The 841880-nt window shown below is 64.5% G+C and carries 756 protein-coding genes, 13 tRNA genes, 2 other RNA genes, 7 pseudogenes and 4 riboswitches (1 of these 782 only partly in view); of the genes and pseudogenes, 308 read left to right on the top strand and 470 right to left on the bottom strand.

The window, feature by feature from the left end:
- Positions 1-24 precede the first annotated feature (24 nt).
- On the top strand, positions 25-1587 hold the full coding sequence (locus AC1MCA_RS21090; protein ID WP_479800274.1) for a sulfatase family protein: 1563 nt from the start codon (positions 25-27) through the stop codon (positions 1585-1587).
- 9 nt (positions 1588-1596) lie between these two features.
- Here the strand turns inward: AC1MCA_RS21090 and AC1MCA_RS21085 are convergent, their stop codons facing one another.
- The gene (locus AC1MCA_RS21085; RefSeq protein ID WP_479800273.1) at positions 1597-3372 is read right to left on the bottom strand and encodes a sulfatase; all 1776 of its coding nucleotides are present in this window, start codon (positions 3370-3372) and stop codon (positions 1597-1599) included.
- Positions 3372-3947, bottom strand: a complete 576-nt coding sequence (locus tag AC1MCA_RS21080) for a PadR family transcriptional regulator (RefSeq protein ID WP_479800271.1) — start codon at positions 3945-3947, stop codon at positions 3372-3374. The genes AC1MCA_RS21085 and AC1MCA_RS21080 overlap by 1 nt, the downstream gene beginning before the upstream one ends.
- Before the next feature lie 202 nt (positions 3948-4149).
- Here AC1MCA_RS21080 and AC1MCA_RS21075 point away from each other — a divergent pair, with 202 nt between their 5' ends.
- On the top strand, positions 4150-5046 hold the full coding sequence (locus tag AC1MCA_RS21075) for a formylglycine-generating enzyme family protein (RefSeq protein ID WP_479803494.1): 897 nt from the start codon (positions 4150-4152) through the stop codon (positions 5044-5046).
- On the opposite strand, the gene AC1MCA_RS21070 is transcribed toward AC1MCA_RS21075, so the two are convergent.
- The 7 genes from AC1MCA_RS21070 to AC1MCA_RS21040 all read right to left on the bottom strand — a co-directional run bounded on the left by AC1MCA_RS21070 (position 5043) and on the right by AC1MCA_RS21040 (position 13071).
- Positions 5043-6794, bottom strand: coding sequence for a DUF5605 domain-containing protein (locus AC1MCA_RS21070; RefSeq protein WP_479800270.1), 1752 nt, complete (start codon positions 6792-6794; stop codon positions 5043-5045). The two genes, AC1MCA_RS21075 and AC1MCA_RS21070, sit on opposite strands and share 4 nt — an antisense overlap.
- Positions 6795-6894: 100 nt before the next feature.
- On the bottom strand, positions 6895-7755 hold the full coding sequence (locus tag AC1MCA_RS21065; protein ID WP_479800269.1) for a phosphogluconate dehydrogenase C-terminal domain-containing protein: 861 nt from the start codon (positions 7753-7755) through the stop codon (positions 6895-6897).
- A 1-nt stretch (position 7756) separates the two neighbouring features.
- Positions 7757-8587 (bottom strand): sugar phosphate isomerase/epimerase family protein, encoded by an 831-nt coding sequence (locus AC1MCA_RS21060; RefSeq protein WP_479800267.1) that lies wholly within the window; start codon positions 8585-8587, stop codon positions 7757-7759.
- Positions 8584-9423 (bottom strand): triose-phosphate isomerase family protein, encoded by an 840-nt coding sequence (locus AC1MCA_RS21055; RefSeq protein WP_479800266.1) that lies wholly within the window; start codon positions 9421-9423, stop codon positions 8584-8586. The genes AC1MCA_RS21060 and AC1MCA_RS21055 overlap by 4 nt, the downstream gene beginning before the upstream one ends.
- Positions 9407-9877, bottom strand: a complete 471-nt coding sequence (locus AC1MCA_RS21050) for a ribose-5-phosphate isomerase (protein ID WP_108599500.1) — start codon at positions 9875-9877, stop codon at positions 9407-9409. The genes AC1MCA_RS21055 and AC1MCA_RS21050 overlap by 17 nt, the downstream gene beginning before the upstream one ends.
- Positions 9874-11616: a dihydroxyacetone kinase family protein gene (locus tag AC1MCA_RS21045; RefSeq protein WP_479800263.1), complete on the bottom strand. Its 1743-nt coding sequence runs from the start codon at positions 11614-11616 to the stop codon at positions 9874-9876. Before AC1MCA_RS21045 ends, AC1MCA_RS21050 begins: the two co-directional genes overlap by 4 nt.
- A gap of 90 nt (positions 11617-11706) precedes the next feature.
- On the bottom strand, positions 11707-13071 hold the full coding sequence (locus AC1MCA_RS21040; RefSeq protein WP_479800262.1) for an MFS transporter: 1365 nt from the start codon (positions 13069-13071) through the stop codon (positions 11707-11709).
- A 213-nt stretch (positions 13072-13284) separates the two neighbouring features.
- On the opposite strand from AC1MCA_RS21040, the gene AC1MCA_RS21035 reads away from it, so the two are divergent.
- The 3 genes from AC1MCA_RS21035 to AC1MCA_RS21025 all read left to right on the top strand — a co-directional run bounded on the left by AC1MCA_RS21035 (position 13285) and on the right by AC1MCA_RS21025 (position 16943).
- Positions 13285-14028, top strand: a complete 744-nt coding sequence (locus AC1MCA_RS21035; protein ID WP_479800261.1) for a FadR/GntR family transcriptional regulator — start codon at positions 13285-13287, stop codon at positions 14026-14028.
- 168 nt (positions 14029-14196) lie between these two features.
- A complete protein-coding gene (locus AC1MCA_RS21030) occupies positions 14197-16107 on the top strand; it encodes a D-apionate lactonase family protein (RefSeq protein WP_479800260.1) in 1911 nt (636 codons plus the stop codon).
- An 80-nt stretch (positions 16108-16187) separates the two neighbouring features.
- Positions 16188-16943, top strand: coding sequence for an SDR family NAD(P)-dependent oxidoreductase (locus tag AC1MCA_RS21025; RefSeq protein ID WP_479800259.1), 756 nt, complete (start codon positions 16188-16190; stop codon positions 16941-16943).
- A gap of 98 nt (positions 16944-17041) precedes the next feature.
- Here the strand turns inward: AC1MCA_RS21025 and AC1MCA_RS21020 are convergent, their stop codons facing one another.
- Together AC1MCA_RS21020 and AC1MCA_RS21015 are read right to left on the bottom strand one after the other, a co-directional pair.
- Complete coding sequence (locus AC1MCA_RS21020) at positions 17042-17755, bottom strand: SCO1664 family protein (RefSeq protein WP_479800258.1); 714 nt, start codon at positions 17753-17755, stop codon at positions 17042-17044.
- Position 17756: 1 nt separating this feature from the next.
- On the bottom strand, positions 17757-18407 hold the full coding sequence (locus AC1MCA_RS21015; RefSeq protein ID WP_479800257.1) for an MSMEG_4193 family putative phosphomutase: 651 nt from the start codon (positions 18405-18407) through the stop codon (positions 17757-17759).
- Positions 18408-18476: 69 nt separating this feature from the next.
- Between AC1MCA_RS21015 and AC1MCA_RS21010 the strand changes: the two genes are divergently transcribed.
- Both AC1MCA_RS21010 and AC1MCA_RS21005 read left to right on the top strand, forming a co-directional pair.
- Positions 18477-19865, top strand: coding sequence for a sigma 54-interacting transcriptional regulator (locus tag AC1MCA_RS21010; RefSeq protein ID WP_479800255.1), 1389 nt, complete (start codon positions 18477-18479; stop codon positions 19863-19865).
- 29 nt (positions 19866-19894) lie between these two features.
- Positions 19895-21898 carry a vWA domain-containing protein gene (locus tag AC1MCA_RS21005; protein ID WP_479800254.1) on the top strand — a complete coding sequence of 668 codons (2004 nt, stop codon included), beginning with the start codon at positions 19895-19897 and terminating at the stop codon, positions 21896-21898.
- Between the two features lie 92 nt (positions 21899-21990).
- Here the strand turns inward: AC1MCA_RS21005 and AC1MCA_RS21000 are convergent, their stop codons facing one another.
- Together AC1MCA_RS21000 and AC1MCA_RS20995 are read right to left on the bottom strand one after the other, a co-directional pair.
- Positions 21991-23163, bottom strand: coding sequence for an HNH endonuclease signature motif containing protein (locus AC1MCA_RS21000; protein ID WP_479800253.1), 1173 nt, complete (start codon positions 23161-23163; stop codon positions 21991-21993).
- A gap of 578 nt (positions 23164-23741) precedes the next feature.
- Positions 23742-24326 (bottom strand): histidine phosphatase family protein, encoded by a 585-nt coding sequence (locus AC1MCA_RS20995; RefSeq protein ID WP_479800252.1) that lies wholly within the window; start codon positions 24324-24326, stop codon positions 23742-23744.
- A 185-nt stretch (positions 24327-24511) separates the two neighbouring features.
- Here AC1MCA_RS20995 and AC1MCA_RS20990 point away from each other — a divergent pair, with 185 nt between their 5' ends.
- Positions 24512-26263: a multicopper oxidase family protein gene (locus tag AC1MCA_RS20990; protein WP_479800251.1), complete on the top strand. Its 1752-nt coding sequence runs from the start codon at positions 24512-24514 to the stop codon at positions 26261-26263.
- Positions 26264-26452: 189 nt separating this feature from the next.
- Positions 26453-27037: an adenylate kinase gene (locus AC1MCA_RS20985; protein WP_479803492.1), complete on the top strand. Its 585-nt coding sequence runs from the start codon at positions 26453-26455 to the stop codon at positions 27035-27037.
- A gap of 30 nt (positions 27038-27067) precedes the next feature.
- On the opposite strand, the gene AC1MCA_RS20980 is transcribed toward AC1MCA_RS20985, so the two are convergent.
- The 9 genes from AC1MCA_RS20980 to AC1MCA_RS20940 all read right to left on the bottom strand — a co-directional run bounded on the left by AC1MCA_RS20980 (position 27068) and on the right by AC1MCA_RS20940 (position 36414).
- Complete coding sequence (locus AC1MCA_RS20980) at positions 27068-27964, bottom strand: aldose 1-epimerase family protein (RefSeq protein WP_479800250.1); 897 nt, start codon at positions 27962-27964, stop codon at positions 27068-27070.
- Positions 27961-29481 carry an L-arabinose isomerase gene (gene araA, locus AC1MCA_RS20975; protein WP_479800249.1) on the bottom strand — a complete coding sequence of 507 codons (1521 nt, stop codon included), beginning with the start codon at positions 29479-29481 and terminating at the stop codon, positions 27961-27963. Before araA ends, AC1MCA_RS20980 begins: the two co-directional genes overlap by 4 nt.
- Positions 29482-29576: 95 nt before the next feature.
- Entirely contained in the window at positions 29577-30278 is a 702-nt protein-coding gene (locus AC1MCA_RS20970) for an L-ribulose-5-phosphate 4-epimerase (protein ID WP_479800248.1), read from the bottom strand.
- Complete coding sequence (araB, locus tag AC1MCA_RS20965; protein ID WP_479800247.1) at positions 30275-32023, bottom strand: ribulokinase; 1749 nt, start codon at positions 32021-32023, stop codon at positions 30275-30277. The genes AC1MCA_RS20970 and araB overlap by 4 nt, the downstream gene beginning before the upstream one ends.
- A gap of 149 nt (positions 32024-32172) precedes the next feature.
- Entirely contained in the window at positions 32173-32940 is a 768-nt protein-coding gene (locus AC1MCA_RS20960) for an anti-sigma factor domain-containing protein (RefSeq protein ID WP_479800246.1), read from the bottom strand.
- Complete coding sequence (locus AC1MCA_RS20955; protein ID WP_108600757.1) at positions 32927-33505, bottom strand: RNA polymerase sigma factor; 579 nt, start codon at positions 33503-33505, stop codon at positions 32927-32929. The genes AC1MCA_RS20960 and AC1MCA_RS20955 overlap by 14 nt, the downstream gene beginning before the upstream one ends.
- Before the next feature lie 50 nt (positions 33506-33555).
- Complete coding sequence (locus AC1MCA_RS20950; protein ID WP_479800245.1) at positions 33556-34281, bottom strand: class F sortase; 726 nt, start codon at positions 34279-34281, stop codon at positions 33556-33558.
- A gap of 135 nt (positions 34282-34416) precedes the next feature.
- Positions 34417-35265, bottom strand: coding sequence for a DUF4397 domain-containing protein (locus AC1MCA_RS20945; protein WP_108597805.1), 849 nt, complete (start codon positions 35263-35265; stop codon positions 34417-34419).
- Between the two features lie 111 nt (positions 35266-35376).
- A complete protein-coding gene (locus tag AC1MCA_RS20940) occupies positions 35377-36414 on the bottom strand; it encodes a LacI family DNA-binding transcriptional regulator (protein ID WP_479800244.1) in 1038 nt (345 codons plus the stop codon).
- Positions 36415-36493: 79 nt separating this feature from the next.
- Between AC1MCA_RS20940 and AC1MCA_RS20935 the strand changes: the two genes are divergently transcribed.
- Both AC1MCA_RS20935 and AC1MCA_RS20930 read left to right on the top strand, forming a co-directional pair.
- The gene (locus AC1MCA_RS20935) at positions 36494-36730 is read left to right on the top strand and encodes a hypothetical protein (RefSeq protein WP_479800243.1); all 237 of its coding nucleotides are present in this window, start codon (positions 36494-36496) and stop codon (positions 36728-36730) included.
- 54 nt (positions 36731-36784) lie between these two features.
- Positions 36785-37000: a death domain-containing protein gene (locus AC1MCA_RS20930; protein WP_104174334.1), complete on the top strand. Its 216-nt coding sequence runs from the start codon at positions 36785-36787 to the stop codon at positions 36998-37000.
- Positions 37001-37003: 3 nt separating this feature from the next.
- Here AC1MCA_RS20930 and AC1MCA_RS20925 read toward each other — a convergent pair whose 3' ends face one another.
- Genes AC1MCA_RS20925 through AC1MCA_RS20915 form a run of 3 tightly spaced genes read right to left on the bottom strand, consistent with a single transcriptional unit; the run spans position 37004 to position 39624 of the window.
- Complete coding sequence (locus AC1MCA_RS20925) at positions 37004-37399, bottom strand: VOC family protein (protein WP_479800242.1); 396 nt, start codon at positions 37397-37399, stop codon at positions 37004-37006.
- 54 nt (positions 37400-37453) lie between these two features.
- Positions 37454-39160, bottom strand: a complete 1707-nt coding sequence (locus AC1MCA_RS20920) for a DUF5671 domain-containing protein (protein ID WP_479800241.1) — start codon at positions 39158-39160, stop codon at positions 37454-37456.
- The gene (locus tag AC1MCA_RS20915) at positions 39157-39624 is read right to left on the bottom strand and encodes an LpqB family beta-propeller domain-containing protein (RefSeq protein ID WP_479800240.1); all 468 of its coding nucleotides are present in this window, start codon (positions 39622-39624) and stop codon (positions 39157-39159) included. The genes AC1MCA_RS20920 and AC1MCA_RS20915 overlap by 4 nt, the downstream gene beginning before the upstream one ends.
- Positions 39625-39729: 105 nt before the next feature.
- Here AC1MCA_RS20915 and AC1MCA_RS20910 point away from each other — a divergent pair, with 105 nt between their 5' ends.
- Positions 39730-40668, top strand: coding sequence for a 5'-3' exonuclease (locus AC1MCA_RS20910; protein WP_479800239.1), 939 nt, complete (start codon positions 39730-39732; stop codon positions 40666-40668).
- 46 nt (positions 40669-40714) lie between these two features.
- On the opposite strand, the gene AC1MCA_RS20905 is transcribed toward AC1MCA_RS20910, so the two are convergent.
- Positions 40715-41296 (bottom strand): hypothetical protein, encoded by a 582-nt coding sequence (locus AC1MCA_RS20905; protein WP_479800238.1) that lies wholly within the window; start codon positions 41294-41296, stop codon positions 40715-40717.
- Between the two features lie 162 nt (positions 41297-41458).
- Between AC1MCA_RS20905 and AC1MCA_RS20900 the strand changes: the two genes are divergently transcribed.
- The 3 genes from AC1MCA_RS20900 (at position 41459) to ggt (ending at position 46837) form a co-directional block, all read left to right on the top strand.
- Positions 41459-43618, top strand: a complete 2160-nt coding sequence (locus tag AC1MCA_RS20900) for an elongation factor G-like protein EF-G2 (protein WP_479800237.1) — start codon at positions 41459-41461, stop codon at positions 43616-43618.
- A complete protein-coding gene (locus AC1MCA_RS20895; RefSeq protein WP_479800236.1) occupies positions 43615-44871 on the top strand; it encodes an MFS transporter in 1257 nt (418 codons plus the stop codon). The genes AC1MCA_RS20900 and AC1MCA_RS20895 overlap by 4 nt, the downstream gene beginning before the upstream one ends.
- Before the next feature lie 139 nt (positions 44872-45010).
- Positions 45011-46837: a gamma-glutamyltransferase gene (ggt, locus tag AC1MCA_RS20890; protein WP_479800235.1), complete on the top strand. Its 1827-nt coding sequence runs from the start codon at positions 45011-45013 to the stop codon at positions 46835-46837.
- Positions 46838-46861: 24 nt separating this feature from the next.
- Here ggt and AC1MCA_RS20885 read toward each other — a convergent pair whose 3' ends face one another.
- Entirely contained in the window at positions 46862-47125 is a 264-nt protein-coding gene (locus AC1MCA_RS20885; RefSeq protein WP_479800234.1) for a hypothetical protein, read from the bottom strand.
- Positions 47126-47219: 94 nt separating this feature from the next.
- Here AC1MCA_RS20885 and hrpB point away from each other — a divergent pair, with 94 nt between their 5' ends.
- Both hrpB and AC1MCA_RS20875 read left to right on the top strand, forming a co-directional pair.
- Entirely contained in the window at positions 47220-49949 is a 2730-nt protein-coding gene (hrpB, locus tag AC1MCA_RS20880) for an ATP-dependent helicase HrpB (RefSeq protein WP_479800233.1), read from the top strand.
- 149 nt (positions 49950-50098) lie between these two features.
- Positions 50099-50251 carry a hypothetical protein gene (locus AC1MCA_RS20875; RefSeq protein ID WP_181365152.1) on the top strand — a complete coding sequence of 51 codons (153 nt, stop codon included), beginning with the start codon at positions 50099-50101 and terminating at the stop codon, positions 50249-50251.
- A 13-nt stretch (positions 50252-50264) separates the two neighbouring features.
- Here the strand turns inward: AC1MCA_RS20875 and AC1MCA_RS20870 are convergent, their stop codons facing one another.
- Positions 50265-50498: a hypothetical protein gene (locus AC1MCA_RS20870; protein ID WP_479800232.1), complete on the bottom strand. Its 234-nt coding sequence runs from the start codon at positions 50496-50498 to the stop codon at positions 50265-50267.
- Positions 50499-50644: 146 nt separating this feature from the next.
- On the opposite strand from AC1MCA_RS20870, the gene AC1MCA_RS20865 reads away from it, so the two are divergent.
- A complete protein-coding gene (locus AC1MCA_RS20865; protein WP_479800231.1) occupies positions 50645-53578 on the top strand; it encodes a helix-turn-helix transcriptional regulator in 2934 nt (977 codons plus the stop codon).
- Here the strand turns inward: AC1MCA_RS20865 and AC1MCA_RS20860 are convergent.
- Positions 53562-54236, bottom strand: a complete 675-nt coding sequence (locus AC1MCA_RS20860; RefSeq protein WP_479800230.1) for an alpha/beta hydrolase family protein — start codon at positions 54234-54236, stop codon at positions 53562-53564. The two genes, AC1MCA_RS20865 and AC1MCA_RS20860, sit on opposite strands and share 17 nt — an antisense overlap.
- Positions 54237-54315: 79 nt before the next feature.
- Here AC1MCA_RS20860 and ligD point away from each other — a divergent pair, with 79 nt between their 5' ends.
- The gene (gene ligD, locus AC1MCA_RS20855; RefSeq protein ID WP_479800229.1) at positions 54316-55341 is read left to right on the top strand and encodes a non-homologous end-joining DNA ligase; all 1026 of its coding nucleotides are present in this window, start codon (positions 54316-54318) and stop codon (positions 55339-55341) included.
- A 33-nt stretch (positions 55342-55374) separates the two neighbouring features.
- On the opposite strand, the gene AC1MCA_RS20850 is transcribed toward ligD, so the two are convergent.
- The gene (locus AC1MCA_RS20850) at positions 55375-55995 is read right to left on the bottom strand and encodes an L-threonylcarbamoyladenylate synthase (RefSeq protein WP_108598424.1); all 621 of its coding nucleotides are present in this window, start codon (positions 55993-55995) and stop codon (positions 55375-55377) included.
- A gap of 102 nt (positions 55996-56097) precedes the next feature.
- Between AC1MCA_RS20850 and AC1MCA_RS20845 the strand changes: the two genes are divergently transcribed.
- Positions 56098-56532: a VOC family protein gene (locus AC1MCA_RS20845; protein ID WP_479800228.1), complete on the top strand. Its 435-nt coding sequence runs from the start codon at positions 56098-56100 to the stop codon at positions 56530-56532.
- On the opposite strand, the gene AC1MCA_RS20840 is transcribed toward AC1MCA_RS20845, so the two are convergent.
- From AC1MCA_RS20840 to AC1MCA_RS20820, 5 genes are all read right to left on the bottom strand, one after another.
- Entirely contained in the window at positions 56529-57506 is a 978-nt protein-coding gene (locus tag AC1MCA_RS20840; protein WP_479800227.1) for a hypothetical protein, read from the bottom strand. The genes AC1MCA_RS20845 and AC1MCA_RS20840 overlap by 4 nt on opposite strands.
- 121 nt (positions 57507-57627) lie before the next feature.
- Positions 57628-58383: a maleylpyruvate isomerase family mycothiol-dependent enzyme gene (locus tag AC1MCA_RS20835; RefSeq protein WP_479800226.1), complete on the bottom strand. Its 756-nt coding sequence runs from the start codon at positions 58381-58383 to the stop codon at positions 57628-57630.
- Positions 58383-59204 (bottom strand): fumarylacetoacetate hydrolase family protein, encoded by an 822-nt coding sequence (locus AC1MCA_RS20830; protein ID WP_479800225.1) that lies wholly within the window; start codon positions 59202-59204, stop codon positions 58383-58385. Before AC1MCA_RS20830 ends, AC1MCA_RS20835 begins: the two co-directional genes overlap by 1 nt.
- Positions 59201-60334, bottom strand: a complete 1134-nt coding sequence (locus tag AC1MCA_RS20825) for a cupin domain-containing protein (RefSeq protein ID WP_479800224.1) — start codon at positions 60332-60334, stop codon at positions 59201-59203. Before AC1MCA_RS20825 ends, AC1MCA_RS20830 begins: the two co-directional genes overlap by 4 nt.
- A gap of 138 nt (positions 60335-60472) precedes the next feature.
- On the bottom strand, positions 60473-61315 hold the full coding sequence (locus AC1MCA_RS20820; RefSeq protein WP_479800223.1) for an IclR family transcriptional regulator: 843 nt from the start codon (positions 61313-61315) through the stop codon (positions 60473-60475).
- 48 nt (positions 61316-61363) lie between these two features.
- Here AC1MCA_RS20820 and AC1MCA_RS20815 point away from each other — a divergent pair, with 48 nt between their 5' ends.
- The 6 genes from AC1MCA_RS20815 to AC1MCA_RS20790 all read left to right on the top strand — a co-directional run bounded on the left by AC1MCA_RS20815 (position 61364) and on the right by AC1MCA_RS20790 (position 66737).
- Positions 61364-62704 carry an MFS transporter gene (locus tag AC1MCA_RS20815; protein ID WP_479800222.1) on the top strand — a complete coding sequence of 447 codons (1341 nt, stop codon included), beginning with the start codon at positions 61364-61366 and terminating at the stop codon, positions 62702-62704.
- On the top strand, positions 62697-63944 hold the full coding sequence (locus tag AC1MCA_RS20810; protein WP_479800221.1) for an FAD-dependent oxidoreductase: 1248 nt from the start codon (positions 62697-62699) through the stop codon (positions 63942-63944). Before AC1MCA_RS20815 ends, AC1MCA_RS20810 begins: the two co-directional genes overlap by 8 nt.
- A 115-nt stretch (positions 63945-64059) precedes the next feature.
- Positions 64060-64569, top strand: a complete 510-nt coding sequence (locus AC1MCA_RS20805) for an HAD domain-containing protein (protein WP_479800220.1) — start codon at positions 64060-64062, stop codon at positions 64567-64569.
- A gap of 151 nt (positions 64570-64720) precedes the next feature.
- Complete coding sequence (locus tag AC1MCA_RS20800; RefSeq protein WP_479800219.1) at positions 64721-65938, top strand: inorganic phosphate transporter; 1218 nt, start codon at positions 64721-64723, stop codon at positions 65936-65938.
- The gene (locus AC1MCA_RS20795; protein WP_479800218.1) at positions 65935-66156 is read left to right on the top strand and encodes a hypothetical protein; all 222 of its coding nucleotides are present in this window, start codon (positions 65935-65937) and stop codon (positions 66154-66156) included. Before AC1MCA_RS20800 ends, AC1MCA_RS20795 begins: the two co-directional genes overlap by 4 nt.
- Positions 66157-66179: 23 nt before the next feature.
- The gene (locus AC1MCA_RS20790; RefSeq protein ID WP_479800217.1) at positions 66180-66737 is read left to right on the top strand and encodes a dihydrofolate reductase family protein; all 558 of its coding nucleotides are present in this window, start codon (positions 66180-66182) and stop codon (positions 66735-66737) included.
- 6 nt (positions 66738-66743) lie between these two features.
- Here AC1MCA_RS20790 and AC1MCA_RS20785 read toward each other — a convergent pair whose 3' ends face one another.
- Positions 66744-67223 carry a PaaI family thioesterase gene (locus tag AC1MCA_RS20785; RefSeq protein ID WP_479800216.1) on the bottom strand — a complete coding sequence of 160 codons (480 nt, stop codon included), beginning with the start codon at positions 67221-67223 and terminating at the stop codon, positions 66744-66746.
- On the opposite strand from AC1MCA_RS20785, the gene polA reads away from it, so the two are divergent.
- The 4 genes from polA to rpsA all read left to right on the top strand — a co-directional run bounded on the left by polA (position 67222) and on the right by rpsA (position 73739).
- Positions 67222-70014 carry a DNA polymerase I gene (gene polA, locus AC1MCA_RS20780; RefSeq protein WP_479800215.1) on the top strand — a complete coding sequence of 931 codons (2793 nt, stop codon included), beginning with the start codon at positions 67222-67224 and terminating at the stop codon, positions 70012-70014. The genes AC1MCA_RS20785 and polA overlap by 2 nt on opposite strands.
- Before the next feature lie 17 nt (positions 70015-70031).
- Complete coding sequence (locus tag AC1MCA_RS20775) at positions 70032-70658, top strand: GyrI-like domain-containing protein (RefSeq protein ID WP_479800214.1); 627 nt, start codon at positions 70032-70034, stop codon at positions 70656-70658.
- A 75-nt stretch (positions 70659-70733) separates the two neighbouring features.
- Positions 70734-72020, top strand: a complete 1287-nt coding sequence (locus AC1MCA_RS20770; RefSeq protein WP_479803490.1) for a GNAT family N-acetyltransferase — start codon at positions 70734-70736, stop codon at positions 72018-72020.
- A 240-nt stretch (positions 72021-72260) separates the two neighbouring features.
- Positions 72261-73739 (top strand): 30S ribosomal protein S1, encoded by a 1479-nt coding sequence (gene rpsA / locus AC1MCA_RS20765; RefSeq protein WP_108597248.1) that lies wholly within the window; start codon positions 72261-72263, stop codon positions 73737-73739.
- Positions 73740-73870: 131 nt separating this feature from the next.
- Here the strand turns inward: rpsA and AC1MCA_RS20760 are convergent, their stop codons facing one another.
- Together AC1MCA_RS20760 and AC1MCA_RS20755 are read right to left on the bottom strand one after the other, a co-directional pair.
- Positions 73871-74431 carry a GNAT family N-acetyltransferase gene (locus tag AC1MCA_RS20760; protein ID WP_479800213.1) on the bottom strand — a complete coding sequence of 187 codons (561 nt, stop codon included), beginning with the start codon at positions 74429-74431 and terminating at the stop codon, positions 73871-73873.
- Entirely contained in the window at positions 74415-75104 is a 690-nt protein-coding gene (locus tag AC1MCA_RS20755; protein ID WP_479800212.1) for an IMPACT family protein, read from the bottom strand. The genes AC1MCA_RS20760 and AC1MCA_RS20755 overlap by 17 nt, the downstream gene beginning before the upstream one ends.
- Before the next feature lie 147 nt (positions 75105-75251).
- Here AC1MCA_RS20755 and coaE point away from each other — a divergent pair, with 147 nt between their 5' ends.
- From coaE to AC1MCA_RS20735, 4 genes are all read left to right on the top strand, one after another.
- On the top strand, positions 75252-76466 hold the full coding sequence (coaE, locus tag AC1MCA_RS20750) for a dephospho-CoA kinase (RefSeq protein WP_479800211.1): 1215 nt from the start codon (positions 75252-75254) through the stop codon (positions 76464-76466).
- An 89-nt stretch (positions 76467-76555) separates the two neighbouring features.
- Entirely contained in the window at positions 76556-78655 is a 2100-nt protein-coding gene (uvrB, locus tag AC1MCA_RS20745) for an excinuclease ABC subunit UvrB (RefSeq protein ID WP_479800210.1), read from the top strand.
- Positions 78656-78823: 168 nt separating this feature from the next.
- Complete coding sequence (locus tag AC1MCA_RS20740; RefSeq protein WP_108597243.1) at positions 78824-79852, top strand: TerC family protein; 1029 nt, start codon at positions 78824-78826, stop codon at positions 79850-79852.
- 131 nt (positions 79853-79983) lie between these two features.
- The gene (locus tag AC1MCA_RS20735; RefSeq protein WP_479800209.1) at positions 79984-81390 is read left to right on the top strand and encodes an MFS transporter; all 1407 of its coding nucleotides are present in this window, start codon (positions 79984-79986) and stop codon (positions 81388-81390) included.
- Here the strand turns inward: AC1MCA_RS20735 and AC1MCA_RS20730 are convergent.
- From AC1MCA_RS20730 to AC1MCA_RS20715, 4 genes are all read right to left on the bottom strand, one after another.
- Entirely contained in the window at positions 81376-82659 is a 1284-nt protein-coding gene (locus AC1MCA_RS20730) for an alpha/beta fold hydrolase (RefSeq protein WP_479800208.1), read from the bottom strand. The genes AC1MCA_RS20735 and AC1MCA_RS20730 overlap by 15 nt on opposite strands.
- A 79-nt stretch (positions 82660-82738) precedes the next feature.
- Entirely contained in the window at positions 82739-83239 is a 501-nt protein-coding gene (locus AC1MCA_RS20725) for an N-acetyltransferase family protein (RefSeq protein ID WP_479800207.1), read from the bottom strand.
- A gap of 12 nt (positions 83240-83251) precedes the next feature.
- A complete protein-coding gene (locus tag AC1MCA_RS20720; protein WP_479800206.1) occupies positions 83252-84652 on the bottom strand; it encodes a CoA transferase in 1401 nt (466 codons plus the stop codon).
- 10 nt (positions 84653-84662) lie between these two features.
- The gene (locus AC1MCA_RS20715; RefSeq protein WP_479800205.1) at positions 84663-87209 is read right to left on the bottom strand and encodes a DEAD/DEAH box helicase; all 2547 of its coding nucleotides are present in this window, start codon (positions 87207-87209) and stop codon (positions 84663-84665) included.
- Positions 87210-87306: 97 nt separating this feature from the next.
- Between AC1MCA_RS20715 and AC1MCA_RS20710 the strand changes: the two genes are divergently transcribed.
- The 15 genes from AC1MCA_RS20710 (at position 87307) to AC1MCA_RS20640 (ending at position 103013) form a co-directional block, all read left to right on the top strand.
- Positions 87307-88089, top strand: a complete 783-nt coding sequence (locus tag AC1MCA_RS20710; RefSeq protein WP_479803488.1) for a trans-aconitate 2-methyltransferase — start codon at positions 87307-87309, stop codon at positions 88087-88089.
- Complete coding sequence (locus AC1MCA_RS20705) at positions 88086-88466, top strand: GntR family transcriptional regulator (protein ID WP_479800204.1); 381 nt, start codon at positions 88086-88088, stop codon at positions 88464-88466. The genes AC1MCA_RS20710 and AC1MCA_RS20705 overlap by 4 nt, the downstream gene beginning before the upstream one ends.
- 58 nt (positions 88467-88524) lie before the next feature.
- A complete protein-coding gene (gene uvrA / locus AC1MCA_RS20700) occupies positions 88525-91452 on the top strand; it encodes an excinuclease ABC subunit UvrA (RefSeq protein WP_108597825.1) in 2928 nt (975 codons plus the stop codon).
- 112 nt (positions 91453-91564) lie between these two features.
- A complete protein-coding gene (locus AC1MCA_RS20695; RefSeq protein WP_479800203.1) occupies positions 91565-92278 on the top strand; it encodes an HAD hydrolase-like protein in 714 nt (237 codons plus the stop codon).
- On the top strand, positions 92265-92933 hold the full coding sequence (locus AC1MCA_RS20690; RefSeq protein WP_479800202.1) for a lysophospholipid acyltransferase family protein: 669 nt from the start codon (positions 92265-92267) through the stop codon (positions 92931-92933). The genes AC1MCA_RS20695 and AC1MCA_RS20690 overlap by 14 nt, the downstream gene beginning before the upstream one ends.
- 44 nt (positions 92934-92977) lie before the next feature.
- Positions 92978-94984, top strand: a complete 2007-nt coding sequence (gene uvrC, locus AC1MCA_RS20685) for an excinuclease ABC subunit UvrC (protein WP_479800201.1) — start codon at positions 92978-92980, stop codon at positions 94982-94984.
- 71 nt (positions 94985-95055) lie between these two features.
- Positions 95056-95979, top strand: a complete 924-nt coding sequence (rapZ, locus tag AC1MCA_RS20680) for an RNase adapter RapZ (RefSeq protein ID WP_479800200.1) — start codon at positions 95056-95058, stop codon at positions 95977-95979.
- On the top strand, positions 95979-96995 hold the full coding sequence (locus tag AC1MCA_RS20675) for a gluconeogenesis factor YvcK family protein (protein ID WP_479800199.1): 1017 nt from the start codon (positions 95979-95981) through the stop codon (positions 96993-96995). The genes rapZ and AC1MCA_RS20675 overlap by 1 nt, the downstream gene beginning before the upstream one ends.
- 9 nt (positions 96996-97004) lie before the next feature.
- Entirely contained in the window at positions 97005-97985 is a 981-nt protein-coding gene (gene whiA, locus AC1MCA_RS20670; protein WP_108597830.1) for a DNA-binding protein WhiA, read from the top strand.
- Between the two features lie 111 nt (positions 97986-98096).
- Positions 98097-98723 carry a superoxide dismutase gene (locus AC1MCA_RS20665; protein WP_108597831.1) on the top strand — a complete coding sequence of 209 codons (627 nt, stop codon included), beginning with the start codon at positions 98097-98099 and terminating at the stop codon, positions 98721-98723.
- Positions 98724-98986: 263 nt separating this feature from the next.
- Positions 98987-99997, top strand: coding sequence for a type I glyceraldehyde-3-phosphate dehydrogenase (gene gap, locus AC1MCA_RS20660; protein ID WP_479800198.1), 1011 nt, complete (start codon positions 98987-98989; stop codon positions 99995-99997).
- A 10-nt stretch (positions 99998-100007) separates the two neighbouring features.
- Positions 100008-101234 carry a phosphoglycerate kinase gene (locus AC1MCA_RS20655; protein ID WP_479800197.1) on the top strand — a complete coding sequence of 409 codons (1227 nt, stop codon included), beginning with the start codon at positions 100008-100010 and terminating at the stop codon, positions 101232-101234.
- A 119-nt stretch (positions 101235-101353) separates the two neighbouring features.
- Positions 101354-102169 (top strand): triose-phosphate isomerase, encoded by an 816-nt coding sequence (gene tpiA, locus AC1MCA_RS20650; protein WP_479800196.1) that lies wholly within the window; start codon positions 101354-101356, stop codon positions 102167-102169.
- A 50-nt stretch (positions 102170-102219) separates the two neighbouring features.
- Positions 102220-102477, top strand: coding sequence for a preprotein translocase subunit SecG (gene secG / locus AC1MCA_RS20645; protein ID WP_108600440.1), 258 nt, complete (start codon positions 102220-102222; stop codon positions 102475-102477).
- Between the two features lie 140 nt (positions 102478-102617).
- Positions 102618-103013 carry an RNA polymerase-binding protein RbpA gene (locus AC1MCA_RS20640; RefSeq protein ID WP_108600439.1) on the top strand — a complete coding sequence of 132 codons (396 nt, stop codon included), beginning with the start codon at positions 102618-102620 and terminating at the stop codon, positions 103011-103013.
- Here AC1MCA_RS20640 and pgl read toward each other — a convergent pair.
- Genes pgl through tkt form a run of 6 tightly spaced genes read right to left on the bottom strand, consistent with a single transcriptional unit; the run spans position 102966 to position 111190 of the window.
- Entirely contained in the window at positions 102966-103736 is a 771-nt protein-coding gene (pgl, locus tag AC1MCA_RS20635) for a 6-phosphogluconolactonase (RefSeq protein ID WP_375134997.1), read from the bottom strand. The genes AC1MCA_RS20640 and pgl overlap by 48 nt on opposite strands.
- Positions 103737-103773: 37 nt before the next feature.
- On the bottom strand, positions 103774-104715 hold the full coding sequence (locus tag AC1MCA_RS20630) for a glucose-6-phosphate dehydrogenase assembly protein OpcA (protein ID WP_479800195.1): 942 nt from the start codon (positions 104713-104715) through the stop codon (positions 103774-103776).
- Positions 104712-106277, bottom strand: coding sequence for a glucose-6-phosphate dehydrogenase (gene zwf, locus AC1MCA_RS20625; protein WP_479800194.1), 1566 nt, complete (start codon positions 106275-106277; stop codon positions 104712-104714). The genes AC1MCA_RS20630 and zwf overlap by 4 nt, the downstream gene beginning before the upstream one ends.
- 15 nt (positions 106278-106292) lie before the next feature.
- Positions 106293-107927: a glucose-6-phosphate isomerase gene (locus AC1MCA_RS20620; RefSeq protein WP_479800193.1), complete on the bottom strand. Its 1635-nt coding sequence runs from the start codon at positions 107925-107927 to the stop codon at positions 106293-106295.
- 6 nt (positions 107928-107933) lie between these two features.
- Positions 107934-109049, bottom strand: coding sequence for a transaldolase (gene tal, locus AC1MCA_RS20615; RefSeq protein ID WP_108600556.1), 1116 nt, complete (start codon positions 109047-109049; stop codon positions 107934-107936).
- A gap of 23 nt (positions 109050-109072) precedes the next feature.
- The gene (gene tkt, locus AC1MCA_RS20610) at positions 109073-111190 is read right to left on the bottom strand and encodes a transketolase (protein ID WP_479803487.1); all 2118 of its coding nucleotides are present in this window, start codon (positions 111188-111190) and stop codon (positions 109073-109075) included.
- Positions 111191-111708: 518 nt separating this feature from the next.
- Between tkt and AC1MCA_RS20605 the strand changes: the two genes are divergently transcribed.
- Complete coding sequence (locus AC1MCA_RS20605) at positions 111709-112668, top strand: heme o synthase (protein ID WP_108600558.1); 960 nt, start codon at positions 111709-111711, stop codon at positions 112666-112668.
- A 339-nt stretch (positions 112669-113007) separates the two neighbouring features.
- Here AC1MCA_RS20605 and AC1MCA_RS20600 read toward each other — a convergent pair whose 3' ends face one another.
- The 3 genes from AC1MCA_RS20600 to AC1MCA_RS20590 are packed head-to-tail and all read right to left on the bottom strand — an operon-like array spanning position 113008 to position 115725.
- On the bottom strand, positions 113008-113952 hold the full coding sequence (locus tag AC1MCA_RS20600; protein ID WP_479800192.1) for a COX15/CtaA family protein: 945 nt from the start codon (positions 113950-113952) through the stop codon (positions 113008-113010).
- Positions 113953-113959: 7 nt separating this feature from the next.
- Positions 113960-114760, bottom strand: a complete 801-nt coding sequence (locus tag AC1MCA_RS20595; RefSeq protein ID WP_479800191.1) for an ABC transporter permease — start codon at positions 114758-114760, stop codon at positions 113960-113962.
- Positions 114757-115725, bottom strand: coding sequence for an ABC transporter ATP-binding protein (locus tag AC1MCA_RS20590; RefSeq protein WP_479800190.1), 969 nt, complete (start codon positions 115723-115725; stop codon positions 114757-114759). Before AC1MCA_RS20590 ends, AC1MCA_RS20595 begins: the two co-directional genes overlap by 4 nt.
- Before the next feature lie 106 nt (positions 115726-115831).
- Here AC1MCA_RS20590 and AC1MCA_RS20585 point away from each other — a divergent pair, with 106 nt between their 5' ends.
- The 6 genes from AC1MCA_RS20585 (at position 115832) to AC1MCA_RS20560 (ending at position 121032) form a co-directional block, all read left to right on the top strand.
- On the top strand, positions 115832-116674 hold the full coding sequence (locus AC1MCA_RS20585; protein ID WP_479800189.1) for a helix-turn-helix transcriptional regulator: 843 nt from the start codon (positions 115832-115834) through the stop codon (positions 116672-116674).
- On the top strand, positions 116674-118137 hold the full coding sequence (sufB, locus tag AC1MCA_RS20580) for a Fe-S cluster assembly protein SufB (protein WP_108599660.1): 1464 nt from the start codon (positions 116674-116676) through the stop codon (positions 118135-118137). The genes AC1MCA_RS20585 and sufB overlap by 1 nt, the downstream gene beginning before the upstream one ends.
- Before the next feature lie 2 nt (positions 118138-118139).
- Positions 118140-119426 (top strand): Fe-S cluster assembly protein SufD, encoded by a 1287-nt coding sequence (gene sufD / locus AC1MCA_RS20575; RefSeq protein WP_479800188.1) that lies wholly within the window; start codon positions 118140-118142, stop codon positions 119424-119426.
- A gap of 15 nt (positions 119427-119441) precedes the next feature.
- Positions 119442-119801 carry a non-heme iron oxygenase ferredoxin subunit gene (locus AC1MCA_RS20570; RefSeq protein WP_108599658.1) on the top strand — a complete coding sequence of 120 codons (360 nt, stop codon included), beginning with the start codon at positions 119442-119444 and terminating at the stop codon, positions 119799-119801.
- A 100-nt stretch (positions 119802-119901) separates the two neighbouring features.
- A complete protein-coding gene (sufC, locus tag AC1MCA_RS20565; RefSeq protein ID WP_479800187.1) occupies positions 119902-120690 on the top strand; it encodes a Fe-S cluster assembly ATPase SufC in 789 nt (262 codons plus the stop codon).
- Positions 120691-120699: 9 nt separating this feature from the next.
- The gene (locus AC1MCA_RS20560) at positions 120700-121032 is read left to right on the top strand and encodes a metal-sulfur cluster assembly factor (protein WP_108599656.1); all 333 of its coding nucleotides are present in this window, start codon (positions 120700-120702) and stop codon (positions 121030-121032) included.
- Between the two features lie 114 nt (positions 121033-121146).
- Here AC1MCA_RS20560 and ypfJ read toward each other — a convergent pair whose 3' ends face one another.
- Positions 121147-122028 carry a KPN_02809 family neutral zinc metallopeptidase gene (ypfJ, locus tag AC1MCA_RS20555; protein ID WP_479800186.1) on the bottom strand — a complete coding sequence of 294 codons (882 nt, stop codon included), beginning with the start codon at positions 122026-122028 and terminating at the stop codon, positions 121147-121149.
- 60 nt (positions 122029-122088) lie between these two features.
- On the opposite strand from ypfJ, the gene AC1MCA_RS20550 reads away from it, so the two are divergent.
- Positions 122089-123495 (top strand): class I adenylate-forming enzyme family protein, encoded by a 1407-nt coding sequence (locus tag AC1MCA_RS20550; RefSeq protein ID WP_479800185.1) that lies wholly within the window; start codon positions 122089-122091, stop codon positions 123493-123495.
- Positions 123485-124684 carry a thiolase family protein gene (locus AC1MCA_RS20545; protein ID WP_479800184.1) on the top strand — a complete coding sequence of 400 codons (1200 nt, stop codon included), beginning with the start codon at positions 123485-123487 and terminating at the stop codon, positions 124682-124684. The genes AC1MCA_RS20550 and AC1MCA_RS20545 overlap by 11 nt, the downstream gene beginning before the upstream one ends.
- 48 nt (positions 124685-124732) lie before the next feature.
- On the opposite strand, the gene AC1MCA_RS20540 is transcribed toward AC1MCA_RS20545, so the two are convergent.
- From AC1MCA_RS20540 to AC1MCA_RS20530, 3 genes are read right to left on the bottom strand one after another with little or no spacing between them, the layout of a single operon-like run.
- Positions 124733-125356 carry an energy-coupling factor transporter transmembrane component T family protein gene (locus AC1MCA_RS20540; protein WP_479800183.1) on the bottom strand — a complete coding sequence of 208 codons (624 nt, stop codon included), beginning with the start codon at positions 125354-125356 and terminating at the stop codon, positions 124733-124735.
- On the bottom strand, positions 125353-126069 hold the full coding sequence (locus AC1MCA_RS20535) for an energy-coupling factor ABC transporter ATP-binding protein (protein ID WP_479800182.1): 717 nt from the start codon (positions 126067-126069) through the stop codon (positions 125353-125355). The genes AC1MCA_RS20540 and AC1MCA_RS20535 overlap by 4 nt, the downstream gene beginning before the upstream one ends.
- A gap of 6 nt (positions 126070-126075) precedes the next feature.
- Positions 126076-126705: a biotin transporter BioY gene (locus AC1MCA_RS20530; RefSeq protein WP_479800181.1), complete on the bottom strand. Its 630-nt coding sequence runs from the start codon at positions 126703-126705 to the stop codon at positions 126076-126078.
- Between the two features lie 270 nt (positions 126706-126975).
- Between AC1MCA_RS20530 and AC1MCA_RS20525 the strand changes: the two genes are divergently transcribed.
- Positions 126976-128574 carry an ABC-F family ATP-binding cassette domain-containing protein gene (locus tag AC1MCA_RS20525; protein ID WP_108599562.1) on the top strand — a complete coding sequence of 533 codons (1599 nt, stop codon included), beginning with the start codon at positions 126976-126978 and terminating at the stop codon, positions 128572-128574.
- A 154-nt stretch (positions 128575-128728) separates the two neighbouring features.
- Here AC1MCA_RS20525 and AC1MCA_RS20520 read toward each other — a convergent pair whose 3' ends face one another.
- The 4 genes from AC1MCA_RS20520 to AC1MCA_RS20505 are packed head-to-tail and all read right to left on the bottom strand — an operon-like array spanning position 128729 to position 130809.
- Positions 128729-129181: a YbaK/EbsC family protein gene (locus tag AC1MCA_RS20520; protein ID WP_479800180.1), complete on the bottom strand. Its 453-nt coding sequence runs from the start codon at positions 129179-129181 to the stop codon at positions 128729-128731.
- 30 nt (positions 129182-129211) lie between these two features.
- Positions 129212-130096, bottom strand: a complete 885-nt coding sequence (locus AC1MCA_RS20515; protein ID WP_479800179.1) for an SURF1 family cytochrome oxidase biogenesis protein — start codon at positions 130094-130096, stop codon at positions 129212-129214.
- Entirely contained in the window at positions 130097-130372 is a 276-nt protein-coding gene (locus AC1MCA_RS20510) for a hypothetical protein (RefSeq protein ID WP_479800178.1), read from the bottom strand. It lies immediately after the preceding gene.
- On the bottom strand, positions 130369-130809 hold the full coding sequence (locus AC1MCA_RS20505; RefSeq protein ID WP_181365191.1) for a DUF3099 domain-containing protein: 441 nt from the start codon (positions 130807-130809) through the stop codon (positions 130369-130371). Before AC1MCA_RS20505 ends, AC1MCA_RS20510 begins: the two co-directional genes overlap by 4 nt.
- A 143-nt stretch (positions 130810-130952) precedes the next feature.
- On the opposite strand from AC1MCA_RS20505, the gene fabG reads away from it, so the two are divergent.
- Positions 130953-131678, top strand: a complete 726-nt coding sequence (gene fabG / locus AC1MCA_RS20500; RefSeq protein ID WP_108599558.1) for a 3-oxoacyl-ACP reductase FabG — start codon at positions 130953-130955, stop codon at positions 131676-131678.
- A 10-nt stretch (positions 131679-131688) separates the two neighbouring features.
- Here the strand turns inward: fabG and AC1MCA_RS20495 are convergent, their stop codons facing one another.
- Entirely contained in the window at positions 131689-132066 is a 378-nt protein-coding gene (locus tag AC1MCA_RS20495; protein WP_479800177.1) for a DUF5655 domain-containing protein, read from the bottom strand.
- Between the two features lie 202 nt (positions 132067-132268).
- On the opposite strand from AC1MCA_RS20495, the gene AC1MCA_RS20490 reads away from it, so the two are divergent.
- A complete protein-coding gene (locus AC1MCA_RS20490) occupies positions 132269-133021 on the top strand; it encodes an SDR family oxidoreductase (RefSeq protein WP_479800176.1) in 753 nt (250 codons plus the stop codon).
- Between the two features lie 92 nt (positions 133022-133113).
- Here AC1MCA_RS20490 and serB read toward each other — a convergent pair whose 3' ends face one another.
- A complete protein-coding gene (gene serB / locus AC1MCA_RS20485) occupies positions 133114-134007 on the bottom strand; it encodes a phosphoserine phosphatase SerB (RefSeq protein ID WP_479800175.1) in 894 nt (297 codons plus the stop codon).
- Between the two features lie 135 nt (positions 134008-134142).
- Between serB and AC1MCA_RS20480 the strand changes: the two genes are divergently transcribed.
- The 5 genes from AC1MCA_RS20480 (at position 134143) to lplAB (ending at position 138132) form a co-directional block, all read left to right on the top strand.
- Positions 134143-134928: an ABC transporter ATP-binding protein gene (locus AC1MCA_RS20480; protein ID WP_479800174.1), complete on the top strand. Its 786-nt coding sequence runs from the start codon at positions 134143-134145 to the stop codon at positions 134926-134928.
- 22 nt (positions 134929-134950) lie between these two features.
- Positions 134951-135736 carry a sulfite exporter TauE/SafE family protein gene (locus tag AC1MCA_RS20475; protein ID WP_479800173.1) on the top strand — a complete coding sequence of 262 codons (786 nt, stop codon included), beginning with the start codon at positions 134951-134953 and terminating at the stop codon, positions 135734-135736.
- 7 nt (positions 135737-135743) lie between these two features.
- The gene (locus AC1MCA_RS20470) at positions 135744-136568 is read left to right on the top strand and encodes a TrmH family RNA methyltransferase (protein ID WP_479800172.1); all 825 of its coding nucleotides are present in this window, start codon (positions 135744-135746) and stop codon (positions 136566-136568) included.
- Between the two features lie 102 nt (positions 136569-136670).
- On the top strand, positions 136671-136928 hold the full coding sequence (locus AC1MCA_RS20465; protein WP_024365679.1) for a type B 50S ribosomal protein L31: 258 nt from the start codon (positions 136671-136673) through the stop codon (positions 136926-136928).
- Positions 136929-137037: 109 nt separating this feature from the next.
- Positions 137038-138132 (top strand): lipoate-protein ligase LplAB, encoded by a 1095-nt coding sequence (gene lplAB / locus AC1MCA_RS20460; RefSeq protein ID WP_479800171.1) that lies wholly within the window; start codon positions 137038-137040, stop codon positions 138130-138132.
- A gap of 9 nt (positions 138133-138141) precedes the next feature.
- On the opposite strand, the gene pepN (AC1MCA_RS20455) is transcribed toward lplAB, so the two are convergent.
- Complete coding sequence (gene pepN / locus AC1MCA_RS20455; protein ID WP_479800170.1) at positions 138142-140754, bottom strand: aminopeptidase N; 2613 nt, start codon at positions 140752-140754, stop codon at positions 138142-138144.
- A 67-nt stretch (positions 140755-140821) separates the two neighbouring features.
- The gene (locus AC1MCA_RS20450; RefSeq protein ID WP_479800169.1) at positions 140822-141820 is read right to left on the bottom strand and encodes a YeiH family protein; all 999 of its coding nucleotides are present in this window, start codon (positions 141818-141820) and stop codon (positions 140822-140824) included.
- Positions 141821-141949: 129 nt separating this feature from the next.
- Here AC1MCA_RS20450 and AC1MCA_RS20445 point away from each other — a divergent pair, with 129 nt between their 5' ends.
- The 3 genes from AC1MCA_RS20445 (at position 141950) to AC1MCA_RS20435 (ending at position 145356) form a co-directional block, all read left to right on the top strand.
- Positions 141950-143506 (top strand): circularly permuted type 2 ATP-grasp protein, encoded by a 1557-nt coding sequence (locus AC1MCA_RS20445; protein WP_479800168.1) that lies wholly within the window; start codon positions 141950-141952, stop codon positions 143504-143506.
- A gap of 75 nt (positions 143507-143581) precedes the next feature.
- On the top strand, positions 143582-144508 hold the full coding sequence (locus tag AC1MCA_RS20440) for an alpha-E domain-containing protein (protein ID WP_108598852.1): 927 nt from the start codon (positions 143582-143584) through the stop codon (positions 144506-144508).
- Complete coding sequence (locus AC1MCA_RS20435; RefSeq protein WP_479800167.1) at positions 144505-145356, top strand: transglutaminase family protein; 852 nt, start codon at positions 144505-144507, stop codon at positions 145354-145356. Before AC1MCA_RS20440 ends, AC1MCA_RS20435 begins: the two co-directional genes overlap by 4 nt.
- Positions 145357-145387: 31 nt before the next feature.
- On the opposite strand, the gene AC1MCA_RS20430 is transcribed toward AC1MCA_RS20435, so the two are convergent.
- From AC1MCA_RS20430 to glgC, 3 genes are read right to left on the bottom strand one after another with little or no spacing between them, the layout of a single operon-like run.
- The gene (locus AC1MCA_RS20430) at positions 145388-145852 is read right to left on the bottom strand and encodes a pyridoxamine 5'-phosphate oxidase family protein (protein ID WP_131681410.1); all 465 of its coding nucleotides are present in this window, start codon (positions 145850-145852) and stop codon (positions 145388-145390) included.
- A gap of 37 nt (positions 145853-145889) precedes the next feature.
- Positions 145890-147341, bottom strand: a complete 1452-nt coding sequence (locus tag AC1MCA_RS20425; protein WP_479800166.1) for an SDR family NAD(P)-dependent oxidoreductase — start codon at positions 147339-147341, stop codon at positions 145890-145892.
- A gap of 60 nt (positions 147342-147401) precedes the next feature.
- The gene (glgC, locus tag AC1MCA_RS20420; RefSeq protein WP_479800165.1) at positions 147402-148814 is read right to left on the bottom strand and encodes a glucose-1-phosphate adenylyltransferase; all 1413 of its coding nucleotides are present in this window, start codon (positions 148812-148814) and stop codon (positions 147402-147404) included.
- 101 nt (positions 148815-148915) lie between these two features.
- On the opposite strand from glgC, the gene glgA reads away from it, so the two are divergent.
- Positions 148916-150112: a glycogen synthase gene (gene glgA, locus AC1MCA_RS20415; RefSeq protein WP_479800164.1), complete on the top strand. Its 1197-nt coding sequence runs from the start codon at positions 148916-148918 to the stop codon at positions 150110-150112.
- 192 nt (positions 150113-150304) lie between these two features.
- On the opposite strand, the gene AC1MCA_RS20410 is transcribed toward glgA, so the two are convergent.
- Both AC1MCA_RS20410 and AC1MCA_RS20405 read right to left on the bottom strand, forming a co-directional pair.
- Positions 150305-152434, bottom strand: a complete 2130-nt coding sequence (locus tag AC1MCA_RS20410) for an acyl-CoA dehydrogenase family protein (RefSeq protein ID WP_479800163.1) — start codon at positions 152432-152434, stop codon at positions 150305-150307.
- A gap of 1 nt (position 152435) precedes the next feature.
- Entirely contained in the window at positions 152436-153143 is a 708-nt protein-coding gene (locus tag AC1MCA_RS20405) for a TetR/AcrR family transcriptional regulator (protein WP_479800162.1), read from the bottom strand.
- Between the two features lie 61 nt (positions 153144-153204).
- Here AC1MCA_RS20405 and AC1MCA_RS20400 point away from each other — a divergent pair, with 61 nt between their 5' ends.
- From AC1MCA_RS20400 to AC1MCA_RS20390, 3 genes are read left to right on the top strand one after another with little or no spacing between them, the layout of a single operon-like run.
- Positions 153205-154572, top strand: a complete 1368-nt coding sequence (locus AC1MCA_RS20400) for an acetyl-CoA C-acetyltransferase (protein WP_479800161.1) — start codon at positions 153205-153207, stop codon at positions 154570-154572.
- Positions 154573-154581: 9 nt separating this feature from the next.
- Positions 154582-155922 (top strand): 3-oxoacyl-ACP reductase, encoded by a 1341-nt coding sequence (locus tag AC1MCA_RS20395; protein WP_479800160.1) that lies wholly within the window; start codon positions 154582-154584, stop codon positions 155920-155922.
- Positions 155919-156830, top strand: a complete 912-nt coding sequence (locus tag AC1MCA_RS20390; protein WP_479800159.1) for a MaoC family dehydratase — start codon at positions 155919-155921, stop codon at positions 156828-156830. The genes AC1MCA_RS20395 and AC1MCA_RS20390 overlap by 4 nt, the downstream gene beginning before the upstream one ends.
- Before the next feature lie 22 nt (positions 156831-156852).
- Here the strand turns inward: AC1MCA_RS20390 and AC1MCA_RS20385 are convergent, their stop codons facing one another.
- The 4 genes from AC1MCA_RS20385 to AC1MCA_RS20370 form a co-directional block, all read right to left on the bottom strand.
- Entirely contained in the window at positions 156853-157935 is a 1083-nt protein-coding gene (locus AC1MCA_RS20385; RefSeq protein WP_479803485.1) for an FUSC family protein, read from the bottom strand.
- A 97-nt stretch (positions 157936-158032) separates the two neighbouring features.
- The gene (locus AC1MCA_RS20380; protein WP_479800158.1) at positions 158033-159142 is read right to left on the bottom strand and encodes a serine hydrolase domain-containing protein; all 1110 of its coding nucleotides are present in this window, start codon (positions 159140-159142) and stop codon (positions 158033-158035) included.
- Positions 159143-159159: 17 nt separating this feature from the next.
- The gene (locus tag AC1MCA_RS20375; protein WP_479800157.1) at positions 159160-160263 is read right to left on the bottom strand and encodes a glutathione S-transferase family protein; all 1104 of its coding nucleotides are present in this window, start codon (positions 160261-160263) and stop codon (positions 159160-159162) included.
- Between the two features lie 9 nt (positions 160264-160272).
- Positions 160273-161016, bottom strand: a complete 744-nt coding sequence (locus AC1MCA_RS20370) for a M50 family metallopeptidase (protein ID WP_479800156.1) — start codon at positions 161014-161016, stop codon at positions 160273-160275.
- A gap of 97 nt (positions 161017-161113) precedes the next feature.
- On the opposite strand from AC1MCA_RS20370, the gene AC1MCA_RS20365 reads away from it, so the two are divergent.
- The gene (locus AC1MCA_RS20365; RefSeq protein WP_479800155.1) at positions 161114-161578 is read left to right on the top strand and encodes a GatB/YqeY domain-containing protein; all 465 of its coding nucleotides are present in this window, start codon (positions 161114-161116) and stop codon (positions 161576-161578) included.
- 134 nt (positions 161579-161712) lie between these two features.
- On the opposite strand, the gene AC1MCA_RS20360 is transcribed toward AC1MCA_RS20365, so the two are convergent.
- Entirely contained in the window at positions 161713-162015 is a 303-nt protein-coding gene (locus AC1MCA_RS20360; RefSeq protein WP_108598821.1) for a DUF4193 domain-containing protein, read from the bottom strand.
- Positions 162016-162459: 444 nt separating this feature from the next.
- On the opposite strand from AC1MCA_RS20360, the gene AC1MCA_RS20355 reads away from it, so the two are divergent.
- A complete protein-coding gene (locus AC1MCA_RS20355; RefSeq protein ID WP_479800154.1) occupies positions 162460-162675 on the top strand; it encodes a hypothetical protein in 216 nt (71 codons plus the stop codon).
- A gap of 151 nt (positions 162676-162826) precedes the next feature.
- Here the strand turns inward: AC1MCA_RS20355 and AC1MCA_RS20350 are convergent.
- Positions 162827-162909, bottom strand: a tRNA-Leu gene (locus tag AC1MCA_RS20350).
- A 173-nt stretch (positions 162910-163082) separates the two neighbouring features.
- Between AC1MCA_RS20350 and AC1MCA_RS20345 the strand changes: the two genes are divergently transcribed.
- Together AC1MCA_RS20345 and AC1MCA_RS20340 are read left to right on the top strand one after the other, a co-directional pair.
- Positions 163083-164387, top strand: coding sequence for a M20/M25/M40 family metallo-hydrolase (locus AC1MCA_RS20345; RefSeq protein ID WP_479800153.1), 1305 nt, complete (start codon positions 163083-163085; stop codon positions 164385-164387).
- A gap of 11 nt (positions 164388-164398) precedes the next feature.
- Complete coding sequence (locus tag AC1MCA_RS20340) at positions 164399-165559, top strand: acyl-CoA dehydrogenase family protein (protein ID WP_479800152.1); 1161 nt, start codon at positions 164399-164401, stop codon at positions 165557-165559.
- On the opposite strand, the gene AC1MCA_RS20335 is transcribed toward AC1MCA_RS20340, so the two are convergent.
- Positions 165556-165789 (bottom strand): DUF5703 family protein, encoded by a 234-nt coding sequence (locus AC1MCA_RS20335; protein ID WP_131681392.1) that lies wholly within the window; start codon positions 165787-165789, stop codon positions 165556-165558. The genes AC1MCA_RS20340 and AC1MCA_RS20335 overlap by 4 nt on opposite strands.
- Before the next feature lie 39 nt (positions 165790-165828).
- On the opposite strand from AC1MCA_RS20335, the gene AC1MCA_RS20330 reads away from it, so the two are divergent.
- Positions 165829-166101, top strand: a complete 273-nt coding sequence (locus AC1MCA_RS20330) for a hypothetical protein (protein ID WP_479800151.1) — start codon at positions 165829-165831, stop codon at positions 166099-166101.
- Between the two features lie 24 nt (positions 166102-166125).
- Here AC1MCA_RS20330 and AC1MCA_RS20325 read toward each other — a convergent pair whose 3' ends face one another.
- Positions 166126-167061: an aldo/keto reductase gene (locus AC1MCA_RS20325; RefSeq protein WP_479800150.1), complete on the bottom strand. Its 936-nt coding sequence runs from the start codon at positions 167059-167061 to the stop codon at positions 166126-166128.
- Positions 167062-167112: 51 nt separating this feature from the next.
- On the opposite strand from AC1MCA_RS20325, the gene AC1MCA_RS20320 reads away from it, so the two are divergent.
- Together AC1MCA_RS20320 and mshC are read left to right on the top strand one after the other, a co-directional pair.
- Positions 167113-167946 carry an undecaprenyl-diphosphate phosphatase gene (locus AC1MCA_RS20320; RefSeq protein ID WP_479800149.1) on the top strand — a complete coding sequence of 278 codons (834 nt, stop codon included), beginning with the start codon at positions 167113-167115 and terminating at the stop codon, positions 167944-167946.
- Positions 167947-167961: 15 nt separating this feature from the next.
- Positions 167962-169239, top strand: a complete 1278-nt coding sequence (mshC, locus tag AC1MCA_RS20315) for a cysteine--1-D-myo-inosityl 2-amino-2-deoxy-alpha-D-glucopyranoside ligase (RefSeq protein WP_479800148.1) — start codon at positions 167962-167964, stop codon at positions 169237-169239.
- A gap of 14 nt (positions 169240-169253) precedes the next feature.
- On the opposite strand, the gene AC1MCA_RS20310 is transcribed toward mshC, so the two are convergent.
- On the bottom strand, positions 169254-170159 hold the full coding sequence (locus tag AC1MCA_RS20310; RefSeq protein ID WP_479800147.1) for a PAC2 family protein: 906 nt from the start codon (positions 170157-170159) through the stop codon (positions 169254-169256).
- A gap of 200 nt (positions 170160-170359) precedes the next feature.
- On the opposite strand from AC1MCA_RS20310, the gene AC1MCA_RS20305 reads away from it, so the two are divergent.
- The 18 genes from AC1MCA_RS20305 (at position 170360) to AC1MCA_RS20220 (ending at position 190775) form a co-directional block, all read left to right on the top strand.
- A complete protein-coding gene (locus tag AC1MCA_RS20305) occupies positions 170360-171046 on the top strand; it encodes an HAD family hydrolase (protein WP_479803483.1) in 687 nt (228 codons plus the stop codon).
- Positions 171043-172188, top strand: coding sequence for a site-2 protease family protein (locus AC1MCA_RS20300; RefSeq protein WP_479800146.1), 1146 nt, complete (start codon positions 171043-171045; stop codon positions 172186-172188). Before AC1MCA_RS20305 ends, AC1MCA_RS20300 begins: the two co-directional genes overlap by 4 nt.
- Positions 172189-172322: 134 nt before the next feature.
- Complete coding sequence (locus AC1MCA_RS20295) at positions 172323-173387, top strand: tRNA (adenine-N1)-methyltransferase (protein ID WP_479800145.1); 1065 nt, start codon at positions 172323-172325, stop codon at positions 173385-173387.
- 83 nt (positions 173388-173470) lie between these two features.
- Positions 173471-175222, top strand: a complete 1752-nt coding sequence (gene arc, locus AC1MCA_RS20290; protein ID WP_108598793.1) for a proteasome ATPase — start codon at positions 173471-173473, stop codon at positions 175220-175222.
- Positions 175219-176892, top strand: coding sequence for a depupylase/deamidase Dop (gene dop / locus AC1MCA_RS20285; RefSeq protein WP_479800144.1), 1674 nt, complete (start codon positions 175219-175221; stop codon positions 176890-176892). The genes arc and dop overlap by 4 nt, the downstream gene beginning before the upstream one ends.
- A gap of 85 nt (positions 176893-176977) precedes the next feature.
- Complete coding sequence (locus AC1MCA_RS20280) at positions 176978-177181, top strand: ubiquitin-like protein Pup (RefSeq protein WP_479803482.1); 204 nt, start codon at positions 176978-176980, stop codon at positions 177179-177181.
- 78 nt (positions 177182-177259) lie between these two features.
- Positions 177260-178084: a proteasome subunit beta gene (gene prcB / locus AC1MCA_RS20275; RefSeq protein ID WP_479800143.1), complete on the top strand. Its 825-nt coding sequence runs from the start codon at positions 177260-177262 to the stop codon at positions 178082-178084.
- Position 178085: 1 nt separating this feature from the next.
- Positions 178086-178817, top strand: a complete 732-nt coding sequence (gene prcA / locus AC1MCA_RS20270; protein ID WP_479800142.1) for a proteasome subunit alpha — start codon at positions 178086-178088, stop codon at positions 178815-178817.
- Between the two features lies 1 nt (position 178818).
- On the top strand, positions 178819-180183 hold the full coding sequence (gene pafA, locus AC1MCA_RS20265; protein ID WP_108599371.1) for a Pup--protein ligase: 1365 nt from the start codon (positions 178819-178821) through the stop codon (positions 180181-180183).
- 113 nt (positions 180184-180296) lie between these two features.
- Positions 180297-181226, top strand: coding sequence for an FKBP-type peptidyl-prolyl cis-trans isomerase (locus AC1MCA_RS20260; RefSeq protein WP_479800141.1), 930 nt, complete (start codon positions 180297-180299; stop codon positions 181224-181226).
- Between the two features lie 50 nt (positions 181227-181276).
- A complete protein-coding gene (locus AC1MCA_RS20255) occupies positions 181277-181672 on the top strand; it encodes an FKBP-type peptidyl-prolyl cis-trans isomerase (protein ID WP_108599373.1) in 396 nt (131 codons plus the stop codon).
- 115 nt (positions 181673-181787) lie between these two features.
- On the top strand, positions 181788-183770 hold the full coding sequence (locus AC1MCA_RS20250) for a helix-turn-helix transcriptional regulator (RefSeq protein WP_479800140.1): 1983 nt from the start codon (positions 181788-181790) through the stop codon (positions 183768-183770).
- A 10-nt stretch (positions 183771-183780) separates the two neighbouring features.
- On the top strand, positions 183781-184131 hold the full coding sequence (locus tag AC1MCA_RS20245) for a hypothetical protein (RefSeq protein ID WP_479800139.1): 351 nt from the start codon (positions 183781-183783) through the stop codon (positions 184129-184131).
- 32 nt (positions 184132-184163) lie between these two features.
- Positions 184164-184454, top strand: coding sequence for a Sec-independent protein translocase subunit TatA (gene tatA / locus AC1MCA_RS20240; RefSeq protein WP_479800138.1), 291 nt, complete (start codon positions 184164-184166; stop codon positions 184452-184454).
- 48 nt (positions 184455-184502) lie between these two features.
- The gene (tatC, locus tag AC1MCA_RS20235) at positions 184503-185297 is read left to right on the top strand and encodes a twin-arginine translocase subunit TatC (protein ID WP_108599377.1); all 795 of its coding nucleotides are present in this window, start codon (positions 184503-184505) and stop codon (positions 185295-185297) included.
- Positions 185298-185321: 24 nt separating this feature from the next.
- Complete coding sequence (locus tag AC1MCA_RS20230) at positions 185322-188222, top strand: DEAD/DEAH box helicase (RefSeq protein ID WP_479800137.1); 2901 nt, start codon at positions 185322-185324, stop codon at positions 188220-188222.
- A 46-nt stretch (positions 188223-188268) separates the two neighbouring features.
- On the top strand, positions 188269-189924 hold the full coding sequence (locus tag AC1MCA_RS20225) for an amidohydrolase (RefSeq protein WP_479800136.1): 1656 nt from the start codon (positions 188269-188271) through the stop codon (positions 189922-189924).
- A gap of 116 nt (positions 189925-190040) precedes the next feature.
- Positions 190041-190775: a polyprenol monophosphomannose synthase gene (locus AC1MCA_RS20220; RefSeq protein WP_108599170.1), complete on the top strand. Its 735-nt coding sequence runs from the start codon at positions 190041-190043 to the stop codon at positions 190773-190775.
- Positions 190776-190884: 109 nt separating this feature from the next.
- Here AC1MCA_RS20220 and AC1MCA_RS20215 read toward each other — a convergent pair whose 3' ends face one another.
- The 4 genes from AC1MCA_RS20215 to AC1MCA_RS20200 form a co-directional block, all read right to left on the bottom strand.
- Positions 190885-191232: an RNA polymerase-binding protein RbpA gene (locus tag AC1MCA_RS20215; protein ID WP_108599171.1), complete on the bottom strand. Its 348-nt coding sequence runs from the start codon at positions 191230-191232 to the stop codon at positions 190885-190887.
- Between the two features lie 243 nt (positions 191233-191475).
- Positions 191476-192423 (bottom strand): SPFH domain-containing protein, encoded by a 948-nt coding sequence (locus AC1MCA_RS20210; protein ID WP_108599172.1) that lies wholly within the window; start codon positions 192421-192423, stop codon positions 191476-191478.
- 36 nt (positions 192424-192459) lie between these two features.
- Entirely contained in the window at positions 192460-192924 is a 465-nt protein-coding gene (locus AC1MCA_RS20205) for an NfeD family protein (protein WP_108599173.1), read from the bottom strand.
- 112 nt (positions 192925-193036) lie between these two features.
- On the bottom strand, positions 193037-193918 hold the full coding sequence (locus tag AC1MCA_RS20200) for a methyltransferase domain-containing protein (protein WP_479800135.1): 882 nt from the start codon (positions 193916-193918) through the stop codon (positions 193037-193039).
- A 40-nt stretch (positions 193919-193958) separates the two neighbouring features.
- Here AC1MCA_RS20200 and AC1MCA_RS20195 point away from each other — a divergent pair, with 40 nt between their 5' ends.
- Entirely contained in the window at positions 193959-195989 is a 2031-nt protein-coding gene (locus AC1MCA_RS20195) for a S9 family peptidase (protein ID WP_479800134.1), read from the top strand.
- Between the two features lie 12 nt (positions 195990-196001).
- Here the strand turns inward: AC1MCA_RS20195 and AC1MCA_RS20190 are convergent, their stop codons facing one another.
- Entirely contained in the window at positions 196002-196658 is a 657-nt protein-coding gene (locus tag AC1MCA_RS20190; RefSeq protein WP_479800133.1) for a peptide deformylase, read from the bottom strand.
- 58 nt (positions 196659-196716) lie between these two features.
- Here AC1MCA_RS20190 and AC1MCA_RS20185 point away from each other — a divergent pair, with 58 nt between their 5' ends.
- Positions 196717-197136 (top strand): nuclear transport factor 2 family protein, encoded by a 420-nt coding sequence (locus AC1MCA_RS20185; RefSeq protein WP_479800132.1) that lies wholly within the window; start codon positions 196717-196719, stop codon positions 197134-197136.
- Positions 197137-197165: 29 nt separating this feature from the next.
- Here the strand turns inward: AC1MCA_RS20185 and AC1MCA_RS20180 are convergent, their stop codons facing one another.
- The 5 genes from AC1MCA_RS20180 to AC1MCA_RS20160 form a co-directional block, all read right to left on the bottom strand.
- Complete coding sequence (locus AC1MCA_RS20180; protein ID WP_479800131.1) at positions 197166-198323, bottom strand: FAD-dependent oxidoreductase; 1158 nt, start codon at positions 198321-198323, stop codon at positions 197166-197168.
- Positions 198316-199020, bottom strand: coding sequence for a class I SAM-dependent methyltransferase (locus tag AC1MCA_RS20175; protein ID WP_479800130.1), 705 nt, complete (start codon positions 199018-199020; stop codon positions 198316-198318). Before AC1MCA_RS20175 ends, AC1MCA_RS20180 begins: the two co-directional genes overlap by 8 nt.
- 13 nt (positions 199021-199033) lie before the next feature.
- Positions 199034-200212, bottom strand: coding sequence for a type III polyketide synthase (locus AC1MCA_RS20170; RefSeq protein WP_479800129.1), 1179 nt, complete (start codon positions 200210-200212; stop codon positions 199034-199036).
- Between the two features lie 175 nt (positions 200213-200387).
- Complete coding sequence (locus tag AC1MCA_RS20165) at positions 200388-201332, bottom strand: hypothetical protein (protein ID WP_479800128.1); 945 nt, start codon at positions 201330-201332, stop codon at positions 200388-200390.
- Positions 201333-201778: 446 nt separating this feature from the next.
- On the bottom strand, positions 201779-201940 hold the full coding sequence (locus AC1MCA_RS20160) for a putative glycolipid-binding domain-containing protein (protein WP_479800127.1): 162 nt from the start codon (positions 201938-201940) through the stop codon (positions 201779-201781).
- A 98-nt stretch (positions 201941-202038) separates the two neighbouring features.
- Between AC1MCA_RS20160 and AC1MCA_RS20155 the strand changes: the two genes are divergently transcribed.
- From AC1MCA_RS20155 to AC1MCA_RS20140, 4 genes are all read left to right on the top strand, one after another.
- Positions 202039-202500 carry a GyrI-like domain-containing protein gene (locus AC1MCA_RS20155; RefSeq protein WP_479800126.1) on the top strand — a complete coding sequence of 154 codons (462 nt, stop codon included), beginning with the start codon at positions 202039-202041 and terminating at the stop codon, positions 202498-202500.
- Complete coding sequence (locus AC1MCA_RS20150) at positions 202485-203939, top strand: DUF5129 domain-containing protein (RefSeq protein WP_479800125.1); 1455 nt, start codon at positions 202485-202487, stop codon at positions 203937-203939. The genes AC1MCA_RS20155 and AC1MCA_RS20150 overlap by 16 nt, the downstream gene beginning before the upstream one ends.
- An 87-nt stretch (positions 203940-204026) precedes the next feature.
- Positions 204027-204887, top strand: a complete 861-nt coding sequence (locus AC1MCA_RS20145; protein ID WP_479800124.1) for a universal stress protein — start codon at positions 204027-204029, stop codon at positions 204885-204887.
- Between the two features lie 9 nt (positions 204888-204896).
- Positions 204897-205376 carry a pyridoxamine 5'-phosphate oxidase family protein gene (locus AC1MCA_RS20140; protein WP_479800123.1) on the top strand — a complete coding sequence of 160 codons (480 nt, stop codon included), beginning with the start codon at positions 204897-204899 and terminating at the stop codon, positions 205374-205376.
- Between the two features lie 17 nt (positions 205377-205393).
- On the opposite strand, the gene AC1MCA_RS20135 is transcribed toward AC1MCA_RS20140, so the two are convergent.
- A complete protein-coding gene (locus AC1MCA_RS20135) occupies positions 205394-207292 on the bottom strand; it encodes a heavy metal translocating P-type ATPase (RefSeq protein ID WP_479800122.1) in 1899 nt (632 codons plus the stop codon).
- 69 nt (positions 207293-207361) lie between these two features.
- Between AC1MCA_RS20135 and AC1MCA_RS20130 the strand changes: the two genes are divergently transcribed.
- The 3 genes from AC1MCA_RS20130 to AC1MCA_RS20120 are packed head-to-tail and all read left to right on the top strand — an operon-like array spanning position 207362 to position 210637.
- A complete protein-coding gene (locus AC1MCA_RS20130) occupies positions 207362-208300 on the top strand; it encodes an ABC transporter ATP-binding protein (protein WP_479800120.1) in 939 nt (312 codons plus the stop codon).
- A 19-nt stretch (positions 208301-208319) separates the two neighbouring features.
- On the top strand, positions 208320-209474 hold the full coding sequence (locus AC1MCA_RS20125; RefSeq protein ID WP_479800118.1) for an ABC transporter permease: 1155 nt from the start codon (positions 208320-208322) through the stop codon (positions 209472-209474).
- A complete protein-coding gene (locus tag AC1MCA_RS20120) occupies positions 209471-210637 on the top strand; it encodes an ABC transporter permease (RefSeq protein ID WP_479800116.1) in 1167 nt (388 codons plus the stop codon). The genes AC1MCA_RS20125 and AC1MCA_RS20120 overlap by 4 nt, the downstream gene beginning before the upstream one ends.
- Here AC1MCA_RS20120 and AC1MCA_RS20115 read toward each other — a convergent pair.
- Entirely contained in the window at positions 210621-212300 is a 1680-nt protein-coding gene (locus AC1MCA_RS20115) for a DUF4389 domain-containing protein (protein WP_479800114.1), read from the bottom strand. The genes AC1MCA_RS20120 and AC1MCA_RS20115 overlap by 17 nt on opposite strands.
- A gap of 217 nt (positions 212301-212517) precedes the next feature.
- On the opposite strand from AC1MCA_RS20115, the gene AC1MCA_RS20110 reads away from it, so the two are divergent.
- Positions 212518-213159: an NADPH-dependent F420 reductase gene (locus AC1MCA_RS20110; protein ID WP_479800112.1), complete on the top strand. Its 642-nt coding sequence runs from the start codon at positions 212518-212520 to the stop codon at positions 213157-213159.
- 90 nt (positions 213160-213249) lie between these two features.
- On the top strand, positions 213250-213933 hold the full coding sequence (locus AC1MCA_RS20105; RefSeq protein WP_108599127.1) for a response regulator: 684 nt from the start codon (positions 213250-213252) through the stop codon (positions 213931-213933).
- A 20-nt stretch (positions 213934-213953) separates the two neighbouring features.
- On the opposite strand, the gene AC1MCA_RS20100 is transcribed toward AC1MCA_RS20105, so the two are convergent.
- Positions 213954-215714, bottom strand: a complete 1761-nt coding sequence (locus AC1MCA_RS20100) for a GAF domain-containing sensor histidine kinase (RefSeq protein ID WP_479800110.1) — start codon at positions 215712-215714, stop codon at positions 213954-213956.
- Positions 215715-215874: 160 nt separating this feature from the next.
- On the opposite strand from AC1MCA_RS20100, the gene AC1MCA_RS20095 reads away from it, so the two are divergent.
- From AC1MCA_RS20095 to AC1MCA_RS20060, 8 genes are all read left to right on the top strand, one after another.
- Positions 215875-216342: a pyridoxamine 5'-phosphate oxidase family protein gene (locus AC1MCA_RS20095; RefSeq protein ID WP_479800108.1), complete on the top strand. Its 468-nt coding sequence runs from the start codon at positions 215875-215877 to the stop codon at positions 216340-216342.
- A gap of 6 nt (positions 216343-216348) precedes the next feature.
- Complete coding sequence (locus tag AC1MCA_RS20090) at positions 216349-217353, top strand: zinc-dependent alcohol dehydrogenase family protein (RefSeq protein WP_479800106.1); 1005 nt, start codon at positions 216349-216351, stop codon at positions 217351-217353.
- A gap of 89 nt (positions 217354-217442) precedes the next feature.
- Positions 217443-217979: a universal stress protein gene (locus tag AC1MCA_RS20085; protein WP_479800104.1), complete on the top strand. Its 537-nt coding sequence runs from the start codon at positions 217443-217445 to the stop codon at positions 217977-217979.
- Positions 217966-218835, top strand: a complete 870-nt coding sequence (locus tag AC1MCA_RS20080; RefSeq protein ID WP_479800103.1) for a universal stress protein — start codon at positions 217966-217968, stop codon at positions 218833-218835. The genes AC1MCA_RS20085 and AC1MCA_RS20080 overlap by 14 nt, the downstream gene beginning before the upstream one ends.
- Before the next feature lie 102 nt (positions 218836-218937).
- A complete protein-coding gene (locus AC1MCA_RS20075) occupies positions 218938-219993 on the top strand; it encodes a zinc-dependent alcohol dehydrogenase family protein (RefSeq protein WP_479800101.1) in 1056 nt (351 codons plus the stop codon).
- Positions 219990-220448: a flavodoxin family protein gene (locus AC1MCA_RS20070; protein WP_479800099.1), complete on the top strand. Its 459-nt coding sequence runs from the start codon at positions 219990-219992 to the stop codon at positions 220446-220448. Before AC1MCA_RS20075 ends, AC1MCA_RS20070 begins: the two co-directional genes overlap by 4 nt.
- Positions 220445-220978, top strand: coding sequence for a flavodoxin family protein (locus AC1MCA_RS20065; RefSeq protein WP_479800095.1), 534 nt, complete (start codon positions 220445-220447; stop codon positions 220976-220978). The genes AC1MCA_RS20070 and AC1MCA_RS20065 overlap by 4 nt, the downstream gene beginning before the upstream one ends.
- An 8-nt stretch (positions 220979-220986) precedes the next feature.
- Positions 220987-223437 carry an HAD-IC family P-type ATPase gene (locus tag AC1MCA_RS20060; RefSeq protein WP_479800093.1) on the top strand — a complete coding sequence of 817 codons (2451 nt, stop codon included), beginning with the start codon at positions 220987-220989 and terminating at the stop codon, positions 223435-223437.
- A 15-nt stretch (positions 223438-223452) separates the two neighbouring features.
- On the opposite strand, the gene AC1MCA_RS20055 is transcribed toward AC1MCA_RS20060, so the two are convergent.
- A complete protein-coding gene (locus AC1MCA_RS20055; protein WP_479800092.1) occupies positions 223453-223917 on the bottom strand; it encodes a pyridoxamine 5'-phosphate oxidase family protein in 465 nt (154 codons plus the stop codon).
- Between the two features lie 155 nt (positions 223918-224072).
- Here AC1MCA_RS20055 and AC1MCA_RS20050 point away from each other — a divergent pair, with 155 nt between their 5' ends.
- Positions 224073-224495: an Hsp20/alpha crystallin family protein gene (locus tag AC1MCA_RS20050; RefSeq protein ID WP_108600565.1), complete on the top strand. Its 423-nt coding sequence runs from the start codon at positions 224073-224075 to the stop codon at positions 224493-224495.
- 22 nt (positions 224496-224517) lie between these two features.
- On the opposite strand, the gene AC1MCA_RS20045 is transcribed toward AC1MCA_RS20050, so the two are convergent.
- From AC1MCA_RS20045 to AC1MCA_RS20025, 5 genes are read right to left on the bottom strand one after another with little or no spacing between them, the layout of a single operon-like run.
- A complete protein-coding gene (locus AC1MCA_RS20045) occupies positions 224518-225543 on the bottom strand; it encodes an ATP-dependent 6-phosphofructokinase (RefSeq protein WP_479800091.1) in 1026 nt (341 codons plus the stop codon).
- Positions 225540-227969, bottom strand: a complete 2430-nt coding sequence (gene ppsA, locus AC1MCA_RS20040) for a phosphoenolpyruvate synthase (protein ID WP_479800090.1) — start codon at positions 227967-227969, stop codon at positions 225540-225542. The genes AC1MCA_RS20045 and ppsA overlap by 4 nt, the downstream gene beginning before the upstream one ends.
- A gap of 40 nt (positions 227970-228009) precedes the next feature.
- Positions 228010-230613 (bottom strand): cation-translocating P-type ATPase, encoded by a 2604-nt coding sequence (locus AC1MCA_RS20035; protein WP_479800088.1) that lies wholly within the window; start codon positions 230611-230613, stop codon positions 228010-228012.
- Positions 230610-233837: a beta-phosphoglucomutase family hydrolase gene (locus tag AC1MCA_RS20030; RefSeq protein ID WP_479800086.1), complete on the bottom strand. Its 3228-nt coding sequence runs from the start codon at positions 233835-233837 to the stop codon at positions 230610-230612. The genes AC1MCA_RS20035 and AC1MCA_RS20030 overlap by 4 nt, the downstream gene beginning before the upstream one ends.
- Before the next feature lie 12 nt (positions 233838-233849).
- Positions 233850-234701, bottom strand: a complete 852-nt coding sequence (locus AC1MCA_RS20025) for a hypothetical protein (protein WP_479800083.1) — start codon at positions 234699-234701, stop codon at positions 233850-233852.
- 103 nt (positions 234702-234804) lie between these two features.
- On the opposite strand from AC1MCA_RS20025, the gene AC1MCA_RS20020 reads away from it, so the two are divergent.
- The 5 genes from AC1MCA_RS20020 (at position 234805) to AC1MCA_RS20000 (ending at position 239945) form a co-directional block, all read left to right on the top strand.
- A complete protein-coding gene (locus tag AC1MCA_RS20020) occupies positions 234805-235230 on the top strand; it encodes a DUF3054 domain-containing protein (RefSeq protein ID WP_479800081.1) in 426 nt (141 codons plus the stop codon).
- 85 nt (positions 235231-235315) lie between these two features.
- Positions 235316-235597, top strand: coding sequence for an Lrp/AsnC family transcriptional regulator (locus tag AC1MCA_RS20015; protein ID WP_056340053.1), 282 nt, complete (start codon positions 235316-235318; stop codon positions 235595-235597).
- A gap of 230 nt (positions 235598-235827) precedes the next feature.
- Complete coding sequence (locus AC1MCA_RS20010) at positions 235828-238155, top strand: bifunctional polysaccharide deacetylase/glycosyltransferase family 2 protein (RefSeq protein WP_479800078.1); 2328 nt, start codon at positions 235828-235830, stop codon at positions 238153-238155.
- A 96-nt stretch (positions 238156-238251) separates the two neighbouring features.
- Positions 238252-239349 carry a chitinase gene (locus AC1MCA_RS20005; RefSeq protein WP_479800076.1) on the top strand — a complete coding sequence of 366 codons (1098 nt, stop codon included), beginning with the start codon at positions 238252-238254 and terminating at the stop codon, positions 239347-239349.
- A gap of 2 nt (positions 239350-239351) precedes the next feature.
- A complete protein-coding gene (locus tag AC1MCA_RS20000) occupies positions 239352-239945 on the top strand; it encodes a hypothetical protein (RefSeq protein ID WP_479800073.1) in 594 nt (197 codons plus the stop codon).
- A gap of 22 nt (positions 239946-239967) precedes the next feature.
- Here the strand turns inward: AC1MCA_RS20000 and trpD are convergent, their stop codons facing one another.
- Positions 239968-241026 (bottom strand): anthranilate phosphoribosyltransferase, encoded by a 1059-nt coding sequence (trpD, locus tag AC1MCA_RS19995; protein ID WP_479800071.1) that lies wholly within the window; start codon positions 241024-241026, stop codon positions 239968-239970.
- A gap of 147 nt (positions 241027-241173) precedes the next feature.
- Here trpD and ctaE point away from each other — a divergent pair, with 147 nt between their 5' ends.
- The 4 genes from ctaE to qcrB all read left to right on the top strand — a co-directional run bounded on the left by ctaE (position 241174) and on the right by qcrB (position 245507).
- The gene (gene ctaE / locus AC1MCA_RS19990; protein WP_181365225.1) at positions 241174-241812 is read left to right on the top strand and encodes an aa3-type cytochrome oxidase subunit III; all 639 of its coding nucleotides are present in this window, start codon (positions 241174-241176) and stop codon (positions 241810-241812) included.
- A gap of 87 nt (positions 241813-241899) precedes the next feature.
- Entirely contained in the window at positions 241900-242688 is a 789-nt protein-coding gene (gene qcrC, locus AC1MCA_RS19985; protein ID WP_108599998.1) for a cytochrome bc1 complex diheme cytochrome c subunit, read from the top strand.
- Positions 242689-242788: 100 nt separating this feature from the next.
- Positions 242789-243856 carry a cytochrome bc1 complex Rieske iron-sulfur subunit gene (qcrA, locus tag AC1MCA_RS19980; RefSeq protein WP_108599997.1) on the top strand — a complete coding sequence of 356 codons (1068 nt, stop codon included), beginning with the start codon at positions 242789-242791 and terminating at the stop codon, positions 243854-243856.
- Entirely contained in the window at positions 243834-245507 is a 1674-nt protein-coding gene (gene qcrB / locus AC1MCA_RS19975) for a cytochrome bc1 complex cytochrome b subunit (RefSeq protein WP_108599996.1), read from the top strand. The genes qcrA and qcrB overlap by 23 nt, the downstream gene beginning before the upstream one ends.
- Positions 245508-245604: 97 nt before the next feature.
- On the opposite strand, the gene AC1MCA_RS19970 is transcribed toward qcrB, so the two are convergent.
- Positions 245605-246396, bottom strand: a complete 792-nt coding sequence (locus AC1MCA_RS19970; protein WP_108600850.1) for a GntR family transcriptional regulator — start codon at positions 246394-246396, stop codon at positions 245605-245607.
- Positions 246397-246580: 184 nt separating this feature from the next.
- On the opposite strand from AC1MCA_RS19970, the gene AC1MCA_RS19965 reads away from it, so the two are divergent.
- Positions 246581-246874: an HPr family phosphocarrier protein gene (locus tag AC1MCA_RS19965; RefSeq protein WP_479800067.1), complete on the top strand. Its 294-nt coding sequence runs from the start codon at positions 246581-246583 to the stop codon at positions 246872-246874.
- Between the two features lie 341 nt (positions 246875-247215).
- Positions 247216-248465 (top strand): annotated as a pseudogene (locus AC1MCA_RS19960) (IS256 family transposase).
- Between the two features lie 389 nt (positions 248466-248854).
- On the opposite strand, the gene AC1MCA_RS19955 reads toward AC1MCA_RS19960, so the two are convergent.
- The 5 genes from AC1MCA_RS19955 to AC1MCA_RS19935 form a co-directional block, all read right to left on the bottom strand.
- A complete protein-coding gene (locus AC1MCA_RS19955) occupies positions 248855-249256 on the bottom strand; it encodes a cytochrome c oxidase subunit 4 (protein ID WP_479800065.1) in 402 nt (133 codons plus the stop codon).
- Complete coding sequence (ctaD, locus tag AC1MCA_RS19950) at positions 249253-250983, bottom strand: aa3-type cytochrome oxidase subunit I (protein ID WP_479800064.1); 1731 nt, start codon at positions 250981-250983, stop codon at positions 249253-249255. Before ctaD ends, AC1MCA_RS19955 begins: the two co-directional genes overlap by 4 nt.
- Before the next feature lie 10 nt (positions 250984-250993).
- Positions 250994-251866, bottom strand: coding sequence for an aa3-type cytochrome oxidase subunit II (ctaC, locus tag AC1MCA_RS19945; protein WP_479800062.1), 873 nt, complete (start codon positions 251864-251866; stop codon positions 250994-250996).
- Positions 251867-252053: 187 nt separating this feature from the next.
- Entirely contained in the window at positions 252054-252443 is a 390-nt protein-coding gene (locus AC1MCA_RS19940) for a HesB/IscA family protein (RefSeq protein ID WP_108600854.1), read from the bottom strand.
- Between the two features lie 183 nt (positions 252444-252626).
- Positions 252627-254072, bottom strand: coding sequence for a M20/M25/M40 family metallo-hydrolase (locus tag AC1MCA_RS19935; RefSeq protein WP_479800061.1), 1446 nt, complete (start codon positions 254070-254072; stop codon positions 252627-252629).
- A 53-nt stretch (positions 254073-254125) separates the two neighbouring features.
- Between AC1MCA_RS19935 and AC1MCA_RS19930 the strand changes: the two genes are divergently transcribed.
- Entirely contained in the window at positions 254126-254728 is a 603-nt protein-coding gene (locus tag AC1MCA_RS19930) for a DUF3043 domain-containing protein (RefSeq protein WP_479800060.1), read from the top strand.
- A 120-nt stretch (positions 254729-254848) separates the two neighbouring features.
- Here the strand turns inward: AC1MCA_RS19930 and AC1MCA_RS19925 are convergent, their stop codons facing one another.
- Positions 254849-255958: a quinone-dependent dihydroorotate dehydrogenase gene (locus AC1MCA_RS19925; RefSeq protein ID WP_479800059.1), complete on the bottom strand. Its 1110-nt coding sequence runs from the start codon at positions 255956-255958 to the stop codon at positions 254849-254851.
- A 72-nt stretch (positions 255959-256030) separates the two neighbouring features.
- On the opposite strand from AC1MCA_RS19925, the gene AC1MCA_RS19920 reads away from it, so the two are divergent.
- Positions 256031-257101 (top strand): alpha/beta hydrolase, encoded by a 1071-nt coding sequence (locus tag AC1MCA_RS19920; protein ID WP_479800058.1) that lies wholly within the window; start codon positions 256031-256033, stop codon positions 257099-257101.
- Positions 257098-258180, top strand: a complete 1083-nt coding sequence (locus AC1MCA_RS19915) for an alpha/beta hydrolase (protein ID WP_479800057.1) — start codon at positions 257098-257100, stop codon at positions 258178-258180. Before AC1MCA_RS19920 ends, AC1MCA_RS19915 begins: the two co-directional genes overlap by 4 nt.
- Here AC1MCA_RS19915 and AC1MCA_RS19910 read toward each other — a convergent pair.
- The 3 genes from AC1MCA_RS19910 to leuA form a co-directional block, all read right to left on the bottom strand.
- Positions 258141-258965 (bottom strand): isoprenyl transferase, encoded by an 825-nt coding sequence (locus AC1MCA_RS19910; protein WP_479800056.1) that lies wholly within the window; start codon positions 258963-258965, stop codon positions 258141-258143. The two genes, AC1MCA_RS19915 and AC1MCA_RS19910, sit on opposite strands and share 40 nt — an antisense overlap.
- 2 nt (positions 258966-258967) lie before the next feature.
- The gene (gene recO / locus AC1MCA_RS19905) at positions 258968-259720 is read right to left on the bottom strand and encodes a DNA repair protein RecO (RefSeq protein ID WP_479800055.1); all 753 of its coding nucleotides are present in this window, start codon (positions 259718-259720) and stop codon (positions 258968-258970) included.
- A gap of 85 nt (positions 259721-259805) precedes the next feature.
- Positions 259806-261545: a 2-isopropylmalate synthase gene (leuA, locus tag AC1MCA_RS19900; RefSeq protein ID WP_479800054.1), complete on the bottom strand. Its 1740-nt coding sequence runs from the start codon at positions 261543-261545 to the stop codon at positions 259806-259808.
- A gap of 253 nt (positions 261546-261798) precedes the next feature.
- On the opposite strand from leuA, the gene AC1MCA_RS19895 reads away from it, so the two are divergent.
- Complete coding sequence (locus AC1MCA_RS19895) at positions 261799-263751, top strand: M13 family metallopeptidase (protein ID WP_479800053.1); 1953 nt, start codon at positions 261799-261801, stop codon at positions 263749-263751.
- A 98-nt stretch (positions 263752-263849) separates the two neighbouring features.
- On the opposite strand, the gene AC1MCA_RS19890 is transcribed toward AC1MCA_RS19895, so the two are convergent.
- The 5 genes from AC1MCA_RS19890 to AC1MCA_RS19870 all read right to left on the bottom strand — a co-directional run bounded on the left by AC1MCA_RS19890 (position 263850) and on the right by AC1MCA_RS19870 (position 269361).
- Positions 263850-265421: an LCP family protein gene (locus tag AC1MCA_RS19890; protein ID WP_479800052.1), complete on the bottom strand. Its 1572-nt coding sequence runs from the start codon at positions 265419-265421 to the stop codon at positions 263850-263852.
- A gap of 98 nt (positions 265422-265519) precedes the next feature.
- Positions 265520-266494, bottom strand: a complete 975-nt coding sequence (gene era, locus AC1MCA_RS19885) for a GTPase Era (RefSeq protein WP_479800051.1) — start codon at positions 266492-266494, stop codon at positions 265520-265522.
- Complete coding sequence (locus AC1MCA_RS19880; protein ID WP_479800050.1) at positions 266478-267809, bottom strand: hemolysin family protein; 1332 nt, start codon at positions 267807-267809, stop codon at positions 266478-266480. The genes era and AC1MCA_RS19880 overlap by 17 nt, the downstream gene beginning before the upstream one ends.
- Positions 267806-268279, bottom strand: a complete 474-nt coding sequence (ybeY, locus tag AC1MCA_RS19875) for an rRNA maturation RNase YbeY (RefSeq protein WP_479800049.1) — start codon at positions 268277-268279, stop codon at positions 267806-267808. Before ybeY ends, AC1MCA_RS19880 begins: the two co-directional genes overlap by 4 nt.
- Positions 268276-269361, bottom strand: coding sequence for a PhoH family protein (locus tag AC1MCA_RS19870; protein ID WP_479800047.1), 1086 nt, complete (start codon positions 269359-269361; stop codon positions 268276-268278). The genes ybeY and AC1MCA_RS19870 overlap by 4 nt, the downstream gene beginning before the upstream one ends.
- Positions 269362-269747: 386 nt before the next feature.
- Here AC1MCA_RS19870 and AC1MCA_RS19865 point away from each other — a divergent pair, with 386 nt between their 5' ends.
- Entirely contained in the window at positions 269748-270686 is a 939-nt protein-coding gene (locus AC1MCA_RS19865) for a GerMN domain-containing protein (RefSeq protein WP_479800045.1), read from the top strand.
- Here AC1MCA_RS19865 and AC1MCA_RS19860 read toward each other — a convergent pair.
- The 3 genes from AC1MCA_RS19860 to hrcA form a co-directional block, all read right to left on the bottom strand.
- Entirely contained in the window at positions 270673-271455 is a 783-nt protein-coding gene (locus AC1MCA_RS19860) for a 16S rRNA (uracil(1498)-N(3))-methyltransferase (RefSeq protein ID WP_479800044.1), read from the bottom strand. The genes AC1MCA_RS19865 and AC1MCA_RS19860 overlap by 14 nt on opposite strands.
- Before the next feature lie 2 nt (positions 271456-271457).
- Positions 271458-272585 (bottom strand): molecular chaperone DnaJ, encoded by a 1128-nt coding sequence (dnaJ, locus tag AC1MCA_RS19855; RefSeq protein ID WP_131684087.1) that lies wholly within the window; start codon positions 272583-272585, stop codon positions 271458-271460.
- 75 nt (positions 272586-272660) lie between these two features.
- Complete coding sequence (gene hrcA / locus AC1MCA_RS19850; protein ID WP_108597377.1) at positions 272661-273674, bottom strand: heat-inducible transcriptional repressor HrcA; 1014 nt, start codon at positions 273672-273674, stop codon at positions 272661-272663.
- Positions 273675-273888: 214 nt separating this feature from the next.
- Here hrcA and AC1MCA_RS19845 point away from each other — a divergent pair, with 214 nt between their 5' ends.
- On the top strand, positions 273889-274740 hold the full coding sequence (locus tag AC1MCA_RS19845; RefSeq protein ID WP_479800042.1) for a DUF3097 domain-containing protein: 852 nt from the start codon (positions 273889-273891) through the stop codon (positions 274738-274740).
- Between the two features lie 157 nt (positions 274741-274897).
- Positions 274898-275308, top strand: coding sequence for a DUF4870 domain-containing protein (locus tag AC1MCA_RS19840; RefSeq protein ID WP_108597375.1), 411 nt, complete (start codon positions 274898-274900; stop codon positions 275306-275308).
- 93 nt (positions 275309-275401) lie between these two features.
- On the opposite strand, the gene hemW is transcribed toward AC1MCA_RS19840, so the two are convergent.
- Positions 275402-276631 (bottom strand): radical SAM family heme chaperone HemW, encoded by a 1230-nt coding sequence (gene hemW, locus AC1MCA_RS19835; protein WP_479800041.1) that lies wholly within the window; start codon positions 276629-276631, stop codon positions 275402-275404.
- 25 nt (positions 276632-276656) lie between these two features.
- Complete coding sequence (gene lepA, locus AC1MCA_RS19830) at positions 276657-278513, bottom strand: translation elongation factor 4 (RefSeq protein ID WP_479800039.1); 1857 nt, start codon at positions 278511-278513, stop codon at positions 276657-276659.
- 156 nt (positions 278514-278669) lie between these two features.
- On the opposite strand from lepA, the gene AC1MCA_RS19825 reads away from it, so the two are divergent.
- Complete coding sequence (locus AC1MCA_RS19825) at positions 278670-279215, top strand: type II toxin-antitoxin system PemK/MazF family toxin (protein ID WP_479800038.1); 546 nt, start codon at positions 278670-278672, stop codon at positions 279213-279215.
- 193 nt (positions 279216-279408) lie between these two features.
- Positions 279409-279669 carry a 30S ribosomal protein S20 gene (gene rpsT / locus AC1MCA_RS19820; protein WP_108598327.1) on the top strand — a complete coding sequence of 87 codons (261 nt, stop codon included), beginning with the start codon at positions 279409-279411 and terminating at the stop codon, positions 279667-279669.
- 167 nt (positions 279670-279836) lie between these two features.
- Here the strand turns inward: rpsT and holA are convergent, their stop codons facing one another.
- The 5 genes from holA to leuS all read right to left on the bottom strand — a co-directional run bounded on the left by holA (position 279837) and on the right by leuS (position 287363).
- The gene (gene holA, locus AC1MCA_RS19815) at positions 279837-280853 is read right to left on the bottom strand and encodes a DNA polymerase III subunit delta (RefSeq protein ID WP_479800037.1); all 1017 of its coding nucleotides are present in this window, start codon (positions 280851-280853) and stop codon (positions 279837-279839) included.
- On the bottom strand, positions 280787-282811 hold the full coding sequence (locus AC1MCA_RS19810) for a ComEC/Rec2 family competence protein (protein ID WP_479800035.1): 2025 nt from the start codon (positions 282809-282811) through the stop codon (positions 280787-280789). The genes holA and AC1MCA_RS19810 overlap by 67 nt, the downstream gene beginning before the upstream one ends.
- Positions 282812-283687, bottom strand: a complete 876-nt coding sequence (locus AC1MCA_RS19805) for a ComEA family DNA-binding protein (protein WP_479800034.1) — start codon at positions 283685-283687, stop codon at positions 282812-282814.
- 75 nt (positions 283688-283762) lie between these two features.
- Positions 283763-284770, bottom strand: a complete 1008-nt coding sequence (locus AC1MCA_RS19800; RefSeq protein WP_479800033.1) for a DegV family protein — start codon at positions 284768-284770, stop codon at positions 283763-283765.
- 67 nt (positions 284771-284837) lie between these two features.
- Positions 284838-287363: a leucine--tRNA ligase gene (gene leuS, locus AC1MCA_RS19795; protein ID WP_479800032.1), complete on the bottom strand. Its 2526-nt coding sequence runs from the start codon at positions 287361-287363 to the stop codon at positions 284838-284840.
- A gap of 295 nt (positions 287364-287658) precedes the next feature.
- On the opposite strand from leuS, the gene AC1MCA_RS19790 reads away from it, so the two are divergent.
- On the top strand, positions 287659-289974 hold the full coding sequence (locus AC1MCA_RS19790; protein ID WP_479800031.1) for a PEP/pyruvate-binding domain-containing protein: 2316 nt from the start codon (positions 287659-287661) through the stop codon (positions 289972-289974).
- Here the strand turns inward: AC1MCA_RS19790 and glpK are convergent.
- Positions 289971-291486: pseudogene (gene glpK / locus AC1MCA_RS19785) on the bottom strand (glycerol kinase GlpK). The gene AC1MCA_RS19790 and the pseudogene glpK sit on opposite strands and share 4 nt — an antisense overlap.
- A 123-nt stretch (positions 291487-291609) precedes the next feature.
- Between glpK and AC1MCA_RS19780 the strand changes: the two are divergent.
- From AC1MCA_RS19780 to AC1MCA_RS19770, 3 genes are read left to right on the top strand one after another with little or no spacing between them, the layout of a single operon-like run.
- On the top strand, positions 291610-292479 hold the full coding sequence (locus AC1MCA_RS19780; protein ID WP_479800030.1) for an aldo/keto reductase: 870 nt from the start codon (positions 291610-291612) through the stop codon (positions 292477-292479).
- 12 nt (positions 292480-292491) lie between these two features.
- Positions 292492-293421 carry an alpha/beta fold hydrolase gene (locus AC1MCA_RS19775; protein ID WP_479800028.1) on the top strand — a complete coding sequence of 310 codons (930 nt, stop codon included), beginning with the start codon at positions 292492-292494 and terminating at the stop codon, positions 293419-293421.
- Positions 293418-294494 (top strand): glycosyltransferase family 4 protein, encoded by a 1077-nt coding sequence (locus AC1MCA_RS19770; RefSeq protein WP_479800026.1) that lies wholly within the window; start codon positions 293418-293420, stop codon positions 294492-294494. The genes AC1MCA_RS19775 and AC1MCA_RS19770 overlap by 4 nt, the downstream gene beginning before the upstream one ends.
- A 9-nt stretch (positions 294495-294503) precedes the next feature.
- On the opposite strand, the gene AC1MCA_RS19765 is transcribed toward AC1MCA_RS19770, so the two are convergent.
- The 13 genes from AC1MCA_RS19765 to pyrR form a co-directional block, all read right to left on the bottom strand.
- The gene (locus tag AC1MCA_RS19765; protein WP_479803480.1) at positions 294504-296603 is read right to left on the bottom strand and encodes a primosomal protein N'; all 2100 of its coding nucleotides are present in this window, start codon (positions 296601-296603) and stop codon (positions 294504-294506) included.
- A gap of 230 nt (positions 296604-296833) precedes the next feature.
- A complete protein-coding gene (metK, locus tag AC1MCA_RS19760) occupies positions 296834-298069 on the bottom strand; it encodes a methionine adenosyltransferase (protein WP_479800025.1) in 1236 nt (411 codons plus the stop codon).
- 77 nt (positions 298070-298146) lie between these two features.
- Complete coding sequence (gene coaBC / locus AC1MCA_RS19755; protein WP_479800024.1) at positions 298147-299397, bottom strand: bifunctional phosphopantothenoylcysteine decarboxylase/phosphopantothenate--cysteine ligase CoaBC; 1251 nt, start codon at positions 299395-299397, stop codon at positions 298147-298149.
- Between the two features lie 52 nt (positions 299398-299449).
- A complete protein-coding gene (gene rpoZ / locus AC1MCA_RS19750) occupies positions 299450-299710 on the bottom strand; it encodes a DNA-directed RNA polymerase subunit omega (RefSeq protein ID WP_003800778.1) in 261 nt (86 codons plus the stop codon).
- Positions 299711-299746: 36 nt separating this feature from the next.
- The gene (gmk, locus tag AC1MCA_RS19745; RefSeq protein WP_479800023.1) at positions 299747-300322 is read right to left on the bottom strand and encodes a guanylate kinase; all 576 of its coding nucleotides are present in this window, start codon (positions 300320-300322) and stop codon (positions 299747-299749) included.
- A gap of 46 nt (positions 300323-300368) precedes the next feature.
- Positions 300369-300686 carry an integration host factor, actinobacterial type gene (gene mihF, locus AC1MCA_RS19740; protein WP_181365034.1) on the bottom strand — a complete coding sequence of 106 codons (318 nt, stop codon included), beginning with the start codon at positions 300684-300686 and terminating at the stop codon, positions 300369-300371.
- 131 nt (positions 300687-300817) lie between these two features.
- Positions 300818-301687, bottom strand: a complete 870-nt coding sequence (gene pyrF, locus AC1MCA_RS19735) for an orotidine-5'-phosphate decarboxylase (protein ID WP_479800022.1) — start codon at positions 301685-301687, stop codon at positions 300818-300820.
- Positions 301680-305039 (bottom strand): carbamoyl-phosphate synthase large subunit, encoded by a 3360-nt coding sequence (carB, locus tag AC1MCA_RS19730; RefSeq protein WP_479800021.1) that lies wholly within the window; start codon positions 305037-305039, stop codon positions 301680-301682. Before carB ends, pyrF begins: the two co-directional genes overlap by 8 nt.
- Positions 305039-306322, bottom strand: a complete 1284-nt coding sequence (carA, locus tag AC1MCA_RS19725) for a glutamine-hydrolyzing carbamoyl-phosphate synthase small subunit (RefSeq protein WP_479803478.1) — start codon at positions 306320-306322, stop codon at positions 305039-305041. The genes carB and carA overlap by 1 nt, the downstream gene beginning before the upstream one ends.
- Entirely contained in the window at positions 306303-306833 is a 531-nt protein-coding gene (locus AC1MCA_RS19720; RefSeq protein ID WP_479800020.1) for a PH-like domain-containing protein, read from the bottom strand. The genes carA and AC1MCA_RS19720 overlap by 20 nt, the downstream gene beginning before the upstream one ends.
- Positions 306833-308185: a dihydroorotase gene (locus AC1MCA_RS19715; protein WP_479800019.1), complete on the bottom strand. Its 1353-nt coding sequence runs from the start codon at positions 308183-308185 to the stop codon at positions 306833-306835. Before AC1MCA_RS19715 ends, AC1MCA_RS19720 begins: the two co-directional genes overlap by 1 nt.
- Positions 308185-309225, bottom strand: coding sequence for an aspartate carbamoyltransferase catalytic subunit (locus tag AC1MCA_RS19710; protein WP_479800018.1), 1041 nt, complete (start codon positions 309223-309225; stop codon positions 308185-308187). The genes AC1MCA_RS19715 and AC1MCA_RS19710 overlap by 1 nt, the downstream gene beginning before the upstream one ends.
- A complete protein-coding gene (gene pyrR, locus AC1MCA_RS19705; protein ID WP_108600072.1) occupies positions 309222-309809 on the bottom strand; it encodes a bifunctional pyr operon transcriptional regulator/uracil phosphoribosyltransferase PyrR in 588 nt (195 codons plus the stop codon). Before pyrR ends, AC1MCA_RS19710 begins: the two co-directional genes overlap by 4 nt.
- A 100-nt stretch (positions 309810-309909) precedes the next feature.
- Here pyrR and AC1MCA_RS19700 point away from each other — a divergent pair, with 100 nt between their 5' ends.
- The gene (locus AC1MCA_RS19700) at positions 309910-311211 is read left to right on the top strand and encodes a PrsW family intramembrane metalloprotease (protein ID WP_479800017.1); all 1302 of its coding nucleotides are present in this window, start codon (positions 309910-309912) and stop codon (positions 311209-311211) included.
- Between the two features lie 75 nt (positions 311212-311286).
- Here AC1MCA_RS19700 and nusB read toward each other — a convergent pair whose 3' ends face one another.
- The 14 genes from nusB to AC1MCA_RS19630 all read right to left on the bottom strand — a co-directional run bounded on the left by nusB (position 311287) and on the right by AC1MCA_RS19630 (position 324836).
- Entirely contained in the window at positions 311287-311697 is a 411-nt protein-coding gene (gene nusB, locus AC1MCA_RS19695) for a transcription antitermination factor NusB (protein WP_479800016.1), read from the bottom strand.
- A complete protein-coding gene (gene efp / locus AC1MCA_RS19690; RefSeq protein WP_108600500.1) occupies positions 311697-312260 on the bottom strand; it encodes an elongation factor P in 564 nt (187 codons plus the stop codon). Before efp ends, nusB begins: the two co-directional genes overlap by 1 nt.
- Positions 312261-312437: 177 nt before the next feature.
- Positions 312438-312956: a tetratricopeptide repeat protein gene (locus AC1MCA_RS19685; RefSeq protein WP_479800015.1), complete on the bottom strand. Its 519-nt coding sequence runs from the start codon at positions 312954-312956 to the stop codon at positions 312438-312440.
- Positions 312956-314047, bottom strand: coding sequence for a 3-dehydroquinate synthase (gene aroB / locus AC1MCA_RS19680; protein ID WP_479800013.1), 1092 nt, complete (start codon positions 314045-314047; stop codon positions 312956-312958). Before aroB ends, AC1MCA_RS19685 begins: the two co-directional genes overlap by 1 nt.
- Entirely contained in the window at positions 314044-314589 is a 546-nt protein-coding gene (locus AC1MCA_RS19675; protein ID WP_479800011.1) for a shikimate kinase, read from the bottom strand. The genes aroB and AC1MCA_RS19675 overlap by 4 nt, the downstream gene beginning before the upstream one ends.
- A 23-nt stretch (positions 314590-314612) precedes the next feature.
- Positions 314613-315812, bottom strand: a complete 1200-nt coding sequence (gene aroC, locus AC1MCA_RS19670; RefSeq protein ID WP_479800010.1) for a chorismate synthase — start codon at positions 315810-315812, stop codon at positions 314613-314615.
- A 26-nt stretch (positions 315813-315838) separates the two neighbouring features.
- Positions 315839-316699, bottom strand: a complete 861-nt coding sequence (locus AC1MCA_RS19665; protein ID WP_479803476.1) for a shikimate dehydrogenase — start codon at positions 316697-316699, stop codon at positions 315839-315841.
- On the bottom strand, positions 316696-318312 hold the full coding sequence (gene mltG, locus AC1MCA_RS19660) for an endolytic transglycosylase MltG (protein ID WP_479803474.1): 1617 nt from the start codon (positions 318310-318312) through the stop codon (positions 316696-316698). The genes AC1MCA_RS19665 and mltG overlap by 4 nt, the downstream gene beginning before the upstream one ends.
- Before the next feature lie 19 nt (positions 318313-318331).
- Positions 318332-318943, bottom strand: coding sequence for a Holliday junction resolvase RuvX (gene ruvX, locus AC1MCA_RS19655; protein WP_479800008.1), 612 nt, complete (start codon positions 318941-318943; stop codon positions 318332-318334).
- A gap of 7 nt (positions 318944-318950) precedes the next feature.
- Positions 318951-321629, bottom strand: a complete 2679-nt coding sequence (alaS, locus tag AC1MCA_RS19650) for an alanine--tRNA ligase (protein ID WP_479800007.1) — start codon at positions 321627-321629, stop codon at positions 318951-318953.
- A gap of 129 nt (positions 321630-321758) precedes the next feature.
- Positions 321759-322004, bottom strand: coding sequence for a hypothetical protein (locus tag AC1MCA_RS19645; RefSeq protein WP_479800006.1), 246 nt, complete (start codon positions 322002-322004; stop codon positions 321759-321761).
- 19 nt (positions 322005-322023) lie between these two features.
- A complete protein-coding gene (locus AC1MCA_RS19640; RefSeq protein WP_108598960.1) occupies positions 322024-322401 on the bottom strand; it encodes a DUF948 domain-containing protein in 378 nt (125 codons plus the stop codon).
- A gap of 145 nt (positions 322402-322546) precedes the next feature.
- Positions 322547-323173: a 30S ribosomal protein S4 gene (gene rpsD, locus AC1MCA_RS19635; protein ID WP_056340296.1), complete on the bottom strand. Its 627-nt coding sequence runs from the start codon at positions 323171-323173 to the stop codon at positions 322547-322549.
- A gap of 244 nt (positions 323174-323417) precedes the next feature.
- A complete protein-coding gene (locus tag AC1MCA_RS19630; protein ID WP_479800003.1) occupies positions 323418-324836 on the bottom strand; it encodes a replication-associated recombination protein A in 1419 nt (472 codons plus the stop codon).
- Between the two features lie 83 nt (positions 324837-324919).
- On the opposite strand from AC1MCA_RS19630, the gene AC1MCA_RS19625 reads away from it, so the two are divergent.
- Positions 324920-325591, top strand: a complete 672-nt coding sequence (locus AC1MCA_RS19625; RefSeq protein WP_479800002.1) for an acVLRF1 family peptidyl-tRNA hydrolase — start codon at positions 324920-324922, stop codon at positions 325589-325591.
- An 11-nt stretch (positions 325592-325602) separates the two neighbouring features.
- On the opposite strand, the gene AC1MCA_RS19620 is transcribed toward AC1MCA_RS19625, so the two are convergent.
- From AC1MCA_RS19620 to aspS, 4 genes are all read right to left on the bottom strand, one after another.
- Positions 325603-326400 (bottom strand): DODA-type extradiol aromatic ring-opening family dioxygenase, encoded by a 798-nt coding sequence (locus AC1MCA_RS19620; RefSeq protein ID WP_479800001.1) that lies wholly within the window; start codon positions 326398-326400, stop codon positions 325603-325605.
- Between the two features lie 35 nt (positions 326401-326435).
- Positions 326436-326888, bottom strand: coding sequence for a hypothetical protein (locus AC1MCA_RS19615; protein WP_479800000.1), 453 nt, complete (start codon positions 326886-326888; stop codon positions 326436-326438).
- A gap of 156 nt (positions 326889-327044) precedes the next feature.
- Positions 327045-327836 carry a GNAT family N-acetyltransferase gene (locus AC1MCA_RS19610; RefSeq protein WP_479799999.1) on the bottom strand — a complete coding sequence of 264 codons (792 nt, stop codon included), beginning with the start codon at positions 327834-327836 and terminating at the stop codon, positions 327045-327047.
- A 70-nt stretch (positions 327837-327906) separates the two neighbouring features.
- Positions 327907-329679 (bottom strand): aspartate--tRNA ligase, encoded by a 1773-nt coding sequence (gene aspS, locus AC1MCA_RS19605; RefSeq protein WP_479799998.1) that lies wholly within the window; start codon positions 329677-329679, stop codon positions 327907-327909.
- Positions 329680-329789: 110 nt separating this feature from the next.
- Here aspS and AC1MCA_RS19600 point away from each other — a divergent pair, with 110 nt between their 5' ends.
- Entirely contained in the window at positions 329790-331034 is a 1245-nt protein-coding gene (locus AC1MCA_RS19600) for an APC family permease (protein WP_479799997.1), read from the top strand.
- Between the two features lie 6 nt (positions 331035-331040).
- On the opposite strand, the gene hisS is transcribed toward AC1MCA_RS19600, so the two are convergent.
- Positions 331041-332423 carry a histidine--tRNA ligase gene (gene hisS, locus AC1MCA_RS19595; RefSeq protein ID WP_479799995.1) on the bottom strand — a complete coding sequence of 461 codons (1383 nt, stop codon included), beginning with the start codon at positions 332421-332423 and terminating at the stop codon, positions 331041-331043.
- 236 nt (positions 332424-332659) lie between these two features.
- Here hisS and AC1MCA_RS19590 point away from each other — a divergent pair, with 236 nt between their 5' ends.
- From AC1MCA_RS19590 to AC1MCA_RS19580, 3 genes are all read left to right on the top strand, one after another.
- Positions 332660-333460 carry a peptidylprolyl isomerase gene (locus tag AC1MCA_RS19590; RefSeq protein ID WP_479799994.1) on the top strand — a complete coding sequence of 267 codons (801 nt, stop codon included), beginning with the start codon at positions 332660-332662 and terminating at the stop codon, positions 333458-333460.
- Positions 333461-333527: 67 nt separating this feature from the next.
- Entirely contained in the window at positions 333528-335267 is a 1740-nt protein-coding gene (locus AC1MCA_RS19585) for a DUF349 domain-containing protein (protein WP_479799993.1), read from the top strand.
- Positions 335268-335364: 97 nt separating this feature from the next.
- Positions 335365-336051 (top strand): type IV toxin-antitoxin system AbiEi family antitoxin, encoded by a 687-nt coding sequence (locus tag AC1MCA_RS19580; RefSeq protein WP_479799992.1) that lies wholly within the window; start codon positions 335365-335367, stop codon positions 336049-336051.
- Here AC1MCA_RS19580 and AC1MCA_RS19575 read toward each other — a convergent pair.
- From AC1MCA_RS19575 to pdxT, 9 genes are all read right to left on the bottom strand, one after another.
- On the bottom strand, positions 335932-338325 hold the full coding sequence (locus tag AC1MCA_RS19575; protein ID WP_479799991.1) for a RelA/SpoT family protein: 2394 nt from the start codon (positions 338323-338325) through the stop codon (positions 335932-335934). The two genes, AC1MCA_RS19580 and AC1MCA_RS19575, sit on opposite strands and share 120 nt — an antisense overlap.
- 135 nt (positions 338326-338460) lie before the next feature.
- A complete protein-coding gene (gene secF / locus AC1MCA_RS19570) occupies positions 338461-339483 on the bottom strand; it encodes a protein translocase subunit SecF (RefSeq protein WP_479799990.1) in 1023 nt (340 codons plus the stop codon).
- A complete protein-coding gene (secD, locus tag AC1MCA_RS19565) occupies positions 339483-341240 on the bottom strand; it encodes a protein translocase subunit SecD (protein WP_479799989.1) in 1758 nt (585 codons plus the stop codon). The genes secF and secD overlap by 1 nt, the downstream gene beginning before the upstream one ends.
- A gap of 110 nt (positions 341241-341350) precedes the next feature.
- Positions 341351-341800, bottom strand: coding sequence for a preprotein translocase subunit YajC (gene yajC, locus AC1MCA_RS19560; protein ID WP_479799988.1), 450 nt, complete (start codon positions 341798-341800; stop codon positions 341351-341353).
- A 185-nt stretch (positions 341801-341985) separates the two neighbouring features.
- Positions 341986-343074 carry a Holliday junction branch migration DNA helicase RuvB gene (gene ruvB, locus AC1MCA_RS19555; RefSeq protein ID WP_479799987.1) on the bottom strand — a complete coding sequence of 363 codons (1089 nt, stop codon included), beginning with the start codon at positions 343072-343074 and terminating at the stop codon, positions 341986-341988.
- The gene (gene ruvA / locus AC1MCA_RS19550) at positions 343067-343711 is read right to left on the bottom strand and encodes a Holliday junction branch migration protein RuvA (RefSeq protein WP_479799985.1); all 645 of its coding nucleotides are present in this window, start codon (positions 343709-343711) and stop codon (positions 343067-343069) included. Before ruvA ends, ruvB begins: the two co-directional genes overlap by 8 nt.
- An 80-nt stretch (positions 343712-343791) precedes the next feature.
- Entirely contained in the window at positions 343792-344370 is a 579-nt protein-coding gene (ruvC, locus tag AC1MCA_RS19545) for a crossover junction endodeoxyribonuclease RuvC (RefSeq protein ID WP_108597353.1), read from the bottom strand.
- 35 nt (positions 344371-344405) lie between these two features.
- Positions 344406-345164, bottom strand: a complete 759-nt coding sequence (locus AC1MCA_RS19540) for a YebC/PmpR family DNA-binding transcriptional regulator (RefSeq protein WP_108597352.1) — start codon at positions 345162-345164, stop codon at positions 344406-344408.
- A 3-nt stretch (positions 345165-345167) separates the two neighbouring features.
- A complete protein-coding gene (gene pdxT / locus AC1MCA_RS19535) occupies positions 345168-345878 on the bottom strand; it encodes a pyridoxal 5'-phosphate synthase glutaminase subunit PdxT (RefSeq protein ID WP_479799984.1) in 711 nt (236 codons plus the stop codon).
- Positions 345879-345970: 92 nt separating this feature from the next.
- On the opposite strand from pdxT, the gene AC1MCA_RS19530 reads away from it, so the two are divergent.
- Both AC1MCA_RS19530 and AC1MCA_RS19525 read left to right on the top strand, forming a co-directional pair.
- A complete protein-coding gene (locus AC1MCA_RS19530; protein WP_479799982.1) occupies positions 345971-347263 on the top strand; it encodes a MurT ligase domain-containing protein in 1293 nt (430 codons plus the stop codon).
- The gene (locus AC1MCA_RS19525) at positions 347260-348021 is read left to right on the top strand and encodes a type 1 glutamine amidotransferase (RefSeq protein WP_479799979.1); all 762 of its coding nucleotides are present in this window, start codon (positions 347260-347262) and stop codon (positions 348019-348021) included. The genes AC1MCA_RS19530 and AC1MCA_RS19525 overlap by 4 nt, the downstream gene beginning before the upstream one ends.
- Before the next feature lie 9 nt (positions 348022-348030).
- On the opposite strand, the gene AC1MCA_RS19520 is transcribed toward AC1MCA_RS19525, so the two are convergent.
- Positions 348031-349302 (bottom strand): CapA family protein, encoded by a 1272-nt coding sequence (locus AC1MCA_RS19520; RefSeq protein ID WP_479799978.1) that lies wholly within the window; start codon positions 349300-349302, stop codon positions 348031-348033.
- An 84-nt stretch (positions 349303-349386) separates the two neighbouring features.
- Here AC1MCA_RS19520 and AC1MCA_RS19515 point away from each other — a divergent pair, with 84 nt between their 5' ends.
- Entirely contained in the window at positions 349387-351399 is a 2013-nt protein-coding gene (locus AC1MCA_RS19515; RefSeq protein ID WP_479799977.1) for a M3 family metallopeptidase, read from the top strand.
- Positions 351400-351475: 76 nt separating this feature from the next.
- Here the strand turns inward: AC1MCA_RS19515 and pdxS are convergent, their stop codons facing one another.
- The 6 genes from pdxS to AC1MCA_RS19485 all read right to left on the bottom strand — a co-directional run bounded on the left by pdxS (position 351476) and on the right by AC1MCA_RS19485 (position 359696).
- A complete protein-coding gene (gene pdxS / locus AC1MCA_RS19510; RefSeq protein ID WP_479799976.1) occupies positions 351476-352402 on the bottom strand; it encodes a pyridoxal 5'-phosphate synthase lyase subunit PdxS in 927 nt (308 codons plus the stop codon).
- A gap of 143 nt (positions 352403-352545) precedes the next feature.
- The gene (gene pgsA / locus AC1MCA_RS19505) at positions 352546-353169 is read right to left on the bottom strand and encodes a phosphatidylinositol phosphate synthase (protein ID WP_108599288.1); all 624 of its coding nucleotides are present in this window, start codon (positions 353167-353169) and stop codon (positions 352546-352548) included.
- Positions 353159-353746, bottom strand: coding sequence for an HIT family protein (locus AC1MCA_RS19500; RefSeq protein ID WP_108599285.1), 588 nt, complete (start codon positions 353744-353746; stop codon positions 353159-353161). Before AC1MCA_RS19500 ends, pgsA begins: the two co-directional genes overlap by 11 nt.
- Positions 353747-353765: 19 nt before the next feature.
- Positions 353766-355775, bottom strand: a complete 2010-nt coding sequence (thrS, locus tag AC1MCA_RS19495; RefSeq protein ID WP_479799975.1) for a threonine--tRNA ligase — start codon at positions 355773-355775, stop codon at positions 353766-353768.
- Between the two features lie 115 nt (positions 355776-355890).
- Positions 355891-359379, bottom strand: a complete 3489-nt coding sequence (locus AC1MCA_RS19490) for a DNA polymerase III subunit alpha (protein ID WP_479799974.1) — start codon at positions 359377-359379, stop codon at positions 355891-355893.
- The gene (locus tag AC1MCA_RS19485; RefSeq protein ID WP_479799973.1) at positions 359376-359696 is read right to left on the bottom strand and encodes a DUF6504 family protein; all 321 of its coding nucleotides are present in this window, start codon (positions 359694-359696) and stop codon (positions 359376-359378) included. Before AC1MCA_RS19485 ends, AC1MCA_RS19490 begins: the two co-directional genes overlap by 4 nt.
- Positions 359697-359838: 142 nt before the next feature.
- Between AC1MCA_RS19485 and AC1MCA_RS19480 the strand changes: the two genes are divergently transcribed.
- On the top strand, positions 359839-360228 hold the full coding sequence (locus AC1MCA_RS19480) for a hypothetical protein (protein ID WP_108599282.1): 390 nt from the start codon (positions 359839-359841) through the stop codon (positions 360226-360228).
- Positions 360229-360258: 30 nt separating this feature from the next.
- Here AC1MCA_RS19480 and AC1MCA_RS19475 read toward each other — a convergent pair whose 3' ends face one another.
- Positions 360259-360579: a chorismate mutase gene (locus tag AC1MCA_RS19475; RefSeq protein WP_108599287.1), complete on the bottom strand. Its 321-nt coding sequence runs from the start codon at positions 360577-360579 to the stop codon at positions 360259-360261.
- Positions 360580-360598: 19 nt separating this feature from the next.
- Between AC1MCA_RS19475 and AC1MCA_RS19470 the strand changes: the two genes are divergently transcribed.
- Positions 360599-361021, top strand: coding sequence for a VOC family protein (locus tag AC1MCA_RS19470; RefSeq protein WP_108599281.1), 423 nt, complete (start codon positions 360599-360601; stop codon positions 361019-361021).
- Positions 361022-361034: 13 nt separating this feature from the next.
- Here AC1MCA_RS19470 and AC1MCA_RS19465 read toward each other — a convergent pair whose 3' ends face one another.
- Positions 361035-361784 carry an SOS response-associated peptidase gene (locus tag AC1MCA_RS19465; protein ID WP_479799972.1) on the bottom strand — a complete coding sequence of 250 codons (750 nt, stop codon included), beginning with the start codon at positions 361782-361784 and terminating at the stop codon, positions 361035-361037.
- A 119-nt stretch (positions 361785-361903) separates the two neighbouring features.
- On the opposite strand from AC1MCA_RS19465, the gene AC1MCA_RS19460 reads away from it, so the two are divergent.
- From AC1MCA_RS19460 to AC1MCA_RS19450, 3 genes are all read left to right on the top strand, one after another.
- The gene (locus AC1MCA_RS19460) at positions 361904-362161 is read left to right on the top strand and encodes a mycoredoxin (RefSeq protein WP_108599279.1); all 258 of its coding nucleotides are present in this window, start codon (positions 361904-361906) and stop codon (positions 362159-362161) included.
- Between the two features lie 84 nt (positions 362162-362245).
- A complete protein-coding gene (locus AC1MCA_RS19455; protein WP_479799971.1) occupies positions 362246-363331 on the top strand; it encodes an S-(hydroxymethyl)mycothiol dehydrogenase in 1086 nt (361 codons plus the stop codon).
- Entirely contained in the window at positions 363328-363969 is a 642-nt protein-coding gene (locus AC1MCA_RS19450; RefSeq protein WP_479799970.1) for an MBL fold metallo-hydrolase, read from the top strand. The genes AC1MCA_RS19455 and AC1MCA_RS19450 overlap by 4 nt, the downstream gene beginning before the upstream one ends.
- Before the next feature lie 25 nt (positions 363970-363994).
- Here AC1MCA_RS19450 and AC1MCA_RS19445 read toward each other — a convergent pair whose 3' ends face one another.
- Positions 363995-364762, bottom strand: a complete 768-nt coding sequence (locus AC1MCA_RS19445) for a lipoate--protein ligase family protein (protein ID WP_479803472.1) — start codon at positions 364760-364762, stop codon at positions 363995-363997.
- 16 nt (positions 364763-364778) lie between these two features.
- On the opposite strand from AC1MCA_RS19445, the gene AC1MCA_RS19440 reads away from it, so the two are divergent.
- From AC1MCA_RS19440 to AC1MCA_RS19430, 3 genes are all read left to right on the top strand, one after another.
- Positions 364779-365168 carry a DUF2177 family protein gene (locus tag AC1MCA_RS19440; RefSeq protein ID WP_479799969.1) on the top strand — a complete coding sequence of 130 codons (390 nt, stop codon included), beginning with the start codon at positions 364779-364781 and terminating at the stop codon, positions 365166-365168.
- 123 nt (positions 365169-365291) lie between these two features.
- On the top strand, positions 365292-365996 hold the full coding sequence (locus AC1MCA_RS19435; RefSeq protein WP_479803470.1) for an endonuclease/exonuclease/phosphatase family protein: 705 nt from the start codon (positions 365292-365294) through the stop codon (positions 365994-365996).
- Between the two features lie 25 nt (positions 365997-366021).
- On the top strand, positions 366022-367716 hold the full coding sequence (locus tag AC1MCA_RS19430; protein WP_479799968.1) for a SulP family inorganic anion transporter: 1695 nt from the start codon (positions 366022-366024) through the stop codon (positions 367714-367716).
- Here the strand turns inward: AC1MCA_RS19430 and AC1MCA_RS19425 are convergent.
- Complete coding sequence (locus tag AC1MCA_RS19425) at positions 367713-368516, bottom strand: thioesterase family protein (protein WP_479799967.1); 804 nt, start codon at positions 368514-368516, stop codon at positions 367713-367715. The genes AC1MCA_RS19430 and AC1MCA_RS19425 overlap by 4 nt on opposite strands.
- A 156-nt stretch (positions 368517-368672) precedes the next feature.
- Here AC1MCA_RS19425 and AC1MCA_RS19420 point away from each other — a divergent pair, with 156 nt between their 5' ends.
- Positions 368673-369350: an endonuclease/exonuclease/phosphatase family protein gene (locus AC1MCA_RS19420; protein WP_108599273.1), complete on the top strand. Its 678-nt coding sequence runs from the start codon at positions 368673-368675 to the stop codon at positions 369348-369350.
- On the opposite strand, the gene AC1MCA_RS19415 is transcribed toward AC1MCA_RS19420, so the two are convergent.
- The 5 genes from AC1MCA_RS19415 to AC1MCA_RS19395 all read right to left on the bottom strand — a co-directional run bounded on the left by AC1MCA_RS19415 (position 369344) and on the right by AC1MCA_RS19395 (position 371857).
- Entirely contained in the window at positions 369344-369880 is a 537-nt protein-coding gene (locus AC1MCA_RS19415) for an NUDIX domain-containing protein (RefSeq protein WP_479799966.1), read from the bottom strand. The two genes, AC1MCA_RS19420 and AC1MCA_RS19415, sit on opposite strands and share 7 nt — an antisense overlap.
- A gap of 56 nt (positions 369881-369936) precedes the next feature.
- Positions 369937-370128, bottom strand: coding sequence for a DUF1918 domain-containing protein (locus AC1MCA_RS19410; protein WP_108599271.1), 192 nt, complete (start codon positions 370126-370128; stop codon positions 369937-369939).
- Positions 370129-370505: 377 nt separating this feature from the next.
- Positions 370506-370946 carry a DUF1810 domain-containing protein gene (locus AC1MCA_RS19405; protein ID WP_479799965.1) on the bottom strand — a complete coding sequence of 147 codons (441 nt, stop codon included), beginning with the start codon at positions 370944-370946 and terminating at the stop codon, positions 370506-370508.
- Between the two features lie 17 nt (positions 370947-370963).
- Positions 370964-371491 (bottom strand): DNA alkylation repair protein, encoded by a 528-nt coding sequence (locus AC1MCA_RS19400; protein WP_479799964.1) that lies wholly within the window; start codon positions 371489-371491, stop codon positions 370964-370966.
- Positions 371492-371494: 3 nt separating this feature from the next.
- Positions 371495-371857, bottom strand: coding sequence for a TraR/DksA family transcriptional regulator (locus tag AC1MCA_RS19395; protein WP_479799963.1), 363 nt, complete (start codon positions 371855-371857; stop codon positions 371495-371497).
- A 150-nt stretch (positions 371858-372007) separates the two neighbouring features.
- On the opposite strand from AC1MCA_RS19395, the gene AC1MCA_RS19390 reads away from it, so the two are divergent.
- Positions 372008-372388 carry a cupin domain-containing protein gene (locus AC1MCA_RS19390; RefSeq protein ID WP_479799962.1) on the top strand — a complete coding sequence of 127 codons (381 nt, stop codon included), beginning with the start codon at positions 372008-372010 and terminating at the stop codon, positions 372386-372388.
- 23 nt (positions 372389-372411) lie between these two features.
- On the opposite strand, the gene AC1MCA_RS19385 is transcribed toward AC1MCA_RS19390, so the two are convergent.
- Entirely contained in the window at positions 372412-373548 is a 1137-nt protein-coding gene (locus tag AC1MCA_RS19385; RefSeq protein ID WP_479799961.1) for a coiled-coil domain-containing protein, read from the bottom strand.
- Between the two features lie 377 nt (positions 373549-373925).
- Positions 373926-374115, top strand: a riboswitch (cyclic di-AMP (ydaO/yuaA leader).
- A 3-nt stretch (positions 374116-374118) separates the two neighbouring features.
- Between AC1MCA_RS19385 and AC1MCA_RS19380 the strand changes: the two genes are divergently transcribed.
- The gene (locus AC1MCA_RS19380) at positions 374119-374958 is read left to right on the top strand and encodes a LysM peptidoglycan-binding domain-containing protein (protein WP_479799960.1); all 840 of its coding nucleotides are present in this window, start codon (positions 374119-374121) and stop codon (positions 374956-374958) included.
- 71 nt (positions 374959-375029) lie between these two features.
- Here AC1MCA_RS19380 and AC1MCA_RS19375 read toward each other — a convergent pair whose 3' ends face one another.
- The 3 genes from AC1MCA_RS19375 to ribA form a co-directional block, all read right to left on the bottom strand.
- A complete protein-coding gene (locus AC1MCA_RS19375) occupies positions 375030-376493 on the bottom strand; it encodes a protein adenylyltransferase SelO (RefSeq protein WP_479799959.1) in 1464 nt (487 codons plus the stop codon).
- A 141-nt stretch (positions 376494-376634) separates the two neighbouring features.
- On the bottom strand, positions 376635-377612 hold the full coding sequence (locus tag AC1MCA_RS19370) for a dienelactone hydrolase family protein (RefSeq protein WP_479799956.1): 978 nt from the start codon (positions 377610-377612) through the stop codon (positions 376635-376637).
- Between the two features lie 78 nt (positions 377613-377690).
- On the bottom strand, positions 377691-379568 hold the full coding sequence (ribA, locus tag AC1MCA_RS19365) for a GTP cyclohydrolase II RibA (protein ID WP_479799953.1): 1878 nt from the start codon (positions 379566-379568) through the stop codon (positions 377691-377693).
- 176 nt (positions 379569-379744) lie between these two features.
- On the opposite strand from ribA, the gene AC1MCA_RS19360 reads away from it, so the two are divergent.
- The 4 genes from AC1MCA_RS19360 to AC1MCA_RS19345 all read left to right on the top strand — a co-directional run bounded on the left by AC1MCA_RS19360 (position 379745) and on the right by AC1MCA_RS19345 (position 381448).
- Positions 379745-380257: a MarR family winged helix-turn-helix transcriptional regulator gene (locus AC1MCA_RS19360; protein WP_479799951.1), complete on the top strand. Its 513-nt coding sequence runs from the start codon at positions 379745-379747 to the stop codon at positions 380255-380257.
- A gap of 145 nt (positions 380258-380402) precedes the next feature.
- On the top strand, positions 380403-380663 hold the full coding sequence (locus AC1MCA_RS19355) for a WS/DGAT domain-containing protein (RefSeq protein ID WP_479803468.1): 261 nt from the start codon (positions 380403-380405) through the stop codon (positions 380661-380663).
- 9 nt (positions 380664-380672) lie between these two features.
- Positions 380673-381260 (top strand): hypothetical protein, encoded by a 588-nt coding sequence (locus tag AC1MCA_RS19350; protein WP_479799949.1) that lies wholly within the window; start codon positions 380673-380675, stop codon positions 381258-381260.
- Complete coding sequence (locus tag AC1MCA_RS19345) at positions 381257-381448, top strand: hypothetical protein (RefSeq protein WP_108600503.1); 192 nt, start codon at positions 381257-381259, stop codon at positions 381446-381448. Before AC1MCA_RS19350 ends, AC1MCA_RS19345 begins: the two co-directional genes overlap by 4 nt.
- A 131-nt stretch (positions 381449-381579) precedes the next feature.
- On the opposite strand, the gene AC1MCA_RS19340 is transcribed toward AC1MCA_RS19345, so the two are convergent.
- The 4 genes from AC1MCA_RS19340 to AC1MCA_RS19325 all read right to left on the bottom strand — a co-directional run bounded on the left by AC1MCA_RS19340 (position 381580) and on the right by AC1MCA_RS19325 (position 383977).
- Entirely contained in the window at positions 381580-381930 is a 351-nt protein-coding gene (locus AC1MCA_RS19340; RefSeq protein WP_479799945.1) for a hypothetical protein, read from the bottom strand.
- Positions 381931-381966: 36 nt separating this feature from the next.
- Positions 381967-382182 carry a hypothetical protein gene (locus tag AC1MCA_RS19335; protein WP_479799943.1) on the bottom strand — a complete coding sequence of 72 codons (216 nt, stop codon included), beginning with the start codon at positions 382180-382182 and terminating at the stop codon, positions 381967-381969.
- Positions 382183-382199: 17 nt separating this feature from the next.
- The gene (locus AC1MCA_RS19330; protein ID WP_479799942.1) at positions 382200-382784 is read right to left on the bottom strand and encodes a GAF and ANTAR domain-containing protein; all 585 of its coding nucleotides are present in this window, start codon (positions 382782-382784) and stop codon (positions 382200-382202) included.
- A gap of 299 nt (positions 382785-383083) precedes the next feature.
- Positions 383084-383977: a ribonuclease Z gene (locus AC1MCA_RS19325; protein ID WP_479799941.1), complete on the bottom strand. Its 894-nt coding sequence runs from the start codon at positions 383975-383977 to the stop codon at positions 383084-383086.
- 186 nt (positions 383978-384163) lie between these two features.
- Between AC1MCA_RS19325 and AC1MCA_RS19320 the strand changes: the two genes are divergently transcribed.
- Both AC1MCA_RS19320 and AC1MCA_RS19315 read left to right on the top strand, forming a co-directional pair.
- Positions 384164-385372, top strand: a complete 1209-nt coding sequence (locus AC1MCA_RS19320; protein ID WP_479799939.1) for a globin domain-containing protein — start codon at positions 384164-384166, stop codon at positions 385370-385372.
- Positions 385373-385441: 69 nt separating this feature from the next.
- Positions 385442-386317 (top strand): HNH endonuclease, encoded by an 876-nt coding sequence (locus AC1MCA_RS19315; RefSeq protein ID WP_479799937.1) that lies wholly within the window; start codon positions 385442-385444, stop codon positions 386315-386317.
- A gap of 17 nt (positions 386318-386334) precedes the next feature.
- Here the strand turns inward: AC1MCA_RS19315 and AC1MCA_RS19310 are convergent, their stop codons facing one another.
- Positions 386335-386607, bottom strand: coding sequence for a hypothetical protein (locus tag AC1MCA_RS19310; RefSeq protein ID WP_108597205.1), 273 nt, complete (start codon positions 386605-386607; stop codon positions 386335-386337).
- A 122-nt stretch (positions 386608-386729) separates the two neighbouring features.
- Between AC1MCA_RS19310 and AC1MCA_RS19305 the strand changes: the two genes are divergently transcribed.
- On the top strand, positions 386730-387338 hold the full coding sequence (locus tag AC1MCA_RS19305; protein WP_479799934.1) for a hypothetical protein: 609 nt from the start codon (positions 386730-386732) through the stop codon (positions 387336-387338).
- Here the strand turns inward: AC1MCA_RS19305 and AC1MCA_RS19300 are convergent, their stop codons facing one another.
- Positions 387339-388073, bottom strand: coding sequence for an NUDIX hydrolase (locus AC1MCA_RS19300; protein ID WP_479799933.1), 735 nt, complete (start codon positions 388071-388073; stop codon positions 387339-387341).
- 103 nt (positions 388074-388176) lie between these two features.
- On the opposite strand from AC1MCA_RS19300, the gene AC1MCA_RS19295 reads away from it, so the two are divergent.
- Both AC1MCA_RS19295 and AC1MCA_RS19290 read left to right on the top strand, forming a co-directional pair.
- Positions 388177-389229, top strand: a complete 1053-nt coding sequence (locus tag AC1MCA_RS19295) for an SPFH domain-containing protein (protein ID WP_479799931.1) — start codon at positions 388177-388179, stop codon at positions 389227-389229.
- A 9-nt stretch (positions 389230-389238) separates the two neighbouring features.
- Complete coding sequence (locus AC1MCA_RS19290) at positions 389239-390138, top strand: diacylglycerol kinase catalytic domain-containing protein (protein ID WP_479799930.1); 900 nt, start codon at positions 389239-389241, stop codon at positions 390136-390138.
- A 7-nt stretch (positions 390139-390145) separates the two neighbouring features.
- Here the strand turns inward: AC1MCA_RS19290 and AC1MCA_RS19285 are convergent, their stop codons facing one another.
- Positions 390146-390964: a CPBP family intramembrane glutamic endopeptidase gene (locus tag AC1MCA_RS19285; RefSeq protein WP_479799928.1), complete on the bottom strand. Its 819-nt coding sequence runs from the start codon at positions 390962-390964 to the stop codon at positions 390146-390148.
- 166 nt (positions 390965-391130) lie between these two features.
- Complete coding sequence (locus tag AC1MCA_RS19280) at positions 391131-391643, bottom strand: hypothetical protein (RefSeq protein WP_479799927.1); 513 nt, start codon at positions 391641-391643, stop codon at positions 391131-391133.
- Positions 391644-392369: 726 nt separating this feature from the next.
- Here AC1MCA_RS19280 and AC1MCA_RS19275 point away from each other — a divergent pair.
- The gene (locus tag AC1MCA_RS19275) at positions 392370-393605 is read left to right on the top strand and encodes an acyltransferase family protein (protein ID WP_479799925.1); all 1236 of its coding nucleotides are present in this window, start codon (positions 392370-392372) and stop codon (positions 393603-393605) included.
- Between the two features lie 76 nt (positions 393606-393681).
- On the top strand, positions 393682-394896 hold the full coding sequence (locus tag AC1MCA_RS19270) for an aminotransferase class I/II-fold pyridoxal phosphate-dependent enzyme (protein WP_479799924.1): 1215 nt from the start codon (positions 393682-393684) through the stop codon (positions 394894-394896).
- 32 nt (positions 394897-394928) lie between these two features.
- On the opposite strand, the gene AC1MCA_RS19265 is transcribed toward AC1MCA_RS19270, so the two are convergent.
- The 5 genes and pseudogenes from AC1MCA_RS19265 to AC1MCA_RS19245 form a co-directional block, all read right to left on the bottom strand.
- On the bottom strand, positions 394929-395339 hold the full coding sequence (locus AC1MCA_RS19265) for a hypothetical protein (protein ID WP_479799923.1): 411 nt from the start codon (positions 395337-395339) through the stop codon (positions 394929-394931).
- Between the two features lie 12 nt (positions 395340-395351).
- Complete coding sequence (locus tag AC1MCA_RS19260; protein WP_479799921.1) at positions 395352-395885, bottom strand: hypothetical protein; 534 nt, start codon at positions 395883-395885, stop codon at positions 395352-395354.
- The gene (locus tag AC1MCA_RS19255) at positions 395885-396166 is read right to left on the bottom strand and encodes an IS1096 element passenger TnpR family protein (protein WP_479803466.1); all 282 of its coding nucleotides are present in this window, start codon (positions 396164-396166) and stop codon (positions 395885-395887) included. Before AC1MCA_RS19255 ends, AC1MCA_RS19260 begins: the two co-directional genes overlap by 1 nt.
- Before the next feature lie 50 nt (positions 396167-396216).
- Positions 396217-396270 (bottom strand): annotated as a pseudogene (locus AC1MCA_RS19250) (hypothetical protein); the annotation flags it as partial.
- Positions 396267-397568, bottom strand: coding sequence for a hypothetical protein (locus AC1MCA_RS19245; RefSeq protein WP_479799919.1), 1302 nt, complete (start codon positions 397566-397568; stop codon positions 396267-396269). The gene AC1MCA_RS19245 and the pseudogene AC1MCA_RS19250, both read right to left, overlap by 4 nt.
- Before the next feature lie 508 nt (positions 397569-398076).
- On the opposite strand from AC1MCA_RS19245, the gene AC1MCA_RS19240 reads away from it, so the two are divergent.
- Positions 398077-399582: an HNH endonuclease signature motif containing protein gene (locus AC1MCA_RS19240; RefSeq protein ID WP_479799918.1), complete on the top strand. Its 1506-nt coding sequence runs from the start codon at positions 398077-398079 to the stop codon at positions 399580-399582.
- 819 nt (positions 399583-400401) lie between these two features.
- Here the strand turns inward: AC1MCA_RS19240 and AC1MCA_RS19235 are convergent.
- From AC1MCA_RS19235 to AC1MCA_RS19225, 3 genes are all read right to left on the bottom strand, one after another.
- Complete coding sequence (locus AC1MCA_RS19235) at positions 400402-400893, bottom strand: DUF6308 family protein (protein WP_479799917.1); 492 nt, start codon at positions 400891-400893, stop codon at positions 400402-400404.
- Positions 400835-401161, bottom strand: coding sequence for a DUF6308 family protein (locus AC1MCA_RS19230; RefSeq protein WP_479799916.1), 327 nt, complete (start codon positions 401159-401161; stop codon positions 400835-400837). Before AC1MCA_RS19230 ends, AC1MCA_RS19235 begins: the two co-directional genes overlap by 59 nt.
- Before the next feature lie 358 nt (positions 401162-401519).
- Positions 401520-402638 (bottom strand): DUF4365 domain-containing protein, encoded by a 1119-nt coding sequence (locus AC1MCA_RS19225; protein WP_479799915.1) that lies wholly within the window; start codon positions 402636-402638, stop codon positions 401520-401522.
- A gap of 265 nt (positions 402639-402903) precedes the next feature.
- On the opposite strand from AC1MCA_RS19225, the gene AC1MCA_RS19220 reads away from it, so the two are divergent.
- Together AC1MCA_RS19220 and AC1MCA_RS19215 are read left to right on the top strand one after the other, a co-directional pair.
- The gene (locus AC1MCA_RS19220; RefSeq protein ID WP_479799913.1) at positions 402904-404142 is read left to right on the top strand and encodes an SIR2 family protein; all 1239 of its coding nucleotides are present in this window, start codon (positions 402904-402906) and stop codon (positions 404140-404142) included.
- Positions 404135-406069 carry an ATP-binding protein gene (locus tag AC1MCA_RS19215; RefSeq protein ID WP_479799911.1) on the top strand — a complete coding sequence of 645 codons (1935 nt, stop codon included), beginning with the start codon at positions 404135-404137 and terminating at the stop codon, positions 406067-406069. Before AC1MCA_RS19220 ends, AC1MCA_RS19215 begins: the two co-directional genes overlap by 8 nt.
- Positions 406070-406614: 545 nt before the next feature.
- Here the strand turns inward: AC1MCA_RS19215 and AC1MCA_RS19210 are convergent.
- The 5 genes from AC1MCA_RS19210 to AC1MCA_RS19190 all read right to left on the bottom strand — a co-directional run bounded on the left by AC1MCA_RS19210 (position 406615) and on the right by AC1MCA_RS19190 (position 413806).
- Positions 406615-407586, bottom strand: a complete 972-nt coding sequence (locus AC1MCA_RS19210) for a DUF4238 domain-containing protein (protein ID WP_479799910.1) — start codon at positions 407584-407586, stop codon at positions 406615-406617.
- A 245-nt stretch (positions 407587-407831) separates the two neighbouring features.
- Positions 407832-409499, bottom strand: a complete 1668-nt coding sequence (locus AC1MCA_RS19205) for a zinc-ribbon domain-containing protein (RefSeq protein WP_479799908.1) — start codon at positions 409497-409499, stop codon at positions 407832-407834.
- Between the two features lie 433 nt (positions 409500-409932).
- Positions 409933-410946, bottom strand: coding sequence for an ATP-binding protein (locus AC1MCA_RS19200; protein ID WP_479799907.1), 1014 nt, complete (start codon positions 410944-410946; stop codon positions 409933-409935).
- A 98-nt stretch (positions 410947-411044) separates the two neighbouring features.
- Positions 411045-413078: a Mu transposase C-terminal domain-containing protein gene (locus tag AC1MCA_RS19195; protein ID WP_479803465.1), complete on the bottom strand. Its 2034-nt coding sequence runs from the start codon at positions 413076-413078 to the stop codon at positions 411045-411047.
- Between the two features lie 5 nt (positions 413079-413083).
- A complete protein-coding gene (locus tag AC1MCA_RS19190) occupies positions 413084-413806 on the bottom strand; it encodes a TnsA-like heteromeric transposase endonuclease subunit (RefSeq protein WP_479799906.1) in 723 nt (240 codons plus the stop codon).
- Between the two features lie 554 nt (positions 413807-414360).
- On the opposite strand from AC1MCA_RS19190, the gene AC1MCA_RS19185 reads away from it, so the two are divergent.
- Entirely contained in the window at positions 414361-414753 is a 393-nt protein-coding gene (locus tag AC1MCA_RS19185) for a hypothetical protein (RefSeq protein ID WP_479799903.1), read from the top strand.
- A 396-nt stretch (positions 414754-415149) separates the two neighbouring features.
- On the opposite strand, the gene AC1MCA_RS19180 is transcribed toward AC1MCA_RS19185, so the two are convergent.
- Positions 415150-415464, bottom strand: a complete 315-nt coding sequence (locus AC1MCA_RS19180) for a helix-turn-helix domain-containing protein (RefSeq protein ID WP_479799898.1) — start codon at positions 415462-415464, stop codon at positions 415150-415152.
- An 85-nt stretch (positions 415465-415549) separates the two neighbouring features.
- Here AC1MCA_RS19180 and AC1MCA_RS19175 point away from each other — a divergent pair, with 85 nt between their 5' ends.
- The 3 genes from AC1MCA_RS19175 (at position 415550) to AC1MCA_RS19165 (ending at position 417841) form a co-directional block, all read left to right on the top strand.
- Positions 415550-415765 (top strand): hypothetical protein, encoded by a 216-nt coding sequence (locus tag AC1MCA_RS19175; RefSeq protein ID WP_479799896.1) that lies wholly within the window; start codon positions 415550-415552, stop codon positions 415763-415765.
- A gap of 13 nt (positions 415766-415778) precedes the next feature.
- Positions 415779-416093 (top strand): hypothetical protein, encoded by a 315-nt coding sequence (locus AC1MCA_RS19170; RefSeq protein WP_479799893.1) that lies wholly within the window; start codon positions 415779-415781, stop codon positions 416091-416093.
- 275 nt (positions 416094-416368) lie between these two features.
- Positions 416369-417841 carry a competence protein CoiA gene (locus AC1MCA_RS19165; protein WP_479799892.1) on the top strand — a complete coding sequence of 491 codons (1473 nt, stop codon included), beginning with the start codon at positions 416369-416371 and terminating at the stop codon, positions 417839-417841.
- Positions 417842-417885: 44 nt separating this feature from the next.
- On the opposite strand, the gene AC1MCA_RS19160 is transcribed toward AC1MCA_RS19165, so the two are convergent.
- Complete coding sequence (locus AC1MCA_RS19160) at positions 417886-419733, bottom strand: zinc-ribbon domain-containing protein (RefSeq protein ID WP_479799891.1); 1848 nt, start codon at positions 419731-419733, stop codon at positions 417886-417888.
- Between the two features lie 360 nt (positions 419734-420093).
- Here AC1MCA_RS19160 and AC1MCA_RS19155 point away from each other — a divergent pair, with 360 nt between their 5' ends.
- Positions 420094-421050, top strand: a complete 957-nt coding sequence (locus AC1MCA_RS19155; protein WP_479799890.1) for an abortive infection family protein — start codon at positions 420094-420096, stop codon at positions 421048-421050.
- A gap of 766 nt (positions 421051-421816) precedes the next feature.
- On the opposite strand, the gene AC1MCA_RS19150 is transcribed toward AC1MCA_RS19155, so the two are convergent.
- On the bottom strand, positions 421817-422095 hold the full coding sequence (locus AC1MCA_RS19150; RefSeq protein ID WP_479799889.1) for a hypothetical protein: 279 nt from the start codon (positions 422093-422095) through the stop codon (positions 421817-421819).
- Positions 422096-422217: 122 nt separating this feature from the next.
- On the opposite strand from AC1MCA_RS19150, the gene AC1MCA_RS19145 reads away from it, so the two are divergent.
- Complete coding sequence (locus tag AC1MCA_RS19145) at positions 422218-422991, top strand: metallophosphoesterase family protein (protein WP_479799887.1); 774 nt, start codon at positions 422218-422220, stop codon at positions 422989-422991.
- A gap of 174 nt (positions 422992-423165) precedes the next feature.
- Here AC1MCA_RS19145 and AC1MCA_RS19140 read toward each other — a convergent pair whose 3' ends face one another.
- The 13 genes from AC1MCA_RS19140 to AC1MCA_RS19080 all read right to left on the bottom strand — a co-directional run bounded on the left by AC1MCA_RS19140 (position 423166) and on the right by AC1MCA_RS19080 (position 436761).
- The gene (locus tag AC1MCA_RS19140; RefSeq protein ID WP_479799886.1) at positions 423166-424482 is read right to left on the bottom strand and encodes an SAVED domain-containing protein; all 1317 of its coding nucleotides are present in this window, start codon (positions 424480-424482) and stop codon (positions 423166-423168) included.
- A gap of 18 nt (positions 424483-424500) precedes the next feature.
- A complete protein-coding gene (locus tag AC1MCA_RS19135; protein WP_479799885.1) occupies positions 424501-425307 on the bottom strand; it encodes a DUF6602 domain-containing protein in 807 nt (268 codons plus the stop codon).
- Positions 425304-425795, bottom strand: coding sequence for a Mov34/MPN/PAD-1 family protein (locus tag AC1MCA_RS19130; RefSeq protein WP_479799884.1), 492 nt, complete (start codon positions 425793-425795; stop codon positions 425304-425306). Before AC1MCA_RS19130 ends, AC1MCA_RS19135 begins: the two co-directional genes overlap by 4 nt.
- Positions 425792-426559 (bottom strand): HesA/MoeB/ThiF family protein, encoded by a 768-nt coding sequence (locus AC1MCA_RS19125; RefSeq protein WP_479803463.1) that lies wholly within the window; start codon positions 426557-426559, stop codon positions 425792-425794. Before AC1MCA_RS19125 ends, AC1MCA_RS19130 begins: the two co-directional genes overlap by 4 nt.
- Before the next feature lie 533 nt (positions 426560-427092).
- Positions 427093-427656, bottom strand: coding sequence for a ubiquitin-conjugating enzyme family protein (locus AC1MCA_RS19120; protein WP_479799881.1), 564 nt, complete (start codon positions 427654-427656; stop codon positions 427093-427095).
- A 17-nt stretch (positions 427657-427673) separates the two neighbouring features.
- Positions 427674-428633 (bottom strand): nucleotidyltransferase domain-containing protein, encoded by a 960-nt coding sequence (locus tag AC1MCA_RS19115; protein WP_479799879.1) that lies wholly within the window; start codon positions 428631-428633, stop codon positions 427674-427676.
- Positions 428634-428916: 283 nt separating this feature from the next.
- On the bottom strand, positions 428917-429891 hold the full coding sequence (gene nrdF, locus AC1MCA_RS19110; RefSeq protein ID WP_108600538.1) for a class 1b ribonucleoside-diphosphate reductase subunit beta: 975 nt from the start codon (positions 429889-429891) through the stop codon (positions 428917-428919).
- A gap of 90 nt (positions 429892-429981) precedes the next feature.
- Positions 429982-432102 (bottom strand): class 1b ribonucleoside-diphosphate reductase subunit alpha, encoded by a 2121-nt coding sequence (gene nrdE / locus AC1MCA_RS19105; RefSeq protein WP_479803461.1) that lies wholly within the window; start codon positions 432100-432102, stop codon positions 429982-429984.
- 62 nt (positions 432103-432164) lie between these two features.
- Entirely contained in the window at positions 432165-432638 is a 474-nt protein-coding gene (nrdI, locus tag AC1MCA_RS19100) for a class Ib ribonucleoside-diphosphate reductase assembly flavoprotein NrdI (protein WP_108600539.1), read from the bottom strand.
- 52 nt (positions 432639-432690) lie between these two features.
- Positions 432691-432936: a glutaredoxin-like protein NrdH gene (gene nrdH / locus AC1MCA_RS19095; protein WP_108600540.1), complete on the bottom strand. Its 246-nt coding sequence runs from the start codon at positions 432934-432936 to the stop codon at positions 432691-432693.
- Positions 432937-433289: 353 nt separating this feature from the next.
- The gene (locus AC1MCA_RS19090) at positions 433290-434663 is read right to left on the bottom strand and encodes a class I SAM-dependent methyltransferase (protein WP_479799876.1); all 1374 of its coding nucleotides are present in this window, start codon (positions 434661-434663) and stop codon (positions 433290-433292) included.
- Positions 434660-435391, bottom strand: a complete 732-nt coding sequence (locus AC1MCA_RS19085; protein ID WP_108600066.1) for a DUF1365 domain-containing protein — start codon at positions 435389-435391, stop codon at positions 434660-434662. Before AC1MCA_RS19085 ends, AC1MCA_RS19090 begins: the two co-directional genes overlap by 4 nt.
- The gene (locus tag AC1MCA_RS19080) at positions 435388-436761 is read right to left on the bottom strand and encodes an NAD(P)/FAD-dependent oxidoreductase (protein WP_479803459.1); all 1374 of its coding nucleotides are present in this window, start codon (positions 436759-436761) and stop codon (positions 435388-435390) included. The genes AC1MCA_RS19085 and AC1MCA_RS19080 overlap by 4 nt, the downstream gene beginning before the upstream one ends.
- Before the next feature lie 185 nt (positions 436762-436946).
- Between AC1MCA_RS19080 and AC1MCA_RS19075 the strand changes: the two genes are divergently transcribed.
- The 3 genes from AC1MCA_RS19075 (at position 436947) to AC1MCA_RS19065 (ending at position 439303) form a co-directional block, all read left to right on the top strand.
- The gene (locus tag AC1MCA_RS19075) at positions 436947-437864 is read left to right on the top strand and encodes a LysR family transcriptional regulator (protein ID WP_479799875.1); all 918 of its coding nucleotides are present in this window, start codon (positions 436947-436949) and stop codon (positions 437862-437864) included.
- Between the two features lie 45 nt (positions 437865-437909).
- The gene (locus tag AC1MCA_RS19070) at positions 437910-438416 is read left to right on the top strand and encodes a DUF2004 domain-containing protein (RefSeq protein WP_108600212.1); all 507 of its coding nucleotides are present in this window, start codon (positions 437910-437912) and stop codon (positions 438414-438416) included.
- 89 nt (positions 438417-438505) lie between these two features.
- On the top strand, positions 438506-439303 hold the full coding sequence (locus tag AC1MCA_RS19065; RefSeq protein WP_479799874.1) for a hypothetical protein: 798 nt from the start codon (positions 438506-438508) through the stop codon (positions 439301-439303).
- 3 nt (positions 439304-439306) lie between these two features.
- Here AC1MCA_RS19065 and metE read toward each other — a convergent pair whose 3' ends face one another.
- From metE to AC1MCA_RS19025, 8 genes are all read right to left on the bottom strand, one after another.
- Positions 439307-441646: a 5-methyltetrahydropteroyltriglutamate--homocysteine S-methyltransferase gene (metE, locus tag AC1MCA_RS19060; RefSeq protein ID WP_479799873.1), complete on the bottom strand. Its 2340-nt coding sequence runs from the start codon at positions 441644-441646 to the stop codon at positions 439307-439309.
- Positions 441647-441703: 57 nt separating this feature from the next.
- Positions 441704-442672: a methylenetetrahydrofolate reductase gene (locus tag AC1MCA_RS19055; RefSeq protein WP_108600213.1), complete on the bottom strand. Its 969-nt coding sequence runs from the start codon at positions 442670-442672 to the stop codon at positions 441704-441706.
- Positions 442673-443000: 328 nt separating this feature from the next.
- On the bottom strand, positions 443001-443747 hold the full coding sequence (locus tag AC1MCA_RS19050) for a hypothetical protein (protein WP_479799872.1): 747 nt from the start codon (positions 443745-443747) through the stop codon (positions 443001-443003).
- Positions 443744-444769, bottom strand: coding sequence for a vWA domain-containing protein (locus AC1MCA_RS19045; protein ID WP_479799871.1), 1026 nt, complete (start codon positions 444767-444769; stop codon positions 443744-443746). Before AC1MCA_RS19045 ends, AC1MCA_RS19050 begins: the two co-directional genes overlap by 4 nt.
- Positions 444766-445791: a vWA domain-containing protein gene (locus tag AC1MCA_RS19040; protein ID WP_479799870.1), complete on the bottom strand. Its 1026-nt coding sequence runs from the start codon at positions 445789-445791 to the stop codon at positions 444766-444768. The genes AC1MCA_RS19045 and AC1MCA_RS19040 overlap by 4 nt, the downstream gene beginning before the upstream one ends.
- A complete protein-coding gene (locus AC1MCA_RS19035; RefSeq protein ID WP_479799868.1) occupies positions 445782-446249 on the bottom strand; it encodes a hypothetical protein in 468 nt (155 codons plus the stop codon). The genes AC1MCA_RS19040 and AC1MCA_RS19035 overlap by 10 nt, the downstream gene beginning before the upstream one ends.
- Positions 446239-447123, bottom strand: a complete 885-nt coding sequence (locus AC1MCA_RS19030; protein WP_479799866.1) for a DUF58 domain-containing protein — start codon at positions 447121-447123, stop codon at positions 446239-446241. Before AC1MCA_RS19030 ends, AC1MCA_RS19035 begins: the two co-directional genes overlap by 11 nt.
- Before the next feature lie 6 nt (positions 447124-447129).
- On the bottom strand, positions 447130-448137 hold the full coding sequence (locus AC1MCA_RS19025; protein ID WP_479799865.1) for an AAA family ATPase: 1008 nt from the start codon (positions 448135-448137) through the stop codon (positions 447130-447132).
- Between the two features lie 153 nt (positions 448138-448290).
- Here AC1MCA_RS19025 and AC1MCA_RS19020 point away from each other — a divergent pair, with 153 nt between their 5' ends.
- On the top strand, positions 448291-448494 hold the full coding sequence (locus AC1MCA_RS19020) for a hypothetical protein (protein ID WP_354145709.1): 204 nt from the start codon (positions 448291-448293) through the stop codon (positions 448492-448494).
- Between the two features lie 73 nt (positions 448495-448567).
- On the opposite strand, the gene AC1MCA_RS19015 is transcribed toward AC1MCA_RS19020, so the two are convergent.
- The 7 genes from AC1MCA_RS19015 to AC1MCA_RS18985 form a co-directional block, all read right to left on the bottom strand.
- A complete protein-coding gene (locus AC1MCA_RS19015; protein ID WP_479799864.1) occupies positions 448568-449449 on the bottom strand; it encodes a carbohydrate ABC transporter permease in 882 nt (293 codons plus the stop codon).
- On the bottom strand, positions 449446-450342 hold the full coding sequence (locus tag AC1MCA_RS19010) for a carbohydrate ABC transporter permease (RefSeq protein ID WP_479799863.1): 897 nt from the start codon (positions 450340-450342) through the stop codon (positions 449446-449448). Before AC1MCA_RS19010 ends, AC1MCA_RS19015 begins: the two co-directional genes overlap by 4 nt.
- 3 nt (positions 450343-450345) lie before the next feature.
- A complete protein-coding gene (locus AC1MCA_RS19005) occupies positions 450346-451698 on the bottom strand; it encodes an extracellular solute-binding protein (RefSeq protein ID WP_479799862.1) in 1353 nt (450 codons plus the stop codon).
- 106 nt (positions 451699-451804) lie between these two features.
- Positions 451805-453007 carry an ROK family transcriptional regulator gene (locus AC1MCA_RS19000; protein ID WP_479799861.1) on the bottom strand — a complete coding sequence of 401 codons (1203 nt, stop codon included), beginning with the start codon at positions 453005-453007 and terminating at the stop codon, positions 451805-451807.
- A 160-nt stretch (positions 453008-453167) separates the two neighbouring features.
- A complete protein-coding gene (locus AC1MCA_RS18995; protein WP_479799860.1) occupies positions 453168-454328 on the bottom strand; it encodes a class I SAM-dependent methyltransferase in 1161 nt (386 codons plus the stop codon).
- On the bottom strand, positions 454321-455424 hold the full coding sequence (locus AC1MCA_RS18990) for an FAD-dependent oxidoreductase (RefSeq protein ID WP_479799859.1): 1104 nt from the start codon (positions 455422-455424) through the stop codon (positions 454321-454323). Before AC1MCA_RS18990 ends, AC1MCA_RS18995 begins: the two co-directional genes overlap by 8 nt.
- 14 nt (positions 455425-455438) lie before the next feature.
- Positions 455439-455792 carry a zinc ribbon domain-containing protein YjdM gene (locus AC1MCA_RS18985; protein ID WP_479799857.1) on the bottom strand — a complete coding sequence of 118 codons (354 nt, stop codon included), beginning with the start codon at positions 455790-455792 and terminating at the stop codon, positions 455439-455441.
- Positions 455793-455877: 85 nt separating this feature from the next.
- On the opposite strand from AC1MCA_RS18985, the gene AC1MCA_RS18980 reads away from it, so the two are divergent.
- Positions 455878-457257: a class I SAM-dependent methyltransferase gene (locus AC1MCA_RS18980; protein ID WP_479799856.1), complete on the top strand. Its 1380-nt coding sequence runs from the start codon at positions 455878-455880 to the stop codon at positions 457255-457257.
- 57 nt (positions 457258-457314) lie between these two features.
- Here the strand turns inward: AC1MCA_RS18980 and AC1MCA_RS18975 are convergent.
- The 13 genes from AC1MCA_RS18975 to AC1MCA_RS18915 form a co-directional block, all read right to left on the bottom strand.
- Positions 457315-457390: transfer RNA gene (locus tag AC1MCA_RS18975), tRNA-Ala, on the bottom strand.
- Between the two features lie 143 nt (positions 457391-457533).
- Positions 457534-457606 (bottom strand) — tRNA-Ala (locus AC1MCA_RS18970).
- Between the two features lie 99 nt (positions 457607-457705).
- On the bottom strand, positions 457706-458107 hold the full coding sequence (rsfS, locus tag AC1MCA_RS18965) for a ribosome silencing factor (RefSeq protein ID WP_479799855.1): 402 nt from the start codon (positions 458105-458107) through the stop codon (positions 457706-457708).
- Between the two features lie 57 nt (positions 458108-458164).
- Complete coding sequence (locus tag AC1MCA_RS18960; protein ID WP_479799854.1) at positions 458165-459394, bottom strand: hypothetical protein; 1230 nt, start codon at positions 459392-459394, stop codon at positions 458165-458167.
- Between the two features lie 7 nt (positions 459395-459401).
- Positions 459402-460121 (bottom strand): nicotinate-nucleotide adenylyltransferase, encoded by a 720-nt coding sequence (gene nadD / locus AC1MCA_RS18955; RefSeq protein WP_479803458.1) that lies wholly within the window; start codon positions 460119-460121, stop codon positions 459402-459404.
- Positions 460072-460302 (bottom strand): hypothetical protein, encoded by a 231-nt coding sequence (locus tag AC1MCA_RS18950; protein WP_108599554.1) that lies wholly within the window; start codon positions 460300-460302, stop codon positions 460072-460074. The genes nadD and AC1MCA_RS18950 overlap by 50 nt, the downstream gene beginning before the upstream one ends.
- Positions 460303-460377: 75 nt before the next feature.
- The gene (locus tag AC1MCA_RS18945) at positions 460378-461733 is read right to left on the bottom strand and encodes a glutamate-5-semialdehyde dehydrogenase (protein WP_479799853.1); all 1356 of its coding nucleotides are present in this window, start codon (positions 461731-461733) and stop codon (positions 460378-460380) included.
- 26 nt (positions 461734-461759) lie between these two features.
- The gene (gene proB, locus AC1MCA_RS18940; RefSeq protein WP_479799852.1) at positions 461760-462911 is read right to left on the bottom strand and encodes a glutamate 5-kinase; all 1152 of its coding nucleotides are present in this window, start codon (positions 462909-462911) and stop codon (positions 461760-461762) included.
- Complete coding sequence (gene obgE / locus AC1MCA_RS18935) at positions 462901-464490, bottom strand: GTPase ObgE (protein WP_479799851.1); 1590 nt, start codon at positions 464488-464490, stop codon at positions 462901-462903. Before obgE ends, proB begins: the two co-directional genes overlap by 11 nt.
- Positions 464491-464606: 116 nt before the next feature.
- Complete coding sequence (gene rpmA, locus AC1MCA_RS18930) at positions 464607-464870, bottom strand: 50S ribosomal protein L27 (protein WP_009372867.1); 264 nt, start codon at positions 464868-464870, stop codon at positions 464607-464609.
- A gap of 60 nt (positions 464871-464930) precedes the next feature.
- Positions 464931-465239, bottom strand: a complete 309-nt coding sequence (gene rplU, locus AC1MCA_RS18925) for a 50S ribosomal protein L21 (protein ID WP_108600109.1) — start codon at positions 465237-465239, stop codon at positions 464931-464933.
- A gap of 272 nt (positions 465240-465511) precedes the next feature.
- On the bottom strand, positions 465512-466990 hold the full coding sequence (gene thiD / locus AC1MCA_RS18920; RefSeq protein WP_479803456.1) for a bifunctional hydroxymethylpyrimidine kinase/phosphomethylpyrimidine kinase: 1479 nt from the start codon (positions 466988-466990) through the stop codon (positions 465512-465514).
- A gap of 116 nt (positions 466991-467106) precedes the next feature.
- Positions 467107-467204: riboswitch (TPP riboswitch) on the bottom strand.
- Positions 467205-467345: 141 nt separating this feature from the next.
- The gene (locus tag AC1MCA_RS18915) at positions 467346-470816 is read right to left on the bottom strand and encodes an Rne/Rng family ribonuclease (RefSeq protein WP_479799850.1); all 3471 of its coding nucleotides are present in this window, start codon (positions 470814-470816) and stop codon (positions 467346-467348) included.
- Between the two features lie 447 nt (positions 470817-471263).
- On the opposite strand from AC1MCA_RS18915, the gene AC1MCA_RS18910 reads away from it, so the two are divergent.
- The gene (locus tag AC1MCA_RS18910; RefSeq protein WP_479799849.1) at positions 471264-471941 is read left to right on the top strand and encodes a vitamin K epoxide reductase family protein; all 678 of its coding nucleotides are present in this window, start codon (positions 471264-471266) and stop codon (positions 471939-471941) included.
- A 116-nt stretch (positions 471942-472057) separates the two neighbouring features.
- Here the strand turns inward: AC1MCA_RS18910 and ndk are convergent, their stop codons facing one another.
- The 4 genes from ndk to ileS are packed head-to-tail and all read right to left on the bottom strand — an operon-like array spanning position 472058 to position 477646.
- Positions 472058-472477, bottom strand: a complete 420-nt coding sequence (ndk, locus tag AC1MCA_RS18905) for a nucleoside-diphosphate kinase (RefSeq protein WP_108599035.1) — start codon at positions 472475-472477, stop codon at positions 472058-472060.
- Between the two features lie 37 nt (positions 472478-472514).
- Entirely contained in the window at positions 472515-472961 is a 447-nt protein-coding gene (locus tag AC1MCA_RS18900) for a DUF4233 domain-containing protein (protein ID WP_479799848.1), read from the bottom strand.
- Between the two features lie 2 nt (positions 472962-472963).
- Positions 472964-474322, bottom strand: a complete 1359-nt coding sequence (locus AC1MCA_RS18895; RefSeq protein ID WP_479799847.1) for a bifunctional folylpolyglutamate synthase/dihydrofolate synthase — start codon at positions 474320-474322, stop codon at positions 472964-472966.
- Between the two features lie 3 nt (positions 474323-474325).
- Entirely contained in the window at positions 474326-477646 is a 3321-nt protein-coding gene (ileS, locus tag AC1MCA_RS18890) for an isoleucine--tRNA ligase (RefSeq protein WP_479799846.1), read from the bottom strand.
- Between the two features lie 382 nt (positions 477647-478028).
- On the opposite strand from ileS, the gene AC1MCA_RS18885 reads away from it, so the two are divergent.
- On the top strand, positions 478029-479066 hold the full coding sequence (locus tag AC1MCA_RS18885) for an endonuclease/exonuclease/phosphatase family protein (protein WP_479799844.1): 1038 nt from the start codon (positions 478029-478031) through the stop codon (positions 479064-479066).
- 65 nt (positions 479067-479131) lie between these two features.
- Here the strand turns inward: AC1MCA_RS18885 and AC1MCA_RS18880 are convergent, their stop codons facing one another.
- Both AC1MCA_RS18880 and AC1MCA_RS18875 read right to left on the bottom strand, forming a co-directional pair.
- Positions 479132-480202 (bottom strand): glycerophosphodiester phosphodiesterase, encoded by a 1071-nt coding sequence (locus tag AC1MCA_RS18880; protein ID WP_479799843.1) that lies wholly within the window; start codon positions 480200-480202, stop codon positions 479132-479134.
- Between the two features lie 117 nt (positions 480203-480319).
- The gene (locus AC1MCA_RS18875; protein WP_479799842.1) at positions 480320-481093 is read right to left on the bottom strand and encodes an SDR family oxidoreductase; all 774 of its coding nucleotides are present in this window, start codon (positions 481091-481093) and stop codon (positions 480320-480322) included.
- An 82-nt stretch (positions 481094-481175) separates the two neighbouring features.
- On the opposite strand from AC1MCA_RS18875, the gene valS reads away from it, so the two are divergent.
- Positions 481176-483794: a valine--tRNA ligase gene (gene valS / locus AC1MCA_RS18870; protein WP_479799840.1), complete on the top strand. Its 2619-nt coding sequence runs from the start codon at positions 481176-481178 to the stop codon at positions 483792-483794.
- Between the two features lie 352 nt (positions 483795-484146).
- Here valS and AC1MCA_RS18865 read toward each other — a convergent pair whose 3' ends face one another.
- The 6 genes from AC1MCA_RS18865 to AC1MCA_RS18840 all read right to left on the bottom strand — a co-directional run bounded on the left by AC1MCA_RS18865 (position 484147) and on the right by AC1MCA_RS18840 (position 489369).
- Complete coding sequence (locus AC1MCA_RS18865; RefSeq protein WP_479799838.1) at positions 484147-484761, bottom strand: mycothiol-dependent nitroreductase Rv2466c family protein; 615 nt, start codon at positions 484759-484761, stop codon at positions 484147-484149.
- A 49-nt stretch (positions 484762-484810) separates the two neighbouring features.
- Positions 484811-486091 (bottom strand): ATP-dependent Clp protease ATP-binding subunit ClpX, encoded by a 1281-nt coding sequence (clpX, locus tag AC1MCA_RS18860; protein ID WP_108599187.1) that lies wholly within the window; start codon positions 486089-486091, stop codon positions 484811-484813.
- A 180-nt stretch (positions 486092-486271) separates the two neighbouring features.
- On the bottom strand, positions 486272-486931 hold the full coding sequence (locus tag AC1MCA_RS18855; protein ID WP_479799837.1) for an ATP-dependent Clp protease proteolytic subunit: 660 nt from the start codon (positions 486929-486931) through the stop codon (positions 486272-486274).
- Between the two features lie 43 nt (positions 486932-486974).
- On the bottom strand, positions 486975-487592 hold the full coding sequence (locus AC1MCA_RS18850) for an ATP-dependent Clp protease proteolytic subunit (protein WP_108599190.1): 618 nt from the start codon (positions 487590-487592) through the stop codon (positions 486975-486977).
- Between the two features lie 229 nt (positions 487593-487821).
- Positions 487822-489213 carry a trigger factor gene (tig, locus tag AC1MCA_RS18845; RefSeq protein WP_479799836.1) on the bottom strand — a complete coding sequence of 464 codons (1392 nt, stop codon included), beginning with the start codon at positions 489211-489213 and terminating at the stop codon, positions 487822-487824.
- Positions 489214-489294: 81 nt separating this feature from the next.
- Positions 489295-489369: transfer RNA gene (locus AC1MCA_RS18840), tRNA-Pro, on the bottom strand.
- Positions 489370-489516: 147 nt separating this feature from the next.
- Here AC1MCA_RS18840 and AC1MCA_RS18835 point away from each other — a divergent pair.
- Positions 489517-489590 (top strand) — tRNA-Gly (locus tag AC1MCA_RS18835).
- A 70-nt stretch (positions 489591-489660) separates the two neighbouring features.
- Here the strand turns inward: AC1MCA_RS18835 and AC1MCA_RS18830 are convergent.
- Genes AC1MCA_RS18830 through AC1MCA_RS18820 form a run of 3 tightly spaced genes read right to left on the bottom strand, consistent with a single transcriptional unit; the run spans position 489661 to position 492135 of the window.
- Positions 489661-490572, bottom strand: coding sequence for an Fpg/Nei family DNA glycosylase (locus AC1MCA_RS18830; RefSeq protein WP_479799835.1), 912 nt, complete (start codon positions 490570-490572; stop codon positions 489661-489663).
- Entirely contained in the window at positions 490572-491066 is a 495-nt protein-coding gene (locus tag AC1MCA_RS18825) for a ribose-5-phosphate isomerase (protein ID WP_108598614.1), read from the bottom strand. The genes AC1MCA_RS18830 and AC1MCA_RS18825 overlap by 1 nt, the downstream gene beginning before the upstream one ends.
- A 49-nt stretch (positions 491067-491115) precedes the next feature.
- On the bottom strand, positions 491116-492135 hold the full coding sequence (locus AC1MCA_RS18820) for a hypothetical protein (RefSeq protein ID WP_479799834.1): 1020 nt from the start codon (positions 492133-492135) through the stop codon (positions 491116-491118).
- Positions 492136-492246: 111 nt separating this feature from the next.
- Here AC1MCA_RS18820 and pepN (AC1MCA_RS18815) point away from each other — a divergent pair, with 111 nt between their 5' ends.
- The gene (gene pepN, locus AC1MCA_RS18815) at positions 492247-494820 is read left to right on the top strand and encodes an aminopeptidase N (RefSeq protein ID WP_479799833.1); all 2574 of its coding nucleotides are present in this window, start codon (positions 492247-492249) and stop codon (positions 494818-494820) included.
- 4 nt (positions 494821-494824) lie between these two features.
- Positions 494825-495298: an OsmC family protein gene (locus AC1MCA_RS18810; RefSeq protein ID WP_479799832.1), complete on the top strand. Its 474-nt coding sequence runs from the start codon at positions 494825-494827 to the stop codon at positions 495296-495298.
- Here AC1MCA_RS18810 and AC1MCA_RS18805 read toward each other — a convergent pair.
- On the bottom strand, positions 495295-496287 hold the full coding sequence (locus AC1MCA_RS18805; protein ID WP_479799830.1) for a Rossmann-fold NAD(P)-binding domain-containing protein: 993 nt from the start codon (positions 496285-496287) through the stop codon (positions 495295-495297). The two genes, AC1MCA_RS18810 and AC1MCA_RS18805, sit on opposite strands and share 4 nt — an antisense overlap.
- Positions 496288-496408: 121 nt before the next feature.
- On the opposite strand from AC1MCA_RS18805, the gene AC1MCA_RS18800 reads away from it, so the two are divergent.
- Both AC1MCA_RS18800 and AC1MCA_RS18795 read left to right on the top strand, forming a co-directional pair.
- Positions 496409-497098 carry a mechanosensitive ion channel family protein gene (locus tag AC1MCA_RS18800; RefSeq protein ID WP_479799828.1) on the top strand — a complete coding sequence of 230 codons (690 nt, stop codon included), beginning with the start codon at positions 496409-496411 and terminating at the stop codon, positions 497096-497098.
- 4 nt (positions 497099-497102) lie between these two features.
- On the top strand, positions 497103-497555 hold the full coding sequence (locus AC1MCA_RS18795) for a globin (RefSeq protein ID WP_479799827.1): 453 nt from the start codon (positions 497103-497105) through the stop codon (positions 497553-497555).
- Between the two features lie 24 nt (positions 497556-497579).
- On the opposite strand, the gene AC1MCA_RS18790 is transcribed toward AC1MCA_RS18795, so the two are convergent.
- Positions 497580-498245, bottom strand: a complete 666-nt coding sequence (locus AC1MCA_RS18790) for a DUF8185 domain-containing protein (RefSeq protein ID WP_479799826.1) — start codon at positions 498243-498245, stop codon at positions 497580-497582.
- A gap of 63 nt (positions 498246-498308) precedes the next feature.
- On the opposite strand from AC1MCA_RS18790, the gene AC1MCA_RS18785 reads away from it, so the two are divergent.
- The gene (locus AC1MCA_RS18785; RefSeq protein WP_479799825.1) at positions 498309-499289 is read left to right on the top strand and encodes an acyl-CoA thioesterase; all 981 of its coding nucleotides are present in this window, start codon (positions 498309-498311) and stop codon (positions 499287-499289) included.
- Between the two features lie 137 nt (positions 499290-499426).
- On the opposite strand, the gene ettA is transcribed toward AC1MCA_RS18785, so the two are convergent.
- The 3 genes from ettA to AC1MCA_RS18770 form a co-directional block, all read right to left on the bottom strand.
- Complete coding sequence (gene ettA / locus AC1MCA_RS18780; protein ID WP_354145750.1) at positions 499427-501109, bottom strand: energy-dependent translational throttle protein EttA; 1683 nt, start codon at positions 501107-501109, stop codon at positions 499427-499429.
- 46 nt (positions 501110-501155) lie between these two features.
- Positions 501156-501728, bottom strand: coding sequence for a DUF6993 domain-containing protein (locus tag AC1MCA_RS18775; RefSeq protein ID WP_479799823.1), 573 nt, complete (start codon positions 501726-501728; stop codon positions 501156-501158).
- Positions 501729-501795: 67 nt separating this feature from the next.
- A complete protein-coding gene (locus AC1MCA_RS18770) occupies positions 501796-502374 on the bottom strand; it encodes a single-stranded DNA-binding protein (protein ID WP_479803454.1) in 579 nt (192 codons plus the stop codon).
- Positions 502375-502636: 262 nt separating this feature from the next.
- Between AC1MCA_RS18770 and AC1MCA_RS18765 the strand changes: the two genes are divergently transcribed.
- Positions 502637-502709, top strand: a tRNA-Arg gene (locus tag AC1MCA_RS18765).
- Positions 502710-502828: 119 nt separating this feature from the next.
- Positions 502829-503287, top strand: a complete 459-nt coding sequence (locus AC1MCA_RS18760) for a VOC family protein (protein ID WP_479799821.1) — start codon at positions 502829-502831, stop codon at positions 503285-503287.
- Here the strand turns inward: AC1MCA_RS18760 and AC1MCA_RS18755 are convergent.
- Positions 503284-504540 carry an ROK family protein gene (locus AC1MCA_RS18755; RefSeq protein WP_479799819.1) on the bottom strand — a complete coding sequence of 419 codons (1257 nt, stop codon included), beginning with the start codon at positions 504538-504540 and terminating at the stop codon, positions 503284-503286. The genes AC1MCA_RS18760 and AC1MCA_RS18755 overlap by 4 nt on opposite strands.
- 128 nt (positions 504541-504668) lie before the next feature.
- Between AC1MCA_RS18755 and xylA the strand changes: the two genes are divergently transcribed.
- Entirely contained in the window at positions 504669-505856 is a 1188-nt protein-coding gene (gene xylA / locus AC1MCA_RS18750; RefSeq protein WP_479799817.1) for a xylose isomerase, read from the top strand.
- 2 nt (positions 505857-505858) lie between these two features.
- Positions 505859-507280, top strand: a complete 1422-nt coding sequence (locus AC1MCA_RS18745; protein WP_479799816.1) for an FGGY family carbohydrate kinase — start codon at positions 505859-505861, stop codon at positions 507278-507280.
- Positions 507281-507390: 110 nt separating this feature from the next.
- On the opposite strand, the gene AC1MCA_RS18740 is transcribed toward AC1MCA_RS18745, so the two are convergent.
- Genes AC1MCA_RS18740 through AC1MCA_RS18730 form a run of 3 tightly spaced genes read right to left on the bottom strand, consistent with a single transcriptional unit; the run spans position 507391 to position 510610 of the window.
- Entirely contained in the window at positions 507391-508230 is an 840-nt protein-coding gene (locus AC1MCA_RS18740; protein WP_479799814.1) for a sugar phosphate isomerase/epimerase family protein, read from the bottom strand.
- Positions 508227-509441: a dihydrodipicolinate synthase family protein gene (locus tag AC1MCA_RS18735; protein WP_479799812.1), complete on the bottom strand. Its 1215-nt coding sequence runs from the start codon at positions 509439-509441 to the stop codon at positions 508227-508229. The genes AC1MCA_RS18740 and AC1MCA_RS18735 overlap by 4 nt, the downstream gene beginning before the upstream one ends.
- Complete coding sequence (locus tag AC1MCA_RS18730; protein ID WP_479799811.1) at positions 509441-510610, bottom strand: Gfo/Idh/MocA family protein; 1170 nt, start codon at positions 510608-510610, stop codon at positions 509441-509443. The genes AC1MCA_RS18735 and AC1MCA_RS18730 overlap by 1 nt, the downstream gene beginning before the upstream one ends.
- 178 nt (positions 510611-510788) lie before the next feature.
- Here AC1MCA_RS18730 and AC1MCA_RS18725 point away from each other — a divergent pair, with 178 nt between their 5' ends.
- From AC1MCA_RS18725 to AC1MCA_RS18715, 3 genes are read left to right on the top strand one after another with little or no spacing between them, the layout of a single operon-like run.
- The gene (locus AC1MCA_RS18725; RefSeq protein WP_479799810.1) at positions 510789-511901 is read left to right on the top strand and encodes a LacI family DNA-binding transcriptional regulator; all 1113 of its coding nucleotides are present in this window, start codon (positions 510789-510791) and stop codon (positions 511899-511901) included.
- Between the two features lie 2 nt (positions 511902-511903).
- On the top strand, positions 511904-512668 hold the full coding sequence (locus AC1MCA_RS18720) for an alpha/beta hydrolase (RefSeq protein WP_479799809.1): 765 nt from the start codon (positions 511904-511906) through the stop codon (positions 512666-512668).
- Between the two features lie 9 nt (positions 512669-512677).
- On the top strand, positions 512678-513415 hold the full coding sequence (locus AC1MCA_RS18715) for a DNA alkylation repair protein (protein WP_479799807.1): 738 nt from the start codon (positions 512678-512680) through the stop codon (positions 513413-513415).
- Between the two features lie 22 nt (positions 513416-513437).
- Here AC1MCA_RS18715 and AC1MCA_RS18710 read toward each other — a convergent pair whose 3' ends face one another.
- Together AC1MCA_RS18710 and mptB are read right to left on the bottom strand one after the other, a co-directional pair.
- A complete protein-coding gene (locus AC1MCA_RS18710; protein ID WP_479799805.1) occupies positions 513438-514118 on the bottom strand; it encodes a hypothetical protein in 681 nt (226 codons plus the stop codon).
- 122 nt (positions 514119-514240) lie between these two features.
- Positions 514241-515797, bottom strand: coding sequence for a polyprenol phosphomannose-dependent alpha 1,6 mannosyltransferase MptB (mptB, locus tag AC1MCA_RS18705; RefSeq protein ID WP_479799803.1), 1557 nt, complete (start codon positions 515795-515797; stop codon positions 514241-514243).
- Between the two features lie 161 nt (positions 515798-515958).
- Here mptB and orn point away from each other — a divergent pair, with 161 nt between their 5' ends.
- The 3 genes from orn to def all read left to right on the top strand — a co-directional run bounded on the left by orn (position 515959) and on the right by def (position 517473).
- Positions 515959-516582 (top strand): oligoribonuclease, encoded by a 624-nt coding sequence (gene orn, locus AC1MCA_RS18700; protein WP_108600007.1) that lies wholly within the window; start codon positions 515959-515961, stop codon positions 516580-516582.
- A gap of 129 nt (positions 516583-516711) precedes the next feature.
- Positions 516712-516784, top strand: a tRNA-His gene (locus AC1MCA_RS18695).
- Between the two features lie 116 nt (positions 516785-516900).
- Positions 516901-517473, top strand: coding sequence for a peptide deformylase (def, locus tag AC1MCA_RS18690; protein ID WP_108600008.1), 573 nt, complete (start codon positions 516901-516903; stop codon positions 517471-517473).
- Here the strand turns inward: def and AC1MCA_RS18685 are convergent.
- The 4 genes from AC1MCA_RS18685 to rnpB form a co-directional block, all read right to left on the bottom strand.
- Complete coding sequence (locus AC1MCA_RS18685) at positions 517470-518267, bottom strand: HNH endonuclease family protein (protein ID WP_479799801.1); 798 nt, start codon at positions 518265-518267, stop codon at positions 517470-517472. The two genes, def and AC1MCA_RS18685, sit on opposite strands and share 4 nt — an antisense overlap.
- A 102-nt stretch (positions 518268-518369) precedes the next feature.
- Positions 518370-518579 (bottom strand): hypothetical protein, encoded by a 210-nt coding sequence (locus AC1MCA_RS18680; RefSeq protein ID WP_108600010.1) that lies wholly within the window; start codon positions 518577-518579, stop codon positions 518370-518372.
- Between the two features lie 80 nt (positions 518580-518659).
- Complete coding sequence (locus AC1MCA_RS18675; protein ID WP_479799800.1) at positions 518660-520138, bottom strand: glyceraldehyde-3-phosphate dehydrogenase; 1479 nt, start codon at positions 520136-520138, stop codon at positions 518660-518662.
- A gap of 270 nt (positions 520139-520408) precedes the next feature.
- An RNA gene (gene rnpB / locus AC1MCA_RS18670) (RNase P RNA component class A) lies at positions 520409-520800 on the bottom strand.
- A gap of 57 nt (positions 520801-520857) precedes the next feature.
- Between rnpB and AC1MCA_RS18665 the strand changes: the two genes are divergently transcribed.
- Entirely contained in the window at positions 520858-521643 is a 786-nt protein-coding gene (locus tag AC1MCA_RS18665) for a YaaA family protein (protein WP_479799799.1), read from the top strand.
- Here the strand turns inward: AC1MCA_RS18665 and AC1MCA_RS18660 are convergent.
- From AC1MCA_RS18660 to AC1MCA_RS18650, 3 genes are all read right to left on the bottom strand, one after another.
- On the bottom strand, positions 521632-522159 hold the full coding sequence (locus AC1MCA_RS18660; protein ID WP_479799798.1) for a DinB family protein: 528 nt from the start codon (positions 522157-522159) through the stop codon (positions 521632-521634). The genes AC1MCA_RS18665 and AC1MCA_RS18660 overlap by 12 nt on opposite strands.
- Positions 522150-522887, bottom strand: coding sequence for a zinc ribbon domain-containing protein (locus AC1MCA_RS18655; RefSeq protein WP_479799797.1), 738 nt, complete (start codon positions 522885-522887; stop codon positions 522150-522152). The genes AC1MCA_RS18660 and AC1MCA_RS18655 overlap by 10 nt, the downstream gene beginning before the upstream one ends.
- A 97-nt stretch (positions 522888-522984) precedes the next feature.
- Entirely contained in the window at positions 522985-523908 is a 924-nt protein-coding gene (locus AC1MCA_RS18650) for a Nif3-like dinuclear metal center hexameric protein (RefSeq protein WP_479799796.1), read from the bottom strand.
- Between the two features lie 121 nt (positions 523909-524029).
- Between AC1MCA_RS18650 and msrA the strand changes: the two genes are divergently transcribed.
- The 3 genes from msrA (at position 524030) to epsC (ending at position 526180) form a co-directional block, all read left to right on the top strand.
- Positions 524030-524554, top strand: coding sequence for a peptide-methionine (S)-S-oxide reductase MsrA (gene msrA / locus AC1MCA_RS18645; RefSeq protein ID WP_479799795.1), 525 nt, complete (start codon positions 524030-524032; stop codon positions 524552-524554).
- Positions 524555-524619: 65 nt separating this feature from the next.
- On the top strand, positions 524620-525555 hold the full coding sequence (gene cysK / locus AC1MCA_RS18640; RefSeq protein ID WP_108598453.1) for a cysteine synthase A: 936 nt from the start codon (positions 524620-524622) through the stop codon (positions 525553-525555).
- A gap of 40 nt (positions 525556-525595) precedes the next feature.
- The gene (epsC, locus tag AC1MCA_RS18635) at positions 525596-526180 is read left to right on the top strand and encodes a serine O-acetyltransferase EpsC (RefSeq protein WP_108598454.1); all 585 of its coding nucleotides are present in this window, start codon (positions 525596-525598) and stop codon (positions 526178-526180) included.
- Positions 526181-526207: 27 nt separating this feature from the next.
- Here the strand turns inward: epsC and AC1MCA_RS18630 are convergent, their stop codons facing one another.
- Positions 526208-527041 carry an oxidoreductase gene (locus AC1MCA_RS18630; protein ID WP_479799793.1) on the bottom strand — a complete coding sequence of 278 codons (834 nt, stop codon included), beginning with the start codon at positions 527039-527041 and terminating at the stop codon, positions 526208-526210.
- Between the two features lie 126 nt (positions 527042-527167).
- Positions 527168-528604, bottom strand: coding sequence for an NADP-dependent phosphogluconate dehydrogenase (gndA, locus tag AC1MCA_RS18625; protein ID WP_479799791.1), 1437 nt, complete (start codon positions 528602-528604; stop codon positions 527168-527170).
- A 175-nt stretch (positions 528605-528779) separates the two neighbouring features.
- Between gndA and AC1MCA_RS18620 the strand changes: the two genes are divergently transcribed.
- Positions 528780-529508: a FadR/GntR family transcriptional regulator gene (locus tag AC1MCA_RS18620; protein ID WP_131682483.1), complete on the top strand. Its 729-nt coding sequence runs from the start codon at positions 528780-528782 to the stop codon at positions 529506-529508.
- Here AC1MCA_RS18620 and AC1MCA_RS18615 read toward each other — a convergent pair.
- Genes AC1MCA_RS18615 through AC1MCA_RS18605 form a run of 3 tightly spaced genes read right to left on the bottom strand, consistent with a single transcriptional unit; the run spans position 529505 to position 532310 of the window.
- Complete coding sequence (locus tag AC1MCA_RS18615) at positions 529505-530617, bottom strand: L-idonate 5-dehydrogenase (RefSeq protein ID WP_479799789.1); 1113 nt, start codon at positions 530615-530617, stop codon at positions 529505-529507. The genes AC1MCA_RS18620 and AC1MCA_RS18615 overlap by 4 nt on opposite strands.
- The gene (locus AC1MCA_RS18610) at positions 530617-531387 is read right to left on the bottom strand and encodes an SDR family oxidoreductase (protein WP_479799786.1); all 771 of its coding nucleotides are present in this window, start codon (positions 531385-531387) and stop codon (positions 530617-530619) included. Before AC1MCA_RS18610 ends, AC1MCA_RS18615 begins: the two co-directional genes overlap by 1 nt.
- 11 nt (positions 531388-531398) lie before the next feature.
- Entirely contained in the window at positions 531399-532310 is a 912-nt protein-coding gene (locus tag AC1MCA_RS18605) for an NAD(P)-dependent oxidoreductase (protein WP_479799784.1), read from the bottom strand.
- Positions 532311-532381: 71 nt separating this feature from the next.
- Here AC1MCA_RS18605 and AC1MCA_RS18600 point away from each other — a divergent pair, with 71 nt between their 5' ends.
- Entirely contained in the window at positions 532382-533446 is a 1065-nt protein-coding gene (locus tag AC1MCA_RS18600; protein ID WP_479799782.1) for a D-2-hydroxyacid dehydrogenase, read from the top strand.
- Between the two features lie 66 nt (positions 533447-533512).
- Here the strand turns inward: AC1MCA_RS18600 and AC1MCA_RS18595 are convergent, their stop codons facing one another.
- The 7 genes from AC1MCA_RS18595 to AC1MCA_RS18565 all read right to left on the bottom strand — a co-directional run bounded on the left by AC1MCA_RS18595 (position 533513) and on the right by AC1MCA_RS18565 (position 538526).
- On the bottom strand, positions 533513-534862 hold the full coding sequence (locus AC1MCA_RS18595; RefSeq protein WP_108599027.1) for an MFS transporter: 1350 nt from the start codon (positions 534860-534862) through the stop codon (positions 533513-533515).
- Positions 534863-535040: 178 nt separating this feature from the next.
- On the bottom strand, positions 535041-535838 hold the full coding sequence (locus AC1MCA_RS18590; RefSeq protein WP_479799778.1) for an IclR family transcriptional regulator: 798 nt from the start codon (positions 535836-535838) through the stop codon (positions 535041-535043).
- Positions 535839-536090: 252 nt separating this feature from the next.
- On the bottom strand, positions 536091-536381 hold the full coding sequence (locus tag AC1MCA_RS18585) for a hypothetical protein (RefSeq protein ID WP_479799775.1): 291 nt from the start codon (positions 536379-536381) through the stop codon (positions 536091-536093).
- Between the two features lie 127 nt (positions 536382-536508).
- A tRNA-Val gene (locus AC1MCA_RS18580) sits at positions 536509-536584 on the bottom strand.
- 104 nt (positions 536585-536688) lie between these two features.
- The gene (locus AC1MCA_RS18575) at positions 536689-537609 is read right to left on the bottom strand and encodes an NAD-dependent protein deacetylase (protein ID WP_479799773.1); all 921 of its coding nucleotides are present in this window, start codon (positions 537607-537609) and stop codon (positions 536689-536691) included.
- Positions 537610-537615: 6 nt separating this feature from the next.
- Positions 537616-538110, bottom strand: a complete 495-nt coding sequence (locus AC1MCA_RS18570) for a peroxiredoxin (protein ID WP_479799769.1) — start codon at positions 538108-538110, stop codon at positions 537616-537618.
- Positions 538107-538526 carry a DUF3052 domain-containing protein gene (locus tag AC1MCA_RS18565; protein ID WP_108597628.1) on the bottom strand — a complete coding sequence of 140 codons (420 nt, stop codon included), beginning with the start codon at positions 538524-538526 and terminating at the stop codon, positions 538107-538109. Before AC1MCA_RS18565 ends, AC1MCA_RS18570 begins: the two co-directional genes overlap by 4 nt.
- 397 nt (positions 538527-538923) lie before the next feature.
- Between AC1MCA_RS18565 and aceE the strand changes: the two genes are divergently transcribed.
- The 6 genes from aceE (at position 538924) to AC1MCA_RS18535 (ending at position 546925) form a co-directional block, all read left to right on the top strand.
- Entirely contained in the window at positions 538924-541692 is a 2769-nt protein-coding gene (gene aceE / locus AC1MCA_RS18560; RefSeq protein ID WP_181364990.1) for a pyruvate dehydrogenase (acetyl-transferring), homodimeric type, read from the top strand.
- Positions 541693-541881: 189 nt separating this feature from the next.
- Positions 541882-543126, top strand: a complete 1245-nt coding sequence (locus AC1MCA_RS18555) for a PucR family transcriptional regulator (protein WP_108597625.1) — start codon at positions 541882-541884, stop codon at positions 543124-543126.
- A gap of 88 nt (positions 543127-543214) precedes the next feature.
- On the top strand, positions 543215-544144 hold the full coding sequence (locus tag AC1MCA_RS18550; RefSeq protein WP_479799763.1) for an ACP S-malonyltransferase: 930 nt from the start codon (positions 543215-543217) through the stop codon (positions 544142-544144).
- Complete coding sequence (locus tag AC1MCA_RS18545) at positions 544141-545202, top strand: beta-ketoacyl-ACP synthase III (protein WP_108597623.1); 1062 nt, start codon at positions 544141-544143, stop codon at positions 545200-545202. Before AC1MCA_RS18550 ends, AC1MCA_RS18545 begins: the two co-directional genes overlap by 4 nt.
- An 81-nt stretch (positions 545203-545283) precedes the next feature.
- The gene (locus tag AC1MCA_RS18540; RefSeq protein WP_009359314.1) at positions 545284-545529 is read left to right on the top strand and encodes an acyl carrier protein; all 246 of its coding nucleotides are present in this window, start codon (positions 545284-545286) and stop codon (positions 545527-545529) included.
- A gap of 160 nt (positions 545530-545689) precedes the next feature.
- Positions 545690-546925, top strand: a complete 1236-nt coding sequence (locus AC1MCA_RS18535; protein WP_479799761.1) for a beta-ketoacyl-[acyl-carrier-protein] synthase family protein — start codon at positions 545690-545692, stop codon at positions 546923-546925.
- A gap of 156 nt (positions 546926-547081) precedes the next feature.
- On the opposite strand, the gene AC1MCA_RS18530 is transcribed toward AC1MCA_RS18535, so the two are convergent.
- The 16 genes from AC1MCA_RS18530 to AC1MCA_RS18455 form a co-directional block, all read right to left on the bottom strand.
- Positions 547082-547585 carry a DUF3145 domain-containing protein gene (locus AC1MCA_RS18530; protein ID WP_108598472.1) on the bottom strand — a complete coding sequence of 168 codons (504 nt, stop codon included), beginning with the start codon at positions 547583-547585 and terminating at the stop codon, positions 547082-547084.
- Positions 547586-547857: 272 nt separating this feature from the next.
- A complete protein-coding gene (locus AC1MCA_RS18525; protein WP_479799759.1) occupies positions 547858-548784 on the bottom strand; it encodes a tyrosine recombinase XerC in 927 nt (308 codons plus the stop codon).
- 51 nt (positions 548785-548835) lie between these two features.
- Positions 548836-550020 (bottom strand): DNA-processing protein DprA, encoded by a 1185-nt coding sequence (gene dprA / locus AC1MCA_RS18520; protein WP_479799757.1) that lies wholly within the window; start codon positions 550018-550020, stop codon positions 548836-548838.
- Between the two features lie 12 nt (positions 550021-550032).
- On the bottom strand, positions 550033-551577 hold the full coding sequence (locus AC1MCA_RS18515; protein ID WP_479799756.1) for a YifB family Mg chelatase-like AAA ATPase: 1545 nt from the start codon (positions 551575-551577) through the stop codon (positions 550033-550035).
- Entirely contained in the window at positions 551578-551934 is a 357-nt protein-coding gene (locus AC1MCA_RS18510) for a YraN family protein (RefSeq protein WP_108599786.1), read from the bottom strand.
- Positions 551935-552055: 121 nt separating this feature from the next.
- The gene (locus AC1MCA_RS18505) at positions 552056-552382 is read right to left on the bottom strand and encodes a DUF2469 domain-containing protein (protein WP_108599785.1); all 327 of its coding nucleotides are present in this window, start codon (positions 552380-552382) and stop codon (positions 552056-552058) included.
- Between the two features lie 57 nt (positions 552383-552439).
- The gene (locus tag AC1MCA_RS18500; RefSeq protein WP_479803453.1) at positions 552440-553162 is read right to left on the bottom strand and encodes a ribonuclease HII; all 723 of its coding nucleotides are present in this window, start codon (positions 553160-553162) and stop codon (positions 552440-552442) included.
- Between the two features lie 65 nt (positions 553163-553227).
- Positions 553228-554073 carry a signal peptidase I gene (lepB, locus tag AC1MCA_RS18495; protein WP_479799751.1) on the bottom strand — a complete coding sequence of 282 codons (846 nt, stop codon included), beginning with the start codon at positions 554071-554073 and terminating at the stop codon, positions 553228-553230.
- Positions 554074-554757, bottom strand: coding sequence for a signal peptidase I (gene lepB, locus AC1MCA_RS18490; RefSeq protein WP_479799750.1), 684 nt, complete (start codon positions 554755-554757; stop codon positions 554074-554076).
- 78 nt (positions 554758-554835) lie between these two features.
- Positions 554836-555195 carry a 50S ribosomal protein L19 gene (gene rplS / locus AC1MCA_RS18485; protein WP_108599783.1) on the bottom strand — a complete coding sequence of 120 codons (360 nt, stop codon included), beginning with the start codon at positions 555193-555195 and terminating at the stop codon, positions 554836-554838.
- A gap of 242 nt (positions 555196-555437) precedes the next feature.
- On the bottom strand, positions 555438-556268 hold the full coding sequence (gene trmD, locus AC1MCA_RS18480) for a tRNA (guanosine(37)-N1)-methyltransferase TrmD (RefSeq protein WP_108599782.1): 831 nt from the start codon (positions 556266-556268) through the stop codon (positions 555438-555440).
- Positions 556269-556814 carry a ribosome maturation factor RimM gene (rimM, locus tag AC1MCA_RS18475; RefSeq protein WP_479799749.1) on the bottom strand — a complete coding sequence of 182 codons (546 nt, stop codon included), beginning with the start codon at positions 556812-556814 and terminating at the stop codon, positions 556269-556271.
- Between the two features lie 112 nt (positions 556815-556926).
- The gene (locus tag AC1MCA_RS18470; protein WP_056349097.1) at positions 556927-557169 is read right to left on the bottom strand and encodes an RNA-binding protein; all 243 of its coding nucleotides are present in this window, start codon (positions 557167-557169) and stop codon (positions 556927-556929) included.
- Between the two features lies 1 nt (position 557170).
- Positions 557171-557587 (bottom strand): 30S ribosomal protein S16, encoded by a 417-nt coding sequence (gene rpsP / locus AC1MCA_RS18465; RefSeq protein WP_479799747.1) that lies wholly within the window; start codon positions 557585-557587, stop codon positions 557171-557173.
- 194 nt (positions 557588-557781) lie between these two features.
- Complete coding sequence (locus AC1MCA_RS18460) at positions 557782-558219, bottom strand: hypothetical protein (RefSeq protein WP_479803451.1); 438 nt, start codon at positions 558217-558219, stop codon at positions 557782-557784.
- A gap of 119 nt (positions 558220-558338) precedes the next feature.
- Positions 558339-559214: a VOC family protein gene (locus AC1MCA_RS18455; protein WP_479799746.1), complete on the bottom strand. Its 876-nt coding sequence runs from the start codon at positions 559212-559214 to the stop codon at positions 558339-558341.
- Between the two features lie 142 nt (positions 559215-559356).
- Positions 559357-559464, top strand: a riboswitch (TPP riboswitch).
- Between AC1MCA_RS18455 and thiC the strand changes: the two genes are divergently transcribed.
- The gene (gene thiC, locus AC1MCA_RS18450; protein ID WP_479799745.1) at positions 559459-561285 is read left to right on the top strand and encodes a phosphomethylpyrimidine synthase ThiC; all 1827 of its coding nucleotides are present in this window, start codon (positions 559459-559461) and stop codon (positions 561283-561285) included. It overlaps the preceding riboswitch by 6 nt.
- Here thiC and AC1MCA_RS18445 read toward each other — a convergent pair.
- Together AC1MCA_RS18445 and ffh are read right to left on the bottom strand one after the other, a co-directional pair.
- Positions 561268-562002, bottom strand: a complete 735-nt coding sequence (locus tag AC1MCA_RS18445) for an alpha/beta fold hydrolase (protein ID WP_479799744.1) — start codon at positions 562000-562002, stop codon at positions 561268-561270. The genes thiC and AC1MCA_RS18445 overlap by 18 nt on opposite strands.
- A gap of 97 nt (positions 562003-562099) precedes the next feature.
- Positions 562100-563680, bottom strand: coding sequence for a signal recognition particle protein (ffh, locus tag AC1MCA_RS18440; RefSeq protein ID WP_479799743.1), 1581 nt, complete (start codon positions 563678-563680; stop codon positions 562100-562102).
- An 89-nt stretch (positions 563681-563769) separates the two neighbouring features.
- Between ffh and AC1MCA_RS18435 the strand changes: the two genes are divergently transcribed.
- Positions 563770-565200, top strand: a complete 1431-nt coding sequence (locus tag AC1MCA_RS18435) for a glucose-6-phosphate dehydrogenase (protein WP_479799742.1) — start codon at positions 563770-563772, stop codon at positions 565198-565200.
- 110 nt (positions 565201-565310) lie between these two features.
- On the opposite strand, the gene AC1MCA_RS18430 is transcribed toward AC1MCA_RS18435, so the two are convergent.
- Both AC1MCA_RS18430 and AC1MCA_RS18425 read right to left on the bottom strand, forming a co-directional pair.
- On the bottom strand, positions 565311-565649 hold the full coding sequence (locus AC1MCA_RS18430; RefSeq protein WP_108598433.1) for a P-II family nitrogen regulator: 339 nt from the start codon (positions 565647-565649) through the stop codon (positions 565311-565313).
- Positions 565646-566980: an ammonium transporter gene (locus tag AC1MCA_RS18425; RefSeq protein WP_108598434.1), complete on the bottom strand. Its 1335-nt coding sequence runs from the start codon at positions 566978-566980 to the stop codon at positions 565646-565648. Before AC1MCA_RS18425 ends, AC1MCA_RS18430 begins: the two co-directional genes overlap by 4 nt.
- Before the next feature lie 226 nt (positions 566981-567206).
- Between AC1MCA_RS18425 and AC1MCA_RS18420 the strand changes: the two genes are divergently transcribed.
- The gene (locus tag AC1MCA_RS18420) at positions 567207-568448 is read left to right on the top strand and encodes an MFS transporter (RefSeq protein ID WP_479799741.1); all 1242 of its coding nucleotides are present in this window, start codon (positions 567207-567209) and stop codon (positions 568446-568448) included.
- A 64-nt stretch (positions 568449-568512) separates the two neighbouring features.
- Here AC1MCA_RS18420 and ftsY read toward each other — a convergent pair whose 3' ends face one another.
- The 7 genes from ftsY to coaD form a co-directional block, all read right to left on the bottom strand.
- On the bottom strand, positions 568513-569715 hold the full coding sequence (ftsY, locus tag AC1MCA_RS18415; RefSeq protein WP_479799739.1) for a signal recognition particle-docking protein FtsY: 1203 nt from the start codon (positions 569713-569715) through the stop codon (positions 568513-568515).
- A gap of 56 nt (positions 569716-569771) precedes the next feature.
- Positions 569772-573380 (bottom strand): chromosome segregation protein SMC, encoded by a 3609-nt coding sequence (smc, locus tag AC1MCA_RS18410; RefSeq protein WP_479799738.1) that lies wholly within the window; start codon positions 573378-573380, stop codon positions 569772-569774.
- A gap of 137 nt (positions 573381-573517) precedes the next feature.
- Positions 573518-574504 carry a bifunctional DNA-formamidopyrimidine glycosylase/DNA-(apurinic or apyrimidinic site) lyase gene (gene mutM, locus AC1MCA_RS18405; RefSeq protein ID WP_479799737.1) on the bottom strand — a complete coding sequence of 329 codons (987 nt, stop codon included), beginning with the start codon at positions 574502-574504 and terminating at the stop codon, positions 573518-573520.
- A 6-nt stretch (positions 574505-574510) separates the two neighbouring features.
- Entirely contained in the window at positions 574511-575239 is a 729-nt protein-coding gene (rnc, locus tag AC1MCA_RS18400; protein WP_479799736.1) for a ribonuclease III, read from the bottom strand.
- A gap of 21 nt (positions 575240-575260) precedes the next feature.
- Positions 575261-575464 (bottom strand): 50S ribosomal protein L32, encoded by a 204-nt coding sequence (gene rpmF, locus AC1MCA_RS18395; protein ID WP_009356569.1) that lies wholly within the window; start codon positions 575462-575464, stop codon positions 575261-575263.
- A 36-nt stretch (positions 575465-575500) separates the two neighbouring features.
- A complete protein-coding gene (locus AC1MCA_RS18390) occupies positions 575501-576025 on the bottom strand; it encodes a YceD family protein (protein ID WP_108598969.1) in 525 nt (174 codons plus the stop codon).
- A gap of 127 nt (positions 576026-576152) precedes the next feature.
- On the bottom strand, positions 576153-576653 hold the full coding sequence (coaD, locus tag AC1MCA_RS18385) for a pantetheine-phosphate adenylyltransferase (protein WP_108598970.1): 501 nt from the start codon (positions 576651-576653) through the stop codon (positions 576153-576155).
- 43 nt (positions 576654-576696) lie between these two features.
- Here coaD and AC1MCA_RS18380 point away from each other — a divergent pair, with 43 nt between their 5' ends.
- Positions 576697-577926 carry an aminotransferase class I/II-fold pyridoxal phosphate-dependent enzyme gene (locus AC1MCA_RS18380; protein WP_479799735.1) on the top strand — a complete coding sequence of 410 codons (1230 nt, stop codon included), beginning with the start codon at positions 576697-576699 and terminating at the stop codon, positions 577924-577926.
- Complete coding sequence (locus AC1MCA_RS18375) at positions 577926-578714, top strand: spermidine synthase (RefSeq protein WP_479799734.1); 789 nt, start codon at positions 577926-577928, stop codon at positions 578712-578714. Before AC1MCA_RS18380 ends, AC1MCA_RS18375 begins: the two co-directional genes overlap by 1 nt.
- Before the next feature lie 12 nt (positions 578715-578726).
- Here AC1MCA_RS18375 and rsmD read toward each other — a convergent pair whose 3' ends face one another.
- The 6 genes from rsmD to AC1MCA_RS18345 form a co-directional block, all read right to left on the bottom strand.
- Positions 578727-579350 carry a 16S rRNA (guanine(966)-N(2))-methyltransferase RsmD gene (rsmD, locus tag AC1MCA_RS18370; protein ID WP_479799733.1) on the bottom strand — a complete coding sequence of 208 codons (624 nt, stop codon included), beginning with the start codon at positions 579348-579350 and terminating at the stop codon, positions 578727-578729.
- A gap of 9 nt (positions 579351-579359) precedes the next feature.
- Positions 579360-581642, bottom strand: coding sequence for an ATP-dependent DNA helicase RecG (locus AC1MCA_RS18365; protein ID WP_479799732.1), 2283 nt, complete (start codon positions 581640-581642; stop codon positions 579360-579362).
- Entirely contained in the window at positions 581632-582627 is a 996-nt protein-coding gene (locus tag AC1MCA_RS18360; RefSeq protein ID WP_479799731.1) for a DAK2 domain-containing protein, read from the bottom strand. Before AC1MCA_RS18360 ends, AC1MCA_RS18365 begins: the two co-directional genes overlap by 11 nt.
- A 22-nt stretch (positions 582628-582649) precedes the next feature.
- Positions 582650-583705: a thiamine-phosphate kinase gene (gene thiL / locus AC1MCA_RS18355; RefSeq protein WP_479799730.1), complete on the bottom strand. Its 1056-nt coding sequence runs from the start codon at positions 583703-583705 to the stop codon at positions 582650-582652.
- Between the two features lie 57 nt (positions 583706-583762).
- Entirely contained in the window at positions 583763-585139 is a 1377-nt protein-coding gene (locus tag AC1MCA_RS18350) for a hypothetical protein (RefSeq protein ID WP_479799729.1), read from the bottom strand.
- A 128-nt stretch (positions 585140-585267) separates the two neighbouring features.
- A complete protein-coding gene (locus tag AC1MCA_RS18345; protein WP_479803509.1) occupies positions 585268-586635 on the bottom strand; it encodes a hypothetical protein in 1368 nt (455 codons plus the stop codon).
- Between the two features lie 204 nt (positions 586636-586839).
- Between AC1MCA_RS18345 and AC1MCA_RS18340 the strand changes: the two genes are divergently transcribed.
- Entirely contained in the window at positions 586840-587304 is a 465-nt protein-coding gene (locus tag AC1MCA_RS18340) for a DUF3515 domain-containing protein (RefSeq protein WP_479799728.1), read from the top strand.
- Positions 587305-587379: 75 nt separating this feature from the next.
- Here the strand turns inward: AC1MCA_RS18340 and AC1MCA_RS18335 are convergent, their stop codons facing one another.
- The 6 genes from AC1MCA_RS18335 to leuC form a co-directional block, all read right to left on the bottom strand.
- Entirely contained in the window at positions 587380-588528 is a 1149-nt protein-coding gene (locus AC1MCA_RS18335; RefSeq protein WP_479799727.1) for a D-alanine--D-alanine ligase family protein, read from the bottom strand.
- Between the two features lie 2 nt (positions 588529-588530).
- Positions 588531-589583, bottom strand: coding sequence for an NAD(P)H-dependent glycerol-3-phosphate dehydrogenase (locus AC1MCA_RS18330; protein ID WP_479799726.1), 1053 nt, complete (start codon positions 589581-589583; stop codon positions 588531-588533).
- Positions 589580-590347 (bottom strand): lysophospholipid acyltransferase family protein, encoded by a 768-nt coding sequence (locus tag AC1MCA_RS18325; RefSeq protein ID WP_479799725.1) that lies wholly within the window; start codon positions 590345-590347, stop codon positions 589580-589582. The genes AC1MCA_RS18330 and AC1MCA_RS18325 overlap by 4 nt, the downstream gene beginning before the upstream one ends.
- A 10-nt stretch (positions 590348-590357) precedes the next feature.
- Positions 590358-591683 carry a UDP-N-acetylglucosamine 1-carboxyvinyltransferase gene (gene murA / locus AC1MCA_RS18320; protein ID WP_479799724.1) on the bottom strand — a complete coding sequence of 442 codons (1326 nt, stop codon included), beginning with the start codon at positions 591681-591683 and terminating at the stop codon, positions 590358-590360.
- Between the two features lie 214 nt (positions 591684-591897).
- Entirely contained in the window at positions 591898-592500 is a 603-nt protein-coding gene (leuD, locus tag AC1MCA_RS18315) for a 3-isopropylmalate dehydratase small subunit (RefSeq protein ID WP_479799723.1), read from the bottom strand.
- A gap of 9 nt (positions 592501-592509) precedes the next feature.
- Positions 592510-593964 carry a 3-isopropylmalate dehydratase large subunit gene (leuC, locus tag AC1MCA_RS18310; protein WP_479799722.1) on the bottom strand — a complete coding sequence of 485 codons (1455 nt, stop codon included), beginning with the start codon at positions 593962-593964 and terminating at the stop codon, positions 592510-592512.
- A gap of 111 nt (positions 593965-594075) precedes the next feature.
- On the opposite strand from leuC, the gene AC1MCA_RS18305 reads away from it, so the two are divergent.
- Both AC1MCA_RS18305 and AC1MCA_RS18300 read left to right on the top strand, forming a co-directional pair.
- Positions 594076-594795: an IclR family transcriptional regulator gene (locus tag AC1MCA_RS18305; protein WP_108600545.1), complete on the top strand. Its 720-nt coding sequence runs from the start codon at positions 594076-594078 to the stop codon at positions 594793-594795.
- 48 nt (positions 594796-594843) lie between these two features.
- Positions 594844-595398 carry a DUF1697 domain-containing protein gene (locus tag AC1MCA_RS18300; protein WP_479799721.1) on the top strand — a complete coding sequence of 185 codons (555 nt, stop codon included), beginning with the start codon at positions 594844-594846 and terminating at the stop codon, positions 595396-595398.
- On the opposite strand, the gene AC1MCA_RS18295 is transcribed toward AC1MCA_RS18300, so the two are convergent.
- The 8 genes from AC1MCA_RS18295 to AC1MCA_RS18260 all read right to left on the bottom strand — a co-directional run bounded on the left by AC1MCA_RS18295 (position 595395) and on the right by AC1MCA_RS18260 (position 603208).
- Complete coding sequence (locus tag AC1MCA_RS18295) at positions 595395-597008, bottom strand: GTPase (RefSeq protein WP_479799720.1); 1614 nt, start codon at positions 597006-597008, stop codon at positions 595395-595397. The two genes, AC1MCA_RS18300 and AC1MCA_RS18295, sit on opposite strands and share 4 nt — an antisense overlap.
- Complete coding sequence (locus AC1MCA_RS18290; protein WP_479799719.1) at positions 597005-598879, bottom strand: dynamin family protein; 1875 nt, start codon at positions 598877-598879, stop codon at positions 597005-597007. Before AC1MCA_RS18290 ends, AC1MCA_RS18295 begins: the two co-directional genes overlap by 4 nt.
- A gap of 42 nt (positions 598880-598921) precedes the next feature.
- A tRNA-Glu gene (locus AC1MCA_RS18285) sits at positions 598922-598997 on the bottom strand.
- A 126-nt stretch (positions 598998-599123) separates the two neighbouring features.
- A tRNA-Gln gene (locus AC1MCA_RS18280) sits at positions 599124-599195 on the bottom strand.
- Between the two features lie 134 nt (positions 599196-599329).
- On the bottom strand, positions 599330-600067 hold the full coding sequence (locus AC1MCA_RS18275; RefSeq protein WP_375134923.1) for an HAD family hydrolase: 738 nt from the start codon (positions 600065-600067) through the stop codon (positions 599330-599332).
- Positions 600067-601578 carry a glutamate--tRNA ligase gene (gene gltX / locus AC1MCA_RS18270; RefSeq protein WP_479799718.1) on the bottom strand — a complete coding sequence of 504 codons (1512 nt, stop codon included), beginning with the start codon at positions 601576-601578 and terminating at the stop codon, positions 600067-600069. The genes AC1MCA_RS18275 and gltX overlap by 1 nt, the downstream gene beginning before the upstream one ends.
- A gap of 48 nt (positions 601579-601626) precedes the next feature.
- Entirely contained in the window at positions 601627-602403 is a 777-nt protein-coding gene (locus AC1MCA_RS18265) for a fumarylacetoacetate hydrolase family protein (RefSeq protein WP_479799717.1), read from the bottom strand.
- Between the two features lie 10 nt (positions 602404-602413).
- Positions 602414-603208 (bottom strand): MBL fold metallo-hydrolase, encoded by a 795-nt coding sequence (locus AC1MCA_RS18260; protein WP_479799716.1) that lies wholly within the window; start codon positions 603206-603208, stop codon positions 602414-602416.
- A 93-nt stretch (positions 603209-603301) separates the two neighbouring features.
- Between AC1MCA_RS18260 and AC1MCA_RS18255 the strand changes: the two genes are divergently transcribed.
- The gene (locus AC1MCA_RS18255) at positions 603302-603904 is read left to right on the top strand and encodes a hypothetical protein (protein ID WP_479799715.1); all 603 of its coding nucleotides are present in this window, start codon (positions 603302-603304) and stop codon (positions 603902-603904) included.
- A 143-nt stretch (positions 603905-604047) separates the two neighbouring features.
- Here the strand turns inward: AC1MCA_RS18255 and AC1MCA_RS18250 are convergent, their stop codons facing one another.
- The 12 genes from AC1MCA_RS18250 to ilvD all read right to left on the bottom strand — a co-directional run bounded on the left by AC1MCA_RS18250 (position 604048) and on the right by ilvD (position 621205).
- Complete coding sequence (locus AC1MCA_RS18250) at positions 604048-605160, bottom strand: branched-chain amino acid aminotransferase (protein ID WP_479799714.1); 1113 nt, start codon at positions 605158-605160, stop codon at positions 604048-604050.
- 109 nt (positions 605161-605269) lie between these two features.
- A complete protein-coding gene (locus tag AC1MCA_RS18245) occupies positions 605270-606322 on the bottom strand; it encodes a 3-isopropylmalate dehydrogenase (protein ID WP_479799713.1) in 1053 nt (350 codons plus the stop codon).
- Between the two features lie 76 nt (positions 606323-606398).
- Entirely contained in the window at positions 606399-607157 is a 759-nt protein-coding gene (locus AC1MCA_RS18240) for a class F sortase (protein ID WP_479799712.1), read from the bottom strand.
- Positions 607158-607344: 187 nt separating this feature from the next.
- Complete coding sequence (locus AC1MCA_RS18235) at positions 607345-608166, bottom strand: hypothetical protein (RefSeq protein WP_479799711.1); 822 nt, start codon at positions 608164-608166, stop codon at positions 607345-607347.
- Between the two features lie 338 nt (positions 608167-608504).
- On the bottom strand, positions 608505-610064 hold the full coding sequence (gene metG / locus AC1MCA_RS18230) for a methionine--tRNA ligase (RefSeq protein WP_479799710.1): 1560 nt from the start codon (positions 610062-610064) through the stop codon (positions 608505-608507).
- 33 nt (positions 610065-610097) lie between these two features.
- Positions 610098-610853, bottom strand: coding sequence for an ABC transporter ATP-binding protein (locus tag AC1MCA_RS18225; RefSeq protein ID WP_108600103.1), 756 nt, complete (start codon positions 610851-610853; stop codon positions 610098-610100).
- Positions 610850-613645, bottom strand: coding sequence for an ABC transporter permease (locus tag AC1MCA_RS18220; protein ID WP_479799709.1), 2796 nt, complete (start codon positions 613643-613645; stop codon positions 610850-610852). Before AC1MCA_RS18220 ends, AC1MCA_RS18225 begins: the two co-directional genes overlap by 4 nt.
- A gap of 203 nt (positions 613646-613848) precedes the next feature.
- Positions 613849-615438 (bottom strand): phosphoglycerate dehydrogenase, encoded by a 1590-nt coding sequence (gene serA / locus AC1MCA_RS18215; RefSeq protein ID WP_479799708.1) that lies wholly within the window; start codon positions 615436-615438, stop codon positions 613849-613851.
- 138 nt (positions 615439-615576) lie between these two features.
- Positions 615577-616602, bottom strand: a complete 1026-nt coding sequence (ilvC, locus tag AC1MCA_RS18210; RefSeq protein WP_479799707.1) for a ketol-acid reductoisomerase — start codon at positions 616600-616602, stop codon at positions 615577-615579.
- Between the two features lie 80 nt (positions 616603-616682).
- Positions 616683-617195: an acetolactate synthase small subunit gene (gene ilvN / locus AC1MCA_RS18205; RefSeq protein ID WP_108600449.1), complete on the bottom strand. Its 513-nt coding sequence runs from the start codon at positions 617193-617195 to the stop codon at positions 616683-616685.
- A 2-nt stretch (positions 617196-617197) separates the two neighbouring features.
- Positions 617198-619096 (bottom strand): acetolactate synthase large subunit, encoded by a 1899-nt coding sequence (locus tag AC1MCA_RS18200; RefSeq protein WP_479799706.1) that lies wholly within the window; start codon positions 619094-619096, stop codon positions 617198-617200.
- 387 nt (positions 619097-619483) lie between these two features.
- Complete coding sequence (gene ilvD / locus AC1MCA_RS18195) at positions 619484-621205, bottom strand: dihydroxy-acid dehydratase (protein ID WP_479799705.1); 1722 nt, start codon at positions 621203-621205, stop codon at positions 619484-619486.
- A gap of 273 nt (positions 621206-621478) precedes the next feature.
- Between ilvD and AC1MCA_RS18190 the strand changes: the two genes are divergently transcribed.
- The 3 genes from AC1MCA_RS18190 to AC1MCA_RS18180 all read left to right on the top strand — a co-directional run bounded on the left by AC1MCA_RS18190 (position 621479) and on the right by AC1MCA_RS18180 (position 623993).
- Positions 621479-622672, top strand: a complete 1194-nt coding sequence (locus AC1MCA_RS18190; protein WP_479799704.1) for a sunset domain-containing protein — start codon at positions 621479-621481, stop codon at positions 622670-622672.
- 181 nt (positions 622673-622853) lie between these two features.
- Complete coding sequence (locus AC1MCA_RS18185; protein WP_479799703.1) at positions 622854-623801, top strand: PQQ-dependent sugar dehydrogenase; 948 nt, start codon at positions 622854-622856, stop codon at positions 623799-623801.
- 116 nt (positions 623802-623917) lie between these two features.
- Positions 623918-623993 (top strand) — tRNA-Lys (locus AC1MCA_RS18180).
- A gap of 147 nt (positions 623994-624140) precedes the next feature.
- Here AC1MCA_RS18180 and AC1MCA_RS18175 read toward each other — a convergent pair.
- On the bottom strand, positions 624141-624599 hold the full coding sequence (locus tag AC1MCA_RS18175; RefSeq protein ID WP_108600457.1) for a MarR family winged helix-turn-helix transcriptional regulator: 459 nt from the start codon (positions 624597-624599) through the stop codon (positions 624141-624143).
- 96 nt (positions 624600-624695) lie between these two features.
- Here AC1MCA_RS18175 and AC1MCA_RS18170 point away from each other — a divergent pair, with 96 nt between their 5' ends.
- From AC1MCA_RS18170 to AC1MCA_RS18135, 8 genes are all read left to right on the top strand, one after another.
- Positions 624696-625205, top strand: coding sequence for a peroxiredoxin (locus AC1MCA_RS18170; RefSeq protein ID WP_479799702.1), 510 nt, complete (start codon positions 624696-624698; stop codon positions 625203-625205).
- Between the two features lie 139 nt (positions 625206-625344).
- Positions 625345-625426, top strand: a tRNA-Leu gene (locus AC1MCA_RS18165).
- A 213-nt stretch (positions 625427-625639) separates the two neighbouring features.
- Positions 625640-626308 carry a fasciclin domain-containing protein gene (locus AC1MCA_RS18160; protein WP_108600455.1) on the top strand — a complete coding sequence of 223 codons (669 nt, stop codon included), beginning with the start codon at positions 625640-625642 and terminating at the stop codon, positions 626306-626308.
- Positions 626309-626532: 224 nt separating this feature from the next.
- Complete coding sequence (locus tag AC1MCA_RS18155) at positions 626533-628155, top strand: ABC transporter substrate-binding protein (protein WP_479803449.1); 1623 nt, start codon at positions 626533-626535, stop codon at positions 628153-628155.
- A 79-nt stretch (positions 628156-628234) separates the two neighbouring features.
- Positions 628235-629737, top strand: coding sequence for a malate:quinone oxidoreductase (locus tag AC1MCA_RS18150; protein WP_108600456.1), 1503 nt, complete (start codon positions 628235-628237; stop codon positions 629735-629737).
- Positions 629738-629806: 69 nt separating this feature from the next.
- Entirely contained in the window at positions 629807-633040 is a 3234-nt protein-coding gene (locus AC1MCA_RS18145; protein ID WP_479799701.1) for an efflux RND transporter permease subunit, read from the top strand.
- Positions 633041-633154: 114 nt separating this feature from the next.
- The gene (locus AC1MCA_RS18140; RefSeq protein ID WP_479799700.1) at positions 633155-634264 is read left to right on the top strand and encodes an LLM class flavin-dependent oxidoreductase; all 1110 of its coding nucleotides are present in this window, start codon (positions 633155-633157) and stop codon (positions 634262-634264) included.
- Positions 634264-634734 carry a MarR family winged helix-turn-helix transcriptional regulator gene (locus AC1MCA_RS18135; RefSeq protein ID WP_108599413.1) on the top strand — a complete coding sequence of 157 codons (471 nt, stop codon included), beginning with the start codon at positions 634264-634266 and terminating at the stop codon, positions 634732-634734. Before AC1MCA_RS18140 ends, AC1MCA_RS18135 begins: the two co-directional genes overlap by 1 nt.
- A gap of 24 nt (positions 634735-634758) precedes the next feature.
- On the opposite strand, the gene AC1MCA_RS18130 is transcribed toward AC1MCA_RS18135, so the two are convergent.
- Together AC1MCA_RS18130 and AC1MCA_RS18125 are read right to left on the bottom strand one after the other, a co-directional pair.
- Positions 634759-635562, bottom strand: coding sequence for a transglutaminase-like domain-containing protein (locus AC1MCA_RS18130; protein WP_479799699.1), 804 nt, complete (start codon positions 635560-635562; stop codon positions 634759-634761).
- A 71-nt stretch (positions 635563-635633) separates the two neighbouring features.
- Positions 635634-636434 carry a hypothetical protein gene (locus AC1MCA_RS18125; RefSeq protein ID WP_479799698.1) on the bottom strand — a complete coding sequence of 267 codons (801 nt, stop codon included), beginning with the start codon at positions 636432-636434 and terminating at the stop codon, positions 635634-635636.
- Between the two features lie 100 nt (positions 636435-636534).
- On the opposite strand from AC1MCA_RS18125, the gene AC1MCA_RS18120 reads away from it, so the two are divergent.
- Genes AC1MCA_RS18120 through AC1MCA_RS18110 form a run of 3 tightly spaced genes read left to right on the top strand, consistent with a single transcriptional unit; the run spans position 636535 to position 638577 of the window.
- A complete protein-coding gene (locus AC1MCA_RS18120) occupies positions 636535-637197 on the top strand; it encodes a DUF1684 domain-containing protein (protein ID WP_479799697.1) in 663 nt (220 codons plus the stop codon).
- 22 nt (positions 637198-637219) lie between these two features.
- A complete protein-coding gene (locus AC1MCA_RS18115; protein WP_479799696.1) occupies positions 637220-638068 on the top strand; it encodes a fumarylacetoacetate hydrolase family protein in 849 nt (282 codons plus the stop codon).
- Between the two features lie 17 nt (positions 638069-638085).
- Positions 638086-638577, top strand: coding sequence for a GtrA family protein (locus AC1MCA_RS18110; protein ID WP_479799695.1), 492 nt, complete (start codon positions 638086-638088; stop codon positions 638575-638577).
- A 53-nt stretch (positions 638578-638630) separates the two neighbouring features.
- On the opposite strand, the gene AC1MCA_RS18105 is transcribed toward AC1MCA_RS18110, so the two are convergent.
- Genes AC1MCA_RS18105 through AC1MCA_RS18085 form a run of 5 tightly spaced genes read right to left on the bottom strand, consistent with a single transcriptional unit; the run spans position 638631 to position 644396 of the window.
- Complete coding sequence (locus tag AC1MCA_RS18105) at positions 638631-639788, bottom strand: cysteine desulfurase family protein (protein ID WP_479799694.1); 1158 nt, start codon at positions 639786-639788, stop codon at positions 638631-638633.
- Positions 639789-639795: 7 nt separating this feature from the next.
- On the bottom strand, positions 639796-640683 hold the full coding sequence (gene nadC / locus AC1MCA_RS18100; RefSeq protein WP_479799693.1) for a carboxylating nicotinate-nucleotide diphosphorylase: 888 nt from the start codon (positions 640681-640683) through the stop codon (positions 639796-639798).
- Positions 640676-642370 carry an L-aspartate oxidase gene (gene nadB / locus AC1MCA_RS18095; protein ID WP_479799692.1) on the bottom strand — a complete coding sequence of 565 codons (1695 nt, stop codon included), beginning with the start codon at positions 642368-642370 and terminating at the stop codon, positions 640676-640678. The genes nadC and nadB overlap by 8 nt, the downstream gene beginning before the upstream one ends.
- On the bottom strand, positions 642370-643689 hold the full coding sequence (nadA, locus tag AC1MCA_RS18090) for a quinolinate synthase NadA (RefSeq protein WP_479799691.1): 1320 nt from the start codon (positions 643687-643689) through the stop codon (positions 642370-642372). Before nadA ends, nadB begins: the two co-directional genes overlap by 1 nt.
- The gene (locus AC1MCA_RS18085; protein WP_479799690.1) at positions 643686-644396 is read right to left on the bottom strand and encodes an NUDIX hydrolase; all 711 of its coding nucleotides are present in this window, start codon (positions 644394-644396) and stop codon (positions 643686-643688) included. Before AC1MCA_RS18085 ends, nadA begins: the two co-directional genes overlap by 4 nt.
- A gap of 250 nt (positions 644397-644646) precedes the next feature.
- Here AC1MCA_RS18085 and AC1MCA_RS18080 point away from each other — a divergent pair, with 250 nt between their 5' ends.
- The 3 genes from AC1MCA_RS18080 (at position 644647) to AC1MCA_RS18070 (ending at position 647921) form a co-directional block, all read left to right on the top strand.
- Entirely contained in the window at positions 644647-646038 is a 1392-nt protein-coding gene (locus AC1MCA_RS18080) for an amino acid permease (protein ID WP_479799689.1), read from the top strand.
- 274 nt (positions 646039-646312) lie between these two features.
- Positions 646313-647140 (top strand): alpha/beta fold hydrolase, encoded by an 828-nt coding sequence (locus AC1MCA_RS18075; RefSeq protein ID WP_479799688.1) that lies wholly within the window; start codon positions 646313-646315, stop codon positions 647138-647140.
- 133 nt (positions 647141-647273) lie between these two features.
- Positions 647274-647921, top strand: a complete 648-nt coding sequence (locus AC1MCA_RS18070) for a phosphoribosyltransferase (protein WP_479799687.1) — start codon at positions 647274-647276, stop codon at positions 647919-647921.
- Between the two features lie 96 nt (positions 647922-648017).
- On the opposite strand, the gene AC1MCA_RS18065 is transcribed toward AC1MCA_RS18070, so the two are convergent.
- Positions 648018-649352, bottom strand: a complete 1335-nt coding sequence (locus AC1MCA_RS18065) for an MFS transporter (protein WP_479799686.1) — start codon at positions 649350-649352, stop codon at positions 648018-648020.
- Positions 649353-649606: 254 nt separating this feature from the next.
- Between AC1MCA_RS18065 and AC1MCA_RS18060 the strand changes: the two genes are divergently transcribed.
- A complete protein-coding gene (locus AC1MCA_RS18060; protein WP_479799685.1) occupies positions 649607-650335 on the top strand; it encodes an IclR family transcriptional regulator in 729 nt (242 codons plus the stop codon).
- Between the two features lie 64 nt (positions 650336-650399).
- Here the strand turns inward: AC1MCA_RS18060 and AC1MCA_RS18055 are convergent, their stop codons facing one another.
- The 5 genes from AC1MCA_RS18055 to AC1MCA_RS18035 form a co-directional block, all read right to left on the bottom strand.
- Positions 650400-651779 (bottom strand): MFS transporter, encoded by a 1380-nt coding sequence (locus tag AC1MCA_RS18055; RefSeq protein WP_479803447.1) that lies wholly within the window; start codon positions 651777-651779, stop codon positions 650400-650402.
- On the bottom strand, positions 651700-651876 hold the full coding sequence (locus AC1MCA_RS18050; RefSeq protein WP_479803508.1) for a hypothetical protein: 177 nt from the start codon (positions 651874-651876) through the stop codon (positions 651700-651702). The genes AC1MCA_RS18055 and AC1MCA_RS18050 overlap by 80 nt, the downstream gene beginning before the upstream one ends.
- Positions 651877-652041: 165 nt before the next feature.
- Positions 652042-655146, bottom strand: coding sequence for an AAA family ATPase (locus tag AC1MCA_RS18045; protein ID WP_479799684.1), 3105 nt, complete (start codon positions 655144-655146; stop codon positions 652042-652044).
- On the bottom strand, positions 655143-656330 hold the full coding sequence (locus tag AC1MCA_RS18040; protein WP_479799683.1) for an exonuclease SbcCD subunit D: 1188 nt from the start codon (positions 656328-656330) through the stop codon (positions 655143-655145). Before AC1MCA_RS18040 ends, AC1MCA_RS18045 begins: the two co-directional genes overlap by 4 nt.
- A gap of 56 nt (positions 656331-656386) precedes the next feature.
- Positions 656387-657349: an MIP/aquaporin family protein gene (locus AC1MCA_RS18035; protein ID WP_479799682.1), complete on the bottom strand. Its 963-nt coding sequence runs from the start codon at positions 657347-657349 to the stop codon at positions 656387-656389.
- Between the two features lie 171 nt (positions 657350-657520).
- Between AC1MCA_RS18035 and AC1MCA_RS18030 the strand changes: the two genes are divergently transcribed.
- Positions 657521-658594 (top strand): ADP-ribosylglycohydrolase family protein, encoded by a 1074-nt coding sequence (locus tag AC1MCA_RS18030; RefSeq protein ID WP_479799681.1) that lies wholly within the window; start codon positions 657521-657523, stop codon positions 658592-658594.
- Here the strand turns inward: AC1MCA_RS18030 and AC1MCA_RS18025 are convergent.
- The gene (locus AC1MCA_RS18025) at positions 658581-659099 is read right to left on the bottom strand and encodes a DUF4395 domain-containing protein (RefSeq protein ID WP_479799680.1); all 519 of its coding nucleotides are present in this window, start codon (positions 659097-659099) and stop codon (positions 658581-658583) included. The two genes, AC1MCA_RS18030 and AC1MCA_RS18025, sit on opposite strands and share 14 nt — an antisense overlap.
- A gap of 81 nt (positions 659100-659180) precedes the next feature.
- On the bottom strand, positions 659181-660182 hold the full coding sequence (locus tag AC1MCA_RS18020) for a 3'-5' exonuclease (RefSeq protein WP_479799679.1): 1002 nt from the start codon (positions 660180-660182) through the stop codon (positions 659181-659183).
- A gap of 141 nt (positions 660183-660323) precedes the next feature.
- Here AC1MCA_RS18020 and AC1MCA_RS18015 point away from each other — a divergent pair, with 141 nt between their 5' ends.
- On the top strand, positions 660324-661097 hold the full coding sequence (locus AC1MCA_RS18015) for a VTT domain-containing protein (protein WP_108599370.1): 774 nt from the start codon (positions 660324-660326) through the stop codon (positions 661095-661097).
- Positions 661098-661192: 95 nt separating this feature from the next.
- On the opposite strand, the gene rdgB is transcribed toward AC1MCA_RS18015, so the two are convergent.
- Both rdgB and rph read right to left on the bottom strand, forming a co-directional pair.
- Positions 661193-661861, bottom strand: coding sequence for an RdgB/HAM1 family non-canonical purine NTP pyrophosphatase (gene rdgB / locus AC1MCA_RS18010; RefSeq protein WP_479799678.1), 669 nt, complete (start codon positions 661859-661861; stop codon positions 661193-661195).
- Positions 661858-662616 (bottom strand): ribonuclease PH, encoded by a 759-nt coding sequence (gene rph, locus AC1MCA_RS18005; RefSeq protein ID WP_108599368.1) that lies wholly within the window; start codon positions 662614-662616, stop codon positions 661858-661860. The genes rdgB and rph overlap by 4 nt, the downstream gene beginning before the upstream one ends.
- 83 nt (positions 662617-662699) lie before the next feature.
- On the opposite strand from rph, the gene AC1MCA_RS18000 reads away from it, so the two are divergent.
- The gene (locus AC1MCA_RS18000; RefSeq protein WP_479799677.1) at positions 662700-663188 is read left to right on the top strand and encodes a group II truncated hemoglobin; all 489 of its coding nucleotides are present in this window, start codon (positions 662700-662702) and stop codon (positions 663186-663188) included.
- Here the strand turns inward: AC1MCA_RS18000 and AC1MCA_RS17995 are convergent.
- From AC1MCA_RS17995 to clpS, 4 genes are all read right to left on the bottom strand, one after another.
- Complete coding sequence (locus tag AC1MCA_RS17995; protein WP_108599366.1) at positions 663185-663982, bottom strand: MBL fold metallo-hydrolase; 798 nt, start codon at positions 663980-663982, stop codon at positions 663185-663187. The genes AC1MCA_RS18000 and AC1MCA_RS17995 overlap by 4 nt on opposite strands.
- Positions 663979-665043 carry a glutamate racemase gene (gene murI / locus AC1MCA_RS17990; protein ID WP_479799676.1) on the bottom strand — a complete coding sequence of 355 codons (1065 nt, stop codon included), beginning with the start codon at positions 665041-665043 and terminating at the stop codon, positions 663979-663981. The genes AC1MCA_RS17995 and murI overlap by 4 nt, the downstream gene beginning before the upstream one ends.
- Positions 665044-665111: 68 nt before the next feature.
- Positions 665112-665678, bottom strand: a complete 567-nt coding sequence (locus AC1MCA_RS17985; protein WP_108599364.1) for a DUF2017 domain-containing protein — start codon at positions 665676-665678, stop codon at positions 665112-665114.
- Positions 665671-666054 carry an ATP-dependent Clp protease adapter ClpS gene (gene clpS, locus AC1MCA_RS17980; RefSeq protein ID WP_108599363.1) on the bottom strand — a complete coding sequence of 128 codons (384 nt, stop codon included), beginning with the start codon at positions 666052-666054 and terminating at the stop codon, positions 665671-665673. The genes AC1MCA_RS17985 and clpS overlap by 8 nt, the downstream gene beginning before the upstream one ends.
- Before the next feature lie 155 nt (positions 666055-666209).
- Between clpS and AC1MCA_RS17975 the strand changes: the two genes are divergently transcribed.
- Together AC1MCA_RS17975 and AC1MCA_RS17970 are read left to right on the top strand one after the other, a co-directional pair.
- Positions 666210-667538, top strand: a complete 1329-nt coding sequence (locus AC1MCA_RS17975; protein WP_479799675.1) for a nicotinate phosphoribosyltransferase — start codon at positions 666210-666212, stop codon at positions 667536-667538.
- A complete protein-coding gene (locus tag AC1MCA_RS17970; protein ID WP_479799674.1) occupies positions 667538-668176 on the top strand; it encodes an isochorismatase family protein in 639 nt (212 codons plus the stop codon). The genes AC1MCA_RS17975 and AC1MCA_RS17970 overlap by 1 nt, the downstream gene beginning before the upstream one ends.
- Before the next feature lie 31 nt (positions 668177-668207).
- Here AC1MCA_RS17970 and AC1MCA_RS17965 read toward each other — a convergent pair whose 3' ends face one another.
- The 8 genes from AC1MCA_RS17965 to AC1MCA_RS17930 all read right to left on the bottom strand — a co-directional run bounded on the left by AC1MCA_RS17965 (position 668208) and on the right by AC1MCA_RS17930 (position 677469).
- Entirely contained in the window at positions 668208-669992 is a 1785-nt protein-coding gene (locus tag AC1MCA_RS17965; RefSeq protein WP_479799673.1) for a DEAD/DEAH box helicase, read from the bottom strand.
- The gene (locus AC1MCA_RS17960) at positions 669992-670333 is read right to left on the bottom strand and encodes a DUF3039 domain-containing protein (RefSeq protein ID WP_066292415.1); all 342 of its coding nucleotides are present in this window, start codon (positions 670331-670333) and stop codon (positions 669992-669994) included. Before AC1MCA_RS17960 ends, AC1MCA_RS17965 begins: the two co-directional genes overlap by 1 nt.
- 51 nt (positions 670334-670384) lie before the next feature.
- The gene (gene nagB / locus AC1MCA_RS17955; RefSeq protein WP_479799672.1) at positions 670385-671167 is read right to left on the bottom strand and encodes a glucosamine-6-phosphate deaminase; all 783 of its coding nucleotides are present in this window, start codon (positions 671165-671167) and stop codon (positions 670385-670387) included.
- Positions 671168-671192: 25 nt separating this feature from the next.
- On the bottom strand, positions 671193-672764 hold the full coding sequence (locus AC1MCA_RS17950) for a transporter (RefSeq protein WP_479799671.1): 1572 nt from the start codon (positions 672762-672764) through the stop codon (positions 671193-671195).
- Entirely contained in the window at positions 672746-673540 is a 795-nt protein-coding gene (locus AC1MCA_RS17945) for an ABC transporter ATP-binding protein (RefSeq protein ID WP_479799670.1), read from the bottom strand. Before AC1MCA_RS17945 ends, AC1MCA_RS17950 begins: the two co-directional genes overlap by 19 nt.
- Positions 673541-673597: 57 nt before the next feature.
- Entirely contained in the window at positions 673598-674695 is a 1098-nt protein-coding gene (locus AC1MCA_RS17940; RefSeq protein WP_479799669.1) for an NADH:flavin oxidoreductase/NADH oxidase, read from the bottom strand.
- Positions 674695-675699: a tetratricopeptide repeat protein gene (locus AC1MCA_RS17935; RefSeq protein ID WP_479799668.1), complete on the bottom strand. Its 1005-nt coding sequence runs from the start codon at positions 675697-675699 to the stop codon at positions 674695-674697. Before AC1MCA_RS17935 ends, AC1MCA_RS17940 begins: the two co-directional genes overlap by 1 nt.
- A 69-nt stretch (positions 675700-675768) precedes the next feature.
- Positions 675769-677469: a DUF8094 domain-containing protein gene (locus AC1MCA_RS17930; protein WP_479799667.1), complete on the bottom strand. Its 1701-nt coding sequence runs from the start codon at positions 677467-677469 to the stop codon at positions 675769-675771.
- Between the two features lie 218 nt (positions 677470-677687).
- Between AC1MCA_RS17930 and AC1MCA_RS17925 the strand changes: the two genes are divergently transcribed.
- Positions 677688-679007 carry an AI-2E family transporter gene (locus tag AC1MCA_RS17925; RefSeq protein ID WP_479799666.1) on the top strand — a complete coding sequence of 440 codons (1320 nt, stop codon included), beginning with the start codon at positions 677688-677690 and terminating at the stop codon, positions 679005-679007.
- Here the strand turns inward: AC1MCA_RS17925 and AC1MCA_RS17920 are convergent.
- On the bottom strand, positions 679004-679804 hold the full coding sequence (locus tag AC1MCA_RS17920; RefSeq protein WP_479799665.1) for an alpha/beta hydrolase: 801 nt from the start codon (positions 679802-679804) through the stop codon (positions 679004-679006). The two genes, AC1MCA_RS17925 and AC1MCA_RS17920, sit on opposite strands and share 4 nt — an antisense overlap.
- 58 nt (positions 679805-679862) lie before the next feature.
- Positions 679863-680231: an ATP/GTP-binding protein gene (locus AC1MCA_RS17915; protein WP_479799664.1), complete on the bottom strand. Its 369-nt coding sequence runs from the start codon at positions 680229-680231 to the stop codon at positions 679863-679865.
- A 37-nt stretch (positions 680232-680268) separates the two neighbouring features.
- Here AC1MCA_RS17915 and nucS point away from each other — a divergent pair, with 37 nt between their 5' ends.
- Complete coding sequence (gene nucS / locus AC1MCA_RS17910) at positions 680269-680964, top strand: endonuclease NucS (protein WP_479799663.1); 696 nt, start codon at positions 680269-680271, stop codon at positions 680962-680964.
- Positions 680965-681241: 277 nt separating this feature from the next.
- A complete protein-coding gene (locus AC1MCA_RS17905) occupies positions 681242-681445 on the top strand; it encodes a cold-shock protein (protein ID WP_011692441.1) in 204 nt (67 codons plus the stop codon).
- Between the two features lie 186 nt (positions 681446-681631).
- Here the strand turns inward: AC1MCA_RS17905 and AC1MCA_RS17900 are convergent, their stop codons facing one another.
- The 26 genes from AC1MCA_RS17900 to argS all read right to left on the bottom strand — a co-directional run bounded on the left by AC1MCA_RS17900 (position 681632) and on the right by argS (position 710979).
- Entirely contained in the window at positions 681632-684181 is a 2550-nt protein-coding gene (locus tag AC1MCA_RS17900; protein ID WP_479799662.1) for a bifunctional lysylphosphatidylglycerol flippase/synthetase MprF, read from the bottom strand.
- Positions 684178-685485: an alpha/beta hydrolase gene (locus AC1MCA_RS17895; protein ID WP_479799661.1), complete on the bottom strand. Its 1308-nt coding sequence runs from the start codon at positions 685483-685485 to the stop codon at positions 684178-684180. The genes AC1MCA_RS17900 and AC1MCA_RS17895 overlap by 4 nt, the downstream gene beginning before the upstream one ends.
- Before the next feature lie 4 nt (positions 685486-685489).
- Positions 685490-685921 carry a DUF2550 domain-containing protein gene (locus AC1MCA_RS17890; protein ID WP_479799660.1) on the bottom strand — a complete coding sequence of 144 codons (432 nt, stop codon included), beginning with the start codon at positions 685919-685921 and terminating at the stop codon, positions 685490-685492.
- Positions 685922-685931: 10 nt separating this feature from the next.
- Entirely contained in the window at positions 685932-686216 is a 285-nt protein-coding gene (locus tag AC1MCA_RS17885; RefSeq protein WP_108598278.1) for a F0F1 ATP synthase subunit epsilon, read from the bottom strand.
- A 1-nt stretch (position 686217) separates the two neighbouring features.
- Complete coding sequence (gene atpD / locus AC1MCA_RS17880) at positions 686218-687672, bottom strand: F0F1 ATP synthase subunit beta (protein WP_108598279.1); 1455 nt, start codon at positions 687670-687672, stop codon at positions 686218-686220.
- An 80-nt stretch (positions 687673-687752) separates the two neighbouring features.
- Positions 687753-688646 carry a F0F1 ATP synthase subunit gamma gene (locus AC1MCA_RS17875; RefSeq protein ID WP_108598280.1) on the bottom strand — a complete coding sequence of 298 codons (894 nt, stop codon included), beginning with the start codon at positions 688644-688646 and terminating at the stop codon, positions 687753-687755.
- Between the two features lie 76 nt (positions 688647-688722).
- Positions 688723-690360, bottom strand: a complete 1638-nt coding sequence (gene atpA / locus AC1MCA_RS17870; protein ID WP_108598289.1) for a F0F1 ATP synthase subunit alpha — start codon at positions 690358-690360, stop codon at positions 688723-688725.
- 82 nt (positions 690361-690442) lie between these two features.
- Positions 690443-691270, bottom strand: a complete 828-nt coding sequence (locus AC1MCA_RS17865; RefSeq protein ID WP_108598281.1) for a F0F1 ATP synthase subunit delta — start codon at positions 691268-691270, stop codon at positions 690443-690445.
- Complete coding sequence (locus tag AC1MCA_RS17860) at positions 691270-691815, bottom strand: F0F1 ATP synthase subunit B (protein ID WP_108598282.1); 546 nt, start codon at positions 691813-691815, stop codon at positions 691270-691272. The genes AC1MCA_RS17865 and AC1MCA_RS17860 overlap by 1 nt, the downstream gene beginning before the upstream one ends.
- Positions 691816-691872: 57 nt before the next feature.
- Complete coding sequence (atpE, locus tag AC1MCA_RS17855; protein ID WP_009356484.1) at positions 691873-692076, bottom strand: ATP synthase F0 subunit C; 204 nt, start codon at positions 692074-692076, stop codon at positions 691873-691875.
- Between the two features lie 78 nt (positions 692077-692154).
- Positions 692155-692955: a F0F1 ATP synthase subunit A gene (gene atpB, locus AC1MCA_RS17850; protein ID WP_108598284.1), complete on the bottom strand. Its 801-nt coding sequence runs from the start codon at positions 692953-692955 to the stop codon at positions 692155-692157.
- Positions 692956-693036: 81 nt separating this feature from the next.
- Positions 693037-693375, bottom strand: a complete 339-nt coding sequence (locus AC1MCA_RS17845; protein WP_479799659.1) for an AtpZ/AtpI family protein — start codon at positions 693373-693375, stop codon at positions 693037-693039.
- A complete protein-coding gene (locus tag AC1MCA_RS17840; RefSeq protein ID WP_479799658.1) occupies positions 693368-693850 on the bottom strand; it encodes a hypothetical protein in 483 nt (160 codons plus the stop codon). The genes AC1MCA_RS17845 and AC1MCA_RS17840 overlap by 8 nt, the downstream gene beginning before the upstream one ends.
- Before the next feature lie 115 nt (positions 693851-693965).
- Positions 693966-694991, bottom strand: a complete 1026-nt coding sequence (locus AC1MCA_RS17835) for an MraY family glycosyltransferase (RefSeq protein WP_479799657.1) — start codon at positions 694989-694991, stop codon at positions 693966-693968.
- Positions 694988-696862, bottom strand: a complete 1875-nt coding sequence (locus AC1MCA_RS17830) for a polysaccharide biosynthesis protein (protein ID WP_479799656.1) — start codon at positions 696860-696862, stop codon at positions 694988-694990. The genes AC1MCA_RS17835 and AC1MCA_RS17830 overlap by 4 nt, the downstream gene beginning before the upstream one ends.
- A 174-nt stretch (positions 696863-697036) precedes the next feature.
- Positions 697037-697993, bottom strand: a complete 957-nt coding sequence (locus AC1MCA_RS17825) for a glycosyltransferase (protein ID WP_479799655.1) — start codon at positions 697991-697993, stop codon at positions 697037-697039.
- 6 nt (positions 697994-697999) lie between these two features.
- Positions 698000-698908, bottom strand: coding sequence for a glycosyltransferase (locus AC1MCA_RS17820; protein WP_479799654.1), 909 nt, complete (start codon positions 698906-698908; stop codon positions 698000-698002).
- Position 698909: 1 nt separating this feature from the next.
- Positions 698910-699725, bottom strand: coding sequence for an L-threonylcarbamoyladenylate synthase (locus AC1MCA_RS17815; RefSeq protein WP_479799653.1), 816 nt, complete (start codon positions 699723-699725; stop codon positions 698910-698912).
- A 15-nt stretch (positions 699726-699740) separates the two neighbouring features.
- Positions 699741-700625, bottom strand: coding sequence for a peptide chain release factor N(5)-glutamine methyltransferase (prmC, locus tag AC1MCA_RS17810; RefSeq protein ID WP_479799652.1), 885 nt, complete (start codon positions 700623-700625; stop codon positions 699741-699743).
- Positions 700626-700652: 27 nt separating this feature from the next.
- Entirely contained in the window at positions 700653-701726 is a 1074-nt protein-coding gene (prfA, locus tag AC1MCA_RS17805; RefSeq protein WP_479799651.1) for a peptide chain release factor 1, read from the bottom strand.
- Positions 701727-701919: 193 nt separating this feature from the next.
- Positions 701920-704133, bottom strand: coding sequence for a transcription termination factor Rho (gene rho, locus AC1MCA_RS17800; RefSeq protein WP_479799650.1), 2214 nt, complete (start codon positions 704131-704133; stop codon positions 701920-701922).
- A gap of 296 nt (positions 704134-704429) precedes the next feature.
- A complete protein-coding gene (gene thrB, locus AC1MCA_RS17795; RefSeq protein ID WP_479799649.1) occupies positions 704430-705404 on the bottom strand; it encodes a homoserine kinase in 975 nt (324 codons plus the stop codon).
- A 2-nt stretch (positions 705405-705406) separates the two neighbouring features.
- Positions 705407-706513, bottom strand: coding sequence for a threonine synthase (gene thrC / locus AC1MCA_RS17790; RefSeq protein ID WP_108598768.1), 1107 nt, complete (start codon positions 706511-706513; stop codon positions 705407-705409).
- Positions 706514-707830: a homoserine dehydrogenase gene (locus AC1MCA_RS17785; protein WP_479799648.1), complete on the bottom strand. Its 1317-nt coding sequence runs from the start codon at positions 707828-707830 to the stop codon at positions 706514-706516.
- Entirely contained in the window at positions 707831-709324 is a 1494-nt protein-coding gene (gene lysA, locus AC1MCA_RS17780; RefSeq protein WP_479799647.1) for a diaminopimelate decarboxylase, read from the bottom strand. It abuts the gene before it with no gap.
- A 5-nt stretch (positions 709325-709329) separates the two neighbouring features.
- Positions 709330-710979, bottom strand: coding sequence for an arginine--tRNA ligase (gene argS, locus AC1MCA_RS17775; protein WP_479799646.1), 1650 nt, complete (start codon positions 710977-710979; stop codon positions 709330-709332).
- A 147-nt stretch (positions 710980-711126) separates the two neighbouring features.
- Here argS and AC1MCA_RS17770 point away from each other — a divergent pair, with 147 nt between their 5' ends.
- The 4 genes from AC1MCA_RS17770 to AC1MCA_RS17755 all read left to right on the top strand — a co-directional run bounded on the left by AC1MCA_RS17770 (position 711127) and on the right by AC1MCA_RS17755 (position 714167).
- Positions 711127-711600 carry an FMN-binding protein gene (locus AC1MCA_RS17770; protein ID WP_479799645.1) on the top strand — a complete coding sequence of 158 codons (474 nt, stop codon included), beginning with the start codon at positions 711127-711129 and terminating at the stop codon, positions 711598-711600.
- 3 nt (positions 711601-711603) lie between these two features.
- Positions 711604-712476 carry an FAD:protein FMN transferase gene (locus tag AC1MCA_RS17765; protein WP_479799644.1) on the top strand — a complete coding sequence of 291 codons (873 nt, stop codon included), beginning with the start codon at positions 711604-711606 and terminating at the stop codon, positions 712474-712476.
- The gene (locus AC1MCA_RS17760; protein WP_479799643.1) at positions 712473-714017 is read left to right on the top strand and encodes a ferredoxin--NADP reductase; all 1545 of its coding nucleotides are present in this window, start codon (positions 712473-712475) and stop codon (positions 714015-714017) included. Before AC1MCA_RS17765 ends, AC1MCA_RS17760 begins: the two co-directional genes overlap by 4 nt.
- Positions 714018-714094: 77 nt before the next feature.
- Positions 714095-714167 (top strand) — tRNA-Arg (locus AC1MCA_RS17755).
- 72 nt (positions 714168-714239) lie between these two features.
- On the opposite strand, the gene AC1MCA_RS17750 is transcribed toward AC1MCA_RS17755, so the two are convergent.
- The 3 genes and pseudogenes from AC1MCA_RS17750 to AC1MCA_RS17740 form a co-directional block, all read right to left on the bottom strand.
- Positions 714240-715157, bottom strand: coding sequence for a hypothetical protein (locus tag AC1MCA_RS17750; protein ID WP_479803445.1), 918 nt, complete (start codon positions 715155-715157; stop codon positions 714240-714242).
- Positions 715158-715204: 47 nt separating this feature from the next.
- On the bottom strand, positions 715205-715849 hold the full coding sequence (locus tag AC1MCA_RS17745; protein WP_479799642.1) for a DUF6318 family protein: 645 nt from the start codon (positions 715847-715849) through the stop codon (positions 715205-715207).
- Between the two features lie 205 nt (positions 715850-716054).
- Positions 716055-717582, bottom strand: a pseudogene (locus tag AC1MCA_RS17740) (HNH endonuclease signature motif containing protein).
- Positions 717583-717910: 328 nt separating this feature from the next.
- Here AC1MCA_RS17740 and AC1MCA_RS17735 point away from each other — a divergent pair.
- Together AC1MCA_RS17735 and AC1MCA_RS17730 are read left to right on the top strand one after the other, a co-directional pair.
- Positions 717911-718969, top strand: coding sequence for a M4 family metallopeptidase (locus AC1MCA_RS17735; protein WP_479799641.1), 1059 nt, complete (start codon positions 717911-717913; stop codon positions 718967-718969).
- Positions 718970-719028: 59 nt separating this feature from the next.
- The gene (locus AC1MCA_RS17730) at positions 719029-719352 is read left to right on the top strand and encodes a protealysin inhibitor emfourin (RefSeq protein ID WP_108600636.1); all 324 of its coding nucleotides are present in this window, start codon (positions 719029-719031) and stop codon (positions 719350-719352) included.
- Positions 719353-719416: 64 nt separating this feature from the next.
- On the opposite strand, the gene AC1MCA_RS17725 is transcribed toward AC1MCA_RS17730, so the two are convergent.
- Entirely contained in the window at positions 719417-720385 is a 969-nt protein-coding gene (locus tag AC1MCA_RS17725) for a GlxA family transcriptional regulator (RefSeq protein ID WP_479799640.1), read from the bottom strand.
- An 81-nt stretch (positions 720386-720466) separates the two neighbouring features.
- Here AC1MCA_RS17725 and AC1MCA_RS17720 point away from each other — a divergent pair, with 81 nt between their 5' ends.
- Together AC1MCA_RS17720 and hrpA are read left to right on the top strand one after the other, a co-directional pair.
- Positions 720467-720634, top strand: coding sequence for a hypothetical protein (locus AC1MCA_RS17720; protein WP_181365279.1), 168 nt, complete (start codon positions 720467-720469; stop codon positions 720632-720634).
- A gap of 193 nt (positions 720635-720827) precedes the next feature.
- Positions 720828-724778, top strand: coding sequence for an ATP-dependent RNA helicase HrpA (gene hrpA / locus AC1MCA_RS17715; RefSeq protein WP_479799639.1), 3951 nt, complete (start codon positions 720828-720830; stop codon positions 724776-724778).
- 32 nt (positions 724779-724810) lie between these two features.
- Here hrpA and AC1MCA_RS17710 read toward each other — a convergent pair whose 3' ends face one another.
- Genes AC1MCA_RS17710 through AC1MCA_RS17695 form a run of 4 tightly spaced genes read right to left on the bottom strand, consistent with a single transcriptional unit; the run spans position 724811 to position 727941 of the window.
- Entirely contained in the window at positions 724811-725239 is a 429-nt protein-coding gene (locus AC1MCA_RS17710; RefSeq protein ID WP_108600121.1) for an HIT family protein, read from the bottom strand.
- Complete coding sequence (locus AC1MCA_RS17705; RefSeq protein WP_479799638.1) at positions 725236-726393, bottom strand: NAD(P)-dependent alcohol dehydrogenase; 1158 nt, start codon at positions 726391-726393, stop codon at positions 725236-725238. Before AC1MCA_RS17705 ends, AC1MCA_RS17710 begins: the two co-directional genes overlap by 4 nt.
- Positions 726390-727280, bottom strand: a complete 891-nt coding sequence (locus AC1MCA_RS17700) for a sulfurtransferase (protein ID WP_479799637.1) — start codon at positions 727278-727280, stop codon at positions 726390-726392. The genes AC1MCA_RS17705 and AC1MCA_RS17700 overlap by 4 nt, the downstream gene beginning before the upstream one ends.
- 4 nt (positions 727281-727284) lie before the next feature.
- Positions 727285-727941 (bottom strand): MBL fold metallo-hydrolase, encoded by a 657-nt coding sequence (locus AC1MCA_RS17695; RefSeq protein WP_479799636.1) that lies wholly within the window; start codon positions 727939-727941, stop codon positions 727285-727287.
- 129 nt (positions 727942-728070) lie between these two features.
- Here AC1MCA_RS17695 and AC1MCA_RS17690 point away from each other — a divergent pair, with 129 nt between their 5' ends.
- On the top strand, positions 728071-728592 hold the full coding sequence (locus tag AC1MCA_RS17690; protein WP_108599794.1) for a Fur family transcriptional regulator: 522 nt from the start codon (positions 728071-728073) through the stop codon (positions 728590-728592).
- Positions 728593-728621: 29 nt separating this feature from the next.
- Here AC1MCA_RS17690 and AC1MCA_RS17685 read toward each other — a convergent pair whose 3' ends face one another.
- The 5 genes from AC1MCA_RS17685 to AC1MCA_RS17665 form a co-directional block, all read right to left on the bottom strand.
- The gene (locus AC1MCA_RS17685) at positions 728622-729497 is read right to left on the bottom strand and encodes a metal ABC transporter permease (RefSeq protein ID WP_108599795.1); all 876 of its coding nucleotides are present in this window, start codon (positions 729495-729497) and stop codon (positions 728622-728624) included.
- Positions 729497-730312 (bottom strand): metal ABC transporter ATP-binding protein, encoded by an 816-nt coding sequence (locus tag AC1MCA_RS17680; protein ID WP_479799635.1) that lies wholly within the window; start codon positions 730310-730312, stop codon positions 729497-729499. The genes AC1MCA_RS17685 and AC1MCA_RS17680 overlap by 1 nt, the downstream gene beginning before the upstream one ends.
- A complete protein-coding gene (locus AC1MCA_RS17675) occupies positions 730309-731322 on the bottom strand; it encodes a metal ABC transporter solute-binding protein, Zn/Mn family (protein WP_479799634.1) in 1014 nt (337 codons plus the stop codon). Before AC1MCA_RS17675 ends, AC1MCA_RS17680 begins: the two co-directional genes overlap by 4 nt.
- A gap of 106 nt (positions 731323-731428) precedes the next feature.
- Complete coding sequence (locus AC1MCA_RS17670) at positions 731429-732499, bottom strand: hemolysin family protein (RefSeq protein WP_479799633.1); 1071 nt, start codon at positions 732497-732499, stop codon at positions 731429-731431.
- Entirely contained in the window at positions 732496-733830 is a 1335-nt protein-coding gene (locus AC1MCA_RS17665) for a hemolysin family protein (RefSeq protein ID WP_479799632.1), read from the bottom strand. The genes AC1MCA_RS17670 and AC1MCA_RS17665 overlap by 4 nt, the downstream gene beginning before the upstream one ends.
- A gap of 481 nt (positions 733831-734311) precedes the next feature.
- Here AC1MCA_RS17665 and AC1MCA_RS17660 point away from each other — a divergent pair, with 481 nt between their 5' ends.
- The 5 genes from AC1MCA_RS17660 to AC1MCA_RS17640 all read left to right on the top strand — a co-directional run bounded on the left by AC1MCA_RS17660 (position 734312) and on the right by AC1MCA_RS17640 (position 740650).
- Complete coding sequence (locus AC1MCA_RS17660) at positions 734312-738100, top strand: multifunctional oxoglutarate decarboxylase/oxoglutarate dehydrogenase thiamine pyrophosphate-binding subunit/dihydrolipoyllysine-residue succinyltransferase subunit (RefSeq protein WP_479799631.1); 3789 nt, start codon at positions 734312-734314, stop codon at positions 738098-738100.
- A 128-nt stretch (positions 738101-738228) separates the two neighbouring features.
- Positions 738229-738828, top strand: a complete 600-nt coding sequence (locus AC1MCA_RS17655) for a GDSL-type esterase/lipase family protein (RefSeq protein ID WP_108599099.1) — start codon at positions 738229-738231, stop codon at positions 738826-738828.
- Positions 738829-739012: 184 nt separating this feature from the next.
- A complete protein-coding gene (locus tag AC1MCA_RS17650) occupies positions 739013-739858 on the top strand; it encodes a DUF4097 family beta strand repeat-containing protein (protein ID WP_479799630.1) in 846 nt (281 codons plus the stop codon).
- Positions 739858-740469 (top strand): PadR family transcriptional regulator, encoded by a 612-nt coding sequence (locus AC1MCA_RS17645; RefSeq protein WP_479799629.1) that lies wholly within the window; start codon positions 739858-739860, stop codon positions 740467-740469. The genes AC1MCA_RS17650 and AC1MCA_RS17645 overlap by 1 nt, the downstream gene beginning before the upstream one ends.
- Before the next feature lie 106 nt (positions 740470-740575).
- Positions 740576-740650, top strand: a complete 75-nt coding sequence (locus AC1MCA_RS17640) for a 50S ribosomal protein bL37 (protein ID WP_104061284.1) — start codon at positions 740576-740578, stop codon at positions 740648-740650.
- A 98-nt stretch (positions 740651-740748) separates the two neighbouring features.
- Here AC1MCA_RS17640 and rsrA read toward each other — a convergent pair whose 3' ends face one another.
- Positions 740749-741009: a mycothiol system anti-sigma-R factor gene (gene rsrA, locus AC1MCA_RS17635; protein WP_108599095.1), complete on the bottom strand. Its 261-nt coding sequence runs from the start codon at positions 741007-741009 to the stop codon at positions 740749-740751.
- On the bottom strand, positions 741006-741884 hold the full coding sequence (locus tag AC1MCA_RS17630; protein ID WP_479799628.1) for a sigma-70 family RNA polymerase sigma factor: 879 nt from the start codon (positions 741882-741884) through the stop codon (positions 741006-741008). Before AC1MCA_RS17630 ends, rsrA begins: the two co-directional genes overlap by 4 nt.
- 357 nt (positions 741885-742241) lie before the next feature.
- On the opposite strand from AC1MCA_RS17630, the gene AC1MCA_RS17625 reads away from it, so the two are divergent.
- The 9 genes from AC1MCA_RS17625 to AC1MCA_RS17585 all read left to right on the top strand — a co-directional run bounded on the left by AC1MCA_RS17625 (position 742242) and on the right by AC1MCA_RS17585 (position 750272).
- On the top strand, positions 742242-742757 hold the full coding sequence (locus tag AC1MCA_RS17625; protein WP_479799627.1) for a DoxX family protein: 516 nt from the start codon (positions 742242-742244) through the stop codon (positions 742755-742757).
- Between the two features lie 6 nt (positions 742758-742763).
- Entirely contained in the window at positions 742764-744155 is a 1392-nt protein-coding gene (aroA, locus tag AC1MCA_RS17620) for a 3-phosphoshikimate 1-carboxyvinyltransferase (protein WP_479799626.1), read from the top strand.
- Complete coding sequence (rsgA, locus tag AC1MCA_RS17615; RefSeq protein WP_479799625.1) at positions 744139-745254, top strand: ribosome small subunit-dependent GTPase A; 1116 nt, start codon at positions 744139-744141, stop codon at positions 745252-745254. Before aroA ends, rsgA begins: the two co-directional genes overlap by 17 nt.
- Positions 745255-745308: 54 nt before the next feature.
- Positions 745309-746121, top strand: a complete 813-nt coding sequence (gene hisN / locus AC1MCA_RS17610; RefSeq protein WP_479799624.1) for a histidinol-phosphatase — start codon at positions 745309-745311, stop codon at positions 746119-746121.
- A 167-nt stretch (positions 746122-746288) separates the two neighbouring features.
- Positions 746289-746402, top strand: a riboswitch (SAM riboswitch).
- A gap of 36 nt (positions 746403-746438) precedes the next feature.
- Positions 746439-747866, top strand: a complete 1428-nt coding sequence (locus AC1MCA_RS17605) for an aminotransferase class V-fold PLP-dependent enzyme (protein WP_479799623.1) — start codon at positions 746439-746441, stop codon at positions 747864-747866.
- 93 nt (positions 747867-747959) lie between these two features.
- On the top strand, positions 747960-748718 hold the full coding sequence (locus AC1MCA_RS17600; RefSeq protein ID WP_479799622.1) for a class I SAM-dependent methyltransferase: 759 nt from the start codon (positions 747960-747962) through the stop codon (positions 748716-748718).
- Between the two features lie 26 nt (positions 748719-748744).
- On the top strand, positions 748745-749461 hold the full coding sequence (locus tag AC1MCA_RS17595; protein WP_479799621.1) for a metal-dependent transcriptional regulator: 717 nt from the start codon (positions 748745-748747) through the stop codon (positions 749459-749461).
- Positions 749458-749877: a fluoride efflux transporter FluC gene (locus tag AC1MCA_RS17590; RefSeq protein WP_479799620.1), complete on the top strand. Its 420-nt coding sequence runs from the start codon at positions 749458-749460 to the stop codon at positions 749875-749877. The genes AC1MCA_RS17595 and AC1MCA_RS17590 overlap by 4 nt, the downstream gene beginning before the upstream one ends.
- Positions 749874-750272, top strand: a complete 399-nt coding sequence (locus AC1MCA_RS17585) for a fluoride efflux transporter FluC (protein WP_479799619.1) — start codon at positions 749874-749876, stop codon at positions 750270-750272. Before AC1MCA_RS17590 ends, AC1MCA_RS17585 begins: the two co-directional genes overlap by 4 nt.
- A 69-nt stretch (positions 750273-750341) precedes the next feature.
- Here the strand turns inward: AC1MCA_RS17585 and AC1MCA_RS17580 are convergent, their stop codons facing one another.
- Positions 750342-751625, bottom strand: coding sequence for a glycosyltransferase 87 family protein (locus AC1MCA_RS17580; protein ID WP_479799618.1), 1284 nt, complete (start codon positions 751623-751625; stop codon positions 750342-750344).
- A gap of 314 nt (positions 751626-751939) precedes the next feature.
- On the opposite strand from AC1MCA_RS17580, the gene AC1MCA_RS17575 reads away from it, so the two are divergent.
- On the top strand, positions 751940-752308 hold the full coding sequence (locus AC1MCA_RS17575; RefSeq protein WP_479799617.1) for a hypothetical protein: 369 nt from the start codon (positions 751940-751942) through the stop codon (positions 752306-752308).
- A gap of 81 nt (positions 752309-752389) precedes the next feature.
- Positions 752390-752524: a hypothetical protein gene (locus AC1MCA_RS17570; RefSeq protein ID WP_258229129.1), complete on the top strand. Its 135-nt coding sequence runs from the start codon at positions 752390-752392 to the stop codon at positions 752522-752524.
- 3 nt (positions 752525-752527) lie between these two features.
- On the opposite strand, the gene AC1MCA_RS17565 is transcribed toward AC1MCA_RS17570, so the two are convergent.
- From AC1MCA_RS17565 to AC1MCA_RS17525, 9 genes are all read right to left on the bottom strand, one after another.
- Entirely contained in the window at positions 752528-753508 is a 981-nt protein-coding gene (locus tag AC1MCA_RS17565; RefSeq protein WP_479799616.1) for a S1C family serine protease, read from the bottom strand.
- 210 nt (positions 753509-753718) lie between these two features.
- Positions 753719-754087: a transfer-messenger RNA gene (gene ssrA / locus AC1MCA_RS17560) on the bottom strand.
- Between the two features lie 110 nt (positions 754088-754197).
- Complete coding sequence (gene smpB / locus AC1MCA_RS17555; RefSeq protein WP_108600694.1) at positions 754198-754668, bottom strand: SsrA-binding protein SmpB; 471 nt, start codon at positions 754666-754668, stop codon at positions 754198-754200.
- Between the two features lie 87 nt (positions 754669-754755).
- Positions 754756-756183, bottom strand: coding sequence for a peptidoglycan DD-metalloendopeptidase family protein (locus AC1MCA_RS17550; RefSeq protein WP_479799615.1), 1428 nt, complete (start codon positions 756181-756183; stop codon positions 754756-754758).
- A gap of 27 nt (positions 756184-756210) precedes the next feature.
- On the bottom strand, positions 756211-757125 hold the full coding sequence (gene ftsX, locus AC1MCA_RS17545; RefSeq protein ID WP_479799614.1) for a permease-like cell division protein FtsX: 915 nt from the start codon (positions 757123-757125) through the stop codon (positions 756211-756213).
- On the bottom strand, positions 757122-757910 hold the full coding sequence (gene ftsE, locus AC1MCA_RS17540; RefSeq protein ID WP_479799613.1) for a cell division ATP-binding protein FtsE: 789 nt from the start codon (positions 757908-757910) through the stop codon (positions 757122-757124). The genes ftsX and ftsE overlap by 4 nt, the downstream gene beginning before the upstream one ends.
- A 176-nt stretch (positions 757911-758086) precedes the next feature.
- Positions 758087-759205 carry a peptide chain release factor 2 gene (prfB, locus tag AC1MCA_RS17535; RefSeq protein ID WP_479799612.1) on the bottom strand — a complete coding sequence of 373 codons (1119 nt, stop codon included), beginning with the start codon at positions 759203-759205 and terminating at the stop codon, positions 758087-758089.
- Between the two features lie 53 nt (positions 759206-759258).
- Entirely contained in the window at positions 759259-759672 is a 414-nt protein-coding gene (locus AC1MCA_RS17530; protein WP_479799611.1) for a pilus assembly protein TadG-related protein, read from the bottom strand.
- Between the two features lie 68 nt (positions 759673-759740).
- The gene (locus tag AC1MCA_RS17525; protein WP_479799610.1) at positions 759741-760133 is read right to left on the bottom strand and encodes a hypothetical protein; all 393 of its coding nucleotides are present in this window, start codon (positions 760131-760133) and stop codon (positions 759741-759743) included.
- A 274-nt stretch (positions 760134-760407) separates the two neighbouring features.
- On the opposite strand from AC1MCA_RS17525, the gene AC1MCA_RS17520 reads away from it, so the two are divergent.
- Positions 760408-761552, top strand: a protein-coding gene (locus AC1MCA_RS17520) for an IS3 family transposase (RefSeq protein ID WP_479799598.1) whose coding sequence is annotated in 2 segments (ribosomal slippage) — positions 760408-760684 and positions 760684-761552 — 1146 coding nt in all. Because the reading frame shifts where the segments join, the coding sequence is not laid out codon by codon here.
- Here the strand turns inward: AC1MCA_RS17520 and AC1MCA_RS17515 are convergent.
- From AC1MCA_RS17515 to AC1MCA_RS17505, 3 genes are all read right to left on the bottom strand, one after another.
- Complete coding sequence (locus AC1MCA_RS17515; protein ID WP_479799609.1) at positions 761549-761956, bottom strand: TadE family protein; 408 nt, start codon at positions 761954-761956, stop codon at positions 761549-761551. The genes AC1MCA_RS17520 and AC1MCA_RS17515 overlap by 4 nt on opposite strands.
- 165 nt (positions 761957-762121) lie before the next feature.
- Positions 762122-763018 (bottom strand): hypothetical protein, encoded by an 897-nt coding sequence (locus AC1MCA_RS17510; protein WP_479799608.1) that lies wholly within the window; start codon positions 763016-763018, stop codon positions 762122-762124.
- A 152-nt stretch (positions 763019-763170) separates the two neighbouring features.
- Complete coding sequence (locus AC1MCA_RS17505) at positions 763171-764130, bottom strand: TIR domain-containing protein (protein WP_479799606.1); 960 nt, start codon at positions 764128-764130, stop codon at positions 763171-763173.
- A 649-nt stretch (positions 764131-764779) separates the two neighbouring features.
- On the opposite strand from AC1MCA_RS17505, the gene AC1MCA_RS17500 reads away from it, so the two are divergent.
- The 3 genes from AC1MCA_RS17500 to AC1MCA_RS17490 all read left to right on the top strand — a co-directional run bounded on the left by AC1MCA_RS17500 (position 764780) and on the right by AC1MCA_RS17490 (position 766916).
- A complete protein-coding gene (locus tag AC1MCA_RS17500; RefSeq protein ID WP_479799605.1) occupies positions 764780-765292 on the top strand; it encodes a hypothetical protein in 513 nt (170 codons plus the stop codon).
- 24 nt (positions 765293-765316) lie between these two features.
- Positions 765317-766309 carry a PASTA domain-containing protein gene (locus AC1MCA_RS17495; RefSeq protein WP_479799603.1) on the top strand — a complete coding sequence of 331 codons (993 nt, stop codon included), beginning with the start codon at positions 765317-765319 and terminating at the stop codon, positions 766307-766309.
- Positions 766310-766670: 361 nt separating this feature from the next.
- Positions 766671-766916, top strand: coding sequence for a transposase family protein (locus tag AC1MCA_RS17490; protein ID WP_479799601.1), 246 nt, complete (start codon positions 766671-766673; stop codon positions 766914-766916).
- 21 nt (positions 766917-766937) lie between these two features.
- Here the strand turns inward: AC1MCA_RS17490 and AC1MCA_RS17485 are convergent, their stop codons facing one another.
- Positions 766938-768227: an ISL3 family transposase gene (locus tag AC1MCA_RS17485; protein ID WP_479798740.1), complete on the bottom strand. Its 1290-nt coding sequence runs from the start codon at positions 768225-768227 to the stop codon at positions 766938-766940.
- 114 nt (positions 768228-768341) lie between these two features.
- On the opposite strand from AC1MCA_RS17485, the pseudogene AC1MCA_RS17480 reads away from it, so the two are divergent.
- A pseudogene (locus AC1MCA_RS17480) lies at positions 768342-769415 on the top strand (ISL3 family transposase); the annotation flags it as partial.
- Between the two features lie 145 nt (positions 769416-769560).
- Entirely contained in the window at positions 769561-773292 is a 3732-nt protein-coding gene (locus AC1MCA_RS17475) for an NACHT domain-containing protein (protein WP_479799600.1), read from the top strand.
- A 648-nt stretch (positions 773293-773940) separates the two neighbouring features.
- On the opposite strand, the gene AC1MCA_RS17470 is transcribed toward AC1MCA_RS17475, so the two are convergent.
- Together AC1MCA_RS17470 and AC1MCA_RS17465 are read right to left on the bottom strand one after the other, a co-directional pair.
- Positions 773941-775085 (bottom strand): IS3 family transposase gene (locus tag AC1MCA_RS17470; protein ID WP_479799598.1). Its coding sequence is split into 2 segments (ribosomal slippage): positions 773941-774809 and positions 774809-775085, totalling 1146 coding nucleotides; the frame shifts between segments, so codons are not numbered across the junction.
- Positions 775086-775176: 91 nt separating this feature from the next.
- Positions 775177-776280, bottom strand: a complete 1104-nt coding sequence (locus AC1MCA_RS17465; protein WP_479799596.1) for an LPO_1073/Vpar_1526 family protein — start codon at positions 776278-776280, stop codon at positions 775177-775179.
- A 363-nt stretch (positions 776281-776643) separates the two neighbouring features.
- Here AC1MCA_RS17465 and AC1MCA_RS17460 point away from each other — a divergent pair, with 363 nt between their 5' ends.
- Both AC1MCA_RS17460 and AC1MCA_RS17455 read left to right on the top strand, forming a co-directional pair.
- Positions 776644-777495 (top strand): hypothetical protein, encoded by an 852-nt coding sequence (locus AC1MCA_RS17460; RefSeq protein ID WP_479799594.1) that lies wholly within the window; start codon positions 776644-776646, stop codon positions 777493-777495.
- Between the two features lie 235 nt (positions 777496-777730).
- Entirely contained in the window at positions 777731-778099 is a 369-nt protein-coding gene (locus AC1MCA_RS17455; RefSeq protein ID WP_479799592.1) for a hypothetical protein, read from the top strand.
- A 292-nt stretch (positions 778100-778391) separates the two neighbouring features.
- On the opposite strand, the gene AC1MCA_RS17450 is transcribed toward AC1MCA_RS17455, so the two are convergent.
- From AC1MCA_RS17450 to AC1MCA_RS17440, 3 genes are all read right to left on the bottom strand, one after another.
- Complete coding sequence (locus AC1MCA_RS17450; protein ID WP_479799590.1) at positions 778392-778679, bottom strand: hypothetical protein; 288 nt, start codon at positions 778677-778679, stop codon at positions 778392-778394.
- Positions 778680-778708: 29 nt separating this feature from the next.
- Complete coding sequence (locus tag AC1MCA_RS17445; RefSeq protein ID WP_479799588.1) at positions 778709-779980, bottom strand: phage major capsid protein; 1272 nt, start codon at positions 779978-779980, stop codon at positions 778709-778711.
- Positions 779981-780329: 349 nt separating this feature from the next.
- Positions 780330-780542, bottom strand: coding sequence for a hypothetical protein (locus tag AC1MCA_RS17440; RefSeq protein ID WP_479799586.1), 213 nt, complete (start codon positions 780540-780542; stop codon positions 780330-780332).
- 334 nt (positions 780543-780876) lie between these two features.
- Between AC1MCA_RS17440 and AC1MCA_RS17435 the strand changes: the two genes are divergently transcribed.
- The gene (locus AC1MCA_RS17435; RefSeq protein ID WP_479799584.1) at positions 780877-781197 is read left to right on the top strand and encodes a hypothetical protein; all 321 of its coding nucleotides are present in this window, start codon (positions 780877-780879) and stop codon (positions 781195-781197) included.
- 20 nt (positions 781198-781217) lie between these two features.
- Here the strand turns inward: AC1MCA_RS17435 and AC1MCA_RS17430 are convergent, their stop codons facing one another.
- The 3 genes and pseudogenes from AC1MCA_RS17430 to AC1MCA_RS17420 form a co-directional block, all read right to left on the bottom strand.
- Positions 781218-781466, bottom strand: a complete 249-nt coding sequence (locus tag AC1MCA_RS17430) for a hypothetical protein (RefSeq protein WP_479799582.1) — start codon at positions 781464-781466, stop codon at positions 781218-781220.
- Positions 781467-781843: 377 nt separating this feature from the next.
- Positions 781844-782458 carry a hypothetical protein gene (locus tag AC1MCA_RS17425; protein ID WP_479799580.1) on the bottom strand — a complete coding sequence of 205 codons (615 nt, stop codon included), beginning with the start codon at positions 782456-782458 and terminating at the stop codon, positions 781844-781846.
- 308 nt (positions 782459-782766) lie between these two features.
- Positions 782767-783117: pseudogene (locus tag AC1MCA_RS17420) on the bottom strand (CpaF family protein); the annotation flags it as partial.
- A 592-nt stretch (positions 783118-783709) separates the two neighbouring features.
- On the opposite strand from AC1MCA_RS17420, the gene AC1MCA_RS17415 reads away from it, so the two are divergent.
- From AC1MCA_RS17415 to AC1MCA_RS17405, 3 genes are read left to right on the top strand one after another with little or no spacing between them, the layout of a single operon-like run.
- A complete protein-coding gene (locus tag AC1MCA_RS17415) occupies positions 783710-784828 on the top strand; it encodes a TOMM precursor leader peptide-binding protein (protein WP_479799577.1) in 1119 nt (372 codons plus the stop codon).
- A 10-nt stretch (positions 784829-784838) separates the two neighbouring features.
- Positions 784839-786149, top strand: coding sequence for a YcaO-like family protein (locus AC1MCA_RS17410; protein ID WP_479799575.1), 1311 nt, complete (start codon positions 784839-784841; stop codon positions 786147-786149).
- Positions 786146-786904, top strand: coding sequence for a SagB/ThcOx family dehydrogenase (locus tag AC1MCA_RS17405; protein ID WP_479799573.1), 759 nt, complete (start codon positions 786146-786148; stop codon positions 786902-786904). The genes AC1MCA_RS17410 and AC1MCA_RS17405 overlap by 4 nt, the downstream gene beginning before the upstream one ends.
- Before the next feature lie 901 nt (positions 786905-787805).
- Here the strand turns inward: AC1MCA_RS17405 and AC1MCA_RS17400 are convergent.
- Positions 787806-788693: pseudogene (locus tag AC1MCA_RS17400) on the bottom strand (TadA family conjugal transfer-associated ATPase); the annotation flags it as partial.
- Between the two features lie 568 nt (positions 788694-789261).
- Between AC1MCA_RS17400 and AC1MCA_RS17395 the strand changes: the two are divergent.
- Positions 789262-791877: a GH25 family lysozyme gene (locus tag AC1MCA_RS17395; RefSeq protein WP_479799571.1), complete on the top strand. Its 2616-nt coding sequence runs from the start codon at positions 789262-789264 to the stop codon at positions 791875-791877.
- Positions 791878-791951: 74 nt separating this feature from the next.
- On the opposite strand, the gene rfbA is transcribed toward AC1MCA_RS17395, so the two are convergent.
- Positions 791952-792821 (bottom strand): glucose-1-phosphate thymidylyltransferase RfbA, encoded by an 870-nt coding sequence (rfbA, locus tag AC1MCA_RS17390; protein ID WP_108598245.1) that lies wholly within the window; start codon positions 792819-792821, stop codon positions 791952-791954.
- A 55-nt stretch (positions 792822-792876) separates the two neighbouring features.
- Here rfbA and rfbB point away from each other — a divergent pair, with 55 nt between their 5' ends.
- The 4 genes from rfbB to AC1MCA_RS17370 are packed head-to-tail and all read left to right on the top strand — an operon-like array spanning position 792877 to position 796424.
- The gene (gene rfbB / locus AC1MCA_RS17385) at positions 792877-793875 is read left to right on the top strand and encodes a dTDP-glucose 4,6-dehydratase (protein WP_108598244.1); all 999 of its coding nucleotides are present in this window, start codon (positions 792877-792879) and stop codon (positions 793873-793875) included.
- A gap of 3 nt (positions 793876-793878) precedes the next feature.
- The gene (locus AC1MCA_RS17380; RefSeq protein WP_479799568.1) at positions 793879-795294 is read left to right on the top strand and encodes a sugar nucleotide-binding protein; all 1416 of its coding nucleotides are present in this window, start codon (positions 793879-793881) and stop codon (positions 795292-795294) included.
- 2 nt (positions 795295-795296) lie between these two features.
- Positions 795297-796025 (top strand): glycosyltransferase family 2 protein, encoded by a 729-nt coding sequence (locus tag AC1MCA_RS17375; protein ID WP_258229054.1) that lies wholly within the window; start codon positions 795297-795299, stop codon positions 796023-796025.
- Between the two features lie 9 nt (positions 796026-796034).
- On the top strand, positions 796035-796424 hold the full coding sequence (locus AC1MCA_RS17370) for a DUF2304 domain-containing protein (RefSeq protein WP_108598242.1): 390 nt from the start codon (positions 796035-796037) through the stop codon (positions 796422-796424).
- Positions 796425-796493: 69 nt separating this feature from the next.
- On the opposite strand, the gene AC1MCA_RS17365 is transcribed toward AC1MCA_RS17370, so the two are convergent.
- Positions 796494-797375: a glycosyltransferase family 2 protein gene (locus AC1MCA_RS17365; RefSeq protein WP_108598241.1), complete on the bottom strand. Its 882-nt coding sequence runs from the start codon at positions 797373-797375 to the stop codon at positions 796494-796496.
- Between the two features lie 268 nt (positions 797376-797643).
- Here AC1MCA_RS17365 and AC1MCA_RS17360 point away from each other — a divergent pair, with 268 nt between their 5' ends.
- Both AC1MCA_RS17360 and AC1MCA_RS17355 read left to right on the top strand, forming a co-directional pair.
- Positions 797644-798348: a glycosyltransferase gene (locus AC1MCA_RS17360; protein WP_479799565.1), complete on the top strand. Its 705-nt coding sequence runs from the start codon at positions 797644-797646 to the stop codon at positions 798346-798348.
- Positions 798349-798420: 72 nt separating this feature from the next.
- Complete coding sequence (locus AC1MCA_RS17355) at positions 798421-799341, top strand: glycosyltransferase (protein WP_479799563.1); 921 nt, start codon at positions 798421-798423, stop codon at positions 799339-799341.
- On the opposite strand, the gene AC1MCA_RS17350 is transcribed toward AC1MCA_RS17355, so the two are convergent.
- Complete coding sequence (locus AC1MCA_RS17350; RefSeq protein ID WP_479799561.1) at positions 799334-800593, bottom strand: polysaccharide biosynthesis protein; 1260 nt, start codon at positions 800591-800593, stop codon at positions 799334-799336. The genes AC1MCA_RS17355 and AC1MCA_RS17350 overlap by 8 nt on opposite strands.
- A 99-nt stretch (positions 800594-800692) precedes the next feature.
- Positions 800693-802672, bottom strand: a complete 1980-nt coding sequence (locus AC1MCA_RS17345; RefSeq protein ID WP_479799559.1) for a DUF6541 family protein — start codon at positions 802670-802672, stop codon at positions 800693-800695.
- A 349-nt stretch (positions 802673-803021) separates the two neighbouring features.
- Here AC1MCA_RS17345 and AC1MCA_RS17340 point away from each other — a divergent pair, with 349 nt between their 5' ends.
- The gene (locus AC1MCA_RS17340; RefSeq protein ID WP_479799557.1) at positions 803022-803969 is read left to right on the top strand and encodes a substrate-binding domain-containing protein; all 948 of its coding nucleotides are present in this window, start codon (positions 803022-803024) and stop codon (positions 803967-803969) included.
- Complete coding sequence (locus AC1MCA_RS17335; protein WP_479799555.1) at positions 803966-805672, top strand: DUF2142 domain-containing protein; 1707 nt, start codon at positions 803966-803968, stop codon at positions 805670-805672. The genes AC1MCA_RS17340 and AC1MCA_RS17335 overlap by 4 nt, the downstream gene beginning before the upstream one ends.
- A gap of 106 nt (positions 805673-805778) precedes the next feature.
- On the opposite strand, the gene AC1MCA_RS17330 is transcribed toward AC1MCA_RS17335, so the two are convergent.
- From AC1MCA_RS17330 to glf, 4 genes are read right to left on the bottom strand one after another with little or no spacing between them, the layout of a single operon-like run.
- Positions 805779-806531 (bottom strand): ABC transporter ATP-binding protein, encoded by a 753-nt coding sequence (locus tag AC1MCA_RS17330; RefSeq protein ID WP_479799553.1) that lies wholly within the window; start codon positions 806529-806531, stop codon positions 805779-805781.
- 1 nt (position 806532) lies between these two features.
- Positions 806533-807402, bottom strand: a complete 870-nt coding sequence (locus AC1MCA_RS17325) for an ABC transporter permease (protein ID WP_479799551.1) — start codon at positions 807400-807402, stop codon at positions 806533-806535.
- Positions 807403-809394 carry a glycosyltransferase gene (locus AC1MCA_RS17320; RefSeq protein ID WP_479799550.1) on the bottom strand — a complete coding sequence of 664 codons (1992 nt, stop codon included), beginning with the start codon at positions 809392-809394 and terminating at the stop codon, positions 807403-807405.
- On the bottom strand, positions 809391-810578 hold the full coding sequence (glf, locus tag AC1MCA_RS17315; RefSeq protein WP_479799548.1) for a UDP-galactopyranose mutase: 1188 nt from the start codon (positions 810576-810578) through the stop codon (positions 809391-809393). Before glf ends, AC1MCA_RS17320 begins: the two co-directional genes overlap by 4 nt.
- Before the next feature lie 329 nt (positions 810579-810907).
- On the opposite strand from glf, the gene AC1MCA_RS17310 reads away from it, so the two are divergent.
- The gene (locus AC1MCA_RS17310; RefSeq protein ID WP_479799547.1) at positions 810908-814993 is read left to right on the top strand and encodes an FtsK/SpoIIIE domain-containing protein; all 4086 of its coding nucleotides are present in this window, start codon (positions 810908-810910) and stop codon (positions 814991-814993) included.
- A 173-nt stretch (positions 814994-815166) separates the two neighbouring features.
- Here the strand turns inward: AC1MCA_RS17310 and AC1MCA_RS17305 are convergent, their stop codons facing one another.
- Complete coding sequence (locus AC1MCA_RS17305; RefSeq protein ID WP_479799545.1) at positions 815167-815673, bottom strand: hypothetical protein; 507 nt, start codon at positions 815671-815673, stop codon at positions 815167-815169.
- A 229-nt stretch (positions 815674-815902) separates the two neighbouring features.
- Here AC1MCA_RS17305 and AC1MCA_RS17300 point away from each other — a divergent pair, with 229 nt between their 5' ends.
- Positions 815903-816151: a WhiB family transcriptional regulator gene (locus tag AC1MCA_RS17300; RefSeq protein WP_003804966.1), complete on the top strand. Its 249-nt coding sequence runs from the start codon at positions 815903-815905 to the stop codon at positions 816149-816151.
- Between the two features lie 219 nt (positions 816152-816370).
- On the opposite strand, the gene AC1MCA_RS17295 is transcribed toward AC1MCA_RS17300, so the two are convergent.
- From AC1MCA_RS17295 to AC1MCA_RS17280, 4 genes are read right to left on the bottom strand one after another with little or no spacing between them, the layout of a single operon-like run.
- Positions 816371-817840, bottom strand: a complete 1470-nt coding sequence (locus AC1MCA_RS17295) for a sensor histidine kinase (protein WP_479799543.1) — start codon at positions 817838-817840, stop codon at positions 816371-816373.
- A gap of 28 nt (positions 817841-817868) precedes the next feature.
- A complete protein-coding gene (locus tag AC1MCA_RS17290) occupies positions 817869-822722 on the bottom strand; it encodes an NAD-glutamate dehydrogenase (protein WP_479799541.1) in 4854 nt (1617 codons plus the stop codon).
- A gap of 57 nt (positions 822723-822779) precedes the next feature.
- Positions 822780-824087, bottom strand: a complete 1308-nt coding sequence (locus AC1MCA_RS17285) for a CpaE/TadZ family protein (protein ID WP_479799539.1) — start codon at positions 824085-824087, stop codon at positions 822780-822782.
- A complete protein-coding gene (locus AC1MCA_RS17280) occupies positions 824084-824728 on the bottom strand; it encodes a hypothetical protein (protein ID WP_479799537.1) in 645 nt (214 codons plus the stop codon). The genes AC1MCA_RS17285 and AC1MCA_RS17280 overlap by 4 nt, the downstream gene beginning before the upstream one ends.
- Positions 824729-824880: 152 nt before the next feature.
- Between AC1MCA_RS17280 and AC1MCA_RS17275 the strand changes: the two genes are divergently transcribed.
- The gene (locus tag AC1MCA_RS17275; protein ID WP_108597729.1) at positions 824881-825096 is read left to right on the top strand and encodes a helix-turn-helix domain-containing protein; all 216 of its coding nucleotides are present in this window, start codon (positions 824881-824883) and stop codon (positions 825094-825096) included.
- 81 nt (positions 825097-825177) lie between these two features.
- Here the strand turns inward: AC1MCA_RS17275 and AC1MCA_RS17270 are convergent, their stop codons facing one another.
- A complete protein-coding gene (locus AC1MCA_RS17270) occupies positions 825178-825786 on the bottom strand; it encodes a hypothetical protein (protein ID WP_479799535.1) in 609 nt (202 codons plus the stop codon).
- A gap of 111 nt (positions 825787-825897) precedes the next feature.
- Here AC1MCA_RS17270 and AC1MCA_RS17265 point away from each other — a divergent pair, with 111 nt between their 5' ends.
- Together AC1MCA_RS17265 and AC1MCA_RS17260 are read left to right on the top strand one after the other, a co-directional pair.
- On the top strand, positions 825898-826929 hold the full coding sequence (locus AC1MCA_RS17265; protein ID WP_479799533.1) for a LysM peptidoglycan-binding domain-containing protein: 1032 nt from the start codon (positions 825898-825900) through the stop codon (positions 826927-826929).
- 128 nt (positions 826930-827057) lie between these two features.
- A complete protein-coding gene (locus AC1MCA_RS17260; protein ID WP_479799531.1) occupies positions 827058-827528 on the top strand; it encodes an Rv3235 family protein in 471 nt (156 codons plus the stop codon).
- A 176-nt stretch (positions 827529-827704) separates the two neighbouring features.
- On the opposite strand, the gene secA is transcribed toward AC1MCA_RS17260, so the two are convergent.
- The 7 genes from secA to mtrA form a co-directional block, all read right to left on the bottom strand.
- Entirely contained in the window at positions 827705-830446 is a 2742-nt protein-coding gene (gene secA / locus AC1MCA_RS17255; RefSeq protein ID WP_479799529.1) for a preprotein translocase subunit SecA, read from the bottom strand.
- A 41-nt stretch (positions 830447-830487) separates the two neighbouring features.
- Positions 830488-831759, bottom strand: a complete 1272-nt coding sequence (locus AC1MCA_RS17250) for a winged helix-turn-helix domain-containing protein (protein WP_479799527.1) — start codon at positions 831757-831759, stop codon at positions 830488-830490.
- 20 nt (positions 831760-831779) lie between these two features.
- Complete coding sequence (gene hpf / locus AC1MCA_RS17245; RefSeq protein WP_479799525.1) at positions 831780-832514, bottom strand: ribosome hibernation-promoting factor, HPF/YfiA family; 735 nt, start codon at positions 832512-832514, stop codon at positions 831780-831782.
- Positions 832515-832659: 145 nt separating this feature from the next.
- Positions 832660-833559, bottom strand: a complete 900-nt coding sequence (locus tag AC1MCA_RS17240) for a ComF family protein (protein WP_479799523.1) — start codon at positions 833557-833559, stop codon at positions 832660-832662.
- 94 nt (positions 833560-833653) lie between these two features.
- The gene (locus tag AC1MCA_RS17235; protein ID WP_479799521.1) at positions 833654-835369 is read right to left on the bottom strand and encodes an LpqB family beta-propeller domain-containing protein; all 1716 of its coding nucleotides are present in this window, start codon (positions 835367-835369) and stop codon (positions 833654-833656) included.
- Positions 835366-837270, bottom strand: coding sequence for an MtrAB system histidine kinase MtrB (mtrB, locus tag AC1MCA_RS17230; RefSeq protein ID WP_479799519.1), 1905 nt, complete (start codon positions 837268-837270; stop codon positions 835366-835368). Before mtrB ends, AC1MCA_RS17235 begins: the two co-directional genes overlap by 4 nt.
- Positions 837242-837916 carry an MtrAB system response regulator MtrA gene (gene mtrA, locus AC1MCA_RS17225; protein WP_108598807.1) on the bottom strand — a complete coding sequence of 225 codons (675 nt, stop codon included), beginning with the start codon at positions 837914-837916 and terminating at the stop codon, positions 837242-837244. Before mtrA ends, mtrB begins: the two co-directional genes overlap by 29 nt.
- A gap of 155 nt (positions 837917-838071) precedes the next feature.
- Between mtrA and AC1MCA_RS17220 the strand changes: the two genes are divergently transcribed.
- The 4 genes in view from AC1MCA_RS17220 to AC1MCA_RS17205 are tightly spaced (each overlapping or abutting the next) and all read left to right on the top strand, a layout consistent with a single transcriptional unit that may run on beyond the window.
- The gene (locus AC1MCA_RS17220) at positions 838072-839394 is read left to right on the top strand and encodes a DUF7847 domain-containing protein (protein ID WP_479799517.1); all 1323 of its coding nucleotides are present in this window, start codon (positions 838072-838074) and stop codon (positions 839392-839394) included.
- On the top strand, positions 839384-840034 hold the full coding sequence (locus AC1MCA_RS17215) for a DUF4129 domain-containing protein (RefSeq protein ID WP_479799515.1): 651 nt from the start codon (positions 839384-839386) through the stop codon (positions 840032-840034). The genes AC1MCA_RS17220 and AC1MCA_RS17215 overlap by 11 nt, the downstream gene beginning before the upstream one ends.
- Complete coding sequence (locus AC1MCA_RS17210) at positions 840031-841188, top strand: DUF4350 domain-containing protein (RefSeq protein WP_479799513.1); 1158 nt, start codon at positions 840031-840033, stop codon at positions 841186-841188. The genes AC1MCA_RS17215 and AC1MCA_RS17210 overlap by 4 nt, the downstream gene beginning before the upstream one ends.
- Positions 841185-841880, top strand: the 5' portion of a protein-coding gene (locus AC1MCA_RS17205; RefSeq protein ID WP_479799511.1) for an AAA family ATPase. Its footprint extends 372 nt past the window's final position; the window shows 696 of its 1068 coding nt (coding positions 1-696); its start codon is at positions 841185-841187; its stop codon lies off the right edge, out of view. The genes AC1MCA_RS17210 and AC1MCA_RS17205 overlap by 4 nt, the downstream gene beginning before the upstream one ends.

The raw sequence follows: 841880 nt of genomic DNA, 5'->3' as shown, positions 1-841880 counted from the left end.
TCCAAGAGAGATAGGAAGCGGTCAATGAAGATCATCTACGTGGACGTGGACTCCCTCAGGCCGGATCACACGGGTCCTTACGGCTACCAGCGGTCCATCACGCCGAACCTCGACGACATGGCCCGGACCAGCGTGATGTTTGACCGCTACTACTGCTCAGACTCCCCTTGCCTTCCCTCGCGTACCGCCCTGACCAGTGGGCAGCATGGAATCACCAACGGAGTGATCGGCCATTTCGGTGACGACGCCCGCTTCCGCCTCGATGCAGGCCACGGCCCGCAGCCCGGCCGCCCTCTGCTGGGGCAGGCCCTCAACGCGGCCGGCTACACGTGCGCCGCCGTCTCGTCCTTTGCCGAACGGCACCGCGCCTACTACTTCATGGGCAACTTCCGGGAAAACGTTCAAGTGACGCCGGATATCGGTGACGAGCCCGCAGACATGATCACCGACGCCGCCCTGGATTGGATCGGACGCCACCGGGACGAAGAGAACTGGTACCTGCACGTCACTTACTGGGACCCGCACACGGAATACCTTCAGGACGAGTCGTGGACCGCCAAAGCCGCTGCCGCAGGACCCGCGCCCGCCTGGCCGGACCAGGCGGCCATTGACGGGCATGCCGAGGTCTACGGTGCCCGCAGCGCCCTTGACCTCCACTATTCCGGCGGGCCACGTAAGTCCGGCGTTCCGCACAACATGCCGGACGAAATCCGGACCAGGGCCGATTTTGAACACCTCATCAACGGCTACGACGGCGCGATCCACTTCTGGGATTCAGAGTTCGGTAGGCTCCGCCGGTCCATTGAAGCCATGGGCCTTGCAGACGAGGTTGCCATCATCGTCTCGTCCGATCACGGCGAGTCCTTTGGCGAAATGGGACTATACGCCGAGCACGGACTCGCCTCGGAGCCGGTGCACCGCCTCCCCATGATCGTGCTTTGGCCGGGAATCACGGACCAGGAGGGCGTTGCAGCCACCAGATGCGATGCCTTGCTCTACAACATCGATTACGCTCCGACCATCCTTGACCTGCTGGAAGTGGACAAGCCTGAAAAATGGCAGGGCACCTCCTACGCCGACGCCGTGCGTGGCCAGGCCATCGGCAGCCGGCCCTACCTGGTGTGGGGCCACGGGGCACACACGTACCAGCGGGCAGTCCGGACAAGGGACCATCTATACATCCGCACGTACCACCCGGGCTGCTTCCGCGCCGAGTGGGAGTCACTGTTCAACGTCACCGAGGACCCCTATTTGACCACCAACCTTGTTGCTGAGGACCCGGAGCTCGCGGCCAAGATGCGTTCCAACCTCTTCGAGTGGCTGGGTTTCTATGCAGGAACTCCCGGCGCCCTGCCGGACCCGATGCAAGGTGCGCTCCAGGCCGGGCCAACGCTCTATAACCAGCCTGCCGTGTACATGGAACACCTTCGGAACACGGGGCGGGGGCATCTCGCGGACGATCTCGCAGGACGGCTGCAGCCCACAAACGGCGCTACCCAGGTGTCCTGGCACGCCCAGGTCCCGGTGTCCGATCAGGACCGGGCGGCCATGCGCCGGCGTCGTGAAGCCGCGCTCAGCAAGAAATGACAGCGCCGCTCAGTTTGGCGGCAGGATGGCCGCCAACTCCGCGGCTAAAAGGGTCAGCACAACGGTCGGGATCGGCGTAACCCTGGCCATCTGGTGCAGAGTCAGTTGGGCTCGGATGTTGATCAGTTCGGTGTTGACCAGCTCGGGGAGGTGCTTCGTGAGGAGGGCCTCGGCCCTGTGGTCCTGGCGGAGTTGCAGGATGGGAACGTTCAGCGCCGCACCGCCGGCGGGGAAGGACGACAGCGGCGGCAGTCGCTCGAGGGCGGCTTCCACGCGGTCCGCCTGTTCGCGGACCAGCAAATGGTCCGGATCCGGGACCCTCTCGAACGGAATGCCCAACCGGGCAAACTGGCTGGCAGGTGCGTCGGCATCATGCATCAGGGCGGCAAGCAGCCGGAGCATGCGGAGCTCCACTTCGTCGTCAGCGATGGGGGTTTCCTGACCGGGGTCGGTCTCAAGATCGAAAAGCAGTGTCCCATGGGTCCATGGATTCATCAGCGACTTGGTATGGATTCTCATGCTGCGCAGACCTTTGGTGAAGGTGAAAGGTTCCGCTGGCTGCCAGCCAGCGAGTTCATCGACAGAGAAACGGGAGCGCATGTGGGTGGGCATCAGCGTGAAGTTTTCAAGCGGCGCATTCGCGGATTCCGCGGGCGCCCGCATGTAGACGTACCTGCCGTCCGTGACGTTGACGTGGCCGCCGTGGATACCGAAGAGTGCGCCCGTGTGCACGCTGTGGGCTTCAGCATCGTCCTGCAGCACGGAGGCGAGGTCCTTGCCCTGCATGTCCGGCGTCGGCTCAAGTCCAAAGAACCGCAGCAATGTGGGGGCGATGTCGATGGTCTGGGCCAGGGCGGCGCAGCGGCCGGTCCGGCCTGCAGTCCGTGGGTCCCACACGAACACCGGCAGGTGCACCAGTTCGTTGAACCACGGCATGACTGACTTAGCCCACCACCCGTGCTCGCCTAACAGAAAACCGTGATCTGTATTCACCACCAGCATGGTGTCCTTCCACAGATCGTACCGGTCCATGGCATCAAGGACGCGGCCCAGCGACTTATCGCACATCGACACCAGCGCCGCGTACTCGTAGCAGGCGTGATCAACCTGCTGCTGCGGCTCGGCGACTTTCTGGTAGCTGGGCCAGTCAAACTCAGGCCCTGCGTAAGGGTGCGGATACTTTGCCTTGTACTCGTCATGCGTGAAGAATGGTTCGTGCGGATCAAAAAGCTCGAGCTGGAGCATCCACTGGTCGGCGGCGTTGTTGGTTTTGATAAACTCCAGGGCAGCGTCCACCGTCCTGGTCTGCGGGTGCTCGGCCTCTGTCGGCATGTAGCTGCGGTTGATCGCATCCTGCCGGCGCATCCGGTTCATCACGCCGCCCACACTGCCCTGGGGTGTCACTACGCCCTTCCATGGGTCTCCTTCCTGGCCGCGGAGGAACTCCCACGTGGTGTAGCGGGTGTGGTAGGTGGCGCCGCCGTCCTCCCAGTAGTGCGGGTGGTCCGAGACCAGGTGGGCGTGGATGCCTGCCTGGCCCAGCATCTCGGGCATGGAATCATCGAACGGCTCCAGCGGACCCCAGCTGCGGTGCAGGAAGTTATAGCGGCCGGTGTGCATTTCCCGCCGGGCAGGCATGCACGGCATCGACCCAGCGTAGAAGTTGTCAAACGTTACAGATTCTTGGGCCAGGCGGGCGAAGTTCGGGGCGTCAACAATGGTGTCGGCGTAGGGCGAAAGCATGTGCCGGTTCAGGCTGTCGAACATCAGGATAATGGCCCTCATCAGGGTCCCTTCGTGGAAAGAGGGGCGCCCAGGAGTTCTGCACGGAGTTCGGTCAGGGCGGCCACGTGGGCATCCATGGCTGCAGAACCTATCCGGTGGAGCCAATCCTTGACTGACTCGGCCAGATCTTCATCAAAGGGGATGGCGGGATCCCACTGTTCATGCCGGTCGCGGTCCCGGTAACGGCTAATCTCGTCTTCCCGGGTCTGGATTTCGACGTCCAGCAAGGCCGCCAGCTGCTCGCGTCCCATGAACCCGGCGAAGCTGAGGCGGACGTTGAGTTCGGGGTCCTGGAAGCGGGTGGGTGGAGTATAGGGGCCGGTCAGCCAGTCAAGGAACGCCGCGGCGCCATCCCGCGTGACGTGGTAGGTCTTGGCATCCTGCGCCCCCGGCCTCTGGTCCACGGTATGCGTCACCAGTCCTTGCGACTCCATCAGGCCCAGCGACCGGTAGACCTGGCTCATCTGGGTGTTGGAACGCATAAACCGCCCGTGGTTATCGAGGAATTTTTTCAGGTCATAGCCGGTACTCGGGTGTTCCAGCAGCACGCCAAGAAGGATGTGCTCGAGCTTCATTCCGCTGACCTCCTTTTGGATGCAAGGCCCATTGGCCGGTACCGCCGCGCAGTGCCTAAACCATGACACAATAGGAATACTAGCGTCAATGGCACAAGTGGAATGGTTTTGAGGAGAGTCCGTGGAGCATACAGAGCGGCCCGAACAGCACAGCTGCTGCACGCCGCCCAGGGCCATAGCCGGAGCTGAACAGCAACAGGTGATTGCCGTCGGCAGCCCCGCCGATACCGACACCTCTCACGACGACGTACTGTTGGCCGGCGGCGCGTTCCAGATGGGTGACGCATTCGGCGAGGGTTATCCGTCAGACGGCGAAGTTCCGGTGCATGAACTCCGTCTACCGCCCTTCCGCATCGATTCGTCGTCGGTCACAAACGAAATGTTCGCGAAATTTGTCGCCGAAACCGGATACCGGACCGAAGCTGAGCAGTATGGAACGTCCGCGGTGTTCCACCTGCTGTTGAAGGCTCCACGGACAGATGTGCTCGGTGCTGCGGAGCGTGCGCCTTGGTGGCTGAACGTCCGGGGAGCAGACTGGGCGCATCCGGGCGGCCTTGACTCCCGCTGGACCGACGTGGCGGACCATCCGGTGGTCCACGTCTCCCACAACGATGCACTGGCATATTGTTCTTGGGCCGGACGTCGGCTTCCTACGGAGGCGGAGTGGGAATTCGCAGCGCGCGGAGGCCTGACCGGGAAGCGCTACGCGTGGGGGGATGAGCTGACGCCCGGCGGCGAGCACCGGTGCAATATCTGGCAGGGCACGTTCCCTGGCAGGAACACCGTGGAGGATGGCTTCCTTGGGACCGCTCCGGTGAAGTCGTTCGCGCCCAACGGATACGGCCTCTTCGAGACTGCCGGGAACGTCTGGGAATGGTGCAGCGACTGGTTCCTGCCCAAGTACTACCGCAACTCGCCAGCGGAGAACCCCCAGGGGCCGACCATTGGAGCGGGGCGGGTCATGCGGGGCGGCTCGTACCTCTGCCACGACTCTTATTGCAACAGGTACCGGGTGGCGGCCCGCACGTCGAACACACCGGAATCCTCCAGCGGGAACTGCGGGTTCCGCACCGCCAGCCTCGCCAGTGCCGGTGACTAGACCATATTCAACCTGATGGCCATGTACTGCCGTGCAGGAAGTGGAACGCGGAAGATCCCGCTGCGCTGCCCGTCCAATGTCTCGATGGTCATGTTCCAGGTGTCGATAATGTCAACCGTGCACACCGTCTCCGGCGGCAGCATGATGGTCCGGTAGCTGGGGCGGTTAAACCCGAAGTAGATCAGCTCGAGGACGCCGGGCACTCCGCCGCGGGGAGCGTCCCAGTCACCCGGCAGCGGGTCCAGCACTCCGCCGGGAGCCTGCGCGAGGATCCCGGCCAGGAACCCGATCCGTGCCGGGCTACTGCCCACCAGGCTTCCGCCCTTGGACCACCACAGTTCCTCGGATTCATTCAGATACGTCTCGCCGTGTCCGACGTAGCCGCCGCGGATGGCCCCTTCCCAAAAGCGGCGCACCATTTCTTCGCCGGTGATGTTGCCCCAGCCCTGGTCTATGTCGCCCTCATAGGCGCACTCGTCGATCACCACGGGTTTGCCCCAGGCTTCCCTCCACTGGTCGGTGTTCTCTGCGGTCCGGTAGACGTCGATCCGCTGGGTGCTCGCGTGGGTTATCCAGGGTTTGGTGTAATCGTAAAAGCCGAAGCAGTTATGGATGGACAGCAGGTGCCCGGCCGGATCGTTGCTGGTGATGACGTCCGCCATGCGCTCCCAGTCGTCCGTAGTCTTGGTGCGGAGGAGATCGTATTCATTGGCGAGGGACCACCACACATTGCGGTGGGCGGCCAGCCTCCGGACGACGTACTGGACGAAGAGATCGTCGGCGTAGGCGCCCATGTCCGAAAAACCCCACCGGTCGTAGGCGTGGAACAGGATGAGGTCCGCTTCGATACCCAGCCCGGCCAGCTGCTGAATCCGGTCTTCGAAGTGCCGGAAGAACTCGGGATTGAACCGGGTGAAATCCCAGCCGTCCGCCGAGCGCTCGTACGGAAACACGTCCGGTTCATTGGTGTTGAACAGGTAGGACTTGGGGAACACGCACATTCTGAGCTTATTGAAAGGGGACTCGGCGAGCGTCTGGAGTGTGCGGTCCTGCACCTCGGCCGGCTGGTGCGTCCAGGCGTAGGCTGTGGTGCCGATCGGGCTGTAGCGGCGGCCGTCAGCGTGGGCGAAATGGAACTGGTCAGCCACCTTGACCGGGCCATGGTTGCCAGGGGTAGGAGCCGAGCACTGGAAGCTGCCTTCAAGCCCGTCCAGGGAACAGGCGTTGGAGCTGGTCCGGAAGGTCCAGTTCCCGGGCTTGTCTGGCATGAACCGGACTTTGTATGTTCCGTCGCCGTCGTAGAATCCACCCATCCGTAGCTCCGCTGAATCTGTGTGGGCAAAGACGGCGGTGAGCTCCACTTCTGTGAAGGGGTTGCCATGCCCCGGTCCGTCGAGGACCACCTCGAACACGTCCCAGCAGGCGGCCTCCGCAGCGTAATGGAAGGCAGCGGACCCGCGGGCCACGGTCTCGGGGTCATAATCTGCCCGGGGCGATGCCACGGCGATGGGCTGATTCTGCCCGTGGGCTGCTTCCGGAACGGTGGCCATTCTCTGCCAGAGTTTCTCGAGCTCATCTGCCCTGCTGCTGAGCTCGGCATTCATGCCGATGACCTGCCCCACCGGGAGGCCTTTCAACTGATGCAGCATCGGGGAGTTGACGATGCCAGGCAGGTAGTTCTGGATCATTGCCCGTGCGGCCCGGTTTGCGAGGACATCGCTGAGGGGACTCTCTGGAGTTAGCTTCATTGGTTGTTCCTCTTAGCGGTAGGGCCGGGGTGGAAGTCACACTACAAGCACGGATAGCCCGGTGCACGGCCCTCGCCGCGCACCGGGCTGTCCCAGGGATTTAGCGTTTGACGGCGTCGAGCTTGAGCATCTTGGCGATGACGCTGTCCAGCTCGGAGTCGTCGAAGATCTTCTTCCAGTCGTCCTTGATGATCGTGTCCTTGCCGTACTGGATGGCGATCTCGCAGGCCTCGGAGAACGGGTTGGAGCCGCGCAGGGCGTTGGTGAGGGCGATCTGGACGTGGCCGAACAGCATGGCCTTGGCCGCTTCCTCCGGGACGCCTGCGGTGTGGACGGTCTCGTGCAGTGCCTCGTTGAGCAGCGTTCCGATCATGCAGGCAACGGTTTCCACGAGGGTGGGTTCGAGGATGGCCAGCTGCTTGACCGTGACCCAGTGGACATCGATGACGGGCGCGTAGATGATGCGAATGGTGGCCTCGGCGGCTGCTTTGGTCTCTTCCTGGGCGTCGTCGTCGATCGCGGCAACCACGTTCTGCGGGGCGCCTTCGCCGCCGAAGGTGTCGGCCCATTCTTCCTTGGTGGTGCGCTCCAGGAACACGGACGGGTGGCACGGGTGGGCAACTGCCTGGACGACGTCGTCGCGCTTTGCCAGCAGCCCGGCGTAGGCGGCGGCGGGGTCCAGGGTGAGCAGGATCGCTCCGGCCTTCATCTGGGGAACAACGCCTTCGGAGACAACGCCCAGGACGGTATCCGGGACGGCGAGGATAACCACGTCGGCGCCCTTGACGGCGTCCTCAGTGGACGTGATCTGGCGTCCCTCGGCCTGGATGCGCTCCTGGCCGGCGGGGGAGTTCTCGCTGTAGAAAACGGTGTGGGCGCTCTTCTGCAGGTTGCGGGAAACGCGCATTCCCATTTTGCCACCGGCTCCGATAACGGCGACGGTCAAATTTTCTGCTGACATTTCACTTGCTCCTTAGGAATTCGATGCTTTGTTGGGTCCACTGGTTTTCGAGGCGGATGGTCTCCGCCTCGGAGTCCTGCCACGGCAGCCAGTGTTCGACGATCTGGTTGATGTTTCTTTGGTGGGGCTGGAATCTGCTGACCATGTAGTCGTAGTCGAGCAGGCCTTCGCCAAGCGGTGCGCCGGAATACGTGAATCCGACCCACCCGTCCTTGCGGCTGAAGGCAAAGTCCTTGACGTGCATGTTCAGGACGTAAGGCGCGACGGCGTCAATCACCTCGCGGGGCATCTCCAGCGCCGCGACGGTGTTGGCCGGGTCGCTGCAGATGCCGAGGTGCGGGCTGTCCACTCCGCGGATCACGTCCAGGATCCTCGAGGTGGGCACCTGCTCATAGGTTTCCACCGCGATCTTCACCCCGGCTGCCTCGAACTCCGGCAGCACTTCCTTAAAGATCGCCACGGCTTCCTCCGCCGTCGGGGTGTGGCCCGGAACGTTGAACATGGTCCGCAGCAGGGGCGAGCCCAGGATCCCGGCGATGTGCAGGAATTTCCTGAGGTGCTCGGGGCGGATGCCCTTGGTGCCGAGTTCCAGGGAGATGCCCAGCCGGTCGGCGGTGGCGCGGACGGCCTCCAGTTCGGAGTCCGTCATGGCTTCGAGCGGGGCGTAATCGCAGATCTGGAAAAGGTCCACTCCCAGTGCCTCGGTTCGCTCCAGCGCGCCGTGGATGCTGAGGGGTTCGGAGACCTTGTCCGAGAGCTGCCAGAAAAAGGCGTAGCTGCTCAAACCGATCCGTGAGCCCTGTCCATTCCCTGGGCCGGCGGTGGCGCTCATGCTCCCGCCGCCGTTCCGGTCAGCAGGCCGATCCGCTCGGCGGCCTCGTCCAGGACGGTCTTCAGCGCCTTGGGATCGTGCGCGAAGCGGCCCAGGAACAGGCCGGCGACGGCGGAGTCCAGTGTGGTGATCAGGCCGGGTCCGGCGCTGCCGCCATAGATCACGCGGCTGTCCGCCTGGCCGGGCAGGGCGCGCAGGTGCGCGTCCAGTCCGGTGATGACGGCACTGATGTATTCCGGGGTAGCCGGTTCCGGCGCGCCGATGGCCCACTGCGGTTCATACGCCACGATGGTCCGGCCCGCCGGTGCCAGGGACTGCGCCCGGTTCAGCGCGGCATCGATTTCCGCCGTGCACTTGGCGATGGCTTCCTCGACTGATCCTTGCTGCAGCTCTCCCACGCAGAGGACCGGGGTAAGGCCGTTGCGGTAAGCCGCGGCAGTCTTCAGCCCGATGATCGTGTCATCCTCGCCGAAGATCCGCCGGCGCTCCTCATGGCCCACCTCGACGTACCGTCCGCCAAGCTCGGTCACGGTCCTGCCGCCCACCTCACCGGTGAACGCACCCTCGTCTTCCCAGAAGATGTCCTGGGCACCGGTTGCGGCTCCCGCGGCACCCAGGATGCGGGCGGCTTCGGGAAGCACCGGAAGGGTGGGCAGGACGAACAGTTCGATGTCCCCGCTCTGGACCGCCGGGTGTGCAAGCGCGATGGTGGCGACGTCGCGGCAGTAATCCACCGAACGCTGGTAGCCGAAGTACATCTTCAGGCTGACACCGATGATCGCCTTCGGGGCAGTGGCTCCAGTGTTGGAGACCGGGTTCTTAGCAGGAAGTGACACCCTCGTAGTCCTTAATCAGGGTGACTTTCTCTGCCGAGGCTGAGCTTTCGTCAAAGGTGTAGGTGAGCCATTCCTTGGCGAGGCGGCGGGCCAGTTCGAGGCCGACGACGCGCTGGCCGAAGGTCAGGACCTGGACGTTGTTGGACAGGATGGAGCGTTCCACCGAGTAGCTGTCGTGCGCGGTAACGGCTCGGATGCCGGGGACCTTGTTCGCGGCGATGGCCACCCCCAGGCCGGTGCCGCAGACCAGCAGGGCGCGGTCTGCTTTGCCGGCGGCGATCAGTTCAGCGGCGGCGATGGCGATGGAGGGATAGGGGGTGTGGCTGGTGGCGTCCACTCCCACGTCGGTCACGGATTCGACCAGGTCGGAGGCTTCCAGGTCTGCCTTCAGGGCTTCCTTGTAGTCGAATCCGGCGTCGTCGCAACCGACGATCAGGCGCAGTTTGGCGCTCATGCTTTCTCCTTGATGGTTGTCCGCTCGGTGAGCGTGTTGTGGATGGCTCGGATGATCAGTGCCATGGATACCGCCCCGGCGTCCGGGGTGCCGAGGCTTTTCTCGGCGTGCACGCGGGCGCGGCCCATGAGGGGCATCAGCTGGGCGGTGGCTTCGGCGGCCTGTTCAGCGGTGAGGGCGGCGGCGCCCCATGCCTCGGTGAGCGGTTTGCCTGCCTCGACGCCGGCTTCCAGGGCATCGCGGAAGGGGACAAGGACGTCCACCAGGGTTTTGTCACCGGGTTTGGCCTTCCCGAAGTCCATGATCGCGGACGCTGCGCCGGACACACCGGCGGCGACAGCGCCGGCGTCGGGCGCCTTGCTGTCACCCACGGCGTCACCGATGGCCCGCAACGCCATGCCCCAAAGGGCGCCGGAGGTGCCGCCGGCCTTGTCGGCCCACGCGTCCGCGGCGAAGTACAGGGTGGTGGCCGCCCCTGCACCGCGGTCGACGGCGTCCGTTGCGGCATCCACGGCGGCCAGGACACCGCGCTCCATGCCGATGCCGTGGTCACCGTCACCGGCGATCGCATCGATCCGGCCCAATTCGTCGGCGTTGGCGTCCACCACGTCTTTCGCCGCTCCGAGAGCTGCGAGGACGCGGGTGGCGCCGGCGCGGGACTCAGCTGTTGCCTCCGGGATGGAAACTTCGGCCTCGGCCAGGTCGGCAACACCTGCTTCGAGGGCTTCGGCCGTGACGGCGCCGCGGCGGAAGGCCGGCGCGTCGGCCGGAGCATTCCACAGGGTTTCGAGTTCCTCGTCGAGCCAGAAAAGGGTGAGGGAGGTGCCGGCCATGTCAAAGCTGGTCACGAGTTCTCCCACCTGCGGGTCCACCGCGTCGATCCCGGCTTCGGCCAGGAGTTGCGCGACGCGGCGGTAGACCACAAAGAGCTCTTCGTACTTGACGCTGCCCAGGCCGTTGAGGATCGGGACCACGCGGGCGCCGCTGGCCTCGAGGCCTTCGGGTACTTCGGTGAGGAGTTTGGCGACCAGCAGCTCGGCGAGCTCATCCGCCGTCGGGATATCTGTCTCATCGATCCCGGGTTCGCCGTGGATGCCCATGCCCACGGCCATCCGGCCTTCAGGGACGGAAAACAGCGGATGGTCCGCGCCCGGCAGCGTGCAGCCGCTGAACGCGACGCCGAAGGAGCGGGTGCGGTCGTTGGCGCGCTCGGCGATTTCCACCGTGTTGTCCAGGGAGTAGCCCGCTTCCGCGGCGGCAGCAGCGACCTTGAAGACGGTCAGGTCCCCGGCGATGCCGCGGCGCTTGGCGCGCTCGGCGAGCGGGGCGGAGGAGACGTCGTCAGTGACGGCGATGCTGCGGCAGTCGATGCCTTCCTTGCGGAGTCGGTCCTGGGCCTGGGTGAAGTGCAGGACGTCGCCGGCGTAGTTGCCGTAGCCCAGCAGCACGCCGCCGCCGTGCTCCGCTGCCTTGGCCACGTTGTAGATCTGCTGGGCCGACGGCGATGCGAACAGGTTGCCCATCGCGGCGCCGTGGGCCAGGCCCTGGCCCACCAGACCGGCGAACGCCGGGTAATGGCCGGAGCCGCCGCCGATAACCAGCGCTACTGTGTCCGGCGTGCTTTTGGTGCTGCGGACCACGCCGCCGGAGACGCGCTTGACCCAGCGTCCATGGGAGGCGGCAAAGCCTTCGATCATCTCGTCAGCGAAGGCTGCGGGTTCGTTGAACAGGCGGGTCATGGGAAAGCTCCTGGGCCCTACTAAAGGGAGGTCGTGATGGGGGGGTGGGGCGGAGGCGCCCCCGGGTGAGGGGGACGCCTCCGGGTCTGGTTACGGCTCGGAGTGGTGTCCGGCGCCTGCCGGATCCAACGCTTCGGCCGGGATGCCTTCGCTGACTTTTCCGGCGCGGCTCAGGATGACCATGAGGATGGCGGACATGAGCATAAAGCCGCCGACGACGAACATCGGAACGGCGTAGCCGCCGGTGAGGTCCTTCAGCCAGCCGGTGACGTAGCCGGCGCTGAAGCCGGCCAGGTTGCCGATGGTGTTGATCAGGGCGATGCCGGCGGCCGCCGCCGCACCGGTCAGGAACTGTGTGGGGACCGTCCAGAAGTTGGGCAGGGCCGCGAAGATCGACATGGCGGTGATGGTGATAACGGCGATGGTGGCCGCCGGGGAGCCGGCGAACAGTGCCAGCGGGATGCTCAGGCCGCCGATGAGGGCGGGCAAAGCGATGTGCCAGGTCTTGACGCCGCGCTTGGTGGCGTCCTTGGACCAGAAGTACAGGGCGAAGGCGGCCGGCAGGTACGGGATGGCCGTGATCAGGCCCTTCTGGAAGACATCGAACTTGGTGCCGTAGATGCCCTCGAAGCCCGCGATGATGGTGGGAAGGAAGAAGCCGAGTGCGTACAGACCGTAGATGAAGCCGAAGTAGATCGCCGAAAGCATCCAGACGCGGCCGTTTCCGAAGACAGTGCGGACGCTGACGTGCTTGTTGCTGGCGGCGGTTTCCTTCTTTTCCTTCTCCAGGGCGCCGGTCAGCCAGGTCTTCTCTTCCTGCGTCAGCCACTTGGCCTTGGCGGGGGAGTCAGCCAGGTAGAACCAGGCGATGATGCCGACAATGATGGCGGGGATTGCGACGCCGAAGAACATCACGCGCCAGCCTTCGAGGCCGAAGAGCCCGTCCTGCTGGATGAGGAGGCCGGCCAGCGGTGCACCGATCACGGTAGTCAGCGGCTGGGCCAGGTAGAAAAGTGCGAGTATCTTGCTGCGGTGCCGGGAGGGGACCCAGAGGCTCAGGAAGAGGATGGCGCCGGGGAAGAAGCCGGCTTCGGCCACGCCCAGGATGAAGCGGAGGATGTACAGCTGCTCCACGTTGCCCACCCAGGTGAACAGCAGGGAGACGATGCCCCAGCTGACCATGATGCGGGCCAGCCAGCGGCGGGCGCCGAACTTGTGCAGGGCCAGGTTGCTGGGGACTTCAAGCAGGATGTAGCCGATGAAGAAGACGCCCGAGGCGAAGCCGAACTGGGCGGCGGACAGGGCAAGGTCTGCGTTCATGCCGTTGGGGCCGGCGAAGGAGATCGCCGTGCGGTCCAGATAGTTGATGAAGAACATCAGGGCGACGAAGGGCACCAGCCGGATCGCCACTTTCCTGATTGCTGATTTTTCGACCACCGATTGTGTGGTGTCCACGTTGACTCCTAGAGATTGATCTTCCCCGCGCGTCCGTCACTGGAGCTGGGGGTCTGTCACTGTGCCGGAATGGGGTCCGTGGACCAACCGGCGGCTAAACCATGTGAGTTCCACCATACGAGCGAAATTCAAATTGGTCAACCGGTTGACGTGTGAAATATCCAGGCTTCTGAAATGGCAGGTGCGACTGTGGCCGGTTGCTACGCTTGGGCTGTGTCAACAAACTCCGCCGCGTCGACGGCCAAGATCAGTGCAGCCCTCGGATCCGTGGGCCAGGGATCGGTCGTGTCGGAGGTTGCAGAGCGACTTCTGGCCTATTTCACCAGCGGGGACATCGCCGTCGGAACCAGGCTGCCGGCCGAGCGCCAGCTTGCTGCGTCCCTGGGCGTGGGCAGGTCCGCGGTGCGTGAGGCGCTGGCAGCACTGGAGATCCTGGGCATCGTGATAGTCCGCCCCGGATCCGGAACGTACCTTCGCGACGGCATATCGGAACTTCTTCCCCGCACTCTTAGCTGGGGGATGATGTTGGGCGCGCCGCGCACCCGGGAGCTTGTTGAACTCCGCAGCGGCCTGGAGGTGCAGGCGGCACAGCTCGCTGCTGACCGGATCACCGACGAGGCGCTGGAGCGGATGCGGGGCAATCTTGCAACCATGGCCGCGACCCTCGATGACCTGGCCGCCTTTGTGGAGGCTGACGCTCTCTTCCACCGGGAAATTGCCCAAAGCTCAGGGAACCAGGTGCTGCAGGAACTGCTGCAGAGCATCCGGTCACTGTTGCGGATCTGGGTGGACCGCGCCCTCACCGACGAAGGGCATGCCGCATCCGCCCTCAAGGAACACCGGGAAATTTTTGCCGCCCTCGAGGCGCGGGACGCCGATGCGGTCGCCAAGACCATGAGCTCGCATATGCGGACCGCATCACGGCGGCTGCTGGCCGGCTTCGACGCTTCGCAATAGCCTCCCGGCCTGTCAGCCCCTGCGTCCAAGTACTGGTCAACCGGTTGACTTGATGGATGCGTGATTCAATAATCGAGAAGATGGCCTGGGTCACAGGCCTCACCAGCATCCGCCAGCCATGCCGGGCACCGGGCCGAAGCAGCCCCGGGCAAGGCAGAGAGCAGTCCAGTGTCTTTCCAGCCCTTGACCGGCGAGCAGCCGGGACCATCCGCAATCATTCAGGCCCGGCTCGCGCCTCCCGTCCAGCAACTGTCTGCGGGACCTTGGACTGCACAGCTTGTCGGCGACGAACTGGCCCACCTTTCCTATGCGGGACGGCCGGTGCTGCGTGCGGTGAAGGCCGTGGTCCGTGACCAGGACTGGAGGACCCCGCGGCCATCCGTGTCCAACGTGGAGGTCACCCAGGGTGTGGACGGACTTCACGTGCAGTGGACGGTCACGTATGCCGACTACGGCGTGGAGTACGGCGGTCACCTGAGCGCCCGCTTTACGCCTGGAACGGTTGACGTTGCCTTCGAAGGCACCGCGGGGAACGCGTTCCGCAGTAACCGGATTGGCCTGGTGGTGCTGCACCCGCCCGCTGACGCCGGGCGGGACGTGACCGTGGAGCACTCAGACGGCAGCATCACAGCCGCGCAGTTTCCCCGCGGGATCAGCCCGCACCAGCCGTTCATGGACGTCGCGGCTTTGGAATGGGCCGACGCCGGGACGGCCTTCCGTCTGGAATTCACCGGCGACATCTTTGAAACCGAAGACCAGCGGAACTGGACCGATGCATCGTATAAGACCTACAGCACACCCCTGGATCGGCCGTTTCCGGTGGACGTGGCAGCAGGGGACACCGTCCGGCAGTCCGTCTTCCTTGAGGCCGCCACGCTGGAACCGCAGGAGGCAGTGGAAGCTGCTGCGGGCCTTGGCCTTGCCGGGTCCGGAACTACGAAACCGGTCCGCGCCCGTCTCGGGAATGCCACGGGACACGTTCCCGCGCTTGCGGTCGGAGCCGGGGCAAACCCCGGGGTTCTTCCTCAAATCCCCGGACTGGACGCCCTGCTGGTGGAGCTGGAGGAACTTCCGGGCGAAGCCGCCCGGTCCGGCTGGACGGCCCAGCTCCAGGCAGCCGCGGCACATGGCGAGGGCCTTGACATCCGGGCAACCACCCCGGACCCGGTTGGCGCCATCGCCGACCTATCTGCGTTCCTGCCGGAGGCGAAACGGCTGGCGGTATTCGACCCCGGCAGCCAGCTCACCGAACCGGAGGCCTGGCATGCGGTCAAGGGGGCAGCGCACGCTGCGGGGTTCCGTGGCAGTGTCCTTGCCGGTGTCCGGTCCCACTTCACGGAACTTAACCGCGGCAGCAGCCGCACGCCGTCGGACTCCGATGCCCTCACGTTCAGCATCACGCCGCAGATGCACAGCACTGAAACGGCCCACGTCATCGACAATGTGGCGATGCAACGCGTCGTTGCGGAGAATGCCTTGCGGCTGGGCGGTGGCCGCCCGGTCCACGTGGGACCGGTGACACTGCTGCCGCGTTTCAACGCCGTCGCAACCTCGGGTGAAGCGGCGGAGCCGGAGGCGGACGAACTCCAGGCACTGCCGTTCACCGCAGCGTGGCTGCTGGCGAGCGTCAGCGCGCTGACAGTCGACGGAGTGGACTCTGTGACCTACTTCGAGGCGTCCGGCCCACGGGGTATCTCCGACAGCGGCGGCAGGCTCAATCCTGCCGGTGAACTCCTCAAAGAGCTTGCCGCGGTCCGGGGCAGTGAAGTCCTGTCAGTTGACGTGAAGGCTGCCCCGTCAGGAAGAAATTCCCCGGTAACCCTTTACCCCGTGCAGTCAGCGGCGGCCCTGATGGTCTTCGCGGCGAACCTCTCCGGGGCTCCCGTCGACGTGGATGTTCAGCTGCCTGCCGGAATCGGCGCCGCAGGCTTTGATTTCACGGCATTTGGGCGGGATGCGGGATCCGAGGTTGGCTTCGCCGCCACCGACGACACCGACGACGGCGCCGGCCCCGCAGGCGGGTCGCTGACCCTCGGACCCTGGTCCGCCGGCGTCGTACGTTTTCCGGCAACGAGCTGATCCGTCCATCCGGCGACCTGCCCACATACTCTTTGCTGCCGTTCCGACGGCGGCGCGCCATCCTAGTGAAAGGAGACCCCATGGGTCTGCGTCTTGAAGGAAAAACTGCCCTGGTCACGGGAGCCGGTTCGGGGATCGGCCTCGCCGTTGCCCAGCGGTTCGTCGCCGAAGGAGCGACGGTCTACTTCGCCGACATCAACGCGGAAGCGGCAGAGAAGGCGGCCGCCGCCTCCGGAGAGGACCGGGCCCGTGCCGTGCGCATGGACATCTCGGACGAGGAGAGCGTCGCCGCAGCCTACGCCGTCGTTGCTGATGAGGGGAAGCTCGACGTGGTGGTGGCGAACGCCGGGGTGCAGCTGTTCGGGCAGGACGCGAAAGTGGGCGACCTGGACCTGGCCGTGTGGGAGAAGACCGTCAGCATCAACCAGCGCGGCGCGTTCCTCACCCTTAAGCACGCCGTCCGGGCTTTGGAAGGCACCGGCGGATCCATCATATGCACCGGCAGCCCCACGGCCGTGGTGGCCTGCGGCCAGACGTTCACCGCCTACACCAGCTCCAAAGCCGGGGTCCACGGGTTGGCCCGGGTGGTCGCCGCCGACTACGCGCACGCGGGAATCCGCGTCAACGTTGTAGTTCCCGGCTACACCGAAACGCCGCTGGTCCAGGCCATCGCCGACGATCCGGTCAGCCGCGCCGGCCTGGTGAATTCCACCATGCTGGGGCGACCCGGGGCGGCCGCCGACGTGGAGGGAATCATGGTGTTCCTCGCCAGCGACGACTCTTCGTACGCCACGGGCGGCATCTTCACGGTGGACGGCGGCCTGACGGCGCTATAAGGAGGAGCGCTGCTGGGAACAGCAACGCGGGGTCACTTCCGGCCCAATAACCTTGGATTATTGGGCCGGAAGTGACTCCGCGTTGGCCTGAGATGTGCTCAGACCAGCGGCCACGGGTACCGCTGGCCCGTGTGGTCCACCGGCAGCACGCCGTCGTGGAGCACCCGCTGCACCCGGCGTTTGATGGCCGCCACTTCCGCGTCATCCAGCAGCTCTGCCACCCCGGCCGGAACGGCAGCCGTCAGGGGAGTGATGTCCTCGAGCAGGCCGGCGGGGATGGGTTCGCCGGCGAAGTCCCAGATCACCGTCCGCAGTTTGAAGGGCGCAGAGAAACACAGCCCGTGGTCGATGCCCCAGATCTGTCCGTCATGGCCGCGCAGCACGTGCCCGCTCTTGCGGTCGGTATTGTTCGCGACGTAATCGAACAGGGCGATCTGCGCCAGGGCGTCGTGGGTCTCGGGCAAATCTTCGTACAGGGTGAAGTAGTGCTCGCTGAAGTCACATTCCACGAACCACTGAAGGGAACCGATCCCCAACGGGGCGTCTTCGCGGATCACGGTGGGCGGCACGAGGCCCCACCGCAGGTGCTCGCTCAGCAGGTAGGCAGCGCGTTCGCGCCGGAACAGTCCGGGTTCGAAATCGGACAGAGGCCGTTCCCCGGCCTCCGGTTTGTAGACCGCAAGGGCCTTCCCGACGGCGGCAGTCACCTCAACGAGGTAGGTCTCGTTGCTGCTGCGGGGAATGCGGCCGAGCAGCTCCACCCGGCCCTCTGCGAGCAGCGTCAGTTCCCGTTCCGGCACCGTCTCGCCCATGTCACGTCCTCCTCAGCCCGCTCAAGGGCTCCGAGGTCGAATTCACCATGAGCACCGCCGGCGCCTGGCCGTCGACATACGAGATGGCCGATACCGAGCCCGGGCTGATGAAGATCCGCTGGAAGAGGTCCAGAGGCGTCCCCAAAGCATGGGCGACGGCAGCCTTGATCGGATCGGCATGGGAAAAGCAGACGACGACGCCCCCGGTGTGGGCTGCCCGCACCCCCTCGAGCGCTCCGACGATCCGTTCCTGCATCTGCGTGAACCCCTCGCCGTTCGGAAAGCGGAAGGCGGACGGGTTCTGCTGGACGGTTCGCCACTCCGGCAACCCCGAGAGGTCCGCCAGCCGGGCGCCGGTCCAGTCGCCGAAGTCGCACTCGATTAAGCCCGCCTCTACGAAGTCCTCCAGTCCCGTGCGGGTTGCAGCAGGCTCCGCCGTCTCGCGCGTCCGTTCCAGTGGTGAGGAGTAGATGGCACTGACCGCAAGACCTGAGAGCCGTTCCGCTACCCGTTCGGCCTGGTCCCGTCCCCGGTCCGAGAGGTGCAATCCCGGCGCCCTTCCGGGCAGCACCATGCCCGTGGTAGGCGTTTCCCCGTGCCGCACCAGAAGAAGGAGGGTGCCCTGCGGTTGCGTCGGCGTTGCAGCAGTCATCAGAAATCCAGCGTAAGGGAATTTTGGAATTCTGCTCGATCAGCCGCCACATCGGGCTACCTTAGAGGGGTGACTGATCGCCCCGATATCTTCACTGTTGGTGAACTGCGTGCCTCCGGCCACGTCCACAAAGACCTGCGCCATGAAATCCGAGACAACCTGCTCGCCGCGCTGTCAGCCGGCCGCGATCCGTGGCCGGGGATCTTTGGTTTCAGCAGGACAGTCCTTCCCCAGCTTGAGCGCGCCCTGATCGCCGGCCACGACGTCGTCCTGCTCGGGGAGCGGGGGCAGGGCAAGACGAGGCTCCTGCGCACCATGGTGGGACTGCTCGACGAATGGTCCCCGGTCATCGAGGACTCCGAGCTGAACGAACACCCCTACGAACCCATCACCGAGCACTCCCGTGCACGTGCCCTCACCGACGGCGACCGGCTGCGGGTGGCGTGGCGGCACCGCTCCGTACGGTACGTCGAGAAGCTCGCCACCCCGGACACATCAGTGGCTGACCTGATCGGCGACGTCGACCCCATGCGCGTGGCCGAGGGCCGCCGTCTCGGTGACCCGGAAACCATCCACTACGGCCTGGTCCCGCGCTCCAACCGGGGCATCATCGCCATCAACGAGCTCCCGGACCTCGCCGAACGGATCCAGGTCTCGATGCTCAACGTGATGGAGGAACGCGATATCCAGATCCGCGGCTACGTGCTGCGGCTTCCGTTGGACGTGCTTGTTGTTGCGTCCGCCAATCCTGAGGACTACACCAACCGCGGCCGGATCATCACGCCGCTGAAGGACCGCTTCGGCGCGGAGATCCGCACCCATTACCCGATCGAACTTGACGACGAGGTATCTGTCATCCGGCAGGAGGGGCGGCTGGTGGCTGATGTCCCGCCGGTCATCCTCGAGATCCTTGCCCGCTACACCCGCGCGCTGCGGGAGTCCCCGGCCATCAACCAGACGTCTGGGGTTTCGGCGAGGTTCGCGATTGCGGGTGCCGAAACGGTGGCCGCTGCAGCGCTGCGCCGGGCCAGCGTCCGTGGGGAGAACGAGGCTGTGGCGCGGATCATCGACCTGGAAACTGCTGTCGATGTCCTGAGCGGAAAGATCGAATTCGAATCAGGGGAGGAAGGGCGTGAGCAGGCCGTCCTTGACCACCTCCTGCGCACAGCAACCGCAGAAGCCGTGCGGGCGCACTTCCACGGCCTTGACCTCGGTCCGCTCGTGGCTGCGCTCGACGGCCACCGGACAGTGACCACCGGGGAACACGTCACCGCGCGCGAATTCCTTGAAGGCCTCCCGTCGCTCAACGGATCGGGCCTCTACGACGAAATCAGCGGGCGCCTGGGTGCCACAAATGACGGGCACCGGGCTGCAGCTATTGAACTTGCCCTCGAAGGGCTCTACCTCGCCCGGCGGATCTCCAAGGAGTCCGACGACGAGGAAACCATCTACGGCTAGCAGCCGGACGAGGACAGGGGTAAGCGCTGATGAGCGTTCACAACCGGGCCAGGTACGGCCGGTACGCTGGTGGGCCGGACCCGCTTGCCCCGCCCGTTGACCTTGCCGAGGCACTTGACGCCATCGCCGAGGACGTGATGGCCGGCTATTCTCCCCGGCACGCCCTGCAGGAGTTCCTGCGCCGCGGTGGCCTCAACCGGGAGGGCCTGGACGATCTCGCCCGGCGCGTCCAGCAACGCCGGAAGGACCTGCTGGGCCGCCACAACCTGGACGGCACCCTCAACGAGGTGAAAGAGCTGTTGGACACGGCGGTGCTGGAGGAGCGCAAACAGCTTGCCCGCGACGCGATGATGGACAACACGGACCGCGCCTTCCGGGAGATGCAGCTGCAGAACCTGCCGCAGTCCACGGCGGCGGCCGTGAACGAACTCGCCTCCTACGACTGGCAGTCCACGACGGCCCGGGAAGCCTACGAGCGCATCAAGGACCTGCTGGGCCGTGAGGTACTCGACCAGCGCTTCGCCGGCATGAAGCAGGCACTGGAGAACGCCACGGAGGAGGACCGTGCCGCCGTCGGCGAGATGCTGCGGGACCTCAACGGGTTGCTCGGGAAACACCGGCGCGGCGAAGACACCGAGGCGGATTTCCAGGAGTTCATGGCCCGGCACGGCCAGTTCTTCCCGGAGAATCCCCGGTCCGTGGAGGAGCTCATCGATGCTCTCGCCCAGCGCGCCGCCGCGGCCCAGCGGCTCCTCCAATCGATGTCGCCCGAACAGCGCGAGGAACTGATGCGGCTGTCCGCCCAGGCGTTCGGCTCTCCGGAACTTATGGCCCAGCTCGACCAACTGGACGACAGCCTGCGCGCCTTGCGGCCAGGCGAGGACTGGACCGGCTCCGAACGCTTCGACGGCCAGGAAGGCCTCGGGCTTGGCGACGGGACGGGCGTGCTTCAGGACGTCGCCGAACTCGATGAGCTCTCCGAACAGCTGTCCCAGTCCTACAACGGTTCGCGTCTGGACGATCTGGACCTGGACGCCTTGGCCCGCCAGCTCGGGCAGAATGCCGCCGTGACGGCACGGACCCTCGCGGACATCGAGCGGGCAATGCAGGACGGCGGCTACCTCCGCCAGGGGGCCGACGGCGATCTGCGGTTGTCCCCGCAGGCCATGCGGCGGATCGGGAAGTCCCTGTTACGTGATACCGCCAAGCAGCTGTCCGGCCGGCAGGGGCGGCGGGAGACCCGGGTCGCCGGAGCTGCCGGTGAACTGACCGGCTCCAGCCGGCAGTGGCAATTCGGGGACGCCGAACCGTGGGACGTCACGCGCACCATGACCAATGCGATCCGCCGCATCGCTGCCGACGGCGGTGACCCGGCCCGGGGGCTGCGCCTCGGGGTGGACGACATCGAGGTCAGCGAAACGGAGACCCATACCCAGGCCGCCGTTGTCCTGCTCGTCGATATTTCGTTTTCCATGGCTGCAGACGGGCGGTGGGTGCCCATGAAGCGCATGGCTCTGGCACTGCACCACCTCATCTCCACCCGCTTCCGCGGGGACCGGCTGCAGATGATCGCGTTCGGCCGTTATGCCCGCTCCATGGACATCGGCGAACTCACGGCGCTGCCTTCGCGCCGCGAGCAGGGAACAAACCTGCATCACGGCCTGCTGCTGGCCAAGCGCTTCTTCCGCCAGCACCCGGCGATGCAGCCTGTCCTCCTGGTGGTCACCGACGGCGAACCCACGGCGCACCTGCTGCCCGAGGGCGAGACCTGGTTCACCTACCCGCCGGACCCTGAGACCATCCGTCTGACCGTCACGGAGCTGGACCGCTTGGGGCGGGCGGGCACCCAGGTGACGTTCTTCCGGCTGGGCGGTGACCCTGGCCTCGAGCGGTTCGTCCAGCGGATGGCACGAAGGGTGGACGGCCGGGTGGTTGCGCCCGATGCCGGAGACCTGGGTGCCGCCGTCGTGGGGGAGTACCTCCGGGCACACTTCCGCGGACGGGCTTTCGACGAGGATGATTGGGCCTCCTAGCCTCTGAGGCTTGAAGTTGACCAATGCAGGAATCCCGATATGCGGACCGAGCGCGCCATGGGACGTATGCATTCGCAGCAGAGCGCCGTAAACTAGGACGACTGCCAGACGTCCCATTCCAACCAAGGCTCTTCGAGCGGAGCCGTGGGCGTAACCGGAAAGGGCCATGGCGGGCCTTCCGACAACTCACTTGTCCACTTTTCTGGCAGTTGTGGTGGTTCCCAGTCGGGTTGTTCGCTGGCGTAGCGTTTGCCGGTGGGTGAGATCCAGCCCGGTGGTTCGGTCTTGGTGGCTTGTTCTGGTGTCCAGCCTGTGGTGTGCCTCAGCTTGTGGTGCTTCGGGCACGGCTGGGCAAGGTTACTGATCCCCGTGGTTCCGCCGCGCGCCCAGGCGAGGAGATGGTCCGCTTCATTATCCAGGGAGGCGTTGCTGCAGCCAGGGAACGGGCACTTGCCATCCCGGAGCCTGAGCCATTGGCGTTGGGCTTTGGTGACCCGGTAGCTGGTCCGGCCGATCTCCAGCGGCGCGCCATCCCTCGGATCGATGAGCACGCGGTGGAAGGACTCAGCGCCGTCGGCGATGAGCCTGCGTGCCATGGTGATCGGGATCGGACCGTACCCGTCCAGCATCGCCGGTTCATCCGTGGCGCCGAGGAGCGACATGATGGGCACGGTGACCAGGACCTGCGCCCGCGGTACTGGGACACCGCCGCTGAGGCTGTCAGCGTCGCCGCCTAAGAGCCATGTCGCGGCGGTGTCGGCGCGCATCTGGGTGAGGGTGCGGTCCTCGTCCGGGCCCTGCAACGCACGGGCAGCGGCGGTGGTGCGGTTCCAGATCCCGGCGGCCTGGTCCGCGGGCAGGTACGCGGAAAGCCAGGCCATGCCGTCCCGGTCCGGGCGGTATTCCAGCCGCCGGTCCGCCACAGACCGGGTGTGGCGTTTTTCGATGCTGACCGGGTGGTGCCGTTCCCGCCAGATCCTGGCCTTGTACCGGAACCGGGAGGCGATGAGTTCCCCGACCGGGCCGCCCCGATGAGCGTTCTCCACGTCAGGGTCCAGGAAGTGCGTCTCCAGAGCAGCCGCGCCGGCTGGGTCAAGGTTGGTGGTCTCGTCCACCATCACCCGGGCATGCTGCCACGAGAGCGAACCGGCCGTGAGCGCGGACAGGGTCAACGGCAACGCGGTGGTCAGGGCGTGGGATTCGGTCAGCAGGGCACCGGCGGTCCGTTCACTGACCGTCAGTGCACACGCTACTTCCGCGACCAACGCCATTTCCTGCGCGGTGGCTTCCTGCGGCGACTGTGCCGGGGGGGTCCAGCGCCATGGAGACCCCGACCAACTCCGCAAGGACCCGGACCTTCTCCGCAGCCGTCCGCGCCTCAAGCCGTGCAATCCCGGCCAACCGATCCAGGCAATAATCTTTCCGCCGGCGCAAAGGATCAGACGGGAACAGCACCTCGTCCTGAGGCTCGTCCCGAGGACCGTCATCGCCAGCGCCGCCACCGTCCCGAGGACCGTCATCGCCGCCGTTTTCGAGACGGACTGAGACGGGTGCAGCCGTGCAGGAAGCAGCGGCAGCGGAGGCAATTATGCGCTCCAGAACCTCGTCCGCCGTCGTGCTTTTCATACGCACATCATCCCGCGGGGCACTGACATTTAAGGTGTGCCCGGGAGTGGCTACAGCAGACGCGGCAGCAAAATCGTTGCCCTCCGACGCTTCAGCTGCGGCCTTGTTTTCCATTTCCAAATCATCTCGCGGACCACTGACAATCTGAGTGGAGCTGGCAGAACGCGCCTTCCAGAACGCGCCTTCCAGGACGCGCCTGCCGGGCGCAGGGCCGCCCTCAGCCCTGCGCGGGAACGGCTACGCGTTCGCCGTTGAAATATTCGAGTTCCCAGCCGTCCTCGGCGTGGTGGTGGGCCAGGTTAAGGACGGCGTTGTCGATGCTTTTCAGGGTCTGGCCGATGGCACGGCTGAGGCTCACGCGCAGGAGCGTGCCGTGGGCGACCACCAGGACCCGTCCGCCGCGGAACTCGTCGGCGAGGTTTTCCAGGGCGGCCAGGCCGCGGCTCGCAGCCTCATCCTCGCTCTCGGCATCACGGAATCCGCCGGGAACACGCAACGCCTCCAGCTCAGGGCCGGCCTGCATGCCCTCCGCAGGGCCGAAACTGCGCTCGGTCAGCTCCGGGACGTGGCGGGCCACGCTCAGGCCGAGCCCCCCGGCGATGAGGTGGGCGGTTTCCGCGGCGCGGCTCAGCGGAGAGGACACAATGGCGTCCCACTCATAACCGGACAAGGTGGCGACAGCGTCGCGCGCCTGCCCGCGGCCGACGTCGTTCAGCGGAATGTCGGTGGACCCCTGCAGGCGGCGCTCCGCATTCCAGTCGGTCTGGCCGTGGCGGACGAGGGCAAACGTCGTAAGGGTCATGCCTTCCATTGTGCCCTGATACGTGCGGGGTCCCTGAATCCAGGCGCCGGGCCGAAAGGCTCTGCCCGTCATGGCGGGCAGCTCCTAATCTGGGCAGGGGGTCATCCACCGTCAGGAGAAAAGAGACTGAGATGCCCTGTACCAGACGTCAGCTGTTCCAGGCCGGAGCTGTAGCCGGTGCGGGCATGCTTTTATACCAGCCCTCAGCCGGGGCTGCAGCGACATTCCCGGCACAGGTTGGTCCGCTGACCAGGTTCTCCGAGCAGCTGCCAACGTTGTCAGAGCTCGGAGTCCTGGATCTGCGGACCGGGGGTGCTGCTGCCCTGTGGATGCGCAACGCCCGCCACCGCTTCCATTCGGAGATGGGCCTGACAGACACCCTCACCTACCAGGACGCCAGCGGATCCCAGACCTATCTTGGGCCGGTCGTCCTCGCCCAACGGGGCACGCCGCTAACCCTTACCGTGCATAACGAACTTGGAACCGTGCACAACGAACCAGGCCGGCACCCGCATCCGCTGGCCTTCGCCATCGATCCCGAGCTGGTCCCGCCCGGCGCCGACGATGCCAACCGCCCCCGGACATCCACCCACCTGCACGGCGGCAATACCAGCCCGGGCTCCGATGGCCACCCGGAACATGTCTTCTATCCAGGGGGGTCCTACACCTACAGCTATGACAACAACCAGGAAGCGGCCGGGCTCTGGTACCACGATCACGCCCTCGGCATCACCCGCCTGAACGTTTACGCCGGACTCGCCGGCGGCTACGTCCTGCGGGACGGCCCGGACACAGGAATCGATACCGGTGACGGCACACATCTCCCGGCGCCGCCCTACGAGGTGCCGCTGATCATCCAGGACCGGATGTTCACTCCGGACGGTACCTTTGCCTATCCGCCGAATGCGGAACTGACCCTTGGCGACGGCACTCCCCGTCCCTGGGCGCCGGAATTCTTCGGGGATGTAGCCACTGTCAACGGAAAATGCTGGCCGAACCTGGACGTGGCCCGGGGGAAGTACCGCTTCCGCGTCTACAACGGCTCCAATGCCAGGTTCTACAATTTCAAGTTCGTCGCTGCCGGAAATGCCCTGGAATTCGCGCAGATAGGGACCGACGGCGGGCTGCTCAACGCCCCCGCGCGGCTCAACAAGCTCGTCCTCGGGCCGGGCGAGCGGGCGGACATCGTGGTGGACTTCGCAGCGCTCCCTGCCGGTTCCCGCGTGGTCCTGACCAACAACGCGCGCACGCCTTTCCCGGACGGTCCTGTCTCCGTACAGCAAGGCGGCATGCCCCTGCCGGAGATCATGCAGTTCACCGTGCAAAGCCAGGCGGGCTACACCGCACCGTTGCCGGACCGGCTCCGGGCGCAGCCGGTGACGGTCCTTGCCGGGCTGCCCACCGCGGCCACGCGGACCATGACCATGGTGGAAGTCCTGAACCCGGCCGGGGTCCCGGTCATGGCACTCCTGAACAACCGCAAGTACCACAGCCCGGACATCACGGCAGTGCAGGGGGACACCCTTGAACAGTGGGAGCTGATCAACACCACAGTGGACGCCCACCCCATCCACCTGCATTTCACCCAGTTCCAGGTCCTCAACCGCCAGCCTTTCCGGGTGGAGGACTACCTCGAGGCCACCGGGTACATCGATCCCGGCACCGGGCTGGTGACTCCAGGCCGGGGGACTGCCGTGCCGGTGCGACCGTTCCTGATCGGACGCCCCACCCCGCCCCCGGCCAATGAGCGGGGCTGGAAGGACACCGTGGTTGCCATGCCCGGTGAGGTGACAAGGATCCGCGTCCCCTTCGGGGCGGGCGCCGCCGGAGGTGCACCCTTGGCCATCGGATCTTCGTTTAAGGGCGAATACGTGTGGCACTGCCACATCCTCGAGCACGAGGACAACGACATGATGCAGCGCTACGTCATCCAGTAACTATCCGCCGCTCACTGCACCACCGCTACCGGTAACAGCACGAAACGGAAGGGTACGACGGCGGGGCCCTCCCGCCGTCGTACCCTGCTGTTTGGTGCCGATGCTGCCCGGTCGCAACCTTTGGGTCCGTAGCATCGCACCAGGACGACGACGTCTTCAGAACCAGCAAAGGGGCTTTACATGACGAGAATGCTGATTATTGGCCCACCCGGTTCGGGCAAGGGAACCCAGGCGGAGCGGATTTCCGAACGCCTCGGAGTAGTGGCCATTTCGACAGGCGACATCTTCCGCGCCAACGTTAAGGGCGGCACGCCACTTGGACTTGAGGCCCGGAAGTATATGGACAACGGCGACTTCGTGCCGGACAGCGTCACGAACGAAATGGTGCGGAACCGCCTCAGCCAGGACGACGCCAAAAGCGGCTTCCTGCTGGACGGCTACCCGCGCACCATCGCACAGGTGGATTACCTCGACGGGATCCTCGGCACCGCCGACCAGGAGCTCGGCGTGGTCCTCCAACTGACAGCCGACGATGAGGAGCTCGTATCCCGCCTGCTGGGCAGGGCAAAGGAAACCGGACGGAGCGACGACAACGAAAGTGTCATCCGCCACCGGCTCGAGCTGTACCACCAGCAAACGGAGGCCGTGGTGGCCAGGTACGCCAGGCGGGGGATCCTCACGCAGGTTGACGGCATCGGCGGAATCGACGAAGTCACGGACAGGGTTCTGGGCAGCATCAGTGCACAGGCCGGGGTGGCCGGCGACGGAGAGTAGCAGCCGGACCTCGCCGGAGCAGGATGGGGCTCACAGGGCAAAAATGCGCCAGGATGCCTCGTGTGTAGCCCCGGCTTCGAGCCTGGCGAGGTCCTGACCGCTGTTGAAGGCATTGGGCGGGCAGGTCATCGGTTCCACGGCAAGTCCGAGCCTCGTGGTTTCCGGTGTGGGCTTGTCTGCAGTGTGGATCTGCAGCCAGGGACATGCCCGGTCCCATTCCATGCCCACGCCTGTACCGCCGGGATCCCGGACATGGAGTTGGGCGCGTCCCGCGGCGTCGAAGCCGATGCCGGCAAACGCGTGGTCAATCTCCGTGGCACCGATGGTGCTGGGCCCCCGGAAGTCGAACACGTGGTTGTCCACTGTGCGCAACCCGACCGGCAGCAGCCTGTCCGGGGTGACGTCCAGGTAGTGGCTCGCCGGGAAATCGAGGGTCCACGCGTCAAGCGGGGCCGGTCCTGCGAGCAGGTAGGGATGGGGGCAGACACCGTACGGCGCAGCCCCCGTCCCCGTGTTGGTCGCCGTGACGCTGGTGTGCAGGCCGTTATCGTCGAGGTGGTACCCGGCGGTGAGCCTCAGCGTGAAGGGATACCCGGGTACCGGCCCCAGGGAGCAGGCCAGGACCAAGGATGACCGGTCCTGCTCTTCCACTGTCCAGTTACGCCCATAAACCAGGCCGTGGAGGGCGCAGGAGCGCTCAGGTTCGTTGACGGGGAGTTGGTGCTCCACGCCGTCGAAGGAGTACTTGCCGTCCTCTATGCGGTTGGGCCAGGGGGCCGCGAGGATGCCGCGGTAGTCGGGTATGGGGCCGCCCGCGGGGAACGGGACGATCAGGTCCCGCTCCCCGTGGCGGAGCTGCCGGAGGGCGGCTCCGCGTTCAGTCACAACAGCTGAATACGGGCCTCCCCGGAGTTCGAACCCGTTCACAGTCCGCCGGCGAGTTTGTAGTAGGCGGCGTTCCAGTTCAGGTCCTTCTTGAACTGGCGGATGGCGGTGTCCCCGTCGATGGTGAGGAGCTCGGTCTTGGCGATCTCGGCGAAGTCCTCAAACACATCCATCCCGACGGCGGTGCTCAGCACAGTGTGGTGGGCGGCGCCGGCGATGAGCCACGCTGCAGCCGAGGTCGCGAAGTCCGGCTTCGGCTGCCACAGGGCGCGGGCGACGGGGAGGTTGGGCAGCGGCTGGTCCAGCGGCACCACTTCAACGGCGTTGGCCACCAGCCGGAAGCGGTCCCGCATGTCCGAGAGGGCCACCACCACGCCCGGGGAGGCGTCGGCGTCGAACACCAGGCGGACGGGATCCTCGCGGCCGCCGATGCCCAGCGGATGGATTTCCAGGCTCGGTTTCCCGGCGGTCAGGGACGGACAGACCTCCAGCATGTGCGCCCCCAGAATCTTCTCGGCGCCGGGCGCCAGGTGGTAGGTGTAGTCCTCCATCAGGGACGCGCCGCCGGGCAGACCTGCGCCCATCACCTTTGCGGCCCGGACCAGGATGGCGGTCTTCCAGTCGCCCTCTGCGCCGAAGCCGTACCCGTCGGCCATCAGCCGCTGGACCGCGAGGCCGGGGAGCTGGCGGAGCGCGCCCAGGTCCTCGAAGGAGGTGGTGAAGGCCGCGGAACCGTTGGCTTCCAGGAAGCTGCGCAGCCCCAGTTCGATGCGGGCGCCGTAGCGGAGCGAGTCGTGTCGTGAGGCGCCGGCCCGGAGCTCCGGAACCACATCGTAAAGCTCTTCGTACTCGGCAACCAGCGTGTCGACGTCGGCCTCTGCGGCACCGTGCACGGCGTCGGCGAGCTCATTCACTGACCAGGTGTTGACCGAGACACCGAAGCGCAGCTCGGCCTCGGTCTTGTCGCCTTCGGTGACGGCGACGTTGCGCATGTTGTCGCCGAAACGGGTCAGCTTGAGGGTACGGACGGCGGCCCAGCCGGCGGCGGCGCGCTGCCAGACGCCCACCTGGCGGGCCACTTCCGGGTTGGAGACGTGCCCCACGACGGTCTTGCGGGCGATGCCCAGGCGGGACTGGATGTAGCCGAATTCGCGGTCGCCGTGCGCGGCCTGGTTGAGGTTCATGAAGTCGAAGTCGATGTCAGCCCAGGGGAGTTCCACGTTGGCCTGGGTGTGCAGGTGCAGCAGCGGTTTGCGCAGCAGGTCCAGGCCCTGGATCCACATCTTGGCCGGGGAGAACGTGTGCATCCAGGCGGTGACGCCGATGACCGAATCGTCGGAGTTGGCTTCCAGCGCCGTGCGGCGGATGGCGTCCGAGTCGGTCAAAACGGGCTTCCAGACGATCCTGACCGGTACGGCCGAGGAGGCGTTGAGCTGGGTGGCGATCTCCTGGGACTGGGCGGCCACCTGCTTGAGGACGTCCTCGCCGTAGAGGTGCTGGCTGCCGGTGAGGAACCAGACCTCGTAGCCGTCAAGGGAAGTGTTTGCTGCGGTGCTCATGGGTTCTCCTGCGAAAGTAAGTGTGGGTGGGCCGGCGGCGCTGTGTGCCGGGCGGTTGGCGGTGCGGTGGGCCGGGCGGTTGGCCGGGCCGGTTGTTACTGGCCGTAGACGTTCTGGTAGCGGGCGTAGAGGGACTCGACGTGGCCCTGGTCGATGGCCACCGGCTCACCCAGCTGGCGGGAAATGTGGACGGTCCGGGCCACTTCCTCGCACATCACGGCAGCCTTGACGGCAGACCGGGCGTCCTTGCCGATGGTGAACGGACCGTGGTTCTGCATCAGCACCGCGGGGGAGTTGGAGTTCTTCAGCGTCTCCACAATGCCCTGGCCGATCGAGTCGTCGCCGATTAGCGCGAAGGGTCCCACCGGGATGGACCCGCCGAATTCGTCGCCCATCATGGTCAGCACGCACGGGATGGACTCGCCCCGGGCAGCCCATGCGGTGGCGTAGGTGGAGTGGGTGTGCACCACGCCGCCGACGTCGGGCATGTTCCGGTAAACGTACGCGTGCGCGGCAGTGTCCGACGACGGCGACAGCGGCGGATTGCCCCACTCACCGTCCTCGTCGCCGTCCACGGGCACGCCGTAGAGGTCGGTGACCACCATCTGCTCCGGGGTCAGGTCGTCATAGGAAACACCGGAGGGCTTGATGACCATGAGTTCGCGGCCGGGGACGCGGGCGGAGACGTTGCCGGCAGTCCACACCACCAGTCCGTAGCGGGTGAGCTCGGCGTGCAGCGCGCAGACTTCCTGCCGGATCAGGGCGATGGTTTCCAAAGTAAGCGTTCCGGCGTTCATGCCGGGGCTCCAACGGTTGCAGGGATGGCGGGTTGTGCCGTGGCGCCGGCGGGGGAGGCTGCCGCAGTCCTGCGCTGGATGGCCTTGAGCCGGTGCATGACATCGTTGGCGCCGCGGCCGAAGTAGTCGTGCAGCGCGCGGTACTCCTGGAACAGTTCCCCGTACGCGGCGACGTTTTCCGGGATGGGCGTGTAGACGTCGCCGGGTTCGGAACCCATGGCTGCCGCGGCCCCGCGGATGTCGGCGTATTTTCCGGCCGCCACGGCGGCGTGGATGGCGGAGCCCAGCGCCGGACCCTGGGTGGAGCCGATGGTGGAGAGCTGCAGGCCGGTGATGTCCGCGTAGATCTGCATCAGGAGTTTGTTCTTCAGCAGCCCGCCGGCCACGATGAATTCCTTCACGGGCACACCGGAATCGCGGAAGGCGTCCACGATGGTGCGGGTGCCGAACGCGGTGGCCTCAAGCAGGGCGCGGTAGGTGTCCTCGGGCTTCGTGGCGAGGGTCTGGCCCACCACCACCCCGGAGAGTTCGTGGTCCACCAGCACCGAGCGGTTTCCTGAGTGCCAGTCGAGGGCAATCAGGCCGTGCCCGCCGATCGCCTGCCGGGAGGCGAGTCCGCTGAGGTACTCGTGGATGCCAAGGCCCGTTTCGGCGGCAGCCTGATGGTATTCCGGGGGAACGCCGTTTTTGGTGAACCAGCCGAAGATATCGCCTACACCGGACTGGCCTGCCTCATAGCCCCAGAGGCCGTCCACGATTCCGCCGTCCACCACGCCGCACATCCCCGGGACTTCGCGGAGTTCGGTGCCGTTCATGACGTGACAGGTGGAGGTTCCCATGATGGCCACCAGCTGGCCGGGTTCCACGGCGCGGGCGGCCGGTGCAGTAACGTGCGCGTCCACGTTGCCCACGGCGACGGCGATGCCCTCGGGCAGGCCGGTCCATCCAGCGGCCTCGGCCGTAAGGTAGCCGGCGGCCTCGCCGAGGCGGCCGATGGTGTGCTCGACCTTGGTGCTGACGAAGTCCTTGAACTCCGGGTTCAGCGCGGCCAGGAAGTCCTCGGAGGGGTAGCGGCCGTCCTGGTAGATGCCCTTGTAGCCGGCGGTGCAGGCGTTGCGGACGTACTGCCCGCAGAGCTGCCAGACGATCCAGTCGGCTGCTTCCACCCAGTGGTCCATGGCGGCGTATGCCTCCGGGTCCTCCTCCAGCAGCTGCAGCCCTTTGGCGAATTCCCATTCCGAGGAGATGAGTCCGCCGTAGCGCGGCAGCCATGACTCGCCGCGCTCGGCTGCCAGTTCATTGATCCGGTCCGCCTGCGGCTGGGCGGCGTGGTGGCGCCACAGCTTCACATAGGCATGCGGACGGTTTGCGAACCCGGCCACCTCGTTCAACGGCGTCCCGTCAGCTGTGGTGGGCACCATGGTGCAGGCGGTGAAGTCAGTGGCAATGCCGACGACGGCGGCCGGGTCGATGCCGGCATCCGCTACGGCGGCGGGAACCGCATGGCGCAGGACGTCCCGGTAGTCGTTGGGGACCTGAAGGGCCCATTCCCCGGGAAGGGGGATGGCGCCGTCGGCCGTTACATCGGCCGGCAGTGCGCCGGTCACTACCGCATGGGGGTAGTCGAAGACCCCGCTCCCGAGTTCCTTCCCGTCCCGAACCCGCACCACAAGCGCACGGCCGGAAAGGGTTCCGTAGTCCACCCCGATGACGTATTGCTCACTGCCGTCCACTGTGACGTCCATAAAAGCTTCCTCCAATCGGCTGCCGCAGTTTTGCGGCCTGTCGTCAATTGTGAGCGCTAACAATTTGATTGTCAATGACGTGGGAGCAGTGGGGGGTTCATGCTTCCCGACGCCGGCAGGAGTGCGTTCCGCCGCAGCGGGGGCGGTACTCAGGTGTTGAGCGTGCCCCTGACAATGCTGACGCTTGAGTGGGCAGGATTTCCATCAACCGGCTCGTCCGAGACATCCACGATAGGGAAATCAGCGAGCTCCAGGCCGGCAGGAACCTCAAAGGTTCCTGTGTCGGAGTTCATGACACCCAGGCTGACCAGCCGCGACAGGTCCGGGGCGATCAGCCAGACCTCCTGGTATCCCTGGGCTTCGTCCTTGCTGAGCTTCACCTCCAGCCTCCTGGAGCCGTCGGCCGCGCTGAGAACCTTCGCAGAACCGGTGGCGGAAAACTGGGCCAGCGGGGTGAGCTCCGCCTGGGCCACGGGGTCAGGGGCACGGTTGAGCGACCAGACCGTGCCGCCCGCAACCAGCAGCACTGCCGCCGCCGCGGCCAGCCAGGCGCCGGGGCCCTGCCACCATGCTGCCTTCCTGCGGCGGGCAACCCGGGCCTCGTCAAGCGACTGCGGAATTGCCGGTGGCAAAGCCTCTTCAGCCGGGGCGGCCTCTTCCTGAGGGGCGGCCAGGGGATCTTCCTGCAAGGACGGCGAGAGGCCTAGTTCCCGGTGGATGCCGGCCCAGACGTGCGGGCCCGGCGCCTCCAGGCTGCTGGCGTCCGGCGTGGTCTTGACCGCGTCCACAGCACGGCGCAGCGCTGCGTAGTCCGCCGCGCATTCACCGCAGCTGCGCAGGTGTTCCCTGCTGTATTCGTCCTGCCAGTCGTCATAGAGTGCGAGGAGGCTCAACTGTTCCGGATCAAGATGCGGCATGGTCTACCTCCAATCTGTTTCGTAAGTGGGACAAGCTGCGGCGGATGTGGCTCTTGACCGTACCAAGCGGAAGGTCAAGTTTCCGTGAGATCTGCTCATGGGTCAGGTCGTCGTAGAACGCGAGCTTCATAATGGAGCCCTGGGGTTCACCGAGCCGGTCCAGCTCACCGTCCAGGAGCAGCCTGTCCGCCAGGACCTCGGCCGCTTCAGGTTCAGGCGCCGCCTCGCCGGGCCCGCGGACCCCGGCTGCGGCGATGACTTTCTTCGTTTCCCGGGAGAAGGCCGATTGGGTGTCACTGATGACGTTGCGGGTGATGCCCACGATCCAGGCCGGGAGCCGGGCTACCTGCGGGTTGAAGGCGTTCCGGGAGCGCCACACCCGGATGAAGACTTCCTGCGTGACGTCGTCGGCCGCCGAACGGTCCGGCAGTGAGCGCAATGCAAGCGTGTGCACCAGCGGCGCGAACTCCCGGTAGGCCGCAGCGAGGGCGCGTTCATCGCCGGCCACAAACGCGGCGGTTAATCCGTCATCCCATCCCGGAGCGGCCTGGTCAGGAGGTGCCAAACTGGGCTCCTTCCCGGCATCGGTGACGAGACTCACGGCTTGATCACCGCTCACTCAAGGACCGCGGTGACAATGACATTGTCGCTGTAGTCCTTGACTTCGTCCAGCCATCTGCCGCCGCAGGTGACCACCTTCAGTTCGTGCGGACCCGCCCGGCGGAACAAAGAGGCCCCATCGAACCTGTCCTTGGCCATCAGTTCCACCGTGACCACCCGGTAAACCAGGGGAGGCGCGTCCTGCCGTCCCACGTGGATGGCGGTTCCGGCCGCCAGCGACTTCAGCTGCGAGAACGGCGCCTGCTCGGAGGTGGTGTCGATGTGCCCGGCGATCACCGCGGTGCCGGCGCCGGCCCCGGGTGCGGGGCCGAACCGGTACCACCCTGCCTGGTCGAAGGCCTCCGGGATCTCCATGGCTCCGCCCGGTGCAACTCCCACGGGGACCACGGTCATGTTGATCGACGTTCCGGCCACGGTCAGGGTAGTCGGAACGGGGACGGGGGCGGTGGTTGCCGGCAGCGTGGCGGGCGCTGCCGGCACACTGGCCGGGCTGGCGGCCGGGCTCGGGGCAGGGGTTGCGGCCGGCGGCGCGACAGCGGCGGTGGGATCGCCGGCCTGAGCCGTGCTGGGGCCCGGGCTTGCCGTCGCTGGGGCAGGGGGCGCGCTGGTGGGTGCGGCGGTGCAGGCGGGAAGCAGGAACGTGGCGGCGGCCAGCGCCACAAGGAAAGAATGCGGCGGACGACGGCGGGCGTCCACCGCCGTCATTGTGCTGGTTTCCATGGCCCCTCTTCCCTGCTGCCGGCCCGGTTGGGCTTCCTTGCTGTCTGTCAGTGCGGGTGGCCCGGCCGGAACGGCTTTCGCCGCTCCGGCCGGGCCGCATACTGCTGTGCCCGCGTTTAGCTGCGCTTCGCTTTGCTACTCTGCGCGGCGTGCGGCGACACTGCGGGCTACGTTGACGCCGCCCACGAGCAGGGCCAGGGCCAAGGCGCCAAACCCGATGGTTGCTACCGTTGAGCCTGCCGATCCCATGCCTGCTGCTGCGGTATCGGACGAGCCGTCACGCGCTCCCGGTACTGACCCGGGTGAGGAATGAAGGCCTTCGATGGTCTGGACGGCCAGCTGGAGGTTCTTGTCCGCCAGGCTGCCCCAGGCGTACACGATGGTGTGTGTGCCTTCGCTGACGGTCACGTCAGCCGGGCCGATGACCGGGGCGGTGGTTCCGGTGGCGGCCACTGCTGCCGGGACGGTTCCGGGATCCAGGCTGAGGGTCTGCTCGTTGGGGTTGGCCAGGTTGGTGATGACGGGGGCGCCGCCGGCCAGGACATCGACTGCGGGGGCTGCTGCTGTGTGCCGGACGGTCAGTTTGCCCTTGCCCGCCGCGATCTGCGAGACATCGTTGGTGAAGAAGTTCGCCGTCGGCTTGCCTGCTGCATCGAGGTTTGCCACCGCCGTGTAGTTGCCGTTGGCAGCCAGCGTCACCGTAACCGGCCCGATGACAGGGGCCGAGGCGTCCGCGGCATCCGAGGCTGTGATGGCCAGTTCGTAGGCGCCGGCAGGCAAAGCCAGCGGCCCCGCCAAGGTTCCGGGGGTGAAATCGTCCAGGGTCCGGTCGCCGTTGACCCAGACATCCACGGTCAGTCCGGGAACGCCGTGCAGTACTGAAAGCTGGGCGTCGCCTTCAGCAGCCTGTGCCGGGCCGGCCAGAGCGATTGCTGCCGCAATTGCTGCTGCGCCCGCGCCTGCTGTGAAAATGCTTCTACGCATGTCCTGCTCCTTCATCGGCCCGCCTCGCGGGCATTTTTTGCTTACACCCCTACTACCGGCGCAGCATCGAATCCGGATGCACTTGCATGGAATTATTCCAAAAAAAACTTTTCAGGTCCCTGAGGGCTGGCTGGGACTGGCCGCCGGCGGAGCCGTGCTGGCCCGCAGCAGAAGCCCGGGAGTGACCACCGTGGAGCTGACGGAGGCTCCGGCCTCGATCTCCTTGAGCATGATGTCCATGCAGCGGCGCCCGAGTTCCTCGAAGTCCTGGCGGATAGTGGTGAGCGGCGGGCTGAAGTACGCGGATTCCGGCTGGTCGTCGAAGCCCACCACGGAGACGTCGTCGGGAACCCGGACTCCTGCCTCGTTGAAGGCACGCAGGATGCCCAGGGCCATCTGGTCATTGCCCACAAAAAGCGCCGTTGCTGAGCGTTCGGCCGCGAGCCGGCAGCCGATCTCGTAGCCGCTGCCCGCGCTCCAGTCGCCTTCGTGCAGCAGGTCGTGGGCGAGTCCGGCGTCCGCGAGCGCGCTGCGCCAGCCCTCGGCGCGGAGGGCTCCGTCAGTCCAGTCGGAGGGCCCGGCCACGTGGCCGATCCGCCGGTGGCCACGTTCGATGAGATGCCCGACGGCGAGCTCGGCACCGCGCTTCTGGTCCACCATCGCGCCGCTCACGGCTGCGCTGCCCAGCGATCCGACAGCAATGACGGGCACACCGGCGTTGTACTCCTCCAGGATTGCCAGGGTTTCGGAGTGCGGCACCAGCACGGCGATGCCGTCCACGGATTGGTCCGTGAAGTGCCGCAGTGCGTCAAATATGGCGACGCGGCTGACGGAGCGGAGGGCGGCGATGCTGACGAAGTAGCCGGCGTCCCGTGCCGCCTGTTCCACGCCCAGCAGTGTGTTGGCCGGGCCGTATTGCGCGAGTTCGCTGCCCAGTACGCCGATGGTCTGCGAGCGCCTGGTCACCAGGCTGCGCGCCGCGGTGTTCCGGCGGTAGCCGAGCTCGGAGATGGCGGCCTCCACCTTTTCCCGGGTTGCTTTGCTGACGTTCGGGTGGTTGTTGATGACGCGGGACACCGTCTGGTGGGAGACCCCCGCGTGCTCAGCCACATCTTCAAGCCGCGGCAGGCGGGCGTCGCTTTTTTTCATGGGCCCATTGTGCGTGACCGGACAGGGGAATCGCGAATGGACCATACCGGGGAACCTGGCCAGGTGGCAGACTGTGGCCATGAGTATCGAGCAGTGGTGGCCCAAACTGCAGCCTTCAACACGGGAATGGCTGATCCGGAACAATGGGGACGCGGTGCCGCCCGGGATCGTTGCCGAGATCAAAGATGCCGGCGGGATTATTGACGGCGGGGAGTGGTGGGTTGGACAGGGCGAGGGGTCCGGCTTCTCTTTCTCCGACCGGGCGATCGATTGGATCGAGGCCGTGGCGAACGACGAAATGCCCGAAAACCCCTGATCCATACGTCAACTTATGTTGACTAAGCCTCCATCCGTCAACTAATGTTGACGAATGGAGGTGGAACGCATGAAGACTCTTGTAGCGTCGATGGATGGCAAAGGTCCGGCCGAAGCGCTGTACGCCGTGGCTGAACTGCAGAAGGAAGTCGGACGGACTGAAGCATCCCTGGTCCGGAAGGCCCGTCAGGCCGGTTTGTCCTGGGAGGCCATTGCCCTGTGCCTGGGCGTCAGCAAACAGGCCGTGCACCGAAAATACGGGAAACAGTAAACGTCACTCCTGGGCCGGCGTACCGGCGTTCTGCCACAGTCCCATGACGTTGCCCTCGGGATCGCGGAAGTAGGCATTCCAGCCCGAGCCCGGAACTTCCATCCTGCCCCGCACCGTTTCGCCGCCCAGCCGGCCGATCTGCTCCAGCGCGGCGTCGATGTCCGCAACGTCGATGGTGATCACCGGTGTCTTAAGGTCACCTCCGCGCCGGAAAATTCCGCCGTTGATGGATCCCGGTTCCAGCGGAACACCCTTGTCGTTCATCGGCGTGGTCATGGCAAGGCTGTACTCCATCTCCGGCGGAAGGACCTGGAAGTCCCAGCCGAACACTGTTGAGTAGAAGTTCCTCGCCCGTTCTTCGTCGTCCGCGGGAACCTCGAAATGTACTACTCCACCCATGGCAATCTCCTGCAGGTCAGAAAGGGGACGACGCCGCGGTCCGGCGTCCCCTGTTTATCGTTTGGTGCCGGTTTCGATAGGGATCACCTCGATCCCTGCGCCCTGGCCGGTCACCACAAGAACGTTCGTCGCTGTGATGCCGGCCAAGGCAGAGACCAGCTGCGCTGCAGGCTCCGGCTCCCCGGGCAGGCCGCCCGCCGAGGGCGCTGGTCCGCGCCCGGCGTCGGCCCTTTTCCATACAGTGACCCTGGCACCGGTGGCGTCGGTGATCGCCTTAACCAACGGCTCATGAAGTTCGGAGGTCACCAGGACGACGTGCCTGATGGTGCCGGCCTTGGTCGCCGCCGGCGCTGCGGCCGCCGCGGCGGCGAGGAGGACCCGCTCCCGGCGCCAGAGGGCAAAGTGATAGGCGGCCACAAAGCCCGCCGCCGTCAAAAGACCCAGCGGCGCGCGGACGCGGTCCAGGAGACTGCCCTGGGAGACGTCACCGAGGAGGAATTCGAAGAGCCGGTAGCCAATCACCAGCAAGGCAATGAGCGCCACTACCGCGCTGACGCCGAAGAACACTATGAGATAGATGCGGCGGCCCGGCGGAATGGCCTCGGCCGTATGGGGCTGCCTGGCCGGCTTCCATGCCCGCCACCAGACGGGCCCGCCCACTAAGAGAGAGCTGAGGCCACCGAGCAGCAGGGTGCGGGTGCCGCCTCCCGCCAGGGGTGACACAGCCATGGCAAGCGCGGCATTGATCACCACGCCGACTCCGGAGGCGGCCGCCGCCAAGGCAATCCCTGCGGTCACCAGCAGGCCCGCGCGCCGGGTGGCAACACCGCGGGAGCCACCGCTCACGCGGTGATACCGCCACACAAGGGCACCGATGGCGAGCGCGGCGATGGCCGGGCCCAGGGGAGCCAGCAGTTCGTTCAGGGGCCCGGTCCTGTCGAACACCAACCTCAGGAGGACAAAAAGGGCGACGCCGGCCCCCACCAGTGCCGTGATGCCGGCCGCGAAGATCCCCGCGCCAATCAGTGCCACATCCACCAGGGTGGTCTTCAGCTTCCTGCCGCCGCCCCTGTACCAGTGCCACCACCAGATCACGCCGCCGCCGACCGCCCACACGAGCGCCCGGAGCAAGGGCTGCCACCACGATTCCGCCGCCGGGGTGAGGCTGACAAAGCCCCTGATGGCGACGTCGAGCAGGCCGCCCAGCACGGTGATGGCGGCGATGGCGCCTACCAGGAGCCCGAAGACCCACCCGATGACAGCAGGGATGTCGTCAAGGTTAAGGGGATGTTTGACCGGGTGGCGCCACATCCAGCGGTGCCAGATCCAGATCGCCGCCCAGACCAGCCCCGAGGACAGGAGGCCGTGCCACTGCGGTTCCTGCCTGCCAATGAAGTTCGCCGCCATTCCCAGCAGTGACGTTGTGGAGACGATCAGGGAAACCGCGTAGACGGCTGTCAGGTACAGGCCCCACGCAGCCGTTGCGCGTTCTGCGGGGTCCTCGAGCCTCTTCCAGACAAACCACCACAGGAGCGCGGCGAGGGGCCCGCCGATCAGCGTAAACGCAAGGGACCGGGACAAGCCGGCCACGTCAGCGGACGCCAGCACCGTTTCTGTGCTGAACAGCCGCTCCAGGAGGCCGCTGAGTCCGATCGCCGCGATGACCACCAAGGCAAACAAAAGTACGTACAGAATCAGGCGGCGGAGGGTCAGTTGGGCGGAGCCTGCCGGTGCAATCCCCGCGTCCAGCTGGGATGTCATGGCTTTACCGCCGGCCCGGTGCAGGACAGGAGCTGGTACGGTGCCTGATCCACCATCCACTTGCCATCGGCCTTCACCAGGGAGAACCGGTCCTCCATCTCATATTCGGACGGTCCAAACGGGCCACCGGAGCCAGTGCTGACAACCACAGAGACCCGAACCAGCGCAGTGTTGTCCCTTTCGGTGGCGGAGATCAGGACGATGCGCGTGGGCAGCGGGCCGCTTTCGGCGAAGCCGCGGCACATGGAGCGTGCCGAGTCCGTGAGGTAGGAATCGGCGGTGGAGGTATCGCCGTCGATGACCGCGGTGCTGTACCGCTGGACCACCCCGGCGGGCGTCGACCCGTCCAGCGTCTGGGGCTGTCCGCGGGTGAAAACCACTGCCAACGCCACGATCACCAGGCAGGCAATGGCTGCGACGATGGTGAGGAGGACCCGGTCAGGTTTTCGCGCGGCAGCGTTCATGCGGTCAGTATGGCGTACTGTCGGCCCACGTGGAGGTGTCTTCCGGCCCTGATTTCCGGTGTGCGGTCCCTAACGCGGCACGGCGATTCCGTGTCAGGATCAGGTATGCCAACCCGCCTGATGCTGCTCGACACCGCCTCCCTGTACTTCCGCGCCTTCTACGGACTTCCGGACACCATCGTCCGTTCCGATGGCACACCGGTGAACGCGGTCCGGGGCCTCCTGGACATGATTGCCCGGCTGACCACCGACTACGGCTCGACCCACCTGATCGCCTGCTGGGACGACGCGTGGCGGCCGCAGTGGCGCGTTGACCTGATCCCCACCTACAAGTCGCACCGGGTCGCCGAAGAAGTAGCCGGTGGCACCGACGTCGAGGTTGTCCCGGACGCCCTGGAGGCCCAGATCCCGCTGATCCGGCACGTGCTTGGCCTGGCCGGCATCGCGGTGGTGGGAGCTGCCGAGCATGAAGCGGACGACGTCGTCGGCACCTACGCCAGCCATGCGGATGTTCCGGTCGATGTTGTTACCGGTGACCGCGATCTTTTCCAGGTGGTGGACGACGCCCGCCAGGTGCGGGTGATCTACACCGCGAGGGGGATGCGGAACCTCGAGGAAGTGACCGATGCTGTGGTGGTCGGGAAGTACCGGGTGCTGCCCGAACAGTATGCCGATTACGCCACACTGCGGGGCGACGCGTCGGACGGGCTGCCGGGCGTCGCCGGGATCGGGGAGAAGACCGCCGCGTCACTCCTGCTGGAGTACGGAACCCTCGAGAGCCTGCTCGCAGCGGCCGCGGACGGAGGCAGTGGCCTGTCCAATTCGGTGCGTGCAAAGCTCGCCGCCGCCGCGGACTACCTGATGGTCGCACCCACCGTGGTGAAGATCGTCCGCGACCTGGAGCTGCCCAGCCCGGCGGAGGCCGGAGCCCGGCTGCGCCCTGTCGCCGGCGGCCCGCGTGCCGAACTGGAGCGTCTCGGGCTTGAGTGGAACCTCGGCGGCTCCGTCACCAGGCTGCTTGCTGCCCTCGACCGCCGGGCCTGAGAGTACGCCGGCTGGCCGGCCATCCGGGCTTGCTGCCAGGGCGGCGTCAGCCAGCCGGCGGGAGGAATCTCCCGTTCCTGATCTGTGATGGACCGAAGACGAGGGCCAGCGGGGCAATCTCCGTTGGTCCGGACCTCCGGGAGAGGGGCCGGCCCACCGCTACGTGGGGAACCCAGTGTGGGTACCGGTAGCCCAGCGCGGGCGAGCTGAGGATGAAGTCGTCCACGTTGTCCACGAGCAGCGATTCCAGCAGCCCGTGCAGCCCGTTAACCAGCGCAACCTGGAAGTCGTACACGTGCTGCGGCACCTCCACCTCGAGCCCCGCAATGCCGCCTCCGCCGAGCACCATCAGACGCTCTGCCGTGCCGGAAAATCCGGCCAGCACCGGCAGCGCCCGCAACCAGGCCGCCGTTTGCCCGATGGCCTCATCAGCACCCGTGATTCCCTTGGTCCACTCCGTCACATCCCGGCCGAAATCCTCAAGGATGCCCAGATGAAGCAGGGTCAGGTGCAGTCCCCGCGGCCGGCGGAGAGCCAGCACATGGTTGCCGAGTGCTTCGAAGTCGGCCGGCCCTGTTCCAACACTGAGCACGGGCACCTCCACCGTGATGCGCGGAAGTGCTTGCATATCCGATCTCCTCAATCCCGTCCCGACCGGTGACCTGGCTGCCATTATCCTCCGGTGCCGGGTGTCTGCCAGCGCTGCTGCTCTTGCCGTTATGCCCGCCAGGGTGTCGAATCGAAGGACACGGTTCGTCACGGTGCATGGCAAAGACGCCAGGAGGTTCCCATGTCAGTCAAAGGCACAAAGGACGCAGCGCGGACGGCGGGGCGGGGCGGCCCGGAAGGCCGGCGGACTGACGCCCAGGCGGGCATCGCGGCACAGGACCCTGCCCAGGTGAGGAATGTGGCGTTGATAGGGCACTCTGCTGCCGGGAAGACGATGCTGGTTGAGGCACTGCTGGCTGCGCACGGCATGATTACCCGGAAGGGCTCGATCGCTGAGGGAACCACCGTCACCGACTCCGATCCTGCCGCAGTCCATCAGCAGCGCTCCGTCACGTTGTCGGTGGTTCCGCTGCTTATTGACGGCACTAAAGTGAACCTCCTGGATACGCCGGGGTATCCGGACTTTATCGGCGAACTTCGGGCGGGGCTGCGGGCTGCGGACGCGGCCCTGTTTGTTGTCTCAGCCGTGGACGGCATCGATGCCACCACCACCGCGCTGTGGGGGGAATGCGAACACGCCGGGACTCCGCGGGCAGTGGTGATCACCCGGCTTGACCATCCCCGCGCAGATTACGACGGCGTCCTGGCCGCCTGCCAGCGGGCCTTCGGTGAGTCGGTACTGCCGCTCTATGTCCCGGTCGTGGCCGGCGGGGAAGTGACCGGGCTCCTCGGATTACTGTCAGGAACGGTCTCTGACTACTCGCCCGAACAGTCAGCGCCGTCAACGTCGAAGGGCAGCCCCGAAGAGCTGTCCGGATCCGAACCAGCGCGTGGCCAGCTCATCGAAGGGATCATCGGGGAGAGCGAGGACGAGACCCTGATGGACCGCTATCTGGGGGGTGAGGACATCGATGCTGATGTCCTGGTCGCTGACCTGGAAACCGCCGTCGAACGCGGTTCCTTCTTCCCGGTCATTCCCACATCGGCGGTGACCGGGCTCGGCACGGCGGAACTCCTGGAGCTCCTGACCAAGGCCTTTCCGTCGCCCCTGGAGCGCGGCGTCCCCGAAACAACCGACCTGGCAGGGGGCCGGGCAGCAGCGCTGGCGTGCGATCCTGCCGGCCCGCTGGCCGCCGAGGTGGTCCGCACCACGGTGGACCCCTTCCTGGGACGGGTCTGCCTGGTCCGGGTCTTCTCCGGCACCCTGCGGGAAGACACCGCAGTGCATGTGGCCGGCCACGGACTCGCTGAGCGCGGCCACCAGGACCATGACGCCGACGAACGCCTGACGCACCTCTATTCCCCGTTGGGAGCAAACCTGCGCCCCGTGCCGCACTGCGTCGCCGGAGACATCTGCGCCGTGGCGAAGCTGGGGAGTGCCGAGACAGGCGACACCATTTCAGGCAAGGACCAGCCGCTGCTGCTGGCCACCTGGGAAATGCCCGAGCCGCTGATGCCGGTGGCCATCGAGGCGGACTCCAGGAGCGATGAAGATGCGCTCGCCCGGAGCCTGGCAAAGGTGGCTGCCGGCGATCCCACTCTCAGGGTGGAACGGAATTCCGAGACGCACCAGCTGATCCTCTGGTGCATGGGGGAGGCACACGCTGACGTAGTGCTGGACAGGCTGCGGGACCAGGGCGTTAAGCTGCACACTCTCGAGGTCGTGACGCCCTTGCGTGAGACCTTCGCCGCCCCGGCCGCCGGGCACGGCAGGCATGTCAAACAGTCCGGTGGGCACGGGCAGTACGCCGTCTGCGATATCGACGTCGAACCGCTGGCGAGGGGCGCCGGCTTCGAATTCGTGGACAAGACAGTGGGTGGCGTGATCCCGGGAACCTTCATCACCTCGGTGGAAAAAGGGGTCCGGGCCCAGATGCAGAAAGGACTGGCGGCCGGCTTCCCCGTGGTTGACCTGCGCGTGACCCTGGTAGGCGGAAAAGCGCACAGCGTTGACTCTTCCGATGCCGCGTTCCAGGCAGCGGGGGCGCTGGCCCTGCGCGAGGCGGCCGCTGCCGGGCGCATCCAGCTCCTTGAGCCCGTCTCCTCGGTCAGCATCACCGTCTCCGACGAGCACGTGGGGGCTGTGATGAGTGACCTGTCCTCCAGGCGCGGCCGCCTCACGGGAACCGATTCCTCCGGCGGGGAGCTGACTGAGATCAGCGCGGAAGTCCCCGACCAGGAACTTCTCAAGTATTCCGTTGAACTCCGGGCACTCACGGCCGGGACCGGCCGCTTCACGCGCAGCTACCTCCGCCATGAGCCCGTGCCCGGCAACCCATGAATGCCGCCGCCCGGAAGATCCAGCGCGTCTACCTCACGCTGACGCTGGGCAATACGCTGGCGGCCTCCTTCATCTGGGGCATCAACACGCTGTTTCTGTTGGACGCGGGTCTCAGCAACTTCGAGGCGTTTGCGGCCAACGCCTTCTTCACGGCCGGCATGGTGCTGTTCGAGGTACCCACCGGCGTCGTGGCGGACGGTTGGGGGCGCAGGACTTCCTTCCTGCTCGGCACCGTTACCCTGGCCGGTTCCACGTACTTGTACTACCTGCTCTGGCAGTGGAAGGCGCCTTTCTGGTCCTGGGCGGTGGTATCGGTCCTGTTGGGCCTGGGGTTCACCTTCTTCTCCGGGGCAGTGGAGGCCTGGCTGGTCGACGCCTTGCACTTCTCTGGCTACTCCGATGACCTGGAAGCTGTCTTCGGCAGGGGCCAAATGGTCTCAGGTGTCGCCACCCTCGTCGGCTCGGCTGCCGGCGGTGCGCTGGCCCAGGCGACCACTTTGGGTGTGCCGTTCCTGGTGCGGGTAGGAGTCCTCCTGGCGATGTTCGGGGTGGCCTTCTGGCTGATGCACGACGTCGGGTTCACCCCGGACCGTTCCTCGCGCCCCCTGGCGGCGACCCGCGCGGTGCTCGCAGCGTCCATCGACAACGGCCTGAAGAATCCGCCTGTACGGTTCGTGATGCTTGCCGCTCCGTTCAGCGTCGGCGTCGGTTTCTATGCCTTCTACGCGCTCCAGCCCTATCTGCTCGAGCTCTATGGGGACCCGCAGGCCTATACCGTGGCCGGTCTGGCCGCGGCCCTCGTGGCCGGATCGCAGATCGTAGGTGGCTGGATGGCCCCGGTGGTCCGCCGCCTGGTCCGCAAACGCACCACCGTGCTGATCGTGAGCAGTGCCGTCAGCTCACTGCTCCTGATTGCAGTCGGCTTCACCAGGGTTTTCTGGCTGGCGCTGGTGCTGCTCGCCGTCTGGGCGCTCATCGCGGCCGCGGGAACGCCGGTGCGGCAGGCCTACCTGAACGACATGATCCCCTCGAAGCAGCGGGCCACAGTGCTCAGCTTCGACTCTCTGATGGGATCCAGTGGCGGGATTGTGGTGCAGCCACTGCTGGGCCGCACTGCCGACGCCTACGGGTACCCCCTGTCGCTGGCTATCGGCGGGGTGGTCGAGCTCCTCGCCCTGCCCTTCCTGCTCGCCAGCCGGCGGCGGCGCTCGCCGGCTGATGAGGCATCGGCAACCACCGACAAGCCGGTCTGAGATGCCTGCCTGACGCAAGGTTTTTGCACGTCGCCAAAAAGAGGTAGGGGCGTGGAGCATTCCAGCCTTGAGAGTCCCCAAGGGGCGGAGTATCGTGACGAAAACCCACCCTGCGCGAGACCCTGACTTGGGAGCCATCATGCCTAGCGTGCGACGTCAATTTGCTGTTGTAACGGCTGTCCTGGCCGTCAGCGTCACGGGCGGTGCGGTGATCAGCCCGGCGTCTGCCCACGAGCGGGACGCGGTCAAGGAGGCGACGGCGACCGGCTACGGTGGGGCGGTCAGCACCGTGGACCTGGATGCCACGGCTGCGGCGATCGAAGTGCTCCGTGACGGCGGCAATGCAGCAGACGCCGCCGTGGCAGCGGCTGCAACCCTGGGCGTGACCGAGCCGTACAGTGCCGGAATCGGCGGAGGCGGCTACTTCGTCTTCTACGACGCGGAGACCGGAGAGGTGGAAACCATCGACGGCCGCGAGACCGCACCGGCAACGATGCCCACCGACGCGTTCATCGACCCCGCCACCATTACCCCGGCCAACCCGGCTGGAAGTCCCTACCGGTTCGCCCCCGAACTGATCACCAGCGGTGTCTCCGTGGGTGTTCCGGGCACGCCGGCCACCTGGGAGCGGGCCTTGGAGCGGTGGGGCACCCTGGATTTGGACAAGGCACTGGAACCGGCCATCGAGGTAGCGGAGGACGGCTTCGTGGTGGATGAAACATTCCGCCAGCAGACTGACGAGAACAGGGTCCGGTTTGAGGCTTTCCCTGCGACGAGCAGCCTGTTCCTTCCCGGCGGCGATCTGCCGGTGGTCGGCAGTACCATGCGTAACCCTGACCTCGCCGCAACCTACCGGCTTCTCGGTGAGGACGGCGTGGAAGCTTTCTACGGCGGTCCGCTCGCCGAGGAGATAGCCGCAACGGTGCAGTCGCCGCCGAAGAGCGCCACCACCACGCTGCCGGTTCCGGCCGGCTACCTGACGACAGCGGATCTGGCCGCCTACGAGACCCTGGACCGGGAGCCCACGCACGTTGAATACCGCGGCTACGACGTCTACGGCATGGCGCCGTCCAGCAGCGGTGGCACCACGGTGGGCGAGGCGTTGAACATCCTGGAACCGTTCAACCTCGCTGAGATGGCCGCGCCGGATGCGCTGCACCACTACTTTGAAGCGACCGCGCTGGCCTTTGCGGACCGTGGAAAGTATGTGGGCGACCCGGCCTTCGTCGACGTCCCCACCAAAGCGCTTACCGACCCGCTGTTCGGCAAGGAGCGGGCGTGCGCCATTGACCCCGCCACGGCGGCAGCCAAGCCGGTCCCCGCCGGAGACGTTGAATCGTACGACGGCGTGTGCCCGGTTGCGCCCGCAATGGCAGCAGACGAACAGGACACGGAGAACATCTCCACCACCAACCTGACCGTGGCTGACAAGTGGGGAAACATCGTGGAGTACACGCTCACCATTGAGCAGACCGGCGGGTCCGGCATTGTGGTGCCGGGCCGCGGCTTCATCCTCAACAACGAGCTCACGGACTTCTCCACGGTGTACAACGCCACCGACCCGAACCGGATCGAGCCGGGCAAACGCCCGCGCTCCTCGATGTCGCCCACCATCATCCTCGAGGACGGGAAGCCTTTCCTCGCTCTTGGCTCACCCGGCGGCTCGATGATCATCACCACGGTCCTGCAGACCATCCTCAACCGCGTGGACCTGGGCATGGACATCTCCGAGGCCATCGCGGCACCGCGGGCCACGCAGCGGAACACGGCCACGGTGGTTGCTGAACCGGCCTTCACGGCGGCTTACCCGGACACGTTCACCCGGTTCGGTCACAAGTTCTCCGCAGCGGCTGAAATCGGCGCTGCAACAGCCATCGAATTCGGCCGGCACGGGCGCATGACCGCCGCGGCCGAACCTGCCAGGCGCGGCGGGGGCTCGGCCATGGTGGTTTATCCGTCGCGATGAACGCCGGGCAGCGCCCGGGGGTGGCTAGGCCTGGCCCAATCCGGGCCGGACGGCCACAAACTCAATTCCGGTCTGGACTTTCTTCTGCGGACCGCGGGAAAAGCCCTTGGCATCGAGCTGGTTCTGCGCCCGGAAATCTGCAAGTGCCGCGTCGTAGATATCGTTGAGCCGGCGGCCGGAGAACTCCTCCCGCGATCCGTCGCTGAACGTGATGGTTACGGTGGCACTGGCTGGAAAATGCCGCTTCATGCGGATGAAGCCTTCGGAGTCCTGCTGGAGGTTGATCAAGGGAGGTCCTGCTTTCGCGTTGGCTGACCTCCAGTCTGACCTATGGCGCCGGGCCGTGCTCACCACCCGGGGCGATTGCGGCGACAATGGGTTGGTGAGACCCCCAACCAACTCCGCCGCTCCTGAGGGCGCCGTGGGCACTGACGTTTTTGACCTGGCCGCCATCGGGGCCGGCCTCGCCTTTGCGCAGTCACTCAGGGACCTGGCATCGGCCCTGCGCGCCGGTGGCACTGCCGGGACGGCGGTGGTCCAGGCACCGCCGGGCACGGGGAAAACCACGCTGGTCCCGCCGCTGCTCGCCAACCTGGCCGCGCGGAACCCGGGGTCCGGCCGGGTGGTGGTGACGCAGCCCCGCCGCGTTGCCGCCCGCGCAGCGGCCCGCCGCCTGGCCGCCCTGGACGGCAGCAAGCTGGGGGACCGTGTCGGCTACACGGTCCGCGGGGAACGTGAGGCGGGGCCCGGCACCCTGGTGGAGTTCGTCACGCCGGGGATCCTGCTGCGGCGCCTGCTGGATGACCCCGGGTTGGAGACCACGGGAGCGGTCATCCTTGACGAGGTCCACGAGCGCGGCCTGGAGACTGACCTCCTGCTGGGGATGCTCGCCGAAGTACGTCAGCTGCGCGGGGACCTCATGCTCGTGGCGATGTCCGCCACGCTCGATGCGCCCCGCTTTGCGGCACTGATCGGGAAGGCCGCGGACCGGGAGGAAGAGACGCTGGCGCCAGCGGACGACGGCGCCCGTCCGGCTCCCGTCGTCGACTGCCCGTCCGCGCTGTACCCCCTGACAGTCGAATGGGTGCCTGCCGCCGTTGGCCGGCTGGATGAACGTGGGGTGACACGGGGGTTCCTTGACCATGTTGCAGACTCAGCCGCGCAGGCACACGCCGCTGCGGTGCAACAGGATGCAACGGTTGACGCCCTCGTGTTCGTCCCGGGTGCGTGGGAAGTTTCCTACGTGGCATCCCGCCTCCGGGGACGGGCCTCCGCCGGGACGGAGGTGCTGGAACTCCATGGCCAGGTCAGCCCCGCCGAACAGGACCTCGCTGTATCGGGGCGCCGTGCCGGCGGGCCGGCACGGATCATCGTGTCCACGGACCTCGCCGAATCATCGCTCACAGTCCCGGGCGTGCGCCTGGTCATCGACTCCGGGCTGACCCGTGAACCCCGCCGGGACGCCAACCGCGGCATGTCCGGCCTGGTGACCGTCTCCTGTTCGCGGGCGTCCGCGGAACAGCGTGCCGGGCGCGCCGCCCGGCAGGGGCCGGGTCGGGTGGTCCGCTGCTATGACCAGCGCACCTACGGCGCGGCTCCCGCCCATGTGACTCCGGAGATCGCCGTTGCGGACCTCACAGGCGCCGCTCTGTTGCTGGCCTGCTGGGGCTCGCCCGGCGGCCAGGGGCTGGCTCTTCCTGATGCACCTCCGCCTGCCGCGATGGAGGAGGCCATCGAGGTGCTGCGGGAACTGGGTGCCGTGGCAGGGAACGGGCACGCCACCGCCTTGGGCAGGACCCTGGCCAGGGTCCCCGCCGATCCCCGGCTGGCACGGGCATTGCTGGACGGCGCAGCGGCCGTGGGACAGCACCAGGCTGCGGAGGCTGTGGCCCTCGTATCCGGGGACCAGCGCGCTCCGGGGGCCGATCTGACGCGTCTGCTGGCTGTGCTGCGCGGCGGCAGGGAGCCGGCTACCCGGCGCTGGGCAGAGGACGTCCGCCGGCTGGAGGCGATCGCGCGGAAGGAGGCGGCCGCCGTCGGCAGTCCCATCCTCACCGGAACCGTGCCCGCGGCGGAAACAGTGGGCGTTGTCGTCGCCTTGGCGTTCCCGGACCGGGTGGCACGGCGTGTACCGGGGGAGGGATCCGCACGGTATCTCTTGTCGTCCGGGACGCGCGCAGGCCTGCCCGCGGGAAGCTCCCTGTCCGGACATGACTGGCTGGCGGTGGCCGAGGTATCGCGCGCCGGTGGCCGGGATGCGGCCGGCACCGGCGCCGTGATCCGTTCCGCTGCGCCGCTTTCGGCCGAGACCGCCATGGCGGCAGCGCAGCAACTCCTGACAGACACCGTGGTGGCGACGTTCAGCCAGGGCCGGGTCACCGCGAGGCGGGAACGAAGACTGGGGGCAATCGGCCTGTCCTCCACACCCGTCAAGCCTTCTCCTGCGGAAGGCCGCGCCGCGGTGGCCCGGGCCCTGGCGGCCGAGGGCCTGGAAACCATCGGGTTCTCGGGTGCGGCGGACGCATTGCGCCGCCGCCTTGCCCTCCTGCACCGCGAACTGGGGGAGCCCTGGCCTGACGTTTCCGAGCACGCATTGCTCGCCCGGCTGGACCTGTGGCTCGGCCCGGAGCTCGAGGCCCTTGCCGGAGGAGCGGCCACCAGCGGCATCGACCTCACCGATCCGCTGCGCCGGCTCCTGCCCTGGCCGGAGGCAACCCGGCTGGCGGAACTTGCCCCGGAAGCGCTGGAAGTGCCCAGCGGGTCCAAGGTGAAGATTGAATACCCCGCCTTGTCCGAATATGCGGCGGCACAGTCCACCGGGGAAGAGAACGCCCCCGCCAATGCCGCCGGGCGGCCGGTTGTCGCGGTCAAGCTGCAGGAGTGTTTTGGCTGGGCAGAGACGCCGCGGCTGGTTGACGGGCGTGTGCCGGTACTCTTCCACCTGCTCTCACCGGCCAGGCGCCCGCTTGCCGTGACGGATGACCTGGCGTCCTTCTGGTCCGGGCCCTATGCCCAGGTGCGCGCCGAGATGCGCGGCCGCTACCCCAGGCACCCCTGGCCCGAGGACCCCTGGACCGCCAAGCCGACTGCACGGACCAAAGCCCGGATGTGATGAGCGTCCGGGTCATCAGGGGAATCGGCCCGTGTGAGATCTCCGATACCTGGCCGAAACGTTGCGTCGACGCAACGAAACATGCCGCGGTTAGGCTCGTGACTACTTGGACGATGTGGTCCAGACCCCGAACACGAAAGGACGCAACAATGTTGCTTTTGAGTAGCCTGAACCTCTTGCTGGACGCCCGCCGGAGCGACGACAGCCATGCGCACATTGGCGGGAACGGTAAGACCGGCTTCCCCAACGGACAGCTGACCTCCGCCGCCTGGGAAGGCTGGTGGCACGACGACGCCGCGTAGCCGGCCGCGCGCCTTACTGCTCAGGGATCCAGAATGGCGCTGATACCCCGGCTCCGGTGAGGTTGTCGCAGCGGACCAGTTGCGTTTCGATCCTGGTCAGCAGGCAGTTTTCAAAGCTGGGTCCCTCGTAGGGGACCAGGGTGGGATCGCCGCTTGCGGCGCCCGCGCTGGCTGCGGGCGCGAAGGCGAGAACGAAGAGCAACCGGAGAAGTCCTGGCCGGTGCGACGGTATGAATGACCTGGACATGGCAAGTTCCTTCGGGAGAGTTTTTTGTTTGGCAACTTCACTGTCGGTCGGCAGCACGTGCCCGCGCATCAGGCATTCCCCCTTAAATCCAGGCGCTTCACCCTCAGGTCTGTACCCATTGATTCCGGGGGTGGCAAGCTGGATTTGTGGCGAAACCTTCGGACGCCGTGGGACCGGAACTTGTAGGCCGGGAAGCGGACCTGGCTCGAGTGGTCGGGATGATCAACAGCGTCTTTGCGGGCACGGGCGGGACGCTGATTGTCTCCGGGGACGCCGGCGTCGGCAAGACAGCGCTCGTGGGCCGGGCCTGTGAGTCGGTGCCGCAGGACGCGCTTATTCTTAGTGGCCGGGCGCTTCCCCTGGCCACGGTGGAGGTTCCGTTCCTGGCGCTGGGATCAGCGTTCCGGGCGGCTTCAGCCAGCACCCGCCTGGAGCTTCCCGTGCCGCACCTCACCGGTGACGCCCGGCCGGACGTTGTGGTCGACATTGATGAATGGTTCACCGCGCAGTGCCGGCGCGGACCGGTGATACTCGTCCTCGACGACCTCCACTGGGCGGACCAAAGCACCCTCGACGCCCTGATGTATGTCCTGGCGGGCCCCAGTGAAAGAAGTCTGGGCGTCATCGGGACCGTGCGCAGCGATGAAGTCCGCGCGGGAGGTGCGTTGCACCAGTGGCTCACCGACGTCCGGCGGCTGCCCCGGGTCAACATAGAGCGGCTCGGGCCGTTGGACCGGCCGGACACCGAAGCCCAACTGCATGGGCTTCTGGGAGCTCCACCACATCAGTCACTGGTCAATGAAGTCTTCGCCCGGTCGGCGGGAAATCCGTACCTCAACCTGCTGCTGGTCGAGCGGCTGACCGCCGGAACCCGTCATCTGCCCACAGGATTCCCGCCCGACCTGAAGTCTGCGGTCCTGCGCTCGTGGCGCGGATTGCCACCTGAAGCCCGGCAGCTCACCCAGATCATGGCACTAGGCGGGAGAGCGGCCGTAGCCGAGGAACTGCGGGCGGTTGCCGGCGGGGCAATCGGGCCTGAGAGCGCCCTCGAATCGCTTGAATCTGCAGTGGAAGCCGGCCTGCTGGACCTCGCTTCCGATGGAAAATACTGGTTCCACCACCCCATCATCGCCGAGGCACTGTGGCAGGGCCTGGACGCGGGCGAAAGGCGGCGGTTGCATGCGGCTTTTGCGGCGGGTTACGAACGAAAGCCCGACGGCGACGCTCAGCTTATAGCCGGTGACGCTGTTGCCCTGGCCGATCACCACTATGAGGCCGGCCATCCGGCCGATGCTTACCGGTGGGCGGTGAAGGCCGCCGAGCTGGCAGAGGAGGAGGGCGCCCTGAGCGAAACACTCCGGCTCCTGCGACGTGCTGTGCACCTCCGGGCCGCACTGCCGGACGCCCCTGAGCGGCCGCGGGACCTGTGGGGAAGGGTCCGTGAGGCCGCGAGGGAGGCCGGGGCAATGCAGACGGAACTCGAAGCGATCGATGCGTTGCTGGCCACTATCGACGCCTCTGCGGAACCTCTGGAAGTATCCCACCTGATGGTGCGCCGGATGCATCTCCAGATGTCCACCGGACGTGCCTTCTTTCCGCTGGCTGACATCCGCGAGGCGGTGCGGCTCTCCACAGTGGCCCCTGACAGCTGGCAGCATGCCTTGGCCCTGGCCGAGCTGGCCCACGCCAGCATGTGGCATAGCGAGCAGGGCGCTGACATTCTGTCCTGCCAAGCGCTTGCCCTGGCGCGTGAGGCGGGAAATCACCAGGCGCTGACCTATGCGCTGACCGCAGCCGCCATGGTGGCAAACAGAGCCGACCGGTTCCCCGAATCCGTTGACTTGGCGACCGAAGGAGCGGAGGAAGCGCTCCGGGCCCATGACTTCTGGGCCTATGTGCATGCCACGTACTGGATGGGCAATGCCCGGTTCCCGTGGACAAGTGAAGAATATGCAGGCCTCCTGCGCCGGGCGAGGCAGGAAATGATGGAACACGGAGCACCGCACACCTATATCGCCAAAATTGCTGCCACAGAAGCTGCCAGTTTCCTGGCTGTCGGCGCGTGGCGGAAATGCCGTGCAGCCTTGCGGATTGCTATTCGCCTTGATCCGGGCCCGATGGGGGACGTGGATGCCCGGCTCACAGCCGCCAGGTTGGCCCAGCTCCAAGGCCGGCATGACGAGGCCGCAGTCCACCTTGCACGCGCCGATGAGCTGTACCGGGAAAACTCCGGCTATCTCAACCTCACCTTCGACGCCACTCGGGCGGAAGTGCATGTGGCAGCCGGGCGGCCTGAACTTGCCTTTACTGCGGCAATGGCTGGTGCCACCAGCCCCGGGCCCCCTCCCACCATGTGTGAGTGGCTGCTTCCTATCGCAGCCCGCGCGCTCGCTGACCAGAGCCAGCGCGCCAAGGACAAAGGGAAGCCTCGTGAAGCCCTTGTGGCAGCGGCCAGGGAGCTTGAGGAGCAATTCCCCACTGTCCTTCACGAAAGGGTTGGCCATGCACTGCTGTACGACCGGCAGGTGGCGGCGTTCAACGCCCTCTACGCCGCAGAGCTGGGGCGGATCCGGAACGAGCCAGGCAATGCAACCCAATGGGCCATGACAGCCGACGCCTGCCGGGATGGGTGCCTGCTTTGGGAGGAGGCTTATGCCTGCAGGCGTGCTGTGGAAGCGCTGCTTCTCCGGGGCCACCACCGGGGGCGCCGGACAGCTGAGATCCTTCGCCGTGGGCTCTCGCTGGCCGACGAACTCGGGGCTGTTCCGATTCAGGCGGCGCTCGAATCCCTGGCCTCCCAGGCGAGGATTCCCCTGGCATCGGTTGATACTGGTGCCAAGAGGGCCGGCATCACGCTGCCGGGGCTTACGCCACGGGAGCAGGACATTTTGGAATACGTGGTGGCTGGCCGGACCTATGGCGAAATTGCCAGGGGCCTGACAATCAGCGAGAAGACCGTCAGTTCGCATATCTCGAACCTGTTGCGGAAGACCGGTGCCGCCAACCGAGTGGATCTGGCGCGGTTGGCATCGGTGTCACGCCCAGCTGCGGGAGAGGCGGAGGTCAGGCGCGGCTCTTGATAAAGTCCACGACGGCGGGGGCCAGTGAAGCACCGATCCCGGCGGCGCTGCGTTTGTTTCCTGCCACGGCAAACGAATGGTCTCCGCCGTCGATCCATGTGAGGACCGCCGACGGGATGCGGGAGACAACACCCTCCAGGAGGTCCCGGGTGGCGAATGTGTCCTTCGTCCCCTGGAGGAACAGCATGGGAACGCTGAGACCGTACAGGTGCTCATCGCGAAGCTTTTCCGGCTTTCCGGGCGGGTGGAGGGGGTAGCCAAGGTAGATCAGGCCTGCGGCTTCCATCCCCTCCGCTACCGCCATGGACGCCATCCGGCCGCCGAAAGACTTGCCGGCCGCCCATACCGGGCCGCTGTCCCCATGCGCTGACCCCTCGCGGGACGCCACCTCCATGGCGGCGCGCCAAGTGGCGATGGCGGCCGGAGGCCGGTCCGGGAACTTCCTGCCGGCTTCACGGTAGGGGAAGTTGAAGCGCAAGGTGGCAACGCCGTCGTCGTTAAGCGCGCCGGTGAAACCGGCCATAAACGGGTGTTCCATGCCCGCACCGGCGCCATGGGCCACAACAACGGTGGCAAACGGGCTCTCCGGGCGGGCGTACACGCCCGAGACCTCAAGATCGCCGACGGCAATGGTGACGGGCGTTTCAACAACGGGCATACGTCCATGATGCCGGATGGCTGCCCGGCACGGCGGCCAAAGTGCTGACTGCGCGATCGTGGCGGGGTAGGTTGTCCCCATGGCGAGCGAACAGACCACCCTCACTGTCCCGGGTCCCCACGGCGAGCGCGAAATGCGCATTTCCAGCCCCAGCCGTGTCATGTGGCCGGAACTCGGCCTGACCAAACTGGACCTGGCCAAGTACATGGTGGACGTCGGCGAGGCATTCATCGCCGCTAACGGAGACCGGCCGGTCGCCCTGCAACGCTACTCCGACACCATCGACGGCGAACAGTTCTTCTCCAAGAACCCGCCCAGGGGAACCCCGGAGTTCGTCCGGTCGGTGAAGGTGGTCTTTCCCAGCGCACGCTCGCATCCGATGCTGGTCCTTGACGAACCGGCCGCCGCCGTCTGGGCCGTGCAGATGAACACCGTGGTTTTCCACCCCTGGCCGTCCAGGGCAGGGAACACCGACAACCCGGACCAGCTCAGGATCGATCTGGATCCCCAGCCGGGCACCGACTTCGACGACGCCGTCCCCGCTGCACTTGCCCTGAAGGACGTGCTGGCGGAGGCGGGCCTGGATTGCTTCATCAAGACCTCGGGAAACCGCGGGCTGCACGTCTATGCGCCGATCGGACCCACCCGTGAGTTCCTGGATGTCCGCCACGCCGTGATCGCTGCTGCCCGCGAGCTGGAGCGGCGGATGCCGGAGAAGGTCACCACAGCCTGGTGGAAGGAGGAACGGGGAGAGCGTGTTTTCCTGGATTTCAACCAGGCCAACCGCGACAGGACCATCGCCGGCGCCTACAGCCCACGGGCCCTGGCCCATGCGCCCGTGTCCTGCCCCATCACCTGGGACGAGCTGGGCAGCGCGGATCCGAAAAACTTCACCATCCTCACGGTCCCGGAACGGCTCAAGACTGTCGGCGACCCCTGGGCGGACATGAACGCCACACCGGGCGGCACCATTGACGTGCTGCTGGAGTGGTGGGAACGGGACCTTAAGGCAGGGCTGGGGGAGCTGCCTTTCCCACCGGACTATCCAAAGATGCCCGGAGAGCCCTCCCGCGTCCAGCCCAGCAGGGCCCGGAAGCAGGACTGAGGCTGCTTCACCCCCTCGCCGTTTGGGCCCCGTCTATTCGAAACGGGACGGATCCCCGGTGCCGCGCCGGACCACCTCGGCGACTCCGGAAGAAAAGTCGATGACGGTGGTGGGCTCTGCCCCGCAGTCGCCCGAATCAATAACGGCGTCCACCACATGGTCCAGCCGTTCCTTGATTTCCCACCCCTGCGTCAGCGGGTCCTCCTCGTCCGGGAGAAGCAGCGTGCTGGACAGCAACGGTTCACCAAGCTCGGCCAACAATGCCTGCACCACACGGTTGTCAGGGATGCGGACGCCCACTGTTTTCTTCTTCGGGTGCAGCAGCCTGCGCGGAACCTCCTTGGTGGCCGGCAGGATGAACGTGTAGCTTCCGGGCGTGACGGCCTTGATGCTGCGGAACACATCATTGCCGATATTCACGAACTGGCCCAGCTGGGCGAAGTCCTTGCACACAAGAGTGAAGTGGTGTTTGTTGTCTAATTGGCGGATACTCCGGATCCGGTCCAAGGCGTCTTTGTTTCCCATCTGCGCCCCGAGCGCGTAACAGGAATCGGTGGGGTAGGCGATCAGGCCGCCGTCAAGCACTATGCGCACTGCCTGCGAGATGGCGCGCGGCTGGGGATCCTCGGGATGAACATCAAAATATCTGGCCATTCCCTGAGCCTACGGCCAAACCCCTATCGAGGGCGGACGGATTGGGGCAGGATGTTGACTGTTCCATTCCGATTCCGTTCAGAACCGCAAGGAGAACCGGCCATGCCAACGACGCTCAACCCCTACCTTGGTTTCCGCGACAATGCCCGGGAGGCGTTGACTTTCTACCAGTCCGTGTTCGGCGGCGAACTGGCACTGAGCACCTTCGGAGAATTCCAGGCCAGCGAAGATCCGGCCGAAGCAGACAAGATCATGCACGGCATGCTGACGTCCCCCAAGGGCCTGGTCCTCATGGGGTCTGACACTCCCAATTCCATGGAAACCACGGCAGGCAGCTCAATCTCGATCTCGCTGAGCGGTGACGACGAAACGGAGCTGCGCGGCTACTGGGACAAGCTCTCGGGCGACGGCGGCACGGTCACGGTACCGTTGGAGAAGGCACCGTGGGGCGACGTCTTCGGTATGTGCACCGACCGGTTCGGGACCGCCTGGCTGGTCAACGTCAACAACCCTGCCCACGCGGCCCCCACCCCCTAGAAACCGCTGGCTCGATCCGTTCTCCCCGCCACCGGACCTTCGGCGCTGAGGATACGAAGGGCGCTCAGCGTCACGAACTGGTTGGGACCGGTGCGGCCCCAATCTGCCGCCTCGGCCTGGCTGGCGGACGACGGCGGGTGCCACCATGCGCCCTCCGCCGGCCACCCGCCGTCGGGCAGCATCTTTCCGCGCACTGCTGCCCGTGCCTCCGCGGCACGCGGATCATTGATCAGCCCCATCCGGGCCAGCAGAAGCAGTGCCGGCAAAATGCCGTAGTGCCAGAATTCCGGGTAGCGGAGCTTTAGCCAGAGCGGGTCGATGGTCCGGCCGGTCGAGCGGGATTTGAACAGCCGGTGATCAAGGAACAATCCGGCCGCCCGCTCCGCCCCGGTCCGGGCGGCCGGATCCCCGCCGGCCTTCCAGAATTCGTAAAGTCCTTTGGCGGCCGGCAGCGTCTCATGGAACGAGGAGCGGCGGCCGCTCGCGTTCAGATCACAGTTCCAGCCGCCGTCGGGCCACTGCCACTCCGTCAGGTCGTGGGCGAGCCGGATCACCCGCGGATCTGCCTGCATCCCGAGCCGGCTGCAGACGTAGAGGGCATTGCCTTCCTGGGATGCGCAGCGGCGGGTCAGGCCGTCGATGGTCCGGATCTGGCTGCGGTGGTGGTCGCTGTGCAGCCAGTCAAGCACCGTGCCCGCGGCCTGCAGCATGGCAGGTGCGTCTGTTTCGGTGATGCCCAAGTCCACGAGGGAGACGAGCCGCCAATGCGCGCCGGTCCATTTCCGGTAAGGGTGGACGCCGAAACTGCCATCGGGCAGTTGGCCGGCGAGCAGCGTGGAAACAGTTCTGCCGCCGGTTACGGAGCCGCCGGACCATGGTTGGCCAAGGAACTCCCGTTGAACCGCCCTGCGCACTGCCGGCTCCGGGGATGTTGCCAACCAGGCGATGGCGGGCCGTAAGGCTTCCTGGTCCATGGTCCGAGGCTAACCGGGGACAACCAAACAGGGAAGACCACCCCGGTCGAGGTGGTCTTCCCTGTCAGGCAGCCCTGTCGGACAGGCCATGGCCGGCCGAGTCCGGATCAGTGGCTGCGGATCAGATCCATTTCGGGGCTGCGGGGACGGTGCCCAGTGCTGCCCCGTCCTGGGTTGCCGTGACGGCGTGGGTGCCGCGGCCGGTCGCCCAGCGGACCACGCCGGCGAGTGGGCCGGTGATCACCACCGGCGTATCTGCGCCCGCGTCGCCGAACTCCTCCATCTGCTGGTCCGTGACCAACACCTGCAACCCGGTGTCTGTGCCGCGGGTTGCCCAGGCGGAGGTGATGTCCTTGAGCAGGCGGGCCAGGACCGGGTCCGGGATATCGGAGAAGGTGGCTCCGTTGTCGAGGTCCACGGCGTGGGTCCAGACTTCCCGGGTCCGCATCCACACGGTTTCCTCGGCCGGTACGGTCCGGCCCTGGGCGGTCTTGACCTTGTGGTGCCAGGCGTCGGCTGGCAGGTCGCGCCATTCGACGTTCAGGTGCACCGCTGAGTGGTCAAAGAGGTGCCGCAGCGCAATCGGCGGCAGGGTGGCCCCGAAATTGATCTCGTGGTCCCTGACCTCCGTGGAGGCATACATGGGCGTTTCCACCCCGGTGGCCGCCCACTCAATGAGCCGTGCGATGGCCCGCGCGTTGTAGCCGATGTGCGCCGTCACGTGGCGGCGGGTCCAGCCCGGCAGTAACGAGGGCCCGTCGAGGTCCTCGTCGGAGAGCTCGTTGAGCTTGCGGGCGAAGAACGCGGTCCCGCGGCGGGCCTGCAGCAGCGATTTGAGCAGCTGCGGGTCCGTCGTTTGGTCGTGGCGTGCGACCATCAGGACTCCTTGACCACGCGGTTGTTCAGCTGGCCGAGGCCTTCGATGGTGGTGACCAGGAGCTGGCCTTCCTGGAGGTAGCGCTTGGGATCCTGGGCGTGGCCCACACCTCCCGGGGTGCCGGTGGCGATGACATCGCCCGGGTTCAGCGTGATGATGGTGGAGATGTAGGAGACCAGGAATTCCGGGGTGAACACGACGTCGTTGGTGGGCGTGGACTGCTGGACCTCACCGTCGACGGCGGTGGTCATGAGGCCGCCGGTGAACTCGTCCCTGGTCACCAGGGCCGGTCCGAACGGGGTCGACTTTTCCCAGGTCTTGCCCTGGAGCCACTGGATGGTGCGGAACTGGTAGTCGCGCATGGACACGTCGTTCAGGACGGCGTAACCGGCGATGTGGGCGGGGGCGTCGGCTTCGGAGATCCGGCGGCCGGTCTTGCCGATGACGACGGCGAGTTCGGATTCCCAGTCCACGGTGTCCGATTCCTGGGGGAGGGCCAGGTCATCGTTGGGCCCGATCAGGGATTCGGCGTACTTGGCGAACAGGGTGGGGTACTCGGGGACTTCCCGGCCCATTTCCTTGATGTGGTTGCGGTAGTTGTGGCCCACGCAGATGATCTTGCCCGGCGCCGGAACAACAGCGTCCAGGTCTGCGCCCTCGAGCGGGTGGGTGGCGCCTGCGGCAGCGGCGGCGATGGACTCCCAGGAGGGGTTCTTCAGGAGGGCTCCGACGTCGGAGAAACCTTCGATTTCGGTAAGCGTATCGCCGTCCTGGCGGACAGCCTTGGTGCCTTCGGCAGTGCGGAGGGTGAGGAGTCTCATGCGTTCTTGCGTCCTTCGGTGTAGGTGCGGTTAAAGTTCAGCCGTTCAAAAATGGGGGCGTCGCTGAAGCGGAACAGGTCAAACCCGGTCTCGGCCTGCAGGGACCACTCGGCCCAGGACGGGACCACGAACAGGTCGCCCTTTTCAAGGTTCCGGGTTTCGCCGTTCAGCACCACGCTGCCGCGGCCTTCGAAGACCTGCCAGACGCTGGAGCCGACCTCACGGACGGGCTCGGTGGCGGCGCCGTCACGGAAACGGTGGAATTCGGCCCGGATGGTGGGCATCACGTCCCCGCCGGTGGTGGGGTTGGTGAAGCGCACGGCCGCGTGGCCCTGGGAAACAGTGGCCGGGTGGCCCTCGTCCTCCAGGAGCAGCTGCTCGGTCAGGGCCCGGTCGGTGTATTCCCACCGGTACGCCGCGATGGGTGAGCTGGTGGTGTCATCCAGGCCCGAAAGCGGACGCAGGCCCGGGTGGGCCCAGAGCCGCTCGGAGCGGGAGATGTGAGGGGTGGCCTCGTCCGTGACGCGCTCGGTGCCGAACTCGAAGAACCCGGCGTCAGCGTAATGCACGAACGGGATGTCCAGGCCGTCGATCCAGGCCATCGGCTCATCAGTATCGTTGTGGTGACCGTGGAAGTTCCAGCCCGGAGTCAGCAGGAAATCACCGCGCGACATCCGGACCGGATCCCCGTTCACCACGGTCCAGACGCCCTCGCCCTCGACCACGAACCGGAACGCGTTCTGGGAATGGCGGTGCTCAGGGGCCGTCTCACGGGCACCCAGGTACTGGATCGCAGCCCACAACGTCGGGGTAGCGTACGGGGTGTTGCCCAGGCCCGGGTTCGCCAGGGCAATGGCCCGGCGTTCCCCACCACGGCCCACCGGAACCAAGTCGCCGGCACGGGCAGCCAACGGGTACAGGTCGCTCCAGCGCCACACATGCGGCACGGCCTTAGGCGACGGCACCATCGGCATCAGATCCCCGATCTGCGTCCACAACGGGATCAGATTCTCACGGTCAAAATCCCGGTACAGCTCCTTGAGCTGGGCGGCCTCTTCGGGCGTCGGCTCAGGAAGAGCCTGCCCCGCGGCCACTGATTCATGGGTCGTGTTCTCGGCGCTGATGGACACGTCGGCCTCCTTCAAGGTCAAACAGTATTTCTGTGGTTCAAACCGGCACTTCGGCGTAGTCCGACTTTACGGACCTGAGTGTGTGACCCCCAACATATTCTGCTGGTCAGAATTAGTGGCTTGTTCTCCTGCGGGGGCTCATTCCGCATCAGCCGGATTGGCCGCGATATCGATCTCCAGCTGCCGGCTGGTTTCCCGCAGTGCACCGACCAGTCCGGCATCGAAGACCTTCCGGAACCTTGTCGCGGGGGTGGCAACGCTGAGCGCGCCCACAACATGCCCGTGACGGTTGTGCAGGGCGATGCCCAATGCACTCACTCCCTCTTCGGTGCCTTCGAAATTGGCAGCGAAGCCGTTGCTGCGGATGGACTCCAGCTCACGCAGAAACGCCGGGTACTCGGCAGCGGGGATCGTGTCTCCGCCGATCTCTGCATTGTTGCTGCGGAAGAGCTGCTCGATCATATTCGGCGCCAGTTCGGCAAGCATGGCCTTGCCGCCCGAGGTTTTGTTCGCCGGCATCACCGTTCCCTGCCGGTCACCCACCCGCAAGACGTTGTTTCCTTCGACCGTGGCCAGGAAGCGCACTTTCGTTCCCACCCGCACCATCAGGTTTACCGTCTCGTTGAGCTGGGCGGACAGCAGCTCCATATGCGGCTGGGCCAGCGATCGGAGCAGCCTGGTCCAGCTGAGGCCGGCCGGACCGACGCCCATAGCGGGACCGGGCACATAGCGCCGTGCTTCGTCCTGAACGGCAAAGCCCCTGTAGACCAGCATTGCCAGAAGGCGGTGTGCGGTAGACGGCGCCACCCCCAGCTCCGCTGCTGCATCCTTCAGCCGCAGCGGTCCGCCGTCGCGCAGCATCTGCAGCAGCTGCAGTGCGTTGTCCACCGCCTCGATGGAATACGTGGGCCTCTTCTGTACAGGCTTTTTGCGGGGAGCGCGCACGGAACCCGTCACCGGGGAGGGGGAATAGTTCTGCATGTCAGAATTCTATTGTGGTTCATCCGGGGGCGCCACGACAGTAGTGGGATGAATCACAACCTTCCCGCTGCAGTGCCGCAACGGTCCTCCCCGGTGGCTACTGCCCCAATTGCCGCTGACGGGCCTGCGTCGCGGTTCACCAAAGGCTCGGCTGCGGCCGTCCTTGTCTGCTGGCTGCTGGTGGTCTTCGATGGCTACGACCTCATTGTCTACGGCACCGTCCAGTCCTCCCTGATCGCGGAAACCGGCTGGGGCCTGACAAAGGCCACCGCCGGAACCATCGGATCCATGGCCTTCCTGGGCATGATGATCGGAGCGATCTTCGCCGGCCGCATGGCGGACTCCTGGGGCCGCCGCCGCACCATCCTTGGCTGCGCCGTCGTTTTCTCCATCTTCACCGTCCTGTGCGCCTTTGCTCCGAACGCAGCCATCTTCGGGATCCTGCGCCTGCTTGCCGGCATCGGCCTCGGCGGCCTGGTGCCTTCGGCGAACGCCCTGGTGGCAGAGCTGGTCCCCGCAAAATGGCGGTCCATCATCGCGACCCTCATGATGTCCGGTGTCCCGATTGGCGGATCCATCGCCGCCCTCGTGGGCATTCAGCTCATCCCCGCCTTCGGCTGGGAATCCATGTTCCTGGTGGCCGTTCTGGCCCTGCTGATCGTGGTGCCGCTGGGATTGAAATACCTTCCCGAGACGCTGGCCCCGGTCAGTGCCGCAGACAAGGCGGCCAAGGCGGCACGCAAAGCCGCCGGTAAGGGCAATCCAGACCAGGAACCCTCCGGTTTCTCCTCACTGCTGCGCGCCCCCTACCTGGGTGTCAGCGTGCTTTTCGCTGTTGCCACCATTGCCACACTGTTCGCCTGGTACGGGCTGGGAACCTGGCTGCCCAACCTCATGCAGCTTGCCGGCTACAACCTCGGCTCCGCCCTGACCTTCGCCCTGGCGCTGAACCTGGGGGCGGTAGCCGGATCAGTCATCACCGCCTGGGCCGGGACACGGTTCGGGCCGATCCCCACCGCGATCGCCGCAGCCGCCGTGGCCGCCGGAGCGCTGGTGGTCCTCGTGACCGGCCCGCCGGTCGGCATCGTCTACTTCATGCTGGTCCTCGCCGGCGTGGGAACCCACGGTACGCAGTGCCTCATCATCGCAGCTGTCGCCAGCCACTATCCCGGTCACCTCCGGGGGACGGCGCTCGGCTGGGCCTTGGGCACCGGCCGGATCGGCGCCGTCGCAGCACCCCAGGTCGGTGGCCTCCTGCTGGCTGCCGGGCTGGGCGTCAATTCCAATTTCCTCGCCTTCGCCGGTGCAGCCGCGATTGCCGCGGTCCTGCTGGCCGCCGTCGGCCTCAAACTCAAGTCAAAAATATCTGAAGGAGTACACAATGTCTGAGCACGCCACGTCCACCGATGTCCTCGTCATCGGAGGGGGAATGGCCGGACTGGCCGGAGCCCTCGCGCTGCGTGAAAACGGCGCCAACGTCACCCTCGTAGAGCGGGCTCCCGAATTCGGCGAGGTGGGCGCAGGCCTCCAGATGGCCCCCAACGCCTCCCGCGTCCTGCAGCGCTGGGGCCTGCTGGAAAAGGCACTGGAAATCGGTGTGCAGCCCAAGCACCTGGTCTTCCGCGATGCCGTCACCGGCGAGGAACTGACGCGCCAGACCCTGAACGGCGAATTCGCGGACCGCTACGGCGCACCCTACGTGGTGATCCACCGCAGCGACCTGCACCGGGTCCTGCTCGAGGGCTGCGAGGCTGCCGGAGTCAAGCTTGTCAACGACGTGATGGTCGAGAGCGTTGAAACCGTGAACGGCCGCGGCGTGGCACACACCGCCGCCGGTGTGGACTACGAGGCCGACGTCGTCATCGGCGCCGACGGACTCAAGTCCACCCTCCGTCCGCTCGTGGCCAGCGACGAACCGGTTCCGTCCGCGTACGTTGCCTACCGCGGCACCGTGCCGATCACCGAAAACACGCCCAAGGCCGACCTCGAAGACGTCATCGTCTACCTCGGCCCGGATTGCCACCTCGTGCAGTACCCGCTGCGTAAGGGTGAGCTGCTTAACACGGTGGCGGTCTTCAAGTCAGCCTCATTCGAACGCGGCGAGGAACAGTACGGCGGAGTCGACGAGCTCGAAGCAGCCTACAAGGACTGCGTCCCGGCTGTTCAGGAAGCGCTCAAGAACCTCGCCACCGGCATCCGTTGGCCCATGTACGACCGCGACCCGATCGAGAACTGGGTCGCCGGCCGCATGGTGCTGATGGGCGACGCCGCACACCCGATGCTGCAGTACCTGGCCCAGGGCGCGTGCCAGGCCCTCGAGGACGCAGCCGTCCTGCAGGACACCACCAACGGAACTGTCTTCACCGCGGATGGCGTCAACCCCGAAGCCTGGGACGGTGCCATCGCCGAATTCAACAGCATCCGTGCCGCCCGCACGGCCCGTGTCCAGCGCACCGCGCGCGTCTGGGGCGAGTCATGGCACGTCTCGGGCCTTGCCCGCACACTCCGCAACCTGCTGTTCAAGAGCCGGAAGGACAATGACTTCCAGTACAACGACTGGCTGTACGGCCAGGACCAGCCGGGCAGCCCCGCCCTCCGGGATGCGGTGAAGTCCACGGCCTCTGTCTAAGGTCTTCAGTCCTTGAGGAGTGGCGGCACGCAATGCAACGATTGATTGCGTGCAGCCACTCCTATGTTTAACGGCCGGCTCTCTGTCAGTGCCCGCTGACCTGAGGTGAGCAACCGTGCGGAACGTCACTCTGTACCTGGACGTCGACGGCGTGGTGTGCCCGTTCGGAGCAACCGACCGGACGCCATGGGGTTCCGCCTGGCGCCTCGCCAACGCCGGGCTGCTCGAAGTGGCCTACGCACGTGAGCTGGTCGACGGGCTGAACGGTTTGGCCGGTCTCCCCGGCGTCCGGTGCGTCTGGCTCACCAGCTGGGAGGACATGGCCCCGCAATATCTGTGCCCGGCCATCGGGCTCAATGCGGGGCACTGGCCCTACCTCGCGGCAGAATCCGGGGGAACAGGGGCCGGCTGGTGGAAGCTTCGAGCCATCCAGGAGGACCTTGTCAGGTCCGGGGCTGATGCCCTGGTCTGGATCGATGACCAGCTCAACTACGAGCAGGAGGCCCAGGCCTGGGCGCGGATCCTGGGCCGCCGCATCATGCTGGTCTCGCCGGATCCCCGCCGCGGCATCTCGCCCGGCGAATGGGCGGCTGTCAGGACCTTTCTTGAACGGCCGGTGTTTTGACCTGCCACGGCCGGCGCGTACGATCGATGAGGTTTCAGGCCGCTCCCGGTAAACATCTCCAGTCCTTTTCCATGAACGGCTGGTGAATTATGCTGACCGAAGCGGCCAGGGGAGAAACTGCCGAACGTCGACTCTGCAGATTGGGCAACAGGTGGATATCACCTTAATGGTGGCGCTGGTCATCGCACTGGCACTATTTTTCGACTTCACGAATGGCTTCCATGACACAGCCAATGCGATGGCCACGCCTATCGCCACCGGAGCCATCAAGCCGAAGACCGCTGTGACCCTCGCCGCCGTCCTGAACCTGGTGGGCGCCTTCCTGTCCACGGAGGTGGCCAAGACCGTTTCCGGCGGCATCATCAAGGAAGGGACGGACGGCGTACAGATCACTCCGGAGATCATTTTTGCGGGTTTGATGGGCGCCATCCTCTGGAACATGATCACCTGGCTCAAGGGCCTGCCGTCCAGTTCGTCCCACGCCCTGTTCGGTGGCCTGATAGGTGCCGCCATCGCCGGCATCGGCTTCAACTCGATTAACCTGGAGACCCTCCTCCAGAAAGTCATCCTTCCCGCCATTTTTGCCCCCCTCATTGCCGGCATTGTGGCGTATATCTGCACGCGGCTCGCCTACGCCCTGACAGCCCGCCACGACCCCGAAACCGGCAGCAAGCTGACGCAGAGGCGCGGCGGCTTCCGGACGGGCCAGATCTTCACATCCAGCCTCGTGGCGCTGGCCCACGGCACGAACGACGCTCAGAAGACCATGGGCATCATCACCCTGGTCCTGATCGCCTCCGGCACGCAGGCACCCGGATCCGGACCGCAGTTCTGGGTGATCGCCGCGTGCGCCCTTGCCATTGCGGTGGGCACCTACTCCGGCGGCTGGCGCATTATCCGGACCATGGGGTCCGGCCTGACCGAGGTCAAGCCCGCGCAGGGTTTTGCGGCAGAAACCAGTACCGCCTCGGCCATCCTGGCGTCCTCCCACCTGGGCTTCGCCCTGTCCACGACGCAGGTGGCCTCAGGATCGGTTATCGGGTCCGGCATGGGCCGAAAGGGCACCACAGTGCGCTGGAGCATGGTGGGCAAGATCGCCATCGGCTGGCTGTTCACCCTGCCCGCCGCCGGCATTGTCGGGGCGCTGACCGCGCTGCTGGTGAAGACCGGCGTCGTGGGAGTGGTGATTGCCGCCGTCGCCGGCACTGCCGCTGTGCTGTTCATGTTCTTTTACTCCCGCAAGTCCCACGTGGGCCACCACAACGCGGTGGAGGTCGAGGAAGCCGGCCAGGCAGTCCGCTTCGCCAAGAAGAAAGCCCTCGCCCGGGCCCGTGCCAGGGCTAACGACCAGAAGGATGCACAGCGATGAAGTGGTTGGAACTGGTGACCGTTGGCGGGGCCACCCTGGTGGCCGCCGTGACAGTGGTGGTCCTGTATTCACTGGGCGTCCGGCTGACTGCCATCGCGGGAGACGCCGAGCAGGCATCACCCAGGCTCAAACGAACACTGGCCTACGCCTGCTTCGGTTTCTGCGGGCTCGCCGTCCTGTTCGGGCTGTACCTGATCATTCCGTACTTCTCCAGCTAGCCGCCCATGGCTAGGCTGGTTCCATGTCCAGGACCCAGTACTTCGTGGCCGCCTCCCTAGACGGCTTTATCGCCACCTCCAAGGACGATCTTGGCTGGCTGTTGCAGTTCGACGGCTTCGAAGGCGGCAAGGAAAGCTACGACACCTTCATGGAAGGGGTCGGCTGCATCGTGATGGGCGGGGAGACCTACGCGTGGCTGATGGAGCACGAGCCGGACAACTGGCCCTATCCCGGCACACCCTGCTACGTCTTCACCCGCCACGAGCACAGTGCTCCTGCGGGCTCAGACATTACGTTCGTGCGCGGCGACGTCCGGGAATTCATCCAGGACTTCAAGGACGACGCCGCCGGCAAGAACGTCTGGGTGGTGGGCGGCGGCAACCTGGCCGCCCAGTTCGCTGACGCCGGACTCCTCGACGACCTCATCCTGTCCGTCATCCCTGTGGTGCTCGGGGACGGCAAGAGGCTGTTGCCGCTGGAAGGCCCGACGCCGCCGCTGGAGCTGACAGCGTCCCGCACCATGGGGCGGGGGATCGTGGAGCTGCGGTACCGGCTCGCTGCCGGCGGTGACGGGCCCTAAGCCGGCCTAGGCGCCGGCGTCCGGCTCCCGGTTGTCACGGAGCATGTTGGTAATCCTTGCGGTGGAGAGCTTGCGGCCCTTCTCGTCGGTCATCACCACTTCGTGCGTTGCCAGCGTCCGTCCCAGGTGGATGGCCGTGCAGGTTCCCGTCACGGTTCCGGCAGCGATGGACCGGTGATGCGTGGCGTTAACCTCAATCCCCACTGCGTGGCGGCCCGGACCGGCGTGCATTCCCGAGGCGAAGGAACCCAGCGTCTCGGCGAGCACCACATGGGCGCCGCCGTGCAGGATGCCCGCCACCTGGGTGTTGCCTTCCACCGGCATGGTGGCAACCGTCCGTTCGGGGCTCATCTCCAGGAAGTGGATCCCCATTTTCACCACCAGCGCGCCGATGCCCATCTGGCCCAGCCACCCGTGGAGGTGTTCCGGGATGCCTGCTGTGACCAACTCCTCAGTGAAGGGGCCGGGCGTGAAATTGTCCATCATGGGAACTAGGCTGGCACCTGTGAGTGAAACTACCAAACTGGCCCCGTTACCGTCCTCCACCGATGCCTTGAAGGACAGGTCAGCAACTGAAGTCCCCGTAGTGCCCGCCACCGGCCGGCCCCGCCTCCTGGTGCTGGATGGCCACTCGATGGCATTCCGGGCGTTCTTCGCGTTGCCTGCGGACAAGTTCTCCACCGCAAACGGCCAGCACACCAACGCCATTCACGGCTTCACCTCCATGCTCATCAACCTGATCAAGGAGCAGCAGCCCACCCACGTCGCCGTCGCCTTTGACGTCTCGGACGACACCACGCACCGCAAGGCCGAGTACAGCGATTACAAGGGCGGCCGCAACGAAACCCCGCGTGAAATGAGCGGCCAGATCGATCTGATCGACCAGGTCATGAACGCCTGGGGCATCAAGACCATCAAGATGCCCGGCTATGAGGCCGATGACATCCTGGCGACGCTCGCCACCATGGGGGAAAAGGCCGGCTACGAGGTCCTCCTGGTGACCGGTGACCGTGACGCCTTCCAGCTCATTACGGACCACGTGTTCGTGCTTTACCCGCGCAAGGGCGTCAGCGACATTCCCCGCCTGGACGCTGCCGCGATCCAGGAAAAATACTTCGTGACGCCGCCCCAGTACTCGGACCTGGCCGCCCTGGTGGGGGAGTCCTCTGACAACCTTCCCGGAGTTCCCGGCGTCGGCCCTAAAACGGCCGCGAAGTGGATCAACCTCTACGGCGGCCTCGAAGGCGTCCTGGAACACCTTGATGCGATCGGCGGCAAGGTGGGTGATGCCCTCCGCGAGAACGTTGAGGACGTCAAGCGCAACCGGCGCCTCAACCGTCTGCACACCGATCTCGTGCTCCCGGTGACCCTGGACGATCTCGCCGAGCCGCGTCCGGATGAGGCCGCGCTGGAGCAACTGTTCGACGAACTGGAATTCAAGACCATCAGGGCACGGCTTTTTGCCCTGTACGGCAGCGGGGATGTGGAACCCGCCGAGCGGGAGAGCGTGGACGTCCCGGCGCACGTGGCGCCCGCCGATGCTGCGGAGCTGGCTGCCTTCCTGGCAGCGGGCGCCGGGAAACGCTCGGCAGTGGCCGTTGACCTGGTGCCGGGCCGGATCGGTGAAGACGCTGCCGCCGTCGCCATCGTCCGTGACGATGCAGCGGTGTACATCGAGCTCGCAGCCCAGGACGCTGCAGCCGAAAACGTGCTGGCGGACTGGCTGCGGGACAAGGACATCCCGAAGGTCATGCACGGCTACAAGGCAGCGCTGAAAGCCCTGTCCAGCAGGGGCCTCGGCCTGGAAGGCGTCGTGGACGACACCTCGATTTCCGGATACCTCATCCAACCGGACCGCCGCACCTACGAACTGGCCGAGCTGGCCCAGCACCACCTGAACGTCAGCCTTCCGTCCGGGACCGCCAAGGCGGGCCAGCTTGAACTTGCGTTCGACGACGGCGACGCCGCCGCTGCCGGTGCGCTCGTCCAGGTGGCCGCCGTCGTCCAGGCCCTGAGCCGTTACTTCGATTCGGAACTGGCGGAGCGGAAGGCCGCAGACCTGCTGGCCACCCTTGAACTTCCCGTCAGCCGGGTCCTGGCGGACATGGAGCTCGCCGGCATCGCCATCGACATGCAGCGCATGGATGAACAGCTCGCCGATCTGGCAAAGGTCATTGACAACGCCCAGGAGCTGGCCTTCGCAGCGATCGGCCATGAGGTCAACCTCGGCTCACCCAAGCAGCTCCAGACGGTCCTCTTCGAGGAACTCCAGCTGCCGAAGACCAAGAAGATCAAGTCCGGCTACACCACGGACGCCGCGTCACTGAAGAACCTGCTGGAAAAGACCGGCCACGAATTCCTGGTCCAGCTCATGGCCCACCGGGAGTCCTCCAAGCTGCGCCAGATGCTCGAATCACTCAAGAAGTCAGTGACTGAGGACGGCCGGATCCACACCACGTACGCGCAGAATGTGGCCGCCACGGGCAGGATCTCCTCCAACAACCCCAACCTGCAGAACATCCCCATCCGCAGTGAGGAAGGCCGGCGCGTCCGTGGCATCTTTGTGGTCAGCGAAGGGTATGAATGCCTGTTGTCGGCGGACTACTCGCAGATCGAGATGCGCATCATGGCCCACCTCTCCGGAGACGCCGGGCTGATCCAGGCCTACAAGGACGGCGAGGACCTCCACCGGTTTGTGGGCTCCAACATCTTCCATGTCCCCACGGACCAGGTGACCAGTGCCATGCGCTCCAAGGTCAAGGCGATGTCCTACGGCCTGGCCTACGGGCTGACCTCGTTCGGCCTCTCCAAACAGCTGGAGATTTCGGTGGACGAGGCACGGACCCTCATGAAGGAGTACTTCGACCGCTTCGGCGCCGTCCGCGACTACCTCCGCGGAGTGGTGGACCAGGCCCGGATCGATGGCTACACCGCCACCATCGAAGGGCGCCGCCGGTACCTCCCGGACCTGACCAGCACGGACCGTCAGCTGCGGGAGAACGCGGAGCGGATCGCCCTGAACTCGCCCATCCAGGGATCGGCGGCCGACATCATCAAGCGCGCCATGCTCGGTGTGCACTCGGAACTCGCCGCCCAGGGCCTCAAGTCACGTATGCTCCTGCAGGTCCATGACGAACTGGTGCTCGAGGTGGCCGCCGGCGAACGTGAGGCAGTGGAAAAGCTCGTGACCGGGCAGATGGCCGGCGCGGCCGATCTCAGCGTCCCGCTGGAGGTCCAGATCGGTGTGGGTCCGAGCTGGTACGACGCCGGCCACTAGGAACGGGACCGCGGAGCATGGCGGGGCGCACGGTGGACAAGTACGACGTCAGGAAACAGTTCAAGGAACTGTATGCGCCCCGCTCTGATGATTTTGAGCTGGTCACGGTCCCGCCGATGAATTACCTGATGCTGGACGGACAGGGCAACCCAGGGACGGCTCCTGCCTACGCCGCTGCCCTGGAGGCGCTGTACTCGGTGTCCTACGCCGTGAAGTTCGCCAGCAAGCACGCGGGGCGGGACTACGTGGTGGGCCCGCTGGAAGGCCTGTGGACGGCGGATGATCCCGGCTCTTTCACCCGTGGCGACAAAGACAGCTGGAAGTGGACCATGATGATCCCGCAGCCACACTGGATTGGGTCCCGGGAGATCGGCGACGGGATCACGAAGGCCTCCGCGAAGAATATCCCGGGGCTGGACAGACTCCGCTTCGAGACCCTGGACGAGGGGCTCTCGGTCCAGGTCCTGCACATCGGCAGCTACGACGACGAGGCGCCCACGCTGCACCGTCTGCACAGTGGGTTCATGCCGGCCAACGGTTTCGGATTTGCCGGGGCCCACCACGAGATCTACCTCAGCGACCCCCGCAAGGTGCCGTCGGAAAAGCTCAAAACCATCCTCCGCCAGCCAGTGCGGAAGCTCTGACCCAGCGCCCGGGCCGAGCGTGTTGTTGCTGGCCGGGCCCCTGTTCGATTGGTTAGGCTCGGCTCTGTGCCTAATGTGAGTGCGGACTACGAAATCCGGCGGTTTGAGCCGGCAGCCAAGGATGACCCGGCCTACCCTCAATCGGTTGCATGGATGCGCGCCGTGGCCTTCGGCTTCCACGACGTGCGCCGTTCCGATGAGCGGGTGGACAAGGGCATCGAGATGCAGCGCGCCGACGGGCGGGTGATGACCGGCGTCTACCAGTCGGGAACGGTCGCAGGCCATTCACTGGGTGCGGACGTGCCCGTCGCCACTTTCGGGACCTTGGTCAAGACCCTGAACATCGGATTCGGAAGGCTGCTGCCAACCCGGCTGGTGACCGCCGTGACCGTCCGGACCTCACACCGCCGGCGCGGGCTGCTGCGCCGCATGATGGTAGAGGACCTCACCCTTGCCCGTCGGGATGGCCTGGCAATGGCTGCGCTCACTGCCTCCGAAGCGTCAATCTATGGCCGGTTCGGGTTTGGTGTGGCCACGTCTGAGCAGTCCATCACAGTGGACACCACCACCAGGTTCAGGCTGAACCACACTCCCGTGGGAAGCGTCGAGGTAGCCGATCCCAAAGTCCTCCTGGACCTGGCTCCGGTGGTATTCGACCGAAAGCACCGGGGCACACCCGGCTCCATCGACCGCCATGAGTTCTACCGCGAGTTCATCTCCGGATCCATCAGCCGTGATGGCGGCGAGGATCCCAAGGTCAAAGTGGCGTTGCATTACGCGCCTGACGGCCAAGTGGACGGCTACGTCTCCTATAAGTTCGCCGGCTGGTCCAACAAGCCGTACACCATGGAAGTCCTGGACCTCGTGGCGGTGAACCGTTCTGCGTATCTGGAATTGTGGCAGTACCTTGGGGCCATTGACCTGGTCGAACGGGTCTCCTGCGAGGAAGCCCCTGTAGATGACGCGCTGGGCTGGGCGCTTGAAGATGCCCGCTGCGTCGAGGCTTCGGCAGCCCGGGATATGCTCTGGCTCCGCATCCTGGACGTGGCGGCGGCGTTGGAGGCCCGGCACTATCCGGCCGACGGCCGGCTCGTGCTCAAAGTGGTCGATTCCCTGGGCCTGGCGGACGGCACGTTTGCCTTGGCGGTGTCCGGCGGCTCTGCTGTCGTCACCGACGCCGGCACCACTGCAGCCGACCTCGAACTGGATGTCGCGGCGTTGTCGTCGATATACCTGGGCGGCGTGAATCCGGTAACGCTGGTTGACGCCGAACGCATCCTCGAGCACACGCCGGACGCGGCGTTCCGCGCCGCCCGGATGTTCGCCGTCGAACGCCCGCCCCACTGCCTCACGCACTTCTGATCAGACCTGGCAGCAGCCGAACCCCTGAACAGGCCAAAGGCTTTGCCATGCGCTTTGACCCGTGTTGGCCGCTGCGACTAGAATAAGTGGGCGCGCACTACGTGCTCGTTTCTAGAATCCACAAAATCAGGAACACCCGGCCGGACCTCGCGGTTTGGCCGAGACCTGCGCCTGCGTTCCATAACGCGGGCGCGGTGGTTTTCCTGACCGACTAACTATCCACAACGGAGCCCCTACTACATGACCATCACCTCCACCGAGAAGCCCGGTACCCCCGTAGTCGCTATTAACGACATCGGTACCGCTGAGGACTTCCTCGCAGCAGTCGACGCCACCATCAAGTACTTCAACGACGGAGATCTCGTCGAAGGTACCGTCGTCAAGGTCGACCGCGATGAAGTTCTGCTCGACATCGGTTACAAGACCGAAGGTGTCATCCCCTCCCGCGAGCTGTCCATCAAGCATGACGTTGATCCCGGAGACGTTGTCTCCGTTGGCGATCTCGTCGAAGCCCTGGTGCTCACCAAGGAAGACAAAGAAGGCCGCCTGATCCTCTCCAAGAAGCGTGCTCAGTACGAGCGCGCCTGGGGCGATATCGAGAAGGTCAAGGAAGAAGACGGTGTTGTCACCGGTACCGTCATCGAGGTTGTCAAGGGTGGTCTTATCCTCGACATCGGTCTGCGCGGCTTCCTGCCCGCATCCCTCGTCGAGATGCGCCGTGTGCGCGACCTTGCTCCGTACATCGGTCAGAAGATCGAAGCCAAAATCATCGAGCTGGACAAGAACCGCAACAACGTTGTGCTGTCCCGCCGTGCATGGCTCGAGCAGACCCAGTCCGAGGTCCGCTCCACGTTCCTCAACAAGCTGGAAAAGGGCCAGGTCCGTCCCGGCGTCGTTTCCTCCATCGTCAACTTCGGTGCATTCGTGGACCTGGGCGGCGTAGACGGCCTCGTTCACGTTTCCGAGCTGTCCTGGAAGCACATCGACCACCCGTCCGAGGTTGTCGAAGTTGGCCAGGAAGTCACCGTCGAGGTTCTCGAGGTCGACCTGGACCGCGAGCGCGTCTCCCTGTCACTCAAGGCGACGCAGGAAGATCCGTGGCAGACCTTCGCCCGCACCCACGCCCTCGGCCAGGTTGTTCCGGGTAAGGTCACCAAGCTGGTTCCGTTCGGTGCGTTCGTTCGCGTCGAAGACGGCATCGAAGGCCTCGTTCACATCTCCGAGCTGGCCGTGCGCCACGTGGAGCTGGCAGAGCAGGTTGTCTCCGTTGGTGACGAGCTGTTCGTCAAGGTCATCGACATCGACCTCGAGCGCCGCCGCATCTCCCTCTCCCTCAAGCAGGCTAACGAGGGCGTTGACGCCGAGTCCACCGAATTCGATCCGGCTCTCTACGGCATGGCCGCTGAGTACGACGAAGAGGGCAACTACAAGTACCCGGAGGGCTTCGATCCGGAGTCCAACGAGTGGCTTGAAGGCTACGAGAACCAGCGCGCCGCCTGGGAGCAGCAGTACGCTGACGCCCAGACCCGCTGGGAAGCCCACAAGAAGCAGGTTGCCCAGCACGCTGCCGATGACGCTGCAGCTGCAACGTCCGGTGAGAGCGATTCCGGCACCACCAGCTACTCCTCCGAGCCTGCTGCCGAGTCCAACGCCGGAGCCGGTACCCTGGCTTCGGACGAGGCTCTCGCAGCTCTGCGTGAGAAGCTGACCGGCAACTAATTTGCCAACGGCCCGGTAAGTCCCGGACTGACACAGCGGGCCCCCTGCGGATTGCAGGGGGCCCGCTGTGTTTAAGCCGGTTCGCGTCCGTCGTCGGCCCGGCTGCGCCGTTGGTTCGCATGCGCCGTCGGTCAGGGGGAAAGCACGACGACGGCACTCACCGCACCGTCGTCGTCGTGCGTCAGGGCGGCACCTGCGGAGGTGAGGATGCGCTGGGCGCCGGTATTGCCGGCAGTGGTGTGGGCCACCACCTGCTGCAGCCCGGCGCGGCAGGCCTCAGCCAAGACCAGGGCCAGCGCGGCACTGCCAACGCCTCGGCCGCGGTAGCCCCGGCCCAGCCAGATGCCGGTCTCCGCCGTTGCGTGTCCGGCCTCTGAGTGTTGGGCCCCTACGTGTTGGGCCGTTGAGTCCTGCACCCGTTTGAGCCTGATACAGCCGGCCGGGATGCCCTCGTACAGTACAGCCCAGCTTTTTTCGCGGGCCGGTCCGTCCAGGCCTGCCGCAGCCGACCGGTGGTAGGCACGGAACCAGGCAATCCGTTCGTCGGTCCAGCCGGCCGCCGTGCCAAGCGGCGGGGTGGCGTCGTCCGGGGAAGCATCGCGCAGGGCCAGTTCTAGCAGGTATGCCAGCAGGGGTTCGTCGATGTCAACCAGACGGACCTTGGCCGAGGCCGGCTCAGGGGAGGGGGACATCAATCCACTCCGTTCCGCCTGGAATAAGCGTGGCTTGCCCCGCGGTGAGTGCAAGAACGCGCTCGGCGGCTTCTGTCATCTCGGCCGGCTGGTCGGGGACAGCCACGCGAAGGACCGTGTCCTGGGCACCATAGCTGGACTCAGCCATCACCAACCCGGCGGCCCTCAGATCGTTCTCCAGCCGGCCGGCAGCCGCGTGCGGAACGGCGGCTGCGCAGATCCGCAGCCGGCGGCGCCTCACCAGCTGTGCAGTTTCGAGGGCAGATGACACCGACTCGGAATAGGCGCGCACCAGTCCACCCGCCCCGAGCAGGATCCCGCCGAAGTAACGGACGACGACGGCGCTGACGTCACTGAGGTCAGTCGCCCCCGGCGCGGTTTCGCGCTTCAGGAGTGCTTCAAGCATGGGGATACCGGCCGTGCCTGACGGTTCGCCGTCGTCATTGGAACGCTGGATATCCCGGTCCGGTCCGAGCACAAACGCGGAGCAATGATGGCGGGCATCGTGGAATTCGCGGCGCAGCCCGGCAACGAGCTCCCGCGCGGAGTCCTCGCTGTCCGTGCGGCGGAGGACGGTGATGAACCGGGATCGTTTGACCTCGATCCCGTGCCGGAAATCCGGTCCTGAGGCAAGGGTTGTGTAGACCGTCGCCCGGCTGTCTTGCTCTGTCACCGCCCAAGTCTATTCCCCACCGCTTCCCTCACCTCGCTGCGCTCGGTCAGGGAACCCGGGCGGCGTGGGCCCACCCGCCGCCTCCCTCACCTCGCTGCGCCCGGCCAGGGAACCCGGGCAGCGTGGGCCCACGGGTAGTCTGGTCGGGTGCTGAAAATCGGGTTGACGGGCGGCATCGCCTCAGGGAAGTCAGTGGTGGCCGCGCGCCTGGCCGGGCTGGGGGCGCTGTTGGTTGATGCGGATGCGCTGGCCCGTGAGGTTGTGGCGCCGGGAACGCCGGGACTGGCCCGTGTGGTGGACGCCTTCGGCGCTGACATGCTGACCGCCGATGGCTCGTTGGACCGGGCCCGGCTGGGGGCCCTGGTCTTCGGCAATGCGGCCCAGCTGGCCGTCCTTAACGGCATTGTCCACCCCTTGGTCCGCGAAGCAGCAGCGGGCATTATTGCCGCGGCCGGTGAAGGTTCCATCGTTGTCCAGGACATTCCGCTGCTGGTGGAGACCGGGCAGGGCAGCGCCTTCCATCTCGTGCTCGTGGTGGATGCGCCGGATGACGTCCGGATCGGACGGATGGTGGAGCGCCGCGGTATGACGGCGGAAGAGGCGCTGTCCCGCATGGCTGCGCAGGCTACGCGGGAAGAACGGCTGGCCGCCGCCGACGTCGTCCTGGACAACTCCGGCCCCCTCGAGGACCTGGCAGAACAAGTGGACAGGCTCTGGACCGTCCGGCTGGTGCCGTTCGCAGACAACATCCGCCGGGGAATCAGGGCGGCCAGGCCTGGCGCCGCAGTCCTGTCCGCACCACAGGAGGACTGGGCAGTCCAGGCGGCACGGCTGGCAGCCCGGCTCAGGGCAGCGGCCCCTGGTGACATTCTCGCCGTCGACCATATCGGCTCAACTGCCGTGCCGGGTCTGGCGGCAAAGGACGTGATCGACCTGCAGGTCACGGTGGCTGACCTCGACGTCGCGGACAAGATAGCCCCGCTGCTGGCGGATGCAGGCTTCCCGCTGGTATCGGGGGCCGGTTTCGACACCCCGAAACCTTCCGCACCGGATCCGGCACAGTGGCAGAAACGCTTCCACGCAAACTCGGACCCTGGCCGCGCAGTGAATGTGCACGTCAGGCAGGCCGGATCGGCGGGGTGGCGGTACGCGCTGCTTTTTCGGGACTGGCTCAGGAGCGATCCGGAAGCTGCCAGGTCCTATGGGAAACATAAGCGCTCCCTGACCGAACAACTGGCCGGCAGCAGAGGCACCCGGGCCTACGCGGAGGCGAAGGAGCCGTGGTTCACGGACGTAGCCTGGCCCCGTATGGATGCGTGGTCTGCCCGCACCGGGTGGGCGCCGCCGTCGTACGGCAACTGATTCCTGAGCGGCACTGCCGGCAGCGCCAGCGCTGTTCGCCTGTAACTGATCCGGCTGTTACTGTCGGCCCCCGGTTGTAGATTAGAGGCATGAGCCTTGCCCAGGAGATCAACCGAGTTGTAGCGCCGTTTGAAGTCATCAGCGAGTTCCAGCCGGCCGGTGACCAGCCCGCGGCCATCGCGGAACTGACCGAACGGATCAGGAACGGCGAGAAGGACGTTGTCCTCCTCGGTGCCACCGGTACAGGTAAAAGCGCCACCACAGCGTGGCTCATCGAACAGATCCAGCGGCCCACCCTGGTGATGGTGCAGAACAAGACCCTCGCCGCCCAGTTGGCCAATGAATTCCGCGAACTGCTGCCCAACAACGCGGTGGAGTACTTCGTCTCCTATTACGACTACTACCAGCCCGAGGCCTACGTGGCGCAGACGGACACCTTCATCGAGAAGGACTCCTCCATCAACGAGGAAGTGGAACGGCTCCGGCACTCCGCCACGAACGCCCTGCTGACCCGCCGGGACGTCATCGTCGTGGCCACAGTGTCCTGCATCTACGGCCTGGGCACTCCTGAGGAATACATCGCCGGGATGGTCACGCTCCGCAAGGGTGCGGAGATGAACCGTGATGATCTCCTCCGGAAGTTTGTCTCCATGCAGTACGCGCGGAACGACATGGACTTCCACCGCGGCACATTCCGGGTCCGCGGGGACACCGTGGAAATCATCCCGATGTACGAGGAACTGGCCATCCGGATCGAATTCTTCGGCGACGAAATCGAAAACATCCACACCCTCCATCCGCTGACCGGTGAAGTGATCCGGGACGAAGAGGAAATGTACGTCTTCCCCGCCTCGCACTACGTCGCAGGTCCTGAGCGGATGGCCCGGGCCATCAAGCGGATCGAGGACGAACTCGCGGACCGGCTGAAGGTGCTCGAAAGCCAGAACAAGCTGGTGGAGGCCCAGCGGCTCCGGATGCGGACCACCTACGATCTCGAGATGATGCAGCAGATGGGCTTCTGCAACGGCATCGAGAACTACTCCTCGCATATCGACGGCCGCGCCGCCGGAACCGCTCCGCACTGCCTCATCGACTACTTCCCGGATGACTTCCTGCTGGTGATCGACGAATCCCACGTCACCGTCCCGCAGATCGGCGCCATGTACGAAGGCGATATGTCCCGCAAGCGGAACCTGGTGGACTTCGGCTTCCGCCTGCCCTCTGCCATGGACAACCGGCCGCTCAAGTGGGATGAATTCCTCCAGCGCGTGGGCCAGACGGTCTACCTTTCCGCCACCCCCGGAAAATACGAACTCGGCAAGGCGGACGGCTTCGTTCAGCAGATCATCCGGCCCACCGGACTGATCGATCCCGAAGTGGTGGTCAAACCCACCAAGGGCCAGATCGATGACCTGCTGGGCGAAATCAAGACCCGCACAGCGAAGAATGAACGCATCCTGGTCACCACTCTGACCAAGCGGATGGCGGAAGACCTCACGGACTACCTGCTGGGCCACGGCATCAGGGTGGAATACCTGCACTCGGACGTTGATACCCTGCGCCGTGTTGAGCTGCTGCGGGAACTCCGGATGGGCAAGTTCGACGTCCTGGTGGGCATCAACCTGCTCCGGGAAGGCCTGGATCTTCCCGAGGTCTCGCTGGTGAGCATCCTGGACGCCGACAAGGAAGGCTTTCTGCGCTCGTCCACGTCGCTGATCCAGACCATCGGCCGCGCAGCCCGCAACGTCTCGGGGCAGGTGCACATGTACGCGGACCGCATCACCGATTCCATGGCACATGCCATCGACGAGACGAACCGGCGCCGCGCCATCCAGGTGGCCTACAACACCGAGCACGGGGTGGACCCGCAGCCGCTGCGGAAGAAGATCGCCGACATCACGGACCAGCTGGCCAAGGAAGACGCCGACACCCAGGAGCTGCTGAACAACAACCGCCTGGCCAAGGGCGCCAAACGCGGAAAGTCCGCGGCAAAGGGCGCAGCCCAGGTCCGGGCCGATGGCCTGGCGGCAGCACCGGCAGAGGACCTGGTGGGGCTGATCGAACAGCTGACCGAGCAGATGCACGGTGCTGCAGCGGAACTTCAGTTCGAAGTTGCTGCCCGGATCCGCGACGAAGTCAGCGAGCTCAAGAAGGAACTGCGCCAGATGCAGGCGGCCGGTCATGCCTAGCTGCTGTACAGTTAAGGTCACGTAGGGGAGTATCCCGAGCGCTACGATCGTCAACACGCCAGGCACAGCTGCCTGGCCGGGCGTAGCGGGCCACCACATCAGCACCAAGTGCACAGGCTGGCCGGAGAGACTTACACCGCTTCTCTGTACCCTGCGAAAGGCTATCCTGTGCCCGAATTGCCTGTTTGGTTTGAGGTCGGCTCTCTTGTCGTCCTTGGCCTGATCCTCCTGATTGACCTGTTCCTTGTGGTCAAGCGTCCCCATGAACCTTCCATGAAGGAAGCCGGCCTGTGGGTCGCTTTTTACGTGTCGCTTGCCCTGGTGTTCGCCGGCGCCATGTTCGCCTTCACCGGCGCGGAGTTCGGCGGCCAGTTTGTGGCCGGCTGGGTCACCGAATACAGCCTCAGCATCGACAACCTCTTTGTCTTCATCATCATCATGGCCCGGTTCTCCGTGCCGCGTAAGTACCAGCAGGAAGTCCTGATGGTGGGCATCATCATCGCGCTGATCCTGCGCGGTATCTTCATCCTGCTCGGCGCCATCGTGATCGAGCAGTTCAGCTGGGTGTTCTATATCTTCGGCGCCTTCCTCCTCTGGACCGCCTGGAAGCAGGCCCAGGATGAAGGCGAGGATGAAGAGGACAAGGAAAACCCGCTCATCGCGCGGATCCGCAAGGTCATCCCCATGTCGGAAAAGTTCGACGGCGGCAAGCTGCGCACCACGGTGGACGGCAAGAAGGTCTTCACCCCCATGCTGATCGTGTTCATCACCATTGGCCTGACGGACCTCCTCTTCGCTGTTGACTCGATTCCCGCAATCTTCGGCCTGACGCAGAGCCCCTTCATCGTCTTCACCGCGAACCTGTTCGCACTGATGGGCCTGCGCCAGCTCTACTTCCTGCTCGGTGGCCTGATGAACCGCCTGATCTACCTGAAGCACGCCCTGTCCTTCATCCTCGCGTTCATCGGTGTGAAGCTCGTCCTGCACGCCATGCACGTGAACGAACTGCCGTTCATCAACGGCGGCAAGCACATCGAATGGGCGCCGGAGATCCCCACGTTCGTCTCCCTGGCCGTCATCGTCGGCACCATCATCGTCGCCGTGGTTGCCAGCCTGGTCAGCTCCAAGGCCAAGTCCGCACACCTGGATCCCCGCCTCGAGGAAGACGTCAAGAAGAGCCTGTCCGACGCCGAGTAAGGCATCCTCCGCTCACAGCGTGAACCAGCGATCCCGGCCGCACCTGCGGCCGGGATCGCTGTTTAACCCCGCCCTGAAAACGTTAGGAAATCCCCCTGCAGGACCGGTGCGTCCAGGACTATGCTCGGATCATGGCCCGCACCCTGATCCCGGACAGTGCAGTGCGCCAGGTGCAGCGCCGCACCGTGGTGCTCTTGAGCGTTGCGCAGATTTTCGCCGGGCTGGGGACCGGGGCCACGGTGTCCATCGGCTCGATCCTTGCCGTTGAACTTTCAGGTTCCGCCGCGTGGGCCGGCGCAGTAGCCACCGTGATGACTTTAGGTGCAGCGCTGGCCGCACTGCCGCTTGCCTCTCTGGCCGACCGCCGGGGACGCCGCATCGGCCAGGTCCTGGGTCTCTCGGCAGCACTTCTGGGCGCCGTCCTGATCATGCTGTCAGTGGTGACGGGTCAGTTCGTCCTGCTGGTACTGGGGGCCGCCGGGATCGGCGTGGGCACCGCCGCCAGCCTTCAGGCACGCTTCGCCGCGGTCGACCTCGCAGATCCTGAACACCGCGGCCGTTCCCTTTCCGCCGTGGTGTGGGCAGTGACCGTCGGCGCTGTCGCAGGACCCAACCTGATCCAGCCGGGTGCGGCAGTAGGCATGGCCCTGGGATTGCCCCCCATCGCCGGCCCCTTCGTGATCTCCGCGGCCGGGCTCCTGCTGGCCACGGTTCTCCTGTTTTTCGGTCTCAGGCCTGACCCGCTCCTGCTGGCAAGGGAACTCGCTGCCCGGCAAAACGGCATCCCTCAGAGCGGCATTCCACAGGGTGCCACCCCGCCCGGAACCACGAGTGCCCAGCCGCCGCCCCTGTCCGGACCGCTCCACAACGCGCACCCCCAGGGCAGGCAGGGCGGGTCACTGGTCCGCGGGATACGGGCCATCCGCGGGTCCAAAGCCGCGGTACTGGCGCTGGCCGCCGTCGTCGGAGCCCACGCCATCATGGTGGGCGTCATGTCCATGACCCCGCTGCACCTGCAGGAGCTCGTGGCAGGGCCGGCTGCATCCCATGCAGGCCACGTGGCCTCGGGCGACGTCCTGGTCATCATCGGGTTTACCATTTCGTTGCATATCGCCGGGATGTTCGCGCTGTCCCCGGTGATGGGCTGGCTGACCGACAAAGTGGGCAGGACGCAGACCATCCTGATCGGCTTCACAACGCTGATCACCGCAGTCCTGGTGGCCGGCTTTGGCCAGACGTCCACCGTTGCCGTTGCTGTGGGCCTGATCCTGCTGGGCCTGGGCTGGTCGGCGTCCACCATCTCCGGCTCCACGCTCCTGGCTGAGAGCGTGGGCCAGGAGTCCCGTGTTGTGGTCCAGGGCGTCTCGGACATGGTCATGGGCGTCGCCGGCGCGGTGGGCGGGGCAACGTCCGGGCTGGTGCTCAGCTGGGCAGGCTACCTGGGGCTGAACATGCTCGGTGGCCTGGTGGCGGTGACGGTACTGGTTGCCGCTTTCCTGACTCTCGTGCCGCGGCAGCGCAAGTCAGTTGCGGGCTGAGCGCACCATCCCCAGCAGCCGGCCGAAAATGGCCTCGCCGTCGTCGGAGATGCCGTCATGGTGGAAGTCGCCCGTCTCCCAGACCTGGAGCCCGCGGACCGCCGCCGCGGTTTCCAGCGACAGGTTGCGGTCCACGTAGATGTCGTCGCGGTAGACCGCCGCGGCCACCGGCACCGTATTGGCCGCCAACTGATGCCGGTCGTACAGCGGCTTCCAGTCCTCTTTGCCGGCCACCAGGTTGGCCACTTCCTGCAGCGGCCGGAGCGCTGCGTCCTGCTCGAAGTACCAGGGGTAGACCATCTCGCCGGTCAGCAGCAAAGGCTTGGCATCCGGACGGAATTCGGGGTAATCCTGCAGCACCCGCCACGCAGCCCAGCCGCTTGCCTGACCCTGGCCGTAGATCGACTCGTGCATGAGGGCGTACAGCGGATTGCCCAGGCGGGACACGATGCCCTGGACCTGCTCGAGGAAACCATCGGAGAGCCTGGCGCCCGGTGCCGTCCCGCTGAAAGCATCTTCCAGGAGGTAATGAAGCCCGTCCACCCTGGTGTTGCCGCCCAGGAAGGATCCCACCATCTGGAACCGTTCAACGGTCAGGCGGCCGCCGTCGGGCAAGGACTCGGCGGTCTCCCGGAGGTGGGCCGCGATGCGCTCCACTGTCAGGCGGTCTTCGGGGTACCAGCTGAAGTATTCGGTGTTCCGGGCGGCGACGCGCCGGAAGGTTGCCCGGTAGACGTGGTCTGCCGGGCCGGAGAGGGGCGCCAGCCCGCCGGTGATCAGGGCCTCGCGCACGCCGGCCGCAGCGAAGGACAGATAGCTGAGGGCACAGAACCCGCCGTAGCTTTGCCCGTAGATGCTCCAGGGGCCGGAGCCGAGTGCCGTGCGGATGAGTTCGGCGTCGGCAACAATGGAATCCGCCCGGAAGTGCTCCAGGTACGCAGCCTGCGCCTCAGCCGTCCCTCGCTGCGGCAGGGTCTTCCGGTCGATCGGCGATGACAGCCCGGTGCCCCGCTGGTCCAGCATCAGGATCCGGAAATCACGGGCTGCGGCCTTGCTCCAGCCGTTGAGGGAGGCGAGTCTGTTGCCGCGCCCGCCCGGGCCGCCCTGCAGGAACAACAGCCAGGGAAGTTTTTCGGCCTCCGCCGCAGTATGCGCTGCCGAGACATACTCGCGCGCAAAGACGGTAATGGTCTCCGGCGCTGTCCCGTTGCCGTCGGTGGAAGTGAAGTGGTCCAGCGGCACGGTGAAATAGTGTTCTGCGGTGCGCATGCCGCGGAATTCGTGGCGTGCCCTGACTGTGTGGGGGACTTCCGTCCTTGTTCTGACGGCAGTGGCATGCTCCGACTGCTCAGGCACCGGATGCCGCCGTCGCGCTGCTGCCAAACTGCGCCAAGGCGGTTCCGGTCAGCCGGAAGGTCGACCAGCCGTCCATGTGCCCGGCGCCGAGGCTGCGGTAGAAGTTGATGGACGGTTCATTCCAGTCCAGGACACTCCACTCGACCCGGGCGTACCCGTTGTCGACGGCGGTGGCCGCCAGATGCCGCAGAAGCGCCTTGCCGTGGCCCTCGCCGCGGGCGTGGGGACTGACGTAGAGGTCCTCAAGGTAGATGCCGTGGACGCCTTCCCAGGTGGAGTAATTCAGGAACCACAGGGCGAATCCCTGGACTTCGCCCGCTGCGTTCTCGGCCATGGTGGCAAACACCCGGGGATTCCGGCCGAACAGGGCATCTGTGAGTTTTTCCGGGGTGTTGCGGACGGCGTCCGGCTCTTTCTCGTAGATGGCCAGTTCGTGGATCATCTGGAGGATTGCGGGGACGTCGTGCCGGGTGGCGGGTCGGATTACACTCATGGGTCGAGTTTACTAGGGGTCCCCGTGCACAACGGGCCGGGCTCCCAGACGCCAGCGAAGCGGCGACGTGCCGTAACGGACGGGTCCCTGGGTGTAGTCCAGCGGTACGCCGTCCGCCATGATGGGCGGCCCGATATACCGCAGCGGGCCATACGGACCGTCCAGGTAGCGGAAGCTCGGTTCCGGCAGGGGACCGGCGGGAGCAGTCACTGCCGGGAGCCGAAGCAGTTCCTCGGCGGTGCGGGCCAGGGAAAGCCGGGCCACGCCGCCGGATCCGCTGCTGCGCCTCTCGGCCAGCAATGCCATGGCTGCCGCAGCCAGGCCATAACCTGTGGCGTGGTCCAGCGCCTGTACGGGCAGGGCGCCGGGCTTCCACCCGCTGTCAGAGGTGCTGCCATACCGTTCGGCAATGCCACAGGCTGCCTGGACGAGGCTGTCGAACCCGCGGCGCCCCTTCCACGGACCGGCGCTGCCCCAGGCGCTGAGGCTGACCACCACCAGTCCCGGCCGGGCAAGCAGCAACTCATCCGGTCCCAGCCCAAAACGGTCCAGGCTGCCTTCGCGGTAGCCGGTGACCACGACGTCGGCCGTACTGGCCAGGCGTCTGATGGCCTCCAACGCCTCGGGATCCCGCAAGTCGGCCTGGGCGCTCCCTTTATCAAAGCCCGAGTCGATGAACGCGTCCTGCAACTCCGGAAGCTGTGGCGGGTCGATGCGCAGCACGTCCGCCCCGAGGGCGCCCAGGAGGCGCGTTGCGGTGGGACCGGCAATCACCCGGGTCAGGTCCAGTACCTTCAGCCCGGACAGGGGGCGGCCCGGATCATCGGAGGGAACCCACGACGGCGGCGGCTGGCTTCCGTGGGACGCCGCTCGAGGGCGTGAGAGCGCGATCCATGGCCCTGCAGCCGCAGCCGTATGCATGGGAGTAGTGATCCACCCGTTCCGGCTGCGGACAGCTGCGGCCACGCCCTTGGCAGCGACGATGGCTTCTTCCGCTTCCAGGGAGGTCAACCGCAGCAGGGAATGTTCCACGCCCTGCGCTGTGCTGACGGAGAAGGCCTCCATCAGCCCGGCAGCGTGGTGCGGATAGTTGGCATGCAGGCGGATCCAGCCGTCCGCGGTCGGCCGGAAACCGGACAGCGGAGCAAATCCTTCGGGCTTTGTTCCCCCGATCCGCAGGTGGCCCAGCGAATCGAAGGCTGCCGCCACCGGGCCTGCAGCACTGGAATACCGCCCGGTGGCGGTCAGTGCATTGAGCGCCGTCGCTGCGGCCTGGACGGCCCCCGCAGCGAGCCCCTCAACATCCAGCGGGCCACCCCACCAATGCCGTGGACCAGAGACGGGTGCCGGCGGCTGGGACCTCATGGCGTCCAGAGCCCGCAGGCTTCCGGTGAGGTCGGGGACGGATTCCACGGTGGGCTGCCTAGAGCCTGTTGACGTCTGTCACGCTGACTACCGCAGTGCCGGTCTCATCCGAGGCTGCCAGGTCCACTACGGCGGAGATTCCCCAATCGTGGTTGCGCGCGGGGTCATCAAAGATCTGCCGCACCTTCCACCGTCCGGGCTCTTCTGTGATGATCAGCAATCCGGGTCCGCGGGCGCCCGGGCCCGTACCGATGTCGTTGTGCTCATCGAAGTAGTCGTCCAGGACGTCCTCCCAGCGGTCCGCATCCCAGCCTGCCCCGCTGTCCAGTTCGCCCAACGCCGCCGCGTTCTCGTCGGCGAACAGTTCCACGCGGCGGAACATCTCGTTGCGGACCATCACGCGGAAGGCCCGGATGTTTGATGTCAGCGACGGCGGCGGGGGAGGCGGTGCGTCGTGGGGGGTGGGTGCGGCACCGGAGGTCAGTTCCTCCCATTCGTCCAGCAGGCTGGAGTCCACCTGCCGCACCAGTTCCCCGAGCCAGGCGATGAGGTCCTCCAGGTCCTCCCGGAGCAGGTCCTGCGGCACGGTCTGGCGCAACGCCTTGAAGCAGTCTGCGAGGTAGCGCAGCACGATTCCCTCGGAGCGGGCCAGACCGTAGAACTGGACGAATTCGCCGAAGTTCATGGCGCGCTCGTACATGTCCCGGACCACGGACTTCGGAGCCAGTTCGAAGTCACCCACCCAAGGCGCAGCTTTGCGGTAGACCTCGAAGGCTTCGCCCAGGAGCTCCGCCAGCGGCTGCGGATAGGTCACTTCTTCGAGCATCGCCATTCGTTGGTCGTACTCGATGCCGTCGGCCTTCATGGCGGCGATCGCCTCGCCGCGGGCCTTCTTCTGCTGGGCAGAGAGGATTTGCCGGGGCTTTTCCAGCGTCGCCTCGATCACCGACACCACATCCAGGGCGTACGACGGCGAGTCCGGGTCGAGCAGTTCCAGCGCCGCCAGCGCAAACGGCGAGAGCGGCTGGTTGAGGGCGAAGTTCGGCTGGAGGTGCACTGTGAGCCGGACGGTCCTGCCGTCGGCGCCCTGCTGTTCGGGCGGGATGCGCTCCACTACCTCGGCGGCGAGGAGCTCACGGTAGATCCCGAGGGCTTTCTTCATCAGCTGCAGCTGCGAGGACCGGGATTCGTGGTTCTCCGTCAGGAGGCGGCGTGCGGCCGTGAACGGGTCGCCGGGGCGTTCCATCAGGTTCATCAGCATCGAGTGGGTCACGCTGAAACTTGAGCTCAGGGGATCAGGCACAGACTCAACCAAGCGTTTGAAGGTGGGCTCGCCCCACGAGACGAAGCCTTCCGGCGGCTTCTTCTTTACCACTTGGCGGAGCTTCTTCTGGTCATCACCAAATTTGGCGGTGGCCTTGGCCATGGCCTTGACGTTTTCGATCACGTGCTCCGGTGCCTGGACCACTACTGTCCCGGCGGTGTCGTACCCGGCGCGGCCGGCCCGTCCTGCGATCTGGTGGAACTCCCGGGAGTTGAGCGGCCGGGTGCGTACGCCGTCGTATTTGCTCAAAGCGGTGAGCAGGACGGTGCGGATGGGCACGTTGATGCCCACGCCCAGGGTGTCCGTTCCACAGATCACCTTGAGGAGGCCTGCCTGCGCCAACTGCTCCACCAGGCGCCGGTACTTCGGCAGCATTCCGGCGTGATGGACGCCGATGCCGTGACGGACCAGCCTGTTGAGGGTCTTGCCGAAGCCGGCAGCGAAACGGAAATTGGCGATCAGCTCCGCGATCCTGTCCTTTTCCTCGCGCGTGCACACGTTGATGCTCATCAGCGTCTGGGCGCGGTCGATCGCTTCGATCTGGCTGAAATGCACCACGTAGACGGGTACCTGCCGGGTGGAGAGCAGTTCCTCCAGGGTCTCGTGGACCGGGGTCTGGTGGTAGTAGTAGTGCAGCGGGATGGGCCGCTCGGCTGAACTGACGGTGGTGGTGGCGCGGCCGGTGAGTTCGGTGATGCCGGTCTCGAAGCGGCTGACGTCCCCCAGCGTGGCGGACATCAGGAGGAACTGTGCCTGGGGGAGTTCCAGCAGCGGGACCTGCCAGGCCCAGCCGCGCTGGGGGTCGGAGTAGAAGTGGAACTCGTCCATGATGACCGAACCGAGATCGGCGCCGGCCCCTTCACGCAGGGCGATGTTGGCAAGGATCTCCGCAGTGCAGCAGATGATCGGTGCGCTCTGGTTGACGCCGGAGTCGCCGGTGATCATGCCAACGTTCTCGGCCCCGAAGATCTCGCACAGGGCAAAGAACTTCTCCGAAACAAGCGCCTTGATGGGGGCCGTGTAGTAGCTCCGCTCGCCCCTGGCCATGGCCTGGAAATGGGCGGCGATGGCGACGAGGGACTTGCCCGAACCTGTGGGGGTGGCGAGGATGACGTTGGCGCCGGTGGCCAGCTCCATGATTGCTTCGTCCTGGGCGGCGTACAGCTCCAGGCCCAGGCTTTCGGTCCACTCAAGAAATTGTGTGTAGAGGGCGTCCGGGTCGATGCCTGCGCCGGAGGTGTTTGGGGCGGGCAGGACGGGCAGCTGGTCAACGAGTTTCATTGTTTTCCAGCTTAGTGCCCAGCGGGATCCGGGGATCCGGGCGGGGGCGTATTAGGCTCGCGGTATGGCCACAGACTCAACCGACCATGGCAAAACCATGATGTGGGACCCCGTGAAGTACGTTCAGTTCGGCGACTACCGTGACAGGCCTTTCTTTGACCTCACGGCGAGGATCCGGGCGGACCGCCCGCTGAATGTCGTTGATCTGGGTTGTGGACCCGGAAACCTCACCGCAACCCTTGCCGGCCGTTGGCCGGAAGCCCGCGTCACCGGCATCGATTCGTCCGCCGCGATGCTGGCAAAGGCCGGTGTCCATGCGGAGGCAAACCGGGGACTGAACTTCCAGCTGGCAGATATTGCTGACTGGATGCCCGCCGCCGATACCGATGTAATTGTCACCAACGCTGCTCTGCAGTGGTTGCCTGGCCATCAGGAGCTGATGGCGCGCTGGCTCGGGGCGCTTAAGCCCGGCGCCTGGTTCGCCATGCAGGTCCCGGGGAACTTCAACGCCCCGTCCCATGCGCTGATGCGGGCCCTGGCAGGCTCGGCAACCTGGTCCGCCAAGCTGGACGGAGTACTCCGCGGCGGCGAATCGGTGGGGGAGCCTGCTGACTATCTGCGCATCATGCTGGACGCGGGCTGCACCGCGGACGCCTGGGAGACGACGTACCTCCAGCTCCTTTCCGGCCCCGATCCAGTCCTGGAGTGGGTCCGCGGCACAGCACTGCGGCCTGTCCTGGCCGCCCTCAGCGCCGGCGATGGCCGGGCTTTCGAGACGGAATATGCCGCCCTTTTACGGGCAGCCTATCCGTCAACGGACCATGGGACGGTCTTTCCGTTCCGGCGGATCTTCGCCGTGGCCCGGAAGGGCCAACGATGACCGCGGGAGCTTTCTTCCCTGGGAACTGGAAGCCCAACCAGGCCAGCACGGTAGCCCTCTACGAGCAGCTGCGCCTGCATGTCATCCGGCTCGCGGACAACGGTGACCTGCCGCCCGGGACCAGGCTGCCCGCTGTCCGGACGCTGGCGGGCCTCCTTGAGGTCGCGCCGCACACCGTCGCCAGGGCCTACAAAGAGCTTGAAGCGGCCGGGGTGGTGGAAACCAAAGGCAGGAACGGCACCGTCGTTTGCGCACGCGACGAGCGGCTGGACGCATTGTCCCTTGCCGCCAATGCCTATGCGTCAGTGGCGAAGGCTCAGGGTGCGGGCTTTGCCGAAGCAGTCAAGCTGCTCGCGGCCGCTTACGACGCCGACTGAGGCGCCCAGCGCGGCGCCCGCATGGATATTCGAAGAAGTTTTCGATTAGCATTAGTGGGTGCCTAAAGCCGTAGCTGAAGAAACAGCAGTCGAATCCGTCCCCGTCACCGTTGCCCAGGCCCCCGCCACGCCTGCCCGTCCTGACCTTTCCCGCCTCGTGGTCAAGGGGGCAAGGGAACATAACCTCCGCAACGTGGACCTGGACCTGCCCCGCGACGCCATGATCGTTTTCACGGGCCTGTCCGGATCAGGGAAGTCCTCCCTCGCGTTCGACACCATCTTCGCCGAAGGCCAGCGCCGGTATGTGGAGTCGCTGTCCGCCTATGCCCGCCAGTTCCTCGGCCAGGTCGACAAGCCGGACGTTGATTTCATCGAAGGCCTCTCACCGGCCGTCTCCATCGACCAAAAGTCCACGAGCAAGAACCCCCGCTCTACCGTGGGCACCATCACGGAGATCTACGACTACATGCGCCTGCTCTGGGCGCGCGTGGGACGGCCGCACTGCCCGGTCTGCGGCGAAGTTGTGGCCCGCCAGACTCCGCAGCAGATCGTCGACCAGCTGCTGGAACTTGAGGACGGCACCCGGTTCCAGGTCCTGGCACCCGTGGTCAGAGGGAGGAAGGGCGAATTCGTTGACCTCTTCAAAGAGCTCACCGCCAAGGGATACTCCCGCGCCCGCGTGGACGGCGAGCTGATCCAGCTCAGCGACCCGCCCAAGCTGGGCAAACAGTTCAAGCACTCCATCGAAGTGGTGGTTGACCGCCTGGTGGTCAAGGAGGGCATCAGCCAGCGGCTGACCGATTCGGTCGAGACCGCCCTGGGCCTCGCGGAGGGCCGCGTGCTGGCCGAGTTCGTGGACCTCGACGCCGATGCGCCGGAGCGCCTCCGGGCATTTTCCGAGAACCTCGCCTGCCCCAATGAGCATCCGCTGGCGATCGATGAGATCGAGCCCCGCTCCTTCTCCTTCAACAACCCCTTCGGCGCCTGTTCCGCCTGCAGCGGCATCGGAACACGCCTTGAGGTTGATGAGGAACTGATCATCCCCAATCCTGAGCTGTCACTGTCCGAGGGTGCCATCGCGCCGTGGTCGCTGGGCACGGCAACCACCGAGTACTGGAACCGCCTCCTCGAAGGGCTTGCTAAGGAACTCGGCTTTTCCATGACCACTCCCTGGGAGAAACTGGGCAACGATGTCCGCCAGACGGTCCTGCACGGCAAGGACCACAAAGTTGTGGTCCAGTACAAGAACCGGTTCGGCCGGGAGCGGAAGTACAGCACCGGTTTCGAAGGTGCCATCCAGTACGTCCACCGCAAGCACGGTGAAACGGACTCCGAATGGGCGCGGGACCGGTACGAAGAGTACATGCGGCAGATTCCCTGCCCTGCCTGCAACGGCGCACGTCTGAACCCTGCCTCGCTGTCGGTCCTGATCAACGGCAAGTCGATTGCCGACGTCGCGGCGATGCCCATGCGCGTCTGCGCTGATTTCCTGAACAACCTGGTGCTGACCGGCCGCGAGGCCCAGATCGCCCATCAGGTCCTTAAGGAAATCCAGGCCCGGCTGACCTTCCTGCTCGATGTCGGCCTCGAATACCTGAACCTCGAACGCCCCTCGGCCACTTTGTCCGGCGGCGAGGCCCAGCGCATCCGGCTGGCCACGCAGATCGGTTCCGGTCTGGTGGGCGTCCTCTACGTCCTCGACGAACCGTCCATCGGCCTCCACCAGCGCGACAACCGCCGGCTCATCGACACCCTGACCCGGCTCCGGGACATGGGGAACACCCTCATCGTCGTCGAGCACGATGAGGACACCATCCAGGTGGCCGACTGGATCGTCGACATCGGACCCGGCGCAGGCGAGCACGGCGGACAGGTGGTGCACTCAGGGTCCTACAAGGAGCTCCTGGCGAACACGGAATCCCTGACCGGCGATTACCTGTCCGGCCGCAAGAAGATCGAAGTCCCCAAGAAGCGGCGCAAATACGACAAGAAGCGCGAGCTGAAGGTTGTGGGCGCCCGCGAAAACAACCTCGTGAACGTTGACGCTGCCTTCCCGCTGGGTCTGTTCACCGCAGTGACCGGCGTCAGCGGCTCCGGCAAGTCCACGCTGGTCAACGAAATCCTCTACAAGGTGCTGGCCAACAAGCTCAACGGCGCCAAGCAGGTTGCCGGCCGGCACAAGAGCATCCTTGGCCTGGACCAGCTCGACAAAGTGGTCCATGTGGACCAGAGCCCCATCGGGCGCACCCCCCGCTCCAACCCCGCCACCTACACAGGGGTCTTCGACAACATCCGGAAACTCTTCGCCGAGACCACCGAGGCGAAAGTCCGCGGCTACCTGCCGGGCCGGTTCTCCTTCAACGTCAAGGGCGGGCGCTGCGAGTCCTGCTCAGGCGACGGCACGCTGAAGATCGAAATGAACTTCCTGCCCGATGTCTACGTTCCCTGCGAGGTCTGCCACGGCGCCCGGTACAACCGCGAGACCCTCGAGGTGCACTACAAGGGCAAGACCATCGCCGACGTCCTGAACATGCCGATCGAGGAGGGTGCGGAATTTTTCGCGGCTTTCTCGCCGATCGCCCGGCACCTCAACACCCTGGTGGACGTGGGCCTCGGCTACGTCCGCCTCGGGCAGCCCGCCACCACGTTGTCCGGCGGAGAGGCGCAGCGCGTCAAGCTCGCAGCAGAGCTGCAGAAACGTTCGAACGGCCGCAGCGTCTACGTACTGGACGAGCCCACCACGGGCCTGCATTTCGAGGACATCCGCAAACTTCTTATGGTGCTTCAGGGTCTGGTGGACAAAGGCAACACGGTGATCACCATCGAGCACAACCTGGACGTCATCAAGAGCGCTGACTGGATCGTGGATCTCGGTCCTGACGGCGGCTCCGGCGGCGGCCAGATCGTGGCAACAGGAACCCCGGAGCAGGTGGCGAAGTCAACGCAGAGCCACACAGCGGCCTTCCTCGCAGAGATTCTGGGTTAGCCCGTCCGCCGTCACGCTGGTTTCCGTCACGGCAGGCGGGTGACCTGCCCGAAATATGCCGTGGCGGGCATGCGTGTTTCAGGCATGCGCGGTGTCGTGAGAAACTAAGCCGGTGACTCAAACAACAGTGCCCGTGATCTTTGACCTGGACGGCACTCTTGTCGACCCGGCAGGCGGAATAACCGACGGTATCGCGGCCGCCCTCGCCGCAGAGGGGCTCCCGGTTCCCTCGCAGGACCTGCTCGACGCGATGATCGGCCCCAAGCTGAGCGACTCACTCCTGAGCGTGGCGATGGTCCCTGCGGCTAAGCTCGACGCCGTCATCCGGCGTTACCGCCAGTACTACCTCGCCACCGGAATCGGCCAAAGCCGGCTGTACCCGGGGATCAAGGATGTGCTTGAGGGTTTCGTGGCGGCCGGACGGCCTGTCGCTGTGGCCACGCAGAAGCCTGAGGGACTTGCCCAGATCGTGCTGCGGCACCACGGTATCGACGCCCTGTTCCAGTCCATCCGGGGTTCGGCAGACAACGAGTCTTCCACCGAAGGTCCCGTGGGGAAGGCAAGCATCATCGCCGAAGCTCTGGCAGACCTTTCCACCCGGCATGCCGTCATGGTGGGGGATCGCGCCCAGGATGTGGCGGGAGCCATCGCCAACGGTCTGGACTGCATCGGTGTGGCCTGGGGATTCGCGCCCGACGGCGAGCTCGACGACGCCGGGGCCGTCACCGTGGTTGACACCACGGCCGGGCTGGTGGCTGCCATCGAGCGGCTCGAGGCCATCCACACGTCCGCCATGAGTGAGGTGCGCAACGATGGCGCTGTTTGAAGCTGTCCGCTGGAGCACCCGGGGACTGATTGCCGGCTCCTGCCGTCCCACCGTTATCGGCCTGGAAAATGTCCCCAAGGACGGCCCGTTCATCGTGGCGCCGAACCACCTCTCCTTCTTCGACAGTGTCATCGTGCAGGCCCTGATGCCGCGGCCGGTAGCTTTCTTCGCCAAAGCCGAGTACTTCACCACCGGGGGCGTCAAAGGCAAGGTCATGAAGTCCTTCTTTGAGTCCGTGGGTTCCATCCCGGTGGAGCGCGGCGAGCAGGCAGCCAGTGTCCAGGCCCTCAAAACCCTCCTGGACATCCTGGAGTCAGGCAAGGGCATCGGCATCTACCCCGAAGGTACGCGCTCACGCGACGGCATCCTGTACCGCGGCCGGACCGGGGTGGGCTGGCTCGCTTTGACCACAGGCGCGCCGGTGATCCCGGTGGGCCTCATCGGTACGGAGAATCTGCAGCCGGCGGGCGAGAAGGGGTTCAGGCCCCATCACTTCACCATGAAAGTGGGGGAGCCGCTGTACTTCGACAAGACCGGCCCGGACCATTCGCTGCCTGCGCGGCGGCAGGTGACGGACTCCATCATGGACGCCATCGCAGAACTCAGCGGCCAGGAACGCGCCACCACCTATAACCAGAGCAAGATCACGGATTAGCCCACGTGGCAAGGAGCCCGCGCTTGCCTCAGTAGACTGGAGTCGTGCCAGATCCAGCAACTTACAGGCCCCAAACGGGTGAAATTCCCACCAACCCCGGGGTTTACCGGTTCCGCGATCCACATGGCCGGGTCATTTACGTCGGCAAGGCCAAAAGCCTCCGGTCCCGCCTGAACTCCTACTTCGCCAACCCGCTGGGCCTGCTCCCTAAAACGTACGCCATGGTCCACGCGGCGAGCAGTGTGGAGTGGACGGTGGTGGGCAGCGAACTGGAGTCCCTCCAGCTCGAATACACCTGGATCAAGGAATTCAAACCACGTTTCAACGTGGTCTTCCGGGATGACAAGACCTATCCGTACCTGGCCCTGACAATGAGCGAGAAACTTCCCCGGGTGCAGGTTATGCGGGGGGACCGGCGCAAAGGCACCCGCTACTTCGGCCCCTACACCGCCGGTGCCATCCGGGAAACCATGGACACGCTCCTGCGCGTCTTCCCCGTCCGCAGCTGCAGCGCCGGAGTCCTCAAACGGGCGCAGGCGAGCGGCCGGCCGTGCCTACTGGGCTACATCGACAAATGCGCCGCACCCTGCGTGGGCCGGGTCACGCCCGAGGAACACAGGGTCCTCGCCGAGGACTTCTGTGCGTTCATGGGCGGCGATTCCAAGCGCTTTATCTCAAAGCTTGAAAAGCAGATGGCCGAAGCGGTGGCAGAGCTGGACTACGAGCGCGCGGCACGGCTCCGGGACGACATCTCCGCGCTCCGGAAGGTCTTCGAACGCAACGCCGTGGTGCTTGCCGAGGATACCGACGCTGACGTCTTCGCCCTGCACGAGGACGAGCTTGAGGCCGCGGTCCAGGTGTTCCACGTCCGCGGCGGACGGATCCGCGGCCAGCGCGGCTGGGTGGTTGAAAAGGTGGAGGACGCCACCACCCCGGACCTCGTGGAACATCTGCTGCAGCAGGTCTACGGCGAGGACGGTGAAAGCCATGGCAGGCTGCCGCGTGAAGTCCTGGTGCCCGTGGAGCCGAGCAACGCAGAGGAACTAACGCTGTGGCTTGGCGGCATCCGGGGTGCCAAAGTGGACATCCGGGTTCCGCAGCGCGGCGACAAAGCCGCCCTGCTGTCCACCGTCCGGGAGAACGCTGAGCACGCGCTGAAACTGCACAAAACCCGCCGGGCGGGAGACCTGACGGTCCGGTCACAGGCGCTGCAGGAACTCCAGGAAGCATTGGATCTTCCTGTCGCCCTGCTCCGGATCGAGTGCTATGACGTCTCCCACGTCCAGGGCACCAACGTGGTGGCATCCATGGTGGTGGTGGAAGACGGCCTGCCGAAGAAATCGGATTACCGCAAGTTCTCGGTGACCGGCGCTGCCGCCGCAGACGATACAGCCGCCATGCACGATGTCCTGACGCGGCGCTTCCGGAATTACCTGCAGGACAAGACGGCCCAGGTGGAAGCTTCCGGGTTGCCCGGGCACCAGGCCGCCCTTACGGCAGCGGCCGATGCCGCGGTCCTGGACTCCACCACCCCCGCCCCGCGCGCGAAGTTCGCTTATCCGCCCAACCTGGTGGTGGTGGACGGCGGCAAACCCCAGGTAAACGCCGCCGCCCGCGCTCTGTCCGATCTGGGAATCGAGGATGTGTACGTGGTGGGCCTGGCCAAGCGGCTGGAGGAAGTGTGGCTCCCGGACAGTGACTTCCCGGTGATCCTGCCCCGGACGTCCCAGGGGCTTTACCTGTTGCAACGGATCCGCGACGAAGCACACCGGTTTGCCATCTCCTTCCACCGGCAAAAACGCGGGAAAGCCATGACAGTTTCCGCATTGGACGGCGTGCCGGGGCTGGGGGAGTCCAAACGGAAGGCGCTTCTGTCCCATTTTGGCTCGGTTAAAGGTGTCAGGACGGCCACCCTGGAGGAGCTCACAGCCGCCAAGGGCATCGGACCCTCGCTTGCTGCCGCCATCGTGGCCCATTTCAGTTCGGTGGAATTGGCCGGCGACACCGTCCCTGCGGTAAATATGACGACCGGCGAAATCATTGAAACCTAGGTAGGGTAAAGAGCGCAGGTTTCAGCCGACGCGGCTTCCTGCTTCACCACAGATGAAACGGGGCGGAACGAATGGCAGACTCTACGGCGGAATCCGGGACGGGGCAGGATGGGATGACCCCCATTAAGCCCGTCGAAGCGGAACTGCTGGTGGTCACCGGAATGTCGGGGGCCGGACGGAGCACCGCCGCGGACGCTCTGGAGGACCACGGCTGGTACGTCGTGGAAAACCTCCCGCCGCAGATGCTCGCGACCCTCGCTGAGCTCGTGTCCCATGCCCCGCAGTCCATCCCGCGGCTTGCCGTCGTGATGGACGTGCGCAGCAAAGGGCTGTTTGCCGATATCCGTGCCGCCCTCGGGGCGCTGGAGGCCAGCGGCGTCACCTTCCGGGTACTGTTCCTTGACGCCAACGACGACGTCCTGGTCCGCCGCTTCGAGCAGGGCCGTCGGCCCCACCCCCTCCAGGAGGGCGGCAGGATCCTCGACGGAATCGCTGCCGAGCGTGAGGTGCTGAAGGAACTGCGCGACAGCTCCGACGTCGTGATTGATACGTCCACGTACAACGTCCACGGCCTGGCTACCGCCATCACCGAACTCTTCACCGATTCCGGTCCGGTGGCCCTCCGGCTCAACGTCATGAGCTTCGGCTTCAAATACGGGTTGCCTGTGGACTCCAACTACGTTGCCGATGTCCGGTTCATCCCCAACCCGCACTGGGTTCCGCAGTTGCGGCCCCACACCGGTCTCGACAAGGACGTCAGCGATTACGTCCTTGAGGCCGAAGGCGTGAAGAATTTCGTGGACCGCTACGTGCTTGCGCTCGAGCCGGTCCTGGAAGGGTACCGGCGCGAAAACAAGCACTACGCCACCATCGCCGTGGGCTGCACCGGCGGCAAGCACCGTTCGGTGGCGGTCGCCGTCGAGCTTTCCAAAAAGCTGGCACAGTATCCCCGCGTGACCGTCACCACCACCCACCGGGACCTGGGCCGCGAATAATGGCGATGCTTACGGGGCCGCTGCCGTTAGTACCGGTTTCAGGCGGAACGGCAGCTGGCCAGGAGAAGGGACCGAACGTCGTGGCGTTGGGCGGCGGGCACGGCCTGTCAGCTTCGCTGTCGGCACTTCGCCTGCTCACGTCCGAGCTCACCGCCATCGTTACGGTGGCGGACGACGGCGGGTCATCCGGGCGTCTGCGCGAGGAGTACGGCGTCCTGCCGCCCGGGGACCTGCGCATGGCGTTGTCCGCGCTGTGCGATGACACCGATTGGGGCCGCACCTGGCGTGACGTCATGCAGCACCGGTTTAAACCGGCCAAGGACCGTGGCGGATCCCTGGATGAACACGCCATGGGCAACCTGCTCATCGTCACCCTGTGGGAACTGCTGGGGGACACGGTAGCGGGTCTCACCTGGGCCGGCGCGCTGTTGGGCGCCCGGGGGCAGGTCCTTCCCATGTCCACCGTCCCGCTCACCATTGAAGGTGATGTGCGGATCACGGCGCCGGACGGCGCCTCGGCACTGCACACGGTCCGGGGACAGGCGCGCTGCGCTGTGGCCGGGCACCTTGAGCAGGTCCGGCTCCTGCCTGAAGAGGCCCCCGCCTGCGTCGAGGCGCTGACGGCCATCGAACTGGCCGACTGGGTCATCCTGGGACCCGGCTCCTGGTACACCTCGGTGCTGCCGCACCTGTTGCTCCCGGAAATGCGGACCGCCCTGTGCAACACGGCCGCGAAAAGATGCCTCACCATGAACCTGGCGACGGACACGAAGGAGACCACCGGCATGTCCGCCGCCGATCACCTCCACGCGCTTCGCCGGTACGCACCGGAGTTCAGCGTCGACGTCGTCCTGGCAGACCCTGCGTCGGTGCCGGACCGGCAGGAGTTTGAGAAAGCCGCGGGGATGATCGGAGCCGAGGTTGTCTTGGGTAAAGTGGGGGCGTCGGACCGCCGGCCAGTCCATGATCCCCTGCGACTCGCAGCGGCGTACCACGACATTTTTGGGAACAGTTAGGAAGGTGCCATGGCACTGACATCATCAGTCAAGGAAGAACTGTCCCGTCTGGACATTAAGAAATCATCAGTCCGCAAGGCTGAGGTTTCCGCGATGCTCCGGTTCGCCGGCGGCCTGCACATCATCTCGGGCCGGATCGTGATCGAGGCAGAGGTTGACCTCGCGTCAACGGCGCGCCGCCTGAGGGCGGCCATCGCGGAGGTCTACGGCCACCAGAGCGAAATCATCGTCGTCTCCGGCGGGGGACTGCGCCGCGGCAGCCGCTACGTGGTCCGCGTGGTGCGCGACGGCGAGTCCCTGGCACGCCAGACCGGGCTCCTGGACGGACGCGGACGGCCTGTCCGCGGGCTTCCGTCGGCTGTTGTGAACGGTTCAGCTGCTGACGCCGAGGCGGTCTGGCGGGGAGCCTTCCTCGCCCACGGCTCGCTGACCGAGCCCGGCCGTTCTTCTTCCATGGAGGTCACCTGCCCCGGCCCCGAGTCCGCGCTGGCCCTGGTTGGTGCGGCCCGCCGGCTCGGCATCCAGGCCAAGGCCCGCGAAGTCAGGGGAGTGGACCGTGTGGTCATCCGCGATGGCGACACCATTGCCGCCCTGCTCACCCGGATGGGCGCCCACGATGCGCTGATGGTCTGGGAGGAACGCCGGATGCGCAAGGAGGTCAGGGCAACAGCCAACCGCCTGGCCAATTTTGACGACGCCAACCTGCGGCGCTCTGCCCAGGCGGCCGTGGCGGCCGGCGCCCGCGTTGACCGGGCCCTTGAGATCCTGGGCGACGACGTCCCGGACCACCTCAAGTACGCCGGTGAGCTCCGGGTCGCCCACAAACAGGCCAGCCTGGACGAACTGGGCCGCCTCGCCGATCCGGTCATGACCAAGGACGCCATCGCCGGCCGCATCCGGCGGCTGCTGGCCATGGCGGACAAACGTGCCATTGACCTGGGCATCCCCGGTACCGATGCCAATGTGACGCCTGAAATGCTGGACGAGTAACCGCGCCCTAGAATCAGAGCGTTCACCCCTGATCTTCCGGATGCCCGTCATCCGGATGCATAATCCGAGAGTTACAACCCGGACAGACCGTCCACGACATTGGAGGATTTTGTGACCGAGTACGTACTGCCAGAGCTCGACTACGACTACGCAGCGCTTGAGCCGCACATTTCGGCGCGCATCATGGAGCTGCACCACAGCAAGCACCATGCGGCCTACGTCGCTGGCGCCAACAATGCACTGGCCCAGCTTGCCGACGCCCGCGACAAGGGCGATTTCGCCAACATCAACCGCCTGTCCAAGGACCTCGCGTTCCACACCGGCGGCCATGTCAACCACTCAGTGTTCTGGAAGAACCTGTCCCCGGACGGCGGCGACAAGCCCGAGGGCGAGCTGGCCGCGGCCATCGACGACGCCTTCGGGTCCTTCGATGCCTTCCGTGCCCAGTTCTCCGCGGCCGCACTCGGCCTGCAGGGGTCCGGCTGGGGCTTCCTCGCCTACGAGCCGATCGGTGGCAACCTGGTCATCGAACAGCTCTACGACCAGCAGGGCAACGTCGCACTCGGCACCACCCCGCTGCTGATGCTGGACATGTGGGAGCACGCCTTCTACCTGGACTACGTCAACGTCAAGGCTGACTACGTGAAGGCCTTCTGGAACATCGTCAACTGGGCCGACGTCGCCAAGCGCTTCGACGCTGCGCGCACCAACGCCACGGGCCTCATCACCCTCCCGTAGGTGACCTGCAGTACATACTGCTGTAACAAAGTTCACAATCCGGAAGCATTTGGGCCGGAATGTGGACCGTCTGCCCCCGCACTTGCGGGGGCAGACCCTGTTAAACGTAAGATAGGTCACGGAAGGCGGTCAGCCTTCAGCAATGTGGCTGGTCGCCCTCCGATCTGTAAATCATCTCTGCCCAACGGCGTGCGGGATCTGTTAGTTGGCTTGAACGCCCGCTCAACTAGTTGTGCTTAACAAGCACCAAGGAGACTGAAAAAGTGACGACCCGTATTGGTATCAACGGCTTTGGCCGTATCGGCCGCAACTACTTCCGCGCAGCACTCGCCCAGGGCGCTGACCTCGAGATCGTTGCCGTCAACGATCTCACCAGCCCAGAGGCACTGGCCCACCTCTTCAAGTACGACTCCGTCGGCGGCCGCCTGAAGGAAACCATTGAGGTCAAGGACGGCAACATCGTCGTCAACGGCAACGTCGTCAAGGTCCTGGCCGAGCGCGACCCCGCCAACCTGCCGTGGGGGGAACTGGGCGTTGACATCGTCATCGAATCCACCGGTTTCTTCACCAAGGCCGCGGCTGCGAAGAAGCACATTGAGGCAGGCGCCAAGAAGGTCCTGATCTCCGCGCCCGCATCAGATGAGGACATCACCATCGTGATGGGTGTGAACCACGAGCTCTACGACAACGCGACGCACCACATCATCTCCAACGCTTCGTGCACCACCAACTGCCTCGGCCCGCTGGCCAAGGTCATCAACGACGAGTTCGGCATCGAGCGTGGCCTGATGACCACCATCCACGCGTACACCGCCGATCAGAACCTCCAGGACGGCCCTCACAACGACCTCCGTCGCGCCCGCGCCGCTGCCATCAACATGGTCCCCACCTCCACGGGTGCGGCCAAGGCGATCGGCCTGGTCCTGCCGGAGCTCAAGGGCAAGCTGGACGGCTACGCCATCCGCGTCCCGGTCCCCACAGGCTCCGCCACCGACCTGACGGTCACCGTTTCCCGCGAGACCACGGTTGAGGAAGTCAACGCAGCACTGAAGAAGGCCGCAGAGTCCGATTCTCTGCAGGGCTTCCTGACCTACACGGATGAGCCGATCGTCTCCTCCGACATCGTGGGCGACCCCGCGTCCTCGATCTTCGACTCCGGCCTGACCAAGGTGATCGGCAACCAGGTCAAGGTTGTTTCCTGGTATGACAACGAATGGGGCTACTCCAACCGCCTCGTTGACCTCACGGAGCTCGTCGCAGCCAAGCTGGGCTAGGGTTAGTCACATGACATTTCACACCCTCAACGAACTGATCGCTGAAGGTGTCCGCGGGCGGTACATTCTGGTTCGAAGTGACCTGAATGTGCCGCTCGACGGCTCTACAGTGACTGACGACGGCCGCATCAAGGCCTCATTGCCAGTACTGGGAAAGCTCACGGACGCCGGTGCCCGCGTGCTGGTAACAGCCCACCTCGGACGCCCCAAGGGCGCCCCGGAAGAGAAGTATTCGCTCAAGCCCGCAGTGACGCGGCTCGCAGAACTTGCAGGGTTTAAGGTTTCCCTCGCCGGGGACACCGTGGGCCCGTCCGCCAAGGAGCACTCCGCGGCCCTGCAGGACGGCGAAGTGCTTGTCCTGGAGAACGTCCGGTTTGACGCCCGCGAAACCTCCAAGGACGACGCCGAACGCGGCGCCTTCGCGGACGAGCTGGTGGCGTTGACCGGAGAGAACGGCGCCTACGTGGATGACGCCTTCGGTGCTGTGCACCGGAAGCACGCAAGCGTCTACGACGTCGCCACCCGGCTGCCGTCGTACCAGGGCGATCTGGTCCACACCGAGGTCGAAGTGCTGCGCAAGCTCACCGCCGACACCCAGCGGCCCTACGTGGTGGTGCTGGGCGGCTCCAAGGTCTCGGACAAGCTCGCAGTCATTGACAACCTGATCGGGAAGGCTGACGCCATCCTGGTGGGCGGCGGAATGCTCTTCACGTTCCTCGCCGCGGAAGGCCACAAAGTGGCCGGCAGCCTCCTGGAGGAGGACCAGATCCCCGTTGTCCAGGACTACCTGAAGCGGGCAGCCGACGCCGGCACGGAGTTCATCGTGCCCACCGACGTTGTGGTGGCAGGCAAGTTCGCCGCTGACGCGGACCACGAGACCGTCCCCGCGGACGGCATCGAGGGCAGCAGCTTTGGTGAGCAGGGAATCGGACTCGACATCGGACCGGACTCGGCCGCTGCTTTTGCGGAGCGGATCAAGAGCGCAAAAACCGTGTTCTGGAACGGACCGATGGGCGTCTTCGAGTTTGAAGCATTTTCCGGCGGCACCCGTGCCATCGCCCAGGCATTGACTGAAGCGGATGCCCTGACAGTTGTCGGCGGCGGCGATTCAGCTGCTGCAGTGCGGACCCTTGGCTTCGCCGATGACCAGTTCGGCCACATTTCCACTGGCGGCGGCGCCAGCCTGGAATATCTCGAAGGCAAGGAACTTCCCGGTCTGAGCGTTCTGGACCGCTAAGGAACCGGACTGCCGGCAATCGTCCTTCGAATGACCCGGACTGCCAAGTCCTCCGGCCGGAAGGGTGCCAACGGGCACCCTTCCGGCCGCACACTTATTACGAAACATATGGAGAACACGTGACTACGTCAACGAACGGCGCTTTTGACCGCACGCCTCTCATTGCAGGCAACTGGAAGATGAACATGGACCACGTCCAGGGCATCACGCTTCTGCAGAAGCTTGCCTGGACCCTGTCCGACGCCAAGCACGACTACAGCCGGGTCGAGGTTGCGGTCTTTCCTCCGTTCACCGATCTGCGTGGTGTCCAGACCCTGGTCCAGGGCGATGAACTGGAGGTCGCCTACGGTGGACAGGACCTTTCGCAGTTTGATTCAGGTGCTTACACCGGGGACATTTCCGGCCAGTTCCTGAACAAGCTCGGTTGCCGGTACGTGCTGGTGGGACACAGTGAACGCCGGACCATCCACAACGAGTCCGACGACGTCCTGAACGCCAAGGTGAAGGCCGCGTACAAACACGGAGTAACCCCGATTCTCTGCGTGGGCGAGGGCCTGGAGATCCGGCAGGCAGGGACCCATGTCCAGCACACCCTGGAACAGCTGCGGGCGGACGTCGCCGGTCTGACTCCGGAGCAGGCGGCCACCCTGGTGGTGGCCTACGAGCCCGTCTGGGCCATCGGCACCGGCGAAGTCGCCGGGCCTGAGGACGCACAGGAAATGTGTGCGGCCATCCGCGCCGAGCTCGCCACTATTTTCGGCGACGACGTTGCTGCGAAGATCCGCCTCCTGTACGGCGGTTCCGTCAAGGCCAACAATGTCGCGGCCATCCTCAATGAGCGGGACGTCGACGGCGTGTTGGTGGGCGGCGCCAGCCTCGACCCTGCGGAGTTTGCTAATATTGTCAGGTTCGAGAGTCACCTGTTGACGGACTAGTCCGCCACGGCCTCCGGCTCCCGCACTTCCAAACTTTCTGAAAGGCCGTCGTGGACGTTCTTCAAGTCATCCTGCAGATTCTCCTGGGCATCACCAGCCTTCTGCTGACCCTCCTCATCCTGCTCCACAAAGGACGGGGCGGCGGGCTGTCGGACATGTTCGGCGGCGGCATGAGTTCCGGACTGAGCTCCTCCGGCGTAGCCGAACGGAACCTGAACAGGTTTACCGTCGTCCTGGGTGTCACCTGGGGCGTCGTCATCATCGGTCTGGGCCTGATCATGCGGTTCAGCGGCGCTGGGGACTCCTGACCTTTTAACTTAGTCGCTGTCCGGCACTGCCGTGACCGGGAACTGCGAACTAAACTGTGGCTGTTGGCTCCCAACAGCCACAGTGTCGTTTAACCACAATGACGTGTAAGCAGCAATGTGCGAAGCAGCCAGGAGTCCCGATGGTACACAGTGCATCAGCGTTCCGTGGCACCCGGGTGGGTGTTACGGAAGGAGCAGGTCCGAAGAATCAGTCCGAAGCCGCCGCCGGGCAGAGAGTGCCACGCATTCGTGTCTCCTTCTGGTGCGCCAAAGGGCACGAGACCCAGCTTGTGTTCCTCCGGTTGCCGGACGAGCAGATCCCGGCCGTCTGGGACTGCCGCCGGTGCGGGGCTCCGGCGGCCCGGGACGGCAAGGAAGCTGCCGGGCTCGAACCCCTGGAGGAAGGCTTCAAGAGCCACCTGGAATACGTTAAAGAGCGGCGCTCCGACCAGGACGCCGAAGCGGTACTGGCCGGAGCGCTTGAGAAGCTACGCGCCGGCGGCGTCCTTCCGGACGAGCTGCCGGGGAACCCGTGACGCAGCGTTTTCGTCGATAAGCCACAGTGTGCGGGACGTCCCCCGCGGACCGGCGGCAGGCACCTGCACAGGGTTGGCTCCGGCCAGCGCGAGACCCACCGCGCCGGCTTTGTCTTCGCCGGCCACCACCATCCAGACTTCCGCGGCAGTGTTGATTGCGGGGAGAGTCAGGGAGATGCGGAGCGGCGGCGGCTTGGGGGAGTTGTGGACCCCCACCACCATCCGGTCTTTTTCCCGGATCCCGGCCTGCTCCGGAAAGAGGGACGCAACGTGGGCGTCCGGTCCAACGCCAAGCAGCACCACATCCAGGCGGGGAAGTACCCCCGGGTCATCGGGCCTGTCATCTGACATATCGGCTGCGTGTTCGGCCCGGGCTGCATCCTGGAGCCTGCGCGCGTAGTCCTCCGCGGCCTCTTCCGGGCTTCCGAAGTCATCCGAGGATCCGGGCTGGTTCACCCTGGCAGCGTCAACCGGGATGTGCGAAAGCAAGGCGTCGAATGCCTGCCGGGTGTTCCTCTCGGGATCCTCGGCTGCAACAAACCGCTCGTCACCCCACCAGAAATTCACCTTGGACCAGTCCACCGCCTGTGCGGCGGGCGAGTCGGCAACAGCCTTCAGGGTGCCGATGCCCACACTGCCGCCTGTCAGCACCACCGTGGCCTCGCCGTGCTTGTCCTGCACATCCACCAGTTTGGTGATCAGGCGGGCCGCTATGGCAGCCATAAGTACGGAGGAATCAGGATGGATGCTTACTCTTGGCTCAACGCTCACTGGGTCGGACGCTCCTTAGATTGGTACGTGGCAGTCCAATAGTAATCACTTCACCGAAGACCTCGTCGGGGTCAAGGCGGCGGAGCTCTTCGGCGAGGCAGTCTTTGAGGCTGCGGCGGGGCAGCGAGATGCGTTGGGCCGGCTGCCCCGGTTGCGTGAGTTCGGCGACGGACAATCCGGGGCGGAAGAGCTGGACATCGCCGCCGGGCCGGCTGAGCCGGACGCGCCGGATGCCGGTCCCTGCGGGGTCCGCCACAATGGTGACGGGGGCGTCCAGGGCCAGCGTGAGCCAGGCCGCGAGGAGGATGGTCGAGGGTGAGTCGGAGGCGCCTTCGACGGCGACAGCGGTCACCGGCGAGGGGTCAACCTGGTCCAGGACGGCGGCGAGCTGGATCCGCCAGTTCGTCAGCCGTGTCCAGGCAAGGTCGGTATCGCCGGCCTTGTAGGTGGTCCGGATGTTCTCCAGCGCTTTTTGCGGGTCCGGTTCGTTCGCGGAGTCGGTGATGCGTCGGTGCGCGATCCTGCCGACGGAGGTTTCGCAGGCGTTCTCCGGTGCCCCGTGGGGCCACCAGGCCACGATCGGGGCGTCCGGGAGCAGCAGCGCAGCGACCAGGGATTCGCTTTCGTGGGCAAGCTCCCCGTAGCCGCGCAGCACGATGACTTCGGACGCGCCGGCGTCACCGCCGACCCGGATCTGGGCGTCGAGCCTGTCCGGGGCCTTGGCACCGGCGTCGGCCAGGACGATGATCCGGCAGGGGTGCTCGCGGCTGGCCTCGTTCGCGGCCTCGATCGCTTCTTCCTCGAGCCCGGAACGGGTGACCACCACGAGGGTCAGCACCCGTCCCAGGGCGATCACACCGCCCTGCTCACGCAGGGCCATGATCTTTTTCGAGATCTTCGAGGTGGTGGTGTCCGGCAGGTCAACAATCATGGCCTTCTCCAGGTTCGTCCGTCGCGGGCCAGCAGTTCATCCGCGGAGGCGGGTCCCCAGCTGCCGGGAGCGTAGGGTTCGGGCTGTTCGTTCTGTTCGGCCCAGAAGTCTTCAAACGGATCAAGGATCTTCCAGGACAGCTCCACTTCGGCGTGCCGCGGGAACAGCGGCGGCTCCCCGAGCAGGACGTCCAGGATCAGCCGCTCATACGCTTCAGGGCTGGATTCGGTGAAGGAGTGCCCGTAGCCGAAGTCCATGGTCACGTCACGGACTTCCATCTGGGTGCCCGGAACCTTGGACCCGAACCGGATGGTCGCGCCCTCGTCCGGCTGGACCCTGATCACCACGGCGTTCTGGCCGAAGTCGTCCTCGCCATGGTCACGGAACAACAGGTTGGGGGCGCGCTTGAACACCACGGCAATCTCGGTCACGCGGCGGCCCAGCCGCTTGCCCGCCCGGAGGTAGAACGGCACACCGAACCAGCGCCGGGTGTTGATGTCCACGCGGATCGCGGCGAACGTCTCGGTGGTGGAATCGGCCGGGATGCCGTCTTCCTCCAGGTAGCCCTGGACCTGTTCCCCGCCCTGCCAGCCGCCGGCGAACTGCCCGCGCGCAGAATGGGTCGAGAGGTCCTCCGGGAGCTTGACCGCGGCCAGGACCTTTTCCTTCTCAGCCCGCAGGTCGTCGGCGTTGAAGGAAATGGGCTCCTCCATCGCGGTCAGGGCCAGCAGCTGCAAAAGGTGGTTCTGGATCACGTCGCGGGCCGCGCCCACGCCGTCGTAGTACCCTGCCCGGCCACCGGTGCCGATGTCCTCGGCCATGGTGATCTGGACATGGTCGACGTAGTTCGCGTTCCACAACGGTTCGAACAGCTGGTTAGCGAACCGCAGGGCCAGGATGTTCTGCACCGTCTCCTTGCCGAGGTAGTGATCGATCCGGAACACCGCGTCTGCCGGGAACACCGACTCGACGATGTCGTTCAGCTGCCGGGCCGACTCCAGGTCATGCCCGAACGGCTTCTCAATGACCACCCGCCGCCACTTGTCCCCGTCAGCCTGCGCCAGTCCGTGCTTGGACAGCTGCCGGCAGACCTGCTCAAACGCCTTGGGCGGGATCGAGAGGTAGAACGCGTGGTTCCCGCGGGTACCACGGGTCTCATCGAGTTCCTCGGTGACCTCGCCCAGACGCTCGAACGCGTCGTCGTCGTCGAACCCGCCCTGGACAAAGCGGATGCCCTCGGCGAGCTGGTTCCACACCGCCTCATCAAACGCGGTCCGGGAGTAAGCCTTGACCGATGCCTTGACCTCGGCGGCGAAATCGGTGTCCGACCAGTCCCGCCGGCCGAACCCGACCAACGCGAAACTGGGCGGCAACAAACCCCGGTTCGCCAGGTCATACACCGCAGGCAGCAGCTTCTTACGGGCAAGGTCTCCGGTCACTCCAAAGAGCACCAACGAGGACGGACCGGCGATCCGGTTCAAACGGCGGTCACGCGGATCCCGGAGCGGATTACGCCCTGATTTGGAGCGCGCGGACCTGTTGCCGTATTCGGTTTCTGGCATGGTTGCTGTTGTGCCTTAGCTTTCAGTGACGGAGGCAGGCCTGGCGGCAAGCGCTGCAATGATGTCCTGCAGCTGTGCTGCGCCGGCGGCGCGGTCGGTCAGGTGCAGACGCAGGACGGGACGGCCGTGACCGGCCAGGACCTGGGCGTCGCCCGCGGCCTGTGCGGAGATCAGGTCCCCGAAGGTGAACGGACGGTCCGGGATGGCCAGGTCCTCGGCGGGAGCCGCGGTGACCTGAAGGAAGACGCCGATGGCGGGGCCGCCCTTATGGAACTGTCCGGTGGAGTGCAGGAACCGCGGACCCCAGCCGAAGGTGACGGGCCGGCCGCTGACGGCTGCGAGTTCGTCGCGGATGCCCTCAAGCTGCGCGTAGGCCAGCCGGTCGAAGTAGGCCTGGACGCTGAGGTAGCTCTCGTCGTCGAGCGTTCCGAGGAGGGCGCCAACGGCTTCCTCCGCGGTGGCGGCACCGCGGAGCCAGTCCCCGCCCCGGACCTCGATGGCGCCGTCAACGAAGGCGGCGGGTGTGGGTTCGGGCTGTGCGTCCAGGAGGCCGCGGGCAGCGACCTTGGCAGCCTCCACGTCCGGCTGGTCGAACGGGTTGATGCCCAGCAGGCGCCCCGCGACGGCGGTGGCGAATTCCCACACCATCATCTGCGTGGCCAGGCCACCGGCGATCGCCACTTCGTTCTCACCAAGTTCGACGTCGGCATCCGCGGCTACCAGCCGGACAACCAGGACGTCGGCTGCACCGGAGGTGACCTCCGGGGAGTTGGGTCCGGCCACCACCGGCAGGACGCCGGTACCGAGCTTGCCGGTGGATTCTGCGATGAGCTGTTCGGCCCAGTCCGCGAAGCCCACAATGCCCGAGCCGTCCTCAGCGATGACGATCTTGTTGCGCAGCGGGTTGGTACCACCCAGAGCCGTACCCAGGGCAAGCCCGATGTTCTCGGCCGCGTCCTCGTTCAGGACCTCGGCAGCTTCCTCGGCCTCATCCAGGAAAGCCTGGATATCCACGCCGGCAAGACCTGAGGGGACCAGGCCGAAAGCGGTCAGCGCTGAGTAGCGGCCGCCAACGTTGGGGTCCGCGTTGAAGACGGCCCGGTAGCCGGCCTCGCGGGATGCTTTGTCCAACGGCGAGCCCGGATCGGTGACAATGATGATCCGGCTCCTGGCATCGAGACCTGCCTCGTTGAAGGCGTGCTCGAAAATCCTGCGCTGGGAGTCGGTCTCCAGGGTGGAACCGGACTTGGAGGAGACCACAATTGCGGTTTCGCCCAGCCGGTCCGCAAGGGCAACACGGACCTGGTCGGGGTCAGTGCTGTCCAGAACAGTCAGCTCGACGCCAGCGGTGCCCGCGATGACCTCGGGAGCGAGGGACGATCCGCCCATGCCGCAAAGCACGATCCGGGTCACCCCTTCTGCCCGCAGGGCATCGCGCAGTTCGAGGATATCCGCCACCAGGGGCTGGGAGACGGTGGCCGCCTCAACCCAGCCGAGGCGCACTGCGGACTCGGCTTCGGCGTCAGGACCCCACAATGTGTGGTCCTTGGCGAAGATCCTGGTGGCAACGCGGTCCTCTACCAGGGCGGGGAGGTGCTGCTCGAGTGCCTGCTGTGCGGCACCGGTGGCGTCGTAGCTGAGTGTGCTCATGAGGGGTTAGGAAGCCTTCCGTGCGGCGGCGAGGGCACCTTCGACGTCTGCCAGCAGTTCCTTCCAGCTGGCCACGAACTTGTCGAGGCCTTCGGATTCGAGGAGCGCAACAACCTCGTTGTAGGAAATGCCCAGCTTCTCGAGGGCGTCGAGCGTGGCGTTCGCATCGGCGTACGTACCGGTGACGGTGTCGCCGGTGACCACACCGTGATCGAAGGTGGCGTCCAGGGTCTTCTCCGGCATGGTGTTGACCACACCGGGTGCTACGAGCTCCGTGACGTACAGGGTGTCCGGGTAGGCCGGATCCTTGACGCCGGTTGATGCCCACAGCGGGCGCTGGGGGAGCGCGCCGGCCTCGGCCAGCAACGCCCAGCGCTCCGTGGAGAAGAGTTCTTCGTACACCTGGTAGGCCAGGCGGGCGTTTGCGACGCCGGCCTTGCCCTTGAGTGCCTTGGCCTCGTCGGTGCCGAGGGCATCGAGGCGCTTGTCGATTTCAGAGTCAACGCGGGAAACGAAGAACGACGCGACCGAGTGGATTTTGGAGAGGTCGTGGCCGTTCTCCTTGGCCTGCTCCAGACCGGACTGGAACGCGTTGATGACGGCCCGGTAGCGCTCCAGCGAGAAGATCAGGGTCACATTGACGCTGATGCCCTCGGCCAGGGTGGCGGTGATCGCTTCCAGGCCTTCGAGTGTTGCCGGGATCTTGATGTGGACGTTGTCCTTGTTGACCTTCTTGTACAGGTGCTTGGCCTCGGCGATGGTGCCGGCCGTGTCCCAGGCAAGGCGCGGGTCAACTTCGATGGACACGCGGCCGTCGACGCCCTTGGTCGCTGCGGCAACCGGAGCGAAGAGGTCGCAGGCGTCGGCCACATCCGTAGTGGTGATTTCGAAGATGGTGTCTTCGACGCTGGCACCGGCAGCGGCCTGCGCTGCGATGGTGGCGTCGTAGTCCGTGCCTGCCGTGATGGCGGCGTGGAAGATGGACGGGTTGGTGGTGACACCAACAACGTTCTTCTCTTCGATGAGCTTGCGCAGTGTCCCGGTCTCGAGGCGGCTGCGGGAAAGGTCATCCAGCCAGATGGACACTCCGGCGTCGGAAAGTTGCTGAGTAGGCGTAGTCATTTTTGTATCTCCTGGAATCTGTTTCAGGCCTGAAGGCCAGCGAGGGAGTCCTTGGCAGCGGCGGCGACAGCCTCCGCGGTGATGCCGAACTCCTGGAAAAGGCGCTTGTAGTCAGCGGAAGCGCCGTAGTGCTCGAGTGAGACGGAACGGCCGGCGTCGCCGACGAATTCGCGCCAGCCGAGGGCCAGGCCGGCTTCGACCGATACCCGGGCCTTGACGGCGGCAGGGAGAACGGATTCGCGGTAGGCGGCGTCCTGCTTGTTGAACCACTCAACACACGGCATCGAGACAACGCGGGCCGCGATGCCGTCAGCCTGGAGGGCTTCGCGGGCCTGGACGGCCAGCTGGACCTCGGAGCCGGTGCCGATCAGGATGACATCGGCCGGTACGGTGGCGCCGTCCTTGGAGGCTTCGGCCAGGACGTAGCCGCCCCTGGCGACGCCGGCAACGGAACCGAACGTGTCGCCGTCGGCCGTTCCCTCACCACGTGCGTAGGTGGGGATGTTCTGGCGGGTGAGGACGATGCCGGCCGGGTTCCCGTGGTTCTCCAGCATGGTCTTCCATCCTGCAGCAACCTCGTTGGCATCGCCGGGGCGGACGACGTCCAGTCCCACGATGGCCCGGAGCGAGGCGAGCTGCTCCACCGGCTGGTGGGTGGGGCCGTCTTCGCCGAGGCCGATGGAGTCGTGTGTCCACACGTAGAGGGACGGAACACCCATCAGGGCACCGAGGCGGATGGCCGGCCGCTGGTAGTCACTGAAGATCAGGAACGTGCCGGAGAACGCCCGGGTGCGTCCGTGCAGGGCGATGCCGTTCACGATCGACGCCGCAGCGTGCTCGCGGATACCGAAGTGCAGGACGCGGCCGTACGGGTTGCCGGACCATGCGTCGGTCTGCTTTGAGGCAGGAACGAACGACGGCGAGCCCTCAATGGTGGTGTTGTTGGACTCAGCGAGGTCCGCTGAACCGCCCCAGAGTTCGGGCATGACCGGGCCGAGGGCGTTGAGCACCTTGCCGGAGGCGGCGCGGGTGGAGACGTCCTTGCCGGCCGGGAAGACCGGAAGTGCGGCGTCCAGGCCCTCGGGCAGTTCCTTGGACTCGACGCGCTCCAGGAGGGAGGCGGCTTCCGGGTTGGCTGCCTGCCAGGCGTTGAAGGACTCTTCCCATTCCTTGTGGGCGGCGGCGCCGCGGTCCACAACGGAGCGGGCGTGGGCCAGGACTTCCTGGTCGACGTCGAAGGACTTGGCCGGATCGAAGCCGAGGACCTCCTTGAGTGCTGCTACTTCCTCGGCGCCCAGGGCCGAGCCGTGGATCTTGCCGGTGTTCTGCTTCTTGGGGGCCGGGTAGCCGATGATGGTGCGCAGCGAGACGATGGAGGGCTTTGACGTCTCGGCCTTGGCGGCGAGCAGGGCCGAGTACAGCTCCTGGACGTCTTCCTTGTATTCGCCGGTCTTGGTCCAGTCCACGCGCTGGGTGTGCCAGCCGTAGGCCTCGTAGCGCTTGAGGACATCCTCGGTGAAGGAGATGTCGGTGTCGTCCTCGATGGAGATGTGGTTCTCGTCGTAGACCACCACGAGGTTGCCCAGTTCCTGGTGGCCCGCCAGGGAGGAGGCCTCGGCGGTGACGCCTTCCTGGAGGTCGCCGTCGGAGGCAATGACCCAGATGGTGTGGTCGAACGGGCTCTCGCCGGCGGCAGCGTCGGCGTCGAACAGGCCGCGCATGCGGCGCTGGGAGTACGCGAAGCCGACCGAGGAGGCCAGTCCCTGGCCGAGCGGGCCGGTGGTGATCTCCACACCGGCGGTGTGCTTGTATTCGGGGTGGCCCGGGGTCAGGGAATTCCAGGTGCGGAGCGCCTCAAGGTCCTTCAGTTCCAGGCCGTAGCCGGAGAGGAACAGCTGGATGTAAAGGGTCAGTGACGTGTGACCCGGGGACAGGATGAAGCGGTCGCGGCCCAGCCAGTCCGGGTTCCGCGGATCGTGCCGCATGAGCTTCTGGAAGAGAAGGTAAGCGGCCGGGGCCAGGCTCATGGCCGTTCCGGGGTGGCCGTTGCCGACCTTCTCCACCGCATCTGCAGCCAGAACGCGGATGGTGTCCACCGCGCGCTGGTCCAAGCTGGTCCATGACAGTTCTTGCTCTTCCAAATGTGGCACGAAAACCGGGCCCCTCTCTGTGCTGACAGTGGGCTGTACACGGGATCCGGTCCGGGGCACGCTGTGGTGCCCGCTGCGGTGTGTACCAGCCGTTCACCATCGAAACGTTTGATCTATCACTCAGACGCCGGCGTCGGGAATGCGTTTTCCACTGCATTCCCCGCTGCGAGCTGATCTGGTGACAGCTTAGCTCGATTCCACTCTCCGGTCAGCGCAAATCTCACGTAGTGGACGCAATTTCCCCTTATGTGAATCAGCATTCCGTGAGGTTGAGTTAATCTGCTCGAATCAGCGTTCGCGCGATCATCTGGGCCTATCAGGCGCCCGTGGCGGTGAACCCGGCACGGTATGATATTCGGAGGCTTGGGCCGGAAACCGCACGTCCGCAAGGACTTTCGGAGTCATTCGGCCGCTGCGCGAACCCGGCCATGGTCAATCCGTGGAGTGCCTGGCATAGCGCCTGCACCAGACAGCTGTACAGCCAGACAGAGACTTACCAACCAGAACGGGTGACTGCCACCGTGAGCACAACTGATACGCCGCTGAACGCTTCCCGCTCCGGAGGGGGAGCCGGGATTGCCCGCAAGGCAAAGGCGTATCTCGCCCTCACCAAGCCGCGGGTCATCGAGCTGCTGCTGGTCAGCACGCTGCCCACCATGATCTACGCCGAGCGCGGCTTCCCGTCCATCGGTCTGATCCTCGCCACGCTGGTCGGCGGCGCTTTCGCAGCCGGCAGCGCCGGTGCCTTCAACTGCTACATCGACCGCGACATCGATAAACTGATGCACCGCACCGAGAAGCGGCCCCTCGTCACCGGCGAAGTGACACCGCGGGAGGCCCTGGTCTTCTCGTGGCTGCTGGGCGCCGCGGCCATCGTCATCCTCTGGTTCGGTGCCAACCCGCTGTCCGCGTGGCTCGGATTCGGTGCCATCTTCTTCTATGTGGTCATCTACTCGATCATCCTCAAGCGCCGCACTGCGCAGAACATTGTGTGGGGCGGGGCCGCCGGCTGCTTCCCGGTGCTGATCGCCTGGGCCGCGGTAACCAACACCGTTGAATGGCCGGCCGTCATCCTGTTCATGGTCATCTTCCTGTGGACCCCGCCGCACTACTGGCCCCTGTCCATGCGCTACGGCGAGGACTACCGCAAGGCCAACGTCCCCATGCTTGGCGCTATTGCCGGGGCCAAAGTGGTTTCCGTCCAGGTGGTCCTCTACGCCTGGGCAATGGTGGTCTGCTCGCTGCTGATGATCCCCGCCGGTGGCGCCGGCTGGGTGTACACGGTCACGGCGGTCCTTGCCGGAGCCTGGTTCCTTTACGAATCGCACGCCCTGTACAGCCGCGCGCACCGCGAAGACATCCCGGACAAGGGCGCCATGAAGGTCTTCCACGGCTCCATCAGCTACCTGACACTGCTGTTCATCGCCCTCGCCGTGGATCCGTTCGTCGGCTCAGCCATCATCAGCTAGGACGCTCTCTCACTTAATGTGGGTTTTCGGCCGACGCTCTCTCTTAACGTGGGAAATCCAGAAGCCCTCTTGCACTTTCAGTGCAGGAGGGCTTTCTTTCTTGCACGGTGTGATTGCGCGCTGACCACGGCAGCCGGTCCGCGAGGTGCTGGAGCGTTGTCAAAAAAGCCGCAGGATCTGCCAGAGCGTCGCCGCAAGAGCCGCAGAATCTGCCAGAGAATCGCAAGAATGGCGGCAGGATCTGCCAGAGGGTGTGGGCAACGGGAGGCGCCCCGGTTCGTCGTGAACCGGGGCGCCGGGGCCAAGCAAGGGACCTGCGCAGTACTGCGCGGGGCGTGACTACTTCTGCGGGCTGGAACGCGCGACGTCGGCGGCGTTCGTTGCGGCGCTCATCAGCAGTGCGGCGCCGAGCATGTGGGCGCCCACCAGCAGTGCGGGAATGCCGTTGTAGTACTGCGTGAAGCCGATAACGCCCTGCAGCAGGGTAACGGCGAGGAGCAGCACGGCAGCCGTCCGGAAAGGCCCACTGATTTTCCGGGTGAAGACAATGACCAGCGCGAAGAGCGTTCCAGCAGTAATCAGGTAGGCGGGCACCGCATGGATGTGCGAGAAAAGGTCCCAGTCGAGGTTGTTGCGCGGCGCATCAGCGTCCCCGGCATGGGGGCCTGCGCCTGTGACCACCACTCCGAGCATCACCGCCACGGCGGAAAAGAGCGCGACGGCGGCAGATGCCGGACGCAGGACGGCCGGCAGTGCGGGGAGACGGAGTGTTCCAAAGCGGCCTGTCCTGGCGAACGCCCGGTTGACCAGCAGGGTGGCGATGACCACCAGGGCCATGGACACCAGGAAGTGCAGGCCCACAACCCAGGGGTTGAGGTTGGTCAGGACGGTGATCCCGCCGATGACGGCCTGGGCAGGGATACTGGCCAGCAGCCCAGCCGCCAACAGGAAGAGGTCCTTGCGTTCTTTCCTGAGGTTCCACAAGTAGACGAGCATCATGACGGCAACGGCTGCCAGCGCGAACGTCAGGAGCCGGTTGCCGAACTCGATGAACCCGTGGATCCCCATCTCGGGAGTGTTGACCAAAGAACTGTCGGTGCAGCGCGGCCAGGTGGGGCAGCCAAGGCCGGACGAGGTCAGACGGACTGCACCGCCGGTCACGACCAGCGCCGTTTGACCAACGAGGGACGCGACAGCCAGGCGGCGGACCCGGGCGTCAACAGTGCGGGGCAGCCGCGCCATGAGGTTGCCTGCGATCTGGGGGAGGCGTGAAGCCGTACTCACGGATATCTCAATTCCACTTGAACCAACGGATGGCTGCTGCGCCGGCGAGGACTGTCCAGGCCAGCAGGATAAACGCGGCACCCACATCAACGGTGCCGAACAGGAAAGCTTCGCGCACGGCCTCGCCGAGGGCGCCGGAAGGCAGGTACACAACAATGCTCTGGGCCACAGCGGGCAACCGGTCGGCCGGGATCACGATCCCGCCGAGGACTCCCAGCAGGATCCACAGCAGATTGGTGATGGCGAGGGTTGCTTCGGGACGGACCGTGCCTGCAACGAGCAACCCCAGGGCAGTAAACGCCGCGGCACCGAGCACCAGCAGGAACAGTCCCGGGAGCCAGCCGGCTGCTGGCGGCTGCCAGCCCAGGGGAAGCGCCACCAGGGTGACCACCATGACCTGCAGGCAGAGAACCACCAGCACGGCCAGCACCTTGCCCGCGATGAGTCCGGTGCGGCCCAGGGGAGTGGTGGACAGGAAGCGGAGAACCCCATAACGCCGGTCAAAGCCGGTGGCGATACCCTGCCCGGTGAACGCTGTCGACATGGCGCACAAAGCCAGGATGCCCGGCACGGCCACGTTGATGCGGCTTGCCCCAAGGCCGTCCAGGAAGGGGGTGACGGTCAGGCCCACCAGGGCGAGCAGAGGCAGGACGACGGCGAGTATCAGTTGCTCGCCATTGCGCAGCATGGTGAGGGACTCGTAGCGGCCCTGCAGCAGGATGCGCCGCGCGAGGGAAGCCGGCGACTGGGACGTGGGCTTCCCGGCAGCCGACGTGCCGGCCGAAGCCGGGTAAGGCGCGTTGGTCATCGGATGTCCTTTCCCGAGACGTCAAGGAAGACGTCTTCCAGGCTCCGGGCCTGCAGGCTCAGGGAGCCGGGCATGATGTTGTGGGCCGCCCACCAGGAGGCCAGTGAGGCAAGGTCGGCCGGGGTCAGCGGACCTGAGGCAACGTAGCTGCCCGCACGGGTTTCGGTGACTGTGATGTTTGCGGGCAACACGCCGGCGAGATGAAGCCCCGCGGGTGCCTCGAAGACAAGGGTGCGGACATGTTCCAGGCCCTCTTCCACCACCGGGTCCCGCTGGAGCAGCTGGGGAACGGTGCCCTCCGCGACATTCCGGCCGGCGTCGATGATGTAGACATAGTCCGCCAGCCTTTGGGCGTCGTCCATCAGGTGGGTTGTGAGGATGATCCCCATTCCGGCGTTCCGCAGTTCCCCGATCAGGTCAAAGACAAGCTGGCGGGACTGGGGATCCAGACCCGCACTGGGCTCATCCAGGAAAAGCACCTCCGGGTTGCCGATCAATGCCGCGGCAAGTGCCAGCCGCTGCTTCTGCCCGCCGGAAAGCCGGCGCACGGAGGTCCTGCTGAAATCATCGATGCCGAGCCGCTGGACAAGATCGTCCACGGAGCGCGGCCTTGAGTACATCCCGGCGATGTGCCGCAGCAGCGGCAAGGGACGGGCCGACGGCGGGAGGCCGCCGTCCTGGAGCATCACGCCCACGCGGGCACGCAGTCCTGCACCTGCCTGGCCGGGATCCTGGCCCAGCAGGGAGATGTTTCCGCCGGTACGCTTCTGGACTCCCTGGGCGCACTCGATCGTGGTGGTCTTTCCTGCTCCGTTGGCGCCAAGGAGGGCAGTCACCTGGCCCCGTTCGGCTACAAGGGAGACGCCGCTCACCACCCGGAGCATCTTGCCGTCCAGGCTGGCCAGCGGACCAACATCCTTAATTAACCCGCTGATGGTCAGAACCGGGGACTCGGGGGATCGCACCCCAGCATTCTACGTGATGTAGTAACAGCCGGCCGTTTCCACCCGTCGGCATCAGGCCAGCCTCGCCTTACTGGAAGGGGGGAGTAAATTACGACATGATTGTGTTGTGTATTCCATGAGCAATGCTACTGCTGTGCCTTTTACCGGGCACGGGGCGCCACGCGCCGCCGCTGAGCGCGGTCACATCGCCGCCGTCCCGGTGGCGGATGCAGACGAGCGTACCCGGGACCGGGTCCTCGGCGCCGTCCTGGAGCACGGTCCCGTCAGCGCCGCTGAACTTGGCGACCTGCTGGGCTTCACGCCCGCGGCCGTCCGCCGCCATCTTGACCATCTCTCCCGGAGTGGAGTCATTGAGGTCAAACGGGTAGCCAAGGCCGGCGCCGGTGCAGGCCGTCCCGCCCGCCGCTACGTACTCAGCTCCCAGGGGCAGTCGTCCCTGGGCAACGATTACCTCGATATCGCCAGCCTGGCGCTCAAGCAGCTCCAGGCCGTGGCGGGCGACGAAGCCGTCCGACAGTTCGCCGTCGACCGTTTCTCCGAAATGGAAGCCCGCTACGCACCCGAAATCGAGCAGGCCGGCCCGGATATCACCGCCAGGGCCCGTGCGCTGTCAGCGGCACTGAGCCGCGACGGCTTTGTGGCCTCGGCCGCAGAGATTCCGGCCAAGGCCCCCTTGCCGGCGGCCCTGTCCAGTGTCCAGCTTTGCCAGGGGCACTGCCCGATCCAACAGCTCGCCGCCCAGTTCCCCGTCTTCTGCGATGTGGAGACCGAGGTGTTCGCAAGGCTGGTAGGCGTCGATGTCCGCCGGCTTTCCACGCTGGCGCGCGGCGGTCACGTCTGCACCACCCATATACCTACAGGCCGGCTGGCCGCCGGAGGATCTCATGTCCCCCGGACCGCCACCGCCAGCCTGGTTGAAGTAAACAACCATCAGCAAGAAAGGCCGTGATGACGGACCAACTATCAGAGAAAGCGGTAGCCGAAGACACTGTGATCTCCGAGATTCTTGAAAAGAATCCCGAGCTCCACGGCATCGGCACGTACGAGTACGGCTGGTCCGACAAGAACGACGTCGGAGCCAACGCCCGCCGCGGCATCAACGACGAAGTGGTCCGGGACATCTCGGACAAAAAGAGCGAGCCCGAGTGGATGCTCGACCTTCGCCTGAAGGGCCTGAAGTACTTCGACCGCAAGCCCATGCCCACCTGGGGTGCAGACCTCTCCGGCATCGACTTCGACAACATCAAATACTTTGTACGCTCCACGGAGAAGCAGGCCGCCACGTGGGAGGACCTGCCCGAGGACATCCGGAACACCTACGAAAAACTGGGTATTCCGGAAGCCGAGCGCAGCCGCCTGGTATCCGGTGTGGCAGCACAGTACGAGTCCGAGGTGGTGTACCACCAGATCCGTGAGGACCTGGAACAGCAGGGCGTCATCTTCCTGGACACCGACACCGCCCTGCGCGAACACCCGGAGATCTTCCAGGAGTACTTCGGCACGGTCATCCCGGTGGGCGACAACAAGTTCGCTTCGCTGAATACGGCCGTCTGGTCCGGCGGATCCTTCGTTTACGTTCCCAAGGGCGTCCACGTGGACATCCCGCTGCAGGCGTACTTCCGCATTAACACCGAGAACATGGGCCAGTTCGAGCGGACCCTGATCATCGCGGACGAGGACTCCTACGTCCACTATATTGAAGGCTGCACGGCTCCGATCTACACCTCGGACTCGCTGCACTCCGCCGTGGTGGAAATCATCGTCAAGAAGGGCGCCCGCGTCCGTTACACCACCATCCAGAACTGGTCCACCAACGTGTACAACCTGGTGACCAAGCGTGCCATCTGCGAAGAGGGCGCCACCATGGAATGGGTCGACGGCAACATCGGCTCCAAGGTCACCATGAAGTACCCGGCTGTGTACCTGGTGGGCGAGCACGCCAAGGGCGAGACCCTGTCCATCGCCTTCGCCGGCGCCGGCCAGCACCAGGACACCGGCTCGAAGATGGTGCACATCGCACCGAACACCAAGAGCTCCATCATTTCCAAGTCAGTCGCCCGTGGCGGCGGACGTGCTGCCTACCGCGGCCTGGTCCAGGTCCGCGAAGGTGCCAAGCACTCGGCCAACACCGTGCGCTGTGACGCGCTCCTGGTGGACACCATCAGCCGTTCTGACACCTACCCGTACATCGACATCCGCGAGGATGACGTGGTCATGGGTCACGAAGCAACCGTTTCACGGGTCAGCGAAGAACAGCTCTTCTACCTGATGTCCCGCGGCATGCGCGAAGACGAGGCCATGGCGATGATCGTCCGCGGCTTCATCGAGCCGATCGCCCGCGAACTCCCCATGGAGTACGCACTTGAGCTGAACCGCCTGATTGAACTGCAGATGGAAGGGTCCGTCGGATAACGATGACTGAAATCACTACTGAAAAGGCCCGCATCGGCGCCCCCTCAGCCCAGCCGTTCATTAACGGCTTCACCGAAGAAGGCGAAAGCCTGTCTCCGATCAACGCGGCAGCTTCGAAGGCACCCCTTGCCGGCGAAGCAGTCAAGCGCCACTCGCACGGCGGCGGCGTGGGCGTTCCGGACAGCTCGCGCGCCGGCCGCCTGACCTCCTACAAGCTGGCGGACTTCAAGCCGCTCACCGGCCTGGAAGAGGACTGGCGGTTCACCCCGCTCAAGCGCCTCCGCGGCCTCCACAGCGAGGTCCTGAACGGTGCGGCCCCGTCCGTCACCGTCAGCGGCCCCGAGCAGGTCACCGTGGAGACAGTGTCCCGCGATGACAAGCGCATCGGGTCCGCCGGCATCCCGGAGGACCGTGTGTCCGCCAACGCCTGGGAGAACTTCAGCGAAGCCACCGTCCTGACCATCCCGGCAGAGTTTGAAGCCGGCACTGAGATCAACGTGGTCATCACCGGCCAGGACACTGTGGCAGCTGCCCAGCACCTGGTGATTGTGGCGCAGAAGTTCTCCAAGTCCGTGGTGGTCCTCGACCACCAGGGCTCGGCTGTTGTTTCGGAAAACATTGAAATTGTTGTCGAAGACGGTGCCGACCTGACGGTCGTCTCGCTCCAGGAATGGAACGACGACGCCGTCCACGCGTCCTCCCAGCAGGCAAAGATCGGCCGCGACGCCAAGCTCAAGCACGTCGTCGTCAGCCTCGGTGGAGACCTGGTCCGCGTCACGCCGTCGGCACGTTTCACCGCCCCCGGCGGCGAAGCGGAAATGTTCGGCCTGTACTTCGCGGACGCCGGCCAGCACCTGGAACAGCGGCTGTTCGTTGACCACGCGGTGGCCAACTGCACCTCCAACGTCCTGTACAAGGGCGCACTGCAGGGCCGCAACGCCCACGCCGTGTGGGTGGGCGACGTCCTGATCCGCAAGGAAGCCGAAGGTACCGACAGCTACGAGGCCAACCGGAACCTGCTCCTCACGGACGGCGCCCGCGCCGACTCCGTGCCGAACCTGGAGATCGAAACCGGCCTGATCAAGGGAGCCGGCCACGCCAGCGCCACCGGCCGGCTGGATGACGAGCACTTGTTCTACCTGATGGCACGCGGCATCCCGGAAGACGTTGCCCGCCGCCTGGTGGTCCGTGGCTTCCTGCACGAGATCATCCAGCAGATCAAGGTTCCCGCCCTCGAAGAGCGGCTGACCGACGCTGTTGAGCGTGAACTCGCCGTGACGAACAACTAGGCGGCCCGGAACACGATGACTGAACAGCCAAAGGGCGAGTTTGTCTGCAAGACGGATGAGATCCAGCTCAAGCAGGCCCTGCGGATCCTGATCGATGACTACCCCGTAGCCATCGTCAAGGATTCCATGGGCGAGATCCACGCCATCGGGGACACCTGCTCCCACGCGGACATTTCACTGTCCGAGGGCGAGGTTGAGGGATGCATGATCGAATGCTGGGGCCACGGCTCCCAGTTCGACCTGCGGAGCGGCGAGCCGCTCCAGCTTCCCGCCTACGATCCGGTACCGGTGTTCGCCGTCGAGATCCACGGCGACGAGGTCTATGTGGACTTCACGAACGTCCTCAACGGAGCAGAAGCCCCGAACTTCAGCTAGCAGCATCAGCCGTCAGCACGGCACACAGCAACAGAACCGAAACTTCCAGATACAGACCGCACCGCAGCCGGAGGGCACGGTGCAGAGGAGAACAAGATCTATGTCTACTCTTGAGATCAAGGACCTGCACGTCAGCATTGACACGGAGCAGGGCACCAAGGAGATCCTGAAGGGCGTCAGCCTGACCATCAAGACCGGTCAGACCCACGCCATCATGGGCCCCAACGGTTCGGGCAAGTCCACCCTGGCATCCACCATTGCCGGCCACCCGCGCTACAACGTCACCAGCGGAACCATCACGCTCGACGGCGAAGATGTCCTCGCCATGAGCGTTGACGAGCGGGCCCGTGCGGGCCTCTTCCTGGCCATGCAGTACCCCGTGGAGGTCCCCGGTGTCAGCATGACCAACTTCCTGCGCACTGCAAAGACCGCCATTGACGGTGAAGCACCCAAGCTGCGCACCTGGACCAAGGAAGTCAAGGACGCCATGGCGCAGCTGCGCATCGACGCCGACTTCGCCCAGCGCAACGTCAACGAAGGCTTCTCCGGCGGCGAGAAGAAGCGCGTGGAGATCCTCCAGCTGGAACTCTTCAAGCCGAAGTTCGCCATCCTGGACGAGACCGATTCAGGCCTTGACGTTGATGCCCTCAAGGTTGTCTCCGAAGGTGTGAACCGTGCCCACGAGACGGGCAACATGGGCACACTGCTCATCACGCACTACACCCGCATCCTGCGTTACATCAAGCCTGACTTCGTTCACGTTTTCGTTGACGGCCAGGTTGTTGAAGAAGGCGGCCCGGAGCTCGCCGACCGCCTCGAAGAAGAAGGCTACGACCGTTACGCCACTGGCGCCGGCGCAGCCACGATCGCCGCCTCACAGGCCTCGTAAGGACTTGCCATGACCGAAATCAATGCGGCCCGCACGGGCCTCGAGGATGTCGAAGAGGCACTCAAGGACGTCATCGACCCCGAACTCGGCGTGAACATCGTCGACCTCGGGCTCCTCTACGGCCTGAAGTATTCCGACGACGACGGCGCCCTGCTGATCGACATGACGCTCACCACGGCCGCCTGCCCGCTCACCGATGTCATCGAAGAGCAGGTCGGCAAGGCCCTGGATGGCGTTGTTGATGACTGGCGCCTGAACTGGGTATGGATGCCGCCTTGGGGTCCCGAGCGGATCACCGATGACGGCAAGGACCAGATGCGGGCCCTCGGCTTCAACATCTGACCTTCCGCCAGCGGAAATCCAAACACGTACGACAACGGCCGGTAACCTTCAAAAGCGAAGGTCACCGGCCGTCGTCGTTCCCCGCCGGCCCACCGATCCACCGGTGGGCGGAAATTAGAGTGTGGGGGCCGCGAAGGTGTCGCACTGGTTGATGTCGCCTGAGGTGTAGCCCTGGTAGAACCACTTCTGGCGCTGTTCGCTGGAGCCGTGCGTCCAGGCTTCGGGTGACACCCGGCCTGTGGCGGCTTCCTGGATACGGTCATCGCCCACTGCCGAGGCGGCTGACAGGGCATCTTTCAGGTCCTGTTCGGTCAGCGGTTCCAGGAAGGGCTGGCCGCCGTCCGGACCGGCCTGGGTGGTGGCATAGCGCGTCCACAGACCGGCATAGCAGTCGGCCTGGAGCTCCACCCGGACGGCGCCCGATTCCGGGCCTTGCGGATCCTGCTGGGCCCGGTCGAGGTACCCCAGCACGTTCTGGACGTGGTGGCCGAACTCATGTGCCACTACATATTCCTGCGCCAGCGGCCCGCCGGAGGAACCGAACCGGTCCACCAGTTCCTGGAAGAAGCCGGGGTCGAAGTACGCGGTGGTGTCCGCCGGGCAGTAGAACGGGCCCACGGCGCTGGTGGCCGCACCACAGCCCGTGTTGGTTCCCCCGGCGAAGATGACCGTTTCCGGTTGCGGGTACTCCACGTTGTAGTCCTTGAGGTAGGCCGGCCAGAACGCGTTCAGGCTGTTGACGGTTCCGGTGATCCGGCAGTCCAGCCGCGCGTCGGCGTCCGCACCGGTAGCGCAGGCGGGAGCCGTGCCCTGGCTTTGCTCTGCAGTACCGCCGCCGGTCAGGCCTTCAAGGAGGGCAGGGTTGACGCCGAGCAGCGCTGCGATCAGGAGGATAAGGCCGCCGCCGATGCCGCCGCCGACTTTGGCACCGCGGCCCATGCCGCGCCGGTCCTGCACCTGGGAGGGGTCCAGTTGGACGTTGTCATTGAAGCTCATAAAGTCACAATAGCCTTTACGGGCGGTCCCTAGCCGAGCCCGACCGGTAAAGTTGGGACGATGCCTTTTCTCGATAAGATCCAGCGTTGGGCCAACGAACGCCCCGACAACACCGCCGTTGTGGTGGCTGGCCGGCGGCTCAGCTGGGCTGACCTCCGCGACGCCGCCACAGCTGCCGTGCCCGCTTCGGCCGGCGTCACAGTCCTGGCGGAAACAAACTCCATTGACTTCCCGGTCCGGTTCGCCGCTGCCGTAGCCGGCGGACGCCAGTGCGCAGTCCTGGACCCCGCCTGGCCCACGGCGCTGCATGAGGAAATTGTGCAGCGGCTGGAAGAATCGGCGCAGCCTTTTCCGGTGGCCGGAGATGATCCGCTGGCTGACGGGCCGCCGGACTCGACATTCCTGATCGGTCTGACTTCCGGAACCACGTCTGTGCCGAAGGCCTTTACCCGGTCCCGGAAATCCTGGCAGCGTTCCTTCGAGGCATCCATGGAATTCTTCGGCCTCCGCCAGGACGACGTCACCCTTGCGCCGGGCCCGCTGGTATCGAGCCTGAACCTCTATGCCCTCGCAGAGTGCCTGTACGCCGGCTCCGAGTTCCAGACCCTGGAAAGTTTCGACGTCGGTGATGTCCACGCCGCCATCACGCACGACGGCGTCACCCGGCTGGTGCTGGTACCCACCATGCTGCGGCTGCTCAGCGAGCGTGGGCTGACCGGCTGCGTGGACGCCTCCGGAGTGAAAACAATAATCTGCGCCGGCTCCAAGCTCGATGCACGCACCCTCGAAGCCGCACGGCGCTGGGCTCCGAACGCCACCATCTTCGAATACTACGGAGCCTCCGAACTCAGTTTTGTCTCCGGCGCCGGCCTTGAGGCCGGAGAGCCCTTGGACGCCGGCGGCACCGGGATCGGACATCCGTTCCCCGGCGTCGAGGTCAGGATCCTTGACGACGACGGCTCTGAACTGACCGCCGGCGAGGCCGGCAACATCTGCGTCCGCAGCGGCATGGTCAGCAACGGCTACCTGTGGGGTGACGACGGCCAGGCGCTTCGGTCCTTCGACGGCTGGTTCACCGTGGGAGACCAGGGCTACCTCGCCGACGGGGAACTGCACATCCTGGGCAGGCGCTCGGACATGATCCTGACATCGGGTAAAAACGTCTATCCGCACGAGGTGGAGCTGGCCCTGGCCTCAATTCCGGGCGTCGCTGCAGCTGTGGCTGCCGGGATGGCGGACGATCTGCGCGGCCAGCGTGTTGTTGCCGGAGTGGTCCCGTCACACGGCGGAATCACAGCGACCCAGCTCAAGGCCGGGCTCGAAAGCATCCTGCCCCGCGACAAACGCCCCCACCAATACTTTGCCCTGTCCGAACTTCCCACCACCGACCGCGGCAAAGTCAGCCGGAACATGCTGCTGGAGTGGATTGGCTCACGTGACCAGAGGGCACGGCACCTTGAACGCTGACCAGCTGCCGCCCGGCCGGCAGCCGGTGATCATCGCGGCCCGGCGCACGGCAATCCGCCGCGCGAAAGGCGCGCTGAAAGACCTGCGTGCCCACCAGCTGCTGGCACCGGTCCTGGCGCAACTGCTCGCTGAGAGCAACGTTCCGGCCGAAGCCATCACGGACGTGGTGATTGGCAATGCTGTGGGTGGCGGCGGTAATGTTGCCCGCCTTTCCCTGTTGGACGCCGGGCTTCCGGTCAGCGTGCCGGGCCTGACCGTGGACCGGCAATGCGGTTCAGGACTGGATGCCATTGCCCTGGCAGCCCGGCTGGTGGCCGCCGGCGGCAGCCCGATCTATCTCGCCGGGGGAGTGGAAAGCATCAGCACCGCCCCGTTGCGCGCCCACCGGAACGACGACGGCGAACCTGACTTTTTCCCCCGCGCGCAGTTTGTGCCGCACAGCTTTGGGGACCCTGACATGGGTGTGGCCGCCGAGAACGTGGCAGCCCGCTTTGAGATCAGCAGGGACCGGCAGGACGCCTTTTCGCTCGGAAGCCACCAACGTGCCGTCGCGGCGGGCAAAGCCGGATTGTTCGACGCCGAAATCACGCAGGTGGAAACCCCGGCGGGAAGCATCAGCGCCGACGACGGTCCGCGCCCTGGACTCAATTCCAACATCCTGGCACGGTTCCCGCCCGCCTTCGTCGAGGGTGGGACTGTCACCGCCGGGAACTCGTGCTTTGACGCGGATGCCGCGTCCGCCGTCGTGATTACTTCGCTGGAGAGGGCCCGCGAGCTGGGCGCGGCGGACGGACTGCTGGTCCTGGCGACGGACACCGCGGGCGTGGAGCCACGGCTGCTGGGCATCGGTGCCGCCGTTGCTGCCGAGCGCCTGCTGGCGGCCGCAGGTCAGTCCGTGGCCGGTGTGGGCCTGGTGGAATTCAATGAGGCCTTCGCGTCGCAGGCCCTCGCATGCCTGGATTACCTCGGAATTGAGCCGGAAAGGGTCAACCTGGACGGCGGTGCACTGGCCCTGGGTCACGCCTACGGCGCGTCAGGGGCTGTGCTGGTGACCCGGCTGCTGGCCCAGGCCCGGCGGGGCGGGGTCGACGGCGTCATGGCGCTGGCCCTGATCAGCATTGCCGGCGGCATGGGGACGGCTGCGCTGTTGCGTTACGAACGGATCGAGCGGCGACGACCCGACGCTTGAGAGCCGCCTTGGCACCGGGAAGTCACCTGTCGATGGGGCGAAGGTCAGTCAGTCCTCCGCCTCACCCAGACCCCGTGCGGCCAACGCTTCACCTGTTTGGCGCGCGAACGCCACGGTGGTGATGAAGACGGGCAGGACCAGCGCGCGCGGGTTCCGTTCCAGTCCCCGTGCCCGGGCGGAGTCGCGGACGTCCGCGAAGGCGCCGGCGATGTAGGGGATGCTTCGGAGCATGATCGCAATGGTCAAGGCGAAACGCTCCGGGTCGGCGCCGAAGCGGCGGAACGGCCTGGCCAGTGACACCACACCATCCAGCAGCCGCTGCATGGGGGTGGTCGCGGTCAGCAGGGACGCCGCAACAATGCAGACAAGGATGTTCAGGACGATCCGGGCCGCCGTGGGACCGCCGAGCTGCCACCACTGGAACAGGCCGATGACCGGCAGGACATACAGCAGCGGCCGGATGGCCCCGAAAAGCCTGCGCGGCCCGGCACCCGTGAGCAGGTAGAGTCCGCACATGGCCGCCAGGACCGCCGCCGATGCCAGCCAGTCGACAACCAGGAACGATGCCAGGCCGCATCCCACCACCAGCAGGAACTTCAGGCCAAGGGGCGTCCGGTGGATGACCGAATTTCCCGGTACGTAGTTGGCCAGCAGGAAACCGTGTCCCCTCACGGCGTCGCCAGTCCTTGAGTGGCCACTGCCCGGTAGGCGTCGACGGCTGCTGCCGGGCCGCCGTCGAATATCACCCTGCCCGCCTCAATGACCAGCACGCGGTCCATGTCCAACGCCAGGTCCAGGTCATGGGTGGACATGATGACCTGCTGGTCCAGTCCCGAGAGGGTGCGGCGCAGGAGCTCCCGGTTGCGCAGGTCCAGGAGGGTCGACGGTTCGTCCAGGACCAGCACAGACGGATTCACCGCGAGGACGGCAGCGAGGGCCATCAGCTGGCGCTCCCCGCCGGAAAGTTCGTAGATGCTCTGGTCTGCGAGGGGGAGCAGACCGAACCGGTCCAGTGAAGCCTCGGCAAGCCGACGGCGTTCCTGGCCGTTGCGGACGGAGCGCCGGAGCGACAGTTCAACGTCCTCGCGGCCTGTCGGCATCACGAGCTGCGAAAGGGGATCGGTGAAGACGAAGCCCACCTGGCGGCGCACCGCCCGGACGGCGCCGACAGTATCGGCGCCGTCCACCAGCACCGTGCCGGACGTGGGCTGGACCAGGCCGTTGATCATCCGCAGCAGGGTGGACTTGCCGGACCCGTTCGCGCCGATCACGCCGACTCGCTGCTCGGTCAGCTCAAGGCTGACGTCCTGGAGCAGGGTCTTGGGTTCGGGGTGGCTGTCGACGACGACGGCCACCGACGTGCCCCTGAAGGAGATGGTCGCCATGGCTGCTTAGCGCTTGATCCGCTTCGCCCGGCGTACCAGAACATCCGGAAATGCCCGGTGAAGTGCAACGGCGATCACAGCGGCGAGGATGTTCTTGATCACGTCGCCGGGGTAGAAGACGAGGTCCGCCAGGAACGCCTGGGCGAGCTCTGACTTGGTGTTGACGGCAATCCCGATGACACCGAGGGTGTGCACCACCACGATGCTGGTCACCGTGGCAGCGGCGAAGAACCACAGGGCGCGGGCCCGTGTGGTGCGCCGGATGACCACGACGGCGAGCCAGCCGACCACTGCGGCGGCGATCGGGAAAGCGATGATGTAACCGGCCGACGGGCCGGCCAGGATGCCCAGGCCGCTGCGCCCCTGGCTGAAGATGGGCAGGCCGGCAAGCCCCAGCAGTGTGTACAGGCCTACTGCGGCGAAACCCCGGGCCGGGCCCAGCATCAGGCCGGTGAGCATCACGGCGAGGGTCTGGAATGTAATGGGTATGCCGAACACGTTGGCCGCAATGCCGGGCACCAGCGCAGAGCCCACAACCAGGGCGGCGAACACGGCGATCAGGCCGAGGTCGGTCGCGTTCCAGCGGGAACGTTCACGGGAGGTGGTGCTGTTGACGTCGGTGTCAGTCTGGCTCATGGGGTGGTCCTGTCGTGGATGAACAAACGAAGCTTGGGGTGATCCTGACGTTACCGGCCCCCGTCGGGACCCATGTTGTAGAGGGTCTACTAAACGGGCGGCCAGGCATTGATTGCTCGATACAAAGGAGTGCGGCCATCGCGGCGGTTATTGGGCGGGGATAGGGCCGGTAGACTGGACGAGGCCGCTCTGTCCGGCCAATCTGCCCGCTTCTTCCAGAGGACATCTGTTGAGCTGTGGCGTTCCCTGTTGTGAAAGGCCTTACCTGCTGTGATTACTGTCCAGGATCTTGAACTGCGCGCCGGTGCCCGGCTCCTTATGGACCAGGTGAGTTTCCGCATCGACAAGGGAGACAAGATCGGGCTTGTGGGCCGCAACGGTGCAGGTAAGACCACCCTGACACGGGTTCTCGCCGGCGAAGGCCTGCCGGCCGCCGGAAAAGTGACGCGCACGGGTGAGATCGGATACCTTCCCCAGGATCCGCGCACCCCGGACATGGAGCAGCTCGCCCGTGACCGCATCCTGGCCGCCCGTGGCCTCGACATCGCCGTCGGAAAGCTCCGGCTGGCCCACGATGAGATGGCCAGCGAGGACGCAGATGTCCAGCGCAAGGCGATGAACCGTTACGACCGCCTGGAATCCGAATTCCTGGCTGCCGGCGGTTACGCAGCGGAAGCCGAAGCAGCCGCGATCTGCTCCAACCTTGCGCTGCCGGACCGCATCCTGAACCAGCCGCTCAAGACCCTCTCCGGTGGCCAGCGCCGCCGTGTTGAGCTGGCCCGGATCCTTTACTCGGACGCCGAGACCATGCTGCTCGATGAGCCCACGAACCACCTTGATGCCGACTCGATCGCCTGGCTTCGGGACTTCCTCAAGAACCACCAGGGCGGGCTGATTGTGATCAGCCACGATACCGAGCTCCTCGAAGCCACCGTCAACAAGGTCTTCCTGCTGGACGCCAACCGCGCCCAGATCGACTTCTACAACATGGACTGGAAGCGCTACCTGCTCCAGCGCGAAACCGACGAGCGCGCCCGCAAGCGTGAACGTGCCAACGCCGAGAAGAAGGCCCAGGTCCTGTTTGACCAGGCCAACAAGATGCGCGCCAAGGCCACCAAGGCCGTCGCCGCGCAGAACATGGCCAAGCGTGCCGAGCGCCTGCTCAGCGGCCTCGAAGCAGTCCGCGAGAACGACCGCGTGGCAGCCCTCCGGTTCCCGGACCCGTCGCCCTGCGGCAAGACCCCGCTCACCGCCGAGGGCCTCAGCAAGTCGTACGGCTCGCTGGAGATCTTCACGGACGTCGATCTCGCCATCGACCGCGGATCCAAGGTGGTCATCCTTGGCCTCAACGGCGCCGGCAAAACCACCCTCCTGCGGATGCTTGCCGGAGTGGACAAGCCGGACACCGGTGACGTTATTGCCGGGCACGGCCTCAAGGTCGGCTACTACGCCCAGGAGCACGACACCCTCGACGTGGACCGCACTGTCCTCGAAAACATGCGCTCCTCCGCTCCGGACATGCAGGATTCCGAAGTCCGCGGCATTCTCGGTTCTTTCCTGTTCTCCGGTGACGACGTCGACAAGCCTGCCGGCGTACTCTCCGGCGGCGAGAAGACCCGCCTGGCCCTGGCCACCATCGTGGCCTCCAGCGCCAACGTGCTCCTCCTCGATGAGCCCACCAACAACCTGGACCCGGCCAGCCGCGCCGAAATCCTCGGCGCGCTCAGGAACTACTCCGGCGCCGTCGTCCTGGTCAGCCACGACGAAGGGGCCGTCGAAGCCCTGAACCCTGAGCGCGTTGTCCTGCTGCCGGACGGTGTCGAGGACCTGTGGAACGAAGACTACCTGGACCTGATCACGCTGGCTTAGGCCTCGTACCGCTTGTTGGCTTGCGCCGACTCGGGGTCGCCTTCCGCTCCGCACCGCGCTCGAGTTGCCGCGTGCTCGCTCGTTCCTCGCTGAGACGCACGCTACGCAAATCCACCGCGTCGCTGCGCTGGCGGTCCCCGCACCCTGGGCAGAGCTAGCGGACGGTCAGTTCCTCTGCGTCCGTGATTCTGAGCAGGTCTTTGTAGGTGATGCTGAACATCGAGTTGTGGTCTCCGGCTCCTGCCCACAGGAGTTGGTGCGCTGCGAGGGACTTGTCCAGGAGCGTCCTGATCCTGTGGGGGTGGCCCAGGGGTGCCACTCCGCCCACTTCCTGGCCGGTGTGGTGCAGCACGAAAGTGGGGGTGGCCCGGCGAATCTTCCCGGTCCGCAAATGGGCGGCCACGAGTTCGGTGTCCACCTTTGCTGCGCCGCTCGCGAGGATCAGCAGCGGGGCACCATCAAGTTCGAACACCAGGCTGTTGGTGATGGCCGCAACGTCGCAACCCAGGGCGGCAGCCGCGGCAGCCGCCGTCGGGACTTTTGTGGTGAATACTTTTACGGTGTCCTGGACACCGGAAGCGGTCAGGGCGCGTTTCACATTGGCCACCGGTGCGGCCTTATCCGGACTGCCCACCGGTCAGTACCCCTGGGCGTCGAGGAGGGCGTCTTCCTCTTCTTCGGCTGTGGCGTGTTTCCGCTTGCGGGCAACCGGCGGACGACGGCGGGCCGCTGCGGCCGCAGAGTGAACGGCGCTGCCGGAACTGACCTCGTCCCCTTCTTCATCTTCGGCGTCGATCGCAGCGTTCCGCGCCTGCTGCCGTGCGGCGTAACCGAAACCGACGAACATCAGTACACCAAACGCAAACCACTGCAGCGAGTAGGACAGGTGCGTCCCTTCTTCCGTGGCCGGCTTCGGGAACGGGAACGGCATCTGGGCTGCGGCCGGCGTCTCGGAAGCGAGCTGCCCGTAGGCACCCGTGAGGACGGGATAGCCCAGTCCGGCCGCGTAGGTGGGCAGGTCGATGGACGCGAGCTGGCCCGCGGGGGCACCCCGGTCCAATTGGGGCTCACCGTGCTTGAGCCGGACGACGGCGATCACGGTGCCGTCAGGGGGCGCCGGAATTGAGTCCGGGCTGCCTGGGTTTTTGTTGCCGATGGGGAGCCAGCCCCGGTCAACCACGACGGTCTCGCCGGTCTCAAGGGTGAATGGGACAACCACTTCGTAGCCGGGCTGCCCGTTCAAGGGACGGTTGCGGACGATTCGTTGACCGGCGACGTCATAGCTTCCCCGGAGTTCAACCTGGGTCCATTCCTTGGCTGGGTCCAGTTCGGAGAACTCATCCCGGACCTGCTCGAAGGGGATCGGGGCAGCAGAGTAGTTGGTGACCACCCGGTTGATTTCTGCGAGGGTCTCGGCACGGCGGTCCATTTGCCAACGCCCGAGGAAAACGCAGGCGGCGGCGAAAATGGCGGCCAGCAGCAGGTAGGCGAGCCATTTGCTGGAAAACAGGAAACGGTACATTCAGCTGTCCTGCCCGCTGTTGATCCGGCCGGCTTCCTGGCCCCGGTCCATAGCCACAGTGTCCTTCCACAGGCCGCGGGTCTGGAGGTAATCTTCCAGCCAATCGCGGTGGTCGTCACAGGCAAGCCAGATCTTACGGCGCTCGGGAGTGTGGATCTTGGGATTGTTCCACAGCAACTGCCAGGACGCATCCGAGCGGCAGGCCTTCCGGGAGCAGGTGGCACCCATGACCGGCGCCGCACTGTCTGTTCCGCCGGCCAGATCGAAGATGTTCATGAAGCGCGCCGTTCCTGTCCGTATGTGGGTTCGTCGTCATCATCATCAACTATCAGTTCGCCCTGAAGCACCGTGGAGGCGGTGCTCTCCTGGGCAGGAGGCTCGGGTGTGCTTTCCAGTTCCGCGAGCGGGGCGGAGTCCAGGAGTGAATCGCTGTGGCCCTCTGCTTTATCGTTCCCGTTGGCAAGAACCACAGCGACCCAAGGGAGGAAAACCGCGCCGGCCACCATGAGGAGCTTGAACCAGCCGTCCACCACAAAGATCAGGATGAGGCAGACCATGCGGATGCCCATCGCCAGGGAGTACTGCATCATCCGGTGGCGCATGTCCTCCGAGTGGGCTGCGGATGCGTCCGTGATGCTGTGCACCCCGGAATCGCCGGAGAACCGTTCAGGATCTCCGGGCACGGAATGTCCCGCATGGTTTTCAAGGGTCACGGCTGTCTGATCACGCTCCAAGGCTTGCCTCAATTCTCTCACCATCGGCGGGCCCGCCCAAACGGAGGCTAAGATCGGAGGCAGTAAAAATCCCTTGCGTTTTCCATCGCGGTGCCACCTGCCGCAGAATCACGGAGCCCCTTATGCCTGAAGCAGCCCAGACCCCCCGCAGCGTCCTGATCACCGGAGGGAACCGGGGCATCGGGCTGGCCATCGCCGAGGCCTTCCTGGCCAACGGCGACAAGGTTGCCGTGACCTACCGCAGTGAATCCCGGTTGCCTGCCGGAATCCTCGGCGTCAAAGCCGATGTCACCGACGAAGCCTCGGTGGATGCGGCATTCACCGAGGTGGAGGCTGCCCACGGGCCGGTGGAGGTCCTGGTGGCCAACGCCGGGATCACCAAGGACATGCTCCTGCTGCGCATGCGCGAAGAAGACTTCACCTCCGTCATCGACACCAACCTCACAGGTGCCTTCCGGGTCATCAAGCGCGCTTCCAAGGGCATGATCAAGATGCGGAAGGGCCGTGTGGTGCTGATTTCGTCCGTCTCCGGACAGTACGGCGCACCCGGCCAGATCAACTACTCCGCATCCAAGGCCGGCCTGGTGGGCATCGCACGGTCACTGACCCGGGAACTCGGATCGCGCGGCATCACCGCCAACGTGGTGGCTCCTGGCTTCATCAACACTGACATGACGGCCGAACTTCCCGAGGCCACACAGAAGGACTACCTTGCCAGCATTCCGGCCAACCGGTTCGCCGAGGCTTCGGAAGTAGCGAACGTGGTCCGCTGGATCGCCAGCGACGAGGCAGGCTACATCTCCGGCGCCATCATCCCGGTGGACGGCGGCCTGGGCATGGGCCACTGACGGACCTTCCTCAGGAAGCGGCTTCGAACGCCTCCCGGAGCCACTCAATGACCTCGGCATCGACGTCGTCGGCGGTGGCAAGTTCCAGGTGGTGCATCCACACGCCGCGGGCCGGATGGACCACTTCCTTGAACCGGACCGATTCGATCCGCCGGGGCAGCGCGATGGAGAGGACAGCCGGCACCTCGGTTTTCAGGTGCTGGCGGGGATTCCAGACATAGGCGAAGCCGCGCCTGTTCCGGAACGCCACCTGGCTGGTGGTGGTGCGTTCCACCGCCGGGCCGGCACTGAGAATGGCGCTCCGGACAACCTGGCAGAGCTGAAGTCCCTCGCGCGAATTGCTGAACAGCTCTTCCGGGGTGGACGGGGTTCCGGCCCTGCCCGTCATGGCCCGGGCCTTGCCGGTTTTCGGCGGCTCGTCATGGGGCGAGCCTACGCCGCGGGGCGTCTACCGGATACCCGGAATCGGACAGGACACTAGCCGGACCGGGCTTCTTTGTGGGGGTCACACAAGCAAATTCGCGTACAGCGCTGGCATGATGGACTGCAGACCTAGAGGCTTTTAGACGTTTCGAACAAAAGGAGTACACATGGGACTGCTGGATAACAAGACCGCCATCGTCACCGGATCCTCACGGGGAATCGGCGCAGAAGTGGCCAAGAACCTCGCTGCCGAGGGTGCTGCCGTCGTGGTTAACTACCGCCAGAAGGCGCCGCGCGCCAACAAAGTCGTGGCAGGAATCGAAGCCGCGGGCGGCCGCGCCGTCGCTGTCGGTGCAGACCTCACCACCCAGGAAGGCGTCCAGGCCCTGGCCAGCGCCGCCATGGAGAACTTCGGTTCGCTGGACGTCCTGGTCCTCAATGCCTCCGGCGGCATGGAATCAGGCATGGCGGACGATTACGCGCTCAAGCTGAACCGTGACGCGCAGGTCAACATGCTCAACGCAGCAGTGCCGCTGATGAAGGAGGGCTCCCGCGTGGTCTTCGTGACCAGCCACCAGGCTCACTTCATCAACTCCGTGCCCACCATGCCCGAGTACGAGCCTGTGGCCCGCAGCAAGCGCGCCGGCGAGGACGCCCTGCGTGAGCTCCTGCCGAACCTCGCCGAAAAGGGCATCTCCCTGGTGGTTGTGTCCGGCGACATGATCGAAGGAACTGTAACGGCAACGCTGCTGGACCGGTCAAACCCGGGCGCCATCGAGGCCCGCCGCGCCGAGGCAGGCAAGCTCTACTCCGTGGAGGAGTTCGCTGAGGTAGTGGCCGGTATGGCCACCGCCGACGTCGAGTCCGGCCACACCGAGTACGCCGGCGGCTCGGACTACTTCGGCAAGAGCGCCCAGTAACTCTTCCGTCAACAAGGAAGGCACTCCACGGTGAACATCACCGTGGAGTGCCTTCCCTGCGTTAACGCGGCCCACCCGCGCGGCGAGTGGGTTCAGACGCCCGCGATGTGCCGCACTGCATCAAGGTAGGGCATGTTGATGGCCGAGTCCGCGACCGCCCGGACCGCGGGCTTTGCGTTGAACGCCACCCCGATCCCGGCAGCGCTGAGCATGTCCAGATCGTTGGCGCCGTCGCCCACGGCAATGGTGTGTTCCATCGGGATTCCTTCGGCCGCGGCCCACTCGCGGAGGTACTTTTCCTTGGCGGCACGGTCAATGACGTCGCCGAGCACTTTGCCGGTGAGGGCGCCGTCCACGATCTCCAGTTCGTTGGCAATCCAGTAATCCAGGCCCAGGCTCTCGGCGATCGGCTGCAGGATCTGGTTGAACCCGCCCGACACCACGGCAACAGCATGGCCTGCGGCCTTGAACGCTGCCACCAGTTCGGCAGCGCCTTCGCTGAGTTTGACCTCGGCCCGCACGGAATCGACGACGTCGGCCGGCAGCCCGGCGAGGACCGCCACCCGGGCGTGCAGGCTCTGGGCGAAGTCCAGTTCCCCGCGCATGGCGGCTTCAGTGACAGCGGCAACCTCTTCCCGCTTGCCCGCGTATGCGGCCAGGAGTTCGATGACTTCCTGCTGGATCAGCGTTGAGTCGACGTCCATGATCAGGAACTTGCGGGTTGCCTTCCGCAATCCGGCGGGGACAATCGCCGTGTCGATTCCGTCCTGCCGGTGCTGGGCTACGGTGTGCCGCAGTGCAGGGATGCCGGCGGCCGACGTGTCCGGCAGGGCCAGGTCCGCGGTGTGGACGTCGTAACGGCCGTCTCCGGCCTGGGTTTCTGCCTGAAGGGCTGCGCCGTGTCCGGTGAGGAGGGACCGCAGCTGTTCGAGCTCTGCGGGGATCAGTTTGAGGCCATAGCTGACCGCAGTCACGTTCGAAGTCATGGCTGCAATCTTAGCCAGCGGGGGAGTGCCGCCGGAATTCGTCCATCTGCAGGAAACGCACCGGAGGCGCCCTGGAGGGGCAGAAAGGTGTATCAGTTATCAGTCGGCCCCCGTTTTGTCCTAGTGTCTACTCCTATGAGTGATGTTCTTGAATTGGCCGCCGTCAGCGTTGTCCGTGGGGCAAAAACGCTCCTGAACAAGGTGGATTGGCAGGTCAAGGAAGGCGAGCGTTGGGTAATCCTCGGTCCCAACGGCGCGGGCAAGACCACTCTCCTGCAGATTGCTGCTGCCCGGCTGCATCCCACCAGCGGCATGGCCGGCATCCTGGAGGAAATCCTCGGCGCGGTGGACGTGTTTGAACTCCGTCCCCGCATCGGACTCTCCTCAGCTGCCCTGGCGAACCAGATTCCGGAGCACGAGAAAGTCCTGAACGTTGTGGTCACTGCCGCCTATGGCGTGACCGGCCGCTGGCGTGAGGGCTACGAGAAGGCGGACGAACGCCGGGCCTTCACACTCCTTAACGAATGGGGCATGGGACCACTGCTCAACCGGCCCTTTGCCTCGCTCTCGGAGGGGGAACGCAAGCGGGTGCAGATTGCCAGGGCCCTGATGACTGATCCGGAACTCCTCCTGCTGGACGAGCCGGGCGCCGGCCTGGACCTGGGCGGCCGCGAGGACCTGGTCCACCGCCTCAGCGAGCTCGCCCGGGACGAAGCCGCCCCGGCCATTGTGCTGGTCACCCACCACCTCGAAGAAGTGCCGCCGGGCTTCACCCACGCCATGTTGCTGCGGGAGGCAAACGTTGTGGCTGCAGGACCCATCGATGAGGTCCTGACGGCCGCAAACCTGAGCGAGACGTTCGGGCTTGACCTTGATGTCACGGTAAACGCCGGCAGGTACACCGCCGCCGCGCGCCGCTAGAGCGCCACCCCGAACCATTACCTTGGATCTTCTCGGCAGTATCTTTGTGCTCTTCGCCGGCCTGTGGGCCGGAACCATCAACGCCGTCGTCGGCTCCGGCACCCTCGTTACCTTCCCTGTCCTCCTCGCGCTCGGCCTCACACCCGTCGTCGCCACCATGAGTAACGCCATGGGCCTGGTGGCCGGCGGCGCCTCGGGGGCCTGGGGCTACCGGCGGGAACTTAAGGGCAGGGGCAGGCAGCTGCTCAGGCTCCTGCCGGCGTCGCTCCTGGGCGGCATCACCGGCGCATTCCTGCTGCTGAACCTGCCGGAGACGGTGTTCCACTTCGTCGCTCCGGTCCTGCTGGTCCTGGCGCTGCTGATGGTGGTGTTCCAGCCGCGGCTGCAGGCGTGGGTCCGCGACCGCGAAGCGAATCCAGAGCACGCAGTGCGTGACAAAAGGCATGGCGTCCTGCTGCTGGTACTGGTTTACCTTGCCGGGATCTACGGGGGCTACTTCGTGGCTGCCCAGGGAATCCTGCTGGTGGGCATCCTGGGCATTTTCCTGACGGGCACCATCCAGAACGCCAACGCCATGAAGAACATCCTGGTTCTGGGCGTGAATCTCGTAGCAGCCTTCTCGTACCTGCTCTTCGCGTTCGACCGGATCAACTGGCTGGTGGTGCTCCTGATCGCCGTCAGCTCAACCGTAGGCGGACTCCTGGGTGCGAAGGTGGGGCGGCGGCTGTCCCCGCCGGTGCTGCGCACCGTCATCTTTATTCTGGGACTGGTGGCGCTGGGCTTTATGATCGCCAACCTGCTGGAATAATCTGCCCGTGACAATCCACTACCTCGAATCCGCCGCGGACCCGCGCGTCTCCGACTACACCCAGCTGACCGATGTGCATCTGCGCAAGCTGCGGGAACCGGCGGAGGGCATGTACATCGCTGAGTCCTCCCGCGTGCTGCGCCGTGCACTGGCGGCCGGACACCAGCCGCGATCCTTCTTCCTCGCGGAAAAATGGCTGGCAGACCTGCAGGATGTCCTGGCCGCCTATCCGGACGTCCCGGCGTTCATCGGAACAGCCGCCCTGCTGGAGGAGATCACCGGATTCCACCTCCACCGCGGGGCAATGGCAGCCATGCAGCGGCCCGCTCCACTGCCCCTGGACGAGCTTCTGGCAGGTGCCCGCAGGGTGGCGGTCCTGGAGGACATTGTGGATCACACCAATGTGGGCGCGATTTTCCGCTCGGCCGCTGCCCTGGACATTGATGCCGTGCTGATCTCGCCGCGCTGCGGTGATCCGCTGTACCGCCGCAGCGTCCGCGTCAGCATGGGAACGGTATTCCAGGTTCCCTGGGCGAGGCTGGAAAGCTGGCCGCAGGACCTGTCAGTGCTCCAGGGTCAGGGCTTCACTGTGGCGGCGCTGGAACTGACCGGGGACGCCGTTAACGTCGATGAACTCGCCGCCCGGAATCCTGGCAAACTCGCCCTGGTGCTTGGCACCGAAGGTGCCGGCATGAGCGCCGCGACGCTCGCCGCCGTCGACCTGGCCGTCAAGATCCCCATGCGCGCCGGCGTCGACTCCCTCAATGTGGCAGCCGCCTCTGCAGTGGCGTTCTGGGAGCTCCGGCCGCGTGGTTCGCAGGGTTCACGTTGATCGGCTATTATTAACAGCTGGCTCTACTGCGCCTTCTGCAGCGGCCATCCCATTCATACCTGGCAGCTGGCAAAATCCAGTTGTGCGAACAAAGGTCCAATTATGAAGTCTGATACACACCCGAAGTACGAAGCTGTTGTTTTCAACGACCTGGCTTCCGGCGTCAAGTTCCTGACCAAGTCCACCGTGTCTTCGAAGAAGACCATCGAGTGGGAAGACGGAAACACCTACCCGGTCATTGACGTCGAAATCTCCTCCGAGTCCCACCCGTTCTACACGGGCAAGCAGCGCATCATGGACTCTGCAGGCCGCGTCGAGCGCTTCAACGCTCGCTTCAAGGGCTTCGGCGGCAAGAAGTAATTCACTTCACCCCCTGGTTCTTTGGAAAGCCCGCACCGGCAACGGTGCGGGCTTTTTGCGTGTTGCGGACATTTCCGCACCCTCCGCAAAGTGCGGCAGGATGGAACGCATGACTGACACGCCACACACGGATGAAGAGCGCACCGCCGCACGCCTGCATGGCGAGTACAAGGTCCCGGGCGGCAAGCTCGTGGTGGTTGACCTCGGCGTCGAGGATGGTGTGCTCGTGGACGTGTCGGTCAGCGGGGACTTCTTCCTGGAACCGGACGAGGCGCTCCTGGACATCAACCGTGCGCTCACCGGACTTCCGGAAACCACGACGGCGGCGGATCTCTCGGCGGTCGTGACCGCCTCGCTCCCTCCCGGCGCTGCCCTGTTCGGCTTTTCGGCCGACGCCATCGCCGTGACGGTGCGGCGCGCCCTCGCCAAGGCGACAACCTGGGCGGACCATCACTGGAACATCATCGCGCCCGCGGTGCTGCCCACAGCCGTCAACGTGGCTCTGGATGAGGTCCTCACCGAAGAGGTGGGAGCAGGCCGCCGCAACCCGACGCTGCGGTTCTGGGACTGGGAGGAACCGTCAGTGGTGATCGGCAGCTTCCAGTCCGTCCGTAATGAGGTCGATCCCGACGGCGTTGCCCGGCACGGCATCAGTGTGGTCCGCCGGATCAGCGGCGGGGGAGCGATGTTCATGGAGGCCGGCAACTGCATCACCTACTCGCTCTACCTGCCGCAGACGCTGGTGGACGGGATCAGTTTCGCGGACTCCTACGCCTTCCTGGATGCGTGGGTGATGGCCGCGCTGGAGAAACTCGGGATCACTGCCTTCTATGTTCCCCTCAACGACATCGCCACGGACCAGGGCAAGATCGGCGGCGCCGCGCAGAAGCGCCTGGCCAACGGAGGCATGTTGCACCACGTCACCATGAGCTACGACATCGACGCCGACAAGATGGTAGAAGTGCTCCGCATCGGCAAGGAGAAGCTCTCGGACAAAGGGACCCGCAGCGCCAAGAAGCGCGTCGATCCCCTCCGCCGGCAAACAGGGCTCGCCCGCACGGAGATCATCGCGGCCATGATGGAGGTCTTCACCGAACGGTACGCCGCCACCCCATCCGAACTGACCAGCGAAGAGTTGGGGGAAGCCCGCCGCCGCGTCGGAGCCAAGTTCGGCACCCGGGAGTGGCTCAACCGGATCCCGTAGCGGGCGGGTTCACTGCCGGGCTTGGGCCTTGAGTTCGCGCAGCAGGTGGCTGCGCTGCTCTACGACGATCCGCCGAAGGGCCGCGGGCGCGTCAGCGTTGGGAGCGAGCCACCCGTCAGTTCGGAGCACCACCGGCTGCTGCTCAGGCCGCATACCGGCTGAAAGGTCCTGGGCGTGCGGATACAGTCCTTGGACAATCCGGCTCGAGATCTCGATGCTCCGGTTGTCCCAGATGTCGCGGAGGCAGTCGAAGTACGGCTCAACGTAGGGTTCCAGGAGCCCGGCGGGTGCCGTTGTGAAGCCGGCGATCGTGGCGCTGAGGATCTGGTTCGAAAGCCCCGTCCCTAGTACCGCTGCTTCCCACACGGCAGCCTTCACGTCGGCGTCCGGACGGGCGGCAGCAGCGGTCGCATGCCCGGCCTTGCCGGAGGCCGTCCTGTCGCGTTCCAATTCGGCATCCAGCTCCGCGGGGGTTGCCTGGCCGTTGGCCGCCAGCGCATGCCAGAGGGTCCAGCGCAGTTCCGCATCCACCGCCAGGCCCGCAACCTGTTCCGTGCCGTCCAGGAGTCCCTTGAGCCGGGGGAGGAGCGCGGCGTCCTGACGGCTGACAGATGCCAGCGTCCGCGCCCACGCAAGCTGGTGGTCCGAGCCCGGCGCCGCCGAGTGCAACTGCGCGTCCACAGCAGCCAGGAAGCCACTACGCACGGTGTCCCGCTGGGCCGTGGGCGTGAAGCGTTCGATGGCGGTGCCGGCGTTTTCGAGGATGTTCAGCAGCACGCCGATCCCGGTCTCGGCCGGTCCGAAGGACTGGACGGCGTCCACGTATCGTGCCGCCGGGCTTTCGGCATCCCGGGCGGAGTTCCAGAGGGCGGTCCAGACCAGCGCCCGGGCCATGGGATCGGTGATCCGGTCCAACGATTCCAGCGCTGTCGCCTCGGACGCCGGATCCAGCCGGGCCTTGGCGTAGGTAAGGTCGTCGTCATTCAGCAGCAGGAGGGCCGGCCGGGGCTGGCCGGTGAGCCCGGCCAGGGGTGTCCGTGCACCGGTGACGTCGGTTTCCACGCTTCCGGTCCGGACCAGGGCACCGTGTGGATTGAAGTTGTACAGGCCTACGCGCAGCCTGTGCGGCCGCAGCTCCTCACGTCCCGTGACGGGGTCCACAGCCTCCTGGACTATGGCCACGGCGCCGAGGACGCCGTCGTGCGTGTCCGCTTCCACGGACAGCGTGGAGATTCCCGAGGTCTGCAGCCAGGGTGCAGCCCAGGCGGCGAGGTCGCGGCCGGAAGCCGCGCTGAGGGCCTTCAGGAGGTCCGCGAGGGTGGTGTTGCCGTAGGCGTGGTCCCGGAAGTACTCGCGGGAGCCGGCGATGAACGCTTCGAAACCCACATAGGCCACCAGCTGTTTGAGCACGGCGGCACCCTTGGCATAGGTGATGCCGTCAAAGTTCTGCTTCGCGGCCTCAAGGTCGGGGACGTCGGCGACTATGGGGTGGGTGGTCGGCAGCTGGTCCTGGACGTAGGCCCAGGCCTTGCGCTTGTTCGCGAAATTCACCCAGGCGGTCTCCCAGTCCGTGGCGCGGTCAACGCCCAGGGTGCCCATGTAGTCGGCAAACGATTCCTTGAGCCACAGATCGTCCCACCACTGCATGGTGACGAGGTCGCCAAACCACATGTGGGCCATCTCGTGCATGAGGGTGTTCGCGCGTCCCTGGTACTGCGAGTCGGTGGCCCGGGAGGTGAACACGTAGCTTTCGGTGAAAGTGACCAGGCCAGGGTTTTCCATCGCACCAAGGTTGTATTCGGGCACGAACGCCTGATCGTACTTGCCCCACGGGTAGGGGAAGTCGAAAAGGCGGTTGAAGAAGTCCAGCCCGCTCCTGGTGAGGCGGAACAGCTCGGCAGGGTCGAAGGACTCCGCCATGGAGGCCCGGCAATAGAGCGCCAGCGGCACCTCCAGCGCTGTGCCGTCGTCGAGCGTTCCGCTCCAGTGATCCTGGGCCTTGAAGTAGGGTCCGGCCAGTACGGTAGTGATGTACGTGGACATGGGCCGGGTGGGGGCGAAGTCCCAGCGGCTCGTGGCGGGGTCGCTGGTCAGCTGCGTCCGGGCGGCCTCAACCCCGTTGGACGCCACCTCCCAGTCCGACGGCGCCATGACATGGAAGGTGAACTCGGCTTTGAGGTCGGGCTGCTCGAAGTTCGCGAACACCCGCCGCGCATCGGCGGGCTCGTACTGCGTGTACAGGTAGCACCGTCCATCGGCCGGGTCCACGAAACGGTGCATGCCCTCGCCGGAACGGCTGTAGAGCGCGGTCCCTGTGACGGTGACCTGGTTCTCTGCCTCCAGGTTGTCCAGCCGGATCCGGGAACCGTCCACCACGTCGGCCACCGGCAGGCCCTTGCCGTTCAGGAACACGCTGTGCACGTCGCCGGCAATGAAGTCCAGGAACGTGGACGTTCCCGGTCCGGTCCTGGCGGCGGAGAAGTTGATGACACTGCGGCTGGTGTAGCCGGCCACGCCGGGATCCGCAGCCTGGCGCACGTCCAGGGACACATCGTAGCTGTGGGTGGTGATCAGGGCTGAACGGTGAGCAGCTTCACTTCGCTGCAGATTCTCATGTGACACTCCGCTATCTAATCACGCGCCGCCGCGGGCCGTTCACGGCCCGTGATTCGCCACCGGCAGGCAGGCCTTACGCGGTCATCAGCAGCGCCGCTGCCAGGCCAAGCAGCGCGATCAGGAGCCACGCCGCCAGCGCAGCGGAGAGGGCGCGGGCGCCGGTGTGCAGCAGGGTACGGACCCGCACTGCGGACCCCAGTCCGAACAGCGCCGCTCCCAGAAAAATGTCCTGAAACCCGGTGCCCGTATCGAGCCATGCCTCTGACAGCCAGCCCGTGGACCTCAGCACCACCATGCCCACAAACCCGAGGACGAACAGGGGCACCACCGGAGGAAGGGACTGCTGCCCGGAACTGTTGGCACGGTGGTGCAGGCCCGCGACGGCCACCACCGGTGCCAGCAGCAGGACACGCGTGAGCTTGACGACGACGGCGAGTCCCAGCGCCGCGGTGCCGGCAGTTTGTGCGGTGGCCACCACCTGGCCGACGTCGTGAACGGACGCTCCGGTCCAGGCGCCGAACGTGAGCGGGTCCAGGCGCAGCGGCTGCATGAGCAACGGCAGCAGCCCGATCGCCAGCGTGCCGCACAGCGTCACCAGCGCCACCGGCAGCACGGTGTCGGCATGCTTGATGCGGCGCACTGCCGCCATGGCACCGATGGCGGACGCCCCGCAGATCGAAAAGCCGGTAGCCACCAGGAGGGCGGTGTCCCGGGGCAGCCGGAAAAGCCGCACCAGGAGATATGTTCCGCCGAAGCTCGACAAGACAACCCCGCAGATGAGCAGCATGGCCGGCCATCCCAGGCCAAGAATGTCCTGGATGCTCACCTTAAGGCCCAGCAGGACAATGCCGGCCCGCATGAAGTGCTTTCCAGCGAAGTCGAGGCCGGGCCGCGCCCGCCCGGCAATCCACACCGCTGTGCCGGGCAGGTTTGCGACGAGCAGGCCAAGGGCAACCGCAACGGTCATCGCGGGCAGCGCGGGGACCAGGGTATGCACAGCGAAGGCCACGGCCAGGGCGGGAGCGGCAGTGACCAGGCCCGGCAGCAGCCTGCTGCGGCTCATCTCGGGCATTGATCCACCTTGGGCACTCACCTACTTTGCCGGATGGGTCCGGGATTCGACGAACCGGCGACGCCGCTACAACACGCCACAATGGATGACGGTAATGATTTCGAAACAAAAAGATGGTTGGCTAAAGGGATGTCAGACCTATTCCAGGATTACTCGGTAGCCGCCGTGCGCACCGGTGCCTACGACGAGATGTTCACCCCCGGCCAGGAGGCCCGCGACTCCTACGCGGAGGTGGCGGACGCGCTCGGCAAGCTCTCCCTTGCGGACGTCAGCGCACGGGCGGACTCGATGGCCCGGACCTTCCTGGACCGTGGTGTGACTTTCGACTTCGCGGGGGAGGAGCGGCCGTTCCCGCTGGACATTGTTCCCCGCGTCATCCCTGCTGATGAGTGGACCGTGCTGGAAAAAGGCGTGGCACAGCGGGTGCGGGCCCTTGAGGCCTTCCTGAACGATGTCTACGACAAGATGGCAGTGGTAACGGACGGCGTCATTCCACGCCAACTGGTGACCACCAGCGCCCACTTCCACCGCCAGGTGCACGGCTTCGAGCCCGCCGGCGGTGTCCGGGTCCACATTTCCGGCATCGATGTTGTCCGCGACGCCGCCGGAACCTTCCGCGTGCTGGAGGACAACGTCCGGGTTCCCTCCGGCGTCAGCTACGTCCTGGAAAACCGCAGGGCAATGGCCAAAGGCCTGCCCGAAGCGTTCGGCCAGCAGCTGATCAGGCCGGTTGAGGAATACCCCCGCCGGCTGCTGTCTGCCCTGCGCAAAACGGCGCCCGCCGGCGTCGATGATCCCACCGTGGTGGTACTGACCCCTGGCGTCTTCAACAGCGCCTACTTCGAACACACCCTGCTGGCCGGCCTGATGGGCGTGGAGCTGGTTGAAGGCCGCGACCTCATTTGCCGCGGCAACCGCGTCTACATGCGCACCACGGCCGGCGAACAGCGCGTGGACGTGATCTACAAACGGATCGACGACGAATTCCTGGATCCCCTGCAGTTCCGCTCCGATTCGATGCTCGGCTGCCCCGGCCTGGTCAACGCTGCGCGTGCCGGCGGCGTGACCATCGCCAACGCCGTGGGCAACGGCGTAGCCGACGACAAACTCGTTTACAGCTACGTCCCGGACCTGATCCGGTACTACCTCAACGAGGAACCCGTCATTGCGAACGTGGACACCTTCCGGCTTGAAGAGAAGGAAGCCCGGGAGTACGTCCTGGACAACCTCGCCGAACTGGTGGTCAAGCCCGTGGACGGCTCCGGCGGCAAGGGCCTGGTCATCGGGCCGGATGCATCCAAGGACGAACTCGAAGCATTGCGCCAGCGGGTGGTGGCAGACCCCCGCGGCTGGATCGCCCAGCCGGTGCTGCAGTTGTCCACCGTGCCTACCCTGGGCGGGGACAAGTTCGGCCCGCGGCACGTGGACCTTCGCCCCTTTGCCGTGAACGACGGCGACGATGTCTGGGTCCTGCCCGGCGGCCTGACCCGGGTGGCGCTGAAGGAAGGTTCCCTGATCGTCAACTCCAGCCAGGGCGGCGGCTCGAAGGACACCTGGGTCCTGGCGGACTCGCCGCAGGTGCCGGTGGAAACGCTTCCGCGTCCCACCATCTCCATTCGTGAACGGGTCTCCGTGTGGCCCGTTGAGAGCAACTGGCGCGACCGCCAGTCGGAGCAGCAGCAGTGAGGCCGGCGCACGAACCGGCACCATCAGTAACGGGTACATTCCCACAGATTTCGGACGCGCAGGAGGTAACCGCGAATGCTTAGCCGTATTGCTGAGTCCCTTTTTTGGATCGGACGGTATGTGGAGCGTGCGGACGGCACTGCACGCATCCTGGACGTGCACCTGGAACGCCTCAACCACCTGCCGATGGAAGAACGCCGGCGGGTGGCGCAGGAACTCCTCGCCGTTATGGGCGCCCGGCCGGAAAGCGAGGACTTCGGCCTGCCCGAACTCCTTCACGCCCTGGCGTACGACAAAACCAGCGCCACGTCCATTGCAGGCTCCCTTGGCGCTGCCCGCGAGAACGCCCGCCGTGCCCGTGAGACGGTCTCCTCAGGATTGTGGGAAAGCCTCAACACCACCTACTACGGGCTGAGCCAGCACCGCAAGGACGTTGTGGGGACCTACCGTTTCTGCAACTGGACGCTGGAACGGACCGCCATGGTGAGCGGCCTGGCAGACACCACCGTGAGCCACGACGAAAGCTGGCTGTTCCTGGTCCTTGGCCGTTCCCTGGAGCGCGCGGACATGACAGCGCGTATGCTCTCCACCCGGGATGTCCTCTCTGCAGGCATGTCCTGGGTCAACATGCTGCGCTGCGCGGGGGCCTACGAGTCCTTCCTGCGGACCCGGCGGGCTGCCTTCGGTGACCAGCACGCCGCCGAGTTCCTCCTCCTGGACCGGTTGTTCCCCCGTTCCATCGTTTACGCCCTGCGTGACGCTGATGAATGCCTCGCCAAGCTGGACCCGTCGGCGCAGCGCGTTGGTTTCATCAACGACGCCCGCCGGATCGTCGGCCAGGCCAGGACCTTCCTCGAGTTCCACCGGACCGACGACCTGATGTCCGAACTGCCCGAGCACATGGAACGCGTGCAGAAGGCCGTAGCCCAGGCCTCGGACGCCATTTCCCGTAAATACTTCAATCAGGCCGACGAACTTGCCTGGGTGGGAGAAGTTTCATGACCCGGCTGAGCATCGTCCATACGACGGCCTACAAGTACAACAAGCGCGTCACGCTCTCCTACAACGAAGCCCGCATGACGCCGCTGACAGATCCCCACCAGGTGGTCCTCGAATCAGTGCTCAAGGTCTCGCCAACGCAGGCGGCCGTGAGCAGCTACCGGGACTACTGGGGCACCAGGGTCACGGCGTTCGACATGCAGATGCCCCACGATCACCTCGAAGTCATCTCCAACATCACCGTCGAAGTGCACCGGGCTGAAAAGATCCCTGCTGACTCCGACATCGCCGGCTGGGACGTCCTGGCTTCCGCGGAGACCCTGAACACCTACAGCGACTGGTTGCCGCAGTCCCAGCTCAGCCGCCCGGGGGACGAGGTCCTGGGCATCATTCCCGGGGTGGTGGAGGGCAAGAACCCGTATGAGGCTGCCATGGCTGTCTTTGAGTGGATGCGCGGCGAGATGACCTACATGACAGGCTCCACGGCTGTCACTACCAACGCCGAAGAAGCCTGGGGCCAGCGGCAGGGTGTCTGCCAGGACCTTGCGCATCTGGCCATTGGCGCCCTGCGCAGCTGCGGCATTCCCGCCCGTTACGTTTCCGGTTACCTGCACCCGCGGTCGACGGCGGGGATCGGCGAGACAGTGGCCGGCCAGTCCCATGCGTGGCTGGAGTGGTGGGACGGAGACTGGCGGAGCTGGGATCCTACGAACCACAAGCCCGCAGGCGATTACCACGTCACCGTGGCCAAGGGCCGGGACTACCGGGACGTGCCGCCGTTGAAGGGCATCCTCTCCGGCGGCGGCGGATCGGCGCTGAGCGTCAGCGTGGAGATCACCCGCTTGGCCTGAGTCCTGCCCTGGCGGCACGTTCCCGGAGGGGTTACTCCGGGGATGCCTTCGCTGCTCCGCTGAGCTGCGTCCACCATGTCACAGGTGCGGTGACTTTGAACCGCCTGCCCGTCAGGGTGTCGGGGCTGATCCTCACAAAGACGTCCTTTTTCCCGGCTTGCCACGGGAACAGGAAGAGGGCTGCCGTGTCCAGGATCCGCTCCGTTCCCTTGACCACGGCTGCGGGTCCCTTCAGCACCACGCTCCAGGCAAGGCCGGTGACGGCGTCAACGCCGTCAGCCTCCACCGCCACCGGTGAGCCACCGGTGGCGCTGGCCAGCTTCGTTCCCTCAGCGGTACGGAAAACAAGCGTGCCGCCGTCGACGGTGTAGTTGATGGGGAAGATGTCCGGATGGCCGTCAACCACCACGGCCAGCCTGCCCACGGACACTGTCCGGAGCAGTTCCCAGCACTCGTGGTGTTCCAGCTTATGCACTTCGGAAATTGATTCGCTCATGCCGCTGAGCCTACGCTGTGGCGGCCGGGCACAACAGTTACCAGGGGCTGGGTTTGTAATCCTTGAGGAAGACGCCGTACTGGTCCTCGCCCTGTTCGCCCATGACGATCGGATCGTAAACCCGTGCGGCCCCGTCCACCAGGTCCAGGGGTGCATGGAAGCCCTCTTCCATCAGCCGGACCTTGGTGAAGTGCGGGCGTTCATCGGTGATCCAGCCCGTGTCCACGGCGGTCATCAGGATGCCGTCGGTGTCCAGCATTTCCTGCGCGCTGGTCCGGGTCATCATGTTTAGCGCGGCTTTGGCCATGTTGGTGTGAGGATGCCCGGGTCCCTTGTACGCGCGGGAGAACTGGCCTTCCATGGCCGAGACGTTCACGATGTACTTCCGGTGCGCCGTGGAGCGTTTCATCGCATCCCGGAGCCTGCTCACGAGCAGGAACGGAGCGGTAACGTTGCAGAGCTGGACTTCCAGCATTTCCAGCGGGTCCACCTCGTCCACCACCTGGGTCCAGCTGTTGATGCCCGCAAGGTCCGGGACCAGCCCGCCGGCGTCGATGGCCGTGCCCGAGGCAATGCGCTCCAGCGAAGCTGATCCGGTGGACAACGCCAGGGATGTGATGGCGTCGCCGGCCAGCACAGGGTGCTCAGTGACACTGCTGGCCAGGGCAAGCGGGTGTTTGTCGTGGGCGTGGCCGAACGTCACCAGCTCCGGACCGCCGTTGGCCGGTTCCAGGGCGGCCGGCAGTGGCTCGTCCTCGGCATCCACCAGCGGCTTGTAGGCGTTGCCGGAGCGGCGGACCGTCTGTGCGGCATTGTTGATGATGATATCCAACGGACCGGCGGCGTTGAGGGAATCCGTCAGTGCCATCACCTGCGATGGGTCGCGCAGGTCGATGCCCACAATGCGGAGCCGGTGCAGCCACTCGCCGCTGTCCTCCATGGCCGCGAACCTGCGCGCAGCATCCTTGGGGAACCTGGTGGTGATGGTGGTGTGTGCCCCGTCCCGGAGCAGGCGCAGGGCGATGTACATACCGATCTTGGCCCGCCCGCCGGTCAGCAGGGCACGCCTGCCGGACAGGTCCGTGCGGGCATCGCGCTTGCTGTGGCTGAAGGCCGCGCACTCAGGGCAGAGCTGGTGGTAGAAAGCGTCCACCTGGGTGTAGTGCTTCTTGCAGATGTAGCACGGACGCGAACGGATCAGATGCCCGGCCACCTTGCCCGTGGCTGACGTCTCCAGCTTGTTGCCGCGCGTTTCGTCGTCGATCCGGTCCGGGGCCGCAGTGGCCGTCTGGGCTATGACCGCACGGTCCGCTTCGGAAATAAGATCCCGCTTGGTGACTCGGCGGTGCCGCTTCACTGCTTTGAACATTTTGCCGGTGGCACGGCGCACCGAGACGTAGTCAGGGTCTTCCTCGTCATAGACGTGGATAGTGTTCAAAACCTTGAGGCAGGCCTGGATTTCCTCAGGCGTCAGATCGGTGGAGCTCATTGTACCGATTTTACAGCCTGCAAGGAGCCCGGACCGACGGCACCGGGCTCCCCTTGGACGCTACGCCTTGGTTGACTGGCCAGGGACTGTGACTCTGACGGCGGCGGCGTGAACCTCGGCGACCTTTTCCGCCGATTCCCTCAGCTCAGCCCATGTTTCAGTGGCCGCACGTACGGCGTCCGGCACAAGGATGAGGTTGGCAGCCGACAGCGCGCGCTCGGCCTCGTCAGGTTCGGGAACCATCTGCCCTTTCGACAGCACGGTAATGCCTGACTCGGTGACCTTAAAGCCGCGTGCGCGGTCAAGGTCAGCATCGAGGCCGATTGCGGCACCCGCCGGGACTTTGACGTTTTTGTCGATGATGGCTCGCTTTACGACGGCACCCTCACCGATGTTGACCTTGTCCATCAGCACGGAGTCGAGGACGCGGCTGGACCTGCCGACAAAGACGTCGTTGGAGAGCACCGAGCCCTCCACGATGCCACCGGAGATCACGCACCCGCTTGCCACGATGGAATCCAATGCCGAGCCGACCGTATTGCCCTCGCCGCGAACGAACTTAGCGGGCGGGGAGATACTTTGCCGCGTGTAGATGGGCCATTCCGAGTTGTACAGATTAAAGATCGGCACAGGCGAGATGAGGTCTATGTGCGCGTCGTAGAACGAGTCGATGGTACCCACATCGCGCCAGTAGGTCCGGTCACGCTCAGTCGATCCGGGGATCTCGTTGAGGGTGAAGTCGTAGACGCCGGCCTCACCCTGGTCCACGAAGTAGGGGATGATGTCCCCGCCCATGTCGTGCTTGGTATCGAGCCGCTCGGCGTCGACGTGCAGGGCAGCCACCAGGGCGTCGGCGTCGAAGACGTAGTTGCCCATCGAGGCGAGGAACTGGGTGGGATCCGCCGCGAGGCCGGGGGTCGTTGCCGGCTTCTCCACGAATGCGCCGATCTTCTGGGGATCGTTCTGGTCCACTTCGATCACGCCGAACTGGTCGGCCATGTGCAGCGGCTGGCGGACGGCCGCGACAGTGGCTTTGGCACCGCTGGCCACGTGCTGTTCCACCATCTGGGCGAAGTCCATGCGGTACACGTGGTCCGCGCCGACCACAACGACGATGTCAGGGTTGGCGTCATGAATCAGGTTCAGTGACTGGTAGATGGCGTTGGCGCTGCCAAGGAACCAGCTCTTGCCCACGCGCTGCTGTGCAGGGACGGAGGCGACGTAATTGCCGAGCTGGGTGGACATCCGCCAGGTCTCGGAGATGTGCCGGTCAAGGCTGTGCGACTTGTACTGCGTCAGCACCACGATCTGCAGATAGCGGGAATTCACCAGGTTGGAAAGGGCGAAGTCGATCAGGCGGTAGCTGCCCGCAAAGGGTACGGCTGGTTTGGCACGGTCTGCCGTCAGTGGCATTAGCCGGTTTCCCTCGCCGCCTGCGAGGACAATGGCCAGGACTTTTTTGTTCAACGGCATGGTGGTCGCTCCTGTACGCCTTCGTAACTCCCCAAACAGTCCGGCATGCCCGGACTCCTTCACACTAGAACAGTTAAGCCCGAAGGACTACCTTGGGTAGCGTGCGAATAGACATTGTGACTAAAGAGTTCCCGCCGGAGATCTATGGTGGCGCCGGAGTACACGTAGCCGAATTGAGCAGGGTGCTTAGTAAGCATGTTGACCTGCAGGTTCGTGCCTTCGGGGCTCCCCGCGACACCGACTACCACGGCGCCGGGGTGACCTCCTACGCCGTGCCCGAAGACCTCGGATCGGCCAATGCTGCCATCCAGACCCTCGGGGTGGACCTCCGGATCGTGCCGGACGTGGCCGGCGCGGACCTGGTCCATTCGCATACCTGGTACGCCAATATGGCCGGTCATCTGGCGTCCCTGCTCCATGGCATCCCGCATGTCCTGAGCGCCCACAGCCTTGAGCCGCTGCGTCCGTGGAAAGCAGAGCAGCTCGGCGGCGGTTACGCTGTCTCCTCGTGGGTCGAGAAGACAGCCTACGAGGCCGCGGCAGCCATCATCGCGGTCTCCGAGGGCATGCGCCAGGACATCCTGCGCAGCTACCCCGAGGTAGACCCGGCCAAGGTCCGTGTGGTGCATAACGGCATCGACGTCGACATGTGGCACCGCGACGAAAACGATGACGCCATCAAGGCGCTTGGCATTGATCCCGGCAAGCCCAGCGTGGTTTTCGTAGGACGCAACACGCGCCAGAAGGGTGTGCCGTATCTCCTGCGCGCCGCAGCAAAGCTGCCGGCGGATGTGCAGTTGGTGCTGTGCCTCGGCGCTGCCGACACGCCGGAACTGGCCGCAGAAACCGCGCGCCTGATCGAAGAGCTGCAGGCCCAGCGGACCGGCGTGGTCCTCATTGAACGGATGTTGCCGCGCAACGAACTCATCCAGGTCCTCAGCCACGCCACGGCATTTGCCTGCCCCTCCATCTACGAGCCGTTGGGCATCGTCAACCTGGAAGCCATGGCCTGCGGTGCTGCCGTGGTGGCGAGTGCCACCGGCGGCATCCCGGAGGTTGTTGAGCACGGCAAGACCGGCCTGCTGGTGGACATCGAGCAGGTCACCGACGGCACAGGCACGCCTTTGGATCCGGAGAAGTTCGTCACGGAATTCGCCGCTGCCCTGACAGAAGTGGTCTCGGACCCCGAGCGTGCACGGGAAATGGGCCAGGCCGGCCGGCGCCGCGCAGAGGAGCATTTCTCCTGGGAGTCCATCACTGAGACCACCCTCGAGGTGTACCGCTCAGTTTTGTCCTGATGCCCGGCACTGACATACGGTGCAACTGATGATGAACGGACGACGGCGCCGCTCCCCGCAGAAGGGGAGCGGCGCCGTCGTTCGCTACGCTGGGTCACTTCGGACGCAACGCGGGGTCACTCAATGCCCAAACCGGGCCGTCGGAGGGGCGTTAAGTGACCCCGCGTTGACCAATCAGCGGGGAGTGGGCCGTCAGTTTCCGCCAGCTCGTGCAGCTGACGAAGTTCGCGCGATCAGGACCTTCTCTTGCACCGGGGCGGTGCCGCTGGCGCGTTGTGCCCGGAAGTAAGCGCGCGCCTCGTCCTGCCGCGCCTGCTCAGCCCCGGTGGCGATCTCCGCGCGGACATGATCCTCGCCGTAGCCGAAGGCTTCCACCAGGTCCAGCGCATGCGGCCGGATCTTCACCAGCAGCCGGTTGATGTAGTCACCCACGGTGCGTGCCCGCTGCATGGAGAGCCTGCCGTTCATCAGGTACCACGCGAGGTTCTTTTCGATCAGCGAGAGGCCGAAGAGATCGCGAAGCCAGGTCAGGACCGTTTTCGTGCCGGGGTCGGTGATGTCGGCCAAGGCTTCGGTGAAGGCTTCCCACTGCAGAAGCTCGGCGTGGGCCTGGGCGGCGTCGATCAACTCATTCTGGTGCTGGTTGAAAAGGGCTGCACCCTTTTCCACCGGCAGCCTGTTGGCGCCCTTCAGCGCCGACCCGACGTCGGCCACCATGGTCTGGACCCGATCGGTGAGCAACGCGCGCTGGCCGGCCTCATCCCGCAGCGCAATAGCCGCCTTCTGCGCCAGTCCGGTATCGGCGACAAATTGCGCAACCTGGCGCAGGCCGGTGCGGTGGATGGCGGCGCCCGTGGCCTGCCCAACAACGTAGCGGGCCATAACGCCGAAATCGACGTTCCTGAATTCCTTGGCATAGTCGGCCAGGAGCCGCTTGGCCACAAGCTGGAGGAGCACCGTGTTGTCGCCCTCAAAGGTGACGTACACATCGAGGTCAGCACGGAGGGAGGCGAAACGGTTTTCGATCAGGAAGCCGGCGCCGCCACATGCTTCGCGGCACTCCTGCAGGGTGTCGAGGGCATGCCAGGTACTGAGCGGCTTGAGGGCCGCCGCGAGGGTCTCCAGATCCTGCCGGTCCGCGTCAGTGTCATGGGCGCCCGAGAACACTTCGTCATACTTCTGGAGCAGCTGCTCGTGCGCGAAGCCTGCCGCGTAGGTGGTGGCCAGGCGGGTGAGCAGGCGGCGCTGGTGGCGCTGGTAATCCAGGAGCACTTCCTCGTCGGTGTGGGACGAGGCGTTGAACTGACGGCGCTCGGCAGCGTAGCGGATGGCGGCCGTCAGGGCGATCTTCGATGCAGCAACTGCCGCACCGTCCAGTGACACGCGGCCCTGGACGAGCGTCCCCAACATGGTGAAGAACCGCCTGCCGGGGCTGGCGATGGGGGAGGTGTAGGAACCGTCGGCTCCCACGTCGCCGTAGCGGTTGAGCAGGTTTGTCCGGGGGATGCGGACGTTGTCGAAATGCAGCCGGCCGTTGTCGATGCCGTTGAGGCCGCCCTTGACGCCGTCGTCTTCACCGCCAATTCCCGGCAGGAACTGCTTGGTCTCCGGGTCACGCAGCTCCACGTAAAAGGCGTGGACGCCGTGGTTGACGTCCTTGGTCACCAGCTGGGCAAAGACAACTGCGCTGAGGCCATCGATGGCAGCGTTTCCGATGTAGTCCTTCCAGGCAGCACGGAACGGCGTGTGGATCACGAACTCCTGGGTGTCCGGGTCAAACGTTGCCGTGGTGGCGATGCTGGCGACATCGGAGCCGTGGCCGGTCTCGGTCATCGCAAAGCAGCCGGGGATCTCCAGGCTCATGATCCCGGGCAGCCACTTGGCATGGTGTTCGGCGGTCCCAAGGTGCATCACGGCTGAGCCGAAGAGCCCCCATTGGACGCCGGCCTTGATCTGCAGGGACGGATCTGCAGTGACCAATTCCTCGAATCCGGCCACATTGCCGCCGTGGTCATCCGCACCGCCCAGCTCCACCGGAAATGCCCGGTGCACGCCGTTGTTCTCGACGAGGTATTTCAGCTGGCCGAAAGCCCTGGCCCGGTGGTCGGTGTGGGTAAGGCCTTCGATTTTGTGCAGTTCCGGCTTGCCGGCCAGGGTTCGTGCCTGCCGGCGGGAAGCGGCCCACTTGCCGAGCAGCTGTTCGCCGAGGGCCGCAACGTCGACGGCGGGCTGGACGGCCGGCTGGACGGCGGGCCGCTGGCGGGCAGCTGAAATGCCCGCCGCGGGACCCTTGCCGGTGGGACGGTCAACTACTTCGGTCATGTCAATGTCCTTCGTTGGTTCTGACGGATGGTTCGATAAGTTCAGGGGCTATACCGACGCACAGCCAGGCTGTGATCTGCCGGGCCATGGCTTCCTGGTCGGGTTTCGATGCGGAGGCGGGAGTGCTGAGCCACTGTTCGCCGGCATTCCGGACCAGGCCGATGGCGGCAGTGGGCCAATAGCCGATCACGGCTTCCTTGCCGCCGCCCAGATGTGTCCGCATCGGTGCGGCGATCATCTCGGCAATGGATTCGAAGAAGTGCCCAAGTGCGCCGGAAATCGCGGCCGGGGCCGGGGAACTGCCCGCTTCGGCCGGGGCAGAGCGGGTGACGAAGCTGTAGACGTTGGGGCTGGTTTCAGCCATCTGGAGGTAGGCGGAAATCATGGCCAGCAGACCTTCACGCGGGGTCTGGGCGCTCTGGGCAGCTTCACCGATCTTGCGCTGCATCTGGCTCAGGACCACTTCACCGACGGCCTGCTGCAGGCCCGCTTTGTCGCCAAAATACCTGTAGAAGACCGACTTTGAGGTACCGGCGGCGGCTGCGATTTCCTCCATGGAAGCATCACTGCCCAAGGCGTGGACAGCCCGCCGGGCAGACTTGATGAGCTCCCTGCGGCGCTCCTCCCGGTGCGTCTGCCAGCGGGACGAACGGCCGTCGGCACTCGCGTCGGAAGCCGGCGTCGGTAGGTCTGCGGGGAGGTTGTTCACGATACCCAGCGTATCAGGTACGCTGGGTATCGGTAACCGCCGCAGATCAGAGGAGACACCCATGTCCGTCGAGGGACAGTCCACACCCGGACCCCAGGAATTCAGCAGCGCCGCAGCTTCCGGCAGCGGGTGGCCAGTCCGCCGGGCAGTGGTGGTGGGGGGTAACAGGATCCCGTTCGCCCGCACAGGGGGCGCCTACACAAAGTCTTCGAACCAGGACATGCTCACCGCCGCCCTGGACGGCCTGATTGCCAGGTTTGGGCTGCAGGATGAACGCATCGGCGAGGTAGCTGCCGGGGCGGTCCTCAAGCATTCCAGGGATTTCAACCTCACCCGCGAGGCTGTTCTCGGTTCCGCACTATCTGCTGAGACCCCCGCGTATGACGTGCAGCAGGCGTGCGCCACGGGCCTTGAGACGGTCCTCAGCCTGGCCAACAAGATCAAGCTGGGCCAGATCGATTCCGCGATCGCCGGCGGCGTGGACTCGGCCTCGGATGCGCCGATTGCGGTCAGCGAAGGTCTGCGCGAAGTTCTGCTGGATCTCAACCGGGCCAAGACCCTTCCGCAACGGCTGAAGGTGCTGAGCCGGCTCCGGCCCAAGGACATTGCCCCGGACGCGCCCAACACCGGGGAGCCCCGTACGGGCCTGTCCATGGGGGAGCACCAGGCGCTGACCACGGCCCAGTGGAATATCCCGCGTGAAGCCCAGGACGAGCTTGCCTTCAACAGCCACCGCAACCTTGCCGCTGCCTACGACGCCGGTTTCTTTGATGATCTCCTCACGCCCTACCGCGGGCTGTCCCGGGACTCGAACCTGAGGGCGGACACCACCCTGGAGAAACTGGCGACCCTTAAGCCCGTCTTTGGCAAGAGCCTGGGCGCCGAAGCCACCATGACGGCAGGCAACTCAACTCCGCTGACCGATGGGGCATCGACCGTGCTGCTGGCCTCGGAGGAATGGGCCGATGCCCACGACCTGCCCAAGCTCGCAGCCGTGGTGGACGGTGAAGCTGCGGCCGTGGATTTTGTCCACGGCAAGGACGGCCTCCTGATGGCTCCCGCGTTCGCCGTGCCGCGGTTGCTGGCGCGCAACGGGCTGACCCTGGCCGACTTCGACTTCTTCGAAATCCACGAAGCCTTCGCCGGGACGGTGCTGAGCACCCTGGCAGCCTGGGAGGACGAGGAATTCGGCCGCACCCGGCTGGGGCTGGACGGCGCCTTCGGCAGCATCGACCGCACCAGACTGAACGTCAACGGCTCCTCCCTCGCCGCGGGGCACCCGTTCGCAGCAACCGGCGGACGGATTGTCGCCTCGCTCGCCAAGATGCTCGAGGCCAAGGGCACGGTTGACGGACGGCCGGCACGCGGACTCATTTCCATCTGCGCGGCCGGCGGCCAGGGCGTCGTCGCAATTCTCGAAGCACTTTAGGGGGACCGGATGACGGACAAATACACCCAATTGGTGAACCAGGGGCTCGGGCGGAACGTCGCGAACAAGCTTGGCCTTCCCCAACCGGCAATCCTGCGCCGCTACCAGCCGGGACAGCCACTGATCACAGGTCCGGTTCTGGTCCAGGGAACCACTCCAGGCGCGGATACCCTCGCGGCCGCACTGCTCGCCTGGGACCTCGACGTCCGGAGGCATGCCGTTCCCCGCGAACGGCTGGGCGCCATCATCCTGGTCCTGGACGACGTCGCCCATCCAGGCGAACTGGAACGGCCCATCCTGTCGGTTGCCTCGTCGCTGCGCGACCTCGCCCCGAGCGGTCGTTTCCTGACGGTTTCCCGGCCCGTCACTGATGGTGTGACGCCCGCACGGGCAGCCGCGAGGCAAGGTGTTGACGGTTTCCTGCGTTCGCTGGCCATGGAGCTCAGGGCAGGGGCTACCGGTAACGGGATCCTGCTCGGAGATGCAGTGGAGACCACGAGCCCCAGCACCCTGGCAGCCGTTCGGTTCCTGCTCTCAGGCCGTTCCGCCTACGTGGACGGACAGTTCCTGACCGTCACTTCCCCTGATGGACAGTTGCCTGCTGACCTCGACAGACCCCTCGCAGGCAAGGTCGCCGTTGTCACCGGCGCCGCCCGGGGTATTGGTGCGGCCATTGCCCGCACGCTCCACCGCGACGGGGCCACCATGGTGCTGGTGGACATCCCCGCCGCCGGGGACCACCTCGCCGGTGTTGCCAATGAGCTTCACGGCACCGCCCTGCAACTGGACATCAGCCGCGAAGATGCCGGCCAGCGGATCATTGACCACGCAGTGCAGCGCCACGGCCGCTTGGACATCGTCATCCACAACGCCGGGATCACCAGGGACAAGCTGCTGGCGAACATGGACCACACCCGCTGGAGTTCTGTCATCAACGTCAACATTGCCGCCCAGCTCCGGATCAACGAAGCGCTCCTCGCCTCAGATCATTTCCGCAGCTCCCCGCGGATCGTCTCAGTGGCCTCCACCAGCGGAATTGCCGGTAACCGCGGGCAGACAAACTACGCAGCATCCAAGGCGGGAGTCATGGGCATGGTCCGGGCAGCTGCGCCATTGCTGGCCGAGCGGGGCGGAACCATTAACGCCGTGGCTCCAGGCTTCATCGAAACGGACATGACCGCCCGGGTCCCGTTGGTGCTCCGGGAGGCCGGCCGCCGGCTGAACTCGCTCCGCCAGGGTGGGCAGCCCGCAGACGTGGCCGAAGCCATCGCCTTCCTGGCCAGCGATGCCGCGGGCGGCATCAACGGCGGCGTGCTGCGCGTCTGCGGACAGTACATGGTGGGGGCATGAGCCTGGTCCAGCCTGTCATCCTTGGGGACATGCCGTCCCTGTCCAAGCTGTACGTCAACGCCGCCGCGCAGGCCGCCCGCCGGCGGGTGCTGGGGACCCACACCGGTTCGCGCCTGCCCGATAGCGGCCATGAGGTGAGGGGGGTCACGGCCGACGTCGGCAACCTCACCGCGTACCAGCACCTCATCGGACTGACCGCACGGGACACCCTGCCTGCCGGCTACCTTCATGCGCTGACATTCCCACTGGCCATCAGTGTGATGAACCGTGACGATTTTCCGCTGCCCATGCTCGGGATGATCCACCTCAGCAACCATGTGGAGCAACGCTCGCCAATCCTGTTCACCCAGCCGTTGGACATCGTCGCGTGGTCGGAAAACCTCAGGGGCCACCGGGCGGGGACGCAACTGGATATAGTTGCCGAAATCCGGGCGTCCGGTTCACCGGACATCCGCTGGGCCGGGCGGTCAACGTACCTGGCGAAGGGAGTCTTCCTGCCAGGGATTGACAAGCCGACCCCGCCCAATGGCGTCAAGGACTTCGCCCCGGGGGACCCGACGGCGATCTGGCACCTGGGTGTCGATACCGGCAGGGCCTATGCCGCCGTATCCGGGGACTTCAACCCGATCCACCTGAGCGTACTGTCGGCCAAGGCGCTGGGGATGAGGCGTTCCATAGCCCACGGCATGTATCTCGCCTCGCGCGCCCTCGCAGATGTCGGCCCGGCCAAGGGAGACGCCTTCAGCTGGGACGTCACCTTCGAGGCGCCGGTATTCCTTCCCGCGCGTGTTGCCTTGGATATCAGGACGGAGCAGGGGCCTGGCGGAGCGTGGCAGCGTTCTGACTATGTCGCTTGGAACCCCCACTCGGGCCGGAAGCACTTCAGCGGCACGGTGGCGACGCTCTAGGACAGACTCCAGCGCGGCCGGGCTAACCGGGTTCCGGCCGCGCCGCCCGGAGAATCCGGTGCAGGCTCAGGAGGATGGACTCGGAAGCCGGCACGGTGCCTTCAGCAGGCTTCCGCGCGGCAGCTGCGGCACTGCAGTGTTCGACTGCAGCTTCCGCTGAACCGAACAATTGCCGCTGTTCCTGGAGATCCTCGTGCTGGAATGAGCCCAACAGCTGGCCAGTGGCAATCATGGCATCCGCGAGCGGAGCACTGTCCTCAAAGGGAACCTCGTAGGGCACGTCATCCTTCCAGATGACATCGGAGAGGACTTCGGTCATGTCCTGGATATGGAAGGTCACCCGCTCCAGTTCACGGAGGTTGCGGTAGTCAAGATCCACGTCGCGGGGATGGAGCTTGCGCCGCGGGTTGGCACGGCGGCTGGCGTCAGCTTCCTCAACGAGGTGGCGAACCGTCCGTGCCGCTCCTGCCAACTGATCCGAGCGCCTTGCCCAGTCCTCGTGCTCGGGCGGCCATTCCTCTTTCAGGGCCGCCCCCATGTCAGTGAGTTGCCGGCCCAACGCGGCGCGGAGTTCGTCCAGGCTTTCCGCCGCTGCTGCGAAATGCAGGGGAGGGAAGATCAGGAAATTCACTGCAATGCCCACGGCCACGCCAACGCCCATCTGGATCAGGTAACCAAACGAGAAATCGTCCGGGTTGCTGCCGCCCACCAACAGCACCAGTAGCGCCGCCGTCGGGATCCAGTCACTGCCGGAGCCGAGCCTCGGCAGTCCGCCGAGCAGGACACCGATACCCATAAAAACGGCCACGCTTACCGGCGAGGGATCAGTGACATTGACCAGGACAAAGGCCAAGCCAATTCCCATGGCGAGGCCGATCAGGGCCTGGAGACCCTGCTTCACCGATCCCGCCACGTTGTGGTACATCGCCACCAGGGCGCCCAACGGGGCGTAGTACGGGTAGTTGGCCGCGGCGCCCGGCATCAGGGGCGCGATGAGAAATGCCAGGCCTGCTGCGATCGCCGCCTTGGCGGCCAGTTGCAGCCGCTGCGCAGTAAATGCCGTGGACAGCCCGGCTACGGCATTCCTCAGAAGCCGGGTCCCCATCGGTTGGGCTTCAGGCTGGCTTTTAGAGTTTCGCACTGCCCAACATTAGGGCGCCGCTTCAATCAGGACAAGCGCACTGGCAGGGACAAGCGCAGTGCTAGGACAGGGTTGCCGCGGCGCACCGTACGGCTGAGGCCAGGCGATGCGCCTTTCCCGGCGTGCGGCCGTCCTCCGCCCGCCGGGGAACATAGCCGAAACCGAGGCCGTAGGCGGGATCGGCGAAACCCAGGGCAGCGCTGGCGCCCTCGTGGCCGAAGGCCCGGTGACTGCCGAAATTCCGGGACGGATGCGGCTTCATGAAGACCACCGCAAAGGCGTTGTCCAGCCCCGAACTGCGGTCCAGGCCCCAGACCTGCTCCTGCGACATGACGCTGACCGTTTCCGGCGTCAGCAACGGTGCCCCGCCGTCGACACCGGTAATAGCCGCCGCGTAAAGCCGGGCCAGTCCCTCTGCGGTGCCAACGCCGCCGGCGGCACTCATGCCTGCCGCCCGCACCTCCTTGCGGTTGGGAAGTTCCATGATGGAACTGACTGCAGCGTTGCTGTTGAGCCCGTCGAGGCTCAGCGGGTCCAGCCACGGCTGCCGGGGGTTGATGTCATAGAGAACCTCGCGGTAGCGCGGCTCGAATTCCGCGGGCAGACCCAGGAAGAAGTCGATTCCGTAGGCATTGCGGATCCGGTGATCATAGATGCTCTGCAGGCTGGCGGCAGTGACCCGCCGGCACAGTTCCTCCATCAGGATGCCGATGGTGAGGGCATGGTAGCCAAAGCAGCTTCCCGGACGCCAGGAAGGCCGGGCAGCGGCGAGCTTTTCGGCTGCGTGCGGGGTGTGGAATTCGTCAAGGGCAAACCCGCCCTCCACACCCATCAGGCCGGCCTGATGGGACAGTGCTTCACGGACCAGCAGCCGATCTTTGCCGTGGACAGCGAACTCGGGCCAATAGTGCGCCACCGTCCGGTCGAGGTCCAACAGCCCTTCCTGGACGAGCACCGAGATAACCAACGCTGCGACGCCTTTGGAGACCGAGTACACGCCCGTTAGAGTCCCGGCCGTGATGTGAGGTCCGCCGATAAGGTCCACAACCTTCTCGCCGTCGCGGTAAGCGGCAACTTGGGCGCTGTATTGCGGATCGTCGGCGAGGAAGGTTTCAAACAAATCCAGGACGCCCTCGTACCCGGGCGCTGCAAAGCCGTGAGATTTCTGCATTGTCATAGCCTAGCGGCCTAGAAAGCGCTTTCCTCATCGACCGCACCGTGGCCTGCTGCGACTTCCTCACCGGACCGCACCGGTCCCGGGGGAGTGCCCTTGCCGAACGGCCGGCCGCCGAGCACTTCCCTGCCATGCGGCTCCAGCCAGCCGGCAAGATCCGGTCCTTTCGGAACGATACCCGTGGGGTTGACGTCCTCATGAACGATGTAATAGTGCTGCTTGATCTGGACGAAGTCGGTCGTGTCGCCGAAGCCGGGGGTCTGGAACAGGTCCCGCGCATAGCCCCAGAGCGCCGGCAGCTCAGTCAGCTTTTGCCGGTTGCACTTGAAATGCCCGTGGTACACGGGGTCAAAGCGGGCAAGGGTGGTGAATAGGCGCACGTCCGCTTCAGTGATCGTCCCGCCCACGAGGAATCGCTGATAGGTGAGGCGTTCCTCAAGCCAGTCCAAGGCCGTCCACAGCCGGTCATAGGCCATGTTGTAGGCGTCCTGGGAGCCGGCGAAGCCGCACCGGTAAACGCCGTTGTTGACCTCGGTGAAGACCCGCTTATTGATCGCATCGATCTCTTCCCTGAGAGCTTCAGGATAGAGGTCCGGGGCACCGTCGCGGTGGAACGCGGTCCATTCAGTGGAGAAGTCCAGGGTGATCTGGGGAAAGTTGTTTGTGACCACCGCGCCGCTGGGAATATCGACGATGGCGGGAACTGTAATGCCGCGGGGGTAGTCGGGGAAACGTCGGAAGTAGGACTCCTGGATCCGTTCAACACCCAGGACAGGATCCACGCCGCCCGGATCCAGGTCAAAGGTCCACGACCGCGCATCGTGGGTGGGGCCGGGCTGGCCCAGCGAGATGGCGTCCTCCAATCCGAGAAGCCTGCGCACAATCACGGTCCGGTTCGCCCAGGGGCATGCCCGTGCCGCTATCAGCCGGTAGCGGCCGGACTCTACCGGCCAGCCCGGCTCGCCGTGGTCACCGGGCCGCCCGTCACGGGTGATCCGGTCCTCGATGTAGTTCGTGTCCCGGGTGAATTCTGCTCCGCCGGTGACGTACGCGCCCCGGGTGCTGTGGTCCGTGGTTCCCGTGGTCGTCTGCTGGGTCGCTTGCGTTTCCTGGCTCATGGGACCAGCCTATGCGCCGGCGGCCAGGACCGTGGAGATCGGGAGCCAGGCGACCAGCCAGCAACCTGCCACGACTGCGCTGAAGAGGGCTATCCAGACGAAGGCCGGCACTGACGTGGCCCGGTAGAGCAGGTAGGCGTCGGAACTGGCCAGCCTGTCGCGCCTGCGGAGGTGCACGTTGGCTAGTTTGATGAGGTCCCGGACAGCGGCCACGAGCAACGCCAGTCCCAGGATGATCGCTATATGGCCGCTGAAGACCGCAGGCACCCACAGGACCAGTGCGGCGCTGGAGAGGACACAGGCGGCAGTGATGAGCAGTCCTGACAGGTTCCGGATGAAGATGACTGAGACAAGCAGGACGAGCGCCCCGGCGACGAGGGCGGCAGGTCCCCAGCCGGTGAACCCGCACCACACAAATGCCGCGCCCACCAAGGCCGGTACGGGGTATCCCCAGAATCCGGACCAGACGGCGGCAAGCGGCCGGCGGCTGTAGCTGGTGGTGGTGCCTGAGTGGTCGAGCCGGAGGTGGATGCCGCCCAGTCGCTGTCCGCTCAGTACCGCGGCGAACGCATGGCCGAGTTCGTGGGTGGCCGTTGCGAGCAGGCCGAAGTATTTCCAGGTCTGCCGCGGGATGGACAGAGCGATCGCTCCGGCCACCACCAGCGACAGCTCCGTCAGCGTTACGGCAGGGGGTGCCGTGCGGCTGAAGGCTTCGATCAGGCGTTGCCACAGTTGCTCGGGGAGGGGGATCATGGCGGTCAGGAGGGGGAGTGGTGATTGTCAGCCATAGACCTCTACGGTACTAGAGGACCCTGATGGACCACCCCGCCGTTGATGAACAGAGGAAATTGTGACCACGTTGAAGGAACGGCTGCATGCCGACGTCGTAATCCACATGAAGGAACGCAACAAAACAGCGTTGACCACTGTGCGGAATGTACTGGGCGAGATTGAAACGCGCGAGAAGTCAGGCAAGGCCCCCATCACGCTGGATGACCTCCAGGTGACGGCACTCCTGCAGAAGGAAGCAGCAAAGCGACGCGACACGGCCCGCATCTACACCGAGGCCGGCGAGCCGGAGCGCGCCGCAGCCGAAATTGCCGAGGCTGAAGTTATTGAGGCATACCTTCCCCAAGCACTTTCGGAGGCTGAGGTGGAGTCGATCGTGGATGGAGCAATTGCCGCCCTGAGGGCTGAAGGCCGGGAGCTGACGGCCCGCCAGATGGGTGAGGTCATGAAGCCGGTGACGGCGAAGGTTGCCGGTCGCTTCGACGGCAAGGCCGTGAGCCAGATCGTCCGCAGCCGTCTTGCCTAAGCGGCAATGGCATCCCGGAACACAGCATAAGAATGCAGCTTAAAAACGTAAGGCACGTCCACTTTGCAGTGGGCGTGCCTTTTCGTATGGTGCCGGCGCAGCGATGGCCGGGACCGGACGTCCTGGGTGCCGGATCAGCCTTCGCAGTCCGTGCAGTAGGTGTGTCCGTCTTTCTGCTTAGCAATCTGTGAGCGGTGCCGGACCAGGAAGCAGGAGTAGCAGGTGAACTCGTCGTCGGCCTGGGGAATGACCTGGACCACCAGTTCCTCGGCTACGAATTCGCCTCCGGGAACGCCGGCGCCGTCAAGTCCGTCGGCTTCATCGAGCTCGAGGACAACGCTGCGGGCGTCCGGCGCATTGGCTGACTGAAGCTGCTCCAGCGAGTTGTCTTGGGATTCCTTGACGTCGGAACGGAGCTCGTCGTAATCGGTTGCCACTTAGGTGTTTCTCTTTTCTTTGGTTCGTCTGTCGCGTATGAAACGTACAGCATCACACTGGTATTCCCCAATAGGTTCAGGGAATTAAACCCCACATCCGCCGGAAAGTGCGCCGGATGTGACCAACAGCACTCCGCGGCCCTCTGGTCAGAGTGCAAACACGAGGTACGGGCCGGCGCGGAGGCAGCGGGTTGGCTGGAGGCCCGCATAACGCCGTGGACCACCGATCCCAGCGCCCCATGGTGCGGAAAAATCCGACCCGCGATCCATGGATCGCATCCCCACGAAACGACAGGCCGAAGACGTCGCTGGAAGGCGGGAAATTTGCGTTGTCTTCCGTAGTGGAGTGGCGTACTTTGGGGCTCGGGGACCTCTCATGTTCTTCGGTACACCATGTTGTACCCCATCAGACCGGCATCCATTCGGAAGGCAGCATCGATCACGATGAACATCAGAGACAATTGGGGCCGCCTCGACCCGGCTACGCAGAAGTGGCTTATCGAGAACCCGGGATGTCAGATACTTCCGCGGACGATCACGTCCATCATCTCCAAGGAAACCGGAGCCGATCCTGCCACCGGGCAGCATGGTGAGATGGCACTGTCCCAGGAAGACCACGACTTCATCCGCTCCAAGTCATCCCGGATACACAGTACTTAGGGCACAACGAAGCCCTTGGATTCCAAGGGCCTTCCCATGACACAGGCATCGTCGCAACCGCAGCCTGCGGGCAACTGCGCAACCGCGAGTGAGTTGGCTGTGACGCAGAAAAGCCCCTGGAATCCTTGGATTCCAGGGGCTCTTCCCATTGTGCGCGGAGGGGGACTTGAACCCCCACCCCCTTTCGAGGACTAGCACCTCAAGCTAGCGCGTCTGCCATTCCGCCACCCGCGCAGGTGGTATTTCGGACCACGATTCCGCCTTTCAGCGTTTCGCTCTTGTCCGAAGCAGCGAGAAAAACTCTAACACGAACTTTCCGGAAAGATGGAATCGGGACAACTGGGTAGGCTGAAGGCAGTGAGACCTCACCGGTTCTCAGCCGCCATTCCACTGCCCAAGGAGCCAACATGTCCGATACCCGTGCCGAGGATGAAGTTGTCCGGATCTGCCAGGACCTCATCCGGATCGACTCCTCAAACTATGGAGACGGTTCCGGCCCGGGGGAGCGCGCCGCCGCTGAATACACGGCAGGACTGATTGAGGAGGTCGGCCTCTCCGCGGAGATCTTTGAATCCGCCCCCGGCCGGGCCAGCGTGGTGACCCGGATGGAGGGCGAGGATCCGTCGGCCAGCGCGCTGGTGGTGCACGGCCACCTGGATGTGGTTCCGGCCCTCCGCGAACAGTGGTCGGTGGACCCCTTTGGCGCCGAACTGAAGGACGGGCTCATCTGGGGCCGCGGTGCCGTGGATATGAAGGACATGGACGCCATGATCCTTTCAGTGATGCGGGACTTCGCCAGGTCGGGAAGAAAGCCCAAACGCGACATTGTCTTCGCCTTCTTCGCCGATGAGGAAGCAGGCGGCGAGTACGGCGCCCGCTATGCAGTGGACAAGCGGCCAGAGCTTTTCGAAGGGGCCACCGAAGCCATCTCTGAGGTGGGCGGATTCTCGGCGACCATCGGCGGGCAGCGTACCTACCTCCTGCAGACAGCCGAGAAAGGCATCTCCTGGCTTCGACTCGTAGCCCACGGACGGGCCGGCCACGGCTCGCAGATCAACACCGACAACGCAGTGACCCGCCTGGCCGCGGCGGTGACCCGGATCGGCGAATACAAGTGGCCCATCGAGCTGACCCCCACCACCCGCCAGTTCCTGGACGGTGTGACAGAACTCACCGGCGTCGAATTCGATCCGGATAACCCTGACCGCCTGCTGGACCAGCTCGGTACGGTGGCCCGGTTCGTGGGAGCCACCCTGCAGAACACCACCAACCCCACACTGCTCAAGGGCGGCTACAAGCACAACGTCATCCCCGAATCAGCCGAGGCGCTGGTGGACTGCCGCACACTGCCCGGCCAGCAGGACCACGTCCTGGAGGTCGTTCGGGAGCTCGCAGGCACCGGCGTCGAGGTCAGCTATGTGCACAACGACGTCTCACTTGAGGTCCCGTTCGCCGGAAACCTGGTGGACTCCATGATCGACGCCCTGCACTCCGAGGATCCCGGGGCCAAGGTTCTGCCCTACACCCTCTCCGGGGGAACGGACAACAAGTCGCTCAGCCGGTTGGGCATCACAGGCTACGGCTTCGCTCCGCTCCAGCTGCCGGCCGACCTGGATTTCACCGGCATGTTCCATGGCGTGGATGAAAGGGTTCCGGCCGACTCCCTGAAGTTCGGCGCCCGCGTGCTGAACACCCTTCTCACCAACTACTGAGGAAGCCGGCCATGACTCCCGAAGAGGTGCTCCCGGAACCGCTGATCGAGGCCATTCGCGGCCGTGCTGCAGGCTACGACCGGGACAACGCATTTTTCGCGGAGGACCTTGAGGAGTTGACGGCTGCCGGCTATCTCACAATGTTTGTTCCCGTGTCCGACGGCGGTCTGGGTCTGGGGCTCGAGGCGGCGGCCCAGTGCCAACGGAGGCTCGCAACGGCGGCCCCGGCCACCGCACTGGCCATCAACATGCATCTGGTGTGGACCGGCGTCGCGCAGGTACTGGCAGCCCGAGGAGACGATTCACTGGACTTTGTTTTGCGCGAGGCCGGCCAGGGGGAGGTCTTTGCTTTCGGCAACTCCGAGGCAGGCAACGATTCGGTCCTCTTTGATTCAAGGACCACGGCCGTAGCACTTCCGGGCGGAGGCTACAGCTTTACCGGGACGAAGATCTTCACGAGCCTTTCGCCCGCGTGGACCCGGCTGGGGATCTTCGGCAAGGACAGCCAGGGGCGGGATGGCCAGGGCGAACTGGTCCACGGGTTCATCACCCGGGAAACCCCCGGGTACCGGATCCTGGACGACTGGGACACCCTCGGCATGCGTGCCAGCCAGTCCCACACCACGGTCCTGGCCGGCGCGGAGGTGGGTGCGGACAGGATCTTCCGCAAGCTGCCCGTAGGGCCGGCCCCGGACCCCCTGATTTTTGCCATTTTCGCCTGCTTCGAATCCCTCCTCGCCGCCGTGTACACCGGCATCGGCGAGCGGGCACTGATACTGGGCGTGGAGGCCGTGAAGCGTCGGACATCGTTGAAGAACGGCGGCAGGAGCTACTCCCAGGATCCGGATATCCGTTGGAAAGTGGCGGAAGCTGCCATGGCGATGGACAACCTCTACCCGCAATTACAGGCCGTGACCCGGGATGTCGATGCGCTCACCGACCACGGGCCCCAGTGGTTTCCCAAGCTCGTGGGGCTGAAGGTCAACGCGACAGAGACAGCGCGCCGCGTCGTGGACCTGGCGATCCGCGTGAGCGGCGGGTCCAGTTACTTCCGCGGCTCGGAACTCGAACGACTGTACCGTGATGTGCTCGCCGGAATGTTCCATCCATCGGACGATGAATCGGCTCACAACACCGTGGCGAACGCCTGGCTGGGAGCGCTGGAGGCCTAGACGGTCCGCTGGACCTGCATGACACGCCGACGCAGCCAGAAACGCCTGCCGCCACCCAAATACAGCTTGCTGCGTTCCAGTTCCCACTTGCCGTATTCGGAATGCTCCACGAGCCGGCGGCGCGCTTCAGGCAGTGAATCGACAGGACTGACCGTCAATACGAGGTACTCGTACTGACTGAGAAAGTCCCGTTCCCGTTGGACCGAGCTGGTCAGAAAATGTTCCTTCATTGCTCTCCATTTTCGTCCTTTTCCGGCTAACGTGAAGTCATGAGCATCGATCCGCGTGTCGCGCTTCAATCCTTGACCACCGCTTTGGAAGAACACCTTATAGCAGCATCCAACCGACGCGGAGATGGAGATCCTGCCGTTGAAGCCGCGTTTTTCGCGGTAGCGGATGCCTTCGAGGTTTATGAAGACGCAATCTACGAGGCTTATAGCGAAGTCACACCCCTCCAGGTCTTTGACGATGAAGAAGACGAGGACGAAGACGAGGAATCCGGTGTTGACGACGACGAGGACCTGGAGATCCTCGAAGACTGAATCGTCTCTCCCCTTGCCGGCTGATCAGGCGGGCAGGGACACATCCTCAAGAGCCCTGGCAATTTCTGGGGGCAACCGGGTCAATTGGGCGGCAAGAATTTCCTTCGCCTGGACCGGCGTCCGGGGTCCGACGATCGCGGTAGCGACCCCATGCTGGGCCAGTAGCCAGCTCAGCGACACGTCCAGCGGAGTCCTCCCCAACCCCTTTGCGGCCATGGCCACTGCCTCCACAACACTTGAGGGCTGGGCCGCCAGGTAAGCCTCCACATAGGGTGCAAACTCGTTGCGCGATGCGCGGGAATCTGCAGGGATACTGCTGCGGTACTTACCGGTCAGGACGCCGCGGCCCAGCGGCGCCCAGGCCATCAGGCCGAGCCCGGCATCTTCGACGGCGGGAATAAGCTCCGCCTCAGGGTTCCGGTGCAGCAGCGAATACTCGGCCTGTGCGGCAACCAGCGGAAACCCGGCCACTGCGGCTGCCTTGGCGCTCTGCCAGCCGTTGAAATTCGAGATTCCCACATAGCGTGCCCGTCCGCTGCGGAGCGCAAATTCCAGTGCGGACAGCGTTTCGTCCAAGGGGACATTGCCGTCCCAAGCCTGCGTGAACCAGAGATCCACATAGTCGGTCCCCAGCCTCGCAAGGCTGGCGTCCAGGCCGGTCAGCATCGCATTACGCGATGTGTCCACGGTGCGGCGGCCGTCCGACGTCGACACCCCCGCTTTGGTGGAAATGCAAAGTTCGGTGCGGGAAACGACGTCGCCCAGCAGGGAGCCGAGCATGGCCTCGGCCCGGCCGTCTGCGTAAGACGCCGCAGTATCAACGAGTTTTCCGCCACCTTCAACAAAGGTGCGCAGGATTTCGGTTGCGTCCTGCTCGTCGGTTTCACCGGCCCAGGACATGGTGCCGAGGGAGAGGGCGGAGACTCGCAATCCACTGTTGCCGACGTAACGCTGCTGCATAGCTGCAAGCTTACGGGGATTGACCTCCGGTCCATGACGTAGGGTCTTAGCGTGAACTGGTTTGAGGCGGCCCTGCTGGGCCTTGTGCAGGGACTGACCGAATTTCTTCCGATTTCATCAAGTGCGCATCTGCGGATTGTGGGGCAGTTCCTGCCCAATGCGGCCGACCCCGGGGCTGCCTTCACGGCCATCACCCAGCTGGGTACGGAAACCGCGGTGGTGGTCTACTTCTGGCGGGACATCGTCCGGATCGTCAAGGCGTGGGCCGGATCGCTGACCGGTAAGGTGTCCCGGCAGGACCCGGATGCCCGCATGGGTTGGCTGGTCATCCTCGGCAGCCTCCCCATCGTGGTGCTCGGCCTCCTGTTCCAGGACCAGATCGAATCCGTCCTCCGCAGCCTGTGGCTCGTGGCCACCATGCTGATTGTCTTCGGGCTGATCCTGGCAGTGGCAGACGCGGTGGGTAAACAGGAACGCGAACTGACCCAACTGACCTACAAGCACGGCATCCTCTACGGGTTTGCACAGGCCCTGGCTCTCATCCCAGGCGTTTCGCGCTCCGGCGGAACCATCACTGCGGGCCTGCTGATGGGCTACACCCGCGAGGCCGCTGCCCGCTACTCCTTCCTCCTTGCCATTCCTGCCGTATTCGGCAGTGGCCTGTACCAGCTCTACAAGACGGTTTCCAAGGAGGGCATCAGCGGTCCGTACGGCCTCCCGGAAACTGCGCTGGCCACAGTCATCGCCTTTGTGGTGGGCTATATCATCATTGGCTGGTTCCTCAAATTCATTTCCACCCGGAGCTACCGGCTCTTTGTGTGGTACCGCATTCTCCTGGGCATGGCCCTCTATCTCCTGCTCGGTTTCAATGTCATCAGCGCCTAGCACTAGGCTTGGTCTGTGAAATCCTGGACCTCCCGCCCTGTCCCCGTGCTGCCCGGCACCATGCCTGCCCTCCGGCTTTTCGACACAGCCCAAGGCAGTGAAGTGGCACTCCCGTCCGACGGGGAGCAGTCCATGTACGTCTGCGGAATCACCCCCTACGACGCCACCCACATGGGCCACGCCGCCAGCTACGTGGCATTCGACCTCCTGAACAGGGCATGGCGCGACGGCCGTCAGCAGGTCTCCTACGTGCAGAACGTGACCGACGTGGACGATCCCCTGCTGGAGCGCGCCACGGCTACAGGCGTCGACTGGAGGGACCTGGCGGCGAGCCAGATCGAACTCTTCCAGACCGACATGGAGGCCCTGAACGTCCTGGCTCCGGACCACTACGTGGGTGCAGTTGAATCTGTGCCCCTGATCGTCCCGGCCATCGAGCGGTTACTGCGTGATGGCCTCGCCTACCGCGTAGAAGGTACCGCGGGGGAGCCCGACGGCGACGTCTACTATGACGTGGAAGCTGCCGGAAAGCATACGGTCGCCCCTGACGCCTGGACCCTTGGGTCGGTGTCCCACCTGGGCGAATCGGAAATGCTCGAACTCTTCGCCGAGCGGGGCGGAGATCCCGGACGCGCCGGAAAACGCCAGGCCCTGGACCCGCTGCTGTGGCGCGTAGCCCGCGACGGCGAGCCCAGCTGGCCCGGCGGCGAACTGGGCCAGGGCAGGCCGGGTTGGCACATTGAGTGCACCGTCATCGCCCAGCAATACCTTCCCGCCCCGTTCACTGTCCAGGGCGGCGGCACCGACCTGATTTTCCCCCACCATGAAATGGGGGCCGGGCACGCTTACTCGCTGGCAGGCGTCCCGCTGGCGCACCACTATGCCCACGCAGGGATGGTGGGCCTCGACGGCGAGAAGATGAGCAAGTCCAAGGGCAACCTGGTCCTGGTATCCAAGCTGAGGGCCGACGGCGAAGACCCGGCGGCCATCCGGCTGGCAATCCTGGCCCACCATTACCGTTCCGACTGGTCCTGGACAGCTGAGGGATTTGCTGAGGCCAAAGAGCGGCTGGCCACCTGGCGGCAAGCCCTTGCCGTTGCGCCGGCAGGCTCGGCTGCAGGTGTGATCGCTGACATGCGTTCCGCCCTCGCCGCGGACCTCAACGCGCCGGCGGCACTGGCAGCCCTCGACCGCTGGGCAGCTGCCGCGAACTCTACCGCGGCAGCTGGTTGCCGGCAGGACCAGGCATTGGTGAGCGACGCAGCTGACGCGCTGCTCGGCGTCGTTCTCTAGGGCTTATCCGGGCCCTAGGGCTTGTCCCGGCCACGGCGTTTCAGGTAGCGCTCAAACTCGCGGGCAATGGATTCGCCGGTGGCCTCCGGAAGGTCGGCTGTGTCCTTTGCTTCCTCGAGCTGCCGGACGTACGCGGCGATTTCGGGATCCTCAGTGGCCAATTCGTCCACGCCCCGCTCCCAGGCCGCCGATTCTTCGGCCAGCTCGTGGGTGTCCAGCGGAACCTGGAGCAGTTCCTCGACCCTGTTCAGGAGGGCAAGCTGGGCCTTCGGCGACGGAGCCTGCGCCACGTAGTGGGGCACCGCAGCCCAGAGCGAGACGGTGGGAATGCCGGCCAGCAAAGCCACTTCTGCCAGGACGCCCACAATCCCCACCGGGCCTTCGTACTGGGAGGCCTCGAGGTTCAGGCGCTCCCGCAACGGGGCATCGTCGGAGGAAGTGCTCACCGGGATAGGCCTGCTGTGGGGAACGTCTGCCAGCAGGGCCCCCACCAGGATCACGTAGTCCACCTTGAGCGCTTCGGCGTGGACCAGCAGTTCCGCGGTATAGGCGCGCCACTTGTAGGAGGGCTCGGTGCCCTGGACGAAGATGACGTCCACATTCGAATCCGGCACGCTCGCTTTGTAGATCCGGGTGGACGGCCACTTGATTTTGCGTTCTCCCGTTGCGGTCCGGCGGACGGTAGGACGGGTGAACTGGAAGTCGTAGTATTCGTCGGCATCGATGGACGCGACCTTCTTGCCGCCCCACAGCCTGTTCAGATAGCGCAAAGAGTCACTGGCAGCTTCCCCGGCATCGTTCCAGCCCTCAAAAGCGGCAAGCATCACAGTGATGCGCTCTCCCTCAGCCACTGGCAGCAGGAACTGCTCCGGTTCAGGCGTGGCACCCGGTTCTGTGGTGTCTCCGTCGAAGCTATTCATTTCTTCACCCTACGTCCAAGAACAGGCGTGACGCATTGAATGAAGCGCTAAAAAGTGTGAAGGTGCGGCGCAGGAAGCGGGAACGCACGGCCCATATTCGCCGAGGGCGTATCCCACGGCTGGCGTTCAGGCCGGCACCGTAGACTGAAAACATGCGACCTTCACCCTCCGTGTCCCCGCTCAAAGCCGTACTTTGGGATATGGACGGCACCATCGTTGACACCGAGCCCTACTGGATTGCCGCTGAACACGCCCTGGTGGAAGCCCATGGTGGAACGTGGTCGCACCACCAGGCCATGCAGCTCGTGGGGCAGTCATTGACGTACTCAGCAGGCGTTCTCCAGGCGGCCGGCGTTCAGCTGGAGATCCGGGAGATCATCGACTCACTGACCGCGGAGGTCATCGGCAGCGTCCAGCGGTCGGTTCCCTGGCGGCCGGGCGCCAGGGAACTTCTGGAGGACCTGCACCAGGCCGGCGTGCGGTGCGCATTGGTTACCATGTCGGAGGCACCCCTGGCGCGCGAAATTGTCGCAAGCCTTCCGAAACAGTACTTCGAATTCCTGGTCACGGGAGACACCGTGAGCCAGGGGAAGCCCCACCCGGAGGCGTACCTGACGGCGGTTGAACTGCTCCAGGACGCGGACCCCGGCCTGACCATCGAGCACTGCGTCGCGCTGGAAGACTCCGCTCCTGGAGTGGCAGCCGCAGTGGCCTCCGGCGTTGCCACGGTGGCCATCCCACACATTGTCCCGCTGCCCGAGGACCCCCGGCACACCATTTGGAAAACGTTGGCGGGCCGAACAGTCTCTGACCTGGAAGCCATAGCCGCACTCAGCCTGGCCGGGGCCGCCGTCATGCCCGAACCCTTGTCCGGGAGAACACCATGAGTACAGCCCCCATAACTGGGCGCCGTGAAGGCATCAGCCTGGGACGGATTGCCGGTATTCCGGTGATTCTTGCCTACTCCTGGTTCGTGATTGCCGCGTTCACTGTCATTGTTTACGGACCATTGCTTTCGGAGCAGAATCCTGCGCTTGGCATGGCCGCTTACTATGTTGCATTCGCGTACGCCCTGCTTCTCCTGATTTCGGTCCTGGTCCACGAGCTGGCCCACGCCCTGACGGCCAAGATCTTCGGCTGGCCCACGCAGAAAATCGTCCTCAACCTGTGGGGCGGGCACACCCAGTTTGAGAACTTCACGGCTTCTCCGGGCCGCTCGGTCATCGTGGCCCTGGCCGGGCCTGCAGCCAACCTGGTCCTCGCCGGCGGCGCCTGGGTGCTCCTGACCAGCGTCAGCATGGGCAGCGTGGCTGAAATCCTCGTCAATATCTTCATGTGGGCCAACTTCGTCATCGGGATCTTCAACGTCCTGCCGGGGCTCCCGCTTGATGGCGGAAGGATCGTCGAGTCGGCCGTCTGGAAGGCCACCGGGAGCCAGGCCAAGGGCACAGTCGCCGCCGGTTGGGCCGGCCGTGTCATTGTGGTTGGCCTGGTCTTCTGGTTCATCGGCCGGCCCCTGCTCGGAGGCGGCGAGACGGACTTCAGCATTTTGATGGTCACAGTCCTTGTCTGCGGGTTCCTGTGGATGGGGGCGAGCGCCTCCATACAGCAGGGCACCCTGCGTGGCAGGCTGCACCTGGTCAGCGCTGCCGCATTGGCCGGCCCCGCCGTCGGAATTCCTGCCACCGCCACTGTGGCGGACCTCCACAGGCTCTCGCCGGATGCGTCCCAGGCCGTTGTTGTCTGCGGGCCCGACGGACGCCCGCAGGGTGTAGTGGACGCGGCCGCCGTCGCGGCGGTTCCAGCCTCCGCTGCGGGAGCCACCCCCGTTACCGCCGTCTCCTACGCCCTGGCCCCCGGGGCCTACGTTCCAGAGTGGTCCCAGGGGCAGGAACTGATCCAGTACCTTTCCCAGCTCGAAGGCCACGAGTATGCGGTGGTGGACCATAACGGGATTGTGACCGGACTGCTGGCGCAGAACGCCGTGGTGGGCGCCATCACCGGCAAGGCCGTCCGTTCAAATAGATAACCGCCGGGTCAAAACCGGTAGAGTTACGTGCCGGTCGTGCATTGCTGCCGTGTGGCCGCCCCGAAGGCTGGACCGCACCGGGTGGACCTTGAAAACGAGCGGCCCCCACAGTGTTACAGGAGCGAGGAAAATTCATGAGCAGCGAAACTGCCGCCACCGAAACCGCTGAGGCGGCCCCATCAGGCGTTGCCGCCACCGGTGCCCAGCCAGTAGGAGCTGCCCGTCGCCGCGGTCCCTTCCGTGAAGGCGAACGCGTCCAGCTGACCGACGAGCGCGGCCGCATGAACACCATCAGCCTGGAGAGTGGCGGCGCCTTCCATACCCACCGCGGTTTCCTGAACCACGATGAAATCATCGGCAAGGCGGACGGCTCGGTTGTCGTTAACAACGTCGGCCAGCAGTACCAGACGCTGCGCCCGCTCCTTTCTGATTTTGTCCTTTCCATGCCCCGCGGTGCGGCTGTGGTCTACCCCAAGGACGCCGGCCAGATTGTCACCATGGCTGACATCTTCCCCGGCGCCAGGGTTGTCGAAGCCGGTGTGGGCTCAGGGGCGCTGTCCATCTCGCTGCTCCGGGCCGTTGGCGACAACGGCTACCTCCATTCCTTTGAGCGGCGCGAGGAATTCGCGGACATTGCCCGGGGTAACGTGGAGACCATTTTCGGCGGCCCGCACCCCGCCTGGAAGATTTCGCTCGGCGATTTCCAGGAGGAGGTCGTCCGCTCGGAGGCCCCCGGATCGGTGGACCGCGTGGTGCTGGACATGCTCGCTCCATGGGAGTGCCTTGATGCTGTAGCCACCGTGCTCGCGCCCGGTGGTGTCTGGATCAACTACGTCGCCACAGTCACCCAGCTTTCCCGCACAGCAGAGGCCATCCGGGCAGACGGACGCTTCACCGAACCTGACGCGTGGGAGTCCATGGTCCGCGGCTGGCACCTGGAAGGCCTCGCTGTCCGGCCGGACCACCGTATGGTTGCCCACACGGGTTTCCTACTGGTTACGCGGCGTCTGGCAGACGGCGTCACCGGCATCTCGGTCAAGCGGCGCCCCTCAAAGACGGATTTCAACGAAGACGACGTCAACGCCTGGACACCCGGCGCGGTGGGGGAACGTCTCGTCTCCGACAAGAAGCTGCGCCGTGCGGCGCGGGACGCGATCGCCGGTACCAACGTCAAAGATGAACCGGAGATCACGAACTAGTCCATATTTTGGGAGTCTCCAGCAGTACCCGCCAACTTGGGGCTAAGGTCTTAAGAAGAAGAGCAGGAAGGGGCTGATGCATCATGGAGACGCCGAATCAGGACTCCGGACGAACACCGGCGGAGCAGTCGGCCGCCAATGAACTGACCGTCGCGGACCGGCAGGTGAACATCCTCCGGGACAAGCTCAGGCACATCGACCGCCAGCTCGCAGCTGCCACGCAGAACAACACCAAGCTCGTCAGCATGCTGGAGGCCGCCAAAACCGAGATCCTGCGGCTCAAGAGCGCGCTGGAGCAGGAAGGCCAACCGCCCTACAGCTTCGGCACTGTTCTGCAGCTTAACCCAAAGCGCCCGCCGTCCGCGGGCAGCAGCGGCCAGGCCGCCACGGAGGAATCCGTGGACATCTTCAACGCCGGCCGGAAGATGCGGGTAGGGATCAGCCCGCTGGTCAACATCAACCAGCTTGCCGTCGGCCAGGAGGTCCTCCTTAACGAGGCACTCCTGGTTGTGGCGGGCCTCGGCTATGAGCGGGCCGGCGAGCTGGCAACCCTGAAGGAAATGCTCGGAACGGACCGCGCCCTGGTGGTGGGACGGGCTGATGAGGAACGGGTCATCCGGCTTTCAGGCGCCCTGCTCACCGAAAAACTCAGGGTAGGCGACGCCCTGTCCATCGACTCCCGCACCGGCTACGCCCTCGAAAAAGTACCCCGTTCCGAAGTGGAGAACCTGGTTCTCGAGGAAGTTCCGGACATCACCTACGAGGACATCGGAGGCCTCGGCCCGCAGATCGAGCAGATCCGCGACGCCGTGGAACTGCCGTTCCTCCACCCGGACCTTTACCGCGAGCACGGACTGAAGGCACCCAAGGGCATTCTCCTCTATGGCCCTCCTGGTTGCGGTAAGACCCTGATCGCCAAGGCTGTTGCAAATTCGCTCGCCGCGCGGGCGGCCGAGCGTTCGGGCAACGTGGACCTGAAGAGCTACTTCCTGAACATCAAGGGACCCGAACTGCTGGACAAGTATGTGGGTGAGACCGAGCGGCATATCCGCCTGATTTTCTCCCGCGCCCGCGAGAAGGCCTCGGACGGCAGCCCCGTGGTGGTTTTCTTCGACGAAATGGATTCGCTGTTCCGAACCCGCGGAACCGGTATCTCTTCAGACGTCGAGACCACCATCGTCCCCCAGTTGCTCAGTGAGATCGATGGCGTGGAGCGGCTGGACAATGTGATCGTCATCGGCGCGTCCAACCGCGAGGACATGATCGATCCCGCGATCCTCCGGCCGGGCCGGTTGGACGTGAAAGTGAAGATCCAGCGCCCGGACGCGGAAGCGGCGGCCGATATCTTCAACAAGTACATCACCACCGACCTGCCGTTCCACGAGTCCGATCTCGCAGAGCACGACGGCGATGTCCAGGCGACGGTGGACGCCATGGTCCAGCGGACTGTTGAAGCCATGTACTCGACGGAGAAATCCAACGAGTATCTGGAAGTCACCTACGCCAACGGCGACACGGAAATGCTGTACTTCAAGGACTTCAACTCCGGGGCAGTTGTCCAGAACGTCGTTGACCGGGCCAAGAAGTACGCCATCAAGGATCTCCTGACGCTGCATCAAAAGGGCCTGCGCATCGAGCATCTCCTCCGTGCCGTGGTTGATGAATTCCGCGAACATGAGGACATGCCCAACACCACCAACCCGGATGACTGGGCCAGGATCTCGGGCAAGAAGGGCGAACGGATCACCTACATCCGCACCATTGTGCAGGGCAAAGCGGGCCAGGAACCCGGTAAGTCCATCGAAACCATGCCCAACACCGGGCAGTACCTGTGACAGCAGCTCCGGAACCCGCCGGCGGGGGAGCACTCCCGGCCGGCGGGGCCATGCGCGTTATGGGCGCGGAAACGGAGTACGGCATCCACGCCCCGTCGGCCCCGGGAGCCAATGCCACCATGATGTCCGCCCGCGTTGTCCAGGCCTACGCACAGGTGACGCGGCAGCGGGCTGCCGGCGGCGCCGAGACGCGGTGGGACTATACGGACGAGGAACCGCTCCATGATGCCCGTGGCTGGACCCTCGAACGGGGCGCGGCCCACCCGAGCCAACTGACCGACCAACCGCCCGTGCTTGACGCCGAAGCGGTGGCACTGGCCTACGGCCGTGAGGAACTCGAGCTTGACGGCGAAGACGAGTCCGGCAGCCTGCTGATGAACATGGTCCTCGGCAACGGCGCCCGCCTGTATGTGGATCACGCCCACCCGGAGTACTCAAGCCCCGAAGTGACCAATCCCCGTGACGCGGTGGTGTGGGACGCCGCCGGCGACCTCGTAGCCCTGTCGGCGGTGCGGCGCCTCGGCGCAGATCCGGAGCTGCCACCGGTCAACCTGTACAAAAACAACACAGACAACAAATCTGTGTCCTATGGTTCCCACGAGAACTACCTGATGCCACGGTCAGTCCCTTTCGGAGACATCGTCAGGGGGCTGACCCCTTTCTTCGTAACGCGCCAGATCATGTGCGGCGCCGGGCGCGTGGGCCTTGGCCAGGACAGTTCAACCCCGGGCTACCAGATCAGCCAGCGGGCTGACTTCTTCGAGGCTGAGGTGGGGCTGGAAACCACTATCCGCCGGCCCATCATCAACACCCGCGACGAACCGCACGCCACCGCGGACAAGTACCGCCGCCTGCATGTCATCATCGGGGACGCCAACCTCAGCCAGACCTCCAACTATCTCAAGTTCGGCACCACCGCGATGGTCCTGAGCCTGATCGAAGCCGGACTGGCACCCAAAGTGGAGGTCCACGAGCCCGTCGCCGCATTGCAGGCGATCAGCCACGACACCACGCTGACGGCGACGCTGAGGCTGCTGGACGGCCGGCGGGTCACCGCCCTGGACCTGCAGTGGATGTACCACGAAGCGGCGGCAAAGCTGGCGCAGGACACCGGTGTTGGTGATGCCGTGGACGGGGACGCCCACACGCATGACGTGCTGGACCGCTGGGCCGCCACCCTGACCCAGCTCGACTCGGACCGAAAGTCAGCGGCGACCTCCGTGGAGTGGCTGGCGAAACTCTCCCTCCTGGAGGGGTACCGCGACCGGGACAACCTCGCCTGGGACGACGCCAGGCTGGGCCTGGTGGACCTTCAATGGGCGGACATCCGGCCGGAGAAGGGCCTGTACTACAGGTTCCTGGCCCGGAACCGGATGCAGCGGATCGTGGACGACTCCAGCATCGCCACCGCGGTGACCGAACCGCCGTCGGACACCCGCGCCTTCTTCCGCGGACGCTGCATCAGCACCTTCGGCAAAGATGTAGTAGGGGCAAGCTGGGATTCGGTCATTTTTGATGTCCCTGGCTACGGGCGTCTGCAGCGCGTCCCCACCCGGGAACCCCTGCGGGGGACCCGGGCGCTGACGGGAGGGCTGTTCGCCCGCCACCGGACAGCGGGGCCGTTCCTCGCAGAATTGCTCGGGCAAAATACCGCTCCGCCTCGGGCGTAAACGCCGCCGGCGGGCGTATAGCGTGGCAATATGGGCGTATCGGCAGATCCGCCCGGATCCGATGATTGCAGAGGGAGAGATCACCATGGCAGGCCAGGAGCAACAGAAGCCACAATCACAGAACAGCCAGGTCGACGAGGACATCGCAGAGGCCCCTCCGGCGGCCCCCGAAGCCCGCGCCTCCGCCGCGACCGAAGGCGTCGACGACCTCCTTGACGAGATCGACGGCGTCCTTGAATCCAACGCCGAGGAGTTTGTCCGGGCCTTCGTCCAAAAGGGCGGTCAGTAAACCGGTTCCGGGTGCAGCCAGCCGCACCCGGACGGAATCTGTACCGACGTTGAAGGACCACGTTCAAGGAGTGCATCAGTGCAGGAATCAACCGCCAACCAGGTAGCCGGCAACGCGACGTCGTCCTTTACCGAGCACCTGCAACGTGATCGGCCGGACCTGCTTCCGTATAACCGAGCACTGCCGCTCCCGTCAGCGGCGGCGGCTGCGCCGCTGCAGGTGCCGCATGCCACCACCATCGTGGCGATGGGCTACGCCGGCGGCGTTCTGATGGCCGGCGACCGGCGGGCCACGATGGGCAATGTTATTGCCAGCCGCCACATCGAAAAGGTCTTCCCGGCGGACAGGTATTCCGTTCTGGGCATAGCGGGCACGGCAGGTATTGCCATCGACCTGACGCGGCTGTTCCAGGTGGAGCTGGAGCACTACGAAAAAATCGAGGGCACACTCCTTAGCCTTGACGGTAAAGCCAACCGTCTGGGAGCGATGATCCGCGGGAACCTTCCGATGGCTTTGCAGGGACTCGCGGTGGTTCCCCTTTTTGCCGGCTTCGACACCACCGCCGGGGTGGGACGCCTCTTCTCGTACGACGTCACCGGCGGCAGGTACGAGGAACGCGAGCACCACACGGTGGGCTCCGGCTCGGTCTTTGCCCGGGGTGCCCTGAAAAAGCTGTGGCGGCCGAACATGACGGAGGCGGAAGCAGTTTCGGTCGCGGTGGAATCGCTCTACGACGCCGCCGACGACGACTCCGCCACCGGCGGGCCGGACCCGGTCCGTCAGCTGTGGCCCGTGGTGTACACGGTGAACCGGAGTGGCGCACGGCGCGTCCCTGAAGCTGAGCTCGCGACAGTTGCCGGCCGCATCATCGAAGCCCGGTCTGCCGAGCGGCGGGAGGCCTGAGATGACGCAGCAGTTCTATGTTTCCCCCGAACAACTGATGAAGGACCGTGCGGACTTCGCACGGAAGGGCATCGCCCGCGGCAGGTCTGTGGTGGTCATCAGTTGCGAGGAGGGGATTGCCCTGGTGGCCGAAAACCCCTCGCCTTCCCTGCATAAGATCGGCGAGATCTACGACAAAATCGCCTTTGCGGCCGTCGGCAAATACAACGAATTCGAGAGCCTCCGCCAGGCCGGCGTCCGGTACGCGGATGTTCGCGGCTACTCCTACGACCGCGAGGACGTCACCGCGCGGGGACTCGCCAGTGTCTACGCTCAGAGCCTCGGGGCGGTCTTCACCGCCGAACAAAAACCGTTTGAAGTTGAGCTGGCGGTTGCCGAAGTGGGCCTGACTCCGGAACTGGACCACCTCTACAGGTTGACCTTTGACGGCTCAATCGCCGACGAACACGGCTTCATTGTGATGGGTGGCCAGGCGGAACGGGTCTCGGCTTCCATTGCCGGCGGCTGGCGGTCGTCGCTGCGGTTTGCCGGGGCAGTCCGGCTGGCCATTGGCGCCCTGACCACCGACGCCCTGACCACCGACGCCGATCAGGACGCCGCGGGTACCCCGCCCGCCAAAGCTGTTGAGGTAGCGGTCCTGGACCGGCAGTCGGAGACCTCCCGGGGTTCCCGGCGCGCCTTCCGACGACTGAACGACGCCGACATCACGGCGTTGCTGGCTGAGGAGGACTGAGATGGACAAGCGCATCTTTGGCATCGAAACCGAATTCGGGATCTCGTACTCGAGTCCCGATTCACGCCCGCTGGCGCCTGAGGAAGTGGCCCGCTACCTGTTCCGCAAGGTAGTGAGCTGGGGCCGTTCGTCCAACGTCTTCCTGACCAACGGTTCACGACTGTACCTCGACGTCGGCTCGCACCCGGAGTACGCCACCGCGGAATGTGACGACCTTGCCCAGCTCATCGCCCACGACCGTGCCGGGGAACTGATCCTTGACGACCTCGTGGACGAAGCACAGGCGAGGCTGGCCGCTGAGGGCTTCAACGGCACGGTCTACCTGTTCAAGAACAACACTGATTCGGCCGGCAACTCCTACGGCAGCCATGAAAACTACCTGATCCCGCGCCGGGGCGAATTCTCCCGCCTCGCCGAGATCCTGATTCCTTTCCTGGTGACGCGCCAGCTCATCGCGGGCGCCGGCAAGATCCTGAAGACGCCCCATGGCGCCACCTACGCCTTCTCGCAGCGGGCGGACCACATTTGGGAGGGCGTCTCCTCAGCCACCACACGGTCCCGTCCCATCATCAACACCCGGGACGAGCCACACGCCGACGCCGAGTTCTTCCGGCGCCTCCACGTCATTGTGGGCGACTCCAACATGTCCGAGACCACTGCACTGCTCAAGGCAGGCACTGTGGACCTCATCCTGCGAATGATTGAAGCCGGAGTGATCATGCGCGACATGCGGATGGAGAACCCGATCCGCAGTATCCGCGAAATCTCCCACGACCTCAGTGGACGGGCCCTGGTGCGCCTGGCCAACGGCCGGCAGCTGACGGCACTGGAGATCCAGCAGGAGTACCTGACCAAGGTGACGGCCTTTGTCCAGGAACACGGCGCCCACAACCCGCATGTCCCGCTCATCCTTGATCTCTGGGAACGGACGCTGAAGGCCATTGAAAGCGGCGACACCAAAACCATCGACACCGAAATCGACTGGGCCATCAAGAAAAAGCTGATGGATAACTACCGCGAGCGGCACGGCCTGGGGCTGGATGCGCCCAGGATTGCGCAGCTGGACCTGACCTACCATGACATTTCGCGGACCCGCGGGCTTTACTACCTGTTGCAGGCACGCGGTGCCGTCCGGCGGGTGGTGGATGACACCGTGGTCAAGGACGCCGTGGACGCGCCGCCGCAAACCACGCGGGCCAAGTTGAGGGGGGACTTCGTCCGGCGGGCCCAGGAACTGGGACGGGACTACACCGTTGACTGGGTGCATTTGAAGCTGAATGACCGGGCGCACCAGACCATCCTGTGCAAGGATCCGTTCCGGAGCGTCGACGACCGGGTGGATGCCCTGTTGGACTCTATGGGCTGACGTTCAGGTTCAGGGGCTATCCTTGACAGGGCCGTTCTTTGGCCCCGAAGCGGCGCCGAGGCACCCTGTGTCCCGGCATTGCGTCCACCCTGCCCCGACGAAAGTTCTCTTACGTGCGCCGAATCCTAGCAATCCTTATCCCCGGTCTGCTGCTGCTCACCGCCTGCAGCGGTACTCCCGCAGCACCGGAACCCACCAGCCAGGCTGCAGGTGATACTGCCAAGTTCGACTCCCTGAAACTGACGGACAACGGGGACAAAACGGCTCCCGGCGTTGAGTTCACCAAGCCGCTTGAGGTAACGGAGCCCACCGTCAAGGTGGTCACCGAAGGTAGTGGCGACCTGGTGAAGGCCAACCAGGTCGCCAACATTTCCATCCTCGCCCTCAGCGGGGCCGACGGCTCGACGCTGGAGGACACCTTCGCCGGCGAACCCGAACCGCTGGAGCTCAACGAGGAACTGCAGACCGGCAGCCCGGTCATCTACAACGCATTTGTGGGTTCCAAAGTCGGTTCCAACCTGGCCCTCGCCATTCCCGGCCAGGCTGCCGCTGAGGGAGCCGAAGCCCAGCCCACGCAGCTCCTGCTCATCAAAATAGTCTCGGCCGAGGACGTCACTCCCGCCCTCGAGAAGCCCGAAGGCGACACCGTGACACCGCCGGCCGGTTTGCCGACGGTCACCGAGAACGGCGAGGGCGTTCCCGAGATCAACGTTGAAGGGGCAGCTGCTCCGACGGCCCTTGTGTCCCAGGACCTCATCAAGGGCAAGGGCGCGGAAGTCAAGGAAACTGACACCCTGACCGTGAACTACGTAGGCGTCACCCTGGTGGGCGGCACCAAGTTCGATTCAAGCTTCGACCGCGGTGAAGCGGCCAGCTTCCCGCTGACCGGAGTCATCAAGGGCTGGACCCAGGGTCTGGCGGGCAAGACCGTAGGATCACGCGTCCTGCTGGTCATCCCCAAGGACCTTGCGTACGGCGACGAGGGCCAGGGCGAAGCCAAGGGTGACCTTGTCTTCGTTGTGGACATCCTCGGCGCCAAGTAATCTTTCCAACGGTTACCTTGCTTTAGCAACCTCACATCAAAGGAGCAACAATGTCATTTGGTCAGCGCGACTTCGACCGCCAGAAGCCGGAAATTGACTTCCCGGAAGGCGACGTCCCCACCGAACTGGTTATCACCGACCTCATCGAAGGCGACGGTGCGGAGGCCAAGAAGGGTGACACCGTGTCCACCCACTACGTCGGCGTGGCCTGGTCCACCGGCGAAGAGTTCGACGCATCCTGGGGCCGGGGCGCTCCGTTGGACTTCCGCGTAGGAGTGGGCCAGGTCATCCAGGGCTGGGACCAGGGGCTTCTCGGCATGAAGGTGGGCGGCCGGCGCCGGCTGGAGATTCCCTCTGAGCTCGCCTACGGCTCCCGCGGGGCCGGTGGAGCCATCGGCCCCAACGAAGCGCTGATCTTCGTGGTGGACCTCGTCGGCGTCCGCTGACATAGGTTCCCTGCCTGGGTAAAGGCATTCGAAGGCGCGGTAACAATCAGGAGCTGTTTTCCTGTTGTTGCCGCGCTTTCTGCTTTCCGCAGCGGATTTTAGTAACGTAGCCAGAGTGTCCGCATCCCGTACTGAACGTCTGCTCAACCTGCTGATCGCCCTCCTGAACACCACATACGGCCTGCGCCGTTCGGAGCTGCGGGAGAAGGTCTACCACGATACTTCCGGCAGCGACACCGCCTTCGGCAGGATGTTCGAGCGGGACAAAAACGATCTCCGGCAGTTCGGCTTCGACATCGAAGCCATCACGGACACGGGGTGGGAGGATGACGCTGCCACCACGCGCTACCGGATCGGCAAGGAGTCCAACCGGCTGCCTGATGTGCAGTTCAGCCCGGGGGAGTGGGCGGTCCTGCTTCTGGCGTCCCAGCTCTGGGAACGCGCCGCACTGGGGACTGCCGCGGCGGACGCCCTCCGCAAGCTGCAGGCCTCCAGTACCCTCGCCGACGTCCAGCTTCCCGTTGGCGTGCAGCCCCGGATCCGGCCGGCGGGCCAGTCTTTTGACGATCTCGTAGGCGCCATGCACTCCCAGCATCCTGTCCGATTCGATTACCTGGCCGGCAGCACCGGTCAGGAGGAACAGCGGACGGTGGAGCCGTGGGGACTGGGCAGCCGGTTTGGGCACTGGTACCTGACAGGGTATGACCGTTCACGCCGCGCTGCACGCCACTTCCGGCTCTCCCGGTTCACCAGCCCTGTAACGGTGCTAAACAAGGAAAGCTATGCACCGCCAACGGCCTTCAATATCCGTGAGGCCCTGGACCAGCTTCCTGAACTGCCGCTCCGGACGGCCGTCGTCGACGTCCACGAGGGCCGCCTCCTGGCACTGCGCCGGCGCGCCGGCATCGCATCCGAAGCAGTCCAAGGCACACCCGACGCCGGCTTCGAACGGCTGGTCCTCAGCTTCAGGGACAGCGACGCACTGGCAGAGGAACTTGCCTCCTATGGTCCCGACGCCGTGGCGATCGAACCTCGAGAACTTGTCGCTGCCGTCCGCCAGAGGCTTCGCAGCGCCGCAGCCTTCTGCGCCGCACCGGTTCCTTCCTACCGGTTCTCCGACCCGATGCGAACCCCGACCGTCCGCAAACGCACCTCAGAGGACCAGCTCAAGCGCATGTTGCAGCTGGTACCTTTCCTGGTACATAACCAGGGTTTGCACATCCGGGAGGTTGCCGCAAGGTTCGGCATCACACCCGAAGAGCTCGAAGGCGACCTGCGGATCCTCATCTGCTCCGGACTGCCCGGGGGATACCCTGACGACCTGCTGGACATCCACTGGGAGGAAGGCCACGTCTACATCACGGAGGACCTGGACCTCAAGAAGCCTGTGCGCTTCACCGTCGAGGAAGCGTGCGCGCTCCTGACCGGGCTGGAGACACTCAACGGGCTTCCGGGCCTTGCGGAGGGAGGTGCTCTGGAGTCGGTGACGCTCAAGCTGATGGCAGCCGCCGGGGAACAGGGGCTGCGCGCCGGATCGCTCTCCGGTCCCGCAGTGGGACCCGCCGATTCAGCTGTCCTTGAGACGGTCCGGGATGCGGTCCGGACCACATCCCAGCTTCGCCTGGTCTACCTTTCCGCCCAGCGCGACCAGGTGTCCGAGCGCGATGTTGACCCGCTGCGCCTGTACTCGCTGGATAACACGTGGTACTTCGAGGCTTACTGCCATTCGGCCCAGGGGCTCAGAAATTTCCGGCTGGACCGGGTCCAGGAAGTCCGTCCCAACGGACAACCGGCTTCCAGCCACATGCGGCCGGAGGAAGGGTTCCCGGCCAAGCTGTTCACACCGAACGACGACGACACCACCGTCCTGGTGCAGCTCACCAGGCAGGGTGCCGGCCTGGCGGATGACTACTACGCCGAGCGGGTGGCCCCACTGCCGGACGGCGGTCTCGTAGCTGAAATCAGGTTCGGCAGCACAGCGTGGCTCCCGATGCTTGTGGCCCAACATGGTGGGGCTGCCCGGATTCTGGAACCCTCCGACCTCGCCCAAACGGCGCGGAACTGGATCGAAGCGGCCCTAACACGGTACGGCGGCTAGACTTTTCAGCATGCCTTGGTGGTCCTGGATCCTGATCTGGATAGCGCTCGTCGCGCTATCCCTCCTTTTCTATGTCCTGTTGGGTATCCGGCTGTACCGCCAGTTCATGGCCACAGTGAAGGATCTGGGCGCCGCCGGAGAAAAAATCGGTCATCTGGCACCGCTTGCCGCCGCCCCCGAGCAGTTGCGGCCTTCTGCATCCCTTCCGCCGGGAGAGGCGATTTTTGCTACCCCGGCCCGGATGCGACATGATTACCACGCATCCAAGTCATCCCGCCGGGAGGACCGCCGCCTGAGGCGGGTACAGCGCAAGAAGGACCGTGGCCAGCCGCAGTCACTTCGCGATCTGGATTTCAGTTAGACGTAGGATGTTGTAAGAGGAAAGGATTTCCCGTGGGAAGACTCTTTGATGGCCCTTGGCCAATTGTCATTATTATCGTCGTTGCGTTGCTGCTGTTTGCCGCGCCCAAGCTCCCCGCCATGGCCCGCAGCCTTGGCCAGTCCATGCGGATCATCAAATCCGAGGTCAAGGAGATGAAGAACGACGGCAAGAATGAATCCACCCCCGACGCTTCGGGTCCTGTGGAGGGCAAGGTTGTAAACCACCCGCAGGCAAAGCCTGCACCTACCCAGCCCGGTGAGCCGACTGACGGCACCGACGTACCGCCGTCGAACCGCGCTTAACGCAAAGTGGCACTGACGCGGGGCCGCAAGTCCAACCCTGAGGGGCGGATGGCTCTTTGGGACCACCTCAAGGAACTCAAGAACCGGCTGATCAAATCGGCGATTGCTGTGCTGCTTGCCGCCGTGGGCGGCTGGTTCCTCTACGATCCGGTGGTGGCCAGCCTCTCGGAACCACTGGTCACCATCGCGCGCGAAACCGGGCGCACGGCGGTGCTGAACTTTGCCACCATCGCGGATCCCTTCGCGTTCAAGATCCAGATCGCCATCCAGATCGGCCTGGTGATTTCCAGCCCGGTATGGATTTACCAGGTCTGGGCGTTCATCACCCCGGGGCTGACCCGGAAGGAACGCGGCTACACCCTCGGCTTTATGGCGGCAGCCGTGCCCTTGTTCCTGGCCGGGGTTTTTGTTGCCTGGCTGGTATTCCCGACCGTGGTGCGGGCGCTTCTCCAGTTCACGCCCGCCACCGGCGCCAACAACATCTCGGCCACTGACTACCTCACGTTCACCTCGCAGATGCTCCTCATCCTGGGAATCTCCTTCCTGGTCCCGGTGATTCTGGTGGGCATCAACATGGCGGGTGTGGTCAGGGGCAAGACGATCCTCAAAGCCTGGCGGATCATCGTCTTCCTGGTTTTTGTCCTCGCCGCCCTGGCCGCGCCGGGCACCGATGCCCTGTCCATGTTCCTGCTGGCTGCACCGCTCCTGGTCCTGTTTTTCGCTGCGATCGGCCTGTGTATTTTCAACGACAAACGGCGTGATGCCCGGCTCGCGAAACGCGCCGCCGAGACTGACGCCACAGCCGACACTGCGACTCCGGGCAGCGAACTGAAAAACCTGTAGCGCCGGGCGCACTAGGCTTGAGGTATGTCTATTTCCGAGCCGCTCTCGCCCTCTGAAAGTTACCGGGCCAGCGCGGAGCGCACAGCCGAGGCAGGCACCTATCTGGGCGGTTTTGTCCGCACCCTGGATTTTGAACTCGACGATTTCCAGCGTCTCGCCTGCAGGTCACTGCAGGAGGGCAGGGGAGTGCTGGTTGCGGCCCCCACCGGTGCAGGAAAAACCATCGTGGGTGAGTTTGCCATCTACCTCGCACTGGAACGCCACCTCAAGGCCTTCTACACCACGCCCATCAAAGCGCTCAGCAACCAGAAGTTCACCGAACTCGCCGAGAAATACGGCGCGGAGAACGTAGGCCTGCTGACGGGTGACACCAGCATCAACGGTGACGCCCCCGTGGTTGTCATGACCACTGAAGTCCTCCGGAACATGCTCTACGCCGATTCGGACACACTGGATGACCTTGGCTTTGTGGTCATGGACGAAGTGCACTACCTCGCGGACCGGTTCCGGGGCGCTGTCTGGGAGGAGGTCATCATTCACCTTCCCAGTGAAGTCCAGGTGGCATCGCTCAGCGCTACCGTGTCCAATGCAGAAGAGTTTGGCGCGTGGCTGGACACCGTGCGCGGGGACACCGACATCATTGTGTCCGAGCACCGCCCGGTACCTTTGTGGCAGCACGTTATGGTGGGCCGGCAGATTGTGGACCTGTTTGCCGGCGAAACCACATTCGACGAAATTGCACCACCGGCGGACGCGGAGACCGGCGTTCCCGTGACGGCGCCGGTACGGCTGGACCCGGCGAAGGATGGTACCCCACGGCCCGGGTTCGAAGTGAACCCGGATCTGCTGGCGATGGCACGAAGCGAAAGCCAACAGAATTTCAGCGGGCGCTTCGGGCACGGCGGCCGCAGCCAGCGCCGCCAGCACCGCCAGCGGGGAGACGACCGCCAGGCTGCTCCGCAGGGCGCCGTCCGGAAGGCCAGCCGCCCGCAAGTGATTGCCAGCCTGGACCGCCAGGACCTGCTGCCTGCCATCACCTTCATCTTCTCCCGGGCGGGCTGCGACGCAGCTGTGGCGCAGTGTGTCTCCTCCGGACTGTGGCTGACCACCGAGAAGGAACAGCGCATCATCGCCCAGCGCGTTGATGAGGCCGGGCAGGACATCCCGTCCGATGACCTGGACGTCCTTGGCTTCTGGACCTGGCGGGACGGCCTGCTGCGGGGCTTCGCAGCCCATCACGCGGGAATGCTCCCGACGTTCAAGGAAGTGGTTGAAAAGCTCTTCGTCGAAGGACTGGTCAAGGCTGTTTTCGCCACCGAGACCCTCGCACTGGGGGTCAACATGCCCGCGCGTTCAGTGGTGCTCGAGAAGCTGGACAAATTCAACGGCGAAGCCCATGTGGATATCACGGCGGGGGAGTACACCCAACTGACGGGCCGTGCCGGCCGCCGTGGCATCGACGTCGAAGGCCATGCCGTTGTGCTGTGGCAGCCCGGGACCGATCCCGCAGCTGTTGCAGGCCTCGCCTCGAGGCGGACCTACCCGCTGAATTCCAGCTTCCGGCCAACCTACAACATGAGTATTAACCTCCTGGCGCAGTTCGGCCGTGCACGCGCCCGCGAGATCCTCGAATCGTCCTTTGCACAGTTCCAGGCCGACCGCTCGGTAGTAGGCCTCGCCAAGCAGGTGCGCAGCCGCGAGGAATCCCTGGCCGGTTACGCCAAGTCCATGACCTGCCATCTGGGGGATTTCACCGAGTATGCACGGCTGCGGCGCGAACTGTCCGACGCCGAGAACATCACCACGCGCAGCACCTCGAGGGCACGGAAGTCTTTGAACGAGGACTCACTGGCCCGCCTCATGCCCGGCGATGTGGTGGACGTTCCGGGCGGGCGTGCCCCCGGGCCGGCCATCGTGCTGAGCTCGGACCACAACGGCCGGGAGCCACGGCCTGCCGTGCTGACGCTGGACAACCAGCTCCGGAGAATCGGCACGGAGGACCTGGAAGGCCCTATCGCGCCGCTGACCCGGATAAGGATTCCGAAGTCGTTCAACGCCAAAGTGCCCAAGTCCCGCAGGGATCTGGCATCCTCTGCGCGGAACGCACTGACGGAGCACCGGCCCCCGGCCCCCGGCCGCAGTACCGATTTTGGCCTGGGTGCAGTCCTGCCCAACCAGGAAAAACGGATCACCGAACTTCGCCGTGCCCTTCGCGCCCACCCGTGCCACGGCTGCAGTGAGCGCGAAGACCATGCCCGGTGGTCTGAGCGCTGGTGGAAGCTGCGCCGTGAGACGGACGCACTGGTGCGCCAGATCCAGGGCCGGACCAACACCATAGCCAAGACCTTCGATCGTGTCTGCGACGTCCTTTCGGCCTACGGATACCTGGAGACGGGTGCTGACGGCCGGCAGGCGATCAGCCCCGACGGCCAGCGGCTGCGCCGGATCTATGGTGAGAAGGATCTGCTGATTTCGCAGTCACTGCGGCTGGGCGCCTTCGATGACCTTGACGCCGTCGAAGTCGCCACCCTGGCCACCGTCCTGGTGTACCAGGCCAAACGCGAGGACCGTGGCCTGCGCCCGCGCATGCCGAGTGTCTCGCTTGAAACGTCGGTGGACGTGGTGATCCGGGAGTGGTCAGCACTGGAGGACGTGGAAGAACAGAACAAACTTCCCCTGACAGGCGAACCTGAACTGGGCCTGATATGGCCGATGTACAAGTGGGCCAGGGGCCGGCACCTCCAGGACGTGCTCAGCGGCACCGACCTCGCGGCAGGCGACTTTGTCCGCTGGGTCAAACAAGTCATCGACCTCCTCGACCAGCTCGCCAAAATCCCCGGACTGGACCCGCGCCTGGCCAGATTGTGCGCTGAAGCCATATCGCTCATCCGCCGCGGCGTCGTGGCGTACTCCTCAGTCCTCTGAATCACCGGCAGCCCGCTGCCCACCCTAGCCCCAGGAGCTTGCCTGCATGACCAACGACCACTCAACCGTGCCCGTCCCATCTGAGCGGAAGGTAGTCCTGTACCGCAACGGCTCGGTGTATACGGCCGCGGACCCGTTTGCCACCGCCATGCTGGTGGACGGCGACACCATTGCCTGGGTCGGCTCCGAACAGGCGGCCACCTCGATTGCCGACAGCTCCATGGAGGTCATCGATCTGAAGGGCGCCCTCGTGGCCCCGGGTTTCGTGGACTCCCATGTCCACCTCACGGAATCCGGCATTGCGCTGGGATCCCTGCAGCTGGGCGGGGTCCGCTCAGCCAGGCAGCTGCTCGACGCCGTCGCATCCTTCAAAGGCGAGGGGCCGGTACTGGGTCACGGGTGGGATGAGTCCACGTGGACTGACCCAGCCATGCCGGCAGCCGATGAGCTTGAGCGCGCTGCAGGGGGCAGGCCGGTATTCCTGTCCCGGGTGGACTCACACTCTGCCCTGGTCTCCTCCTCGCTGGCCGCAGCGGCCGGGCTGTCCGGCCTTGACGGCGTCACATCCGGATCGCAGGTCACGAAGGATGCCCACGTGGCAGCCCGCCAGGAGGCACGCCGGCTCCCGGAGGGCACCCTGAGGGAATATCAGCAACGCGCCCTCGCAGAGGCCGCCGGAAATGGCTACGTTGCTGTGGTGGAGATGGCTGCGCCGCATATCGGCGGCGTCGGCGACCTCCGTGTTGCCGCTACCTGGAACACTGACGGCCGGACCGCAGTGCCCGAGATCCTGCCGTACTGGGGCGAACTGGCCACCTCCGAAGAACATGCCCGGACGCTGCTGGACGGGCTCGGCGTCCAGGTGCGCGGTCTTGCCGGCGACCTGAACATCGACGGCTCCCTCGGCTCCCGGACTGCGGCATTGCGATCGGACTACAGCGACGCGTCGGGGGAACGCGGGAGCCTGTACCTCTCTGCGGAGCAGGCCGCCGCGCACCTGGCAGCGTGCTCGCTGTTGGGGATCCAGGGTGGCTTCCACGTCATAGGCGACGCCGGCCTTGACGCAGCGCTGAAGGCGCTCGAACTGGCTTCGGCGGAAGTAGGGGAGCAGCGGATCCGGGCAGCGGGCCACCGCTTCGAGCACGTCGAAGTTGCCGATGATGACGCCATTGGGCAACTCGCCCGGTATTCCGTCACCGTCAGCGCGCAGCCAGGATTCGACGCTGCTTGGGGGATGGGCGGCGGGATGTACGAACAGCGCCTGGGCGGCAGGAGCCGTTCAATGAACGCATTTGCCTCGTTCTACTCTGCCGGCGTTCCCATCTGCTTCGGCAGTGACAGCCCGGTGACCCCGCTGCGGCCGTGGTCAAGTGTCCGGGCCTGCCTGGAACACCACACCCATGACCAACGGATCTCCGCGCGGGCCGCATTCCTGGGCCACACACGGGCAGGCTGGCGTGCGGCCAGGTACCACAATCCGATGGCCGGCCAGCTGGTCCCGGGCGCACCGGCGAGTTTCGCGGTCTGGGACGTTGAGGAGCTCATGGTCCAGGTTGCGGACGGACGCGTGCAGTCCTGGAGCACGGATCCCCGTGCGCGCACGCCGCTGCTGCCGGCGCTCGACACGGGCGCTGATCCGGTCTGCCTGCAGACCGTGAGGGACGGCGCGGAACTCTTTTCGAATCCGGCCCTGCGTTCCTGAAGCGACAAACAGGCCCTTTCAAACCGATCGCCCTATAATGGATAGTTGCGCCTGCCAGCCAGCTATCCAGCTGCGGACCAGTCGCTCCGACCGCTCCCGTCCAGGAAAGGCCCTCTGTGCGCATCCTCACCATCATTCCGACCTATAACGAGTTGGAATCGCTGCCGAAAACCCTTCAACGCCTGCGGGCAGCCGTGCCCGCTTCGGACGTGCTGGTGGTGGACGACAACAGCCCTGATGGCACCGGACAGCTGGCGGACGGCTTTGCCGCCGAGGACTCACAGGTCCATGTCCTGCACCGCAAGGGCAAAGAAGGCCTCGGGGCTGCCTACATCGCCGGGTTCAAATGGGGTCTCGATGCCGGCTACGACGTCCTGGTGGAAATGGACGCCGACGGCTCACACCAGCCCGAGCAGCTCCCTCAGCTGATCGAAGCCGTTGAGCAGGGTGCCGACCTTGCCATGGGCTCACGCTGGGTTCCCGGTGGCAGCGTAGTCAACTGGCCGCTCTACCGCCAGGCGATCTCGCGCGTTGGAAGCACCTACGCGAGGCTTATGCTGGGACTGAAGATCAAGGATGTCACGGGCGGCTACCGGGCTTTCCGTCGCACCACGCTGGAGAAGCTTAACTTGGACCAGGTCGACTCAGTCGGCTACGGGTTCCAGGTGGACCTGGCGTGGCGGGTGGCAAAGATGGGCCTCCGGATTGAGGAGCGTCCCATCACGTTCGTCGAGCGGGAGCTTGGCGCATCCAAGATGAGCGGCAACATCGTTGTTGAGGCCATGATCAACGTCACCAAGTGGGGCCTGCTGGCACGCTGGAACAAGCTGACCGGAAAAAGCTCAAGCTAAACGGCACTGATGCAAAAAGAGCCGGCCCGGCAACGTGATCACGTTGCCGGGCCGGCTCTTTCAATTCGTCAGACCGCCGCAATGGGCAGTGCTGTGCCAGCCGATGCGGTCAGGCAGTGCGCCGTTCGCCGCGGCGTTCGCGCAGGATGGTCAGCCGGTCCTCGAGGATCTGCTCCAGCTCCGGGAGTGAGCGCCGCTCCAGGAGCATGTCCCAGTGGGTACGGATAGCCTTTTCGTTGCTGGTATCAGGGCGTTCCCCGTCAACGAGAAGCGCTTCCTTGCCGGTCTTGGAAACCCACACAGGAGGAATCTCTGCCTCTGAGGAGAAGGTCACAAAAACCTGCTCGCCGTCCTCGCACCGGTATTCGACACGCTGACGCGGAGCCGGCTCAACGCCGGACTCGGTCTCCATGCTCTGCGCGCCAAGGCGCATACCCCGCAGGCTGCGATCGCTCATGTTTTCTCCCTCTGGTCGGTTCGCGGAGCAGGGCCCCGCGCAAGCCGTCGCGACATTACCGCTCCGGACTTCTGTGTTCACTGTGCTGCATCATAAGTTTCAACGCATTGCGCAGCTTTCTTGTTCCAGTGGAATCCAATCCGACCGGACAAATATTCAATTATACACCGCGCCTTAGGTACCATTGCGCCCGCCAGGCCGTGCGGTCACAACCCCATGAATTCACGCAGCCGGCAATAACGGTCAGGAGCCGGGCTGCTTCGCAGGTTCCTCATCGAAGAGGCCGCCGCCGGAGCGCGGGTCGGGATTGGTGCCGCCGAGGGCGTTGCCAATGCCTTTCAAGGCTTCGCCGACCTCGCTGGGGATGATCCACAGCTTGTTGGAGGAGCCCTCTGCCAGCTTGGGCAGCGTCTGCAGGTACTGGTAGGCAAGAAGCTTCTGGTCAGGGTTTCCCTTGTGGATTGCATCGAAGACCTTTTGGATGGCCTGCGCTTCACCGTCTGCCCGGAGGATGGCTGCCTTGGCGTCACCTTCGGCCGCCAGAATGGATGCCTGCCGCTGGCCTTCGGCGGTGAGGATGGCGGACTGCTTGGTGCCCTCCGCGGTGAGGATGGCAGCACGGCGGTCGCGTTCGGCCCGCATCTGCTTCTCCATCGAATCCTGGATGGAGTGGGGAGGGTCGATCGCTTTGAGCTCGACACGGGAGACCCTGATGCCCCAGCGGCCGGTCGCCTCGTCGAGGACGCCGCGCAACTGGCCGTTGATCTGGTCCCGCGAGGTGAGCGCCTCCTCAAGGTTCAGGCCGCCGACGACGTTACGCAGGGTGGTGGTGGTGAGCTGCTCCACGGCCTGGATGTAGTTGGCGATTTCGTAGGTGGCCGCCCGCGGATCGGTGACCTGGAAGTAGACCACCGTATCGATGGACACCACCAGGTTGTCTTCTGTGATCACCGGCTGCGGGGGGAAGGACACCACCTGTTCCCTGAGGTCAAGCAGGGGCAGGAGCCTGTCCACGAACGGGATCAGGATGGTGAGACCCGGGTTGAGGGTCCGCTGATACTTTCCGAGACGTTCCACAACGCCCGCCCGCGCCTGCGGGATGATCCGCACCGAGCGGACCAACACAATAATGACAAACACGATCAGGACCACCAGCACAATGGCCAAGGCGGCACCGCCTGCGTTATCCATACATCTCCTTTTCCCCAGTTGTCAGTGAAGCTGTATCTAGGACGGGTTGGCTCGCTCCGGCGGGGCGGACACCACGGCCGTGGCCCCGTCGATTGCCGAAACGACGGCTTTCTGGCCCGCAGGCAGGACCGCGCCGGCGGACCGGGCGCTCCAGACGTCGCCGCCGATCTTGACCAGGCCGCCCGTGGAGCTGACAGCTTCCATCACCAGGGCCTGCTCGCCGATGAGCCGGTCAACGTTGGTGCGCTGCTCAGAGGGTCCTTTTTTCAGGTGGTTGAGGGCAACCGGGCGGACAAACGCGATCATCAGCAGGGATACCACGCAGAAGACGACGATCTGAAGCCACAGGTCGGCGCCGGCAAAATCGGCAACCACCGCTGCAAGCGTGCCGCCGCCGAGCATAATGAAGAAGAGGTCAAGGGTGATCATCTCGATCACTGCGAAAGCGAGGAAAGCGGTGAGCCACAGGGCCCACCAATTTTCGCCGAGCCATTCAAACATTCCGTCCCCTTCGACCGCGGCCGACTTTCCGGTAAGTGTGCTTCAATCCTAGTCCGCTGGAAAGCGGGGCGGCAGGTCGCCCGGGAGAGGGTCCGGGAACGTGGCCAAGTCGTTACGTTGCGTCCGTTGCGAGCCGGAACACGGTGATCCTGAACATCGCGTCCACCGCTGTCGCGTCGTCCCCGGTACCGAGGTTGGAGGCCAGTGCGGCGCGTTCCAGGTGATGCCCGGCAGGACCCATGAATGCCAGGTCGGCTATCTCCCCGGGCGTCAGCATCATCCGGATATCCATATCCCGGGCTGAGTCGGCGACGAAATGGGCGGCCAGTGACTCGGCGAGCCTGGTGTCCTTATCGTCCCCTATCGCCAGCATTCCCGTCCGCGCGGCTACGGCGGCCAGGTGCCCGGCACGGGGCGTCACCACCACCAGCCTGCCGCCAGGACGGAGGACCCGCGCGAACTCCGCTGCGTTGCGGGGCGCAAAAATGACCATCACCGCGTCGACGGCGGCGTCAGCCACGGGCAGGGGCTGCCACACATCGCAGGCGAGGCAGAGCGCCTCCGGATTGAGCCGGGCGGCGCGGCGAAGCGCGAACTTCGAGATGTCAAGCGCGACGGCGGTGCAGCTGTCAGTCGCCCGCCGTACCTCATCGAGCACTGCCCGGAGGTACTGCCCCGTCCCTGTTCCGGAGTCGAGGACGGTAAATTTCCCCCGAGGGGGAACCAAGCGGGCGATGGTACCTGCGACGGCTTCCGCCAAGGGACGGTAGTGCCCGGCCTCAAGGAAATTGAACCGGGCCGCCACCATGTCCGGGGTGTCAGCTTCGAAAACTGTGCCCTTTCCGACCAGCAGGTTGTAGTACCCCTGACGCGCTGCGTCGAAGCTGTGCCCGGACCCGCACACCAGGGCCCCGCGACCCGCGCCCGGGTTATCGGAACCATTAAGGGGGCCCCCGCAGACAGGACAGCGCAGCAGGGGAGGGGTGGACGGCATAGGCACCATCCTATGGGGCAGGCACGTTAGGCTCACGTGGGTGAAGCCTGAACATCTCCCCCTGCTGAATTCCGTCTCCGCCCCGGCAGTTCATCCTGATGGCAGCCGGGCCGTGGTCTCGGTGACCCGCCCGGACTTTGTTGCTGACTCCGCTGTGGGCCAACTATGGAATGTTCCGCTGGACCCGGAGCAACTGCCACGACGGATCAGCAGGGGTTTTCGGGACACTGCCCCGGCCTTCTCGCCCGACGGCCTGGTGCTGGCCTTCCTCCGGACGGACGCCCGGTCCTCGAAGGCCCAACTCTGCGTCGTGGAAGCCGCTGGAGGCGAGCCGCAGGTCATCACGGACAGGCTCCTGGGCGTGGAGGATTTCTCCTGGTCACCGGATTCCCACCGGATAGTGTTCTGCTCCCGTGAGCCTGATCCGGGACGCTATGGCAGCAGCGGCGAAGTAGCCCCGGAGGCAGAGGAGCCGCGGTTCATAGATTCCTTTCAGTACCGCCTGAACGGTGTGGGATATACCCGGGATAAACCGCGCCGGCTGTTCATGGTGGACGTCCCCGAACTCGGAGCCGAGCCTCCGGTCCGGCCCCCGGGCAGCCACAGGAAGCACTCCGGAGAGGGGCAGCGCGCATCAGTGCCGGCCGTCCGCTTACTGACGTCCTTCGCGGCCGACCTGAGCGGCGGGACAATCAGTGCGGATGGATCCTGGGTCTATTTCATTGCCGACGAGCCAGCGAACGATCTAGATCTGTCCACCCGCATTTATAAGGTCCCCGTCACGGGAGGAGAGCCACTCGCCGTAGAACCGCCGGACTCGCCTGCCCGCAAGGTGCTGGCTGTCCGGCAATCACGGGATGGCAACTGGCTGTTCTACGTTGCCCAGGATCTGGGCGCATCGGGCAGGGATTTCGTGGCACGGAATTCCGTACTGTATTGCCTCCAGGTTGGCGGAGGGACGCCGGCGCCGCTCAGCGACCCTGACATCATGGATGTCTCCGCTCCGGGAAGCCGGATAGAACTCCGGGGCCCGGACCGCGCCCTGGTGCTCAATAACGCGCAGGGCACCGTGGAGCTGCTCGAGTTGGGCGCCACCGGCGGGCACGCCCTCCTGGTGCACGGGGACAAGGTGGTATCCGGTGCGGCCTGGGCAGGCGGTTCGCTTGTTGCCGCGTTCAGCGATCCGTCGACAACCGGGGATCTCGCAGTGCTCGACGACGGTCAGCTGCGGCTGCTGACCGACTTTTCGGCAGGCCTGCGGACCCAGGCTGACCTGGTGGTTCCGGTGGAGCTGACCTTTGACGCGCCGGACGGCTATCCCGTCCATGGATGGCTGGTCCGTCCGCCCGGCAAAGGCCCGCACCCGGTCCTGCTGAACATCCATGGGGGTCCGTTTGCACAGTTCACCGTGGGGCTCTTCGACGAAGCCCAGATCTACGCCGCGGCCGGCTACGCCGTCCTGATGTGCAATCCGCGGGGCTCCGCAGGTTATGGCAGGGCCCACGGACTGGCCATCAAAGGCCGGTTCGGCACCGACGACCGGCAGGACATCCTCGCCTTCCTCGACGGCGCCCTGGCAAAATTCCCGGCACTGGATGCCGGCAGGCTGGGAATCATGGGCGGCTCGTACGGCGGGTACCTCACCGCATGGACCATTGCGCATGACCACCGGTTCGCAGCGGCCATTGTGGAGCGAGGATTCCTGGATCCGGTCAGCTTTGAAGGAACAGCCGATATTGGCTGGTATTTCGGGCACGAATATCTTGGTGAGTCGGCCGCCGGTGTTGCTGCCCAGAGCCCCCTCCACCATGTAGACCGGGTACGGACCCCCACCCTGGTGATCCACAGCGAAGACGATCTCCGGTGCCCGCTGGAACAGGGTCAGCGCTACTACACGGCCCTGAAACGGCGCGGCGTCGAGACCGCTCTCCTGGTTTTTCCCGGTGAAGACCATGAACTCTCGCGCTCAGGTACGCCTAACCACCGCCGCCAACGCTTTGAGCACATCCTGGACTGGTGGGCAAGGTTCCTCCCCACAGCAGCCAATCCGGCGGGAGAAGTCCAGGGCTGAGCGTCACGGACTTCAGGAAAGAAAACCCAGGGCCGCTCGGGCCTTTGCGATGCCGGGCTCGGCCCAGTGGGCTGCGTACTCGGCATTTCCGCTCAGCGATCTCAGCTCCGCGCGGTCCACGTACAGGGTGCCGTGCAGGTGGTCGGTCTCGTGCTGGACAATCCGGGCCTGCCAGCCCTCGAACTCGCGTTCCGAACCCAGGCCCCCGGGTGTTTGGAACTGAAGCAGCACGCGTTCATGGCGGACCACCACGGCCTGGAGTCCGCTGAGGGAGAGACACCCTTCAAAGAACGCGGCGGTCCGGTCTCCGACCGGGCTGTACCGCGGATTAAGGATGGCCAGGAACTCCAGCGGGGTGCGGTGGCGTACCGCCGCCGCCTCCGGATCGACGTCGTACTGGTCCTCCAAAACGGCCAGCTGGAGCGGAATCCCGAGTTGCGGTGCGGCAAGACCGACGCCGGGGGCCTCATGCATCACGCGGCGCATCACGGCTATCAGCTGCTCGAGCTCTTCAGGGCTGATCTGGCCATCGAACGGGGCAGCCTCCTGGCGCAGCACCGGGTGGCCGGCCTGGACAATAGGCGGCAATGACTCTGCTGAGAGAATCTCCTGCACGCATTCCCGGAGCTGCGCAGGCGTGAACGGTGTGGACGGAGAGGCGGTGGTCATGCTGAAATCCTATAATCGGGGACGCATGCCGGGGGCCGGTTCAGCTAGTGTCGAATCCATGGCTGAACTGAACGCGACGGAAACCTCACCACGGGACCACGTCCTGGAATTTGTCCGGACCCTTGAAGCAGGAGGGGGAGGCGCAGCCATCCGGCGCTTCCTTGCAGAGGATTTTAAGCTGATGGAGGCCCCGCATCTGCTCGCTCCGGAAGGCTCCACCCGGACACTGGAACAGATCCTTGCCGGTGCGGATCAAAGTGCCCAGGTGGTGTCCGGCCAGAAGTTCGATGTCCGGCGGACCACGTGCGAGGGCGGCCGCGTTGTTGTCGAAGCCGACTGGTCTGCCACGTTGCTGATGGACCTGCGGCACTGGGACGCAGGGGAGACCCTTCGCGCCCGGACGACATCAGTCTTTGAAGTACGTGACGGCAGGATCGTCAGCCAGGACAGCTACGACTGCTACTTCCTGAACTCCTGACGGACACGGCACCGGCGGCTCCTGCACCGTCATTGCATGGTAAACCGCCGGGCCACCAGCCTGTTTGCGGCGGGGACACCGGCAACGGCTCCGATGGCGAGGCTTCTCAGAGGCAGGAGAGGCCTGGGCAAGGGCCGTCCGAGCGTCATGTTCACTTCGGATTGCCACCGCGCCACCCTGGCCGCCTTCCGGCGTCCGGCCGCGTAAGCCTGCAAGCGGCGTCCCACGGGTTCCCCGGCCAGCGCGGCGCAGATAACCGGCGCCAGTTCTGCTGCATCGAGCCAGCCAAGATTCATTCCCTGCCCGCCGATCGGGCTGATTTCGTGGGCGGCATCACCGATCAGGACTGCCCGTCCAGCGACAGACCTCCCTGCCATGGACGAACGCGGGCTGAAGGCGCTGAGCATCGTGTTGGTGGCCGGATCCGGACGGACTCCTGTGCGGCGGTGCACGATCCGGGCCAGCTCGGAGGGGTCCGGCACCAGGGCGGCCCGGTTCACTCTCGCCACCCAGCGGCGGACACCGCCCGGCAGTGGAAAGGACTCCACGATGCCGTCGGCTTCGAGATACAGCACGGCCTCCTGGCAATGATCGCCGGTGGCTTCGAAATCGCCCATGATGTAGTGGTCGGGGTAGCTTCTGGGGCTTGCCTTGATCCCGAGCAGTCCCCGCACTGAGGACCGCGAACCGTCAGCGGCGACCAGCAGCCGGGCGGACAGCCGGGTGGCCGGGTTCCGGGTGCCAGAACCGGCGCCCGTGGTGCCGTCAAAGGAGACGGTGACCAGGCCGCCGTCGTCCGCTACTTCCGTTACCCGGGCGCCCCTGGCCAGAGCCGAACTGTCCAGTTCCTTCACGCGCTGCTCCAGCAGGGTTTCGGTGATGAACTGGGGGAGTGACAGGACAAACGGGAAACGGTCCGAAACCGGGGCGAAGGACATTGACCCCAGTGTCCTGCCGCCACTGACGGCGATGCCGCGGCGGATCTGCACACCGGATTCCACCATGGCGTCCGCAACTCCCACACTGTCCAGCGCCGCGAGGGCCGGTGGGTGGATGCCGATGGCCCGTGAGTGCAGGTCCCGGCCGGTCCGTTGTTCCAGGATCTTTACTCCCACGCCTTCCTGAAGCAGCAACGCGGCGAGAAACAGGCCCACCGGGCCGCCACCGACGATCACCACCTCAACCATGGCGGACGTCCGGGCTGTGTTGTGTGGAGCGGTGGATCAGCACCTGGTGGAAGGGGGAGTGCGGCTGGACGTTCCAGCCCGGGGGAGCGGCGGCGCGCAGTTCTGCAACGGTGTAGCTGCGACGGATGGAAACCAGGCCGTCCGGCCGGATGAAAGAGCCCCGGAACGGCAGGGCCGCGAGCGAGAACAGGCCGTAGGCTGCCACGCTGCGGCGAAGGTCGTTGTGCAGGCACAGCCGGCTGGCCAGACTCTGCGAGTCGGCGAGAAATGCTGCCAGTTGCGCCGCCTGCAGGTGGTGAAGGACGTGGTTGGAGATCACCACGTCATAGCTGCGGCCTTCCCGGACAAGATCGGCGCTGGCCGCCTGCCGGAAGTTCACCGATTGGGTTTTCCTCCGGGACGCGTGGTCGCAGGCCCGCCTATCCGGATCGATGCCGGTGATCTCCACTTTAAGGTTGTCCCGGGCAGACCAGCCCGCAAGCAGCCGGGCGATGTCCCCGCCGCCGCAGCCGATGTCCAGGACGGTAGTGACATGTTCCGGCGACAAAAAGGGGCGCAGTTCCCGGACGTAGAGCAGGCGCCAGCCGGAAAAGAGTCGGTTTACCAGGCCGAACTGCCGGTAGGTCCGGTCGAGCCTCACGGGATCACAGTCCGGCCGGTCCATCATTTCGATGGCGTCAACCGCGCGGTTCCGCATCAGGAGCACGGAATCAGGCCAGCGACGCCGTGGCTGCCGCTCCCAGGATCTGCGGAGCGCCCGCCGCCCGCAGCTTGGTAAACAGGCCCGTCTCCACGGTGAGCCCGGGGCCGAAGGCCATGGAGCAGATCCGATTGTCGCCCTCCGACGCGGGCTGCTCCAGAATATGCCGAAGGACAAAGAGAACCGTGGCACTGCTCATATTGCCGTAGTCCCGCAGGGTATCCCGCGCCGGAACGAGTTGCTGGTCCGTGAGTTCAAGCCGGGTCTGGACCTTATCCAGGATGCTCCGGCCACCGGGATGAATGGCCCAATGCCGGATGTCCCGGTAGGGGAGCCCGCTCAGCGACGGGTCCCGGTCCAGCAGTGGTTTGAGGGCGCCGATGATGTGGTCATCGATGATGTGGGGGACGTAATTGCCCAGCACCATTTCGAAGCCGTGGTCGCCGATGTTCCATGCCATGGATTCCTCGCCCACCGGCGTCAGGACTGTTTCGAAGTGGTCCAGCTGCATCAGGGCAGGTGCCTCCGGATCGTCCCGGGATGTCACGATGGCGGCTGCGGCTCCGTCCCCGAACAGTGCCGAGCCCATGATGGTGTCCGGATCGTTCGACGTCCGGACATGCAGCGAACACAACTCGGCGCATACCACCAGGACGACTGCGTCGGGATCGGCCTCGCAGAACGATTTGGCGGCCCGCAGCGCCGGGAATGCTGCATAACAGCCCATGAATCCCAGGTGATACCGCTGGACGGCCGGATCCAACCCCAGCGCCCGCACGATCTTGTAGTCAGGACCAGGGTTGAAGAAGCCAGTGCAGGAGACCGTGATGACGTGGGTTATGTCAAGCAACGTCAGGTCCGGGCAGGCGTCAAGGGCAGCCCGGGCGGCCTCGATGAAGAGTTTGGTGGCCTCGCGGGCAAAGAGCTCGTTGCGCACCTGCGTGGTGGGGTTCAGCAGCAGACCGGTGGCCGGATCGAAGAACTGGGGATCATCCGAACGGAATTCCATGGTCATTTCTTCGACCGCCGTATGGCGGGTCCCGATGGCGGCTGAATCAAAGCAGGTGTTGACCAGCCGCGAGCCCAGTCTGGTCAGGCCCGGCTGGGCTGCAAAAACATCACGGGCTTCCGCCTGGATCAGCACAGTGGGCGGAACAGCGGTTTCGAGTGAACGCAGATAGACCGTCATTGGTTCATTCTTGGCGAGCGTCCGGGATTAGACAATGGCGGGGCCGCCCGGGCAGGCGGATGCTCCGTCTTGGTGGGCGGTTCTACCCCGTTGCCGGACACGGGAGCAGGGCCGGCGAATACGCGCCGGCCCTGCAATAGCCCCTGGTCTGTAACCAGCGGCTGATCGTTTCCTGCTACTGCTTCACGAGAGCGCTGCCATAGCCCGCATCGCACTTGCCGTCATGGATCACGCCGGCCCCTGACGCCACCACGTAGTTGCTTGCCGGGTTGAAGACGGCGGTGTGGACGTCCGTGACCTTACTGGCGCAGTCGTCGGCCCCGGCGGAGCTCATGCTCTGCCCGCCGATCCACATGTCGATCCAGATGCTGGAGTTGGTGCCGTGCACGTTGGTGCCCTGGTGGCACGGGCCGTTCTCGGGATCGTTGCCGTCGCCGCAGGTGTCTTCGACGATGAAGTAGCGGCGGACGTCCGGCAGATAGATCCTTGTACCGGCCGGGAAGTCCAGCACATCCTGGCCGGTGGCGAGGGAGTGCCCCACGGCGATGGTGATCGGGTCCGCGTACGTGCCGGTGCCCCCGGCAGTCTGATGCAGTACCGGGTGGCTGATGGCAACCGAACCGGCTGGGGTGTTGTCGTGCCAGGTATATGCCGTGGTGTAGGCGGTGTTGACGATCCGCTCGGAGGATGACGCCGGCTGGACGGGTGCGGGCGCCGGCTTCGGAGCAGGAGGAACGACGGCGGCTGCGGCGGCTGGTGCGGGAATCGCCGCAGGTACCGGGCCCGCAGCCTTCGCCTCGGCGGCTGCCTTCTGGGCTGCTGCTTTCTCGGCTGCCGCTTTCTCAGTTGTGGCTTTCTCAGCGGCGGCCGCCGCTTCTGCGGCGGCTTTTTCGGCCGTGGCGGCTGCTGCGGCTTTTGCTGCCTTCTCGGCGGCTGCGCGCTGTGAGGCGCCGATCTCGCCGGACTTATCAGTTCCGGCGCTGGAACTGGCCTCAATCCCGGCGCTCGCCGGTACGGAAGACTTATCGAGTGAGTTGGGTGCGCCGGTGACAGCGCCACACGCCGAGGTGGCGAGCAGGACCGAGAGCATGCCGGCGGCCAGCAGATTGTTTCTGCGCATGGAAAATAAAGCCTCTTCATGGGTGCGAAAAACGGGCGGTCTCACAGGGATAAGTCACGCCCGGATCCTGGTCTGCCGAATGCAAGGCGCTGCCGCCTGGGACTTACCACACGCAGAAGAATTGAGGAGACCTTGTGATGCGCGTGCGCCAACCAGTGACCTAAACGTTACCTTCTGGGTCGCCGAAGAAGCCAATCGTCGGCGCGGCGCTTTCCCTCGGGCGTTTCCGGTTACGTGTGGGACACAGCGCCCACGGGGCAAACCTCGCGGCCATTTCCCGTGGATGGAAGCCCTGCATTTCCCGCGTTCGATGTGAGATCGGGACAACCCCTGAATGCCGCTTTCAGCCCTTGTGATGTAACGCCGATAATCTACATTATGTAAAGTAAAGGTGAAAAGCCCCATCCCCGCCGGACATCTGCACTCACACCGTCGCCAGGGTTCGTCTATGGGACACTTCGAGCAAAGAGGCCCGGATACTTGACCACCAGCCCATGTTCGTCAGCGGTCAGCACCCGCCGGAGGTCTGAGTCCCGCGACTCATAGAGATACTCATGTTTGGCCAGACGGGTGTAACGATGGGTGTCGGACGGGTGGACCAGTGTCACTCCTTAGGTGACCTGGTGCCGCAGCGGAATGCCCGCTTCAATGACCTTTGGCCCTGTCCAAAGCCCCTCCCCCGGCAGACTCTGTCACTATGAAGCCCATGAGTCCCGAACCGGCACTGGTCCGGTGCGCTGAGCAGCCCACCGCCGTCGTGCGCGAACGCGTCGCCATGGACGCACTGCCTGAGTTCTTCGGGCGCGCGTACGCCACGGTGGCCGCAGAGGCAGCCAGGCAAGACGTCCAGTTGGCCGGTCCGCCCTTCGCGCTCTACCGCGGGATGCCGACGGAAACGGTCGACGTCGAAGCAGGCTTTCCGATCAATGGCACCTTCGCGGACACCGGGACAGTCGTTGGCGGCGCCCTCCCCGGGACTGAGGCCTACGAGATGGTGCATTCAGGAACTTACGACACCCTCGAGCAGACCTATGCGGCAGTCCAGGAACGGATGAAGGCAGCGGGTAAGACGCCGTCGGACATGATGTGGGAATACTATCTGAATGGCCCCTCGGACGAGCCCGATCCGCAGAAGTGGCAGACCCGGGTCGTATGGCCGGTGACCTGATGCTCAAGATCCTCAGGCTGCTGCTGGTGGTGTTCGCCATGCTTGTTGGCGGGGCCGCGGCAGCCTTCGCCGTCACTCCGGTGGACGTCGTGGTGGAAGACCGGGCCGGGATCATTGACCGCACTACGCTGGTCCCGGCAATCCAAGCGATCGAGTTCTACTCCCCCACCAAAGTTGCTGTCTACACCTACAACGGCAGCGCCGCGGACAACCTCAATGAAGAGGTCCTCAGGTTTGCCCGCACGGAGCATCCGGAGTGGATCAGCGCTGACGGGCAGAAGTGGGCCGACGGGCTCTATATCTTCGCCCTGGACCCGGTGGGGCGGCACGTGGGCACCTATATGGGTGAAGACCGCAAGGTTTCCCTGGAACAACGTGATGACATCCAGAACGCCACCAAGGAACTCCTGCGGGATGCCCAATGGACGGACGGAACCATCGCCGGGGTCCGGCGCGGTGCCGAACTGATCAACCAACCCTGGTACCGTTCAGCGGCCTTCGTGATCACTGCGTGGGTGACCGGAGCGCTGGCCGCACTGGGGGCGGGCGCGTGGCTCATAGTGAGGGCCGTGACAAGGGCCGGCAGCCGAAAGGAGGTGGAACGCGGAGACCGGAGCTACGCCAGCGTAAGCACTGACCTGGACGTCACGGAGCTGAACGCCCGTACCATTCCCGAGGACTCCCGTTACGGCAGCAGCGTCCTGGAGAAGCACCGGACGTTCCTCAACCGGTATAACGCCGCCACCGGACTGTCGAACCGCGTGCATGCCCTCTCCCCCAGGGCCCTGAGCCGCAGATCCAGCCTCAAACTTGCCCGCGAGTATGCTGCCGCGGCCGCGGAACTCGATGCCCTCGACGACGTCATCTCCGACAGCAATGCACTGCTGAACCGGGGCAGCACCTGGCCCACAGCCTGGGACCGGCAACTGGCGCCGTTCCGAAACGACCTGGCGGGACTGGAACAGCTGTTGAGTAAACGCAACGGGCAAGGCGACTCAGCCACCGCCGCAGCCCTCCGGTCTTTCCGCGACCAGAGCATCCGCGACATCGAGCACTGGACCGCCCAGCTTGCTGACGGGACAATCACCCCCGAAACGGCACTGGACCGCCTCCGGGATGCCCGTACCCACCTGTCCACGCTCCTGAAGAGCCACGCAGAGACCGTCATCGAGGGTTTTGCCAAATCCGAGCGGGAAGCCAAACTCATGCGCAAAGAGATGCAGGAGGCGCAGGAGGGCCTGGACCACCGCCGGCGGACCTACGAACCAAGCATTCTTGGAACGGTCTACCCGTCGTACTACTTCTTCTCGGTTCCGGTCTTCAATTCAGGCTTCAACACCGGCGTCGGGAGCGTCAACGCAGCCCGCGGCGGCGGCACCACGGGCTATGGCAGCAGCGGCGGGAGCTTCTCCGGTTCAGGCAGCTCCTCCGGTTTCTAGCCGGCCTTGGGTGACCTTTGGCCCTACAGGTCCTGACCACCGCACCGCAGGCTGGAAGCCCAGCCAACAGAGAGGCCAGCCGTGTTAATGTCCAAACCGATCGCCGTCGCCACGAACGATTCCGAGCAAAGCCAGGCGGCGGTGACCTGGGCGGCACAGCGCGCTGCCAGCGCCGGCCTGCCCCTGATCATCCTGCACGTCGTTGACATCCGCTGGGTTGCCGAGCCGATCCCCTGGACCGGTGTGCTGCTGGAGAAGGGCGAAGAGCTCCTGGAGACCGCCGCAGGGCGGGTCCGGGGCACCGTGCCGATCGATATCACCACCAAGGTCCTTGAAGGCAGCGTTGCTGGGGCGCTGGGCAAGTATTCCAGCAAAGTGGCCATGCTGGTGGTGGGGTCAGGCGGCACCCATCTGGGCGGCTCACTGACTGACCGGGCGCTTCAGGTGGCCGCCGCCGCCAAGTGTCCCGTCGCCGTCGTCGGCATGCATGACCTGCAGGGACGCAGCGGGGTGCTGGTAGGTGTTGACGGCTCGGAGGAATCAACGCAGGCAGTCGCTTTTGCCGCCGCTGAGGCAGACCGGCACGGGCAGGAGCTGACCGTGCTGTACGCCTTCAGCGGCCCCAACCGCTGGGTCAGGTCCGGCCTTCCCACCAGCAGCCTTGCCGAACTGATCGTCGAAGAGGAACAGATTGTCCTTTCCGAAGCAGTCTCCGGCCTCCGCGAGGATTACCCGGACCTGGTGGTGCACAAGGTCCTGGAAACCGAGAAGGAGCCCGCCCAGGCACTCGTTGATGCGGCGGCCCATGCTCAGCTGCTGGTGGTGGGCAGCCGCGGCCGGGGTGGCTTCAAGCGGCTGTTGCTCGGTTCCACAGCGCACGCCGTTCTGGCGAACCTGCCGTGCCCGACAATTATCACCCCCGTCCGACGCGTCAAACACCTGAAGTAGGTGCGGGCAATGCAAAGCAACGCGTCAGGTCCGGAGACCGAGGTCCTGGACGTCCATGACTGCTGGAAATGCCTCCGCTCGGCGTCAGTGGGCCGGCTTGCCGTGACAACCGATGCCGGGCCCGAGATTTTCCCGGTGAATTACGTCCCCGATTACGGCACCGTTGTGTTCCGGACCGGGCCTGGCACCAAACTGGACGCCGCGCTCGCGGGCGGTCCCGTCGTTTTGGAGGCGGACGGCCTGAATGCCTACGGAACCATCGCCTGGAGTGTGGTGATCAAAGGAACGGCCAAAGTGGTGGACACCGAGGAAGACATCCAGGAGGCAGCCGACGCCGGACTGGCCCCGTGGGAGCCCGGCAGCAAGGAGCACCTCGTCCGGATCACGCCGTCGGACGTCACCGGCCGCAGGTTCGTCATCACTGCCCCGGGCAGTTGGTGGCCGCCCTTGGATGCCACAGGAGACGTTGCGCCGGAATCAGGGAGCTGAGCGTACGACGCCGGCGCTCACCTCGCTGCGCCGACCCTGACCCGGGCGCCTCCCACCGCCGTCGGGCGTCCTCCGCCGCCGCCCAGCGCGCGGAGGGCGTTCAGGATGGTGGCCAGATCGACCAGTTCCTGGAGCAGCGCGCCGGCCACCGCCGGGATGTATCCGAATACTGCCGCGATCATCAGGCCGATACTCAGCAGGATTCCTGTCCAGATGCTCGCCAGCGCTATCCGGATGGTGCGCTGGCCAATGTCGACGGCCAGCGCCGCCTTGGACAGGTCGTCAAGCATGATCACGACGTCGGCAGACTCGCTGGCCGCGGTGGAACCTTTGGCGCCCATGGCGACCCCAACGTCGGCGGCGGCCAACACCGGGGCGTCATTGACCCCGTCACCCACCATCATCACCGGCCGTTCCCGCAGCCCGGCGACCACAGAAACTTTATCGCCCGGGAGGCAGCTGGCCTGGAAACGGGAGATCCCGGATTGCGCAGCAATTTTCCTGGCCGTGGCAGGAGCGTCGCCGGTCAGCAACAGGGTGTCCTTGATGCCCAGCCGGCGGAGATAGGCGAGCGTCTCGAGGGCATTGGCACGCAGGGGGTCGCTCATGATCAGGGCACCTGCGAACCTGCCGTCGACGCCAACATAGACCGCAAGCTGTCCCCCGGCCAGGTCCGCCTCCTCGAACCCCGAGGTGACGGACTGCACAAAGTCAGGCTTGCCGACCACCACCGTCCGGCCACCACAGCTGGCGGTGACACCCTGCGTGGCATGTTCGGTCGCGTTGCTGCCCGGCAGGAGGTCCAGGCCCCGCTGCCTGGCAGCATCAATAACGGACGCTGCCAGGACGTGCGAGGAGTACTGCTCTGCCGACGCGGCAAGCTGCAGCAGCCGGTCTTCGGAAATCATCCCTTGGGCCGTCTGCGGGACCCTGACGCCATGCAGCGTTGGCCGGCCGTGGGTGAGCGTGCCTGTCTTGTCGAAGACTGCCGTCCGCACCCGGGCCAACTGTTCGAGGGTCCCGCCGTTCTTGATGATGATCCCCGCGTGGGCTGCCCGGCTGGTCCCCGCCAGGAACGCGACAGGGGCTGCGATGAGCAGCGGGCAGGGCGTAGCGACCACCAGCACCTGGGCGAAGCGCACCGGATCCCCGCTGAAGTACCAGCCCACCCCGGCCAGGGCGAAAGCGAGGAACGTGAAGGGAACGGCGTACCTGTCAGCGAGCCGCACCACGGGCGGCCGGCTCGCTGCGGCCTCCTGGACCAGCGCCACAATCTGGCTGTACTGGGAGTTTTTGGCGGTGGAGGTGGCTTTCATGTGCACGGCATCCTCACCGTTGACGGACCCACTGAGCAGGGCATCGCCTGCCACATGTTCGGCCGGCAGGCTCTCGCCCGTCAGCGTGGATTCGTCAAAAACCCCCGTTGCACTCAGCAGCAGCCCGTCCACCGGAACCACTTCCGAAGGTTTGACCAAAAGAACGTCACCGGGGCGGACGTCTCCGGCCGGGATGTCTTCGGGAGGCAGGCCCGGCAGTTCGCGGTGGGCTGTTTGTGGAACACGCTCCAGCAGGGACCTGAGTTCACGGGTGGCCCGGCCCTGGGCGATCTCCTCCAGTGCTTCGCCTCCCGCGAGCATCAGCACGATGATCAGGGCCGCGACGTACTCCCCCACCGCCACCGTTGAGGCAATGGCCGTGAGCGCCAGGAGGTCTATTCCCCACCGGCCCCTCAGCAGTGCCTTGACCATCGCGCCGGACCTGAAGGCCGCAACGAGCAGGGCGTAGCCGCTCGCAAACCATTGTGCAGCTGTTTCCTGCGACGCTCCCAGGAGCACTGCAACGACCAGTCCGGCCGCCACCGTGGCGGCAACCAGCGGGAAACGCGCAATGGACGTTCTCAACGCGGCAAAGGTCATTCCTTGACACTAATGCGGCCACTCGGAGGCTGCCAGAGGTCTTCGGACCTAGCCGGTACGCTTCAGTGCATGGCAGATGTTCTGGCGGTTGATGGCTTGGTCAAGCGTTACGGCGAACGGACCGTGGTGGATGGCGTTTCCTTCCACATACGGGCCGGGGAAACATACGGGCTGCTTGGACCGAACGGTGCAGGAAAGACCACGATCATTTCCATGGTGGCCGGGCTGATCCCTGCGGATGCCGGGTCGGTGAAGGTGGCGGGTGAAACCATGACCCCGTCCACCACGGCCCCCAAAGGAGACATCGGCCTGGTCCCCCAGGAGCTCGCGATCTACCCGGACCTGACCGCACGGGAAAACCTGCGGTTCTTCGGCAGCCTGCAGGGGCTCCCCCGCAAAGAACTCCGGACAAGGATTGATGAGGTGCTCGAACTCATTGGCCTGGCGGACCGCGCCGGCGAACAGGTCAAGAAGTTCTCGGGAGGCATGAAGCGCCGCCTGAACATCGGGATCGGCCTGCTGCACCGGCCCACGCTGCTGATCCTGGATGAACCGACAGTGGGCGTGGATCCGCAGTCCCGCAATTCCATCCTTGAGTCCGTGGAAGGGCTGGCCACTGAGGGCATGGCTGTCCTGTACACCACCCACTACATGGAGGAGGCGGAACGGTTGTGCGACCGGATCGCCATCATCGACGAGGGCAAGGTCCAGGCGGAAGGGACCAGGGACCAACTGGTCAGGCTGACCGGGGGCCTGGACCGCATCAACCTCCGCGGAAGCGGCAACACCAGCGCGGCAGCGGCGGCACTGAGGGCCGCGCCGGGAGTGCAGAAGGTCGACGGCGACGGGGCGGGGTTAATTCTCACAGTCCAGGACGGACCAAGGAACCTGCCGGCACTCGTTACGGGCGCCGGCGACGCGGGAATGGCCCTGACGGCTGTCGAGATTGCCCGGCCGGACCTCGAATCGGTGTTTCTGCACCTGACCGGCAAAGCCTTACGGGACTGACATGCGGAACATCTGGACAATGGTCGTCAATGACCTCAGGCAACGCGTTCGAGACAAGTCTGTCTTCATCTACTCCCTGCTCGTTCCCCTATCCCTCATGGGCGTCCTGAACCTTGCCTTCGGCGGCCTAGGCAACGAGACTGTGGATCTCAAGCCGGCCACCGTGATTGCCAGCGCTGAAGACGCCGGGCCGCTGGGTGGCGCGCTGCTCGATGCCGTCGATTCATGGCCGATGATGGACGTCACCGTCAGGCGCGTCCCCGGCGCGGATGTCCGCCAGGAGACCCGAACCAGCGGGGCCGCACTGGGTTTGGTCATTCCGGCGGAATTTACCGCCGCGGTCACCTCGGGCCGGACCATCACCGTACAGGTGGTCGAAGGCGGTCAGGGAGGGCTCGAAAAGGACGTTCTGATCTCGGTGGTGGACGGCCTCCTGGACCAGTTTGGCGCGGGGGCCGTCACGGCCGCTGCCGGTGAGTTTGCCGGGCTCCCCCGCGATTCACTCGCCGGCCTGGGCCAGCAGACAGCGGCAGGGCCCCCTGCACTGACGATGTCTGAGGGCCAGGCGTCCGCGGAACAGCTCTCGCTGCGGGGCACGCTCGTCGCGGGCCAGACGGGGCTCTTCCTGCTGTTCACGGTCGGATTCGGGGTCCTGGGGCTGCTGGCCGAACGGGAGCAAGGCACCTTGGCCCGCCTGAAATCGACCCCCGTGCCGGCCGGGTCAATCATCACTGCAAAAGCTCTCGTGGGATTCATACTCGGCATCGCCGCAACAACAGTGCTGCTCGTCGTGGGGACACTGCTGTTCGGTGTGTCCTTCGGTTCCCCGCTGGTGATTGGACTCCTCGTCGTGAGCGTCGTGGCAGCAGCCACCAGCATGACTTTCATCGTCGCCCGCCTGGTCCGGTCCGCGGAGCAGGCCAACATTGTCCAGTCCATCGTCGCCATGGTGCTGGGGATCGCCGGTGGTGCGTTTTTCCCCATTGAAGCCTCGGGCGTTATCGCCACCATCATGGACTTAAACCCCGTCGGCGCGTTCATCCGCGGTCTGGGCATCTCTGCGGGTGGCGGCGGACCAGCGGAGGTAGCGGTTCCGCTGGCCGTCATGCTGGGCTTCGCCGCGGTCTGCACGCTGGCATCCAGGCTCGTACCGGACAGGGGAACCCGCGCATGAACAGCATCCTTGCCATCGGGGGCGTGGAAATCCGCCGTTTCCTCCGCGACAGGTCGAACGTCTTCTTCGTGTTCATCTTTCCCCTGCTCCTGATACTGCTGCTGGGCTCCCAGTTCGGTGCCGGCAGCGGACAGGCCCACGTTTCGCTGGCGGGCGGGACAGGCTCGGAACTGGCGAAGCAGCTCACCGGGAAGCTGGAGGCGGATGGTCTGAAGGTCAGCTCCGGCCGCCCGGAATCAGTGAGGGCGGAACTGAGCCGCGGGCGGACCGACGTCGGGGTTTTCATCAGCGACGCCGCCGCCACAGCTTTCGATGCCGGCCTGCCGGCTGATCTTGAGGTGGTGATGTCCTCCCAATCAGGTGCCCAGGCGGCGCTTCAGTGGGTGCGCGCTTCCGTGCAGGCAGTGGCCACTGAACAGCGGCAGCAGACCGTCCTTGAGAATGCCGGAATCGACCCCGCGCAGGCGGCCGAAGCCTTGAAGCAAGCCAGCGCCTCGGTGCAGCCTCCCCGGCTGGAGATCGTTGACACGGACAACGTCTCACAGGTTTTCACAGGTCTGGGCAAGTTCGATCTGGGCGCTGCCCAGCAGCTGCTGCTGTTCGTCTTCCTGAGCTCCCTCACCGGTTCAACCACCCTGATCCAGGCCCGCCGGCTGGGGGTCATCGCACGCGTCATGGCAGCTCCCGTGACCAGTTGGCGGGTGATTGCCGGACAGGCGCTGGGCCGTTTTGGCATCGCAGTGGTCCAGGGCGGGTACATCATGCTCGGCACCGCCCTGCTGTTTGGCGTCGACTGGGGAAATCCCCTCCTGGCCGGCCTGATCCTAGCCGTCTTCTCCGCCGTGGCCGCTGCGGCTGCCATGGTCATCGGCTCGGTACTGGACAACGACTCCGCTGCCTCCGGGATCGGCGTGGGGCTCGGGCTGGTGCTCGCCGGCCTGGGCGGTTCCATGGTGCCGCCGGAGTTCTTCTCCGAGAGCCTTCAGGCCGTCTCCCGTGCCACCCCGCACCGCTGGGCCTACGACGCCTTCGCCGAGATCCAGCGGCACGACGGCGGGTTGACGGAGATCCTTCCGCAACTGGGCGTCCTCGCTGCCATGGCTACCGGGCTGCTGGTGCTGGGCGCGCTGTTGCTTCGGCGGAGCCTCAGCCGGGCCCTGTAGGATTCGGCGACGCAGGAGCCTGCGGAGCCGGACCCGGCGGCCTGCCTTGAGGCGGGTCTGGCGGCGGGCCGTGAAGCGGGTCCGGCGGCGGGACCATGAGGGCGCCGCCCGTATCGGGATGCCAGGTCGGATCGGCGGGGCCGCCGTGGGCTTCCCTGCCGCCTTGGTCCAGGCGGAATGGCGGGTATTCATCACGCATCAGCCCGACGTAGGTCATGACCCGGTAAATCCAGCGGTTGAAGCCCATCACCAGGTCGAAGAGCGGCCGCTGGTACCGGCCGCTGAACAGCAGGATCACGGCTGCGACAAGCACCAGGAAACTGAACAGCGAAAACCCGCTTCCGGTCTCATACCTGATGCCGGGGGTCTGCGGGTCGGTCCAGCGGACGGTGCTGGCGCCAGTCAGCGCCGCAATGATCAGCAAATGCGGCAGCGCAAGGAGCCACCACTTGACCAGTACCAGGCCGCGGGAAAGCCGCTCGGGGTAGTCAACGTCGAAATCGGCGGGATAGTCGGTCCTGGCCAGGGTGAACGGCGGATACCGGTCCGTTCCCAAGGCACCGTAGGCATAGAACGCCACACGCCAGCTCCAGCGCATGACACCCACATTAAAATTGAAAAGGGATCGCGGGTAGCGGGCCGTAAAGAGAATCGCGAAGCCGGCGATGACGGTGACGATGAAGAAAGCAAACCAGAGAAAGAACAGGACAATGAAATGAGGTATGGCCAGGAACCACTTCACCAGCCACATCCACCTCGACAGCACCGGATCCAGATCGCCCCGGAGCCTGGCCGGATAGGGTGCCGCCTCAACCGCAGCAGCTGGAATGGCCGGGGGCTGTGCGGATGGAGCCTGGTAAGCCACGGGCTGCGATCCGGCACCCGGGTACGGAAGCATCGCTGGACTGGAAGAGGGCGCCACCGCGGCCCCCGGGTAGGGCGCTGCAGTGGAAGCCGGGTACTGTCCCGGGCCCGACGGCGGAGCAGGAGTGTGCCTGCCCAGCCCCTGGGCTCCGAAAATCAGGAGCGGAACGCCGAGCACCAGGAGAATGGCGCCGCCTGCCAGCAGTCCCGCCGCTATCGGGCCGAACAGCTCGGACCGGAACCCGGCCTGCAGATCCACTGCAACACCCGGGCTGGCATCCGCGTTCATGACCACCACCGACCAGTCACCGGCCGCTATATTCCAGTTGAACTCCCTTTCGCCGCTTCCGGACGACGAGGCGACCCAGAAGTCCTGGTCCGTGGGCACAGCTGGCTGCGCGGTGCCTTGAATCTCCCGGTACTCCACATTGAAGGGACGGAAACTTACATCCCGCAGCTCAGAAAAGTTGGACCCGGCAACGTAGCGGTCCACGTCAGCCCTGGGCCCGATGCCGACGAAGATGTCCTTTCCGGGATTGGCCGATTCCGCGCCGATTCGAATGCTGCCCACGTCAAAAGGCAGCGGCCCCGGGTAGTCATCATCGCGCATGCCCTCCGCGCGGGCAGAGACAATTGCCGTCGAATCAACGGCGAAGCGCTCCCTCGGAGAAGTGAGATAGCCGCCGTCGTTCTGGCGGGAGTTGATCCACGAAGTGCCGATGCCCCCGAAAAGGAGCCCAACTCCGAGCATCGACAACAAAATGCCGAGAACCAGCATGGTGATTGAACGGGCTTTCATGTCGGCCTCCCGAAATTGACGAAGCATTTCAGCCCAGCCCCCAGCCGTACCAGGTCTCCTCAAGCGTTATGCCACAGCCCACCCGCCAACAGGGCCAAAGGTCACTCCGGATGACAAATCGCCGCGGGGCCGGCGGGGCTTTCGTCCCTGTTGCCTGAACCCGCCCCGTTATCTACTGGAAGACACGCAGGCCACCTGGATCCAGAAGAGGACAGCAATGACAAACATCAGCATTCTCGGCAGCGGAAACATGGCGCGGGCGCTCGCCGTCACCATGTTGCGGGGCAACAATCCAGTGCAGATCCTGGGCCGCGACGGCGCCAAGACCCGTGCCTTGGTAGAGGGGCTTGGCCCTGGTGCCACCGGCGGGATCGTAGGCGCAGACCTCACAGGGGCAATCGTCTTCCTGGCGATCCCGCACAAGGAAGTGCATACGGCCATCCTCGAGGCGGGAGATTCGCTCGACGGACGGGTCATCGTGGACATCAGCAATCCGGTGGATCCGGCTACATTTGACCAGCTGACCGTGCCGCCCGGGACGTCAGCGGCCGAGGAAACCGCCAGGATGCTCAAGGGACGTGCTGAGGTGGTCAAGGCCTTCAACACCACGTTCCCCGTGACCCTGGAGGCCGGACAGGTCGGTGGCCAACACCTTGATGTGTTCATCGCCGGCGACTCGGAGCAGGCAAAGGAAAAGGTCAGCGCCGTGGCAGCGGCCGGCGGCCTGCGGCCCATCGATGTGGGCCCGCTGCGCCGCGCGCGGGAATTGGAAGCGATCATGCTCGTCGTGATGGGCCTGCAGGTCAACCCTGAGCATGAGCACTTCAACTGGGACACCGCCCTTCGGATAATTCCGTGACGCGGCCCCGGGCGGCTTGTGGCAACATGGCGCGTGCTAAAGAATGAGTCATTGCGGTAGCGGACGGGTGGACAGAAGGGACGACGGACGATGAAGGCCTCAGCATCACCGGAGCAAGCGGAGTCGTCATCCAATGCAGGCATCCGGGTTTTCGTCCTCGACGACCATGAGCTGGTCCGGCGAGGCCTGCAGGATCTCCTGGAAAGCGAAGGATTCGTCGTCGTCGGCATGTCCGGATCTGCTGCCGAAGCCGCCCGGAGGATTCCGGCCCTGCGTCCTGACGTCGCCATTTTGGATGCGCGGCTGCCTGACGGGACGGGCATCGAGGTTTGCCGGGACGTGCATTCAGTTGACGAGACGATCAACTGCCTGATCCTTACGAGCTACGACGACGAACAGGCACTCCGCGGCGCCGTCCTGGCGGGCGCTTCGGGGTACGTCCTCAAGGAGATCGGCGGCTCTGACCTGATCGGCGCACTGCGCAGGGCAGCCCGCGGCGAATCCCTGTTCGACGCGGACCTGAAGGCAAGGATAGTGCAGGGGCTGGCCGAGCCGGAGCGGGTCGATCCCCGGGTGGCCTCACTGACTCCGCAGGAACGCCGGGTACTGGAACTCGTAGGTGAAGGCCTGACAAACCGCCAGATCGGCGAGCGTATGCTCCTGGCGGAGAAGACGGTGAAGAACTACGTCTCATCGTTGCTGGCAAAGCTCGGGTTCGAACGGCGGACGCAGGCCGCCGTTCACGTGGCCCAGCATTCCCCGCCGGACCAGTAGCGGTTCGGGATCCCGGCGATTCAGAACACCGGGGCCGTCCACGTCAGCGCCGTCCCGTAATCCGGGGCGCTCGAGAGGTCAAAGGCGCCACCCATCGACCGCGCCCTGTGCTCCATATTCGTGAGCCCGTTACCCGGCTCCGGCGCTGTGAATCCCACGCCGTTGTCCTGGATCTGGACCGAAATGTGGCCGTCAATGACTGACACGGTTACCCGGATCAAATCCGCTCCCGAGTGGCGGACCGCGTTGCTCAGGCCCTCGGTAATGACCGCCAGTATGTTCGCTGCGGTCTCCTCGTCCCGGACAGCGTCAACGGCCCCCGTCAGCGTCAGGAGGGGGACAAACGGGAGGGACTGGGTGCTGCTGCGCACAGTTTGCAGGATGCGGCTGCTGAGAAGCTCCTTGCCTGTCTCCGAGTCACTCAGCGAATAGATGGTGTTGCGGAGTTCCCTGATGGTCTCGTCCAGTTCGTCGGTCACGGTCCGGATGGTGCTGGCCCCCGAACCATCAGTCACATAGCGCCGAAGGCTTTGAATGCTGAGCCCCGCCGCGAACAGCCGTTGGATGACCAGGTCATGAAGGTCCCGGGCAATCCTGTCCCTGTCACTGTAAACCGCGATCTGTTCCCGCATCCGGTGGGCACGGGCCAGTTCGAGTGCCAAGGCGACATGTGAGCCGAACACCGGGGCCATTTCAATGTCCGTGGCGCTGAAGCTCCCCGAAGGACATTCCCGCAACAGCACCAGGAGGCCGTGATGGGTTCCGTGGGCGCTAAGGTCTATGGCGAGCAGCCGGCTGGGCACCGGAACGTCGGCGGCGCCCAGGACCGACGCAGCGTCCGGGATCAGGGTGGCCTTGCCCGTGGCGATGACGCGGCTGATGTCGGCAGAATCAAGGGACAGCAGACGCCCCAGCCACAGCGAAGGACCCTTGCCGGCGGCTCCGGCCACGCGGAAGTGACTTGACGTGTTGCCATCTGCCGGATGGTTCTGTGATGTGTTCTCCTGGACTGTATCTTCCTGCACCAGGATGAGCGCAAGTGACGAATTTGACTCCCGCAGAGCCCTGGCTGCAATCATGTCCAGTCCCCCGTTCCGGCCGGCCGGGGTGTCCTCGGAACCCATCATCCGTCCGGTCACGTCCATACACGCCTGAAGCCAGGCGGCCCGGCGGCGGGCGTCCTCGAAAAGCCTGGCATTTTCGATTGCCACGCCGGCAGCAGCGGCGAGTGCCTCAGCAAGTTGTTCGTCTTCGTCGGTAAAGTCCCCGCCACCCATCTTCTGTGTCAGGTAAAGATTGCCGAAAACTGCGTCCCGAACCCGGATGGGGACGCCCAGGAACGACTTCATCGGCGGATGGTTCGCGGGAAACCCGTAGGCATCCGGGTGCTGGCTCAAATCATGCAGCCGCAAGGGCTTTGGGTCGCGGATCAGCAGGCCAAGAACGCCATGTCCTGTGGGAAGGGGGCCGATACGCCTGCCGAGTTCGTCGTCGATGCCCACCGTGATGAAATGGCTCAGGTCGCGATCGGCGCCGATAACCCCCAGGGCCCCGTACTCAGCCTGGACAAGTTGGCAGGCTGAACTGACAACCCTGTGCAGAACAGCTTCGAGGCTGAGGTCCTCGGCGAGTGCAACAACGGCATTCAACAGGCCCTGCATGCGTTGGTTTGCGTTGACCGGTTCACCGGCGGAGTCGACAATGTCCGTCAGGATTTCCCCTATCCGGGCACCCGTCCCTGGTAAGTGGTTCTCCCTGCTTGACTGGAATAGATCGCTCACGGAAACCGCCTTCCGCGGAAAGTACCGCATGCGAAGGTCCACCGGCTGCTGCAGTTGCTCACAGACTATCGCTCCCGTCCCGTTTCGCCTATGCCCATGAGTCGATGAGGGGGTCTTTATGCCCTAGATGGGAGCTTGGGGCTTCCGTAGGATCTTGGCCATGACTTCAGATGCATCTCTCCCGGAAACCGCAGAGCTCCCCCCGAAGGACTGCTGGCAGCTGTTGCGCGGTGATTCGGTGGGCCGTCTGGCCGTATGGGTCGATGATCATCCCGAGATCTTTCCCATCAACTACAAAGTTGATCACGAGTCCCTGGTGTTCCGCACCGGTGCCGGCACCAAGCTGGCGTCTTCACTGGGCAAGCAGGTGGCCTTGGAGGCTGATGGCGCCGACACAGACAAGGGTGTCGCTTGGAGCGTGATCGTCAAAGGCCAGGCCACGGCCCTCAGCCGGACTCCTGAGGTCATGGACACTATCGGCCAGTTGCTCTTCCCCTGGGAGACTGGCCGCAAGGACCATTTCATCCGGATAGTCCCGGAGAGTGTCAGCGGCCGGCGATTCAAAATCGCTGCCCCCTTGACCTGGGGCGGTTCACTGGATGAGGCCACCCGGGCAGGTCTGGAGTAACCCAGCGTGCGGGCATGGTGGATTGACACCCCAGGTCCGATCACGTCCGGACCGCTGCAGTTCGGCGAACGTCCTGATCCGGCACCCGCGCCCTGGGAAATTCTGCTCTCGGTCCACGCCTGCGGTGTGTGCCGCACCGATCTTCATCTGGCCGAAGGGGACCTGCGGCCCCGAATCCCCAGGCGGATTCCCGGTCATGAGGTGGTCGGTGAGGTGGTGGGCCTTGGAACCGGATGCACCAGGTTCCGGCTCGGCGAGCGGGTAGGGGCAGCCTGGCTGGCACGCACGTGCGGAATGTGCCGGTTCTGCCGCAGGGGTGCCGAGAACCTCTGCCTCACCCCGACGTTCACCGGTTGGGACACCGACGGCGGCTATGCCGAGATGATGACCGTCCATGAGGATTATGCGTACCGGATTCCCGACGTATTTACCGACGAGAAGGCGGCGCCCCTGCTGTGCGCGGGGATTATTGGCTACCGCGCGCTGCGATGCTCCGGCATCGCCCCCGGCGGCAAGCTGGGGATTTACGGGTTCGGCGGATCGGCGCACCTGACCGCGCAAATGGCCATCTTCGAAGGTGCGGACGTCTATGTGATGACGCGGTCGGCCGCGGCGCAGCGACTTGCGCTGGAACTGGGAGCGGTGTTCGCCGGCAGTGCGGACCAGGCTCCACCCGAACTGCTGGAAGCAGCCATCCTTTTCGCGCCGGCGGGCGGGCTGGTCCCGGTAGCCCTCCGGGCCCTGGACCGCGGAGGCACCCTCGCCATTGCCGGGATCCACTTGAGCGACATCCCTGAGCTGGACTATCAGAAGGATCTCTTCAACGAGCGCCGTCTGCGCAGCGTGACCGCAAATACGCGGACGGATGGGCAGGAATTCCTGGCCTTGGCAGGGAACATACCCTTGAATCCCACCACGGTCCCCTATCCGTGGACGCAAGCGGACCAGGCTTTGCAGGATCTCTCTGCCGACCGGTTCACGGGCGCTGCCGTCCTTCTCAGATCATCCTGAGGTGTGCGGGAACAGCTTGTGCGGACGTTCATCTCCTTGGTGACCTTCGGCCCTAGGCGCAGGGCACAGACCGGGGAGAAGGTACTGCCATGAGTGACAGCGGATACGCCAAGGACCGTGACCCTGAACGGGCGCCAATCGTGGTGGGCGTTGACGGGAGCGCCCCCTCAATAGTTGCCCTTCGCTGGGCGGGGGCTTTGACGCCGCTGTTTATGGGGCACATCCGGGCCGTGACATCGTGGCAGTACCAGATCGCCCTCGGCACTTTCACGCCCGTTCTCTGGGACCCGGCCCAGGAGGCACGCAAAATCTGCGCCGAAGCTGTTGCCGCGGCCTTCAACGGCACACCACCGCAGGGGCTGGAGATGGTTGTGTGCCAGGGGCCGCCGGCAAAGGTCCTCGTCGAGGAGAGCCGGACGGCCCAGCTCGTTGTGGTGGGCAGCCGGGGCCACGGGGGTTTTGAAGGGCTGCTCCTCGGTGCGGTGAGCACGGCAGTGGCCGAACATGCAAAATGCCCGGTCTTTATAGCGCATGGCACAGACCTGCCGGCCCCGCTTGTGACTGATCCCGGGCAGGCATCCCAGGAAGGGGGCAGCCGGGCCGGGTCCAGCCATGCCCTCCCCTGAACGCGTCGTGGCAGGCTACGACGGTTCTGAGCCCGCAGCCCTCGCGGTGCGCTGGGCTGCACGGCATGCACGGCTCATGGATGCTGACCTTGAGGTGGTGCACTGTTCCCTCTGGCCGCTGCTGACCAGCGATCTCGGACCAGTCCAGGGCATCGCCGGGAGCGGTCTGCGGCATCAGGCGCAGGTGGTTCTGGACCAAGGAAAAGTTGAGGCGCTGACCGCCGCTTCCGAGGTCAGGATCCGGACCAGCCTCCTGTACGGACTCCCGCCCCCTCATCTCCGGCGTATGTCGGACGGGGCGGCGATGCTGGTCCTGGGCAGCCGCGGAATCGGCGGCTTTATGGGACTCCTGGTGGGATCCGTGAGCCTTGAACTCGCGGCGACAGCAACGTGTCCCGTTGTAGTGGTCAGGTTCGATAACAATCCCGACGGGCGCGTGGTGGTCGGAATCGACTCGTCCGGATCGGCGGGCGCGCTGGGCAAGGCGTGTGCCATCGCCACCGCGACCGGTGCGGACCTGCTGATCATCCACGTCATCCACTCCCCCGACGGGCGCGCCGGCAGCGCCGCATCCGTCGGGCCCGAAGCCGCCGGCCACATCCTCAGTGCTGCTGTCCGCCAAGCCCGCGCGCTGGCTTCGGCGCTGACGATCAGCCAGGAACTGGCCACGGACACATCCATCCCGCGGGCACTCCTGAACGCCGCCCGCGGAGCAGCACTGATCGTGGTCGGAAGCAAAGGCCAGGGGCTCATCAAAGGAACGTTCGGGTCAAACGCCCACGCAGTCCTTCACCACGCCACCGGGCCTGTCATGATCTGCCGGCAACCGTCCGGAAGCCGGCAGGCAGTCGTCTAAGGGACTTTCGTCCCTAACGGCTCCGTCAACCGGGCGCCATGGTTGAGGGAAGCCTCATTTCCGCGTGTGCAGTGGACCCATCATCAACAGCGAGGAACAGTCATGAAAGCGATCGTCTATGGCGGGCCCGGACAGAAATCCTGGACAGACGTGCCGGATCCGGCCATCAAGAGTCCAAGCGACGCCATCGTCAAAGTGGACACCACGACCATCTGCGGGACGGATCTGCACATTCTCAAAGGCGACGTTCCGGCTGTGCAGGAAGGAAGAATCCTGGGCCACGAAGGCGTGGGAACCGTTACGGAGGTCGGATCATCGGTGACCAGCCTGAGACCCGGTGACCGCGTGATCATTTCCTGCATCAAATCATGCGGCCATTGTGCCAACTGTAAGACCGGGCTCTATTCCCATTGCATGGGTGAGGAGGGAGCCGCCGGCATCGGCTGGGTCTTCGGCCATCTGATCGACGGAACCCAGGCAGAATATGTGCGGGTCCCCTATGCCGAAAACTCCCTGCACCTGTTGCCGGAAGGCGTTTCTGACGAACAGGCGGTGATGCTCTCGGACATCCTCCCGACCGGCTTCGAGATCGGTGTCCAGTATGGGCGGGTAAAGCCCGGCGACACAGTGGCGGTCATTGGCGCAGGCCCGGTGGGGCTCGCAGCAATAGCCACCGCCGGACTTTACGGCGCGGCGACCATCATCGCGGTCGATCTTGACCGGAACCGGTTGGAGAAGTCCCGGGAATTCGGCGCAACAGACACTGTGCTCTCCGGGGACGCCGACTGGAAGGAACAGGTGCTGGCCTTGACCGATGGCCAAGGCGTGGATGTGGCCATCGAGGCCGTGGGCATCCCCGCAACGTTCCGCATGTGCACCGACATCGTCCGGCCCGGCGGGAACGTGGCCAACGTGGGCGTCCACGGAAAGCCCGTGGAACTCCCGGTGCAGGACCTCTGGATCCAGAACATCAACATCAGCATGGGCCTCGTCAATGCCAACACCACACCCATGCTGCTCAAGCTGGTGGCACAGAAGAAGCTGCCCGCGGAAAAGTTCGCAACCCACCACTTCCGCTTCGACGAATTCATGGATGCCTACGACACCTTTGCCCGGGCCGCGGAGACCAACGCTTTGAAGGTGGTCATCTCTCGATGAGAGCCCACATCGTTTACGACTCCGCCTTCGGAAACACCAAAACTGTTGCCGAGGCTGTTGCACAGGCACTGGAAGCCCTTAATGCCACAGCAGTTTCGGTGGCGGACTTCGATCCGGGAAGCCTGGCGGCCGATGACCTCCTGGTGGTGGGCTCCCCCATTAACGGCTGGCGGCCCACGCCCAGGATCACCCAACTGCTGGGGCAGTTGGCCAACGGCAAGCTCAAGGGCATCAACGCGGCGGCTTTCGATACCCGCATCCGCTTCTTCATCCACGGCGATGCAGCCAAGAAGATGACCAAACTGCTCAAAGACGGCGGTGCCCACGTCGTTTCCAGTCCGGCCATGTTCTATGTCAGGGGCACCGAAGGTCCGCTGCGAAGCGGCGAACTGGAGAAAGCAGCCAGCTGGGCAGGAACCCTGGCAGCGGCAGTCCAGCGGAAGGCAACACCATGAAGGCAGCAATAGTGTACGAGTCCCTCTACGGCACCACGCACGCCGTCGCGAATGCGATCGCCGAGGGGCTGAAGGGCGCCGTCGAAGCACAGGTGATGTCGGTCGAAGAGGCGGACCGAACGGACCCCACCAGCACCGATCTCCTGGTGGTGGGAGGGCCGACGCATGTCCACGGCCTGAGCAGGAAGCCGATGTGGGAAGCTGCAGTCCAGGATGCCCTCACGCACCCGGAGAAAGGTCTGGTTCCGGACGCCTCTGCCGAGGGGCCCGGATTGCGGGCATGGTTCGCTTCCCTGGAAAAAGTCAACGGCAAAGCGGCGGCCTTCGACACCCGGCTCGAAGGCAATGAACTCCTCACGGGCCATGCCTCCAAAGGCATCGCGAAACGGCTGCGGAAGCATGGCTTCGAGTTGGTGGCCGAACCTGCCAGCTTCCTCGTGGACGAGGCGAATCAACTGCTGCCAGGGGAACTGGACCGGGCGCGGGAGTGGGGGACGATGCTCGGCTCAGCAGTCTCATCGCAGCCCTGAGGCGAACGGTGGGTACGGAAGCGGCGCCCTATCCGCCCGGGGCGGACGCTCCCGCCGGGTCCGGACTCTCCGCCGACGACGTGCGGGAGCGGACTCTCGCAGGCCTGGCCAACGGAGAGCCTGAGGAGTCCAGCAGGAGTCTGTGGCAGATTTTCCGGGCAAACGTGCTGACCATGTTCAACGCGATCGTCGGCGGCTGCTTTGTGCTGCTGCTACTGCTGGGACAGTGGAAAGACGCACTTTTTGGCTTCGCGGCGGTCAGTAACGCCGTCATTGGCGTGGTCCAGGAGTACCGCGCCAAGAAGCTCCTCGACCGCCTGGCCGTTCTGGATGCCCCGCGGGCCCGCGTGCTCCGCGACGGCCAGGTCCAGGAAATCGCAGTTGCGGACGTGGTCCTGGGTGACATCGCAGTGCTGCAGGCCGGGGACCAGGTGGTCGCGGATGCCGTGATCCTCGACGAGGATGGCCTGGAAATCGACGAGTCGCTCCTTACCGGTGAATCGGAGCCCATAGACAAGAACAAGAGCTCCACAGTGCTGTCCGGTTCAACGGTCACGGCCGGCCAGGGCAGGGCACGGGTAGTGGCCGTAGGCGCCGGCTCATACGCGAGCCGGCTCACCGCCGAAGCCAAACGGTTCTCCCTGGTCAATTCGGAGATCCGCAACGGTATCGGCCGTGTCCTCCGCTGGATCAGCTGGGCGCTCCTGCCCGTCATGGTCATCATCACCAACGGCCAGATGCAGGCAGAAGGCGGCTGGGAGGAAGCTTTCAGAACCGGGGCCTGGGTGGACGCCTTCGTTGGTGCGGTGGCGGGTGCCATCGCGATGATCCCGCTGGGCCTGGTGCTCATGACCAGCGTCGCGTTCGCAGTGGGCGGGGTGCGGCTGGCGCGCCACAACGTGCTGGTGCAGGAGCTCGCGGCTGTGGAGGGGCTCGCCCGCGTGGACGTCCTCTGCATTGACAAGACCGGCACCCTGACGGAGGGCAAGGTCGTCTTGGACGGCGTGCACACTGCCGGCCTGCCGCCTCCGCCAGGCTGGCGGGAGGCGCTTGGATGGTTCGGCGCGGATCCTCATGCCAACGCCACAGCCCGCTGCCTCGCGGGCACCTTCGCGTTCGACGGCGGCCCGGCCCCGGCTGCCGTCGTGCCGTTCTCTTCAGCCAGGAAATGGAGCGCGGCGAGCTTCCCTCCAGCCCATGCTGCGGCGGGGACGTGGGTTCTGGGTGCACCCGAAATGGTGTTCACGGAGGACGGATCGTCACCGGACGGCTCCCCGGCCGGAGCGGTACTCATGGACGCCGGCCGCCTAGCGTCTTCCGGCCTCCGCACCCTTGTCCTGGCCCACACCCGCGAGATCATTCCCGACTGCGAAACGGACGACGTACAGCTTCCGTCCGGGCTTGCTGCCGCCTCGCTTCTGACGTTCCGGGAAAAGGTACGCCCCGATGCGGCGCAAACCCTCGCCTATTTCCGCCAGCAGGGCGTTGCCATAAAGATTCTTTCAGGTGATGACCACCGGACAGTGACTGCCGTGGCACGCGAAGTGGGGCTCGACGTCGGACGCGGCTACGATGCCCGGCACCTGCCGGCAGAAGCTCATCTGCTGGAGCAGACGCTGGCGGACTTTTCCGTGTTCGGCCGGGTTACACCGGCGCAGAAAAAAGAGATGGTGCTGGCCCTGCAGAGGATGGGGCACACGGTCGCCATGACCGGGGATGGGGTTAATGATGCCCTGGCCATCAAGGAAGCCGAGATCGGCATCGCCATGGACACTGCAGCCCCGGCCACCAAGGCTGTGGCCCGGCTGGTGCTCCTGGACGGGCGCTTCGACAGGCTGCCGGCGGTCCTGGCGGAAGGCCGCCAGGTCATCGCCAACATTGAGCGGGTCTCAGTCCTCTTCCTGAGCAAAACCACTTACGCCGTGGTGTTCTCGGTCGTGTTCGGGGCGCTGATGTGGAGTTTTCCTTTCCTGCCGCGGCAGCTCTCCGCCACCGACGGCCTGACCATCGGAATCCCCGCGTTCTTCCTGGCACTGATGAGCAATGCCCGCCGTTATGACCCTGGATTCCTGAAGCGCTCGCTGACAATGGCCGTCCCGGCCGGACTCATCATCGCGACGGCGGTGCTGGCGGTGAACGTCTATTCCGCCGCGGCGGGCGGCTTCAGCGAAACGGCGAACCGCACGGCCTCGGTGCTGACACTCTCACTCGTCGCCCTGAGCGTTCTGGCGGCCATCAGCCGCCCGCTCAGCCGACTTCGGCTGGCCATCATCATGGCCATGTGCGCAGGGCTTGTCCTGTTGCTCACCGTCCCGGCGCTCCAGGATTTTTTCATGCTGGAATGGCCCCCGCCCGGGCTGGCTGCGGCGTCAGTGGCCGCCGCCGTCGTCGCGATGTGCGGTGTAGCTGTCCTGGGCCGGGTCCATGCACGGCGCTACCCGGTGGAACGGCCGGCCTAACGCCATGCGAGTGTGCTAGATCCAGTCAGCCGAGAAATCCTGCGGGGGCCACCACCGCGTCCGCGGCGTGACGGCAAACCTGCGGCCGGAGACTTCCGAAGGGGTTATCTGTACCAGGTGATCCTTGAGGCCGGGCTGCCAGGGTTCGCGGTCTGGACCGCCTTCCCTGAGACTGGCCGGATCGCCGTCGAAGGACCCCGGGGTTCCCTTGACCACAACACTCCACACCTCGGTGGAATAGGCGTTCAGCCCATCGGTTTCGAAGGCCACAGCTGCGCCGCTGAGCAGCGCACGAAGTTTCGTACCTGGAGCTGTGCGGAAAACCACCGTTGTTCCGATGGTCATGAAGTTCACCGGGAAGATCTCCGGAGCAGCGCCGCTGATCACGGCCAACCTGCCGATATACGAGGAATGCAGGTACTTCCAGCACTCGTCGGCTGCAAGGATTTCCGTATGCGACTCAGAAGGGGAGCTGCTCATGCAAGTGATCCTAGCCCCCGCCATGCCCCAACGGCGCCTATGTCGCGTGTGCCAGGGGTGAGGGGACCAAAGCCTCTGGGTGGCTACTGCCGGTGGCCCGACTCTTAAGGGGCGGGGCAAACGTCCCCGGCGGTCGTCATTGTATGGAGGCAAACATGGCTGATTTGATGAAGTGGTTCGACACCCGGCGCTCGCCGGTCGAGCTGATTGAAAGACTGTTCGAGGGCGATACTGCGGCGTCGGGAATCCGGGTCGAAGAGTCTGTTGAAGGCAATACCCTGGTGGTGCGTGCCGAACTGCCCGGGATCGATCCTGACAAGGACGTCAGCGTATCCGTGGTGGACGGCGCTTTGGAGATCAAGGCCGAGCGCAAGGAAAAGACCGAGCAGAAGGACAAGAACAGCTACCGGTCCGAGTTCCGGTACGGTTCGTTCATGCGGCGGGTTGCCTTGCCGGACGGCGTTGACCAAGACAACATCACCGCCTCCTACAGGGACGGTGTGCTCGAAGTCCGGACCACGGTCCCGGAGAAAGCCCAGCAGGCCCCTGCGCGGAAGATCGAGATACAGCGCGACTGATGGCCGTTGCGCCCGCGCCTGATCAGCCGAACAGGACCGCTGCCGCCCGGTAGCGGTCCTCAGGCACGGTCTTGAGCCGGCCCAGCGCGGCAGCGAAGCCGACGTTGACAATGTCCGTCCCGCGGAGGGAGACCATGGTCCCCCACCGCCCGTTGGCGGCAGAGTCCACAGCGGCCAGCCCCAGCCGGGTGGCGAGTACCCTGTCGAAAGCGGTGGGGGCGCCGCCCCGCTGGATGTGGCCCAGGACGGTTGCCCTGGTCTCAACCCCTGTCAGCCGTTGCAGTTCCTGTTCCAGCAGCATGCCGATCCCGCCAAGCCGGGGCCTGCCAAAGGCGTCAAGGCCACGGGGCGAATACGGCGCCACCTGCCCCTCCGGAGCGAAAGCCTCCGCCACCACCACCAGCGGGGCCCGTCCCCGGTCCCGTGCGGATTCAACCCACTCGGCAACCCGCTCCAGCGGGACCCGCTGCTCCGGAATGAGGATGGCGTGGGCGCCGGAAGCCATCCCCGAATGAAGGGCGATCCAACCGGCGTTCCGGCCCATGACCTCTGCGATCATGCAGCGGTGATGCGACTCGCCGGTGGTGCGGAGCCTGTCGATTGCCTCTGTGGCCGTCTGGACGGCTGTGTCGAAACCGAAAGTGAAATCAGTGGCATCGAGATCGTTATCGATGGTCTTGGGGACGCCCACCACTTTGATCTCCTGGCGCGAAAGCTCCTGGGCGGCCGCCAGGGTGCCCTCTCCCCCGATGGCGATCAGCCCGTCAACGCCCAGTGCGCGAAGGCTGTCACGGACGGCGTCAGCCCCGCCCTCCCTGAGGGGATTGGTCCGGGATGTACCGAGCATGGTGCCGCCGAGGCGGGCAATCCCGCGGACAGCGTGCCGCGGCAAAGGGACCACGTCCTGCTCCAACACGCCCCGCCAGCCGTCCCGGAATCCGACGAAATCATGGCCGTGGGAAATAATGCCTCCCAGCACCGCGCCGCGGATCACCGCGTTCAAGCCAGGGCAGTCCCCACCACTGGTGAGAATGCCCAGCCGGCTCACGGTGCGGACTTTTCAGCGGCCTTTACGGCGGCGGCGTTTTCAGCGGCGGCGATGACCGGAACGGTCTTGAGGTACGTGTCCGGATTGAGCGAAATCGAATCAATGCCCTGCGTCACCAGGAATTGTGCGAAGTCGGGGTGATTGCTGGGGCCCTGGCCGCAGATCCCTATCCTGATGCCGGCTTCATGGGCCTTACCGATGACCTGGGCGATCATCGAGGTGACGGCCGCATCCCTTTCATCGAACAGCTCAGCCAGCTGTTCGGAGTCGCGGTCGACGCCGAGGACAAGTTGGGTGAGATCGTTGGAACCAATGGAGAACCCGTCGAAGCGCCGGGCAAACTCCGTGGCGAGGATGACGTTCGAGGGGACTTCGCACATCATGTAGAGCTGGAGCCCCCCAGCCCCGCGGACGAGTCCGTTTTCTGCCATAACCTTGATGACCAGGTCAGCTTCCTGAACGGTCCGGCAGAACGGCACCATCACCACCACGTTGGCGAAACCCAGCCGCTCACGGACCCGTTTCAATGCGCGGCATTCAAGGGCGAACCCTTCCCGGTAGCGCTCGTGGTAGTAGCGGGAAGCCCCCCGGAAGCCCAGCATGGGATTCTCCTCGGCAACCTCGAATGAGCCGCCCCCGATCAAATGGGCGTACTCGTTGCTCTTGAAGTCGCTGAGCCTGACGATCACGGGGTGCGGGTAGTAAGGCGCGGCGATCTTGGCGATGCCGGTGGCAAGGACATCAACGAAGTATTCCTTGAGGTCGTTGTAGCCGTGGGTGAGCTCCGTGATGCGTTCCGCCTCGGCTGGATCCGTGACCCGTTCGGGATGGACCAGCGCCATCGGGTGGATCCGGATGATGTTGCTGATGATGAACTCCATCCGTGCCAGCCCCACACCGGCTGCGGGCAGGCGCCACCATTGGAAAGCCGCCGACGGGCTGGCAATATTGACCATGACGGCGGTCCTGGTCTCCGGCAGCGCCCCAAGGTCAACCTCCTCGACGTCGAAAGCCAGGGTGCCCTCGAAAATTTCCCCGTCTTCACCCCCGGCGCACGAAAGCGTGATGGGCATACCATCCGTCAGGACCGTGGTGCCGTTGCCGGTACCCACAACGGCAGGCACCCCCAGTTCGCGGCTGACAATCGCGGCGTGGCTGGTAGGACCGCCATGATCGGTCACGATCCCGGCGGCGCGCTGCATGATGGGTACCCAATCGGGGTCGGTCATCCGCGTCACCAGGATGGCACCATCCTGGAAATCCTCGATGTCTTTCGCATCCCGGATCACGCAGGCAACTCCGTGGGCAATCGATTCGCCTACAGCAGCACCGGAAGCCAGCAGCCGTCCCGATCCGCGGAGGTGATAGACGCTGAAGACTGACTCGCTGCGCCGCGCCTGGACAGTCTCCGGACGGGCCTGGACCATGAACAGTTCCCCCGTTGAGCCGTCCTTGGCCCACTCCATATCCATCGGCCGCCCGTAGTGCTTCTCCACCGACACTGCCCACCGGGCAAGGGTCACAATCTCAGGGTCTGTAAGGACGAAGGAACGCCGCTCCTGGTCCGCGGTGTCGACGGTCCTGGTCCGTGCATGCCCGCCCCGGCTGTAAACCATCTTCCGTTCCTTGGAGCCCAGCGTCTTCTCGATGATGGGCTCAAACTGCGGGTCCGTCAGCAACGGCTTGAACACCTGATATTTATCGGGATTGATGCTGCCCTGGACCACCGTCTCCCCCAGTCCCCACGCGGCACTGATGAGCACGCTGCGCGGGAACCCGGATTCCGTATCGATGGAAAACATCACCCCGGAAGCGCCCAGGTCCGAACGCACCATCCTTTGGACGCCGATGGACAGTGCCACCTCCAGATGATCAAAACCCTTAATTTCGCGGTAGCTGATGGCCCGGTCGGTAAACAGCGAGGCATAACACCGCCGGCACGCCTCCATCAGCTCCCGTTCGCCTGCGATGTTCAGGAAGGTTTCCTGCTGACCGGCGAAGCTGGCGTCCGGCAGGTCCTCGGCAGTGGCGCTGCTTCGGACGGCCACCGAGGCCGCCGTGCGTCCGGTCCGCGTGGACAGGGCCCGGTAATGTTCCCTGATTGCAGTGGCTATGTCCGGCGGAAACTGCCCTTCGAGAATCAGCTCACGGATGGCTTCGCCTGCCTCGCGCAGCGTTTTCCGCTCCCCGCGGTAGTCATCGATGGCGGCGCGGATTCCCGGTTCCAGTCCGTTGGCAGCGATGTAGGCACGGTAGGCGGAGGCAGTGGTGGCAAAGCCTTCCGGTACGCGGACGCCCGAACCCAGCAGCGAGCGCGTCAGCTCACCGAGCGATGCGTTCTTGCCGCCAACCGAGGGCACGTCGGACATGCCGACGTCTTCGAGCCACACCACGTGAACGTCAGTCAGTGTCATCCGTGCATTCATGGCTCGATCCTCCCGTGCCCGATGCAGCCGAAGCAGAGGCTTAGGTCCTACGGCTTCCGCCCTTCCCCCGCCGCAGTGTCCGCTTGTACAGCCAGTCGGCAGCGAATACGGCAGGTACCGCCAAGGCCGCGACGGCGAAACCCGGCATGGGCGGCGGAAGCTGTCCCAGGACGGAGGACAAAGGGATCACATAGAGGCAGACCGCCAGGGCACCGACTTCCGCCAGCACCGCCCCGAGCAGCAGCCGGTTGGAGAACCAGCCCAGCCGCCACGGCGGCAAGGAAGCGCTGCGGCATGCGAAGGCATTTGCCAGCTGGCCAAGCACTACGGCGGTAAAGGCTGCTCCGGAGGCCGCCATCAGCAGCGCGGAATCATGGGGGTCTCCGCGTGTCCACCCGCCGCCGAACAGCACCGTCGAAAACGCCGCCATAGCCACCGCTGCTTCTACGGGTCCCAGGATGCAGAACACGCGGAACATCAGGGCGCGGTCCATCAGGTGCCGTCTTTCCGGGGGCCGCTTCAGCACTCCCTTGCTGGGGGCTTCGCCGCCAAGTGCGAGCGCAGGAAGCAGGTCCGTGCCGATATCCAGGGCCAGGATCTGAAGTACGCCCAAGGCGAGGGGAAACTGGCCGCCGGACAGGGCCCAGATGACGAACGGCGTCAGTTCGGCCACGTTGTCTGTCAGGTGGTAGGTCAGGAAGCGGCGGATATTCGAGTAGGTTGCCCTGCCTTGTTCTATGGCTGCCACGATCGTGCCGAAGTGGTCGTCCAGGAGTACCAGGTCAGCGGCTTCACGCGCAACGTCAGTTCCGCTGAGTCCCATCGCTACCCCGATGTCGGCTTCCTGCAGCGCGGGACCGTCATTGACGCCGTCGCCCGTCATGGCCACCACGTGGCCGCGGCTCTGCAGGGCCCTGGCCACGCGCAGCTTCTGTTCCGGGGACACCCGGCTCACCACAATGCCGTCCCTGTCGAGCAGGGCGCCGAGGATTTGCTCGTCCTCTGGAAGCTGGAAACCTTCGACCACGGTCTCCGGGGATCCCATCAAACCGATTTCCCTGGCAATGGCGGCGGCTGTGGCCGGATGGTCACCGGTGATCATGCCGACCCGGATCCCGGCTCCGCGGGCAGTACTGATGACCTCGGCGACGTCCGGCCGCGGCGGGTCGTGGAGGGCGATCAGCCCCAGGAGCTCAAGCCCCGCCTCGACGTCCGCTACCGGACCCTCCAGCCACCGCTGCAGTTCACCGGGAAGCGCGCGGGAGGCCACCGCTATGATCCGCAGGCCCTTTGCGGCCATTGCTTCCACTTCCTCGCCCGCCACGACCGCTGCGGAACCCGCGCAGAGCGGCAGGACAGACTCCGGAGCGCCCTTGACGAAGACCGTGCTGCCCACAATCACCGACTCTCGGCGCCGGCGGGGATCAAAGGCGAACCGCCGGGACGGCTTTTCATCCGTCGGTTCTGATCCGGAGAGGCGGCGGGCCAGCACGTCGATGGCAGCCTCCATGGGGTCCCCCTCTGCCTTCCACTCTTCGCCGTGGAGCACAGCCCTGCCCTGCGAAGCTGCCCTGGCCGCGAGCGCCACGCGGGTTGCCGCCGGGATCCCCGGCCCTTCGACGTCGGCCACGGGCCGGTACCCCTCGCCGGTGACCCTCACCAGGCCGTCTGCTGTGAAGACTTCGACGGCGTTCATCCGGTTCTGCGTCAGGGTTCCGGTCTTGTCGGTGCAAATGAACGTGGTGGAGCCCAGGGTTTCCACTGCTTCGAGATTGCGGACCAGCGCGTTCCGCGCCGCCATGCGTTGAGCCCCCATCGCCAGCGAGAGGGTCACCGTTGGCAGAAGCCCCTCGGGGATGAGTGCGACGGCGACGCCGATGGCGAAGAGGAAGGCGTCGCGCCAGGGGATGCCCACCAACAGGGAAACGAGGAAGAAGAACCCGGCCACTGCAAGTGCCACCGCCGCGACGAGGCGGACAATCCGGCGCAGCTCGAGTGCCAGGGGGGTGGGCGGCGACTGCGTCCCGCTGGTCAGCGCGGCGATTCCGGCCAGGCGGGTGTTCCCCCCGGTACGGGACACCACGGCGTCGGCCTCTCCGTTGACAAGGAATGTCCCGCCCCAGGCGCTGTCGCCGTCGGATTTCGCTACGGCTTCACTTTCACCGGTCAGCATGGACTCATCCACTGCGCAGGCGGACGCGCTGGAAAGGACGACGTCGGCGGGCACCCGGTCCCCTGCTGTCAGGACTACCGTGTCCCCCGGGACCAATCCGCTGGTGTGCACCCTCACCAGCCGCCCGTCCCGGCGGACAGAGACGTCAGCCGGAAGCAGCCCCCGGAGCTTTGCCGCTGCGTGCTGTGCCCGTTCCTGCTGGACGTGGGCGAAGATCCCGTTGACGATAACCACCAGGATGATGGCGACACCCAGTTCCGGCATCCCGGCGATGAAGGCCAGTGCCGCCGCGCACCAGAGCATGAGTGCAAAGAAGTGGGTCAGCTCCCCCAGCAGTTTCCGCCAGCGCGGCACCGTCTTGGCGGCCGGGAGAACATTCGGTCCGGTCTCCTGCAACAACGCCGCAGCCCGCTCTGAACTTAACCCCGCGGCCACCGGACCGTGTATCGGTGGGCCCACTGGCTGCGTCATGGCAACTTCAATCCCGGCACGTCCGCGTCCGCACGTCCGCCGAGCGCGAAGCGACGGGTCCCGCCGGCGCCCAACAGCACCTGTTCGGGACCAACCTGTAAGCGGATGGCGGCGGCGTCGCCAGGAGCCGCGGATACGGTCAACGTTCCGTGCTCAAGGTGGACTGTGAGCAGATGGTCCCGGTAACGGACCCGGAATTCCACGTTGGTGATGCCCTTCGGCATTTTCGGGGCGAAAAGGAGAGCGTCCCTGGTGATCCTGAGTCCGGCGAAGCTTCGCTGGACGACGTCGATGGTTCCCGCCATCGCGCCGAGGTGGACACCCGTGTGGGTGGTGCCTCCCTGTGTGTCGTCAAGGTCCGCACTGAGGGCTTCGCGGAAGGTGTTCCACGCCCGCTCCGGATCCCTGGCTGCGAGCACCGACGCGTGGGCAACCCTGCTCAGCGTGGAACCATGGGCTGTGCGTGCAAGGTAGTAGTCAACGGTGCCTGCCAGCTGCTCAGCTGAGACTTCGTAGCCCAGGCGGGCCAGGAACGTGGTCAACTCGTTCTCTCCCAGGACGTACAGCAGCATCAGCACGTCAGCTTGTTTGGCCAGCCTGTACCGGTTGGTGCTGTCCCCTTCGGCTTCGAGGATCAGGTCCAGCCGTTCGATGTTCCGGTAGGTGTTGCGGTAGTGGTCCCAGTCGAGCTCCAGCAGGTCCTCGTAGCCTGCGAACTGGCTGATGATGCCGTCGTGGAATGGCACTGACATTCTTTCGCTGACGCGCTTCCAGCCCTCTATCTCCCCGGGGTCAATGGACAGGCGGTCCTGAAGGTCTTCGAGGTCGTGGCCGGACAGGAGGTTCATGATCTCGCAGGCCTGGGCGCATACCCAGGCTGCCATGACGTTCGTATAGGCGTTGTCATCCAGGCCGGCGCCCGGGTTTGCCGGATAGCCCGTGTGGTATTCATCGGGCCCCATGAGGCCACGCAGATGAAACCTGTCCGTGTCCTGGTCGTGATCAGCCATGGAGGCAACCAGCCGTGCCACTTCAACGATCAGCTCGGCGCCGTGGCGGAGGAGCCATTCCCTGTCCTGAGTGGCGAGAAAATACTGCCAGGCGCTGAAGGCGACAGCCAGCCCCGCATGGCGTTGAAGATGGGAGTAGTCAGGCACCCATCGGCCGGAGCGCCAGTTGAAAAGCAGCCTGGGTGTCTCCTCCCGCCCGTCGCTGCCGCTTTGCCAGGGATAGAGCGCGCCCCGGAACCCGGACGCCACGGCTGCTTCCCGGGCCGCCGGAAGCCGCCGCCACCGGTAGTTGATCAGGGAACGGGCCACCATTGGCATCCGTGACGTCAGCAGGGGCAGGACGAAAAGTTCATCCCAGAAAATGTGGCCCCGGTACCCCTCCCCGTGGAGCCCTCGGGCAGGCACACCGGCGTCCAGTTCCGCTGTATGCGGGCTCAAGGTCTGGAGCAGGTGGAAGACATGGAGGTTCAGGATCAGCTGTACGTGTGGACTGCCGCCCAAATCGATGGCGAACAGATTCAACAGCCTGCCCCAGGCATCCCCATGCTCCGCCAGCATCACGTCAAAGTCCCCGTCGGCGGCATTGAGCACTGACAGGGCGGCCAGCGCCGGGGAGGAAATGGCCAGGTCCCGGGAGGTCACCGTAGCCGCCGTTTTGGTCACCACCACCGGCACGGCATCGGTCAAGTGCAGCTCCCAGGTCCGGCAATACAACCCGGTCTCCTCCACCGGCGCGCCGGGGCCGTGCGCGCCAAGGCCGTGCGCGCCAGGGTCCGGCCACTTGCCGCGTTCCATTCCGGAGATGGCCGTCCGCAATGCGGTGGCGATCCTGATATGGCTTTGGCTCGTTTCCACTTCAATGACCGGAACCGGTTCCGCAGGTGCTGACGCGTTCAACCGGACCAGATGGTGGTGGGACAGGAGCGCCTCCTCCGGCACATTCTCGTTGGTGACGTTGGTGTCCACTCCACTGCTCATCAGCAGGGATCCGCTCCAGCCCAGAGCTGTGAAGGTTGTTTCCAGGGCCATCAGGTGCGGCTGGGCCATCGACACAAACCGGCGCTGGACCGCTGCCAACCGGCGTCCATCAGGTGCCTCCAGCAGGATTTCGCGTTCGAGGGTGGCCTTGCGCATGTCGAGCACCCGGCGTTCGCGGAGGATCCTCAGGCCACCGCCGGACCACCACCCTGCGCCGTCCAGCAGGACGTCCAGGACCAGCCAGTTGGACTGGTTCACCATGTGCTCGTCCTCGGTATCCTGGCCCTGCACCCGGCTGACCAGCCTGTTGTAGACCCCGGCCAGGTACGTCCCCGGGTAATGGACTTCGCTCATTCGGCTCTCGGGAGCAGCGCCGCGGACTGCCACGTACCCGTTACCCAGGGTCGTCAGAGCCTCCCGGTGTCCTTCGTGAGCCGGATCGTAGCCCTCATAGATCAGGCGCCACGGGTCAGTAAGCACACGGCCAAGATCGAGCTGGCTCACATCCGTCAGCACAACGTCGGCACCGGCAGCCTCCAGCTCGGCCCGCCTCTGCGCCCTGTCGATGCCAACCACCAGGCCAAACCCGCCGCGCCGCGCAGCTTCCACACCGGCCACGGCATCCTCGATCACCACGGCCCGGGCGGGAGGAATACCCAGCCGGTGAACTACCTCAAGAAAGAGCGCCGGGTCTGGCTTACCTGGCAGTCCCAACTCCCCGGCGAGCACACCGCCCACCACCAGGTCGAAGGCGTCCGAGAGGCCGGCCGCCGCCAGGACAGCGGCTGCGTTGCGGCTCGATGTTGCCAGTACCACCGGAACCCGTGCTGAGCGCAGTCTGTCCAGGAGTGCCACCGTTCCCGGAAATGCCCTGACACCTTCACGTCCCAGCCGTTGCCTGAAGAGTTGGTCCTTCCGCCTGGCCAGGCCGTGGAGTGACCAGTCCCCGGCCGCATCTGCAGCCGTTCCCTCGGGAAGGGTGATACCGCGGGATCCGAGGAATTCCTCCAGACCCTCCATCCGTGGCCGGCCATCCACGTAACTGACGTAGTCGGCGTGGCTGAAGGGACGGTTTGAGGCCTCGGCCGGGACCCGGGAGTCCACCAGCATTCCGTCAAAGAGTTCCTTCCATGCCTCCTCATGAACCGAGGCCGTGTCGGTCACCACTCCATCCAGATCGAAAATGACTGCGTCAAACGGCGACAGTGCTGCGGAGGCTGTGGGCGAGTGTGCCATGGCTGTTCACCTTCAGCGTGCGGGTGTTGAACCGGTCGGCCGTGGGTGCGCCGCTTGCTGAGCAGATTCGCCCGGGCGTGGCATCAGATTCAGCTTCAGCAGGTGGAACGCGCCGATGACCGCGAAAAACAAGGAGAGACCGAGGGACAGCCAGAACGACTGGACATTGATGGCCAGGCCAAAGAGAGGCTTTGCGAGTTCGCCCAGAGCCAGCGAGAAGATGAGCGTGAATCCGAGGATGTAAAGAGCCGGCAGGAGGAGGAGACCCAGCGGATGTGACCGGTAGCCCAGGAAAGCCAGCAGCAGGAACGCAGGCATGATGAAGCAGAGGTCCAGGATATAGATGGAGTACAAAGAGTCAATCTGGTTTCCCGTGCTCAACAGGGGCACCAGCATGGCGATCCAAAGCGGATAGAAGATGAAGGGCTGAAGGAGCGCCCCGGAGGCAGAAATGATGCGGAGGGTCCGGGGCAGGTTCACTTCGAGGAGATTCCGCTCGAGGTTGGCCCCGGCAGCGATGAGCCCCCAGAAGGCCAGGCCAAAGATTGCCAGGTATACAAGGTAGAAGCCGTTGTAGGTCCGCTCGATGGCGTAGATTCCGTACGCGTAGAAAAGATAGCCAAGCACCCCGAGTGCCACGATCTGGCCCTTGGCCGGTTCGTTTCCACCCGCCAGCGCCACGGCAATCAGCAAGACTGACGCCGCGACGGAAATGATGTCCTGCGAGAAGGCGCCCGGAACCAGGTCCGGCGCAACGACGCCCGCGTAGATCCCGGGGACGGCCACACCCGTGACTGCGGCCACGAGAGCCAGCAGGCCGGTGACCGCCCAAAGGACCCTGTGAAGCCGAAGGTTTCTGAGCACTGGTCTTGGCGCCTTCCTGTCAACGCCAACTCAAGCACCGCACCACTTGCTACGGGCAGAGGCTTTGGTCCCAGACAGCCTGCGCCACGTAGGCTGGTATCCCATGACTCCCGAGACACTGCCGCAACCCCTTTCCGAACACCAGAGGGCCGGCCTGGGCACCGTTCTTGGCGCCGCGGTTGCTGATGCCCTCCTGATCATGGTGTTCGCCGCGATCGGACGGGACGCGCACCAACGCGGCGACATCATTCTGGGGGTGCTTCAGACTGCATGGCCGTTTCTCGCCGGGGCGGCCCTCGGCTGGCTGTCCCTGAGGGTTTGGCGGCGTCCGCTGACGGTGCGCCCTTCGGGGCTGGCCGTATGGATCGGCGCAGTTGCCGGCGGCATGATCCTCAGGGCCATCACGGGGCAGACTGTGGTGATCGCGTTTATCGTTGTTGCCCTGCTCAGCCTGGGACTTCTGCTTGTTGGCTACCGGCTCATCCTGGCCGGCATGCACCGCATTGGCATGGCGCGGGGCCAGCGCTGATGTGAGCCCGCATGTAATAGGCTGGCAAGACCAAACAGTCTTGCCGGGCAAAGCTACGGCCAACAGATCCCGGAAGGATTGACAAGTGATCACCGCATTCGTTCTGATCAAGACCGACGCCGCACGCATCCCGGAAACTGCTGAAGAAATTTCTGCAATCCCTGGCATCAGCGAGGTCTATTCTGTCACCGGAGAATGGGACCTCATTGCGGTTGCCCGCGTGGCACGGCACGAAGACCTGGCTGATGTCATCGCCGACAAACTGTCCAAGGTGCCCGCCGTCGTTCACACCACCACTCACATTGCCTTCCGCGCTTACTCGCAGCACGATCTCGATGCGGCATTTGCGCTGGGTTTCGAACAGTAAGCAGCCGCCCCGCAAAGAGCAGGTACCCCCCCTTTAAAAGTCGGGTACCTCTTGCGCATGCGTCGGAGGCTTCGGGCTCGTATTCTCGTAAATAAGGTGGCACTTCAGGACCGGCTGGGGCCCGAAGCGCTTTGGCGAGCAGATTCCACCCCTTATCTGCCTCGCTTCAAGCCGTCACACTCCTGACCCTGTCAGGCGCCCTGTACGCACGGTTACCCTGCGAGGCAATCATGGCGAAACCAGCCTCTGTCACCCCACGTGGCCGGGCACCGGTCTTTTTTGATGCCAGCGGAAACCGTTGGCGAAGAGTCCTCGGCCTGGTGTTTGCGGCTGTGATGACTGTGGTCCTTTCGACTGCCAGCATCCTCCCGGCAGCGACTGCCCCTGTGCGGCCAGGGCTCCGCCATCAGGCGTCTGACTACCCGCGGGAGCTGTTGGCCCTGCAGGATCTGGAAAATATTCCCAGGATCGGATATCACGAGCGCGCCTCCATCTTTCACCGCATAGCACTGGTTGAGCAAACAGATGGCAAGACTGTGCTCAAGGACCCGTTCAGCGACACCGTCTGGAGGGAGGCCACCCCGGACGAGATACCGCTGATTGGCGCCAGCCCCTACGTGGTGGAGGCGTACGGCGATCCCCTGGAACGCACGCTCATGCTGACTTTCGACGACGGACCCGATCCACGCTTCACCCCGGAGGTCCTTGATCTCCTGTCCAAGGAGGGAGTTCCTGCGACTTTTTTCCCCGTGGGTGACAACATCGTCAAGTACCCCGACATCTTCCGGCGCATCGTCCGCGAAGGGCACATGGTTGGTAACCACACACTGTCCCACATCGACTTCTGGGCCCACGATGACGCCGACAACCGCCAGCAAATCATTGGCGCCGACCGGGTCATGCGTGCCACGGACCAATACGACTCCAGGCTGTTCAGGATCCCTACCGGCAATCCTGAAAACAACACCCTGGCCCTTTTGCAGGCGCAGCAGCTAGGTTACCTGCACGTGAACATGGACCTTGACACGCGCGACTGGGAGTACGCCCCTGGAGTCCCCGTTCAACTGCCCGAGCTTGACGGCAGCGGCCACGTTGTCCTGACCCACGATGCCGGCGGCGACCGCACCGCGACGATCAACATGCTCAAGGAATTCATTCCCCGGGCCAAAGCGCAGGGCTACACGTTCACAACCATCCAGCCCCTGCTGCCGCCGGAATACATCCCGCAACGGAGTACTCCTGCCACTGTGGCGGACAGCGCCACCCTGGCGGCCCTGACAACGTATCTGGTCACACCCAATGTGGTGCTGACCTGGTTGTTCTGGTTCGGCATCGGCTCCCTGACGGTGTTGACATTCCTGTTCGTGGTCCTTGCGCTGGTCAGCAATGCCCGCCAGAGGAAGCGCCGTTGGGCCAGGATTGAGGACAAGGACTGGCCGTTCGTCAGCGTGGTGCTGCCGGTGTTCAACGAAGAGCTGGTGGTGGCAAAAACCCTGGACGCACTCAGAGCCAGTGACTACCCTCTGATGGAGGTGGTGGCAGTTAACGACGGGTCCTCTGACGGAACGCTCGCCGTACTAACCGACTACGCGAAAACGTGGCCCGGACTGCGTGTCATTGACCAGCCCAACGGCGGAAAGCCTGCCGCCAGCAACCACGGCATCGACGAGTCCTGGGGAGAGATCATCGTCACTCTCGATGGCGACACGCTGTTTGAGCCGCAAACCATCAAGATGTTCGCCCGCCACTTCCTGGCTCCCCGCAATGGCAAGGAAGTGGGTGCCGTGGCCGGCCACGTCAAGGTAGGAAACCGCCGCAACCTCGTTACCGCCTGGCAGAGCCTTGAGTACCTGTCCGGAATCTGCGTCACCCGCATGGCCGAGGGTCTGATGGGCGCTATCTCCATTGCTCCGGGTGCCTGCGCTGCGTGGCGGGGCGAGGCGCTCAGGAAAGCCGGCGGCTACTCCCACGACACCCTGGCAGAAGATGCCGACCTGACGCTTTCCCTGCAGAAGCTGGGCTACAGCATCGTGCAGGAGAACGAAGCAGTGGCCTGGACCGAGGCTCCCCTGACTCTGCGTGGCCTGTTCAGGCAGCGGCTCCGCTGGACCTACGGCAACATCCAGACGCTCTACAAGCACCGTTCCATGTTGTTCAGGCCGAAGTACGGAGCACTGGGGATGCTCACCATGCCGTACGCACTGATTTCAGTAGTCGTCCCGCTCATCTTCATGCCGCTTACGGTCCTTGTCGCGGTCATCAGCCTCAGCAGAGGGGAATGGCAGGCCATCGCGATCTTCTCCGTGTTCGTCGCCTCAACCCACATGGTGGTCTCCATCGTGGCGGTGCTGATGGTCCGGGAAAGCCTGCTGCACCTGCTTATGGTCCCCATCTACCGCCTCATCTACGAGCCCCTCCGTGCGTACGTGGTCTTCGGGTCCGCTATCCAGGCCCTGCGCGGAACCTCCGTGGGCTGGTACAGGCCGGAGCGAACCAACAGCGTGGTCATGTCCCCCGTCCCGCGAAAGGCAGGTGCCGTTACGCCGAGCCCGGTCTGACCTGGAGCTTCCCCCACTATGGCTCAATAAATGCGACTGGAATATAGTGGTCCATCCTGACATCCACGCATTTGACCAGCGAGGTGGCGTCGATCAATGCCGGCATCCATGTGGCGGGGCACCGTCGCCGTTGGCCTGGCTGCGGCATTGTCCCTTTCAGGGTGCGCTCCGGTCCGGGAAGCCAACGGCCGGGAGGAAGAAGTGAGCCAGGCCGGGCCGGACACCCGTTGGTTCGGCGGATATCTGGACGTGACCATAGTCCCGGGACCTGGCCTCCAGGATGTGCCCTCACCGGGGAAGGCAACAACGGTCCTTTCCTTCGTCACCGCCAATCCCGGCAAGCCATGTGAAGCGTCCTGGGGTGGCTCCTATGACCTCGAACAGGCCAACAGCCGGCTGGATCTCGACAGCCAGGTGGACGCCTTCCGCAAAGCCGGCAATGACATCGCCGTATCCTTCGGCGGCCAGCTCGGCAAGGAATTGGCAGTGGCCTGCACAGACGACGTTGCATTGATGCGCGCCTATGCAGGGGTCATCGACAGGTACGGACTGGCCACCGTGGATCTCGATGTCGAGGGAGCGTCCGCCGCCGATCCGGCAGCAGCCAAGCGGCGGGCCGACACCATGGCACGGCTCCAGGGCAGCCGCCCCCCTGACGCTCCGCTGAAGATCTGGCTGACGTTGCCGGTCTCGGTACAGGGGCTGACACCGGCAGCCATCGTCTCCCTGGAAACGATGATCGCGGCAGGCGTTGAACTCGCCGGGGTGAATCTCATGACAATGAACTTCGGCCCGCTCCCTCAAGGGCAGTCCATGCTTGATGCATCAATCAGCGCGGCTGAGGGAAGCCACCGCACCCTTGCCGGCGTCTACGAACGTGCTGGCAGACCGCTCGAGGCCGAAGCTCTGTGGAAAAAAATCGGACTCACGCCGATGATCGGGCAAAACGATGTGCCTGGCCAGATCTTTACCCCTGCGGACGCAGAAGGGCTGAATGCCTTTGCGCGGGAGCGTGGCGTCGGGCGGATGTCCATGTGGTCGTTGAACAGGGACACAAGCTGCAACTCCCGCGGACAGGTGCAGCCCGCCGGCGTGGCTACCCACAGCTGCAGCGGCCTCGAGGGGCATCCCGGGATGTTCACGGAGGCGCTCAGCAAGGGATTTGTGGACACTGATTCGTCTGCGGGGCGGTGAGAATGCGGAAAGCAGCCGTCGCGGCGTCGGCCTTGCTTGTCTTGTTCCTGACGGCCGCCGGCTGCACAGGTGCCTCTCCCCAGGAACCAGGTGAACGCCTTTATCCGAAGGTATACGTCACGGCGTACTCCTGGTTCGACAATACTCCCGCGGGGTCGCCGACCATCAGCCACCCTGTCCTGCACCGGACGGCGGGCGGCGCGGGTACGTATGAAGATCCGGTCACCCTGGCGGTAGGGCACTCTTTGGAGACAGGCGAGGATGTCATGGATCTCCCGGCAGGAACCAGGGTATATGTGCCCAGCGTACGGAGGTATTTCATCGTGGAGGACACGTGCGGTGACGGGCCCTCGCCGGAGGACGGACCGTGTCATTCCGGGGTGGAGGAATTCGGCGACGCCTCCCTGTGGATTGACCTGTGGATCGGCGGCGAGGGGGGAAGCGCAGCACTGGCCCAGCGCTGCGCCAGGTCCCTCACAGGCGTTCACACAGTGATTTTGAACCCGGCGGACAACTACGTGGTGGCCTCCGGCCAAGGCGTGATCCACGACGGCCGCTGTGATGCTGACTACGGGAACGACGTAATCACGAAGTAACTGCGGGATCAGTGCTGCGTGATCAGTGCTGCGTGAGCGAAACCCATTTGTCGAGAACAGCTGCGGCTGCGCCCGAATCGATGGACTGGGCGGCCCTGGCCAGCGCCGCGCGCATGCGGTCAAGGAAAGGGCCGTCCGCCGTCAGATCAAACGCGACCAGGCCGGCCGCAGCGTTAACCAGGACGGCGTCCCTGGCCGCGCCCTGCTTGCCCGCAAGGACTTCACGGACGACGGCGGCGTTTGCCGTGGCGTCCCCGCCGCGGAGGTCCTCCACCGTTGCGGGACGGATCCCCAGATCGGCGGGTGCGAAGACAAGCTGGGATACCGCTCCGTTGCGGATTTCCCACACAGTTGAGGGCCCCGTTGTGGTCAGTTCGTCCAGACCGTCATCGCCGCGGAAAACCAGTCCCCGGCTGCCCCGCTTGGCCAAAACCCCGGCCACCAAAGGTGCCATCCGGGCATTCGCCACACCCACAGCCGATGCCTGCACCAGAGCAGGATTGGTGAGCGGACCAAGGAAATTGAACGCGGTGGGAATCGCGAGTTCACGCCGGGGCACGGCAGTATGGCGGAAGGACGGGTGGAATACCTGGGCGAAACAGAAAGTGATTCCCGCCTCCGCCGCGTTCAGTGCCACCCGCTCGACGGGGAGGTCCAGCCTGACACCGAGGGCTTCAAGCACATCGGCCGAGCCCGACGACGACGACGCCGCGCGGTTGCCGTGTTTGACCACCTTGGCTCCGGCACCGGCAGCCACCAAGGCCGCCATGGTGGAGATGTTAATGGTGTTCTGTTGGTCACCGCCCGTACCCACGATGTCCAGCTTCTCGCCCGGGATGCTGATCGGTCTGGCGTGGCCCAGCATGGCATCCACCAGCCCTGAAATCTCATCGACGGTCTCGCCTTTAGCACTGAGTGCGACCAGGAATCCGGCTATCTGGGCGGGCGTCGCCTCCCCGGACATAATGGTGTCCATGGCCCAGGCGGTGTTGTCCGCGGTCAGGTCAGTCCCATTGATGAGTGCGGAGATGAGCCGCGGCCAGGTGTTGCTGGCCGCCGATGCGGTTGCCTGAGAAGTCACCTCCTGATGCTATCCAGCGACCCCGGCCATGACCAATGCGGACGGCAATGGGAACTTTTCGCTGTGATTTCGCGTCTTTGTAGAAAAAGTCCCCTGAAAAGGCGGTTCGCGTTGGGAACTACGGAGTTTTATAGACATAATGTCTATGTGACATCTGCGACCCATGCCCCCAGTACCCCGGCGCACCCAACGCTGAACCGCCCCAATATGGTTTCTGTCGGAACCGTAGTCTGGCTGTCCAGTGAGTTGATGTTCTTCGCCGGTCTCTTCGCCATGTACTTCACGCTGCGCTCCACGAGCGGGCAGATGTGGGCGGAAGAGACAGCGAAGCTCAACTTCCCCTTTGCGCTCGTCAACACCATCGTCCTCGTGGCAAGTTCCTTTACTTGCCAGATGGGCGTGTTCGCCGCCGAACGGCTTCAGCCGCGGAAGACCGGCGGTCCGTTCCAGTTTGTCCGTTGGGGCATGAACGAATGGTTCACCCTGACGTTCATCATGGGGGCATTCTTCGTCGCAGGCCAGACCACGGAATACGCCATGCTGGTCTCAGAGCACGTTTCGCTCTCGTCCAACGCCTACGGCTCGGCGTTCTACATCACCACCGGCTTCCACGGACTTCACGTCATCGGCGGCCTCATCGCTTTCCTCTTCATCATCGGACGCTCGTTCGCGGCGAAGAAGTTCGGCCACTTCGAAGCAACCTCGGCAATTGTCACGTCCTACTACTGGCACTTTGTCGACGTTGTCTGGATCGGCCTCTTCCTGGTTATCTACGTGCTGAAGTAGTCGGGCTTTGATTCCTTTTCTACAAGAGGCAGAATTTCAAGAAGCGGCTCACGGAGCCGGCGCAGGATCGAATAAAGGAACCACCACGTGAAGGCTCTCTCGCAAAAGCGGCGTCACCCACTTGCAGTAATAGCGCTGCTCCTGATGGGACTCCTCGTCACTGGTGGCCTCTACGCCGTGGCCACCACCGTCAACGAGGCAAAGGCCTCCACCACGAGCTTCAGTGCGAATGATACCGCTGAGGGCGAGAAGCTCTTCGCCGCCAACTGCGCCACCTGCCACGGCATGGGTGCCAGCGGCAGCCAGGCCGGTCCCTCGCTGGTTGGTGTCGGCGCAGCTGCCGTCGACTTCCAGGTTGGAACCGGCCGTATGCCGATGCAGATGAACGGCCCGCAGGCCTACAAGAAGCCGGCCCAGTTCAACGACGAACAGACCCACCAGCTGTCAGCTTATGTAGCTTCCCTGGGAGCCGGCCCGGCAATTCCTGAAGAAGGCCTGTTGGACGAAAAGGGTGACGCCGCCGCCGGTGGCGAGCTCTTCCGTGTGAACTGCGCAATGTGCCACAACGCCGCAGCTGCCGGTGGCGCCCTGACCCGGGGAAAGTTCGCTCCGGCCCTGGCTGACGTCTCCGGCAAGCACATCTACGAAGCGATGGTCACCGGTCCGCAGAACATGCCGGTCTTCAGCGACGCCAACGTCACCCCTGAAGGCAAGCGCGACATCATCACCTTCCTGAAGCAGATCGAAGCCAATGGATCTCCCGGCGGCGCAGACCTCGGCGCACTCGGTCCCGTGGCCGAAGGCCTCTTCGTCTGGGTGGCAGGGCTGGGCGTCATCATCGCCTTCACCATCTGGCTGACTTCCCGTACGTCCTAGGGCGTTGCGGCAACATAAAGAACTTCTGCTGCCCAGTCAGCAGTTTGACATTGAAAACTAACTCGGCGGAAGCCGGGACGAGAGAAGGATGAGGCGAATTATGGGCAACCATAGTGACGGCAGTCCGAACCACTCGGGCACCGTAGCTACGGCTGGTCAGAATGAGGTGGAGAAGTTCCAGGATCCTGGAATTCCCCCGCACCGTTTGCGCCTGGCCGACACGGACCCGAAGGCCGCAAAGCGTGCAGAACGGCAGGTCGCCATACTTTTCGGCGCCTCCGTGCTCGGCACCCTGTTGTTTCTGGTGGCATACTTCGCCATCGATCTGGGTGACGCAAGCATCGCCACCATCCGGCTGCAGAACGCCTTGCTGGGCCTCGGCACAGCGTTTGCCATGCTGGGCATCGGCACGGGAATCGTGCACTGGGCCAAGGCCCTGATGCCGGACCATGAAGTCTCCGAAGAGCGCCACGCCATCCGCACCGAAGACGACCGCAAGGCCGCCGTCCGGATTGTGGACGACATCGTGGAAGAGACCGGCATCAAGCGCCGTCCGCTCATCCGCAACACGCTGCTTGGCGCCGTGGCCCTCGCACCGCTCCCCGCCCTGGCGATTTTCGGTGACCTTGGCCCCCGCCCGGACAATAAACTGGCCCATACCATGTGGGCCCCGCAGGAAGGCAAGCTCAAGCGCCTTACCCGCGACCCCGACGGCACACCCATCAAGGCCTCTGACGTCACCATCGGCTCAGCCTTCCACGTTATTCCGGAAGGCCTGAACGAACTGCATGAGGGCAAGCTCAACGAAAAAGCGAAAGCCGTTGTTCTCCTCATGCGTCTTGACCCCGCCTCGCTGAACCCCTCAGAAGGCCGCGAGGACTGGAGCTACAACGGCATCGTTGCCTACTCCAAGATCTGCACCCACGTCGGTTGCCCCGTTGCTCTTTACGAGCAGCAGACGCACCATCTGCTGTGCCCGTGCCACCAGTCCACCTTCGACCTCACGAATGAGTGCAAGGTGATCTTCGGCCCCGCCAGCCGGCCCCTCCCCCAGCTGCCGATCGCAGTTGACGACGAAGGCTACCTGGTCGCAACCAGCGACTTCAATGAACCTGTAGGACCAAGTTACTGGGAGCGTGATGAGCATGAGCGCAGCATCAAGAGCTGAAGCCCCCGCCTTCGTCGCCAAGACCAAAGCCGGACGTATCACTGATTTTGTTGACTCACGGGTCGGCGGATCAGGCATCCTGCGTGAATTCGGACGTAAAGTATTCCCCGACCACTGGTCGTTTATGTTCGGCGAAGTCGCACTGTACTCCTTCGTTATTCTGTTGCTGTCGGGTACCTTCCTCACCTTCTTCTTTGATCCGTCCATGGCGGAAACGCACTATGACGGCTCGTACGTTCCGCTGAAGAACGTTGAGATGTCGGTGGCTTACAGCTCGTCGCTGGATATCTCCTTCGACGTCCGTGGCGGCCTCTTCATGCGTCAGGTACACCACTGGTCGGCACTTCTGTTCGTAGCCTCGATCGCAGTGCACATGCTCCGGGTGTTCTTCACCGGCGCGTTCCGCAAGCCGCGCGAAATGAACTGGGTGGTGGGCGGCGTCCTGCTCATCCTGGCCATGGCCGCCGGCTTCACCGGCTACTCCCTCCCCGATGACCTGCTCTCCGGCAACGGCCTGCGGATCATCGACGGCGTTATCAAGTCGATCCCCGTGATCGGTACCTACATCTCCTTCTTCCTCTTCGGGGGAGAGTTCCCAGGGACCATGGTCATCGGCCGTCTGTACATGCTCCACATCCTGCTGGTGCCTGCCCTCATCCTGCTGATGATTGTCCTGCACCTCTTTATGGTGGTCGTTCACAAGCACACGCAGTACCCTGGCCCCGGCCGCAACGACGGCAACGTTGTCGGTTACCCGCTCGGACCGGTCTATGCAGCCAAGGCAGGCGGATTCTTCTTCATCGTCTTCGGCGTCGTGGCCCTGATGGCAGCCTTCTTCACCATCAACCCCATCTGGAACTACGGACCCTACGACCCCTCTCCCGTGTCCGCCGGTACCCAGCCTGACTGGTACATCGGTTTCGTTGACGGTGCTTTGAGGCTCATGCCGGGTGTCATCGGCGACTTCCACTTCGAGTACGTAATCTTCGGCTACGTCCTGACCCTGAACGTCCTGCTTCCGGCCCTGGTGCCCGCAGGCATCCTGTTTACGGTGATGTTCATGTACCCGTGGATCGAAAGCTGGATCACCAAGGACAACCGCGAACACCATGTCCTGGACCGTCCGCGCAACGCCCCCACCCGCACCGCCATTGGCGTTGCCGGCTTCGTCTGGTACTGCGTCATGTGGGCCGCTGCAGGTTCAGACCTCATCGCCACGCACTTCCACGTGTCGCTGAACGATGTCACCTACTGGCTGCGTGCTCTGTTCTTCATCGGCCCGATCATCGCCTTCATCGTTGCCAAGCGTGTGGCACTTGCGCTCCAGCGTAAGGACCGCGAAATCGCACTGCACGGCCGCGAAACCGGCCGCATTGTGCGGCTGCCGCATGGCGAGTTCATCGAAGTACATGCACCGCTGGACGAATACAAGCGTTACAAGCTGGTTGGCTTCGAGTCGCCGGCCCCCTTGCCTGCGGTCCCCAATGACCACGGCATCGTGACCGGTAAGGAAAAGCGGCGTGCGTTCCTGTCCAGGTGGTTCTTCGAGGACCGGGTTGCACCGGCCACTCCCGCCGAGCTGGAAGCCGCCCATGGCCACCACGCCCCGGCCATTGAATCGGCAGAGGAAAGCAAGAGCCTCAGCCACTGATTCACAACTGTTCTAATCCAACGCAAAAGGCCTGGTCCCTGGGACCAGGCCTTTTGCGTTGGCGGCCGGAGGTGCCGGTTCTCCTGCCAGAACGTGATCAGTTGCTGCGATACCCTGAGGCGTGGTTGCGGGCAGGCCTGGCACCGGGTCGCTGCAACGGCACCCACAGCTTGTACCGATCGGCCCGGTAGTAGGAGACCGAGTAGTCCACCATCGCCCGGGCAACAAAAGCGTGGCGTTGAATCTTAAGCAAGGGTGTCCCAACATCGACGTTAAGAAGCCGGGCAGTTGACGGTGATGCCGCCGTCGCCTCGATCATGTCCTCGCCCCACTCCATCACCAGGCCGAACTGTTCGCTGAGCACGTTGTAGAGGGAAGTTGGAGGATCGCCGTCCAGCAGCCCCGGAACACGGTGTGCCGGGATGAAGTTCTCGTCCACGCTCATGGGCTCGCCGTCAGCCAGCAGGAGCCTCCGGAACCGCACGAGGGGTGTCCCCTCCTCGACCTGTAGCTCACGGGCTAGGAAAGCACTCGCACCGATCTGCTCGAAACTCAGCACCTTTGCCGCGGGGACCATTCCGCGCCGCTGCATTTCCTCGCTGTAGGAAGTGAGTTTTACCTGAAGGTCGAGTTTTGGCTTCCGGACGAATGTCCCGAGGCCTACGACGCGCTCAATGACCTCTTCACCAACCAGTGCGTCGATGGCCTGGCGGACCGTCATCCTGGCGAGGCCAAACCTTGCCGCCAGATCGCGTTCAGATGGCAAGGCCGATCCCGGCGGACAGGAATCACTGATGTAGGCCCTGAGGAGTTCCCTCAGCTGGACGTAGATGGCAATTCCGCTGCTCCGGTCAATTTCACCGGCAACTCCGCCGGCATCAGCAGCCACGGAAGGACTCTCCTGCTTCTGTCTTCACCCTCCAATCTTAAAGCAACCGGGAGCAGGTCTAGACCAGCCGGGCTCATGGCTTCCGGGACCGCCGCCACATTTGGATGCGCAGGCAGTTGGCCAGCTATATTGGACAGGAAATTTCAGCTGTAGACGGCTGCGCCGTCTGGAATAGGGAGCCCACTTGCCAGTGCACAAAGCGGTCGTGTCGGCGTCAATCGGATTGCACGCCCGCCCGGCAGCAGTGTTTGTCAGGGCCGTGACGGAAACAGGACTTCCCATCAGGATCCGGAAGGAAGGCATTGAAGCGGTCGACGCCAGGTCATTGCTCGAAGTCATGACAGCAGATTTCGAATGCGGCTGCGAGGTGGAGCTTTCCGTACCGGACAGCGCCGCTATGGATCCCTCAAGCCTCCAGGCAGCCGAGGATGCCCTCCAGTCACTCGCCGCCCTTCTGGAGTCGCAGGGGGCGCACTGACGCCGTGCTGCGGCACCATCCGGACCTGGGCGACAATGCCCCTCTCCCCGGCCGCGCCGAAGTACGTCGGGGTGACTACGTGGCTACTGACTTCTACGGCGGTCGGAACTGACCCCCCGCCGTCGTCCCCGAACGCTCTTTCACTTCCTGCCGCATTCTTCCCAACGCTCTTTCACTTACTGCAGCATTCTTCCCAACGCTCTTTCACTTCCTGCTGCGATCTTCCCGACGCTCTTTCACTTTCCGTCGCGCCGGGACTGTCTGAATAACGGTGTGTGGGGTCCGGCCTGATCCGAAAGGAGACGGCCGTGTCAGAGTCCACGACCGAGATGGCAGGGGTGATGATCGATCCTGTGACGGGAGAGATTATCGATCAGAAGGAGCTTGCGGAGCGGTTGCTCGCGCAGGCCAGGGAACAGGGTGTGAGTCTGGTAGGCCCGGGCGGGTTACTGAACCAGCTGACGAAGAACGTGCTTGAGGCCGCGCTGGAAGCGGAGCTGACCGAGCACCTGGGCCACGAGCATGGCCAGACGCCGATCGGCGCCAACATGCGCAACGGCACCAGGTGCAAGACCGTGCTGACCGAGATCGGCCCGGTCGAGATTGAGGTGCCCCGGGATCGTGAGGGATCATTCGAGCCGGTGATCGTGCCCAAGCGGAAACGGCGTCTGGACGGGATCGACCAGATCGTCCTCTCGCTGTCCGCCCGGGGGTTGACCACCGGGGAAATCGCCGCGCACTTCGAGGAGGTCTATGGGGCCAGAGTCTCCAAAGACACCATCAGCCGCATCACGGAGAAGGTCGCCGGGGAACTGGCCGAATGGTCGGCCCGGCCGTTGGATCCGATCTATCCGGTGCTCTTCGTTGACGCGATCGTGGTCAAGGTCCGTGACGGGCAGGTGCGCAACACCCCGTTCTACGTCGTCATGGGCGTCACCGTGAACGGGGAGCGGGAGATTCTGGGCATCTGGGCCGGCGACGGTGGCGAGGGCGCCCGCTTCTGGCTGCAGGTATTCTCCGAGCTGAAGAACCGGGGCGTGGAAGATGTGTTGATCGCGGTCTGCGACGGGCTCAAGGGCCTGCCGGAGGCGATCACGACCACGTGGGAGCAAACGGTCGTGCAGCAGTGCATCGTTCACCTGATCCGCAACAGCTTCCGCTACGCCGGACGCCAGCACCGCGACGGTATCGTCAAGTCGCTCAAGCCCGTATACACGGCCCCGTCCGAACAAGCGGCAAAGGACCGGTTCGCCGAGTTCACCGCCGAGTGGGGCAGCGATATCCGGCCATCGTACGGCTCTGGGAAGCCTCATGGGCCGAATTCGTGCCCTTCCTGGAGTACGACGTGGAGATCCGGCGGGTGATCTGCACAACGAACGCAATCGAGTCGATCAACGCACGCTACCGAAGGGCGGTGAGGGCCCGCGGGCACTTTCCGAACGAAACCGCCGCCCTGAAATGCCTGTACCTCGTCACCAGGTCCCTTGATCCAACCGGCGGTGGTCGGGCACGCTGGGTGATGAGGTGGAAGCCGGCGCTGAACGCGTTTGCGATTACCTTCGCGGGCCGGTTCGAAAGAGCCACTCAATAATGAAAACCGGCCGGACCCCACACACCGTTTATCGGACAGTCCCGTCGCGCCAGCTTTTGTGACTGCATAACCGGCTCTCCCCCCTGTCTGCCGTTCGCAGCGAACGAGTTTAGCCAACTCGCACTTCGAAGGTGCCAGAGCGTCGCAGGAAAAACGGCAGGAGGTGCCAGAGCGTCGCAGGAAAAGCAGCAGGAAGTGCCAGAGCGTCGCTGATAGCGGAGCGCGGCCGCCTTTGCCATTGCCCTTACCCTTGCCCTTGCCGTTGCCGTTGCCGTTGCCCCTACCCTTGCCTTCGCCGTTGCCGGGGCCGGAAGTTGACGACGTCGTGCCCCACCTTTCGGTGGGGCCCGACGTCGTTGTTTGCCTACTTCAGCAGCGGAGCGCCAACGCTAGTGTGCGTGGTCTCCACGGCTGTACTCAAAGACCCATCCAACAAGGGCCACGAGCGCGAGTCCGCCTGCGATGAAGACGATCCAGAATCCGACAGCCATGCCGAGGAATCCTCCGGCGCATGCAAGGCCGAGGACCAGCGGCCACCAGCTCCAGGGGCTGAAGTGGCCCTGCTCGCCGGCGCCCTCGTGGATCTCGGCGTCGCTGCGGTCCTCCGGGCGGGGGCCGACGCGCTTGCCGGTGAAGCCGAGGTAACCGCCGATCATGCCTGCGAGGCCTGCCAACAGCAGGACACCCAACAGGCCCACGGGCTCATTCCAGTTGGTCAGGAAGCCATAAACCAAGGCGACAGGAATGAAGAAGAAAACGCCGCCTCCAAAAATCCATGATTCGATCTTCACTTGGCTGTGTCCTTCTGGTCGGCGTTACCGAGTACCGCTGCGGCCGGAGCCGGTGAGTCCACTGTGTGTACCTGGGAGAGCTCGGGGTGGTGCAGGTCCAATGCCGGGCGCTCCGAACGGATGCGCGGCAGTGAGGTGAAGTTGTGGCGGGGCGGGGGGCAGGACGTTGCCCATTCGAGCGAGGCACCGAATCCCCAGGGATCGTCCACCTCTACGCGGTCGCCGCTGCGCCAGGTGATGTAGACGTTCCAGAAGAACGGGATGAGCGAGGCACCCAGGACGAAGGAGGCAACTGTGGAGAACTGGTTCATCCACGTGAAGTTGTCCTCCACCAGGTAGTCGGCGTAGCGGCGGGGCATGCCCTCAACTCCGAGCCAGTGCTGGATGAGGAAGGTGCCGTGGAAGCCCAGGAACAGGAGCCAGAAGTGGATCTTGCCGAGGCGTTCGTTGAGCATCTTGCCGGTGAACTTGGGCCACCAGAAGTAGAAGCCCGCGAACATCGCGAACACCACGGTGCCGAACACCACGTAGTGGAAGTGGGCCACCACGAAGTAGGAGTCAGAAACGTGGAAGTCCAGCGGCGGTGAGGCCAGGATGATGCCGGTCAGGCCACCGAAAAGGAACGTGATGAGGAAGCCGATGCTCCAGAGCATGGGTGTTTCGAACGTCAGCGAACCGCGCCACATGGTGCCGATCCAGTTGAAGAACTTCACACCGGTGGGCACGGCGATGAGCATGGTCATGAACGCGAAGAACGGCAGCAGGACCGAGCCGGTCACGTACATGTGGTGGGCCCATACCGTCACTGAAAGCGCAGCAATGGCGATGGTGGCATACACGAGGCCCTTGTAGCCGAAGATGGGCTTGCGGCTGAAGACCGGGAAGATCTCCGAGACGATGCCGAAGAACGGCAGCGCGATGATGTACACCTCGGGGTGGCCGAAGAACCAGAACAGGTGCTGCCAGAGAACGGCACCGCCGTTTTCCGGATCAAAGATATGCGCACCGAACCGGCGGTCGGCACCAAGGGCGAACAGCGCCGCGGCCAGCGGCGGGAAGGCCATCAGGACCAGGATGGACGTGATCAGGGCGTTCCACGTGAAGATGGGCATACGCCACATGGTCATGCCGGGGGCCCGCATGCACACGATGGTGGTGATGAAGTTGACCGCGCCAAGGATGGTGCCGAAGCCGGACAACGCCAGGCCGAAGACCCACAGGTCACCGCCGACTCCCGGGCTGAACGTGGTGTTGGACAGCGGCGCGTAAGCGAACCAGCCGAACGAAGCGGCACCCTGGGGGGTGATGAATCCGGAGACAGCAATGGTGGAACCAAAAAGGAAGAACCAGAAGGCCAGCGCGTTCAAACGGGGGAAGGCCACGTCCGGGGCGCCGATCTGAAGCGGCATGATCACGTTGGTGAAGCCCGCAAACAGGGGCGTCGCGAACATCAGCAGCATTACCGTGCCGTGCATGGTGAACAGCTGGTTGTACTGCTCCTTCGTCTGCAGGATCTGCATACCGGGCTCGAACAGCTCGGCGCGGATCAGCAGAGCCATCACGCCGCCGAAGCAGAAGAACACGAAGGACGCGATCAGGTACATGTACCCGATGGTCTTGTGGTCAGTGGAAGTGATCCAGTTGACGACGATGCGTCCCTTGGATTTGGGAACCACGGGGGCCGTGAGGACGCCGGTGGTGGGTGCGGATTGAGTGTATGTAGCCACGTCGCTCCCCTTACTTAATTTCGTTCAGGTTGGGGTTACGGTCGTACTCTTCGCCGAGGAGTCCAATGTTGCCCGCTGACCGGAGCTCATCCATGTGTGCCTGGAACTCGGTTTCAGACACCACCTTGACGCGGAACAGCATTTCGGAGTGGTACTCGCCGCAGAGTTCGGCACACTTACCGTCGTAGGTGCCCTCCTTGGTGGGCGTAAACCTGATGTAGTTGGTCTTGCCCGGGATCATGTCGCGCTTCTGCAGGAAGGCGGGAACCCAGAAAGAGTGGATGACGTCGCGGGCATTGAGCTCGAGGTCAACTGACTTGTTGACCGGCAGGTAAAGCGTCGGAAGCTTTTCCTTGTCGATCGTGTTACCCGTCAGGTGCGCCTGCTCACCGGCTTCGTAGACGTCCTCTTCGATGACGTCGCCGGCTTTGTAGTTGAAGTCCCAGGCCCACTGCTTGCCACGGACGTCAACGACGACGTCGGCAGGCTGGGAACGGTCATCAATGGCCTGCTGGTCGCGGTCAGTGAAGTAGAAGAACACCAGGACCATGAAGATCGGGATGGTCAGGTAAAAGACTTCGAGCGGGAGGTTGAAGCTGGTCTGGCGCGGGAATCCTACTGTCCCCTTGCGGCGCCGGTAGGCCACGATGCACCAGATGATCAGACCCCAGGTAATGGTGCCCACAACCAGGGCAGCAATCCACGAGTTGACCCAGAGGTCCATGATGCGGTCAGTGTTACTGGTGGTGCCCCGTTCAGTGGGCAGCCACCCTCTCTCTACCTCTGGCGAACATCCAGTCAAAACCAACGCGCCGGCGATTGCCAAGGCTGAGATCGTAGTGATCGTTGTGCGTCGGCTGCCGGTTCGGTTCTGCGAACTCACAGACGGCCCTTCCTACTTGTTGCTGGAGCCCGGCAAGCAAAAAGCAGTCCCGGGCACACTAAAAGTTTTACTACTCGGTGTAGAGCTTACCGCTCCGCCGGGCGTTTCGCCCACATGTCGGCGCCGTGCCTCCGTACCGTTTTAGAGGTACAGAAAACAGGCGCCGGCATCGGGCGAAAAGACCGGGTCAGTGGAACGAATCACCGCAGGCGCAGGAGCCGCCGGCGTTGGGATTGTCGATGGTGAAACCCTGCTTGGAGATGGTGTCCTCGAAGTCGATGCTGGCACCGCTCAGGTAGGGCACGCTCATCTTGTCAACGACAACTTCGACGCCGTCGTAATCGCGGACGGCGTCGCCGTCGAGCAGGCGCTCATCGAAGTAGAGCTGGTAGATCAGTCCCGAACAGCCACCGGGCTGGACAGCAACCCGGAGGCGAAGGTCGGTACGGCCTTCCTGTTCGAGAAGACTGCGGACCTTGCCTGCGGCGACGTCGGTCAGCTTGACCTCGTGGGCAGCCAGTTCTTCGCTGCCGGCGCTGGTGGTTTCGGTGCTGTTCTCATTGGTTGCGGTGCTCATTGGCCTACCTTCTTAGGACGGGTCCTGGCGGTGCTGCCTGGGCGGCACCTGCCCCTACGGATACGGTACGGGCTATAGCTACATGCTACTTCGGTCAGACGTGTAGCTCTAACTCCTGGCGTAACCATCAGTACTGCCTGGTTGTTCCCTGCGCGGCGCCCGTTGCCGTTTCCGGCAGCAGGCTCAGGCCAGGCCGTCGGCATTCAACCGGGCCAGCAGCAGCGCCTCGGCCAGCACTGCGTTCCGGAAATCGCCGATGTGGAGGGATTCGTTGGCGCTGTGGGCCCTCGAATCCGGGTCCTCGACACCGGTGACCAAAATCTGCACGTTAGGGTAAAGCTCCGTCAGGTCCGCAATAAAGGGAATGGATCCGCCGATCCCCATCTCCACTGCGGGTACACCCCAGGCCTCCCCCAAGGCCCACATGGCGAACCCTGCGGCCTGGGACGAAGTATCAGTCAGGAACGGGTTGCCGCTCTCACCCGGGGTGAACACCACCTTCGCCCCGAACGGTGCGTTCGCCTCCACGTGGCGCCGGACCGCGTCCATCGCTTCGGCAGGCACCTGTCCCGGGGCCAGGCGCAGGCTGAACTTGGCGCGCGCCCGTGGCAGCAGGGTATTGGAAGCCACGTCAACGGCAGGTGCATCAAAGCCAATGATGGACAGCGCCGGTTTGGTCCACAGCCGAGAGGCAATGCTTCCTGTGCCGGCCAGTTGCACACCGTCCAGGACGGAGGCGTCAGCGCGGTACTCCGCTTCAGTGAGGTCCACGGCGACGTTATCGGATGACACCAGGCCCTGGATGGCTACGTTGCCCTCCGCATCGTGGAGTGTGGCTATGAGCCTGGCGAGCAGGGTGGGGGCATCCAGCACGGGACCGCCGAACATGCCCGAATGGACAGCGTGCTCGAGCACCTGGACTTCGATTGTTCCGTCCACGAGGCCCCGCAGGCTGGTGGTCAGGGCCGGAACGCCCACCTTCCAGTTGCTTGAATCGGCGACCACGATGACGTCCGCCTTCAGCAGTTCGCGGTGCGTCTCCAGGAAGGGGCGGAAGGTGGGCGAGCCGGCTTCCTCCTCACCTTCGATGAAAAACGTCACCCCGAGGCCGAACTCACGGCCGAGGACCTCAGCGGCAGCAGTGTACGCGGCCACGTGGGCCATGATGCCGGCTTTGTCATCCGCCGCACCGCGGCCGTAGAGCCGGCCGTCACGCTCGACGGCGGTGAACGGCTCTGATTCCCACAGAGCCGGATCGCCGGGCGGCTGGACGTCGTGGTGGGCGTACAGGAGAATGGTCGGCTTCCCGGCGGCTGCCTGGCGGCGTGCGACGACGGCGGGCCCGCCGTCGGTTCCGTCCGCCTTCCTGCTCCGCACAACCTGGACTTCATCAAGTCCTGCCGCGCGCAGCAGTTCCGCTACTGCCTGGGCGCTGGCTTCCAGCGGGGCGGGATCAAAACTGGGCCAGGCGATGCCCGGGATCGCCACGAGCTCCTTGAGCCGTGTCATCGTGGCGTCGAAGGACCCGCTGACGGACAGCCGGAGTGCAGCCGTGTCGATGGTCCCGGCAGAGCGGGGGTTGTCGGAGCTGCTGGCATCGCGCGGGGTCTCCGCTGGAGAGGAAGTCATGGCGATCACAATACCCGCGCGGAATCTCCCGGGCCGCAAGGTATTCTGTTGAGGTGTTCGGACGTAAAAAGGAAGCGCCAACGGCGCAGCAATCAATAGACCAGCAGGCCGCTGAAGCGGCCGCCCGGCAGGATGCCGCGTTTGGCAAGGGCGCACCCACGCCCACGCGGAAGGCCCAGGAAGCTGCGAGGAAGCGGCCCCTGGTGCCGGAGGACCGCAAGGCATCCAAGGCTGCTGAGCGCCAGGCCATCCAGGACCAGCGGACCAAAATGCGCCAGGCACTGGATACCGGCGACGAGAAGTTCCTGCCCCTGCGTGACAAGGGTCCGCAGAAGCGCTTCACCCGTGACTACGTGGATGCGCGCTTCAGCCTGGGTGAGTACCTGATGTTCGGTGCCTTGGTTTTCGTCATCATCTCGTTGATCGTCCCCGCCTCGAGCGAACAGATGATTTACGTCCTGGGCGGTTTCTGGGTGATGTTCCTGGCAGTGTTCGTTGACGTGTTCATCCTGTCCCGCCAGCTCCGCAAGAGGCTGACCGCGAAATTCGGCGAAGTGGAGCGCGGCACGGTCTGGTACGGCTCCATGCGGTCATTGCAGTTCCGCAAGCTGCGGCTGCCCAAGCCGCTCGTCAAGCGCGGCCAGTACCCGTCCTGACGTGCCGGGCGGATGCAGGTCCGCCGCACACTCCGTTCCTTAGCCAACAAGCCCCGGCGGTCTTTCCGCCGGGGTTTGTTGTCTGTCAGGAGTAAGTGTTGCCCCGTCGGTTCTCCGGCGTCAGCTCTCCGTTGTCCGTTGTCCGCTGTCAACGGCGCCTGTGCGGGTCCGGGCCTTGGCCAGTTCGCGGTTAATGCGCGCCGCCCAGAACGGTCCCTCATAAAGGAAGGCGGTGTAGCCCTGGACCAGGGTTGCGCCGGCGTCCAGGCGCTCCTGCACATCCAGGGCCGTCTCCACGCCGCCAACTGCCACCAGTGTGATCGCGCCGCCGGTGGCTTCCCGAAGCCGGCGGAGGACTTCCAGCGACCGCTGCTTCAGTGGTGCCCCGGACAGCCCGCCTGCGCCGCACTCGGCAACCTTGCCGGCCGGCGACGCCAGCCCGGAACGGCCGATGGTCGTATTGGTGGCGATGATCCCGTCCAGCTTCAGGTCCAACGCCAGCCGGGCAACGTCGTCGATGTCTTCGTCGCTGAGGTCCGGGGCAATCTTCACCAGGAGGGGGACGTGCCGCCCCGCCGCACGGTCTGCCTCCTCCCCCACCGCGGACAGGAGCGGCCGGAGCGTCTGCACATCCTGCAGGAGCCGCAGGCCCGGAGTGTTGGGCGAACTCACGTTGACCACCAGATAGTCTGCGGCCGGCGCGAGGCTCCGTGCGCTCACCAGGTAATCAGCCACGGCATCGTCGAGTTCTACTACTTTGCTCTTCCCGATGTTCACTCCGATGACGGGGCGCACGTTGGGGTGCCTGCGCTGCAGGGCAGCACGCGCTGCCTTGAGGCGCGGCTCCACAGCTGCGGCGCCGTCGTTGTTGAACCCCATCCGGTTGATCACCGCGCGGTCCTCAATCAGCCGGAACAGGCGCGGTTTCCCGTTACCCGGCTGTGCCTGGCCGGTAATGGTTCCGACTTCCACATGGCCGAACCCAAGCTCGGTGAGTGCCTCGATGCCCCGGCCTTCCTTGTCAAAGCCGGCGGCGAGGCCGAACGGTGACGGGAAGGTGACACCGAATGCCGTGGTCTGCAGGGACGGCGCCGGTGCCGTGAACCTGGCCAGGACGCGGCCCGCGCCGGAAGCATGGACGAGCTTGATCCCCTTAAATCCGATCTTGTGGGCGCGTTCGGCGTCCATCCATGAAAAGGCCAGCCTGAAGAATGTCGGATATACGCGCATGGCTCTAGTTTTCCGTCTTGGGCGGTCCAGACCAAACCGGCGGCCGCCTGCAGGGCCGGTTAGCATAAAACCATGACGTGGCAGCCAGACATCCTCGGTGCAGGCTTTGAGGCGCGCACGTTCCTCGCCGCCGGCTCCGACGGCGTTCAGCGGACCGCCACGCTGGTCCGGTTCCGGCCCGAAGCGCCTGTTGGTATGGGACCCGGGGAAGGTCCCGCCACGGATCCCGGTGAGCGGCGGGGGCCGCGGCGCACCGTGCTGTTCCTCCACGGCTGGAGCGACTATTTCTTCAACGTGGACCTTGCGCAGTTCTGGACCCGTCACGACTACGAGTTCTATGCACTGGACATGCACAACCACGGGCGCAGCCTCCGCCCGGATGCTCCCGGCGGTTACGTGGCCAATCTTGCAGATTACGACGCCGAGATCGAGTACGCCATCGGGATCATCCGTTCCGATGCGCCCCCCGGGGAACAGGCCCACCAGTCCCAGAGCGCTCGGGACGAATCAATGCTGCTCACCATGATGGGGCATTCCACCGGCGGCCTTGTGGCGGCCCTCTGGGTCAGCAACCACCCGGGGACGGTGTCCCACCTTGTGCTGAACAGCCCCTGGCTGGAGATGCACGGCAATTCGCTGGTCCGCCGTGCAGCATCCACCATGGTGGGACCGGTGGCGCGTTTCCGCCCCGAGGCGGTTCTCCGCCTGCCCGAGCGGGGATTTTACTGGCGGACCATCAGCAGTTCGGCCGACGGCGAGTGGGCCCTTGATGACAGATTCCGGCCACCGATGGCCTTCCCGCTGCGGGCCGGTTGGCTGAGTGCAGTCCTTTCCGGTCATGCCAAGGTGGCCCGCGGGCTGGCCATCGACGTTCCCATCCTGGTGCTGCTCTCACGGGGCAGCGCCACCGGACCATTCTGGACCGAGGAAATGCGGCGGACCGATGCCGTCCTGGACGTCAACATCATTGCGCTCCGGGCGCTGACGCTGGGGCGCACGGTAACGGTGGAACGGATTGACGGCGCGCTCCACGACGTCTTCCTCTCGCCAGCCGGAATCCGGGCAGACGCCTACGAGCGGCTCACCCGGTGGTTACGCGGCTACGGTTCCTCCGGCAGCGCCGAACCTGGACACAGCGCATGACAGGGCCGGCCGCCGGCGCGTTGCCGGGTATGGATCCGCTGCCGGAGGGCACGGCCGGGGACCTCTGGACCGAAGACTTCCTGGGCCCGGACTTTCAGGTCCGCGAACTTCCTCTTGCCCCCGACGACGAAGGTGCCGTGGTTGCTACCCTGATCCGGTACGCCGGGCCGCCGGAGACGGGCAGGGACAATAGCCACGGGTCGGGCGCTAAGGTGGTGCTTTACCTGCATGGCTGGGCTGACTACTTTTTGCAGGCCGAACTGGCCGAACAGCTCGCGGCGCAGGGCTTCCATTTCTATGCACTGGATCTCAGGAAGTTCGGGCGGAGCCTGCGGGAATGGCAGACCCCCGGCTTCGCTACGGAGCTCAAAATATACGACGAGGACCTGGCGGCCGCTTTGGAAGTGATCACGGCCGACGTCGGTCATCCCGGGGATCCGCGCAGGCCGCCCCAGGTGCATCTTCTGGCGCATTCCTTCGGCGGCCTCATCGCGGCGATGTGGGCGCACCGCCACCCGGGCTCCCTGGCGACCCTTATCCTGAATGCACCGTGGCTGGAACTCCAGGGCAGCAGCCTGATCCGGAACATCGCCATGCACCTGGTGGAACCGCTGGCACGGGCAGATCCACGGCGCCCCTTCAACTTTCCCGAGATGCCCGGTTACTGGCAGAGCGTCAGCAGCGAGGCCCACGGTGAGTGGCAGCTCCATCCCATCTGGCGGCCGGCAGCCTCGTTCCCGATCCGGGCAGGCTGGGCGAAAGCGGTGCTGGCCGGGCATGCTGCCGTCGCGAGGGGTTTGGACATCAGTGCACCGGTGCTGGTGCTGCTCTCGGACAGGACGAGGATCCAGGCCGAATGGACCGAGGACCTGATGCATGTTGATGCAGTCATCGATGTAGAGGAGACCGCGGGGCGTGCCCTTCGCCTCGGGCGGAGGGTTGCAGTGTTCCGCTACCCCGGTGCCATCCACGATGTCTTCTTATCGCAGCGGCAGATCCGGGAAGAAGCCTACCGAGACGTCGCGGGCTGGGCGCAGTCCTACCCTTGCGGAGCGGCGGCGTCTACCGCACCGCCGTAACGCCGGTCCCGCTGGGCGTAGATCTCTACTGCCTTCCAGAGCGTCCGGCGGTCCACATCGGGCCACAACGTGTCCATGAAGACGAACTCCGCGTAGGCGGACTGCCAGAGCAGGAAGTTCGACAACCGCTGTTCACCGGAGCTCCGGAGGAACAGGTCCACATCCGGCAGGTCCGGCTCGTCCAGGTATTTCTGGATCGTTTTCTCGCTGATGGCTCCGGGCTTGAGCCGCCCGGCCGCAACCTCGGCGGCGATGGCGGATACGGCGTCGGTGATCTCGGCGCGCCCGCCGTAATTAACACACATGTTCAAAGTGCAGGTGCTGTTGCCCGCGGTGAACTCTTCCGCATCTTCGAGCTCCCGGATCACCGACCCCCACAACCGTGGCCGGCGGCCGGACCAGCGTACGCGGACGCCCCATTCGTCCAACTGGTTCCGCTGCCTGCGTAGCACGTCCTTGTTAAAACCCATCAGGAAGCGCACCTCTTCGGGTGAGCGCCGCCAGTTCTCGGTGGAGAAGGCATAAACGCTGACGTATTCGATGCCCAGCTCAATGGCACCGGCCATCACGTCCAGGAGGGCCGGCTCACCGGCCTTGTGGCCCTCGATCCTGGGCAGGCCCCGCTGGTTGGCCCAGCGGCCGTTGCCGTCCATGACTATGGCGACATGCCGTGGAATGAATTCTGCGGGGATCGCCGGGGCAATTGCACCGGATGGGTGGGGATACGGCGCGATCACGGGGGTGGTCCGCTTCCGCGCAATGTTCTGCTTTTTTCCCAGTACCACTGTCAGCTACGCTCCACATGTTTGAGGGATTTGAGTACCCGTTCGAGATGCCATTGCAGGTAGGCGGCCACCAGGCCGGCACCCTCCCTGCGGTGCTGCTCCTGCGAGCCGTCCGCCGTCGTCCAGTCCCCCGTCAGCAAGGCGGCCAGCAGGCTGACGGTCTCAGCTGCAGGGGCGGGCGAGCCGGGGGGCCGGCAGTCAGCACAGACCATGCCGCCGATGGGGGCGGAGAACGCTGTATGCGGCCCCGGCCGCCCGCAGCGCGCACAGTCTGTGAAGCTGGGCGCCCAGCCGCCGGTGGCAAGGGCCCGCAGGAGATAGGAATCGAGGATCAGCCCGGGCGCGTGTTCAGCGCGGCTCAAGGACGCCAAGGCGCCGACCAAAAGGTTGTACTGGGCGGTTCCGGCTTCGCCGTCGACGTCGGTCAGCTTCTCCGCTGTTTCGGTCATCGCGGCCGCGACGGTGTAGCTGGCGTAGTCCGCCGCGATACTCCCGCCGTAGGCCCCTTTGGCCACAGCTTGGGTGACGATGTCCAGGGTCCGGCCCGACACCAGCTGAAGGTCGGCCACCATAAAGGGCTCCAGCCGGGCGCCGAATTTGCTGCTCGTCCGGCGCACGCCCTTCGCGACGGCGCGGATCTGGCCGTGATGCTTAGTCAACAGAGTGATGATGCGGTCCGCCTCGCCCAGCTTGTGCGTCCGGAGCACGACGGCGTCATCGCGGTAGGACCGCGAGGCAAAGGATTGTTGGACCACGGTTAATCTTCGCACTGACTGCCGGAAAGCCGGCAATCCCGGCGCGTTGCGTGCCGGGCCCGCCGGCACGCAACGCAAACCGGTATCAGGCGCGGGCGTCCCGGACGGCGCGGTTGACAGCGGAAATGACGGCCTTCAACGAGGACATGCTGGTGTTCGCATCGATGCCGACGCCCCACAGGACCCGCTCCCCCACGGCGCACTCAACGTAAGCGGCCGCCAGGGCGTTACCGCCTTCGGAAAGGGCGTGTTCGCTGTAGTCCAGGACACGCACGTCCATGCCGTCTTCGCGCAGGATGCTGAGCAGCGCGGCGATGGGCCCGTTTCCTGTTCCGGTGCGTCGGACCTGCACACCGTCCACCGTCAGGTTCGCGTGAAGCGTCATGCCGCCCTCTTCATCGGTTTCGGTGCTGACCGCGCCCAGGGCGTAGCGGCCCCACTGTCCGTCCGCCTGGCTGGAGGGCAGGTACTCGTCCTGGAACGCCTGCCACAGCTGGGCGCCGCTGACTTCGCCGCCAACGGTGTCCGTGCGCTTTTGGATGACGCCGGAGAATTCCATCTGGGCGCGCCGCGGCAGGTCCAGGCTGTGCTCGTTCTTGAGCAGGTACGCCACCCCGCCTTTACCGGACTGTGAATTGACGCGGATGACGGCCTCGTACGTGCGGCCGAGGTCCTTGGGGTCGATGGGCAGGTACGGGACCTCCCAGTTGTAGTCCGCCACGTCCACGCCGGCTGCCGCAGCATCCTTCTCCAGCGCCTCGAACCCCTTCTTGATGGCGTCCTGGTGTGAGCCGGAGAAAGCGGTGAAGACCAGGTCCCCGCCGTATGGTGAGCGTTCGGCGACCGGCAGCTGGTTGCAGTACTCGACAGTGCGGCGGATCTCGTCGATGTTGGAGAAATCGATCATGGGGTCAATACCCTGGACGAACATGTTCAGTCCCAGCGTGACGAGGTCAACGTTTCCGGTCCGCTCACCGTTGCCGAACAGGCAGCCTTCGATCCGGTCCGCGCCGGCCAGGTAGCCCAGCTCTGCGGCCGCGACGCCCGTGCCCCTGTCGTTGTGGGGGTGCAGGGACAGGATGATGCCTTCCCGCGGGTGGAGGTTCCGGCTCATCCACTCGATGGAATCGGCGTAGACGTTCGGAGTGGCCATCTCAACGGTGGCGGGCAGGTTGATGATGACCTGGTTGTCGGCCGAGGCTTCGAAAACATCGGCGATGGCGTTGCAGACCCGTACGGCGTAATCCAGCTCCGTGCCGGTGAAGGACTCCGGGGAGTATTCGTAGGTGACGTGGGTGTCACCGAGGGTTTCCTCGTACTTCTTGCACAGCCGCGCACCCTGCAGTGCGATGTCCAGGATTCCGTCCTGGTCCTGGTTGAACACGACGCGGCGCTGCAGCACGGACGTGGAGTTGTACAGGTGGACGATCGCCTGCTTGGCCCCGACCAGGGACTCGTAGGTCCGCTCGATCAGGTGTTCGCGGGCCTGCGTCAGGACCTGGATGGTGACGTCGTCCGGGATACGGTTGCCCTCGATGAGCTGGCGGACGAAATCGAAGTCTGTCTGGGATGCGGAGGGGAAACCGACTTCGATTTCCTTGTAGCCCATGCCCACCAGCAGCTCGAACATTTTCATTTTGCGTGCCGGGCTCATGGGGTCAATGAGTGCCTGGTTTCCGTCACGCAGGTCAACGGCGCACCAGCGGGGGGCTTTCGTGATGACCTTGTCCGGCCAGGTCCGGTCCGGCACCTCAACGGTGATCAGGTCCTGGAACGGGCGGTAGCGGTGGGCAGGCATACCTGAGGGCTTCTGTGCGTTTCGCATTACTTATCGGGCCTTTTCTGTGGTTCTTGTGAAAGGGAGGCCGGGCAACACAAACTCCGCGACGAGGATGGGCCTTGCGCTAGATCGCGTCTGAGGCCTCGCCGCGGCAGCTAAGGAGAAGGAGCTCTGCGCGCACCATTTGAGAGTAACACGCGTGCGTAAGATGGAGGAGCTACAACTCCTCTAACGTCCACCATGCAGACGCCGCACCGGTGCCAGCGCCGGCAGCGGCACGTCACACGAAGGAGCTTTCGTGCCCATCTCCGGGATCGACTTGTCCACCATCGACCACACCGTCCGGCCGCAGGATGACCTCTACCAGCACGTCAACGGCGCATGGCTCAAAGCTACGGAGATTCCTGATGACCGGCCGTTGGAAGGGACTTTCACTGCCCTTCGGGACGGGGCTGAGATGGCGGTCCGCGAGATCATCGAAGAAGCGGCGGGCAAGGGCGAGGCCGCCAGCGGCATCGAGCGTAAGGTCGGCGAGCTCTACAACAGCTTTATGGACGAAGCTACGGTGGAGGCGAAGGGAATGGAGCCTATCCGCGGGCGCCTGGCCGAGGTTTTTGCCACCGGCTCGGTCTCCGGGCTGGTGGCGCTGGCCGGCAGGCTGTTCCGTTCGGACGTCTCCGGGCTTTTCTACATCTACCCGGCGCCGGACGCCGGCAACCCGGACCGTATCCTGCTCTACACGGGCCAGGGCGGACTGGGGCTGCCGGATGAGTCCTATTACCGGGAAGAGAAGTTCGCCCCAATGGTCAGTTCCTACACAGACCATGTGCGGACCATGCTGACGCTGGCAGGAATCGAGGATGCGCCCGCCGCAGCCACACGGGTTGTGGCCCTCGAAACCAGTCTCGCCTCCCATCACTGGGACAACGTGACCCTGCGTGATCCGCAGAAGACCTACAACCTCAAGTCCGCAGAGGAAGCAGCTGCCCTGTTCCCCCTCCTCGGCACCTGGTTTGACGCCGCGGGAGTCGACGCCGATAAACGGCAGGAGATTGTGGTCAGCACGCCGGACTTCTTCAGCGGAGCCGCCGGCCTGCTGGAGTCGGAGCCGTTATCCGTCTGGCAGGAGTGGCTCGCCCTGCGGGTCATCAACGCCGCAGCGCCCTACCTGTCCTCGGAGTTTGTGGATGCCAACTTCGCCTTCTACGGAACCACCATCAGCGGCACTCCCCGCAACAAGGACCGCTGGAAGCGTGGAGTGGCCGTGGTCGAAGCCGGACTCGGCGAAGCCGTGGGCCAGATTTATGTCGCGAAGCACTTCCCCGAGACGCACAAGGCCCGGATGCAGACTTTGGTGGCCAACCTGATCGAGGCCTACCGGCAGAGCATTACCGCTTTGGACTGGATGGGCGAGGAAACGAAGGTCGAAGCCCTGCGGAAACTCGAGGCATTCCGCGCAAAGATCGGCTATCCGGACGAATGGATCGATTACTCGGCAGTGGAGATCGACCCCAACGACCTCCTGGGTAACGTCGAGCGTGCCCATAATGCCGACGTCGACCGTCACCTGGACGAGGTGGGCAAGCCGGTGGACCGCAACAAGTGGCTCATGACACCGCAGACGGTGAACGCCTACTACCATCCGATGCTCAATGAGATCGTCTTTCCGGCCGCCATCCTCCAGCCGCCGTTCTTCACGGCGGATGCTGATGACGCGGTCAACTACGGCGGTATCGGCGCCGTGATCGGCCACGAGATCGGGCATGGTTTTGACGATCAGGGCTCACAGTTCGACGGCGGCGGAGCCCTGCGGAACTGGTGGAGCGTGGAAGACAGGAAGGCATTCGAAGAACTCACTGCCAAGCTGGTGGCCCAGTTCGAGGTCCTGTCTCCTTACGCCGCACCCGGGCACACCGTCAACGGCAAACTGACGCTGGGGGAAAACATCGGCGATCTCGGCGGCCTGACCATCGGATACAAGGCGTACCTCCTCAGCCTTGACGGGAAGGAACCCGAAATACTGGACGGACTGACCGGGCAGCAGCGCTTCTTCGCCTCCTGGGCGGCCGGCTGGCGGCAGGTGATCCGCCCGGAGGAAGCAATCCGGCGGCTCGCCACCGATCCCCACTCCCCCAACGAGTTCAGGACGAACGCCATCGCGAAGAACCTCGATGCGTTCCACGAGGCCTTCAGCGTGACGGAACAGGACGGTATGTGGATGGCTCCGGAAGCCCGCGTCAGCATCTGGTAGGAGTGAACAGCAGGTAAGGCAGAAGAGGCGGGGCCGCGATGGCCCTGCCTCTTCCGTCTTTAGTAGACCGTTTCCGGCCCGTCCGGACGAACCGTCCGTCAGTCCTGCACGATCAGTACCGGGTTGGCCTGCTGGCAGACGGTGTCGCCCGCCGTCTGGTTGACGATGTCCTCCGGCAGGGCTACCGCTCCGTACGTGGTGCCTGACGCAAAGTCCGTGCCCAGGTAGACCTGGACGCCCGGGATGGCCGGGGCAGGCTGAACCTGCGCGGCGGGGATGCCCAGCACGGCGGCCACATCGGCGGCCACGTCGGCGAAGTCCGGTCCGTAGTAGATCACCGACTGCGCCACGGGGGTGGCTGTGAACTGTCCCGTCTGCGTGAAGCCACCCGCGACCAGGGCCTGCACGATTTCCTGGGACCGTCCCGTGATGCCGGTGCCGTTAGCTACGGTGACGGGCTGTAAGGCTTTGTCGTACGGGGCCACGGGCGGCGCCGTTTCGGTGGGCGCCGCAGAGGGGGTGGCGGACTCTGAAGGCGACGGAGTGGTGGGGGCGGTGGGATCGGTGAGGTCCACATCCTCGCGGAGGGCTGCAAACAGCTGCGAACCCGCCGGCTCCGCGACCTGGAGGCGGTTGATGTCAGTTACTGCCGGCGTGGTGGGCACTGCCACGAACGCCACCTTGCTGATGTCGATGTCCTTGAGCCTGTTGCCGATGGTGACCAGGGAAGGGACCGAGGCCAGTCCGTTATCCACCGTGAGGTTCTGGGTCACAACGTCGGCGATCTTGAGCATTTTGGCGGGGTCCGACAGTGTTCCGTCGTCCTTGATCTTGCGGGTGAGGGACGAAAGGAAGCCCTGCTGGGCCCTGATGCGGCCGAGGTCACCGCCGTCGGCGAAAGCGTGCCGGGTGCGCAGGAAGGCCAGTGCCATTTCGCCCTGGACCGCCGAGGTGCCCGCCGGCAGCCGAAGCTGTGAATCGGGATCGTAGACGGCGTCGCTGATGCAGACGTCCACCCCGCCCACGGTATTGGAAAGTTCCTTGACGGCGTTGAAATCGGCCATCATGAAGTGGTCAACTTCCAGGCCGGTCAGCTGGTTGACAGTATCCACCGCACAGCCAATCCCTGCTTCCGCCATGGCTTCATTGATCATGATGCCACTGCGTGCCGGGTACACCTGCTTGGTCTCCGGGTCGGTGCACTGGGGGATGTCCACCAGGAGGTCGCGGGGGAAGCTGATGACACTGACCCGCTTGTTGTCCGCCGATATATCCATCAGCATCATCACATCGGCCTTGCCATAGCCGGTCGACTCATCCACGCCCCCGTACTCGGAGTTTTTTCCGTCCCTGGTGTCCGAGCCCAGGATCAGGATCTGCATCCTGTCAGTGGAATCGTTGGTACCGGTTCCGTTGCCATCGCCGGCGCTGAGGGGGGCGGTGGTGATGTTCGATTGCAGCCGGAAGTACCAGTATCCGGCGAACCCCAGGCCAGCGACGACCAGTACGGTCAGGACAGCAGCCGTCACCTTCAGCCACGCGGGCATCCGCCGATAGGATCCGAGGTGGCGTGCGACGCCCACGGCAGTGTCATCCGCGTGCCGGGAAACCGGACCGTTTCCCGCTGACGGATCAGCTCCGTACTCGCGATTGTCGCGGCCTCGCCCCATGTGGTGTACCTTCCTCTGAATTCCAAATCCGGTCCATTTTAGTTGCCCATGCTGGGAACTTCCCGGTGACCGGCCCGGGCAGGAGAATTATGACCGGGTCAGAACCCCAGCTTGACCAGCTGTTTGGGGTCGCGTTGCCAGTCTTTTGCCACCTTCACGTGGAGGTCCAGGTAGATTCGGGCGCCGAGCAACGCTTCGATTGCCTTGCGTGCATTGGTGCCGACTTCGCGGAGCCGGGCACCGCCTTTGCCGATGATGATGGCTTTCTGGGAAGGGCGCTCCACATAGAGATTGACCCGGACATCGAGGAACGGCCGGTCTTCGGGCCTTCCCTCACGCGGGACGATCTCATCGACGACGACGGCCAGCGAGTGCGGCAGTTCGTCGCGGACGCCTTCGAGTGCAGCTTCCCTGATGAGTTCGGCGATCATCACCGCTTCCGGTTCGTCCGTCAGATGGCCGTCGGGATACAGCGGGGGCGATGCCGGCATATGGCCTATCAGCACATCGGCCACCGTACTGACCTGGAAACCGTCAGTGGCGGAGACTGGAACGATGTCCTTCCAGCCGTCCTCCCCCAGGACTTCGCGTCCAAGCGCAGCGACAGCGAGCAGCTGCTCGGTCAGCCCCTGGCGGTCAACGGTGTCCGCCTTGGTCACGAGGGCGATGACCGGCTTGTTGCCGATAGCGGCGAGCTGGGCAGCAATGAATTTGTCGCCGGGGCCGATCTTTTCATTGGCGGGCAGGCAGAACCCGATAGCGTCAACCTCTGCAAGGGTGTCCGCCACGAGGTCGTTGAGGCGTTTGCCCAACAGCGTGCGGGGGCGGTGCAGGCCCGGGGTGTCCACCAGGATCAGCTGCGCGTCGTCGCGGTGGACGATCCCCCGGATGGTGTGCCGGGTGGTCTGCGGCTTGGCGGAGGTGATGGCGACCTTCTGGCCCACCAGGGCGTTGGTGAGGGTTGATTTTCCTGCGTTGGGGCGCCCTACCAGGACGGCAAAGCCTGCCCGGTAGCCACCGAAGTCCGGGGCAGCCGGGTTCTGGCTGGCCGGTGGTTTATTTTTCTTGTTCACGTGGAACTCCCTGCTGGGTTGCTTCGGCCTCGTCGAGTAGGTCTTCAAGGTCAGTGTCTACTGTTGGTACGGGTGCGGCAATGATGTGGCTGACCCGGTTGCGCCGGCCTTCGAGCCTTTCGGCGCGAAGGGAGATGCCATCCACGTCCACGCTGCTCCCCACGATCGGGACACGGCCCAGGGCCTTGGCCAGGAGGCCGCCCACCGTATCCACTTCGTCGTCGTCGAGCTCAATGTCGAACAGTTCCCCGAGGTCGTCAATGCTCATCCGGGCGCTGACCCGATAGGACCCGTCGCCCAGGGCGACGGCCTCGGCACTTTCGGTATCGTATTCGTCCACGATTTCGCCGACGATTTCCTCGATGAGGTCCTCCAGGGTGACCAGACCGGCTGTGCCGCCGTATTCGTCGATGACGATGGCCACGTGGGTTGATTCCTTCTGCAGTTCCCGGAGCAGGTCGCTGACCGGCTTGGATTCGGGGACGTACCGCACGTCGCGGGCCAGTGCTTCAACCGGGGGCTGTTCGTCGTCGGGTCCGAGTTCGTGCAATATCGCCGCGACGTCCTTCAGGTACACAATCCCGAGGATTTGGTCCGTGTTGTCGCGGATCACGGGCATCCGGGAATAGCCGGAACGAAGGAAAAGGGACATGGCCCGTCTGAGGCTTGAGCCGGCGTCGATCGTCAGGATGTCAGTGCGGGGCACCATTACTGCGCGTACCAGGGTATCGCCGAAGTCGAAGACGGACTGGATCATTTCCGCTTCCGTGTCCTCGATCATGTCCGATTCCGACGCGCGGTCCACCAGTTCGCGGAATTCCTGCTCGCTGAAGAACGCTTCGTCTCCTGCCGGCGCACCCGGCGCAACTGCACTGCCCAGTGCCACGAGCCATCCCGGGATGGGGCCAAGGACCCACGTCAGGAACCGGATCATGCCGGCGGTGGATCGGACAACGGCTGCCGAGTGGAGCCTGCCGATCTGGCGCGGGGAAACCCCGACAATAACGAACCCCAGCAGCGCCATGATGCCTGTGGCCGCCAGGCCTGCGAGCCACACGTTGTCCAGCAGGCTGTGCAGCAGGACTGCCACGGCAACTGCAGACGCCATCTCGAACCAGACCCGCCAGAACCGCAGCGCCCGGATGTGGGCTACCGGCTGGGCGAGAATGCGCTTCATGGCGCTGCCGCGGCTCTTCAGGAGTGCGTCTTCGGCGTCGTGCCGGGGAAGGAAAGTAAAGGCGGCTTCAGCCGCGGTCAAGAGTGCCGCCGTACTGAGGAATGCCAAGGCCATGCCAACAAGGAGCAGGGGCGTCACTGCGTGGTCTCGGCGGGTGCGTCTTTGCCGGTGAATCCTGAAAGCAACTGGCGCTGGAGGCTGAACATCTCTTCCTTCTCCTCGGCCTCGGCGTGGTCATAGCCGAGCAGGTGGAGAATCCCGTGCGTGGTCAGGAGCAGCATCTCATCCTGCAGGGAATGGCCGGCGTTCTTAGCCTGGGCCTGGGCCACCTGGGGGCACACGGCAATGTCCCCCAGCATCCCTTGCGGAGTGGGACGGTCCGGCGTGCCGGGTGTCAGTTCATCCATCGGTACCGAAAGGACGTCGGTGGAGCCTGGCTCGTCCATCAGTTCAATGTGAAGCTTTTCCATGGAAGGTTCGTCCACCAGGAGGATCGACAGTTCAGCCTGGGGATGGATGTACAGCTGCTCGAAGATGTACCTGGACAGGGCCACGAGCTCTGCCTCGTCCACCTGGACACCCGACTCGTTGTTCACCTCGATGCTCATGCGTGTTCCCCCCGCTTTTCGCGACTGACCGAATGCTTGACTTTGTTCCGCTGGACGTCATCCCACAGGCTGTAGGCGCGGACAATGTCACCCACGAGGCGGTGGCGGACCACGTCCGTTGAGTCCAGGACTGTGAAGTTTACGTCATCGATGCCCTGCAGGATTTCTTCCACAATGCGCAGCCCGGAGCGGGTCCCGAAGGGCAGGTCCACCTGGGTGACGTCGCCGGTGACAACCATTTTGGAACCGAAGCCCAGCCTGGTCAGGAACATCTTCATCTGCTCAGGCGTGGTGTTCTGAGCCTCGTCCAGGATGATGAAGGCGTCGTTGAGGGTGCGCCCGCGCATGTAGGCGAGAGGTGCCACTTCGATGGTGCCGGCGGCCATAAGCCGCGGGATGGATTCCGGATCCATCATGTCGTGGAGTGCATCGTACAGCGGACGCAGGTAGGGATCGATTTTGTCGCTGAGAGTGCCGGGCAGGAAGCCCAGCCGCTCACCCGCTTCAACGGCGGGCCTGGTCAGGATGATCCGGCTGACTTCCTTCTGCTGCAACGCCTGGACCGCTTTGGCCATGGCCAGGTAGGTCTTGCCGGTACCTGCGGGGCCGATTCCGAAGATGACGGTGTTCGCGTCAATCGCGTCAACGTAGTTCTTCTGGTTGAGGGTTTTGGGCCTGATGGTCCTGCCACGGCTGGAAAGGATGTCATGAGTCAGGATGTCCACGGGATTCTGCAGGGACTGGCTGCGCAGCAAGGCCACCAGCTGTTGCAGAACGGCGGGGCTGATGACCGTGCCGCGGGCTACCAGGCCGCGGACCTCGTGCAGGAGGCGCATGATGTGGGGCACTTCGGTGGCCGGACCGCTGATGGACAGCTCATTCCCCCGGACATGGAAGTTGACGGAGGGGAACTGTTCTTCGATGAAACGCAGGGCCTCATCATGACTGCCGAGGGATTGGACCATCTGATCGGAGTTGTCGAAGAGAACCACCTCCGTCCGGACACCGGGAAGTGAATGGGGGAATTCTCCGGCGGCGCGGTCGGTGTTCAGCCGGCGCTTTCCGTTCGCTGATTCAGTCATGGTGCTGGCCCGCAGGCCCGTGGTCCCCTCCAGTTCGAATGTTTATGCCGACGGCGGCTGCTTGAGCGGCTGTTGCCGAGCGCGCAGGAGCCAACGGGTTCCTTCCATCTTACGCCAGCAGCCACGCCCTGGCGGAGCCCACGATGCCCTCCGGACAGCCGGCTGGGCCTGCGATTCGGAACTGCATTGGCGTCATTAGGTATCAACTTCATATCGGGCTCATATCGTTCCCGTTGCAGTTGGGCTCCGGCACCCGCTTCCGGTCTTGTGGCAGAACCCTCTATGCCATGCTGGAAATCAAAGCCGTCCGGGGACCGGCTCAGGAGGCCCGCGCCTCACTATTCACTTTCAGGAAGGACAGGGCCACCAGAGTGCCGGACACAGCGATGACCCTTACTGCCGGACGTACCGCGCGACGGTTCCGTCTGCGCGCAGTTATGGGTTCGCTTGCTGCCCTCCTCTTGCTCAGCGGCTGCATCGCCGAGCCCGGCTCCGAAGCCACCCTGCCGGGAAACTCCACTGCCGCCGCAGCCGGCTCGCCCGGCGTCCCCTCCACCAGCGCACCGCTGGAGACCACGCAGTCCTCGAACAAGGCTCCGGTCTATTGGCTTGGCCGGAGCAACGGCAACGTTTTCCTTTACCGGGAATTCCGCGACGTGCCGGAACAGGAAAATCCTGTGACACGTGCCCTGCGCGCCATGATGTCCGAGAAACCGCTGGACCCGGATTTTTTCACTCCCTGGCAGAACCCGGAAAAACTGGCATCGTCCATCTCGGGCAAGAACGTGATCACCGTGGACCTCTCCGAGGACGCGTTCAACAGCAATCTCGACGCCGACATGGCTGTCCGTGCCGTCCAGCAACTGGTCTACACGGCGACAGCGGCGGCAGCCAGTTCCGGACTCATCGACTCGGGCCAGCAAATCCAGGTCCGGGTGCTCGTGGACAGTCACACGGACTACGTTGCGTTCGACCACGTCCAGCTGGGCGCCCCGATGTCGCGTGCCGCCGGGCTGGCCGCACCGGTGTGGATCATTGACCCGCAGGAAAGCACAACCATCGCGGGCGGCAGCGTCAAGATCAGCGGCCGCAGTACCATTCCGGGCGGCAAGCTCGGCTGGCAGATCCAGAGGGTGGAAGGAAACGGCGACAAAGCGCCGTACCTGACCGGGGAGACCACCGCCGGTACCGAAGCAGCCCAGTCGGGCCTGTTCACACTCGCCCTCAATCTTTCCTCGGGCAACTATGAGCTCCGGGTCTCGCAGGTGGACAACGCCACCGGCCAGGAGCTTAACGTGGACACCAGGAACTTTACTGTCGGGTAGTGCTCCAACGGCCCAGAACGTCGCTGGCCAGAACCACCGCGGCGGGCCCGGCTGTGGAGGACCGGAGGACGTGGTGCCCCAGCAGCGCCGTCACCGCGCCGGCGTCGCAGAGCTTGGTGACTTCGCGGGGACTGATGCCTCCCTCCGGGCCGACGATCAGCAGGATTTCCAGCGGACCGTGCCCGGGCTCCGTAGCTTGCCACCCTTCCAGGACGGACCGAAGCGGCCGCACGGCGTCTTCATGGAGGATCACAGCCAGGTCAGAGGCCGCAACGGCGGCGGCGAGGCCAGGGGTCTCGACGGCGGCACGCACTTCAGGAATCCACGCACGGCGCGCCTGTTTAGCGGCGGCCGTGACCACGGACTGCCATTTGGCGTGCGCCTTGGCGGCCCGCTCACCCTTCCACCGCACAATGGACCGTTCCGACTGCCAGGGGATCACGGCGTCGATCCCTAATTCCGTTGCCGTTTCAACGGCCAGTTCGTCCCGGTCGCCCTTGGCCAGAGCCTGGACCAGCACCAGCCTGATACCGGGCTGCTCTTCGATGGCCAGCACGGCGCATTCCACAGCCAGTTCGGATGGGGACGCGGAGACAACAGTTCCGGTCAGCCGTTTCCCGGCACCGTCAGCGATGTCAACGGGTTCCCCCGGGGCGAGCCGTTTCACGGCCACCGCATGGCGGGCCTCCTGGCCCCCAAGGACAAACAGGGCGCCGGGCACTATGGTGTCCAGGGCGCCGGCACCGCTGAAGAAGACGGGATTGCTCACCGCTACAGGTTACCGAACCGGTCCCGCAGCTTCGCGAACACACCGCCGCTGACGGCCAGCTTGCCCTCGGTGAACTGTTCTCCGCGCAGCTTGGCCAGCTGCCTGAGGAGATCCTCCTGGGCGGCATCGAGTTTCGCCGGAGTCTCCACCTGGAGGTGCACCATCAGGTCGCCGCGGCCGTACCCGCGCAGGTGCGTCACACCCAAGCCACGGAGCGTGATGATCTCCCCTGACTGGGTGCCGGCCTTCACATCGATTTCCTGGAGCCCGTCGAAGGTCTCCAGTGAAAGCTCAGTGCCCAGGGCGGCCGCGGTCATCGGAATATTGAGGGTTGCGTGCAGGTCGTCGCCGTCGCGGGCGTACGTGGCATCGTTATTGACGCGGATCTCGACGTACAGGTCTCCGGACGGTCCGCCTGCCGGACCGGCTTCGCCCTGGCCCGAAAGCTGGATCCGCGTGCCTGTGGCCACGCCGGCCGGCACCTTGATGGTGAGCGAACGGCGGCTGCGGATGCGGCCCTGGCCGCTGCACTCGTTGCAGGGATCCTTGATGACGGTGCCGAAGCCTTCGCAGCTGCCACACGGGGCGGCCGTCATGACCTGGCCGAGAATGGAACGGACAGCCCGCTGGACCTGGCCGCTGCCACCGCAGATATCGCAGCGTTCGGGGTGGCTGCCCTCGCGGCAGCACGAGCCGTTGCAGGTGGGGCAGGTGACGGCGGTATCCACTTCAAGTTTCTTGTTGACGCCGAAGACTGCGTCCCGGAGTTCGATCCGGACGCTGATGAGCGCATCCTGGCCACGGCGGACCCGGGACGCCGGACCTGCCTGGCCGCCGGCCCCGAAGAAGGTGTCGAAGATGTCCTGGAACGCGAAGCCCTGGCCGGCGTAACTGCCGCCGCCGAAGCCGTTGTCGGTGCCGTTCTCGTTGCCGGTGGTGTCATAGACCCGGCGCTTTTGGGGATCCGAAAGCACCTCGTAGGCGTGGGTCACGGCCTTGAAGCGGTCCGACGCATCGTCCCCGGGGTTGACGTCCGGGTGAAGGGTGCGGGCCAGCTTGCGGTAGGCCTTCTTGATCTCTTCGCCGGTAGCTTCCGGCGAGACCCCGAGGACGTCGTAGTGGCTGCTCAAAGTTCGTATCTCTTCCTTGTTGTACTGCCGGCAGCTTGACCGCCGGCACTGCTCTTGGTGCCTGGACCGGTGCTGTTACGGACCCAGAATTCTTGAAAGATAACGGGCTACTGCCCTGACGGCGGCCATGGTGGTGGGGTAATCCATCCGGGTGGGCCCAAGGACGCCGATCTTGGCGGTGCTGTCCGGTCCGTATGCCGTGGCCACCACGGATGCTTCGGCTAGGCCGACGTAGGGGTTCTCGCGCCCGATGCTCACTGTCACGCCGCGGGGATCCTGCGCCATTTCGCTCAGGAGCCTGAGCATCACCACCTGCTCTTCCAACGCTTCAAGCACCGGCCCGATGCTCAGCGGGAAGTCCACATTGGACCGGGCGAGATTCGCGGTTCCTGCCATGACCATACGGTCTTCGCGGCTGTTGTGGGAAAGTGTTTCCAGGCCGTTGGCCAGGGCCTGGGCGGCTGCGCGCTGGCCGTGGCTTACGGACGAAACTACGGCCGGCAGCAGTTGCGTGAGCTGGCTCAGCGGTGTGCCGGACAGGGACCCGAGGAAGTGGGTCCGCAGCGCGGCGATGGCGTCCTCGCCAAGGTCCTGTCCGACGTCGGTCACGCGTTGTTCCACTTTGCCGGTGTTGGCAATCAGGACAACGAGAACCCGCCGCGGGGCGAGGAGAACGAATTCGATGTGCCGGATGGTGGCACGGCTGAGGTGCGGGTACTGCACCACGGCCACCTGGTTGGTCAGCTGCGACAGCAGCCGGACTGTCCGTTCCAGGACGTCGTCGAGATCGTCAGAGCCCTCCAGCAGCGACTGGATGGCCCGCCGCTCGGCCGGCGAAAGCGGCTTCACCGCGGAAATCTGGTCCACAAACAGCCGGTAGCCCTTGTCGGTGGGAATCCGGCCGGCGCTGGTGTGCGGGGCTGTGATCAGGCCCTCGTCCTCCAGCGCCGCCATGTCGTTACGGATGGTGGCGCTGGAGACGCCAAGGTGATGGCGTTCCACCAACGCTTTGGAACCCACAGGCTCACGGGAGTGCACGTAGTCCTCCACGATGGCACGCAGTACTTCAAGTTTGCGCGGCTCGCTCACACTCCACCTCCATCTACGGGTCGCGGCCTGCCTGGCCGGGCCGCCGGCATCCTGCTCCCGATCCTGCGGACGGGGAGGGCGGGACAGACCGGCCAGCGTTAGCACTCGACATGCCTAAGTGCTAACAGTCTAATATGACTCGCCCCGTTGTTAGCATTGGTACCGCTCCGGGCGAAACTCCGGGGGACCATCTAGCGCGAGGCGGAGTCAACCGATGCAGTACCAGAATTGGGGTCCGCAGGACATCAAGGCGCCTGTCAGGAATGAACTCCCCGAGGTTCCTGTAGAGCGGGGAATGGTCCTCGAAGACGCGCAGTCAGGCTGGGTAGGGGCCGTGACGAGGGTGGAGAAATCCGGCGGCATGCACGTGGTGGCCCTTGAAGACCGGCGCGGCAAGTCCCGTTCCTTCAAGCTTGGCTTCGGTTTCCTCCTGGAGGGGCAGCCCATCAGGCTGATGCCTCCCGCTCCGCGGCAGCCCGGCACCCCGGCCACCGCAGGCCGTACGGCCTCCGGCTCAGTCCGCGTGGCAGGCCAGCGTGCGCAGGTGGCCAAGGCGAGCAGGATCTGGGTGGAAGGAAAGCACGACGCCGAACTCATCGAAAAGGTCTGGGGCGATGACCTGCGGGTGGAAGGCATCGTCGTCGAACCCCTGCATGGCATCGATGACCTCGCAGGGGCAGTAGCTGCGTTCCAGCCGGGTCCCGGCAGGCGGCTGGGGGTCCTTGTTGACCACCTGGTGGCTGACTCCAAGGAGTCGCGGATCGCAGCAGGGGTTATGGCCTCGCCGGGGGCCGCCGGCAACGTCCTGATCGTGGGGCATCCTTATGTTGACGTGTGGCAGGCCATCCGGCCTTCGGCGCTGGGGATCAGCCAGTGGCCCGTGGTACCCCGTGGGCAGGACTGGAAGACCGGCATTCTGGCCGCTTTTGGCTGGCCGCATTCAACCAAGGAAGACATTGGGCTGGGCTGGCAGAAGCTGCTGGGTGCGGTCCACAGCTACGCGGACCTGGAAGCATCGCTGCTGGGCCGGGTGGAGGAAGTCATAGACTTCCTGACAGCGCCTTAGCCGCCTGGGACGTTTCGTGGAGGACGGCGCCTCTGCAGAGCGCGCCTCGCGGGGGGCGTTTGGCCATCGACCCAGTATTCTTGATACTGCGCAGGCTGCTCTTTCTTCAGGCCGGCACTCTCCACCAAGCACTATTGCACTCTCGAAGGAATAAACAGTGGCACAAAACGCACGCGAGCACCCGGACGACCAGGGCCGTTCGGAGTACCAGGGCGTTCCCGCAAATGCGTTGCCCCTTACGGCCAGCGAAGACCGGCAGTGGGCTACCCTCGCCCACTTTGGCGGGATCCTCGGCTGCGTTCCGTCACTGCTGATTTTCCTGATCTTCCGTGAGCGGGGCCCGTTCACTGCGCAGGAGTCCAAGGAAGCACTGAATTTCAGCCTGCCCCCCACCATTGCTGCACTGGTGGCCAACCTTCTGGTCTTCATCCCGGTGGTGGGAAACATTTTTGCCGTCATCGCGACCCTGATCTGGATCGCCCTGACGTGCTACTCGGTGGCGGCCGGCATCCACGTCAACAAGGGCCAGCCCCACCGCTACCAGTACAACCTGCGCTGGATCAAGTAGTCCCGAGCAACGATTAACCAACGCGGGGTCACTTCCCGCCCAAAATCCTCGCTGGATTGGGCCGGAAGTGACCCCGCGTTGCTTTGTCCGGGGTCAGTCCGGCAGAATCCGCCGCACCACGGCGTCGGCCAGCAGGCGGCCCTTGAGGGTCAGCACCAGCTTTCCGCGGAACGCGGCCGGCGGCTCCACGAGTCCATCGGCGATGAGCCCGGCCATGGCGTGACGGCCCGGCTCCCCCAGGCTTGAGACCGCAAGCCCGGAGACGAGCCGCGCCTCAAGCATGACCCGCTCCACCTCACGGGTTTCTGCGTCCAGGGTTTCCCGTCCGGCAGCAGGTGAGAGCCCTTGGGCCAGCCGTCCAGCGTACGCAGTGGGATGCTTGACGTTCCACCACCGCACGCCGCCGACGTGCGAGTGGGCGCCCGGACCGATCCCCCACCAATCGTCTCCACGCCAGTACGCAAGGTTGTGCCTGCACGCCTGCTCCGGTGTCCGGGCCCAGTTGCTGACCTCGTACCAGCCCAGCCCTGCCGCTGTAATGAGTTCGTCCGCGAGTTCGTATTTGTCGGCGTGGTCGTCGTCGTCGATTCCGGGAACTTCGCCGCGGCGGATCTGGGCGGCAAGCTTGGTGCCGTCCTCCACGATCAGCGCGTAGGCGCTGATGTGGTCCGGTTCATAGGACAGCGCAGTCTCCAGGGAGTAGCGCCAATCAGCCAGCGACTCCCCCGGCGTCCCGTAGATCAGGTCCAGGCTGACGGCCAGCCCGGCTTCGCGGGCCCACTGAACCACCTGCGGCACCCGGCTGGGAGTGTGCGTCCTGTCCAGGACTTTCAGGACGTGGGGAACGGCGGACTGCATGCCGAAGGAGACCCTGGTGAAACCGGCTTTCCTGAGGACAGCCAAGGATTCGGGGGTGACTGAGTCCGGGTTCGCTTCAGTGGTGACTTCGGCGCCCGGTTCCAGGCCCCAATGCCCGACGGCGGCGCCCAGGATCTGTGCGAGGTCTTCAGCGGGGAGCAAGGTAGGGGTTCCCCCACCGAAGAAGACCGTGCTCAGCGGCCGGTCCGGCAGCCCGGAGTCCCGCAGGACGGTGGCGGCGAAATCGACTTCCGACACGGCGGTGGAGGCGTAGGCATCCTGGGAAGCGCCGCCGCCCAGCTCGGTTGCTGTGTAGGTGTTGAAGTCACAGTACCCGCAGCGCACAGCACAGAACGGGATGTGCACGTACAGCCCGAAAGCACGTTCCGCCGAACCGTCGGTTGCCTGGCTGGGCAGCAGACCGTCCGACGGCGCCGGGTCGCCGAGGGGAAGAGTGCTAGGCATCAGCGGTTCCCCCGCTGCGCTGTGGTCACTTCTTCTTTGCCTTGTCCTTTGATTCGTCGGTGGTGAGGGCAGCGATGAACGCTTCCTGCGGCACCTCCACCGTGCCCACCATCTTCATGCGCTTCTTGCCTTCTTTTTGCTTTTCCAGCAGCTTGCGCTTACGCGAGATGTCACCGCCGTAGCACTTCGCCAACACATCCTTCCGGATTGCCCGGATACTTTCGCGGGCGATGATCCTGGAGCCGATGGCTGCCTGGATGGGCACCTCGAACTGCTGGCGCGGAATGAGTTCACGGAGCTTTCCCGTCATCATCACACCGTAGGCGTAGGCCTTGTCCCGGTGGGTAATGGCCGAGAACGCATCGACCTGTTCGCCCTGGAGCATGATGTCCACCTTGACAAGGTCGGCCACCTGCTCGCCGTCGGCCTTCCAGTCCAGCGATCCGTAGCCGCGGGTCTTGGACTTGAGGATGTCGAAGAAGTCGAACACGATTTCCGCCAGCGGCAGGCGGTAGCGGATTTCCACGCGGTCCTCGGAGAGGTAATCCATGCCGCCCATCACGCCGCGGCGGCTCTGGCACAGCTCCATGATGGCGCCGACAAACTCGTTTGGCGCCAGGATGGTGGCGGAGACCATGGGCTCGCGGACTTCGGCAATTTTGCCGGAAGGGTATTCGCTGGGGTTGGTCACATGGACCACCTTCTTGTCCTCCAGCGTCACCTCATATTCGACGTTGGGGGCCGTGGAGATCAGGTCCAGGTTGTACTCGCGCTCGAGCCGCTCCCTGGTGATTTCCAGGTGCAGCAGGCCCAGGAAGCCCACACGGAAGCCGAATCCCAGGGCCGCGGAGGTCTCCGGTTCGTACACCAGTGCGGCGTCGTTGAGCATCAGCTTTTCCAGCGCGTCACGCAGTACCGGGTAGTCGGTGCCGTCCAACGGGTACAGGCCGGAAAAGACCATCGGCTTGGCGTCGGCATAGCCGGGGAGCGACTTGGCGGCAGGCTTGGCAAGGTTGGTGACGGTGTCGCCAACCTTGGAAAGGCGGACGTCCTTCACGCCGGTGATCAGGTAGCCCACCTCTCCCACACCAAGGCCCTTGGAGGGCGTAGGCTCCGGGGAGCTCACACCGATCTCAAGGAGTTCGTGGGTGGCGCGGGTGGACATCATCTGGATGCGTTCCCGGGGGTGCAGCATGCCGTCGACCACGCGGACATAGGTGACTACACCGCGGTAAGTGTCATAGACGGAGTCGAAGATCATGGCGCGGGCGGGGGCGTCCGGGTCACCCTTGGGGGCCGGCAGGTCGCGGACAATCTTGTCCAGCAGCGTCTCCACACCCATGCCGGTCTTGCCGGAGACGCGGAGGACGTCGTCGGGGTCTCCGCCAATCAGGTTGGCCAGTTCCGCCGCGTACTTCTCGGGCTGGGCGGCCGGGAGGTCGATCTTGTTCAGCACCGGGATGATGGTCAGGTTGTTTTCCATCGCAAGGTAAAGGTTGGCAAGCGTCTGGGCCTCGATGCCCTGCGCGGCGTCAACCAGGAGCACCGCACCCTCGCAGGCTGCCAGTGAACGTGACACTTCATAGGTGAAGTCAACGTGGCCCGGGGTGTCGATCATGTTCAGCGCGTAGCTGGTTCCGTCCAGCTCCCACGGCATCCGGACGGCCTGGGACTTGATGGTGATGCCACGCTCGCGTTCGATGTCCATGCGGTCCAGGTACTGGGCCTTCATGTCGCGGGACTGAACGACCCCGGTGAACTGCAGCATGCGGTCAGCCAGGGTGGATTTACCGTGGTCAATGTGCGCGATGATGCAGAAATTCCGAATGATGGCCGGATCTGTCGCGGCGGGCACCGGGGCGGTGCGGGCCATGGGAGACACGCAGGGTCCTTACTGTTGGCATTCACGCGGCCGCCTGCAGGACGCAACGAAGGCACCCTGCGGCCGGGCCGCACATTTTGAACCTCCAGTGTCCCACGTCAGGGCCCATCGCACCGCATCCAACAGGCAATGCCAGGCCGGCGATAGTGTTGGCCCATGCCTATTAACCTCCGTTCCTTGGCCAGCGCCGTCCGGATGACCGTCAGGGTCCTGGAGAAACTTAGATCCGGCACGGCCGGATCTGCCGGTCCAGCAGCCCCGAAGACAGCAGGCCGTCCGGCTGCCTCATCCGCGGCGGCCCGTTGGTACCCCGGCGACTTCCGGGGCGCCTCCTCCGTCCGCTACGCGCCGCATCCTGACGGAAGCCCCGATCCGGGCGAGGTCGTCTGGACCTGGGTCCCGTATGAAGAGGACCACAGCAAAGGCAAAGACCGGCCCGTTCTTTTGGTTGGCCACAACGGTCCCCACCTGCTGGGGCTGATGCTGACCAGCAAAGACCACGATCAGGACAGCAGCAGGTCCGAAGACTACGTGGACATCGGGACGGGCAGCTGGGACCGGCAGCAAAGGCCCAGTGAAGCGAACCTGGGGCGGGTCCTGCAAATCAGCCCGGACAGCATCCGGCGCGAAGGTGCCGTGCTGGACCGGAAACGCTTCGAGTTGGTAGCCGCCGGGCTCCGGCGCCGGCACGGCTGGAAATAAGGCGTCGACACGCTTGGAAGCACCCTGCCCAAATGGCCAGCCCGGCCAGCGGTCTGCTATTCTTTATAGCTGTGTGTCCGTGCAGGTCGACGGCCACTGATGGTTGGCCGCCATAGGTATCCCCACGCCGCTCAGTCAATGGCCAATCTGAAAGCCCTCTAGACCATTTCCGCATTAAAAAGAGAGTTCACACGTGGCTAATATCAAGTCCCAGAAGAAGCGCATCCTCACCAACGAGAAGGCACGCCTGCGCAACAACGCAGTCAAGTCTGAGCTGAAGACGGCCATCCGCGCCGTCAACACCGCCGTTGAGTCCACCGACAAGGATGCAGCTACTGCTGCCCTGGTCGCTGCCGGCCGCAAGCTGGACAAGGCTGTCAGCAAGGGTGTTCTGCACAAGAACAACGCAGCGAACCGCAAGTCGGCGATCTCCAAGAAGGTCAACGCACTGTAAGGTTTCCAGTTCTGTTGAACTGATGATTGAGGCCGGCACCCGATGGGGTGCCGGCCTCAACTCTTTAAGCCTGTTCCGGTCTGCAAGGCCGTCTCTGTGCACCGGCTCTTTGACCCTGTCCCAGTGCGCCGGCCGTTTTCTCCCGCCGGGGTGATCCCGGGACGGCGTCAGTGCCGCTGCGCCGACGTCGCAATGACGGTGACAGCGTGCTCGACGGCGTAGACCGGATCCCGCGACAGGCCCTTGACCTGTGCATCGGCTTCCGCCGTCGCCTGGATGGAGCGGACCAGGCCTTCCGGCGTCCAGCGGCGCACGTCGCGCTGGGCCTGTTCCACCAGCCAGGGCTGCATTCCCAGCTCGCGGGCGATCTGTGCCGGGGATCCGTGTGCCCCGGCGACCTTTGCAACGGTCCGCAGCTTGGCTGCCAGCGCCGCCACGATGGGCACCGGGTCAGCCCCGGTGGCGAGGGCGTGACGGAGGGTGGAAAGCGCCACCGGACCGTTCCCGGCCATGGCGGCGTCCGCCACCTTGAAAGCAGTGGCCTCGATCCGGCCGCCATAGTACCGGTCCACCACTTCCGGAGTCACAGCACCCGGGGCATCCGCGATCAGCTGGCTGCAGGCCGCCGCCAGTTCCGAAAGGTTGGCCCCGACAGCGTTGACCAGAGCCTGCACGGCGTCGGAATTGATCTTCCGTCCCGCGGTCCTGAATTCAGTGGAAACAAACGCCGCTTTATCAGCGTCCTTCTTCAACGGCTGGCAGTCCACCACCGGCCAGCCGCCGCTCTTGACCGCGTCAAGGAGCTTCTTGCCACGGACTCCCCCGGAGTGCCTCAGGACCAGGACTGCGTCCGGCTCAGGATGGGCGAGGTAGGCGAGGGCGTCGGCCAGGAAGGCATCGTTCATCGCTTCAACGCCTTCGACTTCAATCAGTTTCCGCTCGCCGAACAGCGAGGGGCTGACGTTCATGGCCAGCGCCCCCGGTTCGTAGATGCCGGCCGTCAGGTGGCTTATTTCAACGTCCGGGAAGGCTGCCCGAACCTGTGAGCGGATGTGGTCCATGGCGCGGATCCCCAGGTATTCCTCGGGACCGCCCACCAGCACGACTTCAGCGGGGGTTACGTCCCGCCAGGAGGCGGTGTTCGTCGCCTGCGCTTTGGTTCGTGTGCCTGGGGCAGCGGCCATGGTGGGTTCCTCCCGGAAATTCTGGTGCAGTGTCTAAGCCTGCCATGGCGAGGGGCCCGCTCCAAGCCGCGCGTGGCGTTCGCGGGCACACCTTGCTCGCCGGACCGCTCCCGGGTAACGGGCAACAGGCATTCCACACGTTCCACAAGCGCCTCCGTCCGTGCGTGCAGTGCCAGGACCAGGCGGAGCACTTGGCGCGGCCGGACGGCAAGCCAGACGCCGGCCAGTGTCAGCACAGAGAGCAGCACCATGGTGGCCAGGCCGAATATTCCTTCCGGCCAGGGCAGGGAAGCGCCGGGTAGCCCTGCGCTCATCCGCGCCGTTCCGGCCACACCGGCGCTGAAAGTACCGGCCACCGCAATCAGCATGGTGGCGGCCCAGGGCGCCACCACCAGCAACGGCACGGCGGCCGTGCCCAGGAGCGTCACCGGCGCCACCAGCGGTGCGGCCAGGATGTTCGCCAGCAGCGAGTAGGTGGAGAACTGCGGCTGCAGGAGCACGATGACAGGGCCGCACAGCAGTTGAGCGGACAACGGTACCGCCCAGGCGGCTGCAGCCCAGCGCGGAACCACTGCCGGGGTCCAGTCGATCATCCTGCGGCCCAGCACAATGATGCCCAGTGTTGCCAGGACGGAAAGCAGGAAGCCGAAGCTGGTTCCCAGGCCCGGGTCAAGCAACAGCAGTCCGATCACGGCGAGGCAGAGGAAGCTGAGCCCGCGGCCCGTGCGTCCGCCGGCCAGCGACGCCAGCGCAATCGAGCCCATCAACGCAGCCCTCAGCACGCTGGCGTCCGGGCCCACCAGCACCACGAAAATTCCCAGGCCGGCCAGCGCCAGCCCGGCCGCAGGAACCCGTGGCAACCGCAGGCTCCGTGCCAGCACCAGCAGGGCACCGAGGACCAGGCTGCAGTTCGCCCCGCTCACAGCAGTCAGGTGCGTCATGCCGACCGCCTTCATGGACGCATTGAGCCCTTCGTCCAACGCACTCGTGTCACCGGTGACCATGCCCGGCAGGAGGCCGGCCGGATCGTCGGCAAGAAAAGCCGCAGCTGACACGTACCGCCCACGCAGATCCCTGGCTACGACTTCCCAACCCCTGGCACCGCCGCCGAGGGTCCCGCTTCCTGCGGCGCCGGGCGGCAGCGACGCTGCGAGGACCGCGGCTTCCTCTTGGCCGGGATCCGCAGGCTTCAGTTTGCCTGCGGTGCGGACCACCTGCCCGGGCACCAGGTTTGCCCAGCCGCTTCCGCCCATCACCACCAGCCGTGCGCTGGTGCTGATGATCTGGCCGCTGACAGTGACCTCCTGGGTCTTCGCAGGCACCGACCAGCGGTCGGCCGGCCCCGCAGCCCCCGGGAGCGCCATGGCCCGCGGTGAGCCGGTCACTTCCATGACCGCCACCACGGACAGGCCGGATGCAACTGCCTCTGCAAAAGGACCGTCAGTGCGCTGCGACGACGAAACCGCGGAGTGGGAGGCTGTTGCCGCGGCAAGCATCAGGGCGATGGCGGTGGTCAGCGAAAAGCTGCGCCGGCCTGCAGCCAGCCTCCTGCCACGGGCGGCCCGGCACACCAGGAAAGCTGCCACGAGCAAGGAACAGCAGCACACCCCCAACAACACCATCGGGCTGAACCAGACGCCGGCCACGGCAGCGCCCCAGATGAGCAGCGCAGGAAGTACGAGCCTGACGTCGGTCCTCCGCCGCGGAACATCGCTGGGGGCAATCCGCTCCTGGCCACGCAGCTTCTTCCCGACGTGCTCCCCCAGCCAGGCAGCGCCTGGTTTGCCGCCGCATGGCCTCCGCACGCTGCTGCCCATGCCGGGATGCGGGCTGTGCGCCAGGCCCGGTTTGATGGCGGGCCCGGGTGTACCCTGCCTAGCGCCTTCGGAGTCGGCGGGAGCGTCCTGGCCCTGCACTGCCGAGTCGACGAAGCGGCTCCACGGGCTGCGGGTGGCCATCTAGATGCCCACCAGGGGCAGGAGTGTTTCGAGCATCTTCGCGCCCACACCGTCCACAGCGTCGAGCTCCTCGACAGCCTTGAAGGGGCCATGTTCCTTGCGCCAGTCCACGATCCGCTGGGCCAGGACCGGCCCCACCTTCGGCAGGGCGTCCAGTTCTTCGATGCCTGCAGTGTTCAGATTGACCTTCCCTTCCAAGGGGACACCACGCCCGCCGTCACCGCCGGACGGCTGTGTGCCTGACCCGGGCTGGCCGGCGGGGACTTGTTCGCCTGCCTGGGGCACGTAGAGCTTTTCCCCGTCGGCGAGCACGGCTGCCAGGTTGAGCCTGTTGAGGTCCGCTGCCGCCGTCCCGCCGCCCGCGGCTGCGACGGCCTGGTGCACCCTGCTTCCGGCCGGTAACTGCACCACTCCCGGCGTGACGACGGCGCCGGCCACGTGGATGATCACGACGCCGGGCATGCCACCTGCACCGGGCGGATCCGGCCCCTCCGGCTCATTGTCCGGGAGCGCCCCTTGGTCCGCGGATCCGCTGTCCTGGGTTGAGATGTCACTCAGTGGCACCACCTCTGGCTTCCCTGCACCTACCTGCCACCAGAACCAGGCACCGCCCAGGACCGCCAACGCCCCGATAAGGAGTGCTGCCCGGAATCCAATCCGCCACCGCAGGGATGGCCCGGTCTTCCCCGTGCCGTTCGCGGCCTCACCACCAACGCCTGGGTCCGGGCCGTCAGCACTAAGGTGCGTTCCGCCGTCGTACTCGAACGGCTCACTGCTGCCACCGGTCAGAAGGAGGCTGCCTCCGAGCGTTGACTGCAGCCGGTCCCGGGCATGACGGGCCTCCTGGCGTGCAGCTCCAGCGTCCCGGCGTGACATGATCCCCACGCTAGGGAACTGCCGCCCCCGATAACAGGACGGAGCCGCCCTATGTGGAAACCGCCGGTGGAACAGTTAGCCGGCCACCGCCGGCGGGGCAAATTCCGCAGCCGCCGGGCCGCTCTCCCCCACAATCACGGCAAGCACTCCCAGCCCGGCGTGCGCCGCCAGGACCGCGGGCAGGGAACTGATCTGGGCGCGCGGGCACCCCGGCAGGGCAGCGGCAAGCCGGTCGGCCAGGGCCTCCGCCTCTTCCGGGTTGCCAAAATGGTGAACAGCGAGGCGGGCCTGGCCTTCAGGACGGGACGCTGCATCCGCCGCGGCGATCTCCTCAAGCCGGGCCACCGCTTTGGCAGCGGACCTGACCTTTTCCAACGGGATGATCTTGCCGTCGTCGACGGCCAGGATGGGCTTGATGGCGAACATGGTCCCCAGAAGCGAAGCGGCTGCGCCGATCCGTCCTCCGCGCCGGAGCTGCTCAAGGCTGGGGACGTAAAAATAGACCTTGGTCCGCGCCAACTGCTCCGCCGCTATGGCGCGGACCGCCGGGGCGTCGAGACCGGCCTCCGCGGCCAGAACGGCACTCTGCACGCCCATGCCCAGCGCCATCCCCACCGTGGCCGAGTCAAGGATTTCCACAGGGATACCAACGCGGCCCGCCGCCAGCCGGGCGGCATCCGCGGTGCCGGAGAGGCCGCCGGAAATGTGGATGGACACCACGCCCTCGTAGCCATGGCGTTCCGCGGCCAGAAAGGCCTGTTCGAACTGGCCGGGCGATGGGCGGGACGTCTTGACCGACTTTCCGGCCGCCATCGCCAGCGCAATGATCCCGGTGATGTCGTCTTCACCCTCGCCATAGATTTCTGCACCCACCATGACCGGCATGGGAATGACCGCCAGCCGGCCATCAGCGGTGCAGGCGTGCACCCAGTCAGCCGGCAGAGCCGAGGCCGAGTCCGTCACCACTGCCGTACGGACGACGGCGGCAGCTTCTGCAGGTGCAGCACCGGTGCGCGCCGTGTGCCGCAGGCCGGCAAGGCGATCCCGGACCCATAGCCAGGCAGCTGCGTCGCGGTCGGGCAAGTTGGCCTCCTGGATCAAAGCCGGCCACCGGGTGGATCCGGTGGCCGGTACACAGCCCTGCCTTCTATCAGGCCGGGACGATGTTGACCAGTTTAGGCGCACGCACGATCACCGTGCGGATACCGCGGCCGTCGAGAGCCCGTTGGACGTTTTCGCTGGCCAGCGCCAGTTCGCGCAGCTTGTCCTCGCCGATCTCCGGGGAGACCTCCAGACGGTCGCGGACCTTGCCCTGGACCTGGACGACGGCGGTCACGGTGTCCTGCACCAGGAGTGCGTCGTCGTGGGCAGGCCACCCTGCGTTAGCCACGGAGGCCGGGTGGCCCAGGACGTTCCACATGTCCTCTGCCGTGTATGGCGCGAACAGGCTCAAGATGACGGCGACCGCTTCGGCGGCTTCCCGGACGGCGGGATCAGACCCGCCGGCGCCGGAATCGATGGTCTTCCGCGTGGCGTTGACCAGCTCCATCAGCTTGGCCACCACCACGTTGAACTTGTTGGTGTCCAGCAGCGCAGCGGCATCAGCGATGGTGCGGTGGGTGACGGAGCGCAGGGCGCGGTCGCCGGCCGATGGGTCAACCCCGGCGGCGCTGGTTACGTCCTGGGCCAGCCGCCAGGCACGGGCCAGGAACTTCGCAGAGCCCGACGGCGAAACGTCCGCCCAGTCGACGTCGTCCTCCGGCGGGGAGGCGAAGATCATGGTCAGGCGGACAGCGTCCACACCGAACTTGTCCAGCTGCTCACCCAGGTCAACGCCGTTGCCCAGCGACTTGGACATGGCCTTGCCGCCGTTGAGGACCTGGCCCTGGTTGAGGAGGGCGCTGAAGGGTTCGTCGGCCTCGATCATGCCCAGGTCATGGATGACCTTGGTGAAGAAGCGCGCGTACAGCAGGTGCAGGATGGCGTGCTCCACACCGCCCACGTACTGCCCCACCGGCATCCAGTCGTTGATCTTCGCGGGATCGAAAGGACCTTCGGTGTACTCAGGCGAGACGAACCGCAGGAAGTACCAGGACGAGTCCACGAACGTGTCCATGGTGTCGGTGTCGCGCTTGGCCGGTCCATGGCAGTTGGGGCACTCAACGTTGACCCAGGCCTCTGCCGCAGCCAGCGGCGACGTGCCCTTCGGGGACAGGTCCTCGCCGCGAAGGTCTGAGGGGAGGGTCACGGGCAGCTGTTCGTCAGGGACGGGGACCTCGCCGCAGGACGGGCAGTGGATGATGGGGATGGGTGTGCCCCAGAACCGCTGGCGGCTGAGCAGCCAGTCGCGCAGGCGGAAGTTGACGAATTTCCCGCCGGTGCCCTGTTTCTCGAGCATCTCGATCGCAGCGGGAATAGCGTCGGTCTTCGGCAGACCGTCCAGGACGCCTGAATTGATCAGGGTGCCCTCCCCCGAGGTGGCTTTGCCGGAAACGGCCGGATCTTCCTCGCCGGTGTCCAGCACCGCCCGGACAGGCAGATCAAACGTCCTGGCAAAGTCAAGGTCACGCTGATCGTGCGCCGGGACGGCCATGATTGCGCCGGTGCCGTAATCGGCCAGCACATAATCGGCTGCCCAGACGGGGAGTTTCTCGCCGTTCAGCGGGTTGACGGCGTACCGTCCGGTGAAGACGCCGGTCTTTTCCCGCTCCGTTGACTGGCGTTCGATTTCGGTGAGCGCCTTGACCTTTTCACGGTAGGCGTCCAGGGCATCGGAGTGTTCCGCTGTCACCAGTTCGACGGCGAGCGGCGCGTCTGCAGCGACGACGAAGAAGGTGGCGCCGTACAGGGTGTCCGGCCGGGTAGTGAAGACGGTGACGTCCTTGGCGGGCTTGCCGCCGTCGGCCTCGATCACGAAGTTGACGTGGGCACCCTCAGAGCGGCCGATCCAGTTCTTCTGCATCGCCAGCACGCGCTCGGGCCAGTGGCCGCGGAGCTCGTCCATGTCATCGAGCAGCCGGTCGGCGTACTCGGTGATCTTGAAGTACCACTGGTTCAGGGACTTCTTGGTGACGGGCGTGCCGCAGCGTTCGCAGGCACCGTTGACCACCTGTTCGTTGGCAAGCACGGTCTGGTCCTTGGGGCACCAGTTGACCGGGGAATCCTTCCGGTAGGCAAGTCCGCGCTCGTAGAAGCGTTTGAACAGCCACTGCGTCCAGCGGTAGTACCCGGGATCGGACGTGTGGAGCCGGCGTGACCAGTCGGCGGAAATCGCATAGCGCTTGAACGACGCCGCCTGGGTGTCGATGTTGGCGTAGGTCCACTCGCTCGGGTGCGCGTTCCGTTTGATGGCGGCATTCTCCGCGGGCAGGCCAAAGGAATCCCAGCCGATCGGGTGCAGGACGTCGAAGCCCTTCTGCCGCAGGTAGCGCGCCACGACATCGCCCATGGCGAAAGCTTCGGCGTGCCCCATGTGGAGGTCGCCGGACGGGTACGGGAACATGTCCAGCACGTAGCGGCGCTCGCGGGAGCCGTCGTCGACAGGCGTGAAGACCTTGAGGTCCTCCCATACCTGCGGCCATTTGGCTTCCATCGCCGCGAAACTGTACGCCCCCTCTTCGGGGGTTTCCGACGTCGCTGCTGCTGTTCCGGTGTCTGTCTCCGGCTGAACGCTCACTGCTGCCCTCTTCTGTTCAGTGGTGGCATCGGTGCTGCCACCACGGTCTGATCCTCCTGCCGTCCGGCCGCAAACCGGCCCGGACACACAAAAGCCCCTCGCCATGGAGGGGCTGCCGCACGGCCATCCGTAGGTCTTCGGATACCGGGCGGCTAGCTAAGCAGAAGGATCGCACGCATAGGTCTACTTTAGCGCACCCACCGCACGCGGACAGCTGCGTGCCCTAGGCCGCGATGGAGCCTGCGGCTAGACTGAAATTCCCCCATCGCTTTGCCTGATCGGGATGGAGACTCCCGTGAGTGAAGACGTCCCGTTCCCCCGCCTTGGTGATCCCGCGGCACAATCGCGGGAGGCTGTCGGCACCAAAGCAGCGGCCCTGTCAGCGCTCAGCGCGGCAGGTTTTCCGGTACCGGCAGGTTTTGTCGTCACCCAGGCCGCACTGCAGGACAACCCAGCGGGCACGATTCTGGCTGAGCGCCTGCGGAAGGCGGCGTCCACCGCCGGCCCCGGCCCCTTCGCCGTCAGGTCCTCAGCCGCCGCGGAAGACCTGCCGGACGCATCGTTTGCCGGAATGTATGAGTCATACCTGCGGGTGGACATCGAGGACCTGTCCGCCGCCATGGAGAGTTGCTTTCGGTCGGCAGAGACTGAACGTGTCAGGGCATACCAGGCCTCGGTCACCAGGCGGGAATCAGCAGAACCGGCCGGGCCGGCGGACCCATCCGCGCCGGCAGCACCGCCCGGCCCAGGCATGGCCGTCCTGGTCCAGCAGATGGTGGAGCCCGCCGCCGCAGGTGTTGCCTTCACTGCCAACCCCCTGACCGGCGCCCGGGACGAGATCGTCATTTCGGCGGTGTCAGGATTGGGCGAGAAGCTGGTGTCCGGCGTATCAACCGGAGAGGAATGGACGGTCCGCCACGGCCGGCCGCACCGCACCCAAGGCACTGGCTCTGTCCTGACGGAGCCAAGCGCGACGGCGGTCGCCGCCGTTGCGGCGCGGGTGGCAGTTCATTTCGGCTGCCCACAGGACATCGAGTGGGCGGTGGACGATGCCGGCAACGTCCTGATTCTCCAGGCCCGCCCGATGACAGCATTGCCGGATCCCGTCAGCTGGGAGCCGCCCGGGAAGGGCCCCTGGCTCCGGAACTTCCGCCTGGGTGAATGGCTTCCTGAACCCGTCACTCCGTTATTCATGGACTGGGCGATTCCCCGGATCGACGCCGCCTACAACGCCGCCGTCCGCAGGTCTGTTGGCGTTGAAGTGCCGATGCGGAACGGTGTGATCAATGGCTGGTACTACGTTTCCCCGCCGAGCCCGCGGCACCTTCCGCAGGTGTTGTTCGGGGGGCCGCCACGGGCCGTGGCCTACTTCTACAATTCGGTGTTCCGCCCAATGTTCGATCCCGCCGGTGCGGACAGGACGGTGCTGCGGGACCTGGAAGACGAGTGGCGAAGGGACTGCCTGCCCGCTTACCGGGCTGTCGCGGCTACGCCCTTGGACACCCTGGGTTCAGCGACCGGGACCGAGCTCATCGGCCTGGTGGACCAAGTGACGAAAATTGCCGGCGAATATCTGTGGTTCTTTTCCGTCACGGGTGGCGGCGCCTGGAAGATGGAGGTGGCCCTGGCCCGGTTCTGGCGCCGGCATCTGGCGGGCCCACTCGCCGGCAGCGCCTCCTCCATTGCCCGGCCCGGGCAGGCCCCGGGCTACCAGACGTTGCTGGGCGGCCTCGCCCCGGCGCTGCCCGGCGCAGTTCCGCATGCGGTGTACAGCCTGGACTGGTACCACCCGACGGCGGGCGAGGAAAGCCACCACCAGGTCAGGCCCGGCACCCTGCAGGAGGCAATCCACCGCCCGGCTGGAACTGCGGTGGACCGGCGGCGGAAGGCAGAGGCACAATGCCGTGCCGTGCTTCAGGGCACGAGACAACTGCACAGGTTCGACGCCCTCCTCAGCCTTGCCCAGCACTATGCCGTGCTCCGCGAGGAACAGGTCCGGGATTTTACGCTCGGCTGGCCGTTGCTGCGCCGCTGCACGGGCGAACTCGGCGCCCGCCTCCATAGCCGTGGGACCATCGATGCTCCTGAGGACATCTATTTCCTCACGTTCGACGCCTTGGGCGTGGACGTGCCGCGGCAACAGGACAATGTGGACCGGCGGCGCAGGGAGTGGACGCAGCAGCGGAAACTTGCGGCGCCACTGTCAGCAGGGAAGATGCCCCCGCTGGTGGGCAATGCATTCGACCGTCTGGCCAACCTGGCACGCAGTAGCCGGGACCATCCGGAAGGTGCCTTGGTGGGACACCCGGCCAGTCCCGGCAGGGTCCAGGGCAGAGTCCGGGTGGTGGACGGCCCCGAGGACTTTCCGCAGTTCCAACCCGGCGAGGTCCTTGTGGCGAAAGCGACCGCGCCCGCCTGGACACTCCTGTTTGCCGACGCAGCAGCGGTGGTGACCGACGGGGGAAACCTGGCCGCCCACGCTTCCCTCGTTGCCCGCGAATACGGGATCCCCGCCGTCGTAGGCACCGGAAACGCCACCCACCTCCTCCACACGGGCCAACTGGTCACCGTGGATGGCAACGCCGGCACGGTGATAACGCACGAGGGCTAAAGCACGTCCTCGTCGACCCAATCCATGGACTTGGTGACCGCCTTCTTCCATAGACGCAGCTGGCGGTCGAGTTCTGCACCGTCCATCCGGGGTTCCCAGCGCTTGTCCTCGGACCAGTTTGCCGAGAGTTCGCCAAGGTCCTTCCAGAAGCCGACGGCGAGGCTAGCGGCGTAGGCGGCTCCCAGCGCCGTCGTCTCAATCACGGTGGGCCGGATCACCGGGACGCCCAGGATGTCGGCCTGGAACTGCATCAGCGCATCGTTGGCCACCATGCCGCCGTCGACCTTCAGTTCTGTCAGCGGCACGCCGGCGTCCGCGTTGACGGCGTCGAGCACCTCGCGGGCCTGGAAAGCCGTGGCCTCCAGGGCAGCCCGGGCGATGTGGTTCTTGTTGGCGAACCGGGTCAGGCCCACGATGGCGCCGCGGGCGTCCGACCGCCAGTACGGGGCGAAGAGCCCGGAGAGCGCCGGCACGAAGTACACACCGCCGTTGCCTTTCACTGCGGCGGCCAGTGTTTCGACGTCGGCCGCGTTCCTGATCATGCCGAGATTGTCCCGGAGCCACTGGATCAGGGATCCAGTGACGGCGATGGAGCCTTCGAGGGCGTAGTGCGGTGCGGCTTCGCCGAGTTTGTAACCGACCGTTGTGAGGAGTCCGTTTTTCGAATGGACGATCTCTTCCCCGGTGTTGAAGATCAGGAAGCAGCCGGTGCCGTAGGTGTTTTTTGCTTCACCGGCATCAAATGCTGCCTGCCCGAACGTTGCTTCCTGCTGGTCGCCAAGGATGCCCGCGACGGGGACTTCCCGCAGCAGCTGGGACGTATGGACGGTGCCGTACACCTCGGAGGAGGACCTGATGGCCGGCAACATGGACGCCGGTACGCCGAAGACGCCCAGGATTTCTTCGTCCCGTTGGAGTGTGGCGAGGTCCATGAACATGGTCCGCGACGCGTTGGTGACGTCGGTGACATGCACTCCGCCGTCCACTCCCCCGGTCAGATTCCAGAGGACCCACGAATCTGTGGTGCCGAAGATCAGGTCACCGGCCTCCGCCCTGGCCCGGGCGCCGTCGACGTTGTCCAGGATCCACTTGATCTTGGTGCCGGAGAAATACGTGGCAAGCGGCAGGCCCACCCTCTCCTTGAACCGCTCCAGCCCGCCCTCCTTGGCCAGCTCGTCCACAATGTCCTGGTGTCCTGGTGTCCTGCCAGACGATGGCGTTGTACACAGCCTCGCCGGTGGTCTTATCCCACACCACGGCGGTCTCGCGCTGGTTCGTTATCCCGACGGCGGCGATATCGTGCCTGGTCAGGTTCGCTTTGGAGAGGGCGGAGCCGATGACCTCCCGGGTGTTGTTCCAGATCTCCGCCGGCCGGTGCTCCACCCAGCCGGCCTGCGGAAAGATCTGCTCGTGTTCCATCTGGCCTGAGGACACGATGGCGCCGTGATGGTTGAAGATGATGGCACGGGAACTGGTGGCGCCCTGGTCGATCGCGATTACGTACTGGTTCATGGTGACGTCCTTGTCCGGGGCAGAAGTGGCCGGGTCCCGTTCGAAGAACATCCAATGATGCCACCGCGCGGCGGCAGGCAGGGTTTCGCGGCGTCGCCTGAGCCAGTGGGTAAAGTCAATGCTATGAAACCCTCACCCCGTCTCAGCCTGAACAACGGCGTCCTGATCGACCAACTGGGATTAGGGCTGTACAAGGTTCCGGCGGCGGACGCCCCAAGCCTGGTGTCCATGGCGCTGGGCGCAGGCTACCGCCGTTTCGACACGGCCGCCATGTACGGCAACGAGACCGGCGTCGCCAGGGGCCTGAGTTCCGCGTTCGGAACCGAGGGCGGAAGCGGCGGCTCGGGCGAAGCTGCCCCCGGCCTGCGGCGTGAGGATGTCTTCATCACCACGAAGGTCTGGAACGACGACCAGGGATATGACAGGACGCTCCGCGCCTTCGATACCTCCATGGTCAACCTTGGCCTGGACTACGTGGACCTGTACCTGATCCACTGGCCCTGTGCCCGCCGGGAGCTGTTCACCGAGACATACCGCGCCCTGGAAACGCTCTACCGCGAAGGAAAAGTGCGGGCGGTCGGTGTCTGCAACTTCCAGCCGAAGCACCTTGACCGCTTGCTCCAGAAAGCAGAAGTCGTGCCCGCCGTGAACCAGATCGAGCTGCATCCCTGGCTCCAGCAGCACGAGCTCAGCCAGAAGCACAAGGACCTGGGGATCCTGACCGAAGCATGGAGCCCGCTCGGGCGCGGACAGGTGCTGGCCGACCCCGTGGTCGTGGCCCTTGCGTCCGAGCATGGCAGGACGCCGGCCCAGATCGTCCTCCGGTGGCATATCCAGTTGGGGAACCTCACTGTCCCGAAAGCGAGCTCGGAGGCACGGATCCGGGAGAACCTGCACGTTTTTGGCTTTGAACTTTCCCCGCGGGACATGGCCGCCCTGGCTGAGCTCGACCGCGGCCACCGTACCGGCTCCCACCCGGACAACGTCAACTAGGACCAAAGGTCAATGAAAACAGCCGCTCCCCAGCCATCCCCCGCGCCGTCCTACTTCAGCGATGCCCTGGCGGCCCGCACGGATGCCGCCGCCATCACGCTGAACGGCAGTAAAGTGGCCTACTGGACCTACGAACCGGTCCGTGCCACACCGGAAACCCGCACCATCCTGGTCATCCACGGCTTCCGGGGTGACCATCACGGCCTGCTCCGGGTGGCTGACCAGCTCCCGGAAATGCGCATCATCATGCCGGATCTGCCCGGCTTCGGCAGCTCTGAGGCGTTCGCAGCCGCGGATCATTCGGTGGCCAGCTACGGCACGTTCATCGCGGACTTCATGGCGGCACTTGGACTCGGCCAGGACACTGTCCTCCTGGGCCACTCCTTCGGCTCGATCATCGCATCCCATTACGTGGCGGCCCACCCCGGGACCGTCACCCCGCTGATCCTCATCAACCCCATCGCTGCGCCCGCCCTGGAAGGCCCGAAGGGCCTCATGACGAAACTGGCGGTGCTCTACTACCGCCTGGCGGCCGGTCTCCCCCGCCAGTTAGGACTGGCCCTTCTGCGCAGCCCGCTGATTGTCCGCGTCATGAGCGAGGCCATGGCCAAGACCACTAATAAGGAGCTGCGCCGGTTTATCCATGGCCAGCATCGTGCCTACTTCAGCGCCTTCGCTGACCGGGAAAGCCTCCTTGAATCGTTTACGGCGTCGGTGGGCAGCCATGTCGCCGAGATTGCGGACAAGCTGACGCTGCCGGTATTGCTGATCGCCGGCGAAAAGGACGAGATAGCCATGCTCCCGGACCAGCACCGGCTCAACGCGCTCCTTCCGGACGGGGTCCTCAGAGTGATTCCCGGCGTCGGCCATCTCATCCATTACGAAACGCCCGAACCTGCCGCCGGTTTCATCCGCAGCTTCCTTAAGGACCACCCCGCGTGAAGATTGTTATCGATGCCCGCTTCACCAGGACTGACCACCATGACGGCATCAGCCGGTACGGGGCGAGCCTCATTGCGGCAACGTCGAAAATCGCCGATGTCTCCATGCTCATCAGCGACCCGCGGCAGCTGGCCCTGCTCCCGGATGTTCCGTACACGCTGATCAACAGCCCGCTCTCGCCGGTGGAACTGTTTGTTGCCCGCAAGGTCAACCCGCTCGGTGCCGACGTTGTGGTGTGCCCCATGCAGACCATGGGGAGCTGGGGGCGCAAGTACGGCCTGGTCCTGACCCTGCACGACCTCATCTATTACGAGCACCCTGCGCCTCCGGGCTTCCTGCCGGCACCGGTCCGGATCCTGTGGAGGCTGTACCACAAGGCCTTCTGGCCCCAGCGGCTGCTCCTCAACCGGGCGGACGTGGTGGCAACCATCAGCAAGACCACTGAGGCCCTGATGGCCAAGTACCGGCTGACCAAACGGCCTGTGAGGATCATCAGCAACGCGCCCCAGCCTGCCCAGGACCCACGGGACCCTGCCGCCGGGGCCGACCACACGCTGATCTACATGGGTTCGTTCATGCCGTACAAAAACGTCGGCACTATGGTGGCCGGAATGGCGGACCTGCCGGACTTCACGCTTCATCTGCTGAGCAGGATCACCCCGGAACGCCGGGCGGAACTGGAGCTCATGGTCCCGCCGGGGGCCACAGTGGTCTTCCACAACGGCGTCACCGATGACGAATATTGGGCTCTGCTGCAGCGGGCCACGGCCCTGGTGAGCCTCTCGCACGCTGAGGGTTACGGTTTGCCGCTGGTGGAAGCCATGTCGCTGGGCACGCCGGTGATCGCCAGCGACATCCCGATTTTCCGCGAGGTCGGCGGCGACGCGGCAGCGTACGTCGATCCCGCGTCACCGGCGGAATTCGCGGCGGCAGTGCGGAAACTGCGCGACGACACCCACTGGCAGGACGTGTCCCGCCGCTCGGTCGAGCGTGCCCGGGAGTTCAGCTGGGATGAGTCCGCGCGGCAGCTGGTGGACGTGGCACACGGCATCGTGGCGCGCCGCAGCCGCTAGCCGGCAGAGCTAGAGGACATCAACGCCGTCGAGCCTGACCTGCACCGGTTCCTCGCTTCGCTTGGCGGCGGCCGCCGCCTTTGTTGAGCGCAGGACATGGGTGACCAAACCGGCCTGTCCATAGGGGAAGAACAGCAGGGTGCGGACGTCTTCACCGACCCGCTGGGGTGTTGGAAGCCCAACGAGCAGCACCGGCGCAGGTCCCGCTGTCCGCAGCGTCAGGCCCGCGTCCGCCAGCTGGTGTTCCACAGCAGCAGCGAAATGCTCGACGGCGGCCCGGGGACCGGTGACCGACGCGACGCGGACGGCAGGGGGCAACTGGAGTTCCATCCTCAGTTCCAGCTCCCGACGGGCGTAGCCGGCAGGGTCCCACCGCAGCAGGGCACCAACAGCCACGCTCTCCATCGCGGTGATGACCACCAGTCCGCCGTCGGAGGCCGGGCGCACTAAAGCCGCGGCATTGAACCAGCGGCGCACGGTGTCCTCGCCGGCGCGGAGATTTTCCCGCCGCAGCATCGAGTCGCCGTCAAGGAGCAGGGCCGCGGCGTAGCCGCCGTCCGCTACGGGTTCCGCACCGATCGTCGCAACCACCAGTGCATTGCTGCTGCCGACCCTGGCTTTGACGTGGTCTCCGGAGGACGTGACGACGGCCTTTCCGGGGAAGGCCCGGCCCAGCTCTTCCGCGGTCCGCAGGACGCCGGTGGCCCCTTTTCGGAGCCTTCGGCCTGTGCAGTGGACACATTGCCAGTCCGGAGACGGCGTGGAACACCACCGGCATTGCGGAATCGAGGCGGAACCGCTGGCGCCCGCGAGGGCCAGCGGTCCCTGGCAGGCCTGGCACCGTGCCGGTTCGCGGCAGGTTTCGCACACGAGCGACGGGGCATAGCCTGCCCGGGCCACCTGCACCAGGACGGGGCCTCGTTCCAGTCCTTCCTTGGCCGCCCGCCATGCGGCTCCGGGGAGCCGGGCAATCCGGGCCAGGGGGTCACGTTCCTGTTCAAAACTGTCTGCCGTATTGAGCACCCGGGGAACGGTGCGGCGCAGATGAGGGCGTTCGGCGTCGATGGGCATGGCCCAGCCTGCCTCCACCAGCCGTTGCAGTTCGGTGCTCCTGGAATGGGCCGCCATCAGGCAGGCCGCGCCTTCCTGGTCTGCCCGGAGCAGCAGCACTTCGCGGGCGTGGGCGTAGGGTGCGCGCTGTTCGATGTGAAGGTCGTCGCCGTCGTCCCAGCAGGCCACAAGGCCAACGTTCCGGACCGGGGCATACGCTGCCGACCGTGTCCCGATGGCGACCCGCGCCGAACCGGCCAGGAGGCGGAGGAAACTCCGGTACCGGGGAGTGGGTCCGTCATCTGCGGTGAGGCGGGCGATGTCACTGGCCGGCAATACTTCCAGCAGCGCCGCTTCAAGCTGGTCCAGGTCACGGTGGTCCGGTACCACCACCAGGGCGCCCCGGCCGGAGGCGCGGACGGCTGCTACAGATTGTGCCAGCAGGCGCGGCCACGCTGCCGGGCCGTAGCCCTGGAGCGGACTGAAGACCGCACGCGGGGAACCCCCGTCCCGGAGGTGACGGACGAATGCGGGGCCGTTCCGGTAGCCGTCCCAGGCAGCTTCCCGACCGATTGGGACCTCTGCCCCGCCAGCCGGTGCGTGGCGTTCCGCCTCGGCGCCTGAGGCGGTGGCACCGGTGGCTGCGGCGAATGCTCCGGCGAGAAACTCCTTCTCCAGCTTGGCCACCCGCGGCGGCACGGCCACGCGGAGGACGTCGCTGACGGTTCCTGCGTAGCGGGCTGCGACGGCGGATACGAGGTCGCGCACAGGCGGCGTCAGGACGGCGACCGGTGAGATGACCTTGTGCAGCGGCACCAGGGCGTGGCCGGCATCAGACTCCGCGGCGCGTTCCATGATGAACCCGGAAAGTTCCTGGCCATTGAACCTGACCTTCACCCGGACGCCCGGTTGCGCCGCTTCGTCCAGTTCTGCCGGGACGCTGTAATCGAAGGGACGGTCCAGGTGCGGCAGCGGGGTCTCCACCAGGACCCTGGCGACGGGGAGCTGCCCGGCCAGCGGTGGGCCAGCCGGCCGTGCCTTGGCGGGGAACCCCTGCAGAAGCGATGGTTGGACAGCACCGGAGGGGTCTGACTGGGCCCGGAGAGACGCCGCTGATACAGCGCCCCCTCGACCAGCAGTCTCTTCAGCGGCCACGGCCACTACCCCCGTTCAACACCTGCGCCTCAATATCCTGCGCCGGACCTGGCAGGTCCGGTTTGTCCGGACACGTCAAGCCAACCACGGGCCTCTGACATTCCGTCTGCCGGGTCCGGTGCGGGCGGTCCCGCTTATGCGTTGAAGAAGGCCTTGAGGTCGTCGACGCGGTCGAGCCGTTCCCAGGTGAAGTCGGGATCGTCGCGGCCGAAGTGACCGTGGGCTGCAGTCTTGGCGTAGATGGGACGCTTGAGGTCCAGAGCGTCGATGATGGCGCGGGGACGGAGGTCGAAGATTTCAGCGATTGCGGCGCTGATCTTCGCCGGGTCCACGGTTTCAGTCCCGAATGTCTCCACATAGGTGCCAACGGGCCGTGCCTGGCCGATCGCGTAGGCAATCTGGATTTCGGCGCGCTTGGCCAGTCCGGCGGCCACCACGTTTTTGGCGACCCAGCGCATGGCATAGGCGGCCGACCGGTCCACTTTGGACGGATCCTTGCCCGAGAACGCGCCGCCGCCGTGGCGGGCCATTCCGCCGTAGGTGTCAACGATGATCTTGCGTCCGGTCAGGCCGGCGTCGCCCACCGGTCCGCCGATGACGAACTCGCCGGCGGGGTTGAGGATGTTCGCAACCCGGGAGATGTCCAGGTTCGCTGCGGCCAGTACCGGATCAATCACCATCGAGGCGAGGTCGGCCCGGAGCCGGGCCAGGCTGGTGCCTTCCGCGTGCTGGCTGGAGATGACTACGGTTTCGACTGATACGGGAACGTCTTTGTCGTAGCCCACCGTGACCTGGGTCTTGCCGTCGGGGCGCAGGTACGCCAGCAGGCCGGACTTACGGACCTCGGTGAGGCGTTCGGAGAGACGGTGCGCCAGCCAGATGGGCGTGGGCATGTACGACGGCGTTTCGTCACTCGCGTACCCGAACATCAGGCCCTGATCGCCGGCACCCTGGAGGTCGTAGTCGTCCTCCTGCCGGCCCTCGCGGGCTTCGAGGGAGTTGAAGACGCCGCCGGCGATGTCGTTGGACTGCTGCCCGATCGATACCGACACGCCGCAGCGGGCGCCGTCGAAGCCGTTCGCCGATGAGTCGTAGCCGATGCCCAGGATGGTCTCGCGGACGATCTGCGGAATTTCCACATAGGCGTCGGTGGTGACTTCGCCGGCAACATGGACCAGGCCCGTGGTGGCCATCGTCTCAACGGCAACCCGGGATTCCGGGTCTGCCGCGAGCAGGGCATCCAGGATGGCGTCGCTGATCTGGTCACAGATCTTGTCCGGGTGGCCTTCAGTGACCGACTCAGAGGTGAAGAGCCGGAGTGCGGGAGGCGTGGTCCCGTGGGTCTGGGGAATGTGCAGCGGTAAAGTCACTCAACTACCTTACTGGTTAGGACTCGGACGTCCGGCGGCGTGTGTCCCCGTGCTAAGGAAACGTGCCGCTCCTGGCGTCAGGCGCGGGGCGAAACGCGGTTCAGCTCGAAGCCGATCCGGGTAATGATGGCGGCCGAAACCTCGGTCTTGGTCCCGGCGGCCAGTTGTGGTTCGGCGCTGGAGCGGGCCAGGATGACTACGGAGTTGGTGTCCTGGCCGAAGACCTTGTCCGTGCCCACGTGGTTGAGCACCAGAAGGTCGCAGCCCTTGCGCTTCAGCTTCGCCTCCGCGTACGCCAGGACGTCGCCCTGCCCGTCGCCGGTTTCGGCTGCGAAGCCGATGATCAGTTGGCCGCGGCGGGCGGCCCCATACTCCGGGGCATGGTCCCGAAGTTCCACGAGTTCCTGGAGGATGTCGGGGTTGCGGACCAGCGTGATCACCGGGTCCGCAGTATCGTCGCGTTTTTTGATCTTGGTGCCGGAGATCTCGGCGGGACGGAAGTCGGCCACTGCTGCGGCCATGATTACGACGTCGGAATCCGCCGCCGCGGCCAGCGCTGCTTCGCGCAGCTGCAAGGCGGTCTCCACGGTCACCACTTCGACGCCGGCCGGCGGCGTGACCTCCATGTGGGCGGCGAGAAGCCGGACAGTTGCACCGGCATTGCGCGCGGCGACAGCCAACGCCACGCCCTGCTTGCCGGAGGACCTGTTCCCGAGGAACCGCACGGGGTCCAGGGGTTCGCGGGTGCCGCCTGCGCTGATGGTGACCGTTTTTCCGGCGAGGGGAAGCTGGTAGTCCGGTTTGCCCTGGGCAAGGGCCATGGCGGCATCAAAGATGGCTTCCGGCTCCGGCAGGCGGCCGGGACCGGTGTCCGCGCCTGTCAGACGCCCGCTGGCCGGGTCCAGTACGGCCACTCCCCTGCCCCGCAGTGTCTCCACGTTGGCCCGGGTGGCGGCGTGCTGCCACATCTCGGTATGCATTGCGGGGGCAAACAGTACGGGTCCCCGTGCCATCAGGAGTGTGTTGGTGAGGAGGTCGTTGGCCTGGCCGGTGGCTGCGCGTGCCAGCAGATCAGCTGTGGCAGGGGCCACCACGATGAGATCGGCCTCATGGCCGAGCCTGACGTGGTTGACCTGATGGACCTCGTCGAAGACGCTGTTGGTGACCGGGTTACCGGACAGGGCTTCCCAGGTTGCCACGCCGACGAAGCGGGTGGCCGCCTCCGTGGGGATCACCGTGACGTGATGTCCGGCTTCAGTAAAAAGCCGGAGGAGCGATGCCACCTTGTAGGCGGCTATCCCTCCCCCGACTCCGAGGACTATGCGCACGTGATCTCCGTCAACAGGTGAGTCTGCGTGGTCTCGTGACAGGACCGCTGCTTTACTCTGCGGCTTCGATCGGCGTGGAAACGAGCTTGCCTTCGTTGATCTCGCGCAGGGCGATGGACAGCGACTTCTCGTTCAGCTTGGTGTCGACCAGCGGGCCGACGTACTCGAACAGGCCCTCGTGCAGCTGGGCGTAGTAAGCGTTGATCTGGCGTGCACGCTTGGCGCCGAAGATCACCAGGCCGTACTTGGAATCAGCTGCCTCAAGCAGTGAGTCGATCGGCGGGTTGATGATGCCTTCAAGGTTCGTGGACACGAATTCTCCAAATTCTAACGGGCTGACCGGTACCGGCTAATCGTGCGGGTGCGGTGTCAGCCCCATGAGTGAAACAAGCTCGTCCGCTGCCCGGCGAACGTCATCATTGATGACGGTGTGGTCGAACTCCGGTTCAGCGGCAAGTTCTAGTTTAGCGGTTTCCAGCCGTTGCCGCTGTTCGTCGGCGGTTTCGGTGCCGCGGCCCACCAGGCGGCGCACCATTTCGTCCCAGCTGGGCGGTGCGAGGAAGACGAATTGCGCATCCGGGAGTGCCGCTTTGACCTGCCGGGCACCCTGCAGATCAATCTCCAACAGGACGGACCTGCCGTCGGCGATGGCCTGCTTGACGGTGCTTTTCAGCGTGCCGTAGGTGTTCTGGCCGTGGACCACGGCCCACTCCAGCAGCTCGCCGGCGGCAATCAGCGATTCGAACTCTTCCCTGGACTTGAAGAAGTAGTGGACGCCGTCCTGCTCCCCTGGCCGGGGTGCACGGGTGGTTGCCGAAACGGAAAGCCAGACTTCGGGGTAGTTATCCCTGATGTAGGTGGACACGGTGCCTTTGCCAACAGCCGTCGGACCTGCGAGGACTGTCAGTCCCGGTTTCTTGCTCACGTATTCCTTTGTGCCGGAGTTCGGATGGGGCGGACCGTGGCACGCCCTACTTCTCGTCTATAAAATCTACCAGCGCCTGGCGCTGGTGTATGCCCAGTCCCCGGACCCGCCGGGATGCGGCGATGCCCAGTTGCTCCATGATGGCCGCAGCCCTGACCTTGCCGATGCCGGGCAGCGCTTCAAGCAGCTCTGCCACCCGCATCCGGGCAAGGGCCTCGTCATCGCCGGCCGAACTGATGATGTCCGCAGCGGAGGTCTGGCCGTTCTTGAGCCGTTCCTTCGCCGCAGCCCTGGCTGCGCGGGCAGCCGCAGCTTTCTGCAGTGCAGCCGTGCGTTCCGACGCGGACAAGGGTCGCAGGCTCATAATGGACACCCCCGGTAAGACGGATGCATCCAAGGCGGCCGCCATTGGACTTGTCCAGAAACCTACCCCTTGGGGGGCGGCGAATCAATGCATCACGCCTGCATCGCACCTGTAGGGCAACATGGTGGCGCCTATTCGCCCCTGAGTCCGTCCAGGGTGCGCAGGGCTGCATCCCGGAGCCCCTGGGCCGCGGGACCGGCTGCCAGAATATCCCGGCTGGAGGTTCCCAGGACCTGGGGGTAGGCTGCGCCGAATGTCCTGCGCAGGTCTGCCGCGGTGGCACCCTGGGCGCCCAGTCCCGGGGCGAGGATGGGACCGCTGACGGCCCTGAGGTCCAGCTGCAGGTCGGACAGGGCCGAGCCCACCGTGGCCCCGACAACCAGGCCCACCGAGCCGAGCGGGCCGGGATAACGCCGGTTCTCAGCCGCTGCCGCCTCGACGATGCGCCGGGCCACGGAATCGGCTCCGCCGACGTGCTGCACCGACGCGCCTTCCGGGTTGGAGGTGAGCGCGAGGACAAACACACCGCGGCCGGTCTGCGCTGCAAGGTCCAGTGCGGGCCGGAGCGACTCGAAGCCCAGGTAAGGGCTGAGGGTCACCGAATCGGCGGCCAGCGGTGAACTGTCCCGGAGCCAGGCGTCAGCATAGGCGGCCATGGTGGAGCCAATATCGCCGCGCTTGGCGTCGGCGATGGTGAGCACCGACTCGTCCCGGGCCTCGGCAAGGAGTTCCTCGAGGACGGCCATACCCGCTGACCCGTGGCGTTCGTAGAGCGCCACCTGCGGCTTCACCGCGGCAGCGAGGGAACCGATGGACTCAAGAACTGTCAGCGAAAAGCGCCTCAGCCCGGCGGCGTCGTCGTCCAGTCCCCACGCCTTGAGCAGCGCCGGGTGGGGGTCAATGCCCACGCAGAGCGGCCCGCGGGCGGCCATGGCCGCGCCGAGCCGGGAGCCGAAGGACTCCCGGCCGGCGGCGGCACCAGGTGTGACGGACTCAGGCATTCTGCGCCACTGCTGAGTCGTGGGCAGCGTCCTGCGGAGCAGCACCCTGTGCGGCCGCATGCTGCGAGGCGGTCAGCGCCGCGGCGTGCTCCTGCAGGCTGGTTACCGACCATTCGTAGGTGCGCATGGCCTCGATCGCCTGGACGGCGGCGTTGAACTCGGCCACCGTGGTGATGCAGGGAATGCCGATGGACGTGGCCGCTGCCCGGAGTTCGTAGCCGTCGCTGCGGGCTTCGCCGCCGGACGGGGTGTTGAACACCATGTCGATCTCGCCGGCAATGACAAGGTCCGCGATGGTGCCTTCACCCTCGGCGCTGCTGCCCTCGGCGACCTTGCGGACCGGAGTGGCCTGGATGCCGTTGCGGCGCAGGACATCGGCGGTGCCGCCGGTGGAGACGATTTCGAAGCCGAGATCGGAGAGCCGCTTGACGCCCATGATGACCGAGCGCTTGTCCCGGTTCGCCACCGAGACAAAAATCTTGCCTTCGGTGGGCAACGCGTTGTTCGCCGCTGCCTGGCTCTTGGCGAAGGCGGTGTCGAAGTGCTTGTCGATGCCCATCACTTCACCGGTGGAGCGCATTTCCGGGCCGAGCAGCGAGTCCACCACCTTGCCCTCCGGGGTGCGGAACCGGCTGAACGGCAGGACAGCTTCCTTGACCGAGACCGGTGCGTCCAGCGGCAGCGTGGATCCGTCGCCGGTTTCCGGCAGCATCTTGTAAGCGGTCCGGAGCTGGTGGATGGTGACGCCGGTGCCGATCAGGGCGGCCGCCTTGGCCATCTGGACGCCGGTGGCCTTGGAGACGAACGGGACCGTGCGGGAGGCACGCGGGTTCGCTTCCAGGACGTACAGGACATCGGAGGCCAGCGCGAACTGGATGTTGATCAGGCCACGCACGCCCACGCCCTCGGCAATGGCCCGGGTGGCGGTGCGCACGCGCTCCAGGACGTTGTTGCCGAGCGTGATGGGCGGCAGGACGCAGGCGGAGTCACCGGAGTGAATCCCGGCTTCCTCGATGTGCTCCATGATGCCGCCGAGGTACATGTCGGTGCCGTCGAAGAGCGCGTCGACGTCGATTTCGACGGCGTCTTCCAGGAACCGGTCGATCAGGACCGGGTGGTCCGGGGTGATCTCTGTGGCGTTGGCGATGTAGCGGGAAAGGTTCGGCTCGTCGTACACGATCTCCATGCCGCGCCCGCCGAGGACATAGGACGGACGGACCAGGACGGGGTAGCCGATCTCGTCAGCGATCTTCTTGGCGTCCTCGAAGGAGACGGCGGTGCCGTTCTTCGGGGAGATCAGCCCGGCGTTGTCCAGGACGCGCGAGAATTCGCCGCGGTGCTCGGCGAGGTCAATCGCTTCCGGGGACGTGCCGAGGATGGGCACACCGGCGTCGGCCAGCTGCTGGGCAAGCTTCAGCGGGGTCTGGCCGCCAAGCTGCACAAACACACCCATCACGCCGCCGGTACGTTCCTCGGCCGCGATGACCTCCAGGACGTCCTCGAGGGTCAGCGGTTCGAAGTACAGGCGGGTGGAGACGTCGTAGTCGGTGGAGACGGTTTCCGGGTTGCAGTTGACCATCACGGTCTCGTAGCCGGCCTTGCGCAGTGCCATCGAAGCATGGACGCAGGAGTAATCGAACTCGATGCCCTGGCCGATTCGGTTCGGGCCCGAGCCCAGGATGATGATGGAGGGCTTGGAGTGCAGTGCAACCTCGTCCTCCTCGTCGTAGGACGAGTAGTGGTACGGGGTGTAGGCGGCGAACTCTGCGGCGCAGGTGTCCACCGTCTTGTAGACCGGACGGATGCCCAGGGCCTGGCGGACACCGCGGACCACGGCCTCGGAGTTGTGCGTCAGGGCTCCGATCTGTTCGTCGGAGAAGCCGTGGCGCTTGGCCCGCTGGAGCATCTCCACGGTCAGTGAACCTGCCTGGCGGATCTCGTGGGAGATCTCGTTCAGGAGCTGGAGCTGGTCAAGGTACCAGGGATCGATCTTAGTGGCTTCGTAGAGCTCCTCCACGCTGGCGCCGCCCAGGAGCGCACGCTGCACCTGGTGCAGGCGGTCCGTGGTGGGCCGCTTGGACTTTTCAATGAGCTCCGCGACCTCCCATTCGGGGACGGAGCTGAAGTCCAGCTGCGAACCCTTCTGTTCCAGGGAACGGAGGGCCTTCTGGAGTGCCTCGGTGAAGTTGCGGCCCATGGCCATCGCCTCGCCCACCGACTTCATGGTGGTGGTGAGGGTGTTGTCGGCGGCCGGGAACTTCTCGAACGCGAACCGCGGAACCTTGACCACCACGTAGTCCAGGGTGGGTTCGAAGGACGCCGGCGTCTTCTGCGTGATGTCGTTGGGGATCTCGTCCAGGGTGTAGCCGAGGGAGAGCTTGGTGGCGATCTTGGCGATAGCGAAGCCGGTGGCTTTGGAAGCCAGGGCGGAGGAGCGGGATACGCGCGGGTTCATCTCAATGACGACGACGCGGCCGGTGTCCGGCTCGACGGCGAACTGGATGTTGCAGCCGCCGGTGTCCACGCCCACCTCGCGGATCACGGCGATGGAGATGTCGCGCAGCCGCTGGTATTCGCGGTCCGTCAGTGTCAGGGCAGGGGCGACGGTGATGGAGTCGCCGGTGTGGACGCCTACGGGATCGAAGTTTTCGATGGAACAAACGACAACGACGTTGTCGTTCTTGTCCCGCATCATCTCGAGCTCGTATTCCTTCCAGCCCAGGATGCTCTCTTCCAGCAGGACCTCGGACGTGGGGCTGTACTGCAGGCCCTGTCCCACAATCCTGCGGAGGTCGCTCTCGTCATAGGCGAGGCCGGAGCCGAGGCCGCCCATGGTGAAGGAAGGCCGGACCACCATGGGGTAGCCCAGGTCCTCGGCAGCTTTGAGGGCCTCATCGATGGTGTGGATGATGTGGCTGCGGGCTGATTCGGCGCCGCAGCGTTCCACGACGCCCTTGAACTTTTCGCGGTCCTCGCCGAGCTCGATCGCGGCGATGTTCGCGCCGATGAGTTCGACGTTGTACTTCGCCAGGACACCGTTCTTGTCCAGGGCGATGGCGGTGTTCAGGGCCGTCTGCCCGCCCAGGGTGGGCAGGATGGCGTCCGGCCGCTCCTTGGCGATGATCTTCTCCACCACCTCGGGGGTGATGGGCTCGATGTAGGTGGCATCGGCGAACTCGGGGTCCGTCATGATGGTGGCGGGGTTTGAATTCACCAGGATGACCCGCAGGCCCTCCTCCTTGAGGACACGCAGTGCCTGGGTACCGGAGTAGTCGAATTCGGCGGCCTGGCCGATCACGATCGGGCCGGAGCCGATGACCAGGACGCTCTTAAGGTCAGTTCTCTTGGGCATTACTTGGTGTCCTCAGTCTTGGAATCGGTGGTGTTCTTGGCGTCGGCACGCTTTGCCGACAGGTTGGCAGTCCGCCCGTCGCGGGTGCCTTCCATGAGGTCGATGAAACGGTCGAACAGGTACGCGGCGTCGTGGGGGCCGGCCGCCGCTTCGGGGTGGTACTGGACGGAGAAGGCAGGGATATCGAGGCACGCCAGGCCCTCGACGACGTCGTCATTGAGGCTGATGTGGCTGACCTCAACGCGGCCGTAACGCTCCTCCGGAGCCTGGGTGGCGCCGTCGAGCGGTGCATCCACGGCGAAACCGTGGTTCTGCGAGGTGATCTCCACCTTGCCGGTGCGCCGGTCCAGCACGGGCTGGTTGATGCCGCGGTGGCCGTAGCGGAGCTTGTAGGTGCCGAATCCCAGTGCGCGTCCCAGGATCTGGTTGCCGAAGCAGATGCCGAAGTACGGGAGTTTCTCGTCCAGGACCGAACGGAGCAGCTTGACCTGCGCGTCAGCGGTAGCGGGGTCGCCGGGGCCGTTGGACATGAAGAAGCCATCCGGGTTGACGGCCTTGACATCCTCCAGCGTGGCGGTGGCGGGCAGGACGTGCACGCGGACGCCGCGCTCGGCGAAGCGGACGGGGGTCATGGCCTTGATGCCGAGGTCGATCGCGGCAATGCTGAACCGTGCCTCGCCTTCCCAGCCGTGGTCCTTGGGGTCCACGACGTAGGCCTCGTCGACGCTGACCTCTTCAGCGAGGCGGGCGCCTTCCATCGGGGCGCTGGCCAGGACAGCGTCAAGGAGTTCCTTGTCCGTGGCCTTGGCCGCCTCGCCGGAGAAGATCCCGGCGCGCATGGTCTTGTGCTCGCGCAGGTGCCTGGTGATGGCGCGGGTATCCACGCCCTGGATGCCCACAATCCCCTGCTCCACCAGTTCCTCATCGAGTGACCGCTCGGAGCGCCAGTTGGACGGGCGGCGGGCGGCGTCGCGGACGATGTAGCCGGCCACCCAGATGCGGCGTGACTCGGCGTCCTCGCTGTTCACGCCGGTGTTGCCGATGTGCGGGGCGGTCTGCACCACCAGCTGGCGGGCATAGGACGGATCCGTGATGGTTTCCTGATAGCCGGTCATGCCGGTTGCGAAGACCGCCTCGCCCAGGGCCTTGCCCTGCGCGCCGTAGCTGGTGCCGCGGAAAATGCGGCCGTCCTCCAGGACGAATGCCGCCGGGGTGGAAGGAGCCGAAGCCGCTGGGTTTGCTGTCACTGTTTCTGTCACTGTCTTACTTTCCACTATGGGGATCCTGGGAATGTTCCTGGTGGCCGGCGGCGATCAATTGCTGAAGGGAGTCATCGAGGGCCACTTTGTCAGCGGCCCGGCGGGTACGGAAGCCGGTATCGAGTTCGTGGTTTCCGAGGAGCCAGGTGAGGACGAGGAGGCCTTCCTTTTCCACAAATTTCCCGGCCATTCCGCTTTCCTGCCGGACCCCGGTCAGGCTGGCTGCCGGGATGTAAAGCGCCGGAGCGCCGGACCGGTCGAAGAGGACGCCGTGGGAGAACACGCTGAGGACAGCGTTGGTCCGGATGCCGAGGCCGTGCACGGCGATCCGGTCGAGCCAGTCCCCGGCGGTGGTGGAAGCAACGTACTGTCCCTCTGCGCGGGCCACTGGTACACCGGCGGCGTCCGGCACGGCAGGCAAAGGTTCGACGTCGGCCTGCCGCCTGAGGCGGTTGCGCCAGCCGATCCCGATCAGGACCAGAGCGACGGCGACCAGCGCCAGGGTGATGACCAAAGTGAGGGTCTGGTTGTTCATCAGGCGGCGCCTGCCGTTGACTCGGCCGGGTGCCGGTAGGGGGTGTTGAGCTTGCCGTCCAGGACGGTGGGGTGGCCTTTGTAGAACGTGGCCACCACCTTGCCCGGCAGCTCCAGCCCGGCGAACGGGGAGTTCCGGCCCATCGTGGCCATTTTCTCAGGATCCACTGTCCAGCGGGCGGCAGGGTCCACAAGGATGATGTTGGCGGGCTCGCCGGCTTCGAGGGGGCGGCCCTGATCGGACAGCCTGCCGATCTGCGCCGCCGCGGTGGAGGTCACCCGGGCGAAGTCGGCCCAGGTCATGAGGCCGGTCTCGATCATGGCGTGCTGGACCACAGACAATGCGGTTTCCAGCCCGGTCATGCCCATCGCGGCCTGCGCCCATTCGCATTCTTTGTGCTCGCTGGGGTGCGGGGCGTGGTCAGTGCCCACCACGTCGATGGTGCCGTCTGCCAGGCCTGCCCGGAGGGCCTGGACGTCAGCGTCCGTCCGCAGCGGCGGGTTGACCTTGTAGACGGGGTTGTAGCTGCGGACGAGGTTGTCCGTGAGCAGCAGGTGGTGCGGGGTAACTTCGGCGGTGACGTTGATGCCGCGCTGCTTCGCCCAGCGGATGATTTCCACCGAACCGGCGGTGGAAACGTGGCAGACGTGCAGGCGGGAGTTCACGTGCTGGGCCAGCAGGACATCCCGGGCGATGATGCTTTCCTCAGCAACGGCCGGCCAGCCGGTGAGACCCAGGACTGCGGACACCTCGCCCTCGTTCATCTGTGCCCCTGCCGTGAGCCGCGGTTCCTGCGCGTGCTGGGCCACGACGCCGTCGAACGCCTTGACATACTCCAGCGCACGGCGCATCAGCACCGGATCGTGGACGCAGATGCCGTCGTCGGAGAACATCCGTACCCGGGCGCGGGAGTCGGCCATGGCGCCGAGCTCTGCGAGCTGCTCCCCCGCAAGGCCCACCGTCACGGCGCCGACCGGGCGGACATCCACCCAACCGGCGGCGCGGCCCAGGCTGAAGACCTGTTCCACCACACCGGCGGTGTCCGCCACCGGCGTGCTGTTGGCCATGGCGTGCACGGCGGTGTAACCGCCCAGTGCAGCGGCACGGGTGCCGGTCTCCACGGTTTCGGCGTCCTCGCGGCCGGGTTCGCGCAGGTGGGTATGTACGTCCACCATGCCTGGCAGGGCCACCAGGCCCGCAGCCTCAATCACCGTGGCGCCGGCCGCGCCAGGGCTGGTTGCTGCGCCGGTCCCCCGGGCGACAATGACGCCGTTGCGGATCAGCAGGTCCTCGGCTTCGGAGCCCAGGACTGCCGCACCGCGGATCAGGTAGGTTCCGTTGTTCTCTGCCATCAGTGGCTCTCCTTGGTGGAATGGGCGTTCGCGTTGGCTGCAGTGGTGCGGGCAGCGCCCGCGGTGGCGGCTGGTTCGCGGGTGTCCCCGGAGAGCAGCAGGTACAGGGCGGCCATCCGGACCGACACGCCGTTGCGCACCTGCGCGAGCACGGTGGAACGGGGCGAGTCGGCGGCGGCGGCGGAAATCTCCAGACCCCGGTTCATGGGGCCCGGATGCATGATGATGGTGTCCTTCAGCCCCAGGCTGTCCAGGGTCCGGAGCCGGTTGTCATCGAAACCCCAGCGCCTGGAGTATTCGCGGGTGGACGGGAAGAACGAGGCGTTCATCCGCTCGCCCTGGACCCGCAGCATCATCACGGCATCCACCCCCTGTTCAAGGGTTTCGTCCAGGTTGTAGCTGACCTTGCACGGCCACTGTTCGACGCCGATGGGCAGCAGCGTGGGCGGTGCCACGAGGGTGACTTCCGCGCCGAGCGTGCGGAGCAGCCAGACGTTTGAACGTGCAACGCGGGAGTGCAGGACGTCACCGGCGATGGCAACGCGCATTCCGGCCAGGTCCGCGCCGATGGATCCGTTCCCGGCGAGTCTGGACCAGTGCCGGCGCATGGTGAAGGCGTCCAGCAATGCCTGCGTGGGGTGCTCGTGCGTGCCGTCGCCGGCGTTGATGACTGCGGCGTCGATCCAGTCGGTGGCTGCCAGCCGGTGCGGGGCCCCTGACGCCCAGTGGCGGATCACGACGGCGTCAGCCCCCATCGCTGCCAGTGTCTGGGCAGTGTCCTTGAGGGACTCGCCCTTGGAGACCGAGGAGCCCTTCGCGGCGAAGTTGATGACGTCGGCGGAGAGCCGCTTCGCTGCAGCTTCGAAGGAGATACGGGTGCGGGTTGAGTCCTCGAAGAACAGGTTCACCACGGTGCGCCCGCGCAGGGCCGGGAGCTTCTTGACTTCGCGGTCCCCTACTGCGGCCATCTCTTCGGCGGTGTCGAGGATGCGGACGGCGTTGGCCAGGCTGAGGTCTTCGGTGGAAAGCAGGTGTTTCACGCGCCGCCCTCGATGACCACTTCGTTGATGGCAGTGCCGTTGTCATCGGTGTCTGTCTCGGCGAGGCGGACCCGGACTTTCTCGGCGGACGAGGTGGGCAGGTTCTTCCCCACGTGATCAGCCCTGATGGGGAGCTCGCGGTGGCCGCGGTCGATCAGGACGGCCAGCCGGACAATCCGCGGGCGGCCGAGGTCGATCAGTGCATCAAGGGCGGCACGGATGGTGCGGCCGGAGTAAAGGACGTCATCAATGAGCACCACAACTTTGTTGTCGATCCCGGTCCGGGGCAGCTGGGTGGGAAGCGGTGGCCTGGTGGGCTGGTGTGACAGGTCGTCGCGGAACATGGTGACATCCAACTGGCCGACGATGGCCGCGGCGTCAACGGTGGGATCAGCGGCGGCGATCTTTTGCGCCAACCGGACTGCCAGCGGGTAACCGCGGCGAGGGATACCCAGCAGGACCAGGTCTTTGGACCCTTTGTTGGCCTCAAGGATCTCATGGGCGATTCGAGTGAGTGCACGGTCAATGTCCGCCTGGTTGAGGACAACCCTGGCTGGAACCGGTGCGCTGGTGACAGCAGTCAACTCTTGTCTCCCCTTTCCCCGCCTCACGGGACGGAATTAAAAAAGGATCATTTGCGTTTCAAAATTACCACACCGGCGGCGGCGCAATAGGCTTTCCAGTATGTCCATGCACCCTCACCCGCCCGATTCCGGCGAGGCCGGCCACGCCGGCCAACGTCCCGGCCAGCCGGGCCTGTCAGCAGAATCACAGGCTTATTTTCCCGGGCAGGCCAATCCCAGCTGGATGGGCCGGGTGGAGCCGGAGTATTACCGCCCGGCACCTGGCCATGCCGGCACTCCCCTTCCCTCCGTGGGCCCCGCGCTGGTGGGTGCGGGCGGTCCGGGCGGCGGCATGCGCTCGGCCGGCCTGGCGCTGATGGTGGGCGGTGCCGCCCTGGTGTTCCTGAGCCTGTTCCTGGTGGTGCCTTTCCTGCTGGCCAACACCGGGGTCAGCGGGTTCGCTGTGGGTTTCGTCGTCTCGCTGATCCCGCTGGCAGCCGTGCTCCTGACCGTCCACGCCATTGACCGGTGGGAACCGGAACCCAAGCGGCTCCTGTTTTTCGCCTTTACCTGGGGTGCGGCGGTCTCAGTCGCGGTCACCCTGCTCATCCAGCCGGTCTTCGCCCTGACCTTCCAGTTCAGCGACGTGGCTGATTTGCAGACGTACATGGCCACGGTCCAGGCGCCAGTGGTCGAGGAGTTCGCCAAGTCCCTGGGCCTTCTGGTGCTCCTGCTGCTGGCCCGGAAACACTTCGACGGTCCGGTGGACGGGGTGGTGTTTGCCTTCACCATCGCCGGCGGCTTCGCCTTCACGGAAAACATCCTCTACTTCGGGCGGGCCATCGCAGAATCAGCAAGCCCGGCAACCGACCTTGCCCAGATCTTCCTGCTTCGCGGAGTGATGTCACCCTTTGCCCACGCCATCTTCACCGGAACCACCGGCCTGATCATGGGCTACGCGGCCCGTCGCTGGCATTCAGGGGCCTCTGTGGTGGCATTTTTCGTGGGCCTGCTGCCGGCAATGATCCTCCATAACCGGTGGAACAGCATGGGCGAGGGGTTCCTGGTGGAGTACATCCTCATCCAGGTGCCGATCTTTGTCCTGGCCGTGGTGGCCGTCATCCTGCTCCGGGTGGCAGAAATCCGGCTCACGCGCCAGCGGCTCCTGGAGTACTCGGCTGCCGGCTGGTTCAGCCCCGCAGAGGTGGAACTGCTGGCCACGCCACGCGGCCGGCGGACTGCCCTGCATTGGGCGGCCGGCTACAACCGGCGGCCGCAGATGAAATCATTCCTGCACGCGGCCACCCAACTGGCCTTCATCAGGCAGCGGATCCTTAGCGGCCGGGACATCGGGTTGCACCAGGCCGAGGAGCAGCAGCAACTGCACCGGATCGTGGCACTGCGCGCCGCCGTCGCAGGCTGACTGCGCCGGCGTACGGAAAGGGACCGGCGCCCACCTCGCGGTGGACGCCGGTCCCTTTCTGCCGAAAAATGCTGCCTAGGCGAGCAGCGAAGGCTTCAGCTGCTGGAGCCGGCCCAGGAGGCCGTTGATGAACGACGGCGACTCATCAGTTGAGAGGGTCTTGGCCAGCGTCACTGCCTCACTGACCGCGACGCCGTCGGGAACGTCATCGTTGTACAGGAGTTCCCAGGTGCCGATGCGCAGGATAATGCGGTCCACCGACGGCATCCGCTCCAGGGTCCAGCCCTGGGAGTAGGTCTCCAGGAATTCGTCGATGGCGGTCTGCTGGGAAACCACGCCCTCCACGATTTCCAGGGTGTAGGGGTTGACGATCTGATCAGTCAGTTCGCGCCGGCTCCTGAGCACGTCGAAGGCCGACACCGATCGCTGTTCAGCTTCAAAAAGTACTTCCAGTGCCCTGTTACGGGCCTTACCGCGTGCGCTCACTACTCGCTGACCCGGCCGAGGTAGCTGCCGTCGCGGGTGTCAACCTTGACCTTGGTGTTGTTCTCGACGAACAGCGGAACCTGGATCTCGTAGCCCGTCTCCAGCGTTGCGGGCTTGGTGCCGGCAGAGGAGCGGTCGCCCTGCAGGCCCGGCTCGGTGTAGGTGATTTCGAGGACGACGCTCGGCGGGAGCTCAATGTAAAGGGGGTTGCCCTCGTGGATGGCGATGTTGACCATCTGGTTCTCGAGCATGAAGTTGGTGGCGTCGCCTACAGTGGCGCCTGAAACGGTGATCTGGTCGTAATCCACGGTGTCCATGAATACGTAGTCCGCGCCGTCCTGGTACAGGTACTGGTAATCGCGGCGGTCAACCGTTGCGGTCTCGATCTTGAGTCCGGCATTGAACGTCTTGTCCACAACTTTGCCGGACATCACATTGCGCATTTTGGTCCGCACGAAGGCGCCACCCTTGCCGGGCTTGACGTGCTGGAATTCGATGATGTTCCAGAGCTGGCCCTCGAGCTTCAGGACCGTGCCGTTCTTGATGTCGTTAGTGGTTGCCACTGGTTTCCTCTGGTTTCTAATGTCTGGTCAGTTGTCAGACGTTCTATGCCGGCCGGCACGCCCCACGGGGCGCCAGGCGCGTGTTTATCAAAAATCCAAGAACCATTCTACCGGTAGTTCAGGGGTGGCCTGCTTCGGGGGCCGCTCCGGTCTCCGCCGTGGGCCGGGAAAGGAGGCTCAGCAGGCCAGATCCAGGACGTCACGGGCGCGCCTCAGCGCCACCGTCGAGGAGTAGATCAGGCCGGCGTCGGCCGATTGGGCCACACGGAGGTCCAGCGCCCTGGCAAAGGCCTCCACGGCAGCGGCATTGTGGCCGGCCGTGTAGTGCACCCGGCCCAGGTACTGCAGGACCAGGGCTTCGCGGTCTGTTCCCTGGAACTCCGCCAGCAACTGACGGAACAGGTCCACCGCGCGGTCGGTGCGGTGGGTGATCCGCAGCAGCTCGGCCTCGCAGGCGCGCAGCTGGAAAGACTCCGGGTCCTTGAATCGGGCCTCTGCGAGCAACTCGGCCGCTTCGGACGGGTGCCCCTCGGCGATCAGGACGAAAACGCGGTCCGCGGGATCGGTGGATACCGTCAGCGCAGCTTCGCAGGCGTCCTCGTTGACGATCTCCGGCAGCAAGGACAACGGGTTGATCCTGATGCCGGGGAAGCCCGCCTCAGGCCAGTCGCCGGTGCCTGCGAGGTCGCCCTGCATCAGGAGGCGATTTCCTGGTAGGCCGCGAAAAGCAGCGACGTGTCCGGGACATCAAGGATGCCCGGTTTGGCGATGCCGTCCAGGACCACGAAGCGCAGCAGGTCACCGCGGGACTTCTTGTCCCGGCGCATGCCGTCCAGCAGCCCCTGCCAGCGGTCCCGCCGGTAGGTGACCGGGAGCCCCAGGGTGTCCAGGATGCTCCGGTGGCGGTCGGCGTCGGCATCGCTGAGCCGGCCCACGCTGCGGGCAAGCTCCGCTGCGAACATCATGCCCACTGACACCGCGGCACCATGGCGCCAGGAGTAGCGCTCCACGAGCTCGATGGCGTGGCCCAGGGTGTGGCCGTAGTTCAGGATCTCGCGGAGCCCGGATTCCTTGAGGTCCTCGGAAACCACTGTGGCCTTGACCGTAATGGCGCGTTCGATCAGCTCCCGCAGGGCGTCCGATCCCGGGTCTGTCGCCGCGGAAGGATCGCGTTCCACGAGTTCCAGGATGGCCGGATCCGCGATGAAACCGCACTTGATGACCTCGGCCATGCCGGAGATGATCTCATTGCGGGGCAGCGTTTTGAGTGTGTCCAGATCGACCAGCACTCCGGCCGGTGGGTGGAATGAACCCACCAGGTTCTTGCCTTCGGCCGTGTTGATGCCGGTTTTGCCGCCTACGGAAGCGTCCACCATGCCCAGCAGGCTGGTGGGCATGTGGATGACTTTCACTCCGCGGAGCCAGGTTGCCGCCACAAACCCCGCGAGGTCCGTTACGGCACCGCCGCCCACAGCGACGATGGCGTCCGAGCGGGTGAAGTCATTCTGGCCCAGGACCTGCCAGCAGAACGCGGCAACCTGGATGTGCTTGCCTTCCTCAGCATCGGGGATTTCTGCGGTCAGGGCCGTAAAACCGGCGGCGGCCAGCTCGTCCCGGACGGTGTCACCTGTCAGGCGCAGGGCCCGGGGGTGGATGACCAGGACCCTGCGGACCCGTTCCCCCAGCAGGTCCGGAAGGCTGCCAAGCAGTCCGCGGCCCACTACGACGTCGTAGTTCTGCCCAGCGGTCTCGCCGGTGACCTTGATGATTGTTGAATCGACGCTCACTGTTCAACTTCCTGTTTGGCGGCTGCGTAGTCGCTGAGCGCAACCTGCAGCCGATGTCCCAGCTCGGTGACCGAGCCGTGGCGGACGTCTATCACGACGTCGGCCAGCCGTTCGTAAACGGGCTTTCGGGTGGCAAATAGTGCGGACCAGCGGGCCATTCCATCCCCGGCGAGCAGGGGCCTGCCGGAGTTCCGGGCGATCCGGCTGGCCACGGTTTCCTCATCGCATTCGAGGTACACCACGGTGCAGCGGGCCAGGAGCTGCTGTGTTCCGGAATCCAGAACCGCTCCGCCGCCGAGCGAAATAACGGAGCCCGTACCTTCCGCGTGCTCCACGGCCGAGGCCACGGTACGGGCCTCGATTTCCCGGAAGGCATGCTCACCGCGGCCCGCGAAGATGCTGGCAATGCTGCCATGGGCCTCAACGACGAGGACGTCCGTGTCCACAAAAGGTACGTGCAGTAGCTGGGCAAGTTCCTGGCCAATGGTGGACTTACCCACCGCCATCGGCCCAATCAGGGCGATGGGCCTGTTACCCGGCACACCGGCTTTGCTGCCCCGGGGCACTAGTGGCCGATCGAGTCCAGGGATGCCGGAATGTTGTCCAGGTAACCCTTGATGTTGCGTGCGGTCTCAGCTACGGAGTCGCCGCCAAACTTTTCCGCGACGGCTTCTGCCAGCACGAGGGCCACCATCGCTTCGGCGACGACGCCCGCCGCCGGCACGGCACAGACGTCCGAGCGCTGGTGGTGGGCTTTCGCCGCCTCCCCCGTGCTGACGTCCACGGTGCGCAGGGCCCGGGGAACGGTGGCGATGGGCTTCATGGCGGCCCGGACACGCAGGACGTCTCCGATGCTCATGCCGCCTTCGATGCCGCCGGCACGGTTGGAGGTGCGGATGATTTTTCCGTCGGCGTCCTTGACGATTTCGTCATGGGCGGCCGAACCGCGGCGGGCAGCAGTGCGGAAGCCGTCGCCCACTTCAACACCCTTGATGGCCTGGATGCCCATCAGGGCAGCGGCCAGGCGTGAATCGAGGCGTCGGTCCCAGTGGACATAACTGCCCAGTCCGGGCGGCAACCCGTAGGCGAGGACCTCAACGACGCCGCCGAGGGTTTCGCCTTCCTTGTGCGCTGCGTCCACTTCGGCCACCATGGCGTCGGATGTCTCGCGGTCGAAGCAACGCAGCGGATCCGCGTCGAGCGCGATGACGTTGGCCGGGACCGGCAGCGGGCGGCCTTCGGGCACCGTCACGCTGGCGATGGAAACGGTGTGGCTGACGAGCTCAATGCCGAGGTGCTTGAGGAACTGGGCAGCCACGGTTCCCATGGCCACGCGGGTGGCCGTCTCGCGGGCGCTGGCACGTTCGAGAACAGGCCGGGCCTCGTCAAAGCCGTACTTCTGCATGCCGGTGAAATCGGCATGTCCGGGACGGGGACGGGTGAGCGGTGCATTGCGCGCCTGATCGGCGAGGACTTCGGGGTCAACGGGGTCAGCAGACATGATCTGCTCCCATTTGGGCCACTCAGTATTGCCCACCTGGATGGCCACCGGACCGCCCTGGGTGAGGCCATGGCGGACGCCGCCAAGGATGGTCACTACGTCCTGCTCAAACTTCATGCGTGCTCCCCGGCCGTAGCCGAGGCGGCGGCGGGCCAGCGAATCGGCGATCTGCCCGCTGGTGATTTCGACACCGGCAGGTACGCCTTCAATAATTCCCATCAGAGCCGGACCATGGGATTCTCCGGCTGTCAACCAACGCAACATAATTTCCATCCTGCCACGTATGGCACTCAGATCGCCCGTCGGGGAAGGCCGACTGCGTCACACATCACATCTATGACAGCTGCATTAACGTCCTCACCAAGGCCGGTGAACAGGCGCACCTGCTCCACCGCCTGGTACAGCAGCATCTCCAGCCCGGGAACCACCGAACCGCCACCGTCCTGCCACACGGCAGCGATGCGGCTGGGCCACGGATCATACGCAACATCGAGCAGCACGCCCGGCGTCCTGGTGCCCAGCGCGGCGATGTGCTGTGCAAGATGGTCGGCCCCGTGCGGCGGGAGGGTGGAAATGACGACGTCGGCGTGTGCGGTGGGAGCGGCGGCTTCGGAGAGAGGCCTAACGTCGATGGAGAGGCCGACGGCGGCCGCGGCGGCCCTGGCATCCCCGGCGCGGGCTGTGTCGCGGACGAACACCTGCGCATGCCTGGTTCCCAGATCCTTGAGCGCAGCGACGGCAGAGGCAGCCGTTCCGCCGCCTCCGAGGATGACTGCGTCAGGGCTTGCAGCAACCCCGGCGTTGACGACCGCGTTGACGATTCCGGCGACGTCAGTATTGTAGCCGATCCGCCGTGTCACGCCAAGGTGCTCCTCGAAGGCAACCGTGTTCACAACGCCGAGGGTCAGCGCGACGCCACGGACTTCGTCCACCTCCGCCACCATGCCGGTTTTCAGCGGCATGGTCACTGACAGTCCACGCCAGCCGTCTTCTGCCCTGATGCGGGCCATGAGGGCAGGCAATTCCTGCTCGGTGACGTCCAGGGCGGTGTAGCCGATGTCGGCGCCCAGCTTGGCGTAGGCCGCCAGATGAAGGGCCGGTGATTTGGAGTGGCTGATCGGATGGCCGAGAACGGCAGCCCGAGGGATCATGCGCACCGGCCCACGTTGGCCGTGCACCACGTGTTGTACTGCTCCACGTAGACATTGTGCTCGGCCAGCGTCCTGGAGAACTTCGTCTCCTTGGTGTCCAGGTTGATGGTCACCCAGTAAAGGTAGTCATTGGTCTTGGGCCTGGCGGCAGCATCGATGGCCGTCTTGCCCGGAGAACCGATGGGGCCCGGGGGCAGCCCGGGATTCGCGTAGGTGTTGTACAGGTTGGACTTGTCCTGGCGCTCCTCGTCCGTGAAGTTGAAGCTCTTCGTTCCGAGGCCGTACGTCACGGCTGAGTCGACCTGAAGGTAACCGTTGGTCTGGTCATTGGGCTTGAGCCGGTTGTAGATGGCCCCGGCGACGTCCCCGTACTCGGCCTGGCCGCCTTCGGCCTGCACGATGCTGGCCACGATCACGGCCTCGTACTGCTTGGCGGGGTCGGTGATGCCCTGTGCAACGAGTTCATCAACAGTGACCTTGACCAGGCTCTGCAGAATCTCCTTGGCAGGCGTGCCCAGCGGGAACCGGTACTCCCCCGGGGCAAGGAAGCCTTCGAGGTTCCTGGCATTGGCCGGGAGCCCGAACTGCGCCGGCGAATCGCTGAATTCCTTGAGCTGCTGCAGCGACACACCCGAACCTTCGGAGATTGCCTGCAGCGATTCGCCGATTCTCAGTCCGGCGCTCAGGGCGAAGTAGATCACCTTGCTCTTGTCTGTCCCGAGAAGGACGTTGACGGCGTCGGCGTTTTTCATCTCCATTTTGAAGGTGTAGTCCCCCGGCGACAGAACTCCGCCTGACGCGGCGAAGGCCTGCAGGAAGGTGTCAGCGTTCGCAACCACTTTCTCGTTTTCCAGTTTCGCGGCCATTGATCCGGTGCCTTCCCCTGGCGTCACCGACACGGTGACTTCGCCGGTGCCGGGCCCGGGGTAATCCGAGGGCTTGTCGTTGCCCAGCAACGGCTTGAGGAACTGTGCGCCGACTGCCACTGCTGTGACAAAAACGGCAAGTGTCAGGAAGAGGGCGAGGAGGCGGCGCCGGCGGCGGACCTTCTTGGACGGTCCGGGCACTACGTTTGCCCCTGCTGCGCCACCGATGAGGCCGGCCTCATGGTGGACCTCCGGGTGGTATCCGTCATGGGCATCGTCGTAGTAATGGCCGTCAGCGGACTGGTAGCCGGCATGCTGATCGCGGTCCTCGTGGGTTTCGTAGCCGGCATGGGGATCGTAGTCCCCATGGGCACCATGCTCTTCGGGCCACGCTTCGTCGCCGTGCGCGTCCGCTGTTTCCTGCGGCGCTGGCTCCACGTGCTCGATGGTTGGCGCGGATTCAGGAGCGGCCGGAATAACAGGCCCGGCTTCGGGAGCGGGAGCCCCTGCAGGTGCGGGAGCCGCCTCAGGGGCGGTCGCGGCACCAGGAGCGGGCGTCTGTTCGGGGCTCGCAGGAATCCCGGAATAGCCGGTGGGCACGGCCTGGTGTGAGTCCATTGCTTCCGGGTCATCGTGCCCGGTTTCGTAGGCCTGCTCGGGGACGACGTCGTTGCTTTCAGTCCGCAACGCCTTTTCCTGTTCGCGGAGTTCCTTGCGGGTCAGCGGCCTGGCACCATCGTTACCCATGGTGTCTGAGGCGTCGCCGTTATAGGACGGGCTCACTGTAGCCTTCCGTGTTCTGAGATCGAGACTGGTCTTCCGGGAAGGATTCGGCGCGCTCGGCTGCCGAAACGGCTCCGGAAGGCCGGTGTTCGGGCGGTGCGCCCACGCGGGTGCCAATGTCCGCTCCCCTGGCTTTTTGCATGTCGATGGCGTGCTGGAGAATACCGGCAGCCGCAACCTGATCCACCACTTTACGGTGGTTCCGGCTGCTCATGCCAGCTTCGTGAAGGTTCCGGTGGGCGGTAACGCTGCTGAGGCGCTCGTCCACCAGGTTCACGGGAACGTCAATGCCGCGGCCGGCAAGCGCTGCCACCAGCAGTTCCGCGTAGTCGGTTGCCATGCGGGCGGACGCGTGTTCCTCGCCCTTCATGGTCCGTGGCAGCCCCACAATGACCTGAACGGCGCCGAGTTCCTCCGCGAGCGAGGCGATGATCCGCACGTCGGAGTTTTTCTTGGCGTTCCGGTCCAGGGTCTTGTACGGAGTGGCCAGGATGGCTTCGCGGTCGCAGACCGCCACGCCTACCCTGACCGTGCCCACGTCTACCCCCAGTTTGATTCCCTGGGGGTAGCCGCCGGCTGAATGTGCTTGTGTCACTGGATCCTTATCGCCCGGAAATTGCGTCCACAACGGCGGCCAGCGCCGGTGCGACCTTGCTGGCGTCCGTGCCACCGCCCTGGGCAACGTCGTCTTTTCCGCCGCCACCGCCGCCGAGGATTCCCGCGGCAAGGCGGACCAGGGCGCCGGCCTTGACCCCGGCCTCCCGTGCGGCCTCGTTGGTGGCCACCAGGATCATGGGCCGGTCGTTGCTGACACCTGCCACGGCCACCGTGGACGCCTGTGAACCGAGCCGGTTCCGCAGGTCCAGGGCGAGGTTGCGGACGTCATCGGCGCCGCCGATCTGGCCGGCGTCGTGCGCGATGACCTTGACTCCGGCAGCGTCCTTGGCGGTACCCACCAGGCTGGCTGCAGCTGCGGAGAGCTGGTCCTTCCGCAGGCGGTCGAGTTCTTTCTCCGTCGCCTTGAGCTTGTTCAGGGTGCTGGCAATCCGGTCGGCGAGCTGGCCTGAGGGGACCTTGAGCAGTTCAGTCAGTTCGGTCACCAGGGCACGTTCGGCAGCGAGGTGGCGGAAAGCGTCCATGCCTACAAAGGCCTCGACCCGGCGGTTTCCTGAACCGACGGACTGTTCGCCCAGCAGCGACAGGCTGCCAATGAGGGAGGTGTTGGCCACGTGCGTGCCGCCACAGAGCTCACGGGACCAGGCGCCGTCGATTTCCACAACGCGGACCTCGCTGCCGTAGTTCTCGCCGAACAGCGCCATGGCGCCCAGGGCTTTGGCCTCGGCGAGCCCCATGACCTTCGTGTCCACCCGGTAGTTGTTGCGGATGGCGAGGTTGGATACTTCCTCGATCTCGGAGCGGGTGGCGGCACTGAGGCCTTCGCCCCAGGCAAAGTCGAAGCGCAGGTAGCCTGCCTTGTTGAAGGAGCCGCGCTGGGTGGCTTCCGGCCCGAGGATCTGGTGCAGTGCGGCGTGCACAATGTGCGTGCCGGTGTGCGCCTGCTCGGCAGCGTGGCGGCGTTCCCGGTCCACGGCAGCCTTCACCAGGACGTCCGAGCCGATCTCACCCTCGCGGACAATGGCCTTGTGGACGCTGAGTCCCTTCAGCGGGCGCTGGACGTCGAGGACCTCGACTACAAAACCGTCACCGGTGATGAGCCCGGTATCGGCAGCCTGGCCACCGGCTTCGGCGTAGAAGGGCGTCTCGGCGAGGACGAGTTCAATTTCGTCGCCCGTCGACGCCTGCGCCACCGGCCGTCCGCCGCTGAGGATCCCGCGGACCCGTGATTCACCGTCCAGATCGGTGTAGCCGGTGAACACCGTCTCGCCCTGGCCAAGGAGTTCCTGGAAGGCGCTGAGATCGGCGTGGCCGCCCTTTTTGCCCTTGGCGTCTGCCTGGGCGCGGCGGCGCTGTTCAAGCATCAGGCGGCGGAACTCGGGTTCGTCCACCTTGAGCCCGGCTTCCTCCGCCATTTCCAGCGTGAGGTCGATCGGGAAACCGTAGGTGTCGTGCAGGGCAAAGGCGTCGGCGCCGGAAAGGGGCTGTCCTGCCGCCTTGGACTCCGTGACGGCGTCCTCAAGGCGTGCGGTGCCCGAGGCAATGGTGCGCAGGAAGGCCCGCTCCTCGGCGTAGGCGATCCGGCTGATGCGGTCGAAATCGGTCTCCACCACCGGGTAGACACCCTTCATGGCGTCGCGGGAGGCGGGCAGCAGGTCCGGCAGGCAGGCCTTTTCGACGCCGAGCAGGCGCATCGAGCGCACTGCGCGGCGGATAAGGCGGCGCAGGACGTAGCCGCGGCCTTCATTCGAGGGGGTCACGCCGTCGGCAATCAGCATCAGGGCCGAGCGGATGTGGTCCCCCACGACGCGCATCCGGACGTCGTCCGTGTGGTGCGGATCATCAGGTGTTTCAGCCGAGGTGTATTCCCGGCCGGACAGCTCCGCTGCCTTGTCGATCACAGGCCGGACCTGGTCGGTCTCGTACATGTTCTCGACGCCCTGCAGGATCATGGCGAGACGCTCCATGCCAAGGCCGGTGTCGATGTTCTTCTTGGGCAGTTCGCCCACGATGTCGAAGTCGTCCTTCGAGCGGACGTTGTCGATCTGGTACTGCATGAACACCAGGTTCCAGATCTCGACATAACGGTTCTCGTCAGCCAGCGGACCGCCTTCAACGCCGTACGCGGGTCCCCGGTCGTAATAGATTTCCGAGCAGGGGCCAGCCGGCCCGGGCTGGCCGGTGTGCCAGTAGTTGTCCGCCTTACCCATCCGCTGGATGCGCTCAGCCGGAACGCCGGTGTTCTTCAGCCACAGTTCCTTGGCCTCATCGTCCTCTTCATAGACCGTCACCCACAGCCGTTCGGGCGGCAGTCCGTACCCGCCATCGTCGACGCTCTTGGTGAGCAGCTCCCACGCGAATTTGATGGCGTCTTCCTTGAAGTAGTCGCCGAAGGAGAAGTTGCCGCACATCTGGAAGAAGGTGCCGTGGCGGGCGGTTTTGCCGACTTCCTCGATGTCACCGGTGCGGATGCACTTCTGGACGCTGGTGGCGCGGGCGTAGGGCGCTTCTTCGCGGGCCGTCAGGTAAGGGATGAACGGGACCATGCCGGCCACCGTGAACAGCAGTGAGGGGTCGCTGGAGACCAGCGAGGCGGAGGGAACGGCGGTGTGGCCTTTGCTGACAAAAAAGTCCACCCAGCGCTTTGTTATCTCCTGCGACTTCATGAGCTGATTACATACCCTTCTTGGTTCACGCACGGCGGCGTGACAGATTGATTCAGACAGCGGTTCCGGCAGACCGTTCCGGAAAGTCCGAACCGCTGGTTTAATTCTCGCGCGTTTATGGCCGGAGGTTTAGCGCCGGGCTGCTTCCCGCGAGGGAACGGCCGGGGCGTCGACGCCCAGGGCAGTGCGGAGATCGGTCTCACGCTCGTGCATTCCGGACCGGACTGCGTCCGCGAAGTCGTAGAAGCCGTCGGCCCGCCGGCTTACCGCCCGGTTGAGGCCTTCGGGTCCCAGGTTGGACTGGGCTTCGCTGACCTTTCGGAATGCGATGACCCCGATCGCTACGCCGATTCCCATCCAGACAAGTCGTTTCATATCAGTTTCTCCGGGTGGTCTAGCGGCTGCGCCGGCCGGCTGCGGCTGGCTTCTTGCGGGAGGCGAGGGCAGTGCGCACGCCGTAACTGAAGGCGGCAACCTTGATCAGCGGTGAGCCCACCGTGGCGGCCACGAGCGAGGACAGCGCGGAGAGGTTCGCTGAAGCATCGGAAACGTTGGAGGCGATGCCATCCACCTTTTTCAGCTGCTGGTTGGTGGTTGAGACCGTGGCGGTGACTTCGTCCATCAGGGGCGTGGCGCCGTCGCTGATGGAGCGGATGGAAGTCCTGATTTCATCAAACACACTGCCGAGCTTCAGGATGGGCACAGCAAGCAGCAGCACCAGGAGCGCAAACACTCCGGCCGCGATCAGGCCGGCAATATCGCCACCAGACATAGACGTTCATCTCCTTGAAACTGACGTGGATCCGTTACTTCCGCGCACGCTGCCTTAATGCGTTCCGCAGATGTCCCCCAAGTACCTTACATACAAAGAAGCCCGTGGCGCTTGCCACGGGCTTCCTTGGATACGCTGCTGGGATTTAGCGTGCGTAGAATTCGACGACGAGCTGCTCTTCGCAGGTCACGGGGACCTCGGAGCGCTTCGGGCGGCGAACCAGGCGTGCCTGCAGGGCGTCAAGCTTGACGTCCAGGTAGGCGGGAACCTGGGGAAGGACGTCGCGGTGCGCGCCGGCTGCGGCAACCTGGAGCGGAACCATGGTTTCGCTGCGGGTGTGGACGTGGACCAGCTGGCCCTCGCCGACGCGGAAGGACGGGCGGTCAACGCGGATGCCGTCAACCATGATGTGGCGGTGCACAACGAGCTGGCGGGCCTGGGCGATGGTGCGGGCGAAGCCTGCACGGAGCACGAGGGCGTCGAGACGCATTTCGAGCAGTTCGATCAGGTTTTCACCGGTCAGGCCCTTGGTGCGGCGTGCTTCTTCGAAGGCACGGGTCATCTGGGCTTCGCGGATGCCGTACTGGGCGCGCAGACGCTGCTTTTCGCGCAGACGTACGGCGTAGTCGGAGTCCTGCTTCTTGCGGGCACGGCCATGCTCACCGGGGCCGTACGGACGGCGCTCCATGTACTTGGCGGCCTTGGGGGTCAGAGCGATGCCGAGTGCACGCGAGAGGCGTGCTGTACGGCGAGCACGAGTGTTGTTAGCCACTTGTGTCCTTCCAATATCTGCGGTGTGTCAGTGTTACTGGCCTCCACGATGGAGAGCATCGGCCAACCGCTGCCTTTTGCTACTGGGCACAGGGCTGCCCCGACAAACAGCAGAAATTACTGAAGGATGTTGGGGATTGCGTCCGTGCCTTGCCAGACAACGAACCATCTTAGCAGGATTCCCGCCGTCGGCGCACTTCACCGGCCGGTCCGGCTGGTCCGGCAGCTGCCGCATCAGCTGCACATCAGCTTCCGCGGATGATCTTCCGGAGCCGTTCGAGGCGCACGGCAATGTCCCGCTCCGCGCCGTTGGCGGTGGGCTCGTAGTAGTCGCGGCCCAGCAGATCATCCGGCGGGTACTGCTGGCTAGCCACCGAGTGCGGCGCGTCGTGGGCGTACTTGTAGCCCAGCCCGTGCCCCAGCTGCTTGGATCCGGGGTAATGCGCATCACGCAGGTGCGCCGGGATTCCGTTGCCCAGGCCTGCCCGGACGTCTGCAATTGCCTTGTTGATGCCCAGATAGGCGGCATTGGACTTGGGGGCGGTGGCCAGATGGACCACAGCCTCGGCCAGCACGATCCGCGCCTCGGGCATGCCGATCAGCTGGACCGCCTGGGCGGCAGCCACGGCAGTCTGCAATGCAGTGGGGTCCGCCATGCCCACGTCTTCGGCGGCGGAGATGACGATGCGGCGGGCGATGAACCGCGGGTCCTCCCCTGCCTCCAGCATCCTGGCCAGGTAATGCAGGGACGCGTCCACGTCAGAGCCCCGGACGGACTTGATGAAGGCACTGGCGACGTCGTAGTGCTGGTCGCCTGCCCTGTCATAGCGCACAGCTGCCACGTCGAGGGCCCGCTCCGTGTGCTTCAGCTCAACAGTGACGGGAGCCTCCGCCGTGTCAACGTCATCGGCGTCGCCGAAAGCCACCCCGGCGGCAGCCTCCAAAGCGGTCAGCGCCCGCCGGGCGTCGCCGCCCGAGAGCCGGACCAGGTGGGCCAGCGCTTCCGCGCTCAGCTCGACTTTGCCGTTGAGCCCGCGTTCGTCAGCGACGGCCCGCTGCAGGAGCCCCTCAATGTCCGCTTCTGTCAAGGGTTTCAGTGTCAGCAGCAGGGATCTGGAAAGCAGCGGGGAAACCACGGAAAAGGAAGGGTTCTCGGTAGTGGCCGCCACCAGGACCACCCAGCGGTTCTCCACTCCTGGGAGCAGTGCGTCCTGTTGGGCCTTGTTGAACCGGTGGATTTCATCGAGGAAAAGAACCGTGGTGGTTTTGTAGAGGTCCCGGGCCGTCAGGGCGTCGTCCATGACCCGCCGGACATCCTTGACTCCTGCGGTGATTGCGGACAGTTCCACAAACTTGCGCCCGGTCCCCTTGGCGATCACGTGGGCGAGCGTGGTCTTTCCGGTACCGGGCGGCCCCCAGAGGATCAGCGAGCTCGGACCTGCCGGGCCCACGGCGTCGGTGCCTGCGGCGAGTTGCCGCAGCGGCGATCCCTGGCCCAGCAGGTGCTGCTGCCCCACCACATCGTCCAGGGTGCGGGGACGCATGCGGACCGCCAACGGGCTGCGGGGCGATGAGTTCCGGCGGGCCGAACTTCCGCCGGACGGCGACGGACTCTCGCCGTCGTCGTCGTCATTGCCTGGCCCTTGGCCGAAGAGATCATCCACATAGATAGGCTACTTCTAGTTCGCCCAACGTTTTCCGCGTCCGGACGTCCGTCAATTCCCAGTCCATCACCAGGGGTCCAGCAATGACCGCACACGCCGCAGCCGGCAACGGACGTCCGGCGTCCGTCCGGACGGCCTACATTCCGGGACCCCGGCTGATGGGCTGGGCGGGCCGGTTCGGTGCCGCTCACGGCGGCTTCGAGGTATTAGAGGACGACGACGGCGTGCGGCTCCGTGCAGCCGACGGCGCCAGTGCACTGTTGCAGGCGCCGTGGCCGGCTGATGGACGCCCCGGACGCGGGAATGATGCTTTGGAGAGACTCGCCTCCCTTGCCTCCCAGCCGCGCCGGGTTGGACTTCTGCTGGTCAGGCGGGGAGGTTACGGGATCGGGGTAGCCAGTGAGGGCCTGATCGTGGCGTCCAAGGTGGGCTCCAAGTACGTGCAGGCAAAAACGGCTGCCGGCGGGCAGTCGCAGCAGCGGTTTGCCCGCCGCCGCACCAATCAGGCCGATTCCCTGGTGCAGGCCGTTGCCGGGCAGGCCCGGCTGGTGTTCGGCGGCCAGTCGTTTGAATACATCGTGCCGGGCGGGGACCGCACCCTGGCTGACCTGGTACTGGAGGACCCGCTCCTGAAGGACTATGCACGCCTGCCAAGGCTCGCTTACCTGGACGTCCCCGACCCCAGGTCGGCGGTGCTCCGGAAGGCGGCCGTGGATGCCTGCGCCGTCCGGATCCAGGTGACCGATCCGGCCTGACGGCGTGTTGCCTAGGTGAGGGTCCAGGATCGCTTGGACAGCCCGAACCAGAATCCGTCGATTGCCGTCTTGGCCTCCATGGTGCCGGACCCGTAGGCGGCGCCAAGTGCCACGTACAGCGGAGCCCAGTGCTCGCTGCGCGGGTGCGCTTCCCGTGCCGCCGGGGCCTTGTGCAGGAAATCCAGGATGGAGTCGACGTCGCCGCGGGCCATGGCTTCTTCGGCCCACTGGTCGAATTCGCTGGAGGCAGCCGGCGGGGTGCTGTCCGGCCCTCCCGCAGGGTTGAACCAGCGGAGGTTATGCGTGGTGAACCCGGAACCGACGATCATTGTGCCGCGGTCGCGCAGCGGGGCCAGGGACATGCCGAGGTTGAAAAGGCCCTGTGGATCGAGCGTGGGCATCGACATCTGGACAACCGGAACGTCCGCTTCCGGGTACATCTCCTTCAGCGGCACATACGCCCCATGGTCCAGTCCCCGGCCCTCGTCGCGCTCGACATGGTGGCCGTGGCCGCCCACCAGCCGTTCGACCTCCGCGGCAAGCCCCGGGGCCTGGGGAGCGCCATAGGTGACCTCATAGTACTTCTGGGCAAAGCCACCGAAGTCGTACACCAGGCCGGGATCACGCCGGGTGGCGCTGAGCGTGACGGGGGCATGTTCCCAGTGCGCCGACACCATCAGGATGTCCTTTGGCTTGCCGAAAGTGCCGGACCAGTCGCGGAGCTGCCGCGTCCAGGTGGCGTCGTCGGCAAGCGGCGGCGCTCCATGGCTAAGGAAGAGTACGGGAGGGAGGCCTGATGTCTGCGTCATACAAACATTATAGCCAAATTTTATTGAAGCTTCAACTATAAAGATTTATCGGTTCCCTTGGGAGTAATTAAGCCCGGCTCCCCAGGAAAGGGATGGGTACTGTACGGGAAGTTCTCCCTGGTGATTTCAAGGGTTCCGGGATGCTGCTCGAACCACCTGCGTGCCTGATCGTCGGTGACGGCGTACATGGGCTTTGGTAGTCCCTTGGGCTTGCGGAGCTTGCGTGCACGGAGTTCGCTGCGAAGGGAACCGATGCTCAGGAGCCAGCCGCCGGTGAATAGGAGAGTGCACAGGAGGGAGACAACAATCCCTACCAAGCCCATGCTTACGTCCCCCGGATCCGGGAACGAGCTGAGCGTTAACACGATCCCGAAGAGCACTCCGAGGGGGGCAAGGACAGCGGGGACGGTCATCAGCAGTGCGACGATGCTCTGGCCAATAAAGCTGTTGGCCATGTTGGATGATTCGGTGGCACTGTGGCCTCCCAAACCCCACTCCTCACAAGAGTAGGCACGGACGGCACCCTCGTTGCTCCACCCTCCAGTCCCAAACCGGTATTTGGACAGGTCTGGATGCCGCTTGGGCTGTGCATTGGACATTGGCCGTTTCCTTTCCGGGTGAGGAACTGCAACGGCCACGCTGTATCAGCAGCCGGTCAGATGCCGCTTGGGCCTTTCCTGCCGATAGAGGTAGCGGCCAGCCTCCGCGAATCCGGAACCAATGTAGAGGTCCAGGGCGCCGGCATTGGAAGCCGTCACGAGGAGCCAGTAGCTGCTGAGGCCACGGGCCTCTCCGTCACACAGCAGCCCCTGCAGGATCCGGTTAGCGTGGCCGCGCCGCCGGGCGTCCGGTCGGGTGGCCATACAGTAGACGCCACCCGGACCGCCGGCACGGTCAGGAAGGGCGAGCCGTCCGACGGCGGCGGGAACGCCGTCGTCGGACCGCACCAGGGCATACAGCGAAGGGCAGCCGGTCAGGATGGTGCGGGCCGTCTCCCGCTCGGCCGGGCCGCCCCGGCCGTCGACGCTCCACCAGAGCTGCAGCCATTCTTCAGACGGCGTCCCGGACATTTCGACGCCGGACGGCATGTCTTCCGGTCCGCCCGCGCAGGCAGAATCACGGGTCATGATCAGGGTCTCGGACTGCCGCGTGAAGCCCTGGCCGTCCAGGAGGGAATCCAAGGCAGCTGAACGCTGATCAGCGAACACCTGGAAGATCAGCGGAAGCCGCCGTGTCCGGTACCACAGCCGGGCCTCCCGCAAGGCGCCCAGCTGATGGTGCGGGTCACTGCCCGGATCCCGGGCCCATACCGAGTTGGCGCGCTGGGTCACCCCGGCCGCCGCGCGGAGGACCCATCCCGCGGATGCTGCAGAGTCCGGGGCGGGCCATGCAGCGTCCATCAGGACCTCAAGTTCCTCCAGGGTTGGACCTGTCACGGCGTACCACCTTCCCGATGCAAAAGGCTCCCCGGTGTCCCGGGGAGCCTTTTGACTGCGGCATCTCAGATCAGTCGGCCTTCTTGGCTTCCGGTTTGAAGTCGACGCCGGCTTCCTTGCGCTGCTGGGCCGTGATGGGGGCCGGGGCCTGGGTCAGCGGGTCATAGCCGTTGCCGGTCTTCGGGAACGCAATGACGTCGCGGATGGACTCGACGCCTGCGAGCAGCGCCACCACACGGTCCCAACCGAACGCGATGCCGCCATGCGGAGGGGCGCCGAACTTGAAGCCCTCCAGCAGGAAGCCGAACTTGGTCTGGGCATCTGCCCGGTCCAGGCCCATCAGTTCAAAGACGCGTTCCTGGACATCGCGCTCGTGGATACGGATGGAACCGCCGCCGATTTCGTTGCCGTTGCAGACGATGTCGTAGGCGTAGGAAAGGGCTGATTCCGGGTCCTGATCGAACGTGTCCATAAACTCGGGCTTGGGCGAGGTGAAGGCATGGTGGACGGCGGTCCACGTGCCTGCGCCGACGGCCACATCGCCGGAAGCCACGGCTGCGGCCGCCGGTTCGAACATGGGCGCGTCAACCACCCAGCAGAAGGCCCAGGCGCCAGGATCGATCAGGCCGGTACGGTGGCCAATTTCCACACGCGCAGCACCGAGGAGGGCGCGCGCGGCGGATTTTTCACCGGCGGCAAAGAAGATGCAGTCGCCGGGCTTGGCGCCCACGGCGTCAGCCAGGCCGGAACGTTCCGTGTCAGTCAGGTTCTTGGCAACCGGGCCGGCCAGTTCGCCGTCTTCCTTGAAGAGGACGTATGCCAGGCCCTTGTGGCCGCGCTGCTTGGCAAATTCCTGCCAGCCGTCCAAGGTCCGGCGCGGCTGGGAAGCGCCACCGGGCATCACGACGGCACCGACATACGGGGCCTTGAAGACGCCGAAGTTGGTGTCCTTGAAGAATTCCGTCAGCTCGGTCAGCTCAACGCCGAACCGGAGGTCCGGCTTGTCCGAGCCATACCGTGCCATCGCGTCTGCGTAGGTGATGCGCTGGATGGGCGTGGGGATTTCCACGTCGATCAGCTTCCACAGTGCTTTGACGATGTTTTCGCCCAGGGCGATGATGTCGTCCTGATCCACGAAACTGGCTTCGATGTCCAGCTGGGTGAATTCCGGCTGGCGGTCCGCGCGGAAATCCTCATCGCGGTAGCAGCGCGCGATCTGGTAGTACTTCTCGAAGCCGCCAACCTGAAGGAGCTGCTTGAAGAGCTGCGGGGACTGCGGAAGTGCGTACCAGGAGCCCGGCGCCAGGCGTGCGGGAACAACGAAGTCGCGGGCGCCTTCCGGCGTCGAACGCGTCAGCGTGGGCGTCTCGATCTCGACGTAACCGTCCTGGTGGAGCAATTCGCGGGCAATCCGGTTGGCCTCGGAGCGCAACCGGAGGTTGCGGGACGGGCCGGGGCGGCGCAAGTCCAGGTAACGGTGCTTCAGGCGGGCTTCCTCGCCTACTTCAACGTGCTCGTCAATCTGGAACGGCAGCGGATCCGAGGTGTTGAGGATGACCACCTTGTCCGCCATGACCTCGATCTCGCCGGTTGCCAGGGCGGGGTTCTCGTTGCCGTCTGGCCGTTTGGAAACGGTGCCGGTGATCTGGAGAACGTACTCGTTGCGCAGGCCGTGGAAGACTTCCTCCTCCCGGACCACCACCTGGGCCACACCGGAGGCATCGCGCAGGTCCACGAATGCGACACCACCGTGATCTCGGCGGCGGCCTACCCAGCCGGCCAGGGTTACGGTTTGTCCAATGTGCTCGGAGCGAAGCGATCCGAGGTCATGTGTGCGCAGCACAGCACGCCTTTCTGAAAGAGACAGCAGGAAAACAAGAACTAAAAGTGCTTAGGATCGTTCCGGGAACAATCCCGTCTGAGTTTACCCGTTGGAAAGGCGCACCTGCCCCCATGTCACCGCACCGGCAGCTACAACGGAGGCTGGGCGTAGTTGACGCCACTGCCATCGGACTCGGATCCATGCTGGGGGCGGGCGTCTTTGTGGTCTTCGCCCCCGCGGCGGGCCTGGCCGGAAACTTCCTGGTCCTCGCCGTGCTCCTGGCTGGTGCGGTGGCGTACTGCAACGCCGTTGCCTCGGCCGAACTGGCCGCGAAGTATCCGGCCAGCGGCGGGACGTACGTCTATGGCCGGAAGCGGCTGGGCGAATGGCCCGGATTCCTGGCAGGCTGGGGATTCGTAACCGGCAAGACGGCCTCCTGCGCGGCGATGGCGCTCACGTTCGGTTATTACGCCGCACCTTCCTATGCCGTGCCGATTGCCATCGCAGCGGTGGTCGCCCTGACTGCAGTGAACCTGTTCGGCATCACCCGCACCGCGCTCCTGACCAAAATCCTCCTCGGGATTGTGGTGGCCACCCTGGCGTTTGTTGCCACTGCCGCCATCCTGGGGCCGCATCCGGCCGGAGCCGTGGCCGGCCCCGCCCCGGCTGGTGGAATCGGGGGCGTGTTGCCGGCCGCCGGCCTGATGTTCTTTGCCTTCGCAGGCTACGCCCGGATCGCCACCCTGGGCGAAGAGGTCAGGGATCCCGCGAAGACCATTCCCCGGGCCATCCTCGCCGCCCTGGCCGGCGCCTTCGTCATCTATCTCGCCATGGCTGTGCTCCTTCTCAACCATCTACCCGACGGCCGGCTCGCGGCGTCCACGGCTCCCCTGCTGGACGCCGTGTCCAACTCGCGGTTCGGGGCCGGCGCGCCGCTGGTCCAGGCCGGTGCGGCCGCAGCATGCCTCGGGGCGCTCCTGGCGCTCATCACCGGCATCGGAAGGACTGCGCTGGCGATGGCCAGGGAACGTGATCTGCCCGGCCCCCTTGCCAGGGTCGGCGGCAAGCACACCGTGCCGTACGTCGCGGAACTGAGCGTCGCCGCCGCCGTCGTGCTCCTGTTGCTGACCACCGATGTGATGACCGTGGTGGGTTTCTCAAGCTTCGGCGTGCTGATCTACTACGCGGTGGCCAATGCCGCGGCCTACACCCTTGAGGAGCACCCGGCCCACGCCCCCAAATGGCTCAACGTAGCGGGCTTCTTCAGCTGCCTGCTCCTGGCCTTCACACTGCCGCCGGCATCGGTCCTGGGGATGGCCGCCGTCCTGGCAGCCGGAGCAGCAGGCAGGTACCTGGTGCTCCGGCTCCGCCGCTAGGCTGCGTCAGGCAGGCTGGGCTGCTGCCGTCTCCTGCTCAACGGTGGTGACCTGGACGGTGAGATCTTCCGACGGCGGCGCCCAGATCTCCGGAAAGGCAACCACCTGTTCGCCGGACCGGATGTCCTTCACCTGGTGATTGCCGTCGTCGTCCGTGAACCAGACGAAAGGAATGCCGCGGCGGTCAGCGAACTTGATCTGCTTGCCGAACTTCTCTGCCCTGGCGGCAACCTCCGCGGCTATGCCGCGGCTGCGAAGCTGGGCGGCGACGTCCTGCGCGGAACCCCAGCTGTCGTCATTGGTGAGCGCCACGAGCACCACGGTGGGGACGGAGCGGGAAGCCTTGGCGAGATCCTGGCTGAGGATCCGTGAGACCAGCCGGGTGACGCCGATGGACAGGCCGACCCCGGGGAACTTGCGGTTGCCCTTCGAGGCCAGCGCGTCATACCGGCCGCCCGAGCAGATGGAACCGAGCTGCTCATGGCCAACCAGCACTGTCTCCACCACGGTGCCGGTGTAATAGTCCAGGCCGCGGGCAATGCTGAGATCGGCAATCACCTTGCCGGGCGCACGCTGCACTGCGGCGTCGATCACCTGTTCGAGTTCGTTCAGGCCTTCCTCGAGCAGGTCGTTGCTGACGCCCAGTGCGCGGACCTCGGCCACAAAGGAGGTGTCTTCGGTGCGGATGGCCGCCAGTTTCAACGCCAGCTGCGCCTGGTCATCGGACGCACCGAGTTCGGTTTTCAGCAGTTCAGCAACCTTGGCGGGGCCGATCTTTTCCAGCTTGTCGATGCTGCGCAGCACACCGGCGGTGTCGTCCAGGCCGATTCCGCGGTAGAAACCCTCGGCCAGTTTCCGGTTATTGATGCGGAGGCGGAAGTCCGGGATGGGCAGGGCGCTGAGCGCTTCCGCGATGACCAGGGCAATTTCAACGTCATAACGGAAGGGCAGCTCGCCGTCGCCAACAACGTCGATGTCCGCCTGCGTGAATTCCCGGGCGCGTCCTTCCTGCGGGCGTTCTCCGCGCCAGACCTTCTGGATCTGGTAGCGCCGGAACGGGAAGGCAAGGTATCCGGCGTTTTCCACCACGTAGCGCGCAAACGGCACCGTCAGGTCGAAGTGGAGTGCAAGGGCGTGGGGATCGGTCTTGCCGGCCCTGGCCGCATCCGCAGAGTCGTCGTCCTCCTGGAGGCGGCTTAGTCCGTACACTTCCTTATCGATCTCGCCCTTGCGCAGCAGCTGTCCGACCGTCTCCACGGCCCGGGTCTCGATGGAACCGAAACCGTGAAGTTCGAATACCTTGCGGAGCGTATCCAGCACATGCATCTCCACCAGCCGCTCCTCGGGAAGCCACTCGGGGAATCCGGACAAGGAGGCTGTGCGTGCCATGGTGGAAATTCTCCTCTTACTCAGGGTGACCGTTACTTTGCTCCTCATTCCCCCCGAAACGGGGCCAGGAACGGCTGCAGTCCAGTCAGTCATGCATAAACTTATGTGCGGCAGTCAGTTTATGCGCCATCCGCCTGCATCTCTAATGCGGCTTACGGCGTCCCGAAGGCTGCCCCACAGCAACCGTGTCCCGGTTCTTCAACGGACCAGGCGCGGCCCGACACACAGGAGGATCCTTGGCGGCGAGTTCACGCAGTGCCCGCGAAGCCAAACGGCGCATCCAGCAGATGGAGGCAAAGCGCGAGTTGCGGCGGGACCAGGAGTCCCGGCGGAAGCGGGACAACCTCATCGCCGCTGGTGCCGGAACCGCCGCTGTGGTGCTCGCCGTCGTGTTTCAACTCACTGCCTTCTCCGGCAACCCCACCGAGGACGAGTTCGCGGCGCTGGAAGCCGGACTGACGAGCCCTTCCGCGTCAGCCACTCCGTCTGCACAGCCAACCAACGGTCCAGACATTCCTGCGGCGGACACAGCTGCCGGCAAGGTGTTCACCGGCGAAATGACACTCAACGGAAACGCGCTGGGCGTGGAGATCGACGGCACCAAGGCACCCCAGGCCGCCGCGGTCCTCAAGGCACTGGCGGACGGGGGTTCCTACAACGGGAGCGCCTGCCACCGCCTGACCACGGGCGAAACATTCAGCCTGCTGCAGTGCGGTGGAGCGAGTGCCTCTGCAGATCCCGACTACACCTGGGGCCCCCTGGAAAACACGCCGGCCGACAACACCTATCCGGCCGGGACCATCGCGGTCGCGCGTTCAGGCGACAACGCCTACGGAAACGGCAAGCAGTTCTTCATTGTCTATAAAGACACAGTGATTCCGGCGGATTCCGCCGGGGGCTATACGGTGGTGGGCAGGGTGACCTCCGGACTTGAGACAGTGACCAGCATTGCTTCCGCCGGCATCACCCCCGGTTCCAACGCAACGGACGGCGCACCTGCGCAGCCCGTCACGATAGACTCGTTTTCTCTGAAGTAGGAAGCCCGGCCTTATTGGCTGCGGTGCAGCACATGAGTATTTCCCTCCAAGCGAAAGACTTTTAGCGGTGACAGACAGTCAGAAATCCGACGAAACAGCAGCTGACCTGACCGAAGCGACGGCCCCCGTTGCTGACCAGGCAGCAGCTGACCCGGCCACGGTTGAAGAAACCGTGGAACAAGAGCGCGCAGCCGAGGAACCCGTGGCTGAAGCCGACACGGCCGCACCGGCCCCGGTTGACGGGGACAATGGCGGCGGTAGCGAGGCCCCGCCTGCCGCAGCTGTTGAAGCCGAGGCCCAGGACAGCGCCGACACGCCCGCCAAGGTCGAAGCGCCCAGGGCCGCCACGGCTACGGCTACGGCTACGGCTACGGCTACGGAAGAGGAGAGCCCCGCGCAGGAGGCAGCAGCCCCGGCCGTTCCTGCACCCACGCCTGCAGCCGTTCCTGCACCCGCGCCGCGTCCCGCACCGTCACCGGCGGCTTTCGCCGCCCGGCCCAAGCCGGCAGCGGCTGCTCCGGCCGCCGCACCTGCGCCGGTTGCGTCCGCGACGTCACTTGCGGAAGCTTCCCGCTGGGGCCGCGTCGAAGGCGACGGCCACGTCTTCCTGACCGTCGACGGCGAAGAGCACCCGGTAGGCCAGTACCCCGACGTCAGCAATGACGAGGCCCTCGCCTATTTCGCCCGTAAGTATGACGACATCGTCGCCCAGATAGTGCTCCTCGAACAGCGCGTCAGCTCCAAGGCGCCGAGCACGGACATGCAGAAGACCGTCACCCACCTGCGTGAGCAGGTGGCTGAGCGGAACATGGTGGGAGACCTCCGCGCCGCCGAAGCACGCCTTGATGCCCTTTCCGGGCAGATTTCGGAGCTCGAAAAGTCTGAGAAGGCAGAGCACGACGCCGTTCGCGCCGCCGAACTCGCTGCGCGCGAGTCAATCGTGGCCGAGGCAGAGGAGATCTCCGGCCAGGATCCCGCGCAGATCCAGTGGAAGACCTCCAGCGCCCGGATGAACGAGCTGTTTGAGAGCTGGAAGACCGCCCAGAAGAGCGGGGTCCGGCTGGGACGCAGCAACGAGGACGCGTTGTGGAAGCGGTTCCGTGCCGCCCGAACTGTCTTTGACCGCCACCGCCGTGCGTACTTCTCCCAGCTGGACAGCACCAACTCCGCTGCGAAGACGGCCAAGGAGAAGCTTATTTCCGAGGCGGAAGCACTGTCTTCCTCAACGGACTGGGGTTTCGCGGCAGGTGAGTACCGGCGCCTAATGGATGAGTGGAAGGCCTCGCCGCGGGCCAGCCGCAAGGACGACGACGCCCTGTGGGCGCGTTTCCGTGCCGCCCAGGACGTGTTCTTCACGAACCGGCAGGCAGCCAACGAAGAGATCGACCAGGAATATGCTGCCAACCTCACGGTGAAGGAAGCCCTCCTGGTCGAAGCCAACGCCATCCTGCCGGTCAAGGATCTCGCGGCCGCCAAGAAGGCACTCCAGTCGGTCCGCGACCGGTGGGAAGAGGCCGGCAAGGTTCCCCGCGCCGACATGGGACGGATCGAAGCCGGACTCCGCAAGGTGGAGGACGCCGTCCGCCACGCAGAAGAGGAAAACTGGCAGCGCTCCAACCCCGAGACCAAGGCGCGCACCAACAGCGCCCTGTCACAGCTGGAGGCAGCTATCGCCGGCCTGCAGGACGATCTGGCCAAGGCTGAAAAGCTGGGCGACCAGCGGAAGATCAAGTCCGCCAAGGAAGCCCTCGAGGCACGGCAGGCCTGGCTCGACCAGATCCAGCGGTCCGCCAGCGAACTGTCCTAGAACGCCAGCCGCCACGCGGTCCAGGCCCGGCTCCGGTTATCCACATAACCGGCGCCGGGCCTGTGCGTTTAACGGGCAGGCGCGGCAGGATGGACGGATGGCCACACCGTCACCACCGCAATACCCCGAGCTGTACTCGCCGGGGCGTCCGTTCGCCTGGCCCGAGCTTCAATCGCTGGCCGCAGACGGTATTCTGACGCAGTTCCACCAGCACGGCTTCACGCTTCCGGAAGCACCCGCTTCACCCCAACTGCGGGCCAGGGCAGCAGCCAATGCAGTTCCCGCGGCCGTGAGGCAGCGGGTGGTGGCCGGGCGGATGACGGCGGCCTGGATCTACGGCTGCGCGGCGGAGCCGGACAAACTGGCGCTGCTGGTGGATGCGAAACGGCGGATTTCAGGCCTTCGGAACACCCGGGGCTGCACTCTCCACGAGGTCAGGCTCGGCCCGTTTGACGTCGTCAGCATGGGCGGACTCATGGTGTCCAGCCCGCTCCGCACCGCAGTGGACATTGCCCTGCATGTAGAGGCCCACCGCGCCTTGCCTGCCCTGACCGGTCTGCTGGCGCGGCCGGAGAAGGACGTCCGCCTCCGCCTGCTGGTTTTGGCCATCGAGGCCACCCCCCGGGTCCCGCACAAGAGGGCGGCCCTGGAGAAGCTCGCCCTGTTAGCTCCGGCGCTTATTGCCGGTGGTCCGGTAGACGTCGAAGACGCCATCGATCCGCCGGACGGCACTGAGGACGTGGTTGAGGTACTTGGGGTCCCCCATCTCAAAGGCGAACCTTGAGATGGCCACGCGGTCGCTGGAGGTGTTCACACTGGCGGCGAGGATGTTGACGTGGTTCTCTGAGAGCACGCGCGTGACGTCCGAGAGCAGGGACTTCCGGTCCAGGGCCTCCACCTGGATCTCCACCAGGAAGACACTGGACTGGGTGGGTGCCCAGTCGACGTCCACAATCCTGTCCGGCTGGTCTTTCAGGTCCGAGATGTTGGTGCAGTCTGTCCGGTGCACGGAAACGCCGGAGCCGCGCGTGACGAACCCCAGGATCGGGTCCGGCGGAACAGGCGTACAACAGCGGGCCAGCTTCACCCAGACGTCGCCGACGCCACGCACCACCACGCCGGAATCGGAGAACTTGGTCTTCGCCACATGGGTGGGAATGCTGACTTCACTGACGTCTTCGTCGGTGCTCTCGCTGCCGCCGAGGCTTTCGACGAGCTTCTCCATGACGGACTGGGCTGACGTGTGGCCGTCACCCACACCGGCGTAAAGCCCGGAGATATCGACGTACTTGAACTCGGCGGCCACCGCGGCGAGTGCCTCATGGGTCATCAGCCGCTGCAGGGGCAGGTTCTGCTTCCGCATGGCGCGGGTCAGCAGCTCTTTGCCACGGTCAATCGCTTCCTCGCGCCGTTCCTTGCTGAACCATTGACGGATCTTGTTCCGCGCGCGGGCGCTCTTGACGAAATGCTGCCAGTCCTGGCTTGGACCCGCACCTTCGGCCTTGGAGGTGAAGATCTCCACCCAGTCGCCGTGGTTGAGCTCGCTGTTGAGCGGAACCAGCTTGCCGTTGACCCGGGCTCCGATAGTCCGGTGCCCTACCTCGGTGTGCACGGCGTAGGCAAAATCCACCGGAGTTGATCCGGCCGGCAGGGCCATGACTTCGCCCTTGGGTGTGAACACAAAAACTTCGCGGGCGTTGATCTCGAACCGCAGTGAATCAAGGAACTCTCCGGGATCGGAGGTTTCCTGCTGCCAGTCCACCAGGGACCTGAGCCAGCCCATGTCGCCGTCGCGCGGACTGCCCGGGCCGACAGCCGTGCGGTTGGGCTGGTCCTTGTACTTCCAGTGCGCGGCCACACCGTACTCGGCGCGGCGGTGCATTTCGTGCGTCCTGATCTGGATTTCCACGGGTTTGCCACCCGGGCCGATCACCGTGGTGTGGAGTGACTGGTACATATTGAACTTGGGCATGGCGATGTAGTCTTTGAACCGCCCCGGCAGGGGGTTCCACCGCGAATGCATGGTGCCCAGGGCCGCGTAACAGTCGCGGACAGAGTCCACGAGCACCCTTACGCCCATAAGGTCATTGATGTCGTCGAAGTCTTTGTCCCGGACCACCATCTTCTGGTAGATCGAGTAGTAATGCTTGGGCCTGCCCGTGATGGTGGCTTTGATCTTGGCGGTACGGAGGTCTTCGGTGATCTGGTCCCGGATGACGCTGAGGCTCTTCTCCCGCTCCGGAGTGCGGTCCCCCACCATCCGCACGATTTCCTCATAGACCTTCGGGTAGAGGGCTGCGAAGGACAGGTCCTCCAGCTCCCACTTGATGGTGTTCATACCCAGGCGGTGGGCCAGGGGTGCAAAGATCTCGAGGGTCTCGCGGGCTTTCCTCGCCGATGACTCCGCGGAAACGAACCGCCAGGTCCGTGCGTTGTGGAGCCTGTCCGCGAGTTTGATCATGAGGACACGGATGTCCTTGGCCATGGCCACGACCATCTTGCGGACGGTCTCGGACTGCGCGGCTTCACCGAAGCTGACTTTGTCCAGTTTGGTCACACCGTCCACCAGCATGGCGACCTCAGGACCGAAGTCCCGCTTCAGGTCCGCCAGGGTGTAGGAGGTGTCCTCGACGGTGTCGTGGAGCAGGGCGGCAGCGAGGGTGGTGCCGCTGAGGCCCAGTTCGGCGAGGATCGTGGCGACCGCCACCGGGTGGGTGATATACGGATCACCGCTCTTGCGCTTTTGCCCGCGGTGGCAACGCTCAGCCACCTCGAAGGCACGCTGGATGAGGTCGAAGTCTTCCTTGGGATTGTTCGCCCGCACAGTGCGGAGCAAAGGCTCAAGGATGGGTGAGTAGCTGGCGGCCGTGAATCCCGTCAGCCGGGCAAGCCGGGAGCGGGTGCGTTCCCGCCGCCCGGGAAACGTGGGACGTGCGCCGGAGTTGTCCACCGGTACTACCTGTCCGGGGCGTGCGGAAGCAGCAAGCCCGGTCTGTGGCCCGTGGCCTGGATTCTCATCCCCGCCTGCCGCTGGCACCGACGCCGAACGCTCTTCCAATGAAGCACCCCTCACACCTGTTTAATTACCTCAGTCTATTCCCCCGTCAGTTCACTTCTCTAACCGGCGGCTTAAAAGGCGAAGGGCCGGCCGGCGTCGGTATTCCGACGCCGGCCAGCCCGGTAAATACGGGGGTCAGGCCCCTGCCGGGGCAGCCGAAACGTCCGTGCGGGCAGTGCCCTCGGCGCGCCGGTGCTCGACCCGTTTTGCCTGCTTCACAAGGTCAGGTTCGTTCTGCCGCAGCCACGCATACATCGGCGCCGCTACAAAGATGGTGGCAGCCGTTCCGATCAGGATTCCCACAAACAGTGCCAGGGAGAGATCCCGGAGGGTTCCCGCACCAAGCAGGCCAGCACCGATGAACAGGATGGCACCCACCGGAAGAATGGCAACCATCATGGTGTTGATGGAGCGCACCAGTGTTTGGTTCACAGCGAGGTTCACTTCCTCGGCGAAGGTGCGCCGGGTCGACGCCGACAGGTCCACCGTGTTTTCACGGATCTTGTCGAACACCACCACCGTGTCGTACAGCGAATAGCTGAGCACGGTCAGGAACCCGATGATGGCCGATGGAGTGACCTCAAAGTCGCTGAGCGCGTACACGCCGGCGGTAATGAACATCGTGACGAGCATGCCTGCAATGGCCGACAGCGACATCTTCCAGGTCCGGAAGTAGAGCGCCATGAGGACCGCCGCGAGGAGGACGAAAACCACCAGGCCGATCAGGGCCTGCTTGGTAACGTCAGCGCCCCAGGTCGGTCCTACGAACGTGGATGTCACTTCGTTGTCCGTAACGCCGTAGGCCGAGGTCAGACCCGCCTTGATCTTAAGTGTCTCGTCATCGGTGAGTTTGTCGGTCTGGATCCGCATGGTGCTGCCGGCCACGTTGGCCACGCGGGGAATGGCACCAGGCACTACATCCTGGACCGCCTTCTCCCCTGCGTTGGCATCGGTGGTCTTGACGTTGGAAACCGTGAACTCGGAACCGCCGCGGAATTCGATACCAAGGTTGAATCCGCCCTTGGCTACCGGGATGAGGATGGACAGGGCCACCGCTACCGCCGCGATAATGAACCAGATTTTCTTGGCTCCCACAAAGTTGTAGGAGCGCTTGCCGGTGTAGAGCTCGTTGCCGAAAGTGGCGAAGCTGCTGGACATTACTTGTTCTCCTTGGCTGCGCCCTTGGAGGAGCCCGTAAGCTGCTCCTGCTTTTCGGCGAGGCGGCGCTCGGCGATGGTCATCCGGCGTTCGGCCTCAGCCGCTGCGCCGGTGTTCTTGGCCCGAACCACTGCGGGCTTGGCCTCGGGTGTCCGGAGGCGCCCTGCACCGCGGTAAAGCGGGACGACGCCGAGGCGCTTGGGGTCAAGGCCGGAGAAGGGGTGGCCTTCGCCGAAGAACTTGGTCCGCGCCAGCAACTGCAGTGTCGGGTGGGTGAACATGAAGACGACGATGAGGTCGGCGATGGCGGTCAGGCCCAGGGTGAAGGCGAAGCCGCGGACGTTGCCCACGGCCACAAAGTAGAGCACCAAGGCGGCCAGCAGGTTCACGGCCTTGGAGGCCAGGACGGTGCGCTTGGCGCGCTTCCAGCCGTTTTCGACGGCGGAGACCAAACCCCGGCCCTCACGCAGTTCGTCGCGGATGCGTTCGAAGTAGACAATGAACGAGTCCGCGGTCTGGCCGATTGCCACGATGATGCCTGCAACGCCAGCCAGTGAGAGCCGGTAGTTTTCGGTCCACCCAAGGATGGCAATGGCGAGATACGTCAGTGCACCTGCCACCACCAGCGATGCGATGGTCACCAGGCCCAGGGCGCGGTATTGGAAGAGTGAATACACCACCACCAGCAGAAGGCCGATGACACCGGCCAGGAGGCCCATCCGCAGCTGCTCGCCACCCAGGGTGGCCGAGATCTGCTGTTCGCTCTGGATCTCGAAGCTGATGGGAAGTGCGCCGAACCGCAGCTGGTCGGACAGCGCCTTGGCCGTCTGCTCAGTGAAGTTACCGGTGATCTGGGGCCGGCCATCGGTGATGACTGCCAGTGACCGCGGAGCGGAGATGACCTGATCGTCCAGGACAATGGCGAACTGCGCCTTGGGATCGGTTCCGGCCTCGCCGCCTGCGGCCACGTAGAACTCATTCAGGCGCTGGGTGACGTCCTTGAACTTGGCGGTTCCTTCGTCGTCGAACTGGATGTTGACCGCCCACTGGTTCGTGACGGCGCCCTGGGAACCCTGCTGCAGCTGAAAGGAAGACGTGACGATGTTGCTGCCCTTGACCTCAACGGGACCAAGGACGTACTTCAGCGCCGGAGCGGTGGAGGTGGCAGGCTCGCATGTGACCAGCGGCTTGGCGGGGTCTGAACGTTCCTGCTTGTCCTGGGACGGGTTGTCACAGTCAAGGGTCTCGAACTGGCGGTAGAGCTCAGGCGTAATCCAGTTGGTGTCGCTGCTGTTGGCCGGTTCCGCGGTGGGCTTCGGCAGCTGGTCCTCAGGAGTGAGTGACTCAGCCGGAACGGCCGCACCCGCGCCGTTCAGGATGACGGGGCGGAAGTTCATGTCGGCGGAGGCCTGGATCAGGGCCCGTGTCTGGGTGGACGGAGTACCGGGAAGGCTGACCACAACGTTGCGGCCGGACTGTGTGCTGATTTCCGCTTCCGCAACACCGGAGCCGTCCACGCGCTGACGGATGATGGCCACGGCCTGGTTGAGCTGCTCTTCGTTGATGTCCGAACCGCCCTCGACCTTGGGCGCCAGGATCATCTGGGTGCCGCCTTCAAGGTCCAGTGCCAGCTTGGGCGCCCAGCTTGCCTGTCCGGCAACGGTGCCGCCGGCCAGGACGGCGGTCAGCACGGCGAGGATTACGCCGAGCCACACCAGGACCCGCAGGCCTGGTTTCTTAGGGCCAGTTCGTGCCATTGAAAGATCTTTCTCTTATGTACGGAAGAACCACCGCAGGGAGCTGATGCTCCCCCGGCGGCAATCCCCAAGCCGTAGACGTATTGCTAGCGCGTGCCGTACGGCGCGGACTAGATGTCCTTTTTGCCCTCGTCGTTGAGGCGCTTGAGGGTCTCGTCCGGTGTCTCTGCCGTAGCCGACGGAGTAGCTGTTGCCGCCGGGGTAGCTGTAGCCGACGGAGCGGCCGTGGCCGCGGGAGTGCCGGCATCATGGGCGGTCAGCGAGGAAGCATCATCCGGAACAACGGTGGGCTCGTCCTCGGCAACGACGGCAGGCTCCACGATCTTGGTGACGGCCTGGCGGTGAACGGTGGCCAGGTTCCCGGGAGAGAGTTCCAGGACCACCTTGTTTTCGGCGTCATCCATGGAGACGATCCGGCCGAAGAGTCCAAAGGTGGTCATGACCTCAACGCCGGGAGCGAACTGGGACTGCAGCTGTGCCTGCTGCTCCTTGGTCTTCTTGTTCCGGCGGAACATCATGAAGATAAAGACTCCGAGCATTGCGAACAAGACGATGTTCATTGGATCCACAGGGAAGATTCCGTTCTGTACTGGCGTATCGGGTGTTTGGCTGCGTCCGCTTTGTTCCACCTTGGAAGAAAATCGTGCCTGGCAGGCATCGGCTGGTCAGAGCCGCCGGCGGGAACAAAGACCCGAACGTGCCGGGTGTCATACCCAGTCTAAAGGGAAAAGCTGAAAGGACAGGCCTATTCGCTGTTCGGCGCCCATGCGGCGGCGGGCCCGCTGCTTTCCGGGTCCGCTTCGAACAGATCAAGCGGCTCCTGGGCAAAAACCCCGGCCGGGACGGCATAACCCAAATGCGTCCAGGCGGGGGCCATTGCGATGCGGCCCCGCGGCGTCCTGCCCAGGAGGCCCTCGCGTACGAGGAACGGTTCGGCCACAGTCTCCACTGTTTCGGTCTCCTCCCCCACCGCAATGGCCAGGGTTGAGAGTCCCACGGGTCCGCCGCCGAACTTGGTGATCAGCGCTTCGAGCACTGCCCGGTCCAGCCGGTCCAGGCCACGCTTGTCCACTTCATACATATCCAGGGCCGCGGAAGCCGTGCGGGCGTCAATCTGTTCGATCCCATGCACCAGGGCCCAGTCACGGACACGCCGGAGGAGCCGGTTGGCGATACGGGGCGTACCGCGCGAACGGCCGGCGATTTCGCTGAAGCCCGCAGAGTTCACTTTGAGGTCCAGCAGCCCGGCGGACCGGCGAAGAACGAGCTCAAGCTCGGCAACGCTGTAGAACTCCAGATGCCCCGTGAACCCGAACCTGTCCCGCAACGGCCCCGGCAGCAGCCCGGCACGGGTGGTGGCACCCACCAAGGTGAAAGGCGGGAGCTCCAGCGGGATGGCGGTGGCACCGGCCCCCTTGCCCACCACAATGTCCACCCGGAAGTCTTCCATGGCCATGTAGAGCATTTCCTCGGCAGGGCGTGACATCCGGTGGATTTCGTCGAGGAACAGGACCTCGCCCTCCGACAGTGAGGACAGGATGGCGGCGAGGTCGCCGGCATGCTGGATGGCAGGGCCGCTGCTGATCCGCAAAGGGGCGTTCATTTCCGACGCCACAATCATGGCCAGGGTGGTCTTGCCCAGGCCGGGCGGACCCGAGAAGAGCACGTGGTCAGCGCTGCGGCCGCGCATCCGCGATGCCTGAAGGACCAGCGAAAGCTGCTTCCGGACCCGGTGCTGGCCTACAAAATCGTCAAGGTTCTTGGGCCGGAGGGCGGCTTCAATGGCGCGGTCTTCGGGTTCCTCCACCGCCGCAACGACGGACGGCTCAGCCACGGCTGCCTACCCGGTTCCCGGCCCGCGCGCCGTCCTGGCCCAGCCAGCGGAGGGTTGTCCGCAGGATTTCAGCGACGTTGCCGCGGAAGGAAACCTCAGGATCGTCCGCCAGGGCTTTGTCGATACTGGCGGTTGCATCCTTCTCGGACCAGCCAAGGCTGGTCATGGCCGCCACTACCTGCGGCTTCCAGGCAGCCTCGGCCGGGGTGGCCGGAGTGGCAGCGCCGGCGGTGCCGTGCGGCACCAGCTTGCCGGCAAGTTCCAGCACAATCCTGGCGCCCACCTTGGGTCCTATGCCGGGAACTTTGGTGAACGTCTTGCTGTCACCGGTGTGCGCGGCCACCCTGATGGCCTCCGGCTCGTGGACGGCCAGCACCGCGAGGGCAAGGCGGGGACCTACGCCGCTCACACTGAGCAGGACATCGAAGACTTCACGTTCGTCGTCGGACGAGAAGCCAAACAGGGTGAGGGAATCCTCGCGGACGATCAGCGACGTGAAGAGTTTGCCCTCCTCGCCGGTGCGGAGTTTGCTCAGGGTCTGGGGGGTGGCGTTGACGCTCATGCCGGCGCCGTTGAGGTCGATGACTGCGGTGGAAAGACCTACGTGGGCTACGGTTCCGCGAAGGAAACTGATCAAGGCCGGGCTCCTGTATAAACTGCCGGCACAGCCGACTATCCGAACATATCTACGAATACCCTAGCAAGGGGGCGCGGAATTCACCGCGAGCGGCGCGCTTTGGCCTCGGCGTCAGCCCACGCCCGCTGGGCAGGCGTGAGCGAAAGGCTGCCGGGACCCGTCGTGGCAACGGACGCCCCACTGCCGGCACGCCAGGCGTGGGTAATGGCCAGGGCCAGGGCATCCGCAGCATCTGCGGGGCGCGGCGGGGCATCCAGCCTGAGGATCTTGGTGACCAGCTTGGTCACGGCGTCCTTGTTCGAGGTGCCGCTGCCGGTGACAGCGGCCTTAACCTCCGACGGCGTGTGCAGCGCCACCGGGATTCCGCGCCGGGCAGCCGCCGCGATCACCACTCCGGACGCCTGCGCCACGCCCATGACGGTGCTGACATTCAGTTGCGAGAAGACGCGCTCGACGGCGAGGACGTGGGGCTCGTGGCGGTCCAGCCACTCGTCGATGGCCAGGGCGATCACCAGCAGCCGCTGGTCCAGGGAGTCCTCCGGGGAGGTTCCCACTACCCCGAACGCCACCATCGTGGCCCGCCGGTTCCGTTCGACGTCGACCACTCCGATGCCGCAGCGGGTAAGTCCCGGGTCAACCCCGAGTACGCGCAGCGTCACCGGCAGTCAACAGCCCTAAGCCGCAAAGCGGAAGGTCATTCGGATTCTTCCAGGGCGGCCTGGACTTCATCACTGAGGTCTGCGTTGCTGTAGACGTTCTGGACGTCGTCGAGCTCTTCGAGTGCGTCCACGAGCTTCATGAACTTCCTGGCTGCTTCAAGGTCGAGCGGAACCTGCATCGACGGAACGAATTCGGCTTCGTCAGTGTCGTACTCGATCCCGGCTTCTTTGAGTGCATCGCGGACGGCCTGGAGGTCCGTGGGCTCCGAGTGGATTTCGAAGGTGTCGCCGTTGTCCTTGACTTCTTCGGCACCGGCATCCAGGACGGCCATCAGGACGTCGTCCTCGGTCAGGTCCTTCTTGGGCAGGGACACCACGCCCTTGCGGCTGAACAAATAGCTCACGGAACCGGGATCGGCGATGGTGCCGCCGTTGCGGGAAATGGCGAGGCGGACTTCGGAGGCCGCACGGTTTTTGTTATCCGTCAGGCACTCGATCAGCAGCGCGGAACCCTGCGGGCCGCGGCATTCGTACATGATCTCGGTGTAGTCAACCACTTCACCGGTCAGGCCGGCACCGCGCTTGATGGCGCGGTCGATGTTGTCTGCCGGGACGGAGGTCTTCTTGGCCTTGGTCACTGCCAGTTCCAGGCCGGGGTTGCCCTGGAGGTCCGGGCCGCCCATCCGTGCGGCGACTTCGATGTTCTTGATCAGCTTGGCGAACGACTTGGCGCGGCGGCTATCGAGGATGGCCTTTTTGTGCTTGGTCGTTGCCCATTTGGAGTGGCCTGACATGCTTTACGCTTCTCCTCTGATCATGCGGATAAAAAGTTCATGTACGCGTTTCTCCCCAGTCACTTCCGGGTGGAAGGAGGTGGCCAGCAGGTGGCCCGAACGCACTGCAACAATTCTAGCCGTCCCCGGCAGGCTTGCCGCGTGGGACGCGTGGACTGGATCCGCCGGTTCCACCTGGGCCAGGATCTCGACGTCGGGGCCCACCCGCTCCACCCAGGGGCCCCGGATGAACACGGCATGGACGGGGGCCACGCCGGAAGCGGTTGCGCTGAAGTCGAGGCCTTTGAAGTCCAGGTCCGTTTCGAAGGATTCGCGTTGCCGTCCGAACGCGTTGCGCCGCACCGTGATGTCCAGGCCGCCGAAGGTCTGCTGCGGTTTGCCGGAGAGGTCCGTGGCCGGGTCAGCGATCTGGTCTGCGAGGAGGATCATTCCGGCGCAGGAGCCATAGGTGGGGAGGCCACCGCGGATGCTCTCGGTCAGCGGTTTCGCAAGGTCAAAGGCGCGGGCCAGCTTGTCGATGGCAGTGGACTCGCCGCCCGGAATGATCAGTCCGTCGAGGCCGGCCAGTTCCGCGGGCCTGCGTATTCCGACGCCGGCGGCTCCGGCTGCTTCCACGGCCCGGAGGTGCTCGCGGAAGTCGCCCTGGAGCGCCAGGACGCCGATCCGCAGGCCTGCGCCCACGCGTGCGGAAGCGGCGGAGAGGGGGTTTGTCATCCATTCAGCATAATGGCCGGACAGCCCGCGCCTGGCCGTGGACTGCCATCCCCGTCAGGGTTCCATGCCGTTGCTGGGATATATTACAGAGCATGCTTTACATCAGTGTTCCGCTCGGCAAGCTGGTCCGCCGGGTGTCCCGGCTCAGGGGTGGCGGGTCCGCCCTGCCTGGTCTGGTGGTGGAAAAAATCGATCCCGGCTTCATGAAGCGGACACTCTCCACCCTCCCCCACGGTGTTGCCGTGGTCAGCGGAACCAACGGAAAAACCACTACCACCAAGATGGTGGTTGAGCTCCTGGAGAGCCAGGGCCTGAAGGTTTTCACCAACCGCACCGGCAGCAATTTCACCCGTGGCGTGGCAGCTGCACTGCTGGGCGAGGTGGACTGGCGCGGCCGCCTGCAGGCAGACGTTGCCGTCCTGGAGCTCGACGAAGCCCATGCCGTGCACTTCGTCAACAGTGTCCCGCCCCGGTACTGCCTCCTGCTCAACGTCCTGCGGGACCAGCTGGACCGTTTCGGCGAGATCGACAAGACGGCCCAGCTCCTCCAGCATGTTGCCGGCAAGACCATCGGGACGGTGGTGCTGAACCGGGAAGACCCACGGGTGGCACGCATTGCGGAGACCCTGACCGGGCAGCAGGTCCAGTACTTCGGACTCGACGATTCCCTGTTAAGCACGTTCCCCAACGACGACGATATGCGGGCAGCGCCGGGGAGTCCCCTCCCCGCAGCCCTCCCGAAAAAGCCGCACGCCGACGTCGTACTCCGCAAGGTAGGGCCGGACACCGCTGATTTTGAGTACGACGGCGTTACGGTCACCACCGCGATGAAGCTCCGCGGGGTCTACAACATCTTTAATGCCGCTGCCGCCCTTGCCCTCGCCCGCAGCATCTGCGGTTCCGGTGCCGCGACTGCCGACCACAGCACCCTGCTCACGGCACTGTCGCAGGTTGAACCCGCCTTCGGCCGGGGCGAGAGCCTGGTGGTGGACGGCCAGCCCCTGGACCTGGTGCTGGTCAAGAACCCCAGCGGCTTCCGGCTGGGACTCAAGTCCTTTGCCGCCGGCGGCTACGCCACCATGATCGCCATCAATGACAACTACGCTGACGGCCGGGACATGTCCTGGCTGTGGGATGTGGAATTTGATTCGCTCCGCGACGGCGGCGTGGACCAGCTGACAGGGTCGCGCGCATATGACATGGCGCTGCGGCTGCAGTACGACAACGTGGCAATCGGCGCCGTCGAACCGGACATAGCCCCCGCCCTGGCCGCCTTCATCCGCGAGGCCAAAGGCAAGCCGAAGCGGGTTTTCTGCACGTACACAGCCATGCTGGCCATCCGCCGCGAGCTGTCCAAAATCACCACAGTCGAGGTGGTCTCATGACCGAGGAATCACCGGTCTCCCGGACCGGCAAGGGCAACAGCAAGGGCACCATCCGGATCCTGCAGCTCTATCCGCGGGACATGAACATCTACGGCGACTGGGGCAACGCCCTGGTGCTGAAGCGGCGCGTCCAGTGGCACGGCTACACGCCTGAACTGCTGGAGTACAACCCGGGCGACGACTTCCCGGCGGACGTTGACATTATCGTCGGCGGCGGCGGCCAGGACAGCGGCCAGCTGATCATCCAGGAGGATCTTCAGCTCCGGGCCGGCACCCTGACGGAACTGGCTGAGGATGGCGCTCCCATGCTGGTCATCTGCGGCCTGTACCAGCTGTTCGGTCGCTTCTTCAAGACACGCCTCGGGACGGTCATTCCGGGCATCGGCATCCTCGATGTCGAGACCCAGGGCACTGACGAACGCCTGATCGGGAACGTCAAGGTTTCGACGCCGGAATTCGGCGAAGTGCTGGGGTACGAGAACCACAGCGGGCAGACGACGCTCGGAAGCGGTGTCCGGCCGCTGGGTACCGTGGCCAAGGGAACAGGCAACAACAGCAGGGACGGCCGGGAAGGGGCCCGCTACAAGAACGTGGTGGCCAGCTACCTGCACGGATCATTGCTGCCGAAGAACCCTGCCATCGCAGACTTCCTCATCAGGACTGCCGCGGAACGAAAGTTCGGAACCTTTGACCCTGGCACGCCGGACGACCGCTACGCCCTCCTGGCCCGCGAACACGCCGCCCGCCGCCCACGCTGAACCCGCTGCTCAGGGTTCCCTGGTGATCAGGAGCTCATGCGCTCCGGCCGCCGCGGCGCCCATCGATTCCACCACCGTGGCGGTCCGCGCACGCGTCGCGGCGTCAGCCTCGGGGGTGGCGCAAACACCCTGGGGAGCATCGGAGGCCACGGAGCACCAGCGGTACGGATCGCGGACGATCACCGAGGGTGCCCAGGCCAGGTCCGACGCCGCCCACTTGCCGGCGGCGTCCTGGCTGAACTGTGCCCTTACCAGCAGTCCTTCGTTGTTGACCACGTACCACGGTGACAGCTCGGTGACCCCGTTGCCCAGCCCGTACACGATCCAGGTGCCCTTGTAGTTTTCGATGGGCAGCACGGAGTGGGTGTGGTGGCCGTAGACCATGGTGAACTGGCCGCTGTCCACCAGTGCGTGGGCTACCTCCACCTGCTGGACGTTGGCTTCGCTCACGTACTCCTCCCCTGCGTGCATGGCGGCCAGTACGATGTCAGCTCCCAGCGCCCTTGCCTTCACGGCCTTGGCAATCATGGCGGGCGCGTCCAGCAGGTCCACCTGCCACCCGTATTCGGGCCACAGTCCGTTCAGGCCGTAGGTTCCGCTGATGATGGCTATCCTGGCGGCCTCCGTCTGAAGGATCAGGATGCCCTGCGACTCCAGTTCGGTCCGGTAGGAACCGGTGTGTTTGAGGCCGGCCGCATCCAGGGCATCAAGGGTGCGCAGGACACCGTCTGTGCTGCGGTCGATCGTGTGGTTGCTGGCGGTGGTGCAGGCATGGTAGCCGACCCCCTTGGCCGCCGTAATGATCTGCGGTGGAACGTTGAAGGACGGATAGGCGGAGAAGGGCCCCTCCGGCCCCGCCACCGGAGTCTCCTGGTGGCAGATGGCCAGGTCGCTGTGCTGGATGTACCGGCGCTGGCCTTCCAGCAGCGGCCCAAAGTCCAGCCCGGATTTCCCTGCCGCGGCGGCGTCATCATGGGCCTGCTGCCAGAGCTGGGCGTGGACCAGCATGTCACCGGTGACCAGCACGGAGGTGCAGCGCAGCGTGGGGCAGGCCGGACCCGCTCCCGGCGTCGGGGCGGGTGTTGGTGTGGGCACAACCGCCGGTGACGCGCCCGGCCGCCCCCCGGCGGACTCCCCGGCCGTCGCTCCGGAGGGTGTGCTCCCGTTCTGCTCGGCCACGAGGCCGCAGCCAGCGAGTACCGCCGCGAGCATCCCGGCGAGAGTGATTGCCGGCAGTGCAGCCCTGATCCGACGCGCAGCACCGCCTCCTTTGTTCCCCATACGCGCCATTGTAGGTTCGGTGACCGCGCCGGGCGCGGATCTCCGGGCGTTGAGAAGCCTGCGCCGGTATGAAAGGTTTGGCTGATGACGAATCCGCTCCTTAGCCCCAGCCCGCTGCCCTACGGGCTTCCGCCATTTGCCCAGCTCAGCCCCTCCCACTACGCCGAGGCCGTGGACGCGGGCCTGGCTGAACATCTGGCTGAAATCCAGGCCATCGTGGCCAGCGCGGCGCCGGCCAACTTCGCCAACACTGCCGTGGCCATGGAACGGGCAGGCCAACTGCTTCAGCGGGCCGCGGCGTCCTTTTTCACCTTGGTTTCGGCCGATGCGACCGACGAGATCCGCGATCTGGAAACCGAACTCTCGCCCAGGTTCGCCGCCCACCAGGACGATATCTTCCTCAACCGCGCCCTGTTCGACCGGTTTGCGGCGATAGATACTTCCGGTCTTGATCCCGAGTCCGTCCGGCTGGTGGAGGAGTACCTGAAGGAATTCCGCCAGTCCGGGATCCAGCTCGATCCGGCAGGCCAGGAACATTTGAAGGAAATCAACGCCGAACTCTCCAGGCTCGGCACGGAGTTTGGCCAGCGGGTCAAGGAGGGCATGAAGTCGGCGGCCCTGCTGCTGGACAGCGCGGAGGAACTGACGGGGCTGCCGGCGGATGACGTCGCCAGCGCCGCCGAGGCGGCCCGTGCCGCCGGCCACGACGGCAAATACCTTCTGACGCTGATCCAGCCGAGCAACCAGCCCGCCATGGCTGCCCTCGAAAACCGGGACGTCCGCCGTCGGCTGTTTGAGGCCTCCATCAGCCGTGGCAGCGACGGCGGCAGCCTGGATGTCCTGGATCTGGCACGGTCCATGGCCCGCCTGCGGGCCGAGAAGGCCGGGCTGCTGGGGTTCGCGAACTATGCGGAACTCGTGGTGGACCGGCAGACCGCCCCCGATTTCGGGGCTGTTCAGGCCATGCTCAACAGGTTGGCGCCGGCCGCGGTCCGCAATGCCGACGCCGAAGCTGCTGCCCTGGCCCACAGCGCAGGCCACCCTCTTGAAGCATGGGACTGGGCCTTTTACTCAGCCAAGGTCCGGCGCGAAAAATACGCTGTGGACGAGCAGTCCCTCCGGCCCTATTTCGAGCTGGACCGTGTCCTGCAGGATGGCGTCTTCTTCGCCGCCACTTCCCTGTACGGCATCACTTTCCACGAACGCCGGGACCTTGCCGGTTACCACTCCGATGTCCGTGTCTGGGAGGTCCGGGACCAGGACGGGAGCGGGTTGGGGCTGTTCCTTGGCGACTACTACACCCGGGAATCCAAACGCGGCGGGGCCTGGATGAACTCGCTGGTGGAACAGTCGGACCTGCTCGGCACCCTGCCTGTGGTGATCAACAACCTCAACATCTCCAAGCCTCCAGCGGGCGAGCCCACGCTTCTGACCCTGGACGAACTGCGCACCACCTTCCACGAGTTCGGGCACGCCCTGCACGGCCTGTTTTCGAAGGTGACCTACCCCCGGTTCGCGGGGACTGCAGTCCCCCGCGACTTCGTGGAGTACCCCTCGCAGGTCAACGAGATGTGGATCCTTTGGCCGGAGGTGCTGGCCAACTACGCACGGCACCACGTCACCGGCGAACCGCTGCCGCGGGAAGTTGTGGCCAGGCTGGATGACGCACGGCTCTGGGGCGAAGGCTTCGGGACCACCGAGTATCTCGGGGCAGCACTGCTGGACCTGGCCTGGCACACGCTGGACGTCGCGGCTGTCCCGGATGATGCCCTCGCCTTCGAGGCGAAGGCGCTGGCAGCCGCCGGAGTGGCGCATGCGCTCATCCCGCCCCGGTACCGCACCGGCTATTTCCAGCACATCTTCGCCGGGGACGGTTACGCAGCCGGCTACTACTCCTATATCTGGAGCGAGGTGCTGGACGCGGAAACCGTGGACTGGTTCACCGAACAGGGCGGCATGACACGTGCCAACGGACAGCGCTTCCGCCGGGAACTGCTCGCGCGCGGGAACAGCCGGGATCCGTTGGAATCCTTCCGCGCCCTCCGGGGACGCGACGCGAAGCTCGAGCCGCTGCTGAAACGCCGCGGCCTCGACTGAAGACCTCAACCAGCGAACGACGCCGGCCCGCCACCTGGAGAGGTGACGGGCCGGCGTCGTACTGCTTTTGCCGCTGTTACCAGCCGCGTTCGGCGAGGCGGTGGGGCTGCGGGATTTCGTCCACGTTGATGCCCACCATGGCTTCGCCCAGACCGCGGGAGGCCTTGGCGATGACGTCGGGGTCATCGAAGAACGTGGTGGCCTTCACGACGGCGGCGGCACGCTGGGCCGGGTTGCCGGACTTGAAGATGCCGGAGCCGACGAACACGCCGTCGGCGCCAAGCTGCATCATCATCGCGGCATCCGCCGGGGTGGCGATGCCGCCGGCGGTGAACAGCACCACGGGAAGCTTGCCGGTGGAGGCGATTTCCTTGACCAGTTCGTACGGGGCCTGCAGTTCCTTGGCGGCGACGTAGAGCTCGTCCTCGGGCAGGGCCGCGAGCTTGGCGATCTCGGCGCGGATCTTGCGCATGTGCCCGGTGGCGTTGGAGACGTCGCCGGTACCGGCTTCGCCCTTGGACCGGATCATCGCCGCACCCTCGTTGATGCGGCGCAGTGCCTCACCCAGGTTGGTGGCCCCACAGACGAAGGGAACGGTGAACTTCCACTTGTCGATGTGGTTGACGTAGTCGGCCGGGGTCAGGACCTCGGACTCGTCAATGTAGTCCACGCCGAGGGACTGCAGGATCTGCGCCTCGACGAAGTGGCCGATCCTGGCCTTGGCCATCACCGGTACGGAGACGGCGTCGATGATCTTGTCAATCATGTCCGGATCGGACATGCGGGACACGCCGCCCTGGGCACGGATATCGGCCGGAACGCGCTCCAGCGCCATGACTGCCACGGCACCGGCGTCTTCGGCGATGCGGGCCTGTTCGACGTTGACGACGTCCATGATGACGCCGCCCTTGAGCATCTCAGCCATGCCGCGCTTAACGCGGTTGCTGCCCGTGACGCTGTTCGCGGACGAACCGGCTTCGCTGCTTACATCAGGTGTAGACACAAAAACCCCTATGGGTAGATAGATGACCTTCGCCGGGCGTGGAGTGGCACGGGGGTGCCGAAATTCACACACACGGATTGCCGGATCCAGTGACCGGGCTGTCCTAATACTAGTCCCACCGCGGCCAGCGGGCTTAATCAGTGTTAATCAGTGGCGGTGGTCTCGGCCAGGGCCTGGCGACGGACAGAGACGATGCGCTGGATCACCGTGACCAGGCTCGCCAGGGCCAGCAGCCCGAGAGTCACCAGCAGGACAACAGAAGGCAACCCCAAGCCGGTGAACCCGGTTACCACGAGGACAGACACCAGGCGTTCGGCGCGTTCAGCGATGCCCACGTTGGCGGTGAAACCGAGGGACTCGGCTTTGGCCCTGGCGTAGGAAACCACCATGCCCAGGACGAGGCAAAGCGTGGCGGCGACGGCGACGGCGTAGTCTGCGCCGCCGGTGAAGAACCAGATGGCTACACCGGCGAAGAGCGCACCGTCGGCGATCCTGTCCAGGGTGGAGTCCAGGAAGTTTCCCCAGCGGCCGCCGGTATCCCGCATCCTGGCCATGATCCCGTCCAGCACATCGGAAAAGATGAACGCCGTAATGAACAGGGTTCCCCACCAGAGCTGGCCGAGGGGGTAAAAGACCAGGGCGCCAACCACCACACCGGCAGTCCCGATGACCGTCACAGCATCAGGGGAAATACCGATTTTCAGGAGCCAGCGGGCAAGCGGGGTGAACAGCGCGGTGAAAAAACCGCGCGCATGCCTATTCAGCATCCGTCTCCCCGGGCCACGCCTCGGCAACCTGCAGACGGACTTCGTCCAGGGTCTGCGTGATGGCCTTGGTCTGGGCAATGATGGGAAAAAAGTTGCCGTCGCCGCCCCACCGCGGAACGATGTGCTGGTGCAGGTGGGCTGCGATGCCTGCCCCGCCCACAACGCCCTGGTTCATGCCGAGGTTGAACCCGCCCGGGTTGGCCACCTTACGCAGGACGCGCATGGCCGTCTGGGTGATCTCCGCGAACTCCGCGGTTTCCTCCAGCGTCAGGTCGGTGTAGTCCGGGACGTGCCGGTACGGGCAGACCAGGAGGTGGCCGGGGTTGTACGGAAAGAGGTTGAGCACCACGTAGCAGGTCTTGCCCCGGTGGACGATCAGCGATTCTTCGTCGCTCCGCCCGGGGCCGATGCAGAACGGGCAGTCATTCTCGTTTTTGAACTGGTGCTGGCCGCCTTTGATGTAGGCCATGCGGTGGGGAGTCCACAGGCGCTGGAAAGCATCCGGCACGCCCGCGAGATCAAAATCATCGGTTACGCCGGCATCGCCCGGATATCCAGCGCCTGTGTTCTCTTGCACCGTGTTCTGTCCGTTTCCGCTAGCTGGTCCGGTTGCGGACGGCTTCTGTGATCCGCTTGACTGCCTCGGCAACCGGCACGCCGTTGTCCTGGCTGCCGTCACGGAACCGGAAGGACACCGCTCCGGCCTCGGCGTCGTCGCCGCCGGCGATCAGGACAAACGGGATCTTGTCCTTGCTGGCGGTGCGGATCTTCTTGGGGAACCTGTCGGAGGACGTGTCCACCTCGGCACGGATGCCGGCAGCCTTGAGCTGGTCAACGACGTCGAACATGTAGTCGTTAAAGGTCTCGGCTACCGGGATGCCCACCACCTGGACGGGTGACAGCCACGCGGGGAAAGCTCCGGCGTAGTGCTCGGTGAGGACACCCATGAACCGCTCGATCGAGCCGAAGAGTGCGCGGTGGATCATCACGGGGCGCTGCCGCGTGCCGTCGGCGGCCTGGAATTCAAGTTCGAACCGTTCAGGCAGGTTGAAGTCCAGCTGGATGGTGGACATCTGCCAGGTCCGGCCCAGGGCGTCCTTGGCCTGCACGGAGATCTTGGGGCCATAGAACGCGGCCCCACCCGGATCCGGCACCAGGTCAAGCCCGGATTCCTCCGCAACCTCGGCAAGGGTCTTGGTGGCTTCTTCCCAGGCGGCGTCGTCGCCGACGTACTTCTCCGGGTCCTTGGTGGAAAGCTCCAGGTAGAAGTCGTTCAGGCCGTAGTCCTTGAGCAGATCCAGGACGAAGTTCAGGGTCTTGGTGAGTTCGTCCTTCATCTGCTCGCGGGTGCAGTAGATGTGGGCGTCGTCCTGGGTCATCCCCCGGACCCGGGTCAGGCCATGGACCACGCCGGACTTCTCGTAGCGGTACACCGCACCGAATTCGAAGAGCCGCAAGGGCAGTTCGCGGTAGGAACGTCCGCGGGAACGGAAGATGAGGTTGTGCATGGGGCAGTTCATCGGCTTCAGGTAGTAATCCTGACCGGGTTTGCGTACGGTGCCGTCCTCGTTGAGTTCGGCATCCACGTGCATCGCCGGGAACATGCCTTCCTTGTACCAGTCAAGGTGGCCCGAGACCTCGTACAGGTGGCCCTTGGTGATGTGCGGGGTGTAGACGAACTCATAGCCGGCCTCGACGTGGCGCTGGCGGGAGTAGTCCTCCATCTCCTTGCGGATGATGCCGCCCTTGGGGTGGAAGACCGGGAGGCCGGAGCCCAGTTCATCGGGGAACGAGAACAGGTCCAGCTCAACACCGAGCTTGCGGTGGTCGCGGCGTTCGGCCTCGGCGATCCGTTCCTGGTAAGCCTTCAGCTCGTCCTTGCTGGGCCAGGCGGTGCCGTAGATCCGCTGCAGCTGCTGGTTCTTCTGGTTGCCCAGCCAGTAGGCGGAGGAGGAGCGGGTCAGCGCGAAGGCGTTGGAGATGAGCTTGGTGTTGGGCAGGTGCGGTCCGCGGCAGAGGTCGCACCAGACGCTGTCACCGCTCTTCCGGTCCACATTGTCGTAGATGGTGATGTCGCCGGCGCCGACCTCGACGTTGACGCCTTCGCCCGCTTCAGCGGCCTCGTTTTTCTTGCCCAGGAGTTCGAGCTTGTAGGGCTCGTCCTTCATGGCCTCACGGGCCCCGTCCTCGCTGACAACACGGCGGACGAATTTCTGGTTCTGGTTGATGATCTTGAGCATCATCTTCTCGAGGGTCTTGAGGTCCTCGGGAGTAAAGGGCTCGGCGACATCGAAGTCGAAGTAGAAACCGTCCGTAATGTAGGGGCCGATTCCCAGCTTGGCGTCCGGGCGGAGTTGCTGTACCGCCTGGGCCATGACGTGGGCGGTGGAGTGGCGCAGGACGTTGAGGCCATCGGGCGAACCGATGGTGACGGCCTGGATTTCGGCGCCCTCGGGCAGTTCCTGGTCCAGGTCCTTCAGCTCGCCGTTAACGCGGGCCACAACAACATCGCGGCGCTCAAAGAAGAGTTCCGCACCGGTTGTCCCGGTAGTCACCTTGGTCTCTTCGCCATCGACGATGAGGGTGATCTGCTGGGCATCTGACACGGGTGTCTCCTATTCAAAGTTTTAGGCTTCATAGCTTGCGGCATACGGGGACCACAGCCAGCCATCGTCAATGCTATCGGTTCCGCGGGAGGCCGACCAACGGGACCCCGGGCCCTCAGCCGCCCATCCCGGTGATAGCCAGGCTCCGGCTGATCCCATCCAGCGGGTGGGGGACATCGGAGGTCCGGGGCTGGGACGCGGGAAACGGCAGGGTTTCCACGCGGCTCAGGTCCCATGCCATGTTGGCGCTGAGGCTGATTCCCCGCGGCCCTGTACGCCTGGTGGTGCCGCGGATGAGCAGCAGCCTGGTGCCGAACAACAGGAGCCCGGCCTGTTCCTGTGCTTCATGGAAGAACACGGAATCGATACAGCCGGTGCCGTCATCGATGCTGATGAAAACCACCCTGCGCCCGCCACGCATGGGCGGGGTCTGGGTGGCGATGCGCACCCCGGCCACCAGCACCTCGGTGCCGTTGCGCAGCCCCAGGAGCTTGTCAGCGGTGGTAACGCCGAGCCTGTCCAGCATGGGCCGGTGGCTGTCCATCAGGTGCCCGCTGACATCAATGGCCATCAGGTCCAGCTCTGCCCGGACGTTTTCCACCAGGGTAGGCGCAGGCAGTCCAGGCTTGACGTTCCGCAGTTCCACGTCCCCCAGCGGCAGGGACAGCTGGCCTTCCATGACCTCGCGGCCTTTCCTGGTTCCTCCTGCGGATTGCAGCTTCTGAAGATGCTGGACGAGGTCTGCGCGGTTTGCTGCACCGCCTGACTCCCGGTGCAGTGAATCAAAGGCACCCAGCCGGGCGAGCCTGTTGATGCTTGGCTTGCTCAGCCTGGACCGCGCCCGCAGGTCAGCCAGGGAGTCGTAAGGCTGACCGGCAACAATCCGTTGGAGCTCGGTACCTGACAGGCCGTAAATACCGTTGAGGCTCAGCCTGATCCCCAGCTTTCCGCTGTCCGGCCCGTCGGCGACCCGCTCAACCCTGTACTCGGCGCCGCTGCGGTTGATGTCCAGCGGCAGGATGGGGATGCCCAGCCTGCGGGCCTCGGCCACCAGCAGACGTTTGGGATACATGCCGGGATCGTGTTCCCACAGCCCGGCAAGGAAGGCCTCGGGATGGTGGGTCTTGAGCCATGCTGACTGGTAGGTGGGTACGGCGAAAGCGGCGCCGTGGGCCTTGCAGAAGCCAAAGCTTCCGAATGCCTTCAGGGTGCCCCAGACCTTATCCACCACCTCTGGGGAATAGCCTTTTGCCCGGGCCTCCCTGCGGAAGAACTCTTCAACCTTCAGTTCGAGGACTTCGTTGCCGAGCGCCCGGCGGAACTCATCAGCCCGGGCCAGCCCGCAGCCGGTCATGACATCGAATGTTTTGAGGATCTGTTCATGGAAGACGGTGACTCCATGGGTTTCCTGCAGCACCGGTTTCAGGTCAGGGTGCGGATAGACCTCCGGCGCGAAGCCGTGCCGGTGTTCCAGGAAAGGCCGGACCATGTCGGACTTCATCGGGCCGGGCCGGAACAGCGAAATGTCGATGATGAGGTCATTGAACTCACGCGGCGCCATCTTGCCGATCAGTTCACGCTGGCCGGGTGATTCGATCTGGAAACAGCCCAGGGTGTGGGTGCTGCGGATCAGATCGTAGGTGGGTTCATCGTCCAGCGGCACAGCATTGAGGTCGATCATGCCGTTCTCGGCGATGTAATCCGGCCCGGTTCCGTCCGGGCCCCTGGGATGGCTCCCGGCCGCAACCACCTCGGCCTTGGAAGGATGGATCCGGATCACTTCCCGGACGGCAAAGGCCATGGCGCTTTGCATCCTCACTCCCAGGACATCGAGTTTGAGCATGCCCATGGGATCCATATCGTGTTTGTCGAACTGGCTCATGGGCAGCCCCAGTCCGCTGGGCTGGACAGGGGTGCGGTCCAGGAGCGTCGCATCTCCCAGGATCACCCCGCAGGGGTGCATGGAAATATGGCGGGGCAGCCGGTCCAGCCGTTCAGTCAGGTCCACCAGCAGATCAAGCTGCTGGTTTTCGGTAAAATCCCGCTGCTCTACCCTGCCGGCGAACTCCCGGAGCTCAGGCTTCTCCGCCAGGGCTTCGCGGAACTTCCGGGCTGAAAACCGCCACAGCTGCTTTGCGATCTCGCCGACATCGCCCTCGTCCATGCCCAACGCCATCCCGGCGTCACGCACCGCACCGCGGGCGCGATACCCGTTCTGCATGCTCATCAGGGTGACACGCTCGGCGCCGAACCGGTCAAAAATCCTGCGGTAGACGTTGTGCCGCTCAGCGCTTTCGACATCGATATCAATGTCCGGCAAGGTGGCCCGGTCCCGTGACAGGAACCTCTCAAAGATCAGATCGTGCTGCAGGGGGTTAACGTGGCTGACCTCGATCAGGTAATTGACCAGGCTGGAGGCACCTGACCCCCGGGCGGCAGCCCTGACCCCCATGTCCTGGATCATCCGGGAGACTTCGGCCACGGTGAGGAAGTAGGAGGAGAACCCGAGGTTCAGGATGATGCCGAGCTCATGGTCCAGGCGTTGGCGCATTTCCTGCAAGGCAGAGCCGGTGATACCGGGGAAGCGCCGGCCGATTCCTGCTTCGCAACGCTGCACCAGTTCCAGGTGCGGGTCCTGGCTTATTCCAATGACGGACGCTTCGGGGACCACCGGCTGCTTCCATCCCATGTCCGTTACCGGATCCATCCGGCAGAAATCGGCGAGCGCCTCAGTCTGGGCCATCAGCTGTTTGAGGTCAGCTGTGCCATACCCGGCGGCATGGATGATTTCCTTGCCCAGCTGAAGCATCTGCCCTGCCGATTTCAGCCAGCCCTGCCCATTGGGCTGAAGGAGCGGTTCTGCCGCAAGTTCCGGCAGGGACTTGAGTGTCCGGGCTGAATCGAGCACGTCCGCTGTGGCTGCGCCGTCCTCGGCGCAGTAACGCACTGCATTGGTCAGCACAGCAGGGACGTGGTGTTCTTCCGCAAGTTTAAGCATGCGCACTGCATGGGAGGTGCTCAGGGGCGCTCCGGGGGCACTGAGCTGGGAGACGACCTCGGCTACCAGGGTTCCGGCAGGCATGGCCTCGACCCACCGCTTGAAAAGGGTGCGGGGCAGCAGGTACCTCCTGCCGCCCATGGCCCGGCCGACGTCGGAATCCGGGCCGATCAGGACGGTCAGCACCGGCTTCAGGGTTTTCGGGTCAAGCGTGCGTGAGGCGAGTTCAGCGCGGGTGACGGCCACCGGCACAGCTCCCCCGGCTTTGCCTGAGGTACGGGCATGGGCATCTGAGACTAACCGGCACAGCGCCCGGTAGCCTGCCCCGTTGTTGTTGCCCCGGGCCAGGACCACCACGCGGCCGGCGAGTTGGGTACGGTGATCGCCGTCGTCGTCGAAGACCGCAAGGTCCACCCCCACCACGGGATCAATGCCCGCTGCCATACAGGCCTTGAGATGTTTGACGGTGCCATAGAGGCCGTCACGGTCAGTGCAGGCAAGGGCCGTTGCGCCGTCAGCGGCGGCAACCTGGGCGAGTTCGTCGGGCCAGGATACGCCGTAGTGCGCGCTGAAGGCGGTGGAAACATGGAGGTGCGTAAAGGTCATGCTGTTTTGGGCTGGAGGGCGTCGTGGATCCGCAGGAGCCTCCAGCGGCCACTGCCGATGTGCCGGGTGAGGTCAAGGGTGAGCAGCTCTGCGGCATCCCGTTGAACTGCCTGGACCTGGACCCGCCAGATCTCGTGGTCAACCAGCCCTGGCCCGCTGCCAAGAGGTGCGCGGCTTTCTTCGGCCCACCATTGACGGCGCTCGTACCACCGCGAAGGCTCGGCGCACACCTGGTACTGCCTTCCGGCCCAGGAGAGTTCCAGTGGCTGGCCGGCCGGAGTGCAGCGGACGTCCACAGACTCGCTGAACATACCCATGGGTGCCTCCCGGAGCCGGCTGATACAGACGTTCGCAGTATTTTGTTCGAATATGTATTCGAATAAACAAAGTCTACGCCGGTGCCCCGGCAAAACCTAGACGGGGGTGGACGGACGGCCGGCAGGAGGGCAGGATTGTGCCATGAGCTCCCATGACGCACTCCTCAAGCACGTAAGCATCGAAGCCCAGGACACCACGCTCGTGGCCAACTTTGATATCGACGGCAACATACCGGGGGCTGGTGCGTACGTAGTGGGACTGGTGGCGTCCAGCCCTGACCATTCCTCGCAAAGACGCCTGGGTATTGAATTCCTGAACGGGGAGGCAATCGCCTTCTACTCGTTCTGCCATGACCAGACCACCGAGGAAAACTATGACCTTTCCGGAGTGACCCACTCCGGAAACACCATCACGGGAAACTTCCCCATGGCAGCCATTCAAGGGCTTGGCAAAGGGCACTTCATGACGGCGTTCAGCGAAGCCGACGGCCGCGATTTCCAAGGGGGCTTCCCGGTCGAGGAAGCACTTTAAGAGGAAGCACTACAGAAGTGCTTCGGAAACTCAGCTGGTTTCTTTATGGACCTTGAGCTCGAGTTCAATAAAGCCCGAAATCATGGCCCGGTACGTGGACTCCACGATGTCCGGATCGATGTCCTTCTTCTCGGCGGCGTTCCGTACATGCTCAATCACCCGCTCCACCCGGCCAGGAGCACGGACTTCAGCGTCGTCCCCCTTTAAAGTGCCGGCAATCCGGATCAGCCGTTCACGCCGCGCGATCAGGGTTACGATCTGGTCGTCCACCTCGTCCACCGCAATGCGCACGGCAGCGAGCTGTTCCTTGTCGGCCAAAGCGTCCCGTTCGTTTCCTTGTATTGTCGCCATGATCTGACAGTATCGAAGCATGCAGCCCAGAGTCGACTTCATCTCACTAGGTGTTCGCAGCGTTGAGGCTTCCCGCCGGTTCTATGCGGAAGGCCTTGGCTGGCCCATCCACCGCGAGATTCCCGGAGACGTGGTGTTTATCCAGGTCAACCGGGGCCTGATACTTTCCCTGTGGGACGCCCGGCAGATGCAGGCCGAGGCAGGGGTCAGCGCCCCCGGCCCGGTCCCGTGCATCACGCTGAGCCATAATCTTGCCGGCACGGAGGAAGTGGACCAGGTCCTTGCTGAGGCTGCGGCAGCGGGGGCAACCATGGTTGCCGGGCCGATCACCCAGCCCTGGGGAGGCTACAGCGGTTATTTCGCCGATCCGGACGGCTTCCGGTGGGAAGTTGCGTACAACCCCACGTGGGCAGTGAACGACGACGGCGAAGTCACCGTTTAGCGGTTCCCGCGCCTTAGAAGAGTGCCTCCACCGGGCGGATGAGTTCCGGGGAATTGTTGCGGACGTTTCCCACCTCCCGGCCAACGGAATCCACGTGCCAGTCCGCTGCCACCTCTTTCACATGCGCGCGGACCAGGTCCACGAGGAAGGCGGCGTCGTCGATCTGCGGGTCGATCCAGGACTCCATCGTGGCGCGGTCCAAGGGCAGCGGTACACGGTCGTGCAGGGCAGTGAGTTTGCCGAACACGGTGGACTCGGCACCCGGCGGCGGAGTGTCCGCCGTCAGGATGGACGTGGAAAGCAGCCACCGTCCGGGATCGCCCTCAGCCTTGGACGGATCCTTCCACCACTCGTACAGGCCGGCGAACACCAGGCCGCTCCCCTTGCCCGGGTGGACGTAGTAGGGCTGTTTGGCTTTGCCGGTGCCCTGCTTCCACTCGTAATAGCCGTCAGCCGGTACGGCGCAGCGGCGGGACTGGATGGCCTTGCGGAACGCCGGCTTCTCCAGCACCGTCTCGCTCCTGGCGTTGATCATCTTGGCGCCAATGCCGGGATCCTTGGCCCAGGACGGAACCAGGCCCCACCGGGCCACATGCAGCTGCCGCACGGTAGCGTCATCCTTCAGGCGCTCCAGCACGATGGGAACATCGTCCGTGGGTGCCACATTCCAGGACGGCGGCAGCTCCACGTCCTCTTCCAGCTGCGCGTCGAACTCCGCCAGCAGATCCCCCACGGCACGTGCCATCACATAGCGTCCACACATGGCTTCAGCATGCCATCACTGCAGGGCACTGTCATCCGGCGCCACCCGCACCGGGGAATACCCTGCTGCGGGTTACCGTTGACAGGAACGAACCCCCTCAACGAATTCAGGAGAGCTCCGTGGACTTTACCCCCGAGAACGGCACCATCACCATGTTTTCCACCACCTGGTGCGGTTACTGCAACCGTCTGAAGAAGCAGCTGGACGCGCAGGGCATCGGCTATACGGAGATCAATATCGAAGAGGTGGAGGGCACAGCCGAGCTCGTAGAGCAGCTTAATGGCGGCAACCAGACCGTCCCCACCGTGCTCTTCCCGGACGGCACAGCCGCCACCAACCCCTCCTTGGCGGAGGTCAAGAGCCGCCTCGCGGCCTAGCTCTCCCCGGCACATGTGGTAGACAGAACGGGACCAACATCCGTGTTGGTCCCGTTCTGTCGATCTGCATTAAGGGAGCCTTCCGTGGTCCATAAAGTCAAAGGTGTTGTAGCCCGTTCCAAGGGCGCCCCGGTCACTCTGGAGACCATCCTGGTCCCGGACCCCGGCCCGGGTGAGGCCCTCGTTGACATCATCACGTCCGGCGTCTGCCACACAGACCTGCACTACAAGCTCGGTGGCATCAGCGATGACTTCCCCTTCCTCCTCGGTCATGAGGCCACCGGCGTGGTCAGTGCCGTCGGCCCTGACGTCACGAACGTCGCCCCGGGTGACCGGGTGGTGCTGAACTGGAGGGCTGTCTGCGGCAACTGCCGGGCATGCAACCGCGGTCAGGCCCAGTACTGCTTCAACACACACAACGCCACCCAGAAAATGACGCTCGAGGACGGCACCGAACTCTCAGCCGCCCTCGGGATCGGAGCCTTCACCGAGAAGACGCTCGTGGCCGCCGGCCAGTGCACCAAAGTGGATGCCGACGCCGATGCTGCCGCGATCGGGCTGCTCGGCTGCGGCGTGATGGCCGGGCTGGGTGCCGCCATTAACACCGGCGGGGTCAAGCGCGGCGATACGGTAGCCGTCATCGGCTGCGGCGGCGTGGGCGTGGCTGCCATCGCAGGTGCCGCACTCGCGGGCGCGACCACCATCATCGCGGTGGACATCGACGCAAAAAAGCTGGAACGCGCCACAGAACTCGGCGCCACCCACACGGTTGACTCCTCCGCGAACGACCCCGTGGAGAAAATCCGCGAACTCACCGGCGGCTTCGGCGCCGACGTGGTGATTGACGCCGTCGGACGCCCCGAAACGTACAAGCAGGCCTTCTACGCCCGCGACCTCGCCGGCACAGTGGTCCTGGTGGGCGTCCCCACCCCTGAGATGACGCTGGAGCTGCCGCTCCTGGACGTGTTCGGCCGCGGCGGGTCGCTGAAGTCCTCCTGGTACGGCGACTGCCTGCCGTCCAGGGATTTCCCCATGCTGATCAGCCTCTACAAACAGGGCAAGCTGGACCTGGATGCGTTCGTCACCGAGCGGATCACCCTCGACCAGGTGGAGGAAGCCTTCGACAAAATGCACTCGGGTTCGGTCCTGCGCTCGGTGGTGGAACTGTGAGCCTCCGGATCGACCGTCTGGTCACCTCCGGGACATTCTCGCTCGACGGCGGCACCTGGGACGTGGACAACAACGTCTGGATCGTGGGCAACGAGGAGGAATGCGTAGTCATCGATCCGGCACACGACGCCAAGGCCGTTGCTGCTGCAGTGGGCGGCCGGACGCTGAAGGCCATCCTGCTGACCCACGGCCACGACGACCACATCCGGTCAGTGGGCGACTTCCGGGACCTCCTCCAGGCCCCGATCCACCTTCACCAGGCTGACTGGATGCTCTGGCGCAGCGTGTATCCCGAGGTGGATCCCGACGTCGATATCAGCCACGGAGACCTGTTCGAGGTGGCCGGTGCAAGACTGAAGGCCCTGCACACCCCCGGGCACTCGCCGGGTTCGGTGTCCTTCCACCTGGCGGACGGGCCCGACGGCGAAGGCACCGTCTTCAGCGGTGACACCCTGTTCCAGGGCGGTCCGGGAGCGACGGGCAGGTCCTACAGTGACTTCCCCACGATCATCGATTCAATCCGGACCTGGCTGCTGCCCCTTCCGGCCGGGACCGTGGTCCGCACCGGCCATGGGGACACCACCACGATCGGCGCGGAAGCTCCGCACCTCCAGGAATGGATCGCCCGGGGCCACTGACAGCCCCGCACGCCAACGGCGCGGGCTACGCTTCCCCTCCGGTGACCCCGGCATAGCTGCTGAATCCGGCATCCCTGAGGGAAACGTGGCCCGCGTACGCAGCGATCACAGCGTCCTGGACATCCTCGACCGTCAGGCCGGGGACCAGGTCGTTGGCCGCACCAGCCGTGGCCGGGTCCCAGTCCAGGCCCAGGGCTGCGTAGCTGTCCGTCAGCACCCTGCGGATGGGAGCGGAATTTTCCACCACAATCACTGAGCTGAAGAGCCAGCCACCGCTCACTACGCGCTGGGCCGTGCCAACAAGCTTGACCCGGTTTGCCGGGTCAGCGGAGTTGATGCCGTGCACACTGAACTCTCCAGGACAGTACTCCCCCGGGATTTCGCCCACAGCTGCCTGCACGCCGACGCTCCGCAGGGCCTGGGCCAGCAATTCGCCGAAGAAACCGAACCTGTTCTTGGAACCGGCAATGGCATCGGCATGGGGTTCGATGTGGTCCACCACAAGGGTGCCCTCGTGGTAGGCGGCAGCACGGCCGCCGGCCTTCCGTACCAGGGGCTCAAAACCGAGGTCCAGGCAGGCCCGGGCAGCGGCGTCGAAGCCCGGCAGGCGGGTGTCCCGCTGGCCGAAGGCGACGGTGGGTGCAGGCCGGTACAACCTCAGGGTGGGACCGATGCGGCCCGTCTTTGCCTGGGTCAGCAGTTCGAGTCCAAATTCCAGGTCACGTGCCGCGCCCAGCGACCGGTCCTGACGCACCACGGTGAGCGTGCGGGGTCCCGCCTGGCCCTCCAGCATCTTGCTAAGCTCCCTCATGGTCATACTGCAATTCCTTGTTGTCGCCGTTGCGTTTGCGGCCATTGACGCCGTCTGGCTCAAGCTGATGAACCCTTTCTACCGCAGCCACATCGGTGAGCTGCTGGCAGACAAGCCACATTTAGGGTACGCCGTGGCCTTCTATCTCATTTACATCGCGGGGATTGTCTTCTTTGCGCTGCGGCCGGCGCTCGACGGCGGCAGCTGGCTGACCGCCGTCGGCTATGGTGCGGCGCTGGGCGCTTTCGCATACGCAACCTACGACCTCACGAACGCCGCCACCCTCAAGACCTGGCCGCTGCAGCTCATTGTGGTTGACATGCTGTGGGGCGCGGTGCTGACAGGCTTGTCCACGCTCGCGGGATGGCTGGTATTCCGCAGCAGCTGACATCCGGCAGCACCTGGCATAAGGCACCTGACATACAGCGGAAGAATCCGTGTCGCGGCAGCCCACGTGGATAGACTCAGGAGCTGGTTCAACCTGCCAATCCCCGGGAGAGGTCATCCACTGATACGCGTCATTAGCTACAACCTCCGGAATCACCAGGCCAGCGGAGAGCTGGTGGACCTGGCCCAGGATTTCCGCGCCGATGCGCTGTGCCTGCAGGAATGCGATACCACCAGGCTTCCGGACGCCGTGGGACCGCTGCATCTCGCCGATGCCACCAAGGGGAACCGGCTCGGCCTGGCCATCTATTACCGACGCGACCGCTTTACCGCTTATGAGACAAAGACCTTCGCGCTGAAGAAGTCCCTGCACGACATGGTGCTGGCACCGGCCCACGAGCGGCTGATCGGCATGCGGGTACGGGACAACGAGACGGACCACGAGCTGGTGATCTCCTCCTTCCATGCGTCTCCGCTGACAGCCACCAACTCGCTGCGGCGCAACCAGATCCATGCCGCCCACGCCGAACTGCTAGGCATGGGAACAGGCCTGATGACCCTGATGGTGGGCGATTTCAATTACCCGCTCTTCACCAAGAGCCTCACCGCGCACCTTAAGGATTCCGGGTATGAGCTGTCTCTCAGCAACCGCAGGACCTACACGCGGTACAAGGTTTTCAAGGGCCACTTCGACTTCGCCACGTCACTGGGACTGGACATCGGGAACGTCGAAACCCTGCCGCGTGGCGCATCGGACCACCTGCCCATTCTGGTCACCGCGGAATACGGCCAGGAGTCCACGCCCGCCGGCGGCCAGCCCGCTTCCTGACCACAACTACTCCCGGAGGCCCTGATTGCGCAGCGACTGGATCAGCAAGGCAATACCTGCCGTCGGGGCGGCGCGCAACTACAAGCGTTCCTGGCTGAAGTCTGATCTCACCGCCGGGGCCGCACTGAGCGCTGCCCTGATTCCCGCGGGCATGGCCTACGCCGAGGCATCCGGGCTCCCTGCGGTGACAGGCCTTTACGCCTCAGTGGTCCCCATGTTCTTCTACGCACTGTTCGGCCCCGCCCGGGTGGTCATAGTGGGACCCGATTCCTCGCTGGCTCCGATGATCGCGGCCGCCATCCTTCCGTTGGCCGGCCGGGACCCGGACCACGCCGTGGCCCTGGCCGGCATGCTGGCCATTCTGATCGGCGCATTCCTCCTGGCCGGGCGGATCCTCCGGCTGGGGTTCGTCACTGGCCTGCTGTCCAAACCGATCCGGATCGGCTACCTCAACGGCATTGCCCTGACCGTGATGGTGAGCCAGCTGCCCCGCTTGCTGGGAATCTCCGTCGATTCCGATTCCCTGGTGGGCCGCATGAGCGAAACCGCCGGCGCCGTTGCCCGGGGTGACACCAACCCCGTCGCCCTGGCCTTCGGGGCCGGTACCCTCGCAGCCTTGATCGCCGGCCGCCTCCTGCCGTGGAAATTCCCGGGCGTACTGGTTGCCGTGGCCGCGTCCACCGCGGCCGCAGCAGCATTGAATCTGACCACCGAGCTGCCACTGGTCGGCGCACTGCCGGCCGGCCTGCCCTCCCCTGCCCTGGGCGGGATCAGCGTGGACGACGTCGTCTCGCTCATTGCTCCGGCAGCGGGCATTGCCCTCATCGCCTTCGCCGATACCTCCACACTCTCCAAGAGCCTCGCCGCACGCCGTGGGACCAGGGTCAACGGGAACCACGAAATGGGTGCCTTGGGGATCGCCAACGCCGCCAGCGGGCTGCTTGGCGGGTTCCCTGTGTGCGGAAGCTCTTCCCGGACCCCCATCGTTCTCGACGCGGGTGCAAAGACCCAGTTCAGCGGCATTGTGGCCGCTGCCATCGTGGTGGTCTTTATGGTGGCGGCGCCCGGTGTGACAGCGTTCCTGCCCACCGCCACTCTTGCCGCGGTGGTGATGGTGGCGGCTTCATCGCTGGTGGACTTCAAAGCGCTCTTCCGCCTGGTCAGGATGAGCAAGACCGAGGCGGTCCTGCTCATCGCTGCTTTCCTGGGCGTGGCTTTCGTCGGGGTCCTGGAGGGAATCGTGGTGGCGATCGGCCTGTCCCTGATGGCCTTCGTCCGCCGGGCCTGGGATCCTTACCGCACGGAACTGGCAAGCCTGGACGATGTTCCCGGCTTCCATGACATCACCCGGCATCCGGAGGGCCAGCGGGTCGACGGCCTCGTCATCGCCCGTTTTGACGCGCCACTGTTCTTTGCCAACGGTGAAGTTTTCACCGAACACATCCGCACCCTTGTGGCGGAGGCCCCCACGCCGGTGCGATGGGTCATAGTGGCCGCCGAACCCATCACGGATCTTGACACGACTGCACTGGACGAACTCGTCCAACTCGACGACGAACTGGCGAAGCAGGGCATCAGCCTGGTCTTCGCGGAGATGAAGGGGCCGGTCAAGGACAGGCTGACCCGCTTCGGGGCTGCCGCGCGGTTCACCTCGGACCACTTCTACCCAACCATCCACAACGCAGTGCGCAGCTACAGGAAGGACGCGGGCCTGGACTAGGTCCTGCGCAGCGTCAGGATCTGTTCGGCCCGGCCGAACGGGCCCTGGAGATCGTGCAGGACGGTAGAGGTCAGGCCGATGCCGTCGGCGCCGAATGACACCGCATTGTCCAGTCCCAGCCATTCGCCCACGGGCCTGCGGTACATGTGGATCTGCAGGTCCAGGTTGGGGAACGCGTAACTGTCCTTCCCCGGAGGGACCCGGGCCGCGATCCCGTTGGCGGTGTCCACCAGTCCGATGAGGCGGGCCAGATCCCCGCTGTCTGCTTTGTCCGTCAGGGGGTGCTCCGTGCGCAGCCAGACCTTGCCGGCACCGGGCCGGTGGCCGTCGGCCGCGCGCATCTCAAGGGACCGGATGTAGCCGCCCGGCCACACGCTTGGCCCGTCGTAGGGTTTGCATTCATCCGGCGCGGGTATGGCGGTGTCCTCGACGGCGGCCACTGCCGAGGTATCACTGGTGACCATCCGCCAGGCGGTGGCCCGGATGGCGACCCTGGCATTGGCGATGAGTTCGGCCTGCAGGAGCTCGATGGTCCGGCCCGGGCGAAGGGTGGTGGTCTCGATGTGGAACTCCCCGCCGGGTATCAGTCCCAGGATTTCGTAGCTCAGGCGGGCCATCCGCATGTCAGCGCGGGGTTCGTGGCGCTCCAGGCTGTCGGCCAGCAATCCTGATGCCGGTGCCATGTGCTGTTCATGGACGTTCCAGGCGCCCTGGGCGTGGATGGTGGACCGGAAACGGCCGCCGCCCAACGCCTCATAGTAAAAGATGCCATCAGCCAGCTCGGGCAGATCCTTGGTCAAAGTGGGGCCTTCCTGCGGTACCGGGTGAATGAGGATTAACTCTACCGGTGCGGCCGGGCCCGGAACCGATGCCACGAAATACAGGCGCGCAGGAACCCCGGCTGGGTAGACTCGGGAACTGGTCCTGTCAGCAACCCTCTGAAGGGTGTTCCAAGAATGCGCGTCATCAGCTATAACCTTCGCGAGCATAAAGCGAGCGGCGAACTCCTCGCCCTCGCGCGGAATTTCGATATCGACGCCTTGTGCCTGCAGGAGGTGGATTCGAGCGACCTGCCGCAGACCCTGGGGCCGCTGCATCTGGCGGACTCCACCAGGGGCAACCGCCTGGGGCTTGCCATTTACTACCGCACCAGCCGGTTCACGGCCCTTGATACGCAGTCCTTTGCGCTGAAGAAATCGCTGCACGACAGGGTGTTGGCCCCTGCCCATGAGCGGCTGATCGGCACACGGGTTGTGGACAATGAAACCCAGCATGAACTGGTGATCGGCTCATTCCACGCCGCGCCCCTCACGGCCTCCAACTCGCTGCGGCGCAAGCAGATCCATGCCGCCCACGCAGAGCTGCTCAGCATGGGCAGCGGGCTGATGACGCTGATGGTGGGCGATTTCAACTACCCGTTCTTCACCAAGAACCTCCATACCCAGATGAAGGAGACCGGGTATGCGCTGTCCCTCAGCGACCGCCGCACCTACACCCGGTACAAGTTCTTCAAGGGCCACTTCGACTTCGCAACGTCCCTGGGCCTGGACATCGAGAGTGTGGAAACTCTGCCGCGGGGCAAGTCAGACCACCTGCCCATCCTGGTCAGCGCCGAATACGGCCAGGACTACTGAACCCGCTCCGAAGACAGGTCAAGCAGCCGCGGCCGGAGCGTCGGCCAGGACCTGGCGAAACCGGGGTGGAGTTCCTTGCCATGCACTTCCGGCACCGGAACCCAGCTCAGCTCGAGGCTTTCGGGATCACTGATCACCGGGTCAAACGGCCGGGTCACCTGCACCACAACTGTGGTGTAGGACCAGTAACCCACGTCCAGCACCGTAGTAAAGAGCACGCTCACATCAGTGGCCGGTACCGCGGCTTCCTCGTGCGCCTCCCGGAGGGCTCCGGTGATGGCGTCCTCGTCCTGGTGCAGGGCCCCGCCGGGAAGCCCCCAGGTCCCGCCGTTGTGGCTCCAGAGGGCGCGGTGCTGGAGCAGGACGCCTTTGCCAGGGTCATAGGCCAGTACCCCGGCGGCACCGAACCTGCCCCAGAACTTCCCGTGGACACCCTCCACCCATGCGTCACCGGGATCCCGCGGACCGGTCAGCGGGGGCCTGGCATGGGGATTTGCACCGGGAGTCGTAGCAGCCAAGGAATGATCCATGACTCCAGTCTGACAGGTGCCCTCCCCCGGCGCAGCGGACGCCGCGCGCTGACCGGTCAGCTGCTGTGCCCGCGCTCGACGGCGAAATCCCCGCCGGGGTACATTACTGTTTCGTGGCCGTCGTCGAAGCGGACCAGATAGGGCGGGTGGCCTTCCTGACCCCTCACCTCCAGGATCACCCCGTGCCGGTCCGAGGCCCCTACGGTCCTTCCATGGACGATGATCCTGTCACCCTGCGCTGCCTCCATGGCAATCACCTCCAAGCCCCAGAGTACGACTGAGCGGACGGCAGGAACAGGGGCGAACCCTTACGATTCGTGCAGGGGTTGGCAGCGGGCCATCCCATTGTCTAGGGTGGGACCCTAAGCATGCTTAGCTTTCCTTGGTCAAGGCGAACCGCCTGCCCGTTGTAGCCCCAGTCAATTGGAGGAATTCCATGACGGACCGTTCACGTTCCGGAACCCCGTGACGGCCTACGGGAAAGTCCCGCCTCCGGTCCAACACCAACGCTCCACCTGAACGGCCGAACACCCTCGCCCTGAATGGGCAGGGCAGCACAAGACCGACGGCGGCGGTGTGCTCCAGCAGGGGGGCGCACCGCCGCCGTTGTTTATTCAACGCCTGGTTAGTCCCTGGCCTCCGCGAGCAGTGCGTCGGTGGCGGGGTCAGGCTCGCCGTCGAAAAACTGCGCCAGTACCGTCTTGAACACGGTCTCCCCCGGCGCGGCGCGCAGGAACAGCGTCATGGAGGACTGCAGCTTCCTGGCATCAATGCCGCCAAGGATGTCTTGGGCGGAGCGGCCGGCATGGGTGGTTACCGCCGCTGCGCACTCCAGCAACCGGGGGCCCAGGATCTCGTGCTTGAGGTAGGCCTGCGCTTCCGGCAGCGAGGTAATGGCGTACCTGACGGACGTTGGGCTCGTGCCCAGCCCTGCGAACTGGGGAAAGATGAACCACATCCAATGGCCCGTCTTCTGCCCAAGCTGCAGCTCCGCCAGTGCCTGCCCGTAAGTCCCCGGGTTGTCCTGGGCCTCCACGAAGCGTTCCAGGTTGTAGGTCTCGCTCATTCTTTATCTCCTCTTATCTAAGCGGTCCCGGCGGTGATGCCGGATGTCTGTGCGGCGGCTTGGCGGACCGAGTCCTCGGGGTCCTGGCGCCACCTGCCAATGACGGTCTCTGCGCGCTGCCGGTCTTTCCCCTTAAGCCCGGCCAACAGCGGCAGGACGACGTCTGCCACAAGGGGGGTCACCAGTTCAGCTGTCCGGGCAGTGCGGATGAACCCCTCGATCCTGGTCAGATCTGTATGGCGCAGCAGGTCAGCGCCCGACTGCAGGAGAACCACTGCCGCCAGCCTGCGTTCAAAGACGGGCCGCCTGCCGGGGCCGGGCCGGCCCCAAAGCAGCGAGGCCAGCGCCGTCACTTCGTCATGGTCTAGCTCCTTGAATTTCCGGCGGGCATCACGGACCGTCCCGCGGATGGCTCCCACCGAAGCCCCGTAAGAGGCAAGGGCACCGCCAACCCTGGCTTCGACGTCATCGGCCCGGTACCATGAGCCCTCGTTCTGCAGCGTGGTGTCGATGAAAGCCGCCGCGTCCTGCACCCTCTGACTCATGGCTTACCGTCCGCGGCGCCCGGCAGATGCGTGGTTGATGCAGAACGTCGTCCAGGGCCGGGCCTCGAGCCGGCCTTCGGCGATGCGCTCTCCGCAGACCGCGCAGATTCCATACGTGCCATCCGCGATCCGCTGAAGTGCCGCTTCCACTTCGGCCAGCCCGGAAGTGCTCTGGTCCAGGAGGGCAGCCGCCTGGGACAGTTCGAAGGCAATGGTGGCACCTTCCGGGTCGTGTTCGTCGTCCACATTGGAATCCTGGCGGGCCGCATTGGCCGAGGAAATGTCGGCCCGGAGCGCCGGCAGCAGTGCCAGTTTCCTGGCGCGCTCGTCCTCCAGGAGGAGCCGGAACCGTTCGAAATCAGCCATGGGGAAAGCCTAGCCCCGACGCCCGCCGCAAGAGGCTCGACAACCACCGGTGGAAAGAGCATGCTGGCAATCGTAAGCGCTTCAGATGCTGCCTGGCAGCCAGGGACGGACAGCTGATGGGCAAAAATCCCGCAGAGAAAGTCGCCCGCCATGCCTACAAATATCGTGACCCAGCTGGCAGTCAAATCCCACGACACTCCGGATGAGAAGCGCCTTCCGGACAAGACTGAGGTGGACATCGTCAGCTTGGGCGACTACACAGTCGGCCGCTTCACCTTCCACCCCGGGTGGCGCTGGTCCGACTGCATCAAACCCGTGGTCGGGACCGATTCGTGCCAGAACAACCATGTGGGTTATTGCGTGTCCGGAGCGCTCAGCGTCGAGACCACGGACGGCAGCCGCATCGGCATCACGGCCGGCAATTCCTACACCATTCCGCCCGGACACGACGCCTGGGTGGACGGGGACCAGCCCTTCGTGGGCATTGAATTCCTCAGCGCGGCGGAATTTGCGAAGGCCCCGGGAACCTGACGGACCGCCTCCGCGGCCGGGCGTCAGTACCAGTTGTTGGCAACCGAGTGACTCCAGGCACCGCACGGAGACTTGTACCTGTCCGCGATGTAGGCCAGGCCCCAGTCCACCTGCGTCCTGTAGCTGGTGAGCCAGTCGCTCCCGGCAGAGCTCAACTTGCCGGGCGGCAGCGCCTGGGGGATGCCGTACGCGCCCGAATAGGGGTTGGTGGCTGTGGTCAGCCAGTTGGACTCCTTGGTCCAGAGCTGGGCGAGGCACTGGAACTGGTCCTGGCCCCAGCCGTAGGCGGACAGCCGCCCGGAGGCGTAGCTCTTCGCCCCGGCCGGATCGTTCACAGCTCCGCCCGGCACAGACGGCACGACGACGGCGGGAGGCGGAGCCGGCGTCGGGCTCGGAACGGGCGCCGGTGCAGCCGCCGGTGGCGCGGCAGGTGCCACCGGCACAGGGTTCACCGGCGCAGGGTTCACCGGTTTCTGGACAGCTGCCAGGGCAGCCGCCTTGGCCGCCGCCTCCGCCTGCTGCCGCGCCTGCGCGGCAGCAGCGGCACGCTTGGCTGCCTGGGCATTCTCATAGGCGGCGAGGGCCGCCTGGCCCTGCCGGAATTCACCTTCCACAGCCGCCGTTGACCCCTTGAGGGATGCCAGCTGAGCAGTGAGCTCCTGACCGTGGTCGTGTTGTTCCTTAATCTGCCGGGACATGGCTTCCTGGGCTGCCTGGGCGGAGTCGAGCTTGCTCTTCGCTTCCGCTGACAGCCGCTCACGCTCTGCCCGGGCCGCTTTCTCCTGGTCAGCGAGGGCTTGGGACACCCGCTCGGCAGCGGACGCCTTGCTGACCAGGTCGGCGGTCTTGTCACTGACAATCCGGACGATGTTGAGGCCCTGGATGCTGTTGGTCTGCACGGCGTCCAGGGCCACGAAGAAGCCCATGTTGGTGCCGCCGGTCTTATACGACTGGGCCGCCAGGGCTCCGATTTCCTTTTTGTGCTGTGCCAGTCCGGCGGTGGCGCGGGCGGTCCGGGCGGTCAGTTCGTCCAATCTTGAGCTGGCTGCCTGGAGGGCTGTCTCCGCGACGGCGTACTCGGCCGCGGAGGTGACCGCAGCTGTCCCCAATTCTTCGGCCCTGCTCTGAAGCCCGCCCAGAAGGTCATTGATTTTAGCCACCTCCGCGGCTTTCCCGGCCTCGCTTTGCTTGGCGTTCTCCACGTCCTGCCATGACGGATAACCGGCGGGCGGTGCGTCGTCCCCAGCGTGTGCCGGCAGCATTGATAACGAGGCGGCAAAGGCCAGCGCCAAGGTTCCTGCAATGACAGGCAGCCTCACTTTATGGAGAAAACGCGACATAGTTTGTGAGCCTACCCGGCATATACGGCATTCCGCCCCTGACCTGCAACATCGTTACGGTCAGGTGTCCAAGCGGGCGCAGAAGCGAGGCACTTCTACCGCTTACATTCCGTTACCGGAATGTGACATTGCCGTCGAACAGAGGTTATGGTCGTCCGGTGCCCCGGTTAAAAGCCGGGACATTCCCGTCAGTATGCCGAGCCCTGCCGCTGAACCGGGACCCCAGTCGCTTTCAACTGGCAGGGACGGGGGAACCACGTTTCCACGGCTTCGAAGGAAGCCTTGGGGTTAAGTCGATACCGCTCCGTCCTTGACGGAGGCGTTGCCGGCCGGGTGTCTCCGACCCGAACCCGACAGCTCACCCCGCAGGCATGGGAGAGGCAATCAACCATGTCAAAGAACACCACTTCCGCACGCCATCGTGCCGTTGCAAACCGCTCTATTGTGCTGACGGGCCTGTCTTCGACAGCTAAAGCACACGCCCGCACCATCGGCAGGCCAACCCTCATCGCTGTGGCCGCGTCCGGCATGCTCTTCGGTGCCGGAACTGCAGCCCAGGCCGGCGTCCAGGGCCCGGACGCGTCCGGGACCACCAACGTCCAAGGACAGGTCAGCGCGCCGGCGGCTGCCCCGGCCGCTGCTCCCGCAGCAGCCGCAGCCAACGTCCACACCGTCGTATCGGGCGACACGCTGGGCGCAATTTCCGCCGCCTACGGCGTCACCCTCAACGACGTACTGGCCGCCAATGGCCTGTCAATCGCGGCCATTATCTACCCCGGCGACCAGATCCAGATTCCGGGCGCCGGCTACGCCGCACCGGCACCTGCCCAGGCAGTCGCTGCCCCGGCCGCTCCGACCAACACCGGCATCCGGCTGGCCTCCACCGCGGCACCCGCCGCTCCTGCAGCCCCGGCTCCGTCCGGTGCCGCAGGCTCCGCGATCCTGGCGTCCGCCTACTCGCAGGTGGGAATCCAGCAGGATTGCACCGCCATGGTGGAGAAAGCCCTGCGTTCGGTCGGCAAGAGCGTGGGAGACCTGGCCCCGGGCCAGTTCTTCCAGTACGGCAGCGTGGTGGGTGCACCGGCCGCCGGTGACCTCGTCATCACGGCCGGCCACGTGGGCGTTTACGCCGGCAACGGCCAGGTTGTCAGCGGCGGCGTGGACGGTTACAAGACCGAAGTCCACTCCATCAGCTGGCTCACGGGAGCGTCGTTCGTCCGCGTAGCGTGATCCCGGCCGGAACCGACGGCGGCGGGGCAGCCGCAAGCCGCCCCGCCGCCGTCGTCCGCTGTTTCCTGCGCTCAGGTCCCGCAGAAAGTCCGGTAGCTCCCGAAGTCATCCGGAGCGGGGCCGGCATAGCGATCCAGGCCCGGCCGCTCCGTGTAGGGGTCGGCCAGCACATCCACCAAACGGTTGAAAGGGCCCATGTCTCCGCCTGTAGCGGCGGCAAGGGCTTCCTCAACCAGGTGGTTCCGGGGGATGAATGCCGGGTTGGTCCGGTCCATGGCCTCCGCCTCAGGAGCCAGGGCGCGCCAGCGTTCAGCCCATGCCTCGAACGGCCCCGGGTCCACGAAGTGGGCACGGGCATCTTCAGTGGTCCCACGGGCTGCTGAACTGAGGCTCCGGAAGAACGAGGTGTAATCCACGTCCCCTTTCTCCAACATGGCCAGCAGGTCCACTGCCAGCGACGACGCCACATCATTGCTTGCGGCCGCGCCCAGCCCCAGTTTGGCCTTCATCCCGTCCAGCCACGCGGCGCTGTACTCCATGCGGAAGGCGCCGAGGGACTCCACGGCCAGAGCAACAGCCTGTTCCTGATCCTCATGAAGCAGGGGCAGCAACGCCTCGGCGAGCCGGGTGAGGTTCCATTCAGCGATCAGCGGCTGGTTGGCGTAGGCATAGCGTCCACCCTGATCGATCGAGCTGTAGACGGCGCCGGGGTTGAAGGCGTCCATAAACGCGCACGGACCGTAATCGATGGTTTCGCCGGAGATCGCCATGTTGTCCGTATTCATTACACCGTGAACAAACCCCACCAGCATCCACCGGGCCACCAGCGTCGCCTGGGCAACTATCACCGCGTCGAAAAAGGCCACATAAGGCTGTATGGCCTTCGCCGCATCCGGATAATGGCGGCCGATCGCATGGTCAGCAAGGCGGCGGAGGAGGTCCGTGTCTCCATTGACCCTGGCGAACTGGAAAGTCCCCACACGCAGATGACTGCCCGCGACCCGGGTGAGTACAGCGCCGGGCAGCATCGTTTCGCGGCGGACCGGCCGCCCTGTCCCGACGACGGCGAGTGACCGCGTCGTGGGGATGCCCATCGCGTGCATGGACTCGCTGACGAGGTATTCGCGCAGCATCGGACCGACGACGGCCAGGCCGTCTCCGGCGCGGGCGAACGGTGTGCGGCCGGAGCCTTTGAGATGGACGTCGCGGAGGCGCCCGTGGACGTCCGTGACTTCCCCGAGGAGCAGCGCCCGCCCGTCGCCGAGAATCGGCGAATAGCCGCCGAACTGGTGCCCGGCATACGCCTGGGCAACCGGCGTGGCACCTTCCGGGATCAGGTTGCCGATCAGCTGGCGTATCCCTTCGGGGGTCCGCAGCTCAGCCGGGCTCAGGCCCAGCTCTGCAGCCAACCGCTCGTTCAGGACCAGGAGTTGCGGGTCCGGGGCCTCCTCGGCCTGCCAGGGAACGGCCAGCTCTTCGAAATCACGGGCGAAGCGGCCCTCGAAGGTGAGCGTGGTTGTGGCTGCGGCTCTCATCTTTCAAGACTACCCGCGGGGCGTGCGTCCGCTGCCTTCAGTGCCAAAATCCGCCGTCTCCGCTCCGGTGTGCGGCGCCTGCCCCTAGGGCAGGGCTACCTGCGACCATGGCCATCCCGTCGGCTGAGGTGGAGCCGACTCTCAGACGTGCTGCTTGAACCAGGCCAGCGTGTCGTTCCAGGCCGCGGTGGCCTGTGCCTCGTTGTAGCGCTCGCCGGTGTCGTTGTGGAAAGCGTGGTCGACGCCGGGATACACGGTGAGCTGGTACTTGATGTTGTTTGCTGCCAGGGCATCGCGGAGGGCGGGCATGGCCCCGGTGATCCGCTGGTCGCGTTCAGCATAGATGCCGAACACCGCTGCCTTGATTGACGGAACCTTGGCCAGGTCAGGGGCGGGCCCATAGAACGCAGCGGTGGCTTTAAGGCCAGGCAACTCGGTTGCCGCCTGCCAGGTGATGCCGCCGCCGAAGCAGTAGCCGTTCATGGCAATCCGGTCCGGGTCCACAAAATCCTGCCCTTGGAGGTACTCAAAGGCCGCCCCGAAGTCGGCAACGTGTCGTGGGGCTCCGGCACTGGTGAGGGCTCCGGAGACTGCGTCGGAGTCGAGGCTGGCAGTGCCGCCTTCCCTGCTCAGCAGGTCGAGGGCCAACGCCGCATAGCCGGCCTTGGCGAAGCGCCGCGCAACATCCTGGATATGCGGTGTGAGCCCGCGGTTCTCATGGCAGATCATCACCGCGGGGCCAGACTGTCCTGATTCCGGCCGGGCGAGATAGCCACTGATGTCGGTGCCTCCGGAGGCGAAGGTGACGGTCGCCCTCGTGACCCCCGCAGCACCCTCCGGTACGGAGAGGGGGCTTTTCGCCCCAGGAACCGCACTTCCGGTGGCGGCGCTGCCCGCCGCGGAGGAAGACGGGCGGTCTGAGCTCGGCATCGGGTCGCTGCCGGAGGGAACTTCCTCCGGGGTGCAGCCCACAAGCAGCATGGCCGCAGATGCTGCGGCCATGCTTCCCATGATGAACGCGACCCTGCGGGTGAATGTGCCGTGGGACATCTCCCCGGCGCGGTAATCGTCGAAGAATTCCTCGATCAGATACCGTTCAAACTTTCCAAGCTCGATCACCACAGGCCTCCTCGACTGAGGCGATTATCCTCCTCCTCTGGCGGCGGTCCTGCAAGGGTCGGTCAGCCTCTGCTGCGCCTAGAACTGTTCCGCCGGGATAGTGAAGCCGAGGTCAAGGAGTCCGCGGCCGGCCTGTTCCAGGATCGGATCCATGGTCAGCGCGGCATGGTTCAGCAGGACGTTGACATCGCGCTGGATGCGCTGCAGGGGGTGCGACAGCCGGTGGACGCTGCCGCCAGACCCCGTAAGGATGAGCCGGACGGCCTCGGCTGACGCCGCGCCGCTCAGACCGAGGGAGAGCCGGTACCGGGCCCGTTCCCCGTCGGTGAAGGTAACGGGCCGGCGCCGATAGGAGCCGGAGACCACACGGACGGCTTCGTCCCAGTGCAACCGAGCGGTGGCGACCTGGCCGTATGCCTGCGCAAAGCGGGCCTGGGCGAGGGGGGAATCTGCCTGGCGCGCCTGAACTGTCTGTTTGACTTTGCGGACCATCATCAGCTCGCGGAACACCTCGATGGCGTGCTCGGCAGCGCCCAGGGCGGCCGCGGGGGCCACCATGTTCAGGAACGTGGCCATCGGGATGTGGATGTTCGGGTCCGGGTGGATGCCGCTGCCGGGGTTGTCCGCTGAGGCCAGGAGGTCCCAGGCCAGTGCCCGGTGCGCGGGGACAAAAAGCCCTTCCGCCCTGAGGTCATTGCTTCCAGTCCCCCGCAGGCCCGCCGTGTGCCACACGTCCAGCAGCTCAAGGTCAGCCACCGGGACCAGGAACTGCATCCGGGTATCGCCATGCTGCGCAGCCAGGAGAGCCCATTCGGAGTGCATCACGCCGGAGGCAAAGCTCCAGCGGCCCGAGACCGTGTAGCCGCCGGGAACTTCCGTGGCTTGACCCGGAGGCGCTCCCGTGGCGGCCGCCAAGGGAGCCGGCCCGTTGGCAAAGACTTCGTCCTGGGCCTGTTGGGGCCAACGTGCCAGCATCCACACGTGCTCCACCAGGTGCCCCACGCTCCATGCGGTGGAGACACAACCCTGCGCCAGCCGGCGTACCACCTGGACGTAGGTTTCCAGGCCCATGCCGAATCCACCAAGAGCCTTCGGCGCGAGCATCTGGAAGACACCCGCTTCCTTCAGTTCCGTCATGGTGGCCTCCGGGACCTGCCGGATTTGCTCGGTCTCTTCGGCGCGCTCCCTCAGCCGCGGAACGAGGGCATCCACCCGGGCCAACAGCTCATCATGGGTGGGGACCTGGGCGCTTACGGGTGCAGAAGTGGGAACTTTACCGGGCAAGTCAGCCGGAAGCTCGATGGTGTGGGCTGTGTGGTTCCTTTTTGCGGCAAGGTAGCGGTGGTTGGCCGCCGAAAGGTGGACCCCGGTGGGAACCTGTTCCATGACATCGATGCCGAGGGCTGCCAGCTGGCCCACTTTGTCCGGGTTGTTGGTGAGGAGGCTGATGCGGCCCGCGCCGAGCGCGCCGAGCATCTGGGCTGCAGCGCTGTAATCGCGTTCATCCTCGCCGCGGCCCAGCGCGACGTTCGCCTCGTACGTGTCCAGGCCCCGATCCTGCAAGGCGTAAGCGTCAAGCTTGGAATACAGCCCGATACCGCGCCCTTCCTGGCGGAGGTACAGCAGGAAGCCCCCGACGGCGGAAATCTCCCCGACTGCCTCGCGCAGCTGCGGCCCGCAGTCACAGCGCTCGCTGCCGAAGACATCACCGGTGAGGCATTCGCTGTGGAGCCTGACCAGCGGCGGCTTGCCTGCCGGCCCCTGGTTGAGGAGCGTCTGTTCCCATTCGCCGAGAGCGAGCAGCAGGTGCTCCTGGCCATCGGCCAGCCCGTGGAATGTCATCACCTCGGCCGTGGCCGTGAAGCCATCGGGGAAACGCAGCGGGACTGTGACCTGGCTGCGCACTGTGGCCGGTTGTTCGTAGGGACGCACCATGGTCTCGGACAAAACGGTCATCACAGCTCCTCGGGAAGCACGGTACGCGGGTGACAGGCTAAACGTTCTCAGGAACGGCGCCAAAGCCAACAGTGTTAGTTGAATATTAAAGTAATCGTACAGGGCATTAGTTCATGATGCAAGCGATTCTGACCCCTAGAAACTTCATACTTGAAGTAAATGACTACAATGAACCTATGGACCATGCCGATGAGCCACGCTGGCTGAGCAACGATGAACGCGATGTCTGGCTAACGCTTGTGGGCGTCATGATGAAGCTCCCCGCCGCGCTGGACGCCCAACTGCAGCGTGATGCCGGGCTGAGCCACTTCGAATACATGGTCCTGGCAGGACTGTCCGAAGCGCCGTCCCGCACGCGCAGGATGAGCGACCTCGCCGGTTTCACCGAGTCCGGCCTTCCCCGCCTGTCCCAGGTAGTGGGCCGCCTGGAAAAGCGTGGCTGGGTCAGCCGTTCCACCGATCCTTCCGACGGTCGGATCACGCTCGCCACCCTCACTGACAAGGGCTGGCAGAAGATCATCCAGACAGCTCCGGGGCATGTGGAGGCCGTCCGCAACCTCGTGTTCGATCCCCTGACCAAGGCGCAGTCCCGCCAGCTGGGCAGCATCGGCAAACGGATCATGACCGCCATCGACCCCGCGGACCGGTGCCTGCAGAGCGGGGCACCGGAGTCAACGGGCACAGCGTGAACGGCGCAGGCACCGACGGATGGTGAGAGCGGCTGCCCCGGCAGCCAGGATTCCGGTGGCCAGCCGCCTCGGGTTCTGCACGCCGGGGCGTTTGTAGAACGCCATCACGTCCATGAGGAGTTGACCGGTACCGCCGCCGCGGCTCATCATCCGCCAACGGATCAATCTGGAAACCGCGGACCTGGCCGGGCCGCAACAGCAGCTGTACTTCGCCGGCGCCCGGCTGCTCGAGGTCTTTCCCCTGTTGAATCTCGTAGGCAACATATCCCTCGGTGTTGGCGCGATGTCCTACGCCGGCCAGTTCAACTCCATGGTGATTGCCGACGGCGACGGCTACCCCGACCTCAACGAGTTCACCAGCGCTGCCCGGACAGAGCTGCGGTTACTCCTGGCCGCAGCGGCCTAAGCTGGTCCCGTGACTCCGACGCCCTCCCCAAGCCCCCTAGACGTCATCATCCATTCAGGGCCGGCCGACTGGTGGGTGATCCTGGCCGGACTCGGGCCCCTCGCCGTCCTGATAGCGGCTCTCCTTGCCTTCTATATCAACTGGCGGACACTGAAACAGCGGACCACCGCCGATAAGACCACCCTCGAACAGAAGCGCGAGGCAGACGCCCAGGCCCTGCAACAGAAGACCGAGGCGGACAGCCGGGCTGAATGGTGGCGCCGGACCCAGTGGGCTTTGGACCGTGCGCTGGACGAGGATGAAGGAACCAAGGCCCTTGGCCTGGCGACCCTGGACGTACTGGCCCGCAGTGAGCTGGCACGCAAGGAGGAACTCGAGCTTTTCGACATTGCCTGGAAAAACGTCTCCGGTGACGAAAACGGGGAACCCGATGGCGCCGTCGTCACAGCGGACGTCGGGGAAGTGGAGGACGTGAACGAAACCGCTGCCGGGGCGGGAAACGCCGGCGGGTTCCCCGCCGCTGCCGTGGACTCCGGCGCATACATGGGCGACAATGGAACGACACATGAGGACGAGGCCAAGGAGGTTGGACCATGAGTGCAGGCACATCTGAACACCGCTACATCCATACCCCCCGGAATGCCTCCCCCGCGCCGGCCAAGAAGGCCTCCCCGGCCGAGCATCGCGTTCAAGTGGCCGCCGCGCGGTTGCGCGTGACCCTTGACGAGCGTCTTGGGCGCGAAACGCCGGCCAAGACCAAGGCCCTGGCCAAGGAACCCATTTAGCTCTCCTTCCCCGGTAGACGGATTCCCCGGTATACGGAGCCTCGCAGACCTGAGATTCCGGGTGTGGAGGCCGACGGCGGGAATGATCAGTGGAACATGGCAGGCGGGGCCTCCGCTCCAACCTGACAGCCCTACTGCAAGGCCACGGCCACGATGACCGCGTTGATCAGGAGATTCAGCACCAGCCACCGGTGGAAGCAGAGTGCGGTGAGCACCAGGGTTATCACCGCACCGGTAACCGCGGCTGCCGGCGCCCACGAGGCGCCGGCCGCCACCGCAATGCCCGCGGCAACGACTGCGGCGGCGGCACCCGCTGCGAAGGCCACGCTGACCCGCCGGGCCGCCTTTTCCAGACCAAGCCGGGCAGCGATCCAGGGGCGGCGGGGATCGAAGGGAGCCTTGGCCGGATCAAAGGGCGTACACCACAGGCCCACGTGAACCAGCCCGTGGGCCACCAGGAACAGCACCACAATCCACGTCATGCCGCACCTCCCACGCTCCGGTCAAAACAGCGCAGATCAGTGCAGGAGCCACGATCCGTCCGATGGGGGCTCCGGATGATGCCGCCGGAGTTTCCGGATCAGAATGATGAAAGGCCAGGCCACCAGTTGCACGAGGCCTGCTGTGATCAGCAGACCAACGAAGAGGAGCAGGACCGGCGAGTAGATGAGAAATACAGCAACAACGGCGGCAATGTATCCGCCGATCAATGCGCTGAGCGTGCCGGCATCCATTGAAATCCCACGTCCTGTCAATTGTCGAAATGGATCTTAACCGGGTGCGCGTTCCCGGCAGTGGCAATGATTTCCGTGGCGAGATCGCGGATGCTGACGTCGCGGGTCCGCGAGGCCCGGAAAAGCCATTCGAGCGCGACGTCCTGGCTGCAGTGTTCCTGCCCGATGATCACACCAACAGCGATATCAATCGGCGGGCGTGCAGCCATCACTGCCCTGAGATTTTGCTCGGTCTCCCGCAGGGTGGCGATCCGAAGGACAAGGCGCAATCCCTTCGACGCATCAGCAGCCAGGGCATGCGCACTGGCGATGGCGTCCCTGCCGAACCCGTGGGGCCGCAGGCTGTAGAAGCTCAAGGCAGCACCGGCCTCGCCTTCCAGCTGAACAGGCAGTGCCAGGACTGACAGCACCTTCTCACGCCTGGCCGCGTCGATGAAGCTCGGCCAGCGTTCTTCGGATCTCAGATCCGTGACAAGGACCATCGCCTCGTCCAGGGCTGCCGACAGGCCCGGCCCCTCGCGGTAACGGGTTTGGACGTCTTCCAGGCTCCGTGTGGATTCTTCGGAGCCGCCCGTTTGGGGAATGCCGGAAGGTCGGAGCACTGTAATTCCGCAGGACACATCCCCTGAGACATAGGCCTGCTGCCCGGCGCAGAAAGACGCAAGGTCTCTGAGGAAGCCGGAGAGACCCGGACAATTCAGCACGAGGTCCTCGACGTGCCTGGTTATATCGGCGGCTGGATACGTAAGGGGAACTCGGGCAGCCATGGGCAACCTTCCGGATGCTGGGATCCAAGCCCAGTCTGAAACTGGTGTCCGCGTTCTGCCTAACGGTCTCTCCAGCCTACTCTTCTGCCACAGCCGTGAGGAAGGACGCGCCCACTCTTGCTGCCGCGGACGGCTCAGGTCAGGTGCCGCCGTTTGGGGAAGGCGATCCGGTCCAGATCTTTTGCCGCCACCACCACCGCGTCACCGGCACGGGAACGGGCCTGGCCGGCGAGCGCGGCGACGTCGTCGCCATAGCGCGACGAGAAGTGTGTGAGAACAAGCGTGCCGACGGCGGCGCTGCCCGCCAACTCCCCCGCCTGTCCGGCGGTGAGGTGCCGGTACTCCCTCGCGAGGTCGGCGTCGTCGTCGCTGAAGGTGGACTCCGCCACCAGGAGATCGACGCCGTCGGCCAGTTCCTCCGCCCCGGCACAGGGTGCCGTGTCCATGACGAAAGCGAATCCCTGCCCGGGACGGTGAACGCTGACGTCCTCAAGCCGGACGCCGGCGAAGCTGCCATCGCGTTGGAGACGCCCGACGTCGGGCCCGAAGATCCCGGAAGTTTTCAGCCGTTCAGGCACGAGGCTCCGGCCCTCGGGTTCGGTCAGCCGGTAGCCATAGGTCTCGATGCGGTGGTTCAGAGCCCGGACCTCCAGGCCGGTTGCGACCGCTCCGGCGCCGCCATGAGGGTGCAGCCTCAGGTCGATCCCGGGCGTGGCGATGGCCACGAGCGCGCGGATCATCTCCTCCCCCGAGGAGGGGTAGTGCAGGTGGACCTGGTGGGCCACGCCGTCCAGGGCCATCCGCGACAGCACACCCGGCAGTCCATAGCAGTGGTACCCGTGGACGTGGGTGAGGCAGATCCGCGTGATCTGCGTGGCCGAAACACCGGCATGGATCATCTGGCGCTGGGTCCCCTCGCCCGGATCAAACAGGATGCCCTCACCATCGAACCGCAGCAGGTAGCCGTTGTGGTTGCGGGTCCGGGTCGGAACCTGGGAGGCTGTGCCGAGCACCACCAGTTCACGCATGGAACTGAGTCTCCCACCCGTGTGCCGCTTCCTTCCAGTCCGCCGGTCCGCTGGATGGCTTACACCTTTCCTAACGCAGGTACAAGGGACCATCGCCCGGTCATGGGGCATACCCTGACTGCTACATTGGCACAGCCAAGGCAACGCCGGCTTGGCAGCAGCCGGTCCATTCCGGAAGGACGCACCATGCTCTCTGATACTTCCCGCCCCGTCATCCAGGCAACGCTGCCTGCGGTCGGCGCAAACATTGAAGAAATCGCCAAACGGTTCTACAAACATATGTTCGAGGCGCGGCCGGACCTGCTCGACGGCCTCTTCAACCGGGGAAACCAGGCGGACGGCCGGCAGCAGCAGGCACTGGCCGGGTCGATCGCTGCATTCGCCACCCTCCTGCTGGAAAAACCGGATCAGCTGCCTGACCATCTGCTGTCGCGCGTAGCGCACAAACACGTCTCGCTCGGCCTGGCCCCGGACCAGTACCAGATCGTCCATGAGCACCTGTTCTGGGCGATCGTCGATGTGCTGGGGGATGCAGTGACACCGGAGGTGGCGGCCGCCTGGGACGAGGTCTACTGGCTGATGGGCAACCTGCTGATCAACCAGGAACGCGGACTCTATAACGCTGTCCACCTCTCACCGGAAACCATCTGGCGTACCTGGCGCGTGGCCGAGCGCATTCAGGAGACGGACGACGTCGTCACTTTCGTCGTGGAGCGGACCGACGAACGGGAAGTGAAGCCGTCCCTGCCGGGACAGTACGTGACCCTCAAGATGCTCATGAAGGACGGCGTGCACCAGCCACGGCAGTACAGCCTCACGCGGGCCGACGACGGCCAGCACCGTCATTTCGCCGTCAAAAGGGTACACGGGCTCAGCACTCCCGACGGCGAGATGTCCAACCTGCTGCACAACGACGTCAAGGTGGGCGACGAGGTGGTGCTGTCCGCTCCGTTCGGCGACGTGGTGCTGGAATACACCGACCGGCCGGTGGTTATGGCGAGCGCCGGCATCGGCATCACTCCCATGGCCGGCATGCTCTCGCACCTCGTCAAAGCCGGGTCCCAGCGCCAGGTGATGCTCCTGCACGCCGATGACAGTGAGGACTCGTTTCCGCTCCGCAAGCAGGTCAGCGAGGACATCAGCACACTGCCCGAGGGCTCCATGCACAGCTGGTTCCTCAATCCATCCGGTGGCGGGGACGCGGGCGGCTCCACGTTCACAGGGTTCATGGATATCAATACGGTGGAACTGCCCATCGATGCCGAGTACTACCTCTGCGGCCCGCTGCCGTTCCTGCAGGCGGTGCGGAGCGATCTCATCGCCAAGGGGACCCGTCCCAGGGACATCCAGTACGAAGTGTTCGGACCGGACCTCTGGCTGGCCGACTACCAGTAACTGCGACGACGGCGTGCGGCCACCTTCTGAAGCCGGCTGGGGATAGTCTCAGAATGCGACAGGAGGAACATGATGGCTGCAGTAATTCTTGGTTGGAACCCGGACCGGTGGACAGGGTGGAACTACCGCGCCGTCGTCGAGGAGGTGGCAGAGTCGGGCCAGCACCTGGAACGGTGGAGTGTTGGCCGCCGCCGGAACATCAGGCCCGGGACAGAGGCCTGGCTCGTCCTGCTGGGCGCCAGCGACGCGGGCCGTGGACTGATCGGCCACGGAACAGTGGTCTCTGAAACCTTCGAATCCGGACATTCCGGTGCGCCGCCGGCCTCCGAGAGGTACGTCAGCGTCAGCTTCGATGCGCTGCTCCCGCTCGGTGAGCAGATCCAGCCGGACAACCTCGCGGCCGCCGTCCCCGGAATGCGGTGGCATGGCAGCAACCGGCGCTCCGGAACGTCGGTCCCGCCGTCCTCGGAGCCTGGTTTACGTCAGCTCTGGCAGGAACAGGGACCAGGCGCGGTGGACCCCGCCTGCCTGGTTCCCGGCACCTACCCCCGGGAGGCGGTGAGCCGGGTGGAGGTCAACCGCTATGAGCGGGATCCGGCTGCCCGCCGGGTGTGCCTGGCCTTCCACGGGACGTCGTGTGCGGCGTGCGGCTTTTCCTTCGAAGCCGCATATGGCGCGATGGGAGAGGGTTTCGTCCACGTCCACCACACGGTGCCGGCATCCTTGCTGGGACGCGGTTACCAGCTGGACCCGGTCACGGACCTCGTGCCGCTGTGCGCCAACTGCCACGCCATCGCCCACCGTGGCGTCAGCACCCCGCGGACAGTTTCGGAACTCCGAAGCATCATCGGAGCGTCGGGCCATGTGCGGGGAGAAACTCTCGGTGAGCATGCCCTCGAAGCCCAGGCGGATGCGCGGCGCATCCTCGAGGCACACCATGAATGACGGCCAAGTACGGCTGACTATTGCCCTGCGGGTGTGGTCCCGAACATCAGGGTACGTCGCCGGACGTCGTAGTACACGGTCGCCGAACGTTTGAGGAGGCTCTGGAGGACCTCGGCATCGTCGGCATCGAGGGTGAGGAACTCTTCCCACGCACCCTGGTCAAGGACCAGCTGCAGGGTCCAGGTGCCTTCCTCTCCGGGGTCCCCGGCCACCCAGCTGAACTGGTAGTGATTGACCTGGCGAACCTGGATGCTGTCATCGGTCAATGGTTGTTTTGGTGTGGGGCTCATGGTCCCCTCCTGGAAATGTGATGGGCAGGCCCGCGGCATAAGCCTTACACCAATGTAGACCCGGTGTGCGGCTTGATCCAGACCTGAGCAGTACACTCAAAGCAACCTCTGGAGATGAGCCCATGACCTTCTTTCAGGACCTCCCCGAACCGCCGGAACGTCCGCGTCCTCCACGTCATGTCATGCCGGAATGGCTTGGACCACCGCCAAACGAACTTCCCGGCGTTATCCATGTGGGACAGTTCCTCCACCGCTCCCCGGGGTTCGTCATCGCCGTCAAGTGCGCAGAGGTCTACTCGAACGGTTGCGCCGTGGACGTCGTCTGGTGCGTCCGGCGGACCAACGAAAGCGATAGGGAATGGGCTGCCGGGAACGCGCGTTTCTTCCGGCAGCCGCCACCCGGTCCGGGCTATGCCGAAGACCTTGAATCTGCGCTGCTCTTTGGGGCCGAATTTCCCGACGGCCGGAAGACCACGTCCACGCACATCCGGCCCGGCATGTTTGATGGCAGCGAAACCATTACCGGGCCGGTCCTGGTGGCCAACGGCCAAGGGGGCAGCGGGAACGACGATGAACTGACCGGAGCGGCCCGGCTATGGCTGTGGCCGCTGCCGGCCGGCGGCGATCTGCGTTTGGTGGCCCAGTGGAAGGAAGCCGGAATGCCGGAACAATCGGTCCTGCTTGACGGCGGGCAGATTGCCGCCGCAGCACTGCTGGCCCAGAAGTACTAGTCAGGCGCGCGGCCGCATGATCGGCGGGTTAAGTACAGCCGGGGCCGGCTGACCGGCAGCCGGGCGGGACGCACTGGCCAGCCGGAAGAGAGCAGCGGGGCGGCCAGTCTCACCCGTGGTCATCCGCCCGGTGTCCTCCAGGAAACCTGGAGTTCCTGTGGCCTTGCGGTGGAAATTCCGAGGATCCAGGCGTGTTCCCCACACGGCCTCATACACTGCCCGGAGCTGGGCGACGGTGAACTCCTCTCCACAAAAGGCCGCCCCCAGCGGTGAATATTCGAGCTTTGACTTCGCCCTTTCAAGGGCGTCCGTGAGGATCCGCTCATGGTCAAAGGCGAGCTTCAGCCCGCCTTCCAGTACTTGGTTGGCTGGGTACCACGCGGCGTGCTCGGCGTCACTGCCTGCGGACAGGACGGGAAAGTTCGGTGCGAGCAGCAGGTGGGCCACTGTGAGCACGTCCCCGCGCGGGTCCCGCCCTTCCGGACCATAGCTGCCCAACTGCTCCAGGTGGCCAGGGACATCCTCGACGCCGGTTTCCTCCGCCAGTTCGCGGCTCGCCGCGGACACCAGGTCCTCGCCGGGCAGCACGAAGCCGCCCGGCAGCGCGAGCAGTCCACGGAATGGCTCAAAGAGGCGGGTGACCAGGAGAACGTTCAGGACATCATCAAGCACCGTGAGGGCGACGACGTCGACCGTCACCGGGAAGCACGCGGGCGCCGGGTGGGAAGCTGGCATGGATCCATCATAGGTATTTATCGTCACCTTGACAATAAGTCTCGACTGCCCTTAGCGTTTACTTATCGTCATTTTGACGACAATATCGACCATAGGAGCAACCATGGCCAGCATCAAGCGCTACCCCTGGATCAGCCACTTCCTCGGCAGTCCTACAGGCCACGTCGTCCACCTGCAGAAGGGCAAAGTCAGGCACCAGGGAGTAGGACAGGCCTTCTGGTTCCGGCCGGCGAATTCCGTCCTCAGCGAGGTACCCGTGGATGACCAGGAACTGCCCACGCTTTTTCACGCCATTACCCGGGACCACCAGGACGTGAGCGTTCAGGCCAACGTGACCTACCGCTTCATCGACCCGGTGTCTGTCTCCAGGCGGCTCGACTTCGGCCTCCAGCCGGCGGGTCCTGCGCAGGCGTCGGGGAAAGAGCAGGTGTCCACCATCATCGGCCAGCTGTGCCAGAGCCACGCGATCGACCAGATCGCCACCACCACTCTCGCCGAAGCGCTCGAGCGCGGAGTCAGCCAGCTGCGCAACATTCTCACCGCAGCCCTGCGCGCGGACACCCGGCTGCTGTCCACCGGCATCGAAATCCTCGCGGTGCAGGTCCTGGCCGTCCGGCCGGAGGCTGATGTCGAACGGGCACTGCAGACGCCGGCGCGGGAGCAGCTTCAGGCCGAAGCGGACCGGGCCGTGTACGAACGCCGGGCCGTCGCCGTCGAACGCGAACGGACTATTTCCGAGAATGAGATGGCGAGCCAGATCGAACTGGCAACCCGTCGGGAACACCTGGTCACGCAGGAAGGCGCCAATGCCAGGCGCCAGGCCGAGGAAAAGGCCGCAGCCGGGCTTATTGAGGCGAAGGCTTCATCCGAACGCAAGGGCATCAGCGCCGCTGCGGAAGCAAACCAGATCCGGCTGGTCGGCGAGGCGGATGCGGCGCGCGAAGCTGCAACCATGGAGGTCTACCAAGGCATGGAACAGGCCACCCTGCTTGCCCTGGCCCTCCGCGAAGCCGCCACCTCACTGCCGAGCATCGGGAACCTCACCATTACCCCTGACCTGCTCAGCGGAGCGCTCGCCGGGCTGTTCAGGGAGCCGGCAGCCGGTGCCGCTCCGGCCCGCTTCACAGCCGGGCCGGCCGACCGGTTCGAGAAGTAGGGGCCGGCTGTGCCCACCTCCCGCCTTGTCATCGTCCACCGGCGGACAGAGCTGCAGGAACTCCTGGATCGGCACGCCACCCGCGGCCAGGCCGAGTTCTTCCTGCGGACGCGCGGCCGCACCATCAAGGAGGTCCAGGAGCGCCACGACCGGCTTTCCGCTGCCCTCATGACAGTGCGCGCCGCAGTACCGTCCGATTGGCGTCACGCCGAGGTGGAGCGGGCGGACCTGAGCCGTTTCCTGCTTAGCGGGGATGACGTTGTCGCGGTAGTGGGCCAGGACGGGCTGGTGGCCAATGTGGCCAAGTACCTCAGCGGCCAGCCCGTCATCGGAATCGATCCGGAGCCGGGTGCGAATCCGGGCGTGCTGGTCCGGCATTCGCCCGGCTCGGCGGTGAAGCTGCTGCGTGCGGCGGGCACGGCCGGCCCGGAGGAGCGGTTTCCCTGCCACGAGCTGGCCACGGTGACCGCGCGGCTCGACGACGGGCAGGAGCTGTCCGGGCTCAACGAAGTGTTCATCGGGCACGCCTCGCACCAATCAGCCCGGTACCGGCTCACTGCCCCGGACGGCAGGAGCGAACGCCAGTCGTCGTCGGGCCTGATCGTTTCCACGGGCACCGGGGCTACCGGCTGGTGCGCGTCCATCGCCCTCGAACGCGGGGGCCGCGCGCTGCCTTCGCCCACGGATCCCCGGCTGGCGTGGTTCGTCCGCGAGGCATGGCCCTCCCCCATCACCGCAACCGCCTTGACCGAAGGTGTGCTGGAGGCCGGCGAAACACTCCGGATCAGCGTTGCATCCGACCAACTCGTAGTGTTCGGCGACGGAATGGAAGGCGATCGGCTGAACGCTACGTGGGGACAGGAAATCACCGTACGATTGGGCGAACGGCCGCTGCGGCTGGTGGGGTGAGGGGCGGTCAGTACAGGAAGACCGGGAGCCAGTCACGGTTGTGCGCGTGCACCAGGGCGAGGAACAGCACGAAGTCGAAAAGCAGGTGCACCGTCACGACGTAGGTGAAGGACTTTGTCAGTTTGAACGTGTACCCCTGCAGGAGCGCGAACGGAAACGTCAGCAGCGGACCCCAGGACTGGTAGCCGATTTCCCAGAGGAATGACGAGAAGACCACGGCTTGCAGGATATTGGCCAGCCAGTCGGGGAAGTGCCGCCGGAGCAGCGTGAACGTGGTGCAGATGAAGAACAGCTCGTCCCAGATGCCCACCGTGTTCACGCCGAGGAAGAGCCGCCAGAAGATGGTGGGGTCGGAGGCGTCCGGCCAGTTCTGGTAAACCCCGGTCCGGATCAGGTAGACCGGCAGGATCAGGTAGCCAAGTGCCACAACTGCCAGCAGGTACAACTTCGCAGCCACTGGCCATTTATGACCCGTGTTCACCGGGAACCTGATGATCTTCTCGCGGTAGACAAACCGGGACACCAGCCACGGCACGAGCACGGCCAAGGCCAGGACGCCGCCCATCAGGGTCATGTGCGTGATACTCAAGTCGGCGTTGAGGGGAACCAGGCTGATAAAGACCATTCCCGCCGCAATCAGCGCAAGGTGCCGCGTTAATTCACGGTCAACAAGTACGGCCGCGAAAAGGCTTGCGGCGAGCAGTCCGTAACCCCACATGTCATTTTCGACGCCGAACAGGAGCACCCCTGACGCGGAAAGCAGCCCCGCCGGCACCAGCTTCCACGTGAGGACTGTGCGGGGCGATTGCGTCGAGATCGATGTCACCACACCAGCATCCCAGTGCCGGCCGCCCCCGCGATAGCGTCCACGCCGCAGATCCACGTGCTGCCCGACTCCATTCCCCACGACGGCGACACTGCAGCACGCCGAGAGCCAGAGGCCCGCGCCCCTGGCTCCCGTCCGCATTGGGTTTCCCGTACACCACCAAGGGTCAGCGGTGTACCTCAACGACGTCGCTCTTCTTCCAATCGGACCAATGGGACCAGTCAGACCAGTGTCCGTCATCCTTCTTCACGCGGAACGAAACGAGATGGTAGACCTCTTCGTCGCCCCTGCGGTCAAGGTTGCGGACCCGGTCGACGCTGTGGACGGTCTTCTCTTCGTCATCATGGACTTTCACCGTGAAGTACGAGTGACCAAGGAAGTCGTCGCTGCGCCGCGGGCCACGCTCGTCTTCGTAGCGAAGCTGACGGATCTGGACCACCCTGTCGTCGTTGCATTCCACTTCGATCCTGAAGTCGACTCTGTTGCCCCGAAGATCGAGTGGATCCTCCGGCGTCACGGTACAGCCGCGAATGCGATCACGATCGCGATCGTGATCGTCATTCGCTTGTGCCGGGCCGGCAACGGCCATGGATCCAGCAAACAGACCCAACGAAAGGAATGGAACCAGGGCGATCTTTGCCCGGGTTGAACGGGCTTTCTTTGTTGGAGTGATGGACATTTTCTTGCTCCTGTAAGGGTGCGTTTCACCATTTTTTTAGGCAGCATGAGGCTGCCCGCGATTGAGCATGGCGCGACTGAGCATGTCGCGGATAATCTGTGACGCGGCCGCAGCCTGCGCGTCCCAATTTCAAACAGCACGCCCCGACTGAGCGGGGGGCTTGGCGCCGGATTCATTCTGAGTTTGTGATCCGGTCGTTTAATCCTGCGCCTGCGTATGGCCCGATACTAGGGCCCTGACTACCCTTTTTTGACGGATTACATGGAGCCTGTCAGTGGACATCCCGTGACCCTTCAGCCTGCGGGAGGCCCACAACCCGGAGGTACTTCCGCATAGCCACGGAATCTGAGAACATGCAGAAAGAGTCTCCAGACAAAGGGACAACCAGCAGCAGGGTCGGAACATTTCCCCTCACCGATATATCCCCTGGAAGATTCACATGGACCCTTTGACCTCTATTTACCTTGTCCTTACTGCGGCAGTACTTTGGGTCGCAATCACTTCAGGCATGCTCGCTCTTCTCGGCCGCGCTGAACGTCGCGCCGGAGTCAGATCGCCCCGCAAGACCGTTGCCGGCCCGCGGCGCCGGCACGGGAGCATGAGCCCACGGCGACGGAAAGTGCGCCACGGGCGTCCGCCCCGGCGGATGGCCCTGCGCCCCTGAGGACGGTCCGCCGCCGCAACAGGACCCGACGTGCCCGATCTGTAAATTCAGAGGGAAGTGTGATGATAAATCACGACGACGAACCCAGCCTTGACGGGGCCCCGCCCGGGCATGCGGTTATCCCGGTGGCGCAGCCGGCCCAGCCTGCTATCCGGGCAGCCGGCCGCGACCGCTACCTGGACACATTGCGCGCTGTGGCCCTGGCACGAGTGGTTGCGTTCCACAGCTTCTCGGGCGCTGTCTGGCTGAGCCTGGTGTTCCCCTCAATGGGTGTCATGTTCGCACTGGCCGGCTCCCTCATGGCACGTTCGCTGGACCGGCCCGCCGCCGGGGTCCTTAAAAGCCGCACCAGAAGGCTGCTGCTGCCGCTCTGGGCCTACGCCATCATTGTGCTGGGCTTTCTGTTTGCCGCTGGCTGGCGTCCCTGGCAGGAGGAGGAGGGTTCGTGGCTGGACATTGCACTGTGGTTCTTCCCCATCGGGGTTCCCCCATACCCGGAAAACGCCGGGACGACGAGTTATCTGGCCGACTCCACCTGGGGTTTCCAGGCGGAAGAAATACTCTGGTATATCCGGGCCTACTTCTGGTTCATGCTGCTTTCGCCGCTTCTGCTAAAGGCGTTCCGACGGTTTCCCCGGGTCACCTTGTTGGCTCCCCTCATGCTTCTTGTAGCCCTGAACCAGGAAACCGCCGTACCACTGCCCGACTGGGCAAACAGCCCCGTGACCGACTTTGCCACCTACGGTTCGTGCTGGATCCTCGGCTTCGCTCACCACGAAGGTCTGCTGCGCAAGCTCCGGCTTCCAACCGTGATCGCCCTCGCGTTGGCGCTCATGGCACTCGGACTCTCCTGGGCGGCCAGCCATCTGGGTGAGGAAGGTTGGAACCTGAACGCTATCCCGCTGGCCCAGGCCCTCTGGTCCTTGGGGTTCTGCGCGGTTCTCCTGCGGCTGTCGCCTGTCTGGACGGCGCTCCCCGGTCCCATGAGAATCCTTGACGGCGTTGTGACGCTCATGAATAACCGGGCCATCACCATCTATCTGTGGCACAACCTGCTGCTTGTCGCCGCGGTCCCGCTGATTGACCTTGGCTGGGAAAACCCGACGCTCAGCGAGGCAATACCCTGGCTGCTGTCAAGCGACTGGCTGATGTTCCTGGTTGTCTGGCCCCTTCTGGGAATCACCATCCTGTGCTTGGGCTGGGTTGAAGATTTGGCCGCGGGGAGACCTCCCCGGATGTGGCCTTCAGGGTCCGGTACATTGGCGCCAAGGGTTCCCGATCAACGTCCTGCAGGATAGCGTCGCCAGTGGCAGGGCAAAGTATTGAAAGCCCGGAAGGCGCCGAGCCCACGACGCCCTTAAAAGGAGTGCTGACATGACGGATCCGACAGCCACATCCCCGGTCACTTCGCCGGTGTCTGCCCGCGCTTCCCGGCTGGCATCGATCCCCTCTTTCCAGCGGGTTAACGCTTACCTGCGGGATTCCGACACGCGCCGGAAGGGCCAGGCCGGCGGCTGTGATTTCACCTTCGGCAACCCGCACCAGATGCCGGCAGACCGCTACGTCAGCACGCTGCGGGAAGCACTGACTCCTCAGAATGATCAGTGGTTCGCTTACCAGACCAACGGCGAGGCGGCCCGTGAGGCTGCAGCGCAATCCCTTCAACGGCTGCTGGATGTGCCCTTCCGTGCGCAGGACATCTACCTCACCACCGGCGGGTTTGCTGCCATTGCCCTGGCGCTGAAGACCGTGGCCGATCCCGGCGATGAGATCATTTACAGCCTGCCGCCATGGTTCCTCTACGAGCCGTTGGTTCTTGAAGCCGGGCTCGTACCGGTGAAGGTGAAAATCGACACCACCACTTTCGACCTGGACCTCGGCGCGATCGAGGCCGCCATCACGGAGCGCACCAGGGCTGTGATCGTCAATTCGCCGAACAATCCCACTGGCAGGGTCTATCCACCGGAGCTGCTGCGCCGGCTGGCAGGGCTTCTGGAGGCGGCCTCAGCGAGGAACGGCCGGCGGATTTTCCTCATCTCGGACGAGGCCTACAACCGGATCGTGTTCGACGGCCTGCGGTTCCACAGCCCGGTGGAGTACTACCCCCATACGTTGCTGGCCTATTCCTACGGCAAGACCCACCTTTCGCCGGGTCAGCGGGTGGGGTATCTGGCGCTGCCGCCCACCATGCCGGACCGGGACGAGATGGAACCGGCCATCACCGGCCTGCAGGTGGCTATGGGCTGGGTGTATCCGAACGCCCTCCTCCAGCACGCGCTGCCCGAGCTGGAACAGTTCACCATCGACGTCGGCAAGCTGCAGCGTCGGCGGGACCGGCTGATCGATGTGCTGGGCAGCATGGGTTACCGCGTCGGGCGCCCGGAGGGCACGTTCTACCTCTACGTTCCCTCCCCGATTCCGGATGACGAGAAGTTCACCGAATCACTCGCCCGCCGGGATGTCTTCGTATTTCCCGGTGTGCTGTTCGAGACGCCGGGTTTCTTCCGGATCTCCCTCACGGCAAACGAGGAAATGATTGAACAAAGCCTGCCGGCGTTCGAGGCAGCGATCAAGGAAAGCCGCCCATGATTTCCTGTTTCGCCTCGCTGGACTGAGCTTGATCATTCCCGGGGCTTTGGAAACAAACCTCCAATGAGTCCTGCGACGGCTGCCGGCAGGGCGACAGCACCTGCGATCAAGGGAGTCAGGGACGGAGGCGTCATTATCATGATTGCCAGGCCCACCAGCACTGCCGGCGAGGCTACGCAGATCGTTACCCACAGCGGATGCCCACGGACCTGCGACCAGATGGCAGCGGCAAGCGATGTGGCGGACCCCGCGAGCATGACCAGCCTGCCCACGCGCAACCGTTCGATGAATTCCGGATCCGAGGCGTTGATAAAGAATGCTGTCCGTTCCAGGGCAATGCCTGTCACAACAATTGAGACAGCGACCAAAACGGCCCACGGCAGGGATCGTCCCCTCCACCAGGGAAGAACGACATAGCGTTCGTCACCGTTCTGCGAACTCATCACAACGTGAGCCTAGCGGCTCCCGGGTTTCCGATCATGAAGCCAGAGGTCGTACCGGGGGCCCCGCTCGATCAGGAACCGCGTTGTTCGCAGGATGAGGAATCCCAGCAGCGGCGCCCAGACCGACAGCGCGGCGAGAATCGGGACTACGTCCGGCGCGGTTCCCCGCGGGGCAAAGACGGCCGCGGCAAGGATGATGGCGGCCATCACAATGTTGGAAGCTACAACAACACCTTTGTTGATGCGGATCGCCTGTTCGGCACGCGGCACGTCCATCGCCGGCTTCGGGATCTTCCGGGTAAACCGTTTCGGGGCTGAAGCCAGCCAGCCAATGGCTGCCATCGCAGCACCAAAGACAATCATGCCCATTCCGGTTCCGGCATCATGGCCTGTCACTGCTGACGCGAGAACATAGGCGGCGCCGGAGGCGGCAATAATGGCACCGTACATCCAGGACGCCAAAACCCATGTCCGTCGCTGGGCGTAGGCAAGGGCATAGTTGTCGGCCGTCGGTTCAGGCCGGGTCGTCGCTGTAAAGCCAAACATCAATCATCTCTCCAGGGGCGGCTGAGCCCTCCGTGTTGGTGGTCTGCGGTTAAAAGAGCCTTCGATAAGTCCTCATTGACCTGTTCGAGGTCGAATGCTGTGGGGTCCAGGGTCTCGCCAGGGCCGAGTCCCATCCATTCCCGGTACTCCTTGTGCTCCCCGTGGCTGGGATCGTTGACAGCCTGGACGATGCCCATCCATCCCCCGACACCACCGCTGTCCTCCGCAGGTGCGGCACCGAGGCCACCGGTGCACCGCGGAGCTCCCCGCCGACGTCGGATTTCAGAACCTTTTCCAGTGTTATTGCATGCTCCCAGTCATCGCCGAAATCGTAGCTGTAGGTCATGGTGCTGCCCACCACAGGCAGCAGCTGCCCAACTGTCACTTTCGATTCGTCCCGGGAGTTCTCGCCGTAGAAGTCATCCTCTCCTTCGGACGCCACCGTGGTTGCCTCCGCGTTTCTTGGCCTTCGGACTCCTCGCCCAGACCCAGATCTGCCAGCACCCAGGGGTGGTCGAAAGCATCCGCCACGCAGCCGACAAGCGCCGTGGGCACCCGGTAATGGGTATCGATGGTCACTAACCCAAGTTCCGCGAGTGCCTCCATGCGGGCCATTGCCAACCTGGTCAGCATGGTGATCATCGTTTTTTCAGCATCCGGAGCATGATCCGGGGTGGCCAGGACGCGTTCCAGCAAGGGTGGTTCCGGCGTCGCTGCCGCAAGCATGAGGGATGTCTGCAGGGCGGATACGAGCTTCTCCCATGGCTGATCGGGGTCGTGGCGAAGTACCGCCTGCTCAAGGAAACACGAGGCGAACATGGAAAACTCGTCCACCTGGTCGGGTGCATCGCCACCCAGGAACGCTTCGGACTCGAACGGCACCACTTTCGTTGCCTTGATGGCAATCAGTTCGGCCGCCTCCAGCGCGGCCCACATCTGTGCCAGCAGCGGCACGTCGAACATGCTCCGCACCGTTGGAACTCCGTCAGAGGCAACTGCCCCCTTGCTGCCGCCCCTGACCGAGACTCCCACGCAGGCGGCGGCCGCCTCAACGTCCCTCAGGCGCAGCGCGCCGGTGCCGGTGCCGGTGCCGGTGCCGGTGCCGGTGCCGGTGCCAGTGCCAGTGCCAGGCTTACCCTCGCCGATCCACCGAAGCAAGGCTGAGGCCCGCTGTATCAGCGGCAACCCGGAGAGCACTTCGAGCGCCGCTTCCTGGGGAACCTCCGGAATCTTAATCAGGCTCAGCTCGTCGCCGCCATCAGCCAAAGAGTCAAAAAAATCCAGGACGTCTGCCAACTGCTCCGCGGTTCCGGTCCATCGGCCGGTGTCGGACAGGAACCCGACGTAGGTGTGGACAGCGTCAACGGTATAAGCGGCGTGTTCGACGTCCGGCAACCCGCTTGGCTGAACACTTGCAGTGGCCGCGATCTCTTCGGAAAGGGCCAGCGCCAACGCCACAGGATCCAGGTCTGTCACGTCCGGTGCCGCCGCCTTGTCAAGATAACGGCCCACAACAGGTTCAACCAGCTTCAGGTATTGCAGCGCTGCGGCGGCCGCGCCGGGTGTGCCATCGTCGAACCAGTGCACAAAGGCCGGCGCCAGAACGTCCAAGGCGCCGCTGGCCCTGAAGGAACTGAGGGAGACCGATCCGGGGTTGTGTTTCCCGCCCGGACGCCTTTCCACGCGGCGTTTTTGCTGCTCTTGCCCACCACTTCACCTGTCTGCCGGGAATTTGCGCTGCTGGTATGACGCTACTGAGTCTTACCGCGGGATTCCACTTCCAAGTGAGCGGGGAGCCCGGCCTGAACGTATGCGCAACTGGCTCCTGCCAGCAGTGAGGGCGCCGAAGCTAAGAAATCGGCGTGCCGATCAACGATCTCGTGTGTCACCCGGACATTTTCAAGTCTTTATCGGGGACGTGGGCCCACAAGCCGATGATAGCTATGCCGTCAACAGTGAACCGGATGTGCCAAGGCAGAGGCCCGCCGGTTTCGCTCCGTAACGGGAGCGCGGCGCGCGGAGCCCCGAGAAAGCCAGGCAAAGCTCATGCCTTGGGACAGAGCGACACCACTTTATTTCGCCAGGCCTCTCGCCAGCTTCCATCGAGTTGAAGTGCGATGCCGGCAGAAGGATCCGTCTCGGGATGGCGCCGCTTACGGAAAATGTCACACCCCCCTCTCATACTGAGTGCATGGCAAGCGAAGCGGCGGCAAGGGCATTCGAGGCGATCGACGCCGCGATAGTCGTGCTCCGCGCCGAGGTGTCTCAGCCCGGTTGCGGGACGCTCGCGGACACCGATCCACTGGCCACCGTCGCTGACGGGTGCCTGGACATCCTTGCCCGGGTTGCACGGACCGAGGCTCAGGTCGCGGCTCTGAAGGCGGCGGCAGCCAATACGTACGCCGGCTCCGCACGGTCCGCGGCGCCTCCTGACGCGCCGGTCCAGGCGCAGGAAATGGCAATCGCCGCAGAGGTGGGCTGCATACTGGCCATCGGTGACGGGGCTGCAGGCGCACTACTCGCGCAGTCCTACGCCTTGGCAACGTCCCTCCCACGGACCTTGGCGGCCCTGCAGGCGGGAACGGTTTCGTGGCAGCACGCCAAGGTGATGGTGGACGAGACCGCCACCCTTGATGCCGGAGCAGCGGGTGCGCTGGAAGCCCACTTCCTCAACGCAGATTCGCCCAACCGTCCCGGTGGTTGCCCGGCCGGCGAGATGCCGGCCTATAGGTTCCGACGCAAGGCCCGGATCTGGCGGGAACGCCACCACCCGGACAGCATCGAGAAACGCCACATCAAGGGCGCGCAGGACAGGTGCTTGGAATACGCCCCGGAGCACGACGGAATGGCGCGGCTGTCTGCGTACGTTCCCGCGGACCAAGCAGTTGCGATCTGGAACCGCTTTACCGCCATCGCCCGGGGCCTGCAAGGTCCTCACGAGGACCGGACGCTCACGCAGCTCCGAATAGACGCCTTCGCCACGGCCGCCCTTCGAAGCCATAACGGCGGCAGCGGCGGGACCGGGGCCGAGCCATCCGGCCTCGCCGATGTCCCCACGCCGAGAACGGAAGTCCTGGTCACCGTTCCCGTCTTCTCCCTACTCGGGCTAACCGAAGAGCCGGCGATGCTGGACGGGTACGGGCCTATCCCCGTATCTATGGCACGGGATCTGGTGGCCAACGGAGCTGACTCGTTTCACCGGGTGCTCGTTAATCCACAGGATGGGGCGCCTTTGGAAATAAGCCGGACCAGTTACAGGCTGACAAAGGCAATGCGGAACTGGCTGCGGATGCGCGACGGCAAGTGCTCGTTCCCCGGGTGCAGCAACCAGTCCCTGGACAACGAGGCAGACCACCTCCTGGCCTGGCATCACGGCGGAACCACCGGGATCAACAACCTGGGACAGCTATGTGCCAAGCACCACAGGCTCAAACACGCCGTCGGCTGGAGATCGACGCCGGCGACAAAGAATGAGCCGCCCGGATGGGTCTCACCCTCAGGGCGGAAATACAGAGGTGAACACCAGGATTGGGAACCGCCGCGTTGGCCGCCTTCATTGGGGCCGCGAGCCGGCGAGGGGCATCGCTCTGTGCCCTCTACTCCTACGCCCACCGCCTGGGGCGGGCCTGCGGACTATCTTCATATTTCGCGCTCGGCAGGAGAAGACTGCCTTCACACTTACCTCTGTGCAGGGTGAGCTGCCGAAGGAACCTGCCAGGGCCGCCGCTGCCCCTTGGGCTCCGCAGCCCGACCGCCCATCCGGGACGCCGGATGCACCCGAAATGTTCTCATCGCAGCAAAGGGACCCCGCACAAAGCGTGCGGGGTCCCTTGCAGTCAGATCCTGGAGTTATTGTCTGGTGGTCTGTGAGACGCCGACCTAATTGAGCAATTGCTCAAGCACCCGCCCGCAGAATCTATAGGGCTGGTGGCCTCCCGCCCCGCTGAACTAGTCCGAGCTAACCGAGCAATTCCGGAAGCAGCGCCCTAAGAGGGACCGGTCAGGAGTTCGGGTTCCAGTGTGAAGGGCGCGGGCGTTTCGCAATCGTCCCCTCCTTGACTACACCGTATCGAGTGATGGGATTCAATATTCAAGTTCTCCTGTGTATCGTCGGCGTAGTCGTAGACGGCGGCGCGACGAAACCGGTTGGCAATTTGAGCGCCCCGACGGCCGGTCGCGATCGTAGAGGTACCGTTCCCAGGACGGCCACACGTCCCGCGGCACGGATCCAGGAGCTGTGGCACCGGGATCGTCCGAAGGGGTGAGGTGGGACAGAATCCACCGCCAGGGGGGACCAGGCTGTCGATGGAGCCGTCCAGGAGCGCGTCCTGGTCCTGCCCGTCGGCCCTCACAAAAAATGTGAGATTTTGATTTATTTGGAAGAACTTCCAACAACCAATCGGCGGAAATGCGCGCGACACTTTTCGGGCGGACAGGGCACAGTGGCAGGTCTAGTTGGAAGTTTGGCGGGCGGCCAGCTAGTTTTACCGGATACGCCTGAGGTTCGGGGCGTTCATCATGTCCCAGTGCGACGGGGCCGCTTTCGCTTCCTCGGCTCGATCTCTTCGACAAGGCGCCAGGCGACAATGTCGAGGGCCCGCAGCGGAGTCACTACAGGTCCGTAGTCGGGCGCGAGCTCCGCGATCTCTTTCCAGTGCTGCATGCCGTTTTGAAGGTCTTCCTTGACCTTGGGCAGCCAAGCAATCATGAAGTCGGTGTTGCTGCGGTCTCGCACGTTTTGCATTCTGGGAGCCCCGAGTTTCCCGTAGCAGCGCCAGATGTTGTCGTCGTAAAGCGGCAGCAGACCCGGCCGCTTTCGGTGCAGCGCCTTGGATAGTTTGATCAACTTCACCTCTGGGGTGCACTTTCCGTCCAGGACTCCATAGAGTTTTGCGATTGCTTTCATTGTGGCCGGCCCCGCCTCATCAAGAGTCCCCTTCAGGTTCTGGTCACCAAGGAGTGGGTTGATCGAGTCGAGCAGACCAAGGAATGTGTACTGGCTTGTCACCGCTCAGGTTCTGGTCACCAAGGAGTGGGTTGATTGAGTCGAGCAGACCAAGGAATGTGTACTGGCTTGTCACCGCTTTCTGCCCGGCGTTCAGGAGTGCGACTGCCAGCGTGTCCTCTCGGCCAAGAGTGTGCGTCTCACCGTTGCCTTTGTAGTTGTCATAGGCAGGGTACGTCCACGCGCCGTATTGGTTCAGGTATTCCCAGGCCAGCTCCTTGGCGTGCTCGACACTCGTTTCCAGGCCCCCCACTGTGATTTTCTCTGTCATAAGGCGAGCCTAGTGCCGCATATAGACGGGTAGGAGCACGTCTACCGGACCCGCTCGGCGCACCGGATCTACCCTGTCTCTGATCGCCGGCAGCCCGCGCATTGGACCTGAGCGCTGCCGGCGCTACGTAGCTGCCGAGTTCGGGCAGGAAGACTTTGCGGACGCGGAATATTGGACGATCGCCCGGCCTGACTCTTTGTTCCCCTGACTACTCCCTCGCCGTTTTGGCACACATCAAGTCAGTCTGGGAAAGAAGGTCGGACGCTGCAGAAGACCTCGACGAGGTGCATCCTGAAAAGCGTGCTGACGTATCGTTGCCCGGGCAAAAAGGCTGCTCTGCATGATCGCACCCTCCGCGTCACTGCTGGCTGGAGTGCCCTAAAAATTCTGTTCGGATTTGGCCACCACTGACGACAGCAGTCATCTCAGAGTGCCCACCCCATTCCACCCGGCACTTGTAGTGAAAGGTCATGATGTCGCGGAGAAGCTGACAGGCTTCATGCATCGACGGGATTGGCTCTGCGCTAACCGCGTACGAGGTCATCAACGGCGCCTGCGGCCACCTGTACCCGCAAGTTTTCACGGCCTCTCCGAGCATATCGAAGGAATCCGACGCCATCGATTCTGGGGTGCTTGAGCCGTCTGCCAACACCGGATACATGGAGCGGTATCCGGAGAGAGCAATGGACAGAGCTCCCGGCAGCGCATTCGTGACGGTCATTAGGTGCTGACCTGCGCTCATATTGGTGTTTCCCGCTGCCCGATCCAGGGGGGCATCCGGGTGGTGGCTTCTCATCCATGCAAGAACAACATCACCAATCAGTTGATGGCCGCCCTGGGTGAGTACTTCGTCGTCCGCTCCCAGCCAGTCCTGAACATCAGTCAGCATCATGAGAGCCGGGTATCTGGTCCAAAGGTGCAACAGCCAAGGGAACGACTTCGTATCAAAGGGTTGCTGCCCTTCGCCAGTCAACGTCACCGATTTGGGTGCCTTCTGATCTATCTCGGCGCCGTCAGGGAGCTCTCCTGAAGATCGCGCCCTTTCACTTTCGGCGTCCTCAGCAAGCGCAGCAGCGTGCTCCGTCTCCCATCCGGCCAACACCGTCCGCAAGTCCCGCGGAGAAAGGAAGTACCGGCGGTCTCCTTTGAGGACAACGACGAACGTAGGGACGCCAACCTTTGAACCCGCAATCCATCCCCTGATTCGGTCCGGCGCCACGGCAGGATTCTGACCACTTGTCATGTTTTTTACCTGGATGTGGGCGACCCTCCCCGACAGCGGCCACGACTTCTGCAACTTGCCGAATTCTTGTGGTTCGAGCGGAACCTGGACGTGCAGATCCAGGCCATAGTCAACGCCGGTCAATGAATTCACTGCCGCGCCCATTTGTAGGAAGTCCTTCAGCACCTCCGCTTCGCCCATATCACCGTTGTGCTTGATCCGAGTCCTGGTCGCCATTGACGTCTCAAGTTCCATTTGCCGCCTTCATCTCTGTATCCACTGTCGTCCCAACAGGTTATCCGTGTGTCGCGACCATTTCGCACATCCAGGCACAGGGGCATGCAGAGGCCGAGTTGATTGCTGCGTGGCTTCCGTGCGCCGAACGCCGCCGGCATTAGCCTCAAAGTACGGCGCTTCAGCCATGAAACGCCGAAGTCTATATATGACCAGTTCGGATCGTGTCATGTAGGGCCAGGTCCCAATAGGGACCCAGCGGAATTGAGAAGGCGGAACAGAATACATGCAAAGCACGAGCCACCTCGCTGTCGAGGAACTGCGGGACATCGTTCAAGATGCCCATCTCAACTTTCTCCTTGGTGCTGGCGCGTCAGCGGATCTCCTAAAGCCGCTCGGTGACGTCGAAGACTGGCTCACTCAACTATCTCGTGATGAGACGACGTCGAAAGCCACAGTCGACCGTGTGCGCGCTTCTGTTTATGCCTACTTCTTCGAAGGCGTCATCGCGCCGAATAGGCTAATTATGTCCGAGGCTACAAAGGCGGATACCCTGCTCACGTCCTACCGGGGGTTTCTTAGGACAGTGAATACGCTGCTAGTTCGGCGCCGAAGTTCGATTCTCGACAAACAGGTGAACCTGTTCACGACCAACGTTGACGTCGCCGTGGAGGTTGCTGCCGAAGAACTGCAGCTAGAACTCAATGACGGCTTCTCGGGCAGGTATCTGCCACTGTTTAGCACCAGCAACTTCGGAACGGTCAAGTCCCGGCGAAGCCTCCAATATGACAACCTTTCGGAGGTGCCGACGTTTAATCTCCTCAAACTTCACGGATCAATCAGCTGGAAGACACGCACTATTGGCGTCGGAGCCGAACCGAAAACTGCCATCACGTTCGACGCTGACAAACAACGCATCGATTCGGTCGAAGCAGATCTCATAGCCGCCAACGACGCACTCTACGAAATCAAAAGGACCAGCAAGATGCCAGGGATCCTCCAAGGCGCAACTGAGCCGGATGCGGTGGAGGCCAAGGCTTTATCCGGGTTCATGTCCAAGTACGAAGAACTCGCGATTGTCAATCCGAATAAGGACAAATTCGGCGTCACGGTTCTAAACCAAAATTACTATGACCTGCTGCGACTGTTTTCGAACAGTCTCGAGAAGGAGAACAGTGTTTTATTCGTAGTCGGCTTCTCTTGCCGCGACGAACACATCCGAGAACTCATTACAAGAGCCGCCCGAACTAACCCCACATTGCAGATTATCGTGTTCGCCTACCTCCCGGGCGAAGTGCAGGCACTGAAAGATCGGCTCAATGCCGATCTCGCCTCGAACGGCAACATCCTCGTCGTCGGTCCGCCGAAAGCCGAAGCGGATGTTGACCAGGAAAAGTACTCGCTAACGCGAATCACCGAGAAGTTTTTCGAACCGCTACTCCCCAAGCCTCCACGCAAGCCTGACACCGTCGTTGACGTTCGCCTCAGGCTCGCCCAGCCGCTGGAGCTCGATGGGCATGCGTGATGTCACGGATGAGCGCGAACTATCGGTTTTCAGAATAGGCAGCGTTGTTGAGATAAGTGGGCGAGCTGTTCGCGTCCGCGTCGACAAGTCAAAGAACGGCTCGCATCTCCTCTACCAGGGCAACATCCTCAAGAACGTCTCGGTCGGCGGTTACATCAAAATTGCAAAAGGGTTCTACGACATTGTCGCCAAAGTCGACGGAGAAGCCGTCACAGAGGACGCCGAATCACGGTCGCAATACAGCAGCAAACGGTCGCACGTCGACCGGATTCTCACCGTGAGTCTCCTCGGTTTTTTCGACAGAAAAGGAAAGTTCGAACGAGGAGTCCGGGAACTCCCCCTCATCAACAACGACTGTTTCCTACTCACCCAAGAGGAGTTCGACGAGATACACAGCTTCGTGGGCAAGGATGACGTAGCGCTCAACATCGGCTCCTTGGCAATGGAGAAGGGCCAAGCGGTGAACATCGGCGTTGATGCTGTGTTCGCCAGCCACATCGGCATCTTCGGCAACACCGGAAGCGGTAAGTCTTACACCCTCGCCAAGATCTACCACGAGCTCTTCGAGACGTACAAAGGCTCAGCCGCGTTCAAACAGAACGCCGAATTCGTCCTGTTCGACTTCAACGGGGAGTACGTCAACACTAATGAACGTGTTGACGATGGCAGATCCACATCCGTCATTACCGATAACAGCTTGAAGCGAGAGTACATACTTTCCACACGAGGCAACGGAAAAGACCGGCTTCCCATTTCCAAAAAGACTGCCGAAGACCCCGTCTTCTGGACGGTACTCCTGGACGCATCCGAGAAGACGCAAGCGCCGTTCATCCAACGGACTCTCGAAAGTCGATACTGGGACGACAAACTTCAAGACGACGACGCTCTCAAGTACGAGATCGCCTACCTCATCCACGGCGCGATCAAAAGCGGGGATAGCCCACAGGACCGTGGTGCGATCAACCACTTTCTCAAAGAAGTCGCCCTCGCCCTTGGCCAGGATGCGCCACCGGAATTGAAGGACTACACCGACCGTCTTCACGCCAACCTCGGGTATCACAACAAGTACAAGACGTTCTACTACCGTCAACCCGGTGCTGGACTGATCTACGCTAACGAACCAAACGACGACCAAGCGTTCCGGCGCCTAATATTCGGCGAGATCGAGGCGATGGACCTCCACTTCAATCTCGTCAAACACATGAACCGCATCCGGTTCAAACTGATCATTCAGTACTACAGCGACATATTCCGCGGCTTTGCCAACCGCGAACATCTAGGACCAGTTATCAAGCGCCTCGAGACGCGCATGCCAGCGATCAAAAAGCTCCTCAAAGTCTCCAAGAACGGCCTGATCCGCAAGCCTTTGACTGTGATTTCACTGCGCGACGTCAACCTCGACATGAAGAAGGTCATACCGCTCCTGCTGTGCCGGCAACTTTACGACTCCAAGAAGAAGAAGTCAGACAAGGGCAAGTTTCTCAACATCATCATCGATGAGGCCCACAACATCCTGTCTACAGCTTCGGCGAGAGAGAGCGACAGCTGGAAAGACTATCGCCTCGAGACTTTTGAAGAGATTGTCAAAGAGGGGCGAAAGTTTGGCGTGTTCCTCACGATTGCTAGCCAACGTCCGCACGACATCTCAGACACCATCGTGTCCCAACTCCACAACTATTTCCTTCACCGTCTCGTCAACAACCTCGACATACATGCCATCGAAAAGGCAGTCTCCTACCTGGACAAAGTGTCCTTTGAATCGCTACCAATCTTGCCTACCGGAACCTGTATCGTCGCCGGTGTATCGGCCCAGGTCCCCGTACTAGTGGGTGTGAGGGAAATCGAAGGACCGTATGAACCCAATAGCAAGACAATGACGCTTAACGACAAGTGGGCTGAAGCAACTCTTTCGGACCATTCGGATTAGTCTCGGCCCCGCCAAAGGTTGCCCAGGCAGGCCCGGCCAAGGGCTACCTTGGGCAGCAAGCGCAGCTTGGGACCGGCGTCTTCTAAGCCGAGAATTGCACGTACACGGGCGTCCGGCCACCTAAGTTCATTTGCAATGTCGACGACGCTGAATCCGCGCTGCTCTGCCAACCGCTGCGCTACGGTGAGCGAAGACAATGCGCCGAACGTCCCACCTGAGCGCCGCTTCATGAAGAGCCTGAACCGAGAGTCGCATGCCGGTCCGTGACCGTTCAGTGCGCATAATGGTGCTCCGGCGGCTAGTCCTAAACACAAACAGGAATAGTGGCTCATTCTGCGAAGTTGACCCCAGTTTTTCTGCTCATTTTTCGGTCACGCGAAGAAGTCGTTGTTCCAGCCAATTGACCCTTTTTCTCGAAGTACGCCGGCTATCGCCTACGGGCCGCGCTCACTGCGGCGCGGACTGGGGTACGCATCTACGGGCACGCTCGTACTGGAGATCGACGCGCCGCCAATTCCTGAGGGAGACCACAAGCGACAACTCGTTCAAGACCAGAAGTGTTTTCCACGAAGGCGCACCGAACCGTCTTTCAGCGTTGCGACGGATTCGACCTCTCGAACTAGACGTCGGGGCTGAGGCAAATCGATCTTCGAGAGCGGGTCGTCGTCCGGATGGTGGTATATCCACTTGGCCGCGGCGTCGGCAACCGCCAAGTTGACATGACGTGCCCAAAACGGCTCGACCACGCGGTCGAACGGCCTCCCGGACTGCATGAACGCTATGGCCGTCCATCGGTCCAGCGGGACAAAAATGGCACGCGCAGTGGCGACCCCAACGGATCGAGGTCGGTCCGACTCCGGGTCCCACAGGCCAGCCCCTGAGTCGCTTGTGAGCAGGGACGGATCTGAGAACCGGAGAATTCTCGGTGTCCGTTGGAACAGTTCGGGCATGAACGTCTCTATGGCAATCCGCATAGTTTGCTGGATCAGATGTGCGTCTGACGGCACCAATGAGTACTTGCCCTCAAGAACCTCGTCATAGAGCCGCTGGACACTCTCGTCATCGGCGGCGAGGCCCGTGCCTTCCAGATGCCTTCTTACGCGGGCGAGTGTGAGCCTCGATGTGAACTTATCCTTAAATGCGACGTTCGCCAGATCGATGTAGTCGCGGCGGAACCCCGGAACCCGAGAAAGCTGCAATGCGACCAACCGGACCAGACGGTAGTGAGCTTCGATGTCGAAAGTAAAACTTCCATTGAGGATAGCTTGGACATCGGCAGCGGCGGCCGATTCGATCTCGGCCAAGCTTGCTTCGATTGCTTCCGAGTTATGGTCATCACGGGCTTCAGGTAGCACGTCCTCGGTCGGTATGGCGTAGAAACCATTCTGCGCCGCTGCCTTACGGACGGCGGACAACTGCGTAACGTCCCTGTCGGTCCGGGAGACCATCTGCAGCAGGTTCCGCTCATCCGAGAATCCGCGGAGAAGAAACTGGGGAACGTAATGGTGCCGCGGCATGGATCTAGATTACTTCCCCACGCACCCACGGTTGTCACGTGTTTGCTAGGCGTCACGTCTGTCATCATGTGCAACTCAGAGAAGCTCTCACCCATCCGAGTTGAGAAGACATGTCTTACTTTCCCAGTCGTCGCCCCGACTAAAACGGAGTACGGCGAAGAAGGAGGAATCTCCACACAGCGCGGCGGCGGGGTACTACACATTAAGCCTGTTGCGACGATCGTTGGATACCAACCTTTTCCGCGTCATCGTCTACCGCGCCCTGCCTCTGGGCCGGGGTTGGTCGAAGCCACCTCACCACTCGAACTTGCCTCAGCGTCGGTCATTGCCCAACTCTCCATGGGTGCACGAACACTCTGTATGTGGGGCGCAACTCGCTTGTCCCAGCCTTGACGCCCCCGCCGGAATTCACTTGTGGGGGTTCCGGCGCGATTCTCAGGGAGACAAACTGAGCACCCCCCCGAACGGACGCGGTTGCGGACCTGTGAGTGCTGGCTATGTCCTTGACAGCAAGTCCACCAGCGCTTCCTAACGCCGGGGACTACCTGGGACGGGTCGACGTCATTGCGTTCATAGTCCCAATCAGTAAGCAATTCCGGGTGCTTCGTTGCTAAGTCATTGACCCCCGAAAGCAAGACGTGACCGGTATCGACAGGGCACCGCTGTATCTTCAGTTTGCTCCGGTAATCAATTTTCTGCTCAAACTCATGACCATCCGGACAAATCCACCAGACACGCTTTTCGGATCCGGCTTTCACATCGGAAGGTTCTAGGACGCCGTTTTTGAACGGGTGCCACCAGGAAGCCGCTTCTGAGTGTGTGGTCATGAAATCGTTTTCGCCTTCGGCCACGGTGCGGCCTTCACAATAGGGGCAGAACGGCCGCGAGACGAGTTTGGCCGGCGAACGAACGAAACGGTGGCCAACCGTGCACTTCAAATGTAGCTTGGCAGCTGAATTGCCAGCGGAGACTTGATAGGGCTGCTTCTGCTCGACCCCCGGGTCCCAAAACTCTGCGAGAGACGGGTGCGTCGTTGCTAGGTCGTTGTGGTTCGGTAACACAGCCTTGGCGCTGCAGTAAGGGCAGCCAGAACGTCGATGAACGCGATTGGCAACGGTGGCTTGCCACGAGTGTCCCTCAGTACAGCGCCACCAAATCTTGACGCCCGAGCCGCCGAGCAGCTCGCCACCGGTGAGATCGCCATTTTTCTTATGGTCCCACTGCGCCGCGATGTGAGGGTGGGTGTCAAGTAAGGAGCTGATGCCTTTGACTGCTCGGGATTTTGCACAAACCGGGCAGTGGAACTCATTCTCTAAGTAACGCCGTGCTCTCGACTGGCTGTCATGGAGACAATGGCCTACGGGACACAGCAACGTCCAGGCGCTGCTGCCCCTGACATACCCTGCGCCCCGTGCTACGAAGCGATCGATCCACCAAGAGTCGTCGGCTCGAATGGTTCTCAATTGCGCGAACCACTCCCCCGGCGGCGCGTTGAACGGCAGTCCCGCTAAGGCGAAGGGCAAGGGCACCACGGAGTCCATCTCATCGACAGGGATGTCTTGACCAGACGCGACTCGCGCAGCAACGACTGCCGGTCGAATTAGCAACCAGGCCTGGTCCGTCAGCTCGACCAACTGCAGATCTGTGACGAACTGCAGCAATTCCGACGCGGCGTGTCTAATTCGGCTTTCGACACGCTCATAGGCCTCCTTGGTGTCGATGGCTACGGCCACGTCGTGAAGAGTACGCGCATCGAGCGCCGTAGCTACTAATACGGCTGCGACCGGCAGATCATCGGGCTCCGGGTCTCGGCGGCTGCCATGAGAGCGCATTGACATGGCACGACGAATACACTCGCCCACGGTGTCGGCATGCGTCTGAATGCGCTGCTCAAGAAGGTGTCCTGCGCTCATGACTATCGCTCCCACTGGATCCCCATGAAGGGGACCTGCTGGTGCGGGGTCCAAGCGATCGTGAGATTCGACGGTAACCGGTCCCGTCCAAAGACCGTGCTTCTGGCAGACGAAATTTGCGCGTCGCGCATCGAGTTCTACGACAGGTCCGCATCCGGGACAGGAGCACCAGGCCCTGGCTAGGTCCCATAGTCCGGGCTCGAAGTGGTCATCTGCCAGACCGCAGCGTTCCCTGAGGAGATCCGCCAGCTGGTCATATCCCTGCGATACCGTCGGTTCGGTGATCCCGAGTCTCCGCAGTTCAGAGGTAGCTTTGCCGAGGTAAGTACCATGACGAGCACCGAGGCGGTCCTCCAGCCGGCGGGCAAAGCTTGCCGGTGTCTCTCCGGGCACGGGCTCGGGGACTAATATTGAGGCCAAGGACGGCCTGGGTTCAAGCACTCGCCCGTTTCCTTCCCCGCCCGCGTGTACCAACTACCGAGGTCTTCCTCCCCAAGGCATTCGCGCCCGCAGTCACTCGGACCCGGTGGCGTTCAGCCTGCAAGGTTAGTGCAATGCGATCGAGATCCTCGGCAGTCACCTGTTCCTTCTCGAGGGCGCCTTCAGAGATCTTGCGACGGGCGACCTGAGTGAGCGCAGAGTTGAGCATCCCCACCGAGCCTCGAGTGATGTCGAACAGCAGCGAGGAGAGCTTCACTACTTCCCTTGGATCACTGTCGTGGAGAGGCAGAGCTGCGGCCATTCCTCCCACCAAGCTGAGCCAGTGCTTCCTCCAATCCTCCTGTGTATCATCGGCATAGTCGTACACGGCCGCGCGACGAAAGCGGTTGGCGATCTGAGCGCCCCGACGGCCGGTCGTGATGGAGGTGTGCTCAAGGTCGATGCCTGCCAAGATGATCGTGGCGTCCACGTCGTCCCCCAGTCGGCGGAGAGCGTCAGCCACAGATCCGGCGTTCGCTGCGTTGTCGAGGTTTTGGACCTCGTCGATCGCCAGGAGCTCCATCCGGGTTAAGTTAATTCCATTGCGAACCATTGTTGACAGCTCGGCCTCGGTGACGCCTGCCGTGTAGTCGATACCGAGATAATCAGCGAGCACTTGGTAGACGGAGCGCGGAGTTCCCAGTGCCGGGATGCACACGTATCCGACAGGGACCTCTCCACGTTCAAGCAATTCCGGATCGTCCTGTTTTAGGTCGGCGAGCACCGCACCGAGTACGCGGTGCAGGGACGTTGTCTTGCCAGCACCGGACGGCGCAGAGAGGAATATGCCATGGCCACCGCCACGTTTGGCGAAGTTCGTGTCCATTTGCTCCACGACAGTCGCATCGAGGTCATGGACAGTCCTGGTAGCGACCGTTATGCCGCGCGACAGGTAGATCTGGCGAGCCTCGTCGTATTCGCGCCGCTGCAGGGGGGTCATAGCGGCGACGGCATCGTTCGGCGGCATGCGGACAGCCTCACGCTGGGACTGTGCCCAAGTCAGGTACCCAAGATAGTGGGAGAGGTTTCCGCCCGTGCGCAATCGTTTACGGTACTTCACCTCCTTCAGACCTCCTTTTCGATGCCGAATGCTTCGTCGGGCTCCCAGTCGTCAAGGTTCCAATCATCGACCTGGCCGTCCGCCCGATTGGTCGTGGTGGCGGCGGGTGCCTCGTCGTCAACAGCGCGAAGGGCGGCACGACCCGTACGGGCCGTACGGCCCTGCACTTCGTCGAGGTGCTCGGCAAGCTCGGCCCGCTCGGCTTTTGCGGCTTCCTTCTTCCACTGCCTATGGGCGCGGTCGATCAGTGAGATAGTTTCTCCGAGGCCGTCATCGGGATCAAGGGGATGGAAAGTGCTGCGTACCTGCCCGGCCAAGTCCCACATCCGTCGGGAGTGAGGCGTGTCCACGCGACGGTCGCGCCAGTCGCATGCGACGTACTCGTCAGTCTGGTCGATGTAAACCCAGATTCGGCTGGGGTCGTTGGGCTGGTAACGGAGCTCGTACTTTTTCTTGCCCAGCAACCCCGAGGATCGGTGTTGCGCCAGCGCGGGAGAGTCGTAGGTACGCCGACCAAACTCCACGCCGTCCTTCTGTATCGTGCGCTCGTCGACGGGCATTAGCGATATGTAGTCGCGCTCACTGAGGGGCATCGGTACGTACCCGACGAAAGGGAACATCGCTGCGTACATCGCATTCGGGCTAAGCGGCGGTGCCGCCGGATGCCGGGGGTCACGCAAACCCTCCATTGGGCTGTTCTGCCATACCTGAGCTACCCAAGCGTCAAAGAGCCAAATCAGTTCCTCGACATCTAGAAGGTCTTCGTTCTCCGGTTGCTGACCGCGCGCCTCGACGGTGCCGCCCGTCTGGCCGGGCAGCAGCATCACGAACCTTGTCTTGATGGTGTGGAACGCCCGCTCCACGTTGGCTTTGTCCGTGGGTGTTCGCACCGACGAGCGGGTCAGGACGATCCCCAGCTGCGCGCAGGCCGCCTCGACCACATGCGATCTGTAGTCCTTCCCGTTGTCAGTAACCAGCCGGTTGACAATTATTGCCGGGCGGGTCGTGTCAAGCAGCGACTTCTGGTCGTGGGTCAAGTTTTTGGCCCACGGCAGTTCCATGCGACGTAGGCGCCAGGTGTCGATTGCGGGCAACCCCGTTGGGCGCAGCGGTGGAGGCGTCATGGAGTCGGCCAGCATTGCGGCAACGTCCGTACCGGTGTTCTTCTTCTTGACGCTGGTGGCCATGATCGACCGAGTGGCCTTGTCAATCATGATCGTCAGTTCGACCTTGCCGGGGCTTCCGTCAGGCATCCGCACGATCACGTCGAATGGGCTCGAGTCGACTTGGACCTCGCCTCCTGGTAGTAACGCAGGACGCGGGCTAAAAACGCGCTTCGGTGAGTTCTCTGCAGTCTGCCGGTTTTTCGCTGATCCCGTCGGGTCAAGATCGCCGGACAGCTCCTGGAGGACCTGAATGATCTTCTTCTTCCCCGGAAGCAGAGAATGCTTGGTCGGCCACTCGACAAGGAACCTCACGCGCACTTCGGCGGCGAGGTTGGTCCAAGTGGTCGACGAGCTGCGAACGCGTTCCCGGATCAGTCCGTCACAAGTTGCGATAACCTCGTCGGCAACACCGTCTAAGGGTAAGTAGGTTCGAGTTGATCGGCCATCAATTATCGCTGCTGGCCCATACTTCCGGTACTCGGTGATGTACCGGCGTAGCGTGCTATCGCCCACCCGGATTCCGAGCCCTTTTAGCTCCTCCAGCTTCCGGCCGTTGCGCTGGCCCTGGGGATGGCCAAGGCCGTACTCAGGGCGTGGATCTCCCCCACCTGGCGCAGTTCCGTCGACCAGTTCGCGCACATGCTCTGCCAGAAGGATCGTCGCCGCGTCAGCGTCGTGCAACGCGATCATCCTCGACCTCGATGACTCAAGCGCATCAGTTCGTCCGGTAGCTAGAACCAGCTCTGTCAACGTCGTGGACATGACATCGCCCGACAGCACTTCCCTCAGACCGAAAACCGTACCGGCAATAGTGGCAATCACCCACTCGCGATCACGGAAAGCAACGGCGTCGCCGAGCCTGAATCCGCTCATCTGGTTCACGATTCGAACCCTGCTGCCACGATCAACATCTCCTCAAAAAATGGTCCATCAGAAACGGTTACTACTTCGCGTGTCCACATCAGATGGTAAAGAGCAGCTTTGCCCGCCTCCGGCGCCCGCAAGTCGATCAGTCTGGCGGCGTCAACGAATGACCGAGGATTTCGGATGTACGGAGTGAGGCGCTCCGCTACTGGGGCCGCCAAGGCGAACCGCGAATGCCGGAACGCCGACAACCACTCAAGGTTCATGGCAGCCCAACCGGTCAGACCATGCATGATTTCGTACTCCCACCCGACCTCGCGACAGAGCGAGGCAGTCAACTCGTATCGTGCACGCGTCGCTTCGTCGATTCGGTCAGCGGACCGAACATCCACCACCACCCCCGCGCCATCAGAGCCACGACGGTAGAAGAAGTCCGGGTAGTGCCGGAAACGATCCGGGCCCACCAGGCAGAACGGCTGGGTTGAGATCCCGGCAAGGGCACCCCTGTGATCCAGCTGCATCAGGCACTGCCACTCAAGCATCGACTCGTACCACACTGCCTGTCCCGTAGAAACCACCGGATACATCCCCTCATAGTGCCGCCGGTGCTGGTAGTTGCGGCCCGAGCGGACCGGCACAGCGTCCTCGAAATTCATCGGTGTCAGGTCGGAGCGCATCTGCTTCTGTTTTGTTACCCCGTCCTGTTCCCACAGCAGTAGGAAGCGATCGGGCGACACCACGTGCCTGTACGGGTCCGAGGTGTCGCGTCGCCCAACGGCACTACTTCTCGCCGCATGAGGCCAGCAAGCAGACTGCAATTTTTTGTTCTCATTACCCGGCGCGCCGAGAGTCCGACGCATTAGGCCCACTCGCTGTTCAGCAACTGACTTAGGCGCTGCGCCCTTGAGATCCGTCCAGATGACAGCACAGTCAGAGGTATTGGCACGGTTACCGTACGGGTCAGCCGTTTGTGCCTGTTTATTCTCACGTAGCCTCCAAGCCCTGAGTCGTCCGCCGTGCGATCACTAGTATGCATGTCTATTAGACATGCATACTACCGGCATCTTCGCTTTTCTGAGGGCCAGCCACGCCGGGTCGCATTCACAGTGACGTGGCACCGGATTCACACCCCTTCAAGACATAATTCCCGCAGCCGTGCCGCGTCCAGCTTGCAGCCCCGGGCTACAAGGAACCTCAGCCTCGAAAACCACTGCCCCAACACGACTCCGCTGGCGCCTAGGGCCGAATTGGACATGTCCAATTCCCAACGGTCCCGGCATAGAATCGGAGCATGAGTGATCCCCGATTCCGCCCCCGCCAAATGGCAGCCCCGGGTGACCGTCAGAATTTCGGCAAAGTCGCTGACATCTCATGGCTCCCGGGCACCTCCGAATCGGAAGCATCCCAGATAGAGGCCGCCAGACTTCAGCACGCGCTGGCAGTCAAGATCACAGGACGACTAAAAGAAAGGGGCCACAGCATACGCACCTACGCCGAACTTGCAGGAATCGGATATGACCGCATGGCAAAGGTCCTCCGAGGAGAAGCTCTGATGCGACTGGAGGATGTTTCGGATGCTGAACGCCTCCTTGGCGCCGTAGTAAAACCCCTCGTCGAGGACCCGACTCCCCTTAGCCGGAGCAAGGATGCGTCCTTCATTTCATCAACCGAAGAAGGACTGTAGCGAGGCCATGCCGACGGCCAAGGGTGCAGCCGGTCCGGCCCCCGTCCGCAATCTCGTGGGTTATATTCGTGAACGACTGATCTAGTGTGCCGCGGCCGGGCCGGCGACAGTAGCTAATTGAACCAAGCTTGAATCCACTGATCCAAGCCGGAAATCAGATGGCGTTAGTGGCAGATCAGGGGGCAGATGCGAGTGCATCTTCGCTGGCCGCGGCACAGATCCCATGCCGTAGGGCGTTGGCCCAGGTAGCAAATGCAAAACGGACCCAGACGCAAGCCTCTGAAGACGGCGTAATCACGATGCCGCTAGGCGCCGCCTCATGGGAGCAGAAGCAGGGCTCAACAGCCTACTCGGGACACGGAAATCGCCAAACGGCCTATTAGATGACGATATTCATTATCGGCGTGCCCACGCTGGAAACGGGCGGGATCTCCGAGGCGTTGAGTTACCCGCAAAGGCCTTCTTGCGCTCTCTCTTGGTGATGCCGGTCAAAGGGGGCGCGAACAAATCGAGGATGTCGATTTCTAGAACATCAGCAATGTCCCAGAGGCGTTCATAAGCAACACTCTTTCGGCCCCACTCAATGCCGATAACCATATTCCGGCTGAGCTGCGCCTCGAGCGCCAGGGACTCTTGCGTGAGCTCACGGAGGACTCGGAGTTCGCGGATGCGGGCCCCGACCTGTCGGCGGCGCTTCTCCCAGCGCTGCATCTGTTCGAGGCTGGTCTGAGAAGGTCTGGTAGGCACACCTCATGCCACTAGAGTTGAACATAATTGTCTGCTCCACTAGTGATACTTGAGCGACAAATCACTACTAGCGAAAGGCGTCCACGTGGGCGTTTCAGTAATTCTCGACTTAAACGAGGATGTGTCTGTGCCGGACCTAAGGCATTTTCTCAGCTACGTGCCTGAGGGCTTCGATCCCACCTTCGATCTCCGCATGCAGATTCAGGACGGAGTGACGCCTGAATACCTCGAGATCCAGCTTCCGGCCCCACCGGAGTGCGATTAGCAAAGGAGACTTGATGCGGCAGCTAAGCAATGACAACGCGGGTCGCTACCTGGTGACGACCGCTACAGGTAGCCACTATCTGCTCGATCTGAAGGCCAGAACGGTGAAGCGGCAGATGGCCGCCAGCGCGCCTCTCGTCGATTTCTTGGACACGGGGTTCTCGCAGCTGCGCCGCGACGGGGAAGCACTTGAGCTGCTTTTGCTCGAGTCATGTGCTGTCGGGGCGTCCGCCCGCTACTGGATCCAGGTCCGCGACGACCACATCCCTACCCTCAGAACGACCTCGCCTGTGGTGCGGATCGACGCCCTAAACCCTTCGGAGGCATGAACTGGGCGCTTATGCTGGTCCTGTAAACCTGATACCGTCACCGAGCCGTATCGACATCATCGTCCACACTGGGGATGCCGAGTGGTGGCAGATAGCTGCCGCCGTTGGACCGCTCGTGGACCGTGAAAGAGCTTGTCGGGTCGGCGACGCCCAGGAGTCTGCGAGACTCAGCAGCATCCCTGCCAAACTGTGTGTTGACATACAGGCGGGGCCTCGTGATGGAATCAGCTCCAGTGCCGATACCGGCCATGCTGACAGGGGGGATAATGCTGCTCGTGGCGTTGCTGGATGGGGAACGGCTCGATGCTACGACGTACTCACCTGACTCCTGGGCCGAGCTGCAGCGGTCCGAGGAACGCAGGCGCATGGTCCTCCCCCTGTGCGGCACGCGGGCGGTCGCCATGGCCCGCGGCGCCTCCACCAGATACTTCGCCCACCACAGCGTCAGGGACTGCAAGGCCGAACACGGCGGTGAGACAGCCCAGCACCTTGCCATGAAAGAGGCCTTGAGGCAGTGCATCGACCAGGTCCCAGGCTGGCACGCCATCGTCGAGCACCAGCATCCATCGCGGGAATGGACCGTCGATGTCCTGGCTGAGTCGGATGACCCCGGCACGCAAATTGCCTTCGAGGTCCAGCTGTCCTCACAGAGCCCAGCGGACTACCTCAAACGCACCCAGCGGTACTTCGACGGCGGCATCTTCCCGGTGTGGCTGGTACCGCGCCGCCAGGAGCCTTACGAGAGCAAAGTCCCGGTGGTGGTAACTGGCTTTGGGAAAACTTCGAAGCTGCCCGATGACGTCGCCGATCTGCTGCAGCTGCCGGCCGACCAGGCCTTCGTCAAAGCTGACGATACGCTCGGCGCCTTCGTGACCGCACTGCTCCTCCGCGGCCCGTCCTGGAAACTGGGCTCCCCCAAAGATCAGGCCACCAGGCGGAAAGCGGAAGCTGAGCGGGAAGCCGCCCGGGCCGAGGCCGAGCGGAAGAAGCATGAAGCCATCGAGCAGGCGATCGTGGAGATGAACGACCGCTCCGCCTCCCCGGAATCGGCGTTCGGAATTCACCTGGTGGGCACGGACACGCAGACGTTCGTGTGGGGCAGCCTCACCTCCTGCTGGCACTGCGAAGAACCGATGTTGGTCTGGGACGCGAGGAGTCCGGGATTCCAAAACAGATGGGTCCGAGTCCCCGGCGTGGACGTCAAGCCCGAGGTGGGCCACAAGCGGTTTGAGAACCATCCCGAGGTCCACCTGGTCATCGACAAATGGATGAACGCGACCCGGGCCGATATACCGAAAGCCGGGATCCGGCTGAGGCACACTAAGGCCAGCGGCAAGCAGTACAGCGCCTTCTTTTGTCCTGCGTGCGACAGCGTTATGGGCCAGTACTTCATCTCCCGCCTCCTGCCGGAGAAGTGGTCCATCCTCAGCGGCCCGGAAATTCAGCAGCCGCCGGCATCGGTGACGCCAGCTGGCCCGCGCGGGACCAATCACAGATCCAACGCCATCACTGTTACCGCCGGCGGTCGGCTTCCGCCAGGGGCGTGTGACTGGTGCGGCAAGGATCCGCACCCCGAATATGAATGCCTGTGGCGACAGTTCAGGGCCAGGGCTAACGTCCCGGACGGTTCCCCGCACTATTCCGACCAGACCTACGCCAGGATCGTTGCAGGCGAGAAGCCTGCGGACGAGGGGGCGGCGTTGCTGGGGCGCATGCTCGACCGCTGCGTGGCGATTCCACGTCGCTAGCCCCTCCGATCATCAGGTAAAGACCGCAGCCCCAGATGCATGCCTTATGCCGGAGCACCATCCAGCGTGGTGAGCCATGACAAGACGTCCTCCATGGCTTTCATCGGCCGCGGCGCAGCAGAGTAAACACGAATCTCGTGGTAGCGCGCATCCTTGATCTGCAGTGACGGCAGGTCATCCTCCCTGAGCCGGACCACCAGGTAGCCGGCCGCCAGCAGGTCAGCGCTCTTCCGCACATCGATCAGCACCTTGGCAGGGTCCTGGTGCCAGTACGCGCCGTCATACTCCACAACGAGGAGGCGACCTGCAATGTCGACGCTGATGTCCGCCGACCAGGATTTGCGTGTTGTGAACGCTTTGTCCCGCAGCACGGCACCGGAGCGGGCTCCGGTGAAGCACTCTTCCGCGGCAGCATGATGGGCCAGCTCGACCTTGGATTTGCCGACTTCACGGCACTCCGGGCACTCGGCGCCGTTCGAACGGCCGCTGAGAGAACCCTTCCAGACATGCGCCTTACTGATGGTGCATATCCACTCCGGCAGGAACGACGTTGACGCGTAGGGGCGAACATTCCAGGCGCTAACTGGATTGGATGGGCTCCATTCCGCGGCCAAGCCGGGGTCCTGCCACGCCAGAGATCCGAGGATGGTTCGGCACTGCGGGCAACGCAATCTTTCGTATTTGTCCCGCGACCGTGGAGTCGCTTCCCATTGGTGATCGCAGCAATCGGCAACCCACCACACGCTGCGCTGTGAGTCCCAGACGACGTCTTTGGGAGTGAGCTTGCCGTTGCGCGTCGGGTGCCATTGCGAGGCGATCTCCGGCAGGGTGTCGGCCAGCCAGTTCGTCTGGGCTTTCCGTGTCTCGGCGCCGCGGCAGCTCGGGCAGCCCGACTTGAGGAATCTGAGGGGGCCGATCCGTGGGTGGTGGCCCGCGGGACAGCGGAACCGCCTCAACTGCCACTCCCCGGCGACCATGACGGTCCGGGGGTCCGCTTCATCGGCCCAGGCCTGGGCCAGTTCAGGGACCTCAGCGACAGGAGTCGTCTTTAACCGTTCGTACTCAGCATCCCATGCCGCATCCCGGATCACTTTGCAGTCCGGGCAGGACTGGCGGCCGTCAGTCATGTCCAGGACTTTGGCGCGGAATGAAAGACGGCATTCCGGACACACCCAGTGGCAGGTCCGGGTGGCTCGCAGTGTTACGGTCCGGAAGTTCTTTTCGTCGTTGCGTTCGTGGTCCCACCAATCGCGGGCAGGATCGTCGGAGTCTGCCAGGAGCAGCTTGGCCGTTTTTGTGCTGGCCGGATTTATGGATCGAATGTTCCGGGCGGTCGCAGCGGGGGCGGTCTTCGCCGTTGGGCTGGCAGACCGGACGTTGCGGGTACATGAACAGCCCCAGCCGATGTCGCCCATGCGTTGCGCGGAGAGCCTCTCGCAGGACCGGCAGCACGTGATGATGGGGTCATTGCCGTCGTTAGCGTCCACCGTCGTGGCGACGAAGTCGAAACCGTTCACGTCGAGGTGGGCGATGATCTCATCGCGAGAATATATGCGGGCCGGAGCCGTCTCACCTGCCATCTGCCGGGCCATCTTCGCCCATTCGGTCCAGTAGCAGGCCCTGCAGGTCTTTTCGCGCTGGGCGTTTTTATCAAGGGTGTATTCGAACCTGTAGTGGGCCTGCACGTCACAGTTCAGGCAGGTGGTGAGGCGCCATTCCTTAAGGCCGGTGAACGTTTCATCGGCCTTAAGTCCGCCTTCGCGCAGGATGTCGTCGATACAGTCGACGCACCACGCCGGCTTACTGCGAGTATTGTAGGCCGCTGCGTTGGAGCAACCATTCTTCGAACACGGTTGAGTGCCAGCCTGAGCCGCAGCTATAGTCTTCTCCATGGTCCCCCGGGGTTCCGCTTTCCATCCGTCCACAACCATGCGTAGACGGGCGATATGAGCCTAACTCGCAGCGCCCCTCCAGCTGGCCAGCGACACCACCGGTCTAGATGACGGCTGGTCTGTAGATACTTTGACGCCGGTCCAGGCCTTGGACTTATCCCCTGCGATGCTGGAGCCAGCTGCATCGCCGCGATAACAGCCGGTGGAAAGTCGTCCACCGGCACGACGATGCCTTCGCAGGATGTGCTGCAGCTGCCTGGGGTCGCGCGCAGCTGCTTAGTGAAGGTTATGGAAGTCACTTACAGGCTCAATGAGTACCACCAGAATCTATGGAGTGGCTGCCGCTAGTAGGCTTAGTTAGTGACAATTAATGAGGACTGGCTGCGTGAGGAGCGCATCAAACGCCTGCGCGCACTCGTTCGCTCGGGAGTAAAGCACCTGATCTTCTTGCATGAGGCCGTACCGTTCTACTTACGGCAAGGGCAGGTCTCCGACGAGCGAGTTGAAGACTTATTCGATGGACGACAAGGCCAATCATTACGCGCACTCATGAGCCCAGAGTTGCAACGCGACCACGAGATCGCCCTCGGCATGTTCATCGACAATCGACAGAGCCGGGCCTTCGAGAAGATCTACATGTGGATCTCCGACGTCAATGACGCGGCTATGCGAACCTTCAAAGATGAGCATTTCAAAGACTATAGAGAACTCGGACACCCTCCGCAGCTAACAGCAACACGTAGCGAAATCGGCGAACCTGAACGCGGGCTGACAGAACTGTCCGCCGACATCCGGGCGCGAGTGCTCGCACTTACAGTGGCCCTCACGGATCTCGGAGAACACGAAGATGTCGCGCCCGCCGTACGCGATGCCCCAGGAGGTTGGCCTCATCTGCGCGGGCTTGTCGCAGACTCGATCATCGACGGTCACCTACGGCAAATGCGCCTGCGCCGGACACGAACGGAGATCTCTAGCGCAGTTGGCGCTTCCAAAGAAATTGTAGAGGCGACTTTCAAAGCACTCTCAGCCAAGCACAACGTGCTGCCACAGAAAACTACCCCGGATCTCAGCGACTGGTGGAAAGTTCTACGGCCCCTCCTCGCTGACCAAGGTATCGACAAAGCGCTCGGCGCCAAAGACGGAGCGCTCATTAAACTCGTGAGCAGCCAAGTATCACTGGTGCAGAACCTGGGCGAACTTCGGAACAAAGTCGGGTCAGGCCACGGCAAGGCAGAACATCCCGCGGGGTTGGGACCAGCGCACGCACTTCTCGCAGTGGACACTGCCCACACGCTCACGCGCTTTCTTGCTCACTGAGCATAAGCACATCCTCATTTTCTCTGTTGCGACTTGCTTGAAGGATTGGCAAACTAGCCCTGCACCATAGGTTCGGATAGTCGCATTCAACGGTCGTCTTCTGGGCGGAAGGTTGGCCATCCGGATCAGGATGGCCCAGCTGTTCCGCTAGTAGTTGGGCTTCTCCCTCAGGGAGTTTCCGGATCTCTCCATGATGGGGGCGACGTCATCGTCGACCGGGAAACTCTCGATCCCTTTCCCCGATGCGGTATCGATAATGACGCCGCAACGTCATCCAACGTGCCCAACATCGCTCACCTTGACATGCGCCGCTGACCAGCCCATTTGTTCTGCAAGGGGAGATAGCCCAGCTCCCCGGATCCAACAGCGCGCTGCGAACCTTCACCCCTGCGCCGCCAGCCCCTCTGCACCGCGTGGTTGCTCAAATCCATGGACGACGGCAACTGATGCCTCACCATCATCGGGATGCCTCCGTCAGGATGAGATCTAGGATGCCGTCAGGACCGAGTTCGCCCTGGCAGCCCTGTAGCAGGTCCGGGTCGTGGGGATAGCTACGACCATGTCGCTTAGGACATGTCGGAGTAGCTTCCAGCGTCGCTCGTTGCAGTTGGCCTGGCGAAGCGAGGTGCCGTCCGCGAATTGGAAGCTGCGCGTGGAGCTGGTCGGGAACCCAAACGTGGGTTAGTTTTGGAATATTTCTCCCAGAAACAGGCTGGGCAGGTGCGCGTGCTCACTGACACCGGACCCCGCCCGTGCTGACAGAATTTTACGGCTCCTCAGAAAACGAGGCCCCCATCGCCGGCGCGATGGCTGACCCCACCGAATCCTGAGCGCCAGGTTCTTTGCGACCGTCCGTGACGAACCCAACGGGAATGCCTGGGCCGAACAACAGACGCATTTGCTTTGGCTGCTCACCTGGCAAATCGAAAGTGGCCCAAGAGTGGGCGCCCTTCGCGTATGAATCTTGAAGGAATACCGCTAACTCCTCAATGTCCACGCTGTCAGGCAGCGGTATCGTATGCCCTGCATAGAGGATCTTCGCCATAGCGCCATCCTAGGCGTCCACAGGATTGTCCGCCGCCCGTCATCAACTCGGCCGAGCTAGCCGCACCGAGCTTTGACGTCCCACACCACGTATCAGACCCGGGATGTCCGTATGCTGGACCGATGGTTGAACCACGCCCCCTGGCAATATTCGGTGACTGGCACGGAGACGCTGGCTGGGCCCTCAACGCGATCCGATCAGCCGCGCGTGAAGGTGTTCGCACTGCCCTCCACGTGGGTGATTTCGGCCTGGATTGGCCGGGAGCAAAGCGAGGACGGTACGAAGCCAAGCTGAACAAATACCTCCTAGAGCTGGAAATGACACTCATCGTCTCCGGTGGGAATCACGATAATTGGGAAACGCTCGCGAAGCTGCCTGTTGAGGACGACGGGCTGGCCACCGTGCGGTCAAACATCCGGGTCCTGCCCAGAGGTGGCCGCACCAAGATCGAGGGTCTTGCCGTCGGAGCCTTGGGTGGCGCGTTCAGTGTGGACTACGAGCACCGGACAGAGGGCAAAGACTGGTGGGCCAACGAGGAACCTACCCCTGCGGAAGCAAAAGCACTCGTTGCCGGCGGTCCAATCGACATACTCATTACCCACGACGCACCTGCTGGGGTCCCACTCAAGGGCGACTTTGAACTCCGGCCTGAACTGTCCAAGAAGGCGGAGGAAACCCGCGTGCTACTGCGCGAGGTAGTAGATTTGATGGCCGTTCGCCACGTCTTCTGCGGCCACTGGCATCAAAGACGAATACACGAGTTGACACACACGAACGGACAAAAAACGCGCGTGGACGTGCTGAATATGGAGAACTCCCGACTCGGCAACGGCGTTCTCGTATGGCCAGGAGATGCGCCACTTCGCGTCGATCCTCTCGTAATTCGCGGGATCTAGCCAATGAGACGCATGAACCGGCGGAAATCAGCGCGGCCTCGCTCACCTTCCGGATCGGAAGCATCTGGGCACGGGCAAGTCCCGGCTGGGAACCGACGTATGACCACTGTCATGAAGCATTGCAACCGCCGATCTTCGAACTGTCAGGCATCGCGACCATCGACAGGATCCAGTTCAGAGGAGCACCTCGTAGATAGCGCCCGTTCCTGCAGAAGTATGTAAGCGGAGACAAGGCGCATACTGACTTCGACCGGGGGTGGCAATAGAAGTGTGTTCCCATTCATACGCTGTTATGACGAGGGTGTTCATCAGGCGACCGAGAAGCACGGCGAGTGGAAATGGGCACCTAAGCAAAAGGTGCACCTGGGCGTTACCGTTTCGGCCTGACAACTCCCGAATTCTGAACGCCGCCTCTGCGGCGAGAGGACCAGCGTCGTTCGGGTCGATCAGACCATTGCTGGTGGGACGTAGGTGGAGCCACTCACAGAACGCATCCGGTTGATTCCGAACTAGGTCATCGAATGCCTGGTTGCTTTGGGATTCGAGCAAGTCGAGGTAGACCAAGACATTGTCGACGGCAGATTTGGGTGTGGTCAGCGAGACGGTTCCCGATCGAGCCACCTCCAGCAAAGGTCGATCGCGGTCCAGCGTGCTGTTTGTTCCGCCCCGCCAATGGTGGCTTTGGGAGTCCACGACTGTGAGACGGCCAATCAAAGTAGCGGGAAACGTCATCCCGATAGCAAGGGCCACCGACAGGTGTCCTCCACCTGTGATTACGACAGAGGTGGCTTGTGTTCGGCTATACGCGGACGTCAGCAGTGTTAGGCAATAAGCAAGGTCTCTTAGTCCGTCGGCGTGCGGTAGCCGACCTTCCTCCGACGGCCTGATCCGAACATCCAGCGAGGCTGAAGTCACATCATTCACGTGTGGAACATGTCGTGTCTGCAAGTTCACGCTGAGAACACCGTCCGCGGCTGCCACTTCGGCTCGTGCATGCTCCAGTCTGTGAGCAAAGAGGTCGCCAATCAGGGTGTGACGCTGCCCTCGGTCGAAAGTGCCGTACTGTTTTATCGACTTGAACTCACCACGTTTGCTGAGTAGCCGGTCTGGCGCATCGTAGTCAGTCTTCCCTTCCAACGTTCGCACAGCATTTGCAATCCCCAGACCGAATCCGCGGTATGTCTTGTGCAGCCGCAGTATGAGCGGCGATTCCACCTCCCGCACGACAGAACTTTGCGCAATATCGGGTGTAACGATCAGCACGGCGCCAGACAGGCCGCTGCGCAGGGCCTCCTGCAACCGCTGTTCAGTGTCCCCTGGTGGTAGGTCATCCTTGTCTCGCCAGACGGGAATTCCGGCTGCTCGCAAAAGCCAAGTGAGCTCGTCCGCGAGTTGCGTTCCATCACTTTGACGGTATGAGACAAACACCGGCCCGTGTGGGTCGAATCCTGTCGGCGGGCGTAAGAACCATCTCTTCAGAACGGGCAGCATGTCATTCCATTCTGGGCGTCAGCCGTGCTTGGCTTCCGAACCACGCAGCGTGCGTCGTTCTAGTGCCTCTTCATATTCCCTCATGTCGAGCGCTACAGCAGTTCCGATGAGCTGCAGTTGGCGGAACAGGCGGATGGCGAAGTGGATAAGTTGATTGCCTTGTTCACTGAATTGGAGCGGCGGGTTAACAGCCACATGGTCGTCATCTCCGTCGACAAGGTCAGGAGTAAAGTCAAAAGCCACTGTATCCAGGGCAATGCCGATGTCCAGGAACCCTGGTTCGCCGTGCTCTGGTAGGTGTTTCGCCAAGTGACTCCGCGTGGTCTCTTGGGTCCAATCAGCACGAGTTGCCAGGATTCCTCCCACAATGTGCTTATCAGCAGGGTCTGCCGCCTTGTACCTGCCTCCGGCATGGATAATTGGCGCCGATGCGCGTTTGAGCGTGCGGACAGATGCGATTTTGGCCTGTCCATATTCAAGGTAGGCCTTGGTAAGTTTTGGCTTGACCTCGAACACTGCGTAGACGCTCTCCACTGGAACGAACCGAACGCCTTGTCTCGTGCCGAACCACTGCGGTGAGTACTGCTGATCGTAGATGGCTACGTCGATTTGGTCGCTGCTTTCTCCAGTGGAGTCCACCGCGAAGATTGGGCCGACCTCGTATCGGGCGGGCAGAAAGTCCCTGATCAAACCCACCCAGTCCGCTTCCGCTTCGTCACCCATGGTGCCCGGGTGAGCAGTGGCAGCACGAATACCCGAATAAGATGCCTCCAGGCCAGCTTGCTTGCTCAAGAAGGCGCCAGCGATGTCGAACGTTTTTTTCATAGGGGTTCTTTCGTCGAGGTGAGACTGAGGACTGACGGATACACTCCGTGCGTATAGATTGTCCACGCCGATACACACGGCGACCCGGCAGGCGACGACGTCACGATCAGGCTAAAGAAACGGTCAAAACCGAGTTCCGAATCCGTCAAATGGCCGAGGTAGGAATTAAGGTCTGCGCCACTGGGAGAGGGCTGTCCCCCTGGGTGTGTGTGCCACTCCCCTATCCATTGCGCACCGCTCCGCCCCCAGGCGTCGTTAGCCAGGCGCTGAGCGTACTCTGTGTCCCGGCTGAAGAATTGGGGCCGATGGATAGCATTCGGCCCGGGAAGACCTGCCATCAGGACCATTGGACCGCATTCAGGCGAATCTGTGCCGAGCAATATCCCACCTGTTTCGAGACCGTTGTTCGACCGCGAGACTTCGGTGCGGATTGTCTGTAGCGCCTCGGCCGTGATGGATATGGACCTGGCTTCATGGTCCTCGGTCACGCTGGTTTACACGTAGGACAGTGTGGTCGTGGCTCCGGGATGGTGTCCCAGCGTATAGTGCAGGGCTGGTGCAGATCGAATGGAGCGGCGAGGTCTCCGGCGGGACGAAGGCCGATTACTGCATGTTCACCAGGGAGTTGGTGGGTATGGTCTCCATGCTGGGACTCCAAAATGGTGGCTACTGCGGCCTTTGCCGCGAGATGGCCGATGGCGTGAAGGTCTGGGCCGACGGCAGTCATCGGCTGATGGACCTGACCCGTTCCGTAATCGAGTTCCTGGTCGGCTTCCGCATCGAAGGTGCCCTGGGATGCAAGGCCAGCGCGTTGGCAGAGGAGGCACCCGAAGCGGGGACCGGGCCGAAGTCGAAGTATCTCGCCCACCGACCCTTGGTCGAGGACGCAGGCAAGAACGGCAGGGATCCCTGCACGTCGAGCGAGGTGACTTACTACCCGACGTGGCGCAATACCATCAGCCGCACACACTACGAGGTCCACGTCGGCCAGCATGCCGCGGATGTAGTGGGCGTCGTTGACTACATCCAGCCGATAGCCTTCGACTTCAACGTTGCTACCGACCCACCGGCGGTCGAGTCGATCCTTCATGGCGTCGACCTTGTGACGGCCGACGCTCTCTGCGCCAAGAACATGACGCACCATGTTGTGCCACAGGAACCGGTCGGGATCGACAAATAGAAGGCGTCCGACGCCATAGGCGCCAAGTGCATCGGCGGATGCGCCACCAATGCTTCCGAGGCCGACCACCATCACGGTGTGCTGAGCCAGTTCCTGGATCGGCCATTTCCCGCTAAGTTGTTGAAGTCCTATGGTGTCGGGCTCAACCTCCACGTGGATTGGAACCACGCCGTCTCGATCGACGACCCAGGCGGCAAACTCGTACGCGCCTACGCTCCGCAACTCCGGGGGCAACGCGGGATCGTGGGTTATGAGGAAACTGCGGTTTCCTCCGGGGTCTTGTACTTCCGGGACGTAAGTCCTGAACGCGTTGAGGGGCATACTGACATCAACCCTTCGAAGCATGTCCAAGTGAATCAGGTTGAGCTCGCTCCCGGAACGCCGCACCCACTGTCCCGCATGAGCCGCGTCACCCCAGTTAAGCGCCGTGTATTCTCGGGGTATTTGCACACGCATTCGCGTCCCACTGGACACTTCCACCATGCTGACCACGTCCAGGTCTTCCGATGGGGCATGACGAAGTGCCAGAGTGCCAGCGGAGGATGGTGCTGATGCTATCTTTTCTGCGGCGTCGCGGGAGATGATCAAGAACGGGCTGGCAATTGTCACTGACCTTGCTCTCCATCCTCATTCAAGTGTTGGGGCTTATTCAACTGCGTGGCTTTGGCAATGAGCTCGTCGCGAGAACTGTCTGACACAATGCCGTTCGTTGACATACTCTCAATCAGGCTGGCCTTCATGAGTGCATACTCGATCCGCCAGCCAGCGGCTTTGAGCAGCAACTCAACGATGCTCGCTTCAGGAGTCCACGCGCCATCGGATTGCAGGAGGCACAACGATCCTCCGGGAGCGACATGCCATCTGTTCTGTGTTCGCTCTACGAGGGCAGGCTCGGGCTCAAGGGCGTATACGACCGGCGGGGCCATCGGATACGCCGCCTTGTAGTAGAGCGCGAATTTGAGGCCTCCGACAAATGTCAGGTCGTCTAACCCGTCCGGTGCTGGACGATCAAACGGCCAAATCGGCAGTACCCCTGTCCAGTACCCATGATGTGCGTTTGCTGAAGGTGATACAAATTCAACATCTGGCGCGAAGGCTGCTATTTCTGCGCTGTCCCGCTCAAGACGAGCCGGTTCGGCCTCCATCCAGCCAATTGGTGTTACAGCCACGCGCCTTGCCGACCCGGTCATCCTTGTGGCGTGTCTTTAACCGGCCGTGGCACTGCTGCAACCGCAGCAGGGCCGCTTATGCTTTTCGGCGGCCTGGGAAAGTCATCCCCGAAAACTTCACCCCAATACGAGACAGCCGCATCGTCTTTGCTACTAGCCTGAGCCGCAACGGCAAGGCTAGCGGCTTTAGCTGCTGCACGAAGTCGTTCCCCGAACTCCACATACTTCAGGTCCGTTTGGATGGGGCCACAGATTCCGGCCGGATCCTCGACTAGCATGCCGCTCTCAACGTGGAATGCGGCCTTCACGAAGAAATTTTTCATTGCGACTGGGCGTATCTGGGAGGTGGGCATATGGTGAAGGGCAAGTACCTCCATAACGAGGGACTTTACTTTGATGTCCTGGTCAGCGCCCCAGGCCTTAAGCATCCGCACTGAACCCGCGAACTGGTTCCAGGCCTTATGTTTGGCGGCCACGCTGGCAATCAGGTGTTCCGGGTCAGCTGGCACCCAAGTTTTGGATTTCACCTCGGGGATTAGCAATTTGCCTTCGGAACGTAAGGCGGGCATTGCATCCACTGTAAAGGCGTCGGAATCCTCGGGATCGTCGAGAAAGCACTTGACGGCATGGTTACGCCACTTGGCGAGACGGACTTCTTTCGCGAAGGTACCATGCGATGCGCCCAGCAACGCGTTGACCTTGCCGCGCGTGTAATGGAGAGCTTCTTCTGCAGATGCACCTGGTTGGCCCCAAGTGGGGTGGTGGTCACCATCAAAAACTATGACGACGTCAACATCGTGGATGGGGTCCCGATGGGTTCCCCTCCGTAGGGACCCTGAGGCAATCACTTCCATGACATCGGTCGCCGGGCTGAAAGCATCTTTGAAGAGATCCCGGCGCCGCCGGGCTTCGCGTATGGACTCTTCGTCTGCATTTACTACTCGTTGGTAATTGTCGAAGGCGCTGCTGACATTCATAAGTCTCCCCTAGCGTGCAAACTACGTCACCGATTGGCCCCGCAAGCAGGTGACTACCTCCGGAGGCAACAGGTCTCTCTGTCTCAGCAACTCTGGACGTTGTTGGGTCCGCTGCCCCTGTATCAACCAGATAGATACAGGGGCAGCCGGCGCCCAAGAACGTGGAGGGCCGAGCGAACGCAAACGAGCAAGTTTCGCCACAAACTGAGCAATGCTCAGATAGGAGGCTGTTTTTGCTCAGATACTGCCGAATTGCTCAGTTAGGTCGGGGTCTCACATGGTCCTAGAAGTCCCAGTCATCATCCTCGGTGTTGACTGCCTTACCGATGACGTATGAGGAGCCTGACCCTGAGAAGAAGTCATGGTTCTCGTCGGCGTTCGGTGACAGTGCCGACAGGATGGCCGGGTTCACGTCAGTGACGGAAGCCGGGAACATTGCCTCGTAGCCCAGGTTCATCAGCGCCTTGTTGGCGTTGTAGTGAAGGAACTTCTTGACGTCTTCGGCCAGGCCCACGGAGTCGTAGAGATCGTGCGTGTACTGGACTTCGTTTTCATAAAGCTCGAAGAGCAGCTCGAACGTGTAGTCCTTGATCTCCTGCTTGCGCTCCTCGGACAGGCCTTCGAGGCCCTTCTGGAACTTGTAGCCGATGTAGTAGCCGTGGACGGCTTCGTCGCGGATGATCAGGCGGATCAGGTCAGCGGTGTTCGTCAGCTTGGCACGTGAGGACCAGTACATCGGCAGGTAGAAGCCAGAGTAGAACAGGAAGCTCTCCAGCAGCGTGGACGCCACCTTGCGCTTCAGGGGGTCATCGCCCTGGTAGTAGTCCATGACGATCTGCGCCTTCTTCTGAAGGTTGGCGTTCTCGGTGGACCAGCGAAAGGCTTCGTCGATCTCCTTGGTGGAGGCCAGAGTGGAGAAGATGGAGGAGTAACTCTTGGCGTGCACGGACTCCATGAAGGCGATGTTCGTGTACACAGCCTCTTCATGCGGGGTCAGCGCGTCCGGGATCAACGAAACTGCTCCGACGGTGCCCTGGATGGTGTCCAGCAGGGTCAGACCCGTGAATACGCGCATGGTGAGCTGCTGCTCGTCCGGGGTCAGCGTGGCCCACGACTGGACGTCGTTGGACAGCGGGATCTTCTCCGGCAGCCAGAAGTTGTTGACCAGACGGTTCCAGACGTCCACGTCTTTTTCATCCTGGATGCGGTTCCAGTTGATGGCCTCGACGTGGCTAAGCAGCTTGACCTTCTCGGTCATGTCATCCCCTAAATGTTGGGTTGTTCTTTGAGTTAAGCGTACGACGGCGGGCGGGCGCCCGCCGTCGTACTGTCACAATTTAGTTGAAGATTAAAGCATGCAGCTGACGCAGCCGTCCACTTCAGTTCCCTCCAGCGCGAGCTGGCGGAGACGGATGTAGTAGATGGTCTTGATGCCCTTTTTCCAGGCGTAGATCTGGGCTTTGTTGATGTCGCGGGTTGTAGCGGTGTCCTTGAAGAACAGCGTCAGGGACAGGCCCTGGTCCACGTGCTGGGTTGCAGCGGCGTAGGTATCGATGACCTTCTCGTAGCCGAGTTCGTACGCATCCTGGTAGTACTCCAGGTTGTCGTTGGTGAGGTACGGAGCCGGGTAATACACGCGGCCCAGCTTGCCTTCCTTGCGGATCTCGATCTTGGACGCCACCGGGTGGATCGAGGAGGTGGAGTTGTTGATGTAGGAGATCGAGCCGGTGGGAGGCACAGCCTGCAGGTTCTGGTTGTAGATACCGTGCTCCATGACTGACGCCTTCAGCTCGCGCCAGTCATCCTGGGTGGGGATGTGGATGTTCTTGAACAGCTCAGCGACCTTCGCGGTCTGCGGCACCCACTCGCGGTCGGTGTACTTGTCGAAGAACTCGCCGGAGGCGTACTTGGACTTCTCGAAGCCGCCGAACGTCTGGCCGGTCTGGATGGCCAGCAGGTTGGAGGCGCGGACCGCGTGGTACACCACCGAGTAGAAGTAGATGTTGGTGAAGTCCAGGCCCTCTTCGGAACCGTAGTGGACCCGCTCGCGGGCCAGGTAGCCGTGCAGGTTCATCTGGCCGAGGCCAATGGCGTGGCTCTGGTCGTTGCCGCGGGCGATGGAAGGCACCGAGGTGATGTTGGACATGTCCGAGACTGCCGAGAGGGACCGGATGGCCGTCTCGATGGTCAGGCCGAAGTCCGGGCTGTCCATGGTCTTGGCGATGTTCAGGGAACCCAGGTTGCAGGAGATGTCCTTGCCGGTCTCTGCGTAGGACAGGTCATCGTTGTACGTGGTGGGCTGGGAGACCTGAAGGATTTCCGAGCACAGGTTGGACATGATGATCTTGCCGTCGATCGGGTTTTCCCGGTTTACGGTGTCCTCGAACATGATGTACGGGTAGCCGGATTCGAACTGGATCTCGGCGAGGGTCTGGAAGAACTCCCGTGCCTTGATCTTGGTCTTCTTGATCCGGGAATCGTCCACCATCTCGTAGTACTTCTCGGTGACCGAGACGTCGGAGAACGGCATGCCGTAGACGCGTTCGACGTCGTACGGGGAGAACAGGTACATGTCCTCATCCTTCTTGGCCAGCTCGAACGTGATGTCCGGGATGACGACGCCCAGCGAGAGGGTCTTGATGCGGATCTTCTCATCCGCGTTCTCGCGCTTGGTGTCCAGGAAGCGGTAGATGTCCGGGTGGTGCGCGTGCAGGTAAACCGCGCCGGCACCCTGGCGGGCACCGAGCTGGTTGGCGTAGGAGAAGCTGTCCTCGAGGAGCTTCATCACGGGGATGACGCCGGAGGACTGGTTTTCGATCTGCTTGATCGGCGCGCCGACTTCGCGGATGTTGGTCAGCGCGAACGCCACACCGCCGCCGCGCTTGGACAGCTGCAGGGCGGAGTTGATGGACCGGCCGATCGACTCCATGTTGTCTTCGATGCGGAGCAGGAAGCAGGAGACCAGCTCGCCGCGCTGGCGCTTGCCGGCGTTCAGGAACGTGGGGGTGGCCGGCTGGAAGCGGCCCTCGATGATCTCGTCCACCATCTGCAGGGCAAGCTTCTCGTCGCCGCGGGCCAGGTGCAGGGCAACCATGCACACACGGTCCTCGTAGCGCTCCAGGAAACGCTTGCCGTCAAAGGTCTTCAGCGTGTAGGACGTGTAGAACTTGAACGCGCCCAGGAACGTCTCGAAGCGGAACTTCTTCTTGTACGCGCGGTTGTAGAGCTCGCGGATGAAGTTCATCGTGTACTGGTCGAGGGTTTCGCGCTCGTAGTACTGGTTCTTCACCAGGTAATCGAGCTTCTCCTCCAGGTCATGGAAGAACACGGTGTTGTTGTTCACGTGCTGCAGGAAGTACTGGTGGGCGGCCTCGCGGTCAGCCTCGAACTGGATCTCGCCGTTGGGGCCGTACAGGTTCAGCATGGCGTTGAGCTCGTGATAGCCCAGGCCCTTGTACGCTGCCGGCATTTCCGGCTTTTCGAGGTCGACGCCGTGCTTTTCTGCACGGGTGACCTGGCCTTCGGCCCTGGTTACTTCTGTGTCTGAGACAGTCGTGTCCAAAACGTATCCAATCCTTGGTTGACCCGGGCCACGTCTTCTGGCGTGCCCATAAGTTCAAATCGATAGAGCCGGGGTACATGGCATTTGGCGGCGATGATGTCCGCAGCCATGCAGTAGTTGTCCCCGAAGTTTGTGTTGCCGGCACCGATGACGCCGCGGATCAGTGTCCTGTTCTGCGGGTTGTTCAGAAAGCGGATGACCTGCTTGGGCACCGATCCTTCTCCCCCGGTGCCGCCATACGTTGGCAGCACCAGCACGAACGGCCTGGTGGCGAGAAGGGGTGCGTCTTTTGAATGAATAGGGATCCGAGCCTGTTCGCGGCCGAGCTTTGAGACGAAACGGGCCGTGTTCTCGGAGGTGGAGGAAAAATAGATGAGCTGGCTCTGCGTGCTGACAGGGGGCAACCCGGCCACGTGGGCCTCTGCCACTGCCAGCGTTGCCACAGGAGCCACCTCAGGAGTGTCGATGTTGTGCCGGATGGCGGAAGGTGCAGCCTTAAGCCACGGAGGAAACGGCAGCCAATGCCAGTTCCTCGATCTTGTCCGGGCGGAAGCCTGACCAATGGTCCTGGTCGGTGACAACTACGGGAGCCTGCATGTAGCCCAGTGCCTTCAGGCGCTCGAGGGCCTCGGCGTCCTGTGAGATGTCAACGCTCTGGTAAGTGATGCCCTTTTTGTCCAGCGCACGGTAGGTTGCGTTGCACTGAACACAAGCCGGCTTCGTGTAAACCGTAACGGTCATTGTCCCTGTCCCCTTTATCGAAATCTTCGCTCGTCTTTGTCCCGCCCAAGCTGTACGTCGATACTACATGTAGTGCAGACGGCTCTCCGGAACCCCAAGATGATGTATTACAAGTATGTCATTTAATGCACTTTTAATCCACAGGCAGAGGCCCTCAAAATGTCCGGATTTCAGGCAATTCCGCGGACGAAATCCACACCCTGTGGAGTAGTTAGCCACAATTAACGGCCAGCGTGTCGCGCGCTGGACGGCGTGTCGCGCCCGGTGGCGGACCACTACATCTAGTGCCGGACACACCAAAGGGGCCCTGCCGGACAACGACAGGACCCCTGCGAAGTGATGAACCTAACCAGCTAGAGCTGCGCCTCGCGGCGGTCCAGCACAATCTGCTGCACATCCAGGTAGCCGGATTGGAAACCTGCCCGCGAGTAGGCGAGGTAGAAAATCCACATCCGCTGGAAGACGGCGTCGAACCCGAGTTCCTCGACCTCCTGCGAGTGCGTGATGAAGCGCTCCTCCCAGAGGCGGAGGGTGGCGGCGTAGTGGTCCCCCATCCCCATGCGTTCGCGGACGCGGAGTGTGGTGTTCTGCTGGGTCACGCTTTCGATGGCCCGCACTGATGGCAGGAACCCGCCCGGGAAGATGTACTTGTGCACCCAGGTGTACGCGTTGCGGGTTGCCAGCATCCGGCCGTGCGGCATGGTGATGGCCTGGATGGCAACCTTCCCGCCCGGGGCCAGCACCCTGTCGATGGTTTGAAAGTAAATGGGCCAGTACTCATATCCCACAGCCTCGATCATTTCCACGGACACGACGGCGTCGAACTCACCTTCCACCGCGCGGTAGTCCTGCAGGGCAACGGTGACCTGGCCGGCGTAGCCGGCGTCGGCGATCCGTTCCTGTGCCAGTGCCTGCTGTTCGCTGGACAGCGTCACGCTGTAGACCGTGGCGCCTCTGGCGGCTGCCCGCAGTGCCAGCTCTCCCCAGCCGGTGCCGATCTCCAGCAGCCGGGTGCCGGTTCCGACGCCTGCCTTGTCCAGCAGCCTGTCAATCTTGGCCTGCTGTGCCTCCGCCAAGGCCTCCCAGGGCACCGAATCAAGCGCTCCGCCGCCCGGCGGGAACAGTGCCGAGGAGTAGCTCATGGTCGCATCAAGGAAACTGGAGAAGAGCTCGTTGGAGAGATCGTAGTGGCGCGAAATGTTGCTGCGGGTGTTCTGTTCAGCGTTTTCCTCATGCCGCGGAGTCCGGGGCAGGTACAGGTTCCGCAGTCTCTGGAGCGGCCTGGGGATCAGGGTGTCCACGGACGCGGCAAAGACCTCCAGCACAGCCGCGAGATCGGACGCTTCCCAGTCCCCCGCCATAAAGGACTCGCCCAGCCCGATCAGGCCGTTATCGCCGATCCTGGCTTCGAACGCCTCGGGCCGCACCATGGTCATGACCGGGGCTTCGGGACCACCGGCGCCCACAACGGACCCATCCGGGTAGGCCACCAGGACAGGAAGCCGCCGGACGGCAGCCTTGAAGAGGAGCCCCGCGGCTTTGCCCGCCACCACGGCTTTGGTGCCCGACGGCGCCTGGGCAACACCGGGCCACACTTCCGGATCGATAGTAGCCGGCGACGCCGGTACCCCCGCAGCATTGTGCACCGTCACAGGGTGCCGGAGAGCTGACTTCGCAGCTGTGACCTCCACAGTTGCAGCCGTTCCGTTCTCATCGGTCATAGTCATTGAACTGCCTCCTGTGAGGGGTGATGTGGCCTTTTGACGACGGGCAGGCGTCTTGCCCAGAGTTTAACGCCTTGGATCCGGATCAAAGCGGAAACCAGCAGCGGCGCGGCCGGAACAGCCACGGCCGCCGCCAGGATGTTCGGCACGGTGGCCGGGCGCCGGTCCCCGTCCATGGTGGCAACGAAGGGCCGGTGGCCCTCCCGCTCCAGGACGATGGAAACTGAGAGCCGTTCCCGGGGAGCGGGCACCTTCATGCGGTACAGCCCGGCCAGATCATTGAACGGTGAAACGTAGAAGGCCTTATGCACAGTGGCCCGGCCGGCGGAATCCGTGTCCAGGAGATAGCAGTGGCGTTCCCCGTACGTGTTGTGGACTTCGGCGATGACGCACTGCAGGTCCCCGGACTGCCGGTAGCACCAGAACAGGGTGAGCGGATTGAAGACGTGCCCGAACACCCGGGCACTGGTCAGCATCCGGATCGCGCCGCCGTCGGGCTCTATCCCCCGGGTCCGGAGGAAGGCCTCCACATTGCTGCGGATCGTGGCCTTGGGATCGCCGAGGTGGTCCGCCGCCAGGAAGACGGCAAGCGGCCGCAGGATACGCGGCAGAACGGGAAGCCTGTCCACATCAACAAACCAGCTGTAGCTCCGGTAGGTAAAGGCGTTCTTCAGCGGGGTCTGCCGCACATGCGAGATGGAGGTGCGGTAAATGGCTGCCGTGGCGCTCATGTGCCCTCCGAAGCCGACTGCAGTTCGGGCTCGGGTGACTGCAGTCCGGGCCCGTCCCAGGTGCGGCCCAGGTGCTCGGCAGCCCGCACGCCGGACAATGCGCCGTCTTCGTGGAAGCCCCATCCCAGGTAGGCACCGGCGTAGGCGATCCGGCTATCACTCAGGGCTGCGATCCGCTGCTGCGCGCGCAACGAGTCTGGGGTGTACTGCGGGTGCTCGTACACCATGCGCTCAAGGACCTGCTCCTCGCCGATCAGTTCGGACTCGCCCAGGCTCACCAGATACGGCTGGCCATCGGCGGGCTGCAGGCGCTGGAGCCGGGTGAGGTCGTAGCTGACGAGCACCTTGTCGGGGCGGGCGTCGCAGCCGGGGAGCCGGTAGTTCCAGGACGCCTTGGCATTGTCCGCGGCGGGAAGGACCGCCGGGTCGCGGTGGAAGACGGTGTGGTTGACGGAGTAGGGCATGCCGCCCAGCGCGTCTTTCTCATCCGGGGTGGCATCGGCGAGGAAGCTCAAAGCCTGGGCCGGGTGCGTGGCAATGACCACGGCATCAAAATCTTCAATCCCCTGGGCAGTGACAAGCTCGACGCCGAGGGCATGGCGGCGGATGGCGGTCACAGGCATTCCAAGCCTGACGTCCGGCAACGTTGCCGCCAGCTTTTCCACGTACCTCTCCGACCCGCCGGTGACGGTCCGCCACTGCGGCGAACCCTTGACCCCCAGCATGCCGTGGTGGCCCAGGAACGTGAAGAGGTAGCGCGCCGGATAGGACAAAGCCGTGGTGGGGTCGCAGGACCATACCGCGCTGACAACGGGGGTCATGAAATGGGAAATGAAGTACGGGCTGAACCGCTCCCTTGCCAGGAATTCGCCGAGGGTGAGCTCCGCGCCGTCCGTGCCCGGGCCGGCGTCGGACGCTGGAGCCTGGATCAGGGCACGCGCCCTGCGGTAGAAGCGCATGACCTCCAGCAGCATCAGCAGGTAGCGGCCGCGCAACAGGCTGGCGGGGCGGGCGATGATGCCGCGGGCACCGTCACGGGCGCCGGCGTACTCCAGGCCGCAGCCGTCGCAGCGGACCGACATGCTCATCTCGGAGTCCTGGGTCCGGACATCCAGCTCGGAAAACAGCCGCAGCAGGGTGGGATAGGTCCGCTCGTTATGGACAATGAATCCGGTGTCGATTCCGAGGTTGCTGCCATCGATCTGCGGGACGCTGTGCGTGTGCGCGTGGCCGCCCAGGCGGTTGTCCGCCTCGAACAGGGTGACATTGTCCTGCTTGTTAAGGACGTAGGCGGCGGTCAGGCCAGCCACTCCGCTGCCTATGACGGCGATGCGACGCCCCTGCGGCTTATCAGCCGGGTTCCCTGCCACAGACACTGTTCTGCTCCTCTGCTCGGACTGCCTCATGTACTGCCTGGTACAAACTCTCTAGGGGCAGTTCGGCGCCGGGAGCCCGGCGGATGAGTGAGATTCCAGGAATCTTTGTGCCAGAATGAAGCGGCCCGCCCAGACCCGGCAAACAACGGGCCAAACCGGCCCCGACATGAAGGACAGAGTTGGTAAATCCCGTACATCTGAAGACCCTCCTTGAGGTTACCCGGCTGGGCTCTTTCGCGGCGGCCGCGGCACGCCTGGGGTATACGGCGTCGGCGGTTTCCCAACAGATGTCGACGCTGGAACGTGAGACCGGCGTCGTCCTTTTCCAGCGCTCGGCCAAAAGCGTGGTTCCGACCGAGGCGGCCGTGGTCATGACCCGGCACGCAGCAAAGGTGCTCACCGACATCGAGGCCCTGATGGCCGCCGCAGCCAAGACACACGACACCAGCAGCCAGGAACTGAGATTGGGAATCTTCCCCAGCCTGGCCACCTACGTCCTCCCCGGGATCCTCAGGAACCCTGCATGGAAGGACCTGGGCATCGACCTCAAGGTCTCCGTTGCCGAGCCTGCCCAGACCATCCAGGGCCTCCGGACCGGCGGGGACCTGGATGTGGCGCTGGTCTTCCAGGTTGGCCAGTCGGGGCTCGCCTGGCCGCACACCATCAACCGGCAATGGATCGGCGACGACAACTTCCGGGTGGTGCTGCCCGCAGGCTGGGGCTTCCGTTCAGACGCCAAGGTGGCGGCCGACCACCTCTCCGAGCTGCCGTGGATCATGCACCACCCCGGAAGTCCGGACGCTGTGGTGATCGAGCGGCTTTTCGCCAGCTGCAACCTGCATCCCCGGGTGGTGGCCCGCAGCGACGACTTCCACGCCAGCCTTGAAATGGCGGCCGCAGGACTCGGCGCGGCACTGGTGCCGGAGCTGGCGCTGCGCAACCGGCCGGCCGGCGTCGTGGTGTTGGATGTCCCGGAAATCCGTCTCGCGCGGAACGTCTTCGCCCTGCTCATCAACGAGAAGAGAACAGCCCGCGTGCAGCTTTTCGTGGACCTGCTCGCCGAAACCCTCGCCAGTCCCGGAACCGCAGGGAAATAGTCCCGAACGCTGGAATGCTCCGCTTTGGGGGTCTATGTTGAAGATATGAACAGGGTAGCGAGCCAGCACTTTGGAGAAATTGAGCTTAATCACGGCAGGGACCACAACGTCGCTGCTAAACATGAGCTCGGTGGCCAGACGCTGGAACTCGACCTCAACATCAATGCGCATGACCACTTCGATGAAGCGGCCATGCATAAGGTGGACTACCGGCTGCGTTTCCTGCCCGAACTCGTGGACGAGGTGCGGCAGATGATCGCGGACGAGCTGGAGCAGGAAGGCACCAGCCCACAGGAATACCTGCAGTTCCACTGCAACGCCGTCAAGGACGAGCACCTCCGGAAGGTCTTCGGCGTCGAGGACCGGAGCCAGCTCACTAACGACGTCTTCCTCAAGGCACTCAAGCTCGGCCACGTGGGCATCTACCCCGGCCAGCCCGAACGGTACTTCGTCCTTGATTTCACGCTGGGCGCCCACTTCACCGACGAGGTACTGGTGGCTTCCGCCGACGAAGACGGCGTGGTCGACGACGAAATCCTCTGGGAGTCCTGAGGGTCCTTCAGCCCTGGTGCGGGCTGCAACGCCGGCGTCACCATGGAACTGCCATTTTCCTTGCCTCCATTCAAAGGACGGTGGGCACTATGGAGGATTTCCAGGCAGCAGACGGCCGGACCGGAAGTGCGGCGGTTCTGAACGGAGCCGGGTCGCAACCGGTGGACAGAGGGGCGGTGCGCCTGGCGGCAGGGATGATTTTCGCCGGTGTCGTGGTTTCGGTGGGCGCCGGCTTGCTTCATGCCGAGGCAGCCAGCGCGAACGACCACGTCGCCTCATTTACCGCCTACGCCAACAGCGGGATCTGGACCGCCGCGCACCTGGGCCAGTTCGCAGGTATGGCAATGCTGACCATTGGTCTGGTTACCCTGTGGATGCCCCTTCGGGTGCGGCACGGTGCCCTGGGCTGGACAGCACGTTTCGGGGCACTTTCTGCGGCCTCGTCCTTGGCGCTTTACGGCGCGCTCCAGGCCGTTGACGGAGTGGCCCTCAAGCACGCCGTGGATGCGTGGGCGTCAGCTGCAGAGCCGGAGAAGGCGATGCGGTTCGCTGATGCGGAGGCCATCCGGTGGCTCGAGTGGGGAATGCGCAGCTACCAGAGCTTCATGCTGGGCACCGCCCTGGTCCTCCTCGGCACCGTCATCGCGGCCACCCGAAGGGTTTCTCAGTTCATTGGGTACCTGATGGGGTTGGCCGGTGTGGCGTACTGGGTCCAGGGGTGGATTATCGGGGCCCAAGGTTTTGCGGCCGCAAACGCCGTGCCGACGCTGGCCGGGATTATCCTCACCGTGGCCTGGACGGTGTGGCTGCTCATCAGCGCCTGGCGCACGCACGAAAACGGCGGCCGGTCACCTGAAGTGACCAGCCGCCGTCGTTATGGCGCCTGATTGTTACTTGGTTGCCTGCAGCAGGCCGGCGCGGACCGTCTTTGTGGCCTTGACCAGGTTCCGCAGGGACTCTTCGGTCTCGGCGTAGCCGCGGGTCTTCAGGCCGCAGTCCGGGTTGACCCAGAGCTGGCGGGACGGGACGTGCTTGACCGCAGTGGCCAGGAGTTCAGTGACTTCCTGCTCGCCCGGAACACGCGGCGAGTGGATGTCGTACACGCCTGGGCCAACACCGCGTCCGAAGCCGTGGGACTCGAGGTCGTGGACAACCTCCATACGGGAGCGTGCGGCTTCGATCGACGTGACGTCCGCGTCGAGCCCGTCGATCGCGTCGATGATCACGCCGAACTCCGAGTAGCAGAGGTGGGTGTGGATCTGCGTGGCGTCAGCGACACCGGCGGTGGCCAGGCGGAAGGAGTCCACCGACCACTTCAGGTAAGCGGAGTGGTCTGCCTTGCGCAACGGAAGGAGCTCGCGCAGGGCGGGCTCATCCACCTGGATGATCTTGATGCCGGCGGCTTCGAGATCAGCGATCTCATCGCGCAGGGCCAGGCCCACCTGGTTGGCGGTCTCGCCCAGCGGCTGGTCATCGCGGACGAAGGACCAGGCCAGGATGGTGACCGGACCGGTGAGCATGCCCTTCATCGGCTTGTTGGTGAGGGACTGCGCGTACTCCGCCCACTTCACCGTGATGGGGGCGCTCCGGGTGACGTCGCCCCAGAGGATGGAAGGACGCGTGCAGCGGGAGCCGTAGGACTGGACCCAGCCGTGGACCGTGACGTCGAAGCCCTCAAGGTTCTCGGCGAAGTACTGGACCATGTCATTGCGCTCGGGCTCGCCGTGCACCAGGACGTCGTAGCCAAGCTCTTCCTGCAGGTCCACGACGCGCTTGATCTCGTCCTTCATGAGCTGTTCGTACTGCTCGTTGGTGAGATCGCCCCTGTTGTTGCGGGCACGTGCGGAACGGATTTCCGAGGTCTGCGGGAAGGAGCCGATGGTGGTGGTGGGCAGCGGCGGCAGGTGCAGTGCCTCTTCCTGGGCGGCTTCGCGGACTTCATAGGCTGAGCGGCTGAAGTCAGCCCCGGTCAGCGCCCCGGTGCGGGCCCGGACGTCCTCGCGGTGCACACCGGCAGCTGTGGCACGGGCGGCAATCACGGCAGACGCCTCATCGATGGCAGCCTTGGCGGAGGCCGGGTCCGCCACGTAATCGGCAAGGATCCTGACTTCCACGGCCTTCTGGTCGGCGAAGGCGAGCCAGCTGCGCAGCTCCCCGGAGAGCTGGGTCTCTTCGGTGACGTCATGGGGGACGTGCTGGGCGGAGGTGGAGGTGCTCACGGCAATCCGGCCGGCGGCGGCCTTCAGTTCGTCCAGCTTGCCGGCCGAAACGGCCAGATCGTTGCGCCAGATGTTGTGGCCGTCAACGACGCCGGCAACCAGGGTCTTGTTTCCAAGGCCGGCGAGTGCCGCCGCAGAGGGCACCGCGCCCTTGAAGGCGTCGATGTGCAGGGCGTCGATGTCGGTGGCGGCAAGGGTTCCCAGCTGGCCGTCGAGGGCACCGTAAGGAGTGGAGACCAGGATCTGCGGGCGCTTGGCGGCACCGGAGAGAACTTCGTAGGCCCGGGCCACGGCAGCTTCGATTTCGGCGGCCGGTGTGTCCTGGTCAACAACCAGTGCGGGCTCGTCGAACTGGATCCAGCTGGCCCCGGCGGCGGCGAGCTTCTCTAGCAGCTGGACATAGACCGGCAGGACGTCCTCGAGGCGGGACAGCGGGGCGAAACCGGCCGGGGCGTCGTCGGAAGCCTTGGAGAGCAGGAGGTACGTGACCGGGCCAACGATGTAGGGGCGGGTCTCGATGCCGTTGGCCAGGGCGAACCCGAATTCCTCAACAATGCGGTTGGAGGCAAGGGTGAAGTCGGTGTCGGGGCCGATTTCCGGAACGAGGTAGTGGTAGTTGGTATCGAACCACTTGGTCATTTCCAGCGGCTGCTGGTCCTTGGTGCCGCGGGCCAGGGTGAAGTAGCCATCGATGTCCAGCTGGCCCTCGGCGTTGAGGAGGTTGCCGAAGCGGGCCGGTACGGCGCCGAGGTGGGCGGTGGCATCCAGGACCTGGTCGTAGTAGGAGAACGTGCCCGGAACGGCGGCGGCTTCGGTGAGGCCGAGTTCCTGCAGGCGCTTGGCGATGGTCAGCTGGATTTCCTTGGCGGCGGCGTCGAGTGCTGCGGCGTCGATCTTGCCGGCCCAGTAGGCTTCGACGGCTTTCTTGAGCTCGCGGCGGCGGCCGATGCGTGGGTAGCCAAGCAGCGAGGCTGACGGGAACGGAGTGACGGAGAGGTTGTTTTCAGGCATGACAAAGTCCTTTGAGGTTGGTGAAAGCTTGTGAAGGGTCTGGTGACTAAGGGGCGGTCAGCTGGCCAGCTGGCGCTGGAGGATCGCGGTGCGGCGGCCGGCGGAGCGGGAGTGGCGTGGCAGAGCCAGCTTGTCCAGCACCTCAAGGGCGCTCTGGTGTTCGTTGAACGTGTAAAGGTGGATGCCCTGGGCCCCGGCGTCCAGGGCTGCTTTGGCCAGGTCGACTGTGGCCCGGACGCCGATCCTGTGGCGTTCGGCGTCGGTGTCCGCGGCGGCCAGGCGGGCCAGCAGCTGCGGGTCCGGCTCGACGCCGCTGAGTTCGCCCAGCCGCTTCACCCGGCGGGGGCTGGTGAACGGCATGATGCCCGGAATGATGGGGATGGTGACCCCGGCCCGGCGTGCCCTGCTGAGCAGGTCCGCGTACTGGTCCGTGTGGAAAAAGACCTGGGTGATGGCAAAGTCCGCGCCGGAACGCTGCTTGGCAAGCAGCACCTCGACATCGTGCTCCTCGCTGGGCGATTCGGGGTGCCGGGTGGGGTAGGCAGCCACGCCGACGGCAATTTTTCCGGCGCACAGCAGCGCTGAACGCCGCTGCTCAACACGCCGGATGAGCTCGATCAGGTCCTGTGCATAGCGCAGCGACCCGGGAACCGGTGGAGTCCCGTCCTGGGGACGGTCGCCGCGAAGCGCCAGGATGCCGCGGACGCCGGTATCCAGCAGGTCCCCGATGATCTCCGCCAGTTCCTGCGGCGTGTTGCCGACGCAGGTCAGGTGGGCCAGGGGCCGGAGCGTGGTTTCGAGCAGGAGCCGGTTGATGAGTTCGACGGCGGTGTCCCGGTTGGAGCCACTGGCACCATAGGTGACGGAGACGTAGTCCGGGTCGGTGGTCTCGAGTTCCCTGATGGTGTTCCACAGTGACTCGGCCGCAGCCGGCGACCGTGGCGGAAAGAGCTCGTAGGAGAGCGCCACCGGGGCTGAGCTCTCGGAAAGGTTTGGATGTGTTTCGATAAGGCTTGGCGGTGACATTTGCGTCCTTGGCTTTGGGCCATTGAGGGCTGACGTCAGCAGATGTGACGGCAGTGCCGGCAATGAATTTGAGTTTGGGGAACACGGAAGAACTCCACAAGGACGCAGCCGCGACTGTTACGCCTGGAATGAAGTTGTCCGTGAGCAAATGTCAGGCCCACATGGGGGCACCCACACCCTCCAGAGCGGAGGATCGCTGACACGTTACCTCGGTAACTTGTATAGAACTCTAGGAGGCGGCGCCGCGGTGTTCAAGTTCGCGTCCGAATTAAGACGCAGCTTTACGCTCTGTTTCGTAGCCGAACAGAATAATCTTCGTTGATCGCCGTTACCAGGGCCGGTCCGGTCCGGATCCGTAGTCATCGTCCCTGAGGTATTCGTCCCGCTCCTGCCCCGTGTTGCGCTCCCGCTGGGCTTCGCGTGAACTCTCCTGCAGGCGGTCCAGCTGGCTCTCCTGGCCCGGATCGGACGGCGCGGGCTGCCCTTCTGCCGGCTGCGGCGTGCCTCCACCGGCGGCGGCGTCATCCGCCTTCTGCTTCAGTCGCTCCGCGGCCTGCTCCAGCTGCACGCCGGCACCCGTCTCGGCGCCGCCGGACCCTCCGGGGCCAAAGCAGCCCTGCGGGGCGGCTTCCACCACGGCCAGGCCGTCGGCGAAGAGCCGGGCGGCCGCCGTCGTGTCTTCCGCCGCAGCCCTCTCGTCGCCGAGGTGTTCGATGCTGAGCACCAGGTTGACGCGGATGATGCAGCCGTCGGTGGCGCCTGCGAGCGGGAGCGCCTTCTCGAATTGCCGGCGGGCTCCGGCGAAGTCCCCGGCGAGGACCAGGCTGTCCCCCGCCGCAAACGGCGCTTTATGCGGCTCAATGAAGTTGGCGATATTCAGTCCGGCCGCCGCGTCCGCCACCGCGCCACCATCCCCGGCAGCGAAGCCCCGGTCAGCCGCGCCGGCCAGGATGCCCAGGCTGAGCAGCTTGGCGGACAGGCACAGGACGACGGCGGCTGGCAGGGCAGACCAGAGGAGCAGCCGCCGCCGGACAGGCGTCCGCTCCCCCGCGTCGGGTGTGGCGCGCTGCGTCATCTCCGCGCCCCCTCTTGGGGCCGGAGTTGGCGCCACTGGCGTACCAGCAGGAACATCTCGCGCAGGCCCAGCAGGAACGCTGCCACGGCGAAGATCCAATAGAGTTCCGTCCTGCCGGCCAGGCTTCGGTTGTCCGCTGCGCGGTGCACTTCACCGGGGCGGGCCTGCTGCATCATGGGCGCTACCGGATCCCCGGCGGAGCGGTGTACGTAGGGAACGCCCAGGTCAGCGGCTATCCCCCGCAGCCGCCCTTCATCGTTGACCGACAGGGCGTCCTTCCCGGCTCCCGAGGTGCGGTCCTGGATGTAGCCGTTGCGTTCCCCATCGCCGGACGGACCCTCGCCTGGTTCCTTCATCCTGCCGCCCTCCTGCGTGCCGTAGCCAAGTACTGCCCCGCCGTCGATCAGGCCGCCGTCGACTTTCAGCGCCACCGGTGCCGTTGCGCTGGTCTGTTCACCATCGCCCAGGTAGTAGACCAGCCGGGGCCGCTCCGGATGGCTTTTCCGTGCTGCGGCCAGGCGTTCGGCCAGCAGTTTTCCGGCGATGGTGACGCTGCTTCCCTTGGAGTAGGCGGTAACCTGCGGCTCGAGGACCGAAACGGTGGTCTCAAGGGCCGTGGTATCGGCGGTGAGGGGCATCCGCACTACGGCGTTGCTGTCGAACGTCAGGACGGAAAAGCGGGCTCCCGGCAGTTCCGCGGCAATGGCCATCATGTCCTGGCGGACCCCCTCAAGCCGGGGCGCGCGGTTGCCGTAATCTTCGGCTGCAACGCTGGTGGTGGTGTCCACGACGAAGAAGACATTGAGGTCCGCCGAGGCCCCCTGGGCACTGCCGCCAGGGATACCGGGACGAAGCGCCGCGGCAACCAGGAGCAGGACCAACGCGCTCCGGAACAGCCATTCGCGCACCTGGCCGGAGGAAGGGTTCCTGGCCGAGCGGACCACCCGCCAGGCCGGAAAGAGCACCGCAACAGCGGCTACCGCGGCCAGGAGCCACCACGGCAGGATGGGTTGCAGCGTCATGGCCTCAGCCTCCAGGACGCGCCAACCAGCACCAGCCCGGACAGGAGTGCCACGGCGAGGGGCAGCTCGGGCCGGTCCGAGACCACGGCGCGGGATGCACCCTGCAGCGCCGCTGCTTCTGTCTCCTGTACCGTCCGCACGATGCCCGCAATGGCCTCGGGGCTCTCCAGCGCGTAGTAAGCGCCGCCACCGGCTTCGGCCACCGCCCGGAGCCGGGCCCCGGGCTGGCCCGGCCCGGTTCCATAATCCAGGTCGCCGGGATTCAGTGCGTACACCCGGACGCCGCGTTCGGTGGCCAGGGCAGCCGCCTGCTCCAAGGTAAAAATGGGATCGCCGGAGAGGTAGTTATCCGTCGCGAAAACAACGGACCGGGACCGCTTCGGGCCGGAGTCTGTGCTGCTCTGCGGGCCGGGCGGAGTTCCGGGCTTTGTAGCCGGGAAGCCGTTGACGCAGGCGGCCAGGCCGTCGCCGATCAGCGAGGAACCGCGCCCGCCCCAGGTACCGTCCAGGAAGCCGGAACTGCCGGGTTTCCCTTCGAAGGCATCGCGGGCGAGGGTGAGCTGTTCCTGCACGTAGCCGTAGTCGTCGGTCAGGGGGAAGACCTGGACGGCGGTGCTGTCAAAGACCGTGAGGCCGATCCGCTCGCCGTCGAATTCCTTCGCCAGGCGGGCAAAAACGTCCACCACGGCTGCGTCAGCGCTGCTCATCGAGCCGGAGGTGTCCAAGCACAGCATGATGTCCCGGTTGTGCTGCTCCGGACGGCTGATGGTCAGTTCCACGGGGCGCGCCGCCGCGGCCACGGCGGACAGCATCAGGGCTGCTCCTGCGAGCGCCGCGACAGCTAGTAACCGGCGGTGGCGGCGGACAGCCGCCTGGTATTCGGGCAGGGCGGTGAGCCGGTCCGCGTTGGCCACCGGCCGCCGTTGGGCGTTTCCCGGGGAATCGCTGCGGAAAGCGAACCAGGCGGTCACGGCGGCACTCAGAAGCGCAAGCGGGATGAGCCACCAGAACATCAGTTCCATTGCTCCACCGCCCGGCGTGCGGTTTCGGCGGAATCGGAGACGGCTGGCAGCGGCTCCAGGCCGAACTCGCCCGGGTAGATCCTGCTGACCGCCTCAGCGGCAGAGGGCAGTGGGTGCCCGTGCAACTCCGCGAGGGTCATCCGCGGGGCGTCAACGCCGGTGACATCACGGGCGAACTTGCGGACCAGCAGGCTCAGTTCCCGGTGCGATTCGCGGGTGCTCAGCAGCCCGGCAGCGGCGTCCGCCCCCACTGCGTCGATCCGTTGGAGGTAGGCCTGCTTGAGCGAGGCAAGGTCCGACGGCGGCGTGAACCGGGGCCGGGGCGCCGGAGCCCGGCGGCGGGTGCTGAAGAGAACGAAGCCGTACCAGGCCAGGAGCAGGGCAAGGAGGGCGAGGCCGGCCCACAGCCATCCCTGGCTGTACTGCAGGGGTCCGTAGAAGCCCTGGTTATCCTGCACGCCGGTGCCTTTCGAGGAGGGCGAACAGTTCTGTCATGACCCCGGCGCTGCCGGTGACGTGGCCTTCGGTGATGCCGGCCCGGCGGAACATGGCGTGCCGGCCGGCGTCGCGTTCCCGGGCAGCCCTGGCATACGCCGCCACCACTGCCGGGGAGGCTGCCAGGTGCCCCGGCAGCAGTGCGGAGTCTGCAACGCTGACGGCGTCCTGACCGGCATGGCGCTCCCCCACCAGATCGGCGTCCCGGATGGTCAGCCAGAGGATTTCATGCTGGGCGCGGAGCCGGCGCAACAACTGTTCGGTGTCCGCATCGGCGGCACGCTCATCAGCCACCACGAACAGCAGGTACCGGCCCTTGACGGTGCGCGCCACGTGTTCCAGCTGCCCATCGATCCTGCTGGGGCCCGAGTCCATCCCCGTGGCGGAGTCAACCTCGCGGAGGAGCCGTTCAAGGTGGGACTCCCCTGCTTTTGCCGGGATGGCGCGGCTGCCGTTCGCGTCGCCGCAGACCAGTCCCACCACGTCGCCATGCCTGTGGGCCAGGTAGCCCACAACACCCAGGGCCATCACTGCGATGTCTTTCTTGGTTTCGCCGTCACGGGCTTCGGCAGCCATGTTCCGTCCCGTGTCGGCAATGAGCAGGACCGTCTGCCGGCGCACGGCCACATACCGCTTGATCAGGGGTGAGCCGTGGCGGGCGGAAGCCTTCCAGTCGATGTCGCGGACCTCGTCCCCGGGAACGTAGGCACGGAGGTCGTCAAAATCGAGGCTGCGGCCGCGGAAGACTGAACCGTACTCGCCGTCGAGCATTCCGCGGGCTTTCCGGTGGGCGAAGATGGCCATCTTCGACTTGACTCGCTGGAGCAGGCTGGGCACGCCGGCTCAGGGAGTCTGGACGGACGCCACGATGGCATCGATGATGGTCTCCACCGGCACCTGTTCGGCCACCGCCTCGAAGCCCAGGATGAGCCGGTGCCGGAGCACCCGGTGCGCGAGGGATTTCACGTCTTCAGGGATCACATGGTCACGGCCGTTGATGAGCGCGACGGCCCGGGCCGCCTGGCTGAAGGCAATACTGGCGCGGGGGCTGGCACCGAATTCGATGAAGCCGGCCAAACGCTGCTCGATGTACTGCCCGGCGTTGCGGGTGACGAACACCAGGCCCACGATGTAGTTGATGATGGCCGGATCGATGTAGATCCGTTTCACCAGCTCCTGGACTCCTGCCACGGCATCCAGTGACGCTGCCGCCGCTGGAATCTGCTCCGGAGTGAAGATCCCGGCATCGATGCGCCGGATGATCTCCGCTTCCTCTGCCGGAGACGGGTAATCCAGGACGTCCTTGAGCATAAAGCGGTCCATCTGGGCTTCGGGCAGCTGGTAGGTACCTTCCTGCTCGATCGGGTTCTGGGTGGCGAGCACCAGGAACGGTGAGGGGAGCTTGTACTCCTGTCCCCCGATGGTGGTCTGCCGTTCCTGCATGGCCTCAAGCATGGCGCTCTGGGTCTTCGCGCTGGAGCGGTTGATCTCGTCGAGCAGGACGATGTTGGCGTGCACGGGGCCGAGTTGGGTGATGAACGTGCCCTTGGCGGCGTCGTAGATCTGCGTGCCCACAATGTCGCTGGGCAGCAGGTCCGGGGTGCACTGGATCCGGCGGAACTCGGCGCTGACAGCTTCCGCTACCGTCTGGGCGGCCGTGGTCTTGGCCAGGCCCGGCACACTTTCCAGCAGGATGTGCCCGCCTGTCATCAGGCCAACGAGCAGCGATTCGCGGAGGCGTGCCTGACCAACTACTTTGGCATCGAAGCTGCGGGAGATGTTCGCCACCACTTGCTGTGCACGGGCCAGTTCCGCCGGTTCGATACGTGCGGGCGCACTGGTCTGAAGCACTGGATTTCCCCCTGATGGCTGCTGGACGGTGGCGGGTGCACGGACGGTGTTGCCCGGCGGCACTCCGTCCGCCATCCTATCCAAGCCACTTGCCGCAGCTGCCGCAATGGGGACCCCTCCCCATCGGGGCCCGCGCAGGTTTATCCTTTTGCCATGAGCGAGCTTCCAGCCAGTTACAAGCAGTTTCTCGCCGACAAAAGCGAGAGCTTCGTCCTTGCCGTTAAGCCTGTGCTGCAGCAGTCCGCTGCTGACCAGAGCCACGGGGTCCGGGTCACCTACAACGTGGGTCCCACCGGTCATCAGGCCCACCTTGATGACACCCTTCCGTACGGAGTAGTGGTCGAGGATATCGACTGATTGCCGCGGTGGCCTGGGCGGGCCTCCAGGGCAGGGACGCCGGATGGCGCTGCAGTGAAGGACCGGCGGCCGGTCAGCCCTTGACCGCGCCTGAAAGCGCGAACGAGCTGCCAGCACCCTTGGCCACAATGACGTAGAGGGCCAGCACCGGCACTGAATACAGGATGGAAAAAGCTGCCAGCTGGCCGTAGGCGACTGCCCCGTGCTGTCCGAAGAAGCTGTAGATCGAAACGGCTGCCGGTTGCCGGGCTTCGGACAGGAGCAGGACAAAGGGTACAAAGAAGTTCCCCCACGCCTGGATGAACACAAAAATGAACACCACGCCCAGCCCCTGCCGCATGAGGGGCAGGACGATGGTCCGCAGTGCCGTCAGGCCGGAGGCACCGTCCACCCAGGCCGCTTCCTCGAGTGATACCGGGACGGCGTCCATGAAGTTCTTGGTCATCCAGATGGCCATGGGCAAGGTGGTGGTGGCCATGAAGAAGATGGTGGCGGGCATGGAGTCCAGGAGTTGCAGCTGCACGAACAACCCGTAGACGGGAACCATGATGGCAGTGATCGGCAGGCACGTCCCGAACAGGATGGTGTACATAAAAGGTTTGTTGAACCGGGACTGGTAGCGGGACAGTGGGTACGCGGCCAGCACTGCCGCCACCAGGTTCACGGCACCCGTTCCGGCGGAGAGCACCAGGCTGTTCCACAGGGGCCCGAACAGCAGTCCCGGTGTCATGATCGCGGAAAAGTTCGCCAGCGATACCTCCCGGGGCAGCCTGGTTTCGTACCCGGCCGCGGGGTCCAGGGAAGCGAAAACCAGCCACAGCAGCGGCAGGACAAAGCAGGCCCCGATCACCATCAGCGCCACGTCAGCCGGAACCCGGGCACGCTGCTGCGCCCGGGAGACTGCCCCTGCTGCGGTCCGGCGCTCCCCCACGGACGCGCGGGCCGCCGTCGTCATGGCTTGGCCTCCCGGAGGAGCCTGATGTACGCCGCGCCGAACACGAGGCCGATGAGGATCAGCACCGACGCCACAGCGGTGCCGTAGCCGATGTCACCGAATTTGAAGGCCTCCTGGTAGGCCAGCACCGGAAGCGTGGTGCTGGCATTCGCCGGGCCCCCGGCAGTCATCACCCAGATGAGGGTGAAGACCGCCAGTGTTTGCAGTGTGATGAGCATGAGGTTGGTGGCGATACTGGAACGGATCATGGGGATGGTGATGAAAGCCAGCCGCTGCCAGGCGGTGGCACCGTCCATCAGGGCCGCCTCCGTCACTTCCCCCGGGACCTCGTCCAGCGCGGCCCGGTAGACCAGCATGGAGAACGCGGTGCCGCGCCAGATATTGGCCAGCATGATGGCCGCCATGGGAAACGAATACAGCCAGTCGGGCTGTCCGAACCCAAGCCCGCCCAGGACTTGGTTGAGCGTTCCGTCCCGGCTGAAATAGGCATACGCGGCAAAGGCCGCGACAATTTCCGGCAGCACCCAGGCAGCCACAACGGCGGTTCCGACGACGGCGGCCACCGGCCGGCGCGCCCGCCGCATCAGGACGGCGATGGTGAGCCCCAGAACGTTCTGGCCGAGGATGGCGGAACCGCCAACGAACAGTACGGTCAGGGCCAGGGAAAGCGGCAGCACCGGATCTGTGAGCAGCCTGGCGTAGTTCTCGAAACCGATCCAGCCGGGGCTGCGGGCATTCCGGCCGGTCAGGGCCGCGTTGGTGAATGAGGCGTGGAAAGCCCACAGCACGGGCCCGGCCAGGAAGACCAGCAGGAGGACCACGGCCGGGATGACAGGGAACAGCCGGGCGCTCCGGCCGGGCAGGGTGCGGCGGCGCGGTTCAGTGACGGGCACCGGCTATTTCGCGATGGTCTTGGCGTCACCAACGATGCCTTTGACCGCGGCATCGTAGTCGGCAGCGGCCTGTGCAGGGGACTTCGCCCCGGTGATCACCGCTTCCGTGGCCTCCTGCACCGCTGCCGATATCCGGGGGTAGTCCGCGGTTGCCGGGCGGTAGTGAGTGACCGCCACGAGCTCGGACACGTCCTTCACAAACGGGTTGGCGGACTGGTAGCCCGGGTCAGCTGCGACGTCTTTTCGGACGGCGATCTGGGAGCTGGCGACGTTGAAGGCGAGCGAGTTCTTCTGGTTCAGGGCCGTGGCCAGGAAGTCGAACGCCAGTTGGGCATCCTTGGTGCCGGCCCCCACCGCGAGAGTCCAGCCGCCTGACATGCTCACACCGCCGGGCGCCTGTCCGTTCTGCGTGGGGAAGGCCGTCACGCCCATTTCTTCCCCGTAGGCGGGCCATTCGTAGCTGCCGCCCTTCTGCCAGAAGGACGGGGCGTAGGACCCCTCGACGGTGGCGCCCATCTTGCCTTGCGGCAGCCACTCGCCGAAGACTTTTTTCCAGACATTGGCGTCGAGGGCCTCTGCCGGCGAGACGGCAAGCTGTTCCTCGTACAGGGTTTCCAGGAACGTCAGCGAATCGGTGAACCCTTTGGAACCCACCACCCACTTCTTCGAATCGGCGTCGTAGAGCCCGGCGCCTGTTCCATAGAGGAGTTCGTAGAAGCTTTGCATCACTGTGCCTTCACCGGTTCCCTTGCCGGCGTACATATTGAACGGCACCACCGAGGGATCATTGGCCTTGATTTTCCGGGCCGTGTCCAGGATGTCCTGCCAGCTGTTGGGCTCCCACGGCAGGCTGACGCCGGCGGCTGCGAGGACTTTTTTGTTGTACCAGATCCCGCGTGTGTCAGTGCCCAGGGGGACGGCGTACGTGCCGCCGTCGTCACCGAGGCCAGCCGCTTTGGCGGCGTCATCGAAGGCGTCCCAGTCTTTCCAGCCGTCCAGGTGGCTGTCCAGTTTCAGGAGATACCCGGCGTCGACGTCGGAGCGGACCTTGAAGGTGTCCTCGTAGAAGACGTCAGGGGCAGTGGAGGACGCCCGCAGGGCGAGGGCAAGCTTGGTGCCGTAGTCGTCGTCGTTCGCCTGGATGGGCTCGAGATTGACCGTCACGCCCTGGCGGGCGGCCTCGAATTCCTGTTTGGCCGCCTGGAAGAGCGTGTCCAGGGCGGTAAAGGAATCAGTCTTCTGATAGACCACTTTCAGGGTCTTGGCCGACTCTGCGGGAGCGGCCGGCGAACAGGCCGCCAGCGTCAACGCGGCGGCGGAGAAGAATGCAGAAAAAACGAGGGCCCGGGGACGCATGGTGCTCCATTCATTCAATGGCTGCAGTCCCCTATGTCTGCGGGCCCCAGCCGCGGCGATATCCACATGCTAGATGGGGCGCCCCCCGCAAGCAAGGATCTTCGGTTCAGGCTTCCAGGAGAAGCCGCTGCGCCCGCGGCGCGAGGGTGTGTTCCAGGACCAGGCAGGCGGCGCCGATGGCGCCGACATCCTCGCCTACCCCGGTGCCGACGACTTCAATGGTGTGGATCAGGCGGGCGGCGCTGTTGGTGTCCACGAGCGCCGGTATCTTGGCCAGGTAGCGCTCAGCAATCCGGCTCCAGAAAGGACCGCCGAAGACGACGCGTTCCACATCCAGGGTATTGGTGACCACCGAAACGGCGCGGGCCACGAGCACCGCCGATTTGTCGATGATGGCCAGGGCCTTGGTGTCCCCGGCGTCGGCGAGGTCGCAGAGTTTCGTAAAGCTTTGCTGGACGTCCGCCGCGGTGGGCCGGGGCCCAGAGTCGTCGAGGATGCCCGCGGCCACTGCCTCGGCAACCAGCACCTGGGGGATGGCCGAGGACTTAACACAGCCGCGCAGGCCGCAGTCGCAGAGCGGCCCGCCGGGTTCCACTACGATGTGGCCGATCTCGCCGGCGTTCCCTGAGGTGCCACGCACCACCTCGTCGTTGAGGACAATGCCACAGCCGATGCCCGTTCCCATGTACATGAAGACGAAGCTGCCGGAGCCGCTGGGGCCACCTGCCCAGGTTTCGGCGACGGCGGCGCTGGTGACGTCCTTGTCCACGAGCACTGAGTAGCCGGTTGCCTTGGCCAGTGCGTTCCGGAGTTCCACGCGGTCCCAGCCTGGCAGCAGCGGTGGGTCAACGACGGTTCCGTTGTCCAGGTCAATGGGTCCCGGGGCAGCCACACCCAGGCCCGCGATCTTGGTGACGTCCACACCGGAGTCCGCCACGAGCTGACCGATCTGAGCGGCGATGGTGGCAATGACCGCGGCGGGATCGTTGCCACCCGGCGTTTTGATCCGTGAGTGCTGTACAACCGCGCCAACGAGGTCCAGGACGACGAACGTGGCGACGGCAGGGTCCAGGTGGACTCCGATGGCGTACATTCCGGCCGGGTTGAGCCGAAGCATGGTGCGCGGCTTGCCGGGTCCGCTGCCTTCCTTGCCTGCCTCGACGATCAGGTGCTGGTCCAGCAGGCGGCGGGAGATGTTGGAGATGGTCTGGGGCGAGAGGCCGACGATCTGGGCGAGCTCTACGCGGCTGAGCCCGCCGGATGACCTGCGGATGGCATCGAGGATGACCGTGAGGTTAAAGTCCCCCATGCGGGGAAGATTGGTTCCGCGCCGTGGCGGCGAGGACTGGCGAATTTCTGGCACGGTCTCCCCTAGAGTTTTGGCCGCGTACTCATGATGTCTGAATCGTACGTTACCCCCTGACGCACGCCCAGAGCCGGAGGCTGCCCCCGACGCGGCCGGGCGCCTCTCAGGCCCGGGAACGCCGGGTGCTGACCGCTACCGTGAACTTCGGATTGGCGCCCCTGACCGTGGTGGGGCCAACCAGCCGTTCGAGCGCCGGAAGGTACTGCAGGTGGCGGTTGAAAACGGTCCACAGTTCACCGCCCGGGGCCAGCACCCGGGCTGCTGCCTCGAACAGCTTGATGCCGGCTCCGGCATGCACGCTGGCACCCAGGTGGAACGGCGGATTCAGCAGGATCAAATCGGCGCTGCCGGCAGGCAGGGTGCTCATGGCGTCGTCCTGGACGACGCTGATCCGGTTTTCAAGGCCGTTGGCCCGGGCGGTGCCCAGGGCGGAGGCGACCGCGGCCGCGGACCGGTCTGTGGCTGTGACCAGGGAGCCGGGATTGTGGCGGGCGTACATTGCCGCCAGGATTCCGGTGCCGCAGCCCAGGTCGACGGCGTGCCGGGCGGCTGGCATGTCCGCGAGGAAGTCCAGCAGGAACCTGGTCCCGATGTCCAGCTTCGTCCCGGCGAAGACGGCGCCGTGGGCAGCAACGTCCAGGTCCAGCTCTGCAAGGTGCCCGACGGCGGGACCGTTCCCTGCGGAGGCAGCTCCCCGGGCGCCGCCGGCCACGATGATCCGGGACTTCTGCCGTGCCAACTGCGGCTGGACGGATTGGAAGTGCCGTTCGAGGACGGCGTTCATTCCCAGGGACATGTGCTTGATCCGGCCGCCGGCGAGCAGCACCACATCCGGGGCTGCACATCGTGCCACGGTGGCTGCAACCTCCTCCAGTTCCGCCAACGTCCGGGGCAGCTGCAGCAGGACAACTTCGGCCCCTGAGAGCAGGTCCTCGCCCAACGGCAGTTGCTCGTAGCCGGCGCCTCCGGCCGCTGCGGCAGCCGCCACCCCCAAGGTGGCCGCGTTGTTCCGGAGCGCCCGTTCCCCCGTAATGAGGTCTTCGTGAACCCGGACCCGGTGGATGCCGAGCCCGGCGAGTGCGCCGAGTGTCATGGCGCCGTAGCGGTCCCCGATCACTGTGAGTTTGCGGCGGCCCTGCAATTGCCCGGCCGCGGCTTCGAGCAACAGTTTGTCAGTGGCATCCCAGGCCTGGAGATTGGGGGCTTCGACGTCCGGGTAACGCCGCAGGGTGCCGAAGACGGCCTCAAGACTTTTTTCAGCCACGGGTTCCTGCTGTCTGTGTAGGTGCTGTTGGAGTGGGCTGTTGCTGCAGGGAGGGCAGCTTGAGGATGGCCGCCACGGCCGCGCGGCCCGCCCGGTTGGCGCCGATGGTCGAGGAGGACGGCCCGTAGCCCACCAGGTGCACGCGAGGCTCCGCTGCCACCTGGGTTCCGTCCATGGCAATGCCGCCGCCTGGTCCCCTCAGGTGCAGCGGCGCCAGATGTTCGAGCTCTGCCCGGAACCCCGTCGCCCAGAGAATGACGTCCGCCCGGTGCAGGCTGCCGTCGGTGAGGCGGACGCCGTCGGGCTCTATGGACGCGAACATGGGGCGCCGATCCAAGGCGCCGCGAGCGGCCGCCGCCCGCAGGGCCGGCGTCCAGATCAGGCCGGTTACGGCAACCACGCTCTGCGGCGGCAGACCCAGCCGGACGCGTTCCTCCACGAGGGCGACGGCGTCGTGGCCGGCCTGGGCGTCGAACGTGGCATCCCGCCATTCGGGTTCCCGCCTGGTGAACCAGCTCGTGCCGGTTACCTGTGAGATCTCGTCCAACAGCCCGACGGCGGAAATGCCGCCGCCCACCACGATGACGTGCAGGCCACGGAACTCCTCCGCGGAAACATAGTCCGCCACGTGCAGCTGCCGGCCCCGGAACGTGGACCTGCCCGGATAGATCGGCCAGAACGGCCTGGTCCAGGTACCGGTGGCGTTGATGAGCGCCTTCGCTGACCAGTCGCCACCGCTGGTACTGATTCTCAGCCTGCCGTCCGGATCAGCATCTTCCCGCTCAACGGAGGCAACCTTGACCGGGCGCAGGACCTCAAGCCCCAGCTCCCGCTCATAGCCGGCGAAGTACCGCGTCAGGAACTCCGAACTTGGCTCTGCCGGATCCACCTCCGGTTTCGCGATGCCGGGGAGGTCGCTGATGCCGTTGACAGTGGCCATCCGCAGGCTCTTCCAGCGGTGGCGCCACGCCCCGCCGGGACCCTCTTCGGCGTCGAACACCTTGTACGCCAGCCCCCGGCGCTGCAGGTGGTAGGCAGCGGAAAGACCTGCCTGGCCCGCCCCGATGACCGCCACATCAACTGTCCCGATTGCCATTGCGCGGATGCCGGTCAGACCTTCTTCACTACGGAGGATTTGAGCTGCATGGGCCCCGCACCGTCCACTTTGCAGTCAATATCGTGGTCCCCCACGCCGTCCATCAGCCTGATCCCGCGGACCTTGGTGCCGACCTTGATGACGCCGGAACTGCCCTTGATCTTCAGGTCCTTGACCACCGTGACGGTATCGCCGTCGGCCAGGACATTACCCACCGCGTCCTTGATGACCCGCGCCCCCGCCTCCTCCGGCGCTTCACCGGCTGCGGCGGACCATTCGTGGCCACATTCCGGGCATACCAGGAGCGCACCCATCTCATAGGTGTACACACTGGAGCATTCGGGGCACGGCGGCAGGGTTTCGTTCACTCCTCCATGATAATCGTGGCTGCTTCGCTGACAGGCGCGGGCCGCCGTCGTACTGTTGGGCCATGGCGGAAGAAAGGCACGGACCATGACAACGGAAAAAGGGGCCGCAACACTGCTGGCCAAAGCGCTGGCCATAGTCCTGGGCACGGCGGAGGTGCCGCTGCGGCTGCGGGCGTGGGACGGGTCCGAGGCCGGACCGCCCGGTGCCCCCGTCCTTGAGTTCAGGTCGCGCCGTGCCCTGCGCCGGATCTTGTGGTCGCCGGGGCAGTTGGGACTGAGCCGGGCCTATGTGTCGGGTGACATTGATGCCCCGGGCGACATCTTTGCAGGCTTCAAGGCCCTGAGTTCTGTGGGCAAGTTCTCCGAACCCGGCCCGTTCACTCCGCTGACACCGCGGGAACTGCTGACCCTCGTCAGTACCGCCGTGCGGCTGGGTGCGTTGGGGCCCAACCCCGCCCCTCCCCCGGAGGAGGCCAGTGTCAGCCGGAAGGGCAGGCTCCACACCCGGCGACGCGACGCTGCGGCAATTTCGCACCATTACGACGTCGGCAACGACTTTTATGCCCTCGTGCTGGGTCCGTCAATGGTTTACTCGTGCGCTGTGTGGGGATCCGGAACCACCGACGGCGGCATGATGGATGGCGGGGCGCAGGATATTGGGGCGGCCGACGGCCAGGCGGCCGGCGGCGCTGAGCCACAGAGCCGTGGCCTTGTCGCGGGGCTTGAGGAGGCACAGGCGGCGAAGCTGGACCTGGTGTGCCGCAAGCTGGGGCTGAAACCCGGAATGCGGGTGCTGGATGTGGGCTGCGGCTGGGGCAGTTTTGCCCTGCACGCCGCAGAACATTACGGCGTCTCGGTGGTAGGGGTGACGCTGTCCTCGGAGCAGGCCGTGCGTGCCCGCAAACGGGCGGCGGATGCGGGCCTGACGGAAAACATCGACATCCGGGTGCAGGATTACCGGGACATCCCGGACGGACCCTTTGATGCCATCAGCTCGATCGGCATGTCCGAACACGTGGGCCGGGAACAGATGCCCGGCTACGTCCAGGTGCTGCACGGGCTGCTCCGCCCGGGGGGCCGGCTGCTCAACCACGCGATCTCGTGGAATGCCGGCCCCACCCGGGCGGACCCTGATTCCTTCATTCCGCGGTACGTCTTTCCGGACGGCGAGATGATCAGCCTGGGCGAGATGGTCGGCGCGCTGGAGTCCGGCGGTTTCGAGGTACTCGACGTCGAAGCCCTGCGCCTGCACTATGCCCTGACCCTGCGGGCGTGGGTGAGGCGGCTCGAGGAGAACTGGGACGAGGCTGTCAGACTGACCAGCCTGGGCCGTGCCCGGGTGTGGCGGCTGTACATGGCTTCCAGCGCCTTGGGCTTCGAGACCGGCCTCACGGGCGTCAATCAGGTGCTGGTGCAGAAGACCGGCGGGGAGGCACCGCCGTTACGCCGGACAGACTGGGTTTAAAGCGAAAGAGCCACCCGTGTGGGTGGCTCTTCGTGTTCCCGGGATGGTTCCCGGATGTGGTGGAGCTGAGGGGACTCGAACCCCTGACCCCCTGCATGCCATGCAGGTGCGCTACCAGCTGCGCCACAGCCCCAAACCCGTGCTGGCCGGCGGTTCACACCGGCCGAAGCAACCTGATCAGCTTAATGGAAATCCGCGTCGGGCGCCAATCGGCGGCCGTCCTCCGGTGCAACAAAAAAGTCCGCCGGAATCTTTCGATTCCGGCGGACCATCCGGTGGAGCTGAGGGGACTCGAACCCCTGACCCCCTGCATGCCATGCAGGTGCGCTACCAGCTGCGCCACAGCCCCGGACCTTCGTTAATCCGTGGTTTCCCCGGAGCAACTCAAATATCTTAGACCAGCGTTTCAGAAAATTCCAAATCGGGCATATGGGGCCCGGGAAGGTCCTTATTCGGCCTCGGAGCCTGCCGGAGCCTTGGCTGAGGCGTCCTCGCCGAGCTGCAGGTCAACCACCGGGCAGTCCTTCCACAAGCGCTCCAGTGCGTAGAAGACACGGTCTTCCTCGTGCTGGACGTGGATGACGATGTCCGAGTAGTCCAGCAGGACCCAGCGGCCGCCGGAGCGGCCCTCGCGGCGCGTAGGCCGCAGGTCCTGTTTGGCCAGTTCCTCTTCAATGCCGTCAACAATGGCGTTGACCTGGCGTTCGCTCGGTGCCGAGGCAATGAGGAAGACGTCGGCCAAGGCCAGCCGCTCACTGACGTCAAGCGCCACGATGTCGTGGGCAATCTTGTCCGCGGCGGCCTTGGCGGCGTGGCGGGCTATGGCGATGGATGAATCTGATGCAGTCACGGGACTCCTTGTTGTTTTCTAAAGCTTCATGAGGGGCGCTGCGGGAAGCGCGCCGGGTCAGCGGGACATGCCGCTGATGATGAGGATCACGCCGGAGATGAGGGCCACGATCCCAAAAACCAGGACGAGGACCTGCATCAGCCTGAGCCGCTTCGCCCGGGCCAGGCCTGCGGTGGCCGCGTCCAGGGGCTCAAGCCCATGCGCGGAACTGGCCGGGATCCGGGGCAGGTCCGCGAAGAGATCATCAGGCTCGGCCACCTGTTGCCGGGTCACAGCGGGTGCTGCCTGCTGCGGCTCGGCCGCTGCCCGGGCGGCCGCTTCTGCCCTGGCAATAACCCGGGAGCGGCCCGAAGGCGCTGAAGGTGCGGCACCGGCTGAAGTTTGCTTCGGCGTTCCGGACGGCCGGCGGCCCTTGCCTCCGCTCCGGACCTTTTGTCCGGGCTGCGTCACTACCGGGACATGCGATGTTGCCGCAGGCTTCATGACAGGGCGGTCGATGCCGGGCACCTGCACGAACTCGAGCGGCGTCACCATGGCGAGGTTGGCGGCAGTGGCCGGGCCCGGCCGTGTGGCTGCCGGCTGTGATGCCGGGCGGGGGGACGTGGTGGAGCCCAGGGAAGACGTGGCAGGTTCCGCCTGCTCCGCCAGTTTCTGCTTTGCCATGGCCCGGCGGTTGAGGATGGCTGCCCGCTCGGCCAGGGCAATCTGCTCCGCCAGGATGTCGGGATCCACGGCCTCAGGATCCATCGAAGCGATGTGCTCCATCTTGGCCAGCTGGTTCTTGGCCTGCTCGGCGATCAGGGAACGGGCTGCGAGTGCCTGTTCCACGCTCATACCGGCCGGCAGGCGGGATTCCGGGGAGGCTGCCTCGGTGCTGGTGCTGGAATTGGCGCTTGCCGGCGCGACACGGGGCTGGCCGGGGCCCTGCTGGCCCGCTGCCGGCTGGCCGGCAGGGGCCACCACAGGATTGGCCGAGGTGACGGCCTGTTCCTTGAGCTGCTGCAACCGCAGCTGCCTCCGGGTGGGAGGGCCACCGGCTGAGAGCTGCCCCTCTTTTTCCTCAAGCTCCTTGATGGCACGCAGGGCCGCCCGGTCGCGGGCACGGATCTGGCTGGACCGCTCGGCAGGTGTCTGCTCCGGCACTGAATCCACCGGGGTATCGGATACCCGGCGTTGTTTTGAGGCAGGCGAAAGCTGGCCCGGGGCGGGAGGCCCGGCAACCTTCTTCTCGTCTCTTGACTGCCGCAGTTCGCGGCGGCTGCGGACGGGGGGCTGTTCCTGACTCATTGAGAACTCATTCAGTACTGGCTGACTCGTCTGTTTCGGTAGTGCGGACGTCCTGGGGAAATGTTCCTTCGGCGTACAGTCCGTATTTGGCGATGTATTGCACCACTCCGTCCGGTACCAGGTACCAGACGGGATTATGCGCGGCTACCCTGACCCGGCAATCGGTGGAGGAGATGGCCATGGCGGGCACCTCCAGGAGGCTGACATCTTTCCGGCCCATGCCGTCAAGCACATGCCCGGGCCGGGTGACGCCGACAAAATGCGCCAACGACCATAGTTCATCGATGTCTTTCCATGACAGAATCTGCGCCAGCGCATCGGCTCCGGTGATGAAGAAAAGATCCGCATCCGGGCGCTGGGTCCTCAGATCCCGCAAGGTATCAATGGTATACGTGGGACCGGGCCGGTCAACATCGACCCTGCTGACGGTGAAGCGCGGGTTCGACGCCGTGGCGATCACCGTCATCAGGTAGCGGTGTTCCGCTTCGCTGACCTGCTTGTGCGATTTTTGCCATGGCTGCCCGGTGGGGACAAAGACCACTTCGTCCAGACCGAACTTGGCTGCCACCTCGCTGGCAGCGACAAGGTGGCCGTGGTGGATGGGATCAAATGTCCCGCCCATCACACCCAGCCGCAGCCGGCCTTCAGCACCGCCACGGCGCAGAACACTGGAAATGTCAGTGGCCTTGGCCGTGGTCGTGCTTGTTGGGGTGCTGGCGGTGCGGATCGGCATGCTCTTCCGTTATGGTGTGCCGGTTACCCAGGTTGGAGTAAGACAGCGTGACGAACATCAGCACCAGCAGGATGGCGAACATGACAACGCCGAAGACCCATGGCTCAGCCCACAGGGGGGCGAGTTCGTGTTCTTCGCCTTCGGCAACGGTCATGGCAATCTGCTGGAGCAGCATTTTCTCCCCTAGGGTTCAAGGATGTGGCAGCGGATTTTCCGCCGCTGTGGGACTTTTGTCTATGTTACCGCGTTGCTAGCCGCGGACCTGGCCCTCGCCCTGCACGATCCACTTGGTGGTGGTGAGCTCGGTCAGCCCCATCGGTCCGCGCGCATGCAGCTTCTGGGTGGAAATGCCGACTTCGGCACCCAGCCCCAACTCCCCGCCATCGGTAAACCGGGTGGAAGCGTTCACGATGACCGCAGCAGAATCAATCTCGGCGATGAACCTCTCCGCATTGGCAAGGTTGTTGGTCAGGATGGCTTCGGTATGGCCGGTGGACCACGTGCGGATGTGTTTCACGGCGTCGTCCAGGCTGTCCACCATGGCCACGGCGAGGTCCAGATCCATGTATTCAGTCCCCCAGTCAACGTCCGAGGCCGGCTCCGACTCGACAGATGACGGCAGGGCCGCGCGGACCCGCTCATCAACGTGGAGCCGCACTCCAGCGGCGCGCAGGGCGGCAGCTACGGCAGGCAGCACGGTGGAGCGTGAATGGACCAGCAGGGTTTCCACGGTGTTGCAGACGCTGGGCCGTTGGGTCTTGGCGTTCAGCAGGATGTCCACGGCCATCTCTTCGCCGGCAGATTCGTCGATGAAGATATGGACGTTGCCCTCGCCGGTCTCGATGACCGGCACGGCAGCGTTGGTGACAACGGACTGGATCAGTTCCCGCCCGCCCCGCGGGATCAGGACATCAACCCGGCCGCGGGCGCGCATCAGGGCATTGGCGCCTTCCCGGCCGTACTGGTCAACGGTCTGCACTGCGTCGGCGGGAAGACCCACGCTGTCAAGAGCTTCGCGCAGCACGTGCACGAGGGCTTCGTTGGTGGCGGCAGCGGCCGTGCCGCCCCGGAGGATGACCGCGTTGCCGCTCTTCAGTGCCAGTCCGGCGATGTCAACGGTGACGTTGGGACGGGCTTCGTAAATGGCGGCAACCACGCCCATAGGCACGTTGACCTGGCGCAGGCGGAGGCCGTTGGGCAGGGTCTGGCCACGGACCACGTTGCCCACAGGGTCCGGGAGGTTGGCCAGATTATCCAGCGCGTCCACCAGTCCGGTGATGCGGGCCTCAGTCAACGTCAGGCGGTCCAGCAAGGCTGCGGAAGTGCCGCTGGCCTTGCCGGCAGCCACGTCCTTGGCATTCGCGGACAGGATAAGGCCCTTGCGCTCCTGGAGCGCAGCTGCAATGGCGCGCAGGCCGCGGTCCTTCCATGCCCGGTTTGCCCTGGCCATCCGGCGTGCTGCCTGCTTGGAACGGTCGGCGATCGCGTGCACTGCCGCCTCTATGTCACTGGCGGAGGCCGTAACGGAAGGTGCGTCCGGGGACGCCGGAACGGCAGTGTTGTCCCGGGAAGTCGCAGCAGTAGTGTGGGTCAGCGCCTCAGTCATGGTTCAAGTTTAGGCGAGCCCGGCGCTCAGACCAGCACCAGGTCATCAACGTGAACAACTTCACGGTCATATCTGCTGCCCAGCGACCTGCCCAGTTCCTTGGTGGACCGGCCCAGCATCTGCGGGAGTTCCGCCGCAGAGTAGTTGACCAGGCCACGGGCAATGACAGTGCCGTCGGCACTGGCCATCTCGACGGCGTCGCCGGCTTCAAAATCACCGCTGATGGCGGAGATGCCTGCCGGCAGCAGCGAGGTGTGGCGGTCGCGGACGGCCTTGACGGCGCCGTCGTCGAGGATCAGCTGGCCATGGACTGAGGCGAGATGCTCCAGCCACAGCATCCGGACGGGTTTGCGGGCGCCGTTGACGGTGAACCAGGTACCGACGTCCTCCCCCGCCAGAGCGGCCGCAGCGTTGCCGGTGGATGTGACCAGAGCGTGGATCCCGGAGCCGGCCGCTATGGTTGCCGCCTCGACTTTTGTCATCATGCCGCCGGTGCCGACGCCGGCCTTGCCGGCTTTGCCGATGGACACGCCGTCGAGGTCGTGTGGGCCCTCCACGAGCGGGATCCGCTTGGCACCGTGCGACGGCGGGCCGTCGTACAGGGAGTCGACGTCGGAGAGCAGCACCAGCGCGTCGGCGCGGACCAGGTGGGCCACCAAGGCGGCGAGGCGGTCGTTGTCGCCGAAGCGGATCTCGTGGGTGGCCACGGTGTCGTTTTCGTTGACCACCGGCACCACACCGAGGTTAAGGAGGCGGTTCAGGGCGCGGAAGGCGTTGGTGTGCTGGCTCCGGCGCATCAGGTCATCTGCAGTGAGCAGCACCTGGCTCACGGTCACGCCGTGGGCGCCGAAAGCCTGGGTGTAGCGGGCCATCAGCAGGCCCTGGCCCACACTGGCCGCGGCCTGCTGGGTGGCAAGGTCACGCGGCCTTTTGGCCAGGCCCAAGGGTGCCAGGCCCGCCGCAATGGCGCCTGAGGACACCAGGATGATCTCCGTGCCGGAGTTCCGCTTGGCCGCCAGCGCGTCCGCCAGCGCGGTCAGTGACTCCTCGGAGATGCCGCCCTTGATGCTGGTCAGAGAGGACGAACCCACTTTGACCACTATCCTGCGGGCACCGGAGAGCACGCCGCGGTCCGCGGTCCGCTGCTGCGGAACCGCGGCAGCAGTGCTACTGGTCATCGTCTGCGCCCAGTCCACTCTCCTTGAGCGGCTTGGCAACCCGGCGGCTGCTGACCGACTCGGTCCAGATACCTGCTTTGCGTTCGGCTTCGAGTTCGGCGCGGGCGGCTGCCTTGGCATCCTTGCGCTCCTGCTGCTCGTCCCGCTTCTGGCCGCGGGTGGGGCGGTCGCCGATGTCCGCGAAACGGACGTCGGTGCCACGCGGGGCGGCGAGCAGTTCGGCGCCTGCCATCATGGTGGGCTCCCAGTCGAAGACCACGCCGTCGTCCTCGCCGATCACCACGGTGTCGCCAGGCTTGGCGCCCTGCTTGAAGAGTTCGTTTTCGACGCCGAGCTTCGCGAGGCGGTCTGCGAGGTAGCCGATGGCTTCCTCGTTGGTGAAGTCTGTCTGCTTGACCCAGCGCACGGGCTTGTCGCCGAGGACGCGGAACAGCGGCTCAAGGTTCTTTTCCTCGCGGCGGATCTTGAAGCCTGCCTCGTTCACAGCCCGCGGGCGCAGCACGGGCGGCTGGACCTTCGGCGGTGCAGCGGCCAGGGTGTCGCGGGCAGACTGGACGATTTCGGCCATGGCGAAGCCGAGCTGGCGCAGGCCCTCGTGGCTGGTGGCTGAGATTTCGAAGACCCGGTAACCACGGGATTCCAGTTCCGGGCGGACGAACCCGGCCATGTCCTTGCCGTCCGGGAGGTCCACCTTGTTCAGGGCCACCAGGCGCGGGCGGTGGTTCAGCGGGACAACTTCGCCGTCAGTGCCGGCGTAGCTCATGTCCACGGCGTACTTTTCCAGTTCGGCCTCGATAATGGCCAGGTCGGAGAGAGGGTCGCGGTCGGCTTCAAGCGTGCCGCAGTCCAGCACATGCACCAGTGCGGCGCAGCGCTCCACGTGGCGCAGGAAGTGGTGGCCCAGGCCCTTGCCTTCGCTGGCGCCTTCGATCAGGCCCGGGACGTCGGCGATGGTGAAGCGGATATCGCCGGCCTGGACAACGCCGAGGTTGGGGATAAGCGTGGTGAACGGGTAGTCGGCGATCTTGGGCCGCGCGGCGGACATGGCCGCGATCAGGCTGGACTTGCCGGCAGAGGGGAAGCCCACCAGGGCGATATCCGCAATGGACTTCAGTTCCAGCACAACGTCGCTGGACTCGCCCTCGATGCCGAGGAGCGCAAAGCCCGGGGCCCGGCGCTTCTGGGAGGACAGCGATGCGTTGCCCAGGCCGCCCTGGCCGCCGGCAGCCGCGACGTACTCGGCGCCTTCACCCACGAGGTCAGCGAGGACGGTTCCGTCCTTGGACTTGACTACGGTGCCGTCAGGGACAGGAAGGATGAGGGTCTCGCCGCTCTTCCCGCCGCGCCAGTCGCCCATGCCGGGGCCGCCGTTGGTGGCGTGGCGGTGGGGGGCGTGGTGGTAATCCAAAAGCGTGGTGGTCTGGTGGTCCACACGGAGGATGACGTCGCCGCCGTCGCCGCCGTTGCCGCCGTCGGGTCCGCCGAGAGGCTTGAACTTCTCGCGGTGGACCGAGACACAGCCGTGGCCGCCGGTACCGCCGGATACGTGCAGTACTACCCGGTCTACAAAGCTCGCCACGTGGATCTCCTCAGTGCTGTTTCCTGGACGCCCGCAGGCACCAAGACGATTGTAATGCGGTTAAAAGAACAGTGGAGCGGACCAACAGGTCCGCTCCACCACTTCAGAACTATTTGTTACTCTGCGGCTGCAGCAGCAACGATGTTGACTACGCGGCGACCGCGGCGGGTGCCGAATTCGACAGCTCCCGGGGTCAGTGCGAACAGGGTGTCGTCGCCGCCACGGCCTACGCCGGCGCCCGGGTGGAAGTGGGTGCCGCGCTGGCGGACGATGATCTCGCCTGCGGAAACTACCTGGCCGCCGAAGCGCTTGACGCCGAGGTACTGGGCGTTGGAGTCACGACCGTTGCGAGTGGAGCTCGCGCCTTTTTTATGTGCCATTTGAAATGCCTGCCTCTAAATTCTGGGGAATCTGCTGAAAACCTGAACAGTAACGAAAGGTTACTTGATACCAGTGATCTTGACCTTGGTCAGTTCCTGACGGTGACCCTGGCGCTTCTTGTAACCGGTCTTGTTCTTGAACTTCTGGATGACGATCTTCGGACCGCGAAGGTCATTGAGGATCTCAGCCGTGACAGTTACCTTGGCCAGGTCCGCAGCTGCGGCAGTGACCTTCTCACCGTCGACCAGGAGCAGGACGGGCAGCTCAATGGTGCTGCCAGCTCCACCGGCGACGCGGTTGAGGGTAACGAAGTCTCCAACGGAGACCTTCTCTTGCCGGCCGCCTGCGCGGACAATCGCGTACACCACTTGGGAACTCACTTCTCTCGACGTTTATTACTAGATTTGCGTGCGGAACCTGGGTCCATAATTGGCTGGGCTCTCGCTGTGCCTCAACGCCGTGGGGTCGTAACCCAAGTGTTGGCGTAAGCACCGAAGATCTAGAATACGCTAATTTTGCCTTCGGCCGCAAATGAGGCTGGTTACGGCCGGTTGACTGTGATAGGACCCACAAACAGGTACTGCACCGACAACCAGGAACCGTGCCCGACTATCGTACCGGCTGGAACCGCCGTTGACGTTCAGGCGTGCAGGCGTGGCGCGTCGAAGAATTCCACTTCGAAGCGGCAGGACTGGCCGAAGGCTGCCATCATGGCTGCCCTCTCGTCCTCCGAGCCGCTGCGGCCCGCGTCGTCTGCCATGGCGATGGCCTCCCGGGTGGCCTGCGCGAAGTCCTCGTCTGCGTAGGTCCGCAGCCATTCGGCGTAGGGGTGCGACGCGGGGGCGCCGGCAGCGATGAACTCCCCGTGAAGCGTCTGCCCCACTTCGGCGTACAGCCAGAAGCACGGAAGGACAGCAGCCACCAGCACGGCGTAGCTGCCTGAGGTTGAGGCCGCCAGCAGGTGGTCCACGTAGGACTTGGTGACCGGCCCCAGGCCCGGCTCCACTGCGCGGGAACTGAGCCAGCTCCGGTGCAGCTCGGACTCGACCTCGAGGCACTGCTGCGCGGAGCGGGCCCAGAACAGCTGGGCCGCCTCAGTGGGCGCCAGCGCGCTGGCGCGGGCCAGCACCCGTGAGTAACCGTTGAGGTAGATGGCGTCCTGCGCGAGGTAGTAGGTGAACTGCGCCTCTCCCAGCGTGCCGGCCGCGAGGTCACGGATGAACTCCAGCCCATAGATGGATTCCAGCTCAGGAGCGGCTTCCCCGCGCAGGAGTTCAGCGAATTCGCCCTTATCCAGCTCCCGCTTCCGGTGGTGGAAGTGGTGGACCGGGCCGTTGCCGCCGCCAACGTCAAGCTGGCCGGAGGCCTGGAGCGCGCCGGCCAGCCAGGGCTTCACCTGGCGCAGCGAGGCTTCCCAGTCGCCCAGCCGGGCCTGCACGGCAGCCATTGCCGATGACAGCGAGCAGCCGGTGCCGTGGCTGTTCGGCGTGGGTACGCGCTCCCCCGCAAACTCCACCACCTCCTGCGAAAGCAGTCCCCCGGCATTGACCAGGGCGTCCGGGCAAGTATCGCCGTCGAGGTGCCCTCCCTTGACCAGGATGGTGGCGCCGGTGGCGGCAGATAGCCGGCGTCCTTGCCCCAGGGCCTCTTCCCAGTCCTGCGCCTGCGGCTCGCCGAGAAGAAGGGCGAGTTCCACCAGGTTTGGTGTGATCAGGTCCGCGAGCTGAAGCAGTTCCCCCAGGGCATCTTCAGCCGATTCCTTCAGGAGCCTGTCCCCGCTGGTGGCGACCATTACCGGGTCCAGGACGACGACGGCGGGGCGGACTTTTTCGAGCCACCCACGAACCACCGCTATCACCTCAGCTTCGCCCAGCATGCCGATCTTGACGGCGTCGATGGTGATGTCGTCACTGATGGCCTCAAGCTGCTCGGCCAGGAAGGCAGCGGGCGGGACGTGGACGGCCCGCACTCCCCGGGTGTTCTGGGCGGTCAGGGCGGTGATGGCGGCCATCCCGTAGCCGCCGAATGCTGCAATGCTTTTCAGGTCCGCCTGGATGCCGGCACCGCCTGATGGATCAGAGCCCGCGATTGACAGAACGCGCGGAATTTCCCGCCGCACGTGGCCGGCCCTGGGCCGGCTTTGCGGTGCCTGGGCCGGGGTGGGTGCTTGGCCCCGGGTGGGTGCGGGAGAAGGCGCCGCTGCGGAGACGCCGGCAGCCGGGGACAGGACAAGAGTAGAAGCCAAGGAGACATCCCTTCGCCGGTGCTAACCGGACAGGTTCAACGGGTCTGGATCTCAGCCGGCACTGTGCGCGGCACCCCGTGTCAGTGGTTCAGCCTAGCGTTTCGCGCAGGCTCCGGCCTTCCGTGACGTTATGGGACAGCGCCTGCATCCCGCGGGCCGCCGGTTAACGCGCGATGCCCGGCCCCGCCTGTGAAGAACAGGCGCGGCCGGGCATCCCGGACCTGGTTGGTCAGAGCTCTGAGGCCGGAACCCCTACACCGAGGATGATGGGCGCCTCCGCAGCCGGTTTGTCAGCAACGGCAACCTTGGCGGGTTCCGGTGCCTTGGCGGCGTGGGAGTGCCCGGTGGCAGCCACCGGAGCGGCCTCGTGATGCTCCACCGAAGTGGCATTGGCTGCGCCCTGGGCTCGGCTGGCACTGCGGTTACGCCGCGGGCGGCGGTTGCGTGACTGGTCCGCGGTGTGGTCCGAGTAGTCCTTCTCCTCCGCGGCGGGCTGCCGGCGTGCCGGCTCGCTGGCGGCAGGAAGAGTCTCGGCCGGTGCTGCGACTGCCGGCTTGGATTCAGCAGCCGCGGCTTCAGCACCAGTGGCTTCAGGCCCAGTGGCTTCAGGCCCGGCAACCGGCGCCCCCAGATTGGCAAAGGCCTCGGCAAGACGGTCCAGCGTCAGGGCAGGCGACTGCGGGTGGTCCGCGTGGTGCTCTACGAAGGGCAGGACAACCTGCTCTCCGCCGAAGGTCAGCACTGCACCGGGGCGTCCGGCAGAGTCGGTTTCGGTCCGTTCCGCCGTTGCTGCTGCCGGTGACGTGGCCGGTGCCGGTGAAGGTGCCGGCGCTGTTGCCTTCGCCGGTGCCCCTGCGGCAGCCTGGCCTGCGGCGCTGATTGCCTGTGCCACCTCGTCTTCGTGCAGGTGTGCAGCATGTGCGGCAGCGGCGATGTTTGCCAGTGCCGCCCTGGTGGCCTCCGCCTTGGCGTGGCGCTCGGCGTCGCTGGGGTCAGGGTGGACCGTATGGATCTGAACCGGGGCGGCCGGCGCGACGTCGAGGGGCTGGCCGCCGCGGCCACGGCGGCGCTTGCGGTCGTTGCGGCCGCCGGGCTGGCTGTCTCCGCGGGTCACATCCATGCGCTGGTCAGGGCGCTGATCGGTGCGCGGCGCGTCCGCGCGGTGGCTGTCTGCACGCTGCACATGGTGTTCGGCAGCGACAGTATTGGCCCGGCGATGTTCCACGGGGTCGTCGTGGGTGACGATTCCGCGGCCGGCACAGGTTTCGCACTGCTCCCCGAAGACCTCCAGGAGCCCCGTGCCCATCCGTTTGCGCGTCATCTGGACCAGGCCCAGCGATGTCACTTCGGCGACCTGGTGCTTGGTGCGGTCGCGGCCCAGGCATTCCACCATGCGCCGCAGCACCAGATCACGGTTGGACTCGAGCACCATGTCGATGAAGTCGATGACAATGATGCCGCCGATATCGCGGAGCCGGAGCTGCCGGACCACTTCCTCGGCTGCTTCGAGGTTGTTCTTGGTGACTGTCTCCTCGAGGTTGCCGCCGCTGCCGGTAAATTTGCCGGTGTTGACGTCCACCACGGTCATGGCTTCGGTCCGGTCGATGACCAGGGACCCGCCGGACGGCAGGAAAACCTTGCGTTCGAGTGCCTTGTGGATCTGTTCGTCGATCCGCCAGGCAGCGAAGATGTCCTGGTCCTTGGTCCACTTTTCCAGGCGGCCCACCAGATCCGGGGCAACGTAGGTGACGTAGGCCTCGATGGTGTCCCAGGCTTCTTCGCCGGAGACGATCAGCTTGGAGAAGTCCTCGTTGAAGACGTCGCGGACAACCTTGATGGTGAGGTCAGGTTCGCCGTAGAGGAGCTCCGGGGCGAGGATCTTCGTGGAGGTGGACTGGCTTTCGATGCCCTCCCACTGGGCCCGCAGACGGTTGATGTCATGCGTGAGCTCCTCTTCGGAGGCGCCTTCGGCAGCCGTGCGCACGATCACGCCGGCGTGCTCCGGGAGGCGGTCCTTGAGGATGCGCTTGAGGCGGTTGCGTTCGACGTCGGGCAGCTTGCGGGAGATGCCGGTCATGGAGCCGCCGGGCACGTACACGAGGTAGCGGCCGGGCAGGGAGATCTGGCTGGTCAGGCGGGCGCCCTTGTGGCCTACGGGGTCCTTGGTGACCTGGACCAGGACGGTATCGCCTGATTTGAGGGCGTTTTCGATCCGGCGCTGCTTGCCTTCGAGGTTGACGGCGTCCCAGTTCACTTCGCCCGCGTAGAGGACGGCGTTGCGGCCTCGTCCGATGTCAACGAACGCCGCTTCCATGGAAGGCAGCACGTTCTGCACCTTGCCGAGGTAAACGTTGCCGATCAGGGAGTCCTGCTGGGTCTTGGAGACAAAGTGTTCGGCCAGGACGCCGTCCTCAAGGACTGCGATCTGGATTCTGTCATCGCGCTGGCGGACGATCATCTGCCGGTCAACGGATTCACGCCGGGCCAGGAACTCGGCCTCGGTGATCACCGTTCGGCGGCGGCCGGTATCGCGGGATTCACGCCGGCGCTGCTTCTTCGCTTCGAGCCTGGTGGAGCCCTTGACGGACGTCACGCGGTTATTGACCGGAGCTTCGGTGGCGGCACGCGGTGCGCGGACACGCGTCACCGTGTTGGGGGGATCGTCGCCTTCCCCGCCGGTCAGTTCCAGGTCCTGGTCACCACGGCGGCGGCGGCGGCGACGGCGGGACGTCACGCCCTCTTCGGCCTGGCCTGCTGACTCTTCGTCGTCTTCGGCGGCGCCGTCCTGGCCGCCTTCGGCAGCTTCGGCGTCGTTTTCGGTTTCGTCGGTGCGGCTGCGTCCGCGGCGGCCACGGCTGCGGCGCCTGCGGCGGCCGTTGGCGTCGTCCGCTTCGCCGTCCTCGGCGTCGTCCTCTTCAGGCTCAGCTGCAGCGGCAACGGCGGCCGGAGCGGGGCGCACCACGGTGCTCAGGTCAGGCGCCTGGAAAAGCACTGACGTGGACGAGCCCGGTTCCAGGAAAAGTGAACCGAAGGGACTGGCCGCCTCGGCGCGGGCGGGTTCCGTCGCCGGGGCAGCTGTCTCCTGGACGGCTGCTTCCGGCTGTACCGGCGCCGGTACAGCCGGCTTTTCCGGAACGTCAGGGGCTGCCTCAGGTCCGGGTGCTGCGTCGGCCTCGGAAACAGCAGCGGCCTCCGGGGCAGCAGCAGTTTCAGGGGCTGCGGCAGTTTCCAGCTCAACAGTCTCAGGGGCTGCGTCAGTTTCCAGCTCAACAGTCTCAGGGGCTGCGGCCTTGCGGGTGGCAACGCGGCGGCGCCGGACAGGTTTCGTGTCGACGGCCATCTCTTCACCCTGAACCGCGGCGGCAGCCTCCACGGCAGCAGGCTCTGCTGCAGCGGGTGTTTCCGTGGCCTCGGCGGCGAAGGCGGGCAGCGGTTCTGCCGGCTCGGCTGCCTTGCGTGCGCGTGTCCGGCGGACGGGTGCCTTGGCTACCGGCGCAGCGGCTGCGGCGTCGCCGGTCAGAGTCAGTGCGTCAGCCGTGCCGGGCAGTGCTGCCTCTGCCTCGGTTGCGGCACCGGCGTCCATTGCGGCGGCAGCCTTGGGTGCTGCTTTGCGGCGGGTCCGGGTGGCCTTCTTCGGCGCTTCAACGGCTTCAGCCACTGCTGCTTCGTCATTAACGGCTGGTACTTGTTCGTTTTCCATAGTGGCAACACTCCTGCCCCTGACGTACCGCCACATCCGGCACCCATTGGGGCACATATTGTCAAAACCCGCAGGCGTTAACAGAAGTCAAATGGATACTCTCAGGTTCGCACCGGCAGTGGGGTGCGGCAGCCCGTGGGAGCCGTTGGCTGTGTCCTGAAACCCGTTGTTCTACATGCCACAACCAGGTGCCGACCAATGGGACGCGGGAAGCCGGATCAGAGAATCCAAAGCCTGCCCTGCTCGTCATTGGCGGTCTTGGGAACAAGCCACCGGACCGGAGTCCGAATGTGGGTCGGCCTCCAGCCACGTTCATTCTCTCACACCCGGGCTGAAAGACGGCGGAAGCCCGGACCTGGATCGCACGTCCCCCAGGCTGAATGCTGTCCCCAGCCCGCGGCGTTACAATCAGGCAAGGAGCACCCGACGCAAAGGACGCCACGAACCATGCCCAGCATCTCCCCCGCCACAGGCACCGGCAGCCCCGCAGCCGAACTCATGGCAGGCCCGGATCCTGTGACCTCAGCAGCCGTTCCGCCCATGACCCGTAACCGGCCCCTCGGCTGGCTCATGGTCATCACCAGCCTGATCGGCTGGCTGGCATCCGGGACCCTGGTCCTGGAGAAGCTCGAGGTCCTCAAGGATCCCAACCACACCACAGTGTGCGACGTCAACCCGTGGATCTCCTGCGGCCAGGTGATGCAGACCTGGCAGAGCTCCGTGTTCGGCTTCCCCAACATGTTCATAGGCATTGTGGCTTTCGCCGTCACACTCGCCGTCGGTACGGCCCTGCTGTCCGGGGCCACCTTCGCCCGCTGGTACTGGCTCGGGCTCCAGGCCGGTGTCACCCTGGGCTTCGCCTTTGTGGTGTGGCTGTGGTCCCAGGCACTGTACTCGATCCATATCCTGTGCCCGTTCTGCATGATCGTCTGGGCCGCAATGATCCCGCTGTTCGTCTGGGTGACCATCCGGAACGTCACCCATGGTGTCATCCCGGTCCCGGCCGGCGTGGCGCGCCTCCTCGGCGACTCGGGCTGGATCATCACGGCGTTGCTTTACGTGGCAGTGATCGCCACGATCTTCTTCGCCTTCATCCAGGTGTTCGCGGGTACGTCCGGTTTCTAGCAGACGCACAAAAGAGCCCCCGTTTCCGACGAAACGGGGGCTCTTTTGTGTGCAGGGCGGGGTCATTTAACGCCCGATAAACGGCTTGGAATGGGCTTTAAATGACCCCGCGTTGCCTAGCCCTGGAACCAGATCTTGATCTCGCGCTCGGCTGAGTCCACCGAATCCGAGCCGTGCACCAGGTTCTGCTGGACCTTCAGTCCCCAGTCGCGGCCGAAGTCGCCGCGGATGGTTCCCGGGGCGGCAGTGGTGGGATCGGTGGTTCCGGCGAGGGAGCGGAAGCCTTCAATGACGCGGTGGCCCTCGAAGATCGCTGCCACTACCGGCCCGCTGAGCATGAACTCCACGAGCGGCTCGTAGAACGGCTTGCCCACGTGCTCCTCGTAGTGCTGCTCCAGAAGCTCGCGGCTGGCCTCAACCTTCTTCAGCTCGGCGAGGGTGTAGCCCTTTGCCTCAATGCGGCTCAGGATGGCGCCGCTGAGATTGCGGGCCACGCCGTCGGGCTTGATCAAAACTAGGGTGCGCTCAATGCTCACAACTGCTCCAATGCGTTGGTGGGGTTTCGGGACAATTCTACGAGGCTTGCGGGGAGTCCCCGTGCGCCGCGTTCCATTCGGCCTGGTCGCGGTCGCGCTGCGCGGACTCGGAGTCGATCCGGATGCCGGTCCTGATCCCGTACCACCAGGCAAGGGCGAACAGGGCGCCCACCAGGAACATCATGGGTTCAACAATCCCGGTCAGGATCAGCACGATCTGCAGGATCCAGCCCAGCCCCACACCCCACGGCCTGGACAGCACCGCACACGCGAAGATCATGACCAGGCTAAGGGCGATTCCGGTGCCCAGGATCAGAGCCGGCGGAAACTCCCCGCGCTTGAGTCCGAAAACGGCCAGGGTGGCGAAAAACACCACGAACGCCTCGAGCAGCAGGACGGTGGAGGCGAACATTACTTTCGTGGACCGGCGCTTCTTGGGCATCCCGGGGCGCCATTCCCGCTGGGCCTTGGTCAGTCTGGCCATCGCTAGGCCTCCGTCTTTCCGAGCAGGATCCGTGCCTCGGCCACCAGGGTGATGGACCCCGTCACCAGGACACCACCGGAAAGGTCGTCATTGGCTTCGGCGCGTTCCACGGCCCATTCGAGGGCGTCGTCGAGCTTTTCGGCGATGTGGATGTTGTCCTCGCCGAAACCCATCTCCACTGCAAGTTCAGCCAGCTCGGCTGCCGGTACTGCACGCGGCGAGTTGGACTGGGTGAAGCAGTATTCCTCCGCAATCTCACCGAGGGATTCCTTGAGCTGGCGCAGGATTTCTTCGGCGTCCTTCTCCTTGAGCACCCCAACCACCGGCACCAGCCGGGTGAAGCTGAAGGCCTCCTGGATCGCTTCGGCCGAGACCCGGATTCCGTCGGGGTTGTGGGCGGCGTCCACGATGATGGTGGGCGCCGTCCGGACCACTTCCAGCCGGCCCGGCGAGGTCACAGCCGCGAAGGCTTCCTGCAGGACTTCGGCGTCGAGTTCCTTTTCGCCGCCGAAGAATGCCTCGAGTGCAGCCACGGCAACGGCCGCGTTCTGGGCCTGGTGCGCTCCGTGCAGCGGCAGCAGCAGTTCCGGATACCGGCCGGCGATGCCCTGGATGCTGACCACCTGTCCGCCCACGGCGACAGTCCGGGATTCGACGCCGAACTCCACTCCTTCAAACCTGAAGGGCACGGAGACTTCCTTGGCCTTTTCCAGCAGCACCTGTGCAGCGTCCACGGGCTGGGCCGCACTGATCAGGAAACCGCCGGGTTTGATGATCCCGGCCTTCTCGTAGGCGATGTCCTCGGTGGTGTCGCCGAGCAGGTCCGTATGGTCCAGGGAGATGGGGGTGATCACTGACACCTGGCCGTCCCCGACGTTGGTGGCGTCCGTAATCCCGCCCAGGCCCACCTCGATGACGGCGACGTTGACGGGCTGGTCGGCGAACACTGCGAAGCCCAGGATGGTCAGGCATTCGAAGTACGTGAGCCGGGGCTCGCCGGCTGCGGTGAGTTCGTCGTCGACGATCTGCAGGTAGGGGCGGATCTCATCCCAGATACGGACGAACGTCTCATCCGACACAGGGTGGCCGTCAATGCTGATCCGTTCGGTGACCTTGGACAGGTGCGGGCTGGTGTAGCGGCCGGTGCTCAGGCCGTGGGCACGCAGCCCGGCTTCGATCATCCGGGCGGTGGAGGTCTTGCCGTTGGTGCCGGTCACGTGGATGATCGGGAAGGCCTTGTTGGGCTCTCCCAGGACATCCATGGCACGGAACAGCGGCGCAAGGCGTGGCTCCATCTTGTTTTCCGGAGCGCGGCCCAGCAGCTCGGCGTAGACACTTTCCACGGAGAATTCGTCGGTCATATCCTAGGCCTCTGTTTTTTCGACTGTGATGCGCGGTTCGCCTGATTCGGCCGGCACGGTGTCCAGCTCCAGGGTCAGGGTTTCGGTTTTGACCAGCCCGGCGTTGGCCAGCAGGGCATCAAGGACCTGCTGCCCTGCCGTGACGGTGGTCCGGATACGGTCGCTGACGTTCAGTCCGGCATCCTTGCGGGCCTGCTGGATGGCGCGGACCATATCGCGTGCCGTCCCTTCGGCCTCAAGTTCCGGCGTGACTTCGGTGTTGAGCACCACGAAGCCGCCGCCGGGCAGCACTGCAGCTGCCCGTGAGCCGGCACCCTCGGCGGCTTCCGCCACCACGGTCTCCAGCGTGTACTCCTGGGGTTCCAGTTCCAGTCCCCCGGCGGTGACCACGCCGGCGTCGGAGACTGACCAGTCGCCGGATTTGGATCCCTTGATGGCCTGCTGGACGTTCTTGCCCAGGCGCGGGCCCGCAGCGCGGGCGTTGACCACCAGCTTCTGCTCGATCCCGAACTCCTCCGGGGAGGCGCTTTCGGCGTCGAGCAGGCGGACTGAACGGATGTTCAGTTCGTCGGCGACGACGGCGGCGAAGCCTCCCAGCGAATCCGCGCCGGGTGCCACGACTGTCAGTTCCTGCAGCGGGAGGCGGACGCGCAGGTTGGCGGCCTTGCGGAGCGAGGAGCCGGTGGAGCAGATCTGCTGGACGCGGTCCATGGCTTCCACCAGCGCCGGGTTGGAGGGGAACAAGCCAGCCTCCGGCCAGTCGGCCAGGTGCACGGACCGGCCGCCGGTGAGGCTGCGCCAGATCTCTTCGGAAACCAGCGGCAACAGTGAGGCAGCCACGCGGGAGACGGTCTCCAACGCTGTGTAAAGGGCATCGAAGGCGTCAACACTCTCGTCGAAGAAGCGCTGGCGGCTGCGCCGGACGTACCAGTTGGTGAGCATGTCGAGGTAGCTGCGGAGTTCGTCGCAGGCACCGGAGATGTCGTAGCTGTCCAGCTGGGCGGTCATGTTTCGGACCAGGTCCCCGGTGTTGGCCAGGAGGTACTGGTCCAGCGTGTCGGAGTAGCCGTCGTAGCGGAGCCGGGCGTCGTAGCCCTGGCCGCCGTCAGCGGCGTTCGTGTAGAGCGTAAAGAAGCTGTAAACGTTCCACAGCGGGAGGATGACCTGGCGGACGCCGTCGCGGATTCCCTGTTCGGTGACCACCAGGTTGCCCCCGCGCAGGATGGGGCTGGACATCAGGAACCAGCGCATGGCATCCGAACCGTCGCGGTCCAGCACCTCCGAGACGTCCGGGTAGTTCCGCAGGCTCTTGGACATCTTCTGCCCGTCGGAGCCCAGCACGATGCCGTGGCTGATGACGTTGCGGAACGCAGGCCGGTCAAACAGTGCGGTGGACAGGATGTGCAGCATGTAGAACCAGCCACGGGTCTGGCCGATGTACTCCACGATGAAGTCGGCCGGGTTGTGGGTATCGAACCAGGCTTCGTTCTGGAACGGGTAATGCACCTGGCCATACGGCATGGAGCCGGAATCGAACCAGACGTCCAGGACGTCCTCGACGCGGCGCATCACGGACTGGCCCTCTTCAGGCGTTCGGGGGTCATCGGGGTTGGGCCGGGTCAGTTCGTCGATGAACGGGCGGTGCAGGTCAACCTGGCCGTCGTTGTTCAGCGGCAGGCGGCCGAAATCGGCCTCGATCTCTGCGAGGGAGCCATAGACGTCCGTGCGCGGGAATTCCGGATCGCTGGACTGCCACACCGGGATGGGGCTGCCCCAGTAGCGGTTGCGGCTGATGGACCAGTCGCGGGCGTTTGCCAGCCACTTGCCGAACTGTCCGTCCTTGACGTTGCCCGGGATCCAGTTGATCTCCTGGTTCAGCTCGGACATCCGGTCCTTGAACTTGGTGACCTCCACGTACCAGGAGGAGACCGCGCGGTAGATCAGCGGGTTGCGGCAGCGCCAGCAGTGCGGGTAGCTGTGCTCGTAGCTGGCCTGGCGCACCAGGCGGCCCTGGGCCCGCAGCACCTGGGTGATGGGCTTGTTGGCCTCGAAGACCTGGAGGCCCGCGATGTCGTGCAGGTCCCCGTGCTTGAACAGCGGCAGGAATTTGGCGCCTTCGTCCACGGAAAGCACCACGGGGATGCCGGCCTCTTCACAGACCTTCTGGTCATCCTCGCCGTATGCGGGAGCCTGGTGGACCAGGCCGGTACCGTCCGTGGTGGTCACGTAATCGGCTACCAGGATACGCCAGGCATTCTGGGTGCCGTATTTCACGGTGTCGCTGAAATCGCTCCACAGCGGCTGGTACTGCAGCCCTTCCAGGTCTGAGCCGAGGTGGGTGGAAACGACGGCTCCTTCTGCGGATTCGGCGTCGTCGTAGCCAAGGTCCTTGGCGTAGGCGGCGAGCAGGTCCGCGGCCAGGAGGAAGGTTCCCGTAACGGGTGCGTCCGCTGAGGCGGCCTTGATGCCGTTGGGTCCGGCGGGCACCACGGCGTACGTAATGGAAGGCCCGACGGCGAGCGCCAGGTTGGTGGGCAGGGTCCAGGGGGTGGTGGTCCAGGCGAGCGCCTGCACGCCGGCCAGTTGCTTCGAAAGCTCCGAGTCCCCTGCCGTGATGGGGAATGTGACCGTGACGGTCTGGTCCTGGCGGTTCTTGTAGACGTCGTCATCCATGCGCAGTTCATGGTTGGACAGCGGTGTTTCGTCTTTCCAGCAGTACGGCAGCACGCGGTAGCCGTTGTAGGTCAGGCCCTTTTCGTGCAGCTGCTTGAACGCCCAGAGCACGGACTCCATGTACTCCACATTGAGGGTCTTGTAGTCGTTATCGAAGTCAACCCAGCGGGCCTGGCGGGTGACATAGTTCTTCCACTCATCGGCATATTTCATCACCGAGGCGCGGCAGGCATCGTTGAACTTGTCGATGCCCATGGCCTCGATCTGGGTCTTGTCCGTCATCCCCAGCTGCTTCATGGCTTCCAGCTCGGCGGGGAGGCCGTGCGTGTCCCAGCCGAAACGCCGTTCCACCCGCTTGCCGCGCTGGGTCTGGTAGCGGCCCACCAGGTCCTTGGCGTAGCCGGTCAGGAGGTGGCCGTAGTGGGGCAGGCCGTTGGCGAAGGGCGGGCCGTCGTAGAAGACGAACTCGTTGCTGCCGGGGGCTCCCCCGGGAGCATCGGCGCTGCGCTGGTCGATGCTGGCCTGGAAGGTGCCGTCCTGCTCCCAGTACTTCAGGATGCGCTCTTCGATCTCCGGAAACTTCACGGAGGCAGAGACGCCGGAACCGGGCGTTGCCGACGGGGAAGCAGTGGCCTTGGGGTAATTCGTCATTCTCGACATCCTGGGTTGAGCTGGTGAACCGTCCAGCAGCGGCTGGCCGGTTCCGTTCAGGATGCGAGGACGGCTTGTGTCCAGTCCGGGGACTGCACCCTTACCGCGGTACCACCTCACTTACCGGGTGTCAGCCCTCCCTGCGGAAAACTGCCAACCGGCCGCTCATTACTGCTGTGACGGGCTTACCCGTCCGGTTCTACTGACACCGCCGGCCAGATCACTGGCAGTTGATGCGTTCTTCCGGAAGCTCACCGGTGATAGCCGGGTCCTCGCCGCCTCTGAGTCTACTATTGCCGGGCTTCCCACCGCCATTCTTCGAACGCGGCCAGGAAAAGGGGCGCGGGCTCCAAGGCGTCCGGCAGTGAATAGACTCAAAGTCATGACACTCTCCGGCCGCGGGTCAGCAAAAGCGCCAGGAGCCACGTGGTTCAGGTGGCTGTGGCTCCTCGTCAGCGCACCAGTGGTTGCTTTGTCGGTCTTCCGGGCCGTTCCGGCGCAGTGGCCCGTTCTTGTGGTGCAACTGGTGTCCTTCACCCCGTGGCTGGCGGTGCCCGCCACGGCAGCGCTGCTCCTGGCCTTTCTGGGACGTAGCCGGTGGCAGCAGGGTGTGGCAGTTGTCCTTCTGGTGTGCCAGGCGTTCTGGCTCTTCCCCCTGGACACCGGCCGTCCCGCAGCCGCGGCCACCGGCACCAAGGTGCCGCTGACCGTCATGAACCTCAATGCAGAACTGGGCCAGGCCGACGCCGGCCAGATCGTGGCCCTGGTCCGGGACAACGACGTCTCGCTGCTCGCGATGCAGGAGTTCACGCAGGGGCTCCAGGAGAAGCTTTCCGCTGCCGGCCTGGACGCGTTGCTGCCGCAGCGCATCAGCCAGCCATCCAACGGCGCAACCGGCAGCGCCCTCTATTCGCGGCATCCAATGGAGGCCGTTGGCAGTGTCCCCGACACGCCGTTCAGGATTCCAACGGTCCGGCTGACAGCGGAAGCGAACGGGACGGTGGCCGTCCTGGAGGTAACGAGTGTTCACGTTTTTCCGCCCGTGGAGGACCATCTGAACCAGTGGCGAAGCGATCTGGCAGCCGTGGGCCGGGTTGCGGACCGCCCCGGCGCGCGGCTCCTCGCCGGCGATTTCAACGCAACCTACGACCACGCGGAATTCAGGGCACTCCTGGCCCGGGGTCAAGGACGTGACGGGGAGGCTGCGGCACTGGTGGACGTTGGAGCGGCCTCCGGATCACGGCTGGTGCCCACCTGGCCCATGGACGGGCAGCAGCTTCCCGGCATAGCCATCGACCACCTGGTCATCAGCAGCGGGCTGGACAGCACGGACTACAGGGTCCAACGGGTTGCCGGAACAGACCACGCCGCCGTGATGGCCACGCTGAGCCTTCCGGCAACGGCCCAAGTCCGGCAGTGACAGAAGGGCGGACGCCCAAGGCGCCCCGCCCTTCATTCAATCCGTTGATTGAACCCGTTGCGGGATCAGTGCCCGGGAACTGCCTGGAAGCTCTGCGGAAGCTTCATGCCGGTCTCATCCATGACATCGCGGAGACGGTCCGGATAGTCGGTGATGATTCCGTCAACGCCGGTGGCAATCAGGGACCTCATGGTGGGCTTGTCGTCCACCGTCCAGGGGATGATCTGCATTCCGGCCGCGTGGGCGCGCTCCACCATGTCTGCGTTGACGTACGGAACGTAATTGGCGTCCAAGACGGTGCCGTTCTGCGGGGTGCCGTGCACCGGCGAGATCGCGTCGAAACCGAGGTGGTGCGCCGCGTTGACGAGGTCGCCGCCGAAATCGTCGGAGTCAATGCCACCGAGCCATGGCGAACTGCCCGGCTGGCCGGCCTGCAGGAAGTCCTTGTTGGTCAGAGCAACAGTGCGGATCTGCGGGTCACGTTGCTGCACGAGGCGGAGCGAACCCCAGTCAAAGCTCTGGATGGTCACGCGGTGCTGCATGTTCGCGGCCTTGATCTCCCGCAGCGCGACGTCCACGAACTGTTCACGCGGTGCTGTCTGCTCCGGCGCCCCGGCCTCGACCTTGGTTTCGATGTTGAATTTCACCTGGCTGGCGCGGTAGGAATCCACGAGGGCAAAAAGCTCTGCCAGGGTGGGCATTTTCGCGCCGGGCGCGGCCTGCTGGCCAGGGAACTGCGGCAGTGTGCGCGTTCCGCAATCGAGGCTCCGGACCTGGTCGAACGTGAGGTCCTTGATGTACTTTCCAACGTACGGGAACAGCGGGTCCCCCGGCGTGACCGGGGCGGTGTCGGCGCACTTCTTGTCGCTGATCCTGCGGTCGTGCGTGATGACTTCGCGCCCGTCCTTGGTGATCTGGAGATCAAGTTCCAGGGTGGTGACGCCGGTTTCCAGGGCCTTGGCGAAGGCCGGCAGGGTGGACTCGACCGTGAGCCCTATTCCGCCCCGGTGGGCCTGGAGGTCGAAATGGTTGTCTCCGCCCTGGGGGTTGGTGTCCGCAGCCATGGCGTGGGAGGGGATGGCGAGCAGCAGCGCTGCGCTCAGTACGGCAGCGCCTAGCTTCGTCGGGGTGTGCATGTGGTGTTCTCCACTCTGGTGGTGTGCAGGTGCACGTGCCACCGTGGTGGGCGCCGGCCAACAAGCGGCCACCGCTGCCCGACATCGGCCTTAACCCCGGTTGAACGTCCGGTGCCGTCAGGCCTGTTTGCGGATCAGCTTGTGGTTGGCGGCCTGCGCCACGGGCCGGATTACGATCTGGTCCAGGTTGACGTGGTGTGGAGCGCTCACGGCATACCGTACGACGTCGGCTACGTCAGCGGCCGTCAGGGGCTTCTCCACACCCTGGTAGACCTTCGCGGCGGCCTGCTGGTCGCCGAGCCGGTTCAGCGCGAACTCCTCGGTGTGGACCAGTCCGGGGGCCACCTCGATGACGCGGATGTTGTTCTCCGCTTCCTCCAGCCGCAGCGCCCCGGTGACGGCATGCTGGGCGAACTTGGCAGCGTTGTAGCCTGCGCCGCCCTCATATGCTGCCAGTCCCGCAGTGGACGTCAGGTTCAGGACGGTGCCCTCGCCGGTGGCCCGGAGCATGGGCAGGAATGCCCGGGTGATCTTCATGGTGCCTAGAACGTTGACCCGGTACATCCATTCCCAGTCCTCGGTGTTGGCGTCTCCCACCTGGTCAGCACCCCGGGCGCCGCCGGCAATATTGATCAGCGTGTCCACACCCCCCGCCTCGGTGACGCGGGCAAGGAGCCGGGCGACGTCGTCGTCCTCTGCGATGTCAGCGGGGATCGCGATGGCGCCGGTTTCCTCTTCCAGTGCGGCCAGCCGTTCCGCGCGCCGGGCGACGGCGAAAACCGTCCAGCCCTGGGCTGTCAGGGCGCGGACTGTTGCCTCGCCGATGCCGGTGCTGGCTCCGGTGACTACTGCTGCCTTTGGTCCTGTTGCGTTGCGTGAATCTTCAGTCATGGCACCACCCTAACGGGACCGGCCGGACGGCGGTCCCACCCGATGTCGCCGGATGAAGTCCCCGCCATGAAACAATTGGCAGATGGCTGAAGACACTCAGGGTACAGACACGCCCTCCACCGCCCCTATCAACGTTCCGGACAAGCCCGCCCTTGAGGGGCTCGAAGCTGCCCTCACGCAGCGCTGGCTGGCCGAAGGGACCTACAAGTTCAACCCGGACACCACCCGGGAGCAGGTCTACTCGATCGACACTCCCCCGCCCACCGCCTCAGGGTCCCTGCACGTGGGACACATGTTCTCGTTCACCCAGACGGACGTCCTGGCGCGCTACCAGCGCATGATCGGCAAGAACGTCTTCTATCCGATGGGCTGGGATGACAACGGCCTGCCCACCGAACGGCGCGTGCAGAACTACTACGGCGTCCGCTGCGACCCCGCCATCCCCTACGACCCCGGTTACCGCGCCCCCGCCGAGCCGGCCAGGAACCAGCGCGATTTCGATGTTGTGTCGCGCCGGAACTTCATTGAACTGTGCGAAGAACTTGCTGTGGAAGACGAGAAGGTCTTTGAGAGCCTGTTCCAGCAGCTTGGCCTTTCCGTGGACTGGCAGCTGACCTACCGGACCATCGATGATGCCTCCCGCCAGGTCTCCCAGCGCGCCTTCCTGGCCAACCTTGCAGCCGGTGACGCCTACATGGCCGAGGCCCCCACCCTGTGGGATGTCACCTTCCGGACCGCTGTGGCCCAGGCCGAGCTGGAGGACCGCGAAGTTGCCGGCTCCTATTACCGCTACCCGTTCTTCACCGAGGACGGCGAGAAGATTTTCATCGAGACCACCCGCCCGGAACTGCTGGCCGCCTGCGCAGCGCTGGTGGCAAACCCCGACGACGAGCGGTACCAGCCGCTGTTCGGCAAGAAGGTGACCTCCCCGCTCTTCGGCGTCGAGGTTGAGGTCAGGGCCCACCCACTGGCGAAGGCGGACAAGGGCTCGGGCATTGCCATGGTCTGCACCTTCGGCGACCTCACTGACGTCACCTGGTGGCGCGAACTCCAGCTGCCCACCCGCGCCATCGTGGGCCGGGACGGCCGCATCGTCGGCGACACCCCGGACTGGATCACCACCGAGGCCGGCCGCACGGCCTTCGAAGCGATCGCCGGCAAAACCGTCTTCAGCGCCAAGGAAGCCGTGGTGGAGCTCCTGGCCGCCGGGGACCTCATCGACGGCGAACCCAAGAAGATCATGCACCCCGTGAACTTCTACGAGAAGGGCGACAAGCCCCTCGAAGTGGTCACGTCCCGCCAGTGGTACTACCGCAACGGCGGCCGTGACGAAGAACGCCGTGCACGCTTGATCGCCCGCGGCCACGAGATCGACTTCCACCCCGCCTTCATGCGGTCACGCTATGAGAACTGGATCTCGGGGCTGAACGGTGACTGGCTGGTATCGCGCCAGCGCTTCTTCGGCGTGCCCATCCCCGTCTGGTACCCGCTGGACGCGGACGGCAACCCCCAGTACGACGCTCCGATCGTTCCGCGCGACGAGCAGTTGCCCGTGGACCCCGCTGCAGATGCCGCCCCGGGTTACGAGGAAGCACAGCGCGATGTCCCCGGTGGCTTCACCGGAGACGCCGATATCCTGGACACGTGGGCAACATCGTCCCTGACACCCCAGATCGTGGGTGGCTGGAGCCGGGACGAGGATCTCTTCGCCAAGGTATTCCCGTTTGACCTGCGTCCCCAGGGCCACGACATCATCCGCACCTGGCTCTTCTCCTCGGTGGTCCAGGCTGATGCACTGCAGGAAACGGCCCCGTGGAAGCACGCGGCCATTTCGGGCTGGATCCTGGATCCTGACCGGAAGAAGATGTCCAAGTCCAAGGGCAACGTGGTGGTTCCCACTGACGTGCTCGACGAATTCGGCTCGGACGCCGTCCGCTACTGGGCCACCTCGGCCAAGCTCGGCGCTGACACAGCGTACGAGATTGCCCAGATGAAGATCGGCCGCAGGCTGGCCATCAAACTGCTGAACGCCTCCAAGTTCGTTCTGAACCTGGGTGCGACCGAGAACTCGGTGGTGTCCACGGACCTCTCGGTCCTGGCCAATCCCCTGGACCGCGCCGTGCTCGCCCAGCTGGCGGATGTGGTGCGCCAGTCCACCAAGGCGTTCGATAACTACGATTACGCCCGGGCCCTGCAGATCACCGAGAGCTTCTTCTGGCAGTTCACGGATGACTACGTGGAACTCATCAAGGACCGTGCGTACGGAGCGGCCGGCGAGGCTGAGCAGGCATCGGTCCTGGCGGCTCTCGCGACAAGCCTGGACACCCTGCTGCGGCTGTTCGCCCCGTTCCTGCCCTTCGCCACTGAAGAGGTCTGGGGCTGGTGGCGCAACGGGTCTGTCCACCGCGCCGAATGGCCCACCGCCCTGGAGGTCGACGGCGACACCACCCTGCTCGCCACGGTTGGCTCTGCCCTGAGCGGGGTCCGGAAGGCGAAGTCCGAAGCCAAGGTCAAGCAGCGCACGGAGGTTCTCTCGGCCACGATCACGGCGTCAGAGTCACTGACCACCCAGCTGAAGGCAGGACTGGGCGACCTCAAGGCAGCCTCGAATGCCCGGGAGATCGCGTTGGTGGCCGGCGAGGGCGAACTCACCGTCAGCGGCGTCGTCCTGGCCCCGGCCGACGAGGTCCCGGCGATCTGATGGGAGCCCGCCCGGTGAGGGCGGGCCACCTGTTTTTGGGCAAAGGGGAAGCCCCATCAGCGTTTTGCCGTTGGTGGGGCTTCGACTTTTCGGCCATCTGGTGACGTCTTTGATGGTCTGGCGGGATCCTAAGAATTTCAGGTCTTCCTACCTCGTCACTGGTAGCTTGTATCCGGCTTTGCCGATGGCTGCGTCGAATGCATATCACTGAATCTTCGGTTCCTGCGTCCCGCATCTTTCGAAGTGGGTAAGAACCATTCTGGTACTGCCCTTGGGGAAGCGCAAGAGCCCCGGAAGAACTACATCAGAGTAGTTCTACCGGGGCTCTTTTCCTGCCGCCAGGCAAGCGATATCAGTTGAAGTCGGGGCTTTCGGTCCGGCTGCGCTTGATCTCGAAGAAGTGCGGGTACCCGGCCAATGTGACCGTCGCATCCCAGAGTTGACCGGCCTGCTCTCCCCGCGGGATCCGGGTCAGCACCGGACCGAAGAAGGCGGTGCCGTTGAAGGCGACCACCGGGGTTCCGACATCCTGGCCCACCAGGGAGATGCCTTCCTCGTGGCTGGCCCTCAACTGCGTGTCCCAGGCATCCGTGGTGGCGGCCCCGGCCAGCTCGGCGGGAAGCCCACATTCCGCCAGCGCCTTCTTGATGACGACGCCGAAGTCCTTCTCCCCGCCACTGTGGATCTGTGTCCCCATGGCGTCATAGAGCGGCTTGATGACCTGACCGCCGTGTTGCTCCCGGGCAGCAATGATGACCCGGACAGGCCCCCATCCCTTGTCCATTGCCTCACGGTAGGACGGCTCCAGGTCCCGGCCCTCGTTCAGGACGGAAAGGCTCATGACGTGCCAGACCGTCTTGATGTCGCGGACGTCCTCGACCTCGCCGATCCAGCGTGAGGTGACCCAGGCGAAGGGGCACAGCGGATCGAACCAGAAGTCGGCTTGGTTGGTGGTGCTCTCAGACATGCGTGATTACCTCTGGATTCTTGCGGTTCGAAACTACGGCTCGGTGGTGTCAGGCGGACTTGCGGCGCTTGGTCACGTGCGGAACGAGGGTGGGCTCGGCCTTGCTGAGGACGACGTCCTCGGTGATGACCACGCTGGCAACATCTTCGCGGCTGGGTAGATCAAACATGACCGGAAGGAGCACTTCCTCCATGATGGCGCGAAGGCCCCGGGCACCGGTTCCACGTTCCAGCGCCTGCTCGGCGATGGCATCGAGCGCGCCGTCGTCGAAGACGAGTTCCACTCCGTCGATCTGGAACATCTTCTGGTACTGCTTGACCAGGGCATTCTTCGGCGTGGACAGAATCTGGATGAGGGCGTCGCGGTCCAGGCTGGAGACCGTGGTGATGACGGGGAGCCGGCCGATGAATTCCGGGATCAGGCCAAACTTCAGGAGGTCCTCGGGCATGACCTCCCCGTACGAGTCCACCTTGTTGCTGGCATCGTTGAGCGGGGCACCGAAACCGATGCCCTTCCGCCCGGAACGGGAGCCGATGATCTCCTCCAGGCCGGCAAAGGCACCGGCCACGATAAAGAGCACGTTGGTGGTGTCGATCTGGATGAATTCCTGGTGCGGGTGCTTGCGTCCGCCCTGCGGCGGCACGGAGGCCACTGTTCCTTCAAGAATCTTCAAGAGCGCCTGCTGCACCCCTTCACCGGAAACGTCACGGGTAATGGAGGGGTTCTCGCTCTTGCGCGAAATCTTGTCGATTTCGTCGATGTAGATGATGCCCTGTTCAGCCTTCTTGACGTCGTAATCCGCCGCCTGGATCAGCTTGAGGAGAATGTTCTCGACGTCCTCGCCCACGTAGCCTGCCTCAGTGAGGGCGGTGGCATCGGCAACAGCGAACGGGACGTTCAGCCTCCGTGCCAGGGTCTGCGCGAGGTACGTCTTACCGCAGCCGGTGGGGCCGATCAGGAGGATGTTCGACTTGGCGATCTCGACGTCGTCGTGATGGCCGCCCTCAGCGAGGCTGCCGCTCTTGGGTGCGTGCCCGGCCTGGATCCGCTTGTAGTGGTTGTAAACGGCGACGGCGAGGGACCGTTTGGCAGGCTCCTGGCCGATGACGTATTCCTGCAGGAAGTCAAAAATCTCGCGGGGCTTGGGGAGTTCAAAACTTCCCAGATCGGCGACTTCCGCGAGTTCTTCCTCAATGATCTCGTTGCAGAGCTCAATGCATTCATCGCAGATGTAGACACCGGGCCCGGCAATGAGCTTGCGCACCTGCTTCTGGCTCTTTCCGCAGAAAGAACACTTCAGCAGATCCGTGCTCTCGCCAATCCGAGCCATATGTGAACCCCTTTAGTATCTTGCTGCCAGGCAGCTGTGCACCGTTGCTGGAAACGCGGCGGGCCTGGGAGGCCCGGCCGTGACATCTTCCACTCTAGGTCACATTCGGCCTCAAGGGTGGAAAGCGAAGGCCGGTGCCGCCCAATTAACTGGGCCGCACCGGCCTGTCGGTAAGCCTTACTAGCGGGTAATGGCCTGTGGCTTGATTTTGCGTGAATCAAGCACCTGGTCGATCAGGCCGTAGGCCATGGCGTCGGCCGCGGTGAGGATCTTGTCGCGCTCAATATCGTTGTTGACCTGCTCGGAGGTCCGGCCCGAGTGCTGCGCCAGGGTGTCCTCGAGCCAGGCACGCATGCGCATGACTTCCGCTGCCTGGATCTCGAGGTCCGAGGCCTGCCCGCCCTGGCCGCCGGAGAGGGCGGGCTGGTGGATGAGCACACGGGCGTTGGGCAGTGCCAGGCGCTTGCCCGGCGTGCCGGCGGCCAGCAGCACTGCTGCTGCGCTGGCTGCCTGTCCCAGGCAAACCGTCTGGATCTCGGGACGGATGTACTGCATGGTGTCGTAAATGGCCGTCATGGCCGTGAACGAACCGCCCGGGGAGTTGATGTAGATGGTGATGTCGCGGTCCGGGTCAGTCGACTCGAGAACGAGCAGCTGCGCCATGACGTCGTCGGCGGAGGCGTCGTCCACCTGGACGCCGAGGAAGATGATGCGGTCCTCGAACAGCTTGGTGTAGGGGTCCTGGCGCTTGAAGCCGTAAGGCGTGCGCTCTTCGAACTGGGGAAGGACGTAGCGGCTGGTCGGAAGATTACCGGCAGTCGATCCGAAGTTGTAGGTCATTTTGTTGCTCCTGATCTGGGTGTTCTGCAGTGCCGGGTTACTTCTAGGAGGCGGACTCGCCGGAGGTGCCGTTGGCAGTACCGCCGCCACCGGATACCGAACCCGCGTGGGCCGCAATCTTGTCGAAGAAACCGTACTCGAGGGCCTCGGGGGCGGTGAACCACTTGTCGCGGTCGTTGTCCTTGAGGATGGTTTCCACGGTCTGGCCGGTTTGGTCAGCAGTCAGCTCAGCCATGACCTTCTTCATGTGGAGGATCAGCTCGGCCTGGATCTTGATGTCCGAGGCCGTGCCGCCGATACCGCCGGAGGGCTGGTGCATCAGCACACGGGCGTTGGGGGTGGCGTAGCGCTTGCCCTTGGTGCCGGAGGACAGCAGGAACTGGCCCATGGAGGCTGCCAGGCCGGTGGCAACTGTGACGACGTCGTTCGGGATGAACTGCATGGTGTCATAGATAGCCATGCCGGCCGTTACTGAACCGCCCGGAGAGTTGATGTAAAGGTAGATGTCCTTTTCCGGGTTCTCGGCGGACAGGAGCAGCAGCTGGGAGCAGATGGCGTTGGCGTTGTCGTCACGCACCTCGGAACCGAGCCAGATGATCCGCTCCTTCAGGAGGCGGTTGTAGATGTAGTTGTCCTGGGCTGCGGGATCGACCGTCGCCATCCGGGGGGCCTCTGCGTGCTGTGACATGTGTACTTACCTCTCGCTGGTGACGGTGACGTTACTGAACGACATCACTGAACTTCACTACTTGGACACTAACCGTTTTGCCGGCCTATTTGTTCGCCGGAATCGCGCTGTTCGCTGACGGCGCACGATCGCTACGGGGCATCGGTTAAAGCAGGCAGCCCCCGGACCGTTTGGTCCAGGGGCTGCGCTCACGCAGGGCGTGCTAGAACTTTACGGCTGCCGGATCGTCGTTCTTAGCGGCTTCGGCGTCGGCCTCGGCGCCTTCGGTAGCCTCGGCCTCGACGGCCGCAGCTTCCTCTTCGCCGCCGGGGCGGACGAAGTCGCTGAGGTCAACAGCATTGCCGTCGGTGTCGGTAACCGTTGCCTGGCCCAGGACCACGGCCAGTGCCTTGCGGCGGCGGACCTCAGAGACCATCATGGGGACCTGGCCGCTCTGATCGATGATCTGGGCGAACTGGTTCGGGTCCATGCCGTACTGGCTGGCGGTGGTGACGATGTAGTCGATCAGCTCGTTCTGGCTGACGTTGACTTCTTCCTTTTCGGCGATGGCGTCAAGGATGACTTCGTTCTGGAAGGCCCGGGCGGTGTTGGCCTTGACCTCTTCGCGGTGTTCCTCGGTGTCGTGTTCGCCTTCACCGTGGCCGTTGCCCTCTTTGAAGTGGGCTTCGAGCTGCTCTTCAACCACGGAGTCCGGAACCGGAACCTCGACGAGCTCAACGAGCTTGTCCAGCACCTTGTCGCGGGCTTCTACGCCCTGCTCGACAACCTTGGAATCGGCAGCCTGCTTGGCCAGGTCTTCGCGGAGTTCGGCGAGGGTGTCGAACTCGGAGGCCAGCTGTGCAAAGTCGTCGTTCGCCTCGGGAAGCTCGCGTTCCTTGACGGCCTTGACAACCACCTTCACCTGCGCGGCTTCGCCGGCGTGGTCGCCACCCACCAAAGTGGTTTCGAAGATGGCGTCTTCATCAACGCTGAGGCCGGTGACTGCTTCGTCCAGGCCTTCAAGCATGGTTCCGGCGCCTACCTGGTAGGACAGGCCCGAGGCGGAGTCGACGTCGGCGCCGTCAATGGAGGCGTTGATGTCGATGGTCAGGAAGTCGCCATCGGCAGCGGGGCGGTCCACGGACTTCAGCGTGCCGAAGCGGCCGCGGAGTTCGTCCAGGGCCTTGTCGACATCTTCGTCGGAGGACTCTGCGGCGGCAACCTCAACCTTGATGCCGGCGTAGTCAGGCAGTTCGATCTCGGGGCGCACATCAACCTCGGCGTGGAACTTCAGTTCCCCGTCCGTGGAGGTGGGGTCCGGAACTTCGGTGATCTCAACCTCGGGGCGGCTCAGGGGGCGGATGCCGGATTCCTGCACAGCTGCCTGGTACCAGCCATTGAGGCCTTCGTTGATGGCCGTCTCCAGGACGTAGCCGCGGCCAACGCGCTGGTCGATCAGCTTGGAGGGGACCTTGCCCTTGCGGAAGCCAGGGACCTGGATCTGCGAAGCAACAGTCTTGTATGCCTCGTCGATGCTGGGCTTCAATTCCTCAAAGGGGACCTCAACATTGAGCTTGACCCGCGTGGGGGTGAGGTTCTCGACAGCGCTCTTCACGGTCTAAGTACTCCTGGGTTTGTGGGATGGGTTTTCTGCAAATGCAACGATCTGTCCAGGCCGTCGGCCCGGGCCGCAGAGTCGGGGTGACAGGATTTGAACCTGCGACTTCCTGCTCCCAAAGCAGGTGCTCTAGCCAAGCTGAGCTACACCCCGTAAGTGCACAGGCAAGTCTACGGCCATTCCGGCCGTGAATGCACATTTGACACGTGGGGCATGAATTAGGTTTAGTTGTATCCGGCTTCAACAGCCAGCCCGAAGTCCGGCCGCTAAGATGGAAATCATCAGCGACGCTGTACTCCCGGGGACGTAGCTTAATGGTAAAGCCTCAGTCTTCCAAACTGATTACGCGGGTTCGATTCCCGTCGTCCCCTCCAGCCAAAGGCAGGGCCCCTCAATGAACACGAGGGGCCCTGCTTTTTTGTCTGCTGCGGCGTCGTGCGCGGCTTACTTCCCGGGTTGCTGGCAGCCGGGGCACCAGTACAGCTTGCGGCCGGCGAGCTCGGTGATCGCCACGGGCACAGCGCAAACCCGGCAGGGCAGCCCCTCCCGCTTGTAGACATAGTGGGCATGTTCCCCGGCGGGCAGGAGCGCGCCCGGGTCCCAGTACACCGCAGGCGTGGTGATGATCCGCCCGTCGCGGACGCCGTCGGACATTACCGCTGCGGTGTCGTCCCACAAAAGTCCGGCGGCTCCGCGCGGGAGTGCGTTGCCCGGCAGCCATGGATCCAGCTGCTGGCGGAAGAGCACCTCGGCCCGGTAGACATTTCCGACGCCGGCAATCACCTTCTGGTCCATCAGCAGCGCAGCCACCGGCGTTTTCCGGGCCAGCAGTCCTGCCACGAATCGTGTCCTGTCCGCAGGCATGTTCCGCAGCGGATCCGGGCCGAGCCTTGCCAGGACAGCCAGCGCCTCGGCCTCGGTGATGACAGCGCAGGTGGTGGCACCGCGGAGGTCCGCCCACCCGTGCCCGCTGACCAGCCGTACACGGACTGCGCCGCGGGGCTCGGGGGGACCCTGGTAGGCGTCGTCGCGCCCGGCCCGGACGTCGCCGTCGTCGTACAGCTCCTGCTCCCCCACCTTCCGCGGTGCGCCGATGCTGGAGGAACCGCGGAACGTGGCGTCGCCGCCGAAATCCCACGCGCCGTACAGGCCCAGGTGGACGTGCAGCACCATCGCGTGGTCAAAATGCAGGAATAGGTGCTTGCCGTGGGCGCGCGACTCGGTCATCATGTGGCCGTCGAGGAGCGCTGCGCCTGCGGCGAAGCGGCCCTGCGGGCTGCTGACGGACAGGACTTCCCCCGTGAAGACGTCCGCGAACTGCTGCGCCAGGCGCCGGACGGAATGCCCTTCCGGCACTACTCGATGACCTCTCCCGTGGCCTCGTAGGCAGCAATCTTGCTGATCCGGCGGACGTGGCGTTCGTCGTTGCTGAAGGGCTCGGCCAGGAAGGCTTCGATGAGTTCCGTGGCTTCGTCGACGGTATGCTGGCGGCCGCCCACGGCCACCACGTTGGCGTCGTTGTGCTCACGTGCCAGCGTGGCCGTGGAGAGGTTCCAGGCGAGGGCAGCGCGGACACCCTTGACCTTGTTCGCGGCGATCTGCTCGCCGTTTCCTGAGCCGCCCAACACAATTCCGAGGGCGTGGACACCGGATTGCTGGTCCGCCACCACTGCAAGCGCGGCGTTGATGCAGAAGGAGGGGTAGTCATCCTGGGCGTCGTACACCGTGGGGCCATGGTCCACGACGTCGTAGCCCTTGGCCGTGAGGTGGCCAACCAGATGGGCGCTGAGTTCCATGCCGGCATGGTCGGTGGCGATGTGGACCCGCGGGAAGGAGGGGGAAGAAGTCACAGCAGTATCCGTTCATTAGGCCAGGGGCAGATCAACACGGACAAGGATACTAGGACTCCGGGGCACCGCCGGCTGGACTGGCTGCACCGCCGCGGTGCGCCCGCGCGGCGACGCGGGTGAGGACTTCGGCAAGGCGGGCCGCCTTGTCCGGACTTCCGCCGCTTACGGCCACGCTGTGGCCGTCCGTCTTGCGCACGACGACGGCGGGCCCGCTGCTGACGAGCATCGCGGCGGTGCCGCTGTGGTTCCGGTAGCCCCACCCGCCGTAGTCCGCTGCGCGGACGTCCGCTGCGCTGGCGGCGGAGATCGCAGCCGCCGGCACGTCCATCACGGGCAGCACGCCCGCTACGAAGACCCGCAGGCCTCGTCGGTCAGCCTTCACACGGGCGCAGAGGAAAGCCGCTGCCACTACCGCAAGGATCGCCACCAGGGCACCAAGCCATGGCAGCGCCACGGTAATGAGCGCCGCCGGGAACAGGGTGGCCACGGCGATCATGACGAACACTGAACTGCGTGCGTGCACCCAGAGCCGGATGGTGTCTCCGGCCAGTTCAGGATCAAGCTCGCGGGCGAGGGCCAGTTCCAGAGCCCTGTCATCCTCCGGGGACCACTGCCTGTCGGCTTTGAAGACAAACCCCATGATGACTCCGAGTGAGACGGCGGCCCCGCTTCCAAGCGCCAGGACTGTCAGGTCAACGTGGGATTCCCGCGCATCGGCCAGGCCCGTCTGGCCCACAAGGCCCGCGGCAAGGACGGAGGTGACAAACAGGCTCAGGAACAGCCCTGTCCCCATCATGATCCGGCGCATCACGGCGGGACGCGAGAGCGGGACTGCCTGGGACAGGACCAGCCACCCGGCGGCGACGATGATCAGCGCACCGCCACCGGCGTAGGCGCCAAAAGGAGCAAAGGCGGAGCCGCCGTCGGCCGTCCAGCCGATCGCCATGGGTTCGGGCAGATCGGGCCGCAGCAAAAAGGCGCAGAAGACAAAAGCCGCGGCCAGCACCACGGGAAAGCCCACTGCGAAACGCAGGGCACTGCCATCCACAGAATCCCGGAACTTTCCCATGCATTAACGCTACTCCCGGCGGGGGCCGTGACAGAATGACTTCACTGTGCCGGTGCAGGCCACCGCCCGCCGGCAACCGCTACCCCATTCTGGAGGAACCACTTGCCAGGCATGAACCTGACGCGCGCCGAAGCCCGCGAGCGCGCCGAACTGATCAGTGTCGAATCGTACGATGTCAGCCTGGACCTGACAAAGGGCGACAAGGTTTTCGGCAGCACCACGCACGTGAAATTCACCGCCGTGCCTGGATCCTCCACCTTTATCGATGCCGTGACCCACACCGTGCACAGCATCACGCTCAACGGCCGCTCGCTCGACCCGGCCGAAACGGCTGACGGAATCCGCATCCAGCTGCCCGATCTTGCCGGTTCCAATGAATTGACCGTGGTGGCTGACGCGCCCTACATGAACACGGGCGAGGGCCTGCACCGGTTTGTGGATCCCGTGGACGGCGAGGTGTACCTCTACACCCAGTTCGAGGTGCCGGACTCCCGCCGGATGTTCGCCGTCTTTGAACAGCCTGACCTCAAGGGCACCTTCGCCTTCACCGTCACCGCACCGTCGCACTGGGATGTCATCTCCAACTCCCCCACCCCGGCTCCGGAAGCCACTACGCCGGCGGACGACGGCGGCGCGAGGTCCGTGTGGTCCTTCTCCCCCACACCGCGGCTCTCCTCCTACGTCACGGCACTGATCGCCGGCCCGTACCAGTCTGTCCGCAGCAACGTCAGCAGTTCCGACGGCCGTGTCATCCCGCTGGGCGTTTTTGCCCGCAAGTCCCTCATGCAGTACCTGGACGCGGACAACATCTTCGAGCTGACCCGCCAGGGCTTTGAATTCTTCGAGGCCCAGTTCGGCTGCCCGTACCCGTTCGAGAAATACGACCAGCTGTTTGTACCCGAGTTCAATGCCGGCGCCATGGAGAATGCCGGCGCTGTGACCATCCTGGAAGGCTATGTTTTCCGCGGCAAGGTGACCGACGCGCAGGTGGAGCGCCGCGCGATCACCGTCCTGCACGAGCTCGCCCACATGTGGTTCGGCGACCTCGTGACCATGCGCTGGTGGAACGACCTCTGGCTGAATGAATCCTTCGCCGAATACATGTCCCACCTCGCGGCAGTGGAGAACACGTCCTTCGGGAGTGCATGGACCACTTTCGCCTCTGTGGAGAAATCCTGGGCCTACCGCCAGGACCAGCTGCCCACGACGCATCCGATCTTCGCTGAAATCAACGATCTCCAGGACGTTGAGGTCAACTTCGACGGCATTACCTACGCCAAGGGTGCATCGGTGCTGCGCCAGCTGGTTGCGTGGGTGGGGCCGGAGCAGTTCATGGCCGGCGTCCGCGAGTACTTCGCCAAGCACGCCTGGCAGAACACTGAACTCAGCGACCTGATGGTGGAGCTCGAAAAAGCCAGCGGCCGCGACCTCGACCAGTGGGGCCGGCTCTGGCTGGAAACCGCCGGCGTCAACACCCTCCAGCCCGAGCTCACGCTGGACGCGGACGGGAACATCGCTTCATTCAGCATCATCCAGTCGGCTGTTGAAAAGTGGCCCACCATCCGTCCGCACCGCCTGGCCGTGGGGTTCTACAACCTCAACGGCGCGGGCAAGCTGGAGCGCATCCACCGCGAGGAACTCGACGTGGACGGCGAGCGCACCGAAGTGCCCGGACTCACCGGGCTGGCACAGCCGGACCTGATCCTCATCAACGACGACGACCTCGCCTACGCCAAAGTACGGCTGGACGAAAAATCGTTGGCCACCGCGACCGCCCACCTTAAGGATTTCAGCCGCAGCCTCCCCCGGACCCTGGTGTGGAACTCTGCCTGGGACGCCGCACGCGACGCCGAGACACCGGCCCGCCGTTATGTCCGGCTGATCCAGGCCAATGTCGGTTCGGAATCGGACTCGTCCGTGATCCAGACCCAGCTGCGCCAGCTCGCAACCACCCTGAATTTCTACGTGGCCGAAGATTACCGCGAGGCCACCACCGTCGAGGCAGCGGCCTCGCTCTGGGACCTGGCCGCCGCCGCGCCCGGAGGGTCGGACGCCCAGCTGCAGTTCGTGAAAGCCTTCGCCCAGCTGGCCCGCAGCGGCAACCAGCTGGGCACCGTTGCAGGACTGCTGGACGGCTCGGAAACGCCGGCAGGGCTGACCGTGGACCAGGACCTCCGCTGGGAACTGGTCGCCTCGCTGGTGGCAGGCGGCCGGCTGGACCAGGACGACATCGACGCAGAGCTGGACCGAGACAACACCGCGAGCGGACAGAACGCTGCAGCCCTGGCTACGGCAGCCATCCCTACCGCCGAGGCCAAGGCCAAGGCCTGGGATGCGATTGTGGTCAAGGGAGAGCTGTCCAACGCACTGCAGGGTTCGGCGGTGAACGGCTTTATGCGTGTTCTGGACCGGACACTCCTGGAGCCTTACGCAGAGAAGTACTTCGAGGCTGTCCCCGGGATCGTGGCGAAGCGGACCCACGCACTTGCCCAGCAGATCGTCGTCGGGCTTTATCCCGCACTCCTGACAACACAGGCAACTGTGGACCGTACGGACCGTTTCCTGGCCGGTCTTCCTGCTGACAGCACCGCGTTGCGGCGCATGATGCTGGAGAACCGCGACGGCGTTGCCCGGGCACTCCGGGCACGCGCCGCGGACATTCTCCCCGGCGAACTCCAGGCATAAGGCCATGAGCCTGAGTGAGCATCGTTATTCCCTGACCGTGCAGTGGACGGGCAATCTGGGGGAAGGCACGTCCTCGTACCGGGGCTACTCACGGGACCACGACATCCGGATCCCGGGCCTGCCCGTCCTGCCGGGCTCAGCCGATCCCACCTTCCACGGGGACCGCGAACGGTACAACCCGGAACAGCTGCTCCTGGCGGCGCTGGCGCAGTGCCACATGCTTTCGTTCCTTCACGTGGCCGTACGGCACGGCGTGGTGGTCACCGGTTACCAGGATGACGCCACAGGAGTCCTGCACCTGAACCGGGACGGCAGCGGGCAGTTTGAGTCGGTCACGCTGCACCCGCGGGTGACACTGGCGGACCCGGCCCACGTTGCTCTGGCCGGGCAGATGCATCACGAGGCCAACCAGGTCTGCTTCATCGCGCGCAGCGTCAATTTTCCGGTGCTGCACGAACCCGTGACGCTGACCCTCTAAGCGTCTGCCAGGAGTTCAGCTGCCAGCCGGGCCTCCGTAGCGGGCGAAAGCCCGGCCTTCCGGTGACGGCTAAGGCCGCGGCTACGCTCGTCCACCAGCGTGTCCGCCACCGTCTCCTGCCACGGCCGGGTTTTCAGTCCGGCGGCACGGGCGGCCACGATGCTGCGGGCGCAGAAGCCCTCATGGCCAGGCGGCAGCCACAGCGGAAGGGAATCCGGGCCGGACCAGTAATCGATCCCCGACTCCACCAGCCAGTCCTCCGGCGCTGTGACTACCTCGCCCTGGTAGCCGGCGGCGGTCCTGGCCGCTGCGATGTAATCACCGAAGGGCACCTGGTCGCCCACCGCATTCAGGGCTCCGGTGACCCCTGTCTCCGCGGCATCCAGGATCCACCGGGCGAGGTCGCGGACGTCGATGACCTGGGTGGGATGGCCGGCGATGTCCGGGACCACCACAGGCCCGTCGTCCCGGGCAAATCTGGCCGGCCAGTAGCCGTAGCGGTCCGTGGCGTCGCCGGGACCGCCGATGAGGCCGGCCCGGCAGAGGTGCGCTTTGTCCCCGGCCGCTGCCAGGGTGGCCTGCTCGATGGCCGACTTCGATTCCCCGTAGTTTTCCGGCGTGGATTCCCTCCCGGCGGGCAGGGGAGGCAGGAGCGCAGCATCCTCCCGTGCTCCCGGCGTCGAATGACCGGCGTAAACGGAACAGCTCGAGACAAACGTCCAGTGCCCGGTCCGCCCTGCGAGGGCAGCCAGCGCACCCTCGGCCTGTACTGTGTCCCGGGCCACCTCAACAACGGCGTCCCAAAGGCCGGCGGCGCCGTCATATGCGCTGGCGCCCAGTGAACGGTCCGCCTGCACCCACTGAACTCCCGCCGGCGGTTGTGCCGCCGAACCGCGGGCCAGGCAGGTGACCTGGTGCCCGGCGGCCAGCGCCTGCCGGGCGATTTCCGAGGAGAGAAAGGCCGTTCCACCGAGTATCAGGATGCGCATGGGTCCACGGTACGGCGCTAGGGTTGAAAGAGAACAGAGCCTGGCGTGCCGGGGTGACCCGAGCGCCAGACTATGCCTTCCACCGGCCGCCGCCGGAGACCCTCAAGGAGTTTCACCCCCTATGTTCAGCATGTTGTCGATACTTCCATCCGCCGCCAGTGAGCCGGACGGCATCAGTATCACCGGAATCGTCATCAGCCTGGGTGTCGGTATCGCCATCTGGCTGGTGGCAACCTTTCTCATTTCCCGGATCAGCAAGCGGGTGGCCTCTGGGAGCAACTTCTTCAAGAAGGCGCATTTCAAGTGGGTGGCACCTGCCATCCGGGCACTGGACCATGAGCGCCGGGTCCAGCGGGCGGAAACCATCGGGTCCCTGCTCAACAGCATCGTGGGCGTGCTCGTGGCTGTCATCACCAGCATGTACGTCCTGCAGAACCTCGACATCAACATTGCCCCGCTGCTGACCAGCGTGGGAATCCTGGGTGTAGCCATCGGTTTCGGTGCCCAGCAGCTGATCCGTGACTTCCTGGCCGGGATCTTCATTACCATTGAAGACCAGTACGGAATCGGTGATGTCATCGAAACCAGCGAGGTTGTGGGTGTCGTGGAGTCCATGGGCCTGCGCATCACCCGGGTCCGCTCCGAGGACGGGGCCATCTGGTACCTGCGCAACGGTGAAATCCTGAGGGTCGGCAACCGCTCCCAGGGTACCTACGTGCCGGCAGCAGAGTCCCCTGACGCGGCAACCGAGACTGCCTTGCATGAGCCGCCCACCGAGGCAAAAAAGACTGACCAGAAGGCCGGAGAATAGAGCCATGACCACACCCGCCGAGCCGCAGCAGCCGCGCCAGCTGATGCAGAACGATCCCTTCAGCCAGCCCGGCTACACGGACAACTTTTACGATGCCGTGGGCGGGCATCAGACGTTCGTCAAGCTGATCGATGTCTTCTACGACGGCGTGGCGACGGATCCGCTGCTGCGCCCGATGTATCCGGAGGAGGACCTGGACCCTGCCAAGCGGCGGTTCCTGATGTTCCTGGAACAGTACTGGGGCGGGCCCACCACGTACGGGGAGGAACGGGGCCACCCGCGCCTGCGGATGCGCCACATGCCCTTCCAGGTCACACCTGCTGCGAAGGACCGCTGGCTGTTCCACATGCGGGCAGCCGTCGATTCCCTGGACCTGCCTCCGTTGTACGAGGGGACCTTGTGGGACTACATGGAACGGGCCGCCCTGTCCATGGTGAACAGCCCTTCGGAGCCGTAGGGTTCCGTGAGGCCGTGACCGGGGTCAGGGCTGCTGCAGCCCGCTGCCGGTCCTGGCAAGGACGTGGCCGCGCGGACCGCTGAGGCGGAACCAGCGCCCGGCCCGGAAAAGCTTCTGGTCCCCGTCAGCGAGGAATCCGAGCGTCAGTGCGGCGAAGGCGGCGCCGAGCGGGATCCCGGATGCGTCCATTTCCCTGCCCCATACCGTGGCACGGGCGTTATTGACTATCAGCATGCCCGGGTTAATCGGCACGATGGCAGCAACTTCGGAGATGCCGGTTTCGGCCGCCTGGCGGAGCCCGGCATCGGCCAGCGTACCCACCAGTTCCCAGCCGGTGCGGGGCGCCCCGACCCCCGTCCACGACTCGCTGACGGTGGCCGGCGGAACGGGCAGTTCGACGTCGCCCTCCCCCGCCCGCGCAAGACGGTCAAGGACAGCTGACAGCGGAACCGTGACATCAGTCGCGGAAGGCTCGGCGAGGGCCATGGTGCGCAGGCCCAGGATGGTAGGAGTGGATTCGCCCAGCAGTCGTGGCCGGAGGACACACACGTACGCCGCGAGAACGGAACCCGCGGCCTGAAGCCGGATGGCGCCGTCGTCCACGGCTTTGGCCCGGGTGGCGAAGGTGCGGAGATCGGCAAGATCACGGGCGTCGGCGAACCGGAAGGACTGGGTAAGTAGGTCAGACACATAAAGAACACTACCGGCTGTGCCTTTGTTGAGCAGCGGCGGGGTGCCGTCTAGAGTCGATCCATGACTGAAGCCGAAACCGGATTGCTGGCGCCGCCCAGCGGCGACCCCACCTCAGCCCTTATCCACCTCCTTGACCTTGGTGAGCTTCAGGGCGCCCGGACCGATGAGGACATCTTCCTGGGGCCTTCACAGCAGCAGCCCCGTCAGCGGGTGTTCGGCGGGCAGGTTCTGGCCCAGTCGCTGATCGCCGGAATAAGGACTGTGGACCCGGGACGCATGGTTCATTCCATGCACGGCTACTTCCTGCGTCCGGGGGACGCCAACAAGCCCATCACCTTCGGTGTCCAGCGGTTGCGGGATGGCCGGTCCTTCTCGGCACGGCGCGTCCACGCCTACCAGGAAGGCGTGCCCATCCTCTCGATGATCGCCTCGTTCCAGGACCCGGATGAGGGGATTGATCACGGGTCCAGGATGCCTGCGGGCATTCCCGATCCCGAGTCGCTGCCCAGTACAGCCGAACTGCTCGGCAAGTTCGACCACCCCATTGCACAGCACTGGGCGTACGAACGGCCCTTCGATATCCGGCACGTGGATCCGCCGCTTTACGTTTCTGCGAAGGGGAAGAGGGAGGCGCGCAACGCGGTCTGGATGAAGACCTTCGGACCTATGCCCGACGACACGAACGTGCACCGGGCTGCCCTGGCCTATGCCAGCGACTACACGCTGCTGGAATCCATCCTGCGCCGCCACGGGATGAGCTGGATCACCCCCGGCATGAGCGTGGCCAGCCTGGACCACGCGATGTGGTGGCACCGGCCCGCACGCGTGGATGAGTGGCTGCTGTACGTCCAGGAATCCCCCAGCGCCCAGGGTGCCCGGGGCCTGGCCACGGGAAAGATTTTCAACCAGGCCGGGGAACATGTGGCATCTGTGGCCCAGGAGGGCATGATCCGCGTTCCCACGGACCTGAAGAACAAAGTCGTCGGCGCCGTTCAGTCCAAGCTCCTGGAACACCAGATCCGCAAGGCCGGGCGGGACTGACCCCGGCCTGCCCTACGGCATTCCCCAGGCAACAGAAAAGGCCGGCGCCCCTGACGGGGCGCCGGCCTTTCTGCTGAAACGGGACTCTGAACAGTCAGTTCGGATCAGTCGCGGTGATGGTCAGCCGCGGGTTCTGATCAGTCGCGGGTGAGGCGGCGGTGCGTCACACGGTGCGGTTTCGCCGCATCGGGACCGAGGCGCTCCACCTTGTTCTCCTCGTAGGATTCGAAGTTGCCCTCGAACCAGTACCACTTGGAGGGGTTCTCCTCGTCACCTTCGTAGGCCAGGATGTGGGTGGCCACCCGGTCCAGGAACCAGCGGTCGTGCGATACCACCACGGCACAGCCGGGGAATTCCAGCAGCGCGTTTTCGAGGCTGCTGAGGGTCTCGACGTCGAGGTCGTTGGTGGGTTCGTCAAGGAGCAGCAGGTTTCCGCCCTGCTTAAGGGTCAGCGCAAGGTTCAGGCGGTTGCGCTCACCACCGGAGAGCACCCCGGCCTTCTTCTGCTGGTCCGGGCCTTTGAATCCGAATGCAGCCACGTAGGCACGCGAAGGCATTTCCACGTGGCCAACCTGGATGTAGTCCAGGCCGTCCGACACTACTTCCCACAGGGTCTTGTTCGGATCGATGCCGCCGCGGCTCTGGTCCGCGTAGGAGATCTTGACCGAATCGCCGATCTTCAGGACGCCGCCGTCGAGCGGTTCCAGGCCCACGATGGTCTTGAACAGCGTGGTCTTGCCAACACCGTTGGGGCCGATGACGCCGACGATGCCGTTGCGGGGAAGGGTGAAGGACAGTCCGTCGATGAGGGTCCGGTCCTCGAAACCCTTCTGCAGGTCCTTGGCTTCGAGGACGAGCCCGCCGAGGCGGGGTCCCGGCGGGATCTGGATTTCTTCGAAGTCGAGCTTGCGGGTACGGTCCGCTTCCGCTGCCATTTCCTCGTAGCGGGCCAGGCGGGCCTTGGACTTGGTCTGGCGGCCTTTGGCGTTGGAGCGGACCCACTCGAGTTCTTCGGTGAGGCGCTTGGCCTGCTTGGCGTCCTTCTTGCCCTGGACTTCAAGGCGGGCGCGCTTCTTCTCCAGGTAGGTGGAGTAGTTGCCCTCGTAGGGGTACAGGTGGCCGCGGTCCACTTCGGCGATCCATTCCGCGACATGGTCAAGGAAGTAACGGTCGTGGGTTACGGCCAGGACCGCTCCGGCGTAGCTGGAAAGGTGCTGTTCCAGCCACAGCACGCTCTCAGCGTCAAGGTGGTTGGTGGGCTCGTCCAGCAGCAGGAGGTCCGGCTTCTGCAGCAGCAGCTTGCAGAGGGCCACCCGGCGGCGCTCACCACCGGAGAGGAGGGTCACGTCAGCGTCCGCGGGCGGGCACCGGAGGGCGTCCATGGCCTGTTCCAGCTGGGAATCGAGGTCCCATGCGTCCGCGGCGTCAATGGCCTCCTGGAGGTGGCCCATTTCTTCGAGCAAGGTGTCGTAGTCAGCGTCCGGGCTGGCCATTTCCTCGGAGATCTCGTTGAAGCGCTGGATTTTGCCGTAGATTTCGCCAACACCCTCCTGGACGTTGCCCAGGACGGTCTTTTCCTCGTTCAGCGGCGGTTCCTGCAACAGGATCCCCACCGTGTAGCCGGGGCTGAGCCGGGCCTCACCGTTCGAAGGGGTGTCCAGGCCGGCCATGATTTTCAGGATGGTGGACTTACCGGCGCCGTTCGGGCCAACAACACCAATTTTGGCGCCCGGGAAGAAGGACATGCTTACGTCGTCAAGAATGAGTTTTTCGCCAACGGCCTTACGGGCCTTGGTCATTGTGTAGATAAATTCCGCCATGGTTCCAAATCTAGTGGGTTGGCGGGCATATCTCACATTCGCAGGGTCAGGCGGCCGCGCCCACGAAGCACTTTCCGCTCGCCAGCACGGGAAGAACCGTGACTGTGACGCTGCCGTCCCGGATCTGGCCGATCACACAGTCCGTGCCCTGCAATACGCCCGCTTCAATGGCATCGGCCTCCAGCCCGGTGGGTGTGCGGCTCGCCGACACTTCCAGGGCTGCAGGTGCCACGCCCGCACCGGTCAGGGCATCGGTCACCTGCGCGGTGGCCGGCTTGGGCGTCCCGGCCGCGAGCCGGCTCAACGCGTCAGAGACTTTCTGCTTGAGAAGGGCAGTAACAGCGTCCCCGGCCGGTTCGGCCGCAACCGGACCAGCTGCACCCGGGATGGGGGCTGTGGCGGTGGGCTGGGTAACGCCCGTGCCAGCTGATTCCGACGGCGCGGCGGCTGGAGTTCCGGCCCCGCCTGTCGAGCTGGTGCATGCCGCGAGTGAGAGGACCACCGTGAGGCATCCTGCAATAACCGCGGCCGGCCGGGCCGGAGACCTCAGGCCTGTGCGGAAAGGAGCGGACCTGCCGGTGACCTGGACTGCCTGTGGGTCTGCCGTCGCTCGCTTCATGCGGCCATTCTGCCACGCGGCCCGCCGCCGGGAAGAACTGCTGGACCGGTTGCGGGAACGGCGGCGGTCAGACGGCGGACCCGGCGAGTTCCCCCGTTTCGGCATCGACAGGGGTGCGGTTGCCCTCCGAATCCTCCAGGTAGATCCCGGCCGCCTCATCATCGTCAGAGTGGCCTTCTTCATCCGGATCGCCGCCGCCGTCCTCAGGATCGGTGAGGCCGATGTCATGTGCCGGCTCCGACAGCCCCTGACCCGCCGCGCTGTTCTCCGAGACCGGATGCAGGCCGTTGTTCGCGTTGCGGGTGTAGTTGGCCGAACCCCACATCAGATCGTGGCCTACCGATTCTGCGTCGATCTCAGTCGAATGGTAGGTCCGGCCGTCCTTCTCCCAGCTGCGCAGCTTGAGCCGGCCGACCACAATCACGCGCTGGCCCTTCTTGATGCTGCAGGCCATGTTCCCGGCCAACTGGCGGTACCCCTGGACATTGAACCAGTTGGTGGGCAGGTCCACCCAGCTGTTTGAGGCACGGTCAAAGCGACGGCCGGTGGAACCGAAGCGGAAGGAGGCTGTGCCAACTCCACCGGGAGTGGTGGAGGTCTTGATCTCGGTGGCTACAAAGCCACGGATCGTTATCGTGTCATTCATCGTCATGTCCTGTCTCTAAAGGTGGTGCCTTGGCGGCAAAACCAGCTTCGCGCGGACCGGACGGGACAGGCAGGGGCAACTTTCCGTATGTGCATAACCCTGCCCAGGCCCGCCCTGTTGAGGACAGGATGCGCCCCGAGGGACACGGGCGCGGGGATGCGCCCCGAGGGACACAGGCGCGGGCAACGAGCCACGGTGACGCAGCCGTACACGGGGCAATGTAAACTTTTCATGCGCCGGATTTCTGGTCGTGGCGCCACGTGCCCCAGTAGCTCAGGGGATAGAGCAGCGGCCTTCTAATCCGCCGGTCGGGGGTTCGATTCCCTCCTGGGGCACAACGTGCGTGGCTCTGACCTGCGGAAACGCAGGTCAGAGCCAACAGAGCCTGTAGCGTGTCCGGCAATCCACCCCCTTGCCGGGACACTTGGTGACGCCAGAGGCTTACGGTACAAGCATGAATACCGAAAATGCCAAGGGTCCCGTACGCCAGCTCCGCCTTGTCGTTGAGGCCGAGGACTATGAAGCGGCCCTGTACTTCTACCGCGATGTGCTGGGCCTCGCCGAGCAGGAAGCGTATGAGGGCGAAGGGGACGCGCGCGTCACGATACTTGATGCCGGACGGGCCACCCTGGAGCTGTCCAACCCCGCCCAGGTGAAGCTGATCGACCGTGTGGAAGCTGATGGCCAGCCCAGCGCGAGGCTTCGGGTGGCTTTCGAGGTGGAGGACACGGCGGCCGTAACAGCCGAGCTGGTGGAAGCAGGGGCTGAACTCCTTGCCACGCCGCGGGAAACCCCGTGGCGGTCACTGAACTCCAGGCTCGCAGCGCCCGCAGGCCTTCAGGTGACGCTGTTCGAGGAGCTAGGTCCGGCGGCAGAGGACGGTGGGGGCAACGCCGGCCCCACCGGCCCTTAGGAATACAGCCGGTGCGGCGCCTCCACCAAAGCCCGCACAACGCTGCCCGCAGCCCCCAGAAGGGCACCCGCCTGGCCTACGGCTGACAGGCTGATGCTGCCGGGCAGTACTTTTCCAGGGGCGTAGGTTGCCAGGCTTTCCGAGAGCGCCGGCACGATCCACTCCCCCAGGATGGCAAAGTGGCCTCCCAGCACCACCGAGGAGATGTTGAGCAGCCGCACCGTGGAGGCGACCGCTACGCCGAGGTAGTTGCCGGCACGCGCGACGGCCCTGAGGGCGTCCGCGTCCCGGGCCGCGAGCGCAGCCAACAGTTGCGCCAGGCTGTCGGACCGCGAGGGAGCGGGGATCGGTTGTACGTTTTGTTGCCGGCTCGGGAAAATTCCTGCCGCAAAAAGTATCGCGTCCTGGCCTGCCACCGTCTCCAGGCAGCCTCTGCCGCCACAGGAACAGGCTGCCCCCTCAGGCTGGACCACCACATGGCCCAACTCGCCGGCGTGCCCGTGCGGACCAGTGAACAGCTCAGAATTGATCACCAGCCCGCCACCAACGCCCACTTCCCCGGAGACAAACAGAAAGTCTGCGCCGCCGGCGGGTCGGTAGCGCACTTCCGCCAGGGCTGCAGCGTTGGCCTCGTTGAAAAGTGTGGTGCCCAATGGCACACCGGGAAGCAGGGCCTGCAAGTCCAAGGATTCGTTGTTCCAGCCCAGGTTGGGAGCCGCGATCACCGTCCCGGATTTATCATCAACGAGTCCCGGCACAGCCAGTCCGCCGCCGAGAACGCGGACCCCTCCGGCTTCGGCCGCATCCCGCAGTTCGGCTGCCAGCCGGCCCAAGGCCGCCGCCACAGCCGCAGGAGCGGCGCCGCGGTTATCCTGCTCGCGTGACTCCTGGAACAGGAGGTTGCCCGCCAGGTCCGTTAGTCCCGCGGAAATGTAGTCGACATTGATTTCCATGCCCAGCACGGCGTTGGCCGGATTCAGTTCCAGGCCCACACCGGGGCGTCCACGCTCCCCCTGCGGATTCAGCCCTATTTCCCGGATAATTCCGGCCTCGATCAGGTCCAGTACCAGGCTGGATACGGAGGCCTTGGTGAGCCCTGTGGCAACGGCGATCTGGGCCCGGGTCAGGTGCGTGCCGGCGTCCGCTTGAGCAATGCGGCCCAGGACCAGGGCCAGGTTGGCCCGGCGGACATCACCCATGCTCCCCGGCGTCCCGCGCTCGGCGGAACCGGCAGCCGTCGCAGCACCTGCCATGCCCCCTCCTTCTGCCTGGACGGCACAACCGCCCTCTTAGCTATTGACCTTAGCTCATTCCTGATCATATAGTTCAAGCGATAAACTAACTCACGGTTCTCCTGATCCCCCACATGCAAGGACGCATCATGACTCTTACGCCCTCCCTCGCTGATAAGTTCACCTTCGGCCTCTGGACCGTCGGTTGGACCGGAGCCGATCCTTTCGGCGTTGCAACCCGGAAGCCGCTTGACCCCGTTGAAGCGGTCCACAAGCTCAGCGAACTCGGCGCCTACGGCCTCACATTCCACGACAACGATCTGGTCCCGTTCGACGCCAGTGCCTCGGAGCGCGAACTGATCCTGAAGAACTTCAAGGCAGCACTCTCCGAGACGGGCCTCAAGGTCCCGATGGTGACCACCAATCTCTTCAGCCACCCGGTATTCAAGGACGGCGGCTTCACCTCCAATGACCGCTCGGTCCGGCGCTTCGCCCTGAGCAAGGTACTGCGCAACATCGACGCCGCCGCCGAGTTCGGCGCCGAAACGTTCGTGATGTGGGGCGGCCGTGAAGGCAGCGAGTACGACGGTTCAAAGGACCTGTCTGCGGCCCTGGACCGCATGAAGGAAGGCGTGGACACCGCCGCTGCCTACATCAAGGACAAGGGCTACAATCTCCGCATTGCCCTGGAGCCCAAGCCCAACGAGCCCCGCGGCGACATCTTCCTGCCCACTGTCGGCCACGGCCTGGCGTTCATTGCTGAACTGGAACACGGCGACATTGTGGGGCTGAACCCGGAGACGGGCCACGAACAGATGGCTGGCCTGAACTTCACCCACGGGATCGCGCAGGCCCTCTGGGCCGGCAAGCTCTTCCATATCGACCTCAACGGACAGCGCGGCATCAAATACGATCAGGACCTCGTGTTCGGCCACGGTGACCTCACCAGCGCTTTCTTCACCGTGGACCTGCTCGAAAACGGCTTCCCCAACGGCGGGCCCAGGTACGACGGACCGCGCCACTTCGACTACAAGCCGTCCCGCACCGACGGCTATGACGGCGTCTGGGAATCCGCGAAGTCCAACATGTCCATGTACCTCCTCCTCAAGGAACGGGCCCTCGCCTTCCGCGCAGACCCGCAGGTGCAGGAAGCACTGGCGGCCTCCGGAGTATTCGAACTGGGCCAGCCGACACTTTCCGCCGGCGAATCCGCCGCAGACCTCCTGGCGGACGCCGCGGCATTCGAGACGTTCGACGCCGATGCCGCCGCCGAGCGCTCCTTCGCCTTTGTGCGGCTCAACCAGCTGGCCATCGAACACCTGCTCAACGCCCGCTGACCATGGGAATCGTTGCCGGCATCGACAGCTCCACCCAGTCCTGCAAGGTGGTGATCCGCGATGCAGCCACCGGTGAGCTCCTCCGCCAGGGACGCACCGGCCATCCCGAGGGCACCGAAGTGCACCCCGACCATTGGTGGAACGCCCTCCAGGAAGCGATCGCCCAGGCCGGTGGCCTCAGCGACGTCAGTGCAGTCTCCGTGGGCGGGCAGCAGCACGGCATGGTCTGCCTGGACGCTGACGGGGAGGTGATCCGCCCGGCCCTGCTCTGGAACGACAACCGGAGCGCCCCAGCCGCGCTGGACCTGGTCCGGGAAGCAGGCGGCGGCGATCCTCGCCAGGGGGCCCGCTACTGGGCCGGTGCCACGGGAACGGTCCCGGTGGCGTCGCTGACCATCACCAAGCTGCGCTGGCTTGCCGAAAACGAACCGGACAATGCAGCCCGCGTTGCAGCCGTTTGCCTTCCTCACGACTGGCTGTCCTGGCGGCTGGCAGGGTTCGGCCCGGGCAGCGGTGAGGCAGGCCTGGCGGCCCTCCGGACCGACCGCTCCGACGCATCGGGCACCGGCTACTTCGCTGCATCCACCGGCCAGTACCTTCCTGATGCACTGGAAAAGTCCCTGGGCCACGTCCCCCGGCTTCCCGCCGTCGTCGGCCCCCTGGACACTTCGGGAAAGACCCCGGAAGGGGCGGTCATCGGCCCGGGCGCGGGGGACAACGCCGCCGCCGCCCTCGGGGTCGGCGCGGGGGTGGGCGACGTGGTGATGTCGCTGGGCACGTCCGGCACCGTTTTTGCGGTCTCGGCCACGCCGGCAGCCGACGAGTCCGGGCTGGTGGCAGGATTCGCCGACGCCACGGGCAACTTCCTGCCGCTCGCCTGCACCCTGAACGCAACACGGGTCTTCGATGCCACCGCAGCACTGCTGGATGTCAGCCTGGCGGAATTCAACGAACTGGCACTGGCGGCCGCTCCGGGAGCCGGCGGACTGACGCTCGTCCCCTACTTCGACGGCGAACGTACCCCGAACCTTCCCGAGGCCGCCGGCTCCCTGCACGGCATCACCCGCTCCAACTACACCCCCGCAAACCTGGCGCGCGCCGCCGTCGAGGGCGTGGTCTGTTCCCTCGCTGACGGCCTGGCCGCCCTGCAGGCACAGGGTGTGGATGCCCGCCGGGTCATCCTGGTGGGCGGCGGCGCGCAGTCGGCAGCGGTCCAGCAGGCCGCCAGCCGGTTGCTGGGCCTGCCCGCGTTTGTTCCGACGCCCGGCGAATACGTGGCCGACGGCGCAGCCCGCCAGGCAGCCGCGGTGCTGGCCCGCGCCTTCCCGGACTGGCCCCGCAGCGGCGTTGAGCTGCCGGTGGAAACGTCCGACGGCGGCATCCTGGCCAGATACCGGAGGCACGCTGCCGCCTATCTCGCATAGTTCCTGCCGGGAACACAAAAGGACCTGCACCGTGAACGGTGCAGGTCCTTTTGCTGGTGGGGCGCAGGCTCCTGCCGTGACGTTAGCAGGAGCCCGCGGTCTGAATCAGGTCAGACGTAAGGAAGCACAAGCTCCGCATACCGCTCCTTGACCGTGGCCAGGACGGTGTTGCCGTCCGTGTCCCAGATCTCCTGATTGAAGATTTCAACCTCGATGTCGCCGGAGTAGCCTGCCTCGCGCACCCAGCTTCCGATGGTGGCGAAGTCCACAACGCCGTCGCCCATGTAACCGCGCGACAGCAGCGGATCGGCGGCAATGGGCATGTTGAAGTCGCACACCTGGTAGGAGGCGATCCGGCCCTCCCGGCCGGCCCGCGCGATCTGGGCCTTGAGCTCCGGGTCCCACCAGACGTGGAAGGTATCGACGGCGACCCCCACTGTGGAGGCGTCGAAGGGTGCCGCAAGGTCCAGCGCCTGCCCCAACGTGGAGATGAGCGCACGGTCCGCGGCGTACATCGGGTGCAGCGGTTCCAATACCAAGCGGACACCGTTCTCGTGGGCAAAAGGCGCCAGATCGGCGAGGCGGTCGGCGACGCGCCGGCGCGCGGCCACCACGTCCTTTTCCCCCGGCGCCAGGCCGCCGACCACCAGGAACAGTTCCTTGGTGTCCAGGGCCACGGCCTCCAGGATGGCTGCCCGGTTGTCGGCCAGCGCGGCGGCCTGCCCCTCGGCATCGGCAGCGGTCAGGAAGCCGCCACGGCACAGGGACGAGACCCGGAGACCCGCGTCTTTGATCAGGCGTGCCGCTTTGTCCAGGCCGGCTTCTTCAACGCGGTCACGCCAAGGCCCGATCGATGGAATACCGGCGTTGACGCAACCGTCAACAACCTGGGCGAGGGTCCATTTTTTCGTGGTGGCGCTGTTGATCGCGAGGCGGGAGAAGTCGCTCATACTCCCACTCCGTTGATGCGCAGGTAGTCGGACATCCGGAATGCGGCCAGTGCCGGGTCCTTCAGCAGCCCCGCCTGGTCGGCGAGTTCGAACGTCCTGGCCAGGTGGCATACGGACCGGCCGGAGTGCAGGCCGCCCACCATTTGGAAGCCAGGCTGCTTGCCGTTGAGCCAGGACATGAAGGCGATCCCGGTCTTGTAGTAGAACGTGGGTGCGCTGAAGATGTGCTTGCCCAGTTCCCGCGTGGAGTCCAGGATTTCGCGCGCCTTGACGCCGTTGCCGGCGTCGTAGTGCTGCAGCGCGACGGAAGCAGCCGGGTAGATGGCCGCGAAGATCCCCAGCAGGGCATCCGAGTGGTGGCCTCCGTCGCCGTCGATCAGTTCGGGGTAGTTGAAATCGTCCCCGGTGTAGAGGCGGACGCCTTCGGGCAGGACTGCGCGGAGGGATACCTCGTGGCTGGCGTCGAGCAGGGAAACCTTGACGCCGTCAACCTTGTCCGCGTTGTCGCGGATCAGGGAGAGGAACGTTTCGGTCGCCTGTGCCACATCATCTGACCCCCAGTAGCCGGCCAGGGCGGGATCGAACATCGTTCCAAGCCAGTGCAGGATGACAGGCTGGTCCACTTCCTGGAGCAGGGTGGAGTACACCTTGAGGTAATCGTCCGGTCCGCCGGCAACCTTCGCCAGGGCGCGGGAGGCCATCAGGATGACCTTTGGTCCGGCTTCGGACACGACGGCGATCTGCTCGCGGTAGGCATCGAGTACGGCAGCAAGTCCGGCCTCTCCGGCGGGCAGGGCAGCAATGTCGAGCTGGTCCGTGCCGGCACCACAGGCGACGAGGTCCCGCACCGTCTTGCCGGCGGTTGCGGCGTTACCGGAGGAGGCCACCGAGGCTGCCTCCACACCGGTGCGCTTGATGAGCTGCTGGGTGGCTGCCCAGTCAAGTCCCATTCCGCGCTGGGCCGTGTCCATGGCATCGGCGACGCCGAGGCCATAGGACCAGAGTTCGTGGCGGTATGCCATGGTGGCGTCCCAGTCGAGGCTGGCGGGAGCGCCGGGTGTGTTGTCGCCCAGGACCTCGGGGATCACGTGCGCGGCGGCGTAGGCTCGGCGGGCGGTGAGCGGGGCAGTGGGACGCGCCCACGATGTGCCGCCCTGGAGGCGGTACTCGCGGGTGCCGCCGTCGCTGGAGGGAAGGATCAGGGAAGTCATCAGAGCGTGATCTCCGGGATGTCGATGGTGCGCCGTTCGTCGTTGGACTGCAGGCCCAGTTCAGCAAGCTGGACGCCGCGGGCAGCGGACAGCAGGCCGAAGCGGTGCTCGCGGCCGGCGACGACGTCGCGGAGGAACTCCTCCCACTGCAGCTTGAAGCCGTTGTCCAGCTCCGCGTTGGCCGGGACTTCCTGCCACTGGCTGCGGAAGGACTCGGTGACGGGCAGGTCCGGGTTCCAGACCGGCTTGGGGGTGTGTGCGCGCTGCTGGGCAACGCACTTGTTCAGGCCGGCCACGGCGGAACCGTGGGTGCCGTCGATCTGGAACTCGACCAGTTCGTCGCGGTAGACCCGGACGGCCCAGGAGGAGTTGATCTGGCCGATGACGGGCTCGCCGTCCGGGGTCTCGAGCTCGAAGATGCCGTACGAGGCGTCGTCGGCCGTTGCCTTGTATTCCTTGCCTGCTTCGTCCCAGCGCGCGGGGATGTGGGTGGCCGTCTTGGCATTGACGCTCTTGACCTTGCCGATGATGCCTTCAAGGACGTAGTTCCAGTGGCAGAACATGTCCGTGGTCATTCCGCCGCCGTCTTCCTTGCGGTAGTTCCAGGACGGGCGCTGGGCCGCCTGGACGTCGCCTTCGAAGACCCAGTAGCCGAATTCGCCACGGATGGAGAGGATACGGCCGAAGAAGCCTTCGTCCACGAGGCGGCGCAGCTTGACCAGGCCGGGCAGGTACAGCTTGTCGTGCACAACGCCTGCTGTGACGCCGGCTTCCTTGCCGATCCGGGCCAGTTCAATAGCCTCTTCGAGGGTCTCAGCCGTGGGCTTCTCGGTGAAAATATGCTTGCCGGCCAGCATTGCTTTCTTCAGCGTGGCGGCACGGAGGCTCGTCATCGAGGCATCAAAGATGATGTCAACGGTGGGGTCGTTGATGACGGAGTCGAGGTCCGTGGTCCACTCGGACACCTTGTGCAGTTCGGCGAGTTCGCGGATTTTGGCTTCGTTGCGGCCTACCAGGATGGGTTCGACCTGGACGCGGGTACCGTCCTCCAGGGTGAAGCCGCCGGCATCACGGATGGGAAGGATGGAACGCAGCAGGTGCTGGCGGTAACCCATCCGGCCGGTGATGCCATTCATGGCGATACGGATCGTCTTAGTTTCGAAGCCCATGTGTCCTCCACGGTGAGTGAGCAGTGTTACTCAAGCTGATTTGGGAAAGCGCATTCCCACTGCAACCATGATGCACCACCCGATCGTCACTTGGCAAGCGCTTTCCCCAAGCAGTCTCAAACTGCCATACTGAATCCAGCGTGACCAGCGCCGAACGACGACAACAACAGGAGATGCCGTGGCTGCAAGCACCCTTACCGAGGTGGCCCGGCTGGCCGGTGTCTCGCCGGCCACAGCTTCACGCGTCCTGAACGGGTCAGCCCGCACGCCCGGCAAGGACATTGCGGACCGGGTGCGCCAGGCTGCAGAATCCCTCGGCTACATTCCCAACGCGCAGGCCCAGGGACTGGCCAAATCCAGTTCCGGACTCATCGGGCTGATCGTGCATGACATTGCCGATCCCTACTTCTCCGCGATCGCCCGCGGCGTTCAGGAAGCCGCCCGTGAACAGCGCAAGATGGTGCTGCTGGCCAGTACTGAAGGGGCCCCGGAAAGTGAGAAGGAGGCCGTGGCGGCCTTCGCCGCCCGGCGGGCTGATTCGATCGTGATTGCCGGCTCCAGGATGGCCCGTCCCGAAGACCAGGAAGGCAACGCCGAACTCGCCGCCGAACTGGACCGCTACTGCCGCAACGGCGGTCAGGTCGCAGTTGTTGGTCACGCGGTAGTTGGCGCCAGCGCTGAAGAGGGTTACCACGTGGTTCAGGTACCTAATGAAGAACTGGCCGCGGAGCTCGCTGCCGAACTTGCCGCCATCAGCGCCGGCGGCTTTGTCATTATTGGCGGTCCGGAGGGTCTGCTCACCTCCGATGACCGGATCCGGGGTTTCCAGCAGGGGTTGAAGGCGGCCGGCCGGCCGGCAGCGGAGGTTTTGAGGACTGCCTTTAATCGGTCCGGCGGCTTCGACGCCGGGCTCACGCTTGCCGCGCGCATCAAAGCGGTCAAATCAGCGGTCACCACCGCAGCGGAAGGCGATTCGCCCCCGGCCGCCCCGGCTGAAGGCCCGGCGGCGCCGCTGTGTATTTTCGCTGTCAATGACGTGATGGCGATCGGAGCCGCAGCCGCCCTGCGATCCCAGGCACTGCGGATCCCCCGCGACGCCGCCGTGGCAGGTTTTGACGACATCGAGACCCTCAGGGATTTCCGCCCGGCCCTTTCCACCGTCCATCTTCCGCTGGAGGAAATCGGCCGGCAGGCAGCCCGCCGCGCAGCGGGCAAGGACGGCAACGCTGCCTCATTGGCTCCTGTCACCGGCCAGGTCACCCTGCGTCGCAGCACCGAGACAGTCGCCTGAGGATGCGCCCCGGCTCATTCACAGCGGTCCCTGCCCGCGGTCGCCACACCGGACCCCGGCCTGCAGTACTGGTCCTCCCCGGCGGAGGGTATGCACGCCAGGCCGACCACGAAGCGGAACCTGTGGCCGGCTGGCTCGCCGGCCTGGGTATCCACGCGTACGTTCTGCGGTACCGGGTCGCTCCACACCGGCACCCGGCCCCGCTCGAGGATGCAAAGGAAGCCATGTTGCGCATCCGCGAAGGTGCCCTTGGGCTCGACGTGGACGGTTCGCGGGTGGGGGTTTTGGGCTTCTCTGCGGGAGGCCACCTGGCCGCAACCCTGTCGACGGCGGCTGCCACCGGGAGTGGCATCCTGGATGTCCGGGCAGCGGTCCCGGATCTGACAGTCCTGTGCTACCCCGTGGTGTCCTGCCTGGCTGAGCCCCATCAGGGGTCAGTGGACAACCTGCTCGGAGTGTCGCCGTCGGACGATCTGCTGCGCGGGATGTCCGCCGAACTCCATGTCACCGCCACCACCCCGCCTGCCTATATCTGGCACACGGCCGACGACGAAGCGGTGCCTGTCCATCACAGCCTCGCCTATGCCGCGTCACTGGCCCGCGCCGGAGTGCCGGCCGAACTCCATGTGTTCCCGCACGGACGCCATGGCATTGGCCTTGCCGCGGACGTTCCCGGGCCGGACCAGTGGACAGCCCTGTGCGCGGCCTGGCTCGACCGAATGGGGTGGGTTCAGGAGCCCGCCGCAGGCAGCGCCGTCAGCCCTTAGAGTTTTCCCATGCCGGAGAACAAACTGCCCGCCGCGGAAGCGCCCAACGCTGACGTGCTGGACGCAGTCCGGGCTGAACTGTTGGCACGGGCGGACCCGGTGCGTGCGTCCGGTGTCCAGGCGTATATGAAGTCCAGCCTGCCCTCCCGCGGCGTCAGGGTGCCGGAAGTGAGGCAACTGGTCCTCGCCGCTGCCGCTGCCCATCCGTTCACGTCCGCCGGCCAGCTCCGCTCCACGGTGCTCGAACTCTGGCGTACAGCCTCAGCCAGGGAGGAGCGGTACGCGGCGATCGACCTCACAGGGCTTCGAATGGTGGCCGGTGATCCCCTGATGCTCCCCGTCTACGAAGAAATCATCCGTACCGGAGCCTGGTGGGATTTCGTGGACGGCGTAACGCACCGCCTGTGCGGGCTGCTGGAGTCCCACCGTCCCCTGATGACCGCGGTATTGCTCGACTGGAGCAGGGACGCGGATTTCTGGATCCGGCGGGCCTCGATCACATCTCAGCTGAAGGCCAAAACCCGCACCGACAGGGACCTGTTACGGGCTGTCATCGAACCAAACCTGGCCGACCCGGAGTTCTTCATCCGGAAGGCGGTCGGCTGGGCCTTACGCGAATACGCCAAAACCGATCCCGAGTGGGTCCGCGGCTTCGTCGCAGAGCTCGGCACGCGGCTGAGTCCGCTGTCCAGGAAGGAAGCACTCCGGAACCTGCCGGATTCTCCTGCCCTCTCCATGGAAGGCTGACTGGACGCCTCGAATGCCCGCGTCAGCGCAATGTCCCGGACCTCGGGCGCGGGGGCCGGGCCGGGGCGGGCCAGGCCTCGAGCCGGTTGGCGGCGCGGGCCCCGGCCAGCGCCAATATCACCCCGCCGAAGGCAGCCACTATGAGCCCGTACACCAGGGCCATCGGCGGTGGTCCCGACACCGTGTGCAGGAGCAGGGTACCCGGAACCAATCCCAGGTAACCTGCCACACCGGCGCCCAGTGCCCACGGCCAAATCCTAGCCATCACGCGGATAAACCCGCCCGGCGTCCGCGAAGGAACCACCAGTCCCGATGCCCCGACGCCGAGGATCACACCCAGCGACGGCGGTCCGAACCCACCGCCCACTGCCAGCAGCAGCAGCGAAAGCCCGATCAGCACCATGGATCCGCGCCGGCGCTGGACCCCGGTGACCGCGCAGACTGCGAACACGGCGGAGACCACTATTGTGAGGACTCCGGAAACCAACAGGTTGGGGATCAGGGTCATCGCGGGCTCGCCGCCCATGGTCTCGAACGCCTCGTGCCCGGGCCAGGAACGGATCATCACGCCATCGGGCGCCACCGGCCCCTGGAGTATCTCTCCCAGCCCATGTTCCATGCCGGCCAAGGACGCCAGCAGTCCGAAGACGCCCACCACGGTCCGCACGGCCCTTCCGGTCCCCATCTGCTGTGAACTGCCCATCAGGCACCTCCTCATGAACCGGGATGCTTCGACTCTAGGCCCGGCACAGTGCCTGCAGAAGAGTCGAAAGCCCCGTCAGAAAGGAAGGGAGTGCTGATCTGCTGAAACCATCCGCCGGCGCGCTAAAGAACGGGGCGTTCGACGACGGGGTCGTGGGTCTTGCGGAACAGGCTGCGGGTGCGCGGATCCCAGAAAATGAGATACAGGCCAAACAACAGGCCTGTCACCGCTGCAGCGACCCGGGCCAGGACGAGGGCGAGGCCCAGGTCCTCGGTCTGGAGGTAAGGGAAAACCTCCAACTGGTCCGAAATGGCGTAGATCATGAAGAACGAGACGATGAAGTACAACGCCTTGACCTGCCAGTCGTTGCGGATGCCGGTCACCGCAAACAAGGGGATGAGCCAGACCACGTACCAGGACTGGATCATGGGCGCCAGGACCACCACAGCCGCAAAAGCCAGCGTCAGCCGGCGCATCAGGCGGTCGTGGTCACCCTTGAAGATCTGAAAGGCGACGATCCCCACGGCGAGCAGCTTCCCGGCGTCGAACACCCAGCCCGCCAGGGTCCAGCCATCAAGGCCGAATGCGTTCGAGATGGTGGCAACCACCAACCCCACGAGCCCCACCGGCGCGTACCAGATGAAGATGCTGCCGGGGGCGGACAACCCGTTGATCCAGCCGAAGCCGAAGCCGTTGACCAGGCTCAGGCCATAGAGAATAGCCAGGCTCAGTCCTGCCGTGAGGGTCCAGAAAACCAACTTCCTGGACCAGCCGGCGTTCTTCCCCGCCCAGAGGAGTCCGATGAACGGCAGGAAGACGATGGTGATGGGCTTAACCGCAATGGACAGGGTCACCAGGAAGATGCCCAGCACCGGGCGCCGGGTGGCGGAGTAGTACAGCCCCGCGAGGGCCAGGCCGATCATCAGGGCATCGTTGTGGACACTGGCAATGAAGTTCGTCAGGAACAAGGGGTTGGCCGCGGTGAGCCACAGGGCCCGGTGCGGATTGACGCCGTGGAGTTCGGCGAGCTTTGGCACGTAAATGACGCAAAGCACCACACCGGCAAGGGCAACCAGCCTGAACAGCATCACGCTGGCCTCGGGGTGGACGTTGGTGGACCAGACCACGAACTGCTCTATCCACAGGAACAGCTGGCCGTAGGGCACGGGAGCTTCGGTCCACATTTTGTCAGCGCCGAGCTGGAAGTAGTTCGAAAGCGCAGAGATGCCGTTCTCGTAAGGATTAAACCCTTCCACCATCAGCCTGCCCTGGCCGATATAGGCGTAGACATCACGGCTGAACAGGGGGACGGTAAACATCATCGGCAGGCCCCAGGCGGCCACGGCCTGAAGGCTAGCTGTGCGTGCCTGGGGTCCCCAGACGCGGACCCGCTGGCCCAGCCGCAGCCATGACCGGACCAGGAGCATTCCGCCGACGGCAAGCAGCACGATGGCCAGGGCAACCCCCACGGCCTCGGTGCGCATCCAGATGAAGACCGGCATACGGCGGAGTTCAGAGACCGGCGCCAACCAGCCGACGCCCAGCGACCCGATCATCATCAGGACCGAGCCCAGGAACCCGGCAAGGATCGGGGATCTGGCGTTGTCCACTTCCGCTGCAGCGGACCCGGGGATCACAGTGGCGGCCCTCTCCCCCGTTGCAGGCACAGGCGCCGTCATCTCAGGATCGTCCATTCTCTTCGCAGTCAGCGCTTCGGCCCCGGCGGGCGCGTGTGCGGCCCGGCCTCGAAGGCACAGCACAGCGGCCACGTCCACGCCCCTCTGTACCCGAAATCCTAGCATCGGACGGTTGTGCCGGGGCGTAACGGTAGGCTGGTCCGGTGCCTATATCTAACGAACGCATCGTCTGGATCGACTGCGAAATGACCGGCCTGGACATCAAGACCGACGCCCTGATCGAGGTCGCTGCCCTGGTGACGGACTCCGAGCTGAACATCCTCGGCGACGGGGTGGATGTGGTGATCAAGCCCGAGGACGCCGCCCTGGCCCAGATGAACGACTTCGTCCGGGACATGCACACCCGGTCCGGCCTCCTCAAGGAACTCCCGCACGGAAAGACCATGGCCGAAGCCGAGGCCGCGGTGATGGAGTACATCGAAAAGTGGGTACCGGACCCGCGCAAGGCACCGCTGGGCGGCAACTCCGTGGGGACCGACCGCGTGTTCCTCTCCCGCGACATGCCGGCTGTTGTGGAGCACCTGCACTACCGTGTGATCGATGTGAGCACCATCAAGGAACTGTCCCGGCGCTGGTTTGCGCGGGCATACTTCCAGTCTCCGGCCAAGAAGGGCGGTCACCGCGCCCTGGGCGACATCCAGGACTCCATTGATGAACTCCGCTACTACCGCGAGGCGGTTTTTGTCCCCGCCCCGGGACCGGACAGCGTCACGGCCCGGGACATCGCCAAGCGCATCACCGGCGGGACGGCCGATCCGGAACAGTAATCTCCGCCACGTTTTAGGGAAATTTTGGCGAAAAGCCTAAAAGTGGCGCAAGCAGCCTCCAAGAGCAGGTAAGCTATTTGAGTTGCCTTTCCAGAGGACCGGATCACCCGGGAATCTTCGAGGCACGTGGTGGGCTTAGCTCAGTTGGCAGAGCGCCTGGTTGTGGTCCAGGAGGTCGCGGGTTCAACCCCCGTAGCTCACCCTTGTAGGACGGCACCATCAGCCGTTTGTTAGGAGGCCGCATCGGATATCCGGTGCGGCCTCCATTTTTTTGCACAAAAGCCGGCGTCACGCCGCACGCACGAAGGGCCGCCTGACATGACAGTTCTGCCGATCACCATCTGGGGCGAACCGGTGCTGCACCGCCGCGCCGCCGAGGTGGAGGTGTTCGACGACGAACTACGCACCCTGATCGCGGATATGTTTGAAACCAATGACGCCGCTAATGGCGTTGGCCTGGCGGCTCCCCAGGTAGGGGTGGGCAAGCGCATCTTCGTCTACAAATACGCCAACGACGACGGCGCCCCGCCCGTCGGTGTCCTGGTAAACCCTGTCCTGACGCTGTCCAAGGTCTCCGGCGCCCTGCCGGACCCTGATGAAGAGGAAGAAGGCTGCCTCTCGTTCCCCGGCGGCCAGTACCCGCTCAAACGCGCGGAGTGGGCCCGGGTGCAGGGCTTTGACGGCAACGGAAAGCCCGTTGAATTCGAAGCGACCGGATGGTTTGCCCGGGTGATCCAGCACGAGTACGACCACCTGGACGGTAAGCTTTACGTCAACCGTCTGCTGGACCGCTACGCCAGGAAAGCAATGAAACAGGCCAAAAAGAGCGGGTGGGGAGTTCCGGGGCTTACCTGGATGCCGGGTGTGGATCCGGACCCGTTCGGCCATTAACCTGCCATGATGGTGGCCTGGTCCGGGCAGGAGTCAAGGACCCGCTTCATCGCATCCTTTTCCGGCTGCGTGACCCATAGCGAGTAAGAGGCTTTGACCGAGATCTGCCGGGCAACATAGTGGCAGCGGAAGTTCTTGTTCTTGGGCAGCCAGGTAGCGGCGTCCCCCGCGCTCTTCTGCTGGTTGGCGGGACCGTCCGCGGCTATCAGGTTCAGGGGGTCATTGGCGAAGCTTTGGCGTTGTTTGGACGTCAGCCCCTGGGCGCCCTTCTGCCACGCGTCACCGAGGGCAACCACGTGGTCGATCTGGATTTCCTTGCTGCTTTCAGATCCGCGGCGGAACTCCACCGCCTGCCCGATGTAGGGCTCGTGGATGGCGCCGGAAGCTACACGGCATGTGGAGCCTTCCGTGAATACCACGGCAGTGAGGTCGCGGCGCAGGATGTCGTTGCGGGTATCGCAGCCATTCCGGTCCACGTCCAGCCAGGCCTGCCCGAAGGCCTCCCGCTGGTAATTGTCCTTCGGTGCACGCCCCTTGACGGCAAGCCCCTCAAGGGCAGCCAGCGCACTCCCCTGCGGTACAGGCTTGACCGGCACCACCGGCTTCATGAAGGTCCCGTCAAAGACGGGCACCTCCGAGGGTCCGGCGACGGCCGGTTCGGCAGCTGCGAACTGTCCTGCAGTGAAAAACCAAACGCCCGACGCCACCAGGGACACGGCCAGCAGCACCAGTACTGCCCACGCCTGCCTGGAGCGCCGGCGGGCACGGCGGTACGCACCCCAACTCACAGTCATGGGCTACCGGCCCTTCGGGAAAGATCATGCACCAGAAGAGCCTAGGTCACCCCACTGACATCCGGACGGATATCCACAGTGGGGAGGAACAGTGGGACGGGTCTACTGCTCCCGGGCTACCCGCCGGAGATCTTCCTCGGCAAGCTTGAGGAGGGATTCCAGTTGGCGTACCCTGTCCTCGCCGACGTCCCCGGCGCTCCTCGCAGCACGTGCCTGCTCCAGGAGCCGCACGGCTTCCTTGTGGTTGGCTTTTGCGACGTCAAGGGCGTGTTCGAGGGTGGTCTCATGCTGCAGGGTTGAGTCATTTTCCATGCCACCAGTGTGGTCCCGATTCCCGGCTGATTCCAGCGAATCAGCCGGGAATATCCAGGCAGCCTGGCAGGCGCGCCGGATCAGACGGCGATTGCGGCCAGGGCAGCGGCAGACTCTTTGGCAGGGAATGAGGGCGGGTTGACCCCGGCCATCTCCTCCATGACCCGGACCACCTGGCAGCTGTAGCCGAACTCGTTGTCATACCAGACGTAGAGAATGACGTTCTTGTCGTTCGAGATCGTGGCGAGGCCGTCCACGATGCCGGCACGGCGTGAGCCGACGAAGTCAGTTGAGACAACCTCGGGCGAATCGATGTAATCGATCTGCTTGCGCAGGTCCGAATGCAGGGACATCTGGCGCAGGTAGTCGTTCACCTCGTCCTTGGTGGTGCCGTTTTCCAGGCTGAGGTTCAGGATGGCCAGCGAGACGTCCGGGGTGGGGACGCGGATTGAGCTGCCCGAAAGCTTGCCCTGGAGTTCGGGCAGTGCCTTCGCTACGGCAGTGGCCGCTCCTGTTTCGGTGATGACCATGTTCAGTGCCGCGGAGCGGCCGCGGCGGTCGCCCTTGTGGAAGTTGTCGATCAGGTTCTGGTCGTTCGTAAAGGAGTGGACCGTCTCAACGTGACCGTGGATCACACCGAATTTGTCGTTGATGGCCTTCAGGACCGGGGTGATGGCGTTGGTGGTGCAGGAGGCAGCGGAGACGATCTGGTCCGTATCCTCGATGCTGCCGTGGTTGATGCCGTGCACAATGTTCTTCAGCGCGCCCTTGCCCGGCGCCGTGAGGAGAACGCGGGCAACACCCTTGCTCTGCAGGTGCTGGGACAGGCCCTCGGCGTCGCGCCAGCGGCCGGTGTTGTCCACCACCAGTGCGTTGTGGATGCCGTAGGCGGTGTAGTCGATCGTTGCGGGGTTGTCCGAGTAGATGACCTGCACCTGGACACCGTTGGCGGTGATCGTGTTGGCTTCTTCGTCAACGCGGATGGTGCCTTCGAAGGAGCCATGGACGGAGTCGCGGCGCAGCAGGCTGGCGCGCTTGGTGAGGTCCTTGTCCGAGCCGCGGCGCACCACGATGGCGCGCAGGCGCAGGCCGTGGCCGCCGCCTGCCTTTTCGATCAGGAGGCGGGCCAGCAGGCGGCCGATCCGGCCAAAGCCGTAGAGGACGACGTCGGTGCTGGTGCGGTCGTCGGCGCCGCGCCGGCCAACAACCTCGGCCAGTTCGGCACGGAGGAATTCCTCAAGGGTGGCGCCGTTGGCTTCGGCCTTGAACTTCTGGTTGAGGCGGGCAATGTCGATCGCAGCAGCGCCGAGTTCCAGGCCGGCCAGGGTGTTCAACAGCGGCGCGGTTTCTTCCAGGAGCAGCTCGTCCTTGCTCATGCGGCGGGCGAAACGGTGCGCCTTCAGGATGTTCATGGTGGACTTGTTGATCAGGCTGCGGCCGTGAATGCTGGTCACCACGTTGTTTTCACGGTACAGCCGGCCGATCACCGGAATCATGGCCTCGGCGAGAGCCTCCCGGCCCATCCACGTATCAAGACAAGAATCTGATGTCTGGCTCACAGAACTACCTTCCTCGGGTCAGCCGCAATACGTCCTCGTATGCGGTTGTCGGCCGCCGGAGGTGCTCCGGGGCGCAAGCGTCATCGGGGATTCGGTCCACCCCGGACGCCGTGGAGAAGCGCAAAGAAAAACCACCGGGTGCGAACGCAGCTCCGGTGGCAGAACTTCTACGTTCAGTCTCCATTCTAGGCTGGCGGCGACCCTTGGAACGCCCCTGCCGGAGTGAAGTCACTCACACACGGCGGGCCCTTAAACGGCGGTCGGGTGTGATGGATGGGTTGACCGATACGCCGGGTTCTGTGCTCCCGTGCCGTTACCAGCGCGGGAGTAGCGGCCATCCATCTACGGACGCCGTTGCCGACGCCCTCCAGCGGCCTACCCGGACACTCGGGCGGGCAGCCCTCAAACGTGTCCTGTCTGGCCTTGCTCCGGGTGGGGTTTACCTAGCCTTCCCGGTCACCCGGGAAGCTGGTGGTCTCTTACACCACCGTTTCACCCTTACCTGCGTCGTGCCGCTTTCAAACCGGCGCGAAGCAGGCGGTCTGTTCTCTGTGGCACTGGCCTGCGGGTTACCCCGAGTGGGCGTTACCCACCACCCTGCCCTGCGGAGCCCGGACGTTCCTCGAGCCACTTGCGTGACGCGCGGCCGCCTGGTCAACCCATCCGCCGTCCAGTCTACCGTCGGAAGGGGGCGCCACCGGCGCCGGTAGGATCGTACGGTGCTGATTCTGCTTCCCCCCTCCGAAGGCAAGACCCCCGCGGTCCGCGGATCCGCCGTCGACTGGCCTTCCCTGAGCTTTCCGGTACTCAACACGTACCGCGCCAAGGTCCTCGAGTCCCTGGGAACGGTGAGCGCCCACGAGGATGCCCTCGCACTGCTGGGCGTCGGCGCATCACTGAAGGACGACGTCGAACGCAATACCCGGCTGCATGCGGAACCGGCGGCTCCTGCCCACCAGATCTATTCAGGCGTTTTGTATGACGCCCTCGGCTACAAAACACTGACGCCGGGACAGCGCCGGAAGGCGGATGAGGCAATATTGGTGATTTCCGCACTCTGGGGCGCCATCCGCTTCGGGGACAGTGTCCCGGCCTACCGGTTGTCGATGGGAACGGCATTGCCCGACGTCGGCCGCCTCGCCTCGTTCTGGAAGCCGCAGCTTTCGGAGGCCCTCGCCGAGGCATCGACCGGACACCTGCTGGTGGACTGCCGCTCCAGCTCCTATTCGGCAGCCTGGGCGCCGCCGCCGGAGCAGACGGTGGCCGTCAACGTTTTCAGCGAGATGGACGGCGTGCGCAAGGTGGTCAGCCATTTTGCCAAGCACACCCGCGGAGAACTGGCGCGGCACCTGCTGGTCCGCCGCGGAAAAGCCCCGCAGACGCCGTCGCAACTGCTGAAGGCCGCCGGCGAAAAGTGGGAGGCTGAACTGGTGGACGGTTCAGCGCGGAAACCGCACGCCCTGAACATCATCCTGCGCGGCCAGGGACCGAGGTCACTCCTGTAGGCTCAGCTGCCTTGCGTGGAAGTCGAAGTGGAGTGTCGGGTAGGCATAAACGTCGTTGACCGTCATCCGGGAAGCGAAAAAGGGATCCCAACGGTCCGGAAACGGCATCGACCGGGCCAGTGACACCGGCGTCTCACGGTCGAGCCGCCGGGCCAGGGACGCGATGGTTATATCCATTTTCCGGCCCATCCGCCGGCGGTTATAGAACGTCGAGGCGGCCCGGGAGCCCCAGTAATTTACGACGTTGAACGGCCCCGTCACGGCGTTCAAAGCCGCGGCGAACCCTTTACCGAACGGCCGGGGCAACCTGCTGATGAGGTGGACGAGGGGCAGGAGTGCGCGGACCACCATGTATCCGAACACCATGTGAAACAGCAGTTCCTCATTGGTCCACTTCGTGCCGTTGCTCCTGCGGCGAAGGTCCTCTGCTGTGGCTTTTTCCAGCCAGGCCTGAAGTTCCCGGCGGGTCCGGCCGTACTCCGCCAGGAGCTGTTCCTTCGTGGGCGTCAGTTCCACTCGGCGGAGCGCACCAGGATGGCGCCCGAGTCCGGGCAGAACACGATGTCATCCTCGGCTGCGGCTTTGATCTCGGCGAGGTCGCCGGGGCTCAGCTTCATCCCGGACGCTTCAGAGGTTCCGTGGAACAGCCGGGCGGCGCCCACTCCCCGTTTGGCCAGGGTCTTGTCGTATACAGCGAGCATCCCGGCGTCCAGTCCGGTGGCGAATTCGGCCCGCTTGCCGCGAACCACAGTGGCTTCCGCTTCAACTTCGGCCAGGGCCTCGTCGAGCTCGGCGCGGATTCCGGCGAAGGAGCCCTGGATCCTGTCCACGATCTCCTGCTGTGCTGCTTGCCTTGCGCGAAGCGAATCAAGCCGGTCCATCACTTCCAGCTCCACGTCCTCAAGGTCCGAGCGGCGCTTGTTGAGCGAGACGAGGTCCTTTTGCAGGGCCACCAGGTCCTTGGACAGCCCGGTTCCACTGTTGAGGCGCGCTTCGTCGCGCGCGATCCTGGAGGCGACCTGTTCGACGTCGGCCTCTGACCGCTTGAGTTCTGTTTCGGCGTCGTGGACGGCCATTTTGGCTGCCCCGAGTTCGCCGTTCGCCACGGACAGGGCGGACTGGAGGTCCTCGATCCGCGGATCGGATTCAAGGGCCCGGCGGCGGTTTGAGAGGGACTTGAGCTTCGCGTCCAGCCCCTGCAGTTCGAGCAACTTCAACTGTTCCGCCGGTGCTGCCTTAGCCAACTGATACCTCCGCTTGATCCCTGCCGGCCGGAGCCGGGCACCCTGCAGGCGCTCTATAGACTCTAGCGCCTGGCCTGCTCCCCTGCCTCGCCTTGGCCTAGCCCGGAGTCAGAATGAAGTCCCACGGATCACTGTTGGTGCTGCTCACCTGAATCTCCACATCGTGCCCCTGATCGGCGAGCACGTTACCCAACGCCGACGCCGCGGCAGGCAACCACAGCCATTCGCTGGCGAAGTGCGAGACGTCAATAAGGTACGGGCGGCCGTTCACCGCAGCTTCGCGCGCCTCCGAGGCGGGATGGTGACGGAGGTCGGCGGTCACGTAGACGTCCGCATTGCTGGCCCGGACCTCGTTGAACAGGGAGTCGCCCGCGCCACCGCAGACCGCAATCCGGCGTACCAGCCCGTCTTTGTCCCCGGAGACCCGCACTCCCCCGGCCACCGACGGCAGGATGCCGAATACCCTCGCCGCGAAATCCCCCAGGCTCATCACCTCCGGCAGGTCACCGACACGCCCGATGCCCTCCTCGGGCAGTCCGTTGGCGGCAACCGTCAGCGGGACAACGCCTTCCAGGCCCAAAGCGTCGGCCAGGACATCCGAAACGCCCCCGACGGCGGAATCACCGTTGGTGTGCACCGTCAGCAATGCGGTCCCGGACTCGATGAGCCGGTGGATGGCCTGCCCCTTCGCGGTGGTGGCGGCCACGGAGGTGACGCCTTTCAGGAGCAGCGGGTGGTGGGTGATCAGCAGCTCGGCGCCCCATTCCACGGCTTCGTCAATCACCTCGAGTGTGGGATCAACGGCGAACATCACGCGCGTGACCGGCGCCGATGGGCGGCCCGCCACGAGTCCCACTTCGTCCCAGTTTTCAGCCAGGGACTCCGGCCAGAGTTCTTCCACGGCCAGCAGGAGCTGTCCCAAGGTGGGCGGTGCCGGCTGCTGCGCTGGCGCCTCGTCCCCGGACGCGGCGTCGTCGGCGAGCTTGTCCGCATCTTTGAGGCCGGTGTCTACAGGTTCCATAGACTCAGTTTTACCCCATCCGGCGTTCCCGCCTGCATGTGGGACGGTCCCATCGGTATCGGGAACACTCCCGTAAAGTGGGCCCGGGAATCATCCGGGACGCTCAACCATTGAAGAGGTCATGAAAACTTTTGTTCTTGGCGGAGGCTGCTTCTGGTGCCTTGACGCCGTGTACCAGAAAACCAAAGGTGTGAGCTCGGTGGTTTCGGGCTACACCGGCGGCCACGATCCCAACCCCGATTACTACTCGGTCTGCAGCGGAACCACCGGCCACGCCGAAGTTGTAGCCGTCACGTTCGATGAGGATGTCATTCCCGCCGAAGTCATCCTGGACATGTTCTTCGCCCTCCACGATCCCACCACGCTGAACCGGCAGGGCTACGACGTCGGCACCCAGTACCGGTCTTCCATGTTCTATGAGGCCACTGAGGAGAAGATCCTCTTCGAGGAAGCCATCGAGCGGAACCAGGCTTTGTGGGCACACCCGATCGTGACCGAGGTCAGCCGGCTGCCGCGGTTCCATGTGGCGGAGGATTTCCATCAGGACTATTACGCCAAGTACCCGGAGCAGGGCTACTGCCAGGTGATCATCAACCCGAAACTCGCCAAGGCCAGGAAATATTACTCTGCATGGCTTAATGCTTAGCAGCCGCCGCACCCCCCTCGTTAGGCTGACCTCAGTATTCACACTTGAGAGATAGGCATATCTACATGGCACGGATCTATGACGATGTTACGCAGCTGGTCGGCGGCACCCCGCTGGTCCGTCTGAACCGACTGAGCGAAGGCCTGGACGCTACCGTCGCCGTCAAGCTTGAGTTCTACAACCCGGCCAACAGCGTCAAGGACCGCATCGGCGTGGCCATCGTCGACGCCGCCGAAAAGTCCGGCGCCCTCAAGCCGGGCGGCACCATTGTTGAGGGCACCTCCGGCAACACCGGCATCGCCCTGGCCATGGTGGGCGCTGCCCGCGGGTACAAGGTCATCCTGACCATGCCGGAGACCATGTCCACCGAACGCCGCGTGATGCTCCGGGCCTTTGGCGCGGAAATCGTCCTGACGCCGGGCTCCGAGGGAATGCGCGGCGCCGTGGAGAAGGCCCAGGAAATCGTGGCCAACACGGAGAACTCCATCTGGGCCCAGCAGTTCGCCAACGAGGCCAACCCCGAGATCCACCGCACCACCACGGCCGAGGAAATCTGGTCCGATACCGACGGCAAGGTGGACATCTTCGTCGCGGGCATCGGCACCGGCGGCACCGTTACCGGCGTCGGCCAGGTCCTGAAGGAACGCAAGCCGGAAGTCCAGATCGTCGCCATCGAACCGAAGGATTCCGCCATCCTGAACGGCGGCGCTCCCGGACCGCACAAGATCCAGGGCATCGGCGCCAACTTCATCCCGGAAATCCTGGACACCAACGTCTACGACGAAGTCCTGGACGCAACCCTGGAGGACTCCGTACGGGTCGCGCGCGAGCTCGGCGTCAAGGAAGGCATCCTGGGCGGCATCTCCTCAGGCGCCATCGTCTGGGGCGCCCTGGAACTGGCCAAGCGGCCGGAGAACGCCGGTAAGCTGATCGTCGCCATCGTCTGTGACTTCGGAGAGCGTTACATCTCCACCGTGCTCTATGACGATATCCGCGGCTGATTCAACAGCTGTCGGCCCCATTTCCTGTAGAAAGAACTTTGTGGGCTTTTTCGCAAGACTAAAAGAAGACCTCGACGCCGCCCGGTCGCACGACCCGGCGGCCCGGGGTTCTTTTGAGAACTTTTTCGCATATTCAGGGCTTCATGCCATCTGGATCCACCGCCTGACGCACAAAATGTGGCGGAATCCAGGGCTTCGCTTCCCGGCACGGCTGGTGTCCCAGTTGGGCCGCTTCCTGACGGGAATCGAAATACACCCCGGAGCCACCATTGGCCGCCGCTTCTTCATCGACCACGGCATGGGTGTGGTGATCGGCGAGACCGCCGAGATCGGCGAAGACGTCATGATCTATCACGGCGTAACGCTCGGCGGCCGGTCGCTGGCCAAGGTCAAGCGCCATCCCACCATTGAGGACCGGGTGACCATCGGTGCCGGTGCGAAGATCCTGGGGCCCATCACCATCGGCCGGGACAGCGCCGTGGGCGCCAACGCCGTAGTGGTCAAGGACGCTCCGCCGGAGTCGATCGTGACCGGCGTGCCCGCCAAATGGCGTCACCGGGACGCGCAGCGCGAAACAAAGCCGGCAGTGGATCCCGCCGAATACGACATCGAGTACCGGATCTGAGGATTCACCGAGCGGTCGAACCTCGGTTTAGTCTGCGATGCGCTTGAGTACCAGGGTCACTGCCGCGTCATAAAGGCGGTCCGGCAGCAGCCTTCTGAGAGCGAGGATGGCTGCCGCTCCCCTGCCCACCGGATAGCGGGTCCTGGGGCGCGCTGAAGTGGCTGCATGCAGCACGGCTTCCGCGATGATCTCCGGCCGGGTTGACGATTCAGGCTTGTTGGTGGTGGCCAGGACGGCCGCCATGTGCCTGGCTTGGTCCGCGTACGGGCCTTCGCCGCTGCTGGCCAGCAGGCCGTCCGCGGAAATGCGGCCCCATTCGCTGAGCGTACTGGCCGGTTCAATGATGCAGACCTCGATTCCATGCGGCTTGAGCTCCAGCCGGAGCGAATCGCTCATGCCCTCGACGGCGAATTTGGTGGCGTGGTACCACGCGCCCAGCGGCTCGTAGAACTTGCCGCCGATGGAGGATACATTGATGATCCTGCCCCGGCCCGCCGCCCGCATGGCCGGCAACACCAGTTGCGTCATCCGGGCCAGCCCAAAGACGTTGACATCGAACTGGCGCCTGCCCTCGGCCAGGTCCACCTGTTCCAGGGCCCCGTACGACCCATAGCCGGCGTTGTTGACCAGGACATCGATCCGCCCGCGTTCCTCCAGAACCCGTCCGACGGCGGCACGCATCGATTCGTCGTCGGTCACGTCCAGCGCCAGGACATGGATGCCCATGGCCTTAAGGGGCTCCATCCGGTCCACCCGGCGGGCGCCGGCATAGACCGTAAAGCCCTGGCCGCTGAGCTTCCTGGCCGCCTCGTAGCCGATGCCGGTGGAAGCTCCCGTAACTAACGCTACTGGCTGGGACATGTGGACTCCCTTGGTGGACGGACACCTATGGTGGCGCCGAACGCCAACGGCCGGCACCTCCCAGAGTATCCGGGAAGTTCCGGCCGCAGGTTTCGCAGCGTGATGCAGTTTTGTGGTGGGTGGCGCCTAGTGGGTATCCACGGCTTCGATTTCGGACTTGTCATCGCCCCAGAGGGTGTGGAACGTGCCCTCGGCATCGACACGGCCGTAGGTGTGGGCACCAAAGAGGTCGCGCTGGCCCTGGATCACTGCGGCCGGCAGGCGCTTGCGGCGCAGGCCGTCGTAGTAGGCCAGCGAAGAGGAGAACACGGGCACGGGAATACCCAGCTGGACAGCGGTGGAAACCACACGGCGCCAGGCAGGCAGAACATCGGCGATCGCTTTGGTGAAGGCCGGGGCAAACAGCAGGTTGGCAGGCTTGTCCTCCGCCGCGTAAGCCTTGGTGATGTCCTTCAGGAGCTCGGCACGGATGATGCAGCCGCCGCGCCAGAGGGAGGCGATCTCGTCCAGCTTCAGATCCCAGCCGTATTCCGTGGCCGCAGAGGTCAGCATGTCCAGTCCCTGGGCGTAAGAGACCAGCTTGGAGGCGTACAGCGCCTGGCGGACGTCTTCGACGAACGTTTCCGGAACCTCGACGGCGACTTCCTCACCGGCAAGCAGTTCCTGGCCGAGCTTGCGCTGTTCTGCCTGCGAGGACAGGGCGCGGGCGAAGACGGACTCCGCGATGCCGGAGACCGGCGAACCCAGTTCCAGGGCGGAGATGACCGTCCAGCGGCCGGTGCCCTTCTGGCCTGCGGCGTCCACCACGACGTCGACGAACGGCTTGCCCGTCTTGGCGTCCACATGGCCGAGCACCTGGGCGGAGATTTCGATGAGGAAGGAGGCGAGATCGCCCTTGTTCCACTCTTCGAAGATCTTGGCCTGGTCTGCCGGCTCAATGCCCGCCCCGGAGCGCAGGAGGTCAAACGCTTCGCCGATGACCTGCATGTCGGCGTATTCGATGCCGTTGTGGACCATCTTGACGAAGTGTCCGGCGCCGTCGGTGCCGATCCAGGCACAGCAGGGCTGGCCGTCTACGTGCGCGGCGATCTTCTCCAGCAGCGGGCCGAGGGCTTCATAGGATTCCTTGGACCCGCCGGGCATAATGGACGGGCCGTTGAGGGCGCCTTCCTCACCGCCGGAGACTCCGATGCCGACGAAGTGCAGATCCTTCTTGGCCAGGGCTGCTTCGCGGCGGCGGGTGTCCTCGTAGTGGGAGTTTCCGGCGTCGATGATGATGTCGCCGGCTTCCAGCAGCGGTTCCAGCTGCTCGATGACCGAGTCCACGGGCTTGCCGGCCTTGACCATGATCAGGACACGGCGCGGCTTCTCCAGCGAGTCCACCAGTTCCTGCAGGGTTTCGGTGCGGACGAAGTCGCCGTCCGTGCCGTGCTTTTCGAGAAGTGCATCAGTCTTTTCCACCGACCTGTTGTGCAGGGCGACCGTAAAACCGTTACGGGCAAGGTTGCGGGCAAGGTTGGCGCCCATTACTGCTAGGCCGGTGACACCGATGTGTGCAGACATCAAAAACTCCAATTCATTGTGTGCAATGGATGTGCAGGTGACTCCGCATTCATGGCGAAGCAGGCTGGCACGAACCACAGGGTCCGAATAAAGCATATATATTCAATCGGCTTCGGGAAAGCGGGGCCCACTCTATGAAACGCGGCCAGCCGTTTCCCAGTCTAGGCTTGACACCATGTCGACCAGCCTGCATCACCGTGCCATTGAAAATCTTGGCACCCGGATCATTACGGGCGACCTGCCCACCGGTCACGTCATGCTGGCCGAGCACCTCGAAGAAGAGCTGCGGGTTTCCCGTTCCGTGGTACGCGAAGCCGTGCGCGTTCTCCAGTCGCTGGGCCTGGTGGAAACCATCAAGCGGGTGGGCATCCGGGTGCTGCCGCCGAGCCGGTGGAACCCCTTTGATCCCCAGGTCATCCGCTGGAGGCTGTCCAGCGAAGGCCGCGGCGCACAGTTGCGGTCACTGGCGGAACTCCGCTCCGCCGTCGAGCCCGCAGCCGCGGAACTGGCCGCCAGGAATGCCCCCGCGCCACTGCGCCGGGAATTGGTGGATATCGCCCACGCCCTGCGCGACGCAGGGCACGACGGCGACGTGCCGCGGTTCCTTGACCTGGACATAGCGTTCCACTCGGTCCTGTTGTCAGGGTCCGGCAACGAGATGTTCGCCAACCTGATGGGGCAGGTGGCGGAAACCCTGACCGGACGCACGGTCCATGGCCTGATGCCGGACCACCCGCACGAGGGCGCGCTGCAGTGGCACGTTGACCTCGCCGAAGCAGTGGCCGCGGGCGACGCCCCTGCTGCGAGGGAGGCCTCCGAGCGGATCATGCGGCGCACGATGACGCGGATGTCCGGTACCTGGACGGATCAGCCGCGGGTCTTCATCCCCGTCCGCAGGAACTAAGCACCGGAAACGGCCGGCCGGAAATCAAGCAGGACTTTGCCGGATTCGGCGGAGTTGCGGGCGACGGCGAAGGCTTCGAGTGCTTGTTCCGCGGGGTATTCGTGGGTGATGACCGGTGCTATGTGCAACGAACCGTCGGTGAGGGCGGTGATGACGTCGTCGATTTCGTCGTTGAAGCGGAAGGAGCCTTTCAGGTCCAGTTCGCGGGTGATGGCCAGGGAGATCAGGACCGGTTGGGGTCCGCTGGGCAGCAGACCGACCATGATCACGGTCCCGCCGCGGGCGGCGCCCTGGATGGCGGAGGCCAGGCCGTGGTGGTTGCCGGAGGATTCAATCACGACGTCGGCCTGCACGGCCGCGATCGCCGCCTCATCCCCGGCGGTGATCACCGCGTCAGCCCCGACGGCCGTGGCGATCTCCAGCGGCCGCGGGTGCATGTCGACGGCGGTGATATGGGCCGCGCCGGCTCGTTTGAGGACCGCGACGGCCAGGGCACCGATCGGGCCGGAGCCGATCACCAGCACGGTTTTGCCTTTCACGTCCCCGGCCCGGGACACGGCGTGCCAGGCAACCGCGGCGGGTTCGATCAACACTGCGGTCCGCAGGTCCAGGCCCGCGGGCAGGGCCCGGAGCATCCGGGCCGGCAGGTTCACGTACCGGGCGAACGCCCCGTCGGTATGCGGGTAGCGGGCCGCGCTGCCCAGGTAGGTGCAGCCCGGGGAGAGGTTGGGCCGGTCCGCCGGATACCGCACGCCCGCCGCGGCGCCGGTGCCCGGACCGGGGGTGGCCGGGTGGACCGCCACCGGCGTGCCCGCGGCCGGGCCGGTCCCGTCCGCGGCGGCCCGGACCACGGTCCCGGAAATCTCATGCCCGAGCACCAGCGGCGCCTTCAGGACCGATTCCCCCGCCGCACCATGGAGCCAGTAATGCAGGTCCGAACCGCAGATCCCGCCGTACCGGACCTCCACCACGGCCTGGTCCGGGGCCGGAGTAGCGAGGGTCAGCTCATCGATCCGGAGGTCGTTGGCAGCATGGGCCACCACCGCCGGACCCGATACCGGCAGCACGTCGTCTCCGTTGTCCCGTGTTAGAGCTCCTTCGGTGCGCATCAGACGACCACCGTCATGCCGCCGTCGATGAAAATGGTCTGCCCGTTCACGAAGTCCGAACCGTCCGAGGCCAGCCACACCGCCGGGCCGGCCAGGTCCTGCACGGTCCCCCACCGGTGCGCCGGGGTCCGGCCCAGGATCCAGGAATTGAACTGCTCATCATCCACCAGGTTCTGCGTCATCTCGGTATGGATATACCCCGGCGCGATCCCGTTGATCTGCAAACCGGACCCGGCCCACTCAGCCGTCATCGCCCGGGTCAGGTTCCGCAGCCCGCCCTTCGCCGCAACATACGGGGCGATCGTGGGACGGGCCAGGTCCGTCTGGACCGAACAGATATTGATGATCTTCCCGTGCCCGCGCGGGATCATGTGCCGGGCAGCCTCCCTCCCCACCAGGAACGCGCTGGTCAGGTCAGTGGAGATCACCCGCTCCCAATCCTTAACGTCCAGCTCCAGCATCGGCACCCGGTGCTGGATCCCGGCATTGTTCACCAGGATCTCCAACGGCCCCACATGCTCCTCCACCCACGCAACCCCACGCGCCGCCTCCGCATCGGAAGTGACATCAAACGCGACGCTATGGACCCGGCCGGGCGCAAAATCAGCCGCCAACACCACCTCCGCAGCCTTCAACCGCTCCGCATTGATACCGTTCAACACCACCGTCGCCCCGGCCTCGGCCAACGCCCGCGCCAACGCATTACCAATCCCCCGGCTCGAACCAGTCACCAACGCAACCCGCCCGGACAAATCAAAAAGTGAAGTCATCGTGTCTTTCCTCAGTTGGTCTTGGTGGTGGGTTGGTCACTCAGATTGGAGATGGTTTGCCGGACCGCGGCCAGGTCGAGGTCCCCCAGTCCTTGACGCTTCAGTTCCGCGTAGAGTTCCACGCCGGCTGCCGCCATCGGCACGGTGGCACCGGCTGCCTGCGCGGCTTCAAGGACAAAGGAAAGGTCCTTGTGCATGAACCTGGCAGGTCCCGTGGGGGTGTAGTCCTTCCGGACGAGGCGCGGACCCACGAGGTCCAGGACGCGGCTTCCAGCCAGGCCGCCGGCGAGGACTTCGAACAAAGCCGCCGGATCCATGCCCGAACGCTCGGCGAGCTCGGCCGCCTCCGCGAGCGCCGCCGTCGTGGTTCCCACAAGGAGCTGGTTGCACGCCTTGGCCAGCGACCCTGACCCCAGCGGGCCCATGTGCCTCACCGTGGTTCCCATTGCTCCGAAGAACGCTTCGAGCCGTCCAAAGTCCTCGGCTGCGCCGCCGGCCATGATGGCCAGTGTGCCCTCGGCTGCGCCCTTGGTTCCGCCACTGACGGGCGCGTCCACGACGGCGGCGTGGCCGCGGCTCGCCTCGTGCACCCGCTGTCCGAAGGCCCGGACCGCTTCGGGCGATACGGAACTCATGACCACTACGGCCGTGCCGGCCGCCGGTGGCGTCTCAACCCAGCTCGCCAGCAGGCCGGACGCGGCCTCCTCGATGAACGGAAGATCGGGGAGCATAAAGGCAATGACCGGGAAGTCCCGCAGAGAGGCAACATCTGGTGCTTTGCTGCCACCAGCACCCTGGAGGTCCTCAACCGGCCCGGGTGAACGGTTCCACGCCGAGACATTCCACCCGGCCCGAAGCAGATTCTTCGCCATGGGCAGGCCCATGAGGCCCAGGCCCACAAAGCCCGCTCTTTGTTCATTCATGGTCGCCTCGACTCACATCGTTGTGTGGTTAATGAAGGGAAATCTGTCCAATATCCTAGCCTCTATTCAGTATGATGAACACTATGACGACCGAAACCATTGTCGCGATCGCCGTCCCGCTCGAAGCTGAGCTGGTGGACCGCATCCGCGCCGTAGATCCGTCCGTGACCGTCCTCTATGAGCCAGACCTGCTTCCCCCCGAACGTTTCCCGGCCGACCATTCCGGAGACCCCGGATTCAAGCGCACGCCCGGGCAGGAAGAGCGGTATTGGGCCATGCTCAACCGCGCGGAGGTCCTCTACGGCCTGCCTAACGAAAGCCCCGCAGGCCTGGCCCGCATAGCCCGCGAGAATCCGCGGCTTCAGTGGGTACACGCCATGGCCGCCGGGGCCGGGGGTGCCGTCAAGGCATCCGGCCTGGACCAGGAAACCCTCAGTAAATTCCGCGTCACCACATCCGCCGGCGTCCATGCGCTGCCCCTGGCGGAGTTTGCCGCGCTGGGGATCCTTAACGGCTTCAAGCGGAGTGCCGAGTTGGCCCAGGACCAGGCCGCCAAGGTATGGCCCGAACTGCGGACACCTACCCGGCTGGTCAGCGGCTCCACCCTGGTGGTCACCGGCCTCGGCGAAATCGGCCTGGAGGCGGCCCGCATCGCCCGCGCCCTGGGCATGAAGGTCAGCGGGACAAAGCGGACAGTGGAGCCGATCGAGGGAATCGAAGAGGTTTCGGACAATGACGGCCTCGCCGGGCTCCTCGCCACCGCTGATGCCGTGGTGAACACCCTGCCCGGTACGCCCTATACGGAGAAGCTGTTCAGCCGGGAAGTCTTTGCGGCAATGAAACCCTGGACCGTATTCGTGAACGTCGGCCGGGGCACTGTTGTGGATGAGGACGCCCTGCTCGAGGCCCTTAACAACGGCCAGGTGTCCTACGCGTGCCTCGATGTTTTTGCAGTGGAGCCGCTCCCCCAGGACAGCCCGCTGTGGGCTCATCCCAGGGTTATGGTCTCACCGCATACATCGGCCCTCAGCGCGGCCGAGAACCGCCTGATCTCAGAGCGCTTCTGCAGTAACCTCCGCACGTTCCTCGACGGCGGCGACCTCCCCCACCTGGTGGACCCGGTCCATTTCTACTGACCTGTCGAAACCCGAGAAGGCGGCCTTCCCACTATGGGAAAGCCGCCTTCTTTGCATGCAGGTATTTTAGCTTGCGTCCTCCACCAGGACCAGGTCCCGGCCCACCGTTTCGGGGGTAAAGAAGGTGGTGCCGAACGAGATCAGCGCCAGGACCAGGGAGTAGATGGCCGGGACCAGCCAGGAATGGCCGGTGGCTGCCAGCAGCGCCACGCCGATCATCGGAGCGAACCCGCCGGCCATGACAGCAGAGAGCTCGCGGCTCAGCGCCACACCGGTAAAGCGGTGCTGGGCGCCAAAGAGTTCCGGCAGCAGGGCGCACTGGGGCCCAAGCATGGACTGCACACCCAGGGAGATGCCCACCACCATGACCACCCAAACCAGGGTGACATTGCCCAAAGTGACCAGGTAGAAGGCCGGCAAGGCGATGACGGCCTGGAAGAGAGCGCCGTAGCGGTACACCGGAACCCGGCCGAAGCGGTCGGACAGTGCACCGAAGGTCACCACCATGACTGCAGCAAACCCGGCGGCGATGAGCAGGCCTGTGGGGCCGATGAACTTGTCGCCGGCAAAAACACCGGCGGGCAGGCTGATGAAGGAAACCAGGAGCGCGGAGTAGATGGACGAGTTGCCGTTTTCACCCATGCGGAGGCCGATGCCGATGAGCACGTTCTTCTTGGAGTGCTTCCAGATGTGTCCCACCGGATTCTTGGCCACGGCCTTGTGCTTTTCCAGTTCCTGGAAGACAGGCGTTTCCTTGAGCCGGAGCCGGATGAAGACGGCGATGACAATCAGGATGAAGCTGGCCAGGAACGGAACCCGCCACAGCCAGCCCTGCAGGACTTCCTTATCTGCCAGTGCCATCAGGGCAAAGGTGCCCGCGCCCAGCAGCGTGCCCAGCTGGATTCCGACGAACGGCAGCGCAGCGAAGAAACCGCGGCGGCGGCGCGGGGCCACCTCTGAAATCAGGGTGGTGGCACCTGCCTGTTCGGCGCCGGCACCGAGGCCCTGGAGGATCCGCAACGCCACGAGGAGTACGGCTCCCAGCATGCCGGCCTGCTCAAAGGTGGGCAGGAGTCCGATGGCGAAGCTGGCCATACCCATCAGGCCGATGGTCAGGATCAGGACCATTTTCCGGCCGAACCGGTCGCCGATGTAGCCGAAGACCACTCCGCCGAACGGGCGAGCGGCGAAGCCCACTCCATAAGTGGCGAAGGATGCGATCACTGCGCCGCTTTCGCCCAGCGGCGAGAAGAAGAGCGGGCCGAAGATGAGGGCTGAGGCCAGCCCGTAAATATAGAAGTCGTAGTACTCCAGAGCGGAGCCTACAGAGCTGGCAAGTGTTGCCCTTCGCAGCTGGTCAGGATCGACGACGGCGCCATCCAGGTCTGCCTGCGGTGATTTAGTACGAGTTGTCACAAGAACTCCCTCAAAAACACTCCAGGCCCCCGTTGGCCTGGTGGGATAGCAAGGACACCCGTGGCGTCGATCACTATATTGAACAGAGTACAGCAAGTTGAACACTTGGCAAATGGACCGGAATGATTTTTCCTACCTGGGCTTAAGTCGGTTGCCAGGGCGGCCACCACAGCCTTGATCAGCCCATGGGGTTGCCCAGCGACCTTGCCAGTTCATTCAGTTCCTTGACCATCTGGGAGCCCTGCTCGGCGGAGTAGGTTGCCTTGAGTGCGGTCACGGACAAGCCAAGACTCGGGCCATGCGCGCCGCGGGTTGGTACGGAGACGGCCAGGCACACCACGCCCGTTGTGGACTCCTCATCCTCGAAGGCGTATCCCTGCTCCCTGATGGTCTGCAGTTGGGCCTTGAGCTCAGCGCCGGTTCGCAGTGACTTGGGCGTCAGTACCGGCAGCTGGACGTCATCAGGAAACATGACGTCGATGTCATGATCGTGGAGCCGGGCAATCAGGGCCTTGCCCACGGCGCACAGCGAGACCGGCATCTTGTCCCCGATGTTCGAGGTCAGGCGGACCGCCGGGTGGCCTTCGTAACGGGCGAGGTAGATGACATTGGTGCCATCAAGCATGGCTATGCGGACGGTTTCCCCGGACAGAGTAGGTGCCTGCTCGCAGAAGCGGTAGAACTCCTGGACTTCGTCGAGCCGGCTCAGATATGCCGCGCCCAGTTCCACCAGCTTGCGTCCCAGCGTGAACTCCGCGCCCTGGCGGCTGATCAGCCGGGCTTCTTCGAGAGCCAGCAAAAGGTTGGAGGTGGACGATTTGGGGATCCCCAGCTCGCGGGCAAGGTCACTGAGCGTCAGCCTCCCGGTGGCGGAGGCTGCCAGTGCGTCCATGACTGCGGCAGCGCGCGTGACGGCAGGTGCCGGAGACGTGCTCCCCAGACCCTCAGAGGGACGGGAGGTGCGGGAATCGGCCATGATTCTCCTTTGATCGGCACGCGAGGCGCTCAAGTTACTTGCTTGTTCATTCAGCTGAACAGTAACCATCATAATGGCTTGGAGCAGACCCGGCTCCGTCATCCCGCGCGCCAATCAGGCCAATACACCTCAATAACTCCGTACCGTTTTTTGTTTCCGGAAGTTCACGGTATATTCATCTCAGGCCCTCCACCGCGGCATCCCCCAATAGTCGCGGTGGAGGGTTTTCCAATGCCCAAAAACCCGGGCATTCTAGGCGGCGCCGGCAAGGGATTCCCGTCGCCGCCAGCCCCCTCCCAGTCCGTCACGCTCCAGGATCATTGTGGTCAGGGCGGACTGCGGATTGCGCCCCAGCCTCACCTGGATCTGCATCACCTCGACGTCCACCCGGCCCAGCCCCTTGGGCATTCGGCGCTGTGCTTCCCACCAGCTCACCCGCTCGAACCACCGCACCGCTTCGGCGCCGACAGCCCACTCCCGGCCCTCACACAGCACCGTCACCGGGATGCCTTCCTGCGACATTTGCACCTGCACATAATCCATAGCAGGAACTGTAGGTACCGGCACCGACAATTACGGTGGCGGGCCTTGTCACCACGGCAAGGAGTGGCCGGATACAGGAAAACCCCGTTGTTCCTGGCCTCACGGGCCTGGAACAACGGGGTTTTATTGGTGGGTCCTACCGGGATCGAACCGATGACATCCACGGTGTAAACGTGGCGCTCTACCAGCTGAGCTAAAGACCCAAACAGCCGATTTCCGCGCCGCAGCACGTCAACCAACGAACATAAACTCTACCTGACCAGCAGGAACAAAAGCCAATCGGCGCCATCAGGGCAGCCGGGCGGAGTCAGAGACCGGGCAGTTCGGCGGCGAGCCAGGTCAGTGCCTCGCTGACGCCGGCATGGAGCTTGATGGCGGCGTGCTGGTCGCCACGGGTCTCACCCCTGTTGATGATCACCACCGGCTTCCCGTTCTTTGCAGCATGCCGGACGAACCGCAGCCCGCTCATCACCGTCAGTGACGAGCCGGCCACCAGGAGCGCCGCAGCGGCGTCCACGGCAGCGTAAGCGGCTTCCACACGGTCCTTGGGCACATTCTCCCCGAAGTAGACAAAATCGGGCTTCAACCTTCCGCCGCAGGCAGGGCAGACTGCTACGACAAAGCTGCTGATGAGATCGGCGTCCTCAACTGTCGAGTCCGCATCAGGGGCCATCTCTACCAGGGCCGACGCAGTGGCACGCTCCAGGAATCCGGGATTCAGCTCTTCAAGCATTCCTGCCACGAAGCGTCTGCTGTAGGTCCGTCCGCAGTCCAGGCACACCACCTGGTCATAGCGGCCATGGAGGTCAATGACGTTCAGGCTGCCGGCGTCCTCATGCAGCCTGTCCACGTTCTGGGTGATGAGGCCGGTGAGCAGTCCGCGCTGCTCCAGCTCTGCAGCTGCGCGGTGGCCCGGATTGGGATCCGCCCTCCGAAGGTGGGACCAGCCGATGTGGTTCCGTGCCCAGTAGCGCTGGCGGTTGGCGGCGTCACGCACAAACTCCTGATACGTCATGGGTGACCTTGGCACTGAGTCCGGGCCCCGATAGTCCGGAATTCCCGAATCCGTGCTCAGTCCCGCGCCGGTCAGCAGTGCCAGGGGTTTGCCGGCCAGCAGATCCCGGATCCGCTCCAGGTCTTCCAGATGGCCATCGGACAGCGGCGCAGGGTCAGCTGCGGGCAGGCTGGCAAAGCCCGTCAGGCCGATGCCGCGCCGCTGCTGTTCCATGTCAGGTCAGGCCTGTTCCAGGCCCGCCAGCACCTTGCGGTATTCGGAGAGTTCGCGGGCCTGGCCACGCGGATTCACCACCACATAGCGGATGGTGCCAACGGCGTCGATGATGAAGCTCCCCCGCCGGGCCATCCCGCTCTCCGGGTCGAAGACACCGTACGCCTCGGCGACAGCCCCATGCGGCCAGAAGTCGGCAAGGAGGTCGAAACCGTAGCCTTCCTTCTCGGCGTACGCCCGGAGGCTGAACTTGCTGTCGACAGAGACACCCAGGACAGTGGCCCCAAGGTCCTCGAACACTGAAAGGTTGTCCCTGATCTCGCACAGTTCCCCGGTGCAGATACCGGAGAAGGCGAACGGGTAAAAGACCAGCACCACATTCTGTCCGCGGAACGACGACAGCCTGACCGGCTCACCGAACTGGTTTGCCAACTCGAAATCCGGTGCGGCCTCCCCTACCACCGGCACAGACACACCGGCAGTCGACAGAGTTTGCGTCACTTGTTCTTCCTGCTCACCAACCGGGTGGCGCTCCAGTCTTTGGAGACGCCGGCGGAAGTGGTGAGGTGAAGGCCGGCTGTGGGCGCCGCTTCCTGTATTTCCGCTGGAGAAACGTAGCCGGACCTGCCGGACTTCGGGGTCAGCACCCAGACAACACCGTTTTCACTCAGTGTTGTCAGCGAATCCATGAGCGTATCGACCAGGTCACCATCGCCGTCGCGCCACCAGAAGATGACGGCGTCAACGACGTCGTGGTCGTCCTCGTCCAGGAGTTCGGACCCGGTCAGGTCCTCGATATCATCACGCAAGTCGAAATCGACGTCGTCGTCGTAACCGAACTCCTGAATCAGATCCCCACTTTTGAAACCCAATTTTTCCGCCACATTTACCGAAGTGGCGGCGTCGGCCTCGCTCACGTGTTCCTCCAATGCCTAATACATGCAATACGCATAGTGATTTCCATTACTCCAAGCCAACACCCTTTGAGCCTGCGCTTCAAGCTGACGCCACCGCGATCCGCCATATTCTGCGTCACATCCGGTGCCGCCACCCTGCATGCCCAAGGGTTTCGTCACACAACCAGTATGACCGCGAAATACAACGGCGGTGCCACGGACGCGGCTACGCATCGCGCTGAAGTCACAGCTAGAGTGGCTGTGACAACTATGCCTGCGGGGCGACCGCCCTGGAATTCAGTGCAGACATAGGCGTGCTAGGACCCTGCCCGGCGCACATGACCGGGCTGTTGTAACCGATACGTCGCACACGTCGCGTTTACGCCGGACAGCTACCCTGCCCGGCCTGAGTGCGCCGATGCATGCGCGCAAAGAGAGGTTGGACGTGGCTGCAGGAGAAGATACCTCCCATATCCTCAGCGGGTTGACTAACCAGCTGCCTGATCGTGATCCGGAAGAGACCGCTGAATGGGTTGAGTCCCTGGATGCACTGATCAGGGAACAAGGCACGGAACGTGCCCAATACATCATGCGGAGCCTTCTGCAGCGCGCCGGTGCGCAAAGCGTGGGCGTACCGATGGTGACCACCACGGACTACGTGAACACTATTCCCGTGGACCAGGAAGCGCCGTTCCCCGGCAACGAGGAATACGAGCGCCGGTACCGGGCGTACATGCGCTGGAACGCCGCGATCATGGTGCACCGCGCACAGAAGGCGAACATCGGGGTGGGCGGGCACATCTCCACCTATGCCGGCGCCGCCACCCTGTATGAAGTGGGCTTCAACCACTTCTTCCGCGGCAAGGACCACCCCGGCGGCGGTGACCAGGTCTTCTTCCAGGGCCACGCATCCCCCGGCATGTATGCACGCGCGTTCATGGAAGGCCGCCTTTCCGAGGAGGACCTGGACGGATTCCGCCAGGAGAAGTCCAAGGAGGGCCACGCGCTGTCCTCCTACCCGCACCCGCGGCTGATGCCCGAGTTCTGGGAATTCCCGACCGTATCGATGGGCATCGGTCCCATGAATGCGATCTACCAGGCCCAGTCCAACCGGTACCTGCACAACCGCGGCCTCAAGGACACCTCTGACCAGCAGGTCTGGGCGTTCCTTGGTGACGGCGAAATGGATGAGCCCGAGTCCCGCGGCCTGCTCCAGCTCGCAGCAAACGAGAACCTGGACAACCTGAACTTCGTCATCAACTGCAACCTCCAGCGCCTGGACGGGCCGGTGCGTGGTAACGGCAAGATCATGCAGGAACTTGAAGCGTTCTTCCGCGGCGCCGGCTGGAACGTCATCAAGGTTGTCTGGGGCCGCGAGTGGGATGACCTGCTCACCAAGGACTCCGACGGTTCGCTCGTAAAGATCATGAACGAAACCCCCGACGGCGACTACCAGACCTACAAGGCAGAGTCCGGAGGGTTCGTCCGCGAGCATTTCTTCGGCAAGGACCCCCAGACCAAGGACCTCGTCGCCGACCTGAGCGATGACCAGATCTGGAACCTCAAGCGTGGTGGCCACGATTACCGCAAGGTTTACGCCGCGTACAAGGCAGCCACCGAATTCAAGGGCAAGCCCACGGTGATCCTGGCCAAGACGGTCAAGGGCTACGGACTCGGTCCCCACTTCGAGGGCCGTAACGCCACGCACCAGATGAAGAAGCTCACGCTGGACGACCTGAAGAAGTTCCGCGACCACCTGCGGATTCCCGTCACCGACGAGCAGCTGGAAAAGGACCTGTACCAGCCGCCGTATTACCACCCCGGCAATGACGCGCCTGAAATCAAGTACATGATGGAACGCCGCGCCGAGCTCGGCGGCGCCGTGCCGGAGCGCCGCTCCAAGCACCAGGACATCGCACTGCCTGACGCGAAGACCTACGAAGTCGCCAAGCGCGGCTCCGGCAAGCAGCAGGCTGCCACCACCATGGCGTTCGTCCGGCTCCTCAAGGACCTCATGCGGGACAAGAACTTCGGCAAGCACATCGCGCCGATCATCCCCGATGAAGCCCGCACCTTCGGCATGGACGCGTTCTTCCCGACCGCCAAGATCTACAACCCCAAGGGCCAGAACTACCTGTCCGTGGACCGTGACCTGGTGCTCGCTTACAAGGAGTCCGCGCAGGGTCAGCTGATCCACCCGGGTATCAACGAAGCCGGCGCTGTGGCGGCGTTCACCGCCGCGGGCACCGCGTACGCCACCCACGGCGTGCCGCTGATCCCGGTCTACGTGTTCTACTCCATGTTCGGCTTCCAGCGCACCGGTGACGCCTTCTGGGCAGCCGGTGACCAGATGGCCCGTGGCTTCATCATCGGAGCCACGGCCGGACGGACCACCCTGACCGGCGAGGGGCTCCAGCACGCTGACGGCCACTCACCGCTCCTGGCGTCCACTAACCCGGCCGTGGTCACCTACGACCCCGCCTACGGGTACGAAATGGGCCACATCATCCGGGACGGCATCGAGCGCATGTACGGGCCCGACTCCACGGACCGGAACCTCATGTACTACCTCACGGTCTACAACGAGCCGATCACCCAGCCGGCGGAACCTGAAGAGCTGGATGTTGAAGGCGTACTCAAGGGCATCTACCTGGTGGCCCCGGCGAAGATCGACGGTCCCCGGACCCAGATCCTGGCCTCGGGAGTCTCGGTGCCCTGGGCCATCGGCGCGCAGCAGCTTCTGGCGGACGACTGGGGGGTCTCGGCCGACGTCTGGTCGGTCACGTCCTGGAACGAGCTCCGCCGCGACGGCATGGCCGCCGAGGAAGAAGCCTTCCTCAACCCCGGCCAGCCTGCACGTGTTCCGTTTGTGACCCAGCAGCTTGCCGGAGCCACCGGCCCGGTTGTTGCAGTCTCGGACTACATGAAGGCCGTCCCGGACCAGATCCGTCAGTTTGTGCCGAACGAGTTCGCCTCGCTCGGCGCTGACGGCTTCGGCTTCTCCGACACCCGTGCGGCTGCCCGCCGCTTCTTCAAGAACGACATCCACTCCATCGTGGTGCGGTCCCTGGAGATGCTGGCACGTCGTGGCGAAGTGGATGCCCAGGCCCCGGCCAAGGCAATCGAGAAGTACCGCCTGCACAATGTCAACGCCGGTTCCACCGGCAACGCAGGCGGCGAGTCCTGATCAGACTCCTGTAGGAGCATGACGACGACGGCGGCACTCACTGAGAGGTGAGTGCCGCCGTCGTTGTTAATCGGTGTTGCAGGGCGCACGGCCGGATGCGGCGTCCTGCGGTCCCTGTGACCCAGATCCAAGCCGGTTGTAGCCTTTGCACAAATGGAGCTTGCGTGGCGGGCACCGTATGCTCAGAAGATGCCTGAGCCAACCACCGCACCCGCGAAGCGCAAGCCGTCCTCGCGCAGCATGACGCCGGAGAAAACCGAAACCCTGAAGAAACTCCGGGCGAGTGTAGGCCAGCTGTCCACCACTACGCTGCGCCAGCTGGAAAAATCGCTGCCCTGGTATTCACGCCTCAGCTCCGATGAACGCTCGGCCCTCGGTATGGTGGCGCAGAACGGCATAGCCGCTTTTGTCACCTGGTACGAACGCCCCAGCTCGCCTTCCTGGATTCTCTCCGATGTCTTCGGAACTGCGCCCACGGAACTCACCCGCTCCATCAGCCTGCAAAAGGCCCTCCAGCTCATCCGGATCGTGGTCGAAGTGGTGGAGGACCAGGTGCCGGTCATCGCCCCCGAAGCAGACCAGCCCGCACTGCGGGAGGCGGTGCTGCGGTACTCGCGGGAAGTAGCCTTCGCTGCGGCGGATGTCTATGCGCGGGCAGCCGAATCCCGGGGATCGTGGGATACCCGCCTTGAGGCCCTGATCGTCGACGCCATACTGCGCGGGGAGAACACCGACGCGCTGCGATCGAGAATCGCCGCACTGGGGTGGAAAGCCCAGGAACGGTTCACTGTCATGGTGGGGAATTCGCCGTCAGAGCCCAGTGCCAGCTACGTCAGCGAACTGCGGCGCATGGCGGGCCGCTACGCCGAGGACGCGCTGGTGGGCATCCAGGGCGACCGGCTGATCCTGATTCTGGGCGGCCTTAAGGACAAAGAGACCGCCTACCTGAAGCTCAGTGAAATGTTCGCACCCGGGCCCGTGGTGTACGGCGCGGAAGCGGGTTCATTGCTGGAGGCCAGCGGATCAGCCCAGTCCGCCTTCGCCGGTCTCACCGCGGCACGGGCCTGGCCCTCCGCTCCCCGGCCGGTGGCGGCCGACGACCTGCTGCCCGAACGCGTCATCTCCGGCGACGAAGCGGCCCGCCGGTCGCTGGTCAAGAACATCTACCGTCCCCTCGTGGCTGCCTCCAACGGGCTGGTAGAGACGCTGGGCACCTACCTTGAACTGGGGCACTCCCTCGAGGCAACAGCCCGCGAACTCTTCGTGCATGCCAACACGGTCAGGTACCGGCTCAAGAGAGTCTGTGACGTTACCGGCTGGGATCCGCTCCTCCCCCGGGAGGCATTTGTGCTGCAGGCGGCACTCGTTGTCGGCCGGCTTTCAGCACCGCCAAAAGCGCCCGCCGAGCGTCATCCTGCGCGGAACCAGCTCTGAGTCGTTGTAGACTTCCTACAATCTGACCCCTTGAGCTTGGTGCAGACAAACACCGCTTGATGACACAGTAATTTGGAAAGCTGGATACGTGCTTGCAATAGTCTGCCCTGGACAGGGCTCACAGACCCCCGGTTTTCTGGCCCCTTGGCTGGAACTTCCTTCGGTAGCAGGCCAACTGGCCTCCCTCAGCGAGATCGCAGGCATCGACCTGACAGCGCATGGGACCACCTCGGATGAGGAAACCATCAAGGACACCGCCGTCGCGCAGCCCCTGATCGTGGCCGCGGGCTTGGTCGCCGCGAAGTCACTGTTCGACGTCGAACTGGCCACCTTGCCGGTGATCCTTGCCGGACACTCTGTAGGCGAGATCACCGCCTCCGCCTTGGCCGGAGTGCTCACCGAGCACGAAGCCATGACGTTCGTCCGTGAACGCGCCAACAGCATGGCCGCAGCCGCTGCTGTCACGCCCACCGGTATGAGTGCAGTGGTGGGCGGGGACCCGGCAGAGGTCCTGGCAGCCATCGAGGCCGCAGGCGCCACACCGGCCAACGTCAATGGTGCCGGGCAGACCGTTGCCGCGGGGACCTTCGAACAGCTCAAAGCGCTCTCGGAGAACCCGCCGGCCAAGGCCAGGGTCATCCCGCTGAAGGTGGCCGGAGCCTTTCACACGTCGCATATGTCCCCCGCTGTGACTGCCCTCGAGGCGCTGAAGCCGCAGCTCAAGCCGCACAAGCCGTTGGTCCCGTTGCTGTCCAACTTCGACGGCCAGGAAGTCATTGACGGCGATGCCGCCGTTGAAAGCCTCATTGCGCAGGTCTCCAGGCCTGTCCGTTGGGACCTATGCATGGAAACATTGGTCCAGCGCGGCGTCACCGGAGTCATCGAACTGGCCCCGGCCGGAACGCTGGCAGGGCTTGCCAGGCGCGGCATGCCCGGAGTCAAAACAGTTGCCGTCAAAACCCCGGACGACCTCACGGCCGCGCTGGCACTCTTTGCAGAATTGGAGGGAAACGCATGAGCGTTCCCACGCTGAACCAACGTCCGGTGCATGCCTACAGCCGCATCATTGGACTTGGTGCCTTCCGGCCGGATGTCATCGTCACCAACGAGGACGTCTGCCAGTGGATCGATTCCTCCGATGAATGGATACGACAGCGGACCGGCATCGTCACCCGTCACCGCGCCGCCGCCGATGTCAGCGTCGTTGATATGGCCGAAGGCGCTGCCCGTGAGGCCCTGCAGAAGGCCGGAATCGACGCCTCGCAGTTGGGCGCGGTCATCGTTTCCACCGTCACCCACCCTTACGCCACGCCGTCGGCAGCTGCTGCCCTTGCTGATCGCATTGGGGCCACGCCGGCACCGGCTTTCGACATCTCGGCCGCCTGCGCCGGCTACTGCTACGGGATCGCCCAGGCCGACGCCCTGGTCCGCTCCGGAACAGCCGACTACGTGCTGGTGGTCGGGGCGGAGAAGCTCTCCGACGTCATCGACAACCGGGAACGCACCATCTCCTTCCTGCTGGGCGACGGTGCGGGCGCGGTAGTCATCGGCCCTTCAGACACCCCCGGCATTGGGCCGTCCGTCTGGGGTTCAGACGGCAGCAAATGGGACGCCATCGGCATGACCCGCTCGATGCTGGACGTGCGCGACCTGAGCCTGGCCGCCCGCCAGTCCGACGAATCCGGCGACTTTGCCCTCCTGGAGGAGGCTCAGGAGCTCTACCCCACCCTGCGCCAGGACGGGCAGACCGTCTTCCGCTGGGCAGTCTGGGAGATGGCCAAGATGGCACAACAGGCCCTGGAGGCCGCCGGGGTCAAGGCTGAAGACCTCGCGGCCTTCATCCCGCACCAGGCCAACATGCGGATCATCGACGAGATGGTCAAGAAACTCAAGCTTCCCGAATCCGTCCTGGTGGCCCGCGACATCGCAGAGGCCGGCAACACCTCGGCAGCTTCAATCCCCCTGGCCACCCACCGCCTGCTTCAGGAACACCCCGAGCTCAGCGGCGGCCTCGCACTCCAGATCGGCTTCGGCGCCGGGCTGGTCTTTGGCGCCCAGGTCATCGTCCTTCCTTAGGAACGTCCCACACAGGCCGCACCCGCGGGCTGAACCGTTTCCGGCACCATCCGCCGGCAATAACAAGAAAAGGAGCCATCAATGGCTAGCAACGAAGAGATCCTGGCCGGCTTGGCTGAAATCGTCAACGAAGAAACCGGCCTTGCCCCCGAGGCAGTGGAGCTGGACAAGTCCTTCACCGAGGACCTGGACATCGACTCCATCTCCATGATGACCATCGTGGTCAACGCCGAAGAAAAGTTCGGCGTGCGTATCCCGGACGAAGAGGTCAAAAACCTCAAGACCGTAGGCGACGCCGTCAGCTTCATCGCCGGCGCCCAGGCCTAGCCAAGGCTCCAGCCACTTACGGCTGACTGGACTGCCGGTCCGTGCCCAGGCCGGGCCGGCAGTCCCCCTCATATTTCCTGGCAGCCAACTGAACTGCCCACACGCGGGACCCCGCCGGCGATTACCGGAGATGGCCTGCCCACCGACAGAGAGCAATCCCATGACACGCAAAGTAGTCATTACCGGTCTGGGGGCCACCACGCCCATCGGCGGCGACGTTCCCACCATGTGGAGCAATGCCCTGAAGGGCGTCTCCGGTGCCCGCACGCTGGAAGACGACTGGGTAGCCAAGTACGAACTCCCCGTCCACTTTGCCGCCCGCTGCACCACCCCCGCCCTCTCGGTCCTGAGCCGGGTCGAGGCCAAGCGGATGGATCCGTCCACCCAGTTCGGTGTGATCGCCTCCCGCGAAGCCTGGGCCGATTCAGGCATCACCGAGATCGACCCCGACCGCCTGGCCGTAGCCTTCGCTACCGGCATCGGCGGCGTGTGGACGCTGCTGGATGCGTGGGACACCCTGAAGGAAAAGGGCCCCCGCCGCGTCCTTCCCATGACCGTGCCCATGCTGATGCCCAACGGCGTCGCTGCCGCCGTCAGCCTTGACCTTGGTGCCCGCGCCGGAGCCCACACCCCCGTTTCTGCCTGCGCTTCCGGAACCGAGGCCCTGCACCTGGGCCTGGACCTGATCCGCTCCGGCAAGGCCGACGTTGTCATGTGCGGCGGCGCCGAAGCCGCCATCCACCCGATGCCCCTGGCCGCCTTTGCCTCCATGCAGGCGCTGTCGCGGCGCAACGACGACCCCCAGGGTGCCTCACGGCCCTACGACCTTGGCCGTGACGGCTTCGTCATGGGCGAAGGCGCAGGTGCTCTGGTCCTCGAAGCCGAGGAACACGCCCTGGCCCGTGGCGCCCGCATCTACGGCGAACTTGCAGGCACCTCCGTGACAGCGGACGCTTACCACATCACTGCCCCGGACCCGCAGGGACTTGGCGCCACCCGCGCGCTGAAAGCAGCCATGTTCGATGGCCGGATCCAGGCCGAGGACGTGGTCCACGTCAACGCGCACGCCACGTCCACACCTGTGGGTGACAAGCCCGAGTACACGGCGCTCCGCGCGGCGTTGGGGAACCACATCGACAACGTAGCGGTGTCCGCCACCAAGTCGCAGATGGGTCACCTGCTGGGTGCCTCCGGTGCGGTGGAGGCCGTCCTTACGGTACTGGCTGTCTACGAGCGCAAGGCGCCGGTGACAATCAACCTCGAAAACCAGGACCCTGAAATCCCGCTCGACGTTGTGACCTCTGCCCGCGATCTGCCGTCCGGTGACATCGTGGCACTGAGCAACTCCTTCGGCTTCGGCGGCCACAACGCCGTGATCGCGGTCCGCAGCGTCTAGCCGTCCAGGACCACGCACGAAAAGGAGGCCCCGCCATCTGAACCCGGATGGCGGGGCCTCTTTCGGTCTGTGCACCTTGCTATGGAGTTCCTGGCCCGTGGAGTACCCGCCGGCCCTGGTGGATGGCGCAGGTGGGGCCGGGGGCGCTACGGAGAGTCAGCCTACCTGGTGGAGCCAGCGGACCGGGGCGCCTTCCGCCGCGTGACGGAAGGGCTCGAGTTCCTCGTCCCAGGCCTCACCGAGGGCCAGCGAAAGCTCGTGGTACACGGCTGAGGGATCGCCGGCGCCCGATTCGTAGGCGTAGCGGATCCGGTCCTCCGACACCATGATGTTCCCGTGTACGTCCGTTGTGGCGTGGAAGATCCCCAGCTCGGGGGTGTGCGACCAGCGCCCACCGTCAACGCCCTGGCTCGGTTCTTCGGTGACCTCGTAGCGCAGATGCGCCCAGCCGCGGAGCGAGGACGCCAGCTGCGAGCCGGTGCCGGGGGTCCCGGTCCAGGAAAGCTCGGCCCTGAACATTCCGGGCGCGGCAGGCTGAGGGGTCCACTCAAGATCCGTACGCTTGTCCACGACGGATCCAATGGCCCACTCAACGTGCGGGCACAGTGCGGTAGGGGCTGAGTGAACAAACAGCACACCACGGGTCATTGCAACAGACATTCCATCCTCCATAGCTGTAGGTACGTCTTCCCCAACGACCTCTGCCTGGATGAAACTGCCTTGCCCTGCCCTCCAGCGGCGGTTTTCCTGCCCGGATATTAAACTGTGTCCGGCACCTGCTGTGACACCTGAAGCGGATGAGCTTCAAGCGAAACTTGAAAGTTGCCGGACTTGACTCTTATTGTGCCGTACACCGCGTAATTACGCCAGTGCGATTCCAAGCCGGGAAACGTGAACGGACTATTCGTGCCCGCAATTTTGATCCCGGGCCCTCAGGCCCTGGGATGGGCCTGCTGGTAGCTCCTGCGGAGGCGTTCCACTGAGACGTGGGTGTAGATCTGGGTGGTGGCCAGGCTGCTGTGGCCGAGGATTTCCTGGACTGCGCGAAGATCCGCCCCGCCGTCGAGCAGGTGGGTGGCCGCGGTATGCCTCAGCGCGTGGGGTCCGGTTGCGGAGGTGTCCCCCAAAGCCTCGAAGAGGTCCTTGACCACGGCCCTGACTTGGCGTTGGTCCACGCGGTTGCCTCTGGAACCGAGGAAAAGCGCAGGGCCCGAGTGGTCATTGGCCAGGACCGGGCGGCCCCTGCGGAGCCAGTCGTCAACGGCGAGCGCTGCCGGAACACCATAGGGCACGGTCCGTTCCTTGTTGCCCTTGCCGATCACGCGCAGGGTCCGGCGGTCCGGGTTGAGATCGTCAATGTCCAGTCCTGCCAGCTCCCCTACCCGTACGCCCGTGGCATAGAGAAGTTCGACCATGGCCCGGTTGCGTAACGGAAGCGGCGCTCCGCCCGACGCTGCTTCCTCCAGGCTGTGGAGCAGCCGTTGGAGTTGCCCGGCCTGAAGCACCCCGGGAAGCGACTTCTCCGCTTTGGGGGCCCGTAACCGCAGGGCGGGGTCAGTCACGAGAAGTTCCTCCCGCATGGCCCACGTGGTGAACGACCTGGCAGTCGCGGACCGGCGGGCAAGGGTGGACCGGGAGATTCCGGCCTGGCTCTGCTCCCCCAGCCAACGCCGGAACGTGCCCAGCTCCAGGCCCGGCAGGTCCGTAATGCCTTCGGAGGCGGCGTACGCGAGCAGGCTGCGAAGGTCGGAAAGGTAGGCGCGCAGTGTATGTCCGGACCGGGCACGCTCGGCAGTCAGGTACCTGCCGAAACCGGCAAGTGCCTGCTCGAACGCCCGGGGCAGCTCCTGATTCTCCACTGTCCTACTGTCCCAGAATTCTGGCCCTCACGACGTGCTGGACACAGTGAACTAGCCGGATTTCCTGGCCCGTTTCCATCCGCCCCGTTCTGAGGCCGCAAGCCCCAGAAGCCCCAGCCTGCCCAGCCCTGCCCGGACCGATTCTGCGCTGAGGCCGGCAACAGCGCAGAGTTTATCCACGGACGTTGTGGACCGCAGGGGCAACGCATCAAGAAGAATCAGGTCTTCGAGGGTCAGACCATCGTGGTCCGCAGCACTGCCCGTCTTCTGGTCCGCAAGCCCTTGGCCGCTTGGCGACGCCAGCTCAGCGATCTCGGCCGCGTCCGTCACACAGACCGCACCGCCGTCGCGGAGCAGACGGTGGCAGCCAGCGGAGTTGGCACTGTGCACCGAACCGGGAACAGCACCAACCGCCCGGCCAAGGTTCTCAGCATGATGCGCAGTGTTCAGAGCCCCGGAACGCCACCGCGCCTCCACCACGACCGTCACACCAGCCAGGGCTGCGATCAGCCTGTTCCGTTGCAGGAAGCGGTACCGTGTGGGCGCCGACCCCGGCGGGACTTCGGCGAGTACGGCCCCCTGGTTGCACACTGCCCGCAGGAGATCCTCATTCCCGGACGGGTAGAACCGGTCCACCCCGCCCGCCATGACAGCGATGGTGGGCATTGCCCCGGATGCTCCGGCCAGTGCCGCCCGGTGCGCGTGCGCGTCGATTCCGTAGGCCCCTCCGGAGACAACCGTGAATCCCCTCTGCGCCAGCGAGTAGGCCAGATCTCCAGTCACGGAGGCACCGTAGCTGGTGCTGTCCCGCGACCCCACAAGCGCCACGCACTTGTCTACGCCCGGCAGTTCCTGTTCGAGGCCGCGCCACCAGAGACAGATGGGCTCGTGAATGCCGAGGTCACCGAGCTGGGTGGGCCAAAGATCGTCCGATGGCACAATCAGCCTGCCACCGAGCCGGGCCAGGGTGGCAAGGTCCCGTGCGGGGGCTAGATCCGGAATCCGTGGTGCCCATCGTTTGAGTGCTGCCGCCATTCCACCCCAGCCCGAGGCGGCGCCGTTGTCCGCCAGTAGGCCCGAAATCTCCTGCTCGAGCTCCGGACCGGCCTGCATCTGACCCGTGGCAATCCTCAACGCGTCCCGGGCACCGGCCGCCTGCACGAGGGCGAGTCCGGCGGCGTCCTGCGGTTCCATGAGCCGGGAGAGTGCCGCCCGGGTGAGGTGTTCGTTTTCCATGTGCTTCTTCCTTCACGCAGCTGCCGAGGCAGCCTGCCGGAGGCCCAGGGCCTGGCCGATGTCGTTGGTATCGGGCATGTCCCGATGGGACAGGTCCGCGAGCGTCCAGGCCAACCGCAAAACCCTGTCGTATCCCCTGGCCGTCAGGACGCCCCGTTCGAGCGAGTGGTCAAGAATCCGGGTGGCATTGGCAGGCAGCCGAAGGCCGCCACGGAGGATCCGGCCGGGGACCTGGGCGTTTGTCTCCAATCCCAAAGGCCGGAGCCGTTCTGCCTGCCTGCTCCGCGCATCGGCGACCCGCCGCGCCACAGCTGCCGTGCCCTCCTCCGCTCCGGCCTGGCCGAAGTCAGCCAACGAGACGCGTTCCACCTGAAGTTGGATGTCTACGCGGTCCAGCAGCGGTCCTGACATCCGGGCCACGTAGCGGCGCCTCATCATGGGCGTGCACGTGCAGTCGAGGCCTTTACCGGACGCCTTGCCACAGGGGCAGGGGTTGGCGGCAAGGACCAATTGGAACCGCGCGGGATAGGCCGCTGTTCCGGCCGAGCGGTGAATGACCAGCTCCCCGCTTTCGAGCGGTTGACGCAGCGCATCCAGGATGCGCCGCTCGTACTCGGGTGCCTCGTCAAGGAACAGGACCCCGCGGTGGGCCCGGGACGCCGCGCCCGGGCGGGGCAGCCCCGAACCCCCGCCGATAATGGCCGCAGCGGTAGCGGAGTGGTGCGGGTTTTCGAACGGCGGACGCCGCAGGAGCTCAACAGCGGACGAGGGCAGGCCGCAGAGGGAATGGATGGCGGTGACTTCCATGGCTTCGTTGTCCGCAAGGTCCGGAAGCAGCCCTGGCAGGCGCTCTGCCAACATGGTCTTTCCCGCGCCGGGCGGCCCCATGAGCAGAAGGTGGTGGGCGCCGGCCGCCGCCACTTCCAGGGCCCGCCGGGCATCGCCCTGCCCCGAGACATCAGCCATGTCAGGCACAGCGCGGGCGGCGGGTGAAGAGTCACCCTGGCTGCACTCATCCTCCGGCTCGAAATCCAGGGCGAGCTCCTGGGGGTCCGCCCCGAAATCGAGGGCAAGCCGGGCGAGGGTCCGGTAACCCCGGACCCTCGCCCCGGGCACCAGTGATGCTTCTGCCAGGTTGGCATGGGCCACGACCACCTCCGGGTAGCCGGCCTGGACGGCAGCCATGACGGCGGGAAGGATGCCCCGCACAGGCCTCAACCGGCCATCCAGCCCGAGTTCAGCGATGAAGACGGTCCGCCCGGTGGGTTTGATGTCATTCGCTGCCCGCAGGACGGCCATGGTGACGGCCAGGTCAAAGCCCGAACCGCGTTTGGGGAGCGACGCTGGAATGAGGTTTGCGGTGATTTTCCGCCGGCTCAGCGGGATTCCGGAATTCTTGGCGGCGGAACGTATCCGTTCCTTGGCCTCGTTAAGGGCGGCATCCGGCAAGCCCAGAATCACGAAGTTCGGCAGGGTCTGGCCAATATCTGCTTCCACCTCGACGATGTACCCGTTCAGGCCCACGAGCGCCACCGACCAGGTCCGCCCGAGAGCCAACTACCCCACCCCCTTGAGGTGCTCCACCAGGGGTTCGCCGCCGCCGTCGTCCACCACTGCGATGACGTCCACGCGCCGCAGCGGCATCCGCAGCTCCCGGTCCCGGCACCATGCCGAACCGAGCCGGTGCAACCGGGCCAGCTTGTCCGCTCCTACGGCTTCGAACGGGTGCCCGTAGTCCAGCGACCGACGGGTTTTCACCTCGGCGATGACCAAAGCGTCCCCATCCAGGGCCACAATGTCGATTTCGCCTTCGGTGCAACGCCAGTTGCGTTCCACCACCAGCATGCCCAGCGCTTCAAGATAGCCGGCGGCCAGGTCCTCGCCGCGGCGGCCCAACAGGTCTTTGGATTTCATTTCTACCTCCGCAACCAGCCTGCGGGAGCAGGGCTGCGGAGGACACCGTGCCAGGGGTCTATGTGGGTAACCTCAGGAAAATGGCGCCCTTGTGGAGGAGCAGTGGCCCGGCGGGAAGGAGCTAATTGCCGAGGTCAACGTCCTTCGGCAGGGCGAGTTCCTCATTGCGTGGCAGTTCTTCGACGTTGACATCCTTGAACGTCAGTACCCGGACTGTCTTCACAAAGCGCGCGGAACGGTAGACGTCCCACACCCACGCATCGTGCAGGGTCAGGTCGAAGTAGACCTCACCGTCGGCGCTTCGGGCCTGGAGATCAACGTGGTTCGCGAGGTAGAAACGGCGCTCGGTCTCGACAACGTAACTGAAGAGCCCGACGACATCCCGATATTCACGGTAGAGCTGCAGCTCCATGTCGGTTTCGTAGTTTTCAAGATCCTCTGCACTCATGCTTCCATCTTGCACCATTCAGAGGGCCGCGGGCGCCGCGGCAGCCGTGCGGCGCTGCTACGTCCCGGCCTCGGGGAACAGTTCGCCACCCAGGAGGTTCCAGCTCACGCGATGGTACGGAGTGGGCCCGGCGGCACGGAGCGCGTCCCGGTGGATCGCGGTGGCATAGCCCTTGTTGAGGTCCCAGCCGAAATCCGGGTACTCGAGGTGCAGGCCGCGCATCTGCTCGTCGCGCTCAACCTTGGCAATAACACTGGCAGCGGCAACACTGAGGCACTGCATGTCGGCTTTGATCTTGGTGTGGACCGGAGCGTCACAGCCTGGACCCTGGGCTGCCTCATCGAAAAGGGAAAGCTGCTCGGGTGGCGAGAGCCAGTTGTGGCTGCCATCGAGCAGCACCACATCCGGGCTGACGCCTGCTGCGAGGATGTCCAGCCACGCACGGGTACCGGCCAGCCGCAGAGCCGCGATGAGCCCCAGATCGTCGATCTCACGGGAGGAAGCGTGACCCACGGCAGACGCCACACTCCAGCTTCTGACCAGCGGTTCGAGGCGCACCCGCTCTGCCGGGCTGAGCAGCTTGCTGTCCCGGACGCCGGCGAGGGGCTTCTGCTTGTGAAGATCGACGACGGCGATCCCGACGCTGACAGGGCCTGCCAGCGCGCCGCGGCCCACTTCATCAACGCCGGCCAGATAACGGGCCCCCTGCGCTTTGAAGGTCCGTTCGTGCCGGAGCGTCGGCGGTTTCGCCCGGATTGCCCCGGTCTTGCGGACCGGTATTCCGGCCGTGGCTGTGGCTGTGGCTGTGGCTGTGGCTGTGGCTGTGGGGAGGATTGCGGACACTGCTAGCCCCCTGCGGGCACGTCGCGGAACACTTTGGGGTAGTTGTCGAGGACGGTGATCCTGTTCAGTGGCCAGGCGATGACGGCTGCCTTGCCCTCCACGTCCTCAAGGTCAACAAACCCGCCGTTCGAGTCCAGGTGGGAGCGGGAATCTGCGGAATGGTTTCGGTTATCGCCCATGACCCAGATCTTCCCTTCCGGAACGACGACGTCGAAGGCGCGGATCTGCGGTTTTTCATCGGTGTTGACGTAGCTTTCATCGATGGGAGATCCGTTAATGGTCAGTTTATCGCCGGCGTCGCAGCAGATCACGTGGTCTCCGGGGAGTCCGATGACCCGTTTGACGAGGTGCTGTTCGGAGTTGTCCGGAAGGAGGCCCACGAAGGTCAGGCCGTCCTGGACCCACGTGAACGGTCCTTTTTCTTCTTCGGGCGCCTCGGTCAGCCATCCCTGGTTGTCCTTGAAGACCACAACGTCCCCGCGTGAGAGTGCAAACGGCTCCGGCACCAGGAGGTTCACGAAGATGCGGTCATTGACGTCCAGGGTACTGACCATGGACTCCGAAGGAATGTAGAAGGCGCGGAAGAGGAATGTCTTGATGAGGAAGGACAGGACTACTGCGATCACCACCACTGTGGCAATTTCCTTCAGCCAGACAAACAGCGGGCTTGGTTCCTGGCGCTCGGCCTTGGGCGCCGCGGACCGCCGCCCCGCTGAAGGCGCCGCTGTTCCCGTATCAGCCCCGGCCGCCGCCGTCCGGGCGCCGGCTTCGGCTGCAGTGCCTTCCGCGGAGATGCCGGGAGCACCATCGCGGGGCGGCTCTGGTATCCGGGATTGATTCTCGGGCATCTACTGTACGTCCTCTGTCATTGGTCCTGCTGCTGCCGCTGCCGGCCGTGGTATCCCAGCAAATCTATCAAGTGGCCAGACGATCTGGAGCGGCCTGCCGATCACTCTGTCCAACGGAACCATGCCCCCGCCCGGCGCACCCAGCAGGCTCCGGGAGTCGGCGGACTCGGAGCGGTGGTCGCCGAGGAGCCACAGCCGGCCAGCGGGCACCACCGCACTGAAGATCTGGGTGCTTGGCCTATCCCCGTCGAACAGGTACGGCTCGTCAAGGGCTTGCCCGTTCACTGTGACCTTACCGCCGGCGTCGCAGCAGACCACGGTATCCCCCGGCAGGCCGATGACCCTCTTGACGTAGGTGGTGTCACTGCCGGTCAGTCCGAGCCATTGGCCCGTTGCCGCAAGGGCATCGGGCACAGGCCCACGGCCACTGTTGAGGGGCGCGAAGGAACCCCTCCCGTCAAAGACCACGATGTCGCCGCGGCGGATGGGGTCGGTCTGGAAGTCGGTTCTGGAGACCAGGATCCGGTCGCCGCCTTCCAGCAGCGGCTCCATGGACCCGGACGGAATGAAGTAGACATCAAGCCAGAGCGAGCGCACCAGTCCGCTGAGCGCCACCGCCAGCAGGAGTGCCGGCAACGCAAAACGCCAGCCCATTTTTCCGGGCTGGCGTTTTGTCTGGTCCATGATCCATATTCCTGGGGCGCTGTTACGAATGGCGCTGGCCTGGTACGGCTGGGGCCTGCTTTGTTAGTCCTAAGGGACTTACTTGGCGGTGTGGAAGTCGCGCTTTTCCTTGATCTTGGCAGCCTTGCCGCGCAGTTCGCGCATGTAGTAAAGCTTGGCGCGGCGCACGTCACCCTTGGAGACGACCTCGATCTTTTCGATGATCGGGGAGTGAACCGGGAAGGTACGCTCCACACCGACACCGAAGGAGACCTTGCGGACGGTGAAGGTTTCGCGAAGGCCATCGCCGTGGCGGCCCAGGACGAAGCCCTGGAACACCTGGACGCGGGAGTTCTTGCCTTCGATGATGTTCACGTGAACCTTGAGGGTGTCACCCGCGCGGAATTCGGGAACATCGGTACGCAGCGAAGCTGCATCTACGGAATCGAGAATATGCATAATTGCACTCCTGGTGAACGCCACAGGTCATTCACTTTGGGTCACGGCGGCCAAGCCCGGTTATCCCGGGAATTGCCGCCGAAAGTTAAGTGGTCCGGTTCCTTCACTGGTTGAAAGTACCGGGTTGTCCAGCTGTTGGTTGCGCTCCCCCTGTAGCAGGTGCGGACCCAGCAGACACAAGGACTAATTTTGCCACACTCGCACGCCTACAGCCAATCGCCGCTGACGGAAACCCTGACGGTTCAGGCAGAGGGGCCGGTTCCGGCGTCCTTCTCAGCCGCGGAGCGTCCCCGGGGACGGAGGTGACCGTCGACGACGTCGTACCCCAGGTCCGCCAGGGCGGTCCGGTCGGCACGTGGCAGCTTCCCGGCGTCGAACGTTTCAAGGAGGTCGGGACGGCGCTCCGCCGTCCGCCGGTACTGCTCGTGGCGGCGCCACTGGGCAATCTTGCCGTGGTTGCCGCTCAGCAGCACGGCGGGCACATCACGCTCACGCCACGTGGAGGGCTTGGTGTAGACCGGGTATTCCAGGAGTCCGTCCGAATGGGATTCCTCCACCAGGGATTCCGGGTTTCCGACGACACCCGGCAGCAGCCTGCCGATGGCTTCCACCATGGCCAGGACAGCCACCTCGCCACCGTTGAGCACATAATCGCCCAGGCTCATGGGGCGCACGGTGAAGTGCTCTTCAGCCCATTCGATGACACGCTCGTCGATGCCCTCGTAGCGTCCGCAGGCGAAAACCAGCTGGTCTTCTTCGGCCAGCTCATAGGCCAGCGCCTGGGTGAAGCGTTCCCCCGCGGGCGACGGGACGATCAGCACCGGTTTTGATGCTTTGCCCGGGTTGGCTTCAGCCACCGCCGCCAGCGCCTGGGCCCAAGGCTCAGCCTTCATCACCATGCCGGCCCCGCCGCCGTAGGGCGTGTCATCAACCGTCCGGTGTTTGTCGGTGGTGAAGGAGCGGAGATCATGGACGTGAAGGTCCAGCAGTCCATCCTGGCGGGCTTTGCCGATGAGGGACAGCTCCAGTGGCGCCAGGTATTCCGGGAAAATACTGACGACGTCGATTCTCATCTACGCGTTGCCTTCCGGTTCGCCGGACCCGGCGTCGTCGGAGTTGATATCAAACAGGCCATCCGGGGGCGTCAGCAGGACATACCCGCCGGCTACGTTGACTTCCGGAACGATCTGCTCCACGAACGGAACGAGGATTTCCTTGCCGTCTGCGCCTTCAATGACCAGGAGGTCCTGGACCGGCATGGTGTGCAGGGCGGCAACCTTGCCAACCACTTGGGAGCCTACCCGCGCCTCGAGTCCCACCAGTTCGTGCTCGTACCAGCCCTCGTCGTCGTCCTTATCCAGCTCTTCAGTCTCGATGAACAGCTTGGCTCCGCGCAGCGTCTCCGCCTGATTGCGCGTTTCAATGCCGGCGAACCCGAGCAGGAGGATGTCTTTGTTCCAGCGGGCACTGTCAACGGTCAGCGGGCCGGCCGATGCCGGCTCCACCACAAACTCGGTGCCCGGAACAAACCGGTCCTCCGGGGCGTCGGTCAGCACCTGGACCGTCACTTCCCCGCGGATTCCGTGCGGTTTTCCGATTCGTGCCACCTGAAGCTGCATCTGTTCCCCTGTCCGGTTGTGGGACTACCCACCGTATGTGTTGTCAACGCACTCCGGCCCCTCCACCGTTGCTGGTGGAAGGGCCGGAGCAAAAAACTGATACTGCCGGGCGCTAGCGGCGGCGGTCGGTATCGACGACGTCGACCCTTACCGGTTCGCCGTCTGCCAGTGCCGCCACAACGGTGCGCAATGCCCGTGCGGTGCGGCCCTGGCGGCCGATCACCCGTCCCAGGTCATCCTGATGAACACGGACCTCGAGGGTGTCCCCGCGGCGGTTGTTCTTCGAGCTGACCTTGACGTCTTCCGGGGAATCAACGATTCCCCGGACCAGGTGTTCGAGCGCCTCTGCCAGCAATTTACTCAGCCTCGGTGGTCTCTGCTTCGGCGGGGGCCTCGGCTGAGTCAGACTGCTTTGCCTTCTTGGTGATGGCTTCCGGGATGATCACGGAACCCTTTTCCGGGGCAACGAAGGCGGCCTTCGGAGCTTTGGTCTTCAGGGTGCCTTCCTGGCCCGGGAGGCCCTTGAACTTCTGCCAGTCACCGGTGATCTTGAGGATCGCGGCAACCTGCTCGGACGGCTGTGCGCCGACGCCGAGCCAGTACTGGGCACGGTCCGTGTCGACCTCGATGTATGAGGGCTCTTCGGTGGGGTGGTACTTGCCGATTTCTTCGATGGCACGGCCGTCACGCTTGGAGCGTGCGTCCATGACGACGATGCGGTAGTACGGGGCGCGCATCTTGCCAAAGCGCTTAAGGCGAATCTTTACGGCCACTTTTGTGGTCACTCCTGTTTCAGAAAGGGGGTGAACCGACGTTCTGCACCCGTGGGGCGGGCCATACTTGAGGGTTCGAAGGACAGGATCCGGACGCGGAGAGAGGGGCCACGCAGATCGAGTACCTGTTTATTGTGCCAGATCAGCGTCCGGATTTCGACTTGACACGTACCGGGGAGGCAGGCGCCGGCACTCTAGGACGACCAGACGTACAGTCCGTTGCGGTCCGCGTCATCTATTCCGCTGGCCAGCTCAGCGAGTTGCCGGACATGGTTGCGGGCCTCCGCCACGCCGAACGGCATGTCGTCCTGGGCCGCCCACTGTTCAGCGACGTCGTCCAGGACATTGCCTTCACCCTCGGTTTCGTAGGTGAGCAGGTCCGCCAGCGCCCGCACCATGGCCGGTGGTACCCCGAGGAGGGAGTCACTGGCAACGTCGACCATTGCCAGTTCGTAGCCGGCGCCGCCGGCGTGGACCGCAGCGCCGGCCAGGTCACCCAACTGTTCGATTTCGAAGTCGCTGACGCCTGGAATCCGCAGGGCAGGACCCACCGGCGACCCTCCGGCATCGAGGACCTGGGCGCGCTTGAGCGCGGCGTCGTGGGTGGCAACAAAGATTTCAGTGAAGCCCATGGGAACAGCCCTCATTCCGTCGACGGTGCGGCACTGTGTTGGGCAGCGTTATGGTGCCGCCCCGGCCGTTCGGATTCAGCCTAGTACATGGCCGGCCACACTCCGGGCCGGTCCTGAACTCAGCGCACGGCGACGCGGATGCTGTTGCGCCAAGGGTCCTCGAAGCGCAGTTCAGCTCCCGTGTGGTGAGAGGCAACGCCCGCCACCTTCAGACGGTCGGCGAGCGCTCCGACGTCGTCCCCTGACGGCACTTCGATCAGCACCTCACCCAACCCCAGGGTGTCCTTGCGGGGCCCCGCTCCGCGGCTGTTCCACACGTTCATGGCCATGTGGTGGTGGTACCGGCCGGCAGAGACAAACAGTGCCTGCCCGTGCCAGCCCGCGGTCTTTTCGAAACCAAGCGTTTCCACATAGAACTGGTGGGCGGAGTGGACATCGCCCACTTGGAGGTGGATATGGCCGACGCCGGCCCCGGCACCCTGCTGGCCTTCCAGGGACTCCTGGGTCAGATGCTGCTCAAGATAGCGCTGCGGCGGCAGGGCAAGGCTGTCCATGACCACATCGGTGCCCTCCCAGGACCAGTTTTCCCGGGGACGGTCCCAGTAGAGTTCGATGCCGTTGCCTTCGGGGTCATTGAAGTAGAAAGCTTCGCTGACCAGGTGGTCGGCGCTGCCGGTGAAGGACCGCGGTTCATACTGGGCGGTGGTTGCCACGGTGGCGGCCAGCGCGGCGCGGGTCTCGAAGAGAAGCGCAGTGTGGAAGAGCCCCGCCTCGCCCCTGCCGGGAAGATTCAATGAGGGGGCAGCCGCAAGGTGGACCAGGGGCAGCTGCAGCCGGCCCAGGTAGACACCGCCGTCCTGCTCGGCGACGACCTCCAGCCCAAGGGCGCGCTGGTAGTAGTCCGTCATCAGCTTCATGTCGCCCACCTTGAGCATCACGGTGCCCATGGTGAGATCGGCAGGAAGGAGATCCTGGCTGGTTGCTTCTGCAGTCATTGAAAACTCCCGGGTCCCGTGGTCTTCGGGTTCGAAGGCCGTCATAATGACAATTTACTTGAAGCTTCAATTTAATTCAAGAGGGGCTGCTTTTTCCCTATCGACGACTCAGCCAGGTAAGCCCCTGCTGTGGTAGCTTCTTCTACGACCACACGGGGGCCCAAGCATGGGCTGAGATCAGGCTGACGCTGCCTGCGACCGTTGAACCTGTCCGGGTAATGCCGGCGAAGGAAGTGAGTATCCCTTGAGCACCACCGAAACACAGCACAGCCCTGTCCACGCCGAGGCAATCACCAACACCGAGTCACTGAAGTCCCATTCCATGGCGTACCTCGAGGATCCTGACAACGGCATCCGGGTCCCCGTCACCGAGATCGCCCTGGAGCCCTCCCCCAACGGCGAAGCCAACGCCCCTCTGCAGGTGTACCGCACCGCGGGCCCCGGCAGCGATCCCGTCGTCGGCCTGCAGCCCTTCCGCTCCTCGTGGATTGAGGGGCGGAGTGACACGGAGCCCTATTCCGGCAGAAAGCGGAACCTGCTCGACGACGGCCGCTCGGCCGTCCGCCGGGGTGCTGCTTCCTCGGAGTGGAAAGGACCGCGGCCGGTGCCCCGCCGCGCCGTCGAAGGCAGGACGGTGACCCAGATGCACTACGCCAGGCAGGGCATCATCACTCCTGAGATGAGGTTTGTTGCGTTGCGGGAGAACTGCGACGTGGAGCTGGTGCGGAGCGAGGTGGCGGCAGGACGTGCCATCATCCCCAGCAATATCAACCACCCCGAATCCGAGCCGATGATCATTGGCAAGGCTTTCCTCGTGAAAATCAATGCGAACATCGGCAACTCGGCCGTGACAAGTTCCATCGCGGCCGAGGTGGACAAGCTGCAGTGGGCCACCCGGTGGGGTGCGGACACGGTGATGGACCTGTCCACCGGAGAGGACATCCACACAACCCGCGAGTGGATCATCCGCAACGCACCTGTGCCGATCGGTACCGTACCCATCTACCAGGCCCTGGAGAAGGTCAACGGCGAAGCCAACGCACTGACCTGGGAAATCTTCCGGGACACCGTCATAGAGCAGTGCGAACAAGGCGTGGACTATATGACCATCCACGCCGGCGTGCTGCTGCGTTATGTTCCGTTGACGGCCAACAGGGTAACCGGCATCGTGTCCCGCGGCGGCTCGATCATGGCCGGCTGGTGCCTCGCGCACCATCAGGAGAACTTCCTCTACACCCACTTCGACGAGCTCTGCTCAATCTTCGCGAAGTACGACGTCGCGTTCTCACTGGGAGATGGCCTGCGGCCGGGAGCGACGGCGGACGCCAACGACGCCGCTCAGTTTGCCGAGCTGGACACGCTGGCCGAGCTCACCCAGCGCGCGTGGGAGTTCGATGTACAGGTAATGGTGGAGGGTCCGGGCCATGTGCCCTTCCATCTGGTGCGGGAGAACGTGGAGCGGCAGCAGATACTGTGCAAGGGCGCCCCGTTCTACACCCTCGGCCCCCTGGTGACCGATGTTGCCCCCGGCTATGACCACATCACCTCTGCCATCGGGGCCACCGAGATCGCCCGCTACGGCACGGCGATGCTCTGTTACGTCACGCCGAAGGAGCATCTGGGCCTCCCCAACAAGGATGACGTCAAGACCGGCGTGATCACCTACAAGATCGCCGCGCACGCGGCGGATCTTGCCAAGGGCCACCCCGGTGCCCATGAGCGGGATGATGCCCTGTCCAAGGCGCGGTTCGAGTTCCGCTGGCGCGACCAGTTCGCATTGTCCCTGGATCCGGTGACGGCCGAGGCGTTCCACGACGAAACCCTGCCCGCTGAGGCCGCCAAGACAGCGCATTTCTGCTCCATGTGCGGGCCGAAGTTCTGTTCGATGAGGATCAGCCAGGATATCCGGGACGAGTACGGTTCAGCCGATTCGCAGGCAGCGATTGCCGACGCCTATAGGGGCATGCGGGAAAAGAGCGCGGAGTTCATGGCCTCCGGCGGCAAGGTCTACCTGCCGGAACTGCAGTTACCGGATGCCGGCGGCGAAAAGAATTCAGGAAGCCTGAACTGACGCTGACCTGCTGACTTCGGCGATGAATGACCGGATGGCCCGGTCGCCTTCCGCCGAATCCTGGGGCCGGTGCCCACCCGCGCTGATGCGGTGCAGGGCACCGGTTTCCTGCAGGTAGCCGGCGATTTCCTCGTAGAGCGGTTCCCAGCCTCCGGTCAGGACCATGGTGGGGACCCCCGGAACGATGTGCAACGGCGCTTCCCACGACGGCGCCTGCAACCGGAGCCGGCGGGCTGACTTTTTTTCCTCCGGCGTGGCGGGCTCCAGAAGGTCCGTTGCAAACATCCTGCGGACGAATTCGCGCTGGAAGTCCTCATCGCCCAGCTGGTGCCGGACCTCAAAAAGCGGCCGCATCAGCGCCACGTGGGCAGAGGTGGCGGGCAGTTCAGCAGTCAGGGAGAGGCATGCCGGCTCCACCAGTGTCAGGGAAAAAACGAGGTCGGGGCGCTGGACGGCCGCCATCATGGCGGCAATGGCGCCTTGGGCGTGCGCAACGACGTGGCCGCCGGAGCCTCCGCGGCCGTCATCCGCCAACGAGCGCAGGATGATCGCCGTGTCCTCGGTGAAGGAGGATTCGAGCGGTTCGGCGAGGGCGTCGAAGCCGTGGCGCCGCAGGAACAGTGCATCGTAGGCAAGCGCCATTCCGTGCTGCCGCGGCCACGCCGCCGCCCCGAAGGGCCCGGCGCCGTGCACGAACACTACCCTCTGCTTGAACATGACCCAACCCTATTCGACGGCGCCGACATCCGTTCGACACGGCACCCCATGCCGTTCCGTGCCCCGAAGCCGTACCGGGATACCAGGGGCCCCGTGGCTATTTGCCGAGGAACTTATCGAATCCCTTGGGCAGGTTCAGCTGCGAGGGATCGAAGTCGCCGGACTGCTGGCCGAACGCTGCACCCGTGGGAAGCGCCTTCGCGGCGCCCGCCCGCCGGGCTTCGGCGTCCTTGAGCTCCTGGGCCGCCTTGGCCGGGTTGCCCGATCGCGCCTTCTTCTTGGGGGCGTTCTTGCCACCCTTGCGTGCCCCGCCTGGACCAGCCATGCCGGGCATCCCCGGCATCCCGGGCATGCCGCCGCCCTGGGCCATCTTCTTCATCATCTTCTGGGCCTGGGCGAAACGCTCCAGCAGGCCGTTTACCTCGGACACGTGGACGCCCGAACCGCGGGCAATGCGTGCCCGGCGGGAGCCGTTGATGATCTTCGGTGCAACGCGTTCGTGTGGGGTCATGGACCGGACAATGGCCTCGACGCGGTCTATCTCGCGCTCGTCGAACTGTTCGAGCTGCTGGCGGATGTTCTGGGCACCCGGCATCATCATGAGCATCTTCTTCATGGAGCCCATGTTGCGGATCTGCTGCATCTGGGAGAGGAAGTCGTCCAGGGTGAAGTCTTCCTGGTCGGCGAACTTCTTCGCCATCCGGGCAGCTTCGTCCTTGTCCCAGTTCTTCTCCGCCTGCTCGATCAGGGTCAGGACGTCGCCCATGTCCAGGATGCGTGAAGCCATCCGGTCCGGGTGGAAGAGCTCGAAATCGTCAACACCTTCGCCGGTGGACGCGAACATGACCGGCTTGCCGGTGACCGACGCGACTGAGAGCGCGGCACCGCCACGGGCGTCGCCGTCGAGCTTTGACAGTACGATGCCAGTGAAGTTGACGCCCTCATCGAAGGCCATTGCCGTGTTGACGGCGTCCTGGCCGATCATGGCGTCAATGACGAAGAGGACTTCGTTGGGAACGATGGCGCGGCGGATCTGGCGCGCCTGCTCCATCATCTCGGTATCAACACCAAGCCGTCCGGCCGTGTCCACGATGACGAAGTCGTGCAGCTTCTGCCGGGCTTCCTCGACGCCGGCGCGGGCGACGGCGACAGGGTCACCGGCGGGGTGTTCCAGTTCGGAGGTCGCGCCCGGGTGCGGGGCAAAGACGGGAACGCCGGCACGCTTGCCGACCACCTGGAGCTGGGTGACAGCGTTGGGGCGCTGGAGGTCGCACGCCACCAGGATGGGGCTGTGGCCCTGGGACTTCAGCCACTTGGAAAGCTTTCCCGCGAGCGTCGTTTTACCGGCACCCTGGAGGCCGGCGAGCATGATGATGGTGGGGCCGGTCTTGGCCATGCGGATCCGGCGCGTCTCGCCGCCGAGGATTTCCACCAGTTCCTCGTTGACGATCTTCACGATCTGCTGGCTCGGGTTCAGCGCCCCCGAAACTTCTGCACCGAGGGCACGTTCACGCACCCGGGCCGTGAACTCGCGCACCACGGGCACGGCAACATCGGCGTCCAAGAGGGCGCGGCGGATCTCCCGGACGGTGGCATCGACATCGGCCTCGGTGAGGCGGCCCTTGCCACGGAGATTCTTGAAGGTTGCTGTCAACCGGTCAGAGAGTGAATTGAACACGCGCCGCGCACTTCTTTCAGTGGAGTTACAGGTGGGACTCGACTATCTAGGGTACCAAGACGGGCCTGCATGATGGCATGCTGTCGTAGGTGACGAGCCAAACGAGTGTAAAAACCCTGCTCATCCTCGGTGCCTCCGGGGATCTGACCGGGCGGCTGCTGCTGCCCGGCCTTGCCCGGCTGGTAGCCAAGGGACGCGCCGAAGGGCTCAACCTGGTGGGCGCGGGCTCCGATGACTGGCCCGCCGAAAAGTGGCGGGCCCGGGTCCATGAGGCCTTCGCCGAGGCCGCAGAGACCGCAGACGCGGCAGGAAAGAAGGCCCTGAAGGCCCTGGCAAAGGCGACCGAATACCATCAGTTGGATGTGACGGCCGAGGGGGCCTTGGCGTCGTTGCTGGCTGAACTGGATGGGCCCACAGCGGTCTATTTTGCCCTCCCACCCCACGTCAGCCAGCTCGCCTGCGAATCGCTGCGGCCCGAACAGGTGCCTGCCGGCACGCGGTTGGTGATGGAGAAGCCCTTCGGTTCCAGCGAGGCATCAGCCCGTTCGCTCAACCAGACGCTTGTTGCCCTGGTTCCCGAGGACCACATCCACCGCGTGGACCACTTCCTGGGCAAGGCCACCGTGCTGAACATCCTGGGCCTGCGCTTCGCCAACAATTTCCTGGAGCCGGTCTGGAACCGCGAGCACGTGGAAAAGGTGGAGATCATCTTTGATGAGGATCTGGCGCTGGAGGGACGTGCCAGGTATTACGACAATGCCGGCGCGCTGCGGGACATGATCCAGAGCCACCTGCTGGAAATCATGGCGCTGGTGGCCATCGAGCCGCCGGCCACCATCGGCGAGCGGGACCTCCGCGACGCTATTGCCACGGTTCTGCGTGCCAGCCGCATCAGCGCGCCCTACGCAAAATCGACGCGCCGGGCCGTTTACACGGCAGGTGCGATCGCCGGTCGGAAAGTCCCCGACTACACGAAGGAAACAGGGGTGGATGCAGCCAAGGGCACGGAGACCCTGGCTGAGGTCCGGGTGGAAATCGACAACTGGCGTTGGAAGGGCGTTCCCTTCATCCTGCGCTCGGGCAAGGCCCTGGGGCTTAAGCGCAAGGAGGCCGTGGTCACCTTCCGGCCGGTCCCCCACCTTCCGGCGGGCTTCACCGGAGTGGACTCCCCCAACCAGCTGCGGATCGGTTTCGGTCCGGATACGCTTCAGTTCGACGTCGATGTGAACGGCCCCGGGAGCATCTTCAGCCTGAGCCGGATCACCCTGAATTCCGAGCTGAGCGCTTCGGAGCTGCTGCCCTACGGCGAAGTGCTCGAAGGGGTCCTGAACGGTGATCCCCTGCTGTCGGTACGCGGTGACACCGCGGAGGACTGCTGGCGGATCATTGAGCCGTTACTGAAGGCCTGGCAGCGCGGCACTGTTCCGCTGGAAGAGTACGACGCCGGCTCCGCGGGTCCCGCCGTATGGACAGGTCCCGGAGGGGGCCCCTTGGGGTCGGGCCCCGGGCCGGCGGATTAGCTTTCTTCAACAGGCTTCATAGTTACTGAAACAGAAAGGCGGGCAGGGAACCTTCGAGGTTCCCTGCCCGCCTTTCTGCCCTGCTGTGGAGCCAGGTGGCGTCCGCGGTGCTAGATCGCTGCTACGCCGCGTTCTCCGGTGCGGACCCTGACTGCCTCATGGACATCCACGGTCCAGACCTTGCCGTCACCGGCCCGCCCCGTGTTGGAGCTGGCGATGATGACGTCCAGGATGTCGTCGGCCTGCTCGTCAGTGGCGAGCACCTCGACCCGGATCTTGGGCAGCAGGTCCACGTTGTATTCGGCTCCCCGGTAGACCTCTGTGTACCCGCGCTGGCGGCCGTAGCCGCTTGCTGCGCTGACCGTCAGCCCCTGGACGCCGTACGCCTCCAGGCCCTCCCGGATGGATTCGAGCTTCTCCGGCCGGACGATTGCTGTGATCAGTTTCATGCCTCTACGCTTTCCTTGCCTGTTGCGGCCTCTGACTTCTTGGCTTCGCCGGAAGTACCCTTGCCGGTGATCAGTTCGTGCAGCGGCTGGAAGCTTCCGCCGTGGCCGCCCACTCCGAACTCGTAGGCCGTTTCTGCGTGCAGGCTGAGGTCAACACCAACCACTTCCTGTTCCTGGGAGACCCGGAAGCCCATGGTCTTGTGGATGGCGAAGGCGATGATCGCCGTCAGGATCGCCGAGTAGGCAATGGCGATGCCGGCTGCTGCGAGCTGGGCCCAGAGCTGTGCTGCTCCGCCGCCGTAGAAGAGGCCGCCGCCGACACCGTCGGTGGGCAGTGCGATGAAGCCCAGTGCGACGGTGCCGATGATGCCCGAGACCAGGTGCACGCCCACCACGTCCAGCGAGTCATCGAAGCCCCAGCGGAACTTGAGGCCGACGGCCAGGGCCGAGGCAATACCGGCAATCAGGCCGAGGCCAAGGGCGCCCACCGGGCTGACGTTGGCGCAGGCAGGGGTGATGGCGACGAGGCCGGCAACCACACCGGATGCGGCACCCAGGGAGGTGGGGTGGCCGTCGCGGATCCGTTCAGTGATGAGCCAGCCGAGCATGGCAGCGGCCGGTGCGGCGAGGGTGTTGACCCAGATGAGGCCGCCCTGCTCTGCAGTGGTGGCTGCTCCGCCATTGAAACCGAACCAGCCGAACCAGAGGATGGCCGCGCCCAGCATGACGAACGGGATGTTGTGGGGCCGGTGGTTCGGGTCCTTGCCGAAGCCCTTGCGGTTGCCGATGATCAGGACCAGAACCAGCGCTGCAACACCTGCGTTGATGTGGACCACGGTGCCGCCGGCGAAGTCGATGGCCGGGCCGAGGGCCTGCCCGATCGCGCCTTCGGGACCGAAGAGGCCGCCGCCCCAGACCATGTAGGCAAGCGGGCAGTAGACCAGTGTGACCCAGACCGGGACGAAGACTGACCAGGCTCCGAACTTGGCGCGGTCAGCGATCGCACCGCTGATCAGTGCCACAGTGATGATGGCGAAGGTGGCGGCGTAGCCCACCTTGATGAGGCCGTCAGGAGTGGAGATTCCTTCCAGGCCGAATGTGGCGAAGGGGCTGCCGACGATCTGCAGGAAACCTTCCCCGGAGCTCATTGAGGCACCCCACAGTACCCACACCACACCGACCATGCCGATGGAAATGAAGCTCATCATCATCATGTTCAGTGCAGCCTTGGCGCGCGTCATGCCGCCGTAAAAAAATGCCAGACCCGGTGTCATGAACAGCACGAGTGCTGCCGATACCATGAGCCATACGTGACCTGCGGTAAGTTCCATGGTGCACGTCCTCCCTATGATCGATTCTGCGGACCAGTCCGCCTGCCAACGCCTTTTGCGTCCTGCATCGAGTTTGTCGCTGCCGTGTTTCGCCCGCGGAGGATTTAGATTGCGGGTTTGTTACAACAACCTCAATGAAGTAAATGGTGCATATCTGGCTTGTTACGGTTATGTTTCATCGTTGCCGCCGACGCCCGGCCGCTGATTTTGCAAGGAACCTACCCTTATGCCAACACCATCCCGCGTGAGCCGCGTCACAACACGGATCCTGGCGATTATTCGTCCCGATCGGGGGCGGCTTCCCCGGGACATCAAGGTGATGTTGGCTGCAGCGTTCCTCATTGCCCTAGGATTCGGTCTCGTTGCGCCCGTGTTGCCGCAATTCGCAACAACCTTTGATGTGGGAGCCACCGCTGCTGCCGTGATTGTGAGCATCTTCGCCTTCATGCGCCTGGTGTTCGCCCCGGCAGGTGGCGCCCTGATCGGACGGCTGGGCGAGCGGCCCGTTTACGTAGCCGGGCTCCTCATCGTGGCCGCGTCGACCGCGGCGTGCGCTTTCGCCCAGGACTACTGGCAGCTGCTGGTCTTCCGGGGGCTGGGCGGGGTGGGTTCGGTGATGTTCACGGTGGCATCCATGGCGCTTGTGGTCAGGCTGGCACCGCCCGAAAGCCGGGGCAGGGTTTCGGGGGCATATGCGTCAGCATTTCTGATAGGCAACGTCTGTGGACCGATTGTGGGCGGGCTGCTGGCCGGCTTCGGGCTGCGGGTTCCGTTCCTGGGCTACGCGGCAGCCCTGGTCCTGGCTGCCGTGGTGGTGCAGACCCAGCTCAGCCACGCACCCCTGGCGGTGAAATCGGCTGGCAGCCAGGCCCCGGACATGCGCTTCGCCGAAGCTATGGGAATTGGCGCGTACCGCTCATCGTTGCTGTCGAGCTTCGCCAACGGATGGGCGACCTTCGGGGTGCGGATGGCGACAGTCCCCCTGTTCGCCGTCGCCGCCCTGGGCTCAGGCCCGGAAGCCGCAGGCCTTGCCCTGGCGGTGTTTGCTGCCGGGAACGCAGCTGCGCTGACCGTTTCCGGGCGTTTGGCGGACAGCATCGGCCGGCGGCCCATGATGGTGGCCGGGCTGCTGGTCGCCGGACTTTCCACGGCAGCCATCGGCTTCACCGGCCATTTGGGCTGGTTCCTTGCGGCCTCTGCTGTGGCCGGCGTCGGGTCAGGCCTGCTGGGACCCGCGCAGCAGGCTGCGGTGGCGGACGTCATCGGGAACAAACGGTCCGGCGGGCGGGTCCTGGCGGCCTACCAGATGACCTCGGACGTCGGGGCGATCGCCGGCCCGGTCCTGGCCGGCGTCCTGGCCGATCGGCTGGGATACGGCTGGGCCTTTGGCGTCACAGGGGGTGTGTTGGTGCTGGCGGCGGCGGTCTGGGCCGTCACCGCCGAGCCGCTGAAACGCAACGAGGGGTGAGGTCCCACCGCTGAAGCCTGGGCTTAGCGGTGGGACCCCACCCCTCGAAGGTGCAGGCGGGTTGTCAGTTCAGCAGCGCGTCCACGAAGCCTTCGGCCTCAAAGGGAGCGAGGTCATCGGCTCCCTCGCCGAGGCCGATGAGCTTGACCGGGACGCCCAGCGATTTCTGGATCGCCACAACAATCCCGCCCTTGGCGGTGCCGTCGAGCTTGGTCAGGACGATGCCGGTAATGTTCACCACTTCGGCGAAGACGCGGGCCTGGTTGAGGCCGTTCTGGCCGGTGGTGGCGTCGAGCACCAGCAGGACCTCATCGACCTCAGCCAGCTTCTCGATGACACGCTTGACCTTGCCGAGCTCATCCATCAGGCCTGTCTTGTTTTGCAGGCGCCCCGCCGTGTCAATCATGACCACGTCGACTTCCTGGTCAATTCCTGCCTTGACCGCCTCGTAGGCGACCGAGGCGGGGTCCGCGCCGTCGACGTCGGACTTCACCGTGGGTACGCCCACGCGCTGGCCCCACGTGGCAAGCTGCTCCGCCGCGGCAGCGCGGAAGGTGTCCGCCGCGCCCAGCAGCACGTCCTTGTCCTCGGCGACAAGCACGCGCGCGAGCTTGCCGACTGTGGTGGTCTTACCCACGCCGTTCACGCCAACCACCAACATGATGGCCGGCTTGTCCGCATGGCGGGTAACGTTCAGGCTGCGGTCCATGGTGGGATCCACCAGTTTGATCAGTTCTTCGCGCAGCAACGCCTTGACCTGCTCGGGCGTCCGTGTCCCAAGCACCTTGACGCGTTCCCGGAGGGCATCCACCAACTGCATGGTGGGTTCTGTTCCCAGGTCCGCCAACAGGAGGGTCTCCTCAACCTCGTCCCAGACGCTCTCGTCGATCCGGTCACTCGAGAGCAGCGCGAGCAGGCCCTTGCCCAGGACGTTGTTGGAGCGGACCAGGCGCTCCCGCAGCCGCATCAGGCGGCCGGCAACGGGAAGGGGGGTCTCAACCGGGATAATCTCAAGGCCGGCAGCGTCGTCCGGAACCTCGGTAACCTCAAGGTCTTCGAGATCGCCGCCGGCGGGAGCGTTGCGCCCGGCCGGGGCCACGGGTTTGTCTTCGAGCAGTGTTCCCCCGCCGCCGACGGGATCATTGGCATCGCGTGTACCGGTGTACCGGGTGATGTTCTTCCGCGTCTTCAACAGGACCGGGATCAGCCCGCCAATAACCGCCAGGGCAGCAACAATGGACAGAATAATGGGGAGGATGTCATTCACTCCCCTAGCTTCTCACAAACGGGGCAGCCGTTCGGGGCCCGCGGCCTGCGCGAACGCTATGCGTCCGCACCCAGCCGCTGGCTGATAACGGTGGACACACCGTCTCCCCGCATTGTCACCCCATACAGCGCGTCAGCAACCTCCATGGTCCGCTTTTGGTGCGTGATCACAATGAGTTGGCTGGACTCCCGGAGCTCTTCGAAGATCGTGATGAGCCGGCTGAGGTTGGTGTCATCCAGGGCGGCTTCCACCTCGTCCATGACGTAGAACGGCGAGGGCCGGGCTTTGAAGATGGCCACCAGCAGTGCGACGGCCGTCAGGGAGCGTTCGCCGCCGGACAGGAGTGAGAGCCGCTTGATCTTCTTGCCTGCGGGCCGCGCCTCGACCTCAATTCCCGTGGTGAGCATGTCCGAAGGATCGGTGAGGACGAGGCGGCCTTCGCCGCCGGGAAAGAGCCGGGCAAAGACCCGGACAAACTGCGCCTGTGTGTCGTCGAAGGCCTCAGTAAAAACGCGCTGCACGCGGTCATCCACTTCTTTGATGATGTCCAGCAGGTCCTTGCGGCTGGCCTTCAGGTCCTCCAGCTGGGTGCTCAGGAACTGGTGCCGTTCCTCCAGCGCGGCGAACTCCTCCAAGGCAAGCGGGTTGACCCGGCCCAGGCTGGACAGGTCGCGCTCGGCCTTCCGGAGGCGTTTCTCCTGCTCCTCGCGGACGAAGGGCTTTCCCTCTATGACGGGGGCGCCTTGGTCATCTACGGGAGCCCGCAACGCGGCCCATTTGTCGGTGCTTTCCCCCGCCGGCACGGGCACAGGTACATCCGGACCGTAGTCGGCCACGAGGACGTCGGCGGTGATGCCGAGTTCGTCGATGGACCGGGTTTCCAGGGCTTCGATCCGTGCCTTTTGTTGGGCGCGGGCAAGTTCGTCACGGTGGACAGAGTCTGTCAGCTCGGCCAGCTCAGCGGTCAGGGCCCCGGTGGCAGTCCGGGCTTCGAGGAGTCCGCGGTCCCGCTGCTCCCTGTTCTCCTCGGCGAGGTCGCGTTCATGGTCGGCGAGCCCCACTGAAACGTCGATGAACCGCGTTGCAAGCGCCACAGCGGCTGATACTGCGGCTGCGCGCCTCGCTTGGCTGCGGCGGCGACGCGCACGCTCCGCTGCTTCTTCGCGGGCCCGGCGTTCGGTGGCCGCCGCGCGTTCCAAGGACACGGCACGGTTGCGGGTGGCGGTCAGTTGCTCCTCGGCGCTGCGGAGCGTGAGCCTGGCCTCCATCTCAGCAGATCGCGCCTGCGAGGCGGCCAGGGCCAGGGCATCGCGGTGGTCTGTGGACGGTTCCGCTTCGGCGGGCGCCTCCTGCGCAGCGGCCAGCCGGGAGGCGACGGCGGCGAGCGCCTCCTCCTCGGTGACCACATTGGCCTCGGCTTTGGCAAGGGATGCGGCAAGCCTGTCGCTCTCCCCCACAGCGCTGCGGAGGACCGAATTCAGGTGGCCCAACCGCTCTGCGACTGCCGCGAGCCGGGCATCGGAATCGTGCAGCCGGTCCAGGGCGGCGTCAGCCCGGTTCTGTGCATCTGTGCGCCTGAGCGTGGCGCCGGCCAGCGCAAACCTGTTCCGTTCCAGGCCGGCCGTGACGCTGCGAAGGCGGGACTCGGCGTCGTCGACGGCGGCCTGAACCTCCAGCAGCGATGGCGCCTTGGCGGACCCGCCGGTGACTGTCAACGCTGTAAAAACGTCCCCGGCCCTGGTGACGGCGGTCAGTTCCGGATTCACCGCGACGAGGCGGGCTGCGGCTACCAGGTCATCGACGACGGCGATCCCGGCCAGGAGCGATGTGACAGCACGCATGGTTGCTGCAGACGCCGTCACGAGCCCGGCAGCATACTGTGTTCCGGCGGGCAGTCCACGCGGCAGCTTGTCGGCCGGCGCCGGGTTCGGTGCAGGCGTCGAGGGCTGCGCGGCGGATTTCAGGAGCAGCGCGGCGCGGCCGGCGTCGTCGGCTTTCAAAAGCCGCAGCACACCTGCAGCAGCCTCCGGGTCTTCTACAAGGATGGCTTCGGAAGCCCCACCCAACGCCGCAGCTATGGCCGTTTCAAATCCGGCTTCAACGCTCAGCTCTGCCGCCAGCGTGCCGGTCACTCCGGCCAATCCGGCGTTGAGTGCATGGGCTGCGCCGTCTTTGCGGTTCAGTCCAAGCTGCAGCGCATCACGGCGTGCCACGAGCGCGTCACGTTCGCGCATGGCCTCCGCTTGCGCCGCGTTGAGGCCGGCAATCTCCTGGATTGCTGCGTCCAGTTCCGCGCTTGCTTCCTCGTACTCGGCGTCGAGGCTTTCTTCGCCTTCCTCAACACCGGCTACCTGTGTCTCAAGCGCGGTGAATTCGGACTGCGCCTGCCGCCTGCGTTCAGTGCCGGAGGCCAGGGAGTCCCGCAGCCTGCCAAGCTCGGCCTGGGCCGACTCCACACGGGACCGCGCAGCGCCCACCTGGCCCGCAAGCCTGGCGAGTCCTTCACGACGGTCGGCCGCGGCGCGGAGGACCGCCGTCAGCCGTTTCTCTTCAGCCTGGGATGCCCGCTCGGCCGCCGTCCTGGCTGCGGTTGCTGCTTCCAGGGCACTGGCTTTGTCAAGGATGTGGCGTTCGAGGTCCGTCACCTCGTCCCGGACCCGTGCTGCCTGGCGTTCCAGCTGGTCCGGGTCCCGTCCGGTGTGCGGCTCTGCGTCCACTGAGCCGAGAAGCCGGCTGCGTTCCTGGGCCAGGGATCCGAGGGAGCGAAGACGTTCGCGCGATGCTGAAAGCCGGTACCAGGTATCCCGCGCGGCATTGAGCCTGGGGGTCGCCTCGGCCGCCAGCTGCTCGAGTGCCGCGAGCCGTCTGCGTCCGGCTTCGAGTTCCTGCTCCACAACGAGCCTGCGCGCCTTGAGTGCCTTCTCATCCGCCACATCCTGGTCAAGCGAGCTCTGAAGACTGACGAGGTCATCGGCCAGGAGCCGGGCGCGGGCATCCCGGACGTCGAACTGGACCCGTTGGGCCCGGCGTGCCACCTCGGCCTGCTTGCCCAGCGGGGTGAGCTGGCGCCTGATTTCGCTGGTCAGATCGTTGAGCCGCTGGAGGTTGGCCTGCATGGCCTCAAGTTTGCGGACCGTCTTTTCCTTGCGGCGGCGGTGCTTGAGGATTCCGGCGGCTTCCTCGATGAAACCTCGGCGGTCCTCGGGGGTGGCGTGCAGGACCTTGTCCAACTGGCCCTGGCCCACAATGACGTGCATCTCCCGGCCCAGGCCGGAGTCGGAGAGCAGTTCCTGGATGTCCAGGAGCCGGCAGCCGGCTCCGTTGATGGCGTATTCGGAGCCGCCGGTGCGGAACAGGGTCCGCGAGATGGTGACCTCGCTGTATTCGATGGGGAGCGCGCCGTCGGTGTTGTCGATGGTCAGCGAGACGTGGGCCCGGCCCAGGGGTGGACGCCCCGAGGTTCCGGCGAAAATGACGTCTTCCATCTTGCCGCCACGGAGTGTCTTGGCTCCCTGCTCACCCATCACCCAGGCGAGCGCGTCCACGACGTTGGACTTGCCCGAGCCGTTGGGTCCCACCACGGCTGTGACGCCTGGCTCAAAGTCGAAGGTCGTGGCGGACGCGAACGATTTGAACCCCCGGACGGTCAGGCTCTTGAGGTGCAAGGTGTTTCGGATCTCCTGAGTGGCTGAGCTGTTTCTGCTGCCCCAAATCTACTGGGTCAGGGCGGCATTGCACGGATTTGCGGGCGCCTGTCCACAGACTGCCACCGGGGTGCGGCAACCCGGGCATGGCGGACCGCCTAGAAGCGTCCGTTGCGGGGACGGGGCTGGCAGACCGGGCAGGTATGCGAGGAACGGTTCATAAACTGCTCACGGCGGATGACGGAATGGATTCCTGCAGCGGCACACCGGCCACATGGCTGCCCCTCCCGGCCATACGCGTTCAGGGAGCGGTCAAAGTATCCTGAGGCGCCGTTGACGTTGACATAGAGGGAGTCGAAACTCGTTCCCCCGGCTGCCAATGCGTCCAGCATGACTTCGCGGGCGCACGCCAGGACCCGTTCGGCGTCTCCACGCCGCAGTTTGTCCGTTGGCCGCGCATAATGCAACTGCGCACGCCACAGGGCCTCGTCAGCGTAGATATTGCCGATGCCCGATATCAGCCCCTGGTCCAGCAGGGCACGTTTGAGCCCGGTCTTCCGCTTCCGGAGCCGCTGGTAGAACAGGTCGAAGGAAAACGCCGGGTCCAGGGGGTCGCGTGCGATATGGGCGGCTTCCTCGGCGATCAGCGGCAGCGGTGACTCAGCAAGTCCGCCCGGGCCGCCGTCGTCCGTGGGAACCATCGCTGTAACAAACAGTCCCCCGAAAATGCGTTGGTCCACAAACCGCAGTTGCCCGGGCATCCCCTCACGGGGACTCAGGCGGAGCCGGACCTTAAGGTGCTTCTCATCGGGGACGCCGGCATCCTGCATGAGCAGCTGGCCGCTCATACCCAGATGTGCCATGATGGCGACGGCGGGACTGGTGTCAGCGGACACCTCGCCATCGACCGAAGCAGCAGGCGGGTGGGCGGATGCTGAATCCGTCAAGGGGAGCCACAGGAATTTGCCGCGCCGCACGACGTCGGTGACCGTGGCACCCACGAGATTGCCGGCAAAATCCTCCATGCCCAGGGCGTGGCGGCGGATGGACCGTGCGTCCAGGACGTCAACGGAGGTGATGGTCCGGCCGCGCACCCAGCTCACCAGGCCGCGGCGGACCACCTCCACTTCAGGCAGTTCAGGCATGGCAGGTTACGCGCCGGTGGCGGACTCCGGTGTTGCCCCGGCCTCCGCTGATCCAACGGTTCCGGAGAGAACCCGCCAGGCGTCTGCAGCGGCTTCCTGCTCGGCTTCCTTCTTGGAGTGGCCGGATCCCTTGCCGTACGCGGTGCCGCCAATGTTAAGGACAGCCGTGAAGGTGCGGGCATGGTCCGGGCCGGCACCTTCCACTGCGTAGTAGATGGTCCCGAGCTGCCGGCTGGCCGCGAGTTCCTGGATGCTGGTCTTCCAGTCGGTGCCCGCGCCAAGCGCGGCTGCGTCCTTCAGGAGAGGGCCGACCAGCCGCATGACCAACTGGCGTGCCGTCTCAATATCGTTGGACACGTAGGTAGCGCCGATCAGCGCTTCCATGGTGTCCGCCAGGATGGAGGCCTTGTTCTTGCCTTCGGTCAGTTTTTCGCCCTGACCCAGGTAGATGTAGTCCCCGATGCCGAGGCTTCGGCCGATACCGGCGAGGGCCCGTGTGCTGACCACGGCAGACCGGCGTTTTGCCAGGTCGCCTTCGGGCAGGCTCGGGTTGTCCTTGTACAGGGCGTCCGTCACCGAAAAACCCAGGATGGAGTCACCCAGGAACTCAAGCCGCTCGTTGGTGGGGATGCCGCCGTTTTCGTAGGCGTAGGAACGGTGTGTGAGAGCAAGACGAAGCGTCCCGGCGTCAATGGAGACACCGAGACGCTTCAGAAGCTCTTCAGTTGAAGACATCATCTCAGCCTAAGCGGCCGATTAGACGTCTGCGACCTTGCGTCCCTTGTACTCAAGGAACAGCGCAGTGCCAGCCGAGTCGGTAACGACCTTTGCCTGGTGCGGCAGGCTGTAGGTGACCTGGCCGTTCTCTACGGTCTTCACCAGGTGGGGGGCAGTTGCCTTCCACTGGGAGCGGCGGGCGCGGGTATTCGAGCGAGACATTTTCCGCTTGGGAACAGCCACGGCTAACTCATTTCTCTCTAGACAAACACGTACAAATCAATTTTGCCGGTCAGGCTTAGCCATATCAGCTAGGGCAGCCCAGCGAGGATCCAAGACCTCGTGGTGGTGCCCCGGCTCGTCTTCCAGGCGAATTCCGCATTCGGAACAGAGGCCCTGGCAGTCTTCCCGGCACACCGGCTGGAACGGCAGCATGGTTACAACTGCGTCCCGCAACACCGGTTCAAGATCGATCAGATCGTGCTCGACTCGACGTTGCTCTTCATCGTCTTCTTCGTCTGAAAGCAGGACGCCTTCATAGAAGAAAAGTTCTTGCACATTGACCTCAAGGTCATACGCAAGGGGATCCAGGCACCGGCCGCATTCACCCGTAACGTGGGCAGCTGCGGTTCCTGATACCAGAATTCCTTCGTGTACGGCCTCAAGCCTCAGATCCAGCCCGATGTCCGAGCCTTCCTGAACGCCAATGAGTGCCACACCAAGATCACTTGGTGCGGGTACATGTTCTTTCAGTGTCCGCATGCTTCCCGGGCTACGCCCGAGGTCCTTGACGTCGAACGCCAAGGGCGAACTAGCATCTCGTTTAATGAGAACTCCTGTTGAACATATGACCGACGTACCATCTTAGCCTGAAGAACCTTAGGGACTCAAACCAGGCGACGGACGGCCCGTCGAAAGTACCGCCACAAGCCTACCCTCTGGGCAGCTGAACAGATGCCGACTCGCCAGAGAGCATCCTCTTCTGAACCGAGCGGGGCACGTAGTCGGACACACTGCCGCCCAGGCTGGCCACTTCCTTGATCAGGGTGGACGACAGATGAAGGTAGCGCGCCTCTGCGGGCAGGAACACCGTCTCCACACCGCTGAGCTGGCGGTTCATGGTGGCCATGGGCAGCTCGTAGTCGAAGTCGGAGGAGGAACGGAGGCCCTTCACAATCGCGGACACACCCCGCTGGTGGCAGTACTCAGCCAGCAGGCCCTCGCCCACCGGTTCAACCACAATTCCCTTGAGGGAAGCCAGGGTCTCCCTCGCCATGTCGATGCGGTCCCCCAGGCTGAACATGTACTTCTTCGCGTAGTTGGTGGACACGGCCACGATGACTTCATCGAAGAGGCCCGCAGCGCGGGCGATTACCTCGAGATGACCGTTGTGGATGGGGTCAAAGGATCCGGGGCAGACAGCGCGTCTCATGCACCGAACCTACCGCATCTCCAGCCCGGGATACCATGACTGGATGCATCCACCACGGGAGCTTTCCCAGCCTGCGGCACCGGCTCCGTGGCAGCGTGCCGCGGCCGGCGCCAACCTCCTGGGATCCGCCGGAGAGCTGGGCGTCACCATCTTCGAGGAAATGACCACCCTCGCGGCCCAGACCGGCGCCATCAACCTGGGGCAGGGCTTTCCGGACGAGGACGGGCCGGCGGAAATCAAGGCTGCAGCCATCGCCGCCATCGATGCCGGGGCCAACCAGTATGCTCCAGGCAAAGGCATCCTTGAGCTGCGCGAGGCTGTCGCAACACACCAGGACCGGTTCTATGGGCTGACCCCGGATCCGCAGACCGAGGTCCTTATCACTACGGGCGCCACCGAAGGCCTTGCGGCAGCTCTGCTCGCCTTTGTGGGCCCTGGCGACGAGGTCCTGACATTCGAGCCGTTCTATGACTCGTACGGCGCCGTCATCGGACTCTCCGGTGCCACCCACGTCACGGCACCCCTCCTGGCGCCCGACTTTTTCCCGGACCTGGCTGCTCTCGAAGCGGCCTTTACGGACAGAACCAAGGTGGTGCTGCTGAATAACCCGCACAACCCCACCGGTGCTGTCTTTCCCCGCGAAGTCCTTCAGCGCGTCGTCGGGCTGGCCCAAAAGCATGACTGCCTCATCATCACCGATGAAGTGTATGAGCACCTCACCTTCGGTCCGGGTCATATTCCGGTGGCCACACTGGCCGGCGCCGCTGAACGGACCATCACCATTTCGTCAGCAGGGAAGACCTTTTCCTTCACCGGCTGGAAGATCGGCTGGCTGACGGGCCCGGAGCATCTGGTGGCCGCCGTCCGCACCGTGAAGCAGTTCCTGACCTACAGTTCGGGAACACCCTTCCAGGCAGCCATCGCCACGGGCCTGGCGCTGCCGGATGGCTTCTACCAGGGCATCGCCGCCACGCTTCGGAAGAAACGGGACATCCTCAGCGACGGCCTCCGCTCCGCCGGCTTCGATGTCTTCACCCCGCAAGGCACCTACTTCGTCAATGTGGACACTGCTCCCCTGGGCATCGGCGATTCCGTGGACCTGGCGCGCCGGCTGCCCTCGCTGGTCGGAGTGGCCGCAATCCCCGTCCCTGTCTTTTGCCACCCGCAGGGTGCAGAACGCACCCGCAGCCTGCTCAGGTTCGCATTCTGCAAAAAAGTGGATGTCCTCGAAGAGGCTGCCGCGCGCTTGGCCACCCTCAGCGGAAAGCTCTGATGGCCGACGCCGGCAACCTTCGGGCCACCAGATTCCTGCGGACCACCGGACAGCACGCAGCCATTGAGCCGGACGCCTTCACCGGCGGCGGCTACGTCATGAGCATTGGCGGTGCTGAGCAGTCGCACGTCAACCTCGCCCACCCCGAGGAGATCTTCTACGAATACCTGCGGCGGATCGCCCACCTGGTGGACCTCGCCGCGCCGGAGGGCCAGCCGGTGGCAGCGCTGCACCTTGGAGCCGGCGCGCTGACACTCGCCCGCTACATCCAGGCAACACGGCCAGGGTCGATCCAGTACGCGGTGGAGCTGGAACGGGAATTGCTCGACTTTGTCCTCCAGCAACTGCCCCTGCCCGAGGGTACGAACCTGCACACCGTCATCGGGGACGCCCGCGGTGCCTTGGCCGACGTGGGCTGGCAGCTTCAGTTCGACGTCGTCATCCTGGATATCTTCTCGGGTCCGGAGGCCCCGGAGCACATCGCCTGCACGGAGTTCTATCAGGAAGCCCGGGCACGGCTGGCACCGGAAGGCGTGTTGATCGTCAACGTCGGCGATGAGCCGGCCCTGACCCTGGTACGAAGCCAGGCGGCGGCCATGCGCCGGGCCATGACTGATGTGGCCGCCTTCGCCGAGTCCGGCATGTTCGCCGGCCGCTACCCCGGCAACGTCATCCTGGCAGGAACACAAAGGCCATGGCCTGCGGCCTGGACGGCCGAATTGACCGCACGGGGTCCGCACCCCGCCCGGGTTCTCGCGGGTGTCGACCTGGACGTGCTGGCAGGCTGAGACCCGGCACGGCTAGGACTGGCTCTGTTCCTGCCCGTCAATGACAAGGTCCGGCGGGATGGCATCCGGCACTGACGGCTCTGCGAACCACAGCCGGGTTTCGCCGTACTTCTTCTCCGCGAACCGCTCCAGGCCAGCCGACCAACCGGGCTCGGGTGAGCGGGAGGACCGCTCCACCACCACCACCGCCGACGGGGTGAGGTGGTCAGCGAGTTTGGCCAGCACCGCCGACAAGGCGGGCTCGTCCAATGGATAGGGCGGATCCAGGAAGACCAGATCCCACGTCGCGGAACCGTCTGCGCGCTCGAGGAATGACTCCACCTTCGACCGGTGCACTGTCACGACCTTGTGCCCCAGGAGCCCGTTGACGAGGTCGGCGTTGCGTTGGCACACGGAGCTGGCCTTCGCATCGAATTCCACCAGGTCCACGGTGCCGGCTCCCCTGCTGCCGCTCTCCACGCCCAACGCACCGGAACCTGCGTAGAGGTCCAGGACCTTGGCACCTGCAATGATCCCGAAGGCATCGAGCCGGGAAAACAGGGCTTCCTTGACACGGTCTGTGGTTGGCCTGGTCAGGGACCCGGGAACGTTCGCCAGGGGCGTTCCGCCGGCTGCACCCGCGATGATCCGGCTCATGGCTGCCTGCTATCCGCGTTCAAGGAACGCCTCCTTCTCAGGGTTAAGATACTCGTCAATGGCCGCAGCGAGCAGAGGATGCTGCGCCAGCGACGGGTCGTTGCCGACGATTTCCTGCGCGTCCGTCCTGGCACGGGCAATAACGTCCTCGTGCTCGAGCACCCGCAGCAACTTCAGCGTGGAGCGGCCGCCGGACTGCGACGCCCCCAGGATGTCTCCTTCGCGCCTGAGCTTGAGGTCTTCCTGGGACAGCTCGAAGCCGTCAGTGGTGGCAGCCACGGCGTCCAGCCTACGGCGGCTGGGGTGCCCGGGTTCGAGGCTGGTAACCAGCAGGCAGGTTCCGGCCAACCCGCCGCGGCCTACCCGGCCACGGAGCTGGTGGAGCTGGGAAATACCGAAACGGTCAGCATCGAGGATGACCATGAGGGTGGCGTTGTGGACGTCAACTCCGACTTCAATGACTGTGGTGGAGACCAGGAGCTTGGTCCGGTTGGCGGTGAAGTCAGCCATCGCCGCCGATTTCACCGCGGGGTCCTGGCGGCCGTGCAGGGGCGCCAGCGGCACCCCGGCCAGGGCCGGCTCCTGTTGGAGATGTTCGACGACGGCGGTCACCGAGGCGAGCTCGCGGGCGCTGCTCCCGCCCTCCAGGTCAGCCGCCGAAGGTTCGGCTTCACCGGGACTGAAGTCGCCGTCGTCGTCCGTTCCAATCCTGGGGCACACCACAAACACCTGGTGGCCGGCGGCGATCTCTTCGCGGGACCGCGTCCAGATGCGGTCCGCCCAGCCGGGGTTTTCCGCCAGGCCCACCACATGGGTGGTGATCGGTGCCCTGCCGGCGGGAAGTTCGTCCAGCACTGAGGTTTCAAGGTCCCCGAAGACTGTCATGGCAACGGTCCGGGGAATCGGGGTTGCTGTCATGACCAGGAGGTGCGGCGGCTTGCTGGCCTTTGACCTCAGCACATCGCGCTGTTCCACGCCGAACCGGTGCTGTTCGTCCACCACGATCAGTCCAAGGTCGTAGAAAGAGACGTTTTCGCTCAGCAGTGCGTGCGTCCCGATCACGATCCCGGCCGCACCGGAGGCTGCATCGAGCAGTGCGCGTTTGCGGGCCGCAGCGGGCAGGGAGCCCGTGAGCAGGCTGACTTGGACGGTGTCCCCGGCCAGGCCGGCCAGTAAGCCATCCCGGGACAGCATGGGGTCCCGGGACAGGGCCCCCAGGGTCCGGCGGATGGAATCGAAGTGCTGGGCAGCCAGAACCTCTGTGGGCGCCAGCAAAGCGGCCTGTCCCCCCGCGTCCACCACCTGCAGCATGGCCCGCAGCGCCACGATGGTCTTGCCGGAGCCGACTTCGCCTTGCAGCAGCCTGTTCATGGGGCTGTCCTGCGCCAGTTCGGCCGCGAGGGTCTTGCCCACAGCTGCCTGTCCGGCGGTGAGCGTAAAAGGAAGCTGCTGATCGAACGCCGCCAGCAGGCCTCCGGTGACAGGGCGGCGGGCGGTGGCTTCCTCGGCCGCGAGCTGCGCGCGGCGCCGGGCCAGCGCCGCCTGCAGGACCAAGGCCTCCTGGTACCGCAGACGGTCCTGGGCCTGCCTCCAGTCGGCATGTGACTCAGGCCTATGGATGAGCCGGTAAGCCTGGGCCACCGGCAGGAACTTCTCCCGGCGGACCACCGACTCGGGCAGCGGATCCGGCAAGTCGTCCAGGTCCAGGGTCTCCAACAAGGTGGCAATGACTTTCTGGATGGACCAGCTGGTGAGTTTGCTGGTGGCCGGATACACCGGAACGGGCATGGCAGCGAGCTTCTCGGGATCGATGCCCGGCATGTCCGGGTCCTCGTCCAGGAGGTTGAAATCCGGGTTGGTCAGGCTCAGTGAGGAACCATACTGCGTGACCTTGCCGGAGAACATGACGCGCCGGCCGGGCAGGAGCTCCGCTTTTGCCCGGAAGCCGTTAAAGAAGGTGACCTTGAGCGTACCGTGCCCGCTGCCGGGTCCCACGGCGGACAGCCTGGGGCGCCCATGGGAGGCGGCGTCGTCAGTGATGACGACGTCGGTGATGGAACCACGGCGGGTATGCATCTTGCGGGTGCTGTTGGAGAGGACGCGGGCAATAAGCGTGACCTCTTCGTCCAGGGGAACCTCGCTGATGGGCGTGAGCTCACCACGGTTCAGGTAGCGCCGCGGGAAATAATTGAGCAGGCCGCCGGCCGTGGTTATCCCGAGGTTCTTCTCAATGACGGCCGCGGAACGCTTTCCGATGCGGCGTTCCAAGGCAACGTCCAGGTCAGCGCTCATGCCCACTGGAGTTCACCGGAGCTGGTTCCGGGTCACGGGCCAGGGCGAGTTCGCTGACGGAGATGTCGCTGGGTTCGCCCAGGGAACGGATCAGCGCGACGGCGGGTTCAGCCTCGGGAACGTGGACGTGGACCCGCCAACGGTAGGTGCCGTCGGCCACCGCTGCGCTGTCCACCTGGCTCATGATGACCGAATCGCCGATTTCGTCCAGCCGTTGCCTGAGAGTGGCCGCGCTGAGGGGCGACAGGCTGATGGTGCACATGACCTCCACGCCGTCGTCGTCGGGGAGGTCCTTGTGGATATGGGGATCCTGGACGTCGTAACCGTGCAGTCCGTCCAGGAGTTCGCCCTGGAGCTCGCCGCCCATCACGGCTGAACGGAGGCAGTCAAGGATGAGGAGCATGCCGACACCCCCGGCGTCGACGACGTGGGCAGCCTCCAGTGCGGGCAGCTGCCCTTCGGTGTTCACCACTGCCGCCAGTGCGCCGTTGACGGCAGCGTCCAGGGCCAGGCCCAAAGCGTGGTTGCTGTGGTCGCCGTTCTTCCCGTTTTCCACCTCTGCCGCCGCACGCGCAGCAGCTTCCATCACCGACAGCATGGTGCCGGGTACAGGATCACTCAAAGCGGACCAGGCCCGGATCTGGGCACGGTTCAGGGCAGCGGCCAACAGCGTGGCGGTCAGGCGGGTGTGTCCGACCAGCGGCTCGGCAGCGGCGCAGAGAAACACCGAAAAAAGCGTTCCGGAGTTACCGCGTGCCTGCTCCATCGCCGCCCGGCCCGCACGGGCCAGCACCACGCCGACGTCCCCGTGGCCGGCGTCGGGCTGGCCCGCAGCATCGCCGTGCAGGGCCCGGGCAGCCGCCCGGACCGTGAGGTAGAGGTTGGTGCCGGTGTCTCCATCAGCTACGGGAAAAATGTTGATCGCGTTGAGCCGGTCACTGTGGTTGCCAACGGCCGTTTCGGCCTTGTCCAACCACCGCTTCATCGCTTGCGCGTTGGCGGCAACCTTAATCTGCAAAGTGATCCCATCCCCCGGTGCCAGCGGCGTGGCCCGCAATCGTGACGCCCGGGCCGGAGTTGATTCCCGGGGCTTGTACTGAGCCTATCGCAGTGAATCCGGGAGGCAGCTGAACGTCAGGCGGGAATGTGGCCAGCAACCCGTGGTCCTCTCCCCCGCCCAGAACCCAATCCAAGGGGTCCAACTGCAGGAAGTCCGACGCCGGCTTGAGGCTTTCCGCAAGCCGCTTCAGTTCCGCGGGGTCCAGGTCGATAACGGCATTGCTGGCGAGAGCCAACCGGGTACCGTCCCGCACCAGGCCGTCGGAGATGTCCATCATGGCGGTTGCTCCCGCTGACCTGGCCAGCGGTCCGGCGGCCAGGGGCGGCTGCGGCCTGCACTGGACGTCCAGCAGCTCGCGCTGCTCCCGAACCAGGGAATCGACGTCCGAGTCCGATTCCAAAAGGGCAAGTCCGGCGGCGGCCCTGCCCACTGTACCGGCCAGCGCCAGGACATCCCCCGCGCGTGCCCCGGAGCGCAGCACGGGCTTTCCGCCGGCCAGGGTCCCCAGCACCGCGACTGTTACGGAGATTTCCCGGCCACGGCCCAAGTCACCTCCGGCCACTGAACAGTTGATGGCCCCCAGATCCCGGATTGCTGCCGACAGGCCGTCGGCAAGATCCTCCACCCAGCTGACCGGTGTGCCCGGTGGCAACGTGAGGCTGACAACCATGGACGTGGCCGTGGCCCCCATGGCGTTGATGTCGCTGAGGTTCTGGGCTGCGGCCTTCCAGCCAACGTCAAAGCCCGTGGTGCGGTACCCGTTGGTCCAGGTGAGCCGGAAGTCCTGGTCCTGCACCTGCGTATCGATGCTGATGAGCGTCCGGCCGTCCGGCGCGGAGACGATGGCGGCGTCGTCCCCGGGACCGAGCAGAATTGGCGAAGGGTGGTCCCCGCCGATCTCCAGCCGCGGGAAGATGCGGGCGAGCAGGCCGGCTTCTGACAGCCCGGCCACGGTGAGGGGCTCGTCAGTCAGGGGTTCTTCAGTCAACGGTATTTCAGGCACGCCCCTACGCTACAGCGGCTGACTGACATTCGATGGCGAAGAGCAGATCTGCGCAGCTCAGTCTTTCCGCAACGCCTCACACGGAATCACTACTTGAGCAAACTTCCACGTGGCAGGAGCCACGACGGCGCTGGCGCTGGGCAGTGCGGGATCGACGGAGCAAAGGGTTCGGGCCGCTTCCACCCCGGGCGACCAGGCCGGACCAACCTGGCGCGTAGTAGCTGTGGGAAAGTAGCTGATGAGGAGGACAGCAACGAATATCCCGGCGAGCAAAGGAGTGACTCCGCGTTGTAGATGCCCACGCTGCAGGGCCACGGCCACGGCGATGGGAATCAGCAGGAGAATGAACATTGCCGGAGCCGCTGCGTAACGAACGTAGCCAAAACCGTTGGCCCAGTCCGATTCCGAAAACCTCGAGTAATTGAACATCGGATTACCGCTCAGTACTACCGATGCGGTCCAGCACAGAGCTGAAGCCGTCAGGGCAATGATTGCGGCCCACTGAAAAGTGCGGTCGCCCTTTATCAGTACGTAGACAAGCAGCCCAACTACCAGGAGACAGGGAACCACCAGCGCCCACGCCCCGAAATTCACTATCCCCGAAGCCAGGGTCCTGCTATCCGGGTTCCAGATGGAACCGATGGGCAGCAGCACATAGCCCATCAGCACCGACAGCGGGTCGACGGCGTCAGTCGGGGGCGGAGCACCGTTGAACCTTGGCTTACTCAGCGTGGTCAGGACCTGAAGCACCAGGCCAACGAGTAACCCGGCGGGAGCAGCATAAGCGCGCTTCCGGAATGCGGCCCAGATTGCCAGCGGCAAAAACATGCCGGTGATGATTTCACTTGCAGCGGTAACGAATGTCACCACAAACAGCCCGGCACCCGCGACTGCTGATTTCGGCTTGCTCAGCAGCAGCCAAGGCGTCAGCCACAGCAGGTACCAATGCAGGTTGGCCGCATTGCCCTGAATCTCGTTTGGACCAATTGGCAGCAGGATGGGAATGACCGCAATCATGACCCGCACCGGTACTGAATCAGTCAGTACCCGCGAAAGATGGAAGACAGCAATGGAAATGGCGGCCACCACTGCACAACTGACCAGCGACATGGCGATGGCGTATCCGTCCAGCGGGACGAGCGCATGCGCAGCACTCGACAATAGCCGAGGCAGGACATGCAGGTAGCCGTCGTAAGGCAGGAAAATGCTCTGCAGGTGGCCGGTGCTGAGGACATCGCGCAGGAAGACGCCGCCGTCCTCAGCCCAGACAGTCTCCTTGGTCATGGAAGGCAGGCGACCCCAGGCCAGAAACGTCAGGACCAGTGCGCTGCCCAGGAGCACCGCGCCTTTCATGGTCAGGCGCATGGCTGTCGACCTTTTGCCGTTCGCAGAGGCCGGGCGATGGGCAGGGTCAACCTCGATAATCTTTGTCATTTGGTGAGTAGTTTATCGTCCCTGCAGCACAGCCAAATGATCCCGCCAGGCCCAGGCGCCCAGCCCCCGGTAAGCCCGGCGCTTCATCACGTCCCCCACACTGAAGGGAATTCCCGCGGACACGCCCGTCAGCGGTTAAGGACCGCACTGCACGGAAGCGTGGCTTGCCAGGGAGCAGGCGCCAGTGCGACACCGATGTCTCCAACGCCACCATTGAGGACACACTCCTCGTGGGCGACTGCCAGGAACTTTTCCCATTCCGGCCCGGTCTGCCGGACCGGCAGGGCCGGGAAATAGTTGACCGACAGGAAAACGAGCAGCACGGCAGGGGCCCATAAGAAAGTCCGGACTTTCGTACTGCCTGCCCTCTCAGCGGCAACGGCCACAGCGGCCGGAACCAGGATGAGCAGGAACATGGAAGGAGCGGCGGCGTAACGAAAGAATGTGAAATGCTCCAGCCAGTCCTCTTCGCTGAAACCCGCGAAATCAAGCTGATCCGAAACATTGACTACAACCGCGGCCGTCCAACACAGCGCAGCGGCGCCAAAAGAATATGCAGCAACGAATTTCCACTTGGTGCTGCCTAAGACCAGGACATATGTCAGCAGGCCGGCAATTACCGTGGCTGGTATGAGAACGGGAAATGCGCCGTAATTCACAATGGTTGAAGCCATGCTGCGTTTGTCGGTTTCCCAGAGGGAAGCCACAGCCTGCAAACCAAAACCATAGAAGACTGACAATGGGTCCGCCGGTTCCACGTCCGGCGGGGACCCGTAGCGTGGGTTGGTTGCGGTCGCCACGAGCTGGCACACCAAACCGGCGAGCAGTCCTACCGGCGCCCAGTAGTTCCGCCTCCGGAACGCCGTCCAGAGCGCAAGCGGTATGAAAAGCCCGGAGATGATCTCTGTGGTGGCCGCAGCAAAAGTCACCACGAAAAGGCCACCCTTGCCATACCAGCGGGAAGGGTGGTAAATCAGCAGCCAAGGCACAAGCCACAGCAGGTACCAATGCAGATTGGCCGCGTTACCGAGGACCTCAAGTGGCCCGACAGGGAGCAACACCGGAATCATTCCAAGCATCAGCCGGATAGCCCGACTGTCCACAAGAGCGGCGGACAGGTGGTAGACGCCCACAGAGATTGCCGCAACGGCAGCGCAACTGAGGAACGACATCATGATGGCAAAGGAGCTCAGAGGGGCCACCAGGTATGCAATGCCTGAAATGAGTCGCGGAATGGTGTGGAGGTAGCCCGCATAGGGTTCACCAATGCTGGCCACCGGGCCGATGACCACAGTGTCCCGGAGGAAGAAGGCACCGTCTTCGGCCCAGAGGGTCCCCCGGGTCAATTCCGGCAGCCGCAGCCAGGCAACGTAGGTGAGCGCTATGACCGACGCGAGACTCCCGATGGCTTTCAGTGCCTGCTTTCTTCGAAAGCCCAGGCTTGACGGAACCGTTGCGGTGCCGTGTCCTGGCCCGGCATTCATTGTTTTACTCATCGCGGCACCAGCTTATAGTCCTTTAGGACCGCCTGTTGTCCGCAACGAAACTGCTGTGACGGGGCCGTTGTTGGCCTGCCGGGCTGCGATTGGCGCCGAAAACGGTATGTGGAGATGATGGATGGTATGCAGCCTGCTCCCCCAGCCGAACCCAGCGTCCCGTTACCTGAGCCCAGGGTTCCATCTTCCGGACGGCTCTTCGGGGTGACTGTATCCCTGGTGGCAGCGGCATGTCTCGCCGCCTGCGCCCCCGTGGTGGACGTGGCACCGGCGGGCGACGCTGCCAACCCCGCTTGCGCACCCATGATGGTGGCCCTGCCGGATGCCATCGGCGACGCGCCGCTGCGCAAAACCAACAGCCAGGCGACCGCCGCCTGGGGTGATCCGTCGCAGGTGATCCTGCGCTGCGGCGTCAATGTTCCGGGGCCGACGACGGACCGCTGCGTCAGTGTGAACGGCGTCGATTGGGTCATCAAAGAAGGTGACGCGGCCTGGACCCTGACAACTTTTGGCCGCGAACCAGCCACTGAGATCCTTCTCACAAAGGATCAGGAGACCATCAGTTCCGCTACGGTCCTGGCTGACCTTTCGGCCGCGGCCGCGAAGGTGCCGGCCAGCAGGAACTGCGTGGGCCAGGAGGAACTGCAGAACCTGCCGACCAGCCAGTAGCTGGGCGCCGGTGGTGGGCCCACGCCGGCAGGGTTCCCTGGCCGAAGCGGAGCGAGGTTAGGGCGCCGGTGGGGACTAGCGCAGGCCGGTCTTCCGGTGCAGCGCCAGGTAAATCAGCTCATCAATGAGGTCCGCGTAGTCCAGCCCTGAGGCGGCCCACATCTGCGGGTACATGCTCTTGGGCGTGAAGCCCGGCATGGTATTGATCTCGTTGATGATCAGTTCGCCGTCAGGGGTGTAAAAGAAGTCCACGCGGCTGAGCCCCTCGGCTCCCACCGCGTCGAATGCCGCCGCGGCGAGTTCGCGCACGCGGGAAATGGCTTCTTCGGGGATGTCGGCCGGGCAGCTCAGGGCGGCGGCGTCGTCTTCAACGTACTTGGCGGTGAAGTCGTAGAATTCGTGGCTTCCTGCGGCCACTGAGATTTCGCCCGGCATGGACGTCCGCGGAGCATCGGTGCCGCGGCCTTCCAGGACCGCGCACTCAATTTCACGCCCCACGATGCCTGCCTCGATGACCAGCTTGAGGTCGTGCCGGCGGGCTTCCTCGATGGCGGCGTCGAGTTCTTCCATGGAGTCAACTTTGGAGATCCCCATTGACGAGCCGGCCCGGGCAGGCTTGACGAAAACGGGGAAGCCGAGGTGGTCCACCTGCTTGCGCACAGATTCCGCGTCCTTGATCCACTGCCGGTCCGTAACAGCAATGTACGGTCCGACGTGCAGTCCTGCGGCTTCGAAAACAACCTTCATGTAGTGCTTGTCCATGCCAACGGCCGAGGCGAGTACACCGGCGCCGACGTAGCGGGTATCGGACAGTTCCAGCAGCCCCTGGATGGTGCCGTCTTCGCCGAACGGACCGTGGAGAAGCGGGAACACCACGTCCACGGTGCCCAGCTCCTGCGGCACGGCATTCGGCGAAGCCACGATCAGCTGGTGCTCGCCGCCGATTTCCGCCAGGGTGACCGTTTCCGACGACGGCTGGACCTCGGGTAGCGACGATGCGGTCAGCGACCACTGCTCGGTGTCCCCCGCAGCAAGCACCCACTGCCCGGATTTGGCGATGCCGATGGGAATGACGTCGTACTTGTCTTTGTTGATGGCGCCCAGGACACCGGCGGCGGTTACGCAGCTCACCGCATGTTCGCTGGACCGGCCGCCAAAAAGCACGGCCACCCGTGGTTTCGCCGGGGAGGCAGCGTCCGTTGCAGTCAGGTTTTCGTCGGACATTCTCAGTAATCGCCTTCGGGTTTCAGGTCCCGGGCCAGCAGCAGCGGCCCCAGTTGGTCTACGGAAAGTTTGCCGGCCAGAACGGCTACAACGGCTGCGGTAATAGGCATATCGACGCCCAGTTTGCCCGCGAGTTCGTGGACGGCCGGGCCTGACTTGATCCCTTCGGCCGTCTGGGTCATCTTCAGGGCCAACTCATCGAGGGTGAGCCCCTGACCCAGCAACCGGCCGGCGGTATGGTTTCGTGAGAGCGGCGAGGAGCAGGTTGCCACCAGGTCCCCCAACCCGGCCAGTCCGGCCATGGTCCGGGCCTCCCCGCCCAACGCAAGAGCGAGCCTGGAGGTTTCAGCCAGGCCCCTGGTGATGACGGAGGCCTTGGTGTTGTCCCCCATCTGTTTGCCCTCACAGATGCCCACAGCCAGGGCAATGACGTTCTTGACGATGCCGCCGATCTCAACGCCGACAACGTCCGCCGTCGTGTAGGGGCGGAAATAGGGCGACGTGCAACTCCGGGCAATCCAGCCTGCGGCTGCAGCGTCAGAACAGGCCACCACGGACGCAGTCGGCTCTTCGCGGGCGATCTCCATGGCGAGGTTGGGACCGGAAACCACCGCAATGCGGTCCGCCGGAATCCCCAGTTCCTCGCTGATGACCTCGCTCATCCGGGAGTCAGTACCGAGCTCCAGGCCCTTCATCAGGGATACCACAACGGCGTCCGGGGCGATCAGCGGCTTCCATTCGCGCAGCTGCAGACGGAGGGACTGGGCAGGAACGGCAAGGACCACCAGGTCCGCCCCGGCGAGTACTTCGGCCACATCGGTGGACGCTGTAATGCTGGGCGGCAGCGGAATGTCTTTCAGGTACTGGGTATTCCGGTGGGAGCTGTTGATCTGCTCCACCACTTCGCTCCGGCGGCCCCACAGACGGATCCTCCGCTCGTCTCCCGCAACGGAGGCTGCATCGGCGAGGATCTTCGCGAACGTGGTTCCCCAGGAACCGGCCCCCAGGACAGCGACGGACCGGGCCGAGCCGTCGCGGGTTCCGTCAGCGGTCATGTGGCATCAGCAGCGCCGTCGGGCTTCCCACGGCCCTGGATGCGGCCCCGCACGTCCTGGTTCTGCTGCGAGGGGTCCCAGCGCCGGGCGGGAGGTTCCTCATTCCGGAGGCCGGCGAGCAAGCCGGTGACGGCATCCATGATCGCATCGGTGGCCGCCGTCAGGGTTGCTTTATCCAGGGGTTGGCCGGCGAAAGCGCTCAGGTCCACTGGCTTTCCGATGACTACCCGGGAGGTCTTGCGGGGAAAGAGGTGGAACCGCTTCGCATAGCGCGGGAAGACCTCATGGGCGCCCCAGTGAGCGATCGGGACCACGGGAATCCCGCCTTCGAGAGCGAGCCGCGCTGCGCCAGTGTGGCCTTTCATCGGCCACAGGTCCGGATCACGGGTAAGCGTGCCCTCGGGGTAGATGATGATGGCACCGCCGTCGGCCACAATCTCCTGGGCCAGCTGCAGCGAGCGGTTCGCCCCCGCCGTCGAACGTTCCACCGGGATCTGGCGTGTTGCCCTGAGGACCCAGCCCAGGACAGGGACCTTGAACAGCCCGGACTTGGCCAGGAAGTGCGGCGCGCGCTGGTTGTTGTACAGCACGTGGCCCACGACCAGGGGATCAATCTCGGTGCAATGGTTGGGGGCAGCAATGAAACCGCCGGCGGGAAGGTTCTCAAGGCCCTCCCACTTCTTGTTCATCATGGCATTAAGCAGGGGGCGCACTATGGCCGCAACCACAAAGAGGGTGGCTTGGCTCTTGGCCGTTTCCTTCACGTGCCCACCGCTACTTTGCCGAGGTGATGTCGAAATCGGCGCCGAGGCCGGCCAGCTTTTCGGTAAACCGTTCATAGCCGCGGTTAATGATGTCGATCCCGGTCACCCGTGAGACACCGGTGGCAGCAAGAGCAGCGATCAGGTGGCTGAAGCCGCCGCGAAGGTCGGGGACATCGATGTCCGTTCCCTTGAGCTGGGTGGGTCCGGAGATGACGGCCGAGTGGAGGAAGTTGCGCTGGCCGAACCGGCATGGCACGCTGCCCAGGCACTCACGGTGCACCTGGATGTTGGCGCCCATGCGGATGAGGGCGTCGGTGAAACCGAACCTGTTCTCGTAGACGGTCTCGTGGACAATCGACACACCCTCGGCCTGGGTCAGGGCCACCACCAGGGGCTGCTGCCAGTCGGTCATGAAGCCGGGGTGGACATCCGTTTCCAGGACCAGCGGGTTGAGTTTGCCGCCCTTGTGGTAGAACCGGATTCCGTCCTCGCCGATGTCCATCCCGCCGCCAACTTTGCGGTAGGTGTTCAGGAAAGTCATCATGTCCCGCTGCGAGGCACCTTCCACGAAGATGTCTCCGCGGGTCACCAGCGCAGCTGAGGCCCACGACGCCGATTCGTTGCGGTCCGAGAGGGCGCGGTGGTTGTAGCCGCCGAGGTCACGGACGCCCTCGATGCGGATGGTGCGGTCAGTCTGGACGCTGATGATGGCGCCCATTTTCTGGAGCACGGCGATGAGGTCGATGATCTCCGGTTCTGTTGCGGCGCCGGACAGCTCGGTGATGCCCTCGGCGCGGGTTGCGCTCAGCAGCACCTGCTCGGTGGCGCCCACAGACGGATACGGCAGGGAGATTTTGGCGCCCTGAAGCCCCTTGGGGGCGGAAATGTGGATGCCGCCGGGGCGCTTCTCCACGACGGCGCCAAACTGGCGCAGCACGTTGAGGTGGTAATCAATGGGCCGGTCGCCGATCTTGCAGCCGCCAAGATCCGGGATGAAGGCTTCGCCGATCGCGTGGATCAGGGGTCCGCACAGCAGGATGGGGATCCGCGAATCGCCGGCGTGGGCATCGATTGCGGTGCTCGGGGCCGTCTTGGCGCCCTTCGGGTCCAGCGTGAGGTCACCGCTGACTGGATCCTTGACCACCGTCACACCATGGAGCTGCAGGAGCGAGGTGACAACCTCTACGTCCTTGATCTCCGGGACGTTCCGCAACACCGACGGTTCATTGCCCAACAGTGCCGCCACCATGGCCTTCGGGACAAGGTTCTTGGCCCCTCGGACGGTGACTCGGCCTGTCAGCGGGACTCCGCCACGGATTGTCAGAACACTACTCATATACCGGTTTCCTTACGATTACTCGCCCCAAAATCCTTGCAAAGGCTCCAGCTAAGCATAGGAGGTCGCGTTACCGAACCGAAATACGGCGTGCCCGGCGCGGTCGTTTCTCCCCAGGCGTCCCGGCCGGAAACAGAAGCAACGCGGGGTCACTCCTGGCCCGATAAGTCGACTTCATTGGGCGAAGAGTGACCCCGCGTTGCTTTGGTTCGGCTCAGGAAAGGCGGGCCGGGAGGGTCGTGGGCATAAATGCTGGACGGGTGGCCTCGTAGGCGGTGATGTCCTCTTCGTGCTGGAGCGTGAGGCCGATGTCATCCAGGCCTTCGAGCAGGCGCCAGCGGGTGTAATCGTCGATCTCGAAGGGCGCCACGATGTTCCCGCAAATGACCGTCTTGGAGACGAGATCAACGGTCACTTCGGTGCCGGGGGCGTTCTCGAGTTCCTTCCAGATGAGCTCGATGTCGTCCTGGGCAAGTTCCGCAGCCAGCAGTCCCTGCTTGCCGGAGTTGCCGCGGAAAATGTCAGCAAAGCGGGAGGACAGGACGGTCTTGAAGCCGTAGTCCTTCAGGGCCCAGACGGCGTGCTCACGGGAAGACCCGGTGCCGAAATCAGGTCCGGCCACCAAGACAGAGCCGGTGTTGAACGGCGCCTGGTTCAGGATGAAGGCGGGATCCTTGCGCCATGCGGAGAACAGCGCATCCTCGAAGCCGGTGCGGGTGATCCGCTTGAGGTAGACGGCGGGGATGATCTGGTCCGTGTCAACGTTGCTCTGGCGCAGCGGTACGCCGATACCGGTGTGGGTGGTGAACTTTTCCATGGCGGTCTCCTAGGCTGCGTCGGTGCGGATGGCGGCGGATTCGGGGGCCGGATCAAGGTCCGACGGCGAGCTCAAGGTTCCGCGGATGGCGGTGGCGGCTGCCACCACCGGAGAGACGAGGTGGGTGCGCCCGCCCTTGCCCTGGCGGCCCTCGAAGTTGCGGTTGGAGGTGGACGCACAGCGTTCCCCTACCTCCAGCTGGTCCGGGTTCATGCCCAGGCACATGGAGCAGCCGGCGAAGCGCCATTCGGCACCGAAGTCCTTGAAGACCTTGTCCAGGCCTTCCGCCTCGGCTTCAAGCCTGACGCGGGCCGAACCGGGAACCACCAGCATCCGGATGTTGGGGTCCTTTTGGCGGCCGCGGATGATGTCCGCAGCGGCGCGGAGGTCCTCCATCCGCGAGTTGGTGCAGGAGCCGAGGAAGACCGTGTCCACCCGGATGTCCTTCATGGGTGTGCCGGCCTCCAGGCCCATGTACTGGAGGGCGCGTTCGGCGGCGGCCTTGGCGTTTTCGTCACCGAAGTCCTCCGGAGACGGAACCGAGGAAGACAGCGAAACGCCCTGGCCCGGGTTCGTGCCCCACGTGACAAACGGCTCCAGCGTGTCGGCGTCGAGGTCCACTTCGACGTCGAAGGTGGCGTCGTCGTCGGTCCTCAGGGTGTTCCAGTACTCGACGGCAGCGTCCCAGTCAGATCCCAGGGGCGCGTGCGGCCGCCCATACATGTAGTCGTAGGTGGTCTGGTCCGGGGCCACCAGGCCGGCACGGGCGCCGGCCTCGATGGACATGTTGCAGATGGTCATCCGGGCCTCCATCGACAGCGCGCGGATCGCTGAGCCACGGTACTCCAGGACGTAGCCCTGGCCACCGCCGGTGCCGATCTTGGCGATCACGGCGAGGATGATGTCCTTGGCGGTGACGCCGGGCCGCAGCGAGCCTTCGACGTTGATGGCCATGGTCTTGAACGGCTTCAGGGACAGCGTCTGGGTGGCCATCACGTGCTCCACCTCGGAGGTGCCGATGCCCATGGCGAGGGCACCGAAAGCGCCGTGCGTGGAGGTGTGCGAGTCACCACAGACAACCGTCATTCCGGGCTGTGTCAGGCCGAGCTGAGGTCCGACGACGTGCACAATTCCCTGCTCGGCATCGCCAAGGGAGTGCAGGCGGACGCCGAACTCCGCACAGTTGTTGCGCAGCGTCTGGATCTGCGTCCGGCTGGTGAGGTCCGCAATGGGCTTGTCGATGTCCAGCGTGGGAGTGTTGTGGTCCTCCGTGGCGATGGTCAGGTCCGGCCGGCGCAGCGGGCGGCCGGCCAGGCGCAGGCCCTCGAATGCCTGCGGGGACGTCACCTCGTGGACCAGGTGGAGGTCTATGAAGAGGAGGTCGGGCTGGGCATTGGCTCCTTCGCCGTCGCCTTTGCGCACCACATGTGCGTCCCAGACTTTCTCGGCCAGTGTCTTTGCCACGGCCATCTCCCTTCACTGCTGTTGACTGTTAAGTCCACTGAATCAGGACGGCCGTACAATTCGCCAGCCGAAACATTTGCATCTCAGATAATGAGACGGCAATATCATTACATGGACAATTCTAGTGGAGTCGGTGTCATTGATAAAGCAGCCCATGTGCTTGACGCATTGGAGGCCGGGCCCACCACCCTTGCGCAACTGGTGGCAGCCACGGGCCTCGCCCGGCCCACTGTCCACCGGCTGGCCCTGGCGTTGGTCCATCACCGGCTGGTGAGCCGTGACATCCAGGGCCGGTTTGTCCTCGGCAGCCGCCTCGTGGAGCTCGCCTCGGCAGCCGGTGAGGACCGGCTGATCGCCTCCGCCGGACCGGTCCTGATGCAGTTGCGCGACGCCACCGGCGAAAGCGCCCAGATCTTCCGCCGCCAGGGTGAATGGCGCGTATGCGTTGCCTCCGCCGAGCGCCCCATCGGCCTGCGCGACACCATCCCCGTAGGCACCCAGCTGTCGATGAAAGCCGGCTCCGCGGCCCAGGTGCTGCTCGCGTGGGAGGACCACGACCGGCTCCTGGAGGGGCTGCAGTCCGCCCGCTTCACTCCCACCGTTCTGGCAGGCGTACGACGGCGGGGCTGGGGTCAGAGCCTCGGCGAACGTGAGCCGGGGGTCGCCTCTGTCTCGGCACCGGTCCGGGGACCGTCCGGACGCGTCATCGCCGCCGTCTCGATCTCAGGCCCCATTGAACGGCTCACCCGCCAACCCGGCCGCCTCCACGCCGAAGTCGTGTGCAACGCCGGACGGATCCTCACGGACGCCCTGCGGAAGAACAACGACTAAGGCTGCATCCCCCGCCGGCATCGGGCAGGCCAGAGTTAGGCTGTCGGAATGAACAGCTACGCAGTCTTCCTCCGCGGCATCAACGTGGGCGGGATCAACATCAAAATGGCTGACCTCAGGGTTGCCCTGGAAGCAGCGGGCTTCACCGGAGTCAAGACCCTGCTCGCCAGCGGAAACGTTGTCCTGGCCAGCGACCTGGCTGCGGCCGAGGTCAAAAGCAGATGTGAAAAGTGCCTGCGTGATTCGTTCGGCTATGACGCCTGGGTGGTTGTCCTCTCAGCCGAGCGGGTGGGCGCTCTGGTGGATGCATGCCCGTACCCGGAGGACAGCAAGAGCACGCACACCTACCTCACCCTGGGGTCGGACAAGGCCGTGCTCGATGAGCTGGCTGCCGCCGGCGCAGCCCTCGACGGTGCGGAACAGCAACGGCTTAGCCCGGAAGCGCTGGCGTGGCTCGCCCCGGTGGGCGGGACCCTTGACAGCCCGTTCAGCAAAATCTCCGCCAAGCCCAAGTACAAGGCATCAACCACCACCCGGAACCTCCGGACCATGATCAAGGTCCGGGACGCCGCGGCAGCCCTGTCAACAGCCGAGGCGCCCTAACCCGCCGCTGACTGCAGGGCGGAATTGAATGATTTGAGCCGGGTCACTTCCACCTCAACGGGTTCCACCACCATGCCCTGGGCAACATCGGCCACGGCAACCCGCAACCGTTTCCGTGCCCTGGCCGCGCGGGCGTTGGCCACTCCTGCGCCGATGAACTTCCCGGTCAGCGCAAGGAAAATCCCCAGAACCACGCCGCCGGCGATCATCAGCGTGGGCACCGGCCACCCTTCCACCCGGGGAACCTCGGGGACCGGCATCTGGAAGTAGGCAAGTCCCGCCAGGACGCCCAGCCAGCCCAGCCCGCCGAGGGCCGTCAGCAGGGCGAGCCACTGGATCACATTGAAGACTCCCCACCACCATGACTTCCGGGCAGCCATCAGATCGGTTCCGGCGATGGCCTGGTCCAGTGCGTCCGGCAGGGCGTCGCGGCCTTCGCGGGCAGCGCCGCGGATCGCCGCGCGCCAGGGTCCGGGCGCGCCCTCGCTGGCGGCATCGGCAAATTCCCGGACGGCAGCATCAGTCCGGGCCCTTTCCGGGGCCCCGGCGGGCGGCAGCGATGTCCGGTTGAGTTGGGACGGGTTTGCACTGCGCAGGTTGAGGCGCCGCAGCGGATCAGCCCTGAACCGCACCAGCCACCGTGTTGCCGGCAATCCCGTGCGGCGCGTCGATTCGAGCCGGTAGGACCGGGCAACAGCACCCACCACCACCGGTACGTTCGCGGCTACGGCCAACTCGTCTGTAAGCCGTGCTTTCGAGGGTGAGCTGACGCCCGCGGCATCCCCCTCGCCGGAAACCTGCCTCAACTGCATCGAGGCCCGCGAAACGTCGGCGGCCAGCCGCTGGGAAAGCGCCTGGCGCTGCATTACGACGCTTCGGATGGCGCTTCTGACGCGGTCGACGCCGGTGCCCCTGAGGGCGGACGCGCCAAGGACCTGTACTTTGCCCAGTCCGTCGCGGGCCAGGATCCCCTTGAGGGACTCCAGCACGGGCTCCACGTCGCGTTCCGGCAGCCTGTCCACCTGATTGAGCACCACCAGGGTCACCGCACCGTGTGCGGCCAGGGGTTTGAGGAAATCATTGTGCACTGCGGCGTCCGCGTACTTTTGCGGATCCAGCACCCAGACGAGCACGTCCACCAGGCCCACCATGCGTTCGACGATTTCGCGGTTCGCGGCCCTGGTGGAATCGAAGTCCGGGAGGTCCAGCAGGATCAGCCCCGTGCCTTCGTCCGCGAACCCGTCCACCGGCACTGCATGGTGACGGTTGCGGACCTCAAGCCAGTCCAGCAATGGTTCGCTGCCCTCTGCTCCCCAGATTCCGGCCATAGGTTCGGATGTTGTGGGCCGGCGGGCAGCCGCCGTCGCGATCTCAGCGTCGCTGACAGCGTTGAACAGTGAGGACTTGCCGCTTCCGGTGGCGCCGAAGAAGCCCACCACCGTGTGGTCGCCGGACAGTGACCGGCGGGAGCTTGCCCGTTCGAGGAGCCGGAACACATCCTCCAACGCCGTCTCCGGCAAAACGCCTTCCGCGAGCCCGCGTGCTTCGTCGAGCGCCTCCAGCCTGCGGTCCAGCCGCGATGCTTCACGGGCTGCGCTGTGGCGGCTCATGCGCGCTCTGCCAGGCGGGCGAGGGCCGCTGCGTGGGCGGTCAGGACCTGCGCCGTGTCTGTGTCTCCGCCTGGGAGGCGGTCGAGGAACTTTTGTTGCTCCGCCTGAAGCAGCCGCTGGCAGCGGGCATGCAGGTCTTCACGCGCTGTTTGCGCAAGCCTGCGGACGGCGTCCTCCCCGAACACTGCTTCCAGGAGTCTCTGGCCGACGACGGCGGTGCCTCCCGCCACACCGATCTCCAGTCCGGTGAGTCCAGCGGTCATGGAAAACACGACGATCATCAGCGCTGCGCCGAGGCCGTTGATGCCGAAGGACAGCCATCTGGCCTGCGTGCGTTTGCCTTGGCCCTCGGTGCGGATGAGCTCCATCAGGCCTGCCTGCCAGGCCCGGATCTCGGCGGCTGCCTTGTCGGCGAAGCCGGGACCCGTCCCGGAGAGGTCGTCGGTGCCCAGCAGCTGGCGGCCAGCGGGGTCAGAACGCCACCGCTGGTCCGTCTCCTCGGCGGCGTTGGCGGCCTCGTCAAGAATAACCGCCTGCAACCCCGTCTCAATGGCCGCTTCCACCCGTACCGCTGGTGTTGGTTCGCCGCGGAAGAAGGCTCCCACACGGTCCCGCAGCCGGCCGATGTTCTGTTCCAGTGCCCGGAAGAACTCGCCCGTTCCCACGAAATCCTGCCAGCGGGCCAGCACCTCTCCGCGGAGCAACGCGCCGTCTTTGGTGGCGTCCAGGATCCTGGTCCCGGCATCGCGGTAGGCGTCCTCGGCGTCGGACCGGAGTGTTGCGGCGGCATGCTCCTGTTCCCGGACCGCCTGCCCCAGCGCGCCGACGCGACCGGCGAGTGCCCTGACCGTACCGTTCAGCGTCCGCCGGGCAATCTCGGACCGCCCTGCCGAATCGGCTGCCAGTTTCTGGAGCCAGCTGCGCAGGGGCTCCACCGAGCCCACCGGCAGCATGCCCAGATCGTCGAGGGGCGCCTCCGGCACGATAAAAAGCCCTGCGCTTCCAAGGCCTTCCTGCTGCAGCAGTGCCCGCAAATCGGCGCTCACCTCAGCTTCTGCCTCCCGCGGCACCCGGTCCAGCACCACGGCAACCATGATGTCCCGCGAGGCCGCATTCAGGAGCAGCTTCCACGGGACCGCGTCTGCGTAGCGGTTGGCTGTTGTGACGAAGACCCAGAGGTCCGCGGCAGCGAGCAGCTGGCCCGCTAACCGCCGGTTGTCATCCGAGATGGAGTCAACGTCGGGTGCGTCCAGCAGCGCTATGCCCTGCGGAACGGCTGGATCCGCCACCAGCACCAGCGAAGAGATGGCCTCAGCATCGGGAGCCGCTCCCGCCCGGCTGGCAGGGAGCGGCTCGGGTGAAATGGTTCCACGGATCCTGCTGAGGGTAGGCAGGACCCGTTGGCCTTCGAACCAGCCGGCATCGGCGGGATGGTGCAGGAGGATGGGTTGCCTGGTGGTGGGCCTGATGGCCCCTGAGCGTGTGACCGGGTGCCCTACCAGGGCGTTGACCAGGGTCGACTTACCGGCGCCGGTGGAACCGCCGACGACGGCGAGCAGCGGAGCGTCCAGGCTGCGGTACCGCGGCAGGATGTAGTCGTCGAGCTGGCCCACGGCGTTCAGGGCGTCCTGGCGTACCTTTTCAACATCCGGAAGGGCCAGTGGCAGCGATACAGCGGAGAGATCCTCCCGCACCGACTCCAGCAGGCCCACAGCGGCCTCGGCCGCCTCGCCTGGCGGGCGGCCCGGCTGGGCTTTCGGAGCGCGGCTCGGCGGTGGAGGAGGTTGCGGGACAAGCCCATCGGAGGAGGTCACAGCAACATCATGCCAGTCTGAGAAGCAATCGGGCCGGGCCACGGCTACAGACGGCATAACAAAAACGGCCCCGGGCTGATGCCCGGGACCGTCTTACTGTGGTGACCCCAGCGGGATTCGAACCCGCGTTACCGCCGTGAGAGGGCAGCGTACTAGGCCGCTATACGATGGGGCCGTGTACTTCCAACCGGCCAGAGGCCGGTTTGCTAAGAGAGTATTTCACACCCTCAGCAAGTGTTTCAAATCGGCGAACCGGCTCAAAACCCCTGATCTGCCGCATAAATCTGCGACCGAACCAGAGCTGGGATACCAGGACTCGAACCTAGAATGACGGTACCAGAAACCGTAGTGTTGCCAATTACACCATATCCCAATGATACTTTCGGGCCGGATTTTCGGGCCTCAACCCGTGCTCCGTGCGCCTCAGCACGAGAAATTACTTTACCCGAGACTTGAGGCTCGCACAAATCGGCCCGGCAGGCGGCCCGGCTGCCGTCTGCCGGGCGGTCAGGCCAGCAGCTGGCGCAGCGAACTGACCTCGTGACCGCCGACGTCCTGAAGCACCTCCCCTGTCCTGTTCAGCCAGACGCCCACCAGCCCCGCCGCCGTCGAGCCTTCAGCGTCCAGAAGCCGGTTATCCCCCACGAACAGTGTCTCCGCTGGGGCGATCTGCAGGAGGCGCACGCCTTCGAGGTAGATTGCCGGCTCAGGCTTCGCCACACCAACAGTGTCAGTGCCCACCAGGCGGGTGATGCGTGCCAGGCCTGCGCCATCCAGTTTCGCCCGCTGGTAGTCATGGACGTTGTTGCTCACGGCACCATAGGGCACCCCGGCGTCGTCGAGGAGATCAAGGAGCGGAATGACATCTTCAAAGGCCCGGACGTAGCCGGGCTGGAGCCGGCTGTAGTCGGACAGCCACTGGTGCGTTTCCTCGCCGTCGGCCAGTTCCACGCCGAAATGACCCAGTGCCGCGCGGCCACGGAGCAGGCGCTGGTCATTGAAAGTCAGCTCACCTGCCAGGTACCTGTCGTAATAGTGGGTGGTTTCATGCGTGAAGATCCTGCCGAATCGCTCCCACCCGCGCTGGTCGAGGCCGGGCAGGAGGTGTTCACTGACCTCGCGCAGGGCTGTGGTCATGGCATATTCGAGGTCCACCAGGGTGTCATCAATGTCAAAGAGGACGCCCCGGATGGTCCCGAAGCGGGTCTCCAGTGCTCCTTGAGCCTCCGTGCCGGTCATGGCCATCAGCCGCGGAAGGTGCGGAGCCGGCTCAAGGAAGACTCCTTGCCGAGGATCACCATGGATTCGAAAAGCGGCGGCGAAATGCGGCGGCCGGAGATGGCTGTGCGCACCGGGCCGAAGGCGAGGCGGGGTTTCATGCCGAGGCCCTCCACCAGCGCCTGCTTCAGCGCCGTCTGGATATTCCCGGGGGTCCAGTCCCCTACCGGCTCAAGGGCGGCAATAGCGGCGTCGAGGGCTTCGGTGAGGTTTTCCGGGAGGCCCTTGCGGGCATCATCGGCGACGTCGATGGCGTCATCGGCTTTGAAGAGGAACGCCAACATCTCGGGGGCTTCGCCCAGCAGGGTAATGCGCTCCTGCACCAACGGTGCGGCTTCGGCAAGGGTGTCCTCCTGGCGGCTGGTGAGCTCCTCCCCCACGAGCCCGGCGGTGCGCAGGTAGGGGACCAGGCGGGCACGGAAGTCCTCGGGGTCAAGCATGCGGATGTGCGTGCCGTTGATGGCCTCCGCCTTCTTGATGTCGAAGCGGGCAGGGTTGGCCAGGACATCATGGACATCGAAATTTTCGATCAGCTGGTCCACCGTGAAGATGTCCTCGTCCGCTGACAGGCTCCAGCCCAGCAGGGAGAGGTAGTTCAGCAGGCCCTCCGGGATGAACCCACGGTCGCGAAGGAGGAACAGGTTGGACTGAGGGTCGCGCTTGGAGAGCTTCTTGTTGCCCTCTCCCATGACATACGGGAGGTGGCCGAACACGGGCATGTAACTGGCGACGCCGATCTCGATGAGCGCACGGATCAGCACAACCTGCCGGGGCGTGGAGGAGAGCAGGTCCTCGCCGCGGAGCACATGCGTGATGCCCATCAGGGCGTCGTCCACCGGGTTGACCAGCGTGTAGAGCGGAGAACCGTCGGCGCGGACGATGACGTAGTCCGGGATGCTCCCGGCCTTGAAGGTGATCTCGCCGCGGACCACGTCGGTGAAGGTGACATCCTCATCCGGCATCCGGACCCGCAGGACAGGCTGGCGGCCTTCTGCCTTGAATGCGGCGAGCTGTTCTTCGCTGAGTTCGCGGTCGAAGTTGTCGTACCCGAGTTTCGGGTCCCGGCCGGCAGCGCGGTGGCGCGCTTCCACTTCGTCAGGCGACGAGTAGCACTCGTAGGCGTAGCCTGCTTCCAAAAGCTTCGCTACGACGTCCTTGTAGAGGTCCAGGCGCAGCGACTGCCGGTACGGCTCGTGCGGTCCGCCGACCTCCACGCCCTCTTCCCACGTGATGCCGAGCCATTTCAGCGCTTCCAGAAGCTGCTGGTAGCTCTCCTCCGAGTCGCGTGCCGCGTCCGTGTCTTCAATGCGGAACACAAAGGTGCCCTTGGTGTGCTTGGCGTGGGCCCAGTTAAACAGGGCCGTACGGATCAGCCCAACGTGGGGGGTGCCGGTTGGTGACGGGCAGAACCGGACCCGGACAGGCGTTTCAGCAGTGACGGACGGGAAAGCGGTATTGGACGCGGAGGCAGTAGTCATAGTGGCTCCAACTTTACCGCCTGCCGCCTTCCCGGACGTCAGGTGGGGTCAGTGGCGGACCACGGGGTTGGACAGCCGTCCGATGCCCTCGATCTCCACCTCATAGCGGTCACCGGCAGTGACAAGGCCGACGCCGGCTGGCGTGCCGGTCATGATGACGTCGCCGGGGAGCAGCGTGAAGGCATGCGAGACGATGGAGACGAGTTCACGGACGCCGCGGATCATCTGGTTGGTGCTGCCGTCCTGACGGAGCTCGCCGTTCAGCCTGCCCTGGATCCGGAGGTCTTCGGTATCGAGTTCGGTTTCGATCCACGGGCCCAGCGGCGCCGACGTGTCGAAACCCTTTGCACGGGCCCACTGCAGGTCTGTTTTCTGGACGTCGCGGGCGGTGAGGTCGTTGCCGCAGGTGTAGCCGAAGATGACGTCGTCCACCCGGTCCTCGGGTACGTCCTTGCAGATCCTGCCAATAATGACGCACAGCTCGGCTTCGAAGGAGACCTCGTCGGAGAATTCCGGCAGCACGATGGGATCGTTGGGGCCGACCACTGAGGTGTTGGGCTTCAGGAACAGCAAGGGATGCGTCGGCACTTCGTTACCAAGTTCGGCGGCGTGCTCGGCGAAGTTGCGGCCGACGCCGATCACCTTGCTGCGGGGAATGATGGGGGCCAGGAGCCGCACGTCTTCAAGCTTGTGCTTGACGTGGGTGCGCTCCACGCCGTTAAAGAACGGGTCACCGTTGATGACAGTAATTTCCTCACTGCCGGACTCGCCTTCAACAACGCCGTACAGGGGATCAGAATCGACTACAAAACGGGCAATACGCATGGTTCTTACCCTACAGTCTTGAGCTGCGCAGGTAGTGAAGCTGGGCTGCAACCGACATTTCCACGGCCCGCCTGAGGTGGGGCTCGACGTCGGCATACACGGCATCCGCGACGGCGGTCACCTCTGCATCCGCGCCAAGGCGGTCCAGGGCAGCGCGGATCTGGTCCAGCCGTTCCAGGCGGTGCTCACGGTAGGCGTGCGCGACGTCCGCCAGGGAGGGAAGCATAGGCCCGTGGGCCGGCAAGACGGTGGCAGCACCAAGGGCTTCAAGCCGGTCCAAGGACTGAAGGTAGTCCCCCAGCGTCCCGTCAGGGTAGTCCAGCACCGTGGTGCCGCGGCCAAGAATCGTGTCGCCGGTCAGGACCGAACCGTCCCCGCCGTCGTCCGGGAGGTGGAAGCACACCGAATCCGAGGTGTGGCCGGGGGTGGCAAGGACGTTGATCGCCACCCCGGCCGCGAGGAGCATCTCGCCGTCCTGCAGGACATGGCCGCCGCCGTGGCAGTGCCTGGGATCCGCCGCACGGACGGGAGCGCCGGTGAGTTCGTGGAGTCGGAGCGAGCCGGCAGTATGGTCTGCGTGCCGGTGCGTCACGAGAATGAGTTCCACCGGACCCCTGCCCGCAAGCAACTGGAGGTGTCCTTCGTCAGCGGGGCCCGGATCCACCACTACTGAAGTAACGGCTCCGGCCGCTGAAATCAGGTAGGAATTGGTCCCCTCCAGGCTCATGGGTCCGGGGTTCGGGGCCAGGAGGGACGTTGCCAGCGTGCTGCGGGGTTGTGTACTGCTGCTCGAGGTGGAGTTCACCGCACCATCTTCGCACCGGGAGAGGAATAACCGGGACACCGCTGCGGGTTATGGCTCCTGAAACCCATCGTCTACAGAGAGCGTCAGGCACCCATGAGCACCTCACCCACCCTTACGTTGGCCGAGCTCCTCTCAGGCGCTGACGCGGCGGGCCACGACCATGCGGCAACCGAGAAGAACAGCGGACTCCAGCACATCCACAACCACGCAACGGGCAGCATTGTCTGGTTCCCCACGTGGAAGAAGTTCCGAGAGACCGCTGATTGGCACGAGGCAGTAAAGGGTCTCGCCGAGGATTATCGGTCCGGTTCAGCTCCTGTGGAAGAATCGGCCAGGGTCTTCCTGGCTGAGGATCTGGCCACACTCCTGGAACGCGCGGCCGCGTCCAGTGACGCAAACATCTTCGTCCAGGAGAACCTCACCCACCACCTGACGCGGACCTGGGCTGTGGGCGACGCCGTCGCGATGGCGACGGGGACGGACCTGCCCAGCGGCACCACCACGCCCGCTATCTTTGCCGGCTACCCCTACGACGTCTACGCCCAGGACGGCGGCGCGTTCGCGACGGCACTCTGGAACGACGTCATCGATGCCCGCCGCAACCGTGCACTTGCCGACGAAGCAGCCCGCAAGGCCCTGAAGCCGGTCTCCCGCAAGGCCCTCAAGAACGCCGCCCGGAAAGCCGCCCGCCGCTGATCCTCCGCACCCACGTTCCGCCGTCGTACGTCCGGCAACCCATGCCCCTGCAAACAGCAACGCGGGGTCACTTGATGCCCGATCCGACGGCGGAATCGGGCATCGAGTGACCCCGCGTTGCTTGGGATCAGGGGCGGTGGGGATCAGGCGAGGCGGGTCAGCCAGCCGTGGATGTCCGGGACGGTACCGGTCTGGATACCGAGCAGCTGCTCGCGGATGGCCATGGTGGTCTCCCCCGCCTTGGCGTCCTCGCTGCCGATGAACTCGGTGGTGTCCTTCAGCACGCCGATGGGGGTGATGACGGCAGCAGTACCGCAAGCGAACACCTCGGTGATCCCGCCTGTGGCCACGCCGTCGCGCCATTCGTCCAAAGTGATCTTTCGTTCCGTGACCGTGCGGCCCATGTCCTTGGCCACCTGCATCACCGAGGAGCGGGTGACGCCTTCGAGGATGGTGCCGGTCAGCGCGGGGGTCACCAGCGATCCGTCCTTCATCACGAAGAACACGTTCATGCCGCCGAGTTCTTCGATGGCGTTGTCGTTGAACTGGTCCAGGAACAGCACCTGCTTGCAGCCATTGGCCTCCGCTTCCTGCTGGGCGATCAGGGAGGCGGCGTAGTTGCCGCCGCACTTAGCCGCCCCGGTGCCGCCGCGGCCTGCACGGGCGTATTCGCGGGAGATCCAGATGGACACGGGCTTCAGTTCGCCGCCGAAATAGTTGCCGGCCGGAGATGCGATCACTCGGAAGGACACTTCCCGCGCAGCGCGGACACCCAGGAAAGCCTCAGTGGCAATCATGAACGGGCGCAGGTAGAGGGCCTCGCCGTCACCGGCAGGAACCCATTCCCTGTCCACTGAGACGAGTTCCCGGATGGCACCGAGGAAGTACTCAACAGGAAGCTCCGGCAGGGCGAGCCGGCGGGCAGATTTGTTGAGCCGCGTGGCGTTGGCCTCGGGGCGGAACGTCCAGATGGAGCCATCTGCGTGCCGGTACGCCTTGAGCCCTTCGAAGATCTCCTGGCCGTAGTGCAGCACCGCCGCGGACGGGTCCAGCGAGATCGGTCCGTAGGCTTCAATGCGGGGGTTGTGCCAGCCGCCGTCGCCATGTTCGTCGACGCTGTAGTCCACCACCGCGGTGTGGTCGGTGAAGTAATTGCCGAACCCCGGGTTGGCCAGGATTGCTGCACGCTCTTCAGCTGACTTCGGGGTTGCCGAGAGCTGCTGGTTGAATTCGACGCCATGGGCAGTCTGAGTCATGGTTCCTCCACGATCGGCTCCCCTGAAAGGCTGTTCAGCGTTGAACAGCAGGGCAGCATTTGGTGATTCGAAACAAGCTTACGCCCGTTGGCAGCCCCTGCAGGCCGGGCTACAGCGCGGCGGCGATAGCGTCCCCGACAGCACTGGTGGAGCGGGCGCCGCCGTCTCTCGCTTCGACGTCGGCGACCACTGCCGCTTCGATCTTCCGGGCAGCTTCGGTGTAGCCGAGGTGATCCAGCAGGAGTGCAGCAGAAAGGATCGCCGCGGTGGGGTCCGCTTTCTGCTGTCCGGCAATATCCGGGGCGGACCCATGGACCGGCTCGAACATCGACGGCGCCGTGCGGTCCATGTTGATGTTGCCCGAGGCTGCCAGGCCGATGCCGCCGGTAATCGCTGCAGCCAGGTCAGTCAGGATGTCACCGAAGAGGTTGTCTGTGACGATGACGTCGAACCGGGCGGGGTCGGTGACCATGAAGATGGTCGCCGCATCAACGTGCAGGTAGTCGTGGGTGACCTCCGGAAATTCCTGGGCCACGGCCTCGACTGTGCGCTTCCACAGGTGGCCGGCGTAAACCAGGACGTTGTGCTTGTGCACCAGTGTCACGTGCTTGCGGTCACGGGCGCTGGCGCGACGGAACGCATCGCGTACCACCCGCTCCACACCGTATGCCGTGTTGAGCGAGACCTCGGTGGCTACTTCATGCGGCGTGCCGGCTCGGAGGCTTCCGCCGTTGCCAACATAGGGCCCCTCCGTACCTTCACGGACCACGATGAAATCGATCGTTCCCGGGTTGGCCAGCGGACTTCCCACGGTGCCGTACAGCTTTGAGGGCCGCAGGTTCACGTAGTGGTCAAGGCTGAAGCGGAGCTTGAGGAGCATCTCCCGCTCGATGATGCCCGAAGGTATCCTCGTATCACCGGGGGCAGCACCCACCGCGCCGAACAGGATGGCATCCCTGGTGCGCAGGTCGGCAAGGATCTCCTCCGGAAGCGTCTCTCCGGTGGCCAGCCAGTGCTCTGCACCGAGCTTGTAGTGCGTCTGCTCGAGAACTGCGCCTTCAGCTGCCACAGCCTTTTCAAGAACCTTCAATGCCTCGGCTATGACCTCGGGGCCGATGCCGTCACCGGGAATAACAGCGAGATTTATCGTCGATGCGCTCATTGCTCAAGAATATTTAGAGAATCCGCATGCCGGACAATCGGTCTCACCTATTGAGATGAAGTAGGCTCTGGCTCTGTCAGGGATGCGGAACTCCCGGGTCCGGTGAGCCCACCACCACAACGTTGGTGCCCCAGAAGTCATCGGTGTAGCACGAGATGAGGACCACCCGGTTGGGCGCCACCTGCCAGATAGGGCTGTCCTTCAGGCCCGATTTCCCGTACGTGACCACCGAATCCACACGATAGGCCAGTTCGCCGGCGACAGTGAACACGGTGAACCTGTCACCTGGTGCGGCCTTGGTGCTCAGTCCGTTAAAGGGCGCGTCCCTGTCCACCCAGCTGTGGCCCGCCACGTAGGTGGTGTTGTTTGAGCCCACGCCGGGTGCACCGTAAGGGGTCAGCCAGTAGCCGTCCATGGTGGGTGGGGGCACTATGGTCTGGGCAGCCTGGTCCGCGCCGGTGGGTTCCAGGGGATGGATCACCACGTCAATGTTTGCCGCGGGGTATACCAGCCGGCGCGGCGGGGCCGCCGCGGGACCTGCCGGAGCGGCAGAGGCAGCCGGGTCCGTGGATGCAGGAGACAGGGTGGCGGGTGCCGTGAAAGCCGGCGACTGCGGGGCAATCGACGTTTCCGGAGCGGTCTCCTGCCTGGTGGGCTGGAGAAGAAATGCGACTGCAAGGTAGGCGAGGAAACCGCAAAGGAGCACGAACAGGATGCTTCCCGCGGTGAAAATCTTCCGCCGGACGTTCGGTGCCGGCGGCGGCGGATCGGAACGCTGTGGAGTAACGGCAGAGCCTTGCCGGGGGTCTGGGCTTGGCTGGGGGTCGCTGTCCATGGTTCCCTCGCATGCCGGTGGGTACCTGCCTGGTGGGCATCAACTGGTGTGCATCAACGGTCGGGAATCTGTTTGATGGGAATCAAACGGTGGGTGGCAGCCGGTGGATGGCAAAGCGCCGTGCCCTTGCGGTCACGGCGCCTGCCACAGCGTTACCTCACGCCCTCGCGGGCGTCAGTCACCGGATTCAGTCCTTGCGGTCCCGGGACGTGGCGGCTGCCGGCAGCACCTTGCGGGCAGCCACTCCGGCCACCGCCAGCAGCATGACCATCAGACCGGCCACCCAGGGCGCAAGCATGTTGTCGGACTCAGCGACCGCAGTCTGGACGTTGAAGCCCGGGTTGTTTGCAGCAACTGCACCCACCCCGCCCGCTACCGCGCCGCTCGGGGCCGGGGTAACAGCGCCTGGCACCACAGGAGTGACTGCCGGAGGTGTCACACCTGGCGGAGTCACACCTGGCGGGGTCACACCTGGCGGGGTCACGCCCGGGGGTGTCACGCCTGGCGGGACAACGGCACCTTCGCAGCCGTTGTTGTAGATGGCCTTACCGGAATCCGTCCAGTTCTGTCCCCCAGGCAGGACCTTTCCGGAATTGGGCGGGATGATGTCCTCGGTGAGCTGGTGGTTGCCATTGGCGTGCCCGTTGAGCCCGTGCAGGTCAATGGTCACCACCACATAGGGATTCTTTTCGGACCCGGTGGCGTGACAGATGGTGATCTTGTGCCCGTCATTGCCATTGCCGTTGCCGTTGCCATTGCCCGGCCCGCCAGGGGCGGAGCAGCCGGCATTCCAGATTCCCGCTTTGTCGAGGTTCTGCCCTCCCGGCAGCACCTTCCCGTCGTTGGCCGGGATGATGTCTTCCTCGTGCTGGTGGCCCACGTGGGCGTCGAGCGCGTGGACATCCATTGTCACGGACACGTAGGGGTTCGTTGCCGAGCCGGTGGCGTGGCAGATGGTGATCTTGTGATCGTTGTTTGCGTTGTCATTTGCTGCAGCCGGCGCGGTCACGCTTAATCCTGCGAGACCGGCGACACCTAATGCGGCGAGGATCCGTTTCATTTCCGTCTCCATCCATTGTCTGGTCCAAACTGATCAGACGTGTGGAAAAACGGCGCCCCGACGCAAGGGCGGAAATGGCAAACAGACAGCATCGGAGCGACGGTTCTCCCAGATGCGAATCATCAGTTTGCTAACCCCATAAGGCTATGCAGCGGCCACACCTGTGTCCCGAGTACCCGATACCCACTTTCCGGAACAAACCGTACTGGCGTCCGCAGAACCGTACTCAGTCCGCGTACCGGACAGGTAGCCGGAGCGGATACGAACAAGTAGTAAGCGGTGAATACCTAGGCTTCGGCGGGTTCCTCATATTTCGGGAACACGGGGGCGGGTGCAGGCAGGGCGGTACCCGGAACTATCGGCGCTGTGAGCGCTGAGAACTGGCGCGCCCCACCCTCGGGCTGGCCGAGGGTTCCCAGCAGGGCGGCAGTGGCGTTCGGCATGACCGGCTGCGCAAGGATGGACACTATCCGCAGCACTTCGAGCGTCACGTAGAGCACAGTATTCATGCGTTCGACGTCGGTCTTCCGCAGCACCCAAGGTGCCTGCTCAGCGAAGTAGGCGTTGGTGTCCCCCAGCACGCCCCAGATCGCTTCAAGGGCGCGGCTGAATTCCTGCTTTTCGAAGGCCGCCCTGGCCGTCTCGAGCAACCCGCGGGCCTGTTCAAGGATTGCGGTGTCCTCAGCCGTGAAATCGCCCGGTACAGGGACCAGGCCTCCGCAGTTCTTGGCCACCATGGACAGCGAACGCTGGGCCAGGTTTCCGAAGTTGTTGGCAAGGTCCGAGTTCATGCGGCCCACGATGGCCTCATGGTTGTAACTGCCGTCGGCGCCGAACGGGACCTCGCGAAGGAAGAAGAACCGTACCTGATCAAGGCCGTACTGGGCCACGAAGTCGGCAGGTGCCACCACATTGCCCAGGGACTTGGACATCTTCACGCCGTTGTTGTGGAGGAAGCCGTGGATCATGACCCGCTTGGGCAGTTCGATCCCGGCACTCATCAAAAACGCCGGCCAGTAAATGGCGTGGAAGCGCGAGATGTCTTTGCCGATGACGTGGACGTCGGCTGGCCAGTACTTCTTGAACTGCTCCGATTCAACGTCCGGGTATCCGACTCCCGTCAGGTAGTTGGTCAGTGCGTCCACCCACACGTACATGACGTGTTTGTCGTTACCCGGAACCGGAACGCCCCAGTCGAAAGTGGTGCGGCTGATGGACAGGTCCTCAAGGCCACGCTTGACGAAACTGATGACCTCGTTGAACCGGGACTGCGGGGCGCCGAATTCAGGGTGCGCCTCATAGAGCGCCAGGAGCCGGTCCTGGTAGGAGGACAGCCGGAAGAAGTAGCTTTCCTCTGCGGTCCAGGTGACCTCGGTATCCGTTTCCTTGGAGTAGCGCACGCCGTCGTCCTTGACCACGGTGTCGTCCTCGACGTAGAAGGCCTCGTCCCGGACGGAATACCAGCCCTCGTACTTGGACAGGTAGATGTCGCCGTTGGCTTCCATCTTCTTCCAGATGGCCTGCGACGCGGCGTAGTGGTCAGCGTCCGTGGTGCGGATGAACCTGCTGTAGGTAATGCCAAGCGCTGCATGTGCCGCTTTATAGACCTCGGCGTTGCGGTCCACCAGTTCCTTGGGCGTCATGCCCTCTTTTTCCGCCGCCTGGGCGATCTTCATGCCGTGCTCGTCCGTGCCCGTCAGGAACATCACGTCGTAGCCATCGAGGCGCTTGAAGCGCGCCATCGCGTCGGTGGCTATGTACTCGTAGGCGTGCCCGATGTGCGGCACCCCGTTGGGGTAGGTGATGGCCGTGGTGATGTAGAACGGGATTTTCTCTGGAGCGCTCACGTGCGGACGGTACCTTTGGTGCGGAGGGACAGGCTAGATCAGTTCAGTCAGCGTATCGCTCAGGCGGACCAGTTCGTGGTCATGTGAAGCGACCAGCACTGCGATTCCGTCTGAGGTGGTGTCCTTGAGGATGCTGATGATGCGGTTGGCGGAAGCCCGGTCGAGGCTGGCCGTGGGCTCATCCACCACCAGGACACGCGTGCCCAGGATCAGTGCCCGGGCGATCGCCACACGCTGGCGCTCACCGCCGGAGAGCTGGGCCGGACGGTGCCGCATGCGCCGGCCCAGTCCCACCAGGTCCAGGAGGTCCTTGGCCATGTCACGGCGCTGGTCAACTTCACCGTCCGGGACGGCGGGCAGCAGGACGTTCTCAAGGGCACTCATGCCGTCGATCAGGGCACCGCCCTGATCCACGTACCCGATGAGGGCCCGACGGCGGTCGGCGATTTCGTCGTCGCCCATGCTTTCGAGGGAGTCACCCTCCCAGAAGACGCGGCCCGACGTCGGCAGCGTCAGTCCCGCTCCGACGGTCAGGATGCTGGTCTTGCCGGAGCCGCTTCGGCCGGCCACACAGTGCATCTCGCCGGCGTGCAGGGTCAGGTCAAAGCCTTCGACGACGCTGACCGCTTCGGCTCCGCCCTTGCCGCCGCCGTAGCGGATGGTGATGTCGCTCAGCTCCAGCGGCGTGCCGTGGTCCGCTGATTTGACGATGGTGTTGGCGCGGGTCTGCAGCGGCGCCTCAACCGAGCCGGACCTCCGGCTCCGGTGAACATTCGTCTCGTTTGTCATTGGACCACTTTCGTTGCAATCGGTATCCAGCAAAGTACAGCCACCAGGCCGGCGACTCCGGCCCACAGCGCGGCATACGGGGCAAGGAGCAGCCCGATGCCGAGCGCCCCCAGGACGCCCAGCGGCAGGGCCACTGTGCCCACCAGCGCGTTTTCGAACAGACGGACCTGACGGAGCATATCCGGGTTCCAGCCCATGGCTTCGAGGATGCCCAGGTACTGGCGTTTGGCGTTCAGCTCAAACCGGCCGGTGACCAGCGTCAGGATCAGCCCCACAAGGACCCCTGCCAGTGCCAGCAGCATGCTGGGCAGGGCGATGCTCGCCGCGGCCAGGCCGCTGAGCGCACTGGCGCCTGCTGCCCGCGGAATATCGATGAGCAGTGCCACGAGACCGCCCACAGCGGCACCGAACACGCCCACGGCAACGGCCAGGGACAGGCTGTTGAACTTGTTGGTGCTCAGCTGCCGGTTGGCGAAGGTCAACGGCGAGTCGACCGGGATCAGCCTTTCGTCATGCTGTGGTTCCTGGTCCACCACGTCCCTGTGGCGCAGTTGCTGGGCGGCGAAGAAGGCGGCTGCAGCATAGAGGACCAGGACAGAGGCGGAAACCACTGCTGTTACCAGGCTCCAGCTCACGAGGCTCAGGACGATGCCGGCGACTGCCAGGAGGGCCGCGCCAACACCGAATTCTTCAAGTACCCAGTTCCGGATTTTCCGCTGCGTCCAGCCCATCGCGCGCAGGGTGCCTGCTTCGCGTTTACGCTTCCGGATGTAGCTGACGGTGGATGCTCCGGTGAGGAGGGCAGCCCCGCAGAGCGTCAGGAACAGCAAGGTGACGTTGGTTCCGGTCAAGGAACCGGAGACGGCGTCGGCAGCGTTCTGCCTGACCCACGACTGCTGGACAGTACCCAGCGCGGATTCCTTGCCGGCGCCGTCCTTGGAGTAGCCCGGGACGAAGATGCTGGCATCTTCGCGTGCGGAACCGGCCACCACGGTGGCTTCGAGGCCCATTTCACGGATCTCGCCGGCAAGCTTTTCGACGTCGGGCTGGGCTTCCTTCCAGCTGCCGGGCGCCTTGGCCCGCACACGGACGGCATCGATCACCGCGGCGTTGTCTTCGTAGCCACGTGCTGCGGCGAGGCCGTAGTAGTCCGTGATGGCACCGGCTGACTGGCTGGCCAGACCGGTGGCACTGAGGGAGGGCTTCAGTTCAGTGCTGGTGACCGTCTTGCCCTCGGCGTCCTTGGTGAGGGTCAACGGTGTGGGGTCGTAGCCACCGAGCGGGAGCCGGTTGACGTCTCCTGCTGCCTGCTCGACGGCGGAAGGGTCGAAGGTTCCGTAGACCATGGCCAGCGGCGCCGCGAGCTTCTCTCCGGTTTCCAGGTCTTCCCGGTAGGAACGTTCGTCCACGGGTTCGCGCTGGGTCTGGTCCACCGGTGCGCCGTTGGCGCCCTTTTCGGGCAGGCGGTTGACGGTGACCCAGTCACCCGGAACGGCGGTCTTCTGGACTGCCCCGTTGGCTGCGGCCTCGCCGTCGGTGTACTGCGGCGCCGCGGAAAAGTCCGTGCTCCAGGTGGCCGGCGTGTAGAGGCCCTGGTTGAAGTTGCCGGCGCTGCCGAGGAGGCCGGAGTGATCCGTGGAGCCGGGCCAGGACAGAGCGAAAGGATCCTTGGAGACGAAGGGCAGGTAGTCGTTGCCCAGGGAGCGCGATGCCGTCCCGACTTCCTTCACGACCTTGCCGGCGGCGTCGATTTCTTCGATCTTGACGTTGTATTTGAGGTCCAGCGAGGTGCCGGAGCGGACGATCAGGGGAATGGCCTGCGAGTCGGCCGTGAGCTGCCCGCTGCGCTTCGCCTGCTGGTACTGGGTCATCAGCGGCGCCCAGTACTTCAGCTTGACGCCGAGGAAGTCAGGGCCTTCCTCAAGTTCGTCCATGCTGATGCCGTTGGTGAAGAGGCTCTCAAAGTGGCGGCCGATAGCACCGGCGTTCCGGGCGTCGGCGGGCGGGGCCTTCTCAAGCGGGGCGAGGAAATCGCCCGCAGCGCCAAGCAGCGCCCGTTCGGAGACGGGATCGACGGCGACTACTGACTCCGTCACCTCAGGCGAGAGCGGCAGTGAGACCGAGAGGTTGAAGAGGTTGTGCTCGGAGCCGCCGGCGGGCGCGGGGAACTTGATGCCGGTTTCACCGGCGGGAGCGGCGATCCGGATGCTGGTGCCGCCGACGGACTGCTCTTCGACGAGGCGTGCTTTGCCGAGGGTGCCCTCAGCGCTGGATTTGAACAGGGTCTGCTCCGAGACACCGTCGGTGCTGACGGCGCTGGCGGTCAGCCGGTACTTCTTGGCGGCGTCGGTCAACACGGACTCAGCTGCCGGCCACTTCGCAGGCTCGGTGGCCCCCGCTGCCTGATCGGTGGTGGCAGTACCGGCGAGGCCGGAGTTGTAACCGAGGTAGTCCATGGCGTCGAGCCGCGGCGCTTCCAGGTTCTGCGTCACGCGTGAGACCAGGCTGATCGGGGCTGCAACGGAGGTTCCGGTGAGCTTCCGGATGGCTTCGAGCTGGTCAAAGCTGATCCCGCCGCCGCCGTTCGCGATCTCCGGCTGCATCAGGGCGCCGGAGCCCGCCTTGGCCTGCACCAGGACGTCGTAGAGCCCGCGCGAGTTCTCATCCACCGTCCTGTTAAGTGCGGCCTGAGACTGGCCTTGGACGAGGACCGACAAGCACATGGCTGCGATCAAGATGGCCGCGGTCAGCAGCAGCACTTTGCTTCTGATGAACCTCTGGACGGCGTTCATTGAGCTCCCTGAAACCTGGATTGCGTGTGCACACATGAGTCTGCCCGGAGACGGGCAGCGGCGATTAACCGTTTAGTGTGCGAAAGGTGATGGCCGGCCTGCCGGCTGGGCCCGGACCGGGACCCAACCACTTTAAGCAGACCGGCCAATCATACGTGGCTGGATGCGGACGCGCCCAAGCGGAGAGCGCCGCCCGGCGTTTCTTAGTCCTCGAGGTCCACTTCGCGGACCATCTCGGCGCCGATGCCTGCCTTGATGGCATCGAGTACCTGCTGGGGAACGGAACTGTCGATCGTCAGCAGTGCGAGCACCTGGCCGCCCTCGTCCTGGCGGGCCACCTGCATACCGGCAATGTTGATGTTGTTCATGCCGAGGATGTGCCCGATGGTTCCGATCACACCCGGCCTGTCGGCGTAGGAAACCACCACAAGGTGTTCGCTGATGGGGATTTCCAGCTCGAAGCCATTGATTCCAACGAGCTTCTGGACCTGCTTGGGGCCGGTCAGGGTGCCGGCGACGGAAATCTGCGTGCCGTCGCTGAGGGCTCCGCGCAGGGTGAGGAGGTTGCGGTAGGACTCGGTGTCCGGCGTGGTGATCAGGCGGACGTTGATGCCGCGCTGCTCGGCGATGACCGGCGCGTTGACGTAGGAAACCTGTTCGGTCACGACGTCAGCGAAGATCCCCTTCAAGGCGGCGAGTTCGAGCACCTTGACGTCAAGGGACGAGATTTCGCCGGCCACCTCGACGTCGAACTGGGTCAGCGAAGCGTGGGTCAGCGCGGTGAAGATGCGGCCCAGCTTTTCGATCAGCGGAATGCCCGGGCGGACGTCGGGGGCGATCACGCCGCCGGCCACGTTCACTGCATCCGGAACAAGTTCGCCGGCCAGGGCCAGGCGCACGGACTTTGCGACGGAGACGCCGGCCTTTTCCTGGGCCTCATCGGTGGACGCCCCAAGGTGCGGGGTGACCACCACGTTGTCCAGCTTGAAGAACGGCAGGTCTGTGCTGGGCTCCTTGGAGAAGACATCAACACCAGCGCCTGCGATCTCACGGTCCTGGAGGGCTGTGAAGAGCGCTTCCTCGTCCACCAGGCCACCACGGGCCACGTTGATGACATAGGCGGAGCTCTTCATTTTCTTGAAGGCGTCAGCGCCGAGCATGCCAACGGTCTCGGGCGTCTTGGGCATGTGGATGGTGATGAAGTCCGACTGGGCGAGCAGCTCGTCCAACGTCACCAGCTGCACGCCAAGCTGGGCTGCACGGGCTGAGGTGATGTAGGGATCGTAGGCGAGGATCTTGGTGTCGAAACCCTTGAGGCGGGCGGCAACCAGGGCGCCGATCCTGCCGAGGCCGATGATGCCGATCTTCTTCTCGAACAATTCGATGCCCGTGTACTTGGAGCGCTTCCACTCGCCGTCCTTGAGCGCTGAGCTCGCCTGCGGAATGTGGCGGGCGAGGCTGAGGATGTGGCCGACGGTCAGTTCGGCCGCCGAGATGATGTTCGACGTCGGGGCGTTCACCACCATGACACCGGCCTGGGTGGCGGCCTTGATGTCAACGTTGTCCAGGCCAACGCCTGCACGGGCGATGACCTTGAGGTTCTTGGCTGCGGCAATGGCCTCGGCGTCCACCTGGGTGGCGGAGCGGACCAGGATGGCGTCCACGTCGGCGATGGCGGAGAGCAGCTGGGAGCGGTCGGCGCCGTCGGTCTGGCGGATCTCGAAGTCCGGGCCCAGGGCCTCGATGGTGGCGGGCGAAAGTTCTTCGGCGAGCAGTACTACGGGTTTTGACACGGCTGATCCTCTGCGTTGCAGTCCTTGGGATGGAACAAGTCTAGGCCGACGGAAAGGCCGGGCTCACATTGTTAAGTGTGAACCCGGCCTCTCTGTCGTTATATGCAAGGCTTCCCTGAGGTCCGCCCGGCGGTTGTCCTAGCGGGCTACGGAGCCTTCGGTGTAGTCGTCGCTGGTCTTGATCCAGGAGAACAGCTTACGCAGTTCGCGGCCGGTGGCCTCGATCGGGTGGTCTTCACCCTTCTTGCGCAGTTCGGCGAACTCGGGTCCGCCGGCGTCCTGGTCGTCGATGAAGCGCTTGGCGAAGGTGCCGTCCTGGATGTCCTTCAGGACAGCCTTCATGTTTTCCTTCACCTCGGGGGTGATGACGCGCGGGCCGGAGACGTAGTCGCCGTATTCCGCGGTGTCCGAGACGGACCAGCGCTGCTTGGCGATGCCGCCTTCAACCATGAGGTCAACGATGAGCTTGAGCTCATGGAGGACCTCGAAGTAGGCAACCTCCGGCTTGTAGCCGGCCTCGGTGAGGACCTCGAAGCCGTACTGGACCAGCTGTGAGGTACCGCCGCAGAGGACAGCCTGCTCGCCGAAGAGGTCGGTTTCGGTTTCTTCGGTGAAGGTGGTCTCGATGACGCCTGCACGGGTGCCGCCAATGGCCTTGGCGTAGGACAGGGCCAGTTCGCGGGCCTTGCCGGAAGCGTTCTGCTCCACGGCGATCAGGTCGGGAACGCCGCGGCCGGCTTCGAATTCGCGGCGGACGATGTGGCCCGGGCCCTTGGGTGCCACGAGGGCGACGTCCACGTCTGCCGGCGGCTGGATGTAGCCGTAGCGGATGTTGAAGCCGTGGCCGAAGAACAGGGCGTCGCCTGCCTGCAGGTTGGGGGCGATGTCGTCAGCGTAAACGTGGCGCTGGACCTGGTCCGGGGTGAGGACCATGATGAGATCGGCCTCGGCAACGGCTTCGGCGACGTTAAGGACGCGCAGGCCCTCGGCTTCTGCCTTGGCACGGGACTTGGAGCCTTCCTTGAGGCCGACGCGGACGTCGACGCCGGAGTCGCGCAGGCTCAGGGCGTGGGCGTGGCCCTGGGATCCGTAACCGATGACGGCAACGGTGCGGCCCTGGATGATCGACAGGTCGGCGTCGTCGTCGTAGAACATTTCAGTCACTTTGGGTGTCTCCTTTTGAGTGGATTCTCTGGTCTAAACAGTCTGTTGTATTGCGGTACTGCACGGGCTGGGTGCGGCGCCTAGGCGCTGCGCAAAGCCCTGTCACTCATGGAGCGGGATCCCCGTCCAACGGCCAGGGTGCCGGACTGCACAATTTCGCGGATGCCGAAAGGCTCGAGCACTGAGAGCAGTGCGGTGAGCTTTTCGGGGTGGCCTGTTGCCTCAATGACTACTGAGTCTGTGGAGACGTCAACCACTGAAGCGCGGAACAGGTCTGCAGCCTGGGTCACCTGCAGACGTGTTGCGGCATCCGCACGTACCTTGACCAGGATGTGGTCTCGCTGTACGGAAGATTCGGAGGTCAGCTCAACGATCTTGATCACGTTGATCAGTTTATTGAGCTGCTTGGTGACCTGTTCAATGAGGTCACCGTCTGCGTCGACGACGACGGTCATCCGGGACATTCCCGGAACTTCCGTCGGGCCAACGGCCAGGGAGTTGATGTTAAAGGCACGGCGGGCGAACAGGCTCGCGACGCGGGTCAGTACGCCGGGCTTGTCTTCGACCAGAACGGACAGTGTGTGGCGGCTCATGATCAGTCCTCCTCTTCCCATTCCGGGGTCATGTTGCGGGCAACCTGGATCTGGTCATTGCTGACTCCGGCGGGCACCATCGGCCACACCATGGAGTCGGGGCTCACCACAAAGTCGATGACCACAGGGCGGTCGTTGATTTCGAGGGCTTTCTGGATGGTGGCGTCAATGTCCTCGTCACGTTCACACCGGAAAGAAGCACAGCCATAGGCTTCACCAAGCTTGACGAAGTCCGGGATCCGGACCGTCTCATGGCCGGTGTTGAGGTCGGTGTTGGAGTAGCGGCCCTCGTAGAAGAGGGTCTGCCACTGCCGGACCATTCCCAGCGAAGAGTTGTTGATGATGGCAACCTTGATGGGAATCTTGTTGATGGCGCACGTGGCCAGTTCCTGGTTGGTCATCTGGAAGCAGCCGTCGCCGTCGATGGCCCAGACCACGCGGTCCGGCTCCCCCACCTTGGCACCCATGGCCGCGGGAACCGCGTAGCCCATGGTCCCGGCGCCGCCCGAGTTGAGCCAGGCGTGCGGGCGCTCGTACTTGATGAACTGTGCCGCCCACATCTGGTGCTGGCCCACACCGGCAACGTAGATGCCTTCCGGTCCGGTCAGCGCACCGATGCGTTCGATAACGCGCTGCGGCGCCGTCAGTCCGTCTTCCGGTTCGGTCCAGCCCAGCGGGTAGGTTTCCTTGAGGTTGTTCAGGAAGGCCCACCACGTGGTGAGGTCCGGTGTGCCGGCTGCCTCGAACTGCAGGCGGACAGCCTCGGTGAGCTCAGGAATGATTTCCTTGACCGATCCGACGATCGGCACGTCCGCTGTCCGGTTTTTGGAGATTTCGGCGGGATCGATGTCCGCGTGGATGACCTTGGCGTTCGGCGCGAAGGACTTCAGGATGCCGGTCACCCGGTCATCGAAGCGGGCTCCGAGGGTAATCAGGAGATCTGACTGCTGCAGCGCCGTCACCGCCGAAACGGTTCCATGCATGCCCGGCATGCCCACGTGCTGCGGGTGGGAGTCCGGGAACACACCGCGGGCCATCAGGGTGGTGACCACGGGAGCGCCGGTGAGTTCGGCGAGTTCACGCAGCTCCGCGGAGGCATGGGCTTTGACCACGCCTCCACCCACGTACAGGACCGGCTTGGTGGCCGCCGCGATCAGCTTGGCTGCCTCACGGACCTGCTTGTTGTGCCCACGGGTGACCGGGCGGTATCCGGGAAGATCGATCTTGGGCGGCCAGGAAAAGGTCATCTGCCCCTGCTGGGCATCCTTCGCCACATCCACCAGCACGGGGCCGGGACGTCCGGTGGAAGCCAGATGGAAGGCCTCCGCCATGACATGCGGGATGTCGTTGGGGTCGGTTACCAGGAATGAATGCTTGGTGATGGGCATGGTGATGCCCACGATGTCGGCTTCCTGGAAAGCGTCTGTGCCGATCACGCCGCTGGAGACCTGGCCGGTGATGGCCACCAGCGGCACGGAATCCATGTGGGCATCCATGATGGCGGTAACGAGGTTGGTGGCACCGGGGCCGGAGGTGGCGATGCAGACGCCCACCCGGCCGGTAACCATTGCGTAGCCTTGCGCGGCGTGGCCGGCTCCCTGTTCGTGACGGACCAATACGTGGTTCATGCTGGAGGCCATCAAGGGGTCATAGGTAGGCAGGATCGCGCCACCGGGCAAACCAAAAATATCGTCGACGCCGAGTTCTTCGAGCGAACGGACAATAGCTTCTGAACCGGTCATCACCGTTGGGGGTACAACGTTGTTCGGTCCAAGGACAGGAGAGACAGCGGCAAGCTCGACGACGGCGTCAGCCGTTCGGTCGGCACGGTCCGGAGCCTTGGGGGCTCCAGCGGACTTTGTAGCCATCAGCGAGGGGCTGATTGGCGATCCTTTGCTCATCGGACTCTTCCTTGTGGATCATCTGTGGTTCTGTCGAAACTGCGGAAATAAAAAAACCCCTCAGCCTGGCGGCTTTTCGAGGGGTTGCGCGTGACTGTTCGTTACCAGTGGAGGCTATGGAGCCACGCGCTTGGTAAGGACGACGACTGCTTCTGCAGCGGCGCAGCTTGTAACGAATGCGATCATGCGTTCAGTTTTCCCTCTGGTGGAAAGCGTGTCAACGAAGCACAACGCGATCTCACCATGTGGACTACATCGTCCACTAAATGATCCATTTCCGGCAGGATCACACCGAAGCCTAACCGCGCATGGCGGAAGGGCTTAATAAGGGTGATACCGAGGGGCCCCTTGTGAGAGGCGCTCAGCGCCTCTCACAAGGGGAAGGTATCACCCGCAGTATGCGCCGGTGGAGGCGCTGTGCACCAGCTTGGCGTACTTGGCGAGGACGCCCTTGGTGAACTTGGCGGGCAACGGCTCCCAGCCGATCTTCCGCGACTCGAGCTCGGCCTCGTCCACCAGCAGGTCGAAGCTGCGGGCAGCGATGTCCACGCGGATCCGGTCCCCGTCCTTCACGAAGGCGATGGGGCCGCCGTCGACCGCTTCCGGCGCAACGTGGCCGATGCACAGGCCGGTGGTGCCGCCGGAGAAGCGGCCGTCGGTCAGGAGCAGGACATCCTTGCCCAGGCCTGCGCCCTTGATGGCACCGGTAATCGCCAGCATCTCGCGCATGCCGGGACCGCCCTTGGGGCCTTCGTAGCGGATGACGACGACGTCGCCGGCCTTGATGGCGCCGTTGTCCAACGCGTCCAGGGCGCCCTGCTCGCGCTCGAAAACGCGGGCAGTTCCTTCGAAAACGTCGGCATCGAAGCCGGCGCTCTTGACGACAGCGCCTTCCGGGGCCATGGAGCCGTGGAGGATGGTGATGCCGCCGGTCTTGTGGATCGGGTTGTCCAGTGCACGGAGGATCTTGCCGTCGAGGTCCGGCGGGTTGATCGCCTCAAGGTTTTCGGCAACGGTTTTGCCGGTGACGGTGAGGCAATCGCCGTGGAGCAGGCCGGCGTCGAGCAGTGCGCGCATGATGACCGGCACGCCGCCGATCTTGTCGACGTCGGTCATGACGTAGCGGCCGAACGGCTTCAGGTCGCCCAGGTGCGGGATCTTGTCGCCGATGCGGTTGAAGTCCTCGAGGGTGAGCTCAACTTCGGCCTCGCGGGCGATGGCGAGCAGGTGCAGCACGGCGTTAGTGGAACCACCGAAGGCCATGGTGACCGCGATGGCGTTCTCGAAAGCCTTCTTGGTCATGATGTCCCGCGCGGTAATACCGAGGCGCAGCAGGTTAACCACGGCTTCGCCTGACTTGCGGGCGAACTCATCACGACGGCGGTCTGCCGAGGGCGGGGCAGCCGAGCCGGGCAGGGACATGCCCAGCGCTTCGCCGATGCAGGCCATGGTGTTGGCCGTGTACATGCCGCCACAGGCGCCTTCACCCGGGCAAATGGCCTTTTCGATGCGTTCCAGGTCCCCGAGGCTCATCTTGCCTGCGGCGCACGCCCCAACGGCCTCGAAGGCGTCAATGAGGGTGACTTCCTTTTCGGAGCCGTCCTCGAGTTTGACCCAGCCGGGCATGATGGAGCCTGCGTAGAGGAAGACGCTCGCCAGGTCCAGGCGGGCGGCTGCCATCAGCATGCCGGGGAGGGACTTGTCGCAGCCGGCCAGCAGGACCGAGCCGTCGATCCGCTCGGCCTGCATCACGGTTTCCACGGAGTCAGCGATGACTTCACGGGATACGAGGGAGAAGTGCATGCCCTCATGGCCCATGGAGATTCCGTCGGAGACGGAGATGGTGCCGAACTGCATGGGGAAACCGCCACCGGCATGGACGCCTTCTTTGGCGCCCTGGGCCAGCCGGTTCAGGGAAAGGTTGCAGGGAGTAATTTCGTTCCATGAACTCGCAACGCCGACCTGGGGTTTGGCGAAGTCGTCGTCCCCCATGCCGACCGCCCGGAACATGCCGCGCGCGGGGGCTGCATGGATTCCGTCGGTGACAACCCGGCTTCGGGGCTTGATGTCGATCTTGTTCTCGTTTGCGATCTGGGTGTCCTCACTCATGGGTGAAAGTCTATGGCTCCGGAAGAGGGCGCGAAGACCGTAACGGCCCTGTTAAGCAGAAAATGCCGCATATTTCGATCAAATGCTGGACTCGAGTCTCAAATATTGAGACTCGTGGCGTGGTGCAGCGCCCCGTTGTACCTGAAAAGTGCAGTGGACAGGCGGCTGAAGCCTGCTTTGGCGGCGCACCGGCGAAGCCCTAGACAGTCCCATTCGCGCCGACGTACCGTCAGGGGAACGGCAACCCCGCCATTCGTACTGAAGGGCTCCGCTATGGATTTTGTCTTCTGGATTATCGTCATCGTCCTCATCGTCGGCATTGTGTGGTGGCTCCTTAACCGCAACAAGTCCCCGAAGGCCGGCAGCGCGGTGCCGCCACGGGCAGAAGGCGGGCTCTCGGGCGGCAGCGCGGCGGCATCAGCGGTTGCGGCAGGAACAGCCGGGATCCCCAGCGCAGCAGGTTTCGGCAGTCCGGCCGAGCCGGCCGCCCCGACGACGGCAGACGAGACACGCGAACCGGCACGCCCGGCTGAACACAGGGCGGCTGCGGCGGGACGGGACTCCGTTGATGAAACAGCAGAACCTGACCGGCCCAGCGAACACGCAGAACCGGCGGCAGCTGAACCGGTACGCCGCGTGGAACCACTAAGCGCCGGGCCTGATCTGAATGCCGCACCCGGCCCGGCAACTGCACATGGTGCCAGCGCTATGGCTGATGCCCCGGGCACCGTCCCTGACGCGGGCCCTGCTCCTGAGAAGGACACCGCTTCTGAGAAGGGCACCGCTTCTGACGTGACAGACCAGGGCGAGTGGGAGACCCAGTGGTCGGAAGCTGACGGCTCCCACGCAGCCACCCACCGGCACGAAGCCCGCGAAGCATCGGGCGCCGGCGCTGCTCCCTTATCCGAGGCCCCTCCGGCGGCCGGAGCCTCCTACGTCCATCATCCTGAATACACAGAACCCCACTCTCCGACGCTGCCCGGAGCTGAAACGGCCGCTGCCGAAGCTGCCGATGAAGCCGGGCAGACCGAACCAGCCGGACCCGGGACCCGGGTGGCACCCGGCGAGGCCCATGCCGCTGCCGAAGCTCCGACTGCGCGCGCCGGGGTGGGACTTCCGGACAGCGCCCCTGAAACGGAAACCTCTGACAGCGCCAGGTCATCCGCGGCGGTGGAAACAGCCGCCAGTCATGTGGCCGAGCCTCCCGTGGCAACGGGGGCCCACGGAACCACCGCAGAACCGACCGGCCATTTGGCAGCCGACCAGCCCTACGGCGCAGGCTCAGCGTCACCTGGTCCGGACGGCAGCGGGCCGGCGGACTTCGACGTCAAGGGCGATGCCGGGGCAATGGTCTACTACGAAGAGGGGCACGCTGACTATGAGCAGATCAGGGCCGACGTCTGGTTTGAGTCGCCGGCACATGCGGAGGCAGCCGGGTTCCGCGCACCCCGGCGGATGCGCCTCTAAGGCGGCCCGCTTTCGGTTCAGAGGCTCCCCGGCGGCCGCGTCGCCGGGGAGCCGCCTGCTCGGGAAGGTCAGCATTGCCCTGAGCCTGGCTTTGTTTCTTCCAGGGTGCACCGGTAATGGTGATGAGGCCCCGACCGGCAGCAGCACAGAAGCCGGAACGGCATCTGCAGGACCCCTGTCAGTGACAGGAAGGCTTGACCTCCAGCTTGAGATTCCCTGGGCAACGGTCTTCCTGCCCAGCGGGACCGCCATCATCTCCGAACGTGACACCGCAATGCTGAAGGCAGTCCGGGACGGCCGGGCGGCAACGATTGGCAAGGTCGCCGGCGTCGCACCTGCGGGCGAAGGAGGCCTGCTGGGACTGGCCCTGTCCCCCGGCTTTGCGACCGACCGTTATCTCTACCTGTATTTCACGTCCCCGCAGGACAACCGCATTGCCCGCGTGGAGCTGATTGAACGGCCTGACGGCTCGTTGGCCTTCGGCGACCCTGACGTGATCTTTACCGGTATTCCCAAAGCATCCACGCATAACGGCGGCCGGATCCGGTTCGGCCCGGACGGTTTCCTGTACGTGGGCACGGGAGACTCACAGCGGCGTGAACAGCCACAGGACCCCAACGCCCTCGGCGGGAAGATTCTGCGGCTGACTCCTGGGGGTGAACCCGCACCCGGCAACCCGTTCGGCAACGCCGTGTACAGCCTGGGCCACAGAAACGTCCAAGGACTGGCATGGGATGGCGAGGGCAGGCTCTGGGCCAGCGAATTCGGCCCGGATGTCAATGACGAACTCAACCTCATCGAGCCGGGAGCCAACTACGGGTGGCCGGCCGTCACGGGAGCGCCGCACCGGGAAGGGTTCCGCGACGCCAAGGTGGTGTGGCCTTCGACGGCGGATTCCTCGCCCAGCGGACTGGAAATAGTTGGGTCCACGGCATACTTGGGCGCCCTGCGCGGTCAGCGCCTGTGGACCGTCGGTCTGGCGGGCGAAGATGCCAGTGCCCCTGTGGCCTATTTCACACGTGAGTACGGCCGGATCAGGGACGTCGTCCGGACACCCGAGGGCGGTTTCTGGGTGCTCACCAACAACCAAAACCCCGATTTTGTGCTGGTTCTGGCACCTGGCGAGTGAATCGGCAGCCACCTGCCACCTCGATTTCACATGCACCGAAACTTCGTGTAGAGTTTCATGTCGTTGCGGAGATCAACGGGGAAAGAAAAAGCCCGGGAGATCACCACAAAAGAGATGCACCTCTAGCTCAATTGGCAGAGCAATTGACTCTTAATCAATGGGTTCCGGGTTCAAGTCCCGGGGGGTGCACCAAGGGAAAAACAGCCTCTGGCAAGCGGAAACGCTGCCAGGGGCTGTTTTGGTTGTAAGTGAACTACTGATCAAAAAAACCGGCACGGCCACCGCAGGAAACTGCAACGGCCGTCCCGGCTGGACTCCCCCGTCCTTGGAGTGTCAGATTCACTGTCCGAGCGGCGCGCGGTCCACCATGGCACGGGCTACGGGCGAGGAAAACTGGCTGGCCAGCTCCCGGACGACCGCCTGGAGCTCCTGGCGCAGGAGTTCGGGGTCAATGGATGCGGCCGCGAGCACGGAGCGCTCCATCTCCACCGCAGCCACGGCTGCTTCCCGTCCGCTGTCAGTGAGGGACACCACCTGACTGCGGCGGTCTGAGGTGCTGCGCACGCGCACGATGTGGCCGTGGGCTTCCAACCGGCTCAGGGTTTTTCCCATGGTCTGGGCCTGGACGCGCACATACTGCGCCAACTGGGCCTGAGTCATGGACCCCTGCGCGGAGAGCACTTCGATAGCGATCACGCCGGCGTGCGTCAATCCAATGGCGCTCAGTTTCTCGTTCCAGGAGTGCTCAACGAGGCGTGCCGCAGTGGACAAGAGGCGCCCAGTGGGCCAGTGATCCATGTCAGGCATACGAGCAAGTATAGCCAAGTGCCGGTTCGCGTCCGTTCCTGACGCTTACTAAACTGGTGTGTCACGCCTGCAACGAGGAGATCAACAGTGGCTGACAGACTATTAACAGGGGATATTGCACCCGATTTCACACTCAAGGATGCTTCAGGGCAGGACGTAAGCCTGGCCGCCGGCAACGGCGGCAGCAACGGCAGCAACGGCAGCAACGGCAGCAACGGCAGCACCATCATCTACTTCTACCCGGCAGCCTCGACGCCCGGCTGCACCAAACAGGCGTGCGATTTCCGTGACAGCCTGGCGTCCTTCACCTCCGCCGGCTACCGGGTCCTGGGCGTGTCCCCCGACCCCGTCCGGAAGCTTGCCGCATTTACTGCACATGAGGCACTGACTTTTCCGGTGCTGTCAGACGAGGACCACGCCGTGGCGGAGGCCTACGGCGCCTGGGGTGAAAAGAAAAACTACGGAAAGACCTACCAAGGGCTCATCCGTTCAACCATCGTTGTGGACGCCGGTGGAAAAGTGGCGCTTGCCCAATACAACGTCCGGGCCACCGGCCATGTGGCCAAACTGCGGCGCGATCTCAACCTGGACGACTGACGGAATCCGGCCGGGAACGGGCTGACGCCGGACCCCTGGGTGCCGAGGCTACAATGGAAGCTGGCATCCGCCGTCGTACGTTTCATAGCCCTGGCCGGGTCACCGGGCAGTCCTGAAATACAGCGTCGGCAACGGCCAAGCGCGAGTGGTGGAATTGGCAGACACGCAGGATTTAGGTTCCTGTGCCTTCGGGCGTGGGGGTTCAAGTCCCCCCTTGCGCACAAATGCAGAGAAAAAGAGATCCAGGCCCACCGGCCTGGATCTCTTTTTGTTAAAGAAAAGAAAACTCCTTTCGTTTACCCATCCGCTTCCGGGTAACAGCCGAATACCCATTGAGACACCAGCCAAGGGCAGGTGCCCAACAGTCGCAAAGAGCCAGTGCAGACAATTCGTTTGCAGCAGGCAATAAACCGGCACAAACAAGGAGAAATTCAATGCAGTCATTCAAGCGCACAACCTTCACCGTCGCAGGCGTTGCAGCTGCAGCCTTGCTCAGCCTCACGGCCTGCGGTGGAGCAACAACTGCCACGAACTCAGCAGCACCGTCCGCTGCACCGTCAACGTCCAGCATGGCTCCGTCACCGTCCGCAACTGCTGCAGCGATGGACCCGGCAGCCAACCTGGTTGGCCCCGGCTGTGCAGGCTACGCGGAAAAGGTCCCCACCGGTGCAGGCTCGGTGGCCGGCATGGCCCTGGACCCGGTAGCTGTCGCGGCATCGAACAACCCGATCCTCACCACCCTGACGGCAGCCGTTTCCGGAAAGCTGAACCCCAAGGTTGACCTGGTGGACACGCTCAACGGCAGCGAGTTCACAGTCTTCGCCCCGGTGGACGACGCCTTCGCGAAGATCGATGCGGCGACCATCGAAACGCTCAAGACGGACGATGCCCTCCTCAGCAAGATCCTGACCTACCACGTGGTCCCCGGCCAGATCACTCCCGACAAGATCGCCGGCACCCACGCCACGGTCCAGGGCGGTTCAGTCACGGTCACCGGCAGCGGCGACGCACTCATGGTTGACGGTGCCAGCGTGATCTGCGGCGGCGTCCAGACAGCCAACGCCACCGTCTACCTGATCGACTCGGTACTGATGCCCAAGTAGTCCAACCCGGCACCGCACGGCCACAAGGCCCGTTCCACCCGGAACGGGCCTTGTGGCATGTGAGCCGATCGCGGTTCCGGTGCGTTCAGGAAGCACCGGGTTGGGTCAACTAGACTGTGTCCTTTGGCCCGCAGTCGGCGGTGCCGGCCGGACAGCCCAGAGGTGATACACGAGTGCCCAGCAGTACATCGCGGCGGACGGTTATCAAGACCGGTGCTGTTTTTATGGCCCTGGGCCTGACCTCGTGCACGGGCAGCCCCTCGCCGTCCCCAACACCGGAGACGCCTTCGACGGCGGCTCCCGGCGCTGAACCAACGCAGAGGTTTACGTTCGGTACGGCATCCCAGCCCCTGGGCCTTGATCCGGCTCTCTCCAGCGATGTGGAAAGCTACAGGATCACCAGGCAGATCCTTGAAGGCCTCGTGGGCGTGGACCAGACCACCGGAAAACCCACCCCGTTGCTGGCCACGGAATGGAACGAATCCGACGAAGGCCGGGCCTATACCTTCAAACTGCGCAGCGGGGTCACCTTCCAGGACGGCACCCCGTTTAACGCCGACGCCGTGTGCGCCAACTTCAACCGCTGGTTCGCCTTTTCAGCGGACCTGCGGCGGCAGGCGCCCGGCAGTTCCTTTAAGGGCGTCTTCAAAGCGCATTCCGACGAGGCAGCCCTTTCCATCTTCAAAAGCTGCACCGCCGTGTCCGCTGACACTGTCCGGATTGATCTGACACAGCGCTTTACCGCGTTCCTGCAGGCGCTCACCCTGCCGGCGTTTGCCATTGCGTCCCCCGCAGCCCTCAGCGCGGGGACAGCTGACGTCCTGGACCAGACCCGGAGCGGCAACACCGTCTCCCGTTTCGCCACCAACCCGGTGGGGACCGGTCCGTTCAGCCTTGCCGCGTGGGACGACGCAAGCGTCCAGCTGGTCACGCACCCGGATTACTGGGGCGACCGCGGACAGATCTCCACCATCAATTTCGTCACCTACGATCACCCCCAGACGCGCCTTCAGGCCCTGTTGGACGGCAAGATCGACGGCTACGACGCCGTCACCGTGGGCAACTTCGACCAACTGGTTAAACGCGGAATGCAGATTGTCCAGCGTGATCCGTTTTCCGTGATGTACCTGGGCATCAACCAGGATGTGCCTGTCCTGCAGAACGAGAAGGTCCGGCAGGCGATAGAGCTGGCGATCGACAAAGACACCCTGATCCGCAAGTTCTTTATCGACAACACGGCCAAGGCCTCCCAGTTCGTCCCGCCCAAGATCAGCGGTTTTAACAACGAGGCACCCGCTCTGGGCCACGACCCGGAAAAGGCCAAAACCTACCTGGCCCAAGGCGGCTACAAAGGCGAGGAACTCAGGTTTTACTACCCGCTCAACGCCACCCGCCCGTACCTGCCCACTCCGGAGAAAATCTATGCGGAGCTCAGCCGGCAGCTGACCGCCGTCGGCCTGAACATCAAACCTGTCCCGGTGGACTGGTCCGACGGCTATCTCCAGAAAGTCCAGTCCCCCGGGGACCGCGCACTTCACCTGCTGGGCTGGAACGGCGCCTATGCTGACGCTGACAACTTCGTGGGGCCGCTGTTCGGCGAAAAGAACGGCGAGTTCGGTTACCAGGACCCGCAGGTGTTTTCCAAGATCAACCGCGCCCGCGGCCTCCCGGCGGGAGACGAGCGTGACGAGCTGTATCACAGCATCAATGCCCAGATCGCGGTGACGGTTCCGGCCGTTCCCATCGCCTTCCCGATCTCAGCCCTTGCACTGTCGGACCGGGTCAGCAACTACCCTGCGTCCCCGGTCCTGAATGAAGTTTTCACAAAGGTCCAGCTAAAGTCTTGACGGCCCCGGCCAATTTCAGTATGCAGGCGGTGCGGGGATATTCTGTGACAGCCAGAGCCGCTGCTATCGGAGACTGATTGTGACCTTCATATCCAAGACCCAACATGCCGACGTCGTCCTGATTGGCGGGGGCATCATGAGCGCCACGCTCGGCGCCTTCATCAAGCAGCTTGAGCCGAACTGGACCATCTCCCTGTTCGAACGGCTGGACCAGCCCGGGCTGGAAAGCTCGGACCCGTGGAACAACGCCGGAACCGGCCACGCCGCCCTGTGCGAACTCAACTACACCCCTGCAGCCAAAGACGGCTCAGTGGACCCTTCCAAGGCTGTCCTGATCAACGAGCAGTTCCAGCTGTCCCGGCAGTTCTGGTCCCACCTGGTGGACGAATCGCTCATCGGCTCGCCGAAGGGCTTCATCAACACTGTCCCGCACATGAGTTTTGTGATCGGTGAAAACAACACCACATTCCTCAAGAACCGCTACGAAGCGCTCAAGTCGCACACGCTCTTCCGCAGCATGGAGTACTCCGAAGACCACGCGCAGATCGCCAAATGGGCTCCGCTGATCGTCAAGGGCCGCGACCGGCAGCAGCGCATCGCCGCCACGCGCGCGGCCGAGGGCACCGACGTCGATTTCGGTGCCCTGACCCGGGAACTGACCACCTACCTCGGTAACAACGGGGTGGAGATCAACTACGGGCATGACGTCAGCGGGATTTCCAAATCATCCGACGGCGGCTGGGACCTCTCCATCAAGCACCCCAGGTCCGGAGAGCACGGCAAGATCAACGCCAGGTTTGTGTTCGTGGGCGCCGGTGGCGGAGCGCTGCACCTCCTGCAGGCGTCCGGCATCCCGGAGAGCAAAGGCTACGGCGGGTTCCCCGTGTCCGGCCAGTTCTTCCGCTGCACGGACGAAAAGCTCGCCGCCCAGCACAGCGCCAAGGTCTACGGCCAGGCTTCGGTTGGCGCGCCGCCCATGTCCGTCCCGCACCTTGATACCCGGTACGTGGACGGAAAGCGTTCGCTCCTCTTCGGTCCTTACGCCGGGTTCTCCACCAACTTCCTGAAAAACGGCTCCTACCTCGACCTGCCCTTGTCCATCCGGCCGGGCAACATCATTCCGATGCTTGCCGTGGCCAAGGACAACATGGACCTCACGGCGTACCTCGTCAAGGAGGTCGCCAAGAAGCACGCCGACAAGGTGGAGGCGCTGCGCGAGTACTACCCGGAGGCAAAAGACGGCGACTGGGAACTGATTACTGCCGGCCAGCGTGTACAGATCATCAAGAAAGACCCCAAGAAGGGCGGAGTGCTGCAGTTCGGCACCGAAGTCATCGCCGGCCGCGATGGCTCCATCGGTGCCCTGCTCGGCGCTTCACCCGGAGCCTCCACGGCAGTGCCTATCATGATCGAACTTCTCCAGAAGGCCTTCCCGAAGAATTTCAAGGGCTGGCAGGGGAAACTGAAGGACATGATGCCCGGCTACGGAGTCAAGCTCGACGAGAACCCGGAACTGGCCGCGGAACTCGAAACGGCAACCGCCAAGTCACTCCAGCTGGACAGCATTCCCGCCAACCGCTGACCCTGCGGGGGCAAGCAGGCAGGACGGCCCGGTCCGCACTGGTCCACCCAACCCACAGGAGAGAACGCGATGTTCCGGCTGGCACAACTTTCACTTGCGAACCGGGCGCTGATCGCGCTGATCACCGTCTTCGCGTCGGTGTTCGGCGTGATCACCATGTCATCGCTGAAGCAGGAACTCATTCCTTCCATCGAATTCCCGCAGATCACGGTTCTTTCCGCGATGCCGGGCGCATCGCCGGAAGTGGTGGACAAGCAGGTCAGCGCGCCCCTGGAGACGGCCCTGAACGGCGTCGAGGGGCTTGAGTCCACGTCGTCGACCTCGCGGAACGGCGTCTCCCAGATCACCATGGTGTTCACGCACGGGACAAACCTTGACCGCGCCCGGAACCAGATCGACCGGGCCATCTCCAACGCCAAGCGCTCACTGCCCGAGGATGTGCAGCCGCAGGCCATCGCGGGCAGCATCAGCGATTTCCCCATCGTGTTCCTTGCCGTCTCCTCGGACAGGCCGCTGAGCGAATTGAACGCTGACCTGCAGCGGCTCACCGTTCCCCGCCTCCAGAAGATCGACGGCGTCCGGGGCGCCGACGTCACCGGCGGGGCGACCCAGCACATCGAGATCCTGCCCCGTCCCGACGCCATGGCAGCCAAAGGCGCCACCATCGCTTCGATCAGGGACGCCCTGAGCAACAACGGCGCCCTGATTCCCGCCGGAACCATCCAGGAGCAGGGCAAGACCCTTTCCCTCCAGATCGGCAGCCCGGTTGATTCGCTGGAGGCAATCAAGGCACTGCCCGTCGGCGGGGCCAAGGACGCGGCGACCATCGCCGCGGTGGCGGACGTCAGCCTTCGGGACGACGAACGGACCTCCATCACCCGGACGAACGGCCAGGAAACACTCGCCGTTTCCGTCACCAAGAAGCCCGAGGGCGACACCGTGGGGATTTCCCACGCCGTGAACGATTCGCTGGCCGCCCTGGAGGCGGAACTGGGCTCCAACGCGAAATTCACCGCCGTCTTCGATCAGGCGCCGTTCATCGAGAAGTCCATTAAGGACCTCACCACGGAGGGTTTGCTCGGGCTGGGCTTCGCGGTAGCCGTGATCCTCGTCTTCCTGATGTCCGCCCGCTCCACCCTGGTCACCGCGGTGTCCATCCCGCTGTCCCTGCTGATCACCTTCATCGGGCTGTCCGCCACGGGCTACTCGCTGAACATCCTGACCCTGGGCGCCCTCACCATTGCCATTGGGCGCGTCGTGGATGACTCGATTGTGGTCATCGAAAACATCAAGCGACATCTCAGTTACGGCGAGGAGAAGGTCGCCGCAATCCTCACCGCCATCCGTGAGGTGGCCGGCGCGATCACCGCCTCCACTCTGACCACCGTGGCGGTCTTCCTGCCCATTGCCTTCGTCGGCGAGCTCGCGGGTGAGCTCTTCCGTCCCTTCGCATTGACCGTGACCATGGCGCTGCTTGCGTCCCTGCTGGTGTCCCTGACCATTGTTCCGGTTCTGGCCTACTGGTTCCTCAAGAGCCCGGCTGCGGCCACGTCCGGCTCCCCCGCTGCGCGTTTGGCTGCCGCCAAAGATGCCGCCGCCGCCCGTGCCAGGGCGCAGGAGGCCGAGGCAAGGAGTCCTCTCCAGCGCGGGTACCTGCCCATCCTCAACAAGACCCAGAAGCACCCGGTAGTCACCCTGATTGCGGCCGCCCTGGTGCTCGGCGGCACGGCCGCCATGACTCCGCTTTTGGCCACAAACCTCCTCGGCGACTCGGGGCAGAACAGCATGACTGTCCGCCAGGTCATGCCTGCCGGGACGAGCCTTGCTGACACCAGCGCTGCGGCCATCAGGCTCGAGGAGGTCCTCCTGGGCATCGAGGGAATCAAGAATGTCCAGGTCACATCGGGCAATGCGCAGGCGGGCTTTGCCGCGCTCACCTCCTCCGGTTCCTCGAACTCAACGTTCACCGTTGTCACCGACGAGAAAGTGAACCAGGCAAGGCTTCAAGCGACGGTCCGCGCTGAGCTGGGCGGGGTGGCGGACGCCGGCAAGATCACGGTGGGCTCCCAGCAGGGTGGTTTCGGGACCTCCTCCACAGTGGACATCACTATCAAGGCCGCAACATCGGAGGACCTCCGTAAGGCCAGCGACGCCATGGTGCAGGCCATGACAGGGGTGCCGGAAACCAGCGAGGTCACCACGAACCTCGCGGCCAGCCAACCGGTGGTCCAGGTCAAGGTTGACCGGGCCAAGGCGGCCGCCGCCGGACTGAATGAAGAGCAGGTGGCCGGCGTCCTGGCTTCCGCGATCAGCCCCATCCCCGCCGGCACCGTCAGGATCGACACCGACGACTTCCCCGTGCAGATAGGCCAGGGCACCAGATTCACCAGCATCAATGCCGTGCGGAACATCGCCCTCCCTGCCTCAGGCGCGCCGGTGACCCTGGGCAACATCGCGTCCGTGGAACAGGTGGACGTGCCGGTATCCATCACCGCCAGCAACGGCCAGCGGACCGCCAAAGTGTCAGTCACGCCGTCGGGCTCCAACCTGGGCGCGGTCAACGCCGAGGTGCAGAAGCGGCTCGGGACCGTCAGCCTCCCCGCAGGGGTGACGGCTGAGCTCGGCGGCGCGACCACCCAGCAGGCTGAGTCCTTCCAACAGCTTGGCTTGGCGCTCCTCGCCGCGATCGCGATCGTCTACGTGATCATGGTGGCCACGTTCAAATCGCTGATCCAGCCCCTGATTCTGCTGGTCTCCGTTCCCTTTGCAGCCACCGGCGCTGTGGCCCTGCTCCTGGCCACCGGTGTCCCCCTGGGCCTGCCGTCGCTGATCGGCATGCTGATGCTCGTGGGAATTGTGGTGACCAACGCCATTGTGCTGATTGACCTCATCAACCAGTACCGCCAACCGCGGAACGGTGTGCCCGGGATGAGCGTGGCGGACGCCATCACGCATGGGGCGAGGCAGCGCCTCCGTCCCATCCTGATGACCGCGCTGGCAACGGTTTTTGCCCTGACGCCGATGGCGCTCGGCCTGACCGGGGGCGGCGGGTTTATCTCCCAGCCCCTGGCCGTGGTGGTGATCGGCGGCCTGGTTTCCTCCACGGCGCTGACCCTGGTGCTCGTCCCCGTGCTCTACCGGCTGGTGGAGGGACGGCGGGAGAAAAAGTCGCTGCTGCGCGCCCTGCAGGAGCGCCCCGAGTTATCGGAAGCGGACGACGTCGACGCCGAGTTCGCCGACTGGACCACCGGCAGCGTCCCGAAGGTCAGCGGCCGCCGCGCCGCCCCGGGCGACGCCCGGTAGCATCCGGGAATATTCCCTCCGGCGGTGCGTTATACCCGGCGATACATGCAAACGCATGGAAATCTGGTAGAGTGGCAACAAGCCCAGAGAAGTCCAGGAAACGAAAGGCACACCATGCAGATCGGCGTATTCAGCGTCAGTGACATCACCACTGACCCCACCACCGGCCGGACGCCCACGGAGAACGAGCGCATCAAGGCATCTGTTGCGATCGCCAGGAAGGTCGAAGAAATCGGCATGGATGTCTACGCCATCGGCGAGCACCACAACCGGCCGTTCTTCTCTTCCTCCCCCACCACCACGCTGGCGTACATTGCCGCCCAGACCGAGCGGATCACGCTCTCGACGGCCACCACGCTGATCACCACCAACGATCCGGTCAAGATCGCCGAAGACTTCGCCATGCTGCAGCACCTCGCCGACGGCCGGGTGGACCTGGTTCTGGGCCGCGGCAACACGGCACCGGTCTACCCCTGGTTCGGCAAGAACATCCAGGACGGCGTGGAACTGGCCATCGAGAACTACGCCCTGCTGCGCCGCCTGTGGGACGAGGACACGGTGAACTGGTCCGGCAAGTTCCGCACGCCCCTGCAGAACTTCACCTCCACCCCGCGCCCGCTCGACGGCGTCGCCCCGTTCGTGTGGCACGGCTCCATCCGCACACCGCAGATCGCCGAAGTGGCCGCCTACTACGGCGACGGGTTCTTCGCGAACAACATCTTCTGGCCCAAGGAGCACTACCAGCAACTGATCGGCCTGTACCGCGAGCGCTACGAGCACTACGGCCACGGAAAGGCAGACCAGGCGATCGTTGGCCTCGGTGGACAGTTCTTCATGCGGAAAAACTCCCAGGACGCGGTCAAGGAGTTCCGCCCCTACTTCGACAATGCGCCCGTCTACGGCCATGGCCCATCCCTGGAGGACTTCACCTCGCAGACGCCCCTGACCGTGGGCAGCCCGCAGGAAGTCATCGAGAAGACCCTGACGTTCCGCGAATACTTCGGCGACTACCAGCGCCAGCTGTTCCTGATCGACCACGCCGGCCTGCCCCTCAAGACCGTCCTGGAACAGCTCGACCTGTTCGGCGAGGAAGTCCTCCCGGTCCTCCGCAAGGAATACGCGGCCCTGAAGCCTGCCCACGTGCCGGATCCGCCCACCCACGCCGGCCGTGTTGCCGCACTGATGGCTGCCCAGACCAGCGAAAAAGCTCCTTCGGAGGCGTGATGGCAGCCAACGCAAACGAATCATCGGTCCGTATGGCCGCCGAAACCTGGGAGTCCCTGTTCAGGGCCCAGGTGGCGGTGATGCGGAAGCTCCAGGCCGCGCCGGCCTTCAGGACCGTGCCGGTCAACGAGTACGACGTCCTGTTCACGCTGTCACGGTGCCCGTCCGGGTGGCTCCGGCTTAATGAGCTCAACGACCACGTCCTGCTGAGCCAGTCAAGCCTCAGCAGGCTGGTGGAGCGGCTCGAGAAGCGCGGGCTGGTTGTCCGGATGCCCGCCCCTGACGACCGCCGGGGTGTGCTGCTGAAACTGACTGAGGAGGGGGCCGCCGTGCAGAAGGAGATCGGCCGGGCGCACGTGCGGGACATCTCCAGCCTCGTGGGGCCGGCCCTGACTGCCGCCGAGCAGAAGGAACTTCAGCGGCTCACGGACAAGCTCCGAAATTCCGTGGGAGCGCGGCCGGGGAAGTGATGTCCTGACCTGACGCAGCGGCTGCTAACCCAGCACTACCAGGCTGGCCGGGTCCTCCACCGGCAGCTCGCCGTTGACCACAGCGGTGACGCGCAGCTCGTTCAGTGTCAGGCTGCCGCCCACGGTGGACAGGAACGCGGTGTCGGACGAGTCGCGGCCCGCCGTGATCCGCAGCATCGACTCCCGCGGGGCCAGCCCCGTGGGGTCGATGACATGCCAGGCCCCATTGATATGGGCTTCGGCCACAGCGTGGAAATCCATGGGGCTCAGCCCCGGCGCGTAGACGGCGGCGAGCCGTGCGGGGACGTCTTTGGAACGAAGCAGTGCGATGGCCAGGTGCGCGAAGTCGCGGCAGACTCCCCTGCGGTGCAGGAGCGTTTCCACGGCACCGTCCGTCCCCCGTGAAGAACCGCTGATGTACCGCAGTTCGCCATAAACCCAGTTCCGGACGGCCTGGACAAGTTCGCCGCCATGCAGGCCACCGAATTCGGCGTAGGCGGTGGGCAGCAGCCGGTCGGACTCGGCGTAGCGGCTTGGCCGTACGTACCGGATGAGTTCGGCCAAGGTGGCATCTACGGGGACGGCCCGGCCGGCCACTGTGGCAGCGTACTCCACGGTGACCTCGGAGGGCTCGGCGAACTCCAGGTAATGGATACGCCCGTGGTGATCGTCGATCTCACGGAACGGGACGGGCCGGCCGTCTGCCGTGATGGTCAGTGATTCTTCAAACGAGGTGTAGCCGGGATTCCTGGCTACGGCGATGGCCAGGGCTGTCTTGGTGTCGGCCACGGTCTTGAAGACCATCCGTGCGGCAACGGTGCGTTCCATGTATCTCCGGGGTGTGAGGTAGTGGCAGAACGTCCCGCTCGGGCCCGGCTCTCATGGAGCCGGCGGCAGGACTAGTTTTTGATCTCCAGAGACATTAGCATCCGTTGGACGTTTGCAAATTCCGAGCTCTCGCCGACGTACTTGGCTGCCTGGTCAAGAGTGTCATAGGCCTTGGCCGGAGCCACTTTCTCATCCGGGGCCAAGGCCTTCAGGACACCCACATCGCCGAACGAGTAGTCGCCCTTACCGGCCGGGCCACGGACCACGTTGCGGAGCTCGCACGCCTGCCCGTCCGCACCGCCCACGATGTTGGTGATGCCGTAGGAGCCAAAGTACCGGTAGCCCTGGATGACGCGGAAGACCACGCGCGGGGCGATGGTTCCTTCCCCCGTCAGGCCGGGCAGTTCCACCGGCACGCTACTGATGACCACATAGGGTTTCCGGGCCCCCTCCGCGCACTCGGAGGACGACGGCGGCAGGCCCGTCCGCAGCGCCGCAACGAATGCCCCGTCAGGCTTTTTCACGTCAATCTTCAAGGCACCCGGCAGTGTCCCGTCTTCAGGAGTGACGGATTGGGCGATCCACTCCTCCGGCAGGTCAAAACTGACGGTCTTGCCGGGATCGGTGTACGTCTTCCAGGAACCGGCTGTAGCCGCGGGGACCGGCGAAGCGGAGGCTGATCCGTCCGGAGAGGCAGTCGGCGCAGGTGGGCTGCCGGTGCCGGCCGGGCTGGCGCCCTCTGTGGCGGACGGATCCGGCTGGGCTGTCCACGCCGGACTGCTGCTGCCAGGGGCACTGCACCCGGCAGCGAAGGTCCCTGCCACCAGAAGGGCCGCAGCCCGCAATCCCCACGATGTCACCCTGCATGTCATGACGCCAGCCTAGCTCTGCAGACAGCAGGCACGTGGCGGTTCACGGGCAGCGTGTCGGTTCCGGACATTCGCCCAGCCCAAGAGGGCTAGGCTGGTGGCTATGGCGGAAGAGCAGTACGGCGCGGAACCAGGGAGCCTGGCGGACATTTCCGCCCTCGACATTGCCGACTGGCGGCTACGGACGTTTGCCCTCTACGACACTGTCAGGAGAATTTCGGCGGAAAGTCCGGCGGAGGCGCATTCCCAATGGCGGCATGAACGCGACCGCATGTTCGCAATGCACCCGGCGTCGCCCCTCACAGCCAATGGCAAGGCACAGTTCTCCGGCCTGAAAACAGCAGACTATGATCCCATTTACCGCTTCCAGGTACCCCTCACGCTGCAGGGGGCCGGCCGGGAAATGAGCGTGGATACGGGCACCGATGGCGTGGTCCATTTTGTCCGGCTGGGCACGTTCGACCTTCCTGAGATGGGCCAGCTCGCCGTCTGGAAGCTGCAGGGGTACGGTGGCGGGATCTTCGTCCCCTTCCGCGACGCCACGGCCGGCCAGCCCGGCGGGAGTTACGGCGCGGGCCGGTATCTCCTGGACACCATCAAGGGTGCATTCCACGGCGTCCGCGGTTCCGGTCCGGACGCAGAGTTTGTCCTGGACTTCAACTTCGCCTACAACCCGTCCTGCGCCTACAACGAGGCCTGGGCCTGCCCCCTGGCCGGACCGTCCAACCGGCTGGCCGTGGAGATCCCGGTGGGCGAACTGTACTGAGCGGAGGACGTAGGATGTCATAATGACTGCCAGTCCTTCCCGCCGCCTTGCCCGTGTCCGTCCGGCGCCGGCGGCCGCCCCTGATGAGCACTTTTTCGTAGCCAACGATGCGTCGGATTTTGATTCCCCGGCCGGCAGGTCCTGGACAGTGATCGGTTCACCCTTCGCCGGGTCCAGGGCAAACGCCAACAGCCCCGCACGGCCCGGCTGGGAGAACGGCTCGGTGGTGGAGCAGGGCACGTTCACGTTCCTCGCTCCGTCAGTCCCGGTCAACGTCCTGGGCATGGCCCACAACACCGGCCAGCCCGGCCGCGACCTCCCGCCCCAGGCATTCCACAAGGCCGCTTCCAGTGTTGTCGGGCCCGGGGATGCCATCGAACTAAGCTCCACCGTGGGTTACGTCGACCCCGAGGCGGAGCTGACCGTCGTCGTCGGCCGTACTGCCCGCGGCCTCACCCTGGATACCGCCCGGAGCGCTGTCCTGGGGTTCACCATCGGCAACGATGTGTCGGCCCGCGATCTGCAGAAATCCGACGAACTCTGGATCAGCGCAAAGAGTCAGGACACCTTCACCCCGGTTGGCCCCTGGATCGTCACTGGCCTCGATGACTCGGATCTGTCCATCGGCATCGTCCACAATGGCGTGGGCCTGAGGCCGGCCTCCAGCGCCGATCTTGGCTGGAAGGTCGACGAGATCCTGGTCTACCTCAGTTCCTTTATGACCCTGCACCCCGGCGATCTGGTGCTGACCGGCTTCCCTGCAGAGTGTGCCCGTATCCAGCCGGGTGACACTGTGGTGTGCCGGGTGGAGGGCATCGGGGAACTCGCCAACCCGGTCGAGAGGGCCGCCTGGGAGGAAACGCCTGCCTGATATGACAGGCTGGACCCATGGACACCTCTGCTGCGCCCGCCGCCCGGCCGGCTCAGCAGCCCACCCGCCAGGCCCCCGCCACCAGGCACTACCGCGGAATGTACCGGTATCCTGTGGTGCGGCAGCTTGTCCGTTTCACCGGCGTCGGCATCGTCTGCACGGCAACGTCACTGGCGCTCTACGCCCTGCTCCGCCCGTGGCTCGGCCCTCAACTGGCGAACGCGGTGGCCCTGGTCCTGACGTCCCTGATGAATACCGCGCTGAACCGCAGGCTGACCTTCAGGATCTCCGGGCAGCACAGGATGGCCCGCGACCATCTGCACGGCGTGATCGTTATTGCCGTGGCGCTGGTCATTACCGGCGGCAGCCTCGGAGTGCTCCATTGGGTCCATCCGGAAGCCACCGTGGCTGACGAGCTGTGGACCACCACGCTGTCAGGTTTCCTGGCCACCGCCGTCCGGTTCACGATGCTCCGGCACTGGATCTTCCGCCGCGCCCGCCACGTCTAGCGCGGCTGCGTCTGACGCGGCCACGTACAGCGCCCCACCACGTCCAGCCGGCGTCACCCGCGGCCGAGCGAACGGACACTGCCAACGGCGGCCCCCACGGCCTGCGCCGCCGCCGCGAGGTCGGCGCCGCTGACCGTCGAATCAAAACTAAAGCGCACCGCAGTCTGCGCCACCTCGGCGTCCACGCCCATGGCCGTCAGGACCGGCGAGGGCGCATCCGAACCCGCGGCGCACGCCGAGCCGCTGGAGCAGAACACCCCCTGCCGCTCCAGTTCCAGCAGCACTGATTCCCCGCTGGTCCCCGGGAAGCAGAAGGAGGCAACCGACGGCAGGCGTTCGGTGGGATGGCCGGTCAGCACCGCCCCTGGAATAGCCCGGAGGACCTCCCGAATGAACCCGTCACGGAGCGAGGAGACGTGGTCTGCGAGCTGCTGCTGCCCGGACTGCGCCAGGGTCAGTGCGGTGGCGAGGCCCACGGCTCCTGCAACGTTTTCAGTTCCGGACCGCCGCCCGCGTTCCTGTCCGCCGCCGTGCAGCAGGGGCTCGATGCGGGTCCGGCCCCTGACGTAAAGAACACCGCAGCCCTTGGGTGCACCGAGCTTGTGGCCCGAGATGCTCAGTGCGTCCACCCCCAGGGTCTTGACGTCCAGGGGCAGCCAGCCCGCGGCCTGGACGGCGTCGGTATGGAACGGGATGCCCTGGCGTTGGGAGAGTTCCGCCAGCCGTCCGACCGGCTGGACCGTCCCTACTTCGTTGTTGGCGTACATCACGCTGACCAGCGCGGTCTCCGGCCGGAGAACCCCTGCGAGCGCCTCGGTCGTCACAAGGCCCGTGCCGTCAACCGCAACGACGTCCACGGCAAACCCGTGGAACCGTTCCAGGTACCGGGCTGATTCCTCCACGGCGGGGTGCTCGACGGCGCTGATCACCACGCGGTCCAGCTGGGGGTCCGCAGCCTGCCTGGCCAGCGCTATCCCCTTAACGGCCAGGTTGTCAGCCTCGGTTCCGCCCGACGTGAAGGTGATTTCTCCGGGCCTGCAGCCCAAAACGCCGGCTACCGATGCGCGCGCTGCCGCGAGCGCAGAGGCGGCGGCCTCCCCCAGCGAATGGTGGCTGGAAGGGTTGCCGAACTCCCCCGTCAAATATGGCCACATGGCGTCCAGCACTTCCCGGCGGACGGGTGTGGTTGCAGCGGCATCGAGGAAAATCACGGTCGGTTCACCCCACGGTCAGCTCGACGTCGAGGCCAAGGTCCAGCGCGGCCACGCTGTGGGTCAGGCCGCCGATGGAGATGACGTCAACTCCGGTGGCCGCGATGCCGGCCACCGTCTGCAGGTTAACGTTGCCGCTGGCCTCCACCCGGGCGCGGCCGCCGACCTGCGCCACGCCGGCCTTCAGCTCGTCGAGGGTGAAGTTGTCAAGCATGATGGTGTCCACGCCGGCGGCCAGTACCGGCTCGATCTGCTCCATGCTGTCCACCTCCACCTCAAAGTGCGTGGTGTGGCCCAGTTGCGCCTTGGCTGCCGCCAGCAGCCCTGTCAGCTTGGCAGGGTCCCCGCCTGTCATCACCGCGAGGTGGTTGTCCTTGGCGAGGACGGCGTCGGAGAGGCTGTACCGGTGGTTGGCCCCGCCGCCGCAGCGGACAGCAAACCGTTCCAGGATGCGCAGGCCGGGAGTGGTCTTCCGGGTGTCGGTGATCCGGGCAGTGGTGCCGTCGGTCAGCTTCACGAATTCGGCGGTCTTGGTGGCGATCGCTGACATCCGTTGGACCAGGTTCAGTGCCACCCGTTCAGCCAGCAGGACCGAACGGGCGCTTCCGCTGACCCGGGCGAGGTGAGTGCCGGCGTCGAACGTTTGACCGTCGGTGAGCAGCAGCTCCACTTTGGTGTCCGGATCGACGAGCAGCATGGCGTCACGGAAGACTGTGGCGCCGCTGAAGACCCCGGGAACGCGCGCGTTCAGTACCGCTGCAGCCCGGGCGTCAGCCGGTATCAGCAGCTGGGACGTAATGTCCCCGGCCGGTGCGTCCTCAGCGAATGCCCGCTCCAAAATCTCCCGAACCGGCGCGGAAGGAAGCGTCAGTTCAAACACGGCAGTTTTACTCATGGACAAGGCTCGCTTTCGGGCGCATTCGGTAGCTCTCTTCAAGTTCTTCGATCATGGCTGCATCCCCCGGGCTGTCGCTGCGGTAATGGGCGCCCAAGGACTCCGTGCGCTCAAGGGCAGCACGGACCAGCAACTGCGCCGCCAGCAAAAGATTGGCATCCTCCACCGCGGCGGGATCCCCGGAGCCAGGAACCAGTTCAGGACGGACGACGCTAGCCCAAGCCCCCAGCGCAGCCTCCGCTTCCCGAAGCAACACCCCGTTACGGAGCACCCCGGCCTTGGCAGTCATCAGCCGCCGAAGGGCGTCCCGGGAAAACGGCCCAGGGTCAGGGGCTGGTCTCGATCCGGGAGCAGCTTGGGTTTCGTCGGGCGGTAATCCTCCGCGTGCTGTCTCGGCCGCAAGCGGCCTCCCCTTGACGCACGCTTCCGGATCACCGCCCGACGAATCAGGCTCGCCTCTCAGCAAGCATTCAACGGCCCGTCGTCCGAAAACCAACCCCTCCAACAGCGAGTTGCTGGCCAGGCGGTTCGCCCCGTGGACCCCGGTGCAGGCAACTTCGCCGGCGGCGTAGAGTCCGGGAACAGAGGTACGGCCATGAAGGTCGGTGGCGACGCCGCCCATCCAGTAGTGGGCTGCAGGAGCAACTGGGACCAATTCCCGGGTCCAGTCGATGCCGGCTTCGCGGGTCCTGGCGCTGAGGGTGGGGAAACGCCTGGCCAAGTAGCCCTTGCCGTGACGGTCTTCAACCACGGTGGCGTCGAGGTACACGTGGCCGTTGGGGTCGCCCAGTTTTGCGAGGTGAAGAGCGATGCTGCGGGAGACGACGTCGCGGGGTGCCAGTTCAGCGTCAGGGTGGTATCCGGGCATAAACCGCCTGCCGTTGGAATCCACCAGGATGGCGCCTTCGCCGCGGACCGCTTCGGAGATGAGCATCGGCTCCCTCGGGACGCCGGCGGGATTCACAAGGCAGGTGGGGTGGAACTGGAAGAATTCAAGGTCGGCCACGGTAGCGCCTGCGCGCCAGGCGAGGGCAAGGCCGTCCGCGGTGGCGACTGCGGGGTTGGTGGTCTGGTCAAACAGGCGGCCGGCCCCGCCGGTGGCCAGCAGCACGGCGTCCGCTGCCACGGTGAGGCTCCCGCCGTCGTGCGTGAACGTCACGCCGGTTACCCTGCCGCCAGCCTGAAGGAGGGCAGTGGCGTGAACGTTGGAAAACAGCTGGATGGTTCCGTTGGCCTGCCGCGCCAGGACGGCGCGGATGAGGGCGTCGGCCACGCCGGCACCGGTGGCATCGCCGCCGGCGTGCAGGATCCGTGGGGCGGAATGGGCGGCTTCGAGCCCCAAGGAGGGATCGCCGTCGACGTCCACGTCAAAACGCACACCGAAGAGCTCAAGCCCGGCGATGTCCCGGCGCGCCTCGGTGCACAGCAGCCGCACCGCCTCATGGTTGCAGTGTCCGACCCCCGCCTTCAGGGTGTCAGCGATGTGCGCCGCGACCGTGTCCCCCGGGGCTGGCTCGTCCAGCACAGCCGAGATGCCGCCCTGGGCGTACCAGGTGTTGCTTTCCTGAAGGGCGCCCTTCGTCAGCAGCACCACGTCCAGGCCGGCGTCCGCCGCCAGGAGCGAGGCGTACAGCCCGGCGATGCCGCTGCCGACGACGACCAGCCGCTGTGAGTCGGTTGCAATCATTATGGCCTTGCGGCGAGCATGCGCTCGAGCGCGGTCTTGGCGTTCTCCTGCACGGAATCCGCGACAGTGATGCGGTTGACGATGCGGCCCTGCACAAGCTCTTCCAGGACCCATGCGAGGTAGCCGGGGTGGATCCGGTACATGGTGGAGCAGGGGCAAATGACGGGGTCAAGGCAGAAGATGGTGTGCTGCGGATACTCGGCGGCCAGCCGGTTGACCATGTTGATTTCCGTGCCAATGGCGAACGTGGTGGGTTCGGTGGCTGCAGCAATGGCCTTCTTGATGAAGTCGGTGGACCCGGCTGAATCCGCGGCATCCACCACCTCCATCGGGCACTCAGGGTGCACGATCACTTTCACTCCTGGGAAGTCAGCGCGGGCCTTCTCGATCTGCCCTACGTTGAAGCGCTTGTGGACGGAGCAGAAGCCGTGCCAGAGGATCACCCGGGAGTCCAGCATTGCCTGTTCGTCGTTGCCGCCGAGCTCCTTGCGCGGATTCCACATGGGCATCTGCTCCAGCGGCACGCCCAGGGCCTTGGCGGTGTTGCGGCCCAGGTGCTGATCGGGGAAGAACAGGACCCGCTGGCCGCGTTCGAAGGCCCATTCCAGGACCACTTTGGCGTTGGAGGAGGTGCAGACGATGCCGCCGTTGCGGCCGCAGAACGCCTTCAGGGCTGCCGAGGAGTTCATGTAGGTGACCGGAATAACCGGGACGCGGCCGGCGTCGTCCTTCTCGGTTCCGAAGATCTCCTCGAGCTGTTCCCAGCACTCCTCAACGGAATCGGTATCGGCCATGTCGGCCATCGAGCAGCCGGCCGCGAGGTTGGGCAGGATCACGGCCTGCTCCGGGGTGGACAGGATGTCCGCGGTCTCGGCCATGAAGTGCACACCGCAGAAGATGATCGACTCGGCGTCGGGCCTGGTCAACGCTGCGTTGGCGAGCTGGAAGGAGTCGCCCACGAAGTCGGCGTACTGGATGACTTCGTCACGCTGGTAGAAGTGGCCAAGGATCACCGCGCGGTCGCCCAGCTTTTCCTTCGCGGCGCGGATGCGCACATCCAGTTCCGCATCGCTGGCGCGCTTGTACTCTTCGGGCAGCTGGCCCTGGCGGGGGGTGGCCACAGGCGCGACGTCCGCGCTGGATGCGCCTGGGCCGTAGGCGGGCGCGCCGGCAAGCGCTTCGGCGAGGTCGTACTCCCACGGGCCCTTGGCGAGGGCGGGGCTGCAGGTGGCAGTTGCCTTTCCTGCCGCCGCGCTTTTCGACGCATTTTCGGCCTGTTCCCGCGTGATCAGCTGGATTGCTGTATTGACGCTGCTCATGGTGTGCTCCTGTTATCGGGGTCGAGGCCGGGGCGGCCGGTGAAGCGGTAGAGACGTGGCGGGCGGTGCTTGCCGCCCTGGAGGTATTCCCCGGTTTCTTCGATCTCCGGGGTGGCCTTGAGCTGGCGGCGGAAGTTGGCCGGGTCGAGGCGGGTGTCCAGGACGGCCTCATAGACTTCCCTGACCTGGGCGAGGGTGAAGTACTCCCCCAGGAAGTGATAGGCCACTGAGCCGTAGGCCAGCTTGTTCCGCAAGCGGAAGAGCGCGTACTCGACGATGGCGTTGTGGTCGAAGGCCAGGTCCCCCACCTTGTCGGCCCGGAACCATTTCACGTTCTCGGATTCGTCGGCGAGGGCTGCCTCGGTGGGCTGCACCAGCGCCCAGTAGACGATCGACACCACGCGCTGGGTCGGTGAGCGGTGCAGGCCGCCGAAAGCGTAGAGCTGCTCCAGGTAGCTCGGGGCCAGCCCGGTGGTCTCGCGCAGGTTCCGCGACGCAGCGTCCTGCAGCGATTCGGTGTGCGTCAACGGACCTCCGGGCAGCGCCCACAGGTCCTTGTAGGGCTCACGGATCCTGCGGACGAGGGGAAGCCAGAGGGTGGGCCGGCCTGAAGAGACACTCGGCCGCAGGGCAAAGATGACCGTTGAGATGGCGAGTGAAGGTGCGGCAACCGCACGCTCGGAGACGTTTGCTGACGTGCCGTACATGGTTGCTCACCTGCCCTTCGTTGTGGCCCGCGGCTTTGATGCCGTCCGGTTAGTTATAGTCATAATGACTAGAACTGATTCTACGGCCACTCCCGTCCGATTCAAAATGTTTCGCCCTGCAGACGGCAGGTCAGGACCGCCAATGACGGCAGGGCCGTCGCAGGGCCCGCGACCACGGGCCGTCACTTTAGGCGGTAATGTCAATTGGTCCCCACGCGGACACCCCTACCCCCCAAGAAGGTTCCCAGGCATGACACTGAAGTCCACGCAGATGCGGCCCGAAGCGCAGCATCTCGGCCACACGATGAAGACCCGCCAGCTCACCATGATGGGGCTGGGAAGCGCCATCGGCGCCGGACTCTTCCTGGGCTCCGGCGCCGGGATCCAGGCTGCCGGACCTGCCGTGCTGGTCTCATACCTTGCCGCTGGCACACTCATCATCCTGGTGATGTGGGCCCTGGGCGAAATGGCAGCCGCCCACCCCACGAGCGGCGCATTCTCGGTCTATGCGGAGAAAGCCCTGGGAAAGACTGCAGGCGCTACGGTTGGCTGGCTCTGGTGGCTTCAACTCGTGGTGGTCATCGCCGCGGAAGCCCTCGGTGCGGCCGGGCTGCTGGCCACGGTCTGGCCTGATCTTCCCGTCTGGGCGCTGGCGCTGGTCTTTATGGTGCTGTTCACCGCCATCAACCTGGTGGGGGTCAGGAATTTCGGTGAGTTCGAGTTCTGGTTCGCCATCCTGAAGGTGGCTGCCATCGTCCTGTTCCTGGCCGTCGGTGCAGCACTGCTGTTGGGGCTCCTCCCGGATGTGCCCTCCCCGGGACTGGCAAACCTCACGACGGATTTCGCTCCCAATGGTTTGGGCGGAGTCGCCACGGCGTTGTTTGTTGTCATCTTCGCCTTCGGTGGAACCGAGATCGTTGCCGTGGCCGCAGCGGAAACCGAGGATCCGGAGCACAGCGTCGGCAAAGCCGTCCGGACTGTCCTGTGGCGGATCCTTGTCTTTTACATCGGTTCCGTCTTTGTCATCGCAGCAGTCCTTCCGGCCACCTCCGAGGCCCTTTCCTCGCCCTTCGCAGGCGTGCTGGACGCAGCCCGGATCCCCGGCGCAGGCACGGCCATCACGCTGGTGGCCGTCGTCGCCCTTCTCTCCGCCTTGAACGCCAACCTCTACGGCGCTTCGCGCATGGTGTACTCGCTCGCTGAACGCGGCGAGGCCCCGGGCTTCCTCGCCAGGCTGAGCAAGGAGAGCGTGCCGATGCCCGCCGTCGGCGTCTCAGTGGCATTTGGGTTCGCCGCCACGGTCCTGGAACTGCTGTTCCCCGACAGGATCCTGCCCGCCCTGTTCCAGCTGGTCGGGTCAACGTGCCTCGTAGTGTGGGGTACAGCCCTGGTCTCGCAGCTGATTCTCCGGCGGCGGGCCGACCGCAACGGCACGGCCCTGCCGTTGCGGATGAAATGGTTCCCGGGTCTGACCGTTGTTGGCCTGGTGCTGCTCGGACTGATCTTCGCCGTGGGGTTCAGCGCCGAGAGCAGCCGCTCCCAGCTCTTCAGCACCATCGCCCTCATCGCCGCCCTCGCCGCCGCGTGCTGGATCAGCGCCCGGGTTACCGCTTCCCGCCAAAAAACCGGCAACCGCAGCTGAAGCCCGCCCGGCACCGCCTGACGCGGCCAGGCGGAGGGCAACCAGTGTCCGGTAGCAGTGGATCACCGCAGAATCCGCTGTTGAACTGCCCGGTCCGCAGGCAGGTAAAGTGGTGCCTACCTTCGGTGGGCAGGGCGACAGGACCAATGTCGGCGGCCGTTGATCGTGTTCGTGGTAACGGCAGTACTGCCCGAATCGCTGCATGGTCCCAAGGATGACGCACCCAAGCGCCGGGTCCGCCTGAGCGCCGTACCTGATGATGAGGACAGACACCATGAGCGGCAGGCACACCGGCGAGATGCACTCCCACACAGTGGAAGGGACAGATCCCCAGCTGTTCGTCCAGGTGCACGAACCCGCCTCCGATGCAGGGCTCCGTCCCGTCCTGCTGCTGCACGGGTTCTCGTCCTCCGGCAAGCTGAACTGGGAGGACACCGGGTGGGTTGCAGCGCTCCTCGACGCCGGCCGGCGGGTCATCACCGTCGATCTCCCCGGGCATGGCCGCAGCGGCGCACCCGAAGACCGCGATTCCTACTCCCCCAGCCGGATCCGGGCAGACCTACTCCAGATAGCGTTCGACGCCGGCGTGCGGCCCTTGCACAACGGTGACCCTTCCAGCGGGGTGGATGTGGTGGGATATTCGCTGGGTGCCCGCCTCGGCTGGGAGTTCGGCGCCACGCAGCCGGAAATTGTTCATCGCCTGGTCCTGGGTGGGCCGAACATCAGTGATCCGCTGGCCGCCTTCGATCTCGTGGCGGCGCAGCGCTACCTCGCCGACGGGACCCCCATCGCCGACGAATCAACAGCAGGGCTGCTGAAGATGGCCATGCTTATGCCGAGCAACAACATCTTCGCGCTGCTTTCACTGGTCGAGGCCATTAAGGACGAACCCTTCGACCCTGCCGAGGCTGTGCCCCATATGCCGATGCTCCTGGTGGCGGGCGATAAGGACGAGCGCGCAGCCACCATGCCCCGGCTGGCCGAACTGGGGATCAAGGCCGGCTCCATGGCAGAACAGCTGGTGCTGGCCGGGCGGAACCACACCAACGCCATCACCAGCCGCGCTTTCAAACAGGGTGCCATCGCCTTCCTGGCAGTCTGACGCCTGAGCCGGGTTCCATCTGCCCTCTGTCACAGTCACCCGCCCGCCCCGTCGGCCGGGTAATTCCCTCTCCGCCGCCGCGCCGCCGGACGGTAGTCTGGAAGCGGGGGCAAAAAGAGCCTGAAAGGCAGCAATGAGCACGCGTTTTGAGGACCGCACTGATGCCGGCGAACAACTCGCGGCTGTGCTGACGCAGTTCCGCGAACGTCCCGACACCGTTGTCCTGGGCCTTGCCCGCGGCGGAATCCCTGTTGCGGCTGCGGCTGCCAAAGCCCTCTATCTGCCCCTCGGCGCTGTCCTGGTCCGCAAGCTCGGCATTCCCGGCCATGACGAAACGGCCTACGGCGCACTCGCGTGGGCCGGCGGCCGGATAGTACGCGTACTCAACCGCCCCCTGATAGCCCGCGTTCTGGATCATGGCGTCCGGCAGGAATGGCTGAACGAAGTCGAGCAACGGGAACGGGCCGAACTGCTCCGCCGGGCCGGAACCTATCCTGGGATCCGCCACGACCTCTCGGGCAAGACCGTCCTGCTGGTCGACGACGGCCTGGCAACGGGAGCCACCATGCGCGCGGCTGTGGAGGCGGCACGGTCCGCCGGCGCGGCCAAAGTGGTGGCAGCTGCCCCGGTGGGTTCGGTGGAGGCCGAGGAGGCCGTTTCGAAGGTCTGCGATGCGGTGCTGTGCCTTCACCTGCCCGGCAAGTTCCGCGCCGTGGGCAGCTTCTACCGGCACTTTGAACAGCTGACGGATGAGGATGCCATCACCTACCTGAACGGGTAGCCAGGCTGCCGGTTCGGCTCAGCTCAGCTCCACCAGATGCAGGAACGGCGGGCACCGGCCGGATGGCCAGGACCCGCCGTTCGATGACGGAAGCTTCTAGTGGTGGCTGCTCACGCCGAGCGGACGGCCCTTGGTTTCCCCGGCCAGGAGCACGCCGACTGCGGAAATAACGCACAGAACCATGATGTAGATGCCGATGGATCCGGTCCACTTGGTGGCCTGCATCAGCGTCTCCGCGATGCTGGCTGCGAATGCGCCGCCCAGGATGGCACCGAACGCGTAGCCGATGGAAATGCCTGAGTAGCGGACGTTGGCCGGGAACATCTCGGCATACATGGCGGACATCGGGCCGTAGGACAGCCCGAGGCCGATGGTCAGGACAAAAAGCGCCAGGCCGTAGAGCATGATGTTCTTGGTGTCGATCAGGGCAAACATCGGGATCATCCAAGCGAACACGATGCCATACCCGATCAGGAACGTCTTGACCCGGCCGATCTTGTCGGAGAGCCAGCCCCCCACGAGCGTGAAGATCAACCAGCCGAAGGACGCAAGGGTGGTTGCCAGCAGGACCTCGGCGACCGGCATCTTCAGCGTCCTGGTGGCGTACGCGATGAAGAATGCGATCAGCAGGTAGCCGGCCGCGTTGTTGCCGATGAAGATCATGGTGGAGTACAGCACGGCCTTCTTGTGGAACTTGATCAGCTGTCCAAGCGGTGCTTTGGCCTTCTCCTTGCGCTCGATCATTTCCTTGAAGACCGGGCTCTCGGCCACGGCCCGGCGGATCAGGTAGCCCACCACGATCAGCACGATGGAAAGCAGGAACGGCACGCGCCAGCCCCAGGCGCCGAAGTCTTCCTTGGACATGCCGGTGTTGAGGAAGTACAACAGGCCCGTGGCCAGGATCATGCCAACGGGAACGCCGATCTGCGGGTAGGCGCCAAAGAGGCCCCGCTTGCTCCGGGGAGCGTGCTCGACGGCCATCAGGGCCGCGCCGCCCCATTCACCGCCGGCCGAGAAGCCCTGGATGATGCGCAGCAGGATCAGCAGGACCGGGGCCCAGACGCCGATCTGGGCATACGTCGGGAGCATGCCGATCAGAGCCGTAGCGGCGCCCATCATGACGAGGGTGAAGACCAGCATGGCCTTGCGACCCAGCCGGTCGCCCAGATGGCCGGCGATAACGGCACCGAGCGGACGGAACAGGAAGCTGATGCCGATGAGCGCGAAGGAGAGGATCCGTGCCAGGCCCGGATTTGACTCTTCAAGGGGCGTGAGGAAAAGCGGGGAAAGCAACGTTCCCGTCAGCTGGGCAAAGATGAAGAAGTCGTACCACTCGATGGTGGTGCCGACCAGCGTCCCAGCAAGGACTTTGCGTTCCTCATGCTTACTGCTGGGGCCGGTCTCTGAATCGACGTGTGAAGTTGCGGTCATTGGAACTCCGTGGCTGGGGGCAGCGCCGGTTGGGTACGCGGCTGCCGATGGTGAATTCAGGCCAAGCATTTACTGATCGAACGGTCAGTTAGTACGAGAGTACCCGAGCGTGTGACGAAACGCACCATTTTCTTTCGTTGGGGCGGAAATTAGTTCTATATTTGGACTGATCATTCGCAATAAGGACACCGTCTCAGCCTAAGATTCAACACCGGCTCAAGACCTCCGCAGTGCCGCCACCTAGGATGGAAACCATGACTCCCACCGCCGAGGCCTCCGCTGGGCAGGCACCGGCTTCCCCCTCCCAGACCCTTTCGCGCGGCATCCGGGCACTGGAGATTCTGGCAGCCGCTCAAAACCCCTTGACCATTGCCGAACTGGCCGACGCCATGGGGGTTCACCGCTCTGTGGCCTACCGGATTCTGCGGACCCTGGAAGACCATTCCCTGCTGGTGCGCGATGACGCCGGCAAAGTCCAGCCAGGGCCGGGGCTCGCTGTCCTGGCGAGGGGCGTTTCGCGCAGCCTGCAGACAGCCGCGCTCCCGGAGCTGACGCAGCTCGCCAATGCCCTGACCATGAGCACGTTCGTGGCCGTCTGGGACCGCGATGACTGCGTCACCTTGGTCACCGTGGACCCGCGGCACACTGGCACCGGCATCGTCCAGCACCCGGGTTCCCGGCATGCGATCAGCTCCGGCGCCCCCGGCATTGCCATCCAGTCAGCGTATTCAGAGGCTGATTGGCATCAAGCGGCCCCGGGCATCCCGTACCGGCCAGAGGCTGCGGCAGCCCGTAGCCGCGGCTACGCCGCAAGCCACGATGAGGTGATTGCGGGGGTCTCCTCGGTAGCCGTTCCTGTCCGGGTTCCCGGCGGCAGGCCCGCCGCCCTCGCCGTTGTGTACATCCGGACCAGCCAGGACCCGGAGGAAGTCGCCGCTTCACTGATGGCCAGTGCCGGCCGGATCGAAGCCCAGCTGGGCTGAAGGCTCCCCGCCCCCGAGCTGCTGGGGCGCAGTTCCGTACCGGGATTTTCCCCGGGGGACTCCTTTAGTCGTTGCGTCGCCGCAAAATGACCACGGCCACCAGGCCAGACACCGTCAACGCACCGGCGGCGGCAGCAGGGACCACAAAGGCAGCCTGGTAGCCGTGCGCCTGGGCAAGCTGGCCGCCCAGGGCCGATCCCAGGGCGGTGCCCGCCACGATCCCGCTGGCCAGGGCTGTCATGACCGTCCCCAGCTTTTCCGCCGGTGACAGCAACCCCCCGATGCCAAAGATGGTGACCATCGCGGGTCCCACCGGCAGTCCCAGGACCAGCAGAACGGCGACCATGCCGGTCATCGATTCCGGCACCGGAAGCAGCACCGCAAGGGCAGTCATCAGGCCGGCACTGCCCAGCAGCCGCGGGCCTGGCGTGAACCGCCGGGACCAGTAGGCCACAGACAAAGCGGCCGCCGCGGAACTGAGCCCCATCACTGCATACAGCAGTCCAGCGATCTCGGCGGTGGCAAAGCCTGCCGAAAATGAGCTCAGCGCCGTCTGGGTGGAGCCGAAGAAGGTGCCCATGGCAACCATGGCCAGGACAGGGAGCGCCACGGCGGCCGGAACCCTGACGGGGCCGGGACGACCGGCTGCCCCCGGCACACCGGTGACGGCCCTGGCTGCCTGTCGGCGTGAAGCAGCACCGGTCAGGGGAACTGCCTGGTGCGTGGGGTGAACTGCAAAAGCGGGCACCAGCGTAAGGGTCAGTACCGCAGCCAGTGCCAGCGGCAACCAGGGAGCCACCATGCTGGCGAGGATTCCCACGAGGGCCGGTCCCAGCACAAAGGTGAGCTCATCGGCCGTACTCTCATACGACATGGCAGTGTCGAGGTCCCTGCCCCCGGTCCCGCCTTTCCCGGGAGAGGTGAGTGCCATCCAGCGGACCCTGGCAAGCGGACCTACCTGCGGGCAGCTGGCGCCTGCCAGAAAAGCCGCGGCGATGACCGCCGCCGGAAACGGACCGGCCACTGGTGCAGCCCAGGCAGCGCCGATCAACGCCAGGACAAATGCTGGGTTGAGGGCGGCTGCAACCAGGAGGACAGGGCGCTGCCCCCATCGGTCAGCGATCGCGCCGAAGACCGGCGCTCCAAGCGCCGAGCCGATGCCGACCGCACCGGCGGCAGTCCCGCCTGCGGCGTAGGAACCCGTCGTCGATGTGACAAGGGTCAGCGCGCCAACGGTAAGCATGGCAAGCGGCAAGCGGGCGAACAGGCCCAGCGGAATGAAGCTGCGTCCAGCCAGTTGTGGAAGGCTGGCGAAGCGCCCTTTGGGCCGGGACCGCAGAGGTTCGTGGTGCGACGGTGCGGCTTCATGCAGTGACGGATGCGCCGCCGGCTGCGGTGGAACTCCACGGGAAGAAGAAGCTGCCGTGGAGGAGGGCGCTGGCATGGCAGAGGGAGCTGCCGTGGAAGACATAGCGTCCGAGGCAGGGTTCAGTGACACTAAAGGAGGATTCAAGTTTCCGGGCCCGTTCAGTAGTGCGCATCGTCCCTCCTCCCGATGCGCGTAACCCGGTAACCATCCAATTCTATCCGGACACTGACTGTTGCCTTGCCTGGACGTGCCGCTGCACGAACTGCCCTTCTACCGCCCGCGCTGTGCGGTCTCCCCCATGGCCGATCTTCAGTCCTGGGCGGAACGGGACCGTCCGTCAGACGAGGGTTTCCCCGGCGTCGGAGATCCTGAGGGTGGAGCCGTTGCGTCCCTTGAGGACCTGGAGCTGGGTGCCGATACGCTGCTTCATCTCGCCGACGTGGCTGACGAGGCCCACCACCCGCCCGCCGTCACGGAGCCCTTCAAGGGCGTCCATCACCTGCTCCAGGGATTGTTCATCCAGGCTGCCGAAGCCTTCGTCCACAAAGAGCGTCTCGATCTGGATTCCGCCGGCCTCCTGCTGGACAACATCGGCCAGTCCCAGCGCCAGGGAGAGGGACGCCATGAAGGATTCGCCGCCGGAGAGGGTCGAAGTATCCCGCCGGTGCCCGGTCCATTGGTCCACCACCTCCAGGCCCAGCCCGGACTTCGCTCCGCGTGCGGCCCTGGCATCGGAATGCTGCAGCAGGTAACGTCCATCGCTCATGGCAACAAGGCGTTCCGAAGCCGCCAGAGCTACCTGTTCCAGCCGTGCCGCCAGGACGTAGCTGTTCAGGCTCATGCGGTAGGTGTTCTCTCCGCGGCCTGCCGCGGTGTCCGCCAGCGCGGTCAGCAGCTGGGCGTGTTCCCTGGGCCCCCGCCCGGTTCCGGCGAGCCGTTCATACTCCTTGCGTATGGTGGCCAGCGATTCAACACAGCGCGAGGCCAAGGCTGCGGCGAGGTCAGCGGCCCGGGCTTCCTGCGCGGCCTGGTCAGCGGCGGCCTTCAGCTCCGCTTCCCTGGCGACGTCCTCAGCCTCATCCACCGCCGGATCCGCCAGAGCTTCCTGCTGCGCCAGCACCAGTTCTTCGGAGGCGAAGAGCTCAGCAATCCGGGCCTGCTCATCCTGCCCGGCACGAAGTTCAGCACGCAGGGCAGCAGCCTCAGTGTCCGCAAGCAGCTGCGCGAGGGCATCCGCGGCCGAGCCAAAGCCCGCCTCCGGCAGCGCATTCTCCAGCTGGCTGCGGGCTTCACGGGCCCGGGCCTCAGCTTTGTCCAGTTGCGCCTGGGCCGTCAGGGTCTTCTCCAGGGTGGCAGCGGCATTCTGCAGGGACCGCAGCCTCAGGGCGAGGCTGCGGTGCCCGCCCCGCAGGCCGGCGAGTGCTTCCTCCAGTGACGAAAGCTGATCCGAAACCTCCGCTATGGCAGCGGTTACCCGGGCAAGTTCTGACGCCGCGACGTGGGCCTGGGACTCCAGCGAGGTAATCCCGGCCTCTTTTGCCTCGATCTTTTTCCGGATGTCAGCCAGACTGTTTACTGCACTTTGTGCTGCCCGGGCGGCGCCGCGGGCAGCATCAGCGGCCTTCAGCGCTTCTTCTTCGGGGGTGGCCCCTCCTTGGCCGGCCAGGACGGCCACCTGCTGGTTGGCGTCACCAAGCGCAGTGGCCAGCGCCAAGAGCTTCGTCTCTGCCGCTTCGTGGTCCTGCTGGGCCGTTTCCTCGGCCTGGCCGAGCCCCAGCGCGGAGGCGGCCGCTTCGGCAGGAGCCGGGTGTTCCTCGCTGCCGCAGACGGGGCAGGGCTCCCCCTCAACCAGCTGGGCGGCGAGTTCCGCCGCGGCATTGGCGAGTCTTTCCTCCCGGAGATCGAGCCAGCGGAGCTTCTTTTCCAGATGGATTTCCCGGGCCGCGGAGTGGCGGCCGGCTGCCACCTCCTGGGACGCCAGGGCGGCCCGGTACCGGCGGACAACCTCAACAAGTTCATCAGCGGCGTCTGCTTCCTTGGCGTGGAGCGTCGCGGCCGAGGCCAGCTCCTCCAAAGGCAAAAGCCCGGCAGCCAGCCCTGAGAGCTCCGAGCGCAGGCTTTCCAGGAGATCGCCGCGTTCGCGCTCCGATTGTAAGAGTTCCTGCTGCTTGGTGACCAGGGAACGGCGCCGCGCGGCAAGCTCCGCGAGGCGGTCCTCGTCCGGCAGCCTGGCTTCGACCACGGCAAGCAGCGACCGGAGCCGGCTGAGCTCACCGGCAATGTCAAGGGACCCGATGACGCCCGGACCGTCATCAGTCATGGCTCCACCCAACCGGTCAGCGTCCAACGCGCCCAGGTCCAGCTGTTCGAGTTCGGGTTCTTCCTCCACAGCCATCCGCAGCAGGGTAAGCGCCGATTCCATGGCCCCTGCCGCATGCAGCACTTGGTTCCCGCTCGCCTCGACGGCCTGCAACTGCCCCCGGAGCACCTCGGCGCGGCGGTGCTGTTCAAGCCGGGCGGCCTGCAGCTCAAGAGTTGGCGCAGCGATCTCAGCAGCTGCCTTGCGGGCCTGGGCGGCTGCCAGCCGGCGGCGTCTTTCCCGCCGCGCAACTTCGGTTTCGAACCGGCCTGATGCAAGCCTGCGCGCCGCCGCCGCGGCCACCGCGGCTGAGGAGAGTTCGGCTGTGTTGCGTGCTGCCTCTGCCTGCAGCCATGCGATCCGGCCGGCAGGGTCCGCCTGGCCACCCACCCCGGAATCCTCGAGGGCCAATGGTGAGGCGTCCGCTTCAGCGCGCGCGGACAGCAGCTCAAGCTCCGCATTCAGCCGTGACACATCGTTCCGGGCGGCCTGGGACAGTGCCGACAGTTCCTGCTCCAACGCCTCGAACCGCTGGGTACCGAAGAGTTTCTGCAGCAGTTCCAGGCGGTCCGTGGCCTTGGACCTCAGGAACGCCGCGAAGTCGCCCTGCGGGAGCATCACCACGCGCGTGAACTGCTCGCGGTCCATGCCCAGCAGGGCAGTGATCTCAGCGCCCGCTTCGTCGTTGCGTCCCGACTTCTCTGTCCAGGCCCCGCCGATCCGCTCCCGGAGAAGGGTTTTGGCCTGTTGGGTGGTGAAACCGTTCTTGCCCCGGGCGCTTGGCTTCTCCCACGACGGGGACCTGGTGACCTCAAAATGGCGCCCCTGGGCCGAGAACTCACACGTGACCGCTGGTTCCAGTGCAGGCTCAGCATGATCGCTGCGGAGCCGCTTGCCTTCCTGGCGTGCACCCGGAACCGATCCGTACAGGGCAAAGCAGACGGCATCAAGAACGCTGGTCTTGCCGGCTCCGGTGGGGCCGTTCAGGAGGAAAAGCCCGTGGGCGCTCAACCTGTCGAAGTCGATTTCCTCCGTGCCGGCAAAGGGTCCAAACGCCGAGATTTTCAGGCGGTGGATTCTCACAGCGATGCCTCCCGGAGCCGCACGTTGTCCAGGGCAGCAGCTAGCGCCGCCCGTTCGGCGTCATCAGCGTCCCGGCCGCGGACGTGATCCAGGAAGCCGCAGCAAACGGACAGATCGTCCTGGGCTTCGGCGAGCCTGCTGATGTAGCTTGCCGCAGCCTTGCCGGCGCCTCCCTGGGGATCGAAACCGAGGACCAGGGTGTCCGGGAAACGTGCGCGGAGCCGTTCCATGGCCTGCTGTGGCCTTTGTGCATCCGTCAGTGTTATCTGGCAGTACGCGCCTTCAGCCCACGCATGCTCGCCGGACTCCAGCAATTCCGCAATGCAGCCCCGAAGCACGGCCAGCTTACGGGGCGGCTCCCATGTCAGTTCCGAGACACCGTTGACGCCGTCCGGGCCGACGTCGATCAGCCAGCTTCCCTTGGTGTGCTTGGCTTCTGAGAACGAGTAAGCCAGCGGTGAGCCCGAATACCTGACGGCGGGCGAAAGGGTTTGCCGCCCATGGAGGTGTCCCAACGCGGTATAGCTGAAGCCGTCGAAGAGATCCAAGGGCACGGCCCCTACTCCGCCGATACTGAGATCACGCTCGCTGTCAGAGCTGATTCCGCCGCTGGCAAAGGTATGGGCCAGCACCACGGAGTGGACCGCTCCAGCATTCTTGCGCTCTGCGAGGTCCGTTCGGATGCGATCGGTGGCGGCGCGCGTTACCTCGAAATGGCTTGCAGGCTCCACCCCCAGCTGTTCAGCCACCAGACGCGGTTCCAGCCAGGGAATCCCGTAGATGGCCAGGACCGCACCGTTCGCCCCCTGATCGCCGGCACCGGGTTCGAGGGGCAGGATGATGGGTTTATCCAGGTCCGCCAGCCTGGTCCGCAGATGCACGCCGCCCCGTTCCAGGAGCCGGGAGGCGAATCCCAGCCGGATGGCGGAGTCGTGGTTGCCGCTGGTCAGCACCACCTGGGCGCCTGCAGCGGTCAGCCTGACCAGGGCCTCGTCAAGCAACCCCACGACGTCGACGCCCGGCAGGGCGCGGTCATAGACGTCACCGGCAATCAGGACGACGTCGACCTGGTGTACGGAGACGGAGCTGACGAGCTGATCGACGAAGTCCCGCTGGGCGTCCAGCATCCCGACGCCGTGGAAGGACCGGCCCAAGTGCCAGTCCGATGTGTGCAATAACCGCATATTCCTACGCTATCGGCTGCCACTGACAGTTTCGGCAACCGCCGCAGCGGACCGTCCTAGCCGCGCTTCCCGTCGAAGAATTCACGTGCCTCGTCGCGGTTGTCCGGCTTCCCCGAGGTGACCACGGCAGCGGCGGCAGGAGCAGCGGCGGGTGCGGCGGACTCCCGGACCTCCGGAGACTCAGCGTCCGCGGCGTCGTCGGCAGTTTCACCGGCGTTCAACCCGGCGTCCTCAACAACGGCGCTTGACGCTGCGGCCGGTTCGGCGAAGCCGCGGAAGACCAGGCCCGCAATGGCAGCGCCCACCAACGGGGCAACCCAGAAGACCCACAGCTGCTCGAGGGACCAGCTGGAGCTGAACACGGCGGAGGCGGTGGCGCGGGCCGGGTTGAAGGGGGCGTTGCCCACTGACAGGCCTAGCTGGAGCAGGACGGCGAAAGCAAGGCCCACGGCAACGGCCGCCGACGCTTTGTTGTTGTTTTTGTCATTGGTGGTGCCGAGGAACACGGCAACCAGGATGGCGGCGCCAAGAACTTCCAGCAGGAGCACCGCGGCGAGGGGTGCCTGGATGATCGAGTGCTCGCCGAAACCGGCGGTGACGGTATCAAACGCGGTCCTGCTGTCCTGGATGCCCGGCAGGGTCCGGAGAACGCCGAAGAGCGCCAGTGCACCCAGGAGGCCGCCCACCAGCTGTGCGCCGATGTAGGCTGCCGCGTCGGCAAGGCGGATCCGCCCGGCAACCGCGTGGCCCACTGTCACGGCGGGGTTGAAGTGTCCGCCGGATACGTAGCCCACGGCCAGCATCGCCGCGGTCACGGCCAGGCCTGCGGCGAGCGCCGCGGGCAGCGGGCTGGACTGCGGGATGGAGAACAGCGGCACACCCAGTCCTGCAACCACGAGGAACAGGCTGCCAAAGGCTTCCGCAGAGAGCCTGGCTGCCAGACCATGGCGGACGCCGGCGGGGTTGCCTGCTGCTGGCGCCGGAGCGGGATCATGGTGGACGGGCAAGGGCATGGTCATGGCGGGGGCAGTCCTTATCAAAGCGGGTGTCACTGCGGCGGGGTGCGAACACGCCGGGCCGCGGAAATTCGTGGGGGCCATTGCATTCTGCCAAGGAATTCTGGACATTGGCTGAGTCCGAGCTTAGCGTCCGGCGCCCGGCAGCCCTGCCACCACGGTAAATTTGCTGTCATGAGCATCGATCAAGGCGCCGTCGCGGCGCCCTCGCTGAAGTCCCGCATCCATGGCTGCCTCCTGGGCGGCGCCCTGGGGGACTCGTTGGGTTACGCCGTGGAATTCGACTCGATCGAGGCTATCCGGCGCCGTTTCGGACCTGACGGATTGGCTGACCTGACAGCGCTCGACGGCGCCAGTCACTTCTCGGACGACACCCAGATGACGCTGTACACCGTTGACGGATTGGTGGAGGCACTCGAGTGGGCCAATGACGGGGTGGGAGCGGACGTCAACGCCTGCCTGTGGCTGGCCTACCTCCGCTGGCTGGATACCCAGGGCGAGCCTGCACACCCGGCGGCCCCGGCGCCCCCGCCGCGGTGGATCGACAGCCACGAGGTCCTCAGGCACCGCCGTGCGCCCGGAAACGCATGCCTCTCCGGGCTGACGGGCGGGGAGATGGGAACAGTCTTCCGGCCGGTCAACCCGGACTCGAAGGGCTGTGGAACAGTGATGCGCTCGGCTCCGTTCGGCCTGATTCCCCACATAACGGCCGACGCCGTCTGGAAGTTCAGTGCCGATGCCGCCTCCCTGACGCACGGCCATCCGTCCGCACGGCAAAGTGCCGCAGGCTTCAGCCTGCTGATCCACCGCCTGGTATCCGGCGACAGCCTGGAGGTTGCTGCGGAGGCAGTTCTCGAGCAGGTCCGCGGGCTGAAGGATGTGGCAGCTGAACTGCCGGAGCGGCTGGAAGCCGCGCTCCGGTTGGCCGGGTCCGCTGTCCTCACACCGGAGGAACTCGTGCGGCAATTGGGCGAGGGCTGGGTGGCCGAGGAAGCGTTCGCCGTCGGGCTTTACGCCGTCCTGGCCACCGCCGGCTCCGGCGACTCACCGCAGGGGCACTTCAGGGCCGCCGTTGCGCTGGCCGTCAACCACAGCGGCGACAGCGACTCCACGGGGTCGATTGCCGGGAATATCCTGGGCGCGTTCTACGGCGAGGACTGCCTGCCGGCGCAATGGCTTGAGGCCCTCGAAGCGCCGGAGGTCATCCGGGGCATGGCCGATCAGCTGGTGGGTGTTACGACCGCCTGAGCGCGACGTTGCTGCAGGCCTCGCAGACGTCCTCGGGGATCAGGCCCCGGCGCTGCAGCTGCCCGAAGATGACGCAGCCCAGGCAGAAACCGGCGAAGGCCTCCAGAGATGCCGCAGCGATCAGAACCGCCAGCACAATCCAGGCGGCCGGGGCAGCCCCGGCGGCGAACAGGACCAGCGCAGTGGTGGACACCACCGTACCCATGCCCTGGGCGAAGCGCTTGGGCGGTCCGGGAACCAGGCGTGTCCGGCCCAGCCGGGGCGCCAGGACCTTGACCGAGAGCAGGGCGAGCGGCGAAATCCGCGGTCCGAACAGCACCCGCAGCCAGAATCCCGCAGCCAGCAGCACCAGACCCCACCCGGAACCGGTCAGGAGTATGGCGCCGGCAAGGAGCACCACCAGTCCGGCGGTGATCCGGGCCGCGTACTCGTTGACGGGGTTCGGGAAGGCGAACACGGCGGACCAGTTGATTCCGGTGGTCCTGGTGCCGTTAGGGGTACTCATCCTGCAAGGCTAGGAGCCTGCTGTCCCGCGGGAAAGATTTGTTGCGCCGCATGAACGCTGAAGGACCGCCCGGGCCGGGATTCACGGTACCGGGGCGAAGCCGCCCACCATCTGCAGGAACTCACCTTCGGAGAGAACCTCAATGGCCTGGCCGCGATCGTGCAGTTCCAGGACGCGGCGCGCCTTGCCGGTCAGCCTTCCGGAACGCAGGTCCGCGGCCACAAACCCGTCGCCCACCACCAGCACCGTGGTGCGGGCAGTCACCCGGCTTTCCGGCCGGGCACCCAGTTCAGCAGACCGCACTTTGGCTTCCGGCCGGCCAATGGCGAGCGCACCGGTAAAGACAACGGTCTGGCCATACAGCGGATGGGACGGTTCGGCGTCGGGATTGGGCACGGGGTTGGCGCCCTCCTCCGGCCAGCCTGACAGGAACGGCCGGACCAGCGCCGCTCCGTTACTGCCGCCCGAAACGGCGGCCAGGCTCGCTTTGGAAAGCTTATCGCGAGCCGGATCGAACGCGTGCTGACGGGGCAGCTCCAGGCCCAGGGACAGATACAGTTCCGCAATGCTGTTGGCGTTATTCCGCGCTGCAATGTCGATCAGGATGCCGGCGCACGCACGGGCATCCTCCGCGGCGTCGTGGTGGTTGACCAGGGGCACGCCGGCTTCCTCCGCGGCGAACGGCAGGGAGTTGGAGACCAGGGAATAGCAGCGCCGCGAAAGCATCACCGTGCAGACGTAGTCGTAGGCGGGGCCCGGTAACCCGGAAACCTCCAGCCCGGACCGGATCACGCCGAGGTCAAAGGCGGCATTGTGGGCGGCCAGGATGTCGTCGCCGATAAAGGCCCCGATCTCCGGGAACAGCTCACCGAACCGCGGGCGGCCTGCCACGTCCTCGGACCTGATGCCGTGGATCCGGACGTTGTGGTACTCAAAGTGGTCATGGCCGGACGGTGGCCGCATCAGCCAGGCCGCCTCGTCCACCACCCGTCCGCCCCGGACTTTCGTCAGGCCCACCGCGCACGGTGAACCACGGAAGCCGTTGGCAGTCTCGAAGTCGATCGCCGTAAAGTCCAAACCCACGGCCCACACTTTACCGCCGGGAGGGAGGGTTGCTGCGTCACCGGGGCGGCCCTGTCACCGAAATCACCACGGCGGGCATCTCACTGCACACCGGGGACCCCTGCATGAGTCAAGTACCCTAGGTAGGTGAACTTCCTTGCGATCAGTGACCTTGCCGTGCCCATGCTGGGTGGAGCAGGACCGGTCCAGCCGCAGCTGGCCTCCTTCCTGCCCGACTGGCTGAACCCCCAGATCTTCCTTGCCGATCCAGCACTTGCCCCCTGGGTGGTCTTGCTGGTGTGCGGGATCGTCTTCGCCGAGACGGGGCTGCTCGTGGGGTTCTTCCTCCCCGGCGATTCGATGCTGTTCACGGCCGGGCTCCTGGTGGCCACCGACACCATCAAATTCAATGTCTGGCTGTTGTCGCTGCTGATCATCATCGCAGCCATCATCGGCAACCAGACGGGCTACTTCATTGGCTCCAAAGCCGGCCCGGCGATCTTCAACAAGCCGAACTCCCGCCTGTTCAAGCGCGAAAATGTTGAGAGCGCGCATGCATTCTTTGAAAAGCACGGCGGCAAGGCCCTGATCCTGGCCCGCTTCGTCCCGATCATCCGGACCTTCGTTCCGGTGATTGTGGGCGTGGCCCAGATGAGCAAGCGGAAGTTCTTCCTCTACAACGTGATTGGGGCCGTGCTCTGGGGCGGCGGCGTGACGCTCCTGGGCTACCTCCTGGGTGACCGCGTGCCGTGGGTGCGCGAGAACCTGGACATCATCTTCATCGCCATCGTCCTTGTCTCCGTGATTCCCATCGGCGTCGAGGTCCTTCGCGGCTTGTCGGCCAAGCGCCAGGCTGCCGCCTTCGGCACGGACGCCGTGGACGAATTCATTGAGGAGCACGCTCCCGCCGAGGAGCGCAAGACCAACCTGGACTGACAGGACGGCAGTACAACGGTGAGGGGCCCTGCAATGCAGGGCCCCTCACGTTTTGAAGACCGGCAGTATCCCTCGACGGGTCAACGGAGTCCCCGCTACCGCCGGCCGAGAGCCGCAACGATGGCCGGCACCAGGGCGCGGAAGGCCTTACCGCGGTGGCTGATCGCGTTCTTCTCCTCGGAGGACAGCTCCGCGCAGCTGCGGCTCTCCCCCACCGGCTGCAGGATGGGGTCATAGCCGAAGCCGCCCTCGCCGCGTGGTTCCCGGAGGAGGATCCCCTCCAACTGGCCGTATTCCACCACTTCGCGGCCGGAGTCCGCCCCCGGCACAGCAAGGGCCGCGGCGCACACAAAGGCCGCCCCGCGATAGCCGTCCGGCACATCGGAGAGCTGGTCCAGGAGCAGCCTCAGGTTGGCGGAATCGTCGCCGTGGCGGCCTGCCCATCGTGCGGAAAAGATTCCCGGCGCACCGCCCAGGACATCAACCGCCAGCCCCGAGTCGTCGGCAATCGCCACCAGACCCGTAGCCTCGGCGACGGCACGGGCCTTCAACAGCGAGTTCTCCGCGAACGTCACGCCGGTTTCGACGACGTCCGGCGCACCGGCCGCGGCGGCGTCCACTACCTGGGTATCGACGTCGAGCCCCGGGATCCGGCCGCGCAGGAGGTCCCGAAGCTCACGCAGCTTTCCCTGGTTGTGGGTAGCCAGGACCAGGCGCGGAGCCACGGCGCCTTCAACGTCCGGGTTCACAGGACCGGCGATCACAGGGCGTCAGCGAGGGTTTCCCGCTGGATGGCAGCCAGCTGGGTGGTCCCCAGCAGAGCGAGGTCCAGCAGCTGGTTGAGCTCGTCCCGGTCAAAGGGTGCGCCCTCGGCAGTGCCCTGGACCTCCACGAACTTGCCGGAGCCGGTAACCACCACGTTCATGTCGGTCTCGGCGCGGACGTCCTCAACATAGGGCAGGTCAAGCATGGGCACGCCGTCGATGATGCCTACCGAGACGGCGGCGATGGTGTCGACCAGCGGCTGGGCGTTCTTGGCGATGAGCTTGTTGTCCCGCGCAAAGCGGATGGCGTCAGCCAACGCCACGTAGGCTCCGGTGATGGCCGCGGTGCGGGTTCCGCCGTCGGCCTGCAGGACGTCGCAGTCCAAAACAATAGTGTTTTCGCCCAGGGCCTTGGTGTCGATGATGGACCGGAGCGACCGTCCGATCAGCCGGGAGATCTCGTGGGTGCGCCCGCCGATCTTACCCCTGACCGATTCGCGGTCGGAGCGCGTGTTGGTGGCGCGGGGAAGCATGGCGTACTCCGCCGTTACCCAGCCGCGGCCCTCGCCCTTGAGCCAGCGGGGCACCCCGGCCGTCAGCGAAGCGGTGCACAGGACCCTGGTGTTGCCGAACTCGATCAGGGCCGATCCCTCTGCCTGCTTTGACCATCCCCGGGTGATGCTGATGGGGCGGAGCTGATCGGGGGCGCGGCCATCGGCGCGTACTACGGGCACTGCTGTTGCTTCTGAAGTCATGCCTTTAGCTTATCGACTCGCCGCCCGGGCCTTTGCCACGGAGCCCCTTCCGCCCCCGGCACGCGGCGTGTCACCGTTACTGCATGCAGACCGTGTACGAGGCGGCCGGAGGCGCCGGCTTCTTCCTCTCCCTAGCCGAGGCCTGGCACTTGAGAGTGATGGCTGACGGTGTGGTCAGCCACGCGTTCAGCCACGGATTCCATCCTGAGCACAGCCGGCGGCTGGCAGCCTATTGGGCGGAGGCCCTGGGGGGCCCGCCCGGGTACTCCGCCTCCTTGGGTGACGAGTCAGCCGTGGTCCGGCTGCACAGTGGCAACGGCCCGCACGAGGAAATGGACCGCAGGGCGATAGCCTGCTTCGACCAGGCGCTGGCCGACGTCGGACTCACCGGCGACTCCCGGCTCCGCGACGTGCTCAACAGCTACTTCGCGTGGGCAACCACAGCCAGCCTGTCCCGTTACCAGGACTCAGCGGATGACGTGCCGGACGGGCTCCGCATCCCGCACTGGTCCTGGGACGGACTGGCCGGCGAAGCGGGTTCCGGCTCCCCGGACGGTCAGCCGGGGCCTTAGATCGTGTAGTGCACCCCGGCCACGGCAACGGCGACATCGCCGCCGAAGACGGGCCGGGCTTCGGCCATCACGGTGGTCTGTGATGTCCAGACGGGGATGTGCGTGAGGAGGAGCCTGCGCGCACCAGCCGCGGCCGCTGCCTCACCGGCCCGCTTACCGGTCAGGTGCACATCCTTGATGGAATCGTCCCGGCCTTCCTCGAAAGCGGCCTCGCAAAGGAACAGGTCAGCGTCCTTGGCCGCCTCTTCCAGACCCGCGCAGGAATCGGTATCACCGGAATAGGTCAGGACCCGGGTGACCTTACGGCCATCCTTGCCCGGCTCCGTCGCCTCGACCCGGAGGGCGTAGGCCTCCTCCACCGGATGGTTCACCGCGAACGGCGTCACCGTGAAGGGCCCCACGGTAACGGACTCCCGCTCAGTCCAGTTGGTGAAGTCGAACTCCTCATGCATCCCGGGGTCCAGTTCCAGCCCGTAGGCGGTTGCCATCCGGTCCGCGGTTGCGGCGGGTCCCCACACCGGGATCCTGCCCCGCCCCCAGCCGCCCGGTTTCCACCGGACTGCCACGTGCAGGCCGCACAGGTCCATGCAGTGGTCAGGATGCAGGTGGGTCAGGAAGATGGCATCGATGTCCTCAAGGTCTGTGTAGCGCTGGATGGCACCCAGCGCCCCGCTTCCCAGGTCCATCACGATCTTCCACGTCCGCTCGCCGTCGGTGGCTGTCAGCAGGTAGCACGACGCCGGCGAGCCGGGGCCGGGAAAGGAGCCTGTGCAGCCAACGATGGTGAGCTTCACAGGGTGGGACCTCCGGCCCCGGGGATGCTGACGAAGTTCGAAATCCTTGGCCCCGCGGTTCGCCCGGAGGCGGCGTTCTGGGCTGCCGCCACCATTTCGGGAGTGATCCGGGCCAGGCTTCCCGTGGGATATTGAGCGGCGACGTGATCCACGTGCTGGACGGAGAGGACCTCCGGCCCCAGGAAGCGGCGGGCCAGGGCCTCGAACTGGGCGGCGTCTCCTGTTGCTATGAAGTGGTGTTCGGGCGCGCCGGCCGCGGTGCGCTGAAGGTCATGGGTGGCCAGGGCGCGGTAGACGTCCTTGGCTGTCTCCTCGGCGCTGGACACCAGCGTCACGGCGTCGCCCATCACCAGGGAAATAACCCCGGTCAGCAACGGATAGTGGGTGCAGCCAAGCACCAGGGTGTCTACACCGGCGGCCTTCAGCGGCGCCAGATATTCCTCGGCAAGGGCCAGCAGCGCCGGCCCCATGGTGATGCCGGCTTCAACGTAGTTGACGAATTCCGGGCAGGCCACGGAGGTGATGGCCAGGTCCGGCGCGGCGGCAAAGGTGTCCTCGTAGGCCCGGGAACCCACGGTGGCGGACGTGCCGATGACCCCGATCCGGCCGCTGCGCGTGGCGGCAACTGCACGCCGGACGGCCGGCTGGATCACTTCGATGACGGGAATGCCGTACCGGGCCGTGTAGCGTTCGCGGGCGTCCCGGAGGACAGCGGCCGACGCCGAATTGCAGGCAATGGTGAGGAGCTTGACGCCGGAGTCCACCAGTTCGTCCATCACGCCCAGGGCATTGGCCCTGACTTCGGCGATGGGCAGCGGCCCGTAGGGGCCGTGGGCGGTGTCCCCCACGTAAAGGATTGATTCGTTGGGCAGCTGGTCGATGATGGACCGCGCCACGGTCAGGCCGCCGACGCCCGAGTCAAAGACCCCGATGGGGCGGGACCCCACCTGGCCGGTGTTGTCGCCGGCGGCGGAGTCCGGCGCTGCTGCCACTGAAGGATCCATGCTCGAGGCTGTTGTCATGATTATTCGAGGATAGGTCTTCCCTGAGTCCGCAGCCATCACATTGTGGCGGCCGACTCATGTCGAATGTGTCACAGTACGATCCCTGCCGGGAACGCCTGCGCGGTTCAGGAGCGTGAATCGAGAGACTGGAGCATCGCCTGGACCAGGGACTCCTGCAGCCAGGTGGTGAAGTTGTATACCAGCGCGAGGTAGCTTTCCACGTCCTCCGCCTGGGACCAGTCCTGCATCAGGTGGACGTGCTCGGCATCCTCCTCATCGCGGATATCCAGCCGTTCCGCCAGCACGAGCCGGACATCGTTCAGTGCCATGGACCAGTGCCGTGCACCGTCGGCGGTCAGGACCACCTCGTCCTTGTCCAGGTCCAGCGCGGCGGCGCGCAGCGCGCCGATCTTGGTTTCCCGGAGCGAGCGTTCGGTGAGCTGGCGGAACTCCAGGGACGCGCCGTCGTCGTCCTTCATGACATTGGGCAACAGCCGCTTGACCGCTCTGTCCGATGGTTCACGAACGTCCATGTCCAGCCCGATCAGGGCGGCCAGGGGGTCCTGGTTTTCGCGCTCTTCCGGCTGAAGCATGGAGATGACGTCGTCGATCAGGCTGCGGAGCAGTTCCCGCTCGGCCGGTTCCAGGAATCCGGTGATGCCCTTGAGCCCGTTTTTGAATGCCTTAGCCACGTTTCCCCTTGCCCTGGCCGGACCCGCCGGATTTCTTTGGGTTTCCGCCGTTTCCGCCGCTGGCTTTTTCCACGGTGGCCCACAACCCGAAGCCGTGCATGGCGACTGCGTGCCGCTCAACCTGCTCCTTGCTGCCATGGGCAACGATGGAGCGGCCCTTCCTGTGGACTTCCATCATCAGCTTGTTCGCTTTGGACTCGGAATAGCCGAAGTAGCTCTGGAACACGTAGCTGACATAGCTCATCAGATTAACCGGGTCATTCCAGATCACCAGGTTCCACGGGATGTCCGGGGCGGTCAGGGAATCGGTGGAGGCATCAGTGCCGGTCCGGGTCCCTTCCCTTGTACCAGGGCCGGGCGCAACGCTTATGGTCATCTGTCCATTCTATGGGGAGTATGGGCCCACGCCGGCTAGGGCCCCGCGGCGAAGCGAAGCGAGACGTGGGAGCCGGTGGGTGGGCCCACGCCGGCTAGGGCCCCGCGGCGAAGCGAAGCGAGACGTGGGAGCCGGTGGGGACTAGAGTGAATTTTGTGAGTACCCCTGCCGGCTGGGACCATCCCCGCACGTCCTTGTACACAGACCACTACGAGCTGACAATGCTGCAGGCGTCGCTGCATTCCGGCGCCGCCCACCGCAGGTCGGTGTTCGAGGCCTTTGCCAGGCGGCTGCCCGACGGCCGGCGGTACGGGATCGTGGCCGGAACCGGGCGGCTGCTCGAAGGCCTTGCTGACTTCCGCTTCGGCGAAGAAGAGCTGGACTTCCTGGGCCGGACCGGCGTGGTCAACCAGGACACCCTGGACTACCTGGCAAATTACCGGTTCACCGGTGACATCTGGGGTTACCCGGAGGGCGAGGCCTACTTCCCCAACTCCCCCATCCTCATCGTCGAATCCACGTTCGCCGAAGCGTGCATGCTCGAGACGTACATACTCTCGGTCCTGAACCATGACAGCGCCATTGCCTCCGCCGCGTCCCGCATGATCACCGCGGCAGGCAACCGGCCCTGCATCGAAATGGGATCCCGCCGCACGCACGAGGAAGCGGCCACGGCCTCCGCGCGGGCCGCCGTCATCGCCGGATTCCACAGCACGTCCAACCTCGAGGCAGGCATCCGCTACGGCATCAAGACCGTGGGAACCGCCGCACACTCCTTCACCCTCCTGCACGACACTGAACGCGAGGCGTTCGAGGCCCAGCTCGCCTCCCTGGGGGAAGGCACCTCGCTGCTCGTGGACACGTACGACGTCGAAACGGCCGTCCGGACGGCCGTTGAGTTGGCAGGGCCAAAACTTGGGGGTGTCCGCCTCGACTCCGGCGACCTCGTGGCCCAGGCACAGTGGGTCCGGCGGCTCCTCGATGAACTCGGCAATGAGAACACCCGGATCATGGTCACCTCGGACCTTGACGAATTCGCCATCGCGGGGCTCCAGTCCGCTCCTGTCGACTCCTACGGGGTGGGCACGTCACTGGTGACCGGCTCGGGCGCGCCCACTGCCAGCATGGTCTACAAGCTGGTGAGCCGCACCGACGACGCCGGCAATTTCGTGTCAGTGGCCAAGGCCGCGAAGAACAAAACCAGCATGGGCGGACGCAAGTATGCGCTGCGCAAACTCAACGAGCGCGGCACCGCCACCCAGGAAATCGTCGGGATCGGTCACCGCCCCGACGACGACGGCAACGACAGGCCCCTGCTGCAGCAGTTCATGAAGAACGGCGAGCTGCTGCCCGGCTGGACCGGGCATGAAGGCGTTGTGCGGGCCCGGCAGCGGCATGCTGACACCATGGCCGAACTGCCCGCCGTGGTCAACCGCCTGCAGCGCGGCGAGCCGGCCATCCCCACCATCTACGAGGAGAACTGATGTCCCGCGCCCTGATCATCGTCGACGTCCAGAACGACTTCTGCGAGGGCGGTTCGCTGGCCGTGGCCGGCGGCGCCCACGTGGCTTCAGCCATCAGTGACTATGTTGACGCCCACCACACCGAATTCGACCATATTGTTGCCACCCAGGACTGGCACATCGATCCCGGTGCGCATTTCTCCGAAACCCCGGACTTCAAAGACAGCTGGCCCCGCCACTGCGTAGCGGGAACGCGGGGCGCCGAACTGCACCCGGACCTGGACACGGAGTACATCCAGGCGTACTTCCAGAAAGGCCAGTTCGCCGCAGCGTACTCCGGCTTCGAGGGCCTGCTGGCGCCTGAGGATGCCGTCCCCACCGGCGAACGCCTGGCCGGTTCCCTTCCCGCCGCTGCAGAGGCAGAGGACTATTCTCCGGCGGAGGACGCCATCGGGCTGGACGACTGGCTGCAGAGCCACGACGTCGAGGACGTGGTGGTGGTGGGGATCGCCACCGACTACTGCGTGATGGCCACTGCGCTGGACGCAGTCCAGGCCGGGTACTCCGTGACCGTCATCCGCTCCCTGACGGCCGGCATTGCCGAGGACCTCGACGATGCCGTTGCCGAAATGGAACTCGGCGGCGTCGAAATCGGCTGAACACGTCCGGCCGGTTCACCTCCGGGCCGCTTCACTTCCGGCCGATGAACCAGTCCTGGAGTTTCCGCAGCCTCGACTGAAGCTGTTCCTCGTTGGCCTGTGCCACCGGGGGGCCGCCACAGACGGTCCGGAGCTTGGTGTGAACCACCCCGTGCGGGGTCCCGGTCCGGGCCGACCAGGCTGCCACGTTCTTGGCAAGCTCGTTCCGCAAGTCCATCAGCATCCGGTGGTCAGGAATTGCCGGTGCCGCGGCGGCCGGTTCAGCCGCCGGCGAGCGCCGGTTCTTCCGGTTGAGCTGCTCATGCTGGCGCTGCCGGAGAAGGGTGCCTACCTGCTCGGCATCCAGAAGGCCGGGTATGCCCAGGAAATCCAGTTCATCCTCGGAGCCCACCTCTCCCCCGGTGCCGAACTCGCCGCCGTCGAACAGGACCCGGTCAAAGGACGCCTGCGAATCGAGGGCTTCAAACTTGCCTTTGGTCAGGCTGTCCGAGGCCTTGTCCTCCCGGTTGGCCTCCGCCATCAGGGAATCCTCAGGCGAGAACAGGCCGTCAGCGTCCTCCTTTTCGGGGCGGTCCAGGGCGTGGTCCCGTTCCATTTCCATGGAGTTGGCCAGTCCCATCAGCGCCGGCACCGAAGGAAGGAACACCGAGGCGGTCTCACCCCGCTTACGGGCACGCACAAAGCGGCCCACCGCCTGGGCGAAGAACAGCGGTGTGGACGTGGACGTGGCATAGACACCCACGGAAAGGCGGGGAACGTCCACGCCTTCGGAAACCATGCGGACTGCCACCATCCAGCGTTTCTCGCTGGTGGTGAACTCTTCAATCTTGCTTGAGGCCTTGACGTCGTCCGAGAGGATCACCGTTGGCGATTCACCGGTGATCTTCTTCAGCTGGCCCGCATAGGCCCTGGCATCCTCGTGGTCCGTGGCGATGACCAGGCCGCCGGCATCAGGGACGGTGCGGCGCACTTCACTCAGGCGCTTGTCGGCTCCGGCCAGGACGGCTGGGATCCATTCGCCCGCGGGGTTCAGGGCGGTCCGCCAGGCATGGGCGGTGATGTCCTTGGTGACAGCCGCTTCCCCGAGGGAAGCAGCCATCTCTTCTCCGGCGCTGGTACGCCACCGCATCTGCCCGGAGTAGGCCATGAACATGACCGGCCGCACCACGTGGTCGCGCAGGGCATTGCCGTAGCCATAGGTGTAGTCCGCTTTGGAGCGCCTGATGCCGTCGCGGTCCTCGGCGTAGTCCACGAACGGGATGGGTGAGGTGTCCGAGCGGAACGGCGTACCCGTCAGGGACAGCCGCCGGGCTGCGGGATCGAAGGCCTCCTTGAGGCCATCACCCCAGGACAACGCCTCGCCGCCGTGGTGGATCTCGTCAAGGATCACCAGGGTGCGGGCGGCCTCCGTTTTGGCGCGGTGCAGCATCGGCTTGCTGGCGACCTGCGCGTACGTGACTGCCACACCGACGAAGCCGCGGCCGTGCTGGCCGTCGGCGTTCTTGAAGTTCGGATCAATGGCGATGCCCACCTTGGCGGCGGCATCGGCCCACTGCCGCTTCAGGTGGTCCGTGGGCGCCACGATGGTCACCCGGTTCACGGCCCCGGATTCGATGAGCATGGAAGCCACGCGCAGGGCGAAGGTGGTTTTACCGGCGCCGGGAGTTGCTACTGCGAGGAAGTCCCGGGGACCGGTCCTGAAGTAGAGATCGAGTGCTTCCTGCTGCCAGGCACGGAGTTTTTGGGCGGTTCCCCAGGCTGCACGTTCCGGATAAGCCGGAGGCAGGGTGGGGCCGCCAAAGAGCGTCTCCGTCACTACTTGTTGTTGCCTGAGTCCCCTCCGGGACCCTTGCCGCCGTCGTTGCCCGGGCGGAGGCCTTCATAAACCTCTTTGCACATGGGGCACACGGGGAACTTCTGTGGATCCCGGCCGGGGGTCCACACCTTGCCGCACAGGGCAATGACGGGCTCACCCGTCAGTGCGGACTCCATGATCTTTTCCTTGCGCACGTAGTGCGAGAAGCGTTCCCGGTCACCGGGCTCCACTTCCTGGCGCAGCTCTTCGCGCTCGATGGTGGCCGTGGACGTTCCAGCCCCGGAAAGCTCGCGCATCGGGTCGTTTTCGAGAGGGTCCGTCATGCTAGTCATGGCATCCATCTTAGCCTCCCCCGGATGTGGACGTTCGACGGCGGCCGGACCGTTTCGCCCTCACAGTCCCTGCCAGGCAGGTTTGTGCTCATAGGTGTGCCGGTAGAAGTCGGCCAGCTTCAGCGAGGACGCCGCGGCCTCGTCCACGAGGATGGTGGCATGCGGGTGGAACTGCAGGATCGATGCCGGGCAGAACGCCGAAACCGGCCCCTCCACAAAGTCGCGGACTGCCGGGGCCTTCCGGGCACCGGTGGCCACCAGGACCACGTGCCGGGCTTCCATGATGGTGCCCAGCCCCTGGGTGACCACGTGGTGCGGCACCGCGGCCAGGCTTGGGAAGAACCGGGCATTGTCCCGCCGGGTCTGCTCGATCAGGGTCTTGATGCGGGTCCGGGACGCGAGGGAGGAGCCCGGTTCGTTGAAGCCGATGTGGCCATCGGTTCCCACGCCGAGAAGCTGGAGGTCCACCCCGCCCACTGCCTGCATGGCGTCCTCGTACGAACGGCAGGCTGCGGGAAGGTCTTCCGCGGCGCCGTCGGGCGTGTGGACATTGGTTTCATCAATGTTTACCCGGCTGGTGAACTCCCGCCGGATCACTTCCCTATAGGATTCCGGATGCCCATGCTCCAGCCCCACGTACTCGTCCAGCGCAAAGGCATGTGCCCTGCTGAAATCGAGGCCGCCGCTGCTGTGCCTCGCGGCCAGTTCGTCGTAGACGGGCAGGGGCGAGGACCCGGTGGCCAGGCCCAGCACGGCCTCCGGCTTCTTCCGCAGCAGTTCCTCGATGGCAGAGGCCGCCAGCTTTCCGATCTGCCTGCTACCGGGGAGGATGACGACTTCCATGGACCAGACCTTTCGTTGACCGGATTCAGCGGTTCACGGTGAGCTGGGCCAGCAGTTCAGGGCCGCGGGCATCGAGCCACTTTCCACCCAGCCGGATGCCTGCTCCAAACAAAGCCAGTCCCAGCATCAGGCCCACGGCCAGGTTGGCCCACCCGAAGACGGGGTTGCCGGTGACCATCTGGGCGATGAAGAGTCCCACTTCGGGCAGGACCAGCAGACTGAGGATACCCATGCCGGCGAACTGCACAGCCAAGGTCTGGCCTACGTTTCCCGGAGGCTTTTTGAACGGGCTGTCCCCGGGCAGCGGAACAGCAACGGTGTAGCGGGCCGACACTACGGACGACAGCCCCAGGCCGGTGAACAGGACACCCAGGCTGAGGCCAAGCTGGCCCGGCAACGCCACCCAGGCGCTGGTGAAAAACGCCTGCCCAACGGCGAAGATGAGGACCACCGGAAGGCCGAAGGCCAGGCAGGCAAGAGCACGCCCGAGCCGGTCATCAAAGCCCCGCACGCCGGTGGCCACATGCAGCGCGAAAGCTGTGTTGTCGTAGGAGACGTCTGCCGAGATGGACCAGGCCAGCAGGAACGCGGAGAGCGGAGCTGCCATTGCCAGCGTCCCGTAGTCGCCGGACTGGCTGCCCTGGAAGACCAGCAGCAGGGGCAGCAGCGGAACCACCACCAGGGAACCTGAATAGCGGGGATCGCGTATCCAGTAGGTCAGGGACCTCGCAGTCACGGCACCGGCCGGGGTGGCCGGCAGCACGCCAAAAAGACCCAGCTTTCCTCCCTTCCTGCTCCCGCTGCCGGCGTACGGCGGATTGACCAGAGCGCGCTCCAGGAGCAGCTTCCAGCACCAGGCCAGTCCCGCCAGCGTGGCCAGTGCGATGAGGAGTTTGATGGCGGCTTCAAGGGGCCGGCCGGCGGCAACATCGCCGCCGAGGGACCAGGCTGCACCCAAGGGCGTCCAGGACAGCGTGGCCGCCAGTTCAGTGAGGAACCCGGCCGAGGCGGCTACCCCCCGGCTGACACCCGCCACAATCGGGCCCATGAGGACCAGCGGGATCATAAATGCGATGGCACTGACATCCTTGAAGCGGCGTGACGACGCCAGGCTGGCGGTTGCCGTGGTCACCACCCGGGACAGGACGATGCAGCTCAGGACGCCCACTGCGGCGCCCACCAGCGCGGCGGCTGCCGGTAGCGGGCCCCGGGCCCAGGTCCACACAGTTGCCAGAGCCACCAAGGCGGTGGCCAGGCCCGGGATCCCGATCAGCCCGCCGAGAGCCAGGCCGGTCAGGAGCTGAGGCATGGGGATGGCAGAGGTGGTGAAGCGCGCAGGATCAAGGGTCATGTCCACGGCCGAGGCCGCGATGGGAACTATGCCCCAGCCCAGGAGGGCAGCCGAACCGCCCAGCACCACGGCCAGGTGGGCAAGTTCCGGATCAGCCCGGCGCAGCAGCACCAGCGCCACCACCAGCGCCCCGACCAGTCCCAGCGCATACAGCCCGCCGAAGGCCATGCCCACCAGCTGCCACGGGCTGCGGCGGAGGCCGTTCCGGAGCAGGGTCAGCTTCAGTCTTAGAAGGTGCGCAACCATTCCAGGCCTTCCGTGTGGTTGCGCCCGCCCACCAACTGGACAAACCTGTCCTCGAGCGATTCCCCGGCGCGGACCTCATCCACCGTTCCCACAGCAAGCAGCCTTCCGGCGGCAACGACGGCCACGTGGTCGCACATCCGCTGGACCAGGTCCATCACGTGGCTGGACACGATCACCGTCCCGCCCGAAGCAACGTAGCGGTCCAGGATGGCGCGGATGTTAGATGCCGAGACCGGATCCACTGATTCGAAGGGCTCGTCCAGCACCAGCAGCCGCGGAGCATGGATCAGGGCGGATGCGAGCGCGATCTTCTTGGTCATGCCTGCCGAGTAGTCCACCACCAGGGTCCCGGCGTCGTTGCCAAGGTCCAGCGCGGACAACAGCTCGCCCACGCGGGAGGCCACCACGTCCTTGTCCATGCCGCGCAGCAGCCCGGCGTAGGTGACGAGCTGTTCGCCGGTCAGCCGGTCAAAGAGGCGCACCCCGTCCGGCAGGATGCCCATCAGCTTCTTGGCCTCCAATGGCTTGGCCCACACGTCAACCCCGTGCACCACGGCAGTGCCGAAGTCCGGCCGCAGCAGGCCCGTGGCCATCGACAGGGTGGTGGTCTTGCCGGCGCCGTTGGGACCCACAATCCCGAAAAAGGAACCCGCCGGGACGTCCAGGCTGATGCCGTCCACCGCAATCTTGCCGCCGAATCGCTTGGCGAGCCCGCGGATGGACAGGGCAGGGACCGGGCCGGCGGGCAGCACCAGATCAGGATGCGGAGCAGTCATACAGCCAGCGTAGTCCCTGCGCCTGGTCCCGGTGCAGGGCCGAAGGACCAGCGCAGCCTAGAACGAATGCCGCGGCATGGCACGGTCATACTGCGGCGGCCATGCGAGCTCGTGTCCCAGTTGGAACGCAGCGCGGAGCCACCAGTGCGGGTCGCGGAGCGCCGCCCTGGCAATGAACACGCCGTCGGCCTGTCCGGTGGCCACGGCGTGTTCGGCCTGGTCCGCGGAAGTCAGCAGGCCCACAGTGCCCGTGGGGACGCTGGCTTCCCGGCGGATCCGCTCGGAGAAGCCTGACTGGTAGCCCGGGCCGGGCTTGATGTCCTGGTGGGCCACGGCACCTCCGCTGGAGACATCGACCAGGTCAACGCCGCGCTCGGCCGCCTGGGCAGCCAGCCGGACCGATGCCTGGAGATCCACCCCGCCCCGCGCCCAGTCTGTGGCCGAAATGCGAAGCAGCAGGGGCATGGATTCGGGGATGACGTTGCGGACGGCATCAATGACAGCGAGCATCAGCTTGTTGCGGCCTTCCTCGGTGCCGCCCCAGGCGTCTGTCCGCGTGTTGATCAGCGGGCTCTGGAACTGGTGCAGGAGGTAGCCATGGGCTCCGTGGATTTCAACGGTGTCGAATCCGGCGTCGACAGCACGCCCTGCAGCGGCGGCGAAATCGCTGATGACCCCATGGATCTGTTCCCCGGTCATCCCGGCAGGTTCGGCATAGCCATCGAAGGCTGAACGTGACGGGCCAACCGTGGACCAGCCGCCGTCGGACTCCGGAACGCTCCCGCGTTGCCCGGAGAACGGCCAGTAGGTGGACGCCTTCCGCCCCGCGTGGGCCAGCTGGACACCGATTTTGGTGTCGGCGGCGCCGTGGCGGTGCACAAAACCAGTGATCCGCTGCCAGGCCCCGGCCTGTTCGTCGTTGTAGAGCCCGGCATCCCTGGGGCTGATCCGGCCCTGCGGGTTGACGGCGGCCGCCTCGGTGAGGATGAGCGCGGCGCCGCCGGTGGCGAAGGAGCCCAGATGCATCAGGTGCCAGTCGTTCGGTACCCCCGGGGCGCCGTCGGGATCGCAGCTGTACTGGCACATGGGCGACACCCAGCCACGGTGCTTCAACTCCAGCGAGCGGAGCTTCAGCGGCTCGAAGAGGGCCGGCACTAGAAGAGCACCCTGGCCAGTCCCTGGCGTGCCTTGGCAACACGGGGGTCGGTGGTGCCCACCACGTCAAAAAGTTCCAGGAGCCGGACGCGGGCCGTTTCCCGTTCCGGCCCGAAGTTCCGGCCAATGAAGCTGACCACGCGGTTGAAGGCATCCTCCACATGACCGCCCGCCACGTCCAGGTCCGCCACACGGAGCTGCACCTCAAGGTCATCGGGTTCGGTGGCGGCGCGGGTCCGGAGCGCTTCGGTATCGCCGGCCGAAAGCGGCTGCAGCCGGGCCATCAGTTCCACCTGGGCCAGGCCGGCCTTGGCTTCTGCGTCGGCGGGCATTTCCAGCAGGGCCTGGCGGTAGGCAACCGCCGCAGCCTCGTAGTCGCCGGCCTCGATGGCGTCGAACGCGGCCTGGTGCAGCGGCGGAAGCGGCGCGGGTTCAGCATCCTGCGGTGCGCCACCGCCCAGGCTGCCCGTGACCCCGTTCGCTGCAGCTACTTTCAGCAGCTCATCCAGGATGCCCCGGATCTGGGCGTCCTCGGCGCCGCCTTGGAAGAGGGGCACCGGCTGGCCCTTGAGGACGGCGACGGCCGTGGGGACGGCCTGGACCTGGAACGCCTGTGCCAGCTGCGGGAAGGCGTCGATGTCCGCGGTTCCCAGGACCAGCCTGCCGCCAAAGCTGTTGACCACGTGTTCGAGGGTTTCCAGCATACCGGCGGATTCGGGCGAATAGGCGGCCCACAGCGCGATGACAACCGGAACCTGGGCAGAGAGTTCCACCAGCTCCTGGAAGTTGCTCTCGGTGACCTCCACGCGCAGGGGTGCGGGCCCGGCGTCGGCCCCTCCGGTATCCGGGGCTGAACCGCCAGGAGCGGGCGGGCCGGCGGGTGGGTTGACTGCACCTGCCGGCGGCGCCTGCCGCTGTTTCAAGGAGGAAAGGTCGACGGCGCCACGCAGGTTAAGCAGGCTGGCAGCGGCTGGAGGGACAGGGCGGGAAGCTGGCGAACTCATGCTTTCCACTCTAGCCACTCCGGCCGCTGCCGGGTGTACTGCGTGAAGGGGGGGTTTAGCCCTGAGGCGTTACTTGAAGCTTGCGCCTACCAGCCCGCGGGTGGCTGCCACCAGCTTCATGGGATCCGTGGAGCCTGCCGGCGGGACGTAGACCGCCATGGATTCGGCGAAGTTCAGGACCATGCCCGTGGTGGTTTCCTTGCCGCCGGCAAGCGCCGCGGCATCGTCACCGATGGTCAGTTTGTCGCCGGAGGCTTTGGGGGTGCCATCGAAACCGAAGTTGATCCGGCCCAGGACCAGCGCCCCGCCGTCGGCGGTCCGGAATACCACGGTGCTTTCGGGCACTACCTTGTGGGTGAAGGAGAAGTTGCCATTTTCGCCTGATTTAACCACTTCTGCCTGGTAGGACAGCGTGTCCGCGATGTACGGCGAGGAGGCGCCCTCCACCAGTTTGTCCTTGAAACTGGACTCGGCGTTGGACAGGCGGTCCGCCAGGCCTGCAAGGGCTTCTTCGCCGCTGTAGAGCAGCCCCGACTTGTCTGCGGCGGCGAGCGTCTCGGTGCCGCTCCGGTCGATGGCAGGGAACGTTGTGCCCGGCTGCAGCGGGGTGGTCTCGGTCAGCTTGTAGTTTTCCCGCGGTGAGGGCTGAACCAAAGTCAGCAGCTGCGGGACAACGTTGCCGTCGCCCTGGGTGACAGCGAGGACGGAGCGGGGCCAGCTGCGCTCACTGGTGACCACCGTGGTGAGGAGCTTCGTGGACCGGACCGGCATCCGGGCTTCGTAGGTGCCCACTTGGGAACGGATCTTGTAGTTCTGGGTGCGGACTTCAAGCTCGGTCCCGCCAACCCGCTCTGCGAGCTGGGCTGCGTCCTTGGCGGCGTCGCCGGCGTCCGCGGCACTGGAGACCTGTTCCAGGATGCGGCGGAACTGGGCGTCCAGGAGGACAGGCGATGCAGCCGGCTGCCCGGCGGCGGCAGCGGATTCCGTTGCCGGAGCCGGCGCGGGGCTGGTGGCAGCGGTGGCGGCGCCACCGGTGAATGCAACAACAGCGGCCGTCACAGCGGCAGTAGCTACGCCGCCGGAGACCATCGGGAGCCGTGACGAGGAGCGTGCTTCAGACTTCGCCCGGGCGCGCTGGGCAAACCCGCTGCCCTGGCCGTCGCCTTCGCCGTCCTTCTTGCGTGCGGAGAGGAGCGCCAAGGCAATCCCGGCGAGCATCAGGAGTCCGCCCAGGACCATCAGCGGGATGGCCCAGGGGGTGGCGGTGTCATTGGGGAATGTCATGGAGATGGTGGCCGGCGCAGGCTTGGTGCCGTCGGAGGCCAGCAGGAGCGTCCACTCGCCGTCGGCAGGCGGGGTCCAGGTGTACTCCAGCTCACCGCTGGCGTTCTCCGTGGAGACCCACAGATCGGAGCCGGCCGGGTTCGGAGCTGTCGCCTCACCGTTGGCGTGCTCCACCTGGAGCGACTTCTGGTCCTCGGTAACCCCGGTGATGGTGTTGTGGGCCGTCTGGCCTACCCAGGCGTCAACGTCATCGGGCCGGCCGGCGGCGAGCATGAAGTTGCCGTCACCCTCAATGTCGATCTTGACCGTTCCACCGTGCAGCGTGCGCAGTTTCTGGTCGATAACGGTCAGGGGGGCCTCGGCGGCATCTGACGGGGCCGAAGCCGTGAAGGTCTCGGAGGGAGCCCAGATGGTTTTCTGGCCGATACCGGCCAGAAGTGTCAGGAGGCCGAGCAGCACGAGTGCGACTGCAGTCTTGAAACGCAAAGGAAACACCTATCATCAGCGGGGGTTTGCTTTCAATAGTAACCGTTTTGTTACCAGGAGCCCCTTTTGGGCGCCCGTTGACCTTCCCGGTTCCCGGTTGGGAGTCCTCCTGACCGGGCGCCCCCGCCTCTGGTAGCAAGGCTGCTGATAGTGTTTGCGATGATCATCACACCGGCCCGCACATGCGGTGCCACGCACGGAACGGGCACCAAAATCCAGTGACTGACAAGACGGACGAATCCTCCGCGGCCCACGAAAATCAACCGGCCGTCGGCGCTCCGCAGTCCTTGCCGGAGAGGCCTGCCGGGCTCAAGCGGCACGCCGCCGCGGCGGCGGCCCTGGGCTTTATTGCCCGCCGCCTGCGCCAGCCGTTACCCGGGGCCCAGCCCAGGCTGCGTTTTGAGATGCCGCCGGAATTGCCGGCGGAATACACTGCCGCTGAAGAAGACACCGCCGCGGACGGCGAGACGGCTCCCCAGTTCGGCAAGCCGGGCCCCCGCATCTCTCCGCAGCACCCGCTGTATATGGGCTTTATGGGGACGGTGGGTGTGGGCCTTGCACTGCTGGTCTATTGGATCGGTTCGAATACCACGCAGCTGCTGCTGTGGATTGTGGCTGCCCTCTTCATCGCCCTTGGCCTTGAGCCGGTGGTCGGCTGGCTGGAGAACCGGAAGATTCCCCGCCCGGCAGGCATCCTGGTGTCGGTCGCGGTTCTGGTCAGCGCTGTTGCAGGGTTTTTCGCCACCCTCATCCCCACGATCGTGGAACAGGTCACTGAGATTGTTGAGCAGGCGCCCATCTGGGTGCGGGATTTCATCGATTCTGAATTCTTCCGCAACGTGGACAGCCAGTTCGGCATCCGCGACCGCATCACGGAGGAACTCGACAAATTCGTCAATGATCCGGCCGCGATGGGCGGGATCTTCGGCGGGGTGGTTGGCTTCGGTTCCACCCTCGCCAACGGCCTCTTCGGTGCCCTGATCGTCCTGGTCCTGAGCCTTTACTTCCTGGCCGCACTGCCGGCCATGAAGAAGTGGGGCTATCGGCTGGCACCCCGCTCCCGCCGCCCCCGGGTGGCGGCACTTTCGGAAGAAATCACCCGTTCGGTAGGCAACTACGTGATCGGCCAGGCGTGTGTGGCCCTGCTGAACGCCACGTTCGCGTTCATCGTGATGTCCATCGTGGGAGTCCCCTTCGCCGTGCTGCTCGCCTTCGTTGTGGCACTGCTGGCCTTCATTCCCCTGGTGGGCGGCCTGATAGCGGGCGTGCTGGTGACGCTGATTTCGCTGACCGAGGGCTGGCAGACAGCCGCCATCTTCGCGGTCTGCTACTTCGCGTACCTGCAGTTCGAGGCCTACTTCATCTCCCCGCGCATCATGCAGAAAGCCGTAGCCGTACCGGGCGCCGTGGCCGTCATCTCCGTTATCGCCGGCGGCAGCCTGCTGGGCGTACTGGGCGCGCTGATCGCGATTCCCACCGCAGCGGCCATCCTGCTGCTCCTGAAGGAGATCTACATCGTCCGCCAGGACAAGCACTAACCCACGGCAGTTGCCACAGGCCCGTTCCACTCATGCGGCAGGCCCTCGGGGCCGGATCCTGCTTGGGTCACATCGTCCACGATCTCGTTCAGGGCCCGGGAGGCGTACTTCTCCCCCACCCACAGGTGCTTGGCGCCGTCCACCCCGACCACCCGGGCCTGGGGAACCAGGCTGAAGCGTTCGACGGCGGCCGCGGGCTGGAGATAGTCGTCGTGCTCGGGCACCAGGACGGTCAGCGGTTTTCCTGCCTTTGACCACTGGCGGAGGTGGTCGTCCGTGGCCCTGTGCAGCGGCGGCGAGAGCAGCACCGCGCCTTCTATCCCGCTGGCCACCGGTTCCACCGCGCCGAACATCAAGGCCAGTTCGGTACCGAAGGACCAACCCACCAGCCACCGGTTGGGCAGCTGGCGTTCGACGGCGAACCGCACCGCTGCCTCGACGTCGAGCCGCTCGCCGATCCCCTCTTCAAAGGAACCCGCGCTGGTGCCCCGCGGCGATGACGTTCCGCGGGTGTTGAAGCGAAGCACCGCCACCCCTGCCAGCGCCGGAAGCCGGTAGGACGCCTTCCGGAAAACATGCGAGTCCATAAACCCGCCGTGGGTCGGGAGGGGGTGGAGGGTGATCAGCGTGGCGGTGACAGGGCCGGATTCCGGCAGCGCCAGTTCCCCCACCAGTTCATGGCCGTCCTCTGTGTGGAGGTGGATGTTCTCCCGCCGCGCAGGCAGGACCGTGGACGCGCGGATGGGTGACGGGCCTGAAGGCTGGGTGAAGTGGTACGACGCCGGATCAAAAGTCATGCCTGTCAGCTTAGCGACTCCGGGCGTCCTGAAACCTTCGTGCCCTGGCCCTGGTTCCTCAGCGGTAGCGGTAGGACCGGGACAGCCAGCAGTTCGTGTGCCAGTGGCGGCGCTCCGCCAGGCCCGCGGCAGCCCCGAACAGGTGATCGTCCTTCCACACCACGAGGTGGGCCACTCCCGGGACTACGGCGGTGGAGCAGCCAGGGCAGATGTAGGTCTTTTCGGCATTTCTGGCAGTCATGGTCCGGACCATCCACTCGCCGTCCGGGGCACTTTCCCGGCGGGCAATTCCGGCCCGTGCCCGCTCCAGATCCAGTTCGGGGACTTCCCCGTTGCCCTTTTTGCCTGCTGCCTTTCCGGCCGGGCCTCCCATTGCTGCTGCACCCTTTCCGGAGACCGGGCGGCGGGGACGGTTGGAACGCGGCATGCCTCCATTCTGCCCTAGCCCCGGTAGTGTGTACGGCGTGCGACTTGTCATAGCCCAATGCTCAGTTGATTATGTTGGCCGGCTTAAAGCCCATCTCCCCCTTGCCACCAGGCTGCTGCTGGTCAAGGCCGACGGGTCGGTGCTGGTCCACTCTGACGGCGGTTCCTATAAACCCCTGAACTGGATGAGTCCGCCGGCAACCCTCCGCGTCACAACGCCGGAGGACGTGGACCTCGAACTCGGCGTCACAGAACAGTGGACCGTGCAGTCGGCCAAGACCGATGACAGGCTCATCATCAACATCCATGAGCAGCTCCACGAGTCCTCCCATGACCTGGGCGTGGACCCTGGCCTGATCAAGGACGGCGTCGAAGCGGACCTGCAGCGGCTGCTTGCCGATCAGATTGAAACCCTGGGCGAGGGGTTTTCCCTGATCCGCCGTGAGTACTTCACCGCCATCGGACCGGTGGACATCCTGGCGCGGGACGCCGCCGGCGCCACCGTAGCCATCGAGCTGAAGAGGCGCGGGGACATCGACGGCGTGGAGCAGCTGACGCGCTACCTGGAGCTGCTCAACCGAGATCCGCTGTTGGCGCCGGTACGCGGAATCTTCGCGGCCCAGCAGATTAAACCCCAGGCCAAGGTGCTGGCCAACGATCGCGGCATTGACTGCATCACGCTGGACTACGATGCCATGCGCGGTGTCGATGACAGCGAATCCCGGCTCTTCTGAGTGGGGCCTGCCCCTGACGAGGGGATTCACCGGGTTTTTAGCCAAAATTTGCAGGATTGGCTGTTCAGAGGCGTTGACCTGAAAGAAACGGCGTGAAATTCTTAGAACAGTCTTTGTGTAGGTGTTTTTCATGCTCGCAAGACAAGTTGCGAGCGCGAAGCTCCTGCAGGGCCGGTTCCCTCAAGAACGGGCAGTGAAGGATTCTTCTCGCGGAGTGACCAAGTCCGGCACGAAGTGTGCAGGACTTAGACAAGTTCCATAATGAGGAGAAATAAAAATGGCACAGGGAACCGTCAAGTGGTTCAACGCTGAAAAGGGCTTCGGCTTCATCACCCCGGATGACTCCGATGGCGATGTCTTCGTTCACTACTCCGAGATCCAGACCGGTGGCTTCAAGACCCTCGACGAGAACCAGCGTGTTCAGTTCGAAATCGGTCAGGGCGCCAAGGGCCCCCAGGCTACCGGCGTAACGCTGGTCTAGTCCCCCAGCTTTGAAGGCCGCTGTATGCGGGCTTCAGCTCATGGAAGATCCCCGGCATCCGTGCCGGGGATCTTTTTGTTTATGACAAAGTGTCACAAATGTTTTTCGCGGGGATAGGCGATGCACCTTCGGTGGCGGGATTCACGCTTGCCGGCACCAGACCGGTGACGGCGCGCATTTTTCGCCTTAGCTTACGAGGTTCCGGACCAGCCGCGCTCCCTGCCGCAGCGAAAGTCCCGGCAGATAGGCACGCGTGAGGGCGCGCCCAATGGCTGGCAGCTGCAAGGGGTCCTGGTAGTACAGGTAAAGGGCCCGGTACTCGGGCTTGAAACGGGATTTGAAGGCAGCCAGCGAACGGAAGCCATAGACCGGCTCGAGGGCATGGCCCACCACATCAAGAATGCGCACCAGGTTCTCGGCCGGAACGGGTTCCGGTGCACTGCCCCCGTCCCCGTCCTGGGGAAGCCGGGCAAGGGGCGAACCGGACAGTGAGATGACCTCCACCGAGTCCCTCAACTCAAGCACTGCGGAGGCAATCAGGAACTCCATCACGCCGGGAAATCCCTCAGCTGCCCGGCGCATAACGTCCAGGGTACGGCTGACCACCTTCCCGTCGTCGTAAACGGGCAGCCAACTGGTGACCCCGTGCACGATGCCTTCGCCGTCAACGGCGAGGCAACACAGCACCTCGTCATCCATCAGTTCATCGATGCCGCCCAAGGTGAAGCCCATTTCGGGAACGGACTTGCCGGCGGCCCATTCCTCCGAGACTTCACTCAGCCGGGCGCGCAGCTCCTGGGGCAGCCCATGGTAGGTCCCCCAGACGGCTTTGACGCCGATCTTGGCCGCCCGGTTCAGCGCTGTCCTCACGTTCTGCCATTCCTTGCCCTTGAATTCAAGATCCCGGAGGGCCAGCCTGGTCTCCTGGGCCACTGATACACGCTGGAAGCCGCGCCGCTGAAGCATGGGCCACAAGGTGTCGTCGCAGGAGTACAAAGCGGGAATGAGGGCGCCGCTGGCACAGTAATCAAGGAATCCCTCGGCGGTCCGGAGCCGGGCATCCGCTGCACCGAAGGGCCCCGCGAGGGTCAGTGCCACGCTGCCGTGCTGCTGATACGCCACCGCGCCGTGTCCGTCCGGGCTGAACCAATAGCGGTTGGGTTCCCAGAGGGCCATCCAGGAGAGCGAATCGCCGCCCTGGTGGAGCAGCTTGCGGGCCCTGGCCCGGTCGTCATGGCCAGAGTCACTGCCATGATGCCGGCCGAGGAGGACCGACCAGACACCGGCCAGCGCCACCAGCCAGAAAACAGGTCCTGAGTAGCCGAAGATCAGTGATTCAAGACTGTTCCGGTCCGCGAACACCCTGCGGTAAAGGTTGGGAAGCGGTACCGGCAGGTATTGCCTGGACAGCTCCGCCAACAGGCCGAGGGGACCCCCGTCGCGGGTCAACCCGCCTGCTGCGAGCCATGCAGCTGTGTAGCTCCCGGCCAGGAGCAGCCAGACACCTCCGACGACGGCCACCAGCCTCCGGCGGGCGGACGGAACTGTCTCCACACGGAATTGCCGGCGGTTGACCCACAACAGCACTGTCAGCAGCAGGGGCACGATCACCAGTGGCAGGATGTGGGCGAACCCGGAACCCATGGAGGAGGTATGCGGACGGGACGGGTAATGCGGTATCAGCGCAAACAGGGCCAGGTACACGGCAGCCAAGGCCGTGACAGCGAGCTGGATCGCGAGGGTGATGCGCAAGGCCATCCTGCGGCCGCGGCGCATGCCGTCGGCACAGATCAGCAGCAGGACAACTGGCACCACTGCCACGGCGAGCCCGAACGGCCCCGTGAATCCTGCCCGTCCCACTTCCAGGCAGGACGCCTCCACCGTTGCGCCGCAGTTCGCCTCAAGCTGGCTGAGGGTGGGCACGGGGTTCAGGACCACATCCCGGAGCAGTGCCAGCGGACCCGTCGGTGTGCGGGCAATAGCGGTCAGGATTGGTCCCACCGCGAACACGGCAACTGTCAGTGCCAGAAGATTTCTCGTCTCGCGGCCTGTTGAACGGGGTGCATGCAGATGCCCGAGGTCACCCTGATGCCACCAGCTCGCGGCGAGGCCAAGAACGGCTCCGATCAGGCCGATGACAGTTTCTGCATGCCCTACATACAGAACCAGCAGGAGGGCCACTGAGAGTACCGCTGTCCGCAGCCGTCGGCGCCAAAGGACCGGAAGCCGTCCGCTCGCCGCCAGGGAAACGGTCAGGACAGCGGCGTAGGGACCGATCAGGCTGTAGTCCGCCATAAGTCCCAGCCACCCGTCGCCCGCGTAACGGGCCAGCTGGGTGAGGAGCAAAAACACTGTGACAGCGGCGAACTGGCCGCCAAGGAACAACGCCCCGGTCCGAACCAGTCCCAGGCTCCGCTCGGCGAGGCCAAGCAGCACCAGGATCATGAGGGAGGCAACCAGGTACGCCAGCGGATTCGTGGCAAAGAACAGGGACGTGAAAAGCGCCCACCAGGCACCGCCCCTCAGTCCGGGGGCGCTGACGCCGGCAAGAGGCAGCAACTCCACGGGCGGACCGCTGAGGTAGCTTCCCGTGACGGCACCGACCACCAGGAAAACCGTCAGGATGCCCAGCGTCAGGGGCACCGAACGCAGGTAATCCCAGAATCTTTGGGCGGTCGGCAGCCCCACAGTTGACCAGAGCAGGGCAGGGGCGCGGGCCTCATTCAGGGCCTTCACCTGTCCCAACCCCACTGTGCGGTGAGGAGATCCAGCCCGTTGGTCAGGCCCGGAGTCAGCATGTCCCATGAATGGCCAACCCGTGGCACCTCATCCACCCCCACCGTGAAGCCCGCACCGCGGGCAGCCTCGCTGAGCTTCCGAAGGTTGGCCACAAACTCCGGATCGGTGGCCCCCGCAGCGAAGTAGGCCACACTGCCCGGATATTGCCGTTCCTTCATCAGCGTCAGCGGCACCTGGGCGTCAAAGGCAGCGGTGTCACCGTTGAACGCCGCGTCCACGGTCTTGTGGCGTTCCTTGGCCAGCGCCGGTTCTCTTTCGCTCGCAAAGGCCAGGGCGCCGGAATAGAGTTCCGGATGGCGCGTGACCATCTGGAGGGCGCACGTGGCACCAAAGCTGAACCCGCCGACAGCCCACCGCCGGTGATCCGTGTCCACGTCAAGGTTGGCCAGGATCCACGCAGGAACATCCACGGACATGTAGGTGTCGGCTTTGGCGATGGAACTGTCCATGCAGAGCAGGTTCGCGGACTGGCTGCCGTTGGGATCCACCACCACAACCACAGGGGCCACTCCCCCGTGCTGCGCTGCGAAGTTGTCCATGCGCTGCTGCAGCGAACCCCCGGTCAGCCAGTCAGCCGGACCGCCCGGCTGGCCAGGAACGAGCACCAGTACCGGGAGACTGGGACGGTTGGCGGCAAAGTAGGCCGGCGGGAGCCAAATGAACGAGTTCCGCGTCTGGAGGCCGGAGGCTGTTGCCGGGATGAATGCGGTGCGCAGGACGCCGGCGGGGGGAAGCTCGCCGGCGGCTTCCCAGCCGGTCAGGGGCCGGGCGATACTGCCGGGCTGGCGTGTCAGCTCCTGCTCAAGGGCCGGGATGCGTGTCAGTGCTGTTCCCGTCAGGTCCGACACGGTTTTGTTGAGGCCGAAATAGGCATTGATCTGCAGGGCACACAGCAGGACCACGGCGAGGAAGGCAACGATGTCCAGCGCACGGCGGCGCCATGATCCGGGTCGGAACCGCAGCAGCAGGAAAGAGAAGGCGGCAACGCCCGCGAACACCCAGGCCAGAACCTGCCAGGGCAGTTCGTCGGGGAATGCGGACGTCAGATAGATGAGGATCCAATGGACCAGGAGTACCAGTCCGGCAGCCACAGCAAGGGCAGCAGCCACACTCAGCAGCCAGCGGCGGCGCCTCAGCGGCTGTGGGCGGAGGATCAGCCACATGCCGGCGGCAACGCCAAGGACCCAGGCCGTCCAGTACAGCGGCCCGTCCGTCAACCGGATATCGGCAATCCAGTCCACGTGCCTAGCGCCAGGTACCTACGCCGACAACCGGCCCGGCTTCCAGCCAGGAGGACAGTCCAGTGTAGGCATCGAATTTCATGGCCAGCCGCAGGTCCAGGCCTTCATACCGCAACTCGACAATGACGACGTCGGGCTGGACCTTAACGGCCTCGGCTTCAGTGGGTTTCCGGCGGCCAAGCAGTTCCAGGGAACTGCGCTTAAATGTGTGCTTGGGCCGCACGCTCAAAGAGAGCAGCCGGAACCATTCGAGGTCGTTGTCCTGATAACGGCAAACCCCCATCTGCCAACTGTTTCCAGCCGTGCAAATGGAGGCGTCCACCGTGCCAAGGGCGCGCCGCAGATTGAAGCGGCGCACCCCCGAAAGGCACAGTGCGAAAATCAGCAATCCAAAAGCGATTGCCAGTCCGATGAACGTAAGAGTGGGTGCGTCCATCAGTGTCGTGCTAGCGGATCCCAGCAGTAGCCGCGTCGCCCAGTTGGGCGTTGTCAGCAACAATCACCACGCGGTTGTTGTCAACGGAGAAGAATCCGCCGTCAACAGCCACGGCAATACGGTCCCCGGAAACCGGCTCAATGGCCAGTTCACCTTCGGCCAGGATCGCCAGCAGGGGCGAGTGGCCGGGCAGGATTCCGATTTCACCATCGCTGGTGCGGGCCTTGACCATCTTGGCCGCTCCGGACCACACGAAGTGGTCCGCTGCGACAATCTCAACCTCAAGCTCAGCCATATTACTTGGTCTGTTCCTGGATCTTGGCCCACTGGCGCTCAACGTCATCCAGGCCGCCGACGTTGAAGAACGCCTGCTCTGCAATGTGGTCGAGGTCGCCGTCGCAGATGGCGGTGAAGCCTTCGATGGTGTCCTTGATGGCCACCGTCGAACCTTCGACGCCGGTGAACTGCTTGGCGGTGTAGGTGTTCTGCGAGAGGAACTGCTGGATACGGCGTGCACGCGACACGACGATCTTGTCCTCTTCCGAGAGTTCATCGACACCGAGGATGGCGATGATGTCCTGGAGTTCCTTGTTCTTCTGCAGGATCTGCTTCACACGGACAGCCGTGTTGTAGTGATCCTTGCCGATGTACTGGGGATCCAGGATTCGTGAGGTCGACGTCAGCGGGTCAACGGCCGGGTACAGACCACGGGAAGCAATTTCACGGGAAAGTTCCGTGGTTGCGTCGAGGTGTGCGAAGGTCGTGGCCGGAGCCGGGTCGGTGTAGTCATCTGCGGGAACGTAGATGGCCTGCATCGAGGTGATGGAGTGACCCTTGGTGGACGTGATGCGCTCCTGGAGGAGGCCCATCTCATCTGCCAGGTTGGGCTGGTAACCCACGGCCGAAGGCATGCGGCCGAGGAGGGTGGAAACCTCGGAACCTGCCTGCGTGAAGCGGAAGATGTTGTCGATGAAGAGCAGCACGTCCTGGTTCTGGACATCGCGGAAGTACTCCGCCATGGTCAGGGCGGACAGTGCAACGCGCAGACGCGTTCCCGGCGGCTCATCCATCTGGCCGAATACAAGGGCGGTGTCCTTGAGGACGCCTGCCTCTTCCATTTCAACCCAGAGGTCGTTGCCTTCACGGGTACGCTCGCCAACACCGGCGAATACGGAAGTACCACCGAAGTTGCGGGCAACACGGGTGATCATTTCCTGGATCAGAACGGTCTTGCCAACACCGGCGCCACCGAAGAGACCGATCTTTCCACCCTTGATGTACGGGGTGAGGAGGTCGATGACCTTGATGCCCGTTTCCAGCATCTCGGTGGAGCCTTCGAGGGTTGCGAAGGCAGGTGCCTTGCGGTGGATCGGCCAGTAGTCCGAAGCCTGGATCTCGGACTCGTCAACATCCAGGGGCTTGCCCAGGACGTTGAAGATGTGGCCCTTGACGCCGTCGCCAACAGGGACGGTGATGGGCGAACCGGTGTCCACAACGTTGGTCCCGCGGACAAGTCCGTCGGTAGCCTGCAGGGAGATGGCGCGAATGAGGTTGTCACCCAGGTGCAGGGCGACCTCGAACGTGATGGTCTTGGTCTCACCGTTGAGAGTAATCTCCGTGGTGAGGGCGTTGTAAATCGAGGGGATTGCGTCAGCCGGGAATTCGACGTCGACAACCGGGCCAATAACACGGGCAATACGGCCGGTAGCACCGGGCGTTGCGGCTACGTGTTCGGTAGCGGTGGCAGTCATCTCTCTCACTTCACTCAGTAGATGGCGTGGGGTTTAAGTTTGTTCTTTGATGCAGGTACAGCTGGGCCGGACCGTGCTGGCTAGGACGCGTTCAAGGCGTCGGCACCGGCAACGATTTCGGAAAGCTCCTGCGTAATTTCAGCCTGGCGGGCAGTATTGCGCAGACGCGTGTACTTTTTGATGAGATCCGTGGCGTTGTCGCCGGCGGACTTCATCGCCCGCTGACGGGCTGCGAGCTCGGAAGCTGCTGCCTGCAACATAGCGGCGAAAATGCGTGATTCGATGTAGCGCGGCAGCAGAGCGTCAAGAACCTGCTCCGTTTCCGGCTCGAATTCGTAGAGCGGCAGGAGGTCCGATTCGGACGCAGCCTGCTCTTCGACAACTTCGAGGGGAAGCAGACGGATGACCGTGGGCTCCTGCGTCACCATGGACTTGAAGCGGGTGTAGACAACATGGATCTCGTCCACGCCTCCCTCTTCATAGGGGGTGGCGAAGTCATCCAGCAGTGCCGTGCCAACCTCGCGAGCAACCTCGAACACCGGAGCGTCCGTGTTACCGGTCCACCCGCGCTCGAAAGCACGGTTCCGGAAATCGAAGTACGCCTGTGCCTTGCGGCCCATCACGTAGGTCTTGACTTCCTTGCCCTCTTCGTGCAGCAGCTCAATCAGGCCTTCAGCCTGCTTGAGCACGGTTGCCGAGTAGGATCCTGCAAGGCCGCGGTCGGCGGTGATGATCAGGACGGCGGCGCGGCGGATCTGTGCAGGCTCGGTGACCAGTGGGTGGTCAATCTCGCTCTGGCTTGCCACAGCAGAAACGGCACGCGTGATCGCGTTTGCGTAAGGCAGTGAAGCCGCTACGCGTGCGCGGGCCTTGCCAATGCGCGAGGTAGCGATCAGTTCCATCGCCTTGAAGATCTTGCGCATCGACGTGGTCGAGCTGATCTTCTGGCGGTAGACCCGAATCTGGGCTCCCATACTTTTCCTTTCCTAAGATCCCGATGGCCGGGACCGCCGGAACCCCTGAGGGTTCCGGCGGTCCCCGCCAGCGAAACTAGCGCTTCTGCTTGACGATTTTTTCCTGGTCGACCTCGGCCTCGGAGATAGCATCATGCTCCTCGTGGCCGGCACCTACCAGGTGGTTGTCACCCTCGCCGAAGAAGCCCTTTTTGAAGTCCACAATCGCGGTCTTCAGTGCTTCTGCGGTGTCATCGTCCATGACGTTGGTCTGCGCCAGCGTGGTCAGGATGGAGGACTTGTGCTTGAGGTGCTCGAGGAATTCGGTCTCGAAGCGGTTGATGTCCTCAACCGGAACCTCATCAAGGTGGCCGTTGGTACCGGCCCAGATGGAGACGACCTGGTTCTCAACCGGGAACGGTGAGTACTGGCCCTGCTTGAGCAGTTCCATGAGGCGGGCACCACGGGTCAGCTGCTGGCGCGATGCGGCGTCGAGGTCCGACGCGAACATTGCGAAAGCCTGCATGTCGCGGTACTGGGCCAGTTCCAGCTTCAACGTGCCCGAAACCTTCTTCATGGACTTGACCTGTGCAGCACCACCCACGCGGGACACGGAGACACCCACGTCGACGGCGGGACGCTGGTTGGCGTTGAAGAGGTCCGACTGCAGGAAGATCTGGCCATCGGTAATGGAGATCACGTTGGTCGGGATGTAGGCCGAGACATCGTTGGCCTTGGTTTCGATCAACGGCAGACCGGTCATCGAACCTGCACCGAGTTCGTCGGAGAGCTTGGCACAACGCTCCAGCAGACGGGAGTGCAAGTAGAAGACGTCGCCCGGGTAGGCTTCGCGTCCCGGCGGGCGGCGCAGCAGCAGCGACACTGCACGGTAGGCCTCAGCCTGCTTGGAGAGATCATCAAACACGATCAGGACGTGCTTGCCGCCGTACATCCAGTGCTGGCCGATGGCCGAGCCGGCGTACGGTGCCAGGTACTTGAAGCCTGCGGGGTCAGACGCGGGGGAAGCCACGATGGTGGTGTATTCCAGTGCGCCGTTGTCCTCGAGGGTCTGGCGGACAGCCGCGATCGTCGAAGCCTTCTGGCCGATTGCAACGTAGATGCAGCGCACCTGCTTGTTGACATCGCCTGAAGCCCAGTTGGCCTTCTGGTTGATGATGGTGTCGATGGCAATAGCCGACTTGCCGGTCTGGCGGTCACCAATGATCAGCTGGCGCTGGCCGCGGCCGATCGGGATCATGGCGTCAATAGCCTTCAGACCGGTCTGCATCGGCTCGTGAACCGACTTGCGTGCGGTCACGCCGGGTGCCTGAAGTTCCAGGGCACGCGTGGTTTCGGCCTTGATCTCGCCGAGGTCATCGATGGGCTGGCCCAGCGGGTCAACCACGCGGCCGAGGAAGGCGTCGCCTACCGGTACGGACAGAACCTGTCCGGTGCGGTGCACTTCCTGGCCTTCTTCGATTCCCGTGAAGTCACCGAGGACGATGACACCGATCTCGCGGACGTCGAGGTTCTGGGCCAGGCCCAGGGTTCCGTCTTCGAAGCGAAGCAGTTCGTTCGCCATGACCGAGGGAAGGCCCTCAACACGGGCGATGCCGTCACCTGCTGTCGTTACACGGCCGACCTCTACGCGCTCGGCGTTTCCGGGTTCGTAGGACGCCGCGAACTCGTTCAACGCAATACGGACGTCGTCGGCGTTGATGGTCAATTCGGCCATCTGCAGTCCCTGCTCTCCTGTTTTCGTGATCATCGTTGTCACGATGACCGGGGTTTCGTTTCGTTAAGTTGTGCTTGTCCGGCTAACCGGCCAGTTGGCGCTGAAGCTGGCCCAACCGGGTGATGACAGAAGCGTCGAGCACTTCATCACCCACCTGGACGCGGATTCCGCCGATCAGTTCAGGGTCAACGCTGACGTTGATCTTGAGCTCGCGCCCGTACAGGGAGTTGAGCCCTGACTGGAGGCGTGCAAACTGCGTCTCCGTGAGGGGACGTGTCACCTTGACCGTTGCAATCCAGCGCTGCTGCCGCTTTGCTGCAAGCTCGGCGAACCGGGCCACCAGCTTGGTCGGCTTGATGCCGCGTGGCTGTGAAACCGCCTGGCCAATGAGGACCTTAGCTTCCTCACTGGAGCCGGGCACCAGCTTCTCCGCCAAGCCGATCTTCGCTGCAGCACTCGCCTGCGGCTCCGACAGAGCACGTTGTACCTCATGGTTGGAGGCGACGGCCTGGTTGAAGGAGAACAGATCATTCTCCAGTTCTTCCAGCCCGGAGAGTCCGGAGGCAGAAACGGCCGACTTGTTTTCAGCAACGGCTATGACCACCGTTGCGGCAAGCGTCTCGAGTGCATCGCCGATATCCCGGGCCGATGCCCAGCGTGAGCTGGCCAGTCCGGCCGCGATATCCGCAGCCTCAGCGGAGACTTTTCCGCCGACAAGCTGCTTGACCAGCGCCGACTTTTCGTCACCGTTACGGGACGGGTCAGTCAGGGCGCGGCGCAAGCCAGCCGAGCTGTCCACCGTTCCCAGGATTCCGAAGAGTTCCTTTGCCAACTGCAGCGAGGCAAACGGAAGCTGGGCTTCCAGTTTGGTCAGCGCCGTGGTCAGCGATTCGCTCGATACACCTGACATTACTTAGCTGCACCTGCGTTCTGGTTCTCCAGATCTGCAAGGAAGCGGTCAACAACACGGGCGGAACGCTCGTCATCGTTGAGCGCCTCGCCAACGATGCGGCCTGCCAGCGTGGTGGCCAGCGTGCCTACCTCGGAGCGCAGGGACACAACTGCGGCCTGGCGCTCCGATTCGATCTGCACGTGCGCCTGGGCAGTGATGCGGGCAGACTCTGCAGCTGCCTTCTCCTTCAGGTCCGCAAGGATCTGAGCGCCTTCGGCACGTGCTTCCTCGCGGATGCGGTTGGCTTCCGCGCGGGCATCCGTGAGCTGCTGCTTGTATTCCTCGAGGGCAGCAGATGCTTCCGCCTGGGCCTTTTCAGCCTTGGCGATGCCGCCTTCGATTGCCTCAGCGCGCTCTGCGAAGGTCTTCTCGAACATCGGGACAATGAACTTGACCACGATGAACATGAGGACAGCAAAGCCGACGAGGACAACGCCCATTTCCCAGACGTTGGGTACCAGTGGGTTAGCCTCAGTGGCAGCTGAGATGATCACCTGGTTCATAATTCACCCGTCCTTATCTACTCGGTCTTGGATGTTCGCTTGGTTCTGAAGTCAGACTTAGAGAACGAAAGCGAAGACCAGGCCGAGGATGGCGAGGGCTTCAGTCAGCGCGAGGCCGAGGAATGCGATCGGCTGCAGGACGCGCTGGGCTTCCGGCTGACGTGCGACGCCGTTGATGTAAGCGGCGAACACGAGACCAACACCGATACCACCGCCGATTGCGGACAGACCGTAACCTACGAGGTTGAGATTGCCTTCCATTTTATTCCTTTCAAGATGCCATCTATGTGGCAGGTTGTTTGGTTTGCTTCATCCCCGTGAGGGGAAGTTTGTGGATGCCTAGTGGCTGTCCGCGTGCAGGGCGCCTTCGATGTAGATGGCGGTGAGCAGCGTGAAGACGTAGGCCTGGAGCGCCATGATCAGCGCTTCCAGCATGTACATGGCGATAGCGCCGCCGAGCACCAGGAGCGAGGTTCCCTTGAGCAGGATGTTCTCCTGCATGATGAGGAATTCGATGCCTGAGCCTGCGATCATGACGATCAGGTGACCTGCCAGCATGGTGGCGAAGAGTCGGAGGCTGTGCGTGACGGGCCGGACCAGGAAGTTGGAGATGATCTCGATCGGGATGATGAGCGGAAGGATGTATACCGGTACGCCGGAGGGTACGGTGGCCAGCTTGAAGTACTTCAGTCCGTTCTTCCGGATGCCGATGGCGATCCAGGTGACGTAAACAATGCCCGCGAGGACATAGGCGCCGCCGACGTGCGAAAAGCTCGGAAGCTGAAGCACGGGAATTGCGCCGTAGATGTTGTTTACGAGGATAAAGAAGAAGAGGCTGAACAACAGCGGCACATACTTCATAAAGTCTTTGCCGCCGATAATGTCCTTGGCAATGCTGTTACGCACAAAGCCATAGGCCATTTCACCAGCGAACTGGAGCTTGCCTGGGACAAGCTGCTGCTTACGGGCAGCTAGCAGAAAGAATGTAGCGATAATGACGACCGACAGGATCACCAGCAGCATCTGCTTGGAGAATCCGTCTGCCACCCCCCACGGCAGGATTGCCGGCAGGTGCATTTCTTCAATTCCTGGAGGAGTAAACTCTCCAGAATCTTGGGCCGGGAGCGCAAGCGCGATCAACGCGTTTCCTCTCTGCAGTGTCCATCATTGGGCGTGTGTCGGGGACCGGCGGGTTTTCGCTCCGCAGCTCCCCCTGTGAAATTATTTGGCATTAGTGTTTCCGTCCGCGGACGGTTCGCTCCCTGCGTCGCGCTTACCGGAAGTGTTTCTTGAACTGGTAAGGCCATGCATGTGGGAAAGATAGAAACCTCCGACAGCTCCAAGCAGAGCGCCTGCGAGCACGATCCAGCGGGTTCCCCACAGATAATCCAGACCCCACCCTATCAAACTCCAGACGATGATTCCGCCAATAATGTAGCTGAAGACGGCCATCCCGGCGTTGTATCCGCCGTCGGTGTTTTCCGCCGACACCCCCGGTGTGGAGGCATTGGTTTTGGGGCTGCCGGAAGGCTTTCCGGGCGTGCGCTTGGATTCAGGCATCGTGGGTTTCCTTGGCTTCCGGGTCGTTGTAGATCTGCAGCCGGGCTTTGCTGAATGCATAGAGCTCGGCCGCCTGCCACAGGACCACCGTGGCAACTGCACCAATCACGAACCATCGGCTGTTCAGCCAGGCGGGCGCACCCATGACAAAAAGCACCACGGCAAAGCCCACGACCTTGATGAAGTAGGTGGCCACGAACATGCCAATTGCACCTGACGGGTTCCGGCGGCCCACGAAGTGGCCCACCAGAAGGCTGACGGCGAAAAAGAGCATCACCAGAAGACCGCCAAAGACGGAGGACAGCGCTGCCGCCGGACCGTCCAGAAGAAGTGCAGCCAGGCTGGCGAGCAGCAGCGCGGCTCCCCCACCCGCAGCGCTTATGGCCAGCAGGCCCAACCACAGGGATTTAGTGGGACCGGAAACACCAACGTGTCCGTTGCCGGACGCACGTCCGGGTTCGGCGTTGGAGGTCATGGGATCCCAATCGTCGGGGGTTTTGGTTCAAGGTGGCGCGGCGAAGGGCCGCACCTGAATTCTACACGAGATAGAACATGGCGGCGTCCGGTGGCGGATGGCGCCATTGACGGGCCTAGGACACCGGCACCCGGGTGACCTTTTGACGCCGTCGGAAGCGCCGGATCAGGTCCGGCGAGGCGAGGTACAGGGCCAGGATGGCAAGACTTCCGGCGACACAAAGCACCACCACGGGAAGCGGTGCCGTGGCGGCGATGAAACTGAGTACGGTCACTGCGACGGTGCATGCAGCGACCGTACCGGCCGACTGCACGTGCGAGAAGCCGACGTCGGTCAGTCGCTGGTAGACATGCTCTCGGTGGGACGAGTACCACCGCTCCCCCGCCTTGATCCTGCGCAGCAGCGTGTAGCCGGTGTCCGCCACATATACCAGGATCGGCGCCAGGATGTACTCGACGTAAACACCGCTCAGGAACCCGGCAACGGCCAGGGCCGCAACGGAAGCGCCCAGCAGGTAACTGCCGACGTCGCCCAGGAACACGGAGCCGCGCGACAGGTTCCAGGGCAGGAAGCCGAGGAAGGCCATGGCAAGCACCGCGCCGCCGGCGGTGAGCCACGGCTGGTCGGACAGCAGCCCCGCCACCGTGTAAGCGGCGCCTGCGAGGATTCCGTGGAAACTTGAGATCCCGTTGACGCCGTCCATGAAGTTGGCAATGTTGACATAGGCGGCGATGGCCAGTGCGGCCAGCGGCAGCCACCAGAAGGACTGGCCGGTGAGGAAGATCAGGACCGCTGATCCTGCGGCGCCGATTCCCAGCTGCGCGGCCGCCCGGCCACGGATGGAAAGTCCTCGGAGGTCTTCGATCCAGCCAACGGTGGCACTCGCCGCGATGATCGCCAGGACAGTGAGGAACACCGAGCGGTCCACCGTCACCGCCCCCAGGACGACGGCGGCCGCGTACCCGACTGCCGTGGCCAGGGAGACGGCCACCCCCATGCCCCGGATCGTGGTCCTGCCATGCGAGGACCGGGCCGAGGGAACGTCAACAACACCCATCTTGACCAGCCAGGGTTTGACCGCAAATGGAAGCAGTACGCTCGCCAGCAAGGTGATGACGGCAGCAAGCAGGACAGGAATCATGACGCCGCCCTGACATTCTGCCCCGGTTCATCGGCTTCCTCATCAGGGATCGACTCGAAGTCCAGTCCCTGCTCGGCCTCACAGCGGGCAAGCCAGACGTTGATGTCCAGCCCGGCCGGATCCTGCTCGTGGGCCCTGGTGTGCGAAATCTTGGGATGCAGGGGGCGTTCGTCCAGCTCGCCGGTTCCCACGAGCTCCTCGTGCAGCTTCTCGCCGGGGCGGAGTCCGGTATAGACGATCTCCACCTTCTTGCCGGACATCGCGATCATGCGCTGGGCAACATCGAGGATTTTGACCGGCTCCCCCATGTCCAGGATCATGACTTCGCCGCCGCGTCCGATCGCGCCGGCCTGGATCACCAGCTGGCAGGCCTCCGGAATGGTCATAAAGAACCTGGTGACTTCAGGGTCTGTGACGGTAACGGGCCCGCCCACCCGGATCTGTTCGGTGAAGAGCGGGAGCATCGAGCCGCGGCTGCCCATCACGTTGCCAAACCGGACGGAGACAAATTTGCGTCCGGTCTGGCCGGCCATCCAGGCGGCCAGCTTTTCAGCCACGCGTTTGGAATGGCCAAGCGCCGTTGTGGGGTTCGCTGCCTTGTCCGTGGAGATATTCACAAAGTGCGAAACACCGGCGTATTGTGCGGCCCTGAGCACGTTCAGGGTACCCAAGACGTTTGTTTTCCAGGCCTCCACCGGGTACTGCTGGAGCAGCGGCGCATGTTTAAGGGCTGCAGCGTGGAACACCACTTCGGGGCGGCGGTCCTGGAAGATCTCCCGCAGTGCGGCGCCGTCGCGGATGCTCGCCAGGACGGTGTCGCGGCCGGCGAGCAGTCCGCGGCCGGTGATGGAGATCTGGGTGTGCTGCAACCCGGTTTCATCGTGGTCAAGCATGATCAGTTCCGCCGGCGAGAACTGGACGATCTGCCGGCACAGTTCGGAGCCTATGGAACCGCCGGCTCCCGTGACCAGAACACGTTTGCCCTTGATATAGCCTGCGATCTCGTCAACCTTGATGTCCACCGGGCGCCGCCCGATCAGGTCCTCAACCGCCACGTCACGGAAATCAGAGAAACCCTCGGGCGCCCCCCGGCCGAGCATGTCCCGCAGCGGCGGCAGGACCAGCACCCTGATGTTCATGCCGGCGACGGCGTCCGAAATCCGCCGGACCACCGAGGCCTCCACATTGGCAAAGGCCAGCACCAGGACGGTGGCGCGGGTGCGCCTGATGATGGCCGGCAGGTCATCGCCCCGGCCCAGGACCTGGACCCCGGCGAGCCGCAGGTGCTTCTTGGTGGGATCGTCATCGATCAGCCCCACCGGGAAATAGGGCGAATCAGCATCCTGCATCATGCGGGTCACCAGGGAGTTGCCGAGGAAGCCGGCACCGTAGATCAGGGTGTTCTGGGCACCGTCGCCGGGACGGTTCCTGCTCTCGGCGTAGAGCCGCTTGGCGTACCGGGCGGCGCCCATGAAGAGGCAGGCGAACGGGAAGGCGATGAGTCCGACGCTGCGGCCGATGCCGATGTCTTCATAGAGCACCAGCAGGCTCAGGGTGATGGAGGCGGCCACAATCACCGTCACGAAGACGAGGGCCTTGGCTTCCTGGAAGCTGCCGAACGGATACCTGCCGCGGTACAGTGCCAGCGCATAGCCGGAGACGGCCTGGACCACGATGGCGAGGGCCATGATGATCATGGCGCTGACAAGCTGTTCCTCGCGTACACCCATCTCGTAGCGCAGCAGCAGGGCCAGGACGATCGCTACGACCCACGACATCGAATCGAGGAACAGCTGGACCCAGATCCACAGCGGGGGCTTCTTCTCGTCAGGTGTTGCGTCAGGTTCGCGCGCTTCAGATTTCGTAGTCAACAGAGATTGCAACCGACTTCCACTACCACGGCGGCCATGCGCCTGTTTCAAAAATTACCCGGCCGTGCAACTGCCGGAATGCAGCCGGGTCTCCCACGATACTAATCGCTGACGGCCCGGAAACCCGGGTCCATGGCGGCCGCACCGGGCTGATGACCCGTTCCAAAGCCTGATTCAGGCAGGTTCCGGGCCGGCTGCCGCAGGCACCGGAGGCATCGGCTGCCAGCTCTTGTCGGCCAGGATGGCGCGCGATTCGCGCCACCCCTGCCAGAGCGGGCCGGCGCCTTTGACGCTCCGTTCAACCAGCACCAGGCGCACCATTTCCTTCAAATATGTCAGGACAGTCCCGGCACCGAATCCCAGCCGGTTGTACTTGCCGTACGCACGCAGGTACTGCGCCACATGGCCCCGGTTCCGCATCACGTAGCGCCTGCTCAGGTCGCTGGAGTCATTCAGGTGGCGCACGCCCAGATCCACCTGGCGCTGGGCGCGGACTTTCCTGATGACAAAGGCGTTCACGTAGACCACCGGAACCTGCTGCGCAGCGAGCCACCCGTAGATGAGGTCGTCCCAGGTGATGAAGAACCGCGGGTCCGGCAGCCCGATACTCCTGGCCAGCGTCGCCTTGATCAGCATGCCTTCAAAGTTGCCGACATTGGTGCGGAAGACATCGGATTTGCGGAAGACGTCACCCGAGACCGGCAGGAACACGCCCAGCGCTTCAACGAAACGGTGCTGCCAGAAGAAAGGCTTCCCCGCTGCGTCGTAGCGGCGGCCAATCATGCAGGAGTAATCGGGGGTGAACCTGTCCAGCGCCTCCACCGCCCCGGGCAGCACCTCGACGTCGTCGTCCATCAGCCACAGCCACTCCGCACCAGCCGCAAGGGCAAGACCGACGCCGTGCGAGAAGCCGCCGGAGCCGCCCACGTTCGTGGACAGCCGCTCATACTGGATGGGCAGATCACCGGCTGCAATGGCCCGAGAGACTACGGCCCCGGTATGGTCAGTGCTGGCGTTGTCCACCACCAGGATCCGGTCCGGCCGGGTACCCAGGCGGCTGAACGAGTCGAGCAGGTTCTGCAGGAAGTCGGCACGGTTGTAGGTGACGACGACGGCATAAAGGTTCTCCACGCCGGCCTAGCTGTTGGTGGACATCAGTTGGGCGGGCGAGCCGAAGCCCTTTCCGCGGAAGCCCGTGGAGTAGGCCCCGAACCAGTGCGCGAGGCCCTTGAGGTCGCCGGTCTTCAGGAAGTAATAAGGGAAACCCACAATGTCCGCACCGAACCAGCGCAGGTTCCGGTATTTCCGGGTGAGGTAGCCGCGGTTGCGGAAGTAGCAGTACCGCTTGAACTCGCCCTCGGGGATCACCGGGGTGATGAAACCGCCGAAGACAGGTTTCATCTCGGTCCAGGTGGCCGGGTGCTGGACGGCCACAGTGGCCAGCGTGCCGTACTTGAGGCCGGCCTTCTTGACCCGGGACAGGAAGTCCACCTCATCGCCGCGGATGAAGAACTTCACGTCGGGGATGCCGATCTTATAGAAGACCTCGGTGCGGATCAGTGCGCCGTTGAAGAAGTGGACCATGTCCGGCAGGTAGCCCATCGGGGCCAGCCGGGAGCGGTCGTTGGTCAGCAGCCCGTTGATCCGGAAGTTGAACGAAAGCCGGTTGGGATCGGCCGTGGCGGCAACCAGCGGGCTGATGATGTCGAGCTGGTGCTCCTCGGCTGTTTTGAGCAGCTCGGCGAGGCAGCTTGCATCCTCAGGGTGGCCGTCGTCGTCCATCATCCAGATCCACTCCGCGCCGCTGGCCATGGCGGCCAGGATCGCGTAAGCGAATCCCCCCGCACCGCCAAGGTTCGCCTCGGAGCGGAGGTAGTTGATGTTGTCCCCGCCGGCGTCCACGACGTCGGTCGCCGGGACGGTCCCCGAATCCACCAGCGCAATGGAGTGGATGGGGGCGGTCTGCTCGGCCAGGCCCTTCAGGAGGAGGGCGAGTTCCTCGTGGCGGTCGAACGTTACCGCCGCGACGGCGACTTTGGGCTGCATGTCAGTTCCTCGGTGAATCGTCGACGGCGGGAGCACCGGTGTTCTCAGCGGCCGTTGTGGCGCTGTTGTCAGTAAGCGGCGTCTGCGCGGACTGCGTCTCAGGAGCGTCGTCACCAGCCACCGGAGTTTCTTCGGTCGGTTCCTCTGCCATCGGGATCTCACCCAGGCCGAGGACGCCCGGGACATGTTCGCGGAGCTGATCCAGGGACACAGCACCGTTGCGGACCACCCGCAGGAGCGGCCCGGTGGCGTCCACGATGGTGGACGGAACGGCTTCGGTTCCTTCCACCGGCCGGAAGCCGCCTTCGAGGTAGACCTCCACGGATTCGGCGAGCTGCTCGCGTGCCGCCGCGGCTGTCTGCGCCGGGGCGTGGCCGGTCCGGTTGGCAGAGGACACAGCCAGCGGACCGGTCAGTGTCAGGAGTTCCTGTGCAACCTCGTCCGCGGGCATCCGGAGGGCAACCGTTCCGCGGGTCTCGCCGAGGTCCCAGTCCAGGGACGGCTGGGCGTGCAGGATCAGGGTCAGGCCGCCGGGCCAGAAGGCCTCAGCGAGCTTGCGGGCATCAGCCGAAATATCTGTGGCGAGCCCGTCCAGTGCGTTGATCCTGGGGATGAGCACCGGCGGAGGCATGGTGCGGCTGCGCCCCTTGGAGACCAGCAGCATGGTGACGGCCTGCGGCGAAAAGGCATCGGCTGCGATCCCATAGACAGTGTCCGTGGGAAACACCACGCACTTCTTTTCGCTGATGGCGCGCTGGGCGTGCTCAAGCCCCAGGGCACGCTGATCCTCTGAGGTGCAGTTGTAGGTTGTGGTCACTGGCCTATTCTTTCATCACTCGTTGTGCGGTCCGGCAAGAACGGCGCTGGTGGCGCGTTCCTTGCCGTTGAGGTCCAGGTGCGTGGTGATGTCCGTCCAGACACCGGTCCGCTTCATCATTCCGGCGATCCAGGTCGACTGGACTTCCGCGTGTTCCATCACGAAGTACCCACCGGGAACCAGCAGCCGGGCAGCAGACGCGGCCGCCGCCGTCGGAAGTTCCATGCCGTCCGCTCCCCCGCCGTACAGTGCTTCGGGGGGATCATGGAGTGCCACTTCGGGTTCGTTGGGGATGGCCTCGGAGGGGATGTAGGGCGGATTGGAGATGACGACGTCGAAGGTGCCGTTCAGTTCCGGCAGCGCGTTCCGCAGGTCCCCCAGGACCAGCTTCACCCCCAAGGGCGCCAGGTTTTTTTCGGCCCAGGCGTGGGCGAAGGGACTGAACTCCACGGCATGGACTTCCGCGCCGGGCACCTCGTGCGCGATGGACCCCGCAATTGCGCCGGAGCCCGTGCCCAGGTCCACGATCCGGGGGCGGGACAGGCCTTTGACGTGGTCGATGACCAGCTGGACCACTGATTCTGTTTCCGGCCGTGGGATAAACACGCCAGGCCCGACCACCAGTTCCAGGTAACGGAAATGGGCGACGCCGGTGATGTGCTGCAACGGGATCCGCCGGGCACGTTCGGCAACCAGTTCTGCAAAGCCCTCGGGTGCCGGAGCGTCCCCCAGCATCATCGCCCGCAGCCTGCCGAGCCCCACACCAAGGAGGTGCTCCGCCAGCAGTTCGGCGTCGACGCGGGGACTGGGCACTCCGGCGTCGCGCAGGATGGCTGTGGCTTCGCTGACCGCAGCCGCGAGGGACTGTCCGGACCCGGGGGCCGTGGGCTCGCCTGTCACAGTAACTCAGTTGTCACAGGGGTCCGGCTATTCGCCGATGGCGTCCAGGCGTGCCTGTTCGTCCATCTCGATGGCGGACTGGATGACCGGCTCCAGATCGCCGTTCATGACCTGGTCCAGGTTGTACGCCTTGTAGCCGGTGCGGTGGTCCGCGATCCGGTTTTCCGGGTAGTTGTAGGTACGGATGCGCTCGGAACGGTCCATGGTGCGGATCTGGGACTTGCGCTGGGCCGAGTTCTCGGCGTCGATGATCTCCTGCTGGTGCGCCAGGATGCGGGCACGGAGCACGCGCATGCCTGCCTCGCGGTTCTGCAGCTGGGATTTCTCGTTCTGCATGGCCACCACGATGCCCGTGGGCAGGTGGGTGATGCGGACAGCGGAGTCCGTGGTGTTCACGGACTGGCCACCGGGACCGGAGGAACGGTAAACGTCGATCTTGAGGTCGTTCTGGTTGATGTCCAGCTCTTCAGGCTCGTCGACCTCGGGCAGCACCAGGACGCCAGCAGCGGACGTGTGGATGCGGCCCTGGGATTCGGTGACGGGGACGCGCTGCACACGGTGCACGCCGCCCTCGAACTTGAGCCGGGCGTAAACACCCTCGGCGGGATCGTTCGAATTCCCCTTGACGGCCATCTGGACGTCCTTGTAACCACCCAGGTCAGACTCGGTGGCAGAAATAAGTTCAGTCTTCCAGCCACGTGACTCCGCGTACCGGGTGTACATCCGCAGGAGGTCACCGGCGAACAGGGCAGCTTCGTCGCCGCCTTCGCCGCCCTTGACCTCAAGGATCACATTGCGGGCATCGTCAGGGTCCCGCGGAATGAGCAGCCGCCGCAGCTTGGCGGAAGCAGCCTCCATGGCCGTTTCAAGCTCAGGAACTTCAGCAGCAAACTCAGGATCCTCGGCAGCCATCTCCTGGGCCGCGGCAAGGTCATCCCGGAGCGCCTCCCACTTGTGGTAGGCCTCAACAATGCCGTTGAGCTCCGCAGACCGCCGCCCGAGCTTCCGGGCCAGCCGCTGGTCAGCGTAGACAGCAGGATCCCCCAGCTGCGCCTGGATAGCATCATGCTCATCAAGCAGGCCCTGTACGGACTCAAACATTTTCACAACCTCTTTCGACTCTTACAAGTCTAGTTACTGCAACGCGGGGTCACTTACCGCCCAATGTGAGGCCCCTTTTGGGCTCAAAGTGACCCCGCGTTGCTTTTGGAGCGGCGGATCGGGTTAACGCAAGAACCGCCCGGGAAATTGGCGGCCCGGAAGGGGCCGCCAATTCACGAGCGGTTAAGCGTAGCTACTTGTCGTTATCCGACTTCGCACCAAGCGTCGTCTTCTGGACTTGCATGAGGAACTCGACGTTGCTCTGGGTCTCCCGGATCTTGTTGGTCAGCAGCTCAAGGCTCTGCTGCGTTTCGAGTCCGGAGAGGACGCGGCGCAGCTTCCACATGATCTTGACTTCCTCGGGGGAAAGCAGGTTCTCTTCACGGCGGGTACCGGACGCGTTGACGTCCACGGCCGGGAAGATGCGCTTGTCAGCCAGCTGGCGGGACAGGCGGAGCTCCATGTTGCCGGTGCCCTTGAACTCTTCGAAGATGACCTCGTCCATCTTGGAACCGGTCTCTACGAGGGCGGTTGCCAGGATGGTCAGCGAGCCGCCGTTTTCGATGTTGCGGGCTGCACCGAAGAAGCGCTTCGGCGGGTACAGCGCTGCAGAATCGACACCGCCGGACAGGATTCGGCCGGAGGCCGGTGCTGCCAGGTTGTAGGCGCGGCCCAGGCGGGTCATGGAGTCGAGGAGAACAACGACGTCCATGCCCATTTCCACGAGGCGCTTGGCGCGTTCGATGGAAAGCTCGGCAACGGTGGTGTGGTCATCGGCAGGGCGGTCGAAGGTGGAGGCAATAACCTCACCCTTGACGGTGCGCTGCATGTCGGTGACTTCTTCGGGGCGTTCGTCAACAAGCACCATCATGAGGTGGACCTCAGGATTGTTGGTGGTGATGGCGTTCGCGATGGACTGCAGGATGAGCGTCTTGCCGGCCTTCGGCGGAGAGACGATCAGGCCACGCTGGCCCTTGCCGATCGGGGCAACCAGGTCAATGACGCGGGGGCCGATCTTCTTGGGGTCGGTCTCGAGGCGCAGTCGCTCGGACGGGTACAGCGGAACCAGCTTGGCGAATTCGACGCGGTCCTTGAGCTCTTCCGGCGTCTTTCCGTTCACTGAGGTGACGCGGACCAGGGCGTTGAACTTCTGGCGGGCGGTCTGCTGGCTGCGGTCTTCGCCTTCGCGCGGTGCGCGGATGGCGCCAACTACGGCGTCGCCCTTGCGCAGGTTGTACTTCTTGACCTGGGCGAGGGAAACGTAGACATCGTTCGGGCCCGGCAGGTAACCGGAAGTGCGGATGAATGCGTAGTTCTCGAGCACATCCAGGATGCCGGCAACGGGCAGCAGGACATCGTCCTCGGTGACCTCGACGTCGTCGACGTCCGGCCCCTGGGCGCGGCCCCGACGGCGGTCGTTGCGGTCGCGGAAACGGTCGTTGCGGGAGTTGTCCCGGCTGTCCCGGTTGTCCTGGCCACCTGAGCGGTCATTGCGGTCGTTCCGGTCCCGGCGGTTGCGGCGGTTCCGGCGGCTGCCGCCGTCGGCATCGTCGTTGTCGCGGGTGTTGTCGCGGTTGTCATCGCGGCGGGCGCCTTCGCGCTGGCCCGCCTCGCGGCTACCGGCGTTGTCGCGGCCACCATCGGTGGTTTCGCGGGTGGCGGTTTCGCGGACGTTGGCATCGCGGGCGCCACGGGTGCGGCCGGCTTCCCGGCGGTCGGCGCGCTGGCCGTCGCCGGACTCTGCACCCTGGGCGTCGGTGCGCTGGGTTTCCGTGCGCTGGGTTTCCGTACGCTCGGCCTGGCGCTGTTCAGCGGCGGGCTGCTCGGCCGGAGCTTCGGTGGTTTCCGTTGCCTGCGCAGACGTTGCGGCGGCTTCGCCGCGGCGACGGTTGCGGGTGCGGGGCTGGCGGCGTTCGCCGGCGCCTTCGCCTGCAACGTCCGACTCCACCGGAGCCGCTGCCGCTGCCGGGGCCTCCGCGGGTGCTGCAGCCGGAGCCTCAGCGGCAGGTTCCGTGGCGGGGGCGGCGACGACGCCGTCACTCACGGCGCGGCGGCTGCGGCCACGGCCACGTGCACGGGTTCCTTCGGCAGCCGGCGCCTCGGTCTCGTTCGCTGCAGCCACGGGTGCGGCAACGGCGGGGACCACGTGGTTTTCAGTAGCCTTTGCGGCTGCCTTGGCAGGCGCCTTGCTGGGCGACGTTCCCGCACGGTGGGCGGAAATCGCGGTCACCAGATCCCCCTTGCGCATGCGGGACCCACCGGAAATCCCCAGCTGGCTGGCAAGCGCCTGCAGCTGGGCGAGCTTCAGGCCGGCAAGACCGCTGCTCTTGGTGGGTGCGGCCGTTGATGATCCGGCAGCAGAAGTTGATGTGTCCACAGCTGAAGACAGCTCAGTGGTTTCGGTCACGAAGGATCCTTCCCCCTCGACGGCGTCCAGACTGGGAGCTGGACGCGATGATTTGATCGGGCTGCAGTTCAGATTTGCAGCCGGGATTTTCGGCCTTGCCGGTTGGATTTCGGCCAGCAGGGCCGGATACTGATTCACCATACGCGCCGATTAATGACGGAACGCTGGACTGACGGTTCAGGGGCAGACACTTCTTGCTGCAGATTCCTGCGACAGACCAAGCAGGTGGCACCGAAAATATTGCGCAGTAGGAGACCGAAAGCAACTGAGTGCAATAACAGGTCAGATAGGCGGAATTACCGCCGGTGCATGTCCACCTTAGCACCTTCAACGTCCACTGCCAGCTTCAGGACCCGCCAGCCGATACCCGGCGTGTTGGCCGAGGTAAACGACTCTATGAACGAGAGCACTTCGGCGGCTTCGGCTTCACCGTTGGCCAGTACCAGCACAGTGGGCCCGGCCCCGGAAACTACTGCGGCGTGGCCCGCGCTGCGCAGCGCCCGGATCAGGGCCGCACTGGGACGCATTGCCTCGGCCCGGTAGCTCTGGTGCAGGTAATCCTCGGTACCGGCCAGCAGGAATTCCGGCTTTTGCGTCAGCGCGTGGATGAGCAAGGCAGCGCGGCCGGAGTTCATCGCGGCTGCGTGATGCCCCACAGATGCGGGCAGCAGGGCGCGGGCGGCCTCAGTGGACAGTTCGAAATCGGGAACGGCGACGATGGGGATCACCGAAGCTGCCACCGTGGCACACGTGCTGCTGTACCGGTCACTGTCCTGCCACGACAGCGCCAGTCCGCCGAAAATCGCCGGGGCGACGTTGTCCGGATGGCCTTCCATTTCGCTGGTCAGCTGAAGGATCCAGTCACGCCCACGCTGCTTTGCCTCCGGCACAAGGGCGTTCGCTGCGGAAACAGCGGCCACCACGGCCGACGCCGAGGATCCAAGGCCCCGGCCGTGGGGGTTGACGTTCTGTGCTGTGATCCTGAGCCCGCCGTGCTTGTAGCCGAGCCGAACAAAGGCCGCTTCCATAGCCCGGACCACCAGGTGGCTGGCATCCCGGGGAAGGGTGTCCGCCCCCTCGCCGCTGAGCTCGAACACCAGTTCGTCGGTCTCGAGGCTCTCCACCGTCAGGGTGTCGTGCAACGCCAGGGCCAGGCCCAGGCTGTCGTATCCCGGGCCGAGGTTGGCGCTGGTGGCCGGAACCCTGACGGTGACGCGCTGTCCTGCCTCGATGACGGGCATGTCGACGGCGGTGGGCGAGGTGGTTTTCAAGGCTACTTTTCTTCCAGTCCCAGTTCAGCGGCGACCGTGACAACGTCGTTGGAAACCTTCACGGGCTGCACCTCGCTGCCGTCCTCGGTGCGCAGGGCCCACTGGGGGTCCTTGAGTCCGTGGCCGGTAACGGTGATGACGATGGTCTTTCCCGACGGAACCTCGCCGGCGGCGTGCTTCTTGAGGAGCCCCGCCACACCTGCCGCGGAGCCCGGTTCAACAAAAACGCCTTCGCGGGCGGACAGCCAGCGGTGGGCGTCGAGGATCTGCTCGTCGGTTACCGCGTCGATGAAGCCGCCGGACTCGTCGCGGGCTGCGATGGCGCCGTCCCAGGAGGCGGGGTTGCCGATCCGGATGGCCGTGGCGATGGTGTCCGGCTCCGTGATCGGGTGGCCCGCCACAAACGGTGCCGCACCTGCGGCCTGGAAGCCCCACATCTGCGGGGTTTTGGTGGATACTGCAGGCAGTGTCCCGGCAGTTTCGGACTCGAACGGGGCCGAGTACTCCTTGTAGCCCTTCCAGTACGCGGTGATGTTTCCGGCGTTCCCGACAGGAAGCACGTGGATGTCCGGTGCGTCACCCAGCGCGTCCACGATCTCGAAGGCGCCGGTCTTCTGGCCCTGGATACGGGCGGGGTTGACGGAGTTCACCAGGAACACCGGGTAGGACTCCCCCAGCTTCCGTGCAATGTCCAGGCAGTTGTCGAAGTTGCCGTCCACCTGCAGCAGGGTTGCGCCGTGGGCGATTGCCTGGCTGAGCTTGCCCATGGAAATCTTGCCCTCCGGGACCAGCACTGCACACTTCAGGCCTGCCGCGGTGGCGTAGGCAGCGGCCGAGGCCGAAGTGTTGCCGGTGGACGCGCAGACAACGGCCTTCGCGCCGGAGGCGACGGCCGCGGTCATGGCCATGGTCATGCCGCGGTCCTTGAAGGACCCGGTGGGGTTCATCCCTTCCACCTTGAGGTAGACGGTTGACCCGGTGAGTTCAGAAAGCTTCTGCGCGTGGACCAGCGGAGTTCCGCCCTCGCCCAGCGTGATGACCCTGGTGGATTCCGTGACGGGCAGTCGGTCAGCGTATTCGCGGATAACGCCGCGCCATTGGTGAGCCACTTAGACTCCTTCTACCCGCAGAACGGATGTAACTGAATTGATGACGTCCAGGCCCTTGACGGCCTCGACGGTGGCCGCGAGGGCAGCCTCTGACGCGCGGTGCGTGACGATCCGCAGTTCGGCTGATTCCACGTTGGACTCTGCGTCCTTGTGAATGGTCTGCCGCATGATTTCGATGGACACACCGTGTTCCGCGAAGAGCTGCGCGATCCGGGCCAGCACACCGGGCTGGTCGGCGACGTCGAGCCCGATGTAGTAGCTGGTGGTTGCCGCTTCGATGGGCAGGGCAGGGACGTGGCCCGTGGTGGTTTCGGTGCGCTGAGGTCCGCCCAGTACCAGGCGGCGGGCCGCCGAAACGAGGTCACCCAGCACGGCAGACGCCGTCGGGGTGCCACCGGCGCCCTGGCCGTAGAACATCAGTTCCCCTGCGTTTTCCGCCTCGATGAACACCGCGTTGAACGCTCCGCGGACAGCAGCAAGCGGGTGCTCGCGGGGAAGCAGCGTCGGGTGAACGCGCACGGAAATGCCTTCGCCGCCGTCGGCATCCGTCAGCTTTTCGGCGATGGCCAGCAGCTTGATGACGAAACCTGCGTCCTTGGCGGCGGCGATATCTGCTGCACTGACGTTGGTGATGCCTTCGCAGTGGACATTCTCCAGAGCGAACCGCGTGTGGAAGGACAGCGTGGCCAGAATGGCAGCTTTGGCGGCAGCGTCGTGGCCTTCGACGTCGGCGGTGGGGTCCGCTTCCGCGTAGCCGAGGCGCTGGGCCTCGGCGAGGGCGTCAGCGAACTGGGCGCCTGTTGAATCCATCTGGTCAAGGATGAAGTTGGTGGTGCCGTTGACAATGCCCAGCACGCGCGTAATCCGGTCGCCGGACAGGCTGTCGCGGATGGGGCGCAGGATGGGGATGGCCCCGGCCACGGCAGCTTCGTAGGACAGCTGGACGCCGGCCTTGTCGGCAGCTTCGTAGAGGGTGGGGCCGTCCTGGGCCAGCAGTGCTTTGTTGCCGGTGACCACGCAGGCGCCGTTGCTCAGTGCTGACAGGATCAGCGTGCGGGCCGGTTCAATGCCACCCATCAGCTCGATCACCAGATCGGCATCCTTAACCAGGGTGTCGGCGTCGGTGGTGAAAAGTTCCTGCGGCAGGTCCACATCGCGCTTGGCATTCACATTGCGCACGGCGATGCCGCTGAGCTGCAGTGTGGCACCGGTACGGGCGGCCAGGGCGTCGGCGTCCTCAATGAGAATCCGCGCAACCTGGGCCCCAACGTTGCCACAGCCCAGGAGGGCTACTTTCAGGGTTCGCAATTCAGTCATTCAGACTCCCATGTCGCGGTTGAGCAGATCTTCTTCGGTTTCCCCGCGGACAATCAGCCGGGAAGATCCGTCGCGCACCGCGACAACGCCCGGCCGGGCCAGATAGTTGTAGTTACTCGACAGGGCCCAGCAGTAGGCGCCGGTACCCGGTACAGCAAGCAGATCACCGGCTGCCACGTCCTCGGGCAGATATACATCTCTAACAACTATGTCGCCGCTCTCGCAATGTTTGCCCACTACGCGGGACAGTTGCGGGGCCGCGGGCGAGGTGCGGGAGGCGAGAATCGCCGAATAATCGGCGTCGTACAGCACCGGGCGGGCGTTGTCGCTCATGCCGCCGTCCACCGACACATAGCGGCGGGGATACGTAACGTTATTTTCACCGCTTCCGTCCGTTCCGCTTTTTTCTGCGCCGGGCGCGTCAACGCGGACGGTCTTCAGGGTGCCCACCTCATACAGCGTGAACGCGGCGCTGCCCACAATGGCGCGGCCGGGTTCGATGGAGATCCGGGGAGAGGTGATGCCCAGCTCGGCGCAGGTGGAACGCACGACGGCGGCCATCGCCTGCGCGATGTCGGCTGCGGGGCGGGGTGTGTCCACGGGAGTATAGGCAATGCCGTAGCCGCCGCCCAGATCCAGCTCGGGAAGCACAATGGAGTACTTTTCCTGCATGGCAGCTAGGAAACGAAGGAGCTTCCGGGCGGCCAGGGCAAAACCGTCAGGTTCGAAAATCTGGGACCCGATGTGGCAGTGGAGTCCCAGCAGTTCGATGCTGGAATAGGCGGTGGCTGCGGCCACTGCCTCCTCGGCGGCCGAGAGGCCGGCCTCTTCGGTGGTATCCCCCGCCATGGACAGGCCGAACTTCTGGTCCTCGTGGGCGGTGGCGATGAACTCGTGGGTGTGCGCGTGCACACCGGGGGTCAGGCGCAGCATCACCTTGGCGGTTTCGCCACGGCCTTCGGCAATCTTGGCGACGCGTTCGAGTTCGTCGAGGCTGTCCACCACGATCCGGCCAAGTTTCATGTCGAGGGCGCGGTGGATTTCGCCGTCGGACTTGTTGTTGCCGTGCAGGGCAACGTCCGCGCCGGGGATCCCGGCCCGGGCAGCGACGGCGAGTTCCCCGCCGGAGGCCGTGTCCAGCCGCAGGCCTTCTTCCTCCACCCACCGCACCACGGCGGTGCAGAGGAACGATTTGCCGGCGTAGTAGACGTCCACTCCGCCGCAGATGTCGGCGAACGCGTTGTTGAACGCGTCGCTGAATGCACGGGCGCGGGCCCGGAAATCGTTCTCGCTCATCACGAACAACGGCGTTCCGTACTGCCGTTGCAGCTCGCTGACCGGGATACCGTCGATGGCGAGTTCGCCGTCGACGTTCCGGTCAACGTCCTGGGCCCACAGCGGCTGGTGCAGGGCGTTCAGATCGGCAGGAACGGCAAGCCACTCAGGTGCCAACGGCGACTCGTGACCCGCGGAAGCCGAGGGCTGTTCTGACATGGGGATCACATCCGTTCCGGCGCGGAAACGCCAAGCAGGTCCAGGCCGTTGGCCAGCACCTGGCTGGTGGCGTCGTTAAGCCACAGGCGGGTGCGGTTGACGTCAGTCACCGTCTCGTCACCCATGGGAGCGATGCGGCAGGCGTCGTACCAGCGGTGGTACGCACCTGCAATGACTTCAAGGTGGCGGGCCACCCGGTGCGGCTCGCGCAGTTCAGCGGCCTTTGCCACGATCGAGGGGTAGCTGCCCAGATAGGACAGCAGCTCGTTCTCGGTGGCATGGTCCAGCAGGGACGCCTCAAAGGCGCTGCGGTCTACGCCGGCGGCAACGGCATTCCGGGCCGCACCGCGGGTCCGCGCGTGGGCGTACTGGACATAGAAGACCGGGTTCTCGTTGCTGTGCTTCTTCAGCAGGTCCGGATCAAGGGTCAGCGGCGAGTCGGCCGGGAAACGGGCCAGGGAGTAACGCACCGCATCCTTGCCCAGCCAGTCGATGAGGTCCTTGAGTTCGATGATGTTACCGGCACGCTTGGACAGCTTGGCGCCGTTGACCGAAACCAGCTGGCCGATCAGCACCTCGATGTTGACCTCGGGATCATCCCCTGCGGCGGCAGCAATGGCTTTGAGCCGGTTGATGTAGCCGTGGTGGTCCGCGCCGAGCAGGTAGATCTTCTCGGTGTAGCCGCGGTCCTTCTTCGACAGGTAGTAGGCAGCGTCGGCAGCGAAGTAGGTGGGCTCGCCGTTCGCCCGGATCATGACCCGGTCTTTGTCATCACCGAAGTCGGTGGTCCGCAGCCAGACCGCACCGCCGTCGTCGAACACGTGGCCCTGTTCGCGGAGGCGCGCGACGGCACTTTCAATAGCGCCGGCGTCGTGCAGTTCCTGCTCGGAGAAGAACACATCGAAATCGACGCCGAAATCGGCGAGCGTCGCTCGGATGTCCTTCATCTGGGCTTCGTAGGCCGCGGAGCGGATGACCGGAATGGCCGCCACTTCGGTCAGTTCGCGGATGTCCGGGTGCGCAGTCAGCACCTCATGGCCCAGGTCCGCGATGTACTGGCCGGGGTAGCCGCCGTCCGGGACGGGAAGGCCGTGGAGCCGGTTATAGACCGACTGCGCGAAAACGTTCATCTGCGTGCCGGCGTCGTTGATGTAGTACTCGGCGGTGACTTCAGCGCCGGAAGCACGCAGCACCCGGGCGATGGCGTCGCCCAGGGCTGCCCAGCGGGTGTGCCCGATGTGCAGCGGTCCGGTGGGGTTGGCTGAGACGAACTCCATGTTCACGGTGTGTCCGGCGAGCGCCGCGTTCGTGCCGTACTGCGCGCCCGCTTCGACGATGGCCTTGGCGAGGGCGCCGGCAGCACCGGCATCCACGGTGATGTTAAGGAACCCGGGGCCGGCGATATCCACCGCGGACACGCCGTCGATCGACTTCAGCCGGGTGCTCAGCACCGTGGCAAATTCACGGGGATTGGTACCGGCCTGCTTGGCCAACTGGAGGGCGATGTTGGTAGCCCAGTCGCCGTGCTCCCGGTTCTTCGGTCGCTCCACGCGCACATCATCAGGGACGGCTGATGCGGAAAGGGCAATTTCGCCAGCGGCGACAGCGTCTTTCAGGCAGGTGGATATGGCGAGGGAGAGTTCTTCGGGAGTCACTCCTCTAGCCTACCGGCGGCTGGGACGTGGACGAATTTGAGCGTCGGCCGTCACTGCGCGCACACGGCGTAATCACAGAGTGAACCATTACGCTGAATCCGACGTTGAGTACACCGTAAGCACCCAGCCCACGAAACGAGACCCTTTATGAGACCGTCAGTCCGCAAGAGTGTTTTCGCCGGTATCGCCGGCCTTTCCCTCGCCGGGACGGTGGCTGGCTGCGCGCCGTCCGCCCAGAGCACCCCGGCCACCGGCACTAACTCACCCGAAACCCCGTCCACCACCTCACCTTCAGGCACGGCGTCATCGCTGGCCAGCAGCGGTTCCGTCTACCAGGACGGCACGTACAGCGCCGACGGGACCTACGTCTCCCCCAACGGCACGGAAACTGTCGGGGTGGAATTGACGCTGGCTTCAGGGACCGTCACTGCTGTGAACATCACCCAGCATCCGTCCAATCCGAACACCAAAAAGTTCCAGGGCGAGTTCGCCGGCGGCATCGCGGCGCAGATCGTGGGCAAGAGTGTGGACGAGCTGAACGTGTCCAAGGTGGCCGGATCGTCGCTGACCAGCGGCGGCTTCAACAAGGCGCTTGAGACGATCAAAGCGGAGGCCAAGTAGGCCGTGCCGCACGGGGAGTGGGCAGACTTCACATTCGACGGCATCGGTACCCGTTGGGAAATCTCCACGCCCCGGCCGCTTGACGGCATGTTGCATTCGCGCCTGCTTGCCGCGGTGGAGAAGTACGACGCCGAGTGGTCCCGGTTCAGGCCGGACTCGACGGTAAGTGCCATGGCCCGGCAGCCCGGGCGCTACATGTTGCCTGGCGAGGCGGCGCCGCTCGGGCGCCTGTACCGGTCGCTTTACGACATCACTGGGGGTGCCATGACTCCATTGATCGGCAGCAGCCTGGAGCAGCTGGGGTACGACACAACCTACTCCCTGTCCCCGACGGGCGCTGCGGTGCCGGCACCGCGCTGGGACGATGCCCTGGACTGGGACGGCACTGTGCTCACCACCACGGCGCCGGTTGTCCTTGACATCGGCGCAGCCGGAAAAGGCCAGCTGGTGGACCTCCTGGCGGCCGAGCTGCGTTCCAGCGGCATGGCTTCCTTCATCATTGATGCCAGCGGCGACATCCTGCACCGCGGCCCGGACCCCCTGCAGGTGGCGCTGGAACATCCCTACGATCCGGCCAAGGCAATCGGGACCGTTTCATTGGCCGGCGGAGCATTATGCGCGTCAGCCTCAAACCGCCGGGCGTGGGGCGACGGCCTGCACCACGTGCTCGACGGCACCACCGGACGCCCCGTCAGCACCGCCGTCGCGACGTGGACGATGGCCTCGAGCACCATGGTTGCTGATGCGCTGGCCACGGCGTTGTTCTTTGCCCCGGGCGCCGAGCTGGAGCGGTCCTTCGACTTCTCCTGGCTGACCGTATTTTCTGATGGAAGCGCTGCCCATTCATCCGGCTTTGAAGGGACACTGTTCACATGAGCCCTGTTGATGCCCCCAAAGCAGGCGCCGCCGTTTCACCCGCGGGCCGGCTGGATACCTTGCTGGGCCGCCACACCATGTACCGGCTCATTCTGCTGGTGCTGGCGGCGCTCGCCGCTTACAGTCTCCTGCTTAATGCCCTCGGCTGGCTGACGTTCGGTATCCCCCAGATGCTGGTGCACCTGGTGCTGTGCCTGGGCTTGACCTACCTGTCCAACCGCGGTCTCGCGGCGCTGTTTCACGTGCGTCCGCATTCTGAGTCTTCGCTGATTACGGGCCTGCTCCTGTATTTCCTGTTCTGGCCCACCTTTGCGCCGATGGATATGGCGGGCGTGGCCCTGGCCTGCGTGCTGGCGTCCGCCTCCAAGTACGCCCTGGCCTGGCGCGGCCGGCACATCTTCAACCCCGCGGCCGCCGGTGCGTTTGTGACCGGCCTGACGGGGCTGAACATCGCCACATGGTGGGCGGCAACACCGGCCATGTTGTGGCTGCTGGTACCTGGCATCCTGCTGGTGCTGTACCGGACGCGGAAGTTCCTCATGGCGGCGGTGTTCCTGGTGGTTGCCTTGGCCGTCATCACGGCGGAACTGTTGCAGGCCGGTCTTTCCTTCGGTGGTGCGCTCTGGCAGGCCCTGGCGCAGCGGCCTTTGCTCTTCTTTGTCGGTTTTATGCTGACCGAGCCGCTGACGCTGCCGCCCCGCCGCTGGCAGCAGCTCGCGCTGGCCGCCATTGTGGGCGTGGTGTTTGCTGTCCCATACAACTTCGGCTTCATTGCCAACTCGCCTGAGCTGGCGCTGCTCCTGGGAAATCTGCTGGCATTCCTGGTGGGACAGCGCGGAGCACTGCGGCTTCGGTTTGCCGGGTCACGGGCTTTGACGCCCAGCACCACGGAGTTCGTCTTCGAGCCGTCCCGGCCGGTCCGGTTCCTCCCGGGGCAGTACATGGAACTGGACCTGCCGCATGCCAAGTCGGATGGTAAAGGCCGACGCCGGGTGTTCAGCCTGACCAGTTCCCCGGACTCGGGCACTGTGAAATTTGGCATTCGGACGGCGGAGCCTGTTTCCGCTGCCAAGAGGGTTCTGCTGGAGCTGAAGCCGGGTGATGAAGTGGCGGCTACGTCGGTGGGAGGCGACTTCGTCCTGCCGCGGGACCCTAAGGAACCTGTCCTCCTCATCGCGGCCGGCATCGGAGTTACCCCGTTCCTTGCCCACCTCGCTGCGGGTGCTGCCAGGGAACGGGACGTGGTGCTCCTGCTCCTGGCCCGTAATGCCGAAGAAATCGCCTACGTGAGCGAACTGGAGTCCTCAGGCGCGCGCATTCTGGCCCGGATGGCAGACGGCTCGGCTCCCCCGCCGTTCATCACCGATGCCGGCGCTGCGGCTGGTCCGCTGGACGGGGCGTCGCTCCGGGCTCTGGTACCTGACATCGCCGATCGCGCGGTGTACGTCTCCGGATCGCCTGCAAGTGTCGCTTCGCTGCGGCGCGCCGCCAAAAATGCCGGTGCGCGGCGTGTGCACGTGGACTCGTTTGCGGGCTACTGAGTGGGCGTTTTCCATTGCGGGCCACCTTCCTGCTAAGCTCTAGGACGTCCCGCTGGAAACGGCAGGATCCCTGGATTGCCCTCGTAGCTCAGGGGATAGAGCGTCTGCCTCCGGAGCAGAAGGTCGTAGGTTCGAATCCTATCGAGGGCACAAAAGAAACCCCCACTGCATGTTCTCGCGGTGGGGGTTTCGTTTTGCCTTTTTCCTTGGGGGAACGCTGTTCTACGGGACTGGAATCGCTCCTGGACAGCCCTGGCCCTGGGGATTCTGGTTGCAGTCGTCCGCATAATTGCGCGTGATGGAGCGCCACACGCTGATGGTCTGCGGCGGGGCACTGAACTGCCCCTGGCCCGGGATGGGCAAAGGCGGCCCGCTGTTGACGGAATAGGTACCTTGGAAAGACGTTGTCAGCACCACTTGGAAGTCTCCCGTAGCCGTGTACACGTGACTCGTCCTGGTCTTCTCGCCCCAACGGTCCTGCGGCAAGGGTCCTCCCATGGACGCCTGAGGCCCTAGCACCGTTCCGTCGCCGTAATTCCAGGCGTACTGCACCGGCGTGGCCACTACGTGCACTTTCTGGCCGAACATTGTGACGTCGAACTGCTGCTCAGCGGCGTCCGCGTAGAAGTTGGTCTCAGCGCCGCGAAGCGTGTGTGGGCTCGGTTGGGCTACGACCGTGCCTGCATTGACCGGCAGGCTTTCGAACTGCCGCTGGATGTCCGCGGCGATCCGGGGCAGCAGGTCTTCGGGCTTGGCATCGTAAAGACATGTCGGACCGGAATGGATAACCCATACGGCGCCCGGGACGCCTCTCGGCTTAGATAGCCAAATTACCGGGATACCTTCCTCATTGCCGGCCGGACCGCTAGTGCACTCAATTTGATCTCCCAGGCAGGCTGAATCGAAATCGCCGCCGCCAAGGTGGCATTGAAGTTCGTACTTGTAGTCGTTGGGGTCTGTTGGAACATGGCCGGGCGGAATTCGAATAATCTCGCCAGAATCTGCGTCCGCTGTCCACTCATCGGCGTTGACAGCCAAACCTGCGTCAACAAAACCGATGGCGATGGGCGGCTTGGGCGGCGGTTGTGGTTTGGGCTGGTCATCAGCGTAGGCAAGACCGGGGAAGCAAAGCAGTCCCACAAAAAACAAAGCAAGAAGACCAAAGCTCCGGCAAGTCGCTCGCATTGCTATCGGATCAGCCCTAGGTCGGCTAAGACCCACCCTGACTCACCGAACGTTGCCGTTGCCTGGCTTCCGGCGTTCGTGTCCTTGGTTGGCTCCTGATACAGGCTTCCATCGGGGTTGTGGATCGCAACGGACTTCTGCACTACTTGCACCGTCGCCTGCGCGGCCTCTCCTGGCAACATCTTCGCGGTGACAACCGGGGTTTGGATCTGTCCGCCAACTATCCATTTGTCATCACTCCATGCTGCGGAGATGTTGTCGCTCAGCCCTCCACAAAAAGTACAGCTCGGGTCCGATATGGCTTCCATGGGCTTCGGGTCGCCTGTCTCGTATGCATAGCCCAGAAGTTGGAACCAGTGCGCCACGAATGCTTCCAGCCCCTCTTTCGTCTCTGTCTTCGCCACTTCGGGCATCACAGGAACCGGGACATTTTGGGCACGGCCTGTCGCGTCTGCGGGTTTGTAGGTTGCGGTTGGCGTTGGGGTTGGGGTCGGCGAGATGGACTCAGCGGCGGAGGGTGTTCCCGTGGCAGCTGGGTTAGGATCCGCACCGGAATTGCAGCCCGAAAGCGCGACGGTTGCTGCGACGACAAGGGCAACACTGCCCGCTCGGATGCGCCAGGACGAAGTGAGTTGGTGCGATGTCATGGGCAGCTAATCCCCCGATAGTTTTTCAAGACGCCTGGCTCCGGACAATGACTCAAGGGTAGCCCAAGCGACAATTGGGTGATCAAAGTTATCCACAGCTACCCGCCCACGGTTCTACCACCCCGAAATGCTTAGAGAAAGTCACATGCCGACCACCCATACCTCGGAAAGATTTGGGCAGCGAAAAGTAAGGACGTGAAGCGGACTACGGCGAAGTCCGGCTGTTTGTCTCCAGCCAGAACCAATCGACCATGCTTGACCCCGCGTTGTTAAAGGTGTCCTTAAGCCGGCCGAGCAACGCATACTCCGCACTCAAACACTCCACCGCTAGCGGGCTGGGTAGTTGTGGTGGTTCCCAGTCGGGTTGTTCGCTGGCGTAGTGTCTGCCGGTGGGTGAGATCCAGCCCGGTGGGTGGTTTTTGCTGGCTTGTTCTGGTGTCCAGCCTGTGGTGTGCCTGAGCTTGTGATGCTTCGGGCACGGCTGGGCGAGGTTGCTGATCCCGGTGGTTCCGCCGCGCGCCCAGGCGAGGAGGTGGTCCGCTTCGTTGTCCAGGGAGGCGTTGCTGCAACCGGGAAACGGGCACTTGCCGTCCCGGAGTCTGAGCCATTGGCGTTGGGCTTTGGTGACCGGGTAGCTGGTCCGGCCGATCTCCAGCGGTGCACCGTCCCGGGGGTCGATCAGGACCCGGTGGAAGGAGGTGGCGCCGTCGGCGATGAGCCTGCGTGCCATGGTGATCGGGATCGGACCGTACCCGTCCAGCATTGCCGGTTCATCGGTGGCGCCGAGGAGGGACATGACGGGCACGGTGACCAGGACCTGCGCCCGCGGTACCGGGACCCGCCCCAGGGCACTTCCGCCCTTGCCCCCACTAATGGTTCCGCCCCCACCCGGGTTGGCCGGCAATCTCACCTGTGCCTTCGAGGAGCAGGGCGGCGGTGGTGTCGGCGCGCATCTGGGTCAGGGTGCGGTCCTCGTCCGGGCCGTGCAGAGCCCGGGCCGCGGCCGTGGTGCGGTTCCAGATCCCGGCGGCCTGGTCCGCGGGCAGGTACGCCGAGAGCCAGGCCATGCCGTCCCGGTCCGGGCGGTATTCGAGCCGACGGTCCGCCACGGACCGGGTGTGGCGTTTGTCGATGCTGACCGGGTGGTGCCGTTCCCGCCATGTCCGGGCCTTATGCCGGAACCGGGACGCGACCAGTTCCCCGACCGGGCCGCGGGCCGGGTTGGGTGCGTCAGGGTCCAGGAAGTGCCCCTCCAACGCCCCCGCGGCCGCAGGGTCAAGGTTGCTGGTCTCATCCACCATCACCCGGGCATGCTGCCACGAAATCACCCCGGCCATCAGCGCGGACAGGGTCAACGGCAGCGCCGTCGTCAGAGTGTGGGACTCGGCCAGCAGGGCCCCGGCGGTCCGTTCACCGACCGTCAGGGCACACGCGACCTCCGCCACGACCGCCATCTCGTGGGCCCGGTCAGACATATCAGTAGCCGCCAGAGCCTGGGCCGTGCCTGCGTAGCCCGCCGCTGCGTGGACGGTGACGGCGGCGATCTGCGCATTGATCCGAGTAGTCAGGGCCAGCGTGTCCAGCCAGCCATCAGCCTCCCGGCGCAACGGATCCCCATCAGCACTTAGGCCAGTCAATTCCCCAGAGTCAGTGCCGCCCTTAACAGCAGCCAGGAGCTCAGCCGCTGAGGCACAAGCCGCCTCCGCCGCCTTAATTGCCGCTGCTCTTCCCATGCCTCTACCTTCTCAGGGGCCACCGACATTTAAGGGGACGGGATTCTCAAGCTGAGTCCACCCGGCCGCAACCCGACACTGCAGGCAAGAGGCGAGCACCCTGTTGGCGACGAATGGCACCATCCGGTGGAATAGGAGGCGGCCCAACTGTGGCAACGCGCCGCCGTCGTACAGTCCCATTCCAGCTGCGTCGACGAGTCCCCTTCCATGGCGTCGAACGCCTGTGAAGCCAACGCCAGCGGGCGGGAGATCGACCCACCGCGGGGGCCTGCCCTGGATTGTCGGTGGCCCCTCATAGGCTGTTGATACCAACTTCAGGGGGTAGGCCATGCACACTTCAGCCACATTTTGTTCCATCATTCCGCCGTACCTGCTGCGGCGTTTGGCCCGACAGGACGCACCGCAGTTCTCTGCCGCCGCCCGCGCGGCAAAGGAAGCGCTGAGCCATGTGAGGTCGGTCCTGTCCGCCAGGACCCAGCCCGCGCCGGCGGTTCCGCAGGGACTGCGCGACGCGAAACCCGGCCCGCCTAACCGAAGCGTTTTCGACGCCGCCGGATCAGAGATTCTGCCCGGCAAACTCGTGCGGAAGGAAGGCGACCCGGCTACCGGCGACGTCTCCGCAGACGAAGCCTATGACGGTCTCGGCCACACCCACCGTCTGTACGCCGACGTCTTCGGCCGGAATTCCATCGACGGCGGGGGTCTCCCGCTCGATGCCACGGTGCATTTCGGCAAGCTTTACGACAACGCCTTCTGGGACGGCCGGCAGATGGTGTTCGGGGACGGCGATGGCGAAATTTTCCAGCGCTTCACCCTTTCTCTCAGCGTCATCGGCCACGAGTTGGCCCACGGTGTCACCCAGTATTCCGCGGGCCTCGCGTACCGGAACCAGGCAGGGGCAATCAACGAATCGATGTCGGACGTGTTCGGGGCGCTCGTAGAGCAGTACGTGAAGAACCAGACCACTGCCGAGGCAAGCTGGCTCGTCGGCGAGGGACTCTTCACGCCTCAGGTGGAAGGCAAGGCCCTCCGTTCGCTCAAGGCGCCCGGCACCGCTTACGACGACGACGTGCTGGGCAAGGATCCCCAGCCCGACTCGATGGACTCGTACGTGCGGACCAGCGCGGACAACGGCGGTGTCCATATTAACTCCGGCATCCCCAACCGGGCTTTCTACCTCACTGCTGAATCGCTGGGCGGCAACGCGTGGGAGGCTCCCGGGCGGATTTGGTACGACACCCTCACGGGTGGATCGCTCCCTGCGACCGCCACCTTCCGGGTGTTCGCCAAAGCGACGACGGAGTCCGCCGTCGATCTCTATGGTTCAGGTTCCGCCGAGCATGACGCAGTCCGGAAGGCGTGGGAAACTGTGAAGGTAAAGCTCTAACCAGCGCTTGGCCGTCCGCCCAGCGGCGGCCAAGCTGCAGGAAGACCAGGAACCAGGCCATGAAAATCAGTGTGGAGCGCACCGGCGGCCTCGCCGCGCTGACACGGGTGTGGACAGTGAACGCCGTGACGGAGAGCGCAAAAAGCCAGTGGCAGCCGATCGTCGAAGCTTGCCCCTGGGATGCCGTGCCCAGGACAATCCGGGCGGCGTCGGCTGAAACCGCCTCCCCACAGCCGGACCGGTTCATCTATTCCATCAGGGCAGGACAGCGCCGCGCCGCCCTGCCGGAGCAGGCCGTCACCGGCCCCTGGCGGGTCCTGGTGGACAGCGCGCGCCAGGCTGCCGAAGACTCCCCGCACGGAGCCGGGCAAACACGCCTCTAAAAAGCCAAACCCTGCTGCCATGCACTGGCCCGTAAGAGCCAGAGCGCAGACGGTCCGTCAGTGGTCAGCCCACAGCGGTGAGCTGACCGCGGAACGCACGGCGGTAGGACTGCGGACTGGTGTCCAGGACCTTGGCGAAGTGGTGGCGCAGCAAGACGGGATGCCCGAAGCCGGATTCCCGGGCAACCTCATCGATGTTGAGGTCGGTGGATTCCAACAGCTCCTGCGCCCTGAGCACTCGCTGGGAGTTCAGCCAAGCCGCTGGCGTCGCCCCGGTTTCGGACCGGAAGCGGCGGGCAAAGGTCCGGTCTGACATGTGCACCCTGGAGGCCAGATCACTAACGGTGTGTTCGCGGTCAAGGTTCTGCACCATCCATCGCAGCAATGCCTCCATGGGAGCCGATCCGCAGGTGGGCATTGGCCGGTCGATGAACTGCGCCTGGCCACCGTCGCGGTGTGGCGGAACCACCATGTCACGGGCTATGGCGGCGGCAACGTGCGCCCCCAACTCGATCCTCACCAGGTGGAGGCAGGCATCAATCCCGGCAGCGGTCCCGGCACTCGTGATCAGGTTGCCGTCCTGGACGTACAGCACGTTTTCGTCCATCAGTACTTCCTGGTACCGGCTGGCAAGCTCCTGGGAGTAGCGCCAGTGCGTGGTGCATCGCCTGCCGTTCAGAATGCCGGCGCGGGCCAGTGCGAAAGCTCCGGAGCAGATGGACATCACCCATGCTCCGCGGGCGTCAGCGGCGCGCAGTGCGTCCATCACGGATTCGGGAACGTCCTGGTCATGCCCGTAGGGTGCCATGATCACGAGGTCGGCATCGTGGGTGGCTTCAAGGCCCAGGCTGACGTGCATGGAGAGGCCGGATTTCATCGGCACATCCCCGGGCTCAGCGGTGCAGACACGGAAGTGGAAGGCTGGGACACCGCTGCCGCGGTCTGATCTGTCGAGGCCGAACACCTCGCAGGCGGTGCCGAACTCGAAGACCGCAAAGTTGGGAACAACAATCACAGCTACTGTCTTAAGCATGCTTCCATTATGGCAGAAATTTACTCTTTTTGGGCATTTCTGCCACTGTTTTGGAGGGCGCCGGCGGAGCACGATTGAGTCATGGAAATCTTCGGAATCATCCTCGTTGTACTGCTCCTCCTGGTCCTGGCAGCCACCGTTTCAGCGCTCCTGCGCGACGGCCTCGGACACAATCCACCTGTCGCCTCCCACCAGGCCTGGTCCGCCCTGGACCTGCCCAGCACCAGCCACACGCTCCGGGTCTTCTGAACCGTAGCCAGCCCAAAACCCACCTTCATCTCTCCAGCAGCAAAGGACCCGGCTCACAAGAGCCGGGTCCTTTGCTCGTGCTTCTGAACCACTGGACTGCAAGGTAAACGACTGGCCGGACGGCGCTCCGGTCAACCGGAGAAGCATGGCGAGGGCGGGAAACAAGCGCCACCCCAGTAGACTGGCAGCAGCCATGACATTTCATATCTCCTATCCTGCTGAGCTGCCCGTTTCCGAGCGCCGCGAGGACCTGATGGCTGCCATCGCCGCCAACCAGGTGACCATCATCGCCGGCGAAACGGGCTCCGGCAAGACCACCCAGATCCCCAAGATGTGCCTCGAGCTTGGCCTCGGCGATAACGGCCTGATCGGGCACACCCAGCCACGCCGCCTCGCGGCCCGCACGGTGGCCGAACGCATTGCCGAGGAGATGGGCGTGGAGATCGGCCAGGAAGTCGGCTTCCAGGTGCGGTTCACCGGCGAGGTCAGCCGCGCCACCAAGGTCAAGCTGATGACGGACGGCATCCTGCTGGCAGAGATCCAGCGGGACAAACTGCTCCGCAAGTACAACGCGATCATCATCGATGAGGCCCACGAACGAAGCCTCAACATCGACTTCATCCTGGGCTACCTCAAACGCATCCTGCCGCAGCGGCCGGACCTGAAGATCATCATCACCTCGGCCACCATCGATCCGCAGCGTTTCGCCAAGCACTTCGGCACGGACGAGGACCCCTCCCCCATCATTGAGGTCTCGGGCCGGACCTTCCCGGTGGAAATCCGGTACCGGCCGCTGTCGCAGCCAGCCGGCGGGGCAGCGGGCGACGACGACGCAGCCTCCGACGACGAACTCGAGGAGGACCGCGATCCCCTGGACGCCGTGTGCGACGCCGTCGACGAACTCGCCGCTGAGGCGCCGGGCGACATCCTCATCTTCTTCTCCGGCGAGCGCGAGATCCGCGACGCCGCTGAGGCGCTCAACGCGAGGATCCAGTCCAACCGCCGGCTCGCAGGCACCGAAGTCCTGCCGCTCTTTGCCAGGCTCAGCCTGCAGGAACAGCACAAGGTCTTCCACCCGGGCAACAAACGCCGGATCGTGCTGGCCACCAACGTGGCTGAGACGTCACTGACCGTCCCCGGCATCAAGTACGTCATCGACACCGGCACGGCCCGCATCTCGCGCTACTCGCACCGCACCAAGGTACAGCGCCTTCCGATCGAGCGCGTTTCGCAGGCCTCCGCGAACCAGCGCTCGGGCCGCTGCGGCCGCGTGTCGGACGGCATCGCCATCCGGCTGTATTCGGAAGAGGACTTCGAGTCCCGTCCCCCGTTCACCGACCCCGAGATCCTGCGCACCAACCTGGCTGCCGTCATCCTGCAGATGACGGCCATGGGGGTGGCCCGCGGCCCGAAGGACGTGGAGAACTTCCCGTTCGTTGAACCGCCGGACTCGCGGGCAATCAACGACGGCGTGACGCTCCTTCGGGAGCTCGGCGCCTTGAATGCCACCCGGCCCGGTGACGCAAAGAGCGGCGGGCTGACCGCCGTCGGGCAAAAGCTTGCGCAGCTGCCGGTCGATCCCCGGCTCGGCCGGATGATTGTGGAAGCCGGCAAACGCGGCTGTGTCCGCGAAGTCATGATCCTGGCCGCAGCACTGACCATCCAGGACCCCCGCGAGCGCCCCACCGACAAGCAGCAGCTCGCTGCCGAGAAGCACGCGCGGTTCCGGGACGAAAATTCCGACTTCACCGGCTTCCTTAACCTCTGGAACTACATCCAGGAGAAGCAGCAGGAGCTCTCCTCCACCCAGTTCCGCAGGCTCTGCCGGACCGAGTTCATCAACTACCTCCGGGTACGCGAATGGCAGGACCTCTTTGCCCAGCTCCGGCAGCTCGCCCGGCCGCTCGGCATCAGCCTGGACAACAAACGCCTCGCCGACCCGGTGGGCAATCACGAGGGAATCCACATCAGCCTGCTGTCAGGGCTGCTGAGCCACATCGGCATCCTCGACGAACGCAAGCGTGAGTACGCGGGCGCGCGCGGCAGCCGCTTCGCGATCTTCCCCGGCTCGGCGCTGTTCAAGAAGTCCCCAACGTTTGTGATGGCAGCGGAGCTCGTGGAGACCAGCCGCCTCTGGGCGAGGGTCGCCGCAAAGTTCGATCCGGTCTGGGCTGAGCAGGTGGCGCCGGACCTCGTCAAGCGCAGCTACAGCGAACCGCACTGGTCCACCAAAATGGGCGCCGTGATGGCGTACGAAAAAGTCACCCTCTACGGCGTGCCCATCATTCCCCAGCGCCGGATCAACTACAGCCGCGTGGATCCGGTCCTGGCCCGCGAGCTGTTCATCCGGCACGCCCTGGTGGAAGGCGACTGGAAGACCCACCACAAGTTCTTCCACCGGAACCGCGCCCTCCTCCTGGAGGTGGAGGAACTCGAAGCCCGCATGCGCCGGCGCGGCCTGCTGGTGGACGACGAAACCCTCTTTGAGTTCTACGATGCCAGGCTCGGCCCCGAGGTGGTGTCCGAACGCCACTTCGACAAGTGGTGGAAAGAGGCCCGGCAGAAAAATCCCGACCTCCTTGACTACGACAAGTCACTCCTGCTCAGTGACGGCGCCGATGACCTGGACGAGTCCGCCTACCCGAAAACCTGGCTGCATAAGGGCTTCGAGCTGCCGCTGACCTACGAGTTCCACCCGGTGGCGCCCGGCTCACCGCCCAATCCGTCCGACGGCGTCACTGCCGAAGTGCCAGTGCTCTTCCTGAACCAGCTCGATGATGCCCCTTTCCGCTGGCTGATTCCGGGTCAGCGTGTGGAACTGGTGGCCGCCCTGATCAAGTCGCTGCCGAAGCAGATCCGCAAGAATTTTGTTCCCGCCCCGGACGTCGCCCGCCAGGCTGTGGCTGCCCTGGAGGCGGACTTCGATCCCGCCAACGATGATCTGGAAGCCTCATTGGAGCTCGCCCTCCGCCGGATCCGCGGTCAGGTCATCCCGCCCGGATCCTGGAACTGGGATGCCGTCCCTTCCCATCTGCGGGTGAGCTTCAGGGTGGTGGACAGCAAGGGGAAAGTACTGGATGAGGGCAAGGACCTCGCCGCCCTTCAGGAGCGCCTCGCCCCGGCCACACGCCGTGCCATTGCGGAGTCCCTGGGCGCGACTCCCGGAACCACCGGGCCGAAGTCACGGGGGAAGTCCGGCGGCGCTGAGCCCGCGGGAACCGACGCAGGAACCGGACAAGGAAACGGGATGTCACCCGGCTCGGCCCCCGGCTTCCGCGAGCAGAGCGGCCTGACCGAGTGGACCTTTGGCGCCGTACAGCGGCAGGTCAGCAACACCATCAAGGGTCACACAGTGACGGGATACCCTGCACTGGTGGATGAAGGAACGTCCGTTGCGCTGCGCGTCTTCCAGACACCCTCCGAACAGCGGGAATCCATGCGCGGCGGCGTGATCAGGCTGTTGGCGCTCAGGGTCCCGGCCCCGGACCGGTACGTCCTGGAACACCTGAACAACACCGAGAAGCTCACGTTCAGCCAGAACCCGCACGGTTCTGTATCCGCCCTGATCGCGGACTGCGCCTTGGCCGCTATCGACAAGCTGACCCCGGCTGAAGTCCCGTGGGACAGGCCGTCCTTTGATGTCCTCTATGAGCGGGTGCGCGCTGAGCTGATCGACACAGTCTTCAGCGTCACTGCCGTGGTGGAGCGCATCCTTGCCAGCACGCGGCGCATTGAGAAACTGCTGAAGGCGACCACGAGCCTGGCCCTGATCAGCGCCCTGAATGATGTGAAGAGCCAGCTGGAACAGCTGGTGTTTCCGGGCTTCGTCGCGAAAACCGGCTATGCGCAGCTGAGTCAGCTCCCCCGCTACCTTGCTGCGATTGAGAAACGCCTGGAAAAGCTTCCCGGCAACGTCCAGCGGGATGCCCTTAGCATGGCTGCCGTACAACGCCTGGAGGACGACTACGACGACGCCGTCTCAGCACTGCTCCCGGGCCGGCGGGTCGGTGCCGAGCTGACCCAGGTCCGCTGGATGGTCGAGGAGCTCCGGGTGAGCCTCTTCGCCGTCGAGCTTGGAACCGCCTACTCGGTGTCAGAAAAGCGGATCCGCGCGGTGCTCAACAAGGCGCTCGCGCCGGCTTAGGCGGGTGCCAGGCGTACGTGCAGGTGCAAGGTTCAGCTTTCGGGCACAAACTCCCCGTAGCCGGCGGCCCGGAGCCCCTCGCGGAGCTTCTCTGCGTTGGCATCCAGCACGGCGGGGTCGGGGTTCTGGTCCGCGGAGGCGAAGTTGAAGTCCGCCATGCTCCTGGACGGCCACACGTGGACATGCATGTGGTTGATTTCGTAGCCGGCCACAATCAGTCCTGCCCGCTCGGCAGGGAAGATGTCCAGCTGGACGGCACCGATCCGGCGGGCCACCTCCATGACCTTCGCCAACGTTTCCGGGGAAGCATCGGTCCAGCGGTCAACCTCCTCGGTGGGCACCACCAGGGTGTGTCCATGTGCCAGCGGGCCGGTTGTCAGGAAGGCTGCAACGTCAGGCTCACGCCAGACGAACCGTCCGGGGATCTCGCCGTTGATGATCTTGGTGAACAGGGTGCTCATGCGTTTGCCTCCGTGGCCGGGGACTGCAGCGTGCCGGTGTCCAGCACAAAGCGGTATTTGACGTCGCCGGCCACCATCCGGTCGTAGGCGTCGTTCACTTGGTCTGCCCGCACCAGTTCGATGTCGGCAACCACATCATGTTCGGCGCAGAAGTCGAGCATTTCCTGCGTCTCGGCGATTCCGCCGATCAGCGATCCGGCGTAGGCGATCCGGCGGCGGATCAGGGCCCTGGGGTCCACCGGCGGCATGGCCTCCGACGGGAGTCCCAGCTGGAAGAGCGCACCGTCCACACGGAGGGTCCGGAAAAAAGGGTTGAGATCGTGCGGTGCGGCCACGGTATCGATGATGAGGTCAATGGTGCGGTTGGCTGCGGCCATTGCGGACTCGTCACGGGACAGGATCACTTCGTCGGCGCCAAGTTCCAGTGCGGCCGGCACCTTGGCCTCGGATGTGGTGAAGACCAGCACGCGCGCGCCCATGGCCTTGGCGAGCTTGACGGCCATGTGGCCGAGGCCGCCAAGCCCCACAACACCCACCACGTCGCCTTCCTCCACATCGAAGTGCCGGAGCGGGGAGAACGTGGTGATGCCGGCGCAGAGCAAGGGGGCGACGGCGGCCGGATCAAGATTTGCGGGCACGCGGAGCACATAGCGGCGATCGACCACCACGGAGGATGAATACCCTCCCTGCGTGATGGCATCACCGTTGCGGGGATCCTTGGCCCCGTATGTCCCCGTAATGCCGATTTCGCAGTACTGTTCCAGACCGTCCAGGCAGCTCTCGCATTCCCGGCAGGAATCCACCATGCAGCCCACGCCCACGCGGTCGCCCGGGGAGAAGTCGTCCACAGCCGAGCCAACACGGCTGACGGTTCCTACAATTTCGTGGCCTGGCACCAGCGGATAATTCTGGGTGCCCCATTCGCCACGGGTTGCGTGTACGTCCGAGTGGCACAGTCCGCAGAATTCAATGGCGATCTCGACGTCGTCCTCTTTGGGGGTCCGCCGTGCCAGTGTCAGCGGCACGAGCCCGCTCGTACCGGAGGTGGCTCCAAGGGCAGCGGCGAGAGCGCCCGTGCCACCGTCAGCAGTTGGAACACCGGCGGGCACTACGGGTCGGGCAAGGGGCGGCGGTACCGGACGTCCTGGAGTCATAGTGCGACGCTACCCCCGGTGGCCGCGGCTTCGCCAATCGGCCCGACGCCCGTGGCCACGGGCCGTTCGGGATTGTTTGACCATTCCGAGAAGGATCCCGGATACAGGGCCGCCCGGTAACCTGCGATTTCAAGGGCGGCGACCTCGTGTGCGGCTGTGACGCCCGAGCCGCAGTACACGGCAACCGAAACGTCCGCGGTGATTCCCAGACCCTCGAACCTGCGCCGCAGCGCTTCTGCCGGCAGAAAGCGTCCGGTCCGGTCCGCATTCCCGGTTGTCGGCGCGCTCACGGCACCTGGAATGTGGCCGGCCCTCGGATCAACCGGTTCGAATTCGCCACGGTACCTTTCGCCGGCCCGGGCATCGAGGAGGATGCCGGTTGCCGCCCAGCCCGCTGCTCCGTCTGCGTCGATGCTGGGCATCAGCCCGCCCCCAGCGGAAGCATCAAAAGTAACGGTGCCGACGGCGGCCTCCACGGGCCCGGTCTCCACGTCCAGCCCGGCGGCCCGCCAGGCCGCCAGGCCGCCGTCGAGCAGGTGGACATCGTGAAGCCCCGCGTTGCGGAGCATCCACCAGAGCCGGGCGGCAGCCATGTTGCCGCTGTCGTCATAGGCAACCACAGCATCGCCGTCATTGATGCCCCAGCCTCTGGCAGTTTCCTGGAAGACCGGTAAGGATGGCAGCGGGTGCCTGCCGTGTGACGGGGCGGCCGGTGTTGCAAGCTCGGTGGCCAGGTCCACGAACACTGCCCCCGGGAGGTGCCCCGCCAGATAGTGCTCCCGGCCGTGGGGGTCGCCCAGGACCCAGCGGACATCGAGCAGAACAATACGTTGGCCGGCAGCCAGGCGGGCCTGGAGGGCAGGGACATCAATCAACGGACTCGTCATGCTTCTAGACTTCCACCGATTCCCGCGGTGCAAGGTGGGTGTACTCGGTGCCGTATTTTTTTCCCAGCCGGGCTACATGGGACTCCGCGATCTTGACGCCCATCCCGTTCAGCAGGCCGTCGTGGATCTGGAACGCCTGCGGGGCGCGGACGGCGATCACGAAGTCCACCACCTCGCTGACCTTGCTCCAGGGTGCGTGGAGCGGAACCAGGAGGTTCTTGACGCTGAGCCCGTCCGGGACGATGAAGGAATCCCCCGGATGGTAGACATTTTCGTCCACCAGATATCCGATGTTGGCCACCACGGGGACCTGCGGGTGGATGAGCGCATGCTGGCCGCCGAAGCTGCGGATGCTGAAACCGGCTGCTTCAAACGTGGATCCCGATTCAACCGTGTGGATCCGCGAGGACTGTTGAGGCGCCTCATCCTGCAGGTGTTTGGCCACCCCCGCCGGAGCGAACACTGCCAGGTCCGCGGAGCCGCGGAGGGCATTAACCACCGCCGGCACATCCACGTGATCGCCGTGTTCGTGCGTGACCAGGATGGCGTGCGCGCCGTCCAGCGCCTCTTTTGTTTCCGAGAAGGTCCCCGGATCCAGCACGATCACCTGGCCATCCTTTTCGAGCCGGACACAGGAGTGGGTGTATTTCGTCAGCTTCATAGCGCCAGCCTAGGTTCCGGTTCCGGGCCTGTCCAAGGAAAAACCGGACTGTCCGGGGAAAACCGGCCGGGCGGCCCCGGCTGGTAATCTTGATGATTGCCACCGTCCCTCAGGGAAGCGAGTACCTCCATGCCGTCCGGCACCAAAGCAGACGCGTCGCCGTCGAACGCTGCCTCCGCCGGCAGCGCTGCAGGCCGGCCTTCGGGGGCCCTCGCCGGCGCCGCCTCCGGAACAGGAGCGGGAAAAGAGCAGCGCGTCACCAAACAGCGGCTCGCCGTCAGCGCCGCCCTGGACGAACTGGATGATTTCGTCAGCACCCAGGAGCTCTACCGCATCCTGCAGAACCAGGGTGTCTCGGTCTCGCTGGCCACCGCCTACCGGATCCTGCAGTCCCTTGCTGAGGACGGCCTCGTGGATGTGTTGCGCAACGGCGAGGGCGAAGCTGTCTACCGTCGCTGTGCGGTCACCGGCCACCATCACCACCTCCTGTGCCGCAATTGCGGTAAGGCCGTGGAAGTTGAGGCCCCCGCCGTGGAAACATGGGCGGCCCGGATCGCCCAGGAGCACGGCTACACCGAGGTGGCACACACCGTGGAGATCTTTGGGCTGTGCCCGGACTGCACCGCGCTCAGGGCCGCCGGCAAACTCTAGGGATCCTGCCGCGTCGCTGGGCCCGCACCCTAGTGGGCGTGAACCACGCGGCCGTTGATTCCCTTCCGGGCCCGGAACGAACCGATGATGCGGCACACCACGTATATAAGGAACGACAAGGTGGTGACATAGGGGCTGATCGGGATACGTCCGCCCAGCGCCAGCAGGATTCCGCCCACCGTGGCCGTCACGGCAAAGACAACACTGAGCACCACCAGCGCCACCGGCGAGGATGTCACGCGCAGCGCGGCGGCCGCCGGAGTGATCAGCAGCGCGAGCACCAGCAGCGCCCCCACCACCTGGATGGACAGGGCCACGCTCACGCCGAGCAGCACCATAAAGATCAAGGCAAGCGTCCGAACCGGCACACCGCGGGCTTCGGCCAGCTCCGGATCAACGCTGGCAAAGTTGAGCGGGCGCCAGATGATGACCAGCGCGGCGATCACGGCCACGGCCGCCCCCGCGAGTACCTGAAGCTGGACGGTATCGACGGACACGATCTGACCGGTGAGGAGGCCGAACTTGTTCGCGGCCCGTCCCTGGTAAAGCGACAGGAACAGGATGCCCAGGCCCAGCCCGAACGGCATGATCACGCCGATGATGGAGTTCTTGTCCCGTGCCCTGACCCCCATCAGGCCCAGGAGCAGCGCGGCCGCCACTGAACCGATCAGCGAACCGAACACGATGTCCGCACCGATCAGCAGGGCAAAGGCCGCCCCGGCGAAAGACAGCTCGGAGATGCCATGGACCGCGAACGCCAGGTCCCGCTTCATCACGAAGGTCCCCACCAGTCCGCCGAGCAGGCCCAGCACGGCCCCGGCCCAGATGGAGTTCTGGACCAGCACCAGCAGTTCCCCGTAGTTTTCGAAACTGAAAATCGCTCCAATAATGCTGTCAGCGTCCATCAGGCCACCTCGCCGGCCGTTACCGGGACAATGTCATGGTGGTGCGTCGTTGCGTCCGGAAGTCCGACGACGACGATGCGGCCGTTCGCGTGGATGACTTCCACGTGGGATCCGTAGAGATCCGAGAGGACCTCGGTGGTCATGACTTCCTGCGGTGTCCCCACCCTGAACCGGCCGCCTGCCAGATAGAGCACGCGGTCTACGTAATTGATGATCGGGTTGATCTCGTGGGTCACAAAGACCACCGCACTGTTCTGTTCGTGGCACTGCTTGTTGATCAGGGCACTGACGGCCTGCTGGTGATGCAGGTCCAATGACAACAGGGGTTCGTCGCACAGGAGTACTTTGGGGTCTGTGGCCAGGGCTTGCGCGACGCGGAGACGCTGCTGTTCACCGCCGGAGAGCAGTCCCACCGGAACCTTCGCGTAATCACTGGCCCCTACAAGTTCCAGGAGTTCGTCAATTCTGCGGTTGGCCCGGGACATGCCCAGCCGCAACCCCCAGCGGTGCCCGTCCACGCCCAGCCCCACCAGGTCCCTGGCACGCATGGGGGTGTCCGGGGCAAAGGATTTCTGCTGGGGAATGTAGCCGATGAGGCTGCTCCCCCGCTCCACCGGGCGGTCACCCAGCGTTGCCTGGCCGGTCTGGAGCTCCTGCAGGCCCAGAAGCACTTTAAGGAAGCTGGTCTTGCCGCTGCCATTGGGACCAAGCACAGCGAAAAACTCGCCGGGTTTGATATCGAGGTCGAGATCCTCCCAGAGCGTCCGTTTGCCGAACTGCAGGGACGCCCCGCGGAGGCTCACCACCGGTTTCAACTATTTTTCTCCAAAACCTTGCTGACGTTCTCAACATTGTCCGTCATCCACTCGAGGTACGTCTTGCCCTCGGGCAGGGTTTCGCTGAAGTCGAGGACGGGAACGCCGGCCGATTCAGCGGCTTTCTTCAGTGCCTCTGTCTGGGGGCCCTCGGTCTGCAGGTTGTAGGCCAGGAACCTGATCTCCTTGGAGCCTGCCAGATCCGTGGCGGCCTTCAGTACAGCCGGCGGGACATCGGAGCCTTCTTCGATGGCCGCCGTGTAGTCCTCGGGGGTCCGGTTCTCCAGGCCCGCCGCTTCAAGCAGGTACCCCGGAACCGGTTCGGTCACGGCCACCGGCGCGCCTGCCCCGTTGGCCTTGAGCGCTGCAAGCTTGCCGGTCAGCTCGCCGGCCGCCGTCTTGAATGTTGCCGCGTTTGCGGTAAACAGGGCAGCTGATGCTGGATCCTGCTCGCCGAGTTTGGCCGCGATGGAATCGGCCAGCTTGCCCATGGCATCCACGCTGTACCAGACGTGTTCGTTGAACTCGCCGTGGACATGGCCGTGCCCGTCGTCAGATCCAGTGGAAGCCCCGGATTCGACGGCGGCCGGTGTTTCCGTGCCGGTTTCCTCCGGTGCCAGGCCGGAGACTTCGACTGCAGTAACGATGTTGCTGTGCGGAATATTGCTGTCGTCGGCCAGTTTGTGCAGGAAGTCGTCATAGCCGCCGCCGTTCTCGATGACCAGATCGGCCTTCGAGACCAACAGCCGGTCCTGCGCGGTTGCCTCGTATGAATGAGGGTCCTGGCCGGCCTGGTTGATGATGGACTCTACGCTGACCTTGTCCCCGCCCACTGACCGGACAATGTCCGCGTATACGTTGGTGGATGCCACAACAGCCAAAGCTCCGGAAGAAGTTTCCGTGCCCGAGGAGGTCGGCGCCGTCCCGTTTCCGGGGCTGCATGCCGTCAGCAGGAGGCTGAAGCCCGCGAGGGCTGCGAGGGACGTTCGGATGGCTGCGGGGTGACGCACGGAAACCTCAAATCGGTGTGGGTGGACTTTTTCGACTCCCTGAAGTCTAGCCCTAAATAGGAATGATTCCTATTTAGAAAAGGAGCGGAGGTCCGGAGGGTCAGGCTCAATGACCGTTGGGCTGGCCCAGCCTCCTGATGCCGGTGGCCTGGGTGGCGTCCCGGATCTCCCCCACGAGCTGCTCGATCACGTCTTCCAGGAACAGGACTCCATGCGTCTGTCCGTCCGCCCCTATCACGCGGGCAAGGTGCGAGCCCGTGCGCTGCATCACGGACATAGCCGTCTCCACTTCGTCATCCAGCGACAGGTTGGCCAGTGAGCGGATCCGGCTTTCGGCGATGGGGTGCTGGTAATCCGAGTCAGGGATGGACAGCACGTCCTTCACGTGCAGATAGCCTGCGATGATGCCGTCATCATCGAGCATCGGAAACCTGGAGAATCCTGTCCTGCTGACAGCTTTCTCGAATTCCACCGGGGTTGTGGCAGCTTTCAGCATTACCAGGTTGTCCAACGGCACCATGATGTTCGAGGCCGTGTATTCGGAGAATTCCAATGCACCGGTGATCAGCCCCTGGTCATCATCCACCAGCCCGTGGCGCGTGGACTCCTGCACAATTGACTGGACTTCCTCGAGCGTGAAGGACGAATTCACTTCGTCCTTGGGCTCAATCCGGAGCAGCTTGAGGATGTGGTTGGCAGACCAGTTCAGCGCAACAATGGCAGGGTTGACCAGCTTGGCCACGAACATCAGCGGCGGAGCCAGGAGCAGCGCGGCCTTGTCAGCCACGGATACCGAGATGTTTTTCGGCACCATCTCACCGAAGGTGACATGGAGGAAGGTCACCACCATCAGGGCGATGGCGAAAGCAGCGACGTCGGCAACTTCAACCGGCAGCCCCACGGCTTCCAGCGGTGCCGCCATCAGGTGATGGATGGCAGGCTCGGCCACCTGCAGGATCAGCAGCGAACATACCGTGATGCCCAACTGCGCACAGGCAAGCATCAGCGAGACATTTTCCATGGCCCGCAGAGTGGTCTGTGCACGCTTGGAACCGGCGTCGGCAAGGGGTTCGATCTGGCTGCGCCGCGCGGACATGACGGCGAACTCGGCGCCGACAAAAAACGCGTTGCCCAGCAGGAGGATGACCAGCCAGAATATTCCTGCCCAGTCACTCATCGCCCGCTCCTGTCATCCGGAGCCGGCTCAGGTTCGGGTGCGGCCGGACGGAAGCAGATGCGGTCGATCCTTCGGCCGTCCATCCTGGTCACGCTGAGCGTGCCACCGCCAACGGAGACAGTGTCCCCCACCACGGCAATACGGCCCAGTTCACTCATGACGTACCCGCCCACCGTTTCATAGGCTGATTCGTCCGGAACGGTGAGCCCCGGGATCTGTTCGGACAGTTCGTCGGGACGGAGCAGTCCCGGGAAGTACCAGTCCCCGGAGGCGCTTTGGAGCAGGCCCGGGCGGACCTTGTCGTGTTCGTCGGCTACTTCACCCACAATTTCCTCCACGAGGTCCTCGAGGGTGGCGATGCCGGCAGTTCCGCCGTATTCATCAAGAACGACGGCGAGCTGGAGGTTTCCTTCCCGCAGCTCGGCCAGGAGGGCGTCGAGGTGGATGGTCTCCGGCACACGCAGGACATCGGTCATGATGGCGCCGGCTTCCAGGTTGGCCCGGCGGTCCCACGGCACGGCGACCGCTTTCTTGACGTGGACCAGACCCTTGATGTCGTCAGAGGACTCCCCGATCACGGGGAACCTTGAGTACCCGGTGCGCCGGGCGGCGTCCAGGATTTCGGAGACGGGCTGGTCGGCGTCGATGGTTTCGACCCGGATCCGGGGCGTCATGACGTCGGCGGCCGTTCGTGCCGAGAAGTTCAGCGTCCGCGCCACAAAGTTGGCGGTGCCGGCGTCGAGCGTTCCCATGGCCGCGGAGCGCCGCACCAAAGAGGCAAGTTCGGCGGGTGTCCGGGCACCGGAAATTTCTTCCTTGGCCTCAAGGCCAAAGACATTGAGCACCTTGTTGGAGAACCCGTTGAGCACCACAATGGCGGGCTTGAAGATCGCCGTAAAGACCAGCTGCGGCCGTGCGAGCGCCTTGCCTACCTGGAATGAGAGGGCGATGGCCATGTTTTTCGGCACCAGTTCGCCGAGGAGCATGGACAGCAGGGTCGCCAGCGCCATGGCAATGACGAGGGAGACAGATGCCGCGGCCACTTCCGGAATCCCGACGGCGGCCAGCGGGCCTTCCAGGAGCCGCCCCACGGACGGTTCCATCACGTAACCGGTCAGCAACGTGGTGAGGGTGATGCCGAGCTGGCAGCTGGAAAGCTGGGTTGAGAGGGACTTCAGGCACTTAAGGAGCGGTACAGCGCCGGTGTCACCGTTGTCGATGGCGCGCTGCACGGTGGCCTGGTCAAGGGCAATGAGGGAAAATTCGACGGCCACAAAAAATCCTGTGCCGGCGATCAGCAGGAGGCCTGCCGCGAGGAGTATCCACTCCATTCAGCATCCCGCCCAAATGGACGGAGTCCGGGGAATGCGGGCAGGCGGAGGATGGTCTGCCGGGGCTTTCTCCATAGAGGCTCCGCCGGGGTGAACCAAGGGAGAGCGATGGGCGCGTGTTCGGGGTTTGCCGGCTCTGCGGGTGGACTGGGCGGCGCTGTTGTTCTTGCTCCGCTGACAGCCCCCAGGCCGGCACCTAGATTTACTGTCCATAAGAATCCCAGTCTACAGGAGCAGATTGGCCCGTCGGCGCCTGTGAAAACGCCTCCGCGGCACGGCCCGGGCTCACTGGTTGACCGCCATAAATGGGCATCTTCGCGTCATTCCATGATTTGGGTCACCCTTATTGGCAGTTAACACATGATGCTCATTAGACTGGCAAAGGTCTGGGTTCAGAGGACGCAGAGACTGGTTCGAATGTTGTGCTGAGGCACCTTGTTGACCAGAGAGAAATCAAACTCATGGAAGAGGCGTATTTCAAGTGCCAGAGCAGCCTAGCCACCGTCTACCCGAGGAATTTGGCGGAAACGAGTGGCTCGTCGATGAACTGTACGAGCAGTATCAAAAGGACAAGAACACCGTGGATGCCAAGTGGTGGCCCCTGTTCGAATCCTTCGACTCAGGCAGCGGATCTTCTTCCAACGGAAGCACGGCTGCTGCCGTAGCCAACCCCGCTACCCGTGAGATGCCGGCGGTGCCGCCGGCTCCTGCAGCCCCTCCCGTTGCTGCATCCGCACCGCCGCAGGCCGCCCCGGCACCCGCCGCGGCGCCGTTGAAGAAGGCTCCCGCTACGGTCGCCCGCGATGGCGCGAAGAAGACCGAGCCGGGCGCCGGAACCCCGCCGATCCCGGCGCAGCTTCCCAAGAACGTCAAGGCACCCACGGCTCCGGAAGAGGACGTCGTTTCCATTCTCCGCGGCCCCGCCAAGGCCATCGCCACCAACATGGTCACCAGCCTTGAGGTTCCTACCGCCACCAGCGTCCGGGCGATTCCGGCCAAGCTTCTGATCGACAACCGCGTTGTCATCAACTCCAACCTGGCCCGCGCACGCGGCGGCAAAGTTTCCTTCACGCACCTGATCGGCTACGCCGTCATCCGGGCACTGTCGCAGTTCCCGTCGATGAACGTCTACTACGACGAGGTGGATGGCAAGCCCGTAGCCGTCCAGCCCGCGCATGTGAACTTCGGCATTGCCATCGACATGCCCAAGCCTGACGGAACCCGCCTGCTGATGGTTCCGAACATCAAGAAGGCGGAGACCCTCAACTTCTCCGAATTCTGGCATACCTACGAAGACCTCATTAAGCGTGCCCGCGCCGGCAAGCTGACCGCGGACGACCACCAGGGCACCACCGTGTCCCTGACCAACCCCGGCGGTATCGGCACGGTCCACTCGGTGCCCCGCCTGTCCAAGGGCCAGGCCGCCATCATCGGCGTCGGTGCACTGGACTACCCTGCAGAGTTCCAGGGCGCCAGCGAGAAAATCATCGCGCACAACGCCATCAGCAAGGTCCTCACGTTGACCTCCACCTATGACCACCGCGTCATCCAGGGTGCAGGCAGTGGCGAATTCCTGAAGCTGGTTCACCAGCTGCTGCTGGGCGCGCAGAACTTCTACGACGAAATCTTCGAGGCGCTTCGCATTCCGTACGAGCCGGTCCGCTGGAGCCCGGACCTGCAGGTCGATCCTGCTGACGAGATCAACAAGGTTGCCCGGATCCAGCAGCTCATCCACTCTTACCGCGTGCGCGGCCACCTGATGGCGGACACCGATCCCCTCGAGTACGTCCAGCGCAAGCACCCTGACCTTGACGTCCTCACCTACGGCCTCACCCTGTGGGACCTGGACCGCGAGTGGCCCACCGGCGGTTTCGGCGGCAAGCCGATGCTGAAGTTCCGCGACATCCTCGGCGTCCTCCGTGACGCCTACTGCCGCACCACCGGCATCGAGTACATGCACATCCAGGAGCCTGAGGAACGCAAATGGTTCCAGGACCAGTTGGAGCACGCGTACTCCAAGCCCAGCCGTGAAGAGCAGCTGCGCATCGTATCCAGGCTCAACGCAGCCGAAGCGTTCGAAACGTTCCTGCAGACCAAGTTCGTCGGCCAGAAGCGCTTCTCCCTGGAAGGCGGCGAGTCCCTGATTCCGCTGCTGGACGCCATCATTTCCGACGCCGCTGACGATGGCCTGGACGAAGTCGCGATCGGTATGGCCCACCGCGGCCGCCTGAACGTCCTCACCAACATCGCCGGCAAGACCTACGCCCAGGTGTTCCGCGAATTCGAAGGCACCCAGGATCCCCGCTCGGTGCAGGGCTCCGGCGACGTCAAGTACCACCTCGGCACCGAAGGCACGTTCACCTCGGAGAACGGCAATGAGACCAAGGTATACCTGGCCGCCAACCCGTCCCACCTCGAAGCGGTGGATTCGGTACTCGAAGGTATCGTCCGCGCAAAGCAGGACCGCCTGGACCAGGGTGAGGCCTTCCCGGTTCTGCCCATCATGGTCCACGGCGACGCCGCCTTCGCGGGCCAGGGTGTGGTTGCCGAGACGCTGAACCTGTCCCAGCTCCGCGGGTACCGGACCGGCGGCACCATCCACGTGGTGGTCAACAACCAGGTCGGCTTCACCACCGCCCCGTCGTCGTCACGCTCTTCCACGTACTCCACCGACGTCGCCAAGATGATCCAGGCACCGGTATTCCACGTGAACGGTGACGATCCCGAGGCAGTGGTGCGCATCGCCCAGCTCGCCTACGAGTTCCGTCAGCGATTCCACAAGGACGTTGTGATCGACATGGTGTGCTACCGCCGCCGTGGCCACAACGAGGGCGACGATCCCTCGATGACCCAGCCCATGATGTACAACCTGATCGAAGCCAAGCGCTCCGTCCGTAAGCTGTACACCGAGGCACTCATCGGCCGTGGCGACATCACCGAAGACGAAGCTGAGCAGCTTCTCCGCGACTACCAGGAACGCCTGGAGCGGGTCTTTGCCGAGACGCACGCCGCGCAGACCTCGCCGATTCCGATCATCACCGCAGACTCCGCGGCTGTCTCGGACCTTGAGCGCCCTATCGCCCAGCAGACCGATCTCGCCAGAAATGCTCCGGCCTCCACAGCCATCTCCCGCGAGACCCTGGCCCGGATCGGCCAGGCCCATGTCGAGATCCCCGAGGGATTCACAGTCCACGGCAAGCTCAAGCAGCTCCTCGAGAAGCGCGAACAGATGTCACGCGAAGGCGGCATCGACTGGGGCTTCGGCGAGATCGCTGCCTTCGGCTCGCTGATCATGGAAGGCGTCCCCGTGCGGCTCGCCGGCCAGGATTCGCGCCGCGGCACCTTTGTGCAGCGCCATGCTGTGTTCCACGACCGTGCCAACGGAACCGAGTGGCTGCCCCTGGGCCACCTCTCTGACAACCAGGCCAAACTGTGGATCTATGACTCCCTGCTGTCCGAGTACGCAGCCATGGGCTTCGAATACGGCTACTCCGTGGAGCGTCCGGACGCCCTGGTGCTCTGGGAAGCGCAGTTCGGTGACTTCGTCAACGGCGCGCAGACCATCATCGATGAGTTCATCTCCTCGGCCGAGCAGAAGTGGGGCCAGCGCTCCTCCCTGGTGCTGATGCTGCCGCACGGCTACGAAGGCCAGGGCCCGGACCACTCGTCCGCCCGGATCGAACGCTTCCTGCAGATGTGTGCTGAAGAGAACATGATCGTGGCCAACCCCACCACGGCGGCATCGCACTTCCACCTGCTGCGCCGCCAGGCGTACAGCCGGCCGCGCAAGCCGCTGATCGTCTTCACGCCGAAGCAGCTGCTGCGCCTCAAGGCTGCCGCGTCGTCCGTCGAGGACTTCACCACGGGCGCCTTCCGCCCCGTGATCGGTGACCATGAGCAGCTGGCGGCCAACGCCGTCGAACGCGTCCTGCTGGTTTCCGGCCGCCTGTACTACGACCTCCTGTCCACCCGGCAGAAGACCGATGACAAGACCACAGCGATTGTCCGCGTGGAGCAGCTTTACCCGCTGCCGCACGAGGAAATCGCTGCGGAACTGGCCAAGTACCCGAACGCCGAGGTTGTCTGGGCGCAGGACGAGCCTGCGAACCAGGGTCCGTGGCCTTTCATGGGCCTCAACCTCCCGGCCGCCCTGGACCGGCACGTCCGTCTGGTGTCGCGTCCCGCTTCAGCCTCCACCGCTGCCGGATCCATGAAGCGGCACGCAGCCGAGCAGGATTCGCTCCTGAAGCAGGCATTTGCGAGGAAGTAGTAATAGTGGCTGCCCGGCCGGACGTCGAAATACCAGACTCCGGCCGGGCAGTTCTGTTTAATGGGATAAACCATAGCCACGCCGGGTGGACTTCGGACTGACCCGGCACGGACGTAAAAGAGGAACTTGTGGAAGACAGGAAGCTGCGGCTCGCAGCTGTAGGAGATGAATTGCTGGCCGGGCTGGGCGATCCCAGGGCGCTCGGCTGGCTGGGCCGTGTACTGGCCCGCACTCCGCAGGACGGCATGGCGCTGGAAAGCTACGCCCTCCCCTGTCCCCAGGAGGGAACGGAAGGCCTGGCTGCACGGTGGCTGGAGGAAGCCGGGCGGCGGTTCGGCAACGAACACGAGAACCGCCTGGTGATCGGCCTCTCCGGACGCGACATCGAGTACGGCCTGTCCACTGCCCGGAGCCGCCTGAACCTGGCCAACATCCTCGACACCGCCTCGCAGAACCGGATCGAGGTGTTTGTCGTGGGACCGCCCCCTACCCTCGACCCGGAGCAGAACCGCCGCCTCGCCGAACTGAACACTGCCTTCGCGGACGTCACCACCCGGCGCAAGCACCTTTACGTCGACACGTTCTCCCCGCTCCTGAACCACGAACAGTGGCGCCAGGATCTGGCCGCGAACGCCGGCTCTCCCGGGCAGGCCGGCTACGGCCTGATGGCTTGGCTGGTCCTCCACCGGGGCTGGTTCCAGTGGCTGGGACTGGCCACCCCCGAGTAGCAGACCCTCTGGCACTCCCTGCAGGTCTCCCACCGAGCCTCTGGCACTCCCTGATAGAGCGTTGCCTTAAAACGTGCATCAAGTGAAAGAGCGTCCGGGTCGGCTCGCGATATATCTTGACCCGCTCCGCGCTGCGTTGTATCTTGAGTTATCAGTCACGATATATCGCGGCCTTGGAGGATTCATGCCGGAGAGTAACTGGACCGTCACAGGTCCACAGACCATCGATGTCGACGCCGTCAAGTCGCTGAAGCTTGGCATGGTCCGCGGGAGGTTCGACGTCGTCACCCACTCCGACGACGTTGTCCGGGTGGAGATCACTGACGTCCAGGGCGACCCCGTAGCGGTATCGCTCACGGACGGCCGGCTGGAGGTCCGCCACCAGCTGCACGGCCCGCAGGGCTGGTTCAAGAACCTGATGGGAACCGTCAACCACAACAGCAACAACTCGGCGGTCATCAGCATTGCCCTGCCGGCCGGAGTGGACGTGGAAGCCGGCACGGTCAGCGGGGACGGGCTGGTTTCCGGCATCGGCGGCCACACCAGACTTAATACCGTCTCGGGCTCGGTCATGGCAGACGGCACCTCCGGGGATCTGCATGTCAACACGGTCAGCGGCGAAGTCATTATCCGGAACCACGAGGGCGTCCTCACCGCCAAAAGCGTTTCAGGTGAGGTTACTGCGTCGGGCCGGTTCAGCAACATCCGGGCCAACACGGTCAGCGGTGACATGAGTTTCGATCTGCTCAGCTTCACCAACGACTTCGGGGCCAACTCCGTGTCAGGAGACCTCACCATCCGGCTTCCCCACGATGTCGGGGTGGACATCGTGGCGAAATCAGCAGGCGGCGGCGTAGTGGTAATTGACGACCAGAAGTACACCCAGCCCGGCGGCAAGCTGGAAACGATCGCCGGACCGGACGGCAAGCTGATGCTGGTCCGGACCAACTCCGTGTCCGGCAAGACGTCCATTTTCCACGGCCAGCCGGCGCGGAACGGGGAAACCGGAGAACCGGAAGCAGATTACTGATGCCTCCGGTCTTCGCGCATGGTGCGTTGCGGCTCTACCTGCTGGCCCTGCTGGAGTCCGGGCCCAAGCACGGCTATGACCTGATCAAAGCATTAAGCGAACGGTTCGGCGGCACTTACTCCCCCAGCGCTGGAACCATTTATCCCAGGTTGGGCAAACTGGAAGAGGAAGGCCTGGTGGTCACGGAGACAGCCGGCCGCCGCACCAACTACCGCATCACTGAGGCCGGGCTCGCCGAACTGAACAAGCGCCGGGACGAACTCGCCGGCGTCGAAAATGACATTTCCGCCTCAGTCCGCCGATTGGCCGATAATCTTCGTGCAGACATCCGGGCGAACATGCGGGGGCTGCGCGCGGACCTCGCAGCCACAGCCGAAGCGGCCCGTTCCACGGCCCGGGCCGCGGACTTCCGGAACGTGGGCCGGCAGTCAACGGAGGGAATCCGGGAGCTGAAAGAGGCCGAGATGCTGCTCCAGTCCTTCCGGGACGATCTTCGGGTCGAGCTGCGCCTGCACGCCAGCCGGCAGCCGCTGAGCCCCATCACCCTGGAGACTGTGAAAACGGTGCTTGACCAGGCACGCATCTCCATCCGCAATTCACTCCAGGACTGAACCGCCGCATAACCGTCAACGGGCGCGTCCGGTTTCACGGCCTGTCCCATGGTGTGGGAGACTTGAGGGCAGCTCTTTTGAGTACCAACATTTAAGGAGGCCAGCTATGAGCAAACGTGCACGTAAACGTCGTGACCGTAAGCGTGGCGGCGCGAACCACGGCAAGCGCCCCAACGCCTAAGCAAAAGCTTGGAATATTGGTTTAAGCGAAGGACCCCGGAAGCCACACGGCCTCCGGGGTCCTTCGTCTTTTGGTTCTGCGCTGCTGTGTCAGGCCACTCAGGCGTCCACCGGCCGGATGGCGTGGATCCGGTCCAGGATGGCGTTTTTCAGGTTCTCCGGCGCAGCCTCCGTACATGAGCGCTTGACCACCTTTCGGATGACGCACTCGAGGTCGTACTGCTCCGTGCAGTCAGGACACTCATCAAGGTGGTGCTTGATCTCCGTGATGTCCTCGCGGGTCAGCGCCCCGTCGAGGTACTCGTAGATGCGTTGCATCCGCGTATCATCGCAGTCGCCCAATCCTTGGCAGTCGCTCATTTCCTGTTCTCCTGTTTTGTACTTGCGGCCGTGTCCTGTGATTCGACGGCACCTTTGAATCCTCGTTCGGCGGCATATTCCGCCAGCATGTCCCGCAACATTTTCCGGCCGCGGTGGAGCCGGGACATCACGGTGCCGATCGGCGTATTCATGATGTCCGAGATTTCCTTGTAGGCGAAGCCCTCGACGTCAGCGAAGTACACCGCCAGCCGGAACTCCTCCGGGATGGCCTGCAACGCGCGCTTGACGTCAGTGTCCGGCAGGTGGTCCAGCGCTTCCGCCTCGGCTGACCGGAGCCCACGCGAGGTATGGGACTCAGCCCGGGCGAGCTGCCAGTCCTCAATGGTGTCCGTGTTTGACTGCAGCGGCTCGCGCTGCCGCTTGCGGTAGAGATTGATGTACGTGTTGGTCAGGATCCGGTAGAGCCAGGCCTTGAGGTTGGTCCCGGGCTTGTACTGGTGGAAAGCGGAAAAAGCTTTGGTGTAGGCCTCCTGGACCAGGTCCTCCGCGTCGGCGGGGTTCCGGGCCATCCTCATGGCTGCCGAGTAGAGCTGGTCCACGTACTGCATGGCATCGCGCTCAAAACGGATCCGGCGTTCCTCGGTTGATTCGGTGGCGACGTCAACCGCCTGCTCCGCCGAAGCGGACCCGTCCGCTTCGGACTCTCCCGAACCGGGCTCTTCAGTTTCCGGCTCCGCAGTTTCGGGCTCGTCAGACTCCGGCTCTGCAGTTTCGGGCGCTGCAGGCTTCGACGCTGCAACGTCAGGCACAGTCCCGCCCGGCCCAGCCGGTTCGGGCTGTGCGTTGTTGCTCGCTTTGGCTTCGCGTCCGGAGGCCTCATACATGGCCTCAAGGGCCGGATCCAGGGTGCTCATTGCGTTCAAGTCTACTGTGGGGCCCTTGGCACGCGGGGTTCCATACTCCGGAGGATCGGATTCCAGAGCGTTCATCACCACGGGGCCCGAGGGGTCCGTCCCGTCCTTTAGCAACCGCAAGGGCAACTCCACTCCTGTGTCAGGCCACTCCGAGTAATGCCAGAACTGAGGTCTGGCCACTCTGAATCAGGCAGGTATTTCTCCGGCGATTGGCTGCCGGCCAATTCTTCGGGCCGCACGGTGTTCAGCTGACCCGCAATCCATAACCCCACCCGACAGGCAAATATTCCCCAAAAGTGCAAGACTAGAACCGACTTCGCCGCATTCGACGCGGTTCGTCCAGCCAGGAGGAAATCCATGTCCTTTGTCCGCAATCTCGCCCGTCCCATGCTCGCTTCAAGTTTCGTCGCCGCCGGGTTGGACAAACTCAAAAACGCCGACGACACCGCCCAGCAGCTCTCCCCTCTCCTGAAGAAGGCAGCAGCGTCGCTGCCATTCCGTACCGACGAGCGGACGCTGGCACGGGTAATCGGCGGAACCCAGATTGGTGCCGGAATTCTGTTCGGCCTGGGCAAGTTCAGCCGTCTCTCGGCAACGGTACTGACAGTCATTTCGCTCCTGAACACCTTCGTGGAATGGCGCAGCGCCGATATCAGCACCAAAGCAGGCCGTGAGGCCCGGCGGAACCAGTTGCTGAAGAACGTCTCACTCAGCGGCGGAGCCCTGCTCGCTTCAGTTGATACCGCCGGCAAGCCGGGCCTCGCGTGGCGTGCCGAGCACCTCGCCGCGGACGCTAAAAAGACCACCGGCAAACAGCTCCACAAGGCGGACAAGGCTGTCCGCCGTGCCGTGGAGCAGGCAACGGGGGCGTAAGGACGGATGACCGGTTCCACCCCCGCAGCTTCCGCCACCACGTCCGGCTCCGTTCCGCACTGGCCGGCCCCCTTCGCCAGCCGGCCGATCAATGCCACTGTCACGGTGCCGGGTTCAAAGTCCCTGACCAACCGATTCCTGGTGCTCGCCGCGCTGGCTGACGGCCCGTCACGGCTCAGGGCTCCCCTGCACTCCCGTGATTCCGCCCTGATGATTGATGCACTCCGCCAGTTGGGTGCCACCATCACCGAGGTGCCCGGCGACGGCGCCTTCGGGCCGGACCTCGAGGTCATTCCCCTGAGCCAGGAGGCGCCGTCGTCACGGACAAGCATCGACTGCGGGCTTGCAGGAACCGTGATGCGTTTTGTCCCGCCGCTGGCGGCACTGCGGAACGGCGTGAGCGATTTCGACGGCGATCCCCATGCCAGGAAGCGCCCCATGGGCACCATCATCGAGGCCCTGAAGGGGCTCGGCGTGACGTTGACGGCGGACGACGGCGGCACCCCCTCTTCGCTGCCGTTCAGTGTTGAGGGCACCGGGGAAGTCCGGGGCGGCCACCTGGTGATCGACGCCAGCGCGTCGTCACAGTTTGTCTCTGCCCTCCTGTTGGTGGGCGCGAGGTTTACGGAGGGACTCCACCTCGAGCACGTCGGAAAACCTGTGCCGAGCCTGGACCACATCAACATGACGGTGGCAGTGCTCCGGGGTGTCGGCGTGGCCGTTGATGACTCGGTGCCCAACCACTGGGTGGTGGCGCCCGGACCCATCCGCGCGTTTGACCAGCGCATCGAACAGGACCTCTCCAACGCGGGTCCATTCCTGGCCGCTGCCCTGGCCACAGGAGGAACAGTGCGGATCCCGGACTGGCCCGAAGGAACCACTCAGGTAGGAGATCTGTGGCGCAGCATCCTGGCGGACCTGGGCGCGGAAGTAAGCATGGCGGACGGTGTCCTGACCGTCACCGGCGGGCCTGAGATCAAGGGTGGCAACTTTGCCGAGACAAGTGAACTCGCCCCCACTGTCGCGGCGCTCTGTGCTCTGGCCAACGGTCCTTCACGGTTGACCGGCATCGCCCACCTGCGCGGCCACGAGACAGACAGGCTCGCAGCACTCGTCACAGAAATCAACCGGCTCGGCGGGGACGCCGAGGAGACCAGCGACGGCCTGGTGATCCGGCCTGCCACGCTGCACGCCGGCGTCGTCCACAGCTACGCCGACCACCGGATGGCAACCGCCGGCGCCATCCTGGGCCTGGCGGTACCCGGTATCGAGGTCCAGGACATCGCCACCACAGCCAAGACCATGCCGGAGTTCCCGCGGATGTGGGCTGACATGCTCGCCCAGGGCGGATCTGCAGCTGCGGTGGCGGAAGGTTCCACCGGTGGCGCGCAGCACTGATTCCTGGGACGAGTCCGATGTCCGGATCCGGCCCAGCAAAAAAGGCTCCCGGCCGCGGACCAAGGACCGGCCCAGCCACGACGACGCCGTCACCGGCCGCATCATCACCGTTGACCGCGGCAGGTATACCGCCATCGTCGGGGAAGGCTCCGGGGACGAACGGGTCATCATTGCCGCGCGCGCCCGCGAGCTACGGCGCTCCCCAGTGGTCGCTGGCGACTTCGTCTCCCTCGTAGGGGACGTCTCCGGCGAACCCGACACGCTGGCCCGCCTGGTCAGGATCCAGGACCGCCGGACCCTTCTTCGCCGCAGCGCGGATGACACGGACCCGATTGAGCGCGCCGTAGTGGCCAATGCTGATCAGCTGGTGGTGGTGGTGGCCGCCGCCAATCCTGAGCCCCGCACCGGCTTTATCGACCGCGCCCTCGTGGCCGCCTACGACGCCGGCATTGAGCCGCTGCTGCTCGTCACCAAGGCTGACGTCAAGGACCCCGCTGAACTGTTGTCCAACTATGAGCACCTGGACTTTCCGGTCATCATCAGCCGGACGGCAGACTCGGCCGCTTCCGGCATCGACGCCCGCTCGGACGACGGCCTCTCCGCGCGGCTGGACACTGACGCTGTGGAGCAGCTACGGGCCCACCTGGACGGGAAAGTGACAGTAATGCTGGGCCACTCGGGAGTGGGCAAATCCACCATGGTCAACGCGCTCACCGGAGCAGAACGGGCCACTGGCGGCGTGAACGCGGTGACGGGACGCGGCCGCCATACGTCGTCGTCGGCCCTGGCCCTGAAACTGACCGACGCCCCGGCGGGAAGCTGGATCATCGACACCCCTGGAATCCGCTCGTTTGGCCTGGCGCACGTGGACCCGGACCGGATCCTGCGGTCCTTCCCGGACCTGGAGCCGGGCACTGACGCCTGCGAACGCGGCTGCAAGCACAACGCCGCAGCCGTCAACTGTGGAGTGGACGCGTGGGTGGCCGCCGGCAACGCGGGCCCCACCGGGCCGGCCCGGCTCGCATCATTGCGGCGTCTGCTCGGTGCAGATCCGCGGCTGGAAGGCCAGGAAACCAAGGAACTGGGCAGCATCAGCTAGCCGCTGACCGTCCACCTCCCGGGCTCAGCAGCCCGGAGACGGTAGTTTGTAACCATGATCCAACCCGCTTCGAGCTACAACGATGACCTGCGCCTGGCCCATGTGCTGGCCGATTCCGTGGATGACCAGACCATGAGCCGCTTCAAGGCCCAGGACCTGCACATCGAGACCAAGCCTGACCTGACGCCGGTCACCGACGCGGACAAAGCCGCGGAGGAAGCCATCCGCGGCCAGCTCTCCCGCTCGCGTCCCCGCGACGCCGTGCTCGGGGAGGAATTCGGCAGCTCCGGCCACGGGGCACGCCGCTGGATCATTGATCCCATTGACGGCACTAAGAACTTTGTGCGCGGCGTTCCGGTCTGGGCCACATTGATCGCCCTCGTTGATGAAGGCGAACCGGTAGTGGGAGTGGTCAGCGCGCCAGCCCTGGGGAAACGCTGGTGGGCCGCGAAAGGTGCCGGAGCCTACATGGGCCGGTCGCTCGCAGCCGCCACCAGGCTTCGCGTCTCGGACGTGTCAAAGCTGTCAGATGCCTCCCTCTCCTATTCGAGCCTTGGAGGCTGGAAGCAGCGCGGCAACCTCGATGAGTTCCTGGGGCTGACAGAGGATGTGTGGCGCACGCGCGCATTCGGCGATTTCTGGTCGTACTGCATGGTGGCCGAAGGTTCCGTGGACATCGCCTGCGAGCCTGAGCTCAATCTGTACGACATGGCTGCGCTGGTCCCCATTGTGGTGGAAGCAGGTGGCCGCTTCACGTCGCTCGAAGGCGTGGACGGGCCGTTCGGCGGCAACGCCCTCGCCACGAATTCCATCCTCCACTCCGAGGTCCTCAAGCGCCTGAATCCGGATCTGGACGATCTCCTCTAGTCCGTCAGCGGGACTTTATTTCGAATTATCGACGGCGGACGCCTCCTCATGGGGGCCTCCGCCGTCGTATGTTCGGAGAAACTCCGCTTACCCAAATGTGCGTAACAAAGCCCTTAACATTCGGCGCGGCTTTTTCCCGGCCGGGGACATGTCCTACGCTCTTAACAGGTCACGAGTGCCAGCGCTAAACCCCGGTTTGCTGGCCGGCAACCCTCCATTCGCGGTGGGGTGCCCCGGGTGACGACCAGGCCGGTCCGGAACGGACCCGGCAAGCGCGGATCCCCGGCCAACGGGCGTCCTTTCAAAGTGAGGTCTCCGTGACAACTGCCACTGTCTCCCCCAACGCCGTTTCCCCAGTTCACACAGCGGGCTCCGCCTTCGGCGATCCGTTCGCCATCGCCGGGCGCCCCCTCTCCGCCGTCACCGGCGCTGAAATCCAGGCCCCGCTGATCCAGGGCGGCCACGTCCGGTACGCCAACCTGGATTACGGCGCTTCCGCACCGGCTCTCTCCGTGGTGTCCGCCTACCTGAACGAGATCCTGCCGTTCTATGCCAGCGTCCACCGCGGTGCCGGCTATGCATCGCAGATCAGTACCTCCGTCTACGAGAACGCACGCAACATCGTGCGTAACTTCGTGGGCGGCCGGCCGGACGACTCCGTGATCTTCACCCGGAACACCACAGACTCGCTGAATCTGTTGGCCGGTTGCCTCCCGCTGACGGACGGACGGCCAAACGGCGATGTGCTTTACCTGGACATAGAGCACCACGCCAACCTTCTTCCATGGCAGGGCGTGCCGCACCGCAGCGTTGTCGCTGCAGACACCATCACGGGGACCATCGAAGCGCTCCGTGCCGAACTTGAACAGGGAAGCGTCAGCCTCCTCGCCGTCACGGGCGCCTCGAATGTCACCGGCGAAATTCTCCCCATCCGGGCGCTGGCGGCCCTGGCCCACGAGTTCGGAGCCCGGATTGTGGTGGACGCCGCCCAGCTCGCTCCGCACCGCCGGATCAACATCAACGCTGACGGCGTCGACTACGTGGTCTTCTCCGGCCACAAGCTCTATGCCCCGTTCGGCGCCGGTGTGCTCGTGGGCCGCACGGACTGGCTCGACGCCGGCAAGCCCCACCTCGCCGGCGGCGGAGCCGTCCGTGAGGCAAGGCTCGACGGCGTCAGCTGGGCCACGGGCCCGGCACGGCACGAGGGTGGTTCCCCCAACGTCCTGGGTGCGGCCACGCTGGCGCGCGCCACCCAGGTCCTCGCATCACTGGATCAGGAACGCTGGCACGCCCACGAATCAGTCATCAGGGCTTTCCTGGTGGAAGGACTGCAGAAGATCGACGGCGTCACTGTCCACCAGATCTTCTCTGACACGGACGCAGAAACCGGCACTATCGGCGTCGTGAACTTCTCTGTGGCCGGCTACGATGCGGGCTTGGTGGCTGCCTATCTCTCGGCCGAGCACGGCGTCGGCCTCCGGGATGGCCGCTTCTGCGCCCACCCGCTGCTGAAGCGCCTCGGACTTCCCTCGGGATCGCTGCGGGCGAGCTTCGGAGTGGGGTCACGGCTTGAGGATGCGCAGCGGCTGCTGGCCGGCATCGAGCAACTACGGAGCACGGGTCTCGGCTGGGACTACGTGGTGGATTCAGGACGCTGGGTTCCGGCCAACGACACCCGCACGTACCCGGAGTGGGCGCCGAACACACCCGGAACGGCCGGCGCGGCACCGTGCCTTGATGACTGAGCATTCCTGATCAGCAGGCCGCGATCAGGCGGCTGCGGTCAAATGCGGTAAATTCGAAGGATACCCATGGGCATCAGTTGAAGGAGGCCGCACGTGGCACGGGGTGGCCCCAGGCTTGACCATGGCCGCCGCCGGGAGCTCGGCCAGAGCTTCCAGGATGGCGGCGAGCACTACCAGCGGGTTCGCCCCGGCTACCCGGGCGAATCAGCGGACTGGCTGATCCCGGCCGGGGCCAGGGACGCCGTGGACGTTGGCGCCGGTACGGGCAAGTTCACCGCCCTCCTGCTGGAACGCGGCCTCACAGTCTCAGCGGTGGATCCTTCCGGGGACATGCTCGAACAACTGCGCGCCCATCATCCTGAGGTGTCCGCAACCCAAGGGACAGCAGAGGCAACAGGGCTCCCTGACTCTGTGTTCGACGTCGTCAGCGTTGCGCAGGCGTGGCACTGGTGCGATCCACTGCCCGCGAGCACGGAACTGGCACGTATTCTCCGCCCCGGTGGAACGCTGGGCCTGATCTGGAACCAGCTGGACACGTCCATCCCCTGGGTTCACCGGCTATCCCGCATCATGCACGCGGGTGATGTGTACAAGCCTGGTTTCCGGCCCGTAGTGGGGCCCGGGTTCGGAGGCCTCGAGAGCCATGTCACCAGGTGGGAGGACAGGCTCAGCACGGCGGAAATCATGGAGCTGACGAAGTCCCGCAGCTATTACCTGCGTGCCACGGAGGCAATACGCGGCAAAGTGTTGGCGAACCTCGACTGGTACCTCCACGAGCATCTGGGACACGATGTCGACGAAGAGGTCAGCCTGCCGTATCTGACCCTGACATGGCGGGCAGCCAGGCTGTGATGCCCGCCAGCGGGTAGGCTTGAGGGGTGAAGACCAGCGCGCCCTCCTCCTCCATCGAGGACTACGTCAAGGTCATTTACGGCTTTACGGAATGGCAGGCCAAACCCATCACGTCCTCGCAGCTGGCACAGCGTCTGGGCGTTGCGAACTCATCGGTCTCGGAAATGGTGCGCAAGCTCAAGGACCAGGGGCTGGTTGACCATAAACCGTACAGCGCCATCACCCTGACGCCGGCCGGCGTTCGGCTGGCGCTGTCCATGGTGCGCCGCCACCGCCTGATCGAAACCTACCTTGTGCAAGAGCTCGGCTATAGCTGGGACGAAGTCCATGATGAAGCCGAACTGCTCGAGCATGCGGTCTCGGACACGTTCATTGAGCGGATGGCCACCAAGCTGGGCAACCCCCAACGGGACCCGCACGGCGATCCCATCCCCTCGGCAGACGGCACAATGATGTTGCCTCCCGCCCACCTGTTGGCTGAACTCGATGAGGGCCACACAGGTCGAATTACCCGCATCAGCGACGAGAATCCGGACCTGCTGCGATACCTGGCGGCGGAGGAAATAGACCTCGACGCCGAGGTGGAGGTCCTGGGGCGCAGGCCGTTCGGAGGCGCCCTGATGGTACGGATCCGCAACGGAGGCAGGACCCGGGACTACGATCTGGCGGATGCAGTGACGGCGGCGCTGTGGGTTCACAGCGACCACAACCACGCGGGCTGTGTCCTTGTACCTGCTCAATGAAGAACGCCGGAATGCCTGACTGGCGGGCATGGCTGGCAGTGGCGGCAGGCGGACTGATTGGAACGGAACTCCGCTACGCCCTGGGGCTCGCTTTCCCTGAATCCGCCGGCCAGGTCCCCTGGACCACGCTGGGCATCAACGTGGCGGGGAGTTTCGTGCTGGCTGTTCTCACGACGCTATGGATTGCCCGGCCCGCAACGGCTTTCTGGCTTCGCGCGGGCCTGGGGCCCGGCCTGTTGGGTTCGTTCACCACGTTCTCCGCGGTGGTGTTCTCCATGGACCAGTTGGCCAGGGCGGGCGGGCACCCGGCGTGGATTGGCTACCTCGCGCTGTCCCTGTTTCTCGGTCTTGGCGCCGCGGCTGGCGGCTGGCGGACGGGGCGGCTGCTGGCTGACCGGCTGCAGGTTGCCTCATGATGGCCGCTGCCATGGTGGGAGTTTTCGGGATGGCAGGCGCGTTGCTGCGCTTCGCCGTCGACAGCTGGTTCGCCCACCGGGCTGGACGCCGGTCCATCCTCAACTCCGAAGGCGCTCCCCGGCACTGGCCGTGGGCCACGCTGACCGTCAATGTCGCAGGATGCCTCATTATCGGGCTGTCGATGGGGATCACAGGGCGGCTTGGTCTTGGCTCCGAGTGGCAGGCAGCCATCGCGACGGGCCTCGCCGGCGGGCTCACAACTTTCAGCTCGTGGACGGTGGCCACTGTCCGGCTCCTCACCGAGTCGCGATTTTACGCCGCTGCCCTTAATGTAGGCGCGAACCTGGCCGCGGGCTGCGCGGCGGCGGCGTTGGGCATAGCCATCGCTTCCTAGGCAATCGCGGCCCGCTGCAGCGGAAGCGGACGGGAAATTGGCAATCGCGCAGATGGGGTGCCGGAGGGTTCAACTGATGCCGGAGGGCACGCGATTGCTCAAATGTGCTGTTGTGCCTTCAGAATCGGTTGATTCCACCCGCTTCACCAGCTTCCACAGGGTTACGAGTGCCCAGCCAAATACCCCAATCACCAGAACGTTCCTCACCGTCAGCAGGGCGGCGACGCCGGGATTCAGTGCTGCGAGCAGCTGCATGTAAAGCAGGGGGTACACGAGGGTTGTAATGACCGCAATGGCAACGATGGAAGCAGTGGGAACAGCCCAGGCCCTCCCGTAAAAAGCCGCGCCGACACAGATTACAGCTGTCAGCCAGATCATGAATTGCGGTGAACCCACTTTGTTGAAGACGATCATTGCGGAGACGAGGGACAGTGCTCCGACCATGAGAAGGTCCTGCCTGTTTGCTCCGCGGCGAACACCAAGGAATATCAAAACGGCAATAAGGAGGACGATGACACTGAGGAGGGGGTTCAGCAGTGCACTCACGGAATCAGCCAGGGCTCCTTGAACCTCAATGGTGTGGATATCTGTATTCGGATAGAGCTCGGTGCCGAGTTGCAGGACGGCCTGCCACAGGCCTGGAGTTGTGAGGGGGGCCTCCAACTGCATGCCACGCTCACCCTGCGCCAGGATGAACCCGAGAAGGTGCTGTGCTCCCCCTCCGGCGACAACCCCGGCCACCATGAATGCCGACACTGCGGCGCCCACCAAAATGACGCGGAGCCGGGACTTGCTCGAGACTGCAAGCGCCAGCACAACACCTGCGGGCCAAACCTTGATCCACGTCGCCAGAGACAGAAGCAAGGATGCCAAGGCCGGACGGGTTGTTGCCACGGTGAGGCCGACCACAACAATCGGCGCGGAAATGCCTTCGACACGTGAGAAGACGAGCGGGCCAAGAACAGCGGTCAACGTTATCCAGAGATAAGCGGCCTGCCAGCCGAACGGTGCCGCCCTGTTATTCAGCAGAACCAGCACAGCGATGAAGTTCAGAACGGTGCACAACAAAAACCAGCCAAGCATGTACTGATCGTGACCGAAAACTGCAGCACCGACCATGGGAAACATTGCCCCGATCGGATAGACCCAGGCAACATCAACTCCCTGCCACATGCCGTCGGAGAGGCCTTGGTACGCCCATGCCCGGTAAAGACCAACGTCGCCGTAGGTTTCTCCGCCCGCGATCCGGGGGATAAGAAGCAGGAGGAATAGTCCGTGAACAGCGGCGAATGCTGTGATCACCGCGGCCTTTCGCGGCAGCAAATCAAGCAAATCTGGTCGGGGTTTTTTCATGATGACTCTCAACTATTACAAAAGGAACGGGACGGTGCATGGCGAAAACCGCCCCTCCCATGCAGCAATTGGCACGGCCTGGACTAACCGGGGCCGGCGCAAGGACATGTTGGGGGCGTGAAATCACGAGGTCGACCGGCCGCGCTGTCGTGAAAGTCCAGCCAGCCAATCAAATCACTTCATTCTACGAGGTCAAAGTGCGCCGGATGAGCCACGTGGGCCCGCTCACGCTCGAATTTGGCTGCACAGAAGCCACAGACTTGGCGAAACCTATACTTCGGGCGGTTTGGCGCAGTCCCGTATCGTTGACTGTGATGATTAGCAGACGCGACGCGGCAATTGCCCTTGATGTACCGATGGAAATGGCCCAGCGCCATGGCATCCCCAAACGCCTGTCCGAGTCCGAACTCGGCGAAATCCTGGACAACCCGCCGGCCTGGCTGATCCAGTCGCGGGCGAACCGGACCGGCAAGCGCCCGGTGTGGGTCCATCTTGAGTGCGCTGTATGCGGCTATGAGGAGGCGGCCCGCCCCAAAAAGTGGTGGCCGGAATTCACCTATGTGGTCTGCGGCCACCATGCGCCCAGTGACGTTCCGCAGGCCCGGCCGGGCCTTGTCAGGAGCGAGTTCGACGGCGTCGGGACCCGCTTTGTGGGCATCGCGGACGTAGCGGTTCCGGACTGACCCCGGGCATTTATTTCGGAGTGGAACAGGGGTATTTTACGAGGAGGGACGTATTCCGTCCCCTGTTGTAAGGAGCACCCCATGCCTGACAAGACCCCCCACCAGAACCTGTCGAAGAAGCCGGTCAAAACCATCAAGGAAAAACGCGCGGACAAGAAGGCCAAGAACCCTGAAGGTGCGCAGGACCCGGTAGCGCATCTGAAGAAGCGCCGGTAGCTGTTACCCGTTCTCTGCCATCTCTTCCGGTACGGCAGCCAGATTCAATTCCTTGCCGTCCCTCAGCACGCTGATTTGCAACGGTTGGCCAATCGCATCGGCGAACAGCAGTTTCTGCAGGCTTTCCGCGTTGCTGACGGGGCGGCTCCCGGCTGTCATGATGATGTCACCGGCTTGCAGGCCCGCGCGGTCTGCCGGTGAACCCGCCAGGACCTCCACCACCCTGAGCCCGTCCCGTTGGCCGCTGCGGATCACAGCACTGGCGGTGAGGCGGATGGGCGTGCTGACAACACCCAGGTACGCTCGCTTCACCCTTCCGTCCTTCAGCAGCGCTGAGATGATGCGCCGGGTTGTGGCATTGATCGGCACGGCAAGGCCCAGCCCTGCGCCGGCAACTGCGGTGTTGATTCCCACGATGCGGCTGCGCGCGTCGGCCAATGCCCCACCGGAGCTGCCCGCGTTGAGGGCTGCGTCGGTCTGGATGACGTCTTCGATCACGCGCCGGTTTCCACCCGACCATACGGGTATGGCCCGTCCAAGACCGCTGACAACACCCGCTGTTACTGATCCGGCCAGGCCCAGCGGATTCCCCACAGCGATAACCAGCTGACCCACGCGGAGCGTCTCAGCGTCGCCGAACTGCGCTGGCGGAACTTTCGGTGCTTTGCCGTGGACCACCGCGAGATCGGACAAGGGATCCACGCCCACCAGTTCAAGGTCAGTCCGGCTGCCATCTGCAAAAGACGCATGGCCCTGGTGGGTTCCGGCCACAACGTGGGAGTTCGTGAGGAGGTAACCGTCCTCTGTGAACAGCACAGCGGAACCTGCGCCCATCCGGAAGCGGCCGTTACGGCGGCTGCTTGTCATCTCGATTGCTGCGACGTGCGGGGTGACGGTCTCAGCCACCCGCATGACCGTCTCGGAATACGAATCCAGCGGATCGTCGTCGAACGCCGCTGAACCGGGCTCGGGGATCTCGACCATGGCGCACCTCCTGGCTGCTTTGCCATATCCGGCTTCCAGACCTTGTGCTGCGCCGGATCTTATAGAGGACAACCACTGCCCCACACAGGCTAGTCCCGGCCCCGCTACGCCGTCGGTGAACAGGGCCGGGCGCTCACCGATGTGGCCCGTTAACGCCAGAAGACCCGGACGCGATGTCCGGGTCTTCTGGGTGTCTTGCGACATGTCAAAATGTGGAGATGGGGGGAATTGAACCCCCGTCCGATGTCGTGTTAGCAGGGCTTCTCCGGGCGCAGTTTGCGTTGGAGTTTCTCGGCCCCAGCCCTCCTGCAAACAGGTGGCTGATCCGGGCCCAGTCATCTAAGAGTCCCGTCTACCCCGATGACGGGGGCAAACAGCAGTGGCTATCTAAATGACGCCAGGATCCGGGGCAATAGCAACCTCGGGCTGACGGACTGTCTTACTGCTTAGGCAGCAAGAGCGAAGTCAGTGCGCTTTGAATTGGCACTTATTGGTTTGCAGACAGCGTTTACGAGATAATTCTGCATCCTCGGCCCGCTTCACCTGCCGCGACTAACATCGTCGAAACCGATCATCCCCGTATTTTGTTATCAAACCCGGCGGAGCCTCTGATTGCTCGGAAAACCCTGCCGGACTATTCATCATAACGCATCCGATCCCGGGATCATTCCCAAGGGGCGGTCCGTGGATCAGCGGCGGTTGCGTTCCCGCAACTCACGCAGCGACTCGCGTTTGTCCTGTTGTTCACGCAGCGTCTGGCGCTTGTCGTAGTCCTTCTTACCGCGGGCAATCGCGATTTCCACCTTGGCGCGGCCGTCCAGGAAATACAGCTGGAGCGGAACCACGGTGAACCCGGACTCGCGGATCTTCACAGAGATTTTGTTGAGCTCTTCACGGTGCAGCAAAAGCTTCCGGCGCCGGCGGGCGGAGTGGTTGGTCCAGCTCCCCTGGTTGTACTCGGGGATGTGGATGCCCTCCATCCACAGTTCGTCGTTGTAGAAGGTGCAGAAACCGTCAACCATGGAAGCGTGGCCTTCGCGCAGGGACTTGACTTCAGTCCCCATCAGGGCGATGCCGGCCTCATAGGTGTCGAGCACGTGGTAGTCATGCCGGGCCTTGCGGTTGGTGGCCACCACTTTACGGCCACTTTCTTTGGGCACGGTGAAACTCCTCAGTTCTTGGATCCTGGTTGTATCCGGCCGTTCGGGCGCGGAGTCATACCAGTGTACGGCAGGCGCGGACCGCCGTTACAGCAGCCGCATGGGGTCAACAGCAGTCCCGTTGAGCCAGGTTTCGAAGTGTGAGTGGCAGCCGGTCGAGTTTCCGGTGCTGCCCGAGTAGGCAATGAGCTGCCCCTGGGATACCTGCTGGCCGTTGGAGACCACCACGCTTGCGTTGTGGTAGTAGATGGTGGTCAGTGAGTTGCCCTGCACCACGCCGTGCGACAGCTTCACCCGGAACCCGCCGCCGTCGGAAGAATTCCATCCGGAGGAGAAAACCTCGCCGGCGGCTGCCGCATAAACGGGGGTGCCGCAAGCGGCACCGAAGTCGATGCCGGTGTGCATGTAGCCGCCCGAACCGTAGAAGTCGATGGTTCCGGGCGGGGTGGCCCGCCAGCCGAAGCCGGAGGTGATGGGTACGTCGCCGGAGAACGGGTGCCGCAATCCAAAGGCCGACGGCGATCCGGTCACCGGAACGTATTCCACCTGCGGCGGCGCCGGCTGGTTCCGGGCGGCGGCGGCAGCCGCCGCTGCCGCTGCGGCTGCGGCGGCGAGGCGGCGCTGTTCGGCCTCCCAGGCTTCCCGGAGCCGGCGGTCGCGTTCGGCGATTTCGTTGGCCACGGCGTTCTGGCTGGCCTCGACCGCGGCCATCTGGCTTTGAATACCTGGCTTGGCCGCCTGGAGTTCCGCATCAAGACGCGTGGTGTCGGCAATCAGCTGATCAACCTGGGCCTTTTTGGCCGCTGCCTCATCGCGGGCCGCTTTCTCCCGTTCCAGGGCAGCGTCAGCTTTTGCCTTCAGATCCCTGATTTCGGCTTCAACGGCTTCCAGCCGGGCCTGCGAGTTCACGTTGGTGGCGCTCTGCTGGGACAGTTTGTCCATGGCCGCATTCTGGCTCCGCATGGCCTGGTCTGCGAGGTCCATCGTCTCGGTCAGGCTGCCGCCGTTGTTCGCCCCGAAGAAGAGCGTCAGGTTGGACGGGACGCCACCCGATTTGTAGGCCTGGGTGGCGATCTGGCCAATCAGCTTCTTGGTGTCGGCGATCTTTTGTTTGTCCGACTCCAGCTGCTGGGTGATTTTCGCCTTGTTCTGCTGCGCAAGGTCAACACGCGCCGTCAGAGCTTCAACTTCCTTGACCGCACTGGCTACCCGGCCCTGTGCTTCCAGAAGTGCCTGCTGGGCACCGGGCAACTGGCCCTGATAGATCACCAGGTCGCCGGCCGCCTTCGCAATCCGGGAATCCACGAACTCAAGGGACTGCTGCACCCGTGCGGCCTCCGCCTCAAGGGCGGCCCGCTTGTCATCGAGTTCGTCGGCTTGCGCCACAGGAGCTGAGGCGCCGAGGCTGGCAGCAAGCACCAGCACCAGGACGCCACTGAGCATGCCGCTCAGGCGGCCCGCAGGACGCCGGCGTTCCGCCCGGTGCCGAGGCGCAGTTCGATGCAATACGTTCATGAGGATTCCTTGGTCGGTTTGCACAGCCTAGACCTTCAGATATCTGCGTAAGGTCAAGAGAGACGAAATTCCAGCCAAAGATCCGCCAAGGATCAGCAAAGCCGGTGCAAGGATGAGAGTCTGCCCGGGCGAGATAAATGCCGTGTCCGGATACTGCTTGGACAGGTACTCGCCCAGGAAGAAGTGCGCCACTGCCCACAGCGTCCCTGACGCCAACGCGGCTCCGACCACGGCCGCAATGACGCCTTCGAGGATGAACGGCAACTGGATGACCATCTTGGAGGCACCCACCAGGCGCATGATCCCTGTCTCCCGGCGGCGGCTGAAGGCTGAGAGCCGGATAGTCGTCGCGATCAGGAGGATGGCACAGATAATCATCACGCCGGCAATACTGACAGCCACCAGGGATGCCGCATTCATGGCTGAGAACAGACGCTCCAACAGTTGGCGCTGGTCAATCACCGTCTCAACGCCGGGCTGGGAAGAGAATGTCTCGCTGATGATCTGGTACTTTTCCGGATCCTTCATGTTGATCCGGAAGGAGGACGGCAGTTGGTCCGGCGTCACCGAATCAACGATCGGTGAGTTCGAGAACTGGTCCTTGAAGTGTTTGTAGGCCTCTTCCTTGGACTCGAACGCGAAGTCGTTAACGTACTGGGCCACTGCGGGTGAGTCCAGGAGAGTCTTGAGGTTCTCCTGCTGTTCCGGGGTGACCGGCCCCGTGGCGCAACCTGCCGCCGTCGAACCGTCACTGCAGAGGAAGATGGCTACCTGGACTTTGTCGTACCAGTACCCCTTCATCTGGTTGATCTGGAGCTGCAACATGCCGGCGGCGCCGACGAACGTCAGGGAGACGAACGTGACCAGGATGACCGATACAACCATGGAGACGTTGCGGCGAAGTCCGCTCCCGATCTCGCCGAGAATGAAAGCGAGCCTCATCGCTGTTCCTCCCCTGCGTCCCCGTGACTGCCGGGCTGAGGCGGCGTCTCATCCCTGCCGCTGGCATCCTTGAGCCGGCGGGATTGACCCACCACCGGAATCATGGAGGTGTACAGCGCCCTGGCCTCGTCGCGGATGACCACACCGTGTTTCAGTTCCACCACGCGTTTGCGCATTTCATTGACGATGTCGTCGTCGTGCGTGGCCATGACAACGGTGGTGCCATTCTGGTTGATTTTGTCCAGCACGCCCATGATGCCCATGGAGGTGGTGGGGTCCAGGTTGCCGGTGGGTTCGTCAGCCAGCAGGATGCCGGGCCGGTTCACTACCGCACGGGCTATCGCAACCCGCTGTTGCTCACCGCCGGAAAGCTCGTGGGGCATGCGGCGCTCTTTGCCCTCCAGGCCCACAGTCTTGAGGACTTCGGGGACGGTGTCCCGGATAACGCTCCGGCTCTTGCCGATGACCTGCATGGCGAAGGCAACGTTGGCGAATACGTTCTTTTGGGGAAGGAGCCGGAAGTCCTGGAACACCACCCCGATACCGCGGCGGAGCCTGGGCACCCGCCAGCTGGAGATTTTGGCGACGTTCTGGCCGGCCACATAGACGGCCCCGGAGGAGGCCCGGTCTTCCTTGAGGACAAGCCGCAGAAAGGTGGACTTGCCGGATCCGGAAGCGCCCACGAGGAACGCGAACTCACCACGGTCAATTTCAAGGCTGACATCGTCCAACGCAGGACGGGCTGTCTGGTCGTAGACCTTGGTGACATTTTCGAATCGGATCATGGCCCTAAATACCCTGCAGGGCACGGCTTATGCAGCCCAGATCTGCAGCCGGTGCGCGGGCTTTCGTTTGGGGGAAGTAGAGCTCCGGCTCCTCGACTATACGCAGTCTCTTTGCCGGTATCAGGGGGATTCGGGGGTGTGTCGCCCGATTCAGGCCCCGCGGGCCTGCAGGTCAGCTACGACTTGTCGGCATTGCGGTTGTCGGTCCGCCAGCGGATCCCGGCGTCGATGAAGTCGTCGATTTCGCCGTCAAACACGGCCGAGGTGTTGCCCACTTCGTGCTCGGTGCGGAGATCCTTGACCATCTGGTACGGATTCAGGACGTATGAACGCATCTGATCGCCCCAGGAAGCCTTGACGTCACCGGCGAAGGCCTTCTTTTCAGCGTCCTCCTGCTCCTTTTTAAGGAGAAGCAGACGGGACTGCAGGACGCGCAGGGCTGCGGCCCGGTTCTGGAGCTGCGACTTTTCGTTCTGCATCGACACCACCGTGCCCGTGGGGATGTGCGTGAGGCGCACCGCGGAGTCCGTGGTGTTAACCGACTGGCCACCCGGGCCGGAGGATCTGAACACGTCCACGCGGATCTCGTTATCCGGGATGTCGATGGAGTCGGTGGACTCGATGAGCGGAATCACTTCGACGGCGGCGAAGGACGTCTGGCGGCGGCCTTGGTTATCGAAGGGGCTGATCCGCACCAGGCGGTGGGTTCCGGCTTCGACGCTCAATGTGCCGAAGGCGTAGGGTGCCTTTACTTCGAAAGTGGCGGACTTAAGCCCTGCCTCTTCCGCGTAGGACGTGTCCATGATCGTGGTGGGGTAGCCATGGCGTTCGGCCCAGCGAAGGTACATGCGCATCAGCATTTCAGCGAAATCCGCAGCGTCAACGCCGCCGGCACCGGCGCGGATGGACACCACAGCTTCACGTTCATCGAACTCGCCCGAAAGCAGCGTCACCACTTCGAGTTCCTTCAGGGCCTTTCGGATTGACTCAAGTTCAGCAGCGGCTTCGCCCATGGAGTCGGCATCGTCCTCATCCTGGCCCAGCTCCACCAGCACTTCAAGGTCATCGATCCGCGAGGCCAGCTTGTTCAGCCGCTCAAGCTCGGACTGGCGGTGTGAGAGGCGGGACGTGATCTTCTGGGCTGCGGCGGGATCGTCCCAGAGGTCCGGCTCACCGGCGCGCTCGCTCAGCTCAGCGATGTCTTCCTTCAAGGCCTCGACATCGCTGACTCGCTCGATGGAGGTGTAGGTGGCGCGAAGAGCGCGGATTTCTGCGGGAAAATCAATAGTGGCCATGGTTGTTTAAGCCTACGCTATCCAGCTGGACGGGCTGACTCCGCTGTTCCCGGTCATCGCGTAAGGCGCGACCGTGCGGTGGAAACCGCCTCGATGGCGATCCCGTCCGGTACGAGGAAGTTCACCACCGGCGGATGGACGGCCGCGCTGAGAACTACGACGGCGGTGGATCCGTCGGGGCTGCCGGTCGCCGCCGAAACGGCTAACTGATCGAACCTGGCCGACGACGGGCTCCTGGCGATGAAGTCCGCGGCAACGCTGCGGACCCGTCCGGAACCCAGCACGGCGGAGGGTGTAACGGCGTTGCCCGCCACCTCACCCAGCGTGTAGCTGTCGGCAGCGGCGAGCGACGCGCCGTCGGCCAGGGACAACAGGCGCTTGTGTTCGAGATAGACACTTGAGATGCCGGTGACCACTGTCACGACCAGCAGGCCGAGCGTGACGTAGCCAACGATCAGCACAATCATCTGGCCGTCCTCGTTGCCTGGGTGAGGAGCCGGCGGGGCAGTCGCAGACGGGGTCACCGCGCCCGGCGTCACCGGAACCTGCCGACCAGTTGAGTGGACGAGGCCTCGACCTCGCTGGCACTGAGCCTGAAGCTATTGCTGAACGGAACGCACGGCAGTGGCACCGTGAGTTTCACCGTTACCGTGACCGCGGTTCCAGCGGCTTGGCAGTCGCCGGGATTGCAGCTGGTGGAGACACTGGCCTGGCTGGCATCGTGACCAAAATCCGCGAGCGCAATGACGGCCGCCTGTTCCGCGGCAGCCTGGCCTGATTTGGCGTCGGGCTGCGCCACAAAGACTTTTGCGGCCTGGTCGGCTGCACCCACGACGGCGAAGGAACCGCCCTGGAGCTGCCCGATGGTGATGATGAAGTACACGAGGGGAACCATCAGGAGAAGTGCCAGGAACGTGAATTCGACCACCGCGCTCCCCCGTTCTGCCGGGCCGTCGTTCCCGCCGCAGTGTTGCCTCGGTGGGCCTGGGCGTGGGCTTCGTCCCGCCGAATGCAGGCAGAGCGCCTCACGGAACCTGTGGGTGAGCCTAAGCAGCACGTCATCAGGGTTGGATGGCAGCATGGCCCTTCACCTCCAGCAGGTCCCGGGGGCCAATGAGTCCGATGACCGGCATGGGGGGACTGCCCCCGGTTTTGTTGACTCCTTGACCTATCGAGCTTGTGCTCGTGGAAGGATGTTGACCATGCCCACGGCTTATGGGGCGGAGTTCCGCCAGGATGTTATAGATGTGGCCCGCAAGGGCGAGGCGCCGCTGGCGCAGATTGCGAAGGATTTCGGGCTTTCGGTCACGACGCTCAAGCGCTGGATTGCCATCGCCGACCGTAAAGAATCCGGGGCCGGTCCGGCGGCGACGGAGTCGGCCGAGATGCGGGAGTTGAAGAAGCGGAACCGCCTCTTGGAGCAGGAGAACGAGATTCTGCGCCGAGCCGCGGCCTATCTGGCCAGGGACATCAACCCAAAATGATCTACCCGCTGGTCACGGATCTTGCCGCCGACGGTGTTCCCGTGGCGGTGACCTGCAGGGTGTTGAAGTTCAGCAAGCAAGGCTATTACCGATGGCGAGCCAGTCCGGTGACGGAACGCGACTGGATCGATGCGCACCTCGTCAACGCCGCCCTGGACATCCATGCCGAGGACCCTGCGTTCGGGTACCGTTTCATCGCCGACGAACTCCCGGAGAAGGGCATCACGGCGGGTGAGAACAGGGTCCAGCGCCTGTGCAGGGACCACGGCATCTGGTCGGTGTTCTCGAAGAAGCGTGGCCTGAACCGCAGACCCGGGCCGCCGGTTCACGACGACCTGGTCGAGCGGGATTTCACCGCCGCGGCGCCGAACGAGCTGTGGCTGACGGACATTACCGAGCACCCCACCGCAGAGGGGAAGCTCTACCTCTGCGCGGTGAAGGACGTCTATTCCGGAAGGATCGTCGGGTACTCGATGGACTCCCGGATGAAGTCCTCGCTGGCCGTCGCTGCATTGGAGAGCGCGGTGCGGGCACGCCGCCCGGCAGCGACCGTGGTCCACTCGGATCGCGGGTCCCAGTTCCGGTCCCGCCGCTTCGTCGAATCGCTCCGGCACCACGGGCTTACCGGATCGATGGGCAGGGTCGGTGCGTGCGCGGACAACGCCGCGATGGAATCGTTCTTCTCGCTGCTGCAAAAGAACGTCCTGGACCGTCAGCGGTGGCTCACCAGGCAGGACCTCCGACTGGCCATCACAACCTGGATCGAAAGAACCTACCACCGCCGGCGACGGCAAAGACGGCTGGGAAAACTCACGCCAATCGAATATGAAACAATCAACCGGACCGCACTCACAGCGGCCTAAGACCCCGAGTCAACAAAAGCCGGGGCAGTCCCGGGGGCCTTGATGGTCACTTCCAGCGACCGCAGGCCCTGGAAAGTCACCTCTGAGGTGCTGATGTTCTGCGCGAACCCAGCGTTCAGGCCGGTTCCGATCAGGGCAGCCGCCCGTTCCTGCGCATCAGCGGCTCCCCGGTCTGCGAGAGTGCCATAGCGTGCGCCCGACGCCGCCGCGTCGACAAGCGTGTTGCGGACGTGCAGCACCAACGTGAGCTGGATTATCGCCAGGAAGAACATGGTGAGAAGTCCGCCCACCAGCACAAAGTCCACCACAGCCGAGCCGCGCTCTTCCTTGCACCAGCCTGGGCCAAAGCGCCCTTGCCGGTGGGGGCAGGACCGGCCGGGGCCGCTCTGGCTGGACTCAGGCATGCGCTATTTTCCGACCTGGTCCATTGCCTGGTTGAACATGGTCTCGAGGGCAGGGCCGGCGAGGGCCAGCAGTCCGGCCACGAGAACGGCAGACATCAGTGTGACTAGTACCTGTTGTCACCTACTCGGTCTTTACATGGCCCCAGACTTCTGGCGCTGTCCGCTCTAATCCGCCACCGTTCTCCACGACTTGCGCCAGCCGTGTTCGTTCGGCGCCTCTTTATTTCCGACCGCCCGCAATAGCATGTCCGCATCGCGCGCCCACTGCTGCCACTCTGCAACGTCTCCCTGTGATTCTGCCAGCCAAAGAGCTCGGCTTCCCGCTTGTAGAAAAGACGAGTCAATGGGGAGGTGCCCGTCTTTGAAAAGAACTTCGACAACCGAAAGCAGTTTCCTTGCTTGCTCATCTACGACGCCCCCTGGCACGCCCGACACACTGAGCCCACCGGAAGATTCAATCTGGGGGCGGACCGTCAACCGGTCCACTTTTCCCTCAAGCCGCTCGAACATTTGCAAGAGAGCCTGCTCCGCGGAATCTCCTGAGCTTTCAACTTTCTGTTGATTGGTCCAAGCACGGAACGCGGTGGCGACAGGATTCATCATGTCCCTGAATGCTGAGGATGTTTCACCGATGGCAGCTTTGGAACGTAGCTGAGCTACAGCCTCCTCGATCTCATCCGGCATCAACCCGTACTTGATGGCACGCTGGTCCTGAATATCAAAGGGGGATTTTTCCTTGTCCCCGTCCATGATCACGACATGTTTGTCCATAGCGTGTGCCAGGGCGAGTTCATAGAACACGTTGGGGTTACGGCCGGTTATGTCAGCCACGCAGATGTGGGACTCAACGATCGAGCTCAACATCGCTGCGGTGATTGCAAGAGGGGAATCATGCTCGTCGGCCCGCTCGACCACGAAAGCGGGCTCCGGTAGTGCCGCCCGCACAATGTACTTGAGAAACCTGTCTGCTCGCAGGCGTTCGGGGCTGTTTGGCCCGCCTATAGGCGAGATAACGAACACGCGCTGAGGCACGATTGGGTCCGCTTCCTGGTCCGTGGTCAATGAGGCTCCTGAGGATAGGGGTAGGGGCTACTTCTTATCTGGCTGGCTTACTTCACTCCCGGGACTTGGTGACTTCAGAACCGCCTACATCAGCGTGAATGGAACATGTCCACCCGCCCCCGGCAAGTGCCAGCAATGGACGAGTAGTCGTTTCACCTGCTGTTTCTGTTTGCATTCTGCGCAGACTGCAAGCCCCTCGAAATTAGCAGTTCCTGAGTCTCGGCTACCCAGTTGTGCAACATGCCAATCGGCGCCCTCTTGTCGAGGAGTCGTCGACCACGTTTATACGCGGACATAACCTCCTCGTCGGCTTGGACAAGTTCCATAAAGGCATCCATCTGATCCAGCAACTGTTCCACGACGCCCCGGACCATTGAGCCTGACCGAACAGTGGGGGGACGGGAGTGGCCGTTCAACTCCCCAGCACTACGCCGAGCTTCCATCAGGGGGCTGCCATCGCTGGTTGCGCTGGCGCTCTTACGGATTTCATCTGTGAGCCGAGCATCCGAACGAGCGAGTCCTCGTACCGCAGTCAGTATCTCGCTGAGCATGTCCGTGTCGTCTGCGGCAGTAGGTTCCGGTGACGGCGCGGTAGCGGGGTCCTCTTCACTAGGAAGATCCTTATTTATCTGCTGCAGTTTCGATTCAAGTGCCGGCCAGCAAACTTCGAACGCTCGATCGAGCGCTTCAAATTTCCTGGACTCGTCGCCCAAGGCTTGATTGAGGGACACAACCAAGGCGTGAATTCCGTCCCTCGTGGGGAGGACCACCTGGTACCCAGAAAGAGGGCCCGTCAGCTTCGCTACGTTAGGAAAATCGACCAATAAGGGTGCAACGCGGGATTCCAAGCCGCCAACGCGTTTGGAAAGAGCCCCAGCCTCAAAGTTGAGCCACTGCGAATGTTGGTTCCAGGGCGTCACTACGATAATGCCAAAGTTGGTATCATCTAGCTCTTTGTCCAGTTGCTGGTTCCATTGAAGGCCGGCAACCAAGCCCCGTGAACTGACCCAAGGTTCTACGGCATTGAGGACAGTCGGAAGCCACTCATCTAGAGCACGCGCAACGGCGTGGCTCTTCGTTTTTGCGCCTGACCAACTAAGAAAAACCTTCAAGATCGGACCCCCACTCGTTGCATCATTGTCGGACCTCAGACTAGCAAGTCGCAGGGTGTGGTCGCCCCCACAGCCAGTAGGTGCTCGGGGAGCAACACGTACTACCTCTTCAAGGTGAGAAAAGGACCGCCTACAACAGTGTGATCATCACCCAGCCGCTGTCCGCACAGCCTTACCCCCTAAACAGGAAGGATCAGGCGTAGCTTCGTCGCTCGAGAAGCGATACCCCGCGCCAAGGAGCAGGCCTGGACCACACCGCCCGCTCGCGGACTCGGCATCGCGCGGATGGATGTATGTCTCTCACTTGCCGTATGACCACTCACAGCGGAGAATCCTCTTTACATGTCAGATGACAGCACCAAACATGGGGTTCCGCATGAGACAGCTCCTTCAGTACAAGATTTGGCGGTGGATAGTCGTCGAAGCTGTTTCTTTGCTGAGCGTATTTGTCATTTATAGCGTCTTCATGAGCTGGAAGCCCGACCCCGGGCTAGCGGCAAATTGGGCTCTCGGCTTGCCTGCGGTGACTATTTTACTCTTCTTGGCACCTTGGGCAGAGAGAGGACTCTCAAACTCCTCCGCCTCGCGGCCGTCTTCGACCATTGTGCGGAGAGCGCTCCCGTGGGCCGTCGGAAGCACACTGTTGTTTGTGTTTGCCGCCTACCTGCTGTACAACATCACACCTTGGTTGGCCAAAAATACAGGGGATCAGGTCGCACGCCCTGCGTCGCCCTCGGAGACATCGGCAAGCGCCGGCGAGGGCAAAGCGCTCACAGGACTCTTGGTGCCCGCCCCGAAAACTATTACCACGGCCATCGCGGGCCGCCAAGCAGCCAGGTCCGGATATCTCTTGTATCCACCTGGCTGTAGCGATAACAATATGAGCGCCCGCGCTGAATTGGGCGAAAACTACTCCGAAATTTTGATCGCATTTGAACTGGACGACCGCGCGCCAAACAGCATTCGAACAAGTGTGGAGCTGAACTTGGACGGAACGAAACAACCTCTGATAATACTTTCACGGACCACAGGAGAGAGTACACGTCTCAATGTGCGGGGTTCAAAGCAACTCTCGATAAAAGTTTCGTCCGTGGGATCGCCAGTGCTGGATTGCAAAGGCTCAGAATATTCCATATTAATCGATGGCAGCGCAGTACGTTGAGGACTGCGACTCTAAGGATCAATCATGAGCATAAAGAGAATACGTATTGCATTCCTTATAATATGTTTTGCAGCAACAACATTTATTGCGGCAGGCTGCACAAACAGCGCCGGCCCTGATACACAAACTCCCACCAGTACGTCATCCGAAGAGAATCGCCTCCAGGAACCACAGAATGACAGCACAACGCCTCGAATGCCGTCCCTCATTGGGAAGGCCATCGACGATGCAAAAGCCATGCTTGGAGGCAACATCCGTGTCAATGTCGAAAATCATATTGACCTTCAGCCCGCTGGAACTGTCATCGATCAAAGTCCTTCTTACGGCGACCCCATTCCTCCCGGCAATACAGTCTCGCTGACGGTCGCCATTTCGCCACCAGAGGTTCCCGATGTTACGAATAAACGTTTTGGAGATGCCAAAGTACTCCTTGAACGATTGGGCTTTATTATTGTCGAAAATCCGGTAGAGGACGAAACAAAAGCCGATGGAACGGTGCTCAAGCAGGACCCACCAAGAGGTGTCACTACCAGTGGCAAAGTAACCCTTAGTGTGGTTAGAAGGCCGGTCAGTACATTTCTAAGCGACTTCCCTCTCCTATCTCCTCCAATGTCACTGAGTTACGAAAGAGGAAGTAAAAAAACCAATGGCAAAATCTACCCTCATAGTGTGTTAGTTAAAAATTTGTATAATGGGAAAAACATAGAACTCAACTATGACCTCTCCAGGAAGTATTTGAAATTTGTTGGGATTCTCGGTTTGAGTGATGACGCTCCTATATCCGCGTCAAGTACCGTCGAATTTTACGACGGAAACCGGCCTCTGGTGTCATACACCGCCGAATTTGGCAAGGACACCGCCATAGACGTCGATGTCACGAATGTCCTTCGGCTCCGGGTCCGGATCACGCCATCCGATTCGACGTTCGGTGTCATCTTTGCAGAAGTTCGGATTCAATCATTCCCAGAAGTGTTGGCCGCTTCACCTTCCCCGAGCCCCGGAAACACGGCGCACTGAACAAGGTCAGCACGTCTGGGCCACTCCCCACGGGCTAATTCCAGAGACACTCTAAGCTCGAAGCGCGCATACTAGCGGGCGTAGTAGCGGGTGCAAGAACCGCCAGAATAAACGGGAGCGGACTGCTCAAGAAGATGGGTTTCTAAATATCGTCACCCAGGCATCAAAGTCGCGCTATTTGCCACGCCCATGCTGTGCCGTAGATGGCAATGTCCCGCTAGTTTCAAGGGCCCCAAGCTGGTAACGGGGCTCTCCGTGGTTCGTGGTGAAACGGATTCCGTGTCTTGAAAGCTGAAGGGCTCGTAGCCCTGCTGTGATGGATGTTCTCTACGCATTCATCAAGAGTCAGGAGCTACGAGCCTTGATTGAGCCTACTTCGCCGCGCCCCGATGCTGCCACCGCGATTTTCAACCTGCCCGACTACCGCGTAGCCGACACTGAGGTCCTCGCTTTCGGGCAGCGGCGGGTCAGAATCGAAGCCACTGCCGAGGCCGGCTGCCCGTCCTGTGGTGTGATCAGCAGCCGGGTGCATTCCCGCCGGCCTCAACGTCTGCGTGACATCCCTGTCGCCGGGCCGATTGAAGTGGCTCTTCGCGGTTCGTGGTGAATGTTCTGCCGTGATGAATGTTCATGCCGCTGTTCTGGCGGCACTGCGCAACAGGATACGCGTTTTGTAGTTGCGTGCGTTGGTGAATCCCCGGCCGGTCCTCTTTATGTGCTTGATCGCTGTGTTGTTGGCCTCCACCTTCGCGGTTGTCGCGCCGGTGACAATGAGGACTTCGATCTCTTTCCACCACCGGCAGACCGTCCGCCAGAGCCGGCTCGTTTCGGGCTGCGCGGCCCGTTCCACCAAGGCTTGCAGCCGGTCTTTCGCGGCGGCCGCGTCGGCGAGGGACCCGGTGCCTAATAGCGTCCGCAGTTGCTCCTTGACCAACCAGGCGGCTTGCAGTTTCCCGGTGGCGTCGTCGGTCGTGAACACCGTGCTTAGCCTGTTGCGGGCCCGGTCCGAGAGCGTGTCCCCGGCCCGCAACAGCAGCCGCCGGTTGGCCCAGACGGGATCAATGGAACGCCCCCGCCGGCCATGGACCTGCTGGGTGAGCCGCTGCCGGACTTCGGTGAGCATGTCATTGCCTAGCTTGACCAGGTGGAACGCGTCGACCGAGACCGCGGTGCGCGGAAGCCACATCCGCAAGGCCTTCCGGAATGCAGCTGACGGATCGATCGCGACGACCTGAACGCCCAGGCGCCACTGAAGCGGCCGGGAGAACAGCCAGTCCCCGACGCCTTCGCTGTCACGGCCGTCTACAATCCCGAGCACTTGTCCGGTGTCCAGATCGACGATGGTGGTCATCCACGGTTCGTAGCGTTTCCAGGCCTTGGTGGCCGGGTCGCGGAAGAACCGCACGGACCGGTAGCGGTGTTCATCGATCCCGAGCATCCGCGGGGCCAGGGCATCAACATCAGGCAGCGTCAGCGCAGCCGAGTCCAGAGCCCGCTGGACCAGCCACCACGAGACACCGAACGAGGACGCGGCCTCCGCCGCCGCCCTGCCGGATCCAATCACGGCGGCCACCAGGGCCTCACGGAGCCGGCGCGTGGACCGTGCCCGGCGCGGGACCTGGGCTGTTTCCTCGGCGAATGTCTGTCGCGGGCACAGGTACTCATCGCAGAAGAATCTCCGCTTGGCCCACACCACTTCAATCGGCCCGGCGACAGGGATGTCACGCAGACGTTGAGGCCGGCGGGAATGCACCCGGCTGCTGATCACACCACAGGACGGGCAGCCGGCCTCGGCAGTGGCTTCGATTCTGACCCGCCGCTGCCCGAAAGCGAGGACCTCAGTGTCGGCTACGCGGTAGTCGGGCAGGTTGAAAATCGCGGTGGCAGCATCGGGGCGCGGCGAAGTAGGCTCAATCAAGGCTCGTAGCTCCTGACTCTTGATGAATGCGTAGAGAACATCCATCACAGCAGGGCTACGAGCCCTTCAGCTTTCAAGACACGGAATCCGTTTCACCACGAACCACGGAGAGCCATTGAAGTGGTGTGGGCCAAGCGGAGATTCTTCTGCGATGAGTACCTGTGCCCGCGACAGACATTCGCCGAGGAAACAGCCCAGGTCCCGCGCCGGGCACGGTCCACGCGCCGGCTCCGTGAGGCCCTGGTGGCCGCCGTGATTGGATCCGGCAGGGCGGCGGCGGAGGCCGCGTCCTCGTTCGGTGTCTCGTGGTGGCTGGTCCAGCGGGCTCTGGACTCGGCTGCGCTGACGCTGCCTGATGTTGATGCCCTGGCCCCGCGGATGCTCGGGATCGATGAACACCGCTACCGGTCCGTGCGGTTCTTCCGCGACCCGGCCACCAAGGCCTGGAAACGCTACGAACCGTGGATGACCACCATCGTCGATCTGGACACCGGACAAGTGCTCGGGATTGTAGACGGCCGTGACAGCGAAGGCGTCGGGGACTGGCTGTTCTCCCGGCCGCTTCAGTGGCGCCTGGGCGTTCAGGTCGTCGCGATCGATCCGTCAGCTGCATTCCGGAAGGCCTTGCGGATGTGGCTTCCGCGCACCGCGGTCTCGGTCGACGCGTTCCACCTGGTCAAGCTAGGCAATGACATGCTCACCGAAGTCCGGCAGCGGCTCACCCAGCAGGTCCATGGCCGGCGGGGGCGTTCCATTGATCCCGTCTGGGCCAACCGGCGGCTGCTGTTGCGGGCCGGGGACACGCTCTCGGACCGGGCCCGCAACAGGCTAAGCACGGTGTTCACGACCGACGACGCCACCGGGAAACTGCAAGCCGCCTGGTTGGTCAAGGAGCAACTGCGGACGCTATTAGGCACCGGGTCCCTCGCCGACGCGGCCGCCGCGAAAGACCGGCTGCAAGCCTTGGTGGAACGGGCCGCGCAGCCCGAAACGAGCCGGCTCTGGCGGACGGTCTGCCGGTGGTGGAAAGAGATCGAAGTCCTCATTGTCACCGGCGCGACAACCGCGAAGGTGGAGGCCAACAACACAGCGATCAAGCACATAAAGAGGACCGGCCGGGGATTCACCAACGCACGCAACTACAAAACGCGTATCCTGTTGCGCAGTGCCGCCAGAACAGCGGCATGAACATTCATCACGGCAGAACATTCACCACGAACCGCGAAGAGCCGGTAACGGTCTCTTGACCTCAGGGTGGCGGTCTGCGGTCCTTGTCCTCCGACTGAAGGTACCGGGGTATTGCTTCAGCGAGGTTGGCGTGTGAATGTGTAGCATGCCAACCTCAAGAGGATTCACCTATCGGGATGCCGTCGTTCTGCTGACGGGCGAGGACGGTGCGGCAGCAGGCTTCGTGGACAAGGCGCTGGGCGCCGCCGTCATAGGCTCTAGCCTCTTCTTGGGCCCTGGGGCACTCGGCCTAGTTGGTGCCAAAAACGAACTGATGAAACTGGGCAAGGCGCAGCTCGAAGCACTTCCGGGCAAACTAGCGACCAAAAAAATCGCAAAGCGCACGGACCTTCGCGAGGCGGCCAATGCGGTTCTCGTCATCGTTTCGTTCCTGGACGCCTTCGAAGCGGAGCTAGGGGCATCTCGTTACAAGAAACTCGAGATCACGCAGCAGGACCTAAGAATTTTGGCTTCAGATGGCTTGACGGAAAAAGATGAACATGCGCCGGACTGGGACATACTGGCGGAGCCGGCGATACCTTGTCCCTCTGTGCACCGATCAATTGAAAAAACAGTTAGTGAGCTTTCAGTACTCTATGCAGACTGGACTCAGCGCTTCTTAGCTTTCATACGGGGACTGCAGGCATGGGAGCACCTGCACGCCCGGGAACGCGCCAGCATCGAGGACACCCTTCTTGAGCTCGTTCCGCAGGCTGCCGTCAACAGATATAAAACGTACTTTGCCAAGCTCGCAGGAGATGTGCCGGAGTTTTCGTTCTGGGCACTAAGCCAAGAACTGCAAGCCCTTAACGCTGGCTTGGGCGCTGAAATAAAGATACTAGAGGACTCGTTGGGTCCTATCGGCAGCAGTCTTTCATCTGTCCAGGACCTCTTAACAAGCCTTACGACTACGCTCCCCAACGTTACAGCAGTGCGATGGATGCAGTCTCTGGCGGACAACAACGTGGCGGAACTCGAACTTCACTTGGTCGATAAAGAGGACGAAGAGCTTGAAGGCATCAACTCGCCGACTGTAGAGCAGGGATACATCGATCCAAACTTCAAGATTGCGCTGTACTCACCGCGCGACAGCCCGTCGAGCGAAAATTGGTGGGCAACGCTGCCCACGCACACTAATCTAGGCGGCCTTCTAAGCGGACACTTGATGAGTAGCACTGCCACCACGCTGCCGATGCTAATCATCGGCGATCCTGGCGCCGGAAAGTCCACACTCGCGCGTGTATTGGCAGCTCGTCTACCGGTCTCTGGCTTTTTACCTGTCCGCGTGCCTCTGCGAAATGTGGCAGCCAACGAGTCTATCGACCGCCAGATTGTCCATGGCATAGGACAGACGATCCATGAGGAAATTTCGTGGCCCGAATTCGTCGAGGCCGCGGGGCAGCTCTTGCCTGTCGTGATACTGGACGGATTTGACGAACTACTGCAAGCGACAGGCGTGAATCATTCAAACTATCTCGAGCAGGTGGCTGATTTCCAGCGACTGGAGGCCGCCCAAGGCCGTCCCGTCGCTGTCATAGTTACCAGTCGGACAACCGTAGTAGAACGCGCGCGTATCCGTTCCGGAACTCCCATTGTAAAGCTGTCCAACTTTGATAAAGAGAACGTCAAATCGTGGCTACGCGAGTGGTCGAAGGCTAACGCGCGATATTACAACGAAAAAAACCTAAAGCCTCTTACGTGGGAACGCTTAGAAAACTATCATCACTTGGCGACTCAACCGGTTCTCCTACTAATGTTGGCACTCTACGATGCCCAAGATAATGCCCTGAACTCGGAAGCCGGCTTTGGCCGCTCGGTCCTGTATGAGCGAATCCTGGAAAAGTTCACGCGTCGCGAGATACTCAAAAACTATGGTGCGGTCGATTCAAAGGGAATCAGCGCCGAGGTGGAGAACCACCTAATGGAGTTGTCCCTAGTAGCGTTGGGCATGTTCAATCGAGGCCGGCAGTTTATTTCTGAGGCTGATGTCAACACTGATCTAGCGGCGCTGGGATACACTCCCGCTGTTCAGCCAAATGAACAAGGACGATTCTCGCAAGCCCTTACCCAGGGCGAATTGCTTTTAGGGAAGTTCTTTTTTGTTCATAAATCTGAGGCGCAGGATGGATACTTGGAACGAGGGCAAAGACGAGCGCAGCAGCTGGGCAGGACGTTTGAGTTTATGCATGCTACCTTCGCCGAGTACCTAGTCGCTCGCCTGGCGGGTAAATTAGCGGCCACCCTCTTACCGCCAGACCCAAATCAAGCTTTTTGGATCAGGAATCGGGGAAATGACTCCGCTCTCTTTGCCGCGCTTTTTTCCAAGCAAGCCTTTTCGGAAAGCTCACAAATTGTAACATTTCTTCATGAGATTTTTGAGCAAATGAATCATCAGATTGAAAGCTATGATATCGCGCACTGGATGCTTGAAGAGTTGTGGAAAGAGGACCCAAAGGCAAAATACCCGAATTATCAGCCTATGGAACTTTCAACTCAAGCGCAAATCGCAACATTATCGGCAAATCTTGTCCTAATACTCAGCGCGGATAATTCTGAGGTTGATATCACTCGCCTTTTTGGTGGTTCAAACTCGGAGGCGCACATGGAATGGCGAAAGTGGGCGCTTTTGTGGGAGTCTCAGCTAGATGAAGGCGCGTACGCAGGTCTCTTTCAGTTGCTCTCACTCAAAAAAATGGAGAAACACTCCGAGGATCATGTCGGATACCAGCTTGTTACAAGCGGCTCGCATAATTCCTCCCAGAAATCGGCCATACTGGGCTTCGAGCATACAGAACTATCCCTTGGACAGAACTTGTTGTCCGTCGGAATGTACGGATCTTGGCACGAATATTTATCTCAACGCAGCTCCTTCTCCTTGGATTGGGATGGGTTAAGATCAGCTGAAGTAGTCCGTTGTTTTGAAGACCGACTTGGTGAATTCGGTAGCAGGCTTTATGCCCGAGAAGTGGACGGCGATGACCCCGCCTACTTCATTCCAGGACAGTTCGATGACGGTAACTATGGAGGCCTCTTCATGACCTCGCTGGCTTTCACGAACGCTAACGGCCCAACATTCAGATCCAGGGTAATGTCACTTTTGGAAATGATAAAGGCGTGGCAGCCAGCTCCAGATTTCGACCGGCTACCAGCCCTAACCCTGCTGCGACTTTTAACAGGCAGAGTTAGGTGGCTGACGCTAGACGATTGGGAAACAATTTTCGATGAACTGCAGCTACACCCTGACGACTCCCCCCTTGTCTCTGAAATCCACATCTTGCAATTGCAAATTATAACGGAGCTCTGGGCTATCGAGGGCACGCAGATAATGCAACATTCACCTTTGGCCAACCATGCGCAGTCTGCATGGGCCTATCTGGACCCTGCCCATATTGTTGACGCAGCGCCTACCTTGGCAGGCGGACTTCTTCTTGGAATGCTTAATGCTGGTGTGCCTATCCGAATGATTGCGCCTGAATACGAGACGTTTGAGGATTGGATGGACCGAATTGGGCTGGTAAATATATCTTCTGAAGACCCTCGGCTTGGATACCAGATTCTTGCGGGTATGGTGCACCATGATCGCCGGCAATGGGCCAGATTCCGGGCTCCGAATCTACTTGATGTTCTCAGCGACCAGACCCTAAAGAGGCTCTCCAGCAAACAGGTCGCGTACTTTGCTGCGGCCGCGGTAGTGCCAACCCCGACAGCAGTTGAAGAAGCTCTAAATTTCGTTAGGCGATGGAGCCAACTAGGGGGCTCTCTAGAGGGTTTTGAAAAGAACCTGTCCGTTAGGGGTGCTGATCTGTCCCTCTTCCGTAGACTCCGGTCCGAGCAGTAAAAGTACCAGAACACGTTGGCAGCATGAGGGGATCGTCTCCACCCGCAGCCCATGACTCCAAGACGAGCCAAGTGCGGCCCGAGATGATGCTAAATCATTCGCCTGCCAACTTCGGTTCGTCCTAGCGCCGCAGCCCAAACCGTTCGCGACCCAAAATTTTCTCCGTCGAGCTTGGTCAAAGTGGGTGTCTAAATATCTTGGGCCAGCCCGGAACGTCGCCGCGTTCCGGATGATCCTGCGAGCGGGCGCCAACCGGATTCCGAGCCAACTCTTGGCCAGTAAGCGCTCTGCCAGCCAACGTCCATACGCCCGCAAGTAAGCACGGAGTGTCATGCTCGAGATTCCCAGGTTCTTCATTTCGGTCCCATCAGTGTGTGAGTGATTTGGTGGTCAGTTGATATGGCTGTCCGAGGATGTGATTGCCAGTAGGTAGTCATGGCTACAGTCCTAAACTGATCGCGGCGATGCCAGGGAAGACTGCAAAGACCACCGTCAGGGGAAGGACTCCAAAAACGAGCGGGACCCCCCTTGTGTAATGCCCCTAGTTCTCAACGGCATAATTCATCTACGGAAGCACCCGATTAGTAGGGTTTTCCGGATCACTCAGAGGGCCAATGGGACTGCCCCGGCTTTTGTTGACTCGGGGTCTTAGGCCGCTGTGAGTGCGGTCCGGTTGATTGTTTCATATTCGATTGGCGTGAGTTTTCCCAGCCGTCTTTGCCGTCGCCGGCGGTGGTAGGTTCTTTCGATCCAGGTTGTGATGGCCAGTCGGAGGTCCTGCCTGGTGAGCCACCGCTGACGGTCCAGGACGTTCTTTTGCAGCAGCGAGAAGAACGATTCCATCGCGGCGTTGTCCGCGCACGCACCGACCCTGCCCATCGATCCGGTAAGCCCGTGGTGCCGGAGCGATTCGACGAAGCGGCGGGACCGGAACTGGGACCCGCGATCCGAGTGGACCACGGTCGCTGCCGGGCGGCGTGCCCGCACCGCGCTCTCCAATGCAGCGACGGCCAGCGAGGACTTCATCCGGGAGTCCATCGAGTACCCGACGATCCTTCCGGAATAGACGTCCTTCACCGCGCAGAGGTAGAGCTTCCCCTCTGCGGTGGGGTGCTCGGTAATGTCCGTCAGCCACAGCTCGTTCGGCGCCGCGGCGGTGAAATCCCGCTCGACCAGGTCGTCGTGAACCGGCGGCCCGGGTCTGCGGTTCAGGCCACGCTTCTTCGAGAACACCGACCAGATGCCGTGGTCCCTGCACAGGCGCTGGACCCTGTTCTCACCCGCCGTGATGCCCTTCTCCGGGAGTTCGTCGGCGATGAAACGGTACCCGAACGCAGGGTCCTCGGCATGGATGTCCAGGGCGGCGTTGACGAGGTGCGCATCGATCCAGTCGCGTTCCGTCACCGGACTGGCTCGCCATCGGTAATAGCCTTGCTTGCTGAACTTCAACACCCTGCAGGTCACCGCCACGGGAACACCGTCGGCGGCAAGATCCGTGACCAGCGGGTAGATCATTTTGGGTTGATGTCCCTGGCCAGATAGGCCGCGGCTCGGCGCAGAATCTCGTTCTCCTGCTCCAAGAGGCGGTTCCGCTTCTTCAACTCCCGCATCTCGGCCGACTCCGTCGCCGCCGGACCGGCCCCGGATTCTTTACGGTCGGCGATGGCAATCCAGCGCTTGAGCGTCGTGACCGAAAGCCCGAAATCCTTCGCAATCTGCGCCAGCGGCGCCTCGCCCTTGCGGGCCACATCTATAACATCCTGGCGGAACTCCGCCCCATAAGCCGTGGGCATGGTCAACATCCTTCCACGAGCACAAGCTCGATAGGTCAAGGAGTCAACAAAACCGGGGGCAGTCCCAATCATGACTGGCCGGAGCTAAGCCTTACTTCGGCAACAAGTCCTCTAGGTTGCCGAGGCTCAGAGGAAGTTGGTTCTTTTTCGCAACGACGTACGCGACGGCAACACCAGCGCCTGTGAACTGCAGAGGGTGGGGAATCTGGTCATACCATTTCTGGACGAGCGCCATGGTGGGCCGCTTGGCAAACTCAACGTCCAATGCCTCTGCGAGGGAATCATCCACTTGCCCGAGGCGGCCCTGGTCTTGGGCTAGCTGACTAGTTTTCGCTTTGTCGTCGTCTTGGAAGCCCGACATGGCATTCTCCAACTGAGCGACTCCCACAAACGGCAACCTGAACGATCCGGGCTTCAATTCGTGCGGAATGGTTACAAACTTCACATCCGACCTGATTTCAGCTGCGGCCTCATTCAGGGCCACTACTTCCTCTTCCGAGAGTCCCGGAGAAAAATATCCTGGGACCTGGCCGCGAAAAAAATCATTGAGCTTTTTAAGTGAAGAAATACCAGAGGTGGAATAGCGAATCAGGTTGAGCATGTCGAGATGGTCCAGCCACGCGCCGCCCTCGGGCAAGTTGTCGTGCGGTAACAAATCCCATATGACCTCAATCGCATCCAAACCCTCTCCGACCTCCCCGGCGCTGGGTACGATGCGGCCGATAGCCCAAGCGAGCGTAAGACCTTGAAGAGCAGATTCGTCCAGCGAATCAATCACCTGCACTGCTCTATCAATACTTGCCCTGATAGGGCGGACATTCCGTTTGGCCCGCTCCCCTAGTAGCCGGGCCAGAGTCTCGTAGTCGTCCTCTTCCTCGGTGGATGCAGCAGACATCTGAGCTTTACGAAGCAGTATCTGGAAGCCCGGGTCGGCGAGCGCTCCAAGGACGCGTTCCTCGGACAAAACATTTATGAGCCGCGTGCTGAAGTCATCGACGCGCCCCTGTGCGACTGGGGTCGCATCCAAGGAATAGCTGGCAATAACTTCTATCGCCTGCTCACGCGCTATTTCAACGGCACGGTCTTCAGTGACTCCATTTTCGTAGTAGTCGCCGTATACCTGAATCTGCTTGCTACCGGCACCGGCCTTCTGGTTTTGATTCAAGAAATCACTTCGATCCGGTGCTGTTTCCACCGACCTGGCTCTGGCGTGAGTTGTTGCCCGCCTTTTGGGATTGGCGAACGTACTTGTTCTTCGCCATAGTCCATCCACCGGCTGTTCCGGCTGCGCCACCTAGAACGAGCCCAAGGAGCATGGTTCCTAGTCCGTCAAAAAACCAATCCATTTGGGCTCCCTTTCAAGGCAAAAGTACACTGACGCAATCCTCTCATAGGGTCAGCCCGGTCCGGTTGTCGAATGTCGAGCTTTTCCGAAGTCGGCTGCATGCAGACCAGGGGTGACCAAATGACCCGGCGAGTCTCCCAGGACTGGCTAAGTGGAGTTAAGTCTCGCGTGTCTCGCAGGAGCCCACGCGATCGGCTGTCATATGGTCCAAAGATGACAGATATTGGGTGGGAAGGCATTCCTAATTGGATTGTTGCTGTTACAGCGATGTTGACACTGGGCGCGGCGATCTTCGCGGGAGTTTTTGCTCGCAAAGCGGCATTGCACACGCAGGAACAAGCCGTAGCGTCTCACGAGCAAGTGAGGATTGCAGAGCAATCATTGAAGATCGCCCACGAGGAAGCTATTTCGGCTCAGGAGGCGGGAGCCCGACAACGTCGCGAGGCAGACCGCGCCTACCGCAGCATTGCTGAATCACGGCTAGACCCTCTGGCTCCAGTGATCCTTGCCACGGCAACCACCTTTGATCAGCCGGACGGAAAGCAATGGCTCGAACTTCATCGATTGGAAAGCGGCTATGACTCTTGGACATCTTGGGAACCAGTCACCAAGTCGTACGAGGAATCGGCCAAGTCGGGTGTCGAGTTTCGGACAGAGCTCATCCTTAAATTTCAGAACGTCTCAGACCAGATCGCTCGAATTAGCGTGGTCGATCACGCAAACGGTCAGATAGACGATGTCCCCTCAGGTACTGACATAGTTATCCCGTTCCGGGAGATGAGGAAGTTCGTATGGACGAAGCACTGGGGACTTGAAATGTTGGCTTCCGAGGGAGACATAAATGACCCGGCGAATTGGTCGTTTTACCTCTCATTTTGGGTCCGTGATCTAGGGATGAACGTGCGAGACACTTACAAATTCAATGGTGACTTGCGGCTTTTTGAACGGGACGGCTCACGCCTCGTGGTGAAGAAGGAACCAGATTTCGCCTGGAAAGAAAATGTAGCCACGCCGACGCCGGGGCGAACTTATGAACGGCTCGATGCATCCATCACTGAAGCCTAAATGCCCCCACATTTAATGTTTAGATGAGGCCATGAAAACAATCTGGGGGACAATGGCCGTTGCTCTAATTTGCCTTAGTGGCTGCTCGGCAACGGGTGCAATGGTTGAGCCGACTCAACCGCAGACAACTTCCGCGACATCTCCCTCGGCGTCACCCTCTGCCACCAAGGCAAAGGCGTCGGGCTCTGTGTGCCAGGACGCCCTCGGAGACTCGACGGTAGCCGACATTGATCAGGTGAAGCTGATCAGCGACGGCAGTCTGATGTTCATGACGTTCACGACGGCAGCATCCATTCCCACCACGGGAACGGTTCTTTATTCCGTGACCGCTTGGAGCCCAGATGGGAGGACGGGATACCAGATCGGAACGAAGTTCCAGAACGGTGCCGAGGTCTCGAATTTCGTCTTCAACCTGATCACGAGCAAGCAGGAGAACATAACCAATGGAGCTGTCGCGGCCGACAATCAGGTGAGCACGCGCTACCCGTTGGCAAAACTAGCAGGTCTTGGCGATACGTTCGGTTGGCACGGGTCGGTGACTCTAAACGGTTCTGACGTTGATGCATGCTCAAGTGGCGACGCGAAAACGAAGTATCCGAACTAGTCCGGGGGAACCGCCCACGGGACCGTCCAGCTTCGTCCACTGTCGCCCGAACAAACGGAGCCCATGGCAATCACACAAGGACGGGTACTGCGGGCCGCAGATCGCCGTCAGGCGCGTTGACCGTACGGTGTCAAGACCGAGGGCAAAGGAAATCCCACCCGCCATTCCGTTGACGCGGGTGGGACTCCCCTACTTTGGCGCTGGTTGCCGATCGGAAAGGATGCGTGCAAAAGCACCGGCCACCATCGTTCCGCCGCCGGGAAAATGGTTGCAAACCCTGCGGCGGTGACGTTTACGCCACGCCATCCTGGGATGACGGCCTAACCGCACGCCGCCCAGCCATGGACTTTGGAACGGCCGCAGCGCGAGGGAGCACATCCCGTGCAGCGGCATGCTCAAGCTGGACCTTTACGGCCCAATCCGGGAGCGCCTCGCCCGGAACAAACACAACATCCAGCCCCGTGTCCGGGTTGGTCGTGTGCAGGTAACTCCGGCAAATGCGTTCAGCGCCGCCGCCTACCCGCAACCCAAGACCGCTGTTCTCGGTCACCGCAGCGGCCTCGGCGTTGTCGCTCTCCATCCCCAACTCCTCAAGGTCCCGGCGCTTCATCACAGAGCGCCCTGGATTGCGCGGTACACCGCGAACGCAGCGGGGCGGGCCGGCTGCACATCCCCGCGCCAGTGCGCCACAATTCCGATCTGCCCGCTGTCCGCGTAGCGTTCCGTCAGAACCTGAATGGTGATGCCGAGCCGCTGCCCGATCAGGAGTTGCTTCCAGTCGGCGACGAAGAGGTCCGTTGCCCGGTTCGTCATCGTGCCCTGCGTGTAGGAGGGAACCGAGTTGGTCATGTACCTCGGCAGGCCCTCAACGTCCCCCGGCATCCGTAATGGCTGGTTCGTGGTGTCGGCAGCGCCCGCATACTGCCGGGCTGCCTTCGCGTTCCAAATCAGCCCTGTCGGTTCCTCGTTCGCGTAGCGGGCCTTGAAAATCGTGTCCAGCACTTCGCCGTAGTACGTCGCCGCCGTCTGAGCAGTACCGTTCGCCGCGCCGCCCAGGACGTGGGCGGGAAGTACCGCGTTCAACGCTGCCAGCACACCGCGAGGGTTGGGCGGGATCGGCAGGTTGATCGAGCCCGCGCCCGAAGTGATCCCGCCATACAGCGCCACCAAATCCAACCGCTGCGCCATCGCGGCCGAAATGGCATCCTTCACGATCCGCTCCGCATTATCAGCGTCCTGGAACCACTCCAGCGAACCAATAACGAGCGTGCTCATCGTCTTCGCCTCAAGCGTGACGTTATCGAATGTCGGATCGCTGGGCGTGATCGCCGAGCCTTCGGCCCGGAACGCTGCAGTCGGATCGCCCGTCAAACGGCCGATCTTCACCGTTCCTGCATCCATAGGGATGAGGCTGGCACCGGCCCGCATGACCGCCGACTTGTTGCGGGCCAGGTCAATCAGCTCAGCCGACCACACAGTGGGAACCACAGCCACGCCGCCCGTAGTCGTCAGGGCGCGGACCATGTTGCCGATTCCGCCGTACTGGGCAACGGCATGATCCTCGTTTGGCTCGCTATGTCCGGACACCAGCGGGTGGGACCGGAAGGACTCGCCCCGCCGGACCTCCGCCCGTTCTCCGGTCGCTTCGTAGACGAACCCGCCGCCGCCCCGCGACTCGCCACCGGCACCACGTTCGAGGCGGCTCAGGAACTCATTGTTCCGTGCCGCTTCATCCTCGGCCGTTCCCAGCGCCCGCAGCTGCTCCTCGCAGGCTTTGATCGCCACGTCGTGTGCATTCAGGTTCCGCACTTCCTCGTCCGTCAGGCCATCGGAATCTGCCTTACCGGAAACGAGTTTGCTGTACGCCGCCCGGGTGCTCATCAATCTTCGCCCAGATCATCTGGGCCATTTGGCTTGCCATGATATTCACGGTCCTTCTAAGGAATGCCCGCAGCATTCAACTGAAAATGGGCTGCGGAAATTTGAATGGGGGTCCATGCCCGGTAACAGGCCCTCAACGCCGCCCTAATGGGCTGTAGCAGGTGGGTTTCGCCCTACCTGCGGCGGAGGTCGCTCCGTCTTTACTACATTTAGACGGTGGGTTTCGCCCTGCCGTCCGGCGGTTCCGCCCATTCGCGCCGCCGGGTGGGTTTCGCCCTGCCCTTACGCGATTTCCTGAACTCGCTCTATCCTCAGTTTAAATCTGGGCTGACAGACTTACCAAGCCAGATCATGTCCGAAATTCGCCACTATTGAGTGACTCGATTTCCAACATGATTGCCCGCAGCCGCCTCGTCGTCGGCACCAACAAATGCGGCATCCGGCCCGTAGTAGCGATGGCATCAATAACCTGAGCACTCAGCACCGCCATGAAAGCCAAACCCTGGCCATGGAAATCCAACGGACCAAAACCGCCCAACCAACGGCGCAGAATCGTCTCCAATGCCCCGCCCTCGGAAACCACCAAACCCTCACCGCGTAGCTTGGCCCGATAACGCGCCTGCGCAGCAGCCTTCCCCCGGCGGCACTCACTGCAACGGCACCCGTGCTTCTGATAACCGCCCTGACCGTGCCGAATGCCCGGAACCGGCCCATTCCGCCTCATAGCCGCTCGAACACCCCTCCCATGTGACTACGCCCTCCATTTCCCGGGGGGAAAGATTTTTGTTGACGGCGCGGTCACTCTGAACCTGCCCGTCAAAAAAAGAGGCCGTTCATTTAACGGGTTAGCCGCGCCATCTGGCTGAAAGCACTTCCCGCGAAAATAGGATCGATCCATGGTCATCACAACCGAAGCTGCCGGTCTCATCGCACAAGTCTTTCCCGCCCTGATTATTGCGCTTCTGATCGAGGGCAGGCATGCCGTCTGGGAGTGGCGGTGGGTAACCAAAATCAACCTCCTGTTCAGACTATTAGCGATAATTGCCGCCTCCGCTTCCACGTTCGCGTGTCTTTTGAGGGTCATGACAGACACCGCATTAGGCAATATTCTCAACTGGATTGTTGTGGCGTCGTGGTTCCTGTTGGTCATTTCCTTTATGTTCATGATTACCCATCAACTGATTAGGGAGATCGACGTTATGGCGGACCAGCAGTGAATGGTTGAACGCCCCATTCGCTACGTACGCTTTGGTTCCGGGATGTCACCGTCGATGGGGTGCGCCTTCTGGATCAGGTCATTCAATACCAGTTCCTGTTCCGGTCCGCCGGTCAATGCTTCGATCATGCTGATTGCGGTCATGAGCAGTCCCTGGGCCTCGGGCAAGGTCCTGGGTAGGAGGAGTTCCCCGGCTTCGGTGTCGCGTTCGTTTGCTGCCCGGAGGAGCGCGACGATGGTTTGAATTGCTGCGGTTGTGGTCATTGCCATGGTGTCGTCCTTACCTTGTTCCTCATGTCGGCCCTTGGGCTGGCCTGAAAATGCAGCCGGACGATAGGGCGGTGATTCGGTTTTCCCGGTGTTCTCCAGGGGGCGCAGAACCAGTCATTTGCCATCCCTCGATTGAGGGTTACCTGTCAAATTTCCGGCGGCGCGTACCACGTCCTCGAACTTCGCCCAGGCCGGTAGCGGAATCGCCGTTATCCCGTCACAATCCACGTAGGCAAGCCACGCGTCATCCCGCGTCCGTGACCAACCGGCGATGCCCCGGCCCGTGTCGCACCGGTCGCAATAGACGCCAGCGGCGTTCGCATGGTTGCGGCATTCAGGAATCGCGCACGGGATCGGAAGTCCCCAAGCTGCGGACACTAGAACTGCCGCCCTGGGTACGCCGCCGACAAAACTTTCCGCGCATGCGCCTCCGAAAGTTCGGCCGCCGCCATCAATCCATCTACCGTCTCCACGCCCAACTCCTCGCACCGTTCGCGAAATGAAATTCCCTCGTCGTCCAACGGCCATGCGTCCAAGTCCAGCGTGTCTACCGCCGTTGAAAGTTCAAGGGAACCTAGTTCTTCCTGTCCCGGCCTAGCCTGTCCTGTCCTAGTGGATTCCGACCGGACATCCGTGGGACGTTCCGAGCGGACATCCGACCGGACATCCGTGGGACGTTCCGACGCGTTGAGTTTTTTGAGGCGTTCCTGCCGTTTGCGATCCTTATCCTTCATGCGCGCCAACTCCGCCGCCTGCAACTGCTGCTCCCGCGTGGTCTGTGTGGTCTGGAAGTCCACGATGTACCAGCCCCCGTCGGCGGCGTACAACTCGGCTTTGACCAGATCACCGGCATGCGGGGTCTCGAAGTGCGGAACCGCCTCCAGGTCCTCGGCGGTCAGGAAGCCATCTGTCCGGTTTGCCACGGAATACATGAGGCTCATGGAGTACGACCGGTACTGGGCCGCCGTCAGCCGCTGAATCCGCCGGTCCACGAGCCAGCGTTCCGGGTGCCTAGCGTCGGTCATGGCTATTTCACCGCCGGACGGAGCAGCAGAGTGATCCGGTCCCGTTCTTCCGGGCTGAGGGGTGGCGCTTCCGCCACTACCTTTGCGATGTACTGCTCAAGTTTTGCGGCGGCAAGATTGCGGCTTCCCGCTGACCTTCTCGATGCCGGCGGAGGCCAGAAGATCCTGAAGGCGGCTGACCCTCGGGCGCCGGACAGCCGCTGGCGGCTTCTCCCAGAAGGACCACCAGATAAGGAAAAACCCCATCCCCGCGAGCACCCCGAAGAAAGGTGCCATCAGCGGAGTTCCAGCAGCGCCGCGACGTCGTACCCTGCGCGGTCAAACTTCTCAGGGGCCGGCATCGAGTTGGCGCGCGGCAAAAGCTGGCCGTCCGCCATGGCGAAAATCATGGAAGATTCGATGATGCCGTTTTCCACCCGCCGGCCGAGGGACAGGATTTCCGTTACCTGCCGGCGGCCGTTGGCGTGACGGCTGCAATGGACCACGAGGTCGATGCAGGACGCCACCGTGGGCACGACAAAAGCGCTTGAGATGTTTTCGCCGGCGAGCAAAGGCAGCGTGCAGATCTTGGTGACGGCGTCGTGAGCGGAATTTGCGTGGACAGTGCACATCCCGGGAAGCCCTCCCCTGCAATCCGTGCCAGCGGCGTCTCGCCCTTCCGGGGGACGTCAATGAGATCCTGGCGGAACTACGCCCCATAAGCCGTGCGCAGGTTCAACACCCTGCCACAAACACCCCCGCAAGCGACCGGATGCGATTCAGCAGGATCGTGGTGATGAGGATCAGTAACGCGGCAGTAACGCTGTCTCTGAAAGATTAGGTCCGCAAGGTTCAGAACGTACGTAGAGGAGGCCCATGATGTCTGATCAACCTCAGGAGAAGAGTCTTGAGATGCGGCTAGCTGCACTGGAAGACAAACTGAAGTCTTTGGAGGTTACAGAAGAGGACTTCAAGACTTTTAATCGCGTGGCGGAAGCACTGGGAATGAGCCCAGAGGCTATGGGGGGAGCACCGGAGGCCTTGGGGGCAGCTTCAGCGGCAGCTGCGTTCTGTATTCGTTGCGTGACTTGTGTCCGCTGTACCCGGTGCGTTCGGTGCACACGGTCGGGAAGGTGTTCATGCCAGCAATGTGTTAATTGCGGCCAATGCATCGCAATCATGCCTTACCAGCCAATAGACATGTTCGACACGTTCGGCTAGACACCATTTGCCGCCGACATGTTGGACGCGATTGAACCGGACGCAATGCAATACGAGGCGTACATCCTCCGGCCTCACTTTGAGATTACGCTGGCAGAAGACCATGAAGGGGAGAGTTTAACCTTTACCTCCTCGTTGAGACAGGTAACACTGCGGGGACGCCGGCTGGCCGAGATTGCGATGTATGTCCTGCCGCTTCTTGACGGTTCTAGGGACTTCATCGGACTACTTACTGATCTCGATGAGCGTTTTTCGCCCTCGGAACTCAAAGAGTGCATCGCGATGCTTAATGAACAGCGCCTTATCGACACGGCTCCGTCATCTGTTCCCACCGAAAAACTTCCTGAACCACACGCCTCGTACCTTTTCGAGCTTGGCCTGCGTCCAGGGGACGTCGCGGCGCGTCTTCGAGAGTCAACGGTTCTCATCACTGGAGGATCGGCCAGCTCTCAAGTTGCCTTGTGCCTCCTCCGATCTGGTGTCGGGCATGTTCGCGTAGCGGATGATGCGACGTTGGAGGCGACCGACCCATACTTTGACACTGCTTACGCGATGGCAACAGATGGCATGAAGAGAGGTGAAGCGTTACTCAGTTTCGTGCAGGCACGAGGAATGGGAGAACAAGCGGAGTGGGTCCAAACCGATTTGTCTTCCGATGACCAGGTGGCTTCACTTGTTGCCGGAGCAAATTTCGTGGTGGACTGCTCCGATCGTGGACTCGTGAGCCGCTCTTACCGGTTGAACCGCGTCTGCGCTTCTCAGCGCACCCCTTGGACCTCTTGTCGGGCTGAAGGTGGAGAAGCGCAGATAGGACCAACAGTAAGTCCGGGCAATGGGCCATGCTTTATGTGTTTCCGAATGAGACACATAGCCTGTTCCTTCGACACCCCTCGCAGGCTCCAACTTGAGGCCCAGTTAGACAAGCATGGGATCGACCGATCGTCACAACGGGAAGCACTGACATTTGCGGTCAGTGTCGCCGCTGGCATGGTGGCAGGCGAAGCGTATAGGCACCTTATCGGCATCCCAGGGGCGAATGGGATATTTCGGACTATTGATCTTATCAGCGGCACGCCCCGTGAGCATGAGATTTTGCGGCATCCGGCCTGTCCAGTGTGCGGAAACACGAAGGGATGAGAGACCCAAGGTGAAAGTCGACTACAAAAAGTTGTTAGGGCCCGACCTTAGCCGGGTTGTTGATTTCAGTTGTGGGATCGTCAGGGAGGTTCGTCCCGTCATTAAGGGAATTACCGATCCTCACCCGCCACACATTGCTGAGGCAGAACTCGCCAATTACACGTACGCCGAGATTGACGGTACTTCTCTATCTTCTTCGGGCAAAGGAGCTACCCTGCAAGAGGCAATGACCGGTGCCGTATGTGAAGCACTTGAGCGATACTGCGCTTACTGGATTGATCCAAGTCTCCAAGTGAGGGATAGCTATCGGCGGGTCGCCGATCGGGCAGTCCATCCTGAAAAATTTGTGCTTTACCGACCAGAGCAATATCAACAGGCAGGATTTCCTTTCGCTCCATTCCGGGACGACACCATTATGGATTGGGTTGAGTCATACTCCCTTACTCATTCAGCAAGCAAATTAGTTCCATCAATCGTGACCTATCTGCGGCATTCGGCGGGGTCGCTCGAGGAGAACCTGCTCGAACCCACCTCAAACGGACTTGCGGCAGGGCCCACACTGATTCAAGCGATTCGGTCAGGGCTCTACGAAATGGTCGAGAGAGACGCTTTCTGCATCTCTTGGCTACGAAAATTCAAGCCAGTCGTGCTTGACATAGATGGAGTGTCGGAATTTGCCCGTGGAATTGTTGATCACTACAGCCGGCATGGGATCAGATTGCTGGTCCTTGCCCTCCCTTCGGATCTCCGCTGTCATGTTTTCATGTCCGTTGCACTTACCGAAGAAGGAATCGAGGGTCCTGCAGCCGTCATCGGTCTCGGTTGTAGTTTGAACCCGTACGAGGCAGCCGAGAAGAGCCTCATGGAACTATGCCAAGGTAGGCCTGGGGAAGCAGTCCGCTTTGCAAGAGGACTTAGCGCGGGTCTAACTCCTGCAAAAGTAACCGACCTGTTCGACCACAGCGGACTTTATCACCATAGGAAGTATCTGCCGGCACTCGAGTGGATGTGGCACAGTGACGTGGTCATCCCGATAATGAACCTGCCCACCTACAGCACTGGCTCCGTGCAACAGGACGTCGATCACCTTGTCGGGGACATCGAAAGCGCTGGTGGAGAGGCTCTGGTCGTGGACTTGACCACACCGGATGTCGCGGAAGTCGGGGTACATGTTGTTCGGGTTTTGTGCACAGAACTGCAGCCGATCGCATTTGGACAGGGACGTCAGCGCTTAGGGGGGACCCGCCTTTACGGCTGTGCGCCTGGTCAAAGTCTCCCGAGTATCGAAACACTCAATTCCTTTCCTCATCCGCTGGCATGATCACAATGGAAAGATCGGATGCCTCGCTAGCCCTGCTTTTTCACATCAACAGCAAGCCTGTGCCTCCAGCGCTTGCTGACGAGGCGTGGGATTGGCCCATAAGATACTCGGATCCGGCGCCGAGCGACGGAAGTGTCGCCCTGCCGCAACCGGGCGAGAGTGGCCTCCTGAACCTGTTGCACCAACGCGAATCCGGGCGAGATTTTGAATTGCGCTCCATAACTTTAGACGCCCTATCCTCTATCCTAGTTTCGACTGCAGGCATTCTTGAGCTCCGCGAGGTGACTCCGGGATTTCAGGCGGGACTGTTACCTGCACCTTCTGCGGGTGGTTTTTACCCGATCTCCGTAGACGTCGTTGTGGAGCGGGTAGACGGTCTCCCGAACGGCCTATATCGGTACCGTGCCGATCGGCAGTCACTGGATTTGCTCAAGAGCGGCGACTTGCTGTCCACCATGAGCGCGCTCTTGCTCGACCAGGCATGGGTGTCGCGGGCCAATTGTTGCCTGATTTTCCGTGCTGACTTAGACAGACCACTCGCAAAATATGGTGCTCGCGGCTACCGATTCGTCTTACTGGAAGCTGGGCATATGGCTCAGAATACTTGCCTAGCTGCTAGGGAGGCCGGGCTTTCGTCTGTCTGCGTCGGAGGCTTTGACGACGATGAGCTAAATACGTTCCTTCACGTCAAAGGGGACCCAGGCCTCGCAGTTTATTGCGTCGTTGTCGGATCCGATTCAAGAAGTCGAGGGTAGGAGCAATACCGCCTCCATTGCCCAGCCTTGGTCCATGTCATCCCAGCTGACAGAACAAAGATCCTCAGCCGTCATCGGTATCGAGGCGCCGGACTTCGTCGCTGGGTCATGTATCCAAAAGGTCTCAGCATCTACAACTTGGTTATGAGCATAGACAAGTACCACGTGGTGTCTGGTTGGTGGGAAAACGTCGTTGTTGTGCTCATCCAATTCCCACTCGCGCTCAAGGACGGTGTAGATGAAAAGCAACTTGTCGTAGTCAACACCTAGGAGTGCGACACCACCTCTACGTAATGCGGCCCGCAAGTCACGTGGTGTCCAGAGGTAGCCATAAATAGGAAATGTATGAAACCGGGAGGCTAGCCTTGCTAGCCCTCTCAGCGTCAGCAGATTATCTACTTCAAGGCCACGTCTGACAGATTGCGACTGCAGGCTGCCCTCCGACACTGTTTCCCCGAACACTTCAAGTGCCGATGCGAGGCAAGCATAACCACACGTCATGCCGGACTGTACGCGGTGTCGGGCACTCCGGTTTGGCAGTTCTCCCAAAAGCGTCCGATTGGAGCAAGTCGCTCCAAGGCGGAACCCCGCGAAAACCGAAGGCAACGCCAATTGTTCCATCCGACGACCAGGCAACAAAGACCCTGCCGCCGCTCCGGCCGCTCGTTGGAAGTCACTTAAGCCACTAAGTATCCGCCTGTAAAATCGACGCCTTGTGAAGGCCATGCCTCCCCCCAGATGTATAGATACCGCCATCCTAGCCCCGTTGGTTGTGTCGAGATCATCGTTAGCCCTGTGTTGCAGTAGGGCTGTTTGGGAGTGAGGCGGAATTCTCTTGGGCCGAAGTCTTGCGGACATCTAGGGCTTTAGCGAAGGGGCCGCTGTACTGTGCTTCAGTGGTACCCGGCAGGCCACTGTTCAGCGCAATCAGCATGTCCAGGCTCTCCGCTTCCCGAACCTCGCCCACCACCAGGCGGTCCGGGCGCATCCGGAGCGCTTCCTTAACAAGGCGGCGCAGCGGAATCTCGCCTTCTCCCTCGAGGTTGTGTTGCCGGCACTGAAGCCCCACCACGTCCCGGAGTGGAAACTGGAGTTCAAAAATTTCCTCAACCGTGATGACCCGCTCCCGGCTGCCGATGCTGGCGGCGAGACAGTTGAGCATGGTGGTTTTGCCTGCCTGGGTTGCACCGGAGACGAGGATGTTAAGTCCGCTGGAAACGGCGGCGCCCAGAAACCGGGCGGATTGCGGTGTCAGCGTACCCAGCTCGACAAGATGTTCAAGCCTGCTGGCCTTCACGACAAATTTTCGAATGTTCACGGCCCAGTGCCGGCGCGTGACATCCGGGATGACGACGTGGAGCCTGGAACCGTCAGGCAACGCGGCGTCCACGAACGGCGAGGACATGTCCAGGCGGCGGCCGGAGCTCTTGAGCATGCGCTCCACAAGATCGCGCACCTGCTGGTCGGAGAGGCTGAGGGACGTCAGCTCTGATTCGCCGTTGCGCGCGACGTATATTTCGTTGGGTGCGTTGATCCAGACTTCCTCGATTGAGGGATCATCCAACAGGGGCTGCAGCACCCCGAAGCCTGCAACCGCATCGAAAACGAACCTGCGGGCGGCGTCCAGCGGGCCAATGGGAGGAAGCGGACCCATGAGCGCGCGCTCGTCATAATCGCTGACCGCTGCCTCGACCAGGCGGCGGACTTCGCCGGCCTGCTGCGAGGGATCCAGGCCGCGACGCCGGATAAGCTCGCGGACTTCGTCCTCCACGATGCGCACAGCATCCATAAGTTCCCCAATACAACTGCCGCCCCCCGGCGGAGGCAGTCCGACTGGGTACAGCCTAGGGAGCATAGACCATGCCGCCAAGTCATATCCCGCAGGCTGTGGATAACGGTTGGCTCACCTTTCACAATGGCAACACCCGAACCACTGGTTCCACTAACCACTGCAGTGTTAGGGTGAGCGCGTTAAGACTCAATCGCACTGTCCGGCGGCTCCCTGGGGGGATACACCGGAACAGCTACCCAGATGAGCGTTCAGGGGAGCGCCTCATTGTCTCCGGAGCCAATAAATGAAGCGGAACCCGTCTCAGTCCCGTCATCCTGTCCTGCAGTCCGCATGGACCGCCCTTCTGGCGGCCTTACTGGTGACCGGGCCGAGCCTCTCCGGCGTCGCCTTTGCTGTTGAACCGGCCCCTACTCCAACGTCTGACACAACGACGTCGGCCCCGGATCCCACCCCTTCCCCAGTGCCTGCTCCTGATTCCTCCTCCTTACCGGGCCCCGATCCCGCGACGCCGGCACGGACGGAGGCACCCACCCCCGCTCCGGCACCGTCAACCGCCAATGAGTCGATGGCTGAAGCCGTAGGCATCGGCGGGGCGGAAATGGGCCAGCGGTCCGCCCGTGTGGCTGCTTCGTCTTCGAGCACCAGCTTCACAAAGCTCAGTACTGAGGCCCTGGGTACGGAGGGCACCTGGATGCCGACCTTCGGTATCCAGGGACTGGACGTGAGCGGCCACCAGCCGAGTGTCGACTGGCAGCAACAGTGGAACATGGGTTCCAGGTTTGCCTACGTGAAGGCAAGCGAAGGTAATTACTACACCAACCCGTCTTACAGTTCGCAGTATCAGGGCTCTCGAAACGTGGGCATGATCCGGGGGGCCTACCACTTCGCCATCCCGAACTGGTCCTCAGGCGCCGATCAGGCCCGCTATTTTGTACAGAACGGCGGGGGCTGGAGCGCCGATGGTTACACCATGCCCCCCGTGCTGGACTTCGAATTCAACCCGTACGAGGGCCGGACAATCAACGGCTTCTACTTCGGCAACACCTGTTACGGAATGTCGCCGGCGCAACTGGGATCGTGGGTACGCGATTTCGGAAACACCATGTTGTCGCTCACAGGCCGGCATCCTGTGATCTACACCAATACCAGTTGGTGGAACCAATGCCTCGGCAACCCCGCAGGATTTGGTGACTACCCCTTGTGGGTTGCTGCCTACCCCAGCTCCCCCACCAACAACGCGGGCCCCGTCCCTACTGCAAGCTGGAGTACCTACAGCATTTGGCAGTACAGCAGCACCGGTCCCTTCGCCGGCGACTCCAACGTCTGGAACGGCGACTACGCCGGGCTGAAAGCCTTCGCCTCCAGCGGTATCCCGCCAGAGGCCACACGCGCCATAGATGCACTTCGCTCATCCACGCCCTCCTTGGGGTCGCAGTCAGCGGACACGGTCTGCGGGCTGCGCAACGGTGGCTGTTTCCGTGCCTATCAGGGTGGCATCGTCATGTGGTCACCCGCCACGGGAGCCCAGCTGAGCCTCAGTGGGCCTGTCCGGGACGCCTGGGCCCGTAGCGGATATGAGAACGGCCAGATGGGCTACCCCGTGTCGGGGCTGGTCTGTGGACTCAAGGGCAACGGTTGCTTCCAGAATTACGAGGGCGGGTCGATCATGTGGTCACCGGCCACCGGGGCGTCTCTGGTTCCATTCGGGGCGATCCGTGAATACTGGGCGGCAAAGGGCTATGAAAACGGCGGCCTCGGCTACCCGTTAAGCAACCAGACGTGTGGGCTCAAGAACGGCGGCTGTTTCCAGCTGTTCCAGGCTGGCTCCGTTCTGTGGAGCCCGTCCACAGGCGCCCATCTCGTGACGCCAGGGCCTCTGCTTGAAGCGTGGTCCCGGGCCGGCTACGAGAACGGCCTCCTTGGATATCCCACGGCCGATTCAGCCTGCACCGCCTCAGACTGTACCCAGGACTTCACGGGAGGCGTGATCGGTTGGACCGCTGCGGCGGGGGCCTGGCCTGTATATATGGGCATGGGTGGAGTGTGGAAAGCAGCACGGTCCAACGGAGAACCCATCGGATTCCCCCTCGGCCATGAAGTCTGCGGCATTCGCAACGGGGGCTGCTACCAGCTGTTCCAAGGCGGCACACTGCTGTTTTCTCCCGCAACGGGGGCCTTCACCGTGACGGGCCGGATGCTTAACTACTGGCAGTCGACCGGATTTGAAAGCGGGCGGCTCGGTTACCCCACAAGCCCGGCGAGTTGCTCAGCAACCAGGAGCGATTGCCGGCAGTCCTTCGAAAAGGGCGTGGTGGGCTTCTCTGCCACCACCTCTCCCGAAACCGTTCCAGCCGGCCCTATGGCTGCAGCATGGGGGCAGGCCGGATATGGCCCGGGTGCACTTGGCTATCCCACCTCAGGTCAGGTCTGTGGGCTCAAGGACGGAGGCTGCTTCCAGATGTTCGTCAAGGGCGCCCTCATGTACTCCCCGCTCACAGGGGCTCAGACGAGTCTTTTGGGCCCGATCCGCGACCTGTGGCAGAAGTCCGGATTTGAGGGCGGCTACCTCGGCTACCCCGCGTCCGGAGTGATCTGCGGCCTGGTTGACGGCGGTTGCTTCCAGAACTACTCCAGCGGAACCGTGATGTGGTCCCCCAACAGCGGAGCGAACGCCATCATGTTCGGGCCCTTCAGGGATGCCTGGGTCAGCACCGGTTATGAGGGCGGCCAGCTGGGATACCCCGTTAGTGCGCAGATTTGCGGATTGCAGAACAACGGGTGCTTCCAGAACTTCGCGAAGGGAACCGTGATGTATTCGCCAGCCACTGGAGCCCAGGCAATGACGTCGACACCCATCAGGGAACGCTGGGCGGCGACGGGCTTCGAATCCGGAACCCTGGGATACCCCGCCAGTTTTGCACTTTGCGGGCTACGCAACGGCGGCTGTTTCCAAAACTTCGAGAAGGGCAGCATCATGTGGTCCCCGGCCAGCGGTGCCCATTTGATGGTGCCGGGGCCGATCCAGCAGAGCTGGGCCGGCCAAGGATTCGAAGCCGGAGCACTGGCCTACCCCATCAGCAGTCAGACCTGCACCGCTGACAAAACCTCTTGCAGCCAGAACTTCCAGGGAGGAAGCATCAGCTGGACAGCTTCCGGCGGCGCAAAAATACGCTTGACCTAGAGCCTGGCGGAGTGACAAAAAGGTGGGATCCGGATTCGGATCCCACCTTTTTTGATGAGCTGTGTGGTTGGGTATCAGTGACCGTGCTCGAGCAAGTCGATCAGATATGAGCCATACCCGCTCTTTACCATGGGTTCAGCCCGCGCCCGAAGCTCATCATCAGTAAGGAAGCCCAGCCGCCAGGCAATTTCCTCAGGAGCGCCGATCTTGAGCCCCTGACGGTTTTCGGTGGTCCGAACAAAGTTTGAAGCATCGTTAAGGTCGTTGAAGGTTCCTGTATCCAACCATGCGGTCCCGCGGGGGAGAATCTCCACCTGGAGCTTGCCGCGCTCCAGATACGTGCGGTTGACATCGGTGATCTCGAGTTCCCCGCGAGGTGACGGCTTCAGGTTCTCCGCGATCTCCACGACGTCATTGTCATAGAAGTACAGGCCAGGCACTGCGTAGTGACTCTTCGGCTCCGCAGGCTTTTCCTCAAGGGAAATAGCTTTACCGTTGCTATCGAACTCCACCACACCGTAGGCCTTCGGATCTGCCACCCAATACCCAAACACCGCACCGCCGTCGATGTTTTCAAAGCGGCGGAGCTGAGTGCCCATGCCGTGACCGTAGAAAATATTGTCGCCCAGGACAAGAGCGACACTGTCATCACCGATATGCTCCTTGCCCAGGACGAATGCCTGAGCAAGGCCATCGGGCGAAGGCTGCTGCTTGTAGGTGATGGATACGCCGAAACGGGAGCCGTCGCCGAGGAGTCGCTCAAATTGCTCGGCATCATGAGGTGTCGTGATGATGAGGATGTCCCGGATGCCTGCCAGGATCAACGTTGACAGCGGGTAGTAGATCATAGGCTTGTCGTAAACAGGAACGAGCTGCTTGCTGACGCCCAGGGTGATGGGGTGAAGCCGGGAGCCGGTACCACCGGCGAGTATTATTCCGCGCATGACCCCATCTTTCCCTTCGTTATCGGTGGCAGCAAATCCGGTAGTCTTGGGAACTATGCAGCGACTTCTTGTTACCGGCGGTGCCGGCTTCATTGGATCAAATTTCGTCCACTACGTTCTTGAGAACACAGATCACCACGTCACCGTGTTGGACAAATTGACCTACGCCGGCAACCTGGAGTCCCTGCAAGGGCTGCCTGAAGACCGTTTCAGGTTCGTTCAAGGCGATATCGTCGATGCCGGGCTGGTCGAAGATCTGGTCAGCGACACCGATGTTGTCGTCCACTACGCCGCAGAGTCCCACAACGACAACTCCCTGCACGACCCGCGCCCCTTCCTGGACACAAACATCATCGGCACTTATACGCTGATCGAGGCCGCCCGGAAACACAACAAGCGCTTCCACCACATCTCCACTGACGAGGTGTACGGCGATCTTGAGCTCGATGACCCTGAACGCTTCAGCGAGTCGACACCCTATAACCCGTCCAGCCCGTACTCCTCGACTAAAGCGGGCTCGGACCTGCTGGTCCGCGCGTGGGTGCGGTCGTTCGGCCTGCAGGCCACCATCAGCAACTGCTCGAACAACTACGGCCCGTACCAGCACGTGGAAAAGTTCATCCCGCGCCAAATCACCAATGTCATCGACGGCATCCGCCCCAAGCTCTACGGCAAAGGCGAGAACGTCCGGGACTGGATCCACGCGAACGATCACTCCTCAGCCGTGCTTGCCATCATCGACAAGGGCCGCATCGGTGAAACGTACCTGATCGGCGCTGACGGAGAGAAGAACAACAAGGACGTCGTGGAGCTGATCCTCAAGCACATGGGCCAGGCAGCAGACGCCTACGACCATGTGGTGGACCGGCCCGGCCATGACCTGCGCTACGCCATCGACTCCACCAAGCTCCGGGACGAGCTGGGCTGGGAACCACGGTTCTCCAACTTCGACGCCGGCATCGAGGACACCATCGCCTGGTACCGCGACAACGAAAACTGGTGGCGGCCACAAAAAGCCCAGACCGAAGCCAAGTACAAAGAACAAGGCCAGTAGACGATGCCCATTGAGTTCTCTAAGAAGCTGACCGCCCACGAGACCCCGATCCCCGGCGTCGTCCTGTATGACCTGCCCGTTCATGGTGACAACCGTGGCTGGTTCAAGGAAAACTGGCAGCGCGAGAAGATGCTTGCCCTCGGTCTGCCTGACTTTCACCCTGTGCAGAACAACATCTCATTCAACGAAAAGGCCGGCACGACGCGCGGCATCCATGCCGAACCGTGGGACAAGTTCATCTCGGTGGCTACGGGCCGGATTTTTGGGGCTTGGGTCGACCTGCGGGAAGGTGCATCCTTCGGTGCTGTCTTCACCGCAGAGCTGGATCCCAGCCAGGCAATCTTCATCCCCCGCGGCGTGGGCAATGCCTTCCAGACGCTCGAAGACATGACGGCCTACACCTACCTTGTTAACGACCATTGGTCCGCAGACGCCCAGGGACAATACACTTTCCTGAATCTTGCCGACGAAGCAGCGGGAATCCAGTGGCCCATCCCTCTGGAGCAGGCGGAACTTTCCGATAAGGACAAAGCGCATCCCCGTCTGGCCGATGTCACGCCGATGCCGCCCAGGAAAACTCTTGTACTTGGCGCCAACGGACAACTCGGCAAGGCACTCCGAAAACTTTACGACGGCGACGCGTCAGTTGAGTTCGCTAGCCGGGCAGACGTTGACCTGACCTCCGCAGAGTCTCTCACCAAGCTCAACTGGAAAAACTACTCAACGGTCATTAACGCAGCGGCCTACACGGCAGTCGACGCCGCCGAAACCCCCGAGGGCCGCGCCGCGGCCTGGGATGTCAATGTCACAGCCGTAGCGCGTCTGGCACGGATAGCCGTCGAGAATGACCTGGTACTGGTACACGTGTCCTCCGACTACGTCTTCGACGGCACAGAAGAGGCCCACAACGAGGACGAACCGCTCACACCGTTGGGCATCTACGGCCAGACCAAGGCAGCCGGTGATGCCGCGGTCAGCGTCGTGCCCAAGCACTACATTGTGCGCACGAGCTGGGTTATCGGGGAAGGCAACAACTTCGTCCGCACCATGTCATCGTTGGCTGCCCGCGGGATCAGCCCCTCAGTCGTGGATGATCAGTTCGGCCGGCTCAGCTTCACAACCGATCTCGCCGCGGGCATCCGCCACCTGCTGGAGTCCGGAGCCGAATACGGTGTCTACAACGTCACCAATGACGGCCCGGAACAATCGTGGGCCGACATCGCCGCCGACGTCTACGAACTCGTCGGCGCATCGCGGGACTCAGTCACCGGGGTGTCCACGGAAGCCTACTTTGCAGGCAAAGAAGCTTCGCCGCGCCCCCGGAACAGCAGCCTCACCCTGGACAAGATAAAAGCCAGCGGATTCACCCCCGCCGTGTCCAGGGATCGGCTGAGCGCCTATCTGAAGGATGGGCTCTAAGAATGGCACAGGCCCGCCTGCACGACATCCTGGTGATCATGCCTGCCTGGAACGAGGCGGAGTCCATCGGTAATACCATCAGGGAAGTGTTCGATTTTGGTCCTCCGTGCGACGTCCTGGTTGTCGACGACGGGTCCCGTGACAGTACCGCGGAGCTTGCCCGTAAGGCCGGCGCAACAGTAATCCAGCTGCCCTTCAACATGGGCGTAGGCGGGGCCATGCGTACTGGATTCAAATACGCGAAGAAAAACGGGTACCAGCAGGTCATCCAGGTTGACGCAGATGGCCAGCATGACCCCCGTGACATCCAGGCCGTCCTGGACGGCCTGAAGAATGCCGATATCGCCATAGGTGCCCGCTTCGCCGACAAGGGTGACTACGCTGTTAAAGGTCCCCGTAAGTGGGCAATGAACGTGCTGGCATGGACAATCTCACGAATCTCCGGAACCCGCCTGACTGATGTCACCTCCGGATTCAGGGCAGCGAATACCAAAGCAATGCGTCAATACGTCGATCACTATCCGGCCGAGTATCTGGGTGACACGATTGACTCCCTGGTGGTCGCAATCCGCTCAGGATGCACCGTCCAGCAAGTTGGCGTGTCAATGCGCGAACGCCAAGGAGGAGCTCCGAGCCATGACCCGGTCAAAGCCGCGATCTACTTGGGGCGTTCCGGACTTGCATTGATCTTCGCGCTGACACGGAAGAAATCCGAACCATCGTCCAACTAGGAATCTGACATGTCATTTCTTATGGGAATCATCGTCGTTGTGGCGATCCTCTTTTTCGTCTTCGAGATGCTGCGGCGCCAAAAACTGCGTGAAAAATATGCCGTGCTGTGGATCATCATCGGTCTCGGAACACTGTTTCTGGCCGCCTTTCCCGGCCTCTTGGAACTGGCCAGCACCCTGCTCGGCATCCAGGTTCCGGCAAACCTGCTGTTCATCATGACACTGGTTCTTTTGGTGGGCGTTTGCCTGCATTTGTCCCAGGAGCAGTCCCAGGCTGAAGACGAGGTCCGCATCCTGGCTGAAGAAGTCGCCATCCTCAGGGCAGAAATGGCCGACGTGAGGGTCCAGCTTGATGCCGCTATCGCGGCCGCGGGCGGCAAAGGCCCAACAACGCCTTAGACATCACAGGATCGGGAAAAAAATAAAGGTGGCCGGCCCCCTGGGCCGGCCACCTCCTCTTTAACCTATTCAGCTGACGATGTGCTTGGCCAACCTCGGCAGGGAATCAAACTTCCCCCGGGCGACTGCTTTGAGCACCAGGGCCCCGGCGTTCAGGCGGGAGGTCGTGTGGAAAGCGGCCGCGAGCGATGCCCTTTTCCAACCCAGCGTCTTGAACCTTTTTGCCTGCAGTTCGAAGAAGCTTCGCTCTTCGTCGAAACGTCGGCCGTCGAGCGCGCGGACAGACGAATCCGACGCAGAATGACGCCGGTACAGGAACGAAAGAGTCGGATCGATAATCATCGAACCACCTTCAGCGGCAATATCCAGGAGAAGAGCCAGGTCCTGAACGACGTCCAGGCCCTGGGTAAAGCCTATGCGCGTCACGGTTTCCGTGCGCCAGGCAAGTGAAGGGAAGTAGGCCCAGTCAGCGCGGACGAGGCTCGTAGCCATGGCCTCGCCTTTGAGTTCCATCCGTTCCGTGGTCTTGGGTGCGTAAAGCTTCTTGACCGCGTCGACGAGCGGGGTGCAGGCAATTCCCTTTTCATCAATGACCTGCACACCTGGCTGTACCACGTCGGCGTGGGGATAAGCGGCAAAGGCCGCTGCCACGATGTCCAGGTAGTTCGGGAGCATGATGTCATCGGCGCCCATAATGACCACGTACGGTGCTTCGACCAGTGTCAGGGCCTTGCGGTAGTTGCCATTCGCTCCGAGATTCTCCGCATTCTTCATGTATGTCACACGAGGATCTGTAATGCTCGTGAACCACCGCTCCGGCTCGGGGTCCGGGTAGCCATCATCGATGACAATAAGGCGCCAGTCCTGGTTCTGCTGGTTCATGACGCTCTGGGCCGCCAATTTCATCTGGTCTACGTCGCCGTAGTAGGGCAGCATTACGTCAATGGCCATGGACCTTTGGTTCCTTTCGGTGGATTCAGCCGGCGCTTCGGAAGCGCCAGGCCACGCCCCGGGCCGCCGCAAGGGCGGGGCCGGACACGATCATCGTCATTACGATTATAGGCCAGGCGCATACTCGCCTCCGCCGTGGCGCCTCTTTGCTAAACTGGTCTTCGTTTGACCAAGCCCCGCTGGACACCACCGAGCGGGTACATTCTGAAAGCGATGTTCCGCCTCAATGGATCCGGTACCCACGCTCATTCCGCGCGTCAGTGTCTGCATGGCCGCCTACAACGGCGCAAACCACATTCGCGAACAGATTGAATCCATTCTCCTGGAGCTGTCAGCTACCGATGAATTGGTGATCATTGATGACTGCTCCACCGACAGCACGAAGAGCGTCATCGAAGGAATCGGCGATCCTCGTATCCGTCTGATCGCGGGCACTACGAACGCCGGTTACGTCCGCACCTTCGAAAGGGCGCTGTCTGAGTCCCGGGGCCGATACGTGTTTCTTTCGGACCAGGACGACATCTGGATTCCCGGACGGACTGAGCGAATGATCGCCGGCCTCCAGGACAAGGACATGGTTGTCAGCAATTGCCGGCACTTCGACGGTCCCCTTGGCCGGTTCCATCGAATCCGGCTCAAAGCGAAAGATTCGAACCACACGCTGCGGAATCTCGCCGGTATTGTCATCGGCTACCGGCTGCATTGGGGCTGTGCCATGGCTTTCCGGCGGGAGTTGCTCCCCAAAATACTGCCGTTCCCGGCGCACATGCGCGAGTCCCACGATCAGTGGATAGCCATGGTGGGTATCGTCAATCGCTCCATCCGCTACTTGGAAGAGGACACTATCCTGCATCGGCTCCATGGGGAGAACCTGACGCCACAAGGAATCCGCAGCGCGGGCAAGATCCTCGCAGCGCGGCTGGACTTCTTCAGAAACCTCCTGATCGCCACGCGCCGCGCCCTCGCCAACTAGGCCTTCAACAACCCCACCTGCACATCGGAGGCACCGACGTGCGCCGAAAGCACCGAAAAGGATGGCCTCTCCATGGACCTGACTCCGAACACGCGGGAAGTAGCGGCAGTAGTCTCCGCGTACTCGCCAACAGAAGAACTTATAACGAACGTCGCTTCCCTGAAACAGTATGTTCACCATGTAGTCGTGGTCGACGACGGCTCCCCCGGCGACGTCTCCTCAGTACTCTCGAAGGTGGAGGCCGCCGGCGCTGTTGTTGTTCGGCTTCCGGTCAACTCCGGCATCGCCGCGGCACTCAACGCAGGTATGAAGCATGCGCGCGAACTGTGGAAGCCCGAATGGCTGGTCACCATGGACCAGGATTCGAGGTTTACCGGAAACTACGTGGAGAACGCCTTGGACGTCGCGCGATCGTCCAGCGATCCGGAAACAGTGGGAATGGTAGCCGCACAGTTCCACAACGGCATCAGGCTGCCGTTATTTGGCGCCGGCCCCGAACGTGAGGTCTTCGACCCCATGCAGTCCGGGACGCTTATCAAGGCGGCCGTCCTGGACAAAGTCGGGTACCTTGACGAGGACTTCTTCATCGACTGCGTGGACTCGGAATTCAACGCCCGCATGCGGCAGGCAGGGTTCCGAGCGCTGGCCAGCGAGGGAAGCAATCTCGCTCATTCCCTGGGTGATGCCAGGCCGCTCACCATTCTGGGCTGGCACGCGCGCATCGGAGCCAAGAAATTGAGCGTCCACTACCATTCGCCATTCCGTGTCTACTACATCACCCGGAACTCACTGGTCCTCTTGCGCCGTTACGCGCTGACTCAGCCGAAATGGATACTACGCCGCCTATATATGGAGCTTCAGAGCCACATCGTCAGGTTCATTTATGGCCCCAACCGAAAGCTTCACTTGATTGGGTTCCTCTACGGCATCCGGGACGCTGTCATCAACCGGATGGGAAAAATCGACCCGCGACTGGCCGAACGGCTTAAGTAGCCTCCACCTGCTTCACTTCCCCGTTCCGGGTGCGATAGCTGTCAAGATTGTTCAGCCTCCTTATTGCCGGTAAGGCCAACGCGGCGAACAGTACAGCCTCGCTGCAGGCCATCCCCAAAGCTATTCCATCCGCCCAGTCAGACATGGCCGCAGTCAGCATCGTGGCCAAACCGAGTACTGCCGAAACAGCAGTCCACACCAGGATCAGTTTCTCGCCTCCGAAGGGAACAAGCAGATTGCGGATGAAGGGCGATGCGGCGGAAATAAAGAAGAAAGCAAGGCCGTAAAACAGGCAGGTCAGTTCAGTGGCCCTGACGGGGGCACCAAAGAGGATCTCCGTCGCCAGGGGGCCGAGCAAGGCAAGTAGCCCTCCACCGACGGCTCCCAGCGCGAGGTGGGACAGGATGGCCATGAGGTGCCGCCTGCGTTCTGAAGCGTTACCCAGTTCCAGGACCCAGCCCTGAAACGTGTTACCCAACGCCATGACCGAAAAAAGGCCAAATCGGTAGATCGTGTCGGCGGAGCCGAACTGCCCTGCCGGCGCCGCACCGACGAATGCCTGGGCAATCGGCAGAGGGGTGGCTGCATAAGTATTGCCGGAAGCACTGATACCCGCCGTGGCCAGCTGCGACCTCAACACGCCAAGAGTCCCGCCCCAGTGCGTGAAGGTCGACTGTCCTTGTGGGACGACCCATCGTTGAAACAGCAAAAGACTGATCGCGACAGCAAGAACAAGCAGCACACCGTACAACCAGATCAGTCCAGTCGCCAGAATAATCGGGACGGCGACCAGAGTCGCGATCACGCGGGGAATGGTGTCGAATTTCGCCAGGAGCGATGGTTTGCCCAGCCCTATGCAATACCAAGCCACCGAAAGGCCACCCAACGCAGTAGTCCATGACATCGCAACGGCCTCTAGCCGAAGTTCCGGGACGGCGAGAAATGCAGAGATGAATGACACGACTGGCAACACCAGCAGGCACAGAAGCAACCGTGTTCTGACGCTCTCGCGGTATAGCTCCGCGCGGAAATGAGGGGATTGGTTCTTGGCGATCCCGACGGGCCCCTGCATGTTCCACCCCCAAGCGATCACAGTCGCACCAAAAGTTCCGACAGCCTGCCCGGCCAGAAGGCTGGACCAGCCGGCATCCCCTACAAGGCGCGCAAGGATTGGCAGCAAGAGGAAAGGAGTGACCAAAGACAGCAGCGGCAAACCCGTGAAGCCAAGAAGTCTGAAAAGCACGGTTTTCATAGGCGCCCGGACTCCTCATGCGTCGCAGTTCCGCATTTGTGAATGCAAGGTTTGATGGTGGTTCCTTCTCTGGGCAGAGTGTGTGGGCGTGCGGACGCTTTATTCTCCACAGGCTGTAATTCGGTAAAGCGTCGCCCTGCCCTGGGAGTCAACCACGCTGACAGTACCGCTGGCCTGTAAATTATCCAGCCCATCGTAGTCAATCGTTCGGCCTTCACCGTTATTGACTTCACGATCGCCGAAATCGAGAACGAAGTCCGCATTAAGCTGACGCACAGACGAACAGACGGCAGGATCCGAGGCGGCCTTGTTGAGGTTCGCAAAGACGTCCAGGGCCTCATCTGAAACTGCTCCCAGGATGTGCGGCTGGAGGGTCTGCCGGTGTGCAATTGCATAGACAAGGGAGCTGCCGTTCCAGGGGTTGCCGACAATAACGGAGTCTGCCGGCACTTCGTCCCTGAGCCGCTGCAGGAGGGCCAGCTCGTCGGAGTCCAGGAGATCAGCGTCGGCGCTCACAACGTAGTTGCGCGCAGCTGAGGCCTGGGCTGCGGCGACGTTGGCCTGTTGTGTCCCGATCGCCAGGAGCGCGAGTGACACCAAGGCCGCGACGAGAACGCCGGCTTGGCCGAAGCCGGCAAGGCCCGTCCCCTTGCCCGTCTGCACGGTCCGGCCCGCCGTCGTAAACCCGCGGGCACAGGCATCCCAGAAGGTAACTGCACCGAGCACGGCCAATGGAAGTATGGCCACAGGCAGGATGGCAGCCAGACGTTCTGGATCGTTGTACCAAACCCCGGTGAGGAACGTCCTGATCCGGCCCTGCTGCCCGGCAACTGCCATAAAGAAGAGCCCGGCAACTGCACCGTAGGCGGCCAGGAGCCAGTAGCGTCTGGTCAGGCCGGCAACTGCCAGTCCAATGAGGGCAAGCACCATGACTACCCAGGACTCCGGGCGTCCAATGCCCGAACTGGTGACGATGTCCCATATCGCATCCAATGCAGGAAGGACCGGTGGCCAGGTGGCGGCAGCCTCAGGAGGACGGACTAGTTTCCACAGTGCCAGGCAGGCAGCGGCGCCGGCCACGAGCAGCAAAATTCTCAAGACACCGCTGCGCCCTATGAGCGGCCTTTGGAAATGGCCGGAGCTCCGTAGCCACCACCAGCAGATCGCTGCCGGTGCAAGGAGTGGCAGCACCGTCATCAGCCCGCTCGGGTGGGCCAATGCCAGCCCCGGAAGCGTCCCCAGGAAGACAGTTCCCGCCATGGCCGGGTGGGCAGCCTCATCGGCCGCCAACCTCAGGATAACGATCCCCAGGGCCATGACCAGGGGAAGGAGGCTCAGCGCGAGGAAGTTCGGGTAGAGCACTCCGAAGTCCACCATGAGCAGCGGGAAAGCCCCAAAAGCTGCGGAAAGAACTCCGGCGGACAGAACGGCGGCCGGTCTCTGCCCCACGATGACCCGCGCCAGGTACACACAGCCGGCCGGCCAGACAACCGCGGCAACGCAGACATTGATGACGTTGGCCGCAACAGGAATGGAAACCCCGCTGAGCTGGACGAGAAGGGACACGAGATCATGCCAGGCGGCAGGATAGAACCCACCGCCAGTCATGTCCCCTACCGAAAGCGACGATCCGGAGCGTTTTTCCAGAATGAACTGAATGGCATTGAGGTGGAAGACGTTGTCAAACGTCTGCGAAATGGCCTCCGGGTCGCTGATCGCACCGACCATACGGCTACCCAACAGGACGGCGGCGATGACCAATGCAGCGCAGACCGCGACGCCAAAGGGCCGCTGAGTTTCGGGAACCGGTGCTTCGACATTCCCAGGCCGGATTCTGCGCGCGGCCCACACGAGGACACCGGCCAGGGCAGTCACCAACACAACCGGCCAAAGAGACCACTCCAACCCCACAAACGGGGAACCGAGAGCGGCTACTGCCACGAGCGAGACGGAGAGGGCCGGAGCCGCAGCGTATAAAGGCAGCCCACGGAATCCGGCGACACAGGCGACGACGGCGCCGGGGGCAAAAAGAAGGGTCAAAGCAGCACAGAACGCCGGCACCTCCGACATCCAGGACATACAAAACCTTACTGTTGACGGCGGTAACTCCAGGCTGTGCCTCGACCGACCGATGCAGACGGGAGGCGCCCTGACCTCAGCCGATTATACGCGACTGGTTCTGCTGCAAGACCTCACGCCCGGAAGCCGGGCCAGATCGGTCCTGTGTGCCGCGGGCCTAAAATAACGCTGCGCCAGTCTCGCCGCGTAGGCTAGGCACGTGAAATATCGAGACAAAAATCCTGCGCAGCCCAGAACCGCATCTCAGCTGGGACGGTTCGGGGTAATCGCATGGTCCATCGTCTTGACCGGCTCCGCCTGCTCTGCTCCAGCGGCAATAGACACCAATTACGGACTCAGAGGCAGCCTTGTGGGCGTCGGCAACAGCTCTATGAGTGGCCTGGTCTCTGCCTGGAACGAGGCATGGCGTGGACCCAACCCCGCTGTCTCGGTAGCCTTCTCCCCCGACGGAGGAGCAGTAGGCCTGGATGCCCTGGCGCGTGAGCAGACACATTTCGCCACCACAACGATGCCCGGATCCGTCGGGTTGCCCGCCAGCAGCGGACAGCTGTGCGGCCAAGCGGGTCCGCTGATTCTGCCCGCAGCGCTGCTTCCCGTAGGAGTCGCCTACAATCTTCCCGGGATCCGAAGCGTCAGGCTTAACGCGGCCATCCTCGCCGGCATGTTTGAAAAGAAGATCACGAGATGGAACGATCCACTCATCCTTCAGGAAAACCCGGGGACCACCCTGCCGGATCTGGAGGTTAAACCGTTGCTTTCGGACAAGGATAAGGATGTCACAGAGGCTGTGACCGAGTACCTTTCGCAGGAAGCCGGCGATGAATGGGCTCACGGCATTACCACCGAATGGCCCGATACCGTCGATGTCCAGGACAAAACCAAGCCCTTGGAATTGGACAACACGGTCGGTGGCTTAGCTGTCCTGGACCGCGGGATCATCGGCTCCCGGTATTCGACTGCGTCGCTGCAGTTTGATGGTTCGTACCAATCGTTCTCGCCCGACTCAGTTCTTGCTGCCATCGAGGCAGGAGAGACGACACTCCGGGGACCTGGCTCACTTGAACAGGAATTGGACGGCCAGGCTGGCTACGCTCTGGCGGTTAAGGAATACGTTGTGTTCTGCCGGGAGTATTCGCACGCTCAAACCGCCGAGCTGGTGAGTTCCTGGGGGCAGTCAGTATTCAGTGAGACGGGCCAACGCAATGCGAACATCTTTGCCAGCGCCTTGCCCCCCAGCAGGAAAACAACTGAGCAGGCCAAAGAATTGGTCGCCGCCATCGCGGAGGGGACGGAATGAGCGGATTGAAGCGTCACTCGGACAATGCAATTCAAGGAAACGGGACGCCCCTCTCGCACCGTCACATGCACGATGCCGAAATCAGGGACCATTCCAGCAGTCGCAGCGGGCGGAAGCTGTTCTTCCAGCTGCTCGGGCTCTTCTCCCTTGTCATTTCACTCTGGGCCCTGGCCACCCCGCTGATGGCGTTTCCGGATGAGCCCGCGCACACGATCAAAGCAGCAGCAGTGGTCCGCAACCAGATCACTGTTCAAGAGGGCATGTCCTTCGGTCACGGCATCCACGTGAAAGTCCCCGCCTATATAGCGAACCTTGACTCCCAGAGGTGCTACAAATACAGGCCGGACACATCTGCCGGCTGCGCTCCCGCGATCCCTGCAGAGGACACCTACGAGACCATCGGCGTCACCACAGCCGGAACCTATAATCCGGTGTATTACTGGCTTGTGGGCCAGCCCAGCCTCTGGCTCAGCGGAGCACCCTCCATTTATGCCATGCGCATCATTAGCTCCGTGCTGACCTCGGTATTCCTGGCGGCCGGATTCACCGCCCTTTCGCGGTTCCTGCGTCCGCAAATACCGGTCCTGCTGGCAAGTGTCAGCATGACGCCCATGGTTCTCTTCCTCGGATCCGGGATCAACCCCAACTCCTTGGAGGTGGCGGCAACGATGGCCGCTTTCTGCGGGTTTATCGTGCTGCTTGATAACGCGCACAGACCCAAGGCCATCATGCCGGCCATCGTGACGGTGGCGGCAGCGTCAGTAACTTTGGCAAACACCCGGCAGGTGTCATTGATCTGGCTTCTGTGCGTCTTCCTGGTTGGACTCTCTTTCTATCAGCGCCGGTCCATTGTTGCTGCGTTCAGGAACCGATACGTTCTTGTCGCTGTGGCCGCGACCGTTCCCGGGGTGGTCGCGGGAATCGCGTGGATCCTGCTGATGCTCAATGCCCCAGCGTCAGCGGGCGTTGCACCCCTCGGGATCATCAATCCCATACCGGGTGTCCGCCCGGACCAGGGATTCCTGACGATGCTGGATCGATTCTTCGGTTTCTTCCCACAGTATGTCGGCGTTATGGGGTGGCTCGACAGCCGCCTGCCGGATGAAGTGCAGATGTTCTGGAACTTCCTCATTGTCATCGCACTTCTGTTGCCGCTGACGGTCCGTCCACTGCGGCGGGCGGCCGGATACTGGCTCGCCCTCGCCATGCTGCTTATCGTCCCGGCGATCCTCCAGGCGCAGGTGGTGACCACCATGGGGTTCATCTGGCAGGGCCGCTACAACCTCCCGCTGTTCATCGTGGTGTTGATTTCAGCCGGGATTGCTGCCGGGCGCCTGAAGATCAGCCAGTCGGACGCAGCGAAAACGGTCGGGCGCATCGTGCTGTTGGCCGCTGTAGCAGCCCATACACTGGCGTTTGCCTACATCCTGAGGCGCTACGTGGTGGGTATTCGCGAACTGGCCAACTGGCAAATCATGATAACCAACCCGGGATGGCAGCCGCCCCTAGGCTGGCCCGCACTGTGCGTGGCCTACGTTGTTCTCATGGCTGTAGCTGCACATTTCCTTTACAGCTTCGCCTTCCCCGGCGCCGTACTTTTGAGGTGGCCACCGCGTTTTGCCGCCGCCACCCGACGAGGAGCCGGCAAGCCTCAGAGTGAACCGGCACCGAAGGCCACCATCGAGGCCGAATCCCGTCTTTAGGCACACGGGTTCCCTCCAGGCACCGTGACAGGTAGGCACGGAAACCTGAGCAGTTAAACGAAAGAACGGTCCAAGACATTCACGTCTTGGACCGTTCTTCTTTACTCTAAGCGGCTGCGGTTCGGGAGCGGAGCTCGGCTACGACGTCGTGGACTTCCCCGTCCATGATGACTTCGCCATGCTCAAGGAGCACTCCACGCTCACAGACTGTGGACACCAGGTCGAGGTCGTGGCTGACCACAAACAGGGTCTTGCCGTGGGCAGACAGCTCCTTGATCTTGGCGATGCACTTTCTCTGGAATGGCTCGTCCCCCACAGCCAAAATCTCGTCGATCAGAAAGACCTCCGGATCCGTGTGTACAGCAATCGAGAACGCCAATCGGAGATACATCCCGGACGAGTAAAACTTCACCTCGGTGTCGATGAATTCGCCGATCTCGGAGAATTCCACGATGGAGTCGAACATCTCGTCAATCTGCTTCTCGGTCATGCCAAGAATGGCACCGTTGAGGTAGACGTTGTCGCGTCCACTGAGGTCGTGGTGAAAGCCGGCTCCTACTTCGATGAGGCCGGCGACGCGTCCGCGCGTGCGCACCGTACCGCCGTCCGGCTGTAGAACACCCGAGATCAGCTTCAGCAGCGTGGACTTGCCGGAGCCGTTGAGTCCCAGCAGCGCCACCGTCTCCCCCTGTTTAACCTCCAGGGAGACGTCAGTCAGTGCCATAAACCGCTTGGACAAGTCTCCTTTGCGCCCTTTGATCAACCAGACGAGGGCTTCTTTGAGGGAACGGGTGTGGCGCAGAACAAACTGTTTGCGCACGCCGATACAGCTGATGGCAACGTGGCCGTGCGACGTCATGTCAAAGCTCCTGGGCAAAGTGTACGGAGAGGCGGCGGAACATCAACTGTCCGAGGAAAAGGATGGCGACGGAGATGAGAAGAGACACCGGAAGCCAGAAGCCGAGCAGATCGGGGGGCATGGTGTCGCTGACCATCTGGTCCGCCTTCAGCGTGGGCTCCCAAAACGCCCAGTGGAAGACCTCGACAGCGGTGGTGATCGGGTTCAGTTGGTAGACCCAGTACCAAGGCCCCATGACCCGCTCCACCATGGTCCACACGTAGAGAACCGGAGAGGCCCAGGTTACAACCATCACAATCATGTCCACAATGTTCTCCGAGTCACGGAAGTACACGTTGACGGCGCCGAACATGAGACCAAGGCCAGTAGCCAGGACCGCCATCATGGCAAAAATCAGGACAGCGGCCAACAGCTGCAGGATGGACGGCGTCCAGCCGACCACCAGGCACGCTGCAATCAGTACGAGGAGCTGCGGCAGGAAGTGGGCGGCAGAGACCCACACAGTAGCCGCAGGAAAAAGCTCACGCGGAAGGTAGATCTTCCGGATGAGATCTCGGTTGTCGACAATGGATCGGGTGGCATTGGACAAGGATTCCGTGAAGAAGTTGACCAGGACGATGCCCGAAAAAAGGTAGATCGCGTAATTGGGCGTCCCGCGCTCAAGATTCAGGAAGATGCCCAGCGCGATGAAGTAGATCAGGAACTGCATCAGCGGTTTCACATAGGACCACATCAGCCCGAGAACCGATCCACGGTAGCGGATTTTGATTTCCTTGCGTACCAGCAGCTTCAGCAGGAAACGGTCGCCGTAGATATCCAGCAGCCCGCGGCCCATGCCAGGTTTGATGAGCTGGTCCATCAGTCGGGCCATCTAGCGGCCTTCCTTGGGATCGGCGTCGAACGTCTTTTTCCAGGCAGCGATGGAAGTGATCTCCGGAAGGGCGGCGCGGTACTGCTCCGCCAGTTTGTCCCACTCACGGTACAGACGGAGGTGCAGCGCTGTAGCTTCAGCCAGCATCGACTTCAACTTCCTGGGGTCACGACGGTACCAGGAAGCCCCCGTGCCCTCAGCGTTGGAAACAATAACACTGTCGTAGTGTGCAAGTCTGAACCAGCGGTTGTCCCGGTGTGCCAGGAAGCCCTGCGGACGTTCGGAGCTCTCGGGTGCCGGGGACTTGACCAGCTGTCGCGAAACGGTCTTGATGCCCCAGGAAACCAGGTCCTTCTTGCGCGGCATGCCGATCGGGGCGCCCCCCATGGGGCCCCGGCCAAGCTTCGGCGCAGGGAAATCGTCGACGTCGTCCCTCAGTTGGGCGTCCGGGTAATCGGACTTGAGCGAATTGATCTCCGGGAGCTTGGTGGCCAAAACCCGGTGGAGATCATCGGGGCCCTTGAAGATGTCCTTGAGCGCCTCGATCCGGCCATGTTCCGTGAAGTACTGCATGGATACAAGGTGCTTGACATCTGCCTGCACAGATTCGCGCAATACACGGCCACCCTTGGGATAAGGGCTATGGATAAGAGTGGTCACGAGCCGGTTGCGTTCGTGGAAATACGCCTGCCAGCCGACCATGTCGTCCTTGTCCATCCACGAGACATGCCAGACTGCTGCGCCGGGAAGGGAAACGGTGGAAAACCCGGCCTCCCTGGCGCGGAGACCATACTCAGCGTCGTCCCACTTGATGAACAGAGGCAGCGAAAGCCCAATTTCCTTAATCACGCGCGTCGGGATCATGCACATCCACCAGCCGTTGTAGTCGACATCAACCCGACGGTGCAGCCACGCAGTCTGCCGAAGGTTGGCGACGCTGAAGTCGTGACGAAGCTCCATGTCGGCATGGGGCTGCGCCGGCACCACGCGGAACGGATCCACTACTTCGCCAAAGGTGTGCAGCACACTCCGGTTGTACAGGTCGAACATGTGCCCGCCAACGATCGTCGGTTTACGGCACCTGTCGGCAAAGGTGAGCAGCCGAACTATGCTCTCGGGTTCAACCACGATGTCATCATCGAGCAGCAGGACGTAGTCGCTGCCGTTTTCCACTGCCTCGTACATACCGCGGGCAAAGCCGCCGGAACCGCCCAGGTTTTCCTGATTGATGACGCGCAGCTTGCCACCCAGCGACGCGCTGACCTCGGCGAACCCCTCTTGGTCTTCGACCTTCTGCGTGCCTTGGTCCACGATCAGGATTTCTTTGACGTTGGCCAGGGCGTCCAGGTTTCCCGCGAGGATCCGGGCGTTATTGAGGCAGAAATCAGGCTTGTTCATGGTCGTGATTTCCAGTGTTACCTGGCCGCTCTCCCTGGCAGCCTCTGAGGTCTCCCATATCGCGCTCTCCAGCACAAGCCCCTCAGAACTGGCGGCGAGATCAAACCAGTACCAGCCGCCGTCGCCAAAGGGTTTAAGCGACAGCTCGAAAAGCGACGTGGTGTCGCCCTCGACATGGTGGCCGTCGACCCGCTGAACAGAGCCCCGGGCGTTGGATTTGTAGACGGTGACAGTGCCTGCACCGCTTGTCCTCACGGCGAGCCGGACGTCGCGGACGGACGTCCACCGCCGCCAATAACTGGCCGGAAAGGCGTTGAAGTAGGTGCCAAAGGAAATCAGCTCGCCGGCTCGAACCCGCATGGACTGGCGCGAGAGCAGGTCCTCAAAGTGCGCCTGGCCCCCACCGGAGCTGAACATCTGAAGCTTGTCTTCGGGCAGTTTCGGCGAGCGCGCCAGTTCGTCGTTCTCCCGCAACCGGATTCCGCTGGCGGGACCAGCATCCACGTACAGGGGGATGGTGTCCGTCTGGTCCGGCGAGGGAAGGATCACCCGCTGAAGAGTGCTCCACTCGAACGACTCTTCAGGGCCACTCATGCGTCTACGCCTCCGCTTTCAAGCTTTGCTCCGGCTTCAAAATGCGGCCGGATCTGGTTATCGAACATGGTCAGGGCCGAACCGATGGCCATGTGCATATCAAGGTATTTGTAGGTGCCGAGACGTCCGCCAAACAGGACGTCCTTCTCGGCGGCAGCCAAGTCGCGGTACTTGAGCAGACGCTCCCTGTCCGCGGCCGTGTTGATCGGGTAGTAAGGCTCGTCGCCTTTCTCCGCCGCACGTGAGAATTCGCGCATGATGACGGTCTTTTCCGTCTGGTACTCGCGCTCCGGGTGGAAGTGGCGCGGTTCGATGATGCGGGTATAGGCAACATCGGCGTCGTTGTAGTTGACTACGGAGGTTCCCTGGAAGTCACCAACGTCGAGCACTTCTTCTTCGAAGTCGATGGTGCGCCAGGAAAGGTCACCCTCGGCGAAGTCGAAGTAGCGGTCCACGGGTCCGGTGTAAATAACCGGGATGTTGCCGACGACCTTGTTCTTGCTGTACCCATGCGATTCGTCGAAGAAATCGGTGTTCAGCCGGACTTCAATGTTGGGGTGTTCTGCCATCTTTTCGATCCACGCGGTGTACCCGTTGGTCGGCAGACCCTCATACTTATCGTTGAAGTAGCGGTTGTCGTAGTTGTAGCGCACCGGGAGCCTGGAGATGATGCCGGCCGGCAGATCCTTGGGATCCGTCTGCCATTGCTTGCCGGTGTAATGCTTGATGAACGCCTCGTAGAGCGGACGGCCGATGAGCTGGATGCCCTTGTCGTTCAGGTTCTGCGGATCTGTCCCGGCCAGTTCGCCGGCCTGCTCCTGAATCAGCTCCTGGGCCTGCCCCGGAGTCAGGTTCGAGCGGAAGAACTGGTTGATCGTGGCCAGGTTGATCGGCAAGGAGTAAACCTCGCCCTTATGCACGCCGTACACCTTGTGGACGTAGTTAGTGAAGGTGGTAAACCGGTTCACGTATTCCCACACGCGTTCGTTCGAGGTGTGGAAGAGGTGGGCACCGTAACGGTGCACCTCGATTCCGGTCTGCTCTTCCTTTTCGCTGTACGCGTTCCCACCAATGTGGTGGCGGCGGTCAAGAACGACTACCTTCAAGCCGAGCTCAGTGGCGGCCCGTTCTGCGATTGTCAGGCCGAAAAAGCCAGACCCTACGATGACGAGGTCAGCGGTCACAAAATCTCCTGGTTCGAATGCGGGCAGCACAACGCAGTGCGTTGTCTGCTGTTCCAGCCTACCTGAGACCCTGTCGTGGCCGTCCAATCCCTGAACCCGTTCCCTCTACCCCAGACTCCGATCCGTCAGGTGGGACACCGCATCCGCCTTATCCACATAAGGGAACGCATCACGGACACTCCGCCTGCCGGATGGCTAGCGTGGAGAAAAGCTGACTGTGAGGAACCCAGACCATGTTGTTGCACTGCACGCTTGTCCGGAGCCCCGGCGCAGCTCTGCAGGAACCACCCGCGGAGTTGACTATCGAGGGCCCGGTCCGGCATTCCGGAATGGAACTGCAGGAACAACTGGCCGCCCGTTTTGGGACCGGGAAGGTATCGGTCGCCGGCCGGTTGATCAGTTCACTCACCCTGGGCCAGCCCCCGTTGGTCAACGGAGCCGTCCTCGTCGACGGCGGCACAGCGGACGGTGGACTCAGGCCCAGGCAGCGCACCCCCGAGCCTCCCGCTTCGCTGGCTCTGGCAGTCACCAGCGGTGCCGGGGCAGGCATCGTTGTGCCCCTCCGGCGGGGAACCTACACCATCGGCCGCAGCGACTGCGAGATCCTGATTCCCGACGCCGATCTGTCGAGGTCGCATGCCCGCCTGGTGGTGACTGAGTCCGCCATTTCGATTGCGGATGTTGACAGTGCGAACGGCATTGAGGTCGACGGCGAGAGGGTGAGACACGCCATCGTGACGACCGGATCCACCATCCGTTGCGGCAACTCGACCATGTCCTTGGTCTTCCTCGAACAGCCGAACAGCCAATTGGACCGGGCCGGGTTGGCCGTCGACGAGCCGTTGGTCGTCCCGCGGCGTGACGATCCCGCCAACCGCGCGGCCCTGTGGCTCACGGCTGTTCTGCCGCTCGCGATCGGCGTGGGCCTGGCCGTGGTCACCGGTATGTGGTTTTTCCTCGCCTTCACCGCCGTCTCCGTTTTCTCCCTCGTTGTGCCCCTGGTCTCCGGCCGCCGGCAACGCCGCGAGCTGGCTGCTGCCGTCGGGGCGGCCGTGGCCAACGATCAGGAACGACGACGGCGGGCCGCGCCGCCGTTGTCGGACCTGACCGTCCGCGTCCTGGTTGGGGACGGTAAGGCCGGGGCCGGCATACCCGTCGGCGGCGCGTCCAGGGGCGGCGCGTCCGGGGGCGTGCCCGGGGGCGGAGTGTCCGTCGATGGCCCGGTAACCCACCTGCCCGCTCCACGAACGGACCGCGGTGTGTGGCTTCGGTTGGGCCAGGGCCCTCAACCGGCGAACCTTCGGTTCGAGCCGCCTGTTCCGGGCCAGCAGATTCCGACTGCAGGCGTACTCCCCCTGACGCTCAACCCTGGCATACCAATCACCACCCTCCGGGGCCCGCAGGCTTCCATTGATGGACTGGTCAGGTCGCTGGTGATGCAGCTGGCAGGTTACCCATCAGGCCGGGGCACCCGCGTGGTTATTCACGGCCAGGCGGGCCGGATTCCCCTCGCCGCGCGCTATCTGGCGGACGTCATTCTTTCCGGCAACGCAACCACGACTAAAACTGTTCTGGAGCACGGCTTTGGCTCCGGGCACGGAGTCCTTTTTCTCCTGGACACGGCAGTTTCTTCCGAAGCGATCATCGGGAAGGCCCAGGAAAACTCGTGGCAGGTCCTTCGGTTCTCAAGCGGCGCAGCGGCCTCGATGCCAGCCGATGTGGAACTGGGTGATGGCTCTTCCCTGTTCCGCACAGGTGACCGGACCATCCCGTTTGCGCCGGATTTGGCACCCCCGGGCGTCTTCAACATGTTTTGCCGGCGGCTTGCACAAGATGCCACCGGCTCCGGTAACTCCAGACCAAGCATCCCGGTATCGTGCCGGCTGGAGGATACGCTTCCGCATTCGACGCCGGAAACCGCCATCCGTTGGTCAACAAACCGCAACCGCCCCGGGCTGGCCGTCCCCATCGGTCTAGCTCTGGACGGCGTCCGCCTGCTTGATCTCCAAGCCGATGGACCCCACCTGCTGGTCGCGGGTACCACGGGTTCAGGCAAGTCCGAACTCCTGCGGAGCCTGACCGTTGCCTTGGCCCTCAGCTACCCGCCGGATCGCATCAATTTCCTCTTCGTCGACTTCAAAGGCGGCTCGGGGCTCGGCCCACTGATCGGACTCCCGCACTGTGTGGGGATGATCACCGACCTGACGAGTCACGAGCTGGAGCGGTCCCTGCAGTCCCTCCGTGCCGAGATCAGGTTCCGTGAGGAAGCGCTCGCCGGAGTTCAGGCCCCGGATCTGGCGTCCTATCGCGCCTCTTCGGCCGCTGGCCCACCGTTACCACATCTCATGATCGTCATCGATGAATTCCGCATGCTCGTGGAGGACGCCCCCGAGGCGCTCCGTGAGCTGATGAGAATCGCAGCAATCGGACGCTCGCTGGGGATCCACCTGATCATGGCAACGCAACGTCCCCAAGGGGCCTTGACGGCAGACATCCGTGCGAACGTGACAACGAGCATCGCCTTGCGTGTCCAATCGGAGATGGAGTCCATGGACATCATCGATTCCAACGTCGCGGCAGGGATCAGCCTGGACACCCCTGGGAGGGCTTTTCTTGCACGGGGGACGGAGCCGCCTCTGGAGTTCCAAGCCGCTTCGCTGACAGCCGGAGCCCTGACGTCGGAGCCGTCCGGGCTGTCGCTGCGGTTGGCATCTGAATGCATAGACTGCACTACGGTGCCCGAATCTTCGGATGCTCTTGGATATTGGGGAGCCACAGGCACGGAGCCTACCCCCGCCACGGCGACCGCTCCGTTGGTGGCTTCCACGTCCGCGCTTTGGACATCCTTGAACGGCTCAGCCGTCCGTAAGCCAGTCGCGCCGGCCCTCCCCCTCGTCCTGCATGAACCCGATGGCTCACTGGGAGCCGGGGCACTTGGCTCTGCTGGGAATGGTCTCGGGGCCGTTGGAAATGCCGGCACCTGGCAAGGCCGGCCTGTCAGTCAAGGATGGTCCGTCAAACTCGGCTTGGTGGACTTACCTTCCGAACAACGAACGGCACCCCTCATCTGGAAACCTGCTGGTCATGGCCATCTGGGTCTCGTCGGCGCCCCTGAGTCCGGAGTGCAGGAGGCTATCCGGCTGGCCGTCCTCAACGTGGCATCGCACCCGTGGGAATCACATCTATACGTACTGGACCCGGACAGCTCGTTCGGGGATGTGGGCTCCCAGGGCCGCGTCGGCGCCAGGGCCGGGCTCCACGAGCTTCGTCGCGCCATCCGCATTCTGGAGCGCCTGGCACACGAGCAGTCCCTGCGGCTGGCGCGTCAGGCGCTGGCCGCCCAGGAAACTCCCCTTGTGTTGGCGATTGCGGGCTGGGGTTCCTGGGTGTCGGCCTTTCGTGCCGGCCCGTGGGGCTGGGCGGAGGAACTGGTCAATGACCTTGTCCGCGATGGTGGACGGGCAGGCATCACGGTCCTCATCTCCGGGCAGCGCGAACTCGTCACCTCCAGATTCTTTGCGGCACTTCCCAATCGGGTGTATTTTCCGACAGGTTCCAGCGAGGACAGCCGCGTCGCCTGGCCGAAACTCCCCTCTACGCCGCCGGCAATCGGGCGGGCAGTGGCGATGGGCGCCTTGTTATCCGGGAATGCAGCCGTCTGTCAGTTCTACGCAGCATGCCGTACCGAGAGCCGGCACAGCCTGGCCAGTCCCCTGGCGGAACCCTCCCTGCTGAGTAGGCCCTTCCGCATTGAGCCATTGCCGGAAACGGTCCCCGCCGCTCAAATAGCGGCAGCGTTGAGCCCTCCGGGGTCGGCCCCGGCACACCGTCTCCTCCGCGTCGGCGTGGGCGGCGACGAGCTGGAGCCTGTGAGCCTCCGCGTCCAGGCAGGCAGTGTTCTGGCGGTACTGGGCGGCCCCCTGTCCGGAAAGTCTTCCTTTCTCAGGCTCCTCCCGAGGCTCAACCCGGAGTCAGGCCCTTGGCTCAGGCGCCAGCCGGACACCGAACCCACGGCCTTTTGGTCCAAGATCCTGCGACAGGCGGTTGCCGGCGAAATCGACCGGGCGTGTGTGGCGTTGGTTGACGATGCGGACCTTCTGCCGCACGAAACAAACCGCGACCTGGTTGAGCTCAATGCACTAGGAGTCACCGTCGTGTTGACGGCCGGGTTCAGCCCGATCCTTTCGCAACGGGTTCCGTTGGCAATCCATGCCCGCAACTCTGGCTCGGGAATTCTGGTCGCACCGAGAACCCTACTGGACGGGGATCTCTTTGGAGTCCGGTTCGAGGCGGAACCCAATCCACCCCCGGGCCGGAGCATAGTGATCCGGAACGGACGTGCGATGACCGTTCAGCTTGGCTGGGAACCGCCCGATGAGCTGGCTGATAGAGTGCCTGACGAGCAAGCCGCCTGACGAGCGGGAAGCATGATGGCGCGCCACCTAGATAGCGGGGCTGCCCGACGCGAGGGCTAGCGGACGAGGCGTGCCAGGTTCAAGCCGGATCAGGAAGGGCTGCCGAACAGGCCACAGGGATTCACAGGACAATTCTCAGGAGCAGGTAAACGGGGCCACGGAGGCCCCGCGGCTTAAAGAGCCGGAGGCAGGTCGCTGGTCCGCGAGGCGTAGCTGATGACGCGTTTGTCGAAAAGCAGGACCAAAGCGGTGACTGCGGGCACCAGCATCGCAAGCCCGGCCGGTATCACCCCGCCTGTGAGGGTGGGGAAAGCGATGGTCAGCACAAACACCTGCGCCACGAGCGCGGCAGCCCGTGTCCACCGGCGCCCCCGGAAGAGGAAGAGTGCCACCGCATAAAGCCAGGCAGAGAAGGCAAGCAGCAGGCCTAACGTGAAGATGGCGCCCCCAAGAGACAGCACGGGCGCGCCGGTCAGGAGTTCATAGCCGTACCAGGCCCCGGCCATCAGCAGTGCCGTGGCCTCGGCGGCAACGATCATCGCGATCACCACGATGCCGCGAGGACGGTCACCGGCGGGCTTCGGCGCGGATTTGTCCGCTCCGGCGCCGGCCGGATAGCCAGCCGGGCCGGGATCAGGTTCGGGCGCTGGATCAGCGGGGTTCACGGGGGGTCTTGACACATTGGCACCCTACCGGACATAGTCGGACAGTGGTGCGGGTCTGCGTCAGACATGTGATGCATCGCTCAACATTTCGGGGATTTCGAGCCGTATTACCCCTTGTTTACACAGCGTTAACATGACAGGCTTGACTCAGATGACAAGGGGGCCCCGTAGGGCCCTTTTCCTTTGTAGCTACTAGTGAATAATTTCACAAGAGCTTTTCCCAGAAATGGAGCAACTGATCAGCATGGATTGGCGTAACCGCGCGGCGTGTCTCGACAAGGACCCGGAACTGTTTTTCCCCGTCGGAAATACAGGACCGGCACTTCTCCAGATCGAGGAAGCCAAAAGCGTTTGCCGCCGCTGCCCGGTTGTTGACACGTGCCTCCAGTGGGCGTTGGAGTCCGGCCAGGATGCCGGCGTCTGGGGCGGTATGAGCGAAGATGAACGCCGAGCCCTCAAGCGCCGCGCCGCCCGCGCCCGCCGCGCCTCCTAGCACGCTGCTCACAGCACGCGCCTCCTGGCAACAGAAGGCAAACCAGGCAGCACACGGCTAACCGGGCAGATCCACAGCCCGGAAGCCCACCAGGTTTCAGACAGTGATGGCCGCGATCCTCCAGGGATCGCGGCCATCACTGCTTAACGGCCGTTGGTACTTCGTCCGGGCTGGCTGTCCCGTCCTGACCCGCAGGCTCCTGACGGGAACAGCAGGGAGCTAGCGCGGCGCCAGGCTCAGCCGGATCTGGACTGCAGTACCGCCACCGTCGCGGGGACGCCACTGAATGGAACCGCCCAGCTCACTGGTGACAAGCGTGCGCACGATCTGGAGCCCCAGCCCCTCCACGTGCGGAGTGTCGGGGAGCCCCACCCCGTCGTCGGCAACGGTGACGGTGAGCAGTTCCTCGCCGTCTTCCTCTTCGGAACGGTCCGCTATCAGCCACACAGTCCCCGCACGTCCCTCGAGCCCGTGTTCGACGGCGTTGGTCACCAACTCGTTAATGACCAGGGCCAGCGGGGTGGCAAAGTCGCTGGGCAGTTCGCCGAAAAGCCCTGAACGCTCGGTCTTTACCTGTTGTGAGGGCGAGGCGACCTCGGCGGACAGCCTGAACTGGCGGCCGATAAGCTCATCAAAATCGACGCTCTGCGCCAACCCCTGTGAGAGCGTCTCGTGGACCAGCGCGATGGTGGCGACACGGCGCATCGCCTGCTCGAGGCCCTGTTTGGCCTCGTCGCTGACCATTCTCCGGGACTGCATCCGCAGCAGCGCGGCAACGGTCTGCAGATTGTTCTTTACCCTGTGGTGGATCTCACGGATGGTGGCATCCTTGGTGACGAGTTCCATCTCCCTGCGCCGGAGTTCGGACACGTCGCGGCAGAGCACCAGGGCGCCAAACCGTTGCTGCTCGTCCCGCAGCGGGATGGCCCGGAGTGAAAGGCTCACGCCGCGGGACTCGATCTCACTGCGCCAAGGCATCCGCCCGGTAACCACGAGTGGCAGCGTCTCATCCACCATGCGCCGGTCCCTCAGCAGGCTGGCCGTCACTTCAGCCAGGGAACGGCCTTCGAGCGACTCGCCGTCACCGAGGCGCCGGAAAGCGGAGACGCCATTGGGGCTCGCGTATTGCACGATTCCCTCGGCGTCGAGACGGATCAGCCCGTCGCCAACACGCGGCGCACCACGGCGCGATCCGGTGGGGGACGCGAAATCGGGCCACAACCCCAGTGTTCCCATCCGCAGAAGATCGTAGGCACACTGCCGGTAGGTCAGCTCAAGGCGGGACGGCATGCGGGAACTGGACAGATCCATGTGGGTGGTCACAACGGCCAGGGTTCGGCCGTTGCGGACCATCGGCACCGCCTCAACACGCAAAGCCATGTCCGTGCTCCAGTTAGTCTCACTGGAGCGTTCGATTGCACGGCTGCCCCAGGCCTCGTCAACCAGCGGTAGCAGGTCCGACCGGATCGGCTCCCCCACAAAGTCGCCGTGGAAGACGGTATGGGTGGTGGACGGCCTGACGTGCGCGAGCGCCACGTACCCGTGATCAGGATGCGGGAACCACAGAGCCAGGTCGGCGAAGGCCAGGTCGGCAACCATCTGCCAGTCGCCCACCAGGAGGTGCAGCCATTCAGCATCGCCCGGCCCGAAATCAGCGTGTTCCCTGATGGGGTCCGTAAAGATTGCCACTGCACCTCCAGTTGCGACGCCAGGTTTCCTAGCGTCGGACGATTGACCTCAAGAGCCTCAATGCTACCGACAGTGACGCCATGTCGTCGGACTCAAGTGAGTTCACCTCGTCAAACATGGTCTTCGCCCGGCCCAACTGTTCGGCATTCTGGGTTTCCCAATCCTTCAGCCGTTCCTCCGCGGGGGCACCGGACGCGGTGTTTTCAAGTACCGCCGTCGTCATGTCAGAGGCGGTGGAGTAGAGGTCGTCACGCAGCGCGGCCCTGGCCAGCGCCTGCCACCGGTCCTGCCGTGGCAGGCTGCTGATCCGCTCGAGCAGGGAATCGATGTGGAAGCGGTTGAACACGGTGTAATAGACGGCGGCGATCTCTTCCACGGGCTCCTTGCGGGAATGGCCGATCTTGGCGATGTCCAGCAGGACAAAACTCTCGAAGAGTTCGGCCCAGCGGAGCGCCAGGTTTTCCGGAAGTTCCCAGCCACGCGCGTTCTCCAGCCAGCCGGCCACCCGCTCGCGGTCGTCCCCGCGGAGGTAGTCCAGCAGCCGCGCCCGCATCGGATCCATGAGCGGTTTGAACTCGGCCACTGTGTCGGCGATGGGGCGGGACGTGCCGCCTTGCCCCAGCAGCCAGCGGACCGCACGGTCCAACAGACGGCGGATGTCCAGGTGGACAGTGCTCCAGTGTTCGGTGGGGAACGACGCCGGCAGGCTGTTCAGCTCCTCCACCATGGTGTCCAGTTCGTAGATTTCCCGCAGGGCCACGAAGGCCTTGGCCACCGCAACTTCCGTGGCTGATGTCTCCTCCATGGTGCGGAACGCGAACGTGATGCCGCCGATGTTGATCATGTCGTTGGCCACCACTGTGGCGATGATCTCGCGCCGCAGAGGATGGGTGTCCAGTTCGGCGTCGAAGCGCTCCCGGAGCTGCTGGGGGAAGTACGCCCGCAGTGTCTGCCGGAACCACGGATCGTCGGCGAGATCGCTTTCGCGCAGCGCCGTGGCGAGCTCAATCTTGGCGTAAGCCGCCAGCACTGAAAGCTCAGGTGATGTCAGTCCCTGGCCCTGGCCCAGCCGCTCCCGAAGGGTTTCCGTGCTGGGCAGCGCTTCGAGATCACGCTTCAGGTCCGCCGACTTTTCCAGCAAGTCCATCAGGCGCTCGTAGCTGGGACTCCATTCAGCCACCCGCATCCGGTCATTGAGGAGCAGGATGTTCTGGTCCACGTTGTCCTCGAGGACCAGCCGCCCCACCTCATCGGTCATGGACGCCAGGAAGTCTGCGCGTTCCTCGGGCGACAGTTTGCCGGCCGCCACCATCCGGTCCACGAAGATCTTGATGTTGACTTCGTGGTCGGAGCAGTCCACTCCGGCGGAGTTATCGATTGCGTCGGTGTTCAGGATGACGCCCTGGAGCGCAGCTTCGATCCGGCCCCGCTGTGTCATGCCCAGGTTTCCGCCCTCACCCACCACCTTGACGCGCAGGTCCTTGCCGTCCACACGGATGGCGTCGTTGGCTTTGTCCCCGACGGAGGCATTGGTTTCGGTGCTTGCCTTGACGTACGTCCCGATGCCGCCGTTGTACAGCAGGTCGGCCGGCGCCAGCAGTATGGCGCGGAGGAGCTCAGGCGGGCTCAGCTCGGTGGTCGCTTCAGGCAGACCCAGCGCGTTGCGGACCTGCGGCGAGACCGGAATGACCTTGGCCTGGCGGGCATAGACACCGCCGCCCTCGCTGATCAGGGATTTGTTGTAGTCATCCCAGGAGGACCGGGGCAGTTCGAACAGCCGCTGCCGTTCTCCGAAGGAAGCCTCCTCGTCCGGAGCCGGGTCAAGGAAGATATGCCGGTGATCGAAGGCTGCGAGGAGCCGGATGTGGCGCGAGAGCAGCATGCCGTTCCCGAAAACGTCACCCGACATGTCCCCCACGCCCACCACGGTGAAGGGCTGCGTCTGGGTGTCGACGTCGAGTTCGCTGAAATGGCGCTTGACCGACTCCCAGGCACCGCGGGCCGTAATCCCCATGGCCTTATGGTCGTAGCCCACTGAGCCGCCGGAGGCGAAGGCATCGCCGAGCCAGAAGCCGTATTCTGCGGCCAGCCCGTTGGCGATGTCCGAGAATGTGGCCGTCCCCTTGTCGGCCGCCACCACAAGGTAGGAATCGTCGTCGTCGTGCCTGACAACGTCCGACGGTGGAACAACAGTTTCCGCCGCGGCGTCGGTGACGAGGTTGTCAGTGAGGTCCAGCAGCCCGCGGATAAAGGTTTTGTAGCTGTCGATGCCCTCAGCCATCCAGGCTGAACGGTCCACGGTGGGATCCGGCAGCTTCTTGGCAAAGAATCCGCCCTTGGCGCCGGTAGGCACGATGACCGCATTTTTGACGGTCTGGGCCTTCACGAGACCGAGGATTTCCGTCCGGAAGTCCTCGCGGCGGTCGGACCAGCGCAGTCCGCCGCGGGCCACCTTGCCGAAGCGCAGGTGAACACCCTCGACCCGTGGGGAATACACCCAGATTTCGAACATCGGGCGAGGGAAGGGCAGCCCTTCAATCCGGGACGGATCGAGTTTGAAGCTCAGGTGCGGCTTGTCCTGGTAATAGTTGGTGCGAAGCGTGGACTCGATCAGGTTGGCGAAAGTCCGCAGTACCCGGTCGGCGTCGAGGGTCTCCACCTCATCGATCGCCACTGAGAGCTCCGCACGCACCTTGGCCTGCGCGGCCGCCCGTTCCTCCCCGCCCAGGGCGGGGTCGAACCGCGCAGCGAACAGTGCCGTCAGCGCCTTGGTAACCCGGGCATTCGCGAGCAGCGTGTCAGCCATGAAACCCACGGAGTTGGTATTCCCCATCTGGCGCATGTACCGCGCGTATGCCCTCAGGATGGTGATCTGCCGCCATTGCATGCCCTCGCGCAGCACCAGCCGGTCAAAGCTGTCCGACTCCACCGCACCTGATATCGCCGCGCCAAACGAGTCAGCCAGCAGCTGGCCCGTTGCCAGGGGGTCGATGCCCGCGGGGTACTTCAGCCCGAGGTCGTACAGGAAGAAGTCGCGCCGGTCGGCGGTCTCGATTTCGAAGGGCCGTTCATCCAGTACTTCCAGCCCCATGTTGTGGAAGTAGGGCAGGATCTGGCTCAGGCTCTTGGGCTCCAGCATGTACAGCTTGACTCGGGCGTCCTCCTCCAGGACCTCGCCTGCGCCCTTGGGCAGGTACACATGAACACCGGGTTTCTCCTGCTTGGCACCTTCTGCGCGCTCAGCGTGGGCCCCATACTGCTCAAAGCGGGTGATGTCCTCCAGCGCGTCTTCGACCTCGTAATCCACGCGGTAACCGGCAGGAAAAGCCTCAGACCAAAGACCGGCCAGTTCCTTGGCGTGGTCATCGGCGCCGCGTTCCCGCAGGACCTCGGCGATGCCTTCGCTCCATGAACGGGATGCCCGGACGAGCCGATTTTCAAGTTCATCGGTGTTGACGTCGCTGACGTCGGCGCCCTTGGGCAGCCGGATCCGGAAGAAGAGGCGGGCGAGGGCGGACTCGGTCATCCTGGCTTCGTAGTCGATGGACTCGGCCTTGAAAGTGGACCGCAGTTCTTCCTCGATGCGGAGCCTGACGTTGGTGGTGTAGCGGTCGCGGGGAAGGTAGACCAGCGCCGACATAAAGCGGCCGTAGATGTCCGGCCGCAGGAAGAGGCGCGTGCGCCGCCGCTCCTGGAGCTTTTGGATGCCGGTTGCCGTAGCAGCCAGATCTTCAGTTTCGATCTGGAACAACTCGTCACGCGGGTAAGTTTCCAGGATCCCCAGAAGGTCCTTACCGGAGTGGGAATCCGGCGGGAAGCCGGCGCTGCCCAGTACAGCTGCCACCTTCTCCCGGACGACGGGAATGTCCCGGACCGACCCTGTGTAGGCGCTGGTGGCGAACAGGCCGATGAAGCGGCGCTCGCCGTTGACGTTGCCCGCAGCGTCGAAACTTTTCACACCGATGTAGTCAAGGTACGCGGCCCGGTGGACGGTGGACCGGGAGTTTGCCTTCGTGATGACCAGTGCACGCTTCTCGCGGGCCTTCCGGCGGCCCACTTCCGTCAGATGCTGGACATGCGGAGCGTCAGGCTTGGCCCGCAACAGGCCGAGACCGCTGTCTTCGCGCAGTTCCAGAACGTCCTCACCGTCGGCATTCACGAGGTCGTACTCGCGGTAGCCCAGGAAGGTGAAGTTGCCGTCGTCGAGCCAGCGCAATAGTTCCTGTGCCTGCCTGAGTTCGGCGATCTGGGCAGGGTTGGCCACCTGGTCCAGGCTGGCCGCAATCTGGAGGGCTTTGTTCCGCATCTTCGGCCAGTCTTCGACGGCGGCGCGGACATCTGCGAGGATCCTGTCCAGGCCGTCCAGCAGGGATGCCTGGGCATCCTTGGAAACGCGGTTGATCTCCACGGCGATCCAGGATTCCATGTGGGAGGCATTCTCACCCTGTGCAATCAGGTGGGACAGGATGGGCATCGCAGCGGTGTCTCCGCTCGATATCCCGATGTGGGAAGGCACCCGGTCGACTTTGACCAGCTGCCCCGTTTCCCTGTTGCGGGTCACAACGAACAAAGGGTGAAGGACGAGGCGGATGGCGGCGTTCTGGCGCACCAGCTCGGCGTTGACTGAGTCAACAAGGAAGGGCATATCGTCCGTGACGACATAGACAACGCTGCTGTCGGCCTCAGTGACGATGGCAACTTTTGCCTGGCCCGGCAACCGGCTGGCTGCGACCTTGCGGTGGGTCTCGGCCCGTGTGGCCAGCACATCCTGCCGATAGCTCCGGGCGTCTTCTTCAGCCATATGCTGGTAGTAGTCCGCCAGAAAGCCCTCCTGATCCTCAATGGCCAGGGACTGATCCTCCACGCTGGATCCAGACGACATCTGCAAACGCCTCCATCACACTAATATTGCTGCACCCTTGCAGCCCTTATGGTGAGCCTAGCCCTTCAGAACCCGCCTCGGTGTGGAAGAAAATACAGAGGATCGGGAGGATCGCTGGACAGGTGCACAAACCAAATCGGCGATGGCTCGCCTCAGCTTCGACTCCGGGGCCGTTTCAAGCAACAGTGAACCGCCAAGAAGTGCGGCGTCGGCTGCAGAGCTGTCCGCGGGCAGAAATGCCGTGAGTGTCGACGACGGGCCATACCGCTCCCAGGCATCACGCAGCTGGCGTTCCGGGGATCTTCCTACCGCAGTTGCCCGTACCTTGTTCATCACCACAACCGGAGAAACGTGCGGTACGGCCGTTTCGAGATCGGCAAGGCCGCGGACCAACCGTGGAACGCCCACGGGATCAGCCGCCCCCACAGCGAAAACAGTGTCTGCAACCTCCAGGGCCCGCAAGGTGGCGGCGTTCCGGCGCGGCGCCATGGTGTCAAAGCTGAGTTCCTCGTCGGCTTCGAGGCAGAATCCGGTATCCACCACCACGACGTCGGCGATCTCCTTGGCCCGCTCCAGCACCAATGACAGTGCCGCTGCCCGGAGCTCGGTCCATCTGTCAGCGCGGGTGATCCCGGTCAGGACGCGGAACGTTCCGAGTCTGGTGGTGACCGGCAGGGCAACCTTCAGCAGGGCATCCGCGTCCAGCAGGCCCTGATCCGCCAGCCTGCACGCTTGGGCGAGACCAGCCGATTCGTCCAGCAGGCCAAGGACCGCCGCAATGCTGGCACCATAGCTGTCCGCATCGACCAGCAGCACGGATTTTCCTTCGGCTGCCAGCTCCCCCGCGATGTTGGCTGCGATGAAGGTCCGCCCGGGTGATCCTGCCGGGCCCCACACAGCAATGATCCTGCCGGCTCCGGAGGCCGGCGGCACGTCTGCCTGTTCTGCCGGGTGCTGGCGCAGAGCCGCACCTGGATCGCCCACGCCGCTCCCGTAGCCGGCGTCCCGTGGCGTGCCGGTCAGCTGGGCCACTGCCTCGGCAATCCTGCCGGCCAGTGCGGCCGAGTCAACTCCTGTCAGCGCGGATGCCACGCCGATCCCACGCAGGCGGGAAGCCTCCTCGGCATTGTCAGTCAGCGCAATGATGGCCACCCCAACGGCCCCGAGCCTGTCAACCAGGGATGCCGTCAGCGACTCGCAACCATCCGCCACCACCGCCGCCCGGGCCAACCCGCTTTGGCAGGCTGCCAGCAGTTCGGTCAGTTCAGCGCAGCGCCTCACGACAGTCACAGGGCCGTGGAGCCTTTCCAAGCCACCGACGACGTCCTCCTGGGCCTGTCCGACCGTCACCACAGGAATGCTCATGACGTACCCCCGCCCGGGTTCCACACCACAGAGATCTTGGCCTTGTTCGCCTGGGCGCCCAGGAGTGCCGGCATCTGGTCGTCTGCGACGAGAACCATCACTACTGTGCTTCGGGAGGAGCCCAACGCGGTGGATCCGTCTGTCAACTGCGCAATTTCTGCACCACGAAGCAGTAACCGGGGCTCACTGAAGCCGTTCCGTGCATCAGTGGCGGCCACCCAGACGTCCACGCGGGTTCCGGCAACGGCTTGCGGGGGCAGCGCCTCATCGATGGTCACAGCAACAGGCTTACGGTCCAGCGCGTCGACACTGGCCAGGCTTTCCTTCGGCACCAATTGACCCTTCCCGATCCGCTGGACAGCAACGAGCCCTTCCGGCAGCCCTGCCTCGACCGTGACGTAATGCTCCTCAGTCTCCCCCAGCCGGACTTTTGCGCGAACGACATTCTCCGTTGTCAGCCGTTCGCCCACGGCAATGGAGTCCTTGGCTGCATAGACCTCAGTGGTCTGGTCAGCACTGCCAACCAGGTAGATCACTCCCACAACGGATGCCAGAACCAGCAGCACACCGACCAGCAGCCGGGGATCCTTCCACGACGGGGCCTTTAGCCTGTTCCCCGGGGTTGCAGCATCATGGCTCATGCGTGTCTCTCCCCTAACTCGCGCCGGACGGCTGGCTGCACCCGGACACCTCATTGTTGCGGCATGCACCCCGGAACAAAAGTCAAAAGTCCAAACAACATCAAACTGTGGATAACAGCACCAGATGGCCTCCTGGGTGGCAAAATGGATTTATGCCCAGATTCCTCACACTCGCGGATGTTGCTGAACAACTGCAGATCAATTCGCCAGCGGCGTATGCCTTGGTCCGCAGCGGCGAACTCAAAGCCATCCAGGTTGGCGGAAGGGGCCAGTGGCGGGTAGAGGAAAAGATGCTCGAACAGTACATCGAGGAGCGCTACGCCGAGGCCAGCCGGATGATCCAGGAAGCCAAAGCCAAGCAGACCTGAGCGTCGGACAGCCAGCCTGGACGCTTTACCTGCACCAGCGCTCTTTACCTGCACCAGCGGCGGCAGATGCGAAGGCGGGGACTACAAGTCGCCGGCAGTCCGTGACCGGATTGCCCCCAGCGCCTGAAACGGAATGGTGGCCACCTGCCGGACCTGGGATGCACGCCGGACCTCACCGGGGCTGACAAGGGCCATATCGAAGAAATCGCTGCCCACCCGGTCGATGACCCCGGTCAGCGAACTCTCCCGCTCCGCCACGCTTCGCAGAGTCACCTCGAGCTCGGCCCGGTCCCGGCCCAGCCCGCGCAGCGCCGACGATAACCCGATCCGGCGCCGTACATGCGACGCCTCTGCAACGGAAACGCGCCCCAAACCTGCATAGCGTGCCACCGCGCCGTACGGAATAAGGACCTGGTGGCGCGCCTCACTGAGAACCAGGGCCTCTGCCCCCGCATGAGTGAGTGTGCCGTCGAAGGTCCTCCCGCACAGCAGGTGCACGGCTATCTGGCTGCTGACGGAGCCCCGCAGCCGGTCCGCCAAGGTCACTGATGCGGTTTCCACCCGTGCACGTTCCGAGATCTCCGCCTCGATCGCCAGTCTGTCACCCTCGGCAAACTGTGCCTCCATGTCACCGAACAGTGCATCCCAACGCATGGGGACAGCGTAGGCGGCCCCTTCCTCAGCGGTCAATCAGGAACGACTTCCTTCCAAACTATGGACAAAACCATTTTACCTGGTTCAAACTGAGCTTAGATGCAACAAACAACATCAAACGGCATCAAACAAACGAAAGGGGAAGTCATGGGTAGTCCAAGCGCCCGCGGGCTCAGGACCGATGCGGTCATGGCCGGGTCCGTCCTGATGCTGGGACTTTTCCTGTTCTTGGCCGGTATGGGGCTCACGGAACGGTGGCAGCAATCGGCCGCGCGCCGGCAGGGGCCCGGCGTCGATGACCTGCTGGGAGCCATCGCTGTTTCGGCGGGGCTTGCCATTGTGGCCTGGTGGATTCTCTCTGTCCTGCTGGCCGTGGCAGCAGCTGTGCTCGAGAAGGGCGGCAAAAAGCGGGCCGCCGCCAGTGCTGGCAAGTGTTGCCCGGCCTTTATGCGCAGGCTCGCTGTCGCCGCATTCTCTGTCCAGCTGCTTGCCGCTCCGCTGGCTCAAGCGGCCGTACCGCCGGAGGGGCCGGCCTGGGTACCGACGCAAGAGGTGGCCCTCCAGGCCCACTGGGCACCGGCCGCTGTGGCACGGCAGATCCCGCTGCCGGAAAAGACAGGCACACCTGCTCCAGCAACGCCGTCTCCCCGCCCGCAGGCCCCGGCTGCGCCTCCCTCCGCCGGTACGCAAGATCGTGGCACATCTGCCCAAACGAGTCAGGGGCAGGACACACACATGCAGGACACGCAGGGGCGTGCACGGCCAGATCTTCTGGACACCTCGGCGGCAAAGGGCCAGGAAGCCCAGGACCTGCAGGACGCTCTGGTCCCTGCAACACAGGTCCCGGAACCCCGTGCCATGGAGCCACAGCCTACGGAACGGCTGAGGCCGGCCGTCCAGCCCGAATGGCGGCCCAGCGCACCGCTGACGGATCCGGGGCTGCTGGCGGCCCAGCCTCTCCGGGCTGTGCAAGGTGCACAGGGGTCAGCCCGGGACATCACGGTACTGGCGGGCGACACCCTTTGGGACATCGCGTCCCGCGAGTTGGGGCCCACGGCGACAGACGTGGACGTGGCGCTCCGCTGGCCCAGCTGGTATGAAGCCAACAGAGCCGAAATCGGGGCGAGTCCTCACGTCCTGTTGCCGGGGCAGATTCTGAAATCACCGTCCACGGCCTAACGGGTCCCCGGCAGTCAGCCGCATAACAGCTATTCGCAGCCACGTCCCAGATAAGCCGCTCCAAGAACCGCCATTCGAAGACCCGACATTCGCACATCCGTCATCCGCGCACCTCAAAGGGGAATCCCATGAATGCAGCAGTCACGCCGATCCGCCCTGCCTTGACCAAAGGCGGTCCCACCGCTGCAGTCCGCCGGGTGCCGCTCCCGGCACCAGCGGCACCAGGCCCGCCGTTGCGTGCGGCTGATGAGAACTCAGAGATCCTGGCCATCACCCGCAGCACCGTGCAGGCAGCCATGGAGGTCCTGGCCGGGATCCGGCCGGTCCACCAGCTGGCCCGTCGCCTGGATCCCCGCTGCCTGGCCGCGCTGCAGCACCGCGCTGCCCTCATCCGTCGCGAGCAGTCCCGCACCGCCTCGCCCCTCCTGGCCAGGCTGCACAGGAACTCGATAGTGCGTTCCGTCCGCGCCTGCGAGGTCGCCCCGGGAATTTACGAGGCCAGCGCCGTAGTGGTCGACGATGTACGCGCGCGTGCCGTGGCAGTCCGGCTTGAACGGAGCAAACAAGTCTGGCGGGTCACTGAATTCATGGTGGGTTGATCAAATCGGCCTTCGGTGATGAGCTGCCCGGCCCAACGAAGGAAGTGCCCGGAGCCTACGCTCAGGGCACTTCCTCTGCCGTTTCCGGACTTCTGCCGTTTCCGGACTTCTGCCGTTCTGAATATGCTGCCTGTCAGGGCTGACCAGCTTCAGAACTGCTCAGCTGAATCGTTGTGTCAGCGGCGTTTCTTCTTTGCCGGGGGACGCTTGGTGGCGTCCTGTGCGGCGGCCTTGGCCGGATTGCCGGACCGGGACGTGGACCTGCCCTCCACCCGGGTCTGGGAGGCACCGTCTTCACCGGGCGCGGTGTACTGGAGTTGGGCCGGCTTCTCCGGGGCTTCCAGGCCGGCAGCGCGGATCTGCGGCTCGACATGCTCCGTATGGCCTCCGGCGGCGTCCGCCACGACGACGTCCTGGGCCGGGGTGACCTCCACCTCGAGGTTGTACAGGAATCCGACGCTTTCCTCGCGGATGGCTTCCATCATGGACTGGAACATGGTGAAGCCCTCGCGCTGGTATTCCACGAGAGGGTCACGCTGGGCCATCGCGCGGAGCCCGATGCCTTCCTTCAGGTAGTCCATCTCGTAGAGGTGTTCCTGCCATTTGCGCCCGATCACGGAGAGCACCACCCGGCGTTCAAGCTCACGCATGCTGTCGGGACCGATGGCCTCTTCGCGGGCCTGGTAGACCACGCGGGCGTCGGACAGGAGTTCTTCCTTGAGGAATTCAACGGTGAGCCGGGACTTGCCGCCGGCTTCGTCGATGATCTCTTCCGGTGTCACACTGACGGGGTACAGGGTCTTGAGGTTGGTCCACAACTGCGTGTAGTCCCAGTCGTCCCCGTTGCCCTCGGCGGTGGCCGAGTCGATCAGTGCCGTGATGGTGTCCTCGATGAAAAACTGCACTTTTTCGTGGAGGTCGTCGCCCTCGAGGATGCGGCGCCGGTCACCGTAGATGGCTTCGCGCTGGCGGTTCAGGACGTCGTCATACTTCAGGACGTTCTTGCGCTGCTCGGCATTCCTGCCCTCCACCTGGCCCTGCGCGGATGCGATGGCCCGGGAAACCAGCTTCGATTCAAGCGCCACATCATCGGGAACCGAACTGTTCATCAGCCGCTCGGCGGCACCGGAGTTGAAGAGCCTCATGAGGTCGTCGGTCAGGGAAAGGTAGAAGCGCGATTCGCCGGGATCGCCCTGGCGTCCGGAGCGCCCACGCAGCTGGTTGTCGATGCGGCGTGACTCGTGCCGTTCAGTTCCCAGCACGTACAGGCCGCCGAGCTCCAGCACTTCCTCGTGTTCGTCCTTGACGGCCTGCTTGGCCGCCTCCAGGGCAGCGGGCCAGGCGGCCTCGTACTCCTCGGAGTTCTCCTGCGGGTCCAGTCCCCGCTTGGCCAGTTCTGCCACTGCGGTGAACTCGGCGTTGCCGCCCAGCATAATGTCAGTGCCCCGGCCTGCCATGTTGGTAGCTACTGTAACTGCGCCCTTGCGCCCGGCCTGCGCGACGATCGCCGCTTCACGGGCGTGGTTCTTGGCGTTGAGGACCTCGTGCCTGATTCCTTCCTTGGCCAGGAGCCCGGAGAGGTATTCACTCTTTTCAACGCTCGTGGTGCCCACCAGGATCGGCTGGCCCAGTTCGTGCCGCTCGGCAATGTCCTTCACGACGGCGTCGAACTTCACTTTTTCGTTCTTGAACACGAGGTCCGACTGGTCGATCCGCTGCATGTCCCTGTTGGTGGGGATGGCCACCACACCGAGCTTGTAGGTGCCCATGAACTCCGCAGCCTCGGTTTCGGCCGTACCGGTCATGCCCGCCAGCTTGGAGTACATGCGGAAGTAGTTCTGGAGCGTCACGGTGGCCAGGGTCTGGTTCTCGGCCTTGATCTCGACGGCTTCCTTGGCCTCGATGGCCTGGTGCATGCCCTCGTTGTAGCGGCGTCCGGCGAGGATGCGGCCAGTGTGTTCGTCCACGATGAGGACTTCGCCGTCGAGGATCACGTAGTCTTTGTCGCGCTTGAACAGTTCCTTGGCCTTGAGGGCGTTGTTCAGGAACCCGATCAGGGGCGTGTTCGCCGACTCGTAGAGGTTCTGGATGCCAAGGTAGTCCTCCACCTTTTCGATCCCGCTCTCCAGAACGCCGACCGTACGCTTCTTTTCGTCGGCCTCGTAGTCCTCGCCGAGCTTCAGCCGCTGCACGACCTTGGCGAATTCGCTGTACCACCGGTTGGTGTCGCCCTGGGCAGGGCCCGAAATGATCAGCGGCGTGCGGGCCTCATCGATCAGGATGGAGTCAACTTCGTCGACGATGGCGAAGTGGTGGCCGCGTTGGACCAGTTCAGATTTGTCCCACGCCATGTTGTCCCGCAGGTAGTCAAAGCCGAACTCGTTGTTGGTGCCGTAGGTGATGTCAGCGGCGTACTGTTGGCGGCGGACTGCGGGATCCTGGTTGGACAGGATGCAACCGCTGGTCAGGCCCAGGAAACGGTAAACGCGGCCCATGAGGTCGGACTGGTACTCGGCGAGGTAGTCGTTCACCGTGATGACGTGGACGCCGTTTCCGGTGAGGGCGTTGAGATACGCCGGCGCCGTGGCCACGAGGGTCTTTCCTTCACCGGTTTTCATTTCGGCGATATTGCCCAGGTGCAGCGCGGCACCACCCATCAGCTGGACGTCAAAGTGGCGCATGCCCAAGGTTCGGGACGAGGCCTCCCGCACGGCGGCGAACGCCTCCGGAAGGAGCTCGTCCAACTGAGCCCCATCCTGGTATCGGGCACGGAGGTGGTCGGTTTCCTCGCGGAGTTCGGCGTCCGTGAAGGTTTTGAACGAGTCTTCCAGAGCATTGATGGAGTCGGCATAGTTCCGCAGTTGCCGCAGGGTTTTTTTGTCACCCGTGCGGAGAAGTTTTTCGATAAGTGATGCCACGTGAAGATACTCCCAGTCTTATGCCGCCGATTCTGGCGTTTTTAGTCTACGGGAGAGACACAGGCCACGCGGCCGGTGTTCCCTGAGAGCGGAGCGGACCGGAACGGCTGGTGCAGGGCTGCCGCGAGGGAACCGGCGAGGTCCCCGGCCTGGCTGACCACGATGCCGTCCAGCCCCAGCCATGCGGCCATCAGTTCAAGTTCTGCGCCGAGTTCTACGGCCGTCCCTGGCGGCGCGTCAGGCTCGGCATATGCCGACCTGACCAGCAGTTTGCCGGCTGCGCGGTCTGCCTTGAGGTCCACCCGCGCCACGATATCTTCACCCAGGAGGAAGGGCAGGACGTAGTACCCGAAGCGGCGGCGATGCTCCGGGGTGTAGATCTCAATCCGGTAGTGGAAGCCAAAGAGCTCCTCAAGCCTGCGTCGTTCAAAAACCAGGGAGTCGAAGGGACTGAGCAAAGCGCGCCCCGCTGCCCGCCGCGGAATTCTGGCTTCCGTGTGCAGGAACACCTGCCTGTCCCAGCCAGGCACAGTGACCGGCTCCAGCCGCCCGATGCTGACCAGGTGCTCCACGGAGGACGCGGCAGCCTTGACCGGTGTGCGGAAGTAATCGGCGAAGCACTTCAGCGTTCCAATGCCATGGGCTTGCGCGGCCGCATCGATGAGCCGGTGCATGGCCTGGACCGGGTCCGGTGCCTCCTCCAATGGCAGACCGGGCGGCAACACCCTGGACGTCAGCGCATACCGCCGCTCGAACTGCTCTGTCCTCGATGCCGAGGAGATCAGCCCCGCCTCGAACAGATATTCAAGAACCCTTTTAACGGCGTTCCAGTTCCAGCCCCAGTTCTCGTCCCGCCGCACCTCCACATGCCCGATGCCCGCCGTGAGTTCGGCTGCCGTCATCGCCCGTCCCAGGGCCAGCGTGTCCAGGACCTTGCCGGCCACGTCATCACGAAGTTCCGGGTCCATGGCTGCGGCACCAACCCACTTCCGCTTTTGCCACAAAAGAAGGTCCTGGAAGTGCTCCGGCCGGATGAAGCTTGCCTCGTGGGCCCAATACTCCATCATGCGGCGGGGCTGCGAACCGGACATCCGCGCCAGGATGGTGCGATCGTAGTTGCCCAGCCTTGAGAAGAAGGGGAGGAAGTGGCTCCTGGCGAGCACATTGACGGAATCGATCTGGACCAGCTGAAGCCGGGCAAAGGTGCGGCCCACCGTCCGTGAGGTCACGGGGCCGGCGGGCCGTCCTTTGTCGAGTCCCTGAGCTGCCAGTGCGATCCGCCGGGCCTGTCGAAGGCTCAGCGTTTCTGGCACGTCAGTCCTTTCCTACAGGGCTAGGCGCCCTTGACTTGTGCAGCCTCATCAGCGGAACGGTAAGCAAGGATTTTCTCTTCGATGGCAGTTTCCCCCGGTTCGCATTCGTGGTCCAGGGTGATCACGCCGTAGGTCCAGCCGCGTCGGCGGTACACGACGGAGGGCGTATTGGTGGCCTTATCCACGAAGAGGTAGAAATCGTGGCCGACGAGCTCCATGTTGTCCACGGCGTCATCGAGCGTCAGTGAAGCGGCGGGGAAGACTTTGCGCCGGATCAGAACCGGCGAATCGCCGGCCGGAATGTCGTTCTCAACCTCATAGGGTGAGCGTTCAACAGGTGCTGCCTGCGGCTCCTGGCGGTGACTCGCCTCAACGTAGAGGGGTTCGTTGGCGCTGGCGGGTTCGAGTTCGGCCGTCGCTTCGCGGACGGCTTTGGGTGTATGCCGCCCGTGGTGGACCTTCTTGCGGTCCTTGGCACGGCGGAGACGCTCAAGGAGCTTGTTGTATGCGAGATCGAACGCAGCGAATTTATCTGCGGCGCTGGCTTCGGCGCGGATCACGGGCCCCCGGCCCAGAACCGTCACTTCGACGGTGAGCTGGTCCCCGGTCTGGCGTGCATTCGTTTCCTTGGAAACCTTCGCGTCCACGCGCTGGACCTTGTCGCCCAGTGACTCAATCTTTGAGATCTTCTCACCGGCGTATTCGCGGAATCGGTCTGAGACCGTCAGATTTCGTCCGCTGATCATAAACTCCATGGTGCCCTCCAAATGACTTCGGTGACACGACGGCGGCACATTCCAGGAGCCGATCTGCTTGACAGTCGAGCCCCTTTCCGAGCCGCTATCGAAAGGTACAACTTGTTCTTGGTACCCACAACCGACGTTAGTTCATAGCCCCCCGTTATTCATCCTTTATTCGTTTATTTTTTTCTAAGACAGGTGGCTTTCCGCGGGCTCCCGCGGATGCCGCTTCGCCGCCAGCTGAATCGGGTGGGCGTGTCGCCGCGAGCACCACAGCGCCTGCCACGACGGCGCCGCTGAGGTGGAGCGCACGGGCCGCCTCAGCGAGCGTCGCACCGGTAGTGAGCACGTCATCGACGATGATGCACCGGCGCCCGGCGACCCTTGAGCGCCTGTTTCCCGGTACTTTCATGGAGCCCCTGACACGCCGGGCCCTCGCGCCGCGGCCGAGGCCCTTCTGGCCGCCCGGCAGCTGTTCCATCACCGTCCGACGCCGGGACTTGCGGAGGACATCCAGCACCGGAACACCGCCGCCTGAGTATGTCCGTCCCCATGCCGCCAGCAGCAGATGGACGGGGCTGAAGCCTCTCCTGACGAACGCTGTGGTACTGCTGGGCACCGGCACCAGGCACACATCATCGAGGCCCTCGGCCGCGGCGGCTATGCCTCGTCCGAGTCCTTTGGCCAACACCGACGTGAGCTGGTGCTGGCCGTGGCTTTTGAACGACAACAGGGCCTGGGCCAGCTCCTCTCGATAAGCCCCCGCAGCGACCACGGGAAGGATGATGCCGCCGTCGACGTTCATCAGTGCAGGCGCCTGCTCCTCTGCCCTGTAAGGGTGCTTCGTGAGCAGCCGGACCTGACGGTCGCAGGCGACGCAGAGCGCCAGGTCCTCGGCACCACAACAGACGCAGTCCACCGGCACAGCCAGTGCCAGGAGTTCGGAGCCGGCGGCCGCCAGGAATTCGGCAGCCTTCAGCCACCTCCGGTGGTGTCCTCCGCGGTGCTTGGCGGACACGAGCGGGGGCGGAACGAGGTCGGGATCTGCAGCGGCTCTCACTCCCCCAGCGTTGCGTAGCCCGCGCTCACCGTGAAGACCTGACAGCGTCTATGTGGAAACGCCGTATCGGGGGTGGTGGTTTGCGGGGCGTACGCTACCCGGCGAAGGAAGGGTCGATCGGTCCTTTGAGCTGGGGCGACCAGCCGTTCCCCAGCCGCTGGAAGACTCCTTCTGCCGACTGGCCGTAAATGTCCTCTACGCCGTTGCCGGCGCTCAGCCATACCAGCCCCGGCCAGGGAGCCAGCTGCTGAGGTTCTCCGGAGGTCAGGGACAGCAGTTCCGGGGTCACGTTCTCCGCTGCGGAGCCCTCCATGACGGCTACGGTGGTGTCGTTGACCCAGACTCCCTGATTTGGGTCACCGGTTGTCACCAGGGTGATGGGCGTGGTCAGTTCCCTGGGCGTGCCGTCGGCATTCCTGATGATCCCGGCGATCTGAACCCTGGTTTTGCCGTTCTGTTCCGAAATCACCATGACCCGGACACCTTCGCGGGAGATCCGCAGATCCTTCACGGTCCGGCCGGCAAGCCAGGACGGCGAGAGTGTCACGGTGGGAACCGCAGCGCCCTCGGCCACGCCGTTGGGACGGTAGGCCACAACCTCCGTTGCGCCGTTGGCTCCGGGCCCGGCGGCCCAGACCCAGTCAAAAAGACTGAAGGAAGGGTGGGTGATGGTGCTGCGCGTGGTCAGGGCCCGTGCGGGCTGGCCCGGGAGCATGCTGTAGAGCGTCGTCCGGCTTTCGTTCAGGAAAGCGACCGTCTGCGACACCGGGGATTCAGCCGGGAACCGGGGTCCGAGCGAGGAAACCGGCTGCATTTCCGGAAGCGGGGATACCCGGTTGTTCTCATACCGCACCAGCTCATTGCCGCTGACGGCGATCTGCCGGCCCGGCACGTTCTTGTCCCGCACCGGAGGCAGCACCGAGCCGTTGTCCTCAACCCGGACGAGGTCCTGGTTCGCGCGCAGTTCAACATTGACGACGTCGGGCTGGCTGCGGAACGTCATGGAAAGCTGCGTCTGCATCCGGAGCCGGTCCTCGGTGGATGCCTCCGTAAGCTCCTTCGCGCTGAGATCCACCTGCGCTGCTCCGGACACCACCGGAACCGATTCGCGGGCGAGTTTGATTCCTGAGGGGAAGGCGCTCACCACTGCGCCGCGCAGGTACGGCGCGGGGCCGGCGAGCAGGGCGCTGGTCATGGCCTTGACGGTCTTGTTCTTGATGAACCAGCGGACGTCCGGCACCGCATAGGTGAAGCTGGGATCGTAAAAGTAGATGGGGTACGCGCCATAGATGACCTTGAAGGTCTCCTCCGGGATCGCGGTACCGTCCGGGATGGCAGAAATCCGCCACTCGCCGTCGACCCGGGTGAGCGTGGCGGGAATGTTTTCGATTGTTCCCGCCGGAGTCTGCGTGGCGATTCCGTCAGCATCCACGCTGTAGGCGACGTCCAGCTGGTAGTTGTAGACATTTTCGACGTCGGTGCCCACCACCTTCGCTTCGCGGTACACCAGGGCCCGCTGGTCAGGCTTCCACGCCACAGAGGCTGCCTGGGTCAGGTATTCCCGGGCTACGGCGTAGTCGCCCTCGTACCCGGTACCGGCGCGGTAGAAGTAGTCGATGATGCTCTCCGGAGCTGCCCCTGGCTGGGGAGCGGCCGGGAGGAACACCGGAGCGTTGAGGTTGCCGGCGCTGCCTTCGTCGCTCTTGCCCACGGGGCCGGACGTGGGAATACGGGCACAGGAAGCCAGGAGCAGGAGGACGGCCATCAGCACCAGCGCCTTCAGCGGTCCCCGCATGGTAGGTCCGGTCATGAAGACTCCTTCGGTGTGGCTGCCGCCCCGGCCTGGCTCACCCTGGCGGCGGAGGCGCTGACGGGCACGGCCGGCCCGGGCGCCACGACCACCATCCTGTTCTCCTGCGGCACGCCGGGCAGGATGATCTCCTCCGGCTCGAGCTGGACGGGGGAACGCTCGATCTCCTCACCCTGCCGCAACGGAATGGTCAGCCGGAAGTTGGATCCACTCCCCTTCTTCCCCCATGCCTGCAGCCAGCCGTTGTGCAGCTTCGTGTCCTCCATGGCAATAGACAGGCCGAGGCCGCTGCCCCCCGTGGTCCGGGCACGTGCAGGATCAGCGCGCCAGAACCTGTCAAAGACCCGGGCAGCCTCGGCCGGGGTCATGCCGATGCCCTGGTCCCGGACAGCGATGCCCACCGCTGACTGGTTGGCCGCGACAGTGACAATGACCGGTTTGCCTTCCCCGTGCTCCACAGCGTTGAGAATGAGGTTGCGCAGGATCCTGTCGATTCTCCTGGCGTCCATTTCGGCCACAATGCCCTCGGCCGGCGCGTGGAGTATGATCTCGGACCCGTATTCCGCTGCCACCGGAGCTGCCCCTTCAATGACGTGGGCGATGACCTGAAGGATGTCCTCGGGCTCGGCGTCCAGCATGGCAACCCCGGCGTCGAAGCGCGAGATTTCCAGGAGGTCCGCCAGCAGGGACTGGAACCTTTCCACCTGGTTGTAGAGGAGTTCAGCGGAGCGCTTGTTGATGGGGTCGAAATCGTGACGGGCGTCGTACAGCACTTCAGCGGCCATCCGGACCGTGGTCAGCGGAGTCCGCAGCTCATGCGAGACGTCGGAGACGAACCTCTGCTGCATCTGGGACAGTGTGGCCAGCTGCGTGATCTGCTCCTGGAGGCTGGCGGCCATGTGGTTGAATGACGCCCCGAGGCGGGCCACTTCGTCTTCACCTTTGACCACCATCCGCTCCTGCAGCTGGCCGGCAGCAAGCTTCTCCGACACCAGGGCAGCGTGGCTGACCGGGCTGACCACGTTCCGCGTGACGTACCAGGCGATCGCACCGATCATCAGGACCAGCACCGCCCCGCCGGCCAACAGGACACCCTGGATTTCGTCGAGGGTCTGCTGGGCGGTGTTGAGATCGTAAATCAGGTAGAGCTCGTACACGGTGCCGTTGAAGGTGACCTTGTTGCCCACCGCGATGCCGGGCCGGTCTTCGGTCCCCACCGGAATGACAGTGGAAGCCCAGTACTGGTCCTTACCGGATTCCTGGACAGCCTTGCGGAGTTCCGGCGGGATGACGCTGACGGTCAGCTGGTCAGAGGCCCTGGACTCCACCCACCTGTTCCGGGGCTTGGTCTGCTCGGGCATCGCCTCAAAGACGTATCGCCGCTGGATGACCGAGCCCCTGCCCTCCACCGCGTTCAGGGTGTCGTAAACCAGGGTGATAACGCTGGACTGGTCCGTGACCTGGGCGCCGTCGAACGTGTCCTGGACCTGCTTGACGTTGTAACGGGTTTCAGATTCGGCCTGGGTCAGCCGCTCCTGGAAAAGGTTGTTGGCAATCTGGTTGGACAGGTAAGCGCCCACCGCCCCGAAGGACGTGACGGCCAGCATAAGTGTGGTGAGGACGGTCCGGAACTGCAGGGACCGCCGCCACCGGCGTTGCAGGGACTTAGCCAGGTAGCGGAGGGCCGGCAGGAAGCGGCGCAGTCCGATCGTGACAAGACGGGCCACCCGCAGGCCCACAATGATGCCGCGGCGCCGCCAGATCCTGGCCCGGAATGGAAGCCTGGCCAGTTCCGCGGCCAACGCATCAGTATGTTCGGGGGCCTTGGCTGCGGGGACGCCCGGTTCGCGGGCGTCTTCCGGTCCTGAAGGCTCAGGAACCTGCTTTGTAGCCGACACCACGAACCGTCAATACTACTTCCGGGGCTTCCGGATCACGTTCAATCTTTGACCGGAGGCGTTGTACATGGACGTTGACCAGCCGGGTGTCAGCCGCATGGCGGTAGCCCCAGACCTGCTCCAGCAACAGCTCCCGGGTGAACACCTGCCACGGTTTCCGGGCCAGGGCCACCAGGAGGTCGAATTCCAGCGGCGTCAGGGAAATCCGTTCGTCGGAGCGCTTCACGGTGTGGCCGGCAACATCAATGGTGATGTCGGCGATGCGCAGGGTTTCCGGAGCCTTCTGGTCACCGGGGCGCAGGCGCGCCCGGACGCGGGCAACCAGTTCGGCGGGCTTAAAGGGCTTGGGCACGTAGTCGTCGGCCCCTGATTCCAGCCCACGGACGACGTCGGACGTGTCCGATTTGGCGGTGAGCATCACGATGGGAACGTCGGACTCGGCGCGGATCTGCCGGCAGACCTCAATTCCGTCCACGCCCGGAAGCATGAGGTCAAGCAGCACGAGATCCGGCTTGGAAGAGCGGAAGATGTCAAGCGCTTGGCCGCCGTCGGCGCAAAAGACCGGATCGAAGCCGTCATTGCGGAGAACAATCCCGATCATCTCGGCCAGCGCCTCGTCATCGTCTACTACCAGAATGCGTGCCTTCATAGTTATATGTTCCCTTATTGAACAGGCTTTGTCCTGCTCAACGCCCTGTACGGCATGGCGCATGCTATGACGCCCGACGCCGGAACTATAGGCTGGCAGGACGCGGACAGTGCCGCGCCGGGGGAAGGAACAGGTTGTCACACCAGGATCCGAATATGCGGCCGCCGCAGGGCGACGGCCGGCCTTCGTGGGGCCAGGCGTCATCTGGCCAGCCCCCATGGGTGCCACCGCAGAACCCTTCCGGCGGACCTCCCACGGTTCCCGGCGGCCCCGCACAGGTTCCCTGGGGCAGTACGCCCGGATGGGGCACACCATCGGGCGCTCAGCCCGCATGGGGCCAGCCCCCGCAGAACCCCGCTGGCGGCCCGCCGCCGTACGGCCGTCCGCGTTATGTTGCGCCGCCCAAACCCGGCATTGTCCCGCTCCGCCCGCTGATGTTCGGCGAAATCCTGGACGGTTCATTCCAGGCCATCCGGGGCAACGCCAAGGCAATGCTGGGGGCTGCACTGCTCCTAAACTCGTTCGCGGCGGTGCTGGCGGCCGTCCTCACGACGTTCACCGCCACCTCGGCTGCATCGATCGAAACCTGGGCGGAGGGGCTGACGGAGCAGGACCTGCTCTCTTTTGTGGTCTCTTTCGCCGGAGGGGTCCTGCTCGTTTCGGTGCTGACCATTTTCCTGTCCGCGGTGCTCCAGGGTGCCATGGTTGTTCCGGTGGCCCGGTCCGTACTGAACCGCTCCACGGGCTTCGGGCAGATGTGGAAACTGGCGCGCTCCCGCGTGTGGCCCCTGGTCCGCCTAGCCGCCCTGCTGCTCGCCGGCGGACTCCTGGCGGTACTGCTCTTTGTGGCCTTGGCGGTGCTGCTCATCAGCACGGTGGGAGCTGCAGGGGCTCTGGTGCTGATCCCCCTTGGCCTGTTATACATCGTTCTTTTCATCTGGATCTACATCAAACTGATGGTTGCTCCGGCCGTGGTTGTTGTTGAGGAACTGGGCGCGCTGGACAGCCTGAGCCGATCCTGGCAGCTCACACGCAACAACTGGTGGCGGCTCCTGGGCATCACACTGGTGGTGAGCATCATGGTGGGCGTCATTTCGCAGGTGGTCATGATTCCCGTATCCCTGCTCTCCAGCTTTTACAGCACTGTGGTTTCGCCGCACGGCGGGCCCGATCAGGCGGTGACCACAGCTATCATCGTCGGCATTGCCACGGCGGTCATCGGCGCCCTCATCGGCGCAGTGGGATTCGCCTTCCAGACCTCCGTCATGGCGCTGCTGTACCTCGACCTCAGGATGCGGTGGGACGGCCTGGACATTGCCCTGCTGAGGCTGCTCGAATCCGGCGCCGACCCCGACGGCGTTCCCGGCCGGGGGGTACCCGTCTTTAGCGGCGGCAAGGGCGGGCCGGGGAGCGGTTTGGGAAATGGCCCGGACAACGGCCCGCAGCCACCGCACGGGGCATGGCCGAATGGCCGCTGAACCCCCGGTGCTGCCTGGCAGCGACGAAGCCCGCCGTTGGGCCGAGGAAGAACTTGCCAGGCCCGAATACCGTGAAGCCGACCCCGGCTGGCTGGCGGACGTGTGGGAGGCCATCATGGATTGGCTCCGCGCCGTGGACGGCGCGGGCGGCGACGGCACCGTCCCGGCCCCGTGGATCGGCGTGATCATTGTTGTCCTGATCGGAGCGGCCGTGATTCTCGTCCGTCCCCGCCTCAACGCGAAGGCCAAGCGCGCCACGGACATGTTCGACGCCGATCCAACAGTCACAGCCACGGCTTACCGCGCGAGGGCGGCCGCCGCAGCAGCCGCAGGCGACTGGAATGCCGCCGTCGTCGACTGTTTCCGGGCGATGGTGCGCACGGCCGAGGAGAGAAACGTCCTGGATCCGCGGGCAGGCCGGACTGCGGACGAGGTGGCCCGGGAACTGGCCACGCCCTTCAGGCCGGAAGCCGGGCGGCTGAACGAAGCTGCACGGACGTTCGACGGAATCCGCTACGGTAACGAGTCCGCGGACCGGACCGCCTACACCGCGATGCTGGACCTCGACGCGGCGCTGCGCTCCCTCAAACCGGAGCGCCAATCCGTCCCTGCCGGCCGTGACGAAGAGGGTACACGATGACGCAGGACCTCCGGGCGGACGCCCGGGCCGGTTCATGGGTCCGGCGGCACCGCGGCTGGGCACTTAGCGGACTGGCGGCGGCCGCAGGACTGGCCGTGATCGTTGCGGGCCAACTGGCTCCGAAGGGCGACACTGTCCCGTTGTCGGTGCACAATGCCGGGCCCGGCGGCGCGAAAGCGGTGAGCCGGATCCTCGGCTCGCACGGAGTGTCGGTGAGGGACGTGGGTTCCTTCGATCAGGCTGTTCAGGCACTCGAAGACAGGCCCGGAGCCACGCTCCTTTTGTACGACGGAAACGGGTTCCTTGACTCCACCCAGCTCGCAGCCCTGACGTCCGCCGCCGAACGTACGGTGTTGGTCACGCCCCGGCTGGGCACCCCCTCGGCGCTCGACGCCGGAATCAGCCAGGCGGGCGTGGTGCCGGAGTCGTCACCGCTGCTGGAACCCGGCTGCGGGCTCCCGGATGCAACGGCCGCCGGGACAGTCTCGGGTGATGCAGGCTTCCTGTACGACGGCGGAACGGTGTGCTACCGCCCACCCGGAAGCGCCGCCGGGCTGCTCGCCTCCGCAGACGGCGGCGCCCTGACCGTGCTGGGGAGTACTTCTGCCATGAGCAACCGTGCGTTGGCCAAGAACGGCAACGCCGCGCTGGTCCTGCGGACACTGGGCAAGTCCCGGGATCTTGTCTGGTACCTGCCCGGGCTCAGCGACGCCGGCGCTACGGAGGCGCCCCGGACCCTGGACGGGCTCGCCCCCGACTGGGTGGGTTTCCTCGGTCCCTGGCTGATCTTCGTTGCCGTGCTTGCCATGGTCTGGCGCGGGCGCCGCCTGGGTCCACTGGTCTTTGAACCCCTGCCCGTGGTGGTCAAGGCAGCGGAGACTGCAGAGGGCCGGGCACGGCTCTACCACGAGTCCCACGCCCTTGACCGGGCCAGGGACAACCTGCGGGCGGGCACCCTGGTGAGGCTGGCGCACGCTTTGCGGCTGGGCGCCGGGGCAACCGCTGACGACGTCGCCGCCGCAACTGCCCGGCACCTGGGCCGGCCGGTCACAGAGATCACGGCCCTGGTCCACGAGCGGCCGGAAACCGAAAAAAGGCTGGTGCAATGGTCACAGGCACTGGAGAAACTAGAGAACGAGGTCAGGACCCGATGAACGAAGAGCACCGCGCCCAGCAAATCCTCGATTCCGGGCAGCAATTCCCGGACACGCGGCAATATACTGCCGGGCGACAGCAAGATCCTGCACGGCAGCAGGATCGCGTGCACGATGATCCTGCGCGGCAGGCGCTCCTGGACGTGCGGCACGAAGTGGCAAAGGCCGTGGTGGGCCAGGACCCAACGGTCACGGGAATGCTCATCGCGTTGCTCTCCGACGGACATGTGCTCCTCGAGGGTGTGCCCGGCGTCGCCAAGACCCTGCTGGTGCGCGCCCTTTCCGCGGCGCTGAGCCTGGACACCAAGCGGGTGCAGTTCACACCAGACCTGATGCCCGGGGACATCACCGGTTCCCTGGTCTATGACTCCCACACCTCGGCTTTCAGCTTCCGCGAGGGTCCGGTCTTCACCAACATCCTGCTCGCCGACGAAATCAACCGCACGCCACCCAAGACCCAGGCCTCCTTGCTGGAGGCCATGGAAGAGCGGCAGGTCTCTGTTGACGGGGTGTCCCGCCCGCTGCCCACTCCTTTCCTGGTAGCGGCAACCCAGAACCCCGTTGAATACGAGGGAACCTATACCCTGCCCGAAGCCCAGCTGGACCGCTTCCTGCTCAAGCTGACCATGCCCCTGCCCGGCCGGACGGACGAGGTGGAAGTGATCAGGCGGCACGCGGCCGGCTTCAACCCG

It is taken from the genome of Arthrobacter sp. BK1, from assembly GCF_056680055.1.
This window is presented reverse-complemented; position numbering and strand designations above follow the sequence as displayed.

Bases quoted from the DNA above. Each gene is read 5' to 3' on its own strand.
- lepB (WP_479799751.1), bottom strand. From the start codon at position 554,073: ATGCCCGAGAATCAATCCCGGATACCAGAGCCGCCCCGCGATGGTGCT.
- AC1MCA_RS18420 (WP_479799741.1), top strand. From the start codon at position 567,207: ATGCCAACACCATCCCGCGTGAGCCGCGTCACAACACGGATCCTGGCG.
- leuA (WP_479800054.1), bottom strand. From the start codon at position 261,545: ATGCGAAACGCACAGAAGCCCTCAGGTATGCCTGCCCACCGCTACCGC.
- AC1MCA_RS19185 (WP_479799903.1), top strand. From the start codon at position 414,361: ATGAGTGATCCCCGATTCCGCCCCCGCCAAATGGCAGCCCCGGGTGAC.
- rfbA (WP_108598245.1), bottom strand. From the start codon at position 792,821: ATGCGCGGAATAATACTCGCCGGTGGTACCGGCTCCCGGCTTCACCCC.
- AC1MCA_RS19005 (WP_479799862.1), bottom strand. From the start codon at position 451,698: ATGCGTCCCCGGGCCCTCGTTTTTTCTGCATTCTTCTCCGCCGCCGCG.
- AC1MCA_RS19360 (WP_479799951.1), top strand. From the start codon at position 379,745: ATGGACCATGCCGATGAGCCACGCTGGCTGAGCAACGATGAACGCGAT.
- AC1MCA_RS18120 (WP_479799697.1), top strand. From the start codon at position 636,535: ATGGCGGAAGAGCAGTACGGCGCGGAACCAGGGAGCCTGGCGGACATT.
- AC1MCA_RS17685 (WP_108599795.1), bottom strand. From the start codon at position 729,497: ATGGACGCTGACAGCATTATTGGAGCGATTTTCAGTTTCGAAAACTAC.
- ilvD (WP_479799705.1), bottom strand. From the start codon at position 621,205: ATGAGTGAGGACACCCAGATCGCAAACGAGAACAAGATCGACATCAAG.
- AC1MCA_RS18585 (WP_479799775.1), bottom strand. From the start codon at position 536,381: ATGGATTATGTGCAGGTGCAAATGTCGCAGGAAGGCATCCCGGTGACG.
- aceE (WP_181364990.1), top strand. From the start codon at position 538,924: ATGCATGCGCGCAAAGAGAGGTTGGACGTGGCTGCAGGAGAAGATACC.
- AC1MCA_RS19775 (WP_479800028.1), top strand. From the start codon at position 292,492: ATGAAAACAGCCGCTCCCCAGCCATCCCCCGCGCCGTCCTACTTCAGC.
- coaD (WP_108598970.1), bottom strand. From the start codon at position 576,653: ATGAGACGCGCTGTCTGCCCCGGATCCTTTGACCCCATCCACAACGGT.
- AC1MCA_RS20115 (WP_479800114.1), bottom strand. From the start codon at position 212,300: ATGAAAGCCCGTTCAATCACCATGCTGGTTCTCGGCATTTTGTTGTCG.
- AC1MCA_RS20960 (WP_479800246.1), bottom strand. From the start codon at position 32,940: ATGCCGCATCTTGATCCGGAACAGTTGAGCCTCCTCGCACTCTATGAC.
- AC1MCA_RS19160 (WP_479799891.1), bottom strand. From the start codon at position 419,733: ATGGAGAAGACTATAGCTGCGGCTCAGGCTGGCACTCAACCGTGTTCG.
- AC1MCA_RS19305 (WP_479799934.1), top strand. From the start codon at position 386,730: ATGACCTTCTTTCAGGACCTCCCCGAACCGCCGGAACGTCCGCGTCCT.
- AC1MCA_RS18305 (WP_108600545.1), top strand. From the start codon at position 594,076: ATGGACAATTCTAGTGGAGTCGGTGTCATTGATAAAGCAGCCCATGTG.
- AC1MCA_RS20950 (WP_479800245.1), bottom strand. From the start codon at position 34,281: ATGGAAACCAGCACAATGACGGCGGTGGACGCCCGCCGTCGTCCGCCG.
- AC1MCA_RS18040 (WP_479799683.1), bottom strand. From the start codon at position 656,330: ATGCGGTTATTGCACACATCGGACTGGCACTTGGGCCGGTCCTTCCAC.
- AC1MCA_RS20970 (WP_479800248.1), bottom strand. From the start codon at position 30,278: ATGAACGCCGGAACGCTTACTTTGGAAACCATCGCCCTGATCCGGCAG.
- mutM (WP_479799737.1), bottom strand. From the start codon at position 574,504: ATGCCTGAACTGCCTGAAGTGGAGGTGGTCCGCCGCGGCCTGGTGAGC.
- AC1MCA_RS20175 (WP_479800130.1), bottom strand. From the start codon at position 199,020: ATGCGGAACCGCGCGGTTGACGCCATCGAAATGATGGACCGGCCGGAC.
- AC1MCA_RS20530 (WP_479800181.1), bottom strand. From the start codon at position 126,705: ATGAGCCAGACTGACACCGACGTCAACAGCACCACCTCCCGTGAACGT.
- AC1MCA_RS19890 (WP_479800052.1), bottom strand. From the start codon at position 265,421: ATGGGGCGAGGCCGCGACAATCGCGAGTACGGAGCTGATCCGTCAGCG.
- AC1MCA_RS20345 (WP_479800153.1), top strand. From the start codon at position 163,083: ATGTCCGATACCCGTGCCGAGGATGAAGTTGTCCGGATCTGCCAGGAC.
- lplAB (WP_479800171.1), top strand. From the start codon at position 137,038: ATGACTGACACGCCACACACGGATGAAGAGCGCACCGCCGCACGCCTG.
- AC1MCA_RS17695 (WP_479799636.1), bottom strand. From the start codon at position 727,941: ATGAAGCTGACGAAATACACCCACTCCTGTGTCCGGCTCGAAAAGGAT.
- ettA (WP_354145750.1), bottom strand. From the start codon at position 501,109: ATGGCGGAATTTATCTACACAATGACCAAGGCCCGTAAGGCCGTTGGC.
- polA (WP_479800215.1), top strand. From the start codon at position 67,222: ATGGGAACTAGGCTGGCACCTGTGAGTGAAACTACCAAACTGGCCCCG.
- AC1MCA_RS20380 (WP_479800158.1), bottom strand. From the start codon at position 159,142: ATGCAGAAATCTCACGGCTTTGCAGCGCCCGGGTACGAGGGCGTCCTG.
- AC1MCA_RS20340 (WP_479800152.1), top strand. From the start codon at position 164,399: ATGACTCCCGAAGAGGTGCTCCCGGAACCGCTGATCGAGGCCATTCGC.
- AC1MCA_RS17885 (WP_108598278.1), bottom strand. From the start codon at position 686,216: ATGGCTGAGCTTGAGGTTGAGATTGTCGCAGCGGACCACTTCGTGTGG.
- AC1MCA_RS19920 (WP_479800058.1), top strand. From the start codon at position 256,031: ATGACGTGGCAGCCAGACATCCTCGGTGCAGGCTTTGAGGCGCGCACG.
- AC1MCA_RS17730 (WP_108600636.1), top strand. From the start codon at position 719,029: ATGAAAATCAGTGTGGAGCGCACCGGCGGCCTCGCCGCGCTGACACGG.
- AC1MCA_RS19720 (WP_479800020.1), bottom strand. From the start codon at position 306,833: ATGAACAACCAGACCCTCACTTTGGTCATCACCCTGGCGCTGGTCGCC.
- AC1MCA_RS20020 (WP_479800081.1), top strand. From the start codon at position 234,805: ATGACTCCCGAGACACTGCCGCAACCCCTTTCCGAACACCAGAGGGCC.
- lepB (WP_479799750.1), bottom strand. From the start codon at position 554,757: ATGGACCAGACAAAACGCCAGCCCGGAAAAATGGGCTGGCGTTTTGCG.
- AC1MCA_RS18710 (WP_479799805.1), bottom strand. From the start codon at position 514,118: ATGGGCAGTTCACAGCAGATGGGGACCGGAAGGGCCGTGCGGACCGTG.
- AC1MCA_RS18775 (WP_479799823.1), bottom strand. From the start codon at position 501,728: ATGAAGCGAGCGACGGCAGACCCACAGGCAGTCCAGGTCACCGGCAGG.
- AC1MCA_RS17260 (WP_479799531.1), top strand. From the start codon at position 827,058: ATGAATGCAGCAGTCACGCCGATCCGCCCTGCCTTGACCAAAGGCGGT.
- AC1MCA_RS19540 (WP_108597352.1), bottom strand. From the start codon at position 345,164: ATGTCAGGCCACTCCAAATGGGCAACGACCAAGCACAAAAAGGCCATC.
- AC1MCA_RS19525 (WP_479799979.1), top strand. From the start codon at position 347,260: ATGACCGAGGAATCACCGGTCTCCCGGACCGGCAAGGGCAACAGCAAG.
- AC1MCA_RS17275 (WP_108597729.1), top strand. From the start codon at position 824,881: ATGCCCAGATTCCTCACACTCGCGGATGTTGCTGAACAACTGCAGATC.
- AC1MCA_RS20775 (WP_479800214.1), top strand. From the start codon at position 70,032: ATGGCGGGGCGCACGGTGGACAAGTACGACGTCAGGAAACAGTTCAAG.
- rnc (WP_479799736.1), bottom strand. From the start codon at position 575,239: ATGTCTTCAACTGAAGAGCTTCTGAAGCGTCTCGGTGTCTCCATTGAC.
- rfbB (WP_108598244.1), top strand. From the start codon at position 792,877: ATGCAGCGACTTCTTGTTACCGGCGGTGCCGGCTTCATTGGATCAAAT.
- AC1MCA_RS20130 (WP_479800120.1), top strand. From the start codon at position 207,362: ATGGCAGATGTTCTGGCGGTTGATGGCTTGGTCAAGCGTTACGGCGAA.
- AC1MCA_RS19470 (WP_108599281.1), top strand. From the start codon at position 360,599: ATGCAGCCCAGAGTCGACTTCATCTCACTAGGTGTTCGCAGCGTTGAG.
- AC1MCA_RS20495 (WP_479800177.1), bottom strand. From the start codon at position 132,066: ATGACGGGCAGGGCCGGAACCCCGTCCACCCCGGAAGAGCTGTTCAGC.
- AC1MCA_RS20325 (WP_479800150.1), bottom strand. From the start codon at position 167,061: ATGCAGCAGCGTTACGTCGGCAACAGTGGATTGCGAGTCTCCGCCCTC.
- AC1MCA_RS20845 (WP_479800228.1), top strand. From the start codon at position 56,098: ATGCCAACGACGCTCAACCCCTACCTTGGTTTCCGCGACAATGCCCGG.
- AC1MCA_RS20210 (WP_108599172.1), bottom strand. From the start codon at position 192,423: ATGGATAACGCAGGCGGTGCCGCCTTGGCCATTGTGCTGGTGGTCCTG.
- AC1MCA_RS18300 (WP_479799721.1), top strand. From the start codon at position 594,844: ATGAACAGCTACGCAGTCTTCCTCCGCGGCATCAACGTGGGCGGGATC.
- AC1MCA_RS19340 (WP_479799945.1), bottom strand. From the start codon at position 381,930: ATGACGTGGATTGTGGTGCTGTTCCTGGTGGCCCACGGGCTGGTTCAC.
- AC1MCA_RS19685 (WP_479800015.1), bottom strand. From the start codon at position 312,956: ATGCAGGGCGACCTCGCAGGCACCGGCGACTGGCCTGAGGCGGGCTTC.
- AC1MCA_RS17735 (WP_479799641.1), top strand. From the start codon at position 717,911: ATGCACACTTCAGCCACATTTTGTTCCATCATTCCGCCGTACCTGCTG.
- msrA (WP_479799795.1), top strand. From the start codon at position 524,030: ATGAAAACTTTTGTTCTTGGCGGAGGCTGCTTCTGGTGCCTTGACGCC.
- AC1MCA_RS17475 (WP_479799600.1), top strand. From the start codon at position 769,561: ATGCCAACCTCAAGAGGATTCACCTATCGGGATGCCGTCGTTCTGCTG.
- AC1MCA_RS20760 (WP_479800213.1), bottom strand. From the start codon at position 74,431: ATGTCCCCCTCCCCTGAGCCGGCCTCGGCCAAGGTCCGTCTGGTTGAC.
- AC1MCA_RS20435 (WP_479800167.1), top strand. From the start codon at position 144,505: ATGACCCGGCTGAGCATCGTCCATACGACGGCCTACAAGTACAACAAG.
- AC1MCA_RS18745 (WP_479799816.1), top strand. From the start codon at position 505,859: ATGGGAATCGTTGCCGGCATCGACAGCTCCACCCAGTCCTGCAAGGTG.
- AC1MCA_RS18075 (WP_479799688.1), top strand. From the start codon at position 646,313: ATGAGCGGCAGGCACACCGGCGAGATGCACTCCCACACAGTGGAAGGG.
- AC1MCA_RS17405 (WP_479799573.1), top strand. From the start codon at position 786,146: ATGATCACAATGGAAAGATCGGATGCCTCGCTAGCCCTGCTTTTTCAC.
- AC1MCA_RS18805 (WP_479799830.1), bottom strand. From the start codon at position 496,287: ATGCGCATCCTGATACTCGGTGGAACGGCCTTTCTCTCCTCGGAAATC.
- AC1MCA_RS18685 (WP_479799801.1), bottom strand. From the start codon at position 518,267: ATGACTGTGAGTTGGGGTGCGTACCGCCGTGCCCGCCGGCGCTCCAGG.
- AC1MCA_RS20630 (WP_479800195.1), bottom strand. From the start codon at position 104,715: ATGATTGTTGACCTGCCGGACACCACCACCTCGAAGATCTCGAAAAAG.
- AC1MCA_RS18535 (WP_479799761.1), top strand. From the start codon at position 545,690: ATGACACGCAAAGTAGTCATTACCGGTCTGGGGGCCACCACGCCCATC.
- AC1MCA_RS18605 (WP_479799784.1), bottom strand. From the start codon at position 532,310: ATGAATGAACAAAGAGCGGGCTTTGTGGGCCTGGGCCTCATGGGCCTG.
- AC1MCA_RS20990 (WP_479800251.1), top strand. From the start codon at position 24,512: ATGCTTTTATACCAGCCCTCAGCCGGGGCTGCAGCGACATTCCCGGCA.
- AC1MCA_RS20595 (WP_479800191.1), bottom strand. From the start codon at position 114,760: ATGACCAACGCGCCTTACCCGGCTTCGGCCGGCACGTCGGCTGCCGGG.
- AC1MCA_RS20385 (WP_479803485.1), bottom strand. From the start codon at position 157,935: ATGGGGACCCGGCTTCTGAGGAATGCCGTAGCCGGGCTGTCCACGGCA.
- AC1MCA_RS20480 (WP_479800174.1), top strand. From the start codon at position 134,143: ATGAGTGATGTTCTTGAATTGGCCGCCGTCAGCGTTGTCCGTGGGGCA.
- AC1MCA_RS18865 (WP_479799838.1), bottom strand. From the start codon at position 484,761: ATGTCTGAGAGCACCACCAACCAAGCCGACTTCTGGTTCGATCCGCTG.
- AC1MCA_RS18505 (WP_108599785.1), bottom strand. From the start codon at position 552,382: ATGAGTGCAGAGGATCTTGAAAACTACGAAACCGACATGGAGCTGCAG.
- AC1MCA_RS20120 (WP_479800116.1), top strand. From the start codon at position 209,471: ATGAACAGCATCCTTGCCATCGGGGGCGTGGAAATCCGCCGTTTCCTC.
- AC1MCA_RS18445 (WP_479799744.1), bottom strand. From the start codon at position 562,002: ATGTTCAAGCAGAGGGTAGTGTTCGTGCACGGCGCCGGGCCCTTCGGG.
- AC1MCA_RS20920 (WP_479800241.1), bottom strand. From the start codon at position 39,160: ATGACATCCCAGCTGGACGCGGGGATTGCACCGGCAGGCTCCGCCCAA.
- AC1MCA_RS19200 (WP_479799907.1), bottom strand. From the start codon at position 410,946: ATGCCGCCGAACGATGCCGTCGCCGCTATGACCCCCCTGCAGCGGCGC.
- holA (WP_479800037.1), bottom strand. From the start codon at position 280,853: ATGGCCGCTGCCCCAGGCACACGAACCAAAGCGCAGGCGACGAACACC.
- lysA (WP_479799647.1), bottom strand. From the start codon at position 709,324: ATGTCAGAACAGCCCTCGGCTTCCGCGGGTCACGAGTCGCCGTTGGCA.
- yajC (WP_479799988.1), bottom strand. From the start codon at position 341,800: ATGAACATCGTCTTGTTCGCAATGCTCGGAGTCTTTATCTTCATGATG.
- prfA (WP_479799651.1), bottom strand. From the start codon at position 701,726: ATGTTTGAGTCCGTACAGGGCCTGCTTGATGAGCATGATGCTATCCAG.
- AC1MCA_RS18600 (WP_479799782.1), top strand. From the start codon at position 532,382: ATGATGAACACTATGACGACCGAAACCATTGTCGCGATCGCCGTCCCG.
- AC1MCA_RS17725 (WP_479799640.1), bottom strand. From the start codon at position 720,385: ATGCTTAAGACAGTAGCTGTGATTGTTGTTCCCAACTTTGCGGTCTTC.
- AC1MCA_RS19445 (WP_479803472.1), bottom strand. From the start codon at position 364,762: ATGCTGGAGGGCCAGGCGGGACCCCGCACGCTCACCGTGGTGCGTCAG.
- AC1MCA_RS18460 (WP_479803451.1), bottom strand. From the start codon at position 558,219: ATGGGCTTCACTGAAATCTTTGTTGCCACCCACGACGCCGCGCTCAAG.
- AC1MCA_RS21025 (WP_479800259.1), top strand. From the start codon at position 16,188: ATGGGTCTGCGTCTTGAAGGAAAAACTGCCCTGGTCACGGGAGCCGGT.
- AC1MCA_RS17785 (WP_479799648.1), bottom strand. From the start codon at position 707,830: ATGACTGAATTGCGAACCCTGAAAGTAGCCCTCCTGGGCTGTGGCAAC.
- AC1MCA_RS20710 (WP_479803488.1), top strand. From the start codon at position 87,307: ATGATGTGGGACCCCGTGAAGTACGTTCAGTTCGGCGACTACCGTGAC.
- AC1MCA_RS19310 (WP_108597205.1), bottom strand. From the start codon at position 386,607: ATGAGCCCCACACCAAAACAACCATTGACCGATGACAGCATCCAGGTT.
- araB (WP_479800247.1), bottom strand. From the start codon at position 32,023: ATGGACGTCACAGTGGACGGCAGTGAGCAATACGTCATCGGGGTGGAC.
- AC1MCA_RS18225 (WP_108600103.1), bottom strand. From the start codon at position 610,853: ATGACAAACGAGACGAATGTTCACCGGAGCCGGAGGTCCGGCTCGGTT.
- mptB (WP_479799803.1), bottom strand. From the start codon at position 515,797: ATGACGGCGCCTGTGCCTGCAACGGGGGAGAGGGCCGCCACTGTGATC.
- AC1MCA_RS18795 (WP_479799827.1), top strand. From the start codon at position 497,103: ATGACCACACCCGCCGAGCCGCAGCAGCCGCGCCAGCTGATGCAGAAC.
- AC1MCA_RS19215 (WP_479799911.1), top strand. From the start codon at position 404,135: ATGCGTGATGTCACGGATGAGCGCGAACTATCGGTTTTCAGAATAGGC.
- AC1MCA_RS17310 (WP_479799547.1), top strand. From the start codon at position 810,908: ATGGAACTGCAGGAACAACTGGCCGCCCGTTTTGGGACCGGGAAGGTA.
- AC1MCA_RS19055 (WP_108600213.1), bottom strand. From the start codon at position 442,672: ATGTCACCGCCAAGCCTTATCGAAACACATCCAAACCTTTCCGAGAGC.
- nrdH (WP_108600540.1), bottom strand. From the start codon at position 432,936: ATGACCGTTACGGTTTACACGAAGCCGGCTTGTGTTCAGTGCAACGCA.
- AC1MCA_RS19915 (WP_479800057.1), top strand. From the start codon at position 257,098: ATGACAGGGCCGGCCGCCGGCGCGTTGCCGGGTATGGATCCGCTGCCG.
- AC1MCA_RS18175 (WP_108600457.1), bottom strand. From the start codon at position 624,599: ATGGATCACTGGCCCACTGGGCGCCTCTTGTCCACTGCGGCACGCCTC.
- AC1MCA_RS18455 (WP_479799746.1), bottom strand. From the start codon at position 559,214: ATGACTGCAGAAGCAACCAGCCAGGATCTCCTTCCTGCCGATCTCACC.
- fabG (WP_108599558.1), top strand. From the start codon at position 130,953: ATGCCTGAAGCAGCCCAGACCCCCCGCAGCGTCCTGATCACCGGAGGG.
- AC1MCA_RS20145 (WP_479800124.1), top strand. From the start codon at position 204,027: ATGTCCAAACCGATCGCCGTCGCCACGAACGATTCCGAGCAAAGCCAG.
- ilvN (WP_108600449.1), bottom strand. From the start codon at position 617,195: ATGAGCCGCCACACACTGTCCGTTCTGGTCGAAGACAAGCCCGGCGTA.
- AC1MCA_RS19325 (WP_479799941.1), bottom strand. From the start codon at position 383,977: ATGCGTGAACTGGTGGTGCTCGGCACAGCCTCCCAGGTTCCGACCCGG.
- prfB (WP_479799612.1), bottom strand. From the start codon at position 759,205: ATGGCCACTATTGATTTTCCCGCAGAAATCCGCGCTCTTCGCGCCACC.
- AC1MCA_RS19335 (WP_479799943.1), bottom strand. From the start codon at position 382,182: ATGGATGCCGGCACGCTCAGCGCATTGATCGGCGGATACATTGCCGCC.
- AC1MCA_RS17665 (WP_479799632.1), bottom strand. From the start codon at position 733,830: ATGGAGTGGATACTCCTCGCGGCAGGCCTCCTGCTGATCGCCGGCACA.
- AC1MCA_RS17370 (WP_108598242.1), top strand. From the start codon at position 796,035: ATGTCATTTCTTATGGGAATCATCGTCGTTGTGGCGATCCTCTTTTTC.
- AC1MCA_RS18000 (WP_479799677.1), top strand. From the start codon at position 662,700: ATGCAGACCGTGTACGAGGCGGCCGGAGGCGCCGGCTTCTTCCTCTCC.
- arc (WP_108598793.1), top strand. From the start codon at position 173,471: ATGGAGACGCCGAATCAGGACTCCGGACGAACACCGGCGGAGCAGTCG.
- AC1MCA_RS18950 (WP_108599554.1), bottom strand. From the start codon at position 460,302: ATGCTGCTCCAGCAGATTGCCATGACCGTTGCCGAAGGCGAAGAACAC.
- AC1MCA_RS18785 (WP_479799825.1), top strand. From the start codon at position 498,309: ATGACTGAAGCCGAAACCGGATTGCTGGCGCCGCCCAGCGGCGACCCC.
- AC1MCA_RS20425 (WP_479800166.1), bottom strand. From the start codon at position 147,341: ATGAGCTCCACCGATCTGACGCCTGAGGAAATCCAGGCCTGCCTCAAG.
- atpE (WP_009356484.1), bottom strand. From the start codon at position 692,076: ATGGAAGGCAATCTCAACCTCGTAGGTTACGGTCTGTCCGCAATCGGC.
- AC1MCA_RS20815 (WP_479800222.1), top strand. From the start codon at position 61,364: ATGAATCACAACCTTCCCGCTGCAGTGCCGCAACGGTCCTCCCCGGTG.
- AC1MCA_RS20910 (WP_479800239.1), top strand. From the start codon at position 39,730: ATGCCAACCCGCCTGATGCTGCTCGACACCGCCTCCCTGTACTTCCGC.
- AC1MCA_RS20070 (WP_479800099.1), top strand. From the start codon at position 219,990: ATGAGAGCCCACATCGTTTACGACTCCGCCTTCGGAAACACCAAAACT.
- AC1MCA_RS19380 (WP_479799960.1), top strand. From the start codon at position 374,119: ATGTCAAAGAACACCACTTCCGCACGCCATCGTGCCGTTGCAAACCGC.
- AC1MCA_RS17760 (WP_479799643.1), top strand. From the start codon at position 712,473: ATGAGCCCTGTTGATGCCCCCAAAGCAGGCGCCGCCGTTTCACCCGCG.
- AC1MCA_RS18855 (WP_479799837.1), bottom strand. From the start codon at position 486,931: ATGACCTACAACTTCGGATCGACTGCCGGTAATCTTCCGACCAGCCGC.
- AC1MCA_RS18610 (WP_479799786.1), bottom strand. From the start codon at position 531,387: ATGACTTCACTTTTTGATTTGTCCGGGCGGGTTGCGTTGGTGACTGGT.
- AC1MCA_RS17355 (WP_479799563.1), top strand. From the start codon at position 798,421: ATGGACCTGACTCCGAACACGCGGGAAGTAGCGGCAGTAGTCTCCGCG.
- AC1MCA_RS20310 (WP_479800147.1), bottom strand. From the start codon at position 170,159: ATGAATAGCTTCGACGGAGACACCACAGAACCGGGTGCCACGCCTGAA.
- AC1MCA_RS19485 (WP_479799973.1), bottom strand. From the start codon at position 359,696: ATGGGTATGTTCAGCGAGTCTGTGGACGTCCGCTGCACTCCGGCCGGC.
- AC1MCA_RS21090 (WP_479800274.1), top strand. From the start codon at position 25: ATGAAGATCATCTACGTGGACGTGGACTCCCTCAGGCCGGATCACACG.
- AC1MCA_RS20095 (WP_479800108.1), top strand. From the start codon at position 215,875: ATGACTTCAGATGCATCTCTCCCGGAAACCGCAGAGCTCCCCCCGAAG.
- AC1MCA_RS18265 (WP_479799717.1), bottom strand. From the start codon at position 602,403: ATGCGTATTGCCCGTTTTGTAGTCGATTCTGATCCCCTGTACGGCGTT.
- AC1MCA_RS18615 (WP_479799789.1), bottom strand. From the start codon at position 530,617: ATGCGCACCGAAGGAGCTCTAACACGGGACAACGGAGACGACGTGCTG.
- AC1MCA_RS17300 (WP_003804966.1), top strand. From the start codon at position 815,903: ATGGATTGGCGTAACCGCGCGGCGTGTCTCGACAAGGACCCGGAACTG.
- AC1MCA_RS19115 (WP_479799879.1), bottom strand. From the start codon at position 428,633: ATGAATGTCAGCAGCGCCTTCGACAATTACCAACGAGTAGTAAATGCA.
- AC1MCA_RS18755 (WP_479799819.1), bottom strand. From the start codon at position 504,540: ATGGCAGGTGCTGCGACGGCTGCCGGTTCCGCCGAGCGCGGGACGCCG.
- AC1MCA_RS17720 (WP_181365279.1), top strand. From the start codon at position 720,467: ATGGAAATCTTCGGAATCATCCTCGTTGTACTGCTCCTCCTGGTCCTG.
- AC1MCA_RS17320 (WP_479799550.1), bottom strand. From the start codon at position 809,394: ATGAGTGGCCCTGAAGAGTCGTTCGAGTGGAGCACTCTTCAGCGGGTG.
- AC1MCA_RS21050 (WP_108599500.1), bottom strand. From the start codon at position 9,877: ATGAGCGCCAAACTGCGCCTGATCGTCGGTTGCGACGACGCCGGATTC.
- AC1MCA_RS18025 (WP_479799680.1), bottom strand. From the start codon at position 659,099: ATGAGTACCCCTAACGGCACCAGGACCACCGGAATCAACTGGTCCGCC.
- AC1MCA_RS18900 (WP_479799848.1), bottom strand. From the start codon at position 472,961: ATGGCCAGACTGACCAAGGCCCAGCGGGAATGGCGCCCCGGGATGCCC.
- araA (WP_479800249.1), bottom strand. From the start codon at position 29,481: ATGAGCACCGCAGCAAACACTTCCCTTGACGGCTACGAGGTCTGGTTC.
- AC1MCA_RS17835 (WP_479799657.1), bottom strand. From the start codon at position 694,991: ATGATTCCTGTCCTGCTTGCTGCCGTCATCACCTTGCTGGCGAGCGTA.
- AC1MCA_RS19415 (WP_479799966.1), bottom strand. From the start codon at position 369,880: ATGGATCATTCCTTGGCTGCTACGACTCCCGGTGCAAATCCCCATGCC.
- AC1MCA_RS20440 (WP_108598852.1), top strand. From the start codon at position 143,582: ATGCTTAGCCGTATTGCTGAGTCCCTTTTTTGGATCGGACGGTATGTG.
- AC1MCA_RS17575 (WP_479799617.1), top strand. From the start codon at position 751,940: ATGATTAGCAGACGCGACGCGGCAATTGCCCTTGATGTACCGATGGAA.
- AC1MCA_RS18030 (WP_479799681.1), top strand. From the start codon at position 657,521: ATGAGCATCGATCAAGGCGCCGTCGCGGCGCCCTCGCTGAAGTCCCGC.
- AC1MCA_RS17325 (WP_479799551.1), bottom strand. From the start codon at position 807,402: ATGGCCCGACTGATGGACCAGCTCATCAAACCTGGCATGGGCCGCGGG.
- nagB (WP_479799672.1), bottom strand. From the start codon at position 671,167: ATGGAAGTCGTCATCCTCCCCGGTAGCAGGCAGATCGGAAAGCTGGCG.
- AC1MCA_RS19625 (WP_479800002.1), top strand. From the start codon at position 324,920: ATGACCGCACACGCCGCAGCCGGCAACGGACGTCCGGCGTCCGTCCGG.
- AC1MCA_RS20640 (WP_108600439.1), top strand. From the start codon at position 102,618: ATGGTACACAGTGCATCAGCGTTCCGTGGCACCCGGGTGGGTGTTACG.
- AC1MCA_RS18545 (WP_108597623.1), top strand. From the start codon at position 544,141: ATGAGCGTTCCCACGCTGAACCAACGTCCGGTGCATGCCTACAGCCGC.
- AC1MCA_RS20925 (WP_479800242.1), bottom strand. From the start codon at position 37,399: ATGGGTGGAGTAGTACATTTCGAGGTTCCCGCGGACGACGAAGAACGG.
- AC1MCA_RS20450 (WP_479800169.1), bottom strand. From the start codon at position 141,820: ATGCCCGAGATGAGCCGCAGCAGGCTGCTGCCGGGCCTGGTCACTGCC.
- AC1MCA_RS19640 (WP_108598960.1), bottom strand. From the start codon at position 322,401: ATGTCTGGTGGCGATATTGCCGGCCTGATCGCGGCCGGAGTGTTTGCG.
- AC1MCA_RS19805 (WP_479800034.1), bottom strand. From the start codon at position 283,687: ATGTCACGCCGGGACGCTGGAGCTGCACGCCAGGAGGCCCGTCATGCC.
- atpA (WP_108598289.1), bottom strand. From the start codon at position 690,360: ATGGCCGAATTGACCATCAACGCCGACGACGTCCGTATTGCGTTGAAC.
- AC1MCA_RS17630 (WP_479799628.1), bottom strand. From the start codon at position 741,884: ATGAGCACCCTGGATCCGGCCCTTGAGGCCATGTATGAGGCCTCCGGA.
- AC1MCA_RS19260 (WP_479799921.1), bottom strand. From the start codon at position 395,885: ATGTTTGGCTTTACAGCGACGACCCGGCCTGAACCGACGGCCGACAAC.
- AC1MCA_RS18115 (WP_479799696.1), top strand. From the start codon at position 637,220: ATGACTGCCAGTCCTTCCCGCCGCCTTGCCCGTGTCCGTCCGGCGCCG.
- AC1MCA_RS20335 (WP_131681392.1), bottom strand. From the start codon at position 165,789: ATGAAGGAACATTTTCTGACCAGCTCGGTCCAACGGGAACGGGACTTT.
- AC1MCA_RS19845 (WP_479800042.1), top strand. From the start codon at position 273,889: ATGCAGTACCAGAATTGGGGTCCGCAGGACATCAAGGCGCCTGTCAGG.
- AC1MCA_RS19475 (WP_108599287.1), bottom strand. From the start codon at position 360,579: ATGGCGACAATACAAGGAAACGAACGGGACGCTTTGGCCGACAAGGAA.
- AC1MCA_RS17330 (WP_479799553.1), bottom strand. From the start codon at position 806,531: ATGACGTCGCACGGCCACGTTGCCATCAGCTGTATCGGCGTGCGCAAA.
- AC1MCA_RS18240 (WP_479799712.1), bottom strand. From the start codon at position 607,157: ATGGACAGCGACCCCCAGCCAAGCCCAGACCCCCGGCAAGGCTCTGCC.
- AC1MCA_RS19420 (WP_108599273.1), top strand. From the start codon at position 368,673: ATGCGCGTCATCAGCTATAACCTTCGCGAGCATAAAGCGAGCGGCGAA.
- AC1MCA_RS20305 (WP_479803483.1), top strand. From the start codon at position 170,360: ATGGACGGCACCATCGTTGACACCGAGCCCTACTGGATTGCCGCTGAA.
- ftsE (WP_479799613.1), bottom strand. From the start codon at position 757,910: ATGATCCGATTCGAAAATGTCACCAAGGTCTACGACCAGACAGCCCGT.
- AC1MCA_RS20655 (WP_479800197.1), top strand. From the start codon at position 100,008: ATGACATTTCACACCCTCAACGAACTGATCGCTGAAGGTGTCCGCGGG.
- AC1MCA_RS20005 (WP_479800076.1), top strand. From the start codon at position 238,252: ATGCCGGCATCCATGTGGCGGGGCACCGTCGCCGTTGGCCTGGCTGCG.
- AC1MCA_RS20050 (WP_108600565.1), top strand. From the start codon at position 224,073: ATGGCTGATTTGATGAAGTGGTTCGACACCCGGCGCTCGCCGGTCGAG.
- AC1MCA_RS18085 (WP_479799690.1), bottom strand. From the start codon at position 644,396: ATGTACGGCACGTCAGCAAACGTCTCCGAGCGTGCGGTTGCCGCACCT.
- AC1MCA_RS18720 (WP_479799809.1), top strand. From the start codon at position 511,904: ATGCGCCCCGGCTCATTCACAGCGGTCCCTGCCCGCGGTCGCCACACC.
- AC1MCA_RS17890 (WP_479799660.1), bottom strand. From the start codon at position 685,921: ATGGACGCACCCACTCTTACGTTCATCGGACTGGCAATCGCTTTTGGA.
- AC1MCA_RS18760 (WP_479799821.1), top strand. From the start codon at position 502,829: ATGAATACCGAAAATGCCAAGGGTCCCGTACGCCAGCTCCGCCTTGTC.
- AC1MCA_RS19580 (WP_479799992.1), top strand. From the start codon at position 335,365: ATGGCCACACCGTCACCACCGCAATACCCCGAGCTGTACTCGCCGGGG.
- AC1MCA_RS17935 (WP_479799668.1), bottom strand. From the start codon at position 675,699: ATGAGTTCGCCAGCTTCCCGCCCTGTCCCTCCAGCCGCTGCCAGCCTG.
- AC1MCA_RS18960 (WP_479799854.1), bottom strand. From the start codon at position 459,394: ATGAGTCAGGAACAGCCCCCCGTCCGCAGCCGCCGCGAACTGCGGCAG.
- AC1MCA_RS18530 (WP_108598472.1), bottom strand. From the start codon at position 547,585: ATGTCTGTTGCAATGACCCGTGGTGTGCTGTTTGTTCACTCAGCCCCT.
- AC1MCA_RS18110 (WP_479799695.1), top strand. From the start codon at position 638,086: ATGGACACCTCTGCTGCGCCCGCCGCCCGGCCGGCTCAGCAGCCCACC.
- AC1MCA_RS18375 (WP_479799734.1), top strand. From the start codon at position 577,926: ATGGCCGACGCCGGCAACCTTCGGGCCACCAGATTCCTGCGGACCACC.
- AC1MCA_RS18650 (WP_479799796.1), bottom strand. From the start codon at position 523,908: ATGGAACCTGTAGACACCGGCCTCAAAGATGCGGACAAGCTCGCCGAC.
- AC1MCA_RS20935 (WP_479800243.1), top strand. From the start codon at position 36,494: ATGAGTATCGAGCAGTGGTGGCCCAAACTGCAGCCTTCAACACGGGAA.
- AC1MCA_RS17820 (WP_479799654.1), bottom strand. From the start codon at position 698,908: ATGCAGCCCAAAGTCGCCGTCGCGGCGGTAACGTTCGACCGCCACGAG.
- AC1MCA_RS18245 (WP_479799713.1), bottom strand. From the start codon at position 606,322: ATGAGCGCATCGACGATAAATCTCGCTGTTATTCCCGGTGACGGCATC.
- AC1MCA_RS17460 (WP_479799594.1), top strand. From the start codon at position 776,644: ATGACAGATATTGGGTGGGAAGGCATTCCTAATTGGATTGTTGCTGTT.
- AC1MCA_RS19050 (WP_479799872.1), bottom strand. From the start codon at position 443,747: ATGACGCAGCGCGCCACACCCGACGCGGGGGAGCGGACGCCTGTCCGG.
- AC1MCA_RS21005 (WP_479800254.1), top strand. From the start codon at position 19,895: ATGAGCGTTCACAACCGGGCCAGGTACGGCCGGTACGCTGGTGGGCCG.
- prcA (WP_479800142.1), top strand. From the start codon at position 178,086: ATGACGCAGCAGTTCTATGTTTCCCCCGAACAACTGATGAAGGACCGT.
- AC1MCA_RS20395 (WP_479800160.1), top strand. From the start codon at position 154,582: ATGACGGACAAATACACCCAATTGGTGAACCAGGGGCTCGGGCGGAAC.
- AC1MCA_RS20085 (WP_479800104.1), top strand. From the start codon at position 217,443: ATGAGTGACAGCGGATACGCCAAGGACCGTGACCCTGAACGGGCGCCA.
- ligD (WP_479800229.1), top strand. From the start codon at position 54,316: ATGGCGAGCGAACAGACCACCCTCACTGTCCCGGGTCCCCACGGCGAG.
- AC1MCA_RS17875 (WP_108598280.1), bottom strand. From the start codon at position 688,646: ATGGGAGCCCAGATTCGGGTCTACCGCCAGAAGATCAGCTCGACCACG.
- AC1MCA_RS19480 (WP_108599282.1), top strand. From the start codon at position 359,839: ATGAGCTCCCATGACGCACTCCTCAAGCACGTAAGCATCGAAGCCCAG.
- AC1MCA_RS20165 (WP_479800128.1), bottom strand. From the start codon at position 201,332: ATGCGCAGAAACAATCTGCTGGCCGCCGGCATGCTCTCGGTCCTGCTC.
- sufD (WP_479800188.1), top strand. From the start codon at position 118,140: ATGACTGAAATCACTACTGAAAAGGCCCGCATCGGCGCCCCCTCAGCC.
- AC1MCA_RS18035 (WP_479799682.1), bottom strand. From the start codon at position 657,349: ATGACCATGCCCTTGCCCGTCCACCATGATCCCGCTCCGGCGCCAGCA.
- AC1MCA_RS18740 (WP_479799814.1), bottom strand. From the start codon at position 508,230: ATGAGCGACTTCTCCCGCCTCGCGATCAACAGCGCCACCACGAAAAAA.
- AC1MCA_RS21060 (WP_479800267.1), bottom strand. From the start codon at position 8,587: ATGAGCGCCACCGCCGGCCCAGGGAATGGACAGGGCTCACGGATCGGT.
- AC1MCA_RS20860 (WP_479800230.1), bottom strand. From the start codon at position 54,236: ATGCCCGTTGTTGAAACGCCCGTCACCATTGCCGTCGGCGATCTTGAG.
- AC1MCA_RS17345 (WP_479799559.1), bottom strand. From the start codon at position 802,672: ATGTCCTGGATGTCGGAGGTGCCGGCGTTCTGTGCTGCTTTGACCCTT.
- AC1MCA_RS20065 (WP_479800095.1), top strand. From the start codon at position 220,445: ATGAAGGCAGCAATAGTGTACGAGTCCCTCTACGGCACCACGCACGCC.
- AC1MCA_RS19465 (WP_479799972.1), bottom strand. From the start codon at position 361,784: ATGTGTGGACGCTATGTGATGGCACGTGCCGTGGGGGATCTGCTGGCG.
- AC1MCA_RS18770 (WP_479803454.1), bottom strand. From the start codon at position 502,374: ATGAATGACACGATAACGATCCGTGGCTTTGTAGCCACCGAGATCAAG.
- AC1MCA_RS17690 (WP_108599794.1), top strand. From the start codon at position 728,071: ATGCCGTCCGGCACCAAAGCAGACGCGTCGCCGTCGAACGCTGCCTCC.
- gndA (WP_479799791.1), bottom strand. From the start codon at position 528,604: ATGTCTGCACACATCGGTGTCACCGGCCTAGCAGTAATGGGCGCCAAC.
- AC1MCA_RS17550 (WP_479799615.1), bottom strand. From the start codon at position 756,183: ATGAACGTATTGCATCGAACTGCGCCTCGGCACCGGGCGGAACGCCGG.
- AC1MCA_RS18130 (WP_479799699.1), bottom strand. From the start codon at position 635,562: ATGGAACGCACCGTTGCCGCACGGATGGTCTTCAAGACCGTGGCCGAC.
- sufC (WP_479800187.1), top strand. From the start codon at position 119,902: ATGTCTACTCTTGAGATCAAGGACCTGCACGTCAGCATTGACACGGAG.
- AC1MCA_RS17380 (WP_479799568.1), top strand. From the start codon at position 793,879: ATGCCCATTGAGTTCTCTAAGAAGCTGACCGCCCACGAGACCCCGATC.
- AC1MCA_RS18155 (WP_479803449.1), top strand. From the start codon at position 626,533: ATGGCCCTGGGCCTGACCTCGTGCACGGGCAGCCCCTCGCCGTCCCCA.
- AC1MCA_RS18055 (WP_479803447.1), bottom strand. From the start codon at position 651,779: ATGCCAGCGCCCTCCTCCACGGCAGCTTCTTCTTCCCGTGGAGTTCCA.
- alaS (WP_479800007.1), bottom strand. From the start codon at position 321,629: ATGAAGTCGCAGGAGATAACAAAGCGCTGGGTGGACTTTTTTGTCAGC.
- AC1MCA_RS17905 (WP_011692441.1), top strand. From the start codon at position 681,242: ATGGCACAGGGAACCGTCAAGTGGTTCAACGCTGAAAAGGGCTTCGGC.
- AC1MCA_RS19195 (WP_479803465.1), bottom strand. From the start codon at position 413,078: ATGAGCGGATTCAGGCTCGGCGACGCCGTTGCTTTCCGTGATCGCGAG.
- AC1MCA_RS20110 (WP_479800112.1), top strand. From the start codon at position 212,518: ATGACAAACATCAGCATTCTCGGCAGCGGAAACATGGCGCGGGCGCTC.
- AC1MCA_RS20140 (WP_479800123.1), top strand. From the start codon at position 204,897: ATGCAAAGCAACGCGTCAGGTCCGGAGACCGAGGTCCTGGACGTCCAT.
- hemW (WP_479800041.1), bottom strand. From the start codon at position 276,631: ATGCCTAGCACTCTTCCCCTCGGCGACCCGGCGCCGTCGGACGGTCTG.
- AC1MCA_RS20215 (WP_108599171.1), bottom strand. From the start codon at position 191,232: ATGAGCGATCGCAGCCTGCGGGGTATGCGCCTTGGCGCGCAGAGCATG.
- AC1MCA_RS20735 (WP_479800209.1), top strand. From the start codon at position 79,984: ATGGCCCGCACCCTGATCCCGGACAGTGCAGTGCGCCAGGTGCAGCGC.
- AC1MCA_RS20945 (WP_108597805.1), bottom strand. From the start codon at position 35,265: ATGCGTAGAAGCATTTTCACAGCAGGCGCGGGCGCAGCAGCAATTGCG.
- sufB (WP_108599660.1), top strand. From the start codon at position 116,674: ATGACGGACCAACTATCAGAGAAAGCGGTAGCCGAAGACACTGTGATC.
- AC1MCA_RS17650 (WP_479799630.1), top strand. From the start codon at position 739,013: ATGCCGGAGAGTAACTGGACCGTCACAGGTCCACAGACCATCGATGTC.
- AC1MCA_RS21080 (WP_479800271.1), bottom strand. From the start codon at position 3,947: ATGAAGCTCGAGCACATCCTTCTTGGCGTGCTGCTGGAACACCCGAGT.
- AC1MCA_RS17210 (WP_479799513.1), top strand. From the start codon at position 840,031: ATGACGCAGGACCTCCGGGCGGACGCCCGGGCCGGTTCATGGGTCCGG.
- AC1MCA_RS19020 (WP_354145709.1), top strand. From the start codon at position 448,291: ATGAGCGAGCTTCCAGCCAGTTACAAGCAGTTTCTCGCCGACAAAAGC.
- AC1MCA_RS17215 (WP_479799515.1), top strand. From the start codon at position 839,384: ATGGCCGCTGAACCCCCGGTGCTGCCTGGCAGCGACGAAGCCCGCCGT.
- AC1MCA_RS19085 (WP_108600066.1), bottom strand. From the start codon at position 435,391: ATGAGCGCCACGGCAGCCATTTACCGCACCTCCATCTCGCATGTGCGG.
- AC1MCA_RS17865 (WP_108598281.1), bottom strand. From the start codon at position 691,270: ATGTCAGGTGTATCGAGCGAATCGCTGACCACGGCGCTGACCAAACTG.
- AC1MCA_RS18290 (WP_479799719.1), bottom strand. From the start codon at position 598,879: ATGCCGTCTGTAGCCGTGGCCCGGCCCGATTGCTTCTCAGACTGGCAT.
- AC1MCA_RS19810 (WP_479800035.1), bottom strand. From the start codon at position 282,811: ATGGCCACCCGCAGCCCGTGGAGCCGCTTCGTCGACTCGGCAGTGCAG.
- AC1MCA_RS18540 (WP_009359314.1), top strand. From the start codon at position 545,284: ATGGCTAGCAACGAAGAGATCCTGGCCGGCTTGGCTGAAATCGTCAAC.
- AC1MCA_RS20465 (WP_024365679.1), top strand. From the start codon at position 136,671: ATGAAGTCTGATACACACCCGAAGTACGAAGCTGTTGTTTTCAACGAC.
- AC1MCA_RS19145 (WP_479799887.1), top strand. From the start codon at position 422,218: ATGGTTGAACCACGCCCCCTGGCAATATTCGGTGACTGGCACGGAGAC.
- AC1MCA_RS18345 (WP_479803509.1), bottom strand. From the start codon at position 586,635: ATGAGTAAAACAATGAATGCCGGGCCAGGACACGGCACCGCAACGGTT.
- AC1MCA_RS19530 (WP_479799982.1), top strand. From the start codon at position 345,971: ATGCTTTACATCAGTGTTCCGCTCGGCAAGCTGGTCCGCCGGGTGTCC.
- AC1MCA_RS20835 (WP_479800226.1), bottom strand. From the start codon at position 58,383: ATGGTCGCACGCCACGACCAAACGACGGACCCGCAGCTGCTCAAATCG.
- uvrB (WP_479800210.1), top strand. From the start codon at position 76,556: ATGAGCCTTGCCCAGGAGATCAACCGAGTTGTAGCGCCGTTTGAAGTC.
- AC1MCA_RS20840 (WP_479800227.1), bottom strand. From the start codon at position 57,506: ATGGACCAGGAAGCCTTACGGCCCGCCATCGCCTGGTTGGCAACATCC.
- AC1MCA_RS17705 (WP_479799638.1), bottom strand. From the start codon at position 726,393: ATGACTCCAGGACGTCCGGTACCGCCGCCCCTTGCCCGACCCGTAGTG.
- AC1MCA_RS19295 (WP_479799931.1), top strand. From the start codon at position 388,177: ATGGCCAGCATCAAGCGCTACCCCTGGATCAGCCACTTCCTCGGCAGT.
- AC1MCA_RS21085 (WP_479800273.1), bottom strand. From the start codon at position 3,372: ATGAGGGCCATTATCCTGATGTTCGACAGCCTGAACCGGCACATGCTT.
- rplS (WP_108599783.1), bottom strand. From the start codon at position 555,195: ATGCATATTCTCGATTCCGTAGATGCAGCTTCGCTGCGTACCGATGTT.
- AC1MCA_RS17365 (WP_108598241.1), bottom strand. From the start codon at position 797,375: ATGGCCATTGACGTAATGCTGCCCTACTACGGCGACGTAGACCAGATG.
- AC1MCA_RS17915 (WP_479799664.1), bottom strand. From the start codon at position 680,231: ATGCCGCGTTCCAACCGTCCCCGCCGCCCGGTCTCCGGAAAGGGTGCA.
- AC1MCA_RS20785 (WP_479800216.1), bottom strand. From the start codon at position 67,223: ATGATGGACAATTTCACGCCCGGCCCCTTCACTGAGGAGTTGGTCACA.
- rpsA (WP_108597248.1), top strand. From the start codon at position 72,261: ATGACCATCACCTCCACCGAGAAGCCCGGTACCCCCGTAGTCGCTATT.
- AC1MCA_RS19015 (WP_479799864.1), bottom strand. From the start codon at position 449,449: ATGACGACGGCGGCCCGCGCGTCCGTGGGGGAGCGCCGGACCGCAGCA.
- AC1MCA_RS18145 (WP_479799701.1), top strand. From the start codon at position 629,807: ATGTTCCGGCTGGCACAACTTTCACTTGCGAACCGGGCGCTGATCGCG.
- AC1MCA_RS17375 (WP_258229054.1), top strand. From the start codon at position 795,297: ATGGCACAGGCCCGCCTGCACGACATCCTGGTGATCATGCCTGCCTGG.
- secF (WP_479799990.1), bottom strand. From the start codon at position 339,483: ATGTCCAGCAGCTTCGCCACTTTCGGCAACGAGCTCTACACCGGCAAG.
- AC1MCA_RS17220 (WP_479799517.1), top strand. From the start codon at position 838,072: ATGCGGCCGCCGCAGGGCGACGGCCGGCCTTCGTGGGGCCAGGCGTCA.
- AC1MCA_RS18945 (WP_479799853.1), bottom strand. From the start codon at position 461,733: ATGACTGAGGCGCTGACCCACACTACTGCTGCGACTTCCCGGGACAAC.
- AC1MCA_RS20430 (WP_131681410.1), bottom strand. From the start codon at position 145,852: ATGAGCGAATCAATTTCCGAAGTGCATAAGCTGGAACACCACGAGTGC.
- AC1MCA_RS20690 (WP_479800202.1), top strand. From the start codon at position 92,265: ATGGCGCTGTTTGAAGCTGTCCGCTGGAGCACCCGGGGACTGATTGCC.
- AC1MCA_RS18135 (WP_108599413.1), top strand. From the start codon at position 634,264: ATGGCAGCCAACGCAAACGAATCATCGGTCCGTATGGCCGCCGAAACC.
- dprA (WP_479799757.1), bottom strand. From the start codon at position 550,020: ATGGAAAACGAACACCTCACCCGGGCGGCACTCTCCCGGCTCATGGAA.
- AC1MCA_RS20370 (WP_479800156.1), bottom strand. From the start codon at position 161,016: ATGATCCCCCTCCCCGAGCAACTGTGGCAACGCCTGATCGAAGCCTTC.
- AC1MCA_RS20055 (WP_479800092.1), bottom strand. From the start codon at position 223,917: ATGAGCAGCTCCCCTTCTGAGTCGCATACGGAAATCCTTGCAGCCGAC.
- murI (WP_479799676.1), bottom strand. From the start codon at position 665,043: ATGGCTGCGGACTCAGGGAAGACCTATCCTCGAATAATCATGACAACA.
- AC1MCA_RS20905 (WP_479800238.1), bottom strand. From the start codon at position 41,296: ATGCAAGCACTTCCGCGCATCACGGTGGAGGTGCCCGTGCTCAGTGTT.
- AC1MCA_RS19715 (WP_479800019.1), bottom strand. From the start codon at position 308,185: ATGGCAGAGAACAACGGAACCTACCTGATCCGCGGTGCGGCAGTCCTG.
- AC1MCA_RS20790 (WP_479800217.1), top strand. From the start codon at position 66,180: ATGTCCAGGACCCAGTACTTCGTGGCCGCCTCCCTAGACGGCTTTATC.
- AC1MCA_RS20355 (WP_479800154.1), top strand. From the start codon at position 162,460: ATGAACATCAGAGACAATTGGGGCCGCCTCGACCCGGCTACGCAGAAG.
- qcrB (WP_108599996.1), top strand. From the start codon at position 243,834: ATGAGCGCAGCATCAAGAGCTGAAGCCCCCGCCTTCGTCGCCAAGACC.
- trmD (WP_108599782.1), bottom strand. From the start codon at position 556,268: ATGAGAATCGACGTCGTCAGTATTTTCCCGGAATACCTGGCGCCACTG.
- AC1MCA_RS19870 (WP_479800047.1), bottom strand. From the start codon at position 269,361: ATGACTGAATCAGCGAACGGAAAGCGCCGGCTGAACACCGACCGCGCC.
- AC1MCA_RS20810 (WP_479800221.1), top strand. From the start codon at position 62,697: ATGTCTGAGCACGCCACGTCCACCGATGTCCTCGTCATCGGAGGGGGA.
- AC1MCA_RS19405 (WP_479799965.1), bottom strand. From the start codon at position 370,946: ATGAGCGAGACCTACAACCTGGAACGCTTCGTGGAGGCCCAGGACAAC.
- AC1MCA_RS20205 (WP_108599173.1), bottom strand. From the start codon at position 192,924: ATGTTTGAATGGCTCGGCGAAAATTGGTGGGCCCTGTGGCTCACCGCT.
- AC1MCA_RS17745 (WP_479799642.1), bottom strand. From the start codon at position 715,849: ATGACATCGCACCAACTCACTTCGTCCTGGCGCATCCGAGCGGGCAGT.
- hpf (WP_479799525.1), bottom strand. From the start codon at position 832,514: ATGGAGTTTATGATCAGCGGACGAAATCTGACGGTCTCAGACCGATTC.
- AC1MCA_RS19045 (WP_479799871.1), bottom strand. From the start codon at position 444,769: ATGACGCTGCAACCCATCCTGCCGTGGTGGCTCCTGGCCGCGGTAGCC.
- AC1MCA_RS18895 (WP_479799847.1), bottom strand. From the start codon at position 474,322: ATGACCGACGAATTCTCCGTGGAAAGTGTCTACGCCGAGCTGCTGGGC.
- AC1MCA_RS19315 (WP_479799937.1), top strand. From the start codon at position 385,442: ATGATGGCTGCAGTAATTCTTGGTTGGAACCCGGACCGGTGGACAGGG.
- AC1MCA_RS17360 (WP_479799565.1), top strand. From the start codon at position 797,644: ATGGCCGCCTACAACGGCGCAAACCACATTCGCGAACAGATTGAATCC.
- AC1MCA_RS18070 (WP_479799687.1), top strand. From the start codon at position 647,274: ATGAGCACGCGTTTTGAGGACCGCACTGATGCCGGCGAACAACTCGCG.
- AC1MCA_RS18125 (WP_479799698.1), bottom strand. From the start codon at position 636,434: ATGACATGCAGGGTGACATCGTGGGGATTGCGGGCTGCGGCCCTTCTG.
- proB (WP_479799852.1), bottom strand. From the start codon at position 462,911: ATGACCAGTAGCACTGCTGCCGCGGTTCCGCAGCAGCGGACCGCGGAC.
- ggt (WP_479800235.1), top strand. From the start codon at position 45,011: ATGCCTAGCGTGCGACGTCAATTTGCTGTTGTAACGGCTGTCCTGGCC.
- AC1MCA_RS20010 (WP_479800078.1), top strand. From the start codon at position 235,828: ATGGCGAAACCAGCCTCTGTCACCCCACGTGGCCGGGCACCGGTCTTT.
- AC1MCA_RS19170 (WP_479799893.1), top strand. From the start codon at position 415,779: ATGCGGCAGCTAAGCAATGACAACGCGGGTCGCTACCTGGTGACGACC.
- AC1MCA_RS19280 (WP_479799927.1), bottom strand. From the start codon at position 391,643: ATGTCCATCACTCCAACAAAGAAAGCCCGTTCAACCCGGGCAAAGATC.
- AC1MCA_RS20300 (WP_479800146.1), top strand. From the start codon at position 171,043: ATGAGTACAGCCCCCATAACTGGGCGCCGTGAAGGCATCAGCCTGGGA.
- AC1MCA_RS20410 (WP_479800163.1), bottom strand. From the start codon at position 152,434: ATGACCGAAGTAGTTGACCGTCCCACCGGCAAGGGTCCCGCGGCGGGC.
- AC1MCA_RS18350 (WP_479799729.1), bottom strand. From the start codon at position 585,139: ATGACAAAGATTATCGAGGTTGACCCTGCCCATCGCCCGGCCTCTGCG.
- AC1MCA_RS19780 (WP_479800030.1), top strand. From the start codon at position 291,610: ATGAAACCCTCACCCCGTCTCAGCCTGAACAACGGCGTCCTGATCGAC.
- AC1MCA_RS19865 (WP_479800045.1), top strand. From the start codon at position 269,748: ATGACCCTTACTGCCGGACGTACCGCGCGACGGTTCCGTCTGCGCGCA.
- ileS (WP_479799846.1), bottom strand. From the start codon at position 477,646: ATGACGAATTACCCCAAGGCCACTGCTTCCCCGTCGGCAACGCCCGGT.
- AC1MCA_RS18910 (WP_479799849.1), top strand. From the start codon at position 471,264: ATGCCCAGCATCTCCCCCGCCACAGGCACCGGCAGCCCCGCAGCCGAA.
- AC1MCA_RS20985 (WP_479803492.1), top strand. From the start codon at position 26,453: ATGCTGATTATTGGCCCACCCGGTTCGGGCAAGGGAACCCAGGCGGAG.
- AC1MCA_RS19240 (WP_479799918.1), top strand. From the start codon at position 398,077: ATGGCAAGCGAAGCGGCGGCAAGGGCATTCGAGGCGATCGACGCCGCG.
- AC1MCA_RS17580 (WP_479799618.1), bottom strand. From the start codon at position 751,625: ATGAAAAAACCCCGACCAGATTTGCTTGATTTGCTGCCGCGAAAGGCC.
- AC1MCA_RS17285 (WP_479799539.1), bottom strand. From the start codon at position 824,087: ATGAGCATTCCTGTGGTGACGGTCGGACAGGCCCAGGAGGACGTCGTC.
- AC1MCA_RS19040 (WP_479799870.1), bottom strand. From the start codon at position 445,791: ATGGAACTGATGTTCTGGTGGCTCATCCCGCTTGCGCTTCTGAGTGCC.
- AC1MCA_RS20675 (WP_479800199.1), top strand. From the start codon at position 95,979: ATGGCGATGCTTACGGGGCCGCTGCCGTTAGTACCGGTTTCAGGCGGA.
- AC1MCA_RS17590 (WP_479799620.1), top strand. From the start codon at position 749,458: ATGAAGAACGCCGGAATGCCTGACTGGCGGGCATGGCTGGCAGTGGCG.
- AC1MCA_RS20030 (WP_479800086.1), bottom strand. From the start codon at position 233,837: ATGGCACACTCGCCCACAGCCTCCGCAGCACTGTCGCCGTTTGACGCA.
- AC1MCA_RS19345 (WP_108600503.1), top strand. From the start codon at position 381,257: ATGAGTGCAGGCACATCTGAACACCGCTACATCCATACCCCCCGGAAT.
- AC1MCA_RS18880 (WP_479799843.1), bottom strand. From the start codon at position 480,202: ATGCACACCCCGACGAAGCTAGGCGCTGCCGTACTGAGCGCAGCGCTG.
- AC1MCA_RS20820 (WP_479800223.1), bottom strand. From the start codon at position 61,315: ATGCAGAACTATTCCCCCTCCCCGGTGACGGGTTCCGTGCGCGCTCCC.
- AC1MCA_RS17625 (WP_479799627.1), top strand. From the start codon at position 742,242: ATGTCCTTTGTCCGCAATCTCGCCCGTCCCATGCTCGCTTCAAGTTTC.
- ppsA (WP_479800090.1), bottom strand. From the start codon at position 227,969: ATGAATGCACGGATGACACTGACTGACGTTCACGTGGTGTGGCTCGAA.
- AC1MCA_RS20200 (WP_479800135.1), bottom strand. From the start codon at position 193,918: ATGCCGTCCACCCCTCCCCTGCTGCGCTGTCCTGTCTGCGGGGGCCCC.
- rsmD (WP_479799733.1), bottom strand. From the start codon at position 579,350: ATGAGCCGGATCATCGCGGGTGCAGCCGGCGGAACGCCCCTGGCGAAC.
- AC1MCA_RS19320 (WP_479799939.1), top strand. From the start codon at position 384,164: ATGCTCTCTGATACTTCCCGCCCCGTCATCCAGGCAACGCTGCCTGCG.
- AC1MCA_RS18295 (WP_479799720.1), bottom strand. From the start codon at position 597,008: ATGAGCCGCCACAGCGCAGCCCGTGAAGCATCGCGGCTGGACCGCAGG.
- xylA (WP_479799817.1), top strand. From the start codon at position 504,669: ATGACTCTTACGCCCTCCCTCGCTGATAAGTTCACCTTCGGCCTCTGG.
- AC1MCA_RS17395 (WP_479799571.1), top strand. From the start codon at position 789,262: ATGGCTGAAGCCGTAGGCATCGGCGGGGCGGAAATGGGCCAGCGGTCC.
- AC1MCA_RS20400 (WP_479800161.1), top strand. From the start codon at position 153,205: ATGTCCGTCGAGGGACAGTCCACACCCGGACCCCAGGAATTCAGCAGC.
- AC1MCA_RS18430 (WP_108598433.1), bottom strand. From the start codon at position 565,649: ATGAAACTGATCACAGCAATCGTCCGGCCGGAGAAGCTCGAATCCATC.
- AC1MCA_RS17700 (WP_479799637.1), bottom strand. From the start codon at position 727,280: ATGACGAGTCCGTTGATTGATGTCCCTGCCCTCCAGGCCCGCCTGGCT.
- AC1MCA_RS19400 (WP_479799964.1), bottom strand. From the start codon at position 371,491: ATGAGTCAGAGGGTGCAGGACGCGGCGGCTTTCATCGACACCACGCTG.
- hisN (WP_479799624.1), top strand. From the start codon at position 745,309: ATGATCCAACCCGCTTCGAGCTACAACGATGACCTGCGCCTGGCCCAT.
- AC1MCA_RS18590 (WP_479799778.1), bottom strand. From the start codon at position 535,838: ATGGCCGATTCCCGCACCTCCCGTCCCTCTGAGGGTCTGGGGAGCACG.
- hisS (WP_479799995.1), bottom strand. From the start codon at position 332,423: ATGGCACGCACAGCCTCCTTGTCCGGATTCCCCGAGTGGCTTCCCGAG.
- aroA (WP_479799626.1), top strand. From the start codon at position 742,764: ATGACCGGTTCCACCCCCGCAGCTTCCGCCACCACGTCCGGCTCCGTT.
- AC1MCA_RS20125 (WP_479800118.1), top strand. From the start codon at position 208,320: ATGGTCGTCAATGACCTCAGGCAACGCGTTCGAGACAAGTCTGTCTTC.
- AC1MCA_RS21015 (WP_479800257.1), bottom strand. From the start codon at position 18,407: ATGACTGCTGCAACGCCGACGCAACCGCAGGGCACCCTCCTTCTTCTG.
- AC1MCA_RS18380 (WP_479799735.1), top strand. From the start codon at position 576,697: ATGCATCCACCACGGGAGCTTTCCCAGCCTGCGGCACCGGCTCCGTGG.
- AC1MCA_RS20375 (WP_479800157.1), bottom strand. From the start codon at position 160,263: ATGAGCCAGGAAACGCAAGCGACCCAGCAGACGACCACGGGAACCACG.
- clpX (WP_108599187.1), bottom strand. From the start codon at position 486,091: ATGGCTCGGATTGGCGAGAGCACGGATCTGCTGAAGTGTTCTTTCTGC.
- AC1MCA_RS19825 (WP_479800038.1), top strand. From the start codon at position 278,670: ATGCCTATTAACCTCCGTTCCTTGGCCAGCGCCGTCCGGATGACCGTC.
- murA (WP_479799724.1), bottom strand. From the start codon at position 591,683: ATGAGTAGTGTTCTGACAATCCGTGGCGGAGTCCCGCTGACAGGCCGA.
- AC1MCA_RS17435 (WP_479799584.1), top strand. From the start codon at position 780,877: ATGGTCATCACAACCGAAGCTGCCGGTCTCATCGCACAAGTCTTTCCC.
- clpS (WP_108599363.1), bottom strand. From the start codon at position 666,054: ATGACCATAAGCGTTGCGCCCGGCCCTGGTACAAGGGAAGGGACCCGG.
- AC1MCA_RS20255 (WP_108599373.1), top strand. From the start codon at position 181,277: ATGTCATTTGGTCAGCGCGACTTCGACCGCCAGAAGCCGGAAATTGAC.
- AC1MCA_RS19620 (WP_479800001.1), bottom strand. From the start codon at position 326,400: ATGACGCAGACATCAGGCCTCCCTCCCGTACTCTTCCTTAGCCATGGA.
- AC1MCA_RS19225 (WP_479799915.1), bottom strand. From the start codon at position 402,638: ATGGAACTTGAGACGTCAATGGCGACCAGGACTCGGATCAAGCACAAC.
- tatC (WP_108599377.1), top strand. From the start codon at position 184,503: ATGGCTCTTTGGGACCACCTCAAGGAACTCAAGAACCGGCTGATCAAA.
- cysK (WP_108598453.1), top strand. From the start codon at position 524,620: ATGGCACGGATCTATGACGATGTTACGCAGCTGGTCGGCGGCACCCCG.
- AC1MCA_RS18555 (WP_108597625.1), top strand. From the start codon at position 541,882: ATGCCTGAGCCAACCACCGCACCCGCGAAGCGCAAGCCGTCCTCGCGC.
- AC1MCA_RS18065 (WP_479799686.1), bottom strand. From the start codon at position 649,352: ATGACCGCAACTTCACACGTCGATTCAGAGACCGGCCCCAGCAGTAAG.
- AC1MCA_RS20900 (WP_479800237.1), top strand. From the start codon at position 41,459: ATGTCAGTCAAAGGCACAAAGGACGCAGCGCGGACGGCGGGGCGGGGC.
- AC1MCA_RS20705 (WP_479800204.1), top strand. From the start codon at position 88,086: ATGACCGCGGGAGCTTTCTTCCCTGGGAACTGGAAGCCCAACCAGGCC.
- AC1MCA_RS19275 (WP_479799925.1), top strand. From the start codon at position 392,370: ATGATAAATCACGACGACGAACCCAGCCTTGACGGGGCCCCGCCCGGG.
- AC1MCA_RS17840 (WP_479799658.1), bottom strand. From the start codon at position 693,850: ATGACCTCCAACGCCGAACCCGGACGTGCGTCCGGCAACGGACACGTT.
- AC1MCA_RS18220 (WP_479799709.1), bottom strand. From the start codon at position 613,645: ATGAACGCCGTCCAGAGGTTCATCAGAAGCAAAGTGCTGCTGCTGACC.
- aroC (WP_479800010.1), bottom strand. From the start codon at position 315,812: ATGTTGCGTTGGTTGACAGCCGGAGAATCCCATGGTCCGGCTCTGATG.
- AC1MCA_RS18080 (WP_479799689.1), top strand. From the start codon at position 644,647: ATGACACTGAAGTCCACGCAGATGCGGCCCGAAGCGCAGCATCTCGGC.
- AC1MCA_RS20445 (WP_479800168.1), top strand. From the start codon at position 141,950: ATGTCAGACCTATTCCAGGATTACTCGGTAGCCGCCGTGCGCACCGGT.
- AC1MCA_RS18875 (WP_479799842.1), bottom strand. From the start codon at position 481,093: ATGACTGAAGATTCACGCAACGCAACAGGACCAAAGGCAGCAGTAGTC.
- AC1MCA_RS17950 (WP_479799671.1), bottom strand. From the start codon at position 672,764: ATGGTTGCGCACCTTCTAAGACTGAAGCTGACCCTGCTCCGGAACGGC.
- pgsA (WP_108599288.1), bottom strand. From the start codon at position 353,169: ATGCTGAATAGGCATGCGCGCGGTTTTTTCACCGCGCTGTTCACCCCG.
- AC1MCA_RS20225 (WP_479800136.1), top strand. From the start codon at position 188,269: ATGACCAACGACCACTCAACCGTGCCCGTCCCATCTGAGCGGAAGGTA.
- AC1MCA_RS20135 (WP_479800122.1), bottom strand. From the start codon at position 207,292: ATGACCTTTGCCGCGTTGAGAACGTCCATTGCGCGTTTCCCGCTGGTT.
- AC1MCA_RS17280 (WP_479799537.1), bottom strand. From the start codon at position 824,728: ATGAGCCATGATGCTGCAACCCCGGGGAACAGGCTAAAGGCCCCGTCG.
- AC1MCA_RS20850 (WP_108598424.1), bottom strand. From the start codon at position 55,995: ATGGCCAGATATTTTGATGTTCATCCCGAGGATCCCCAGCCGCGCGCC.
- AC1MCA_RS17450 (WP_479799590.1), bottom strand. From the start codon at position 778,679: ATGGAGAGCGACAACGCCGAGGCCGCTGCGGTGACCGAGAACAGCGGT.
- AC1MCA_RS20830 (WP_479800225.1), bottom strand. From the start codon at position 59,204: ATGAGACTCCTCACCCTCCGCACTGCCGAAGGCACCAAGGCTGTCCGC.
- AC1MCA_RS20795 (WP_479800218.1), top strand. From the start codon at position 65,935: ATGAAGTGGTTGGAACTGGTGACCGTTGGCGGGGCCACCCTGGTGGCC.
- AC1MCA_RS19940 (WP_108600854.1), bottom strand. From the start codon at position 252,443: ATGAGCACCGCAACCAATGAGAACAGCACCGAAACCACCAGCGCCGGC.
- AC1MCA_RS18360 (WP_479799731.1), bottom strand. From the start codon at position 582,627: ATGAAGCGGTGGTTGGACAAGGCCGAAACGGCCGTTGGCAACCACAGT.
- AC1MCA_RS18850 (WP_108599190.1), bottom strand. From the start codon at position 487,592: ATGGCGACGGTCGATCCCGCAGCCCAGGACAACTACATCTACAACCGC.
- AC1MCA_RS17960 (WP_066292415.1), bottom strand. From the start codon at position 670,333: ATGGATGCCATGACTAGCATGACGGACCCTCTCGAAAACGACCCGATG.
- AC1MCA_RS17445 (WP_479799588.1), bottom strand. From the start codon at position 779,980: ATGAGCACCCGGGCGGCGTACAGCAAACTCGTTTCCGGTAAGGCAGAT.
- nadC (WP_479799693.1), bottom strand. From the start codon at position 640,683: ATGAGTAAAACTGCCGTGTTTGAACTGACGCTTCCTTCCGCGCCGGTT.
- AC1MCA_RS20245 (WP_479800139.1), top strand. From the start codon at position 183,781: ATGCCTTGGTGGTCCTGGATCCTGATCTGGATAGCGCTCGTCGCGCTA.
- AC1MCA_RS17920 (WP_479799665.1), bottom strand. From the start codon at position 679,804: ATGACTTTTGATCCGGCGTCGTACCACTTCACCCAGCCTTCAGGCCCG.
- AC1MCA_RS19390 (WP_479799962.1), top strand. From the start codon at position 372,008: ATGCCTACAAATATCGTGACCCAGCTGGCAGTCAAATCCCACGACACT.
- AC1MCA_RS18425 (WP_108598434.1), bottom strand. From the start codon at position 566,980: ATGGAACTTACCGCAGGTCACGTATGGCTCATGGTATCGGCAGCACTC.
- AC1MCA_RS19180 (WP_479799898.1), bottom strand. From the start codon at position 415,464: ATGCAGCGCTGGGAGAAGCGCCGCCGACAGGTCGGGGCCCGCATCCGC.
- AC1MCA_RS20105 (WP_108599127.1), top strand. From the start codon at position 213,250: ATGAAGGCCTCAGCATCACCGGAGCAAGCGGAGTCGTCATCCAATGCA.
- AC1MCA_RS18735 (WP_479799812.1), bottom strand. From the start codon at position 509,441: ATGACTTCCCTGATCCTTCCCTCCAGCGACGGCGGCACCCGCGAGTAC.
- AC1MCA_RS19150 (WP_479799889.1), bottom strand. From the start codon at position 422,095: ATGGCGAAGATCCTCTATGCAGGGCATACGATACCGCTGCCTGACAGC.
- AC1MCA_RS19375 (WP_479799959.1), bottom strand. From the start codon at position 376,493: ATGAGAGCCGCAGCCACAACCACGCTCACCTTCGAGGGCCGCTTCGCC.
- AC1MCA_RS17530 (WP_479799611.1), bottom strand. From the start codon at position 759,672: ATGATTGTGCTGATCGTTGGCTACGTCACGCTCGGCCTGCTGGTCGTG.
- def (WP_108600008.1), top strand. From the start codon at position 516,901: ATGACAGTTCTGCCGATCACCATCTGGGGCGAACCGGTGCTGCACCGC.
- qcrA (WP_108599997.1), top strand. From the start codon at position 242,789: ATGGGCAACCATAGTGACGGCAGTCCGAACCACTCGGGCACCGTAGCT.
- AC1MCA_RS21020 (WP_479800258.1), bottom strand. From the start codon at position 17,755: ATGGGCGAGACGGTGCCGGAACGGGAACTGACGCTGCTCGCAGAGGGC.
- AC1MCA_RS19520 (WP_479799978.1), bottom strand. From the start codon at position 349,302: ATGGGGAACAAAGGAGGCGGTGCTGCGCGTCGGATCAGGGCTGCACTG.
- AC1MCA_RS19665 (WP_479803476.1), bottom strand. From the start codon at position 316,699: ATGATCCCTCGGGCTGCCGTTCTCGGCCATCCGATCAGCCACTCCAAA.
- AC1MCA_RS19925 (WP_479800059.1), bottom strand. From the start codon at position 255,958: ATGCGCGTATATCCGACATTCTTCAGGCTGGCCTTTTCATGGATGGAC.
- rimM (WP_479799749.1), bottom strand. From the start codon at position 556,814: ATGCAGCTTCAGGTGGCACGAATCGGAAAACCGCACGGAATCCGCGGG.
- AC1MCA_RS19220 (WP_479799913.1), top strand. From the start codon at position 402,904: ATGCAAAGCACGAGCCACCTCGCTGTCGAGGAACTGCGGGACATCGTT.
- AC1MCA_RS20570 (WP_108599658.1), top strand. From the start codon at position 119,442: ATGACTGAACAGCCAAAGGGCGAGTTTGTCTGCAAGACGGATGAGATC.
- glgC (WP_479800165.1), bottom strand. From the start codon at position 148,814: ATGCCGTTGAACAAAAAAGTCCTGGCCATTGTCCTCGCAGGCGGCGAG.
- AC1MCA_RS19600 (WP_479799997.1), top strand. From the start codon at position 329,790: ATGTCACCGCACCGGCAGCTACAACGGAGGCTGGGCGTAGTTGACGCC.
- gltX (WP_479799718.1), bottom strand. From the start codon at position 601,578: ATGACTACTGCCTCCGCGTCCAATACCGCTTTCCCGTCCGTCACTGCT.
- AC1MCA_RS20330 (WP_479800151.1), top strand. From the start codon at position 165,829: ATGAGCATCGATCCGCGTGTCGCGCTTCAATCCTTGACCACCGCTTTG.
- AC1MCA_RS19265 (WP_479799923.1), bottom strand. From the start codon at position 395,339: ATGAGTTCGCAGAACGGTGACGAACGCTATGTCGTTCTTCCCTGGTGG.
- AC1MCA_RS19935 (WP_479800061.1), bottom strand. From the start codon at position 254,072: ATGACTTCCTCTCCAGCGGAGACCCCGCGCGATGCCAGCAGCTCCGAC.
- AC1MCA_RS18200 (WP_479799706.1), bottom strand. From the start codon at position 619,096: ATGAGCAAAGGATCGCCAATCAGCCCCTCGCTGATGGCTACAAAGTCC.
- ribA (WP_479799953.1), bottom strand. From the start codon at position 379,568: ATGACCGTTTTGTCCGAGACCATGGTGCGTCCCTACGAACAACCGGCC.
- atpD (WP_108598279.1), bottom strand. From the start codon at position 687,672: ATGACTGCCACCGCTACCGAACACGTAGCCGCAACGCCCGGTGCTACC.
- AC1MCA_RS19070 (WP_108600212.1), top strand. From the start codon at position 437,910: ATGAACAGGGTAGCGAGCCAGCACTTTGGAGAAATTGAGCTTAATCAC.
- AC1MCA_RS18715 (WP_479799807.1), top strand. From the start codon at position 512,678: ATGCCGGAGAACAAACTGCCCGCCGCGGAAGCGCCCAACGCTGACGTG.
- AC1MCA_RS20155 (WP_479800126.1), top strand. From the start codon at position 202,039: ATGAGTCCCGAACCGGCACTGGTCCGGTGCGCTGAGCAGCCCACCGCC.
- AC1MCA_RS18255 (WP_479799715.1), top strand. From the start codon at position 603,302: ATGAGCACCTCACCCACCCTTACGTTGGCCGAGCTCCTCTCAGGCGCT.
- AC1MCA_RS19515 (WP_479799977.1), top strand. From the start codon at position 349,387: ATGACGAATCCGCTCCTTAGCCCCAGCCCGCTGCCCTACGGGCTTCCG.
- AC1MCA_RS20915 (WP_479800240.1), bottom strand. From the start codon at position 39,624: ATGAACGCTGCCGCGCGAAAACCTGACCGGGTCCTCCTCACCATCGTC.
- AC1MCA_RS17645 (WP_479799629.1), top strand. From the start codon at position 739,858: ATGCCTCCGGTCTTCGCGCATGGTGCGTTGCGGCTCTACCTGCTGGCC.
- AC1MCA_RS18980 (WP_479799856.1), top strand. From the start codon at position 455,878: ATGACAACGGAAAAAGGGGCCGCAACACTGCTGGCCAAAGCGCTGGCC.
- AC1MCA_RS18275 (WP_375134923.1), bottom strand. From the start codon at position 600,067: ATGGCCATGACCGGCACGGAGGCTCAAGGAGCACTGGAGACCCGCTTC.
- AC1MCA_RS18365 (WP_479799732.1), bottom strand. From the start codon at position 581,642: ATGAGCGCTGACCTGGACGTTGCCTTGGAACGCCGCATCGGAAAGCGT.
- AC1MCA_RS21070 (WP_479800270.1), bottom strand. From the start codon at position 6,794: ATGAAGCTAACTCCAGAGAGTCCCCTCAGCGATGTCCTCGCAAACCGG.
- AC1MCA_RS17430 (WP_479799582.1), bottom strand. From the start codon at position 781,466: ATGGCAATGACCACAACCGCAGCAATTCAAACCATCGTCGCGCTCCTC.
- nrdE (WP_479803461.1), bottom strand. From the start codon at position 432,102: ATGCCGGCAGCGTACAAGGGCCTGGGCTATCACGAGCTCAACGCCATG.
- AC1MCA_RS19090 (WP_479799876.1), bottom strand. From the start codon at position 434,663: ATGACTATGACCGATGAGAACGGAACGGCTGCAACTGTGGAGGTCACA.
- ftsX (WP_479799614.1), bottom strand. From the start codon at position 757,125: ATGAGGCTCGCTTTCATTCTCGGCGAGATCGGGAGCGGACTTCGCCGC.
- AC1MCA_RS20560 (WP_108599656.1), top strand. From the start codon at position 120,700: ATGACCGAAATCAATGCGGCCCGCACGGGCCTCGAGGATGTCGAAGAG.
- AC1MCA_RS20150 (WP_479800125.1), top strand. From the start codon at position 202,485: ATGGCCGGTGACCTGATGCTCAAGATCCTCAGGCTGCTGCTGGTGGTG.
- AC1MCA_RS21065 (WP_479800269.1), bottom strand. From the start codon at position 7,755: ATGTCAGCAGAAAATTTGACCGTCGCCGTTATCGGAGCCGGTGGCAAA.
- AC1MCA_RS19645 (WP_479800006.1), bottom strand. From the start codon at position 322,004: ATGAAACGACTTGTCTGGATGGGAATCGGCGTAGCGATCGGGGTCATC.
- nrdF (WP_108600538.1), bottom strand. From the start codon at position 429,891: ATGACCGAGAAGGTCAAGCTGCTTAGCCACGTCGAGGCCATCAACTGG.
- AC1MCA_RS19210 (WP_479799910.1), bottom strand. From the start codon at position 407,586: ATGCCGCGGCACCATTACGTTCCCCAGTTTCTTCTCCGCGGATTCTCG.
- AC1MCA_RS18140 (WP_479799700.1), top strand. From the start codon at position 633,155: ATGCAGATCGGCGTATTCAGCGTCAGTGACATCACCACTGACCCCACC.
- AC1MCA_RS20000 (WP_479800073.1), top strand. From the start codon at position 239,352: ATGCGGAAAGCAGCCGTCGCGGCGTCGGCCTTGCTTGTCTTGTTCCTG.
- AC1MCA_RS20995 (WP_479800252.1), bottom strand. From the start codon at position 24,326: ATGACCCTTACGACGTTTGCCCTCGTCCGCCACGGCCAGACCGACTGG.
- AC1MCA_RS18060 (WP_479799685.1), top strand. From the start codon at position 649,607: ATGACTCCCACCGCCGAGGCCTCCGCTGGGCAGGCACCGGCTTCCCCC.
- pdxT (WP_479799984.1), bottom strand. From the start codon at position 345,878: ATGACAAACCCCCTCTCCGCCGCTTCCGCACGCGTGGGCGCAGGCCTG.
- AC1MCA_RS20185 (WP_479800132.1), top strand. From the start codon at position 196,717: ATGGCTGAACTGAACGCGACGGAAACCTCACCACGGGACCACGTCCTG.
- tal (WP_108600556.1), bottom strand. From the start codon at position 109,049: ATGACTACGCCTACTCAGCAACTTTCCGACGCCGGAGTGTCCATCTGG.
- AC1MCA_RS21045 (WP_479800263.1), bottom strand. From the start codon at position 11,616: ATGACCCGCCTGTTCAACGAACCCGCAGCCTTCGCTGACGAGATGATC.
- AC1MCA_RS19300 (WP_479799933.1), bottom strand. From the start codon at position 388,073: ATGCCAGCTTCCCACCCGGCGCCCGCGTGCTTCCCGGTGACGGTCGAC.
- AC1MCA_RS18885 (WP_479799844.1), top strand. From the start codon at position 478,029: ATGACACTCTCCGGCCGCGGGTCAGCAAAAGCGCCAGGAGCCACGTGG.
- mihF (WP_181365034.1), bottom strand. From the start codon at position 300,686: ATGAGCCTGCGACCCTTGTCCGCGTCGGAACGCACGGCTGCACTGCAG.
- AC1MCA_RS20280 (WP_479803482.1), top strand. From the start codon at position 176,978: ATGGCAGGCCAGGAGCAACAGAAGCCACAATCACAGAACAGCCAGGTC.
- AC1MCA_RS20080 (WP_479800103.1), top strand. From the start codon at position 217,966: ATGCCCTCCCCTGAACGCGTCGTGGCAGGCTACGACGGTTCTGAGCCC.
- AC1MCA_RS17235 (WP_479799521.1), bottom strand. From the start codon at position 835,369: ATGACCGGACCTACCATGCGGGGACCGCTGAAGGCGCTGGTGCTGATG.
- AC1MCA_RS19270 (WP_479799924.1), top strand. From the start codon at position 393,682: ATGACGGATCCGACAGCCACATCCCCGGTCACTTCGCCGGTGTCTGCC.
- AC1MCA_RS17335 (WP_479799555.1), top strand. From the start codon at position 803,966: ATGAGCGGATTGAAGCGTCACTCGGACAATGCAATTCAAGGAAACGGG.
- AC1MCA_RS19440 (WP_479799969.1), top strand. From the start codon at position 364,779: ATGGTCATACTGCAATTCCTTGTTGTCGCCGTTGCGTTTGCGGCCATT.
- AC1MCA_RS20295 (WP_479800145.1), top strand. From the start codon at position 172,323: ATGAGCAGCGAAACTGCCGCCACCGAAACCGCTGAGGCGGCCCCATCA.
- carB (WP_479800021.1), bottom strand. From the start codon at position 305,039: ATGCCCAAGAGAACTGACCTTAAGAGCGTCCTGGTCATCGGCTCCGGC.
- AC1MCA_RS20490 (WP_479800176.1), top strand. From the start codon at position 132,269: ATGGGACTGCTGGATAACAAGACCGCCATCGTCACCGGATCCTCACGG.
- AC1MCA_RS18575 (WP_479799773.1), bottom strand. From the start codon at position 537,609: ATGGAACAGCAGCGGCGCGGCATCGGCCTGACGGGCTTTGCCAGCCTG.
- AC1MCA_RS17265 (WP_479799533.1), top strand. From the start codon at position 825,898: ATGGGTAGTCCAAGCGCCCGCGGGCTCAGGACCGATGCGGTCATGGCC.
- AC1MCA_RS20550 (WP_479800185.1), top strand. From the start codon at position 122,089: ATGCCTTTTCTCGATAAGATCCAGCGTTGGGCCAACGAACGCCCCGAC.
- AC1MCA_RS18160 (WP_108600455.1), top strand. From the start codon at position 625,640: ATGCAGTCATTCAAGCGCACAACCTTCACCGTCGCAGGCGTTGCAGCT.
- pepN (WP_479799833.1), top strand. From the start codon at position 492,247: ATGAACCTGACGCGCGCCGAAGCCCGCGAGCGCGCCGAACTGATCAGT.
- AC1MCA_RS18630 (WP_479799793.1), bottom strand. From the start codon at position 527,041: ATGTCCCAGCCAGTAGCGTTAGTTACGGGAGCTTCCACCGGCATCGGC.
- AC1MCA_RS18680 (WP_108600010.1), bottom strand. From the start codon at position 518,579: ATGGAAAATGACTCAACCCTGCAGCATGAGACCACCCTCGAACACGCC.
- AC1MCA_RS19230 (WP_479799916.1), bottom strand. From the start codon at position 401,161: ATGACAGAGAAAATCACAGTGGGGGGCCTGGAAACGAGTGTCGAGCAC.
- ypfJ (WP_479800186.1), bottom strand. From the start codon at position 122,028: ATGAGCTTCAATGACAACGTCCAACTGGACCCCTCCCAGGTGCAGGAC.
- AC1MCA_RS17710 (WP_108600121.1), bottom strand. From the start codon at position 725,239: ATGAGCACCCTGTTCACCAAGATCATCAACGGCGAGATCCCCGGACGG.
- AC1MCA_RS18050 (WP_479803508.1), bottom strand. From the start codon at position 651,876: ATGCGCACTACTGAACGGGCCCGGAAACTTGAATCCTCCTTTAGTGTC.
- AC1MCA_RS20190 (WP_479800133.1), bottom strand. From the start codon at position 196,658: ATGACCACCGCCTCTCCGTCCACACCGTTCACGCCTGCGCAGCTCCGG.
- pgl (WP_375134997.1), bottom strand. From the start codon at position 103,736: ATGGCTGCCATAGCGGCCCGCCTGATCACCAAACTGGTGGATGTGCAG.
- serB (WP_479800175.1), bottom strand. From the start codon at position 134,007: ATGACTTCGAACGTGACTGCGGTCAGCTATGGCCTCAAACTGATCCCC.
- secD (WP_479799989.1), bottom strand. From the start codon at position 341,240: ATGGCACGAACTGGCCCTAAGAAACCAGGCCTGCGGGTCCTGGTGTGG.
- AC1MCA_RS17860 (WP_108598282.1), bottom strand. From the start codon at position 691,815: ATGAACCAGGTGATCATCTCAGCTGCCACTGAGGCTAACCCACTGGTA.
- AC1MCA_RS20390 (WP_479800159.1), top strand. From the start codon at position 155,919: ATGAGCCTGGTCCAGCCTGTCATCCTTGGGGACATGCCGTCCCTGTCC.
- AC1MCA_RS20940 (WP_479800244.1), bottom strand. From the start codon at position 36,414: ATGAAAAAAAGCGACGCCCGCCTGCCGCGGCTTGAAGATGTGGCTGAG.
- hrpA (WP_479799639.1), top strand. From the start codon at position 720,828: ATGACATTTCATATCTCCTATCCTGCTGAGCTGCCCGTTTCCGAGCGC.
- AC1MCA_RS19490 (WP_479799974.1), bottom strand. From the start codon at position 359,379: ATGACCTTTACGCACCTCCATGTTTCCACCGCCTTCAGCGCGCACTAC.
- AC1MCA_RS19140 (WP_479799886.1), bottom strand. From the start codon at position 424,482: ATGCTGCCCGTTCTGAAGAGATGGTTCTTACGCCCGCCGACAGGATTC.
- AC1MCA_RS17290 (WP_479799541.1), bottom strand. From the start codon at position 822,722: ATGTCGTCTGGATCCAGCGTGGAGGATCAGTCCCTGGCCATTGAGGAT.
- AC1MCA_RS20725 (WP_479800207.1), bottom strand. From the start codon at position 83,239: ATGAGTGTAATCCGACCCGCCACCCGGCACGACGTCCCCGCAATCCTC.
- AC1MCA_RS17945 (WP_479799670.1), bottom strand. From the start codon at position 673,540: ATGACTGCTCCGCATCCTGATCTGGTGCTGCCCGCCGGCCCGGTCCCT.
- AC1MCA_RS17845 (WP_479799659.1), bottom strand. From the start codon at position 693,375: ATGCCTGAATCCAAGCGCACGCCCGGAAAGCCTTCCGGCAGCCCCAAA.
- AC1MCA_RS17495 (WP_479799603.1), top strand. From the start codon at position 765,317: ATGAGCATAAAGAGAATACGTATTGCATTCCTTATAATATGTTTTGCA.
- AC1MCA_RS19410 (WP_108599271.1), bottom strand. From the start codon at position 370,128: ATGGAGGCAGCGCAGGGTGACAGGATCATCGTCCATGGAAGGACCGTA.
- AC1MCA_RS20930 (WP_104174334.1), top strand. From the start codon at position 36,785: ATGGAGGTGGAACGCATGAAGACTCTTGTAGCGTCGATGGATGGCAAA.
- AC1MCA_RS20895 (WP_479800236.1), top strand. From the start codon at position 43,615: ATGAATGCCGCCGCCCGGAAGATCCAGCGCGTCTACCTCACGCTGACG.
- AC1MCA_RS18190 (WP_479799704.1), top strand. From the start codon at position 621,479: ATGGATTTTGTCTTCTGGATTATCGTCATCGTCCTCATCGTCGGCATT.
- mltG (WP_479803474.1), bottom strand. From the start codon at position 318,312: ATGGGTAACGATGGTGCCAGGCCGCTGACCCGCAAGGAACTCCGCGAA.
- AC1MCA_RS17350 (WP_479799561.1), bottom strand. From the start codon at position 800,593: ATGAAAACCGTGCTTTTCAGACTTCTTGGCTTCACGGGTTTGCCGCTG.
- AC1MCA_RS20715 (WP_479800205.1), bottom strand. From the start codon at position 87,209: ATGAAACTCGTTGACCAGCTGCCCGTCCTGCCCGCCCCAAACACCTCC.
- rsrA (WP_108599095.1), bottom strand. From the start codon at position 741,009: ATGAGCGACTGCCAAGGATTGGGCGACTGCGATGATACGCGGATGCAA.
- AC1MCA_RS17970 (WP_479799674.1), top strand. From the start codon at position 667,538: ATGTCCCGCGCCCTGATCATCGTCGACGTCCAGAACGACTTCTGCGAG.
- whiA (WP_108597830.1), top strand. From the start codon at position 97,005: ATGGCACTGACATCATCAGTCAAGGAAGAACTGTCCCGTCTGGACATT.
- AC1MCA_RS18800 (WP_479799828.1), top strand. From the start codon at position 496,409: ATGTTCAGCATGTTGTCGATACTTCCATCCGCCGCCAGTGAGCCGGAC.
- AC1MCA_RS20035 (WP_479800088.1), bottom strand. From the start codon at position 230,613: ATGACGCAGCCAGTGGGCCCACCGATACACGGTCCGGTGGCCGCGGGG.
- AC1MCA_RS18620 (WP_131682483.1), top strand. From the start codon at position 528,780: ATGTCGACCAGCCTGCATCACCGTGCCATTGAAAATCTTGGCACCCGG.
- AC1MCA_RS20180 (WP_479800131.1), bottom strand. From the start codon at position 198,323: ATGGTTGAGGTGGTGATCGTCGGTGGCGGCCCGGTGGGCCTGTTTCTC.
- AC1MCA_RS18820 (WP_479799834.1), bottom strand. From the start codon at position 492,135: ATGGGAAAGTTCCGGGATTCTGTGGATGGCAGTGCCCTGCGTTTCGCA.
- AC1MCA_RS19125 (WP_479803463.1), bottom strand. From the start codon at position 426,559: ATGGTGGTCGGCCTCGGAAGCATTGGTGGCGCATCCGCCGATGCACTT.
- mtrA (WP_108598807.1), bottom strand. From the start codon at position 837,916: ATGAAGGCACGCATTCTGGTAGTAGACGATGACGAGGCGCTGGCCGAG.
- AC1MCA_RS18730 (WP_479799811.1), bottom strand. From the start codon at position 510,610: ATGGGCTTCGAAACTAAGACGATCCGTATCGCCATGAATGGCATCACC.
- AC1MCA_RS18915 (WP_479799850.1), bottom strand. From the start codon at position 470,816: ATGGAAAACGAACAAGTACCAGCCGTTAATGACGAAGCAGCAGTGGCT.
- AC1MCA_RS19395 (WP_479799963.1), bottom strand. From the start codon at position 371,857: ATGGCTGATTTCGAACGGTTCCGGCTCCTCCTGGAGGACGAGCGCGCC.
- valS (WP_479799840.1), top strand. From the start codon at position 481,176: ATGGCTGAAGACACTCAGGGTACAGACACGCCCTCCACCGCCCCTATC.
- AC1MCA_RS19135 (WP_479799885.1), bottom strand. From the start codon at position 425,307: ATGAAAAAAACGTTCGACATCGCTGGCGCCTTCTTGAGCAAGCAAGCT.
- rph (WP_108599368.1), bottom strand. From the start codon at position 662,616: ATGACTTCAGAAGCAACAGCAGTGCCCGTAGTACGCGCCGATGGCCGC.
- AC1MCA_RS17565 (WP_479799616.1), bottom strand. From the start codon at position 753,508: ATGGTCGAGATCCCCGAGCCCGGTTCAGCGGCGTTCGACGACGATCCG.
- AC1MCA_RS17670 (WP_479799633.1), bottom strand. From the start codon at position 732,499: ATGAGTGACTGGGCAGGAATATTCTGGCTGGTCATCCTCCTGCTGGGC.
- ybeY (WP_479800049.1), bottom strand. From the start codon at position 268,279: ATGAGCATCGAGGTGAACAACGAGTCGGGTGTCCAGGTGGACGAGGCA.
- rpmA (WP_009372867.1), bottom strand. From the start codon at position 464,870: ATGGCACATAAAAAAGGCGCGAGCTCCACTCGCAACGGTCGTGACTCC.
- AC1MCA_RS18250 (WP_479799714.1), bottom strand. From the start codon at position 605,160: ATGACTCAGACTGCCCATGGCGTCGAATTCAACCAGCAGCTCTCGGCA.
- AC1MCA_RS20515 (WP_479800179.1), bottom strand. From the start codon at position 130,096: ATGTACCGTTTCCTGTTTTCCAGCAAATGGCTCGCCTACCTGCTGCTG.
- leuD (WP_479799723.1), bottom strand. From the start codon at position 592,500: ATGGAAAAGTTCACCACCCACACCGGTATCGGCGTACCGCTGCGCCAG.
- AC1MCA_RS20870 (WP_479800232.1), bottom strand. From the start codon at position 50,498: ATGTCCAGGTCATTCATACCGTCGCACCGGCCAGGACTTCTCCGGTTG.
- AC1MCA_RS18510 (WP_108599786.1), bottom strand. From the start codon at position 551,934: ATGAAATCCAAAGACCTGTTGGGCCGCCGCGGCGAGGACCTGGCCGCC.
- AC1MCA_RS20730 (WP_479800208.1), bottom strand. From the start codon at position 82,659: ATGCGCACCGCAGAACACTATTTCACCGTGCCGCTGGACCACTTCACT.
- zwf (WP_479800194.1), bottom strand. From the start codon at position 106,277: ATGCCAGAAACCGAATACGGCAACAGGTCCGCGCGCTCCAAATCAGGG.
- AC1MCA_RS18330 (WP_479799726.1), bottom strand. From the start codon at position 589,583: ATGACCGCTGACGGAACCCGCGACGGCTCGGCCCGGTCCGTCGCTGTC.
- AC1MCA_RS17570 (WP_258229129.1), top strand. From the start codon at position 752,390: ATGCCTGACAAGACCCCCCACCAGAACCTGTCGAAGAAGCCGGTCAAA.
- AC1MCA_RS20075 (WP_479800101.1), top strand. From the start codon at position 218,938: ATGAAAGCGATCGTCTATGGCGGGCCCGGACAGAAATCCTGGACAGAC.
- AC1MCA_RS17515 (WP_479799609.1), bottom strand. From the start codon at position 761,956: ATGCCTGAGTCCAGCCAGAGCGGCCCCGGCCGGTCCTGCCCCCACCGG.
- AC1MCA_RS20230 (WP_479800137.1), top strand. From the start codon at position 185,322: ATGTCTATTTCCGAGCCGCTCTCGCCCTCTGAAAGTTACCGGGCCAGC.
- AC1MCA_RS20170 (WP_479800129.1), bottom strand. From the start codon at position 200,212: ATGACGGTCTATCTGCGTTCACTCGAAACCGCTGTTCCGCCCACTGTG.
- pyrF (WP_479800022.1), bottom strand. From the start codon at position 301,687: ATGCCTGAGTCCGTCACACCTGGTGCCGCCGCCGGCCGGGAGTCCTTC.
- metE (WP_479799873.1), bottom strand. From the start codon at position 441,646: ATGCCTGAAAACAACCTCTCCGTCACTCCGTTCCCGTCAGCCTCGCTG.
- AC1MCA_RS19700 (WP_479800017.1), top strand. From the start codon at position 309,910: ATGTCCATGCACCCTCACCCGCCCGATTCCGGCGAGGCCGGCCACGCC.
- AC1MCA_RS20510 (WP_479800178.1), bottom strand. From the start codon at position 130,372: ATGAACATCTTCGATCTGGCCGGCGGAACAGACAGTGCGGCGCCGGTC.
- AC1MCA_RS17770 (WP_479799645.1), top strand. From the start codon at position 711,127: ATGAGACCGTCAGTCCGCAAGAGTGTTTTCGCCGGTATCGCCGGCCTT.
- AC1MCA_RS19000 (WP_479799861.1), bottom strand. From the start codon at position 453,007: ATGGGGGACTTTAACCTCACGGTCATCCTCGATGCCATCCGCAGGTCA.
- AC1MCA_RS20535 (WP_479800182.1), bottom strand. From the start codon at position 126,069: ATGGCGACCATCTCCTTCAGGGGCACGTCGGTGGCCGTCGTCGTCGAC.
- nadA (WP_479799691.1), bottom strand. From the start codon at position 643,689: ATGAGCAGCGTCAATACAGCAATCCAGCTGATCACGCGGGAACAGGCC.
- AC1MCA_RS20620 (WP_479800193.1), bottom strand. From the start codon at position 107,927: ATGAGCACACTCAGCTACGACGCCACCGGTGCCGCACAGCAGGCACTC.
- pafA (WP_108599371.1), top strand. From the start codon at position 178,819: ATGGACAAGCGCATCTTTGGCATCGAAACCGAATTCGGGATCTCGTAC.
- AC1MCA_RS18990 (WP_479799859.1), bottom strand. From the start codon at position 455,424: ATGGCAATCGGGACAGTTGATGTGGCGGTCATCGGGGCGGGCCAGGCA.
- AC1MCA_RS18810 (WP_479799832.1), top strand. From the start codon at position 494,825: ATGAGCCTGAGTGAGCATCGTTATTCCCTGACCGTGCAGTGGACGGGC.
- rapZ (WP_479800200.1), top strand. From the start codon at position 95,056: ATGGCAGACTCTACGGCGGAATCCGGGACGGGGCAGGATGGGATGACC.
- AC1MCA_RS19065 (WP_479799874.1), top strand. From the start codon at position 438,506: ATGGAGGATTTCCAGGCAGCAGACGGCCGGACCGGAAGTGCGGCGGTT.
- AC1MCA_RS19205 (WP_479799908.1), bottom strand. From the start codon at position 409,499: ATGAGCGCAGGACACCTTCTTGAGCAGCGCATTCAGACGCATGCCGAC.
- AC1MCA_RS20875 (WP_181365152.1), top strand. From the start codon at position 50,099: ATGTTGCTTTTGAGTAGCCTGAACCTCTTGCTGGACGCCCGCCGGAGC.
- AC1MCA_RS18335 (WP_479799727.1), bottom strand. From the start codon at position 588,528: ATGTCCGACGAAAACCTGACTGCAACGGACGCTGCCTCCCCGGCGAAA.
- AC1MCA_RS17585 (WP_479799619.1), top strand. From the start codon at position 749,874: ATGATGGCCGCTGCCATGGTGGGAGTTTTCGGGATGGCAGGCGCGTTG.
- nadB (WP_479799692.1), bottom strand. From the start codon at position 642,370: ATGATTGCAACCGACTCACAGCGGCTGGTCGTCGTCGGCAGCGGCATC.
- AC1MCA_RS17415 (WP_479799577.1), top strand. From the start codon at position 783,710: ATGTTGGACGCGATTGAACCGGACGCAATGCAATACGAGGCGTACATC.